This window comes from Haloterrigena gelatinilytica (assembly GCF_013342145.1).
Lineage (GTDB): Archaea > Halobacteriota > Halobacteria > Halobacteriales > Natrialbaceae > Haloterrigena > Haloterrigena gelatinilytica.
This window is the reverse complement of the sequence record NZ_JABUQZ010000001.1, coordinates 2,392,614-3,290,229: the sequence shown is the minus strand read 5'-3', so window position 1 is coordinate 3,290,229 and position 897,616 is coordinate 2,392,614. Positions and strand designations below refer to the sequence as shown.

General features: G+C 66.0%; 851 protein-coding genes, 19 tRNA genes, 3 rRNA genes, 2 other RNA genes and 14 pseudogenes (2 of these 889 only partly in view). 407 read left to right on the top strand and 482 right to left on the bottom strand.

The features are described 5' to 3' along the window. Positions 1-1,105, top strand: partial view of a helicase C-terminal domain-containing protein gene (locus HTZ84_RS16370; RefSeq protein WP_174681651.1) — the 3' portion only. The gene continues 746 nt to the left of window position 1, outside the view; the window shows 1,105 of its 1,851 coding nt (coding positions 747-1,851); its start codon lies off the left edge, out of view; it ends in the stop codon at positions 1,103-1,105. A gap of 259 nt (positions 1,106-1,364) precedes the next feature. On the opposite strand, the gene HTZ84_RS16365 is transcribed toward HTZ84_RS16370, so the two are convergent. From HTZ84_RS16365 to HTZ84_RS16350, 4 genes are all read right to left on the bottom strand, one after another. Further along, entirely contained in the window at positions 1,365-2,498 is a 1,134-nt protein-coding gene (locus tag HTZ84_RS16365) for a class I SAM-dependent methyltransferase (RefSeq protein ID WP_174681650.1), read from the bottom strand. Next, positions 2,491-3,696, bottom strand: a complete 1,206-nt coding sequence (locus HTZ84_RS16360; protein ID WP_174681649.1) for a 60S ribosomal export protein NMD3 — start codon at positions 3,694-3,696, stop codon at positions 2,491-2,493. The genes HTZ84_RS16365 and HTZ84_RS16360 overlap by 8 nt, the downstream gene beginning before the upstream one ends. A gap of 61 nt (positions 3,697-3,757) precedes the next feature. Continuing rightward, a complete protein-coding gene (locus tag HTZ84_RS16355; RefSeq protein WP_174681648.1) occupies positions 3,758-5,404 on the bottom strand; it encodes an outer membrane protein assembly factor BamB family protein in 1,647 nt (548 codons plus the stop codon). Between the two features lie 404 nt (positions 5,405-5,808). Then, positions 5,809-6,570 carry a creatininase family protein gene (locus HTZ84_RS16350; RefSeq protein WP_174681647.1) on the bottom strand — a complete coding sequence of 254 codons (762 nt, stop codon included), beginning with the start codon at positions 6,568-6,570 and terminating at the stop codon, positions 5,809-5,811. Between the two features lie 127 nt (positions 6,571-6,697). Between HTZ84_RS16350 and htpX the strand changes: the two genes are divergently transcribed. The 6 genes from htpX to radA all read left to right on the top strand — a co-directional run bounded on the left by htpX (position 6,698) and on the right by radA (position 13,475). Then, on the top strand, positions 6,698-7,579 hold the full coding sequence (htpX, locus tag HTZ84_RS16345; protein WP_174681646.1) for a zinc metalloprotease HtpX: 882 nt from the start codon (positions 6,698-6,700) through the stop codon (positions 7,577-7,579). Between the two features lie 137 nt (positions 7,580-7,716). Continuing rightward, entirely contained in the window at positions 7,717-8,274 is a 558-nt protein-coding gene (locus tag HTZ84_RS16340) for a metal-dependent hydrolase (RefSeq protein WP_174681645.1), read from the top strand. 44 nt (positions 8,275-8,318) lie between these two features. Continuing rightward, positions 8,319-8,972 (top strand): PspA-associated protein PspAB, encoded by a 654-nt coding sequence (gene pspAB, locus HTZ84_RS16335; protein ID WP_174681644.1) that lies wholly within the window; start codon positions 8,319-8,321, stop codon positions 8,970-8,972. Positions 8,973-9,354: 382 nt separating this feature from the next. Further along, positions 9,355-11,004 (top strand): sensor histidine kinase, encoded by a 1,650-nt coding sequence (locus HTZ84_RS16330; RefSeq protein ID WP_174681643.1) that lies wholly within the window; start codon positions 9,355-9,357, stop codon positions 11,002-11,004. A 90-nt stretch (positions 11,005-11,094) separates the two neighbouring features. Further along, positions 11,095-12,288, top strand: coding sequence for an outer membrane protein assembly factor BamB family protein (locus tag HTZ84_RS16325; protein WP_174681642.1), 1,194 nt, complete (start codon positions 11,095-11,097; stop codon positions 12,286-12,288). Positions 12,289-12,443: 155 nt separating this feature from the next. Beyond that, positions 12,444-13,475 (top strand): DNA repair and recombination protein RadA, encoded by a 1,032-nt coding sequence (radA, locus tag HTZ84_RS16320; protein WP_008893013.1) that lies wholly within the window; start codon positions 12,444-12,446, stop codon positions 13,473-13,475. 37 nt (positions 13,476-13,512) lie between these two features. Here radA and HTZ84_RS16315 read toward each other — a convergent pair whose 3' ends face one another. Further along, on the bottom strand, positions 13,513-13,902 hold the full coding sequence (locus HTZ84_RS16315) for a HalOD1 output domain-containing protein (protein ID WP_174681641.1): 390 nt from the start codon (positions 13,900-13,902) through the stop codon (positions 13,513-13,515). A gap of 391 nt (positions 13,903-14,293) precedes the next feature. Between HTZ84_RS16315 and HTZ84_RS16310 the strand changes: the two genes are divergently transcribed. The 7 genes and pseudogenes from HTZ84_RS16310 to HTZ84_RS16280 all read left to right on the top strand — a co-directional run bounded on the left by HTZ84_RS16310 (position 14,294) and on the right by HTZ84_RS16280 (position 23,162). After that, positions 14,294-15,667 (top strand): diaminobutyrate--2-oxoglutarate transaminase, encoded by a 1,374-nt coding sequence (locus HTZ84_RS16310; protein WP_174681640.1) that lies wholly within the window; start codon positions 14,294-14,296, stop codon positions 15,665-15,667. Next, a complete protein-coding gene (locus HTZ84_RS16305) occupies positions 15,664-17,256 on the top strand; it encodes a pyridoxal phosphate-dependent decarboxylase family protein (protein WP_174681639.1) in 1,593 nt (530 codons plus the stop codon). Before HTZ84_RS16310 ends, HTZ84_RS16305 begins: the two co-directional genes overlap by 4 nt. Then, a pseudogene (locus tag HTZ84_RS16300) lies at positions 17,253-19,157 on the top strand (IucA/IucC family protein); the annotation flags it as partial. The gene HTZ84_RS16305 and the pseudogene HTZ84_RS16300, both read left to right, overlap by 4 nt. Positions 19,158-19,189: 32 nt before the next feature. Then, positions 19,190-19,720, top strand: coding sequence for a GNAT family N-acetyltransferase (locus tag HTZ84_RS16295; protein WP_174682607.1), 531 nt, complete (start codon positions 19,190-19,192; stop codon positions 19,718-19,720). 40 nt (positions 19,721-19,760) lie between these two features. Beyond that, positions 19,761-19,943 carry a hypothetical protein gene (locus tag HTZ84_RS16290; protein WP_394353279.1) on the top strand — a complete coding sequence of 61 codons (183 nt, stop codon included), beginning with the start codon at positions 19,761-19,763 and terminating at the stop codon, positions 19,941-19,943. Next, a complete protein-coding gene (locus tag HTZ84_RS16285; protein ID WP_174681638.1) occupies positions 19,936-21,429 on the top strand; it encodes a lysine N(6)-hydroxylase/L-ornithine N(5)-oxygenase family protein in 1,494 nt (497 codons plus the stop codon). The genes HTZ84_RS16290 and HTZ84_RS16285 overlap by 8 nt, the downstream gene beginning before the upstream one ends. 3 nt (positions 21,430-21,432) lie before the next feature. Then, positions 21,433-23,162, top strand: a pseudogene (locus tag HTZ84_RS16280) (IucA/IucC family protein). 221 nt (positions 23,163-23,383) lie between these two features. Here the strand turns inward: HTZ84_RS16280 and HTZ84_RS16275 are convergent. From HTZ84_RS16275 to HTZ84_RS16260, 4 genes are all read right to left on the bottom strand, one after another. After that, entirely contained in the window at positions 23,384-24,148 is a 765-nt protein-coding gene (locus tag HTZ84_RS16275; RefSeq protein ID WP_174681637.1) for a 2-phosphosulfolactate phosphatase, read from the bottom strand. 297 nt (positions 24,149-24,445) lie between these two features. Next, entirely contained in the window at positions 24,446-24,865 is a 420-nt protein-coding gene (gene sufU, locus HTZ84_RS16270; RefSeq protein WP_008893003.1) for a Fe-S cluster assembly sulfur transfer protein SufU, read from the bottom strand. 182 nt (positions 24,866-25,047) lie between these two features. Further along, on the bottom strand, positions 25,048-25,296 hold the full coding sequence (locus HTZ84_RS16265) for a hypothetical protein (RefSeq protein WP_174681636.1): 249 nt from the start codon (positions 25,294-25,296) through the stop codon (positions 25,048-25,050). 108 nt (positions 25,297-25,404) lie between these two features. Beyond that, the gene (locus HTZ84_RS16260; RefSeq protein WP_174681635.1) at positions 25,405-26,040 is read right to left on the bottom strand and encodes an HD domain-containing protein; all 636 of its coding nucleotides are present in this window, start codon (positions 26,038-26,040) and stop codon (positions 25,405-25,407) included. Positions 26,041-26,255: 215 nt separating this feature from the next. On the opposite strand from HTZ84_RS16260, the gene HTZ84_RS16255 reads away from it, so the two are divergent. Continuing rightward, positions 26,256-26,657 carry a hypothetical protein gene (locus tag HTZ84_RS16255; RefSeq protein WP_174681634.1) on the top strand — a complete coding sequence of 134 codons (402 nt, stop codon included), beginning with the start codon at positions 26,256-26,258 and terminating at the stop codon, positions 26,655-26,657. A gap of 50 nt (positions 26,658-26,707) precedes the next feature. Here HTZ84_RS16255 and arsN2 read toward each other — a convergent pair whose 3' ends face one another. The 3 genes from arsN2 to HTZ84_RS16240 form a co-directional block, all read right to left on the bottom strand. After that, positions 26,708-27,178, bottom strand: a complete 471-nt coding sequence (gene arsN2, locus HTZ84_RS16250; RefSeq protein ID WP_174681633.1) for an arsenic resistance N-acetyltransferase ArsN2 — start codon at positions 27,176-27,178, stop codon at positions 26,708-26,710. A 42-nt stretch (positions 27,179-27,220) separates the two neighbouring features. Continuing rightward, a complete protein-coding gene (locus HTZ84_RS16245; RefSeq protein ID WP_174681632.1) occupies positions 27,221-27,775 on the bottom strand; it encodes a dihydrofolate reductase family protein in 555 nt (184 codons plus the stop codon). Positions 27,776-27,898: 123 nt separating this feature from the next. Next, positions 27,899-29,143, bottom strand: coding sequence for an aminotransferase class V-fold PLP-dependent enzyme (locus HTZ84_RS16240; protein WP_174681631.1), 1,245 nt, complete (start codon positions 29,141-29,143; stop codon positions 27,899-27,901). A 420-nt stretch (positions 29,144-29,563) separates the two neighbouring features. Here HTZ84_RS16240 and HTZ84_RS16235 point away from each other — a divergent pair, with 420 nt between their 5' ends. Next, positions 29,564-30,541, top strand: coding sequence for an ABC transporter ATP-binding protein (locus tag HTZ84_RS16235; protein WP_174682606.1), 978 nt, complete (start codon positions 29,564-29,566; stop codon positions 30,539-30,541). Then, positions 30,538-31,413, top strand: coding sequence for an ABC transporter permease (locus HTZ84_RS16230; RefSeq protein ID WP_174681630.1), 876 nt, complete (start codon positions 30,538-30,540; stop codon positions 31,411-31,413). The genes HTZ84_RS16235 and HTZ84_RS16230 overlap by 4 nt, the downstream gene beginning before the upstream one ends. Before the next feature lie 298 nt (positions 31,414-31,711). Here the strand turns inward: HTZ84_RS16230 and HTZ84_RS16225 are convergent, their stop codons facing one another. Both HTZ84_RS16225 and HTZ84_RS16220 read right to left on the bottom strand, forming a co-directional pair. Continuing rightward, positions 31,712-32,011 carry a DUF424 domain-containing protein gene (locus HTZ84_RS16225; RefSeq protein ID WP_174681629.1) on the bottom strand — a complete coding sequence of 100 codons (300 nt, stop codon included), beginning with the start codon at positions 32,009-32,011 and terminating at the stop codon, positions 31,712-31,714. Between the two features lie 3 nt (positions 32,012-32,014). Next, the gene (locus tag HTZ84_RS16220) at positions 32,015-32,911 is read right to left on the bottom strand and encodes a tetratricopeptide repeat protein (protein WP_174681628.1); all 897 of its coding nucleotides are present in this window, start codon (positions 32,909-32,911) and stop codon (positions 32,015-32,017) included. A 116-nt stretch (positions 32,912-33,027) separates the two neighbouring features. Here HTZ84_RS16220 and HTZ84_RS16215 point away from each other — a divergent pair, with 116 nt between their 5' ends. The 10 genes from HTZ84_RS16215 (at position 33,028) to HTZ84_RS16170 (ending at position 39,768) form a co-directional block, all read left to right on the top strand. Continuing rightward, a complete protein-coding gene (locus HTZ84_RS16215) occupies positions 33,028-33,942 on the top strand; it encodes an ABC transporter ATP-binding protein (protein ID WP_174681627.1) in 915 nt (304 codons plus the stop codon). Continuing rightward, the gene (locus tag HTZ84_RS16210) at positions 33,942-34,766 is read left to right on the top strand and encodes an ABC transporter permease (protein WP_174681626.1); all 825 of its coding nucleotides are present in this window, start codon (positions 33,942-33,944) and stop codon (positions 34,764-34,766) included. The genes HTZ84_RS16215 and HTZ84_RS16210 overlap by 1 nt, the downstream gene beginning before the upstream one ends. A 61-nt stretch (positions 34,767-34,827) precedes the next feature. Further along, positions 34,828-35,637: an ABC transporter permease gene (locus HTZ84_RS16205; protein ID WP_174681625.1), complete on the top strand. Its 810-nt coding sequence runs from the start codon at positions 34,828-34,830 to the stop codon at positions 35,635-35,637. Positions 35,638-35,740: 103 nt separating this feature from the next. Beyond that, the gene (locus HTZ84_RS16200) at positions 35,741-36,472 is read left to right on the top strand and encodes a hypothetical protein (RefSeq protein WP_174681624.1); all 732 of its coding nucleotides are present in this window, start codon (positions 35,741-35,743) and stop codon (positions 36,470-36,472) included. Between the two features lie 123 nt (positions 36,473-36,595). Beyond that, the gene (thpR, locus tag HTZ84_RS16195; protein WP_174681623.1) at positions 36,596-37,153 is read left to right on the top strand and encodes an RNA 2',3'-cyclic phosphodiesterase; all 558 of its coding nucleotides are present in this window, start codon (positions 36,596-36,598) and stop codon (positions 37,151-37,153) included. Between the two features lie 168 nt (positions 37,154-37,321). After that, on the top strand, positions 37,322-38,287 hold the full coding sequence (locus tag HTZ84_RS16190; RefSeq protein ID WP_174681622.1) for a hypothetical protein: 966 nt from the start codon (positions 37,322-37,324) through the stop codon (positions 38,285-38,287). Positions 38,288-38,365: 78 nt separating this feature from the next. After that, on the top strand, positions 38,366-38,518 hold the full coding sequence (locus HTZ84_RS16185; protein ID WP_004267621.1) for a 50S ribosomal protein L39e: 153 nt from the start codon (positions 38,366-38,368) through the stop codon (positions 38,516-38,518). A 2-nt stretch (positions 38,519-38,520) separates the two neighbouring features. Next, positions 38,521-38,799 (top strand): 50S ribosomal protein L31e, encoded by a 279-nt coding sequence (locus tag HTZ84_RS16180; protein ID WP_008892985.1) that lies wholly within the window; start codon positions 38,521-38,523, stop codon positions 38,797-38,799. A 2-nt stretch (positions 38,800-38,801) separates the two neighbouring features. Continuing rightward, positions 38,802-39,467, top strand: a complete 666-nt coding sequence (locus HTZ84_RS16175; protein ID WP_174681621.1) for a translation initiation factor IF-6 — start codon at positions 38,802-38,804, stop codon at positions 39,465-39,467. 88 nt (positions 39,468-39,555) lie between these two features. Then, the gene (locus HTZ84_RS16170; RefSeq protein WP_174681620.1) at positions 39,556-39,768 is read left to right on the top strand and encodes a hypothetical protein; all 213 of its coding nucleotides are present in this window, start codon (positions 39,556-39,558) and stop codon (positions 39,766-39,768) included. Positions 39,769-39,809: 41 nt separating this feature from the next. Here the strand turns inward: HTZ84_RS16170 and HTZ84_RS16165 are convergent, their stop codons facing one another. Then, complete coding sequence (locus HTZ84_RS16165) at positions 39,810-40,121, bottom strand: ASCH domain-containing protein (RefSeq protein WP_174681619.1); 312 nt, start codon at positions 40,119-40,121, stop codon at positions 39,810-39,812. A 506-nt stretch (positions 40,122-40,627) separates the two neighbouring features. Between HTZ84_RS16165 and pfdA the strand changes: the two genes are divergently transcribed. The 5 genes from pfdA to HTZ84_RS16140 all read left to right on the top strand — a co-directional run bounded on the left by pfdA (position 40,628) and on the right by HTZ84_RS16140 (position 47,127). Further along, positions 40,628-41,077: a prefoldin subunit alpha gene (pfdA, locus tag HTZ84_RS16160; RefSeq protein ID WP_012941465.1), complete on the top strand. Its 450-nt coding sequence runs from the start codon at positions 40,628-40,630 to the stop codon at positions 41,075-41,077. A gap of 21 nt (positions 41,078-41,098) precedes the next feature. Then, positions 41,099-42,733, top strand: coding sequence for a signal recognition particle-docking protein FtsY (gene ftsY, locus HTZ84_RS16155; protein WP_174681618.1), 1,635 nt, complete (start codon positions 41,099-41,101; stop codon positions 42,731-42,733). Positions 42,734-42,871: 138 nt separating this feature from the next. Next, on the top strand, positions 42,872-43,456 hold the full coding sequence (locus tag HTZ84_RS16150; RefSeq protein WP_254611770.1) for a hypothetical protein: 585 nt from the start codon (positions 42,872-42,874) through the stop codon (positions 43,454-43,456). 283 nt (positions 43,457-43,739) lie between these two features. Beyond that, positions 43,740-45,440, top strand: a complete 1,701-nt coding sequence (locus HTZ84_RS16145; protein WP_174681617.1) for a nitrite/sulfite reductase — start codon at positions 43,740-43,742, stop codon at positions 45,438-45,440. Beyond that, on the top strand, positions 45,430-47,127 hold the full coding sequence (locus HTZ84_RS16140; RefSeq protein WP_174681616.1) for a Coenzyme F420 hydrogenase/dehydrogenase, beta subunit C-terminal domain: 1,698 nt from the start codon (positions 45,430-45,432) through the stop codon (positions 47,125-47,127). The genes HTZ84_RS16145 and HTZ84_RS16140 overlap by 11 nt, the downstream gene beginning before the upstream one ends. Before the next feature lie 41 nt (positions 47,128-47,168). Here HTZ84_RS16140 and HTZ84_RS16135 read toward each other — a convergent pair whose 3' ends face one another. Next, positions 47,169-47,606: a hypothetical protein gene (locus HTZ84_RS16135; RefSeq protein WP_174681615.1), complete on the bottom strand. Its 438-nt coding sequence runs from the start codon at positions 47,604-47,606 to the stop codon at positions 47,169-47,171. A 105-nt stretch (positions 47,607-47,711) separates the two neighbouring features. Here HTZ84_RS16135 and HTZ84_RS16130 point away from each other — a divergent pair, with 105 nt between their 5' ends. Further along, a complete protein-coding gene (locus HTZ84_RS16130) occupies positions 47,712-48,431 on the top strand; it encodes a phosphatase PAP2 family protein (RefSeq protein ID WP_174681614.1) in 720 nt (239 codons plus the stop codon). An 18-nt stretch (positions 48,432-48,449) separates the two neighbouring features. On the opposite strand, the gene HTZ84_RS16125 is transcribed toward HTZ84_RS16130, so the two are convergent. Next, positions 48,450-49,409 (bottom strand): AEC family transporter, encoded by a 960-nt coding sequence (locus HTZ84_RS16125; RefSeq protein ID WP_174681613.1) that lies wholly within the window; start codon positions 49,407-49,409, stop codon positions 48,450-48,452. Positions 49,410-50,178: 769 nt separating this feature from the next. Here HTZ84_RS16125 and HTZ84_RS16120 point away from each other — a divergent pair. The 4 genes from HTZ84_RS16120 to HTZ84_RS16105 all read left to right on the top strand — a co-directional run bounded on the left by HTZ84_RS16120 (position 50,179) and on the right by HTZ84_RS16105 (position 52,791). Further along, positions 50,179-50,778, top strand: coding sequence for a GNAT family N-acetyltransferase (locus tag HTZ84_RS16120; RefSeq protein WP_174681612.1), 600 nt, complete (start codon positions 50,179-50,181; stop codon positions 50,776-50,778). A 165-nt stretch (positions 50,779-50,943) separates the two neighbouring features. Then, entirely contained in the window at positions 50,944-51,612 is a 669-nt protein-coding gene (gene thiE / locus HTZ84_RS16115; protein WP_174681611.1) for a thiamine phosphate synthase, read from the top strand. Beyond that, the gene (thiM, locus tag HTZ84_RS16110) at positions 51,605-52,444 is read left to right on the top strand and encodes a hydroxyethylthiazole kinase (RefSeq protein WP_174681610.1); all 840 of its coding nucleotides are present in this window, start codon (positions 51,605-51,607) and stop codon (positions 52,442-52,444) included. The genes thiE and thiM overlap by 8 nt, the downstream gene beginning before the upstream one ends. 74 nt (positions 52,445-52,518) lie before the next feature. Continuing rightward, positions 52,519-52,791 carry a DUF7553 family protein gene (locus HTZ84_RS16105; RefSeq protein ID WP_174681609.1) on the top strand — a complete coding sequence of 91 codons (273 nt, stop codon included), beginning with the start codon at positions 52,519-52,521 and terminating at the stop codon, positions 52,789-52,791. A gap of 71 nt (positions 52,792-52,862) precedes the next feature. Here HTZ84_RS16105 and HTZ84_RS16100 read toward each other — a convergent pair whose 3' ends face one another. After that, on the bottom strand, positions 52,863-53,498 hold the full coding sequence (locus HTZ84_RS16100; RefSeq protein WP_174681608.1) for a rubrerythrin family protein: 636 nt from the start codon (positions 53,496-53,498) through the stop codon (positions 52,863-52,865). A gap of 186 nt (positions 53,499-53,684) precedes the next feature. Here HTZ84_RS16100 and HTZ84_RS16095 point away from each other — a divergent pair, with 186 nt between their 5' ends. After that, positions 53,685-54,881: a polysaccharide deacetylase family protein gene (locus tag HTZ84_RS16095; RefSeq protein WP_174681607.1), complete on the top strand. Its 1,197-nt coding sequence runs from the start codon at positions 53,685-53,687 to the stop codon at positions 54,879-54,881. 134 nt (positions 54,882-55,015) lie between these two features. Then, positions 55,016-55,462: a DUF2391 family protein gene (locus tag HTZ84_RS16090; RefSeq protein WP_174681606.1), complete on the top strand. Its 447-nt coding sequence runs from the start codon at positions 55,016-55,018 to the stop codon at positions 55,460-55,462. A gap of 170 nt (positions 55,463-55,632) precedes the next feature. Here HTZ84_RS16090 and HTZ84_RS16085 read toward each other — a convergent pair whose 3' ends face one another. Further along, complete coding sequence (locus tag HTZ84_RS16085) at positions 55,633-56,496, bottom strand: sulfurtransferase (RefSeq protein ID WP_174681605.1); 864 nt, start codon at positions 56,494-56,496, stop codon at positions 55,633-55,635. A 281-nt stretch (positions 56,497-56,777) separates the two neighbouring features. Between HTZ84_RS16085 and HTZ84_RS16080 the strand changes: the two genes are divergently transcribed. Beyond that, positions 56,778-57,575 (top strand): sulfurtransferase, encoded by a 798-nt coding sequence (locus HTZ84_RS16080; protein WP_174681604.1) that lies wholly within the window; start codon positions 56,778-56,780, stop codon positions 57,573-57,575. A gap of 544 nt (positions 57,576-58,119) precedes the next feature. Beyond that, complete coding sequence (gene asnB, locus HTZ84_RS16075; RefSeq protein WP_174681603.1) at positions 58,120-59,988, top strand: asparagine synthase (glutamine-hydrolyzing); 1,869 nt, start codon at positions 58,120-58,122, stop codon at positions 59,986-59,988. A 60-nt stretch (positions 59,989-60,048) separates the two neighbouring features. Here asnB and HTZ84_RS16070 read toward each other — a convergent pair whose 3' ends face one another. From HTZ84_RS16070 to HTZ84_RS16055, 4 genes are all read right to left on the bottom strand, one after another. Then, entirely contained in the window at positions 60,049-61,614 is a 1,566-nt protein-coding gene (locus HTZ84_RS16070; protein ID WP_174681602.1) for a sensor histidine kinase, read from the bottom strand. A 31-nt stretch (positions 61,615-61,645) separates the two neighbouring features. Further along, positions 61,646-63,079, bottom strand: coding sequence for a dihydrolipoyl dehydrogenase (locus HTZ84_RS16065; RefSeq protein ID WP_174681601.1), 1,434 nt, complete (start codon positions 63,077-63,079; stop codon positions 61,646-61,648). Between the two features lie 287 nt (positions 63,080-63,366). Continuing rightward, positions 63,367-63,897: a hypothetical protein gene (locus tag HTZ84_RS16060; protein ID WP_174681600.1), complete on the bottom strand. Its 531-nt coding sequence runs from the start codon at positions 63,895-63,897 to the stop codon at positions 63,367-63,369. Between the two features lie 162 nt (positions 63,898-64,059). After that, on the bottom strand, positions 64,060-64,281 hold the full coding sequence (locus HTZ84_RS16055) for a type II toxin-antitoxin system HicB family antitoxin (protein WP_174681599.1): 222 nt from the start codon (positions 64,279-64,281) through the stop codon (positions 64,060-64,062). 145 nt (positions 64,282-64,426) lie between these two features. On the opposite strand from HTZ84_RS16055, the gene HTZ84_RS16050 reads away from it, so the two are divergent. After that, complete coding sequence (locus HTZ84_RS16050) at positions 64,427-65,821, top strand: signal recognition particle protein Srp54 (protein ID WP_174681598.1); 1,395 nt, start codon at positions 64,427-64,429, stop codon at positions 65,819-65,821. 129 nt (positions 65,822-65,950) lie between these two features. Continuing rightward, complete coding sequence (locus HTZ84_RS16045) at positions 65,951-66,949, top strand: hypothetical protein (RefSeq protein ID WP_174681597.1); 999 nt, start codon at positions 65,951-65,953, stop codon at positions 66,947-66,949. 83 nt (positions 66,950-67,032) lie between these two features. On the opposite strand, the gene HTZ84_RS16040 is transcribed toward HTZ84_RS16045, so the two are convergent. Further along, on the bottom strand, positions 67,033-67,965 hold the full coding sequence (locus HTZ84_RS16040) for a CBS domain-containing protein (protein WP_174681596.1): 933 nt from the start codon (positions 67,963-67,965) through the stop codon (positions 67,033-67,035). A 114-nt stretch (positions 67,966-68,079) separates the two neighbouring features. Between HTZ84_RS16040 and HTZ84_RS16035 the strand changes: the two genes are divergently transcribed. Then, positions 68,080-68,430, top strand: coding sequence for a hypothetical protein (locus HTZ84_RS16035; RefSeq protein WP_174681595.1), 351 nt, complete (start codon positions 68,080-68,082; stop codon positions 68,428-68,430). Between the two features lie 64 nt (positions 68,431-68,494). Here HTZ84_RS16035 and HTZ84_RS16030 read toward each other — a convergent pair whose 3' ends face one another. Beyond that, positions 68,495-68,908 carry an RNA-binding domain-containing protein gene (locus tag HTZ84_RS16030; protein WP_174681594.1) on the bottom strand — a complete coding sequence of 138 codons (414 nt, stop codon included), beginning with the start codon at positions 68,906-68,908 and terminating at the stop codon, positions 68,495-68,497. Beyond that, complete coding sequence (locus HTZ84_RS16025; RefSeq protein WP_174681593.1) at positions 68,905-69,501, bottom strand: nucleoside monophosphate kinase; 597 nt, start codon at positions 69,499-69,501, stop codon at positions 68,905-68,907. Before HTZ84_RS16025 ends, HTZ84_RS16030 begins: the two co-directional genes overlap by 4 nt. Before the next feature lie 365 nt (positions 69,502-69,866). Between HTZ84_RS16025 and HTZ84_RS16020 the strand changes: the two genes are divergently transcribed. Both HTZ84_RS16020 and HTZ84_RS16015 read left to right on the top strand, forming a co-directional pair. Next, positions 69,867-70,250: a hypothetical protein gene (locus HTZ84_RS16020; protein WP_174681592.1), complete on the top strand. Its 384-nt coding sequence runs from the start codon at positions 69,867-69,869 to the stop codon at positions 70,248-70,250. 342 nt (positions 70,251-70,592) lie between these two features. Beyond that, a tRNA-Arg gene (locus HTZ84_RS16015) sits at positions 70,593-70,667 on the top strand. A gap of 277 nt (positions 70,668-70,944) precedes the next feature. On the opposite strand, the gene HTZ84_RS16010 is transcribed toward HTZ84_RS16015, so the two are convergent. Next, complete coding sequence (locus HTZ84_RS16010; protein ID WP_174681591.1) at positions 70,945-71,376, bottom strand: hypothetical protein; 432 nt, start codon at positions 71,374-71,376, stop codon at positions 70,945-70,947. 414 nt (positions 71,377-71,790) lie between these two features. Here HTZ84_RS16010 and HTZ84_RS16005 point away from each other — a divergent pair, with 414 nt between their 5' ends. Both HTZ84_RS16005 and HTZ84_RS16000 read left to right on the top strand, forming a co-directional pair. Further along, the gene (locus tag HTZ84_RS16005; protein ID WP_174681590.1) at positions 71,791-73,029 is read left to right on the top strand and encodes a C45 family autoproteolytic acyltransferase/hydolase; all 1,239 of its coding nucleotides are present in this window, start codon (positions 71,791-71,793) and stop codon (positions 73,027-73,029) included. 204 nt (positions 73,030-73,233) lie between these two features. Beyond that, positions 73,234-76,395 (top strand): thermonuclease family protein, encoded by a 3,162-nt coding sequence (locus HTZ84_RS16000; RefSeq protein WP_174681589.1) that lies wholly within the window; start codon positions 73,234-73,236, stop codon positions 76,393-76,395. A 77-nt stretch (positions 76,396-76,472) separates the two neighbouring features. Here HTZ84_RS16000 and HTZ84_RS15995 read toward each other — a convergent pair whose 3' ends face one another. Further along, a complete protein-coding gene (locus HTZ84_RS15995) occupies positions 76,473-77,564 on the bottom strand; it encodes a glutamate-cysteine ligase family protein (RefSeq protein ID WP_174681588.1) in 1,092 nt (363 codons plus the stop codon). 405 nt (positions 77,565-77,969) lie between these two features. Between HTZ84_RS15995 and HTZ84_RS15990 the strand changes: the two genes are divergently transcribed. The 4 genes from HTZ84_RS15990 to HTZ84_RS15975 all read left to right on the top strand — a co-directional run bounded on the left by HTZ84_RS15990 (position 77,970) and on the right by HTZ84_RS15975 (position 80,487). Next, complete coding sequence (locus tag HTZ84_RS15990) at positions 77,970-78,590, top strand: NAD(P)/FAD-dependent oxidoreductase (RefSeq protein ID WP_174681587.1); 621 nt, start codon at positions 77,970-77,972, stop codon at positions 78,588-78,590. Between the two features lie 5 nt (positions 78,591-78,595). Continuing rightward, positions 78,596-79,216, top strand: a complete 621-nt coding sequence (locus tag HTZ84_RS15985; protein ID WP_126663797.1) for a VOC family protein — start codon at positions 78,596-78,598, stop codon at positions 79,214-79,216. Next, positions 79,213-79,878: an alpha/beta hydrolase gene (locus HTZ84_RS15980; RefSeq protein WP_174681586.1), complete on the top strand. Its 666-nt coding sequence runs from the start codon at positions 79,213-79,215 to the stop codon at positions 79,876-79,878. The genes HTZ84_RS15985 and HTZ84_RS15980 overlap by 4 nt, the downstream gene beginning before the upstream one ends. A 99-nt stretch (positions 79,879-79,977) precedes the next feature. Then, on the top strand, positions 79,978-80,487 hold the full coding sequence (locus HTZ84_RS15975) for a cupredoxin domain-containing protein (protein ID WP_174681585.1): 510 nt from the start codon (positions 79,978-79,980) through the stop codon (positions 80,485-80,487). Between the two features lie 12 nt (positions 80,488-80,499). On the opposite strand, the gene HTZ84_RS15970 is transcribed toward HTZ84_RS15975, so the two are convergent. The 5 genes from HTZ84_RS15970 to HTZ84_RS23050 form a co-directional block, all read right to left on the bottom strand. Continuing rightward, positions 80,500-80,916 carry a universal stress protein gene (locus HTZ84_RS15970; protein WP_174681584.1) on the bottom strand — a complete coding sequence of 139 codons (417 nt, stop codon included), beginning with the start codon at positions 80,914-80,916 and terminating at the stop codon, positions 80,500-80,502. Between the two features lie 129 nt (positions 80,917-81,045). Then, positions 81,046-82,224 carry an inorganic phosphate transporter gene (locus HTZ84_RS15965; protein ID WP_174682604.1) on the bottom strand — a complete coding sequence of 393 codons (1,179 nt, stop codon included), beginning with the start codon at positions 82,222-82,224 and terminating at the stop codon, positions 81,046-81,048. A 222-nt stretch (positions 82,225-82,446) separates the two neighbouring features. Then, positions 82,447-83,541, bottom strand: a complete 1,095-nt coding sequence (locus HTZ84_RS15960) for an aminopeptidase (protein WP_174681583.1) — start codon at positions 83,539-83,541, stop codon at positions 82,447-82,449. A gap of 87 nt (positions 83,542-83,628) precedes the next feature. Continuing rightward, complete coding sequence (locus tag HTZ84_RS15955) at positions 83,629-83,856, bottom strand: hypothetical protein (RefSeq protein ID WP_174681582.1); 228 nt, start codon at positions 83,854-83,856, stop codon at positions 83,629-83,631. A gap of 147 nt (positions 83,857-84,003) precedes the next feature. Then, on the bottom strand, positions 84,004-84,129 hold the full coding sequence (locus HTZ84_RS23050) for a DUF7859 family protein (RefSeq protein ID WP_012941507.1): 126 nt from the start codon (positions 84,127-84,129) through the stop codon (positions 84,004-84,006). Between the two features lie 497 nt (positions 84,130-84,626). Between HTZ84_RS23050 and HTZ84_RS15950 the strand changes: the two genes are divergently transcribed. Continuing rightward, positions 84,627-85,970 (top strand): DUF7125 family protein, encoded by a 1,344-nt coding sequence (locus HTZ84_RS15950; protein WP_174681581.1) that lies wholly within the window; start codon positions 84,627-84,629, stop codon positions 85,968-85,970. Between the two features lie 58 nt (positions 85,971-86,028). On the opposite strand, the gene HTZ84_RS15945 is transcribed toward HTZ84_RS15950, so the two are convergent. Both HTZ84_RS15945 and HTZ84_RS15940 read right to left on the bottom strand, forming a co-directional pair. Then, the gene (locus tag HTZ84_RS15945; RefSeq protein ID WP_174681580.1) at positions 86,029-86,727 is read right to left on the bottom strand and encodes a MinD/ParA family ATP-binding protein; all 699 of its coding nucleotides are present in this window, start codon (positions 86,725-86,727) and stop codon (positions 86,029-86,031) included. After that, positions 86,724-87,089 (bottom strand): DUF7857 domain-containing protein, encoded by a 366-nt coding sequence (locus HTZ84_RS15940; protein WP_174681579.1) that lies wholly within the window; start codon positions 87,087-87,089, stop codon positions 86,724-86,726. Before HTZ84_RS15940 ends, HTZ84_RS15945 begins: the two co-directional genes overlap by 4 nt. A gap of 258 nt (positions 87,090-87,347) precedes the next feature. Between HTZ84_RS15940 and HTZ84_RS15935 the strand changes: the two genes are divergently transcribed. Together HTZ84_RS15935 and HTZ84_RS15930 are read left to right on the top strand one after the other, a co-directional pair. Next, entirely contained in the window at positions 87,348-88,361 is a 1,014-nt protein-coding gene (locus HTZ84_RS15935) for a type II glyceraldehyde-3-phosphate dehydrogenase (RefSeq protein WP_174681578.1), read from the top strand. 110 nt (positions 88,362-88,471) lie between these two features. Beyond that, positions 88,472-88,873 carry an Hsp20/alpha crystallin family protein gene (locus tag HTZ84_RS15930; RefSeq protein WP_174681577.1) on the top strand — a complete coding sequence of 134 codons (402 nt, stop codon included), beginning with the start codon at positions 88,472-88,474 and terminating at the stop codon, positions 88,871-88,873. Between the two features lie 30 nt (positions 88,874-88,903). On the opposite strand, the gene HTZ84_RS15925 is transcribed toward HTZ84_RS15930, so the two are convergent. The 3 genes from HTZ84_RS15925 to HTZ84_RS15915 form a co-directional block, all read right to left on the bottom strand. Next, the gene (locus HTZ84_RS15925; protein ID WP_174681576.1) at positions 88,904-89,776 is read right to left on the bottom strand and encodes an ATP-grasp domain-containing protein; all 873 of its coding nucleotides are present in this window, start codon (positions 89,774-89,776) and stop codon (positions 88,904-88,906) included. 279 nt (positions 89,777-90,055) lie between these two features. Next, a complete protein-coding gene (locus HTZ84_RS15920; RefSeq protein WP_174681575.1) occupies positions 90,056-90,586 on the bottom strand; it encodes a 50S ribosomal protein L16 in 531 nt (176 codons plus the stop codon). A 247-nt stretch (positions 90,587-90,833) separates the two neighbouring features. Further along, positions 90,834-91,064 carry a MarR family transcriptional regulator gene (locus HTZ84_RS15915; protein ID WP_174681574.1) on the bottom strand — a complete coding sequence of 77 codons (231 nt, stop codon included), beginning with the start codon at positions 91,062-91,064 and terminating at the stop codon, positions 90,834-90,836. A 561-nt stretch (positions 91,065-91,625) separates the two neighbouring features. Between HTZ84_RS15915 and HTZ84_RS15910 the strand changes: the two genes are divergently transcribed. From HTZ84_RS15910 to HTZ84_RS15895, 4 genes are all read left to right on the top strand, one after another. Beyond that, positions 91,626-92,804, top strand: coding sequence for a CBS domain-containing protein (locus HTZ84_RS15910; protein ID WP_174681573.1), 1,179 nt, complete (start codon positions 91,626-91,628; stop codon positions 92,802-92,804). 155 nt (positions 92,805-92,959) lie between these two features. Further along, on the top strand, positions 92,960-93,994 hold the full coding sequence (locus HTZ84_RS15905) for an ABC transporter ATP-binding protein (protein WP_174681572.1): 1,035 nt from the start codon (positions 92,960-92,962) through the stop codon (positions 93,992-93,994). Further along, the gene (locus tag HTZ84_RS15900; RefSeq protein WP_174681571.1) at positions 93,994-94,797 is read left to right on the top strand and encodes an ABC transporter permease; all 804 of its coding nucleotides are present in this window, start codon (positions 93,994-93,996) and stop codon (positions 94,795-94,797) included. Before HTZ84_RS15905 ends, HTZ84_RS15900 begins: the two co-directional genes overlap by 1 nt. 59 nt (positions 94,798-94,856) lie before the next feature. Then, on the top strand, positions 94,857-95,396 hold the full coding sequence (locus HTZ84_RS15895; protein WP_174681570.1) for a zinc ribbon domain-containing protein: 540 nt from the start codon (positions 94,857-94,859) through the stop codon (positions 95,394-95,396). A 39-nt stretch (positions 95,397-95,435) separates the two neighbouring features. Here HTZ84_RS15895 and HTZ84_RS15890 read toward each other — a convergent pair whose 3' ends face one another. After that, on the bottom strand, positions 95,436-96,452 hold the full coding sequence (locus HTZ84_RS15890; RefSeq protein ID WP_174681569.1) for an NADP-dependent oxidoreductase: 1,017 nt from the start codon (positions 96,450-96,452) through the stop codon (positions 95,436-95,438). Between the two features lie 144 nt (positions 96,453-96,596). Between HTZ84_RS15890 and HTZ84_RS15885 the strand changes: the two genes are divergently transcribed. Continuing rightward, positions 96,597-97,301 (top strand): carbonic anhydrase, encoded by a 705-nt coding sequence (locus HTZ84_RS15885; protein ID WP_174681568.1) that lies wholly within the window; start codon positions 96,597-96,599, stop codon positions 97,299-97,301. 142 nt (positions 97,302-97,443) lie between these two features. On the opposite strand, the gene HTZ84_RS15880 is transcribed toward HTZ84_RS15885, so the two are convergent. The 4 genes from HTZ84_RS15880 to HTZ84_RS15865 form a co-directional block, all read right to left on the bottom strand. Continuing rightward, positions 97,444-98,100, bottom strand: a complete 657-nt coding sequence (locus HTZ84_RS15880; protein ID WP_174681567.1) for a trimeric intracellular cation channel family protein — start codon at positions 98,098-98,100, stop codon at positions 97,444-97,446. An 82-nt stretch (positions 98,101-98,182) separates the two neighbouring features. Next, positions 98,183-100,687, bottom strand: coding sequence for a DUF2309 domain-containing protein (locus HTZ84_RS15875; RefSeq protein ID WP_174681566.1), 2,505 nt, complete (start codon positions 100,685-100,687; stop codon positions 98,183-98,185). After that, positions 100,677-102,176, bottom strand: coding sequence for a proton-conducting transporter transmembrane domain-containing protein (locus HTZ84_RS15870; protein ID WP_174681565.1), 1,500 nt, complete (start codon positions 102,174-102,176; stop codon positions 100,677-100,679). Before HTZ84_RS15870 ends, HTZ84_RS15875 begins: the two co-directional genes overlap by 11 nt. Positions 102,177-102,478: 302 nt before the next feature. Beyond that, positions 102,479-102,943, bottom strand: a complete 465-nt coding sequence (locus tag HTZ84_RS15865; protein WP_008892919.1) for an Lrp/AsnC family transcriptional regulator — start codon at positions 102,941-102,943, stop codon at positions 102,479-102,481. A 240-nt stretch (positions 102,944-103,183) separates the two neighbouring features. Here HTZ84_RS15865 and HTZ84_RS15860 point away from each other — a divergent pair, with 240 nt between their 5' ends. From HTZ84_RS15860 to HTZ84_RS15830, 7 genes are all read left to right on the top strand, one after another. After that, a complete protein-coding gene (locus HTZ84_RS15860; RefSeq protein WP_174681564.1) occupies positions 103,184-103,402 on the top strand; it encodes a hypothetical protein in 219 nt (72 codons plus the stop codon). A gap of 111 nt (positions 103,403-103,513) precedes the next feature. Further along, entirely contained in the window at positions 103,514-103,708 is a 195-nt protein-coding gene (locus HTZ84_RS15855) for a cold-shock protein (RefSeq protein ID WP_007259363.1), read from the top strand. A gap of 327 nt (positions 103,709-104,035) precedes the next feature. Further along, positions 104,036-104,401: a cupin domain-containing protein gene (locus HTZ84_RS15850; RefSeq protein ID WP_174681563.1), complete on the top strand. Its 366-nt coding sequence runs from the start codon at positions 104,036-104,038 to the stop codon at positions 104,399-104,401. Between the two features lie 86 nt (positions 104,402-104,487). Continuing rightward, a complete protein-coding gene (locus HTZ84_RS15845) occupies positions 104,488-105,597 on the top strand; it encodes a FecCD family ABC transporter permease (RefSeq protein WP_174681562.1) in 1,110 nt (369 codons plus the stop codon). Beyond that, on the top strand, positions 105,597-106,448 hold the full coding sequence (locus HTZ84_RS15840; protein ID WP_174681561.1) for an ABC transporter ATP-binding protein: 852 nt from the start codon (positions 105,597-105,599) through the stop codon (positions 106,446-106,448). The genes HTZ84_RS15845 and HTZ84_RS15840 overlap by 1 nt, the downstream gene beginning before the upstream one ends. 42 nt (positions 106,449-106,490) lie before the next feature. Continuing rightward, positions 106,491-107,597, top strand: coding sequence for an ABC transporter substrate-binding protein (locus HTZ84_RS15835; protein WP_174681560.1), 1,107 nt, complete (start codon positions 106,491-106,493; stop codon positions 107,595-107,597). A gap of 87 nt (positions 107,598-107,684) precedes the next feature. Further along, complete coding sequence (locus HTZ84_RS15830) at positions 107,685-108,776, top strand: ABC transporter substrate-binding protein (RefSeq protein WP_174681559.1); 1,092 nt, start codon at positions 107,685-107,687, stop codon at positions 108,774-108,776. 105 nt (positions 108,777-108,881) lie between these two features. On the opposite strand, the gene HTZ84_RS15825 is transcribed toward HTZ84_RS15830, so the two are convergent. After that, positions 108,882-111,236: a methyl-accepting chemotaxis protein gene (locus HTZ84_RS15825; RefSeq protein ID WP_174681558.1), complete on the bottom strand. Its 2,355-nt coding sequence runs from the start codon at positions 111,234-111,236 to the stop codon at positions 108,882-108,884. 205 nt (positions 111,237-111,441) lie between these two features. On the opposite strand from HTZ84_RS15825, the gene HTZ84_RS15820 reads away from it, so the two are divergent. Together HTZ84_RS15820 and HTZ84_RS15815 are read left to right on the top strand one after the other, a co-directional pair. Beyond that, complete coding sequence (locus HTZ84_RS15820; RefSeq protein WP_174681557.1) at positions 111,442-113,508, top strand: DEAD/DEAH box helicase; 2,067 nt, start codon at positions 111,442-111,444, stop codon at positions 113,506-113,508. Between the two features lie 148 nt (positions 113,509-113,656). Continuing rightward, the gene (locus HTZ84_RS15815) at positions 113,657-114,361 is read left to right on the top strand and encodes a DUF7504 family protein (RefSeq protein ID WP_174681556.1); all 705 of its coding nucleotides are present in this window, start codon (positions 113,657-113,659) and stop codon (positions 114,359-114,361) included. 56 nt (positions 114,362-114,417) lie between these two features. Here HTZ84_RS15815 and HTZ84_RS15810 read toward each other — a convergent pair whose 3' ends face one another. Beyond that, positions 114,418-114,672, bottom strand: coding sequence for a hypothetical protein (locus tag HTZ84_RS15810; protein ID WP_008892908.1), 255 nt, complete (start codon positions 114,670-114,672; stop codon positions 114,418-114,420). A gap of 85 nt (positions 114,673-114,757) precedes the next feature. Between HTZ84_RS15810 and HTZ84_RS15805 the strand changes: the two genes are divergently transcribed. Further along, a tRNA-Pro gene (locus tag HTZ84_RS15805) sits at positions 114,758-114,830 on the top strand. A gap of 925 nt (positions 114,831-115,755) precedes the next feature. Continuing rightward, positions 115,756-116,727, top strand: a complete 972-nt coding sequence (locus HTZ84_RS15800; protein ID WP_174681555.1) for a hypothetical protein — start codon at positions 115,756-115,758, stop codon at positions 116,725-116,727. Between the two features lie 181 nt (positions 116,728-116,908). Here HTZ84_RS15800 and HTZ84_RS15795 read toward each other — a convergent pair whose 3' ends face one another. Further along, entirely contained in the window at positions 116,909-117,688 is a 780-nt protein-coding gene (locus HTZ84_RS15795) for a PGF-CTERM sorting domain-containing protein (RefSeq protein WP_254611769.1), read from the bottom strand. A 460-nt stretch (positions 117,689-118,148) separates the two neighbouring features. Here HTZ84_RS15795 and HTZ84_RS15790 point away from each other — a divergent pair, with 460 nt between their 5' ends. Then, positions 118,149-118,997: a M14 family metallopeptidase gene (locus HTZ84_RS15790; RefSeq protein ID WP_254611768.1), complete on the top strand. Its 849-nt coding sequence runs from the start codon at positions 118,149-118,151 to the stop codon at positions 118,995-118,997. Between the two features lie 255 nt (positions 118,998-119,252). Then, complete coding sequence (locus HTZ84_RS15785) at positions 119,253-119,696, top strand: hypothetical protein (RefSeq protein ID WP_174681553.1); 444 nt, start codon at positions 119,253-119,255, stop codon at positions 119,694-119,696. 48 nt (positions 119,697-119,744) lie between these two features. Here HTZ84_RS15785 and HTZ84_RS15780 read toward each other — a convergent pair whose 3' ends face one another. After that, positions 119,745-120,089: a hypothetical protein gene (locus tag HTZ84_RS15780; protein ID WP_254611767.1), complete on the bottom strand. Its 345-nt coding sequence runs from the start codon at positions 120,087-120,089 to the stop codon at positions 119,745-119,747. A gap of 353 nt (positions 120,090-120,442) precedes the next feature. Between HTZ84_RS15780 and HTZ84_RS15775 the strand changes: the two genes are divergently transcribed. Continuing rightward, positions 120,443-121,093: a DUF502 domain-containing protein gene (locus HTZ84_RS15775; protein ID WP_174681552.1), complete on the top strand. Its 651-nt coding sequence runs from the start codon at positions 120,443-120,445 to the stop codon at positions 121,091-121,093. 336 nt (positions 121,094-121,429) lie between these two features. Beyond that, positions 121,430-124,948 (top strand): LAGLIDADG family homing endonuclease, encoded by a 3,519-nt coding sequence (locus HTZ84_RS15770; protein WP_174681551.1) that lies wholly within the window; start codon positions 121,430-121,432, stop codon positions 124,946-124,948. 63 nt (positions 124,949-125,011) lie between these two features. Here the strand turns inward: HTZ84_RS15770 and HTZ84_RS15765 are convergent, their stop codons facing one another. The 5 genes from HTZ84_RS15765 to HTZ84_RS15745 form a co-directional block, all read right to left on the bottom strand. After that, positions 125,012-125,911 (bottom strand): transcription initiation factor IIB, encoded by a 900-nt coding sequence (locus HTZ84_RS15765; RefSeq protein WP_174681550.1) that lies wholly within the window; start codon positions 125,909-125,911, stop codon positions 125,012-125,014. A gap of 150 nt (positions 125,912-126,061) precedes the next feature. After that, entirely contained in the window at positions 126,062-126,352 is a 291-nt protein-coding gene (locus HTZ84_RS15760; RefSeq protein WP_217468234.1) for a hypothetical protein, read from the bottom strand. A gap of 134 nt (positions 126,353-126,486) precedes the next feature. Continuing rightward, on the bottom strand, positions 126,487-127,764 hold the full coding sequence (gene thrC, locus HTZ84_RS15755; RefSeq protein ID WP_174681549.1) for a threonine synthase: 1,278 nt from the start codon (positions 127,762-127,764) through the stop codon (positions 126,487-126,489). A 53-nt stretch (positions 127,765-127,817) separates the two neighbouring features. Continuing rightward, a complete protein-coding gene (locus HTZ84_RS15750; RefSeq protein ID WP_174681548.1) occupies positions 127,818-128,201 on the bottom strand; it encodes a helix-turn-helix domain-containing protein in 384 nt (127 codons plus the stop codon). A gap of 46 nt (positions 128,202-128,247) precedes the next feature. Beyond that, on the bottom strand, positions 128,248-128,493 hold the full coding sequence (locus tag HTZ84_RS15745) for a hypothetical protein (protein ID WP_174681547.1): 246 nt from the start codon (positions 128,491-128,493) through the stop codon (positions 128,248-128,250). A gap of 123 nt (positions 128,494-128,616) precedes the next feature. On the opposite strand from HTZ84_RS15745, the gene HTZ84_RS15740 reads away from it, so the two are divergent. After that, entirely contained in the window at positions 128,617-129,087 is a 471-nt protein-coding gene (locus tag HTZ84_RS15740; RefSeq protein ID WP_174681546.1) for a histidine kinase, read from the top strand. A 255-nt stretch (positions 129,088-129,342) separates the two neighbouring features. Here the strand turns inward: HTZ84_RS15740 and argF are convergent, their stop codons facing one another. From argF to HTZ84_RS15690, 10 genes are all read right to left on the bottom strand, one after another. Next, positions 129,343-130,257: an ornithine carbamoyltransferase gene (gene argF, locus HTZ84_RS15735; RefSeq protein WP_174681545.1), complete on the bottom strand. Its 915-nt coding sequence runs from the start codon at positions 130,255-130,257 to the stop codon at positions 129,343-129,345. After that, the gene (locus tag HTZ84_RS15730; RefSeq protein ID WP_174681544.1) at positions 130,257-131,366 is read right to left on the bottom strand and encodes a [LysW]-lysine hydrolase; all 1,110 of its coding nucleotides are present in this window, start codon (positions 131,364-131,366) and stop codon (positions 130,257-130,259) included. Before HTZ84_RS15730 ends, argF begins: the two co-directional genes overlap by 1 nt. After that, positions 131,363-132,517 (bottom strand): aspartate aminotransferase family protein, encoded by a 1,155-nt coding sequence (locus tag HTZ84_RS15725; protein ID WP_174681543.1) that lies wholly within the window; start codon positions 132,515-132,517, stop codon positions 131,363-131,365. Before HTZ84_RS15725 ends, HTZ84_RS15730 begins: the two co-directional genes overlap by 4 nt. Then, positions 132,514-133,371, bottom strand: a complete 858-nt coding sequence (locus tag HTZ84_RS15720; protein WP_174681542.1) for an acetylglutamate/acetylaminoadipate kinase — start codon at positions 133,369-133,371, stop codon at positions 132,514-132,516. Before HTZ84_RS15720 ends, HTZ84_RS15725 begins: the two co-directional genes overlap by 4 nt. 57 nt (positions 133,372-133,428) lie before the next feature. After that, positions 133,429-134,505, bottom strand: coding sequence for an N-acetyl-gamma-glutamyl-phosphate reductase (argC, locus tag HTZ84_RS15715; RefSeq protein ID WP_174681541.1), 1,077 nt, complete (start codon positions 134,503-134,505; stop codon positions 133,429-133,431). After that, complete coding sequence (gene lysX / locus HTZ84_RS15710) at positions 134,505-135,395, bottom strand: lysine biosynthesis protein LysX (protein ID WP_174681540.1); 891 nt, start codon at positions 135,393-135,395, stop codon at positions 134,505-134,507. The genes argC and lysX overlap by 1 nt, the downstream gene beginning before the upstream one ends. Then, positions 135,392-135,556: a lysine biosynthesis protein LysW gene (lysW, locus tag HTZ84_RS15705; RefSeq protein ID WP_005554620.1), complete on the bottom strand. Its 165-nt coding sequence runs from the start codon at positions 135,554-135,556 to the stop codon at positions 135,392-135,394. The genes lysX and lysW overlap by 4 nt, the downstream gene beginning before the upstream one ends. 270 nt (positions 135,557-135,826) lie before the next feature. Beyond that, complete coding sequence (gene argH / locus HTZ84_RS15700) at positions 135,827-137,326, bottom strand: argininosuccinate lyase (RefSeq protein WP_174681539.1); 1,500 nt, start codon at positions 137,324-137,326, stop codon at positions 135,827-135,829. 2 nt (positions 137,327-137,328) lie between these two features. Beyond that, positions 137,329-138,573, bottom strand: coding sequence for an argininosuccinate synthase (locus HTZ84_RS15695; protein ID WP_174681538.1), 1,245 nt, complete (start codon positions 138,571-138,573; stop codon positions 137,329-137,331). A 381-nt stretch (positions 138,574-138,954) separates the two neighbouring features. Then, positions 138,955-140,091, bottom strand: coding sequence for a helix-turn-helix transcriptional regulator (locus HTZ84_RS15690; RefSeq protein ID WP_174681537.1), 1,137 nt, complete (start codon positions 140,089-140,091; stop codon positions 138,955-138,957). An 85-nt stretch (positions 140,092-140,176) separates the two neighbouring features. Between HTZ84_RS15690 and HTZ84_RS15685 the strand changes: the two genes are divergently transcribed. The 3 genes from HTZ84_RS15685 to HTZ84_RS15675 all read left to right on the top strand — a co-directional run bounded on the left by HTZ84_RS15685 (position 140,177) and on the right by HTZ84_RS15675 (position 141,361). Continuing rightward, on the top strand, positions 140,177-140,371 hold the full coding sequence (locus HTZ84_RS15685) for a DUF7554 family protein (RefSeq protein ID WP_174681536.1): 195 nt from the start codon (positions 140,177-140,179) through the stop codon (positions 140,369-140,371). Between the two features lie 53 nt (positions 140,372-140,424). Then, positions 140,425-140,925 (top strand): 2'-5' RNA ligase family protein, encoded by a 501-nt coding sequence (locus HTZ84_RS15680; protein WP_174681535.1) that lies wholly within the window; start codon positions 140,425-140,427, stop codon positions 140,923-140,925. Positions 140,926-141,061: 136 nt separating this feature from the next. Continuing rightward, a complete protein-coding gene (locus HTZ84_RS15675; protein ID WP_254611766.1) occupies positions 141,062-141,361 on the top strand; it encodes a hypothetical protein in 300 nt (99 codons plus the stop codon). Between the two features lie 43 nt (positions 141,362-141,404). On the opposite strand, the gene HTZ84_RS15670 is transcribed toward HTZ84_RS15675, so the two are convergent. After that, the gene (locus HTZ84_RS15670) at positions 141,405-143,555 is read right to left on the bottom strand and encodes an ATP-dependent DNA helicase (RefSeq protein WP_174682601.1); all 2,151 of its coding nucleotides are present in this window, start codon (positions 143,553-143,555) and stop codon (positions 141,405-141,407) included. 148 nt (positions 143,556-143,703) lie between these two features. On the opposite strand from HTZ84_RS15670, the pseudogene HTZ84_RS22915 reads away from it, so the two are divergent. After that, positions 143,704-144,081: pseudogene (locus tag HTZ84_RS22915) on the top strand (class I SAM-dependent methyltransferase); the annotation flags it as partial. Positions 144,082-144,398: 317 nt separating this feature from the next. Further along, positions 144,399-144,863, top strand: a complete 465-nt coding sequence (locus HTZ84_RS15660; RefSeq protein WP_174681533.1) for a hypothetical protein — start codon at positions 144,399-144,401, stop codon at positions 144,861-144,863. A gap of 12 nt (positions 144,864-144,875) precedes the next feature. Here the strand turns inward: HTZ84_RS15660 and HTZ84_RS15655 are convergent, their stop codons facing one another. Next, a complete protein-coding gene (locus HTZ84_RS15655) occupies positions 144,876-145,820 on the bottom strand; it encodes a cation diffusion facilitator family transporter (RefSeq protein ID WP_174681532.1) in 945 nt (314 codons plus the stop codon). A gap of 97 nt (positions 145,821-145,917) precedes the next feature. On the opposite strand from HTZ84_RS15655, the gene HTZ84_RS15650 reads away from it, so the two are divergent. Beyond that, entirely contained in the window at positions 145,918-146,445 is a 528-nt protein-coding gene (locus HTZ84_RS15650) for a metallophosphoesterase (RefSeq protein ID WP_174681531.1), read from the top strand. Positions 146,446-146,541: 96 nt separating this feature from the next. Here the strand turns inward: HTZ84_RS15650 and HTZ84_RS15645 are convergent, their stop codons facing one another. Together HTZ84_RS15645 and HTZ84_RS15640 are read right to left on the bottom strand one after the other, a co-directional pair. Then, positions 146,542-147,324, bottom strand: a complete 783-nt coding sequence (locus tag HTZ84_RS15645) for a DUF7310 family coiled-coil domain-containing protein (RefSeq protein WP_174681530.1) — start codon at positions 147,322-147,324, stop codon at positions 146,542-146,544. A gap of 164 nt (positions 147,325-147,488) precedes the next feature. Continuing rightward, positions 147,489-148,568, bottom strand: a complete 1,080-nt coding sequence (locus tag HTZ84_RS15640) for an ATP-binding protein (protein ID WP_174681529.1) — start codon at positions 148,566-148,568, stop codon at positions 147,489-147,491. 259 nt (positions 148,569-148,827) lie between these two features. Here HTZ84_RS15640 and HTZ84_RS15635 point away from each other — a divergent pair, with 259 nt between their 5' ends. The 7 genes from HTZ84_RS15635 to HTZ84_RS15605 all read left to right on the top strand — a co-directional run bounded on the left by HTZ84_RS15635 (position 148,828) and on the right by HTZ84_RS15605 (position 155,555). Continuing rightward, positions 148,828-150,132, top strand: coding sequence for a hypothetical protein (locus HTZ84_RS15635; RefSeq protein WP_174681528.1), 1,305 nt, complete (start codon positions 148,828-148,830; stop codon positions 150,130-150,132). Position 150,133: 1 nt separating this feature from the next. Then, positions 150,134-151,396: a TrkA C-terminal domain-containing protein gene (locus HTZ84_RS15630; RefSeq protein WP_174681527.1), complete on the top strand. Its 1,263-nt coding sequence runs from the start codon at positions 150,134-150,136 to the stop codon at positions 151,394-151,396. 128 nt (positions 151,397-151,524) lie between these two features. After that, on the top strand, positions 151,525-152,481 hold the full coding sequence (locus HTZ84_RS15625) for an aminopeptidase (RefSeq protein WP_174681526.1): 957 nt from the start codon (positions 151,525-151,527) through the stop codon (positions 152,479-152,481). A gap of 129 nt (positions 152,482-152,610) precedes the next feature. Continuing rightward, the gene (locus HTZ84_RS15620) at positions 152,611-153,195 is read left to right on the top strand and encodes an LURP-one-related/scramblase family protein (protein ID WP_174681525.1); all 585 of its coding nucleotides are present in this window, start codon (positions 152,611-152,613) and stop codon (positions 153,193-153,195) included. A gap of 116 nt (positions 153,196-153,311) precedes the next feature. Further along, positions 153,312-153,965, top strand: a complete 654-nt coding sequence (locus HTZ84_RS15615) for an HVO_0476 family zinc finger protein (RefSeq protein ID WP_174681524.1) — start codon at positions 153,312-153,314, stop codon at positions 153,963-153,965. Between the two features lie 110 nt (positions 153,966-154,075). Then, a complete protein-coding gene (locus HTZ84_RS15610) occupies positions 154,076-154,741 on the top strand; it encodes a protein-L-isoaspartate(D-aspartate) O-methyltransferase (RefSeq protein WP_174681523.1) in 666 nt (221 codons plus the stop codon). A gap of 64 nt (positions 154,742-154,805) precedes the next feature. After that, a complete protein-coding gene (locus HTZ84_RS15605) occupies positions 154,806-155,555 on the top strand; it encodes a protein-L-isoaspartate O-methyltransferase family protein (protein ID WP_174681522.1) in 750 nt (249 codons plus the stop codon). Between the two features lie 585 nt (positions 155,556-156,140). Here the strand turns inward: HTZ84_RS15605 and HTZ84_RS15600 are convergent. From HTZ84_RS15600 to HTZ84_RS15585, 4 genes are all read right to left on the bottom strand, one after another. Further along, positions 156,141-158,243 (bottom strand): bacterio-opsin activator domain-containing protein, encoded by a 2,103-nt coding sequence (locus HTZ84_RS15600; protein WP_174682600.1) that lies wholly within the window; start codon positions 158,241-158,243, stop codon positions 156,141-156,143. Between the two features lie 84 nt (positions 158,244-158,327). Then, positions 158,328-158,783, bottom strand: coding sequence for a group I intron-associated PD-(D/E)XK endonuclease (locus tag HTZ84_RS15595; protein WP_174681521.1), 456 nt, complete (start codon positions 158,781-158,783; stop codon positions 158,328-158,330). Positions 158,784-159,007: 224 nt separating this feature from the next. After that, positions 159,008-159,080, bottom strand: a tRNA-Asp gene (locus HTZ84_RS15590). A gap of 284 nt (positions 159,081-159,364) precedes the next feature. Continuing rightward, positions 159,365-159,437 (bottom strand) — tRNA-Asp (locus HTZ84_RS15585). A gap of 317 nt (positions 159,438-159,754) precedes the next feature. Here HTZ84_RS15585 and HTZ84_RS15580 point away from each other — a divergent pair. From HTZ84_RS15580 to HTZ84_RS15550, 7 genes are all read left to right on the top strand, one after another. Then, complete coding sequence (locus tag HTZ84_RS15580; RefSeq protein WP_126663734.1) at positions 159,755-159,982, top strand: DNA-directed RNA polymerase subunit H; 228 nt, start codon at positions 159,755-159,757, stop codon at positions 159,980-159,982. Beyond that, positions 159,983-161,557 carry a DNA-directed RNA polymerase subunit B'' gene (locus HTZ84_RS15575; RefSeq protein WP_012941576.1) on the top strand — a complete coding sequence of 525 codons (1,575 nt, stop codon included), beginning with the start codon at positions 159,983-159,985 and terminating at the stop codon, positions 161,555-161,557. A 6-nt stretch (positions 161,558-161,563) separates the two neighbouring features. Next, positions 161,564-163,393 (top strand): DNA-directed RNA polymerase subunit B, encoded by a 1,830-nt coding sequence (gene rpoB / locus HTZ84_RS15570; protein ID WP_174681520.1) that lies wholly within the window; start codon positions 161,564-161,566, stop codon positions 163,391-163,393. 3 nt (positions 163,394-163,396) lie between these two features. Then, the gene (locus HTZ84_RS15565) at positions 163,397-166,321 is read left to right on the top strand and encodes a DNA-directed RNA polymerase subunit A' (protein ID WP_174681519.1); all 2,925 of its coding nucleotides are present in this window, start codon (positions 163,397-163,399) and stop codon (positions 166,319-166,321) included. Then, positions 166,314-167,507 (top strand): DNA-directed RNA polymerase subunit A'', encoded by a 1,194-nt coding sequence (rpoA2, locus tag HTZ84_RS15560; RefSeq protein ID WP_174681518.1) that lies wholly within the window; start codon positions 166,314-166,316, stop codon positions 167,505-167,507. Before HTZ84_RS15565 ends, rpoA2 begins: the two co-directional genes overlap by 8 nt. A gap of 3 nt (positions 167,508-167,510) precedes the next feature. Then, positions 167,511-167,957 carry a NusA-like transcription termination signal-binding factor gene (locus HTZ84_RS15555; protein ID WP_174681517.1) on the top strand — a complete coding sequence of 149 codons (447 nt, stop codon included), beginning with the start codon at positions 167,511-167,513 and terminating at the stop codon, positions 167,955-167,957. Between the two features lie 206 nt (positions 167,958-168,163). Then, positions 168,164-169,675, top strand: coding sequence for an aldehyde dehydrogenase family protein (locus HTZ84_RS15550; RefSeq protein ID WP_174681516.1), 1,512 nt, complete (start codon positions 168,164-168,166; stop codon positions 169,673-169,675). Positions 169,676-169,745: 70 nt separating this feature from the next. Here HTZ84_RS15550 and HTZ84_RS15545 read toward each other — a convergent pair whose 3' ends face one another. Beyond that, positions 169,746-170,399 (bottom strand): V4R domain-containing protein, encoded by a 654-nt coding sequence (locus tag HTZ84_RS15545; RefSeq protein ID WP_174681515.1) that lies wholly within the window; start codon positions 170,397-170,399, stop codon positions 169,746-169,748. Between the two features lie 376 nt (positions 170,400-170,775). Between HTZ84_RS15545 and HTZ84_RS15540 the strand changes: the two genes are divergently transcribed. Both HTZ84_RS15540 and HTZ84_RS15535 read left to right on the top strand, forming a co-directional pair. After that, a complete protein-coding gene (locus HTZ84_RS15540) occupies positions 170,776-171,204 on the top strand; it encodes a 30S ribosomal protein S12 (RefSeq protein WP_005580585.1) in 429 nt (142 codons plus the stop codon). Positions 171,205-171,206: 2 nt separating this feature from the next. Further along, positions 171,207-171,815, top strand: a complete 609-nt coding sequence (locus tag HTZ84_RS15535; RefSeq protein WP_174681514.1) for a 30S ribosomal protein S7 — start codon at positions 171,207-171,209, stop codon at positions 171,813-171,815. Between the two features lie 66 nt (positions 171,816-171,881). On the opposite strand, the gene HTZ84_RS22910 is transcribed toward HTZ84_RS15535, so the two are convergent. Then, on the bottom strand, positions 171,882-173,948 hold the full coding sequence (locus tag HTZ84_RS22910) for a hypothetical protein (RefSeq protein WP_254611765.1): 2,067 nt from the start codon (positions 173,946-173,948) through the stop codon (positions 171,882-171,884). 201 nt (positions 173,949-174,149) lie between these two features. On the opposite strand from HTZ84_RS22910, the gene HTZ84_RS15525 reads away from it, so the two are divergent. Together HTZ84_RS15525 and HTZ84_RS23290 are read left to right on the top strand one after the other, a co-directional pair. Beyond that, positions 174,150-174,716 (top strand): response regulator transcription factor, encoded by a 567-nt coding sequence (locus tag HTZ84_RS15525; protein WP_174681513.1) that lies wholly within the window; start codon positions 174,150-174,152, stop codon positions 174,714-174,716. A 147-nt stretch (positions 174,717-174,863) separates the two neighbouring features. Continuing rightward, positions 174,864-174,989, top strand: coding sequence for a DUF7503 family protein (locus HTZ84_RS23290; protein WP_455429273.1), 126 nt, complete (start codon positions 174,864-174,866; stop codon positions 174,987-174,989). Positions 174,990-174,992: 3 nt separating this feature from the next. On the opposite strand, the gene HTZ84_RS15520 is transcribed toward HTZ84_RS23290, so the two are convergent. From HTZ84_RS15520 to HTZ84_RS15510, 3 genes are all read right to left on the bottom strand, one after another. After that, entirely contained in the window at positions 174,993-177,062 is a 2,070-nt protein-coding gene (locus HTZ84_RS15520; RefSeq protein WP_174681512.1) for a hypothetical protein, read from the bottom strand. Between the two features lie 78 nt (positions 177,063-177,140). Beyond that, a complete protein-coding gene (locus HTZ84_RS15515; RefSeq protein WP_174681511.1) occupies positions 177,141-177,866 on the bottom strand; it encodes a DUF7504 family protein in 726 nt (241 codons plus the stop codon). Between the two features lie 132 nt (positions 177,867-177,998). Further along, the gene (locus tag HTZ84_RS15510; RefSeq protein WP_174681510.1) at positions 177,999-178,769 is read right to left on the bottom strand and encodes a DUF5781 family protein; all 771 of its coding nucleotides are present in this window, start codon (positions 178,767-178,769) and stop codon (positions 177,999-178,001) included. 337 nt (positions 178,770-179,106) lie between these two features. Between HTZ84_RS15510 and HTZ84_RS15505 the strand changes: the two genes are divergently transcribed. Both HTZ84_RS15505 and HTZ84_RS15500 read left to right on the top strand, forming a co-directional pair. Then, positions 179,107-181,293, top strand: a complete 2,187-nt coding sequence (locus tag HTZ84_RS15505; protein WP_174681509.1) for an elongation factor EF-2 — start codon at positions 179,107-179,109, stop codon at positions 181,291-181,293. A gap of 237 nt (positions 181,294-181,530) precedes the next feature. Further along, positions 181,531-182,373, top strand: a complete 843-nt coding sequence (locus tag HTZ84_RS15500; protein ID WP_174681508.1) for a hypothetical protein — start codon at positions 181,531-181,533, stop codon at positions 182,371-182,373. Between the two features lie 181 nt (positions 182,374-182,554). On the opposite strand, the gene serS is transcribed toward HTZ84_RS15500, so the two are convergent. After that, entirely contained in the window at positions 182,555-183,934 is a 1,380-nt protein-coding gene (gene serS / locus HTZ84_RS15495; protein ID WP_174681507.1) for a serine--tRNA ligase, read from the bottom strand. A 211-nt stretch (positions 183,935-184,145) separates the two neighbouring features. Here serS and HTZ84_RS15490 point away from each other — a divergent pair, with 211 nt between their 5' ends. Next, positions 184,146-185,354 (top strand): potassium channel family protein, encoded by a 1,209-nt coding sequence (locus HTZ84_RS15490; RefSeq protein WP_174681506.1) that lies wholly within the window; start codon positions 184,146-184,148, stop codon positions 185,352-185,354. Positions 185,355-185,367: 13 nt separating this feature from the next. Here the strand turns inward: HTZ84_RS15490 and HTZ84_RS15485 are convergent, their stop codons facing one another. Then, entirely contained in the window at positions 185,368-185,508 is a 141-nt protein-coding gene (locus HTZ84_RS15485) for a hypothetical protein (protein WP_174681505.1), read from the bottom strand. A 380-nt stretch (positions 185,509-185,888) separates the two neighbouring features. On the opposite strand from HTZ84_RS15485, the gene HTZ84_RS15480 reads away from it, so the two are divergent. Further along, on the top strand, positions 185,889-187,004 hold the full coding sequence (locus tag HTZ84_RS15480; RefSeq protein WP_174681504.1) for an SDR family oxidoreductase: 1,116 nt from the start codon (positions 185,889-185,891) through the stop codon (positions 187,002-187,004). 45 nt (positions 187,005-187,049) lie between these two features. On the opposite strand, the gene crcB is transcribed toward HTZ84_RS15480, so the two are convergent. Both crcB and HTZ84_RS15470 read right to left on the bottom strand, forming a co-directional pair. Then, positions 187,050-187,412, bottom strand: coding sequence for a fluoride efflux transporter CrcB (gene crcB / locus HTZ84_RS15475; RefSeq protein ID WP_174681503.1), 363 nt, complete (start codon positions 187,410-187,412; stop codon positions 187,050-187,052). Continuing rightward, positions 187,409-187,822 carry a CrcB family protein gene (locus HTZ84_RS15470; protein ID WP_174681502.1) on the bottom strand — a complete coding sequence of 138 codons (414 nt, stop codon included), beginning with the start codon at positions 187,820-187,822 and terminating at the stop codon, positions 187,409-187,411. The genes crcB and HTZ84_RS15470 overlap by 4 nt, the downstream gene beginning before the upstream one ends. 212 nt (positions 187,823-188,034) lie before the next feature. On the opposite strand from HTZ84_RS15470, the gene HTZ84_RS15465 reads away from it, so the two are divergent. Next, positions 188,035-188,946 (top strand): cation diffusion facilitator family transporter, encoded by a 912-nt coding sequence (locus HTZ84_RS15465; protein WP_174681501.1) that lies wholly within the window; start codon positions 188,035-188,037, stop codon positions 188,944-188,946. Positions 188,947-189,030: 84 nt separating this feature from the next. Here the strand turns inward: HTZ84_RS15465 and HTZ84_RS15460 are convergent, their stop codons facing one another. Beyond that, positions 189,031-190,374, bottom strand: coding sequence for an ATP-binding protein (locus tag HTZ84_RS15460; RefSeq protein WP_254611764.1), 1,344 nt, complete (start codon positions 190,372-190,374; stop codon positions 189,031-189,033). 212 nt (positions 190,375-190,586) lie between these two features. Here HTZ84_RS15460 and HTZ84_RS15455 point away from each other — a divergent pair, with 212 nt between their 5' ends. The 3 genes from HTZ84_RS15455 to HTZ84_RS15445 all read left to right on the top strand — a co-directional run bounded on the left by HTZ84_RS15455 (position 190,587) and on the right by HTZ84_RS15445 (position 195,862). Then, positions 190,587-191,513 (top strand): MBL fold metallo-hydrolase, encoded by a 927-nt coding sequence (locus tag HTZ84_RS15455; protein ID WP_174681500.1) that lies wholly within the window; start codon positions 190,587-190,589, stop codon positions 191,511-191,513. 260 nt (positions 191,514-191,773) lie between these two features. Next, positions 191,774-193,732 (top strand): AMP-dependent synthetase/ligase, encoded by a 1,959-nt coding sequence (locus tag HTZ84_RS15450; RefSeq protein WP_174681499.1) that lies wholly within the window; start codon positions 191,774-191,776, stop codon positions 193,730-193,732. A gap of 165 nt (positions 193,733-193,897) precedes the next feature. Next, positions 193,898-195,862 carry a cation:proton antiporter domain-containing protein gene (locus HTZ84_RS15445; RefSeq protein WP_174681498.1) on the top strand — a complete coding sequence of 655 codons (1,965 nt, stop codon included), beginning with the start codon at positions 193,898-193,900 and terminating at the stop codon, positions 195,860-195,862. Positions 195,863-195,888: 26 nt separating this feature from the next. On the opposite strand, the gene HTZ84_RS15440 is transcribed toward HTZ84_RS15445, so the two are convergent. From HTZ84_RS15440 to HTZ84_RS15425, 4 genes are all read right to left on the bottom strand, one after another. Further along, on the bottom strand, positions 195,889-196,491 hold the full coding sequence (locus tag HTZ84_RS15440) for a magnesium transporter (protein WP_174681497.1): 603 nt from the start codon (positions 196,489-196,491) through the stop codon (positions 195,889-195,891). Continuing rightward, positions 196,488-197,060 carry a magnesium transporter gene (locus HTZ84_RS15435; RefSeq protein ID WP_174681496.1) on the bottom strand — a complete coding sequence of 191 codons (573 nt, stop codon included), beginning with the start codon at positions 197,058-197,060 and terminating at the stop codon, positions 196,488-196,490. Before HTZ84_RS15435 ends, HTZ84_RS15440 begins: the two co-directional genes overlap by 4 nt. Before the next feature lie 316 nt (positions 197,061-197,376). Next, positions 197,377-198,225: a VOC family protein gene (locus tag HTZ84_RS15430; protein WP_174681495.1), complete on the bottom strand. Its 849-nt coding sequence runs from the start codon at positions 198,223-198,225 to the stop codon at positions 197,377-197,379. 20 nt (positions 198,226-198,245) lie between these two features. Further along, on the bottom strand, positions 198,246-198,737 hold the full coding sequence (locus HTZ84_RS15425) for a DoxX family protein (RefSeq protein WP_174681494.1): 492 nt from the start codon (positions 198,735-198,737) through the stop codon (positions 198,246-198,248). 62 nt (positions 198,738-198,799) lie between these two features. On the opposite strand from HTZ84_RS15425, the gene HTZ84_RS15420 reads away from it, so the two are divergent. After that, entirely contained in the window at positions 198,800-199,156 is a 357-nt protein-coding gene (locus tag HTZ84_RS15420) for a winged helix-turn-helix transcriptional regulator (RefSeq protein WP_174681493.1), read from the top strand. 158 nt (positions 199,157-199,314) lie between these two features. Next, a complete protein-coding gene (locus tag HTZ84_RS15415; RefSeq protein WP_174681492.1) occupies positions 199,315-199,584 on the top strand; it encodes a hypothetical protein in 270 nt (89 codons plus the stop codon). A gap of 15 nt (positions 199,585-199,599) precedes the next feature. Here HTZ84_RS15415 and HTZ84_RS15410 read toward each other — a convergent pair whose 3' ends face one another. Continuing rightward, a complete protein-coding gene (locus HTZ84_RS15410) occupies positions 199,600-200,169 on the bottom strand; it encodes a DUF2391 domain-containing protein (RefSeq protein WP_174681491.1) in 570 nt (189 codons plus the stop codon). 259 nt (positions 200,170-200,428) lie between these two features. Between HTZ84_RS15410 and HTZ84_RS15405 the strand changes: the two genes are divergently transcribed. Continuing rightward, the gene (locus HTZ84_RS15405; RefSeq protein WP_174681490.1) at positions 200,429-202,120 is read left to right on the top strand and encodes an aldehyde ferredoxin oxidoreductase family protein; all 1,692 of its coding nucleotides are present in this window, start codon (positions 200,429-200,431) and stop codon (positions 202,118-202,120) included. A 310-nt stretch (positions 202,121-202,430) separates the two neighbouring features. On the opposite strand, the gene HTZ84_RS15400 is transcribed toward HTZ84_RS15405, so the two are convergent. Together HTZ84_RS15400 and HTZ84_RS15395 are read right to left on the bottom strand one after the other, a co-directional pair. Next, a complete protein-coding gene (locus HTZ84_RS15400; RefSeq protein ID WP_174681489.1) occupies positions 202,431-202,814 on the bottom strand; it encodes a hypothetical protein in 384 nt (127 codons plus the stop codon). A 564-nt stretch (positions 202,815-203,378) separates the two neighbouring features. Continuing rightward, the gene (locus tag HTZ84_RS15395; RefSeq protein WP_174681488.1) at positions 203,379-204,515 is read right to left on the bottom strand and encodes a thiolase family protein; all 1,137 of its coding nucleotides are present in this window, start codon (positions 204,513-204,515) and stop codon (positions 203,379-203,381) included. A gap of 270 nt (positions 204,516-204,785) precedes the next feature. On the opposite strand from HTZ84_RS15395, the gene HTZ84_RS15390 reads away from it, so the two are divergent. Further along, entirely contained in the window at positions 204,786-205,436 is a 651-nt protein-coding gene (locus HTZ84_RS15390) for a DUF5806 family protein (protein WP_174681487.1), read from the top strand. A gap of 339 nt (positions 205,437-205,775) precedes the next feature. Next, positions 205,776-206,756: a hypothetical protein gene (locus HTZ84_RS15385; RefSeq protein WP_174681486.1), complete on the top strand. Its 981-nt coding sequence runs from the start codon at positions 205,776-205,778 to the stop codon at positions 206,754-206,756. Between the two features lie 51 nt (positions 206,757-206,807). On the opposite strand, the gene HTZ84_RS15380 is transcribed toward HTZ84_RS15385, so the two are convergent. Both HTZ84_RS15380 and HTZ84_RS15375 read right to left on the bottom strand, forming a co-directional pair. Continuing rightward, positions 206,808-207,326: a DUF7529 family protein gene (locus HTZ84_RS15380; protein ID WP_174681485.1), complete on the bottom strand. Its 519-nt coding sequence runs from the start codon at positions 207,324-207,326 to the stop codon at positions 206,808-206,810. A gap of 81 nt (positions 207,327-207,407) precedes the next feature. After that, complete coding sequence (locus HTZ84_RS15375) at positions 207,408-208,121, bottom strand: lipoate--protein ligase family protein (protein ID WP_174681484.1); 714 nt, start codon at positions 208,119-208,121, stop codon at positions 207,408-207,410. A gap of 63 nt (positions 208,122-208,184) precedes the next feature. Between HTZ84_RS15375 and HTZ84_RS15370 the strand changes: the two genes are divergently transcribed. Continuing rightward, on the top strand, positions 208,185-209,096 hold the full coding sequence (locus HTZ84_RS15370; protein WP_174681483.1) for a hypothetical protein: 912 nt from the start codon (positions 208,185-208,187) through the stop codon (positions 209,094-209,096). A 245-nt stretch (positions 209,097-209,341) separates the two neighbouring features. Here the strand turns inward: HTZ84_RS15370 and HTZ84_RS15365 are convergent, their stop codons facing one another. Both HTZ84_RS15365 and HTZ84_RS15360 read right to left on the bottom strand, forming a co-directional pair. Beyond that, entirely contained in the window at positions 209,342-210,760 is a 1,419-nt protein-coding gene (locus HTZ84_RS15365; RefSeq protein ID WP_174681482.1) for a serpin family protein, read from the bottom strand. A gap of 74 nt (positions 210,761-210,834) precedes the next feature. Beyond that, complete coding sequence (locus HTZ84_RS15360; RefSeq protein WP_174681481.1) at positions 210,835-211,278, bottom strand: DUF4385 domain-containing protein; 444 nt, start codon at positions 211,276-211,278, stop codon at positions 210,835-210,837. Positions 211,279-211,418: 140 nt separating this feature from the next. On the opposite strand from HTZ84_RS15360, the gene HTZ84_RS15355 reads away from it, so the two are divergent. Next, positions 211,419-211,904: a PaaI family thioesterase gene (locus HTZ84_RS15355; protein WP_174681480.1), complete on the top strand. Its 486-nt coding sequence runs from the start codon at positions 211,419-211,421 to the stop codon at positions 211,902-211,904. 211 nt (positions 211,905-212,115) lie between these two features. Here the strand turns inward: HTZ84_RS15355 and HTZ84_RS15350 are convergent, their stop codons facing one another. Then, positions 212,116-212,277: a hypothetical protein gene (locus HTZ84_RS15350; protein WP_008892818.1), complete on the bottom strand. Its 162-nt coding sequence runs from the start codon at positions 212,275-212,277 to the stop codon at positions 212,116-212,118. Positions 212,278-212,428: 151 nt separating this feature from the next. Continuing rightward, on the bottom strand, positions 212,429-213,007 hold the full coding sequence (locus HTZ84_RS15345) for a cysteine hydrolase family protein (protein WP_174681479.1): 579 nt from the start codon (positions 213,005-213,007) through the stop codon (positions 212,429-212,431). 123 nt (positions 213,008-213,130) lie between these two features. Between HTZ84_RS15345 and HTZ84_RS15340 the strand changes: the two genes are divergently transcribed. The 3 genes from HTZ84_RS15340 to HTZ84_RS15330 are packed head-to-tail and all read left to right on the top strand — an operon-like array spanning position 213,131 to position 217,621. Further along, positions 213,131-214,876: an Hvo_1808 family surface protein gene (locus HTZ84_RS15340; RefSeq protein ID WP_174681478.1), complete on the top strand. Its 1,746-nt coding sequence runs from the start codon at positions 213,131-213,133 to the stop codon at positions 214,874-214,876. A 39-nt stretch (positions 214,877-214,915) separates the two neighbouring features. Next, positions 214,916-216,433: an Hvo_1808 family surface protein gene (locus HTZ84_RS15335; RefSeq protein WP_174681477.1), complete on the top strand. Its 1,518-nt coding sequence runs from the start codon at positions 214,916-214,918 to the stop codon at positions 216,431-216,433. A gap of 30 nt (positions 216,434-216,463) precedes the next feature. Then, a complete protein-coding gene (locus HTZ84_RS15330) occupies positions 216,464-217,621 on the top strand; it encodes a nicotinate phosphoribosyltransferase (RefSeq protein WP_174681476.1) in 1,158 nt (385 codons plus the stop codon). A gap of 9 nt (positions 217,622-217,630) precedes the next feature. Here HTZ84_RS15330 and HTZ84_RS15325 read toward each other — a convergent pair whose 3' ends face one another. The 4 genes from HTZ84_RS15325 to HTZ84_RS15310 form a co-directional block, all read right to left on the bottom strand. Continuing rightward, on the bottom strand, positions 217,631-218,647 hold the full coding sequence (locus HTZ84_RS15325; protein ID WP_174682598.1) for a M48 family metalloprotease: 1,017 nt from the start codon (positions 218,645-218,647) through the stop codon (positions 217,631-217,633). 237 nt (positions 218,648-218,884) lie between these two features. Beyond that, the gene (locus HTZ84_RS15320; RefSeq protein ID WP_174681475.1) at positions 218,885-219,784 is read right to left on the bottom strand and encodes an ABC transporter permease; all 900 of its coding nucleotides are present in this window, start codon (positions 219,782-219,784) and stop codon (positions 218,885-218,887) included. Next, on the bottom strand, positions 219,781-220,821 hold the full coding sequence (locus tag HTZ84_RS15315) for an ABC transporter ATP-binding protein (protein WP_174681474.1): 1,041 nt from the start codon (positions 220,819-220,821) through the stop codon (positions 219,781-219,783). Before HTZ84_RS15315 ends, HTZ84_RS15320 begins: the two co-directional genes overlap by 4 nt. Positions 220,822-221,092: 271 nt before the next feature. Next, positions 221,093-221,875, bottom strand: coding sequence for a sensor domain-containing protein (locus tag HTZ84_RS15310; protein WP_309138772.1), 783 nt, complete (start codon positions 221,873-221,875; stop codon positions 221,093-221,095). 310 nt (positions 221,876-222,185) lie between these two features. On the opposite strand from HTZ84_RS15310, the gene HTZ84_RS15305 reads away from it, so the two are divergent. The 3 genes from HTZ84_RS15305 to HTZ84_RS15295 are packed head-to-tail and all read left to right on the top strand — an operon-like array spanning position 222,186 to position 223,272. Beyond that, complete coding sequence (locus tag HTZ84_RS15305) at positions 222,186-222,542, top strand: helix-turn-helix transcriptional regulator (RefSeq protein WP_174681472.1); 357 nt, start codon at positions 222,186-222,188, stop codon at positions 222,540-222,542. Then, positions 222,539-222,997, top strand: a complete 459-nt coding sequence (locus HTZ84_RS15300) for a DUF7521 family protein (RefSeq protein ID WP_174681471.1) — start codon at positions 222,539-222,541, stop codon at positions 222,995-222,997. The genes HTZ84_RS15305 and HTZ84_RS15300 overlap by 4 nt, the downstream gene beginning before the upstream one ends. A 2-nt stretch (positions 222,998-222,999) precedes the next feature. Beyond that, positions 223,000-223,272, top strand: coding sequence for a DUF7521 family protein (locus HTZ84_RS15295; RefSeq protein WP_174681470.1), 273 nt, complete (start codon positions 223,000-223,002; stop codon positions 223,270-223,272). A 126-nt stretch (positions 223,273-223,398) separates the two neighbouring features. Here the strand turns inward: HTZ84_RS15295 and HTZ84_RS15290 are convergent, their stop codons facing one another. Further along, positions 223,399-224,001, bottom strand: a complete 603-nt coding sequence (locus HTZ84_RS15290) for a TIGR00296 family protein (RefSeq protein WP_174681469.1) — start codon at positions 223,999-224,001, stop codon at positions 223,399-223,401. 213 nt (positions 224,002-224,214) lie between these two features. Here HTZ84_RS15290 and rnpB point away from each other — a divergent pair. Further along, positions 224,215-224,637, top strand: an RNA gene (gene rnpB, locus HTZ84_RS15285) — RNase P RNA component. A gap of 207 nt (positions 224,638-224,844) precedes the next feature. On the opposite strand, the gene HTZ84_RS15280 is transcribed toward rnpB, so the two are convergent. Then, positions 224,845-226,368, bottom strand: a complete 1,524-nt coding sequence (locus HTZ84_RS15280; protein WP_174681468.1) for a hypothetical protein — start codon at positions 226,366-226,368, stop codon at positions 224,845-224,847. A gap of 392 nt (positions 226,369-226,760) precedes the next feature. Then, positions 226,761-227,666, bottom strand: coding sequence for an esterase/lipase family protein (locus tag HTZ84_RS15275; protein WP_174681467.1), 906 nt, complete (start codon positions 227,664-227,666; stop codon positions 226,761-226,763). Between the two features lie 899 nt (positions 227,667-228,565). Between HTZ84_RS15275 and HTZ84_RS15270 the strand changes: the two genes are divergently transcribed. Further along, positions 228,566-229,372, top strand: a complete 807-nt coding sequence (locus tag HTZ84_RS15270; protein WP_174681466.1) for a helix-turn-helix transcriptional regulator — start codon at positions 228,566-228,568, stop codon at positions 229,370-229,372. A 291-nt stretch (positions 229,373-229,663) separates the two neighbouring features. Here HTZ84_RS15270 and HTZ84_RS15265 read toward each other — a convergent pair. Further along, a tRNA-Arg gene (locus HTZ84_RS15265) sits at positions 229,664-229,736 on the bottom strand. Between the two features lie 334 nt (positions 229,737-230,070). Between HTZ84_RS15265 and HTZ84_RS15260 the strand changes: the two genes are divergently transcribed. The 3 genes from HTZ84_RS15260 (at position 230,071) to HTZ84_RS15250 (ending at position 233,059) form a co-directional block, all read left to right on the top strand. Further along, on the top strand, positions 230,071-231,531 hold the full coding sequence (locus HTZ84_RS15260; RefSeq protein ID WP_174681465.1) for a single-stranded DNA binding protein: 1,461 nt from the start codon (positions 230,071-230,073) through the stop codon (positions 231,529-231,531). Positions 231,532-231,597: 66 nt separating this feature from the next. Beyond that, positions 231,598-232,029 carry a histone family protein gene (locus HTZ84_RS15255; protein WP_174681464.1) on the top strand — a complete coding sequence of 144 codons (432 nt, stop codon included), beginning with the start codon at positions 231,598-231,600 and terminating at the stop codon, positions 232,027-232,029. Position 232,030: 1 nt separating this feature from the next. Continuing rightward, positions 232,031-233,059, top strand: a complete 1,029-nt coding sequence (locus HTZ84_RS15250; protein WP_174681463.1) for a histone deacetylase family protein — start codon at positions 232,031-232,033, stop codon at positions 233,057-233,059. A gap of 63 nt (positions 233,060-233,122) precedes the next feature. Here HTZ84_RS15250 and cca read toward each other — a convergent pair whose 3' ends face one another. Beyond that, positions 233,123-234,607 carry a CCA tRNA nucleotidyltransferase gene (gene cca / locus HTZ84_RS15245; RefSeq protein WP_174681462.1) on the bottom strand — a complete coding sequence of 495 codons (1,485 nt, stop codon included), beginning with the start codon at positions 234,605-234,607 and terminating at the stop codon, positions 233,123-233,125. A 95-nt stretch (positions 234,608-234,702) separates the two neighbouring features. Between cca and HTZ84_RS15240 the strand changes: the two genes are divergently transcribed. Next, positions 234,703-234,775, top strand: a tRNA-Asn gene (locus tag HTZ84_RS15240). A gap of 143 nt (positions 234,776-234,918) precedes the next feature. Continuing rightward, on the top strand, positions 234,919-235,380 hold the full coding sequence (locus tag HTZ84_RS15235) for a group I intron-associated PD-(D/E)XK endonuclease (RefSeq protein ID WP_174681461.1): 462 nt from the start codon (positions 234,919-234,921) through the stop codon (positions 235,378-235,380). 9 nt (positions 235,381-235,389) lie between these two features. On the opposite strand, the gene HTZ84_RS15230 is transcribed toward HTZ84_RS15235, so the two are convergent. Further along, entirely contained in the window at positions 235,390-235,884 is a 495-nt protein-coding gene (locus HTZ84_RS15230; RefSeq protein WP_174681460.1) for a CopG family ribbon-helix-helix protein, read from the bottom strand. A 109-nt stretch (positions 235,885-235,993) separates the two neighbouring features. On the opposite strand from HTZ84_RS15230, the gene HTZ84_RS15225 reads away from it, so the two are divergent. From HTZ84_RS15225 to HTZ84_RS15205, 6 genes are all read left to right on the top strand, one after another. Beyond that, positions 235,994-237,199: a GTP-binding protein gene (locus tag HTZ84_RS15225; RefSeq protein WP_174681459.1), complete on the top strand. Its 1,206-nt coding sequence runs from the start codon at positions 235,994-235,996 to the stop codon at positions 237,197-237,199. Continuing rightward, the gene (locus tag HTZ84_RS15220; RefSeq protein WP_174681458.1) at positions 237,196-238,590 is read left to right on the top strand and encodes a CobW family GTP-binding protein; all 1,395 of its coding nucleotides are present in this window, start codon (positions 237,196-237,198) and stop codon (positions 238,588-238,590) included. The genes HTZ84_RS15225 and HTZ84_RS15220 overlap by 4 nt, the downstream gene beginning before the upstream one ends. Positions 238,591-238,615: 25 nt before the next feature. Further along, complete coding sequence (locus tag HTZ84_RS15215; protein WP_174681457.1) at positions 238,616-239,203, top strand: MogA/MoaB family molybdenum cofactor biosynthesis protein; 588 nt, start codon at positions 238,616-238,618, stop codon at positions 239,201-239,203. Between the two features lie 61 nt (positions 239,204-239,264). Continuing rightward, positions 239,265-239,393 carry a hypothetical protein gene (locus HTZ84_RS23045; protein ID WP_008892792.1) on the top strand — a complete coding sequence of 43 codons (129 nt, stop codon included), beginning with the start codon at positions 239,265-239,267 and terminating at the stop codon, positions 239,391-239,393. A gap of 70 nt (positions 239,394-239,463) precedes the next feature. Continuing rightward, a tRNA-Ile gene (locus tag HTZ84_RS15210) sits at positions 239,464-239,538 on the top strand. A 455-nt stretch (positions 239,539-239,993) separates the two neighbouring features. Continuing rightward, positions 239,994-240,281 carry a HalOD1 output domain-containing protein gene (locus HTZ84_RS15205; protein WP_174681456.1) on the top strand — a complete coding sequence of 96 codons (288 nt, stop codon included), beginning with the start codon at positions 239,994-239,996 and terminating at the stop codon, positions 240,279-240,281. 161 nt (positions 240,282-240,442) lie between these two features. Here HTZ84_RS15205 and HTZ84_RS15200 read toward each other — a convergent pair whose 3' ends face one another. Beyond that, positions 240,443-240,715 (bottom strand): PadR family transcriptional regulator, encoded by a 273-nt coding sequence (locus HTZ84_RS15200; protein ID WP_126663673.1) that lies wholly within the window; start codon positions 240,713-240,715, stop codon positions 240,443-240,445. Between the two features lie 373 nt (positions 240,716-241,088). Continuing rightward, on the bottom strand, positions 241,089-241,283 hold the full coding sequence (locus tag HTZ84_RS15195) for a cold-shock protein (protein ID WP_008892789.1): 195 nt from the start codon (positions 241,281-241,283) through the stop codon (positions 241,089-241,091). Positions 241,284-241,609: 326 nt separating this feature from the next. On the opposite strand from HTZ84_RS15195, the gene HTZ84_RS15190 reads away from it, so the two are divergent. The 3 genes from HTZ84_RS15190 to HTZ84_RS15180 all read left to right on the top strand — a co-directional run bounded on the left by HTZ84_RS15190 (position 241,610) and on the right by HTZ84_RS15180 (position 244,582). After that, positions 241,610-242,347: a queuosine precursor transporter gene (locus HTZ84_RS15190; RefSeq protein WP_174681455.1), complete on the top strand. Its 738-nt coding sequence runs from the start codon at positions 241,610-241,612 to the stop codon at positions 242,345-242,347. Between the two features lie 49 nt (positions 242,348-242,396). Further along, positions 242,397-243,479, top strand: a complete 1,083-nt coding sequence (locus HTZ84_RS15185; protein ID WP_174681454.1) for an aminopeptidase — start codon at positions 242,397-242,399, stop codon at positions 243,477-243,479. Positions 243,480-243,967: 488 nt separating this feature from the next. Beyond that, the gene (locus HTZ84_RS15180) at positions 243,968-244,582 is read left to right on the top strand and encodes a DUF309 domain-containing protein (RefSeq protein WP_174681453.1); all 615 of its coding nucleotides are present in this window, start codon (positions 243,968-243,970) and stop codon (positions 244,580-244,582) included. Positions 244,583-244,612: 30 nt separating this feature from the next. Here the strand turns inward: HTZ84_RS15180 and HTZ84_RS15175 are convergent, their stop codons facing one another. The 3 genes from HTZ84_RS15175 to HTZ84_RS15165 all read right to left on the bottom strand — a co-directional run bounded on the left by HTZ84_RS15175 (position 244,613) and on the right by HTZ84_RS15165 (position 247,182). Then, positions 244,613-245,584: an aldo/keto reductase gene (locus tag HTZ84_RS15175; protein WP_174681452.1), complete on the bottom strand. Its 972-nt coding sequence runs from the start codon at positions 245,582-245,584 to the stop codon at positions 244,613-244,615. A 125-nt stretch (positions 245,585-245,709) separates the two neighbouring features. Continuing rightward, positions 245,710-246,459, bottom strand: a complete 750-nt coding sequence (azf, locus tag HTZ84_RS15170; RefSeq protein ID WP_008892784.1) for an NAD-dependent glucose-6-phosphate dehydrogenase Azf — start codon at positions 246,457-246,459, stop codon at positions 245,710-245,712. Between the two features lie 360 nt (positions 246,460-246,819). Continuing rightward, positions 246,820-247,182 carry a dihydroneopterin aldolase family protein gene (locus tag HTZ84_RS15165; RefSeq protein WP_174681451.1) on the bottom strand — a complete coding sequence of 121 codons (363 nt, stop codon included), beginning with the start codon at positions 247,180-247,182 and terminating at the stop codon, positions 246,820-246,822. Positions 247,183-247,650: 468 nt separating this feature from the next. Here HTZ84_RS15165 and HTZ84_RS15160 point away from each other — a divergent pair, with 468 nt between their 5' ends. Beyond that, positions 247,651-248,181 carry a DUF5790 family protein gene (locus tag HTZ84_RS15160; protein ID WP_174681450.1) on the top strand — a complete coding sequence of 177 codons (531 nt, stop codon included), beginning with the start codon at positions 247,651-247,653 and terminating at the stop codon, positions 248,179-248,181. 51 nt (positions 248,182-248,232) lie between these two features. On the opposite strand, the gene HTZ84_RS15155 is transcribed toward HTZ84_RS15160, so the two are convergent. Further along, a complete protein-coding gene (locus HTZ84_RS15155; protein WP_174681449.1) occupies positions 248,233-248,973 on the bottom strand; it encodes a creatininase family protein in 741 nt (246 codons plus the stop codon). Between the two features lie 154 nt (positions 248,974-249,127). Between HTZ84_RS15155 and HTZ84_RS15150 the strand changes: the two genes are divergently transcribed. Beyond that, the gene (locus HTZ84_RS15150) at positions 249,128-249,472 is read left to right on the top strand and encodes a DUF5789 family protein (RefSeq protein ID WP_174681448.1); all 345 of its coding nucleotides are present in this window, start codon (positions 249,128-249,130) and stop codon (positions 249,470-249,472) included. A gap of 245 nt (positions 249,473-249,717) precedes the next feature. On the opposite strand, the gene HTZ84_RS15145 is transcribed toward HTZ84_RS15150, so the two are convergent. After that, a complete protein-coding gene (locus HTZ84_RS15145; protein WP_174681447.1) occupies positions 249,718-251,730 on the bottom strand; it encodes an ABC transporter ATP-binding protein in 2,013 nt (670 codons plus the stop codon). Positions 251,731-251,808: 78 nt separating this feature from the next. After that, on the bottom strand, positions 251,809-252,303 hold the full coding sequence (locus tag HTZ84_RS15140) for a DUF192 domain-containing protein (RefSeq protein WP_174681446.1): 495 nt from the start codon (positions 252,301-252,303) through the stop codon (positions 251,809-251,811). Between the two features lie 61 nt (positions 252,304-252,364). Here HTZ84_RS15140 and HTZ84_RS15135 point away from each other — a divergent pair. Next, positions 252,365-252,438: transfer RNA gene (locus tag HTZ84_RS15135), tRNA-Val, on the top strand. 369 nt (positions 252,439-252,807) lie between these two features. Here HTZ84_RS15135 and HTZ84_RS15130 read toward each other — a convergent pair. Both HTZ84_RS15130 and HTZ84_RS15125 read right to left on the bottom strand, forming a co-directional pair. Beyond that, on the bottom strand, positions 252,808-252,984 hold the full coding sequence (locus HTZ84_RS15130; protein WP_174681445.1) for a hypothetical protein: 177 nt from the start codon (positions 252,982-252,984) through the stop codon (positions 252,808-252,810). A gap of 1,096 nt (positions 252,985-254,080) precedes the next feature. Next, positions 254,081-254,527 (bottom strand): DUF7344 domain-containing protein, encoded by a 447-nt coding sequence (locus tag HTZ84_RS15125; protein ID WP_126663657.1) that lies wholly within the window; start codon positions 254,525-254,527, stop codon positions 254,081-254,083. A gap of 222 nt (positions 254,528-254,749) precedes the next feature. Here HTZ84_RS15125 and HTZ84_RS15120 point away from each other — a divergent pair. Continuing rightward, positions 254,750-254,823: transfer RNA gene (locus HTZ84_RS15120), tRNA-Phe, on the top strand. A gap of 1,068 nt (positions 254,824-255,891) precedes the next feature. On the opposite strand, the gene HTZ84_RS15115 is transcribed toward HTZ84_RS15120, so the two are convergent. Further along, positions 255,892-256,329: an SPW repeat domain-containing protein gene (locus HTZ84_RS15115; protein ID WP_174681444.1), complete on the bottom strand. Its 438-nt coding sequence runs from the start codon at positions 256,327-256,329 to the stop codon at positions 255,892-255,894. 232 nt (positions 256,330-256,561) lie between these two features. Then, entirely contained in the window at positions 256,562-257,473 is a 912-nt protein-coding gene (locus HTZ84_RS15110; RefSeq protein ID WP_174681443.1) for a hypothetical protein, read from the bottom strand. A 3,189-nt stretch (positions 257,474-260,662) separates the two neighbouring features. Here HTZ84_RS15110 and HTZ84_RS15105 point away from each other — a divergent pair. After that, on the top strand, positions 260,663-262,018 hold the full coding sequence (locus tag HTZ84_RS15105) for a helix-turn-helix domain-containing protein (RefSeq protein WP_174681442.1): 1,356 nt from the start codon (positions 260,663-260,665) through the stop codon (positions 262,016-262,018). A gap of 413 nt (positions 262,019-262,431) precedes the next feature. Here HTZ84_RS15105 and HTZ84_RS15100 read toward each other — a convergent pair whose 3' ends face one another. Together HTZ84_RS15100 and HTZ84_RS15095 are read right to left on the bottom strand one after the other, a co-directional pair. Next, the gene (locus HTZ84_RS15100; protein WP_174681441.1) at positions 262,432-262,581 is read right to left on the bottom strand and encodes a hypothetical protein; all 150 of its coding nucleotides are present in this window, start codon (positions 262,579-262,581) and stop codon (positions 262,432-262,434) included. A gap of 116 nt (positions 262,582-262,697) precedes the next feature. Next, positions 262,698-264,242 carry a pentapeptide repeat-containing protein gene (locus tag HTZ84_RS15095; protein WP_174681440.1) on the bottom strand — a complete coding sequence of 515 codons (1,545 nt, stop codon included), beginning with the start codon at positions 264,240-264,242 and terminating at the stop codon, positions 262,698-262,700. Between the two features lie 127 nt (positions 264,243-264,369). Between HTZ84_RS15095 and HTZ84_RS15090 the strand changes: the two genes are divergently transcribed. Then, positions 264,370-265,491 (top strand): hypothetical protein, encoded by a 1,122-nt coding sequence (locus tag HTZ84_RS15090; RefSeq protein WP_174681439.1) that lies wholly within the window; start codon positions 264,370-264,372, stop codon positions 265,489-265,491. A gap of 19 nt (positions 265,492-265,510) precedes the next feature. Continuing rightward, positions 265,511-266,323, top strand: a complete 813-nt coding sequence (locus tag HTZ84_RS15085) for a hypothetical protein (RefSeq protein WP_174681438.1) — start codon at positions 265,511-265,513, stop codon at positions 266,321-266,323. 7 nt (positions 266,324-266,330) lie between these two features. On the opposite strand, the gene HTZ84_RS15080 is transcribed toward HTZ84_RS15085, so the two are convergent. Both HTZ84_RS15080 and HTZ84_RS15075 read right to left on the bottom strand, forming a co-directional pair. Continuing rightward, positions 266,331-267,353 (bottom strand): tyrosine-type recombinase/integrase, encoded by a 1,023-nt coding sequence (locus HTZ84_RS15080; protein ID WP_174681437.1) that lies wholly within the window; start codon positions 267,351-267,353, stop codon positions 266,331-266,333. Positions 267,354-267,716: 363 nt separating this feature from the next. Further along, complete coding sequence (locus HTZ84_RS15075; RefSeq protein WP_254611763.1) at positions 267,717-267,980, bottom strand: hypothetical protein; 264 nt, start codon at positions 267,978-267,980, stop codon at positions 267,717-267,719. A gap of 147 nt (positions 267,981-268,127) precedes the next feature. Between HTZ84_RS15075 and HTZ84_RS15070 the strand changes: the two genes are divergently transcribed. The 3 genes from HTZ84_RS15070 to HTZ84_RS15060 all read left to right on the top strand — a co-directional run bounded on the left by HTZ84_RS15070 (position 268,128) and on the right by HTZ84_RS15060 (position 270,143). Beyond that, positions 268,128-268,613: a phosphate-starvation-inducible PsiE family protein gene (locus tag HTZ84_RS15070; protein ID WP_174682597.1), complete on the top strand. Its 486-nt coding sequence runs from the start codon at positions 268,128-268,130 to the stop codon at positions 268,611-268,613. A gap of 215 nt (positions 268,614-268,828) precedes the next feature. Continuing rightward, positions 268,829-269,689: an aldo/keto reductase gene (locus HTZ84_RS15065; protein ID WP_174681436.1), complete on the top strand. Its 861-nt coding sequence runs from the start codon at positions 268,829-268,831 to the stop codon at positions 269,687-269,689. Between the two features lie 67 nt (positions 269,690-269,756). Beyond that, entirely contained in the window at positions 269,757-270,143 is a 387-nt protein-coding gene (locus HTZ84_RS15060) for a hypothetical protein (protein ID WP_174681435.1), read from the top strand. Between the two features lie 59 nt (positions 270,144-270,202). Here the strand turns inward: HTZ84_RS15060 and HTZ84_RS15055 are convergent, their stop codons facing one another. The 3 genes from HTZ84_RS15055 to HTZ84_RS15045 all read right to left on the bottom strand — a co-directional run bounded on the left by HTZ84_RS15055 (position 270,203) and on the right by HTZ84_RS15045 (position 272,109). Then, positions 270,203-271,483: a hypothetical protein gene (locus HTZ84_RS15055; protein ID WP_174681434.1), complete on the bottom strand. Its 1,281-nt coding sequence runs from the start codon at positions 271,481-271,483 to the stop codon at positions 270,203-270,205. A 134-nt stretch (positions 271,484-271,617) separates the two neighbouring features. After that, a complete protein-coding gene (locus HTZ84_RS15050) occupies positions 271,618-271,785 on the bottom strand; it encodes a hypothetical protein (protein WP_174681433.1) in 168 nt (55 codons plus the stop codon). Between the two features lie 252 nt (positions 271,786-272,037). After that, positions 272,038-272,109 (bottom strand) — tRNA-His (locus HTZ84_RS15045). A 157-nt stretch (positions 272,110-272,266) separates the two neighbouring features. Between HTZ84_RS15045 and HTZ84_RS15040 the strand changes: the two genes are divergently transcribed. Continuing rightward, positions 272,267-272,722: a DUF5814 domain-containing protein gene (locus HTZ84_RS15040; RefSeq protein ID WP_174681432.1), complete on the top strand. Its 456-nt coding sequence runs from the start codon at positions 272,267-272,269 to the stop codon at positions 272,720-272,722. Positions 272,723-272,977: 255 nt separating this feature from the next. On the opposite strand, the gene HTZ84_RS15035 is transcribed toward HTZ84_RS15040, so the two are convergent. Further along, on the bottom strand, positions 272,978-273,382 hold the full coding sequence (locus HTZ84_RS15035) for a CopG family transcriptional regulator (protein WP_174681431.1): 405 nt from the start codon (positions 273,380-273,382) through the stop codon (positions 272,978-272,980). Positions 273,383-273,492: 110 nt separating this feature from the next. Here HTZ84_RS15035 and HTZ84_RS15030 point away from each other — a divergent pair, with 110 nt between their 5' ends. Further along, complete coding sequence (locus HTZ84_RS15030) at positions 273,493-274,494, top strand: VOC family protein (RefSeq protein ID WP_174681430.1); 1,002 nt, start codon at positions 273,493-273,495, stop codon at positions 274,492-274,494. Then, the gene (locus tag HTZ84_RS15025) at positions 274,491-275,174 is read left to right on the top strand and encodes an alpha/beta hydrolase (protein ID WP_174681429.1); all 684 of its coding nucleotides are present in this window, start codon (positions 274,491-274,493) and stop codon (positions 275,172-275,174) included. Before HTZ84_RS15030 ends, HTZ84_RS15025 begins: the two co-directional genes overlap by 4 nt. A 73-nt stretch (positions 275,175-275,247) precedes the next feature. On the opposite strand, the gene HTZ84_RS15020 is transcribed toward HTZ84_RS15025, so the two are convergent. The 3 genes from HTZ84_RS15020 to HTZ84_RS15010 all read right to left on the bottom strand — a co-directional run bounded on the left by HTZ84_RS15020 (position 275,248) and on the right by HTZ84_RS15010 (position 278,184). Then, a complete protein-coding gene (locus HTZ84_RS15020; RefSeq protein ID WP_174681428.1) occupies positions 275,248-275,889 on the bottom strand; it encodes an RPA family protein in 642 nt (213 codons plus the stop codon). Position 275,890: 1 nt separating this feature from the next. Next, the gene (locus tag HTZ84_RS15015; RefSeq protein WP_174681427.1) at positions 275,891-276,820 is read right to left on the bottom strand and encodes a replication factor A; all 930 of its coding nucleotides are present in this window, start codon (positions 276,818-276,820) and stop codon (positions 275,891-275,893) included. Positions 276,821-276,936: 116 nt separating this feature from the next. Next, a complete protein-coding gene (locus HTZ84_RS15010) occupies positions 276,937-278,184 on the bottom strand; it encodes a sulfite oxidase (RefSeq protein WP_174681426.1) in 1,248 nt (415 codons plus the stop codon). A gap of 144 nt (positions 278,185-278,328) precedes the next feature. Here HTZ84_RS15010 and HTZ84_RS15005 point away from each other — a divergent pair, with 144 nt between their 5' ends. After that, a complete protein-coding gene (locus HTZ84_RS15005; RefSeq protein ID WP_008892760.1) occupies positions 278,329-278,640 on the top strand; it encodes a DUF7091 family protein in 312 nt (103 codons plus the stop codon). A 206-nt stretch (positions 278,641-278,846) separates the two neighbouring features. Beyond that, entirely contained in the window at positions 278,847-279,668 is an 822-nt protein-coding gene (locus HTZ84_RS15000) for a DUF7344 domain-containing protein (protein WP_174681425.1), read from the top strand. 128 nt (positions 279,669-279,796) lie between these two features. Here the strand turns inward: HTZ84_RS15000 and HTZ84_RS14995 are convergent, their stop codons facing one another. From HTZ84_RS14995 to HTZ84_RS14980, 4 genes are read right to left on the bottom strand one after another with little or no spacing between them, the layout of a single operon-like run. Further along, a complete protein-coding gene (locus HTZ84_RS14995; RefSeq protein WP_174681424.1) occupies positions 279,797-280,012 on the bottom strand; it encodes a CbaC protein in 216 nt (71 codons plus the stop codon). Next, positions 280,013-281,764, bottom strand: coding sequence for a b(o/a)3-type cytochrome-c oxidase subunit 1 (locus HTZ84_RS14990; protein WP_174681423.1), 1,752 nt, complete (start codon positions 281,762-281,764; stop codon positions 280,013-280,015). It lies immediately after the preceding gene. Beyond that, the gene (locus tag HTZ84_RS14985; protein ID WP_174681422.1) at positions 281,757-282,557 is read right to left on the bottom strand and encodes a cytochrome c oxidase subunit II; all 801 of its coding nucleotides are present in this window, start codon (positions 282,555-282,557) and stop codon (positions 281,757-281,759) included. Before HTZ84_RS14985 ends, HTZ84_RS14990 begins: the two co-directional genes overlap by 8 nt. After that, positions 282,554-282,790 (bottom strand): hypothetical protein, encoded by a 237-nt coding sequence (locus HTZ84_RS14980; protein WP_174681421.1) that lies wholly within the window; start codon positions 282,788-282,790, stop codon positions 282,554-282,556. The genes HTZ84_RS14985 and HTZ84_RS14980 overlap by 4 nt, the downstream gene beginning before the upstream one ends. A gap of 100 nt (positions 282,791-282,890) precedes the next feature. Between HTZ84_RS14980 and HTZ84_RS14975 the strand changes: the two genes are divergently transcribed. The 3 genes from HTZ84_RS14975 to HTZ84_RS14965 are packed head-to-tail and all read left to right on the top strand — an operon-like array spanning position 282,891 to position 286,430. Beyond that, entirely contained in the window at positions 282,891-283,106 is a 216-nt protein-coding gene (locus HTZ84_RS14975; protein ID WP_174681420.1) for a cytochrome-ba3 oxidase subunit, read from the top strand. Positions 283,107-283,134: 28 nt separating this feature from the next. Then, positions 283,135-283,941, top strand: a complete 807-nt coding sequence (locus HTZ84_RS14970) for a sulfite exporter TauE/SafE family protein (RefSeq protein ID WP_174681419.1) — start codon at positions 283,135-283,137, stop codon at positions 283,939-283,941. A gap of 2 nt (positions 283,942-283,943) precedes the next feature. After that, the gene (locus tag HTZ84_RS14965) at positions 283,944-286,430 is read left to right on the top strand and encodes a heavy metal translocating P-type ATPase (protein ID WP_174681418.1); all 2,487 of its coding nucleotides are present in this window, start codon (positions 283,944-283,946) and stop codon (positions 286,428-286,430) included. Between the two features lie 20 nt (positions 286,431-286,450). Here HTZ84_RS14965 and HTZ84_RS14960 read toward each other — a convergent pair whose 3' ends face one another. Further along, positions 286,451-286,753 carry a CDGSH iron-sulfur domain-containing protein gene (locus tag HTZ84_RS14960; protein WP_174681417.1) on the bottom strand — a complete coding sequence of 101 codons (303 nt, stop codon included), beginning with the start codon at positions 286,751-286,753 and terminating at the stop codon, positions 286,451-286,453. A 143-nt stretch (positions 286,754-286,896) separates the two neighbouring features. Between HTZ84_RS14960 and HTZ84_RS14955 the strand changes: the two genes are divergently transcribed. Then, positions 286,897-287,190: a DUF7521 family protein gene (locus tag HTZ84_RS14955; RefSeq protein ID WP_174681416.1), complete on the top strand. Its 294-nt coding sequence runs from the start codon at positions 286,897-286,899 to the stop codon at positions 287,188-287,190. An 89-nt stretch (positions 287,191-287,279) separates the two neighbouring features. Beyond that, positions 287,280-287,891, top strand: a complete 612-nt coding sequence (locus tag HTZ84_RS14950; protein ID WP_394353277.1) for a class I SAM-dependent methyltransferase — start codon at positions 287,280-287,282, stop codon at positions 287,889-287,891. Position 287,892: 1 nt separating this feature from the next. On the opposite strand, the gene HTZ84_RS14945 is transcribed toward HTZ84_RS14950, so the two are convergent. From HTZ84_RS14945 to HTZ84_RS14925, 6 genes are all read right to left on the bottom strand, one after another. Next, the gene (locus HTZ84_RS14945) at positions 287,893-288,822 is read right to left on the bottom strand and encodes an NAD-dependent epimerase/dehydratase family protein (protein WP_174681414.1); all 930 of its coding nucleotides are present in this window, start codon (positions 288,820-288,822) and stop codon (positions 287,893-287,895) included. Positions 288,823-288,961: 139 nt separating this feature from the next. Continuing rightward, a complete protein-coding gene (locus HTZ84_RS14940) occupies positions 288,962-289,726 on the bottom strand; it encodes a hypothetical protein (RefSeq protein WP_174681413.1) in 765 nt (254 codons plus the stop codon). A 501-nt stretch (positions 289,727-290,227) separates the two neighbouring features. Next, positions 290,228-290,617, bottom strand: a complete 390-nt coding sequence (locus tag HTZ84_RS14935) for a putative quinol monooxygenase (RefSeq protein WP_174681412.1) — start codon at positions 290,615-290,617, stop codon at positions 290,228-290,230. 306 nt (positions 290,618-290,923) lie between these two features. Beyond that, a complete protein-coding gene (locus HTZ84_RS14930) occupies positions 290,924-291,913 on the bottom strand; it encodes a sulfite exporter TauE/SafE family protein (protein ID WP_174681411.1) in 990 nt (329 codons plus the stop codon). 2 nt (positions 291,914-291,915) lie between these two features. Then, the gene (locus HTZ84_RS23285) at positions 291,916-292,062 is read right to left on the bottom strand and encodes a DUF7512 family protein (RefSeq protein WP_455429276.1); all 147 of its coding nucleotides are present in this window, start codon (positions 292,060-292,062) and stop codon (positions 291,916-291,918) included. A 91-nt stretch (positions 292,063-292,153) separates the two neighbouring features. Continuing rightward, positions 292,154-293,587, bottom strand: coding sequence for an FAD-binding oxidoreductase (locus tag HTZ84_RS14925; RefSeq protein ID WP_174681410.1), 1,434 nt, complete (start codon positions 293,585-293,587; stop codon positions 292,154-292,156). A 149-nt stretch (positions 293,588-293,736) separates the two neighbouring features. On the opposite strand from HTZ84_RS14925, the gene HTZ84_RS14920 reads away from it, so the two are divergent. Together HTZ84_RS14920 and HTZ84_RS23210 are read left to right on the top strand one after the other, a co-directional pair. Continuing rightward, positions 293,737-294,648 (top strand): helix-turn-helix transcriptional regulator, encoded by a 912-nt coding sequence (locus HTZ84_RS14920; protein ID WP_174681409.1) that lies wholly within the window; start codon positions 293,737-293,739, stop codon positions 294,646-294,648. Positions 294,649-294,807: 159 nt separating this feature from the next. Continuing rightward, on the top strand, positions 294,808-295,260 hold the full coding sequence (locus HTZ84_RS23210) for a cupin domain-containing protein (RefSeq protein WP_174681408.1): 453 nt from the start codon (positions 294,808-294,810) through the stop codon (positions 295,258-295,260). Between the two features lie 339 nt (positions 295,261-295,599). Here the strand turns inward: HTZ84_RS23210 and HTZ84_RS14910 are convergent. Next, positions 295,600-295,671 (bottom strand) — tRNA-Thr (locus tag HTZ84_RS14910). Between the two features lie 89 nt (positions 295,672-295,760). Beyond that, the gene (locus tag HTZ84_RS14905; protein ID WP_174681407.1) at positions 295,761-296,555 is read right to left on the bottom strand and encodes a DUF7114 family protein; all 795 of its coding nucleotides are present in this window, start codon (positions 296,553-296,555) and stop codon (positions 295,761-295,763) included. A gap of 61 nt (positions 296,556-296,616) precedes the next feature. On the opposite strand from HTZ84_RS14905, the gene HTZ84_RS14900 reads away from it, so the two are divergent. Then, complete coding sequence (locus tag HTZ84_RS14900) at positions 296,617-297,327, top strand: enoyl-CoA hydratase/isomerase family protein (RefSeq protein WP_174681406.1); 711 nt, start codon at positions 296,617-296,619, stop codon at positions 297,325-297,327. A gap of 80 nt (positions 297,328-297,407) precedes the next feature. Then, positions 297,408-297,947: a GNAT family N-acetyltransferase gene (locus HTZ84_RS14895; RefSeq protein ID WP_174681405.1), complete on the top strand. Its 540-nt coding sequence runs from the start codon at positions 297,408-297,410 to the stop codon at positions 297,945-297,947. Positions 297,948-297,953: 6 nt separating this feature from the next. On the opposite strand, the gene HTZ84_RS14890 is transcribed toward HTZ84_RS14895, so the two are convergent. After that, positions 297,954-298,748 carry an NAD+ synthase gene (locus HTZ84_RS14890; RefSeq protein WP_174681404.1) on the bottom strand — a complete coding sequence of 265 codons (795 nt, stop codon included), beginning with the start codon at positions 298,746-298,748 and terminating at the stop codon, positions 297,954-297,956. A gap of 440 nt (positions 298,749-299,188) precedes the next feature. Between HTZ84_RS14890 and HTZ84_RS14885 the strand changes: the two genes are divergently transcribed. Both HTZ84_RS14885 and HTZ84_RS14880 read left to right on the top strand, forming a co-directional pair. Further along, positions 299,189-299,941 carry a GNAT family N-acetyltransferase gene (locus tag HTZ84_RS14885; protein WP_174681403.1) on the top strand — a complete coding sequence of 251 codons (753 nt, stop codon included), beginning with the start codon at positions 299,189-299,191 and terminating at the stop codon, positions 299,939-299,941. A gap of 144 nt (positions 299,942-300,085) precedes the next feature. Next, positions 300,086-300,156: transfer RNA gene (locus HTZ84_RS14880), tRNA-Gly, on the top strand. A gap of 268 nt (positions 300,157-300,424) precedes the next feature. Here HTZ84_RS14880 and HTZ84_RS14875 read toward each other — a convergent pair. From HTZ84_RS14875 to HTZ84_RS14850, 6 genes are all read right to left on the bottom strand, one after another. Further along, a complete protein-coding gene (locus HTZ84_RS14875) occupies positions 300,425-301,384 on the bottom strand; it encodes a transcription initiation factor IIB (protein ID WP_008892741.1) in 960 nt (319 codons plus the stop codon). Positions 301,385-301,482: 98 nt separating this feature from the next. Then, the gene (locus HTZ84_RS14870) at positions 301,483-302,940 is read right to left on the bottom strand and encodes a hypothetical protein (protein WP_174681402.1); all 1,458 of its coding nucleotides are present in this window, start codon (positions 302,938-302,940) and stop codon (positions 301,483-301,485) included. A 54-nt stretch (positions 302,941-302,994) separates the two neighbouring features. Then, on the bottom strand, positions 302,995-303,429 hold the full coding sequence (locus HTZ84_RS14865) for a universal stress protein (protein WP_174681401.1): 435 nt from the start codon (positions 303,427-303,429) through the stop codon (positions 302,995-302,997). 105 nt (positions 303,430-303,534) lie between these two features. After that, complete coding sequence (locus HTZ84_RS14860) at positions 303,535-303,897, bottom strand: hypothetical protein (RefSeq protein ID WP_174681400.1); 363 nt, start codon at positions 303,895-303,897, stop codon at positions 303,535-303,537. A gap of 6 nt (positions 303,898-303,903) precedes the next feature. After that, complete coding sequence (locus tag HTZ84_RS14855; protein ID WP_174681399.1) at positions 303,904-304,143, bottom strand: amphi-Trp domain-containing protein; 240 nt, start codon at positions 304,141-304,143, stop codon at positions 303,904-303,906. A gap of 111 nt (positions 304,144-304,254) precedes the next feature. Continuing rightward, entirely contained in the window at positions 304,255-305,337 is a 1,083-nt protein-coding gene (locus HTZ84_RS14850; protein WP_174681398.1) for a KaiC domain-containing protein, read from the bottom strand. A 250-nt stretch (positions 305,338-305,587) separates the two neighbouring features. Here HTZ84_RS14850 and HTZ84_RS14845 point away from each other — a divergent pair, with 250 nt between their 5' ends. Next, the gene (locus HTZ84_RS14845; RefSeq protein ID WP_174681397.1) at positions 305,588-306,439 is read left to right on the top strand and encodes an NAD(+)/NADH kinase; all 852 of its coding nucleotides are present in this window, start codon (positions 305,588-305,590) and stop codon (positions 306,437-306,439) included. 24 nt (positions 306,440-306,463) lie between these two features. On the opposite strand, the gene HTZ84_RS14840 is transcribed toward HTZ84_RS14845, so the two are convergent. From HTZ84_RS14840 to HTZ84_RS14830, 3 genes are all read right to left on the bottom strand, one after another. Beyond that, on the bottom strand, positions 306,464-307,114 hold the full coding sequence (locus tag HTZ84_RS14840; protein WP_174681396.1) for a DsbA family oxidoreductase: 651 nt from the start codon (positions 307,112-307,114) through the stop codon (positions 306,464-306,466). 96 nt (positions 307,115-307,210) lie between these two features. After that, positions 307,211-307,990 carry a DNA-directed RNA polymerase subunit epsilon gene (locus tag HTZ84_RS14835; RefSeq protein ID WP_174681395.1) on the bottom strand — a complete coding sequence of 260 codons (780 nt, stop codon included), beginning with the start codon at positions 307,988-307,990 and terminating at the stop codon, positions 307,211-307,213. A gap of 915 nt (positions 307,991-308,905) precedes the next feature. Further along, entirely contained in the window at positions 308,906-309,865 is a 960-nt protein-coding gene (locus tag HTZ84_RS14830) for a nucleotidyltransferase domain-containing protein (protein ID WP_174681394.1), read from the bottom strand. Between the two features lie 477 nt (positions 309,866-310,342). Between HTZ84_RS14830 and mptA the strand changes: the two genes are divergently transcribed. Next, positions 310,343-311,275 (top strand): GTP cyclohydrolase MptA, encoded by a 933-nt coding sequence (gene mptA / locus HTZ84_RS14825; protein ID WP_174681393.1) that lies wholly within the window; start codon positions 310,343-310,345, stop codon positions 311,273-311,275. Positions 311,276-311,377: 102 nt separating this feature from the next. On the opposite strand, the gene HTZ84_RS14820 is transcribed toward mptA, so the two are convergent. Both HTZ84_RS14820 and HTZ84_RS14815 read right to left on the bottom strand, forming a co-directional pair. Then, positions 311,378-312,181, bottom strand: coding sequence for a TrmB family transcriptional regulator (locus tag HTZ84_RS14820; protein ID WP_174681392.1), 804 nt, complete (start codon positions 312,179-312,181; stop codon positions 311,378-311,380). Between the two features lie 91 nt (positions 312,182-312,272). After that, positions 312,273-313,922, bottom strand: a complete 1,650-nt coding sequence (locus HTZ84_RS14815) for a DUF255 domain-containing protein (RefSeq protein WP_174681391.1) — start codon at positions 313,920-313,922, stop codon at positions 312,273-312,275. A 177-nt stretch (positions 313,923-314,099) separates the two neighbouring features. Here HTZ84_RS14815 and HTZ84_RS14810 point away from each other — a divergent pair, with 177 nt between their 5' ends. The 6 genes from HTZ84_RS14810 (at position 314,100) to rrf (ending at position 320,982) form a co-directional block, all read left to right on the top strand. Continuing rightward, positions 314,100-314,711 carry an FxsA family protein gene (locus HTZ84_RS14810; protein WP_174681390.1) on the top strand — a complete coding sequence of 204 codons (612 nt, stop codon included), beginning with the start codon at positions 314,100-314,102 and terminating at the stop codon, positions 314,709-314,711. 69 nt (positions 314,712-314,780) lie between these two features. Next, positions 314,781-314,854 (top strand) — tRNA-Ile (locus tag HTZ84_RS14805). Positions 314,855-315,948: 1,094 nt separating this feature from the next. Further along, positions 315,949-317,411: ribosomal RNA gene (locus tag HTZ84_RS14800) — 16S ribosomal RNA — on the top strand. Positions 317,412-317,546: 135 nt separating this feature from the next. Then, positions 317,547-317,614 (top strand) — tRNA-Ala (locus HTZ84_RS14795). Positions 317,615-317,828: 214 nt separating this feature from the next. Next, positions 317,829-320,733: ribosomal RNA gene (locus HTZ84_RS14790) — 23S ribosomal RNA — on the top strand. A gap of 127 nt (positions 320,734-320,860) precedes the next feature. After that, a 5S ribosomal RNA gene (rrf, locus tag HTZ84_RS14785) occupies positions 320,861-320,982 on the top strand. The 16S, 23S and 5S rRNA genes sit together here with 1 tRNA gene alongside, the layout of an rRNA operon. 793 nt (positions 320,983-321,775) lie before the next feature. On the opposite strand, the pseudogene HTZ84_RS23125 reads toward rrf, so the two are convergent. The 7 genes and pseudogenes from HTZ84_RS23125 to HTZ84_RS14750 all read right to left on the bottom strand — a co-directional run. Continuing rightward, positions 321,776-322,308 (bottom strand): annotated as a pseudogene (locus HTZ84_RS23125) (sodium:solute symporter family transporter); the annotation flags it as partial. Between the two features lie 346 nt (positions 322,309-322,654). After that, the gene (locus HTZ84_RS14775; RefSeq protein WP_174681389.1) at positions 322,655-323,566 is read right to left on the bottom strand and encodes a DMT family transporter; all 912 of its coding nucleotides are present in this window, start codon (positions 323,564-323,566) and stop codon (positions 322,655-322,657) included. Between the two features lie 721 nt (positions 323,567-324,287). Next, positions 324,288-325,286, bottom strand: coding sequence for a proline racemase family protein (locus tag HTZ84_RS14770; protein ID WP_174681388.1), 999 nt, complete (start codon positions 325,284-325,286; stop codon positions 324,288-324,290). A 102-nt stretch (positions 325,287-325,388) separates the two neighbouring features. Further along, the gene (locus HTZ84_RS14765; RefSeq protein ID WP_254611760.1) at positions 325,389-325,712 is read right to left on the bottom strand and encodes a hypothetical protein; all 324 of its coding nucleotides are present in this window, start codon (positions 325,710-325,712) and stop codon (positions 325,389-325,391) included. A 2-nt stretch (positions 325,713-325,714) separates the two neighbouring features. After that, positions 325,715-327,166 carry a sodium-dependent transporter gene (locus HTZ84_RS14760; protein WP_174681387.1) on the bottom strand — a complete coding sequence of 484 codons (1,452 nt, stop codon included), beginning with the start codon at positions 327,164-327,166 and terminating at the stop codon, positions 325,715-325,717. 568 nt (positions 327,167-327,734) lie between these two features. Beyond that, a complete protein-coding gene (locus HTZ84_RS14755) occupies positions 327,735-328,574 on the bottom strand; it encodes a proline dehydrogenase family protein (protein WP_174681386.1) in 840 nt (279 codons plus the stop codon). A gap of 87 nt (positions 328,575-328,661) precedes the next feature. Beyond that, positions 328,662-329,393: a helix-turn-helix domain-containing protein gene (locus HTZ84_RS14750; RefSeq protein ID WP_174681385.1), complete on the bottom strand. Its 732-nt coding sequence runs from the start codon at positions 329,391-329,393 to the stop codon at positions 328,662-328,664. A gap of 213 nt (positions 329,394-329,606) precedes the next feature. Here HTZ84_RS14750 and HTZ84_RS14745 point away from each other — a divergent pair, with 213 nt between their 5' ends. Both HTZ84_RS14745 and HTZ84_RS14740 read left to right on the top strand, forming a co-directional pair. Beyond that, entirely contained in the window at positions 329,607-331,142 is a 1,536-nt protein-coding gene (locus tag HTZ84_RS14745) for an aldehyde dehydrogenase family protein (RefSeq protein ID WP_174681384.1), read from the top strand. A 523-nt stretch (positions 331,143-331,665) separates the two neighbouring features. Continuing rightward, positions 331,666-332,442, top strand: coding sequence for an IclR family transcriptional regulator (locus HTZ84_RS14740; RefSeq protein ID WP_174681383.1), 777 nt, complete (start codon positions 331,666-331,668; stop codon positions 332,440-332,442). A 170-nt stretch (positions 332,443-332,612) separates the two neighbouring features. Here the strand turns inward: HTZ84_RS14740 and HTZ84_RS14735 are convergent, their stop codons facing one another. The 3 genes from HTZ84_RS14735 to HTZ84_RS14725 form a co-directional block, all read right to left on the bottom strand. After that, entirely contained in the window at positions 332,613-333,068 is a 456-nt protein-coding gene (locus tag HTZ84_RS14735; RefSeq protein ID WP_174681382.1) for a DUF3006 domain-containing protein, read from the bottom strand. Between the two features lie 240 nt (positions 333,069-333,308). After that, the gene (locus tag HTZ84_RS14730) at positions 333,309-334,073 is read right to left on the bottom strand and encodes an IclR family transcriptional regulator (RefSeq protein ID WP_174681381.1); all 765 of its coding nucleotides are present in this window, start codon (positions 334,071-334,073) and stop codon (positions 333,309-333,311) included. Between the two features lie 252 nt (positions 334,074-334,325). Further along, positions 334,326-335,489, bottom strand: coding sequence for an acyl-CoA dehydrogenase family protein (locus HTZ84_RS14725; protein WP_174681380.1), 1,164 nt, complete (start codon positions 335,487-335,489; stop codon positions 334,326-334,328). Between the two features lie 301 nt (positions 335,490-335,790). On the opposite strand from HTZ84_RS14725, the gene HTZ84_RS14720 reads away from it, so the two are divergent. The 3 genes and pseudogenes from HTZ84_RS14720 (at position 335,791) to HTZ84_RS14710 (ending at position 340,999) form a co-directional block, all read left to right on the top strand. Beyond that, the gene (locus HTZ84_RS14720) at positions 335,791-336,930 is read left to right on the top strand and encodes an acyl-CoA dehydrogenase family protein (RefSeq protein ID WP_174681379.1); all 1,140 of its coding nucleotides are present in this window, start codon (positions 335,791-335,793) and stop codon (positions 336,928-336,930) included. Between the two features lie 187 nt (positions 336,931-337,117). Then, positions 337,118-338,004, top strand: a pseudogene (locus HTZ84_RS14715) (3-hydroxyacyl-CoA dehydrogenase family protein). A gap of 1,240 nt (positions 338,005-339,244) precedes the next feature. Beyond that, entirely contained in the window at positions 339,245-340,999 is a 1,755-nt protein-coding gene (locus HTZ84_RS14710) for a lipopolysaccharide biosynthesis protein (RefSeq protein ID WP_174681378.1), read from the top strand. 67 nt (positions 341,000-341,066) lie between these two features. Here the strand turns inward: HTZ84_RS14710 and HTZ84_RS14705 are convergent, their stop codons facing one another. Together HTZ84_RS14705 and HTZ84_RS14700 are read right to left on the bottom strand one after the other, a co-directional pair. Next, positions 341,067-342,164, bottom strand: coding sequence for a GNAT family N-acetyltransferase (locus HTZ84_RS14705; RefSeq protein ID WP_174681377.1), 1,098 nt, complete (start codon positions 342,162-342,164; stop codon positions 341,067-341,069). Positions 342,165-342,173: 9 nt separating this feature from the next. Beyond that, positions 342,174-343,121, bottom strand: a complete 948-nt coding sequence (locus tag HTZ84_RS14700; protein ID WP_174681376.1) for a polysaccharide deacetylase family protein — start codon at positions 343,119-343,121, stop codon at positions 342,174-342,176. Positions 343,122-343,667: 546 nt separating this feature from the next. Between HTZ84_RS14700 and HTZ84_RS14695 the strand changes: the two genes are divergently transcribed. From HTZ84_RS14695 to HTZ84_RS14675, 4 genes are all read left to right on the top strand, one after another. Continuing rightward, positions 343,668-346,742, top strand: coding sequence for an FAD-binding and (Fe-S)-binding domain-containing protein (locus HTZ84_RS14695; protein ID WP_174681375.1), 3,075 nt, complete (start codon positions 343,668-343,670; stop codon positions 346,740-346,742). Between the two features lie 792 nt (positions 346,743-347,534). Next, positions 347,535-348,788 carry a Cdc6/Cdc18 family protein gene (locus tag HTZ84_RS14690; protein WP_126662572.1) on the top strand — a complete coding sequence of 418 codons (1,254 nt, stop codon included), beginning with the start codon at positions 347,535-347,537 and terminating at the stop codon, positions 348,786-348,788. Positions 348,789-349,861: 1,073 nt separating this feature from the next. Next, the gene (locus HTZ84_RS22670) at positions 349,862-350,515 is read left to right on the top strand and encodes a hypothetical protein (protein ID WP_217468230.1); all 654 of its coding nucleotides are present in this window, start codon (positions 349,862-349,864) and stop codon (positions 350,513-350,515) included. Positions 350,516-350,542: 27 nt separating this feature from the next. Continuing rightward, positions 350,543-350,743: a helix-turn-helix transcriptional regulator gene (locus HTZ84_RS14675; RefSeq protein WP_174681374.1), complete on the top strand. Its 201-nt coding sequence runs from the start codon at positions 350,543-350,545 to the stop codon at positions 350,741-350,743. Between the two features lie 33 nt (positions 350,744-350,776). On the opposite strand, the gene ahbB is transcribed toward HTZ84_RS14675, so the two are convergent. Then, a complete protein-coding gene (ahbB, locus tag HTZ84_RS14670) occupies positions 350,777-351,871 on the bottom strand; it encodes a siroheme decarboxylase subunit beta (RefSeq protein ID WP_174681373.1) in 1,095 nt (364 codons plus the stop codon). Between the two features lie 151 nt (positions 351,872-352,022). Between ahbB and HTZ84_RS14665 the strand changes: the two genes are divergently transcribed. The 4 genes from HTZ84_RS14665 to HTZ84_RS14650 all read left to right on the top strand — a co-directional run bounded on the left by HTZ84_RS14665 (position 352,023) and on the right by HTZ84_RS14650 (position 355,678). Continuing rightward, positions 352,023-352,781 (top strand): GNAT family N-acetyltransferase, encoded by a 759-nt coding sequence (locus HTZ84_RS14665; protein ID WP_174681372.1) that lies wholly within the window; start codon positions 352,023-352,025, stop codon positions 352,779-352,781. Between the two features lie 216 nt (positions 352,782-352,997). Then, positions 352,998-354,065 (top strand): anthranilate phosphoribosyltransferase, encoded by a 1,068-nt coding sequence (locus tag HTZ84_RS14660; RefSeq protein ID WP_174681371.1) that lies wholly within the window; start codon positions 352,998-353,000, stop codon positions 354,063-354,065. A 253-nt stretch (positions 354,066-354,318) separates the two neighbouring features. Then, the gene (locus HTZ84_RS14655) at positions 354,319-355,077 is read left to right on the top strand and encodes an SDR family NAD(P)-dependent oxidoreductase (protein ID WP_174681370.1); all 759 of its coding nucleotides are present in this window, start codon (positions 354,319-354,321) and stop codon (positions 355,075-355,077) included. 100 nt (positions 355,078-355,177) lie between these two features. Next, a complete protein-coding gene (locus HTZ84_RS14650) occupies positions 355,178-355,678 on the top strand; it encodes a small multi-drug export protein (protein WP_174681369.1) in 501 nt (166 codons plus the stop codon). A gap of 29 nt (positions 355,679-355,707) precedes the next feature. On the opposite strand, the gene HTZ84_RS14645 is transcribed toward HTZ84_RS14650, so the two are convergent. After that, positions 355,708-356,679 (bottom strand): succinylglutamate desuccinylase/aspartoacylase family protein, encoded by a 972-nt coding sequence (locus HTZ84_RS14645; protein WP_174681368.1) that lies wholly within the window; start codon positions 356,677-356,679, stop codon positions 355,708-355,710. A 569-nt stretch (positions 356,680-357,248) separates the two neighbouring features. Between HTZ84_RS14645 and HTZ84_RS14640 the strand changes: the two genes are divergently transcribed. The 8 genes from HTZ84_RS14640 (at position 357,249) to HTZ84_RS14605 (ending at position 366,168) form a co-directional block, all read left to right on the top strand. Further along, a complete protein-coding gene (locus HTZ84_RS14640) occupies positions 357,249-357,767 on the top strand; it encodes a peptidylprolyl isomerase (protein WP_174681367.1) in 519 nt (172 codons plus the stop codon). 130 nt (positions 357,768-357,897) lie between these two features. After that, positions 357,898-362,601, top strand: a complete 4,704-nt coding sequence (locus HTZ84_RS14635) for a PAS domain S-box protein (RefSeq protein ID WP_174681366.1) — start codon at positions 357,898-357,900, stop codon at positions 362,599-362,601. A gap of 71 nt (positions 362,602-362,672) precedes the next feature. Next, complete coding sequence (locus HTZ84_RS14630; RefSeq protein ID WP_174681365.1) at positions 362,673-363,626, top strand: oxidoreductase; 954 nt, start codon at positions 362,673-362,675, stop codon at positions 363,624-363,626. 135 nt (positions 363,627-363,761) lie between these two features. Then, positions 363,762-364,346, top strand: a complete 585-nt coding sequence (locus HTZ84_RS14625) for a hypothetical protein (RefSeq protein ID WP_174681364.1) — start codon at positions 363,762-363,764, stop codon at positions 364,344-364,346. Between the two features lie 102 nt (positions 364,347-364,448). Further along, complete coding sequence (locus tag HTZ84_RS14620) at positions 364,449-364,787, top strand: ferredoxin (RefSeq protein WP_174681363.1); 339 nt, start codon at positions 364,449-364,451, stop codon at positions 364,785-364,787. A 77-nt stretch (positions 364,788-364,864) separates the two neighbouring features. Further along, positions 364,865-364,948: transfer RNA gene (locus HTZ84_RS14615), tRNA-Leu, on the top strand. A 306-nt stretch (positions 364,949-365,254) separates the two neighbouring features. Then, positions 365,255-365,614: a DUF7344 domain-containing protein gene (locus HTZ84_RS14610; protein ID WP_174681362.1), complete on the top strand. Its 360-nt coding sequence runs from the start codon at positions 365,255-365,257 to the stop codon at positions 365,612-365,614. 86 nt (positions 365,615-365,700) lie between these two features. Then, entirely contained in the window at positions 365,701-366,168 is a 468-nt protein-coding gene (locus HTZ84_RS14605) for a response regulator (protein WP_174681361.1), read from the top strand. 15 nt (positions 366,169-366,183) lie between these two features. Here the strand turns inward: HTZ84_RS14605 and HTZ84_RS14600 are convergent, their stop codons facing one another. From HTZ84_RS14600 to nadA, 6 genes are all read right to left on the bottom strand, one after another. Beyond that, positions 366,184-367,656 carry an aldehyde dehydrogenase family protein gene (locus tag HTZ84_RS14600; RefSeq protein ID WP_174681360.1) on the bottom strand — a complete coding sequence of 491 codons (1,473 nt, stop codon included), beginning with the start codon at positions 367,654-367,656 and terminating at the stop codon, positions 366,184-366,186. A gap of 66 nt (positions 367,657-367,722) precedes the next feature. After that, on the bottom strand, positions 367,723-368,160 hold the full coding sequence (locus tag HTZ84_RS14595; protein WP_174681359.1) for a hypothetical protein: 438 nt from the start codon (positions 368,158-368,160) through the stop codon (positions 367,723-367,725). A gap of 216 nt (positions 368,161-368,376) precedes the next feature. After that, a complete protein-coding gene (locus HTZ84_RS14590) occupies positions 368,377-369,045 on the bottom strand; it encodes an RNA 2'-phosphotransferase (protein ID WP_174681358.1) in 669 nt (222 codons plus the stop codon). A gap of 49 nt (positions 369,046-369,094) precedes the next feature. Beyond that, a complete protein-coding gene (locus HTZ84_RS14585; protein ID WP_174681357.1) occupies positions 369,095-369,856 on the bottom strand; it encodes a nicotinate-nucleotide diphosphorylase in 762 nt (253 codons plus the stop codon). 6 nt (positions 369,857-369,862) lie between these two features. Beyond that, a complete protein-coding gene (locus HTZ84_RS14580) occupies positions 369,863-371,410 on the bottom strand; it encodes an L-aspartate oxidase (RefSeq protein WP_174681356.1) in 1,548 nt (515 codons plus the stop codon). Between the two features lie 9 nt (positions 371,411-371,419). Beyond that, positions 371,420-372,553: a quinolinate synthase NadA gene (gene nadA / locus HTZ84_RS14575; RefSeq protein ID WP_174681355.1), complete on the bottom strand. Its 1,134-nt coding sequence runs from the start codon at positions 372,551-372,553 to the stop codon at positions 371,420-371,422. Positions 372,554-372,757: 204 nt separating this feature from the next. Here nadA and gfo6 point away from each other — a divergent pair, with 204 nt between their 5' ends. After that, entirely contained in the window at positions 372,758-373,828 is a 1,071-nt protein-coding gene (gene gfo6, locus HTZ84_RS14570; protein WP_174681354.1) for a D-xylose 1-dehydrogenase Gfo6, read from the top strand. 108 nt (positions 373,829-373,936) lie between these two features. Here the strand turns inward: gfo6 and HTZ84_RS14565 are convergent, their stop codons facing one another. The 6 genes and pseudogenes from HTZ84_RS14565 to HTZ84_RS14545 form a co-directional block, all read right to left on the bottom strand. Then, complete coding sequence (locus HTZ84_RS14565; RefSeq protein WP_174681353.1) at positions 373,937-374,407, bottom strand: DUF2267 domain-containing protein; 471 nt, start codon at positions 374,405-374,407, stop codon at positions 373,937-373,939. Between the two features lie 135 nt (positions 374,408-374,542). Further along, the gene (locus tag HTZ84_RS14560; RefSeq protein WP_174681352.1) at positions 374,543-375,523 is read right to left on the bottom strand and encodes an LLM class flavin-dependent oxidoreductase; all 981 of its coding nucleotides are present in this window, start codon (positions 375,521-375,523) and stop codon (positions 374,543-374,545) included. Between the two features lie 36 nt (positions 375,524-375,559). Next, positions 375,560-375,901: a HalOD1 output domain-containing protein gene (locus HTZ84_RS14555; RefSeq protein WP_174681351.1), complete on the bottom strand. Its 342-nt coding sequence runs from the start codon at positions 375,899-375,901 to the stop codon at positions 375,560-375,562. A 63-nt stretch (positions 375,902-375,964) separates the two neighbouring features. Further along, a complete protein-coding gene (locus tag HTZ84_RS22895) occupies positions 375,965-376,219 on the bottom strand; it encodes a helix-turn-helix domain-containing protein (RefSeq protein ID WP_309138889.1) in 255 nt (84 codons plus the stop codon). Between the two features lie 35 nt (positions 376,220-376,254). Continuing rightward, positions 376,255-376,539, bottom strand: a pseudogene (locus tag HTZ84_RS22890) (bacterio-opsin activator domain-containing protein); the annotation flags it as partial. Positions 376,540-376,732: 193 nt separating this feature from the next. Beyond that, entirely contained in the window at positions 376,733-378,322 is a 1,590-nt protein-coding gene (locus HTZ84_RS14545; RefSeq protein WP_174681350.1) for an amidohydrolase, read from the bottom strand. 410 nt (positions 378,323-378,732) lie between these two features. Here HTZ84_RS14545 and HTZ84_RS14540 point away from each other — a divergent pair, with 410 nt between their 5' ends. Next, complete coding sequence (locus HTZ84_RS14540; RefSeq protein WP_174681349.1) at positions 378,733-379,131, top strand: hypothetical protein; 399 nt, start codon at positions 378,733-378,735, stop codon at positions 379,129-379,131. Between the two features lie 57 nt (positions 379,132-379,188). Further along, on the top strand, positions 379,189-380,415 hold the full coding sequence (hmgA, locus tag HTZ84_RS14535; protein ID WP_174681348.1) for a hydroxymethylglutaryl-CoA reductase (NADPH): 1,227 nt from the start codon (positions 379,189-379,191) through the stop codon (positions 380,413-380,415). A gap of 63 nt (positions 380,416-380,478) precedes the next feature. Here hmgA and HTZ84_RS14530 read toward each other — a convergent pair whose 3' ends face one another. Together HTZ84_RS14530 and HTZ84_RS14525 are read right to left on the bottom strand one after the other, a co-directional pair. Then, the gene (locus tag HTZ84_RS14530; protein ID WP_174681347.1) at positions 380,479-380,853 is read right to left on the bottom strand and encodes a hypothetical protein; all 375 of its coding nucleotides are present in this window, start codon (positions 380,851-380,853) and stop codon (positions 380,479-380,481) included. Between the two features lie 84 nt (positions 380,854-380,937). Beyond that, positions 380,938-381,462, bottom strand: a complete 525-nt coding sequence (locus HTZ84_RS14525; RefSeq protein ID WP_174681346.1) for a DUF5817 domain-containing protein — start codon at positions 381,460-381,462, stop codon at positions 380,938-380,940. Between the two features lie 214 nt (positions 381,463-381,676). On the opposite strand from HTZ84_RS14525, the gene HTZ84_RS14520 reads away from it, so the two are divergent. Then, positions 381,677-382,018, top strand: a complete 342-nt coding sequence (locus HTZ84_RS14520; protein WP_174681345.1) for a cupin domain-containing protein — start codon at positions 381,677-381,679, stop codon at positions 382,016-382,018. Between the two features lie 33 nt (positions 382,019-382,051). Here the strand turns inward: HTZ84_RS14520 and HTZ84_RS14515 are convergent, their stop codons facing one another. Then, positions 382,052-382,243, bottom strand: a complete 192-nt coding sequence (locus tag HTZ84_RS14515; protein ID WP_174681344.1) for a hypothetical protein — start codon at positions 382,241-382,243, stop codon at positions 382,052-382,054. A 133-nt stretch (positions 382,244-382,376) separates the two neighbouring features. Here HTZ84_RS14515 and HTZ84_RS14510 point away from each other — a divergent pair, with 133 nt between their 5' ends. From HTZ84_RS14510 to HTZ84_RS14500, 3 genes are all read left to right on the top strand, one after another. Then, positions 382,377-383,750 carry an NRAMP family divalent metal transporter gene (locus tag HTZ84_RS14510; RefSeq protein WP_174681343.1) on the top strand — a complete coding sequence of 458 codons (1,374 nt, stop codon included), beginning with the start codon at positions 382,377-382,379 and terminating at the stop codon, positions 383,748-383,750. Between the two features lie 63 nt (positions 383,751-383,813). After that, a complete protein-coding gene (locus HTZ84_RS14505) occupies positions 383,814-384,548 on the top strand; it encodes an SDR family oxidoreductase (protein WP_174681342.1) in 735 nt (244 codons plus the stop codon). Positions 384,549-384,626: 78 nt separating this feature from the next. Beyond that, positions 384,627-385,292 carry an HD domain-containing protein gene (locus tag HTZ84_RS14500; protein WP_174681341.1) on the top strand — a complete coding sequence of 222 codons (666 nt, stop codon included), beginning with the start codon at positions 384,627-384,629 and terminating at the stop codon, positions 385,290-385,292. Positions 385,293-385,313: 21 nt separating this feature from the next. On the opposite strand, the gene HTZ84_RS14495 is transcribed toward HTZ84_RS14500, so the two are convergent. From HTZ84_RS14495 to HTZ84_RS14485, 3 genes are all read right to left on the bottom strand, one after another. Beyond that, positions 385,314-385,769, bottom strand: a complete 456-nt coding sequence (locus HTZ84_RS14495; RefSeq protein WP_174681340.1) for a GNAT family N-acetyltransferase — start codon at positions 385,767-385,769, stop codon at positions 385,314-385,316. A gap of 168 nt (positions 385,770-385,937) precedes the next feature. Continuing rightward, the gene (locus HTZ84_RS14490; RefSeq protein ID WP_174681339.1) at positions 385,938-387,074 is read right to left on the bottom strand and encodes an alpha/beta hydrolase; all 1,137 of its coding nucleotides are present in this window, start codon (positions 387,072-387,074) and stop codon (positions 385,938-385,940) included. A 160-nt stretch (positions 387,075-387,234) separates the two neighbouring features. Further along, on the bottom strand, positions 387,235-387,750 hold the full coding sequence (locus HTZ84_RS14485) for an NUDIX domain-containing protein (RefSeq protein ID WP_174681338.1): 516 nt from the start codon (positions 387,748-387,750) through the stop codon (positions 387,235-387,237). Between the two features lie 186 nt (positions 387,751-387,936). Between HTZ84_RS14485 and HTZ84_RS14480 the strand changes: the two genes are divergently transcribed. Continuing rightward, positions 387,937-389,667 carry a sensor histidine kinase gene (locus HTZ84_RS14480; protein ID WP_174681337.1) on the top strand — a complete coding sequence of 577 codons (1,731 nt, stop codon included), beginning with the start codon at positions 387,937-387,939 and terminating at the stop codon, positions 389,665-389,667. Between the two features lie 185 nt (positions 389,668-389,852). Here HTZ84_RS14480 and icd read toward each other — a convergent pair whose 3' ends face one another. Continuing rightward, positions 389,853-391,115 (bottom strand): isocitrate dehydrogenase (NADP(+)), encoded by a 1,263-nt coding sequence (gene icd, locus HTZ84_RS14475; protein ID WP_174681336.1) that lies wholly within the window; start codon positions 391,113-391,115, stop codon positions 389,853-389,855. Between the two features lie 844 nt (positions 391,116-391,959). Here icd and map point away from each other — a divergent pair. Further along, positions 391,960-392,862, top strand: coding sequence for a type II methionyl aminopeptidase (gene map / locus HTZ84_RS14470; RefSeq protein WP_174681335.1), 903 nt, complete (start codon positions 391,960-391,962; stop codon positions 392,860-392,862). 127 nt (positions 392,863-392,989) lie between these two features. Here the strand turns inward: map and HTZ84_RS14465 are convergent, their stop codons facing one another. Further along, positions 392,990-393,190 (bottom strand): DUF7835 family putative zinc beta-ribbon protein, encoded by a 201-nt coding sequence (locus HTZ84_RS14465; RefSeq protein WP_008895927.1) that lies wholly within the window; start codon positions 393,188-393,190, stop codon positions 392,990-392,992. Between the two features lie 251 nt (positions 393,191-393,441). Between HTZ84_RS14465 and HTZ84_RS14460 the strand changes: the two genes are divergently transcribed. From HTZ84_RS14460 to HTZ84_RS14450, 3 genes are all read left to right on the top strand, one after another. Next, the gene (locus tag HTZ84_RS14460) at positions 393,442-393,987 is read left to right on the top strand and encodes an HIT family protein (protein ID WP_174681334.1); all 546 of its coding nucleotides are present in this window, start codon (positions 393,442-393,444) and stop codon (positions 393,985-393,987) included. Between the two features lie 80 nt (positions 393,988-394,067). Next, positions 394,068-394,958 carry a mechanosensitive ion channel family protein gene (locus HTZ84_RS14455; protein WP_174681333.1) on the top strand — a complete coding sequence of 297 codons (891 nt, stop codon included), beginning with the start codon at positions 394,068-394,070 and terminating at the stop codon, positions 394,956-394,958. A 60-nt stretch (positions 394,959-395,018) separates the two neighbouring features. Then, complete coding sequence (locus HTZ84_RS14450; protein ID WP_174681332.1) at positions 395,019-395,429, top strand: cupin domain-containing protein; 411 nt, start codon at positions 395,019-395,021, stop codon at positions 395,427-395,429. Between the two features lie 25 nt (positions 395,430-395,454). On the opposite strand, the gene HTZ84_RS14445 is transcribed toward HTZ84_RS14450, so the two are convergent. Continuing rightward, positions 395,455-395,691 carry a glutathione S-transferase N-terminal domain-containing protein gene (locus HTZ84_RS14445; protein ID WP_174681331.1) on the bottom strand — a complete coding sequence of 79 codons (237 nt, stop codon included), beginning with the start codon at positions 395,689-395,691 and terminating at the stop codon, positions 395,455-395,457. 123 nt (positions 395,692-395,814) lie between these two features. Between HTZ84_RS14445 and HTZ84_RS14440 the strand changes: the two genes are divergently transcribed. Beyond that, complete coding sequence (locus tag HTZ84_RS14440; RefSeq protein WP_174681330.1) at positions 395,815-396,294, top strand: redoxin domain-containing protein; 480 nt, start codon at positions 395,815-395,817, stop codon at positions 396,292-396,294. Positions 396,295-396,317: 23 nt separating this feature from the next. On the opposite strand, the gene HTZ84_RS14435 is transcribed toward HTZ84_RS14440, so the two are convergent. The 4 genes from HTZ84_RS14435 to HTZ84_RS14420 form a co-directional block, all read right to left on the bottom strand. Then, positions 396,318-397,571: a tRNA (N(6)-L-threonylcarbamoyladenosine(37)-C(2))-methylthiotransferase gene (locus HTZ84_RS14435; RefSeq protein ID WP_174681329.1), complete on the bottom strand. Its 1,254-nt coding sequence runs from the start codon at positions 397,569-397,571 to the stop codon at positions 396,318-396,320. Positions 397,572-397,724: 153 nt separating this feature from the next. After that, on the bottom strand, positions 397,725-397,871 hold the full coding sequence (locus tag HTZ84_RS14430) for a hypothetical protein (RefSeq protein WP_174681328.1): 147 nt from the start codon (positions 397,869-397,871) through the stop codon (positions 397,725-397,727). A 111-nt stretch (positions 397,872-397,982) separates the two neighbouring features. Continuing rightward, entirely contained in the window at positions 397,983-398,303 is a 321-nt protein-coding gene (locus tag HTZ84_RS14425; RefSeq protein ID WP_174681327.1) for a hypothetical protein, read from the bottom strand. A 71-nt stretch (positions 398,304-398,374) separates the two neighbouring features. After that, positions 398,375-399,394, bottom strand: a complete 1,020-nt coding sequence (locus HTZ84_RS14420; RefSeq protein ID WP_174681326.1) for an AI-2E family transporter — start codon at positions 399,392-399,394, stop codon at positions 398,375-398,377. A gap of 165 nt (positions 399,395-399,559) precedes the next feature. Here HTZ84_RS14420 and HTZ84_RS14415 point away from each other — a divergent pair, with 165 nt between their 5' ends. After that, on the top strand, positions 399,560-400,297 hold the full coding sequence (locus tag HTZ84_RS14415) for a DUF547 domain-containing protein (RefSeq protein WP_174681325.1): 738 nt from the start codon (positions 399,560-399,562) through the stop codon (positions 400,295-400,297). A gap of 26 nt (positions 400,298-400,323) precedes the next feature. Here HTZ84_RS14415 and HTZ84_RS14410 read toward each other — a convergent pair whose 3' ends face one another. Continuing rightward, positions 400,324-400,992, bottom strand: coding sequence for an amphi-Trp domain-containing protein (locus HTZ84_RS14410; RefSeq protein ID WP_174681324.1), 669 nt, complete (start codon positions 400,990-400,992; stop codon positions 400,324-400,326). A 99-nt stretch (positions 400,993-401,091) separates the two neighbouring features. Between HTZ84_RS14410 and HTZ84_RS14405 the strand changes: the two genes are divergently transcribed. Beyond that, the gene (locus HTZ84_RS14405; protein ID WP_174681323.1) at positions 401,092-401,928 is read left to right on the top strand and encodes an HNH endonuclease; all 837 of its coding nucleotides are present in this window, start codon (positions 401,092-401,094) and stop codon (positions 401,926-401,928) included. A gap of 1 nt (position 401,929) precedes the next feature. On the opposite strand, the gene HTZ84_RS14400 is transcribed toward HTZ84_RS14405, so the two are convergent. Further along, entirely contained in the window at positions 401,930-402,682 is a 753-nt protein-coding gene (locus HTZ84_RS14400; RefSeq protein WP_174681322.1) for an Lrp/AsnC family transcriptional regulator, read from the bottom strand. 257 nt (positions 402,683-402,939) lie between these two features. Here HTZ84_RS14400 and HTZ84_RS14395 point away from each other — a divergent pair, with 257 nt between their 5' ends. After that, a complete protein-coding gene (locus HTZ84_RS14395) occupies positions 402,940-405,252 on the top strand; it encodes an amino acid permease (protein ID WP_174681321.1) in 2,313 nt (770 codons plus the stop codon). Between the two features lie 24 nt (positions 405,253-405,276). On the opposite strand, the gene HTZ84_RS14390 is transcribed toward HTZ84_RS14395, so the two are convergent. From HTZ84_RS14390 to HTZ84_RS14370, 5 genes are all read right to left on the bottom strand, one after another. Next, positions 405,277-406,005, bottom strand: a complete 729-nt coding sequence (locus tag HTZ84_RS14390) for a nucleoside phosphorylase (protein WP_174681320.1) — start codon at positions 406,003-406,005, stop codon at positions 405,277-405,279. 141 nt (positions 406,006-406,146) lie between these two features. Further along, positions 406,147-406,452 carry a HalOD1 output domain-containing protein gene (locus HTZ84_RS14385; protein WP_174681319.1) on the bottom strand — a complete coding sequence of 102 codons (306 nt, stop codon included), beginning with the start codon at positions 406,450-406,452 and terminating at the stop codon, positions 406,147-406,149. 225 nt (positions 406,453-406,677) lie between these two features. Further along, complete coding sequence (locus HTZ84_RS14380) at positions 406,678-407,565, bottom strand: carbohydrate kinase family protein (protein WP_174681318.1); 888 nt, start codon at positions 407,563-407,565, stop codon at positions 406,678-406,680. A 38-nt stretch (positions 407,566-407,603) separates the two neighbouring features. Continuing rightward, positions 407,604-408,425: a DUF63 family protein gene (locus HTZ84_RS14375; RefSeq protein WP_174681317.1), complete on the bottom strand. Its 822-nt coding sequence runs from the start codon at positions 408,423-408,425 to the stop codon at positions 407,604-407,606. A 104-nt stretch (positions 408,426-408,529) separates the two neighbouring features. Then, positions 408,530-409,528 carry a ribose 1,5-bisphosphate isomerase gene (locus HTZ84_RS14370; RefSeq protein WP_174681316.1) on the bottom strand — a complete coding sequence of 333 codons (999 nt, stop codon included), beginning with the start codon at positions 409,526-409,528 and terminating at the stop codon, positions 408,530-408,532. Between the two features lie 73 nt (positions 409,529-409,601). Between HTZ84_RS14370 and deoC the strand changes: the two genes are divergently transcribed. Together deoC and HTZ84_RS14360 are read left to right on the top strand one after the other, a co-directional pair. Continuing rightward, the gene (gene deoC / locus HTZ84_RS14365) at positions 409,602-410,336 is read left to right on the top strand and encodes a deoxyribose-phosphate aldolase (RefSeq protein WP_174681315.1); all 735 of its coding nucleotides are present in this window, start codon (positions 409,602-409,604) and stop codon (positions 410,334-410,336) included. Between the two features lie 82 nt (positions 410,337-410,418). Beyond that, on the top strand, positions 410,419-411,807 hold the full coding sequence (locus HTZ84_RS14360; protein ID WP_174681314.1) for a universal stress protein: 1,389 nt from the start codon (positions 410,419-410,421) through the stop codon (positions 411,805-411,807). A gap of 26 nt (positions 411,808-411,833) precedes the next feature. Here the strand turns inward: HTZ84_RS14360 and HTZ84_RS14355 are convergent, their stop codons facing one another. The 4 genes from HTZ84_RS14355 to HTZ84_RS14340 all read right to left on the bottom strand — a co-directional run bounded on the left by HTZ84_RS14355 (position 411,834) and on the right by HTZ84_RS14340 (position 414,772). After that, positions 411,834-412,154 (bottom strand): AzlD family protein, encoded by a 321-nt coding sequence (locus HTZ84_RS14355; RefSeq protein ID WP_174681313.1) that lies wholly within the window; start codon positions 412,152-412,154, stop codon positions 411,834-411,836. Next, positions 412,151-412,999 (bottom strand): AzlC family ABC transporter permease, encoded by an 849-nt coding sequence (locus HTZ84_RS14350; protein ID WP_174681312.1) that lies wholly within the window; start codon positions 412,997-412,999, stop codon positions 412,151-412,153. The genes HTZ84_RS14355 and HTZ84_RS14350 overlap by 4 nt, the downstream gene beginning before the upstream one ends. Before the next feature lie 119 nt (positions 413,000-413,118). Beyond that, positions 413,119-413,529, bottom strand: a complete 411-nt coding sequence (locus HTZ84_RS14345; RefSeq protein ID WP_174681311.1) for a DUF7347 domain-containing protein — start codon at positions 413,527-413,529, stop codon at positions 413,119-413,121. A 55-nt stretch (positions 413,530-413,584) separates the two neighbouring features. Beyond that, entirely contained in the window at positions 413,585-414,772 is a 1,188-nt protein-coding gene (locus HTZ84_RS14340) for an NAD-binding protein (RefSeq protein ID WP_174681310.1), read from the bottom strand. A 212-nt stretch (positions 414,773-414,984) separates the two neighbouring features. Between HTZ84_RS14340 and HTZ84_RS14335 the strand changes: the two genes are divergently transcribed. Genes HTZ84_RS14335 through HTZ84_RS14325 form a run of 3 tightly spaced genes read left to right on the top strand, consistent with a single transcriptional unit; the run spans position 414,985 to position 417,879 of the window. After that, positions 414,985-416,241, top strand: coding sequence for a potassium transporter TrkA (locus tag HTZ84_RS14335; RefSeq protein ID WP_174681309.1), 1,257 nt, complete (start codon positions 414,985-414,987; stop codon positions 416,239-416,241). After that, positions 416,238-417,566: a TrkA C-terminal domain-containing protein gene (locus HTZ84_RS14330; RefSeq protein WP_174681308.1), complete on the top strand. Its 1,329-nt coding sequence runs from the start codon at positions 416,238-416,240 to the stop codon at positions 417,564-417,566. Before HTZ84_RS14335 ends, HTZ84_RS14330 begins: the two co-directional genes overlap by 4 nt. A gap of 31 nt (positions 417,567-417,597) precedes the next feature. Further along, on the top strand, positions 417,598-417,879 hold the full coding sequence (locus HTZ84_RS14325) for a ubiquitin-like small modifier protein 1 (protein ID WP_174681307.1): 282 nt from the start codon (positions 417,598-417,600) through the stop codon (positions 417,877-417,879). Positions 417,880-417,886: 7 nt separating this feature from the next. Here HTZ84_RS14325 and HTZ84_RS14320 read toward each other — a convergent pair whose 3' ends face one another. The 6 genes from HTZ84_RS14320 to HTZ84_RS14295 form a co-directional block, all read right to left on the bottom strand. Further along, positions 417,887-418,231: a hypothetical protein gene (locus tag HTZ84_RS14320; protein ID WP_174681306.1), complete on the bottom strand. Its 345-nt coding sequence runs from the start codon at positions 418,229-418,231 to the stop codon at positions 417,887-417,889. Between the two features lie 74 nt (positions 418,232-418,305). Further along, a complete protein-coding gene (locus tag HTZ84_RS14315; RefSeq protein ID WP_174681305.1) occupies positions 418,306-419,280 on the bottom strand; it encodes a GNAT family N-acetyltransferase in 975 nt (324 codons plus the stop codon). A gap of 101 nt (positions 419,281-419,381) precedes the next feature. Then, entirely contained in the window at positions 419,382-419,564 is a 183-nt protein-coding gene (locus tag HTZ84_RS14310) for a hypothetical protein (protein WP_217468226.1), read from the bottom strand. Between the two features lie 108 nt (positions 419,565-419,672). Continuing rightward, positions 419,673-420,947 (bottom strand): Glu-tRNA(Gln) amidotransferase subunit GatD, encoded by a 1,275-nt coding sequence (gatD, locus tag HTZ84_RS14305; RefSeq protein ID WP_174681304.1) that lies wholly within the window; start codon positions 420,945-420,947, stop codon positions 419,673-419,675. A 93-nt stretch (positions 420,948-421,040) separates the two neighbouring features. Beyond that, positions 421,041-421,238 (bottom strand): hypothetical protein, encoded by a 198-nt coding sequence (locus HTZ84_RS14300; protein WP_174681303.1) that lies wholly within the window; start codon positions 421,236-421,238, stop codon positions 421,041-421,043. Positions 421,239-421,338: 100 nt separating this feature from the next. Next, entirely contained in the window at positions 421,339-421,548 is a 210-nt protein-coding gene (locus HTZ84_RS14295) for a hypothetical protein (RefSeq protein WP_174681302.1), read from the bottom strand. Positions 421,549-421,628: 80 nt separating this feature from the next. Here HTZ84_RS14295 and HTZ84_RS14290 point away from each other — a divergent pair, with 80 nt between their 5' ends. Continuing rightward, the gene (locus HTZ84_RS14290; protein WP_174681301.1) at positions 421,629-422,267 is read left to right on the top strand and encodes a YybS family protein; all 639 of its coding nucleotides are present in this window, start codon (positions 421,629-421,631) and stop codon (positions 422,265-422,267) included. A gap of 14 nt (positions 422,268-422,281) precedes the next feature. On the opposite strand, the gene HTZ84_RS14285 is transcribed toward HTZ84_RS14290, so the two are convergent. Together HTZ84_RS14285 and HTZ84_RS14280 are read right to left on the bottom strand one after the other, a co-directional pair. After that, positions 422,282-422,938 carry a metalloregulator ArsR/SmtB family transcription factor gene (locus HTZ84_RS14285; protein ID WP_174681300.1) on the bottom strand — a complete coding sequence of 219 codons (657 nt, stop codon included), beginning with the start codon at positions 422,936-422,938 and terminating at the stop codon, positions 422,282-422,284. 102 nt (positions 422,939-423,040) lie between these two features. Next, positions 423,041-423,886: a hypothetical protein gene (locus tag HTZ84_RS14280; protein ID WP_174681299.1), complete on the bottom strand. Its 846-nt coding sequence runs from the start codon at positions 423,884-423,886 to the stop codon at positions 423,041-423,043. Positions 423,887-424,317: 431 nt separating this feature from the next. Between HTZ84_RS14280 and HTZ84_RS14275 the strand changes: the two genes are divergently transcribed. The 5 genes from HTZ84_RS14275 (at position 424,318) to HTZ84_RS14255 (ending at position 429,333) form a co-directional block, all read left to right on the top strand. Further along, positions 424,318-424,707, top strand: coding sequence for a DUF5802 family protein (locus tag HTZ84_RS14275; RefSeq protein ID WP_174681298.1), 390 nt, complete (start codon positions 424,318-424,320; stop codon positions 424,705-424,707). A 34-nt stretch (positions 424,708-424,741) separates the two neighbouring features. After that, a complete protein-coding gene (locus HTZ84_RS14270) occupies positions 424,742-425,692 on the top strand; it encodes a Vms1/Ankzf1 family peptidyl-tRNA hydrolase (RefSeq protein ID WP_174681297.1) in 951 nt (316 codons plus the stop codon). Between the two features lie 572 nt (positions 425,693-426,264). After that, the gene (locus HTZ84_RS14265) at positions 426,265-427,287 is read left to right on the top strand and encodes a DUF1611 domain-containing protein (RefSeq protein ID WP_174681296.1); all 1,023 of its coding nucleotides are present in this window, start codon (positions 426,265-426,267) and stop codon (positions 427,285-427,287) included. A 6-nt stretch (positions 427,288-427,293) separates the two neighbouring features. Beyond that, positions 427,294-428,331: a dipeptide epimerase gene (locus HTZ84_RS14260; protein WP_174681295.1), complete on the top strand. Its 1,038-nt coding sequence runs from the start codon at positions 427,294-427,296 to the stop codon at positions 428,329-428,331. Between the two features lie 90 nt (positions 428,332-428,421). Then, the gene (locus HTZ84_RS14255) at positions 428,422-429,333 is read left to right on the top strand and encodes a hypothetical protein (RefSeq protein WP_174681294.1); all 912 of its coding nucleotides are present in this window, start codon (positions 428,422-428,424) and stop codon (positions 429,331-429,333) included. A 42-nt stretch (positions 429,334-429,375) separates the two neighbouring features. Here the strand turns inward: HTZ84_RS14255 and HTZ84_RS14250 are convergent, their stop codons facing one another. The 3 genes and pseudogenes from HTZ84_RS14250 to HTZ84_RS14240 all read right to left on the bottom strand — a co-directional run bounded on the left by HTZ84_RS14250 (position 429,376) and on the right by HTZ84_RS14240 (position 432,818). Next, positions 429,376-430,044, bottom strand: a complete 669-nt coding sequence (locus HTZ84_RS14250) for a helix-turn-helix domain-containing protein (RefSeq protein WP_174681293.1) — start codon at positions 430,042-430,044, stop codon at positions 429,376-429,378. Between the two features lie 98 nt (positions 430,045-430,142). Next, positions 430,143-430,622, bottom strand: a complete 480-nt coding sequence (locus HTZ84_RS14245) for an ATP-binding protein (protein ID WP_174681292.1) — start codon at positions 430,620-430,622, stop codon at positions 430,143-430,145. An 85-nt stretch (positions 430,623-430,707) separates the two neighbouring features. Continuing rightward, positions 430,708-432,818: pseudogene (locus HTZ84_RS14240) on the bottom strand (hypothetical protein). A gap of 194 nt (positions 432,819-433,012) precedes the next feature. Here HTZ84_RS14240 and HTZ84_RS14235 point away from each other — a divergent pair. Beyond that, entirely contained in the window at positions 433,013-433,357 is a 345-nt protein-coding gene (locus HTZ84_RS14235) for a cupin domain-containing protein (RefSeq protein ID WP_174681291.1), read from the top strand. Between the two features lie 42 nt (positions 433,358-433,399). Here the strand turns inward: HTZ84_RS14235 and HTZ84_RS14230 are convergent, their stop codons facing one another. The 3 genes from HTZ84_RS14230 to HTZ84_RS14220 all read right to left on the bottom strand — a co-directional run bounded on the left by HTZ84_RS14230 (position 433,400) and on the right by HTZ84_RS14220 (position 435,905). Beyond that, positions 433,400-433,684, bottom strand: a complete 285-nt coding sequence (locus tag HTZ84_RS14230; RefSeq protein ID WP_174681290.1) for a hypothetical protein — start codon at positions 433,682-433,684, stop codon at positions 433,400-433,402. A 76-nt stretch (positions 433,685-433,760) separates the two neighbouring features. After that, complete coding sequence (locus HTZ84_RS14225) at positions 433,761-434,798, bottom strand: hypothetical protein (RefSeq protein WP_174681289.1); 1,038 nt, start codon at positions 434,796-434,798, stop codon at positions 433,761-433,763. 78 nt (positions 434,799-434,876) lie between these two features. Further along, a complete protein-coding gene (locus HTZ84_RS14220; protein ID WP_174681288.1) occupies positions 434,877-435,905 on the bottom strand; it encodes a hypothetical protein in 1,029 nt (342 codons plus the stop codon). A gap of 125 nt (positions 435,906-436,030) precedes the next feature. On the opposite strand from HTZ84_RS14220, the gene HTZ84_RS14215 reads away from it, so the two are divergent. After that, positions 436,031-437,083: a hypothetical protein gene (locus HTZ84_RS14215; RefSeq protein ID WP_174681287.1), complete on the top strand. Its 1,053-nt coding sequence runs from the start codon at positions 436,031-436,033 to the stop codon at positions 437,081-437,083. A gap of 31 nt (positions 437,084-437,114) precedes the next feature. Here the strand turns inward: HTZ84_RS14215 and HTZ84_RS14210 are convergent, their stop codons facing one another. Next, the gene (locus tag HTZ84_RS14210; protein WP_174681286.1) at positions 437,115-438,161 is read right to left on the bottom strand and encodes a hypothetical protein; all 1,047 of its coding nucleotides are present in this window, start codon (positions 438,159-438,161) and stop codon (positions 437,115-437,117) included. A 253-nt stretch (positions 438,162-438,414) separates the two neighbouring features. Here HTZ84_RS14210 and HTZ84_RS14205 point away from each other — a divergent pair, with 253 nt between their 5' ends. Further along, positions 438,415-438,924, top strand: coding sequence for an FxLYD domain-containing protein (locus tag HTZ84_RS14205; protein ID WP_174681285.1), 510 nt, complete (start codon positions 438,415-438,417; stop codon positions 438,922-438,924). 35 nt (positions 438,925-438,959) lie between these two features. On the opposite strand, the gene HTZ84_RS14200 is transcribed toward HTZ84_RS14205, so the two are convergent. The 3 genes from HTZ84_RS14200 to HTZ84_RS14190 form a co-directional block, all read right to left on the bottom strand. Continuing rightward, positions 438,960-439,319, bottom strand: coding sequence for a hypothetical protein (locus tag HTZ84_RS14200; protein ID WP_174681284.1), 360 nt, complete (start codon positions 439,317-439,319; stop codon positions 438,960-438,962). Positions 439,320-439,444: 125 nt separating this feature from the next. Continuing rightward, positions 439,445-440,284 carry a PspA/IM30 family protein gene (locus HTZ84_RS14195; RefSeq protein WP_174681283.1) on the bottom strand — a complete coding sequence of 280 codons (840 nt, stop codon included), beginning with the start codon at positions 440,282-440,284 and terminating at the stop codon, positions 439,445-439,447. Between the two features lie 156 nt (positions 440,285-440,440). Beyond that, positions 440,441-441,370 carry a helix-turn-helix transcriptional regulator gene (locus HTZ84_RS14190; RefSeq protein WP_174681282.1) on the bottom strand — a complete coding sequence of 310 codons (930 nt, stop codon included), beginning with the start codon at positions 441,368-441,370 and terminating at the stop codon, positions 440,441-440,443. A 123-nt stretch (positions 441,371-441,493) separates the two neighbouring features. Between HTZ84_RS14190 and HTZ84_RS14185 the strand changes: the two genes are divergently transcribed. Both HTZ84_RS14185 and HTZ84_RS14180 read left to right on the top strand, forming a co-directional pair. Next, positions 441,494-443,035 carry a M23 family metallopeptidase gene (locus HTZ84_RS14185; RefSeq protein WP_174681281.1) on the top strand — a complete coding sequence of 514 codons (1,542 nt, stop codon included), beginning with the start codon at positions 441,494-441,496 and terminating at the stop codon, positions 443,033-443,035. Between the two features lie 85 nt (positions 443,036-443,120). Next, positions 443,121-443,726, top strand: a complete 606-nt coding sequence (locus HTZ84_RS14180; RefSeq protein ID WP_174681280.1) for an alpha/beta hydrolase — start codon at positions 443,121-443,123, stop codon at positions 443,724-443,726. Positions 443,727-443,802: 76 nt separating this feature from the next. Here HTZ84_RS14180 and HTZ84_RS14175 read toward each other — a convergent pair whose 3' ends face one another. Continuing rightward, positions 443,803-444,195, bottom strand: coding sequence for a hypothetical protein (locus tag HTZ84_RS14175; RefSeq protein WP_174681279.1), 393 nt, complete (start codon positions 444,193-444,195; stop codon positions 443,803-443,805). 163 nt (positions 444,196-444,358) lie between these two features. Here HTZ84_RS14175 and HTZ84_RS14170 point away from each other — a divergent pair, with 163 nt between their 5' ends. From HTZ84_RS14170 to HTZ84_RS14160, 3 genes are all read left to right on the top strand, one after another. Further along, positions 444,359-445,117 (top strand): SDR family NAD(P)-dependent oxidoreductase, encoded by a 759-nt coding sequence (locus HTZ84_RS14170; RefSeq protein WP_174681278.1) that lies wholly within the window; start codon positions 444,359-444,361, stop codon positions 445,115-445,117. A gap of 148 nt (positions 445,118-445,265) precedes the next feature. Next, a complete protein-coding gene (locus HTZ84_RS14165) occupies positions 445,266-446,165 on the top strand; it encodes an FRG domain-containing protein (RefSeq protein ID WP_254611759.1) in 900 nt (299 codons plus the stop codon). 288 nt (positions 446,166-446,453) lie between these two features. Beyond that, positions 446,454-447,374 carry a CAP domain-containing protein gene (locus HTZ84_RS14160; protein WP_254611758.1) on the top strand — a complete coding sequence of 307 codons (921 nt, stop codon included), beginning with the start codon at positions 446,454-446,456 and terminating at the stop codon, positions 447,372-447,374. Between the two features lie 33 nt (positions 447,375-447,407). Here HTZ84_RS14160 and HTZ84_RS14155 read toward each other — a convergent pair whose 3' ends face one another. Both HTZ84_RS14155 and HTZ84_RS14150 read right to left on the bottom strand, forming a co-directional pair. Next, on the bottom strand, positions 447,408-449,264 hold the full coding sequence (locus tag HTZ84_RS14155) for an ATP-binding protein (RefSeq protein WP_174681275.1): 1,857 nt from the start codon (positions 449,262-449,264) through the stop codon (positions 447,408-447,410). Between the two features lie 182 nt (positions 449,265-449,446). Further along, positions 449,447-450,076 (bottom strand): DUF7344 domain-containing protein, encoded by a 630-nt coding sequence (locus tag HTZ84_RS14150; protein WP_174681274.1) that lies wholly within the window; start codon positions 450,074-450,076, stop codon positions 449,447-449,449. 317 nt (positions 450,077-450,393) lie between these two features. Here HTZ84_RS14150 and HTZ84_RS14145 point away from each other — a divergent pair, with 317 nt between their 5' ends. Further along, positions 450,394-450,735 (top strand): DUF7113 family protein, encoded by a 342-nt coding sequence (locus HTZ84_RS14145; RefSeq protein WP_174681273.1) that lies wholly within the window; start codon positions 450,394-450,396, stop codon positions 450,733-450,735. A 7-nt stretch (positions 450,736-450,742) separates the two neighbouring features. On the opposite strand, the gene HTZ84_RS14140 is transcribed toward HTZ84_RS14145, so the two are convergent. The 3 genes from HTZ84_RS14140 to HTZ84_RS14130 all read right to left on the bottom strand — a co-directional run bounded on the left by HTZ84_RS14140 (position 450,743) and on the right by HTZ84_RS14130 (position 455,246). After that, on the bottom strand, positions 450,743-451,612 hold the full coding sequence (locus tag HTZ84_RS14140; RefSeq protein ID WP_174681272.1) for a hypothetical protein: 870 nt from the start codon (positions 451,610-451,612) through the stop codon (positions 450,743-450,745). Between the two features lie 78 nt (positions 451,613-451,690). Then, entirely contained in the window at positions 451,691-453,877 is a 2,187-nt protein-coding gene (locus HTZ84_RS14135; protein ID WP_174681271.1) for a bifunctional metallophosphatase/5'-nucleotidase, read from the bottom strand. Positions 453,878-453,968: 91 nt separating this feature from the next. Continuing rightward, entirely contained in the window at positions 453,969-455,246 is a 1,278-nt protein-coding gene (locus HTZ84_RS14130) for a DNA double-strand break repair nuclease NurA (RefSeq protein ID WP_174681270.1), read from the bottom strand. A 136-nt stretch (positions 455,247-455,382) separates the two neighbouring features. Between HTZ84_RS14130 and HTZ84_RS14125 the strand changes: the two genes are divergently transcribed. The 3 genes from HTZ84_RS14125 (at position 455,383) to HTZ84_RS14115 (ending at position 456,586) form a co-directional block, all read left to right on the top strand. Then, on the top strand, positions 455,383-455,634 hold the full coding sequence (locus HTZ84_RS14125; protein ID WP_126662677.1) for a hypothetical protein: 252 nt from the start codon (positions 455,383-455,385) through the stop codon (positions 455,632-455,634). A gap of 224 nt (positions 455,635-455,858) precedes the next feature. Beyond that, positions 455,859-456,083: a hypothetical protein gene (locus tag HTZ84_RS14120; RefSeq protein WP_174681269.1), complete on the top strand. Its 225-nt coding sequence runs from the start codon at positions 455,859-455,861 to the stop codon at positions 456,081-456,083. A 149-nt stretch (positions 456,084-456,232) separates the two neighbouring features. After that, positions 456,233-456,586, top strand: a complete 354-nt coding sequence (locus HTZ84_RS14115; RefSeq protein WP_174681268.1) for a DUF7344 domain-containing protein — start codon at positions 456,233-456,235, stop codon at positions 456,584-456,586. 41 nt (positions 456,587-456,627) lie between these two features. Here the strand turns inward: HTZ84_RS14115 and HTZ84_RS14110 are convergent, their stop codons facing one another. Both HTZ84_RS14110 and HTZ84_RS14105 read right to left on the bottom strand, forming a co-directional pair. After that, on the bottom strand, positions 456,628-457,044 hold the full coding sequence (locus HTZ84_RS14110; RefSeq protein ID WP_174681267.1) for a thiol-disulfide oxidoreductase DCC family protein: 417 nt from the start codon (positions 457,042-457,044) through the stop codon (positions 456,628-456,630). A 76-nt stretch (positions 457,045-457,120) separates the two neighbouring features. Then, positions 457,121-458,728: a hypothetical protein gene (locus HTZ84_RS14105; RefSeq protein WP_309138872.1), complete on the bottom strand. Its 1,608-nt coding sequence runs from the start codon at positions 458,726-458,728 to the stop codon at positions 457,121-457,123. A gap of 171 nt (positions 458,729-458,899) precedes the next feature. On the opposite strand from HTZ84_RS14105, the gene gpmI reads away from it, so the two are divergent. Next, positions 458,900-460,423 carry a 2,3-bisphosphoglycerate-independent phosphoglycerate mutase gene (gene gpmI / locus HTZ84_RS14100; protein ID WP_174681266.1) on the top strand — a complete coding sequence of 508 codons (1,524 nt, stop codon included), beginning with the start codon at positions 458,900-458,902 and terminating at the stop codon, positions 460,421-460,423. A 131-nt stretch (positions 460,424-460,554) separates the two neighbouring features. Beyond that, a complete protein-coding gene (locus HTZ84_RS14095; protein WP_174681265.1) occupies positions 460,555-462,285 on the top strand; it encodes a histidine kinase N-terminal 7TM domain-containing protein in 1,731 nt (576 codons plus the stop codon). Here the strand turns inward: HTZ84_RS14095 and HTZ84_RS14090 are convergent. Then, positions 462,272-463,795, bottom strand: a complete 1,524-nt coding sequence (locus tag HTZ84_RS14090; RefSeq protein ID WP_174681264.1) for an NAD(P)H-dependent oxidoreductase — start codon at positions 463,793-463,795, stop codon at positions 462,272-462,274. The two genes, HTZ84_RS14095 and HTZ84_RS14090, sit on opposite strands and share 14 nt — an antisense overlap. A gap of 187 nt (positions 463,796-463,982) precedes the next feature. Between HTZ84_RS14090 and HTZ84_RS14085 the strand changes: the two genes are divergently transcribed. From HTZ84_RS14085 to HTZ84_RS14055, 7 genes are all read left to right on the top strand, one after another. Continuing rightward, positions 463,983-464,393, top strand: coding sequence for a hypothetical protein (locus tag HTZ84_RS14085; protein ID WP_174681263.1), 411 nt, complete (start codon positions 463,983-463,985; stop codon positions 464,391-464,393). Positions 464,394-464,712: 319 nt separating this feature from the next. Next, the gene (locus tag HTZ84_RS14080; RefSeq protein WP_174681262.1) at positions 464,713-467,361 is read left to right on the top strand and encodes an alkaline phosphatase PhoX; all 2,649 of its coding nucleotides are present in this window, start codon (positions 464,713-464,715) and stop codon (positions 467,359-467,361) included. A gap of 298 nt (positions 467,362-467,659) precedes the next feature. Beyond that, complete coding sequence (locus HTZ84_RS14075; protein ID WP_174681261.1) at positions 467,660-470,314, top strand: alkaline phosphatase PhoX; 2,655 nt, start codon at positions 467,660-467,662, stop codon at positions 470,312-470,314. Between the two features lie 3 nt (positions 470,315-470,317). Next, a complete protein-coding gene (locus tag HTZ84_RS14070) occupies positions 470,318-471,196 on the top strand; it encodes a hypothetical protein (protein ID WP_174681260.1) in 879 nt (292 codons plus the stop codon). A gap of 102 nt (positions 471,197-471,298) precedes the next feature. Then, positions 471,299-472,585, top strand: coding sequence for an O-acetylhomoserine aminocarboxypropyltransferase/cysteine synthase family protein (locus HTZ84_RS14065; protein ID WP_174681259.1), 1,287 nt, complete (start codon positions 471,299-471,301; stop codon positions 472,583-472,585). 199 nt (positions 472,586-472,784) lie between these two features. Further along, positions 472,785-473,174 (top strand): DUF7522 family protein, encoded by a 390-nt coding sequence (locus HTZ84_RS14060; protein WP_174681258.1) that lies wholly within the window; start codon positions 472,785-472,787, stop codon positions 473,172-473,174. Positions 473,175-473,537: 363 nt separating this feature from the next. Further along, the gene (locus HTZ84_RS14055) at positions 473,538-474,074 is read left to right on the top strand and encodes a DUF5813 family protein (RefSeq protein WP_174681257.1); all 537 of its coding nucleotides are present in this window, start codon (positions 473,538-473,540) and stop codon (positions 474,072-474,074) included. Between the two features lie 528 nt (positions 474,075-474,602). On the opposite strand, the gene HTZ84_RS14050 is transcribed toward HTZ84_RS14055, so the two are convergent. From HTZ84_RS14050 to HTZ84_RS14040, 3 genes are all read right to left on the bottom strand, one after another. After that, positions 474,603-474,833: an Lrp/AsnC family transcriptional regulator gene (locus tag HTZ84_RS14050; protein WP_174681256.1), complete on the bottom strand. Its 231-nt coding sequence runs from the start codon at positions 474,831-474,833 to the stop codon at positions 474,603-474,605. Beyond that, positions 474,833-475,579, bottom strand: a complete 747-nt coding sequence (locus HTZ84_RS14045) for a potassium channel family protein (RefSeq protein WP_174681255.1) — start codon at positions 475,577-475,579, stop codon at positions 474,833-474,835. The genes HTZ84_RS14050 and HTZ84_RS14045 overlap by 1 nt, the downstream gene beginning before the upstream one ends. Positions 475,580-475,789: 210 nt before the next feature. Further along, complete coding sequence (locus tag HTZ84_RS14040; RefSeq protein WP_174681254.1) at positions 475,790-476,020, bottom strand: Lrp/AsnC family transcriptional regulator; 231 nt, start codon at positions 476,018-476,020, stop codon at positions 475,790-475,792. A gap of 278 nt (positions 476,021-476,298) precedes the next feature. Here HTZ84_RS14040 and HTZ84_RS14035 point away from each other — a divergent pair, with 278 nt between their 5' ends. Continuing rightward, positions 476,299-478,170, top strand: a complete 1,872-nt coding sequence (locus tag HTZ84_RS14035) for an SLC13 family permease (RefSeq protein ID WP_174682592.1) — start codon at positions 476,299-476,301, stop codon at positions 478,168-478,170. Between the two features lie 47 nt (positions 478,171-478,217). On the opposite strand, the gene tmk is transcribed toward HTZ84_RS14035, so the two are convergent. Continuing rightward, complete coding sequence (gene tmk / locus HTZ84_RS14030; protein WP_174681253.1) at positions 478,218-478,835, bottom strand: dTMP kinase; 618 nt, start codon at positions 478,833-478,835, stop codon at positions 478,218-478,220. Positions 478,836-478,934: 99 nt separating this feature from the next. Between tmk and HTZ84_RS14025 the strand changes: the two genes are divergently transcribed. The 3 genes from HTZ84_RS14025 to cofC all read left to right on the top strand — a co-directional run bounded on the left by HTZ84_RS14025 (position 478,935) and on the right by cofC (position 482,195). Beyond that, the gene (locus HTZ84_RS14025) at positions 478,935-479,906 is read left to right on the top strand and encodes a complex I NDUFA9 subunit family protein (RefSeq protein ID WP_174681252.1); all 972 of its coding nucleotides are present in this window, start codon (positions 478,935-478,937) and stop codon (positions 479,904-479,906) included. Positions 479,907-480,159: 253 nt separating this feature from the next. Beyond that, positions 480,160-481,338, top strand: coding sequence for a tubulin/FtsZ family protein (locus HTZ84_RS14020; protein ID WP_174681251.1), 1,179 nt, complete (start codon positions 480,160-480,162; stop codon positions 481,336-481,338). Between the two features lie 152 nt (positions 481,339-481,490). Further along, positions 481,491-482,195: a 2-phospho-L-lactate guanylyltransferase gene (cofC, locus tag HTZ84_RS14015; protein ID WP_174681250.1), complete on the top strand. Its 705-nt coding sequence runs from the start codon at positions 481,491-481,493 to the stop codon at positions 482,193-482,195. Positions 482,196-482,262: 67 nt separating this feature from the next. Here cofC and HTZ84_RS14010 read toward each other — a convergent pair whose 3' ends face one another. Then, the gene (locus tag HTZ84_RS14010; RefSeq protein WP_174681249.1) at positions 482,263-482,421 is read right to left on the bottom strand and encodes a hypothetical protein; all 159 of its coding nucleotides are present in this window, start codon (positions 482,419-482,421) and stop codon (positions 482,263-482,265) included. A 157-nt stretch (positions 482,422-482,578) separates the two neighbouring features. On the opposite strand from HTZ84_RS14010, the gene cofG reads away from it, so the two are divergent. Then, positions 482,579-483,757: a 7,8-didemethyl-8-hydroxy-5-deazariboflavin synthase subunit CofG gene (gene cofG, locus HTZ84_RS14005; protein ID WP_174681248.1), complete on the top strand. Its 1,179-nt coding sequence runs from the start codon at positions 482,579-482,581 to the stop codon at positions 483,755-483,757. 242 nt (positions 483,758-483,999) lie between these two features. After that, positions 484,000-484,521 carry a gas vesicle protein GvpH gene (gvpH, locus tag HTZ84_RS14000; RefSeq protein WP_174681247.1) on the top strand — a complete coding sequence of 174 codons (522 nt, stop codon included), beginning with the start codon at positions 484,000-484,002 and terminating at the stop codon, positions 484,519-484,521. Between the two features lie 101 nt (positions 484,522-484,622). Here the strand turns inward: gvpH and HTZ84_RS13995 are convergent, their stop codons facing one another. Both HTZ84_RS13995 and cofH read right to left on the bottom strand, forming a co-directional pair. After that, entirely contained in the window at positions 484,623-485,381 is a 759-nt protein-coding gene (locus HTZ84_RS13995) for an SDR family NAD(P)-dependent oxidoreductase (protein WP_174681246.1), read from the bottom strand. Positions 485,382-485,487: 106 nt separating this feature from the next. Further along, entirely contained in the window at positions 485,488-486,867 is a 1,380-nt protein-coding gene (gene cofH, locus HTZ84_RS13990) for a 7,8-didemethyl-8-hydroxy-5-deazariboflavin synthase subunit CofH (RefSeq protein WP_174681245.1), read from the bottom strand. Between the two features lie 269 nt (positions 486,868-487,136). Here cofH and HTZ84_RS13985 point away from each other — a divergent pair, with 269 nt between their 5' ends. From HTZ84_RS13985 to HTZ84_RS13970, 4 genes are all read left to right on the top strand, one after another. Beyond that, positions 487,137-487,427, top strand: coding sequence for a hypothetical protein (locus tag HTZ84_RS13985; RefSeq protein ID WP_174681244.1), 291 nt, complete (start codon positions 487,137-487,139; stop codon positions 487,425-487,427). Between the two features lie 212 nt (positions 487,428-487,639). Further along, positions 487,640-488,659, top strand: a complete 1,020-nt coding sequence (locus tag HTZ84_RS13980; protein ID WP_174681243.1) for a phosphoribosylaminoimidazolesuccinocarboxamide synthase — start codon at positions 487,640-487,642, stop codon at positions 488,657-488,659. A 138-nt stretch (positions 488,660-488,797) separates the two neighbouring features. Next, positions 488,798-489,010, top strand: a complete 213-nt coding sequence (locus tag HTZ84_RS13975; protein ID WP_008896024.1) for a hypothetical protein — start codon at positions 488,798-488,800, stop codon at positions 489,008-489,010. Between the two features lie 122 nt (positions 489,011-489,132). Then, positions 489,133-489,405, top strand: a complete 273-nt coding sequence (locus HTZ84_RS13970) for a MoaD/ThiS family protein (protein ID WP_174681242.1) — start codon at positions 489,133-489,135, stop codon at positions 489,403-489,405. Between the two features lie 146 nt (positions 489,406-489,551). Here HTZ84_RS13970 and HTZ84_RS13965 read toward each other — a convergent pair whose 3' ends face one another. Both HTZ84_RS13965 and HTZ84_RS13960 read right to left on the bottom strand, forming a co-directional pair. Continuing rightward, positions 489,552-489,866 (bottom strand): HalOD1 output domain-containing protein, encoded by a 315-nt coding sequence (locus tag HTZ84_RS13965; protein WP_174681241.1) that lies wholly within the window; start codon positions 489,864-489,866, stop codon positions 489,552-489,554. A gap of 194 nt (positions 489,867-490,060) precedes the next feature. Then, positions 490,061-491,377, bottom strand: coding sequence for an acetamidase/formamidase family protein (locus HTZ84_RS13960; RefSeq protein ID WP_174681240.1), 1,317 nt, complete (start codon positions 491,375-491,377; stop codon positions 490,061-490,063). A gap of 284 nt (positions 491,378-491,661) precedes the next feature. On the opposite strand from HTZ84_RS13960, the gene HTZ84_RS13955 reads away from it, so the two are divergent. The 3 genes from HTZ84_RS13955 (at position 491,662) to HTZ84_RS13945 (ending at position 492,698) form a co-directional block, all read left to right on the top strand. Further along, complete coding sequence (locus HTZ84_RS13955) at positions 491,662-491,883, top strand: DUF2267 domain-containing protein (protein WP_174681239.1); 222 nt, start codon at positions 491,662-491,664, stop codon at positions 491,881-491,883. Positions 491,884-491,935: 52 nt separating this feature from the next. Further along, positions 491,936-492,343, top strand: a complete 408-nt coding sequence (locus HTZ84_RS13950) for a DUF2267 domain-containing protein (protein WP_174681238.1) — start codon at positions 491,936-491,938, stop codon at positions 492,341-492,343. Between the two features lie 196 nt (positions 492,344-492,539). Beyond that, complete coding sequence (locus tag HTZ84_RS13945) at positions 492,540-492,698, top strand: DUF7576 family protein (protein WP_174681237.1); 159 nt, start codon at positions 492,540-492,542, stop codon at positions 492,696-492,698. An 88-nt stretch (positions 492,699-492,786) separates the two neighbouring features. Here HTZ84_RS13945 and HTZ84_RS13940 read toward each other — a convergent pair whose 3' ends face one another. Further along, positions 492,787-493,737 carry a formyltetrahydrofolate deformylase gene (locus HTZ84_RS13940; RefSeq protein WP_174681236.1) on the bottom strand — a complete coding sequence of 317 codons (951 nt, stop codon included), beginning with the start codon at positions 493,735-493,737 and terminating at the stop codon, positions 492,787-492,789. A gap of 189 nt (positions 493,738-493,926) precedes the next feature. On the opposite strand from HTZ84_RS13940, the gene HTZ84_RS13935 reads away from it, so the two are divergent. Beyond that, positions 493,927-495,219, top strand: a complete 1,293-nt coding sequence (locus tag HTZ84_RS13935) for an NAD(P)/FAD-dependent oxidoreductase (protein ID WP_174681235.1) — start codon at positions 493,927-493,929, stop codon at positions 495,217-495,219. A 46-nt stretch (positions 495,220-495,265) separates the two neighbouring features. On the opposite strand, the gene HTZ84_RS13930 is transcribed toward HTZ84_RS13935, so the two are convergent. From HTZ84_RS13930 to HTZ84_RS13915, 4 genes are all read right to left on the bottom strand, one after another. Beyond that, entirely contained in the window at positions 495,266-495,418 is a 153-nt protein-coding gene (locus tag HTZ84_RS13930; protein WP_174681234.1) for a C2H2-type zinc finger protein, read from the bottom strand. Between the two features lie 95 nt (positions 495,419-495,513). Continuing rightward, positions 495,514-495,801, bottom strand: coding sequence for a hypothetical protein (locus HTZ84_RS13925; protein WP_174681233.1), 288 nt, complete (start codon positions 495,799-495,801; stop codon positions 495,514-495,516). Between the two features lie 79 nt (positions 495,802-495,880). Further along, positions 495,881-496,114, bottom strand: a complete 234-nt coding sequence (locus HTZ84_RS13920) for a DUF7511 domain-containing protein (protein WP_174681232.1) — start codon at positions 496,112-496,114, stop codon at positions 495,881-495,883. A 5-nt stretch (positions 496,115-496,119) separates the two neighbouring features. After that, the gene (locus HTZ84_RS13915; protein ID WP_174681231.1) at positions 496,120-497,409 is read right to left on the bottom strand and encodes a GTP-binding protein; all 1,290 of its coding nucleotides are present in this window, start codon (positions 497,407-497,409) and stop codon (positions 496,120-496,122) included. Positions 497,410-497,578: 169 nt separating this feature from the next. On the opposite strand from HTZ84_RS13915, the pseudogene HTZ84_RS23175 reads away from it, so the two are divergent. The 5 genes and pseudogenes from HTZ84_RS23175 (at position 497,579) to HTZ84_RS13890 (ending at position 504,917) form a co-directional block, all read left to right on the top strand. Continuing rightward, positions 497,579-499,190, top strand: a pseudogene (locus HTZ84_RS23175) (nucleoside recognition domain-containing protein). A gap of 144 nt (positions 499,191-499,334) precedes the next feature. Next, on the top strand, positions 499,335-500,591 hold the full coding sequence (locus tag HTZ84_RS13905; RefSeq protein WP_174681230.1) for an FAD/NAD(P)-binding protein: 1,257 nt from the start codon (positions 499,335-499,337) through the stop codon (positions 500,589-500,591). A gap of 78 nt (positions 500,592-500,669) precedes the next feature. Continuing rightward, on the top strand, positions 500,670-500,921 hold the full coding sequence (gene purS, locus HTZ84_RS13900) for a phosphoribosylformylglycinamidine synthase subunit PurS (RefSeq protein WP_174681229.1): 252 nt from the start codon (positions 500,670-500,672) through the stop codon (positions 500,919-500,921). Further along, positions 500,922-501,614, top strand: coding sequence for a phosphoribosylformylglycinamidine synthase I (gene purQ / locus HTZ84_RS13895; protein ID WP_174681228.1), 693 nt, complete (start codon positions 500,922-500,924; stop codon positions 501,612-501,614). 144 nt (positions 501,615-501,758) lie between these two features. Beyond that, a complete protein-coding gene (locus tag HTZ84_RS13890; protein ID WP_174681227.1) occupies positions 501,759-504,917 on the top strand; it encodes a PAS domain S-box protein in 3,159 nt (1,052 codons plus the stop codon). Positions 504,918-505,301: 384 nt separating this feature from the next. Here HTZ84_RS13890 and HTZ84_RS13885 read toward each other — a convergent pair whose 3' ends face one another. From HTZ84_RS13885 to HTZ84_RS13870, 4 genes are all read right to left on the bottom strand, one after another. Next, a complete protein-coding gene (locus HTZ84_RS13885) occupies positions 505,302-506,399 on the bottom strand; it encodes an archaeosine biosynthesis radical SAM protein RaSEA (protein ID WP_174681226.1) in 1,098 nt (365 codons plus the stop codon). Positions 506,400-506,485: 86 nt separating this feature from the next. Continuing rightward, on the bottom strand, positions 506,486-506,743 hold the full coding sequence (locus HTZ84_RS13880) for a HalOD1 output domain-containing protein (protein ID WP_174681225.1): 258 nt from the start codon (positions 506,741-506,743) through the stop codon (positions 506,486-506,488). Positions 506,744-506,842: 99 nt separating this feature from the next. Then, complete coding sequence (locus HTZ84_RS13875) at positions 506,843-507,511, bottom strand: helix-turn-helix domain-containing protein (RefSeq protein WP_174681224.1); 669 nt, start codon at positions 507,509-507,511, stop codon at positions 506,843-506,845. A gap of 114 nt (positions 507,512-507,625) precedes the next feature. Continuing rightward, positions 507,626-507,817, bottom strand: a complete 192-nt coding sequence (locus HTZ84_RS13870; RefSeq protein ID WP_174681223.1) for an HVO_0649 family zinc finger protein — start codon at positions 507,815-507,817, stop codon at positions 507,626-507,628. A 110-nt stretch (positions 507,818-507,927) separates the two neighbouring features. On the opposite strand from HTZ84_RS13870, the gene HTZ84_RS13865 reads away from it, so the two are divergent. The 6 genes from HTZ84_RS13865 to HTZ84_RS13840 all read left to right on the top strand — a co-directional run bounded on the left by HTZ84_RS13865 (position 507,928) and on the right by HTZ84_RS13840 (position 515,392). Continuing rightward, positions 507,928-509,859 (top strand): bacterio-opsin activator domain-containing protein, encoded by a 1,932-nt coding sequence (locus HTZ84_RS13865; RefSeq protein ID WP_174681222.1) that lies wholly within the window; start codon positions 507,928-507,930, stop codon positions 509,857-509,859. A gap of 98 nt (positions 509,860-509,957) precedes the next feature. Beyond that, positions 509,958-510,149: a DUF1328 family protein gene (locus HTZ84_RS13860; protein ID WP_008896044.1), complete on the top strand. Its 192-nt coding sequence runs from the start codon at positions 509,958-509,960 to the stop codon at positions 510,147-510,149. 234 nt (positions 510,150-510,383) lie between these two features. Beyond that, entirely contained in the window at positions 510,384-512,306 is a 1,923-nt protein-coding gene (locus HTZ84_RS13855; RefSeq protein WP_174681221.1) for an aldehyde ferredoxin oxidoreductase family protein, read from the top strand. A gap of 74 nt (positions 512,307-512,380) precedes the next feature. Next, positions 512,381-513,145 (top strand): class I SAM-dependent methyltransferase, encoded by a 765-nt coding sequence (locus HTZ84_RS13850; RefSeq protein ID WP_174681220.1) that lies wholly within the window; start codon positions 512,381-512,383, stop codon positions 513,143-513,145. Between the two features lie 135 nt (positions 513,146-513,280). Beyond that, the gene (locus HTZ84_RS13845; RefSeq protein ID WP_174681219.1) at positions 513,281-514,360 is read left to right on the top strand and encodes an ABC transporter substrate-binding protein; all 1,080 of its coding nucleotides are present in this window, start codon (positions 513,281-513,283) and stop codon (positions 514,358-514,360) included. Positions 514,361-514,471: 111 nt separating this feature from the next. Further along, positions 514,472-515,392, top strand: coding sequence for an ABC transporter permease (locus tag HTZ84_RS13840; protein WP_254611756.1), 921 nt, complete (start codon positions 514,472-514,474; stop codon positions 515,390-515,392). 145 nt (positions 515,393-515,537) lie between these two features. On the opposite strand, the gene HTZ84_RS13835 is transcribed toward HTZ84_RS13840, so the two are convergent. The 4 genes from HTZ84_RS13835 to HTZ84_RS13820 form a co-directional block, all read right to left on the bottom strand. After that, on the bottom strand, positions 515,538-515,996 hold the full coding sequence (locus tag HTZ84_RS13835) for a DUF1330 domain-containing protein (protein WP_174681218.1): 459 nt from the start codon (positions 515,994-515,996) through the stop codon (positions 515,538-515,540). A 373-nt stretch (positions 515,997-516,369) separates the two neighbouring features. After that, positions 516,370-517,122, bottom strand: a complete 753-nt coding sequence (locus HTZ84_RS13830; protein WP_174681217.1) for an ABC transporter permease — start codon at positions 517,120-517,122, stop codon at positions 516,370-516,372. Next, entirely contained in the window at positions 517,119-517,901 is a 783-nt protein-coding gene (locus HTZ84_RS13825) for an ABC transporter ATP-binding protein (RefSeq protein WP_174681216.1), read from the bottom strand. The genes HTZ84_RS13830 and HTZ84_RS13825 overlap by 4 nt, the downstream gene beginning before the upstream one ends. Then, a complete protein-coding gene (locus HTZ84_RS13820) occupies positions 517,898-519,166 on the bottom strand; it encodes an ABC transporter substrate-binding protein (RefSeq protein WP_174681215.1) in 1,269 nt (422 codons plus the stop codon). Before HTZ84_RS13820 ends, HTZ84_RS13825 begins: the two co-directional genes overlap by 4 nt. 273 nt (positions 519,167-519,439) lie before the next feature. Here HTZ84_RS13820 and HTZ84_RS13815 point away from each other — a divergent pair, with 273 nt between their 5' ends. Genes HTZ84_RS13815 through HTZ84_RS13805 form a run of 3 tightly spaced genes read left to right on the top strand, consistent with a single transcriptional unit; the run spans position 519,440 to position 523,622 of the window. After that, entirely contained in the window at positions 519,440-520,342 is a 903-nt protein-coding gene (locus tag HTZ84_RS13815) for a hypothetical protein (protein ID WP_174681214.1), read from the top strand. 6 nt (positions 520,343-520,348) lie between these two features. After that, a complete protein-coding gene (locus HTZ84_RS13810) occupies positions 520,349-522,058 on the top strand; it encodes a pyrroloquinoline quinone-dependent dehydrogenase (RefSeq protein ID WP_174681213.1) in 1,710 nt (569 codons plus the stop codon). Between the two features lie 43 nt (positions 522,059-522,101). Continuing rightward, positions 522,102-523,622, top strand: a complete 1,521-nt coding sequence (locus tag HTZ84_RS13805; RefSeq protein WP_174681212.1) for a plastocyanin/azurin family copper-binding protein — start codon at positions 522,102-522,104, stop codon at positions 523,620-523,622. Positions 523,623-523,762: 140 nt separating this feature from the next. Here HTZ84_RS13805 and HTZ84_RS13800 read toward each other — a convergent pair whose 3' ends face one another. The 3 genes from HTZ84_RS13800 to HTZ84_RS13790 form a co-directional block, all read right to left on the bottom strand. Beyond that, a complete protein-coding gene (locus HTZ84_RS13800; RefSeq protein WP_174681211.1) occupies positions 523,763-524,863 on the bottom strand; it encodes a sodium:calcium antiporter in 1,101 nt (366 codons plus the stop codon). A 102-nt stretch (positions 524,864-524,965) separates the two neighbouring features. Next, positions 524,966-526,063 (bottom strand): sodium:calcium antiporter, encoded by a 1,098-nt coding sequence (locus tag HTZ84_RS13795; protein WP_174681210.1) that lies wholly within the window; start codon positions 526,061-526,063, stop codon positions 524,966-524,968. Between the two features lie 228 nt (positions 526,064-526,291). Continuing rightward, on the bottom strand, positions 526,292-526,711 hold the full coding sequence (locus tag HTZ84_RS13790) for a GlcG/HbpS family heme-binding protein (protein ID WP_174681209.1): 420 nt from the start codon (positions 526,709-526,711) through the stop codon (positions 526,292-526,294). Between the two features lie 348 nt (positions 526,712-527,059). Between HTZ84_RS13790 and HTZ84_RS13785 the strand changes: the two genes are divergently transcribed. Next, positions 527,060-528,220 carry a glutathione-independent formaldehyde dehydrogenase gene (locus tag HTZ84_RS13785; protein WP_174682590.1) on the top strand — a complete coding sequence of 387 codons (1,161 nt, stop codon included), beginning with the start codon at positions 527,060-527,062 and terminating at the stop codon, positions 528,218-528,220. 88 nt (positions 528,221-528,308) lie between these two features. Here HTZ84_RS13785 and HTZ84_RS13780 read toward each other — a convergent pair whose 3' ends face one another. Then, the gene (locus tag HTZ84_RS13780) at positions 528,309-528,476 is read right to left on the bottom strand and encodes a hypothetical protein (RefSeq protein ID WP_174681208.1); all 168 of its coding nucleotides are present in this window, start codon (positions 528,474-528,476) and stop codon (positions 528,309-528,311) included. 148 nt (positions 528,477-528,624) lie between these two features. Between HTZ84_RS13780 and HTZ84_RS13775 the strand changes: the two genes are divergently transcribed. Then, positions 528,625-528,783, top strand: coding sequence for a hypothetical protein (locus HTZ84_RS13775; RefSeq protein ID WP_174681207.1), 159 nt, complete (start codon positions 528,625-528,627; stop codon positions 528,781-528,783). 18 nt (positions 528,784-528,801) lie between these two features. Here the strand turns inward: HTZ84_RS13775 and HTZ84_RS13770 are convergent, their stop codons facing one another. Then, the gene (locus HTZ84_RS13770) at positions 528,802-529,908 is read right to left on the bottom strand and encodes a CobW family GTP-binding protein (RefSeq protein ID WP_174681206.1); all 1,107 of its coding nucleotides are present in this window, start codon (positions 529,906-529,908) and stop codon (positions 528,802-528,804) included. Between the two features lie 181 nt (positions 529,909-530,089). Next, positions 530,090-530,383, bottom strand: coding sequence for an ArsR/SmtB family transcription factor (locus HTZ84_RS13765; protein WP_174681205.1), 294 nt, complete (start codon positions 530,381-530,383; stop codon positions 530,090-530,092). Positions 530,384-530,496: 113 nt separating this feature from the next. Between HTZ84_RS13765 and HTZ84_RS13760 the strand changes: the two genes are divergently transcribed. Beyond that, positions 530,497-530,799 carry an amphi-Trp domain-containing protein gene (locus HTZ84_RS13760; RefSeq protein WP_174681204.1) on the top strand — a complete coding sequence of 101 codons (303 nt, stop codon included), beginning with the start codon at positions 530,497-530,499 and terminating at the stop codon, positions 530,797-530,799. A gap of 13 nt (positions 530,800-530,812) precedes the next feature. Here the strand turns inward: HTZ84_RS13760 and HTZ84_RS13755 are convergent, their stop codons facing one another. Next, the gene (locus HTZ84_RS13755) at positions 530,813-531,376 is read right to left on the bottom strand and encodes a hypothetical protein (protein ID WP_174681203.1); all 564 of its coding nucleotides are present in this window, start codon (positions 531,374-531,376) and stop codon (positions 530,813-530,815) included. Between the two features lie 220 nt (positions 531,377-531,596). Here HTZ84_RS13755 and fdhF (HTZ84_RS13750) point away from each other — a divergent pair, with 220 nt between their 5' ends. Continuing rightward, the gene (fdhF, locus tag HTZ84_RS13750; RefSeq protein WP_174681202.1) at positions 531,597-533,753 is read left to right on the top strand and encodes a formate dehydrogenase subunit alpha; all 2,157 of its coding nucleotides are present in this window, start codon (positions 531,597-531,599) and stop codon (positions 533,751-533,753) included. 94 nt (positions 533,754-533,847) lie between these two features. Here fdhF (HTZ84_RS13750) and HTZ84_RS13745 read toward each other — a convergent pair whose 3' ends face one another. Further along, positions 533,848-534,702, bottom strand: coding sequence for a hypothetical protein (locus HTZ84_RS13745; protein ID WP_174681201.1), 855 nt, complete (start codon positions 534,700-534,702; stop codon positions 533,848-533,850). 223 nt (positions 534,703-534,925) lie between these two features. Between HTZ84_RS13745 and HTZ84_RS13740 the strand changes: the two genes are divergently transcribed. The 3 genes from HTZ84_RS13740 (at position 534,926) to HTZ84_RS13730 (ending at position 538,513) form a co-directional block, all read left to right on the top strand. Continuing rightward, entirely contained in the window at positions 534,926-536,857 is a 1,932-nt protein-coding gene (locus HTZ84_RS13740) for an aldehyde ferredoxin oxidoreductase family protein (RefSeq protein WP_174681200.1), read from the top strand. Between the two features lie 177 nt (positions 536,858-537,034). Continuing rightward, positions 537,035-537,670 (top strand): DUF998 domain-containing protein, encoded by a 636-nt coding sequence (locus HTZ84_RS13735; RefSeq protein ID WP_174681199.1) that lies wholly within the window; start codon positions 537,035-537,037, stop codon positions 537,668-537,670. 210 nt (positions 537,671-537,880) lie between these two features. Beyond that, positions 537,881-538,513 (top strand): metal-dependent hydrolase, encoded by a 633-nt coding sequence (locus tag HTZ84_RS13730; protein WP_174681198.1) that lies wholly within the window; start codon positions 537,881-537,883, stop codon positions 538,511-538,513. Between the two features lie 130 nt (positions 538,514-538,643). Here HTZ84_RS13730 and HTZ84_RS13725 read toward each other — a convergent pair whose 3' ends face one another. Beyond that, positions 538,644-539,030 carry an ArsR/SmtB family transcription factor gene (locus tag HTZ84_RS13725; protein ID WP_174681197.1) on the bottom strand — a complete coding sequence of 129 codons (387 nt, stop codon included), beginning with the start codon at positions 539,028-539,030 and terminating at the stop codon, positions 538,644-538,646. A gap of 231 nt (positions 539,031-539,261) precedes the next feature. On the opposite strand from HTZ84_RS13725, the gene HTZ84_RS13720 reads away from it, so the two are divergent. Next, entirely contained in the window at positions 539,262-539,930 is a 669-nt protein-coding gene (locus HTZ84_RS13720; RefSeq protein ID WP_174681196.1) for a helix-turn-helix domain-containing protein, read from the top strand. Between the two features lie 138 nt (positions 539,931-540,068). Further along, entirely contained in the window at positions 540,069-540,218 is a 150-nt protein-coding gene (locus HTZ84_RS13715) for a DUF7560 family zinc ribbon protein (RefSeq protein ID WP_008896073.1), read from the top strand. Positions 540,219-540,260: 42 nt separating this feature from the next. On the opposite strand, the gene HTZ84_RS13710 is transcribed toward HTZ84_RS13715, so the two are convergent. The 12 genes from HTZ84_RS13710 to HTZ84_RS13655 form a co-directional block, all read right to left on the bottom strand. Beyond that, positions 540,261-540,713 (bottom strand): pyridoxamine 5'-phosphate oxidase family protein, encoded by a 453-nt coding sequence (locus tag HTZ84_RS13710; RefSeq protein ID WP_126662742.1) that lies wholly within the window; start codon positions 540,711-540,713, stop codon positions 540,261-540,263. A 90-nt stretch (positions 540,714-540,803) separates the two neighbouring features. Then, the gene (locus HTZ84_RS13705; protein ID WP_174681195.1) at positions 540,804-541,214 is read right to left on the bottom strand and encodes a hypothetical protein; all 411 of its coding nucleotides are present in this window, start codon (positions 541,212-541,214) and stop codon (positions 540,804-540,806) included. Next, positions 541,214-541,474: a hypothetical protein gene (locus HTZ84_RS13700; RefSeq protein ID WP_174681194.1), complete on the bottom strand. Its 261-nt coding sequence runs from the start codon at positions 541,472-541,474 to the stop codon at positions 541,214-541,216. The genes HTZ84_RS13705 and HTZ84_RS13700 overlap by 1 nt, the downstream gene beginning before the upstream one ends. Before the next feature lie 70 nt (positions 541,475-541,544). Further along, a complete protein-coding gene (locus HTZ84_RS13695) occupies positions 541,545-541,859 on the bottom strand; it encodes an AzlD family protein (RefSeq protein ID WP_174681193.1) in 315 nt (104 codons plus the stop codon). Beyond that, positions 541,852-542,622 carry an AzlC family ABC transporter permease gene (locus HTZ84_RS13690; RefSeq protein WP_174681192.1) on the bottom strand — a complete coding sequence of 257 codons (771 nt, stop codon included), beginning with the start codon at positions 542,620-542,622 and terminating at the stop codon, positions 541,852-541,854. Before HTZ84_RS13690 ends, HTZ84_RS13695 begins: the two co-directional genes overlap by 8 nt. Before the next feature lie 99 nt (positions 542,623-542,721). After that, on the bottom strand, positions 542,722-544,122 hold the full coding sequence (locus HTZ84_RS13685) for a carboxylate--amine ligase (protein ID WP_174681191.1): 1,401 nt from the start codon (positions 544,120-544,122) through the stop codon (positions 542,722-542,724). A 215-nt stretch (positions 544,123-544,337) separates the two neighbouring features. Further along, positions 544,338-544,628 (bottom strand): ubiquitin-like small modifier protein 1, encoded by a 291-nt coding sequence (locus HTZ84_RS13680; protein WP_174681190.1) that lies wholly within the window; start codon positions 544,626-544,628, stop codon positions 544,338-544,340. Between the two features lie 67 nt (positions 544,629-544,695). After that, entirely contained in the window at positions 544,696-545,046 is a 351-nt protein-coding gene (locus tag HTZ84_RS13675) for a hypothetical protein (protein ID WP_174681189.1), read from the bottom strand. Between the two features lie 83 nt (positions 545,047-545,129). Further along, a complete protein-coding gene (locus HTZ84_RS13670) occupies positions 545,130-546,245 on the bottom strand; it encodes a glycosyltransferase (RefSeq protein WP_174681188.1) in 1,116 nt (371 codons plus the stop codon). Between the two features lie 86 nt (positions 546,246-546,331). Then, positions 546,332-546,850, bottom strand: a complete 519-nt coding sequence (locus HTZ84_RS13665) for a hypothetical protein (protein WP_174681187.1) — start codon at positions 546,848-546,850, stop codon at positions 546,332-546,334. A gap of 160 nt (positions 546,851-547,010) precedes the next feature. Then, the gene (locus HTZ84_RS13660; RefSeq protein ID WP_174681186.1) at positions 547,011-547,397 is read right to left on the bottom strand and encodes a hypothetical protein; all 387 of its coding nucleotides are present in this window, start codon (positions 547,395-547,397) and stop codon (positions 547,011-547,013) included. Between the two features lie 51 nt (positions 547,398-547,448). Beyond that, positions 547,449-548,303 (bottom strand): GNAT family N-acetyltransferase, encoded by an 855-nt coding sequence (locus HTZ84_RS13655; RefSeq protein ID WP_174681185.1) that lies wholly within the window; start codon positions 548,301-548,303, stop codon positions 547,449-547,451. 1,290 nt (positions 548,304-549,593) lie between these two features. Between HTZ84_RS13655 and HTZ84_RS13650 the strand changes: the two genes are divergently transcribed. From HTZ84_RS13650 to dpsA, 4 genes are all read left to right on the top strand, one after another. Then, a complete protein-coding gene (locus tag HTZ84_RS13650; protein ID WP_174681184.1) occupies positions 549,594-550,616 on the top strand; it encodes a Cdc6/Cdc18 family protein in 1,023 nt (340 codons plus the stop codon). Between the two features lie 515 nt (positions 550,617-551,131). After that, positions 551,132-551,596, top strand: coding sequence for a response regulator (locus tag HTZ84_RS13645; protein ID WP_008896088.1), 465 nt, complete (start codon positions 551,132-551,134; stop codon positions 551,594-551,596). Beyond that, on the top strand, positions 551,593-553,287 hold the full coding sequence (locus HTZ84_RS13640) for a bacterio-opsin activator domain-containing protein (protein ID WP_174681183.1): 1,695 nt from the start codon (positions 551,593-551,595) through the stop codon (positions 553,285-553,287). The genes HTZ84_RS13645 and HTZ84_RS13640 overlap by 4 nt, the downstream gene beginning before the upstream one ends. A gap of 244 nt (positions 553,288-553,531) precedes the next feature. Continuing rightward, entirely contained in the window at positions 553,532-554,077 is a 546-nt protein-coding gene (gene dpsA / locus HTZ84_RS13635; protein ID WP_174681182.1) for a DNA starvation/stationary phase protection protein DpsA, read from the top strand. Between the two features lie 27 nt (positions 554,078-554,104). On the opposite strand, the gene HTZ84_RS13630 is transcribed toward dpsA, so the two are convergent. Both HTZ84_RS13630 and HTZ84_RS13625 read right to left on the bottom strand, forming a co-directional pair. Beyond that, positions 554,105-554,506 (bottom strand): metal-dependent transcriptional regulator, encoded by a 402-nt coding sequence (locus tag HTZ84_RS13630; RefSeq protein WP_174681181.1) that lies wholly within the window; start codon positions 554,504-554,506, stop codon positions 554,105-554,107. A 252-nt stretch (positions 554,507-554,758) separates the two neighbouring features. Next, positions 554,759-555,676 (bottom strand): formyltransferase family protein, encoded by a 918-nt coding sequence (locus HTZ84_RS13625; protein ID WP_254611755.1) that lies wholly within the window; start codon positions 555,674-555,676, stop codon positions 554,759-554,761. Positions 555,677-555,813: 137 nt separating this feature from the next. Here HTZ84_RS13625 and HTZ84_RS13620 point away from each other — a divergent pair, with 137 nt between their 5' ends. Both HTZ84_RS13620 and HTZ84_RS13615 read left to right on the top strand, forming a co-directional pair. Further along, a complete protein-coding gene (locus HTZ84_RS13620) occupies positions 555,814-555,972 on the top strand; it encodes a hypothetical protein (RefSeq protein WP_174678792.1) in 159 nt (52 codons plus the stop codon). 69 nt (positions 555,973-556,041) lie between these two features. Next, positions 556,042-556,971 (top strand): 2-dehydropantoate 2-reductase, encoded by a 930-nt coding sequence (locus HTZ84_RS13615; RefSeq protein ID WP_174681180.1) that lies wholly within the window; start codon positions 556,042-556,044, stop codon positions 556,969-556,971. 368 nt (positions 556,972-557,339) lie between these two features. Here HTZ84_RS13615 and arcS read toward each other — a convergent pair whose 3' ends face one another. Together arcS and HTZ84_RS13605 are read right to left on the bottom strand one after the other, a co-directional pair. Beyond that, on the bottom strand, positions 557,340-559,097 hold the full coding sequence (gene arcS, locus HTZ84_RS13610; protein ID WP_174681179.1) for an archaeosine synthase subunit alpha: 1,758 nt from the start codon (positions 559,095-559,097) through the stop codon (positions 557,340-557,342). Positions 559,098-559,525: 428 nt separating this feature from the next. After that, a complete protein-coding gene (locus HTZ84_RS13605; RefSeq protein ID WP_174681178.1) occupies positions 559,526-559,903 on the bottom strand; it encodes an RNA-binding protein in 378 nt (125 codons plus the stop codon). 108 nt (positions 559,904-560,011) lie between these two features. Here HTZ84_RS13605 and HTZ84_RS13600 point away from each other — a divergent pair, with 108 nt between their 5' ends. After that, a complete protein-coding gene (locus HTZ84_RS13600; RefSeq protein ID WP_174681177.1) occupies positions 560,012-560,485 on the top strand; it encodes an Lrp/AsnC family transcriptional regulator in 474 nt (157 codons plus the stop codon). 135 nt (positions 560,486-560,620) lie between these two features. Next, positions 560,621-560,956 (top strand): HalOD1 output domain-containing protein, encoded by a 336-nt coding sequence (locus tag HTZ84_RS13595; protein ID WP_394353274.1) that lies wholly within the window; start codon positions 560,621-560,623, stop codon positions 560,954-560,956. A gap of 158 nt (positions 560,957-561,114) precedes the next feature. Here HTZ84_RS13595 and tgtA read toward each other — a convergent pair whose 3' ends face one another. Further along, positions 561,115-562,590, bottom strand: a complete 1,476-nt coding sequence (tgtA, locus tag HTZ84_RS13590; protein WP_174681175.1) for a tRNA guanosine(15) transglycosylase TgtA — start codon at positions 562,588-562,590, stop codon at positions 561,115-561,117. 351 nt (positions 562,591-562,941) lie between these two features. Between tgtA and HTZ84_RS13585 the strand changes: the two genes are divergently transcribed. Continuing rightward, entirely contained in the window at positions 562,942-564,444 is a 1,503-nt protein-coding gene (locus HTZ84_RS13585) for a midas domain-containing protein (protein WP_174681174.1), read from the top strand. Positions 564,445-564,762: 318 nt separating this feature from the next. Next, positions 564,763-565,848, top strand: coding sequence for a hypothetical protein (locus HTZ84_RS13580; RefSeq protein WP_174681173.1), 1,086 nt, complete (start codon positions 564,763-564,765; stop codon positions 565,846-565,848). Between the two features lie 131 nt (positions 565,849-565,979). Here HTZ84_RS13580 and HTZ84_RS13575 read toward each other — a convergent pair whose 3' ends face one another. Further along, positions 565,980-566,534 (bottom strand): NUDIX hydrolase, encoded by a 555-nt coding sequence (locus HTZ84_RS13575; protein WP_174681172.1) that lies wholly within the window; start codon positions 566,532-566,534, stop codon positions 565,980-565,982. A gap of 176 nt (positions 566,535-566,710) precedes the next feature. Here HTZ84_RS13575 and HTZ84_RS13570 point away from each other — a divergent pair, with 176 nt between their 5' ends. Then, positions 566,711-566,986, top strand: a complete 276-nt coding sequence (locus HTZ84_RS13570; protein WP_008896107.1) for a PadR family transcriptional regulator — start codon at positions 566,711-566,713, stop codon at positions 566,984-566,986. 103 nt (positions 566,987-567,089) lie between these two features. Here HTZ84_RS13570 and HTZ84_RS13565 read toward each other — a convergent pair whose 3' ends face one another. The 6 genes and pseudogenes from HTZ84_RS13565 to HTZ84_RS13540 all read right to left on the bottom strand — a co-directional run bounded on the left by HTZ84_RS13565 (position 567,090) and on the right by HTZ84_RS13540 (position 571,564). Beyond that, positions 567,090-567,329 carry a DUF7511 domain-containing protein gene (locus tag HTZ84_RS13565; protein WP_174681171.1) on the bottom strand — a complete coding sequence of 80 codons (240 nt, stop codon included), beginning with the start codon at positions 567,327-567,329 and terminating at the stop codon, positions 567,090-567,092. A 207-nt stretch (positions 567,330-567,536) separates the two neighbouring features. Then, positions 567,537-568,751 carry a DUF4397 domain-containing protein gene (locus HTZ84_RS13560; RefSeq protein ID WP_174681170.1) on the bottom strand — a complete coding sequence of 405 codons (1,215 nt, stop codon included), beginning with the start codon at positions 568,749-568,751 and terminating at the stop codon, positions 567,537-567,539. 154 nt (positions 568,752-568,905) lie between these two features. Next, on the bottom strand, positions 568,906-569,637 hold the full coding sequence (locus HTZ84_RS13555; protein ID WP_174681169.1) for a hypothetical protein: 732 nt from the start codon (positions 569,635-569,637) through the stop codon (positions 568,906-568,908). Between the two features lie 99 nt (positions 569,638-569,736). Further along, positions 569,737-570,363, bottom strand: a pseudogene (locus HTZ84_RS22870) (polysaccharide deacetylase family protein); the annotation flags it as partial. A gap of 449 nt (positions 570,364-570,812) precedes the next feature. Beyond that, positions 570,813-571,169 (bottom strand): hypothetical protein, encoded by a 357-nt coding sequence (locus HTZ84_RS13545; RefSeq protein ID WP_174681168.1) that lies wholly within the window; start codon positions 571,167-571,169, stop codon positions 570,813-570,815. A gap of 146 nt (positions 571,170-571,315) precedes the next feature. Next, on the bottom strand, positions 571,316-571,564 hold the full coding sequence (locus HTZ84_RS13540; protein WP_174681167.1) for a hypothetical protein: 249 nt from the start codon (positions 571,562-571,564) through the stop codon (positions 571,316-571,318). Positions 571,565-571,687: 123 nt separating this feature from the next. On the opposite strand from HTZ84_RS13540, the gene HTZ84_RS13535 reads away from it, so the two are divergent. After that, the gene (locus HTZ84_RS13535; RefSeq protein ID WP_174681166.1) at positions 571,688-572,095 is read left to right on the top strand and encodes a PPOX class F420-dependent oxidoreductase; all 408 of its coding nucleotides are present in this window, start codon (positions 571,688-571,690) and stop codon (positions 572,093-572,095) included. Positions 572,096-572,130: 35 nt separating this feature from the next. Here HTZ84_RS13535 and HTZ84_RS13530 read toward each other — a convergent pair whose 3' ends face one another. From HTZ84_RS13530 to HTZ84_RS13520, 3 genes are all read right to left on the bottom strand, one after another. Further along, positions 572,131-572,361: a hypothetical protein gene (locus tag HTZ84_RS13530; RefSeq protein ID WP_174681165.1), complete on the bottom strand. Its 231-nt coding sequence runs from the start codon at positions 572,359-572,361 to the stop codon at positions 572,131-572,133. 309 nt (positions 572,362-572,670) lie between these two features. After that, positions 572,671-573,171: an Lrp/AsnC family transcriptional regulator gene (locus HTZ84_RS13525; RefSeq protein ID WP_174681164.1), complete on the bottom strand. Its 501-nt coding sequence runs from the start codon at positions 573,169-573,171 to the stop codon at positions 572,671-572,673. 142 nt (positions 573,172-573,313) lie between these two features. Further along, on the bottom strand, positions 573,314-574,375 hold the full coding sequence (locus HTZ84_RS13520) for a hypothetical protein (RefSeq protein ID WP_174681163.1): 1,062 nt from the start codon (positions 574,373-574,375) through the stop codon (positions 573,314-573,316). A gap of 393 nt (positions 574,376-574,768) precedes the next feature. Between HTZ84_RS13520 and HTZ84_RS13515 the strand changes: the two genes are divergently transcribed. Together HTZ84_RS13515 and HTZ84_RS13510 are read left to right on the top strand one after the other, a co-directional pair. Then, positions 574,769-576,349, top strand: coding sequence for an acetolactate synthase large subunit (locus HTZ84_RS13515; protein ID WP_174681162.1), 1,581 nt, complete (start codon positions 574,769-574,771; stop codon positions 576,347-576,349). A gap of 136 nt (positions 576,350-576,485) precedes the next feature. Further along, positions 576,486-577,811 (top strand): glycoside hydrolase family 68 protein, encoded by a 1,326-nt coding sequence (locus HTZ84_RS13510; RefSeq protein ID WP_174681161.1) that lies wholly within the window; start codon positions 576,486-576,488, stop codon positions 577,809-577,811. A 450-nt stretch (positions 577,812-578,261) separates the two neighbouring features. Here the strand turns inward: HTZ84_RS13510 and HTZ84_RS13505 are convergent. Next, positions 578,262-578,334 (bottom strand) — tRNA-Pro (locus tag HTZ84_RS13505). Between the two features lie 90 nt (positions 578,335-578,424). After that, the gene (gene trmY, locus HTZ84_RS13500) at positions 578,425-579,024 is read right to left on the bottom strand and encodes a tRNA (pseudouridine(54)-N(1))-methyltransferase TrmY (RefSeq protein WP_174681160.1); all 600 of its coding nucleotides are present in this window, start codon (positions 579,022-579,024) and stop codon (positions 578,425-578,427) included. Between the two features lie 211 nt (positions 579,025-579,235). Here trmY and HTZ84_RS13495 point away from each other — a divergent pair, with 211 nt between their 5' ends. Continuing rightward, positions 579,236-579,421, top strand: a complete 186-nt coding sequence (locus tag HTZ84_RS13495) for an HVO_A0556 family zinc finger protein (protein ID WP_174681159.1) — start codon at positions 579,236-579,238, stop codon at positions 579,419-579,421. A gap of 151 nt (positions 579,422-579,572) precedes the next feature. Here HTZ84_RS13495 and HTZ84_RS13490 read toward each other — a convergent pair whose 3' ends face one another. From HTZ84_RS13490 to HTZ84_RS13480, 3 genes are all read right to left on the bottom strand, one after another. Continuing rightward, complete coding sequence (locus tag HTZ84_RS13490) at positions 579,573-579,761, bottom strand: hypothetical protein (RefSeq protein ID WP_174681158.1); 189 nt, start codon at positions 579,759-579,761, stop codon at positions 579,573-579,575. Between the two features lie 9 nt (positions 579,762-579,770). Continuing rightward, positions 579,771-579,962, bottom strand: coding sequence for a DUF7511 domain-containing protein (locus HTZ84_RS13485; RefSeq protein WP_008896123.1), 192 nt, complete (start codon positions 579,960-579,962; stop codon positions 579,771-579,773). A 276-nt stretch (positions 579,963-580,238) separates the two neighbouring features. Continuing rightward, a complete protein-coding gene (locus HTZ84_RS13480; protein WP_174681157.1) occupies positions 580,239-581,351 on the bottom strand; it encodes a S1C family serine protease in 1,113 nt (370 codons plus the stop codon). Positions 581,352-581,522: 171 nt separating this feature from the next. Here HTZ84_RS13480 and HTZ84_RS13475 point away from each other — a divergent pair, with 171 nt between their 5' ends. The 4 genes from HTZ84_RS13475 (at position 581,523) to HTZ84_RS23280 (ending at position 585,056) form a co-directional block, all read left to right on the top strand. Continuing rightward, positions 581,523-582,896: a tRNA pseudouridine(54/55) synthase Pus10 gene (locus HTZ84_RS13475; RefSeq protein WP_174681156.1), complete on the top strand. Its 1,374-nt coding sequence runs from the start codon at positions 581,523-581,525 to the stop codon at positions 582,894-582,896. Between the two features lie 85 nt (positions 582,897-582,981). Then, entirely contained in the window at positions 582,982-583,725 is a 744-nt protein-coding gene (gene rnhB, locus HTZ84_RS13470) for a ribonuclease HII (protein ID WP_174681155.1), read from the top strand. A gap of 112 nt (positions 583,726-583,837) precedes the next feature. After that, positions 583,838-584,851 carry a sodium:calcium antiporter gene (locus tag HTZ84_RS13465; RefSeq protein ID WP_174681154.1) on the top strand — a complete coding sequence of 338 codons (1,014 nt, stop codon included), beginning with the start codon at positions 583,838-583,840 and terminating at the stop codon, positions 584,849-584,851. A gap of 97 nt (positions 584,852-584,948) precedes the next feature. Next, complete coding sequence (locus tag HTZ84_RS23280; protein WP_449271909.1) at positions 584,949-585,056, top strand: DUF7563 family protein; 108 nt, start codon at positions 584,949-584,951, stop codon at positions 585,054-585,056. 189 nt (positions 585,057-585,245) lie between these two features. On the opposite strand, the gene HTZ84_RS13460 is transcribed toward HTZ84_RS23280, so the two are convergent. Both HTZ84_RS13460 and secF read right to left on the bottom strand, forming a co-directional pair. Beyond that, positions 585,246-586,862 carry a preprotein translocase subunit SecD gene (locus HTZ84_RS13460; protein WP_174681153.1) on the bottom strand — a complete coding sequence of 539 codons (1,617 nt, stop codon included), beginning with the start codon at positions 586,860-586,862 and terminating at the stop codon, positions 585,246-585,248. Continuing rightward, entirely contained in the window at positions 586,859-587,743 is an 885-nt protein-coding gene (gene secF / locus HTZ84_RS13455; RefSeq protein ID WP_174681152.1) for a protein translocase subunit SecF, read from the bottom strand. The genes HTZ84_RS13460 and secF overlap by 4 nt, the downstream gene beginning before the upstream one ends. Positions 587,744-587,864: 121 nt before the next feature. On the opposite strand from secF, the gene HTZ84_RS13450 reads away from it, so the two are divergent. Continuing rightward, positions 587,865-588,197, top strand: a complete 333-nt coding sequence (locus HTZ84_RS13450; RefSeq protein WP_174681151.1) for a hypothetical protein — start codon at positions 587,865-587,867, stop codon at positions 588,195-588,197. Positions 588,198-588,249: 52 nt separating this feature from the next. Here the strand turns inward: HTZ84_RS13450 and HTZ84_RS13445 are convergent, their stop codons facing one another. Beyond that, positions 588,250-588,723 carry a DUF5812 family protein gene (locus HTZ84_RS13445; RefSeq protein ID WP_174681150.1) on the bottom strand — a complete coding sequence of 158 codons (474 nt, stop codon included), beginning with the start codon at positions 588,721-588,723 and terminating at the stop codon, positions 588,250-588,252. A 517-nt stretch (positions 588,724-589,240) separates the two neighbouring features. On the opposite strand from HTZ84_RS13445, the gene HTZ84_RS13440 reads away from it, so the two are divergent. Then, complete coding sequence (locus HTZ84_RS13440; RefSeq protein WP_174681149.1) at positions 589,241-590,542, top strand: glucose-6-phosphate isomerase; 1,302 nt, start codon at positions 589,241-589,243, stop codon at positions 590,540-590,542. Between the two features lie 66 nt (positions 590,543-590,608). Further along, positions 590,609-591,733, top strand: a complete 1,125-nt coding sequence (locus HTZ84_RS13435; RefSeq protein ID WP_174681148.1) for a CPBP family intramembrane glutamic endopeptidase — start codon at positions 590,609-590,611, stop codon at positions 591,731-591,733. 30 nt (positions 591,734-591,763) lie between these two features. On the opposite strand, the gene HTZ84_RS13430 is transcribed toward HTZ84_RS13435, so the two are convergent. After that, positions 591,764-592,222, bottom strand: a complete 459-nt coding sequence (locus HTZ84_RS13430; protein WP_174681147.1) for an NOB1 family endonuclease — start codon at positions 592,220-592,222, stop codon at positions 591,764-591,766. 4 nt (positions 592,223-592,226) lie between these two features. Next, positions 592,227-592,472 carry a PRC-barrel domain-containing protein gene (locus HTZ84_RS13425; RefSeq protein ID WP_008896139.1) on the bottom strand — a complete coding sequence of 82 codons (246 nt, stop codon included), beginning with the start codon at positions 592,470-592,472 and terminating at the stop codon, positions 592,227-592,229. Positions 592,473-592,776: 304 nt separating this feature from the next. Here HTZ84_RS13425 and infB point away from each other — a divergent pair, with 304 nt between their 5' ends. Both infB and HTZ84_RS13415 read left to right on the top strand, forming a co-directional pair. Further along, a complete protein-coding gene (gene infB, locus HTZ84_RS13420; protein WP_174681146.1) occupies positions 592,777-594,576 on the top strand; it encodes a translation initiation factor IF-2 in 1,800 nt (599 codons plus the stop codon). A gap of 84 nt (positions 594,577-594,660) precedes the next feature. After that, entirely contained in the window at positions 594,661-594,864 is a 204-nt protein-coding gene (locus tag HTZ84_RS13415) for a hypothetical protein (protein ID WP_174681145.1), read from the top strand. 9 nt (positions 594,865-594,873) lie between these two features. Here the strand turns inward: HTZ84_RS13415 and HTZ84_RS13410 are convergent, their stop codons facing one another. Continuing rightward, entirely contained in the window at positions 594,874-595,311 is a 438-nt protein-coding gene (locus HTZ84_RS13410; RefSeq protein WP_174681144.1) for a cyclophilin-like family protein, read from the bottom strand. A 26-nt stretch (positions 595,312-595,337) separates the two neighbouring features. Beyond that, positions 595,338-596,240, bottom strand: coding sequence for a PH domain-containing protein (locus tag HTZ84_RS13405; protein ID WP_174681143.1), 903 nt, complete (start codon positions 596,238-596,240; stop codon positions 595,338-595,340). Positions 596,241-596,497: 257 nt separating this feature from the next. On the opposite strand from HTZ84_RS13405, the gene HTZ84_RS13400 reads away from it, so the two are divergent. The 4 genes from HTZ84_RS13400 to HTZ84_RS13385 all read left to right on the top strand — a co-directional run bounded on the left by HTZ84_RS13400 (position 596,498) and on the right by HTZ84_RS13385 (position 599,997). Then, on the top strand, positions 596,498-596,923 hold the full coding sequence (locus HTZ84_RS13400; protein WP_174681142.1) for a hypothetical protein: 426 nt from the start codon (positions 596,498-596,500) through the stop codon (positions 596,921-596,923). A 139-nt stretch (positions 596,924-597,062) separates the two neighbouring features. Further along, positions 597,063-598,757: a glutamine hydrolyzing CTP synthase gene (gene pyrG, locus HTZ84_RS13395; protein ID WP_174681141.1), complete on the top strand. Its 1,695-nt coding sequence runs from the start codon at positions 597,063-597,065 to the stop codon at positions 598,755-598,757. Further along, positions 598,757-599,674, top strand: coding sequence for a glutamine-hydrolyzing GMP synthase (gene guaA / locus HTZ84_RS13390; protein WP_174681140.1), 918 nt, complete (start codon positions 598,757-598,759; stop codon positions 599,672-599,674). Before pyrG ends, guaA begins: the two co-directional genes overlap by 1 nt. After that, positions 599,671-599,997, top strand: coding sequence for a DUF7126 family protein (locus tag HTZ84_RS13385; RefSeq protein WP_174681139.1), 327 nt, complete (start codon positions 599,671-599,673; stop codon positions 599,995-599,997). The genes guaA and HTZ84_RS13385 overlap by 4 nt, the downstream gene beginning before the upstream one ends. 506 nt (positions 599,998-600,503) lie before the next feature. On the opposite strand, the gene HTZ84_RS13380 is transcribed toward HTZ84_RS13385, so the two are convergent. The 6 genes from HTZ84_RS13380 to HTZ84_RS13355 are packed head-to-tail and all read right to left on the bottom strand — an operon-like array spanning position 600,504 to position 604,758. Continuing rightward, entirely contained in the window at positions 600,504-601,244 is a 741-nt protein-coding gene (locus HTZ84_RS13380) for a 5-formyltetrahydrofolate cyclo-ligase (RefSeq protein ID WP_174681138.1), read from the bottom strand. Between the two features lies 1 nt (position 601,245). After that, the gene (locus HTZ84_RS13375) at positions 601,246-601,977 is read right to left on the bottom strand and encodes a MogA/MoaB family molybdenum cofactor biosynthesis protein (protein WP_174681137.1); all 732 of its coding nucleotides are present in this window, start codon (positions 601,975-601,977) and stop codon (positions 601,246-601,248) included. A 58-nt stretch (positions 601,978-602,035) separates the two neighbouring features. Then, positions 602,036-602,332, bottom strand: a complete 297-nt coding sequence (locus tag HTZ84_RS13370) for a winged helix-turn-helix domain-containing protein (protein WP_174681136.1) — start codon at positions 602,330-602,332, stop codon at positions 602,036-602,038. Position 602,333: 1 nt separating this feature from the next. Then, entirely contained in the window at positions 602,334-602,957 is a 624-nt protein-coding gene (locus HTZ84_RS13365; RefSeq protein ID WP_174681135.1) for a hypothetical protein, read from the bottom strand. Continuing rightward, the gene (locus HTZ84_RS13360) at positions 602,954-603,871 is read right to left on the bottom strand and encodes an ATP-binding cassette domain-containing protein (RefSeq protein WP_174681134.1); all 918 of its coding nucleotides are present in this window, start codon (positions 603,869-603,871) and stop codon (positions 602,954-602,956) included. The genes HTZ84_RS13365 and HTZ84_RS13360 overlap by 4 nt, the downstream gene beginning before the upstream one ends. Continuing rightward, the gene (locus tag HTZ84_RS13355; RefSeq protein ID WP_254611754.1) at positions 603,862-604,758 is read right to left on the bottom strand and encodes an ABC transporter permease; all 897 of its coding nucleotides are present in this window, start codon (positions 604,756-604,758) and stop codon (positions 603,862-603,864) included. The genes HTZ84_RS13360 and HTZ84_RS13355 overlap by 10 nt, the downstream gene beginning before the upstream one ends. A 141-nt stretch (positions 604,759-604,899) precedes the next feature. Here HTZ84_RS13355 and HTZ84_RS13350 point away from each other — a divergent pair, with 141 nt between their 5' ends. After that, entirely contained in the window at positions 604,900-605,925 is a 1,026-nt protein-coding gene (locus tag HTZ84_RS13350) for a zinc-binding dehydrogenase (RefSeq protein ID WP_174681133.1), read from the top strand. Positions 605,926-605,976: 51 nt separating this feature from the next. Here HTZ84_RS13350 and HTZ84_RS13345 read toward each other — a convergent pair whose 3' ends face one another. After that, on the bottom strand, positions 605,977-606,222 hold the full coding sequence (locus HTZ84_RS13345; protein WP_174681132.1) for a hypothetical protein: 246 nt from the start codon (positions 606,220-606,222) through the stop codon (positions 605,977-605,979). Positions 606,223-606,420: 198 nt separating this feature from the next. On the opposite strand from HTZ84_RS13345, the gene HTZ84_RS13340 reads away from it, so the two are divergent. Next, on the top strand, positions 606,421-606,726 hold the full coding sequence (locus tag HTZ84_RS13340) for a hypothetical protein (protein ID WP_174681131.1): 306 nt from the start codon (positions 606,421-606,423) through the stop codon (positions 606,724-606,726). Positions 606,727-606,852: 126 nt separating this feature from the next. Here the strand turns inward: HTZ84_RS13340 and HTZ84_RS13335 are convergent, their stop codons facing one another. After that, positions 606,853-607,176 (bottom strand): DUF7853 family protein, encoded by a 324-nt coding sequence (locus HTZ84_RS13335; protein WP_174681130.1) that lies wholly within the window; start codon positions 607,174-607,176, stop codon positions 606,853-606,855. A 214-nt stretch (positions 607,177-607,390) separates the two neighbouring features. On the opposite strand from HTZ84_RS13335, the gene HTZ84_RS13330 reads away from it, so the two are divergent. The 3 genes from HTZ84_RS13330 (at position 607,391) to HTZ84_RS13320 (ending at position 609,448) form a co-directional block, all read left to right on the top strand. Beyond that, positions 607,391-608,467, top strand: a complete 1,077-nt coding sequence (locus HTZ84_RS13330; RefSeq protein ID WP_174681129.1) for an alkaline phosphatase family protein — start codon at positions 607,391-607,393, stop codon at positions 608,465-608,467. After that, on the top strand, positions 608,464-609,192 hold the full coding sequence (locus HTZ84_RS13325; protein ID WP_174681128.1) for a class I SAM-dependent methyltransferase: 729 nt from the start codon (positions 608,464-608,466) through the stop codon (positions 609,190-609,192). The genes HTZ84_RS13330 and HTZ84_RS13325 overlap by 4 nt, the downstream gene beginning before the upstream one ends. A 79-nt stretch (positions 609,193-609,271) precedes the next feature. After that, positions 609,272-609,448: a hypothetical protein gene (locus HTZ84_RS13320; protein ID WP_174681127.1), complete on the top strand. Its 177-nt coding sequence runs from the start codon at positions 609,272-609,274 to the stop codon at positions 609,446-609,448. Between the two features lie 376 nt (positions 609,449-609,824). Here HTZ84_RS13320 and HTZ84_RS13315 read toward each other — a convergent pair whose 3' ends face one another. The 5 genes from HTZ84_RS13315 to HTZ84_RS13295 all read right to left on the bottom strand — a co-directional run bounded on the left by HTZ84_RS13315 (position 609,825) and on the right by HTZ84_RS13295 (position 614,809). Further along, positions 609,825-610,880, bottom strand: a complete 1,056-nt coding sequence (locus tag HTZ84_RS13315) for a glycoside hydrolase family 15 protein (protein WP_174681126.1) — start codon at positions 610,878-610,880, stop codon at positions 609,825-609,827. Beyond that, a complete protein-coding gene (locus tag HTZ84_RS13310) occupies positions 610,877-611,599 on the bottom strand; it encodes a class I SAM-dependent methyltransferase (protein WP_174681125.1) in 723 nt (240 codons plus the stop codon). Before HTZ84_RS13310 ends, HTZ84_RS13315 begins: the two co-directional genes overlap by 4 nt. A gap of 2 nt (positions 611,600-611,601) precedes the next feature. Continuing rightward, positions 611,602-612,975: a glycosyltransferase family 4 protein gene (locus tag HTZ84_RS13305; RefSeq protein ID WP_174681124.1), complete on the bottom strand. Its 1,374-nt coding sequence runs from the start codon at positions 612,973-612,975 to the stop codon at positions 611,602-611,604. A gap of 244 nt (positions 612,976-613,219) precedes the next feature. Further along, complete coding sequence (locus HTZ84_RS13300; RefSeq protein WP_174681123.1) at positions 613,220-613,780, bottom strand: NUDIX hydrolase; 561 nt, start codon at positions 613,778-613,780, stop codon at positions 613,220-613,222. An 81-nt stretch (positions 613,781-613,861) separates the two neighbouring features. After that, the gene (locus HTZ84_RS13295) at positions 613,862-614,809 is read right to left on the bottom strand and encodes a diacylglycerol/lipid kinase family protein (RefSeq protein WP_174681122.1); all 948 of its coding nucleotides are present in this window, start codon (positions 614,807-614,809) and stop codon (positions 613,862-613,864) included. 54 nt (positions 614,810-614,863) lie between these two features. On the opposite strand from HTZ84_RS13295, the gene HTZ84_RS13290 reads away from it, so the two are divergent. Then, the gene (locus HTZ84_RS13290; protein ID WP_174681121.1) at positions 614,864-615,643 is read left to right on the top strand and encodes a PHP domain-containing protein; all 780 of its coding nucleotides are present in this window, start codon (positions 614,864-614,866) and stop codon (positions 615,641-615,643) included. Here the strand turns inward: HTZ84_RS13290 and HTZ84_RS13285 are convergent. Then, entirely contained in the window at positions 615,640-616,053 is a 414-nt protein-coding gene (locus HTZ84_RS13285; protein WP_008896169.1) for an Lrp/AsnC family transcriptional regulator, read from the bottom strand. The genes HTZ84_RS13290 and HTZ84_RS13285 overlap by 4 nt on opposite strands. A gap of 102 nt (positions 616,054-616,155) precedes the next feature. Between HTZ84_RS13285 and carA the strand changes: the two genes are divergently transcribed. Further along, positions 616,156-617,232, top strand: a complete 1,077-nt coding sequence (carA, locus tag HTZ84_RS13280) for a glutamine-hydrolyzing carbamoyl-phosphate synthase small subunit (RefSeq protein WP_174681120.1) — start codon at positions 616,156-616,158, stop codon at positions 617,230-617,232. 191 nt (positions 617,233-617,423) lie between these two features. Further along, positions 617,424-617,867 (top strand): DUF5518 domain-containing protein, encoded by a 444-nt coding sequence (locus HTZ84_RS13275; protein ID WP_174681119.1) that lies wholly within the window; start codon positions 617,424-617,426, stop codon positions 617,865-617,867. A 37-nt stretch (positions 617,868-617,904) separates the two neighbouring features. Here the strand turns inward: HTZ84_RS13275 and HTZ84_RS13270 are convergent, their stop codons facing one another. The 5 genes from HTZ84_RS13270 to HTZ84_RS13250 all read right to left on the bottom strand — a co-directional run bounded on the left by HTZ84_RS13270 (position 617,905) and on the right by HTZ84_RS13250 (position 622,362). Beyond that, entirely contained in the window at positions 617,905-618,096 is a 192-nt protein-coding gene (locus HTZ84_RS13270; protein WP_174681118.1) for a hypothetical protein, read from the bottom strand. A 98-nt stretch (positions 618,097-618,194) separates the two neighbouring features. Further along, positions 618,195-619,166, bottom strand: a complete 972-nt coding sequence (locus HTZ84_RS13265) for an ABC transporter substrate-binding protein (RefSeq protein WP_174682587.1) — start codon at positions 619,164-619,166, stop codon at positions 618,195-618,197. A gap of 183 nt (positions 619,167-619,349) precedes the next feature. Continuing rightward, positions 619,350-620,330 carry an NAD(P)/FAD-dependent oxidoreductase gene (locus HTZ84_RS13260; protein WP_174681117.1) on the bottom strand — a complete coding sequence of 327 codons (981 nt, stop codon included), beginning with the start codon at positions 620,328-620,330 and terminating at the stop codon, positions 619,350-619,352. 2 nt (positions 620,331-620,332) lie between these two features. After that, positions 620,333-621,520 (bottom strand): ABC transporter substrate-binding protein, encoded by a 1,188-nt coding sequence (locus tag HTZ84_RS13255; RefSeq protein ID WP_174681116.1) that lies wholly within the window; start codon positions 621,518-621,520, stop codon positions 620,333-620,335. Positions 621,521-621,606: 86 nt separating this feature from the next. Further along, positions 621,607-622,362: an SIMPL domain-containing protein gene (locus tag HTZ84_RS13250; protein WP_174681115.1), complete on the bottom strand. Its 756-nt coding sequence runs from the start codon at positions 622,360-622,362 to the stop codon at positions 621,607-621,609. A 130-nt stretch (positions 622,363-622,492) separates the two neighbouring features. On the opposite strand from HTZ84_RS13250, the gene cysK reads away from it, so the two are divergent. After that, the gene (gene cysK / locus HTZ84_RS13245) at positions 622,493-623,440 is read left to right on the top strand and encodes a cysteine synthase A (protein WP_174681114.1); all 948 of its coding nucleotides are present in this window, start codon (positions 622,493-622,495) and stop codon (positions 623,438-623,440) included. 8 nt (positions 623,441-623,448) lie between these two features. Here cysK and HTZ84_RS13240 read toward each other — a convergent pair whose 3' ends face one another. After that, complete coding sequence (locus HTZ84_RS13240; protein ID WP_174681113.1) at positions 623,449-624,111, bottom strand: hypothetical protein; 663 nt, start codon at positions 624,109-624,111, stop codon at positions 623,449-623,451. Between the two features lie 152 nt (positions 624,112-624,263). Next, entirely contained in the window at positions 624,264-625,901 is a 1,638-nt protein-coding gene (gene purH / locus HTZ84_RS13235) for a bifunctional phosphoribosylaminoimidazolecarboxamide formyltransferase/IMP cyclohydrolase (protein ID WP_174681112.1), read from the bottom strand. Between the two features lie 177 nt (positions 625,902-626,078). Between purH and purB the strand changes: the two genes are divergently transcribed. Together purB and HTZ84_RS13225 are read left to right on the top strand one after the other, a co-directional pair. Next, positions 626,079-627,467: an adenylosuccinate lyase gene (purB, locus tag HTZ84_RS13230; RefSeq protein WP_174681111.1), complete on the top strand. Its 1,389-nt coding sequence runs from the start codon at positions 626,079-626,081 to the stop codon at positions 627,465-627,467. A gap of 70 nt (positions 627,468-627,537) precedes the next feature. After that, positions 627,538-628,311, top strand: coding sequence for a CPBP family glutamic-type intramembrane protease (locus tag HTZ84_RS13225; protein ID WP_174681110.1), 774 nt, complete (start codon positions 627,538-627,540; stop codon positions 628,309-628,311). Between the two features lie 179 nt (positions 628,312-628,490). On the opposite strand, the gene HTZ84_RS13220 is transcribed toward HTZ84_RS13225, so the two are convergent. The 9 genes from HTZ84_RS13220 to dapA form a co-directional block, all read right to left on the bottom strand. Next, positions 628,491-629,429, bottom strand: a complete 939-nt coding sequence (locus HTZ84_RS13220; protein WP_174681109.1) for a hypothetical protein — start codon at positions 629,427-629,429, stop codon at positions 628,491-628,493. A gap of 109 nt (positions 629,430-629,538) precedes the next feature. Then, entirely contained in the window at positions 629,539-630,705 is a 1,167-nt protein-coding gene (locus HTZ84_RS13215; protein ID WP_174681108.1) for a M20 family metallopeptidase, read from the bottom strand. After that, positions 630,702-631,532, bottom strand: a complete 831-nt coding sequence (dapF, locus tag HTZ84_RS13210; protein WP_174681107.1) for a diaminopimelate epimerase — start codon at positions 631,530-631,532, stop codon at positions 630,702-630,704. The genes HTZ84_RS13215 and dapF overlap by 4 nt, the downstream gene beginning before the upstream one ends. A 4-nt stretch (positions 631,533-631,536) precedes the next feature. Further along, a complete protein-coding gene (gene lysA, locus HTZ84_RS13205; protein ID WP_174681106.1) occupies positions 631,537-632,934 on the bottom strand; it encodes a diaminopimelate decarboxylase in 1,398 nt (465 codons plus the stop codon). Between the two features lie 51 nt (positions 632,935-632,985). Further along, entirely contained in the window at positions 632,986-633,366 is a 381-nt protein-coding gene (locus tag HTZ84_RS13200) for a type II toxin-antitoxin system VapC family toxin (RefSeq protein ID WP_174681105.1), read from the bottom strand. A 6-nt stretch (positions 633,367-633,372) separates the two neighbouring features. Then, positions 633,373-633,624: an AbrB/MazE/SpoVT family DNA-binding domain-containing protein gene (locus tag HTZ84_RS13195; RefSeq protein WP_174681104.1), complete on the bottom strand. Its 252-nt coding sequence runs from the start codon at positions 633,622-633,624 to the stop codon at positions 633,373-633,375. Positions 633,625-633,739: 115 nt separating this feature from the next. Continuing rightward, on the bottom strand, positions 633,740-634,576 hold the full coding sequence (locus HTZ84_RS13190; RefSeq protein ID WP_174681103.1) for a 2,3,4,5-tetrahydropyridine-2,6-dicarboxylate N-succinyltransferase: 837 nt from the start codon (positions 634,574-634,576) through the stop codon (positions 633,740-633,742). Then, positions 634,573-635,340, bottom strand: a complete 768-nt coding sequence (gene dapB / locus HTZ84_RS13185) for a 4-hydroxy-tetrahydrodipicolinate reductase (RefSeq protein WP_174681102.1) — start codon at positions 635,338-635,340, stop codon at positions 634,573-634,575. The genes HTZ84_RS13190 and dapB overlap by 4 nt, the downstream gene beginning before the upstream one ends. Next, positions 635,337-636,284, bottom strand: coding sequence for a 4-hydroxy-tetrahydrodipicolinate synthase (dapA, locus tag HTZ84_RS13180; RefSeq protein ID WP_174681101.1), 948 nt, complete (start codon positions 636,282-636,284; stop codon positions 635,337-635,339). The genes dapB and dapA overlap by 4 nt, the downstream gene beginning before the upstream one ends. 325 nt (positions 636,285-636,609) lie before the next feature. On the opposite strand from dapA, the gene HTZ84_RS13175 reads away from it, so the two are divergent. The 3 genes from HTZ84_RS13175 (at position 636,610) to HTZ84_RS13165 (ending at position 639,070) form a co-directional block, all read left to right on the top strand. Next, positions 636,610-637,434, top strand: a complete 825-nt coding sequence (locus HTZ84_RS13175; protein WP_174681100.1) for a M48 family metallopeptidase — start codon at positions 636,610-636,612, stop codon at positions 637,432-637,434. A gap of 128 nt (positions 637,435-637,562) precedes the next feature. Then, the gene (locus HTZ84_RS13170; RefSeq protein WP_174681099.1) at positions 637,563-638,456 is read left to right on the top strand and encodes a M48 family metalloprotease; all 894 of its coding nucleotides are present in this window, start codon (positions 637,563-637,565) and stop codon (positions 638,454-638,456) included. A gap of 116 nt (positions 638,457-638,572) precedes the next feature. Further along, positions 638,573-639,070, top strand: a complete 498-nt coding sequence (locus tag HTZ84_RS13165) for a LabA-like NYN domain-containing protein (protein ID WP_174681098.1) — start codon at positions 638,573-638,575, stop codon at positions 639,068-639,070. A gap of 18 nt (positions 639,071-639,088) precedes the next feature. Here the strand turns inward: HTZ84_RS13165 and HTZ84_RS13160 are convergent, their stop codons facing one another. Beyond that, positions 639,089-639,268 (bottom strand): hypothetical protein, encoded by a 180-nt coding sequence (locus tag HTZ84_RS13160; protein WP_174681097.1) that lies wholly within the window; start codon positions 639,266-639,268, stop codon positions 639,089-639,091. 172 nt (positions 639,269-639,440) lie between these two features. Between HTZ84_RS13160 and HTZ84_RS13155 the strand changes: the two genes are divergently transcribed. The 4 genes and pseudogenes from HTZ84_RS13155 (at position 639,441) to ppsA (ending at position 643,951) form a co-directional block, all read left to right on the top strand. Then, positions 639,441-639,935, top strand: a complete 495-nt coding sequence (locus tag HTZ84_RS13155) for a PUA domain-containing protein (RefSeq protein ID WP_174681096.1) — start codon at positions 639,441-639,443, stop codon at positions 639,933-639,935. 292 nt (positions 639,936-640,227) lie between these two features. Next, positions 640,228-640,608 (top strand): nascent polypeptide-associated complex protein, encoded by a 381-nt coding sequence (locus HTZ84_RS13150; RefSeq protein WP_174681095.1) that lies wholly within the window; start codon positions 640,228-640,230, stop codon positions 640,606-640,608. Between the two features lie 7 nt (positions 640,609-640,615). Continuing rightward, a complete protein-coding gene (locus HTZ84_RS13145) occupies positions 640,616-641,428 on the top strand; it encodes a methyltransferase domain-containing protein (protein ID WP_174681094.1) in 813 nt (270 codons plus the stop codon). A 183-nt stretch (positions 641,429-641,611) separates the two neighbouring features. Next, positions 641,612-643,951, top strand: a pseudogene (gene ppsA, locus HTZ84_RS13140) (phosphoenolpyruvate synthase). 456 nt (positions 643,952-644,407) lie between these two features. Here the strand turns inward: ppsA and HTZ84_RS13135 are convergent. Continuing rightward, the gene (locus HTZ84_RS13135; protein WP_174681093.1) at positions 644,408-645,070 is read right to left on the bottom strand and encodes a helix-turn-helix domain-containing protein; all 663 of its coding nucleotides are present in this window, start codon (positions 645,068-645,070) and stop codon (positions 644,408-644,410) included. Positions 645,071-645,161: 91 nt separating this feature from the next. Next, positions 645,162-646,454 carry a glycosyltransferase gene (locus HTZ84_RS13130; RefSeq protein WP_174681092.1) on the bottom strand — a complete coding sequence of 431 codons (1,293 nt, stop codon included), beginning with the start codon at positions 646,452-646,454 and terminating at the stop codon, positions 645,162-645,164. Positions 646,455-646,598: 144 nt separating this feature from the next. Between HTZ84_RS13130 and mfnA the strand changes: the two genes are divergently transcribed. The 3 genes from mfnA to metG all read left to right on the top strand — a co-directional run bounded on the left by mfnA (position 646,599) and on the right by metG (position 650,378). Next, positions 646,599-647,693 (top strand): tyrosine decarboxylase MfnA, encoded by a 1,095-nt coding sequence (mfnA, locus tag HTZ84_RS13125; RefSeq protein WP_309138871.1) that lies wholly within the window; start codon positions 646,599-646,601, stop codon positions 647,691-647,693. A gap of 148 nt (positions 647,694-647,841) precedes the next feature. Further along, on the top strand, positions 647,842-648,201 hold the full coding sequence (locus HTZ84_RS13120; RefSeq protein WP_174681091.1) for a hypothetical protein: 360 nt from the start codon (positions 647,842-647,844) through the stop codon (positions 648,199-648,201). Positions 648,202-648,275: 74 nt separating this feature from the next. Beyond that, positions 648,276-650,378 (top strand): methionine--tRNA ligase, encoded by a 2,103-nt coding sequence (metG, locus tag HTZ84_RS13115; RefSeq protein ID WP_174681090.1) that lies wholly within the window; start codon positions 648,276-648,278, stop codon positions 650,376-650,378. 60 nt (positions 650,379-650,438) lie between these two features. On the opposite strand, the gene HTZ84_RS13110 is transcribed toward metG, so the two are convergent. Further along, positions 650,439-650,876 carry a DUF6653 family protein gene (locus HTZ84_RS13110; RefSeq protein ID WP_174681089.1) on the bottom strand — a complete coding sequence of 146 codons (438 nt, stop codon included), beginning with the start codon at positions 650,874-650,876 and terminating at the stop codon, positions 650,439-650,441. A 97-nt stretch (positions 650,877-650,973) separates the two neighbouring features. Then, positions 650,974-651,657, bottom strand: coding sequence for an HAD family hydrolase (locus tag HTZ84_RS13105; RefSeq protein WP_174681088.1), 684 nt, complete (start codon positions 651,655-651,657; stop codon positions 650,974-650,976). 143 nt (positions 651,658-651,800) lie between these two features. Here HTZ84_RS13105 and HTZ84_RS13100 point away from each other — a divergent pair, with 143 nt between their 5' ends. After that, the gene (locus HTZ84_RS13100; protein WP_174681087.1) at positions 651,801-652,643 is read left to right on the top strand and encodes an HFX_2341 family transcriptional regulator domain-containing protein; all 843 of its coding nucleotides are present in this window, start codon (positions 651,801-651,803) and stop codon (positions 652,641-652,643) included. A gap of 179 nt (positions 652,644-652,822) precedes the next feature. Here HTZ84_RS13100 and HTZ84_RS13095 read toward each other — a convergent pair whose 3' ends face one another. Next, complete coding sequence (locus tag HTZ84_RS13095) at positions 652,823-653,422, bottom strand: hypothetical protein (RefSeq protein ID WP_174681086.1); 600 nt, start codon at positions 653,420-653,422, stop codon at positions 652,823-652,825. Between the two features lie 312 nt (positions 653,423-653,734). Between HTZ84_RS13095 and HTZ84_RS13090 the strand changes: the two genes are divergently transcribed. Together HTZ84_RS13090 and HTZ84_RS13085 are read left to right on the top strand one after the other, a co-directional pair. After that, positions 653,735-654,946, top strand: coding sequence for a 3-dehydroquinate synthase II (locus HTZ84_RS13090; RefSeq protein ID WP_174681085.1), 1,212 nt, complete (start codon positions 653,735-653,737; stop codon positions 654,944-654,946). Positions 654,947-655,162: 216 nt separating this feature from the next. Further along, positions 655,163-656,281, top strand: a complete 1,119-nt coding sequence (locus HTZ84_RS13085; protein WP_174681084.1) for an NADH dehydrogenase subunit — start codon at positions 655,163-655,165, stop codon at positions 656,279-656,281. A gap of 21 nt (positions 656,282-656,302) precedes the next feature. On the opposite strand, the gene HTZ84_RS13080 is transcribed toward HTZ84_RS13085, so the two are convergent. The 9 genes and pseudogenes from HTZ84_RS13080 to HTZ84_RS13040 form a co-directional block, all read right to left on the bottom strand. Then, positions 656,303-656,461, bottom strand: coding sequence for a DUF7331 family protein (locus HTZ84_RS13080; RefSeq protein WP_174681083.1), 159 nt, complete (start codon positions 656,459-656,461; stop codon positions 656,303-656,305). A 147-nt stretch (positions 656,462-656,608) separates the two neighbouring features. Continuing rightward, on the bottom strand, positions 656,609-657,022 hold the full coding sequence (locus HTZ84_RS13075; RefSeq protein WP_174681082.1) for a zinc ribbon domain-containing protein: 414 nt from the start codon (positions 657,020-657,022) through the stop codon (positions 656,609-656,611). A gap of 225 nt (positions 657,023-657,247) precedes the next feature. Beyond that, positions 657,248-657,991: a type I 3-dehydroquinate dehydratase gene (locus HTZ84_RS13070; RefSeq protein ID WP_174681081.1), complete on the bottom strand. Its 744-nt coding sequence runs from the start codon at positions 657,989-657,991 to the stop codon at positions 657,248-657,250. A 468-nt stretch (positions 657,992-658,459) separates the two neighbouring features. Then, entirely contained in the window at positions 658,460-659,407 is a 948-nt protein-coding gene (locus HTZ84_RS13065; protein WP_174681080.1) for a homoserine dehydrogenase, read from the bottom strand. Next, positions 659,407-659,970 carry an amino acid-binding protein gene (locus HTZ84_RS13060; RefSeq protein ID WP_174681079.1) on the bottom strand — a complete coding sequence of 188 codons (564 nt, stop codon included), beginning with the start codon at positions 659,968-659,970 and terminating at the stop codon, positions 659,407-659,409. Before HTZ84_RS13060 ends, HTZ84_RS13065 begins: the two co-directional genes overlap by 1 nt. 838 nt (positions 659,971-660,808) lie before the next feature. Continuing rightward, positions 660,809-662,769, bottom strand: a pseudogene (locus tag HTZ84_RS13055) (archaea-specific SMC-related protein). Positions 662,770-662,859: 90 nt separating this feature from the next. After that, a complete protein-coding gene (gene rdfA / locus HTZ84_RS13050; protein WP_174681078.1) occupies positions 662,860-663,507 on the bottom strand; it encodes a rod-determining factor RdfA in 648 nt (215 codons plus the stop codon). Between the two features lie 1,341 nt (positions 663,508-664,848). Next, on the bottom strand, positions 664,849-665,625 hold the full coding sequence (locus HTZ84_RS13045) for an IclR family transcriptional regulator (protein WP_174681077.1): 777 nt from the start codon (positions 665,623-665,625) through the stop codon (positions 664,849-664,851). Positions 665,626-665,805: 180 nt separating this feature from the next. Beyond that, positions 665,806-666,495: a 4-carboxy-4-hydroxy-2-oxoadipate aldolase/oxaloacetate decarboxylase gene (locus HTZ84_RS13040; protein WP_174681076.1), complete on the bottom strand. Its 690-nt coding sequence runs from the start codon at positions 666,493-666,495 to the stop codon at positions 665,806-665,808. A gap of 147 nt (positions 666,496-666,642) precedes the next feature. Between HTZ84_RS13040 and HTZ84_RS13035 the strand changes: the two genes are divergently transcribed. Further along, complete coding sequence (locus tag HTZ84_RS13035) at positions 666,643-666,876, top strand: hypothetical protein (RefSeq protein ID WP_174681075.1); 234 nt, start codon at positions 666,643-666,645, stop codon at positions 666,874-666,876. On the opposite strand, the gene HTZ84_RS13030 is transcribed toward HTZ84_RS13035, so the two are convergent. Then, entirely contained in the window at positions 666,866-667,867 is a 1,002-nt protein-coding gene (locus HTZ84_RS13030) for a Bug family tripartite tricarboxylate transporter substrate binding protein (protein WP_174681074.1), read from the bottom strand. The genes HTZ84_RS13035 and HTZ84_RS13030 overlap by 11 nt on opposite strands. Positions 667,868-668,049: 182 nt before the next feature. Here HTZ84_RS13030 and HTZ84_RS13025 point away from each other — a divergent pair, with 182 nt between their 5' ends. Then, the gene (locus HTZ84_RS13025; protein ID WP_174681073.1) at positions 668,050-669,093 is read left to right on the top strand and encodes an alcohol dehydrogenase catalytic domain-containing protein; all 1,044 of its coding nucleotides are present in this window, start codon (positions 668,050-668,052) and stop codon (positions 669,091-669,093) included. A 336-nt stretch (positions 669,094-669,429) separates the two neighbouring features. Here the strand turns inward: HTZ84_RS13025 and HTZ84_RS13020 are convergent, their stop codons facing one another. Then, positions 669,430-670,104 (bottom strand): MBL fold metallo-hydrolase, encoded by a 675-nt coding sequence (locus HTZ84_RS13020; protein ID WP_174681072.1) that lies wholly within the window; start codon positions 670,102-670,104, stop codon positions 669,430-669,432. 222 nt (positions 670,105-670,326) lie between these two features. Here HTZ84_RS13020 and HTZ84_RS13015 point away from each other — a divergent pair, with 222 nt between their 5' ends. Together HTZ84_RS13015 and HTZ84_RS13010 are read left to right on the top strand one after the other, a co-directional pair. Continuing rightward, positions 670,327-670,842 carry a tripartite tricarboxylate transporter TctB family protein gene (locus tag HTZ84_RS13015; RefSeq protein ID WP_174681071.1) on the top strand — a complete coding sequence of 172 codons (516 nt, stop codon included), beginning with the start codon at positions 670,327-670,329 and terminating at the stop codon, positions 670,840-670,842. After that, positions 670,842-672,323, top strand: coding sequence for a tripartite tricarboxylate transporter permease (locus HTZ84_RS13010; protein WP_174681070.1), 1,482 nt, complete (start codon positions 670,842-670,844; stop codon positions 672,321-672,323). The genes HTZ84_RS13015 and HTZ84_RS13010 overlap by 1 nt, the downstream gene beginning before the upstream one ends. A 78-nt stretch (positions 672,324-672,401) precedes the next feature. Here the strand turns inward: HTZ84_RS13010 and HTZ84_RS13005 are convergent, their stop codons facing one another. Beyond that, entirely contained in the window at positions 672,402-673,004 is a 603-nt protein-coding gene (locus HTZ84_RS13005; RefSeq protein ID WP_174681069.1) for a GNAT family N-acetyltransferase, read from the bottom strand. 123 nt (positions 673,005-673,127) lie between these two features. Here HTZ84_RS13005 and HTZ84_RS13000 point away from each other — a divergent pair, with 123 nt between their 5' ends. After that, the gene (locus HTZ84_RS13000; RefSeq protein WP_174681068.1) at positions 673,128-673,568 is read left to right on the top strand and encodes a universal stress protein; all 441 of its coding nucleotides are present in this window, start codon (positions 673,128-673,130) and stop codon (positions 673,566-673,568) included. Between the two features lie 69 nt (positions 673,569-673,637). On the opposite strand, the gene HTZ84_RS12995 is transcribed toward HTZ84_RS13000, so the two are convergent. Together HTZ84_RS12995 and HTZ84_RS12990 are read right to left on the bottom strand one after the other, a co-directional pair. Next, on the bottom strand, positions 673,638-674,546 hold the full coding sequence (locus HTZ84_RS12995) for an NAD-dependent epimerase/dehydratase family protein (protein ID WP_174681067.1): 909 nt from the start codon (positions 674,544-674,546) through the stop codon (positions 673,638-673,640). A gap of 427 nt (positions 674,547-674,973) precedes the next feature. Then, positions 674,974-676,146 (bottom strand): MFS transporter, encoded by a 1,173-nt coding sequence (locus HTZ84_RS12990; protein WP_174681066.1) that lies wholly within the window; start codon positions 676,144-676,146, stop codon positions 674,974-674,976. Positions 676,147-676,288: 142 nt separating this feature from the next. On the opposite strand from HTZ84_RS12990, the gene HTZ84_RS12985 reads away from it, so the two are divergent. Then, positions 676,289-676,696: a PPC domain-containing DNA-binding protein gene (locus HTZ84_RS12985; RefSeq protein WP_174681065.1), complete on the top strand. Its 408-nt coding sequence runs from the start codon at positions 676,289-676,291 to the stop codon at positions 676,694-676,696. 767 nt (positions 676,697-677,463) lie between these two features. On the opposite strand, the gene HTZ84_RS12980 is transcribed toward HTZ84_RS12985, so the two are convergent. Continuing rightward, positions 677,464-678,453, bottom strand: a complete 990-nt coding sequence (locus HTZ84_RS12980) for a transcription initiation factor IIB (RefSeq protein ID WP_008896216.1) — start codon at positions 678,451-678,453, stop codon at positions 677,464-677,466. A gap of 218 nt (positions 678,454-678,671) precedes the next feature. Between HTZ84_RS12980 and yjjX the strand changes: the two genes are divergently transcribed. From yjjX to HTZ84_RS12965, 3 genes are all read left to right on the top strand, one after another. Further along, positions 678,672-679,199 carry an inosine/xanthosine triphosphatase gene (yjjX, locus tag HTZ84_RS12975; protein ID WP_174681064.1) on the top strand — a complete coding sequence of 176 codons (528 nt, stop codon included), beginning with the start codon at positions 678,672-678,674 and terminating at the stop codon, positions 679,197-679,199. Positions 679,200-679,439: 240 nt separating this feature from the next. Beyond that, the gene (locus HTZ84_RS12970) at positions 679,440-679,673 is read left to right on the top strand and encodes a DUF7123 family protein (RefSeq protein WP_083870329.1); all 234 of its coding nucleotides are present in this window, start codon (positions 679,440-679,442) and stop codon (positions 679,671-679,673) included. Between the two features lie 120 nt (positions 679,674-679,793). Further along, a complete protein-coding gene (locus HTZ84_RS12965; RefSeq protein ID WP_174681063.1) occupies positions 679,794-680,444 on the top strand; it encodes an HAD family hydrolase in 651 nt (216 codons plus the stop codon). Between the two features lie 57 nt (positions 680,445-680,501). Here HTZ84_RS12965 and HTZ84_RS12960 read toward each other — a convergent pair whose 3' ends face one another. The 5 genes from HTZ84_RS12960 to pyk form a co-directional block, all read right to left on the bottom strand. Next, positions 680,502-681,119 (bottom strand): winged helix-turn-helix transcriptional regulator, encoded by a 618-nt coding sequence (locus tag HTZ84_RS12960; protein ID WP_174681062.1) that lies wholly within the window; start codon positions 681,117-681,119, stop codon positions 680,502-680,504. A 172-nt stretch (positions 681,120-681,291) separates the two neighbouring features. Further along, positions 681,292-682,473 (bottom strand): SPFH domain-containing protein, encoded by a 1,182-nt coding sequence (locus HTZ84_RS12955; RefSeq protein ID WP_174681061.1) that lies wholly within the window; start codon positions 682,471-682,473, stop codon positions 681,292-681,294. 71 nt (positions 682,474-682,544) lie between these two features. After that, complete coding sequence (locus HTZ84_RS12950) at positions 682,545-683,147, bottom strand: NfeD family protein (protein ID WP_174681060.1); 603 nt, start codon at positions 683,145-683,147, stop codon at positions 682,545-682,547. Positions 683,148-683,310: 163 nt separating this feature from the next. After that, complete coding sequence (locus tag HTZ84_RS12945; RefSeq protein ID WP_174681059.1) at positions 683,311-683,733, bottom strand: DUF7312 domain-containing protein; 423 nt, start codon at positions 683,731-683,733, stop codon at positions 683,311-683,313. 66 nt (positions 683,734-683,799) lie between these two features. Continuing rightward, the gene (pyk, locus tag HTZ84_RS12940; RefSeq protein WP_174681058.1) at positions 683,800-685,557 is read right to left on the bottom strand and encodes a pyruvate kinase; all 1,758 of its coding nucleotides are present in this window, start codon (positions 685,555-685,557) and stop codon (positions 683,800-683,802) included. A gap of 120 nt (positions 685,558-685,677) precedes the next feature. On the opposite strand from pyk, the gene HTZ84_RS12935 reads away from it, so the two are divergent. Further along, on the top strand, positions 685,678-685,965 hold the full coding sequence (locus HTZ84_RS12935) for a GYD domain-containing protein (RefSeq protein ID WP_174681057.1): 288 nt from the start codon (positions 685,678-685,680) through the stop codon (positions 685,963-685,965). A 33-nt stretch (positions 685,966-685,998) separates the two neighbouring features. On the opposite strand, the gene HTZ84_RS12930 is transcribed toward HTZ84_RS12935, so the two are convergent. The 3 genes from HTZ84_RS12930 to HTZ84_RS12920 form a co-directional block, all read right to left on the bottom strand. Continuing rightward, complete coding sequence (locus HTZ84_RS12930; protein WP_174681056.1) at positions 685,999-686,535, bottom strand: hypothetical protein; 537 nt, start codon at positions 686,533-686,535, stop codon at positions 685,999-686,001. A 109-nt stretch (positions 686,536-686,644) separates the two neighbouring features. Then, positions 686,645-687,223 carry a SprT family zinc-dependent metalloprotease gene (locus tag HTZ84_RS12925; protein WP_174681055.1) on the bottom strand — a complete coding sequence of 193 codons (579 nt, stop codon included), beginning with the start codon at positions 687,221-687,223 and terminating at the stop codon, positions 686,645-686,647. A gap of 149 nt (positions 687,224-687,372) precedes the next feature. Beyond that, entirely contained in the window at positions 687,373-689,220 is a 1,848-nt protein-coding gene (locus HTZ84_RS12920; protein ID WP_254611751.1) for a hypothetical protein, read from the bottom strand. Positions 689,221-689,570: 350 nt separating this feature from the next. On the opposite strand from HTZ84_RS12920, the gene HTZ84_RS12915 reads away from it, so the two are divergent. Continuing rightward, the gene (locus HTZ84_RS12915) at positions 689,571-690,548 is read left to right on the top strand and encodes a phosphorylase family protein (RefSeq protein WP_174681054.1); all 978 of its coding nucleotides are present in this window, start codon (positions 689,571-689,573) and stop codon (positions 690,546-690,548) included. A 31-nt stretch (positions 690,549-690,579) separates the two neighbouring features. On the opposite strand, the gene HTZ84_RS12910 is transcribed toward HTZ84_RS12915, so the two are convergent. From HTZ84_RS12910 to trpC, 6 genes are all read right to left on the bottom strand, one after another. Continuing rightward, positions 690,580-691,176 (bottom strand): poly-gamma-glutamate hydrolase family protein, encoded by a 597-nt coding sequence (locus HTZ84_RS12910; RefSeq protein WP_174681053.1) that lies wholly within the window; start codon positions 691,174-691,176, stop codon positions 690,580-690,582. Between the two features lie 41 nt (positions 691,177-691,217). Then, complete coding sequence (locus HTZ84_RS12905) at positions 691,218-692,459, bottom strand: NRAMP family divalent metal transporter (RefSeq protein ID WP_174681052.1); 1,242 nt, start codon at positions 692,457-692,459, stop codon at positions 691,218-691,220. Positions 692,460-692,819: 360 nt separating this feature from the next. Continuing rightward, positions 692,820-693,617: a 2-amino-3,7-dideoxy-D-threo-hept-6-ulosonate synthase gene (locus HTZ84_RS12900; RefSeq protein ID WP_174681051.1), complete on the bottom strand. Its 798-nt coding sequence runs from the start codon at positions 693,615-693,617 to the stop codon at positions 692,820-692,822. 24 nt (positions 693,618-693,641) lie between these two features. Further along, positions 693,642-694,505 (bottom strand): tryptophan synthase subunit alpha, encoded by an 864-nt coding sequence (gene trpA / locus HTZ84_RS12895; protein ID WP_174681050.1) that lies wholly within the window; start codon positions 694,503-694,505, stop codon positions 693,642-693,644. Then, on the bottom strand, positions 694,502-695,767 hold the full coding sequence (gene trpB / locus HTZ84_RS12890; protein ID WP_174681049.1) for a tryptophan synthase subunit beta: 1,266 nt from the start codon (positions 695,765-695,767) through the stop codon (positions 694,502-694,504). Before trpB ends, trpA begins: the two co-directional genes overlap by 4 nt. Positions 695,768-695,798: 31 nt before the next feature. Then, positions 695,799-696,638: an indole-3-glycerol phosphate synthase gene (trpC, locus tag HTZ84_RS12885; protein WP_174681048.1), complete on the bottom strand. Its 840-nt coding sequence runs from the start codon at positions 696,636-696,638 to the stop codon at positions 695,799-695,801. Positions 696,639-697,032: 394 nt separating this feature from the next. On the opposite strand from trpC, the gene HTZ84_RS12880 reads away from it, so the two are divergent. Beyond that, positions 697,033-697,503 (top strand): MGMT family protein, encoded by a 471-nt coding sequence (locus HTZ84_RS12880; protein ID WP_174681047.1) that lies wholly within the window; start codon positions 697,033-697,035, stop codon positions 697,501-697,503. Between the two features lie 119 nt (positions 697,504-697,622). Here the strand turns inward: HTZ84_RS12880 and HTZ84_RS12875 are convergent, their stop codons facing one another. From HTZ84_RS12875 to lonB, 3 genes are read right to left on the bottom strand one after another with little or no spacing between them, the layout of a single operon-like run. Then, positions 697,623-697,982 (bottom strand): hypothetical protein, encoded by a 360-nt coding sequence (locus HTZ84_RS12875; protein WP_174681046.1) that lies wholly within the window; start codon positions 697,980-697,982, stop codon positions 697,623-697,625. 25 nt (positions 697,983-698,007) lie between these two features. Next, positions 698,008-699,108 (bottom strand): CPBP family intramembrane glutamic endopeptidase, encoded by a 1,101-nt coding sequence (locus HTZ84_RS12870; RefSeq protein ID WP_174681045.1) that lies wholly within the window; start codon positions 699,106-699,108, stop codon positions 698,008-698,010. Between the two features lie 13 nt (positions 699,109-699,121). Next, the gene (gene lonB / locus HTZ84_RS12865) at positions 699,122-701,314 is read right to left on the bottom strand and encodes an ATP-dependent protease LonB (RefSeq protein ID WP_174681044.1); all 2,193 of its coding nucleotides are present in this window, start codon (positions 701,312-701,314) and stop codon (positions 699,122-699,124) included. Between the two features lie 266 nt (positions 701,315-701,580). Between lonB and HTZ84_RS12860 the strand changes: the two genes are divergently transcribed. Continuing rightward, complete coding sequence (locus HTZ84_RS12860; protein WP_174681043.1) at positions 701,581-702,099, top strand: nicotinamide-nucleotide adenylyltransferase; 519 nt, start codon at positions 701,581-701,583, stop codon at positions 702,097-702,099. A gap of 118 nt (positions 702,100-702,217) precedes the next feature. Then, the gene (locus tag HTZ84_RS12855) at positions 702,218-703,105 is read left to right on the top strand and encodes an SAM hydrolase/SAM-dependent halogenase family protein (RefSeq protein ID WP_174681042.1); all 888 of its coding nucleotides are present in this window, start codon (positions 702,218-702,220) and stop codon (positions 703,103-703,105) included. A 9-nt stretch (positions 703,106-703,114) separates the two neighbouring features. On the opposite strand, the gene HTZ84_RS12850 is transcribed toward HTZ84_RS12855, so the two are convergent. The 3 genes and pseudogenes from HTZ84_RS12850 to thsA form a co-directional block, all read right to left on the bottom strand. After that, positions 703,115-703,483 carry a HalOD1 output domain-containing protein gene (locus HTZ84_RS12850; RefSeq protein ID WP_174681041.1) on the bottom strand — a complete coding sequence of 123 codons (369 nt, stop codon included), beginning with the start codon at positions 703,481-703,483 and terminating at the stop codon, positions 703,115-703,117. A 230-nt stretch (positions 703,484-703,713) separates the two neighbouring features. Beyond that, positions 703,714-703,965, bottom strand: a pseudogene (locus HTZ84_RS23205) (RICIN domain-containing protein); the annotation flags it as partial. Positions 703,966-704,082: 117 nt separating this feature from the next. Continuing rightward, complete coding sequence (gene thsA / locus HTZ84_RS12840; RefSeq protein WP_174682584.1) at positions 704,083-705,627, bottom strand: thermosome subunit alpha; 1,545 nt, start codon at positions 705,625-705,627, stop codon at positions 704,083-704,085. Positions 705,628-705,923: 296 nt separating this feature from the next. Here thsA and HTZ84_RS12835 point away from each other — a divergent pair, with 296 nt between their 5' ends. Beyond that, the gene (locus HTZ84_RS12835; RefSeq protein ID WP_174681040.1) at positions 705,924-706,751 is read left to right on the top strand and encodes an amidohydrolase family protein; all 828 of its coding nucleotides are present in this window, start codon (positions 705,924-705,926) and stop codon (positions 706,749-706,751) included. 307 nt (positions 706,752-707,058) lie between these two features. On the opposite strand, the gene HTZ84_RS22865 is transcribed toward HTZ84_RS12835, so the two are convergent. The 6 genes from HTZ84_RS22865 to HTZ84_RS12805 all read right to left on the bottom strand — a co-directional run bounded on the left by HTZ84_RS22865 (position 707,059) and on the right by HTZ84_RS12805 (position 710,401). Next, positions 707,059-707,721, bottom strand: coding sequence for a hypothetical protein (locus tag HTZ84_RS22865; protein ID WP_254611750.1), 663 nt, complete (start codon positions 707,719-707,721; stop codon positions 707,059-707,061). 456 nt (positions 707,722-708,177) lie between these two features. Beyond that, the gene (locus tag HTZ84_RS12825; protein WP_174681039.1) at positions 708,178-708,954 is read right to left on the bottom strand and encodes a proteasome assembly chaperone family protein; all 777 of its coding nucleotides are present in this window, start codon (positions 708,952-708,954) and stop codon (positions 708,178-708,180) included. Between the two features lie 6 nt (positions 708,955-708,960). Next, positions 708,961-709,140, bottom strand: coding sequence for an RNA-protein complex protein Nop10 (locus tag HTZ84_RS12820; protein WP_008896252.1), 180 nt, complete (start codon positions 709,138-709,140; stop codon positions 708,961-708,963). Between the two features lie 3 nt (positions 709,141-709,143). Further along, positions 709,144-709,944 (bottom strand): translation initiation factor IF-2 subunit alpha, encoded by an 801-nt coding sequence (locus HTZ84_RS12815; RefSeq protein WP_174681038.1) that lies wholly within the window; start codon positions 709,942-709,944, stop codon positions 709,144-709,146. Further along, positions 709,941-710,114 carry a 30S ribosomal protein S27e gene (locus HTZ84_RS12810; protein ID WP_174681037.1) on the bottom strand — a complete coding sequence of 58 codons (174 nt, stop codon included), beginning with the start codon at positions 710,112-710,114 and terminating at the stop codon, positions 709,941-709,943. Before HTZ84_RS12810 ends, HTZ84_RS12815 begins: the two co-directional genes overlap by 4 nt. A 5-nt stretch (positions 710,115-710,119) precedes the next feature. Then, entirely contained in the window at positions 710,120-710,401 is a 282-nt protein-coding gene (locus HTZ84_RS12805) for a 50S ribosomal protein L44e (RefSeq protein WP_006429374.1), read from the bottom strand. A gap of 177 nt (positions 710,402-710,578) precedes the next feature. Between HTZ84_RS12805 and HTZ84_RS22860 the strand changes: the two genes are divergently transcribed. The 7 genes from HTZ84_RS22860 (at position 710,579) to HTZ84_RS12775 (ending at position 718,253) form a co-directional block, all read left to right on the top strand. Then, positions 710,579-711,223: a hypothetical protein gene (locus HTZ84_RS22860; protein WP_254611749.1), complete on the top strand. Its 645-nt coding sequence runs from the start codon at positions 710,579-710,581 to the stop codon at positions 711,221-711,223. Further along, on the top strand, positions 711,190-713,865 hold the full coding sequence (locus HTZ84_RS23120; RefSeq protein WP_309138870.1) for a nitric-oxide reductase large subunit: 2,676 nt from the start codon (positions 711,190-711,192) through the stop codon (positions 713,863-713,865). Before HTZ84_RS22860 ends, HTZ84_RS23120 begins: the two co-directional genes overlap by 34 nt. A gap of 150 nt (positions 713,866-714,015) precedes the next feature. Beyond that, positions 714,016-714,282, top strand: coding sequence for an HAH_0734 family protein (locus tag HTZ84_RS12795; RefSeq protein WP_008896257.1), 267 nt, complete (start codon positions 714,016-714,018; stop codon positions 714,280-714,282). 200 nt (positions 714,283-714,482) lie between these two features. Further along, positions 714,483-714,929: a GtrA family protein gene (locus HTZ84_RS12790; RefSeq protein ID WP_174681036.1), complete on the top strand. Its 447-nt coding sequence runs from the start codon at positions 714,483-714,485 to the stop codon at positions 714,927-714,929. Positions 714,930-714,995: 66 nt separating this feature from the next. Further along, positions 714,996-715,070: transfer RNA gene (locus HTZ84_RS12785), tRNA-Met, on the top strand. 535 nt (positions 715,071-715,605) lie between these two features. Beyond that, on the top strand, positions 715,606-717,285 hold the full coding sequence (locus tag HTZ84_RS12780; RefSeq protein WP_174681035.1) for an ABC transporter substrate-binding protein: 1,680 nt from the start codon (positions 715,606-715,608) through the stop codon (positions 717,283-717,285). Beyond that, positions 717,285-718,253, top strand: a complete 969-nt coding sequence (locus HTZ84_RS12775) for a phosphatase PAP2 family protein (protein WP_174681034.1) — start codon at positions 717,285-717,287, stop codon at positions 718,251-718,253. The genes HTZ84_RS12780 and HTZ84_RS12775 overlap by 1 nt, the downstream gene beginning before the upstream one ends. Positions 718,254-718,303: 50 nt before the next feature. Here HTZ84_RS12775 and HTZ84_RS12770 read toward each other — a convergent pair whose 3' ends face one another. From HTZ84_RS12770 to HTZ84_RS12725, 10 genes and pseudogenes are all read right to left on the bottom strand, one after another. Beyond that, positions 718,304-718,834, bottom strand: coding sequence for a hypothetical protein (locus HTZ84_RS12770; RefSeq protein WP_174681033.1), 531 nt, complete (start codon positions 718,832-718,834; stop codon positions 718,304-718,306). Further along, entirely contained in the window at positions 718,831-720,141 is a 1,311-nt protein-coding gene (locus HTZ84_RS12765) for an ABC transporter ATP-binding protein (RefSeq protein ID WP_174681032.1), read from the bottom strand. Before HTZ84_RS12765 ends, HTZ84_RS12770 begins: the two co-directional genes overlap by 4 nt. After that, a pseudogene (locus tag HTZ84_RS12760) lies at positions 720,138-721,198 on the bottom strand (ABC transporter ATP-binding protein). The gene HTZ84_RS12765 and the pseudogene HTZ84_RS12760 overlap by 4 nt, the downstream one beginning before the upstream one ends. A 1-nt stretch (position 721,199) precedes the next feature. After that, a complete protein-coding gene (locus HTZ84_RS12755) occupies positions 721,200-722,255 on the bottom strand; it encodes an ABC transporter permease (RefSeq protein ID WP_174681031.1) in 1,056 nt (351 codons plus the stop codon). Positions 722,256-722,265: 10 nt separating this feature from the next. Beyond that, on the bottom strand, positions 722,266-723,219 hold the full coding sequence (locus tag HTZ84_RS12750) for an ABC transporter permease (RefSeq protein WP_174681030.1): 954 nt from the start codon (positions 723,217-723,219) through the stop codon (positions 722,266-722,268). Positions 723,220-723,243: 24 nt separating this feature from the next. Next, positions 723,244-724,887: an ABC transporter substrate-binding protein gene (locus tag HTZ84_RS12745; protein ID WP_174681029.1), complete on the bottom strand. Its 1,644-nt coding sequence runs from the start codon at positions 724,885-724,887 to the stop codon at positions 723,244-723,246. Between the two features lie 120 nt (positions 724,888-725,007). Then, entirely contained in the window at positions 725,008-725,577 is a 570-nt protein-coding gene (hpt, locus tag HTZ84_RS12740; protein WP_174681028.1) for a hypoxanthine/guanine phosphoribosyltransferase, read from the bottom strand. A 98-nt stretch (positions 725,578-725,675) separates the two neighbouring features. Then, positions 725,676-726,257 (bottom strand): DUF7344 domain-containing protein, encoded by a 582-nt coding sequence (locus tag HTZ84_RS12735; RefSeq protein ID WP_309138887.1) that lies wholly within the window; start codon positions 726,255-726,257, stop codon positions 725,676-725,678. A 229-nt stretch (positions 726,258-726,486) separates the two neighbouring features. Further along, positions 726,487-727,707 carry a bifunctional phosphopantothenoylcysteine decarboxylase/phosphopantothenate--cysteine ligase CoaBC gene (gene coaBC, locus HTZ84_RS12730; protein WP_174681026.1) on the bottom strand — a complete coding sequence of 407 codons (1,221 nt, stop codon included), beginning with the start codon at positions 727,705-727,707 and terminating at the stop codon, positions 726,487-726,489. Between the two features lie 53 nt (positions 727,708-727,760). Then, a complete protein-coding gene (locus HTZ84_RS12725) occupies positions 727,761-728,495 on the bottom strand; it encodes a competence/damage-inducible protein A (protein ID WP_174681025.1) in 735 nt (244 codons plus the stop codon). A gap of 247 nt (positions 728,496-728,742) precedes the next feature. Here HTZ84_RS12725 and HTZ84_RS12720 point away from each other — a divergent pair, with 247 nt between their 5' ends. Continuing rightward, positions 728,743-729,879: a polymer-forming cytoskeletal protein gene (locus tag HTZ84_RS12720; RefSeq protein ID WP_174681024.1), complete on the top strand. Its 1,137-nt coding sequence runs from the start codon at positions 728,743-728,745 to the stop codon at positions 729,877-729,879. A gap of 73 nt (positions 729,880-729,952) precedes the next feature. Here HTZ84_RS12720 and HTZ84_RS12715 read toward each other — a convergent pair whose 3' ends face one another. The 5 genes and pseudogenes from HTZ84_RS12715 to HTZ84_RS12695 all read right to left on the bottom strand — a co-directional run bounded on the left by HTZ84_RS12715 (position 729,953) and on the right by HTZ84_RS12695 (position 739,489). Further along, on the bottom strand, positions 729,953-732,166 hold the full coding sequence (locus tag HTZ84_RS12715; RefSeq protein ID WP_174681023.1) for an IucA/IucC family protein: 2,214 nt from the start codon (positions 732,164-732,166) through the stop codon (positions 729,953-729,955). A 102-nt stretch (positions 732,167-732,268) separates the two neighbouring features. Further along, positions 732,269-733,015 (bottom strand): NAD(P)/FAD-dependent oxidoreductase, encoded by a 747-nt coding sequence (locus HTZ84_RS12710; RefSeq protein ID WP_174681022.1) that lies wholly within the window; start codon positions 733,013-733,015, stop codon positions 732,269-732,271. 109 nt (positions 733,016-733,124) lie between these two features. Further along, positions 733,125-736,492: pseudogene (fdhF, locus tag HTZ84_RS12705) on the bottom strand (formate dehydrogenase subunit alpha). After that, positions 736,489-738,018, bottom strand: coding sequence for an NADH-ubiquinone oxidoreductase-F iron-sulfur binding region domain-containing protein (locus tag HTZ84_RS12700; RefSeq protein WP_174681021.1), 1,530 nt, complete (start codon positions 738,016-738,018; stop codon positions 736,489-736,491). The pseudogene fdhF (HTZ84_RS12705) and the gene HTZ84_RS12700 overlap by 4 nt, the downstream one beginning before the upstream one ends. 178 nt (positions 738,019-738,196) lie before the next feature. Further along, positions 738,197-739,489, bottom strand: a complete 1,293-nt coding sequence (locus tag HTZ84_RS12695; protein ID WP_174681020.1) for an L-lactate MFS transporter — start codon at positions 739,487-739,489, stop codon at positions 738,197-738,199. Between the two features lie 273 nt (positions 739,490-739,762). Here HTZ84_RS12695 and HTZ84_RS12690 point away from each other — a divergent pair, with 273 nt between their 5' ends. The 3 genes from HTZ84_RS12690 to HTZ84_RS12680 all read left to right on the top strand — a co-directional run bounded on the left by HTZ84_RS12690 (position 739,763) and on the right by HTZ84_RS12680 (position 742,614). After that, the gene (locus tag HTZ84_RS12690) at positions 739,763-740,041 is read left to right on the top strand and encodes a hypothetical protein (protein WP_174681019.1); all 279 of its coding nucleotides are present in this window, start codon (positions 739,763-739,765) and stop codon (positions 740,039-740,041) included. A 109-nt stretch (positions 740,042-740,150) separates the two neighbouring features. Beyond that, the gene (locus HTZ84_RS12685) at positions 740,151-741,953 is read left to right on the top strand and encodes an aldehyde ferredoxin oxidoreductase family protein (protein WP_174681018.1); all 1,803 of its coding nucleotides are present in this window, start codon (positions 740,151-740,153) and stop codon (positions 741,951-741,953) included. A 139-nt stretch (positions 741,954-742,092) separates the two neighbouring features. Further along, the gene (locus tag HTZ84_RS12680; RefSeq protein ID WP_174681017.1) at positions 742,093-742,614 is read left to right on the top strand and encodes an SRPBCC family protein; all 522 of its coding nucleotides are present in this window, start codon (positions 742,093-742,095) and stop codon (positions 742,612-742,614) included. 59 nt (positions 742,615-742,673) lie between these two features. Here the strand turns inward: HTZ84_RS12680 and HTZ84_RS12675 are convergent, their stop codons facing one another. From HTZ84_RS12675 to HTZ84_RS12660, 4 genes are all read right to left on the bottom strand, one after another. Continuing rightward, positions 742,674-743,903: an MFS transporter gene (locus tag HTZ84_RS12675; protein WP_174681016.1), complete on the bottom strand. Its 1,230-nt coding sequence runs from the start codon at positions 743,901-743,903 to the stop codon at positions 742,674-742,676. A gap of 297 nt (positions 743,904-744,200) precedes the next feature. After that, complete coding sequence (locus tag HTZ84_RS12670; RefSeq protein WP_174681015.1) at positions 744,201-745,826, bottom strand: SLC13 family permease; 1,626 nt, start codon at positions 745,824-745,826, stop codon at positions 744,201-744,203. 79 nt (positions 745,827-745,905) lie between these two features. Further along, entirely contained in the window at positions 745,906-746,157 is a 252-nt protein-coding gene (locus HTZ84_RS12665) for a hypothetical protein (RefSeq protein WP_174681014.1), read from the bottom strand. Positions 746,158-746,290: 133 nt separating this feature from the next. Then, a complete protein-coding gene (locus tag HTZ84_RS12660; protein WP_174681013.1) occupies positions 746,291-747,358 on the bottom strand; it encodes a M42 family metallopeptidase in 1,068 nt (355 codons plus the stop codon). A 181-nt stretch (positions 747,359-747,539) separates the two neighbouring features. On the opposite strand from HTZ84_RS12660, the gene HTZ84_RS12655 reads away from it, so the two are divergent. Together HTZ84_RS12655 and HTZ84_RS12650 are read left to right on the top strand one after the other, a co-directional pair. Further along, positions 747,540-748,706 (top strand): thiolase domain-containing protein, encoded by a 1,167-nt coding sequence (locus HTZ84_RS12655; protein WP_174681012.1) that lies wholly within the window; start codon positions 747,540-747,542, stop codon positions 748,704-748,706. Beyond that, positions 748,706-749,101 carry a Zn-ribbon domain-containing OB-fold protein gene (locus HTZ84_RS12650; protein WP_174681011.1) on the top strand — a complete coding sequence of 132 codons (396 nt, stop codon included), beginning with the start codon at positions 748,706-748,708 and terminating at the stop codon, positions 749,099-749,101. The genes HTZ84_RS12655 and HTZ84_RS12650 overlap by 1 nt, the downstream gene beginning before the upstream one ends. Before the next feature lie 364 nt (positions 749,102-749,465). On the opposite strand, the gene HTZ84_RS12645 is transcribed toward HTZ84_RS12650, so the two are convergent. The 3 genes from HTZ84_RS12645 to HTZ84_RS12635 all read right to left on the bottom strand — a co-directional run bounded on the left by HTZ84_RS12645 (position 749,466) and on the right by HTZ84_RS12635 (position 752,011). Then, a complete protein-coding gene (locus tag HTZ84_RS12645) occupies positions 749,466-750,428 on the bottom strand; it encodes an alpha/beta fold hydrolase (protein WP_174681010.1) in 963 nt (320 codons plus the stop codon). Between the two features lie 90 nt (positions 750,429-750,518). Next, entirely contained in the window at positions 750,519-751,598 is a 1,080-nt protein-coding gene (meaB, locus tag HTZ84_RS12640) for a methylmalonyl Co-A mutase-associated GTPase MeaB (RefSeq protein WP_174681009.1), read from the bottom strand. Then, on the bottom strand, positions 751,595-752,011 hold the full coding sequence (locus tag HTZ84_RS12635; RefSeq protein ID WP_174681008.1) for a cobalamin B12-binding domain-containing protein: 417 nt from the start codon (positions 752,009-752,011) through the stop codon (positions 751,595-751,597). The genes meaB and HTZ84_RS12635 overlap by 4 nt, the downstream gene beginning before the upstream one ends. Positions 752,012-752,327: 316 nt before the next feature. Here HTZ84_RS12635 and HTZ84_RS12630 point away from each other — a divergent pair, with 316 nt between their 5' ends. The 3 genes from HTZ84_RS12630 (at position 752,328) to HTZ84_RS12620 (ending at position 755,026) form a co-directional block, all read left to right on the top strand. Then, positions 752,328-752,972 (top strand): hypothetical protein, encoded by a 645-nt coding sequence (locus tag HTZ84_RS12630; protein WP_174681007.1) that lies wholly within the window; start codon positions 752,328-752,330, stop codon positions 752,970-752,972. A 531-nt stretch (positions 752,973-753,503) separates the two neighbouring features. Beyond that, positions 753,504-754,178 carry an HD domain-containing protein gene (locus tag HTZ84_RS12625; RefSeq protein WP_174681006.1) on the top strand — a complete coding sequence of 225 codons (675 nt, stop codon included), beginning with the start codon at positions 753,504-753,506 and terminating at the stop codon, positions 754,176-754,178. A gap of 275 nt (positions 754,179-754,453) precedes the next feature. Then, entirely contained in the window at positions 754,454-755,026 is a 573-nt protein-coding gene (locus HTZ84_RS12620; RefSeq protein WP_174681005.1) for a DUF7332 family protein, read from the top strand. Positions 755,027-755,030: 4 nt separating this feature from the next. Here the strand turns inward: HTZ84_RS12620 and HTZ84_RS12615 are convergent, their stop codons facing one another. After that, positions 755,031-755,708: a LysE family transporter gene (locus HTZ84_RS12615; protein ID WP_174681004.1), complete on the bottom strand. Its 678-nt coding sequence runs from the start codon at positions 755,706-755,708 to the stop codon at positions 755,031-755,033. 130 nt (positions 755,709-755,838) lie between these two features. Between HTZ84_RS12615 and HTZ84_RS12610 the strand changes: the two genes are divergently transcribed. Then, the gene (locus HTZ84_RS12610) at positions 755,839-756,507 is read left to right on the top strand and encodes an O-methyltransferase (RefSeq protein ID WP_174681003.1); all 669 of its coding nucleotides are present in this window, start codon (positions 755,839-755,841) and stop codon (positions 756,505-756,507) included. A 135-nt stretch (positions 756,508-756,642) separates the two neighbouring features. On the opposite strand, the gene HTZ84_RS12605 is transcribed toward HTZ84_RS12610, so the two are convergent. After that, positions 756,643-757,098, bottom strand: a complete 456-nt coding sequence (locus HTZ84_RS12605) for a hypothetical protein (protein WP_174681002.1) — start codon at positions 757,096-757,098, stop codon at positions 756,643-756,645. Between the two features lie 295 nt (positions 757,099-757,393). Further along, the gene (locus tag HTZ84_RS12600; protein ID WP_174681001.1) at positions 757,394-757,846 is read right to left on the bottom strand and encodes a DUF1467 domain-containing protein; all 453 of its coding nucleotides are present in this window, start codon (positions 757,844-757,846) and stop codon (positions 757,394-757,396) included. 273 nt (positions 757,847-758,119) lie between these two features. On the opposite strand from HTZ84_RS12600, the gene HTZ84_RS12595 reads away from it, so the two are divergent. Next, the gene (locus HTZ84_RS12595; protein ID WP_174681000.1) at positions 758,120-758,530 is read left to right on the top strand and encodes a hypothetical protein; all 411 of its coding nucleotides are present in this window, start codon (positions 758,120-758,122) and stop codon (positions 758,528-758,530) included. A 39-nt stretch (positions 758,531-758,569) separates the two neighbouring features. On the opposite strand, the gene HTZ84_RS12590 is transcribed toward HTZ84_RS12595, so the two are convergent. Together HTZ84_RS12590 and HTZ84_RS12585 are read right to left on the bottom strand one after the other, a co-directional pair. Further along, positions 758,570-759,385: a mechanosensitive ion channel family protein gene (locus HTZ84_RS12590; RefSeq protein ID WP_174680999.1), complete on the bottom strand. Its 816-nt coding sequence runs from the start codon at positions 759,383-759,385 to the stop codon at positions 758,570-758,572. A 578-nt stretch (positions 759,386-759,963) separates the two neighbouring features. Next, entirely contained in the window at positions 759,964-760,755 is a 792-nt protein-coding gene (locus HTZ84_RS12585) for a creatininase family protein (protein WP_174680998.1), read from the bottom strand. A 185-nt stretch (positions 760,756-760,940) separates the two neighbouring features. Here HTZ84_RS12585 and nikR point away from each other — a divergent pair, with 185 nt between their 5' ends. From nikR to HTZ84_RS12570, 3 genes are all read left to right on the top strand, one after another. Further along, a complete protein-coding gene (nikR, locus tag HTZ84_RS12580; protein WP_174680997.1) occupies positions 760,941-761,369 on the top strand; it encodes a nickel-responsive transcriptional regulator NikR in 429 nt (142 codons plus the stop codon). Positions 761,370-761,425: 56 nt separating this feature from the next. Continuing rightward, positions 761,426-761,803, top strand: coding sequence for a cupin domain-containing protein (locus HTZ84_RS12575; protein ID WP_174680996.1), 378 nt, complete (start codon positions 761,426-761,428; stop codon positions 761,801-761,803). A gap of 151 nt (positions 761,804-761,954) precedes the next feature. Further along, positions 761,955-762,401: a hypothetical protein gene (locus HTZ84_RS12570; RefSeq protein ID WP_174682582.1), complete on the top strand. Its 447-nt coding sequence runs from the start codon at positions 761,955-761,957 to the stop codon at positions 762,399-762,401. A 131-nt stretch (positions 762,402-762,532) separates the two neighbouring features. On the opposite strand, the gene HTZ84_RS12565 is transcribed toward HTZ84_RS12570, so the two are convergent. After that, positions 762,533-763,522 carry a DUF4382 domain-containing protein gene (locus HTZ84_RS12565; RefSeq protein WP_174680995.1) on the bottom strand — a complete coding sequence of 330 codons (990 nt, stop codon included), beginning with the start codon at positions 763,520-763,522 and terminating at the stop codon, positions 762,533-762,535. A 277-nt stretch (positions 763,523-763,799) separates the two neighbouring features. Between HTZ84_RS12565 and HTZ84_RS12560 the strand changes: the two genes are divergently transcribed. Both HTZ84_RS12560 and HTZ84_RS12555 read left to right on the top strand, forming a co-directional pair. Beyond that, on the top strand, positions 763,800-764,951 hold the full coding sequence (locus HTZ84_RS12560) for an acyl-CoA dehydrogenase family protein (protein WP_008896304.1): 1,152 nt from the start codon (positions 763,800-763,802) through the stop codon (positions 764,949-764,951). A gap of 174 nt (positions 764,952-765,125) precedes the next feature. Beyond that, the gene (locus HTZ84_RS12555; RefSeq protein WP_174680994.1) at positions 765,126-767,087 is read left to right on the top strand and encodes a PAS domain S-box protein; all 1,962 of its coding nucleotides are present in this window, start codon (positions 765,126-765,128) and stop codon (positions 767,085-767,087) included. Here the strand turns inward: HTZ84_RS12555 and HTZ84_RS12550 are convergent. Both HTZ84_RS12550 and HTZ84_RS12545 read right to left on the bottom strand, forming a co-directional pair. Next, positions 767,084-767,656: a HalX domain-containing protein gene (locus tag HTZ84_RS12550; RefSeq protein ID WP_174680993.1), complete on the bottom strand. Its 573-nt coding sequence runs from the start codon at positions 767,654-767,656 to the stop codon at positions 767,084-767,086. The genes HTZ84_RS12555 and HTZ84_RS12550 overlap by 4 nt on opposite strands. Before the next feature lie 301 nt (positions 767,657-767,957). After that, positions 767,958-769,931, bottom strand: a complete 1,974-nt coding sequence (locus HTZ84_RS12545) for a 3-hydroxyacyl-CoA dehydrogenase/enoyl-CoA hydratase family protein (RefSeq protein WP_174680992.1) — start codon at positions 769,929-769,931, stop codon at positions 767,958-767,960. A 115-nt stretch (positions 769,932-770,046) separates the two neighbouring features. Here HTZ84_RS12545 and HTZ84_RS12540 point away from each other — a divergent pair, with 115 nt between their 5' ends. Further along, positions 770,047-771,198, top strand: a complete 1,152-nt coding sequence (locus tag HTZ84_RS12540) for an acyl-CoA dehydrogenase family protein (protein ID WP_174680991.1) — start codon at positions 770,047-770,049, stop codon at positions 771,196-771,198. A gap of 288 nt (positions 771,199-771,486) precedes the next feature. On the opposite strand, the gene HTZ84_RS12535 is transcribed toward HTZ84_RS12540, so the two are convergent. Beyond that, a complete protein-coding gene (locus tag HTZ84_RS12535; RefSeq protein WP_174680990.1) occupies positions 771,487-772,017 on the bottom strand; it encodes a hypothetical protein in 531 nt (176 codons plus the stop codon). A 62-nt stretch (positions 772,018-772,079) separates the two neighbouring features. On the opposite strand from HTZ84_RS12535, the gene HTZ84_RS12530 reads away from it, so the two are divergent. After that, positions 772,080-772,826 carry a helix-turn-helix domain-containing protein gene (locus HTZ84_RS12530; protein ID WP_174680989.1) on the top strand — a complete coding sequence of 249 codons (747 nt, stop codon included), beginning with the start codon at positions 772,080-772,082 and terminating at the stop codon, positions 772,824-772,826. A 45-nt stretch (positions 772,827-772,871) separates the two neighbouring features. Here the strand turns inward: HTZ84_RS12530 and HTZ84_RS12525 are convergent, their stop codons facing one another. Further along, on the bottom strand, positions 772,872-773,738 hold the full coding sequence (locus HTZ84_RS12525) for a class I SAM-dependent methyltransferase (protein ID WP_174680988.1): 867 nt from the start codon (positions 773,736-773,738) through the stop codon (positions 772,872-772,874). 427 nt (positions 773,739-774,165) lie between these two features. Here HTZ84_RS12525 and HTZ84_RS12520 point away from each other — a divergent pair, with 427 nt between their 5' ends. After that, entirely contained in the window at positions 774,166-776,763 is a 2,598-nt protein-coding gene (locus HTZ84_RS12520) for a heavy metal translocating P-type ATPase (protein WP_174680987.1), read from the top strand. A gap of 15 nt (positions 776,764-776,778) precedes the next feature. Here the strand turns inward: HTZ84_RS12520 and HTZ84_RS12515 are convergent, their stop codons facing one another. Next, positions 776,779-776,937: a hypothetical protein gene (locus HTZ84_RS12515; RefSeq protein ID WP_174680986.1), complete on the bottom strand. Its 159-nt coding sequence runs from the start codon at positions 776,935-776,937 to the stop codon at positions 776,779-776,781. 85 nt (positions 776,938-777,022) lie between these two features. Continuing rightward, complete coding sequence (locus HTZ84_RS12510; protein ID WP_174680985.1) at positions 777,023-777,547, bottom strand: metal-dependent hydrolase; 525 nt, start codon at positions 777,545-777,547, stop codon at positions 777,023-777,025. 143 nt (positions 777,548-777,690) lie between these two features. Between HTZ84_RS12510 and HTZ84_RS12505 the strand changes: the two genes are divergently transcribed. The 3 genes from HTZ84_RS12505 (at position 777,691) to HTZ84_RS12495 (ending at position 781,874) form a co-directional block, all read left to right on the top strand. Beyond that, a complete protein-coding gene (locus HTZ84_RS12505) occupies positions 777,691-779,571 on the top strand; it encodes an L-aspartate oxidase (RefSeq protein WP_174680984.1) in 1,881 nt (626 codons plus the stop codon). An 88-nt stretch (positions 779,572-779,659) separates the two neighbouring features. Beyond that, the gene (locus HTZ84_RS12500; protein WP_174680983.1) at positions 779,660-780,250 is read left to right on the top strand and encodes a DNA-3-methyladenine glycosylase family protein; all 591 of its coding nucleotides are present in this window, start codon (positions 779,660-779,662) and stop codon (positions 780,248-780,250) included. 244 nt (positions 780,251-780,494) lie between these two features. After that, positions 780,495-781,874, top strand: a complete 1,380-nt coding sequence (locus tag HTZ84_RS12495) for a hypothetical protein (protein WP_174680982.1) — start codon at positions 780,495-780,497, stop codon at positions 781,872-781,874. A gap of 94 nt (positions 781,875-781,968) precedes the next feature. On the opposite strand, the gene katG is transcribed toward HTZ84_RS12495, so the two are convergent. The 4 genes from katG to HTZ84_RS12475 all read right to left on the bottom strand — a co-directional run bounded on the left by katG (position 781,969) and on the right by HTZ84_RS12475 (position 788,465). After that, positions 781,969-784,107 carry a catalase/peroxidase HPI gene (gene katG / locus HTZ84_RS12490; RefSeq protein ID WP_174680981.1) on the bottom strand — a complete coding sequence of 713 codons (2,139 nt, stop codon included), beginning with the start codon at positions 784,105-784,107 and terminating at the stop codon, positions 781,969-781,971. A gap of 203 nt (positions 784,108-784,310) precedes the next feature. Next, a complete protein-coding gene (locus tag HTZ84_RS12485; RefSeq protein WP_174680980.1) occupies positions 784,311-785,687 on the bottom strand; it encodes a RimK family alpha-L-glutamate ligase in 1,377 nt (458 codons plus the stop codon). A 150-nt stretch (positions 785,688-785,837) separates the two neighbouring features. Then, entirely contained in the window at positions 785,838-787,307 is a 1,470-nt protein-coding gene (locus HTZ84_RS12480; RefSeq protein WP_174680979.1) for a flippase, read from the bottom strand. Between the two features lie 408 nt (positions 787,308-787,715). Beyond that, positions 787,716-788,465: a GNAT family N-acetyltransferase gene (locus HTZ84_RS12475; RefSeq protein WP_174680978.1), complete on the bottom strand. Its 750-nt coding sequence runs from the start codon at positions 788,463-788,465 to the stop codon at positions 787,716-787,718. A gap of 173 nt (positions 788,466-788,638) precedes the next feature. Here HTZ84_RS12475 and HTZ84_RS12470 point away from each other — a divergent pair, with 173 nt between their 5' ends. The 6 genes from HTZ84_RS12470 to HTZ84_RS12445 all read left to right on the top strand — a co-directional run bounded on the left by HTZ84_RS12470 (position 788,639) and on the right by HTZ84_RS12445 (position 793,689). Next, complete coding sequence (locus tag HTZ84_RS12470; RefSeq protein WP_174680977.1) at positions 788,639-789,739, top strand: succinylglutamate desuccinylase/aspartoacylase family protein; 1,101 nt, start codon at positions 788,639-788,641, stop codon at positions 789,737-789,739. A gap of 193 nt (positions 789,740-789,932) precedes the next feature. Next, the gene (sdhC, locus tag HTZ84_RS12465) at positions 789,933-790,328 is read left to right on the top strand and encodes a succinate dehydrogenase, cytochrome b556 subunit (RefSeq protein ID WP_008896324.1); all 396 of its coding nucleotides are present in this window, start codon (positions 789,933-789,935) and stop codon (positions 790,326-790,328) included. Further along, on the top strand, positions 790,328-790,693 hold the full coding sequence (locus HTZ84_RS12460) for a succinate dehydrogenase hydrophobic membrane anchor subunit (RefSeq protein WP_174680976.1): 366 nt from the start codon (positions 790,328-790,330) through the stop codon (positions 790,691-790,693). The genes sdhC and HTZ84_RS12460 overlap by 1 nt, the downstream gene beginning before the upstream one ends. A 1-nt stretch (position 790,694) precedes the next feature. Continuing rightward, on the top strand, positions 790,695-791,576 hold the full coding sequence (locus HTZ84_RS12455; RefSeq protein ID WP_174680975.1) for a succinate dehydrogenase/fumarate reductase iron-sulfur subunit: 882 nt from the start codon (positions 790,695-790,697) through the stop codon (positions 791,574-791,576). 2 nt (positions 791,577-791,578) lie between these two features. Beyond that, complete coding sequence (locus HTZ84_RS12450) at positions 791,579-793,417, top strand: FAD-binding protein (protein ID WP_174680974.1); 1,839 nt, start codon at positions 791,579-791,581, stop codon at positions 793,415-793,417. An 83-nt stretch (positions 793,418-793,500) separates the two neighbouring features. Then, a complete protein-coding gene (locus HTZ84_RS12445; protein ID WP_174680973.1) occupies positions 793,501-793,689 on the top strand; it encodes a hypothetical protein in 189 nt (62 codons plus the stop codon). 28 nt (positions 793,690-793,717) lie between these two features. Here HTZ84_RS12445 and HTZ84_RS12440 read toward each other — a convergent pair whose 3' ends face one another. Further along, a complete protein-coding gene (locus HTZ84_RS12440; protein ID WP_174680972.1) occupies positions 793,718-793,912 on the bottom strand; it encodes a XapX domain-containing protein in 195 nt (64 codons plus the stop codon). Positions 793,913-794,178: 266 nt separating this feature from the next. Between HTZ84_RS12440 and HTZ84_RS12435 the strand changes: the two genes are divergently transcribed. Continuing rightward, positions 794,179-794,403: a MarR family transcriptional regulator gene (locus HTZ84_RS12435; RefSeq protein ID WP_126662960.1), complete on the top strand. Its 225-nt coding sequence runs from the start codon at positions 794,179-794,181 to the stop codon at positions 794,401-794,403. 313 nt (positions 794,404-794,716) lie between these two features. On the opposite strand, the gene HTZ84_RS12430 is transcribed toward HTZ84_RS12435, so the two are convergent. Then, positions 794,717-795,532, bottom strand: coding sequence for an HD domain-containing protein (locus tag HTZ84_RS12430; RefSeq protein ID WP_174680971.1), 816 nt, complete (start codon positions 795,530-795,532; stop codon positions 794,717-794,719). A 123-nt stretch (positions 795,533-795,655) separates the two neighbouring features. Beyond that, a complete protein-coding gene (locus HTZ84_RS12425) occupies positions 795,656-796,135 on the bottom strand; it encodes a redoxin domain-containing protein (RefSeq protein WP_174680970.1) in 480 nt (159 codons plus the stop codon). 250 nt (positions 796,136-796,385) lie between these two features. Here HTZ84_RS12425 and HTZ84_RS12420 point away from each other — a divergent pair, with 250 nt between their 5' ends. Together HTZ84_RS12420 and HTZ84_RS12415 are read left to right on the top strand one after the other, a co-directional pair. Next, positions 796,386-796,679 (top strand): twin-arginine translocase TatA/TatE family subunit, encoded by a 294-nt coding sequence (locus HTZ84_RS12420; RefSeq protein WP_174680969.1) that lies wholly within the window; start codon positions 796,386-796,388, stop codon positions 796,677-796,679. Positions 796,680-796,693: 14 nt separating this feature from the next. Beyond that, positions 796,694-796,766, top strand: a tRNA-Arg gene (locus tag HTZ84_RS12415). A 173-nt stretch (positions 796,767-796,939) separates the two neighbouring features. Here the strand turns inward: HTZ84_RS12415 and HTZ84_RS12410 are convergent. Further along, the gene (locus tag HTZ84_RS12410) at positions 796,940-798,181 is read right to left on the bottom strand and encodes an acyl-CoA dehydrogenase family protein (RefSeq protein WP_174680968.1); all 1,242 of its coding nucleotides are present in this window, start codon (positions 798,179-798,181) and stop codon (positions 796,940-796,942) included. 179 nt (positions 798,182-798,360) lie between these two features. Beyond that, entirely contained in the window at positions 798,361-799,128 is a 768-nt protein-coding gene (locus HTZ84_RS12405) for an SDR family NAD(P)-dependent oxidoreductase (RefSeq protein ID WP_174680967.1), read from the bottom strand. A gap of 296 nt (positions 799,129-799,424) precedes the next feature. Between HTZ84_RS12405 and HTZ84_RS12400 the strand changes: the two genes are divergently transcribed. The 7 genes from HTZ84_RS12400 to HTZ84_RS12370 are packed head-to-tail and all read left to right on the top strand — an operon-like array spanning position 799,425 to position 808,498. Then, positions 799,425-803,471, top strand: coding sequence for an ATPase, T2SS/T4P/T4SS family (locus HTZ84_RS12400; RefSeq protein WP_174680966.1), 4,047 nt, complete (start codon positions 799,425-799,427; stop codon positions 803,469-803,471). After that, on the top strand, positions 803,468-805,549 hold the full coding sequence (locus HTZ84_RS12395; RefSeq protein ID WP_174680965.1) for a type II secretion system F family protein: 2,082 nt from the start codon (positions 803,468-803,470) through the stop codon (positions 805,547-805,549). Before HTZ84_RS12400 ends, HTZ84_RS12395 begins: the two co-directional genes overlap by 4 nt. 2 nt (positions 805,550-805,551) lie before the next feature. Further along, positions 805,552-806,073 carry a DUF7287 family protein gene (locus HTZ84_RS12390; RefSeq protein ID WP_174680964.1) on the top strand — a complete coding sequence of 174 codons (522 nt, stop codon included), beginning with the start codon at positions 805,552-805,554 and terminating at the stop codon, positions 806,071-806,073. A gap of 4 nt (positions 806,074-806,077) precedes the next feature. Then, positions 806,078-806,719 carry a DUF7288 family protein gene (locus HTZ84_RS12385; protein ID WP_174680963.1) on the top strand — a complete coding sequence of 214 codons (642 nt, stop codon included), beginning with the start codon at positions 806,078-806,080 and terminating at the stop codon, positions 806,717-806,719. After that, positions 806,713-807,204: a hypothetical protein gene (locus HTZ84_RS12380; RefSeq protein WP_174680962.1), complete on the top strand. Its 492-nt coding sequence runs from the start codon at positions 806,713-806,715 to the stop codon at positions 807,202-807,204. The genes HTZ84_RS12385 and HTZ84_RS12380 overlap by 7 nt, the downstream gene beginning before the upstream one ends. Continuing rightward, a complete protein-coding gene (locus HTZ84_RS12375) occupies positions 807,201-807,707 on the top strand; it encodes a DUF7266 family protein (RefSeq protein WP_174680961.1) in 507 nt (168 codons plus the stop codon). The genes HTZ84_RS12380 and HTZ84_RS12375 overlap by 4 nt, the downstream gene beginning before the upstream one ends. Continuing rightward, entirely contained in the window at positions 807,707-808,498 is a 792-nt protein-coding gene (locus tag HTZ84_RS12370; protein WP_174680960.1) for a DUF7289 family protein, read from the top strand. Before HTZ84_RS12375 ends, HTZ84_RS12370 begins: the two co-directional genes overlap by 1 nt. 23 nt (positions 808,499-808,521) lie before the next feature. Here the strand turns inward: HTZ84_RS12370 and HTZ84_RS12365 are convergent, their stop codons facing one another. The 9 genes from HTZ84_RS12365 to HTZ84_RS12325 form a co-directional block, all read right to left on the bottom strand. Continuing rightward, positions 808,522-809,799, bottom strand: coding sequence for a hypothetical protein (locus HTZ84_RS12365; protein WP_174680959.1), 1,278 nt, complete (start codon positions 809,797-809,799; stop codon positions 808,522-808,524). A 91-nt stretch (positions 809,800-809,890) separates the two neighbouring features. Then, complete coding sequence (locus HTZ84_RS12360; protein ID WP_174680958.1) at positions 809,891-810,736, bottom strand: CheR family methyltransferase; 846 nt, start codon at positions 810,734-810,736, stop codon at positions 809,891-809,893. Continuing rightward, a complete protein-coding gene (locus HTZ84_RS12355) occupies positions 810,733-811,254 on the bottom strand; it encodes a chemotaxis protein CheD (protein ID WP_174680957.1) in 522 nt (173 codons plus the stop codon). The genes HTZ84_RS12360 and HTZ84_RS12355 overlap by 4 nt, the downstream gene beginning before the upstream one ends. Continuing rightward, entirely contained in the window at positions 811,251-812,504 is a 1,254-nt protein-coding gene (locus HTZ84_RS12350; protein WP_174680956.1) for a chemotaxis protein CheC, read from the bottom strand. Before HTZ84_RS12350 ends, HTZ84_RS12355 begins: the two co-directional genes overlap by 4 nt. Further along, on the bottom strand, positions 812,501-813,106 hold the full coding sequence (locus HTZ84_RS12345) for a chemotaxis protein CheC (RefSeq protein WP_012942163.1): 606 nt from the start codon (positions 813,104-813,106) through the stop codon (positions 812,501-812,503). The genes HTZ84_RS12350 and HTZ84_RS12345 overlap by 4 nt, the downstream gene beginning before the upstream one ends. Before the next feature lie 34 nt (positions 813,107-813,140). Beyond that, positions 813,141-816,857, bottom strand: a complete 3,717-nt coding sequence (locus HTZ84_RS12340; RefSeq protein WP_174680955.1) for an Hpt domain-containing protein — start codon at positions 816,855-816,857, stop codon at positions 813,141-813,143. Beyond that, on the bottom strand, positions 816,850-818,058 hold the full coding sequence (gene cheB / locus HTZ84_RS12335; protein WP_174680954.1) for a chemotaxis-specific protein-glutamate methyltransferase CheB: 1,209 nt from the start codon (positions 818,056-818,058) through the stop codon (positions 816,850-816,852). The genes HTZ84_RS12340 and cheB overlap by 8 nt, the downstream gene beginning before the upstream one ends. Continuing rightward, a complete protein-coding gene (gene cheY, locus HTZ84_RS12330; RefSeq protein ID WP_008896351.1) occupies positions 818,055-818,417 on the bottom strand; it encodes a chemotaxis protein CheY in 363 nt (120 codons plus the stop codon). The genes cheB and cheY overlap by 4 nt, the downstream gene beginning before the upstream one ends. 144 nt (positions 818,418-818,561) lie before the next feature. Continuing rightward, entirely contained in the window at positions 818,562-819,362 is an 801-nt protein-coding gene (locus HTZ84_RS12325) for a chemotaxis protein CheW (protein ID WP_174680953.1), read from the bottom strand. 132 nt (positions 819,363-819,494) lie between these two features. Between HTZ84_RS12325 and HTZ84_RS12320 the strand changes: the two genes are divergently transcribed. Continuing rightward, positions 819,495-819,953: a chemotaxis protein CheW gene (locus HTZ84_RS12320; RefSeq protein WP_174680952.1), complete on the top strand. Its 459-nt coding sequence runs from the start codon at positions 819,495-819,497 to the stop codon at positions 819,951-819,953. 61 nt (positions 819,954-820,014) lie between these two features. Here the strand turns inward: HTZ84_RS12320 and HTZ84_RS12315 are convergent, their stop codons facing one another. The 5 genes from HTZ84_RS12315 to HTZ84_RS12295 all read right to left on the bottom strand — a co-directional run bounded on the left by HTZ84_RS12315 (position 820,015) and on the right by HTZ84_RS12295 (position 824,029). Beyond that, positions 820,015-820,794, bottom strand: coding sequence for a DUF5803 family protein (locus HTZ84_RS12315; RefSeq protein WP_174680951.1), 780 nt, complete (start codon positions 820,792-820,794; stop codon positions 820,015-820,017). 1 nt (position 820,795) lies between these two features. Next, complete coding sequence (locus HTZ84_RS12310) at positions 820,796-821,497, bottom strand: DUF2110 family protein (protein ID WP_174680950.1); 702 nt, start codon at positions 821,495-821,497, stop codon at positions 820,796-820,798. Beyond that, positions 821,497-822,015, bottom strand: coding sequence for a transcription factor E (tfe, locus tag HTZ84_RS12305; RefSeq protein WP_008896356.1), 519 nt, complete (start codon positions 822,013-822,015; stop codon positions 821,497-821,499). Before tfe ends, HTZ84_RS12310 begins: the two co-directional genes overlap by 1 nt. A gap of 108 nt (positions 822,016-822,123) precedes the next feature. After that, complete coding sequence (locus HTZ84_RS12300) at positions 822,124-822,357, bottom strand: hypothetical protein (protein ID WP_174680949.1); 234 nt, start codon at positions 822,355-822,357, stop codon at positions 822,124-822,126. A gap of 94 nt (positions 822,358-822,451) precedes the next feature. After that, a complete protein-coding gene (locus HTZ84_RS12295) occupies positions 822,452-824,029 on the bottom strand; it encodes a class I adenylate-forming enzyme family protein (protein WP_174680948.1) in 1,578 nt (525 codons plus the stop codon). Positions 824,030-824,237: 208 nt separating this feature from the next. Here HTZ84_RS12295 and HTZ84_RS12290 point away from each other — a divergent pair, with 208 nt between their 5' ends. Continuing rightward, positions 824,238-824,894, top strand: coding sequence for a hypothetical protein (locus HTZ84_RS12290; protein ID WP_174680947.1), 657 nt, complete (start codon positions 824,238-824,240; stop codon positions 824,892-824,894). 7 nt (positions 824,895-824,901) lie between these two features. Here the strand turns inward: HTZ84_RS12290 and HTZ84_RS12285 are convergent, their stop codons facing one another. After that, positions 824,902-825,450, bottom strand: coding sequence for a tRNA (cytidine(56)-2'-O)-methyltransferase (locus HTZ84_RS12285; RefSeq protein WP_174680946.1), 549 nt, complete (start codon positions 825,448-825,450; stop codon positions 824,902-824,904). 283 nt (positions 825,451-825,733) lie between these two features. Between HTZ84_RS12285 and HTZ84_RS12280 the strand changes: the two genes are divergently transcribed. After that, the gene (locus HTZ84_RS12280) at positions 825,734-826,213 is read left to right on the top strand and encodes a cupin domain-containing protein (protein WP_174680945.1); all 480 of its coding nucleotides are present in this window, start codon (positions 825,734-825,736) and stop codon (positions 826,211-826,213) included. A 124-nt stretch (positions 826,214-826,337) separates the two neighbouring features. Then, a complete protein-coding gene (locus tag HTZ84_RS12275) occupies positions 826,338-826,559 on the top strand; it encodes a hypothetical protein (protein WP_174680944.1) in 222 nt (73 codons plus the stop codon). 182 nt (positions 826,560-826,741) lie between these two features. On the opposite strand, the gene HTZ84_RS12270 is transcribed toward HTZ84_RS12275, so the two are convergent. From HTZ84_RS12270 to HTZ84_RS12140, 27 genes are all read right to left on the bottom strand, one after another. Further along, complete coding sequence (locus HTZ84_RS12270; protein WP_174680943.1) at positions 826,742-827,209, bottom strand: universal stress protein; 468 nt, start codon at positions 827,207-827,209, stop codon at positions 826,742-826,744. Between the two features lie 4 nt (positions 827,210-827,213). Next, a complete protein-coding gene (locus HTZ84_RS12265; RefSeq protein WP_174680942.1) occupies positions 827,214-828,959 on the bottom strand; it encodes a VC_2705 family sodium/solute symporter in 1,746 nt (581 codons plus the stop codon). Then, the gene (locus HTZ84_RS12260; RefSeq protein ID WP_174680941.1) at positions 828,956-829,405 is read right to left on the bottom strand and encodes a DUF4212 domain-containing protein; all 450 of its coding nucleotides are present in this window, start codon (positions 829,403-829,405) and stop codon (positions 828,956-828,958) included. Before HTZ84_RS12260 ends, HTZ84_RS12265 begins: the two co-directional genes overlap by 4 nt. 62 nt (positions 829,406-829,467) lie before the next feature. Continuing rightward, positions 829,468-831,447 (bottom strand): acetate--CoA ligase, encoded by a 1,980-nt coding sequence (gene acs, locus HTZ84_RS12255; RefSeq protein ID WP_174680940.1) that lies wholly within the window; start codon positions 831,445-831,447, stop codon positions 829,468-829,470. Positions 831,448-831,706: 259 nt separating this feature from the next. Next, entirely contained in the window at positions 831,707-833,932 is a 2,226-nt protein-coding gene (locus HTZ84_RS12250) for a bacterio-opsin activator domain-containing protein (RefSeq protein WP_174680939.1), read from the bottom strand. A 141-nt stretch (positions 833,933-834,073) separates the two neighbouring features. Beyond that, on the bottom strand, positions 834,074-836,050 hold the full coding sequence (gene acs, locus HTZ84_RS12245) for an acetate--CoA ligase (RefSeq protein WP_174680938.1): 1,977 nt from the start codon (positions 836,048-836,050) through the stop codon (positions 834,074-834,076). A 233-nt stretch (positions 836,051-836,283) separates the two neighbouring features. Further along, entirely contained in the window at positions 836,284-838,317 is a 2,034-nt protein-coding gene (locus tag HTZ84_RS12240) for a cation:proton antiporter (protein ID WP_174680937.1), read from the bottom strand. Positions 838,318-838,501: 184 nt separating this feature from the next. After that, positions 838,502-838,996: a universal stress protein gene (locus HTZ84_RS12235; protein ID WP_174680936.1), complete on the bottom strand. Its 495-nt coding sequence runs from the start codon at positions 838,994-838,996 to the stop codon at positions 838,502-838,504. Between the two features lie 77 nt (positions 838,997-839,073). Then, positions 839,074-839,556 (bottom strand): hypothetical protein, encoded by a 483-nt coding sequence (locus tag HTZ84_RS12230; RefSeq protein WP_174680935.1) that lies wholly within the window; start codon positions 839,554-839,556, stop codon positions 839,074-839,076. A 95-nt stretch (positions 839,557-839,651) separates the two neighbouring features. Further along, the gene (locus HTZ84_RS12225) at positions 839,652-840,644 is read right to left on the bottom strand and encodes a hypothetical protein (protein WP_174680934.1); all 993 of its coding nucleotides are present in this window, start codon (positions 840,642-840,644) and stop codon (positions 839,652-839,654) included. Between the two features lie 85 nt (positions 840,645-840,729). Next, positions 840,730-841,728: a hypothetical protein gene (locus HTZ84_RS12220; protein WP_174680933.1), complete on the bottom strand. Its 999-nt coding sequence runs from the start codon at positions 841,726-841,728 to the stop codon at positions 840,730-840,732. 60 nt (positions 841,729-841,788) lie between these two features. Beyond that, a complete protein-coding gene (locus HTZ84_RS12215) occupies positions 841,789-842,385 on the bottom strand; it encodes a hypothetical protein (protein WP_254611748.1) in 597 nt (198 codons plus the stop codon). Between the two features lie 47 nt (positions 842,386-842,432). Beyond that, on the bottom strand, positions 842,433-843,842 hold the full coding sequence (locus tag HTZ84_RS12210; RefSeq protein ID WP_174680931.1) for a DNA primase: 1,410 nt from the start codon (positions 843,840-843,842) through the stop codon (positions 842,433-842,435). A gap of 142 nt (positions 843,843-843,984) precedes the next feature. After that, positions 843,985-845,442 carry a YncE family protein gene (locus tag HTZ84_RS12205; RefSeq protein ID WP_254611746.1) on the bottom strand — a complete coding sequence of 486 codons (1,458 nt, stop codon included), beginning with the start codon at positions 845,440-845,442 and terminating at the stop codon, positions 843,985-843,987. Between the two features lie 2 nt (positions 845,443-845,444). Next, complete coding sequence (locus HTZ84_RS12200) at positions 845,445-845,816, bottom strand: DUF3209 family protein (RefSeq protein WP_174680930.1); 372 nt, start codon at positions 845,814-845,816, stop codon at positions 845,445-845,447. Positions 845,817-845,891: 75 nt separating this feature from the next. Further along, positions 845,892-847,124, bottom strand: a complete 1,233-nt coding sequence (locus tag HTZ84_RS12195) for a CbiX/SirB N-terminal domain-containing protein (RefSeq protein WP_174680929.1) — start codon at positions 847,122-847,124, stop codon at positions 845,892-845,894. A gap of 35 nt (positions 847,125-847,159) precedes the next feature. After that, positions 847,160-847,885: a cobalamin biosynthesis protein gene (locus HTZ84_RS12190; RefSeq protein ID WP_174680928.1), complete on the bottom strand. Its 726-nt coding sequence runs from the start codon at positions 847,883-847,885 to the stop codon at positions 847,160-847,162. Further along, positions 847,882-848,148, bottom strand: coding sequence for a ferredoxin (locus HTZ84_RS12185; protein ID WP_174680927.1), 267 nt, complete (start codon positions 848,146-848,148; stop codon positions 847,882-847,884). Before HTZ84_RS12185 ends, HTZ84_RS12190 begins: the two co-directional genes overlap by 4 nt. Positions 848,149-848,155: 7 nt before the next feature. Next, complete coding sequence (gene cobJ, locus HTZ84_RS12180) at positions 848,156-849,196, bottom strand: precorrin-3B C(17)-methyltransferase (protein ID WP_174680926.1); 1,041 nt, start codon at positions 849,194-849,196, stop codon at positions 848,156-848,158. Positions 849,197-849,213: 17 nt separating this feature from the next. After that, entirely contained in the window at positions 849,214-850,086 is an 873-nt protein-coding gene (locus HTZ84_RS12175; RefSeq protein ID WP_174680925.1) for a precorrin-3B C(17)-methyltransferase, read from the bottom strand. Further along, positions 850,083-851,075: a cobalt-precorrin 5A hydrolase gene (cbiG, locus tag HTZ84_RS12170; RefSeq protein ID WP_174680924.1), complete on the bottom strand. Its 993-nt coding sequence runs from the start codon at positions 851,073-851,075 to the stop codon at positions 850,083-850,085. The genes HTZ84_RS12175 and cbiG overlap by 4 nt, the downstream gene beginning before the upstream one ends. Before the next feature lie 123 nt (positions 851,076-851,198). Further along, positions 851,199-852,098 (bottom strand): cobalt-precorrin-4/precorrin-4 C(11)-methyltransferase, encoded by a 900-nt coding sequence (locus HTZ84_RS12165; RefSeq protein WP_174680923.1) that lies wholly within the window; start codon positions 852,096-852,098, stop codon positions 851,199-851,201. Beyond that, positions 852,095-852,910 carry a cobalt-factor II C(20)-methyltransferase gene (locus HTZ84_RS12160; RefSeq protein WP_174680922.1) on the bottom strand — a complete coding sequence of 272 codons (816 nt, stop codon included), beginning with the start codon at positions 852,908-852,910 and terminating at the stop codon, positions 852,095-852,097. The genes HTZ84_RS12165 and HTZ84_RS12160 overlap by 4 nt, the downstream gene beginning before the upstream one ends. Beyond that, positions 852,907-853,515, bottom strand: a complete 609-nt coding sequence (gene cbiT / locus HTZ84_RS12155) for a precorrin-6Y C5,15-methyltransferase (decarboxylating) subunit CbiT (RefSeq protein WP_174680921.1) — start codon at positions 853,513-853,515, stop codon at positions 852,907-852,909. The genes HTZ84_RS12160 and cbiT overlap by 4 nt, the downstream gene beginning before the upstream one ends. Positions 853,516-853,708: 193 nt before the next feature. Beyond that, positions 853,709-854,491, bottom strand: a complete 783-nt coding sequence (locus tag HTZ84_RS12150) for a 3-oxoacyl-ACP reductase family protein (protein ID WP_174680920.1) — start codon at positions 854,489-854,491, stop codon at positions 853,709-853,711. 122 nt (positions 854,492-854,613) lie between these two features. After that, complete coding sequence (locus HTZ84_RS12145) at positions 854,614-855,534, bottom strand: glycosyltransferase (protein WP_174680919.1); 921 nt, start codon at positions 855,532-855,534, stop codon at positions 854,614-854,616. A 120-nt stretch (positions 855,535-855,654) separates the two neighbouring features. Beyond that, a complete protein-coding gene (locus tag HTZ84_RS12140; protein WP_174682580.1) occupies positions 855,655-856,968 on the bottom strand; it encodes a cobyrinic acid a,c-diamide synthase in 1,314 nt (437 codons plus the stop codon). Between the two features lie 378 nt (positions 856,969-857,346). Here HTZ84_RS12140 and HTZ84_RS12135 point away from each other — a divergent pair, with 378 nt between their 5' ends. The 4 genes from HTZ84_RS12135 to HTZ84_RS12120 all read left to right on the top strand — a co-directional run bounded on the left by HTZ84_RS12135 (position 857,347) and on the right by HTZ84_RS12120 (position 859,788). Continuing rightward, positions 857,347-857,913 carry a DUF1802 family protein gene (locus HTZ84_RS12135; RefSeq protein ID WP_174680918.1) on the top strand — a complete coding sequence of 189 codons (567 nt, stop codon included), beginning with the start codon at positions 857,347-857,349 and terminating at the stop codon, positions 857,911-857,913. A gap of 72 nt (positions 857,914-857,985) precedes the next feature. Next, positions 857,986-858,159: a hypothetical protein gene (locus HTZ84_RS12130; RefSeq protein WP_174680917.1), complete on the top strand. Its 174-nt coding sequence runs from the start codon at positions 857,986-857,988 to the stop codon at positions 858,157-858,159. Positions 858,160-858,319: 160 nt separating this feature from the next. After that, on the top strand, positions 858,320-859,000 hold the full coding sequence (locus HTZ84_RS12125; RefSeq protein WP_174680916.1) for a class I SAM-dependent methyltransferase: 681 nt from the start codon (positions 858,320-858,322) through the stop codon (positions 858,998-859,000). A gap of 119 nt (positions 859,001-859,119) precedes the next feature. Beyond that, positions 859,120-859,788 carry a hypothetical protein gene (locus HTZ84_RS12120; protein WP_174680915.1) on the top strand — a complete coding sequence of 223 codons (669 nt, stop codon included), beginning with the start codon at positions 859,120-859,122 and terminating at the stop codon, positions 859,786-859,788. Positions 859,789-859,872: 84 nt separating this feature from the next. On the opposite strand, the gene HTZ84_RS12115 is transcribed toward HTZ84_RS12120, so the two are convergent. The 3 genes from HTZ84_RS12115 to cobN are packed head-to-tail and all read right to left on the bottom strand — an operon-like array spanning position 859,873 to position 865,365. Continuing rightward, complete coding sequence (locus HTZ84_RS12115) at positions 859,873-860,682, bottom strand: cobalt-precorrin-7 (C(5))-methyltransferase (RefSeq protein ID WP_174680914.1); 810 nt, start codon at positions 860,680-860,682, stop codon at positions 859,873-859,875. Continuing rightward, positions 860,679-861,464 (bottom strand): precorrin-8X methylmutase, encoded by a 786-nt coding sequence (locus tag HTZ84_RS12110; protein WP_174680913.1) that lies wholly within the window; start codon positions 861,462-861,464, stop codon positions 860,679-860,681. The genes HTZ84_RS12115 and HTZ84_RS12110 overlap by 4 nt, the downstream gene beginning before the upstream one ends. Beyond that, positions 861,457-865,365, bottom strand: a complete 3,909-nt coding sequence (cobN, locus tag HTZ84_RS12105) for a cobaltochelatase subunit CobN (protein WP_174680912.1) — start codon at positions 865,363-865,365, stop codon at positions 861,457-861,459. Before cobN ends, HTZ84_RS12110 begins: the two co-directional genes overlap by 8 nt. Positions 865,366-865,399: 34 nt before the next feature. Between cobN and HTZ84_RS12100 the strand changes: the two genes are divergently transcribed. From HTZ84_RS12100 to HTZ84_RS12090, 3 genes are all read left to right on the top strand, one after another. Beyond that, positions 865,400-867,646, top strand: coding sequence for a VWA domain-containing protein (locus HTZ84_RS12100; protein WP_174680911.1), 2,247 nt, complete (start codon positions 865,400-865,402; stop codon positions 867,644-867,646). A gap of 129 nt (positions 867,647-867,775) precedes the next feature. Continuing rightward, positions 867,776-869,386: a uracil-xanthine permease family protein gene (locus tag HTZ84_RS12095; RefSeq protein ID WP_174680910.1), complete on the top strand. Its 1,611-nt coding sequence runs from the start codon at positions 867,776-867,778 to the stop codon at positions 869,384-869,386. Positions 869,387-869,503: 117 nt separating this feature from the next. After that, the gene (locus HTZ84_RS12090; protein ID WP_174680909.1) at positions 869,504-870,331 is read left to right on the top strand and encodes an alpha/beta fold hydrolase; all 828 of its coding nucleotides are present in this window, start codon (positions 869,504-869,506) and stop codon (positions 870,329-870,331) included. A gap of 229 nt (positions 870,332-870,560) precedes the next feature. Here the strand turns inward: HTZ84_RS12090 and ffs are convergent. The 4 genes from ffs to HTZ84_RS12070 all read right to left on the bottom strand — a co-directional run bounded on the left by ffs (position 870,561) and on the right by HTZ84_RS12070 (position 874,821). After that, an RNA gene (gene ffs / locus HTZ84_RS12085) (signal recognition particle sRNA) lies at positions 870,561-870,872 on the bottom strand. Between the two features lie 130 nt (positions 870,873-871,002). Then, positions 871,003-871,542 (bottom strand): outer membrane protein assembly factor BamB family protein, encoded by a 540-nt coding sequence (locus HTZ84_RS12080; protein ID WP_174680908.1) that lies wholly within the window; start codon positions 871,540-871,542, stop codon positions 871,003-871,005. 358 nt (positions 871,543-871,900) lie between these two features. Beyond that, entirely contained in the window at positions 871,901-874,186 is a 2,286-nt protein-coding gene (locus HTZ84_RS12075; protein WP_174680907.1) for a CDC48 family AAA ATPase, read from the bottom strand. A gap of 266 nt (positions 874,187-874,452) precedes the next feature. Continuing rightward, positions 874,453-874,821: an Hsp20/alpha crystallin family protein gene (locus HTZ84_RS12070; protein WP_174680906.1), complete on the bottom strand. Its 369-nt coding sequence runs from the start codon at positions 874,819-874,821 to the stop codon at positions 874,453-874,455. A 157-nt stretch (positions 874,822-874,978) separates the two neighbouring features. On the opposite strand from HTZ84_RS12070, the gene HTZ84_RS12065 reads away from it, so the two are divergent. After that, entirely contained in the window at positions 874,979-875,314 is a 336-nt protein-coding gene (locus HTZ84_RS12065) for a DUF5798 family protein (protein WP_174680905.1), read from the top strand. A 111-nt stretch (positions 875,315-875,425) separates the two neighbouring features. Further along, complete coding sequence (locus HTZ84_RS12060) at positions 875,426-876,406, top strand: PLP-dependent cysteine synthase family protein (protein WP_174680904.1); 981 nt, start codon at positions 875,426-875,428, stop codon at positions 876,404-876,406. A gap of 174 nt (positions 876,407-876,580) precedes the next feature. Here the strand turns inward: HTZ84_RS12060 and HTZ84_RS12055 are convergent, their stop codons facing one another. The 4 genes from HTZ84_RS12055 to HTZ84_RS12040 form a co-directional block, all read right to left on the bottom strand. Then, positions 876,581-876,991, bottom strand: a complete 411-nt coding sequence (locus tag HTZ84_RS12055; RefSeq protein ID WP_174680903.1) for a CoA-binding protein — start codon at positions 876,989-876,991, stop codon at positions 876,581-876,583. Between the two features lie 273 nt (positions 876,992-877,264). Further along, on the bottom strand, positions 877,265-877,897 hold the full coding sequence (locus HTZ84_RS12050; RefSeq protein ID WP_174680902.1) for an RAD55 family ATPase: 633 nt from the start codon (positions 877,895-877,897) through the stop codon (positions 877,265-877,267). Between the two features lie 169 nt (positions 877,898-878,066). Continuing rightward, a complete protein-coding gene (locus HTZ84_RS12045) occupies positions 878,067-878,921 on the bottom strand; it encodes a geranylgeranylglycerol-phosphate geranylgeranyltransferase (protein WP_174680901.1) in 855 nt (284 codons plus the stop codon). Between the two features lie 183 nt (positions 878,922-879,104). Further along, positions 879,105-879,287, bottom strand: coding sequence for a DUF7511 domain-containing protein (locus tag HTZ84_RS12040; protein ID WP_008892639.1), 183 nt, complete (start codon positions 879,285-879,287; stop codon positions 879,105-879,107). A 165-nt stretch (positions 879,288-879,452) separates the two neighbouring features. Here HTZ84_RS12040 and HTZ84_RS12035 point away from each other — a divergent pair. Next, positions 879,453-879,527 (top strand) — tRNA-Arg (locus HTZ84_RS12035). 992 nt (positions 879,528-880,519) lie between these two features. Here HTZ84_RS12035 and HTZ84_RS12030 read toward each other — a convergent pair. Further along, positions 880,520-881,851: a hypothetical protein gene (locus tag HTZ84_RS12030; RefSeq protein ID WP_174680900.1), complete on the bottom strand. Its 1,332-nt coding sequence runs from the start codon at positions 881,849-881,851 to the stop codon at positions 880,520-880,522. A gap of 227 nt (positions 881,852-882,078) precedes the next feature. Here HTZ84_RS12030 and HTZ84_RS22665 point away from each other — a divergent pair, with 227 nt between their 5' ends. Continuing rightward, entirely contained in the window at positions 882,079-882,567 is a 489-nt protein-coding gene (locus HTZ84_RS22665; protein ID WP_217468219.1) for a hypothetical protein, read from the top strand. Between the two features lie 114 nt (positions 882,568-882,681). On the opposite strand, the gene HTZ84_RS12020 is transcribed toward HTZ84_RS22665, so the two are convergent. Together HTZ84_RS12020 and HTZ84_RS12015 are read right to left on the bottom strand one after the other, a co-directional pair. Continuing rightward, on the bottom strand, positions 882,682-882,993 hold the full coding sequence (locus HTZ84_RS12020) for a hypothetical protein (protein WP_174680899.1): 312 nt from the start codon (positions 882,991-882,993) through the stop codon (positions 882,682-882,684). A 1-nt stretch (position 882,994) separates the two neighbouring features. Beyond that, entirely contained in the window at positions 882,995-883,378 is a 384-nt protein-coding gene (locus HTZ84_RS12015; RefSeq protein WP_174680898.1) for a hypothetical protein, read from the bottom strand. 589 nt (positions 883,379-883,967) lie between these two features. Here HTZ84_RS12015 and HTZ84_RS12010 point away from each other — a divergent pair. Then, a complete protein-coding gene (locus HTZ84_RS12010; RefSeq protein WP_174680897.1) occupies positions 883,968-884,744 on the top strand; it encodes a hypothetical protein in 777 nt (258 codons plus the stop codon). A gap of 409 nt (positions 884,745-885,153) precedes the next feature. On the opposite strand, the gene HTZ84_RS12005 is transcribed toward HTZ84_RS12010, so the two are convergent. Beyond that, a complete protein-coding gene (locus HTZ84_RS12005) occupies positions 885,154-886,140 on the bottom strand; it encodes an HNH endonuclease (RefSeq protein ID WP_254611745.1) in 987 nt (328 codons plus the stop codon). Between the two features lie 539 nt (positions 886,141-886,679). Between HTZ84_RS12005 and HTZ84_RS12000 the strand changes: the two genes are divergently transcribed. After that, positions 886,680-887,108, top strand: a complete 429-nt coding sequence (locus HTZ84_RS12000) for a hypothetical protein (protein ID WP_174680896.1) — start codon at positions 886,680-886,682, stop codon at positions 887,106-887,108. A 380-nt stretch (positions 887,109-887,488) separates the two neighbouring features. Here the strand turns inward: HTZ84_RS12000 and HTZ84_RS11995 are convergent, their stop codons facing one another. The 7 genes from HTZ84_RS11995 to HTZ84_RS11965 form a co-directional block, all read right to left on the bottom strand. Further along, complete coding sequence (locus HTZ84_RS11995) at positions 887,489-888,238, bottom strand: DUF6339 family protein (RefSeq protein WP_174680895.1); 750 nt, start codon at positions 888,236-888,238, stop codon at positions 887,489-887,491. Positions 888,239-888,269: 31 nt separating this feature from the next. Then, positions 888,270-889,340, bottom strand: coding sequence for a hypothetical protein (locus HTZ84_RS11990; RefSeq protein ID WP_174680894.1), 1,071 nt, complete (start codon positions 889,338-889,340; stop codon positions 888,270-888,272). Then, the gene (locus HTZ84_RS11985; protein ID WP_174680893.1) at positions 889,340-891,229 is read right to left on the bottom strand and encodes a hypothetical protein; all 1,890 of its coding nucleotides are present in this window, start codon (positions 891,227-891,229) and stop codon (positions 889,340-889,342) included. Before HTZ84_RS11985 ends, HTZ84_RS11990 begins: the two co-directional genes overlap by 1 nt. Before the next feature lie 138 nt (positions 891,230-891,367). Next, the gene (locus HTZ84_RS11980; protein ID WP_174680892.1) at positions 891,368-892,894 is read right to left on the bottom strand and encodes a hypothetical protein; all 1,527 of its coding nucleotides are present in this window, start codon (positions 892,892-892,894) and stop codon (positions 891,368-891,370) included. Positions 892,895-892,960: 66 nt separating this feature from the next. Next, positions 892,961-893,734, bottom strand: a complete 774-nt coding sequence (locus HTZ84_RS11975) for a hypothetical protein (protein WP_174680891.1) — start codon at positions 893,732-893,734, stop codon at positions 892,961-892,963. A 278-nt stretch (positions 893,735-894,012) separates the two neighbouring features. Then, complete coding sequence (locus HTZ84_RS11970) at positions 894,013-894,648, bottom strand: HhH-GPD family protein (protein ID WP_174680890.1); 636 nt, start codon at positions 894,646-894,648, stop codon at positions 894,013-894,015. A 10-nt stretch (positions 894,649-894,658) separates the two neighbouring features. Further along, entirely contained in the window at positions 894,659-895,774 is a 1,116-nt protein-coding gene (locus HTZ84_RS11965) for a DNA cytosine methyltransferase (protein ID WP_174680889.1), read from the bottom strand. A gap of 189 nt (positions 895,775-895,963) precedes the next feature. Here HTZ84_RS11965 and HTZ84_RS11960 point away from each other — a divergent pair, with 189 nt between their 5' ends. Further along, on the top strand, positions 895,964-897,616 hold the 5' portion of the coding sequence (locus HTZ84_RS11960; protein ID WP_174680888.1) for a hypothetical protein. 252 nt of this gene lie beyond the right edge of the window; 1,653 of the gene's 1,905 nt are visible here — the first part of the coding sequence; the start codon lies at positions 895,964-895,966; its stop codon lies off the right edge, out of view.

The window sequence follows — 897,616 nt, the reverse complement described above, 5'->3', positions numbered from 1 at the left end:
GGAACTCATCGGCGAACTCGACTGGTTCGTCTCGGACTACCGCGATCCCCAGAGCCCGACGACGTGGTTGGTCGACCAGTCCGAGCCGTCGCGGTCCCGGACGAGCGGCGACGCCGACGGCGACGACGACCCCGCGGGCGGCCCCCTGACGATCAAGCCGATGAACCCCGAGAAGTACCTCCAGCACACCGTCTGGGACCGAGGCAACAAGTTCGCGCTGCTGTCTGCGACGATCCTCAACAAGGACGCGTTCTGCCGGCAGGTCGGGCTGACTCCCGAGAACGTCGCGCTGGTCGACGTCGAACACACCTTCCCCGTCGAGAACCGGCCGCTGTACGACGTGACGCAGGGGAAGATGACCTACGAACAGCGCGACGACACGACGCCGAAGATCGCCCGCACGATCGTCCGGCTCATGCAGCGCCACCCCGACGAGAAGGGGCTGATCCACGCCCACTCTTACGACATTCAGGAGCGACTCGCCGACCTCCTTACCGACTTCGGCGTCGGCGACCGGATCCGGACCCACGACCGGGACGGCCGCGACGCCGCCCTCGACGGCTGGAAGGCCAGCGACGACCCCGACGTCTTCCTCTCGGTGAAGATGGAGGAGGCGCTGGATCTGAAAGGCGACCTCTGTCGCTGGCAGGTGCTCTGTAAGGCCCCGTTCCTCAACACCGGCGACTCGAGAGTCGCCCACCGACTCGAAGAGGGGCAGTGGGCGTGGTATTACCGCACCGCCCTGCGGACCGTCATCCAGGCCTGCGGCCGGGTCGTCCGGGCCCCCGACGACCACGGCGCGACGTACCTCGCGGACTCGAGTCTGCTGGACCTGTTCGATCGCGCTCGGACGGACATGCCCGACTGGTTCGAGGCGCAGGTCGTCCGGATGGAGCGCCCCGACCTACCCGAGTTCCGGCCCGGGGACGCCCTCGGCGACGGCGGCGCGTCATCGGCGCGAGGCGGCGGATCCGACGACGCCGGCGGATCCGAACGGGGTACGAGAACCGAACGATCGCGGACGCGCTCGCGCTCCCGTCGGTCCGGCCGGTCGTCGAACTCGAACTCGAGTCCGGTCGCCGACGTCTGGGACACGGACGGCTAGTCCTCTCGTCGACGCTCGCGACGAGACTTCCAGGCGAAAATACGGCTCCGAGAAGAGTTGTTGACGCGTTCGCAGCGACGGCGATGCGCGCCTAGAGCGCGGTGATGCCCCACGCGACCATCGAGGAGACCATCAGGATTGCGAAGGTGAGGGCGATAATTTGGTTCCGATCCATACCGGATGGCACTCACTACTCCGGTATGAATGTCACGACCGTTCGGGTCGCTCGACCATCCTGCGCCGCTGTCTCACTCCTCTGTCACTCGAACCGCGCGTCCACGACGACGTGAGCGACGCCGGCGCTGTGGCTCTTGACGCGGCGCTTCTCGAGGACCTCGAACTCGCGACCGGCGGCCTCGCCCGCGGCCGCGAGCCGCTCGAGCGGACGGTCCCAGAGCCGGGATTCGGGCGTCGCCTCGTGGTAGTGGACGACGCCGCCGGGCGACAGCGCCTCGAGGGCGTCGGGGAGGAACTCGTGGGCCTCGTCCGTGCGGGCTCCGTCTCCGTCGCCTTCCTCGCCGGCCGCTTCGTCAGAGCCGCCGCTGCCGTAGTAGCCCATCACCACGCGGTCGGCCTCGAGTTCGGCCGCGAGCTCCCGACAGTCGGTCATGTAGGCGTCGACGCGGTCGCCGACGTCGTTGAGCACGGCGTTCTCGAGCAGGTAGCGGAAGGCGGTCGGGTTGATCTCGGTCGCGGTCACCCGCGCGCCGGCCCGGGCCATCGGGAGGGTGAAGTAGCCGATTCCGGCGAACATGTCGAAGACGTGCTCGTCGGTACTCCCCAGTTCGCCCATCCGGGCCCGTTCGGCCTGGTTTCCCGGCGAGAACATCACTTTCGCGGGATCGAGACCGTAGCGGGTTCCGTGTTCGGTGTGGATCGTGTCGGTGTCGCGCTCGCCGGCGATCAGCCGGGTCCTGGGTTCGCGGTAGGTGCCGGCCGCGCCGTCGTTCGCGATCCCCTCGTCGGCCAGCACGCTGTCGGCCTCGCCGTGGAGCTCGAGCAGGGCCTCGCCGAGTTCCGCCTCGTCGGGACAGCCCTCGGGGACCGTCACGAGGATCACCGAACCGATCACGGCCCACGAGCCCGGCGCCGCCTCGAGTTGCGCGTCGGTCCAGCCGCGGTCGGAAAGCAGGTCCTCGAGGTCGGGGCTGCGGGGCTCGGGCTCGAGCTGGCGGACGACCTCGAGGACGCGGGTCTCCGCGGGCGGCTCGGTGACGGGGAGGGCGACCTTGTCGGAACCGTCCTCACGGACCGTCCGCGAATCGTCGTAGACGCCCTCGGCGCGCAGCGACTCGATGGCCGTCTCGGCGCGGGGCTTTTCGACGATCGCCGCGAGCGGCGCGTCCGCCTCCGCGCGCTCGAGGACGTCGATCGCGTCCGGTTCCTCAGACATCGTCCTCGCCGCGGGTCGCGTACGGATCGTAGTGGCCGGGGTCGTCCGCCTCGTCGCCCGTCTCGGGGTCGGGATCGGGCAAGATGTGCAGCCCGGCGCGGCTCTTCAGGACGGGCACCGTTTCGGCCTCGGGATCGAAGTAGTCCGGCCGGGAGACGGTCGTCGCCTGGTAGGTCTCGGGATCGAGCACCTGCACGGCGTTCTCGTCCTCGACGGTGACGACCGTGGTCTCGACGGCGTCCTCGAGGTCGCCGAGTTTCCGGGCGTCGGGCGCGTTCCCCTCCTCGTAGCCGGCCTCGTAGCGCTCGCCGGTCGTCGCGCGGACGCCCTTGAGGTTGCCGCGGGCGCTGCGGACGATCACGGGCCCGCCGTCGTCGTCGGCGAGGTCGATGACGTCGCCGGGGGTGTAGGGCGGCAGGCGGACGGCGAAGGTGACCCGGTAGACCTCGTTGCCGTCCTCGTCCTCCGTCACGAGCGTCTCGGCGTCGTTGACGGTGCCGCCGAACTCCTCGACCATCTTGTTCGAGATCTTCTTGCCGATCTTGTTGGTCGAGACCTTGATGTTCAGCCCCTCGTCGACCTCACCCATCTCGGTGACGAAGGCGTTGCGGTCGCCGGTCGCCTCCATGTCGGCGACGACGGTGTTGGCGATCTCCTTCGCGCGATCCGTCTCTTCGGCCGTCGGCGTCCGATCCTCGGCGCGGATCTGGACGATACTGGCGTAGTAGTCGCCGGCGATCCGCCCGCAGCGCAGGCAGGTCTGGCGGGCGATCTTGACGGGGACCATCACCTGTTCCTCGACGGGCGTTCCGCGGACGACGCCCGTGAAGTAACAGTGCATCCGGATGGTGTTCTCGTCGATCTGTTCGGGCTCGACCTGCCAGGCGACGTCCTCGACGTCGACGTGGACGGCCAGCGCCTCGCTGACCTCCTCGATGGCGATGTCGGTGTAATCCTGCGCGCCGACGTCGACCCACCGGTTCCCGCGGTAGACCGCCCCGCACTGGGCGCAGACCCGGACGTCGATCCGATCCGGCGCGTCCACGAAGTCGAAGCTCTCGAAGTAACACGAATCGCAGAGTTCGACCTCCGCGCCCGGCCGGAGCGGATCCGCGGCGGTTTCGTCGTCCGCGTCGGCTGCCGATCGCTCCGGAACGGGATCCCCGCACCGGGGACAGAACGCACGCGACTCACTCATTAGTGTCCCCGTTTGGGGTCTCGCGGAGTTAAGCGCCGCGCTCTCCGCGGCGGGGGCCGGGCTACGAGTTCCGCTCGTCGGCGGCCTCCGACCCCTCGTCGGTTTCGCGTCGGCGGAGCCACTCGACCGAGAGCGCGCCGCCGGCGATCCCCGCTCCCGCGGTGAATCCCGGCATGCCGTCGCCGTCGTCCTCGGTAGCGGTATCGTTGCCGTCACCGCTCGCGTCGTCGCCGTTCGATCCGTCGGTCGTGCCGGTGGACCCCTCGGATGCGGAGCCCTCCTCGTTCGTCCCGTTTCCGCCGTCTACGTCGTCAGAACCGGAGTTTTGTCCGGTTTCGTTCGTCGGTCCGTCGTCGGATTCCGCCGCTTCCTCGTCGCCGTTCGCTCCCTCACTGCTGTCTTCGGCGTCGCCGCCGTCGCCTTCCGGATCGTCGTCACCGGTGTCGCCCTCGCCGTCCGACTCGTCGCCGTCTGACTCGTCGCCGGCCTCGTCCGCTTCGGATCGGATCGCGCGCAGCGTCTCACCGCTGGCGTAAATCGTTCCGTCGGCCAGCGCCAGAGTCGGCCGTTCGTCGGTGCCGATCGCCCACGCGACCTCGCCGTTCTCGTCGAAGGCGTAGACGCCGGTCTCGGGTTCGGGCATGTCCTCCGGCCCGTAGGCATCTCCGTTGATCGTCGCGCTCGCGTAGACGATCCCGTCGGTGACGACCGCGGACGAAACGTGGTACATGTTGTACGGCGTCTCCCAGCTCTTCCCGCCGGTCTCCCGGTCGAACCCGTACAGATCGTGCATCGTTCGGGCGAAGAACTGCTCGTCGGTGATCGGTCCGGGCGTGGTCGGCGCCCGTTCGCTGTTCGTGTGTTTCACGCCGGTTTCCGCGCCGTAGATCGACGTGTAGCCGTTCCACCATACCGCATCCGGCGTCGAGTCCACGCTGCCGACGACGACGACGTCGTCTGTCGCGACGGGGTGACTGACCTGCCTGTCGGTGGGCGCCGTAAAGCGACTGTACTCGTCCGTTCCCGCCGGGTCGTCGTCGGTCCAGCGCTCGGATCCGTCCGCGAGTTCGCGAGCGAACAGCCGCGACTCGCTCGTGGCGAACACCGCGCCGCCGCCGACGGCGACCGGCTGTTCGTACAGCGTTCCGTCGGCCGGGTCGAACCGCCACTGGACCGTGAGGTCGCGAGCGTCGGCGGCGTAGAGCGTCCCGTCCGTGACGACGAGGACGAGCCCGTCCGCGACGACGGGCGACGGAATCGCCTCGTCGGAGCCGAAGTTGGCCTGACAACAGAGCGTGCCGTCGCGTTCGATCTTCGCCAGGCGTCCGCCGCCGACGTACACCGCCTCGTCCGTTACCGCGGGCGTCCCGCTCGCGCCGATATCGTCGGTCTTCCATTCGACCGAGCCGTCGGCGGCGTCGAGCGCGTGAACTTCGCCGCCGGTCGTCAGATAGACCGTGCCGTCGACGACCGCGGTCGGGCCGCCGTGATCGTACTCCCAGGCGACGGTGACCGGCGCTTCCGGCCCGCTCTCGGGAATGGCGGCGTTGTTCCCCGGGTTGCCGCCCACCGACGACCAGCCGGCGGCTTCTCCGATCGACGCCGGTTCGTCCCCCTCTCCGGCAGCCGCGGCGCTAGTCGTGAGCGATCCACCTGCGATCGCGAGTCCCGCGTACTGCAGCACTCGTCGTCTTTCGCGTTCGACCATGGCCAGCCGTCGGGCACTCGAGTCAATAGCTATCGACTTGGTAGAATCGTTGTCACCTCCGAATCAGTGACTGTAACAGTTCTCACAGTGACAACTGTCGGCGCGTCCGGCCGAAACAGGCGCCGATATCGGCGCTTCTCCTCGAACGGTGACCGCACCCGACCAGTTGGCTACTCCACACGAAACGAAGGAGGTCGGCGACAGCCGGCGTCGATCGACATCCCTCGAATCAGTCGGACGAGCGTCAGGCGGCGGTGGGTCTCGATCCGTCGGACGTCCTCCCGTACCGGTGTCTCCATGCGAAATGAAGGGGTCCGACCGATCGCTGACCCTGTATCTCAGAACCCAGTTACGTTCCGATCTCCCGACGCGGATTTCGGACCCGGGTCGGACCGACGAAACCGTCATCGAACCGCGTCGCGTTCGGCCTCGATCCGCTCGACGTAGGCGTCGGTGACGGCGTCGAAAATCGCCTCGCCGGCCTCGGCGGTCGCTTCGTCGGGATCGCCCAACACGCCGTTTTCGGTGATCGATTCGAACCCCTCGCTGAGCAAGCGCGCGGTGGAGATCGATCCCTCCGGCCCCGCCTCGAGCCGATCCGTCCGGACCGATCCCTCGTCGATCGCGAGGATCATGGCTGTTTCGGCGGCCCCGGCGTGGATGACGTCCTCCTGGTAGTCGATCCCGGCGTCGCGGAGCCCCTCGTTCAACAGGGCCATGTGGTCGTCGAGGTCCGCGAGCGCGATCACGTTCGCGTCGATCTCGCGGGCGATGTCGGGCGCGACGGTCGAGACCGGCGCGAAGTTCCCGCCGTGGGTCGGCACGAGGACGACGTGCTCGAACCCGTGGTCGTCCAGGGAGCGGCAGTAGGCGCGGATCAGATCCATCAGCGTCTCCGGCGGGACCGTGATCGTGCCCGGAAACTCCATGTGGTGGCCGGAGCACCCGGGACGAATCGTCGGCGCGGCCAGCGCGTCACCGAGTTCTTCGGCGATGCGCCGCGAGAGCTCGTCGCCGTCCAACGCGTCCATGTTCAGCGGCAGGTGGGGTCCGTGCTGCTCGATCGAACCGACCGCCACGATCGCCGTTCGTCGTCCGTTCTCGAGCGCCGTTTCGACTTCCGGCCAGGTACGCTCCTCGAGGCGAACCGAACTGGGGGCAGACATTTCCTGGTTCGGCAGAATTGGTCAACGAAAATACGTCTTTCGTGCGCGCCGTCGCCGTCGACCCGGACGGTGTCCCGTCGCGCGTCTCGTCAGGGCACTTATTTCTCCGGAGCCCCTTCGTCCAGCTATGAACTGGCAGGCGGACTGGGGATTACGCTTCCGGATGTTCCTGACGATGTTTCTGCTGTTCGCGCTGTACATCGTCTTCGCGGGCGTAATCGCCGCGTACATGGGTAGTTTCGTCGTCTTCGTCGTCCTGTTCGGCGGGATGTCGCTGGTCCAGTACTACTTCAGCGACACGCTCACGTTGCGGAGCATGGGTGCGAAGACGGTCTCGGCCGACGAGTATCCCGAACTGCACGCGTCGATCGAGCGGCTCTCGCAGCAGGCCGACCTCCCGAAACCGAAGGTCGCGGTCGTCGACTCCGAGGTGCCGAACGCCTTCGCGACCGGCCGCAACCAGAAGAACGCGGCCGTCTGCGTGACGACGGGGATCATGCGCACGCTCGATCGGGACGAACTCGACGGCGTGCTCGCCCACGAACTCGCCCACGTCAAGAACCGGGACATGATGGTGATGACCATCGCCTCGTTCCTCTCGACCATCGCGTTCATGATCGTCCGCTGGGGCGCGTTCTTCGGCGGCGGTCACGGCCGCGGCCGGCAGGGCGGGGGCGGCGGCATCGTCGTCGCTATCCTCGTCTCGCTGGTCGTCTGGATCATCAGCTACCTGCTCATCCGGGCGCTCTCGCGGTACCGCGAGTACGCCGCCGACCGCGGCGCGGCCGCCATCACCGGCAACCCCTCCGCGCTCGCCTCGGCGCTGCTGAAGATCTCCGGCGAGATGGACAAGGTGCCGAAGGAGGACATGCGCGAGGAGGCCGAGATGAACGCCTTCTTCATCATCCCGATCAAGTCCGGCGTCGTCGGCCGCCTCTTCAGCACCCACCCGCCGACCGAGAAGCGCGTCGAACAGCTCCGCTCGCTCGAGCGCGAACTCGCCGCGTAATCGAGAGCCCCGGACGTTCACTCTGATCGACGCGCCGACCGCTTCTCCCGAACACGTTCCGTTCGAGTTGGACTCATCCCTCCCGGGTATTCGCATGGCGGCGATTACGTAAGCGTGAATCGACGGACCGTACCGGCATGGTCGAACCGATCGGTCACGTCGCGATGGCCCTCCTCTTCGCGGTCCCAGCGTGGCTCCTGTGGGGGCGCCGTCCCGCGGTCACCTTCGCCGTCCTGACGCAGGCGACGGCGCTGCTCCCCGACGTCGATCTCTTCCTCCGAGAGCACTTCGTGCACCCGTTGCTCCAGCACCACGGGATCACCCACACGGTGCCGTTCATGCTGGCCGTGGGCGTCGTCTTCGGCGTCGGCGCCGCGTACGCGTTGACGCCCGTCCTGAACGCCAATCGGCTGATCCACAGCGACTCGATCACCCCGGGGACGACGTTCGTGTTCACGACGGCGGCGTTCTGGGCCGGCGGGCTCAGCCACATCGGGGTTGATCTGCTCTCGGCCGAACCGGACGCGGGGATCGCACCCCTCTGGCCGCTGTACCGCGACGAGGTCGTCCTCAATATCGTCGCCTACGACTCGACGCCGGTGAACCTCGGATTGATCGTCATCGCGCTCGTCGTTCACGTCGCCCTCTACCGCGCCGAGCGGTATCCCTACGAGACGCGGTGGCGCGTCGGCTGATCGCGAACGATGCTTTCTATCCGGTCGCCTTCGAACGGTAACGTATGGGACTACTCGACGGACTCCGCTCCGTGCTCGGCTTGCGCGCCGAGACCGACGCCAGACGCGACGCCGACCCCGAGGACCTGTTCGGGATGAGCACCGCCTACATGACGATGGAGGCCGATCTGGGCTACGAGTCGGCCGACGTCGGCGCACTCTGTTTCTCCGGCGTCGACTCGGCGAGCTTTCGCGACGCCGTCGACGAGGTCGAGGCCATCCTCGAGGCCGGCCGCGAGGAGACCGGCACCGAGTTCTCGGTCACCAGCGACGACCACGGCTACCACTGGGTCGTCCTCCGAGACGACGACCCGGAGGACCTCATCACGAGCATGCACTTCGCCGCGGACACGTTCATCGAACGCGGCTACGGCTCGCGGCTGCTCGCGGCGGTGTTCGCCTACGAGAAGGGCGATGCCGCTTTGCGGCATCGAGACGGAGGCGGCGAAGCCGCCGAAGTGACGGAGCCCGCCTACTGGATCTACTCGTTCCGCCGCGGCCGATTCTATCCGTTCGCCCCCCGCTCGGGCCGGGAGCGCGACTCGAGCGCGGAGTTCAAACTCGAGTCGACACTGGACGGCGAACTCGAGATCGAACGCGACAAGGAGTACTGGTATCCGCTCTGGCCCAGCGAGGGCGGGACCCACCCTTGGGAGTGAGCCGGCCGAGCGTCGGTCGTCGTTCTCGCGCTTTCGACTCGAGCGCGCTGTCCCTGCCGAACCGCCGTTCGGGCCGATACCAAATCGTGTTGGCATCACCGCTATGCCCGACCACGCCATACTCGGAGACACGGCAGGAATCACTCCAAGCCACATCATCACCAACTGCGCCATACACCAGTTGCCCCCCCTTTTCCTGCCGCTTCCCACCCGTTTCCGGTAGTCACGGCCTCGAACAGCGTCGCGTCTGTCCGACCGCTCGCGTCCGTTTCTCGGCGTCCGATCACCGGTCAGTCGTCCGTTCGGAACCACGGGTAGACGGCTGACCCGCTCGGCCGGAGTACCTATAGTCGCGGCTCCGTATTACCGAACGACCGGTGTAATGAGAGGTGTTTCCAACCCGCTCGCGGGCCGGCTCCTCGTCGCTGCAGGGTTCGTTCTCTCGGTGTTCCACCTGACCACCCTCGTCGACCTGCGGGGGGCGTCGGCGCGGGCGCTCGTCGCGGTGACCCCCTTCCTGCTGTCTCTCGGACTGGTCGCCGTCGGCGTCCCGCTCGCTCGAGGCCGGCTGTTCTCCGCGCGGTTCGCCGGGCGGATACTGGCGTGGACCTGCGCGGGCGTGCTGGCGCTCTCGGCGCTTGGCGCGTGGCTGTTCGCCGCGACCGTCGCCGGCAGGGTCTCGCTTTTGAACCCGCTCGCGGCGATGGTCAACGTCGCGACCGTCGGCGCGCTCGTCGGCCTGCTGGTCGGTATCTACGACGTCCGGGGGCTGGAGCGCCAGCAGTCGATCGAACAGTTAAATCGGATCAACGACACGCTTCGGATCGCGACGCGGGAGCTGGTGGACAAGACGGAGCGGGCGGAACTCGAGCAGGCGGTTTGTGACCAACTGAGCGAATCCGATCCCTACGAGGCCGTCTGGATCGGCCGGTACGACGAGGGCGACGCCCACGTTCGCCCCGCGGCGTGGTCCGGGTTCGACGACGAGTACTTCGAGTCGCTCGAGGTTTCGGTCGACGACAGCCCGACCGGAACCGGCGCCGGCGGGCGCGCGATCAAGACTCGCGAACTTCAGTCCGTGCCGAACGTGTTCGAGGATCCGACGATGGAGCCGTGGTGGGACCAGATGGAGAGCCACGGCGTCGAGTCGCTCGCGGTCGTCCCGATCGATCACGGCGACACCGTCTACGGGTTCTTCAGCATCTACGCGGACCGCCGGAACGTGTTCGGCGACCACGAGCGGGAGGTGCTCGCGGAACTCGGGGAGACGATCGGTCACGCCATCGCCTCGATCGACACGCGCGAGCGCCTCGCGGAACGCGAGCGCGAACTGGCCCGGCAGAACGAGCGGCTGGACGCGTTCGCCGGCGTCGTCTCCCACGACCTCCGAAACCCGCTGAACGTCGTGGCGGGCAACCTCGAGCTCGCGCTCGAGGAGCACGACGACGACTCCCTCCATCAGGCCGCGGATGCGCTAACCCGGATGGACGCCCTCATCGGCGATCTGTTGACGCTCGCGCGACAGGGCAAGCTGGTCGACGACTGCACGCGCGTCCCGTTTCGTCCCGTCGTCGAGGCGGCGTGGTCGACGGTCGGGACGTCCGCGGCGGCGCTCCGGATCGACGGCGACCTCGGCGTCATCTCCTGCGACCGAGACCGACTGCAGCAGCTCCTCGAGAACCTGTTTCGAAACTCCCTGGAGCACGGCACGACGAACGGCCGGCCCGCGGCCGACGAGGGCGCGGAACGCACGGCGAGCGCCGACCCGGCGGTGACCGTGACCGTCCGCCGGACGGACGAGGGGTTCGTCGTCGAAGACGACGGCCCCGGAATCCCGGCCGCGAGTCGCCAGTCGGTGTTCGAAATGGGGTACACGACGAGCGATTCGGGTACCGGGTTCGGACTCAACATCGTCCGAAGCATCGCCGAGGCCCACGGCTGGAACGTCTCGGTCGGCGAGAGCCCTTCGGGGGGCGTCCGCTTCGAGTTCACCGGTCTCGAGTCGACCGAGTTGGAGTCCGCCTCCTCCTGACGAGCGGGTTCGATCCGGCGAGTTCGAGCGGCGGCATCGATTCGCCGCGGTCGCATCGATTAATACCCGTCCGTTCGGTAGCACCATCCAGTGAGCGACTGGAACCAGTTCAAGGGCGACCCGCACCGTTCGGGCGTCCGTCGCGACGCAGCGGGACCGGACCGCGTCACGAAAGCCTGGACGGCCGACCTCGCCGGCCCGCCGGAGTCGCCGGTTCTCGACCGGGACACCGTCTTCGTCGGCACGCGGCGGGGCGACTGCTACGCTTTCGAGCGCGAGACCGGCCGCCGTCGCTGGACGGTCGAGACCGAAGGCGAAGTGAAGACGGCGCCGGTCGTCGGACGCGACGGCCTCTACCTCGCCGTCGGCGACGGGATCGTTCGCGCGCTCGACCCCGGGACAGGCGAGCAGCGCTGGGAAACCGAACTCGCGGGCGCGCTCGAGTCGCCGCTCGCGCTGTCCGACGGCCTGCTCTACGCCGGCCACGCGGCCGGCCTCTCGGCGCTCGAGGCCGAGACGGGCACCCGCGTCTGGACCCACGAGACCGAGACCGCGGTCGCCGGCGCGCCGGCGGTCGACCGCGCCGCGGACCGGGAGCGACGGGAGTGGGGAGCGGACCCCGACGAAACGGAGATCGACCTGCTGTCGCTCGACGACGCCGAGATGGACGAGGGGGTGGTCGACCGGGATCGAGTCTACGTCGGCACCGACGCCGGGACGGTGATCGCGCTCGAGGCTGACACGGGCGAGAAACTGTGGAACGCACCGACCAGCGGCGCGATCGTCGACGGGCCGACGGTCGCCGACGGACGGGTGTACGTCGCCGACGAGGACGGCACGCTGGTCGCGTTCCACGCCGACACCGGGCAGTCGTGGTTCACCTACGAGATCCGGGACGCGTTCACGTCGTCCCCGACCGTCCTCCCCGCGGCCGACGCGACGTTCGCCGGCGCCGCCGACGGCTACCTCCACGTCACCGACACCACCTTCGGCCGGCGCAAACTGCGGGGGTGGCTGTTCTCGAAGCAGGGCGTCGCCCTCGACGGCCCGGTTCGCTCGAGTCCCGTCGTCGCCGGCGACGTGCTCTGTATCGGCGACGCCACCGGCTCGCTGTACGGCGTCGACGTCTCCGGCGACGCCGAGGACTGCGATCTGGACTGGTTCGTCGACCTCGAACGCGGGGTCGCGGGAACGCCCGCGCTCGCCGCCGACGCGCTGTTCGTCGGAACCGACGACGGTCGGCTCCACCGCCTCGAGTGGGAGTCCGATCGGTCGACGCCGTGACCGGCCGAGAACCGCTCGTTTCGTCCGCGGTTCGGTCTCGGTATTTCTGATAAACCTGCTGATGGATCCGCGAGCGACCCCCGTGCCCGCCCACAGTTTCACTTTCACTTCCCTGTTAACGAGGGTTTATGAGGGGTCCGGCACAAGGAGTGGATATGCCTGAAGCAGACCTCGAGACGCTCCCCGGCGTCGGACCGGCAACCGCAGACAAGCTCCACGACGCTGGCTTCGATTCCTTCCAGAGTCTCGCCGTCGCCTCGCCCTCGGAACTGTCGAACACGGCGGACGTCGGCGAGTCCACCGCGTCCGACATCGTCCGCGCCGCCCGCGACGCGGCCGACATCGGCGGCTTCGAGACCGGCTCGACCGTCCTCGAGCGACGAAACGAGATCGGCAAACTGAGCTGGCACATCGACGAGGTCGACGACCTCCTCGGCGGCGGCATCGAGACCCAGTCGATCACCGAAGTCTACGGTGAGTTCGGGGCCGGCAAGTCCCAGGTCACCCACCAGATGGCGGTCAACGTCCAGCTACCCAAGGAGGTCGGCGGCCTCCACGGCTGTGCGATCTTCGTGGACAGCGAGGACACGTTCCGCCCCGAGCGAATCGACGACATGGTCCGCGGCCTGCCCGACGAGGCCATCAACGCGACGCTCGAGGACCGCGAGATCGAGGGCTCGGCCGACGACGAGGCCGCCGTCGACGAACTCGTCGAGGACGTCCTCGACAAGATCCACGTCGCGAAGGCGTTCAACTCCAACCACCAGATGCTGCTGGCCGAGAAGGCCAAGGAACTCGCGGGCGAGCACGAGGACTCGGAGTACCCCGTCCGCCTGCTCTGCGTCGACTCGCTGACCGCCCACTTCCGCGCCGAGTACGTCGGCCGCGGTGAACTCGCGGACCGACAGCAGAAGCTCAACAAGCACCTCCACGACTTAGACAAGGTCGGCAACCTCTACAACACCGCCGTCATCGTCACGAACCAGGTCGCCTCGAACCCCGACTCGTTCTTCGGCGACCCGACCCAGCCGATCGGTGGCAACATCCTCGGTCACAAGTCCACGTTCCGCATCTACCTCCGCAAGTCCAAGGGCGACAAGCGGATCGTCCGCCTGGTCGACGCGCCGAACCTCGCCGACGGCGAGGCCGTCATGCGCGTCCAGGACGAAGGCCTGAAGCCGGAATAACGCGCCGTTCCGCGTTCGATTTTCGTTTTTCGGTCGGTTACGCGAGCGCCTCGAGCGAGACGCTGATCGTCTCGTCGCCGTCATCGGAACCGGCCGCTTCCGATTGGCTCGCGGGAGTGGTTCGAGACGCCTCCGGCGTCTCGTCATCACGAGAGGCGCTTTGCGCCTCTCGAACGACTTCGCCCTCGAGAACGTCGACCGCGACGGTGACCTCGTACCCTGCGTAGTCGAACGCGACGCGACCGGCGCGAGGATGACCACGTCTGGTCGGTGCGAACAATTCGTCCAGCGCTTCGGAGTCGATCACGTCCCACAGCGGCGGCAGCGTCAGCGGATCGCAGCGTTCGACGTCGCTCACCGCGTCGACGACGGCTTCGGTTATCGAGTCGGACGGCGGGGAGTCCGTCGACAGCGAGCGGATAATCATCGAAAACGGTACGCTCCGTGTTAGTATATAGCTGTCTGTGGCCGCAATCGGTCGCGAAATTCGAACTTCAGCTATTCTGCGACCGTCTCCCGAGTGAAATCCTCGACCGGCCGATCGAATTCCCCGGTCCGCTGTCAACTCGATCCTGTGCCGTCCGCCCCACCGTTCTCGTAGGATGGTGAACATATTCGGCATCCGGTGTTCCACCGAGTTCCGTTCAGGCCTTCTACCGTCGAATATCGGGGCCGTCAGCCCATCCGGCATATATTTTAGGTTGGCCTAAAAATCGGTGCACTTTTATCGGTTTAGGTTGGCCTAAAGGTCGTATGCCGGACCTGAAATATCAACCGGATCGTCTCGATGACCGATCGGCGACGCGAGGTGTGCAGCCGTGATCGGTGACGGTTCCGACGCGGACGACCTCCTCGCCCAGCAGGCCCGCCGCGAGTCGAACGCGCGGACCTATCCGCGGTCGCTGCCGCTGGCCATCGACCGCGCCGAAGGCGCCGTCATCGAGGACGTCGACGGAAACGAGTACGTCGACTGCCTCGCGGGCGCCGGGACGCTCGCGCTCGGGCACAACCACCCCGCGGTCGTCGAGCGAATGGAGGAACTGCTCGAACGCGGCCGGGCGGTCCACACGCTCGATCTGACGACGCCGGTGAAAGAGCGGTTCGTCGACCGCCTGCTCGAGAGCCTCCCCGACGAGTTCGCCGCGAACGCGAAGGTCCAGTTCTGTAGCCCGGCCGGGACGGACGCCGTCGAGGCCGCGCTGAAACTCGCCAAGACGGCGACGGGGAACCGGTCGATGCTGGCCTTCCAGGGCGGCTACCACGGGATGACCAACGGCGCCCTCAGCCTGATGGGCGACACGGAAGCGAAGGAGCCGATTCCGGGACTGATGCCGGACGTCCACCACCTGCCCTACCCCCACGCCTACCGCTGCCCGTTCGGGCTGGGCGGTGAGGACTGCTGGCGGACGAGCGCCGAGTACGTCGAGCGGACGCTCTCGAACCCCGACAGCGGGATCGTCGACCCCGCGGGGATGATCGTCGAGCCGGTTCAGGGCGAGGGCGGCGCGGTGCCGGCGCCCGCCGAGTGGCTCCGGGAGATGCGCCGGATCACCCGCGAACGGGACATTCCGCTGATCGTCGACGAGATCCAGACCGGACTCGGCCGCACGGGCGAACTGTACGCGGTCGAGCACGCGGACGTCGTTCCCGACGTGATGACGCTCTCGAAGGCCGTCGGCGGCGGACTCCCGCTCTCGGTCGTCGTCTACGACGAGTCGCTTGACGTCTGGGAGCCCGGCGCCCACGCCGGCACGTTCCGGGGTAACCAGCTCGGAATGGCCGCCGGCGTCGCCACCATCGAGCACGTCCTCGAGAACGACCTCGACGACCGCGCCGCCGAGATGGGCGACCGGCTGCGGGACCACCTCGAGGAGACGGCCGCGACCGTCGACGTCGTCGGCGACGTCCGCGGGCGCGGGCTCATGCTCGGGATGGAACTCGTCGATCCCGACGGGGAGCCCGACTCGCTCGGGCACTACCCCGCCGACGGAGACCTCGCGTCGGCGGTCCAGTCGGAAGCGTTCGACCGCGGCCTGATCGTCGAGACCGGCGGCCGCCACGGGAGCGTCGTCCGGTTCCTGCCGCCGCTGACGATATCGAAATCGCAAGTCGACGAGGTCGGCGAAATCGTCCGCGAGAGCGTTCGCGCGGTCGTCGCCGACGATCGGGCGCCGACGGAGGTGCCGACGTGACGGGCCAGCGCAGGGCGGTCGACCGGGACCGATCTCCCGCCGCGGACGCCGACCCGACGCCGCCGCCGACGGCCGCGACCGCGTTCCTCGGCGGCCCGGACGGCAACGCCGCCTACGCGGACGCGATCGACCGGGCGCGGGACGTCCTCCTCGAGTCGTTCGCGACGGCCGAGGGCCCCTACGCGGGGACCGACCACGGGGCGCTTCGCGAGCGACTGGCCGACCTGGAGGTCGTCCCCGACGACGGATCGTCGATCGAGGACGCCCTCGAGACGGTCGCCGACGACGTGCTCGCGGACTCCGTTCGCGTCCACGATCCCGGCTGCGTCGCCCACCTCCACTGCCCGCCGACGGTCCCGGCGCTGGCCGCGGAGCTGTTGCTGTCGGGAACGAACCAGTCGATGGACTCGTTCGACCAGGCGCCCGCGGCGTCCGTGCTGGAAGAGCGGGTCGTCGACGCCTGCTGTGACCTGTTCGACTACCCGACCGGCGCGGACGGCGTCTTCACGGGCGGCGGCACGGAGTCGAACTTCCTCGGCCTCCTGCTCGCCCGCGACTGGTACTGCGAGCGGCGGTTCGACCGCGACGTCCAGACGGAGGGGCTCGGACCCGAAGCGGTATCCGACCTCCGCCTCCTCTGCTCGGACGCCGCCCACTTCACCGCCGAACAGGCCGCCCACCACCTCGGGCTCGGCGAGGACGCGGTCGTCTCCGTCCCGACCGACGGCGACCGACGGATCGACCTCGAGGCGCTGGATGCGACCCTCGAGCGCCTCGAGGCCGACGGCCGCCACCCGTTCGCGATCGTCGCCACGGCCGGGACGACCGACTTCGGCAGCATCGATCCGCTCGCGGCGCTGGCGGACCGAGCCGCCGACCGCGACCTGTGGCTCCACGTCGACGCCGCCTACGGCGGGGCGTGCGCCATCAGCGACCGGCTACGGCCGAAGCTCGAGGGTATCGATCGCGCCGACTCCATCGCCGTCGACTTCCACAAGCTGTTCTACCAGCCGATCAGTTGCGGGGCCTTCCTGCTCCGCGACGGCGACCGCTACCGGCACCTCGAGCGCAACGCGGCCTACCTCAACCCCGAGCGCGACGACGCGGCCGGGGTGCCGAACCTCGTCTCGAAGTCGACCCGGACGACCCGCCGGTTCGACGCGCTGAAGCCGTTCGTGACGTTCAACGCTCTCGGCCGGACGGGCGTGGCCGACTGCGTCGAGTACGTCTGCGAGCTGGCCGACGCGGTCGCCGACGAGATCCGGGCCGACCCGGCGCTGGAACTGTGTTGCGACCCCGAACTGAGCGCGGTGGTCTTCCGCTACCGGCCGGACGACGAATCCGGATCCGGTCCCGATTCCTCCTCCACCGCCGCCGCCGTCGACCGCGTGAACCGGGCGATTCGCGACGAGCTGTTGGCCGACGGCGAGGCCATCCTCGCCCGCACCGAGGTCGACGGCACCGCCGCGCTGAAGCTCACGCTCCTGAACCCGCGAACGACGCTCTCCGACCTTCGAGGCGTCCTCGAGGCGGTCGTCGACCGCGGCGAGGCGCTCGAAACCGACCGAGAGGTGATCGATTCCGCATGAGCCCACGACAGACGACACCCGAGACCGACGAACACGGCGTCGACGCGACGCGAATCGCGCGCGAGGCCACGCTGCACAGCTTCCTGAACTGCTACCGCCACGAGACCGGGGTCGGCGAGTTCGTCCCGGCTTCGGAGGCGCCGATCGACCGCGAACCGGCCAGCGGGCAGGTGCTGCGGATCCCGCTGGCGAGCCAGGGGATCGAGTGTTTCGTCCCCGTCGACTACCGGTCCCCGACGGGCCGCCACCTGTTCGATCTGCCCGCCGCCTACCGCGCCGCAACCGGCGCGGGAGAGGGCGATTCGACCGCCCTCGAGTCCGGCGGCGAACCGGTCGAACTGGACTACACCACGCTGGCGACGCTCGCGACGAAGGAACTCGAACTCGAGCGGGGAGCCGACCCGAACCGCGACGACCTCATCGAGCGGGTCGTCCGCTCCTGCCGGAACGTCGAGCGGTACGTCGACGCCCGCGCAGGCGACGAAGAGACCCTGTACGGAACGGACTTCACCTTCCGTGAGGCCGAACAGTCGCTGGTCTTCGGGCACCTCCGTCACCCGACGCCGAAGAGCCGCCGGGGGATGGAACGCGACGCCGAGCGCTACGCCCCCGAACTCGAGGGCTCGTTCCCGCTGCACTACGTTCGGGCCGACCCCTCGATCGTCGAGAGCGGGTCCGCGCGCGACGACTCCGCCGCGGCGTGGGTCCGCGAGGCGCTTCGCGAGGACCCGACCGTCGACGAGGCGTTCCTCGAGCGCCTCGCGGACGACGACGTGCTCCTGCCGGTCCATCCGTGGCAGGCCGAGCGGCTGTTCGAGCGCCCCGAGGTACGGGATCTGGTCTCCGCGGGCAAACTCGAGTCGCTGGGAGAACTGGGACGGGAGTTCCACCCGACGACCTCCGTGCGGACGCTGTACGCGCCCGACTCGCCGTTCATGGTCAAGGGCTCGCTCGCCGTCGAGATCACCAACTCGCTGCGGACGAACAAGCGGCCGGAACTCGAGCGGGGGGTCGCCATTTCGGACCTGCTGGCGACCGAGCTCGGCGACGACTTGCGCGATCGGTTCCCCGACTTCGACGTGATCCGTGATCCGGCCTACCTGACGATCGATCCCGACGCGCTGGGCGTCGAGGGCGACGAATCCGGCTTCGAGGTCGTTCTCCGGGCGAACCCCTTCCGGGGCGAGGACGTCCGGCGGGCGACGCCCGTCGTCGCGCTCTGTCAGGACGCGATCGGAGACGGGACCTCCCGACTCGGTCGCGTCGTCGCCTCGATCGCCGAGCGCGAGGGCCGCGACGCCGCCGCGGTCAGCGAGGAGTGGTTCCGCCGCTACCTCGAAATCTCGGTGCGACCGCTGCTGTGGCTCTACCTCGAGCGGGGGATCGGGCTCGAGGCCCACCAGCAGAACAGCGTGCTCACGCTGGACGAGGCGGGCTACCCCGACGAGTTCCGCTACCGGGACAACCAGGGCTACTACTTCCCCGAGAACGCCTACGACCGCGTCGAGGCCGTCTGTCCCGGCATCGGCGAACGCGCCGGCACCGTCTGCCCCGACGCGGTCGCCGACGAGCGGATCCGCTACTACGTCGTGCTCAACAACGCCCTCGGCGTGGTCAACGCCTTCGGGACCGCGGGACTGGTCGACGAAGAGCGGCTGCTCGCCGTCCTCCGCGAGGAACTCGAGTCCCTGCGGAAGTTCGACCGGCCCGGAACGTCGATCCTCGACCCGCTGCTCGAGTCCGACACGGTGCCGCGCAAGGCGAACCTGCTGACTCGCTTCCGCGGGCTGGACGAACTCGAGGCCTCCTCGCTCGACGAGCAGTCGGTCTACGCCGACGTGCGGAACCCGCTCGCCGACCCGCCGGCGGACGGTTCCACTGACGCGGCCGACTCGCCGGACGCGCCGGAGCCTTCGAGTACTACGACGAGACGATCGACCGTCACATCGGGTTCCGCCCGGTCGACCTCGAGCGGGATCTGGGTCGCCTGCACGCCTGGCTCGGTTCGGATCACGTCAAGCCCTACTGGCGACTCGACGAGCCGCTGCCCGAGTTCCGGGCGACGCTCCGCGAGAAGCTCGCGGACGACCACCAGACGCTGTACGTCGGCTGTCTGGATCACGTGCCGATGAGCTACTGGGAGCGCTACTGGGTCGCTGAGGACGACCTGGCGGCCTACTACGACGCCGACCCCGCCGACCAGGGAATTCACCTCCTGATCGGCCCCGAGGAGTATCTCGGGCAGGGGTACGGGACGGCGCTGCTCCGGGCGATGATCGCGTTCCAGTTCCGCCACCCCGAGACCCGGCGGGTCGTCGCCGAACCCGACGCCCGCAACGACGCGGTGCTGGCGGCCGCCCAACGGTGTGGCTGCGAGCTCGAGCGCCGGTTCGAGTTCGCGGAGGAGGAGAAGACGGCCAGGCTCGTCGTCTGCGAACGCGCGTTCCAGTTCCGCCACCCCTGAGACCCGGCGGTCGTCCGAACCCGACGCCCGCAACGACGCGGTGCTGGCGGCCGCCCAACGGTGTGGCTGCGAGCTCGAGCGCCGGTTCGAGTTCGCGGAGGAGGAGAAGACGGCCAGGCTCGTCGTCTGCGAACGCGAGCGGTTCGAACGCGAGGTCTGGCCGCCGGGCGCGACCGCGGACGAGGCGGCGCCGCGACGGCCGGAGGTGAGCGACGATGACTGAGGACGACGGCTCCGTGCCCGTCGTCGACGGCGACGACGACGCGTCCGAACCCGTCATCGATCGCGGTCGCTACGACGTCCTCGGCGTCGGTCTCGGGCCGTTCAACCTCGGGCTCGCGGCGCTGCTCGACGGCGCGGATCCCGACTGCGACCTCGAGGCCGTCTTCCTCGAGCGCGAACCCGAGTTCGCCTGGCACGAGGGGATGCTGATCGAGGGGGCCACGCTCGAGGTGCCGTTCCTCGCGGATCTGGTGACGATGGCCGATCCGACGAACCCCTACAGCTTCCTCAACTACGTCCGCGAGCGGGATCGGATCTACGAGTTCTACTTCTACGAGACGTTCCAGATCCCCCGCCGCGAGTACGACGACTACCTGCGCTGGGTCGCCGAGACGGTGCCGACGACGCAGTTCGGCCGGGAGGTGACGAGCGTCGAGTACGAGGCTGCGGACGCGGACAGCGGGCGTGACGGTGCCGACGAAACGGCCGACGCCGGGACGTTCGTCGTCGAGGCCGTCGCCCCCGAGACGGGCCAGCGCTACCGCTACCGGGCCGACGATCTCGTCATGGGCGTCGGCTCCCGGCCCGCGCTGCCCGAGTTCGCACGCGACTACGCCGACGGGGACTCCCCCCTGTTCCACACCGCCGACTACCTCGACCGTCGCGCGGACGTCCTCGAGGCCGACTCGATCACCGTCGTCGGCTCCGGGCAGAGCGCCGCCGAAGTCGTCCTCGACCTGCTCGAGCGCCAGTCCGGGCGCGGGTTCCGACTCGACTGGCTCACCCGCTCGGACGGCTTCTTCCCGATGGAGTACTCGAAGCTCGGGCTCCAGCACTTCACGCCCGAGTACACGGAGTACTTCTACGACCTGCCCCAGTCTCGCAAGGACGAGTTGCTGCCCGACCAGGACCTGCTGTACAAGGGGATCGATCCCGAGACCAGCGAGCGGATCTACGACACCCTCTACGAGCGCTCGATCGGCGACCGCGACCCCGACTTCGGGATGCTCGCGACGACCGCGGTCCGCGATATCGAGCGCCTCGAGGGCAGCTACTGGCTCGAGTGCGAACACCGCCAGCAGGACCATCGGTTCGCCCTCGAGACCGACGCCGTGATCTTCGGAACGGGCTATCAGCGGCCGACGCCGACCTTCCTCGAGTCGATCGCCGACCGGATCGCGTTCGACGACCGGGGTCGGTTCCAGGTGAGCGAGGACTACCGCCTCGAGGGGGACCTCGGCGGGGCGGACGACGCCGGCGGTCGCGTGTTCGTCCAGAACGCCGAGATGCACACCCACGGCGTCGGCACGCCGGACCTCGGACTCGGCTGTTACCGGAACGCGGTCATCATCGAGCGACTCGCCGACCGCGAGGTGTACCCGATCGATCGGGACACCGTCTTCCAGGACTTCGACGTCGAACGGTTCGCCGACCACGCGCCGGTTCGCACCGACGCGCCGCGATCGCTTGCACCTGATACGGAGTAACCCATGCAGAATCCACGACACGACACCGAGACGGAGTACGGACTCGACGGTATCGACACGCTAGACGACGTGCTGACCGAGGACCGCTGGGCCGACGTCGGGCAGGAGCTGCTCGCGAAGATCCTACGGGAGTTCACCTACGAGGATCTGATCGAACCCGAACCGGTCGACGGCGACCGAGCCGATGACGACTCGGACGGCGAGTGGACTACCTACGAGATCGACCTCGAGGGAACGCGCTACCGCTTCGACGCCGTCGAGCGGTTCTGGGACACCCTCGGCGTTCGCGCCGATTCGATCGAGCGCGACGCCGGCGACGGGTTCGAACCCGCCGACGACCCTCTCGAGTTCGTCGTCGACATCGAGCCGACGATCGACATGGACTCGATCACGGCCAGCCACCTCGTCCGCGAGTACACGAACACGCTGCTCGCGGACGCCCACATCGACGCCGCGGACGGCGACGAGACCGACGCCGAGAAATCGGTCCTCGACATGTCCTACGCCGAGATCGAGGGCGAGATGACCGGCCACCCGTGGCTCACGTTCAACAAGGGCCGAGTCGGCTGGGGGTACGACGACTACCGCGACTACGCGCCCGAGCGCGCCGAGTCGATCCGGCTCTCGTGGTGTGCCGTCTCTCGCGAGGCGGCCGAGTTCGTGAGCGTCGAGGGACTCGACCACGAGTCGCTGCTCGAGTCGGAACTCGGAAGCCACTACGGGCGGTTCCGCGCGGAACTCGAGGACCGCGGGCTCGACCCCGACGACTACCGCTTCCTGCCGGTTCACGACTGGCAGTGGGAGAACACCGTCGTACCGCTGTTCGGCAAACAGATCGCGACGGACGACATCGTGCCGCTGGGGCGGGGTCCCGACGAGTACCTGCCGATGCAGTCGATCCGGACGTTCGTCAACGCCGACGAGCCCGGTAAGCACAACGTGAAGCTCCCGATGATGATCAGCAACACGTTAGTCTGGCGCGGGCTCCCCGGCGAGCGCACCGAGGCCGCCCCGCTGGTCACGGAGTACGTCAAGGACGTTCGGGACTCGGACCCGTTCCTGCGCGACGAGTGCGAGGTCGTCCTCCCCGGCGAGATCGCCGGCGTGAACTTCGATCACCCGACGTTCGACGCGCTCGAGGCCCCGGCCTACCAGTACAAGGAACTGCTTGGCACCGTCTGGCGCGAGAGCGTCACGGGCCTGATCGACGACGGCGAGCGGGCGATGACCCTCTCGTCGCTGCTACACGTCGAGGACGGCGAACCGGTCGTCTCGAAGCTGGTCGCCCGCTCCGACCTCGAGCTCTCCGAGTGGCTCGACGAGCTGTTCGCCACGATGCTCCCGCCGCTGCTGCACTACCTCTACCGGTACGGGACCGCCTTCTCGCCCCACGGCGAGAACACGATCCTCGTCCTCGAGGACGACCGGCCGTCGCGCCTCGCCGTCAAGGACTTCGTCGACGACGTCCGGACCTGCTGGCCCGCCATCACGACTACCCGGAGGAACGGTTCTGGGGGCAGGTCCGGGCCGCGATCGAGGACTACCACGAGCGGTTCCCCGAACTCGAGGATCGGTTCGAGCTGTTCGACCTGCTCGAGCCGACGCTCCCGAAACTGACGCTGAACCGCAACCGGATCGTCGATTTCGGTTACGGCGACCGCCCCGAGCGGCCCCACGCCATCGAGCACGGCACCGTGCCGAACCCGCTGTCCGAAGTCGACCCCGACCGGTGACCTGAGCGGTCCGCGGCTCGGAGACGGACACGCTCCCCATCGTTACGGACGCGACCGCAGCGGCGGCGCCGCTCGTACGTCTCGACCGGATCGAACCGATCGCGACGGCGGCCTCGATCATCGACGCCATCTCGGAGCCGTCCGAAAACCGCGTGTGCGTGTGGAGGTCGTACCGCGGGGCCGGGTCGTCGCCGCGCTCGCAGTCCGACCCGCCGGCGCCCTCAGGCCGACGGCGCATTCCGCTCCTCCTCGTCGCCGGCCACGTCGACGAGGCGCTGTCCTTCCAGCTTCGGCACCGCGGTGTGGACGTCGATCCGCTTGCTGTACTCGAGCAGGTCGCGAACGCGGATGTCGGCCTTGTCGACGCACTTCGCCAGCTTGCCGGCCTCGATGATCTCCTGGTAGGCGGCGAGCTCCGCCTCGCTCGGCGGGTTCCCGTCGAGATAGCGCCGGACGAGCACGGCCCCGACGGTGTCCTCCGGCGACGGCTTCAGCTCCGACCCCGCGGCGACCGGGACGGTCGGTTTGTCGTCGCCGCGCAGGTGGTCGGCGACGGCGGCCGCGTTCGCCGTCGCGCCGATGTAGACGTCGACGTCGTCGCCGCCGCGCTTGCGCAGGTCGGTGACCGCGGCGCCGCCGTTCGTCGACGTGATCGCGGTCGGTCGACCCTCGACGTCGACCTCGTGGACGTAGCTGGGCGAGTTGAAGAAGTCGTACCCCTCCGTCGGCGTGTAGTCGTCGGTGCTGCCGCCGCCGATCTTCGCGTCCGGGTGGTCCTTCCGGAACGCGAACTCGTCGCCGCGTTCCTCGGGCACGTGAACGCACTCGGCGCCGGCGGCGAACAGTTCCAGCACGGTCGTCGAGTAGTGGGTCACGTCGATGACGACGTAGTTGGCCGGTTCGGGCTCCTGCGGGAGCTGTCCTCGAGACGGGATCAGCCCGTCGGCGTACTGTGCGTCGATCTCGAGCGGTGGCTGCGAGGCCATACTCCGTCATTCCACGACTCGACCGTGAACTCGTATATGTGGCGTACGGACCGAACCCCGTGCTAAACAGTGTCCTATGTTTGACTGTAGATCGTCGCGCTTAGCCGCCCGGGGCGGCGATCGAGACGACGGCCGGTGACCCGACGAGGAACGCGATGTCGAACGAACGCTTGGAATCGAGCGCGGACGGCGGAATTGACCGCGAACGAAAAAGGGACGTCGGGACCGTCGAGTTTCGAGGCCTCGGCTCCGTCGATCGGTCAGCCGGTACCGCGCGATGCTGCCGCCGAAAGCCGCTCAGTCCTCGGTCGTCGTCTTCTCGACGTCGAGTTCGCCCTGGTAGATCTCCGCACCGTCCTGGGCGACCTTCTCCGCCAGAACAGCACATTTGACCCGCATCGGCGAGATGTCGACACCGAGCATGTCGATGACGTCGTCGCGGTTCATCTCCTGGAGCTCCTCGAGGGTCTTCCCGCGGAGCTCCTTCGAGAGCATGCTCGCGGAGGCCTGGCTGATCGCACAGCCGTCGCCCTTGAACGCGACGTGCTCGATCGTCTCCTCGTCGTCGCCGAGCTTGACGTCCATGCGAATCTCGTCGCCACACATCGGGTTCTCGCCGATATGGGTGAACGTCGGATCCTCGAGCTCCCCGTAGTTACGGGGGTTCTTGTAGTGGTCGAGGATCTGCTGTCGGTACATATCCGAGCCCAGTCCCATTGGTAGTCCCGAATAGACGCGAGAGTTGTAAAAGGGTTCCGGGGCCGACGCTGCTCCGGTATCGCGAGCGGTCCGACTGCGGTCACAAACGGGCGCTACTCGGCGGACGCGTCGCTGGCGTCGGTACAGTTCTCCCTCGACGCGGCCCATCGACCGCGGGAAACGGTTGGCGGTCGATACCGCTACGGCGATCCCTGGTCGACGGGGGGATTGAGGTAGCAGGCATCGATGACCACGAGCGCGCCGATAGTCGCCGCGACGAACATCGCGTGCACTACCGGCAGGCGCAGAACGTGTGCCGCGACCAGCGCAACCGTAAACGCGACCGGGACGACCCCCAGGAGGAGGTCGTACCGGCTGGCCTCGGCGAGAACATCGACCAGGGTCTCGAAGGGATCCCGTCCGGGACGACCGAGCGTACTCTCTTGCATCGTTCTCACCTCGGCAGGGACTAGTACCGGAGCGATCACCAAAAACCCTACGCGAGTTTGTTGTTGTTTCAGAATTGATGGCTCGAGGATCGATCGGCTCGGATCGAATCAGCGCTCGCCGGTCAGTTCGGCGTCGAACTGCGCGACGTACTCGCGGACGAACGCCGCGCGCCGCTCGGCGAGTTCGCGACCGACGTCGGTGTACATCCGCTCCGGGAGCTCGAGGATCTTCTTGTGGAGGTGGTTGTACTGCGTGGCGCCCGATGCGGTCTCGTCGTCGGCGACCGGCACCGCGGGATCGTGGATCTCCTGGCCCAGCGCGCCGCCGTAACTGAACGTGCGCGCGATCCCGACCGCCCCGAGCGCGTCGAGGTCGTCCGCGTCGCTGACGATCTCGGCCTCGAGGGTCTCGGGTTCGACGGCGTTCGAATAGCGGTGGGCGCGCACGCAGTGGGCGACGGCATCGATCGTCGCCGGATCGGCGCCGACGTCCTCGAAGATGCGACGCGACTCGCGGGCGCCCCACACCGCGTGGTCGTCGATCTCGCCGGCGTCCTCCCTCTCGCGGCCGATATCGTGGAGGGAGACGGCGAGGCGCACGACCCGCTCGTCGATTCCGTCGCTCGGATGGCGGTCGATCAGCGTCTCGGCGAGTGTCTCGACGCGTCGGACGTGGTGCCAGTCGTGGGCCGGCGGGGCCGCCTGGAAATAGCTGCGCGCGCGGGTTCGGACTGCCTCGAGCATAGCCGTCGCTTTTTCCGAAGGGAAATAAACGCGCCGTCCTCGAGCGGTCGAGGTCGCCACTCCGCGGTCGGGTTCGCGGCGACGCCGATCGGAGCGACCGATTGCAGACTACTACCGCGAGCGCGCTCGGTCGGAACTCGCGTCGGTTCGGCCCGTCGTAAATATCAACCAGATACTACTAGATCGTTTTATACTCGATCGTCAGAGGAGTAACTATGGGACGACGACCGCAGGAAATCGTCACGAGCGCGATACTGCTTTCCGTCGTCGGCTACGTCGCGTGGCCGTGGCGGGGCGGCGACGCCTGGAAGTGGTTCCTGTACCTCCCCGAGGCCGCGAGCGGGGACGCGGCGATCCTGGCGTTGGCGATGCTCGGAACGGGGGTCGTCGGCTTTTCGCTAACGGCGGTCGCCGGGCTGCGACTGTCGAACCTCGCTATCGGCGGCGTCCTCGCCTACGTCTGCTGGATGGCGGTCTTGACTGCGTTTTTCACGTTACACGATCCCCTGCCGTACGTCGTGTACGGGCAGGTGCTCGTCGGCGTTCTCCTCGGCGCCGCTCTCGAGACGGCGATCGACCGTCGGTCGAATCTAGCGAACCGGACGCGATCGCCCTGACCGGTTTCGTCGGACGGATTCCGTCGCGTCACACCCGTGTCCGGGTCCGGTCACGCTCCCTCGAGCACGGACGTCCGTAGACACGCGGCCGACGCGGGACAGAGGTCGTCGAACTCGGCCGTCTCCCGAATCGCGGGCGGCGCGTCGGCCCGTTCGACGTACTCGTAGCCTCGAGTCGCGAAGAACTCGGCCGCGGTCGTCGTCAGTAGGTACAGCGTTTCGACGCCGGCGGCTCGAGCCCGCCGCTCCAGCGCCGCACAGAGGGCCGCGCCGTACCCGTTGCCTCGCGCCGATCGCTCGACGACGATCGAGCGGAGCAGCCCGTCGGTGCCGTAGCGCTCGAGGCCGCCGATACCGATTCGCTCGTCTCCGTCATAGCCGACGTAGAACCGCGCAGGCGACGACCGGACGTCCGCCGACGGCAACTCCTCGTCCGACAGCAGGCGCTCGACGTACGGGAGGTCGCTCTCGTCGGCCCGCCGAAGTACGACCGTCACGCTGCTCGTGCTCGTGGCACCCACGCGAGTCGACTAATACCTTCGCCGGATCGCGGTTCAACCGGGTCAAATCGACGGAGTGCACCCGGACGCGTCGTATCGAAGTTCGACGAGTCCGCTCTCGAACGACGTACACTCGACCGTCTCGAGGGCGCGTTCCGTACCGTCATCGCCGAAGAGGCGGATACCGCCGCCGAGCAACACCGGAACGACCGTCAGCCGGATCTCGTCGACGAGTCTCTCCCGAAGAAACGACTGCGCGAGCGCCGCGCCGCCGACGAGCCAGATGCGGTCGTACCGTTCCTCGAGCCCGTCGACCGACTCGCGGAGATCGCCGGCGACCAGTTCGACGCGGTCGGTCGCGAGCGGGAGGTCCCGGCTCGTGACGACGAACGTCGGTCTCTCGCCGTAGGGCCACTCGTCGAACGACAGGATCTGTTCGTACGTCCGCGAGCCCATGACGAGGCAGTCGACGCCGGCAAAGAACGCCTCGAAACTCCCGTCGTCTTCGCTCTCGTCGTCGCTCGCGTACTCCTCGAGCCACTCGACGCCGCCGTCTTCGGTCGCGATGAACCCGTCCAGACTGGCGGCGATGTACAGCGTGACGGTCCCGCGGGTCATCGCCGCGTCTAGGTCGCCGACGGCGATAGCTCGCGCGGTTGTTCGAGGGCCTCGGCTCCTCGAGTGGGTAGTAGAAGACGCGAAACCGAAATCGTGGACGATATCGCGGGGACTGAGAACCGATTACGCGAACAGCTCGCGAGCGTCCTCGAGCGCCGCGACCAGCTTGTCGACCTCCTCGCGCGTGTTGTAGACGTAGAACGACGCTCGAGTCGAGGCCGGCACGCCGAGCTTGTCGTGGAGCGGCTGGGTACAGTGGTCGCCGGCCCGGACCGCGATCGTGTGGTCGTTCATGATCGAGGCAAGGTCGTGGGCGTGGACGCCCTCGACGTTGAAGCTGACGAGGCCGCCGCGGTCGGGGCCCGGCTCGGGGCCGTAGATCTCGACGTCGTCCTCGCTCTCGAGTTGCTCGTAGGCGTAGCGGGCGATCTCCTCCTCGTGGGTCTGGATGCGCTCCATGCCGATGTCCTCGAGCCAGTCGATGGCGGCCTCGAGACCGACGGCCTCGGCGATCTGGGGCGTGCCGGGCTCGAACTTCCAGGGGAGGTCGCCCCACGTGGACTCCTCGTAGGTGACCTTCCGGATCATGCCGCCGCCGTAGAGGTACGGCTCCATCTCCTCGAGGAGGTGCTGCTTGCCGTAGAGGACGCCGATCCCGGTGGGGCCGGCCATCTTGTGACCGGAGAAGGCGTAGAAGTCGGCGTCGATGGCCTCGACGTCGACGGGGCGGTTGGGGACCGCCTGCGCGCCGTCGATGAAGGAGAGCGCCCCGTGTTCGTGGGCGAGATCAGTGAGTTCGGAGACGGGATTGACCGTCCCCAGCGTGTTCGAGACGTGGACCGCGGAGACGATGGCGGTATCGTCGTCGATGAGTTCGCGGGCGTGGTCCATGTCCAGACGGCCGTCATCGTCGATGCGGATGTACTCGACGTCGGCGCCGGTCTTCTCGCCGATCTGTTGCCACGTGACCAGCGAGGCGTGGTGTTCCATCTCCGTGAGGACGACCCGATCACCGGGGCCGAGTTCGTTCAGGCCCCACGCGTAGGCGACGAGGTTCTCGCTCTCGGTCGTGTTCTTGGTGAAGATAACCTCCTCGCGGCCGTCGGCGTTGATGAACTCGGCGACGCGGTCGTGGGCCTCCTCGTACATGATGGAGGCCTCCTGGCTGAGGTGGTGGATCCCCCGGTGGATGTTCGCGTTGGACTCGCGGTAGTAGTCGCTCATCGCGTCGACGACCGGGTCGGGGGTCTGGGTCGTCGCCGCGTTGTCGAGGTAGACGACCTGCTGGCCGTCGAACTCGCGCTCGAGGATGGGGAACTCGTCGCGAATCGCTCCGACGTCGAGCGACTCGAGGTTCTGTTGACTCATTGTCTACCCGGAGGAACCCCAGACAAAACACTCCTTCGGTCGAGGCACTCGAAGCCGTCGTCTGCGACGGACGATGCGCGAAAAACGGGATGCGGGAAGCGGTGGATAGTGGACGGAGTGGTGGGGAGTGGTTTGGGAATGGTGGGTCGGTGGGTGGGTGCCTCGGCAGGGATGTTGTCGAATCGTCCAGTATCCCGCCCTGCCATCTTCGTGTTCTCTTTCGATCGACATATCGATGTTCCCAAACTGTTTTGGGATTCTGTTGGAACGCCGACTCGAGTCTCCGATTGCGGGCGTAGTCGGTCTCGAACGGTCGTTCTGCGGAGGGCATTCCGTGGCGGGCGTTCGATGCCGTCGGAGTCTCCGGTCGTGAAGCCGCGGCCCAGCGATTATGTGACTCGTGCGTCTCGAATGCGGTGTCTGACCGCGATAGAGACGTCCAGTCTGACGAAAACGTACGACGATCTCGTCGCCGTCGACGACCTCGACCTCTCGGTCGAGGAGGGAGAGGTGTTCGGTTTTCTGGGGCCCAACGGCGCCGGGAAGTCGACGACGATCAACATGTTGCTCGATTTCACCCGCCCGTCCGCGGGCTCGGCGACGGTGCTCGGCTACGACGCACAGACCGAGACCGACGCGATCAGCCCCCGGGTCGGTGTCCTCCCCGAGGGATTCGACATCTACCCGCGCCTCTCGGGGCGCCGGCACGTCGAGTTCGCGATCGAGACCAAGGGCGCCGACGACGATCCCGACGCGATCATCGAGCGCGTGGGCCTCTCGGCCGACGACGCCGATCGACCCGCGGGCGACTACTCCAAGGGGATGTGCCAGCGACTCGCGACCGGGATGGCCCTCGTCGGCGACCCCGATCTGCTGATCATGGACGAGCCCTCGAGCGGGCTCGACCCCCACGGTATCCGGGAGATGCAGGACCTGGTTCGCGCGGAGGCCGAGCGCGGAACGACCGTCTTCTTCTCGAGTCACATCCTCCAGCACGTCGAGGCGGTCTGCGACCGCGTCGGCGTGTTGAACGACGGCGAACTCGTCGCCGTCGACACCATCGAGGGGCTCCGCGAGGAGATCGGCGGCGGCGCGGCGATGGAACTGACCCTCGTCGAGGCGGCCGCGGGCCTGCGCGAGACCGCCGCGTCGGTCGCCGGGATCACCGACGTCGTCGCGTCCGATCACGCCCTCGAGTGTACGGTCACCGATTCGGCCGCGAAAGCGGATCTCGTGGTCGCGCTCGACGGTGCGGGAGCAACGATCGAGGACGTGCGGATCGAGGACGTCTCGCTCGAGACGCTGTTCACGGCGCTGACGAACGGTGACGAACGCGAGACAGCGACCGAGACCGAGGCTGCTCCGGCGACCGCGTCGGAGTCGGAGGTGGCCCGATGAGCGGGCACATCGGTACCGTCGCCCGCAAGGAGTTCGAGGACGCCGGGCGCTCGAAACTGCTCTGGTCGCTGATCGGACTGCTCGTCGGACTGGTCACCATTGGCTACGTCGCCATCTGGTACACGGCCGACGACGTCACTGCAGCGGAGGTGCTCAGCTTCGTCGGCACGCCCCTGCAGGTGATCCTCCCCATCGCGGCGCTGATCGCCGGCTACATGGCCGTCGTCGGGGAGCGACGCTCGGGGAGCATCAAGCTCCTCCTGGGCCTGCCGCCGAACCGGACCGACGTCGTCTTCGGGAAGCTACTCGGCCGGACGGCCGTCGTCACCGCCGCCGTCGCGCTCGCGTGTCTCGTCTCCCTGGTCCTCGGCGCGGTCCTGTTCGGCTCGGTTCCGTTCGTCGACTGGCTCGGCTTCGCCGCCGTCTCCGCGCTGTTCGGGGCGGCCTTCGCCGGACTGGCCGTCGGCACCTCCGCCGCCGTCTCCACGCGGGGCAAGTCGATGGCGATCGTCGTCGGGATCTACATGATTCTCATCGCGCTGTGGGAGCTCATCACGGCCGGTCCCTACTACCTCATCTACGGCGAGGGTCCTCCGGTCGAGGCCGAAACCTGGTACCTCGTCGTCGAGCAGTTCAACCCGATCTTCGCCTACACCAACCTGATCAGCCAGATCGTCGAGGGATCGGTGTTCCCGTTCCAGTTCCAGTACGGCCTCCAGTCGGTCGAAGCCTACGGCATGACGCCCGCCGAGCGCTATCCCGGCGACGCGCCGTTCTACCTGCAAGACGAGTTCGGCGTCGTCGTCCTGCTGTGCTGGCTGGTCGTCCCCGTCGCGGTCGGCTACTATCGGTTCAATCGGACGGATCTGTAGCGCTCGAGCGCCGCACGGTTCGATCGTGAATCCAGTCAGTATAGAGCAGAAAGCGTGCAGTCACCGCGAGCGAACGAAGTGAGCGAGCGGGCCGACGACTGACCCGTAGGGGAAGGAGGAGTGCTTTTAATCGAATTTTTGCCGAGGGCGCGGCTTCGCCGCGCCCGTGGTTCGAAAGGCGCCGAAGGCGTCTTTCGTCATCAAGCGAGACCTCCGGTCTCGCGGACCTCGCGAATCGAAGATTCGCTCAGTCACGAGAGAGCTTCGCTCTCTCGAACGACAGAGCAAAACTTCGGTCTCAGAACTGCTGCATCCGCAGCAACTGCGCGTGCAGCGTCGACCCGACCTCGAGGACGTTCGCCTCGTCGACGAAGCCCTCTTCGATGGCGAGTTCGACGGCGCGCGTGCCGACGAGGTTGGCGACGGCCGCCCGCGAGAGGCTGTCGACGACGGCGCGCTCGTCGGCGCTCTCGCCGCCGTAGAACTCCTCGGTGACGGTCAGCGAGATGTCGTCGCTCTCGAAGGTCTCGCCGAGGACGTCCTCGTCGCAGACCGCCACGAGCAGTCCCTCCTGGGTCTGTCGTTCGTTGACGAGCATTCGTTACTCGAGCCGCCAGTCTTCCTCGTCTCGGTCGGACGCCTGACCGGGATCGGCGATGTCGAACCCGCCCTGTGGCTCCTGTCCGCGCTGGGGCTGGGACTGCGGACCGCCGAGGGAGCCGCCCTGGCCTCGTCCCTGGGACTGGGCGTCCGTGCGTTCCTCCATGACGCGCTGTTCGGCGCGCTCGCGCATCTCGTTTGCCTCCTCGGCGATCTCTTCGGCCTCGTCGTACTCGCCGAGTTCCTCCAGAATCTCGGCCTTCTCCTCGAGGACCTTCGTGTTGCGCAGACCCAGCCGAATGGCGTTGTCGATGCAGTGTAAGGCCTCCTCGGCCAGCCCGCGCTCCGAGAGGAAGAAGGCGCGGTTGAACCAGCCCTCGGCGAACCGCTCGTCGATCTCGACGGCGCGCTCGGCGTGGTCGAGGGCCTGGGAGGTCTCGCCGAACTCCCAGAGCGCGTACGCGAGGTTGGTCTCGGCGGTCGCCGCGTGCTCGCTCGAGTCGTCGATGTTGATGGCCTCGCGGTGGGCGCCGATCGCCGCGTCGTACTCCTCGAGTTCGGCGTGGGCGACGCCCTTGTTCACCCACGCCTCCTGCTCTAAGCGCTCGTCCTCGGTGAACTGGGCGGTTCGCTCGAAGGCGTCGGTGGCCTGCTCGTAGCGGTTGATCTGCATGTAGTTCAGGCCGACGTCGAGCAGTTCCTCGGCGTCGACGTCGTCCGTGGCGATGTTCTGGTCGTCGAGCGTGTCGGTGACGACCCGCGAGTCGATGGGGTCGACCTTCCCCGGATCGACGGCCAGCTCCGGCGGGTCCAGATCGAACTCCTCGTAGGCGTCGTCGAATCCCTCGCCGTCGGAGAATCGGTGATCGCCCTCGCGATCGCCTTCTCGGTCAGTCATTGTCGGAAACTAGCGGTGACGACTGTTAAGGGCTGCGACCTCGGGAGTGGCCGACCGACCGCCGTCGAACGTATCGAGTGAAAAGAACTATAAAACAGTTATTCTTCTAACAATACATGGCTGCAATAACGGTCGAGAACGTCTCGAAGCGGTACGGGACCGTGACGGCGCTCGATCGCGTCGACCTGACGGTCGACGAGGGCGAGATCTTCGGCTTCCTCGGACCGAACGGCGCGGGCAAGTCGACGCTGATCAACGTGTTCCTCGACTTCGCTCAACCGGACGACGGTCGGGCGGCGATCTTCGGTCACGACTGCCAGGCGGAGTCCGTCGCGGCCAAGTCCCGAATGGGCGTCCTTCCCGACGGCTACACCGTCTACGACCGACTGACCGGACGACAGCACCTCGAGTACGCGATCGAGGCCAAGGAGGCCGACGTCGAACCGATGGCCGTCCTCGATCGGGTCGGCATCCGCGACGCGGCCGACCAACGGGCCGGCGGCTACTCGAAGGGGATGGCCCAGCGGCTCGTCCTCGGCATGGCATTGGTCGGCGAGCCCGACCTGCTCGTCCTCGACGAGCCCACCAGCGGGCTCGACCCCCACGGGATCAAGCGGATCCGAACGGTCATCCGCGAGGAACGCGAGCGCGGCGCGACCGTCTTCTTCTCGAGTCACATCTTAGAGCAGGTCGAGGCGGTCTGTGACCGCGTCGGCATCCTCTACGACGGCGAACTCGTCGCGACGGACACGATCGAGGGGCTGCGCCAGTCGGTCGGCGGCACGACGAAGCTGCTGATCACGGTCGACCGCGCCGAAGCGGACGTCCTCGAGCGGGTCGAATCGCTCGCGGGCGTCGAGCGCGCCTGGCCGAACCCCGAGGCCGACAGGGTCGAGGTGACCTGCTCGAACGACGCCAAGATGGACGTGCTGATCACGCTCAACGAGGCCGGCGTCGACATCGAGAACTTCCGGACGGAGGAGGCGTCGCTCGAGGAGATGTTCGTCGAGTACACGAGCGGAGCGAACTGATGTCGTGGACGACGATCGCGCGCCGGGAGTACGCGACGACCGGCGACTCTCGAGCGATCCGATGGTTGCTGGCGCTGCTCGCCGGCGCCTGCGTCCTGAGCGGCTACCTGTATCCGATTCTCGGCAGCGAGCCCTACACCACGAAAGCGTTCGCCGGCTTCGGCTTCCTGACCGGGAGCATCGATTACCTCCTGCCGCTGATCGGCGTCTTCCTCGGCTACGGCGCGGTCGTCACCGAGCGGACGTCCGGCCAGTTGACGCTGCTGCTGTCGCTGCCGTACAGCCGCCGCGATCTCGTCGTCGGCAAACTCGTCGGGCGCTCGCTGGCGTTCGCGACGACGCTCGTCGCCGCGCTGGCCGTCGCCGGCGCGCTCGTGGTCTACCCCTTCGGCTCGCTCTCGCCGGGTTGGTATCTGGCCTTCGTCGCGCTGACCGTCCTCTACGGCGTGATCTTCGTCGGCATCGCGACCGCGATCTCGATGCTCACCCGGTCGAAACACCTCGCGACCGCCGGCGCGTTCGGCGCGTACGGGCTGTTCGTCCTCGTCTGGCGGACCGTTCGCGCGGCCCTGGTGTTCGGCCTCGAGACGGTCGGACTGATCGACGGCGCGTTGCCCGACCCCGCGTTGTTCCTGTTCGGACTGAACCCGGTAACGCTGTACGATCGGCTGGTGACCGGGTTCTTCGTCGACGGCGGCGCCGGCCCCTACGCGGAATCGAGCGCCTGGTACCTCAGCGAGTGGCTCGCGCTCCCGCTGTTTCTCGCCTGGGCCGTCGTCCCCGTCGCGCTCGGCTATCTGCGATTTCGCACCACAGACCTATGATCGATCGCACACCCTCCGACGGTACGGTTCTCCGAACGGCCTTCGACGGCGGTGATCGCGGATGAGCTGGCGACCGACCGCACGAAAGGATTTCCGGGATTCGATCCGCTCGCGGACGATCTGGGTCCTGCTCGCGGCGCTCGTCGGCCTGTTCGTTCTCGGGAGCGCGGTCTTCGGTCCGGAGTCCGGAGCGTTCCCGGCGTTCGTTCGGACGGCGTTCGGGAACGTCTACGGGCTGGTACCCCTGATCGGCATCGCGTTGGGCTACAAGGCCGTGCTCTACGAGCGCGAATCGGGAAGTCTCGTCCTCGCGCTGTCGCTGCCCCAGTCGCGCCGGGACTTCGTCGCCGGCAAACTCGTCGGGCGCTCGCTCGTGCTCGGGTTCCCGCTGGTCGCCGGACTGGTCGTCGCCGGCGCGGTCGCGGCCGCGCAGTACGACTCCGCGGCGCCGGCGTCGTATCTGGTCTTCGTCGGCGCGACCGTGCTGTACGGCGTCGCCTTCGTTTCGATCGCGATCGCCTGCTCGATGAGTTTCGAGACCGATCGGCAGGTTCTCGTCAGGGCGATCGGCCTCTACGTCGCGCTCGACCGGGTCTGGATCTGGCTGGTGGACACGATCGTCTCGGTTCTGTTCCGTTTCAACGCCCCGTCGCCGATCCCCGACTGGGCGGTGGCCCTCCAGTTGGCGTCGCCGAGCGAGGCGTACCGTCACCTCGTCGCCGTCCGGTTCGAGGTCGATTCCGCACACGCCCACCTCGCCGCGGAGGCCCCGGTGGTCATCAACTCCTGGACCGCACTGGTCGTTCTGGCGGGCTGGGTCCTCGGTCCCGTCGCAATCGGTTACCTCCGCTTCAGGGACGCCGACCTCTGACCGGAGACGACCGATTTGGTCGCTGTCGTCCCCTGACTGCGGCACTCTTTCACAAGATGTCAACGCAAAAATTTTAGTAATGCAACTGCTTAGTGGAAGTTGCATGTCCCCGCCAAATCGTCCCCGATCGACAGCGACGCCCTCCGCGTCGACGGACCGCTCTCGAACCGATCGCCTCTGCTCCCGGCGCACGTTCATCGCCGCCGGGAGCGCGACCGCGCTGGCCTCGCTCGCCGGCTGTTCGGCGGTCGCCGACTTCCTCGCCGACATGGCGCTCCAGGAGGTGAACGTCTTCAACGGCGCCGACGAATCGGTCAGCGGAACGATCGAGGTCGTCGACCCCGACGACGAGACCGTCCTCGAGGAGACGTTCGATCTCGAGGCGTCGTCCGAGGACGACGAGTCCGACGAGAACACCGAGGCGACGGCCCAGTACGACGACGTCTGGACCGATTCCGGCGACTACGAGGTCACGGTCGCGCTCGACGACCCCCTCGAAGAGGGAACCACCGACGACTCGAGCGACGACTCCGGAAACGAGACGAACGAGACGAACGAATCCGACTCGACGGCCGACGAGGAGCTGGCCAACGCGTCCGTCGAGGACGGCGACGTCGAGCCCGACGCCGCCAACGAAACTGACGGGAACGAGACCGACAACGAGACTGACTCCGACGACCCGTCACAGAGCGGCCCGAGCAAGACCGACACCGTGTCGATCGACGATACCGACGAGCAGAGCCTCGTGATCGGCATCGCGCAGGACGAGCCGGCCGACCTGATCAGCTACCACGTCATCGAGGACTTCAGCGACCTCGAGGACGAGTTCGAGTGATCGGTCCCGGGCCGTCGACCGCATAGTCCCGCACTGGTTTTTCTCCGCGTCGACGGCGACGAGCGCCGCGCCGCCGACGTCGCCCGGCACACGATTCAATAGCCTGCCGACCGGACGCCCGATATGCGACTGTTCGTTAGCGTCGACCTCCCCGACGACCTCGCGGCGTCGGTCGCCGACCTGCAAGCCGAGTTCGATGACGCCAGCGGGCTGAACTTCACGGATCCCGAGCAGACCCACGTCACGCTGAAGTTCCTCGGCGACGTGGACGAAGATCGACTGCCCGCCCTCGAGGGAGAGCTCGAGGCCGCGGTCGCGGACGCCGACGTCGACCCCTTCACGGTCCGCTACGGCGGCCTCGGCGTCTTCCCGAGCCTCGACTACATCAGCGTGGTCTGGTTCGGCACCGAAACGGGCGGCGAGGAACTCACGCGGCTCCACGAGGCGATCGAGGAGCGAACGACGGCGATGGGATTCGAGGCGGAGTCTCACGACTTCACGCCTCACGTCACGCTCGCGCGGATGGAACACGCCGGCGGCAAGGACCTGGTTCAGGAACTCGTCCGCGAGCGCGACCCGACGATCGGCGAGACGACGGTCGAGGAGGTGCGCCTGACCGAGAGCGCGCTCACCGATTCGGGGCCGGTGTACTCGACGGTCGAGTCGTTCCCCCTCGAGTAGCCGGCCGCCGATAGCGGCCGCGTCGGTTCGGCGACGATAGTGAGTGTCCCCGCCGCGAGAGTCGCTGTGCGGGCCGGAAGCGGCCGCTCGGCGAATGCAAGGTCGACATCGATACCGACGCCCGGCGTAGCGAGCGGACACGATGGCCGAGACCGCCGTCGATCGCTCGTGACGCCGTCGCTTCCGACCGGACTCGACGACGCGGCCGCAAGCGGGCGCGTCGTCTCGCGCCGAGAGGTGCTGGCCGCCGTCGGCGGCGCGGCCGGCGTCTCGTGGTCTCGAGCCGACGCTCGAGCGGTCGCCGACGCCGCCGAGACGCCGTTTCGGATCCGCGTCTATTCCGGCCCGCTCCCGTTGCGGCTCCGACTGCCACACGCCGTCGCCGGATCGGGCGACTGGCCGCCGGCGCTGCGGGACGCGACGGCGGCCGTCGAGGACGCCGTCGCACAGGTTCTCGACTACGCCCGCGAGCGGTCGCGACTCGAATCCCTCGAGATCACCGTCGAGCGCGCCGGATCGATTCGGCACTCCCGTTCGGCGGTGCAGCGCCCGTCCGACGCCGTCCTTCCCTCGCTCGAGACGGTCCTCGACGGGTTCCACCGTCGGCTTCGGGAACGCGACGCGCTGACGGGCTCGACCTGCCACCTGCTGCTGCGTTGGGAGCCGCTGAACTACCGGATCGGCTACGGCGGGACGCTGTCGCCGAACGCGCACGTCGGCGACGACGCCCACGGGAGCCCCGGCGACGCGCTGACGGTGGCGAACGTCGGCGCCAGCGAGGTCTGGGATTCCCGGGCCGTCACGCGAAACATGGCGATCCACGAGACGCTGCACACGTTCCTCTCGAGCGACGTCGCCGAGGCGGTCGGCGACTCGCCGTGCGATCACGACCTCGGCGAAGCGATCCGGACCGACGACGAGACGCTGCGCGTGTCCCCGATGGCGTCGGCCTACGCCGGCCGGGACGAGATCGGCTCCGGCACCCGGTTCCACGGCACCGGCTGCTACGACCACGAGGCGTTTCACCGACACGACGGCGCCGACGGCGTCGAGAACTGGACGTACACGACCGACCTGAGCGAGGCGACGCTCGAGGGGGTAACGCGATATCTCGAGCGGGCTGTAGGCCCGTAACCGCCGGCGATGGCGCCGTCGACCCGCGTCGCGAAGATGGACAAGATTTTAAGCCACCGCGGGCTACGTTCGGCTACTATGGGTAAGAAATCGAAGGGCAAGAAGAAGCGTCTTGCCAAACTCGAGAACCAGAACAGCCGCGTGCCGGCCTGGGTCATGATGAAGACTGACATGGAAGTCCAGCGCAACCCCAAGCGACGCAACTGGCGGCGCAACGACACTGACGAGTAACGATGAGTGCAAGTGATTTCGAGGAACGCGTCGTTACCGTTCCGCTGCGCGACGTCAAGAAGGGGGCCAACCACGAGGCCGCCGACTACGCGATGCGGCTGATTCGCGAACACCTCGCGAAACACTTCGCGGTCGACGAGGACGCCATCCGTCTCGACCCCTCGATCAACGAGGAAGTCTGGTCGAACGGTCGCTCCAACCCGCCGCGAAAGCTGCGCGTCCGCGCGGCCCGCTTCGACGAAGAGGGTGAGGCCGTCGTCGAGGCCGAGGTCGCCGACTAAACTTGCAACGCCTCGCCTTCGCCGGGTCGGCGTACGTCGGCGTCTTCGCCCGCGCGACCGACTCGTGCGTACTCGTTCGCCCGGACGTCGACGACGACGTCGTCGCCGATCTGACCGACGAACTCGAGGTGCCCGCGGTGCAGACGACCGTCGGCGGTTCCTCGACGGTCGGCGCGTTAGCCACGGGTAACGAGAACGGGCTGCTCGTCAGCGCCCGCGTCCTCGAGTACGAGCGCGAGGCGCTCGAGGAGGCGGTCGACGTGCCCGTCGCGGAGCTGCCGGGGAACATCAACGCCGCCGGAAACGTCGTGCTCGCCAACGACTACGGCGCGTACGTCCACCCCGACCTCCCGCGGGAGACGGTCCAGATCGTGAGGGACACCCTCGAGGTCCCCGTCGAACGCGGCGACCTCGCGGGCGTTCGCACGGTCGGAACCGCCGCGGTCGCGACGAACTCCGGGGTGCTCTGTCATCCCAAGGCGACCGACGAGGAACTGGACGTCCTAGAGGAGACGCTCGACGTCCGGGCTGACGTCGGCACCGTCAACTACGGCGCGCCGCTGGTCGGCTCGGGGCTGATCGCCAACGAGTCCGGCTACGTCGTCGGCGAGGACACCACCGGACCGGAACTGGGCCGGATCGAGGACGCGCTCGGCTATCTCGACTGATCGGCCGTTCGACCGACGGTTCGTTCTCTCCGGAACGTTTCGGAACGCTACTCCTTTTGTCGGGGCTGGACGTGGTCTCGAGTGGGAGATGTCGCTTCGAACCCGATACTGGAGGGTCGAGGCGTATCTCGAACGCCATCCGGTACCCTACTACGGACTGCTGTTCCTCTGTCCGCTCGTCACCCGCGTCGGTTACGCCGCGGTCCGCTCCGAACCGCTCGCCGACGCGGCGCGTAGCGGGATCGTGTTCGCAACGACGTTCGTGCTCGTCACCGCATTGATGCGGTCGATACTCGACTGACTCCGGCTGACGACGCCGCGAATCGCGGGATCACGGACCGGCTATCGCGGTTCGAACCGGTGGCGGACGACCTCGCTATCGTCGTCCCACTCGAAGTCGTCGTGGGCGCGCTCGAGCAGGCGCCGATACCCCTCGAGGTCGTCCATCCCCTCGGCTCGGGCGTCTTCGTCGGTCAGATCGCCGAGCGTCCGTTCGGTCACGTCGGTCACCTCGAAGGTCGTGTCGTCGATGGCGAACGTGTCGCCTTCCTCGGCGTACCGGTGGCCGCGGTGGATCTGGGTGACCTCGCCCTCGAGGACGTGATTGCGCATTCGGTCGCTGGGCAGCAGGTCGTCGGCGTCGAGTTCGGTCATGGTTCGGCGGAGCTACGACGCCGCGCGCAAAGTCAGTTAGCCCCTCGCGATACCCTGACCGTCGTAGCGACGCGACTCCGCAGGACGAGACGGCGCCGTCTCAGGACGCGACCGACGGGAACCCGCCCTCCGAGTTCGACGGCGTCGAACCCGCCGCGATCGGTCGCCGGAAACGCGGCCCGCGTACGTTCCCCGGCGGCTCTTCCGGCGGCAGCCCGGTCAGATATCGGCCGTTCGGTCCGGAGACCGCCGGAACGCCGACGGCTACCGCGAACGGTGTCGGGGCTTCGATGGAAAGGAACATTCTTCCGACTGCCTGCCGGAGTCATAGCCATGAGTCGGTTTGCGGTCACCGGCCGGGTTGCCGATTACGACGGTTTCGCGCGCCGCGAAACCGCGGCCGTGACCGAAAACGAGAGCGTCGGTTGCGAACGCGTTCTCTCTCGGCTCGAGAGTCGATGCGGACCGAAGCGAAGACAGATCGAACTCGAGGACGATACCCAACAATGAGTCAGCAACAACTACAGCAGCTGTCCCAGGAGCTACAGGAGATCGAAGAACAGATCGAGGCACTCGAACAGAGCGTCGAGGGCGTCCAGCAACAGAAAACCGAGACCGACGAGGCCATCGAGGCCCTCGAGACGCTGGATACGGACTCGACGGTACAGGTGCCCATCGGCGGCGGCGCCTACCTTCGAGCCACCATCGAGGACATCGACGAAGTGATCGTCGAACTCGGCGCCGACTACGCCGCGGAACTCGAGGAGGACGACGCCGTCGACGCCCTCGAAAGCAAGAAGGAGAACCTCGACGACCGGATCGACGAGATCAACAGCGAGATCGCCGAGCTCGAGACCGAGAGCGAGGAGCTCGAGCAGCAGGCCCAGCAGCTTCAGCAGCAGGCGATGCAACAGCAGATGCAGCAGATGGGCCAGGGTCAACAGCCCGACGAGTAACGACGGGCCCCCTTTCCCACCATGTTTGACAACCTGAAGGAGAAACTCGGGAGCTTCCGGAAAGACGCCGAAGAAGCCGCCGAAGAGAACGTCGAGGAGGTCGACGAGGACGAACTCGAGGAGGCGCAAGCCGAGGAGATCGAGGCCGAGTCCGAGCCGGCAGCCGACGCGGCCGCGGCCGGCGAGGACGACGCGACGACTCCGGACGCTCCTGATACCACCGGTGAACCGGTCGACGAGCCCGAGAGCGAACTCGAGGCCGAGACGGCGGCGCCGAACGAGACGACGGCGGCCGGCGCCGAACCGGAGGCCGACGAGCCGGAACCCGCGTCGACCCCCGACGCGGCTGAGACGGCCGACGCGGCCGAGACAGCCGGCGCGGCGTCGACGGACGATCCGTCGGCCGCGGAGCCGGAACCCGAGGCCGAGCCCGAACCCGAAACAGAGGCGGAGCCAGAGCCCGAACCCGAAACAGAGGCGGAGCCGGAGCCCGAACCCGAAACAGAGGCGGAGCCGGAGCCCGAAGCCGACGAGGAGGAGAGCTCCGGACTCGACCTCAAGGGAATCATCAAACGCGGCAGCGAGCCCGACGAGGAGACGGACGAGACCGAGGACGAACCGGCTGCCGACGTCGAGTCGGCCGACGCAGCCGAGAGCGAACTCGAGGCCGAGACGGCCGACGCGGCCGAGGCCGACGCGCTCGAGGACGACGATGAGGAGGTGGACGCGGACGCGGACGCGGACGCCGACGAGGAGTCCTCCTCGACCGGGTTCGGTACCAAGGCCCGCTCGCTCGTCAAGGGGAAGTTCGTCATCGAGGAGGAAGACCTCGAGGGCCCCCTGCACGAACTCGAGATGGCGTTGCTCTCGAGCGACGTGGAGATGGGCGTCACCGAGGAGATCCTCGACAACCTGCGAGACGAACTGATCGGGGAAACCCGCTCGTTCACGACCTCGACGGGCGACGTGATCGAGGAGGCGTTACGCGACGCGATCTACGACGTGATCAGCGTCGGTCAGTTCGACTTCGACGAGCGCATCGCCGCCGCGGACAAGCCGGTTACCATCGTCTTCACCGGCGTCAACGGCGTCGGGAAGACGACGTCGATCGCGAAGCTGAGCCGCTACTTCGAGGAGCGGGGCTTCTCGACGGTGATGGCGAACGGGGACACGTACCGCGCCGGGGCCAACGAGCAGATCGAGCAACACGCCGAGGCGCTCGGTACGAAGCTCATCACCCACGAACAGGGCGGCGATCCCGCCGCCGTGCTCTACGACGGCGTCGAGTACGCCGAGGCCAACGACATCGACATCGTGCTCGGCGACACCGCGGGTCGGCTCCACACCAACGAGGGGCTGATGGACCAACTCGAGAAGATCGATCGCGTCGTCGGCCCGGACATGACGCTGTTCGTCGACGAGGCCGTCGCCGGACAGGACGCCGTCAACCGCGCTCGCGAGTTCAACGAGGCCGCCGAGATCGACGGGGCGATCCTGACGAAAGCCGACGCCGACTCCAACGGCGGCGCGGCGATCTCGATCGCACACGTCACCGGGAAGCCGATCCTGTTCCTCGGCGTCGGTCAGGGGTACGACGACATCGACCCGTTCGACCCCGACGAGATGGTCGATCGCTTGCTCGAGGACGACGAATAGCGATCGAACGGCGTTCCGGCGTCGATTCCGGCTACTTCGCGGTCGCAACTCGTCGATTCTCCTTCGAGGCGCGGACCGACGAACCGGCATTCGACGGAAATACGAAACTTACATATAATATCTGTCTGACACCAATGTATGCGCAAACCCCGTTCCCGCCGCGCCCTTCTCACATCGATGGTGGGGCTGTCTCTGGGGGCTGCAGGCTGTTTCGAAGGCGATCTCACGAATTCGGAGTCCGAAGAGTCGCTCGATTCCGGCGTCGTCCCGGCCGACGAGTTCGACTGCGACGACGTCGATCGGCCTGACCCGTCCCCGCCCGTCCGCGACGAAGCTCTCGAACCCGCGACGTATCCGACCCCGCCGGACCCGCTGCTCGAGTCGGCCGGCGAGTACGTCCGCGATTTCGAAGCGGCGTACCAGCACAACGCCTTTCTCGAGGAGTACGGGTCTGAGACCGAGGAGTTCGAGTTCGACCTCGAGGCGAGGGACGCGAAACCGGTCGACGCGGAGTCCGATCGCGAGGCGAAACTGGTCTCGCTCGTCTACGATCTGACGACCAAAATACGACGAACGCCCGAGGAATCGGAGCGGTCCATCCGCGTCACCTACTACCTCGACGACCGGATCGTCCTCCGGGCTCGCTACGCCGGCCTCGCCGACGAGCCGACGTTCGATCCCGACCCGCGGAGCGCGGGCGACCCCGTCGCCTGTTTCCACTGAGACGGCCGCTCAATTACCGGAAAATACTGCATGCATCGGTGACGACCTTCGATCGAGCGGACCGATCTAACTCCGTTACCGTCCGCTTCGAGGGGGTCTCTCGACTGCAAGGAGAGTCGCGGCTTCGGAAGGAGGCAATATTTTCTTGTTCGGATGACCCTCGTCATGATTCGCCCCTTTGCAGGGTGGTATAGGGCTAGGGTGTTACTACCCGCTAAACGATGGTCCTTCACGATACTGTGACCGCGCTGGCTACTGGCAGCGCTCGCCAGCGGTGGTATCTATGAATACGACGGAACAATACAAACAGAACAAGCACCCGCTCGACGTTATCGACGACGTCTACGATTACGCCGACGAGGAGCTCTCCTTCGAGGAAATCGAGGAGCGCGCCGGCGGCGGCGAATGGGAGCGTCTGAAGTGGGCCGGCATGTACGCCCAGAAGCAGGAGGGCTACTTCATGATCCGGACCAAGGTGCCGGGCGGCAAGCTCACGCCCGAGCAGGCCGAGGTCATCGGCGAGGTCACCGAGGATTACGCCGTCGCTCCCGAGGAGTACGGCGGCGAAGAGCAGAACGAACTCTGGGGCGACGCCTACCTCGACATCACGACCCGCCAGGACATCCAGAAACACTGGATCCGCGTCGAGGACGTTCCGGAGATGTGGGAACGGTACGACGAGGTCGGCCTGACGACGGTTCAGGGCTGCGGGGACTCCGCCCGGAACGTCCTCGGCTGCCCCGCCGCCGGTCTCGACGACCACGAGTGCTTCAACGCGCAACCGGTCATCGACGCCGTCTCCGACTACTTCACGAACAACCGCGAGTACGCGAACCTCCCGCGGAAGTTCAAGATCACGATCACCGGCTGCGCCCACGACTGCGCGCAGTCCCAGATCAACGACGTCGGTCTCGTCCCCGCGAAGAAGGAGATCGACGGCGAGTACCTCTACGGCTTCCACGCCCGCGTCGGCGGCGGTCTCTCCGACGGTCCGCGGATGGGCTCGGAGCTCGACGTCTTCATCCGACCCGAGAACGCCGTGGAGTTCTGCCGCGCCGTCGCCCAGACGTTCAAGGAACTCGGCGACCGCAACAACCGCGGCGTCTGCCGCATGCGGTACCTCGTCGAGCAGATGGGTCCCGAGAAGTTCGAGGAGGCCGTCCGCGACCGCTGTACGATCGACCTGCCCACCGGCGGCGAGAACCTGACCGTCGGCTACCAGGGCGACCACGTCGGCGTCCACGAGCAGAAGCAGGACGGGCTCAACTACGTCGGCTTCAACGTGATCGCCGGCCGCATGGGCGGCGACGAGTTCGCCGCGGCGGCCCGCGCCGCGAAGAAGTACGGGACCGAGGACGCCTCCGTGCGTCTGGCGACCGATCAGAACTTCCTGATCACCCACATCCCCGAGGAGAACGTCGACGATCTCCTCGCGGAGCCGTTCGCCCGGGAATACAGCCCCGATCCGGGGCCGTTCTCCCGCGGTGCGGTCGGCTGTACGGGCAACGAGTTCTGTAACTACGCCATCATCGAGACGAAAAAGCGAACCAAGCGCTGGGCCCGCGAGCTCGACGAGCGCATCGACGTCCCCGACGACATCGAGGCCATCCGGATGCACATGTCCGGCTGCTCGGCGTCCTGCGCCCAGCCCCAGATCGCCGACATCGGCTTCCGCGGCGAGACGGTCAAAGTCGAGGACGAGAACAGCACCAACGCCGAGGGCGACAACATCGTCGAAGGGATGGACTTCGGTCTCGGCGGCTCGCTCGGCGCCGACAACGAGTTCCTCGACTGGGTCGAGAACGCCGTGCCCGCCCACGCCGTGATCCCCGCCCTCGAACAGCTGTTCGAGGCCTACAGCGAGGGTCGCGACGACGGCGAGAAGTTCTACGAGTGGACCCGCCGCGTCGACAACGAGCGCCTTCGCAAGATCATGCAAGGGGCCGACGCGCCGGTCGCACGAGGTGTTGCCCATGGGGACTAACGGCGAGGACGAACGCAGTGAGTCCGCGAAGAAGCGAGCGGGAGCGAGCGGCGAAGCCGCGAGCCGCGAGGACGAGGCTAAGACCGAGGAGCGCGTCTTCCCGACCGTCCCCGAGTCGAACACGGACGACGACGAAGCGGTCATGTTCCCCGAGACGGGCGGCGCTGCGCCGCGCTCCCGCGAGGGAACCGAGCACGCTCGAGACGGCGCCATCGCCGCCGACGGCGGTAATACTGAGGGCGACAGCTGCTCGCCCGACACCTGCACCTGCGGCGAGAAGACGGCCGAACCGGCCGCGGCCGCAGGCTCGGCCGACGACAAGCGCGTCGCCACCGACGGCGCTGGCGCCGCCAACGTCGACGAGATGGGCGAACTCGGCGAACTCGAGTTCACCGAGCCCGCCGAGGGCGTCAGCCAGGACGTCTACGACGACGCGCCCGACACCCACGTCGGGATTCCGGAGGGCGTCGACCTCGACACCCCCGAGTACTCGATCCGATCGCAGATGAACGACATCGAGACGCCCGACGAGAAGACCTGGTTCATGGAACTGGACGAGGCCGTCATCGACGAAGGCCGCTGTATCCAGTGTGGGACCTGCGTCGCCGCCTGCCCGTCCGACTCGATCGGCGTCGGCGAGGACGATCTCCCGAAGCTGGTCAAGATGTGTACCGGCTGTTCGCTCTGTTGGGACTTCTGTCCCCGCGGCGGCATGCGCTACGAGCGCCAGTGGAAGATCACCGGCGGCGAGGACAACGTCAAGGGCGCCGGCGATCCGATCACGGAGTTCTCCGCGAAGGTCGAGGACGACTGGACCGATCAGGCCCAGGACGGCGGCGTCGTCACCGGCGTCCTCTCGACGCTGCTCGAGGAGGGCGAGATCGACGGCGCCCTCGTCGCGACCGAGAGCGAAGAGGAAGAGTGGAAGGCCGAGAGCTTCCTCGCGACGACCACCGAGGAGCTCATCGAGAACGCCGGCACCGTCTACAACCAGACGCTCGCGCTCGGTAACCTCGACCTGAAACAGTGGGAGCACAAGCTCCCCGACAAGGACTGGGACGACCTCTCGCTGGCCATCGTCGGCACGCCGTGTGAGATCGAGGGCATCCGCGCCCTGCAGGACTTCGAGTGGGACTACCAGGCCCAGAACGAGGGCATCCGCGCGGTCGACTACACGATCGCGCTGATGTGTACGAAGAACTTCAACTACCACAGCCTCATGGGCGAACAGCTCGAGGAGAAGCGCGGCATCTCCCCGTCGGAGATCGGCAAGATGGACGTCCTCAACGGGAAGATGATGGTCTACGACCACGACGGCGAGATGATCGTCGAGGAGGACATCGAGAACTTCCACGACGCCGCGCTCAAGGGCTGTGACGAGTGTGCCGACTTCACCGGCTTCTGTTCGGACATCACCGTCGGCTCCGTCGGCTCTTCCGACGAGTACTCGAGCGTCATCATCCGGACCGACCAGGGGATGAAGGCCTGGGAAATGACCGAGCCGAAACTCGACTACCACGATCTCGAGGATCGCTCGGCGATCGGCAAGCTCCAGGGCTGGGACAAGAAGAAGGCCTTCGAGAGCCTCGAGCGTCCCTTCGACCCCGACGCGCCCCGGTTCATCGACTACACCGACCACGCCGAGAACTACGGCACCGCCCTGAACCCGCACGACCAGGGTCACTGAACTGAGTCGGTTCGCGTCGATTTCGTTTCCGTTCGTTCGGTTCACGCCTCGATCGCGTACGCCGTCACGTCGCCCGATTCGTCGACGGTCACCGAGACGGACTGGCCCCTCGCCTCGAAGAGGTCTCGCACCGCCTCGGCCGGATCGGGAGCGATCTCGGCCGGGAACAGGAGCTCTACCGTCCCGTCGACGTCCGGGCCGCGCCGTTCGGCGGTCGCCTGCACGACCGCTCCGTCGTCGACGTGGACCGTCACCGCGAGGGCCGGCCTGTCCGCGACCGTCGTCTCGCTCTCGAAGCTGACGGCTCGGACGCCGTCGCCGCGCTCGAACGCGCGGGGGTTCTCGATCGGCACCGCCTCGTCGTGTTCGGCGTCGAGATACCGCTCGAGTCGGTCGACGTACTCGGTCTCGAGCGCAGTTTCTACGAGCGGTTCCGCGTTCTCGGCGTCCAGTTCCGCCAGCCGCGCCTGCTCGTCCATGGTCGCCACGAGACGAGTTTCGCGGAAAAGAAACGGCCTCGTAACCCGTGACTCGAGCAGAAGCGAGCCGATACCAATTAGTGCGCCGTCGGCGTAGCGGCGGTCATGTCACGGGGAATCGGTGTCCTCCCGCAGATCCAAGAGCTCGTTCCCGAGTGGGCGGCGCTGCTGGTCGCCCTCCTGACCCAGCTGGGGGACGTCTGGTTTCTGGCCCTCCTCGTCGGGGTCGTCTACTGGCTCCGCCCGGACGACCGCGAGGACGCCGCCGTCCTCGTCGGGCTGATGCTGGCCGGCTTCTCGCTGGTGACCGCCCTGAAATACGCCTTCGCCCTGCCCCGGCCCGGCCAACCGCTGGCCGAACTCGAGGCGCTGGGGCCGCTGGCCCGGTCGCTGTACGAGGCGACGGGGACCGCCGACGGCTACGGCTTCCCGAGCGGACACGCCCTCCTGACGACGGTCGTCTACGGCGGCCTCGCCTGGCGGCTCTCGATCGGGACGGCCCGCCAGCGGGCCGCCGCTGCGGCGACGGTCGTCTCGCTCGTTTCCGCCTCGCGGATCGCGCTGGGAGTCCACTATCTCGTCGACGTCGTCGCCGGGGTCGCCGTCGGGCTGGCGTTCTTGATCGTCGCCGACCGGTTGACGGCCCGCTACCCGACCGACCAGCAGACGGTCGCGTTCGCGATCGCCGTCGCGGTCGGCGTCGTCGCCCTCGCGACGAGCGGCGCCGCGATCGACGCCGTCTTGGTCTTCGTCGCCACGCTCGTCGTGTTCGGCGGGTTGCAGTTCGCGCGCGGCGGTCGCGACCGGTCGTCCGCTCGAGGGTGACCGACGGCCCGAATTTTGTCACAGCACGACGCCGGACTGCAGCACCGCGATCAACACGGTGAGCACCGGGATCGCCAGCAGCGTCGTCAGGAACACGCACGTCGAGACGTACTCCGAGACGAGCACCCCGTCGGAGCGGACGCCGCCGGCGAACTCGATGACGAGGATCAGCGGCGTCACCGCGGCCGGCATCGCGGTCTCGAGGACGAACACGCGCGCGACGGTCGGGTTCTCGAAGCCGACGAGCAGCGCGATACCGAGACCGATCAGCGGTGCGACGACCATCTTGAGCGCCGTCGCGGACCAGGCGCGGGAGACCGCTGAAGCGGTGTCGGTGCGCGCGAGCTGGATGCCGAGGATGAGCAGCATGAGCGGAATCGAGGCGTCGCCGACGAGTTGCAACGTCTCCATCGCCGCCGTGTCGGCGGGCGGTACCAGATCCAGCGCTCGGGCGACCAGCGCGGCGACGACGGCGTAGGCCAGCGGAATGTAGAACACCCGGCGAACCCCCTCGAGTCCGGCGGAGCCGCTGCTCCGGGAGGCGATGTAGACGCCGAGGGTGTACATCAGCACCGACTGGATCGAGAGGTAGAGGACGGCCGTCTCCCGGCCGACGTCGCCGAACGCGAAGTCGGAGACGGGGATCCCGAGGTTCCCCGAGTTAGTGAAGATCGCGACGAGGACCAGGGCGCTCAACGCCGGCTCGCGCTCGCCGGTGGCGCGGCCGATCAGTTCGGCGAGACCCCACATCGCCGCGGTAAAGAGGAGGACGCCGACCGTCACTCGCGCGAGCGTCGCCGCGGCGAGTTCCGTGACGGCGAGACTGTGAAACACCAGCGCGGGCGCCAACACGTAGACGACGGCCGTGTTCAACGGCTCCGGATCGATCTGCTTGACGGTCGCCAGGACGTAACCGACCCCCGCGATCGCGACGATCGGCCCGATCGCCGAGGCGAAGATGCCGATTAGGTCGGCCATCGGTCAGCGCTCACCCTCCCCGCGAGACGGTCGGCTCGAGGGACGCGTCGCCCTCGCAGTCGTGCCCTGCATCACGGCTGTGATACTCTCAGTGCTCGGTATGGGCGTTACGGTCGGAGCACTGACTGCTCCTTCCGGTGTCGCGGCCCCGTTCGTCCTTTAAGTGGTTCTGGTCACAAGGTAGAGCTATGACGGGAGAACGCGGTTCTTCGGGGCACACTTTCTCGTAGTCGCTACTGTCGTTCGCTCGGCGGTCCAGCCCTGCGAACGCGGACTGAATTTAAGTGCTTCTCGTCACAAGGTGAAGCTACGACGGGACAGCGTCATTCTCCGGAGCGCAATCTCGAGTAGCCGCGGCTGAATCGCTCGGTGATTCCGTGTGGCGAACGCGATTTCCTTTAAGTATCTCTGGTCACAAGGTCAAGATACGACGGAGAGGCGGTCCTTCTCGAGTGATTCTCGACCGAGGAGTTACTACGTTCGCCACGTGAGCAGCCCACATTTCGCTGAGTCGCTTTAAGTGGTTCTGGTCACAAGGTAGAGATACGACGGGAGAGCGTCGTTCTGCGGAGTCCAATTTCGCGTAGTTACCACTCCGTTCGCCCGGTGGTTCGGTGTAGTGGCTGCGACCGCTCTTTAAGTGCTTCTGGTCACAAGCTGAAGATACGACGGGAAGCCGTCGTTCTCGAGGTGCTCAACTGACCAGCCCCGGGTCTCGGCGCCACTGGTTTCAGGGGACTTATCCCTCAAGTCGGCAAGAGACGACCGTATGACAGCCGACGCGCGGATTCGAGTCGCAACGCCGGACGACGCCGCCGCGGCCCGCGATATCTACGCTCCCTTCTGCGAGTCGACGGCGGTCACGTTCGAGGAGGCGCCGCCGACCGAAGCCGAAATGGCCGATCGAATCGCGTCGACCCTCGAGACCTATCCGTGGCTCGTCTACGAACGTGGAGGCGCGGTCGTCGGCTACGCCTACGCCAGCCGGCTGCGAGAGCGCCGAGCCCATCAGTGGACGGTCGAACTCTCCGTCTACGTCGCCGACGACGCCCGTCAGTCGGGCGTCGGTCGCGCGCTCTACGAGTCGCTGTTCGCGGTTCTCGAGCGCCAGGGCGTCCGCGACGGCTACGCCGTGACGACGGTCCCCAACCCCGAGACCGAGCGGTTCCACGAGCGGCTTGGCTTCGAGCGCTGCGTCGACTTTCCCGCGATCGGCTACGCCGAAGGCGAGTGGCGCGACGTCGCCTGGTGGCGCCGATCGATCGGCGAGAAGACGGCCGATCCGGAGCCGATCACGCCGCTGCCCGCGCTTCGGGATCGACTCGACGAAGCCGACTGGGACGCGCTGGTTCGGACGGGCGAGATCTGAACGCAGTGAGGATCTCGGCACGGCGAGCGGGGAACGGATGTGACCCGCGAGGACTCCCTCGAGTCCTGAGCACCGGCCGCGGATCGGAATCGCGCGTTCCCGTGTCCCAACGCCCGTGCGCGGGAACCACAGTCGCTTAGTGGATCTGTCACGCCAGTTCCTCCCATGGATCCATCGGAGTACGGCACCTACCTCGTCACCCAGCAGTCGATCTCCGGCGACCGCTCGACGGTCGACGTCGTCCGCGCGGCGATCGCGGGCGGCGTCGACGTCGTCCAACTGCGCGAGAAGGACACCGACGCCCGCTGGCGGTACGAACTGGGCCTCGAACTGCGCGAACTGACCGCCGAGGCGGACGTGGACCTGATCGTCAACGACCGGGTCGACGTCGCCGAGGCGATCGACGCCGACGGCGTCCACGTCGGCCAGTCGGACCTCCCGGTGGCCGTCGCGCGGGAGTTGCTCGGCCCCGAGGCGATCGTCGGCTGCTCGACGGCGACGGTCGAGGAGGCCCTCGAGGCCGAGGCCGCGGGGGCGGACTACCTCGGCGTCGGTACCGTCTACGGGACGACCTCGAAGGACGTCGACCGGTACAAGAACGGCGTCGGCCCGGAGCGGATCGCGGAGATCGTCGACGCGGTCTCGATTCCGGTCGTCGGCATCGGCGGCGTCACGGCCGACAACGCGGCCCCGGTCGTCGAGGCCGGCGCGACCGGCGTGGCCGTCATCTCCGAGATCACCGCGGCCGACGATCCGCGGGCCGCGACCGCGGCGCTCGCGGACGTCGTCGAAACTGCGAAGGGGGTCGGGGACGCATCGGTAGCCGATGAGTGATTCACTACCCGATGGTATTACCGGCGACGACCTCGCGGACTCGCTGCGCGCGATCGACCGGGGGTCGCCGCTCGTCCAGCACCTGACCAACGAAGTGACGATGAACGACGTGGCCAACCTCACCCTCCACTGGGACGCGCTCCCGGTGATGGCCGACTCGCCGGGCGACGCCGGCGAGATGGCCGCCGGCGCCGCCGCGATCCTGCTCAACACCGGACAGGTGCCCGAGGGGAAAGTCGAGGCCATGCACGATGCCGGGGCGACCGCCGCCGAGCGCGACATCCCGGTCGTCCTCGACCCCGTCGGCGTCGGGGCCACGCCCACGCGGGAGGCGGTCGCCGAGGCGCTGCTCGAGGACCTCGACTTTTCGATCATCAAGGGCAACTACGGCGAGATCAGCGCGCTCGCGGGCGTCGAAGCCGAAGTGAAGGGCGTCGAGTCGGTCGGCGAGTACGACGAGATCGAGGACGCGGCCCGGTCGCTGGCGGACTCGACGGGCGCGACGGTCGTCGCCTCGGGCGTCGAGGACGTCGTCGCGACCGACGACGGCGCGGTCCGGCTCGCGGCCGGCCACGAACGGCTCTCGGAGGTCGTCGGCACCGGCTGCATGCTCGGGGCCACGCTCGCGGCCTTCCGCGGCGCCGTCGACGACGCGCCGACGGCCGCCGTCCACGGCGCGCTCGCCTTCGGCATCGCCGGCGAACGCGCGGCCGAGATGCCCCACGACGGGCCGGCCAGCTTCCGGACGAACTTCCACGACGCCGTCGCCGGCTTCGATCCGGACACGGCGGCCGAACTGGACCTCGCAGGGCGACTCGAGCGCGTCGACTGACGACAGTTTTCGAGAGGGTCCACCTCGCGGGAGCGATTGAAACCGTTTTAACCGCCCCGGGTGAACGTCAGCGTATGGCACGAGAAAACCTCGAAGACGCAGCAGCGACGCTCCGAGACGCCGCGGACGCCGCCTCCGACGACGAGACCCGCGAGCGCCTCGAGAACCAGGCCGACGAGTTCGCCACCCTCGCCGAGGCCGACCGCGGCCCCGACCACGGCAAACTGGCCCGTCACGAGCACATCCTCTCCGATATCGCCGACGAAGAAGGCGGCGAGGTCGCCGACCAGGTAGACGACGCCCTCGAGTCGGTCCGGGCGTTCCGGGAGACGGTCGAAGGCGTCTGAACGCGCTCGAAACAGCGCGGAATCACTCGTTTTTCGGTCAGTTCACGGTCACGATCAGCGTCCGGTCGCGATCAGCAGACGGGCTTGGGGTTCGCGCCCATCGCCTCGAGGCTCTCGACGTACTCGTCGTAGGCGGCCTCGATCGCGCCGTCGGCGGCCTCGTGGGCGCGCTCGCGGTCGTCCTCGTCGTCGCAGACGTCCTCGAGGAGGTCCGTCGCGCGCTCGAGCTGGGCGTCCAGATCGTCGCCGAACTCGCGGAAGACGCTCGCGGTCTGGGGGTCGGCGTCGCCGACGAAGTAGCCGACGACCTGGTCCTTCGAGCGCTGGCTCGCGAGGATCCGGCCGACGAAGGCGCCGACGCGCTCGACGGTCGACTCGAGGCCGCGCAGGTACTCGTGGAGCGCGGGCACTTCCTGCGGTTCGTACTCCTCGTCTCCGAGTTGGTCGAGGACGGTCTCGTAGTGGCCCTGCTCCTCCTCGGCGGTGGTCTCGAAGGCCTCGCGGGCCGCCTCGTGGCTCTCGTCGTCGGCCCACTCGAGGAACGTCTGCCAGGCGGCGTGTTCGGCGTCGGCGGTCGCCCGGAGGACGGGTTCGGTGTCGATGTCGCCGTCGGTGTCGGCGTACAGCGACTTCGAGGACCCGAGTCGGGAGAGCGCGGTCTGGTTGTCCTCCTCAACGGCTTCGACGAACGCCTCGGCAGCTGTCATACCGGCCCCTTCGACGGGCCTCGAGTTAGGTCTGTCGCGATAGCGCTCGCGGCCCGTCGGGGCGCGGTCGGGAGCCGACCGGGAGAGTAGCCGGTCCATTCCGACTATCAGCCGCCGGTTAATACCGCCGCTCCTGACGATAACCGAGCTATAACAATCACCCTATATCGAATTTCCTCGATCGGAATGAAACGACGAGTGTACCTCGCGACGGCCGGGGCGACGCTGTTCGCCGGCTGTTCCGCCCTGAGCGGTTCGGAGACCGACGAAGAAAACGGCGACGAGAACGGTAACGAAAACGGCGACGAGAACGGATCGTCGGACCCGATCAACGAGGATCCGGGCTCGTTCGACGAGTTCGAGGACCTCTCGAAGTGGACGGTGATGGAGGGCTCGATGAGCGCCGACGAGGAGCGGACCCACGTCGGCTCCCAGTCCGCCCGAATGGACGCCGACGAGTCCGACACGCGCGTCATGATCAAACGCGAGTTCGACTCGCCGCGCGACCTCTCCGACGAGCTCCCCGCGCTGGCGTTCGCGAGCGATCACGACGTCAACCCGATCGTCCAACTGTCGGACACCGACGGCAACCGACTGCTGCTCCAGTGTGCGGTCGAGCCCGACGGCTCGTTCGCCCGTCACGACCTCGGGTTCAACAAGACCGTCGGCGACCCGGACCTGAGTTCGATCGCACACACAAAGATCTCGTTCTGGGCCGGCGATCGAGAGATGTCCCTGTGGGTCGACGACTACCACTTCGTCAAGCGACCCGACACCGGGAAAGTGCTGCTCGAGTTCCCCGACGAGTCGGCCGCCGTCGACGCCGCCCCGGCGCTCGCCGAGCACGATCTCCCCGCGACCGCGTTCGTCAAGACCGACTACGTGGGCGGCTCCGGCTATCCCTCGGTGGACGAGCTCGAGTCGCTCCAGGAGGACGGCTGGACGATCGCCAGCGAGGGCGCGACCGGCACCGATCTCACCGCGCTCGACGCGGAGAGTCAGGAAGCCGAGATCACCGGCGCCGTCTCGTGGCTCGAGGACCACGGGTTCGACGCCGAGTACTTCTCGTACCCCCTCAACCGGTACGACGACACCACCCTCGAACTGGTCGAGAAGCACCACGACCTCGGGTTCGTCGGCGGCTTCCCCGGTCACGGCCACGTGACCAACCCCGCCATGGTGCCCCGCGCGACCAACCCCGACGCCGAGGAGGCCGAGACGCTCCTCGAGTGGACCGCCGACCAGCGGACGATCACGACGCTCTCGTTCCGCGAGCTCGAGAACCTCGACGCGACGCTCGAACTGGTCGCCGACCTCGAGTCGAACGGCGATCTCGAAGTCATCACGCCCGCGGACCTCGCGTCGGACTACCTGCACGAATAACGTCGTATTCCGGCAGTAGATCGGGTTTTTTCTTGCAGCGATCGTTCGCGAGCGACGGCGATCGCGATCGCAGCGGCCGGGTCGTTTGACGTGCCGATCGGTCGGTATTTCACAGATGAGCGAAAAGGGGGCCCATGAAAATCCGACGGCCGCGACGTCCCCGCCAGTTCCGGTGGGCCGACTCGGCACAGCAGATCGTCGGCGGCTTCCTGCTCGCCGGTCCGTTCGTCGTGACCGAGGAGGTCTGGACCCTCGCGGGTAGCATGAGTGCGGTACAGGCGGTGCTGACGATCGTCGTCGTTTCGGCGATCGGCTACGGCGCGCTGTACACGGCGGACACGACTCGCGATCCGGACGTCGAACAGGAGGTCGCCGGCGTACCGATCCGCTTTATCTCGCTGTTGCTCGTCTCGTTCGGGTCGGTACTGATCCTCGCGCTCCTATTTAATGCGCCCGCCACGTTGATCCAGGAGCCCGGAACGACGGTCGACGTAGCGTGGACGACGCTCAAGGCCGTCAGCATCGGCTCCGTGTTCAGCATCGTCGGCGCCGCGACGGCGGACAGCGTTTTCTCGAAGTAGTCGGTCCGCGTCGCCGGTTTTGCGGTTCGTCGCCGACTAGGACGATAGCGCGGTCGCTACTCGAGTCGGAGAAAAACGGAAAATCGGAGTTCGTTACGCGTCGCTCAGTTGCCCTTCTCCACGGGTCGGCTTCGCCTCCCCGTTTCGATACGAGGGCTCCTTCGCGTTGCTCAGTCGCCCTCGCCCTTCTCGATGGGCGCGTTGACCAGGTTGCCCCACTCGGTCCAGGAGCCGTCGTAGTTGACGGCGTCGTCGTAGCCGAGCAGTTCGTGCAGGGCGAACCAGGCGACGGAGGATCGCTCGCCGATGCGGCAGTAGGCGACGGTCGTCTCGTCGCCGTCGATGCCTTCCTCGGCGTAGAGCTCCTCGAGCTCGTCGTAGTCCTTGAAGGTGCCGTCGTCGTTGGTGACGGCCGCCCACGAGATGTTGCTGGCGCCGGGGATGTGGCCGCCGCGCTGGGCGGTCTCCTGGAGTCCCGGGGGCGCGAGGACCTCGCCGGAGTACTCCTCGGGCGAGCGGACGTCGACGAGCGGAACGCCGCGCTCGATCGCGTTCTCGACGTCTTCGCGGTAGGCGCGGATGCTCTCGCGCGGGCCGGCCGCGTCGTACTCGGTCTCGGAGAAGTCGGGCTCCTCGTCCGTGGTCGGGTAGTCGTTCTCGAGCCAGTACTCGCGGCCGCCGTCGAGCAGCTTGACGTCGTCGTGGCCGTAGTACTTGAACTGCCAGTAGGCGTAAGCGGCGAACCAGTTGGAGTTGTCACCGTAGAGGACGACCGTGTCGTCCTCGCTGATGCCGTGACTGCCGAGCAGTTCCTCGAAGTCCTCCTTCTCGAGGATGTCTCGCTGGGTCTGGTCCTGGAGCTGCGTCTCCCAGTTGAACCCGATCGCACCGGGGGCGTGCTCTTCCTCGTAGGCTTCCGTGTCGACGTCGACTTCGACCAGTCGGAGGTCGGAGTCGTCGTCCTGGAAGTCGTCGAGGCGCTCCTCGACCCAGTCGGCGGACACGAGTACGTCGTTGGCGTAGTCGGTTGCCATACACGCCCGTTCAACGGCGACACACAAAGGGACTACTTAACCGGTCAATTCGGACACCGATCTATCCTGGCGGAAATACTTGCCACCACTTTGCGATTCCGCGCCGTTCGTCTCCGATCACAGCTGTTGAAAGAAGCTGAACGGCGGTATTTTCGGCGAACTATCCAAGTTAGCGACACGTTTCCTCGGCTGACACCAGCAATAGTTGCCACTGTCCCGGTATCCTGTCGTTCACGTCCAAACCGGTGCGTTCTCGGAGCTTCGCTCCTAGTGACCGCGTAATGAACGACTCCGTCGTCGTCACGCCGGACTGGCTCGCAGCGCACCGGGAGGATCCGCAGGTACGCATCGTCGACGTCAGAGACGCCTGGGAGTACGACGGCATCGGTCACATTCCAGGTGCCGTCAGCGTCCCGTTCGACAGCTACCGCGACGAGAGCGACGTCGACCGCGGGACCCTTCCCGGCGCCGAGGCCTTCGCCGACCTCCTTTCCGAGGCCGGCATCACGCCCGAGGACACGATCGTCGCCTACGACGACACCCACGGCGTCTTCGCCGCCCGGTTCGTGCTCACGGCCCTCGAGTACGGCCACGACGACGTGCGCCTGCTCGACGGCGATTACAGCGCCTGGAACCGCGAGTACGAGACCTCGAGCGAGACCCCCGACGTCGAGTCGACCGAGTACGAACCCGATCCGCTGGCGCCCGAGGAGAGCCCGCTGGTCGACTACGCCGCCGTCGAGGCGGCCCTCGAGCGCGGCGCGCTGTTCGTCGACACGCGCGAGGCCCACGAGTTCGAGGAGGCCCGCCTGCCCGGCGCGGTCCGGTTCGACTGGCGCGAGGTCGTCGACGACGAGACGCGGCGGCTGAAACCCGCGGACGAACTCGAGGACCTGCTGGCCGAGTACGGGATCACGCCCGACCGCGAGATCGTGCTCTACTGCAACACCGCCCGGCGGATCAGCCACACCTACGTCGTGCTCCGGGCGCTTGGCTACGAGAACGTCTCCTTCTACGAGGGGAGTCTGACGGAGTGGTTGGCGAACGACGGGGAAGTAGAGAGCGGCGAGGCCGAGTGAGCGGAGCGAACGAGGCCTCGAGAAAGCGAGCGGGGAACGAACGTGACCCGCGAGCAGGGCGCGGTCGACGAGTGAGCATAGCGAACGAGTCGACCGCGTAGTGGAGCGGCGACCGGTAGGGAGCCGCGGAACACGGCGAGGGTGAGCGAACGAAGTGAGCGAAACCTCGAGGCGGAACGGCGAACGGAGCGAGCCGCGAAACGGCCGAGGTCGACCGCAGGGAGGCCCCGAGCCGGAGCGGGGAGGCGTAGCCGAGACCGATGCGCCCCTCGAGAACCGCTCGAGTCGAATCGATCACATCGATTCCGTTCGCGTTGGGCCGGCTGCTGCCGCCGTCCGACGGTCCGTTTTAAGAGCCGCATACGGTACCGTTCGCTCTGACTATATAATCATTGATTCGTCTGGTTAGCGCTACGGACGGAGCCGGTCGACTGTCGCGATACTCGCCGCGAATGCGGTTGTTGTAGCTCTTCTAACAGTAACGGGCCGCTTACCGGGCTGCAAGACCTCTATTACAAGGGCCGATATTCTCGGTTGATCGGTTATGTGCGGCATCGTTGGTGCGTACGGGTGGACCCACGACGAGACGCTCTCGTCGATGCTCGACTGGATCGAACATCGCGGCCCCGACGAGGAGGGGTCGTACCTCGACCGCGACGCGGGGCTCATGATGGGGGCGCGCCGCCTCTCGATCGTCGACCTCGAGGGCGGTTCGCAGCCGAAGTGGAACGAGGACGAGACGGTCGGCGTGGTCTTCAACGGCGAGATCTACAACCACGGCGAGTTGCGCGATCGGCTCTCCCGCGAGGGCCACCGGTTCGAGAGCGAGTGCGACACCGAAGTGTTGGTCCACCTCTGGGAGGAGTACGGCGAGGAGATGGTCTCTCACCTCGAGGGCATGTTCGCGTTCTCCATCTGGGACCGCGAGGCGGAGACCGTCTTCCTCGCCCGCGACCGGTTCGGCATCAAACCGCTGTACTTCGGAAAGAACGACCGGGGGTACGTCTGGGGGAGCGAACTCCCGGCGCTGCTGATCGGCGGCGTCGACCGGACGATCGATCCCGCGGCCGTCTACAACCACTTCTCGCTCGAGTACACGCCGGCGCCCCAGACCCTGCTGGAGGACGTCTGGAAGGTCGAGCCGGGCCAGTCGGTGACGATCACCGACGACGGCGTCGAGACGCGAAAGTACTGGGACCTGCTCGACCTCGAGACCGGAACCCGAACGACGTCGATGGCGGCGGCGGCCGACCGACTGCGGACCCTGTTCGAACGCTCCGTCGAGAAGCGCCTGATGGCGGACGTGCCGGTCGGGGCGTTCCTCTCGGGCGGGCTGGACTCCTCCGCCGTCACCGGAATCGCCTCGCAACTGAAGGACGAGCCCCTGAAGACCTATTCCGTCGCCTTCGAGAACGACATGCTCGACGAGAGCGACGAGGCGCGGCTCGTCGCGGACCACTTCGGCACCGACCACACCGAAGTTCCCATCGACCTCTCGTCGATGGACCTGTTCGGCGAGATGATGCAGTACCTCGGCGAGCCGACGGGCCACCTGCAGATGCTGCCGATGTACGCCCTCTCCGAGCGGGCCAGCCGGGACGTCAAGGTCGCGCTGGCCGGCGAGGGCGCCGACGAACTGTTCGCGGGCTACCCGTGGTACCAGCACGTCCCCGAACACAAGCGCAAGGTCGATTTCATGCCGGAGTTCACCCACGACGTCGCCGGGGCCGTCGCGCAGGTGGCGCCGGTCGGGAACAAACACCTCCGGTACTTCTCCGGGCTGAAGAACAACGAGGAGATGCTGCTCAATCACGTCTGTGGCTTCACGACCTTCCGACCCGAACCGGACGAGTTCCTCCGGACGGGTGAGTCCGCCGCGACCTCCGGCCTGCGGGCGAACGTCGGCGAGGTCACCGCGGAGGTCGCGGATCCGTCCTTAGAGCAGCACATGTCGACCTACGAGACGGGCTACACGCTACCCGACTACCACCTCTACAAGGCCGACCACATGAGCATGGCCCAGTCGCTCGAGCTTCGCGTCCCCTTCCTCTCGACGGAGATGGTCGAGTTCGCCCACTCGCTGCCGGCCGAACTCAAGGTCAACGACGACGACGTCAAGCGGGTGCTCAAGACCGCCGTCAGCGACCTCCTCCCCGATCAGATCCTCGAGCGCGAGAAGATGGGGATGCGCCCGCCCGTCGAGGACTGGTTCGAGGAGGAGCACGATTCGATCGAGACCTGGTTCACGCGGGAGAAACTCCGACAGACCCCGTACGTCGACGCGAACCGGGCCACGGCGCTCCGGGACGCCCACCGCCGCGGCGAGGAGTCGGTCGGCCGGACGCTCTGGATGATCCTCACCTACGTCGCCTGGTACCACTCCTTCATCGACGAACAGAACGCGGTCGTTTAACGCCGTCGTCGCGTCGCCGGTCGTCCCCGTCGCTGCGCCGTTCGGCTCGAGCCGCGACGGTCACGAGTCTGGAGTCGCCGGGAGCGTGAACCGGAACGTCGCCCCTTCGTCGGGTTCGGCGTCGACGCGGATCTCGCCGCCGTGGCGCTCGACGATGCGTCGACAGAGCGCCAGGCCGATCCCCGTCCCGTCGTGTTCTTCGTGGCTGTGTAACCGCTGAAACACCTCGAAGATCCGCTCATGATCGTCGGGATCGATGCCGATGCCCTCGTCGCTGACCGAAATCTCCCACATGTCGCCGCGACGCTCGGCACTAATCTGAACCCGCGGCGGACCGTCGCTGTACTCGACGGCGTTCGAGAGGAGGTTCTGAAACACCTGCCGCAACTGGCCGGGATCCCCCTCGACGCGGGGCAGCGACTCGCTCGAGACGACCGCGTCGGTCTCCTCGAACCTGAGTTCCAGATCGCTCCGCACGTCCTCGAGGACGGCGTCGAGGTCGACCGATTGGAAGGGGTTCCCTCGCGTTTCGACGCGGGAGTACGCGAGCAACCCGTCGATCATGTCCCGCATGCGCTCGGCGCCGTCGACGGCGAACTCGATGAACTCCTCGGCGTCGTCGTCGAGTTCGTCACCGTACCGTCGATCGATCAGCGACAGGTAGTTCGTGACCATCCGGAGCGGTTCCTGGAGGTCGTGGCTGGCGGTGTAGGCGAACTGTTCGAGCCGCTCGTTCGATTCCTCGAGTTCCCGCTCGTACCGACGGCGCTCGAGTTCGGCGCTCACCCAGTTGCCGAGCAGTTCGACGAAGGTGACCTCCCAGTCGGAGAACTCCTCGGTTCTGGCGTCCAGATCGTAGAAGCAGAACGTCCCGTAGACCTCGTCGTCGACGGTGACCGGCGTGCCGAGATAACAGGAGATCCCCCACTCGGCGTTGCCCGCGCGATCGGCCAGTTCCGGCGCGTCTTCGTCGACGTCCTCGAGGACGAGCGTTCGCTCGGTACTGACGACTCGCTCGCAGTTGGTCGCCTCGAGCGGGGCGGTATCTCCGGCCTCGATATCGGCGTCCGGCGGCGCGTCGACGGCCTCGAAGATGTATTCGTTGGCGTCTTCGTGGACGCACGACAGCGCCGCGTACTCCGTGCCGATCGTCCGTCGAACGACGCCCAGCAGCGCCGCGAGCTGGTCGTCGAACGGCCGCTCCGGGTCCGCGATGACCTCGTAGGCGTCCCGCAACGCGCGTTCGCGCTCCCGGGTGCCGGTCTCTCGACCGTTGCGGTCGTTCACCTCGCGCACGCAGACCGTGACTCCCGTCTCCGAGGGGTGTACGCGGCCCTCGAGTCTCGAACCGAAGGACTCGGAGAACGCGTCGAACGAGACCGGTTCCTGCGTCTCGAACGAGCGCTCGAACGCTCGCCGGGTCGACTCGAACGCGTCGGCGTAGTCGTCCCAGACGACCGCCCCGACCAACTGGCTCTCGGACCGCTCGAGCAGCCGCTCGGCTCGGTCGTTCAGAAAGGTGAACCGCCACTCTCCGTCGAGTGCGAACACGGCGTCAGCGATCCGCTCGTAGGCGGCGGACGCGTCGCCGTCGTGCGGTTCCGTCGGTTCTGATCGGTCGCCCATCTGTGGCTATAACGCGATGATCCCGTATAAGCTATCCGTCACTGACGCCCCGCCAGTCCGGCGCCGTCGAGAACTCGCTCGAGGAGAGGTCGTCGAACGCGGCGTAGACGACCTCGGAAAGCGCCGGGTGGACGTGAACGGGTTCGGCGACGTCGTCGACGGTTCCCCCGCCGTCCATCGCGGTGACGACCTCCTGAATCAGCGTCGAGGCCTGCGGACCGACGATGTGACAGCCCAGAATCTCGCCGTCGGGCGCCGCGAGCACCGTCACGAACCCGTCGTCGGCGTCCATGATCAGCCCCAGCGGCGCGGCGTCGAAGGGGACCGTCGCCGATTCGTACTCCCGACCGTCGTCCTCGAGTTCGTCCGCCGTCCGTCCGACGCTGGCGACTTGCGGCTCGGTGAAGATAGCGTGAGGCATCGCGCCGTAATCGACCGCCCGGTCGGCGTCTTCGAGGAGGTTCGCCGAGACGGTCTTCGCCTCGTAGTCCGCCGCGTGTTTGAACGGCTGCTCGCCGACGATATCGCCCAGCGCCCAGACGCCGTCGCAGGTCGTCTCGAGTCGGTCGTCGACGACGACGTACTCGCCGTCGTCGGTCTCGACGCCGGTCGCCTCGAGGTTCAGCGTGTCCGTGTTCGGACGTCGTCCCGTCGCGAGCAGCAGGTCGTCCGCCTCGAGGTCGACGCCGTCGCCGCCGGCGTCGTCCTCGCTCGGTTCGGCGGTCACGACGACGCCCGAATCGTTCTCCCTGATTTCGGCCGCCTCGTAGCCGGTGTAGACGTCGCAGTAGCGCTCGAGCGACTCCGTCACGACCTCGCCGACCGCCTCGTCCTCCCGCGGGACGAGGCGCTCGCTTCGCCCGACGATCGAAACGTCCGTCCCTACCGCGGCGAAGAAGTAGCCCAGTTCGGCGCCGATGTAGCCGCCGCCGACGACGACCAGCGAGTCGGGCCGTTCGTCCAGGAAGAGCGCGTCGTCGCTCGTGAGGAAATCCGCGTCCTCGAGGCCGTCGATCGGCGGGACCACGGGTCGACTCCCGACCGCGAGGACGACGCTGTCGCCCCGGACCTCGACGTCGTCCCCGTCGTTCAAGTCGACCTCGAGCGTCCGCTCGTCGACGAACCGGCCCTCGCCGCGGTAGAGCGAGACGTTCTCGGCGTCCTCGAGGCTCGCCTCCTGGCGGTCGGCCTTCTCGTAGACCGTGTCGCGGATCGCCGCGGTCATCTCGCCGTAGTCGACGCCCTCGAGCGCGGCCCCGACGCCGAACGCTTCGGCGTGGCGGACCGAATCGGCGATGTCGGCGCGGTGGATCAGCGCCTTCGAGGGGACACAGCCCCGCGTGATGCAGGCGCCGCCGAGCGGGCCGCGCTCGATCACGGCCGCCTCGAGGCCCCGTTCGGCGGCCGCCGTCGCGACCTGACTGCCCGAACCGCCGCCGATCACGACCAGATCGTACTCGTCCATGCGTGCGTCGACCACGGATGCGGGCGTAAAACCGGACCCTGCGACTCGAGGGGTCTCGTCACTCGAAGCCGTTGTGCGCGACTGAATTGGCCGCGAACGTCACACCTTCGACCGTGATTCGCGGACGAGCGCCCGCACTCCGGGCACGAGCCGGTCTCGGTGAGCGTTCGTGCTTCCCGGAGCAGTCCGTGATCTCATAGAAAATAGGATCGTTATGCCCGCGTGCGGAACGAGTCGTCACCGCGGGCTTCCGGCGGCCGTCGTTGCTGCGAGCTACTGGCGTGCCCTCACCCCTGTTTTCGGCCGCGCCGTCCGACGATCCTGATCGGTGCTGTTCCCGCGAGTCCGTGCGCGCCGTCCTCGCTTCGCTCCCACTCGAGGCGGGCGGTCGATTCGTCGCCGTCGAATCCGGCGTCAGGGGCCGGGAACAGCAACAGGAGGTCGTCCCGTCCGTCGCCGTTCATGTCGACCGCGTGGCCGCCGTGCATCGGTCGCGCGCCGTCGCCGCCTTCCACGACGTCAGGGGCGCCGAACCGGTACCGGACGTCCTCGCTCGTCGGATCGAACTCGTCGGTCCGCAGGACGGCGACCGGGATCACGCCGCAACTGTTCGGGTTGATCGGCGCTCGCTCGGTGCCCGGCTTGACGTCGATCTCGAGGTCCGCCGGGAAGTGCGCGGCGGCCTGGCCGCCCAGCGTCGCGATACCGAGGGCCGTCGCCGCCAGCCCCGTTCCGCCTCGAAGCACGCGCCGGCGCGCCATCGCCGAGTCGGTCGTCGAGTCGCTTCCGCGCGGTGAATCGGATCGTGTCTGGTCCATGCGACAGTAGACCCGTTCACCGCTCGTCAGAATAGTTACTCTGGTGCGTCTGTCGAAAGAATTGCTGTGCGCGGAGAACGCTCCTTCTTGTCTGTGCTATGGAACTTACCCCGGTTGGTCGGCTATTCCACTGGCGACCCGATCCGGCCGGTACTGTCGCGCTTACAGCCAGTCGTCGCCCGGATCGTCGTCCGTGGCCTCTCGGTAGGATCGCACCGCCTCCGCGAGGTTCCGGACGGCGTCCTCGGGCGTCTGGCCCTGACTCGAGACGCCGGTGACCTCGTCGTCGGCGATGTGGAGGCCGTGTTCGGTTTCGCGCATCGTGACGTCGGCGTCCTCGAGCGCCTCGTACTCCGAGGGGTCTACGTCCGCGTCGGAACTCATACGCGGACGTTGTTCCGGTCGGGTGAAATACTCACCGACGCCGCTTCGGGTTCGGCTTCGCCGGCCGCGGTCTCGCTTCCGGATTCCGTTCGCGGCGTGGGGAGTAGAAAAAGCCTTTAACGCCATCGCCCCGTAGACTGAGCAAATGGTACTCGACGATCTCGGGAGTTCTCTGCGGGGCACCTTAGATAAACTCCGCGGGAAGTCACGCATTAGCGAGGAGGACATCGAGGAGATCGTCAAGGAGATCCAGCGCTCCTTGCTCTCCGCCGACGTCGACGTCTCGCTCGTAATGGAGCTGTCGGACAACATCAAGGAACGCGCCCTAGAGGAGGAACCGCCGGCCGGGACGCCGGCGCGGGACTTCGTCCTTCGCATCGTCTACGAGGAACTGGTCGACCTCATCGGCGACTCGACGGAGCTCCCCCTCGAGGAGCAGACGATCCTACTCGCGGGGCTGCAGGGATCCGGGAAGACCACCTCCGCCGCGAAGATGGCCTGGTGGTTCTCGACGAAGGGGCTCCGGCCCGCCGTGATCCAGACCGACACCTTCCGTCCCGGCGCCTACGAGCAGGCAAAGGAGATGACCCAGCGCGCGGAGGTCGACTTCTACGGCAACCCGGACAACGACGATCCCGTCGAAATCGCCCGCAAGGGCCTCGAGGAGACCAGCGAGGCCGACGTCCACATCGTGGACACGGCGGGTCGCCACGCCCTGGAAGACGAACTGATCGACGAGATCGAGGAGATCGAGGACGTCGCGGACCCCGACACGTCGCTGCTCGTCCTCGACGCGGCGATCGGGCAAGGGGCGAAAGACCAGGCCCAGCAGTTCGACGAGTCGATCGGGATCGACGGCGTCGTCATCACGAAGATCGACGGGACCGCGAAGGGTGGCGGCGCCCTGACCGCGGTCGACCAGACCGATTCGTCGATCGCCTTCCTCGGGACCGGCGAGGAGGTCCAGGACATCGAGCGCTTCGAGCCCGACGGCTTCATCTCGCGGCTGCTCGGCATGGGCGACCTCGGCCAGCTCGCCGAGCGCGTCGAGCGCGCCATGGAGCAGACCGAGATGGAGGAAGACGACTGGGACCCCGAGGACATGCTCCAGGGCTCGTTCACCCTCCACGACATGCAAAAGCAGATGGAGGCGATGAACAACATGGGGCCGCTGGACCAGGTGATGGACATGATCCCCGGCTTCGGCGGCGGGATCAAGGACCAGCTCCCCGACGACGCGATGGACGTCACCCAGGACCGGATGCGCACGTTCTCGGTCATCATGGACTCGATGACCGAAGCCGAAAAGGAGTATCCGAAGGCCATCGGCGCCAGCCAGATCGAGCGCATCGCCCGCGGCTCGGGCACCAGCGAGGAGGAGGTCCGGGAACTGCTCCAGCAGTACAAGATGATGGAGAAGACGATCAAGCAGTTCCAGGGCATGGGCTCCGAACAGGAGATGCAGCGCATGATGAAACAGATGCAACAGCAGGGCGGCGGTGGCGGCGGCGGAATGGGCGGTATGGGGCCGTTCGGCTGATCGAGAGCTCGCGTCCGAACCCGAACCGCCGATCGGCGTCGTCCCCCTCGAGTCCCCTCTTTTCGGATTCGTGACTGGAATCGCGATCTGCCACTACGTTCATGTTCCTCTAGACGTATCCTCGAGTCGATGAACCGTCGGCAGTATCTCATGCGCACTGGTATTCCGCTCGCCGCGCTGGTCGCAACGGCCGGTTGTCTCGACGATCTCCCCGGTAGCGCCTCGAGCGGCGACTCCGTCGCGGTCGCCGATCGGACCGGCGACCGCGAACTCGACCGCGCCGTCGGCGAGTTGAACGAGGCCGCCCTCGCCCTGTTCGCCGCGGACGACTTCGAGGAGCCCACCGACGTCGAGTTCGATCCGGCCGAACCGACCGAACGGATCGAGAGCGCCCGAACGCACCTCGAGACGGCGGCGGCCGAACTGGACGAGGACCGCGAGTCCGAGATCGAACTCCTCCGGACGTACGCCGCCGTCCTCGAGCGGCTGGTCGACGTGACCGAGACGGTCACCGACGAGACGCTCGAGGCGGACCTCCAGACCGTCTTCGAAGCGGTCGGGGACGGTGACGACGAGAGCGAGGCCGACGATGACGACGACCTCGAGGCGGCGTCCGAAACGATCGACGAGCGAACGGACGAGTTCGCGGTCGCCGAGACGAACCACGCGGAGGCGGCCGCCGCCGTCGAATCGTTCGATGAGGCCTTCGAGCGCCTGGTCCGAATCGATCCCGCGGAACTCGAGGACGGCATTGCGGCGCTTGGCGACGCGGTCGCGTCGCTCGTGACCCTCGGCGACGGGCTCGAGTCGCTGCTCGGCGGCTACGAGGGCCTGCAGACGGGCCGCGAACACATGGAGAATCGGGAGTACGGGAAGGCCGAAACCGCCTTCGGTACCGCCGAGTCGACCCTCGGGACGGCGACGACGACCTTCGAGGAAGACGAGGACCCGCCGGGTGGGATCGCCGACCACGTCGAAACGGCGACCTGCCAGAGCGAACACCTCGCCGACGCCGCGGGGTCCTTCGAGGAGTGGGCGATCGCCGCGTCCAACGGCGACCCCGTTTCGGCTCAGAACCACAAGGAAGCGGGCGAGCGGTCGGTCGAGGCGGCCGGCGACTGCACGTAACCGAGACGATTCGCAGTTCGCAACCGACTCGAGTCGGCGGTCTCGGCTCGGCGTCGCCGGCGGCGGCAGTACAGTCTTCGTCGTCAATCGTGGGCCACCGGTTCGTCTTCGACCGCCGCTTCCGGCGGGAGGTCGTCGACGAGGACGACCGCGTCGCCGTCGAGCACGGTCGTTCCGTCGCCGTCGAGCACGGTCGTCTCGATCCGGTACTTCGAGCCGCCCAGATCATCGACGACCTCGCAGACGGCCGTCACGCGGTCGTCGATCGGCACCGGCGCGAGGAAGCTGCTCTCTTGTGAAAGGTAGATCGTCAGCCCCGGCAGGCGGGCGAGCGCGGCGCTGATCAGTCCGGTGGCGAGGACGCCGTGGACGATCCGCTCGCCGAATCGGGTTCCGGCCGCGTAGGCCGCGTCGAGGTGGAGTCGGTTCGTGTCGCCGCTGATTTCGGCGAACGCCTCGACGTCGCTCTCCGAGATCACCTTCGAGAACCGGGCGACGTCGCCGACGTCGACGGTCGACTCGTCCGCGCCGCGGTACTCGAACTCCCAGTCGTCGCGCTCGTACTGGGTGTCGGTCCGCACCTTTCGTTTCGGACGGTCGGCCTCGAGGCCCCCCGTCCGACGGGCGAGGTGCGGGACGTAGTAGCTGAGCTCCGTCGTGGTGAGGATGCCGACGAGGTCGCCGTCCCCGTCGCCGTCGACGACCGGGAGGTGTTCGAAACCGGACTTTCGCAGGACGGCCACGGCGTCGACGATCGAGGTGTCGGGCGCGATCGTTTCGAGGGGCGCCGACAGCACGTCGGTCAGTTCGACGGTGCCGAGGTCGGTGCGTTCACAGAGGAGTTCGAGGAAGTCGCCTTCGGTCACGATGCCGATCGGCGCGCCGTCGCGGACGACGACGACCGAACTGACGCCCTCGTCGCGCAGCAGCGTCGCGGCGCGGGTGGCGGTGGCGTCCGGCGGGGCGGTGACGACGTCGGTGACCATGATCTCCGAGACGGTGATCGTGTCGTGCATCCTCTCGACGTACGTGTCGGTGGCTTTTCACTCCCCGCCCGTCGTTCGCTCGTTGGCGATTGAATTCCAGTTGGAATATATGCAATTATATTGCAGGCGGGCCTCGTTCGGAATATGACTCGATCCACGACCGCAACCCGGCTCGACCGGCGCGATCCGGTAGTCGGGGGACTCGGCGTGCTCCTCCTCGTCAATCTCGTGATACTCTCGAGTGCGGTTCGAGACGGATCGCTCGCGGACGTGAGCAGCAGTCTCGGCGTCTGTTACGCGATCGTCGTCGCGATGATCGCCGTCAGTCGCGGGCTCACCGACCGCGACGGGCAGAAATTCGCCTTCGCCGGTGGCGTCGCGCTCTTCGTCGGGATCGCGTTCGCCGTCTCCGGAACGGCCGAATACGCGGCCGTCTCCGCTGGATTCGGGACCTGCTCGGTGTACTATTGCTTCCGGTTCGTCAGAACGGGGTGAGTCGCAGTCGACCACCGTCGACTCGATATCGATGGGTTGACGACTCGAGACCGCCGGGCGTGACTCAGGCGTCGACCGGGCGGCCGTCCTCGGTCGGCGGCGCGATGTGGTCGATGTACTCCTCGACGGTCGGCTCTTCGACCCGCACCCGAACGGCGATCTCGCCGAGCTCGTCCGGTTCGCCGACCGAGAAGTTGATCCGGTCCTCGAATGCCGCCTGCTTCTTCAGCGCGAAGCTGAACGTCTCGCCCTCGCGGTTCGCGAAGAACTCGCCGCGGGCGGTATCGAGGATCTCCTGGCGGTGGAGCAGATCGGAGAAGTGGTCCATCGCGTGCGCTTCGGCCCTGACCTCGCCGAACTCCTCCTCGAGGTCGGCGTTGGGAAAGATGTTCGCGACGGCGTCGACGACCCGACTCGTGACTTCGGTGTCGTAGATCGGCGCCGTGATCTCGACGTCGACGCGGTAGATGTCGGTCATGGGTCGGTCTTCGAGACGGAGTCGGGTGTCGGTTCCGATTTGGAATCGGATCCTTCGCGGATGATCGCCTCGACGCGCTCGTGGAAGGCCTCGAGCGAGTCGGTGTTTTCGACGACGACGTCGGCCCGATCCATCGCGTCGTCCATCCCGAACCCGCGCTCGCGCTCGTCGCGAGCGGCCAGCCCCTCGCCGCCGTCGCTCTCGCCGGCGTCCCGGCCGCGGGCGTCGATGCGCTCGGCCCGCAGTTCGAACGGCGCTTCGATGCTGACCAGCGTGAACGCCTCGCTGAACCGCTCCTCGAAGACGTCGACCTCGGCGTCCGACCGGATGCCGTCCACGAGGACGGTGTCGTGATCCTCGAGGCGGTCCTCGATCATCGGGAGCGACCGCTCGGCGATCGCGGTCGGTCCGTTCTCGTCGCGCAGCGCCTGCGCGACCTTCCCGTGGTCCTTCGTCGGGTCGAGTCCCCGGTCGGTCGTCTCCTGGCGGACGACGTCGCCCATCGTCACCACCGGGATGCCGTGTTCGCGCGCGACGGTCGCGGCCTCGCCCTTCCCGCTGCCGGGCAGTCCCACCGTTCCGATGACGTGCATCGGAGAAACGTATCGGCGAGACGTGCATAAGCGCTGTTGTTCGTCGCTCGAGTCCATCGAGATTGCGGCGGACGAAACGGTCGAATTGCGATCAGCGAAACGTCCGTCGGTCACGGGTATCCGACTCGCTCACGGTGCGCGACGCGTCCCGCTCGAAGCGGGTCGTCGCCGTGCTCACGTCTGCACTCGCGACCGGGCGCGTGGCGGTCGTACCCTCCCCCTTGTCCGGTGTGCAACGGCGGCGACGAGTGCAACCGTTCACTCGGCTCGCGTTACCGACGGATAATTCGATACAAGCCGGACTAACGATTCGAACCGACTGTCGCCGTTATTTAGCAGTCGATCATCGCCGTCGACTGCACGCTATGACAGCTCCGAAACTCGACCGACGACGGTTCACGGCGGCAGTCGGTGCCGGCGCGATCGCTGCCCTCGCCGGCTGCAGTGACCTCGGGTCCGAGGAGAACGAATCCGACGGCGAGGACGGCGGGTCCTCCGACGGGAGCGACCCCGCCGCGAACGAGACGGGCGACGAGTCCGGCACCGGCGAGAACGGCGACGCCGCGCCGGGTACGGGCGAGAACGACTCCGAAGACGGCGGCATGTCCGGTCCGGACGCGGACGAGAACGACTCCGCGGGCGGCGAAAACGAGTCCGGCGCCGGCGAAACCGAATCGGACAATCCGTTCAGCGACAACGCCAGTACCGAGGGCAACGATTCGGACGCGGAACGCAACATCGCCGGCTAGAATCGGCATTAGGGACGGCAGACGGTCGCCATCTCGCGGCTTTTTTCGCGGTTGTCTCGGACGGTACCGCCAGCGTGCGGGCCGTCTCCGCTCAGCGGTCCCCATCCGGAGTTGGCTCGCGGCCAGGACTCGCTGCTGACTCGAGCGCAGTACGTCTCGTCGGCTACTGGCGGAGTTTCTTCCGGGCCACCCTCGAGGCCCTCTTCGCGGCGACGACCGCCGGCCATCTGGTGGCGATCTGGCTGGTCACCCGTGCCCGTCGTCACCTCGCTGCACCGGTTTCGCGGGTAGCTACGGAGAATCCACACCGCTTATACCGATCCGACATGGAATCCTACTCGAGGGCGCGTAGCTCAGTCCGGAAAGAGCGTCGGACTTCTAATCCGACGGTCGTGGGTTCAAATCCCATCGCGCCCGTGATTTTGCGACGAACGAACGTGAGGAGTACATCACAGATGGAGATGGGATTGAATCCTGTCAGCCGCAGCGTCGAACGGAGTGAGACGATCGTCTGGCTTGGGTTCAAATCCCATCGCGCCCGTGCAGCGAGGAACGCAGTGACGAGCGAACCGGCACGTGGGATTTGAAGTAGACGGCGGCGAGCGGTAGCGAGCCGACGGCGTCGTTCAAATCCCATCGCGCCCGATTCTGTCGCGACCAGTCCGTGAGCGACGGTAGTTTTCTTCGAGGAATTTCACTCCGTCAGGGAGCGTCGATGGGCCAAGTCCGTCTCCCCGATGCTGACGTATTCGTCACGCTCGTCGCGTTCGACGTCGATACGGAGCCGCGTTTCGGGGAGCGCGTCACCGGTCGTCGACTCGAGGGCGTTGTCCGAGCCGATCTCGTCGTCCCACTCGTCGACGTACTCGCGGCTGGCGGTGTACGCCTCGCCGTATCGGCCGTCAGTGTAGGCGACTGTCTCGCCGATCCGAACCCTGGGGCCCGACGGAGCACCGCTGACGTTCGTCGCCGTGATCCGGACCAGCTCGGCACCGTCGACCGTTCGGACGTCGAACTCGAAACTCCCCTGCGGACGGGACGGCGGCGACCCGGTCACCGGCGGTTCGAGACAGCCGGCGGTACCGACGCTAGCGAACGCCGTCAGTAGGTTGCGCCGGGTTCGCATTAGCGGGGTACTCGATCTCTCAATGCAAGGATAGTTGAACGTTTCCGACACACTAATGCCGGCCACTAACGTTAAATAGAATGTCGGCAGTGCCGGACACCGGCATCACAGTGGGGATCGGGGGGAAAGACATCGATCATCGCCACGCGCGACGATCACCAATCCCCGCTGCCGACGCGCGTACACCCTTTAGTTTAGTACCTATTTGCGCCTCGAGTCCGCTCGCTCGTCCCTCGCGCGGCTTCGCGCCGGGGTTCGCTGTGTGCTCACCAGACACGACACGCGCTACCGCACACCGGGTGATCAGCCCGAGTGCTGCGTCGCTCACCTGCACTGATCGCCGAACGGCTGTCGTACTCGGCTCGAGACTAATTCAGGCCGGCGATACAACCTCCTCGAGTCCCATTTTCCGATATGGACGACACGACCGTCGACACCATCGCGTACGACGACGCGATCGCCGGCGTCGATTCGTTCGCCGAGCACGCGCAACGGCGCGCCGAGACCGAGCGCGAGGCCGTCGAGTGGGCGATCGACGAACTCGAGTCGATCGTCGACGAGCAGGGCGTCGACCTCGAGCCGCTGCTCGAGTACGGCCGCCGCAGTCGGGAGAGCCTCCCCGATCGCCACCGGCGGGCCTACGAGGCGATGGCCGACGTGTTCGACGTCGATCCGGCGGTCTACGAGGCGTACGTCTTCGCCTACTCCGAGCTGTGCGAGGAGCTGGCCGAGGGTGAGGGCCGTTCGGAGAAGAATCCGAAAGGGGTCGGACACGGCATCGGGGAGGGGTGTACGAACGCGCTCGTCGCGCCGCCGAAGGTCGATCCCGAGTCGACGACCGACGCGGGGCCGGACACCGCCACCGGCGGCCCGCTGGTGCTCAAGAACCGCGACATCGCGGGCCGGGGAACCCGGCCGAAGTCGGTCGTCGAACAGCCGCCGATCGACGGCTACTACGGCGTCCTGACGATCGACACCTGCGGAACGATCGGGATGTTCAAGGGCGTCAACGATCGGGGGCTGGTCGCCGCGAACACGTACATCGACTGCGAAGGCGAGGGCGTCGACGTCTCGCCCGAGACCCAACTGCGAAACGGCACCGTCATCCGCATGCTTCTCGAGGAGTGTGCGACCGTCGCGGAGGCTCGCGAGTTCCTCGAGTCCCGGCCCACGCGCCGTTTGATGGGCCAGACGCTGTTTCTGGCCGACGACACCGACGCCGTCCTGCTCGAGGTCGATCCCGCGTCCGAGCGGATTTTCGTCGACGACGGTCCCGTGGTGACGCGAACGAACCACTTCGTCCGCTCGGAGTCGACCGAGGCCGAGAGTTCGACGAAACGCCGACAGCGCGCGCTCGAGTTGCTCGAGGGCGACGAGCGCCTCGATCGGGACGACCTCTGGGCGATCGCGCGCGACCACGCGAACGGACCGGGCGACGACTCGATCTGTCGCCACCCCGAGCCGGAGACGGACGAACCCCACGCCTTCGGGCAGTTGACGACCGCGAGCACGGCCGTCTTCGAGGGCGGCTCGCCCGAGATCGAGGTCGCGGCGGGCAACCCCTGCGAGACCGATCGGACCCGCTGTGCGTTCGGCGACGAGGTGCCGACCGATCTCCGGACCGGCCAGCGGTGGCTCGATCGCTTGCATTGAGCGGCTCCCGCTGCGCGTTCGATAGGTCAGCTCCGAGTTCTGGTCTCGGCCACCCCATTGATTCGAATCGGAAGTAGAGGGGGTTCTGTTGTACGAAAACAGGGCTCTGATCGGTTCCACTGGGTTCTGATTGCCCGCACCGATTACATACCGGAACGTACTGCTATTACGAACGTTCATCTAAGTCAACTAAAACGTTCACGCATGGGTTCCCTTCCGAACGGCCATGCGCGTCGACTGGATCGCCGATCGTTCGTTTCGCTGCTCGGTGCAACGACCGGGACGCTCGCGATCTCCGGGTCGTCGAGCGCCCGCGGCGCCGCTTCTGCAGACGCGGGTGCGGACGAGGGCCTCGAAGCGCTCTCGTTCTATTCGACGGCCGCTCAGACCAGCGCCGAGTACGGCGAACTGACCGACGAGAACCACGTCGTCGCGTGGGCCTCCGAAGACGCGTACGTGACGACGGCCAGCGGCGGCACCGACGAGTCCGACGTCGTCTCCTACGAGGACGGGCGCATCCCGCTGATCTCGCAGGACGAGAACGTGATGGGAATCGGTAGCGCCGGTTTCCTCAGCGACGAGCGCGGCGGGTTCGACGTCGGCAACGAGGAGTTCGTACTCGAGGTCTGGGACGAACTGATGGGTCCCGACAGCACGGTGCTGTGGGACGAGAGCCACCGCCAGTACTGGGACCTCTCGAGTCACACCGTCTTCCGGCGCTACGCCGAGGACAACGGCTACGACCTGCGCCCGCTCGAGGAGTTCGAGACCGACGGGCCGACCCTCGAGTTCTACTCGACGGCGAGTCAGGTCTCGCCCGCGGGCGATGCGCTCACCGAGGACCGCGTGGCGGCCGCGGACGCCCTCGAGGTGCTCGCGTGGGCCGAACCGACGGCGACGAACGTCGATCGGTCGGACGCCGAACCGTACCGCTACGCCGACGACGAGCGGATTCCGCTGATCACGCGCGACGACCGCGCGGTCGGTCTCGGCGCACCGCTCGCGGCGGACGACAGCGATCACGACGAGAACCGCGCGTTCCTCCTGGGCGTCTGGGACGACATCGTCGACGGCGAGACGGTCTACTGGGACGAGAGCCACGACCAGTACTACGATAGCCGGCGGTTCGAGACGTTCATCGCCGACGCCGAGCGCGAGGGGTACGCCGTCGAGGCCACCGACGACCTGCTGGCGGTCCTCGAGGGCTCGGCGAGCGGATCGAGCGGTGGCGACGCCGCGGACGCCGACGCGGTCGTGATCACGACGCCCGCCGAGTCGTTCACCGACGCCGAACTCGCGGCCCTCGAGGCGTTCGTCGCCGACGGCGGGGCCGTCTTCCTCCACGACCAGTCGGACTTCGGCGGTCACGCCGAGACGGCTCACCTGAACGCGATCGCCGAGCGACTCGACCTCGGCTTCCGGTTCAACGACGACCAGGTCGAGGACGCGACGTCCGGCTGGGACGACTACGTCTTCGAGACGAGCGATTTCGACCGGTCGTACCTCGGCGAGGCGGAGGCCGCGATCGGGCTCGCGGACGCCGACGGCCTCGTCGTCACGACGCCGAACTGGGCGTTCACCGACGCCGAACTCGAGGCGCTCGAGTCGTTCGTCGATGACGGCGGCGCCCTCTTCCTGTTCGACCAGTCCGACTTCGGCGGCAACGATCGGACCGGAAACGTAAACGAAATCGCCGAGCGACTGGACCTCGCGTTCCGGTTCAACGGCGGCCAGGTCGAGGACGAGGTCCGCAACGCCGGCCCGGAGTACGTTCCGCTCGCGACCGACTTCTCGCCCGAGTTCGACTACTTCGGCGGCCGGGACGGCGTCGATATCGAGTTCGAGCGCGACGGCGAGTACGACGGGCGGATCGTCCGCGTGTTCGACGGCGACACCGTCGAGGTCGAGTTCGACACCGAGTACGGCTACCGCGAGGTCGTGCGCAACGTCGGCGTCGACACCGCGGAGACACCGCCGACGGAGGCGACTCCCGAGGAGTGGTTCGGCATCCCCGACGGCGCCGACGACCACCTGCACGACTGGGGCGAGCGGGCGGCCGAGTTCGCCCTCGAGCGACTCGCACCCGAGGGCGCGGCGGTCGACGAGTCCGACCTCGAGGGGCGCCACGTGAAGGTCACCTTCGACGAGGCCGAACCGCTGCGGGGCAACTACGGCCGCCTGCTGGGCTCCGTCCGCTACGATCCCGACGCGTTCGAAGCCGACTTCGAGAGCGGTTCCTTCTCGACGAACTACAACCGGGAAATCGTCGCCGAGGGGTACGCCCGCGTCTACTCCTCGGGCTTTGCGGCCCACGACGAGTTCGCCGCGCTCGAGGAGGACGCCCTCGCCGCGGGCCGGGGAGTCTGGTCGGCGGCCGATTTCGACGCACTCGCCGAAATTCGGAACGAGCCGGTCGAGGACCTGTACCTCCCGTCGGCCCGGAGCGTCCGCAGCGCGCGCGGCCGACACGGCGGTCGACTCGAGGACGACCGCGTCGCGGTCGCGGCCGAGCCGAGCGCCGATCAGCGCCTCGAGACCGCCGGGATCGCGTACGACGACGGGGAGATTCCGCTCGTCGGCGTCGACGAGCGTCGCCGCGTCGCGCTGGTCGGCGGAATCCCGATCCACGAGGATTACGAGGCCGACGAGGCGTTCGGCGTCGACACGAGCGACTACGGTAACTTCCCGTTCCTGACGAACCTGATCGACGCGCTCTCTGCGAGCGACGCCGACGGCGACGTCCTCATCGCCGGCGGACAGGGTCAGTTCAACGCCGCGGGCTCGATCTCGCTCGAGGACTGTATGTACTACCAGCGGTACCTCGAGGGGGTCGGCCTCCGGCTGCGACAGATCAACGACCTCGCGGAGACGCTGCCCGCCGAGACGGAGACGGAGCTACCGCGGGCCGTGTTGCTCAGCGCGCCCGCCCGGGAGCTCGAGATCGGCGAACTCCTCGCCCTGCGCCGGTACCGAAAGGCCGGCGGCGCCGTCGTCTTGCTCGGCAGCGCCGCGGCCGCCGCCGAGCACACGCGCCACCTCAACGCCGTCGCCGCGAAGCTCCGGACGGACCTCCGGTTCAACGCGGACGCAGTCGCCGACGAGGAGCGACACCTCGGGGACGACCCGACGGTCCTCGAGACGACCGCGTTCGACGACTCGCTTCCGCTGTTCGATGCGTACGACCCTTCGAGGGACTGGACCGACGAGAAGGGGGGTGGGGACGCTCCCGGAAACAGCGGCCACGCGCCGGGTCATCGCGGGAACGGACCGGGTAACAGCTCAACCGCGCCGGGCCACGGGAATCACAACGGTCGCGGGCGTCGCAAGAAGGGGCGCGGACGGTCCGGCTCAGGATCGTGGTTCTGATCGCAGACCGCTAACTCCGACCGCGATCCCGATCGAGAGTCGCTTCGGCTCCGCTTCCGCTCGAGCGCGGCGCTCCGTCAGGCTCGAACCCGACGCCGCTCGAGGTCGGCCTCGAGTCCCCGTGCGGCCTCGAGTCGCAGTTTTTTCGCCCGGCGTTTCGAGAACCGCTCGTCGGGCAGTCGGCCGGCCAGCGGGTCGTACGCCGACGGCGTGAATCCGAGGTTCTGTAGGTAGTTCCGGACGCTCGCGTCCTCGAGGCCGTCGTGGATCGCGGCGTCGGTGACGGTTTCGACGGTGTCGAACGACGGGAGGGTCACCGCGCCCTCGTTGTCGCCGTGGGTGTCGGTCGGGTCGCCGTCGCCGATCGCGGTCCCGCGGGCGTCGGCGCGGCTGACGAGCGAGCGGACCGTCTCGGCGAGGCGCAGTACCTGACTCGGCAGCGCCGCGTCCGGCGAGCGCCACTCGACGGTCGGCATCGCTTTCCGCAGTCGGACCGGCGTCCAGACCGCGTCGTAGGGGTCGAACGCCTCGTCGAACGCGTCGGGATCGACGCCGCGTTCGAGCGCGCGCTCGCGGAAGCAGTCGTAGGCGTTCTCGAGTTCTTCCTCCCACTCCGCGACGCTGTCGACGTAGGGCCAGAGCTGGCCCTGTTCGGGGCAGGGCTCGTAACACGAGCGCCGGTAGAGGAACGGCCGGGCGCACTCCAGGATGTGCTCGCCGCGGTAGTGCGAGGAACTGTTCACGAGCGCGAAGGCGGGATCGAGCGCCGTCAGCATATTCAACTGGTCGGCGACGTTCGATTGCTCGAAGTGTATGTGCGTGCCCGCACAGACTCTCGCGTCGTCGAACGCCGGGCCGACGATCCGCCGCTGGAGGTCGGTCCCCCGCTTGTCGCGGTAGGGGATCTCCGACGGGGCGGCGTGCAGCGGCGTCGCCAGCGGGACGAGTCGCTTGTCCCGTTCGCGTGCCGCGTCGACGATCTCCTCGATCAGACCGAGGAACTCCTCGCGGAGCTCGGCCGTCGACGAGCAGGGCGTCGTCTTGATCTCGAGCATCGGTTCGACGAACTCTGGATCGATCTGTTCGGAGTAGTCGAGCAGTGATCCGGGTGAAACCAGGTCGCCGTCGTCGTCGATGACCCAGTATTCCACCTCGAGGCTTGTGTTCATGGATGTCTCCGTGGGCTGCTGTATCGGGTGGCCCTCGAGCAAGCCGTCACCGGGCCACGGCTGATGGAAGGCGCCGACGGCCGCGGGGGGACGAGATCGCGGGCCGGCGCCGGGTGGTTCTGTTCCGTACTGTCAGGATTGGCCGGTTTTGCTTGAACCGGTTGAGCCTGCGCACGCCAGGGCGATATTAGTGAGTAGAGGCTGTTTATCGCAAAAATACGGACGGTGCGGTGAGACTGTTTGTCCGCTCGAGCGATACGTCGGTCGCGGATCTGCAGGTGCGGGTCGACCGTCGGGGCGACCGGCCGCTCGCCGTTCGATCGCCGACCCGGTAACACGCGTGTTACGTAGTTGACCCGGCGTCTCTGCGGGGTTCATACGGCTGCGGTAACATTCTGTAACTACATGAGCGACGAGACGTCTGCGGACGACTCCGAACGCAACGCATCTGTGATCGTCGTCGGCGGCGGCCCCGCCGGCCTGAGCGCCGCGCTCTTCACCGCGAAGAACGGCCTCGAGACGACGGTGTTCGACACGGACGAGACCTGGATGCACAAGGCACACCTGTTCAACTACCTCGGAATCGGCTCGGTCGGCGGCAGCGAGTTCATGGCGACGGCCCGCCAGCAGGTCGACGACTTCGGCGCGGACCGGCGACAGGGAGAGGGAGTGACCGGCGTCGAGGAAACCGCCGGCGGCTTCGCCGTCGAGACCGACGAGGACACCTACGAGGCCGACTACGTGGTCCTCGCGACGGGCGCGAACCGCGACCTCGCGGAAGAACTGGGCGTCGACTTCGCCGAGAACGGCACCGTCGACGTCGGCGTCGAGATGGAGACCAGCGTCTCCGGCGCCTACGCGACGGGCGCGATGGTCCGCCCCGAGGAGTGGCAGGCCGCCATCGCCGTCGGCGACGGCGCCGCCGCAGCACTCAACATCCTCTCGAGCGAAAAGGGCGAACACTACCACGACTTCGACGTTCCCGCGGACGCCGAGCGCGTCTTCGGCGAACTGGTCGCGGAGTAATCACCATGTCACAGGATCACCCCAACCCAGTCACGCCCGAACTGCCCGACAGCCCCGTCCACACGACCGGAACCGACCACATCACCATCTGGGGGAGCAACGAGGCCGACACGATCGAGTTCTACCGCGACCTGCTCGGCATGCCCCTCGTGCTCCGCCAGCCGAACCTCGACGACCCCTCGCAGACCCACCTGTTCTTCGACACCGGAGACGGACGCATCCTCACCTTCTTCGTCAGCGACGACCGGCCCTCCGCCCGCGGCCAGCGGGCCGGCGTCGGCGCCGTCCACCACCTCTGTTTCAGCGTCGACCCCGACGAGTACGAGGACACGATGCAGGCGCTCGAGGACGCGGGCCACGGCTACAACGTCTTCGACCGGGGCATCTTCCACTCGATCTACACCCGTGACAACAACGGGCTGGTGATCGAGCTCTCGACGGACAAGTACGAGATCCCCGACGACCGCCGCGGTGAGGTCCTGGCGAAGGCCCAGGAACTCCGCGAGGAGGACGGCGCCGACTACGCCAAGGACGAGCACCTCCGCGGCGCGATCGAGGCGCTGGGCCTCGAGGTCGTCGAACACGACCTGCCCGACGCCGACGCCGGCGTCGGTGGTGTCGAATGAGCGCCGACGACGTCGACGGTCCCCACCAGGGCCAGCCCCTCGTAACGGGCGGCACCGTCCTCGAGGACGCCGAGGCCGCGATCGTCCTCACGCACGGCCGCGGCGCGACCGCGCAGGGAATGGTTCAGATGGCTACCGAAGTCGGCCGGGAGGGCGTCGCCTTCCTCGCGCCGCAGGCGGCCCGCAAGACGTGGTACCCGAACTCTTTCCTCGAGCCCGTCGAGCGGAACGAGCCCGGTCGAACCTCGGGCCTGCGGGCGATCAGCGACGCGATCTCGGAGGCCGACGACGCCGGCATCCCGACCGAGCGCGTCATGCTGATGGGCTTCTCGCAGGGGGCCTGCCTCGCCAGCGAGTTCGTCGCCCGCAACCCGCGGCGGTACGGCGGCCTCGCCGCCCTGAGCGGCGGCCTCATCGGCGCGGACGTCGATCCCGACGACTACCTCGACGCGGCGGGCGACCTCGAGGAGACGCCGGTCTTTCTGGGCTGCAGCGACGTCGACCCCCACATCCCCGAGGAGCGCGTCCACGAGACGGCCGACGTCCTCGAGTCCATGAACGCCGACGTCACCAAACGGCTCTACGAGGGGATGGGCCACGGCGTCAACGAGGACGAACTCGAGTTCGTCGCCGGAATGGTCGCGGACCTCGTCGATAACTGATACCCGGCCGCCGGCGCCGTTCGCCGCGACGTTTCGCCGCGGGTGATACTCACTACCGCCGTGACTGGCGCTTATCCACCTCAACGGCGTAGGACTACTATGGCACCGAACGGCGCGAACCGGCGCGGTGCGAATCGGCGGACGGTCCTGTCGACGGTAGCCGGCGCGGTCGCGACCGTCTCCGTCGCCGGCTGTCTGGGCGGTGCGGACTCGGAGGCCGACGAGCCCGAACCCGGACTCGATCAGGCGACGGCGGTCGAGGGCGACACCGATCCCGAGGCGTGGCGCGACGTCGAGTCGCTCCGGTTCGACGGCTACGTCGGGGGCTGGCTCGGCCTCGAGCCGAGCGCGATCGAGGGCGTCGAGAACCCGACGCTCGTCCTCGTCGAGGGCCGCGAGTACGAGGTCACCTGGGAGAACAAGGACGGCATCCACCACAACTTCGCGTTCTGGGACGAGAACCGCGACGTCGTCGAGGACTACTCGACCGACGGCACCGACGTCGAGGGCGAGCGCGAGACGCTCGTCTTCGAAGCGACCGCCGAGATGGACACCTACCGTTGCGAGTACCAGCCGGCGGGACAGAAGGGGTCCGTCGAACTCATCTGACCCCTCGAGGGCTCACCGAACGAGGGTGACCGAGACGGGGGCGCGGCGAACGATCCGTTCGGCGACGCTGCCCAGCAGGATCCGCGAGACGCCCTGTCGGCCGTGGCTGCCGACGAGGATGTGGTCGACGTCGTTCTCCTCGGCGTACTCGACGACCTCTCGAGCGGGATCGCCGGAGGCGACGTCCATCTGGAAATCGACGCCGCTCGTGTCGACGAGATCCATCAGGTCCTCGCGCAGTTTCGCGGCGGCTTCCTCCTCGCGGTCGTCGAGCAAGTCCTGAATGGCCCTGATGCTCGCTTCCGTGTAGCCGTCCGCGAACTCGACGACGCGCAACAGGACGATCTCCTCGTCGGCGTACTCGTCGAACGCGTATTCTACTGCCTTCTGTGCGGGCGCGGAGCCGTCGTATGCGACGAGGACTTTCATGGTCGCAAATAGCGCGTCCGCTGATATAAACCCGTCCGCTGGGCCCGGGATCGAACGCGGCGTCTCGGCGCCCGCTCGTGCGACCGTCGGCCGTCGCCACCGAACGGGCCGATCGACCGAAGGACGCGCTCAGTGCCCGAAGATCGGAACGAACTCGAACAACACGAACGCCCCGACCGTCGCGACGATCGGGACGACGTTCTGCATCACGACGACACGGGCCGTCGTCGAGGGATCGAACAGCGACGCCGCCTCCGGCGCGTCGGCGGTCTCCTGCGCGCTGGACGCCGGCGAATCGCGCTCTCCGTCGGCGGCCAGCGCGCCGACGGCGGTCGGCGCGTCCTCGCCGCGGGCGACGTCGGTGAGCGTCGGCGTCCGGGACGCCCGCCCCCAACCCAGTCCGACGATGCTCATCGTCGCCACGATGACGAAACTCGCGGGGATGCCGACCGCCGAGAGGCTCACGACGATCGCCGAACTGATGACGGCGACGACGATCGCCGCCGGCAGCGGCAGCGCCGTGATGTCGTTGCCCAGCGTCTCGAGGGTTCGTCGGGCGATCGTGAACGCGCCGACGGCGACGGCGGCCGAGCCGAGCAGGAGCAGCGGGTCGAGTTCCAGTTCGCCGGTCGCGTACAACGGCGCGACGGCGTTGGCGATGTTGCTCGTTCCCGATGCGTAGGCCATCAGACAGCCGACGGCGACGACGACGATCGCCCCCGATAGCTCGCGTCGTCCGTCGGTCGATTCGACGACGGGCCGCGGCGTGATTCCCGACGAAACCACCCGTACGAGCGGTCGCTCTCGCCGACCGTCCTCGAGCGCGAGCCACGCGTGCAGCCGCGGATACCAGTACCGACCGACGACGCCGGCGACCCAGAAGCCGACGACCGGTGCGACGAGCCACCACGTGACGATCTCGCCGAGCACGGCGCGGTCGAGTTCGCCGGCCGCAAACCCCAGCGCGGCGACCGCGCCGACGGCGGTCATCGACGTCGAGGTGGGGACGCCCGCGTAGTTGCCCAGGAACAACGCCCCGCCGATCACCAGCAGGACGGCGGCGCTCGAGCGAAGCGTGAAGACCGACTGGTCCCGAAGGAGATCGCCCGCGAGCGTCTCGACGACTTCCGGACCGACGGTCAGGGCCCCGAGCGCGAAACAAACGGACATGAGCGCCGCCGCGACGCCCTTCCCGATCACGTCGGCGCCGACGGCGGGCCCGAACGCCGGCCCGGTCGTCGAACCGCCGATGTTGTAGCCGACGAAGACCGCGACGAGAACGCCGACGCCGAGCAACAGCGCGGACATCAGTGTATCATCCATCGATACGTTATGCGAAATATTTGTGGATTATGGAAGTGACAGAGTCTCCCCGGCGCTGTCATACCGCTCTCTGTTCACAGGTTCGAAGCGTCCGTCGCAGGCGCAAAACCGTCGATAAAAACTACCGAAGGCGCACGGCGCTTTCGAACCCTCGCTTGCGCCGTCGTGCGCGAGAAGGCCGCTTACTCACTGCGTTTGCTCGCGGTCCTACTGTTCGAATCCGTCCTCGAACCGGAACGTCCCGTCGCGTTGCACCACTTCTCCGTCCACTTCGATAACCGAATCCTCGCTCATGTCGACGATCATGTCGACGTGGACCGCCGAATCGTTGGCCTCGTTGCCCTCGCCGACGGTGTCGTCGTAGGCCCGGCCGACCGCCATGTGGACCGTATCGCCCATCTTCTCGTCGAACAGCATGTTGTAGGTGAACTGATCGATGTCGCGGTTCATGCCGATACCCAGTTCGCCGAGTCGGCGCGCGCCCTCGTCCGTATTGAGGACTTCCGTCAGGACGTCCTCGTTCTTCGCCGCCGAGTGATCGACGACCTCGCCGCCCTCGAACTCGAGGTAGACGTCCGTGATCTCCCGGCCCTGATGATAGAGGGGCATGTCGAACAGCACCTCCCCCTCGACGCTGTCGGGTTGGGGCGCGGTGAAGACCTCGCCGCCGGGCAGGTTGTGCTCGCCGTGGTCGTTGAGCGTCGGGTTACCGGCGATCGACATCGTGACGTCGGTCGTGTCGCCGCTTTTGATCCGGATCTCCTCGGCGGGGTCCATGATCTCGACCATGTGCTCCTGGTGTTCGCGCTGTTCCTCCCAGTCCTTGTTGACGGCGTCCCAGACGAAGTTCTCGTAGCCCTCCGTGCTCATCTCGGCCAGTTGGGCGTTGGCCGGCGCGGGATACTGGGTGAGACACCAGCGCTTCGAGAGTCGTTCCTCCAGGATCGGGCGGTGGGCCTGCCGGTAAGCGGCCTGCGTCTCGGGATCGACGTCGCTGGTCTGAGTGACGTTGTCGCTGGCGCGGATGGCGATGTAGACGTCCGTGTTCCGGATGAGCGCGAGTTCGTGCTCGGGCGTCTCGTACTCGTCGTCGCCCGCCCGGAGGAAGGCCCGCCGCTGGCGCTCGCCCGTGCGCTGGCTGACCGTCACCGGGTTCGCACCCTGATCGCCGATGACCTCGTGGAGGGCGACGACCAGGTCCTCGGCGACGGGGTGGGCGTCGACGACGACGTTATCGCCTTCCTGCAGGTCGACCGAGTGGTTCGCGATGACCTCGGCGTGTTCGCGGATACGTGGGTCCATATGACAGACGTCTGGGACCGCGGGGATACCGTTTTCGCATCGACACCCGGATCCGGCGGCCGACGCCGGGCCGAACGGGTCGTCGACTCAGTCCCTGTTCGCCAGAAAGATTCCGAGGTAGATCGACGCGAGTGCACAGCCGACGCCCAGCCCGAACGCGAGCGCGAACGGCGACTCGAGGCTGACCTCGCCGCCCTCGTCGATCACCCAGCCGCTGAAGCCGAGGACGAGCAGCGCGAACGCCGCGGTGCGCAACGCGAGAACGAGTTCGCGGGCCGGCGAGCGCGGCGGGCGGGCGGAGTCGGCGTCGCTCACGGTCTCGGACGCTCCGGACCCTCTCGAGGCCACAACGGTTGTCGGCAGTCGCTATTCGATCGAAACAGCGGATCGGACTCGGTCAAACGATGGCAGTCGCGGCGTACCGGACGGCGCTCAGCATCGCCTCCGACGACGGGCGTTCGATTACCGCATGCCATCCCGGAACTCGAGGATGGTCCGTCGGATGAGCAGGTACGAGAAGAAGATCAACGTGAGGAGGATCACCACGATGGCGATGATGACGGGGTCGTCGGGGATGAGATCGAACATACCGGGGGTACCGTGTCAGCGCGCAAAATCGTTTCGACCTCGGTCACGTGTTGGCGACGCGACTCGATTCGGGCGTGATCGTTGCGTTTGGCGACCGAAATAAACTCAAACCGATGTTTCACCTTGCGCTGACTATATTCTTCGGTGGAACGTAGTCGAGCGTGCGTCTTGGTCGCGGCCCGCGACGGCGCGATCGAGACGGATCGCCCGCGGCCCAGCTATCACCCTCCCATCCCCGACCGCTTCGATCCGACGCGGGCGATCGGCGGCCGCGCCGTCGAGTCGCACCCTCTCCAGTCGCGGTTCCGACGGGACGGTGGGACGCGACGGTCCCGCTGACGTGAGGTTCCTGTGGATCGCCGTCGGAGTCGGTTTCGTCTCGTACTGCGCGTCGATAGCGGCCCACCGATCGGTCCGCGACGACTCTCGAGCAGCGGGACCGGTATTCGGCGGCTTCGTGTACACGTTCAAATAGGAAGCCGAAGCCTAACCGAGTCATGATCGCAATCGCCGGTGCGAAAGGTGGCTGTGGCAAGACGACGACGACGCTGGGCCTCGCCGAAGCGTTCGGTCGTGGCGGAACGCCCGCGCTCGCGGTCGACGCCGACCGACAGCTTCCGAACCTCCACGTCAGGGGCGGCATCGATCGCGAACCGACGCTCGCGGCGGCACGCGGGGAAGACGACGTACTGCAGGTCGCCCAAAGGGATCCGCGCTCGTCGAACGTCGCGTTACTCCCGGCGCCCAAACCCTCCTCGCAACTCGATACGGAGGCGGCCCTCGATCGGCTGGCACCCGACTCGGTGCAGTCGCTGATCGACTGCCCGTCTGGTGCGGGCCCCGACGTCGTCGATCCGCTCTCGGTCGCCGACGGGGTGATCGTCGTCACGACCGCGGACGACCGGAGTCTGGACGCCGCCGAGACGACTATCGAGATGGCGAACCGGCTCGGCGTCCCGGTGCTCGGCGCGATCATCAACCGGTCGTCCGACGTCCCCGAGACGGTCCGGTCGTGGGTCGACGTACCCGTACTGGGCGTCGTTCCCGAGATCGACGACCCGCTGTCGAGCGACGACTCCCGGGCCGTCTACGACGAGATCGTGCGGACGCTCCGGACGAAGAACGCGGCGGCCCGGACGCCGCCGGCGTCCGCCGACGAACTGCTGAGGACCGGTATCGACGCCCTCGACCGCCGACTCGGCGGCGGCGTCCCGCCCGGCACCGTCGTCGCGCTGACGGCCGATCCGGCGAGTCAGAGCGAACAGTTCCTCTACCAGACGACGGCCGTCCGCGGCTCGCTGTACGTCACGACGCGTCGCTCCGAACGGAACGTCGACCGCGCGATCGAGGCGTCGACGCTCGAGACCGGCTCCCCGACGGTCCGCCGGATCGACGGCGAGGGGTCGGCGCTCTTCGACCGGTTCCGGGACCTCCTCGACAAGGTTCCCGACGGCGCGAACCTGCTCGTCGACACCGCGAGCGCGCTCGAGCGCCGCGACAGGGAGGCCTACGTCGCGTTCATGAACGACCTCAAAGACGGGATGGTCGAGACCGACGGCGTCGCCGTCCTCCACTGTCCGACGCGAACGGTCCCGGAAAACCGCGAGATAACGACCCACTTCGCGGACGTCGTGCTCGAACTCGAGACCGTCTCGCCCGGCGCCGACGCGGACGTCGAACACTACCTTTCGGTTCCGAAACACCGCGCCGACTGCGGCTTCTCCGAGACGATCGAACTGCGCTTCGACGGAACGTCGAACGCGATTACGGTGCCGGCAGACGAGGAACTGGTCGCCGGCTCCGATTCGGGCGTCGCCGGCGAGCGTCGAGCCGACGAGTAGCGAACTGAGAGGTCTATCGTTCTATCGACGCCGCGCCGTCGACGTGGCGGTCGCTCGATCAGCGCACGCCGATACGGCTCGAGAGCCGCTGTTCGGACCGTTCGACGGTCCGGGCGATCTCGTCGAACGCGCCGACCGCCGGACAGTCCGGATCGACGTCGTCGACGGGCAGCCACCGCGACTGGGCGTCGTCGATCGTCGCTCGATTTCCGACGACCGTGGTCGTCGCACCGAACGTTTCTTCGACGCGACTCGCGAAATCATCGTGTTCGTCGCGGTCGGCCCGGTTGAGGACGACCGACGCGATCGGCGTCTCCAGATCGGCCGCGACGCGTCGCGTCCGGACGGCGTCGACGAGCGCGGCTTCGTCGGGCGTCGTGACGAGGACGGCGAGGTGGGCCGTCTCGAGTTGCGTCCCCACGTCCCTCGCGAGGCCGGCGGGACAGTCGATGACGACCCGGCCGAACTCCCGCTCGAGCCGCTCGACGACGCGGTCGAGCGCGGAGAGATCCGCCGCACGGGCGCCGGCCAGGGTCCGTCCGCAGGAGAGGTAGCGAACCGGTCCGAACCGTTCGACGGCCGCGACCGGGTCGGCGCGGCCGGCGAGGACGTCGTGGAGGTCGGGGCCGGTCCCCGTCGGGAGATCGGCCGTCGCGAGGTCGCCGTCGACGACGACCGCGTCGAGTTCGTACCCGAGGTTGAGCGACGTCGTCGACTTGCCGACCCCTCCCTTGCCGCCGGTTACCGCGACGATCATAGCTCCCGCGAGAGGACGTCGGTCGTCGGCGCCCACTCCTCGAGGTCTGCGAGGACGGTCTTCGACGAGGGCGACTCGTCACCGTCCGCTCGGCACGCCTCGGCGAGTTCGACCGGTGACTCGATCGGGGGCGCCGGACTGGCGAATCCGAGGCCGCGCGTCCGGCCCGGTTTGACCGTCCCCGTCCACTCGTCGTCGTCCCATTCGGGGGCCGCGACCGACCCCGCCCGCGGCGGCCAGATCGGTCCCTCGAGTCGGCTCCGCAGGCGAATCGTCTGCGGCGTCGACCGAGCGTTGGTGACGGTCGCCCGGACCAGCGTCACGTCCTCGCGGCGCTCACACGTCGCTTCCACCTCGACCATGCCACGATTATCGCGCTCGATGACATATAAATTACATCACCGGTGCGGTAATGCGTCGCCCTTCGAACGAGGGAGTAGCGGAATCTCTGGCGCCGACTCGCATCGCCGACGACCGGCGCGGTACCGATCCGACCGCCGTTCGCGACCGTTCCGGATCGCTGAATCGCTACGGAAATCCGCGTAAAACTCTCTTTCGAGTTAAAATCGGTCGAGAAGCCTCGAAACGGTTATCCCCCTCGGTAGTGGACTCCCGGGTACATGATCCAGGTCGCGATCAACGGCTACGGCACGATCGGCAAACGCGTCGCGGACGCCGTCCGCGAACAGCCCGATATGGAGGTTCGCGGCGTCGCCAAAACGCGTCCCAACTTCGAGGCCGAGACGGCCGTCGACAAGGGGTTCCCGCTCTACGCCGCCGTCGAGGAACGGGCCGATCAGTTCGAGGAAGCCGGCCTCGAGATCGCCGGTCCCGTCGAAGACCTCGTCGACGCGGCCGACATCGTCGTCGACGCCACGCCCTCCGGTATCGGCGCCGAGAACAAGTCGATGTACGAGGAGTACGACACGCCCGCGCTCTATCAGGGCGGCGAGGACGCCGACCTCGTCGACACCAGCTTCAACGCCCGTTCGAACTTCGAGGACGCGACCGGGGCCGACCACGTCCGCGTCGTCTCCTGTAACACGACCGGCCTCTCCCGCGTGATCGCGCCCCTGCGCGAGGCCTACGGCGTCGAGAAGGTCCGCGCGACGCTCGTCCGGCGGGGCGGCGACCCCGGCCAGACCTCCCGCGGCCCGATCAACGACATCCTGCCGAACCCGGTCACGATCCCCTCCCACCACGGCCCCGACGTCGAGACCATCTTCGACGATCTGGACATCGACACGCTGGGCATGAAGGTACCCGCGACGCTGATGCACATGCACAGCCTGAACGTCACCCTCGAGGAGGAGGTCGACGCCGCCGAGGTTCGCGACCTGTTCGCCGAGGAGTCCCGGCTCTTCCAGATCCCGGAGCGGATGGATATCGACGGCAGCGGGAAGCTCAAGGAGTACGCGCTGGACGCGGGCCGCCCGCGCGGCGACGTCTGGGAGAACTGCATCTGGGAGGAGTCGGTTTCGACGGTCGGCAACGACCTCTACCTCTTCCAGGGGATCCACCAGGAGAGCGACGTCGTCCCCGAGAACGTCGACGCGATCCGAGCGGTGCTCGGCGAGGCCGACGCGGAGGAAAGCATCCAGACGACCGACGAGACGATGGGCATCGGGCTGTAGCAGCGCCGTCGCTTCCTCGCGGATCCGATCTCGCCGCTCGTCGGTTACGTTCACCCCAAACAACTAGTGACGACAGAAAGTTTTTGGCCCGCGGTCCACTATCGTTTCGCATGCGCCGAGACGACCGCGACGAACCCTTCGACGACCTGTTCCGCGAAATCGAACGAATGATGAACGAAATGATGAACGGCGCGGACGCGAACGTCGATTTCTCCTCCTCGAGCGACGTCGGTAACGGCTTCGGCATGGACACCCACGTCGACATCCACGAGACCGACGACGAGATCCGGGTCGTCGCCGATCTCCCTGGCGTCGAGAAGGACAACATCGAACTCGAGTGCGACGGGAAGACCCTGACCATCTCCGCCGAGAGCGAGCACCGCCAATACGACGAGCGCGTCTCCCTGCCGACCCGCGTCAACGAACACACCGCCTCGGCGACCTACAACAACGGCGTCCTCGAGGTCGTCTTCGATCCCGCGGAGCAGTCCTCGGGTATCAGTCTCGAGTAATCCGGGCCGTCGCGGTCGGGTCCCTCGTTTTCACTGCCGGTCGGCAGCCGTTCGAATCGCGTCCGCGAGTCGATCGTAGAAGTCCGGTTCGTACTTCGTTTCGTCGTCGATCGTCGGCCGCGCGTTCGTCTCGTTGACCACCAGTCGGTCGTCCGTCTCGAGGAGATCGACACCGAGGAACGGAATCTCGAGTTCGTCAGCGACGCGTTCGGCCAGCTCGCGGTACTCCTCGGGCAACTCGACGCCCGTCGCCTCCGCGCCGCGGTGGACGTTGTGCTTCCACTGGCTCTCGGCGACGGCCTCGTCGGGCAGTCGTCGCTCGACGGCGCCGACGTACTCGCCCTCGAGGACCATCACGCGGTAGTCGGTCGCGTCGGAGAGGTACTCCTGGACGAGAAACGACTGGTCGCCCGTCGCCTTGTAATCGTGGACCAGCGAGAGGTAGTCGCAGATCCCGAGGAAGGAATCGAGGTCGTGGGCCTTCGCAACGCCGACGCCGCGGGTCGTCGAGTTCGGCTTGACGACCACCGGCGGGTCGAACCGCTCGAAGACGGCGGTCAGCTCCGCTTCGCCGACGTCGTTCGAGACGTAGACCGACTCCGGAACCGGCAGATCGGCTCGCTCGAGTCGCGCGATCACTTCGGCCTTGTTCCGCGAGGTCAGCACCGTCTCGTGGTCGTTGAGCCACGGGATCTCGAGCAGGGCGTCGGCGACGCCGCCCTCCATGAGTCGGCCGGGGTAGACGAACCCCACGTCGTAGTCGTCGGGGTCCCACGGCGGATCGCCGAGCGCGATCGTGCGCTCGCGCACGGGCACGTGATGAACCCGTATTCCCCGCTCGGACAGCGGCGCTTGCATCCGCCGGAACGTCTGTTTCGCGTTCGCTACCGCGAGATCGATCATAGTCGGCACTCGGGAGTAGAGATGTAAAAAGGTGCTCGAGACATGCGAACCGACCGAAACAGTTGGCCGGGAGTACGTCTCGAGCAGACGCGAGAGACGCACGACTCGGGGGAGGGCAGGCTATTACCCGGAAAACAACCGCGAGCGAGGCCGGAGGCCAAGCGAGCGGGCCGACGACTGACGTGGAGAACGCTACGCGTTCGGAACGGAAGGAGGAGTGCTTTTCATCGAAGTTTTCCCGAGGGTGCGCCTGCGGCGCACCCGCAGAGGAAAAGTTCGTTATGCGATAAGCTGCTCTTCGCCCTTCTCGACGACGATACGGCACGGCGGCGAGATCTTGTTGTAGGCGCGACGCAGCGCGTCCTTGGCGAAGTCGGCGTCGTCGACGTCACACCAGATGGTGAAGATGCGCTCGCCGGCGTCGATACGCGCGGCGGTGCCGACGATCTTCCCGAAGGCCTGTCGCATCCCGTCGGAAACACGGTCCGCACCCGCACCCGTCGCCTGCTTGTTCTCGCGGATGACGTGGTGGGGGAACTTCCGGAGGATCATCTTGTAGTTGTTCTCGCCGGCGTTTTTCAGCATGTGGCGGTTGGCCGAGAGGCGCGAGGCCTCGAGACTTCCGTGGCGAAGCTGAACCTCTTCCTCGGTGATGAGGCTGATCTGGACCGGGTAGTCCTCGGGATCGGCGCTGATGTCGCCCATCTTGTGCTGTGCAATCTTGGAGCCCGGGATGCCGGTGATGTACTCGCGTCGCGTGTAGGCCGGCTTGCTAATCTCCCGGTACATTGAGGCGGGTTTGTCGGACATGGTTGTGGTTACTTACGAAAACGCAGGCCTACCGTGCGGATAAAGGCTTCGAAGCGCGCGCTGGATGCGGGTCCGCGGTCCCGAAGGCCGACGAACGGGGTCGGCAGTAGTCGGAACCCGACCAGCAATTCGGAATCCGACGCGAGCGGGTCCGTCCTCGAGGCGGGGTCGGACGACAACCGACGAGCCGGCGGCTCGGTGACGAGCGATCGGCGCGCGCCCGACGCGGTACGGTCGGTGCGGAAAATCAGCGAGTCGGCACGTACGTTCCGTCGCACTTCTCGATCAGCTGCTGGCTCGAGAGGGAGTTGCAGACGCTCAGGATGTCGATCTTCCGCATGGAAAGCACCTGGCCCAGTTCGTCGACCGTCGCCCCGTCAGTCGCCTCGAGGTAGAGGTAGACGAGCTTCCCCTGTGCGGAGTTGAGTTCGGTCGGCAGTTCGGTGAGGCCGGGATCGGCGTGGGTCTGTTCCATCATCGTAGTTACACAATCGACGAACATCTGTATAAAGCTATTGCACACCGAGTTCATATTCGGAAAAGAGTACTAGTGACATTATATGCCTTAGAATACGGATGTCACAGTAGATGCGGAGACGAGGGAATCCGCTCGTCGCGTGCGAGCGGTTCTCTCTAGCCGAGGCTGATATTCACGAGATGGATCACCCTACTGGAACTGGAAAATGACTGCGGGCGAACGTTGCCGGAAACGACTAGAAACAGAATAACTGTGTATCACTTTATCACAATATTAGTGGCGCGAGATCAGGCGCTCGCAGACCATATAAGGAATATTAAGACCAGGGGCCGGTACTGCGACAATAGCAGTCTCGAGCCCCCTATTGACCGATTCCGATCGCTTTCGGCCCGGATCCTAATTTCGGTGCCAGTCGAGCGAACCGAGCGAACAGCGATCTAATGGGGGTCCGATTCCGCTGGGCGGCCGGCGAGTACGGGACGGGGTCGAGAACCGGTGACGAACGGCGACCCCACCCCCTCCGTCGGCGTTTTTAAGGCCTTTCCACGGGTAACATGGGGCATGCCTCGGAGTTTTCGAATCGGATCCCTGTTCGGGATTCCGATCAAGCTGGATCTCACGTTTCTGTTGGTGCTCCCGCTGTTCGCCTATCTCATCGGCGAACAGATCGAACCCGTCGCGGGGCTGCTCAACGACGGGCTCGCGGCGGGCATCGACGTCGGCGCTATCACCGCCGGAACGATGCCGTGGCTACTCGGCCTGGCCGCGGCGATCGGGCTGTTCGTCGGCGTCGTGCTCCACGAACTCGGTCACTCGCTGACGGCCCAGCGCTACGGGTTTCCGATCGACTCGATCACGCTCTGGCTGTTCGGCGGCATCGCCGCGCTCTCGGAGATGCCCGAGGACTGGCGACAGGAGCTCACCATCGCCATCGCCGGTCCGATCGTCTCCGTGCTCGTCGGCGTCGGTTCGTACGCGCTCTTTCTGGCGGTTCCCGAAAGCCTCGACGGCGCCCGGTTCGTTCTCGGCTACCTCGCTATTCTGAACGTCGTGCTCGCGGTCTTCAACATGATTCCCGCGTTCCCGATGGACGGCGGGCGAGTTCTCCGCGCGTTTCTCGCCCGCAGCCGCCCGTACGCGACGGCCACCCAACAGGCCGCCGGCGTCGGCAAGCTGCTGGCGGTCGTCATGGGCCTGATCGGACTCATGCAGTTCAGCATCATCTTCATCGGCGTCGCCTTCTTCGTCTACATCGCCGCCTCGAGCGAGGCCCAGCAGGTGACGATGAAGGCCGCGTTCCAGGACGTCACCGTCGGCGACATCATGACGCCGGCCAGCGCCCTCCACACGGTCGAACCCGACACCACGGTGGCGGAGCTGGTCCAGCGGATGTTCACCGAGCGCCACACCGGCTACCCGGTCATCGACACCAGCGGGTTCGAGGGCGAACGCCTCGTCGGACTCGTGACCTTGACCGACGCCCGCGAGATCGATCCGGTCGAACGCGACGCGTTCACGGTCGACGAGGTGATGACGACCGACCTGCGGACGATCACCCCGGACTCGGACGCGATGACGGCGATCGAGGAGATGCGCGAGAACGACATCGGTCGGCTGCTCGTCGTAGACGACGGCGACCTCGTGGGCCTGATCTCGCGGTCCGACGTGATGACGGCCTTCGACATCGTCCAGAAAAGCGGCGCGGTCAACCCCAGCGGCCAACTGCGGACCGCGGACTGATCGGTGCGACGGCGGGCGATCCATCCGCCGCGACGGCCGACTCATTCGCCTCGACGACGCGCCGTCGAGCGACGAACCGGCAAAACCGTCCGAAACGGCCGCCTCGAGCGCCGCAATCAACATTCTTAACCGCGGTCGGGGCCGACTCACCGCCGATGCCACCGGCCATCGAGACCGTCGATCTCGTGAAGGAATACGGCGACTTGCGCGCGCTGCAGGAGCTGTCGCTGACCGTCGAGGAGGGCGAGTTCTTCGGCCTGCTCGGTCCCAACGGTGCGGGCAAGACGACCTTTATCAACACGCTGGTCGGCCTGGTCCGCAAGTCCGGCGGCGAGGCGCGGGTCTTCGGCCACGACGTCGAGACGGAGTACCGACAGGCCCGCGACGCGATCGGACTGGCGCCCCAGGAGTTCAACGTCGATCGGTTCTTCCCCATCAAGGAAGTGCTGATGCACAAGGCCGGTTACCACGGCGTTCCCGAGGACGAGGCCGCCGAGCGCGCCGACGAAGTGCTCAAGCGCGTCGGGATCTACGACAAGCGCGACGAGCGCTTCGACTGGCTCTCCGGCGGGATGAAACGTCGTCTGCTGCTCGCGCGGGCGCTGGTGACCGATCCCGACCTGCTCATCTTAGACGAGCCCACGGCCGGCGTCGACGTCCAACTGCGCCACGACCTCTGGGAACTCGTGACGGAACTCAACGAGGAGGGGACGACGATCCTCCTGACGACCCACTACATCGAGGAGGCCGAACGCCTCTGCGATCGGGTCGCGATCATGAACGAGGGCCGGAAGGTGACCGTCGCGACGCCGGACGAACTCAAAGAGCGCGGCACCGACACGATCTCCGTCCGCCTCGAGTCCGGTGTCTCCGCGAGCGCGGCGGCCGACCTCGAGACCGATCTCGGCGCGTACGCCCACGAGGTGACGACGAGCGGCGAGACCCTCGAGGTCCGCGTCGACGACGGCGGTTCGACCGCGCCGCAGCTGCTGAACGACCTCGAGGCGCGGGGCCACGAGATCGCCGACCTCGAGATCACCCGCACGTCGCTCGAGGAGATTTTCGTCGACCTGACTCGGAGCGAGGATCGGACGGTGACCCGGTCGTCGGCCTCGAGCGCGGACGAGGCGGACGAAGCGGAGGAGAGCCAGCTGTCCGAGCGCGAGCGCGAACAGGAGGGGGTCGCCTGATGCTGTCCGTCGGCTTCCGCGCGCTGTTCCGGCGCGAGGTGTTGCGGTTCGTCCGCCGCCCGAAGAACACGTTCATGCCGCCGGCGATCACGAACGTGCTCTACTTCGCCGTCTTCGGGCTCATTCTGGGCGGTCGGATCGACAAGATCGCCGGCTTCGATTACATCCTCTTCATCGTCCCCGGCCTCATCGTGCTAGGGGCGATCTCGAACGCCTTCGAGAACGCCTCGTTCTCGATCTTTCACGGCCGGTGGAACGAGTACATCCACGAGACGCTGACTTCGCCGCTGTCCTACGCCGAGATGGTCGTCGCCTACGTCGCGGCCAGCGCGGTTCGGGGGCTGATCGTCGGCGTCATCATCGCGGCCGTCGGACGGCTGTTCGTCCCGATAGGTATCGAGCACGGCCTGTTCCTCGTCGCCACGATGGTCGTCATCACGTCGCTGTTCGCGGGGTTGGGAATCATCGGCGGCCTCGTCGCCCGCGACTTCGACGACCTGACCGTGATGAACCAGTTCATCCTTCGGCCGCTGGTCTTCTTCGGGGCCGTTTTCTACTCCCTCGAGACGTTCGAGCAGGCCTGGCAGGTCCAGCTCTCGCTGGTGAACCCGATGGTCTACATGGTCGACAGCGTCCGGTACGGACTACTGGGTCACTCGGACCTGATCGAGGTCGGCGTCCTTCCGGCTCCGTACACCGACTTCGGCCCGCTGCTCGCCCTCGGAGTTCTCGTGGCGGCCACCGGAATCGTGCTGGCGATCGACGTCTACCTGTTCAAGATCGGCTACGGGTTGACGGACTGACCGCGATCCGTCGAGTCGTCTGTGGTACAGTTATTTTTCCGACGGCTCGATGTCAGACCATGGTATCCGAGCACTGTCCGAACTGCGGTGCCTCGCTCTCGCCGACCGCGAACTACTGCAGCGAGTGCGGGGAGGCGGTGAGTGACGACGACTCGTGGGAATCCGCAGGAACGGACCGTTCCCGGGACGCCGCCGACGACTCGTGGGGGTCCTCGAGCGCGGCGGGTTCCTGGGATGAGTCTGACGACTCCTGGAGCGACTCGAGGCCGGAATACGCCTCGAGCCGACGCTCCAACGGCGATACGACGCTCGCGGCCATCACGCACGTGCTCGCGCTAGTCACGTGGGCAATCGGACCGCTGATCGTCCTCGTCGCCACTGAGGACCCGTTCGTCGAGGAGAACGCGCGAAACGCGTTGAACTGGCAGATCGCGTTCACGATCTACATGATCGTCTCGTTCTTTCTCACCTTCATCGTCGTCGGCATCGTTCCCTTCCTGGTCCTACCGGTGGTCGATCTGGTGTTCTGCGTCGTCGCCGCGGTCAAGGCCGCCGACGGCGAGGCGTGGTCGTATCCGATAACCCCCGACATCGTCTGAGTGCCCGGATAGACCGACTTGGCCGGCCGTGTGCGCGGTTCAGTCCTCGCGTTCGGCGACCTTGACCAACTGCTTCCCGATGTTCTCGCCCTCGAACAGCCCGAGGAAGGCGTCGGGCGCGTTCTCGAACCCTTCGATGACGTTCTCGCGGTACTGGACGTCGCCGTTCCGGACGAACGTCGAGAGCCGCTCGAGCGCCTCGCCCCACCGGGGCTGGTAGTCGCTGACGAGCAGGCCCTCGACCGTCGCGCGGGTCTCGATGAGTTTGGCCAGCTTCCGCGGGCCGGTCGGCACCTCGGTCTCGTTGTAGAGGGCGATCTGGCCGCAGACCGCGACGCGGGCGTCGACGTTCAGTCGGGGCCAGACGGCGTCCGTGATCGGGCCGCCGACGTTGTCGAAGTAGACGTCGACGCCGTCGGGACAGGCCTCGTCGACCGCGCTCGAGAGGTCGTCGGTCTCCTCGTAGTTGATCGCGGCGTCGAAGCCGAGGTCTTCGGTGAGCCACTCGATCTTGGCCTCGCTACCGGCGGTGCCGACCACGCGGGCACCCGAGAGACGGGCGAGTTGGCCGACGACGGAGCCGACCGCGCCCGCGGCCGCGGAGACGACGACGGTGTCGCCCGGTTTCGGGTCGCCGACGTCGTTGAGGCCCCAGTAGGCCGTCACGCCGGGCATGCCGAGCACGCCCAGCGCCGTCGAGATCGGCCCGCGGTCCGGATCGACCCGCTGGAGTTCGTTCGCGTCCGCGACGGCGTGTTCCGCCCAGAGGAGGTCGCCGGTGACGATATCGCCCGCCGAGAACTGGCCGGCGTTGGACTCGAGGACTTCGCCGACGACGCTCGCTTTCATCGGGTCGCCGACGTCCCACGGTTCGGCGTACGATTCCGCGTCGCGCATGCGACCGCGCATGTACGGATCGACGGACTGGTAGAGCGTCTCGACGAGCACCTCGCCGTTGTCGGGTTCGGGACGGTCGACGGTGACGAGTTCGAAGTCGTCGCGGGTCGGTTCGCCGACGGGACGGCTCGCGAGTCGCCACTGTCTGGTCTCTGCCATACGCGTACGACGGCGCCCCGACGGGTGAACGTTGGGCTCGCGGAAGGTGACGAACGGTCGACCGCCGATCCGAACGCGAGGCCGGCGCGATCGCGGCCGCCGGCGAGTCGAACCTTTTTGGTCGCTGTTCGTGTACGTCTCGTTATGGGATCCGATCGGGACACGCTCGAGAAACTGCTCGCCGGCAACGAGCGCCACGTCGAGGCGTTGCCCGCGGACTACTTCGCGGCGGTGCAGACGGGCCAGCACCCGACCGTCGTCGCGATCTGCTGTTCGGACTCGCGGGTCTCTCACGAGGGCATGTGGGGCATCGAACGCCCGGGCGCGGTCTTCACGCCGAGCAACATCGGCAACCAGGTCTGGGACGAGGACGGCGGCGAGCGGATCGTCGACGGCGGCGTCCTCTACCCGATCCACCACACCGGAACCGACGTCGTCGCCGTCGTCGGCCACACCGGCTGCGGCGCCGTCACCGCGGCCTACCACGTCGCGACCGGCGAGGAGCCCCCGGGCCCGCAGGGCGTCGACAAGTGGGTCGACCAGCTCGTCCCCGTCGTCGAGGAGGCCATAGAGAGCGGCCTCGTCGACACCGACGCCGACGACGACCGAGTGGTCAACCAGCTCGTCGAGTACAACGTCGACTATCAGGTGCGCTCGCTTTGCGACGCCGCGGACGTCCCCGACGACATCGAGATCTACGGCTTCGTCTACGACTTTCAGGGCGTCTACGGCGACGAACCCGGCCGCGCGTACCTCGTCAGCGCCGACGGCGAGACCGACCCCGACGCGCTCGCCGAGATCGTGCCCGAGGGCTACGAGGCGACAGCTCGCAGTCTGCTCTACCGGTAGGCGAGGAGTCGATTCGAAACTGGGTAGGCGTGGAACCGCTCGCGGGGCCGGGTCTCGAGATCCACGCGGGGGAGAACTGTTTTTCTCAAATTCGCCTCGAGACCGCCTCTCCCGCACTGCGTCTCTCAGCCGTTCGACCGGATCACTGCTCGACGAACCCTAAGCCCTGTATCGTCGGCAGCGTCCAATCGTACGTGACTGCGGCTAACCGCGTTACCACGGTCACGCCCGCGCAGATTCCGGCGGCGGTGTTCCCGGAGGCGCCGGCGACCGTCGCGATAAAGTACGCGCACCCGCCCAGCACCGCACAGCTCGCGTAGAAATCGTCGAACAGGATGAACGGTGCGCGATCCAGGAGGATATCGGCGAACGCGCCGCCTCCCACCGCGTTGATCGTCGCGATACCGACGACGCCGAACACCGACACGCTCGCTTCGGTGGCGACGATCGCACCGGTCGTGGTAAACGCGGCGAGCCCGATCGCGTCCGCGACCAACGTGATCGGATGCGTGTCCGGAGCCGTGAGGACGGCGCTCAGCCCGATCGCTAACCCGACACCGAGCAGTCCCAGACCGATTTCGATCGGGGACTGAAGCGCTAACGGCACCCGCGTCACGAGGATGTCGCGCGTCGCCCCGCCGGCGAACGCCATCGCCAACCCGACGATGGTGACCCCGAGCAAGTCGAACTCTTCCCGGATCGCCTTCGACGAGCCGACGAGGGCGAACGCGATCAACCCGATCGTGTTCATCACCGCGAACGGGTCGCCGAACAGCGCTGCGAGGAGACTCTGCCCCATTGCCCGCCCCTAGTAGAACGGGTCTCTTGAGTGCTCCGAGACGGCGTCGTCACACAGCGAAACTCGGTCTCCCGGCGCCCCCTCAGTCGTCGTCCGCCGTCTGCGGGGTCGGCGCGGGCTCGGGCTCCGGTTCCGCCGTCGCCTCGGGTTCGACCTCGAGTTCGACGTCGGCCGCCCACTCGAGGTCGCCGGCGTACCGGAAGGCGGCGTTGTCCCGCTCGGGATCGACGACCGTCAGGTCCCCGATCCAGCCGTTGTCGAGCAGCGTGCGCACGTCCTCGTGCTCGCGGAGAATCTCGGTCACGCGATCGACCGGCGCGTGGATCACGGCCGTCAACCGCAGCGGCTGGTGATACGGCCGGTCGTCGTCGACCTTCAGCGACTGGAGCGGCAGGCCGGTCATCAGGTCCCCGCCGTTGCCCTGCAGGACGCCGACGTTGCCGATCGGGTTCTGGGTGATCTTCGAGCCGCTGCCGTAGACCGCGTTGTCGACGGTCGCGAAGTAGTACTGGTTGTTGATCCACTGGGTGACGACCAGCGGCCCCGTGAAGATCGCCTCGAGGGCGTCCCCGTCCGGGTCGGTCGTCCAGTCGTAGGAGTGGAGGAACGCGCGCCCGTCGAGGTTCCGGTCGGCGGTCAGCTCGCGGGGACCGATGACGAACGAGGCGTTGCCGGCCAACCCCCACTCGGGGCGGGCCTCGGCCCAGTCGGCCGCTTTGCGTTCGACCGCCGCGACGCCGTCGTCCGGACCGCCGCCGGTCGCGTCGTCAGTGCGCTCTGTTGCGGCCCCGGCACGGGCGCGCTCGAGGTCCTCGCGCAGGGACGCGAGATCCTCGCGGTGGCTCTCCGGCACCGGGTCGTCGAACAGTTCGATCTCGTCGGTCGTCGTGTTGTGCTCGCCCGCGAGGAAGACGGTGTCCTCGGGGACGTCGATCCCGCGCTCGCGCAGTTCGGCCCGCACGTCCTCGTCGTTGCAGATCTCGGCGAGCACGCGGGCGTTCGGGCCGCCCGGGTTCCCCGCGCAGGCCCCGCAGTCGAGACTCGAGTCGAAGGGGTTGTTCGTCGTCTCGCTGGCGTGGCCCGCGAAGACGACCAGGCGAGCGAACTCCGTCCACCCCATGAGTTCGAAGGCCGTCGCGGCGTACTCGACCTTCTCCTCGAGGGTCATCCCCTGCGGGAGGTCGTGGTCGGCGTGGTCGTGGTCGCCGTACGCGTCGTAGTCGACGGCCGGGGAGGCGGCCTCGTGGTAGCTCGGCACGCGCTCCGCGACGGCGCGCTCGAGTTTCGCGATCGCCGAGGGCGACAGCGTCCGCGCGGCCATCGCCGAGCCGTAGGCGCTGCCGGCGCCCTCGACGAACGTGAACGCGGCGACGACGTTGTTCTTGAGCGTCTTGAAGTGTTTGCGTACCGCGTTCGACACGCCGGTCCAGCGGTCGCGGGCCGTCGCCGCGTCGGTCTCCTCGTCGGGACGGTCGACGACGCGGTGTTGCGGGTCGACGATCGGCGGGCAGGCGTCGGTCTCGGCGTGCGAGTCGTACTCTCGGTGGCGCATCGGAACCCCGAAGAAGCCCGCGTAGCCGTGGGTCTCGTAGGGGCCCTGGGCCTCGATGTGGCGGCGGATCACCTCCGAGCGGGTGTCGATACAGAACACGAGCTGCGCGGCCGGTCGCTCTCCGTCGGCGTCCGACGGGTCCGTCACCGAGTCGTCGATCCCCTCGAGGAGGCGCTCGCGGTAGCTGCGCTCCCACGCGGTCAGCCAGATCTCGGGCAGGGGAACCTCGTCGTCCGCGTCGCTCGCGTCCGCAGTGGTGACGGTCGTCTCGTCGCCGTCGTCGACCGCCTCGGGATCGATCGGCGCGTCCAGCAGGTCGGCCAGCGTCAGCCGCACCGCCAGATACTCCGGCAGCGTGATCGGGTACTGCTCCTGCCACGCGTTGGCGTCGGCGTCGGTCCGCTGCTTGATGAACCCGCTCCAGCCCGGGAGCGCGGCGAGGTGGTACTCGATGACGTCCTCCCAGCGCTCTTCGGGGGAGTCGCTCAGCACCGCCTCGAGGGCCTCGGTCGCCGTCTCGGGAAGGTCGTCGGGGTCGTCGCAGCCGGGCACGTCGCCGTCGTGGGGCGCCATCTCGCGCCACGCGGCGTAGAACCCCGCCTCGCGGTCGGGCATCGGCCACTTCGACTGGCCCTGATCGAGGAAGGCCGCGAGCCACTTCGTCAGCACGCGGTCGACGGCCGCGGTCGCGTCGTCAGTCTCGGAGCCGCGTTCCGCCTCGGCTTCGGCCATCTCGTCCAGGAGCGTCTCGGGCTCTCGGTCGATGCCGCGGGCCTCGAGTTCCGCTTGAAGCGCGTCGGGATCGATCCGGCCGGTCTCCCACGCCCGGCGGAAGACCGACGGATGCGGGTAGCCGCGGCCGCCGAACAGGCGTTCGCCCTCCGCGACGGCCCGGTGGAACGGCTCGTCCTCGAACCCCGAGAGGGGGTTGGCCGTGACGAACGAGTGCAGCGGCCAGACGGAGCCGATGCGCTCGGCCGCGCGGTCGATACGCTCCTCGATGCGACGACGGTCGTCGATTTCCTTACGCGTCATTGTAGTCCTCCTTGTCGGTGAGCACGGTGTTCGGATCGGGTTGGGAGAGGTTCAGCAGCGTCACGTAGAGGCGCTTGCTCGAGTGGTACCAGCCGAGTTCGGCCACGAGATAAGCGCCGACGAACAGGGCGACGACGAGGTAGTGGGCGATCGTCATCTCCGTCGAGACGTGGGTCATCGGCACGCCCGAGAGCATCGTCGAGACGGCGTTGAACGCGATGGCATAGCCGCTGATCGCGGTCAGGACGACCAGCGGGGCGCTGACGAACCTGACCGACGCCGGCAGGGTCGACCGCCGCAGGATGTCCCGTGCCGCGGTCAGCGTCGTCAGGACCACGACCAGCGTCAGGATGGTCCCGCTGTTCAACTCGAGGCTCGTCGCCTTCCCGGTGAGGACGCCGAACAGGACGCCGCCGCCGACGGCGGTCAGCAGACTGACGGCGACCCCGGAGAAGCCGAGGTGGGTTTGCTTCTCGTCTCTCGGCACCGCTTGCTCGACGGCGGCGCCCGACGAGAGGAAGAGGTACGCCTTGTAGAAGCCGTGGAGGACGAGGTGGGCGATCGCCGCGGCGAAGAAGCCGAGGCCGCACTGCAGTATCATAAAGCCCATCTGCGCGATGGTCGAACAGCCGAGCTTGCGTTTGACGTCCGTCTGGACGAGGATCATCGCCTGTCCGAGGAGGGCGCTGACGGCGCCGAACAGGACGACGAGCGACATGACGGCGAGGTGGTCGGCGACCACCGGAGCGAACCTGGTCAGCAAGATCCCGCCCGCGTTGACGAATCCGGCGTGCATCAGGGCCGACGCCGGCGTCGGCGCCGTCATCGACGACAGCAGCCAGTTGTGGAAGGGGAACAGGGCCGACTGGATGACCGCCGCGAGGACGATCCCGCCGGCGGCGACGAGGCCGACCGTCCGCGAGACGCCCTCGAGAGCCCCGAAGATGCCGGTGAGTGTGGTCGCGCCCGTCGCCCAGGCGAGGAGGGCCAGCGAGGCGGCCAGCAGGCCGCTGCTGGCGAGGAAGTATCGACGAGCGAGGGCGGACGCGGCTCGGGCCTGCTCCCACTCGCGAACGTGACCGATGAGCGACGCCATGAGCAGTCCCATCGCCAGCCACGCCGCCGCGAACAGCGCGACGTGGTCGGCCGCGGTCAGCGTCATGACGACGAGCGTGAACCCGAGAACGCGGTAGTAGAACCGATCGATGTGACGGTCACCGGCCATGTAGCGCCGGGAGTAGCTGTGGACGATCCCGCTGAAGAAGGTGACCACGACCCACATCACCGCGGTCAGCCCGTCGACGCGCAGCGCGCCCGCGAACTCCCAGCCGGCTCCGTTCCGGGCCGCCAGCGCGAGTACCCCGACGCTGAGGGCGAACAGCGTCCAGACCGTCCGCGTCGACGCTCGCGGAACGAGCGAGGTCGATGGCGTCGGTTCGGAGAGTTGTGCGACGGCGTCGTCGGATGTGGGTGCACTTTCGTCGGTCATGCTTCGATTTCGCGCTCGACCAGCGCGGGATCTCGGCCGGGTCGCGCCGAACCGGTCCCGGCAACACTTGCACGGCCGGTCGTCTTCACCCATTATACGAACAGACTGGTTATTATAGCCTTCGGTTCGAACAAATCGTTCGGCTTTAGCTCCATGGTGGACGATCGTGATAAACACGGCGCTCGACGCGAATGTCTCAGTCGCGGAACGTCTTCGTCGACGGTCACAGGAATCGCACCGAACGGGCACGAGAACGGGCGAACGGAGGGGTATCCGTTCGGAAACGGAGCCGCTTCGGTGCGTTACTGAGAGGAGAATTCGTCGAACGACGTCGACTGGTGGCTCCGCACGAGCACTTCGTCGGTGATCGTCAGCCCCATGTCCGAGATCTCCTGTGCGATCGGCGTGATCTCTCGGTCGTTCTTGACGACGGCCGTCACGAGCAGGTTCTGCTCGCCCGTGACCAACTCCTGTACCGAGACGACGCCGGAAATGTCCAGTAGATCGTCGATGTAGTCGCCTCGCTCCGGAATCGACGCCGTGCAGTAGAGGAGCATCCGGATCGGATACCCCGACTTCGTGTAGTCGATGTTGGCGCTGTAGCCCTTGATGACGCCCTCCGACTCCAACCGCTGGATGCGTTTGCGCACGGTGCTCGAGGACGCGTCGGTCCGCTCGGCGATCTCACTCGACGAGAGGTTCCGGGCTTCCTCCTGGAGCGCGTAGAGAATCTCCCGATCGACCGCGTCGAGATCGTAGTCCGTCATACGGTCCGTTTGTCCGCGACGGCTATAAGGAACTTCTGTTGACAAAATGCAAGGATCGCCGTTCGCACGCCGACCCGCCGCGCCGTGCGCTCGAGGTGGCTTCGCTGCCGTCGTTGTCGGCGCTCGCGGCCGCTGTCATCGCACTCCCGCTATCGCCGTAGAGCTCGCCGCTACCGTTCTCGGGGCGCGAGATCGTCGCCGTCGGTACCGTTTTGCTATTCGCACGCGCATTCCTCTCGCATGCGACGGTTCCTCGAGTCCGATACGGGGTTTTACTACGCCGTCGGGCTGTTCACGGTTCTCGTCTTCCTCGGCGGGCTGGTCGTCCTGGCGGTCGTCAGCCCCGGCGACATCGGCGCGATCGAACTCGGCGGACTCGTCGTCGGATTCTTCCTGTTCATCCTGGTTTTCTTCGTCTCGGTGACGATCCATCGACTCGAGGACCGCGACGAACGGTGACCGAACGCCGATTTTCGACGAAACGGGGCCGATAGCCCGCCATACCCTCGATATCGAGAGCTGAGTCGAGCCGCAGGCTTTATCAGTGTCGCGGCGTTCTCTTCAGAAGCAATGGCGAAAGGAACCGTTGATTTCTTCAACGACACTGGCGGCTACGGATTCATCGAAACTGAGGACGCGGACGAGGACGTCTTCTTCCACATGGAAGACATCGGCGGCCCGGACCTCGAGGAAGGACAGGAGCTCGAGTTCGACATCGAGCAGGCCCCCAAGGGCCCGCGCGCGACGAACGTCGAGCGCCTGTAAGGCGAATTCGCGGAGGTATCGGCACTTCAGAACTGTATTTTACACCGGCCAGCGGCGGCGCCGTCGGCTGCGGTATAATCGCAATCCCGGCGGAGCGGTATCGGCGCATACGTGTTGGAATGGATAATGGATATACGTAGGCGCGAGCGGTCGTCGTCGACAACATGTTCGCCCTGCAATCGGCGTTCCCGAACGCTCGATCATCCTCTTCAACCTCCCGCTCGTTCTCGGCGCCCTCGGCGGCGTCTGGTATCTCCTCGCTCGACTGCGCGGCGCGCTGTAGCGATCGACCCGGATCGTTTTGTGGGTTCGGCGCCGACTCGAGGTATGTCCGACCCGCTGATTCGCCGTCGCGACGAGATCGAGTACGAGACGGTCGACGCGGCCGACGGCCTCGAGAAGGGCGTCCTCGTCAGCGACGACCACGGCGCGCCCCACTTCGCGATCCGCCGGTTCGTCCTCGAGCCCGGCGCCGCGGTGCCGAAACACACCAACGACGTCGAACACGAGCAGTACGTCCTCGAGGGCGAGTACACCGTGGGCATCGGAGACGAGGAGTACGCGGTCGAAGCCGGCGACTCGCTGCTCATCCCCGCGGGAACGGTCCACTGGTACCGCAACGAGGGCGACGATCCCGGCGCGTTCATCTGCGCCGTCCCGAACGGCGACGACGAGATCGAACTGCTCGAGTGAACGTCACGGAGAGCGGACGGAGAGGTCGTCCCGACTCGGTCGGCAACCACAAGTACTAAACGTCTTTTAGGATAACCTAAACCCCGATGGTAGAAGCGCAGTCGGTCGGCGAGCACGCGGCGACTCGGGACCGGGAGGGTTGGGTTACCGGGACGCTCGTGCTCTTCTGTTTGGCGAGTGCGGTCATCACGGTCGTCGCCGGACTCGTACAGGTGACGTTCGGAGAGTACTCGATGACGTTCGTGGAGGCGTGGTCGGCCGTGTTCGAGCCCACGGTGCTTTTCAACCTCGAGGCCTGGTCGTCGTTTCTCTTCGGCACCGAGCTCCCCGAGATGAGCACGGACAGCGTCGTGGTGTGGAACCTCCGGCTCCCTCGCGTCTTCGTCGCGATCATCGCCGGCGCGACGCTGGCGATCTCCGGGGCGATCTTCCAGGCGGTGACCCGAAACGAGCTGGCCAGCCCCTTCGTGCTCGGGGTTAGCTCCGGCGCCGGGTTCGCGGTGCTGGCGACGCTCGTCGTCTTCACCGGGCTCGCGCCGTACCTCCCGCTGATCGCCGCGCTCGGCGGGACCGTCGCCTTCCTAATCGTCTACGGGATCGCCTGGAAGGGCGGGACCAGCCCCGTTCGCCTCGTGCTCGCGGGCGTGATCGTCAACATGGTCTTCCAGTCGCTCCAGCAGGGGCTGTTCTTCTTCGTGGACGACCTCGGCGTCGCCCAGACGGCGATCGCCTGGCTGACGGGCTCGTTCACCGGCACGGGTTGGGGAGAGGTCCGGATCGCCCTCATTCCGGGCATCGCTGCGATCGCCATCGCGCTCGCCAGCTCGCGACAGTTGAACGTCCTGTTGCTCGGCGAGACCACCGCCAAGTCGCTGGGGATGCGCGTCGAGCGCGTCCGCTTTTTCCTCTCGGGGGTCGCCATTCTCGCGGCGAGCGTCGCGATCGCCGTCGCGGGCATCGTCAGCTTCTTCGGCCTCGTCGTTCCGCACATCGTCCGGAACGTCGTCGGCGGCGACTACCGACAGCTGATGGTCGGCTGCCTGTTCGCCGGTCCGGCGCTGATGGTCACCGCCGACGTCGGCGCCCGCCTCGCGCTGGGGGGGATGCAGATGCCCGTCGGCGTCGTGACCGGGCTGGTCGGCGGTCCCTACTTCCTCTATCTGATGCGCAAGCAGCAGTCCATGGGTGAGCTATAATGGCACAGAACAAGACGCAGATGACGCAAGAACGGATCACCGACAGCGACGGCGTCGCGGTCGAGAGCGCGCTGGTCGGCGAGGACCTCTCGTTGAGCTACCCGACGAGCGAGGAGACGATCGTCGAGTGCGCCCGACTGGACATTCCCCAAAACGCCGTAACCGCGCTCGTCGGGCCAAACGGCAGCGGGAAGAGTACGCTGCTGAAGTCGCTCTCGAACCACCTCGAGCCCGAACGAGGGACGGTCCGCATCCACGGCAAGGAACTCGACACGTTCGACCGGAAGGAACTGGCCCGCGAACTGGGCGTCCTCTCCCAGGAGAACGACTCGCTGGGTTCGATCACCGTCGAGGATCTGATCTACCACGGCCGCTACCCGCACCGGGGCTTCTTCGACAGCGTCAGCGAGGAAGACCACGCGGCCGTCGAACGCGCCCTCGAGTTGGCGGGAATCGAGGACCTCCGGGACGCCGAACTCGGCCAACTGAGCGGCGGCCAGAAGCAACTGGCCTGGATCGCGATGGTGTTGGCCCAGGACACGGACGTTCTCCTGCTCGACGAACCGACGACGTTCCTGGACGTCCACCACCAGTTCCGCGTCCTCGAGACGATCCGCCAGTTGAACGAGGAGAAGGGGGTCACCGTGGCCGTCATCCTCCACGACATCGCGCAGGCCGCCCGCTTCGCGGACTACCTGGTGGCGATGCACGACGGGGAACTGTACGACTGGGGGCCGCCGGAGGAAGTCGTGACCGAGCAGCTGCTGGCCGACGTCTTCGGCGTCGAGGCGACCGTTCAGCACGAGCCCGAACTGCAGGTGTTGCCCCGTCGAGCGCTACCCGAGCGCTAACAGTCGGAAAAACTATATTGTTTTAGGCCAGCCTAAAACCTAATGCCAACCGACGACGGAACGACGAGACGGACCGTGATGAAGACGACCGGAGCGCTCGCCGGCCTCGGGATCGGCGCCGGCTGCCTCGGCGAGTCCGGGTCGTCGAACGAGGGGAGCACCTACTCGGTGACGATGGAACCGGTCGGCGAGGTCGAGTTCGACGGCGTCCCCGAGTCGTGGCTCCCGTACACGGCCGATTACGCCGACATGGGCGTCGCGCTCGGTCAGGGGGACGGGCTGGTCGGCGTCGGCCGAGCTCACCTGTACGGCACCCACTACTACGACGAACTCCCGGGCGTCTCGGTCGACGCGGGCGAGCTCACGGAACTCTGGGACGGCGGCACCGGACAGGAGGTCTTCTACGAACTCGACGCCGACGTCCACCTCATCGACCCCAACTTCATGATCAACCGGCTCGGCTGGAGTCGGGACGAGGTCGACGAGATCGCCGACACCGTCGCGCCCTTCATCGGGAACACGATCTTCTCGGCCAGCTACGACTGGCACGACTACGACCGCTACACGCTGTACGAGGCCTTCGAGAAAGTGGCCGAACTGTTCCAGGAGCGCGGGCGCTACGAGGCCTTCGCGACGCTGCACGACGAGGTGATCGCCGACCTCGAGTCGCGGCGGCCGGAGGAGAGCCCGTCGGTCGCGGTGCTGGTTCCCGCCTCGGCCGAACCCGAGGAGTTCTACCCCTACCTCATCGACGAGGGGACGCAGTCGAAACACTGGACGGATCTCGGCGTCCGCGACGCGCTGGGTACCAACGACATCGAGGACGCACAGGCCGGCGGCGGCACGGTCGACTACGAGACGTTACTCGAGATCGATCCCGACGTGATTGCCATCCGACAACAGGGCCAAGTGACTGAGGAGGAGTTCGAAAACGGGATCGTCTCCTTCCTCCGCGATCACGACGTCGCGAGCGAACTCGAGGCCGTGCGAAACGATCGCGTCGTCTACGCGGGCATGACCTACCAGGGTCCGATCATCCACCTCTTCCAACTCGAGCGGGTCGCGCAGGGACTGTTCCCGAACGCGTTCGGCGGCGAGGACCTGTTCGACCGACAGGCCGTAGCCGATATTGTCGCCGGTAACACGTAACTCGACGGGCCCGTACCGCGCGCCGAGCGCAGTTCTGGCCGTATTAGTTCGGAACACTTTTGATGGTTTAGGTCAACCTAAAGATTGATGACCGACGAGTCCACGTGGACGAGACGCAACGTCCTTCGAACGAGCGGGGCGATCGCCGGCGTGAGCGCGATGGCCGGCTGTATCGATTCCCTCGGGTCCGACGACGACTCCCAATACTCGGTGACGATGGAACCGGTCGGCGAGGTCGAGTTCGACGGCGTCCCCGAGACGTGGGCCGCCGGCACCGGGGATTGGGCCGATATGGGGGTCGCACTGGGTCAGGAGCCACCGGAGGCCCTCTATCTTTCCCACCGGTACCACACGCCGTACTACGACGAGATTCCCGACGTGAACGTCAATTCGGAGGACATCGATTCGCTCTGGGAGGACGAACTGACCGTCGAGGAGTTCATGGAGCTGAGTGATGACGTGGACGTCTTCGTCATGGACCCGAACTTCCTCAAGGGGCAGGGGAAGTGGAGCGACGACGACATCGAACAGGTCGAGTCGACGGGAACGCCGTTTTTCGGCAACACGATCTTCTCGCAGGATTACGGCTTCCACGACGATTACGAGTATCTGACGCTGTACGAAGCGTTCGAGAAACTCGCGGAGGTCTTCCAGGAAACGGAACGCTACGAGGAGTTCGAGGCGCTACACGACGAGTTCCAGACGAATATCGAGGACGTCGTCCCCTCGGACGATCAGCAGGTCGCCGTCCTGTGGCCTCAGGATGACAGTTTCCTTACCTACATCATCGATGAGGGAACGAGTTACAAACACCTCCAGGACCTCGGGTACAAGGACGCGCTCGCCAACACCGACGTCGAGGACTTCCACAGCGGAGGCGGCGAAGTCGACTACGAGACGCTGCTCGAGATCGATCCGGACAACATCCTGCTGCGCGGCGAACAGTACCGGACCCGCGAGGAGTTCGTCCAGAACACCGTCGAACCGATGAAAAACCACGACGTCGCACGGCAGCTGACGGCCGTCCAGAACGACGACGTCTATCGGGCCGGTCCGCTCTACCAGGGACCGATCCTCAACCTGCTCGTCACCGAGCAGCTGGCCTCGGAGCTCTACGGCGTCGACGAGGAACTGTTCGACCGACAGAAAGTCAGCGACATCGTCAACGGCGACTTCTAAACGGCCCTCGAAGGGTTTCTCGAGTACCGGACTCGAGGCCCGCTGCGAACTCTGAAGATCCGTCTTTCGGTTCTCCAGACGGCAAACGGCGTCGGCTGCAGCCGCTTACTGCGATTCGGCCCACGTGAATTCCTGCGATGCGTCCGTCGACGTCTCGCCAGTCCCGTCGGCCGTTGATTCGTCCGCATCGTCAGACACGGCATCGTCTCCCTCGCGACTCACTGGCTCGCGTTCCGCGTCCGTCTCGGCCGTCACTTCGAAGGTCGAGAGCGCGTCGGAGAGCTCCTGTGCGCGCTCGGACAGCGACGTCGCGGTGTGCGACACCGTGATGAGCGACGAGGTCTGTTCCTCCGCGGCCGCGGCGACCGTCTCCGCCTCGGCGCTGGTCTCCTCGCTGATCGCCGTCACGTCGTCGGTCATCGAGACGACCTCCTGCGTCGCGGCGGCCTGTTGCTGGGTCGCCGCCGAGATCTCCTGAATCCCGTCGTTGGTCTCGTCGGCGAACTCGGAAATCTCTTCGAGGGCCGCGACCGACGTCTCGACCGCGCTGCGGTGGTCCGCGATCCGCTCGTCGGTCTCGCGGACGACGGCCGCCGCTCGGGTCGCCTGCTCGTTGACCCGCTCGAGGCGGGCTTCGATGTCCGTCGCCGCCTCCTGGGTGTCCTCGGCGAGGGACTTGACCTGGTCCGCGACCGCGGTGAACTCCGCGTCGTCGGAGCGCGAGCGCGCCGCCTCGATCGAGGCGTTGAGCGCGAGCATGTTCGTCTCCCGGGTCACGTCGCCGATGAACGCCAGCAGGTCGTCGATCGCCTCGAGTTCGTCCTCGAGTCGGTCGACCTCCGCGACGGCCTCGGCGGCCTCCGCTTCGATGGCGTTCATCCCGTCGATCGCCCGGCGCGCCGATTCGCGGGCGTCCGTGCTCGTGGCGGCGGTCCGCTCCGCCAGCGTGGCCACCTGCGAGGAGCTCGCGGCGATCTCCTCGGTCGTCGTCGAGAGTTCGTCGACTTCGTCGGCGATCGCCGCGAGCTGCGTGCTCTGGCGTTCGGCGCCGTCGGCGATCTCCTGGACCGACGTCGTCACCTGCTCGGAGGCCGACCGCACCTCGGCGACGCCCTCGGCCGTCGACTCGGCGCTCCGGTCGACCGCGTCGGCGAACGCCCGCGTCGCGGCGACCGTCGCCTCGATGTCGTCCATCATTCCGTTGAACTCCCGGGCGACGGCCCCCATGGCCTCGCTCTCGTCGTCGGGCTCGAGCCGACGCGTGAGGTCGCCGTCCGCGCAGGCGCGCATCGTTTCGCCGTACTCGTCGGCCGTCCGCTCGAGGTGCCGGGAGAACCGTTCGGACTCGGTCCGAGCCCGCTCGGCCTCGGCGCGGGCCGCCTCGGTCTCCTCGAGGCGGTCGCGGAGCGACCGTCGCATCCGGTCGATCGACCGGTGTAACTCGCCGAGTTCGTCGCGCCGATCGGACTCGACCGGCTCCTCGAGGTTCCCGTCCTCGATGGCCGCCGCTCGCTCGGAGAGGTCCCGCAGCGACCGGGCGGTGTTTCGGCCGACGGTCGCGCCGAGCACCACGATGCTCGCGACGACGACGCCCAGCATGGCGAGGATCTGCAGCGAGACGTCCGACTGCAGCGAGTAGGCCTGAGCGGCGGGGACGCGGGTCGTCATCGTCCACTCTCCGTTTCCGTTCTCGATCGGCGCGTAGCCGACGACGGTCTCGCCGTCCGCGTCGGACTCGATCGACGTCGTTCCGGCGCCGTCGCCGACCGAACCCGCCTCGAGGACGTCGTCGCGAAGGAGCAGCGAGCGGTCCTCGGCGAGCACGACGGTCCCCGAGCCGTCGACGACGACCGCGTCTTTCGTCCCGTCGCTGGCGATCACCGCTCGAGACAGCGACTCGAGGTCGACGAGGCCGACGACGACGTGATCCGAGTCGCCGGGAACGGTGCTGACAGCGAGCATCGCCGGCCGTCCGTCCGCGGTCTCGAACGTCTCGGTGAACGTGGCCCGGCCCTCGGCCTCGATCGCGCTCGAGAGCCGTTCGTCGGCCGCCTCGCTGAGGCGACCGCCCTCGACGACGGCGTCCGTTCCGGCCTCGACGTCGACGGTCCCGTTCCCGGCGTCGACGTAGTACGCCCCCTCGAAACCGGGGCGTTCGTTCAGCCGGTGTAACGAGTCGGAGATCGAAACGCGGTCGTCGTTTCGAAACTCGAGCGACCGAGTGAGCGATTCCAGATTTCGTTCGGACGATTCCAACCAGCCGTCGAGTCGCTCGGCGTCGCTCTCGGCGTCGCTGACGAGCCGCGACTCGACGTCGTCCTCGAGTTCGGAGCCGGTGTGTGCGTAGATGACGCCGCCGAACACCCCCACGACGAGCACCACCACGAATAGCGCGGCACCGAACCGAAGCGCGTAGCTGCTTCGAACGCCCGGAACTCCCCGTAACGGATTCAAATCCATCGAATTGGGAATTCCGTCACCCCTACGTGTAATTCACTATTAGTGATATGTACGGCTATAGTCCGCTCGTCGTCGGTACGAACGGATACGTCGTCGCCGCCCGTCGGGGCGCACCGAAACCGACAGCGGCGGTCGCTTCCGCGGTTCGCGCTCGAGTTCGGTGCAGTCCGAACCGCTGAAATACCGTCCCGCCGTACGGCCACTCGTGTCGAAGCAGGTCCAGGAGGTCGAAACGATCTTTTGTCACGCGACCGGTGACGATTACCTCGTCGTCGTCGAACGCGACGGAAAGCGACTGTTCCGGGCGAAGCTCGGCCTCTCCGAGACGTCGGCGGGCCCACGACCCGCGAAGTTCCGGCTGAAGCAGGGCTCGAGCGAGGAGCCCCGCCAGCCCGACGAGTTCATCGAACTCGCCCGCCGCGCCGGGCGGATCCGCATCTCCGAGCAGACCGCTCCCGAGAAGCGACGCGAACTGCGGGAGATGCTCGAGGGCTACCAGCTCGAGGACAAGACCAAGGCCGTCCGGACCTGTCGCTACTGCGCCTCCGCGGGGCGGTACTCGCCGATCACGACCGAGACCGCCGTCAAGGACGACAACGATTGGATCTGCCGCGATTGCGCCCGCCAGGAACTCGAGCGCCAGCTCACCTACTCGGGCAGCGGCGAGGTGACGGCCGCCGCGAAGGATCGCCTCGAGGACCTCATGCTCGAGGTCCAGGACTTAGAGCGGATCGTCAACCTGCTGCAGGGGCAGCTAGATCCGGACCTGACGAAGTTCGATACCATCTCGGCGACGACCGACGAGGTCGACCCCGTCCGGGTGGACTCGCTGAACCTGCATCCGGGGCTGCAGAACCTGCTCGAGGACCGGTTCGAGACGCTACTGCCGGTCCAGAGCCTCGCCGTCGACCACGGCCTGTTCGACGGCGACGACCAGATGGTCGTCTCGGCGACGGCGACCGGGAAGACGCTGGTCGGCGAGATGACCGGGATCAACCGCGTCTTAAACGGCAAGGGGAAGATGCTCTTTCTCGTCCCCCTCGTCGCGCTCGCGAACCAGAAGTACGAGGACTTCCAGGACGAGTACGGCCACCTCGTCGACGTCTCCATTCGGGTCGGCGCGAGCCGCATTTCGGACAACGGCAACCAGTTCGACCCGAACGCCGACGTCATCGTCGGCACCTACGAGGGGATCGATCACGCCCTCCGGACGGGCAAGGACATGGGCGACATCGGGACCGTCGTCATCGACGAGGTCCACACCCTCAAAGAGGAGGAACGGGGCCACCGCCTGGACGGCCTGATCTCGCGGCTCAAGTACACCTGCGAGCAGCGCGCGAAGCGACGCGACGACTACGGCGGCGCCCAGTGGGTTTACCTCTCGGCGACCGTCGGCAACCCCGAACAGCTCGCGACGGCCCTCGAATCGAAGCTCATCGAGTTCGAGGAGCGCCCGGTCCCGATCGAGCGCCACGTCACCTTCGCCGACGGACAGGAGAAGGTCCGCATCGAGAACAAGCTGGTCAAACGGGAGTTCGACACGGAGTCCTCGAAGGGGTATCGAGGGCAGACGATCATCTTCACGAACTCCCGCCGGCGGTGTCACGAGATCAGCCGGAAACTGGACTACTCGGCCGCCCCCTACCACGCCGGGCTGGACTACAAGCGACGGAAGAAGGTCGAACGCCAGTTCGGCGAGCAGGAGCTCTCGGCGGTCGTGACGACCGCGGCGCTCGCAGCGGGGGTCGACTTCCCGGCCTCGCAGGTCGTCTTCGACTCGCTGGCGATGGGGATCGAGTGGCTCTCCGTCCAGGAGTTCCACCAGATGCTCGGCCGCGCCGGCCGACCCGACTACCACGACAAGGGGACGGTGTACGTGCTGGTCGAACCCGACTGTTCCTATCACAACTCGATGGAGATGACCGAGGACGAGGTGGCGTTCAAGCTCCTCAAGGGCGACATGGAGTCGGTGATGACCCACTACGACGAGGCCGCGGCCGTCGAGGAGACGCTGGCGAACGTCACCGTCGGCGGCAAGGCCGCCAAGTCGCTCAACGACCGCATGCTCGGCGACGTCCCCACCAAACACGCCGTCGGCAAACTCCTCGAGTACGACTTCATCGACGGCTTCGAGCCCACGCCGCTGGGGCAGGTGGTCACCCAGCACTTCCTCGATCCCGGCGAGGCCTTCGCCCTGCTTGACGGCATCCGGAAGGACGCCCACCCCTACGAACTGGTCGCCGACCTCGAGTTGCGCGAAGACGACCTGTAGTCGTCTCGCTGCCGCCCTCGAGTCGTTTCGTACTTCAAGTCCACACGTATCGGCCGGAACGCTTTTGCCGAACCTATCAGCGGCCGGAACGGTAAAGAGTGCGTCGTCCGAGATACGAGTAGCGCCGGGGACCAGCCCGGAGAGACCAATGGAGCCAGCAACCCCTTCCGCGATCGATCCGCCGGCGAACGTCTTGCTCGTTCACGAGAAACAGTGCGAGCCAGCCGTCTGTCCGGACCTCTGCCACGACACCGGCGCGACGGCAGATCTCAGGGTTTCGTTCGCGGATAACCGGCCGGATCGACCGGATCCGGACGCGGTGACCGGGAAGGTTGGCCTCCTGACGGTCGGGGACGTCCTGATCGAGGACACCGCCGAGTCGGCCCGCGATTTCGAGAAGCGAGTCGTCGTCGACACGGTTCGCGATCCGACTGATCTCTCCGCCATCGGTGTCGCCGTCAGTCGGTTCTGTAAATACTGGTCCGACGAACAACTCACGGTCTGTTTCGATTCGCTGGACGCCTTGCTCCGCTCGACGCCGCCGAAGGACGTCTTCCAGTTCGCGCACGTGTTGACCAATCGGCTCTCGAGTGTCGACGCGTACGCGCACTTTCACTTCGATCCGACGCGCCACGAGGATCGCGTCGTCTCGACGTTCGGGGAGATTTTCGACGCGGTCGTCGCCGAGGAGGGCAGCGAGGAATCGCTGCCGGAAGCGACCGACGAGGAGGTCGCCGATCTGCTGGCGGCGTGGACCGACGGAGCCGACGAACCCGACGGCGAGTTCGAGTTCGCCGTCGAGCCGTCGACCGAAGCGACCGACGAGGATATCGCGCGGCTGCTGGGGAATTGACGGTCGGTCGGGACCGGGGCTGGCGACCGGGGGGTCGCCAGGGGTGGCGATAGCGACTACGGAACGAAGGCGACACCGAACAGCGCGAACAGGAGTACGACGGCCGCGCCGAGGATCCCGCCGAGACCGACGATCACGAGCACTACGGGTGTGACGGCGATCGAGAGGCCGAAGACGACGTGGCTGAGGAACAATACGAGGAGTCCCGCGACCGCGTTAACGATGAAGGGAGCGAGCGCGCGGACGAGAACTGCGGCGACCAGCACGCCCACGAGGACCGCAATCAGGACGAGGATCTCGAGACCTGTCATGTACGCGGCGGTATCACGTCGACCGCCAAAACCGTTCGGCCGGTAACGAAACCCTTTATGATGTGCACCTTTTAGGGGGGAGTACGGGATCGTGGGTTAGCTTGGTATACTTCGGGCCTTGGGTGCCCGTGACCCCGGTTCAAATCCGGGCGATCCCACTTACTTCGTCGCGAACAACACCGTGAGCGACGAGTTCGTGACGATCGACCGGTTTGAATCTCGGAAGTCGCAGCGCTCGAGTGAACCGAGAGCGATCGTCTTCCGTTGGTTCAAATCCGGGCGATCCCATACTGCTGCCGCTCGCAAATCCCCGAGCGGCAGCTGTTGAAAGCGCTCGGATTTGAGGGAGACCGGGGTTCTGTGAACGAAGTGAGCAGGTTCTCGGGCGTCGTTCAAATTCGGGCGATCCCATCCTCTTACGTCGGTTTTCGGTAGAACGGTTGCGCCTCCAACAGTTTTGCGTCCGGGTACTCGGGGTGGGGGCAGTGAGTCGTGTCGTCGACCTCGAGCCAGGAGGTTGTAGACGCTATGCTTCGGACAAGTGGGGAACTATCCAACTCGGGGCGTACTCAGGCCGAGTTCCCCGCTCTGTCGGCAAGGCTTAATTCCGTAAGCGAGTCCCCGGAGCGGGCGGGTACGAGACTTCGCCGGCTAGCGCAGGAAATGACAAATACGGCCGGCAGTTCGTGGAGTCCGCGGAGACACTGGGCGATCCCGAGAGCCGGACTGCTCTCATCACCTCGTTCGCACGGGGCGATATTGCCGCTAACATCGGTAGCGGGGTACTTGATGAGTCCAGAGGTCGCCGCACTCCCCACACCGGAGTTTCGTTGTACCGCTCCCGCCGAACGACGAGAGCCCGGTGAAGATCTCCGAATTACTCTCCGTTCGATCGAAGGCGTCGATTGGACCGGCCACTGAATTAGTCTTCGTATACATCGGGATTGACATCCCGCTCTCGGGCGAAATTCCATCGCGACCCGGGAGCTCACAGGTAGGGTATCTCAAACTCACTGAAATTATACCCTGATTCCCATAGTTAATATAATACAATAACCCTGTTTTTCATAGTTACAGAATCGCATGCAAGAGAATACTACTGATGATCCGGTCTTAGATGAACCGAGTGTGGCCGAGAGGACAACCAGTGCTGGTGTCTCTCGTCGTCGACTGTTACGCGGAGGGAGCCTCTTAGGCGTGGGAAGCCTGCTCGGGGTGACCGGGGGAGGAGTCGATAGCACGGCAGCGGAAGAAATAGAGAGTGCGGCAGGAGGCGGCTGTAATCGGCCGGATGATGTCGTCCATCTCGAGTACGGAGAGTATGAGAGCTGGGAGGACATCTACTGGATGTCCAACGGTGATCGTGAGAACCTCGCAATTGTCCCCAGCCCGACCTACGCTGGCGATACCGCTCTCCAGCTTCGGGTTCGAGACGGCGATCATTGGGGGCTAAGTACCCACTATAGCTTTGATGACGGACTACTCGAGCTCAATGGCCGTGTCGCTTTCGCTCTCAATACGAGTTGGGCGATGGGGAATGAGAGCGAACACTGTCGGATCTGGAACTGTGCCATGTCGCTCGGGGAGGGGAGTGCCGGCGGCGGTGTCCCTGATGGCACCAATGGGTGGAGTAACCGCCTCTATGTCAGTACGAAGGAAACCGATTCGGATGGGCCGTTCCATCTGCTCTCCTATACATACCATATGGACCAGAATCAAGATCACGACTATCTACTTCAGCAGGAACCCTACGCCGTACGACAACCGGAGATCGTTCCGGGACGGTGGTATGAACTCGAGTATTACGTCTGTATGAATACGATTGGCGATGACGGCGTGGCAAATCCGGACGGCGTCATCCAGTACTGGCTCGATGGTGACCTCATCTATGATCGGAGAGATTTGAGATTCACAGAAGACCACGAAAACAATATCATCGAAACGAATGGCCCTGCTGGGTACTACGGCGGGAGGTACGTGGCTCCACAAAACCTCTACTCCTATTACGCCAATCACTCAATGGCTCTCGATGGGACGTTCGGAGAGGGGTGCTGAATCTCGCTTCATCGGTTCTTTTTGGAAGGGGAGGCAAGTTCTCCGGGGTCGGTCGGCGGCGTAGCCGTTCAAAACCCCGGTATCTGCTACTCAACGACTGCCGCGAGGGTCAGCGACCTCCGGCTACGCCGCGAAGAGATTACGCGTTGACAAAAAGTGCCGAATCCCGATCGCTGGGTGCTTAGCTACGCCGGCGGACTAACAGCAACGTTCCTGCGAGCACGGCGGAGAGCGCACCGCCGATGCCGAAGCCGGGAACTGATTCCTCCTCCTCCTCAGTTTCGCTATCGTTGTCAGCGGTATCGTCAGTACCTGTCTCGTTCTCCGAAGCGGTAGTGTCGTCGTCAGCGGCTTCGCTGTCGTTGTCAGCAGCAGTGCCGTTCTCCGAAGCGGCAGTGTCGTTCTCAGCGGCCTCGGCGTCGTCGTCAGTAGTATTGCCAGCAGTCTCGTCAGCGGCAGCGTCGTTCTCCGAAACGGTAGTGTCGTTGTCGGTGGTCTCGGTGTCGCCGTCAGCGGCGGTACCGTCGGTAGCACCGTCGTCCGCGGTATCGGTAACAGTGAGCGTTCCCGACCGTTCCTCGTCACCGGCGGTGATCGTCCACTCGTAGTCACCTTCGGGGAGGGCAATCCCTTCAGCAGTGAAGGTGACGGACCCCGTGTCGTCGGTGCTGGCAGTCACTTCCTCCTGGATCTCCTCTCCGTTGATCTCGAAGACGACGTCGGTCGTCGCTGGTTCGCCATCGGATGAGGTTACGGTCACGTCGAACGTGCTCGATTCGGTCGTTGCGACCGAGTCCGGTGCATTGACCGTCACCTCGAGGTTCGTATCAGCACTTTCGTCGGCGTCTGCGGCGGCCGCGGTTGCTGCGCCCGCAGCGACCGTCGACAGAGCGACCATCGACGCGATCATCACTGCGGCGAGTACGGTCCATCGGGTTTCTCGAGTTGTTTCGAATGTCATGTGTTTCGGGTGGTGTCTGAGCGGATTTCCATCAATCGCCGGCGCCGTCCACGGTACCAGCGGCGACCAGCCCTGTTCTGTGGCTACTTCGCCTCGAGTCGACGCCGTCTCCGTTTCGCTACTGCGGTCCGTTCGAATCTGCGAGGGGATTATCCCTCCTGTTCTGGATCCGTTGGCTATCGCCTCTCTTGGGCTCACACGGTTATACTTACAATCGAGTTAGCGATGATTGCAGGACAGTTTCACTCTCTACATACACGCCGGTGACATTTCGAACAGCGAAACGGCGATTCGAGAGTCCGTCTCTTCCGACCTGTCGGGTGTACGTTCACTTACCCGGGAGCGACGGTCGCTATCACCGGCGGAACGGGGTGCAACGCGCTATCAGAACTATAATAATAATCTGTTTCTCCGAGGTAACGATCACATGGGGTCATTGCAGACATCTCGACGAACGCTGTTGACAGCCGCAGCCAGTTGTGCACTCGCCGGCGTCGCTGGTGCTAATTCGAGCGCAGAACCCGGCAGCGACCTCTCGAGACGCTCGCAGCAAATTCTCGAGGGCACCGATCACGAAACGACGGTGTACCAGACGGTTGCAAACGCCGACGGACCGACCGTACTGGTCGTTGGCGGAATGCACGGCAACGAAGTTGCAGGGTACGAGGCAGCGAGCACCGTTGCCGAGTGGGAAATCGATGCCGGTACGCTCGTAACGATCCCCTACGCGAACGCCGATGCTGTCGAGCAGCGGACGCGCACGGGCGACGACGGCGTCGATCTCAACCGACAGTTCCCCGAAGGCGAGGAGCCAACGACGGACCTCGCCCGAGCGCTCTGGACCGTCGTCGCCCGCTCCGATCCCGACGTGGTTATCGACCTCCACGAGTCGATCGGCATCTACGCCGGCGGCCCCGTCGACGGCGTCGGGCAGGCGATCTTCCACTCGGACGGTACCGAGACCGCCACCGATGCCGAGCGGGCCGCCGACGCCGTGAACCGAAACCGCGTCGACGAACCGGGGCTCGAGTTCGAGACTGATACCTTTTCCAGGCCGGAAAACGAACCGAGCGGGTTGCTCGTCCACAAGGCCGCTCGAGACCTGAACGCCCAGTCGTTTCTCATCGAAACCTTCTCGCGCGGTCCCGACCTCGAGACGCGCATCGACTGGCACACACGGATCGTGACGAACCTGATCGAAGCGGGACTGTTCGAACCTGAGACAACGACCGATGACTCGGCTGATGACACATCGGACGATTCCGATACCGAGCAAGTCATCGAAGAGTGCCCCGAAGACGCTTCCTGAGAGGGGCGCAAGACCTTCGTCTCCGACACTTAGATCCGTTGAGCGCAACGCGACGATACACGGACGAACGATCTATTTTCGGGTGAGGAGAACCAATCACAACGATACCGTACATCCGACATTCGCCTCGATCGGTTGCACGACGGACAACCACGGTGTACGAGCGGACTACTCTTCGGCCCTCCACTACTGCCGACGGGCGCGAGTTGACAGCTGGGCGGTGAGTATTTGGTTCCGTTTGTTGACAACCCGCATATGGAGTCCGAATCGATTCGCGAACCCGAATCCGACGACGAGCAAATCGTCCGACTCCTCTCGGACACCGAATCGTTCGTTACGCTGCCGCCGGCGCCCGACGACGCGACCGTAGCGGTCGTTCGTACCGATCCGGACGTTCGACTGTTGACCGCCATCACCACCGACGAGGAGAGCGCGTGGCCGGAGGTGAGTCAGACCCACGGACGGACCGTCGAGACCGACGACGGTCGGCGAAGCGAGTTCCGAGTAGACGTCGACGCGTTCGTGGACGCGGATATCCTGGACGTCACCGACGAGACGGGAACGCGCAGCGTCCGGTCGATGTCCGTCAGCTACCGTCGCGAATCGCGCCTCGAGCGCCTCCGACGGCGGCTTCGACAGTGGCTGGCGACGCGTCGCGGCTCCGACCCGCGCGGCCCGCACACCGTTGATCCGCGATGAGGACGGGGTGGACCCGCGTCGTCTCGGTTTGACTCGCGGACGGCCCGTTCAGGCGTCGTCAGAACCGTCTCGGTCGAACTCGACGTCGCCCTCCTCGCAGCCCCACGCGTCGGGAACGGACGCCGCGGCGAGCGCGGTGCCGTCGATGTCCTCGACCGTACCGTCCGTGAGCACCGCGCCCTGCTCGCGCGCCCAGTCGAACTCCCGGAGGTCGAGTTCGTACGGGAACTCGACCCGCGTCTGGTGGAAGTCGTAGCGATCGGTCTCGCGGAAGTACAGCCCGGCGGTTACGACCGCGGCGTCCGGATTCTGCGTCCGAACCGTCGCAGTGTAACAGTCGCGAATCCGGTTCTGGATCCGACCCGGGTCTAACTCGTAGCCGCTGTCGGTCACCCGGGGCGCGTCGTCGCCCCGACGACGCCGGTCGTCGCGGCGCCCGTTCCGACGACCGCGAGCACCGCCCGTCGCGTCGGTTGTTCGGTTCCGGACAGACGACACCACGCACGTCTACCCGACGCATAACGGTTGCTCGAGGCCGCACCGCTCGAGTCGCCTCGAAACGTTTCTCTCCGGTTTCGCGTCCGTCGCCGACGGACTTCGTACCGGAGAGTGGTCGTCGCGCACGGCAAGTCTGGCGTCTCTTCCCGTCGCGTTCGATCGCCTTCCCGCCGCATCGACCGGTCAGTTACCGCGACTGTCCATGCAAGCCGAACGGCTTCCCCGGCGGGTCGCATCACTCGAGATCAATGTCGAAACCGGGTGACGGCGTCACAGGCCGTTTCAAACGCTGGCTCATCAACGGGATCGCGCTGACGATCCCGCTGGTGATCACGATACTGGCGTTGATCCTCGTCGTGGATTTCGTTCTGGGCGTGCTCTCGCCGGTCGTCCGCGGCGTGATGTTCGTCTGGCCCAACGAGCCGCCGGAGGCGGTCGTCCAGTTCGTCACGATGGGCTCGCTGTTGGCCTTCTTTCTGCTGGTCGGGATCGCCGCAGAGTACACGCCCGGCACGGCGATCTCCCAGCGCGTCCACGCGACCATGGAGACCATCCCGGGCGTGAGTACGATCTACGAGAGCGTCCGGCGGGCCAGCAAACTGCTGGTCGACGACGACACGGATCAGTTTCAGGACGTCAAACTCGTCGAGTTCCCCCATCGAGACGCCTACATGCTCGGCTTTCTGACTGCCCAGACGCCTCCGGACATCGAGGCCCAGGTCGGGAACGGGCCGATGGTGACGATCATGGTCCCGCTGGGCCCGAATCCGACGACGAACGGGTTCGTCATGCACATGCCCGCCGAACACGTCTACGACGTCGACGTCACCGTCGAGGAGGCGTTCCGCGTGATCGCGACGCTGGGCGTCGCCTCCGACGACCTCGGCGACGACACCTGAGCGACGACGAACGTCTCGAGTTCCGAACGGTCACCGATACCGACCAAAACAGATTGGCCGCATATACATACTCGAGTGGACCCCATACCCTGGTGGCCACGTGACCTGACCGGGAATCAGGACACGGCGTGTGCGTTGCCGGCGATCGCCGGCGACGAGAGCGGCGAACGGACGGTTCGTCGTGGCCCGGAACCGATCCGTCCGATTTCGACGACTGTAATCTCGAGCCGAGCGGCGGTACCGGTCTGCGACCGGCACCCGTCACGGAACGGCCGCGGTTCAGTTTCGCCCCGCTTTGCCACCATTTATACCGGCTGGCGCCCCTACGAGAGTGCAATGGCGCAAGCGGGCAATTCTGAACTCGTCGACTCGTTCGAGCAGTTCTTCCGCAACTACTACGACAACGAGATCAAGCAGCTTGCGCAGCGATACCCCAACGAGCAGCGCTCGCTCCACATCGACTGGCAGGAGCTCTACCGCTACGATCCCGACCTCGCGGACGACTTCCTCGCCCAGCCCGAACAGCTCCAGCGCTACGCCGAGGAGGCGCTGCGACTGTACGACCTCCCGATCGACGTCAGCCTCGGCCAGGCCCACGTCCGGATCCGGAACCTCCCCGAGACCGAGTCCCCCGAGATTCGTGAAATCCGCGCCCGCGACATGAACACCCTCGTGGAGGTCCGGGGCATCGTCCGGAAAGCCACGGACGTCCGCCCGAAAATCGAGGAGGCCGCCTTCGAGTGCCAGCTCTGTGGCACCCTCTCCCGCGTTCCCCAGTCCAGCGGCGACTTCCAGGAACCCCACGAGTGCCAGGGCTGTGAGCGACAGGGCCCCTTCCGCGTGAACTTCGACCAATCCGAGTTCGTCGACTCCCAGAAGCTCCGCATCCAGGAGAGCCCCGAGGGACTGCGCGGCGGCGAGACGCCCCAGTCGCTCGACGTCCACGTCGAGGACGACATCACCGGCGAGGTCACGCCCGGCGACCACGTGTCGGCGACCGGCGTTCTCCGCCTCGAGCAACAGGGCGACCAGCAGGAGAAGTCTCCCGTCTTCGACTTCTACATGGAGGGGATGTCCGTCGACATCGACGAGGAGCAGTTCGAGGACATGGACATCACCGACGAGGACAAGAAGGCGATCTACGATATCTCGAATCAGGACGACGTCTACGAGCAGATGGTCGCCTCCATCGCGCCCTCGATCTACGGCTACGAGCAGGAGAAGCTCGCAATGATCCTCCAGTTGTTCTCGGGCGTGACGAAGCAGCTTCCCGACGGCTCGAGGATTCGCGGCGACCTGCATATGCTGCTGATCGGGGACCCCGGTACGGGTAAGTGTGTCCGCGGAGATACGAAGGTCACACTCGCGGACGGACAGGACGTTCCGATCCGTGATCTCGTTGAATCGAATCTCGATGATCCGAAGCCGATCGACGACGGCTGGTACGACGAAATCGATCTCGAGGTTCCCTCCTTACAGGACGACGGATCGGTCGGCCTACAGCGGGCGACAACGGTCTGGAAACGTGAAGCGCCCGAACAGATGTATCGGATTCAGACCTCGAGCGGACGAGAACTCGAGGTGACGCCGTCGCATCCGCTGTTCGTACAGCGTGACTGCCAGTTCAAGCCGGTCGTCGCCGAGGAACTCACTGAAGGACAGTTTATTGCTGCGCCGCGATCCCTACCAACGAAGGGAGACAACTCCATCAATATTGATTTCCGCCGATCTCAGTCGCGTAACGCGGTACAACTCGATCTCCCGTCCGAATGGACCCCCTCGCTAGCCCGACTCGTCGGGTATATCGTTGCGGAAGGATACGTCGAACAGCGGGACGATAATACCGGATTTGTCTCGATTACGAACAACGATAGAGCAGTATTGGACGACGCAGCGGAGGCGCTGGAGAAGTTGAACCTCAATACGACGGAACGAGGTCCACACGAATCGAAGGATGCTCGCGAACTGCTGTGTTCGGCAGGAGAATTCGTGAGCTTCCTCGAAGCACTCGAACCATGTATTCTTCAGTCGTCCGACGAACAATGCGTCCCGGATGCGATCTTCAAGGCCTCTGAATCGACGAAGTCAGAATTCCTCAAGGCCTTTATCGAAGGGGAAGGGCATGTTTCGGAGTCTCAGCGAGAGATTTCGGTCGCTTCGATGAGCCGCGAGTTACTCGAAAACGTCCGAACGTTGCTCCTCTCGATCGGAATCCGCTCGCAGACTCACGAGCGACAGAATGGCAGTTATCGACTCAGGATAAGCGGAGGTGACTTCGAGAAGTACGTCTCTCGAATCGGATTCGTAACTGAGCGGAAACAGGAGGTGACATTAGAGTACGCGGACACAACCGGAAATACGAATCTCGATATCGTCCCGGGACTGGGTTCAGACCTGCGACAGATTCGCGAATCCTTATCGCTAACACAGGCAGAGTGTGGGCTACCTCGATCGACGTATCAGCACTACGAACGCGGATCGAGAAATCCGAGTCGACAGAGCCTCCGAGAGGTCGTCTCAGCGTTTAAAGATGCGCTACCAGCAAAAGCTAACCAAGGCGAGGATAGCGCCATAGCTGACGGCGGATCCGTAGAAGCGAGTATTGCTGCTCTCGAGCAGTTCGTGGAAGGTGACGTCTATTGGGAACGGATTGAATCTATCGACAGAGTCAAACCCGACTACGATTGGGTATACGACCTCGAGATCGAGGGAACGCACAACTACGTCTCGGAGGGCGTCATCTCACACAACTCCCAGATGCTGAGCTACATTCAGAACATCGCGCCTCGAGCCGTTTACACCTCCGGGAAAGGGTCATCTTCGGCGGGACTTACTGCCGCCGCCGTCCGCGACGACTTCGGCGACGGCCAGCAGTGGACCCTCGAGGCCGGCGCGCTCGTCCTCGCCGACCAGGGGATCGCCGCGATCGACGAACTCGACAAAATGCGCGCGGAAGACCGCAGTGCCATGCACGAGGCCTTGGAGCAGCAGAAGATCTCGGTCTCGAAGGCCGGCATCAACGCGACGCTCAAGTCCCGCTGCTCGCTGCTGGGCGCGGCGAACCCCAAGTACGGCCGGTTCGACCAGTACGAGCCGATCGGCGAGCAGATCGACCTCGAGCCGGCGCTCATCTCCCGGTTCGACCTGATCTTCACGGTCACCGACCAGCCCGACGAGGAGAAAGACCGCAACCTCGCGGAGCACATCATCACCACGAACTACGCCGGCGAGTTGACCACCCAGCGCGAGGAGATGACCTCGCTCGACGTGAGTGCCGAGGAGATCGACGAGATGACCGAGCAGGTCGATCCGGCGATCGACGCCGAACTGCTGCGCAAGTACATCGCCTACGCGAAGCAGAACTGCCACCCACGGATGACCGAGGCGGCCCGGAACGCGATCCGGGACTTCTACGTGGATCTGCGCGCGAAGGGGACCGACGAGGACGCTCCAGTTCCCGTCACGGCCCGAAAGCTCGAGGCACTCGTCCGCCTCTCGGAGGCCAGCGCCCGCGTGCGCCTCTCGGATACGGTCGAGGAGTCGGACGCGAACCGCGTCATCGAGATCGTCCGCTCCTGTCTGCAGGACATCGGCGTCGATCCCGAGACGGGCGAGTTCGACGCGGACATCGTCGAGGCCGGCACCTCGAAGTCCCAGCGCGACCGGATCAAGAACCTGAAACAGCTGATCAGCGACATCGAGGAAGAGTACGACGACGGCGCGCCGGTCGACATCGTCATGGAACGGGCCGAGGAGGTCGGCATGGACCAGTCCAAGGCCGAACACGAGATCGAGAAGCTAAAGCAGAAAGGCGAGGTTTACGAGCCGAGTACGGACACCCTCCGAACGACGTAACTGCGCCGATCGACGTCTGTAATCTGCCGTCGAACCACATTCGAGACGCCGGTAACCGCCGCTTCAGAGCTCTCTGAGATTCATCACCGTCGAGCGGATCGTCACCGGCGCGACGTCGGCGACGGCGGCCGCGTCGGCCTGCGTGATCGTCGGCCACGCCTCGCGTTCGCCGGCGGCCTTGTAGAGACACGCCGCGGCGACCCCGCTCGGGTTGCGGCCGCCGATCAGCCCCTCCTCGAGGAGCGCGGCGACGCACTCGCGGGCTCGGTTCTCGACCGCCGTCTCGAGGTCGAGCTGCGAGGCGTACCGCGGCAGGTACTGGGACGGGTCGATCGGCCCCGTCGGAAGGCCGAGTTCGCGATTGAGCGCGTCGTAGGCGACGGTGAGTTCGTCCTCGTCGGCGCGGGCGACGTCGGTAATCTCGTCGATCGTCCGGGCGTTCGAGCGCGTTCGGCAGGTCGCGTACACTGCGGCGGCGGCGAACCCCTCGAGCGATCGCCCCTGAAGAAGGCCCGCGGATTGGGCCGACTCGAAGAGCGCACACGACTGTTCTCTGGCCGATTCCGGCAGCGAGAGGTGGGTGTTGATCCGTCGAATCTCGGCAAAGCCGTAGACTTGATTCCGGTCGGCTTTCGAGGAGATTCGCGCTCGATTGTGCTCGCGCCGAAGGCGGGCGATTTGCCTGCGTTTTCGCCCGGTCAGCCGGGAGTTGTACTCGCCGCTCGAGCCGGAGCCGTAGCCGATTTTCGTGGAGAGCCCGCGATCGTGTCGCGAGCGGGTCAGCGGCGCGCCCGTCCGCCGTCGGTCGGTCTCCTCGCCGTCGAACGAGCGCCATTCGGGCCCGCGATCGATCGCATCTTCCGAAGAGACGAGACCGCACTCCTCGCAGATCGTTTCGGTACCTCGAGTCCGCAATCTCCCGTCACATTCCGGACAGACAGGTGCTGAGTCCGTGTTCACCATTGGAAATTTCCTCCTGTAAGATTGGTAGGTTGTCCATGGTACTTAAAATACTGGAATTTCGAAGGTAATTAACAGCGCGTCGCTCCGCCTGCCAAGAAACGCTCAGTTCGCGTTCGGCCGACCGTCGCGGCGATCGGCCGATGGATACTGCTACGAGTCGCGGAGTCGCGCCACCAGTGCGGGAAGTCGTCCGTCGGAGACAGAGGTCCCGTCGGATACCGAGGTCCCGTCGGGCGCCGCACGTTCCTCGAGGAGTCGTTCGTATCGATCGATCACCGCCTGCCGGCGGCGCTCGCTCGTCTCGAGCGCGTCCTCGAGGGCTGCGACCCGCAACTCGAGTTGCGTCCGTTCGATGCGAGCGGAAAGCGGGACGGACGGTCGCTGGTCGCTCGGGTCGACGCGAGCGGGCGTGGGGTCGTTACCCTGGCGGTCGGCGGACATGAGTCGCCGTTCGGTTCGAGTCGGACCCGGAAAAAGCTCAGTCAGTCGGCCGTCAGACGCGTCCGACGCGCGTCGTCCGACCGTCCGACCCGCGGTCGTCTCAGTCCTGCAGGTGCTCGAGCACGCCGTCGGATCTATCGATCCGACGAGCTCTCACTCGCAAGGCTCGCGAGAACACCTTGCGTGTCGGCCGGCACGGGCTCGGGGTCGCTCCCCGCCGCGGCGGCGGCGTCGGGGTCCTTGAGCAGGTGGCCGGTCGTGAGACAGGCGACGCGCTCGTCGTCGTCGACGATCCCTTCCGCGCGGAGCTTTCGGAGCCCGGCGACGGAGGCGGCGGACGCGGGTTCGACGCCGATCCCCTCGGCCGCGATGTCGCGTTGGGCCTCGGTGATCTCCTCGTCGGAGACCGCGACGGCGGTGCCGCCCGTTTCGCGGATCCCGGGGAGGGCCTTCGGTGCGTTGACGGGGTTGCCGATACGGATCGCGGTCGCTCGCGTCTCGACGTCCTCCCAGCGCCGGACCTCGTCTGCTCCGTTCTCGACGGCCTCGACCATCGGCGCCGCGCCCTCGGCCTGGACGCCGGTCAGCTTGGGGACGTCGTCCTCCTCGAGTTCGCCCGCCTGGACGAGTTCGCGGAAGGCCTTGTAGAGCGCCGAGGTGTTGCCGGCGTTGCCGACCGGCAAGACGATTCGGTCCGGAACGGCGTCGTAATCCGCGAGGAAGCCCTCGAGGATCTCGAGGCCGATCGTCTTCTGGCCCTCCAGCCGGAAGGGGTTCAGCGAGTTCAGCAGGTAGGCCTCGCCCTGTCCCGCGAGCTCCTGGACGATGTCGAGGCAGGCGTCGAAGTTGCCGTCGACCTCGAGGATGCGGGCGCCGTGGAGGCTGGCCTGGGCGATCTTGCCCGCCGCGACCTTCCCCGCGGGGAGGAGCACGAGCGTCTCCATCCCGCCGCGGGAGCCGTAGGCGGCCAGCGCGGCGCTGGTGTTGCCCGTCGACGCGCACGCGAGGCGGCCGACGCCGAGTTCCTCGGCGACCTTGACGCCGACGGTCATCCCGCGGTCCTTGAACGAGCCGGTGGGGTTCATCCCCTCGTGTTTGATTCGCAGGGCCTCGACGCCGATCGCCTCCTCGAGTCGCGGCACCTCGTACAGCGGCGTCGCACCTTCCTGGATCGAGACGCCCGACTCGAAGGGCAGGGCGTCGGCGTAGCGCCAGACACCCTGGCCCTCGAAGTCGTCGAACGTCGGGAGGTCGGCGTAGCGGACCTCGAGCAGGCTGTCGCAGTCGTCGCAGGTGTAGCGGACGTCGTCGAAGGGCGCGAACGTCTCGCCGCAGTCGATACACTCGAGCCAGACGCCGTCGTCGGCGTCGTCCGGGACGGCCGGCTGATCAGCGGAGAGGCTGAGACTCATTGTGCCTCGAGAGGGAGGCAAGGGAGAAAAAGTGAGTGGATTCGACAGTGGATTCACGACGGCGTGCCGTCGAACTCGTCGATCACCTCGTGTACCGTCGCCGCCCACGCGTCCAACGCCTCGTGGAGCATCGCCTTCGTCTCGGCAACGGGCACCGCGGTGAACTGGTAGACGTAGCCGCCGCCGTCGAGCAATCGTCTGTCGCGCCGAACGAGCCCGCGGTCGCGCAACGTCGACAGCGATCGCGTGACCGTACTCCGGTCGCGCTCGAGCGCGTCGGCCAGTTCGTCGATCGTGCTACCCGGCCGTTCACAGAGGACGAGATACGTTCGCGTTTCGTGGTTCTCGACTCCGAACACGCAGCTCATCACCTCCTCGAACGGCGGATCGGACTGCTCCATCAACTCCCCGAGGCGGTGCTGGGGACGGTCGGTCATATCGGCCCGTACGACCGGCGAGGTGAAAATAGTCGCCGGGAGGCGTTCACGTGTCCCCGACCGCCCCGTATCCCATCTTCCGAATACAGGCTCGCATCTCGCGTTCGCTCTCGTGTCGGTGCAGCCGCGTCGGCGTGTCGCAGTAGAACACCGAGCCGTCGTACCGCAACGTCACCTCGTGTTCGTCGTCGAGAATCGTCGTCGTCACCACGACCCGCCGGCCGTCCCGAATCGCGGTTATGATCTCGTCGGCCGTGCATTCCCCGGCGTCGATCCGCAGCGGATCGGGCATCGTCCGCCACTGCGCGGACCACTTCAAAGAGCCTTTTCCCGCCGTCAGTGATTCGATCACGGGTATGCGTGACCGATACACGACAGAGATACTGATACACACACTCGCGCCCTACGATCGGACATGAGCCAAGAAACGGCGACTCGAACCGACGAACGGGCGACGACCGCACTCGCACCGTGGCAAGCGGGAACCGTCGGCGGTATCCTCGGCGCCGTCGTCTTCGGGGCGATGATGGCGATGCAGACGCCCGCCGTCCTCGAGGCCGCGATTCCGGCCATGTACGGCCTCGAGGGCGGGCTCGCGGGGACGATACTCCACGTCTCCCACGGGGCCGTCCTCGGCGTCGTCTTCGCGGCGCTGCTGGTCGCGGCGGGTCGATCCCATCTCGACGCGGGTTCGGCCCTCGTCGCCGGTCTGGTCTACGGCATCGCAGTCTGGGCGGTCCTCGCCGTCGTCGTCATGCCGATCTGGCTCTCGGCGGTCGGGTTCGGGATGGCGCCCACCGTCCCTAACGTCGCCGTCGAGAGCCTCGTCGGTCACGCCGCGTACGGCCTCGTCCTCGGCGTCGCGTACTCGCTGCTCGCGCGATAACGCGAGCGGACGGACCTGAACGCGATGCCGACCACGATCGCGGTCACAGTCGGATCGCTCGAGCAGTCAACGCAGCAGCGCCGGTTGGGCGTGGAGTCGATTTCACAGCCACCTTTTTTCGTATCCTCTCTCACCCGTTCGAACCGCTCGAAAAAATCTGCTCGTCGAGAGCGAAGCTCTCGCTGACCGTCGCTTCACTTCGTTCAGCGAGAGACCAAAAAATTCCGAACGCGAACACTGCGAGCGTTCGGTCGCTTATTCGAGCAGCCAACTCAGCAGCGCCTTCTGAGCGTGGAGCCGGTTCTCGGCCTGGTCGAAGACGACCGAGCGGTCGCTCTCGATGACGTCGTCGGTGATCTCCTCGCCGCGGTGGGCGGGCAGACAGTGCATCACCGAGGCGTCGGCGGTGTGCTCGAGGAGGTCCGCGCCGATCTGGAACCCCTCGAAGTCGTTCATCCGGACGTCGCGTTCGTCCTCCTGACCCATGCTGATCCAGACGTCCGTGTAGATGATGTCGGCGTCCGTGGCGGCCTCGACGGGGTCGTGGGTCGTCGTCGGGTCGCCGCCGAGATTGCGGGCGCGCTCGAGCACCGCGTCGTCGATACCGTACCCCTCCGGCGTCGCGACCGTCAGGTCGATATCGGTCAGCGCGGCGCCGATCGCGAACGACTGGGCGACGTTGTTGCCGTCGCCGATCCAGGCCGCGGAGACGTCCTCGAAGCCGCCCTCCTGCTCGCGGATCGTCAGCAGATCGGCGAGCGTCTGGCAGGGGTGGGCGTCGTCGGTGAGGCCGTTGACCACCGGCACGGAGGAGTACTCCGCTAACACCTCCATGTTTCCGTGTTTGAACACCCGAGCCATCACCGCGTCGACGTACCGCGAGAGCGTCCGCGAGGTGTCCTTCAGCGGTTCGCCCCGTCCCAGCTGGATATCGTCCTCCCCGAGGAAGACGGCGTGGCCGCCCAGCTGGGTCATTCCCGTCTCGAAGGAGACGCGGGTGCGGGTGCTCGGCTTCTGGAAGATCATGCCCAGCGTCTGGCCCTCGAGGTCCTCGTGGTCCTCGCCGGCGTGCTGGGCGCGTTTGTACGCTTGTGCGCGCTCGAGGATGGTCTCGAGTTCGTCCGGCGTCACGTCGTCGACGTCGAGGAAGTGACGGGGTTCGTCGGTCATCACTCCTCACCTCCGGACAGCGTCGTCGCGACGCGCTCTAAGACCTTCACCGACCGGTCGTACTCCGACAGCGAGAGCCGCTCGTCGGGCGCGTGATCGAGTTCCGAGTTGCCGGGGCCGTAGGTGACCATCGGGCAGTCCCACGCGCCGGCGTAGAGGTTCATGTCGCTGGTACCGGTCTTGCGCAGGAGCCGCGGGTCGCCACCCTCGTTACGGATCGCCGCGCGGAACGCGCGGGCGACCTCCGTCCGGGGGCTCTCCATCACCGGCGGGATCGGCTCGGCCCAGGAGACGGTGCCGATCTCGAGTTCGGCCTCGGCGGTCTCGCGGACCGATTCGGCGTCCAGCGACGGCGGAATTCGCAGTTGGACGTCGAGCGTCGCCTCGACGGAGAGGCCGTCGTCGCTGATGCCGCCGTCCATGTCGACGGGCTTTGCGGTCACGCGCTCGAAGACGGCCTGGTACTCGTCGTTCTCGAAGGCGTCCTCGACGCTCGTCCACCACTCGGTCGCGTGCTGGATGGCGTTGGGTTCGGGACGCGAGGTGTGCCCGGATTCGCTGGTGGCCACGTAGGTGCCCGCGAGGAAGCCGCGGTAGCCCAGCGTGATTCCCGTCGCACCGCTGGGTTCGCCGTTGATGACTGCATCGGGTTCGTCGCGGTCGGCGACGAGGTGGCGGGCGCCGCGGGAGTTCGTCTCCTCGCCGACGACGCCGACGAAGGAGACGCCGGTGCGGACGGCGGCGACGGCCATCGCGGCCAGCGGACCCGTGGCGTCGACGCTGCCGCGGCCCCAGAGCACGTCCTCGCCGGTTTCGTCCGCGACCTCCGCCTCGACGTCGTCCTCGTCGGCCGTCCGCACTTCGACCGGAATCTCGCCGGGGACGGTATCGACGTGGGACGTGAGCAGGACCGAGTCGTCCGCGGGCGCGCGGACGTTGCCGACCTCGTCGATCCAGGCCTCCCGGTCGTGGAGTTCGAAGAAGGCCACCAGCCGCTCGGCGGCCTTCCGTTCCTCGCCGGTCGGCGACGGGATCGAGACGAGGTCGGTCAGTAGCTGCCGCGCTTCGTCGAGCGACACGTCGGCCGGTTCGGTCACGCTCGCGCTCATGATTCCGCCTCGGCTTCGGGTGCGATGACTGCGGTCAGCGCGTCCACGAGCCGGTCCGCGTCCGCCTCGTCGATCACGAGCGGCGGCAGCAGGCGCAGGACGGTCCGGCCCGCGGGCAGCGCCAGGACCTGGTGGTTCATCGCCAGATCGCGGGCGACGCGGTTCGCCCCCCGTTTCAACTCGAGGCCGACGAGCAGCCCCTCGCCGCGGACCTCGCGGACCGAATCGCCCAGTGCGGACTCGAGTTCGGTCGTGAGGTAGTCGCCGATCTCGGCGGCGTGGGCGGGGTACTCCTCCTCGACCAGCGTCGAGACGGTCGCGTGGACCGCCGCGGCGACGACGGGGCCGCCGCTGAACGTGGCGTTGTGCGAGGCCGCGCCGTCGGCGATCCAGTCCTGCACCGCGACCGCGCCGACGGGCAGGCCGTTGCCCAGGCCCTTCGCCGTCGTAAGCACGTCGGGCGTGACGCCCGCGTTCTGGCAGGCCCACATCGATCCCGTCCGGCCCATGCCGGTCTGGACCTCGTCCAAGACGAGCGCCGCGCCGACCTCGTCGGTGAGTTCGCGAGCCGTCTCGAGGTAGCCCGTCGGCGGGACGTTGATGCCGCCCTCGCCCTGGATCGGCTCGAGGATGACGGCCGCGGTCTCGTCGTCGACGGCGTCGGCGAGCTCCTCGCCGTCCCCGTAGGGGACGAACTCCACGTCGCCGGCCAGCGGCTCGTAGGGCTTCTTGTACTTGTCCTTCCAGGTCGCCGCGAGCGCGCCCATCGTCCGGCCGTGGAACGAACGGGTCGCCGCGACGATCTTCGACTCGCCGGTCGCCGACCGGGCGAACTTCAGGGCGGCCTCGTTGGCCTCGGTTCCGGAGTTACAGAACCAGGCGCCCTCGAGTCCGTCCGGCGTCGACGCGACGAACGAGGCGTAGGCGTTCTCGCGGGCCTCGACGGGATAGGATGAGTCGACGAACGTCAGGTCGCCGACCTGCTCCTGGACGGCCTCGACGACCGCGGGATGGCTGTGGCCCAGCGGCGTACACGCGAAACTCGCGCCGGCGTCGATGTACTCCGTGCCGTCGGCGGTGTAGAGGAACGCCCCCTCGCCGCGCTCGATCCCGATCGGCTTGCTGCCGGAGACGAAATCGAGGTCGCTCATTCTGCGGCCTCCGTTTCTTCAGCGGCGAGCACGCCGGGCTCGAGCGTCGTTCCCTCGCCGTCGAGTGCGCTCGTAATCGGTGCGTCCGCGTTGGCGGTCGCGACGGTCACGCTCGCGGCGCCGCCCTCGAGGGCTTCTTCGGCGGCCATGACCTTCTTCGTCATGAACCCTTCCGCGGCGTCCTTGACGGCCGCGAACTCTTCGGGGGTCGCGGCCGAGTCGATCTTCGTCGACTCGTCGTCGGGGTCCTCGTAGATCCCCGAGACGTCGGTCAGCACGACGAGGTCGGCCTCGAGCGCGCCCGCAATGGCTGCGGCCGCGCGGTCGGCGTCGGCGTTGACGGCGGTGTACCCGCCGGATTTCTCCTTGCCCAGCATTGGGACGGAGACGACGGGCGTGTAGCCGCCCGCGAGGGTCGTCTCGAGCAGGTCCGCGTTGACGGACTCGATCTTGCCCGAGTGGTCGCCGCGCTTGATCTTCTTCTTGCCGTCCTCCTTGACGCGGACGGCCGACTTGCGCTTGCCTTCCAGCAGCTTGCCGTCCGTGCCAGAGAGGCCGACGGCGTCGACGCCCTCGTTGTGCAGGCTCTCGACCAGATCGGTGTTGAGCTTGCCCGGCATGACCATCTTGAAGACGTCCATCGTCTCCTCGTCGGTAAAGCGCCCGACGACGCCGCCGGGGGTCTCGACGTAGGTGGGCTCCTCCCCGAGGTCCTCGAGCGTCTCGTCGACCGCCGTCGAGCCGCCGTGGGTCAGCACGACGTCCTCGCCGTCCTCGACGAGACTCGCGACGTCGGCGAGCGCTCCTTCGGGGTCGACGGCGCGAGCGCCGCCGATCTTGACCACCACGGTCACTCCGGACACCTCCGTTCCCTGCTCACGATCGCAGGGGCTCTCGTGAATACTGTCATCTCAGGGTGCCCCCACGGGGTGCATCCCCGTAAACTCGAGTCCGGCCGTCTCCTCGAGACCGAGCGCGATGTTGGCGGCGTGGACGGCCTGTCCGGCCGATCCCTTCATCATGTTGTCGATCGCCGAGAAGACGACGATGCGCTTGTTCGAGGGGTCGAGTTCGAAGCCGACCTCGGCGAGGTTCGTTCCCGCGACGGACTTCGGTTCCGGATACCGATACACGCCGGAGCCGCCGGCGGCCATCCGGACGAACGGCTCGTCCTCGTAACAACTGCGGTAGGCCTGCCAGAGGTCGCCCTTCGAGACCGGCCCCGACGGGAAGACGTGGTTCGTCGCGCTGGCGCCGCGGATCATGTCCACGGCGTGGCAGGTAAAGGAGACGCTCGTGTCGAGGAACTGCTCGATCTCGGCCTCGTGGCGGTGGCCCGTCGGCGCGTAGGGGCGGACGACGCCCGAGCGCTCGGGATGCGAGGACGCCTCGCCGCCCCCGGCGCCCCCTTCCGAGGAGCCGACTTTGACGTCGACGACGATCTGCTCGCCGCCCTCGAGGATGTCGTGCTCGAACAGCGGGTACAGCCCCAGAATGGTTGCGGTGGCGTTACAGCCGCCGCCGGCGATCAGGCCCGCGCCTTTGAGGTTCTCGCGGTTGATCTCCGGGAGCGCGTACTCGGCCTTCTCTAGGTACTCGGGCGCCTCGTGGCCGTCGTACCACTCGTCGTACTGTTCCTCGCTCTCGAGGCGGAAGTCCGCCGAGAGGTCGACGACGGTGTCGGCGATCTCGAAGAACTCGTCGATCTGGCCCATGGAGACGCCGTGAGGCGTCGCCGCGAACAGGACGTCGACGCTCTCGAGATCGTCGGGTTCGGTGAAGCGCAGGTCCGTCCCGCGAAGCGGCGGGTGGACGGAGCCGACGCTCTTGCCGGCCTTCGAGCGGCTGGTGACCTCCGTGAGCTCGAAGTTCGGGTGGCCCGCGAGCAGGCGAAGGAGTTCGCCGCCCGTGAAACCGCTCCCGCCGATGACCGTCGCGGTGACGGTCTCGGCGTTCGCGTCGGCGCCGGTCTCGGTGCCGACCGCCATCAGGCGCTCACCTCGAGTTCGTCTTCATCTTCGGTCGCGGCTTCGGCTTTCGACTCGAGCCAGTCGACGACGGTGCCGGCGATATCGGTCTCGACGGCGCCGTCGAGGGCCTTGAACTCGACCGTGTGGTTGACCTCGTGGACCGTATATCCGTCCTCGGTCTCCATGAGGTCGATGCCGAGCAGGCCGCCGCCGACGGCGTCGCTGGCCTTTCGGACCAGCGCTTTCGCCTCCTCGTCGGGCTCGAAGACGTCCGTCTCGGCGCCCTTCGCGGCGTTGGTGATCCAGTGGTCGGAGGATCGGACCATGCCGGCGATGGGCTCGCCGTCGGTCGCGAGCACGCGGATGTCCCGTCCGGGCTTCTCGACGAACTCCTGGACGTAGAAGACCTTGTGCTCGTAGTGGCCGAGCGTCGCCTTGTGCTCTAGGATCGCCTCCGCAGCGTCCTTCGAGTCGATCTTGGCCATCAGGCGCCCCCACGAGCCCACGACGGGTTTGAGGACGCAGGGATACCCGAACTCCTCGATGGCTTCCATCGCGGTCTCCTTGGTGAACGCGACCTTCGTCGCGGGCGTGGGCACGCCAGCCTTCTCGAGCGCGAGGCTGTTTTTCACCTTATCGGCGCAGATGTCCGCGGTCTCGTGGCTGTTGACCACGGGGATACCGTACGCCTCGAAGAACTGCGTGGCGTACAGGCTCCGGCTCGTGGCGAGACAGCGGTCGACGACGATGTCGAGGTCCGCGAACTCCGCGGGCGCCTCGCTGATGTCGAAGGTCTGCTTGCGGACGTCGATCTTCTCGACTTCGTGGTCGCGCTCGCGAAGCTCGTTCAGGAGGAGCTTCTCGTCCTTGCGGATCCGGGAATAGAGTATTCCTACTTGCAAGGTCACTCACCCCAGTCCTCTTCGAGCTCCGGGGCTCGCTCGAGGACTGGCGGCTCGGTGTCGACGACTTCCAGCTCTGCTCCGCACGTGGTACAGTCAACGATCTCTCCCACTTCCAGATCGTCGTGCAGGGACACCTCAGCCCCACACTCGACGCATTCGGTCATTGTACCTGCAACTGGGAGCCGGTATCCCTTAAAGCCTTCGAAATTAACAGCAAAATTACATTAACTGCACTGTCCGCTAACGGGCCGCTGACGCCAGCACACCGCAATTTTAATTTGACATATCATCTGGTAGGTTATTTGTCCCCTCGCGGGGACGGCGGCGGGAGCGGTGCTCCCGCTCGCCCGAAGGTTCGTCCCTCACCTACGGACGGCGGTAATCGCGGTAGTCGCGGCGGTCGCGGACGGCGCGGAGCGACGGCGGGAACGGCCTCAGACATAGCCGTTCACCTCCTCGCGGAGCGACTCGTGGGCCGCCTCGAGCGCCGCGTCCAGTTCCTCGAGGGTTGCGCGGTCGTCCGACTGCGACTCGCGAGCGAGTTCGAGTTGGTCGGCGACCGCCTCGGGGGCGGGGCCGCCCTGCGAGTCGCGGCTCGCGACGCTCGCGGCGGGATCGAGGGCCTCCTCGACGGCGTCGGGGTCGACCAGCGACTCGAGGGGGTCGCCCAGGACCTCCCGGGCGGCGGCCTCGAGGGCGTCGTAGTCGGCCCCGTTTTCGGCCGCGTGGGCCACCATCTCGTGGGCCGTCCGGAACGGGAGGCCGTTCGCGGCCAGGAGGTCGGCGACGCCGGTCGCCGTCGAGAACCCCTCGCCGGCCTCGGCGGCCAGCGTCTCCTCGTTCCAGTCGGCGGTCGCGACCGCGCCGGCGGCGACCTCGCTGGCCTCCGTCACGGCGTCGACGGTCTCCCAGGCGTGGGTCGTCGCCCGCTGGAGGTCGCGGTTGTACGCGCGGGGCAGTCCCTTGAGCGTCGTCGTCAGCCCCTGCACCCCGCCGGCCGCGTCGCCCGCGACCGCGCGGACGAGTTCCAGCGTGTCGGGGTTCTTCTTCTGGGGCATGATCGACGACGTCGAGGAGTAGTCGTCCGAGAGGTCGACGAAGCCGCGGTTCGCGAAGATGACGACGTCTTCGGCGAGCCCCGACAGCGTCGTCGCGTGCGTCGACAGCGCCTGCGTCGCCTCGAGCAGGAAGTCTCGGCTCGAGGAGGCGTCCATCGAGTTCTCGACGACCCCTTCGAAGCCGAGCAACTCGGCTGTCCGCTCGCGGTCGATATCGAACGTCGTCCCCGCGAACGCGGCGCCGCCCAGCGGCGATTCGTTGATCCGATCGTAGGCCTCGAGGAGCCGCGCCGTGTCGCGACCCACCGCGCCCTCGTAGGCAAGCGCCCAGTGGGCGACGGTGGTCGGCTGGGCCGGCTGGAGGTGGGTGTAGCCGGGCATGATCGTCTCCGCGTGGGCCTCGGCGACCGCGACCAGCGACTCGCGCAGCGCCAGCGTCGTCTCGACGGCCTCGAGGACGTCCTCGCGCAGGCGATACCGGATGCAGGCCGCGACCTCGTCGTTGCGCGAGCGCGCGGTGTGCATCTTGCCGCCCTCGGCGCCGATGCGCTCGATGACGGCCGTCTCGATGGCTTCGTGGACGTCTTCGCCGTCGGGCAGGGAGCCGTGGCCGTCGACCTCGATGGCGTCCAGCGCGGTCAGAATCTGCCCGGCCACGTCGTCTTCGACGATCCCCTGTTCGGCGAGCATCACCGTGTGCGCGCGGTCGACCTCGAGGTCGGCCTCGAAGATCCGTTCGTCGGCTGCGAGCGAGGAGAGGAAGCTCCGGGCGGGGCCGCCGCTGAAGCGGTCCCGTCGGACGACGCTCTCGTCGCCCGCGTTACCACCGTCGGATCGGAGATCCGAACCGCCGTCGTGAGCGCTCTCCTCGGTCATCGTTATTCCTCGTCCTCGTTACTGCCGCTGCCGTCGGTGGCGAGTTCCGGCTTCTCGACGTCCTCGGCGTTGGCCGCGATCGCCTCGTTGGCGAGGCGGCGCTGGAAGCCGTGGTACTTCGCGACGCCGGTGGCGTCCTCCTGCTTGATCTTGCCGACGGTCTCGGTGTCGAAGGAAGCGTGCTCGGCGGAGTAGGCCGCGAACTTGCTGTCGCGTGCGACCGCGCGGGCCTGGCCGCCCTCGAAGCGGATCGTGACGGTCCCGGTGACGCGCTTCTGGCTCTCCGCGATGAAGCCTTCGAGCGCGTCCACGAGCGGCGCGTCGATCAGACCTTCGTAGCCCTTCTGGGCCCACTGCTGGTCGATCTGCTGTTTAAACTGGCGCTCCTCCTGGGTGAGCACGAGTCCTTCCAGCGCCTCGTGGGCGTTGAGCAGCGTCGTCGCCGCCGGGTGCTCGTAGTTCTCGCGAACCTTCAGGCCGAGCATGCGGTCTTCCATCGTGTCCGTGCGGCCGACGCCGTAGGCCCCGGCCACGCCGTTCAAGTGCTCGATGAGGTCGACGGGCTCGTACTCGACGCCGTCGACGGCGACGGGGTAGCCCTTCTCGAACTCGATCTCGATCTCCTGGGTCTCGCCCGTCGGCGCCTGGGTCCAGGCGTAGATGTCCTCCGGCGGGACGTAGTTGGGGTCCTCGAGCTCGTCGCCCTCGACGGAGCGGCTCCAGAGGTTGGTGTCGATCGACCAGTCACCGCCGCTGCCGCCCTCGACGGGCAGGTCCTTCTCCGCGGCGTACTCCTGTTCCCACTCGCGGGTCAGGCCGAGCTCGCGCACGGGGGCGATGACCTCGAGGTCGGAGTCGCGCCAGACCGCTTCGAAGCGGAGCTGGTCGTTGCCCTTGCCGGTACAGCCGTGGGCGATGCCGGTACAGTCCTGTTCTTCGGCGACCTCGAGGATCGCTTCGGCGATCACCGGGCGAGCCAGGGCCGTCCCCAGCGGGTAGCCCTGGTAGGTCGCGTTCGCGCGAACGCCCTCGAGACAGAGGTCGGCGAACTCTTCTTTCGCGTCGACGACGTAGTGCTCTAAGCCGAGCGCGTCGGCGGTCTCTTCGGCTTCCTCGAACTCGGAAGCCGGCTGGCCGACGTCAACCGTGACGCCGATAACGTCGTCGTATCCGTACTCTTCCTCGAGCAACGGGACACAGACAGTCGTGTCCAGGCCGCCCGAGAACGCAAGTGCCACGCGGGTCATGTCGTATGCGAGGGAAGCGGAAGGAGGGACTTAAGCTCATTGGTTTAAGTTGCGTAAATTAACGGTAGAGCGGCTGCTAACCGAAAATTCTGCGTTTGATGGATCGTTGGAACGAACCGGTTCGAGGGGAGGTAGGTAGTAATCGGGCTCAACGGCCCGGCCGTCGTCGTCGCGGTCGCCGCGGAGAAACAGCCCCGTCGGTACCGGGTACGGCGGTCGTGGCGCCGACGGTGTGACTCATTGGTGGTGCTATGGGCAGCATCGGTATTAAATCCTGCTACCTCGCAAATATCGCGGGTATCAGGCTGCGAGGCGGCTGTGGGGTGGTATCACATCGCATGAAAGCGAGCAGTGCGAACGGGTTGAGACCGGCGCCGGTGGTCACTCTTCGTCTTCCCCGTCGGGCAACGCCAGAACGTTCTCCCGACCGATCCGGAAGACGTCGATCTCCCCGTCCTCGCGCAAACCGCTGACGACCTGACTCGTCTTCGCCTCGGTCCAGTCCAGTTCCGAGACGACTTCCTGCTGTTTGATCCGGCCGCCCCGCTCCTCGAGCAACTGTAGGACCCGTTCCTCGTTGCTCAGCAGTTCCGGGGGCGGCGTCTCCGCCTCGGGCGCGGCTGCGTTCTCGTTCGTCGTCGATCCCCCATTCGTCGCGCTGGCGGTCCGGTCGCCGGTTCGATCGCCCCTGAGCCACCAGCCGGCCGCGCCGACGGTCGCGAGCAGGGCGAGGGCGCCGAGCACGAGCAGCCACGGCGCCGGCCCGTCGGTTCCGGGGTCGGCTTCGGCCGCCGGGTCGGTCTCGTTGCTCTCCTCGATCATCACGATGGTCGGCGGCGTCGACGAGAACGGATCGCCGGAGTCGCCCCATCGAACCGACTCCCGCTCGCTGTCCTCGGTGCCGCCGGTTACCGATCCGTCGTTCCCTTCGGGTTCGGGGCTCACCTCGTCGATGGTGTACCCTTCGGGCGCGTACACCTGCAACCAGGTTCCGCTGGGCAGGGAGAGGTCGACGAGCGCCGAACCCGCCTCGATTTGAGTCAGTTGCGGGTAGGCGAACGAATCCCACTCGAAGGTCACCACGACGTGGCCCATCTCCCGCGGCGCGGAACTGTTGTCCGTCGAGACGGTGACGTTCTCGATCGCCATGTCCCGGTCGGTCGCGTTCTCCCCTTCGCGGAGGATCTCGTTCCACCGAGCCTCCTGGCTGTCGGCGTACACCTCCCGATTCGACTGGACGTCGCTACTGAGTTCCCCCCACTCCTCGTCGCTCTGGTTCTCGAACCGGTAGTCGACGACGAACGTCGCCGACCCGTTTTCGTGAACGAAGACGTCGATGTGTATCTCGTCGGCCTCGTCGAGGCGGTCGCTCGCGCTGGCCTCGTCCTGCAGGGCTGTCCCCTGTGCTCCAGCGTCGGCGGCCGCACCGATCGGAACCGCAACGGTCGCCACGAGCATGCACCCGATTCCCACGAGCACCCAGAACAGGGCCAAGCGCCCCTGCTCTCTCAGGTCCATTGTAGATACATCCCATAGCCGCCCAGATAGGTCTTTCCGAGCGCGCAACGGTGGACTTTTCACACAGTCAGGCAACCGTGACTGTATGCACGACTCGCGCGGCGAACTCGAGGTCGAGACCCTCCTGAAGATCGTCCTCGCACTGCTCGCCGTCTTTCTGGCGTTTCAGATCCTGCAGACGGTCATCGGCAGTATCGCGAGCCTGCTCGGCCCGTTCTTCGTCCTCGTCCAGTTGGGCGTCGCCGTCGTCGTCGTCCTCTGGCTCCTCGAGCGGATCTGAACGGGTCCGGCGACCATCACACTGATACGCGAACGCGCCCTACGTCGACCGAAGTGTACAGCGTCAACGTTCCGGTCCCCGGACGCGTCCGCCGGCTCGCCGACGAGCTCTACCCCGAACTCGTCGACTTCGACCGCGTCCGCGAGGACCACTCGTGTCTGCTCAAACGCCTCGGCGAGGCCGACCACGTCGCCCAGCTGCAACACCGCGCCCACCGCGCGCTCGAGGGCGCGCCCGCCGTCGAGGCCCGGATTACGGGCATCGACTACTTCGAGGACCCGCCGCTCGGGACCGCCCCCGTCGTCTACCTCGCCGTCGAGAGCCCCGGCCTCGAGTCGATCCACGCCGACCTGACCGACTCCTTCGAGACCGTCGAGGGGCTCGAGGGCAGCGACTACGTCCCCCACGTCACGCTGGCCCGCGGCGGCGACCTCGAGGCCGCAAAACGGGTGACCGACCGCGAGATCGAACCGATCCGGTGGACGGTCAGCGAACTCGAGTTCTGGGACGGGACGTACAAACTGCCGGTGAGCCGCGTCTCGCTGCCCGCGTGAACGGCTCGAATCGAACGGTGAGTCGCCCGGTAGCTATTACTCGACGCTCTCGGAACCTCCGGTCATGCACCGCCGCGCGTTACTCGCGAGTTCGACGACGATACTGTTTGCGGGCTGTAGTGAGGTAACGAGTCTGATGGGTGACGGGTACGTCGACCAGACGGTACAGGACGAACAGACGGCAGGGTTCGACGCCGACGCCGGCGAAGAACTGACCGTCACGGTCGAGAATATCGACGTCGCCGAGGCCGACAACGAGTCGACCGTCCAGCCGGACGCGATCAGCTTTCGGCTCGACCACGCCGAGGAGGGCCCGGTCATGACGGAGTCGATCTCGGAACCGACCGCGTTCGACGTGACGATCGAAACCGGCGGCGCGCACGTCGTCATCGTCACGAACGGCGCCGCCGACGTTACGGTCGAACCGAGCGAGTGACCGCTTGTCGGTATCGCAAGCGTCCGAACGGGTCGCTTCGAGCCTAGGGCGCCGGCGTCTCGCCGTCGTAGGCGTCGCGATCGCCGTAGAAGTTCAGCATCGAAAACTTCAGCTTCTCGGGGTCGATGTCGATCAGTTCCTCGCGCTCCTCGTGGGGGAAGGTGCCGTTGACGCTGTACCGGCCCAGGTCCGACTTCGCCGACCGCGAGTAGCGCCGGTCGAGCAGGGCCCGGACGCCGACGTCCTCCGGCGAGCGGATGACCCGACCGAGCGCCTGTCTCGTCTTGCGAACCGTCGGGATCTCGACGGCGTACCGCCAGCCCGTCTCGGTCCCGTCGAACGCCGCGTCGTAGGCCTCTTGAACCGCCTCGGCGCGGTCGTCGAGGTGGGGGTACGGGACGCCGACGACCAGCACGGTGTGTGCGTCGTCGCCGTCGAAGCTGACGCCCTCCGCCAGCGTTCCCCACAACGAGGTACAGAGCACGGCGCCGTCGTCCGCGACGAACTGCTGGCGTAACTCCTCGACGGCGGTTCCGGGCTCGTCCAGATAGACCGTCTTTTCGGTCCGCCCCTCGAGTCGCTCGGCGTAGCGACTCGCCTCGCCGTAGTTGGGGAAGAAGGCGAGCGTGTTCCCCGGCGTCATCCGGACGGCGTCGTGGATCGTGTCGGTCACCGCCGTCTGGACCGCGGGATCGTCACGGTCCGACGAGAACAGCGGCGGCGTCTCGACGGCGTAGGTGCGCCGATGCTCTTCGGGGAACTGGAGCCCGTAGGCCATGGTGACGGGGTCCTCGAGGCCGAGCACGTCCTCGGTGACGTCGAAGGGCTGCAGCGTCGCGCTCATCAGGATCGTCCCGTACACCTCCTCGAACAGTTGACCCGTGACCTGGCGGGGGAGACAGGTGTACAGCTCCGCGCGGCCGTAGATCTCGTCGGTGCCCGCGTCTCGAGTGACGGAGACGACGGGGTAGAGCCCCTCCTTGCTCCCCTCGTTCATCCAGGCGCTGACGAACGCGGCGGCCTGCAGGGTCTGACACTCGGTCCGCGTGGCGGTCTCGCCCTCCCGGTAGGCCTCCTCGTACTGTTCGTCTAACTCCTGGCCGAGCTTCATCGCGGCCTCCAGGTCGTCCTCGATCCCCCGGCCCGAGTAGCGCTGGAGGAACTCGAGCGTGAGGTCGTCCTTCCGGTCCTCGTTGGCGATGGGGACGTCCTCCCAGTTCTCGCCGATCCGCTCGCGCTCGCCGAAGCCGAAGGAGTCCTCGTAGGTCTCGACGAGCGCGCGGTGAAAGGCCGAGAGGACGTTGGCGGCGTCCTCGGATCGCGGGTCGTCGGCGTCGGCCAACTCGTCGAGCGCGGAGTCGAAGGTCCGCTCGGAGCAGGTCCGGGTGGCGTGCTCTCGGGCCGCGTCCTCGACGTTGTGGGCCTCGTCGAAGACGGCGATGACGTCCTCCGGATCCCGGCCGAGCCACCGGAAGAACTGCTCGCGGATCGTCGAGTCCAGCAGGTGGTGGTAGTTACAGACGACCAGGTCGACGCCCTCGATCCCCTCCTTCAGCAGTTCGTAGCCGCAAAAGCCCTCCCGCTCGGCGTACTCGTAGATCTCCTCCGGCGTCCGGACGTCCTCGAAGAGCCACGCGAAGAAGTCGTCCGTATCCCGGGTGAGATTATTCCGGTAGTAGTCGCAGACGTTCTGCTCTTCTAAGTCCTCGAGGCGCTCCTCGATCGACTCGAGTTCGTCCATCACCGCCGAGCGGGCGTCGGCCGCGCCGCCGTCGCCCTCCTGACTCTCCTCCAGTAGTTCGCGCTGGCGGCGCTCGAGCTGTCGCTTGTCGCGTTCGGCGTCGACGACGGCGCGGGTGTTGTCGCGCAGCGCCTGACACTCCTCGTAGCCGACGTCGATGTGACACATGGAGGATTTCCCCTTGAACACGATCGCCCGAATGTCCTCCTCGCGGGTGATCGCGCGGGCTTCGGCGACGAACTGGCGCATCTGCTGGTGGACGTTGGTCGTGATGACGACCGTCTTGTCCTGCTCGCGGGCCACCTCGAGGGCGGGGACCAGCGACGAGAGGGTCTTCCCGGTCCCGCAGGCTCCCTCGAAGAGGACGTCCTGTCCCCGTTGCAGGGAGTTGTGGATGCGGTCCATCGCCTCGCGCTGGTTCTCGTACGGCTGGTCGTACGGGAAAAAGCGCATGTACCCGGTTGTCTCGGACACGCTAGACGATCAGTTCCCGATCCGATAAAAGCGTTCGTCTCGATTCGCCGCCCGACTCCGCGTCGGCGTCCATTATGTCACCGAAACAACTACATAGGGGCCGTCGGAACCGGTCGAACGCGCGACCATGGACGAGCTCTCACGCACGCTCGAGGAATACGAGTCCGACGCAGACGCCTACGTTCGGAAGTACTGCGCCGAGTCCGTCGCCGCCCTGTACGGCGACCCCTTTTTCGACGCCCTCGCCGGCGATCGACTGCTGGACGTCGGCTGCGGTCCCGGGTCGGACGTCTCGACGTTCGACGCCGGCTACGACGCGGTCGGACTCGACCTGACGGCCTCGTTCCTGCGAGCGGCCCGCGACCGCGAACCGACCGCGCCGTTCGTCCGGGGCGACATGCGCGACCTGCCGTTCGAGGACGGCGCCTTCGACGGCGTCTGGAGTTCCGCGTCCTTTCTGCACGTGCCCCGGTCCGACGCGACCGCGACGTTGCGGGAGTTCCGTCGCGTGCTCCGTCCCGACGGCGTCGTCTTCTGTCTGGTCAAGCGCCCCGACGACGCCCGACGAGTCACGCGACAGGCACTTCGAGTACTATCGTCCGGACGAGATCCGCGCGCTCCTCGAGAGGGCGGCGTTCGAGCCAGTGCGCGTCGAGACCGAGGAGAACTGGATCCGGGCACTGGCGCGCGTCGGAACGACCGAAGCCACCCGAACAGCCGGCGATCTGGAGCGATCACCGTGACCCCACGGCATCGCGCGGTCTCCGTCGGCCGGCTATCGCGGGGTACAGCGACAAACGTCTCGAGTCCATCGCCTCGAACATGGCCATCCCGGGGTACGATTCGAGCAACGTCGCGGAGTACACACTCGAGCAGGTCGGCGCCCGCGTCGCCGTCGTCGCGGGCGTCGTCCCCGACGCGTTCGGACTCGAAAAGAGCGGGGACGAGGCGCCGGTCGACGCCCTCGGCGATCCCGTCGAACTGCGGGCCGTCGACGACCTGAAAGCCGTCGAGGCCGTCGAGATCACGCTCGTTTACGATCCGTCGCGGCTCCCGCCGGGCGCGAGTCCGACGGACGTCGCGGTCGCCGTCGACACCAGCGTTGCGTCTCCGACGCAACGAGCAGACGGCGAAGCCGTCGACGATGAGGGATGGGAACCGCTCGAGTCGACGGTCGACCTCGAGGAGACGACGGTAACGGCCCTGCTCAACGACCGCCCGCCGGGGTCGACGGTCGTCGCGGGGTACGACGATCGGGACGACGAATCCGGCGGGACGACCGCGTAACGCGACCGACGCTTAGGTTTCGGGCTCGATGTAGACCTTCTGCACCTGATCGTCGTGCTCCATCAGCGCGCGTTCAAGCGCCGTGATGCGCTCGTCGATCTCGTCGGTGTCGAGGTCGGCATCGAACGCGACGTCGGCCGTGAGCAGCAGTTCCTCGGCCCCGAAGTAGACGGTTCGAAGGTCGACGAGTTCGGTGACGCCGTCCCAGTCGGTAACGATCGCGCGGAGTTCGTCCTCGTCCGCTTTCGGCAGGCTCTCGCCGAGGATGAGACGCTTATTCTCCCAGGCGAGTGCGACGGCGAAGCCCATGAGCATGATCCCGATGATGAGCGCGGCGCCGGCGTCGTACATCGGGTTTCCGGTGACCCGACGAAGGTAGATCCCGAGGAGGGCGATCCCCGCGCCGGCGAGCGCGATGGAGTCCTCGGTGAGCGCGGTCAGGGTCGTCACGTCGCTGGTCTTCCGGAACGCCTCGCGGAGACTCGTCCAGCCGTGCTCGTCCATCTGGCGGCTGATTCCCTGGTAGGCCTTCCAGAGCGCGTAGGACTCGAAGAGGATCGCACCGATCAGCACGGCGTAGTTGACGAGGATCGGGTCGAACTGCGTTCCGAACAGCGTGACGTCTCCGCTGGCGCGGTGGACGCCGCCGTGGGTCAGCGCGTCGTAACCGTGTTTCGCGCTCTCCCAGCCGGCGATGCCGAAGAGCATGATGCTGACCAGCAGACTGTAGAAGAACTGCGCCTTCCCGTGGCCGAACGGATGACTTCGAGTCGCCTCCTGGGCGCCGTACTTGATCCCGACCAGCAGGAAGATCTGGTTGCCCGTGTCCGAGATCGAGTGGTACGTCTCCGACAGCATCGCGGGGCTGCCCGTCAGCAGATACCCGCCGAACTTCAACATCGCGATCGCACCGTTCGCGAACAGTGCGGCGAGGACGACGGAGGTGCTACTGGCCATCGTCGTCCCCTTCGAGCGGATTCGTTAAAAGTGTCGACCGCGCGACGACAGTGTTCGACTTCGAAAGGAACCTGTCGGCGCCGCCCGAAGGGCGACCATGATCGCGATTTTCTCGGACACGCACAGCGGCGACGGCCACGAACTCGAGGGCGAGGCCCTGACCGCGGCCCGCGAGGCCGACACCGTGATCCACGCCGGAGACTTCACGAGCGAGTCGGCCCTCGAGGCCGTTCAATCCGAGTGCGAACTCCTCTACGCCGTCCACGGCAACGCCGACAGCGCGGCCGTCCGAGAGCGCCTGCCGACGGCCCGCACGGTCGCGGCCGGCGGGGTCCGCTTCGCCGTCACCCATCGCCGCGACGGCGGCGAGACGGGACTGGCGATGTTCGGCCGCTCGCGGGACGCCGACGTCGTCGTCTTCGGCCACAGCCATCGGCCGACCGTGACCGAGACCGAGGACCTTCTCCTGTTGAACCCCGGCAGTCACGCCGATCCGCGCGGAAACCGGCCCGGCTTCGCCGTCCTCGAGGAGCGAGCGAACGGAGCGGGTCTCGAGGGCGAGATCCGCGAACCGGACGGAACGGTCCTCGAGTCGTTCGAACTCGCGGTCCAACACGAACGGTAGCGAAGATCACTGCGTTGACGGCGCTGTTCCGGTTCGACGTCGGTCGCCGAGTCGAAGCACGACCACGGCGGCGCCGTCGGTCGACGAGCTATCGGATCACGGCAGTTTGGAGCGAACCGACGAGAGGAACCCGCCCGAGTCGACCGGTTCCTCGTCGCCGACATCCTCGGCCGCCGCCTCGCCGACCACCGATTCGGATCGATCGCGCTTCGAGTCGGCGAGCAGTCGGTCGACGGACTCCTGTTCGGCCGCGTCCATCCCGGCCACACTGGACTCGTCGGCCGCCGATGCCGCGGCCCTCCCGTCGGTGGCCGATTCCTCGGCGCCCCACTCGAAACCGTCGTCGACACCGCTGCCATCACCGTCACTGCTGACACCGCTGACGATCTCCGAGACCGCGTTTTCCGGCGACTTCGCTCCGTCGTCGTCCGGCGCCGTCTCCCGTTCGGCGACTGGAACTTCGGTCGCCGTCGACGTCGCGTTCCGTCGATCGGCGTCGTCGGGGTCGTCGCCGGCCAGCGCTTTCGACCGCCCGGTCGCCGCTTCGGCGTCGGCGGGGTCCTGTCGAATCGCCTCGAGGGCCGACTCGAGTTCGCCGATCCGATCCTCGAGGCGGTCGACGGTCGCGACGGCCGTCGCGGCCTGCCGCTCGACGTCGTCGTTGACCGACTCGACGTTGTCGACGAACCCGGTCAGCGACTCCGTCTCCGCCTCGAGGGCCGCGAGTCGCCGTTCCTGTTCGTCGACCCGCGTCTCGAGGCGGTCGACGGTCTCGGTGAGCGTCGCCAGATCCACCAACTCATCGACCTCGTAGTCGCCGTCGATGACGGCCCGTTCGACGGCGGCGAGACGATGGTCGATTCGATCGATATCGGCCATAGGCTATCTGCCCGCTCGTTCCCATTTAAACCTCAACACGAGGAAGGGGCCAATAGCGGAAGCTGACTCCCTAGAGCGGCAGATGTGCGGTTCAGTCAGCGCGACGGGACCGATGTCGTCGACCAGCGGCCGGTCGTCCGGGACGGAACGGCCCGAACGTCGATTCAGTCGGTGCCGGCCGTCGGAGCGGCGTCAGAGTCACTGTAATCGCTCGCCCGCGGGCTGTCGCCGCCGTGGGGCGTATCCCGCCACCGGACCTGCGCGGCGTGGACGGTCTCCGTGGCGTCGTCGATGACCACCGCTTCGCCGGGCTCCGTCGGCATCCGGTCGTCGAGCGACCCGTTCATGTACGTCGGCTGGGCGCTCTCGAGCGCCTCGAGGTCGGCCTCGGAGGTGAGCCGGTGGGAGACGAGGACGTCCGACTGGGAGATGCCGACCGGCGGGACGGCGCCGGGCCGCTGGGTCGCGGCTACGAGGCTGACTCCCGGCGCGCGGCCGCGCGTAAGAATCGTCTGAAGGGCCGGCTCGGCCACGCCCTCGAAGAACGTGTGGGCCTCGTCGAGCAACAGCCAGGGGAGCCGATCGATCGTCTCGCGGACTCGAGCCCGGTAGAGCGCCTCGCCGACGCCGCGACAGACGGCGTTCATGGCTCGGGCCTCGAGGCCGGAGACGTCGACGATCGTCATCTCCGGCCCGCCGAGGTCGGCCGCCGAGAGGCCGTCGGGATCGAAGACGTCCCACGACGCCGCGAGGTTCAGGTGGTTGATCGCGGCCCGCCTGTCCGCGTCGGGCGCGTCGGTCGCCTCGACGTGGTCGCGCATGGCGGCGATGGTCGCCGATTCGGTCGCGGCCTGCCAGACGAGGCTCCCGGCGCCGCTTTCCGGCGAGAGATCCAGCAGCGCACACCACGATTGCGGGTCGAGCGAGGTCGCGTCGACCGCCGGGGACGCGACGACCTCGGCGGGGACCGGATCGCCCTCGGCGCCGTCGGCGAGCGTGTCGAAGACGCCCATCGGATCGACGATCACGGGCGCGACGCCCCGCGATCGCGCGAGTTCCTCCGCGATGACGCCCATCGTGAACGACTTCCCGTACCCGCGCTTGCCGACGACGAGCGCGGCGTGCGGGCCGTCGAGGTCGAGAAAGAGGTCGGCCCCTTCGCTCCCGTCGAGCGCCCGGTATCGGCCGAGCCGTCCCGCGGGTCCCTCTGCCAGCTCGTCGCCGCGCCCAATTACGAAACTCATGGGAATACCATGTTCGCTATGCAAATTATAATCTCTCACTACAGTTTAAGTAGAAAGGATGGGGGAATAGCGGCATGCTCCGCAAGGAGATGCAAACTGACGGCGCTGATCGCGGATCGAGCAGTCGCTTCCGTCGGGACGCCAGGACGATCGCGGGACGGACGAGTCGGCGATCCGCCGGGAAGCGACGGGTGATATCCGGCGCCCCCTCGAGAAAGACGGGGCATCGAACCGGTACGGCGACACGAGTTGAGACGCTATGGATACGGTAGCGTACGAATCGGTGATCGGAGTCGCGTACGGTCTGTTGATCGCCGTCGTGACGGCGTCCCTCGTCGCGGCGGTCGCGCTCGGCCTCGGCTACGTCCGCCGGCGACGACTGCCGCGGGCCGCGTCGGTCCCGATCGCAATCGCGCTGGCCGGTGGAATCGGCTACGCGATCGGCGTCTTCGACGTCGACCCCCTGTCGGAGCAGGCGGTGCGGATCGCCACGGCGCTGTTCGCCGTCGGGGTGATCGCCGCCTACGCGGACAGCCTCGGCTGGCGACTCGCGACCGAACTCCCGCGGAAGACGACGCTGCCCGTCGAGCGCGGTCGGACGCTGTCCGGCGACGCGATCGACGCAGTCGACGCGATGGGGCAGGTGACGATCCGCGCGAGCGGCGACGTCCGCGCGTTCGACGGCTATCCGCCGCTCGACCCCGACCTCCGGGCGGCCCTCGAGGGCGGCGCGTGGCGGCTACCGGCGGACCTTCCGCTCGCGGCACTCGAAACCCGCCTCGAGGACCGACTCGAGACGACCTTCGATCTCGAGGCGGCCTCGGTCGCCGTCGACGGTCGGGGGCGGGCGTCGATCGCGGCGGCGCCGCCGACCAACGGCGTCGCGAAGCGGGTTCCGGACGGCTGGCGCGCCGTGTCGGTGCGGACGCTCCTCCCGACCGGGCTCGCGCCGGGCGACGACGTTCTCGCGATGACCGAGGCGACGACGGTCGCCGGGACCGTACTCGGCACCAGCGTCCGCGACGACGTCGTCGCGGACGGCGGACGCGCCGCGCCGGACGCGACCGCGACGCCCGCAGCCGACGGCGACGGTACCGGCGGAGCGACCCGGTCGTCGGCGACCGTGGCTCGCGGCGGCGAGGGACGGGTCACCGTCGCCGTGCCGACGACGGACGCGGAGGCGCTGCTCGAGGCCGAGCGGGCGCGGATCGCCGTCGTATCGGGCGAGACCACCCGCGAGTTCGACGCCGTCTCGCTGCTCGAACGCGACGGGACGGCGATCCGGAAGGTGTGGTGGTCCGAACCGATACTGGCGGTGATCGACGACGACGCGGTCGATCTCGAGGTGTTCGCGGTCCGGCGGGCGGAACGCGACGACAGCGGCGACTCCGACGCCGCCCGTCCCGACGCGGCGACGAACGAGGGGACGTGGCGGTTCGATCCCGACCCGGCCGCGATTTCGGTCGGCGCGGAGGCGATCCTCCTCGGAACCGACGGGGAGGCCCTCGAGAAACGGACGGACTCGGACGACCCCGACCGACGAGCAATCGAGGTGAGCGACTGAGATGACGGTCGCGATGCCGCTCGAGGCGCTCCCGGACGCGCTGCTCGCGGTCGAACTCCTGCAGAGCGGCGACGCGTTCGGCGGCTCGACGACGGTCGAATGGACGCGGACGGCCCTGCTCGGCATCCTCGGGTACGGACTGCTGGCGGGCGTCGGCGCGCTCGCGGTCGCGTTCGGCTATCGGGGAGCGACCGTTCGCAAACTACCGCGCGGAGCGGCCGTCCTCGCCGGGCTCGCACTCCCGTCCGGCCGGCTCCTCCTCGAGGCGATCCGCCGCGGCGAGGTCGTCGTCGATTCGCCGCTGGTCCACTACACGTCCGGCAGTTACCTCCTCGGGCTGGTGACCGCGGGCGCCCTCGCCGCGACCGCCGGCCACCGGCTCGGCGACCGGCTCGCGTGCGGCGTTTACGACGTGACGCGACTCGAGTCCGACGGGCCGGCGGCCGACCTCGTCCGGTCGGCCGGACTCGCCGTCGCGGTCGCGCTCCCCGGGTCGATCGACGACGCCGAGGGGTACCCCGCCGTCGACGACGGCGTCAAACGGGACCTCGCGGGACGGCGATTCCTGTTCCCCAACGACCTGTCGGTGCCCGAGCTTCGATCCCGACTCGAGGCGCGCCTCGAGTCCGACTTCGACATCGGCTACGTCCGCGCGGACCTCTCCGCGGACGGCGCCGTCGAGGCCGTCGCGGTCGGCGATCGCCGGCCCGGAATCAGCCCTACGCTCGGACCTGACCGGGTCGCCGTCGCCATCGCCGGCGATCCGCCCGCGCGGGCGAGCACCGGCGATCCGGTCGAGGTCTGGACCGGCGGCGCCGACGCCCGACAGTACGTCGCGACGGGGACGCTGCGAGCGAGCGCGGGATCGATCACGACGCTGCTCGTCGACGCGGACGACGCCGAGGCGTTCGATCCCGGCCGGCGGTATCGCCTCACGACGCGTCCGGAGACGCCGAGCGCCGGTCACGCGCTCGTCGCGGCGATCAGGGCCAGCGACGAGACGGTGACGGCGACCGCGGTCGAGGACGGCGGCCCGCTCGAGAACGAGTTCGCCGGCTGGGTGCCGGGCCGCGCGCTCGCGGTCGAGCGCGGCGACGAGATCGTCTCGCTGCCGGCCGACAAGGAACCGCTCGAGGCCGGCGACACGCTCCACGTCTTCGGGACGCCCGACGAACTCGCGGCGTCGCCCTCGAACGCGGACGACTCGACGGTGGAGGCGGACGCGGACGAACCGCCGGAAGCGACGCCGCAGACGGCGGACTGACGGCCGGCTCCGTCCGATCGAGGCGGTGACCGCAGCCGGGAGACGCGTTCGCTGCCGGCGATTCCGAACCGCGGGCCGGCCGGACGCCAAGGGCAATAGCTTTCGACCCCCTGAGACAATATGCGCGTATGTCCGAACTGCGCGGTGCCGCCGAGACGGCCGTGCGGCAGTGTCTGGCCCTCGAGAGCGACGAATCGTGTGCCATCGTCACAGACGACGAGCGCGAACCGATCGGGGAGGCCCTCTACGAGGTCGCCGGCGAGATCACCGACGACGCGGTCGTCGTCCGCTACCCGCCCGGCGAAACCCACGGGAGCGAACCGCCCCAACCCGTCGCGGCCGCGATGGCCGGCGCGGACGTCGTCCTCGCGCCGACGACGAAGAGTTTGAGTCACACGCGCGCCCGCACCGAAGCCAACGAGGCCGGGGCCCGCGTCGCGACGCTGCCGGGGATCACCGAGGCGGTCTTCACGACGGGACTGGACGCCGACTACGAGTCGATCGCCACCCACTGTGAGGAGGTCTTAGAGCAGGTGGCCGACGCCGACGAGATCCGCGTGACGACCCCCGCCGGCACCGACATCGCGTTCGGGATCGGTGATCGGGAGTGGCTCTCGGACACCGGGATCGTCCACGAGGCCGGTCAGATGTCGAACCTGCCCGCCGGCGAGGTGTTCGTCAGCCCCGAAACCGCCGACGGGACGTTCGTCGTCGACGGGACGATGCGGCCCCACGGCCTGCTCGAGGACGGTCAGGAACTCGCCTTCGAGGTCGAGGACGGACTGGTCACGCGGATCTCTGACGACGAGATACGGAAAACGGTGGCGGACGCTGCCGAAGAGGTCGGCGACGCCGCCTACAACCTCGCGGAACTGGGGATCGGTACGAACGTGGCCGTCACCGACCTCGTCGGCTCCGTCCTGTTGGACGAGAAGGCCGGCGGCACCGTCCACATCGCGATCGGCGACGACGCGGGGATCGGCGGCGAGACGGAGGCGCCGATCCACCTCGACGGAATCCTGCTGGAACCGACGGTGTACGCCGACGGCGAGCCGATCGACCTTCCGACCGCGACCGACGCCTGATCGCGGCGCGACTCGAGCGAGCCGAGTCTTCTACACTCTCCCCGAAATACCGCCACACTACTGGTGAAATATTCCGAGTACATGTGTGTACCTAGTGGTTTCAAGTGATGCCGGGGATAGTTCGGACCGATGCGTAACACTCGGGAGTACGATATTCAGGGGATCGAGCTCGTCGACGACCGGTATACGGTCGAGCAGGGGTTCGTTCGAAACAAGTACAAGGCGCTCGACGCCGGCGGCGACACCGTCCTCGAGGGGAAACAGAAGATGTTCAAGATGAAAGATGAGTTCCCCTTCACCGACGGCGAGGGCAACGAGGTGTTCACCGTGAACGCCGGGGGGATCATCGACGTCGCGGGTAACTACGTGCTCTCGGACGCCCAGACCGGCGAGAACCTCGTCGTGCTGGACAACGACTACTCGCTGCTACAGGATACGTGGACGATCCGCGACGCGACCACCGAGGAGAAACTGGCCGAGATCAACTCTCGGGGCGGGCTGGTGACGCTGGCCCGGAACATCGTTCCGTTCGGTGGATGGATCCCGCACAAGTACGAGATCACCGACGCGTCGGGCGCTCACGTCGGCTCGATCAGCGGCCGACTCTTCTCGCTGCGCGACCGCTACGATATCACGATCGACGACGCCAGCACCGTCCCGAAAGAGCCCATCGTCGCCGCGGCGATGGTCATCGACGCGATCCAGGGGAACTAGCTCGTTTCGGGACAGGAAGCGGGTCGAACCGAACTCGAGGCCGTCTCGATCGACTCCGGCTCTCGGCGTGACGACGGCTTCAATCGCTTTTTAGGTGCGTAGCGTCTAGAACGGTTATGAGCGAAATTCCGGATCGGGTTCCGACGCCCTGTCCTTCGTGCTCGCCGGACCTCGAGACGGTCCACGAGGTACTCACGGAAGGCGCCGGCACCCTCACGGTTCGTTGTAGCGAGTGCAGTCACGTCCACAAGATCCAGCCCGAGCGCGAGCGAGAGGTCACCCTCGACGTGGTCGTCTCCCAGGGCGGGGAGTCCTTCACCGCGAACGTGACGACCCCCGAAGACGAGACCGTCGAGGTCGGCGACGAGTTCATCCTCGAGACCGAGGAGGTCCTCTCGACGGTTCGCGTCACGAGTGTCGAACTCGACGGTCACAGGCGACGCGAGGAAGCGGCCGCCGAGGACGTCGAGACCGTCTGGACCCGCGAGGTCGACAACGTCGCGGTCAACGTCACGGTCCACCCGCAGGACGGCTCGCGCGACGACAGCCGCAGTATCACGGTCCACGTGCCCGGCGACTACGAGTTCGAGGTCGGCGAGGTCGAACAGTTCGGCGACGACGAGTTCGAGATCGACGCGTTCGTCGTCCGCGACGACGCCGCGGACTACGACCGGGATCGCTACGAGATGGAGGGCGACTCCATCCTCGCGAAGGACGCGAAGCGCATCTACGCCTACGACCAGCAGACCAGCGCCTGGTCGGCCTGGTAGGTAGAGGTAGCCGATCGATCGGACGCCGTTCGTCCGGCAGTCGACGCTCGCTCGGAGGTGCCGGCACTCGCCACCCACCGCCTATTGCTTGCGAGACGGTACGTCGGACCATGTTCCGCAACTTCGGTTCCGACGCCGAGTCCGACTCCGACGACTACGAAGCCGCACGCGAGCGCATGGTCCGGACCGTCGCGTCTCGCGTCGACGACGACCGCGTTCTCGAGGCCATGGAATCGGTCCCCCGACACGCCTTCGTCCCGCCGGACCGACGGGATCGGGCGTACGCGGACCGACCCCTCCCGATCGGGGACGGCCAGACGATCAGCGCGCCCCACATGGTCGCCGTGATGGCGGATCTGCTCGAAGTCGAACCCGGCGACGAGGTCCTCGAGATCGGCACCGGCTGCGGCTACCACGCCGCGGTCACGGCCGAACTCGTCGGCGACGAGTCGGTCGCGACCGTCGAGTACAGCGCCGACCTCGCCAACCGAGCCCGCGAGCGACTCGCCGAACTCGGGTACGACGGGGTCGACGTTCGGACGGGCGACGGTCGCGAGGGCTGGCCCGAGCACGCGCCCTACGACGCCGCGTACTTCACGTGTGCGGCCGCGTCGTTCCCCGATCCCGTCGTCGAGCAGGTGCGGCCCGGCGGCACGCTCCTCGCGCCGATCGGGTCCGGGTTCCAGACCCTCGTCGAGGCGACGAAACGAGAGGACGGCAGTCTCGAGCGCACCGAGCACGGCGGGGTCCGATTCGTGGAAATGCGCGGACGGTAACGACGGATCGACCGCCGGGCGGCGCAAGCGCGCCATTGATAACGACCCGAGCGATACCTCGAGTATGGACCCTGCGGTACTGCGCGAGGATATGGTCGACGGCCTCGAGTCCGCCGCCAAGGACGTCCTCCACGACGAGGTCGTCGCCGTCGCGATGCGGGACGTCCCCCGCCACGAATTCCTCGAGGACGACCGGTCGGCCTACGCCGACCGGGAACACGAGGTGTTGGGGACGCGCGTCCTCGCTCCGAGCACGGCCGCCCGATTGCTGCAAGCGCTGGCCCTCGAGGACGATCACGAAGTGCTGATCGTCGGCGCCGGGGTCGGCTACACGGCCGCCGTCGTGGCCGAAGTCGTCGGCGAGACCAACGTCCACGCGGTCGATATCTCCCGACCGCTGGTCGTCGAAGCCCGCCAGAACCTCGCTCGGGCGGGCTACGACGGCGTCCTCGTCGACCGCCGCGACGGCGCCGACGGCCTCCCGGAGTACGCGCCGTTCGATCGCGTGCTCCTCGAAGCCGCCGCCGTCGAACCGCCGCGAGCCCTGCTCGAGCAGCTGACCGACGACGGCCGACTGGTGTTCCCGCGGGGAACCCAGCGGCAGCGACTCGAGGCGGTCTCCGCCGACGGCGGCCGCTCGCAGTTCGATCCCGTCTCGCTTGCGCCGCTGTTGGTCGAGGGCGAACAGTCGGGCGCCGTCGAACGAAACCGGACGGCCCGCGAAGATCGGGAACACGCCGTTCGCCGCGCCGAATCCCGGCGCGGCTGGGAACAAGACTGGATCGAGTGGGAGGAGTCGATCGGCTCGCAGTGAGGTCGCCGGTCCGACCGTACAGCCGCCGCTTCCGACGTCGTTCCGGGGAAAAGTGGGGGGTGGGGGGGATTGGGGGTGGCGATAGAGTATCGCAGATCGCCATCAATTCGTACGCGCTGCGGGGGATTAAATATACTTACTATGTAATTAGTGCGATAATGATCCTTTCATCTAATTACTTAGATTCCGGAGGCGGGTCGCCGAGACGCATCCGTCGGAGCGATCCTCGAGTCCGACGCGATCGATGACTATCGAGGCGCGTAGCGATCGATTTCCCTCACTCACGGCGGCCGGCGTCCGTCTCGCGTCGAGAACTGTCCGCGCTCGGCCGGACTCAGTTCGAACGCGGGGCTCACGAGAACAGTCAATCGATCCGTACAACGGGGACTGATCGACGATGCCGCTGGTCGAGCGCCGACAGCGAACTGCGCTGATGGCTCTCGGACGGTAGGTCAGGGGGGAAAGTTGGGGGTGGGGGGATTGGGGGTGGCGATAGACTATCGCAGATCGCCATTTACCCGTATGTACCGGGAGGTGGTAAGTATAGCTTCTAATCTATTAGAGGTCCTCAGAACCAGATGCTAATTAATTAGACTGGCCGTCGAACGCCAGCGTGACGAGCTTTCGCTCGGCCGCTCGCAGGTGATAATGGTACGTTGGCGGCGTGACGTCGAGGGCGTCGGCGAGCTCCTCGCCGGTGCTCTCTCGGGGCCACTCGAAGAAGCCGCTGTAGTGGGCCGCCTGTAACGCTTCGAACTGCTTGTCGGTGAGCCGCTCCTCGAGGTGCGTGTCGAGCTGTCGGGCCGACCGCGTGCTCGTCGTCTCGCGTCGCGCCTCGAGTTCCGTCTCGGGATACCCCTCCCTGATCGCCTCGACCAGCGACCGGGTTTCGACCCGCTGGGGGACCTCGAGGACGAGCGTCGTCGACCCGTTCTGCGCGGTCGCGGTCCGCAACTGGACGTCGAAGGTCCGCAGGATCTCCAAGATCGGCGACGAGGTGACCGTCACCTCGAAGAGGATCTCGTCGTCGCCTTCCGAGACGATCGAGATCGTCTCGAGCGACGCCCATTCCTCGAGCGGCGTGATATCGGCGGTTTCAGGCGTGCTGACAAACATGACGACGTCGTCGTCCCGTTCGATGATCCCCTCGATGGTCACCGCCCCCTCGACGTGCTCGGTGAATCGGTTCAAGAGCAGTCGCGAATCGTGAACGGCGAGTTCGAGCTCGAGTCGGCTGTCCGTCAGCATGGCTCGCGTCCGCTCGACCGATCGAATCGCGTGGCCGATCGTCTCGCCGAGTTCGCCGAGCACCTCCAGTTCGCTGTCGCCGACCGAGTCGACCCCCGCCACGTGGACGAGCAAGACGCCGTAGTGGCGTTCGGTATCGGTCAGCGGGACCGCCAGTATCGTCTGATAGCCGTAGGTCAACGCCTCCTTTCGGCGCCGATCCCAGCCGTCGGTCTCGAGGACGTTCCGCACGATCTGCACGCGGCCGGTTTCGAGGGTCTCCGCAACCAGGGAGAGTTCGGGCGCGCACTCACCGTCGTCGCGAACGCGGTCGATAAAGGCCGCGTCGATGCCGGCCCAGGCCGTCGGCTCGGACGGCTCGTCGTCGCTCGAGGCGATCCAGGCGAAGCAGTATCGCTCGGTGTCGGCCAACCGCTCGCACACCGTCGTCTCGATTTCGGTCCGCGTCGAGGCCTGGGCCACGCCGTGATTGATCTCCCGGACGATCTCGTTGGTGTGGTTGAGCCGCGTCAGCTCCTCGTTTTGCTGGGTGAGCGTCCGATCGTGGTCCCGGAGCAGTTGCTCGCGCTCGGCCCGATCGAGCGCCGCCTCGGTGTTGGCCGCCAGAATGTGCAGCAGTTCCGTCATCGTCTCGTCGAAGCCGTCGACGTCCTCGGTGCCCGCGACCAACACGCCGTGGGTCCCGAGCGGGACGATCAGCTCGCTCCGGCTCAGCGTCTTGGTGTCGGCGTCCCGCGTCACGTCCTCGTAGTAGGCGCTCTCCCCCTCCGAGAACACCTCCCAGACGTGGCCCTCGCCCTGCTCGAACTGCATCTCCGGATCGACGAGTTCCCGCGACTCTCGCATCGACGCCGCGTGCGCTAAGATCCCGTCCGTCGGCTCGAACGTGTACGCCGCGGCGACGGGCACGTCGAGGATCTCGCCCGCCGTATCGACCGCCGACTGGTAGATCTCCCGTTTCGTGCCCGCACGCATCAGATCCCGCGTCGTCTCGTGTAACGTCGTCAGCGTCCGCTCGTACCGTCGCTCGCTCTCCCGCAGTTCCGTTTCGGTCCGATACTGGGAGACCGCGTTCGTGATCTGGTTCGCCAACAGCGCGTACTGCTCCTTGCCGGACTCCTTCTGCAGGTACTGGGTCACGCCCGCCGCGATCGCCTCGCTGGCGATCTCCTCGGAGCCCCGCCCCGTAAACAGAATGAACGGCAGATCCGGATCGTCCTCGCGAACTCGCTCCAACAGCTCCAACCCCGTCATCCGGGGCATCTCGTAATCGCTGACGATGCAATCGATCTCTCGCTGCTCGAGGACCTCCAGCGCCGCCGTCGCGTCCGTCGCCGCCTCGGCGACGATCGCATCGCGTTCGCGCTCGAGCATCTCGCCGGCGAGATCGGCGAACCCCGGTTCGTTGTCGACGATGAGAACGGTGATCGGTTTCGTCATTGGGTACCAGTAGCGCAAGTCGCTGCAGTCCACTGAGGGATGTCCGAGTGGGTACTAAATAATTAGGTTCTTCCGTGGCGAACGCTAGTCGTCGCTACGGCTGGTAGCGTTCTCCGATCTCGACCGTTCGGGGATCGTTCCGTCGAACTCGTACGTCTCCGCCCAGTTTATCGAGGGATGGTCGATTTCTGCCGCGAATCGAAGTTCCATCTTCTGTTCGGTTGCATCGGCTACATCAATCCAATAGAACTGTTCGTTTCCCGGATAATAGACCAGAAACGCATCGATATCGTTCCGATACGGCTGTTCGTGGTACGTTCCATTTTTTGTCGTTTGGGAGTGGGTATTGAACCGTATCGTCCGGTCCTTGTTAGACCACGCCGTTTTGCACTGAAGACGATAGAGTGTCTCCCCGTCGTCGACGACGAGATCGTATCTATCGTTATCCCCGAACGGAATCGAGACGCTGTATCCGTAGGCGACTAACATCGAGAGTGCCCTCGACTCAGTCGTATCGCCGATCTCCTTCGAGTTGCGCACACGGCACGTGGTTCCGTTATCGAATAAAAACTCAGCTGATCGATAGTCTACGCTGTCTCGAGATTTATTACGGAAGAAGACGCCCGGAGCGGGATTTGAACCACCTGAACTCGCTCACGTTGGTTCGCTCGTTCCGTAGTTCAAATCCCTTATTTCCGTCTTCCGCTCATTAGTGACAAGTATACGCTATGCAATGCTCGTCGGTTGTTATTCGCGGAAGAAGACGCCCGGAGCGGGATTTGAACCCGCGTCACAACCGTGACAGGGTTGTATGATGGGCCACTACACCATCCGGGCTTCCAACGCAACTCATCGTTTCCCCGTGACGGTATTAAGGGTTGTGTTCTGGATATTATTCAATTACCTTATCATTGGCCGACGGTCGTTTGGTGTACAGCGCTCTTAGCGACTTCTCGTATCCGAATGAGCTGAATCGAGATCGTAGACTGTCGAGAACAGATGCTATTGCGCCATCGATATTTGATCTACGCACACTGCCTGACCCGTTCGCTCCAGAACGGCCTGTTGGCTGACGAGCATACGCTACGCGGTGCTCGTCGATTGTTGTTCGCGGAAGAAGACGCCCGGAGCGGGATTTGAACCCGCGTCACAACCGTGACAGGGTTGTATGATGGGCCACTACACCATCCGGGCTTCCAACGCAACTCATCCTTTCCCGGAGATAGTATTAAGGCTTTCCAATCGATCACCGTGTGGTACGGCGAATCGAAACATGGAGACCGCCTCGAGCCCCCGCTGTGATACACCACCACACGCTCCACAAGGAATTTAACTGATACCGGGGTACTATCGCACGTGATCGGTGCCTCCGGTCAGGGCCGCTCCGGTCGGGTAGCCGCGCTACCCGCTCGAGTTAGTAACCGTTAAATGCGTCCCGGCGGTATTCTGCTGTAGTATCTCGTGACAGCCGCTTCTCTCCCGATAGCCGACACGCACACCAACCCCAACACATGGTAGACGTAAGCCAACACGAACTCGTTCCGGAGCACACCGTACTCGACGAGGACGCGCTCGACGAGGTCCTCGAGGAGTACGACATCGACCGCACAGACCTGCCGAAAATCAAGCGCAGCGATCCCGCCCTCCCGGACGAGGCGGAGATCGGCGACGTTATCAAGATCGTTCGGAACTCACGGACAGCCGACCAGGCAGTCGTATACCGACTCGTGGTGGAATAAATGTCAATGGAACTCAATCGCGAGAAACGGCGAGAGATCTCGCGCGAATACTTCGCGAAGGAACGGATCGCCGAACACCACTACCGATCGTTCAACGCCTTCCTCAACCGCGGAATGCAGGAAGTCGTCGACGAGAAGGAGACGATCGACACGGACATCGGCGACAAGGAAGGGGAGGAACCCGTTCACGTCAAACTCGGCGACGTCCGCGTCGTGACGCCCCGCGTCAGGGAGGCAGACGGCTCGGAAGAGTTGCTCTATCCGCAGGAAGCTCGGCTGCGTAACATTACGTACTCCGCGCCGGTCTTCATGGAGATGTCTATCGTCAAGGGCGAGGAGGGCGACCAGCGGGTCGTCGACTCCACCGAGACGAAGATCGGTCGGATGCCGATCATGGTCGGCTCCGACAAGTGTAACATCGCCGGCTTCTCCGACGAGGAGCTCGTCGAAATCGGCGAAGACCCCGCCGACCCGGGCGGCTACTTCATCGTCAACGGCTCCGAGCGAGTCCTGATGACCAGCGAGGACCTCGCGCCCAACAAGATCCTCGCCGAGTACGACACCAAGTACGGCGACGAGATCCAGGTCGCCAAGACCTTCTCCCAGCGCCGTGGCTACCGCGCGCTCGTTCTCTGCGAACGGAACCGCGAGGGGCTGCTCGAGGTTTCGTTCCCGTCGGTATCGGGCTCGATCAACTTCGTCACGCTCGTCCGCGCGCTGGGGCTGGAGAGCGACGAGGAGATCGTCCACAAGGTCTCGAACGACCCCGAGGTCGTCAAGTACATGCTCGAGAACCTCGAGGCCGCCGAGGTCCAGAGCGAGGAGGAGGCCATCGAGGAACTCGGGAAGCGCGTCGCCTCCGGGCAGGGGAAAAACTACCAGCTCAAGCGCGCGAATTACGTCATCGACCGCTACCTGCTGCCCCACCTCCACGAGGACGGCGTCGAGGAGGAGGACGTCCGGATCAACAAGGCCCACTACCTCTGCCGGATGGCCGAGGCCTGCTTCGAACTCGCGCTGGGTCGGCGCGACTCGGACGACAAGGACCACTACGCGAACAAGCGGCTGAAGGTCAGCGGCGATCTGATGAAGGACCTGTTCCGGACCGCGCTGAACAAGCTGGCCCGGGACGTGAAGTACCAACTCGAGCGCGCCAACATGCGAAACCGGAACCTCTCGGTCTCGACGGTCGTCCGTTCGGACGTCCTGACCGAGCGCCTGGAGCACCCGATCGCGACGGGCAACTGGGTCGGCGGCCGCTCCGGCGTCTCGCAGCTGGTCGACCGAACCGACTTCATGGGCGTTCTGTCGCACCTGCGCCGCCTTCGGAGCCCGCTTTCGCGCTCGCAGCCGCACTTCGAGGCGCGGGACTTACACGCGACCCAGTGGGGTCGCATCGGCCCCTCGGAGACGCCCGAGGGACCGAACTGCGGACTGGTGAAGAACTTCGCGCAGTCGATGGAGCTCTCCCAGAACGTCGAGGACGAACAGGAACTCAAACGCGAACTGGCATCGATGGGCGTCGAGGGGATTCCCGGCCTCGAGGGCATCGAACGATCGACCGCAGACGACTGATCAATCATGAGCAGCCAACAACGAGACGCGAAAGTATACGTCAACGGGTCGCTGGTGGGGACCCATCCCGATCCGCACGAGCTGGCCGAACAGATCCGCGAAGCGCGACGCATCGGCGACGTTTCCGAGATGGTCAACGTCTCGGTGAAAGAGCGCACTCGCGAAGTGATCGTCAACGCCGACGCCGGCCGCGCGCGACGACCCCTGCTGGTCGTCGAGGACGGCGAACCGCGCATCTCCGACCAGGAGATCGAGGCGCTGCAGGACGGCGACCTCGAGTTCGACGATCTCGTCGAGCACGGCTACGTCGAGTTCATCGACGCCGAGGAGGAAGAGGACATCCTCGTGGCCGTCGACGAGGAGCACCTCACCGAGAAACACACCCACCTCGAGATCGACCCGTCGCTGATCTTCTCGATCGGTGCGGGGATGATCCCCTACCCCGAGCACAACGCCTCGCCGCGTATTACGATGGGGGCGGGGATGATCAAGCAGTCGCTGGGGCTCCCGTCGGCCAATTACCGGATCCGGCCGGACACGCGCCAGCACCTGCTGCACTACCCCCAGCTCTCGATGGTCAAGACCCAGACCACCGAACAGATCGGCTACGACGAGCGCCCCGCGGCGCAGAACTTCGTCGTCGCCGTGATGAGCTACGAGGGGTTCAACATCGAGGACGCGCTGGTCATGAACAAGGCCAGCGTCGAGCGCGCGCTCGCCCGATCGCACTTCTTCCGGACCTACGAGGGCGAGGAACGTCGCTACCCCGGCGGCCAGGAGGACCGCTTCGAGATCCCCTCCCAGGACGTCCGCGGCGCCCGCGGCGAGGACGCGTACAACCACTTGGACGAGGACGGTCTCGTGAACCCCGAGACGGAGGTCGACGAAAACTCCGTTCTCCTCGGGAAGACGAGCCCGCCGCGATTCCTCGAGGAACCCGACGACATGGGCGGTCTCTCGCCCCAGAAGCGCCGTGAGACCTCTGTGACGATGCGCTCGGGCGAATCGGGCGTCGTCGACACCGTCACCCTCATGGAGGGCGAGGACGGCTCGAAGCTCTCGAAGGTCTCCGTGCGCGACGAACGGATCCCCGAACTCGGGGACAAGTTCGCCAGCCGGCACGGCCAGAAGGGTGTCGTGGGCCACCTCGCACCCCAGGAGGACATGCCCTTCACCGAGGAGGGCGTCGTCCCCGACCTCGTCCTGAATCCCCACGCGCTGCCGTCGCGGATGACCGTCGGACACATCCTCGAGATGATCGGCGGCAAACTCGGCTCGATGGAGGGCCGCCGCGTCGACGGGACGCCGTTCCTCGGCGAGGACGAGGACGAACTCCGCGAGGGCCTCGAGGACGCCGGCTTCGATTCGGCCGGCAAGGAGACCATGTACTCCGGGGTCACCGGCGAAAAGATCGAGGCCGAGATCTTCGTCGGCGTGATTTTCTACCAGAAGCTCTACCACATGGTCTCGAACAAGCTGCACGCCCGCTCGCGCGGGCCGGTGCAGGTGCTGACCCGCCAGCCGACGGAGGGACGCGCCCGCGAGGGCGGGCTCCGTATCGGGGAGATGGAACGCGACGTGTTCATCGGCCACGGGGCCGCGATGACGCTGAAAGAACGACTGCTGGACGAGTCCGACCGCGAGTTCATCCACATCTGTGCGAACTGCGGGATGAGCGCGGTCGAGAACGTCGAACAACGGCGCGTCTACTGTCCGAACTGCGACGAGGAAACCGATATCCACGAGATCGAGATGAGCTACGCGTTCAAGCTCCTGCTCGACGAGATGAAAGCGCTGGGTATCGCACCGCGACTCGAACTGGAAGACGCCGTCTAAACAATGCAAAACAGTACACCCAAAGACATCGGACAACTCTCCTTCGGGCTCATGCAGCCCGAGGAGTATCGGGAGATGAGCGCGACGAAGATCATCACCGCCGACACCTACGACGACGACGGGTTCCCCATCGACATGGGGCTGATGGACCCCCGACTCGGCGTCATCGACCCCGGCCTCGAGTGCAAGACCTGCGGCAAACACTCGGGATCGTGTAACGGCCACTTCGGACACATCGAACTGGCCGCGCCGGTCATCCACGTCGGCTTCACGAAGCTCATCCGCCGGCTCCTGCGGGGGACCTGTCGGGAGTGTTCGAAGCTCCTGCTCACCGAGGACGAGCGCGACGAGTTCCGCGAGGATATCACGGAGTCGCGCAAGCTCGGCCGAGACCTAAACGACGTCACCAAGGCCGCGATCCGGCAGGCTCGCAAGAAGGATCGCTGTCCGTTCTGTGGCGAAATTCAGTACGACATCGACCACGAGAAGCCGACCACCTACTACGAGGTCCAGCAGGTCCTGACCAGCGAGTACTCCCAGGAGATCGCGGCCGCGATGCAGGGAGAGGGCGAGGACGCGGAGCGGATGTCGCCCGACGAACTCGCCGAGCAGACCGATATCGACCTCACCCGGATCAACGAGATCCTATCCGGCTCGTTCCGTCCTCGCGAGAGCCAGCGCAAGGCCATCGAGAAGGCCCTGGACATCGACCTCACCGAGGAGGACACGAACAAGCTGATGCCAAGCGACATCCGGGACTGGTTCGAGAACATCCCGGACGAGGACATCAAGGTACTCGGGATCGATCCCGCGAAGTCCCGACCGGAGTGGATGATCCTGACGGTGCTGCCCGTTCCGCCGGTCACCGCGCGGCCGTCGATCACGCTCGACAACGGCCAGCGCTCCGAGGACGACCTGACCCACAAGCTGGTCGACATCATCCGGATCAACCAGCGGTTCATGGAGAACCGCGAGGCCGGCGCGCCCCAGCTGATCATCGAGGACCTCTGGGAGCTGCTCCAGTACCACGTCACCACCTTCATGGACAACGAGATTTCGGGCACGCCGCCGGCCCGCCACCGCTCCGGCCGGCCGCTCAAGACTCTCTCCCAGCGCCTGAAGGGCAAGGAGGGTCGCTTCCGCGGCTCCCTGTCCGGGAAGCGCGTGAACTTCTCGGCTCGTACCGTCATCTCGCCTGACCCGACCCTGAGCCTGAACGAGGTCGGCGTTCCGGACCGGGTCGCCAAGGAGATGACCCAGACGATGAACGTCACCGAGCGGAACCTCGATGAGGCCCGCCGGTTCGTCTCGAACGGCCCCGAAGGCCACCCCGGCGCGAACTACGTCCGCCGACCGGACGGCCGCCGGCTGAAGGTGACCGAGAAGAACTGCGAGCAGCTCGCCGAGAAGGTCGAGGCCGGCTGGGAGGTCAACCGCCACCTCATCGACGGCGACATCGTCATCTTCAACCGCCAGCCGTCGCTCCACCGGATGTCGATCATGGCCCACGAGGTCGTGGTCATGCCGTACAAGACCTTCCGGCTGAACACCGTCGTCTGTCCCCCGTACAACGCCGACTTCGACGGCGACGAGATGAACATGCACGCCCTCCAGAACGAGGAGGCCCGCGCCGAGGCTCGCGTGCTCATGCGCGTGCAGGAACAGATCCTCTCGCCGCGCTTCGGCGAGAACATCATCGGCGCCATTCAGGACCACATCTCCGGGATGTACCTGCTGACCGCCGACAACCCTCGATTCAACGAGACGCAGGCGCTGGACCTGCTGCGTGCGACCCGGATCGACGAACTGCCCGAACCCAGCGGCATCGACGACGAGGGCGAGCCGTTCTGGACCGGCTACGACGTCTTCTCCGAACTGCTGCCCGACGATCTGGACCTCGAGTTCACGGGCACCGTCGGCGAACCGGTCGTCATCGAGGACGGCCAGCTGATCGAGGGTACCATCGCCGAGGACGAGGTCGGCGAGTTCGGCGGCGAGATCGTCGACACGATCACGAAGGTCTACGGCAACACCCGCGCCCGGATCTTCATCAACGAGGTCTCGACGCTGGCGATGCGCGCGATCATGCACTTCGGGTTCTCGATCGGGATCGACGACGAAACGATCCCGGAGGAGGCCCAGTCCCGCATCGACGAGACCATCGAGGACGCCAACGACCGCGTCGAGGAGCTCATCGAGGCCTACGAGAACAACGAACTCGAGAGTCTCCCCGGCCGGACGATCGACGAGACCCTCGAGATGAAGATCATGCAGACGCTCTCGCGTGCGCGTGACAACGCGGGGAACATCGCAGACGAGCACTTCGACGATGAGAACCCCGCCGTCGTCATGGCCAACTCCGGTGCGCGTGGGTCGATGCTCAACCTGACCCAGATGGCCGGCGCCGTCGGTCAGCAGGCGGTTCGGGGCGAACGCATCAACCGCGGCTACGAGGATCGGACCCTCAGCCACTACGAGCAAAACGACCTCTCGGCGGAGGCCCACGGCTTCGTCGAGAACTCCTACACCAGCGGCCTGACCCCGCGTGAGTTCTTCTTCCACGCGATGGGCGGCCGCGAGGGCCTGGTCGACACCGCAGTCCGAACCTCGAAGTCCGGTTACCTGCAGCGCCGGCTGATCAACGCCCTCCACGAGCTGGAAACCCAGTACGACGGCACCGTCCGGGACTCCAGCGACACCATCATCCAGTTCGAGTTCGGCGAGGACGGCACCAGTCCGGTGAAGGTATCGTCGGGCGACGACAACGACATCGACGTCGCCCAGATCGCCGACCGCGTCCTCGACACCGAGTTCGAGTCCGAGGCGGCCAAAAACGAGTTCCTCAGCACGAGCTCCGAGCTGACGAACCTCTCGGAGCACGCGGACAATCGCCTGGTCGAGGGCTCGGAGGTGACCTCCGATGACTAACGTCGACTACGACGTCACCGACGACATGATCGCGGTCGTCGAGGACACCGACCTCCCCCGCCGGCTCAAGGACGAGGTCTACGAGACCCTCGAGGACCGCGGCGACGCCACCGTCCAGGACGCCGACGAGCTCGCGAGGGCCGTCGAGTCCCGCTACCTCGACACCCGCGTCGATCCGCTCGACCCCGTCGGGACCGTCTCGGCCCAGTCGATCGGAGAGCCCGGGACGCAGCTGACGATGAACACGTTCCACTACGCGGGAGTCGCGGAGATCGACGTGACCCAGGGGCTGCCGCGGCTGATCGAGCTGGTCGACGCCCGGAAGACCCCGGACACGCCGATGATGACCGTCTACTTAGAGGACGAGTACGCCGCCGAACGCGAGAAGGCCCACGAGGTCGTCTGGAACATCGAGGCCACCAAGATCCTCGCGCTCGGTGACGTCTCGACCAACGTCGCGGACATGCGCGTCCAGATCTCGCTCAACGAGGACACGCTCCGCGAGCGGATGATCACGCCCGAAGAAGTCGCCGAAATCATCGAGGACAACCTCGGCGTGAGCACGGTCCAACAGGGGACCGAGATCCAGTTCGGCCCCGAGGAGCCGTCCTACCGGGATCTGCTCCAGCTGGTCGAGGAACTGCGCGATATCACGTTCAAGGGGATCGAAGAGATCTCCCGCGTCGTCATTCGCCGCGAGGAACTCGAGGAGGGCGAGCAGTTCGTCCTCTACACCGAGGGATCCGCCTTCGGCGACGTCCTGGAGATCGAGGGCGTCGACGCCTCGCGAACGACGTGTAACAACATCCACGAGATCCACCGCAACCTCGGCATCGAGGCCGCCCGCGAAGCGATCATCGAGGAGACGAACAACACGCTCGCCGAGCAGGGGCTCGACGACGTGAACGTCCGGCACCTCATGCTGGTCGCGGACATGATGACCAACCGCGGCGAGATCGAGTCGATCGGCCGCCACGGTATCTCGGGATCGAAGGAATCCGTGCTCGCCCGCGCGGCTTTCGAGGTCACGGTCAACCACCTGCTCAACGCCGCGATCCACGGCGAAACCGACGAACTCGACGGCGTCACGGAGAACGTCATCGTCGGGAAACCGATCAAGCTCGGCACCGGCGACGTCGACCTCCGGATGGGGTCGACGAAATCCAGCGGCAGTCAGGCCGACTGATCGATGGGCGTCACCCTCGACGACGACGCCCGTCAGTACCTGGCCGCCTTCGAGGACGTCACCGACGTCAGCGGCCAGGACTGTCTGGTCACCGACGCGCCGACGGCCGACGCCGACGCCGACGAACGACTGATCGTCGTCGTCTCGAGCGGCCGGATGAGCGAGGCGATCGGTCCCGGTGGGCGGACCGTCAGGCAGTACGAGGAGCGCGTCGGGAAACCCGTCAGACTCGTCGAAGACGCCGACGATCCGGAGGCGTTCGTCGCCAACGCGCTCTCGCCGGCGGCGGTGTACAACGTCACGATCAGCGAAAACGACGACACCGTCGCCTACGTCGAGGTCGCCGACGAGGACCGCGGCGTCGCCATCGGTTCGAACGGGCAGACGATCGAGGCCGCGCGGACGCTCGCACGGCGTCACTTCGGGATCGACGACGTACAGCTCATTTAACCGTCTTTCGACGCCCTCTTGGTTTCTCAATTCTCCACACGCGGCGCGTACCACACGAACTCAGTCGCTAAGGGACTGTGTTAGCACCTCCCCACGAGAAGAGTGTGTCTCTTCCCAATCGATCTCTGAGAGCGGCGAGGGAACGTTAGCGATAGAGAATTTCACATCCAAATAAATAAAAAGATCCCATCGGTAGGGAGGTTCGTATGACGGCACCGAGCAACTCAGCCGCCAGGGGGAGAGACGTGGACGAACTCGAGATCGCGCCGGAAAACGGGTGGAACGCTCTGTATCTCGACGGGGAGTGGGTTCCCGCCGGCGATCGGGAGCTGATCGACGTCGAAAATCCCGCGACGCGAACGACAGTGACGAGGGTCCCCTCAGGGACCGAGGACGACGTCGACGAGGCGTACGCGACCGCGGAGGAGGCACAGGCGGAGTGGGCGGAGCGACCGCCTCAAGAGCGGGCCGCGATCGTGTCCGCGGCCTGCGAACTGCTGGGTGAGTACGCCGACGACCTCGCGACGCTGTTCGCGGTCGAGTGTGGCGGCGTCCAGCTGAAGGCCGATTTCGAGATCCAACTCGCACAGGGCACGATGGACGTCGGCGCCGGGCTAGCGATGCGCGACGGCGGCCGACGCAAGGATTCGGTTACGCCCGGCAAGGAGAACCTGCTCGTGCGCGAACCGGCCGGCGTCGTCGGCGTCATTACACCGTGGAACTTCCCGCTGTACCTCACTAGCCGAGTCGTCGCACCCGCAATCGCGCTGGGCAACAGTGTGGTGTTGAAACCGGACGAGAACACCCCATTGACGGGCGGGCTCGTGCTCGCGAAGGCGTTCGAAGAGGCGGGCCTCCCGGACGGGATCCTGAATGTCGTCCCCGGATACGGCCACGAGATCGGGGACCACTTCTCGGGACATTCGGTTCCGTCGGTGATGTCGTTTACCGGCTCCTCGGAAGTCGGACGCGGCGTCGGCCAGCGTGCCGTCGGCTCGTACACGGAGCCCGCACTCGAACTGGGCGGAAACAACGCGCACATCGTGCTCGAAGACGCCGACCTCGAGCGTGCGGTCGACGCCGGCGCGTTCGGGTCGTTCACCCACCAGGGTCAGGAGTGCATCTCGATCAATCGCCATCTAGTCCACGAATCCCTGTACGACGAGTACGTGGCGGGGCTGGCCGATCGCGCCGAGCAGCTTCCCATCGGTAATCCGCTCGAGGAGGGGACCCTCGTCGGACCGGTCATTAACGAGAGCCAGCGCGACAAGATCGTCGGGTTCGTCGAGGAATCGGTGGCGCGCGGCGCGACGGTCGAGACCGGCGGCGACCACGACGGCCTGTTCGTCGAGCCGACGGTGCTGTCGGACGTCACCGGCGATATGCCGATCGCCTGTAACGAACACTTCGGACCGATCGCGCCGGTCATCCCCTTCGAGAGCGACGAGGAGGCGATCCGGATCGCCAACGACACCGAGTACGGCCTGTCGGGATCGGTTCACTCGACGGACGTGGCCCGGGCGCGCGACGTGGCCGACGCGATGGAGACGGGGATGGTCCACATCAACGACCAGCCGCTGAACGACGAACCGCACGTCGCGTTCGGTGGCGTTGGCGCATCGGGACTCGGCCGATACAACGACGAGTGGATACTGGAAACCTTGACGACGTTGAAGTGGATCTCGATCCAGCGCGAGCCGCGAGAGTATCCGTACTGAACCGGGTAGCTCCCCGGTTTAGAACACGTTTCGCCGGTCTTTGACGCTAGTCACGATAGTCGCTTTCTACTCAGAGCCACTCGACGCGATACTCACAGCGCTGCCCGCCGTCTGACCGACACTGCTCGCCGATTTCCTCGACTTCGACGGGATTGTTTGCGAACTTCTTCGCGACGCCCCTGATGAGTCCCTTATCGAATTCACACGGGTAGGGGTTCTCACAGGTCATCACGCCCGCGCTCTCCCCCTCCTGCTGGAACTCGTAGGAACCGATTTCGCTGCCACGGTGGTTCTGGTGATACGCCGTATCGATCGCTCGTAGCGCGTTATCGACCTCGGAAAGCTCCGGTGGGAATTCGACGTGTTGGGGGACGTTCTGTCCCATATTCCGCATTCTGACGTCACCGTACTCTTCGTTCATATCGTACAGCATGGCGAGTGGGATTTCGAGCGGATACCACTCGTCGGGCTCGATGTCCTCGAGTCCGTACTCGGCGAGTTTATTGGCGATCTGTTTCCCCACGAACGACGAGACCGATTCGCCTGCAGCGATATACGAGAGGGGACTTCGACCGATCACTTCCGAGTCCTCGAGCGCTCCATCGAACCCCATGCGATCGTCTACTTTCGGTATCTTATCACCCGATTGAACTTCCCCGTCGGACGAACCGATGAGTCGCTTGAACCACGAGGCAGTGATGAACACTGTATTAATTGCAGTCATACCGTATGCAGAATGCACCCACCAGACTAATAACTCCTAGGAATTCGTGAATGTTCAATGGCCCCTAATTCGTCATCCTCGAACCGAAACGGTCGGCGATCGATAACCGCCGCCAACCGAGTTCGCTATAATCGTCTATCGAGTCATCGTCCCTTCGACACTCCGTACGGACTCGATGCTGGGTCAAATCCGGTTACCTCCGTTCGAACACTCGTTCGGAGGCGCTAGCGCGTCGTATCGGTACGGACGGCTCGAGAACTATTGCGCGGTGGTGAAACGCTCTCAGAGTCCTTCGTCGACCCCGATTGAGGGCTCTCGTGCCGTAACGCCGATTCGAAACGGGTCGCTTAAGTGCCTTCGTCGGATAGCGACGCCCATGGCAAACGGCAAATACGCCGCGCGCAAACTCAAGAAGGACCGCCAGAACCAGCGGTGGTCCGACTCTGACTACGCGCGCCGCGCACGAGGCCTCCGCGAGAAGTCCGACCCGCTCGAGGGTGCTCCGCAGGGCCGCGGTATCGTCCTCGAAAAAGTCGGTATCGAAGCGAAACAGCCCAACTCGGCGATCCGAAAGTGCGTCCGAGTGCAGCTGATCAAGAACGGCAAACAGGTCACCGCGTTCTGTCCCGGTGACGGCGCAATCTCGTTCATCGACGAACACGACGAAGTCACCATCGCCGGGATCGGCGGGGCGAAGGGTCGTGCGATGGGCGACCTCTCCGGCGTCAACTACAAGGTCGACAAGGTCAACGGCGTCGCACTGAAGGAACTCGTTCGCGGAAACGCGGAGAAACCGGTGCGATAACCATGGCGGCAGAAGACCAACCAGACCCCGACGCCCCCGCGGGCGGAGCCGACGTCGGTGCGAAGCTGTTCGGCACCTGGGAGATCGACGAGATCGCCTACGAGGATCCCTCGACCGAACGCTACATCACGGTGACGCCGGTCGCACACACCGCCGGCCGTCACGCCAGCAAGCAGTTCAAGAAGTCCCAGATCTCCATCGTCGAGCGGTTCATCAACCGTCTCATGCAGACCGAGGAGAACACGGGCAAGAAACAGAAGACGCTCAACCACGTCCGCGACGCGTTCGAGCTCATCGACGAGCGTGCCGACGAGAACCCCGTTCAGGTGCTCGTGACCGCCGTCGAGAACGCGGCTCCGCGCGAGGAGACCGTCCGCCTGAAGTACGGTGGCATCTCGGTCCCCAAAGCCGTCGACGTCGCACCCCAGCGTCGCGTCGACCAGGCCCTGAAGTTCCTCGCGGAAGGCGTCTACAACGACTCGTTCAAGACGCCCACGCCCGTCGAAGAGGCTATCGCCAACCAGCTCGTCGGCGCGGCCAACTACGACGTCCAGACCTACGCAGTCAGCCAGAAAGAAGAGAAAGAGCGCGTCGCAGCGGCTGCACGCTAAGCGATCGCCGACTCGTTTCTTTTCGATTCTCTCCGACCGTCCAGCGGCAGGACTCGAGACGGCCGGTTACAGTTCGCCGGTCTTGATCTGCGTACTCCAGCGGAGTTCTCCCTCGAGGAGCACGGGGAACTCTTCCGTGTTGAGGAACTCGATGAGGTCCGCTCTCGAGACGTGCTGAAATGACATCTCACCGGGAACGAGATAATACGAGTCCACACCCGAGAGGTACGGTGTATAGACGGAGCCAGGTTTCATTCTCGAGTTCTTATACACTATTACGGTCACTTCGTAGTTCGATTCGGTCCTCGTTATCTCAACGGAGAGCGGTGGGCTCGTCTCTAGCTGGGTGATCGCGAGTCCCTCATCGCCAAGGAGGTGATACTGCTGATCGTTGTCCGTCGTCTGCTGGAGTAGTTTTAGTGCTGCATAGAGCGGTACCCCGCTATTCAATAACTGTGCGATTGTATTTCCGGTACTGACTGCGGTCTGATTTGTGATCTCGACGAGCGTTACGATTCCACCAATACTCCCCGCCTCGATGAGATGGAGTCCCTGTTCGTACGACCGACAGGCGTTAAGAAAGAACGTCTTCGTACCGACGGACTCGAGATCCGCGGCATCCAGCGTTCCATCCGAACACCGGAAGCCATCCGAATCGATGTGGCCGATGTAGTGAAGAAAGCCGCTCTCTTTCGTGAAGACTTCTCGTAGTTCCCGCTTCGAAAGGTCGTGGTGAACAGTAACGTCAAACGGGACGGTGGAATCCTGATACGTACTGTGGACGGTTACGAGTTCATCGTTCATACTCGGATCGTTACAGATAACTTCGATCCGGAGCGGTTCCTCTCGCGGCGTTCGCGTGATGCTATTTCGAGAGGCCGATAGCGGTTTCGTGCTTACGGTAGTACTACCATCGTGGTTTTTCCAGCATTGCTGAAGTACTGGACTAGATGGAAGAGATTCCGCATCCGTTTCGGAATCTGTGGGGCCTAAGTTGGTGATCCGGGATTCAGTTACCCGCGTCGGTTCTGTAGTCGTTCGCCGTCGTTCCTGTAGCGGCTCTGTCGGATCACTCGCAGTATTTCTAACGTTAACACTTGCGAGGTCGTTCGCAATGAAGGGGAGAAACTCGATATGATCATCCGTCGGCTCGAGACGAATCTCGGAATACCACGGTGGAACCTGTGGTTCTATCCGCTCGAAGGGGACCTCGAGATACGTTTCGAGCTGTTCGACCATCGATTGCTCGTATACCTCTTCGATATCGAACTCGAGTAGTGGTTCGACTGCCTGTCGCTCGTACAGTGAACTTGGCGTTTCTCCTTCAGTTTGTACGATGCAGTCGAGGAAGAAAATCTGTCTGAGAACCCGCTCAACCGTCGTTTCGAAGTCATCTCGACCATCGAGTGAGTAAGAATATCCCGTTTCCGTTGTCAGTCGTGGTGTCGACCCTGGAACGACTTCTGCTCCGAGATAATACGCTAAGGCCGTAATAGCAAAGATATGATCGAGCGTCGGCGGGATTTCGATTCTGATCCCGGTCTGAGGCTGATTTAGGGTATCCGGAATGGATACCTCGTCGGCTAGTTCGATTGCCGGTGGATGGCCACGGAGCGTCGGATACGAACGTCCCGATGTCGTTGTCTTCAACGTCGCTCCGAACGTTGAGAGTACCCGCATTATATCGGCCGGATCATCAGTCGTTGTCACTGTCTCACCTGGGCGGCGGTGAAAGGACCGTGCGCTAAGTGTTACTCGAGCGGGCTTTTCAAAAGCAACTTCTGCTCTCGCTTTTCCTACACAAATCTGAACGGGATCGTTGACGTGTGCATAAACCTTCAGCGGACCGGATAGATCGAGAATATATTCTTCTTCTGGAAGAGTGATGTTCTCTCCCGGACCGACTTCGGCACACAGTGTCCCATCAGGGCCACGAACGTAGATATATGGATTCTCCGGAAGCGTCACTCTGCTCGTTCTGATCTCTATCGTTGAGTCCACCGGAAACGGTATCCGATCTGCATTACCAACTGCCGGTGTGGCCGGTGTCGTTGTCTCTAGTGGATAGCGTTTTCGCTCGATTGGGTCGATAATTTCCAATCCTTTTTCAACTGCTTTGAATCTCGGTTTCATCGGTCGTGAAGTTTGGTGAAAGATGCTCGGAAACTCGCCATCTTCCGTATCGAATTGGATATCGACTAGATACAGTATAAGTTACGGCTGTTCTATATATTTCACTGGTTGTTAACTCATATATTCGAGTACGTACTCGGAGTCCACGTTCGTACCTAATCACATTTAATAGTATCTGCCCTCCCAGTATTGGTAGGTACTGTGTTGCTGAAATCTACCTCTCGACTGTTCGTCGTCCATCCTACCCTTTCCCTTCCCGATCTGGGTACCGATCAGGCACGAATCGCGGCAACGGTTCGACAGGCCGACTTCGATCGGTCGATCCTCGATCAGATCGACGAGAGCTACGATCTTCTCATTCTCGATTGGGAACTCGAGACCCCGGACGCGCGTGGCGTTCTCGATGCGTTTCGTCAACGGGCTCCGAACACCCAGATACTCGCGCTTGCTGACGACGTTCCCACCGACGACCCCGTCGATCGCGGTGCAGACGAACTCCTCGTTCGGCCCCTCTCGGATGAAGTCTTACAGTCGACGATCGAACGCCTGCTTCTCCAGCAAGCCTACGAGACGGCGATGGACGAGTTCTTCCGTCTTTCGACCGAACGAGCGCTGCTCGAGAGCGAACTTCAATCTGGACTCGACGTCGGCGACCGGTACCAGTCCGTCGTTTCTGAACTCTATAACTCCCGTGCACGGGCAGCCGCGATTCGCGACAAACTCTCGAGCGATGAGTTCGATCAGGCTCTTCGACAGTTGCTCGAGTAACCTCTTTTAGCCTTAGTAGCGCTTTCGTAGTTATAGTCAACTCTTAGGTATTTTCCAACAGATATGTTAATCAATAACACTATTATTTATTCATCTGATATATTAAAATAAATTTATGGTACCAGGCGGATATGTCTAAGGTGTACCATGGACGACCTAACCCAGTACCTGAAGAACCACCCACGAATGATCGGCGTTTTGTTCACCATCATGCTAGCGATTTCACAAGCAGGTTCCGCTGCCGCCTCTAGCGGATTCTACCACGGGCCGTAGACGCTAGAATAACTCTTCAGCGAGATTTTTGCTCCATCGAACGCCAGTCTTAGTTATAACTGGTATTTGCTCTCTAGCAAGATAGTCCGCTAATTCCCCATCAGATACTGTAATTTGATCTGTTTCTCTCGGACTCAAGTAATATTTGTCTACCGAATTTATGTGGGGTGTGAAGATACTCCCGTTCCCTGCCCACGAAGTCGTATACGTGTTTATAGTAACACGAGTTTCTTTTTTCGACCGGTCTATTGAACATACGGTAGGGCCTCCCGTTTTTGATTGAGTTATTGTCGTCTTCCCGTTTCCAACGAGCCGGTATTGGTTGCCGATCACGTTTTTGTGTCGTGCAACATCTAACGCAGCGTGAAGGGGGTAGCCTCGATTCAAGAGTCGTGCAATTATACTACCGACACTAACTGCACCGGTATTAACGATTTCATCAAAGGTGACTATTCCGCCGATACTTCCGGAGTTGACTAAGTGTAATCCCTGTTCGTATGATTGACACGCATTAAGTAGGAACGCCTTCATTCCTACAGAGTCGATCGATGCACCGTCTAATTTACCGTCGGAGCACTGGAATCCGTCTCCATCGATATGACCAATATAGTGGAGAAAATCACTTTTACTTGCTAATATAAATTCAAGGTCTTCTATTGATAGATCGTAGTAAATAGTAACATCGAATGGTAGCTCCTTGCGAGTACCGTAGACACCATTGACGTTCTCCAATTCCTCACGCATACTCGGATCATTACAAACAACTTTAATTTCAATTGGGTCCTCCCGCGGACTCCGACCGATATTATTCTGGTATGCAGAGAGCGGTGTCGTGCTTTTAACGGCAGAATTTCCGCCTAGTTTCCACGTCTGGCGTACCGTCGGTGTCGATGATTGCCATTCACCCCCACTATGAGTCTCTGAGCTTCGAATCTTAACCGACGGCTGATCGACACCACCCCGTACGAATTCTTCGATCGCTTCACTCTGTCCTTTTGATGAGGGCGTTAATCGCTCGTCTTCATTTTGTATTTTGACTATTGCAAGGTCATTAGCGATGAAGGGAAGAAATTCAATAATTTCTGTGGTGGGTTCAATATGAACGCTCAATCTCCACTCCGGAAGACATGACTCTATCGTTTCAAATGGCACTTCGAGATAGGTCTTAAGTTGTTGAGAAAGTGGCTGACTATATACGTGTGCGATATCGAAGTCCAGTTTCTGTTCGACTTTCTGTCGTTCGTATAGCGGTAACGGCGTTGAGCCTTCTGTTCGGACAATACAATCTAAAAAGAACAGCTTCTTAAGCACTCGTTCAACGCTTTCCTCGAAATTTTTGTCATCTAATGGATGTGACTTACCATCGTCAGTGAGGATTCGTGCTCTCTTTCCAGGGATAACCTCCGCGCCAAGATAGTACGCGAGTGAGGAGATAACGAATATATGGCGTAGTGTCGGCGGTATTTCGATCCGAACAGTTGGATTACGGTCTTCTAACCGGTGAGGGGCTTTGAACTCCTCTCCAATTTCGATTTTTGGTGGATGGCCTCGTAGCGTCGGGTACGATCGCTCTGGGGTTGTCGTCTTCAGGGCGGACCCGAACGCTGTGACTGCACGCATTACGTCGCTCGGATCAGACGTTGTTACGATTGTTTCTGCGGGTCTCGTATGGAAAGATCTCGCTCCGATAGTAACCGCCGTTAAATCGTCAAAGGAAATGTAGGTGTGCTCGCTGTCTGAATAAACATTAACTGTCGAATCGACGTACGCGTATATCTTCATAGGCCCGGACAAGTCTATGATATACTGATCTTCCGGTAATGAAGCTTGTTCGTCCGGCTGAACTTCGGTGATCATCAACCCATCCTGATCCCGAATATAAAGAAGGTCGCTTGACGGGAGCGTTATCGTTTCAGTCGAAATCTCAGCAGTCGAATCAACTGGAAACGGAATCTCATCAGTGCTTATCGGCACCGGGTCTACTCGCTCGTGAGTCGTCAGCCGATACCGGTGACGTTCGATCGGATCGATAATTTCGAGGCCGTCGTCGAGGGGTTCGAATTTCGGTTTCATAGCATCGGCAAGTGAGAGGGGGACTATGGCTGATCGTCCGGGAGATAATGGACGTGACGCTCGAGCGGTCGATAGGCGTTACGACTGTCCGATCGAGAGCCAGCCGGAGCTGTAGTCGCCGTCGTTGATCGTCCAACGTTCCTGGAAGAGGCCGTTTCGATCGCGGAGTTCGATGACGATATCGAACACCGGCGTCAGGACCGAAACGACGTCGGAGTCGCGGTCCAGCGGGAGATGATAGTGGATCATGCCGTCGGCGTCTCGGGTGCGGCCGTTGGTCAGGTGAGCGAATTTGAAGACGCGTTCGGCGCCGTACTCCTCGAGGAGCGGAACGAGCGAGTCGACGGCGATGCGGAGCTCACCCGGTGCGAGGCTGGTGGCGTCGCGTTCGAACTCCTCGATGGCGTCGGAGACGGCGATCCCGAGGTCGGCGAGCGTGGCGGCGGTCGTCGGGGAGTCGTCGGACTGCACGGAGACGGATTCCATCGACTGCGAGTCGTTATTAGCGGCGGCAGCACCCCGAGACTGCGTCTCGTAGTTGACGAGTGCGGTCGTCGCTGACTCGGCGTCGTCGCCGTCGGCGAGGTGAGACATGGTGTGGCTTTCGCCGGTCGTCGAGACGAGGACGCGTCGGCGCGGCTGGGACGTTGTCTGCCCCAGCAGGCGTCGACTGACCTCCTGGCGCTGTTCCGTTCGGACGGCTCCGACAACGAGCACGCTCGCTCCCCGGCGTTTCAGCTGCGATAGCTCCGCCGTGAACTGCTCGTCCCCGGACCCGCTACCCCAGCCCTTGCGCGAAAACATCAATATATGTTAGACCGTTAGCGGGATCAAACATTAAATGTTCGGGTTGAAGCGAAGCTGGACGTGCGAGGAATCGGCCCGAACCGGCCTCCCTACCGGCTACCGGTTTTACGGCCGGGGCGTCGGTGTCGGTCAGTCCGCCGCCGGACCGTCCGCTCGCGACTCCGGGCTACTGACGTACGAGCGAGTGGCATCGACGAGAACCTGGCGGTAGGTACTCGGATCCGGGTCGCGGGCGAGTTCCCGAAAGCGGCGTTTGAAGCCCTCGAAATCGACGTCGGGGGCGTCCATCGCGGCGGCGTGTGCGAGGTCGTACAGCCGGTGGTCGTCGGCGACTAAGTCGTGGCGTTCGGCCAGCGCCAGCGCGAACGCGGCGTTGACGGCCGTGATCTCGGGATCCGAACTCGCCGAGAGGCGCTCGAAACCGGGCCGCGACGGAGTTTCGGGACGGTCGGCGACGGCCATCGCGAGGCTCGACTCGAGAAAGGAGAGGAGTTTCTCGCCGGGGCCGACCGCGAGCGTGATGTCGTCGGCGTAGATGTCTTTCATGTGATTGGCGATCTGGTAACAGTGGGAGAGCTTCCGCCGCTCGACGCTCTTGCCGGCCAGCGCGAGGAAGAGCACTTCCTCGGTCGACTGGGTGTGCGAGGGGTGTTTCTGTTCGTGTCGGGCCATGTGGGCGAACTCGTGGAGGGCCAGTTCGCGGGCCATGGCGCTCGAGGCGGCCTGTCTCGAGATGTTCAGAACGTGGCGATCGTCGTAGTGACCGGCCCAGGTGCGTTCGTCGGGGTCGTCCCGGAGCCGGACGTCGACCGGCAGCGAGAGGTCGTGCTCGGTCTCGAAGAGGTCGCGGGCGCTGAGGAATGGAGAAGTCGGTCCCGGTCCCTGTACGCGTATATTCATGTGTACGGATAGCAAGGGGTCGAAGGATTTGACTCTTTTGTGCGTTCGCGTGCGGCGGACGACCCTGGCGTGCCACGCAGCGCGCGGCTGCGGCCCCGAACCGGTTTGGAATCGGGCAGGTTCGCGGGGACGAGTAGGCGGGATCAGACGGTTCGCTGACGATCGTTGCGTAGAACGAGGGGTTCGGCGGTAGACGGGCCGGTCGACGGCGACCAAATTATGCGAGGGATTCACTCACTCAAATTGGATATTCCACCGTTGGAACCGGGAAACGCGACGAATTCCGGCGGCGACGAAACACTACCCTTTTGACCCCGCTGGCGGTAATGGGGGGTATATGGGCCGACGCAAGAAGATCGTCCAAGAGTGTGAACGGTTGATGGACGAACCGGAGAACATCCGGAACATCGCCATCGCCGCTCACGTCGACCACGGGAAAACGACGCTTTCTGACAACCTCCTCGCGGGTGCAGGCATGATCTCCGACGAGACTGCCGGCGAACAGCTCGCGATGGACACGGAGGAAGACGAGCAGGAACGCGGGATCACCATCGACGCGGCGAACGTTTCGATGACCCACGAGTACGAGGGGACCAACCACCTCATCAACCTCATCGACACGCCGGGCCACGTCGACTTCGGTGGCGACGTCACCCGCGCGATGCGCGCCGTCGACGGTGCGCTGGTCGTCGTCGACGCCGTCGAAGGGGCCATGCCCCAGACCGAGACGGTGCTGCGACAGGCCCTTCGCGAGGGCGTCAAGCCGACCCTGTTCATCAACAAGGTCGACCGCCTGATCTCCGAACTGCAGGAGGGTCCCGAAGAGATGCAGCAGCGTCTGCTGTCGGTCATCCACGACGTCAACGAGCTCATCCGCGGGATGACCCAGGACATGGACGACATCGACGACTGGACCGTCTCCGTCGAGGACGGCACCGTCGGGTTCGGATCCGCGCTCTACAAGTGGGGCGTTTCGATGCCCTCGATGCAGCGCACCGGGATGGACTTCGGCGAGATCATGGAACTCGAGCGCAACGACAAGCGCCAGGAGCTCCACGAGCGGACGCCGCTGTCGGACGTCGTGCTCGACATGGTCTGTGAGCACTTCCCGAACCCGGTCGACGCGCAGCCGCGTCGTATCCCGCGCATCTGGCGCGGCGACGACGAGTCCGAACTCGCCGAGCAGATGCGCCTCGTCAACGAGGACGGCGAGGTCGTCTTCATGGTCACCGACATCTCGATGGACCCCCACGCCGGCGAGATCGCCTCCGGCCGCGTCTTCTCGGGCTCCCTCGAGAAGGGCCAGGAGCTGTACGTCTCCGGGACGGCGGGCAAGAACCGCGTCCAGTCCGTCGGCATCTACATGGGTGGCGAGCGCGAGGAAGTCGAAGAGGTTCCGGCGGGGAACATCGCCGCCGTCACCGGGCTCAAGGACGCCATCGCCGGCTCGACCGTCTCGAGCGTCGAGATGACGCCGTTCGAGTCGATCGAGCACATCTCCGAGCCGGTCATTACGAAGTCCGTCGAGGCCCAGAACATGGACGACCTGCCGAAGCTGATCGAGACGCTTCGACAGGTCTCCAAGGAGGACCCGACGATCCAGATCAACATCAACGAGGACACCGGCGAACACCTGATCTCCGGACAGGGTGAGCTCCACCTCGAGGTCATCACCCAGCGTATCGAGAAGAACCAGGGCATTCCGGTCAACACCGGTGAGCCGATCGTCGTCTACCGCGAGCAGCCCCAGAACCCCAGCGACGAGGTCGAGGGCATCTCGCCGAACCGCCACAACCGCTTCTACATCTCCATCGAGCCGATGACGGACGAACTCGTCGACACCATCAAGCTCGGCGAGGCCTCGATGGACATGCCCGAGCAGGAACGCCGCGAGGCCCTGCAGGAAGCCGGCATGGACAAGGACACGTCCCAGAACGTCGAGCACATCCACGGGACGAACATCCTCATCGACGACACGAAGGGTATCCAGCACCTGAACGAGACGATGGAACTCGTCGTCGAGGGTCTCGAGGAGGCCCTCGACAACGGTCCGCTGGCCAACGAGCCGGTCCAGGGGACGCTCATCCGCCTCCACGACGCCCGGCTCCACGAGGACACCATCCACCGCGGTCCGGCACAGGTCATCCCGGCGACCCGCGAGGCCGTCCATAAGGCCCTGATCGACGGGAAGATCAAGATGCTCGAGCCGATGCAGGACGTCCGCATCGACGTGCCCAACGACCACATGGGCGCCGCTTCCGGCGAGATCCAGGGTCGTCGTGGCCGCGTCGACGACATGTACCAGGAAGGGGACCTCATGGTCGTCGAGGGTATCGCGCCCGTCGGCGAGATGATCGGCTTCGCGTCCGACATCCGCTCCGCGACCGAGGGTCGTGCCTCCTGGAACACCGAGAACGCCGGCTTCGAGGTCATGTCCGACTCCCTCCAGCGCGACAAGATCATGGAGATCCGCGAGCGCAAGGGCATGAAGCTCGAGCTGCCGCCGAGCATCGACTACCTGTAAGGTCGACTCGCGGTCCCGAAATTCCTTTTTGCCACTGCCGTATTCGACCGAATACGAAATGGCCAAATCGGTTGCTTCTCTGGCCAATCGTCACTCTTGCTGTAATCTCGCTCCGATTTAATAATGTCTGCCGCTAATCACTCCTCAGTGTATTTAGTATTATGTTTTATTTACATCATTTAATTTTATTCTTCTACACAAAATTTTATCGTTAGAATTGTTGTTGCCTGCAACGCAATGGAACGCAGAAAATTCCTGAAAGGCGCCAGTGTGGCAGCCACCGGTTCGGTCGCTTTCAGCGGACTCGCCACTGCCGATAATGGTTCCTCCGATCACGAGGATATTGATGTAACGCTTCGAAGTGACGGGACGGATTCGCACGACAGTCGTTTCGTGGACGGCGTTCGAGACGGTGTGGACGACTACTTGGAATGGATGAACACGTGGTGCGCGTACGTCGACGACTACTCAATTAATGACTACATCGACACCTCTGGTTCGGACGTCGATCCCGTTCCTGATTCGGGTACAAGTGACTTCAGCGACTTCGATCCAATTCGGGAAGACCTCTCGATAATAGATACGAGTCCGGGCAAGATCAACATAATCGTCACGACGAATTCCGATCGCCCTGCCGGTCGCTATGACGATCGACACCAGCTCTACGACTCAGGCGGCTCGGTTCTGTTCGTTAACACGAACCATACCGGCGGTTCAATTGCCACCAGATACGACCACGGGTATAATTTCGTGATTCACGAAATGATCCACGGTCAGACGCTTCACGACGATGAGTGGCCTTTGGATCATCAGATGGGGGATCCGCGGAATGGTGATCCGACGATCATGGCTACCGGATACACGTCCTACCTCTCGGACGATGTCCCCGATACCGCGTGTGACGGGACTGATTGGGGTTCGCAGTTGGAATGGTATCCCGATCCCACTCCTCTGCTCACGCAGTGTACCGCTCACTCGATCCTAGAGTACCATTACGGCGGCGATGGGGACGCAGTTAACCTCAGTTCAGTGAAAAACTACGTCGATATTTCAGAGAACGAAAATCCGATGGAATCCTGATCGACGGTTGAGGAACATTCCGGACTCAGTACGCTATTTTTCGCGTTACTACGGTCAGTCTCAAGCTATCTGCTCCCGAACAACGCTATTTATTGCCACACCGAGCCAGTTATGTGACACCGAATCGTCGCTCGGAGCAAGACGGCAGTTTAAGACGAGTCCAGCGGATTGGACGACGCCGTTACTCCCGCTCGCCGGCACCGAGCGCGCTCTCGCCGACCTTCTCGTGGCCCTCGATGACTTCTTTACCGCCCATGTACGGCCGCAGCGGCTCGGGAATCGTCACGGTGCCGTCGTCGTTCTGGTAGTACTCGAGGATGGCCACCATCACGCGCGGAATCGCGACGCCCGAGGCGTTCAGCGTATGGAGGTACTCCGCCGACTCGTGGCGCTCGGGGCGGTAGCGCAGGCCGGCCCGCCGGGCCTGGAAGTCCTCGAAGTTCGAGGCCGTCGAGACCTCGAGCCAGCGGCCGCCCTCCTCGGGGCCGTCGTCCATGTCGTCGGCGGGGGCCCAGACCTCGAGGTCGATCTGTTTTGCGGCCTTGAACCCGAGATCGCCGGTACAGAGCTCGAGCACGCGGTAGGGAAGGCCGAGTCGCTGGAGGACTTCCTCCGCCTCGCCGAGCAGTTCCTCGAGGCGGTCGTAGCTCTCCTCGGGTTCGACGAAGTTGACGAGTTCGACCTTGTTGAACTGATGGACGCGGACGATGCCGCGAGTCTCGGTCCCGTGCTCGCCGGCCTCGCGCCGGAAGTTCGGCGTGTAGGCCTGGTGTTTGAGCGGAAGGTCGTCCTGCAGGAGGATCTCGTCGGCGTACATGTTGGTGACCGGCACCTCCGCGGTGGGACAGAGCCAGAGATCGTCGTCCTCGTACTCCTCCTCGTTGCTGCCCCCCAGCCGGTAGGCGTCGTCGGCGAACTTCGGCAACTGCCCGGTCCCTTGCATCGACTCGCTGTTGATCGGCACCGGCGGGAAGATATCGACGTAGTCCTGCTCGCGGTGGACGTCGAGCATAAACTGGATCAGCGCGTGCTCAAGGCGGGCGCCGTCGCCCTTGAGGAAGTAGAAGCCGCCGCCGGTCGTCTTCGCGCCGCGTTGTTCGTCGATGATGTCCATCTCCTCGCCGAGATCGTAGTGTGGGACGACGTCGTCGGGGACGTCGCGCAGGTCGTCGAAGCCCCAGCGCCGGTCCTCGACGTTGTGGCGCTCGTCGATCCCTTTCGGGACGCTCTCGTGGGGAATCTGGGGCACCTCGAGCAGCCGCTCGTCGAGTTCGTCCTTGAGCTCGTCGGCTTCGGTCTCGACGTCCTCGATCTCCGACTTGAGTTCCTTCGACTGCTCGATCGCTTCCTCGCGTTCCTCGTCTTTCCCTTCGGCGACCAGCTCCCCGATCTGCTGGGTGATCTGGTTGCGCTCGTGGCGGAGTTCGTCGCCCTTGGCCTTCAGCTCGCGCCAGCGCTCGTCGATCTCGAGGATCCCGTCGAGGTCGACGTCGGCGCCGCGGTCGTCGAGGGCCTCGCGTACCTCCTCGGGGTTCTCGCGCAGATAGGTCCGATCGATCATTGCCCGTGGGTTCTCTGTGCCCCGCCAAAACCGTGTCGAAGTACCTTTTTACGCCTCGGATAGCTCGCGAAGGAGCTATCTCTCGGCGCAAAAATCTGCGCTAAAAAGGCCGCCGTCACGGGCGTCGCCGTTCCGGCGGAGAACCGCTCGTTTCACTCGCGGACGGTCACCTCGGGAAACGCTTTTTTCGCCGCGTAACCGAGTTCGTGCTATGGACCCGCTCGAGGGGGAAACGTCGTCGGTATCGATCGAGTACGAGCCGGTCAGCGTCAAGGACGTGCTCGTCGAGATGAAGGACACGGCGGAGCTGCTCATCGACCTCTCGTACTCGGCGGTCCTCCACCGCAACGCCGACCTCGCGCGGGAAGTGCTCCGCTTGGAAGAGCGGATGGACGTGCTCAAGCTCCGGGCGCGGATGAGCCTCATGATGGCCGTCCGCAAGCCGGCCGACGCGGAGGAGTTAGCCCCCGTCCTCGGGATCGTCGCCGCCGCGGACGAGATCAGCGACGCGGCCGGCGACATCGCCAAGATCGTCTTGGAGGAGATGGGGCTGCCCGAGGCCATGCGCGCGGCGCTGCCCGAAGCGGCGGAGACGCTGGTCCGGGGCGTCGTCGATCCCGACTCCGTCTACGCGGATCGCACCCTCCAGGACATCGACCTCGAGTCCGAGACGGGCGTCCGCGTCATCGCCCTGCGCCGGGGAGACGAGTGGCTGCTCAACCCCGGTCCGAACACGACCGTCAAGAGCGATGACGTCGCGCTGCTTCGCGGTCCGGACCCGTCGATCGGCGACGTCTGCGAGGAGCTGACCGGCGACGTCTACGAGTCGCCGTCGGTCGACGACCCCGGCATTCCCGACCTCGAGCGGGCGGTCGACACCATCATCCACATGAAGAACCTCTCGGAGCTGGCGGTCGACCTGGCTTACAGCAGCGTGCTGTTCGACAGCGCCGAACTGGCCGAGGAGGTGCGCAATCTCGAGGTCGAGGTCGACGCCATGCAGTCGCGGTTCGAGGCCTGGACGCTTCGGGCGGCCGCGGACGCGGACGACCCCGTCGTGTTGCGCGGCCTGATCCGCCTGGGAACCAGCACGGAGGCCATCAGCGACGCGGCGATCGACATCAGCGAGGGCGTGCTCCGGGATATCGACGTCCACCCGGTCGTTCAGCTGGCGGTTCAGGAAAGCGACGAGATCATCACGCGCGTCGAGGTCGAGCCCGGCAGCGACCTCGACGGCATCGCCGTGACCGGCGGCGTTCCGAACGTCGAGTCGACCATGTCGGTGATCGCGATTCGGCGGCCCGGCGAGGGCTGGCTGTTGGTCACCGACGCCGACGCCGAACTACAGGGCGGGGACGTCCTCATCTCGAAGGGGACGCGGACGTCCGCGGCGGCGTTCGAGGACCTCGCACAGTCCTGATCGGTCCGCCGGCTCAGTCGGCGTACTCGAGCAGCACGGTCACGAGCTCGAGGTAGACGAGAGCCCCGAGGATGGCGATCACCGCGGCCAGCGCGAACGGGACGAGCGTCTCGCTCCCGTTTCGAATCGGCATCGTCCTGAGGAAGCCGATCATCGACCCGGCCTCCGTTCGCGGCGTTCGGTTCGCGCGCGAGCGTCTCGGTGCGGTGGGATACGGGCGTCTCGGTCCGTTCGGCGCCGGGTATCTCGACGGGGTCGTGGGGCAGGGTCCATACAGACCGAGCCCACGGTCGGACACTTGAAATTCAGTCAGACGTTCGACTGACGGTCTGACGCGTAGCTGACGCGGGCCCGACGTCGGACTCGCGGCGCGTCCGATAGTCCGTCGCTCGAGGCCGACCGACGTCGCCGGCTCGATGTCGACCGAGGCCGACGTCGCCGCTCGAGCCCGCCGGAACGACTGCAGCGGCCGCGGCCATGCCAATACAGGGGCCGAGTGCAAGGCCGATCGAGCCCGTAGTACGGGGACGAACCATGAACGCAGAGCTGAAGCCGCTCGACGAGCAGGTGATCGTGATCACCGGCGCGTCCTCGGGGATCGGGCTGACGACCGCGCGGATGGCCGCCGACCGGGGCGCCAGCGTCGTCGTCGCCGCCCGGAGCGAGGAGGCCCTCCGGCAGTTGACCGCGGAGATCCAGGCGGACGGCGGCGAGGCGACGTCCGTCGTCGCCGACGTCAGCGACCGCGACGACGTCCGCGAGATCCGGCGAGTCGCCGAGGACGCGTACGGCGGCTTCGACACCTGGGTCAACGGCGCGGCCGTCTCCATCTACGGCGAGCTCGAGGACGTTCCGATCGAGGAGATGCGCGACCAGTTCGACGTCAACGTCTGGGGGCTGCTCTACGGCTCGCTCGAGGCCGCCGATCACTTCAAATCCCGCGACCGAGAGGGTGCGATCGTCAACGTCGGCAGCATCGTCTCCGAGCGCGCCATCCTCCTGCAGGGGAGCTACTCGGCCTCCAAACACGCCGTCAAGGGCTTCACCGAGACGCTCCGGATGGAACTCGAGCGCGAGGGCGCGCCCGTCTCGGTGACGCTGATCAAGCCGAGCGCGATCGACACGCCGTTCCCCGACCACGCGAAGAATCACATGGACGAGGAAGCGACGCTGCCGGCGCCGGTCTACGCGCCGGAGACGGTCGCCCGGGCCATCCTCCACGCCGCCGAGAACCCCCAGCACGAGGTGACCGTCGGCGCCGGCGGCAAGCAGATGACCGTCCTCGGACAGCACGCCGCACGCCTGCTGGACAGGGTCATGGAGACCGTCTTCTACCGCCAGCAGCGCACCGGCGATCCGCCCCGTCCCGACGCCGCGGACGGCCTCGAGGAGCCGACCGGCAGCCTCGAGCAGCGCGGCGGCTACGAGGGTCACGTCGCCGAGACGAGCCTCTACACGAGCCTCCGACAGCGCCGGGAACTCCCCGGCTCGAGCGCGCTCGGTGCCGGACTCGTCGCGGGGGCCGTCTACGCGGGGTACAGACTGCTGCGTAACGGCGGCGACTCGAGTCGCGACGCCGCGGCGTCGGCGTCGAAAGCGGAAGCGGAAGCGGACGCGGAGGAACGTCGCCTCGAGATGCCGCGTCTCTGACCGTCGCACCGCTCGTTCTCGAGCCGCCGATCGTCCTCGAGTCGGTCACAGCGGCCCGACGTCGACGATCGCCCACGCGAGACCGATCGCCGACAGCGAGAGCGCGAGGTTGCCGGCCGCGTTAACGACGGCGAGGCGCCGGTCGCCGCGCTCGTACAACCCGACGGTCTCGACGGAAAACGACGAAAACGTAGTGAACGCGCCGCAGATCCCGGTCCCGACCAGTCGGAGCGTCGATTCGCCGGCGCCCGCGAAGAGGGCGAGCGCGAAGCCGAAACTCCCGAGGACGTTCACGGCCAGCGTGGGCCACGGGAACCGCTCGCTGGCTAGCTGTAGCGACACCCAGTGGCGGAGCACGGCGCCGATCGCGCCGCCGATTCCAACGACCAACGCCGGCTCGAGGCTCACGCCGTCTCACCGCCCGTTCCGGGCTCGAGGACCGAACCGAGTCGACGCGCGACGGTTCGCCCCGCGAGGACGCCCGCGAAGCCGAATCCGTAGTTGCCGGCGACGACGGCGACGAGGACGACGGGGTCGGCCGCCAGCGCGGCCTGGAGCGCGAACGTGCTGTAGGTCGTCAGCGACGAGAGCAAGCCGGTGGAGAGACAGAGCCGCGACCGCCGGCCCAGCAGTCCCGCGTACTCGGCCTCGTAGACGATGAAGCCGAGCGCGGTGCTTCCGAGGGCGTTGACCGCGAGCACCGCTCGAACGTCGGACCCCAACCCCATCGCGAAAAAGCGGAGATTCGCCCCGGCGAACGCTCCGACGGCGATCAACGCGAGCGTCTCGAGGCGACCGAACGGATTGTCAGCGGTCATGAGTGGTCGGTAGGGACGGTCGGTCGCCGAGCCCGGTCAGCCGACGAGCGATCGACGAACGGTCCGACCGTCGAATCGAAGACGGTGTGAGTTCTCACACGATCGGTATCAGGATTGCGAAACGACGCCTCGAGCGCTCGGACCGGCGGCGCGTCGTCCCCGCCGTCGACGGAAGGAAAAGAGCCAAGGTTAGACTGGCTCTAGACCGAGCCATGGCCACCGACGGCGCCGGGAGCGGACAGCGGGGCTTTACGCGCGCGGCGGTAGTCAACGTCCTCGGGAACGCGGTGAAGATCGTCGTCGAGGGAGCCGCGGGGTGGCTCTTCGGTAGCGTCGCCCTGCTGGCCGACGCGGCCCACTCGATCGCCGATCTGATCGCGAGCCTCGTCGTGCTCATTTGGGGTCGCAGTTCCTACGACGAGCCCGACGACACCCATCCGCACGGCCACGACCGGATCGAACCGCTGACGGCGCTGTTCGTCGGGGCCGTTATCGCCCTCCTCGGGCTAAACCTGCTCTACGAGTCCGCGCAGGGAATCCTCCACGGCGTCGAGGTCGAGTTCAGCCCGCTCCTGCTCGGGGCGCTCGCGTTCTCGATCGCCGACATGTACCTCGTCTACCGCTACACGACGGCGATCAACGAGGCGCTGAACTCGACCGCGCTCAAGGCGCTGGCGGTCGACTGCCTCAACGACATCTACACCTCCTTCGCCGCCGTCGTCGGCGTCGTCGGCGTCCTGCTGGGCCAGCCGCTGCTCGATCCGATCGCCGGCGGCTTCGTCAGCCTGCTGGTCGTCTACCAGGGCGTCGAGATCGGCCGCGAGAACGTCGACTACCTCATCGGCGCCGCGGCGAGCCCCGAGAAACGGACGGAGATCGTCGAGACCCTCCGCAGCCACCCCGACGTTCAGGGCGTCCACGACCTGACCGTCTTCTACGACGGCACCGTCCTCGAGGTCGAGGTCCACGTCGAGGTCGACGGCGACATGCCCTTCCGGAAGGCCCACGACGTCGAGTCGGATCTGGTCGACCGGGTGCGCGACCTCGAGGACGTCGGGGACGCCCACGTGCACCTCGATCCCTCGGGGATCGGCGAGTGGAAGGAGCGACTCGACGAGCGGTGATCGGCTGATAGTCGCCGCCGAAACGATTTACACACCGATCGCAGGGACGAATGCGATCGGGTGTGTATCGCCGTTCAGCGGCAACTATATTTCGGGACCGTCCCGCGGCGAAGTCGGCCGCGTCCGGTCGATCCCGTCTCGTTCGTTCGGTTTCGTCTCGGTCGGTTCCCGATCGGCGGAGATCGTCTCCGTCGTCGACTCCCGTTTTCGTCTCCCACTGGCGACGACAGCCGTTTCGGCGTCGGCCGTCCGCTGCGATCCGACGGCCGCCGCCACCGGATCCGAATCGGTTCGACGACGATCCGGGGGCTCGGTGGTTCGCTCGCCGCCGGCCCGCGATAGCGTCACGGCGAAGACGCTCCCGTCGGGTCCGGTCTCCGCGAGATCGACGCGCCCGCCGTACCGCGTCGCCAGAATCCGGACGAGGTACAGCCCCAACCCGTGGTTGTCGGACCGGCGGTCGAACAGCGCCTCTCGGACGGGCGTCGGAATGCCGGGCCCGTCGTCCGCGATCCGGACGGTAACGGTTTCGTCCGTCGTCGCGACCGTCACCTCGACGCGGGGCGACTCGCCGTCGTTGTGTTCGACGGCGTTCTCGAGGAGGTTCGCGAAGATCCACCCGATCCCCTCGTTCCCCTCGACGCGCACGCCGTCCGGAACCGACGCTTCGACCTCGACGTCGTCGAACCGCCGCTCTACGTCCGCTATCTCGTCGGACAGGACGTCGTCGAGCGCGACGACGGCGCGGCCCGCCGACGGCTGCGTCGCGTTCAACATCGCGCGGATATCGTCGATCACGTCGGTCAACTTCTCGCTTTCGCGGTCGATCGCCTCGAGCGACCCTCGCGTCGAATCGTCGGCCTCCTCGAGGAGCAACGTCGCGTGGCCGCCGATGATCTGGGTGCTGTTCAACACCTCGTGGCGCAGGAGGTCGCTGAGGTACGTGAGCAACTCGCGGTCCTCCTCGAGTTGCTCGGCGCGGGCGACCGCGGCCGTCGCCTCGACCTCCCGCTGGATCGCTCGCGCTTCGACGTAGCCGACGAGAAAGCCGGCTCCGGCCCCCGCGTTCAGCGAGAACTGCGCCCAGGCGAGGTTACCGGCGAGACCGTTCCAGGGGAACAACGCCATGACGAAGCCGTTGACCGCCAGAAAGACGATCGCGCCGCCGAAAGACCACCGAACGACTCGCCCGTACCGGTCGCGGCTGATACCGCTCCGGACGAGCTTGCGTCCGGCCCAGACGAGCGCGAGCGCGGGGAGGAAGACGGTAACGAGCCCGACGACGACCGCCGTCGGAGTGAGCAGCGACCGAAACCAGAGACACCACGCGCCGAATCCGCCGGCGGACAGGAGCCCGAGCCCGCTGACCGCCCGGGGAAGCACCCGCGCCGATCGCTCGGCCCGTCGGCGCCTCGGCGCGCCGCTCATGATCCCCCCACTGCCGAACCGCCCGCGAGCCGTAACGGCATCTGCGATAGCCAACGCAGGCCGGTGTAAAGTCTGTAACGACTTTGATTAGTTCGGTCGGACCGCTGACCGACGTCCCGCGGCGACGGCGCCCCTCAGATACCGTACGCGACCGATCGGTGTCGATCGCCGGCGGGGCCAGCCTTTATCTCCGACGCTGACGGGATACCAGTATGGCCACGGAGATCGGTGCGGTACGCGAGGTGACGGCCGGCGACTGTACGGACTGTTACTACATCGACACGGGAATGTACGATACCCCGGAGTACGGCGCCGTCTACATCGTCGACGACGACCGGCCCGCCGTCGTCGAGACCGGGCTCGGAACTAACCACGAGCTGATCCTCGAAGCCCTCGAGGAGCTCGGGATCGGCCGCGAGGAGCTCGCGGCCGTCGCGGTCACGCACATCCACCTCGACCACGCCGGCGGCGCGGGCTTCCTCGCCGAGGCGTGTCCGAACGCGGACGTCTACGTCCCGTCGCCGGGCGCGGGACTGCTCGTCGATCCGACACGGCTGGTCGAGGGGACGAAAGCCGCCGTCGGCGACCAGTGGGAGTTCTACGTCGAACCGACGCCGATCGACGAGGACCGAATCGTCGAAATCGAGGACGGGGATACCGTCGACCTCGGGGCCCACGAGCTGCGGGTCCACGAGGCGCCGGGCCACGCCTTCCACCAGGTCGTCTTCGAGGACCCCGCGAACGACGCCGTCTTCACGGGCGACGCCGCGGGTATCTGGGTTCCCGAGACCGAGGAGATCCGGGAGACCTCGCCGCCGTCGGACTTCCACCTGGAGCAGTGTCTCGAGGACGTCGAGACCCTGAAATCGATCGACCCGGACGTCCTCCTCTACACGCACTTCGGGCCCCGCGAGGTCGGCGACGACGCCGCGGACGCGCTCGACGCGTACGCGACCGTCCTCGAGGAGTGGGTCTCGACCGTCGCGGCGAAGCGCGCGGAACTCGAGGACGACGCGGCCGTGATCGACTACTTCGCCGACTCCGAGGAGATGGCCGACGTCTGGGGGGAGCGCAAGGCCGGCGCCGAGGCCGCGATGAACGCGCGCGGCGTCCTCGGTTACCTCGACGAGCGCGACTGATACGGTCTGCTGTAAGTCATTTCCGGCGCAACCGCGACCCGTTCTGCGGTTGCGCCAGTAAATCGTTACAGCAGACCGTATGAACGGACTCGAGTCCGTCGACGGTCGAGGAGCGACCAACCCGTCGAGAGTTTTCGTCACGGGCGATCGATCGGCCCGTACAGCCGCTCTCGGAACGGTTCGGGAATCGAACTGTGCTGCAGGGTAACTGACCGCAGTTTTAGCACGTTTTATCGCTCGGGAGGTACTGTCACGCGTATATGGACTGGCGGGACGCGGAACGAGAGTACGAGGACGAGACCATCCGGGAGACGACGCTCGGACGGATGTTCGAACGCTCGGCCGAGCGAAACGCGAACCGACCGGCCCAGCGGTACAAGGGCGGCGTCTACGATCGATCGCTGACCGATTCGGTGATCCGGCCCGCGACTCCCGGCGAGTTCCGTCCGCTCTCCTACGCGGAGATGCGCGATATCGTGCGCAAGCTCTCGGCGGGCTTTCACGACCTCGGTATCGACGCCGGCGACCGCGTTGGCCTGTTCGCGAACACCCGAATGGAGTGGGCCCAGTGTGACTTCGCCCTCCTCAGCGCGGGCGCCGCCGTCACGACCGTCTACACGAGCTCCTCGCCGAGACAGGTCGCGTACCTGCTCGACGACCCCGACGCCGACGCCGTCGTCGTCGAGAACGAGGAGCTCCTCGAGCGAGTCCTCGAAGTCGAGGACGAACTCGACCTCGAGTTCGTCGTCTCGATCGACGAGCTCGACGGCTACGACGACCGCGCCGACGTCTACACGCTCGACGAGGTCTACGACCGCGGCGCTGAGACGTTCGACCTCGAGGCCTACGAGGAGCGACTCGACGCGGTCGAACTGGACGATCTGGCGAGCCTGATCTACACCAGCGGGACGACCGGCCGGCCGAAGGGCGTCCGGCTCACCCACTGGAACTTCCGGTCGAACGTCAACGCGATCCGCAAGCGGTTCGCCCGAAGGCCGGACCGGGACGACGACGTGCCGACGTTAGACGAGGAGTCGCTGGCGATGTCGTACCTGCCGCTGGCCCACGTCTTCGAGCGGACGGCGGGTCACTTCGTGCTGTTCGCCAGCGGCTCCTGTATCGCCTACGCCGAGAACCCGGACACGCTCCGGGAGGACTTCAGCACCGTCGGGCCGACGACGGCCACGAGCGTCCCCCGGGTCTACGAGAAGATCTACGACGGCATCCGCGAGCAGGCCAGCGAGTCCGGCGCGAAACAGACGATCTTCGAGTGGGCGACCGACGTCGGCGTCGCGTACCAGCAGGCCGACTCGCCCGGACCGCTCCTCCGGGCCAAGCAAGCCATCGCCGACAAACTCGTCTTCTCGACGGTTCGCGAGGCGCTGGGCGGGAACATCGATCTGCTGATCAGCGGCGGCGGCAGCCTCTCGACGGAGCTCTGTCGGCTCTATCACGCCATGGGACTGCCCATCTTCGAGGGGTACGGGCTGACCGAGACCTCGCCGGTCGTCTCGACGAACCCGCCGGACGCCGCGGAGATCGGCACCATCGGACCGGCGCTGTCCAACGTCGACCTGAAGGTCGACGAAACCGTCGCCGATCAGGAGGCGTTCGACGACGATCCCGGCGAGGTCGGCGAACTCCTCGTCGCGGGGCCGAGCGTCACCGAGGGCTACTGGAACAAGCCCGGCGCGACCCAGGGCGCGTTCGCGGAGGGCGACGACGGCACCCGGTGGTTCCGCACTGGCGACATCGTCCACCGCCGGCCCGACGGCTACCTCGAGTTCCGGGACCGGCTCAAGCAGATCATCGTCCTCTCGACGGGGAAGAACGTCGCGCCCGGGCCGATCGAGGACGCCTTCGCGGCCAGCGAGGTCGTCGAGCAGGCGATGGTCGTCGGCGACGGCGAGAAGTTCATCGGCGCGCTGCTGGTCCCCAACACGAACCACGTCCGCGAGTGGGCCGACGAGGAGGGGATCGACCTGCCCGACGACCCCGAGGCGATGTGCGACGACGAGCGCGTCCGCGAGCACGTTCAGGAAGAGGTCAACCGCGTCAACCAGCAGTTCGAGAAACACGAGACGATCAAGCGGTTCGAACTCGTCCCCCAGGAGTTCACCGAGGAGAACGACATGCTGACGCCGACGATGAAGAAGAAACGGCGGGTCATCCTCGAGCGGTTCGAGGACCGCGTCGATCGGATCTACGCCGAGAACTGACCGCCACCGGACGGGCGCGGCTCACATCGGTCGGTGGTATCGTACCACGCACGGAGGGCGAGAGCGCCCTCACAGGAGTTAACAGGCTGGACTGATTCTTTCGATACGAATGGTCGCAATCGCAGTGTCACCGTGTCGACCGTCCGCGGACCGCCAGTCGCGACTATGACGGCCGCAGGAGGCGGCGGCGATCTCCTCTTACTGGTCGCCACGATCGTCGGACTCGGCGTCTTCTCGCAACTGCTTTCGGCACGGTTTCGGGTACCGAGCATCATCTTTCTGCTCACGGCGGGCGTCCTTCTGGGACCGTCGGGGATCGGCAAATGGCTCCCGATCGCCACGGAGGCGATCGTCGGTCCCAGCAACGTCCCCCCGTCGATCGCGACGATGGAGCCGTTCGTGACTCGAGAGACGTTCGGCCCGGCGCTCTCGACAATCGTAGGCCTCTCGGTCGCGATCATCGTCTTCGAAGGGGCGTTTCACCTCAAAGCCGAGAAGATCAAGGAGGCGCCGCGGGCCGTCCTGCGGTTGACGACGATCGGTGCGGTGATCGCGTTCATCGGGACCGCCGCCGCGGTCCGATTCTTCATCGGCGCAAACTGGGATATCAGCCTGCTGATCGGCGCCCTGCTGGTCGCGACCGGACCGACGGTCGTCACGCCGATCCTGACGGTCGTCCCCGTCCGCGATCGGGTCGCGGCGACCCTCGAGACCGAGGGGATCGTCAACGACGTGACGGCGGCGATCCTCGCGATCGTGCTGTTCAAGGCGATGACCATCCAGGAGATCCACGCCGACGTCTACCTCCAACTGTTCGCCGAGCGGCTCGGAACGGGGCTGCTCGTCGGCGTCGTCGTCGCTGCGATCGTCTGGGCGGTCTTGCAGTACGTCGACATCTCGCCGGACAACGCGCCACGAAACGCGCGGCTGCTCACGCTGGCCGGCGCGATCGTCGCCTTCGGGACGGCCGATTTCGTGTTCTCCGAGGCCGGCGTCGCGGCCGCGGCGACCGCCGGACTCATCCTCGGGAACGCCGATCTCCCCTACGAGGAGGAGATAGCGGCGTTCAAGGGCGATATCACGCTGCTCGTGCTCTCCTTCGTCTTTATCACCCTCGCGGCCTTGCTCGAGTTCGACCAGCTATTCGCGCTCGGACTCGGCGGCGTCGCCGTCGTCGCGGCCGTCATGTTCGTCCTGCGGCCGCTGCTCGTTCTCCTCTCGACTCGCGGCGATCGCTTCACGTTCCGAGAGCGACTGTTCATGAGTTTCGTCGGCCCCCGGGGGATCATTCCCGCCTCGGTCGCGACGCTGTTCGCGATTCGGCTACAGACGGGGGGAGCGGGGAACGCACCGACGAACGCGGCCGGCGCGGATCTGCTCGTCGGGACGGTCTTTCTCGTCATCTTCGTGACGGTCGTCCTCGAGGGCGGGTTCGCCAGACAGATCGCGGAAAAACTGGACGTGATACCAATGCGTGTACTCATCGTCGGCGGCGGCCGCGTCGGTCGCTCGCTGGCAGAACGACTGGAAGCGCGCGGCGAAAACGTAGTCATCATCGAGGACAACCAGACGGTCCTCAAGCAGCTCCGTAACGACGGATTCACCGCTCGCAAGGGTGACGGGACCAACGTCGACGTGTTACGCGAGGCGGGCGCGGAGAACGCCAAGACCGTCGTCGCGGCGACCGGCGACGACGACGCGAACCTCCTCGTGGCCCAGCTCGCGAAGTCGAGTTTCGACGTACAGAAAGTGATCGCCCGGGCGAACGAACCCTCGAACGCGACGGCGTTCGAGGATCTCGGCGTCGAGACCATCTCGGCGGCCGAGTCGACCGCGTGGGCGATCGACAACCAGATCGAACGGCCGGCGCTGTCGGACTGGATGTCCGAACTCGGCCGGTCCGGCGACGTACAGGAGATCGAGGTGACCCACGAGGATCTGGTCGGCAAGCGGATCGCCGACATCGGCGGCGAGTTACCGAACGGCGTCCTCATCGCGCTGGTGAGCCGGAACGGGACCGACGAGGTGCCGACGCCGGACGTCGAACTTCAGCGGGGCGATCACATTACGCTCATCGGTCGGAGCGAGGCGGTCCGCGAGGCGATCGAACAGTGCGGAACGCCCGTGTAGGCCGATGGCTGCGGACTAAGCCGTGATCACAGCACGACCGTGACCACGCCGAAGAGGATCAACACGCCGGTGATGTCGCAGACGTTCGTGACCACGGGGATCGTCGTGTCATCGGGGTCGTAGCCGAGTCGATAGGAGAGGTAGACCGCGACCGTACTGACGAGGACGACCCAGATCGCCAGCAGCATCCCGCTGACGATCGTGATCACCAACAGCGTCCCCAGCCCGAGGCTCCCGCCGAGCACTCGTCCGATCCCCCACGCGGCGAATCCCAAGAGGACGAAGACGGTCGCCGCTAGCCCGATCACGGCCCCGACGTTGGCGCGGATATCGGGGTTGGTCGGCGAGAACTCGAGCGTCCCGAGGTGGAGTTGGGTCGACAGCCGCGCGCACATGATCGATCCCAGGTTGCCCGCCGTGCCGATCATCACCGGCACGAGGACGAGCAACGACGGGTACACCAGCAACTGCTCCTCGAACGACTCGAGGACGGTCCCCGAGACCATCTGCAGGACCGAGAGCGCGATCAGCAGCGGGACGAGCGTCGAGACGATCCCGCTGACGGTCCACTCCTCGGAGATCTCCTCCGCCGACTCGTCGCGGCGGGCCCCGTTGCCGCCGGCGCTCACAGCACCACCCCCGCGACGGAGATCCCGATCAACAGGAAGACGACGCCGAAGACGTCGCCGACGGTCGTCACGACCGGGCCGATGACGTTGTCCGGATCGAGGCCGCGGCGGTACCCCTTGAAGATCACCGTCAGCAACACCCCCAACATCGCGAACGCGGAGAGCAGGGCGGCGACGATCAGGACGATGAGCAACTCGAGTAAGTTCGCCTCTCGGCCCAGCACGAGCAACACGCCCCAGCTCAATACCGCGATGAACACCGAAACGATCATCCCGTTGCAAAAGGAGGCGACGATGGCGTTTCGCAGGCGGTCGTTCCACTCGAAGTGGGGATCGATCAGCCCCTGGTGGAGGCCGCTCGAGAGGCGCGCGCCGAGCGAGCCGTAGACGCCGCCCCGCGTCGCGAGAAAGGCCGGCAGCAACAGCAGGATCCCGGGGACGCTCTCGATTCCCTCACGCATGGCCTCGGTACCCAGCAGCGTGCCGGAGAACAGTCCCGCAACGAGGCTGACGAGGATAATCGGTAGCGCCTGCCTGTAGACGTCGATGGCCGAGTCCTGGCCCAGCATCTGTCTGAAGGTCTGTGGCCGCTGCATTAAGCGTTGGTCTCTCCGATGGTCGCGCCGGGTCCCATTCGCGGGTTGCCATCGGATCGCAGACGACTCGAGAAACGGAGACGCGTCGCGTCGGTGAACGTTACCGGACCAGTATCACTCGCCACGTCGCTCGCCAGCGCGCGATGGCAGTCGTCGGTACGCTGATTTCGGTCTGCAGAACGACGGCTGAAGTTGAACCGCTCGATTCAGTAATATCTGCGTCTTGACCACCAATCATTCTCTCAGGTGGTTTTGGTATTCATAAGAATGCGTAGAACGGAGCGAGAAGCTACGTTTCGATTCGGAACCGCACCTCGATCTCGTTTGGCCCTGTGACCGCGATGCCCTTCTCTGTCTCAGTTGCCGGATACTGACCGTCTGCAATTCGGGCCTGGATTGCGTCAAGGGCCGCTGTATCGGGAAGGAGTACTTCGAACCAAGATAACCCTCTCCCTTCGACTGGTCCGGCCCGCTGGTTCCACGTGTTCGCACCGATGTGGTGGTGGTAGCCCCCAGCAGACACGAATACTGCGCCTGGCTCGTCCACTTGTACCTCGAACCCGACCGTGTCCACGTAGAACTCACGGAACGCCTCCAACGAGGACACCTCGAGGTGAACGTGCCCAATGTCCGTTCCAGCAGGGAGTCCTGAGTCACCAGCGGCAGCACCTTCCACCGTTTCAAGATCGAGGGGATACGTACCCATACGAACGCTCCCGTCATCGCTGCGAGGCCAGTCCTCACGAGGACGATCTCGGTAGATCTCGATGCCGTTGTCCTCCGGATCAGTCAGGTACAGTGCCTCGCTGACACCGTGGTCGGACGCGCCGCCGAACTGCCAGTGCTCCCGAATGCGAGCTAACGCGTCACCCAGCGCCTCACGCGAGGGGACCCGAAACGCGTTGTGAAAGAGCCCAGCACCTGACCTGTGTCGGTGGAGTCCATCTTCTTCCCCCTCCAAGATGAGGAGAGAGGTGTCCTCGACACCGAGAACGGAACCGGTGTCGGTGCGATGGAGCACATCGAGCCCAACGACATCCCGGTAGAACCCAGTCATCTCTTCGAGGTCGTTGACGCGGAGTGCGGTCCGTCCGATACGTGTTTGCTGGGGGAGTACGTTTGTAGTTATTGATGACATTATGCAAACAGGAGCGCTGTTTATCTGTCTGTGGCTCTCGACTGAGAGGAGTCACGGGTCCGGTCCTCTTGGTCGGACAACGCCTGTTCGATCGAAAGCGCCCCGGGACCACTCAAGACGAGCGCTACTGCGATCAAGGATAGCACGAGCGTCAATTCGATACCATCACTCCCGGCCGGATACCCGTTGGGAAGGTGGTACAGCACTGTGGCGACGAACATGTTGATGGCGATCAACGCGCTCGTGATTCGAACGGCTAAGCCGGCCAGTAGTAAGATACCACCAACAAGTTCGAGGAGGCCGACGCCCCATGCCATAATCGTGGGAAGCGGAACGCCGAGACTCGCCACAAAGCCTGCGAAGCCCGAGATCCCCATCGCTTTCGGTCCGATTGCGAAGACTTTGCCGACGCCTGCGACAAGCATCGTAATCCCAAGGGCTAGTCGGATGAAAACCGGACTCCACCGCGCAGCCGTCCCGGATGGACGTTCCGTCGAGTGTTGTAGTTCCATTACATCACCTGGTTGGACCCCAAACCGCTTAATAGATCAGGAAACGAGGGTGTAACCAAGTAATGACGACCCAACCACCCGGCGATGAGACGGAGGAAAAGACCGACGCTGAACAGCAAAATTCGGACCTCTGCAACGTCGTTGGAGCAGTCGAAGAGATAGGTACCGAGTGGAAACTTATTACCCTCCATAACTTACGAGACGGAGAAATGCGGTTCAACGAACTCAAACGGTCAACAGGTGCGAGTTCCTACACACTGTCTCGTGTCCTCGACGACTTGGAAGAGAAGGGATTCGTCGAGAACCGCAAGGAGTTGGAGTCGCCAGTCGCCAGTTACTATACGCTGACCGAGAAGGGAGCCAACCTCTCTCCCGTGTTCGAGGCATTAGATGACTGGGGAGCTGAATGGCTTGAATAGACCGAACTGTCTAAGTCTCCGAGTTGCTAACTGTTTACTCTATACTGAACGTGGGTACCACGACTAACGCTGCATCCCAAAACCGCGCGACGAGCTACTGATAATGGCTGCACTCGTTCGCCCCGCCGCTTTATTCGGTCGCCCGAGTGGCTGCCGGCATGATCGCTCCCCGCCGGTCGTCGTTTCGGACGACCGCCACCGCCCTCCACCCCGGCACGACCGTCCGCTACTACTACCGCACCGGCGACTCGCTGGCGACCGTCGTCGAGTACACCGAACGGTTCGTCACCTTCGTCGGGCCGAACTGCGACGGCCGGTTCACCCACGACCAGATCGATCGCCTGCTCGAGGACGACCGCCTCGAGGTCGTCCTCGACGACGAGATGCACCTGCCGGACGACGAGCCGAAACCGCTGCGTTCGGACTGAAACGGCCAGCGTCGCTCACGACTCGCCGGGCAGGATGTCGCCCAGCGAGCCCCCGAGCGCCATCGCGGTGAAGACGACCGACACCTGACAGAGGTTCACCCACGGCTCGTCCCACGCGATCCGTCCCCACAGCGTCATCAGGCCGGCCGCGGTGGCGAAGGCGATCCCGCAGACCCAGACCGGCCGCCGCGGGACGACGCCGAAGTAGGGGTTGTGGATCTGGACCTCCCGGAAGTCGGCCACGTAGAGGATGCCGACGACCAGGCCGACCGCCATCGCGAGGTTCGCGAGGAACGCGGCCGGATGGGCCGCGAGGAACCGGCCGATTTCGAAGACGCCGTCCTCGACGAGCATCGGCATCCCGATGACGACGCTGCCGACGAACGCCTCGGCCTTGTCCTTGCGGGTGAACTGCGTGATCACCTTCCCGACCACGGCGTTGTGCGAGAGGCGGCGGACGAGCCGTCGCGTCCGGCGCACTTCCGTCCGCTCGTCGGCCGTGTCGACCGTCTCCTCTAAGGCCTCGAGTTGTTCGTACAGATCGTCTAACGTCGGGTCGTCCGGCTGACCCTCCGATGCGGACATACGCGGTCTCTCACACTACCGGGGCTAAAGTACGTCGGACGCGTTATCTCGGCACCGTCTCTCGCAACGGAGCCGTCTCTTCCGGTGGAAGCGACGCGGCCGCCGATGCGTTCCGGGTATCACGACCGCTCGAGGCCGCCCGGTCCGAGATCGGGACGCCGTCGCGTATCGGTTTCTGTCCTCGACATATACACTATCCATGTACGGGTGTAACAGGAACCGATACCATTTTGCGCCCGCGGACGGTACTCACACACATATGAAACACGTCCAGGGACCGCTGTGTACGATCGATGTCGGGGAGCGGACGATGCGAACCGAGGAGATCGACGACCTCCTCGAGTCGTTCTTGGGCGGCCGCGCGCTCGGGACGAAACTCGCACACGATCGAATCCCGTTCGACGTCGACCCGCTGGGGGCCGACAACCACGTGTTCTTCGCGACCGGCCCGCTCCAGCACTCGACGATGAGCTTCACGGGCCGGATGTCGGCGACGGGCGTCTCGCCGCTGACCGGCGGGCTGCTCTCCTCGAACGCCGGCGGCTTCCTCTCGCGGAACTTCACCGGCACGGGCTACAGCGCCGTCGAGGTCACCGGCGCGAGCGACGAGCTCGTCATCGTCCACGTCACCGACGAGGGCGTCGAGTTCGAGGCCGTACCCGAACTGGAGGAAGCGACGGTCCCCGAGACCTGCGAGTACATCGCGGACGAACACGGCCTTGAGTCCGAACACACGGTCGTCGTCGGTCCCGCGGGCGAGAACGAGGTCCGCTTCGCCTCGATGATGACCTCCGAGGAGCGCGCGTTCGGTCGCGGCGGACTGGGCGCCGTTCTGGGATCGAAGAACGTGAAGGCGATCACCTTCGACGGCGACTCAACCCGCGAGGTCGAGATTCCGGCCGCCCAGATGGAGATCCACGGCGAGGCCGCCCAGGCCGACCACCCGATGAAGGAGTCGGGGACGACCTCCGTCACGGAGTACGCCAACATGGTCGAGGCGCTGCCCAGCTACTACTTCTCGGAGCTCTCCTTCGAGGGGATCGACGGCGTCAACGGCGACCGCGTCGCCGAGAAGAAGTACAAGAAGGGGACCTGTTCGGCCTGCGCGTTCGCCTGCAAGCTGCCGACCAGAGACGAGGAGTCGGGCCTCGAGACGGAGGGTCCCGAGTACGAGACGCTGATGGCCTTCGGCCCGAACTCCGGCGTCGACGACATCGTCGACGTGATGAAATCGAACAAGCTCTGTGACGAACTCGGGCTGGACACGATCTCGGCCGGCGACGCCGTCGCGGCCTACCTCGCGAGCGAGGACGAGTTCGGCAACGCCGATCTGATCCACGACCTCGTCGAACAGATCGCCTACCGCGAGGGCGTCGGCGACCGGCTCGCGGAGGGGATCGACCGCTTCCACGAGGATCTCGGCGTCGAGAACTGGACCGTCAAGGGGATGGAGTTCCCCGCCCACGACGGCCGCACCCTGAACGGCCAGGGGCTGTCCTTCGCCACCTCCAACCGCGGCGCCGACCACATGTACGCCGAGTTCTACCCATACGAGTACCCGCTCGTCGACGCCGACGACGCCTTCGACAAGTCGGGTCTGGAGGGCAAGCCGCCGAAGGTCGTCGAACTCGAGAACATCAACGCCGTCAAGGACAGCGCCGTCCTCTGTAAGTTCTCGCGGGACTTCGTCACCGAGGAACGCTTCGAGATCCTGCTGGACGCCGACTACGAGGACCTGCTGGCACTCGGCGGCACCGTCGTCTCCCTCGAGCGCCACTTCAACAACCAGCGCGGCTTCGACCGGAGCGACGACACGCTCCCCTACGAGATTCCGGACTTCGAGCGGGGACTCGAGGAGTACTACGACGAACGCGGCTGGGAGGCCGACGGGACGGTCCCCGCCGAACGTTTCGAGGGTCCCGACTTCGGCGCGGCGCCGGCCGACGACTGAACGGCCGGACGGCTTCCGCCCCGTTTTTCGACTGTCAGCCGTCTACACGGTTCCGTGCGAGACAACCGCGGTCTCGAGCCTGCGGGGAACCAGCGGTTTCGAACTGTGTGCGTTCTCGAGAGCGATCGCTCGAGCGGATCGTCGTTCGACGGGCGCGAAAACCGGTAGAGAGGGAGGAGGATCCCACGGACACGAACAGAGTGAGAGGCAATCGAGTGTATCCGCGGGACAGTCATTCCTTCGCTCGCGATGAGATGACCGTTCGTCTGAACCTGTCCCGTTATTTTAAGCGCTCGAGGGCGGCGACCCGCTACCGACCGTCGCGCGCCTCGTCGTCTCCGCCTCGCTCTGCGCGGTCTCGAGGCGGGTCCTCACCGCCGGTCTCGTCCCAATCGTCCTCGTCGACCGACAGGCGGTCGTCTCCGCGGGAGGGCAAGGGCGCGTCGTCGGCCCGCGAGGGGTGGATGTTGAAGTTGTTCCCGCGGTAGGGGTCGTCGTCCGGCTCGTAGGAGAGCTCGCTGCGCTCGAAGAGGTAGATGAAGAAGCCGAAGAGCGGGATGCAAAACGTGATGGCCGCCCACTTTGTCGGCGGCTCGAGGCCGACCCGTCCCGCGTCGTAGTAGGCCACCGCCGTGAGCCCGAGGTGCCAGGCGAGGGGGATCCCCACGATGATTGCCAGCAAGGGCGCGCTCATACTAGCCTCGTCGGACTCGAGCTATCTAAATACCCGGTCGTACGGCGGGTTCGTTCGCGATCGGACTCGAGTCGACGCGGTTCGAGGGGACGGATCGGACTCGACAGTTCTCCTCGCCACCGACGAGTCGAGCGTTCCGGTAGCCGCGCGGATTCGAGCGGTGCGATCGCCGGAGACGACTCGAGCGTTCCATTCATCGATGAGGAGGCAAGCGTTCTGCTATCGTGGACACGGGGAGTTCCACACCCTCCCCAGCCGATTCACTCACTCCCTTCGGTCGTTCGTTCATCCCTCGCGCAGCGTCGTCGATCGGTCCTCGTTTTCACTCGGTCCGATCGACAGCGCGCGCCACCGCACGGAGCTGTCTCTCGGCACTCGTCGGTCGTTCGGGTTCGCGAAGAACTCCGGAATTCGGACGGGTCGATGCAGCCAGCGTCGTGGATCGTCTCAGTTACCGTCGAACTCGATCGCCACACCCTGACGCGACCACCTTTTGTCTCGCTCGTCACTCCGTTCCTCGCTCGCGATTCCGTGGTTCTCGGCCGCTGGCCTCCGAACTGCGCTTCAGTTGACGTCGAACTCGATCGCCGCACCCTGTCCGAAGCCGACGCAGAGCGTCGCCAGTCCGAGGCCGCCGCCGCGCTTCTGGAGTTCGTTGATCAGCGTGACGGGGAGGCGCGCGCCCGAGGCCCCCAGCGGGTGGCCGAGCGCGATGGCGCCGCCGTTAACGTTGAAGATCTCGGGATCGATGCCGAGTTCGTCGCGGGAGTACAGCGACTGGCTGGCGAAGGCCTCGTTGAGTTCGACGAGGTCGTACTCGTCGATGTCGCGGCCGTTGCGCTCGAGCAGCCCCTTCGTCGCCGGGACCGGACCGATCCCCATGACGGTCGGGTCGACGCCGGCGACGTTGTTCTGACCGACTTCGGCCAGGATCTCGAGGTCGTGTTCCTCGGCGAAGGCCTCGCTCGTGATGAGCAGGGCGGAGGCGCCGTCGGAGATCTGGGAGGCGTTGCCGGGCGTGACGGTGCCGTCGTCCTTGAAGACGGTCGGCAGTTCGGCGAGTTTCTCGGCGGTGGTGCCGGGACGCAGACCCTCGTCTTCCTCGACGGTGCCGTCCTCGGTCTCGATCGGGACGATCTCGTCGTCGAAGCGGCCCGACTCGGTGGCCTCGACGGCGTTTTGCTGGCTGCGAGCGGCGTACTCGTCCTGTTCCTCGCGGGAGATGCCGTATTCCTCGGCGACCTTCTCGGCGGTCATCCCCATCTGGAGGTCACCGAGATCGTACAGTTCGGCGAGTTTCGGGTGAATGTGTTCGAAGCCGCCGCCCATCGGGACGCGGCTCATGCTCTCGACGCCGCCGGCGATGATGGCGTCGCGGTTGCCGGCCGCGATGGCGTCGGAGGCGGAGATGACCGACTGCATCGAGGAGGCACACCAGCGGTTGATCGTCGTCGCCGGCACGTTCTCCCCGAGTTCCGACAGCAGGGCGATGACGCGGGCGAGGTTGTTGTCCTGCTCGCCGCGCTGCTGCGCACAGCCCCACATCAGATCATCGATTTCGTCGCCGGAGAGCCCGGTCTCAGCCAGAATCTCGTCGATCAGCGGTACCGAGAGGTCCTCGCTGCGGACGTCCGCGAACACGCCGTCCTCTTTCCCCTGCGGGGTCCGTACTGCCTCGACCACGACTGGCGTCTGTGACATATACTACCGAACGACCCTGACGGACTTAAATCCGGTCGAACTCCCGTACACGTTCGAACCGTTTACGTGCCGCTCGAGGCTCATATCCGGGTTTTCCGCCGAAACGATCGCGAGCCGATCGGTCTCGATTCGCGTTTCGTCGGGGCGCCGCCGAACCGACTCCTCCGGCCGCGCGAGTCGACGGGAGCCAGTGTGGCCGGACCGCGATCGTCCGCCGACGCGAGGGTCCCCTTCCGAACGCTTATCTCGGATTACTGGTAATACGCGGCCATGGACGAGGACGGACTGGACGCCTCCCGGTTCGCGGCCGACGACGAATCGCCCTCCCGAGCGGACACCGACCCCGAATCCGACGCGAGCGCCGACGACGCGGACGGCGACGGACCGATGCCGAACGTTCCGGATCCCGATCCCCAGGAGAACGACGTGCCGGAGGACGTACAGAAGTACGCCCGCTTTACGAAGATGGACGGCGCGCAGTACGACCGGGTCAACGAGTTCCTTCGGGACCGCACCTACGTCACCGCCCGCGAGTGGGCCATCGCCCGCCTCTGTTCGGACTTCCGGACCGAGACCGGCGTCGAGATGACGAAGATCGGCGAGAACCTTCCCGAACTGGTCCCCTTCATGACCGACACCTACACCCCGCAGGCGGTCAATCAGGCCCGCGCTTCCTTCGAGGAGAAGGTTCGCAAGGCGGGCGCGACCTTCCTCTACGGCGCGATGTGCGACTTCTTCACCGCCGAGGAACTCGACGACGTCATGTACGAGTCGACCGAGGTCGCCAAGTTCCTGCTGGAGGTCGAAGGCGTCGACCTCTCCGTCGAGGAGGAACTCGAGGCCGAGGAGCGCATCTCGAGCGTGATGCGCGAGGTTCGCGAGGCGAGCGAGGAGTTGCGAGAGCGAGAGGACGAGGAGTGACCCCGCCGTTCACGCTCCGCCTTCCGTAATAACGGAGCGCCTGTCCGCTGTTATTCGCAAGCAAACGACTTATGCGCACCAGCAGGACGCCGGTTCTCGTGACGCGTCTCGGCGACCGTAACACCCGAAATCGATTCGTCTTCCGACCGAGCGTCGGACAGATTCCGGCTCGTATCGCGCCGTAGCGTCCGAGTGCACTCGTTGATCGATCGATCGCGAGTAGTCTCACTACGACGACAGTTCTGCGCACACCAATTGTTAGTGTTACTATGTGATGCCGACCTTATTCTGGGTAGCGAAATCGATACAATTAGACACTACTCCGCAACACCAATCCGGATGGCTACAAATACTACTGACGAAGCGAATCGAGGAGAAGACGATAACGGAGACGGACCGGCCGAGAAGACGACGGGCGCCGGCGTGACCAGACGTCGGACGCTTCAGATGGGCGGGCTCGTCGGCGCGGGCGGCCTGCTCGGTGCCGCCGGGCTCGGAACCGATACGGCAACGGCGGATTGCAGCCACCCGGACAGCATCGTTCACCTCGATTACGACGACTACGATAGCTGGGACGACGTCTACCGGATGTCGAACGGCGATCCCGACAATCTCACGCTCGTCTCGAGTCCGACGGCGTCCGGGGAGAGCGCCCTGCAGTTGCGCATTCGAGAAGACGCCCACTGGGGTCTGAGCACGCACTACGACTTCGACGACGGGCTGTTCGAACTCAACGGACGCGTCAACTTCGCGCTGAACAGCAACTGGGCGATGTCCGGGCGCGACGCGCCGACGAACTGTCGCCTCTGGAACTGCGCGATCGCGAGGGGCGAAGGCAGCGCCGGCGGCGGTCGGCCCGACGGCACCAACGGCTGGAGCAATCGCATGTACGTGTCCACCAAAGACACCGATCCGGAGGGACCGTTCCACCTCCTCTCGAACACCTACCACATGGGCGACGGTGACGAGGGTATCGGTGACCACGATTATCTCGTCGACGGCGAGAAGTACGCGCTCGGATCGCCGGAAATCGAACCCGGCGTGTGGTACGAATTCGAGTACTACGTGCGCGTGAACACGATCACCAACGGCGAGGCGAACCACGACGGGGTCGTTCGCTACTGGCTCGACGACGACCTCGTTTTCGAGCGCAAGGACATTCCGTTCACGGAGGACCTCGACGACAACATCATCGACACGACCGGCCCCGTCGGGCACTACGGCGGACGGTACACCGCTCCGAAAAACCTCTACGCCTACTACGACGATCACTCGATGGCGCTGAACGGCGAACTCGAGTTCGAGTACGGCGGGTGCTGAAACGGCGGCGAGCTCCCGTCGGTCCTGACGACCGCGACGATCCCGTCCCCCCTACCAGTTTCGCACGTCGGCTTCCTCGAGAAACAGCGACGGGTCGTCGTGGGAGAAACTGACCCAGTTCGCGGGTTCGTCGTCGGTCGTCGCCCCGGCCGCTTCGGTCGGCGTCACGTGAACGAACACTTCCTCCGCCGCGAGCGCCGTTTCGAACACCGATCGGGTCGTCTCGTCCTCGAAATCGTATCGCAGCGGGACGAAAACGGCGGTTTCGGTATTCTCGTCGCGCTCGATGACGAGCGCGATCCGCCCCTCGTCGTCCGACTCGGGCGGGCGGTAGTAGACGTCGGCCGCGGTGACGGTCACGTCCCCCCCGTCGATCAGGGACTCGACGAGGTCGTACTCCTCGTCGGAGACGCCGACGTCGAAGCCGGTCCGTTCCTCGCAGTCGATCGGGGCGACGGCCTCGGGTTCCAACACGACGGCGTCCCAGCCGTTGTCTCGGAACTCCTCGGCGATGGCCGCCGCGTCCTCGAGGAGTTCCGTCCACCGCGAGGCGTCGTCGGTTGTCGTCATCGATCTCCCTCCGTCCGCGCTCGCGCTCGAGCCTCCATACTCGGGTCGGTGGACGGCGAGGGAAAAAACGTTGTCTCCTGGTCACTCGCTCGCCGCGACCGGTTCGACCGCGACGGTCGCCGCGTCGCCGACCAGCGCGTCCTCGAGCGCCGCGCGGACGACGGCGGGGTCCGACGGGCCGCCCGCAGACGCGACGGTGCCGACCGTATCGGGATCGAACGGGACCTCGAGCGCGCCGTATATCGCCTCGAGAACGGCCGCGAGCCGGTCTCGATTCGCGACGAGGACGATCCCGGCGACGACGGCGGCGTCCTGCCGAACGCGCTGGGCGATGCCGACGACCTTTCGCGGCTCGTCGTTCGCGTCAGGGAGCGACAGCGAGTGCGTTCCGGGACAGAAGGAGTCGTCGGGCTCGCCGCGAACGGGATCGAGGCCGCCCTCGAGCGATCGGAGCGCGTCCTCGACGGCCGCCGTCGCGCGTTCGTACCGATCGTCGGTCCCGCGCCGGAAGTCCGCGACCGGTTCCGCGCGGGCGAAGGCGAGCGACGTCTCGCCGTCGTAGGCGACCGCTCGACCGCCGACGTCGCGCTCGACCGGCGGGAACTCGCGCGCTCGAGCCCGCTCGCGAGCGCGGTCGTACCCCTCGAGCCGCCGGTCCCGACGGCCGAAGGCGACCTGTCGGTGGGGCGCCCAGACGCGCACCGCGGGCTCGCCGGCGGCGGCCAGCGAGAGGAGCCGTCGGCTGGCCTCGCGGTCGGTCTCGATCGTCGCCGCGCGGCCGCGGAGCACTCGCATCGTGTGTCGCGTCGATTGGACCCGACGGACCTAAACGGTCTCGCCGCGCAGACGGCGACTACGATGGCCGTGACGCTCCCCGCGGAACTACTGCGGCAGTACCAGCGCTTCTCGCTGTACAACTCGCCGTATCCCGCCCACGACGAGGGATGTGCGATCGATCTCTACCCCGGCGCGCTCCGCGACGGGCGGACGAGCGCCGCCCCGAGCCCGATTTCGGGCGTCGTCCGCGAGACCCGCGCCGTCACCGCGCCGCCGAAGCCCTACGCGCCGGAGCACGATCACCTGATCCTGGTCGACTGCGACGGCCCAGGTGAACTCGAGGGGCTGACCGCCCGGATCCTGCACGTCGAACCCGCCGTCGAAGCCGGCGACCGCGTCGAACGCGGCGACTCACTGGGCGAACTCGTCCGCGCGGGCTTTTTCGCGCCCTGGGTCGACAACCACCTCCACGTCGGCCTGCGCCGGCCCGACCAGAACCCCCACCGGGCGTCGGGGTCGCTCCCGCTCGCGCTCGGGATCGACCTCCGTCCGCTCGAGTGGGACGGCACCGGAACCGTCGCGTCGACCGGCGAGACCTACGCCGTTCTCGACGCGCCGACGCATCCCGATCCAGGCGAGACGTTCGTCGGCGTTCGGGCCGACAACGGGCGCGTGCTCGACGGCGGGCTGCCCCACTACGACGGCGGCGGACTGCACCAGCGAGCGGGGACGGGCTCCGAGACGTCCGGAGACGAGGAGCTCGAGGATGGGGCGACTCCGGTCTGCCTGAACGGCGACCGCCTCGGCGTCGCCCGGGGACGGACGATCGCCTGGGACGACGTGGTCGTCACGGTCAACGGCGAACCGATCACCGGCCTCTCGCTGTTCTGCGCTCGAGACGCCGCCTTCGGGGCGAAGCTGATCTGTCCCGAGCGACCGCTCGAGGTCGGACAGCGGGTTCGGGTTCGGGTTCGCCCCTCGCTCGAGCGCTAGAGAGTGACGGGATCGTCCTCGAATCGATGAGAGAGCGAATAGCAGACGCCTGAGCGGTGGTACGCGAAACGAACTGTTCTGCTACCGTGGCAACGCGGAACTGCCACTTCCTCCCCAACCGATTCGCTCGGTCGTTCCTCCCTCGCTCATCCCTCGCACGATTTTGAACGGCCCCTCACTATCCGTTCGGTGCCGTTCGGCGCGCGCCACTGCGCAAAGATGGGGAAAGTAGGACAACGCGGCTATTATTCCTGTAACTGCTCGCCGTCGACGACGCGGCCGACGAACAGCGGCGTCTCGGTCGGACGGTCGCGGACGCAGAAGAGGAACGGGCGATCGACGGTCATCTCGACGCGGTCCGCCACGGCGGTGTCCTCCACGACGACGGCGGTCGCGGCCGCCGCTTCGGTCCCCTCTTCGTCGACCTCGACGAAGCTCTGGTGGATGATGTCGTCGATGAACAGATCCGATTCGGCGCTCTCGACCATTCCGCTGAAGTCAGCGCTGCCGCCGTCGAAGGCCCGCTCCATCCCCAGTTCCCGCATGGTCTCGACGAGGCTGAACTTCGACTCGATGCCGAACTTCGGAAGCGCGAGGTCGACCTTCGGCCGGGACGCCTCCTCGAGCATGATCGCCAACTCGTCGACGCCGAACGACGCCTCGACGGATTCGAACTCGCCCTCGGCGGGGAGGACGACGATCATGCTCGTGTCGCCGTTGGCGTAGGGGAGTTCCACGAGCTGGTGACCGTCGATTTCGGCGTAGCGAAGTTCCTGCGACTGGTGCATCATCTCGACCTCGGTCTCGCTGCCGTCGAGGCTGGTGAACGCCCCGGGTTCCGTGTCGGCGGGGTCGAAGTCGTGCTCCCAGGCGGCCAGGAAGTAGACGGCGTTCGTGAGGACCAGTCGGGTCGACCGATCGATCGACCCGGCCGGCAGTAGATCCTCGATCCGGTCGTTCGTTCGCTCCTCGACCCAGGCGTTGATCTCCTCCCGGGCCGCCTCGGGGCTCCCCGAGAAGTCGGCGAGGTGGTCGCCGGCCTCGTAGTAGGCCTCGAGTAACTGGACGTAGGCGTCGTCGAAGTCGTGTCCCTCGTCGCGCCAGACGGCGTTGGCGCTCGAGAGCTGGAATCCGAGGTCGTCGCCCTCGCTCCCGTCTCCCTCGCCGTCCTCGTCGGCCCACGCCGGCGACTCGACCTCCCGTCCGTCTTCGTTTCGCCGCTCGAACTCGCCCTCGAGGGCGCCGAAGGCGGCGTGGAGCGCCTCGCCCTCGAGGTCGTATCGCAGGGCGTCGGCCATCTCCGCGGCGGTCTCGCCGCGGGCGCCCGCGTAGGTCATCGCCAGCGCGACCGAGACGCTGTACGGCGAGAAAAACAGGTTCTCGTCGGGCGTCTCCTCGCGAAGCTGTGCGAGGACGTCGAAGGAGACGGCGACGTTCCCGCGGATCTGTTCGGCGATGCGATCGGACTCGAGGTCGGGGTCGGTAGTGAGATCCAGTCGGGGAAAGTCGGGGGCGTCGCGGTCCGCGAAGAGCGCGCCGTCCTCGTCGCCGTTTTCGTCGCCGTTCGCGGGGTCCTCCCCGTCGGTCGAATCGCCGAGACAGCCCGCGGCGCCGGCGAGGAGGGCGCCGGTCAGGGCCAGCACGCGTCGCCTGTCAGCGGTCATACTCGAGTAGCCGCTCGCCGGGGATAAACACCTTCGGTAGACTCAAAGACATTTTTGAGCGTTCAGGGCGACCGTCACCGTCGCTCGCGATGGGCGTCTTTCGCCCGTTGATACGCGTCGTCTTCGCGGACGCGCTCCCAGTACCGCTCGAAGACGAGCGCGGCGGCGCGTTTCTCGCGGTCGGCCCAGCGCTGTGGCTCGCGTTCGTCGCCGCTCCCCTCGTACTTTCGTCCACCCGGATACTTCGCGTAGCGCATCGCTCGCGTGTAGCCCATCTGGAGGTACTTCCGGGCCATATCCATCCCCGGGAAGTCGTCGTTCTCGCGGTACCGTTCGTACCGCTCGTAAATCGACGACGCGGACTCGCGGGCGGCAGCCGCGTCCCGATACGACCACAGCGGGAGCAGTTCGCTCTTGTACGGTTCGACCTTGAACACGCCTTGCTCGCCGCGACCGATCTCGTACTGCTCCGGCCGGTCGCGGAAGTCGACGTCGTATTCGGGGCTCTCGTCGGTCACTCGTCTCACCGGCAGTTACGCTCGTTCTCGAGTAGCGACCTGCGCACCGTAGCCGCCGCGCTTGCGAATCGAGTGAACTCTCGACAACGGGGACGGCGAGAAACACAGCGGTAAAGGCCGTCGGAGGGACAGGAGTGTACATGACCGACGACATGCGGACGGTGATGGAGCGGTTCGACGACCTCGAGGAGATGATCCAGTACTTCATCGACGAACACCAGGAGTTCCTCTCGTGGATCGGGACGCGCGTCGACGACGTCGGCGACGGGACGATGACGCTCTCGCTACCCTACGACGAGAAACTGAGCAACACGCGGCCGGATACCGAACCCGGCGAGCGAGCCGACATTCACGGCGGCATCGCCGCGACGCTGATCGACACGGCGGGCGGCCTCGTGCTCCGAACGAAACTGGACGAGCCGTTCGGGGCCCGAATCGCGACGATCAACCTGAACGTCAACTACCTCCGGCCGGCGACGGGCGACCTGTCGGCGACGGCGGACGTGATCAGGGTCGGCGGCAGCGTCGGCGTCAGCGAGATCACCGTCGAGAGCACCACTCCCGACGGCGAAACCACGGAGGTCGCGACCGGACAGGGCGCGTTCCGCATCTTCCGACCGGAGTGATCCCGACGTCGATCGACCGCGGCACCCGGACGGTGGGGCGCGCCTCGGCGAGTGAGCACAAGCGACGAGCGAGTGGAACCGCCGTCAGAGACGTCGGCCACTCGAGCGCGGAGCGCTCGAGTTTCAGACGGCAGACCGAGCCACCGTCCTTTTCGAATCCCGCCACTCGGTGGCCCTCGAGTCGGCGTTGCTCTGCGAGCGAAATTCCCTTTCAGGCGGTCGAGACCATCCAGTACCGGACGCCGAGGTAGACCATGACGATCCCGAACGTCACCGCGAACAGTATCGCCCCGTCCACGGCCGCGTAGATCAGCGCGACCGCGTTCAGCAGGATCCCGAACACGTACATCGTTCGGAGCCGGCGGGCGTTCATGCGCCCTCACCCGCTCGCGTCGCGACCGGTCGCTCGAGTCGGTCGGCCCGAGCGAGTTGAACGTCACTCATACTACGCCGTTGGGACGGGACGTTGAAAACGCTCTCCTTCGACTCCTGCCTCGAGTCGGCGAGTCCCTCGGGAAGTCGGTTCAGTGACTCGCGAACTCGAGGTCGTCCATCTCGCGGACCTCGCCGAACAGCCAGCCGGCGTGGTCGACGGCGTACTCCTTGTGTTCGTCCTCGATGGCGCCGATGCAGTCTTCGACCATGATCGGCCGGAAATCGCGCACGCCGGCGCTACCGCCGGTGTGGAGCACGCAGACGTTCGCGAGCGTGCCGCAGATGACGAGGTCGTCGATCCCGCGGGCGTTCAACCAGCCCTCGAGTTCGGTCTCGTGAAAGGCGTCGTAGGTGTGTTTCTCGACGACGTGGTCTGCCTCCTCGACGGGCAGTTCGTCGACGATTTCGGCCTCCCAGGAGCCCTCGAGGACGTGTTCGCCCCACTGGTCGAACTCGTCGTAGTAGTGGGCGTCCTCGAACTGCTCGGGCGGGTGGACGTCCCGCGTGAAGATCACCTGCGCGCCGGCCTCCCGGCCCCGCTCGACGAGGTCGGCGATCGGCTCGATCACCGCCTCGCTGCCGGGCGCGTACAGCGAGCCGTCGGGGTGGCAGAACCCGTTTTGCATGTCGACGACCACGACCGCCGTGCTGTCTGGCTCGAGGTGCATATGTAAACCTACGGATGCCTTCGTAAAAAGTTCGCGGCGGCGGGGACGGCTCTCGAGTGCCGGAACCGTTCCGATCAGCGGGCTTTTTGCGCTCGCCGCCGTACGGCAGACCATCCGCTCGCAATGAGGACCCCTCCGACGCGAGTCGCCGCCGCGCTCGCCGTGGTCGCGGCGCTCGCACTAGTCGCAGTCGCGGCCGGCGCCGCCCCGCCGCTGTTCGCGAACGAGTCGCCCGACGGCGCCGACCGAGCCGACGATCCGACCACCGCGGGGACCGTCGGCTACGTCGAGGGTTACTGGTACGACGACGAGCTCCCGGTCGACGAGCGGGACGACGCCGTCGTCGAGGACGACGAACTCGAGGCGGTCGTCTACCGATCGATGGCCCGCGTCGAGAAGATCCGCGGGCTGACCTTCGAGAACGACGTGCCGGTGGAGGTAATCTCCCGCGAGGAGTTCCGGTCCCGGGACGGCGCCTTCGTCGACTCGAACGAGAGCCAGCAGCGCGCTCGGAACGTCACCTACGAGGCGCTGTTTATGGTCGACGCCGAGACCGACGCGACGACGGAGCTCCGGGCGATCTACGGCGGTAGCGTCGAGGGCTACTACGAGCCCTCGACCGACCGCATCGTCATCGTCTCGAACACGCCCGACCGGCTCGAGCTCGACGAGATCGTGCTCGGCCACGAGCTGACCCACGCCCTCCAGGACCAGCAGTTCGACCTGTCGAACTACGAGCGCGCGACGATCGATCGGGAAGCGGCGGAGAACGGGCTCATCGAGGGCGACGCGATCAGCGTCGAGACCGAATACGAGCGGCGCTGCGGGACGGACTGGGAGTGTCTCCCCGACGACGACTCCGGCGGCGAAACCCCGAGCAATTGGGGGATCTACCTGTCGCTGTATCAACCCTACAGCGACGGCCCGGCCTACGTCGACCACTTGCGCGAGTCCGGCGACGGCTGGTCCGCGGTCGACGATCGCTACGCCGATCCGCCGGCGAGTTCGTCGACGGTGATCCACCGCGAGGACCGCGACCCGGTCGACGTCGCGGTCGCCGATCGCTCGAACGAGTCGTGGCGGCCCCTCGAGGTCGGCGGCGAGGTCGCGAGGGAGACGGTCGGCGAGGGGACGATGGTCGCGATGTTCGCCGACGGCGCCTTCGAGCCGACGCGGTCGTCGGTGCTCTCCCGCGAGGCCGTGCTCGGCGACGACGCGACGACGTTCGACTACAACCAGTCGTACACGGACGGCTGGGCCGGGGACGAACTGGTCGCCTACGCCGGCGGGAACGCGAGCGAGGAAACCGGCTACGTCTGGGAGACCGAGTGGCGGTCGGCCGACGACGCCGCGGAGTTCGCCGGCGCCTACGTCGAACTGCTCGAGATCAACGGCGCCGACGCCGTCGAGGATCGGCGGAACACCTACGCGATCGACGACGAGGAGTACCCCGGCGCGTACTTCCTCGAGCGCGACGGCGAGACGGTGCGTATCGTCCACGCGCCGTCCGTCGCCGCGCTCGACGGGCTCTCGGCGGGCGCCGCGCCGGCGGGCGAGGATACGGTCGGGTCGACCGACGCCGACGGCTCCGGCGAGGCGGAAGACGGAGATGGGGGGGCAGGTGGAAACGGAGAGGACGACGATTCGCTGCCCGGCTTCGCCGTCCCCGGAACGGGCGCCGCCGTCGCGATCGCACTGCTGGCGGCGCGAGCGCGGGCACGGCGGCTCGAAGCCGAACGCGGCGGCGGGTCGGAGTCGTCGCCGCGGTCGGCGCCGGTTACCGCCGCGTCCCCGCGTTCGACGCCGTCCGGACCCGACGGCGGACTCGAGGGACCCGACGACGGCCGTTCCGACCGCGGTCGCACCTGAACGACGAACCTTTGTCTCTGCCCTCGAAACCGGCCCTCGATGCAACGGAGCCGCCTCGCGGTGCTCGCGCTCGCCGGCCTGCTGCTCCTCTCGGGGTGTACGGTCCCCGGTTCGCCCGACCGGTTCGACACGAGCCGCGAGCCGGGGCACGTCGGCGGCTACGCCCACGACGACACCTTCGCGTTCGACGGTGAGGAGACGCTCACCGAGTCGCAACTCGAGGCCGTCAAGTACCGCTCGATGGCCCGGATCGAGGTCGTTCGCGGGCTGAAGTTCGAACGCGACGTGGACCTCGAGGTGATCTCGCGATCCGAGTACCGAAGCCAGCGGGGCGGATCGGAGTCGGCGTCGGCGTTTACGAACGAACTGTGGCGCGGGGCGTTCGTCGTCGACGGCGAGACGGACGTCAACGCGGCGATGGACGACCTCTACGGCAGCAGCGTCCAAGGCTACTACGTCACCGATCGGATCGTCGTCATCGCCGACGACGCCGACGAGATCCGCATCGACCGCGAGACGCTGGTCCACGAACTGGTTCACGCCCTCCAGGATCAGCGCTTCGGCCTCGAGCGCGACGGCGAGACGATCGACGAGCGGCGGGCCGAACTCGGCCTGATCGAGGGGGAAGCCAACTACGTGCCCCACCGCTACGCCGAGCGCTGCGGCGACGAGTGGCAGTGTCTCCCCGTCACGCCGCCGGCACCGTCCGAGGTCAGCGCCGATCGGCCGTTCAACGTCGGCCTCTTCCTCTCGATTTACGCGCCGTACGCGGAGGGCCCGTCGTTCGTCGAGGCCCTCTCCGAGCGCGGCGGCTGGACCGCGGTCGACGAGGCCCACGACGACTATCCCGCCAGCACCAGCCAGGTGATCCACCCCGACCGCTACCCGGACGACCGACCGGTCGACGTCGACGTTCCGGACCGCTCGAGCGACGAATGGGAGCCGATCACCGCCGACGGCGAGGTTCGGACCGAGACGGTCGGCGAGGCGACCCTCTTCGGGGCCCTGTGGGCCAACGGGGTCATCGAGCGCTCGATCACGGAGGGGGCGACCGAGCGCTCGCCGTACAACTACTCCCATCCCGCGACCGACGGCTGGGCCGGCGACACCGTCACTGCGTACCGCGACGCCGACGGGGAGCGGACCGGCCACGTCTGGCGCCTCGCCTGGGAGAGCGAGGCCGACGCCGACGAGTTCGCCACTGCGTACCGCAGCCTCCTCGAGAGCCGCGGCGCGGAGTCGGTCGACGCCGGGGCGGATACCTACCGAATTCCCGACGGCGACTCCTTCGAAGGGGCCTACCGCGTGACCGTCGAGGACGACGCCGTCACGATCGTCGGCGCGCCGACGGTCGACGACCTCGAGGGCGTCCGCGCGCCGAGAGTGAACGCGTCGACTGCGTCGCCCCCGTCGGACGTACAGACCGCGGCGACTGCACCAGCCGCGCCGAGCGAACCGACCGCAACGGCCGCGCCGCCCGCCCCGTTGCGTGCGGGAACCGCGACGGCACCGACACCAACACCGGCACCGACGGCGACGGCGTCCGCAGACGAGTAGCTTTTTTACTTCCCTCGGGAACTCACCGATATGTCAAATCCGTTCGGTACCGTCCCGGCAGAGGCCGTTCTCGAGGGGCGCGCCACCGACGCCTACTTCGAGCGCACCCGCGCCACGCTCGAGCACGCGGGGAAGAACCCGCACGTCGTGGCCGAGGTGACCGCCGACCAGTTCCCCACCGGCTCCTTCGACGTCTTCACCGGCGTAGAAGACGTCGCCACGCTGTTCGAGGGCCGGAACGTCGACGTCGACGCCCTGCCCGACGGCCAGCTGTTCGACGGCGGGCCCGTCCTGCGCGTCGAGGGCCCCTACCTCGAGTTCGCCGAACTCGAGACCTCCCTCCTGGGATTCCTCTCGCAGCCGAGCGGCTTCGCGACGGCCGCCCTCGAGGCGCGGCTGGCGGCGCCCGACTCGCTGGTGCTCTCCTTCGGCGCCCGCCACGTCCACCCGTCGATCACGTCGACGGTCGAACGCGCGGCCCTGCTCGCGGGGCTGGACGGCTTCTCCCACGTCGCCGCGGGCGACATCTTGGAGTGCGAACCCGGCGGGACGATGCCCCACGCGCTGATGTTCTGCTTCGGCGAGGGCAACCAGGACGAGGCCTGGACGGCCTTCGACGAGGCCGTCGGCGAGGACGTGCCGCGGATCGCGCTGGTCGACACCTTCTGGGACGAGAAGAGCGAGAGCCTGCTGGCCGCCGAGACGCTGGGCGAGGACTTAGACGGCGTTCGCATCGATACCACGAGTTCGCGACGGGGCGACTTCCGACACATCATCCGCGAGGTCCGCTGGGAGCTCGACGCGCGCGGCCGCGAGGACGTCGACATCTTCTGTAGCGGCGGGCTCACCCCCGAGACCATCCACCCCCTCCGCGACGTCGCCGACGGCTTCGGCGTCGGTAGCCACATCACCGGCGCCGACTCGGTCGACTTCAGTCTCGACATCGTCGAAATTGAAGGCGACCCTATCTCCAAGCGGGGGAAGCTCTCCGGCGTGAAGGAGGTGTACCGAACGCCCGACGGCGGCCACCACGTCGCGCTGGCCGACCGCGAGGGGCCCGACGGGGGCGACGCGCTGCTCGAGCCGCTCGTCCGGGACGGCGAGATCGTCCGCGAGTTCGACCTCGAGTCGGCCAGCGAACGGTGTCTGGCCGACGCCGACGCGGTCGGCTTCGACTCGAGCGAGTAGGGCCGGCGGTTACGTCGCCGCCTCCGTCGCCTCGAGGTCGGCGAGAATCTCGAGCCGGCGCTCGGTCGAGGGATGCGTCGCGAAGAGCAACCGCTCGAGGCGGCCGCCGCGCTTGCCGCTCACTGTGGAACCGGCGGTTCCCGCCGCCGTCGCGTCGTCTCCCGGTCGATCCAGCGGGAGGATCGACAGCGACGAGACGCTCGAGGCCTCCCGGAGGTCTTCGGCGGGCGTCTCGGCGATCCCGTCCTCGAGGGTCCGCAACGCGCTGGCCAGCGCCGCCGGCGAACCGGTCGCCGTCGCGGCGGTGCGGTCCGCGGCCAGTTCCCGACCCCGCGAGAGGACGGCGACGGCGGGCGTCGCGAGCGCGAGCGTGACGAGCGAGAGTCCGCCGAACAGGAACCAGAGGAGTCGCTGCGGCACGGCCGCGATTCCCATGAGCGTGTAGCCGACGAACTTCCCTGGCGAGCGCCGCAGGAACGCGGTCGGCGACTCGGTCTCGTCGGGACGGGCGAAGGCCAGTCGGGAAGCCTTCGATTTGAGCGCTCGTGCGAGGACGACCGGCGTCGCGGCGGCGGTCATCACCATCGCGTCGCGGTTCGCGACGTGGGCCAGTTCGTGGGCGACGACCGCCTCGAGTTCGTCGTCCTCGAGCGCGTCGATCGTCCCTCGCGAGAGGACGAGGTGGACGTTCTCGGGGCGGAAGCCGACGACGAGGGCCTCGGGCGCCGACCGATCGGAGACCGCGATCGTCGGGACCGGGACGTCGAGTTGCGCCGCGGCTCTGGTCACGGCCCCGCCCAGCGCCGGGTACGCGTCCGGTGGGACGGGCCTCGCGTCGGCGTGGGCCGCGACGGTGCTGACCCGCCCGAGTTGGACGCCGACGAAGATCGCGAGCAGGCCGAGCGCGACCGCGCCCGCGACGATCGACGGGAGTGCGAAAAGCGACACGATGGCCGCGACGAGCCGCCAGATAGCGGCGAGAAAGCCGAGCGTCAGGGCCGGGAGGACGAGCGTCGTCGCGATCATTCGGAGGCCGAGCGACAACCGGGGAGGGCCTTCACTCACTGTTTCTCGTTTCGAAATGAACACCGCTCGTATATAATGTTTGCACGTAGGAGTGTTCTAACAAGCGACACGAGCGCCCGATCGCAGTGAGTCGACGCTCGATCCCGCGACCGGGTGGAAACGATTCGGGGAGGCGGACGGTCGACGCGCCTCCCGCGGAGGGCCGAAGCGACGCGACGGCGGGGGACCGATCCGCTCTCAGTTCAGGTCGGCGCCGTCGAACCGCCAGTAGCCGATCGCCAGCGGGACGACGATCCAGGCCAGCAGGACGACGGCGGCGAACCAGTCGCTCAGGTAGAACGGGAGGTCGCCGCTCACGCGGTTCGAGAGGAGGAGGGTGTCCGGATTCTCGAACGCCGCGTCCGGGATATCTTCGACGATGCTCTCCATCCCGATGATCCCCCAGATGAACTCGCCGGCGAGTTCGCTCGAGACCTGCCGGTAGGCGTCGAGGGGGTTCAGCCGGAGCAGGAGGAAGTACCACTCGGGGGCCTCGAGCTCCGGCATGCTCCCCTCGAGGAGGTAGTGAACGCCGGCGACGAGCGGATGCCAGATCAGGGAGAACACGACGTAGCTCCCGATCGCACCGCCCATCGCCTGCATCCGCGACGTGGACACCGCCGAGACGCCGACGGCGATGGCGGCAAACGCCAGTCCGAGCAGGATCGTCAGCGCCGAGTAGCCGAGGTAGGTCCCCAGCGGGACGGAATCGAACATCGCCACCGCCATACCGACGGTTAACGCGACCGTCAGGAGCGTCGCGACGAAGACGACGCCGAGCCGGCTGACGAACTTGCCGACGAAGACGTCCCACCGGCTGTGCGAGAGGCCGAACAGCACCCGCAGACTGCCCGACTGGCGTTCGCCGACGATCGCCATGTAGCCGACGATCAGCGAGACGATCGGGATGAACAACAGCCCGCCGATGTTGGTGACGGTGACGATCAGCTGGGTCGGCTCGACCTCCGAGAGGTCCTGGGTCGACGCGCTGACCGCGACCAGCGCCATGAGGAAGAGGAAGACGCCCATCACCGCCCAGACCAGCTTAGAGCGGACGGCGTCCTCGAAGTCCTTGCGAGCGATCAGCGTCGAACTCATCGACTCACCTCCGTTTCCGCGTCGGCGCGAGCACGCTCCGGCCCGCTCGAGCCGACGCGCGCGCCGCCGTCGGTTGCCCGGTGACGGGCCCGTCCCGATTCGTCGGACGACTCTCCCGCCCGGACCGAGTCCGCGTCGGTCCCGGTAAACGCGGTGAAGAGGTCCTCGAGCGTCGGCTCCTCGACGTCGAAGTCGACGATCGTCGCCCCGGAGTCGACGAGGCGGTGGATCGCCAGCGCCTTCGCTGCCGGGTCGGCGTAGGTGATCCGGAGCCGTCCGTCCTGACGGACCGTCACGTCGGTGACGCCGTCGATCTCGCCGAGGTCGACGACCGGCTCCTCCGCGACGTCGACGACGAGACTCGAGCCGACGCCGGAGCGCTCGCGCAGGCCGGCGATGGTGTCGACGGTGACGAGGTCGCCGTCGTCTAAGATGCCGACCCGGTCGCAGACGGCCGACACCTGACCGAGGATGTGACTCGAGAAGAAGACGGTCGTCCCGTCGGCGGCCTCCTCGCGGATGATCTCCTGGAACGTTCGGATGCCGTGGGGATCGAGGCCGCTCGAGGGTTCGTCCAAGATCAGCAGGTCGGGATCGCCGACCAGCGCCATCGCCATCGCCAGCCGCTGGGCCATCCCCTTCGAGTAGTCGCCGACCGGGCGCTCGGCGTCCGCGCGGTCGAGGCCGACGCGGTCGAGCAGCGCCTCGGGCGACTCGCTGCCGCCCTTGGACGCGAGGGCGAACTCGAGGTGGCGATACCCCGAGGAGCGTTCCCAGAGGTCGAACCCGTCGGGAAGGATGCCGACCCGATCGCGGACGGCGTCGGTTTCGTCCTGCGTATCGCGGCCGAGCACCGTCGCCGAGCCGTCGGTCGGTCGGATGAAATCGAGCAGGAGATCGATCGTCGTCGTCTTCCCGGCGCCGTTGGGGCCGAGGAAGCCGAACACCTCGCCCTCGCCGACGGTCAACTCGAGTCCCTCGAGGGCCGCGTCGTCGCCGTAGCGCTTCGTCAGGTTCTTCGTCTCGATGGCCGCCATGGTTACCCCTCCACCTCCGACCGCGCGGGGGCGGGCGGCCGACCGTCTGCGGACTCGGGACGCGCGCGTTCGGCGAGCGAACGTTCGGGAGCGGTTCGAGACGTCGTCGGTACCGGACTGCCGGTCGTTCCGGTCGCGGCGCGACCGGCGCGGGAGTGCGGATCGCTCATTGCGTTTCGAGCGTCGACCGGACCGATCCTATAAGGCGATTCACAGTTGTCGGCCCCTCAGTCGTGCCGAACGCTTATATGGGAAGAGCGGTCGGACCGCTTCAGCGGGCCAGTCCATCCTGCAGGTCCTCGAGGGCCGCGCGGCTGGACGGGCCGAGCAGGACGCGGCTGAACTGGCCGACGAGCCAGGCGAAGCCGTTGCAGATCGCCAGCGAGAGCAGCAACGCGACGAGTCCGACGGCCGAGGTCGCGAGCGCTTCGGGGAGGGTCGTCACCTCCCACTCGGTGATCGTGACGGCGAACTCGGCCCCGATCAGGAGGTCGTGCCACGGCAGTTGCAGCGACGGCGTGAGCTGAACTGGATCGCCGTTGGTGACGAAGCCGATGTGGACGTTCGGATTCTGGTAGTACAGCGGCGTCAAGAAGAGCGTTATCGCGGTCGTAAACAGCATGACCAGCATGGAAAACGCCGCGGTTCCGATGGCGAACTTCGCGAGCAGAAAGCCCATCGCCTTGTACGTCTCGCGACCCAACAGGAGCGAGCGAAAGCCGTCCGTCGCGCCCTCGTCGTCGAGGAACGGATACCCCGGGGAGTCGATCTCGACCGCCAGCAGGTAGCGAGCGCTCGCGCGCTCGAAGGCCGCGAAGACGTGGCTGGCGAGGAACACCACCAGCAGGATCGGCGCGCCGACGAGGATCACCAGCAGGCCGACGCCGAGGGAAACCCCCGTGACCAGGAAGACGAAGTAGAGGAGTCCGAGCGGGAACGCCAGCAGCAGATACAGCAGGTTCAGATAAGTCTGCGGACGAAACGGGCTCGTTATCGCCGTCCGTACCGCCCGCCGGGCGGTCCCGGGAGGGAAGCGACCGGATCGATGACTCACGTCCAGTTCTTTTCGTCCGTTTAACATAAATCTTGGCGGGTGACGAGACGACGACGCGAATGGGGCCGTCGGCGCGCTCCGCCGCCGCGTTCCGCAGGCGTCGCTCGCCCGCCTCGAGAGCCGCGCGAACCCGTTGCGGATCCGAACGATTATTTCCCTGTCGAACGGGGTTCGAGACAGACGTGTCGTTTCGGCGACCGAAACTCCGCAGCGAGCCCGCGCTCGAGCCGGCCGGCCGTCCGCTCCGGTCGGTCGGAGGCGAGTCGCGGTCGCGACGGCTCGCTCGCGGGACTCGAGGGAGGGACCGCCGATGACGACCGGCGTCGATCCCGACACCGAGGAGTTGCTCACTCTCCTCGAGGACGAGTACGCGCGGACGATCATCGTCGAAACGTACCGCGAGCCCCAGTCGGCCGACAGCCTGAGCGACGCCTGCGACGCCGATCCCTCGACCGTCTACCGACGCATTGACCGCCTGCAAGAGCGGGGGCTCCTGCGAGATCAGCAACGGCTCGACCCGAACGGCCACCACTACAAGGTCTACGTCGCCAGCCTCGAGCACGTCGGGATCGACGTCACCGAGGACGGGTTCGACGTCGCGGTCGAGTACACCGAAGAAGACGCCGCGGACACCTTCACGCGGCTCTACGAGGAGTTTTCGGGATGATCGGAACTTCCAGCGGGACGATCGACGGGCTCGAGACGCTCCGCGGAGCGACCGCGGCTGTCGCGTCCGAGGGGTTCGCACCCGGGAGGCCTTCGTCGCCGGTAGGCACTTCCCTCGCGCTCGAATCGTCGTCGACGTCGCAGCCGGGACAGGTCTCGGTCGACAGCGTCGGCGGATCGACGCCCGTCGTGCTCGCCGCCATCGTCACTTTCCTCGTGGCGACCGTCCTCGCCGTGCTCGTCACCTACCGGTTCGTCGAGGGCTACCGCCGGACGAAGGCGCGGCCGATCCTGTGGCTCGCCGTCGGCATGTTCCTGCTCGCACCGGGGCCGATGTTCCTCCGCCTGCTCGCGGGCAACGTCGCGGCGATTCCGCTCTCGGCGCAGTTGCTGGTGACGACGCTGTCGGAACTGTGCGGCCTGCTCGCCATCCTCTACGCCGTCTACACCACCTGACAATGGCACTCGAATCCATCACCGCGGTCGCGTCCGCCCTCACGGCAGTCGTCGGGCTGTTCGTCGCCCACCTCGCGTACCGCGGCTACCGGCGCAACGACAGTCGGACGATGCGCGCGCTCGCGTTCGGCGTCGTCTGTATCGCCGTCGTTCCCTACGCGATCCGCTATCTCGTCGACCCGCTGCTCGGACTCACCGACGCCCAGAGCCTGCTCGCGATCACCCTCTCTCACGCCGTCGGCCTGGCCGCCATCTACCGCACGTTCGACCGCTGACCGGCCGCCGCGTGATCCGCGGGCGCTCCGGCGTCTCCACTCGAGTGCGCAATCCCCGAAAATTCGTGCGTCGATCGGCGACGCGTATCGCTTCCCCGTTCGCGTCCGACTCCCCTGTGATCGAGCCTACAGTTCCTCGATGCTCCCGTCGGCCTCCCGCTCGCGGAAGACCTGGCCCTCGAACAGCGTGACGACGACGTCGTCGTTCTGCCAGGCCGTCGGCGGCAGCCCCGCCTTTCGACAGGTCCGATCGAGGTACTCCCGGGCGCTCCAGTTGTTCTGGACCGGAACCGTCGGGTAGAGCCAGCCGCCCTCGCCGCCGCCGTCGATGGCGACGCCGTGGGTCCCCAGTTCGAGATCCGCCAGCGGATCGTCCGTCAGCACGACGTTCCTGACGGCGCAAACCGAGACGGTGAGATTCGGCAGTTCGGAGGGAGTCACTTCGGAGCCACAGGAATCCTCGCTGGCCGCTTCGATCGCCGAATCGACGATCACGTGGCCGAGCTGTTCCCCGGATCGGTAGCCGCCGGCGCAGCCGCGCAGGCTCCCCCGGCCGCGCGTCGACTCGAGACGAACGAACGCGCCGGTTCGCTCGTAGAAGGCCTCGCGCATGCTGCCCGGTTGTTCTCGTTGCCCGTGTTGTACGAAAGATTCGACGGCTTCGCGCGCGAGTTCGACCGCGCGTGCACCGTCTTCGTAGGAGAGGTCGACGCCCTGTCGCTGGGACATACAGATGAACATGGGAATAGTCGTCCTAAAACGCTTCCATTCGTTACGGTGCACTTTTTGTACGTCGACCGGGGGACTTATTCGGCCGACGGGCCTACCTCGAGTGGGAGAGAGAGTCCGGCCGCCGCGATGGCCCCGCCGGCAACGGCGCGGCCACCTATCGTTGGCCACCCCTCCGGGTTGCCCAACGCACCTAACGTGGCCCATCTCTTCGAGATGCGCCACGCTCGCGAGGAAAGTCCCCCCACCTGTTCGGGCAGGTGACCGGACGCAAGTCCGGAGCGGGAGACCGCTGGCTCTGGAACAGAAACGACACGTCTCGGCCCGACCGATGATGCGTGCGAACCCGACCGAGAGGAAGGGGAGTTGACCCGCTGAGGGAAGCGTGGTCGCGAAGCGACCACGGTACGCGAGGCGGCGTTCGCCGCCGAGCCGTGCGGTCGACAGCACGCGGTTCGAAACCGCAAGTCACGCCCGTCGTGACCGACCGCACAGAGACGGCCGAGGACCGATGGAACGGCGAACCCTCACCGGTGCAAGTCCGCGCCGTGGTAGCCCGAACGCCCCGCGATTTCCGCGGACGGCGCGGACGCTCAGCCGAATGCCGGATCGAACAGAAGGGGGCTTACTCCTCTCACCCGTTTTCACGTCCTTGAGTGGCGACGCGACACCAGCGCCGTTTTCGGTCACGTTCCGACGCGGCACGCACGTCGAGTAGCCAAATAGACCGGAGAACGGGTTTTCGACGCAGGTTCGTAGAAAGAACGGAGTTTCGTCTTCGCACGGTCGCCGCCGTCGGGTGCTGAAATGCTCGGTCGACGAATCGGTGCCGGATTCGTTCCGTTAACAGCGCTGCTTCTCGCCTCCGTTCTTCTTTTTCTTCTTTTTCTTCTTCTTTCCGTTCTTGCCGTCGCCGGTGCCTTCGTTACTCGCGCGCGCTTCGGTCAGTTGCACGTTCTCGTTCACCTGGTAGTTCAGCTGCTCCGCCACCGCGTCGCCGCAGTCCGTGGCGTACGCGACCGCGCCGAACTGCTCGTTGACGTTCAGCTGTTCGACGAGCTGTAACTGGTCGATGTCGACCTCGGCGACTTGCTGGGAACTCTCGCCGTTCCCGGTGTCGTAGGCGACCGCCCACGACCCGTCGCCGCTCCTGTCCGTCCCGGTCACCACCGCATTCGTGCTGCGGTGGGACTTATCGACGTTCAGCGCCTCCGCCGACGCGACCTGCGCGTTGAAGTTCCCCTGGTAACTCTCCTGTCGGGCCGTCGCCTGACTGTCGTCGATCCCGACGGCGACGGCCGCGTTCTGCAGGTTGATGTTCTCCTGCCCGACGCTCTGTACCTGCGTGACGTCGGCCGACGCCGCCTGTGCGTTCGACTGCTCCGCTCCGGCTTTCGAGCGGGTCAGCTTCTCGTCCGAAACCGAGCCGACCATGTCGGCGCTGGCGGTGACTTCGTCGAGCGATTTCGAATCGAAGTCGATCGCGGCGGCGTCGGCGACCTGTTCGTTCAGGTTACCCTGCGAACTCACCTGGAACGCCTCCGCGACGCTCCCGCTACCGACGGCGATCGCGATGGCGACGCCCTGTTCGCTGACGTTCAGCTGCGAGACCGCCTGGGATTGCTCGACCGACGCGTCGGCCTCTTGACGGTCGCCGTCGCCGATGTTCGCCGCGACGGCGTCGGCGTGCTGGTAGTTCTCGTTCGTCTGCGAACTGCGCTGGTACGCCCGCGATCGGCTCCCGTTCGCTGCGATCGCGACCGCGGTGTTCTGACTGTTGTAGTTGTACTGGTCGACCTCCTGGCTCTGATCGATCGCCGCCTCGGCCGACTGCTCGCTCTGATAGGCGTCCTCGCCGACGACCAAGCCGGTGAACTCCCGACACTCGGTCTCCTCGGCGAAGACGACGTACGCCTGTCCGACGCCGGTGAACGTCCAGTCGGTCGTCTCCTCCTCGACGGTGACCGATTCGGCGTTCCCGGCCTGGGTGTTGGCGTTGTTCTGGTCGGCCTGCTGCGCCGCCGTCGCCTCGCCGCCGTCGATCGCGATGCTGACGGCGTTGCCCTGCTGGGAGACGTTGAGCTGGGAGACGTCCTGATACTGGATGACCTGCGCGGTCGAGCTCTGGGACCCCGCGGCGATCTCGTCCCCGTGCGCTTCGACCCACGAGTCGAGATCGGCTTCGGACGAGTCGGCTCCGAAGACCAGATACACGCTGTCGCCGTCGATGTCGCGGGCGCCGTCCGCGTCCGCGTGTGAACGGCCGGTACCCGTTACGAGGGCGCCGGCACCGAGTCCGGTCGCTGCAATTCCTTTGAGATAGCCTCTTCGCTTCAGTCCGTCCTGGTTTCCGTGATTGTCAGCCATGACGCAATTGGGCAGATGATAATTTCGTATTCTGTTATTGACAGCCACACAGCAATAATTAACTCTCTACCATATCGTTGCAAAATTGAAACGATACCTCGTTCGCCGTTTTATACGCCTCTCCGGGCCGTTCGGGGACGCGGTTCGAGCAACGGACGATCGAACGTGGACAATCCTCGAGCCGAGGTCGTAGAATAGCGCCGCGGCCGCGCGAGTCGGGTTCTTCGCAATCCGGGGAACGAATCTATTCGGCGTCTCCGTCCGAGAGCGGAACACTCGATTTCGTCCGGATCTCTTTCGAGCCCCCTTCGGGACGCAGTGTCCCGAACGAACTACTCGCGTCTATCGGAGAAACAGCGGATGGCGCGTAAACAGCGGCTGTCGCGTGGACGTCACTGAGACTCGAAGTCCTCGACCATCTGCGGCACGCAGCCGACCTCCGGCTTGATATACGCACAGTGATCGGCGACGGTGGCGGTCACGTCCACGTCGGTGTAGTCGTCCGGCGTCGTCCCGCTGTCGTCGGTGATCCAGCCGCCGCTGCAGTCGGCGCCGCCACAGCCCAGTCCGCTCGAGAGCGACTGAATCTCGTAGCCGTAACAGACGCTGTCGTCGTTCTCGGAGTGATAGTTGAAGACCGCGTCGGCGCCGGTTTCGATGCCGTAGGCGAATTCGCCGTCCGTACAGACCGAGTCGTCGTCGGCGGCCGCCCCGACCAGCGCGACGCTGTCGACGGTCGCGTCGTCGCCCAGTACCGCCAGCGCCTCGAGACAGAGCCGGCCGCCCAGCGAGTGCCCGACCAGTCGAACCGTCGTCTCCTCGAGGTCGATGCGGTCGGTCGCCAGCCACGATGCCAGGCGCCGCCCGGCCGTCTCGGTCGTCCCCTCGGCTTTCCAGTAGTTGAGGGTATCCGAGGCCCACGACGCCGCGACGACGCGGCCGTCGTACTCGGCCTCCTCGAAGGCTCGCTCGAGGGTGTAGGCCTGATCGGTGCTGGTCTCGCGGCCGAGCCAGCCGTGGACGAAGACGACGACCGGGTCGTCCCCGAAGTCGTCGACGTTCGTCGCCGTCGGATTGCTGCTGGTGAGGTCGATCTCCGGGTACTCCGCGGGGGCATCCAGCCAGTCGTCGCAGCCGGTAAAGCCCGATGCCGAGGCCGACCCCGACGCGCCGGCGAGTCCGGCGCCGCCGACCGCCGTCGCGGCCGTCGTCTGCAGTAGTCGACGCCGGCTCGTAGTCGTCGATTCGGTTCCGTCCGTTTCCGCCGCATCGGTTTCGTCCGCGTGATTTCGATCCATGAATCCCACGACCATCGCGCAGGTCGGTCGCACGTCGGGACCGGATCCCCGTACCAGACGTGCAGGCACACTCCGGTGTCCGAAGTGGTAGATCGGTGCCGTCCTCGCGGTCCGGCCGTGCGAAAGAAACCGAATCGGGGCGGTCGTCGGGGTCGATGCGGCCGAGTCACGGCGCCGGAGCGACGCTGACGATCCGAGAATCGGATCCGTTCTCGCACCTGACCCGGACCGGGAACACGTCCCTCGTCTGAACCGGGTAGGTCCTGTAGCCGAGCGTCACAGTGGTGCTCTGGTTCGACGCGAGGGACACGTACCGACTATCGACCTGATCCGGATCGTTACCGACGATCAGCCGTGCGTTCCCGCGCAGTCGCGCGGATCCGTGATTCGTGATCCGTGCCGTGAGGCGGAACCACTCTCCCCCTCGAAGCGGTTCGTTCGTGTTGATGATCCGTACCGACGGGTACCTGTGTCCACCCGCCGCGGTTGACGCGCCACCGAGGCCGGTGAGCGCCGCTCCGAGGGCGCCCGCGCCTTTCAGGAGTTTTCTTCGGTCCATGGCCCAGTATGATGTTTGTTATCATTTGCCATAATCTCATTCGGCGTCGGTTCGACGGGCCCTGAACTATTTCACCCTTTGAACGGTGGTCGCAGCCACGAGGTTCGAGCCGAGTCGACCGTGCCGGCGGATCCGGTCCCTCGTCCGTCGTCACCGGCTGGACCGTCCGGCGTTCGAACTGCTCGGTTCCATGACCGATGCGAGACGCGGTAGAGTGTCCGATTTCGCACCACACACGCCTCGTTTATCGGTTGCAACTGCGGAACGGTCTTCGTTCTAATTAGTTCCCTCGAGAACCGGACACCTAGATTCAATCGGTCGCGAGTGGGACGAGCGAGGGATGAACAGCACACTCGGGGAGACGGACGCCGAATCCGTCGACGTCGTGAACTTCCTGACTCAGTCGCCGGTTCGGGTCGCCATCCTGCAGCGACTCCGCGAGACCGACCGCCTGACCAAGGCCGAACTGCGCGAGGAGGCCGACGCCTCGCGGGTAACGGTTCAGCGGAACCTCGACGCGCTCGAGGAGCGGGAACTGATCCGCTGTCGCATTCGCGAGTACGAGATCCGACCGCTGGGGGAAGTCGTGGCCGAGGAACTCGCGTCGACGACCGAGACGATGGCGTTCGTCGAGCGCATCCGCCCGTTCTGTCGGTGGTTTCCCGACGACGAACTCGAGTTCGACGTGTGCGCGCTCGCCGACGCGACGGTCGTCGTCTCGGACTCGACAGACCCGTACGCGCCCGTCAACCGCCACATCGAGGCGATGGAGCGCGCCGACCGATTTCGGTGTCTGCTCCCGGCGATCGGACTGCCGGCGCTGACGGTCGCCCGCGAGCGCGTCGTCGAGCACGACCAGCCCCTGGAGGTCGTCCACAGCGCGACCCTCGAGTCGACGCTGCGGTCCGAACCCGAGTACCGGGAACTGGTCGCCGAGATTCGGGCTCACGAGGCGTGTACGATGCGCGTGGCGGACCGCGAACTCACCTACTACCTCGGCCTCTTCGACGATGTCGTCCAGATCGGCGTCGAGGACGATGACGGGATCCCGCGCGCGCTAGTCGAGACCGACGCGGCCGAAATCAGAGCGTGGGCAGAGGAAACGTACGAGCGCCACCGCGAACAATCGGAGCCGCTCTCGCTGTGAGTCTTCGGCGATTCGTCTCGAATTTGGATCCCATGTGCGCACTTAGAAAAGCGTCTTGACGGAGTCTCACGCGAGTGTAACGAGCGTGAGGCACGTCAGGACCGAACGACGCAGCGAGTGCTGAACAACGTGAAACACTCGTAAGGAGTGAGCGTCCTGACGGAGATTTGAACACGGGAAGACGGTCGGCCTCACTACGTTCGGCCGCTGCGACTTCCCTGCTCAAATCTCCGGGTCCGTTTTCCAAACACGGACGACTCGCTCCGCTCGTCGTCGTTGTGTTTGGAAAAGCGTCCTGACGGAGATTTGAACTCCGGTCCCTGGCTCCGCAAGCCAAGAGGATAGTCCACTACCCTATCAGGACTCATCTCTACGTAACCGGGTTACCATTAAAGCACTTTCGAAAGCTACCGGCTCCCGCACGACAATTTCACGCACGACCTGCTTGTAAACGGCCGTCTCTCGAGGGCGGACAGCGCTCGGTCGCCAACACTGACGTTTATATTCGATTACGCGCCCAACGGGAGCCATGACCCGCCGCTCGAGTCCCGTCGACACGCGGTCCGAGTCCACCGTGCTGGAACGACCGAAACCGCTCGCTCGAATCGGTAGTACCGCCGTACTCGTCGGCCGTCGACCCGTACCGGGACGCCGAATGAACAACGCTTATGCGCGGCCTACCCATGCACGAACATAGAATGAGCGACATCGAGGGCGTGTACGAAGACCTCGAGGCCGACGTTTCTCTCGAGGAGTTTCGCGAGGCCGTCGAGGCGAAAGTCGATCAGATGGGCGGACTCGCGGACGAGGAGACGGCGGCGATGCTCGTCGCTCACGAGATCGGCGAGAGCGAGGTCGGCGGCGTCGCCGACATCGAACCCGGCATGGAGGAGGCGAAGTTCGTCGCCAAAGTGCTCTCGATCGGCGACGTGCGGACGTTCGAACGCGACGGCGAGGACGAGGACGGCCGCGTCGTCAACGTCGAGGTCGCCGACGAGACCGGCTCCGTTCGGGCCGCCTTCTGGGACGAGCACGCCGAGGCCGCCACCGAGGAACTCGAGGAGGGCCAGGTACTGCGAATCAAGGGGCGCCCCAAGGAGGGCTTTTCCGGCGTCGAGGTCAGCGTCGACGACGTCGAACCGGATCCGGACACGGAGATCGACGTCCAGGTCTCGGACACCCACACCGTCGAGGCGCTTTCGCTCGGCCTCTCGAACGTCAACCTCGTCGGGCTGGTCTTAGACACCGACAGCGTCCGAACCTTCGACCGCGACGACGGCTCCGAGGGGAAGGTATCGAATCTCGTCCTCGGCGACGAGACCGGCCGCATCCGCGTCACGCTGTGGGACGAGCAGGCCGACCTCGCCACCGAGTTCGACCCCGGCGAGACCGTCGAGGTGATCGACGGCTACGTCAAGGAACGCGACGGCAACCTCGAACTCCACGTCGGCAACCGCGGCGCCGTCGAGGAAGTCGACGAGGCGGTCGAGTACGTCCCCGAGAGCACGCCGATCGAGGAGCTCGAGATCGAGCAGACGGTCGACATCGCGGGCGTCGTCCGCTCGGCCGATCCGAAGCGGACCTTCGACCGCGACGACGGCTCCGAGGGGCAGGTCCGGAACATTCGCGTCCAGGACGCGACCGGCGACATCCGCGTCGCGCTGTGGGGCGACAAGGCCGATATCGACGTCGGACCCGGTGACGAGGTCGCCCTCGGCGACGTCGAGATCCAGGACGGCTGGCAGGACGACCTCGAGGCCTCCGCGGGCTGGCAGTCGACGATCACGGTCCTCGAGTCCGACTCCGGTACCGCCGGCGGCGAGAGCGCCGCGGACGACCCGAGTAACGAGAACGCCGGCCTCTCGGCGTTCGCCGGCGACGACGAGTCAGCCGGGGCGGAAACCGAGACGAGCGCCGCCTCGAGCGACGAGTCCGACGACGCCGGCGGCGCCGATGCCGGCGCCGAATCGGACGAGCCGACCGACGGCGAGGAACTCGAGTTCACCGGCGTCGTCGTGCAGGCCGGCGACCCGGTCGTGCTGGACGACGGCGAGTCGACGATGAGCGTCGCGACCGACGCCGACGTCGGCCTCGGCGAAGAGGTGACCGCTCGCGGGATCGTCCGGGACGGTCGCCTCGAGGCAAACGACGTGTTCTGACGCCGCGAGCAACCTCATCCGACGTCTAGGAAAAGCGTTAAGGGACTTTGCTCCGCCTAGCATGGTATGAACGTCGAACTCCCGTTCGCCCCGGTGGACACGATCATCCGGCGGAACGCGGGCGATCTTCGGGTGAGTGCCGACGCGTCGAAGGAACTCGCAACGCGGATTCAAGAACACGGAAGCGAGCTCGCGATCGACGCCGCCGAGCAAGCGACCCGCGACGGGCGCAAGACGCTGATGGCCCAGGATTTCGGCGTCGAGCAGGTCGTCGACAAGGATGACCTCGAGCTTCCGGTCGCGCCCGTCGACCGCATCGCCAGACTCGAAATCGACGACCGATATCGCGTCTCGATGGACGCTCGGGTGGCGCTGGCCGACATTCTCGAGGACTACGCGGACAACGTCGCTCGGGCGGCCGCGATCCTCGCGCGCCACGCCGACCGCCGGACGATCACCAACGACGACATCGAGACGTACTTCTCGCTGTTCGAGTGAGATGCAGTTTGGCTACAGCGAGACTTGTCTCGCACACGATCCCGGTTCGCGCCACCCGGAGTCGCCGGACCGGCTCCGCGCGATACGGGAGCGACTGAAGAAGAAACACGGCGTCGAATACGTCGAGGCGGACGCCTGCGATCTCGACCGGCTGGCGGCCGTCCACGAACGGGAATACCTCGAGTCCGTCCGGGAGTTCTGCGCCGACGGCGGCGGCAACTGGGACCCCGACACGAGCGCGGTCGAGGAGACCTGGAACGCGGTCTGTCAGAGCGCCGGGCTCGCCTGCTGGGCCGTCGAAGCCGCCCTCGAGGGGGCGACCGGTCGTCGGACGCCGTTCTCGATCGGCCGGCCGCCGGGCCACCACGCCGTCTACGACGACGCGATGGGATTTTGCTTCGTCAACAACGTCGCGGTCGCCGCCCAGCACGCCCTCGATTCCGAGGAGTACGACGTCGATCGGGTCGCGATCGTCGACTGGGACGTCCACCACGGCAACGGGACTCAGGACATCTTCTACGACCGCGACGACGTCTTCTTCGTTTCGCTGCACGAACAGGGTCTGTATCCGGGCACCGGCGCCGTCGACGAGACCGGCGAGGGAGCGGGCGAGGGAACGACCATGAACATCCCGATGCCCGCCGGCACCGACGACCGCGAGTATCTCGCGGCGGTCGAGGGGCCGATCGGCCACGCGCTGACCGACTACGATCCCGACCTGCTCCTGATCAGCGCGGGCTTCGACGCCCACCGTCACGATCCGATCTCGCGCGTTCGGCTCTCGACGGAAGCCTACGCCCTGATGACCGACCGATTCCGGTCGCTGGCCGACGAGACCGACGCCGCCTTCGCGTTCATCCTCGAGGGCGGCTACGGACTGGACGTCCTCGCGGACAGCGTCGCCATCGTCCACGAGACCTTCGACGGCCGCGAGCCGATCGAACCCGACTCGGAGTTCGGGGAGCAGGCCGCGTCCGCCCTCGACGAGGTTCTCGAGGAGCACGGACTGGATATCGACCTCGGAGACTGAGTACCGGTCTCCCGTTCGAAAAGACGCACCCGCTCTTCTCGCGGCCGCGGTTCAGAGTCAGGGTCAGGGTTGCGGCTCGAAGTACCGCGCCAACTCTCGGCCGAACGCCTCGCACAGCGTCGCGATCTCGTCGCCGACCAACACCTCGTACTCGTCCTCGAGGGCCGTCTCGACGTGGGCGCCGAGCCCGACGTCGAAGAGTCGATCGCTCTCGAGGAATCCGCGAGCCGTGGTGAACTCGCGGGGGCGTTCGGTGACGTAGCGGTCGCCGTCGATGAAGGGGCCGTAGGCGTCGGGATCGTCGGCGTAGGCCTCGTAGAACCCGTCGGCGTGACTCCGGACGTGGATCGGCGGCCCGTCGTGGCGCTCGACGGCGGGCCGGTCCGCGACCGCGAGTTCGGCGAGGATCACCGCGGCGTCGTCGGCGAACGTCGTCGCCCGGAAGACGTCGAAGCCGCGGTCGTCGAGGCCGGTCGTGATCCCCTCGAGCGATTTCCGAAGCTGCGGGTAGAGCTGATCTTCGACGAGGTCGGGCGCTCGGAACCGGACCGCGACCGGCGTGGTGCCCCGCCGCTCGAGGTGCGCGCGCAGGGCCGTCTCGTCGAGCGGATCGGGATCGTCGGACTCGAACACCTCGGCGCGGGGATCCTCGAGAAACCTGCGAGCGTAATGCTGGAGGCGAGCGACGTTCTCGGCGGCACAGACGGCGGCGACGTTGCGTTCGGGATCAGTGGGATCGATGACGACCAGCGGATCGTCGAACGGGAGATCGGCGTCGCCGACCTCCGCACTCCGAGACGGCGAAGCCGTCTCGCGCTCCTGGCCGTGGTCTTCGGGGTCGAGTTCGACCGGCGGCTGCCACTCGGCCGCGGCCTCGAGCAGGCCGCGAAACCCGCCGTACTCGACGACGAGGAGTTCGGTGAGGTAGCCGCTGAAGCCCCGCGTGCGGAGGTCGCTCCCGTAGGCGCCGATGCCTTTGAGGAACTGCTTGGCGAGCCGGACGTCGGCGGTCAGTTCGTCGTCGAGTCGGGCCTGTAAGTAGCTGGTGTGGAAGGGCGTGCGGTCGACGGCCGATCGAATTTCGGTCGCCGACTCGAGGCGGAAACAGGGGACGACGTCGACGTCGAACCCCTCGACGGTCCCCTTGACGTAGGGGTGTTCGGCGTACTCCTCGTGGCCCTCGGGGAGCGTTTCGTGGCCGACCTCGAGGCCGTAGCGCTCTAAGGTCTCGCGATCGAGCTCCGGTGGGAAGCGCACGAAGATGTCGATATCTCGATCGCCGCTGATCCAGGTGTTCCTGGCGGTGGAGCCGACCTGCATCACGTCGGCGTCGGGGCAGCGGTCGGTCGCGGCGGTCTCGGCGCGCTCGATGAGCCGGTCGGCGACCGACCGGAGGCGGTCGCGCTCCTCGGCGTCGGGTTCGATCCGCTCGCGAACCGCGGCGACGACCGCCTCGAGGTCGTCGCGCTCCCCGTCGGTACTCGAGCCGTACTCGTCGACCGTCCCGCTGGTCCCGTGCTCGTCGCTCTCGGCGTCCTCCTCGCTCATCGGATGGGGCTACTCGAGCGGTGCGTGAAAGGGTGTCGAACCGCCGGAAGCGAAAACGAAAGCCCTATCAAATACACCCGGCTATCAGAAGATGAGCCGAAGTAGCTCAGATGGTAGAGCACCTCGCTGTTAACGAGGTTGTCCCAGGTTCGAGTCCTGGCTTCGGCGCTTTTTCAAACACTACGCTCGAGGAGCGATAGCGCTACTCGACTCCGAGTTTCGTAAGCGCGAACGTACCGATTCGAACACGTAACTCGCAGTTTCGTCTCCGCGGCCTGTTGTTTATATCCGATCGAGCGGCCAGACCGTCCGTGTCGGATCGAACCACGTGTTACGAGAACCTCGAGCAGCCACAGAAGCGCGGTCGCGCGACCGAAGCGATCGTCCGGGCAGCGTTCGCGGTGCGCGATATCCCCGTCCTCGTCCCGACCGCAGACGAGCCGTACGATCTCGTCGTCGAGGTCGGCGGACAGTTTCACCGCATTCAGTGCAAGACGGCCTATCGAAAGAGCGAGGGGACGGTCGCGTTCGGGACGATTGCCACGCGGCGTGGCGACGACTACGGCCGCGAGGACTACCGCGGACGCGCGGAGTACTTCGCGGTCTACGATCCGGTCACCGATAACCGGTACCTGGTCCCGGTCTCGGACGCTGCGGACGGGAAGATGGAGATTCGATTCCGCGAGCCGAACAACGGGCGGCGCGCCGGAATCAACTGGGCGGAGGACTACCTGCTCGAGGAGCGACTCGCCGACCTCCGGCGACCCCGATAACGATAGCGGTCAGCTGCAGCCGTCCCGAAGCTGGCCGATCGAATCCAGCGGAGCCAGCGAGTAGTCGACGCGATCGACGGCCTCGATCGCGCGGAGGGTGCCGACGAACGCCGACAGCGTCTCGAGGTCGCCCTCGAGGACGAACAGGTCGACGCAGTACCCGGGTTCCGACCGCGATTCCGATTCCGAGTCGCGGCTCGTGTCGCACGACGGACAGTCACAGCCATCACCGACGTGACCGTGGTCGTTCGAGGCGACGACGTCGTCGTACTCGTGGCGCAGTTCAGTCACGCGGCGCTCGACGCGCTGACTGCCGAACTCGTAGAAGACGCTGACGACGCCGGCGAGAGGTCGGCCCTCGAGACGGTCGTCCTCGAACTCTCCGAGTAGCGTCCGCGCGCTCTCGCGGACGACCTCGCTGCGGCCTGTGTAGTCGTGACCGGCTGCGTGGGCGTCGAGTCGATCGATCAGGTCTGCAGGCATCGAGACGCTGACGATGGGCATTGTCGATATGAAAACGGGGTAGAGTCATAATAGTATTTGTTATGATTACTGGGCCGGTTACGTAATAGCTAATATTATTAACCCACCAGAGTATATTCACAATCGACTCATGACCGACCGCATTCCCGTGACCGTCCTGAGCGGCCCGCTCGGCGCCGGCAAAACGACCGTTCTCAACCACGTACTGACCGCCGACCACGGCTTCGAGGTGGCCGTCGTCGTCAACGACATGGGCGACGTCAACGTCGACGCCGAACACGTCGCCCGGCAGACCGATCTGGGCGGCGACGAGGAGATTATCGAACTCTCGAACGGCTGTATCTGCTGTCGGCTGCGCGGAGACATGCTCGAGGAAGTCGGCCGACTGGCCGACCGCCTCGAGTTCGACTACCTGCTGGTCGAATCCTCGGGCATCTCGGAGCCGATCCCGGTCGCCCAGACGTTCGCGATGGGGTTCGAGGACGCCGACTTCGATCCGACCGACACCTACGAACTGGATACGATGGTCACCGTCGTCGACGCCTACAGCATCTGGGAGTCGTTCGACACCGGCAGCGCACTCGCGGCCCAGCAACCCGCGGCCGACGTCGGCCGCGTGCCCGAGGAGGTCCTCCTCGAGCAGATCGAGTTCTGCGACGTCCTCCTGTTGAACAAGTGCGACCTCGTCCCCGACGACGCGCTCGAGGAAATCGAGGCCGTCCTCGAGCGTCTGCAGCCCCGAGCGGAGATCGTTCGGACCGAGTTCGGCGACGTCGATCCGGCCGACATCCTCGACACCGACCGGTTCGACTTCGAGCGCGCGCAGGCGTCGGCGGGCTGGAAGCGCGAGCTCCGGCACGAGCACGACCACGACCCGCAGGCGGAACACGGCGTCACGTCGTTCGCGTACAAGCGCGATCGGCCGTTTCACCCCGAACGCATCGCGGCGCTGCTCTCGGACCTGCCCGCGGAACTCGTCCGCGCGAAGGGCTTCTTCTGGAGCGCCGGTCGCGAGGACGTCGCGATGGGGATCGACAAGGCCGGCACGTCGGTCCGGGCCGGCCCGACTGGACAGTGGTTAGCGACCCTTCCCGAGGCCGAGCGCGAGCAGTTCTTCGCCGCGCGGCCGGGTCTGAAAGACGACTGGGACGAAGAATGGGGCGACCGAGGGACGAGCCTCGTCTTCATCGGTCGCGACTTCGACGAGGAGACCCTGATCGAGCGCCTCGAGGACTGCCTGCTGACCGACGCCGAGATGGACGACGACTGGGACGCCTACCCCGATCCGTTCGGATCGGAAGACCGACGTGAACTCGCGCTCGCTGACGAGACATGAGCGTTCCCGTCACCGTCCTCTGTGGCGAACTCGGCGCCGGCAAGACGACCCTCCTGTCGGCCCTGCTCGAGTCGACCGACCGCGAGATCGCCGTGCTGGTCAACGACGTCGGCAGCGTCAACGTCGACGCCGATCTCGTCGAAGCGCGCACCGACTTGCGGACCGGCGAGGAGGTCGTCGCCCTCGAGAACGGCTGTATCTGCTGTAGCCTCGGCGGCGAACTCTCCCGGTCGGTCATCCAGCTGTGGAAGGAACACGACTTCGAGTACCTCGTCGTCGAGGCCTCCGGCGTCGGCGAACCGGAGCCGATCGCCCGGCAGTTCGTCCGCGGCCCCGCGGGCGGCCCCTACGACCTCGACGCGGTCGTCACCGTGGTCGACGCCCGGCGGTTCCACGACCGGTTCGCGGCCGCCGACGCGGTCGACGGGGCGACCGACGACGCGGCCGTCGCGGCGGACGAATCCCGCGACCCGCCACAACGGCAGGGCCCCGACGAGACCGGCAGCCGCCCGCTCGGTGACCTGCTGCTCGAACAGGTCGAGTTCTGCGACCTGCTGGTCGTCAACAAGTGCGATCTCGTCTCGGAGACCGAACGAGAGCGCGTCGTCGGAATCCTCGAGACGCTCCAGCCTCGCGCCGAGATCGTCACTACCGAATACGGCGCGCTCGAGCCCGACGCGCTGCTCGAGAGCGGACGGTTCGACCTCGAGGCCGCGGCCGAGTCGGCGGGCTGGAAGCGAGTGATCGAGGCCGACGCCGAGGACCGCGACGACGCCGGTCACGACCACGAACACGACCGTGGGGACGGTGGCCACGAGCACGATCACGGTGACGAGGAGCACGAACACGATCGCGTTCACGGCGACCACGACCACGCACATCCACCGGAACGCTACGGGATCGAGGTCGACACGTACCACCGGCGGCGGCCGTTCCACCCCGAACGCTTCCTCGCGCTGCTGGCCGACCTGCCCGCAGGCCTCGTGCGCGCGAAGGGACTGTGTTGGATCGCCGGCCGCGAACGGCAGGCGATCACGATGAGCTACGCCGGGACGGCGACGGCCCTCGAAGTGACGGGTCGCTGGATCGCCAGCCTCTCCGAAGAGCGGCAGGACCAGTACCGGAAGGCCCAGAACGACCTCTCGTGGGACGAGGAGTGGGGCGACCGCGAGACGCGACTCGCCCTGATCGGCCGCGACCTCTCGATGGACGACCTGCAGGCCCGCCTCGACGACTGTCTACTGACCGACGCCGAGATGGACGCCGACTGGTCGACGTTCGAGAACCCCGCGCCGACGGGGATGGACGAGTTCGTGACGGTATCGGCGACGAGTAACGAACCCGACCGCGTCGCACTCGAGGCAATATCCCGCGACGAGCCGAGGGATTAACGCCCTCTGGCGTGGACGATAGCGTATGACAAGCGATCGAAACGACCGTCGGAGCATGGACGACCACGGCCACGACGTCATCGATCCCCTCTACGTCGGAATCGTCACGGTCTCGAGTTCGCGCGCGCGGGCCGACGAGGCCGACCCCGACGACCCGGGCGGGGACACGATCCAGGAGTGTTTCGAGGACGCGGGCCACGAGGTTCAGGAGCGGCTGTTGGTCCGGGACGACTACTCCGCGATTCGAACCGCCGTCCGCGGACTGGTCGCCCGGCCGGATATCGACGTCGTGCTCACGACCGGCGGGACGGGCGTCACCGCCGACGACGTCTCGCCCGAGGCGACGGCCTCCCTGTTCGAACGCGATCTGCCCGGCTTCGGGGAACTGTTCCGGATGCTCTCCTGGGAGGAGGTCGGCACCCGCGCGATGGCCTCGCGCGCGAGGGCGGGGATCGCCGTCGACACGCCGGTGTTCTGTCTCCCCGGGAGCACGAGCGCCTGCGAGACCGCCTGCGAGGAGTTGATCGTCCCCGAAGCGCCCCACCTCGCGGGCCTGGCGACGCGCCACCGAACCGGGACGAACGACCAGACGCTCGCGGATTACGGGGAGTGAGCGACCGGTCGGATTCCCTGAAGCAATTCTTATCGGCGCCACGCGCGTAGCCTCGAGTGCTATGTGTCACCACTTCGAATCCGTCACCGAACTCGACGCGGAGGAGCGAGCGGACGTCCTCGAGTCCCACGACGAGGCGGAGCTGGAAGCGGAACTGAGCGACGAGGAACTCGAGGCGCTAACCGCGTAGGCGCCGGCCCGCTCGCGGGCGAAACGGACAGCAAGCGTTAATTAGCACGCACGTTTTTGCTCGAGTGAAGGGGCCCTTAGCTCAGTCTGGTTAGAGCGCTCGGCTCATAACCGAGTGGTCAATGGTTCGAATCCGTTAGGGCCCATGGAGCAAGGCGAGCAGACGCGAGCCTCGCGGAGTGGACCGCTGACGATTCGAACGAGACGACGGCGAGCGAGGCGAGCCGTCGGCGTGGTTCGAATTCATTAGACTTCTGACGCTTGCGAGCGACAGCGGGCAGCGCGGAACGATTCTGACTGGCCGAACGAACCGACGGCGAGCGAAGCGAGCCGCGGCGTAATTCGGGTTCGTTAGCGCTTATATATTCGATAATGAACAGTTGCAAAAACTGAATCTCAGCTAACCCTATCAAAAGGTACGGTCTGAAAGCGTGTTTCGGGAGACGCGTGTAGATATCAGTGTGAATACACCTGAACGCCCGATCCTTCATTCACAGTCGCCAGTCGTCCGAATTGTCGGATCCGATCCATATCACCAATCGCAACGGGGCAGGCAGATGCCGCGGGCACGTTTACGTACGACGGGCGTTGCATCCTATCCATGTCTACCGACAATCAAACCTATCAGGGAAGTGGCGACACGACGTTCAGTCCGGACGAGAACCGGACGCTGAGCGAGGCCGTCCTGGGTGCGATCGAGGCCCATCAGGACATCGACCTCGTGGAGGCGGATTTCACGCTGTACGAGATCATCAACCCGGACGCGCTCGAGCGACTGTTTCGGTTCAACCAGAACGCGGCGACGACTGTTTCGTTCGTGATCGACGGCACGCACGTCTCGCTTCACGACGCCGGCGACGAGATCGAGATACGGGTCACTGACGTGTGAGCGCGGCCGAACCGCCGAACCCGAGCGGGCCGGGAGTGGCCGGGACTCGAGGCTCGGCGGCCGCCCTGCGTGCCACAGCACCCTGAGAGGACCGACAAGCGGCGCTCGTCGAACCCTCGCCGGCGCGCGCGTGCGGTTCAGAACTGGGAGTCAGGAGACGGTCAGTCGATGTACTGCCGTTCCCACTCGCGGCGCTGTTCGATCGCCGACCGCCCTTCGTCGCTGATGGCGTAGTAGTTCGTTCGCCGATCGAGCTGCCCTTTCTCGACGAGCTCTTTGTTGACGAGCGTGTCGAGATTGGGGTACAGCCGACCGTGATTGATTTCACTGTTGTAATACTTCTCGACTTCGTCTTTGACTTCTTGGCCAGACGGCTGGTCGGCTCCGGCGATCACGTACAGAAGATCGCGTTGAAATCCGGTCAGATCGTCCATTTTGCAACCACACCGACACACGGACTGTTCGACTATTTGTTATCGTTCGCGTATCAACTGTTTCTCGGTCGTTTCGGGGGACTAACTCAGATAAGCGGACGAATTGGATCGGTCGCTGGCAGTAAGGGATGGCTACAAGTGACACACCAGAAACCCGCCGCCCGCTCTCGAATCGAGCCGACCGGTCAACTAGGGCTCCGAATATGATCGATAGTGAACTACCAGTTAGCGAAACTCTGTTTAGATCCAGACACGAGCGAGACACGAGCGCTAATTCCGGTCGACGAACGACCGTCGCTACCGCTATCCCATGAAGCCTGCCGAAGAATGTATAGTCGAATGTGAAACCCGTTACCGAACGCGAGAAGCCGTATTACAGGCGGGTGACGTTGGTGGCGCGGGGGCCCTTGGGGGCCTGTTCGATGTCGAATTCGATCTCTGTGCCTTCCTCGAGGTCCGGGCCGCCAACGTCTTCCATGTGGAAGAAAACGTCCTCGTCCGCGTCCTCAGTATCGATGAAACCGTAGCCGCCTGTGTCGTTGAAGAAATCAACGTTTCCTTTCGCCATTGCAACCAAAGAGAGTAGAGCGACACGTATAACAGTTGTGTTATACTCGTCCTCTCGAAAACGGGACAATCTCCGAAACGAATCGGCCGAAAACGCGAATCTCAGCCGATTATCCTGGTGTTTAAAATTACTCTTCAATTTGATCATTACCCGCTAATAGTCCCGAAAGACGGTGTTCCGGGCCGCTATCGATAGATCGTGATATCAACCGAATCATGGAATCGTCTCGAACGCATCCGTCGACATCGCGGCGTCGATCGAGTCTCGACGGTCGCTCCGAGTCGGTCTCGAATCGTTTAGGTAGATCCGCTGGATACGCGCAGTGCATGGCCCGCTCTCAATCGCAGTCACGGGGTCCGCCGGGACCGACGGTGGCGCAAGTGGCGCTGATCGGTCTGTTCGTGACGGCCCTGGTGACGGCACAGCTGACGGCGTCGAAGGTGCTCGCGTTCTCGCTACCGGTGTCGCTGCCGGTCGCCGGCGCCGAGCTCGCCCTGCCCGGCGCCGCCGTCGCCTACGCGCTGACGTTCTTAGCGAGCGATTGTTACGCCGAACTGTACGGCCGGCGGGCGACGCAGGTTATCGTCAACGTCGGCTTCGCGATGAACTTCGTCGTCCTCGCGCTCGTCTGGTCGACGATCGCGGCCCCTGCGGCCGACTCGAGTATCGACCCCGGGACGTTCGCGGACGTGCTGGGCGCCTCGACGAACATCGTCCTCGGGAGCCTGCTGGCGTACGTCGTCAGCCAGAACTGGGACGTGATCGTCTTCCACCGAATCCGCGACTACACCGGTCGGGAGAAGCTCTGGCTGCGAAACATCGCGTCGACGGCGAGCAGCCAGGCCATCGACACCGTCATCTTCGTCACCGTCGGCTTCGCCGTCGCGCCCGCCGTGCTCGGCGTCGGCGCCGTCCTGCCGGTCGAGGCGCTGCTCGCGCTGATGGTCGGGCAGTACCTGCTGAAACTCGCCATCGCCGTCCTCGACACCCCGATCGTCTACGCGGTCGTCTCGTTCGTGCGCGCTCGAGAGGAGCGATTCGCGGACGAGACGACCGTCGCGTAGTCGCGCCGCGAACGAGGAGCGTTTAGTGGACCGCTCTCGAGTGGCCGATATGGACGAACGCGTACGCGAACACGCCGACGTACTGGTCGACTGGAGCGCCCGCGTCGAGGCCGGCGACGACGTCGTGCTCTCGGTCGGTCCCGACGCCCACGAACTCGCGGTCGCGGTCGCCGAGAAACTGGGCGAGCGGGGCGCGAACCTGGTTTCGACCTACAGCTCCGGCGAGATCACTCGCGCGTACCTCCGCGCCCACGAGGGCGAGTTCGACGAGAACCCCGCCCACGAACTCGCGCTCGTCGAACACGCCGACGTCTACCTCTCGCTCGGCGGCGGTCGGAACACGAGCGCGACCGCCGACGTGCCGGGCGAGCGCCGCCGTGCGTACAACAGCGCCAGAAGAGACATTCGGGAGACGCGACTCGGAACCCGTTGGGTGTCGACGGTGCATCCGACGCGGTCGCTGGCCCAGCAGGCTAACATGGCTTACGAGGAGTACCAGGAGTTCGCCTACGACGCGATCCTCCGGGACTGGGAATCGCTGGCCGAGGAGATGGCCCGGATGAAGGACCTGCTCGACGCGGGCGACGAGGTGCGGCTCGTCTCGAGCGGAACCGACCTCACCATGCGGATCGACGACCGAACGGCGGTTAACAGCGCCGCCTCGGTCGCATATGATTCGCATAACCTTCCCAGCGGCGAGGTGTTCACCGCACCCTACGCCACCGAGGGCGAGGTGACCTTCGACGTCCCGATGACGCTGCGCGGCGAGTCGGTTCGTGGCGTCCGCCTCGCGTTCGAGGACGGCGCGGTCGTCGACTACGACGCCGAACAGGGCGCGGACGTGATCGGCGAGATCATAGAGACCGACGACGGCGCGCGCCGACTGGGCGAACTCGGAATCGGGATGAACCGCGGTATCGACCGCTACACGGACAACATCCTCTTCGACGAGAAGATGGGCGATACGATCCACCTCGCGCTCGGTCGGGCCTACGACGCGAATCTCCCCGAGGGCGAGTCGGGCAACGACTCCGCGGTCCACGTCGATCTGATCACCGATATGAGCGAGGACTCGCGCCTCGAGATCGACGGCGAGGTCGTCCAGCGGAACGGACGGTTTCAGTGGGAGTAGCGAGGAATCGGAGATACCTCGAACGAACGGGTGCGTAGCACCCGTGAGTAGCGTGGTTCGGAACGAGCGGAGCGAGTGAGAACCACGGACACCGAACGGTGAGCGAAGCGAACCGTGAGGAGTAGCGAGGAATCAGAGATTCCTCGAACGAACGGGTACGTAGCGAGGGTTCCGAGATCCCGAAATGGGACCGTAGAAGTCAGTTAACGGTCCCTTATGGTCGTTGTATCACGTCAACGGACGGTGAAGCCGCTCCATAATAATGTACCGCCGCGGTCTCGTTGCAAGTACCGCCATGACCGGTGGCGGCACATAACCGGTCGGGGGCTCGCTGCTCGTCCCGTCACCTGATCACCGTACCGAGTCGATCAGTGTCCCCCTGTTCACAGTTGTCTGCCCGCCCTGCCGGAGGCGGTCGTATCCGGCACCCACCGCGGTCGGGTTTTTGTCGGCGACAGTGTCTCGGGCCTCGAGTCCCTACGCCGGGTATGCGCGACCAGCTCCGGGCGGGAGCCGCGATCTACAACGCGGGATACTACCACGCCGCCCACGACGCCTGGGAGGATCACTGGCTGAATCTCGAGGCCGGCACCGACGACGAGCGACTGCTCCACGGGTTGATCCAGTTCACGGCGGCGGTCGTCCACGCCCGCGAGCGCAACTGGGAGGGGGCCGTCGGGCTGGCCGAGAGCGCCCGGGAGTACCTCGCCGAGTTACCGGCCGACTACCGCGACGTCCGGCTCCCGCCGGTGCGTTCGTTCCTCGAGGCGCTGGCGGCCGATCCCGAACTCGTCGAGCGCCGGCCGCCGGTCCGACTCGTCCACGAGGGAACGGCGCCCGCGCCGGCCGACCTCGCGTTCGAACCGACGGCGATCGCCGCGCCCGTCCTCGCCGACGAACTGGGGTACGACGTCGATCCCGTCGACGCGGCCCGGCAGTACGCCGAACGCGATCTGGCGGCCGGCGACGACGACAGCCGCTTCATCACGCTGGTGTTCGATTTCGTCCGCGAGGACGAGCACCGCGGACTCATCCACCAGCGACTCGCGGATCACGTCGGTCGACGCGAGGCCCGCGAATCCGACGTCGAAGGGCTGTTTTGATCGGTCTATCGGTGTCGGTCGCCACGTCGGTCACTCGTGGCCCGCGATCGGAAGCGGCTCGTAGGGCTCCTCGAGGTAGGCGATGTCCGACGCCGTGAGATCGACCTCGAGCGCTTCGACGGCCTCTTCTAGGTGCTCGACGCTAGTCGTGCCGACGATGGGGGCGTCGACCCAGTCCTTGTGGAGCAGCCACGCGAGGCTGATCTGGGCCATCGTGACGCCCTTCTCGGCGGCCAGTTCCTGCACCCGTTCGTTGATCTCCTCGCCGCCGCCCTCCAGATACGGGATCTGCTCTAAGTACTGGTCCGTCTGGCCGCGGGTCGTCGACTCGATCTGGTCGTGCGGGCGGGTACCGACGCCGCGAGCCAGCGGTGACCACGGGATCACGCCGATCCCTTCCTTCTGACAGAGGGGGAGCATCTCGCGTTCCTCCTCGCGGTAGAACAGGTTGTAGTGGTTCTGCATCGTCGCGAAGCGCTCGAGGCCCAGTCGCTCGCTCGTCTGCAGCGCCTCGGCGAACTGGTGGGCCCACATCGAGGAGGTGCCGACGTAGCGCACCTTCCCGCGGCGGACGGCGTCGTCGAGCGCCCGCAGCGTCTCGTCGATCGGCGTGTCGTAATCCCAGCGGTGGGTCTGGTAGAGGTCGATCGTCTCGAGGCCGAGTCGATCGAGGCTGGCCTCGAGTTCCTGTTCGATCGCCTTTCGGGAGAGCCCGCTGGCGTTGGGGTTATCGGGATCCATCTCGGCGAAGACTTTCGTCGCGACGACCTGCGCGTCGCGGTCGTACCCCTCGAGGGCGTCGCCCAGGATCTCCTCGGACTCGCCCGTGGAGTAGACGTTGGCGGTGTCGAAGAAGTTAATCCCGAGATCGATCGCGCGCTCGATGAGCTCGAGGCCCTCCTCGCGGTCGAGCATCCACTCCCGGCCGCTGCCGAAACTCATGCAGCCGAGACCGATACGACTGACTTTCATGCCGGTCGAACCGAGCGTCGTGTACTCCATGGCCGTACTGACGCGGCCGACACCAAAACGTCGGGGCCCGCCGGTTTCGGTTGCCGGTTTTCCCCGCGAGCGTGCCGGCGGAGGCTACTCGAGAGGGGTGCCGCTCGAGGGACTCGCAGCGACCGTCAGTCGTCGTTGTGAGCGGCGGAGTTGTCCTGTGGCTCGTAGCCGAGGACTTCCTTCGCGCGCTCGATGGAGTAGTATTTCCGGTCGTTGTCGGAGATACCGTAGACGATCTCGTAGTCGTAGTCGGCCTGAATGCAGCGATCGAAGAGGTGTGCACAGTCCCGGTAAGAGAGCCACATCGCCTGGCCGCGCTCGTAGTCGATCGGCGGGTGGTTCTCCGTGAGGTTCCCGATGCGGACGTTGACCACCGAAATCCCGTACTCGTCGTGGTAGTACCGACCGAGCGCCTCGCCGGCGACTTTCGAGACGCCGTAGAGGTTGCCCGGACGGGGCTGTTCGGTCCCGTCGAGCAGGTAGTCGTCGTCGGCCCGGTACATCTCGGGCGTGCGCTCGTCGGTTTCGTAGTGGCCGACGGCGTGGTTCGAGGAGGCGAAGGCGACCTTCTCGACGCCGGCGTCGACGGCGGCCTCGAAGACCGTCTGGGTCCCGTCGATGTTGTTCGTCAGGACGCTGTCCCACGGCGCCGTTTTTCGGGGATCACCCGCGAGGTGGAGCACGACGTCGATCCCCTCCATCGCCTCGCGGATGGTCTCGTCCTCGGTGATATCCGCGACGACGAACTCGCCGGGGTAGTCCTCCGTCGGCGGATCCCGATCCAGCAACCGCCACTCGTAGTCGTCCGCGAGGCCGCCGAGGATGGCCTCTCCGACCCGCCCCGCAGCCCCCGTAAGCAGGACTGACTGTGCCATTCGTTCGGTGGAAGGGAAAGCGTCGATAAGTACCATGCGGTTCCTCGGCAGTTCGGTCGGTAGTAGCATACGGTCCGAACGGCGACGGCTACTGTCCGCTCGGCTCTCACTCGATCGAGAACCCGCGTTGCGGGGGCGCGTGTTGACGGCGCGCCTGAGTAATGCGACGGCGCGGCGACGACTACGCGCGAGGGACGAGCGAGTGACCTGTGGGAACGAGCGAATCGGCTGGGGAGGGAGTGGCAATTCCCCGTTGCCACGATAGCAGAACGCTTCGTTTCGGTACGATCGTTCTCGATCCCGCTGTTCGACGAGCGGGAAGACTGAACGTCGATCGTATCCGTCCGCTCGCTCCCGGAATCAGTCGCGACCGCGAACCGATTCGACTCGCATGAGCGGATAGCCCTCGTCCATCTCCATTCGGGTCACCACCTCGCAGCCCTCGTAGTCGACGACGATCTCGACCTCGAGGAAGCGTCCGGTCAGTTCGGTGTAATCGGCCGCCGAGTCGGCGAGTTCGGCCTCGAGCGCCTCGGTGCGAACGTCGACGGTGACGTCGGTACAGTGGGGCTGGTTCTCGATGGCCTCCTCCATCGCGGTCGCGAGGCTGGGTGCGCTGGCCGGCGCGACGGGCGTCCCGGCGAACTGGTGGTAGAGCGTGCCGAACTTGATGCCGGCCTCGAAGCAGGCGGCCTCGGCGTCGGTGGGGTCGCTGTCGGTCATACGCGGATGCTCGAGTGCGGTCGGGAAGGGGGTTGCGATGCGAGCGGACGCGATCGCGATTCCGTGCGAACGACGAGGTGCACCCTGCGCTCGTGGCGACAGGGGGTCGCCACTCACTTCCCGACCGATTTCTCCTTTCGGAACCGGAGGTTCCGCGCTACCCCTCGTTCGCAGGCTCACTCGCTCATCCTCTGCGCGAGTTCGGACTGCGGTTCCTCGATGACTCGCCGCAGTCCCACGCGCCACCGTCCGTCAGTTGGCCGAATAGGGAACGAAACCGTCTCCGTCTCTACTGGCCGATAGGGACGATTCGTTCGACCGCGCATTCTCAGTCCTGCTCCGCCGAGGGTACGAGTCACCTCCCTTTCGAAATCTCGTCGCCGTTCGGCCGATATCGACTCGCTCGAGTCGGTTTTCACTTTCACTTTCGGGCGACCTTTTAACCCCGGTCCCCGTGAAGGGTGAGCTATGAGCCAAGCGACATTCGGCGACGACGAGGAACTGTTCGGCGAGGCCGCCAACGAGATGCGCGCAGACGTCGAATCCTCGCTCGAGGACGGCTGGGCCGCGCTGCCCGATGCCGACGACGTCTGGGAGACCGACGCCGACAACGTCCTCGGCGTGCTCAACGGCCTCAACTCCGCGCTGGACGCCGGCGACGCCGAGGAGCACCTCCGGGACGCGAAGAAGTGGTTCACGATGGGCCAGCGCGCCGACGCCTTCGAGGACGCCGACGACCTCGAGGCGGAGATCGGCAATCTCGAGGACGCCATCGCGGATATCACCGAGGCCGGCGAACAGGTCGGCGAACTCACGTCGACGATTCCCGCGCTCCGAGGGACCCTCGAGGACGCCGGTCCGGACACCGACGCCGACGCCGACGCGGACACCGCGGACGAAGCCGAGGACGCCGCGGACGAAGCCGAGGAAGGCGAGGAAGAGGAGGCGGAAGCTGACGCCGACGCTGACGAAGACGAGTCCGACGAAGACGAAGAGTAACGACGCTGCCACTCGAGAGCGACTCGCATCGCCCCGCGACCGCCGCTACCGCTACTCCCGGCGGTCGGGTCGCGAGACGTCTCGCTCGGCGACGGCCTCGAGCAGTCGCGCTAACGCGTCTCCCGCCAGTTCGAGCAGTTCTTCACCGCGTTGCCGATCCCCGTCTTCGGGATCGCCGACGACGCCGTTTTCGGTAAACTCCGCCGCGTCGTAGGCCAGATTCGAATAGCTCAGCCAGTCGCCCCAGCTCTCGGCGCGTCCGTCTCGGGCCTCCTCGATCCGTTCCTCCCGGACGAGGTCGGGCTCGCAGTGGCGCAACAGGGCGGTCTCGAGCGGGCCGCCGTGGCCCATCTCGGCGGAGTGCTCGCCGACGGCCTCGAACCAGGTGAAGGGAACGGCGTAGGCGTCGCCGTCGCGGGTGATCCGGCCGCCGACCTCCCGCAGGGCGTCGACGTTGCCGCCGTGGCCGTTGACGATGACGACCCGATCGAAGCCGTGGTGGGCGAGGCTCTCGACGGCCTCGCGGACGTAGTCCCGAAAGGTGTCCTCGGAGACCCACATCGTGCCCGGGAACTGCCGGTGTTCTTCGGCGATACCGACCGGGATGGCGGGCGCGCGGACGACCTCGCGGTCGACGCGCTCGACGCCGGCGTCGGCGACCGCCTCCGCGGCGACGACGTCCGTCCCCAGCGGGGCGTGGGGGCCGTGCTGTTCCGTGCTGCCGACGGGGACGACCGCCAGCTCCGTCTCGCAGTCGCGGACGTCCGTCCACGTCGCGTCGCGTAGGTCCATGCGCGAGTACTCCCGCGGGGCGGACATGAAACTCTCGGAACCTCGGTTCCCGTCGTATCGTCGGCGCGGTCCTCCTCGGCGCGTCGCTCCGCCGTCGGTTCCGGTGGCGAACGCAGGGCCAACCGGTTTCCGGCGGTGCGGGTAATTGCCGTCCATGACCAACGACGACCGACAGCTCGGCGTCGACCTCGGCGAACTGGGCGACGACCTCGAGTCCGCGGACTACCCGCTGAGCGAGGACGAACTGTTCGAGCGCTACGGCGACGAGGAGATCGAGATGGAGGGGAACACGACGACCCTCGAGGAACTCATCGGGCCGCTCAACCAGGAGGAGTACCAGGACTACGGTGACGTCGAGACGGCGATCATGAACATGGTCGGCGACGAGGCGATCGGACGGAAGAACTACAGCGACCGTACCCCGCCCGCGTCGGGCGAACAGCGACAGGACGAGGGCGCGCCGGACCAGGGCGACCAAGAGGGACAGGAGTCGTTCTGAGCGCGTCCGAAGCGGAACCGGTCGCTCGAGATCGAGACGAGGAGGAGGAAAAGGTATCGCTAGTCCTTTTCAGCGGAGAGTGAACAGCGCGGGAGCGAACACGCCGCTCCCGACGAGAGCGACCGCCCCAACGGTCGCCTCGAGCGGCGCGTCGTGCGTCTCGGCGGTATCGGAGGCGAGAATGTAGACGCTCCACTCTTCCGACAGTACGTCGCTGGTCGGAGAGCGAAACGCCCTCGAGCCGATCAATCGTCGTCGTCGGTACTGACGTCCGTTCGGGCCTGCCGGCGCTGGGCGCGCTCGATGAACTCTTGGGGAAGTTCGTCGATCTCGCCGGCCTGGACGCCCCAGAGGTGCGAGTAGAGTCCGCCGTTCTCGAGCAGTTCCTCGTGTCCGCCGCGTTCGACGATCTCGCCGCCCTCGAGGACGAGGATCTGATCGGCGTCCTTGATCGTCGAGAGGCGGTGGGCGATGGCGAACGTGGTTCGGTCCGCCGCGAGTTCGTCGATCGAGCGCTGGATGAGCATCTCCGTCTCGGTGTCGACGTCGCTGGTCGCCTCGTCTAAGACGAGGATCTCGGGGTCCTTGAGGATCGCCCGCGCGATGGAGATGCGCTGGCGCTGGCCGCCCGAGAGTTTCACGCCGCGCTCGCCGACCTCGGTGTCGTAGCCGTCGGGGAGATTTTCAATGAACTCGTGGGCCTCGGCCATCTTCGCGGCCTCGATCACGTCCTCGCGATCGGCGCCGAAGGTGCCGTATTTGATGTTCTCCTCGACGGTGCCGTAGAAGAGGAACGTGTCCTGGCTGACGTAGCCGATCGACTCGCGCAGGCTCTCGAGCGTGACGTTTCGGACGTCTTGGCCGTCGACGGTGATCGCCCCCTCGTCGACGTCGTACATCCGCAAGAGGAGTTTGAGGACGGTCGACTTGCCCGCGCCCGTGGGGCCGACCAGCGCCAGCGTCTCGCCGCCGGCGACGGTGAAGTCGATATTCTCGACGATGATCTCGTCGTCTCTCGAGTCGCTTCGCTCCTCGGTCGACGTTTCCGGAGCGCTTTGCGCCCCGCTATTGCCGTAGCCGAAGGTGACGTCGTCGTACGAGACGCGGCCCGCCGTTACCTCGAGGTCCGTCGCGTTCGGGTTCTCCGCGACGCGGCTCGGTTCGTCCATCAGCCCGAACATCCGCGCCGAGGAGGCGCGGGCGCGCTGGTACATGTTGATGATCTGCCCGAACTGGGCCATCGGCCAGATGAAGCGCTGCGTGTAGAGGATGAACACGACGAACTCGCCTTCGCTCAGGCTGCCGGTGAACGGACCGGGCGCCCCCCGAAAGACCCACAGACCGCCGACGAGGAAGGTGACGACGAAGCCGATGCCGGCGAGGACGCGAAGCCCCGGGAAGAACTTGATCCGGGTCTCGATGGCGTCCCAGTTGGCGTCGAAGTAATCCTGCGAGACGTCCTCGACGCGCTCGGACTCGTAGTCCTCGGTGGTGCTCGACTTGATCACCTGGATCCCGCCGAGGTTGTTCTCGAGGCGGGAGTTGACCTTGCCGACGGTCGAGCGGACGGCGGCGTACTTGGGCTGGATGATCCTGACGAACAGGTAGGTGAAGCCGGCGATCAGCGGCACGGGAAGCAGCGCCACCAGCGCGAGTTGCCAGTTGTAGGCGAAGAGGATGGCGCCGATGCCGACGACCATCACCGTCAGCCGGAACAGGGAGTTCATCCCGTCGTTGAGAAAGCGCTCGAGGCGGTTGACGTCGTTCGAGAGGATGGACATCATCTCCCCGGTCTGCTTGTCCGCGAAGAAGTCCATGTTCAGCCGCTGCATCTTGTCGTAGGTGTCGGTCCGGATATCGTGCTGGATGTTCTGGGCGAAGGCGTTGAAGCCCCAGTTGCGAAGCCAGTGAAACGCCGCGCCGAAGAAGAAGGCGGCGGCGATGACGCCGACGGTCAGGTAGAACTGCCCCTCCTGGGTCGCGGGAATGTACGGCGCGACCAGATCGCCGCCGAAGGGGAGCGCCTCGGCGTAACTGGCGGCCTCGTCGCGGAACACGGCGTCGAGCGCGACCGCCAGCATGATCGGCGGCAACAGATCCAGGATTCGGGCGAAGATACTCGCGAAGACGCCGACGATCGCCTGAAACGTGTAGTTGCGCCCGTACTCGAGGAACAGCCGCTTCATCGGGTTCTCGATCTCCTCGCGTTGTTCCTCGAACGGGTCGTCCTCCTCCCAGTCGACGCCACTCCCGCTCATTGTCTTCGAGTCCGGGTCGGCCGCCAATAAGGGTTTGCTACGAATCGAAACGGTGGTCTGCGGGGATCGACCGTCGTCTCACTCGTACTCGATTTCGATCTCGTCGCCGGGCTCCATTCCGGTCTCGTTGGCGTAGCCGCGGGGCACCTCGAGAACCCACTTCGCCTCGCCGGAGTACTCGAGATTCTCGCCGTCCTCGCCGGCTTCGGGCGCGCGGGCGTGCTCGATCGCCGTGATCTCACCGTCGGCGCCGACGAAGACGATGTCGATGTCGAAGTCCATCTCCCGCATCACGTAGGTCCGCTCGTCCTCGTCGTCGTGGACGAACAGCATCCCCTCGCCGTCCGCGAGCGACTCGTGGTCGCTCAACCCGGTGTAGCGTTCGTTCGGCGTGTCCGCGACCGCGACGTCGACGGTCGCGAGCTCCGCGCCGGTGTCGCCGTCGACGACGCGGACGGTGCCCTCGTCTTCGGTCCACGGCGGCGTGACCAGCCCCATCTGGAGAACGAGCATGGCGACCACGCCGACGGCTGCAACCGCCAGGAGGACCTTCTGGACGCGCTCGAGGGCCATGATCGATCCTCGAGCGCGAGAAAGTAAAGGTTATTCGGACGGGGTGATTTGGTTCGGATGCGGGCTCGTGGTCTAGCTGGTCATGACGCGGCCTTTACAAGGCCGAGGTCGGTGGTTCGAACCCGCCCGAGCCCACTATTGCTGTCGCGAACAACCCGTGAGCGACAGCATCGTGACGAGAGGGCGGTTCGAATTAGACGAGACGCGCGCAACGTAGTGAGCACGTCTCGGCGTGGTTCGAACCCGCCCGGGCCCCTCTTCGACTCGAGCCAGTCTCTCTCGAACGCACTCGAGTCGATCTCTCTTCAAACGTACGAGCCAGCGCAACCGCCAAGCCTCGCGACGAGAGTGCACTCCTGGACTATCGATTCTCATGCGCCACCGACCGCAAATATCCTCCCGGAAACGCTGCGCTCGGAACGGGACCGTCGGCGATCATTCTCACCTTCGCGATCCGGCCGAGCCGACGCCGAACCGGACGAAGATCGCTCGACGACGAACGGGTCAGCGTTTGGCCACGAGGTCGAGCCACTGCGAAGACCAGAGCCACTCCGAGGACGACGGTCCGTCTTCCTCTCCGGTCGCGATGCGGACGCCGACGACGCCGGACATCGACTCGGGTTCCCACTCCGCTTCGGCGGGCGCCGGTCGGAACGCGTCCTCGTCTCGAGACTCGAGCATACTCTGTCCGGGGTGACACGTTCGGGTCGGATAGTTACGCGTTCCCCTCCGTGCGGTACTCGAGCGATACCGAATCGTTGCTCGTGGTATCGACCGCGTGGCGAGTCGGTAGCGACCGCATTACGGCCCGCTACCGGCCGTTGAGAGGTTCCCGCGGCCCGATTGCGCGCTCTCCCGAAGGCGGATTCGCCGGGCCACCGTCGCGCCCCGATCAGCCTCACTCGTTCGATGCCGGCATCGCGCCCCCGTCGACCGGCGGTTCGAACGAACGCAGGTCGCAGATGTCGGGATGCTCGAGGTGCGTTTCCGTCCAGTGGGTCAGTTCCGAGCGCCGCGTCGCGGTCGAGAGCTCTTCGCGAATCGATTGCCACCGCGCGTGCCGCCGGCGGACGAGGACCGGACTCGCCTCGAGGTCGAGCAGTTGGTGATGGCCGGCCGGTGATCGTCCCGGCCGTCGTACGACAGCGCGCCGTCCCGTCGGATCCTAATCGTGATCACGTCGAGTCGGGGGTCGAGCGTTCGATCCCCGTCGCCGGCGGCGACTCGCCGCAACCGGTTTGACGCGCTCCGGACGCCGCACGCTGGACGGTCGGCTCATCTGTCGGGGCTCTTCCGACTCACTACGAGAGCGTTCCGTTCCTTCCACTCGAGACGATGTCCATTCCAGTCGCGATGACGCTCTTGCATTCGATACACTACTCGTCTCGTCGGGTAGAGGATTCGTTGCAGTCAGTGAAACGATCAGGTGACTGTCGGTTGCGGTAACCCGATTCAGGCCGCTCGCTGTGGCTGCCGTTCGGATTCGACGCGTCGCTCGAACCACTCCGTTCTCTGCCACGAGACGCCCGTAACTGGTTTCCAATGACGTATTATGGACACTCGTTTGTTAAGACAGCCCCCGTCGGTAATGTAAGGATAGCTCTCTCGAAACCGGTTTTGCGGAGCTGGAATCGCTCCGACGCACTGATAGCGTCGTCACGTCCCTGCTTACCGGTTGTCGCGAGCCGTTCGAAACGATCGCCCTGCGAGAAAACAGCCACTGTGCCTCGAGCGACGTGGTTCGCCGTCGTCGGTTCGGGCGGCGGTTCGAGTCGAGCTACTGCTTGAGCCGGGCGACGTTCTCCCGGACGCGTCCCAGGAGGCCGTCACCGGACTCGTGTTCGAGCGCGGCGTGGAGTGTCGAATTCTCCGGTTCGTCCTTGACGACGACGCGGAGGTACGGCTCGAGCTGGTCGAAGTTGTCCCCGAGGACGACCGTGTGGTTGTCCTCGTCGTGGTCGACGACGCCCGCGTCGGCCAGTTTCGGGACGTGACACTGGACGGAGGAGACGTAGACGCTCTTGTACTCGTTTTTCGCGACTTCGTCCGGGGGCACGTCGTGCTCCCAGCCGGCGACCTGTTCGGCCAGCGTCGAGAGCTCGATCGGATCTTCCTGTCCGCGGAGCGCGTAGAGGAGGTACCGCCGTCGCCGGTTCGCGAGCAGTTCGAGGATGGTATCTGCCGAGAGTTGTCGTCCCTCCTGACTCGAGGTAAGTGCCTCCATAACACGATATTACTCGCCAGCCCGGAAAAGGGTGTCTTGAATATCTAAAAATCCAACAGACACGGATCAATGACTGATAAACTCGAGCGTATTCTCCGCGTTACTTTCCGATGTGTTTTCCTAACCCCACTTATCACAAACAAAATGATACTCGTGCAGGCGGCTGCCATACCGGATCCGATTCGAAATCCTTTTTTATACGATCGACAGAGATAGAGATGCGCCGCCTTAGCTCAGACTGGGAGAGCACTCGACTGAAGATCGAGCTGTCCCCGGTTCAAATCCGGGAGGCGGCATACTTCTCCGAAACGATCCACATTGACCGTACAGCAGTGGATTTCGACGGTACTGCCCCCGAAAATCCTGGAGAGATTTGAACCGGGAGACGGACGCGCCCCAGAGCAGTCGGGCGTTTCTGTATAATCATAGGGGCTGTAGACTTATCAAATTTCCGTCTGTAGGTATGAATATCGGCGTTTGAACCACGTGTACTGCCTAGATCCGGAAATTGTTGTGATTGGGTCATAAGATAATCATGTATTCGGTCAAGTGAATCTGGCGCGCGCCCAACTGATCTAAGCTACGGTGAAGTAGCTTTCCGCTCAAGAAGACCGGAACGTAATCCAGTGGATTGCTATCGACTCACTTCGATCCCCGTGATCGCACCCCCAGTGGTTTCCTGATACTCGGCATCCGAGTTGGGGGTACGGTGATAGCCTTCCGGAGCGGGATGGTTCCCTTTTCCCGACGGCTTCTCGGGCATCAAGACGTAACTCCCGCTCTCTTCCTGTTGACGTTGCCTCTTCCCCTTCCCGTAGATCCGATAGTATTCTTCGCCGTCTACGGGTGATGTTTCGAGGGTCACTGTTTCGATTTGCATTTTCCGCGTCCCATCACTTCCCCCACTCCAGCTTGCGTTGGTCGCCACGGCAACTTTGTCACCCGGACGAAGTCGGTAGAGAAGTTTGCGGATCGCATCCCGATCACGGTCAAGGTCTGTCTCTCGTACCATAGTATAAGACGCGGTGTACAAACAATAGAATTGACGATCAAGTGTCTTCACAGAAGAGATGATCTATGGCTCCTACGAGAGGCCGTCGGATAGATCGTGAATGGGGTTCATCGCGCTTTCGTCCAGTCATCCCGTTCTATAATTTCTCTTCTAACCATTTTCACAGCCACATTGGGCCGCGATAATCTTATCAGCAGATAGTAGCACGATTTCTTTATTCAGATATTCCCTGAAACTGAATCGGACGATTCGGTAACTACAGCTGCGTAGTGAGCAGTTGTTTTATTAGATCGGTGTAGGAACTGTCGAACCCGTTCTCATCCCTTCGGGGGTGAAAAACTAGTGATCTTATTTAAGCGCGAGCGGGGGCATGCTCGGGGGTATCAGCCTTGCTGTTAGCGTAGGCGTTGTATGCTGAGAGGGCAGCTGCGATCAGTCCACCGGCGGCGGTGGCTGTCGCGAGTTCACTGCTCCCCATTTCGATGACCGCTGGCGAGACGAGTGCCCAAAGTCCGAGTAGTGTGGCCAGCGAGGCGACGCCGACGCTCGCTAGCCGATTCCGCGACAGACGGACGAAGTTATAGCCGGAGAGCAGGAAGATCGCCGTCCCTGTGAGGGTGTCATTCCAGATTGCCGCCTCCGTGGACTCAAACATGAACGGGTAGGCGACGAGTCCCAGTCCGGCCAAGGCGACGATCGCGCTCACCCACTGCATCGTGTCCGTGTTGAGGGCATCTCTGTTCCGAGTCGATTCAGCATCGCGGCCCGTTTCAGTGTTCGTGTTGCTCATGATCGACACTGGCTGTACTCATTCACGGGATAAAACGGCAGAGCCTACACATACTGGCCATTCTCGCCTTATAAATCGGCTATTATGAGTTTCATCCCTGAGCGAAAACTACGTGTGCTTACTGATCGAAATCCGTGCTATTAACCAACTTACGTCTTCTCTCTTGGGTAGCCTGATACAACTAACATGTCCTCCCGTACGGCGACGAAATCACTCCCAGTCGCGGTTGTTGCTACGTCATGAATGGAGTGATTGACGCGATATGCTGGGCCACTGTTGCTACCCGGAGGATAAACGCTATCAGGAGCGCAAGAGGGACGAGACCGACCAAAACTGTGAGGAGAGTGAAAACAAACACTATTGGCAGAGGGGCAAACGCCGTGGGAAAGGTAGTGAGCTGGAGGAGTAACGCCACTGGGAGAGAAATAGCCAGTACACCGACATACAGGAGTGAGCGAGAGAGTTTTGCGAGTTCTTCCTTCATGAACGCGGTCGTAAAGTACTGTCGAGCAATGTCGAGATTCTTCAAATCCGCGCTCAAGCCATCGAGCGTGGAGAGCAGTTGTTCATCCTCATTCCCCTCGTAAGCCGATTCAAGCTGATGGCATTCATGAATGTAGGTCGCGTATTCGATACCAAGGAGAGGAACAATCACCGAAGAGAGCTTATCCGATCCTGTCCCGAGTTCCTCGCTAATCTGGGCACATTCCTCCGGTAGCTCATCGATAAGGTGGGTATCCGATTCACTGGTCGAGTCGGGGAGAAATTCCGTGAGCGACCCGGCGCGTTCTTGGGTTTGTTGAAGGAGCTGTTGCAGGAAGTCGGCTGGATCGGTCGGTGGTGCCGGCTGGTCGAGTGCTGCCTGCCGATAGTCGGACGTTTGGTCAATCTCGTCTCGGAGCGACCCCGGTGATTCCAGTTCTTGGGAGAGAATTACTTGGTTGATCGCGACCACAAGGGTGATAAGCGTGATATTCCCCCCGATTAACGCGCTCGCGAGATAGACTAACGGCGTGAGATTGCGGATGGCAAACTGGGAGAAGAGAGGGATAAGCACCACCACAGCCATGGCGAAGAGTATCCCAGTGGCGACGGTAAACCGATCCCCTGAGAGGAGCAGCCATCGACTGACTCGGTCGTCCATTCGTTGATTGGTACTTTGCCGGTCAGCTGGAAAAGGTGTGGTGCCTTTCTGTACCAGGATTTGATTCTCCGATTACGAACGAGCTTTGTGCCCCCTGTACTGACCGCTAACCCACGATCATCCAGCCAATTCTACCGGGGTTCTCGGATAGTCTTTCAGGTAAGTTCTATCTGAAAGGCATGGTAACGCTATGTGCGTATTGAGTGGGCCGCTGACTGATCCACTTTCTTATCCGTACAGGGAACGTTACGATAGAGGCGGGTCATTGATCAACTGCCCAACCACGATTCAATGGCCCGCATTTTTCTTAACGCTGCAACGATCAGTGCTCGTCTAACTAATCAACGAGAGACTATCTCTCCCGCTATGGCAATAGTTAACTCAGATCCTCCCATGAAATCAGATATGACGGAGGAAGGTGAGAGACAGCGGGCAGCAGCAGTCTGTGAAAACTGTGGGACTGCCCATGCGGTGCGTCTAGGGCCTGACGGCGAAATACGGCCTATTGGGAGTGGACGAGATGAGACTTGTACATGTGGCGATGGGGATCTTCGTATTCTCAGTAACGATGGGTCCGTTCTCGAAGACGTAGATATGTAGAACAAAGAGGTAGCTGAATGTACTGGTAACTATATCCTCTGTACTTAACGGCATACCTTTCGTCACGGTTCTCAAAAGGCAAATGCAGTAGGGGTGTCGCTGCATTTGCCCTCACCGTGTACGCAGCCAACGGAACGGGATGAATTTTCAGTGGTTCAGTGCAGGAGCGTTTATGAGATGCGTGGCCGTTCCGATTCACTGCGTGACCTGCCCTATTCACGGTGTATATCCGCTGGGGCAGATCATGTTAGTGTTAAGGAGTAACACGCATAGCCCCTTGGCCGTCCACTGCAGGCTTGTAGCGATTATCTGGGGGACAGTCTGTGGAGAACCAGTAATTGCAAAGGAGAGCCACAAATTGTTATGCGTGGCTACAAGTTAATTATCTTAGTTAACTACCCCTCTGATTTGGGCTAATACTGATGCGTGATGTTGTGGCATGAGTTATCATGAGTAGTTCCGAAGGTAGACGGCAAAAAACCGCTGCCATCTGTACGAACTGTGGTGAGATGTACGTCTCACAAATTGACTCAGACGGAAACGTGAATCCAATCGGTGTTTCTGACTGCACTTGTGGTGAGGGTGAGTTACAACCCATTCAATAAGAGCTGGTGAACAGTAACTCACCAGTAGTAAATGGTATGTACATCATCTGTACTTACCGTGAGTTTCGCACTGAACTCTGAATAGAGAAACCGCATTACTAACTACTGTTATAGAAGAATATCGGGTCCGTTTACAGACTTATCCGGTGATTCCTCTCCGGCACTTCTTCCAATGACTGCCCAGTTTCCAGTCGAATAGCATCGATACCGCGCAACCCGATCAAGGCGACGAGTAACAGCGTTGTTTGACGGCGCGTGACGGCGCGTGACGATGTCTTTCCTGAACCGAATGGTCTTCACTCCCTCTGTCAGAAGGCATTATGCGGCGTTAAGCGACCGTGAGTGATGTGATGATTTTATAACGAAGGGAGAGCGCTGGTTTCCCTTTTGAGATCAGATAACTTTGAATTATTATTTACTGATCCATTATTCCCAACACTTATTATTCTATAGAACGTAGTAATCAATAGAGGGCGGCTGTCCTACGGGGCTGACTTTTCGGAAAAGCCCGGCGCTTGGGACGCCGGACAGTGGCCTTCAGGAAGGAAGACCAATGTCAACTACGCACGCCGAGAGTCAAGAGCGTACCGAACGGGAAATACATCGAGAACTACTGGGGTTCCATCTCGACGCCCCCGCGAGCGATAGAGACGGATGCTGGTGTGACAGCAACGACTTCCCATGTTTCGACTGCTACCAGAGCGGTCGCCGGGAGATTCCAGGTGATGCTGAATGAGCGAGATCGCTCCGGCAACGGCGCTCAACGGTGCAAAGACGGGCCAGATTTGCGACCAATGCAATCAGGGTATCCGGACGGGCAACAAAGTGATCGCTCATGCAACCCACTGCGTTGCCGACGGGTGGGTCATCCGGCGCATATGGTGTGATGACTGTGGGGGCTCAACTATCGGTACCGACACTGATGGCATGGACGAGGTAGTCATTGATGCGGTGCTCTGGCGGAATCGACTCGTTGGTGTGACCACCATAGATCGGAGTCAGCCCGAGAACGAACTAACCCGCGACGATTGACAATCAAAACGTCAATCGGAATACGTTCACGCTACCGTAGACGGTCGCAATGTGAAGAGTGGTGAAGAGACGCCCATTCCCGAAGTGACGACGGCGTTGAGGAATTACTGTCCCGTCTCGAAGTCGATCATGAAGAAGTGGCCGCAACAAATACCGATGACTTGAAGCCGAGATCGACGTGGCAGTCTACGACCTCTTTGACCTGACCGACGAGCATGAGGTTGTCGAAGAATACCTCGAAATATTTTGACCACACATCCCCTATTTTGGAATGGGATTTCCGACCTTCAGCCCCTAATACCCCTATTATCTCCCGATTCAGCGTTTTGCTTATGGTCGCGGAGATATTAAGATGAGGTAACGACTCCTGGTCACATCACTATGAGGGAAATCCGATAGGAAGGAACTGAAAGGGAAGTTTGCCAAGGGTTCCCTTTCCGATGAACGCCGGGTGTCGAGTAGACCCCAGACAATGTTACCTACAAGTCCAACTGGTAAGAGCCTATCGAACAGTCGAATCAGCCGAAGATACGCCATTAGGAAGACGAAAGAACTCCTTCTTCGAGGGCCACAGCGCGGCGAGGATTGTCTTGTTCAGCCAGTTCCAACGGTTCACCCAGAACAACTCATTCCTGAACTTGTTGCCGCTCACGACCTAAATATCGTCTTCATTGCACCCACCAATTCCCAATTGAATAGGATGAAGCGGCGTTGTCAGAAGCGAAATCTATCGACGCGTGAAATAAGTTCGCCATATGATAAGTGTCCTTCATACGTCGGGGACTATGGAGATACCGTTGAAGAGCAACTGAAGAGTGCCACAGAAGATCTACCTCTCGGTTTGCTTCATCTGACCCGAGACTTACCGTGTTGTCCAAACTGTCGATTCACCGATTGGAATCGTCCGAATTTCACTGAACAAGTTGTTCTCGCAAATCCACGACACGCCTATATGGGCAATTTGCTTGAAGACCGTGTTGTTTTCACTTGTTCCCTTCGCGGAGATGCCTATATTACTGAAATCGAGAACCCATCACAGGCGCTGGATTCATACCTCAATAAAAATACCAAATTCACCGGATACTGCGATTTTGTTCAAAACCGGGACACAAACCGTTCGCCGTCCATACGGGACTACGAGAATGGGACAATCGACCCGTCTACGCACGACGAAGAGTTCGGATATGCAATTGACGAGAGTGGACACCATTTAGCGCCGCAAATCGTCTTCGGATTACTACACACCGAGGAACTTGACAATGGGTGGGAAACATCTTTCCACCACCAGGAAGGCAAACATGGAAAGAAATACCCCACCAATCGTCCGCCGATAGGTCGTGACCCCTTCAAAGCTGGTGGTGTCGATTACTACCGAACGCGAGTAGTTCGACATCCCGGCGAGACACCCGTAGACGATACGATCTACGCTCTCGACGTACCAAATTTCACCAAAGCTAAGAGCGTCGTCGCGTTCAACATAGATCCGACACCGTGGATGTGGGGAACCTACTACGGGGTGAACTTCAGTCACCAACGCGTGTATTCTGACAACGAAATTGTCGAATTTCTCTCTAAAGAGACGGACGTTGATGTAATTCAGACAGCAACAAGTCGGAAACCCTACGAAGGAAACAACGTAACACCAGGACGGGACGCGAGTATCGCCGTATGGGCAACAGCCGAGTTCGGAAAACGCCCCTTCATTGTCAGTACTAAGAATGCTTTCGGACGCTATCGGTCGAAACAGCCCCCTTTACTCAATACCGATGCCAAGGACGGCATTGGGTATCGCCGTGGCGGTTCGATCATTACCGACAATGCCCCGCTCGTCGTCCTCAACGGGTCACCACGTCCTCGGAACGAAGAGTTCCAACTTTGGGGGGCGCTCGCAGGGGAGTCCATTCCCGACTCTCCGGATCAACAGGGATCGTTTGGACAGGTCGGTGATACAATCCGGCATCAATTCAGCGAATCGCGCGTGGCGAAGTGGGCGACTCGATTTGCCAACCCAAACGGCGTCGTCATTCTGAATACAACCGCTGTCCCCAAGTGGCTCCAAGATAGCCGACTCGTTACTCGGGCATCCCCAACGCAGATCCTTCCCGAGAACGCGAACGGTCAAAGAGCGGTAGCACGGTATCTTCGGGACCAAAACGGTACCCGTGTAAAGATGGACGATATCCAGTTCGAAGTCGGTGTTTCAGAAAACACCGTACGTCGGGCGAGAAACCAGCTAATAGACCAAGGATGGATTGACAAGCACATCACAGACGGTCGTCAACCCAACGAGTATTCGTGGATTGTCTGACTCAACCTCAATGCCTCTTACAGCAATAGTAATATGGTAAGAGACATTGAGGCTGAAATCTCGCACCACTCCCAAATAATATAATTAATATAAGAGTATAATCCCGAATTCCTAAAATTGGTTTAACACTCTTTGCGTGTATCTCGCAGTTCAAAAGGACCCCCAAAATAGGGTAAAACCGGGGTCAAGGATTGATAGGCCATCTGGAATGGAAACCCCAACATGGGACCCGTTTCGAACGATCGATCCCATCGGAACAGGATAGACTCTTGGGTGACCGATCTTTTCTCGGAGCCTCGCTCTCCCTCTCGGGGTTCTTCTATAGAAGTTCTATTCCGGAATTCTGTTCCGTGATGTTTGCCCCGTGTTTTAATACTTTATAAGCTAACCGATAAGCAAATAGGCTCTTTCAATCACAAGTCTCCAATCAATTCGGCTTGAGCCACCAACAATTCACGATGCTCTTCGGCCCACTCCTGGCCATGAGTTTCTGCCACCATATCCACCACGTCATCTTCGTCTTCAGGAAGCTTGACGTCGCTCAAGTCTGGTTTTTCGACCATGAATACCTATTGATTCCGTATCGCCAACATTCTTTCCCCGCCCCCTATGTTAGACTCTCTAAATATACCTACGTTGATGGGGATGATTAAGGAGAGAGTTCGTATATCTACCTCTTTTACGAAGTTGCCCGGCGAGTTAACACGAATACCGCTAACGCAATAACAATCGCTCCAGCTACTGATTGAACAGCTGCAAGAAATTGACTAAATCCGACTGGCTGTGCTTCTCTTATTCCTGTTCGGGCAAAGGTGAAGAAGCTAAAATGAAGGATATCAGCGAAATACGATAGCTGCTGTATTATATTATATGTACCGCTGTTACTTGTGGAAAGGGAATATCTTATTATTCCCTCATCAGACTTAATCCCGAATACCGGATAGAAGATCCCGAATAAAAAGACTATAGCTCCAGAAAAGAGGATTAATTGAAATGGACTTTCACCATACCGAATTGAAAGCCTGGATGCTTCTGCTTTAATATAATTGAATATGATTCCTACGCGGTATGGGATAGCGCTTTGTGGTGGGTATTCATTTAGAACATTTCTGTTCACATCACCAGTGATTTCCCGTCGATGCTGTCTTCGCCTTAGGTCTTTTTCCTTCTTATAAAAATGACTGGCACCTTCCAGCAATGCATTCTCTCGATACAACCTCTGTAGGGCCCGATAGGACCAAATTGCCTTTAGGCTACGACCCGCCTCTTTTTCAAAGGATGTCTCTGATTCTTTCTTAATCTCGTATATCGTCTTTGTCCCAAACTCTGTCTGATGATTGATTTGGCTATCAGAAAAATCAACTGAATCTATCTCTGCTTTTTCGAAATTAGCTGATTTAAGATTGGCACTATCCATCTTTGCACCTTCCAGATATGCCTCTCTAAACACTGCACCCAAACAATTTGCATTGATGAATGATGATTTGTCTAAAGTGGCTTTGGAGAAATCCGCGTCATTGAGATTGGTGTTTTTGAAATCGCACTTCCGGATTACCGTATTAGAAAAGTCTGTATCGCTTAAATCGCAACCACTGAAGTCTGCGCCGGAAAGCTTTTGGTCGTCATCGAAGGTCGTATTCACATCAAGTTCAGATCCGGAGAAAACTGGCTCATTGAAGCTTGCTCCTGAAAAATTCACCCCATTAAGCATGCACTCCCGGAATTGGGTTCGGTTTCCCCAGTCACGGTTTAGATCTATCTTTGATTCAATGAACAGCGATTCTTCTAAATGGCTTTCTGTGAAGTTTACACCCTCTATTGTTGCTCCTGAGAAATCAGAATATGCTAAGACCGATCTACTGAAATCAATATTATTAATGTTTCCTTCGAATCGACTAAAGGGAAGCACGAATTCAGAAAGATCAGTTTCAGTTATATTATTGAATCGAACCCCTGGTATTATACCATCTACCCACTCCTCTTCTTTCTGAAGAAGTTCCGACTCTATTTCCGAGTAAGATCGAGAATGCCATTTACACCGATCTTTGCTTGGAGCTGTTTTTCTATGACAAGATTGGTTACGTATTGCGAAATCATCAAAATCAACTCCGGTGACCTCCCCCTCAACTACTTCAATATCCGCAGAGGTTAGAACTACATCGTCATTCCATTCAAATTCAACCCCGCACCGATCTTCTGGAACAGGATTACTATTCAAGTTCACTCACTATTGCTAATACTGTCATATCAAAATTTCTTTCTCACTTGGACCTCTCTATTTCCTACCCTCAGTTTCACTTTCGCTGCAAACCATGAATCCTTATGTCTGTGCGATTGAAATAGTGCCTATAATGGCCACTGCCGTCATCAACTCGCGGAAGGAACTGAAGGAAGTCCTTCAGAACCGAATGGCGGCATCTTATGAGGATATTCGGGAAGACCAACGATTGGATGAGGACAAAACCTATCTAAAGTCGTACCTGATCGAATCAGACCGAGATGATTTTTCATCGAACATTGTAGGTACAGATAAGTATTCTGTTGAGACAGTCCCTACCGAGGATAAGGGGTTTGTGAACCTCAAAGTTAGAAACGGCTCGGAAAGCACGGAGAGGTTTTATCTGGACAAATTAGATGACCGCTTTTGGTCGATACATACACTTGCTAAATCGAGAGTTAGTGACAGATTCATTGAGAAGGTCGTTTTCCCACGATATACCAAATTGGACTTCCCATGGCTATCAAACCAATTTTTAAGAACACTTGGGGAAGAGAATAATTTCCGAAGCTTTTCCCTCAAGTTTGAAGACGAATTTGGGAATCTTGGGAATAACAGTTCAAGCGGACAAATATCCGGAATGTCGATGCGTTTGTGGGGTGGAACAGCTCAAGAAGTATTAGACAAATTATCGGACGACGAAACTATTGGTTCATCTACATCGCTCTCAAATATTGGAATTCGCCGCGAAGTTGGTGATGGAGAAGTAGTTTTAGAAGATATCACTAACCAGGGTAAATTCACAGCAAGAGGCGATTCAGTAGACGGTCACTTTTATCAATTAAATATAGTGAAGGAGCGATATCATGAACTTCTACAGATCATTGAAGAAGAGTATAGTATCTCGCGTGGTACGGGAGAATCCAGTTCAAAAATCAGTGGAAGCCCCTTGACCATCAATTTAGACCGCGAGATAACTGATTTTGAGGACTTCTTTGATACAATACTCACCTCGAAAAAGCCGTTCAGATTGTGGGGTGTATATAATAAGATCGGTGATGATTACTATCGAGTGTCCGGTGTAGACCAACATACTGGTGATGAAGTCAATCTGGAAGTTAGCTCTGAATGGATCCGAGTCTACCTTCCCGAGGGCAGTTGCGGGAACGTAGTTCTCCGACTATATTCCATTATCCAACACTATTTTGATTCCAGAGCAGAATTGGTAGGTATAGATCATGGTATCATTGTCTGACCGCACGCGTTTGATTAATATGGCTATTGGATTTGCTAATGGAGTAGTTGATTATCCCTCATTCCTGAAAGATGCTGGATACGAGGAAGAGAATATTTCCCCTTCGTTTCTAAACGCAAACGGTGATCGAGTGAAGACGGATATCATATTTGCGTCCCAACGATACGTTCTCGTTTTTGAATGTGAGCCAGAAGAACTGACGAATTCCACTGTTTCCAAGTTAGATGATATCGATCTCGATAACCTAAGAACCGAATTTAGCCATGCTGTTACCAATGGGGGTATGGGACATCAGATAGTGTATTTTGGTCTGGATGATATCGAGTCGGATGTAGATGATCTGGATATCGACTCCCCAGCGCTTCTTTACGATAAACACACCAAAACACTGGAGAAGATCAATACCTTTGACGATACTGCTCTTGATCGCCAGGTATCTTCATCTACGATAGATTACTTCCCAAGCCATTTTATTCCTATTCTTGGAGACGATCACCCGGCGTTAGTAGCAGAGAAGGTTTATCAAAAGCTTTGTTCTGAAACATTTGAGGGCGGTGCAACGACTGACGCCTACCATATTGCTGAAAAAATCTATGAGGATTTTTGGAACGATCTAAGTGGATCAGAAAAACAAGAGATAATTGATAAAATCGATGTCGCTCTTTCAGAATTCGCAGCTAAGAATGGAAATAGACATATGAGAAAATTAGAAGATAGCGACAGGCAATATTTTGTTAATACGAGTGATGCTTTCATGGACCGCTGTCAACGGGCTATCAAGGACTTAGCTGATGATGATAGCTATCAGGGAACCTTCGAATCCTTTGACTAACCAGCGTTCAGATATTCCCGAGATACCCCCGGCGTTGTTCGACCTTTTGCTCTTTCGTTCGCTTATCATAGTGCTTGTCGAGGACGTCCGGTCCGACGTTCATACGATCGCTCACGACCTTTTCAGGAACGTCCTCGGAAAGATGATGTGTGATACTTCCGCGCCGGATAGCATGCGGTGAGACGCTACTGGGGCACTTGCTGTACCCGTCGTAGTGTGTCCCCTCGCAGGTGTCGATGTCGCGGCCAAGTGGACACTGGTTGGTGTAATAGCAAGGGCGGGTAACCTTGTAAACGGCGTCACGGATACACGACCCTGCTATGCGTCCGTAACGACTCGTCAATAGCGGCTCCCGTCCAGCATCGTCTCGCACATCGTGGCGGTTGTGTTCGATATATGCGTCCAAGGCGCTACACATAGTCGAACTAAGCGCGACTAACCGCTCCCCTTCCTTTCCGTTCTTGAGGGCAGTTCCCGTTTCCGGACGGTGGCGAATCTCCAACGTTTCGCGCTCCGAATCGTAGTCCCCCAGATCAATCGAGTTGAAGGCTCCGAGTCGCATCCCGGTGTGCCAGAGGACTTCGATGATGACATGTTCGCGGGTGGCATACTCGAACTGGCGAAGGTACTCCAACACCGCTTCAGCCTCTTCCAGTTCGAGGATACTCTCGCTTTGCTCGTCTTCCTTCGAGAGCTTCGGCATGATGATCTTCTCATGGAGTCCCTGATGGACAGCGTCGATCGATTCACACCATCGGATGAAGACCCGTAGTGCGTCGAGATTCCCTTCCAAGGTGACCGGCTTGAGATCACCGTCGTCCCGACGCCACGTCCGGAACGCTTGGAGTTTGCGCCCCGTAAGATCGTTCATGTTGTCGATGTCCGCGACCTCGTTACACCACCTGATGAAGTGTTTGAGCCGGTAGTGGTAGCCGTCGAGAGTCGATTGGGATACCTCATGCTTGCGTGCTTCGAGGTACATTTCCTTCGCACGTTCCGGGGTGATAGGTTGCAGTTCGTCCGTGTTCATTTTAACCACCGAAACGCCCGACTCACCCCGAGGTTCAGGTGCGCCGCCGTAGCACAGTACGGGGAAAGCTACGCGACGAAGTCGATGCCGTCTCCCGCGTTCAAATCCGGGAGGCGGCACTTCTGTGATTCTAACCGGCGAGCGTAGCGAGCCACGTTAGAATCCAGAAGGCGATCCGGATGGATTTGAACTAGACGGAGGTTCTGCGCTTCGCGCAGGTTCTCCGGCGTAGTTCACAATCCGGGAGGCGGCATCCGGTTCTACTCGGTCTACATTCGCAGGCCAGTAGCGCTGTATGGCAATTTCTCCGTGATTCCTCGGCTGAGACCTGATCATCATTGTAGTGGTACGCGGCCGTCTCGCTCAGCCCGGCCGGATCGGACTTACCGACGGTAAACTCACCCGCATGAGGGTGGACGGCGAGGACGCCGGGGTGCTCGTCATCGGCATTAACGTCGTCGGGGACGAGCAGGTACGCACGGATTCGCTCCCCGGTTCGACGTCGTACTCGACGAGTCGGCGCTCGAACCCGTCGGCGGCCGTGGTCGAAACGGTTTCGACGGCCGGATCGGGGCGGTCGGGGATCGTCCCGATGCAATCGAGGATCGCGTCGCGAGTGACGCTCATACCGGCGCGATGACCGGCGGAACCATAACTGCACGCGTGACGCCTGCGGATCGAACGCCGTCCGCCGACCGGACCGATGGGCGCGACGTCGAACGTTTATCCGCGTTCGAGTCGATGTCCGGAACGGACCGACGGTTCGATCGCATCATGGCCGACGACGACTCCCAGCCACCGGACCCGCCGGGCAGCAGTCCGGAAACCGTCGCCGGATCCGATCGGATCGCCGCGGCCGCGGATCGGTTCATTCGGTTCGTCGAACTGATCGCGGCCTGGGTGTTCGCGATCCTCTTCGCGATCGGCGTCATCGACCTGACGCTGCAGATCGTGCAGTCGATTCGAGCGCGGACCATCACCGATCCGCTCGTCGTCATCGGGTTCATCGATACCGGCCTCTTGCTGTTGATCATCGTCGAAGTCTATCACACGGTCATCGCCTACACGCAGGAGAGCGAAACCCGCCAGATCGTCAGGCTCGTCATCTACACCGGCGTGATCGCGATGGTCCGGAAGGCGATCATCTTCCGGACGGACGAGTACGCGACCGCGCAGGACGCCCTCTTCGCCGCGGTCTCGTACACGATCATCATCTTCGGCCTGGTCGCCTTGCTCTTCGCGGAGCGCGTGTACGGCTGACGACGCGGTCGCCGTCCGCCGTACTCGCCGTTAGTACCGCCGATGTCCGCTGCCCGAGCGGTCCGACGTCGGGGAGAGGCAAGGCGAGCGGGAGTGACGAACCCGCGTGCCGATAGGAATAGGTGGAGCGGCCAGTAGACTCCGTGCGATCGCAGAACCGGCATGCCGTTCGGGCAAGCCAACGTCTCAAGAGGCGGGCCGCTGTCGGTACGACCATGAGCGACGAGACGATCACCAACGAGAGCGACACGTTCGAGATCGGCGACAGAACCGTCCACCGGCTCGGGTTCGGTGCGATGCGGATCACCGGCGAGGACATCATCGGCGCGCCGGACGACGAGGACACCGCACGCGAGGTCGTCCGACACGCCGTCGACTGCGGCGTCGACCTCATCGACACGGCCGACTCCTACGGCCCGGCCGTCAGCGAACGGCTCATCGGCGAGGCGATCGGCGACCGCGACGACGTGCTGGTCGCGACCAAGGCCGGTCTGCTGCGCAACCGCGAGGGCGACTGGATCGCCCACGGCGACCCCGACTACATCCGCAATCAGGTGCTCACCTCGCTCGATCGCCTACAGACGGACACCATCGACCTCTACCAGTTCCACCGTCCCGACGACGACACGCCGTTCGAGGACTCCGTGGCGGCCTTCGCCGAACTCAAAGACGAGGGGCTCGTCGACGAGGTGGGGCTCAGCAACGTCTCGCCGGAACACATCGATCAGGCCCGCGAACAGGTCGAGATCGCGACGGTCCAGAACCGGTACAACGTCGGCGACCGCGGGGCCGCCGACGCCCTCGAGCTCTGTACCGAGGAGGGGATCGGCTTCATCCCGTGGGCGCCGATCAACGGCGACGACGTCGACGAGCACGGCGACCTCTTAGACGAGATCGCCGACGAACACGACGCGACGCGCCGACAGGTCGCCCTGGCGTGGCTCCTCGAGCGCTCGGAGGTCATTCTGCCGATTCCGGGCACGTCCGATCCCGACCACCTCGAGTCGAACGTCGCGGCCTCGCAGCTGTCGCTGTCCGAGGATGAGGTGCAGCGACTGACCGACGCGGCCGACTGAAGCGCTGGGTTTTCCGCCCGTCCAGTTCAGGCCCCACGCCTACCGGAGCGGACGTTCGAGAGCCGATATGGGCGACCGAACTGCGCTGGACGATGCGACCGAGGACGAGCGAGTAGCTCTCGAGGAGATCGAACGCGGCCTCGAGGAACTGCGCCGGGCCCACGGCGCGCTCGTGGAGTTTCACCACGCGGTCGGCCGCGGGATCGACCACTTCGACGAGGCCGAGGGGCGACTGGACGAGCGCGACGCCCTCGCCGAGCGGCTTCGCGAGGAGGTCCTCCCGGCGGGCGTCACCGACGACGGTAAACTGACCTACCAACTCGTCGCCGAGTTCGAGGAGGGGCTGCTGGCCGACGTCGAGTCGGTCGGCGACGAGGCGCTCGCGGAGCTCGCCGACGGCCGGCGGTATCCGATCGAGCGCGCCGAGCGAGACGAGCTCGAGGAGTCGGCGTAGCCTCGGAACGCCGTCGAGCATCGGGGGTCTCTCGAGCGGTGGCTCAGTAGCCGATTGGTTCAACTCTCGAGTTGGCTAGCGATGCGATTCGAAAGTTCGGTGAGGTAGAACGAGCCCCAGATCGCGGCGACGCCGGCGCCGACGACGTCGTAGAAGAGATCGACGATCGTGTCGTCGAGGCCGTGCTGGGCGACGACCGCGCTGAGGCCGAGTCGCTGTGCGCTCCAGTCGAGCGCGAACTCCATGAGTTCCCAGAGAACGCCGAAGGCCAGCACGAACACGAGAATGAAGGCGATCAGCATCCGCGGCGGGAAGTAGATCTCGTCGGTGTGGAGGTCGATCGCCCGGACGACGGCGTAGCCGGCCGCGGCGACGATCGACGCCGAGACGGTGTGGGTCAGGCTGTCCCACGGGCCGATGAAGCTATAGAGGCCCGCGGAGCCGAGCGCGTGGAGGAACACCGCCGCCGTGAGCCAGAAGACCAGTCCCGGCTCGAGGGGCAGTCGCCGGTCCCGTTCGAAGGCCGCGGGGAGGAACGTGATCCCGAGCGCGATGGCGCTGTTGGAGACCGTCGTCAGGTCCCGCGTGACGAACCCGTACAGCAGGAGGACGGCGAGGGCGACCTGCATCGTTCGCGAGAGAATCGTGACGGTTCGGTCGGGGACGTCCAACCGATCGCGAATCAGACTCGGGACCGGATCGGGTTCTTCGTCCGGCGCGTCGTCGTCCGGAGCGTACGCTCGCGTCCGATCGGTGTCGTTCGGCGCGTACGAAAAATAGCGCCCGAAGACGACGCTCGCGAGGAGTCCGGCCAGGGCCGCGTACGCGAAGTCGATCATCAGCGCGCGGTTGGCGGCGTCCTGCGAGCGACCGTCGAGGACGTAGTCGGTGCCGAGGGTCACGTCGGCCAGCCACTGGGCGACGTTCCACGTTCCGGCGACCGCCAGCGTCGTGAGCACGACCAGGACGATCGCGAACGTGTGGTTCATTCGCACGGCCGTGAACCGATCGATCTCCACGGTCGCGACGAGCGCGACCGCGGCGACGGCGACGTAGGTCGCGACCGTCGTCAGCGGAGATTGACCGAACAGCGTCGCGTCGACGACGGGAACGGCGACCAGCGCCAGCAGCTCCCACGGCGGCATCGCGAGCGGATCGCGGAACGCGGCGACGGGCAGCACCACGATCGCGACCGCGAAGCCGGTGAAGGCGAACCAGCGGTACGACTCGGCGAGGCCGTGGTCGATCGCGAAGGCGACGAGCGCGAGCGTGACGATCCAGGCCAGCGCCGCGTTCCGCGCGGGCTCGTCGACGGTCCGTCCGAGTCCGGCATCGGCCATGCGGGTTCGTACGCGACCGCCGTCCTAAACGCGGACGCATGAACACGCCGCCGAACGGGTCACTCGAGGCGGTGCTCGGATTTCCGCATCGTCCTCGGACGCTCAGGTCTGGAATCCCTGACTCGAGCGGCCGATCAGTCGCCGACGTAGACCGTCTTCAGTCGCGAGCCGCAGTGGGGACAACAGAGGGTCTGCCACGTCGTCGGATCGAGTCCGCCCATCGTTTTCGTCCGGCGGGCCGCCTCGAATCGAACGTCGGCGTCACAGGTGTCGCACTCGAACGGACCGTCGGTGGCCGTCATCGTTCGAACGGACGGCGGCGGGGGTATTCAACCTGTGGCGACGTTCTCTCCTACTCTTCGCACCTGCAGTGGAGATGTGTCAGATCTCGCGATTTGATTCTCGGTCGGATTTGCGCCGCTGGCGGATTTATTCGTCGCGAAAAGGTCCGAGTGCGAGAATCGAACCCGACTGCGAGACTCACTTCGTTCGTCTCGCGTGGTTCGATCTCGCCGTCCGGCTTTTCCACTCCTCCCGATGGTCGTCGTGAAAAAGTCCGGGTGCGAGAATCGAACCCGCGTCTCAGCCTCCACAAGGCTGAAGGATAACCACTACCCCAACCCGGACACGCTTACACAATCAGTTACGGCCGGTCCAACTGAAATACGTTACGACTCGAGTACGCCACTGTGCGAGACAGTACCGCGTGATTCCGGGACACTCGTCGGCGGGCGACGCGGACCGGGACGTTTTTCGGCCCAGCGCCGCTAGGGCCGCCAACGCGTGGCCATCACCGACAAAATCTACGTCAAAAACCACCGGCAGCTCAGCTCCCAGCTCGAGACGAACATCCCGAAGGGCGCGTTCAAGGGGGCGACGCTGGACATGCTCTTTCAGGGCCAGGGCCTCGAGAAGTTAGACGACGCGACCCGGGATCGCGTCCTCGATTTCACAGAGGACTTCCTGGACTGTAGCTGCGACAACAACCCCTACTGCGGCTGCCCGGAACGGAAGTTCATCCGGTACCTCCTCGAGTTGCGCGCACAGGGGCTGGGCCCGGACGCGATCGTCGACGTGATGACCGACGACTACATGGTCTACGCCTACCCCGGCGACGTCCTCTCGTTTCTGGACAACGGCGTCCGCACGCTCGAGGCGGCCGAGGGGCTGGCGCGGGTCGACGGCGAGAGCGAGAAACACGACGAGATTCGGCAGGCGAAGCAGAATCTCGCCCGGTAGTACGGTCGATCGTTCTCAGCGCTGTACGCTCTGTTGTCGCGAAGGTCGTTTACTAGAGCAACGTTCTGCTCATCTTGGCAACGGGGAACGCCACACCCTCCCCAGCCGACTCGTTCGCTCGCGCTGCTCGCTCACTCATCCCTCACACGACATCGGGGTGGGGCTCACATTTCGTTCGCCCCTCCCCGGCGCGCGCTTCGCCCCTCCCTGGCGCGCGCCACCGCAGAAATCAGTTCAGTCTGCTCCGAGCGCCGACTATCGCAACTGGTACGATTCGTCTTCCTCGTCTAAATCGTCGAGCAGCAAGATCTCGTCCTCCTCGTCCTCGAGTCGGTCCTGCAACTCGTTGACGTAGCCCTTGTACTCGTCGAGTTGCTCTCGGAGGTGTTCGGCCTCGAGTTCGAGGCGTTCGTGTTCGCGGATGAAGCTCTTGGGAACCTCGACGGTCGGCGGGAACGTCTGCTCGCCGTCGTCGCTCCCCATCGCCTCGAGGTCGTCCTCGGGGACGACCTCGACCTGCCCGTCGTGTTCGACCAGCCGGTCGACGTAGTCCCGGAAGACGGCGGACAACGAGATGTCGCGCTCTTCGGCGATATCCTGGAGCGCCTCGAACGCGTCCTCGTTTACTCGAAACGAGATCGTCTTGTTCTTGTTGCCCATCTGTTTGTCGTCTATTCGTCGGGCATGACACTTAACGATTCGTCAGACGGGACCCCCGCTCGCGGTTCCGGGACCGGACGTGCTATTCCGCTCGAGGCCCAACGTCGACCATGCCTCCCGACACGCCGGGACTCCACCACGTCACGGGGCTGGTCGGCGACGCCCAGACGGCCGTCGATTTCTACGCGGGCGTCCTCGGTCTCCGCCTCGCGACCCAGACGGTGAACTTCGAGGACATCCTCCAGCACCACCTCTACTTCGGCGACGCGGTCGGCACGCCGGGGACGGTTCTGACCCACTTCCCGGACCCCCACGCCGATCCGGGCCGGGTCGGCAAACCGCAGGTCGCGTCGGTCGCGTTCGTCGTTCCCGCGGACTCCCTCGAGTACTGGCGGGACCGACTCGTCGATCACGACGTCGCGGTCGAGGGCCCGCTCGAGCGCTTCGAGGAGCGCGTCCTGCGATTCGAGGATCCCGACGGGACGCGACTGGAACTCGTCGCCGGCCCGCCCGACGCGCCGGACCCGAGCGGCGTCGAACCGTGGACCGACGGCCCGGTTCCCGACGACGCCGCGGTCCGCGCGCTCCACGGCGTCTCGACGCTGTCGGTCAATCCCTACGCGACCGCGGGCACGCTCGAGACGCTGGGCTTCGAGTACGAGACCGAACTGGACGACCGAGCCCGGTATCGCGCCGCCGGCGATCGAGCGACGGTCGTCGACGTGCTCGACCGGGACGCCGAGTTCGGCCGCGAGGGCCCCGGAACCCTCCACCACGTCGCGGTCCGCGTCGGGAGCGAGGGCGAACTCCACGAGTGGCGGGAACTCTTCGACGACCGCGGCCACGACGTCTCGCGGGTCAAGGACCGCCACTTCTTCCACTCGCTGTACGTCCGCGAGCCGGGCGGCGTCCTCTTCGAACTGGCGACCGAGAGCGACGGCGTCGCCGCGAGCGGCCCCGAAGGCGGGCCCGGCGAGTCGCTGCACCTGCCCGACTGGTTCGAGCGGGATCGGGACCTGATCGAGAGCCAGTTGCCGGAGCTGACGGTTCCGGAGGCGACTGCGCGCGCCGACGACACCGCTGACACCGTCGACACCGATAGCGATCGATGACGGGACGGGACTCGGGTCGGACGATGGACGCGGTGTCGGGACCCCACGCCGGCCAACCCTTGCTCGCGGCCGGCGCGCCCGCGCTGGCCGCCGACGCCGCGCTCGTCGTCTGCCACGGTCGCGGCGCGACGGCCCAGGGCGTCGTCAACCTCTTCGAACCCGTTTATCGACACGGCCTCGCCGTCCTCGCCCCGCAGGCCGAGCGGAGCCGCTGGTACCCCCGTTCGGCCGCCGCGCCGCGAACCGAGAACGAGCCGTGGCTCTCCTCGAGCGTCGACTGCGTGGCCGCCGCCTGCGAGGCCGCGGCGGAGATCGGGATTCCACCGGAACAAACGGTCCTCGCGGGCTTCTCGCAGGGCGCCTGCGTCGTCGCGGAGTACGTCCGCCGGAATCCGGACCGCTACGGCGGGCTCGCCGTTCTCTCCGCGACCCTGCCGGGATCGGCCACCGAACTCGAGGCGACCGATATCGACGGCTCGCTGGCGGCGACGCCGGTCCTGCTCGGCTACGGTGCCGAAGATCCGTACATCGATCCGTCGCGCGTCGCCGCGACGGCGCAAATCTTCGAGCGAGCCGACGCCGCGGTCGACGAGCGGCGCTACCCCGAGACCGGCCACGAGGTCACCGACGACGAGTTCGCGGCGATCGGCGCGCTACTCGAGACCGCTCTCGAGGCGTGATCGGAGATCGGGCGCGAATGCGTCGCTCTCTGGATTGAGCGGCGCGAAAAAGAACGAACCGGTGACGGCGAACTCAGGCCGTCGCTTCGGCGTCGTCGGGCTCGACGTCCTCGAGTTGCTCGAGCGCCTGAATCACGTCGTTGCGGTAGTTGACGACCGGCGAGTCGTAGCGCTCGCGGGCCATCTGGGCGTACTCGTTGGTCGGCGCCGTCGAGCCGCTCTCGGGGGCCTCCTGTTCTGCTTCCCACTCCTCGAAGGCCTCGATGCGGTCGAGGGTGCGTTCGGCGGTTTCGACGACCCAACGGTCGCGGGTGTCGTCGTCGACGACCGCGATGGATTCGGGGCGAACGGAGACGTTGACGCTGCCGTCGTCGGTCTCGTAGGTTCGGGGTTTGCCGACGATGGAGACGTAGGCCGGCGGCTCCGTGTCCCGGAGCACCGAGGCGGCCTCGGGCTGGTACTGGCCGGCGTAGACGAAGAACGTCCCGGTCGGGTCGACGACCCGGCCGCGCCAGTACTCGCTGTCCTCGCCGACGTCCTCCGTTTCCGTGAGGGTGCCGACGATGAACACGCGGTTGGCGCGGTCGCCGGTCGGGAGCAGCGCGTAGTTGGGCGCGCGCTCGTCGTCGCTCTCTTTGAAGGTGTACGTCGAATCGTTGAATTCCGATGCGAAGACGCGGCGGGCGACTTCGCGGGTGAGTTCTGACTGGCTCATATCACATCGACCTCGCTCTGATCAGCAGCTGTTCGGCGTCGGCGGGCCCGTCGAGTTCCTCGACGTCGTCGGCCAGCACGTAGCGGCCGAAGGTCGGTCCCTCGATGCGGTAGTAGGTGCCGACGATGTCCGCAGCGATCTCGTCGGCGACGATGGTCGTGTCCAGGGCGTCCATCGCCATGTCCTTGGCCTCCTCGAGACTCAGGCCCGTCAGGTCCTCGGTGGCCTCCTTGTCGAAGATGACCTCGTGGGCGTCGATCCCGTCGTCGACGACCGCCTTGATGCGGAGGTCGAACTCGCCTTCGACCTCGCCGTGTTCGTTACAGCGGCCGTTCTGCAGGACGCGCGTGCAGTCCTCTTTCGGGCAGCGCTTGATGAGGCCGCTGCCGCTTTGCATGTCCACGAGGGCGCCCTCGATCTCGCTGGTGTCGTCACCGACCTCGAGGTCCTCGTCGAGTTCCTCGATCACCGTCGTCGAGTTGAGTTTGACCGAGTACCGGCCCTGGTACTCGTCGGTGACGACGTTGCGAAGGTCGTAGACCGCGCCCTCCTCGAGGGCCGGCAGATCGGACTTGGCCCACTTGGTGAACTTGATCGTGCCCGTCGGGTCGCCCAGCAGGCCGACCTGCGCGACGGAGTCGCTCCGGGGATCCCAGAGTTCGATGACCTTCGCGGTGAGGTCGATCCACTGTTCGGGCTCGTCGACGTCCTCGACGTTCACTTCCTCGCTGCCGCCCCGCGAGATGTCCTCTCGCTCGAGGCCGGCCTCTTCGAGGTAGTGGTTGGTGACGCTCCGGCGCGCCTCGTCGATGGGAACCTTGTACTCGTCGACGAGCGTCGTCAGTCGCTCCTCGACGTCGTCGACGCTCACGTCGATGTGATCCGAAAACTGGTCGTGTATGTCGTCCGCGTGCTGTCGTACGTCGCTCATTGTGTCACGCCTCCTCTTTCGTTTCACTGGGAGGCATATCTCGTTTCGCGCCCGATAGTATTTAAAGTACCGGCACCGGGGTGAAAGTGAACGTCCCCGCTTCGAGCTCGAGGCCGTTAGGCCGACTCGACGTCGGTTTCGACGGCGTTCGGCAGAACCGCGTTCGCGGCGTACCCGCCCTCGTTCCAGGGGAACTCGTCGGCCTCGAGCGCGTCGCGCCAGGCGTCGGGATCGGAGATCCGCATCGGCTGCCGGCGCCCCCGATCGTCGGTCGCCCGCGAACAGAGGACGTGCGTCCCCGGCCGCGCGTCCCAGTCGTAGCGGAACAGTCGCCACGCACCCGCGTAGTCGGGGCCGAACAGCTCCGCGTCGACCCACGCGTCGCCGCCGTCGGTCGAGACTTCGACCCGCTCGACGCCGTCGTCGCCGGCCCAGGCGACGCCGGTGAGTTCGATCGTCCCGTCCTCCGGCGCGCTCACCGCGTATTCGCCGTCCGGGGAACCGATGACCGACATCACGGTCTGGTCGAACGTGTAGGGATGGTCGGGCTCGCCCGCCTCGAGTTGGGCCCACGTATCGACCGTTTCGACGGTCTCGTTCGGTTCGGGGTCGACGCCGGCGGGGTGCATTCGGTAGGCCTCCTGCTGCCAGTAGGCGTGGTCGCCGGGCCGGTCCAGTGAGCCGTCGACGACCATCGCGTCCATCAGTCGGAGTTCCTCGATCCACTTGACGCAGTTGACGCCGTACCAGCCGGGGACGATCAGCCGAACCGGAAAGCCGTGTTCGCGGGGGAGCGGCCGGCCGTTCATCTCCGTGGCGAGGATGCAGTCCTCGAGCGCCTTCGAGAGGGGGATCGACCGCGCGAAGACGTCGTCGCCGTCCGAGGGGTCGCCGCCGACGGCCGTGAGCCACGCGTCGTCGTCCGCGTCGTCCAGCCGGCCGCGCAACACCGAACTGAGCGGCGTCCCGGTCCAGACCGCCGTCCCGGCGGCCTCGAATCCCCACTGGACGCTGCCCGTCTCTGGTCGGTGCTGTCCGCGGCCGTTTCCGGCGCACTCCATCGTGTGGGCCACCGCGACCGTCGGGAACTCGTCGTTCAGGTCCGACAGCGAGTACTCGTCGTCGAGTCCTCCCGTCAGGGAGACGGTCCACGAGTCCGCGTCGGCGTCGGGAATGTCGTTGCGGTGGCAGACGAAGTGTTCCTCGACTGGCGTCAGCCAGTTCGCGTAGGTTCGCCTGTCGGCCGCGCCGACGACGGTGTACTTGTCGGCCTCGTCGCGGGTTTCGCGGACGCCGCCGTCCTTCCGCTCGAGGATCGCGTCGATCTCGTCGCGACGACTCTCGCGAGGCTGCTCCGTGGCCATAGACACCACACAACACGAGCTGGCAAAATCCTTCGCCCGGCTCGAGCGGTCGCTCGTCGCCGGTCGGCCGAGACCGTTCCCGCGCCGACGAATCGCGGAACGGCGGCGACGGGACTATGTGGCCGGCGACCGAATCACGTGCCAATGGCGGATCGTCGTCGGCTCGAGCGGTTCCTGCGCTCGAAGCTTCAGGAGGCTGGCGAGCAGTACGAACAGGTTCGGGGCTCGACGGGCGAGCAACTCGAGGAGGCCCGCGAGGCCTACGAGGTGGCGAAAAACGCCCGCAGCCTTCCCTCGGACGAGGCGGGGCGAGCGAAGATCGTCTGCCGGCGCTACGCCGAACAGCGGGCGGCGATGCTCGACGACCAGTACCGGCCGGCGTGTTTCGAAGCGGGCCATCCCGACTGCGAGGGCTGTGCGGAGGACGTCCGCGAGGGACGGATCGAGACGTGGTAGCGACCGCCGCGTTGCCGGTAGTTCGTAGCGCGGTTTCGTTCTTCGAAGTTGCTCTCGGAGCCGAATAGAACGATTCGGTAGTTCCGTCCGCGAACCGAGTGCGAACGGCGGTGACTTTCAGCGGAAATTGACAGGCTATAATCCCGCAATAACATCTACGAATAGAAACCTGGTTTTTAATATCCGCACGGGAATATCCATCAGTAATGGGGTCAGAAGATGAAGAAATCATTCGACTACTCGCAGATACTATCAATCGTGAAATTTTAACTACTCTCAATGAATCTCATCGCGGCCTCTCCGTAACGGAGCTCGCTGAACACCTCGCTTCGGCGGACGAGACGACACTCGAGCGGACGATCGTCTCGCTCCACCACGAGTACCTTCCCCGGCTCGACGAAGTCGGGCTCGTCGCGTACGACCACGACGAAAATCACGTCACCACCGGCCGTCGGTCGGCGGATGACGCCGGCTGGATGGACGTCGAAGCGTTCGACGAACTGCTCTCGCAGTTCGGGACGGGACGGAGGCCGGACGAGCGTACCGTCGGACGGCTCGAGGGTTGCGAAGCGGTGTACGACTATTGCCGAGAGCTGGCCGACAGCGCCGACGACGAACTCTTTCTGATCTACGCGTCCGACGAGTTACTCGACGAAGCGTGTGTCCCGTACGCGGAGAACGCCATCGACCGAGGCGTCGAACTTCACGCCGGAACAAAAAACCACGCCGCTCGAGAGTTCTTTCGAGAGCGCCTCCCGGAAGCGACGATCTGGGAGCCGCAGATGGATTGGATGTACGAACGGGCGAACTATCCCAAGGTGAGTCGGCTCGTCGTCGCCGATCGAGAGACCGTCGTCGTCGGCCTCTGGGACGAGGACGCCACCGGATCGAGAACGGAGGTCGCGATGATCGGAGAGGGCCAGACCAATCCGCTGGTGGTCCTCACCCGCGAACTGCTCGGCGCTCGACTGGATCATCTCGATTATCAGAGCGACGAGTTTCTCGGAGATCTTCCGTTCGAGACGTGACCAGCGGGCTCGCCGTGTCGACGGAGTTCGATACCGGCGTTCCCGTACGCACCGCGATTCTCACGCGCTGCTCTGAAAACGAATCCCCCGCCCGACTCCCGGTCAGGGCGTCGGGCCGCCGCGCTCGATCACTCGGGACCCGTGGGTTCGGTTTCGGCGTTGTCGTTCCCGTCGGACGGCCACACCGCCCAGACGACGATCGCGAGGACGATCGCGACGGCGAGGGCGACCGCCTCGAGGACCGAGAGCTCGATGCCGAACCAAGAGAGCGCGGTGCGGAGTTCGACGACGATCGGAACGATGATCGCCGCGACGACGAGCAGGCCGGCCTTGGAGACGCGCATCTACGGCATCACCTCGCGGACGGTCTCGAGGACGGCCGCGGTATCGGGGACGAGCGTGAGCTGTCGCCCCTCGATGCCGGGACCGAACAGACCGCCGTTCTCGATGATGCTCGCGAGCGGGAGCGTGTACGCGAAGACCACGAGGACGATGGCGATGGCGGTCCAGAGTTTGAGGTTGTCGAGGATCTCGGGCGCGTCCTCGGGCCCCGAGAGCGTTCCGGCGTAGGTGTTGTCCGGGATGGCGTCGCTGGTCCCGTTGAGCGACGTCAGGACCACGTTCAGGAGGAACAGGGCCAGCGAGGCGGTCAGGATCACGGCGCCGAGGGCGACCTGCGCGTTGATCTCGCCGACGGTCCCGGCGGCGGGTTCGAACTCGAAGCCGGAGTACTGCGGTTCGGCGGTCCGGCGGGGCATCCCGAACAGTCCCGAGCGGTGCATCGCGTTCGACATGAACGTCATGCCGACGAACCACAGCAGGACCTGCCCGAGCGCGACGGAGCGGTTCCACAGCGCCTTGCCGGTCACCTGCGGGATGAACCAGTAGGCCGCGGCCATGAACGTCAGCGCGACGGCGGTGCCGACGGTGAGGTGGAAGTGACCGACGACCCACCAGGTGTTGTGGACGAGGTAGTTGATGTTCATCCCGGCGTTGATCATGCCGGAGAAGCCGGCCGCGGCGAACATCAGGCCCGCCAGTGCCATGCCGGTGAAGACCGGATCGCGCCACGGCAGCGCTCTGAGCCAGCCGAGGTAGCCCTCGCCGCCGCGCTGGCGAGCGCCGTGTTCCATGCTCGCGACGACGGTGAACGCGGTCAGCAGGCTCGGCAGCAGGAGGAACATCGTGTTCGTCATCGCGATGAACTTGTACCCCTCGGCGATGCCGGGGTCCAGATACTGGTGGTGGATACCGAGCGGCGTCGAGAGCAGCAGGAACAGCACGAAGACGACGCGCGCGAGCGGGTCGCTGAACAGCTTCCCGCCGGAGAGCTTCGGCAGCATGATGTACCACATCATGTACGCCGGCATCAGCCAGAAGTAGACGACGGCGTGGCCGAAGTACCAGAACAGCGTCCGGGTCAGCAGCGGGTTCACGGAGTCGACGATGCCCATCGACCACGGCAGCAGGAAGACGAGGATCGACAGGGCGACGCCGAACGTACAGATGTACCAGAACAGCGTCGTCGTCAACACCATGAACGTCGGGAGCGGAATCCGCTCGTCGGGGTTCTCCGCCCGCCAGGCCCACCACGTCCGGAACCAGTCGACGCCGGCCAGCCAGGAGCCGACGACGAACAGCACCAGCCCGACGTAGAAGAAGGGGTGGGCCTGTAGCGGCGAATAGAACGTAAAGAGCACGTCCGCGTTCAGCGGCGCGCCGAGGAACTCCGGCGCGTCCTCGAGGAAACCGGCGAAGATCGTGACGCCGACCAGCACCGTGCCGACGACCATCATGGCGTACCACGACCAGGTGAAGCGGGTGTCGACGACGCCCCGCTCGAGGCTGGTCGTCACCGCCCAGGTGAAGACGCCCACGAGGAAGAAGATCGTGAACGTGATCGCCAGCAGGACGCCGTGGGCGGTCAACACGGTGTAGTAGTCCGCCGAATCGATGAACCGGAGGACGTCCGTCCGGTGGAGCGCCTGCACGAGGCCGAGCAGGCCGCCGACGGCCAGCGCGAGGAAGGAACTCCAGAAGGCGGCCTTGATGACCTTCGCCTCCGCCGGGAACTGATCGACGTAGGCGTTACGCATCGCCGTCACCTCCGTCGGAGCCGCCGTCACCCTCCGTGACGGTGAGCGTGCCGCTCTCCTCCTCGTCGTCGACGATCACCGCCCAGTCGTGGTCGCCGGCACCCAGTTCCTCGGTGTCGACCGCGAACTCGACGGTCTCGCTGTCGGCGCCCTCGATCGCGACGTCTTCGTCGTACCGCTGGTCGCCGATCACGAGGGTCGCGGTCGTCTCGAGGTCGGTCTGCATCCCGTCGCTGACGGTCGCGTTGATCGTCGTCTCGTTGCCCGCCTCGGCCTCGTCGGGGGCCTCGACGTCCAGTTCGGTCATGTCGAACTCGTCCTCGGGGACGACGGTCAGTTTGCCTTCCATGTTGTGGTGGCCTTCGCCGCAGTACTCGTTGCAGAGAATGCCGTACTCGCCCGGCTCGTCGAACTCGACGGTCATCTTCGAGACCTCGCCGGGGATGACCATCGTGTTGATGTTCGTTCCGACCACGGAGAAGCTGTGGGTCACGTCCCGGCTCGTGACGTAGAACGTCACTTCGCTGCCCGCTGGCACCTCGATCTCGCCCGGGGAGTACGACCACGCCTGCGCGACGACGTCGACTTCGTACTCGTTCCCGCCGACGTGTGTGACGCCGGTGTCGCCGAACCGCTCGTGATCGCTGATCGCGTCGGGATCGATCGAGCCGCCGTCGTCGTCAATCATCGAGACGCCCGGACCGACCGCGCCGTACGTGATCGTCGCGATGAAGCCGACGATCAACACCATCGCCGCGGCCAGCCAGAGCTTCTCGTAGGTGTGGATGTTCATGCCAGCCCCACCACCGTCGTGAGCACCCCGACGACGGTCGGCCCGTTACCGAGGAACTCGACGAAGTACATGAACAGCCACAGCAGTACCAGTATCGCGAAGTAGATCGCGATCAGGATCAGCGTCCCGATCGGATCGTACTCGTCGTGACCGATCGTGCGGACCGGACCCGCCTCCCCAGACGCGGTTTCGTCGGCCTGATCGGTCGTCCGTTGTTCTGTCGCCGAACTCATACGCGTTGGTAGGGAACAGCGGTACCTTACGACCGATCGTAATTCCCGTTCGGTGAAAACGACTGGTGGTATTAAGCCGCTGACAGCCCGAGAGACGGCTATGCCCCTCGAGACAGTTACGCCGCGGCACGCGGCGGCCGTCGGACTACTCGCGGTCGTTCCGGTTGTCGTCTACGGAGCCACGAACTCGGGCGTCGCCGGTCTCGTCAGCGCGGTGAACGTCGCGGTGATCATCGGCTCGCTGTACCTCGCGATGTCGCCGGTCGAGGGATCGCACGGCGATCACGCCGCGAGCGAAAACGGGGCCGCCAGATGACGCCTCGGCGGCCGGACGACAGCCGGAGATGACGCTCGCAGCACTCGCGAGCGCCGGCCCGGGGCTCGGACTCGAGCACGCGGACCTGGCCGTCCTCTTCGTCGTCGGCCTGCTCGCCGGCGCCCACTGCCTGGGGATGTGCGGGCCGCTGGTGACGGCCTACGCCGACCGGATCGGCGCCGCCGGCGACAAGCGCCGCGACGATACGCTCACCGGTTACGAGGTGCGCCAGCACGCGCTGTTCAACCTCGGACGGACGGCGAGCTACGCGGCGATCGGCGCCTGCTTCGGCCTCCTCGGTGCGGCGACGGTCGCCTCGAGTGAGGCCGTCGCCGCGGTCGGCGACTCCGTTAGGGGCGCGACGGGGATCCTCGTCGGGATCGCCATCATCGCGAGCGGGCTCTACTACGTCCGCGGGCGGACGGCCGTCCCCGGCCACGATCTTCCCCTCGTCGGGACGCTGTTCCGGCGCCTCTCGGCGCTGCTCTCGAGTCGGGTCGACCGGCTCGCGACGTCGCCGGGGATCGTCGCCCTCGGTGCGGTCCACGGACTCATGCCGTGTCCGATCATCTACCCGGCGTACCTCTACGCGTTCGCGGTCGGCTCGCCGACCCGCGGGGCGCTCTCGCTCGCCGTCCTCGGGCTCGGGACGATCCCGACGCTGTTCGCCTACGGCACCGTCCTGACCGCCCTCGAGTCGGCGACGCGCGTCCGCCTCCACCGCGGGCTCGGCGTCGCCTTCGTCGTCCTCGGCTACGTCCCGCTCTCGCACGGACTGATGCTGTACGGAATCCACCTCCCCCACCCGCCGCTGCCGTTCGCACCACCGTTCTAACGATGTGCCCAGACGCACGGAACCCAGGATCGTCCGAACGCCCACACGCGCCCGAATCGCCGTCGACAGCCGACGGTAGCGAGAGCTGCGACCTCTGTGATCTGCCGCTCCCGTCGGCACCGATCACCGATCCCGACGTCGACGGCACCTACTGCTGTCGGGGCTGTCTCGAGGTCGCGCGAACCCTCGAGCGGCGCGACGACGGCCCCGACGAGGCGGCGGTTCGATCGCGGCTGGACGGGGCGGACGCGGCGGGCGGCCGCGACCTCGACGACCTCGACGGCGAGGACGCCTTTCTCGCGGTCGAGCGCATGCACTGTTCGACCTGCGAGGCGTTCCTCGAGTCGGTCGCCGAGCGCGAGGCGGGCGTGCTGGGCGCGACGGCGAGCTACGCGACGGACACGATCCGGATCGTCTACGATTCCGACCGGCTCGCGGCCGACGACCTCCCCGAGATCGTCTCGGGCTACGGCTACGCCGCGGCCGACCGATCGGCCGCCGACGGCGACGCGGGCGACGACGACGGGCTCGCGCGGCTGCTGCTCGGCGGCTTCTTCGGCATGATGGTCATGGTCTGGTACGTCCTCTTTCTCTACCCGACCTACTTCGACCTCGAGCCGGTCGTCGCCTTCGGCGGCTACGAGCTCGCGTTTCTGTCCGCGAACATCTGGGCGTTCACGTCGTTCATCCTCTTCTACACCGGGTATCCGATCCTCCGGGGCGCGTACGTCAGCCTCCGTGCGGGCCGGCCGAACATGGACCTGCTGGTCGCGACGGCCGCGCTCGGCTCGTACGGCTACAGCGCGGTCGCAATCGTCCTCGGGGAGAGCCACCTCTACTTCGACGTCACCGTCGCCGTCGTCCTCGTCGTCACCGCTGGCACCCACTACGAGCGGGCGGTCAAGCGCCGCGCGACCGGCCTGCTCTCGGAGCTGACCGAACGCCAGGTCGACGAGGCCCGCCTCGAGAGCGGCGAGACGGTCCCGCTCGAAGACGTCGAGCCCGGCGATCGGCTGCTCGTCCGCCCCGGCGAGCGGGTTCCCCTCGACGGCGAAGTTCTGGAGGGGACCGCGGCCGTCGACGAGTCGCTGGTCACCGGCGAGTCCCTCCCCGTCCGGAAGGCCCCCGGCGACGAACTCCGCGGCGGCACCGTCGTCACCGACGCGCCGGTCGTCCTCGCGGTCGGCGACGCGGCCGAGAGCACCCTCGATCGGCTCGTCTCGCTGCTCTGGTCGATCCAGAGCGCCCGGCCCGGCGTCCAGCGGCTGGCAGACAAGCTCGCGACGGTGTTCGTCCCGCTGGTCGCCGCTCTCGCCGTCTGTACGGCCGCCGTCCTGCTCGCGACCGGCTCGAGTCCGTCGACCGCTCTCCTGATCGGGCTGACCGTCGTCATCGTCTCCTGTCCCTGCGCGCTCGGGCTGGCGACGCCGCTGGCGATCGCCGCGGGGGTGCAGGCCGCCGCGAAGCGCGGGATCGTCGTCGCCGCGGAGACGATCTTCGAGGACGCCCCGGACGTCGACGTCGTCGTGCTCGACAAGACGGGGACGCTGACGACCGGGCAAATGGCCGTCGAGGACGTCACCGTCGTCGACGGGACCGATTCGGACGACCTCCTCCGGCGAGCCGGCGCGGTCGAATCGCTGTCGGAGCACCCGATCGCCGCCGCCGTCGTCGAGGCGGCGCCCGCCGCCGCGGTCGACGGCGGTGATCTCGAGGCCGAAAATGACGGTGGTACCGTGTCCGGCGCCGAGGGTTCCACGGCCGTCGACTCGTTCGAGCGAGCCGACCGCGGCGTCAGCGGCGTCGTCGACGGCGAGCGCGTCGTCGTCGGCCACCCCGACTGCTGCCGCGAGCGCGGGCTGTCGGTTCCCGACGCCCTCGAGTCCCCGATCGACGACGCCCGCGCGGCCGGTCGCGTCCCGGTCGCCGTCGGCTGGGACGGCCGGACCCGCGGCGTCGTCGCGGTCGGGGATTCGGAACGCGAGGAGCTCGACGCGGCGCTCGAGACGCTCTCGTCGGGCCGCGAGATCGTCGTCCTCACCGGCGACGAGGGGCCGGCCGCCGAGCGGTTCCGCGCGGTCGACGGCGTCGACGAGGTCTTCGCGGGCGTCCCGCCGGAGGCGAAGGCCGAGACCGTCGACCGCCTCCGGACGCGAGGGACGGTCGCGATGGTCGGCGACGGGAGCAACGACGCGCCCGCGCTGGCCGCCGCCGACGTCGGCATCGCGATGGGCGGCGGGACCCAGCTCGCGACCGACGCGGCCGACGCGGTGATCGTCGGCGACGACCTCGAGGCCGTCGGCGAGACGCTCGCGATCGCCGCGAGCACGCACCGGCGCATCCGCCAGAACCTCGGCTGGGCCTTTTGCTACAACGCGGTGGCGATCCCGCTGGCGGTCGCCGGCCTGCTGAACCCGCTCTTCGCCGCCGCCGCGATGGCCGCGAGCAGCCTGTTGGTCGTGCTCAACTCCTCGCGTTCGATGCGGTAACGGTAACCCGGTGGCGTCGCTTATTCGGGGCTGCCGTCGTCATCGGCGTCGGTACCGCTTTCGCTGTCCTCGGTGCTCCCGTCGCTGTCGGCGACCGACTCGTCTTCGGTCACCACTTGCTCGACGACCCGACGCTCGCCGTCCTCGTAGACGTACGTCATGTCCGGGTCCTCGTCGCGAGTCCGTCGGTGGCTCCCGTCGCAGAACGGAAACGAGTCCGAAAGCCCGCACCGACAGACCGCGATGTCTCCCTTCTCGTCGTCGATATCAGACGGTTCGAGCTTTCTCGGTCCCGTCTCCTCGAGTTCGACCAATCGCGTCATGGCCGTCGGTTCGGGTCCGGTGGGCAAAAGACTCGGGTGTCCGCGCGTCGCCGCTCCGCCTCGAGACCGCGGTCGCGGCCGGCCGCGTTCGTCGTGAACGCAAGCTACTTGGTTCCCGTTCGTAATTTCGACGTACGGACACCATGAGTTTCCACGACGCAGGAACGTCGATCGCCGTCTTACTCGCCGTCGTCAAGACCCTCATCCTGCTCGTGGGCAGCTTCATCACCTTTCTCGCGTTCAAAGCCTACCGCCGGACGCGCCAGCGCGCGCTCGGACTCCTCGCAGCCGGCTTCGGTCTCGTGACGCTCGGCCTCGTGCTCGCCGGCCTGCTGTACGAAATTCTCGGGGTCTCGCTGATGACGGGCATCCTGCTCGAGAGCCTCCTGATGCTCGTGGGCTTCGTCATCATCGCCTACTCGCTGTACGTGACGTAGCGCGGCGACGACACACCGTGCTGACGGCGGGACGGGCGATCGTCGAATCCCGCGAGAAACTAAGGCGCTGCGTCCCGCGAGTGCGAGCCGTGACCGAAGACCACGACGCCGCTCGGTCGGGTTCGGGTCCGTCTCGAGGCGACGCCGTCGGATCGGACGGACTCGCGCCGATCGTTCGGTCGGTCGTCGAGGAACTGTCCCCCGGCCGGGCCTTCGACGTCGCCACCGGCACCGGTCGGAACGCCCTCGCCCTGGCGGAGCGCGGCTGGACCGTCGACGCCGTCGATCTCTCGAGCGCGAAGCTCTCGCGGGCCCGCGAGCGGGCGAGCGAACGCGGGACGACCGTCAACTGGATTCTGGCCGACGCCGATCGCTACTGCGTCCCCGAGGAGAGCTACGACCTCGTGACGGTGAGTTTCTTCGACGCGCGCGATCGCCTGCCGGCCCTGATCGACGCCCTCGCGCCCGGGGGCGTCCTCTGTTACGAACACTACCTCGCGTCGGCGGAGCGCGACGCCGGACCGGGCGATCGGTTCCGGTTCGATTCGAACGAACTGCTGGCGGCGTGTTCGGACCTCGCGATCCTCTACTACGCCGAGCGCCGCGTCGGCGACGAGCCGCGCGTCACGCTGGTCGCCCGGAACGAAACGGCCGTTCCGCGGTGGCGCCCGCAGCTTTCGGCCGTCCCCGACGACGGCTGAGCTACAGCCACGTCGGCCCCGACACGTCCTCGTCGGCCCCCTCGTGCCAGGTGTGGGCGGGCGTCCAGCCGAGCACCTCGGCGGCCTTCGCGTTCGACAGCGCCGACTCCTTGCCCTCGAGGTCGACCTCGCCGGGAATCGATCCACAGACCGTCTCCACGAGTTCCGCGGTCGGCCGCCCGAGGTAGTTCTCGTCGGCGACGCAGAGGAACTCCTCGTGGCCCTCGAGGTCGGCCGCCAGCGCCGCTTCGATCAGCCGCGCGACGTCGCGCACGTCGACGTAGGACGCGAAGTTGCCGGTCGGCTCCTCGCTCGAGAGGTCCGAGCCGTCCTCGGTCGGTCGCGCTCGCTCCTTCGTCGGCGAAAAGATCGTCGCCGGCCGGATCGTCGCGACCGAGATCCCGTACCGGCGGGCCATCGATTTCGCGATCTCCTCGCCGCAGACCTTCGAGAGCCCGTAGGCGTCCTCGGGCCGGCGGTCGTGGGCCTCGTCGATCGGCAGGTAGTCCGGCGTCCACGTCGACTCCGCGAACAGCGCGCCGTAGGTCGCCTGCGAGGACGACCAGACGACGTCGATCCCCTCGCGGCCGGCCGCCTGCAGGACGTTGTACGCGCTCGTGACGTTGTTCTCGAAGAGCCGCGTCGACGGGTTCTCGAGTGGATCCGAGAGCGCCGCCAGGTGGACGACGGCGTCGGGATCGACCTCGGCGATCGTCTCCCAGGTGTCGACGCCCTCGGTCAGGTCGACGGCCCGAAAGTCGACGTTGGCGCGCACGCCGTCGGGCCGGTCGAAATCGACGCCGACGATGTCGACGCCGCGATCCGCCAGTCGGTCGACGACCCACGACCCGACGTCGCCGGTCGCCCCCGTGACGATCGCGCTCTCGATATCGTACTCGAACTCCGGCGTCGATAGTTCGGTCTCGGCCATACCGGTCGTCCAACGGTCACCCACTAAACCGTGGTTCCAAACTGCACCTCGAGAAGGTGGACGGCGGAATCCGTCTGCCGTGATTGCGACGCGGTCGTCAGCGGCCGGCGCCGCGTCGCTCGTTCGTCGCGTCGTCCGTCTAGCGCTCGCCGTCGTCACCCTCGGAATCGGCGGCCGAATCGGCTTCGTGGCCGTCCCGCGGCGGCGCTTCTTCCGCCATCGGTTCGGGGTCGGTTCCCTCGAGCGAGGGGTACGCCTGCTCCGGATCGGGGCCCGTCGCCTCGCTGGCCTCGTCGGCCATCGCGGCCTCCGAGAGGTCGACCTCGACGTGGTCGTCGTCCGCCTCCGGGTCGGCCTCGGCGCGGCGCGGATCCTCGTCGGTCCCCTCGAGGTGCGGCTTCGGCGACGCGTCCCCGTCCCGGTCCGTCGTGAACCGAACGTCCCCTTCGTCGGAAGCGGTCTCGGTCTCGACGTCGGGCTCCCCCGACACGCCGCGAGGGTTCGTCTCGGACCCGTGGAGCACGTCGGAGCGCTCGCGGTTGGCTCGAGCGTCGTCCGAGATCTCGCCTCCCTCGTCGCCGATCCCGATCGACTCGGTGTCGTCGTACGCGCTCGACTCGTCGCCCGCCGGTCCGGACGCGTCGTCGCTCGAGCGCCGTTTTCGGAGGCCGATTCCGAGGAGCGCGCCCCCCGCGAACGCGCGGAGACCGGCGCGGCGTCGACTCCGTCCCGCCGACCGGACCGCATCGACGAGCAGGGCGGTGCCGGTCAGTATCGGGAGGGCCCCGTTCCGGACCTGGGTGAGAACGGTCGAGCGGATCCCGCTCGCGTCGGCCCGCGAGTCCGTCTCGTCGGTTCCGTACGTCGCCTCGAGATCGGCCGTGTCGGTGCTGTGAGAGGACATGGTGAATCGTGGTGAGCGTCGGTCCGCGCTGGCCGTTCGGTCTGCTCGAGCGGTCGTACGAGTTCGCGACGGTTGAATCCCCGCCCCGCCACTGCCGCCCGTCCGGGGCTCGGCAAACGGACGACGGACCCTCCGTCAAACGAAATATCCTGGCAAGAGGTAGTAGCAACGCTCTGTGTGAGTTCTCGAGAAAAGCATAGCTCAGGATCGTCTATTGATTTTGTGAGAGCGATACCAAGTTTACAGACAGTCCGAGTAGCAAGATCTGGCAGAATCGAGAACGCCGTCGGGCCATTATTGCGCCGCAAATGTATGGGCGCTGCGGGCACCAGTTCGAGTAGCGAACGGATGATCCGTTGAGGCGTGAGGCGTTCGAATTCGAGGGTCTGCAAACAGTGATGCGAACGGGAATTCGGGTGGACGCGGCCGCCGAGGGTCAGACCCACCATCCCAAACGTGCACTCGAACTGCACATCGCCGACCGGACGACTACTCCTCGACTCACTCGTCCGGAACGCGGTCGACGCCTCGGTGAAGTTCGTGGATTAACACGCGTCCGCTTCCCAACTCCGAGGCTTTGTCCCTCAGCCGCCGGATGAGGCTCTCGCTTACGTGGCCATACACGTCGATGGATTCGAGATCGATGAACTCGCCGATCGGGGGAAACTTCGGACCCGCCACCTCCATGTGGAACTCCAAGGAGTCCTGATCGGCGTGCATATGCATCACGGTCATCCGGTCTCCGTCGGCGCTAAAGTAGACGTCGTACGCCAGTATATCCGGCTCGTTGGCCTCGACGAAGTTCACTAACTCCGCCATCGCCGGTTTGAGATCGTCCAACTTTCCGTCGTGCACCACAGATCGGTCGATATACGCGATGAAGTCAGTCATCTCGCTCCCCTGCATCTGGTGTTGCAACCGTGTTGTACCGCTTCCGTATTGATCGCTAGTGATGTTGCCATGGGTCCCCTCCAGTCGTTGCGCCTACCACGACAGAATCTCCTTCGATACCCGGACATCGGAGCAAGCGCCACTGGCGGTTACAACGCGTATTGTGTTAGCTGTTGCCATAGGGTGCAGTAGTTACTTCAGTTCCGACGAAAGAATCCCGCAATATTACTGCGGAAACCACAACAGACTGACGGACAATTTATCGTTCGGCCTCCGTCGTCGTATCAGTCGAAGCCGTGCTAGTAGTTAGTGGGTCCATGGCGGCTCACGCTGTCGATCCGTTCCGAGCGAATCGATCGACGCGCGGACAATCGCACCACTGATCAGAGCTGCAGTTCCAAAGATGAGGACTACGCTCACCGTCTCGAGCGTCTCGACTTCGTATACCGCACTCGCCTGCTTACTTGCGGTGGCAACACTCCCAGCGAGCAGCATACCGGCGAAGTATCCCTTGAGGTCGGATTCGTTTACGAGACGTGTCGCACCTGCACCGATGCGAGCACCGAAACCGCTTCCGACGAGCAACGCGGCGACGACGGGGATTTCGACGGCGTTCGACTGGGCGTAGACGAACGTCCCGAACGCACCCGAAATCGAAATCTGGAGGGCGCTGGTTCCAGCGGCGATTGCAGTGGGAATGCCGAACCCGTAGACCATGACGGGGAGCAGAAGGAATCCGCCACCGACACCGAGACATCCACAGAGGACGCCGATACTCGACCCGACAGCGAGGATAACCCACACCGAGACGGTCGCACCGCCAGGTAACGACACCAGTGGTGGGAGCGTGATGGACTGAACTTCGGTAGCGACTCGACCCGTTCCCACTTCGGTACCGTCAGTGCGAGCATCTCGGAGGACGAAGAGTCCGACAACGCCGAGAAGGCCAACGTACGCCGCGCTGATGACGACGTCAGCGCTGCCGAGATCCGCGAGCAGGAACACGATCCGGGTGCCGACCTCGATGCCGAACGTCATTCCGAGAATCATCACCGCCGCCAGCGTGTAGCTGACCTGGCCGTGATCGCGGTGTCTGAGCGCACCGATAACACTGGTGCCGAAGACGAACGCGAGTCCGCTCCCGACGGCTACCGGCGCCGGGTATCCGATCACCAACAGCGTCGGCGTCACGAGGAACGAGCCCCCCATCCCGAAGAACCCGAAGAGGATGCCGATGAGCAGGCCGAACCCGACGAAGAGACCGATCGTCGGGATGCCGAGGCCGAAAGGTTCCACGGTCAGCTACTCACGAGTATTTCACGGGCGGCCGGGCTAGCAACCCGCGCCAGCGCCCCGTATCCGACGTACAAGACGAGCGCTTCAGCCAGCACGAAACAGACCGTGGCAGCAGCCTGTCCGGACTCGCCGAGGGCGGGAGCGACCAGTAGGACGCACAGGCATCCCACCGCTATACTCAGTAGGACGACCCAGTTCGTCGATAACCGGCATCCGACTACCGGGGTCTCCGCACCACGATCACTCACGGCAGGCACCTCCGTCGGCCTCGGCGTTTTTAGACGGCGTGATGTTCTGGTTGAGGCTGAACAGATTCGTCGGGTCGTACTCGTCCTTCAGGGCGACTAACCGCTCGTACGTCGGTCCGAACGTGGTCCGCATCATGTCGTCGCCCTCTTCGAGGAACCCCGGGAAGTTCAGGTACACCGACCCGTCCGAGAACTGGCGCATGTCGTCGAGACAGTCACGCACCCACTCGACGTTCGCGTCGTCGTCCTCCGGGCGCTCCCAGTTCGCTTCGACGCCGAGCAGGAAGGGAGCGTGCCGTCCCGCGAACGCACTGTCTTCGACGTCCACTCGTTCGATCGCGCCCCCCAACTGCCAGACATCGACCGTCGAGAGCGGTGACGGTGCTCCATCGGTCCAGTACGCGATTCGATCGATGGCGGAGTCCGACAGACCGTCGAGGTACAGCGACTTCCAGTAGTAGCGCATCCCGTCGGGGTGATCCTCGTCGAAGAGCCGCTGGTAGTCCACGTACGGCATCGTCCCGCTGACGTCGGCGATCGGTTCGGCGATCTCCCGCAGGGGCGCGAGCGCGCGCTCACCGTCCTCGACCGACCCCGCGTAACAGCCCGTGATGGCGATTTTGGTATCGTCCACCGCGTCCGAGGAGAACAGTTCCTCATCGGGCATCACACCCGACAACGTGAGCGTGCTGACTTCGTCGGGTGCTGACGCGACGTACTCGCGGTACGCGCGTAGACACTCTCGCATTCGGTCCCCCGGATAGAATACGAGACAGGTCGCCACCTCGGGTCCGAGCGGGTGGAGGTCGAACTCGAAACCGGTGACTACCCCGAAGTTACCGCCGCCACCGCGAAGACCCCAGAAGAGGTCCGTATTTTCGTTCTCGCTGGCAGTCACGAACTCGCCGTCTGCGGTAACCAGCTCAACCGACCTGAGGTTATCGCAGGCCAACCCGTACTTGCAGCGAAGGTGACCGATGCCGCCGCCGAGAGTGAGCCCTGCGACGCCCGTATCCGAAACGGCCCCGCCCGGCGTTGCGAGACCGAAGGCCTGCGTCTCGTGATCGACATCCGCCCACGTGGCACCGGCCTGGACCCGTCCTGTCCGTGCGTCAGGATCTACCCATACACCCCTCATCCCGGAGAGATCGATGACGAGCCCGTCGTCGCAGACGGCGGTTCCGGCGACGTTGTGGCCTCCACCGCGAACCGCCACCAGCAGGTCGTTCTCGCGCGCGAAGTTCACCGCGCTGATGACGTCGCCGACGCCCCGACACCGGGCAATCAGGCCCGGACGCTTGTCGATCATTCCGTTCCAGACCGCGCGCGCGTCGTCGTAGTCGGAATCCTCGGGACGGATCAGATCGCCGTGGAGTCCGGCTTCGAACTGTTCGATCTGTTCGATGGGGATGGCTTGTTGTGCCATACAGAAGCGGACGACAGCACGGATGTTGGCCTCACCCATCGAGTAGCGTTCGGCATCGAGAGTACCGTTTCAAGCGGTGAGACGAGTTTCGGACCAGGTACGGGATAGAGTTACTATCAGTGCCTTCCTCTGTCTAGAGAGTGAGTCACATGGTGCCTGACCAAGGCGACCGATCGGACAGGGATAGTCGGCTACCACCGGGCTCGCCGGTCCTCGAGGCGATTCTAGAAAACGAACGGAACCGTCGTTACCTCGGCCAGCGTCTGGACGCCGCGGGTGATCGTATCGATACGGACCTCCTCGGCGACATCGTCAGGCACGGCCCCGTCCTCGAAGCGCTGCTTTCGGAACCGCTCGATCGGCGGGAAATCGAAGCGCGCCTCGACGTCTCGCGGGCGACGAGCCACCGGTACACGCAGTGGCTCGACGAGCGGGGTTTCGTCGAGAAAGTCGATGGCCGATTCCAGTTGACCTGGCGCGGCGCAGTCATCGCCGAGGAAGTCCTCCGATTCGAGGCGAACGTGCGGACCGCACACAGAATGACGCCGCTTCTGGACGCGGTCTGTGAGGATCACCGGGACTTCATCCTCGAGCCGTTCGTAGACGCGACGATCACCGTCGCCGAACCGGACGATCCCTACAAACCGGTCGAGCGGTTCGTCGCGCTCGCCAACGAGTCGGCGACGTTCCGGGGGTTCAACACGACGCACATGGCACCGCTGGTCCTCGGCGAGTTCCACCGGCGGGTGTTCGACGAAACCGACACCGAGATCATCTACCTGCCGCACATCGTCGAGAAACTCTTCGAGACGTACCCCGAGCGCGCCCGCGAAGCGATCGATCGCGGACACTTGACTCTCCGAACGCGCGAAGACCTGCCGTACGGTCTCGCGCTGTTCGACGACCGCGTCGGGATCGGGGGCTACGACGAGACCACCGGTCTTATGCAGGTGTTCGTCGATACGGACGCGCCGATTGCGCGCGAGTGGGCCGAGCGAGTATACGCATCGGTCAGGGCGGATTCAAAATCACTCGAAGAGCAGTCGGCTCTGATCCGGTAACACGCTCTCGGTGTGAATGAATCGCACTCTGAGTAGATTCTCTGTATTTCGCACGCCCGTTCTAAAAGCCTCCAGAGAGATTGATTCGACGAGTCCGCCTCCAGTGAGGAACGACTGATCTGGGACGAATCGCGGCCGGCAAACCTCGAGCCACCACCGATGCACTACCATCCCGACACCGAGGAACGGTTCGACGTTCGTTCGGGGCAGCTCGTAGTCGAATCAGATGGAGAGACGTACAAGGTCGGTGCTGGTGAGGCGATCGTCATTCCACCGAACACACCTCACGTGTCATACACCGAGTCGGAGTCAGCCCGATTCAGACGCGAAGTGACTCCACCCGGGCGGTGGCGGGAGTTCCTGACCGCGCGGTTTGCAGCCATCCACGCAGTCGGTGAACTATCGGGCGTGATCGGCGTCCTCCAGACGGTGCTTCTCATTCGGACGTACCCTGCTGTAGTCGTTCCAGCGCAGCCGCCACGGACTCTCCAGCGCGTCCTGTTTCCCGTTCTCGCCGCGATTGGCCGGGCCATTGGGTTGAACTCCCGCTATCCGTATCCTCCCAATGAAATTGACCAACGGGATAGGAGCAGACCCGGAACGACCCCTTGACCGCCAGTAATCATTCGAATTCGACGAATGCGTCCGCTGTATTCCGCGCTTTTTTGCTAGCTACTGGAGGAACCGGGAGTTGTTGCGGTCAGATCACCCCCGATACGTAACGTCGCTACCGAGGCTCGATCAGTACTAGACCGTTTCACTGGAGGCGGCGATCTGAATTCGGGGCCGAGAGACTCGCGCGCGATTCGATAGTGTGTCTGCTATGAGTGTGTCTGCTATGAGAGGGAGTCCATAGAAGCGTTTTCACTACGCCCTTCAGAAACACTTGGAGTCCTGCTCAGAGAGTTCTCAAGAGAAGGTTCTGTGCGAGATTAGCAACAAACTGATAAGAGCCTAGGCCGGGATTTGAACCCGGGCTCTCGTCCTTACCAAGGACGCGCTTTACCGCTAAGCTACCCAGGCGCGCACTTCTTCGTTGACTCGAGTCGTCTTTAGGGCTTTCGATTTGCGGTGGGGCGTGGGGCTGTGTAGCGGGCCACTCGAACCCACACTCAGGGATCGGTCGCCGACGTCGCTCGATCGGTCGTCGGATCCTCGAGGGACTGTTCGGAGGGCATCGGCTCGAGATCGGCGAGACAGTCCGCTGCCGGCGGGAAAGAGGTGCCGACGGTCTCGGCGAGGGTCTCGGCGGTGGCGAGCAGCCGCTGGGACGGCGCGTCGCCGACCGCGGCGGCGCCCGTTCGGACCGCGAGTTCGAGGATATCGCGCTCGAGGTTGGCGTCGATCGCTCTCGCCTCGTCGTCGTCCGGTGTGGGCTCGCCGTCGGCACCGGCGGCCGCCGCACGCGAGCGATCGGCGACCGCGTCGCGGCGGGTCTGGTCGCGTCCGAATTTCTGGACGGTCCGGACCGCCTTGCCGGCGGCGTCGGTGCGAGCGAGCAGGTAGAAGCCGCGGGCCACGAGGATGTCGGCGGCGAGGATCGCGAGGTCGCTCTCGTCGTCGCCGTTCCCCTCGGCGGCCCAGGGTTCGTCGTGGGCGAGCGACCGCGTCAGCCGCAGCCCCTCGTAGATGAGCTGGACGCCGGCCGCCTGGGTCGCGAGCGCGTCGCTGTCGCGGTCTCCGTCCCGGCCGCGGCGCTGTGTGCGACCGCGGTCGGTCTCCCCGCTGCGCTCGGAGTCGGCGACGGCGCGTCCGTCGGCCGTAGTTGCGGCGCTCTCGAGTGTCAGTACGCCGGGGACCATCGATGCTTCAGTGAGGGTGGTCTCGATGCGGTCGTGCAGCGCCGGCGGCTCCACGTCCGCGACGGCTTCGTAGGCGGCACGCCGACAGCTGTCGGCTCGATCCATTGATAGCGGCTTACGACGGGGGAGCCAAAGACCTTTGGAAACGTCCGGTAGACTCGCGCACATGATCGATGTGGACAGTAACGTCGACCGATCGATTCGAACCGTGACGATCGACCGCCCCGACGCGCGCAACGCGCTGACCGTCGCGGGCCTCGAGGCCCTCGAGACGGCGATCGAAGACGCCGAGGAGCCGGTGATCTACCTCCGCGGACGCGGCGAGGCGTTCTCCGCGGGCGCGGACCTCGAGGCGGTCGCCGATCTCGACGGCGACCGCGAGCGGGCCGTCGAGTTCGCCCGGCTGGGCCAGCGGGTCGCCCGGAAGATCGAGGACTCGCCGGCGGTCGTCGTCGCCGGCATCGACGGCCCCGCCCGCGGCGGCGGCCTCGAACTCGCGCTGGCCTGCGACGTCCGCGTCGGGACGCCCGACTCGACCTACGGCGAGCCCGGCGTCACGTTCGGGCTGTTCGGCGCCTGGGGCGGCACCGTCCGCCTGCCTCGCGTGCTCGGCGAGGGGGACGCCCTCGAGTTCGCGCTCTCGGGGCGGGCCGTCGACGCCGACGCCGCCCTGCGCATGGGCCTCATCTCGAGAATCGAAGCCGAGCCGCGGACGGTCGCCGAGGAGATCGCCGAGAACGCGCCCGACGCGCTCGCCGTCTTGAAACGCCGGATTCGGGACGACGGCGAGCGCGCCACGCAGGAACGGCTCGAGGCGCGGGCGTTCGGCGACCTCGTCGCGGCTCACGCGGACGATATCGACGCCGTCCTCGAGTAGCGACTGGCGGACGAGGCGGCGGTGCCGCAAGACCTGTTCTCTCAGAAATGTTTTTGCCGTTTCACGATGAGGGTGGATCAATGCCCGACTCGGTGTTCCTCTCCGGCGACAGCGTCGATCTCCGACCGATCGAGGAGGCCGACCTCGAGTTCCTGCGGCCGGCGGTCAACGACCGGCGCGTCTGGCGACCGATCGGCCGGTCGCGACCCGTCAACCGCGAGCGGGAACGGCAGTTCTTCGAGGACGTCGTCTGCGACGACGACACGGTGAACCTCCTGATCGTCACCGACTCGACCCCGGTCGGGACGATCGCCTTCAACGGGATCGACCGGGAGGCCGATCGGGCGGAGATCGGCTACTGGATCGCGCCCGACTACCACCGGCAGGGGTACGCCACCGACGCGGTCGAGCGGTTCGTCACCTACGGCTTCGACCAGCTCGGCCTGCACAAGGTCACGGCCCGCGTGTTCGAGTTCAACGAGGCCTCGCAGCGGCTGCTCGAGTCGGTCGGATTCACGAAGGAAGGGATCCATCGCGACGAGGTGTTCGTCGACGGCGACTACCAGGACACGTACTGGTACGGGCTCCTCGAGCCGAACTGGCGGTCGCGGGCCGACTGACCGCGCTCAGTCCAGCGGCTCCGGCGCCGGCGGCACCCGCCGTTTGTGCTCGCTGCGTTCGTACATCCCGCGGACCGTCTCGACGGTCTCCGCCTCGACCTCGAGCAGGCGGGCCGTCGCGTCGACCGACAGGGGACCGTCGACGTGGGTCGCCAGGATCGAGTCGAGCGTCTCGTAGCTGACGCCCAGCTCGTCCTCGTCGGTCTGGTCGGCCCACAGCTCCGCGGTGGCCGTCTTCGCCGCGAGTTCCTCGGGGACGCCGACGTGACGGGCCAGCTGGCGAACCTGTGCCTTGTAGAGGTTGCCGATCGGGTGGCAGTCGACCGCGCCGTCGCCGTACTTGGTGAAGTAGCCGACCGCGGCCTCGCTGCGGTTGCCCGTGCCCAGAACCAGCCGGTCCTCGTGGTTCGCCACGAGGTAGTTCAGGACGGCCCGGACGCGTGCGCGGGCGTTCCCGACGGCCTCGCGGTCGCCTTCCGCTTCGGGGTAGGCCTTCAGCAGCGCGTCGACGATCGACTCGACCTCGATGACGTCGTAGCTGATCTCGAGGTCCCGGGCGACGCGTTCGGCGTCGCTCATGTTCCCCTCGCTGCTGACCCGGGCCGGAAGGACGAGCCCGTGGACGTTCTCGGCGCCCAGCGCCTCGACGGCGAGGTGGGCGGTGAGCGTGCTGTCGATCCCCCCGGAAAGTCCGAGGACGGCGCCGTCGGCCCCCGCGGCGTCGACCTGGGACTGAACGAAGTCGGTAATGTGATCGCGTCGCCGTTCCAGTTCCGCCTCCGAGAAGCGAAGGTCGAGCATCTGTCTGGGCGTTCGTACGGCTGGCCCGTCCTAATAGCCTCGCCTCCGGGGCAAAAACTGGACGCGCGTCCGATCGATGACCCGTCGCGGGGAACGGTCTCGAGGAGGAGCGGGACGGTGAAGCGAAATCGGCCGCGAGGCGTCGGTGAGCACCGGTGGTGAGCGAATTCGAGGGAGTTGCGAGCCACGGGGAACGAGCGAACGAAATGAGCGCGGGTGGTTTCGTGGAAGGACGTGAACCTCTCTGGCCGGCAGCCCGGGCTCAATCTCCGGCCGGCGCAGCGCCCGTTTCCGCGTTCGGTCCCGCTGGGACGCCCCAGTAGCGACTCGAGCGAATGCCGTCCCAGAGAACCACAGCCGGGAGCTATTCTCCCCAGCCAAACTGTGTTCTATGTTAACTTCTACCAATCACTAAATACGCCGACGGAGAACGCTCTCCCATGCAGGCAATCGAACAACGCGACTTCGAAACCGACGTCCAGCGGGCGGTGTACGACTTCGTCGAGCGAAACGGGGCCGTCGAACGACAACAGTTGAAAGCGGAATTCGGGTTCGACGACGACGAACTCGGGGAGACGCTCTCGACCCTCGAGGACGACGGGTACGTCGAGACCGAGGAGGGGCTCGTGCGGCTGGCGATCGACATCGGCGAAGAGAAGACGCACACGACCGACGAGCTGGAGTACACGATCCGGCCGGCCGAACAGAGCGATCTGCAGGGGATCGTGGGCGTGATGCGACAGGTCGCCGAAGAGAACGACTACCTCGTCGCCGAGACCGTCGTCGACCTGCTCGACCACGAGGAGGTCGTCTTCCGACACAACGACATCACGTCTCGGATCTTCTTCGTCGCGACGGTCGACGACGACGTCGTCGGCTGGGTCCACCTGCAGGCGCCCAACTACGCGAAGCTCTCGCATACCGCGGAGCTGACCATGGGCGTGCTCGAGGAGTACCGCGGTCACGGGATCGGCAGCAATCTCCTCGAGCGGGGGCTCCAGTGGGCCGCCGAGAACGAGTACGATAAGGTGTACCAGAGTCTGCCGGCGACGAACCAGGACGCCATCCGATTCCTCGAGGACCACCGCTGGGAGACCGAGGCGATCCGCAAGGCCCACTACAAGATCGACGACGAGTACGTCGCCGAACAGATGATGGCGGTCATGACCGGCCAGTCCCCGCTCGCGTCGTGATCGCACCGTTGCCCGGCGGCCGATGAGCCGTCAGCCGTCGGAGCCGTCGTCCGTTTCTTTTAATACGAGCCGGCGCCTCACCTCGATACGAGCGCCGGTGATGAGACGGACGACGTCCGTCGAATGACGGCGCGAACGAAGTGAGCGCCGGTGGTCCAGTGGTAGGACTCGAGCTTCCCAAGCTCGCGGCCCGGGTTCAATTCCCGGCCGGCGCATTTCTGCGACGAACGAACGTGAGGAGTGAATGCGCCATAAGGAGAATTGAATCACGCAAGACCGAACGAAGTGAGGTCTTGCCATCGGGTTCAATTCCCGGCCGGCGCATACTTCTCCCGCTCACTCGCAGCCGAGTAGTGACGCGAATCGCCGCGATACGACGCGTTAGTACTCGCTATCCGTCGGGAATTAGAAACGCCAGTCGAAATCCAGTCGTCTACTCGGCCGCGACGGCTGTGGGAATCCCGTTCGCGTTCGCGCCAGCGGCTAGATGCCCATCGCTTCGATCTGCTCCTGATACCGGTTTCGAATGGTCACCTCGGTCACCTGCGCGACCTCGGCGATCTCGCGCTGGGTCTTCTTCTCGTTACAGAGCAGCGAGGCGGCGTAGATCGCGGCGGCGGCGTAGCCCGTGGGCGACTTGCCCGACAGCAGCCCCTTCTCGGTCGTCGTGTCGATGATCTCGGTGGCCTTGGCCTGGACCTCCTCCGAGAGGTCGAGCTCCGAGCAAAAGCGCGGCGTGTACTGTTTCGGGTCGACGGGCTCCATCTCGAGGCTGAGCTCCTGGGCGACGTAGCGGTAGGTGCGGCCGATCTCCTTGCGTTCGACGCGGGAGACGGCGGCGACCTCCTCTAAGCTGCGGGGGATGCCCTCCATGCGGCAGGCGGCGTAGAGGGTGCTGGTGGCGACGCCCTCGATGGAGCGCCCGCGGATGAGGTCCTCGTCTAACGCGCGCCGGTAGATGACGCAGGCGACCTCGCGGACCGACCGCGGAATGCCCAGCGAGGAGGCCATCCGATCGATCTCGCTGAGGGCGAACTGCAGGTTGCGTTCGCCGGCGTCCTTGGTGCGGATGCGTTCCTGCCACTTGCGCAGGCGGCGCATCTGACTGCGCTTGTCCGCGGAGATCGAGCGGCCGTAGGCGTCCTGGTTCTTCCAGTCGATGGAGGTCGTCAGCCCCTTGTCGTGCATCGTCTGGGTCGTCGGCGCGCCGACGCGGGACTTGCTCTGTCGCTCGGAGTGGTTGAACGCGCGCCATTCCGGGCCGTGGTCGATGTTCGAGCCCTCGACGACGAGCCCGCACTGGTCACAGACGAGTTCGCCCTGATCTTCGCTGGTGACGAGCGTTCCGTCGGAACACTCGTCACACGCCCGCTCGCGCTCGCGTTGGTCTGTGGTTTCGGTCGATGCTGATTCGCGTTCGCGCTGGCGGGATGGGCGAGCCATTTCGTATAGACAATGACGGCCGAGGCTTTTAGGTGTCGCCCTCCACAGATCGGTCGTTTTTCAGAACGCTCCGGAAGAAAGAAAGCCGCGAGCCGCCCTCAGAAGTAGCCTAACAGCGTTCCGGAGAGGACGAGCACCCAGAGCGCGACGCCCGCGACCAGCATGTCGTTGAACCGCGACTCGCGGGTCGCACGTTTGGCCGCGCCGCCGGCGATCAGTCCCAGCGCGACGACGACGAGCATGCGCTGGAGGACGACGTCGACGGGCAGCGAATCGACGCCGAGGTAGCCGTAATCGAGCCAGATCGCGGCGGCCAGCGAGCCCGCGGCGACGAGCGCGGCGTCGAGCCGGCGAGTGAGCGTCCCGGCGACCAGGTAGGTCGCGGTCGGAATTCCGACGGCGAGCACCGGGTACAGCAGGCCGGCGATCTGGTGTGGGGTGAGGAAGTCGGTGTGACGCTCGAGGCCGAGGCCGCCGAAGCGCACGGCGAAGTAGAGTCCGACGATGGTGCCGACGAGGAGCAGGTGGCCGACCTCGATCCGGTCGTAGGCGGCCGCGATCCGCCGGCGGTCGACGTCCGTCAAGTGGTCGTCGATGGCCGACGGCGCTCGGTCGGCGATGCGTTCGGGGTCGGTCTGGCTGCCGGTGTCGGCCCGCAGCAGCCGATCGCGTCTGCGCGCGACGAGTCCGACGGCCCCGGGCAGGAGGATCATCCCGGTGAGATCGACGACGGTCGCCCAGCCGTCGGCGTCGCTGGAGTTCCTGTTGTTCAGGTACACTCTGCGGACGTCCTCCTCGACGTCGACGCGCGGATGCTTCATGAAGTCGTTCTCGACTTTCGTCTGGGCGTCCTGGGAGCCGTGGACGCGGTGGCGGAGCGTGAACCAATCGAAGTGTTCCGAGTGGGTCTGCATGATCACCCACTGGTCGTCCTCGTTGGGGCTCTCGTAGAGCCTGATGTGGTAGCGCTGGCCGTAGTAGTCGCCGTCCTCGAGTTGCCGCGTCTCGGTCGTCCAGTAGCCGGGCTCGTCGGGGCCGGGATCGAGGTAGGCGTAGCGAGTGCCGCCGTCGGCTTCGCCCCACTCGAGGTTGGGGACGGGACCCGACGAGTCGTTGGCCGCCTCGGAGTCGTTGGGGGTGTCGTTCGCGGGCGGCTCGTCGACGGTCGGCTCGTTGCCCGCCGTCTCGTTGTCCTCGGGATCGTCGGAGCGGTTGCCGCCGCCGGTGAGCGTGTAGGTCTCCGGTCCCGCTTCGACCTCGCTCTCGTTGATTTCCGCCCAGTCGCCGTCGCTAGCTTCGGTCAACACCCGCTCGACGTCGTCGACGTCGCCGCGAACGATCACGTTGATCGGACTCCGCTGCTTGAACCGCTCCTCGGGGCTCAAGTATCGCCAGAACCGGCTTTCGGAGTCCTCGAGTTCGGTCATCTTGGGCGACACCTCCGTCTCGTTCGGGGAGACGGACTCGGTCGAGGGAGAGAACAGCAACGAGGGGCCGCCGACGAAGAGCAGGGCGAGAACGAATAACGCGAGCGCAATCACGAGCGATCGACGCATGTTCTCCCTACTAGCGACGGGTTACACATCAATCTATGTGGTTGCAGACCCCGGTCAGCCCTCGACGTCCGGTCCGACGGTCAGGACGGGCGCGGGGGCCTCGCGAACGACCCGCTGGGAGACGCTTCCGACGACGTTGGTCTCGTACTCGTCGCCGCTGGTCCCCATCACGATCATGTCGACGTCGCGGTCGGCCGCGTAGTCGACGATGCATTCGGCGGGGTGGCCCGTGTCGGTGGCCGTCTCGACCGCGAGGTCGCGGGCCGCCGCGCTCGTCGCGACGTCGTCGATCGCGTCGCGGGCGTTCGCTCGCAGGTCTTCGCGAACCGTCTCGACGCGGTCCTCGTCGAGGACGAGGAACGCGCGGTCGTCGACGACCGAGAGGACGTGGACCGTCGCCGACCGCGTCGCTGCGATGTCGATCGCGTGGCTCGCGGCGACCGCCGCCTGGTCGCTGCCGTCGGTTGGAACGAGGAGTGTCTCGTACATCGGGCGTATGCGAGACACTCGTCCGCGGTGAAAAAGCGATTGCCGTCGTTCTCTCCGGCTGGGAATATCGCATCTGTTTCCGGTAGCGATCGATTTCGGTCGGGGCTAGGCGCCCGGGATGCCCAGCGCCTCGGGGGTGACGATCCCGAGTATCGAGGCCGCGTACACGATCGCGACGGCGACGACCCAGGCGACGATGCCGATCGCGGCCGCGGTCCCCCAGCCGCCGGGGTAGCGCCAGTTGATCACGCCGATCCAGGCGACGAGCATCACCAGCACGCCGAGCAGCGGGATCCAGCCGACGAAGTAACTCGTCAGCGCCCAGACGGCCGCGCCGATAAGCGCGGTCAGCGCGGCGTTAAAGACGCTCGCGTCCCGGTCGAGGATGACCCGGGCACCGGCCAGGATCGCGACCGTCCCGACGAGCAGACTGAGCACGAAGATGACGGCGGAATCGATTACAGCCATAGTGAGTTAGGACTTCCAGCTCAGTTCGATCTCGATCGTTTCGCGACTGCCGCGGAGCATCGAGGAGCGCTCGACGACGTCGATCGAGAAGTCGACCTCCTCGGACGGGTTCAGCGAAACCGTCTTGTTGCCGACGTCGACGTTGATCTGCTCGCTCTCCCCGTCGAACTCCTCGGACAGCGTCGCCAGGAACGCTGCGAGTTCCGATCGCGGAAGTTTCTCGTCGGCCGTCGTCCGTTGAACCATACGCGCTAGTGGCGCCGATATCCGCAAAAGTATGGGCAGCGAACGGGTTCCTAACGGAGGTTTACCGCCGCAGACGCGGTCGAACCGCCATCGAATCCGAACCGAGACGAGCTAAAACAGGTTCGCCTGCTGGTAGACCGAAATCCCCTCGTCCGTGATCTCGTAGGGCTTCTTTTCCCGGGAGTGGTTCGCGTCCCGGATCTTCTGGATCTCGACGGCCAGGCGCGTCTCCCGGAAGTCGTCCGGCCGGACGTACTGCAGGACGAAGACCGCGTCCGTGAGGTACTCCACGATGCCGTATCGGGAGGCGTACGGCGACTCTTCGGACGCCTCGCTCGTCAGCAGGGCGGTGACCCCGGCCTCCTTCAGGCTCCGGGTGAAGTCGTAGATCTCGTTGCGACGGGTCGCACGGTCCTCGTACATCATCTCGAGCAGCGACACCGAGTCGAGGACGAGCCGCGCGGCGTCGAACTCCTCGATGAGCGTCGGAAGCTCGTTCGTGATCGATTGCAGGCTGTTGGCCATCTCGACGGGATCGACGTCGACGACGGCGAGTCGGTCCTCGGCGAGGTACTCGTCGAAGGGGTAGCCCTTCTCGGTCGCGCTGTCGATCACCCGGCGGCGGCTCTCCTCTAAGGTGATGTACACCGCGTTCTCGCCCCGCGCCAGCCCGTGCTCGAGAAACTGCAGGCCGAAGGTCGTCTTCCCGGTCCCGGCGCTTCCCATCGCGACGAGCAAGGAGCGTTCGGGAACACCGCCCTGGATCATTCGATCGAGCCCCTCGATGCCGAGCTCGAGTCGGGGGAGGTCGGAGTCGACCGCCTCGTCGAAGTCCGTCTCGTTGCCCGCCGCGAGGCCGAAGTCGAGCTCCGAGAAGCCCTCGGGGCCGGTTTCGTCCGCGCCGGCGTTCGGAGCGTCGACGTCCGCGAGCGCCGCGCCGAAGTCCTCGTCGAACAGTTCGCCCTCGCCTTCGCTTCCGTCGTTACCCTCGTCGGCCGTCTCTCGTTGACTTGCGGCTTCAGCAGACTCGTCGCCGTCGACCGTCGTCTCGGCGCCGCCGAGCGCGTCGAACTGCTCGGCGGTCCCGTCGCCGGACGGCTCGTCCGCAGCGTCATCGTCGTCGGTCGCGGACTCCTCGGCGTCCTCGAGCGCGCGCTCGAACCAGTCGTCGGACTCGTCACGCACGGGGATCACCGTCGCTGACGCCCGCTGCCCCGTGACGGCCGTCGCCGGAAGCGCTACCGCGGTCGAAGCCGCCCGATCGCGGCGGTTGCGGCGATCGATCGAAATACCTCGGCGGGGGCGCCTCTGTCATGCGGGATCTGGGACGGCGGCCGTCGCGGGCCGTTCACGTACTCGAGTGTCCCCCACCACGATGAATGTTGTTGCCGCCCCGACGGCGTGACGGGTGGCTTTTTGACGACGCAGCGGGTAGCCGCCGACGATGGACGTCGCCGTCGGCATCGTCGGCCAGCGAGGCAACGAGCGCGCACAGGGACTCGCCGCGTCGCTCGCGGAGACGCTCGAGCGAAGCGGACGCGATGGGGGGGAGACCGCGGTCGTCGTCGACGAAGCGACCGGCGAGGCGGTCGACGCGCCCGCGTGTCCGGTCGACGAGATGGACGACCGGGATCTCGTCGTGAGCATCGGCGGCGACGGCACGCTGCTGTTCGTCGCCCGCGAGGTCGGCCCCACGCCGATCCTCGGGGTCAACCTCGGCGAGGTCGGCTTTCTCAACGCCGTCGCACCCGAAGACGCCGTCGACGTCGTCACCGATCTCGTCGCGGACTACCGCGAGACCGGCGCGTTCGAGGGGCGCGAACTCGCCCGCCTCGAGGCGACGAGCGACGGCGCCGACTGGACCCTCGAGCCGGCACTCAACGAGATCGTCGTCCACGGCCCGCGCCGGGGTCCGGGCGGCGGGGCGACCGTCGAGGTCCGCGTCGACGGCGGGCAGTACGCCGCCAGCCACGCCGACGGCGTCCTCGTGGCGACGCCCGCGGGCTCGACCGCGTACAACTTGAGCGAGGGCGGACCGCTGGTTCACCCGACGGCCGACGCGCTGGTCGTCACGCAGATGGCCGCCGCCGATTCGATGCCGCCGCTGGTCGTCGATCCGGACACGGATCTCTCGATTACGATCTCCGACTCCGACACCGGCTACGCGATCAGCGACGGACGGAACCGACGGCGACTCGATCCCCCCGCGACGATCACCGTCTCGGTCGCGGACGAGCCGATCAGACTCGTCGGGCCTCGCGGGGACTTCGTCTCCAGCCTCGAAAAACTCGACTGACGTCGGGACGGCGTTCCGCGACCGCTATCGGTGGGCCTGCTCCGCACCCTCGACGAGTCGCTCGAGTTGTGCCGGCGGGACGGCGCCGCGGGCGGCGTGGTCCTCGTAGACGAACGTCGGGACGCCAGTGATCCCCCGCCGCTGGGCCGCCTGGAACCGGTCCTCGAGCTCCGTTCGAAGCCCGTCGTCGTCGATCGCCGAGCGGATCTCGTCGACCGGGAGCCCGACGGTCTCGGCGAGGTCCGCCAGGACGTCGGTGTCGCCGATATCGCGGCCGTCCTGCCAGAGCGCCCCGTAGATCGCCTCGTCGAAGGCCGCCCACTGCTCGGGGTACTCCTGCTTGACGTACCACGACGCCTGCTGGGCCGGCAGCGAGTCGACCTCGGTGGCCATGATCTGGTTCATCTCGACGCCGTACTCCTCCTGCAGCCGGCGGACGTTCTGTTTGGCCTGCTCGTAGTACTGGTCGTCCTTGCCGTCGTCGGCCTCGTGATCGATCGAGCCGTCCGGGTTCCGCTTGCCGCTGCGGAGGTCGAACGGCTGCCAGTCGATCTCGAGGGGCGCTTCGCGCTCTTCGCGGTACTGTTCGAGCGATCGCGTCCCCAGGTAACAGAAGGGACAGACGTAATCGGCGTAGAGCTCGAGTCGATCGGGTGAATCGGCAGTCTCAGACATATCCGCGCTAGGGAGCGACCACGGAAAAGTCGCCGGCAACCGGAAGATCGCCCGCCGAGGGCCCCGGTCGTCGACTCCCGCCCGTCGCCGGCGAGTTCAGGCGCCGTTCGCGCCGTCGCCGGCGGCGACGCCTTCCTCGCTCCCGGCGTTGGCCTCGGTGACGTCCGGGAGGTTGGGGTCGCGGTAGGGGTTCCGGCCGTACGCCGGCAGCTCGTCCTCGAGTTGCTCTTTGAGGACCCGTCGGAGCCGGTTCAGGCTGGTCGTGTCCAGCCCGTAGTCGGCCGCGAGACGCTTGAACGTCTCCTCTTCGGTGATGTCGTGGGCGCGGTACTGGGCGAACAGGTCGTCCATCCGGTCGGCCGACAGCGCCTGCGCGTCGATGTCGTCGAGCCCGAAGTACTGCTGGCGGTCGACGTCGACCACGTGGCGGATGACCACCAGCGCGACCTTCTCGATCGCGCGCTGGCTGCCGAACTCGGTGAGATCGATCTCGTCCATGACCCCCAGCGCGAGGTCCCGTTGCCACGGCGTCACCTCGAGGGCGTTACACAGCGCCTGGGTCGTCCGCAGGCGGTCTAACCGGTGGGCGCGCTCGCTGTAGCCCGGCGTTGCCGCGTGCTGTTCGTCGTGCAGTCGGCGGACGCTCTCCGAGAGGTCCCCCTCCGGCGACTCCGCGCGGCCGATCACGGTCGCGCTCGGCGTGACGACCCCCCACTGGCGGACCGTCGAATCGCGCTGGACGTCCGCCCGCGAGAGCGACCCGGAACCGGGCCGGTTTTCGAGTCGGCGTTCGTCCTCGTACTCGAGTTGCGGGCTGTCGCCGACGGCCGCGGTTTCGTCGGGGCCTGGACCGGGTTCAGCACCGTCGTCTCTCATTACCGCTTGCTCGGACCGGCAGACGGAAAAAGGCACCTCCTAGTGAAACCGTCGCTCGATGGAACTGAAACCCTCGGTGATACGAACTCGACGGTCGATCACCCGACGGCGCGACCGCTCTCGAGGCTGGGGACGGATTTCGACGCCGCGAAAAGCTCCTCGTAGCTTCACCTTGTAACCAGAGGTACTTAAAGAGACGCTGGAGCGTCGATCCCAGTCACCGCTCGAAGAGTGGCCTCGCCACTCGCGAATTGGGACTCGAGAAGACCCGGTCTCCCGTCGTATCTCTACTTGTGACTAGAGGAACTGAAAGCGACTAACCGGGGCGAGTTCAGTCGGAGATAGTGGTGACTCCTCGGTCGAGGACAACTCGAGAAGGACCGCCTCTCCGTCGTGTCTTCACCTCGTGACCAGAAGTACTTAAATCAGATCGGAGTTCGCCTTCCCGGTCGTTCGAGACGAACGGGGGACTCGTAATACGACAGCAGCAACGAGCGAATCGACGGGCAGACGGATCCTACGGACGACACTCCGGGTGAAAGACGCCGAGGTTTCCCTTGCTTCCCCTGCTCGCTTTGTACAATCTAACCCCCTCTATCTCCCGGCCACACACGTCACAGGTCATTGGCGAGTTCAGACGCTTACCGTAGTAAACCCTGTTGTGACCGCGGGAGTAGCAACAGCCGCGGTCTACCCGATGCAACGGTATTCGATTCGGAACGAAGGTGCCGTCGGGAGCCTGGGGACGGCCCAATACCTGCGGAACGGCTGTCGCGGATGGAAACGACGGCGTCGCTGCGCTCGACAGCAGTAGCTGGCCGGTAGAGCACCACTCGAGAAGACCGGTCTCCCGTCGTATCTTCACCTTGTGACCAGAAGCACTTAAAGAACGAGCGTGCCGATCACCGCCCCGTCCTACTGCACTGCCGCGATCAGTTCGTCGACGAACCCGTCCAACCGCTCCGGATCGGGACCGCTGCGCGCGTGACGCCCGGGATCGATCTCGCGGGGCGGACGGGCGAACTCGCGGCCGACGGCGTCGCCGATCGTCTCCGAACCGTCGCCGGCCCGCTTTCGCTCGAGCAACGCGCGGGCGCGTTCGATCCGATCGGCGTCGAAGACGGACGGCGCCTGCTCGTCCAGGAAGCGGTCGAACTCGATTACGGGTAGCTCGTGGCCGTCCCCTTCTCCGGTCGCCGTCAGGTAGCGAGCCGACATCGCCGCGCGGTAGATCGTCAGATTTCGCTTCACCGTGGGTTTCGTCTGCGTCTCGGCGAACCGCTCGTCGTCGACCGGAATCGTCCGCGTTCCGTCGTCGCCGTCCGCGTCGTCCGCACCGTCCCGCGTCGCGACGACGTATTCGTCCTCGCGCGCCTCGAGAATCGGGAAGATCGCGTCGTCGTTGCGGACCAGATGGTGCGAGATGTACTTGCGGTAGTTGCTCGTCGCGATCCCCCGCCACGCGTGGTAGAGATCCATCGGATTGTACGTCCGCTCGACGTAGGCGGCGAGTTCCGCGGGTTCGTACGCGACGCGGTAGCGGATCGGACTCCGGAGCAGATCGATCGCGCCGTCGTTGGAGTCCGCGAGCAGGCGCGCGAACGTTCGGACGTCCCAGCCCTGCAGTTCGACGTCGCCCTCGTCCGTGTCGGCGGCCTCGTGGATCGTCTCCGGCGGGCCCGAGAGGTGGGCGTACTGGCGCAGATCGTCCGGAACGAAGACGAAGCCGACGTCGTAGTCGCTCTCGGGGCTCGCCGCGCCCCAGGCGTGACTGCCGCGGGCGACCGCCAGCGCGACGCGAACCCCGCGGTCGCGCTCGAGGTCGGTCAGCAGGTCGTCGACGGTCTCGAAAACGGGCTCGGGGACGGTAGACATGGCTGTGGCTCCGTCCCTCGAGTGGTAGCGGTCCGCGAAAAGCTCTTCGTAGCTTCACCTTGTGACCAGAGACACTTAAAGAACGAGCGGCGATCACCGCCGCTCGAGCGAGTGCTATCGCTATCGAAGTAGACGACTCGAGAAGACCGGCCTCCCGTCGTATCTTCACCTTATGACTAGAAGCACTTAAAGAGAATCGCGTAGCGACGGGGCGGGAAGAGCGTCGACTGATCGCCTCGAAGACTGTGCTGTGGAGGCGAATACGACAGATCCGACCACGTACCCGTCGCTACGACATTGTTGAGGACTCGAGAAGACCGATCTCCCGTCGTATCTTCACCTTGTGACCAGAAGCACTTAAACGACCCTCGAGACTGCCGGCGATTCGAGACCCGGTTGCAGCCCGGAGTGGCCAACTGTACACCGACGACTTCCCGTTCCGAAAGGTTGAATCGCCGCCTGCCCTGAATACGGACAATGAGTCATCAGCTTCCGGACGTGCAGGCAACGTCACCCGACGTCACCGTCGGTCTGAGTCAGGTCGGCGTCACCGGCGTCGACAAACTCGTCAAGATCGCCCGCGAGGGGAAACGACCGATCGTCCTCACCGCCGAGTTCGAGGTCTTCGTCGACCTGCCCGCCTGGCGCAAGGGCGCGGACATGAGCCGCAACATGGAGGTCATCGACGAGATTCTCGAGGAGGCCACCCGCGAGGAGGCCTACCGCGTCGAGGACGTCTGCGGCGACGCCGCCGAACGGCTTCTCGAGAAACACGACTACACGTCCACGGCCAAGGTCTCGATGGAAGCGGAGTTCATGCGTCGCGAGCAGACGCCAGCCAGCGACCGCGAGACTCAGCACACCGTCGACATCATCGCCTCCGCGACCGCGACCGAGGAGGGCACCCGCGAGGAGATCGGTGCCGAGGTCACGGGGATGACGGTCTGTCCCTGCTCGCAGGGGATGTCCGCCGCACGCGCGAAACAGACGCTCGAGGATCTGGGCGTCGAGGAGGATACGATCACCGAGTTCCTCGAGGAAGTGCCACAGCCGGGCCACTCCCAGCGGGGCCACGCGACGCTGACGGTCGAATCGAACGGCGATCCCGACGTCGATCTCAACGACGTCATCGACATCGCGCGCGACGCGATGAGCGCGCGGATCTACAACCTCGCGAAGCGGCCCGACGAGGATCACATGACCTACGCGGCCCACGCCGACGCGAAGTTCGTCGAGGACTGCGTGCGCGCGCTCGCCGAGGGCGTCGTCGACGAGTTCGATCACCTCCCCGACGACGCGGTGATCACGATGAAACAGTCCAACGACGAGTCGATCCACCAGCACAACGCCCACGCGGAGCGAAAAGTCGAGATGGGGACGCTGCGCGAGGAAGTCGCCGGCGACGACTGAGCACTGCGCGCTTCTCCTCGGGACTCGAGGCCCGGCCGAACTTTCGCGTGGTTTCGAACGGAGCGTCTGAATCGGCGCGACCGACGCGGAGCGATCGACCGCTCAGAACTGCAGCGGTTCCGCCTCCTCCCACCGGGGGACGAACTCCTCGTGGACGTTCGCGGCGAACTCCGGGTCCTTCAGATCGATCATGCCGAAGGCGTCGCCAGACGACAGCGGGTTCGGCACCTGAATGCAGATCTCGACGCCGTCGATGATGTTGAACGAGCCCGAGATGTCGTCGTTCGTCCGGACGTCGAAGTCGTCGCGCTGCTGGAGGGTCGTTCGGTACCGTCGACCCACGTCCTCCGAGAGCGAGCCGACCATCTCGCGGGTCATCAGGAGGTCGATCGAGACGCCTCGGTCGAGGGCGTCCTCGAGCTGGGCGTTGACCGCCTCGCTGACGGTCTGGAGGTCCCACTGGGGGGCCGGATCGGCCGACACCATCACGATGTGATCGTCGGCGGCCGCGAGCCGTTCGAGCATGAGGTCGACGGTCTCCTCGGGGCCGACGGCGGCGGTCCAGAACTGGTCTTCGACCGGTTCGGCCGCGTCGAGTTCGTTGGCCAGGTCGTCGACGATCGACTCGTACTGGTCGGCTTTCTCCTCGAGTTCGCGTTTCTTGTCCTCGAGAAGCCGGTCTAACGCCGTCGAGGGTTCGACGGCGACGTACTTCTTCGGCCGACTCGCGGTCTGGCTCCGGACGAGGTTGTACTGCTCGATGCTGTTGAGGACGTCGTAGATCCGTCCCATCGGCACGTCGCTGGCGCGGGACAACTCCTTGGCCGTTGTGGGGCCGGTGTTGAGCAACGACCGGTAGGCTCGAGCCTCGTACTCCGAGAGCCCGAGATCCCTGAGACTGGACATATTCTGAAAAAACTAACCGGGGAAATATAAACGCTGTGGTCGTTTGACAGACGGATGACTGAGCCGCGGGGAGCCGCCGCCTCCGCTCGCGTTACTCGAGGACCGACTGGACGCGTTCGCTCAACTCGGCGGGGGTTTCGGCAGTGTCCGAGCGCTGATCGCCGCGTTCGACCCGCGCCAGCCCCGCCTCGAGGTCGTCGGCGGCGGGAACGACGACCTTCTCGTGGTCCGCCATTCGCAGGGCGGCCCGATGGAGGTCGGTTCCGGGGTCGGCCGCGACGCGGATCACCAGCGGTCCCTCGAGCAGCCGCGAGACGGCGGTCGCGTAGCGAGCCATCTGGACGCCGAAGCGGTCGCTCGCGCCCGCGAAGGCCTCGAGCGTCTCCCGGGCGACCTCGCGGTACCGCTCCTCGCCGGTCAGGACCGCGACCTCCAGCAGCGCGTCCGCGAGCGCGACGTTCGTATCCAGCGGCCGAAGCGGGCGTTCGAGGAGCCCGGCCCCCGACGCCGGTCCGTCGAGGAACGACTCCCCGTCGCGGAGCCGATCGATCGTCGCGTCCGCGACCGCGGTCGCGTCCGTCAGCGCGTCCGTCTCGAGGACGCTCGCGGTCGTCGTCAGCGCCGACAGGACGCGGGCCTGGTTCGCGAGCAGCGGTATCGGCTCGCCGTCCGCGTCGCGTTCGACATCGCCCTCGAGCGCGTGGACGGCGACGCCGTCCTCGAGCAGGTCGTCTTGTAGGGTCTCGAGCGCGCGTTCGGCGTACCGGCGCGCCCGCTCGTCGTCGGTGTAGGCGTGGTAGGTGAGCAGCCCCTCGATCGCCAGCCCGTTCGGGCCGGCGAAGACGCCCTCGTCGACCGGCGGCTCGTCTGCCATCGACCGATCGGTCGCGTCGATCGTGTGGGCGTCGTCCTCGCCGGGCGCCTGACTGTTCGCGAAGGCGTCGGCCTCGTCGTTCCACAGCGTCGTCGTGAGGTAGTCGACGGTCCGCTCGGCTGGCTCGCGGTACTCGTCTTTGCCCGTCAGCAGGTAGGCGTTGGCGAACGCGCGCACGAGCGCGCCGTTGGTATCCAAGAGCTTCTCGTGTTGGAGTCCGGCCCAGTCGCGTTCGGCCGCGAACCGGTAGAAGCCCCCGTCGTACTCGTCCAACAGGTTCGCGCTGACCGCGTCGAAAGAGCGCAGGGCCATCTCCCGATCGCGCTTGAGGGCGAACTCGAGGGCGTCGGGCAGCGGGAACTTCGGACTCCCGCCCCAGCCGCCGGCGACCTCGTCGTAGGCCTCGGTCAGCTGGCCGAGCATCGCCGACTCGACGTCGCTCGTGAGCCGACCCGCGGGCGGGTTGTCCTCGCGAAGCGGGCGCGGGACGCGACCGGCGCCGCTGCCTTTCGTCTGCCACATCGTTCGAACGCTGTCGAGCACCTGTCGCATGCCATCGGGTCCGAGATAGCCCGCGCCGGTCAGGACCGTTCCGTCCGGGGCCAGAAAGACCGTCGACGGGAACCCGCCCATATTGTACCGATCGCGCACGCGCGGATGGCGATCGACGTCGACCCGAACGGGGACGAAACTGTCGTTGATATTCGCCGCGATGCGAGGCTCCGCGTAGGTCTCCGCGTCCATCTCGTGGCAGTGATCACACCACGTCGCGGTGAGCGAGAGCAAAACCGGGGCGTCCGCCTCCGCCGCCTCGTCGAAGGCGTCCTGTCCCCAGTCGCGCCACTCGACGCGCGTCTGGTCGTCCATACCGGAGTCTCGGCTGTTGCGGGCGTAAGCCCTTCGACTGCGGAACCGCCGCTGACCGGCGCAATTTCGGGACCGGCGAGATCGGACTTCCGGCGAGCGAACCCGTTCCGAAACGGTCGTTCCGCGGACGTGTAGTGAGAGTAAAGCGTTTTCACCCTCCGCCGGCTATGTCGACGTATGCTCCGGTGGATTGCCGCGTTATTGCTCATCCCGTTCCTCGATGCGGTGTTACTCGGGTTCCTCGTCACCCAGTTCGGCGCGCTTACCTGGGTCGGGATGGTGCTGCTCGTCGTCCTGACCGGACTCGTCGGCATGCTGCTCGTCCGTGCCGAGGGTCGCCGAACTATCGGGAAGATGCAGCGGTCGCTGGCCGAGGGGCGACCCCCGACCAACGAACTGCTCGACGGCGGACTCCTGATCGCCGCCGGGGCCTTCCTGCTGACGCCCGGCCTCGTCACGGACGCCATCGGCTTCCTGCTGGCCGTCCCGATCACTCGCGTTCCGATCCGGGCCGCCCTCAAACGGTTCGTGATCGTCCCCTACGCGGACAAGAAGACCGGCGGCTTCGCCAGCGGCAAGGTCTGGACCTTCGGCTTTCCCAATGAGGGGGCGACTCGAGGCGGGAGTTCCAGTGACGGCGGCTCGACCGACAGCGGGACGTACGACCTCGGCGCCGACGACTACACGGTCGACGACCGCGCCGACGAGGACTCGTACACGATCGATTTCGGCGACGAGCGGCCCTCCGATTCCGGAGAGGATCTAGACGACGACCCCTCCGCCCGGTAGCGGTTCGCACGGGGCCCGAAGAAAGAAACGCTTAAACGTTCCACCCCGCAACTATTGAGTGCGAAGCGCGGGCCAATAGCTCAATTAGGTTGAGCGCCACTCTGATAAGGTGGAGGCTCTCGGTTCAAATCCGAGTTGGCCCATATTCTTGCGACGAACAAATCCGTGAGCCGCAACTACGGAATCCGACCCGGGTTTTAACTACGCGAGTCGCACGCCGGGAGCGAACGCAGTGAGCGACCCGGAACGTCTCGAGGTGGTTCGAATCCGAGTCGGCCCATACTTTTGCGTGGACTTCGTTTTGAGTCGCGGGACCTGTGGTGAGGATTTACGCTCTGAACGGTGTACTCGCGAGCGCAGCGAGTGAAACCACCTCGAGACGGTTCTAATCGGACTTACTTTCTTCTGCTGTGAATCACGCGAAGGAGAGCCCGCGAGCAGCAATACGACCGACTCGATCGTACCGAACGAGTCGCGCCGCGAGTGAGGAACGCGACGTCAGCTGCGGTCTGGGAGAGATCGATACCCGCGTAGCATCGCATACCGGGCGAGAAGGATCGTCTTCGCGTCGTCTTGAGAGTGATTCGAAACTGCTCGAGGTGTAGCCCGAATGCGTCCGAGATCGTCTTTCGCGATAGCCGAGTTTGCAAGTTTCGTGATCGGGCTGACTCGAGGCTGTGAGGGTCGTCGGTTCTCGGTAACGGACGAAGCGACCGATCCGGAAACAGAGAGCGCACGCGTACGCGTGACCCACGAACGAAAATCAGCCAGCGTGGACGCCGTTTCCCGGCAGGCGAGTCGCCGCCAGCCGCGATCATCGGGATCGTCTCGAAAGCCGTCCGTTGGCGCACTCGAGGGCCGAGTTAGCTTCGTGGACGAGCATCCTCGCTCAGCGGCGCTCGAAACGGAATTTAGCTACGACTGTGGTCTCGAGTTATTGGAATAGTTCGGGCGGAAACACAATCATTATACATTGTATCTTGTATGGTAGTACCTACCTTTGGAGTTCCGATTCAGAGGCCTTAAGTAGTAACCAGCGATTGTGGTATAATACGCAGAAGATGAGGACCCTTCCCCTGCGGTCCGCCGTACAGAAGGGGTCTGATGTTAGCCTTGGTAGTTCGGTGACGCCCGATCGGTCGACGATCATTGCGGTCACCGAACGTGGACCCATGTGTGAGTGTGTATCTTAACATTCACCGCCAACAAATCCTCCCCAACTGGGGAGACAGATAGCATTCCGGTTGATCCTGCCGGAGGTCATTGCTATTGGAGTCCGATTTAGCCATGCTAGTTGCACGGGTTGAGACCCGTAGCAGATAGCTCAGTAACACGTGGCCAACCATTGGATCCGGACAACCTCGGGAAACTGAGGCTAATCCGGAATACGATTCCCACGCTGGAACTGCGGGGAATCCGAAACGTTACGGCGCCATAGGATGTGGCTGCGGCCGATTAGGTAGACGGTGGGGTAACGGCCCACCGTGCCAATAATCGGTACGGGTTGTGAGAGCAAGAGCCCGGAGACGGTATCTGAGACAAGATACCGGGCCCTACGGGGCGCAGCAGGCGCGAAACCTTTACACTGCACGCGAGTGCGATAAGGAGACTCCAAGTGCGAGGGCATATCGTCTCGCTCGCGACCGTAAGGTGGTCGCAGAATAAGTGCTGGCAAGACCGGTGCCAGCCGCCGCGGTAATACCGGCAGCACGAGTGATGACCGCTATTATTGGGCCTAAAGCGTCCGTAGCTGGCCATCCAAGTCCATCGGGAAATCCGCGTGCTTAACACGCGGGCGTCCGGTGGAAACTGGATGGCTTGGGACCGGAAGACCTGAGGGGTACGTCCGGGGTAGGAGTGAAATCCCGTAATCCTGGACGGACCACCGGTGGCGAAAGCGCCTCAGGAAGACGGATCCGACGGTGAGGGACGAAAGCTCGGGTCACGAACCGGATTAGATACCCGGGTAGTCCGAGCTGTAAACGATGTCTGCTAGGTGTGACACAGGCTACGAGCCTGTGTTGTGCCGTAGGGAAGCCGTGAAGCAGACCGCCTGGGAAGTACGTCCGCAAGGATGAAACTTAAAGGAATTGGCGGGGGAGCACTACAACCGGAGGAGCCTGCGGTTTAATTGGACTCAACGCCGGACATCTCACCAGCATCGACAACGTGCTGTGAAGGTCAGTGTGATGAGCTTACTGGAGCCGTTGAGAGGAGGTGCATGGCCGCCGTCAGCTCGTACCGTGAGGCGTCCTGTTAAGTCAGGCAACGAGCGAGACCGCACCCTAATTGCCAGCAATACCCTTGTGGTAGTTGGGTACATTAGGAGGACTGCCAGTGCCAAACTGGAGGAAGGAACGGGCAACGGTAGGTCAGTATGCCCCGAATGTGCTGGGCGACACGCGGGCTACAATGGCCAAGACAGTGGGATGCAACCCCGAAAGGGGGCGCTAATCTCCGAAACTTGGTCGTAGTTCGGATTGAGGGCTGAAACTCGCCCTCATGAAGCTGGATTCGGTAGTAATCGCGCCTCAGAAGGGCGCGGTGAATACGTCCCTGCTCCTTGCACACACCGCCCGTCAAAGCACCCGAGTGGGGTCCGGATGAGGCCAGCGCAACGCTGGTCGAATCTGGGCTCCGCAAGGGGGCTTAAGTCGTAACAAGGTAGCCGTAGGGGAATCTGCGGCTGGATCACCTCCACAGACCGAGACCAGGCCGACGGCCTGGCTCACTAGCGGTTTCCACGTTCGATCGACCATCCGTTTGGCCGATCGGGCACCTTAGAACTACCAAGGCTAACACTTTCGCGCTCTGTCCACCCCTCTGGGTGGACGTGGGCCCATAGCTCAGTGGTAGAGTGCCTCCTTTGCAAGGAGGATGCCCAGGGTTCGAATGTGGGTCCATGGCTCGGAGCGGATCGAATCGTGCCCCTTAAGGGGCAGGCGATTTCGATCTAATCCGAACGAACGATGCACCAGCCCGTAAACGTGGCTGGAAGGGTTAATGCATGCCGCGTCTACGGCGTGCAGATGAGACCGTGTGTACGTGTAGTCCAGGCGTCCACTGGACCCGTTCCCGGGTCACATATCATTGCACTTCGGTGCAATGCCGATCCGATGAACGTGGCTACTGTGCCAGCTGGTGGATCGCTCGGCTTGAGAGCTGAAGAAGGACGTGCCAAGCTGCGATAAGCCTATGGGAGCCGCACGGAGGCAAAGAACATAGGATCTCCGAATGGGAATCCCCACCGCAATTGCTTCGCGCAATGGGGAACGTCGAGAATTGAAACATCTTAGTATCGACAGGAAAAGAAAGCAAACGCGATGTCGTTAGTATTGGCGAAAGAACGCGACACAGTCCAAACCGAAGCCCTCACGGGCAATGTGGTGTTCGGACTGACAATCACTCTCCGAAACATGACACGAAGTCTCTTGGAACAGAGCACGAGACAGGGTGACAGTCCCGTACTGTCGTAGAGTAAGAGACGAGTCAGCTCCAGAGTATCGGGGGTTGGATATCCCTCGTGAAGATCGCGGGCATCGACCGCGAAGACTAAACACTCCTCAAGACCGATAGCGAACAAGTAGCGTGAGCGAACGCTGAAAAGCACCCCACGAAGGGAGGTGCAATAGGGCGTGAAATCAGTTGGCGATGGAGCGACAGGGCATACAAGGTCCCGGACACAATGACTCAGGTGCAAACCTGTAGTAAGCCGTCCGGGAAGCCGGTGTTCTGTCGTACGTTTTGAAAAACGAACCAGGAGTGTGCCTGTTTGACGAGTCTAACCTGATCATCAGGGAAGGCGTAGGGAAACCGACATGGCCGCAGTCTTACGACGAGGGCCGCCGTGTTCAAGCGCGGGGAGTCAAACGGGCACGACCGAAACCGGATGATCTGGCGTGGGTAGGGTGAAGCGTGCCGAAAGGCACGTGGAGGCCCGATAGCGTTGGTGTCCTACAATACCCTCGCGTGACCTACGTCAGGGTGAAAGGCCCATCGAATCCGGAAACAGCTGGTTCCAACCGAAAGATGTCGAAGCATCACCTCTGCCGAGGTAGTTCATGGGGTAGAGCGACGGATTGGGGGACCGCACTGAGAGGAGTGCGCCCCTGTCCAACTCCGAACCTATGAACGCCGTTCGACGCAGGAGTCCGGTGCACGGGTAAGCCTGTGTACCGTGAGGGAGACAACCCAGAGCTGGGTTAAGGTCCCCAAGTGTAGACTAAGTGCGATCGAAGGTGGTCGCAAGCCCTAGACAGCCGGGAGGTGAGCTTAGAAGCAGCTACCCTCTAAGAAAAGCGTAACAGCTTACCGGCCGAGGTTTGCGGCGCCCAAAATGATCGGGGCTCAAGTCTACCACCGAGACCAGCGGCACTCTTGATCGAAAGTGATCCCGTAGGTTGGCGTTCTGTTCGGGTGGAAGCACGGCTGAGAAGTCGTGTGGACCGTTCAGTAACGAAAATCCTGGTCATAGTAGCAGCGTTAGTCGGGTGAGAACCCCGACGGCCGAACGAGTAAGGGTTCCTCAGCAATGCTGATCAGCTGAGGGTTAGCCGGTCCTAAGTCTGCCCGTAAGTCGAAGCAGACAACAGGGAAATAGGTTAATATTCCTATGCCAGTGTGCACTCAAAGCCGACGCTTTGGGGCCGCCTCTCCCGAGTTTTCGCTCGGGCGAACAGTCGAAGTTCGTGGAAGCCGTAATGGCAGGAAGCGAACGAATGGCTGGATAGCGCAAGAGAGGTCAACCTAGAGCCCGTGAAAAGGTGAGCACACTGTCCGTACCGAGATCCGACACAGGTACTCGTGGCGGCGAAAGCCAAGGTCTGTCGGGATCAACCGACGTTAGGGAATTCGGCAAGTTAGTCCCGTACGTTCGCAATAAGGGATGCCTGCCTCGCAACGAGGCAGGTCGCAGTGACTCGGGCGCTCCAACTGTCTAGTAACAACATAGGTGACCGCAAATCCGTAAGGACTCGTACGGTCACTGAATCCTGCCCAGTGCAGGTATCTGAACACCCCGTACAAGGGGACGAAGGACCTGTTAACGGCGGGGGTAACTATGACCCTCTTAAGGTAGCGTAGTACCTTGCCGCTTCAGTAGCGGCTTGCATGAATGGATCAATGAGAGCGCCACTGTCCCAACGTTGGGCCCGGTGAACTGTACGTTCCAGTGCGGAGTCTGGAGACCCCCAAGGGGAAGCGAAGACCCTATAGAGCTTTACTGCAGGCTGTCACTGAGACGTGGTCGCCATTGTGCAGCATAGGTAGGAGGCGTTACACAGGTACCCGCGCTAGCGGGCCACCGAGCCAACATTGAAATACTACCCGATGGTGACTGCGACTCACTCCTGGCGGAGGACACTGGTAGCCGGGCAGTTTGACTGGGGCGGTACGCGCTTGAAAAGATATCGAGCGCGCCCAAGATTTTCTACCCGCGTCGGAGACGCGGAAAGAGCGCAAGAGCATAAGGAAGTCTGACAGTGTCCGGCACAACGACGGACGCTGACGCGAAAGCGTGGTCTAGCGAACCAATGCGGCTGCTTGATGCGGCCCATTGCTGACAGAAAAGCTACCTTAGGGATAACAGAGTCGTCACCCGCAAGAGCACATATCGACCGGGTGGCTTGCTACCTCGATGTCGGTTCCCTCCATCCTGCCTGTGCAGAAGCAGGCAAGGGTGAGGTTGTTCGCCTATTAAAGGAGGTCGTGAGCTGGGTTTAGACCGTCGTGAGACAGGTCGGCTGCTATCTATTGGGGGTGTTACGGTTCCTGACAGGAACGTTCGTATAGTACGAGAGGAACTACGAATGGGTGCCACTCGTGTACCGGCTGTCCGAGAGGGCACGTGCCGGGCAGCGACGCACCACGGGGTAAGAGCTGAACGCATCTAAGCTCGAAACCCACCTGGAAAAGAGGAACCACTGAGGCTACTCGTAGAAGACGAGTTCGATAGACTCGGGATGTACGCACCAAGGCAACGAGGTGTTGAGTCCGCGAGCACTAATCGGCCAAGCCACACACTCATAACTACAATCGCATTGGATCCGTGACGCGGTGAACGGGTCCGGACGCAAACTGGACTACACGTACACTACGGTCGATACACCACCGATATTGGTATTGCGGCGGTTCGATTCCGCTGATCGGCGTTCGGCGGCCACAGCGGCGGGGTTCCACCCGTACCCATCCCGAACACGGACGTTAAGCCCGCCTGCGTTTCGGCGAGTACTGGAGTGGGCGACCCTCTGGGAGACCCGATTCGCCGCCATCCACTCATACTTCATCATCACGCCCCGCACAGCATCGGCTGTGCGGGGCTACTCGTATTTATAGCAGTAGTTCTCGAGGACTGATAGTGGTCTGACCGCGGCTCGGTCCCGCCGATTGGCGTTACAGCGGCCCGTACAACAGAATCGTCCAAGAGTGTCCTGAATACGAGAGCGATCCCGCGGCCGCTTTCGGGGTGATAGAGGCGATGCCGGTACGAGCACAACGGATGGCTATAGTCACTCACCAAGATATCAGCTCCATCTTCCCCTCGCTTTCAAAAACTACTCATTGAGCATAGAATTGGCATCAATCGATAGTCGAACCCGGTTCGTGATCTGGTTCGACTCGAGTGAATCTCCCAAAATTAATCGTCGGTAAATGAGCGAAGACACGAAGCCGAGATTCACCCGATGAGACGTCGTCTTGACTGGATGGCGCTGTTCACGAGTGCAGTGAGTTGCGTCACTACCGATTACGGGAAACGGACACTACACGTACGTTCTTCCAGGAGTGGAACGGAACACGGAGCAGCAACTGTGCTTCTCGAGCGAGAATACGGTCGAGTGATACCTGTCCCAGCACAGTCGGTCCTGAAGCCGACTGATGTGAAAGCCGCAACGCGAATAAATACATAACTAGTCCGATAAAATGGAGAATATACTGTTTCCCAAACCACTATAGCAATCCGTAAGGACGAACACCATCCCCGAGACTCTCTCGAGCGCACACGACTATCGATCGGAGCCCGTGATGCGAGCAGTAGCTTTGCGTCTCCGCTGCGTGACCCAGCTCGCGACGCTCTCCGGCGGCTCCGTGACGAGCGAGACGACGATGAGCGTGATCGTCGAGGAGGTGAACGCGAGGACGAGCTCGTCGTCGGTGACGAGTCCCACGAGGAGCACCGACCCCTCGATAGCACTCATGAGCCCGAATATTTCGAGGATGCTCGAAAGCTGGATTCAGACGATCATCGTCAGGGCTCCGACGATCATACTCGCAACCGAGCCTTTGGCGGTGATGCGCTTCCACCACAGCGACACGATGAGCGGTGGGCCGATGGCCGCGCCGAGGCCGCCCCAGGCATAGTCGAGGACGAGCGTGTGGATCGGCGTGTTCTGTGCGAGTCGGCGCTGGACGGCATCGCGGCGAGTGCGGCCGCCAGGGTGATCCCCGCGATCGCACCAGGAGGGAACTCGAGCGTGAGCAGCGGCACGACGTTGTTCGGGTCCTCGATACCGTCCTGGCCGAAGACGACCAGCGCGTACAGTCCGACGAACTCGACGCCGATGTAGGCGACGAACACTACTAGGACACTCGGAATAGTGGCCGTAATTCGTCGCCTCGGAAACCACCGGCTCGCAATCGTGCGGACCAGCCGTCGATCACGCAGAGATACGTGAGCCGATACATTTCCGAACGTATCTGTTCAGAACTCAGCCGACCCTAGTACTCGCCACGAGGCGTTCGCGGCCGTACTCGTCGGTCACATCGTTTCGATGAAACCGGACGTACGGTGTCGGTCAACAGAACGACGAAGCGGTGATCGTGCTATATCCCACTGAAATGCAGGGAGTGTACGCGGCAAACGGCGTCAACACGGGTGGGCCGTTTCGGTGAGGTGGCCGCACAGCACAGTAGATAGTAGCACTCTTTTTCATTCAAGATTGTGCAGATCAGTCGACAATTCCGTATCGAGTGAGCTCTGTCCGAATCTCTTCGCGTTTCATCAGTGAGAACCCCGCAACTACGAGGAGGAACCCTCCGACCATTGGGAACGTGATTGGCTCCCCGAACAGAAGCCACCCGGTAATCGCAGCAACTACAGGAGACACATACATCACAAGTGTCACCTCGAACGAGGGACGACGCTGGAGCAGTGAAAAATAGAGCAGATACGCAACGACCGTCGAGATGACACCGAGATAGGCGACTGCCACGCCAGCAATCAGTGGCACCTCACCGCTCCACGTCTCTCCAAATAGTGGGCTCAGGACGTGTAAAAGGACTGCACCGAGGGCCGCTGACCAAGCTGTTTGCACTGAACTGGAGAGAGACATGTCGGCGTATCGAATCAGCACACTCGCCAGCGCGACGCCACCCGCGCCCCCGAATAGAATTGCTTTGCCCAGCAGGCCCTCGGTGAACGCAATCGTTCCGGACGGAACCAGCATAACCAGCACACCGACGAATCCGATCCCCAAGCCAGCGATCGAGAGGGGGCGAAGGCGCTCTTTAGGAAGGAGTACCCACGAGAACCCGGCTGTTAACACCGGAACGAGACTAGTCATTATGCCCGAGAAAACGCTCGTGGTCAGGGCCTGGCCGATGTACCAGACACCGTTGCCGATTACAGTCCACAACACGCCGCCAGCAACGATCGCAAGCACGTCGCCTCGTGAACGCGGTCTCCAGTCCTCACTCCGAAGGACGACGTACCCGATCATAAGTAGGCTGGCCACGTCGAATCGCAATGCCATCAACAGAAGCGGCGGGAACGTCGAAAGCCCGATTTCGGCTGCTGGAAAGATGGTACCCCATAACAGTGCGAGAAGACCCAGATCCCGAACGTCTCTGACTGTCGACATTCTATACTCTCCGTGATTTCGTAACCGGGTGAGCTCTCCACATCCTGATGGTAGACTCCACACTGCGCCATTGTCCGGCGAGTTGTACTCGAGTCGCTGACGTGCTCATTCGACTGACAGCCATCTATCGTCGTTGTCACACACAGTCTTGAAAATATCGAAGTTGGCGAATTCGTTCCGGAGATACCACTCGACCAGATGCCGATGTCACGTCTGGAGACTCACGTCCTCTTCGATCGGATCGCTAGCCCCGTTCCCGATACTCGGCCGAGCCCGACGATATGTGTCGGTACGTCGAAATCCGTAGTACGTCGAGAAGCCTCTCGTCGTCCCTAAGCGTCACTTCGTAGCCGAACCGACCGAACGGTTCGATCAGTGCTTCGCCTGGGTCTACTCGAGCCCACGACTCGGTTTTACCGGTGCGTTCCTCGAGGAATCTACGGGTTCGCTGTCAGTGGGTTTGGGAAGGCGTAGATCGTGCGATCAGTTCGCACAAACGCGACGGGGGAGGCCGCTGCGGGTGGTCTCGTCTATCCGATCACCGCAGTACGAGCAGAACCGGCTCGTGCTCCGACAGCTCCGCTGTACTGCGATTGTTCGTGACCGCGGTTCCAGTTGTCCGTTCGACGGACGCGAGTTCGGCGAACGAGCGCTCGTAGTTGGGGAAGGTCAGTAGCGAAATCAGCGATCCGTATTTCTCAGTCTCGATGTGATATCGAGTCTAGACACTAAAGCCCGGGACCGAGTCTTCAGAATCACGTAAGAACTTGTGGGTCGCGACGATATACGCGGATCCAGCAACCTCCGATGTCATTACGCGAGTGCCGTCTCTGTCCTCGTGGTCCTGGAGTTCGCCTTCGAAACGCGTTCCGATCACGCTTTCGTACTGGTACGGCTCGGTAAGGTCGAGTTCCTCCCTCTCGTGAAGAAGGGTCATTTTGGCACAAGTCCCGGTTCCGCACGGGGAACGATCGACTTGCCCTTCGCCGAAAATAACGACGTTTCGGTCGGCGTCGTTGTCTGACTCGTAGAACTCCGTAATATCTACTGTCGTACCTTTTCCAGAAAGTGGGTCTCGAAGGTCGATCTCTTGGTTGATGGTCCGCCGGATTTCAAGGCCTAATTCCACGAATTCGTCCGTATTCTCCGTCGCGACTGCGAGGTCAACTGCGGACGCAGGGACGAGTGCGAATACGTTACCAGCGTGGACAACGTCTACCGGAACTACGATCGATCTGCCGCCAAGCGACAGAGTGACTTCGACTTTATCGATAATATATGAGGTGACGTTCTGGACAGCAACTCGGTCGACCCTCCCGTCCTCACTCATCTCTGGACGCGCTGAGACGACACCTGCTGGCGTTTCGATTCGTAACTGTGATTTCGCTTCCAGTTGTCCCGTTTCTATCAATGCGGTCACGACACCCATTGTCCCGTGCCCACACATGTCGAGGTATCCCTCGTTATCCATGAAGAACAATCCGAGATCTGCGTCGTCACGAGAGGGCGGGACCGTAATCGCTCCGAACATATCGTCATGGCCCCGTGGTTCCTTCATCAGGAACTCACGCAAGTGGTCGAGTTCTTCGGCAAACTTATCGCGTTGCTCTTGGACCGTTCCGCCCTCGAACACTTCTCGGTTGAGGCCGCCAGTGATAATGCGAGTCGGCTCGCCACCTGTGTGCGTGTCGATCGACTCAATAAGCACGTCTGACTGCATATCCTATCATCCGCGAGTTCAAGTATAATGATTTCGCTCCTGAGGGGATCTCAGTACCGATGAAAACGATTCAATTACGGTAGTCAGATCCGCAGCGGCGACCTATAGTTTCTCCAAGTCAGATATCTGAGAGTCGTTCCAGTCGTAAAACGGCTCGTCGATCTCTTTCAGAGTCTCAACGCACTCGTTGTACCGCTGGACCGCTATCTCACGATATGGATCGTTCGGGTGGTTCTCGATCCACTCACGGAGTTCGGTCAGAGCGCGTGGGGAGTAGCTCTCTATCGCCCCCTGTTGGGTTATTAGCTCGGCTTTTTTGTCCTCCTCGGAAAGGGTCTTCTTGAGAGCCACTATAGAAGCGCACCACAGGGTAATTATCATCGACAGCATGACGACCCAACCGAACGCAGTTAATGTTTCCGCCATTATCAGTCACCTCCTGGCGTCAGAGCGGGTTCATTCGTCTTTCCTCTCCGAATGAACTGCATGAGTAGGATACTCCCGATAGTAAGACCAGTCATGAGGGCGAGACCGCTGATCGCCCGCGGGTCCTCGATATTGGTTGCGAAGTAATACCCCATAATGAAGACCATCACGGTCGGAATCACGTATTTGATGATCGGATCCCAGTAAGAGCCAATATAGACGTCGCTGTTATGATTTAAGTCGAGGATGCGAGCGCGTTTCGAATCGATCACCCAGCCGACGAGGATGAGTATCATCAACGTCGCGAGCGGGAGTCCGAAGTTGCCGAACATGAAGTCCATCCATCCGAGGAACTCAGAGGAATACGCGCTCGGAATCCCGAGCAGCCACCAAGCGCCGACAACTGCTATCACGGACTGAGTACGCGTCAGACGCGTCTCTTCTTTGACCGTCGTTACCCCGACCTCTGTGATACCGAGGCCGGACGAGTATGTAGCGAACAGGAAGCCGAGGAAGAACAGAAGGCCCCAGATGTAGCCGCCGGTCATACTCGGGAAGATCGAAACGAGCGAAACGAAGGTCAACTCAGCTCCCGTAGTCGGTTCCAGACCGAACGCGAAGACGGCAGGGAACACGGTAAAGATGGCGAGTAGACCGATGCTCGTGTTCCCAACCGCGGTGATCAGGCCGCCGCCGAGCGGGACGTCGTCGTTCTTTCCGAGATAGCTACCGTAAGTGAGCGCAATACCCCATCCCAGCCCGGTTGAGAAGAGTGCCTGACCGAGAGCAGCAATCCACGTATTTGCATCGGTCATGTACTCCCACTCAGGATTGAACGCGAACGCGAGCCCTTCCATCGCTCCGGGGAGCGTTAGTCCTTTGATAGCGACTGCGGACAGCGTCACCACCAAAGCCGGGATCATCCATTTGACGACTCGTTCGATACCATCCGAGATACCGAAAAGCAAGACGAATCCGACTAGGACCGCAACCAACGTGTGCAGTCCCACGACTAACAGTGGGGATCCAGAGAACGCGGCCCAGAACGCCGTGGGGTCGAATCCAGGTTGGTAGAACGTTCCCAGTGCCGCGTGTGCCAGATAGTAGATTGTCCACGCGATTACCGGGGCGTAGTAAGACATCAACCCGATATTGACGATGACGACTACGAGGCCCAACCCTTCGGACCACCCCTCTCCGAGGAAGTTCTTAAACGCACCAATGACTCCACTTTGCGTGTACCGGCCGAGAAGCGTTTCTGCCATCAATCCAGGGACGGCGATGAGGTACAGTAGGACGAGATAGATAACCAGAAACGCCCCACCTCCGTTCATTCCAGCAACGTACGGCATTCGCCAGATGTTGCCAGACCCCACCACAGCCCCGACCAGTGCCATAACGAAACCGAACCGTGTTGCCCACTGATCACGGGCGAGTCCTGTATCTTCTTCCATGCTACGAAAAAACATGAATGATACGCTTGTATAAACCTTCCTGTTCTCGTATCGTGGACATCGGTACATCAAATCGCCTGCTCGAATGCTGTAACCAGGGTCGATCCGCCAGTACTTGGTGATTCCAAAAATAGTTGTAGGGGTGGTGTAGACGACCAGCCAGCGCTCTGTGCTGGTCTGACTGTCACGCAATATCTCGTGAAATCGTTCAATCTCCCATCGTATCGGGCTCAAAAGCGGTACATTCGGAGAACCCGTTGGTCAGTGTTGGCCCCTCGATCAGCATTCATTCACTAAGGAGGAACTCCCTTCGGCTCAGCCTCGATCTATCAGTGCCTCGCTGAGCAAACAGCAGATCGCGGTACTATGCGATTACGCACAGACGTCTATATTGCCGGTGACTGCTGTATTCAGCGATCAATGACTGAAACTGTGGACTCCGTGTACGCCGGGCGCGCGTACTCGGTGATTCGTGAACCGACAGGAATAGTATCGTCTCTCGTCTGAAACGGATCTTATGCGCTGTCGTCAGTCGGAGCGGTTCCTCGACGTTACTGATCCCACTCCATCAGACGCCGACGACGGCGCGAAGCGCGAACAGCGCGTTCTCCTTCCGTTCGCGGACGCGGCGATAGAAGTACTGCATCCACTTGTCGCCGTAGGGGACGTACTGGTTGACCTCGTAGCCCTTCTCGGCGAGTTCCCGCTGTGCGTCCTCGCGGACGCCCATGAGCATCTGGATCTCGAACGGCGTGCCGTACTCCTTGTGGAGGTCGACCGCGGTCTTGAGCATCTTCGTGTCGTGGCTCCCGACCGCGACACCGTGATCGAACTCGCGGAAGAGGAACTCGAGGTGGTCCTCGTAGGCCTCGTCGACGGCCGCCTTCGAATCGAGCGCGACCGACGACGGTTCGTCGTAGGCGCCCTTGACCAGACGGACCGCCGCGGGAACGTCGGCGAGTCGCTCGAGGTCGTCGCGCGTCCGCTTGAGGTTGGCCTGAATCGCGACGCCGACGCCGTCCGGGTGGTCGCGGGCCGCGGATTCGACGGCGTCGAGCGTCGTGTCGGTCGTCGTGTGGTCTTCCATGTCACACCAGACGAAGACGTCTTCGGCCGCCGCGGCCTCGACGATTCGTTCGAAGTTCGCCGTGAAGACGTCCGGACCGACGTCGATCCCGATCTGGGAGGGTTTGACGGAGATGGTCCCGTTCAGGTCGCGCTCGGCCAGTTGGGAGGCGAGGTGGCAGTATTCGTCGGCGTCCTCGGCCGCGGGTTCGGGTTCGTGGTAGTGTTCGCCGAGAAGGTTCAGGATGCCGCCCATTCCGTCTCGATTACAGTCGGACACGTGATCCAGCGCACCGGATGCGGACGTGCCGGCGACGAACCGGCTCGCAATCGGGGGAATCATACCCGATCGCTGGTACGGAACCACCCTAAATCGATACCCGACCAAAAGATTCTGTTGGAAGTATCGAGGAATAAACGGCAGAGGCGATCAGACGTCGTCGGGATTGAGCAACTTCGCTTCGGCCTTTCGGAGGTGCTCGAGCAGCGTCGTCTTCGAAACGCCGAGTTCGTCCGCGAGTTCGCGCGTGCTGATCTCGCGGGGCCAGGCGTAGTAGTTCTGCTCGCAGGCGAGTTCGAACGCTTCGCGCTGTCGGGGCGTGAGACGATCCGTCCGGTCGGCGGTCTCGGACGGGCCGCCGTCGGGCGTGGCGACCCGGCTGACCGAGATTTCCGCGTCGGTCTCGGTCCGGATCGCCTCGAGTCGGTTCCGGATCTCGTCGCGGCCACCGGCGACGAAGACCGGCCAGTGTTCGACGCCGCCTTCGACGCGCACCGACGCGTCGTGGATGAAGCCGTGGGAGACGAGCGCGTCGCTGATGCTGTGTTCGGGCTCGTACTCGACGAACAGTTCGCGGGTCGCGTTCCCCGGGTTCGGTGCCGTGCTGGTCGGTCGTTGTCCGAGTTCGACCGTCGAGTGGGTCAGCGGCGACTCGTCCGCGAAGGCGACGAACTCGTCGAGTTGGTTCGTCGTATCGGCGTACACGGTGAAGTGGCCTTTGACCGCGTCTTCGACGGTGCGGTGGACGGTGTGGACGAGCAGACCGGCGTCGACCGCCTCGGTCGCCTGCAAGCCCCAGCAATCCGGGTGCCAGATCTCGAGTGTGAGTCGTGTGCCGTCCGGAGACCCTGTCGTAGTCGTCGTCGAACTCGTGCTGCTCATGGGTCGGCTCTACTCGCTAGTTCCGTGTGAGCACTATAAACATACTGAATAGCGATAACGCGCGTTAGTTCGCCGCCGATCGGCTCAATTCCGCCGCGTTGGAGCCCGAAACGCAGATCGAGAGACGGCCCTCGAACCGACCGCCGGGGGAGGCGGACGGTCCCGACCATGGGAGGCCGTGGTTATTCCGCGATGATCCATCATTCGTACCGTATGAGTCAGCAGACGACAGCTCAGCCTGACCGGCACTACATCAACGGCGAGTGGACCGACGGGGAGGGCGACGAGACCTTCGAAAGCGAGAACCCGGCGACCGGCGAGACCCTGCGGACCTTCCACCGCGGGACCCAGGCCGACGTCGACGCCGCCCTCGAGGCGGCGGAAGAAGCCCAAGACGAGTGGCGCGAACTCTCCCACATCGACCGCGCCGAGTACCTCTGGGACATCTACCACGAGCTCCGCGAGCGAACGGACGAGCTCGGCGAGATCGTCACCAAGGAGTGCGGGAAGGAGATTTCGGAAGGGAAGGCCGACGTCGTCGAGGCCGCCCACATGGTCGAGTGGGCCGCGGGCAACGCCCGCCACCCTCACGGCGACGTCGTCCCGAGCGAGATCGGGAGCAAGGACGCCTACATGCGCCGCAAGCCCCGCGGCGTCATCGGCTGTATCACGCCCTGGAACTTCCCGGTCGCGATCCCGTTCTGGCACATGGCCGTCTCGCTTGTCGAGGGGAACACGGTCGTCTGGAAGCCCGCCGAACAGACGCCGTGGTGCGCCCAGATCGTCGCCGAGATGTTCGAGGACAGCGGCATCCCGGACGGCGTCTTCAACATGGTCCAAGGCTTCGGCGACGCCGGCGAGGCCATCGTCGAGGACGAGCGCGTCGACACCGTCCTCTTCACCGGTTCGGCCGAGGTCGGCCAACAAGTCGGCCAGACCGTCGCCGAACAGCCCGGCAAGCTCGCAGCCTGCGAGATGGGCGGGAAGAACGCGGTCGTCATCACCGACGAGGCTGACCTCGATACGGCCGTCCACTCGGCCGTGATGAGTTCGTTCAAGACCACCGGACAGCGCTGCGTCTCGGCCGAGCGCCTGATCGTCCACGAGAACGTCTACGACGAGTTCAAGGAACGGTTCGTCGACGTCGCCGAGAACGTCGCCGTCGGCGACCCGCTGGCCGAAGACACCTTCATGGGCCCGCTCGTCGAGGGCGAGCACAAGGAGAAGGTCCTCGAGTACAACGAACTCGCCCGCGAGGAGGACGTCGACGTGCTCGTCGACCGCGACGAACTGGCTGCCGACGAGATTCCGGACGGCCACGAGGACGGCCACTGGATCGGCCCGTTCGTCTACGAGGCCGATCACGAGGCCGACCTCCGCTGTACCCGGGAGGAGGTCTTCGGTCCCCACGTCGCGCTCATGGAGTACTCCGGCGACATCGAGGACGCCGTCGAGATCCACAACGACACCGAGTACGGGCTCGCGGGAGCGATCATCTCCGAGGACTACCGCGAGGTCAACTACTACCGCGACAACGCCGAGGTCGGGCTCGCGTACGGCAACCTGCCGTGTATCGGCGCCGAGGTCCACCTGCCCTTCGGCGGCGTCAAGAAGTCCGGCAACGGCTACCCGAGCGGCCGCGAAGTGATCGAGGCCGTCACCGAGCGCACCGCCTGGACGCTGAACAACTCGAAGGACATCGAGATGGCCCAGGGACTGTCCGCGGACATCACGACCGACGATGACTGAGCGGAGCTGTCCGCTCTGCGGTCAGTCGACCGCCGTCTCGGCGGAGTGGTGTCGAAACTGCGGCTGGACGGGACGCTGCGGCGCTGATTAGTCTCGATCGGGCGGTTCCCGATCGGCACTGATCACACTCAGTAGACGCTACCGCACGAACCGAGTCGACGCTTCTCGGTTGCGACTCGTTCTCAGTAGCGTGTTTCGAATGTGTGAACGTTCTATCTTGCTACTGATCTGTGACGGATGACGATTCCCCGAACTCGATCGAAACGGTGGCCGGTCGTCGCCGTCTATTCACACATTTCGAACGTAGTCGCTGTTCGAGCGTCTTCCCGGCCGATAGCTACTGAGGGGCCGACAGAAGACCTATCAACCGCACGATCGAATGTTAATATACGGACGAAATCAAGTTATTTTCCATCCTTATTAGTGAAATATACGGGAAAATTCGATACAATTTCTCCGGCACGACAACGCCCGCGTTCACACATTCCGAACGCTTATGTCGGGGCACTCCCACGGTGAACGTATGACGGACGACGCACCTCGCCCGGTCAAGACGACGAAAACGTCGCTCGCAGTCGTTCGCGCGGTTCGCGACGACGACGGCGCCACGTTGAGCGAACTCGCCGACCAGCTCGAGGTGGCGAAGAGTACCATTCACAACCACCTTCACACGCTGGTCAAGGAGGGATTTCTCGTCCGCGAGGGTGACACCTACCACGTCGGCCTCCAGTTTCTCCCGTTCGGCGAACACGCGCGCGATCGAAACCCGCTGTACGCGGCGGCCCGGCGGCGAGTCTATTCCCTCGCGGAGAAGTCGAGCAACGAGGCCGACTTCATCGTCGAGGAAAACGGTCGCGCGTACTCCCTCGAGTACGCCATCGGCGAGTCGACCCCTCGGGGACTGTCGGAGTCGGGACCCTTCCGGGCTGGGAACCGGTTTTACATGCACAACTGCGCCTCGGGCAAGGCGATCCTGTCGTCGATGCCCGAAGCGCGCGTTCGAGAGATCATCGATCGTTGGGAGCTCCCGGCGACGACGGAGGAAACCATCACCGACGAGGCGGCGTTGTTCGACGAACTCGAGGCGATCCGCGAGCGCGGGTACGCGACCAACAACGAGGAGCTGATCGAGGGGTATCGGTCCATCGGCGCGTCGATAACGAGTCCGGACGGCGAGGTCGTCGGCGCGTTCTCGATCGGCGGCCCGACGTACCGCATGGCGGTCGACGAGTCGACGACCGAGGAGATCGGCCACCTGCTGATCGACGAGATCGACGCGCTCGAAACGGAACTATTCTAACAGGACATTACATTCGTATGTGTGTAATTCTGAACCGCTAGAGAGCAGGACTTGCAACTAACGGCCGTCTGAGCGGCAGCTACAGGCAGTGCTGAGTCAGAGCAGCAGCTACGGGTGGCGCTGTAACCGCCGGAGACGCCCCAGGCCAGCCACCGCTTCGACGACCGTCGTTACGGCGGGCCGTCGCTGGCCAGCGAGTCGAACCGCTCCTGGGGCGACGGCTTCGAAGCGCTCCGTCCGGGTCGTTTCGGGAGTTGATTCGCCGCGAGGAGGTCGCCGTCTTTGAAAACGACGCGCAGGATATCGCTCTCCTCGACCGACTCGAGCGTCGACCGGCGAGCCACGTGCTGGTCGACGAGTTCGCCGTCCGACTCGAGCAGGAGAACGACGTATCTCCCGCCGACGATTCGGTCGACGGTGGCGATATAGCGGTCCACGTCGGCCGATCCGCAACCGGCCGCGGCCGACCTCGAGCGAGCGCCGTTCGCGGGCGGTGACGGGTCGTCCCCGTTGTTACTGCCGTCGCCGTCGGCACCGGCGGTCGCGGCGGCGGCGACCGATGTCAGTCCGAGCGAGCCGAGCGTTCGAAGAACCGTTCGTCGCGTCGAGTGCTGTCGCGTCGACATACTCCCGTTGGCCGCGCGATCACTGATAAAGGTGCGGCGGCGAACGATCTCGCTATGCAATCCACTTGTTCCGTATAGTGAAACAGCCAGGATCGAAACTGAACGGCTGGCATCGTTTCATCTCGAGTTGGAACTGCTACTGAACCCTACCGAAGTGGGGATCGACGGAGACACTCGCGAGTCGGTCGTCCTTGGACGCCGCTTCGAACCGATAGCGGCCGACGCAGCCGTGTGCGGGAATCAGCCGTAGGCGAGCGTCACCCGGATCTCGTCGGCCTTGTCCCGGAGCCGGGTCGGCAGTTCCTCGTGGAGGGCCTCGTCTTTGAATCTGCTCGTCGGTCCGAACACGCCCAGCGCGCCCAGCAGGTCGTCGTCGGGCGTGTAGACGGGGACGGCGACCCCGCGGAGGCCGTCCATGTGTTCCTGATCGTTCACGGCGTAGCCGCGCTCGCGGATCCGCTCGAGTTCGGCGCGGAGTTCGTCGGGGTCGGTGATGGTGTCGTCCGTGACCGCCTCGAGGCCCTTCTCGGCGACGAACCGGGCGACATCATCGTCGTCCCACTCCGCGAGGATCGCCTTCCCCGAGGCCAGCGTGTGCAGCGGTCGCCGCTTGCCGATCAGCGTGTTCGAGCGGCTTCCGTACCGGTGGACGTAGACGGCCTCGCCGCGCTCCTCGACGGTGAAGACCGCGCGCTCGCCCGTCTCCTGCCCGAGTTCGAACACCGACCGCTTGGCGGCCGCGTACCCCGTCTCCCGGTTGCGGGCCTGTTCGCTGATCTCGAGCAGTCGGAAGCCGACGTAGTGTTCGCCGTCGCGCTCGACGACGTACCCCATGTCGGTCAGCGTCGCGAGGTGGCGATAGACGGTGCTCTTGCTCAGCCCCGTCCGGCGGGTGAGTTCCGTGATCGTGAGCCCGTCCGTTTCCGCGAGCGCCTCGAGGATCGCGAACGTCTTCCGCGTGGTCGAGACGCCCGCGTCGGTTTCGTCGCCCTCGTCCGTCTCCATACGCGTACATCCGTCACGAACCAGTTCAATGTTCCGGAGAATGAAACGCGGTTGCAGAACTGCGGAACGGTCGTCGTCGCTGGTGCGAGATCGTTCGCTCCTTTTCGACTTCTGAGACAGATATCCCGTACCTCGGGAGACGTATTTCAGAATTCGGGATAGGCGTCGCGGATCGCTCCCTGCTCGTAACGGGGTTCCCGTCTCGGAATCGCCTCGAGACGAGCGTCTCGCGTCGCTACTCGTAGGGCGGAGCTACTCGTAGGCCGGAATGCCCGTGAACTCCTCGCCGAGGACGAGCGTGTGGATGTCGTGGGTGCCCTCGTAGGTGTAGACCGTCTCCATGTTGGCTATGTGGCGCATCGGCGAGTAGTCGGTGGTGATCCCGTTGCCGCCGAGGATCTCGCGGGCGATCCGGGCCTGATCGCGAGCCGTCCGGACGTTGTTTCGCTTGGCCATCGAGACGTGCTGCGGTCGCATCTCGCCGCGCTCCTTGAGTTCCGCCAGGCGGTAGGCGAGCAACTGAGCCAGCGTGATCTGGGTCCCCATCTCCGCGAGCTTGCGCTGTTGAAGCTGGAAGCGTCCGATCGGGCCGCCGAACTGGTCGCGGTCCTTGGCGTACTGGCGGGCCTCCTCGAAGCAGTCACGGGCGGCGCCGACGGCGCCCCAGGCGATCCCGTAGCGGGCCTGCGTGAGACAGGAGAGCGGCCCCTTCATGCCGGAGACGCCCGGCAGGACGTTCTCCTCGGGAACGAAGACGTCGTTGAGGCCGATCTCGCCCGTGATCGACGCGCGCAGGGAGAGCTTCTCGGTGATCTTGTTGGTCGAGACGCCGTCGCGGTCGGTTTCGACGAGGAATCCGCGAACCGGAGCGTCGGGGTCCGACTGGTCGCGCGCCCAGACGACCGCGACGTCCGAAATCGGTGAGTTCGTGATCCAGGTCTTCGACCCGTTGAGGACGTAGCCGTCCCCGTCCTGCTCGGCGCGGGTTTCCATCGCCGACGGGTTCGAGCCGTGTTCGGGCTCCGTGAGGCCGAAACAGCCGACGGCCTCGCCTTCGCCGAGTTTCGGCAGCCACTCCTCCTTTTGCTCCTCGCTCCCGTAGGCGTGGATGGGATACATGACGAGCGCGCCCTGGACCGACGCCATCGAGCGCAGCCCCGAGTCACAGGCCTCGAGTTCTTGCATGAGGAGTCCGTAGGCCGTCTCGGAGACGTTCGGCGAGCCGTAGCCCTCGAGGTTGGGTGCGTAGAAGCCGAGTTCGCCCATCTTCGGGATGATCTCTTTCGGGAACGTCCCGTTCTCGAAGTGCTCGCCGATGTCGGGCTTGACGTGTTCCGCGACGAACTCCCGGGCCGTATCGCGGATCATGCGCTCTTCCTGGTCCAAATCCGCCTCGAGATCGACGAAATCCAGCATACGTGATACTCTACCAATGTCCGGATAGGTATTACGGTACGTTCCGTCCGACGAATACGTCTCGAGGGCGCGTCGATTCCGGGCTGTGGCCCTCGCGGATCGGAGGGCTCGAGCCGAGTGAGCTCGCCGCGAACGTACTCGAGGACGGGTAGTGGCTCTCTAACAGGGACCACAGCCGCTTCGCTAGCGGGATCGCCCTTCCCCGCGAACTCGCTTAACAAAGTTAGAACTGTACCGAATATACTTTGCATCTGTTGAATATACCGAAGCTATTTTGGTTCCCGCAGTCGAGCAGTGACATATGGCATTTACGCTGTCCGACGAACACGAGGCCATTCGCGACGCCGTCCACGAGTTCGGTGAGAACGAGATCAAACCGGTCGCCGAGGAACACGATCGGGAAGGGAAGTACCCTGAGGACCTCCGTCGGAAGGCCGCCGAGTACGACTTCGTCGCGCCGAGCATCCCGCTCGAGTACGGCGGTGCCGGGATGGACAAGATAGCCAGTACCATCGTCACCGAGGAACTCTGGCGTGCGGATCCGGGGATCGGCTCCGCGATCGGCAGCGCCGGATTCGGCTCGAGCATGATCATGGAGTTCGGCGACGAATGGATGAAAGAGGAGTGGTTGCCCAAGATCGCCGACGGCGAGATCGCGTCGGTGTCGATGATCTCCGAGCCCGCACACGGCTCGAACGTCGCCGGGATAGAGACGGTCGCCGAGAAGGACGGCGACGAGTACGTCGCCAACGGCAACAAGATGTGGATCACCAACGGGACCGTCGCCGACATCGGCGTCCTCATGGCCAAGACGAGCCCCGGCGAGGGCCATAAGGGCATCACCGCCTTCCTCGTCGAGATGGACTGGGACGGCATCACGACCGACAAGATCGACAACAAACTCGGTATCCGCGCCTCCGACCTCGCGGAGGTCGTTATCGACGACGTCCGTATTCCCGAGGAGAACGTCATCGGCGAGGTCGACAAGGGATTCTACCAGCTGATGGAGTTCTTCGCCGCCGGTCGCGCCAACGTCGCTGCTCAGGCCGTCGGCGCCGCCCAGGGCGCCCTCGACGCCGCCATCGAGTACGCCAACCAGCGCGAACAGTTCGACCAGAAGATCAAGGAGTTCCAGGCCATCCAGCACAAGATCGCCGAGATGGCCACCAAGGTCGAGGCCGCCCGCTCGCTGACCTACCGCGCCGCGACCCAGGTCGAGCAGGAGAACCAGGACATCGCCGCGCAGTACTCGAGCATGGCGAAGCTGTTCGCGAGCGAGATCTCGGTCGAAGTCGCCGACGAGGGCATTCAGGTCCACGGCGGCTCGGGCTACGTCACGGACTACCCCGCCGAGCGCTACTACCGCGACGCCCGCATCACGAAGATCTACGAGGGCACCAGCGAGATCCAGAAGAACATCATCGCCGACCAGATCTTCTAGCTCCGCTTCGACTCTCATCCGTTTTGCTGGCAACAGCGGCTGGCCGCCCGTACCGTCACCGTCGCTGGCGGTCTCATCGCTCGAGCGTAGCGGCCAGAGGCCGTTCGCGTCCTCGAGCGGTCGTCCTCGTTCGGAAGCGATCGTTCGAACGGGAACGCTTTTGACAGCTTCCGCTGTGGATGCACGTATGCAAATCGCAGTCCTCGGAGCGGGCAGTATGGGGCACGGAATCGCGCAGGTCTCGGCGATGGCGGGCCACGACGTCTTGCTTCGGGATATCGAGGCGGACCTCGTCGAGGACGGCCTCGAGGGGGTCCGAACCAACCTCCAGGGCGGCGTCGATCGGGACAAACTCACCGAGTCGGAGATGGAGGAGACGCTCGAACGCATCGACGGGACGACCGATCTCAAGGAGGCCGTCGAAGACGCGGACCTCGTCGTCGAGGCGGTGCCCGAGGAGATGGACCTGAAGAAGGACGTCTTCTCGGACGTCGAGGCGGTGACCGACGAGGAGACCGTCATCGCCTCGAACACCTCCTCGCTCTCCGTGACGGAGATGGCCAGCGCGCTCGAGCGCCCCGAGCGTGCGGTGGGACTGCACTTCTTCAACCCGCCCCACATCATGGATCTCGTCGAGATCGTGATCGCCGAGCAGACCGACGAACGCACCGAGTCGTTCGCCGTCGACTACGTGCGGGGCATCGAGAAGGAGGACGTCGTCGTCCGCGACACGGCCGGCTTCGCGACCTCGCGGCTGGGCGTCGCGCTCGGTCTCGAGGCGATCCGGATGGTCGAACGGGGCGTCGCCAGCCCGGCCGACATCGACGAGGGGATGGAACTCGGCTACGGCCATCCGATGGGGCCGATCGAGCTGACGGATCACGTCGGCCTCGACGTCCGCCTGCACATCGCCGAACACCTCCGCGAGGAACTCGGGAGCGATTCAAGCCGCCCCAGTCCCTGCGCCGGAAGGTCCGGGCGGGCAAGCTCGGCAAGAAAACCGGCGAGGGCTATTACGTCTGGGAGGACGGCGAGCGCGTCGGCACGAGCGGCGACTGGGGGACGGACGAATGATCGGATTCGCCGCGCTCGACGCTACTCTCAAAGCGGTCTTCCCGGTTGGCGGGCACCTCGAGCGGTGACGACAGCCGCTATCGAACGTACGAACGCCCCGAGGTGTCGACTAGCGGGTCCGCACCGAACTAACGGGCCGCCGCGGTCGCGGCGGACGCGATTCGCGTGCTCGTCTTCACCGGCGGGTGGGCTCGCGCGCGTTCGTTACCGGCGTGGGCGTGATCGAGTTCCAAGACCGAGGCTGCCTCTCAGATGAACTCATCGCCGCCGCGGCGAAAGAGATCCCCTCGTCGACGGAGACGAACTCAATGGTTTCTACGAATTCGGGGGTTCGGCGACGGCAGCGACGAATCCGATCGTCTCGAGCCGCGAAGAGCGCTCTGAAGGAGCGTTCGCGGACGGTGTTCGAGCCCGAGCCGAACCGTTCGGCCGGTTGCGATCGAAGACGACAACGAGGGAATCGAGGCGTTCCTCGAGAGCCGCGAGCCGGAGTTCACCGGCGAGTAGTGAGACGACATAATATTCTACATAGGTTAGAAGACCTCGTTCCATCCAGTTCTATTATTCTTTTAACGCTGTGCCACCGATCTCGATCGAGAACGTTATACGTTCGCCGCTTAGGGGCCTGTATTCGGATATTATGGCAAGATTAAAATCTTACGTGACTGAGTCTGATTGCCAACAGGATTCGACGGTAAGGCCGTCTTATTCACCCATATTCCGCCGCTTCATTCGTTTTACGATGTTTCGACGTGCGAAAGCCGTATTAAAAAATGTCTTTGAGACATATATAGATGAATTCTGGTACTTCGGAAGATAAATGCGAGAGCGACGCCAGCCGCTCGCGGGACGGTCTTCGCGACGCGACTCTCGCGATCCGCCTCCCAACCGAAGTGACCATCGCTGAATTCAGGCAAATCGGTGCTTCCGACTGTTTATTTGCTGTATAATAATCCCAGAACGATTACTACGAACGGTCGATGGATCTGACCGGTCGGTCGTCACTCTCTCCGTTCCAGCGGTCGAGCGTACGGTCGCGTTCTCCAGCGCACGCGAACGAGTTCGCTGCCGTTTCCATCGACTGCGCGCGTCCGATCATCGCCAGTCGCTTTCGTTACACCGTCGACGCGTCCGACCCGCGAGTCGGAGTCGGCACGTTCACTCCGATGCTCGGTACGTCGGCCGAACTGATAACGCATAGCGCGAATGACACCCTATCGAGACGGTTGCATCACGAGGCATGAAACGAAGCATCACGAGCGGGTTTCTCTCGATCGTCAGTATCAAGTTCCTCCTCATCGGTCTCGATTTCTTCTCGGCACCGCTGTTGACTCGATTTCTGGGGTCGTCGGGATACGGTGACTACGCGAGTCTGATGGCGATCTTTTCGGTCTATATGATCTTCGTCAGTTCGGGTGTCGGCGACGGCGTGCGAAAGTACGTCGCGGAGGAACGCGACAGGGCCCACTGGGACGAACACGTCGTCGGATTCTATCTCCGGATGGCGATCCTACTCGCGGCGATCGGGTGTTTAGGACTCGCTCTCGCGGCGCAAATGGGGATCGTAACGTCCCGGCTCGGGACATCGTATCGGACGTACTTCTATCTCCTCTCGTTGCTCGTGTTCACCTCCCAGTTCCGCGAGTACACGCGGCGGACGCTCATGGGATTCGGTCTCGAGCGCTACTCCGAGCCGCTGCTCTTCCTCGATAAAATCCTGTTTATCACTGTCGGCGTCGGCCTCGCGTTCCTCGGCCACGGCGTCCCGGGTGTGCTGATCGGCCACATGACCGGCGCGGTAACGACCTCGATCGTCGGGCTCGCACTGATAAACCGCACGGTGTCGCTGCGAACCGCGCTCGCCCGGATTCCGCCTACAGACTTTCCGCGCCGCGAACTGTTCACCTTCAACGCGCTCAGCATCGTCTTGATCCTCTGTTTGACGTCGTTGTATAAAATCGACGTCATAATGCTCAGGATGTTTACGACGGCGCAGGAAACCGGTTACTACAACATTTCCCTCACGATCGCGGAGTTCCTCTGGATCGTCCCGCTGGCGTTACAGAACGTGCTCTTGCACTCGACCTCGAACATTTGGTCGAATCGCGACCACGAGCGGATCAACTCGCTTGCCTCTCGTGTCACACGATACACACTATTGTTTACCTTACTACTTATGGTCGGCATCGGCACGCTCGCCCCGGTTGCGCTACCGATCATATTTCGCGACGAATACATCGCGAGTTACGGTCCGATTCTCCTGTTGCTTCCCGGCTGCGTCGGGTTCGCGCTGGCGCGACCGATTCTCGCGATCGGACAGGGTAAAGGCGATCTGCACGTGCTGATCGCCTCGACCGGCGCAGCCGCAGTCGGCAACATCGCGCTCAACGCGCTGTTGATCCCCCGGTACGGGATGTACGGTGCGGCGACCGCGACGAGCATCAGCTACGGGACGATGTTCGTGTTTCACGTCTGGAGCGCCAAAAGAATCGGATTCGACCCGATCACCGGCGCGCGGATTCCGCGGGTCATTTTCGCGGGCGGAGTCGCTTCGATTCCGATCGGTCTGCTGGCACGATTTCTCGGGGATTCGATCCTCTCACTGGCCGTCGTCCCCCCTGTGGGGGCGGCGCTCTTCCTCGTGGCCGCGGTCGCCGTCGGTGCGCTCGACCTCGACGAGGTTATCACCCCCCTCGAGGCCGCACCGGACCCGATCGGTTCGTTCGGCTCTGCCCTCCGTGCTAAATTCGACGGTGTCGACGATGACCACGGAGCGGATGGCCACGAGTTGCCAGCCGATGACGCGTCACCCGTCGGAGAGAGACAGCAACCGGAAGACCGAAACGCGGCGGCAAAAAGCAACGCGGTCTCGAGTTCGGACGTTCGCGAGCGACTGGATACCATCGAAACCAGAATCGAGCGGCAGAGAGATCGCCTCGAGAGCCAACAGGAGACGATCGAGCAGTTGATCGACGAACTCCGACGAGGGCGGTGACGGGTCGTTCTCGGCCTCCCGCTCGGTGATCGAGCGTACGAACGCGGTCACCGAAAACGAGGTGCCCTCACCCGCTATCGGCCTCGCAGAACGCGAGTCGCCAGTTCGCGCTGTCCGCGAGCTGGGTTCCGGACAGCGTCCAGTCAAGCGGCGGTGTCCCGGCCGGTCTGACGACGTGCGTCGACGGCGAGGTGGCCCACTTCAGGGGCGCTCGCTGGTCGCTGTGAAAGCCCCGCGACCGCAACACCGACCGGGGGACCACCGACCCGGGAGCAGCGATGACGTCCGCATCGCCGGTTTTTCGAAGCACCGCGTCAAGAAGTGCAGCCAGTGTCGCCTGCCGGGACGGGGACGAACTCGTCCCCGCTGCGAGCGGGAGGACGTCGAGGATTCGGACGACCGTCGGACCGCTCGTTCGATCCCGTCGACCGTAGACGACCGCTGCGACGGGCGCTCCGTCCCGCGTCGCGACGATCGTGCGGTACGTCCAGAGCGGATTCGCGAACCGCCACTCGTAGAACGTTTCGTCGCGAGCGACGTGAAATTCCGGGATCGTCTCGGACGAAGCCAGCGTCGCGAGCAGCGAGGACGGCACGCGATCGTACCGCGAGAGTTCGACCGCAGTGGTCGAATCGGCAAACCGATCCCGGATCGAGACGTATCCGCTCGCCAGCGATCGAACGATCGGCTCGACCGGCTCGAGTTGGGGGAGCCACGCGGTCGGATTTTGGATTCGGTAGTACGTCTCTCGCTCGCTCGCGACCCGCCAGCCGAGTTTGAGATTCCCCGGAAGCGAGCGGTGGTTCGGGAAGTTGAAGAACAGGTCCGCGTCGTCGTATCTGTCGATCGCCCGCTCGGTCAGCCGCGTGAAGAGTCCCCGACGCTGGTGCTCGGGACGGACCATCGAATCACACGGCTGGAAGGCGCTGAACTCGTCGTCGCCCGCGGCGAGGCGGAGCGGGAAGAACGCCCGCGCGCCGACGAGTTCGTCGTCCCGCTGTGCAACCAGGATAGGAACGTGGTTGACGTACGGATTCCGTTCGTACTTCCAGGTGAACCAGTCGTTGCCCATTCGCCCGCCCAGTACGTCGGCGAACAGGTCGAGAAACGCGTCCCTATCGGCCGGTTCGTACTGTCGAATCTCGTACGGGTCCGAATTGGTCATCGATAGGCGTTAGCTGTTCTCGAATGTCGATCCCGGTCGACTCTCGTTTCGCACCCTGTCTGCGACCTCGGCCATGGTTTCGACGCGTAGGCCGTCCGTGCTTCGACGACGGTCGATGTATCCCGCAATCGATCGAAGCCGCTGGTAGTGCGCCGGCGTCCGGAGGTTGTGGGGGTGAAGCCACATGTGCAACACGCCGTCCGTTCGGGCAACGCGGTCGATCCCGGATTTCACTTGTTTGACTACCGGATCCTCACCGAACGCTGAAAACAGTTTTCTATACTTCGCTTCGAAGTTGAACAGATAGATCGATGCCGGCACGTTGACCAGGCCGTGGTCGTCGACGTACGGGTCGACGATCGGCGGCGCCGGTTTGCCGACCGCCGCGCTCGATATCTTCGTCACCTGTCGCATCAGCGTACTCTGCGAGTCGCGGAGCGGGTTCGTACCGCGATAACAGTCGAAACCGTTTGCCGCGAGCGTGTCCCGGTGTCGGATCCTGTTGACGGGGAAGACGAACGATGACAGGTCGTGGCCGCGGCGCGACGCGGCACGAACGCAGTTTTCGATCTCTCGAGTTGCGAACGCTTCGTCCATTCGATCGTGATCGAAGTGAACGTGTGTGAACCCGTGACCGGCGATTTCGTGGTCGGTATCGGCGGTCGCGATTTCGTCGACGAGTTCGGCTCCGAACCAGATATCGGTCGCGGGAAGGTCTTCGATCGATTTCTGGCAGCATCGCTCACCGGCGGGGTGGTTCCGGTGTCTGTCAGTACACGAGCCTAAGAATAGGTGCCCGGTAACCGCCCATGTCGCCGGAATTTCGAACGCGTCGAATAGCTCTCGGAGGCGACGCCAGTTCTGGCGCGTGTTGCGAAGAAACGTCTCCGAGACAGATTCGTCGTGGTGAAATCCCCAGCCTACTTCTGCATCGAGGGAGATGACGACCGATCCCATCTGATTACGTGCGCGATCCGTGCGCGATCGCTGATCGAAACCGAACTTGCGTCGTCTGATTGGAGTCGGATCGGATCCGTCGTGTAATTGATACGGAGTACTGGCAACTCATGTCGAGTGAGTCATCGAGACTCTCGCCCATATTTTCCCGGATATTAAATTCGGTTGTAGCAGTTACACAGATATTTAGCGTCTAAATTTGATTGCTGTAGAGAATATCAACCAGAAGTGATCGAACCGCGTACCGTTTGTCGAACTCATAAACGAGAATCGCGGCCACCGTTCAGCCCGTATCGCTCTCGTACGGTTCGGTGTCAGTGATCGACCGAACGACGGGTTGGCGACGCGATGATCACCGTTATCGGCGTCAGTTGCTCGTGGATCAAGTATTCGTGGCGACACCGTGGGCCAACACCGATTCGGTTTTGAAACAGTTACACTACCGCGGATATCGCCGCTGATTTCGGACGCTTCGGAACGAACCATTCGAGAGCGGGATTTTTCTCGAGGGATGATCACTTAAGCGCCGCCGGACAAGGGCCAACTATGTCACTGGAGCCGAGCGTCGACCCGGCTGCCGACGGACGTGCGAACTACGACTATCGAAGCGACGAGGTCGATCGGCCGGCGCTGGTCGACGACCTCGAGCGACTCGTCGACTGTGACGTTCGCGGCGACTCCTACTCGCGGGAGCTCTACGCGACCGACGCGAGCGCCTACGAGGTGACGCCGATGGCCGTCGCCGTCCCCGAGTCGACCGCCGACGTCGTCGGGATCGTCGAGTACTGCGCCGAACGGGAGATTCCAGTGCTCCCGCGGGGCGGCGGCACCAGCCTCGCCGGCCAGACGGTCAACCGCGCCGTCGTACTGGACTTCACGCGACACATGAACGACATCCTCGAGATCGATCCCGACGGGCGGATGGCGACGGTCCAGCCCGGGACGATCCTCGGGACGCTGAACGAGGCCCTCGCGCCCCACGACCTCAAGTTCGCGCCCGATCCCGCGTGGGGCGACAAGAGCGCCATCGGCGGCGCGATCGGCAACAACTCGACGGGCTCGCACTCGCTGAAGTACGGGAAAACCGACGCGTACCTCGAGGAGTGCGAGGCCGTTCTCGCCGACGGCACCGTAACGACCTTCGGCGAGGTCACCCTCGAGGAGCTCGCCGACCGCGCCGACCCCGAGGGAAACCTCGAGGAGCGCATTTACGCTGAAGTCGATCGGATCGTCGACGAGGAGGCCGATCTGATCGAGGAGACGTATCCCGATCTGAAGCGCAACGTCTCCGGATACAACCTCGATCGACTCGTCGCGGAGGCTCGCGGGAGCGAACTGCCAAGTGGCGAAGACGCGGGAGAGCCGGGTACGGTCAACCTCGCGCGGCTGCTGGCCGGCAGCGAGGGGACGTTGGCGATCGTCACCGAAGCGACCGTCTCGCTCGAGCCCGTCCCCGAGACGAAGGCCGTCACCCTGCTGTGCTATCCGGACCTCCACGAGGCGATGCGGGACGTCGAACCGATCCTCGCACACGATCCCGCCGCGGTCGAGGTGCTCGACGACGTCCTGATCGACCTCGCGCGCGACACCGCGGAGTTCGGGCCGGTCACCGAGATGCTCCCCGAGGGAACCAACGCCGTGTTGCTGGTCGAGTTCTACGCCGAGGACGCCGACCACGGCGAGGAGCAGGTCGCCGGCCTGCTGGCCGATCGCCTGCCGTCGGCGACGCCCGCGGGGGAACCGGCCGACGGCGCTCCGCGCTCCGACGCGGAGACGCTCGCCCTCGAGGCGCTCGAGGCCTACGAAAAAGCGGAACGCGCCCAGCTCTGGAAGCTCCGCAAGTCCGGGCTCCCGATCTTGCTCTCGCGGACGACCGACGAGAAGCACATCTCCTTCATCGAGGACACCGCGATTCCGCCCGAGAACTTGCCGACCTTCGTCGAGGCGTTCGAGGCGATTCTCGAAGCGCACGACACCTACGCCAGCTTCTACGCCCACGCGGGGCCGGGCGTGCTCCACGTGCGGCCGCTCGTGAACACGAAGACCGAGATCGGCCTCGAGCAGTTACACGGGATCGCCGACGACGTGACCGATCTCGTCGTCGAGCTGGGGGGATCGGTCTCGGGCGAACACGGCGACGGCCGCGCCCGCACCCAGTGGAACCACAAACTCTACGGGGACGAACTCTGGCGAACGTTTCAGGACCTCAAGACCGCCTTCGATCCTGACTGGCTCCTGAATCCAGGCCAGGTCGTCTTCCGCGACGACGATCCGACCGACCTGCGCGAGCACCTGCGGTTCGACCCCGACTACGAGTTCGAAGCCGGCTTCGAGCCCGCCCTCGAGTGGGAGAACGACAACGGCATGCAGGGAATGGTCGAGCTCTGCCACGGCTGCGGCGGCTGTCGGGGCGAACAGGAGACCACCGGCGGCGTGATGTGTCCGACCTACCGGGCGAGCCGCGAGGAGATCACTGCCACCCGTGGCCGGGCGAACGCGCTCCGACAGGCCATGAGTGGCGACCTCGATCCCGAGGAGGCCGTCTCCGACGAATTTGTTGAGGAGGTGATGGGCCTCTGTATCGGCTGCAAGGGCTGTGCCATCGACTGCCCGAGCGAGGTCGACATGGCGAAGCTCAAGGCCGAAGTCACCCACGAGTACCACCAGCGCAACGGCGCGACGCTGCGGGATCGGCTCTTCGCCAACGTCGCCACCCTCTCGAAGTGGGGTTCCCAACTCGCGCCGCTCTCGAACGCCCTTCCGAAACTGCCGGGCGCCCGGAAAGCCCTCGAGGCGACCGTCGGCATCGCGTCCGATCGCCCGCTGCCGACGTTCCGCGCGACGACGTTTCGGGACTGGTTCGACCGGCGCGGCGGCGCGCGAGTCAGCGAGCAGGCCGCCGACCGGAGCGTCGTCCTCTACCCCGACACGTACACCAATTACAGCCATCCCGAAGCGGGGAAAGCCGCCGTCCGCGTTCTCGAGGCCGCGAACGTCCACGTGACGGTCCCCGACGAACTGGGCGACACGGGCCGGCCGGCGTTCTCGAAGGGCTTCCTCGAGAAGGCCCGCGAAACGGCGCGCGAGAACGTCTCGAAGCTCGCGCCGCTCGTCGAAGAGGGACGAGACGTCGTCGTCATCGAACCCTCCGACGCGGTCATGTTCCAGCTGGATTACCTCGATCTGCTCTCCGACGAGCGCGCCGAACGGGTCGCGGCCGCGACCTACGGCGTCTGCGAGTATATCGATTCGTTCCGCCTGGACGAGACGATCGCGTTCGATTCCGACGGGGCCGCCGAGTCGCTGACCTACCACGGTCACTGCCACCAGAAGGCCGTCGCCAAGGACCACCACGCGGTCGGCGTCCTGCGCCGGGCGGGCTACGCCGTCGATCCGCTCGATTCCGGCTGCTGCGGGATGGCCGGCTCGTTCGGTTACGAGGCCGAACACGCCTCGATGAGCGACGGAATCGGTGAAATCCTCTACGAGCAGGTCGACGCGAGCGAGGGCGACCGCGTCGTCGCCCCCGGGGCGTCGTGTCGCACGCAACTCGAACACCGACCCGACACCGACGAGAACCCGCCGACGCCGATCGAACTCGTCGCCGAAGCGCTCGAGTAACGACGCGCCGGTTTTCCATTACCCTTCACCTCTTCCTCTACTCCCGTTCTCTCTATCCACTCTCGTTCTCTCTACTCCTATCCTCCGTACTCTCTACTTCTGACTACTTCTGACCTCCCGCATTCGTCTCTCATCATCCTCACTATCCTCATTCCTATCCTATAACTGATGATACTCCCACACCCCAGGTGTCGAGTGTAGATGCGCGAAAGCGAGTGCTAGAGACCGTATCTATCCAGAGTAAGAATAGGGGCCGGTGGCAAGATCTTCGTAGTAGCAAATATCGTATAATAGAATAGAAGGTTTTATGTATCCCTGCTCGAAACCAGACCCGTACTGGACTATTTCATGTTCGAACTACTGTTCGAACGGACGGACCGTTCGATCCCCCACTCCTCACCCATAGCTCTCGCCCGTTACTCCCTGATTTAGCAATCTACACTGCCTCCAGCATTTCTAACACCCCTCATCAGATCATGTTCCGGGCATTTTCGACGATCTACACTCGACACCTGGGGTGTGGGGCTACTCGAGTACGGTCCTCCGTTACACCGCAGTCGTCCTCGAAGCTTTTCGCGATTCCGTTCGATGTTCCTCTCATCCGCTGGCTGGAAAGGGGAGGTGACTTTCCCTGTTTCCCGTGTTCCGGTTTCACTCGACGCGAGGACAACCGCCATCCGACGCAGATCTTCGATAGAATCTCCGTCGCCGTTGATTTCCGACACCTACATCCGACACTCGGTGACTTCCAATCACTAGTCTATATGTGACCGTCCTCGATAGGTGGTGTGTATGGACGACGGCTCCGGTCACGAAAACGGATCTCTGGAGGATTTCTGGGCGACGGAGGACCCGATCTTTAGCCGCAAGGAACTTCTCGATATCGACCTCGTGCCGAACGAGGACCGGATCATCGGCCGAGACAGCGAAATTCAGAACGTCGCCTCGAGCATTCATCCCGCGGTGAAGGGCCAATCGCCGCGAAACACGCTCATCTACGGGAAAACGGGGACGGGAAAGTCGCTCGTCGCGAAACACGTCACCAGGAGCGCCCAGCAGTACTCGGTCGAAAACGGGACGGAGATGGGGCGAGCGTACATCGATTGCACCCAGACGAAGACCGAGACCCGCGTCGTGATCAATCTGGCACAGGAACTGAACGATCCCGAAGAGACCGGCATCAGTATCCCCGTCACCGGACTCTCGACCGACGTCTACTACGAACGCTTCTGGTCGATCCTGGACCAGCTCTACGACGTCGCGATCATTATCCTCGACGAGATCGACAAACTCCAGGACAACGAGATTCTCATGCAGCTGTCGCGAGCGGGGGAAGCCGGGAAGTTAGACGCCTGTAAGGTGGGGATCATCGCGATCAGTAACAAGATCTCCTTTAAGGAATCGCTCGACGAGCGGATTCTCAGCAGCCTCCAGGACCGGGAATTCGTCTTCCCGCCGTACGACGCGAACCAGCTCCGCGAAATCATGTACAACCGGGAGGACGCCTTCAGAGAGGGCGTCCTCTCCGACGACGTCATCCCGCTTTCCGCCGCCTTTGCCGCGCAGGAACACGGCGACGCGAGAAAGGCGCTGGACATCCTCCGAAACGCCGGCGAACTGGCGAAGGACGAAGACACCGACGAGGTGACCGAGATTCACGTCCGCAACGCTCGAGAGAAGGCCGATATCGACCGCTTCTCGCAACTCCTCGAGGGCCAGCCGACGCAGATCAAGGCGTCCGTCTACGCGCTGTCGATACTCGCGGACCGACACAGCGATCGAGAGGAGTTCGCGACCCGCGAAGTATACGAGATGTACAAGTCCATCACCTCGGATAGCGCCCTCGGGATCGAGACGCTCTCGCAGCGCCGGATGAGCGATAAACTCGACGAGCAGGTCTTCCTCGACATTCTCGGACGGACCGAACGAGTCGGCCGCGGATACAGTAGCGGCGTGACGAACTATTACTACCTGCTTGAGGATCCGTCCGTCGTTCAGGCCGTTATCCACAACGACGATCGCTTCTCCGAACTCGAGCAGCAATAGAGGTAGGTGTCCGATTGGAATTCACTCGACACCTGGGGTCTCGAGTCCGCCGTACACTCGACGTTCGACTCTCCGTGAACTCACCGCTCGACTCTCGAGGCCAGATTTCACTCGACACGTGGGGTGTGCGGCGAGTCGGTCCGCGCGGACCGCTGTCCGACGAACGTGTATCGATACCACATTTCACTCGACACCCGGGGTGGACGGATTCGAAAACCCCGTTTGTAGCGTCTCTGTTCCGGAATACAGAGTGATTACACTCGACACCTGGGGTTACTGATCCCACTCGACGCTTTGGTAGTGGATTCTCCGTACACTCGACTCCTCGGATCATGGGATTACATTTCATTCGACACCCGGGGTGACTACTCCCGACGATTTCACTCGACGCCTGGGGTAGTGAGTTTTACGCACCCCCGAGACTCGAGCCCTGAGTCCGACGGAGGCGCGATACCCAGAATCTCGAGACCGATTTCACTCGACGCCTGGGGTAGTGAGTTTTACGCACCCCCGAGACTCGAGCCCTGAGTCCGACGGAGGCGCGATACCCAGAATCTCGAGACCGATTTCACTCGACACCTGGGGTGTCAGATTCCTAAGTGTGTGATAGAAATCCGTTCCACCGCGAAATCGCCCTCGTTTCACTCGACACCTGGGGTGGTGGTACCGCACTGATTTCATTCGACACGTGGGGTCACAGTCTACGACCGGTTTCACTCGACACGTGGGGTCGCAGTCTGCGATCGATTTCATTCGACACCTGGGGTGGTCGTCTCGCACCGATTTCACTCGACACCCGGGGTAATAGTCCGCGACCGAGACTCGGCTACGAGTCAGGTCATTCGGCGACCGGTCCGGCCCGCGTGTTCGGCGGTCACGCTCGAACGACTGTTCGCCTCGCTATCGCATTTCATTCGACAGTCGGGGTGTCGAGTTCCGGAGTGGTAACGAGAACCGATTCGACGCGCTGAGCCGAGGGCCGGGGTCCGACACGAGTCGCCGCTCCACGATCGATGGCCGACCAATGCAAAGATACCTTTACATTTATGTAGGTCGAACCACAACTTTCGCGTATGCCTGAAAACCCGCTCAGGGCGTACGGAGCCCTCCTCCTCCTCGCTGGGCTGATCGCCAGCGGCCTCGTCATCGCGTCCGGATTCGTCGCGATCGATGTCGTTCTCGACACGATCACGGTCTGGGGCTACCTCGGGGCCGTCGGCGTGATGGTCGTCTGTGCGTTCGTCGGTTTGGCCGTCGATCTCAGAGGTATCCTCGGGGAGGAGTTCTTCGGTGCTGACCGACCGGAACCCGTCCCGGCCGACGGGTCGACGGGGTCGTTGCTCCCCCTGCAGTACAACGTGCTCCTGTTTCTCGTGCCGTCACTAGTTATCCCGGCGTTCGAAGTCGCTACTGGGACTGCGCCAGCTGATCCGTCGCTCGGGGACCTCCTCGTATCTCCGGTGATACTGCTCGTCCTCTTCAACGTCGGTTACTACGGGCGGACGCGCCGCGGTGCGGGCGGCGTCGTCGACGAGCGCGACGTCCGGAACCTCGATCTCGCGCTGGCCGTCGTCGGTGTCGTCCTCCTTGGGTCGATGGTGGGGCTCTACGGCTGGTACGCGGTGAGTGACGCCACCGTTCCGCGGGAGGTCGACGGTCTCGCCGCCGTCGGCGTCGTCACGGTCTTGTTCGTCCTCGGTGCGACCGAGATCCGTCAGCGTATTTGACGTTCGAGCCCGATATCCGACCGAGCGATGGACAACGAACTCCGGGAACGGCGCGAGGAACACGGCCTCACCCAGCAGGAACTGGCCGACGAAGTCGGCGTGAGTCGTCAGACGATTTACGCGATCGAACACTCGAAGTACGATCCGTCGCTGACGTTGGCGTTCAAGTTCGCCCGGTGTTTCGACTGTACCGTCGAGGAACTCTTCCATCCGAAGCTAGACGATTGACGGCACCTCGAATCACAAACCGTCTTCGTTCGGTCACCGCCCGACCAGATCCTCGTAGCGCGCGCCGGTCTGTTTCAGCGTCTCGGTCGAGTAGAGGCGTTCGTGCTCGACGGGGAGGTACTCCGCGGCCAGTTCGTCGATCTTCGCGTCGACGGCGTCCGAATCGCGACCGTGGATCATCGTGAACAGGTTGTACGGCCACTCCCGGTCGGGCCGACGGGGTCGGTGATAGCAGAGCGTGACGTACGGCAGTCCGCCCGCGCGTTCGCCCCACTCGTCGAGCCGGTCGTCCGGGACGTCCCAGACGACCATGCAGTTCGCGTCGAACCCCGTGACGACGTGGTTGATCACGCAGCCGATCCGCTTGATACAGCCCGTTTCGACGAGCCGTTCGACGCCCTCGAGCACGTCTCCGACGGCGTATCCGATCTCGGCGGCGATGTCGCGGTACGGCGTCGCCGACAGCGGGAACCCGTCCTGGATCGCGAGCAGCAGTTCGGCCTCGAGCGCGGAGAGGTCGCTCGTCGCTTCCTCGCTGATCCGCGTCGCGGAGGAGTCCAGTCGCTCCTCGAGCGATTTGCGGCCCACGGTATCACTGGTCGCCCGTTTCGCGGAACGCGGTTCCGCGCTCTCCCGCGCGAAACGATCGCCGTTGACGACGGGAAACTCGAGGTCGATGTAGTAGTCGGTCAGCATCGGCAGGTTGAGCACGGGACAGCCCGTGCGCGCCTCGATTTCTTCGAGGATCTCGTCGCGTCGGGCCCGCGAACCGGCGGTGACGACGAACCACATGTTCCACTCGTGATCGCGGGCGTAGTTGTGGTTGACCTGCCGGTACTCGTTGACGACGCTCGCGATCTCGTCGAACCGATCCGCGGGTGCCTGCACGGCGGCGAGGGTCGACGACCCGATCACCGGCGGGTTGAGAACGGCGCCGAACCGCCGGACGATCCCCGACTCGTGGAGGCGCGTCACGCGCTCGAGCGCCTCGCCCTCGCCGATACCCAGCGCAGCGCCGATCGATCGGAAGGGCCGCTCCTCGACGGGGACGCCGCTCTGGTAGCCGTCGATGATCGCCGCGTCGACGTCGTCGATCCCCTCGCGCCAGTCCCCCGAGAGGGTGCTCATTGCCGTCCCTAGGGAGAACGGCACCGTATTGCTTTCGGGTCCGAACGACGAGCGAGCGCTCCGGTCGCGGCCGTTCGTCCTCTTCCGGGCGACTGTTTCTACTTCGTGAGTATTGAAACGATTATGATGGTGGTAGACGTTAGCATTAAGCATGTCGATGGCAGAACCAGCGGAGATCGAGGATACCGACCGAACGAGTATTTACGAGTACGTGGAGGCCCACGGCGCGGTCGACCGGGATCGGGTCCGTTCGGAACTGTTCCCGGACGATCCGCCCGGCGACCCGCAGTATACGCGCGCGTTCAGACACAACGTGGCGATCCTCAAGCGCGACGGCTACCTCGAGGAGGACGACGGCACGTTGCGCATCGCCATCGACGTCGAGGAGGAACGGGAGGAGTTCACGACCGACGACGTCGACGTCACGATCAGGGCGGCCAGACAGGAGGATCTCTCGGGGATCGTCGGCGCGATGCGACAGGTCGTCGAGGAGATGACCTACATCGAGGCCGAGACGGTCGCGGACGAACTCGACCACGAGAACGTCCTCCTGCGGCGCAACGAGTACGAGTCCCGACTGTTCTTCGTCGCCACCGTCGACAACGAGGTCGTCGGCTGGGCTCACCTCCACCTGCCGAACCTCGAGAAGCTGTCCCACACCGCCGAACTCACGGTCGGCGTCCTGGAGGAGTACCGCGGGCTGGGCGTCGGGAGCCAGTTGCTCGACCGCGCCCTCGAGTGGGCGCGGTCGCAGGGCCACGAGAAGGTCTACCAGAGCGTCCCCTCGAGCAACGAGGCCGCGATCGAGTTCTTCGAGGATCGGGGATGGATCGTCGAGGCCGTCCGCGAGGACCACTACAAACTCGAGGACGAGTACATCGACGAGGTGATGATGGCGATCGAACTGTAACACAACGAACTTTTTCCACCTCGGGTTCGCCACAGGCGAACCGCTCGGTGCAAAAACTTCGATGAAAAAAGGCCGACGGCTCAGCCTTCGGCTTCGCTGTCGGAGAACCGCTCGCTTCGCTCGCGGATGCTCGCAGCGTTCCATTCGCATCTGTACCGACTGGCTACCGTCACCGGAAACGGGACCCTTTTGCGGCGGCCGTCCGAACGGACGCACATGGCGCAGGCATCCCATGAGTTCGGTGAGTGGCCGCTGAAACGGCTGATGACCGAGGTCGTCGGCTCCGGTCCCAAGTCCGCCGACGACATGAGCCGCGAGCAAGCCCGCGAGGCGTTCCAGCGGATTCTGGCCGGCGAACCCGACGCGACGACGCTGGGCGCGTTCTGGCTGGCCAACCGCTGGAAGCGCAACAACCCCGAAGAACTGGCGGGCTACACCGACGTCATGCGCGAGGAGTCGGTCGTCACCGCCGAACCCGAGGCCGATCCCGTCGACTGCGGCGCGAACTACGACGGCAAACACAGTTCGGCCGTCCTCGGCGTCGGCGCCGGCCTCGTGGCCGCCGCCGCGGGCACGCCGGTCGTCGTTCACTCCGGGGATCGCGTCCCCACTCAGAAAGCAACGGCGTATAAACACGTCCTCGACGAACTCGGGATCCGCACCGACCTCGCGCCCGAAGAAAGCGCCGACATGGTCGACGAGACCGGCTTCGGCTTCTACTACCAGCCCGCGTTCAACCCCGGCGTCCACGACCTCTACGACCGCCGCGACCAGATGGGCGTGCGGACGTTCGTCAACACGATCGAGACCGTCGGCAACCCCGCGAACGCCGACGTCCACCTCGGCTCGTTCTACCACCTCGCCTTCGCGAAGAAGCTGACCGATCTCATCCGGGAGAGCGACCATCTCGACTACTCGCGGGTCATCTTCTTCCAGGGAATGGAGGGGTACGACGACATCCGCCCCGGCTACACGAAAGTTGCCGAATGGAATGGCGGCGAGGAACTCGAGGACTACGAGATCGAGACCGCCGAGTACGGCATGGAGATGGAAAACGAGGACCTCGAGGTCGACGACGTCACCGCCGACTCCGCGACGATCACCGAAGAGGTGCTCACCGGCGAGCGCGACGATCACTTCGCCGACGCCATCGCCCTCAACGGCGCGTTCCGGATGTACGCCCGCGAGGACGTCGACAGCCTCGAGGCGGGACTCGAGCGGGCCCGCGACGTGATCGCCGACGGCAGCGCCGAGGCGGTGCTCGAGGACCTGCGGGCGTTCTGAGACGCGCCGGTCTCTGTCTCTTTTCCCTAGCGAGTGCGGGTGTCACGGCGTCGACCGCCAGAGACGCGTTCGTCCGCGAACGAAGCGCCGATTTCCTCGCGTCTCGCTTTCGAGCAGCGACGTCACCGATCGTTCGGAGCCCACTCCCAGCGGTTACCACTGTTTTATCATCGGCACATTCTCCCGAACATCGGGTCTCTAACTTGCTGAAATAATGAACGAATTTATGTCCCCTGCGTTCGATTCCGAGAGTATGCGACTCGAAGACAACACCGTCGTTATCACGGGCGCGGGCGCGGGGATCGGTCGGGAGACGGCACTGCGGTGTGCCGACGAGGGCGCGCGGGTCGTCGTCACCGACGTCGACGTGGCGGACGGCGAGGAGACCGTCGAACTGATCGAAGACGCCGGCGGCGAGGCCGAGTTCGCCGAACTCGACGTCACCGACAGCGATCGGTTCCACGACGTCGTCGACGCCGTCGCCGAGGACTACGGACTCGACGTGATGATCAACAACGCCGGCACCGGCCATCCCGGCGGTCCGCTGGAGGACCTCGACGACGAGGTCCGGGACTTCGTGGTCGACATCAACATCAACGGGGTCTGGAACGGCTGCTCCGCGGCCTTGCCTCACATGAAAGAACAGGGCCACGGCGCGATCGTCAACGTCGGCTCGCTGGCGAGCATCCTCGGGCTCCCCCATCAGGCGGCCTACTCGACGACCAAAGCGGCCGTGTTGAACCTGACCCGAACCGTCGCGGCGGAAGCCGGCCCCTACGGCGTCCGCGCCAACGCCGTCTGCCCCGGCTTCACGGAGACCCAACTGCTCGACGACTATCTGGACCAGCAGGGCGATCCCGAACAGGCCCGCGAGGCGATGGTCGAGGAGTACCCGCTCAAGCGACTCGGCGAACCCGAGGAGATCGCCGACGCGATCCTGTTCCTCGCCAGCGACGAGGCCTCGTTCGTCACCGGCCACGGACTGGTCGTCGACGGCGGCTATTCGGCCTGAGAGCCGCTTTCGGATCACCGATCGGTACCGAACCGAAACGGCTTTTTCCGCCACCTTCGTTTCGTTCCAGTAACACGTCCGTTCGTCGGACGCGGTCCCCATGACACTCGCTCCAGCACTCGTCGACGTCGGACAGGCGCTCGAGGAAGCCACCGGCGTCGGTCGATACCTCCTCGTGTTCGTCCTCGCGATGATTCCGGCGATCGAACCGTTCGTCGTCATCCCGGTCGCGATCGGGCTCGGCTTCGATCCGGCCGCCACCGGCGTCGCCGCCTTCGCCGGCAGCGTCACCGCGGTCGGTTCCATCGCGGTCGCCCACGAGCGCCTCGCCGCCTGGTGGGCCCGACGGCGGGGCGGCGACGACCTCGACTCGAGCGATCGGTACGGTCGCGCACGGCGGCTCTGGAAGCGCTACGGGATCGTCGGGCTCTCGTTCGCCGGTCCGATACTCGCCGGTATCCACCTCACGGCGCTGCTGGCGATGGTCGTCGGGGAGAACACGCGACTGACCGTCGGCTGGCTCGCGATCGCCCTCGCGGTCTGGACGGTCGTCCTCGTCGGCGGGTCGACCGCCGGAATCTCGCTGCTCGGGCTCCGCTGAACGGTCATTTCGCGGACTCCGCTACCCGATCACTCCTCGCGGATCAGCGCGACGCTCGCGAGCTGATCGCCCGCGGTCACGGTCGCCTCTCGGGTGAGCGCGTAGAGAATCCCGTCGCGGTCCGCGACCGCCTCGTGGAGCGGTTCGTACGTCCGCGGATCGTAGACGGTTCCGAGCGGCGTCCCTTCGGTAATATCCTGTCCGACTTCGAGCCCCGGTTCCGGGCGGAAGAGGCCGGAGCCGTCGGCGGTGACCTGTCCGAGGTGGTTGCGCGCGATCGTCTGGTTTCGCTCCGGAACGTCGCCGGGGAGCAACCCCATATACCGGCAGACGTCGAGCAGGCCCTCGACGCCCTCCTCGACGGCGTCCTCGAGGATCTGCTTGTTGTGGGCGAGTTCGGGCGTGATCGAGGGGATCCCCTCCTCGGCGGCGGCGACCCGGAGCTTCCCCGCGAAGCCCCGCCGGTGCCACTCCTCGTTGGCGTCCTCGTCGGCCTCTTCGGAGAGCAGCAGGTCGGTGCCGAAGGCTTCGGCGAGCGCGCGCGACCGTTCGTCGCCCTCGCGGTAGACGACGTGGGGGTACATGTCCGGGCTCCCCGTGTGGAGGTCGACGATGGCGTCGGCGCGGCTCACCTCCGTCCAGAGCCGCGCGGCCATCTGTTGGTGGAGGCTCCCGCCCTCGTCGCCCGGCCAGATCCGGTTCATGTTCGGGTTGACGCTGTCGAACTCTTCTGGCGTGATGTAGGAGACCAGATCGAAGGTCAGCGGGTTCGCGACGGGAACGGCGACGATCGTTCCCGACAGCTCCTCGAGGGGCAGTCGCTCGTGGAACCGCCGGAGCGTCTCGGTGCCGTTGATCTCGCGGCCGTGCTGGGCGGCCTGGACGTACAGCGTCGGTCCGCCCTCGGCGCCGCGGTACGTGTGAATCGTCGTCGTCAGTTCGACGCCGGAGGGCAGCCTCGCGAGCGTCACCTCCTCGACCGTGTGGGTTCCGGTGTTCATGGTCCGCCGTTCCACGTCCGGCGGTATGTAGCTGCGGCCGCCTTTCGCCGACGTCGCTCGAGGCTCTCATTTCGACCGAACCCGAAACCGAGAAAAGAATATAACGTGTGTAGAAGAACGCTCTTCTATGTCTGGTCGCGTCTCTGCACCCCGGTCGCCGGCTCACTGGATTACGTTTGCCGGCGGGGTGTTCCTTTTGATAACGGCCGTTGTCTTCCTCTCGACGAGAGAGCCAGTTTCCGCGATCGAGATGGGGGTTTCGGGGACGGCTATCAATCTCGGGGTGACGGTGCCGCTCGTTTTCTTGTGGCGGACCCTGTTTGAAGCGTCCGGGCGGTAAGCACGCGTAGTGCTCGTTCGCACGGCTCGCGGAACCGGCGGTTCCGCGCTAACGCTCACGTCGTTCGCTCGTCCACTGTCGGAACGTCCGCTGCTGACTTCCCGATGTGATCAAAGTGGCCGACCGCTCGAGGACCGCTCGTCGCACACCGGCGGTACAGCGGAACGAACGGACGCGAGGAGCGGACGAGACCACTACCGTTTTCCGTAGCCCTGCCGTCTCGCCGGACATGGGAGACGTTACTGCCACCCTGCACACGAACCGCGGCGATATCGAAGTCGAACTCTACGACGAGCGCGCGCCGCGGACCGTCGACAACTTCGTCGGTCTCGCGACCGGCGGCAAGACCTGGGAAGACCCCGAGACGGGCGAGGAGGTCGAGGGCGAGCCCCTCTACGACGACGTCGCCTTCCACCGCGTCATCGAGGACTTCATGATTCAGGGCGGCGACCCGACCGAGACCGGTCGCGGCGGCCCCGGCTACCAGTTCGACGACGAGTTCCACGAGGAACTGCGCCACGACGACGAGGGCATCCTCTCGATGGCGAACTCCGGGCCGAACACCAACGGCTCGCAGTTCTTCATCACGCTCGACGCCCAGCCCCACCTCGACGACCGCCACTCGGTCTTCGGCAAGGTCATCGACGGCATGGACGTCGTCCACGAGATCGGATCCGTCGACACCGACGCCAACGACCAGCCGCAGGAAGACGTCGTCCTCGAGTCGGTCTCCGTCGACTACGAGTAACTACCGGATTTCGGGGCCGTCACTGACGACGACGACCATTCGGGCGCCGTCGCCGGCCCCTCGAACGACGGGCGAGCTGAGAACCGCCGGACAAAGACGTTTTACCGCCGCCGCCACTGTATACCGGTGAATGGGATCGTCGTCTACCGACGCGGATCACCCCGCGCAGATTCGTCGGCAAGAGGTCGTCGCCGACCTCAGCCAGCAGGCCCTCGAGACGGGGGATCTCGACGGGGTGCTGGCCGATGCGGCGCTCGCTATCGCGGAGACGCTCGATATCGAGTACTGCTCCGTGTTCGAACTCCGACCCGATCGAACGGCGGCCGTGTTGCGCGCCGGCGCCGGCTGGTCGACCGACCGCCTCGGCTCGACCGCCGTGTCCGCGGATCGGTCCTCGTGGACGGGATACGCAGTTCGCGCGGCGGAGCCGGTCGTCACCGACGATCTCGACGCCGAGTCGCGGTTTTCCGCTCCGGCGTTGCTCGTCGATCACGACGTCGCCAGCGGCGCCGCCGTCCGTATCGGACCGGACGAGCAGCCGTGGGGCGTCCTCGGCGCGTACGCGACCGAGAGCCACGCCCTTTCGGAGGCCGACGTCGACTTCCTCGAGCGCGTCGCGGACGTCCTCGGATCGGCGGTCGAACACGCCCGCACGCGCCGCGACCTCGAGCGGACGGAGCGCCGGTTCGAGGCGATCTTCGAGGATCCGAACATCCTCGTGGGGCTGCTCGATCCGGACGGGACGGTCCGGGACATCAACGGGACGGCCATGGACTACATCGACGCCGACCTCGAGGACGTGATCGGCGAGCCGTTCTGGGAGACGCCGTGGTGGGGCGAGGTCGACGACGGTGAGCGATTCGACGAATCGCGGTCCTCGGCGGACGAGTCCGGCGAGCCCGCCGGTGTCCGGGACGACGTCAAGCGATGGACCGAACGGGCGGCCGGCGGCGAGTACGTGAACTTCGAGGCCGATCTCACCCGTCCGAACGGAGAGCGGTACACCCTGAACGGCGCCTTCCGGCCGGTCACGAACGACGAGGGCGAGGTCGTCTCGGTGATCGTCTCCGACCGCGACGTGACAGAGCGCAAGGCCCGCGAACGGGAGCTCGAGGAGTCCGAACAGCGTTACCGGACGCTGGTCGACCAGTTCCCCAACGGCGTCGTCGCCCTCGTCGACGAGGAGCTCACATACCGCACCGTCGGCGGGAATCCGACCGACACGGCCGACGCTACGGCCGAGGAAATCGAGGGCACGCCGGTCGCGGAAGCCGCCTCGCCGGCGGTGGCCGACGAACTCGTATCGAGCTACGAAGCCGCCCTCGAGGGCGAGTCGAGCGCGTTCGAATCGCGCGCGAACGACCGCGTCTACGACTTCCGGATCGTCCCGGTCCGGGACGACGACGGCGAGGTGTTCGCCGCGCTCGGCATGTCCCAGGACGTCACCGAGCGCAAGGAGCGCGAACGCCGCCTCGAGGAGTCCGAGCAGCGCTACCGGACGCTCATGGAGTACTTCCCGAACGGGATCGTGACGCTGTTCGACCCCGATCTCCGGTACGAACTGGCGGCCGGACAGGGATTCGACCGCATTCCCGTCGATCCCGCGGAGTTCGCGGGAAACCACGTCAGGGAGGTCTGGGACGACGAGACCGCAGCCACTCTGCAGCCGGTGTTCGAGGCCGCGCTGGACGGCGAGGAGCAGTCGATCGAACTCGAGTACGCCGATCGCGTGTGGGTCGTGCGGGTGGTCCCGATCACCGACGAGCGCGGCGACGTCTTCGCGGGCATGACCATGGCCCAGGACATCACCGAGCGCAAGCGACACGAGCAGTACCTCCGGGAGACGACGGCGCAACTCGAGGCCGCGACCGAAGCGGGCGCGGTCGGGACGTGGGAGTGGCACCTCCAGGAGGACGAGATGGTCGCCGGCGAGACGTTCGCCGAGACGTTCGACGTCGATCCGCAGGCGGCCCGCGAGGGCGTCTCGAGCGAGCGGTTTCTCGAGGCCGTCCACCCCGCCGACCGCGAGCGCGTCGAGGAGGAGATGGAAGCGGCCGTCGAGTCCTGCGGGGAGTACGAGGCGGAGTACCGCGTCCGAACCGCCGCCGACGAACTCCGGTGGGTGGTCTCCCGAGGCCGCGTCGAGTGCGACGAAGACGGGAACCCGATCCGGTTCCCCGGTGCGGTCACCGATATCACGGAGCGCAAACGCGCGGAATTACAGCTCGAGCGGAACAACGAGCAACTCGAGACGCTGTTCGACGTCCTCCCCGTCGGCGTGATGGTCGCCGACGCCGACGGCGGAATCCATCAGGCCAACGACACCGCACGGGAGATCTGGGGCGGCGACGTGTTCGACACCGACTCCGTCGCGGAGTACGAGCGGTTCCCGGTGTGGTCGGCCGATTCGGGCGAGCGCATTTCGCCGGAGGAGCTGACGCTCGCGCGCGTCCTCGACGGCGAGGAAGTGACGGAACCCGACATCTACGAGATCGAAGCCGACGACGGCGAGCGCCGGATCGTCCGCGTCGAGGGCATGCCGGTCCGAAACGAGCGCGGCGAGGTGACTCGCGGCGTGGTCACCATCACGGACATCACCGAACGTCGGGAGTCCCAACGCCGCCTCGAGGAGTCCGAGCAGCGATACCGGACGCTGATCGACCACTTCCCCAACGGTGCGGTCGGGCTGTTCGACGAGAACCTCGAGTATCAGATCGCCGGCGGCGGGGTCTTCGACGAGATCGGTGCCTCCGCGGACGAGGCCGTCGGTCAGACGCTCCGGGAACGGTATCCGCCGGAGCAGGTGGAACGCCTCGAACCGAAGTTCAGAGCCGCGCTCGAGGGCGAAGTCAGCTCCTTCGAGATGGAGCTCCACGACCGAGACTGGATGGCGTACACGGTTCCCGTCATGGACGACGACGACGAGATCTTCGGCGGGATGGTCATGGTCCAGGAGATCACCGAGCGAAAGGAGCGCGAGCGGAAACTCCGCGAGCGCGAGCGCAGTCTCGAGCAGTACAAGGAGTACATCGACGAGATCCTCGACGCCATCGACGACGTGTTCTACATCGTCGGCGAGGACGGCTCGCTACAGCGGTGGAACCGGAGCGTAACCGACGTAACCGGCTACTCGGACGAGGAGATCGCCGCGATGGAGCCGACGGAGCTGTTCATCGACGACGATGTCGAGGACGTCCTCGCAGCCATCGGGGAGGGACTCGAAACGGGGTCGGTCAGCGTGGAGCTGACGGTCCGGACCAGCGACGGCGACACCGTCCCCTTCGAGTTCAACGCCTCGCGGCTCGAGGACCCCTGGGGGAACACGGTACTGGCCGGAATCGGACGCGACATCACCGATCGGCTCGAGCGCGAGAAACACCTCGAGCGGTACGAGACGATCGTCGAGACGGTCAACGACGGCGTCTACGTCGTCGACGAGGACGGGCGCTTCACGATGGTCAACGAGACGTACGCGTCGATGCTCGGCTACGAGCCGGACGAACTCGTCGGAACCGACGCGTCGCGAATGGTCGACGACGACGTCACCGAACGGGTCGAGGAGCTGACGGCCGGCGACGCCGAGCGGCCGACGATCGAAGCCGAGGTTCGAACGGCCGACGGCGATCGGCTCCCCGTCGAAGGGACCTTCGCGATGCTGCCCGAGGACGACAACACGTGGCACCGCGTCAGCATCGTCCGGGACATCAGCGATCGAAAGGAACGAGAACGCCGGCTCGAGGAGTCCGAGCGCCGCTACCGGACGCTCGTCGAGAACTTCCCCGGCGGCGCGGTGGGGCTGTACGACGAGAACCTCGAGTACATCGTCGTCGGCGGCGAGGCGTTCGACGACTTGGGGATTTCGGAGGACGAGGTCGCCGGCGCGACGCTCTACGAGCGGTATCCGGACGACCTGGTCGACGAGATCGAACCGTACTTCCGAGCCGTCTTCGACGGCGAGGCGAACACGTTCGAGTTCCGAGCCCGCGGACGGGACGTCTGGGCCCACACGATCCCCCTTCGAAACGACGACGACGAGATCTTCGCGGGCATGGTCATGGTCCAGGACGTCACCGAGCGCAGGGAGTACGAGCGCAGACTCGAGGAGTCCAACGAGCGGTTGGAACGGTTCGCATACGCCGCCAGCCACGACCTGCAGGAACCGCTGCGGATGGTGACGAGTTACCTCATGCTGCTCGAGAATCGCTACGGCGACGTCTTCGACGACGACGGCCAGGAGTTCCTCGAGTTCGCCGTCGACGGCGCCGATCGGATGCGCGAGATGATCGACGGGCTCCTGGAGTACTCCCGCGTCGAGACCAGGGGCGACCCCTTCGAACCGATGGACCTCAACGTCGTCGTCGACGACGTGCTCGAGGACCTCCAGTTCCGGATCGAGGAGACGGACGCCGAGATCACGGTCGAGGACCTCCCGCGTGTCGAGGGCGACGCCAGCCAGCTGCGGCAGGTGTTCCAGAACCTGCTGTCGAACGCGCTCACCTACAGCGGCGACGAGCCGCCCCGGATTCACGTCGGCGCCGAGCGACGCGAGGCGCCACGCGCCTCGGACCATAGCGGCGAAGCCGCGGAGAACGACGGTGACGAGTGGGTGATATCGGTCGCGGACGAGGGGATCGGTATCGCCCCCGAGGACCAAGAGCGCGTGTTCACCATCTTCGACCGACTCCACAGTCGCGGCGAGTACGACGGGACCGGCATCGGGCTGGCGCTGTGCGAGCGGATCGTCGAGCGCCACGACGGCGAGATCTGGGTCGATTCGGAACCGGGCGAGGGGGCGACGTTCTCCGTCACCCTCTCCGCCTCCCGCGACCCGTAGTCCCCGCGACGGAAGCCGGCGAGCACTAGGGGAACCCGATTCGTTTACCCGCACCGTCTCGTAGCAGGGCCATGGGCTGGACTGCCGCCGACGTCCCCGATCAGCAGGGTCGCACGGTCGTCATCACGGGCGCCAACAGCGGTATCGGTCTCGAGGCGACGCGCGAACTCGCGCGCAACGGCGCGACGGTGATCATGGCCTGCCGGAGCGCGGCTCGGGGTGCGGAGGCGGTCAGCGATATCCGCTCGGACGTTCCCGACGCCGACCTCCGCGTCGAGGAGTGCGACCTCGCGGACCTCGAGTCGATACGCTCGTTTGCCGACCGCCTCGACGACGAGGACCTCGACGCGTTGATCAACAACGCCGGCGTCATGGCGATCCCGCGCTCGGAGACCGAGGACGGCTTCGAGACCCAGTTCGGCGTCAACCACCTCGGACACTTCGCGCTGACCGGACTGCTGCTCGAGAACCTGAGGCTGGACGAGGCGGGCGATTCCCGGATCGTCACCGTCTCGAGCGGCGTTCACGAGAGCGGCGCGATCGACTTCGACGACCTCCAGGGCGAGGACTCCTACGACAAGTGGGACGCCTACGCTCAGTCGAAACTGGCCAACGTGCTGTTCGCCTACGAACTCGAGCGCCGGCTGCTGACGGCGGACGCGAACGCGATGAGCAACGCGGTCCACCCGGGCTACGCGAACACGCGCTTGCAGTTTCGCGGTCCCGAACAGAGCGGCAGTCGGATCCGGAAGGCGGGGATGTGGCTCGTGAACACCGTCGTCGCGCAGTCGGCCGAGATGGGCGCGCTACCGACGCTGTACGCCGCGACCGCGCCCGAGGCCGAGGGCGGCGCGTACTACGGCCCCGGCGGGTTCGAGAACATGCGCGGCGCGCCCGAGCGCCAGGCCTCCTCGGATCGCTCCTACGACGAGGAGACGGCCCGCCGGCTGTGGGACGTCTCGAGCGAGTTGACCGGCGTGACCTACGACCGGCTTCCCGAACCGGCGCAGTCGGCGGAACGGTAGCCCGCGAACGTCTCGGCTACCGAAACGCGCCGATCGCCCGTAGCGGACCCGACCCGCTCGAAACGCGTTCGGGCGGACAGTGCCAGCAGCACCCTTAGATACGCCTGATTCGAACTCTGTGTGTGAGTAACACCCATGAGAAACGACAGCGACAGATCACTCGTCTCGCGTACCATCGAGGGGACGGAGACGCTAGTGAGCACGGAACCCGGCGAGATCTTCGTCGACGTCCCCGCGGCGAACGCCCGCTACGTCCGCGTCGAGGAGGGCGATACGATTCAGGAAGGCGACATCCGATCGCGATCGGCGGAGGAACTCGCGTCCGAATCGCTGCGGAAGTGGCGGATAGAGACGATCGGACCGGAGACGGTCATCGGAACGGATCGGGAGACGGACGAGCGACGCGAGTGGGACCGCGAGGAACTCGAGCAAAAGCTCGCAATCGGCGGGTTCAGCACGAACCTCAGCGGGTTCGAGCGGGCGACGGTCAGCGGACCGGTGGACGAGTCGAACGGGGAGTCCGTCACCGTGACCGTGTACGGAAACGACAGTCGAAAGTTCACTCAGACGTACCGACCCGTCGACGATACCGACCGCGACGAACGCCGGCTCGAACTGGCGGCGGCCGACGAGCGCGTCGAGACGTTCGACGACGACGTGCGGGAGCGGTTCGAGAGCACGGTCGCGCTCGCGCTGCGAAACGAAGGCTACGCGGTCTGACCGACCGGCCGGCTCCGCGGCGTTCGAATCGCTTCGCGGTCCCGTCGCGTTCCGGTCGCGGTAACCGTAACGCGAAAGGTCGCACGGACTAACTCCTACCTAATGAGCGACGACGGTATTCAGCGCGCGAGCGACGTGGGCTCGAGCGACGCGCCGCCGGTCGAGGAAAAGCCCTACAAGATCGTCTTCGAGGCCAACAAGTGCTTCGGCGCGGGCAAGTGCGCCGAGGTCAGCGACAACTGGGAGATGTCCCTCGCCTCGGGGATGGCTCAACCGAACGAGTACTTCTTCGGCGAGGAGGACCTCGAGCACAACGTCCGCGCGGCGGAGGTCTGCCCGGCCAAGAAGGACGACGGCTGCATCCACGTCGTCGATCGGCGAACCGACGAGGAGATCGCGCCCGATCCCCACGGCGACGGGACGCTGAGCGTCGACTGGTAGCGACTCGCGGCGGGGAACAGCGGCCGCACACCGAAACGCACATCCCGACCCCGGGACAACGGACGAGTGCCTTCTGTGCGAGGGTAGCCAAGCAGGCCAACGGCGGTGGGCTTAAGACCCGCTCCCGTAGGGGTCCGAGGGTTCAAATCCCTTCCCTCGCATCGCTGTCGCGAGCAATCCGCGAGCGACAGCGATCGGACGTTGGATTTGAATGAGACGAGTCCCAGCGTCCGAGCGACGCGAGGACGACCGTCTCGACGTCGTTCAAATCCCACCCCTCGAACCGTTGTGACTCGAGACTCCCTCGCGCCAGCGGTCGACGGAAGCGCCGAACAGTCCCCCTACACGGAGCGCTCGAGCCCGAATACACGCAGTACCGTAACGGCAGCCATAGGACACGCAAGTGCCAATTGCTTTAGGAAGAGGTGCTTTCCGGGTCGGTGTTCTTGCTCGAGGTAGGAACCGCTATGGAACAAACAGAGGCATTCCGCGTTCTCGCCAGCGCCGACCGTCAGCTCGTGCTCCACGAGCTACTCGAACGCGACGGGGCGGCCGACATCGACGATATCTCGCGACAGGTGGCCGCTCGGCGACACCGCCTCTCATCCGGCAAGATCGACGACGGGATGATCGAGCGCGCGCACGTCCGGCTCGTCCACGCTCACTTCCCGCACCTGCAGGCGCGGAATCTGATCGATATCGACTGGGACGACGAGGCGGTCGCCCTGACCGACGACGAGTCCGTCGAGCAGCTCCTCGAGGCCGCCGAAGAGTTAGAGAGTTGGCCGCCGACCGATCTCCTCGAACACCCGTCGCGCAGTCGGTGACAGTACGGTTCGCGACAGGCAGGAATAGTGAACCGTGCGGACTCCCTGAGAGTTGCAATTTTACCCTTGCAGCCGCATGCTCTGGTATGGCGTCAGCAGACGAGGCGGACGAGACCGATCTGGGGGAGCGGATCGATATTCTGTTAGTCGAACCCAACCCCGGCGACACCCGCCTCTTCGAAGAAAACTTTCGAGACGCGAAACTCATGAACGCCGTCCACGCCGTCACGGACGGCGAGGAGGCGCTCGACTTCCTCCACCAGCGCGGCGAGTACGCGGACGCGCCGCGACCGGATCTGGTCCTGCTCGAGCCCCAGCTCCCGGGAACCAGCGGGACGGCGGTGCTCTCCGAACTGAAAAACGAGCCGCCGTTGGACGAGATCCGCGTCATCGTCCTCACCAGTTCGGAGACGGGCGAGGAGATCGTCCGGTCCCACGACATCGAGGCCGACGAGTACATCCGCAAGCCCGTCGAGACCGAGGAGTTCATCGCGTTCGTCCAGGAGGTCGAGGACTTCTGGTTCGCGATCGTCAAAAACGAGTCCGACGACTGAGCGGCGCGGCGCCGCTCAGAAGGGATACTCCCGCGATTCGCGCTGGACGGAGATCACTTTCGTCGTCGTCAGTTCCTCGAGGATCGACTCGCCGTTGTACCGCCCCATGCCGGACTGTTTCATCCCGCCGAAGGGGACGTGGGGTTCGTCGTTGATCGGCTGATCGTTGATGTGGACCATGCCGGTGTCGATCCCGTCGGCGATCGTCCGCGCCTGCGCTATGTCCTCGCTGTGAACCGAGCCCGACAGGCCGTGGATCGTGTCGTTGGCCATCTCGATCGCCTCCTCGTCGCTCGAGTAGGGGATCACCGGCGCGACGGGGCCGAAGTGTTCGTTCGCCGCGGCGGCCATGTCGTTGTCGGCGTCGGAGAGGACCGTCGGCTCGAGGACGAGGCCGTCGTGGTCGCCGCCGGTCTCGAGGGTCGCGCCCTGGTCGACCGAGGTCTCGATGTACTCGACGATCTGGTCGCGCTGGCCCTCGTCGATGAGCGGCCCGATGACCGTGTCGTCGTCGCGCGGATCGCCGGTCGGGAGGGTCGCCGCGCGGTCGGCGAGCATCCCGACGTAGTCGTCGTAGACGCTCTCGTGGACGAGGTGGCGGTTGATCGAGATACAGGCCTGTCCCTGGTGGAGGAACGAACCGAAGACGCCGCCGTCGACCGCGCGCTCTACGTCGGCTCCGTCGGTGACGACGTGGACGTTGTTGCCGCCCAGCTCGAGGGCCGGGAGCGCGCAGTTGCTCGCCGCGTTCGCGGCGACGCGCTGGCCGATCTCCGTCGACCCGGTAAAGGCGAGCACGCGGGGCGTTTCGTGGTCGGAGATCGCGTCGCCGATCTCGGAGCCCCGGCCGGGGACGACGCTCAACAGCCCCTCCGGAACGCCGGCGGCCTCGAAGATCCGCGCGAGCAGCAGGCCGCCCGTGATCGGCGTGTTCGAGGCGGGCTTGAGCACGACGCCGTTGCCGGCGGCGAGCGCCGGGGCGACCGCCCGCATCGAGAGGTGCAGCGGGAAGTTCCACGGCGAGATGACGCCGACGACGCCGACGGGTCGACGTTCGGCGACGTTCTCCTTGCCCGGCGTGATCGAATCCATGTGCTGACCCGACATCCGGAAGGGGTAGCTCGCGGCCTGTTGCATCATGCCGCGGGCGGTCTGGATCTCGGCCTCGCACTTGACCCGCGTGCTGCCGGACTCGACGGCCAGCAGGTCGGCGATCTCCTCGCGGTTGTCGCCGACGAACTCGATGGCCGCTTCGATCACGCCCGCCCGCGCCTGCGGCGGCTGCTGGGCCCACGACTCCTGTGCCGCCGCCGCGGCCTCGTAGGCCCGATCGACGTCCGCCTCGGTGCCCGCCGGCACGGTGGCGATCTCCTCGCGCGTATAGGGGTTCTCGACCGACATCGCGTCCCGGTCGCCGCCGTCGGTCCACTCGCCGGCGAGGTAGAGCGCGTCCCAGCCGGCGTCGGGCGCCAGTGGCAGGTCTGTCATAGCGAGTGGTAACTGTCGTGTGCGCAAAAGGAGCACACTCGCAAACGCAACGTGGATGCACTCGAGTCAGCGCCGTGGCTGCGCGTTCGGCATCGCGAAGCCGGCGACGAGATAGACGCCGACGGCCGCGACGAGCGCCGCCGGGATACCGACGAGCGTGTCCAACTCACCGAACCCCGTCGCGAACACCACGATGCCCGCGGCCGAGAGCGCGAATCCCGCGGCGACTCGGTGGAAATCGCGCAGCGGCGCGGCATCGTCGGCGGGCATCAGGTCCTCGAGGTCGTCGTCCTCGCCCGACTGCATGAACACCGGGAGGAAACAGAAGACGCCGAGTCCGACCAGCAAGCCGGCGATAGCGCCGATCGCGACGGTGTCGAACGTGATGTAGCCCATTACCGTGAAGACGACGACGTCCATCGTCCCCGCCGCCGCGCCGATCCGCGTCGGCGTCAGCGGTCCGTCTCCGAACGAGTTCGACTCGGTTTCGCGTGCGGATTCCATGTCCGAAGTGTAATTCCGAAATAGTTTATACTTGTCTATAACTTACCGGTGAAAACAGCTCCCGGATGTCCTCGTTCCCACCGCACGACCAGGCTGACGGACCGAGCGACGGCATCGTGATCCGCGCGAAACGGCGGCTCTACGCGCTCGCCGGTGTCGTCCCGGCTCGCCGCGTACCTCGGCGTCGTGGTCTGGCTCTCCCCGCTCGCGCCGTAGTCACGACTCCGTCGCGGGGACGTCGATGTACTCGGGCGCCACCGCGTCGGTCGTGTACGTCTCCCGGCCGCGTTCGGTGATGCGCTGGCCGTCCGCGAGCATCGCCGCGGCGTCGACGACGAGCACGACGGAATCGTTCGCGTGGCGCTGCCCGACGCGGCGGGCCGCCTCGCGGCTCCCCGAGAGGTGGACCTGCTGGCGGGACATCGGTCGGAGTCCGTCCTCGCGGATCGACGCCAGGGCCGCCGGCGCCGTACCGTGATACAGTTCGTCGGGGACCGGCGCGTCGGTCGGCTCTAGGTCGACGTCGACGGAGTGGCCGTACGACGCGCGAACGCGGTCGTCCGTGCGCTCTGACGGCACGTCCGTCCGCTCGAACCGTCCCTTCGGATCCGTCGCGATCACCGCCGCGACGTGGCGGGGCTCGGACCAGTCGTACTTCCGTTCGACCGCGTCGGCGAGGGCCTCGTACTCGGTCCAGCCGCGCTCGTCGAGTTCGAGACCGACGTCCTCGGGGAAGTGCCGGAGCGCGCCGCTGACGAACTTCGAAAGTCGGCGTCGTCGCTCGCCGGAGAGCAGCACCTCCCCGCGGGCGTCGCAGACCGGACACCGCTCGTCGGCGCTCGAGTACGGTCCGTGCGCCGCGCAGGTTCTGATCGGCTCCGTCACGGCCGCCCGTACTCGCTCGAGCGAAACCAATCGCTCGGTCCCTCGGCCGTCAGTCGCCCGTTCGGAACGAGAGATCCAGCGACGGCGCCGAGTGGGTCAGCGATCCCATCGAGACGACGTCGACGCCCGTGGCGGCGTAGTCGGCGACAGTTTCGAGGGTGATCCCGCCGCTGGCCTCGGCGAGTGCGTCGTAGTCGGCGAGCAGGTCGACCGCCTTCTTCGTCTCCGCGGGACTCATGTTGTCCAGCAGGACGATATCGGCGCCCGCCGCGGCGGCCCGCGGTGCGTCGTCGACGGCCTCGACCTCGACGTCCAGTTTCGTGGCGAACGAGGTCCGCTCTCGGAAGTGCTCGATCGCGCCCTCGAGTCCCAGCTCGCCGGTAGCCGCTCGCGTATCCGAGGCGTCCTCAGAAGTGCTTTGCACTTCTGATGGGCTGCGAGAATCGCTTTGCGATTCTCGAACGCGTTGCGCCTCGCGAGCGCGTTCGACCGCCTCGTTCGTCCGCGTGGCGATCCCCGAGGCGTGGCCCGCGAGGTTGACGGCGACGCGCTCGCCCCGCAGGACCTCGCGTGCGGCCCCCTCGACGCGGAGCAATTCGTCACCGGGATCGACCGCGGTGCCGTTCTCGAGCGCCTCGTCGACCGCGACGCCGAGATAGTCGAAGACGGCCGTCGCGGCCTCGAGACCCGCCGCGATGCCCGGCTCCTTGGCGACGAGTCGTCCCGTGGTCTCGCCGGGCACCTGATTGGTCACGTCGTGGTGGCCGACGTCCTCGCGGAGCCAGCGTTCGACCTGTGCGTTCGTGATCATCGGTGGTCAGTCGTTCGCCGGGGATTCGGGCTCCGCCGTCGCCTCGTCGCCGTCGCTCACGACGTAGTGACAGCCCGTCGACTCCGCGTTCTCGCCGGCGGCGCGAGCGATCAACAGGGCGACGACGCACGCGTTGCGGAGTTCGTAGAGGTCCCGCGCCGTCCGCGTTCGAATGTACGCGTCGACCTCGCCCTTCAGCCGCCGGAGGACGGCGCTCGCGCGGGCGATCTCCTCGGGGTCGCGCTCGAGGCCGAGGTACTCGTCCATCGTCCGCTTCAGCCGGACGGATTTCTCGGCGGCGAACCGCTCGGGCAGGTCGGGATCGCTGTTTCGGAGGTCCGGCGCTTCGACGACCTCGGGGTCGGCGCCGGAATCCGCGGCGTCCTCGCCGGCCCGCAGCCCCCAGACGAGTCCCTCAAGCAGGCTCGTACTCGCCAGTCGGTTCGCGCCGTGAACGCCCGTGCGGGCGCACTCGCCGACGGCGTAGAGCCGATCGAGCGAGGTCCGCCCGCGGTCGTCGACCGCGATCCCGCCACAGCAGAAGTGCTCGCAGGGGGCGACCGGGATCTCGTCGCCCTCGATCCCGCGGTCGCGACACTTCTCGGCGATGGCGGGGTACTCGGCCTCGAAATCGAGAGGGCTGACGTCCAGCACGACCTCGCCGGTCTCCTCGCGCTCCGTTTCGACGGCGCGGGCGACGACGTCCCGCGGGGCGAGTTCGGCGTCGGGGTGGTAGTCGTCCATGAATCGCTCGCCGTCGCCGTTCCGCAGCACTGCACCCTCGCCGCGCAGGGCTTCCGAGAGCAGAAATGGATTCTCGCCAGCGTAGGCGGTCGGATGGAATTGTACGTACTCCATGTCCTCGACCTCGGCGCCCGCGAGCGCGGCCATGGCGATCCCGTCGCCGGTCGCGTCGTCGGGATTGGTCGAGCGCGCGTAGAGCGCGCCGATCCCGCCGGTCGCGAGGATCGTCGTCCCGGCGAAGACGGGGTGGCCGTCGGGTTCCTCGTCGGTCAGGACGCCGTGGACCCGTCCCTCGTGCGTGATCGGATCGAGCGCGGCGGTGTCCTGGCGGACCTCGATCCGGTCGTGGGCGTCGACGTGATTCAGGAACGGCCGGAGAATGTGCGTGCCCGTCGCGGCGTCGACGTGGAGGATGCGATGGTCGGAGTGGGCGGCCTCCCGGGTGTAATCGAACTCCCCGTCGTCGCCCTCGTCGAAGTCGACCCCGAGAGTGTCGACGAGCACGTCTTCGACGGCGTCGTCGGCGTGTTCGACGAGTACGTCGATCGCGTCGGGATCCGCGGTCCCGTCGCTGGCCTCGAGGATATCGCTTTTCAGGCTCTCGGGGTCGCCTCGCGTCGTCGAGATGCCGCCCTGGGCCCAGTCGGTGCTGGCGCCGTCGGGTTTCTCGGCTTTCGTCACCAGGAGTACCTCGGCGCCCTCCCGAGCGGCCGCGAGCGCGGCCGCACAGCCCGCGATCCCGCTGCCGACGACCAGAACGTCCGCGGTCTCCGGCGTTGCATCCCGCGTTGGGTGTTGTGTGTCGGTCATGGGTTCGGATTAGATCTCGAGCATGCGATCGAGCGCGACTTCGGCGAGTTCCTTCTCCTCGGGCGCGACCTCGATCACGTTGCGCTCGCGACCCTCGACGAGTTCCTCGAGCACCCAGGTGAGGTAGTTGGGGTCGATCTGGCGCATGGCGTTGCAGTCCATGCAGGCGTCGCCACAGAGCGGCAGGACGTTCACCTCGGGGTGCCAGCGCTGGAGGTGATTCGTGAGGTGGATCTCGGTGCCGATGGCCCACGTCTCGCCGGGGTCGGCGTTTGCGACGGTCTCGCAGATCGCTGCCGTCGAGCCCGCTTTGTCGGCGGCTTCGACGACCTCGCGGCGGCATTCGGGATGGACGATGACCTTCGCGTCGGGATTGTCCGCCCGGACCTGTTCGATGTGATCCTCGCGGAACCGTTCGTGAACCTGACAGTAGCCGTCCCAGAGGATGATGTCGCTCTCGGCGACCTCGTCGGCGTCCTTCCCCTCGGGATCCCACGGGTCCCACTCGGCGATCTCGTCTTCCATGTCGAGTCGGTGGGCCGTGTTCTCGCCGAGGTGCTTGTCGGGGAGGAAGAGGACCTTGTCGCCCTTATCGAAGGCGTATTCGAAGGCCTCGTGGGCGTTCGAGGAGGTACAGACGAGCCCGCCCTGGCTCGCACAGAAGGCCTTCAGGTCGGCGTAGGAGTTCATGTAGGTGATCGGAACGATGTCGGCGTCGGGCGCGGCCGCGGTGATCTCGGCCCACGCGCTGTCGACCTGCAGGGCTTCGGCCATCCCGGCCATGGGACACGAGGCCTCCATGCTCGGGAGGATCACCGTCTGCTCGTCGTCGGTGATGATGTCCGCGCTCTCGGCCATGAACGTCACGCCGCCGAAGATCACGTACTCGGCGTCCGCGTTCGCGGCCTCCTTCGAGAGTTGGTAGGAATCGCCGATGAAGTCGGCGTGCTCGACGATCTCCCGGCGCTGATAGTTGTGGCCCAAGATCACGACGTCGTCGCCGAGTTCCTCGAGCGCCGCCTCGATGCGCTCCGTGCGCTCGTCTTCTTCGAGCTCGCGGTATCGAGGCGGTAGTTGTTCGAGATTATCGTATTTGAACAGACTCAGATCGGTCTCCAGCTCCGCCGTTTCCATTTTGACCATTTCACGTCACCTGTGGGTAACTCCACGTCACACCGCTCTGTTGAAGAAGTTTTTCCTTCGATACTGCACACCGGCGGAATACCATCGAGGGATATCCGAGACGAAAACGGATCACCGGTGGTTCGCGCCGACCAATAGGTTGCTTCTGCTGACAGTCACCCGCTCTTGCAGTGGCGCCTTTCCGCTCGCGTCCCTAGAGACGGTATGGCACTCGAGGAGGTCTTTTCCCACTTCACCCGGCGGGACTGGGAGGAGGAATCGCCCGACGGAACGGTTCGCCTCGCCGTCGTCGGCGTCGGGGGCTTCGCTCGGAAGCGCGCGCTCCCGGCGATCGCGGAGGGGCGGTACTGCGAGACGACGGCATTGGTCTCCGGCTCGCCCGACCGCACGCGGACCGTCGCCGAGACGTTCGACGTTCCCCACGTTCTCGGCTACGACGCGTTCCTGGCCGGCGACCACGCCGACACCTACGACGCGATCTACGTCGCGACGCCGAACGCCACCCACGGCGAGTACGCCGTCGTCGCCGCGGAGCGGGGCGCCCACGTCCTCTGCGAGAAGCCCCTCGAGACGACCCGCGAGCGGGCCGTCGGCATCGTCGACGCCTGCGAGGCGGCCGACGTCACGCTGATGACGGCCTACCGGCTGCAGACCGAGCCGACGATCCGGCGGGCGCGGGAACTCGTCCGCAGCGACGTCATCGGCGACGTCGTACAGGTCCACGGCGGCTTCTCGCACCCCCTGCTCGAGGGCGCCGGCCCCGACACGTGGCGTCTCGATCCCGGCCTCGCGGGCGGCGGCGCCCTGGTCGATCTGGGCGTCTACCCGCTCAACACGATCCGCTTCGTCCTCGAGGACGATCCCGCGGGCGTCTACGCCACCACTCACTCGAGCGGCCCGCCCTTCGACGCGGTCGACGAACACGTCGCCTTCCAGCTCGAGTTCGCGAACGGCGCGACGGCCTCGTGTACGGCCAGCTTCGACGCCCACGCCAGCAGCCAGCTCGAGCTGGTCGGCACCGAAGGGAAGATCCACGTCGAGTCGCCGTTCGGCGGCGTCGTTCCCCAGGAGATGGTCGTCGAGAGCGGCGACGTCCGCATGGAGTACACGGGCCCGCGGGTCGACGAGGTCCGCGAGGAGTTCGACTACTTCGGCTACTGCGTGCTCACCGACACGGAACCGGAGCCCGACGGCGAGGACGGCCTCGTGGATCTCGAGGCGATCGAGGCCGCCTACGAATCGGCGGAAACGGGGTGTCGGGTAGGGCTCGAGTGACGGCTCGGACGGGAGCCGCTGAGCGATCGGGGGAGTCGGAACCGACGCTCGAGTTCGATCGCGGGTTTCGCACTTCGGCACGTCGAGAAGAAAACGGCCTGCAGCGGGTCAGGAGGACGCTTCCTCCCACGGCGTCGACTCGGCGTCGACCAGTTCGAACAGCTCGTCGAACTCGTCGGGGAACTGCGCCTCGACGTTGGCGATCTCGCCGCCGGGAACCGTCTCGGCGAGCAGGGCGGTCACCGCCTTGATCCGGAACACCGTTTCGGCTTCGTCGATTCCCGCGGGCTTCCCGTAGCCGGTATCGAGGTCGAGGTCGTCGTAGTTCAGCCGCTCGTGGACCCGTCCGACGAACTCGTCGAAGTCGTACTGTTTTCCGTGGTCGACCTGCAGCAGATAGCGGTCGACCTCCATGGGCAGCGGGCTGGCGATGTCCGTCGCGCCGCCCTCGTCGACGCGCTCGCCGATCGTCTCGAGGACGGCCCGCGTCGTCCGAACGGCTTCGGCCTGGGTTCCGGCCTCGATTCGATGCTGTACCTCGCCGATGAAGTCCGTGTAGTTGGTCTTCTCCTGGGACATGGGAACTCAGAGGACGGCTCCTCGCCCGGTACTGTGGAGAGAGCTTTCCAAAAACGTCATACCGGGATTGGCAAGGCCTGCGGGCGATCCTCGCCCGCCTCGACGCTGGCGATCACGCCACTCGCGTCGTCCCGCTCAGAGTCGGTCGGGCGCGAGCTCGTCGATCGTCGTCTCGACGACCTCCCTCGAGGCCGGCTCCGGGACCACGACGATGGGGTGGTCGACGCCCGTCTCGTCGACGAGCGTCCGAAGCTGCTCGCGCGCGTCGTCGGGCGTGCCGGCGACGCCGAGGTCGGCGAGCATCGAATCGGTCACCGCGTCGGCGGCCGCGCCCTTCTCCCCGTCGCGCCAGGCGTCGGCGATGCGATCCGCGCGCTCGGGGTACGCCGTCGCGACGGCTCGGCGGTATCCCTCGCCGCTGCCGACGTAGTACGCGATGTGCCGGCGCAGCGTCTTTCGGGCCTCCGCTGGGTCCTCGCTGACCGCCGACGGGACGTAGGGCGCGACGGTGATCTCGCTCGGATCGCGGTCGCGCTCGCGGGCCGCGTCCGCGACTTCCTCGAAGGCCTTCTCGAGGTGCGAGAACGGAATATTGTGGGGAATCCAGCCGTCGCAGAGCCGGCCGACGACCCGCCGGTTCGCCGGCCCGAGGCCGGCGTGGTAGATCGGTACGGGAGCCTCGAGCGACGGGAAGTCGGCGGCCGCGAGCACCTCGCCGTCGTAGTCGACGCGGCCCTCGCCGGCGGTGTACGCGCGGACGAGCTCGATCGTCTCGTGGGCCCGCCGGACGGGGCGATCGAACGCCGTCCCGTGGAGGTCCTCGACGGCCTTCGGCGTGCTGGTCCCGACGCCGAGCGTGAACCGGCCGTCCGAGGCCCGCTGCAGCGACGCGGCGGTCATCGCGAGCACGGCCGGCGACCGCGAGTAGACGTTCAAGATCGCGCTCCCGAGCCCGATCTCGTCGGTTCGACAGGCCATTTCGGTCAGCTGGACGACGCCGCTTTCGCCCCAGAGTTCGCCGACCCAGACGGCGTCGTAGGCCAGTTGCTCCGCGCGGACCGCGATGTCCGCGAGATCGAGGTCACCGAACGACGTTACCATGAGTCCGACGTCCATGCCCCCGACAACGGGAGCCAACGAGAAAAAATCGAGCTACCCGTCGAACGTGAACTCGAGGCCGTCATCGGACCCGTGGTCGCTGCTGTCGCCGTAGACGAGGATCTCTCCGCAGTCGGTGACGACCACGTCGAACTCGTCGACGCTGAACTCGAGGCCGACCGACGCCGCGGCCCCCCGTGCGGCCGCGTGGCCGAGCAGCCGCTCGAGGGCCTCCGGATCGATCGTCTCCCACAGCGGGTCGATATCCCGCGGCGAGCGATCCGCGACGGTCGAAACCGCACTGACGATCGCACTCGAGAGCTGCCCGGAATTGGTCGGGTCGAAATGGACTCGATGGACAGGTGAACAGTCGTGGTCTGAGAAAAGACTATTCATTACACGTTGTACGGTTGCCTGCCCGTTGAAGAAGCGGACGGTATATGCCCGGCTTTATAAGCGTCATCGGACGAGCGAGTTCTCTATCAGTGCCTTCAACCCGCGGCGGAGGCGACCGCTGACGGCCGACGAGGAGACGCCGAGCGCGTCCGCGAGGTCCTCGACCGAGGAATCCCGCGGATCCTCGAAGTAGCCGCGTTCGTAGCGGTGACGAGCGTCTTCCGCTGGACGGGCGTCAGGCCGTAGCCCTGTCCCGAGCTCCGGTCGCCGTCCTCGGCGTGGTAGAGCCGATCGACGGTGAAGTCGACGTCCTTGGATCGACAGTGATCGCGAAATTCCTGTAATCGGCTGATCTCGGGCACCTCGAGGGTCGCGATCCAGCCGCCGCGACCGCTCGTGGCGTGGAGGACTCGCATCCCGAGTTCGGCGGCGCGGGGCAACACCAGCCGCTCCGCCGAGGTCAGCCGCATCCGGTAGACGCGGAACTCGCCGCCGTCGATGACGACCGTCGGTTCCGAGACCGTCGGATCGTCGGCGACGACGCGGTCGAACGCGTCGAAATCGCCGCCGTAGGTCTCGAAGAAGAGGTAGTACTCCCCCGGCCCGGCGATCGTCTGGTACTCGAGTTCGGCGGTCATCTCGGGCAGCGCCTGAATCGTCGGGGTGAGCACTAGCTCGGGGTGGACGAGCGTGATCTCGGCGATGACCCGCGCCTCGCTCATGTTGGCTGATTTGTTACCATCACTCATGAAGCTTGGAGTCCCGGGTGGGAGGTCGACGGGACCCTTCCCCGTCCCGTTCGGACCGCCGACGCGCCGGCCGAGCGCGCCGTCAGCCGTCGAACCCGTCGAAGACGATCTCGCCGTCGACCACCGTCATCGCCACGTCGATCTCGTCGATTCGCTCCGCCCGTTCCCACGGCGACGCCTCGAGGACCACCAGATCCGCCCGCTTCCCGACCTCGACGGTTCCGAAACGATCCTCGTCGAAGCCGGCGTAGGCCCCGCCGCGCGTGTAGGCCCGCAGCGCCTCGGTGACCGACAGTCGCTGTGCTTCAGTCGGCGCGTTGACCGCGTGATGGACGCCGAGCAGCGGATCCAGCGGCATGCAGTCCGAGCCGAACGCGAGCGGGACGCCGGCCTCGAGCACCCGCCGGAATCGATTGGTACGATCCCGCCGCTCGCGTCCCAGCCGCCGATCGTAGAGGCCGCCCTCGTCCGCCCAGCGGTGGAAGTTCGGCTGCATCGACGCGACGATTCCGGCCTCGGCCATGCGCTCGAGCTGGTCGTCGGTCGCCAGCTCCGCGTGCTCGATCCGGTGGCGACGGCCGGCGGGGTCGGTCGTCGACTCGAGGGCCGACAGCGTCTCCTCGATCGCCGCGTCGCCGATGGCGTGGACGCAGACCTGATACCCGCCGCCGTCGGCGCGCTCGACCAGCGCGGCGAGGTCCTCGGGGGCGACGACCCACTGGCCGCGGTCGTCGCCCCCCTCCGCGTCGTGCGCTGCGTTCGCTCCGTCCGCACCGGCGTCGGCGTACGGCTCCCGGAGCCGCGCCGTTCGACTCCCGAAACTCCCGTCGGAGAAGGACTTGATCGCGCCCGTCCGGACGCGGTCGCTGCCCGCGTTCGTCGCCAGCCCGACTTCCTCGAGCGCCTCGAGGTGGTCGCTCCAGTAGTCGATCCGAACGCGAAGGGGCAGGTCGCCGTCGGCGGCCATGTCGCGGTAGACCCGGGGCGCGACCGAGCCGCGGACCTTGTCGTGGACGCCGGTGACGCCCGACTCGACCGCGCGGTCGGTCGCCGCGGCGAGGACCTCGCGCATCTCCTCTCGCCCGGCCGTCAGCTCCCGGCGGACGGCCTCGGCGGCGTCCTCGACGGCGACGCCGGTCGGCTCGCCGCCCGACCGCCGCAGATCGGACGCGGGGAGGTCGTCCGCGAGCCGCTCGAGGGCGACCGAGTTCAGCGAGGCGGTGTGCAGATCGACGCGCATCGCGACGACGGGCCGCTCCTCGCTGACGCGGTCGAGTTCCGCCCGCGTGAGCGGGCGGTTCCGCGACGCCTCCCACTCGCTCTCGTCGTAGCCGAAGCCGAGAATCCACTCCCGCTCCGGTTCGTCGTCGGCGTGGGCCGACAGCGTCTCGAGGCAGTCTCCGAGACTCGTCGCGGCCGAGAGATCGGCGTGGACGAGGTGCTGTCCGAACTGTTCCATGTGCGTGTGGGCGTCGATAAAGCCCGGCAGGACGGTCCGGCCCTCGCAGTCGATCACGTCGGTCTCGACCCCCTCGAGGAACGAGACCTCGTAGCTATCCCCGAGGCGGACGATCTCGCCGTCGCGGACGGCGACCGCCTCGTGGACGACGTCGGGCTCGCCGAGGGTGTGGACCGCCGCGTTCACGAGCAGGCGGTCGGCGGCGTCGGTCATGCTCGAGAGGGTGTCGGCGAGGGCCAAAACCGTTCGGGCGAAAGCCCCTACCGCGCTCGAGCTCCGCCTCGAGCGCAGCAGCCCCTTTCAGTCCCGCCCGAAAGCCCCGACTCGCTGGGCGCGCGCCCAGCGAGTCGCCCCTTTCAGTCCCGCCCGGGATCGGTTAACCGGCCGGCTGCTACCGTGGCAGTCCCGTTCCCGTTCGGACCTCTTCGGATCGTCTGCCCGGTGTGGCGAAGTCAGTCGACCGGCGTCCGCGGTTGGGTCGAGCATCGAACCTGCGGTGGCGCGTTCGATCGGCTGTGACAGGGCGAACGGAACGCGGGCGGCTCGAGCGGAACCGTCGACTCCGAACCGCTGCGCGTGCAGTCCGGCGCAAGCTTAACCTGCCGGCTCGTGGATCGGCCGGTATGATCGATCGTGACGGCCGCATCGTCTTCGGCTCGCTCTTGGCGTTGATCCTCGTGCTCACCGTATCGATCGTCGTCGAGGAGCAGTTCGGAGTCGGACTGCGAGAGTATCCGGTCCTGTCGTTTCTGGTCTTCGCCGGCCTCGCGCTGGCCGCCCCGCAGCTGTATCTCGCCGCGACCGACGACGAGACCGCGGACGACCATCCGACGCGGAGCCGCGTCCAGTTCGCCGCCGTCGCGACGGCGGTCTTCGCGCTCGCCTTCGCCGACGACGCGTCGGGGATCAGCTACCTCGCGATCGCGGGCATCGGCTCCGGTGCGGTCATCGCGCTGGTCTGCTACGAGGCGCTGCGCTGGCACCACGGCTCGAGCGAGGGGAGCCTCTCGCAGGTGCGGTGATCGGCCTCGCGTGCGAAATCAGCAATCCTTAGGACCGACCGCCGTTTTGGGCAACGCATGACAGACCCCGAGGACCTCGTCGAGCGAGTCCGCGACGGCGAGTTGCGCCTGCACGAACTCGAGGACCACGCCGACCACGACACCGCGGCCGAAGCGCGCCGGCTGCTCCTCGAGCGCGAGACCGACACGGAACTCGAGGCGATCGGCGACTACGCGTTCCCCGCCGAGGCCGCGGAGCCGAACATCGAGAACATGATCGGTGCCGCGCAGGTTCCGATGGGCGTCGTCGGTCCCGTGCCGGTTTCGGGCGGTGCGGCCACCGGCGATCACTACCTGCCGCTGGCGACGACCGAAGGGGCCCTGCTGGCGTCGGTCAACCGCGGGCTCGGCGTGATTCGCTCGGCGGGCGGCGCGGACGCCCGCGTGACGAAAAACGGAATGACCCGCGCGCCGGTGTTTCGGGTGGCCGGCGTCGCCGAGGCCGCCGAGACCGTCGAGTGGGTCAACGAGAACACCGAGGCGCTGGCCGAGGCCGCCGAGTCCACGACGAGCCACGGCGAACTGATCGACGTCGAACCGTACGTCGTCGGCGACTCCGTCTACCTGCGCTTCGCCTACGACACCAAGGACGCCATGGGGATGAACATGGCCACCATCGCGACCGGCGAGGCCTGCGAGATCGTCGAGGCCGAAACCCCGGCCGACCTCGTCGCGCTCTCGGGCAACCTCTGTTCGGACAAGAAACCCGCCGCGATCAACGCCGTCGAGGGCCGCGGGCGTTCGGTGACCGCCGACGCGGTGATTCCCGGCGAACTCGTCGAGGAACGCCTCCACACGACCCCCGAGGCCATCGCCGAGGCGAACACGCGAAAGAACCTCACCGGCAGCGCCAAGGCCGGCAGTCTCGGGTTCAACGCCCACGCGGCCAACGTCGTCGCCGCCGCCTTCCTCGCGACCGGTCAGGACGAGGCCCAGGTCGTCGAGGCCGCGAACGCGATTACCACCATGGACGCTCGTGAGCGTGACGACGGCACCACCGACCTCTACGCCAGCGTCTCGCTGGCCTCCCTCGAGGTCGGCACCGTCGGCGGCGGGACGAAACTGCCGACGCAGGCCGAAGCGCTCGAGGTGCTCGGCCTCCGCGGCGGCGGCGATCCGCCGGGCTCGAACGCCGACGCTCTGGCCGAGATCATCGCCGTCGGCGCGCTGGCCGGCGAACTCTCCCTGCTCGGCGCGCTGTCCTCGCGACATTTGGCGAGCGCCCACGAGGACCTCGGCCGGTGAACTGACTCCCGACTCCAGTCTCGTTTTCACTGCGGATAGCATTCGACCGTCGGGACGGTCCGGTTACGCGTTCTCCGGGGCGCCCTCGCGCTCCTCCTTCGCTTCGTTCCGAGCGCGAATCGTCGTTCGCGCGGTGTAACTGCCGGACCCGACGAGTAAAACGAGGCCGACGAGCATCGGTAGCAGGCTCGAGGCCAGCGCGACCAGCCCCAGCCCGACGGCCGAAGCCGCGTGCGAGACCGCGAAGTCACGCCGCCCGTACGCGCCGTGGATGAGGGCGACGGCGGCGAACGTCGCGGCGAAGGCACCCAGCCCCAGCGTCGTCGCGTCGACGCCGAACAGCGTTTCGTTGATGAACCGACCATATGCGACGAGCCCGAGCGCCGCTATCGATCCGGCGCCGATCGCCTGCTCCTGGACGTCTATCGTCTCCGCCATTCACTCGCCGTTGGCCCCCGCGGCCCAAAGCAGTGCCGTTCCGGCGCGTCGCTCGTCTCTGGGTCCTCGTCGCCCGAACGGCCGCTACAGCCGTCGATACCGACCGCGGCTCTCGCTCACCTCGCCGCGGCGGACGAGTTTCTCGAGTGCGTCCTGTACGTACTCCGCTGAGACGCCGCGTTCGCCGGCGTAGTCGACGATCTCGTCCTCGGTCGGCCGCTCCAGGTCCGCGAGCGCCCGTTCGACGATCTCCTTCTTGCTGCCGCTGCGAGTCGGGCCCCGCGGGTCGCGCTCGCCGGCGGCCGAGACCTCGTCGACGTCGAGGCCGGATTCCTCGAGGTACTCGTCGTCGTCGACGACGCCGTCGGCGACCTGGTCCTCGAGGGCGTTAAAGGAGTCCAGTTCGGCGAACGCCTCGCCCTCGCCCTGCCGGTTCGCGAGCATCGAGGCGCGGACGTCGCGGGCGTGGCCGGCGTCGTCGGTCTCGACGAACTTCTTGCGCTTCTCGTAGGCCTTCCGCGCGCCGCAGCGGGGACACTGGGTCGTCTCGGAGCGACCCTCGATGATCCAGAGGTTCGAACACTCGCTACAGCCGACGACGGCGTACATGGCTCGCAGTCGGGGCGCCCGGCAGTTCAAAGTTCGGCAAGCGCGGCGGAAGTGAAACGACGAGGCGGGCCGCGACCGTCTCGAGTCGACGAGCCGAACCGACGGGCGAAAGCGCCTCGAGTCCGCGACTGTGGTCGACCGGTCGGCAGTCGGCGGTCACCGGTCGTTCGCCGGGACCGGCGGATCTATGTGGATCGTCACCGGTTCCCTTCGTATGGAACGCGTTTCGATCGACGACTGCGAGCCGTCGGAAGCCGCCGACGGCGTCCACCTGGCGCTGCTGGCCGGCACCGACTCGATGAACGTCCAGCACTTCGAGATCGAACCCGGCGCGACCGTCGACGAGCACAGCCACCCCCACGACCAGACGGGCTACATCGCGCAGGGCGAACTCACGTTTCTCGTCGAGGGAGAGGAGACCGTCTGCGGGCCCGGCGACTCCTACGCAATTCCGGGCGATCAGCCCCACGCGGCCGAGAACCGCGGCGACGAGACCGTCCGCGGCGTCGACATCTTCAGCCCGCCGCGGGAAAATCCGAGCTGGCAGGAGGACTGATTCGCTCGAGGCCGCGCATCGTCGACCGCGGAGTCAGGCGATTACCACGGCGCTCGCCCGCCAGATCGCGTCGTCGAATCGCAACCGGAGGACGACCAGCGCGCAGCGGTAGCCGACCCGCAGCGGTAGCTCCGCGAGCGGCGCGACGGTCTCCGCGAGCCGCCGCCGTCGACTCTCGAGACCCTGTCCGAGCCCGACGGTGCGATCTAGTTGTTCCGCTTTCATTTCGGCGACGTACTCGAGCCGAACGGCTGTAGTAGTAACAGGCCGGTCCGCTCGACGACTGTGCCCTCTCTCCCGCCGACAATTCACTGCAGAATACCACGGAGTTATACAGTTGAAATCGCAAGGTGGGGCAATGGCAACCGAGTCGCAGTCATCGAACTCTCGGGGAATCGGACGCATCGGGACGCATCTCGAGCGATTGGGCCCGACGTGGCTCGCCGGCGCGATCGCGGCGGGGCCCGCGACGATGGGCAGCCTGCTGGTCGCGGGGGCGAGTTTCGAGTACGCGCTGCTGTGGGTCGTCGTCCTCTCGGCGATCCTCGGCACCGTCGGTCAGTACCTCGCGATGCGGCTGGGGCTGCTCACCGAGGCGGGGATCGTCTCGGTCGCCGAGCGACACCTCGGCTCGTTCTGGGCGTGGGCGCTCGTCGTCGACGCCGTGCTCGCCGCGGGGTTAGCCCAGATCGTGATCATGAAGACGCTCGCGTCGGTCAGCGCGACGATAGCCGCCGAAGCGGGCGTCGGCGTCGCCGCGCTGACCGATCCGCGCCTCTGGGGAGTCGCGTGGGCCGTCCTCCTCGCGCTGGGCCTCGCGGGCGGCGGCTACCGCTTCGCTGAGGTCGGGGCCAAGGTGCTCGTCTCGATCGTCGTCGTCGCGTTCCTCGCGGCCGCGTTCGTCGCGCCGATCGATCCCGGTGCGGCGGCGACCGGGCTCGTCCCCGCGATTCCGGCCGGCGTCGACGGCGCGCTCGTCGCTGCAGGGATCCTCGGCGGCGCGGTCCACATCACGCTGCTGACGATGCAGAGCTACACGATGCGCGCCCGCGGCTGGACCGTCCGCGACGCGGACACCGCGCTCGTCGACGTCGCGAGTTCGATGCTCCTCGCCTTCGGCGCCTTCAGCCTCGCAGTCTTTCTCGTCGCGGCGAGCGTCCTCCCCTCGGCCGGCGTCGATCCCGCGACGATCGACGGCGTGGGCGCCGCGCAGACGCTGGGTCCGGTCGCCGGCGAGTACGCCACCTGGGTGTTCCTCGCCGGCCTCCTCGGGGCCGCGGTGTCGACCCTCGGCGGGAACACGATCGTCCCGCCGTACCTGCTCGCGGACAAACTCGGCTGGGAGCGCTCCACCGACGACGGCCGCTACCGGGCCGCGATCGCCGGCTTCGCGCTCGTCTCCGCCGTCGGCGCCTTCCTCGGCGGGACGTTCTTCCAGCTGCTCGTGCTCACGCTGGCGTTCGGGCTCGTCGGGACGCCCTTCGCCATCGCCGTGCTCCTCGTGCTCCTGAACGACCCCGACGTCGTCCCCGAGACGAACTCGCTGCCAGCGAACGTCGGCGGACTCGCGCTGTTCGCCGTCGCCGCCGTCCTCGCGGGCGAGTTCGTCCAGGGCGAACTCGAGACGGTTACCGAACCGGCCTCGGCCTTCGTCGTCGTCTTCGCCGCCGCGATGGCGCTGGCGATCGTCGGCCTGGCCGGTAAGTACGGTCGCGAGCGACTCGCGGCGTAGGACGAATTCCCGTTCGCGTTCCGCGGACCAATTTTCAAGCCGTTCGGGATCGACACTCAGCGCATGCCAGCGTTAGCAGACGACGTCATCGTCGTCACGGGCGCGAGCCGCGGCCTCGGCCGCGCGATGGTCGAACGCTTTTCCGACGAGGGCGCACGCGTCGTCCTCACCGCCCGCGACGAGGAACGGATGGACGAGATCGCTACCGACCTGCCCGGCGAGTCGCTCGTCGTCCCCGCGGACGTTCGGGACGCCGACGCCGTCGAGCGGGCCGTCGCCCGCACGATCGAGGAATTCGACCGCGTCGACACGCTGGTCAACAACGCCGGCGTCAGTTTGCTCGGGATGTACGACGGGCGAAACCGGCTCGAGGAGATCAGCGAAGAGGATTGGGACACCGTCCTCGAGGTCAACTTGAAGGGCGTCTTTCTCTTCACCCGCGCGGTCCTTCCGCACATGTACGAGCGGGAGAGCGGCAATATCGTCAACGTCTCCTCGGGACTCGGCCGCCACTCCATCGCCGGCGCGGGCCCCTACGTCAGTTCGAAGTGGGGCCTCGAGGGACTTACGCGAACGACGGCACTCGAGGCCGAGGATCGCGGCGTCAACGCCAACGCCGTCGATCCGGGCGGTCGGGTCGACACCGCTATCTGGGACCACCTGCCCGACGACGAGCGCGAGGAGATCCTCGATCCCGACGTGATGAACGACGCCGCCGTGCTCCTCGCGGCGCAGGGGCCCGACGGCGTCAGCGGCGAGTCGATGCCCGCCGAGGAGTGGGAGCAGCGGCTCGGCTAGCGCGTTCGAGTCTCACTTCCGTCGATTCTGTCGGCGGTCCCACAACTACTATATCGACGGTCGGTTTCTTTCCGCACTATGAGCCGGGAATTAGGCGCGCTCGCTCGAGAGCTGTCGATTCCGTACTACGAAGCCGCCCTCCCCGCACACGATAGCTTCCACGCCAATCGCGTCCGCGATCTCTCGATTCGATTAGCGGACGAGTGCGAGGGCACCGTCGATCGAGACGTGCTGTCGGCGGCCGCGTGGCTGCACGACGTCGGGCGTCCGCTGGAGCGAACGGGCGAGATCGACGATCACGACGAATGGGGTGCGAACGAAGCGGCGGACCTGCTCGCGGCCGAAGACGTCTCGCCCGACCGAATCGCCGCGGTCGAACGCTGCGTTCGGGCGCACAGTATTCGGGCTAGCTCTCCGGAGCCCGAAACCCTCGAGGCGAAGTTGCTCTTCGACGCGGACAAGTTGGACGCGACCGGCGCGGTCGGGATCGTCCGGCTGGCCTGTATCGTCGGCGAGCGATCGGGTCGAACGGGCGAGAAACACGCAGTGATCGACGACTCGTCGGTCCAGCGGCCGGCGACGGCGGACCGTCCGGACGTTTCGCTCCTCCGCGAGTGGGCGAGAGAGCGGCTGGACGAGTTGTACACGGACCCCGGCCGTCGTCTCGGAGCGTCCCGCTGGGAGTTCACGGAGTCGTTTTTCGCCCGCTTCGCCGACGAACTCGGGGTCGAGGGAGAACGGTAACGGGCTCGAGCGAGACGGCGTCTACTCCGACTCTCCGAGCGATTTCCGCATCTCGACGTGGGGGATCCCGGCCTCCTCGAACTCCTCGCCGTACCGTTCGTAGCCCAGACTGCGGTAGAAGCCGGCCGCCCGCGTTTGCGAATGCAGTTTCAACGACTCGAGGCCGTCCGCTCGAGCCCGGTCTTCGACGGCGGTCATCACCGCGCGACCGACGCCGTCCTCCCGGCGGGACTCGAGGACGGCGACGCGTTCGATCTTGCCGACGCCGTCCGCGTACTCCCGGAGGCGGGCGGCGCCGACCGGCTCGTCGCCGTCGTAGGCGACGAAGTGCGTCGCGGTCTCGTCGTGTTCGTCGTACTCGAGTTCCTCGTCGACGCCCTGTTCCTCGACGAACACCGTCTGCCGGACGGTGAAGGCGTCCTCGCGCGTGCGTTCGGTGTCGGCGACGCGCACTTCGAGGTCGTCCGTGTCGTCCATGCGGGGGCCGTAAGCGATCCGTCCGTGAAACCGTTACCGTTACGCGCCACTCGTCGTCGAAATCGCCCCCGACTCGCGTTCGAGCGGATCCTCACCGGACACGCGACGCACACCGGACGGATGCCGGGCCGGGATCCCGGAGGCCCAGCGTACGGTGCCGTCGACCGATCAGTACCGCGTCTGGAAGTGATGCACCGCATCGAAGAACTCCCGGCGCTCGCGCTCGAGGAAGACGAAGTGCGTCCCGCCGGCGATCTCGACGTACCGCTTCCGGTCGTCGGTCGCGCCGACGGCGTCGTACAGGTTCAGCGCTCCCTCCCGGGAGATGATGCCGTCACTCGAGGCGCGGATCACGAGCGTCGGATCGTCGATCTGCCGCGGGTGGTACTCGCTTTCCTGGCGGACCAGCGGAGCGATGATCGTCTCCTCGTCGGCGGTTTCACCGCCCTCTCGAGGCGTCTCCGACGCCTCGCCGTCGTCGACCGCCTGGTTCGTCTCGTAGATCGCCCGCCAGACCGCGGCCTGGACCTCGTCGGCGGTGTACTCCGCGCCGCCGATCCAGTAGTCGCGGTCGGCGCCTTCGGGGAGTTCCGCGTTCCAGCGCTCGACGAACGCAGAGCGCTCCTGGGTCGCGTACGCGGGCCCCTCGGGATCGGCGCCGATCTCGAGCGTCCCGAACGAGCCGCCCGCGAGCGTGACCGTCGCGTAGTCGGGGTCGCCGACTTCGTACACCGCGCGGCCGCGCCAGGTCCCGCCGGAGAGGCCGACGTAGTGGACGCGATCGAAGCCCCGCTCGTCCCGGAGCCAGCGGGTCACCTCGAGGATGTCAAGCGCCTCGCGTTCGAACGACAGCGGCGGCGCGTTCGCCTCCGGCGGCTCGTCGTACTCGGCGGGCGGTTCGCTGTGGCCGTAGCCGCGCATGTCGGGGGCGAACGTGGCCTGACCCTGCGCCGCGGCGGAGGGAAGCCAGCCGAACTCGTCGCCGAGGGGCGGATCGAACATCGAGACGGCGCCGTAGGTCGAGCCGTGGACGAAGATGACGGCCTCCTCGGGGTCGTCGACGGTCGTCCGCTCCCAGACCCGAAGGCGGTGGCCGTCGTCCATCGTCAGATCGTGGGCGGTCGGCAGCCGCGCGTCGGCGCCGCTTCGCCGTCCGTTACAGCCGGTACGGTGCTTCCGTCCGTTCTTGCCGGCGTTTCCCTCGTCTCCGACTGCGCTCGCGGCGGTTCCGACCAGTGCCGTTCCCACGGTCCCCGCGAGAAACGCTCGTCTGGGCGTCGCCGATGGATCGCGATCGTCCGTCATGTGTCAATGAACCAATCTTCCGCGCCGGCGAATAAGGGTAGTTGATGGTTTCGGGAACGCCGATTTCGGGTTGTAGAACGGTATTCGACGGCGAACTGTCTCGGCCGTCGTAATCGATCTCGCGGGCCGACCGGTGATCGGGTCGTCCGCCGTTTCGACGCTACTCCGCCGACCGCTCGAGGACCGCCTCGATGTCGGTCGCGATCGCGCCGGACGCGTCCTCGGGGACGCGGTCGAGCCAGACGAGGTCCGTCACGTCCTCCCCGGCGACCGTCGGCTCGTCGGCGACCGGCCGGCCCGGAACCGACGCCGTCCGGGCGAGCACGTCGTAGGTCGTCCGCTGGCGATCCGCGTCGCCGTCCCGCTCGAACTCGACCCGCCGGACGCGCACGGGCTCGGCGATGCCGACGTCGACGCCGGTCAGCGACTCGAGGGCGCGACGGGCGACGGCGTCCCAGTCTTCGTCCGGACCGACCGGCGCGCCGGGCAGCGTCCAGCCGCGGACGCCGTCGGCGACCAGCAACACCTCGCCCGCGTCGTTCGCGACGCCGAGGGTCAGGTGGTTCGCTACGTCGCGGGCGGTCTCGAACTCCGTTCGAGTGAGCGTCCGCGTCTCGGTCTGCACGTCGACGTCGTCGCGCTCGCAGAGGGGTTCGGGCTCGAGGGTCGGACTCATGCGTAACACGCGTCGACACCGCCCCGAAAAGCTACTGATCCCGATCGCGACCGCCGCTTCCGGCTCCGTTCCGCGACGGTCTCGAGTCCGTCCGAGCGGACCCCACCGCCCGGCCCGTTGTCAACAGTGGTGGGGCGCAGGCCAGTGCGACTTTACCTCGGCGCCGTTTCGGTAGTGTACGCAGCGATGAGCGCCGAGCCACACGCCGACGTCTCCGATCCCTCGACCGTCGAGTCGGAACGCGGGTCGAGCGCGTCGTTCCGATTGAGTTCCCACCAGTTCCGACTGACGTGGATCGTCGCGGGACTGTTCGTCCTCGGATCGATCGGCTTGATGCGCCTGGCGGGCCCCCGTGGGACTCTCCTCTTCTCGAACGTCGTCCTCGTCGCCAGCGCGGCCGGGGCCGCCGTCGCGCTGGGGCTGCTGGCCCGCCGGAGCGAGCCGCCGGACGCGCTCGGCTGGGGACTCACCGCGGTCGGTACCGGCCTGTTCGCGACCGGCGAGTTCGCGTGGATGTGCTACGAACTGTGGCTGGGCGGCGTTCCGTTCCCCGGCGTGCCGGACCTCTTCTATCTCGCCGACTACCTCTTTCTCGGGGCCGGACTGCTGGTGCTCGCCGCGTCCCAACACCGCCTGGGTTCGATCCTCCGCATCGCCCTCGACGGGTTCCTCGTCGCGGCCGCCTTGCTCGCGATCAGTTGGCAGTTCGTGCTCGCTCCGATCCTGGCCCACGGCGCCGCTGGCGGCGCGACGCTGTGGTTGTCCGCCGCGTACCCGTCGCTCGACATCGTCCTCGCCGCGGTCGCGTTCGTCGTCGCGGCCCACGCCCGCGGATCGCGGCGCGTCCCGATCACGCTCTTCGCCGCGGGCAACCTCGTCTGGGCGTTCGCCGACAGCGCGTTCGCCTACCTGTCGATCACGGGCGGCTACATCTACAGCGAGTTCGACGTGATCTGGCTCGCCGGCAATCTGATCGTCGCGCTCGCCGCGCTCCACCCGTCGGCGGCGACGCCCCCGCCCGCGGTCGATCGACGACGGTACGCGTTCCGGGAGACGGTCGCCCCCTACGCCCCGTTCCTCCTCTCGATGGCCGTCACCGGCTACGCCGCCTTGACCGGGACGCTCGACCCGGTCGGGCTCGCGCTCGGCGCGCTCGTGTTGCTCGCGCTCGTCGCTCGGCAAACCTACGTCTTCTTCGACGCGGCGGCGTTGAGCCGATGCCTCGAGCGCAACGAGGAGACGCTGTCCCGCCGCAACGAGGAGTTGCTGCTCCTGAACCGGATCGTCCGCCACGACATCCGCAACGACATGGCGGTCGTCCTCGGCTGGGGTGAGGAACTGAACGGCCGCCTCGACGACGAAGACGAGCGCGCGATGCTCGAGCGAATGCTGGGCACGACGCGGCACACGATCGAACTCACCGAGACGCTCCAGGCGTTCACCGAACTCTGGGACGACGCCGGCGACCACGGCGCGGAACCGGTCTCGCTCGAGACGACGCTCACCGAGACGCTCGAGCGGCGACGCGAGGCGTACGCCGACGCCGAGTTCGTCGTCGACGGATCGATTCCGGCGGCGACCGTCAGCGCCGGGCCGCTCCTGTCGACCGTGTTCAGGAACCTCCTGAACAACGCGGTCCAGCACAACGACGCGGTCGAGCCGCGCGTCGTCATCACCGCCGACGTCGGGCCGGAGACGGCTACCGTCCGCATCGCCGATAACGGCCCGGGCGTTCCGCCCGACCGACGCGACGCCCTCTTCGGCCGCGGCGAGAAGGGCCTCGAGAGCGAGGGCTCGGGAGTCGGTCTCTACCTCGTCGACACGCTCGTCTCGCAGTACGGCGGCGACGTGTGGATCGGATCGAGCGAACTGGGCGGGGCCGCCTTCGTCGTCGAACTGCAGCGCTATCGGGAGTGAACGCGGGACGACGGACTCGGCGATCGCCGTGACCTCGAGTCAGTGACGGGGTCGGCGCGTCGCCGGTTCCGCACTCGATACAGAAGAAGATCGGAAGTGAGAGCCGCGAGAGGACGAGAAACTCGTTTATGCGAGTTTCTCGATGTCGTCAGAACGCGTAGCGTTCTGACCGCTCGAAAAGCTCTCTACGAGAGCTTTTCGATGTTGTCGACGACTTCCTGGGCGAACTCGCTGGTGGCGAGCTTCTCGGCGTCGTCGAGCTGACGCTCGAGGTCGTAGGTGACCTTGCCCGAGGAGATGGTCTCCTCGACGGCGTCGCGGACGAGGTCGGCGGCGTCGTTCCAACCGAGGTACTCGAGCATCATGCGGCCCGAGAGGATCATGGCGGTCGGGTTGACCTTGTCCTGGCCCTCGTACTTGGGCGCGGAGCCGTGGACGGGCTCGGCGAGCAGGCGGCCGTCGCCGAAGTTGGCGCCGGGCGCGATGCCGAGGCCGCCGATCTGGGCGCCGGCGGCGTCCGAGAGGTAGTCCCCGTTTAAGTTCATCGTCGCGATGACGTCGTAGTTGTCAGTGCGGGTGAGCAGCTGCTGAAGCATGTTGTCCGCGATGCGATCGTTGACGACGAGCGTGTCCTCGGGCGCCTCGCCGTCCTGCTCCTCCCAGAGGGTGTCCTCGGTGATGACTTCGTCGCCGTACTCCTCTTCGGCGACCTCGTAGCCCCAGTCGCGGAACTGCCCCTCGGTGAACTTCATGATGTTGCCCTTGTGGACCAGCGTGACCGAGTCCCGGTCGTGCTCGAGGGCGTAGTCGATGGCGCGGCGGACGAGTCGCTTCGTGCCGAACTCCGTGATCGGCTTGACGCCGATGCCGACGGGGCCGTCGTGGATGACGTCGTCCTGGCCCATCTCCTCCTCGACGAACTCCTTGACCTGCTGGACCTCGTCAGTGCCTTCCTCCCACTCGATGCCGGCGTAGACGTCCTCCGTGTTCTCACGGAAGGTGACCATGTCCATCTGCTCGGGCTCGGAGACGGGCGACGGAACGCCGTCGAGGTGATAGGTCGGTCGGACGTTCGCGTAGAGGTCGAGTAGCTTGCGCAGGCCGACGTTCAGCGAGCGGAAGCCGGCGCCGACGGGCGTCGTCAGCGGGCCCTTGATCGCGACGCGGTGTTCCTTGATGGCCTCGACGGTCTCGTCGGGCAGGTTCTCGTCGTACTTCTCCCGGGCGGACTCGCCGGCGTAGACCCGCATCCAGTTGATCTCGCGGCCGGTCGCTTCGGCGGCGGCCTCGAGGACCTTCTGTGCGGCCGGACCGACGTCGCTCCCGACGCCGTCGCCGTAGATAATCGGAATAATCGGGTTGTCAGGGACCTCGAGTTCGTCCTCGGTTCCCTCTTTCAGCGTGATCTTCTCCCCCGCGTCGGGGACCTCGATCTTGTCGTAGCTCATCTCGTCTGTACGGTTACTCGATAGGGGTAAAAGGCCTACCATTTCCATCGACGGCCGGCAAAAATTGAACGATTCCGGACAGGGGCTTTCGGCATATCGGCTCCGAGAGGCGCTGAACTGGAGGTATGTGTTCGAATCCGGAAATTCGGCGTATATAAACATTCGTCTTATGACGGGTCTGTGAGTGGACAAAACGCAATTTCGTCTCGACGGCAGGGGTGACGGGTATCGACGACTGTGGAACTCTCGAGGCGAGGGCATCGCGGCGTCGCGCGGATCACTCGCGGGCGGAAAATCGAGTCGCGAACGCCCTCGAGATCGACGGGTCCACCCGCCGAATCCGTCGCCGCCGCCTCGAGGGCGGTTCACGACGCTCGTCGACCGTTCGAGTCGACTCGCTCGGAGCTGGCGTCTCTCACGCCGGTAACCCGGACGCGAGCGAGGGATAAAACGCCGGTGACCGTTTCTGGCAACTCACGAATGTTATCGTCGACTTCCGTCGAAATGACGGCCGAGACGGTTCGAGTCGACGGTCGACGACCGACCGCCGGCCCGCGATCGGCGACGGAAGTTCGACGATCGACGTCGAGTAGTTTTATCATCGTCGTTGCCGTGGTCGAACGCATGCTGGAAACACCACACTACGCGGCGCGACACTGCCCCCACTGTGCGACGACGCTGTCGAACGTGCAGGGCGTCGCCGCCTGTCCGGAGTGTCAGTGGATCGATAGCGACTGACGCTCGGCGGTAGCGTCGAGTTCCGCCGTCGTCGCCTCCCGGTCGCGTTCCCGAGTCTCGCCGCCGAGGCGGAACCTCTTTTTGTCGACCGGTACAACCCCGGTGCATGGCCGAATCCGAGGTGGACTTAGAGTCCGAGCAGTACGAGAAGCACCGCGAGGCGGGGGAGATCCTCGCGCAGGTGCGCGAAGAGGCAGCCGAGCGCGTCGAGGTCGGCACGAGTCACCTCGAGGTCGCCGAGTTCGCCGAGGACCGCATTCGCGAACTCGGCGGCGAACCCGCCTTCCCGGTCAACATCTCGATCGACGAGGAGGCGGCCCACGCGACGCCCTCGATCGACGACGACACCACGTTCGGCGAGGAGATGGTCAACTTGGACATCGGCGTCCACGTCGACGGCTGGCTGGCCGACACCGCCATCACCGTCGACCTCTCGGGCAACCCCGAACTCGCCGAGGCCTCCGAGCAGGCCCTCGAGGCGGCCCTCGATATCATCGAACCGGGCGTCGACACGGGCGACATCGGCGCCGAGATCGAGGACGTCATCGACGGCTACGGCTACAACCCCGTCGTCAATCTGACCGGGCACGGACTGGGCCACTGGGAGCAACACACCAGCCCGAACATTCCCAACCGCGCCGTCTCGCAGGGGACGACGCTCGAGGTCGGCGACGTCGTCGCCATCGAGCCGTTCGCGACCGACGGCGGCGGCAAGGTCAGCGAGGGCGCCAGCGAGGAAATTTTCGCCCTCGAGCGCGAGGGCTCGGTGCGCAACCGGCAGGCCCGCGAGGCGCTGGAGCAGATCACCGAGGAGTTCCGCACGCTGCCGTTCGCGACGCGGTGGCTCGAGACCGACCGGCCGGAGATGGCGCTGCGCCGACTCAAGCGCAACGACATCGTCCACGGCTACCCGGTGTTGAAGGAGGACGACGGGTACCTCGTCAGCCAGAAGGAGCACACGATCATTATCACCGAGGACGGCTGCGAAGTCACGACGGCGTCGGACTGATCTCGCAGCGTCGACTCGAGCGGAGCGCTATCACTGACGAGCGGTCGCGTCGAAAAGAGGGGTGTAGGGGGGTCGCGGGAGACCGGCAACGAGGGCGGTTCGTAGCGCGGTCGTCGGTCGGTCGTTCTCAGGCGTTGTTCATCCGCTGGCTCGAGCGGTTGCCACACCGCTGACACTCGGCCACGCGGTAGGGTTCGCGCGAGAACTGAGCGTTTTCTTTCTTGAGACTTTCGGTTCGAATCTGGACGGACACTTCGTGGAGTGTCTCGAGATCGCAGTTCGTGCAGTGCTCGGTCATCCCGTTGAAGGAGTCGTCAGTCGTTGCCATTACCGAGACCTTTCCGTAGTACAAGCTTAAATCCCTGTTTCATTTCGAGAACTGAGTCGAAAAATCGCAAGACGGCGTTATGGTACTGATAAAACGCTTCGAGAGCGTTCTATATCGTTTATCGAACCCTCTCGTACGGTCGTACCGTTCAACGATCCTTCTTGAAACCGACACGAAGTGTTGGATTTGCAGATGATCCTGAATAATTGCCGGAGTGAAACTCTTTAGACTCTCCCGCTCTTGTGTCAGGTATGGATCAGGTGTTTGCACCGTGGCGGATCGACTGGATCAAGCGCGACGAGGGAAACCCCGAGGTCGAGGACTGCGTCTTCTGCGAACTGCCCGCCCTCGATACCGACAGGGAGAACCTGATCGTCGCCCGGAGCGAGCACGCGTTCGTGATGTTCAATAATTACCCGTACAACCCGGGTCACGCGATGGTTATCCCTCACGCTCATACCGGCGACTACACCGACCTCGACGGCGAGCAACTGCTCGATCACGCCCGCTTGAAACAGCGCACCTTCGACGCGCTCGAGGCCGGACTCGAACCGGACGGCTTCAACGCCGGCTTGAACCTCGGCGACGGGGCCGGCGGCTCCATCGACGACCACCTCCACACCCACGTCGTACCCCGCTGGGAGGGCGACACCAACTTCATGCCCGTCATCAGCGACACCACGGTGATCGTCGAGGCGCTCGAGGAGACCTACGAGCGCGTCCGCGACGCCTTCGCCGAGCAGGCGGGCGCGACCGTCCCCGACGAGGACAGCGCCGTCGTCTTCGAGTTCGAGTAGCGCCGTCCGGCCCGTTCTGTGACCCTCCGGCGCGACTGCCGGCCGAATCCTTGTGCGCGTTCCCGTCGAACGCCGAACGCGTGTATGTCCTGACCCGACTCGAGGAACTGATCGCGGCGTATCTCTCCCTGCTGGACAACGTCGCGACCTTCCTGCTGACGTTCGCGCTGGTGTACGCGATCGGTCGGTACGTCGTCCTTCCGCTCGTGAGCGCCGCGCTGGACTATCGAGACACGGAACGGACCCTCCAGCGGGGTCTCGAGCGCGTCGTGGCATTCGGCGTGATCGCCGCGGCGATCGTGGTCGGCCTCTCGATCGCCGGTCTCAGCTTCGTCCTCGATCGCGCGGCGATCCTCGTCGCGGCGCTGACGGTCGCGCTCGGTTTCGCCGCGCAGAACGTCGTCGGCAACTTCGTCAGCGGCGCGTTCATCGTCACCGATCCGAGCTTCAACATCGGCGATTGGATCCGGTGGTCGGATCAGGAAGGGATCATCGAGGACATCAGCTTCCGGTCGACGCGGGTCCGAACGCTCGACAACGAGACCATCACGGTGCCGAATTCGGAACTGACCGCGAACGCGGTCACCAACGCCGTCCTCAACGACCGACTCCGGTTGACCTTCCCGATCGCGGTCAGTTACGACGCCGATCTCGACGCCATCACCCGGATTTTGACCGACGCGGCTGTCGACCACCCCGATATCCTCGCGGACCCGCAACCGACCGCTCGGATTGCAGCCCTCGACGACGCGGTGCAGGTCGTCGCCTCGTTCTGGATCGCCGATCCCGACCGCAGTACCTACGCTCGCGTTCGCTCGGAGTACGCCCGCGAAATCGTCGATCGGCTCGAGCGCGAGGGGATCGATCTCGCCGCCGCGACCCCGCAGGCGCTCGAGCAGTCCGCCGCCGCGGGGCCGCGATCGGCGATTCACGCGAGGACGGACGATACCGACAGCGGAACCGACGAGTAACGGCTCGCACGGCGGGCGGACCGGACACTTTTAGTGGTCGTTGTCGTGCGGTTCGCTAGCATGGAGTACGAAGTCGTCCACGCCGACGACGTCCCGATGACGGATCTCTCCGAGAGCGACGAGGTCCCGCCAGACCTGCGGATCCGCGCGCTCGACGAGGTCCTCGAGGCCGATCACGTGCAACTCAAGCTCTGGTACTTCGACCCCGGCGAGGAGATTCGGTACCACGCCCACGCCGAACAGGAGGAGCTCTACTACGTCCTCGAGGGCGAGTTCTCGCTGAAACTCGGCCGCTCGGGCGAGGAGGAGTACGTCGAGGCCGGACCGGGAACGTTCTGGATCGCCAAACCCGAAATCGGCCACGGCCACCGCAACGTCGGCGACGAGGAGGGCGTCGTGCTCGCCATCGGCGCCCCCGCGGTCGAGGATCCGGGGTTGGATCCCCACGGACTCGACGAGAGCGAGGGATAGCGGGCGCCCGTATTCAGTCGACGGATCAGGCGTACGTCCGCTCGAGGTAGTCGACGATCCGTTCGGACTCGGCCATCGTGACGCCGTACTCGTCGTCGACGATGACCGGCACCTGCCGCTGGCCGGAGATCCGCTTGACTTCGTCGCGCTTCGAGTGTAGTCCCTCGACCCAGACGCTGTCGTAGTCGACGTCGAGCTCGTCGAGCCGGTCGGCGACGAGTTCGCAGTACGGACAGCCCTCGAGTTGGTACAGCGTGACCATGGGCGACGCTTCGGCGCGGATCGCCAAAAGGGTGGGTGACGCTCGCTCGCGGTCGTCCCGGGGTCGCTCGTCGGCGCCGTGCCGGGCACGGGGACTTTTGTCGCTGCCCGGACCATTCTGGGTATGCCACCGACCGAGGGCGAGGAACTCTCCGACTTCGAGGCGCTGCTGTGCGACGGCGAGACGTTTCGCTCGACGGCGCTGTCCGCGGCGCTCGCGGACCGCGGCGGCGTCGTGATCTGTACCGGGTTCGCGTTCAGCGCGATCGCGCGGAACTGGTGGACGCAGTTCGTCCGGGCCGGCTGGGACGAGTTCGAGGACGTCGCGGTGCTGGGCGTCAGCCGAGACGGTCCCTACGCGCAGAACGCGTTCCTGCGCTGGCTCGGGTCCCCCGGGTTTCGCTTCTTCGCGGACGTCGACGGCGAGGTGAGCGAGTCGCTCGACCTGCTGGCCGACCGCGATCACATGGCCGCCGTCTCGACGCCGTGGCGCTCGGCGTTCGTCGTCGACGCCGATCGGACGGTTCAGTACGCGTTCGTCGCGGACGACTGGATCTCGCCGCTGCCGCTCGAGGAGATCGAAGACGCGGTCGCGAGTCTCTAGACCGGACGGCGACGGGCGAAAAATCAGACCGGCTCGCCGAACGCGTACATCGTCTCGTGGGCCGTCACCTCGAGGTCGACGAAGTTGCCGGGCTCTATGCCGTACTCGCTCGCGTTTTGGACGATAACCTGCCGGTACGCCGAGTCGCGACACTTCACGGAGTCGGCGGTCCCCTCCTCGACGACGAGACAGTCCTCGCGGACCTCGCCGACCATGTCGGCGTAGGCCTCGCGGACGATCTCGCGCTTGGCTTCGCTCATCTCCTTGGACCGTTCCTTCTTGACCGTGCCGCCCAGGCCCTTCATCTCGGCGGCGTCCGTCCCGGGGCGCTTCGAGAAGCGGGTGACGTTGATCTTTTCGGGCCGGGTCTCGCGCAGCAGCGCCATCGACTGGGCGTGATCGCGGTCGGTTTCGGAGGGGAAGCCGACGATGAAGTCCGTCGAGAGCGTCCAGTAGTCCAGGGCGTCGTCGAAGGTCTCGACGACCTCGACGTACTCGTCGACCTGGTGTTGGCGGCGCATGTCCCCGAGCACGTCGTTCGATCCGGACTGGACGGGCGCGTGCAGGAAGTCGTAGAGCTCCTCGTTTTCGGCGAAGACGTCGGCCAGTTCCTCGCGGATGCCGTGGACGCCCTTCGGGTTGGCCATCCCCACGCGCACGCGGAAGTCGCCCTCGATCGCGCAGATCTCGGAGAGCAGTCGGTGGAGCTTCCGCTCGCCCTCGTCCCAGCCGTAGACGCCGGTGTCCTGGCCGGTGATGCGGATCTCCTTGGCGCCGGCGTGGATCAGCGCGCGGGCCTTCTCGACGTTCTCCTCGATCGGCGGGGAGTCGATCTTGCCGGTCGCCTGCTTCGTGATGCAGTACGAACAGTCGGACATGCAGCCCCGGGCGATGGGGAGGATGCCGACGACGCCGTCCAGAATCGGCTCGGCGTCGGGGGTCGTCGTCGGACACTCGCCGTTGGTGACCGCCTCCGGCACCTCGTCCCAGTGGAGCACCTGGCCGTCGACGTCGGTCGCGCGGAACTCCTCGCCCTGCGCGAGGGCCATGCAGCCGGTGATAAAGAGGTCCGCGGTCTCCTCCGAGAGCTCCTCGGCCCGCCGGAGCATGTTCCGCTCGGTCTTCTCGACGACGGTACAGGTGTTGAGGATGGCGACGTCGGCTTCGTCCGGTCCGTCGACCCGGTAGTGGCCCGCATCGCGGAGCCGGCGCTCGATCTCGCGGCTTTCCCCGCGGTTGGACGTACAGCCGTAGGTTTCGATGTGATACCGGGCCATTCGCTTGAACGTGTTTCGGGCCCGGGACGGCAAAAGCGCGACGGATCCGGCCCGTCCCGTTCGTGACAGTTTGTCTCGAGGATCGGTCGCGAACGGCGTCTCCCGGTAGCGCGGGGTGAATCGCGTCGTTTCCGAGGAGCGAGCGCCCGCCGTTTACAGCCGTCGGCGGCGCAGACCGTCGATCGCGAGTTCGACGTACTCGGTGAACGAGACGGTGGGCGTTCCGGGCAGGTAGACCGGGAGGTCGGGCTCCTCGAGTCGAACGTCGGTGATGGGGTCTCTGGGGTCGGTTGCGTCCATGTCTCGGTTTCGGGCCGGAGCGGTTTAACGAATTCGAAAATATTGTTCCCCCATCCGTGGATAACGATCGTTATTGAGTAAATATCGCACGGTAGCGAGCGCCACGGAATCTCAGGGCTCGTCCTCGGCGAGCGCCTCGAGCGCCTCCCGGCCGACGTGAATCGTCCGACGGCCGGTCGGCGCCGCCGTGATGAGGACGCCGGGAGAAAAGTCGGGCTCGCCGTTGTCGTCGTAGAGTCCGTCGGGAGCCGTCCCGATCCGGACCGACTCGCGGATCGCGAACATCGCCTCTCGGACGGCGTCGCTCCGATCGTCCGCGTCGGCGATGTCCAGGGATTCGAACTCCTCGTCGCGGGTCGCGAGTCGCTCGCGGACGCGGTCGACGTGATCGGCGGGAGCCGCGGAATCGTAGATGTAGGAGTGAACGCGCATACTCGCGGTACGGCCCGGACGGCCTTGAACGCTGGCGAACGCCCGGACGCAGCCGCGACGGTCGAGCCGACTCAGCCGCCGAACCGCTCTCTCTCGAGGCGTTCGTAATTGTCGTGGAAGACGGTCAGCGTGGCCCGGAGCGCGCCGAGGATCACCGGCCCGAAGAACAGCCCCATGAAGCCGAAGGCGTAGGCGCCGCCGAGGACGCCGACGATGATGACCGCGGGGTTCAGTTCGGCGTAGCGGTCGACGACGACCGGCCGCAGGTAGTCGTCCGAGAGGCCGACGATGACGGTGCTGTAGACGAACAGCCCCACGGCCAGTAGCGGCTCGCCGGTCGCCAACAGGAAGACGACGGCGGGCCCCCAGACGAGGAACGTGCCGATGATCGGAATCAGCGCGAGGACGACCATGATGACCGTCCAGAACGCGGCGTTCGGGATTCCGGTGGCGATCAGCCCGATCCCCGCGAGCAGTCCCTGCACGAGGGCGATGAGGACGTGGCCGATGAGGACGGCCTGCATGACCTCGTCGAGTTCTTCGTAGAGGTCGTCCTGCACGTCGTCCGGGAGCGGCGTCCGCTTCCGGATCCAGCCGATGAGATTGTTTCCGTCCTTGAGCAGGTAGTAGAGCAGGAACAGCGCCAGTCCGAAGCCGATCAGCGCGTGGGTGAGCGCGCTCAACCACGCGGTCGACTGCTCGAGTACCATCTGGCCGCCCTGCCGGGCCGCGTCCATCAGCGAGGACATCAGATCGACGCTCACCCCCGTCTGCTCCTGGATGAACGATTCGACTTCCGTGACGCTGACGGAGTCGGTGTTGAGGTTTTCCACGATCCTCGTGGCGTCTTGGATGACGATCGTGAGGACGATCGCGAGCGGGATCACGAAGCCGGTGATCGTCAGTAAGACGAGCGCCATCGCGGCGATCATCGGCGAGGTCCGCTGCTCGAGGCGGCGCTGGAGCGGGCGGAGAACGTACGCGAGGAGCACGGCGATGAGGGCGTACTGGAGAAACGGCGCGATGAGCAGCCACGAGAGGAAGGCCAAAACCGCGACGAGTGCCAGGAGAAACCCCTTGCTGATGTTCACACGAATAGTATCCGCGAACGCCGAAATAAAGGTGGGGGCAAATCACCGGCACGCGCGACGGATTCGGCCGTTCGCGCGAGGGACCGAGCCGACCTATTCGCGCCGCGGACAGTCGCGCTCGCTCTCACACGGCTTCAAGGTGCTGGTTCGCTTACGTCGGAGGGAATGTCGACCCAGCTCGATCCCCTCTCCCTCTCTGCCGATCTGCTCTACACGGTCAAGACCGAGGGCGATACCGACTGGTTGCGAGACCACCTCGCGACGCTCGAGCGATCGCGCCTCGACCGGGCCCTCGAGCGCCGGACCGCGAAATTGGCGTTCTGGCTCAACTGTTATAACGCCTACACACAGTTGCTCCTCGAGGAGGAGGCCGAACTCGACGGCGAGGCGGGTCGCCTCGAGCGCTGGAAGTTCGTCTCCCGGGATCGGATCCCGATCAGCGGCGTCCGTCTCAGTCTCGTCGACATCGAACACGGCATGCTTCGGCGGTCGAAACACCCCTGGGGGCTCGGCTACGTCCCGCGGCCGTTTCCCTCGTCGTTCGAACGGCGGTACCGCCTCCCCGAGTGCGACCCGCGGATCCACTTCGCCATCAGCCACTGCGCCGAGCCCTCGCCGCCGATTACGACCTACTCGCCGCCCGACGTGGACGCGGAACTGGACGTCGCCGTCGAGTGGTTCCTCGAGGAGACCGTCACGTACGACGCCGACGCTAACGCCGCCACCGTCCCGCGACTCTTCCGCCGCTACCGCGGCGATTTCGGCGGCAAACGCGGGATCGTCTCGTTTCTCCGGACCTACGACGCGATCCCGGCGGAGCGACGCCCGTCGCTCGAGTACGAATCGGCGACCCGGACGCCGGACGTCGACTTCGACGCCGATTCGGACGCGTTTCGGCCGTAGCCGCGACGCGACGGGCGGGCTCGAACTCAGTCCTCCCGATCCTCGACGGTCGCGGTCGGCGCCGCCCGCATGACGCTTCGGGCCGCCCGTTTCGCGTTCGACCGCGAGGTGTACCCTTCGCCGCTGTCGGCCACGATGTTCCCGTTCCAGTGGACGAGCCGCCAGCGCCACTCGCCGCCGCGGTCCTCGTAGACTTCGAACCGGCTGGTTCGGCCGTCCTGCTCTTGCCGAGCGTCCGGGTCGGCGTCCGCCGGCGCCGACTCCGACTCCGAGCGCGAGTCGGCTCCGTCCGTCGACGCGTCGTCAGCGTCCGGGCCGCCGGGAACGGCCTCCGGCGGCATCGTCGCCGCCGCGGGATCGGTCTCGGGTTCGCCTTCGGCGGCTGCGTCGGCGCCGACGACGCCGGGCGTCCCGCGCTCGCTGTCGCCGAGCCGTATCGTCGAGCCGTCCGGATCGTCCCACTCGAGTTCCAGCTCCAGTTCGGCGACGGGCGGCTCGTCGTCCTCGCGTTCGGCCTCTAACTCGGCGACGACCCGCTCCGGAATCGACACCGTCGCGGTCCGCTCGCCGTCGTCGATTTTCAGGGGTCGATCCTCGGCCAGCGCCGCCCCGAACTCCCGGAAGACGGCGGCGAGTTCCTCGCGGTCGTACGCGCGCTCGAGTTCGAACTCGACGTCGGTTGGTGAGTCGTCCATACTCCTCCTACGTCGTCCAGCGAGTTAGGGATTGGTCGGATTCCGACCGAGATCCGGGGAGCCGGTGCGTTTTTGTCGCCGCGCTGTCTTCGCTCGCCCGTGACTTCCCGCGACTGGCAGGCCGACCGGCGCGCCGTCTTCGACCGCGACGACCGCGCGTGTCGCCACTGCGAGACGACCGGCGACGACGCCGACCCGACCGCCCTTCGAACGTACCCCGTCGGCGCCGTCCCCCTCGAGGGAACGGTCCACGAGAGCTCCCTCGCGACCGTCTGTCCCGACTGTTTCGAGACACTCCGGTTCGCTTCCGACGGCGCCGCGTCGCCCGCCGAATCGGTCTCGAGCGAGGCGTTGTTCCGACTCGTCCGCGAGACGACCCGCGTGCAGGGCGGCGCCATCTCCGACATCGCCTCCTTCGCCTCGCTCGCGACGTCGCTGCCGACGACGCTCGCGGACGTCGGAACGACCGCCGACGCGGGGGACGACTCCGAGTCGACGGTCGACGAGACCGCCGCGGCGTACCGCGACGGCCGCCGCGAGGCCCTGCTCGCGCTCGACGTCGCCGACGCGCGCCTCGAGCGCGTCCCAGTCGACGGAACGGCGTTCGACGCCGACGTCCGCTCGTCGCTGTCGACGGTCGCCGAGACCGCGACCGACCTGCAGGCGACGCTGCGCGAGGCCGTCGCCCGTTCCGAGATCGTCCCCGTCTGCCTCGGGCGCTGCCACGGCTGTTTCGAGCCGCTCGAGGGCGAGGGCGCCTGTTCGACCTGCGGTCTCGAGGCCCGCGAAACTGCCGACTGGCGCGGCGATGGGGGCGAGATCGCGTTCGAACGGCTGTTCTCGTCGATCAACGACAGTCTCCAGGGCGCCTCGACGACGACGGAGACGCTGACCGATCGGACGATGACGTTGGCGAGTCAGTTGACCGAGTCCTGACTCACGCCGGGTCTCCCCCGCGGAACGCGTCGAGCGTCTCGTCGGCCACGCCGTCGCGGGCGAACAGCGTGACGATGTCGTCGGGGCGGATCACGGTGTCGCCGTGGGGCGTCACGACGGCGTCGTCCCGCTCGATCGCGACGACGAGGGAATCGTCGTCGAGCACGTCGCGCTGGGCCGCCTCCTGCAGGCTCATGCCGGCGATCCGGGCGTCCCGGTCGACCGTCACCTCGGCGACCTCGGCGTCGCCGGAGAGGCTGATGAAGTCCGTCAGCATCGCCTCGTGGGTTTCGTCCGTGGGACCGAACGGCGAGTACGGACGCGCGGTCTCGTTCTGGACTAACACTTCGTCCTCGATCTCGATGCCGAGATCCGAGAGCGCCCGCGCGATGCGCCGCAGATCGCCGGTGTCCTCGCCCACCGCGAGCACGTGCAGGTTCCGCCGGCCGGTCAGCAACTCGCGGACGTTGATGACGCCGGGGATCACCTGCGCCCGCTGGGCCATCGATTCGCGCTCCGAAACCGGCGCGTTGCACATGAAGAGATTCGCGAGGTGTCCCGCCGCCCGTTCGAAGTCCACGTTCGCGTGGTAGCCGGTGATGATTCCCCGCTCCTCGAGTTGGTCGATCCGGTTTCGAACCGTTCCGGGAGAAACGCTCACGTCCGCGGCGATCGTCGGAGCCGAAACGTTTCGGGCGTCGTCCATTAGCGCGTAGATGATTCGACGATCGATCTCGTCGAGCCGGTGATCCATGCGTCCCGGTATTACGTCATCGATATACACGGTTCTGATCTTCCGCGGGCAGAATACTAAATGAGATGTCATTTCTGCCGATACGGCAATTCTACCCCTCCCAAAATGAGCAATCAGCAATGGCTTCGGATCATTTATGGTCTAGTCGGGGAAAGGCGCCAGATAATGACCGAGCAATCGTTTGGGGAAGGGACGCACAGTTCCTGCGATCGACCGCCGACACGCGCGCGCCGGCGATCGCCGACGGAGGGACGCCCATGAGCGACGAAGAACTCGCCAAGGATCTCGGCCTGCTGTCGGCGCTGGCGATCGGCATGGGGACGATGATCGGTGCCGGCATCTTCGTGCTGCCCGGCGTCGCGGCCCAGGAGGCCGGACCGATCGTCGTCGCCTCGTTCGTCATCGGCGGCCTCATCGCGATGGTCAACGCCTTAGCGGTGAGCGAACTCGGGACGGCGATGCCGAAGGCCGGCGGCGGCTACTACTACATCAATCGCGGCCTCGGGCCGCTGTTCGGCTCGATCGCGGGGATGGGTGACTGGATGGGGCTGGCCTTCGCCTCCGCGTTCTACTGCATCGGGTTCGGCGGCTACCTCACCGAACTCCTCGCGGGGACGATGTTCGCGCTGCCGACACTCCAACTCGGCCTGTTCACGCTGACCGACATCCAGCTCGGCGCGCTGCTCGCCGGGCTGCTGTTCGTCGGCGTCAACTACGTGGGCGCGAAGGAGACCGGCGGCGTCCAGACGGTGATCGTCACGATCCTGCTGGGCATTCTGACCGTCTTCGCGGCCTCCGGCTTCCTCCACTTCGAGTGGTCGACGCTGACGACCGACGGCATCGCGCCGACCGACGCGGGCTACGGCGCGATCCTGCCGGGGACGGCCCTCGTCTTCGTCTCCTTCCTCGGCTACGCGAAGATCGCGACCGTCGCGGAGGAGCTGAAGAACCCCGGACGGAACCTGCCGATCGCGGTCATCGGCAGCGTCGGCGTCGTGACGGCGATCTACGCCGTGCTCGTCGGGACGATGGTCGGGATCGTCCCGTGGCACTCGCTGGACGACAGCGTCCCCGTCTCGCAGGTCGCCGAGATCACGTTCGCCGGCATCCCCGTTCTCGACGCCGTCGGCGTGACGCTGATCTCGCTGGCCGCGATGCTGGCGACCGCTTCCAGCGCCAACGCGTCGATCCTCTCCTCGGCCCGGATCAACTTCGCGATGGGCCGAGACAAGATCGTCACGGACGAACTCAACGAAATTCACCCCCGGTACGCGACGCCCTACCGATCGATCATGCTGACCGGCGCGGTCATCATCGTCTTCATCGCCGCGCTCGGGCAGGACCTCGAGATCCTCTCGAAGGCCGCCAGCGTCCTCCACCTGATCGTCTACGCGCTGATGAACGTCGCGCTGATCGCGTTTCGGGAGGCCGACGTCCCCGAGTACGAGCCCGACTTCCGGGTGCCGTTCTACCCGGTGACGCCGATCGTCGGCGCGATCCTCTCGTTCGGGCTCGTCGCTTTCATGGAGACGATCGAGATCGCGCTGAGCCTCGCGTTCGTCGCCGTCGCGGTGCTGTGGTACGCCCTCTACGCCCGCACGAAGACGCCGCGACAGGGCGTCCTCGGCGAGTACATCCTCGATCGCTCCGAGTCGATGCCCGACGTCGCGGTCTCGGCGGCCAGCGCGGCCCGACCCGACGGCTCGAGCGAGTACCGCGTCATGGTGCCGCTGGCCAATCCGCGCACCGAACAACACCTGATCGAACTGGCCAGCACGCTCGCCGCCGCAAACGACGGCGTCGTCCACGCGGTCCACATCGTCGAGGTCCCCGACCAGACGCCGCTGGATCGCGGCGCCGATCAGGTCGATCGGCTCGACGACGAGTCCGCGAAGCTGCTCGAGCGGGCCCGCGAACACGCCGAAGATCACGGCGCCGAGATCGAGACGACGACGATCGTCTCCCACCGCTCGTTCGAGGAGGTGTTCGACGCGGCCCGCCAGCGCGACGTCGATCAGGTCGTGATGGGCTGGGGCGGCGACCGGCCGTGGTCCGCGGGTCGGGCCGAGCGTCCGCTCGACGAACTCGCCCACGACCTCCCGTGTGACTTCCTGGTCCTGAAGGACCGCGACTACGACCCGTCCCGGCTCCTCCTGCCGACCGCCGGGGGCCCGGACTCCGATCTCAGTGCGGAGGTCGCGCGGACGCTTCGCTCGGCGACGGGCGCGTCGATCCGCCTGCTCCACGTCGTCGACGACGAGCGCGAGCGCGAGGCCGGCGAGGCCTTCCTCTCGGAGTGGGCGTCCGAGCACGACCTCGCGGACGCCGAGGCAAGCGTCGACGCGTCGGGCGACGTCGAGGGCGCCATCGCCCGCGCCGCCGACGATCGAACGCTCGTGATCATCGGGGCCACCGAGCGCGGCCTGCTGTCGCGGCTCGTTCGCGGCTCGCTGGTCTTCGACGTGGTCGACGAACTCGACTGCTCCGTCCTGCTCGCCGAACGGCCGACGAAGCGGTCGCTCCGCGAACGGCTGTTCGGATCGGGATCGGACGAACAGAACCGAGAGTGACGAACTGAACGCCCCTCGAGGCCGCTACAGTCGGGTCGCCGCCTCGAGCGAGATGTCGATCGCGCGACCGACGTTGTTCTTCGCTTTCTCCGGCAGTTCGTCGTCCTCGGTGTCGGTGCCCTTCTGGGTGCCCTCGACGAGGTTGCCGTCGACGGTGCAGATCGCGCCGGCGCGCAGGCCCTTGCGGCGGGCCAGCGAGAAGATGGCGGCGGCTTCCATCTCGACGGCGAGGAGGCCGGCGGCCTCCCAGTCGACGACGTGCTCGTCGGTCTCCGCGTAGTAGGCGTCGTCGGAGACGATCGGGCCGACGTGGACGTCTTCGTCGTTGGCTTCGGCCGAGTCGACCAGCGCCGACAGCACGTCGTAGTCCGGTACGGCGGGGTATTCGGCGGCTTCGTACCGTTTCGACGTCCCCTCCTCTTTCGCGGCGCCGGTCGCGACGACCATGTCGCCGATCTCGATGCCCGACTGGAGGGCGCCGGTCGTGCCGACGCGGATGATCGTCTCGACGCCGACGTTGGCCAGTTCCTCGACGGCGATCGCCGCCGACGGACAGCCGATACCGGTCGAGCAGATCGTCAGCTCCTGTCCCTCGTAGGTCGCGTTGACGACCTTGTACTCGCGGTTCTGGGCGACGGTCTCGGAGTCGTCGCAGTGGTCGGCGATGCGATCGACGCGACCGGGATCGCCCGGGACGAGCACGCGATCGGTCAGGTCGCCGTCGTCGACCAACAGGTGTGGCTGCGTTGCCATACCCGCCGATTCCAGTGGCGGTGAGAAAAAAGATTCGAGGACGGGTCCCGAGCGTCCGTCGGTTCGGCGACCTGCGACCGTCCCCCGTCCCCACCCCCCCGCCGAGTGCGATCGGCCGCGGGGTGTGTTCGACCCGGCCGTTCAGTCAGCAGTCGGGGAAACCTCCACCCGTTCGGGCGTAACCGTCACCGTCGCGTCCTCGACGCTGAATTCGACGGTCCCCTCGGCCCGACTCGTCCCTCGGTGCGTGTCCGCAAAGAGGGAGTCGAGTGCGTCCGGGTCGATGTAGTCGTACAGCCGGGTGCTGGTGGAACCGGTATCGTCGTCGAAGTACTGCGCTAGTGCGGTTGCAGTAGCTATGCTCGGCGGTTCGTCTGCGTCTCGCTCGTACTGAATGCAGCGTTTAAACTCGCATCCAGAGGACTCTCTGATCCTTCGTTCCGTCATATCTCTCCGTCACGTCTCCGTGACCGTCTAGCTGAGTGACCAACGTCCCAGCCCATATACTTACCGTCAGACAACACCGGGTGAAAACCGCACGGCGGCGGCCGGATCGACCGGTCACGATTCGCCCCGTTGGACCCACCTTTGGCGGGGCGATCGCCGCCACGTTCGAGCACCGAGCGCCGGCCGGACTCGAGCGCGAACCAGCGCCGGTCGCGGGTCCCCGATTCAATCCGCGCGCTCTTCTAGAAACCGTTCGACCTCGGTCGCCGTCGGCGCGCTGCGTGCACCCTCCCCACTCGCCGTCAGCGCGCCGCAGGCGTTGGCGTACTCGAGGGCGTCTTCGATCGGCGCGCCCTCGAGTCGGCTCGCGAGAAAGCCGGCCGCGAACGAGTCGCCGGCGCCGGCCGTGTCGACCGAGTCGACGTCGAACCCGAGGTGTGCGTAGCTGCCGTCGGGGGTCCGGATCTCGGCGCCGTCGCCGCCGGACGTGATCGCGACGATCCGATCGGTCGGCTCGGAATCGACGGCGGCCGCGTCGGCCAGCGCCGCGGCTTCGCGCTCGGTGACGAACAGGACGTCGGCCGCGGCGACGGTCTCGTCGTACGCGCGGTCGCCGAACCGACGCCCGGGATCGAAACTGACGGTGACGTCGGCCGCTGCGGCGATCGAGGCGATCCGCGCGGCGGTCTCCGGGCGCTGGCTCGTGAGGTGGACGTGATCGGCCGCCCGAACCCGATCGGCGTCGATATCCGCCGGCCGAACGGCCTCGTTGACGCCGTCGTTGCCCAGAATGGAGACCGCGCCGTCGTCGTCGACCAGCAGGTACTTGACCGCCGTCTCGGCGCCCTCGACGACTCGGATCCCCGACAGCGAGACGCCGGCCTCCTCGAGGCCGCGCCTGGCCAGCAGGCCGTTGTCGTCGTCGCCGACGCTGCCGATCAGTTCGGCGTCGACCTCGAGTCCGGCGAGCGCGGCGGCGACGTTGGCTGCGCTGCCGCCGCCGGACTGGCGCTGTGAGCGGATCGTCGCTTCGCCGTCGGCGGCGGGGAGTCGGTCGACGCGCAGCGTCACGTCCCAGTTGACGTGACCGGCGGTGAGTACGGTGGGGGACATCCGATACGACCGGGAAGAAGGTACCGTCGGAAAAAAACCTAGGTGGCGATGAAGAGCAAGACGTTGTGGACGCCGGGGCCGAGCCCGACCGCGGCGATCCCGGCGAGAACGATCCGCGCCTGCTGGGGAGCGTCCTCGACGTACTCCTCGAAGAGCCCGAGGATCACCAGCGCCAGCGCGGCCTTGACGAGGACGAACAGCCAGCCGGCGCCGACGTACTCGGCGGTCGGGAGCGACTCGCCGGCCTCGAGCAGCAGCGCCGACAGGGGAACCGTCTCCTCGACGCCGATGACGTCGTAGCCGACGGCCGTCGAGACGCCGTCCAAGGTGTGGCCGAAGACGACCAGCGCACCGGTGTAACTCGTCGTCTTCGCGACGTCGGTAACCCACAGGCTCAGCGCGACCCACGCGATCGCGGTGACGATCCCGGCGGCGATGACGGCGATGACCGGCCAGAAGAGGTTGAACGTCTCCTCGCCCCAGCTCACGTTGAGGATGATCGACGCGAAGACGGCGAAGAAGGCGGTCCCGGCGATGCCGAAGAACCGCGAAATCGTCGGTTGGAGCCCCCCGGCGTACAGGAAGACCGCGACGATCCAGGCGGCGCCCGCGACGGCCGCCGCGACCAGGTAGACGGTCGGCGTCGCGAACAGCGTCTCGACGTTCTCCGGATAGGCGCCGAGTTGATAGAGGACGTGCAGGGCGGAGCCGAACATCATCCACGGCGCGAACGCCAGCACGGTCCGATCGGTTACCGGCGGCTCGAGAACCCACAGCAATGCGACGATCCCCGCCAGTATCACTAGCAGCGGGACGAGGAGGTACCACGGTGGGAGCACGAACCCCTCGGGTAATACCATATCCGTACTCGCACACACCAGCGACAAACACTTTCCGATTACTAATCATTCGCGGAAATGACGGTTTCCCTTCGCCGTCTCGTTCGACGAGAAACGTCGCGGCGCTATCCCGTTATTTCCGACCGCTCCCAGGGTTCGTCGACCGTCTCGCCGAACAGCTCTCGCATCAGCGTGACGATAGTTTCCGGCGGGAACTGGCCGTGCTCCGTGACGATCGCGTCGACGTACCGCGGCGGGGTGACGTCGAAGGCCGGGTTTTCGGCCGTCAGTCCGTCGTCCGTGCCGTCGACGCCGTCGGTGATCGCGGCCCGCGCCTCCTCGTCGAGCACCTCCCGCTCGTCGCGGCGTTCGATCTCGACGGTGTGGCCCGTCATGGTGTCGGGGTGGAGCTTGATCGTCTGGGCGGCGACGGTCACCGGCACGCCGCGCTCGCGGGCGAGCACCGCCAGCCCGCTGGTGCCGATCTTGTTGATCACGCTCCCGTCGGCCGCGATGCTGTCGGCCCCGACCAAGACGTGGTCCGCCCGATCGAGGTACCGGCGGGCCGCCCCGTCGACGATCACCGTGACCGGGACGCCCCACTCGCGCAACTGGCCGGCCGTGATGTGGCCCTGCAGTCTGGGCCGGGTCTCCTTGACGATCGCCTCGATCTCGATGCCGTCCTCGACGGCGGCCTCGAGGCAGGCCAGCGCGTCCGTCGAGTGGCAGTGGGTCATCACGACGTCGCCGTCGCGCAACCGGTTCGCGCCGACCGATCCCAGCTTCGACTGCGCCCGGTCCAGATCGCGGCGGAACTCCTCGGCGCGGTCGACGATCGAGGCGCGCAGCTCCGCGACGGTCTCGCCGTCCATTCCGGCGAGGACGTACCGGAGCGCGTTGGGCAGGCTCACCGCCGTCGGGCGCGTCTCGTAGAGCGTCTTCGCGGCCGCTCGCAACTGCCGTTCGAACGCGTCGGGACGGTCCGCGTCGGAGCGTTCGGCCTGGATCGCCAGCGCCTCGGCAGCCGCGTCGGCGATCGTCGCGGCTCCGCGGATCTCCATCGCGGCGATCTCGTCGGCGGTCGTCTCGACGGCCGGCGCGACGTCGTGCCCACGGTCGTCCATGCTAACGCGTTGCCCGCCGGACGGCAAAAGTGATCGGGCGGGGTTTTTGCCCGTCGGGCGATTCCCTCCTCGTATGGACCGCAGCGAACTCGCCCCGCTGATCGATCACACCGTACTCGGCCCCGAGACGTCGATCGCCGACGTCCGCCGCGTCCTCGACGAGGCCCGGGAGTACGGCATGAACGCCTGTATCCCGCCGTTCGCGCTCGAGGCGGCCGCCGACTACGCGCCCGACGTGACCCTCGCGACGGTGATCGGCTTCCCACACGGCCAGCACAGCGCCGCGGCGAAGCGACGGGAGGGCGTCCTCGCCTGGAAGGCCGGCGCCGACGAACTCGACGTCGTGATCAACGTCGGTCGGCTGAAAGCCGGCGAGGACGACGTCGTCCGGGCCGAACTCGCGGAGCTAACGGCCGCGGTCCCGATCCCCGTCAAGGTGATCATCGAGACGGCGCTCCTGACCGACGAGGAGAAACACCGCGCCTGCGAGGCCGCGGACGCGGCCGACGCGGCGATGGTGAAGACCTCGACCGGGTTCGCCGACAGCGTTGTTTCGGAGAACCAACGTGCGAACGGCGATAGCGCGGAACGAAGTTCCGCGGACCGTTCGAGCGGGCAACGCCCGCGAGAAGAAGCCGTGAGCGGCGGCGCGACGGTAGCGGACGTCGAACTCATGAGCGACTACCTCCCCGTCAAGGCCAGCGGCGGCGTCGGCAGCTACGACGAGGCGATGGCCATGCTCGAGGCCGGCGCCGAGCGGATCGGCGCCTCGAGCGGCGTCGCGATCCTCGAGGGCGCGCCGGAGTAACGCGGCGCGCCGGGCTTCGTGAGAGCGGCGATCACCGTCACGAACGCGAACGCTTTTCGTCGGGGGTCGACCAACGGAGCCTATGCTCGAGTCGGTGCTGGCGCGGCTCCGCGCGACGCGACGGCGACTGCGGCGGCTGGAGCGACGCGAATTCGACGCCTTCGTTCGCTGGATCGAACGCACCGGGAACCTGATCCACCTCTCGGTGTTGCTCTTCGTCCCGCTGCTCATCGCCGCGGTGACCTGGCTGGCGAACGCGACGGCCGCCGTCTCCTTCCTCCTGTTTCCGCCGCTGGCCTCCGGCACGTACACCCTCTTCGCCGATCCCGAGGGCCGGTACTCGACGCCGACGAAGTTCGTCGGCGGGATGACCGCGGGAGCGCTCTGCGGCTGGCTCTCGATCGCCCTCGTCGACGCCGCGGGCGTCGACGGCGCCGCCGGCGTCAGCGCGGCCGGCGCGGCGCTCGGCATCTTCCTCACCGGCGCCGTCACCTGGGCGCTCGACCTGGAGGAGCCCACCGCGTTCTCGACCGCGCTGCTCGTCCTCGTCACCGGCAACGCGCAGGTCGTCTACGTGCTCGGAATCGTCGTTTCGAGCTCGTTCGTCGCGGCCGTCTTCGTCGTCTGGCGGGGCCGATTCTACGAGCGCCGGGCCCAGTACCTCTACCGGACGACGGACGGCGATGACAGCGTCCTCGTTCCGCTGGACGGCTGGGACGAGGACGGCGACGCGGGGACGGTCGCCCGCTTCGCCGCCGAACTCGCGAGCGCTCACGACGCCGGGAAGATCGTCCTCCTCGACACCGTCGACGACGCCGCCGACATCGCCGAGGACGAACCGGGGCCCGCGGCTCGCCGGCTCGAGTCCTTCGCGGCCGATCTCTCGTCGGAGTACGACACTCCCTGCGAGGTCGTCGTCGCGGCCGGCGACCGCACGTCGTCGCTGGCGCTCCGGACGGCCAGAGAGCACAACTGCGATCTGATCGTCACGCCGTACGCCGAGCGCGAGGGCGGCGGCCTCTCGCCGTTCATCGTCGGGCTGTTCGACAGCGAGATCGACGTCATCGCCTTCCGATCCGCCGGGAACCGCCAGAACTGGCAGCACGCGCTGGTCCCGGTTCGGGGCGCCGGCGACACCGCCCGCGCGATGGTCGACTTCGCCAAGCGGATCACCGGCTCCTGGACGCCGACCAGCGTCTGTACCTGTATCGACCGCGAGTCCGAGCGCCGCTCCGCGGAGACCACCGTCGCCGACCTCGTCGACGCCTTCGACGGCCGCTTCGAGACCCACGTCGTCACCGAACCCGTCGAGTCCTACCTCGAGCGCGTCTCGCCCCAGTACGACGTGATCTTCGTCGGCTCGAGCACCGACCGCTCCGCGGCCTCGCGGTTCGTCTCCCCGCCGACGTTCGAGCGGCTCAGCGACCTCGAGACCGACGTGGCGATCGTCCACCGCGGTCGCCATCAGTAGTACCCGACCTTCGCTGTCCCACCGGCTCAGGCGCTCCCGCGGAGCAGTACGACCGTCCCGATGCCGGCGACCAGCGCCAGCGGGAGCCGCTCCGTCTTCCGGGCGACGAGCGCGACCACGGCCGCTCCGAGCCACTCTTCCGGACCGCCCTCGACCAGTTCGCCGGCGACGATCGAAACGACGATAACGCCGGGGAGAACCTCGAGCGCGGTTTCGGCCCGTTCGGTGAGTTCGAGCCGTCCAACCAGCCACAGTCCGCCGGCCTTCGTCGCGTAGGTGACGACGGCCATCGCGAGGACGACGCCGACGGTCGTCGGCTCGAGCGCCGTCGCGGGGCTCGAACTCATCCGCCCACCTCGCGCGAGTCGACCTCGGCGTCGGCGCGGCGGACGCCGACCAGACCGCCCGCCAGCGCGCCGGCGAGCAGATACCAGCGCCCGGGCACGGCGACGGCGGTCGCCAGCGCAGCGACGAAGGCGGCCGTCCACGGCAGCAGATCGGTCCGCCCGTCCCAGAGGTCGACGGCGATCGCGACGAAGACGGCGAGAAACGCGGCGTCGAGGCCGTACCGTGCCGGATCGGCGACGCCGTCGCTCGCGACCGTCCCGACGACCGTCGCGGCGACCCACAGGAGCCAGATCGCGAGACCGCTTCCGAGGAGGTACGCGGCGTCAGTCGGTTCGCTTCCGTCCGCGCCGTCGGTAGCGCCGGCGTCGGCGAACGCGCGCATCGTCAGCGCCCAGTTCTCGTCGGCGGTGAAGAAGGCGCTCCCGTAGGTCTCGAGCGCGGAGCGGTCGGCGAACCACGGGCGGAGCGTCGCACCCAGGAGCAGGTAGCGGAGGTTGACCGCCGCCGTCGCGAGGACGATCGTCGCGACCGAGGCCGACGCCGCCCAGAGGTCGACCGCGAGCAACTGCGCGGCCCCGGCCAGCACCGTCGCGCTCATCAGCGTCGCCTCCGCGGCGCTCAACCCCGCCTGCGACGCGAGCACGCCGAAGGCGACGCCGTAGCCCGCCACGCCGACCGCGACCGGGAGGCAGTCCCGAAACCCCCGCCGCGCGCCCGATCGCGAGAAGGCTACCCGGCCCGTCGACGTCGCGTCCGCGGTCGGTCGGCCGTCGGCCTCGCTCTCGTCTCCGTCCGCGGTCGTGACGCTCCCGCCGCGGTCGCCGCTCGAGTCCGTTTCCGTCATCGTCAACTCGACAGCGCGGGCTCTAGACCCCTAAAATCTCGGAGAACGCGAGTTCTCTACGCTCGATGATACGACGAGACGACGGCGCGGTTAGCGGGTGCCGACGGGCTCGACTGCCGTCACGAGAGCGACAGTCGGTCCAGCAACCGCCGACCGCGAGGCGTCAGTTCGTAGCCGGCACCGCCATCGTTGCTGGCACCGCCATCGCCGCCGGCACCGTCGTTACCGCTACTGCCGTTCCCGTCGCCGCCGGAGACGTACGGCTCGAGTCGCCGCAGGTGATAATTGAGCGTGCCGTTGTCGTCGGTCGACGTCGCCGCCCGGAGGTCGGTGTAGCGCAGCGGCGTCTCCCGGTCGGCCAGCGCCAGCAGGATCTCGAGTCGGATCGAGTTCGCGAGCAGTTCGAACTCGTCGGCGGTCCGCGACGGATCCGTCGCGGTCTCGCGGTCGTCCGTCTGCTCGTCGGCGCCGGCGACGGCCAGCGCCCCCTCCCGCGCGCGTTCGGTCCACGTCCACGTCGGAATCGCCATCGCTGCCGACTTCACGTCGGCGATCTAAAACGATTCCGACGCTCGACTCCCGAGGTCAGTCGCCGCCCATGATGTGCTCGATCAGCGGACTCTCGTCCTTGCCGAGCGCCGACTGGACCAGCAGGTGTCCGCCGAGCACCGACGGGCTGATCACCGCGTCCGCGCCGGCGTGCTCGAGCTTTCGCGTGTTTTCGCGGTCGGTCGCGGCCGAGACGATGCGGGCCTCGGGCGCGAGTTGGCGCGCGGTGAGGATCGCCAGCGCGTCTTCGGCGTCGTGGTTCGTGGCGACGAGGACCGCGCGAGCGCGGTCGATCTTCGCCCGCTGGAGCGGCCCCTCGTCGCTGGGGTTGCCCCGTATCACCGACAGGCCGCGATCGGTTAGCGTCTCGGCGGCCTCGCGGTCGCCGGTCACGACGACGAACTCCCGGTTGTTGGCCGCGAGTTCGTCGACGATCGGTTCCGTCAGCTCGCCGTAGCCGAGCACGAGGACGTGGTCCTCGAGCAGCTCGAGTTGTGAGTCGGTCATCTTTCCGAGTGTCTTCGTGATGCGGGATTGGATCGCCGGGCCGACGAGCGCCCCGATGGCGATACCGAAACTGGCCACGCCGAGCACGAGCACGGACATGGTAAACAGCATCGCCTCCGTCGACGTCTGGTCCGGCGTGATGTCGCCGTAGCCGACCGTGCTCGAGGTGATCAGCGTGAAGTAGAACGCGTCGAGGATGTTCGTGATCCCCTCGAAGTCCTCGCGGAGCGCGTAGGCGCCGATGGTGCCGTACAGCTGGACCCCCAGCAGCGCGAAGCCGGCGGCGATCTGGGTCGTGCTCAGCGAGAGGGACTTGTCGAACCGCCGGCGGCTGAACAGCAGTACGGGAATCGTCAGCAGCGACACGGCGACCAGCGGCAGCGAGTACCGGCTCGACTGGAGCAGTCCTTGGGCGGCGGTCAGCGGGAGCAACAGCAGCGTCGCCCACCACCCCGCCCGCAGCCCCCGCCGAAGTGCGAGCGCGCTGCCGACCATCAGAAAGCCGGTGAGCGCGCCGGTGAAGCCGGCGGTATCCTGAACGGGCTCGGGGACGTACTCCGCGAGCGGCCCGCCGACGAAGTCGAACCCGATGTTGACGATCGCCGTCGCGACCGAGAGTCCGGCGACGATCAGTGCCAGCACGACGGCTGCCCGCATCGAGAGGACCCGATGCCAGTTGTCGGGCAGCCGCGATCGAAGCGACCGGTCCTCGGCCATACGCGTCGATGTGCGACCGCAGTAGTTAACGCCACCGTCTCGAGGAATCGTTGAACTCGGACGACTGACACCTGAGAGCCGTCCGTTCGCGCCGCGGTCGATCGATCCCGCTACTCGGTACGCGGACGCGAGTAATCGTCGCTGCGCTCGGAGATCCGGAGCGACCTCGGCGTGTCGGTACTCCTTTGTCGCTCCCGGCCCTGCGGCCACCAATGACGCCCGGCGGAAGTCTCCCGGTCGAAATCCTGCTCGGCATCTACCTCGGTCTCCTGACGGGCATCGTCCCCGCGTTCGTCGCCGGTTCGCTCGGCTTTCTCGTCCGCTACTTCACCGGCGTGACGCTGCCAGGCTTCGGTGTCGTCGTCCTCGCGCTCTCGATCGCCAGCGTGCAGGGCGGCCTGCTCGGTCTCATCGAGCCCACTATCGCCCAGTCGCCGCGGCTGCTGGTCGCCGTCCTCGTCGTCCTCATGCTCGCGCTCTACGCCCACAACCAGGGCGACAAGCTCGGCGCAGAACTCCCTCGACGCCTCTCGCTCACCTCGATCCGCCAGCGGACGCTGTCGACCGACGTCGTCGAACTCGTCGGCACCGTGGGCCGGGTCACGGTCCGTCCGACCGGCGAGATCCACGACATGGAGGGCTACCCGCTGCTGTCGCCGGACCTCCGCCGGTCGCTGAAGACCGACTCGTGGCGACTCCCCGCTGACCTGCCGCTGTCGGAACTCGAGTCCCGCCTCGAGGAGCGGCTGCGGACCGACCACGATCTGGCCGACGTCACCGTGACGATCGACGAACGGGCCCGCGCGACGATCACCGCGGCACCGCCTTCGGGCGGACTCTCGAAGCGGATTCCCGACGGCCGCCGCGCCGTCTCGATCGCGACGCTGGTCCCGACCGGCCTCGCGCGGGGCGACGAGGTGTCGATCCGCGCCGGCGATCGAACGGTCTCCGGAACGGTCCTGAGCGCCCGGACGGAGATCGACGACGAACGCGCGACCGCGGCCGACGAGCCTCCCGCCGACGACGAGACGCCGGTCCCCGACGGCGGCGATGCGGCGGCCGACGCCGTCCCCGCTCCCAAACCGAGCGCGGCCAGCGCCGGCGGCGTCGGCCGCGTCACCGTCGCCGTCGCCCGCCGAGACGTGAAGGCGCTGCTCGAGGCCGAGACGCCGAAGTTGGTCGTCCGGTCTCGGGGGACCAGCCGGGAGTTCGAGGCCTTCGCGCTGGTCAGGCGGGCCGGGCACGCGATCCGGCGGCTCACCGTCGGCTCGAGCGCGGACGCCGACGCCCGCGACGCGGCGAACGTGACGGTGCTGGCCGCCCGCCGACAGGGCAGCGAGACCGGCGGCCGTCGCAGCGGCTGGGTGTTCGCCCCCGGCATCGAACGGTCGCTCGAGCCCGGCGACGAGGTGTTCGTCGCGGGGCCGGAGGCGGCGACCGACGAGTTCGTGGAGGCGGTCGCCAGATGACGCTGGCAGCCGCCCCCGGACTCGAACCGATCCTCTCGCAGGCGGTTTCCACGGAGGCGCTGTTCGACGCGCTCGTCGGGATCGCGGGCTTCGCGCTGCTGGCGGGCGGAACCGCCGCCGGCGTCGCCTTCGTCTTCCGCTGGTACAGCGCCGACGGGATCCCCGAAGGGGTCGCGATCTTACTCGGCGTGTCGATGGTCGCGATCTGGCTCAACGCCCAGTCGGCGCTCCAGCAGGTGATCAGCGGCGACGCGGAACTGCTCGAGCTGAGTACGGTCGCATTCACCGTCGCCGCGTTCGTCGCGAGCGCGATCGCCGCCGACGGCGGCCGGCGGCTGGGCGATCACCTCGCGACGGACGTCTTCGCCGTCGCGACGCCGCGGACGATCACCGAGGTCGGACAGCTGGTCCGATCGGCCGGCCGCGTCGTCGCCGTCGAACTCCCGGAGGAAATCGCGGACGTCGACGGCTACGACTCCGTCGAGGAGTCGACCAAGACCGAACTGGCCGGCCACACGCTGCTGTTTCCGCGCCGGCTGTCGACCGACGACCTCCGCGAGCGACTGATCGCCCGCCTCGAGCGCGACTACGGGATCGGCCACGTCGACGTCGAGTTCGGGACCGATCGGACGATCGACTACCTGGCCCTCGGGAGCCGGCCGGCGGGAATCGGGTCGACGCTCGCGCCGGGCACCGTCGCCGTCGCGATCCGCGGCGATCCGGCGCCCGACGCCAGCCCCGGCGACGCCGTCCGGATCTGGCGTCGCGACGAGGACTCGCTCCGGCGGGCCGCGGGCGGGGAACTCCGCGGGGTCGCCGACGACGTGGCCACCGTCGCCGTCGACGCCGACGACGCGGGGACGCTCTCGACCGACGAGGAGTACCGACTCGTCACGCTCCCCCGCGACCCCGGCGCCGAGCGGGACCTCGTCTCGCTGCTCCGGGCGGCCGACGAGACCGTGACCACCCTCCCCGTCGACGCGGGCGATCCGCTCGAGGGTGCAGCCGTCGGCTCGCTGCCGGTGTTCGTCCTCGCGGTCGACCGCGGCGCGGCCGGCGCCGACCCGCTCGCGCTGCCGTCGAGCGAGACGCGACTCGAGGCCGGCGACGTCGCCTACGTGCTCGGCCGCCCGGACGCCCTGCGGCGGATCGGCGATCTCGAGCGGCCGCTGACGGCCGATCTCGAGTCGGACGCTGACGCGGAGGCAGGTGCGAGTTCCGACGCGGATTCGGACGCAGACTCGGATGCGGCGACCGATCCGACCGCGAACGACGACCCGGAGTCGGTCGACGGCACCCCGCCCGAACGCACCCGGGAGCGGTAGCTACTTGCCGTCGGCACCGATACCGCCACGTATGGCCACCGAGTGGAAGCTCTTCGCCGACCTCGCCGAACGCGCGGGCGACAAACACGTCACCGTCGACGCCGACGCCGGCGACACCGTCGGGGACGCCCTCGAGCAACTCGTCGCCGACCGGCCCGACCTCGAGGCGCGGGTCCTCGAGGACGGCGACCTGCGCTCGCAGATCAACGTGCTCCGCAACGGGACGAACGTCTTAGTCGAGGAGGAGGGCCTGGAGACGGTGCTCGAAGAGGGGGACGAGCTGGCGCTGTTCCCGCCGGTCAGCGGCGGCTAACGGACCGTCACGCGGTGCTCGGTGTTTTGCGATCCCCCTCGACGGGGTCCCGGCGCTCGTCGACGACGCGATACCGGTGGGCGACGGCCGCGTCTTCCGGGTGAATCAGCACGGTATCGTCGTCGCAGTAGGGTTCCTGGAACCACTCCGCGGCGACCGGATAGCACTCGAGCAGCGACGTGTCTTCGGTGACCGCGTCTACGGACCTCACGTGGCGGCGGACGTCCGGAGCGACGACGACGAGGACGTCCTCGAAGCCGACGTATCGCTCGGGCGTCTCGAGACCGTCGTCGGTGAACGCGAGGTCGCCGTCGTCGACGACCTCACCGGATTCGTACGAGGGAGTGTACATGAGTTCTTCACCTGACTATTCTCGGAGACGAATATGAACGGTCAGGAGGATGTTCTGATCCGGAAAACGCGCCGTCACTCGCCCGTCAGGTCGATCCCGAGCACGAAGTCCGGCTCCTCGGAGATGTCGGCACCGGCGTAGGGCACGTCGGTGACGTGACGGGGCGTCTCGGGGATCAGCACGCGCGTTTCGTCGGCCCCGAGATCGGCGGCGTCGCGGGCGATCGCCGCGAACAGCGCGCGGGCGGCGTCGACGCTCTCCCACGCGCCGACGCCGTATTCGGCCCACGTCTCGGATTCCGTTCCGGTCTCGTCGTCGCTCGAGTCGCCGTCGACTTCGCGCTCGTACGTCCGCGACCGATACGCCATTCCGGCCAGCCCGTCGGGACCCTCGACGGCGAAGACGGCCGTCTCGTCGGCTTCGAGGTCCGCGCGCGTCAGTTCCCGGACGGCCCACGACTCCTCGGGGGCCATCGCGAGGCCGTCGAGGTGCTCGCGCGCGTCGCTGTGAGTCCAGTAGCGCCACGCCGCGGTGGGATCGCTCGAGACGCGGTAGGCGTCGTCGACCGCGGCCTCGAGGTCCGCGGCGGCGTCGGGATCGGGGTCCGGATGCGCGAAGCGGAACTCGGTGAGCGGCTCGAAGCCGCTGGTCCGCGCGGCGCCGAAGGAGGCGGCGTTCCACGAGAAGATCATCACCCGGCCGACCGTCGCACCCCGCTCGCGGGCCCACTCGAAGGTCGCCTCGTTGAGTCGCCGGCTGACGCCTCGTCGCCGATAGTCAGCCGCGACGCGCAGGCTCTGGAACCAGGCCTCGTCGTCGGTGAGCATGACGCCCTGCACGATGCCCGCCGGTTCGCCGTCGACCTCCGCGAGGAACGTCTTCTTCCCCTGTCCGGGCTCGTCCTCGAGCCACTCGTGGTAGACCCGCGGGATGTAGTCGCCGCCGCGGTCCGGCCAGATATCGCCCGTGAAGTCGGCCACGGCCGCGTAGTCGTCGTGGGTCGCCCGTCGGATCTCGAGGCCGAAATCGGAGACTGAGTCGAGTACCATCGTCGATCGAACAGGGCTATCTCACGCGGTGGCGGGGGAAAGCGTTTCGCAGACGCCTCGCCTTGCGGTGGTATCCGACTCGGACTCGAGTCCGCGTCGGGCTACCGTCCGTAGCACCAGTACGAAAGCGCGAGGAACCCGAGCAGCGCGCCGCCGACCGTCCCGATACCCCCGCCGTACGGAACCGCGAGCAGCTGTAACGTCATCGCGCCGACCGTCCCCGCCAGCGAGAGGACGAAAAGCAGGGCGAGGCCGAGTTGCCACTGCTGGAAGCTATCGAGCATGGGGCCATCGGTCCGTTGGTTGGCAATGCAACCCAACCGGACAGCTATCTGATAAGCCCTCGGTCGAACTACTCGGCGCGCTATCGAACAGTCGAGCGCGTCGTGGCCTCACTCCCAGGGAACCGACCGCTCCTGAATCTCGCCGGCCAGCGACGTACCCATCGCCTCCTCGACGTCATCGCTGTGCTCGAGGGCCCACATCAGTTTCACCTTCGCCGTTCCCGGTAGCGTGTCGCCGGCCTCGACGACGCCGGCCTCGAGCAGGTCTCGACCCGTGTCGTAGACGCGGTCGCAGACCCGCCCCTCGAGACATTGACTCGTCATGACGGTCGTCGTCCCGTTTTCGATCAGTTCCTCGATGCGGGGGATCAGATCGGTGTGGACGTGGCCGAGCCCGGTCCCCTCGATGATCAGCCCCTCGCTGCCCTCGACGACGTCGAGGAATTCGGGGTCCATCCCGGGGGTGAACTTGAGCAGTTCGACGTCGTCCGCGAGGTCCTCGCGGAGCTCGAGGTCGGCCTCGCCGCGCTGCTGGTAGTCGCGGCGGAACTCGATCTCCTCGGTGTCGTAGTCGACGGTCCCCAGCGGCTCCGCGCCGACGGTCTCGAAGGCGTCCCGTCGCGAGGTGTGGTTCTTGCGGACGCGCGTGCCGCGGTGGAGCGCGCAGACGTCGTCCGATTCGGAGGCGTGCATGCAGACCAGCACCTCGGCGCAGTCGCTCTTGGCGGCCTCGACGGCCGAGACGGCGTTCATCACGTTATCGGAGGACGGCCGGTCCGCCGAGCGCTGGGAGCCGGTGAAGACGATCGGCACGGGCGTCTCGAGCATGAACGAGAGCGCCGACGCGGAGTACTGCATCGTGTCGGTGCCGTGCATGACGACGACGCCGTCGGCGCCGGCCTCGATCTCTTCGTACACGGCGCGGGCGAGGTCCTGCCACAGCGGCGGCTCCATGTTCTCGGAAAGGATGTTGGCGACGACGCGGCCACGGTAGTTCGCGCGACCGGCGAGGTCGGGGACCGCGCGCAGGACGTCCTCGGCGTCGAACTGCGCCGTCACCGCGCCCGTGCGGTAGTCGACCGTCGAGGCGATCGTTCCGCCCGTCGAGAGCAGCGAGATCGTCGGCAGGTCGTCGTCGAACTCGATCTCGGAGTCGGCGCCCTCGTCGCTGGCGTCGTCATCTTCCGGCCCCGTCGCGTCGGTGCCGTCGATCTCGTAGACGTCCTCCTCGAGCGTCTCGATCTCGGCTTCCGCTCGGTCGACGCCGACGTTGTAGCCGCCCTCGAGTTTCACTACGAGGTGGTCGTCCGTACTCGAGGGGAGCAACACGCCTTCGTACGTGCGATCCGCACGGTCGACGCGAACGCGATCGCCTGGATTCATGCGTGGGCGTTGCGCGGCGGCGGACTTGAAGGCACGCTTTCCGGGCTCGATCCGTCGTGGTCTCGTCGTCGAGGTCTGGTTTCGGGTTCGGCCTCAGGTAAACAGTCCGACCAGAACCAGTCCCAGTCCGGTCAACAGGAGCACGCCCGCGATCATCGCGGTCAGCAACTGTAGCGTCGATTCGGCGTCCTCGGGAACGTCGAGTCGCGGATAGAGCCGTCGGCCGGCTATCAGCACCCCGATCCCCAGGGCGAGCGCACTGACGCCGAACGCGACCAGCTCGGTGCTCATCCATCGGTGGTACCGCGGCCAGCGTGAAAAGGGAGGGCCCCGCGACTCGAGGGTCGAGAACGGCCGTTGCCGGCCCGACCAGCGGAGCCGATCGCTCGTTTCAGGCGACGTACGCGCCCGCAGCGGCCCGCAGGAAGACGGCGCCGATCGCGAGTCCACAGAGCGCGATCCCCAGCCCGAGCAGCCGGGCCAGATCGCTCATCAGCTCCGGGTACTCCGGCTGGGGTTCCAAGTTCGCGACGAGAACGTAACAGAAGACGCCGCCGCCGGCCGCGATGAGGCCGACCGTCGCGGGCGCGAGCCAGCTCATACCCCCGGTGGGCGGCCCGCGGTCGTATATCCTGTGGCCGATGGGAAAGACCCATGCTGTCGACTGCCCAAGGAGATCGCATGAGCGACCGCTCGGACGAGGTCACCGAGAGCCGGGACACCGACGACCTCTTAGAGGAGACCGAGAGCCTGCTCTCGGGGTCGGACGTCGAGGCCGATTCCGGGACCGGAGCGGCGTCGACGCCGGAAGACCGGCCGGGAGCGGGCGGGGACGTCGGGGCGATCGACGACCCGCTCGGATCCGGCACGCTGCAGTCGTCCGACGAGCCCGCGCCGTCGACGGCCGCGCCCGCGGAGTCGTCGCGCTCGCGGCTCGGACGGTTGCGCGACCGACTCACGCCGGGGCGCTCGCCCGGCGACTACTTCTCGCCGCGGGCGTTCCTCGAGCTGGTGCTCCTCGTCGGCGCCGGGCTGGTCGGCGGCGGAATGATGCTCCCGTTCGCCGGCCGAATGCTCGGCATGCTCGGCGTCGCCTTCGCCGTCGGCCTGCTCACCTCGAAACGGCGCTACCTCGAGATGGGCGCCGCCGGGACCGCCGTCGGCGGCGTGTCGGCCGTCCTCAGCAACGCCGTCCTCGCGATCGCCGGCTCCACGCAGGCCGTCCTCGCCGTCGGCGTCACGATCGGGCTGGTCGGCTGTCTGCTCGGCTACTACTTCGGACGCGATCTGCGAAACGGGCTCACCCAGGATATCGAATAATTGCGTCCGGCGGTCTAACCCGTCGTCAGCTCCCAGCCGCGTTCGGTGCGGCGGACGACCCCTTCGTCGGCCATCGACTCGAGGAGGTCGGCGACGACCTCGCGGGGCGCGTCGACGTCCTCGCTGAGTTCCCCGACGGATTTCGGTTCCGTTCGGATGCTCGCCAGTAGATCGGCGTAGATTCGGCTCTCGGGACCGGTGCCGACGGTCTCGGAGATCCGATCGAGGACGTCGCAGAGTCGCCCCTGCACCCACCGCTGGGCGAGCGAGAGCTCGTTCTCGAGCTGTTCTAAGTCCTCGAGGGCCCGCAGGAGGTCGTCGAGTTCGTCGGCGTCCTCCCAGGCGACGTCCAACGAGAGGTGGCGACAGGTCGTCAAGTCGAAGCTACTGCTGGCGGGATAGGCGCTCTTGCTCGCGAAGCCGTACGGCGAGACGTTCACCTCGAGGCGGACGTTGCGCGCGATATGAAAGTACTTCCGGCGCTGGTCGTCGACTCGGCTCTCGATCAGTCCCGCCTCCTCGAGTTTGCGCAAGTGTTCGATGACCGCCTTCGGACTCACGCCGAGGTAATCCGAGATTTCCGTGACGTAACAGGGTTTGCGGGCGAGCAACCGGAGAATACGTCTCCGATTTTCGTTCCCCAGCAAATCCAGTAATGCGGCGGAGTCCATCGAGCGATGATTGGGGGTCGCCGCTGAAAAGCGTGTCTGCTCGGTGCGACGATACCGATCGGATCCGTCCCCGCGCGGAACTGTGTCCCGTGTTCCCGGTCGCTACGCCGACTCCATCCCCGCGTCAGCGTCGCTTCCCGCTTCGTCGTTCGGCGGATCGGCGTCCGTATCCGAGCCGGCGTCTCCGGACCGGTCGGCCGGCGTGCCGCTCTCGCCCGGCGATCCGGGATCGGAATCCGAGCCGTCGGCCGCGTCGTCGGCCGGGCCGCGCTCGGTTTCGTCCGGCGCCTGCCCGTTACCGTGGCCCTGCCCGTTATCAGGCGTCTCGGCGTCGCGCTCGGCTGGCGGGCCGTTGCCGGGTCGGTCATCGGATCGCCCGTTCCCGGGGCGATCCTCGGGTGTTCCCCGCCCCGGGACGGTGTCGGGGCCGCCGAGTTGGCGGACGGTTTCCGCTACTTCGGGACCGTTGAGATTCTCGGCGTCGGTACGGAGTTCGTCGAGACGAGCGGCGTCGGCGCCGGTCTCGTTTGCCCGCTGTCGGGTCCGCTCGATCTCGCGCTCGAGGGAGCGGATTTCGACGCTGAACTTCGCCATCCGCGCCTGGTACGCTCCGCGATCGAGTTCGTCCTGGCGCTCGCGCAGTTCCTCGCGTTCGGCCTCGAGCGTCTCGAGGCGTTCGCCGAGGTCGTCCGTCCGATCGAGGACGAGCGCTTCGCGGCTCTCGTTGTCGGCCGCCTCGTACTGCTTGGTGAACAGTTCGGCGTCGACCGTGTTCTCGGTGTCGGCCGCATTGGATTGCATGTGCGTCGAAACCGAGGCGGTGCTGTTCGACTCGGCCCCGGTCTCGTCGGCGGCGAAGGAGGGGACGACGGCGCCGCTTGCGATCGGGGCGATCGTGAGCCCGAGGAGGGCGACCAGTGCGAAGAGCGCAACCGACCGGGAGGTCATCACTGCCTCCGTTCGAACGAATGTCCTAAAAAGACAGACCTTCGTTCGAACCGTTCAATCCCGTCCGTGACCGGCGGAGCAACGGCTCGAACGTTTACGCCCGACAGAAACGCTCTTAACACAGTTCAACTACCGTTTGAACTGCGTGAACTGTTGATTCCGGGCGGCGGACCCGAATCGCCGCCCGTCGGCGGGGAGTCAGACGAGCGCCGTGTTATCTCGCCGCGCGAGGATCGTTTTGCGTTCCGTAACCGAAACGGTTCCCGACGCTCACAACAGTTGATAGTTGTGCATTCAATGGAAAACATCTCTTACCGCGTACCGTCTGTTCACCTGCGGACGGGGCTGAGTTTGTATTCTTCACTGAAAGTCCGACGACTTAAATCTATCCGAAAATAGTTATATTCCGCCGGCCCTTGTGTATTAGTACCATGTTCGAGGTGTTTTCGCGGAGCTACTATCTCGGACGACTCTACGTGACCCCGACCGACGGGGACCGCGCACTCATGCACAGCGAGCAACACGAGCGGATCAACGAGGAGGTGTACGCGACCGGCGACGGTCTCGAGCGCCTCGACGCCCCGCTCGTGATGAAACTCGAGTCCAGTCACTTCCCGGTCCACGGCGACGACGCCGTGCCGACGAACACGCTCGCCGTGCCCGAACCGATGCTCGAGGACACCGACGTGCGCAACCCGCCCTCCCTGCGCGAGGTCCTGCTCGCCCGCCGCGAGCGCGCCGAGCAGTTGCTCGCGTGGACTACCGGCTTGCCCGGCTCCGACGCCGGTTCAGGCGACGACTACCCCACTGCCGGAACCTAGAAGTAGCCGCGCTGCCCCCTTCCGTTCGGACCAGATGTTCGACGCGTTACTCGGCCGCGCCTCGCTCAAGGAGCGCATCGACGAACTCGAGGAGAAAAACGAGCGGCTGCGAAACCGGTACGAGGCCGAATCCGAGCGCCGATCGGAGGCGGCCACCGCCCGACAGGACGCCGAGGAGCGGGTCAACCGCCTCGAGGACCGCATCGCCCAGCTCGAGGGCGAACTCGAGCAACTAGCGGGCGACGAGGCCGGCCTCTCCGTTCGCCGTCGCGACCGACTGCGGGGGAGGCGACTCGAGGCGGTCGTCGACCGCCTGACGTCGTTTCGCACCGGTCCGGAGGGCGCGCTGACGGCGATCCTCCGCGAGGACGAGGGCAGCGAGACGCTCGCCGAGGCGTTCGACGTCGACCTCGAGACGCCGCTCGGCGACCGCGCCGCGCTCGTCGACGAGGCCGCCCCGTGCGTGCTCTGTCTCGACGACACCGGGCTGATCGCCGCCGCGCTCGAACCGCCGGCGATGCCCGACCGCGCCCTCGAGGACGACTCGCGGATCGCCTGGGACGACCGCTTTCGCCTCGAGCGCGAGTGGTTCCTGCCGACCGGCCGGTACGCGCTCGCGCTCGTTCGGACCGACCTGTTCGCCCTCGGCACCTACGAGGACGGCGACCGCGTCGACTACCGCGGCTTCGAGAGCGACGTCAAGGGGAACCACTCGAAGGGCGGCTTCTCGCAGGCCCGCTTCGAGCGCATCCGCGACGACCAGATCGACGACCACCTCGAGCGCTGCCGGGAGACGCTGTCCGAGCGCGTCGACGACGGGAACCGATTGTTCCTCGCCGGCCAGCGCGGCGTCGTCGAGACGCTCGCCGAGGACGCGGGCCTCGAGCCGGCCGGGACCGCCGCCGTCGACGCGACCGGCGATCCGAAATCGGCCCTCGAGGACGCCCACCGGTCGTTCTGGACGGCCGAGTTTCGGGCCTTCTGAGGCGTCGCCGTCGTCGGTTTGCCTTTGAGCTGGTTTCGCGTCGACGTTCGAACTGCCGTCGCTCGAGCCGAACCGCGGACATTTTTGGTCGATGCGGACGACTCTTCGAACGAGCTATGTCCGACTTCGAAACCGTCAGCTGCAGCAGCTGTGGTGACGAATTCAAGGCGTATCCGGACGCGAACGCGGCCCAGCGCGGGTTCTGTTCGCCCGCGTGTGCACTCGAGGAGAACTGACAGACGCGACCCCCGATCGCGATCCGGACGTTGCGCTCGAGGGCGAAACTCGAGCGTGTTCGACGTAGTCCTTTTTCGGCCACGTGGGAGTTCGCTCTCGAATAGCGGTGTCTCCGTATCGGTCCGGTTTGGAGCCGAGCCGACGAATCGATTCGTCTCCTCATGCCGGCAACGAGGAATTGTCACTCCCTCCCCGGCCGATTCGCTCGCGTAGCTTCGACCTGCGCCACGCTCTCCGTTCGGCGCGGGACGGCGCGCGCCACCGCACGTCCTTGGACCGATTCGCTCGAGCGATCGAAATCGACCGCTTAAGTACTCCCTCGGCAATGGTCCGGTATGCGCGTTGCAATTCTCGCTCACGAGAAGTTTCCCGACCGAGCCAAGACCGCCCTCGGCGTCCTCCGGTACGCCGACTACGAGGCCGCGGCCGTCCTCGACCGCGAGTCGGCCGGCCGCCGCGTGAACGATTTCGTTCCGGACGTCCAGGACGCACCGATCGTCGACGGGATGGCCGACCTCGAGGCCGACGCCGTCGACGCCCTGCTGATCGGCATCTCCCCCATCGGCGGCGGCTTCGACGAGAGCTGGCGCGACGACGTCCGGACGGCCCTCGAGTACGGCTGCGACGTCGTCTCGGGACTGCACTACTTCCTCGCCGAGGACGAGGAGTTCGCCAGTCTCGCGGCCGAGAACGACTGCGAACTGCGGGACGTCCGCAAGCCGCCCGAAGACCTGACCGTCGCCGAAGGCGTCGCCGGCGAGGTCGACGCCGAGGTCGTCCTCACCGTCGGCACCGACTGTTCGACCGGCAAGATGACGACGACGATGGAACTCGCGCGGGCGGCCGAAGAAGCCGGCCACGACGCCGCCGTGATCCCGACCGGCCAGACGGGGATCATGATCGAGGGCTGGGGGAACCCGATCGACCGCGTCGTCAGCGATTTCACCGCGGGCGCGGTCGAGGAGATGATCGTAGAGAAGGGCGACGACCACGACTACCTCTTCGTCGAGGGCCAGGGCTGCATCGTCCACCCGGCGTACTCGGCGGTCACCTGCGGGATCCTCCACGGGTCGATGCCCGACAAACTCGTCCTCTGTCACAACGCCGGCCAGGAGGCGATCCACGGCTACGAATCGTTCGCGCTCCCCGACCGGCAGACGTACGTGGACCTCTACGAGTCGCTGGCGGCCCCCGTTTCGGGCGGCGAAATCGTCGCGGGCGCGCTGAACACCAGCGACCTCGAGACCGACGCCGACGCGCGCGAGGCCGTCGACGAGTACGCGACCGAGATCGACGCGCCCGCGACCGACGTGATTCGCTTCGGGGCCGACGACGTCCTCGAGGCCATCGTCGAGTGATCGCCGATGGCTCTCGAGACTAGTTTCGAACGCCGCTCGCTCCCCCTCGAGTACCCGTTCGGGATCGCCCGCGGGACGACGACCGAGACCGACGTCGTCACGGTTCGCGTCGAGGACGACGACGCCGTCGGCGTCGGCGGCGCCGCGCCGTCGAGCCACTACGGCGAGACCGTCGAGACGGTGACGGCCGTCCTGCCGGACCTGCTCGCGACCGTCGAGGAAACGGGCGATCCCCACCAGATCGAGCGTATCGAACGCGAAATGCGCGAGACCGTTCGTCGGAATCCGGCCGCCCGCTGTGCGGTTAGCATCGCGCTCCACGACCTCGCCGCAAAGCGGTTCGACGTGCCGCTCTACCGCTACTGGGGGCTCGATCCGGCGGCCTCGCTCGAGACCTCCTACACCATCGGGCTCGACGACACGGAGACCATGCGCGAGAAGACCGAGACCGCCCTCGAGCGCGGCTACGGCACGCTGAAGGTCAAACTCGGGACGGATCGGGACCTCGAGATCGTCGAGACGATTCGGTCGGTCGCGCCCGACGTCCGCCTGTTCGTCGACGCCAACGAGGCCTGGGAGCCGAAGGAAGCCGTCCGGAAGATCGAGCGACTGGCCGCGCACGACCTCGCGTTCGTCGAACAGCCGGTCCCCGCCGAGAACCCCGCGGGGCTTCGATACGTCTACGAGCGCTCGCCGCTGCCGATCGCCGCCGACGAGTCCTGCGTGACCCTTGAGGACATTCCACAGATTGCAGACCGCTGTGACATCGCGAACCTGAAGCTCATGAAGTGCGGCGGCCTGCTCGAGGCGAAACGGATGATCCACGCCGCCCGCGCTCACGGCCTCGAGGTCATGCTGGGCTGTATGACCGAGTCGAACGCCTCGATCGCGGCAGCCTGTCACCTCGCGCCGCTGCTCGACTACGCCGATCTGGACGGCTCGCTGCTGCTCGCCGACGACCCCTACGACGGCGTCCCGATGCCCGGCGGTCGGATCGATCTGGCGGGCCTCGAGCGGCCGGGGACGGGCGCGGTTCGCGAGTAGTCGTCCGGTCGGTTGATCGATCACGCGCGCCGACTGTCACGCCGGTCGGCAACGGGGGTTTACAACGGTCGTCGGTGGAGAACTGCTGGTATGTACGACGGTGACGATAACGTGACCGTCTCTCGGCGAACGCTCTTGCGAGCGTCGGCGGGGACGGCCGCGTTTTCGACGATCGGTGTCGGGTCGGCGGGAGCGAGCGGGAGCGACGCCGCGGGGACGCCGTGGTTCGACGACCGCTGTCCCGACGCGACCCTCGAGCCGAACATGGGCCACTGCGTCGAGGACGGGATGGAGGGCTGTGCGGACGACCACCCGACGACGGTCGAACTCCGATCGGGGGTGCAAGCGGCCCTCGAGGAGCACTACCCCGACGTCGGCGCGCTCGTCGACGCGGGATACCAGCCCTACTTCGACGCGCTCGAGCGGGAGGACGACAGCTACTCCCACTGGATCAACCCGGAGTACGTCGGGGACGACGCGGTGCTCGACCCCGAGCGACCCGAGTCGGTGCTGGTCGACGACGAGTCCTGGCGATCGATCGGCGTGATGTTCGTCGCGACGCGGAACGGCGAGGAGATCGATCCGCCGGCGGTCTACGGCGGCGAAGCGAGCGACGCCGAACCGGCGGACGACGCACCCATCGGCGCCACCGCGGATCCGGAGACGCCCTGTTCCCCCTGGCACTATCACTCCGGCCTCCCCGGACGGTTCGCGTGGTGGTACTACAAGCAGGCCTACGAACGCGACTTCGACGACGGGGATATCGACCTCCCCTGTCGGACGCCCTGCATGCTCCACGTCTGGGCGATCGACCACCCGGAAAGCGTCTACGCCCACGACGCGCCGCCGGCGGAGTCCCGCGAGCAGGAGCCGGCCGCCGAAGCCGGCTTCGAGACCGACGCCGAACCCGGGACCGACGAACTCGGCTGGGACGTGCTGCCCGACGACCTGCAACCGGAACAGCGGCCCGAGGATCTCGCGGCGCTGGTTCCAGGGTTATAGTATCGCGTTGGCGCGTCTACGCCGTCACTGACGGGGCTGATCTCACGACGCGCTCGCGGCCAGCCGCCGAAACGGGCGCCCGACTCGCCGCGGGAGCCAACCCAGAAACCGGACGACGGGAGTCAGTCGTCCCCATCGGGGCGGAATCGCGCGATATCGGTCCCCGACCCGTTCGACGCGGCCCTTGTGGGCCAAGTACTCGAGCGTGCTCTCGACGCGCGATTCGGTGAGATCGACCTCGGTAGCGAGCGCCGCGACCGTTCGGGGACCGGAAGCGTCTCGGAGCGCCTGAGACACCACGTGCATCGTCTGAATGCGGAGCATCGTCTCGCCGGCGTCGTCCTCGAGATCGGTCACGTACTCGTGGCGCGTTCGAGCCGGCCCGTATCGAACGGTCATCGCGCCGTCGAGGACGAACCAGAGGCCGGCGAGCACCATGACCGCTCCGAGCGACGCGCTCGAGAGGAACGCCAGACAGCCGCCTGCGGCGGCGAGTCCGGTTCCGTAGATGAGCCAGTTCGTCCCGGCTGGGAGGTCGTAGATGTCGTCCGCGATCTCGTGGACCATCGTGGACGCGAAGACGACGAACACCGGGGCGATCTCTCTGAGCGCCATTCCGCTGAGTCCGACGAATACAGCGAGTACGACGACAGTACCGACGATCGATCGGAGGGGCTTGCTCTCGCGGAGCGACGCGAGTCGGGGGCACATAGACGGTCGAACTGACGGTTCGTCTCCATATATCTGTTACGAGTGCGAAATTTCAACGGTCGCATCGCTCCTCGGAAAGGCGAGTGCTCGGTTCGGACTCACTCGGCGCGGTCGGTCAGCCAGTTCCACGACTCGAGCGCGCCGACGATCCGATCGACCGCGTCACCGACGCTCGCCTCGTCGGTATCGATCTCGAGGGCGTCCTCGGGCGCGTCGAACTCCCGGTAGACCACGTGGACGCCCTGCTCCTCGATCGGCTCTGCACGGGTCCGATTGCGCTCGAGGCAGGTCTCGAGGCTCGCGGTAACGGTGACGAAGCGGATCTCCTCGCGGAAGCCGAGCGTCCGGAACTGCGTCTGCCACTCGCGCTCGTAGAAGGTGCCGTCGACGATCGTGATCGCCTCGCGGGGATCGTCGCGGGCCCGCTCGAACAGCTGCTCGTAGGTGCGTCTCGAGAAGTCGTCGGAGTGGTGGATTCGGACGGGGACGGGGTCGTCGCGGGCCTCGAGGCGCCGGCGGAGGCGCCCGGCGATGGTGGTCTTGCCGGCTCCCGGCGGCCCGCAGATGACGAGGATCACCTCTCGATCACGGGTGACGGTACGGATCGAATCCCCTAACAGTCGTCGACTCCGCTCTCGCGGAGTCGGGTGACAGATCCCGACCTCAGAGCTTCTCGGCGGTCCGCGCCTGCTCGGTCCGTCGCTCGGCCTGCTCGAGTCTGTTTCGCGCCGCCTTCGAGAGCGGGTCCGGCAGCTCGCCGCTCGCTTCTGAGAGCCGCGTCTCGACCCGCTGGAGGCGCTCGGTGACGGTTTCGAGCCGCTTGTCGGCAGTCTCTCGCTCGCCGGCCCGGGCCTCGTCGGCGGCTCTTCGCGCGGCGTCGACGACGGCCTCGAGGGCGCGCTCGAGGCCGTTGACGGCGTTCTCCGAACTACGGCTATCGTCGTCACCGGTAGCGGTGGCGTCATCGCCGTCCGCGTCCGAATCGCCGTCGCGACCCGCCGCGACCGACGCTCTCGTTTCCGCGGCGATGTCCGCCACGAACGACGAGAGCGAGGCCGTGCCGGTCTCGGGGCGTTCGATGCGGATCGCTGACGCCGCGTCGGGGGACGGGTTGATTCGGTAGGCGCCGATAGCGTCGTCGCTGTCGCGAACCTCGGTCGTGTAGGCGCCGCCGGTGTGAACGTAGACCGCGTCGCCTCCGTCCACCGCCGACTCGTACAGCCGGCCGGCGAAGTCGTCCTCGACGGCCACTGCGGAGAGGTCCGCCTCTCCCGTCTCGTCCCCGATCTCGAGTTTCGTCGCCCGATCGCGGGCGACGAGCGGAATCTCACCGTCGACGCCGGCCGCCGTCGTTCCGTCGTTCGAAACGGTGACGCGTTCGCTGTGCGGCGCGCGACCGGCGCCGTTGACCGTCAGTCGGTGATCGCCGGCCGGGACGTCCTGCAGGACAGCGACGCCGCCGAACGTCGGGACCGCCTCCGGATCGCTCTCCAGCAGCGCGACCGCCTCGACGGCCGTCTCCGTCGTCGTCAGCCCCTCGTCCTCCGGTGCGTCGTCGGCCGTGACCGCCTCCGTGATGCGGCTCGCGACGGTGTTGATCGGCGCCGGTTCGCCGATGGCGTCGTAGCGGTCGGCCAGCGCCGCCCGGTGGTTGGGATCGGTGATGTCCGCGGCCGGGTTCTCGTAGCGGGGCTGGGCCCACGGCGTCTCCGTCGCCGTGATGTGGCCGGCGACGGCGTCCTCGACCGCGTCGGGGACGTCGAACTCGAAACTCAACTGGGGCCCGGTGAACGCCGCGATGTGTTCGATCTCCGCGCTCGGGACGAGGTCGTACTCGATGTCGGCGTCGCCCTCCCGCTCTCGGTGTCGAAAGACCAGTCCCGTCTCGCGGGTCGGTAGACCGGTCGGCGGCGCCGTCAGCGCGTCGTACGTCCGGATCGTCAGGTCGTCGTCGATCAGCGACTCGCGGGTGACCGACGGCAACCGCTCGTGTTCGTAGATCGGGGCGCCCTCGTACTCCGGGACGAGGTAGGGGAGCCGCGAGCCCTCGTCCCGGGGGAGTCCGTACGCGATCGGCAGTTCGACGTCCGCGAGGTCCGCGACGCCGTCGATCGCCGCGTTCGTGATGTCCGCCAGCAAACCGTCGATGGCGACCCGCTGGAAGCTGTCGGGAACGTCGTTGACCGAGAGCGCGCTCGAGTGCGAACCGAGTTCCGAGAGGACGCGCGGGATCATCTCCGGATCCGGGTCCAAAAACTCGTTGTTCGGTGCCTTCCGGGAGTGCGAACTGGCGACGTACAGTTGCGGATCGCCGGTCTCGGTGTCGACGAAGACGTGCAGCACTTCCCAGTCGTGCCAGTGGAAGTTCGTCGTAACTGGTCGAACGCCGAGTAGAACCAGAACTGGACCGCGACGAGCGGCGACCCCTCGTACTCGACCGCGCGGTAGAACACCGTCGGGTCCGGCGGCTCGTCCTCGCCGTACCGCTCGTGGTAGCCGTCGAGAGCGTCGAACCCGTCGACGACGGTCTCCCCGTCGCGCTCGCTGGCGTACGGCCGCGGATCCGTCGGAAACCACGGCTCGTGGACGTCGAAGTACAGCGTCGGGGCGAACTCAATCGCCAGTCCCCTGGCCGCGTCGTCGTCCAACCGACTGGTCTGCCCGTCGCTCTCTCGCGTCAACGCCGAACACCCGGCGACGGTCAGTCCGCCGACGCCGGCGAGCGCGCCGAGGACGGTCCGGCGATCGACGCTGGCCGCGGACTCGTCGGTCACGATCCACCCCGCCCCGTTCGAGAGAACGATGCGGATCTGCGTGCGACTGCTCTCGAGGTCATCATAGCGCTTGATGTCTGCAGTCGGTGTATAAGCCTTCTGTACTGACTACCGCGCTCGCGCCGTGACTCCCGCGAACGCGTCCGGTTTCCGCTTCCCCCATCGATTTACCGATCACGGACGATCGATCACGTATGGGCTACGACACTGCCAGCAAGACCGATCCGGAGTCAGTCATCGACGAGGAGTTGGGCGGCATGTGGTTCCTCAAGGACGAACTCGACAGCGACCACGTCGGCATCTCCGTCCTCGAGCTCGAGCCCGACGGCAAGGGGATGGAACACGACGAGGCCGACCGCGGTCAGGAGGAGATCTACTACGTGGTCAGCGGCACCGCCGAGGTCGAACTGACCGACCGGGACGAGACGGTCACCCTCGAGGAGGACGACGCGATCCGCCTCGACCCCGAGGAGACCCGCCAGATCTTCAACCGCAGCGACGAGCGCGTGAAGCTGGTTCTGGTCGGCGCGCCGCTGTAAGCCGGTCGCACCGTCTCGAGAGCGGCCGCCGTCGACCCGTCGTCAGATGACGTCGTCGGGGTCGTGAACCTCGGCCATCCGCCGGGCCTCGGCGGCGTACTGTTCTCGCAAGTCGGGATCGTCGACCGCGCCGAGATTGTCCGACTCGACGTCGACGGCCGCGGTCGTGTCGCGAACGTCCGTAAACGAGGTGAGCGCGCGCTCCTTCCGGAAGTAGCGCTCGCCGTCGGTCGTCGCGTAGGTGAGGATAATCAGGTTCTGTTCGTCGTCGGAATAGGTTCGCTCGACGAGCCAGACGCGAACCGTATCAGTGGCAGCGCTCGCCATAGCCGGTTCTTCGACGGCGAGATACAAGAAGCCCGGCGCGGCGAGCGCTCCTCGTCGAGGCTGTCGGAGCGCGGTCTCACTCCCAGTCGATCTCCTCGCCGCGACTCGAGTCCCGCAGGATGAACGGGCCGATCGCCAGCGTCCGCTTCGCCATCGTCGCGATCCGCAGGATGAAGGCGATCAACAGCAGGAACGGGGTGACGGCGACGGTCGCGGCCGCCGCGACGATCCAGACGAGCGCGTCGACCCCGAAGTAGGTCCCGACCACGGCGTCGGCGTCGAAAAAGAGCAACATTCCCATCGTGACGACCAGCGCGGGAACGGCGACGTACATCATCGCCCGTGAGAGGTTGATCAGCTCCCACTGGAAGTACAGCGTCTTGAAGTGCTCGCGGGCGAGGCCGAACAGCTTCAGCGACTCGAGGAGGTCGTCGTAGGCCTCGTTGGCCTCGTCGGTGAAGGAATCGGCGTGCGAGTTCTTGATCCGGCGGGCCCGGAAGATCTTCCAGGAGTAGTTGTAGTCGAGCGCGGCTTTCACCACCTCGTAGGTGCCGAACTGGGCCGTCTCGAGGTCGTCACGGATCGAGTCGGCGTGGGTCGTGACGTTGTCGACGAAGTCGTCGACGCGCTCTCTGAGTTCGTCGTCTTGGCTCTCCGAAACGGCCTCGCGGAAGTCGACCGCTCGCTCCTCGGAGGCCGCGATGATCGCCTGGACGAACGACGCCGGCTCCGGCGGACTGATCGGCGCGTCGATCGAACTCTCGACGTCCGTTCGGAACTCGAGGGCGCCGTCGAGCCGTTCGCGCTGGTCCTCGACGGCGCCGAGCTCCTGTGAGAGCACCAGCGAGTTGATCGTCACCACGAGCGTGACGCCGGTGATCAGCGCGGTCGTCAACGCCTGAAAGAGCGTTCCGGTCGGGTCCTTGATCCCCATCAGCGCCCGCAGCGAGACGGGGCTGACCCCGCCGAAGATCACCAATCCGACGAAGACGAACAGCATGAGCCCTGCGGTGACGAGCCACCGGTTCGCGTTCAACAGGAGCGCGTGCTTCAACGTCAGTGACTCGCTTCGCTCGGCCATCGTGTCGCTGGGCTGGGTGCCGTCGCCGCTCATCGCTCGATCCGGACGATACCAGCCCCGCTGGGAAATAGCTACGGCAGACGTCGGTGACCGATCGGGGGATCGATCGACTCAGCCCAGGTCCTCGTCCCGCTGGGACTCCCGGAGGATGAACGGCCCCATCGCGAGCGTCCGCTTCGCGACGGTGGCGATCCGCAGGATGTAGACGATGAAGACGACGAAGGGCGCGACGCCGACCACGAAGCCCGCGCTGGTCACCCAGACGAGGGTGTCGATCCCCAGGAACGTGCCGGGGAACGTGGTGCCGTCGACGTACATCATCAGCAGCCCCATGGCCGTGAGCGCGGGTACCGAGATGTACAGCAGCGCCCGCGAGAGATTGATCAGTTCCCACTGAAAGTACAGCGTCTTGAAGTGCTCTCTGGCCGGTCCGAAGAACTTCAGAATCTCGATCATCTCGTCGAGTTCGTCGTCGGCCTCGTCCGATAGCTCGTCGCCGTGATCCGCGCGGAGCTTGCGCGCGTCGTAGATCTTCCGGGAATAGTTGAAGTTCAGCGCGTTCCAGATCACGTCGAAGGTCCCGAACTGGGCGTCCTCGAGGTCGTCCTTGACGACCTGTGCGTTTTCGACTATGTCGTCGACGTAGTCGTCGATCTTCTCCTGGAGCTCGTCCCCGTGGTCGTCGGTCACCGTTTCCTCGAGGTCGTTCGCTTCCTCTTCGACGCCGTCGACGAGTTCGTAGAGGAAGGCCGCGGGTTCGGGCGGCGTCACGTCCTCCTTCTCGAGGGAGTCCTCGATGTCCTGGCGGAACTCCATCGCGTCCTGCATCCGATCCCGCTGTTCGCCGACCGCGCCGAGCTCCTGGGAGAGCACCAGCTGGTTGATCGTGACGACGATCGACGTGCCCGTGATGATCGCGCCGATAAAGCCCGAGAAGATCCAGAACGTCCCGTTGTGCTGTTCGACGATCATCCGGTGGGGCGCGAGCCCGAACAGACTCGTCCCGACGAGCACGCCGAACACGATCACCGACACGGCCGCCACGAAGAGCCAGCGGTTCAGGCGGAGCAACACCCACAGTCGCGGGCCGCCGACGCCGGCCCGTTGCCCCAACACGCCGCTCGAGTCCGAATCGCTCATTGACTGTGACGAAGGGACGACGCCGGCGGGTAAAATAGTCATCCGGGCGAAAGCAACCCCGTCGGCTGCGGAGCCGCCGGTGACGGCCAAAGGCTTGTAGGCGGGGCCATGGTACGACGGGCCGCATGAGCGAGTCCGACGGCAGTGCGAGCGAGGAGACGTCGAACACGATGGTCGACCGCGTTCGTGGCGGCCGAGCGATGCTGTGGTTTCTGGTCGAGGGGAATCGCGCTCTCGTCGCCGGCGTGATGCTCGCCGTTTCCTACACGCTCCTCGTCGTTCTCGGCACGTTCGGCCCGGGCTCCATCGCGAAGCTGTTCAACCCCGCGCCGATCGCGTCGACGTTCACCCCGACTATCATCGGGATCATCATGGGCGTCACGCTCGTGTTGACGTTCAACCAGTTCGTCCTCGCCGAGGAACTCGGCCCCGTCGCCGATCAGCGCGAGCGCATGGCCGGCGCGATGGAGTTCCGCCGAGACACCGAAGACGCCGTCGACCGAACTACCAGCCCGCCGGAACCCTCCGCGTTCCTCCGCGGGCTCGTCGAGGCGACCGGCGATCGGGCCGACGAACTCCTCGACGCGCTCGAGTCCGACCCCGACCTCGACGAGGCGGCTCGCGAGGACGTCCGCGAGTACGCCGAGGGGATCGCCGCCGACGCCGAGCGGGTCGCCGACAACCTCGAGGGCAAACAGTTCGGTCGGTTCGAGGTCGTCAAGGCCGCGCTGGAGTACAACTACTCCTGGAAGATCTACACCGGAAACCGGGTACGGAACCACCACGAGGAGGCGCTTCCCGACGCTATCGACGAGCAACTCGACGAGTTGCTCGAGGTCCTCAGCTTTTTCGGCCCCGCCCGCGAGCACTTCAAGACGCTGTACTTCCGGTGGGAGATCATCACCCTCTCGCGGTCGCTGGCGTACCTCTCCCTGCCGGCGCTGGCGGTGTCGGCGTACATGATCCTCGTCTTCGAGGTCGGCGACGTGGCCGGAGTGATCGCGGGGATCGATCAGGGGCTGCTGTTCGTCGCCCTCGCCTTCGCCGTCGGCGTGACGCCGTTCGCGATCTTCCTGTCGTACATTCTCCGGATCGTTACCGTCGCGAAGTGGACGCTCGCGATCGGGCCGTTCATCCTCCGGGAGACCGACAGAGGCGAGGACGTCGGCTGGGAGTGACGTCTTCGTCCGCCGTGAGACGGGACGCCAGTCAGGAGTCCTCGCCGTAGGAGACGTCGAACGGTCCCTCGTCGGGATCCTTCTGGGGGATCATCGGCCCGACCGAGGCGGTCCGGCGCGTGACGGTCGCGGTCCGAAGGATGTAGACCACGAGGAGAAACAGCGGCGAGAGGCCGACCGTAATCAGGCCGATCACGACGTACGGCATGACGGCGGTGCTGATACTCGGTCCGGTGAAATCGGCGTAGAGGAGGCCGATGAGGATCGCCGCCAGAATCGACGGCACCCCCGCGTAGATCGTCAGCTGCGAGAATCGGGTGAGTTCCCGCTGCAGATACGTCGTCTTGAACTGCTCGCGGGCCACGTTGAACAGTTTCAGGGACTCGATCAGGTCCTCGAGGGACTCCGCGGCCGCCGGCGACAGCGAGTCGGCGTACTCGTTTTGCAGGTGGGTCGCGGCGTACAGGTGCCAGGCCTCGTTGTAGTTGATCGCCGCGGAGACGGCGGAGAACGATCCGAACTCCGCGTGCTCGAGCACCTGCTCGATATCCTCGGTCCGCTGGTGGACGTCGTTCGTGTACCCCGCGACCGTCTCGCGGATCGCTTCGTCGTGGTCCGCGACGGCGTCGCCGAGAGCGGCGGCGTCATTGCGGATCGACTCGACGAGCAACTCGAGCACTCTCGTGGGCGCGGCCGGGGTCGCGGGAACGGCCGCGTCGTCGGCCACGTCCCGCCGGAACTCCACGACCCCCTGAAGTCGTTCGCGCGCCTTGCCGGCCGCGCTGAACTCCTGGGAGAGGATGAGCTGGTTGACCGAGACGACCAGCGTCACCAGCGAGAACGTCCCCGCGATCATGCCGCTGGCCACGCGCGTCACCGAGTTGGGTTCGACGAACGCGATGATTCCGGTCCAGCGAAGGGCGAGCAGCAACGCGAGGACGACGGCCGCCAGGAGGGCCGCGACGACGACGCGGTTCCCCTCGACGACGAACCACTCTCGAAACCGGGACAGCGGGCCGGATCCCGCGCCGACGTCGGCCCCGTACGACTCGAACGTCTCGTCGGTCTCGGCGCTCATAGATGGCGCTACGTTCCACGGACCCGACAATAAGGCCCTGCGTTGCACACCGCCGGCACCGCGCCCGAACCGGGGCGGTGACCACGAGAGCGCACGCGAACGTCCCGAACCGTCTTCGGTACCGACACGTCGATCGAGCGAACCGTCGGTCTCGAGAATTGCCCCTTCAGGGGCTACACTGAAATGCGTCGGCGGTGTCGATCGGATACATGCTCGGTGACGGAACCCACTCGCGGAGGGGGACGCGAGGACGATGACCCGGCGGGAGTCGACGAGCCGACGCCGCCTCCTCGCGGCGGTCGGTGCGGGCGTCTCGGCCGCGGCCGCCGGCTGTACTGGCGGCGGGGACCTCGGCGGCGAACCCTCCTACGAGGACGGCAACGGCGTCGAGATCAACGCCAGCAACGCCACTAATCGGACGGCGACGGAGATGTCCGCGGCGGCGGCGCTCGCCAATCAGCAGCCCTCGCAGTCGGTAACGCCGCTGGACCCGCTCTCGCTGACCGATCACGAGTTCGTCGTCGAGGACGGCTATCTCGGCTCGACCGTCCAGGGCACCGTCGAGAACACGGGCGACGATCGGATCCAGGTCGTCGAAGTCCGAACTCGGATCTACAACGACGCCGGCAACGTGATCGGTCGGTATCTGGCCACGACGGGCGATCTCGAGGGCGGCGACATCTGGGAGTTTCAGGTGGTCGTCCTCGAGGCGCCGTCGGACGTCGCCGACTACGACATCGCGGTGTTGGGCACGCCGTCCTAGCGCCTCCCCGGCCGTCGATCCGGCATCCGCTCCCCTCAGTCGGTGGGCTCGAGGAGTTCGTCGGCGACGCCCTCCTCGACGATTTCGGGGTCGACGTCGAGCGCGTACGCGGGGCGACCCTTCCCGGTGGGCGACGTCCCTTCGGTTTCGATCTCCTCGACGAACCCCTCGTCCTCGAGTCGGTAGAGCGATCGCATCACGTCCGCCTCGGTGAGCGTCCCGATGACACCCACGTCGACGCCCTCGAGTTGCGTCCTGCAGACGCGTCGCAGCACGTGGGTCTGGACCGGCGTCTCGCCGCGTCGCTGCAGTTCGGCGACGCCGAGTAAGACGACTTGGTTGGTCAGCGAAATCTCGTCGAACGCGTCCGTATCGACCTCCGTATCCGTGGCCATACTCGGCGTTCAACGTCGACTGTGGTAGTCGTTACCCCACCGTCCACTGCGAGAAAACGATCGCGCGGGATCCGACAGGGACCGGTCACCGCTCGCTTCGTTATCGGGCGCTTCCGACGGCGAACTCAGGCGTTCTCCTCGTCCTGCAGCTCCGCGAGTTCGGCCTCGACTTCGCTGTCGTCGACCTCCGATTCCATCTCCGCGAGTTCCTCCTCGTCGACCTCGCCCTCCACGTCGCTGGCCGGTTCAGCGTCGGTCTCGCTGCTTCCCTCTCCCATCTCGGATTTCAACGTCTCGAGTTCGGCCTCGACGCCGCTGTCGGTCTCCAGTTGCTCGAGCTCGCGGTCGATGTCGTCCTTGTCCGAGAGGACGTCATCGAACGCGCCGGACTCGTGGAGTTCGTCCATCGCGGCGGCTCGGGCCTCCATGTCTTCGGTCTGCTCCTCGGCGCGCTCGATCGCTCGACCGACGTCCTCGAACTCCTCGCCGGTGGCCGTTATCGCTTCGGACACCGTCGAGCTCGCCTTCGCGGCCTCGTGGCGGGCCTTCATCGTCTCCTTCTTGGTGCGGAACTCCTCGATGCGGCTCTGAAGCTCGTTCTTCTGGTCGATCAGCTTGTCCTGTTGGCTCTGTAAGTTCGAGATCTGGCGCTCGAGATCCTCGATCTGGTTCATCTTCGTCTTCTTCTTCTCGAGCGCGCGCCGCGCCAGATCCTCCCGGCCCTGCTGGACCGCGGTCCGGGCCTGATCGTTGTGTTTGTCGACGTTCTCCTCGAGGCGCCGTTTCTGCATCTCGAGGCGCTTTTTCTGCGTGGTCAGATCCGCGATGCCCCGTTTGACGTCCTGGAGCTGGTCGCGCATCTGCTCGTAGGAGTAGTCGAGCGTCTCCGTCGGATCCTCGGCGCGGTTGAGCACCGAGTTGAGTTTCGACCGGATGATGTAGGAGGTCCGAGAGAGGATGCCCATAGTCGTACGTATCGCTCGTCGCCCTTAAAAACATCACATCGTCAACAGTCTGCGATGAACGCGGCCGCCACCGAGGCGACCGTTCGACGCCGGTTACCGGCCGCCTACTCGCTCGAGCGACCCGGCGTTGACGTGAGGATCGCGGGCCTCGAGGCGCTACGAATCGACGGTGACCGAGCGGACCGCGAACGCGTCGTCGACGACGGCCGTCACCGAGCCGTTCCCCTCGTCGTCGACCTCGAGCGCGATCCGCGTCGGCTCTCGGGACTCGACTCGCACCGTCGGAGCCGGCAACTCCCAGTCGTAGCGCTCGAGGTCGAAGCCGACATCGGCGAGCGCGCCCGCGGCCCGGGCGTCGGTCAGCAACACCGTGATCGGCCGCACGCCCGCGAGGAACGTGCAGTCATCGCAGGTGATTTCGACCCAGGGGTCGCGTCCGCGGTCTGCGATTTCGGCGCCGCCAGCGTCGCCGTTGCCGTTGCCGTCGCCGCCGTCGTTGTCGCTCTCGAGGGCCGCGAGACGGAGGGCGACGGTCGTCGCCCCCGCACAGAACGGACACTGACCGGCGCGGGCCAGTCCGATGTCGCGTCTGGCGCGACGGGCGACCGTGCGGGCGATCGCGTCCGCGTCCCGCTCCTCGAGGCCGTTCTTCGGGAACGGATAGGTGAACCCGTCCCACTCCTCGCACGCCGGGCAGTCGACGGTCGCGAATCCGCGCTCGTAGCGCAGGACCAGCGTCGCCTCACAGCGGGGACACGCCGACTCGATTTCGCTCGACTCGAACTCGCGGCGTTCGGTCGGCCGGTGAGCGAGCACGGTCCTGTAAAGCGCGGTCACGCTCGCCGTCGGCACGTAGCCGTCCTCGACCTCGCGGACGTAGACGCCCCTGAGCTTGTCGAGGTGGTAATTGAACTGCCCGCTGTCGCGCATCCCGACCGCGTCCATCAGCTCGGCGTAGGACTTCGGCTCCGTGTAGACGGCGTCCCAGTCCTCGAGCAACGCCAGCAGGATCTCGAGGCGAATTTCGTGGTTCAGCAGGGAGAAGGCCTCGCGAACGGCGGGATTCGGCGCGTCATCTGTCGTCATGGGCGGCCGTTCTCCCGACAGCGCATTGACCGTTCCGGACGCCGATCCCGCGGGACATGTCAGCGCGCGTTGTGAACTCGAGTTCGCAAAGCAGTTACGTTCCTCTCGGACCGATACGGTGTCATGACCGATCAGACGACGCCCGCCGAGCCGGCGTCCTTCGCGGCCCGGATCCGGAGGCGGCTCCGCTCGCTCGAACCGATACACGTCGCGCTGCTGGGGCTGCTGGCGATTCCCGGCCACCTCTTCGATTCGCTCGCCGCCCTGCAGGTCTTCTGGGTCTTCTTCCTCGCGCTCCTCTGGCCGCTCGTCGCGCCGCTAGTCGAACTGGCGCTGGGACGGGCCGCCGACGCGGAGGAGGCGGTCGGGCCGACCGACTGGATCGAGACGGGCGACTGGCGGACGTACGCGGCGTGGTACCTCATGCTGCCCCTGACGATCCTGAACCCGTTGGTGCTGGCGCAGGACACGATGCAGTTCCTCGGCGCCGCGGTCGCGTACGCTCGCCACCGCGGCTCGATGCCCGCCGCCGGGAGCTACGAGCAGCGCCGCTCCTACCGGCTCCCGTTCGACGGCCGCTGGACCGTCGTCAACGGGAGCTACGACCGCGACTACTCCCACTCGTGGTTCCCGGTAAACCAGCGCTACGCGTACGACTTCGTGATCACCGACGCCGACGGCCGGACGTCCCCCGAGGGGTCCGGCTCCCGCGTCGAGAGCTCCTACTGCTACGACGAACCGGTCCTCGCCCCCGCCGACGGAGCCGTGATCGACGTCTGCGACAGCGCGTTCGAGTCCTCGCGCGGCGGCGGGCTCTCGCACCTCCTGAAACGCGACATCCGCGGGAACTACGTGGTGATCCAGCACGCCCCCGACGAGTACAGCTGCCTCGCGCACCTCGTGCCCGGCAGCGTCGGCGTCGAGCCGGGGGACCGCGTGACCCGCGGCCAGCGGATCGGCCGCTGCGGCCACACGGGCAACTCCTCGGACCCCCACCTCCACTTCCAGCTTCAGGACCACCCCGACTTCGAGATCGCGGCGGGGCTTCCGGTCGCCTTCGACGACGTCGACGCCGAGTGGCCGGGCGCCGAGGCCCCGATCGACGATCCCTCGACCCGGAACGATGCCGACGGGGCTCGGACGTTCGTGACCGCCGGCCAGCGCGTCGCGCACGTCGACCGGGACGGCGACGCGTCGAGCCGGACCCGAGACATCACCGACGCCGCGTCCGAGGCCCACGACGCGGGCTCGGGGGGAGCGACGGACCGACGCCGCGCGGGGATCGAGTTCCTCCAGCGCGTCGCGTTCGGCGCCTGCGTCGGCGGCGTCGTCACCTACTTCGTCTCGATCGTCGCGTCCTGGCTCGTCGTCGCGGAGGTGCTCGCCGCGGGCGCGGCGCTCGGCGTGGCCTATCGCCTCGGGCTCTCGCTCCGCCGCGGGGACGGCTACGTGCGGCGCCCGGGTTCGATCGGCACCGTCGTCGGGGCCGGTCTCGTCGCCACCGTCGTCGCCTGGTACGGGACGAACGGGTTCGCTATCGGCGTCGGTCTCCTCGCGCTCGGCGCGTCGACCTTCCTCGCCGGCTTCGTCGTCTTCCTCGTCCTCGGCGAGTACGACGGGCGACGACTGCGAGCGTCGTTCGCCGACGCCGTCGTGCGCGCCTGAGGGCCGACTCCTCCCCCTCGAGGCCGGTCCGACCCGCGCCGGCGCCGTGACGGACCTTAATACCCGCCGCGCCGAACGATCGCCCATGAGCGACGTGCTGATTCCCGGCGGCCGCGACGTCCGCGGGACCCTCGAGGAGCCGACCGACGACCCCGACGCGATCGTCGTCGCCGCGCCGCCCCATCCCCGGCACGGGGGCTCGCGTAGCGATCCGCGACTCGCCGCGGTCGCGACGGCCCTCCGCGAAGCGGGCATTGCCTGTCTCCGGTTCGATTACGGCCCGTGGGACGAGGGTTACGGCGAGCGCGAGGACGTGCGCAACGCCGTCCGCTGGGCCCGCGAGGAATACGATTGCCCCGTCGGCGTCTTCGGCTACAGCTTCGGCGCCTCGCTGGCGCTGCTCGCGGCGGCCGACGTCGGTCCCGACGCCGTCGCCGTCCTCGCGCCGACCGCGCGGCTGGCCGACGACCTCGACGCGGTCGACGCGCTCGAGTCCCTCGAGGACGGGACGCCCGTTCGCGTCCTGTACGGCGAGCGGGACGAGACCGTCGACTGGGAGCCGGTGGTCGACCGCGCCCGCGAGCGCGGCGACGCCGTCACCGCGCTGACCGGCGACCACTTCTTCCTCGGGAAACACGACGCCATCGCGAGCGAGGTCGCGACGTTCTTCGCTGACGCTCTTCGGTCGTAACCGCGTCTGCGAGCGGCGCGTGTGCGTCGCTCGAGCGACTCGTTCCGGTTCTCGACGCGGATCGACGCTCCTCCCCCTACTGTCGCTCGCGGAGCCAGTCCTCGGCGTCGGGCCTGTTATCGAACATGTGCGACGTGACGTTCGAGCCGACCTCCTGGACGAGGTCATCGACGGAGAGGTTCGTAATGACGCTCGTCGGCTGAACGATGGCCATGTACGAGAGGTCGGTCTCGAACGCCCGCGGGTGCCAGTTCTCCTGCGTCCACTGCTGGTCCTCCTGCGAGACGGTCCCGAGGTCTCTGAGATCGGCGAGCCAGTAGCTGGCGTTTTTCTCTTTCACGAGCGCCAATCCCTCGTCCAGCCCTTCGCGATACTGCTCGCTCCGGGCGAAGTCGTGCCAGTTCATCGTGACCGCTTGCAGTTCTTCGTCCCACTCGATCGTGAGGACGGGAGATTCGTAGTACTTCATTGCCTCTTCGTGGTAAGTCACGCTATGTAATACTTTCCGCTCTTCGGAAATATGATTGGATATTTATATTATATCTCAGATGAAGAATTCGTTATTAAGTGAATTTCAGGATATGTGTGGTGAATCAGTGCACATATCTGTAGACGGGACGACGGCTTCGATAATGAAATTAGTCGAGGACCGAGTTGCGGTCGTTACGGGAGCGGCATCCGGAATCGGGCGGACGACGGCGAAGACGTTCGCCGAGCACGGCGCGTCGGTCGTCGTCGCCGACGTGGACGCCGACGCCGGTGAGGAAACGGTCGCGGAGATCACCGACGACGGCGGCGAGGCGACGTTCGTTCGGACGGACGTGTCCGACCCCGAGGACGCCAAAGCGATGATCGAGACCGCGGTCGACGAATTCGGCGGCATCGACGTCCTCTACAACAACGCCGCCATCGAAGGCCCCGTCGCGCGACTCGACGAGTACGAGAACGACGCCTTCGAACAGGTCATCGAGGTGAACCTGAAAGGCGTCTGGTACGGAATGAAGTACGGTATCGAGGCGATGCTGGCCGACGGCGGCGGATCGATCATCAGCGCCTCCTCGATCGGCGGCGAGGTCGCGGTTCCGCAGTACAGCGGCTACGGGGCGGCGAAAGCAGCCGTCAGCCACCTCACGAAGTACGCGGCCATCGAGTACGCCGAGGACGGCATCCGCGCTAACGCCGTGGCGCCGGGGATCGTCCGCACGGACATGATCGAGCGGACGATCGAGGAACACCCCGAGATGGAGGCACAGTTCCTCGAGACCGAGCCGATGCCCGGCCTCGCGGACCCCCAAGAGATCGCGAACGCCGTCCTCTTCCTCGGTTCGGACCTCTCGTCTCGAGTCACCGGGACCACGCTGCCCGTCGAGGGCGGCTACCTCGCCCAGTGACGCGACGACGGGTCGGATCGGCGCCGAAGACGGTCTCAAGCGAGCGGTCGTCGACCGCGGCGATGCGGATAATCGTTTTCCCCGCTCGCGGGTAAGCCATCGACGTGGCACTGATCCACGACCGAGGATGGCGCGGCCGCACGCATCGATGACCACCGACAACTCGCTGTCGACCGTCCGGGCCGAATCGTGGGCGGAACTGCAGGAACTGGTCACCGCGGAGATGTGGATGCCCGACATCGGCCGGCACCGCTCACCGTTCGTGTTTCGGGGAGTCCCCTCCCAGGACCACACCCTCGAGACCTCGATCAAGCGGTTCGTCGGGGAGTCGGGCGAGTGGAAACTCGAGTCGCTGCTGTTGCGGAACTTCCACCAGTACGCGGTCAACGAGATCGAGGAGCCCGAGTCGGTCTGGCACCTGCTCTCGATCGCCGAACACTACGGCCTGCCGACCCGGCTGCTGGACTGGTCGTTCTCGCCGCTGGTCGCGACCTACTTCGCGGTCCGAGACGGCGATACCGCCCACGACGGCGCCGTCTGGGCGGTCGACTACCGGCAACTCCACGACACGCTACCGGAGCACTACCACCGCGTCCTCGAGCGGACCGAGACGGACATGCTCGACGTGCATCTGCTCTCGAACGCGACCCTCGAGTCCGACGCGGAGGCGACCGACGCCGCCGCCGAGGCGCCGATGCGCGACCTGAACGACGTCTCCCGGCTGGACGACCTCTGGAGCGAGCGCTGGGGCGTCGACGCCGCCGAGGCGGCCGACGACCAGTACGTCGTCTTCTTCCGGCCGCCGGCGATCGACGACCGCATCGCTAACCAGTCGGCCGTCTTTTCGTTCCAGTCCGATCCACGACTCGCCCTCGACCGGTGGCTCGAGGATCGCCCGGACTGCTACCGAAAGATCGTGATTCCGGGCGAGCGCAAACTCGAGTTCCGCGACAAGCTCGATCAGATGAACGTCAACCACCGGACGCTGTTTCCCGACCTCGAGGGACTGACGACGTGGCTCAAGCAGTACTATCAGCCGCAGGGGTAAGTGAGCCGTCGTGTGTATATTTCGACACGCTCTCGAGACGTCCTCGGTCACCGTACCCGGTACTTTCGAGCCGTACGCGAATCGGGTCTGGTCGAAACCATCGCATACAGCGTACTTCGATGCGATCTCTATCGATACCGATTCTCGAGACGGACCCTTGCAGAATCCTGAAGCATCTTCTGTCCGGTAACTGGAGAATTACTATTTCTGCTAACCGTATGAAAGATATCGCGGATGAAATTACAATCGATAGCGACCGTCGCAGTCGTAGCACTACTCGCTCTGAGCATGGTCGGTGCGGGGGCCGCCGCGCCGCCGGCGAGTCCGATCGAGGACGCGTCGACCGAGGCCGATACGGCCGATATTTCGCAATCGCACGTCGTCACCCAGTCCGACGCGACCGCGGTCTCGTCGGTGACCGCGGCGGTCGACGACACCGTCGAGGTGGACACCGACGGCGTCGACAGCGACGTCGGGTCCCCGGTCGGGGATCTCGCCGGCGGTCAGAACGTCGACGCTAGTTCGCTGCTCGAGTCGCTGTTCGACGGCGACATTGCCGACGGTATCGGCGACGAGGACACGTCCGACGATGCCGGAGACGGGACGAACGGGACGGACGGTGGAGAGACCGACGAGACGGACGGCAACGATACGGAGCAAACGGACGACGAAGCTGACGAGACCGACGAAACTGCCGGCGACGGAACCGACGACACTACGAGCGACGACGCGGACGACGGTTCGGGCGACGAGATCGATCGCGCGGCCCTCGAGCGATACGTCCACGAGGCGGTCAACGAGGAACGCACCGCCCGCGGCCTCGAACCGCTCGAATTCGACACCGAGTTGCGGGACATCGCCCGTGCCCACAGCGAGGACATGGCCGAACGCGGCTACTTCTCGCACGTCGATCCGGAGGGCAACGACGTCACCGACCGGTACGAGCGGGCGGGATACGAGTGTAACGCGAACGGTTACACCGGCGGCGAGAACCTCGCCCAGACGTGGTACGACACGCCGGTCGTCGACGACGACGGCGAGACCGTCCGCTACGAGACCGAGCAGGAACTCGCGGACGGCATCGTCACGCAGTGGATGAACTCGCCGGGCCACCGCGAGAACCTCCTCGCGACCCAGTGGGAGAACGAGGGCATCGGCGTCTACGTCACCGACGATAACCGCGTGTTCGTCACGCAGAACTTCTGCTGAGACCGTCGGACGGCGACCCGCGACGCTCTTTTTTCAGTCCCGGCCGTGCCGAGTGAGACACTTCGGGAGCCCGATCAGTTCGACGGGTTCGGAGTTGTCCGGCGAGTAGACGACCATCTGCCCTTTCTCCATGTAGGGCACCTTCGACTCGAGGTTGCTCGGAATATTCACGCTCTTGATGGCGTCCTCGTCGCCGAGATTCAGGACGACGGTGGTGTTGATCTGCTTGAAGACGGCGTCGTGGATGTCCTGCGGGTCCTGGGTGATCAGGAAGAGCCCGAGCCGTTCCTTGCGGCCCTGTTTGGCGGCCTCGGTGAACTTGTTGATGACCTTCCCGGCTTGGACGCTGTCGGCGTCGGTCAGGAAGTTGTGGGCCTCGTCCATCCCGAGGACGATCGGCGTCTCCTTGATCCGGTCGTAGAACGGGTCGTTCGAGAGCTTCTGGTCGATGATCAGCGACGAGACGGCGAGGACGATCGCCTCCGTCGCGCGGCTGTCGTTGATGTGGTAGGTCGGAACGACGGTCAGTCCGCCGGGGCGGACGAACTCGTGGACGAGGTCGGTGATCGGCCGCGCGTCCTGATCGAAGACGTGGCCGAAGCCGAGCACGCGCCGGCGGACGGCGTCGAACGTCGCCTCGTGGACCCGGCCGGACTCGTCGAGTTCCTCGCGCAGCGCGGGATCGTCGAGGAACGTCGTGAACTCCTCGTAGGTCCCGTCGTCGCCGTACTGCTTGCGAAAGCGCGGGAGGAGGACGCTGACCAGCGCGCCGTACTGGTTGTCGTTCAGCCCGCTGCCCGCGACCAGCCACGGGTTGTCGTAGACCATCGAGAACGGGATCGTGAACTCGACCTGGCGCGCGCGGTGGTGGCCCGCGGCGTACGACGCCGACCCGACCTTGGGGACGAACGCCGTCGTGTCCTCGTGGCCGCCGTAGGCGATCCCCTCGCGCTCGAGGCGTCGCGCGAACTCGTCGTCCAGATCGGGGTTGTCGTCGTGCATCTGGGCGTACTCGTCCTGCGGGTCGAACTGGACGACGGCGGGCCGGACCTCGCGGCCGTCGTCCATGGGGTACGCCCGGTCCTCGGCGAGGTACTGGCGGAGGATGTTCTTCGCGCCGTGGGTCTTCCCCGACCCCGTCCCGCCGGCGATCAGCGTGTGCCGGAAGACGAGCGGATCGCCCGCGTCGTAGTCGTCTTTCAGCCGGTAGTCGATGGTGGGCGGCGACGCCGCGGTCCGGACCTTCTCGCCGCCGACCGAGAGGTGTCCGAGGAAGACGCCGTCGTCGGGCATCTTCAGCCCGGTCTTGATCTGTTCGGTGTCGTCGGCCTTCCTGACGACCGTCTGGGGTTTGGGGACGCGGTCGGTCATCCGCCGCTTCAGTTCGCCGTCATCGTCGTACAGGACGGCTACCGGCTCGAGCTCCGCGACGAACTTGTAGTCGGCCTCGTCGACCCCGTCGGTCCGCATCGCGCGCCGGGCGTGGATCTCCGTCGCGTCGTCGGCGTGGTACTGCTGGGCGTACTCGAGGCCGACGATACGGCAGAAGAGGGTCTCGCCGTCGGGGTAGGGGGCCAGCAGATAGCTCCCGATGCGGATGGAGGAACGGTTGCCGCGGGTGATGTACGCGCGCAGCGTCGTTTCGTCGCCGTCCTCGGCGACGCGCAGTCCCTGGGAGACGCAGATCGCGCCGATGCCGACGTCTTCGCCCTGCGGTTCGACGGGCGTCGGTTCGAAATCGTCGGTCGTTCCGCCGTCCGTACCTGTCGACCCGCCGGCACTCGACGGGGAGGTCCTCGTCCCGTCGGAACCGGCCGCAGTGTCGTCTCTCCCGCCGGAATCGGCGTCGGACTCGGCGTTGAAATCACCGAAGTCACCCAGATCGGTCATATCAGGTCCATCAGGCCGGCCCCACAACTACTTTTCGAGGCGACACACTCGAGCGTCGACGCGGGAACGCGCAACTGAGGACAGAACGGAACGGCCGAGAACCGCACAATCGATTCGATTCGGGCGGAGGACCGAGCGCGCCAGCGGAAGACGGCGGCGAGTTCGGCGGTGGCGGCGAGCGATCAGTGGAGGACCGACGTCGTCCGTTCGCCTCGCGTGACCAGATTGGCGTCGGCATCGAACTCCAGGGCGCCCGCGTCGGCCAGCACGGGGAGGTGAGCGTGGTAGAGGGAAATCTTCGCTCGCTCGCGGTCGTCCGCACCGACGTCGCTGGCGGCGAGTGCCGACGCGAGCTGCTCGACGGAGACGGTGTGTTCGACGCCCGACAGCATCCCGAGGACGCGCATCCGGACGGGGTGGACGATCGCCTCGAGCATCCGCTCACCCTCCGGGCCCTCACAGAGCTCGAGCAGGCCCGCGAGATCCGCGGGGTGGACCGGCGGTTCGTCGACCAGTTCGGCGCCGGTCTCGGCGTCGAACTCGACGAGGCCGTACTCGGCCAGTCGGGGCAGGTGGTTGTGGACGAGACTGACGCGGACGTCGTGACGAGCCTTGCCGGTCGGAACGTCCAGCTCTTCGTTCTCGACGATCGCCGTCGTTAGCTCCATCAGCGACAGCCGCGTGCGGCGGGCGCCGAGCGTCGCGAGGATGCGAATCCGGCGCGGGTGTCGGAGGACGTCGTAACACTCCTCCGGGACGTCTGTCAATGGGTCCCGCTCGCTGTCACCGCCGATGGACGCTTTCGAACTCATTACTAAGAGGCACTGGTGGAACGGGGTTAAGCCCATTTCCAAAACGATTTGGCTCGGGAACGAAAGCTTACTCTCGTAATATCCGGATTACTGGCTAATCCCCCTCGAAACCCCCTCGAGCGGCAAGAATACCTGCTACTTTACGGTAGGATAATCGTGAGATTCGCCGGCACTAACCGGTGCGTTCGACGCCGACCGCCGGGTCGATCGATTCGGGTGACCGCGCGGCGAATTCGATCCGATCTCGAGTCCGAATCCCGGGAAAATCCCACCGCTCGTCCCGCTGTCTTTTTGCGCGTACGCGCCGAAGGAACGGTATGATACTGATACGCGGTCGTGCCGGCGGCACCGAACTCACCGGCACGCTGTACGAACGGGGCGAACGAGCCCCCTCGTTTCGCGGCGCGCCGGACGAAGACGCCGCCTACGTCTGGGTCTGCGACGAGTTCTACGAGGTCGACAGCGGCGGCTCGACCCAGCTGGTCGACGGCCGCGAAGTGAACCTCGCCTTCGAATCGCCCATGCCCCGCGGCTTCGACACCCGCGAACAGGCCCTCGAGGGCGCCAAAGAACACGTCCGGACGCAGTTCGCCCGGATCGGGGTCGACCCGAGCGACGTCGAACTCGAAGTCGAGAAAGACGGCGAAGCTGACGAGTAACTGACGACTAATCCCGGTCCGAGCCGGCTCGAACGCCGGTCCCGTCGCGCAATCGGCGGGCGACGAGCACCGTTCCGACGACGATCCCCGCCGCGACGGGCGTCGGGAGTCCCGGGACGGCGTCCCCGTCATCTCGCTTCGTGCCGCCACCTCCGTTCTCGCCGTCGGTCTCCGCCGCTGCGTCGTCTTCTCCCGTCGATTCGGGTTCCGACCCCGGTTCGGCGTCGGTGGTTTCGTCGCCGTCGACGGGCGTCGTCTCGAGACCGTCCGGATCCGGGTGGTCGAACGCCGGCGCCTCGTCGCCGCCGCCGTCGATCGCGACGGTAGCGTTCATATCGAAGATCGGAATCGGCGTCTCGCGGAGGAGTTCGGCGCGGCTCTCCCCGAAGGAGATCGTCGCCTCCGACGGCGGGGCGTCTTCGGCGACCGCGACGGTGAGCGTCGCGAGTCTCGCGTTCCCGGTCGCGCCGTCGGCGGGCGGGTCGCGCCGCTGCTCGAGGACGGCGGTGCCGGTGTCGTGTGCGATCGCCCGTTCGGCGCGGACGTCCGTTTCCGCGCCCTGCTCGAGCCAGGGGCCTCGTTCAACGTCGGTAATCTCGAGATACTCGGGATTGTACCGAGCGACGAGGGTAACCGACTCGATGCCTTCGCCGCCGTACCCGCCGTCGCTCTGCATGACGACGTCGACGGTGACCTCCTCGCCGGGCTCCGCGTCGATCGTCTGCGTCGACGGGAAGACGGCCGCGGTCCGATCGCCGGCGGCGGCCGTCTCGGCGGCGAGGCCGAGCAGCGAGACCGATAGCAGCGCGAGGACGGCCGCTCCCAGCAACAGGTTGCGTCCGGCGGCGGCCGTCCGTCGTTCCGTCGCGGAGCTCATTTCGTGGTACTCGTAGCGCTCATCGATACTCGATCGTCGCGTGCGTGGGAAACGAAGGACATGGGGCGTGTCGTCCGATCAGTCGTCGTTGCCGTCGGTCGCGTTCTCGGTAGTCTCGGCCGGTTCGTCGCCGGCCGAGCGACGGCGCGAGTAGAGGTAGCCGCCGGCGCTCCCGCCGGCGAGCGCGCCGAGCGGACCGAAGCCGGGCATCCCGTCGTCCGAGCCGTCATCATCTGACTCGTTGCCGCCGTCCGACTCGTTGCCGTCGGAACCGTTCGAATCACCGTTGCCAGTGAGAGCGGCTGCGCTCACGTCGGCGCGGAGTTGGAAGTGATCGTAGCCGCTCGAGGTCGGCACGTCGAAGCCGTAGTCCCAGTGCTCCTGATCGGGATCGTAGCCGCCGAACAGCCGCAGCGCCGGCTCGTCGACGTCCGCGACGAGAGCGCGCAGGTCGTCGGTATCGAACGTCACGTCGACGCTGTCGCCGTCGGCGGTCGCCGCGTTCGCCTCGAGGTCGGCGCCGGTTCGGATCACGGCTCGGAAGGTGTCCGGCCGAATCGCCGCGGTGCCGTCCGGGACGTCGACGGTGAGCGTGGTCTCGCCGTCGCCGACGGCGACCGACGCCTCGCCGACCGTCTCGTCGACCCGGAGCATCCGGTTCTCGCGCTCGGGCGCGACGGTGTCTCGCTCCTCGAGGCGCTCGAGGACGTAGGGGCCCTGGAACTGGCCGGAGGCGAGGACGACCTCGGCCGTAGAGAGGACGTCGGAGTTCTCGATCGAGTAGTCGTTGTGCGCGAGGAAGTAGGTCTCGTCGGGGTCGACCGGCTCGCCGCCGACGAAGAGGTTCTCCACGCGACTCTCGCCGTCGTGGCCCCACCACTCGTAGGAGAGCCCCGAGACCTGGATCGCCGGCTGCGCGCCGTAGTTCTCCGCCGGATGGGGGCGGATCGCCTCCTCGAGGTACGCGACGACGTCCTCGCCGGTCAGTTCGACGACCTCGATCTCGTTGGGGAACGGCAGGATGTTCATCACGTCGGCGCCCGTGACCGGGCCGGGGCCGTAGGTCGACCCGCTGCGGATGCCGCCGGCGTTCTGGGCCGCGATGTCGACCTCGATGTCGCCGATCTCGCCGACGGTCCGCATCGCGTCGGTCATGAGGTTCCCCCAGTTGGTCTCGATCGCGTAGTTGTCGAACGTCGCGTTCAGTTCGACCTCGGTCTCGAAGGCCGTCTGCTCGAGCTCCGACTCGAGTTCGTCGGTCCACTCCTCGGCGATGGCGGCGAGGGTCTCGTCTTCCGGGATCTCGTCGGCGTAGCGAGCCTCGATCTCCGCGTACTCGTCGACGGCCGGCGCGGGATCCGCGTCGGGGGCCAGGAGGTCGGTCCGCCGCCAGTCGACGAGGGCGCCCTCGGCGTCGAGCGTGAGCGAGCCGACGTGGTCGAACTCGTCGCCGAACTCGCTGATGACCGTCCCGTCGACGACCTCGGGTTCGTCGAAGACGACGTTGGAGTGGGAGCCGACGATCGCGTCGAGGCCGTCGACGTCCTCGGCGAGCGTGTAGTGGACGCCCGTCGAGACGTGGGAGGCACAGACGACGACGTCGGCGCCCGCTTCGCGGAGCGCGTCGACGGCTTCCCGTGCGCTCGCGACGTAGCCCAGCACCTGCCACTCCGCGGGATAGTCGGTCAGCGAGTGGAAGTTCGTCGAGACGAGGCCGAAGACGCCGATCGTCAGTCCGCCTTCCTCGAACGTCGTCCACCGCTCGGTTCCGGGAACCGGCTCGCCAGCGTCGTCGAGCAGGTTCGCGACGACCCAGGGGAACTCGCTCTCTTCGAAGCGCTTCGTCGCCACGTCGGCGCCGAAATCGTACTCGTGGTTACCGACGCCGTCGACGTCGATGGCCGTCTCGTTCAGCGCCTCGATCGCGTGTTCGCCCTCGTACTCGAGGCCGAGCATCGACGGGGCGAGGTCGTCGCCGTTGCCGACGAACAGCGAGTTCGCGGCCGACTCGAGGTGCTCCTTGACGACCGCGTAGTAGCGGGCGAGGTTCAGTTCGGGCGCCTCGGCGTCCTCGAACCGCCCGTGGAAGTGCGTGTCGTGGACGATCGTCACCGTCTCGTCGTCGGATTCCGCGCCGACGCTCCCGGTCGTCGGAAGCACGGCGGCGGCCGACGCTCCCGCGGCCATACCGAGCACCCGACGGCGGCGCGAGTCGACGCCCGAGTCGGTCCCGTCACTGTCGTCACGTTCGAACGTTCGTGTCACAGTGACAGTCAGCGAAAGGAACCACCACTATCGTTGCTATGTGCTGCCCCATCCAGTACGTTTGTCACAGGAGCCGAGCGGATCGCCGGCGCTAGTACTCCTCGTCCCACCGGTGATCGTCGTAGGTCCGATCCTGCGACGTGTCGAACTGCGTCTCGAGCGTTTCGCGAAGCGACGACTTCTCCGAGCGGCTGATCTTGGCGAGTTCGTCGGCCTTCTCGACGATCGTCGGCGGGCCGTGGGCGACGGCGACGTCCTGCAGGACCTGCATCGTCAGCGCCCGCCGAGTCTCCGGCTCCCGCGTGAACGCGTAGGGGGCCTCGATCCGGTAGATGAGGTCGTCGCGCGGGTCGTAGACGACGAAGAACGTCACCTCGTAGGCCTCGAGCGACAGGTCGCGCTCGACGCCGAGGGCGTCGCCCTCGACCGAGAGCGGGCGATCGACGCCACCGCGGGAGCGAAACCAGTTCGTGTAGGTCAGCGCAGCGGTGTCGCGCTCCCAGCGCTGGCCGTCGATATCGTCGACGTACTCGCCGCGCTCCAGGAGCCGCGTGAACAGGGCCGAATCGTCGTTCCAGGGGGTGGCCACGTCGACGGCCCGCTTGTTCTTCAGCGTCCGCGTGATGACCCGCGTCGCCGGGTTCTTGACGAAGCCCACGAGCGGCACGTTCCGCTCGACGAAGCGCTCGACCAGTCGCACGTAGTTCTCGAGCACCGTCGTCGGCCGGGGATCCTCGAGCAGGAAGTCCGCGAGATCGGGGTGTTGGTCGGCCCAGCGGAGCAGTCCGCGAGGGTAGATCGGCCCGTCGAGGACGAGCAGGTCGTCGACCGCGTCGGCGTTCTCGAGGGCGTGCTTGCTCTCGGCGAGGTAGAGCGCCAGCGCGTGGACGACCCCCTCGGCGAAGCGGGGCAGCGGCGGGATCTTGACGGCGCGGCTCCGGCTGTAGCCCTCGTCGAACTTCCCCCACGACTCGTCGACGGTCATCGTCTCGTCGTTGGAGTGGACCGTCATCACCGTGGTTCGCGACCGGTGGAGGTCGAGGTCGCTCGGCGTGGCGGCCATCGCCGCCTGCGCGATGTCGATCACGAGGCCGTTTTTGAACGTCGTCGGGTTGATGGTTCCCGCGTCGAGCCCGTGCTCGCTCGCGAACGGTCGATCGTGGAGCGCGACGTCCTCGCAGTCGACGTGACGACGATGCTGCTCGCCGACCGGCTCGAGGACGGTTCGGCCGTCGTCGTCGACGAGCGGATCGAGGAACTCCGCCCAGACCGTCTCGGCGAAGGCGCGGCGATCGCGCTCGTCGGCCCCGTGATCGATCCGCCTCGCGAGTCGCGCGATGCCGTCGAAGTGGACCGGATCGAGAGTCACACTCGGTGGCTCCCGTCCCATTCGCAAAAAGACGACGGTCGGCTCGATCGCGCCGGTAGCAATGCATTAACTCGAGGCCGGGTAAAATATTATCAGAAAAATTATATGTGGGTGGAGGGTGAATCCGAATATCCCGATGTCCAAGCGAGGTCTGGAAGCGGTCGACACCGACGAGGACCCGATCAACTGGCGCCAGGACGGCGCCGACGTGACGCTGTACGACGAGACGAACCGCGACGCCTGGATTCAGGTCACGTTCGAGGCCGGCGTCCCGCCGGAACGCCGCCTCTTTATGATCTGCGACGACTGCGGCGCCGTTTTCGCACAGCGAACCAAACCCGGCCACGGCACGGTCTGTGGCGACTGCGGCGCGACCTTCGACCACTGACGCGCCTCGTCGCGACGCCGTCGTTGGGGGCTGCCGACTCGAGTTCGGTTCGGCGACGCGGGCCGCCGGGTCGGCCTCGAACATCGGCCGCCACTCGATTGTCAAAAACCATTCATAACGGCGACGTGGTTATATTTACCGCTGTCTTCGGGACCCTGTGGAGGAACAGCGTTGCGCCGGCGCCCACCACTCGCCGCACGTGTCAGCCCTCCCGCCAAGATACCATGGCATCCGATAGCGGACCCCCCGACTCCGACGTAACTGCGGCCTTCGAACGCGATCTCGAGGCGCTCGTGACGACTGCATTCGGTCGCGGAGCCGTCATCGACGGCGTCTGGGACGTTTCGTCGCCGGTCTCCGCCGCCCCCGAATGGACGATCACGATCGAGCGACGGGATCCCGATCCGGACTCCGAGTCGGCCTTCGAACCGGAGTTTCTCGAAGACTGACCGGTAAAAGATCCGTTCGGTTTCATTTCTAGCATAAGCAGATTACAACAAAGGTTATGTGGATCCCCTTCACACTGACACGTGTACTCTGCTGAAGTCGTCCCGCGAGACCCGGTCGGGGAGAGAGCGTAGGTACAGTACGCCCCATTATGACGCCGAAAACACGAAATTCCCAGGGAGCCGAGATCGACGACGCGGACGTTTCCTCGACGCGACTGTTCAGGGCCTTCGCGGAGACGCGACGACAGTACGCGCTCACCTATCTCGCCCAGAAACCCGCAGCGATCCATCTCGGCGATCTCGCCGAGTACATCGCGCTCAAAGAGGCCGCCCCGACGTACGACCGGTACCAGCGGATTCTCGTCGACCTGCACCACCAGCATCTTCCCCATCTCCAGGATGCGGGCCTCGTCCGGTACGACGAGGCGGCCGAACGCCTCGAGTTGGCGGTCGATCGCGACGTGATCGCGCCGTACTTGGACCTCGTCGAAACCGGGAAGTAAGGTCGCCGGTCAGATCGACACCTCGACCGGGAGCCCCGTCCCTACTCGAGAAACCGGTCCCGAACGTTCCCGGTCGGCAGCATGCACTGTTCTTTCTGCCCGAACAGCCGGTAGCGGTGGCGCGCGACGAGGTCGTACGCCCAGTCCCGAAACCGGCGGGGGAGGAACCGACACGGCCCGAGCAGTCGGTAGACGCCGCCCAGGAGCTGGGCGATCCGGATCACCGCGTCCGATTTGACGTACGCGTCGTCGCCCTCGAGCAACACGACCGAGTCGAGGTCGTGGTCCGCGAGGCCGTGCTCCGCCAGCAGCCGCTGGCCGACGTCGGACTGCAACGACGCGAAGTGAAACTGACCCTCGGTGTCCCGCGGGACGAGAAACTGCACGAACCCGTGACAGAGGTTGCAGACGCCGTCGAAGAGCACGATCGGATCCTCCCGCGGTACGTCCGTGGCCATCGTGATAGCTTCCGTTGGGTGCCCGACGTGTTCAGCATTCCGGTCGCACGCGGCCGCGGGTTCACGGCACGACGCCTCAGATCGCCGAACACGCCGTTTCGACTCGAGTGACGTTCCCCGTCGTCGGGTCGTCTCCCTCGGGTTCGATCGATCGGTAGTGGTAGGTGACTTCGATCCGCTCGACGGGCGCGTCGAACTGGTCGGCGGCGCGGTCGCACATGTACGCTCCGAACCGGTCGGCCCGGGCCTCCTCGTCGTCTAAGGAGTTCATGTACTTGCGCCAGCGGAAGCTCGGAAGCGTGTCCGACGCCTCCGCCGGCGGTCCGTCCCGGACCGCCTCGTTTCGCAGGACGTCCATCTCCTCGCCGGACTCGAGGTCGGCCTCGACCACGTACCAGCCGTAGCTCGTCGACGGGTTCGGGGCGTACATCGTCCACTGGTTGTCGTCGGGATCGACGGCGTCGACCGGTTCGAACGCGTCCGCGTAGCCCAACAATCCGACGGTCCAGAGGACGACGACGATCAATACGCCGCCGAGGAGGACCGACCGGAGCCGGTGCCGGCGGTTCCCGACCTGCGACGGGAGCGCCGAACGGAGGCTGCGGGGCGGACCGACCCGCGACGCGAGCGCGCCGATTCGCGTCCGCAGGCGCTCGAGCGGCCCGATTCGTTCACAGCACGCCGCGCCGAGTGCCTCGAGGCGATCCCAGACGAACGAGGGAAGGAAGAGCACCAGCACCGCCGTCAGCACCGCGGGGAACAGGCCCACGGCCACGCTCAGTCCCAGTCCGGCGACGGCGCCGAGGAACGCCCCGACGTAGGCGGTCCGGAGCCAGCCGGTCAGCACCAGCAACAGCGGGGCGCCGACGACCACGGCCAGCCAGCCGTAGGTCCCGGCCTCGAGGAGCAGCGGATAGTCGACGACGTAGTCGGCGGCCAGGATCGTCATGTGGTCCTGCCGGAGGGCGTACCCCAGCGCCTCGCCGGTGGTCCAGGTGTCGCCGAGTCGCTTGTGCTGGCCGTTGTTCGCGAAGAAGCCGACGACGTAGACGAGGACGGCCGCCGTCGCGGGCGTCACCACCCAGTTCTCGGCTCTCGTTCTCGTCCCGTTTCCGGGTTCACGGTTCTGATCGCCGCCACCGTCCCGGTCGTCGCCGAGCGCGTCGACGGCCCACCGCCGCCCGAGCGGCAGGAACAGCCCCAGCAACAGCACCTCGCGCAACAGCCTGTCGGCGCCGTTGAGGACCAGCGGGTTGCGGAAGTGGACGGAGACCAGCAGGACCAGCGAGAGGAAAGTGACGGGCCGCGTTCGGTAGCCGACGATCAGCGCGATCGCGAGCAGCGCCGCGAGGCCGAAGAGCGCGGCCTGCACCAGCGGCTCGCCCGACAGCATGTGCAGCGAGTACCGGCCGCTCGAGTCCCCGACCGCGAGGCGCAACGCCCGCGGGTACGCGCCGGCGTCGGCGTAGAACGCTACCAGGTCCCGCGACCGGTGGAGGACGTCGAACAGCAGCGTACAGCCGAGGAGGATCCGGAACGCCGCCAGCGCGCGGGCGTCGATGCCGAACCGGCGATCGAGCGCGTCGCGGAGCCGAGCGCGATCGGGCAGCGTCGTGAGGGAGGGGCGGCCGGTCATGATCGAGGGCGGGACGCCGCCGTCGCGGCGACCCGATAGCTGCGCCACATTCTCTAGTTGCGTTGTATATACTTTCCGTCTGCCACCGGCGTCGGGCCGCCGGCCCTCGAGCGGCAGGAGGCGGGAGCGGGGCGGGGACGGCTCGCGTTTCGGTATCGCCCGCCTGCGAGCCTGCGAGACAACGACAGCTAGTTACGAGAGGCCGGCGACCCGTCGCACATGGACGCTGCGCTGATCATCCTCGACGGGTGGGGACTCGGCGACGGGACGAGCAGAGACGCCGTGGAAGCCGCCGACACGCCGACCTTCGACCGGCTCGCCGACGCCGGCGCGTACGGGACGCTCGAGGTCGCGGGTCGGCGCGTCGGCCTCCCCGACGGGCAGATGGGCAACAGCGAGGTCGGCCACTTAAACATCGGCGCCGGCCGCGTGGTCTACCAGGAGTACACCCGGATCTCGGACTCCATCGCGGACGGCTCCTTCCGGGAAAACGACGCGATCAACACCGCGTTCGACAACGCCCGCGAAAACGACGGGAAGGTGCACTTCGTCGGCCTCGTCAGCGACGGCGGGGTCCACTCCGACCACGAGCACCTCCACGCGCTGATCGAACTGGCGGGCGACCGCGACGTCGAGGCCGTCACCCACGCGATCACGGACGGCCGGGACACCTCGCCGACCGGCGGTCGGGACTACCTCTCGACGCTCGAGGACGTCGTCGACGAGCACGGCACCGGCGACGTGGCGACGGTCACGGGCCGCTACTACGCGATGGACCGTGACCAGAACTGGGAGCGGACGAAGCGGGCCTACGACGCGATGGTCCACCGCGAGGCCGACCACGAAGCCGAGACGGCCGTCGAGGCGGTCGAGCAATCCTACGGTCGCGACGTGACCGACGAGTTCGTCGAGCCGACCGTCATTGCGGATCAGCCGGCCCTCGAGGACGGCGACTCGGTCGTCTGGTTCAACTTCCGCTCGGACCGCGCGCGCCAGCTCACGCGAATGCTGGCCGATATCCGATCCGAAGACTGGGCCGACCAGTTCGAGACCAGTCCGCCGGACGCGGCGGTCGTCATGCTGACCCAGTACGACAAGACCTTCGACCTCCCCGTCGCCTACCCGCCGAACCAGCCCGAGCAGGTGCTCGGCGAGGTGCTTTCCGACGCGGGCCGCACCCAGTTGCGGATCGCCGAGTCCGAGAAGTACGCCCACGTCACCTACTTCTTAAACGGCGGCCGCGAGGTCGAGTTCGACGGCGAGATCCGGGAGATCGTCGAGAGCCCCGACGTGCCGACCTACGACCTGCAGCCGGAGATGAGCGCGCCCGAGGTGACCGACACCGCGATCGACGTCATCGAGTCCGAGGATCCGGACACGCTCGTGCTCAACTACGCCAACCCCGACATGGTCGGCCACACGGGCGACTACGAGGCCGCCATCGAGGCCGTCGAGGCCGTCGATTCGCAACTCGGTCGACTCGCGGCGACGCTTCGGGACGCCGGCGCGCACGTCCTCGTCACCGCCGACCACGGCAACGCCGACGACATGGGCACCGAGGAGGATCCTCACACCGCACACACGTACAACCTCGTCCCGCTCGTCTACGTCGCCGACGATGGGACCGACGGCGGGCGGAGCGTTCGGGAGGGCGGCACCCTCGCCGACATCGCGCCGACGATCCTCGAGTTGATCGACCTCGAGCAGCCCCCGGAGATGACCGGCGAGTCGCTGCTCGAGTGAACTGATCGGGGCGGACCCCGCTCGCATCGCCTCGATCGGCGACGCGATCTCGAATCGGTTCGGACCGGAGCCGCCGGAACACGCCGCTACGAGCCATAACCGAAAAGTATCGATACGCGAATGTGTCGACAGTGTCACTCTCGCCGTGGCTCGTGATCGGCTCGCTGCTCACCGGCGCCTGTAGCGCGTTTCTGGCGTGGTACCTCCGGCGCCACTGCGGACAGCCGGGCGTGAACTGGGCGATCGTCACGGTCCTCGCGCTCGCCGTCTGGTCGGTCAGCGACGGCGTCTCGCTGCTGGTGTTCGAGCCGACGCTCCGGCTGGTCCTCGAGACGGTTTCCTGGACGGGGATGATCGGCGCCGGAATCGCCTATCTGGCGTTCGCCCTCGATTACACCGGCCGGGGGCCGCTCGTCCGTAGCACCGGGTTCGCGCTCCTGTCGGTCGTGCCGGCCGCGACGATCGGACTCGTCCTGACGAACCCGCTTCACGGGCTCGTCTGGTCCGGATTCCGGCTCGATCCCGTCTTCGGTGTTGCGACCGTCTCCTACGAGTTCGGTCCGATCGCGTACATCGGCCTGCTCTCCGGGATCCTCTACGCGACGGCCGGCACCGTCTTGGTGCTCGAGACGGCGGTCAGTTACGGTCCGGTGTACCGGACCGAGACGCTCTGGGTCGGGCTGAGCGCCGTCCTCCCGTGTCTCGCCCTCGCGACGTGGCTCTTCGAACTCGGCCCGTACCCGCAGTTACACCTGACGACGATCGTGTTCCTCCCGCACTTGGCACTCGACGCGTACGCCATCGTCGCCAGCGGGATGATCGAACTCAACCCGTCGACCAGGCGAACCGCCCAGCGGCGGGCGGTCGAGGACCTCTCGGATCCCGTCGTCGTCGTCAATACGGACGACCGTCTCGTCGAGTACAATCCGGCGGCCGGGTCGACCTTCGATCTCTCCGAAGCGCACCTCGGCGAGCCGTTCGAGACCGTCGCGACCGTCGACCTCGAGACGACGCCGACGAACCGGCTCGTGACCGACCACGAGGGCCCCGAAAGCGCGGAGTTCACGGCGTCGGTGTCGGAGCTGACGGATCCGTCCGGTGCGCGAGTCGGATACATCGTCGTCTTTCGAGACGTGACCGAGCGACGCCAGCGGAGACAGCAACAGACGGTCATGAATCGCGTCCTTCGGCACAATCTCCGGAACGATCTCAACGTCGTCTCGGGCTACGTCGACCTGTCGATCGAGCACACCGACGACGAGACGATCGAAGCGTACCTCAAGCGGGTGCAATCCGACGTCGACGACGTGTTGGAGTTAGGAGAGAAGTCCCGAGCGCTCGAGCGGACGATCGAGGCCCTCGATACGTCCCCGACAACCGTCTCGATCCGTCCGCTGTTGGCGAGCCTCGAACCCGGCGAGCGGGGACGGTCGCGCGTCCGAACCGACGGAGCGAGCCGACTCGAGATCGACGTGCCCGTGGACCTCGAGCTACGGACCCACGAGCGCGTGTTCCGGACGCTGTTCGCGAACCTGGTCGAGAACGGGTTCGAACACAACGACGGCGACTCTCCTCGAGTCGCGATCAGCTACGTCGGTCTCGCGGACGGGATGGCGGTGTTCGAGGTCGCCGACGACGGTCCCGGGATTCCCGAGCACGAACTCGCCGTGCTTGAGCGGGGCGAGGAGACGCCGCTCTCGCACGGGAGCGGTCTCGGCCTGTGGATCGCGACGTGGTGTGCGACCGCGCTGGGCGGCGAGATCGAGTTCGATTCCGGCGACGACGGAACGACGGTGACGGTGTGCGTTCCGGCGGCGACCGACGCCGCGTCGGGCTCTCGCCGCGCCGTCACGCGAGACTGAGCAACGGTACGACGCCGAACCAGACCAGATAGCCGAGCGAGACGGCCAGCAGCCCGTCGATACGGGCGGATTCAGTCCGCTCCCACAGTCGCGACCGCAGGAGCCAGACGAGCGCGAGCGCGTGGGGCACGGTGAGGGCGACGAGCGGGCCGTAGGCGCCGCCGGCGACGTCGAAGGCCGCCCAGCCGATCGCGGCGAGGCAGGCCAGAACCGCCGTCGCCGCAGCGATCCTCGCGGCGCCGTCGACGCCGAACCGGACGGCGATCGTCTCCTTGCCGGTGTCCCGGTCGGCCGCGCGGTCTGGAACGCCCGCGAGCGTGATCGCCGGCAGCACCGACAGCAGGTACGGCACCGAGAGCAGCCACGGGAGCGGATCGGTCAGGGCACCGCCGAGGAGGACGAAGCCACAGACCAGTACCCCGACGCTGTGTGTGACGGCGACGTCCAGTTCGCCGAGCGTCCGGTAGGAGAGTTCCAGCGGCGGGACCGTGTAGCCCAGCGCCAGCGCGCTCAGAACGCCCATGATGGCCGCCGCGGCAACGGCCGAGCCGGGACCGACCGCGAGCGCGCCCGCGCCGAACGCGACGGCCGCGAGGAGCGCGACGCCGATCCCCCGTCTGAGATCGTCGAACTCGAGGACGCCGTCGACCAGCACCTGCGAGCCACCGGTGAAGGGGCCGGCGAACGCGTTCTCGCGGTCGGTGGGGTAGTCGACGTACTCGTTCGACAGCACCGTCGCCGCCTCGAGGGCGAAAATGAAGGCGAAGCCCAGCCAGTAGGCGGTCGACGAGAGGACGTCGCTGGAGCCGACGGCCGCCAGCGCGCCGATGGTGTAGGCCACCCACGCCATCGGGTAGAACTGCAGCCGCAGCGCCTTCAGCCACGCCGTCGCCCGCCGGCGGACGCGCGTGGATCGCGAATCGGGCCCGCTGGCGAGACGCTCGCCGAGTCGAGTCGCCGTCTCGAGCCACTCCCCTCGCTCCTCGGGGGTCGACCCCTCGACGGGGCCGAGGTTGGTGATCCGCGTCGTCCGGATCCCCGCGTAGCCGAGCGTCGCGCGCTTGACGGCGTTGTTGCCCGGCTGGCGGTAGATCCAGCGGTAGACCCACGGCGGCATGTCCATCGTGACGATCAGCTCGGCGGTCTTGTCGTCCAGGAGTCCCTCGTGACCCGCGCCCTCGCCCTCGTCGTACTCGACGAACGCGAAGCCGGGCGTGAAGACGCGGTCGAAGAAACCCTTGAGCCGCGCCGGCATCGTCCCCCACCAGTTCGGGTAGACGAAGACGAGGTGGTCGGCCCACTCGATCGAGTCACGAGCCTCTCGCAGGTCGGGCTCCAGCGGTTGGTCGGTCGGCGAGACCTCGCGGACGTCGGGATCGAACGCGAGGTCGGCGACGGCGAGTTGTCGCACCTCGAGACCGGCCTCGAGCGCCCCGTCGCGGTAGGCGTCGGCGAGCGCGCCACAGAGGCTGTCGGTCCGGGGGTGGCCGAGGACGATCAGGACGTTCATCCGGAGTCGTGGACGGTCGTAACGACGACGGCGGCCTAAAAAGCCCGGCCTGAGGCCGGCGGATCGATCGCGGGGACAGCCGAGTCCGGCCGCCGGTATCCCAGTAGCCCTACCGACCGCTCACGAGCGGACAATAGCCCTCATATCAACGTTCAATACTGTTTCAGCCTCGAATGGATCCACGGAAATGTCCACGTCCGACCCCGCCCCCGAAACGGCCGATCGGGTCGTCGAGGAGTACGTTCTCGACGTCCGTATCGTCGACGACGACACCGACGAGCGCTACCGGTTCGAAGCGCCCGAACACACCGATATCGCCTTCGACAGCCTCACGGACGCCCGCCTGTACGCCGACGTCTACTTCGACGTGAACGGCTTCGTCGAGGAGGGCACCGGCGAGCGTGGCGTCCCGCCGGAGGTCGTCCAGGCGGGCAAGGACACCCTCGCCGCCTACCTCATGACGCTGCCGTGGGCCGACCGCGACTGGGTCGCCTCCTTCTTCGGATCGACGCCGACGGAGATCGAGCGCTACCTCACGTGGGTCCGCGACCGCGCCGACGAGGTCCGGACCGAAGTGAGGACACAAGGTCTCGACTGACGACCGCTCGGATCCCCGCCGCCGTTCGACGCCCTCGTTCCCCTTTCTTCGACAGTTCCGCCGTCCGTCGCCGGAGCCGCGCTGACGCCGCGACCGGCGCCCTCCAGTCTCGAATTACTCGACCCGCGCCCCGTCGGGTCTTCGACTCGCCCCGCGACGCCGGGTCGGCTATGTAACCTCCCTCTCGTCTTCGTATCGATCAATAGACGTCAGAGCGCTATGTTCGGTATATTCCCGCTAATTTCGCTCCGTTATCTACAATATCTCACTTCTATTTATTATAAATTCTCATTACTTCCTCGAATATTGATTCGGCTGCATGGTCGAATTTACCAGGCGGAAGCTGATGGCATCGTCGGCGGCAGCGGCAGTCGGCGCGGGGACAGTCGGTCTCGTGGGGGCGGACGAGGATCCCGAGGAACACGACACGCTCGAGGCGCCGTACGTCAAGGGGAACATCGATCGATTCTCGACGACGGCCTTCGGCGCCGAAGTAACGGGGCCGTTCGTCTTCGACACGGGGGAACTCCTCTACAGTCTCCAGGGTCCACACGACGACAACCTCGAGCCCTTCAACACGGGCGGGGTCGGCGTCTTCGACGACTTCCGGTTCACGTTCAACGGCAAGAACGACGAGTTCGACGAGCTCGAGCCGCCGCGAACGGACCGCGAGGAACAGCAGGTCCTCGGGGCGGCCGGCGACTACCGGCTGCTCGTCCAGACGGGCGACGAGATCAACGGCGGGACCGAGCGGTTCGGCCACCCGCAGACGCCGGACGGGCAGGAACTCGTCGAGGTTTCCGAAGAGGGGTACGACGGCATCGGCGACCAGGCCGACATGAACTTCTTCGTCTCGACGGACGAGGAGGGGCTTGAGGGCTACCTCTTTACCAACAACGAGATCCGACCGGGCGGGATCACGCGAACCCCCCTCTACCGGGACGAGGACGGCTACCTGCAGGCCGATCTCGAGAACGCGATGGAACTCGAGAACACCGAACCGTTCCGCGAGATCGGCGGGACGAAGGTCAACTGTTACGGCGACCTGAGTCCGTGGGAGACCCCGCTGTCGGCCGAAGAGGAGTACGGCCATCCGCGCGTCAACGGGCTCGCGACGGTCAGCGACATCGTCGAACAGGGGAGCGGCGTCGGTCTCCGCGGCGGCAGCGAGTTCTGGAATCGACCCAACATTCTCGAGGTCGACCCCTCGCTCCAGGAGCTATTCGGCGACGAGCACGAGTACCCGATGGGGCTGCACAACAACCGGAACACCGAGAAACACGCCTATCACCTCGGCGCCGAGCCGATCGATCAGAACGAGGTCGAGGTCGAGGGCGAGGACGGTCTCGAGACCGCGAACACGCCCCGTCCCATCGGCGACGAGGCGTTCCCGAACCGCTACCGCTACGGCAAGATCGTCGAGGTCACCGAGCCGACCGCCGACGTGCCGACCCCGGTCAAGCACCACGTCTTCGGTCGCGCCGCGTGGGAGTGCCCCGAGGTGCTGCCCGACGAACGGACGGTCTATCTCGCCTCCGACGGCGGCGCGAAGGGCATCTACAAGTTCGTCGCCGAGAAGCCGATTCCGGAGTGCGACGACCGGATGGACGTCCGCGGCACGCTGTACGCCATGAAGGCAACCGAGATCGGCGAGGGCACGGTCGCCGAGACCGATCTCGACGTCGAGTGGCTCCCGCTCGGAACGGCGAGCAACGCCGAAGTCGAGGCCTGGATCAGCGACTACGACGACGTCACGCAGGTCGACTACCTCGAGACTCACGCCGAGACGGACTGGGCCGACGACCTCGACCAGGCGCTGCTGGAAGCGGACGAGGAGGTCGCCATCAACGGCAACCAGGACTACATCACCGACGAGGAGGTCGTCGAGTGGGCCGAGCAGTACGAGGAACGCGGCCCCGACGGCGTCGACGAGGACCTGCGTCGCGTCCCATTCCTCGAGACCCGCGCGGCCGCCAAGGAAATCGGCGCCAGCGTCGAGTTCAACAAGGCCGAAGGGATCGACGCCCACGACGAGGCCGAACCCGGCGACTTCATCTACTTCGGCATCTCCTCGCTCGGCGGCGCCATGACCGACGAGCACGGCGACCTTCGGTTCGACGAGGTTCAGACCGGCGTCCTCTACCGAGCCGAACTCGAGGAGGGTTACGACGTCTCCCGACTCGAACCGGTCGTCGTCGGGCCGAACGAGAGCGATCCCCAGTCGATCCTCGACGAGTCGCTGATCAACGTCGACAACGTGATGGTCATGGACGACGGCCGAGTCCTCCTCTGTGAGGACAAGGGCACCTTCGGCCGCACGTACGAGAACGACGCGCTGTGGGTCTACGAGCCGCCGGCGGTTCTCCGGACCGACTCGGTCGCCGTCAGCCACGGCGCGACCGGCGAGGTCGACCTGACGCTCTCGTCGATCCCCGACGGCCTCGCGGGCGGTCGCGTCACGGTCTCCGTCGAGCACGCCGAGGTCGCCGAGATCACCGACGCCAGCTACCACGACGCGCTCGAGCTGACCTCGGAGCCGTCGATCGGCGACGGCTCGAGCGTCGAGTTCCGCTTCGCCGACCTCGAAGACGCGATCGGCGCGACCCTCGACGACGTCACGCTCGCGACGCTCGAACTCGAGGGCGTCGGGACCGGGACATCCGATATCACGATCGAGGTCCACTCGCTGGACGACGACGACGGGATGGCGATCGACACCCAGCCTCGCCCGGGCGTCGTGGTCGTCGGTCCGTCGCCGGTCGGCGAGGGCCGCGCCCCGACTGACCTCGACGGTGACGGGCGCTTCGAGGACGTCAACGGCAACGGCCGACTCGACTACCAGGACGTCACCCTGCTGTTCGAGAACCTCGAGGGTGACGCCGTCCAGCTCAACGAGGCGGCGTTCGACTTCAACGACAACGGCCGCATCGACTACGACGACGTCGTCGCCCTCTACGACGAACTGTAATCGAGGCGCCGTCCGCGTTCGGATTCGCGTCCGACTCGTGATTCGGCGCCGAGCCGTGCGGTCGATTCGCCCGCCTCGTCGCTGGCGCCCGATTCGACGTTTATCGCCGGAACGACCGCCGAGCCGGTCTCACCAGCGGTTTTTCGCCCGGACTATCTTTCGGCTCTCCGCTCGACTATATAGACTCTCGCTCGTTCAATTCGACTATCGAGACGTATGAACTTCACCGTTTGGTAACAGTATAGATTATAATAGTATTATAAAACCTGACCCTATCCCAAGGGATCAACCCGCTTGCATGGTCGAATTTACCAGGCGGAAGCTGATGGCATCGTCGGCGGCTGCGGCAGTCGGTGCGGGGACGGTCGGTCTCGTGGGGGCGGACGAGGATCCCGAGGAACACGACACGCTCGAGGCGCCGTACGTCAAGGGGAACATCGACCGGTTCTCGACGACGGCACTCGGCGCCGAGGTAACGGGGCCGTTCGTCTTCGAGACGGGGGAACTACTCTACAGCCTGCAGGCGCCCAGCGACGACAATATGGAGCCGTTCAACCGGGGCGGGGTCGGCGTCTTCGACGACTTCCGGTTCACGTTCAACGGCAAGAACGACGAGTTCGACGAACTCGAGCCGCCGCGAACGAAGGCCGAGGAGCAGCAGGTCCTCGGAGCGGCCGGCGACTACCGGCTGCTCGTTCAGGCGGGCGACCCGATCAACGGCGGGACCGAGCGGTTCGGTCACCCGCAGACGCCCGACGGCGAGAACGTCGCGGAGCTCGCCGGCGAGGACCTCGCGAGCGCCGGCGGCGTCACCGACATGAACTTCTTCGTCTCGACGAACGAGGAAGGCACCGAGGGCTACCTCTTCACCAACAACGAGACTCGTCCGGGTGCGATCACCCGGACGCCGCTCAGCCGCGAGTCGGGTCGCTGGGAGGCCGACCTCGAGAACGCGATGGAGCTCGAGAACACCGAGGCGTTCCGCGAGATCGGCGGCACGCGGATCAACTGTTACGGCGACCTGAGTCCGTGGGAGACGCCACTGTCGGCCGAAGAGGACTACGGCCATCCGCGCGTCAACGGGCTCGCGACGGTCAGCGACGTCCTCGAGGCGGGCAGCGGTGTCGGTATTCGCGGCGCCAGCACGTTCTGGAACCGACCGAACGTCGCCGGAATCGAGGACGCTCTCGCGGACATCTTCGGCGAGGACGCCTGGTATCCGATGGGACTGTGGGCGCTGACCGGCCTCGAGAAACACGCCTACCACCTCGGCGCCGAACCCGTCGACCTGCGCGAGTTCGAGAACGAGGACGGCGAGATTGAGATCGAGGACCGCCACCGTCCCATCGGCGACGAGGCGTTCCCGAACCGCTACCGCTACGGGAAGATCGTTGAAATCACCGATCCCGCGAGCGACGATCCCACCCCGGTCAAACACCACGTCTTCGGCCGCGCCGCGTGGGAGTGTCCCGAAGTGCTGCCCGACGAGCGGACCGTCTACCTGGCCTCCGACGGCGGCGCGAAGGGCATCTACAAGTTCGTCGCCGAAGAGCCGATTCCGGAGTACGACGACCGGATGGACGTCTGCGGTACGCTGTACGCCATGAAAGCCACCGAGATCGGCGAGGGACCGGTCGCCGAGACCGACCTCGATATCGAGTGGCTTCCGCTGGGCACCGCGAGTAACGCCGAAGTCGAAGCCTGGATCAGCGACTACGACGACGTCACGCAGGTCGACTACCTCGAGACTCACGCCGAGACGGACTGGGCCGACGACCTCGAGCAGGCCCTGCGCGAAGCAGACGAGGAGGTCGCGATCAACGGCAACCAGGACTACATCGCCGACGAGGAGATCGTCGAGTGGGCCGAACAGTACGCGGAACGCGGCCCAGACGGTGTCGACGAAGAACTCCGTCGCGTTCCCTTCCTCGAGACCCGCGCGGCCGCCAAGGAGATCGGCGCCAGCGTCGAGTTCAACAAGGCCGAGGGGATCGACTCCCACGACGAGGCCGAACCCGGCGACTTCATCTACTTCGGTATCTCCGCGCTCGGCGGCTCGATGACCGACGATCAGGGCGAACTCCGCTTCGACGAGGTCGAGACCGGCGTCCTCTACCGAGCCGAACTCGAGGAGGGTTACGACGTCTCCCGACTCGAGCCGGTCGTCGTCGGCCCGAACGGGAGCGATTCCGTCTCCCTGCTCGACGAGTCGCTGATCAACGTCGACAACGTGATGGTCATGGACGACGGTCGGGTGATCCTCTGTGAGGACAAGGGCTCCTTCGGCCGCACGTACGAGAACGACGCGATGTGGGTCTACGAGCCGCCGGCGGTTCTCCGGACCGACTCGATCGCGGTCAGCCACGGCGCGACCGGCGAGGTCGACCTGACGCTCTCGTCGATCCCCGACGGCCTCGCGGGCGGCCGGGTCACTATCTCGGTCGAGCACGCCGACGTCGCCGAGATCACCGACGTCAGCTACCACGACGCGCTCGAGTTGACCTCGGAGCCGTCGATCGGCGACGGCTCGAGCGTCGAGTTCCGCTTCGCCGACCTCGAAGACGCGATCGGCGCGACGCTCGACGACGTCACGCTCGCGACGCTCGAACTCGAGGGCGTCGGCACGGGGACGACCGACGTTACGATCGAGGTCCACTCGCTGGACGACGACGACGGGATGGCGATCGACACCCAGCCGCGTCCGGGTATCGTGGTCGTCGGTCCGCCGCCGATCGGCGAGGGTTCGGGGTCGGGTCAGGCCCCGACGGACCTCGACGGTGACGGACGCTTCGAGGACGTCAACGGCAACGGCCGACTCGACTACCAGGACGTCACCCTGCTGTTCGAGAACCTCGAGGGCGATGCCGTCCAACTCAACGAGGCGGCGTTCGACTTCAACGACAACGGCCGTATCGACTATGATGACGTCGTCGCCCTCTACGACGAGCTGTAACCGATGAGGCACGACGACACCGATACGCCGACGACCGGGTCCGAGTCTGCATCGCACCGCCGAGGTCGGGACCGCTCGCCTCTCCGCGGGCGCGCGTTCCGAACGCTCGCCGTCGCACTCGCGATCGCGACGGTCGTCGGAACGGTCGCGCTCGGTTCGGTCGGCGCCGCGGCGCTGGCCGGTGAGGAGCCGCCGACGACCGAACCGAGTCCGGCGATGACCGACGGGGCCGCATCGGCCGGCGGCGCCTCGAGCGGCGCCGAGCCCGCGTTGGTGATCTCCGACGCGACGGTCGGGCCCGATTCGACCGGGAGTCTCCGCGTCTCGCTGACCGACGTTCCCGACGGACTCGCCGGGTTCAAGATCGCGCTCGCCGTCGACGACGGCGACGTCGCAACCGTCACGAACGCCAGCTACCCGGATCACTTCGGGCTGACGACCGACCCCGCCGTGGGCGCCGACGGAGAGACCATCACCGTCGAGGCCGCCGACCTCGACGACGCGGTCACGGCCGGCGACGCGGACGTCACGCTGGCGACGATCGACGTGACCGGCGCCGACGCCGGTCAAACGGACCTGCGCGTTACGTCGATGCAGGTCGACGACGACGACGGCGGCGCCGTCGACCCGTCGCTCGAGGCGGGAACGCTGACCGTCGGCGACGACGCCGGTAACGAGGACTCGGGTTCCGACGGATCGGAATCCGACGATACCGGTTCCGAATCCGACGATAACGACTCCGAATCCGACGACGACGGCTCCCCGTCAGACGACGGGGCGGACGGCGACGGCTCGGACGACGGGATGCCCGGCTTCGCCGCCGGCTCCGCGCTCGCCGCGCTCGCCGTCCTCGTGGCCGCCGTGTTCGCGCACCGCCGCTAACCGCATCGACCCGGTTCGTTTTTTCGCTGCGCGGCTCGTGCGTCGGAATTCCGAACATGATCGTCTCCCAGTTTTACCTTCGCGGCTGCCAACGGGTCGGGTATGGGAGACACTCCCGACGAGAAGAAGTTCGCCACGAACAGCGTCCACGCCGGCCAGGTAGCCGATCCGACGACGGGTGCCCGAGCGCCGCCGCTGTACCAGACGACCTCCTACGAGTTCGAGGACACCGAACACGCCGCCGCCCTGTTCGGCTTAGAGGAGACCGGAAACATCTACTCGCGGATCATGAACCCGACGAACGCGATGCTCGAGGAGCGCATCGCGACGCTCGAGGGCGGCGTGGGCGCGCTCGCCACGTCCTCGGGGATGGCCGCGTTCGACCTCGCGACGTTCATCCTCGCGGACGTCGGCGACAACATCGTCTCCTCGTCGTCGCTGTACGGCGGCACGTACACCTACCTCACCCACACCGTCGCGAAGCGGGGCATCGAGACGAACTTCGTCGACACGCTCGATTACGAGGCCTACGCGGAGGCCATCGACGACGACACCGCGTTCGTCCACCTCGAGACGATCGGCAATCCGGCGCTGGTGACGCCCGACATCGAGCGCATCGCCGATATCGCCCACGACCACGACGTGCCGCTGTTCGTCGACAACACGTTCGCGACGCCGTACCTGTGCCGCCCGCTCGAGCACGGCGCCGACCTCGTCTGGAACTCCACGACCAAGTGGCTCCACGGCGCGGGATCGACGGTCGGCGGCGTGCTGGTCGACGGCGGCTCCTTCCCGTGGGAGCAAGGCGAGTACCCCGAAATAACTGAGCCCAATCCCGCGTACCACGGCGTCAACTTCCACGAGACCTTCGGCGAGGCGGCCTTCTCGGTCGTCGCGCGGACTCGCGGGCTGCGCGATCTGGGCAACCAGCAGTCGCCGTTCGACGCCTGGGTCACCCTGCAGAAACTCGAGTCCTTGCCGCTGCGCATGGAGAAACACTGCGAGAACGCGATGGCCGTCGCGGAGTACCTCGAGGACCACTCGAAGGTTTCGTGGGTCAACTACCCCGGCCTCGAGAGCCACGAGACCCACGAGAACGCCCGGAAGTATCTCGAGGGCGGTTACGGCGGCATGATCACCTTCGGCCTCGAGGACGGGTACGACGCCGCAGAAACGGTCTGCAACGAGGTCGACCTGACGAGTCTGCTGGCGAACGTCGGCGACGCGAAGACGCTGATCATCCACCCCGCGAGCACGACTCACCAACAGCTCACCGAGGAGGAGAAGCTGGCCAGCGGCGTCACCGACGACCTCGTGCGGCTCTCGATCGGCATCGAGGACGCCGACGACGTGATCGCGGATCTCGATCGGGCGATCGACGCGGTCTGATCGCTCGCCCTCGAGTCGCCGGCGACGATGCTCGACGGTGGCCCGACGCCGGGTCGGTGCTCGCCGGCGACGGCGTTCGACGGTGACCTGACGCCAGAACGGCACTCGGCAGCGACGGCGCTCGACGGCGACGAACGCCGTTTTCAATGAGTCGAACCAGCCCCTTGTCGTTAAGGTTACACGGTTCGATTCATTCGGTATGCCTACCGGGTTGCTCACGGACGAGGCTGCGGAACGGATCGTCACCACCTGTCGGACGGCGATCGGCGACAGTCTCCGTTCTGTCACCTACTTTACGCGCGACGACTTCGAGCAGGTCTACCTGCGCGAGGACTTAGAGCGCGACGCCGATCTGTCGACCTTTATCGGCCACGAGTGGCGCGGCTTCAAGACGGCCCAGACGGCCTACGACAACTCCGAACTCGGCGACTACAACTACACCATTCGCGTCTTCGACAACGGCTTTCTCGTCAGAGTAACCAGCGACAGCGACGGAATCTTCGTCACGACCGACGGACTCACAGTCAAGGATTTCGAAGAGGTCGCGACGGCGATCAACGCGTTCCTCAACGATCGCGAGATCGAGTAGCGGATACCTCGTCGGTCGATTCGGCGTCCCGGTCGCGATGATCGCGGTCGTTCTCCTCCTCGGTCCGACTCGAGGGCGTTCCGATCGGCAGTCCGGAGCCGAGTTCCCCGTCGATACCGAGAAGGCGTGCGAACCGGCGGCGTTCGGCGGCGTGTCTATCGAGACTCATGCCGTCGAAAAACGGCAATATCCGTTGTAGTAATGCATGCCATTTGTCGCGGAAATGGTCGATTACGTTCGTGAAACAATCCCGCTGCCGTCGGGCGATTACCCGCCTGTAACGGCGCCATTCAATGGTCAACGACCGTGACAGACTGCGCGACAGCGTAACACCCTTTTCGCTCACCGCCGTTCGAAGGGACGATGACCGATCTTCCCGACCCCGTCGCCCGCGAACTCGAGTCCCGCGACGCGTTCGTCCCGCTCGATGACGGCGCCGGATACGACCTCGAGACGACCGTCTTCGACGCGACCGTCACCGCCGACGACGCCGAGGGGAAACGGGACGGCGAGTTTCACGTCACCGTCACCCTCCCGACGCTCGACGCCGCCGTCGCCGACGAGACCGTCGCCTCGGTCGTCGAGGACGGCTGGTTCGAGACGTTGGAGCGCCGTCTCGAGGACACCTTCACGGTGGCCCACACGAGCACCCACGAGGACCCCGCCGTCGACCGCGGCGCCGACACCGTCACCGTCACGCTCGAGTACGTCGCCTGGGACGCCGCGGAGGGCGTCGACGACGCCAAGGCCCTCATCGAGTTCGTCGAGGGGACGTTCGCCCAGGGGATCATCCCCGGCTACGAGTACCAGGGCGCGGCCGCGACGCTGCTCGAGAACGCTCAGAACCGCGGCCAACAGGCCGCCGACGGCGACGGCAACAGCGGCGGAATGCCGATGTAAACCGAAGTTTTGCGCTGCGAAATTTTGCTCTGCGGGCCAGCGAAACTGGCCCTCGGCAAAATTTCGATTAAAAGCACTCCTCGCTCCCGATGGTCGCTCGTCGGCCCGAGCGCGTAGCGCTCGGTGAACGGCATCGCTCACGGGTCACTACGTTCCCTGTTCGCCTTTCGCGGTTCTCACTCGCTATGCTCGCTCCGAACCGCTCGTTCGCCGACGCCATATCGCTGAATGATTCGCCGGCATCAGATCGCCTACTCAAACGAACGTTCGAAACTGCGGGATGGCCGGGAGCGCGACTCGAGCAGACGCGAGAGTCGCGCGACCCGGGGAAAGGCAGGCCTTACCCGTTACCGACCGCGAGCGACTGAAAGGAGCGAGCGGGCCGACGACTGACCCGGTAAACGCGGCGCTTCGTGCCGCGTTGAGGCGAGCGGCAGCGCCGCGAGCCAGGGGAAGGAGGAGTGCTTTTAATCGAATTTTTGCCGAGGGCGCGCCGCAGGCGCGCCCGCAGAGCAAAACTTCGGTTCTCTAGTCCATCGCGATGTACGTCTGGGTGTTCTCGACGCCGTCGATACCCTGGATCTTGGTGGCCGCGATCTCCTTTACGGCGGCGGGAGTTTCGACCTGCGCTTTGGCGATGATGTCGACGTCGCCGGCGACGATGTAGGCCGACTGAACGCCGTCGATCGTCTCGATGCTGTCTCGGAGTCGATCCGCCTCGCCCGTGTTCGCCTTGATCATGATGAATGCCGTGACCATCAGTTGACACCTCCGGTATCAGTCTCCGACGACAGGTCCGTCGCCGCGGAACTCGAGCCCGTCCCCGCGTTCGCGGCCGCTTGGGCCGCCGATTCGCCGACCAGGAGCTGGCGGACCTCGCTCAGGACGTCGAAGTCCGCGAGGACGATGAGCCGGTCGCCGCCCTCGAGCGAGAGGTCCGCGTCGGGGAGCCCGAGGTCCCGGCCGCGCTTGCCGAACGCGAGGACGGTCGCGTCGGCGGGGAGTTGCAGTTCGCTGATCGTGTAGCCGTTGACGGGGGCCGCGTCGGTGATCGTGAGTTCGACGACCTGCAGGTGGGGAGCGATGTCCGCGATCGCGCGGATCGTCCCGCCCAGCAGGGCGTTCTTCGCGCCGATCGCGCCGAGGCGCTCCGGGTAGATCACCTCGTCGACCTGATCGGCGTACTTGCGGTAGATCCCCTCGCGGTAGGCCTCGTCGATGCGCATGATCGTCCGACAGTCGTAGTGGTTGGCGATCATGCAGGCGGTGAAGTTGACGTTCAGATCGCCCGTCAGCGCGCCCAACGCGTCGGCGTCGCGGATACCGGCGTCCTCGAGGATGTCCTCGCGAGAGCCGTCGCCCTCGACGACGGGGAACTCCTGGTCGCGAGCGCGGCGAACCCTCGCCTCGTCGCGTTCGATCATCGTTACCTCGTGGCCCTCGTCGCGCAAGACGCGCGCCGTGCGCAGGCCGACCCGTCCAGCCCCGATAATCACGAACCGCATGAACAGGGGTACGCTCGCCCCCGTGAATAAGTTTGCCCCCGAGTACCATGGTAGATGTTCCATCGTCGCAGCCGAGGGACTACGCGTTCGTCGCTCTCACACGGACACTCGACCGCGGCGAGCGATGGTCAGGAACGGCACGTCCCCGTGCGGAAACGGGCTGTCGTCCTGCCGGGTTCGAGTCGCCGTCGCGCGGCTCGGCCGCTCGTCTCACCCCATCGCGATGTACGTTTTCGTGTCGCTGACGCCGCCGAGTCCCTGAACGCTCGAGGAGACGGTCTCGAGAACGTCGTAGACCTCCTGCCCGTCGACCTCCGCGATGATGTCGTAGTTGCCGGCGACGATGTGGGCGTCGACCACCGACTCGAGGCCCCTGATCTCCGCGAGTAGCCCCTCGGACTCTCCGGCGGCCGTCTTCACCATGATGAACGCGTGGACCATCGATAGTGTGGTACTCTATGGCACGACTAAAGCCTTTGCCCGACGCCGGACTCGAGCTTCGTTCGCATCCGATGGACGGCAGAGGCGCGGTCGGCACCGGAGATGAAGACGGAATGACGGGAGGTTGCCGTCGTCGCTCGATTCGCTCCTCCGAATCGGGAGCTTCAAGCGGGGTCGGTCGAGAGTGGGGGACGTCAACCGTGTTCGGTCAGGTTCTCCGCAGCGACGGCGTCGTTGGACTGCCCGCTCAGACCGGCGGGCTCGGGGTGACGCCCGAGATGGTGGTCGTGTTCGGGATCATCCTGCTCGCGCTCGTGCTCTTCGTTACCGAACTGCTGCCGATCGACGTGACCGCGATCCTCGTCATGGTGCTGTTGATGGTGCTCGGCGCCGACGGCGTGGTGAACTTCACGCAGATCTCGACCGCGGAGGGGACCTCCGGGTTCTCGAACTCGGCGACGATCACCGTGCTGGCGATGTTGATCCTCAGTTCGGGGATCAGCCGCACCGGCGTCGTCCAGATCATCGGCCGGAAGATGTCGGCGTTCGCGGGCGAGGACCTCGACAAACAACTGCTCGCGACGATCGGCGTCAGCGGTCCCATCTCCGGGTTCATCAACAACACACCGGTCGTCGCCATCCTCGTCCCCGTCGTCTCGGACATCGCTCACAAGGGGAAGACGTCGCCCTCGAAACTCCTGATTCCGCTCTCCTACGCCTCGATGTTCGGCGGGATGCTCACCCTCATCGGCACCTCGACGAACATCCTCGCGAGCGACGTCTCCGCGCGGCTGCTCGACCACCCGTTCTCGATGTTCGAGTTCACCCAGCTCGGCGTCGTCGTCCTGCTGGTCGGCAGCCTCTACCTCGTGACCGTCGGTCACCGACTGCTGCCCGAGCGCGTTCCCGTCGAGGAGGACTACGTCCAGGAGTACGCGATCGAGGAGTACCTGACCGAGGTCGTCGTCAACGACGACTCGCCGATCGTCGGGACGACCGTCGAGGAGGCCATCGATCACGTCGAGTTCGACGCCGACATCCTGCAGGTCGTCCGCGACGACGAGGAGTTCATCGAACCCATCGGCCAGAAGACGATCCGAGCCGGCGATCTGCTCCGGCTGCGCGCCGACCGCGACACCGTCCAGCAGTTCGTCGACCGGGAGACGCTCACGCTCTCGGGCAGCCCCGAGACCGCCGCCGAGTTAGAGCCCGACGAAGCACCGGATCGGACCCTCGTCGAAGTGGTCGTCCCGCGCGGCTCGTTTCTCGTCGGCGAGTCCCTCGAGAGTTCGACGTTCCGACAGCGCTACGACGCGACCGTCCTGGCCTTCCGCAGTCGGGGCGAAACGGTCCGCGAGGACATGGACGAGCGGCGGATCCGCGTCGGCGACACGCTGCTGGTCCAGGCGGCGCCGGACAGCGTCGATCGCCTCTCGCAGAACGGCGACTTCATCGTCGCACACGAACCCGAGGAACCGGACTACCGGAGCGAGAAGATCCCGCACGCCGCGGCGATCATGGCGGGCGTCGTCGGCTTCGTCGCCGTCCCGTGGGGCGCGGTCGGCGCGGCGCTCGCCGGCGCGACCGGGATCGGCGCGTTCGAGGCGATGTCGGCGCTTTCCCTGCCGATTATGGTCACCGCGCTGGCCGGCGTCGTAGCGATGGTCGCGACGGGCGTCCTCAAGCCGACCGAGATCTACGACGCCGTCGAGTGGGACGTGATCTTCCTGCTCGCCGGCATCATCCCCCTCGGGATGGCCTTAGAGCAGACCGGGGGCGCGGACCTGCTCGGGAGTCTCGTCGCCGCGACGGGTGCTTATCTGCCGATTCTCGGCGTCCTCTGGGTGTTCTACCTCGCGACCGGACTCATCACAGGGGTCATCTCCAACAACGCGAGCGTCGTGTTGATGCTTCCCGTCGCCGTCGAGACCGCGACTCAGATCGGTGCGAACCCCTTCGCGTTCGTGCTCGCGGTGACCTTCGCGGCCTCGACGGCGTTTCTCACGCCCGTCGGCTACCAGACGAATCTCTTCGTCTACGGTCCGGGCGGCTACAAGTTCACCGACTTCGTCCGCGTCGGCGCGCCGCTGCAGTTGCTGCTCTCAGTGGTGACGGTGCTCGGCATCGAGTTCTTCTGGGGCGTCGCCTGAGGCGGTCGTCCGGTTCCGGACCGACGGACGCGGCCGAAACCGCCGACTTAGGGAGACTCGAGGTCGGACTCCTCGAGCGCCGACTCGAGCGCGGCTACTACCGCCTCGAGCACCGCGTCCGGCTCCGTTGTCGCGTCGACGCGGACGAACCGATCGGGCTCGCGCTCGAGGAGTCGCTCGTAGTTGTCGCGGACCGACTCGAGGTAGTCGGCGCGTTCGAACTTGTTCGTCGCGCCCGCGCGTTCGGCGGCCGTCTCGGGATCGACGTCGAGGTAGATCGTCAGGTCCGGCGGGATCGAGAACGGTTCGTGGACGTCGACGACGTACTCGAGGGGGTCGTCGACGGCGAGGCGGTCGGACGCCTCGAGGGTCGCCCCCTGATAGGCGAACCGGGAGTCGGAGTAGCGATCGGAGAGCACGAGGTCGCCCCGCTCGAGGGCGGGTTCGATCACCCGCGAGAGGTGGTCGGCGTGGTCGGCCGTGTAGAGGAACAGTTCCGCCAGCGAGTCGGCGTCGTCGTCGCGGATCGAGCGGTAGACCGCGTCGCCGTACCAGGAGTCGTTCGTGGGCTCCCGCGTGAAGACCGCGCCCGGATAGCGCTCCCGTAGCGCCTCCCAGACCGTCGTCTTGCCGCTCCCGTCCAGTCCCTCGAGCGTGACCAGCATACGTCCACGTCGTCGGGTGGGCTATTACAATCCATCGAGACCGACCGCCAAACCACGGAGGCGATCAGTTATTTATCGCTGCAGCGTCATCTTTCGGGCATGAAGATCCTCGTCGCCGGCGGTACCGGCTTCATCGGCACGCCCCTCTGTACGGAGCTCCACGAGCGGGGTCACGAGGTGACGGCGCTGTCCCGCGATCCCAGCGACGCCGATCTCCCCGCCGGCGTCGATCGGGTCGCGGGCGACGTCAGTGCTTACGACTCGATCGCCGAGACGGTCGCGGGTCACGACGCCGTCGTCAACCTCGTCTCGCTCTCGCCGCTGTACCAGCCCCCTGACGAGGACGCCCACGAGCGGATCCACCTCGGGGGTACGGCGAATCTCGTTCGCGCAGCCGAAGACGGCGGCGTCGATCGATTCCTCCAGATGAGCGCGCTCGGCGCCGATCCGGACGCCGACACCGAGTTCCTCCGTACCAAAGGCGAGGCCGAGGACGTCGTCACCGAGTCGCGGCTCGCGTGGACCATCGTCCGTCCCTCCGTCGTGTTCGGTGACGGCGCCGAGTTCCTCGAGTTCACGAAACAGTTGACGACGCCGTACGTGACGGGGCTTCCCGGCGGCGGAAAAACGCGGTTCCAGCCGATCTGGGTCGGCGATCTGGTTCCGATGCTCGCCGATGTCCTTGCGGATAGCGAGGCGCGACGCGCCTCGGATGCGAGCGGACAGGGCCCGCGAGCAGCGGATTCCCACGTCGGCGAGACCTACGAGATCGCCGGCCCCCAGATCGTCACCCTCGCGGACGCGACCGAACTGGCCTACGCGGCCGAGGGGAAGTCCGTCTCCATCGTCTCGATCCCGATGTCGCTGGCGAAGTTCGGACTCTCCGCGATCGATCCCGTCCCGTTCCTCCCGTTCGGCGCGGATCAGGCCCGGTCGCTCGAGATCAACAACACCGTCGTCACTAACGACGTCTCCGCGTTCGGCGTCTCCGAGGACGAACTGACGACGCTCGGGTCGTATCTCGGCGTCGGCGCGGACGGTCGACGGGAGGCGTCCCGACCGTCGCCGTGACCCGCGCCCGAGTCGGAATCGCCGCCCGGCGATTGCCCCCCTGATTTACGGCTGGACCAGTCGGCCCAAACATTTAATATAAAACACAGTCGCTTCATCGTTCACGATGAGTTTCTCTCGTGAAAATACACAGCCGAGACCGACGCCTGCTTGCGATTTTCGCGAACTCCGAAGGAGAAGAGAAATTCAGCTCAACAAAAGACTTATGTCCTTAATCACTCTGTACCAATTCAACGGAGCCCCCTGACAAACTATGAAGCTGGCGATGATCGGATTCGGACAGGCTGGTGGCAAGATCGTCGATCGATTCCTCGATTACGACGATCGGACGGGTAGCGGAATCGTCCGTGCGGCGATTGCCGTTAACTCCGCGAAAGCGGACCTCATGGGCCTGGAGAATATACCACAGGAGAATCGAGTACTCATCGGCCAGGCCCGGGTAAAGGGCCACGGCGTGGGTGCAGACAACGAGCTCGGCGCGGAAGTCGCCGAGGAAGACATCGACGAGGTGCAAAACGCCATCGACGCGATTCCGACCCACGAGGTCGACGCGTTTCTGGTCGTCGCCGGGATGGGCGGCGGGACCGGATCCGGCGGCGCCCCGGTGCTCGCGAAGCACCTCAAGCGGATCTACACGATCCCCGTCTACGGACTCGGCGTCCTGCCGGGCACGGACGAAGGCGGCATCTACACGCTCAACGCGGCCCGTTCGTTCCAGACGTTCGTCCGCGAGGTGGACAACCTCATGGTCTTCGACAACGACTCGTGGCGACAGACCGGCGAGTCCGTCGAAGGCGGCTACGAGCAGATCAACGAGGAAATCGTCCGTCGGTTCGGCATCCTCTTCGGCGCCGGCGAGGTCGGCGACGGCCAGGAGGTGGCCGAATCCGTGGTCGACTCCTCCGAGATCATTAACACGCTCTCGGGCGGGGGCGTCTCCACGGTCGGCTTCGCCAGCGAGGAGGTCGACATGAACACCGGCGGGGGACTGCTCTCCCGGTTTACCGGCGACGGCGGCGGCGACGACAATCTCGACGCCGCGAACACGACCAACCGCATCACGAGCCTCGTCCGCAAGGCCGCGCTCGGTCGCCTGACGCTGCCCTGCGAGATCGAAGGCACCGAGCGAGCGCTGCTCGTGCTCGCCGGCCCCTCGGAGTATCTCAACCGGAAAGGCATCGAACGCGGGCGGAAGTGGCTCGAAGAGGAAACCGGCAGCATGGAAGTCCGCGGCGGCGACTACCCCCGCGAGGAGCCGGAGGTCGCCGCGGCCATCTTGCTCTCGGGCGTGACGAACGTTCCGCGGATCAAGCGCCTCCAGCAGGTCGCCATCGAGGCCCAGGACAACATCGACGACATCCAGCAGGAAAGCGAGGAGAACTTAGAGGAACTCGTCGAGGACGACGAGGACGAACTCGAGCCGCTGTTCTAGGCTCGCTTTTCTTTCGGCACCCGGCGGCGCCAGCGATCGCACTCGTGTCGGGGGGCACGACGGGGGACTGGCCCCGTCGACGCGCTCGACCCGAGTCGGACTCGAGCCCGAGTTCGACGTGCTTTTGCCTCCGTCCGGTCTAGCGACCGTCGATGCAGGTCGTCGTCCCGTTCGCCGCGACGGAGCCGAAGACTCGGCTCGCCGACGTCCTCACGCCCCCGGAGCGGTCGGCGTTCGCGCGCGCCATGCTCGCGGACGTTCTGACCGCGGTCGTCGAGGCGGGCCACGAGCCGACGGTCCTCGCGACGGCGCCGCTCGACCCCGCGACGCTCGACCTCGAGGCCGACGTTCGGGACGCGGTTGCGGTCGCGGTCGACGAACGGCCGCTCACCGAGGCGGTCAACGCGCGGCTGCCCGGGCGCGGCGACGGCGGCGACGACGGCGACGACGGCACCGATATCGACCCCGTAGCCGTCGTCATGGCCGACCTCGCGCTGACGACCGCCGGCGCGCTCGAGGCGCTGTTCGCCGTCGCGGCCGACGTCGCGGTCGTCCCGGGTCGGGGCGGCGGCACGAACGCGCTGGTCGTTCGCCACCCCGCGTTCCGGGTGGACTACCACGGCGCGTCCTACCTCGATCACTGCGAGATCGCCCGCGACGTCGGGGCGAGCCTCGAGACGGTCGACTCCTTCCGGCTGGGGACCGACGTCGACGAGCCCGCGGACCTCGTCGAAGTACTGATTCACGGCCGCGAGACCGACCGCGCGCCCGCTCGGCTCCGCGAGTTCGGGTTCGAACTCGAGCGAACCGACGGCCGCGTGACCGTCGCGCGACTCGAGGAGTCCTCCCCGGAGTAACGCCGACGAGAGACAGCATTGTCACTCGACGATGTGTAAGAACCCGAAGCGCGACGGCCGGGCGGCCTCACTCGGTCGCCGGTTCGTTCTCGGGACGGGACCGCGCTCGGATCCGATCCGAGTACGCGCCGAGGCCGAGCCCCGAGATAAAGGTCAGGAGGCTGGGAACGAGGATCCACAGGAGGTCGGGATGTTCTGTACCGGTGTGAAGTGCGATATCGAGCATACGGATCTCCCGTTGCCGGACCACTGACGTAATACAATCGGTTGCCGCCCTTTTCGCCGCCTGCGACTGCGATCGGCCGACGTCGTCACCCTCGCCGCGCTCGGCGAGCCGTCCGGAAGTGAAGGGCTTATGTATCGAGCGCCGGGATTCGGAGATAATGTTCCCCGGGGCGAGCGAGTACGGCGTCGACATCGCGGTCGACGACGCGGCGGTCGAGGACCTCCTCGAGGTCACGCCCGCCGACGTCGACGCGCCGCCCGCGCTGACCTTCTCGCGAAACGTCTTCGTACCGCTGACGACGGCCTGCCGCTACACCTGTACCTACTGCACGTACTTCGATCCGCCCGGACAGGCCTCGCTGCTCTCTCTCGAGGAGGTTCGCGAGATTTGCCAACGGGGTGCCGACGCGGGCTGTACCGAGGCGCTGTTCACCTTCGGCGACGACCCCGACGACCGCTACACCGAAATCCACGCGCAACTCGAGGAGTGGGGCCACGACTCGATTCACGGCTACCTGCGCGAGGCCTGCGAGGTCGCCCTGGAGGAGGGGCTACTTCCCCACGCCAATCCGGGCGACCAGACCCGCGAGCAGATGGCCGAGGTGGCCGACGTCAACGCCAGCATGGGCGTGATGCTCGAGACGACCGCCGAGGTTCAGGCCCACGGCGGCCCGCGCAGCAAGGAACCGGGCCAGCGCCTGCGGACGATCGAGAACGCCGGGAAACTCGACGTCGCTTTTACTACTGGAATTCTCGTCGGGATCGGCGAATCGTGGCGCGACCGAGCCGAGAGCCTACTCGCGATCCGCGAGATGCACGAGCGCTACGACCACATCCAGGAAGTGATCGTCCAGCCCGTCGTCGACAACGAGCGCTGGTCGGACGGATCGCCCGACCTCGCGACGATGCGCCACGTGACGGCGATGGCCCGCGTCGCCCTCCCCGAGGAGATCTCGGTTCAGGTGCCGCCGAACCTCGCGCCCGCAAAGGAACTGATCGACTGCGGCGTCGACGATCTCGGCGGCGTCTCGCCGGTGACCGACGACCACATCAACCCCGAGTACGAGTGGCCCGCGCTGCGCGAACTCGAGGAGATCGCCGACTCGGCGGAGCTGCCGCTGGGGGAGCGACTCCCGGTCTACGAGCGGTTCCTTCCCGAGGACCTTCGAACCGACGGGTTCGACGGCGTCGCCGCCGACGGCACGGTCGGTGCGACCGGTCGTCGAGAGCCGAACGCGGACCGCGAGTGGATCTCGCCGACGATCCGCGACGCGCTCGAAGGAGACGGCGAGGCCGGACAGCGATATCGAGCGGTGCTCGAGTCGACCGGCTACTGACCGACCGTCGTCCGGGAAGTCGCGAACACCCCCGAGCGGATCCGCGACGGCCCTCGAGCCGACGGGACCGACAGCGGTATCGACGCGAATTCCGTCGAGAGTTACCCGCACATCGGTACAGTTCCGGCCGAGTACTATCGTTAGCGCCGGACGGCTTATGGTGTACTGGGCCAAAATCATGACATGGTGTACCACGACACTGATTGCCAGTCCGGACCGCAGTCCCTCGGAGGTGATCCCGGATGAGCGACGAGCGGTCGTCGGATGGAGACGACACGGCCGCCGAGGACGATGACGACGAGCGAGCGGACGCGACCGGCTTCCGTCTCGAGGCGGGCCTGCGGCCGCTAAAGGAGTTGCTCGGGGCCCTGATCGAAGTGACCGTCACCGACGCCCCGCCACCGACGACGGAAACGACCGACCGGTCGACCGTCGACGACGAAACGCGACGACCGTCGGACGAGCCCCGGCGGACGATCGAAGCAGATCGCACGCGAACGAAGCGCCACCGTCGGTCACCGGCCGACGAGTGTCTGGTCGATACCCGGCGCGAAGCACGGGAGTTCGTCGTCACCGCCGACGTTCTCGGCGCGAGCAGGGACGATCTCTCCGTCGGAATCGATCCCCGGACGAACGACCTCGTGATCGGCGTGAACGGAACCGTCGTCGAGCGCGTCGATCCGCCCTGGCGGTCGGTCGAGGCGACGACCGTCTGGTTCAACAACGGCATCCTCGAGGTTCGGCTGCGACCGGACGAGTCCTGATCGCGGCGTCCGTTCGGTTGCGCCGCTCGCCGGAACCCTCCTCACTGACGGTGCGACCGGAACCGATCGAGCGGATCCCGAACGAGTCTCGGTGGTCGGTCCTACGAACAGGAGAAGCCCCCGTCGACGACCAGCGCCTGGCCGGTGATCCAATCGGCCTCGTCGCTCGCCAGGAACAGCATCGCGTTGGCGATGTCCTCAGGTTTCCCGAGCCGTTTGAGCGGATAATAACGAGCCATCTCCTCTTTCGCGGTCTCCCACTCTTCTTCGGTGCGGTTCTTCCGGGGCATCGCCGTATCCGTCACGCCCGGACAGACCGCGTTCGCTCGGACGCCGGCCGGACCGACTCCCGCAGCGACGGTTCGCGTGAAGTTGACGACCGCGCCCTTCGACAGCGAGTAGGCGCCGAGCTCCGGCGCGCCGATGACGCCCGCCAGCGACGCGGTGTTGACGATCGCGCCCGATCCCTGCTCCTTGAAGTGCGGAATCGCGGCGTGGCAACCGTTCCAGACGCCCTTGACGTTGACGTCGATGACCCGATCGCGCTCGCCCTCGTCGATCTCCTCGATCTTCGTGCGCTGGTGGCTCACGCCCGCGTTGTTGACCACGATATCGAGGCCGAACTCCTCGACCGCCTCGTCGACGGCCGCGTGGACCGCGTCGGCGTCGCGGACGTCCAGTTCGACGGCGGCTCCGTCCCGGCCTGCTTCTTCCACTCGGTCGACCGTCTCCTCGGCGCTCTCGAGGTCGATATCGGCGGCGACGATCGTCGCTCCCTCCTCGGCGAACAGCGTCGCCGCTTCGCGGCCCAGGCCGGAGCCCGCTCCCGTGATAACCGCTGTCTTGTTATCTAGTCGCATACGAGCGCCACACCGAGGCGGAAAATAAGTGCTGTGCCGCGCGGTCGACGGTCGGCTTCGGACGACTCGGTCCTCAGTCGAGGGTCGGTTTCAGATAGCTCCGTCGTCAGTCGTCGGCCGGCAGCGCCCGCTCGGCGCGTTCGTCCGCGGTGAGCAGCGGCGTGCCGTCGGCGTTCGGACCCAGTTGCGGGCCGAACGGCGGATTCTCGGGGTCGATGACGCGCCGTTTCTCGTAGTCGGTCGAGCGCTCGACCGGGACGCGACCGATCGAGGAGATCATCTCGACGTAGTCCTCGAAGGATCGGAACTCGCCGTAGCCGCCGCCGGCGCGCTTGGTGATCTCCTCGGAGAGAATCGTCCCCATGTAGTCGTCGGCGCCACAGGAGAGCATCTTCAGGCCCTGCTCGTCGCCGTACTTGACCCACGAGGACTGGACGTGATCGACGTTGTCGAGGAAGAGCCGCGAGACGGCGATCATGAGTTCGTCCTCGTCGATGCTCGGGCCGCTCGAGACCACGTCGTGTTCGAACAGCGGCGTGTTCTGGTGGATAAAGGAGAGGGGGACGAACTCCGTGATGTTCCCGGTCCGGTCCTGCAGGTCGCGGATCCGTTTCAAGTGCAGCGCGCGGTGGGCCTCGTTCTCGACGTGGCCGTACATGATCGTCGCCGTCATTCCGAGGCCGACGTCGGCGGCGGCCTCCATCGCCTCGAGCCACTCCTCGGTACCGATCTTGCCGGGACAGATGACGTCGCGGACCTCCTCGACGAGGATCTCGGCCGCGGTGCCGGGAACGGTGTCCAGCCCCGCGTCCTTGAGCCGCCGGAAGACCTCCTCGTAGGACCAGTCGGTCCCGCGGCGGGCGTGGTAGGCCTCCTCGGGGGTCATCGAGTGGACGTGGACGCCGTCGACGCTCATCGCTGCGATCTGGTCGGTGTAGGTGCCGGGGCTCGTGTCGTAGCGTTCGGGCGGCTTGTAGTTGATCTCCTTGGGCTCGGGGTGGGCCTCGAGGATCTCGCGGTGCTCCGCGTCGAGCGCGAAAGCGGGGTGCAGACCGGAGACCGAGGTGACCTCGTAGATGCCCCGATCGACGGCGTCGGCGACGATCTCGCGGGACTCGTCGGGCGTCTTCGTGAAGCCGGCGGTCTCGACCTCGGCGTCGCTCTCGAAGGTGTGGGCGGCGTCCTTGAAGTTACAGAACAGACAGCCCACGTTACAGGCGGTCGTGACGTTGTTGTTCAGGTTGGCGACGAAGGTAACCTCCTCGCCGACGACCTCGGCGCGCCGGCGGTCGGCGGCCTCGAGGACCCGCTCCTTGCGTCGTTGGTCGATACCCTCGCCGTCGGTGCCCGTCGTGAACAGCTCGATGGCGTCGTCGACGGTGAGCCGGTCGCCGTCGCGGGCCTTCTCGAGTGCGTTCTCGAAGGACTGGTCGGTCTGGGGGACGTGGTCGAACGTGAGGTCGGCCTCGGTCACCGGTCGCTCCATCGGCGTATGAATGCCGGTACAGTGAGAAAAACATGGTGGATTCGCGAGTCGGTGGGAACTCGAACCGGCGCTCGCGTCGTCCCGCCACCGCCGGGAGTCGAGCCGGTCGTCGTCGGCTGCCGCGAGCCGGGCACTCACGCCGTTTCGTTCGGCATCGAGCCGGATGCCACTCCGTCCCGACTCTGTGTCCTTCGATATCGCCGCTTCGTCGGCCCCAGTCCGTCGAACGCAGGTCGCGTTCTTATCGGCGGCGACCGCGAAGGGAGTCCATGAGCTCACGGACACCGACGGAATGCGTCGAACTCGCCCTCGACGACGACGCCGACGAGGAGCGCCGCGCTGGCGCGATTCGCGAACTGAAAACGGCGAACGAGTGCGACGAACTCGCGGCGCTCGCCCGCACGGAGCGCATCGCCGATCGGTACCGACGGCAGGCGCTCGAGGCACTGGCGACGTCCCAGTGCGATTCGACCCTTCGCACCCTCGTCGAGGAGGAGGGCCTCGAGGAACCGCTCCAGCGGACCGCAACGGAGTTGCTCGCGACCGTCGACGGTGACTGAGCGGACCCCCGACTCCCGCTCCGGACGCCGGTTCGAGACCGCAGCGTCATCGACCGCGGATCTCCTGCCCGATACTGAAACCTTCTTAGGGGCCGACCACGGCAACTGGGATATGAACTGCGGCGGCGGACACGTCCTGAGGTGTCGCGTATGACTGCTCTCGCAGCGAAACCGTTCGAACGTCACGGCCGACACCGCCGGAGGTGTCGCACGTGACGAGCGTCAAGGAGTTCCGGATCGAGGAGGAAGCGACCGCCGAGGAACTCGGCGCGGGGTCGTTCGTCTTCACCGACGCCTACTCCGTCTTCGACTGGGGCCAGATGCCCGATCGCATCCCCGACAAGGGCGCCAGCCTCTGTGCGATGGGCGCCTTCAACTTCGAACTGCTCGAGTCCGAGGGCGTCCCGACTCACTACCGCGGGGTCGTCGAGTCGGGCGAGGTCGTCCCGCTCGCGGAGACCTCGAGCCCGCCCTGGGAGATGGCCATCGACCTCACGCAGGTCCCCGACCTCCCCCACGAGGGCCGGAGCTACGACTACGACAGCTACCACGACGCCGCGGGATCGAACTACCTCGTCCCGCTGGAGATCGTCTTCCGGAACCGCGTCCCCGTCGGCTCGAGCCTGCGCCGCCGGACCGAGCCCGCGGATCACGGCCTCGCGTTCGACGAGTGGCCCGACGAGGCCGTCGATCTCGAGGAGCCGATCGTCGAGTTCACGACGAAGTACGAGGAGAGCGACCGCCAACTCGACCGCGCCGAGGCCGACGACATCGCCGGCCGGGCCGATATCGAGGAGCTCGAGTCCCTCGCCCGCGAGGTCAACCGGATCGTCACCGAGCAGGCCGAATCGGCCGGACTGACCCACGAAGACGGGAAGATCGAGTGTCTCTACTACGACGGCGAGATCCGCGTGGGCGACGTCGTCGGTACGTTCGACGAGAACCGCTTCAGCTACGAGGGCACCCAGCTCTCGAAGGAGGTCCTCCGCCAGTACCACAAGCGCACCCAGCCCGACTGGGTCGAGGCCGTCGACGCCGCCAAGGCCGAGGCCAAACGAAACGACGTCGCCGACTGGAAGTCGCTGTGCGACGAGGAGCCCGAACCGCTCGACGACGGCGTCATCGAGACCGCTCGCGACCTCTACTGCGCCGGCGCGAACGCCTACACCGGGCGGGAACTGTTCGACGCGCCGCCGCTCTCGAGCGCGATCGGCGCGGTCAGGCGGCTCTGAGTCGCCGCCGTTCGGCGCGCCGCCGATCCGACCGCAACTCGGTACGCTCTCGACTGCGTCCCTCGATATCGTTTCACACTCGTCGGGTGACAGAGCAACCCTCATATGGCGGGGCGAGTAACCTCCGATTGTCCGTCAATGAGCCTCGCTACCAGCGGTATCGTCGCAAGTATCGTCCCATCCGGACTGACCGGTAGTATCGCGACCGTCGCGACCGGGATGCTGGCCGTCTTCGTGCTCGCGATCGTCGCCTTCGCCGTCGCATCGATCGTCTCCTCGTCGTGGACCGGCCAGTCGACCGCGACGTCGTCGACGCCCGCCGCCAGCGGCGCCGAACCCGGCGACGACTGATTTTCCGGCCGTCGCCCGTTCTGTTTCTTCGGCTCGAGTCGGTCCATCGTCCGCCAGCCGTTCGCAACTATCGAGCGGACGCGGCGGAAGCGGCTTTGTCGGTTCGCGTCCATGGTCGAACCATGGAGATCACGGTGTACGGACCGCTGCGGAGCGCGACCGGCGCGAAGACGGTCTCGATCGAGTTCGACGGCGGGACCGTCGCCGACGCCGTCGCGACGTTCGTCGACGCCTACCCGCGGGCGGAGCCGCACCTCTACGACGGCGATGACCGCAACGAACTACGCTCGAGCGTCCGGGTGACGGTCGACGGCGAGCGCGCTACGATGGACGATCGGGTTCCGGCGAACGCGTCGATGACGCTGATGCCCGCGGTACAGGGCGGAACTCGGTAGTCGCTAGCGAATCCGCGTCGAATTCGTCTCGGACCGGTCAGGGAACTCGATTTGCCACACCAAGTACGGAAGAATGCAGTGACAGCGGCCGATCACCGCACCTGGCGCACGATCACGTCGCGACCTGCTACGCCGCTCGTTCCACCTTACTCAGATGCCCGTTCTATGACGAGGTTGGTATCTTGCACCCGCACGGAGTACTGATGGCTGTTCTGAATCGTGAAATCGATAGTAACGCTGTCTTCGCTGTCCTTCCCTATGAGCTGATCGAGTGCTGACGGGTCGATGTGGTCGGAAAGCGTGATTCCGAGAGCCGAGGGGGATTTCACCGGATCAACGTTTTCAACGGCGGCGATCGCTCGCACGATAGCGAGACTCGGCGGCGTATCGCTGTCGAACTGCTGTTCAATGTGGATCGGGGGATCCGGATCGCCAGTGAAATTCGAATTTGAAGGGGACATACGTTCGCGTCACTCGAATCATCCTCACACTCGTAGCGGGGTGGTTCTGTCGGGTGCGTCTGCAGGCGTATCGATGCAAATCGGGGAGCACGACCCGTGAACGTGTATTTCCCATCGATTGATGACTCGCGCTCGATTGTCGTCCACCCCACCACACACCACTGCAGGGCGGTCGGTACTGCGGAGATTCGGACCTACAGCCCGTACTGGTCGCGCACCAGGTGGTCGATCCCCCGCTCCTCGAGCACGTCCAGCGGCGCGAGCATGTCGAGTTGGACGACGCCGGGCAGCCGACCGATCTGGACGCCGCCGGTGAACGTACACCGCGAGCGGACCTCGCCCTCACTCATGTCCAGCAGTTTCGTGGCGCGGTCGAAGGCGTTCTGCGTGGCGTCGTTGACCGTCGCGCCGGAGCCGATCACCTGGATCGGGCCCATGTCGGCCTCGATATCGACGCCGTGTTCGGCGCCGAGTTCGCGACCCGCCTCGCGTTCGTCCTCGCTGTAGGGTTTGCTGATAAAGGGCAGGTCCTCCTCGGGCGGCAGCAGGACGGGCCCGTCTAACTCGAGGTCCTCGATGACCTCGACGTCCATCGTGACGGTGCCGCTCACGTCGGTCGTGTGCAGGGAGAGTTCGCCGTCGCCCTGGTTGGCGTGGAGGTCGCCGACGTAGACGCCGGCGCCGTCGACCTTGACTGGACAGATCAGGGTCGCGCCCGGCCGCACTTGGGGGATGTCCATGTGACCGTCCGTGCGGGCCTCGAGTTCCGCCTCGCTCTCGACGCCGTAGTCGTGTTCGGCGCCGATGAGGTACTGGCCGAAGTCGCCCGCGTTGTGCGAGTCGGGCATCGTGATCGCCGGCGTCGTTCCGACGTTCCCGATGAACGGACGCAGGCGACCCAGCGTGCCGGGCATCTCGCCGGGTTCGTACAGCAGGATGGGGTGTTGTCGGGAGTTCTCGGGGATGTCCATCACCTCGTCGGCGTCCTCGGCGAGTTCGTGGGCGGCGTCCTCGTCGAGCGTGATCCCGACGCTGTGGTCGTCGTCGAAGGCGACGGTGTAGCCGTACTCGAAGCCGAAGGAGGAGGCGTTCGCGCCGCACTCGGCGCACTTGATCGCCTCCTCGCCGGTGCCCTCGACGACCGTTTCGGGCCACTCGGTGCCACACTCCGGACAGCGGTGGTCGACGAACGGGTCGTCGTAGAAGGCGTCCTCGCGTTCGGCCATCGACCCCGTGCTCGTGGCCATGCTCGTCACCTCGACGTCCCGGATGTGTAAGGCGACGGCGTCGCCGACCTCGGCGCCCTCGACGCGGATCGGTCGCGTGACCTCGTGGCCGCCGCGGAACTCGGGTGTCACCATGGGTCCCCAACAGCCCGGCGGCGTGTACGTCTCGATCGTCCCCCCGTCCGCGACGGTGCCCGCCCACTCCTGATCGGGCCCGACGAGACCGAGCGTGTACTGATCGACGGACAGTTCCTCTCGGACTTCTCGCTCGTCTTGCTGTGACATGGCACACCAAGATACGCCGTCGCCGTCGATAAGCCTACTGTCGCCGGAAGCCGCATTTCGGACCCGTTACTCCTTGATTTTGATAGTCTCGGTCCGCGCTTGCAATCGATGGCACCGGCGGTAGCGGCGGGGACCGCGTCACTAGCGGCCAGAGGTGACCGAGATGGACGACTCCGAGTTCCGCGAGCGCGTCGCGCAGTCCGGTGAGCTCGACGACCCCGAACCGATCGCCGAGACGCCCGCCCCCGGTTCGCTTCGCTCACCGGTCGCTGTCTCCGTGGCGCGTGGCGCCACGCTCTCGAGCGGCGTTCGTCGAGCGCGTCCGCGACCGCGCGGCCGGCTACGCGGGCGGCGGCGTGCCCGACGAGACCGACGACCTCGAGCCGCGCGTCGAGGCCGTCACGGAGGCGCTCCATGAGTCGATTCCCCGCGAGGAACGGCGCGGCCTCCGCTCGCAGCTCTCCGACGACGTCGAGCCGCTATTCACCGGCGCGTCCGGCCGATAGCCTTGTACCTGCGTGCCCAATCCCGAAACCGAATCCCGTCGAAGACGCGACCATGCAGGAAAACGAGTTCTACTCGCTCGTTCAGGAAGCCGGACACCTCGAGTCGATGGATCGCGCGCAGGCGGCCAGCGAGGCGGTCCTCGCGACGCTCGGCGAGACGCTGACCGGCGGCGAGGCCGAGGACGTCGCCGCCCAGTTGCCCGACGAACTGGCGCGGATCCTCGAGGACGCCGACCACGACGGCGCCGGCTACGACCGCGGGGCGTTCGTCGACCGCGTCGGCGAGCACCTCCGCGACACCGACGTCGAACCCGACGACGCCGAGCAGTTCGCCGAGGCGGTCACCGACGCCGTCGCCGCCGCGCTCACGGACGGCGAGATTCAGAACCTCAAGTCCCAGCTCGACGACGGCCTCCACCCGCTGTTCGAGGACGTGACGGTCGATCCCGACCAGCTCTGAGCGGCCGCGCCGACTCGCCGGCGAGCGGCGCCGGCGTCGGTCGGTCGCTGCGACGGCGGTATCCGCGACCGTCCGCGTCCGTAATCGCGAGCGGTATTTTCGCCGCCAGCTGGCCTCAGCGGGCGGATTTGTCGGCCGGTGGCCGTATCAGCCGCAATAGGTTCGTTGAAGTGGGTCTTGTCCCTTCAGTCACCTAATGGCTGATTCGACGGACGAGGACGCACAGGAGTGCCGAGTGTGCGGCGACACCGTTGCATCGTCTGCTAACCACCGCGTCGTGACCGCCGTCGAAGACGGCGAGACCGTCTACGAACACTTCTGTAGCGACGACTGCCTCGAGATCTGGGAGTCGTAGCTCGCGGACTCGAGAACGAAAACTGAATCGGACTGCGGACGGACGGGGGGTGGGGAACGTCCCGTCGACTCCCGGCCGATCCGACTCGCTACTGTTCTTTCGCGACGACGTCGCCGATACCGTCGACCGGTCGGTCCGGCGTGACCTCGTCGATCTCCTCGGGGAGGCCGAGCTGGTACTCGCTCCCGTTTTCTCGGACCGAGGTCCGGCCGCGGTGGACCGAGACGTCGCCGTTGAGGTGGAGTTTCACCGCCTCGAGCAGGGCGTCGGCTTCGAGGGGCTGGCCGCGGCGTTTCATCTCCTCGATGTCGGCGTCGTCGGGGACGTCGAACGCGCGCTGGGTGATGATCGGCCCCTGGTCTAAGTCGGTCGTCACGTAGTGGGCCGTGACGCCGGCGACGCGGACGCCCTCCTCGAGCGCCTGACGGTACGCTTCGGCGCCGGGGAAGGCGGGCAGCAGGGAGGGGTGGACGTTGATGATGCGGTCCTCGTAGCGGAAGACCACGTTGGGAGAGAGGATGCGCATGTACCGCGCGAGCACGATCAGGTCGACGTCGTACTCGGCGAGCAGGTCGAGCAGTTCGTCCTCGTTTTGCTGGCCCTTCTCGTCGCCGATGTCGTGGAAGGGGACGTCGTAGTGTTCGGCAAGCGGCTGGAGGTCGTCGTGGTTGCCGATGACGACGCCGATGTCGGCGCCGAGTTCGTCGTTTGCCCACGCCTCGAAGATGGCTTCGAGACAGTGGCTCTCCTTCGTGCCGAGAACGGCGATCTGCTGGGTCTCGCGGTCGGCGGGGAACCGGACCTGAACGTCGAGCCCGAGGTCGTTCCCGAGTTCGTGGAGGTCCTCGCGGAGCGTCTCCTGGGTACAGACCATCTCGGCGGTGTCGACGGCGAGATACATCCGGAAGACGCCGTCGCGAACCGCCTGGTCGAGATCCTCGATGTTGACTCCGCGCTCGAACAGGAGGCTGGTCACGTTGGCGACCAGTCCCGTATCGTCGTCTCCGATCACGGTGATTTCGGTAATGTCGGTCGTCATCGGGACCACCTCCGCTCGAGCGAAATTGGATTCATCACTACGTGCTTCAGTCTACCTGTCGCCAAAAGTCCTGCTTTCCGTGGATGTGTCTGAGAACGACTGCATAATATGACGTGTAGTATAATTATGACCAATTAGCAAATCTGGAACCAATATTATTAACACCGCGGCGGCGAGTACTAGGATCGCATGACGCTTCCACGAACGCTCGACGTCGCGATCGTCGGTGCCGGCCCCGCGGGGATCGGTACCGCAGTCGCGCTCGAGTCCCTCGAGATCGAGTACGCCGTCCTCGAGCGCGACTGCATCGGTTCGTCGTTCCGACAGTGGCCCGACGAGATGCGACTGCTGACGCCGTCGTTTCCCGCTACCGCCTTCGGTACCCGCGATCTGAACGCGGTCACGCCCGACACCTCGCCGGCACTGGCGCTGGACCGCGAGCATCCGACCGGCGAGCAGTACGCCGACTACCTCGAGGCCGTCGCCGCGTTTCACGAGGTGCCCGTCTACGGCGACGTCGACGTTGACCGCGTCGTCCCCGGCGACGGTACGGACACTGAGTCGGGCGAGACGGACGTCGAGGCCGACGGTTTCACTCTCGAAACCAGCGCGGGCCCGCTCGAGGCCGACTACGTCGTCTGGGCCGCGGGCGAGTACCAGTACCCGGCGGACGGCTCGTTTCCGGGCGCGGAGCACGCGGTCCACGTCTCGACGGTCGACTCGTGGGCGACCTACGCCGACCGGTGGTCGCCGGACGGTGCCGAGACGGCCTTCGACCGCGAATCTTCGGACTCCGACGCAGCGCCGTCCGCACGCGTCGCGGCCGACGGCGCCGGCGCGATCGGCCCCGCCACGGACGACGTCGTGATCGTCGGCGGCGCCGAGAGCGGCATCGACGCGGCGCTCGGTCTCGCCGACGCCGGCTGCTCGGTCGCCGTGCTCGACGCCGACGGCCCGTGGCAGTACCGCAGTCCCGACCCCAGCGAGGTGCTCTCGCCGCGGACGAGCGAGCGACTCGAGCGAGCGCTGACCGAGGGACGGCCGATCGATCTCGTCACCGACGCGCGCGTCGCGAGTATCGAGTGCGTGCAGGCGGGCCCGGTACGCGCCGACGACGGCTACGTACTCCGGACGACCGACGGCGATCGGTTCCGCTCGCGGGCGCCGCCGCTGCTCGCCACCGGGTTCGAGGGGAGTCTCGCCGTCGTCGACGACCCGTTCGCGTTCGACGGCGACGCGCCGGCGCTGACCGACCGCGACGAGTCGACCGAGACGCCGGGGCTCTTCCTGGTCGGCCCGCAGGTCGCCCACGACGGGCAGCAGTTCTGTTTCATCTACAAGTTCCGCCAGCGCTTCGCCGTCGTCGCCGAGACGATCGCCGACCGACTCGGCGTCGATACCGACCCGCTCGAGGCCTACCGGGAACGGGGGATGTTCCTCGACGATCTCGAGTGCTGCGAGCCGGAGTACTGCGACTGCTGAGAGGGAGACGGGCGGAAAAACGGACTCGGGCGGTTCCGAGTTCGCGTCAGTGGCTCGAGTGGACGTGTTCGCGGAGCTCGTCGGCCTCGTCGAACGACTCGTCGCAGACGGCACAGGTGTTGTGGTGGAGCGCGACGTGCTGGGTGACGCCGGCCGCGGACTGGAACGACTCGTCGCAGTTCGAACGGCTGTAGGACATGGTTCGGGCCGACGTCCCCCGGACAGTCATAACAATCGAGGGCGGGCGATCGCTGGCAACGAGACGACGGGGCCGACAGGGCACCTCGACCGCGTTTATCGGGCGTGGCTCGAGCGACGCCCCGTTTTGACGTGGTCGGCCGCGCGTCGGCGGAGCGAGGGATCGATCGCCGTGTCCTCGGCCAGTTCCTCGAGTTCGTCGGTCGCGTCGCAGTCGATCAACCCCTCGAGGGCCCGTCGGCGGAACTCCCCGCGGAGGCCACTCGTTCGGACGATGACCGAGAGGGCGGTTCGCTCGCTGCGTTCGATTAGTCGGTCGATCGCTTCGCGTCGATACTCGTAGTGAACATTCGTCTTGACGACGGTCTGGAACGCTTTCGACATCGGTGGGGCGGTGAACGCGGTACGGGTCGCCGGGCGTTCGGTGCGCTGTTCTATCGGCCGGATCGATCGGGACGATCGGTCACCGCACGTCGTCTCGAGAGACGAACGCCGAACCGATCGCGCGAACCCACGTCTCTTCGACGTCGCCCGACGTCACGTCCGAGTAGATCGTACAGACGTCCGGTCGGTCGTCGTTGTGCTCGACGTAGGCCTTGTAACACGGCGAGATTTCGCCGTCCGCCGGCTGCGGATCCGGCGACGTCGCTTCCTCGGAGACCGTCTCGGCGTCGGTGTCTGACTCTCGTTCGGTCACGGTAGTCAATCTGCGATCCCGAGTTCCGTCGCGTGATCGCGGTCCTCGTCGGCGTCGTTCGTCTCCTCGTCGTTCTCGAGTTCTTCTTCGGGCGGCTCGAACTGCGGGAACCGGTCCTCGAGCGTCGCGGGGTCGGCTTCGAGGTCGGCGTCGGTCGCCAGACACGACTTCAGGTCGCTCCGCAGCGACTCGCGGTCCATCTCGGTGCCGATCAGAACCAGCCGGACGTTCCGGTCGCCCCATCGGTCGTGCCAGACGGCCTCGAGTTCGGGATCTTCGGCGAGGTGCTCGCGGCGTTCGTCTTCGGGAAGCGCGGCGACCCACGTCCCGCCGGGGCCGACGCGAATCGACCGGCCGGCGACGTTGAGCGTGAACGCCTCGTCGCGGCGGGTGGCGATCCAGAAGTGGCCCTTCGCGCGGACGACGGCGTCGGGGAACTCGTCGAGCAGGTCGGCGAGCCGCTCCGGGTGAAACGGGCGGCGCGCCTCGAAGACGAACGAGGAGACGCCGTGTTCCTCCTCGGCCGACTCGTGGGGCTCCTGCAGTTCCCGAATCCAGCCCGCAGATCGGCTGGCCGCCTCGAAGTCGAACCGATCGGTGTCGACGATGTCGTCGGGATCGACCCGGCCGTGTTCGGTGCGGACGATCTCGGCGCGGGGCTGGAGCACCTCGAGCGTCGCCTCGATCTCCGCGAGGACGTCCTCCTCGACGAGGTCGCACTTGTTCAACAGGAGGACGTCGCAGAACTCGACCTGTTCGACGACGAGGTCGCCGAGGTGTTTCTCGGTGCCGTCGTCGTCGAGCAGTTCGTCGGACTCCATCGCCGTGCGGAACTGGTGGGCGTCGACGACCGTGACGGTCGTGTCGAGCCGACAGCCCTCGAGCGGTTCGATGCCGGTCTCCGCGTAGAACTCGGTGGGGTCGAGATCGGCCTGATCGAAGCCGAGCGTCAGCGTCTGGGCGACGGGCAGCGGCTCGGCGACGCCGGTCGACTCGACGACGATCGCGTCGAACTCCCGGTCCGACGCGGTGAGTTCGCCGACGGCGTCGAGCAGGTCGCCGCGCAGTTCACAGCAGATACAGCCGTTCGAGAGTTCGATCAACTCCTCGTCCTCGTCGGCGATATCGGAGGATTCGGCGACGAGTTCGGCGTCGACGTTCACCTCCCCCATATCGTTGACGAGCACGGCGAGATCGCGATCGTCGCTCTCGCGCAGCACGTGATTCAGCGTCGTTGTCTTGCCGGCGCCGAGGATGCCGGAGAGTACCGTGACGGGGATCGGGTTATCGGGCATTCGATTAACAATACGAACTCCAATCTAATAGAAGTTATTATTTCTATAGACAGAGTTATTAAACAGCGGCGATAACCGACTCGAGCATGCGAGCGTCATCGCCGTGGTCGAATCGAGGGGTACCGACCGCCGATCGAACCCCGAGTCGCGACGGAGTGATCGGCGCCGAATGACCGGTTCGTCCGTCGATCGCGTCGTCCTGATCGGCAAGGAGAGCGTCGGCAAGTCGGCGTTAGCCGCGGGACTCACCGGCGCGGCGCCGACCGCCGAGAACGTCGACGGCGCGACGGTCTCGAGGGAGGTCTACCGGAGCGGCGACCTCGAGGTCGTCGACACGCCCGGCATCACCCTCGAGGCGGACACCGAGACGACCCGCGAGGCGCTGGCCGCGCTCGAGGGCGCCGAAACGGTCGTCCTCGTCGTTCCGGCGACCGGCCTCGATCGGAACCTCGCCGACCTCCTGCCGCTCGTCCAGGGCCGGATCGGCGCGGTGGTCGTCACCCACTGGGACCGCGTCGACGCGACCGGTGAGGCGCGCGGAGCGATCGTCGACCTCGAGGCCGACCTCGGCGTCCCCGTCGTGCCGGTCGACGCGCGGACCCTCGATCGCGATCGAGTCGCGGCGGACGGCGGACGGAAGAGCGGTGCTCCCGCCGCGTCCGACGGCCGCGACGTCCGCGCCGCACTGGCCGACGCGGACGAGTTCCCCGGCGGGACCGCGGTGCGGGCCGGCTGGGAGATCGAACCGCCGGCGTGCGTCTTCGAGCGCCCGTACCTCGGCCCCGTCGCGAGCGCGCTCGTCCTCCTGTTGCCCGCCGCGGTCGCCGTCTGGTTCGCCAACGCCGTCGCGGCCGAACTCGATCCGCTCGTCGAGGCCGCCCTCGAGCCCGCGGTTTCGTGGGGGCAGACGTTGCCCGGGCCGCTGGCGACCGTTCTGGCCGGCGACTACGGCCTGCTCTCGATGGGGCCGTTCCTCTTCGTCTGGGCGCTGCCGACGCTGTTGATCTTCGCGCTGTTCACGGGCGCGTACGCGGCGAGCGGGCTGACGATGCGCGTGACGACGGCGCTCCATCCCGTCGTGCGCCGCGTCGGACTCACCGGCCGGGATCTCGTCCGGGTCGTCATGGGCTTTGGCTGTAACGTCCCCGCGGTCACGAGCACGCGCGCCTGCTCGGACTGCACCCGCTGTACGACGATCTCCGCGATCTCCTTCGGCGCGGCCTGCTCCTACCAGTTCCCCGCCACGCTGGCGGTGTTCGCCGCCGTCGGAATGCCGTGGCTCGTCGGCCCCTACCTCGCCGTCCTCGTCGCGACGACGCTGCTCTACGTCCGCCTGATCGCCCCTCCCGAAGCGCGAACGACCGATCTGGCGGTCGACCGACGGACGTTCCTCGAGCGACCCCGTCTTCGCCGGTATCTGCGTCGTCGCCGCGCTGCTCGACTATCTCGGCGCGCTCGAGCGCCTCGGCGCCGTTCTCGAACCGGCGATGGCCGCCTTCGCCCTCCCGGCGGAGGCGGCGCTGCCGATCGTCCTCGCGGCGATCCGGAAGGACGGGATCGCGCTCCTGACGGCCGAGTCGGCCGCGGTCGAGGCCCTCTCACCCGTCGAGGTGCTGGTCGCCGTCTACCTCGCCGGCGTCCTGCTGCCCTGTCTCGTCACGGCGATCACGGTCGCCCGCGAGGTTTCGGCGCGGTTCGTCGCCGGGATGCTCGCGCGACAGGCCGCCGCGGCGATCGGATTCGCGTTCGTCATCGCGTGGACGGGACGGCTTCTGTTCTGATCGCGGCCGTCCGGTTTTCGACGATCGCCCGAGAACCGGCCGCTCGAGTATCGGCGGCGGGCGCTGGTATGAAGGACACATTTCGAGATAGCACTTCTTAATAAGACATAGGACTAAAGTAATAACGCGACGTACCGCGGGTCGATGTACGACTGTGTCATCGTCGGCGGCGGCGTTCACGGCACCTACTGCTGTCAGCGGCTGCTCGAGGATACCGCCCTCGAGCGCGAGGACCTCCTGCTCGTCGATCCGCACGACCGACTGCTCGCGTCGTTTCGTCGGAAGGCGGCGGCCTGCGGGATGGACGAGCTTCGGTCGACGTTCGTCCAGCACGTCGGCACCGAACCGTTCGGTCTGGAGTCGTTCGCCGAGAGCCGCGGCCGCGAGAGCGAACTCCGGCCGACGCCGGGGTATCCGCCGCGGCCGACGCTGTCGCTGTTTCTGGACTTCGCCGACTACGTGATCGAACGCAAGGGACTCGCCGACCGCCACCGGCAAGTCGCCGTCGAGTCGATTCGACGTTCGGCCGCGGGCGACGGCTCGCTGGTCCTCGAGACGGACGCGGGCGACGAAGGCGGAACCGGAATCGAGAACGGGAACGGCGACTCGAGCGGAGGGCAAATCCGAACGCGGACCTGCGTGCTGGCGATCGGTCACGGCGGTCGCTACCGGTATCCGCCGTGGGCCGACGGCGTCGACGCGATCACGCACGCCTGGGACGGGTTCGATCCCGAGCGCCGCGCCGAGGAGACGGTCGTCGTCGGCGGCGGGATCACCGCGGTCCAGCTCGCGATCGCGCTGGCCGAGCGCGAGCGGGTGACGCTGTGTCCGCGCGACGACATAGCGGAAGCGACGATCGAGGCCGATCCGCGCTGGATCAACTGGAACCACATCGAAAAACACCTCCATCGCCACCCGCCCGGATCGCGAGCGCGCTCCGAGACCGTCCGCGAGGCGCGCAACGACGGCACCGTTCCGCCGCGACTGCTCGAACGCCTCGAGCGAGCCGTCGACGGCGGCGATCTGGCCGTTCGAACCGGCGACGTCCGCTCCGCCCGCGAGATCGACGATCGCGTTCGGCTGCTGCTCGAGAACGGCGGCTGTTGCTCGGCCGAGCGCGCCGTTCTGGCGACGGGGTTCGCTCCCGTCTTCGAGCACCCGTTCGTCGACCGCGTCGCCGCGTCGCTCGACCTCGAGCGCGGCCACCGCGGGATGCCGGTACTCGACGACGAGACGCTGGCCTGGCGCGACGCGACCGGGTCGGAGACGCCGCTGTTCGTTACGGGCGCGCTCGCGGCGGGAACCGTCGGTCCGCTGGCGGGCAACGTCGCCGGCGCGCGGCGCGCGGCCGACCGGATCGCACGCGCGATCGAGGCGCGTCGACCGACCGTTCCGGCCTGACGCGGGCGGGTATCCACAAACGTGTATTACGAATCGGAGTCGAAAGCGTTTTTGAGCACGGATACGGGGATTCAGGTAATGACCGCCTACACCGCGACGGTGACCGTTCGGCTCAAACACGGCGTCCTCGATCCCGAGGCCGAGACGACCCAGCAGGCCTTAGAGCGGCTGGGCTTCGACCTCGAGGACCTGCGTTCGGCGGACCGCTTCGAGGTCGATCTCGAGGCCGAATCGGCCGAGAGCGCCCGCGAACGCGCGAGCGAGATGGCAGAGCGACTGCTGGCGAACCCGACCATCCACGACTACGACGTGGAGGTCGACGAGCGGTAGATGACGGTTTCGATCATCAGATTCGGCGGCTCGAACTGCGACCGCGACGCCGAGCGCGCCTTCGAGCACCTCGAGATCGACGCCGAGATCGTCTGGCACGAGGACGGCCTGCCAGCGGACACCTCGGGGATCGTCCTGCCGGGCGGGTTCTCCTACGGGGACTACCTGCGCGCGGGAGCGATGGCCGCGCGCTCGCCGATCATGGCCGAGGTCCGCGAGGCCGCGGCCGAGGGCACGCCCGTCCTCGGCGTCTGCAACGGCGCCCAGATCGGCTGCGAGTCGGGGCTCACCGAGGGCGCCTTTACGACCAACGAGAGCGCCCGCTTCCAGTGCGAACACGTCTACCTGCGCGTCGAGCGCGACGACACGCCGTGGACGGCGGCCTACGACGAGGGCGACGTCATCGAGATCCCCATCGCCCACGGCGAGGGCCGCTACGAGATCGACGACGACCGCCTCGACGAACTCGAGGACGAGGATCGGATCCTCTTTCGCTACTGCGACGAGAACGGCGAGACCGGACCGGACGTGAATCCGAACGGCTCGAAACACAACGTCGCGGGCGTCCTCGGCGAGCGCGAGACCGTCGCCGTGTTGATGCCCCACCCCGAGCGGGCGACGCTGCCCGACGTCGGTCCGACCGACGGACGGGGGATCCTCCGCGGCTTCGAACTGGCCGAGACGGAAGCGTAGACGCCCGCTGACTCGTCTTCTCGTTTTCGCGACCGTCCCCGACGAACCGCCGATCGCGTCACGACTCAATTTCTGAGTCGAGTCGAACAGTAATGACATGGCAGTTCGTTGAAGCCGGTGTATCCAACTGGAGGGGACGAGCGCATGGGATCTGAAACGGGGGTCGTCTACGTCTGCCCCGCCGCCGACGGGACCGTCCGGGAACTGCGCGAACGCGTCGGTCGAGTCGCGGCCGGCGACAGCGTCGCGGACCTGACAGCCGCTCGCTCGAGCGCCGACTGCGTCGTCGTCGGCGACGGCTCGCCCGACGCCGATCCGGTCGAGTGCTGTCGCCGGCTCCGGGCCCGGTGGCCAGACCTTCCGGTGATCGTCTTTCCGGCCGACGGCAGCGAGTCGCTGGCCGGCGCGGTCGTCGCCGCCGGCGCCGACGGCTACGTTCCCCGCGCCGACGGCGTCGACGCGCTCGCGAGCCGCATCGACGCCCTCCTCGCGGACGACGGGATCGAGGCGCCGACCGCCGACTCCTCCGGGTCCGACTCGGCGACCGCGCTCTCGAGTCAACTCGAGTCGTTGATCGACCGATCGCCGTTCGCCGTGATCGAGTGGTCCCTCGAGTTCGACGTCGTGAGCTGGAATCCGGCGGCGACGGAGCTGTTCGGTTACGCGGCGTCGGAGGCCCGCGGTCGGTCCGCGACCGAACTGATCGTTCCCGCCGACATTCGAGACGAGATCCGCGAGCACTGGGAGCGCCTGCTCGACGGGGAGTTCGACGGAAACTCCGCGTGGCGGACCGACGAGAACGTTCGCAAGGACGGAACGACGATCACCTGCGAGTGGGTCAACACGCCGCTGACCGACGACGACGGCGCGGTCGTCAGCGTCCTCTCGTTCGTTCGAGACGTCACCGCCGAACGCAAGCGCGCGAACGCCCTCGAGGCGCTCCAGGAGACGACCCGCGAACTGATGCGCGCCGAGTCGCCCGACGAGATCGCCGCGATCGTGACCGACGCGACCGAACACGTCATCGACCGTCCGCTCGCCGCGGTCCGAATCTACGACGCGGACCGCGGGACGCTCGAACTCGCGGCGGTCAGCGAGTCCCTCGACGCGGCCACGAGCGACATCTCCTCGATCGCACCGGACGAGGGGGTGCTCTGGGAGAGCTACGAGGAGGGCGACCCGTCCGTCCTCGAGGACGTCAGGTCCGAGCGACTCCCCTACGATCTCGGGATCGACGTCGGGAACGCCGTCGTCCACCCGCTGGGCGACCACGGGTTGCTGACGGTGGCGTCGGCGGACGACGTCGACCTCGATATCGCGGAGATCCACCTCGTTCACGTCCTCGCCGCGACGGCCGAGGCCGCGCTCGACCGAGCGACCCGGCAGCGCGAACTCGAGCGGACCCAGACGATCGTCGAGACGGTCGGCGACTGCGTCTATCAGCTCGACGCCGAGGGCCGGTTCATCGCCGTCAACGACACGATGGCGAATACGTGTAACTACGGTCGCGACGAACTCGTCGGCGAGCACATCTCGACGGTCCTCACCGACGAGAGCGTCGAGCGCGGACGGCGCCGCGTTCGCCGCCTCCGCTCGGACGACCGACGCGTTGCGACCTACGAGGTGACGCTGGTGGGGCGCGACGGCGAGCGCACACCGGCCGAGGTCAACATGGCCCTGTTGCGCTCGGACGGCGAGATCGCGGGCTCGGTCGGCATCGTTCGCGATATCAGCGAGCGCAAGCGGATGGAACGGGAGCTGGTCGAACGGAAGGCGAAGATCGAGCGCCTCCACGAGGTCGCCTCCCGCCTCGAGAACTGCCGGAGTCGACGGGAGATCTACGACTGCGCCGTCGAGGCGGCCGAAGACGTCCTGAACTTCGACGCCTGCGTCGTCAAGCGCCTCGAGGGAGACCACCTCGTCACGGCGGCCCTCTCTTCGAAACTCGACGCCGAGTTCGACCGGCGGATGGGAATCGACGAGGGGATCGCCGCCAAGACGTATCGAACGGGGGAGACCTACCGGATCGACGATCTCCGGACGGCGCCCGACGCCGCGCCGGTCGACGGCGCGCTGCGCTCGGTGCTGTCCGTCCCGATCGGCGACCGCGGTGTGTTCCAGACGGTCTCGACGACGGTCGACTCGTTCAGTCGGGAGGACGAGGAGCTGGCGGAGCTCCTGTTGTCACACGTCACCGACGCGCTCGATCGGCTCGCGTTCGAGGAACAGCTGCGGGCGGAACGCGACCGGTTCGCGGCGCTGTTCGAGAACGTCCCCGACGCCGTCGTCAGCGCGCGCCAGACCGCCGGCGACGCGATCGTCGAGGCGGTCAATCCGGCCTTCGAACGGACGTTCGGCTACGAGGAGTCGGCGGTCGTCGGTCGGTCCCTCGATCGGATCATCGTCCCCGCGAACAGGAGCGCGGAGGCGGAATCGCTCACCCGCCGCGGCGGCGACGGCGAGACCGTCGAGACCGAGGTCAAGCGGCGGACCGACGACGGGTTGCGCGATTTCATGATGCGGATCGTTCCCGTCGACCGCGGCGAGTCGACCGACCACACGTTCGGCCTCTACACCGACATCACCGACCAGAAACAGCGCCAGAAGCGCGTCGAAATTCTGAACCGCGTCCTGCGCCACGACATGCGAAACGGCATGAACATCATCGACGGCTGCGCCGAGATGCTCGCCGACGCCGTCGAGGACGACGCTATCGAGTACGCGACGACCATTCAGCAGCGGGCCGGCGAACTCGTCTCGCTCGCCGAGAAGACCCGCACCGTCGAGCGCGTTCTGGAGCGCGAGCCGACGACCACGGGCCCGACCGACGTCGCTCGGACGATCGCGGAGACCGTCGACCGCCTCGAGGCCGAGTACCCCGCCGTCACCGTCTCCTGTTCGGTCCCCGACCGGCTGTTCGTCCGGATCGACGCCTCGCTCGAGACCGTCCTCTACCAGGTGCTCGAGAACGCCGTCGAACACCACGACGGGACGGCGCCGACGATCGAGGTGTCGGTCTGCGACCGGAGCGACGACGGAATGCTCTCGCTGTCGGTCGCCGACGACGGGCCCGGAATACCCGACGAGGAGCGGGAGCTACTCCAGGGCGACCGGGAGATCACGCAACTGCGCCACGCCAGCGGGCTCGGCCTCTGGCTCGTCAACCTCGTCGTCACGCAGGCCGGCGGCCAGCTGTCCTTCGACGCGAACGAGCCGCGAGGCACCGTCGTCACGCTCGAACTCCCGCGGGCCGACACCGAACCGGTCCGGTCGGCCGGGGACAGCACGGCGACCGGCGACTGACGGCGCGCCGGAACCGGTCGGTCCAGACGCTACGCTTTTTGACCCGGCGACGGATGGCTTCAGTGGGCCGTGTCCGGATCAGACCCGATACAGTGTCCGATCTGCGGTTGGACGGGGGAACAGTCCGAGCTCGAAAACGCAACTGACGGGGCCGCCTGCCCCGTTTGCAGCGAATCCGTGACGATCGAGTAATCTCGCAGAGCGCCTTCGCCGGGCTCTCGCAGTCCGGTAGTATTTTCAGTTCCGTCCTAATGCGCGGCGCGTTAGCTCCGATATTCCCGACCGATTCCGGTCGAGACGCGCGTGCAGTTCGCGAAGCGAGCGAGCAGCGGTCTCACGACGTTGTCGCGAGAGAACCGTCGTCCGCGCCCGCGGCGATCGTCGCTATCGCGTCAGCGGCTGATTGAACCCGCGCTCGCGCTCCATGACGGTCTCCCAGGTCAGTTCGCACTCGCAGGAGACCTGCTCGAACACGGAGGGATCCTGCCGCAGGTCGAAGTCCTTGATCGCCTTCTGGACGAGGTCGTCACACTCCGTGCAGTTGTGCGGCCCGCGATCGGAGCCGTGGCCGACCGGATCGGAGACGACGATGGCGTCGGTGTCGGCGGTCTCCTCGAGGACGTGGGCGACCGACCAGAGCCACGGCGGGCGGTAGCCGTCGTTGAAGTAGAGCTCGTCGACCATCGTGTAGCGCTGGACGTTACAGGGGTTCATCGAGACGGTGTGACAGCCCTCGACGTCGGCGCAGCGCTCGATCGAGGAGATCATGTCCGCGACGGCCTCGGACTCGGTGAGGAACGGCGGCTTCATCAGGAGGTAGGCCTTGATGCCGGCCTCGGCGTCGTCGGCCTCGGCGTCTGCCGTCGCGGCCTCGGCGCAGGCGTCCTCGAAGTCCGCGAAGTCGAAGTACTTGTTCACGCAGTCGTGGCGGACGCGGTCGGTCGCCGTCTCGAGGCCGATCGCGATGTCCGTGTCGATCCCGTGTCCGGTGAAGTCGCCGATCTTCTCCCGGTCGACGAAGTCGGGCAGGGACTCGAGGACGATCCGGTCGCGGTCGGCGAAGGTCTCGGCGATGGCGCGGCGGGTCTCGGCGCCGACCTCGCGCTCGTCGAGGAAGGAGCCGGAGGTGTAGATCTTGATGAGCTCGGCCGGCTCGTCGGCGTTCTCGTCTTCGTGTTCGAGACAGACGTCGATCTGGTCCATCAGGGCCTCGTGGGAGACGCTGCCGCCGTCGACGCTCTCGGCGACGTAGCCGCACATCGTACAGCCGCCGGCGCGGGCCCACCGGCAGCCCCCCGTGTTCAGAATGATCGTCAGACTCCGCTTGACGCCGCCGGGGGTGTTGTCCTCGTCGAGCCAGACGCGGGTGGGCTCGTGGGGATCGTAGCTGGCCTCCTTGCGCGAGCGGATCTCGCGCATGACCTGATTGTGGGCGTCCATGCCCTTGCCCTGCTCGTAGACATCGGGGCTCGGTTTGCTCATTACGAGGGGCAAGCAGTCCGGCGCGTAAAGCGCCTTCGTCTGGGGTGGGTCGTGACGGCGTTCGCACCGACGGTTTCGGAACGCGGTTAGGACTCGACGGCGATCTCGCCGTCCGCGTCGACGCGGACGTCGTAGCCGTAGTACGTGAACTGCACCGACCCCGTGGTCCGCGGGCCGTCGGTGCTCGAGGACTGAAAGAGCGAATCCAGCGCTTCGGGATCGACGGCGTCGTACAGCGGCGGCAGCGATAGCGGATCCGTTCCGTCGAGCGCGGCGACCCGTTCGACGATCGCCAGACTCGGCGTCTCGCTCGATAGCTCCGCGGAGTGGCTTGGTTTACTCATTACCGAATAGTTTCTTTCGATGGCCTCGTATCTACCGTCGTATTCTTCCACTATTTATATCGGGGCGGATAGGGAGATCGACTGCCCGTTCGGAGCCGGTTAGTCGTCGAACAGTTGGCGGAACACTTTGGCCATGATCCGCCGCAGATGCGTCGACAGCGTCGACGGCGAGATATCGAGTTCGTCGGCGACCTCGGCTGCACTCGCGCCCTCTGGTTCGTAATAGCCCATTCGGGTCGCGGTACGGGCGACCTCTCGCTGGCGTTCGGTGAGAGAGACCTCGGCGTGACCGCCGGAGGCCGCGTTCGCTTGCGGTCCGGTGCTGTAGAGCTTCTCGAGTTCGAATTGAATATTCTCCTCGCGACAGAACTTCCAGTAGTCGCCGAGCCGTTCTCGATCGGGCGCGTGTAATCGCAATTCCCAACCTCGGCCGACGGTCCAACTGGAGAGCACCTGTAACCCGAGATCGGCGATTTCGGGGGTCGTGAACTTCGCTTCTTGGGTGTGATAGATCTGGTAGACGCGGTGGTCTTGAAAATCCATCGTCACCTCCCATTCGTCTACCGTGTGATCGGTCTCGAGCGCGGAGTCGAACGCTCGAAAGTCGCAGTTCGTTACCGAATAGAAGAGGATCGATCCGGACTGATCGGGATAGGTCAACGGTTCCGATTCCACCGCTATTTCCACGCCGTCGACGGTTCGGATCGTCGGCGTCAACGGGAGATCCGCGTGGGAGATGGTCATCTCGGCGATGAAGCTCCGTGTCATCGGCCTCACCCCGACGTAGCGGGTGTGGAACGGGCTGGGCTATCACGTCGAGATGCGGTGACGTCACTCGAACTCCCTCGAAGCGGGGCCGACAGCCGTTCGTCTCCGACCGTCTTAGTCGAGCCGCATCTCACGGGTTTCGATGGCGTCGCAGGTCGGACAGACGAACTGGTAAGTGACGCGGCTCCCGGTCGTCTGTACGCGCCAGCTCCCGTCGGTATCGACGTAGCCACACGACGGACATTTGGGGTCCGATTTCTCGAATTTCGCCTTGAGTTGTTCGAAGGGTGATCGATAGGTAGACATGTGTCTAGCTATGCTATGGCAACACATAACAATCTAGGGTACCAGTCCGACCGTTGAACCGTCCGGCCGACCACCGCGGTTCTTACGGCGTTGCCGCTCGAAGGAGGGCTATGGAGAACGCCGATGCGGCGGAGGACGAGGGCCGGGCCACGCCCGCGGCCACCGCACTCGAGGCCGTCGTCGACCCCGTCGTCGCCGTCGTCGACGAGACGATCACGTACGCGAACGACGCGGCGCGGACGGCGCTCGACTTGCCGTCGACCGAGGGCGGACGCGGGGCCGGCGAGTGGGACGCGGCGAGCGCGCTCGAGTCGTGGCCGCGACTCGAGGCGGCCGTCGACGAGACGACCGTCGGGACGGTCCGCCGGGTCCCGCTCGAGGACGAGCCGTACGACGCGCGCGTCCACCGGGACGCCGATGTGGCCACGATCACGTTCGACCGCGGGCGGGAGGACGCCGCAACCGGCGAGTCGGAGGGGGAGACCGACGGGGCGGCGCTGGGCGAGCGCGACCGGACCGTCAAGGACCGCGCGATCAACGAGGCGCCGGTGGGGATCACCATCTCCGACCCGGACCGCGAGGACAACCCGCTCGTCTACGTCAACGACGCCTACCAGGAGATCACCGGCTACGGCTACGACGAGGTCGTCGGCCGGAACTGCCGGTTTCTGCAGGGCGAGGACTCCCAGGAAGTGGCCATCGCCGAGATGGCCGCGGCCATCGACGAGGAGCGGCCGATCACCGTCGAACTGAAGAACTACCGCAAGGACGGCACCGAGTTCTGGAACGAAGTGACGATCGCTCCCGTCCGCGACGCGGACGGGACGGTCACCAACTACGTCGGCTTCCAGAACGACGTCACGGCGCGCAAGGAGGCCGAACTCGCCCTCGAGCGCCGCACCGAGGAGCTCGACGACCTCCTGGAGCGCGTGGAGGGGCTGATCCAGGACGTCACGGACGTCGTCGCGAGCTCGACGAACCGTTCGGAACTCGAGGCCGCGGTCTGCGAGCGGATCGTCGCGGAGGCGGGCTACGACGGCGCGTGGATCGGCGAGCGCAACCCCGCGACGGGGTCGATCGACGTCCGAGCGAGCGCCGGCGCGTGCGACGATCCGGACGGCCCGCCGATCGACGTCGACCACCCCGCCGCCGCGGCGCTGGAGGAGCGCGCCGCCACGACCGACGCGCACGAGGAACGGACTCGCGCCGCGTTCCCCCTGTCGTACAACGGGATCGAGTACGGCGTGCTCACCGTCCGCACCGACCGCGACCGCGAGATCGACGAGCGCGAGCGGGTGATCCTCTCGGCGCTGGCCCGAGCGGTCGCCAGCGGCGTCAACGCCCGCGAGACCAGCCGCGTGCTCGAGACCGACGCCGTCGTCGCCGTCGAACTCGCGCTGACCGATCGCTCGGTCGCGCCCGTCGCGCTCACCGCGGCGGCCGACTGCCGACTCGAGTACCGCCACTCGGTCCACCGGACCGACGACGAGACCGCGTCGCTGTGTACCGTTACTGGCCCCGAGGCCACCGCGTCAGACCTCGTCGCGGCGGCCGACGCCGCCGACTTGGACTGCCGGGTCGTCCTCGAGCGCGAGGGGGAGTGTCTGGTCGAACTCGCCGGCGGCGACGACCTCGTCGGCTGGCTCTCCGAGCGGGGCGTTCGCCTCCAGTCGATCGAGAGCGAGGACGGCCGGGCCCGCGTCACCCTCGAGATCCCGCGCTCGGCCAACGTCCGGTCGATCGTGGAGGCCCTCGAGGACCGCTACCGCGGCACCGACGTCATCTCGTTCCGGCAGCGCGAACGCGAGGGCGAGACCCGCCAGGAGTTCGCGGCCCGCCTCGAGCGGGACCTGACCGAGCGCCAGTTCGCCGCGCTGCAGCGGGCGTACCTGAGCGGCTACTTCGAGTGGCCCCGCCCGACGACGGGCGAGGATCTCGCCCAGTCGATGGGCGTCTCCCGGCCGACGTTCCACGAACACCTCCGAACGGCCGAAGCGAAGCTGTGTCGGGCGTTCTTCGGAGACACTGAGTCTTCGGGCTGACACTGCAGGGCTGAATGCCCGTCTTAACGGACTGTAGCCCGGCGCTAGCGGTTGGACGGTCGCCGAGGTTTATCTGTCCCTTCGTGATAGACCGGCGTATGTTCCACCTCGTAACGTCGGTACCGCTGCAGGCTGGCGGCGGGTTCCTGTACTGGGCAGTGATCTTCTTCGTCCTGGCGATCGTCGCGGCCGCCGTCGGCGCTCGCGGCGTCGCGGGGATCTCCATGGAGGTCGCGCGGATCTTCGTGCTGATATTCATCATCCTCGCGATCGTCTCCTTGCTCCTGTAGCGAGCGTCGGGCGCCGCGAAATCGGCGGCTCCGGCCGTCGACTCGAGTAGTGTCAGTTACGACGCCGCAGTATTTGCAACCGCCGATCGAGATCGATCCGGTAGTTAAGCGCATTGTCCGGGCGGCTCCTGACCGCTCGAGCGACGTCGCGATCGAGCACGTAACCGAATCTGGTTATATTGGGGTGAGAACGACTAACACCGTAGACGACTAATTGAACGGTGTGGAGTTATCATGACTGACATCGGTGGATTTCAGGATCACGTCGCCCGCATCGATCTATCGGAGGGATCGGTCGACTACGAGCCGATCGACGACGAGGACGCGCGGAAGTATATCGGGGCGCGCGGCCTCGGCGTGAAGTACGTCTTCGAACAGGGTCCCGACGTCGATCCGCTCGGGCCGGACAACCTGCTGGCCTTCATGAACGGGCCGCTGTCGGGGACCCAGACGACGATGAGCGGTCGGATCGCCGTCTGCACGAAGTCGCCGCTGACGGGCACCGTTACGGACAGCCATCACGGCGGCTGGTCGGGGGCCCGGCTGAAGTGGGCCGGCTTCGACGGCCTGCTGGTCGAAGGCGAGGCCGACGAGCCGGTCTACGCCTACATCGAAGATGGCGAGGTCGAACTCCGGGACGCCTCCCACCTCTGGGGCGAAGGGTTCCACGACACGCGCGACGCGATCGAGGAGGAGGTCGACGGCGCCTACGGCAAGAACCTCTCGATCATGGGGATCGGCCCCGGCGGCGAGAACGGCGTCAAGTACGCCTGCATCATGAACGAGGACGACCGGGCCTCCGGCCGCGGCGGCACCGGCTGCGTCATGGGGTCGAAGAACCTCAAGGCGATCGTCGTCAAGTCCGGGACGAAGATGCCCAAACCGGCGGACAAGGAGACGTTCATGGAGGGCCACCAGCAGGCCATGCAGGCCATCCAGGAGTCGGAGGTCACCGCGCCCAACGAGGGCGGCCTCTCGATGTACGGGACCAACGTCCTGATGAACATCGGCGAGGAGATGGACGGGCTCCCGACGAAGAACGGCCGGTACACCTCGACCGAGAGCATGCGCGACGCGGAGGGCGTCGACATCGACGCCGAGCGCGTCTCCGGCGAGAACGTCCGCGAGAACATCCTCGTCGACGAGCCGACCTGTCACTCCTGTCCGGTCGCCTGCAAGAAGGAAGTCGAGGTCACGGCGATGCACAAGGGCGAGGAGATGAACGTCCGCACCGAGTCCTACGAGTACGAGTCGGCCTACGCGCTCGGCCCGAACTCCGGGCACACCGAGCGCGACGACATCGCCCTCATGATCGACCGGTGTAACGACATGGGCGTCGACACCATCGACACCGGGAACATGCTCGCGATGGCCATGGAGATGACCGAGGAGGGCAAACTCGAGGACGAAGGCGGGCTCGACTGGGGCGACTCCGAGACGATGATCGAGATGATCGAGCGCATCGCCCGCCGCGAGGACGACCTCGCGGACCTGCTGGCCGAGGGCCCGAAGCGCGTCGCCGACCGCAAGGACGCCCACGAGAACTCGCTCGCGGTCAAGGGCCAGACCATCGCCGCCTACGACCCCCGCTGCATGAAGGGGATGGGCATCGGCTACGCCACCTCGAACCGCGGGGCCTGCCACCTGCGCGGGTACACGCCGGCCGCCGAAATCCTCGGGATCCCCGAGAAGGTCGACCCCTACGAGTACGAGGGTAAGGGCGAACTCACCGCCCAGTTCCAGGACCTGCACGCCATCTCGGACAGCTTCGACATCTGCAAGTTCAACGCCTTCGCCGAGGGCATCGAGGAGTACGTCACTCAATACAACGGGATGACCGGCCGCGACGTCACCGAGGACGAACTGCTCGAGGCCGGGGAACGGATCTACAACTTAGAGCGGTACTACAACAACCTCGTCGGCTTCGACGGCAGCGACGACTCGCTGCCCGAGCGCTTCCTCGAGGACGGCATCCCCGGCCAGGGCGCCTCGGAGGGCGAGTACTGCGAACTCGAGGAGATGAAAGAAGAGTACTACGACCACCGCGGCTGGGTCGACGGCGTCGTCCCCGACGAGAAACTCGACGACCTCGGCATCGACATCGGCCCCGGAACGGGCGTCTCCGCGGGCGACTCGGCGGCCCCGGCCGACGACTGACCGCCGACGCAAGCCGGTCGGCCCGGTCGTCGGGTCGTTCGGACGACGGCTTTTCGGCGGCAGCGGTTCGGACGATGGCCTCGCGATACAACTTCGGCGTCTATCACTGGCGACGACGGGTCCGTTCGATAGCCGTCGCGCTCGTCGCCGCCGTCATCGGCGTCGCCGTTCGACGGCGGACGAACGACGCTCGAGCTCGGCTGGCCGCGACCGGGGCGACGATCGGTGCGGCCGTTTACGCCGTTCGCGTGCTGCGACGCCTCCTGTCGCCGCCACCGTGGGCGCTCGAGCGAGCCAAGTACGACGCGCTGGCGGCCCGCCTCCCGCTCGCCGACGCCGATCGGGTGCTCGACGTCGGCTGTGGCACCGGCCGGTCGCTCGTGGGTCTCGCACCGTCCGTCTCGCCCGACGCGGACGTGATCGGGTTCGACGTCTTCGACGATCGGATCATCCTCGGGAACGGCCCCGCGCTCGCCCGCCGGAACGGATCCCGCGCCGGCCTCGCGGTGTCGCCGGTCGCCGGCGACGCGGCGGCGCTGCCGTTCGCCGACGGCTCGATCGACGTCGTCACCGCTTGCCGCGTCCTCCACGATCTCGAGGCGACGGCCGCGGATCGAACGCTGCGCGAGATCCGCCGCGTGTGCGAACCCGACGGAACGCTCGGGATTCTCGAGTTGCCGCTGACTCCCGACGGCGTTTCCCGTCGCCCCGAGCCCTACTGGACGGACCGCGTCACCGCGGCGGGCTTCCGAATCGAGTCGCTCGAGCGACTCGAACGCGATACCGGGGATCCCTATCTCGTGCTCGTCGCGACGCCGCGAATCGGGAACGACGGGTAGCCCGCCGCCGTCGGCTCCCGTCGGCCGGACCGCCGGCGGGCATCGCCTCGAGACGGTCACCGGAAACGGACTACTTAACGGAACGTACAAATCCTTTATTCCGAGGTTCGTGGTTAGCACCTGTTGTGGGAGATAATGACAAACACGTGCTGCGATCGCCGCCGGTTCCTCGCCGTTACGGGAGGCGTGACTGCGACCGTCGCAGGTTGTCTCGGCGGTCCGGGTGGGAGCGACTCGGGCGAAACCGCCGACGGCGAGCCCGCCGTCACCGACGTCTCGCTGCTGCTCAACTGGCGGATCAGCGGGCTGCACGCGCCCTACGTCGCGGCCCGTGAGAACGGATTTTACGCGGACGAGGGGTTCGAGAGCGTCGCGATCGAGAGCGGGGACGGCTCGGACTTCGCCGCGAACCAGGCCGGACTGGGGAACGTCGAGTTCGCGATCACGAGCGCCGATCAACTGCTGAACGTCAACAGCCGCGGGCTCTCGCCGCGCTGCGTCGCGGTCGTCATGCAGCGCAACCCGAACGTGGTCTTCGCGACCCGCGACGGACTCGGCGAGCTAACCGACCCCGAGCAACTCGAGGGCGCGACCGTCGGCAGCGGTCCCGGCATGGTCCGCCAGATGACCGAGGCGTACCTCGAGCACCACGGCGTCCTCGAGAGCGTCGAGTACGTCGACGCCGGCTTCGACACCGTCCAGCAGTTGCTCGCGGGCGACCTCGACGCCGCCGGCGGCGTCTTCGGCGACGTCGTCGACGCCGAGCACCAGGGCGCGACCGTCGACGTGCTCTCGATCGACGAGACGATCCGCTCGTACGGTCACCTTCTGGCGACCGACGCGGACTTCGCCGCCGAAAACGAGGCGACCGTCCGCTCGTTTCTCCGCGCGACCGCGAGAGGCGCCGTCTGGGCGAGCACCAACCCCACTGACGCGATCGCCCTCCTCGTCGACGCCCAGCCCGAACTCGAGGAGGTCCGCGAGAACCAGGCCGACAAGTGGGACCGGATGCACGCCGAGTACATGTTCTCGGAGACCGTCCGCGAGCGCGGCTGGGGGTACAGCGAATCGGGACCGTGGACGGAGACCTACGAGACGCTCGCGGCGGCCGACGTCTTCGAGGACGACGTCGATCCCGAAACGGTGTGGACGAACGACTACCTCGACGATGAGTCCGAACACATCGCCGACTACGCGGCACGAGTCGAGTCGTAACCGCCCGCGAGCCTCGAGGCCCGCCGCGAACCGGCGGCCGACCGAGGGACGGCGGATTCGACGGCGCCGACGGAGCGCCAGCGAACCGTTGTCGAGAAGGGAGCGAGATCGATGACCGATCGACGTACGGAGTCACTGGCCGACGGCGGGACCGAGTCGATGCCCGAGGGGGACGGATCGAGAGCGGGAGCGATGCCCGACGAACGGACCGATACGAACCGTCGCCCGGTCCGGACGCCGTCGATCGGAAGCCCGCGATCCGTCCGCGATCGCGTCGCGCCCGTCGGGGAACGCGTCGGGCCGCCGGCGCTCGTCCTCGTCGCGCTGCTCGCCGCGTGGCAGGCGGCCGTCGTCGTCACCGGGCTCCCGACGCTGCTGCTCCCGTCGCCGACCGACGTCGCGACGGCGCTGCTCGAGACGTATCCGACCCTGCTCGGCGATGCGGTCGTGACGGGCGTCACCGCCGCGACGGGACTGCTCGCCGGCGGCGCCGTCGGCTTCGCGCTCGCGTTCGCGATGACCTACTCGCGGACGGCGACGCGGACGCTGGTGCCCTACGTCGTCGCCTTACGGATCGCGCCGCTGATCGCCGTCGCGCCGCTGCTGTTCCTCTGGTTCGGCCGCGGAATCCCGGCGCGGGCGCTGCTCGTCGCGACGCTGACCGTCTTCCCGATGACCGTCGCCGCGCTCGACGGACTGCGGGAGACGCCGGCGGCGTACCTCGACCTCGCCGACTCCGTGGGCGCGTCGCGGCTCGAGACCTTCCTGTTCGTCCGCGTGCCGGCCGCCGCGCCGAGCGTCGTCGCCGGGTTCAAAATTGCGGCCACGCTGTCGGTCATCGGTGCGGTCGTCGCCGAGTTCGTCACGCTCCGGGCCGGACTGGGATACCGGGTGTTCGACACGGCGACGTACCTCGAGACGGCCGAGACCTACGCCGCGCTGGTCGTCCTCTCGGCGCTGGGCGTCGGGTTCTATCTGGTGCCGGTGGCGCTCGAGCGGCTGCTATGGTCGCGTTCCGAACGACAGTCGTGAACGGTGCATTCGAAGACGCATCTGCACGGAACGCCCGCACTTCTCAGTGTAGCCGCGGATTTAACGCCCCTCGTCTATCAGAGACGGGACCCGTTGCAGAGCGGTGCTGAATAGAGAGCGCATCTGCAGCACGCTTCGCTGTTGATCACTCGGCGAATTCGGAAGTGACGACTAGATCCCTGTATTCAGTACTCTCCTCAGCGATTTCTGCTGCCTCTTGATAGGTTTCGTCGGTAAACCAGTTCTGCGCTTCCTCGACGGAGGGGAATTCCAGAACGACCGTTACGTTGTACTCCCACTCGCCTTCGAGTACGTCGACCTCATCGACCGAAAAGACCAGTGTCTCGCCGCCATACTCATCCACCGTTTCACTAGCGATCGGTATGTATTCATTGAGAAAGCGATCCGTGTCCGTTACCTGATTAAGACCGATAAAGTACCCCTTCGGACCCGCGGATTCTCTCGGTTCCTCTTCGGTCGTCTGGTTTTCCTCCTCGCGCCCGCTAGCGGTCGTCATCAGTCCGAGTGCGCTCATCGTGACCGCGCTGGCTTTCAGTACCGTTCGGCGCAGGATACTCTCTCCCGAAGTAGTTCTATTGCTCATGGTCTTTCTCTCTCGCTCCCCGTCGCTGAGTTCTCAGCGAGGGATAGAATACACGTCAACGAGCTACATATACCTGTCATACATATATCGTATTTACTATCCCGAACTTCGAATGATTCTGCATTGATTATAATTCAGTTCGTAAAACCACTGCTCGGAAAAGCCAACCCAACTCGCTTGAAACGAACGAAGTCACTTTGCTGAATCCGTCCTCTGTATGCAGCACGGAGTTAGTGACTGCGATCGGGGGTTTCGGTGCCTCCCTCCTTCGGTAACGTCTCGACCGCACTCATCGTGGGATTCGCGAGTGACGAGAAAGAAAACGACCACCGAGGGCTACTCGCCGTAATCAACCCGCCGCCTCGAGCCCCAGCTACCGCTTCACACCGCGCTGAACGAGCACGACCGTCCCGTACAGCGCTAGCCCCAGCGCCAGCAACACCGCGAGCGCCGCGAGCATCACGTCCGGACGGACGTTCTCCGAGCCCATCAGGATCAGAAAGCCCAGTCCGCGGTCCGCGATCACCCACTCCGCGACGACCGCGCCCACCACCGCGAGGGTCACCGACTGCTTGAGCCCCGCGAAGACGTCCGGCAGCGCGTAGGGGAGGTCGACGTAGACGATCCGCTCGAGCGGGCCGGCGTCGACCGATCGCAGCAGGTCCCGGTGGGCCGACGGCGCGCGCTCGAGGCCGGCGGCGGTGCTCAGCACGAGCGGGAAGAAGGTGATGAGCGCGACGAAGACGACGGCGGTCTCCGTCCCCGTCCCGAGGTAGATCAACAGCAGCGGCGCGACGGCGATCTTCGGCAGGACCCTGACGGTCACCAGATAGGGGTAGACGGCGGTCCGGAACCAGGGGAGGTAGGCGACCAGTACCGCCAGCAGGAAGCCGGCGGCGATCCCGACGCTGCCGCCGTAGAGGACTTTCTCGAGGGTGTACCACGCGTTGTGGACGTACAGCGTCGGGTTCCCGACCAGTCGGGCGACGACGGCGCCGGGCGCGGGCAGGACGAACGCCGGCACGTCGCCGACGACCGTCACCGCCCACCAGCACAGCGCGGCGACGGCCAGCGCGGCGGTCGGGAAGAAGACGTCGCCCGCGAGCGTCCGTATTCGCGTCGTCATCGGTCTCGCCCCCGATCCCGCTCCCGGTCTCGGTCTCGGTCGTGGGCCTCGTGGAGCGTCCGTCGGACGGTCGCCACCTGTTCCTGAAACGCTCGCGAACCGAAGACGTCCGCGTCCCGCGGTTCGGGCAGGTCGATCTCGTAGGCGGCCTCGATCCGGCCCGGTCGCCCGCAGACGACGAGACAGCGATCCGCGAGGAACACCGCCTCGGGGACGCTGTGGGTGACGAAGACGACCGTCTTCCGCTCGCGGCGCCAGACGTCCCGGATCTCGACGCCGAGCTCGTCGCGCGTGATCTCGTCGAGTTCGCCGAACGGCTCGTCCATCAGGAGCACGTCCGCGCCGAGATGGAGCGCGCGAGCGATCGCGACCCGCTGTCGCATGCCGCCGGAGAGTTCACCCGGCCGCGCGTCCGCGAACCCCTCGAGTCCCATCGTCTCGAGCAACGCACGCGCATCGGCCTCGTTCGGCTCCCCGCCGGCCAGTCGCCGGAGAAAGGTGACGTTCTCGAGCGCCGTTTTCCACTGGAAGAGGGTGTGGCGCTGGAAGACGAAGCCGAGGTCGGCACCGGCCTGTGCGGCCGCGGGCGGCTTCCCGTCGATGCGCACGCGGCCGGTCGTCGGCTCCTGGAGGCCGCCGATCGTCCGCAGCAGCGTCGTCTTCCCGCAGCCCGACGGGCCGACGACCGTGACGAACTCGCCGTCGTCGATCCGGAGGTCGACGTCTTCGATCGCGGTGACGTCGTCGAATCGAACCGTGACGTCTGCGAGGTCGATCACGCGCCATCACCGAGCAGCGAACCCTGCGCTAAGGCCGTTCGGAGGCGGTCCCACATCTCGGCTCGGTGCCAGCCCCAGCCGCGGTCGCGGACGACGTCGCCGGTGCCGAAGTCGGACGCCGCGCGAGCGAACGTTCGCCGGATTCGCTCCGGCGGATCGTCGCTCTCCGCCGCGATCCGCTCGGCCGCCGGGCCGGGATCGCGACGCGCCGCGGCCCAGCCGCCGGTCGTCCCCGCGAGGACGTTCGCGATCTCCCGCGTCCGCTCGTCGAGCGTCCGCTCGCGGACGACGATCGTCGGCCCGTAGATCGGGAAGTGATCGGTGATCGGGAGCACGTCGACGGTCGCTCCCTCTCGCTCGAGCTCTCGCGGATCGGCGATCGAGCCGGTCACGACGTCGGCCTCGCCCCGACGGAGGGCGTCGCGCTCCTCGCCGTTCGTATCGACGACGGTGACGTCCTCGTCGACCGCGATCTGCGAGAGGAAGAGTCGTCCGAGCAGGCGCGTCTCGGCGTTCGGCGGCATGCCGACCCGTCGGCCCTCGAGCTGGTCGACGCTCCGCAGCGGCTCGCCGAACGTCTCGCGGACGGTGTAGAGGACGGTCATCGCCCGCTGGTAGCAGAGCGCGACCGGAACGATCGGCTCGCCGGCCGCGCGGGCGCGGACGACCGTCGCGGCGCCGACGACGGCGAGGTCGGCCTCGCCCGAACGCACCCGCTCGAGCGCTCGCCGGGAGCCGTCGCGGTGATCGATCCGGACGTCGACCCCGAACGCGTCGTACCACTCGGCCGCCGCGTAGATCGGGACGTGGAGGGCGTTCGGCCGCCAGTTCAGCGCGAACTCGATCGGCGAGTGCGACGGCGCCGCCGCCTCGGCCCGCGGTTCCGTCGCCGCGCCGCCGCGGACGCTCTCGGCGAGTTCGAGCAGCGCCCGGGCGTGACTCTCGTAGGTCGCTTCGATCGTCTGCTCGACGTCAGCGATCGGTCGCCACGCGGTCCGCGGTCGACCGCCGGACGCGGCCGCGCTGACGGTCGTCCGTTCGACCAGGTCGCGGGACTCGAGTCGCGCCATCGCCTCGCTGATCGTCGTTCGGTTCGTCCCGGTGCCGATCTGCAGGTGAACGTTCGTGGTCGGATCGGTCTCGCGTTCGGCCCGCAAGAGCAGATACGCGAGGATTCGGGCCGGCGTTCGCCCGAGCCCGGCTGCGATGCTGTCGACGATCGGATCGTCCTCGTCGTCGAGTACCCAGACGGAACGCGTTCGCATTGGGGTGTGGTATCTATCCACTCCCTACTGCATAAGGCTAGCACTACGCGCGGGAAGCGAAACCGAACGCGGCGCCGTCGGCGCGCCGGGTGTGCGTTCGGATGCACCGCCAGTGACTGACCTCCGTGAGGTTAGGTCACCTTACAGAATACCGCATTCAATTAGATATTCATTTCTGCCGTCTCCATATTAGTTTAGATATTATATTTTGATGCCGATTCCATTGATAAGTATTATCCAAACACGTGGTGGTCATCTACGTGTAGTGGTAACATGAGTCAGACACCGACTGCGTCGAACACGAAACTCGCGGAACGAGGCGATCTGGCGACGGTGCTCGGCGTCGATACGGCGGGTGAGGAGGACGTAACGTGGACGACCCTCGCGGGGCGGGTCGAACCGCGGTCCGATTCGACGTTCGCCTCGAGCGGGGCGACGATCCGGGCCGACCTCGGTGACCGGCTCGATCCCGACCTGCTCGAGCGCGAGCGCGAGCGAATCGCGGCCGAAATCGGTCGCTTGCCGGACGTCCGCGAGGCGGGCGTTCCGGACGGGCCCGAGGGACTGTATACGGAGGTCGCCGAACCCGGTTGGCGCTTCTACGACCACCTGCTCGAGGCGGACTTCTTCGAGCGCCTCGACGAGACCCTGCCGCGGTTCACCGCCGAGCACGTCGAGACCACGGCGCGCGAGCTGGTCCTGACGGAACCGCTCTCGTCGGCGCTCGACGACGTCGGCTTCGACGAGGGCGAGAAGACGGCGCTGCTTTCCGCCGTCGCCAACGACAGCGAACGGCTCTCTCGGTGGGTCCCGTCGAATCAGATCCCGGACGACGTCGAGTTCGAGACGTCGACCGTACCCCCGTTACACCAGCGGGCGACGGGCGGAGCGCTGCTGTGGATCCGCGGTCTCGACAGACACCTCTGGCAGAACGAGGTGCTCGTCACCGAGGAGATCCTCGACGACGCGGCGTGGTACGTGAAGGCGATGCTGGGCGGGCTCTACGTCACCGCGACGGCCCTCCACGACGTCGCCGCCGACGGACAGCTCACGGACGAGCAGGTGACCGCCGCGCTCACCGCGGGCACGGCCGTCCAGATCGTCGGTCAGGAGGAACTGCTCCACGCCGTCTTCTACATCACGGACGAGATGCGCGCGCCGAGTAAACTGAGGTGATTCCGCATGGCACTTCGCAACGACAGGGCCGTTCAGGCCGCACGCGACATCGAACTGGTAGAGATCGAGGACGGCTATACGCTGGTCGGTGGGCCGGAGGAATCGATCACACAGCAACACGACAGCGACCGAATCCCGGAGGTCGACGTCGATCAGGAGATGCTGAGCAACTCGGGCGAGAATCCGGAATCGTGGCTGATGTACGGCGGCAACTACGAACAGCACCGGGTCACGACCGCCGATCTCATCACGCCCGACACCGTCTCCGACCTCGAGCTCGAGTACGAGCTGTCCGTCGGCACGGGCTCGAGCATGGAGGGGACGCCGATCGTGATCCCGGGCGACCCGCCGGTCATGTACCAGACCAACGGGCCGAATCACATGAAGGCGATCGACCCCCGCGAGGGGGAGGTCCTCTGGAGCTACACCTACGCGGTCCCGATGGGCGTCGAACTCTGCTGTGACGACAACAACCGCGGCGCCGCCGTCTGGGGCGACAAGGTGTACATGACGACGCTCGACTCGGGCGTCGTCGCGCTGAACCGGTACACCGGCGAAGAGGAGTGGTACACGAGCACCGCCGATCACGAGGTCGGCTACTCCGCGACGTGGGCGCCCGTGATCCACGACGGGACGATCTACACGGGTAGCGCCGGCGGCGAATACGGGGTCCTCGGATTCGAGGCCGCGATCGACGCGGAGAGCGGCGAGATCCAGTGGCAGACCGACACGCTCCCCGAGAACGAGTGGGTCGGCGCGAGCCGGGAACACGGCTGCGGGACGACCTGGATGACGCCGACGATCGACGAAGAACGGGGAGTCCTCTACACGGCGGTCGCGAATCCCGGCCCGGACTTCGACGGAACGGTGCGGCCGGGGCCGAACTTCCCGACCTGCGGCACGATCGCGCTGGACTTGGAGAGCGGCGAGTTCCAGTGGGGCTTCCAGAGCAGTCCCCACGACGTCTGGGACTACGACGCGGTCGCACCGCGAGTGCTGCTGCGCGACGTGGACGTCGACGACGGCCCGTCGGAGATGGTCGTCGGCTCCGATAAGACCGGCTGGGTCTACATGATGGACGCCGAGTCCGGCCAGCTCCACGAGCGCAGCGAGGAGATCTGCCAGCACATCAATATGTGGGAGATGATCCCCCACATCAGCGCTGACGAGCGGATCCCGTTCGTTCCGGGGGCGCCGGGCGGCAACGACTGGCAGCCGCCGTCGTACAACCCCGAGACCGGCTACGTCTACGTCGTCCACCAGAACTTCCCGCAGGACCTCTACTGGCGCTACGAGGAGTACAGCGAGGGCAACCCCTACTGGGGCGGGGGACTGGACGATCCGGCCTCCGAGATGCCCGACGAGTGGAACGAGTCGATCACGGCCTTCGCCGCGGTCGATCCGGCGACGGGCGAGCGCGTCTGGCGCGACTGGATCGAGAGCGAGGACGAGTTCTACATGTGGGGCGGCTCGATGTCGACCGCCACGGGGCTCGTCTTCAACGGCACCCAGAACGGCAACCTCGTCGCCTACGACGGCGAGAACGGCGAGCGCCTCTGGGAGCACGAGTTCGACGTCCCGATCAGCGCCTCGCCGATGAGCTGGTACGACCCCGGCGAGGAGAAGCAGTACGTCGCCGTGCAGGTCGGCGGCAGCGGCTGGCTCCGACAGGGGACCCGCGGCGACACGCTCGCCGTGTTCTCGATGGAGGGCTGACGGAATCGACTACCGAGCACCACGAAACCCACAGAACACAACTATGACAAACGAACAACGCTCACGCGAGGACGTTTCCCGTCGCGGCGTGCTGAAGGGAACGGCGGCGCTGGCCGGGACGGCCGCGCTCACCGGCCGTGCCGGGGCCTACCGCGACGTCGTCGATTACCCGCTGCCGGCCGCGCAGGGCGACGTCGAGGGGCGATCGCTCTCGCTGCTCGGCATCGTCGGCGGCTGGGTCGGCGTCGCGCCCGCGGAGATCGACGGCGCTTCGAACCCGCCGCTGCGACTGATGGAAGGCGTAGAGAACGAGATCATCTGGACGAACGGCGACGGGTCGCACCACAACTTCACCGTCGGCGACGAGGAAGGCGAGGTGCTCGAGGCGACGGAGTTCGTGGAGGAACAGGGCGAGTCCACCTCGCTCACGATCACTCCCGAAGAGGGAATGGCCCAGTACTACTGCATCCCGCATCCGGTCCAGATGCGCGGTCCGATCGAACTGGTCGATCCGGGGGAGGTCCACGAACTCAGCGTCCGCGTCGAGGACGAGAACGGCGATCCGCTCGGCGCCGAGGTGTTCGTCGGGGATCACCACTCCTTCTCCGACATCGCCGGCCGTCCCGATCCGGATCAGCAGGGAGAGCAAGGCGAAGAGTCACAGGAGCAAGAACCGGATCCGGGTGAACAGACGGGCGACGACGAGCAAGCGGAGACGGTGCCCGAGGGGAACGAAACCACCGACCAGGGCGGGAACGAAACGGACACCGGCGGCGCTCAGGAGCAAGGGCTGGAGGAGGAGACGCCGGCCGACGAGGACGCCCCGGCGATCGCCCGCTTCGACATGCTCGAGGACGGCGAGTACGACCTCGAGGTCTGGACCTACGGTCACGAGCGGGTCACCGACACGGTCGAAATCGACGGCGAGGATCAGGAGATCACCGTCACGCTGCCCGCCGTCGATCCGGGCGAACCGACCGAGACCTTCTCGATGCGTCTCGAGGACGGTCAGTGGGTCGGACAGGAGCCCGAGGCGATCGCCGACCAGGCGAACCCGACGCTCGAACTCGAGGCGGACGAGACCTACGCGATCGAGTGGGAGAACGGGATCGGTCGCCTCCAGCCCGAGCGGGAGAACCGGGTCTTCGAACCCCTCCCCGGCCACAACTTCGTGATCGCCAGCGGCGGCGACACCAACGAGTGGAACACGTACGTCCGCTCGCCGTTCACCAGCGAGGAAGGCGCCACGCAGACCGTCGAATTCGTCGCCGACGAGCGGATGGGCGTCTACCTGGACCAGTCGCAACTCGATGCGGTCGGCGAGATCTCCATCGGTGGCGCGGCCGACGGCGAGGCGGCTCCCGCCGGTGACGAACCGGCCGAGGCGGACGGCAACGAGACGACCACCGTGAACGGCAACGAAACCGCCGACGCGGCGGGCAACGAGACGATCGACGGAGCCGGTAACGAGACGGACGACAACGCGACGATCGAGGCCGATAACGAGACGATCGCCGGACCCGCTAACGAGACGGCCGATAACGAGACGACTGACGACGACTGACGCCGGTTCTCCGTCCGGCGCTTTTCTTCGGTGCGGCTCCGACCCGCGTAGCGCGTTCGCCGCCGGGTCTGAACCCGCTCGAGCGCGGTCCGTTGCGCCGTCGACGACCGCGGATTCGCGAGCGAACGGCCGCGCTCGCGTCACGCGTAGTTCGCGATCCAGTAGCCGACGTAGAGCGCGATCAGCGCCGCGCCGCCCGCCCGCGTCACGCGACCGCGAGCGAACAGTCCGGCGACCACGAGCAGGCACGCGGCGAGAAACGGCCAGTGGACCGTCATCACCGCGCCCGCGGTATCGACGGGGCGCAGCAGCGCGATGATTCCGACGTTGGCCGTCACGTAGAACACCGTGCTCCCGACGACGTTCCCCACGGCGAGGTGGGCCCGGCCCCGTCGGACCGGTTCGACGGTGAGCGCCAACTCCTCGATCGAGGCGATGAATGAGAGCACCGTCGCGCCGAACGCGAGCCCCGAGACGCCCAGCGCCACGAAGATCCCCTCGGCGCTCACCACCGTGAGCCCGGAGCCGACCGTCATGCCGACGATCGCGAGGAGGGCGACGGCGAGGCTGAACCGGCCGCTCTTCCCCTCGAGGTCGGGGACGAACTCGTCGAGGTCGAGGTCCAGATCGAGATCGGCGTCGCGGTCGGGTGCGGGCGCTCGATCGCCCCCGTTGGGTTCCGCGTCCGCGCCCGCGTTCGCCGTCGATCCCGCCGCTCCGGCCGTCTCCGCGTCCGCCTCGAGGTCGACGACCTCCTCGACCTCCCCCGAGAGCAGGAACGTCGTCTCCGAGCGGCGCTCGCGCCAGAAGATGCCGGCGAGCAGCGGGATAAACAGGACCGTCAGGATCGCGCCATCGGTCCAGTCGAGCGTCCCGTCGAGCGAGAGCGCGAACGCCGGAAGGGGGACGAGGACGAGCAACAGCAGGTAGATCCGCGGGACGGCCATCCGAAAGGGGACGGCCAGCCCCGCGACGCCGACGGCGACCGCGAGGACGAACAGCGACTCGCCGAACACCGTCCCGAGCGCGAGGGTCGGGAGGTCGACGAACGCCGCCGTGACACCGAGGATCGCGTTCTCGAGGTCGATCCCGGCGAGGAGGACCGCGAGGAAAAAGCCGGAGATACCGAGCGAGACGGCGCTCCGGGCGACGGCCTCGATGAAGACCTCGACGCACCAGATCACGAGGACGACGCCCGTCAGGAACAGGGCGGCGAGACCGACGAGCTCCGCGGCGCTCATACGCACGCCGAAACGACGGCGCGGCACTTAATTCCGGGCGTCGGATCGGTTCTCGCGATCGATCCCCGTCGACCGGTCGGGTCGACGGCGGCGATCGGGGCGTCAGTCCGGGATCGGAACGCCGCCGAAGACGAAGAGCGCGAGGAGCCAGTAGGCGGCGTACAGTCCGGCGAGGACGAAGCCGTGTCGCCGCCGGAGTCGTCCGGTGGCGATGGCGGCGGCGGCGACGGCGGTCAGGCCGATCACCGCGGGGAGGTGAAAGACGAGCACGGACGGCGGAATCGCCACGTCCGCGACGAGCGCGATGACGCCGACGTTCGCCGTGACGGAGAACATGACGCTGCCGACGACGTGACCGATCCCGATCTCCGGGATCCCCCGGCGGACCGGTTCGATCGTCAGCAGCAGGTTCTCGAACGTCAGGACCAGCGTGAGGACGGTCGCGCCGAAGACGGTCTCCTCGATTCCCCACGACTCGACGATCGCTTCCGACCCCGCCTCGAGCAGGAGCGCGCCCGCGGCGACTCCGACGAGCGCGAGCAGCGACAGGCCGAGCCAGAACGCCCCCTCGTGGCGCGATCCGGTGACGAACCGGTCCTCGGGAATCTCCTCGAGAACCGTTCCGCGGTCGATGTTCGCGAGGTCGAGTCGGTCGATCGGCACGCCGCCGTCGGCCTCGATGCGTTCCGCGATCTCCGAGTCCCTGAACACCGGCACGTCGCGCTGGTACTCCCGGCCGACGACGTAGCCGAGGAGGGCGACGAACGCCGCCACGAGGACGAGACCGTGGACGGCGCCGAGCGTGCCCGCGAGGACGAACGGAACCAGGAGAAACGGCGAGAGGACGAACAGCGCCAGGTAATCCCGGGGCACCTCGACGGGAAACGGCCGAACGATCGCCGCGACCGCCAGCGTGATCCCGGTGATCGCGAGCGCGGTTCCGAACGCCGTGCCGAGCGCGACGCGCTCGAGACCGCCCGCGCCGAACACCAGTGCGACGACGGTGTCGTCGAACTCGAAGCCCGTGAAGATGATCGCGAGCGTGAAGATCGAGACGCCGAGACCGATCGCGGCCCGGGTGAGATAGCTGATGAGTTTCTCGACGCTGTAGGTGAGCACGACCGCCCCGACGACGAGAACGACGTACGCGAACCACGGTCCCTGTCCCTCGATGGCGCTCTCGAGGAGGTCTTCGACCATGGCCTACTGCATGCTAGCTGCCAACATATAACTAACAACCCGGAGAGGGAATTCCGTTGGAAATCTATACACGCGTCGCGGATCGGCCGGCGGTGCGATCGTCGGGACGGACGAACCGCCGGCCGTCGAGTGAACCGCAACGACGCCGGTGGAGCTAGTGTGGTCCGTTTCCGACCTGAAATCCGCCGTCCGGGTCGGCGCGCGACGAACGCCGAACGCCGTGACTCGTTACGGAGAGTTCTCTTCGAAGCGGTCGACCCCCGACTCCGCGACGTCCATGTCCTGCTCGACCGCGCCGCCGCTGACGCCGATCGCCCCGACGACGTCGCCGTCTCGCATCAGCGGGTATCCGCCGCCGAAAATGACCATCCGTCCCTGGTTGGTATTCTGCAGGCCGTACAGCGATTCGCCCGGCCGGGTCGGATCGGCCAGTTCGTGCGTCGGCATGTCCAGCGCGGCCGCCGTGTAGGCCTTGTTCCGCGAAATATCGATCGACGCGAGCCACGCGCCGTCCATCCGGTGTTGGGCGACGAGGTTGCCCTCCGAGTTCGCGACCGCGATCACCATCGGATTGTCTATCTCTTCGGCTCGCTGCTCTGCCGCGTCGATGACCTCCTTCGCCGTGTCGAGCTGTACTGAATTGACCATGCGGCAGAGTCCCACACCACGGAGGGTGATAAATGCCTTCTGCGAAAATTCGATTATATACTATCAGTGATGGGTGTGGGATCAACCGGCTGGACTGTCGCTCTCGCCGGCAGTTGTCCGGTTCCCCTGGCGAGATGCGGGACCGTCTCGTGACGGTAGTCGCGCGCCGCCGGCGAACGAGACTGGACGGTCGATCGGACGCTCCGGCCGAACCCAGAATCGTTCGTGCCGGTACGTCTTCTCCTCGGAACGAACGGGCGTTAAACGATCGTCCTCGAGCGCAGCGACCACGCGAAGGTTTACAACGGAGTTCGTCGTCCGTTCATCGAGGTTTGATAACTAATGTCAATGGACGCCGTCGTCTATCAGGGACCGCAGGAGGTAGCCGTCGAGTCGGTCGACGAGCCCGAAATCGAACACGAGAACGACGTCATCGTCGATATCACGACGACGTGCATCTGTGGGTCGGACCTCCACATGTACGAGGGGCGGACCTCGGCCGATCCGGGGATCGTCTTCGGTCACGAGAACATGGGCAACGTGATCGAGACCGGCGACGCCGTCACGTCGCTCGAGGAGGGCGACCGCGTCGTGATGCCGTTCAACGTCGCTTGCGGGTTCTGCCGCAACTGCGAGAACGGGTATACCGGGTTCTGTACCAACGTCAATCCCGGCTTCGCCGGGGGCGCGTACGGCTACGTCGCGATGGGACCGTACAAGGGCGGACAGGCGGAGAAACTCCGGGTCCCCTACGCCGACTTTAACGCGCTGAAACTGCCGGAGGGCGACGAACACGAGGACGCCTTCGCGCTCCTCGCGGACATCTTCCCGACGGGGTGGCACGGCACCCGACTCGCGAACCTGCAACCCGGCGAATCGATCGCGATCTTCGGGGCCGGTCCCGTCGGCCTGATGGCCGCCTACAGCGCCAAGATCCAGGGCGCCTCGGAGATCTACGTCGTCGACCGCGTCGAGAGCCGCCTCGACCTGGCCGAGGACCACTGCGACGCTCGCCCGATCAATTTCGAGGAGAGCGATCCCGTCGAACAGATCAAGGACCTGCACGGCGGCGGGGTCGACACCGGCGTCGACGCCGTGGGGTATCAGGCGATCGACCCCGAGACGGATCCGACCGACGACGCCTATGACCCGGCCCGAGAGAACCCGGCGGTCGTGATCAACCAGCTCATCCAGACCGTCCGCCCGACCGGAGAGCTCGGCATTCCGGGGCTGTACGTCCCGTCGGATCCCGGCGCGCCCGACGAGATGGCGGCCCAGGGACGACTCGGGATCGACTTCGGGAAACTCTTCGAGAAGGGCCAGAAGCTGGGTACCGGCCAGACCAACGTCAAGGCGTACAACCGGCAGCTCCGGGACATGATCATCGAGGGGCGGGCCGACCCCAGCTGGGTCGTCTCCCACCGCGTCGACCTGGAGCGCGCTCCCGAGATGTACGAGAAGTTCGACGAGCGCGAGGAGGGCGTCATCAAGGTCTTACTCGAGCCGTAGCCGTCTCGCCGGCGGTCCCGGTCTAGCGGTCGTTTCGAAGCGACCGATCGGACCGGGTCCGCGACGGGAGTCGCGAGCGAGTCCGACGTTAGCTTCGCAGCCACGCCGTCGGGTGTTCCTCGCGGAGGTGATCCTGATACCGCTCGATCAGTTCCGGATAGGCGTCCGCGACCGCGCGCCACTCGCAGCGATCGCACTCCCGTTCGACCGCGTCGGTCGCGCTACGAACGTATCCGCCCCGTCGTTTCGCGCTCATCGTCGCGTCCTCGCGCCGGTATCGGTCTTCTGGCCCGTTCGACGATCACTCTCGCCGATGCCGCCGTCGCTTCGCTCTGTCGCTTGCGACCGGCTCGAGCGCCGCGTGCGGCAAAACGGGTATGTCGTCGACCGGCGTAGCTCGACGCATGTGCCAGTACTGCAGCTACTCCCTCCACGACGGCTGGACGCGGCTGCTCGAGTACGACGACGTCTATCAGAACGCCGTCCCCGATCGGACGACGGACCGGTCGACCCACGGCTTTCACGAGTCCTGGGAGGAACTCAGCGACGAGTTGGAGCTGTGAGAACTCGATCGCGGGCAACTACAGCGGGAACGGGTCGGCCGTCGCTGCCGTCCCCTCCGGGTCGTCGCCGTCGACCAGACACGCCTCGAGTTCCTCGCGAATCCGTTCCTCGTTCATGTCTCGGCCGATGAACACGAGCCGCGTGCGACGGTCGTCGTCGGGCCGCCACTCGCCGATCGGGCCGGCCCTGACCGACGGCCCGGCCTGACTGACGCCGATCACCTGCTCCCGGTTCGCGACGTAACAGACGCCCTTGGCGCGGACGATCGCGCTGTCCCAGTCCTCGAGCCAGGCCGCGAGTCGCTCCGGATGGAACGGTCGATCGAACCGGACGACGAACGACGAAACGCCGTGCATCTCGGCGGCGGTTCGCCCCGCGTCGTGATCGTGCCCGTCCTCACCCCCGCGGAGGTGGCGCTTCCACCCCGGGGAGCGCTTCGCCCGCTCGAAGTCGAACCGGCCGGTGTCGAGTACGACGTCCGGATCGACCTCGCAGTAGCTCGTTCGGAGCCGTTTCGCACGCGGCTGGAGGGTCTCGACGACCGCGTCGATCTCCTCGAGGACGTCCTCGGGGACCATATCGGACTTGTTGAGCAGCAAGACGTCGCAGAACTCGATCCCCTCGACGAGGACCTCGCTCAGCGGCCGGTCGGCGTCCGGTTGCGCACCCTCCGGAAGCCGCTCTCCGGCGTCGAACTCCTTCCAGAACCCGTACGTATCGAGGACGGTCACCATCGTGTCCAGCCGAAACAGGGTCGTCGGATCCACGTCGCTGTCGTCGGTCCCCTCGGTGAACACCTGCGCCACGGGAATCGGTTCGCTGATCCCCGAGGACTCGACCAGCAGGTAGTCGAACGTTCGGCGCTCCGCCAGCCGCCGTGCTTCCTCGAGGAGATCCCCCCGTAACCGACAGCAGATGCAGCCGTTCGAGAGGTCGACGATTCCCTCCTCGTCGGTTTCTCGCGCGATGCGGTCCGCGTCGACGTTGATCTCTCCCATGTCGTTGACGATCACCGCCACCCGCCGTCCGCCCGGGTTCGACAGCACGTGATTGATCAGCGTCGTCTTTCCCGCCCCGAGGTAGCCGGTGACGACGGTGACGGGAATCGGGCCGTTTACTGTCATACGATACCGTCCACCACGACGGGTGCGCTACTAAGTGACCGGTCGGGCACCGCCGACAGTATCGAACGCGGGACTGTTAGGCATCGACCGGACGAGCCTCGAACGACCGCCTCACGTCGCTGCTCGAGCGGCGACCGCTGCCGCTGTGGCGGCGGGCGCGAACCGTACCGCGGTCGGTCGCTCACCGATCGGACGGATCCGACGCGTCGATCTCGTCGGCCTGCAGGACGAACGTCCGCTCCGGCGGCGGCGCGATCCGCAACTCGAGCGAACGCGTGAGTCGGTAGTACTTCCGGTTACCGCGCATGTACCACTCGACCAGATCGGCGTCCTCGAGCGTCGAGAGGTGGTGGACGGCGCTCGTCCCGTCCATGCCGACCGCCTCGGCGAGTTCGGAGACGTACTTCGGCCCCCGGGAGAGTTCGCGCAGAATCTCGAGTCGGGTCCCGTTGCCCAGTACCTCGATCAGGGACATGGAGTCACGTGGGTCGCCGGCCCAAGAAGGATTTCGCCGGTACGCTCCCCCTACATACAGGATTCGAAGGACGTTGGTGCAGGTTTATGCCGGTAAGTGTGGTACTAAATCCCATGTCCGATCGAGTCACGCTCCCGGAGGATCGCGACCGCGACCGGCGGACGATCACCGACGGGTTCTTCGAACGAGAGGTGTACCTCTCGCGGCAGGAGACGGCCGCGTTCCTCCGGGAACTCGCCGATCAGCTCGAGGCCGACACGCGGGTGACGGTGGCGGGGTCGACGTGGGAGATCCCCTTCGAGTACCGCGATCCGGTCGAGGTCGAGATCGAGTTCGCGAGCAAGCGCGAGCGGGAACTCGAGATCGAACTCGAGTTCACCGAACGGGGCGAGGGATCGGACCTCTCCGTCCGCTGACCGCCGACGAGTCTCAGTCCCGGTCCTTCCACAGCCGCCAGAGCGCGCGGTACAGCGTCCACATGTCGCAGTCGAATCGGTCGCCGAGCGAGCGACAGCGCTCGAGATACGACTCGTAGTCCGCGACCGACGGGGGTTCGGGGTACGGTTCGGACAGCTCTCCCGAGTCGGCGAGCGCGGTCCACTCGCGTTCGCCGACGACGATGCACTGCTGGGGATCGACAAAGAACAGGAACGCCGACGCGACCGGGACGTCGACGCCCTCGAGGGCGGTCAGTCGGCCGATCCGATCGGCGGGATCGGTCGCCGCGGCGACGTCGGTGATCGCGTCTCGAACGGTCTCGAACTCGTTTCGCCCGAACCGCTCCTCGCGCTCCCGACGGCGGGCGTCGGGGATCGCACCGAGGAGGCGCCGGTAGTACCACTGGACGACCCACTCGGCGTCGCGACGGCCGAACTCGCCCGCGGCGAACGCGTCCGGAAGCGTCTCGATCGACTCCCGTTCGACGGAGTAGAGGGGTTCGCGCTCGCGGTACTCGTCGGCGTTCGCTTCGAGCACCGATCGGGTGAGTCCCATTCCTGTGATACAGTTTGCCACGCGCGGCCGTGAGCGTTCCCCCTCTGGCCTCGCTACGGCGATGGACGTCGGAGTCGACCTGGTGTTCGTCCGAAACGGGCCGCGCCCGTCCGATAATTGGTACCGATTTTCGCGATATGTGCTAGAAAGACTCATGCATTCGGACGGAGTCAGTCTACGTGGCACCGAACCGCAGGCCGACAGCTAGCAACACAGACCAATGTCCAGCGATCAGCAAGAGCACCACGATCCGGTCGAGACGATCTGCCCGTACTGCGGCGTCGGGTGTGGCATTCGGATTCAGCAGGGGGACGACCCCGGCGACGTCCAGTTCACGCCGTGGGGCGACGCGCCGGTCAACGAGGGCCGCATCTGCATCAAGGGCGGCGCGGCGACGGAAGTGATCGATCACGAAGACCGACTCACCGAACCGCAGATCAAGGAGGACGGCGAGTTCCGCGAGGCCACGTGGGAGGAGGCCTACGAGTACGTCGTCGACGAACTCGAGCGGATCCGCGCCGAGTACGGCCCGGACGCCGTGGGCTTTTTCGGCTCCTCGAAGACGATGAACGAGGAGAACTACCTCCTCCAGAAGCTCGCGCGCCGGTACGGGACGAACAACGTCGACAACTGCACGCGGATGTGCCACGCCTCGACGGTCTGGGCGCTGCGGACCAGTCTGGGCGCCGGCGCGATGACCAACAGCATGCGCGACCTCCGCGAGGAGTGCGACCTGTTCTGGATCCAGGGGGCGAATCCCGGCGAGCAACACCCCATCGCCAACAGCCAGTACTTCCGACAGGCGGTCTTAGACGGCGCGACCGTGATCCAGGTCGATCCGCACGCGAACAAGACGACGCGGTCGTTCCAAATCGACGAGACGGAGCGCCACCAGCACCTGCAACTGAACCCCGGCACCGACATCCCGCTGTTGAATATCGTTCTGAAGACGATCCTCGAGCACCACGAGGAGAATCCCGACGACGGCTGGATCGACGAGGAATTCGTCGGAGAGCGCACGGAAGGGTTCGACCACCTGAGGGAAACGCTCGAGGAGTTCGATAAGGAGGCGGCAGCCGAGGAGTGTGGCCTCCCGATCGAGGAGATCGAACGCGCCGCCGAAAAGTACGCCGCGGCGGACAACGCGGCCATTTTCACCGGGATGGGGATGAGCCAGCACGCCTGCGGCGTCGACAACGTCCAGAACGAGATCAACCTGGCGCTGATCACCGGGAACATCGGCCGGCCCGGGACGGGCGTCAACCCGCTGCGCGGCCAGAACAACGTCCAGGGGACCTGTGACGTCGGCGCGATGCCGAACGTCCTCCCGGGCTACCAGCTAGTCGACGACGACGAGGCCCGCGAATCGGTCGAGGACGTCTGGGGCTTCGAGATTCCGGACGAGCCGGGGCTGACGAACGTCGAGATCTCCTACGCCGCGGGCGACCAGATCAAGGGCCTCTACGTCATGGGCGAGAACCCCGTGATGAGCGAACCCGACGCCAACGCCGTCGCCGAGCGTCTCGATGATCTCGAGTTCGTGGTGGTCCAGGACATCTTCCCGACCGAGACCGCCGAGTACGCCGACGTGCTCCTGCCGGCGACGACGTGGGCCGAACGCGGCGGCACCGTCACCAACACCGACCGCCGCGTTCAGCGCATGCGCGGCGTCGAAAAGGTTCACGAGAACACGAAGCACGATCTCGAGATCCTGTCCGAGGTCGGGAAGCGGCTCTTCGACGACGGCGACGACCTGTTTGATTTCGACGACCCGGAAGAAGTCTTCGAGGAACTCCGGCAGGTCTGCCCGAGCTACCACGGGATGACCTACGACCGCCTCGGCGAGGAGGGGATCCACTGGCCCTGCTACGAGCCGGGCGACGAGGGCGATCCGTTCCTCTACGAGGAGGAGTTCGAGACCGAGAGCGGGCTGGGCCACATCGAGGGCGTCCAGCACACCCCGCCCGCCGAAACCCCGGACGACGAGTACCCGCTGATCCTCACGACCGCGCGCCTCGAGGAGCACTACAACACGGGGACGATGAGCACTCGATCGCCGACGCTCAACCGCCAGACGCCGGAGAACTTCGTCGACGTCCATCCGGCCGACGCCGAGCGCTACGGGATCGAGGACGGCGAGTACGTCCGGTTGCAGTCCAGGCGCGGCGAAATCACGCTCGAGGCCCACGTCACCGAGGACACCAAGGAGGGCGTCGTCTGGACGACGCCGCACTTCGCGGCCGCTTCCGCGAATCGACTCACCAACCACGTCCTCGACGAGCGGGCGAAGATCCCCGAGTACAAGGCCGCCGCCGCCGAGATCGAGGTCGAGGTCGAACCGCTCGGCGAGACGGCCGATCCGGCCGCCGACGACTGACCGTCGGCCGTCGCCGGTCGCTCCTCGCCGTCAGCTCGGGCACTCGAGATCAGTCGCCTCTCGAGTCGGAACCGATCCGGGTCGCCGCCGGCGGTCACGCGACGGCGTCCTCCGCCGGCACCCACTCGAGGAGCGGATTCGACTCGCCGACGGCGAGCGCGGCGATCGATCGCCCGCAGGTCTCGCAGTCGGTCTCGAGGGCCACTCGCGGCCGTCGGCAGCAGTGTTCGACGCGCTCGCGGCGCGTCTCGAGACGCCCGTCGCAGGCGGGACAGCGCTCCCGGAGGAGTCGCAGCCCCGCGAGCACGTCGCGGCGATCCGCCGGCTCGAGCGTCTCCCAGCCGTCCAGGCGGGTCCGGAGCTCTCGGTCCGCGGCGACGTCGGCCGCGAGCGCCGCGTCCGATTCCCAGCGGAGCCGCTTCGTCCCGTCGAGTTCGACGGCGGCCTCGCCGTGCGAGTCGATCTCGTCGGCGTCGACGAGGGGTGCAACGGCGTCCGCGAGCGATTCCACCGCGCCGCCGGCCGGGAGGCGGTCGGTCCATCGCTCCCGGAAGTCGTCGGTCAGGCGGAGCCCGTCACCGTTCGCCGTCGAGCGCACTACGTCGGCCGTCGAGAGGGTCTCGACGGCGGCCTCGAGGTCGGCCGTCTCGATCGTCGGCCGTCGTTCGGGCTCCGGGGCGTCGGCTTTGCCGAACCACGAGAGGACCCGGTCGGGGAGGTAGCGCCGCGTGAGCGTCGGCGTGCCCGGAATCAGATAGCCCCGGAGGTAGACGAGGAGCAGACAGCACGCGAACGCGAGCGCGCCGACGAGCGCGGAGCCCGCGACGCCGATTCCGGCCGCGAGAACGAACGCGATCGCGACGTTCACTACCGTGCACGGGAGACACCGATTCTCGCCGGTGTACTCCGGTCGCTCGAGTCGCGCGAACGCGTCGGGGACGTCGATCACCGTGACTCACCGCCGACGACTACGCGCCGAACGGCGAAAAAAGACCCCCGCTCGACTCCCGTCTGCATCGACTCGAGGCGCCGTCTTTCACTTGTTTCAACGAATATCGCGTCTGATTTCGGAACCGATCGTTGTTGCTCGTTCCACGACTTTCGGTCGTTCGTAACGAATGTGTGGCAACAACTAACACACTCCAGGGGGAAGAGACCGAGTGTGAACGACGATGACTGAACTCGGTGGATTCCAAGACAACGTCGCACGTATCGATCTGAGCGATGGGGAGGTGAACTACGAGTCGATCGACGACGAAGACGCGGAGAAGTATATCGGGGCGCGCGGCCTCGGCGTGAAGTACGTCTTCGAACAGGGTCCCGACGTCGATCCGCTCGGGCCCGATAACCTGCTGGCCTTCATGAACGGCCCGCTGTCGGGGACGCAGGTGACGATGAGCGGTCGGATCGCCATCTGCACGAAATCGCCGCTGACGGGCACCGTCACGGACAGCCACCACGGCGGCTGGTCGGGCGCCCGGCTGAAGTGGGCCGGCTTCGACGGCCTGCTGTTCGAGGGACAGGCCGACGAGCCGGTATACGCCTTCGTCGAGGACGGCGAGGTCGAACTCCGGGACGCCTCCCACCTCTGGGGGACGGGCGTTCACGAGACCCGCGATATAATCGAAGAGGAAGTCGAGGGGGCCTTCGGCAAGAACCTCTCGATCATGGCGATCGGTCCCGCGGGCGAGAACCTCGTTCGCTTCGGGAACATCATGAACGAGGACGACCGGGCCTCCGGCCGCGGCGGCACCGGCTGCGTCGCCGGCTCGAAGAACCTCAAGGCGGTCGTCGTCAAGTCCGGGACGAAGATGCCCAAACCCGCTGACAAGGAGACGTTCATGGAGGGCCACCAGCAGGCCATGCAGGCCATCCAGGAGTCGGAGGTCACCGCACCGAACGAGGGCGGCCTCTCGATGTACGGGACCAACGTCCTGATGAACATCACCGAGGAGATGGACGGTCATCCGACGAAGAACGGGGTCTACACCTCGGGGAACGCCTACAACGAGAGCGAGGCCGATCGACCGCACGACCTCGATGCCGATCGGATCAGCGGCGAGAACGTCCGCGAGAACATCCTCGTCGACGAACCCACCTGTCACTCCTGTCCGGTCGCCTGCAAGAAGGAGGTCGAAGTCGACGTGATGCACAAGGGCGAGGAGCTGAACGTCCGGATGGAGTCCTACGAGTACGAGTCCGCCTGGGCGCTCGGGACGAACTCCGCCAACGACGACCGGGACCAGATCGCCCTCATGATCGACCGCTGTAACGACTTCGGGATGGACACCATCGACACGGGCAACATGCTCGCGATGGCCATGGAGATGAGCGAGAAGGGGTACGTCGACGAGGACGTCAACTGGGGCGACACCGAACAGATGGTCGAGCTGATCGAGAAGATCGCCCACCGCGACGGCGACCTCGCTGACGGGCTCGCCGAGGGCGCGGAGGGCGCGGCCGAGCGGTTCGACGCTCACGACTGCCGACTGGACGTCAAGGGCGAGACCATCGCCGCCTACGACCCGCGCTGTCTGAAAGGGATGGGCATCGGCTACGCCACCTCGAACCGGGGGGCCTGCCACCTGCGGGGCTACACCCCTGCTGCGGAGATTCTGGGCATCCCCGAGAAGGTCGACCCCTACGAGTGGGAGGGCAAGGGCGAACTCACCGCCCAGTTCCAGGACCTCCACGCCATCAGCGACTCGTTCGACATCTGCAAGTTCAACGCCTTCGCGGAGGGCATCGAGGAGTACGTCACCCAGTACAACGGGATGACCGGTCTCGACGTCACCGAAGACGAACTGCTCGAGGCCGGGGAACGGATCTACAACTTGGAGCGGTACTACAACAACCTCGTGGGCTTCGACGGCAGCGACGACTCGCTGCCCGAGCGCTTCCTCGAGGACGGGATCCACGGTCAGGGCGCCTCGGAGGGCGAGTACTGCGAACTCGAGGAGATGAAGGAGGAGTACTACGACCACCGCGGTTGGGTCGACGGCGTCGTCCCCGACGAGAAACTCGACGACCTCGGCATCGACATCGGCCCCGGAACGGGCGTCTCGGCGGGCGACAGCGGCGCTGCGGCACCGGGCGACGACTGAGTTCGGCGTCTCCCGACCGGTTTCTTCCGCGGACTTCGGATAGCGTGGTTAGTCCAGTCACCGAACGTTTTCCACCTCGGGTTCGCCGAAGGCGCCCAACTCACACAGCGAGCGGACGCTCGCAACGTTCACGTCGTTAGCCCCCAGTATCAAACCGGCGCGAGTGGAACGGCACACATGGCGATCGAACGGTCCGATATCAGGGTCCACGAGCCGCGGGGCGACAACCAGTGGCTCACCGGACTCGTGTTCGTCGCGCTCGCGGCCCAGTTCGTGACCGTCAGCGTGCTCGCCGCGTCGACGGCACCCGGCTCCGACTTCGCGCAGGGGGCGCTCAGCGATCTCGGCGCGATCGACGAGGCGGCGCCGCTGTTCGACGCGTCGCTGGTCGCCGCCGGCGCGCTGAACCTCGTCGGCGGCTACCTCTTCTACCGGGCCCACGGGACGCGGTGGATTCTGGCCGTCTACGTCCTCGCCGCCGTCGGGGCGATCGGCGCGGGCGTCGTCCCGCTCGACGACGGGGACCTCCACGGGCTGTTCGCGCTCGCGGCCTTCCTCGGGTTCAACCTCGAGGCGATCGCCAGCGGGACTCGCGTCGCCGGCCCGATGAAAGGGATCTCGGTCCTCGCCGGACTCGTCGGAATCGCCTTCGTGGCGGTGATGGCGGTCGGCGACGCCGGCGCTCCTGCGGTCTTCGGCCCGATCGGTCACGGCGGCGCCGAGCGGCTGATCGTCTCCCCGCCGATGCTGTGGCTGCTGGCCTTCGGCGGCTATCTGTTGGCCGAGCCGCCGATTGACGCTGCCGTGGACTAACCTCGAGTACGGCCCCGCTCGAGTTCCTCGTGAAGATGGGAGGCCGTCCTGCCCACCGTGGCAACAGGGATCTCCACACCCTCCTCAACCGATTCGCTCGGACGGCCAACAGCGCGCTATCGCAACGGTGAACTGTCGAATCAGTAGTCGACTACTAGAAGCGCGAGCGCCGACGAACGTATCCCCGCGCCCGTCCTACGGCGGGCTACCATGATGGCTACGACCCACGTCTTCGCGGGGCTCGCGCTCGCCGCCGCCGTCGCCGTCGTCGCGCCGCAGTTCGCGGTCGTCGTCGCGAGCGCGGCGATCCTCGGGGGGCTGTTCCCCGACTTCGACCTCTACGCGGGCCACCGGAAGACGCTCCACTTCCCCGTCTACTACGGCGCGCTCGCGGTTCCCGCGAGTCTCGCCGCCGTCCTCGTCCCGACCGCCGCGACCGTCGGCCTCGCCGTCTTCCTGCTGGCCGCCGGACTGCACTCCGCGAGCGATCGGTTCGGCGGCGGCCTCGAGCTAAAACCGTGGCGGGCGACCTCCGAGCGGGCGGTCTACAGCCACTACCACGATCGCTGGCTCGCACCCCGCCGGTGGATCCGCTACGACGGCGCGCCGGAGGACCTCCTCCTCGCAAGCATGCTCTCGGTTCCCGCTCTCCTGGTCTTCGAAGGACCGATTCGGACGGCCGCGCTCGTCCTCCTCGCTATTTCAGTGGGCTACACGTTCGTGCGAAAACCGCTCGTCAGCGTCGCCCAGCGGCTCCTCGAGCGCGCGCCGGACGCCGTGCTCTCGGTCGCGCCGGACCGGTTGCTCCCGCTCGAGGACGAGTCCGAACACGCGGCCGATTGAGCCGTCGAGCCGTCGCTACCGATCACATCGGGTAGTTCAAAAGATCGATTCGCGGGCCGTCGGGACGTCCGCTACGACGTGATCCGAGCAGTGGTGTTCCCAGCGGCTCGTCCGGTCACGTCGGGGACGCTCAGTCGTCGGCGACGGCGTAGTTCGCGCCGGCGTCGGATTCGGCTTCCGGCTTCGTCAGCTCGATCGCGACCTCCCCGTCGTCGATCGAGACGTGCACGTCGTCGAATGACTTGCGGTACTCGGTCGCGTGCTTGCCGGAGGTGTTGATCCGGACGCGCTCCTCGACCAGTTCGGCCTCCGTTAGCTTCTCGACCTTCCGGTAGGCCGTCGACATCGGGATGTCACACTGCTCGGACAGTTCCGTCGCGGTCAGCGACTCCTCGCTCGTCGCCTCGAGGATGGCTCGGCAGGCGTCGTCGTCGAGCGCGCCGAGCACGGCGCCTGCGTCGATCGCGTCGTCGGTTGCGGGCCATCCTCGCTTCGTGGTAGAGTTCGTAGCGGACATCGTCTTCACTCCCTACTATCGGCCCGACCCCCTCCAAATGAGTCCCACTAAATCTGGGCCCTTTATATGCGGCTGCGAAAACAGGCGTGTGGCGTGCTATCGAGCTGGTTTCTCGCGGGGACGAGTGGCGGGTTCCGTGGTATCTACCAGCACGACCCTCGAAACGGCGGGTGTCGCCGGCGAGCGAGACGGGACACAGGGTTTACGAGGCCGGCTCCCTCAGCAGTAGCTATGCCTTCGGGGATTCGAGCGGAGATCAAAATAGACGATCCGGCCGGCTGCGTCGTCACGGCGGCTTCGGCGGCGGCGAGCGGTCGCGTCCTCTCCGTTTCGAAGAGCGCGAATCCGGACGCGCCCGAGCGCGTGACCGAGGAGTTCATGCTCGAGGCGGAGGAGTATCCCAGCCGGTTCGACGTGGACGCCGACGTCGACATCGAACCCGTCTTCTCTTACGGCTCGAGCGAGGTGTATCGGTTCGGCCGCGAGCTGGGGCGGGGCTGTCCCTGCGAGTGTATCGAACGCCACGACTCGCCGCTGGTCGACGTCCGCACGAAGGGGGCGTCGCTGTATCTGACCTTCCACGCGTCGGATATGCACGGCTTACAGGCGATCATCGGCGATCTCAAGGAGCGGTACTCGAACCTCGACGTCCAGCGCCTGTTGCAGTCCCAGCAGGACCACGACGAGCGGAACCTCGTCTTCGTCGACCGGAGCACCCTGACCGCCCGCCAGCTCGAGGTCCTCGAGACGGCCCACCGGATGGGCTACTTCGAGCACCCGAAGCGAGCCAACGCGGGCGAGGTCGCCGAGGAACTCGGGATCACGAGCACGACGTTCACCGAACACCTCGCGGCCGCGCAAACGAAACTCCTCGACGCGATCCTCGAGTACGACGACTGATCGCACCGACCGGCCACTCATGATGCAAAAACGCTTCGGGACCTACTGCGGGTCGGCGTCGAACCGCAACCCTATATATAGTGGACGCACAGCTATGAACGTAGACGACCCACGAGACACACGGACTACGCCCATCTCATGAGCAGATACGAATTTACCTGTCCGGAATGCGGCCAAGCGATCGAGGTCAACGAGGAGATGCGCGAGGCCACGCTCGAACACGGGTGTCCGGTCTGCGGTGCCGACGTCACGACCGCGGACTTCGCCGCCGAGCAACAGACGAACTGAACGCTCGATCGCTCCCGTACCGATGGCCCCTACCGACCGACGTTACTCCTCGCGATCGACTTCGGTTCGCCGTCCCTCGAGGCTGTCCGGATCGAGTCGGTAGAGTTCGATATCCAGCTCTTCCTTACCCTGCGCCCAGATTTCGAACAGCGGTCGCTTCGCCTCGCCGTACTGGGCGATCTGGTCCGGCGTCAGCTCCGACGGCGAAATGTCCTCTAACTGCCCCGTCGCGATGACGCTCCGATAGGTCGAGTCCCGCTCGTCGTAGACGACGAGCCGCGCCGCCGGCGAGGACTCGAGGAACGCCCGCTTCTCGCTCTCCGGCGTCGACACCAGCCGCATATAGAACACGCGCTCGTCGTCGTCGTACCCGTACGAGATCGGAATCGCGTAGGGGTCGTCGGTTCGCGCGAGCGATAACACCCCCGTCTCGTGGTCGCCGAGGAAGTCGTCGATCTCCGCGTCGGCCATGTCGGTCTCCTGATCGATAGCCATCGTCTCAGTGCATTGAGCAAGGGCGAACACGCTCTTTATAGTTGCCATCGGTGTCGACCGCCGGTTTGAGCCGGCATCGACAGGGCGGCGTTACGGTCCGTCGTCGGCCGCGCCGTTCGGTTCGCCTCCGTTCGCGTCCGCGCCGTTCGTCCCGATACAGACCGGTTCCCGAATCTCGAGGGCCGTCTCGAACGTCTCCTCGCGGTCGGTTCGGCGTCCGATCCGCAGCAGTTGCTCCTCGTGTGCGCGACGGACGGCCGACCGCTCGCGGTCGGTCATGCCGAGCTCCTCGCCTACCGCTTCCCAGTGGCCCCACTCGACCAGAAACGCCTCGCGCAGGTCGTCCGCGTGGACGCGCTCGTACTCCCGTCGGTAGCGCTCGCGGTCGGCCGCCAGACGGCGCTGCGCGCGGTCGACGAGGTCCGGCAGCCGCGTCGGCGCGACGCTCGCCTTCGCCGCCGTGAGCACGAGGATCTGGCCCTCGATCGGCTCGCCCGACATCAGCCACCCGCGCGCATCGCCTTCTGGGCGAACTTCTCGACGAGCGAGTCGAGGCGGTCCTCGTCGCCCTCGAAGACGACGGTCACCTCCGTCAGTTGCAGCGACGGGCCGATTCCGACTTTCTCGGAGGAGAGGGTGGCCGTCCAGTCCTCGCCCGCGACGGTGTCGTCGTCGACCCGCTCGCCGCCGAGGTTCGTCAGGTACCGGATCGCCAGTCGTTCGGAGATGCCGCGAAAGGAGCGTTCGACGCGCGTTGCCATGGTCGTCGATACGGCGGCCGATCGGATAAACTCGAGCGTGGCGGCAGCACCGCGTGCCGGCCCGCGACGATCAGAGCAGCGTCCGCAGCGACACCACGGCGACGACGCCGGTCACCAGCGCGAGGATGATGCTCTCGGTTCGCCACATTACCGCCAGCACGAGTGCGGCCGCGCCCCACTCGGCCGGCCCGCCGGCCGCCAGCTCCGGGCCGAGAACGGCGATCACGATCGCGCCCGGCAGGACGTCCAGTCCCGCCTGCAGGCGCTCGCTCACCTCGACGTGGCGGACGAGCCAGGTGCCGCCGACCTTCGCGACGACGGTGACGACGGTCATCGCGAGGATGACGCCGACGACCAGCGGATCCAGCGAGAGGACGTCAACCATCGTGTCTCACCACCTCGACGACGGCCGCGGCGAACCCGCCCAGGGGGATGTACCACTGCCCCGGGAGGACGGTCGCGGCGAGGACGCTCGTGGCCAGCGCGACGAGCCACGGCGCCAGCGTCGACCGGCCGTCCCAGAGCTCGACGGCGAGCGCGACGAAGACGGCCGTGAGGATGAAGTCGACGCCGTACTGCGCCGGATCGCCGACGGACTCGCCGGCGAGGACGCCCAGAACCGTCGACGCGACCCAGCACAGCCAGAGCGCGACGCCGCTGCCCAGCAGGAAGGCGCCGCGATCGCTCCCCGACGCGAACTCCTGCATCGATAGCGCCCAGTTCTCGTCGGCCATCAACACGAGACTCGAGTAGATCTGGCTCGGCGAGAGGTGGCGAAACCACGGCTGCAGCGCCGCGCCCATCAGGGAGTAGCGCACGTTGACCGCGAACGTCGTGGCGACGATCGCCGCGATCGGGATCGGATCCGCCCAGAGTTCGACGGCGATGATCTGGGAGGCGCCCGCGAAGACGGTCATGCTCATCAGCGCCGCCTCCGCGAGGCTCAGCCCCGCCCGATTCGCGAGGACGCCGAACGCGACCCCGTAGCCGCCGACGCCGACGGCGACCGGCAGACAGGCCAGAAAGCCGGCTCGCAGCCCCTCCCAGTCGAACGTGACGCTCTCCGGATCCGAACCCGGTCCGTCGTCGCCGATCGCGTCGCTCGCGGTGCTCGGAGCGGCCGCGTCCGATTCTGTGTTCGTCCCCATCGCGCCGTTCTATTTCACTCTCAGCGGATCACCGCCTAAACGTTCTCGGAACCGGCGTCGGGTTGCGGCTTGTTCCCGCTTGCCTCGGCGTCGACCCGCTCACGGGGAGCGCCGCTCTTCGACCGACTCGCGCAGCGGCGGCCGTTCGTCTCGCGTCGACGACGCGTGCACGTCGGCGTTCGCGTCCGCCACCGCGTCGGCGGGCGCCGCTTCGCGCCAGTCGACCGGTTGCTCGGCGCCGCTGGCGCGATAGCCGAGGTCGGCCGGCCCGATCCCCTCGAGGACGCCCCGGTCGAGTTCGGCGAGGACGTCCTGGACGAAGGGCCAGGGATCGTCGCGACTCAGGAGATCGAAATTGGGCTGCTCGTAACAGGAGCGGGCGATCGCCCGAAGCGTGTCCGCGATCGACGGGCGATCGACGAGTTCGGAGTCGTCGTGGAAGTGACTCAGGACGTGGGCCAGTTCGCCCTTGAGGTAGTGACAGCCGACGCCGACGTCGTAGCCGGCGTCGATCTCGTCGGCGCGGTCGGTCGCCATCCGCCAGTAGTACCGCGGGAAGTCGGCGCCCATCCGCGCGTTCGCGGCGAGCGAAGTCCATAGGCGAGGGTTGATCTCCGTGAGGTAGAACTCGCCCGTCTCGGGGTGGCGCATGTACTCGATGCAGGCGAGGCCGTGCCACTCGAGTTCGTCGAGCAGCGACAGCGCGGCGTCCTCGAGGGCGTCGCTGTGGACCGATTCGCGGTAGACCCCGCCGCCGCCGGCGTAGGACGTCCCGCGGAACTGTCTGTGCTGGACCGTCGCAACGGGCTCGCCGCGCTCGTAGAGGGCGCCGACCATGTACTCCTCGTCGATCGGCACGAACTCCTGGACGATCGGATCGTGGCCGAACGTCTCGCGCAGCGACGCCGGCTCCACCGCCGCGCCCGGCCGCAGGTGTTCGACGGTCTTGCTCCGCCGCACTCGCCCCGGCGGAACCGACTCGACGTACTCGTCGACGAGAAGGTTGTACCGGGACTTGACGACCGACGGCCGAGCGATCGCGTCGACCGCCTCGAGCGGCCGCGTCTCGGGAACCGGGACGCCGGCGGCCTCGGCCGCCTCGGCCAGCCGAACCCGATCGTGAACGCGGCGGAGCGTCTCGAGGGTCGGCCACGGCGTCGCGACGTGCTCGGCGAACGCGTCTCGGTACTTCGAGAGAACGAACGCGTCGGGCTCGCGGGCGGGAACGACGGTCCGAACGTCCTCGCGCCGAGCGAGCGCGAGCAGGGCCGTCGCGTACCCCTCGAGGTCGGCCGCCGGATCTGGAACCAGCACGGCTTCGTCGCAGTGTCTCGAGCAGAACGACTTCGCCGTCGGCTCCTCGGAGACGACGATCGTGCGAACGCCGGCCGGCGACAGCGAGCGGAGACAGCAGTCGGAACTCGGAACGGAGACGGCCGGAACGACGATCGAGTCGCGTACGCGCCGGGAACGATCGTCGCGAGTGAGTGTATCAGACATGTGTTTGAAGACTCGAGTGGCGTCTCCGCTACCACCGCCGAAAGAAGAGTCGCGTGAGACTGCAAGTGTCGGAATTACGTATTACAGCCGATCTAACAGGTAGACAGCGTGTGCGATCCCGGACCGACTCGATAGAACCCCGGAAACCGATTCGGGGGTGACTGACGACCAGCGTCGCCAGGAGTCGGCGAACGGTACTGACGGACGCGATACCGCTACCCGCCCGCGACCGGCGGGAACACCGAGAGTCTATCGCCGTCCTCGAGGGGCGTCTCCGGGCCGGCCATGTGGGTCACGTCGCGGCCGTTTTTCAGCACGCTCAACTGCGGCCTGATCGCCCGTCCCGACTCGCCTTCCTCGAGCAACTGCCCCTCGAGACCCGCGTACTCGGCCTCGAGGGCGGCCAGCACGTCGCCGACCGCGGCGTCGTCGTCGAACGTTTCGGCCCGTTCCTTCTCGCCGACGGCCTCTCGAAAGGTCGCGAAAAACCGCAATTCGAGCTCCATATCTATGGATGGTCGCGGAATCGCATAAGTTCGGGTGGCTCCCGTCGCCGACCGGCTCGCGGATCGATCAGGCGGCCGAGGCCGCCGCCGAAGACGTGTAGCTGACGGCGCCGAAATCGGCGGTTTCGAGCGCGTCGTCGATCGCGCCGGCGCCGCGCTCCGTCGCCGCGTCGGCGTCCTCGGCGTCGACGACGACGGTCACGGAGAACTCGAGGACGATCGTGTACGGATCGAAGGGCGCGGTCGGATGCTCGTACACCTCGGCGTCGGCGATCTCCCAGTCGGCGATGGTTCCCTCGGCCGCGAGGCGCTCGAGGCTCTCGGCCAGTTGTTCGGTCGCGTCGTCGCAGGCGGTCGTGTCGCTTCCCCCGTGGAGGGTGACGCGGGTCGTCCCGACCCGCGAAACTGCAAACTCCATACCGTTTCCTATCGACCGCGCGGATTTGAAGCCTTGGTCTGTATTCACACGCCGCCTGCGGCGGCCCGGCCGACGCGATTCCGTTAATCGTCGCGAATCGCGTCGTACAGCCCCGCCAACTGGTCGAGCGAGTGATCGACCGCGAGCATGTCTCGACGGCGCCGACAGAGGTCCGAGAGCCGCTCGCGTTCGGCCAGCGTCCGACGGATCGCCCACCGAAACGCCTCGCGGTCGCCGGGCGCGTACCGGTAGCCGATCTCGCCCTCGATGACGCCGTCCGCTAACGCCCCGGCGTCGGCGGCGACGACCGGCGTCCCGCAGGCGGTCGCCTCGAGCGCGACCAGCCCCTGCGTCTCGACCGGACTCGGGAAGACGAACGCGTCGAGCGCCGAGTAGAACGCCGGCAGCTCTTCGCGCTCGAGGAAGCCCAAAAACCGGACGTCGGCGTCGGTCGCCGCGGCGCGAGCCTCGAGGTCGTCGCGGGCGGGTCCGTCGCCGGCGATGACGAGCGTCCAGTCGGTGCCGTCGACGGCGTCGATCGCCTCCTCGAGGTTCTTTTCGGGACCGTGCCGGCCCGTGTAGCCCAGCAGCGGTCCCTCGCCCGAGAGGCCGTAGCGCTCTCGAAGGGGCGTCGCCTCGACCGGCCGGAAGAAGTCGACGTCGATACCGTTCGAGACGATCGTCGCGTCGACGTCCGCACCGACGCGCTCGAGCAGGTGCCACCGGGCGAACGCCGTCGGCACGGTCACGTGATCGACGCGCTCGAAGAACGCCCGCTCGTAGGCGCGGCAAACGCGCTTGAGCGGCTCGACCGCCCCGTCGGAGACGTGCTGGCTCACGCGGTCCTCGAGGAGCGTGTGGTAGGTGGCGACGACGGGGACGTCGCGCTCGCGGGCGAACCGGACGCCCGCGAACCCGACCGTGAACGGCGTGTGGACGTGGACGATGTCGGGCGTGTCGAGTCCGTCGGGAGCCACCGGCACTCCGAGGCGGTAGCGCGGGTACAGCGGCGCGCCGACGCTCGGGAGCGCGTACTCCCCGTCGCCGGGTTCGTACCCGGCCATCTCGGGGAAGACGATCGCCATCGATCCCCGACGGCGGCCCCATCGCTCGCGCCACAGCGCGACCGTGTAGGTGACGCCGTTGACCGTCGGTCGGTAGAGGTCGGTGAACGCGGCGACGACGTTCGTCTTCGCCATCGCTCGACGCTCCACCGCCGCCGGTCAAAGCCGTTGTGAAAGTGCCAACGCCGCTCGAGCAACGAGTCTTCGCTCGCGACTCGTCGTCAATCGTCGGCCGCGACGGAGTCGGTGGTGCCGGCTCGTCGGCGATCGATCCGGAACGTCACGTCGTGGTCCGCGAGCAGCGATCGCACCCGCTCGACGCCGCCCTCGGTATCCCACCCCTCGCAGGTGTAGTGTCTGTACGGGTGGCGCAGCCACGAGTACTCGCGGTGGGCGAACACGTCGACGGCGTCGGCGCCGTCCTGAAACAGCGCGACGTGGAGTTGCCACGTCGCCAGCGGCGATCGCCGCCGGGCCCAGCTACCGGCCGACAGCCGGCCGTCGCGGTGGATCTTCAGGGAGGCGATCGGTTCCGGTTCGAACGCCATCGCCTCGAGGTCCGCCCGGAACGTCTCGAGACCGTACGGGATCGTTCCGACGTACTCGTCGGGGTGTTGGAGACACTGGGCGAACCCGCCGAACGGTTCCTTGATGCGGTGAAGCGTCGGGAGAACGCGACGGCGCACGCGCGTCGTCAGATCGATCGCGTCGGCGGCGTCGCGGTCGTCGGTCGAGGCCACGGATAGTCCACTAGTCTCGGGCGAGCGCAAAATCGTTGTGGCTCCCGGCGATCCGGCGACGGTATCCGTCGACGACCGTGAATTCCGCTCCCGGAGGAATATATAGCACTCCGGAACGAGCGCCTCGAAGGAGCCGATCGCCGGCGGCTGCCGGCGCCCGCTACAGATCCTGGAGTCGAATGCCGTCCTCGACCAGCCGGGCGTTGCGCTCGCGCTCGAGGTGGTCGGCGAGGTCGTCGTGGTCGTAGAGCTGGGCGATGACGTCGGCGTACAGCGTCCGCCACGCGATCGCGTAGATCGGCGACTGCCCCCACGCGCGCAGCTCCGGCACGAGGTCGTCGTAGGTGCTACGGCGCTCCTCGAAGCGCTCGATCGCCTCGAGGACGCGACCGGCCGCCTCGCGGTCGTCGTCGGCCTCTTCGATCGCTCGATTCAACCGTTGTTCCCAGCCGGCGACGGCCTCCTGCATGTCCGCCGCGGCGGTCTCGTCGTCTTCGGGTAGTCGTTCGAGGACCGGTTTCGGCACACCGAGTGAGATCTCGTCCATACCGCGAGTATGGAACGCGGTCGGCAAGAAACTACGGTCGCGCGGCGCCGCCTACGGCCACGCCGCCAGCATCACTTCGTCGACGTACTCGTCGTCGATGCGGTACTGCTCCTCGTGGACGCCCTCGCGCTGCCAGCCGTTCTCCTCGAGGAACTCGATGGCGGTCTCGTTGGTCGCCGGCAGGTTCTGGTAGCACTTCCGGTACCCGGCGTCGTCGGCCCACTCGAGACCGTACTCGAGGAGGCTCGAGCCGATCCCCTTGCGGCGGAACTCGGGCGCGACGCCGAGGGTGAGTTCGGCGGTGTGGGAAAGCGACGGCAATTCGTGGGCGTCGACGTGGAGCCAGCCGACGACGTCTGATTCGGGCTCCGCGGCGTCGTCGTCCGATTCGTCGGTCGCCTCGTCGGCCGCCGACTCGAGACTCGCGACGAAACAGACCCGCGAGCGCTCCTCGTTGGCCCGCACGAGCGCCGAGTCGCGCTCGAGTCGCGTCGCGACGTTCTCGGCGACGATGTAGGGGCCCTCGTCGGCGACCTCGCGCATCGTCTCGACGATCCCCTCGCGGTCTTCCTCCCGCGCCGGTCGAACCGTGACGGTGGCGTCCTCGAGGACCAGTTCGGTCGCCGTTCCGCCGAGCGCGAGGCGGACCTTGCCGTCGGATTCGGTCAGGTATCCTCGGTCCGTGAGTCTCTCGATGCAGGACTCGAGGTCCTCGGCGGGCGGACAGACCGATTCGGTGTAGGTGCCGGATCGGGCCGGTTTCGAGTGGGTCGTTCCCGATTCGATGCGGATCGCGCGCGCCAGTTCGGCCGGTTCGACGGCCCCGTTTCGTTCGACGTACTCGTAGACCGTCCGTTCCAGTTCGTCGTCGAGATCCTCGGGCGACATCCGCGGCTGGGCGCTCATACCCCCACAACCACCGACGGGCGGTATTATTATGGACGGCGTATCGCTCCGCAATCGGCCGTGACGCCGATCGAAATCCGTCGTTCCTCGCGGCCGCGGACCGCTAATTGTTCGTTGGATCCGGCCACGGAGCGGCGTTGGTCCCCGTTCGCGGCGGGGCCGACCGGGTTTCGTCTCGAGTGACCGAACCGAGGCTGCTGAAACCGCCGGCAGTAGTTCGGCCACGAGTCGCTGATCGGTACCGTCGGAAGCGATATTCTATATCGTACTATGTGATTTATCGGGTGCTGGTAGGCTGTGGATTCACTCGCGGCGACTCACCGCAGACTCGGAAAGAACGGACTGCGAACGGGTTCTCGAGTCGATTCCCTCGCCACGGCAGCTCGCGGTTCTCGTCTCCCGACCATACGGGGGCGATTTCACCGGTGTACCGGTTGGAATCGATGCAGGATGCGGTATCGAACGTGGAACGCGGGAATCAGGTCCATACCGCTCGCCGACGGGCAGACAGCGTCGCCGACTGTGCAAGCGGACGCGACCGATCGTCCGAGCCACGCTGTCGACCAGTTCCTGGGCGGTCACCGATCGACCGATCGACTGGAGAAGCGAGATCGGGTTATAATTATGACGCTATGGGCGTTCCGACGGAACTGGCTGCCCGGCAGCCCCATCGCTTCGGTCCGACGAGTGCGCGAGACGCGATATCGGGTGTTCTACTCTCGAGTACCGTTCTACCGCCTCGAGATCAGGGGTTCGAGGGTCGAATCGACCGGCGCTCGCCGGCGGTTCCCGAACCGAGCGCTGTCGGCCGTGATCCACCGGTTCACGGTTCGGTGCCAGACGATCGGTCCGGCGACCGCGGATCGGCGACCGGTCGCGTATCGATCACCGCGCGATCGAGTCGGTCGCCGAACTGCCGGTAGCCGTCTCGAGTGATGGACGGATCGGCGACGTTCGCTGGCTCGGTCGGCGGCCGACTTCGAGCGCGTTGGACCGACCGCTTCTCGCTCGGATCGGCCGGTCGATGGGCACTGCTATCGGACGGACGGGTTCACGTCCGTCGGTCGGCGGGACTCGCGTCCGTCGAACGACCGCGTTCGCACCCGCGAGCGACCGTACCGTCCGATGGACTCCCCGAATCAGCGCCGCTCGAGTCAGTAGTTATCGGCCCGTAACGAGCTAAAACAGCCACGATAAATCACATGCGGCGATACAGAATCCGAGATCGTTTCGGAAGTTTCGGAATCGGGACGGTACCGTTTACAACAGCCGACGTGTAACCGGGTCGGTGTGATCGTCGACGGTCGCGTCCTGCGCGAGGATTTCGTCCCCAGCGAGGTGGTCCACCGCCACGACGAGGTGAACCTCCTCTCGGAGTCCCTGGAGCCGCTGCTGTCCGATCGGCGGGCCGACCCCGCGTTCCTGTTCGGTCCCACCGGCGTCGGGAAGACCTGTATCGCCAGGTACGCCCTGGGCCAGTTGCGCGAGCAGGAGCCGTCGATCGACGTCGCCTACGTCAACTGTTGGCAGGAGTACACCCGGTTTCGAGTGCTCTACGGCGTCCTCGAGGCGGTCGGCCGAACCGTCGACATCCACCGCTCGACACCGAAGGACGAACTGTTCGATCGGTTGCGTGAGACGGACGCCCGGCCCGTGGTGGTTATTTTAGACGAGGTCGACCAGCTCGAGGAGACGGCCGCGCTCTACGACCTCCACCGGCTGGGGCACGTCTCGCTGGTGTTGATCGCCAACCGCGAGGAGGAGCTGTTCGCGAGCTTCGACGACCGGGTCCGCTCGCGGCTGCGGGCGGGGACCCGCGTCCGGTTCGACCGCTACGGGACGGACGAACTGGCCGCGATCCTGGCCGAACGGGCGGAGAAGGCCCTCGAGCCCGGCGCCGTGAGCGACGGCCAGCTGCGGACGATCGCCGACGCCGCGTCGGGCGACGCCCGCGTGGGGATCGGCATCCTCCGGTCGGCCGCCCGTCGGGCGAGCCGACGGGGACTCGAGTCGGTGACCGACGACGTCCTCGAGGCGGCGATCCCGGACGCGCGGACGGCGATCCGGCGCGAGACCGTCGAGGGGCTGATCGAACACCAGCGGGTGCTGTACGACGTCATCGCCGAGGCCGGCGAGATCGATCCGGGCGACCTCTACGACGAGTACGAACGGCGGGTCGACGACCCCAAGACCGAGCGGACGCTGCGCAACTACCTGACGAAGATGGTCCACTACGACCTGATCGAGGCCGTCGGCGAGCGCCGCGGGCGGACCTACCGGCTCGTCGGCGACGACGCGGTCGGCCGCGAGTAGCGGCTGGGTTCACGTTCGAGGGCGTTCGTCGCGACGACACGTCACGACCGGTGAGTGTACGCGCCACATTTATGCCCGGCAATCGACTTGTACTGCACTACTCGCATGGGGTGTTCAGACCAGCCGACGGGCCAGTTCCGGTCTCGCGTCCGCCGGCCGGAGGCGGTCGCCGAACTCGGCCAGCGAACGCTCGAGTCGTCCGACCCCGATTCGCTTCTACTGTGGCTGTCGCCGGCGATTCGGACCGGCTCCGCCAGGAGGTCCGGTACCCGCGTGCCGACGCGAGTGCGGACGCCGGTCGGCAGACCCTACGTATATCTGTGTTCGCGGATAAACGTGGACAAGAGTGGACGATTTCAGTTCGCGATCGGGGGATCGGGATCGATCCGGCGGATACAGATCGCCGCTTTCAGGTATTCGAGCGACTCCACGGCGGCGAGGCGTCCGAGGAACCGGAACCGGGACCGTGCCGGCGCCGTCCGAGACCGACACCGCGACTGCAACCACGACCGACCATGAGTGATTCGAGACAGTTCAAACCGGAGCCAGCACAGATCCTGTTAGTCGAGGACAATCCGGGTGACGTCCGACTGACCGAAGAAGCGTTCAAACAGGGCCGCATCGAGAACGACCTCCACGTCGTTTCGGACGGCAACGAAGCGCTGGAGTTTCTCTACCAGCGCGGCGAGTACGAGGACGCGCCGCGACCGGATCTCATCCTGCTCGACCTCAACCTCCCGCGGAAGGACGGCGAGGACGTCCTCGAGGAGCTCAAGGGGGATTCCGAACTGCGATCGATTCCGGTGATCGTCCTGACGAGCTCCCGGGCCGAGGAGGACGTCGTCAGATCCTACGAGCTCCACGCCAACGCCTACCTGACGAAGCCGGTCGATCCGGACGACTTCATCGAGACGGTCCGGGCGTTCGAGAAGTTCTGGTTCTCCGTCGTCCGGCTTCCGCCGGAGGGTGAGGGCCAATGAGCGGAACGGACACGCGGGCCGACGCTGACGGAACGACCGCCGAGGTCGATACCCTGGAGATCCTGCTGATCGAGGACAACCCCGGCGACGCGCGTCTGATCCAGGAGATGCTCCGCGGCACCGAGGAGCTCGCCCAGCGGGTCAGCTCCGACGAATCGGCGGGGCGGACGCCGGAGATCACCCGCGAGAACCGGCTCGAGGACGGCCTCGAGACGCTCGAGGGGTCGCCGATCGACGTCGTCTTGCTGGACCTGAACCTGCCCGACAGCGAGGGGCTGCAGACGCTCGAGACGGTCCACGACGAGAGCGGGGCGACGCCGATCGTCGTGTTGACCGGCGTCCGCGACCAGCAGGTCGGCGTCCAGGCGATCCAGCGGGGCGCACAGGACTTCCTCGTCAAGGACGAGGTGACCAGCGAGCTGCTGGTGCGGACGATCCACCACGCGATCGAACGGGCCCGACAGGAGCGCGAACGCCGGCGCCAGCGCGAGCAACTCGAGGCGCTCAACCGGCTCAACCGGATCGGCCACGACATCACTCACGCGGTGATCACGACCGAAACGCGAGCCGACTTAGAACAGCAGGTTTGCGACCGGCTCGCCGAGTCCGACGCCTACCGGTTCGCGTGGATCGGCGGCGTCAACCCCGGCAGCGACCGCGTGGTTCCGAAAGCGGCGGCGGGCATCGAGGAGGGCTATCTCGACGCCGTCGACGTCAGCGTCGCCGAGGACGACGCAACCGGCCAGGGGCCGGCCGGAACGGCGATTCGAACCGGCTCGGTGCAGGTGATGAGCGACATCCAATCGGATCCGGAGTTCGAGCCGTGGCGCGAGGAGGCGATCGAGCGCGGCTACCGTTCCTCGGCGGCGGTTCCGATCGTCCACGAGGATCTGGTCTACGGCGTGTTGAACGTCTACTCCGAGTCGCCGCGGGCGTTCGAGGGGCCGGAGACGACGATCCTCGCCCGGATCGGCGACGTCATCGCCCACGCGATCACGGCGATCGAGCGCAAGGACGCGCTGGTCAGCGACGCCGTCATCGAACTCGAGTTCCGCGTCGAGGAGCTGGCCCGGCCGCTGATCCGACTCTCCTCGGAGGAGGAGTGTACGATCGCGTTCGAGCAGCTGATCCACGGGGACGAGACGCTGCTCGCGTACGGCTCGGCAGACGAGGTCGATCAGGACGCGTTTCAGGAGGCGGTCGACGAGACCGACGGCTTCGGCGACGTCCGCTTTCTCGCGGTCAGGCGCGACGCCTTCGAGTTCGAACTCGTGGCGCCGGCCGCCGTCTCGCTGTTCGAGACGATCGCGACCCACGGCGGCCGCGTCCAGTCGGCGACCATCGACGACGGCGAGTTCCGCTTCGTCGTCGAACTCCCGCGGGGTCGGGACACCCGCCAGATGATCGAACTCATCAAGGAACAGCGCGACGACGTCACCTACCTCGCCCAGCGGACCCGCGAGCGCGGCGACCGCAACGATTCCGGCTCGTCGTCGGTCCTCGAGGACGACCTCACCGAGAAGCAGCGGGCGGCCCTCGAGACGGCCTACTTCGCGGGCTACTTCGACTGGCCCCGCGAGAGCACCGGCGAGGAGATCTCCGAGCGACTCGGCATCGCGCCGGCGACGTTCAACCAGCACCTCCGAACGGCCGAACGGAAGTTCTTCGATTCGGTGCTCGGCGAACAGTAACCCCCGATCGGGACGATTTTCGCGTTCGGTTGATCGGGTCGATCCGTCCGTGACGCGTTGTACTCGGAATCGGAGGCGGTCGTCCGAGCGAACGAAATCAGTGGAATCGCCGGAAGCGTCGAACCGTCGGTTCTCGCGCTGGTACCGGCCGTCGGTCCGACCGCGACCGAGAGTTTAGGTCGGGCGAAAAATTATAAGAATATTGAGAAGTTATATGTGGGTGGGCGTTCTCTACTAGATCGTAATGAGTACGCAGAAGTCCGTTCAGCAGGAGGCCGGCACCGTCGAGGAGAACGCGCTCAGACTCGAGCCCGAGAAGGCCGAACAGATCATCGAGGCGCTGAACCGCGATCTCGCGGATTCCTACGTCCTCTACCACCAGCTCCACAAGCACCACTGGAACGTCGAGGGCGCGGAGTTCCTCGATATCCACGTCTTCCTCCAGAAGGTCTACGAGGACGTCGAGGAGGCGGCCGACTACCTCGCCGAGCGGCTTCAGGCGCTGGGCGGCGTTCCGCACGCGAACATGACGACGCTGGCCGAGAAGGCCACCGTCGAGCCCGAGGACGAGGACGTCTACGACATCCGGACGTCGCTCGAGAACGACCTCGAGATGATGGGCGACATCATCGAGAGCAACCGCCAGCACATCGAGCTCGCCGAGAACTTAGGCGACCACGCGACCGCCGAGATGCTCCGCGAGCAGCTCGTGACCATCGAGGAACACGCCCACCACGTCGAGCACTACCTCGAGGACGACACGCTGGTCCTCGAGTCGGCGACGAACTAACGGGCCAGTCGACGCGACGACCCGCGACTACTCGACGGACGGCGGCCGTTCGTCCGCCGCCGCTTCTTCCGCGTCGAGCAGCGTTTCGGCGACCCGGTCGGTGACGACCGAACTGACGCTTCCCACGAGTTCCATCGCCTCTCGCCGCGGCTCCGGGAGCTCGAGGACGTCCCGAAAGAACGCCGACAGGACGACGTAGCGCTCGTGGAGCTCGGCGGCCGTCTCCCGCCCGCGGCCGGTGAGCGTCGCTCCCTCGTACGGCTCGTACTCGAGATAGCCCTGTGCCTCGAGCCGCTGGAGGGTCTCCGTCGCGGTCGACGGCGACCGGTCGAGCTCCTCGGCGACGTGGCCGGGCGCGACCGGTTCCTCGCCGTCCGTCTCCTGCGTCGCGCGATAGATCACCAGCAGGTACTGGGGTGCGTCGGTCATACGCGACGGCGGCGGTACTGATCGGCGGACGGCTGGGTCCCCCTGTCGGGCGCGTCGAGCGAGGGCTCGCACGCCGGCGGGGCCGACGGTCGTCTCGGGCTGCGCTTCCGAACCGGATCGCCTTCCATGCGATTTAGGCTTGCCTAAAACGTTAAAGTAGTTGCGACTGTCGACCGTTCGACCCGGAACCGGCGAGGACGGGGTTTCGACGGCGGCCGTCGGTCCCCGAGAGTACCGCCACCGGATGAGCGATCACTCGTTCGGTATCTCCGTCGTCGGATCGGTCCGTCCGTCCGACGACCGCACCGACTCGAGTCGACCGGCGAGGTTCCGCAGGAGGACGCGGCTCGAGAAGCGGAGCGTCCGCCGGCGATCCCGGTAATAGAACGGCCCGAGTTCCGCGTCGGGAACCGTTCGGGGGGTGACGGTCGGATCGGACAGCTTCTCGATCCCGTCGGACAGGAGACGGATCTGGAGCGCCGCGAGGCGGTCGAAGACGTCCCAGAGCGTTCGGCAGTCGGCGACGCTCGTCTCCTCGTAGGCGACGATCTCGCCGCCGTCGATCGACTCGTCCAGCCGCTGGAGCGTCGTCCCGGCGCGGTCCCGCCCGTCGTGAAAGATCGCCGGCGGCCCCATCCCGCGATAGCGACGAATGTCCGCCGGATGGAAGCTCACCACGCCGTGTTCCGTCGCGGTCAGGACGTCGCCGCGGATCAGTCCGAACCCGAAGCGGACGACGACGTCGCAGCGGTCCGCGAGCCGGGAGACGATCCCCGGCGGGAGTTCGTTCCAGCCGTCTTCGGTCCGCGGCCGACACCGGACGTGATCCGCGTCGGCGAGCGCGTCGACGCTCTCGGTCGCGCGTCGGTGCCACAGCGGTCGCTCGTCGCCGAACAGCCGCCCGAGACTGCGCTCCGCGAGGACGGCCGTCCACGCTCGCTCCTCGCGGAAGACCTCGACGAGTTCGACGACGTCCGCGAGCGAGAGGCGGTCCTTCCCGCCGTCCCACGACTCGTCCCCGACCGCCGTGCCGGCGGCGTTGTGGACGACGAGCGGAATCTCGACGTCGACGGCGGGCTCGCGGCGGAGTCGTTCGAGCGCGCGGACTTGCCACTCGTAGAGGGACGGTTCCGCCAGTACGCCGACCGCCATCTGTCCACCCCCGGACATGCGGCGGACTACCGGCGTTCCACCCTTTGTTACTCGCGCCATTCTGGCCGAATATTCGTCCGAAATCGAGACACTCCGCGGGAGGAACGAGTTCGACGACCGAAAGGTCGAGGTGGCCGTCGGGCGTACGCTCGGTCGTGACCGACGAGACCGACGGGATCGACGACCGCGGTGACGACGGCGACAGCGTCGACGTCGCCCGCGCCCGTCGCGAGTGCGACGTCTGCGGGGCGTCCGTCCCCGCGGCGACCTACCGCGAGCACCTGCTCAAGGAGTGTCCGGGAGAGCCTCGCTGACCGGCCTCGAGTCCGAGTCCGATCTCGCGCGCCCGCAATCCCTTTCACCGATCTCTCCGTACGGTCGGTATGAAATTCGCCGTGTTCGGCGCCGGCGGTGTCGGCGGCTACCTCGGCGCGCGACTCGCCGACGCGGGCCACGAGGTCCACCTGCTCGCGCGGGGCGACCACCTCGAGGCGCTCCGGGCCGACGGGTTGCGCCTCGAGAGCGTCGCCGGGGAGACGACGGTCGAACTGCCCGCGACCGACGATCCGAGCGAGATCGGTCCCTGTGACTACGTGCTGTTCTGCGTGAAGGCCTACGATACGCGCGACGCCGCCGGCGACCTCGAGCCGCTGCTCGGCGAGGAGACGGCCGTCGTCTCCTTTCAGAACGGCGTCGACAACGAACGGTGGCTCGCCGAGGCGATCGGCGACGAGTTCGTCGTCGGCGGCGTGGCCTACATCTTCTCGACGATCGGGGAGCCGGGCGTCGTCGAGCACACCGGCGGCCCGGCGCGGTTCGTCTACGGCGAACTCGACGGGCGGCGAACGGAGCGGATCGAGGCGCTCGACGACGCGCTGTCGGAGAGCGAGGGCGTCGACGCGGTGCTGGCCGACGACGTCCGCGTCGAACTGTGGCGGAAGTTCGCGTTCATCTGCGCGCAGGCCGGCATGACCGCCGCGACCCGGCTTCCGGTCGGCGAGATCCGGGACACCAACGCCTCGTGGGCGATGTATCGGCGGCTCCTCGAGGAGGTCTGTTCCGTCGCTCGAGCCGAGGGCGTCGACCTCCCGGACGGCCTCGTCGACGAGTGGCTCGAGTTCGCACAGGAACTGGACCCGGAGATGTACTCCTCGCTGCAGTACGATCTGACCCGCGGCAAGCCGATGGAGCTCGACGCGCTCCACGGCTCGGTCGTCCGGCACGCGGCCGACTGCGACGTCGACGCGCCGATGAACGAGGCCGTCCACGCGATCCTCCGTCCGTGGGCCGACCGGAATCGGAAGGGCGACTGAGCGTGAACCGTCGGTCGACACCTCGAGTGCGTCCGAACGAATCCGTGCGACCGCGTTTTCCCATCGCTCGTGGCTGTTCAAGGCTGGTCTCTCGCAGTGAGAGGCGGGGAAAATACTATGCGGACCGTTGGACTCACACCGACCAGTGACGGGACAGCACGGCTCTCGACTCTGGAAGTGTCCGGAATGCGGCCGATCGGTGAACCGTTTCGTGAACGGCTGTCGGTGTCCGTCGTGTCGGGAGACCGTCGCCGACGAGTGTGACTGCGAGACGGTTCTCACGGCCTGACCGCGAGGGGTCGCCTCGAGCCGCCGTCGTCGGTTCGGATCGCGTTACGCGGGCTCTGACGATCGCTCGAGCGCGCTCGCTACTTCTCTTCGACGTGGCGGACCTCGCAGGCGATCCCGCGGGAGCTCTCGCGCATCTCGCGGCCGAACATCTCCGCGCGGCCGACGGCGAAGGCGTTCGGCCCCTCGACGACGACCTCGTCGCCGACCCGGATCTCGTCGTCGGCGTCGACGACGCCCGGCGCGAGCACGCTGCCGTGGGGGACGAAGCCGTCGATTTCGACGCGCTTCGTCGGGGCGTCGCTGTCGACCCACCGCTTCGCGCCCTCGAGGGTAAAGGAGAGCGTGCCGTACTGGGGAACCATCGTCGCGAGCTGGGTCTCCTCGCTATCGCGGACCTGGATCTTCGGGTAGCGACTGGTCGTCTGAATGTCGTCGAAGAGGTCGTCGCCGGCGCCGTCGCCGAGCAGGTAGTCCGCGATGGCGCGGACGGTGTTGTGCTCGCGCTCGCGCTTGGAGTACTTCAGTTCGCCCGACAGCGCCGTTCCGAGGTTCGAGAGGGACTCGTCGTCGGTGGGGTGGCCGCCCTCGGGGACGGTGTACGTGACGTCGAGATCGAGGGCCTCCTCGACGCGGGAGACGATATCGCGGTAGCCTTCGTCGGGGACGTGGGCGATGATCTCGGGGTAGTCATTGCGCTCGAGGTAGCGCCGCAGGACCTCGCTCACGAACTGCTTCTCGTCTTCCGACCAGCGACCCGTGACGACGGTGTCGTAGTGCTGGGCCGGATAGGTCGTCTCGAGTTCCTGGGGGACGACGCCGATGGGGCTGGTCATCGAGACGAGGTGGGCGCGCCACTGGATGACGTCGTGGAACTGGCCGTGGCTCTGGGACTCGCTGTAGGGTTTCGTCGCCGAGCAGGGGACCAACACCAGCGGGTTCTGGAAGCGGTTTCGGTAGCGCGTGGTCACGCGGTCGGCGTACCGCTGGATCTCGACGCGGCGGAGGGTGTCCTCGGTCGCGGCGTTAATCTCCGCGTCCCGGAGGATCGGCGTGCGCTCCTCGAGGTAGCCCCACTCCGAGTCCAGTTCGCGCACGGCGGCGGTGAGCCACTGGTCGTGGCGGGCCTGTCCCTCGACGTAGTCCCGGAGGCGGCCGTCGCGGATGCGCCGGCGGACGATGCCGAGTTCGGCCTCGAGGGCGTTGACGTTGTGCTCGGCGCAGTCCTCGCGGGTGAACTCCTCGCGGGGTTTCTGGCAGGCCGAACACGAGCAGGGGAGTTCCTCTAAGTCCTCGAGGAAGTACGCCTCGTCGGTCGTGAGATAGCGGCCCTCGGTTCCCTTCACGACGGCCGCGGTTTCGTCGAAGAGATCGACCCCGGCGTAGGCCAGCACGGCGACGTTGCGCGGCGTGGCGACGCCGGAGAAGTAGAGGGCGGTGTCGGTCGGAATCGCTTCGCGGACGTTGACGACGGCCTCGACCAGCGCCGCGCCGTGGCCCGTGATCGACTGGACGTCGGAAACGGCGTAGGCGTCGGTACCCTGTTCCTCGACCCGCTCGCTCGAGACGACCGCGACGCTCGGGTAGTCGACCTCCGGGTGATCGACCGCGAAGGACTCGCGGACTTCCTCGGCGGTGCCGCCGGGGAACGCCCGGTGGGGGAGGACGGTGAGCGTCGACTCGTCGCCCTCGGGAAGCTCCCGATCGGCGCTCCACAGCGACCCCGCGTCCTCGAGGACGTCGTCGACGAGCGCGGGGGTCGTGACGGGCGACTCGAGTCGGAGTTCGCCCACGCGAGCGGCCCCGTCGCGCTCGTGGACTTCGAAGTAGTCGGTCATACCCGATATGGGCGGGGGAGCGCGAAAGAGGCTGTCGGTCCCGGCGCCGGAATCGCGACCGACTCTCCTTCTCGGCATTGAATATAATGATTAATACTCTCGGGAAAATTATATGAACGTCGAGGGCCTTGCCGCTATCAATGACAGAACACTACGAATGTTCGAATTGCGGCTCCGAGCTGCACTACCGAACGACGAAACACAACGGCTGTCCGAACTGCGGCACCGTCCCGCTCCACAGCGCCGACTGAGGACCCGACCGTCGAGCGATCGATCACGCTGACTGCTGACTGATCCGTGAGTTCGGTGTCCGCCGATCGTCGCGGGACCCGATTTTCTATTCGGTGGCGTATGCGAGTCGATACCAACGATCAGGCGCGGCCGAGACGCCGGTTTTCTCTACGCGGTTCTTCGGAACTGCACCCCCCCTACGCGATTCTACGGAACCGCGCCGTCGCCGACGTGTGGCCGCGGTTGAACGAGAGCACCTCGAGTTCGATCACGTCGCCGACCGAGAGGTCGCCGGGGACCTCCTCGACGAAGACGACGAACCCCTCGATCTTGCAGACGGCCCGCCGCTCGCCGGTGTGGTGTTCCGTGAACTCGTGGACGGCGGCCTCCCTGACGTCGCCGAGATCGACCGGCGGCTCGCGCTCCTGGGCCGCTTTGTGTCTCTCGTAGGACTGCCGTCGTTCCGCCGACCGACCGCCCCGGACGCGCTTGCGCAGCCACGATCCGACGACGAGAACGACGAACGCACCCGCGACGAGGGCGAACACACCGACGGACGACGCGGCGCCGAACATACGCGAGGGTGGCGTCGCTTGCGCCTTTGCTGTTCCGATGCCGCGCCGTCGGTACCGCGGCGACGGGCCGAACCAAAAGCGCTTGCTGCTGGCCCCGAAACTAGCGCTATGACGTTCGAACTCGACGAGATCGACAGGGGGATCCTCCACCGGTTACAGGGCGACGCCCGCCACACGACGGCGGCGGACATCGCCGGCGACGTCGGCGTCACGGCCAACACCGTCCGAAACCGAATCCGACGACTCGAGGAGGCGGGCGTGATCGCCGGCTACGTCCCGATCATCGACTACGAGCGGACGGCGAAATCGATGCACGTGGTCGTCCAGTGTACGGTGCCGATCCACGAGCGCGGCGACCTGGCGGAGACCGCCCTCGGGGTCGACGGCGTGGTCGGCGTCCGCGAACTCATGACCGGACACCGGAACCTCCGGGTCGATCTCGCCGCCGAGAACAGCGAGGAGATCACGACCGCCGTCAGCCGCCTCCAGCGCGCCGGACTCGAGATCGAGGCGGAGGAACTCATCAAAGCCGAGTACCGCCAGCCGTTCGATCACTTCGGAACCGACGCCGTCGATAGCTAACTGCGAGCCCCGATTGGTCTCGACTCCGCTCCGAAACCGGCGGTATTTTTCGGAAACCGAGATGAATACCGATACTATTTCGGTAACCCCGATATACCCGCTACCCTTTTATGGATGGGAACGGTTGAGTACGACGTGAGTAATTCATTCATCGGTTCGATCGACGACGGGTTCGACGGGGACATCAGCATCGCCGTCGTCACTGCGGTCGCGACCGAGCGCGACGTCGAGCCGACCGAGCTACCGCCCCTCTACGAGTCGATCGATCCCGATGCCCTGGACGCCCTCTTCGCGCCGACGCGAACGGGCGGTCCGCGCCGCGGTCGTCTCGAGTTCACCTACGACGGCCACGCGATCGTCGTCGAGTGCGGGTCCGACCTCGAGATCACGATCGACGGCACCCCGGCGGCGGCCGAGCCGATTTCGGCCGGCCGCGCCGATCGACTCGGCGACTCCCCGACCGGCGCCTGAAGCGCCGGTCGTCCGCGACGCTGCCGCAGTCTCCGCGTCAGCCGATCGCTGAATTACTGCTTTTCAATTACGTATCGCGGAGAGTCGTCGAAACCGCGTTCGCTTTCCTCGCGTTCGTCACGGCGGTCGTTAATGCCTGAACGGCTCGAGAGCGGCGATCAATCCGACGTGAGATCGATCAACTCGACGGACTCGGGAACGCGCTCGAGGACGCCGGCGGGCCAGCCGCGGTGGCCGAGCGCGAGGTCGGCGTCGGGGTTCACCTCGGCGAGTCGCGCGACGCCGTCCGCCGCGGCCGACAGGGCCGCGCGGTCGGTCCGCTCGGGAACTTCGGCCGTGAGCGGGTAGGACCGCGAGAGCGCCCGCGGGAAGGGGCCGAACGGCGGTTCGACCCGCCAGGAGTCGTCGAACTCGTCGCCTCGGGCCGGCTGTCCCTCGGTGAGAAACAGCGAGTCGGGGACGGAGAGGCGCTCGAGGCGCCGGTGGTGGCGGACGACCTCGGGGCGGCGGGCGCTCTCCGACGAGACGTGGAAGAACGCGCCCTTCGAGACGGGATCCGAGCGCTCGAGCTGGTCGGCGTGGTCGAGCAGCGCTCGGTAGCCGTCGAGCATCGTCGGGTGCGAGCGGGCGCGTTGCTCGACCAGTTCCAGCAGGTTGCCCGCGCGGATGGCCTGTTTGATCCGGCGGATCTCCGCGAACGTGACGTGGAGGTTGTGAGCGGCCAACTCCTCCTCGCGTTCGTCGTCGGGAAGCGCGCGGAGGTCGTCCGGCGAGTGGCCGGTGCAGACGGAACACGAACACGGCAGGTACTCGAGGTCCTCGAGCAGCCGCGTGCCCCGGACCGTGAGGTAGCGGTCGTCGCGGGCGTAGAGCGCGTAGGCGGCGGAGTCGAACAGGTCACAGCCCATCGCGACGCCGAGCGCGAACATCATGGGGTGGCCGGCGCCGAAGAGGTGGACCGGCGCGTCGGCGCCCAGGCCGCGCTTGGCGGCGGCGACGGCGTCGACCATGTCGTCGTAGCGGTAGTCGTTCATCAGCGGAACGACCGCCCCGACGGGGAACACGTCGAGGTCGGTGCCGTCGGCGTGGCGGCCGGCCGCCTCGCGGAGGTCGGGGTAGGTCGATCCCTGCACGGGCGCCGACACGAGCATCTCGCCGGTGTCGACGCCCTCGGCGATCTCGAGGCGCTCCTGGGTCGTCTCGAGTTCCGCCTCGGCTCGCTCGCGGGGGACGTCCGGCGGCGTCGGGATGTCGACGGGCGTGGCGATGTCGGAGCCGATCTCGTGTTGGAACTCGAGGATCTCCTCGGTCGTGACGTCGATGTCGCCGTATTCGGAGAGCTGGAAGGAGCCCGAATCGGTCATGATCGCGCCCGGGAAATCGAGCAGCTCGTGGAGGCCGTCCTCGAGGGCCCGCTCGCGGACGTCGTCGGTCCCGTGGATGATATACGAATTCGTGATGAGGATCTCGGCCCCGAACTCGTCGGCGAGGCGACGAGGGGCGATCGTGTCCAGATTCGGATTGATCACCGGGAGCAACGCCGGCGTTTCGACGGTGACGTCGGCCCGCGGAACGGTGAGCTCGCCGATACGTCCGCCCGCGTCGGTGTCCCGGAGTTCGAAGCACTCGCGCATCGACCGCCCCTTCGGCCGTCGGACGTAAGTCAGTGAAGGTTTGCGACCGATCAGCTGTCGGAACACTATCCGTTTCGGAAACGTCCGCCCCGAACGCGTCGGTAAACGTCTCGTTCCGTCCGGTCTGATATAATCCGCCATCGCCTGCAAGCACAAGTTCGATTATACTCACCGAGGTGACAATTACCATCCGATTCGGCTCGTTCTACTCCGGTCCCGTGACAGTCATCGATCGAGACAGGTGAACGCGAGATTAGGGACCGTTGCACGGTTCCAACACTGCTTTTCCCCGAGATAATCTCGAAACAGTCGCCTCGTTTTAGCCGGAAACCGGTGGTAGGAACCATCGCAATGGTTTCACGACTACAGAAGCTCGGCGTCGCGTTCGTCGCACTGATGGTCGCACTGTCCGGGGGTCCTGCCCTGGCCGGTGCGTCATCGGGCGCGAACGATGACGCCGGAGACATGGGCGACGCCGGAGACGTTGGCGAGTCGAGCGCGACACTCGAGAGCGTGCAGGTCGAGACGCTCGAGCTCGATAACGTCACCGTCGAGAACGCGACGATCGAGGAGCTGAACGTCGAGGAGTTCGACGCGAACGTGTCGGCACTGCAGGAGGAACTGGACGGAAACCAGACGAACGCCTCCGAGGACGGTAACGCGACCGGCGAAGCGAACCTCACCGACATCCAGTTCGAACAGCTCGAACTCGAGGACGTCGAACTCGAGGAGTTCGAGGAGATGAACGAGTCGGAGAACGACTCGGCGATGAACGAGAGCGAGGACAACGAGTCCGAGGACGGTCTCGGCATCTCCGACGAGGAAGATAACGAGTCCGACACCGCTGCGGCGGTCCAGGACGACGAAGACGACGGCATCGGTCTCGACGACAACGAGACCGAAGACAACGAGACCGAAGATAACGAGACCGAAAACGAATCCGCCGGTCAGAGTCTGATCAACGAAAGCACCGAGGAGGTCACGATCCAGAACCTGACCATCGAGACGATGGACGTCGGGGAGCTGACCGTCGACGAGCTGAACGTCGGCGAAGACGCCGGGATGAACGCGTCCGCGAACGACTCGGCGATGAACGAGAGCGAGGACAACGAGTCCGAGGACGGTCTCGGCATCTCCGACGAGGAAGACAACGAGTCCGAGGACGGTCTCGGCATCTCCGACGAGGAAGACAACGAGACCGACACCGCTGCGGCGATCCAGGACGACGAGGACGACGGCATCGGCCTCGACGAGGAAGACAACGAGACCGAGGACAACGCAACCGAGGACAACGAGAGCGAAAACGCGACGCAAGAGTTCGAGAACGTCACGATCGAACACTTCGACGTCGAGGAGATCACGATCGAATCGATGAACGTCACCTCCGTCGAGGAAGCCGACGGCGAGATGAACGCGTCCGAGAACGACTCGGCGATGAACGAGAGCGAGGACAACGAGTCCGAGGACGACGGTCTCGGTATCCTCGGCGACGACGAGGAGGACAACACGTCCGAGACGGGCGCAGCGATCCAGGACGACGAAGATGACGGCATCGGTCTCGACGACAACGAGACCGAAGACAACGCGACCGAAGACAACGAGACGGAAATGGACAACGAGAGCGAGGGTGAAACCATCTCCAACCTCTCCGCGTCCTCGATTACCATCGGTAACTCGACCGTCGACACGCTGACGTTCGGCGACGCGAGCGAACTCGACGAGATCGGGAGCGAGGAGCCCGAAGACAACGTGACGGCGAGCGAAGCCAACGAGACGGAAGACAACGCGACCGAGGAAGACAACGACACGGAATCCGAGAGCGACTCCGAGGACGACGGCGGACTGCTGGGCTGATCGGAACGAACGCAACGCGATCGATTCGGTTCCGACGACCCTGCAACTGCGCTTTTTTCCGGGCCGCTGCTGATCGCGAGCGGCGACGCCGCCCGTCGCCAACGGCGAACGAACCGCGAGCGCCGTCGCTACGTCCGGTCGCCGATGGACGCGGATTACCGTTCTCAACCGGCTCGAGTGCGGGACGAGACGCCGGTCGACCCGCGAACGAACGGCTGATTAGCGGCTGCTGGTCGCGTTCAAATGCGGCGTTTCTCCGCGAGAATTCTGTAACGGTCGCCCCGTTTTAGCCGGACCCGACTGGTACGTCCGATCGCAATGACTTCACGAGCGCACTCGGTCGGCGCGGTGTTCGTCGCAGTGGCGGTCGCGCTCGCGGGGGGTCCCGCCCTCGCGGGGGCCGCGACGGGAACGAACGCCGACGCCGGAGACACGAGCGATGCGGGCACCGCGGCGACACTCGAGAACGTGCAGGTCGCGACGCTCGAACTCGAGAACGTGCAGGTCGCGACGCTCGAACTCGAGAACGCGACCGTCGAGAACGCGACGATCGAGGAGTTGAACGTCGACCAGCTCGACGCCGCACAGGAGGACCTCGAGCAACTCAACGAGTCGGTCGAACGGAGCGACGAGGGCGAAAACGAGAGCGGGAACGAGACCGACGCCGGGGGCGAGGACGAGAACGACACCGCGAGCGGCGTGAACATCACCAACGTCGAACTCGAGCGACTCGCGCTCGAGAACGTCTCGCTGACGGACCTCCAGTTCGACGGCGAGCAGGTGGGCAGCGCCGGCGAGAACGCGTCCGACGGGAACGAAACCGGTGAGAACGCGTCCGACGGGGACGCGGTGATCAGCGACGACGCCGAGACGGTCGCCGTCCAGAACCTGACCATCGAGACGATGAACGTCCAGCAGATGACGATCGATACCATCGAAACCGAGGAGGACGGCGGGATCCTCAGTCAGGTCGGCGACTTCATCGGTGACATCTTCGGCGGCGACGACGAGTCGGAGGGCGACGCCGGCAACGCGTCGGCCGACGAGGAGATCGAGGAACTCACCATCGAACAGTTCGACGTCGAAACCGTCTCGATCGATACGCTGTCGATCCAAACCATCGAGGAGGCGGACTCGACCGCGGACGGGAACCAGACCGAGGAGGGCGACAACCAGAGCGCGGACAACGACTCGGTGATGAACGAGACGGCGTCGGAGGACGAGACGGCCGGTAACGAGACCGGCGAAACCGTCTCCGAGGCCTCCGCGACGGCGATCTCGATCGAGACGATGAACGCCGACACCGTCACCCTCGAGGACGCGGCCGACCTCGAGGCCGCCGTGCAGGCGGGCAGCGAAGCGAACGAAACCGTTAGCGGGAACGAGGGGAACGAGACGGAGTAGGACGGAGTAGCGTCGACGCAGTCGACTCGAACGCGAGCGCGGTCGGTCCGATCGCCGGCGACGGCCGACCGATCGGCAACCCGGCCCAGATCATTTTTGCGACCGTCGCCGTCGATCGACCGTACTCGAGGCTACGCCTCCGCGTCGAACAGCCGGTGGTAGGAGACGGCGAGAACGGTCCGGCCGTCGCGGATCTCGCCCTCGCGGACGGCCTCGAGCAGGTCCTCGAACGCCGTCGGTGCCACCCGAATGCTCTCGTTGTGGTCGAGTTTCTGTTCGGCGGTCGGCCGACAGCCGCGGGCGACGAAGACGTGCAAGACGGCGTCGGCGATGCCGTTGGCCGGTTCGACGGTCACCAGTCGCTCGAGGCTCTCGGCCTCGTGGCCGGTCTCCTCGGCCAGTTCGCGCCGGGCGGCGGCCTCGAGGTCGTCGTCGTCGGGTTCGGTGCCGCCGACGGGGAGCCCGCGGTTGACGCGGCCGACGGCCTGGCGCCACTCCTCGATGCAGACGACGTCACCGTCGGGGGTAAACGGGAGGATGCAGACGCTGGCGGGTTCCGAGAGGTAGTCGAACTCGGTTTCGGTGCCGTCGGGCAGTCGAACGCGTTCGTTAACGACGTCGAAGCCCGGACAAGTGTAGGCTATTTGGCGATCGCGGGTCTCCCAGGCGAGTGGATCCGTCGGCATACCGGGCCGTACGGCCGTGGCTCTCAAAAACGCCCCGTCACGGGAGGCGGACCGAATCCGGTCGATGATAGCGGTCGTTACTGTGTCTATGTCCGACGTTCCGCCGTGACGGCCGTCCGTACCCGCTCTATAACAAAGTCACAGATGAGAGAAGGTCGTCACTCAGAGGGTGATCCATGGATCAGCTAACTGGCTTCCAACGTGACTTGCTGTACGTGATCGCAGGGAAGGATCGGCCGTCCGGTCAGGAGATACTCGACGACATCAACACATACATCGATCAGCCGGTCACCCACGGCCGGCTGTATCCCAACCTCGACACGCTCGTCGAGAAGGAACTCGTCGAGAAGGGGCAACTCGACCGGCGAACGAACTACTACGCGCTGACGCCGAAGGGGCGACGAGCCCTCCGGCGTCGCCAGGAGTGGGTCGACCAGTACGTCGACGTCTAACCGCTCCTGAGCGCCTTTCATCTCGACACGCCGTCGCGGCCGTCCGTAGCGGATCGACCGTCACCGAGTAGCCGTCGCACCCGGTTCGCCGTCGTTGTCTCCGTTACCGAGCGTCCTCGAGGTCGACGACCGTCTCCAGATCCGCGCTGAGCCACGCCGTCAGCATCGCCTCAGGTGGTCCGTCCCGCGGCACGAGCGTACAGCGATCGCTGTCGGCGCTGTAGCGGACGACGACCGCCTCGAGGCGGACGTCCCGTTCGGGACCGTCTCGAGGGTCGTCGGTATCGGTCGTCCGCGCGCCGGCCGTGTCGGATTCCGTCCGTGGGTCGGGTAGCTCGTCCATGATCGTCCGAAGCGTCAGTGACGCAACACCGTCTATAGGAGCGGCACGGACAAAACGGCATCTGCTGGAAACCGGTCACGAACGACCGGTCGGCGACGCGTTTCCGGGTGCAGCGGTCGATCGAGACGACCGAGACGAGCCGCTATCCGAGGACCCTCGAAAGCCCCGATAAAAACGGATCGAACGACCGGTAGCGGCGTCCGAACCTCAGTAGTCGGCCGTCGTCGACTCGTTCTCGGTCTCTTCGCCCGTCTCGTTTAACGCGTCGTCGGCCGTCAGTTCGTCGTCGGTCGCTTCCGTCGCGTCGTCGGCCGTCACGCTCTCGTTTTCGCCGCTCGAGTCGTCGGTCGCCGTCTCGCTGCCCGGTTCGCCGTCGACGGCGGCGAGCACGCTGAACGAGCGGTCCTCGTCGTCCGTCTCGTCGGTCATCGACGCCGCTTGCTCGGCCGTTACCGTCTCGTCGTCCAGCTCCGCGAGGTAGCCGATGGCGAAGGCCGTGTACGCCGTGTCCGCCTCGAGGTCGAGTTCGACGCTGACGACGGGGTCGGGCTGGGAGATGACGTCGACCTCGCCGACGGTCTCGTCGTCGGTCTCGTTACCGCTGGCGCTCTCGTTGCCGTTGGCAGACGTCTCCTCGCCCATCCCGGCGCTCTCGCCGGCCGGGAAGAGCTCGAGCGTCTGGCTCCCGGGCTCCACCGGCACGTAGCCGGACGGCTCGGTGAAGGCGACGTCTTCGAAGATCAGCGCACCGGTCTCTCCCTCGGCGACGTCGATCGCCGGGGCGTCCGGCACCGCGTGCACGACTCGGAGCGGAGCCGTCCCCGCTTCGACGTCGTCCGACGGGGAATCGACGAGCAGCAGGACGTCGAACGTGCCCGCGTCGGTCTCGCTCTCGATATCGCCCATCTCGCCGGTCCCGTCCGTCTCGTTGGCGAGCGCGCTGCCGCCGTCCGAGACGTTCTCCGACTCGTTTCCGGCGGTGTCGGTGGCTGCGTCGTACGCGGAGACGTCCATGTCGTCTCCCGCGGCGCCGGCGGACTCGCCCTCGAGTTCGCCGAGAGCGGCGGCCGTGTAGAACTCCGAGTCGACGGCGATGGTGCCCTCGTAGACGGGCTGGTCGTCACCGGCGGCCGTGATCGCGATCGAGTACGTGCCCGGAACGATCTCGAGATACGGCGTGAGGTCCCCGTAGCCGACGTCCGAGAGGATCTGCTGATCGTCGACGTAGACGTCGACGTTCGGGGCGTCCGGCGAGAAGTGGCCGACGCGGATCGCGCCGAGCTCCTCGTCGTCGGCCGTCGTTTCGTCGGCCTCCCGTTCGTCGTCTTCGTGTTCGTTGATGGCCAAAGCGGTTCCTGTGATTGCCGATCCGGTACCGACGACACCGATCGCCTTGATCGTCGAACGTCGTGATAGTGTCATACTACGTCGATAAGGGGGGCGCGAAACGGGCAAAAACAGCGCAGTCAGTTTACCTGATTGTCGTCTCGTTTACTCGAGGCGGATCGGTGTAGACGGCTCGTAACGAGCGAAAGCAGCGCCTACAGCGAAGTAGCGGAACCGAACAGCAGATCGCTTACCGATCTCCGCTCAGCGACACCGTCGAGAGATCCGCCTCGAGGTCCTCGACGTGTTCGTTGAACGACTCGACGAACGCGGCCACGTCGTCGGCGAGCCGACGGACCTCGGTCGCCGGCGGGGGGCCGTACTGCGAGATGAGGTAGACGCCGTCCGACCCGCCGACTCTCAGGTAGCTCGCGGTGTCGCCGTCGAACTTGAGCTCCCAGCGACTGCCCGATACCGTCGTCGCGTAGGTGCCGTACTCGCCCTCGTAGCGGTGGAGTTCGCTCGCCATCGCGTTCCCGACGTCGCGGATCCGCTCGAGAATCCGATCGCGTTCGGCGACCAACTCGGCCGTCGATTCGATCACGGGGAACTCGTCCGGAACGTCCGCGAGCAGTCCCTCGAAGGAGCGGACGTACTCGTTGTACGCGGCGACGAACGCCCCGTAGTCGGCCATCGCCGTCTCGAGCGCCTCGGGTTCGGGCGGCTGTTTACTCGAGACGACGTAGGTCTCCTCGCCCGATTTCGGCTCGAACCGGAGGTACTGGACGTCCCCGGCCTCGTACTTGATCGTCCAGGTTCCGGCGTCGGTCTGGAACGCCTGTTGGCCGTAGTCGCCGCCCTGAAAGACGGCGAGTTCCCGCGCGATTTCGCCGGCGTGGGTCCGAACGCGGGCCGCCAGTTCGTCGCGTCGCTGGGCGACGTCCGCCATCCCCTCGACGTCCGTCTCGAGTCCCTCGGTCATCAGTCGTGAGAGGGACCGAAGCCCGATACCAGTTGCGTCTCCGCTCGGTTCGGCCGTCGGACGGCCGCGGCGATCCGACCGGCGACCGGCGTTCCGAACCTACTCGGTCTCGGCGTACTCGGACGCGAGCGTCTCCGGTCCCGCGACCTCGAGGTCGCCCTCGGCGACGAGCGCGTCGAGGTACGTCATCGTTTCCTCGAAGCGGTCGACCGCGTCGCCCGCGAGTCCGTGGTAACAAAGCACGGTGATCCCGCCCAGATCGGCCGTTCGCTCGAGCAGTGCTTCGGGGGCCTCGGGGTCGACGGCGCGCGGGTAGCGAGCCGCATCGACGACGCGGCCCTGAACCGGCTGGCCCGCGGCGAACCCGAGGTCGTAGGTCTCGTCGACGAGGTCGAGCGAGGCGGCGTCGTACCGTCCGGCCGGATAGGAGACGAACCGGGCGCCGTCCCCGTGTCCCTCGTTCTCGAGCCACTCCCGCGCGTCGGTCAGCTGGGCGGCCCGTTCGTCGGGGTCGAGGTCCGGAAGCAGCCGCCCGTTGGCCGTGTCGCTGCCGATCGTCCAGCCGGCGTCGGCGAGCGTTTCGAGTTGCGATTCCGTCAGCCGATCCCCGTCGTGGCCGGCCGACGCGCGGATCGGATCCGTCGGCACGAACGCCGTCGCCGAGTAGCCGTACTCCTCGAGCAGCGGAAGCGCCTCGTCGTGGATCGACTCGTCGCCGCCGTCGAACTGGAGGGAGCCAGTCCCTCGTCGGGCCGGGAGACGAGGTACAAATCGTCAAGCCGGAGTTCGCGTTCGGCGTCGGCCTCGAGGAGAAGAGACCGTTCGCCGACGGACGCGTCGTCGACCAGCGACGCCCGTCCGGCGACCGCCGACCACGCGCCGAAGTCGGAAAAGCCGTCGATCGTTCCGGTTTCGTCGTCCCTCGAGCGGCGGCGGGGTATCGGTCGCCCGCTCGTCGGGCTCCGTGTTCGACCCGTTCCACCCCAACTCCGCGCAGCCGGCCAGCGCGACCCCCGTCGCGGTCGCCGTCGCGAGATACGTCCGCCGTCGCATGCGGACCCGATAGAACCCGCGCAGGGATTGGTATTGGCGCGATAGCGCGACCGCGGACCCGTAGCTGCCCCGCTCCTCGAGTTCGGATCCCGCGTCTCGAGCCGACGCTGCGGACCGTTACGTCACTCCGATTCGCTGTCGTTGCCCTCGCCGCCGCTATCGTTACCGGCGTCCTCGCCGCCGCTATCGTTACCGGCGTCCTCGCCGCCGCTATCGTTACCGGCGTCTCCGTCTTCCTCTCTCGTCGGGCTCCCGTCCTCGTCCTCGCCGACTTCGGGATTGCCCCCGTCGCTGTCGTTGACGAGCCCCTCGTCTTCGTCCTGGTCCTGTCCGTTCCCCGTTCCCTCTTCGGCGGCCGGTTCGTCGTCCTCCTCGCCGCCACCGCTGCCCGGGCCGCCACAGCCGGCGACTAGCGCCGTCGCCGCCGTCGCACCCGTTACCTGCAACAGCCGTCGTCGCGTCCGCTGCTGTGGACTCATATCACGTGCAAGTATTCCGCGTCCGATAAGTTCTGAGCCGACACTCGCGTGTGTCGGGTCCGCGAGGTCGAACGGCGACGGGTCGACTCGAGGAGGAAGGCGGTCCGAGTCGGACGCTGGGTCCGGATGCTCCGCAGCCCGTCGGGTTACCAGGTGGGTCGACGAGCGGACTCCACGCCGGCGTCGAACCGCTCGACTCGAGGTCCGGGCTCGAAGAAGTCCCCGCGGTCGTCGTAGGCGACCCAGCCCTCGAGGACCATCGTTTCCAGCACGTCCCGGACGAGCCCCGGATCGTAGCCCTCGATCTCGCGGGGACGGAGCGGGAGTCCCCGACAGATCATCCACTCGAGGGCGTCGTTCCAGATCGCGTCGCGCTCGGGATTGTGCGCGTACATGTGTTAGCTGCGGATTCCCGACGATAGCTATCAATCTTCCGCCCGTTCCGGGCGTGGATCGAGGCGAGCGTGCCTCTCAATGTAGGCAGTAGGCAAAAGCCGAACGCGAGCGAATCGCCGCCCGTGACAGCAATCCCCGACGCCTTCCACGACCTATTCGAGAAGCAAACGTTCGCGCACGTCGCGACGCTGACCGAGGACACCGATCCCCACGTCACGCCGGTCTGGATCGACTACGACGCCGACGACGACCGGCTCCTGGTCAACACCGAACGCGGTCGCCGCAAGGAGCGCAACGTCCGCGAGGATCCGTCGGTCGGCGTCAGCATGGTCGACCCCGAGAACCCCTACCGGCGACTCTCGATCATCGGGGAGGTCGAGGAGGTCACGACCGAGGGGGCTCGAGAGCACATCGACGAACTCGCTCAGCGTTACACGGGCGAAGACGAGTACGGAATGCCCATCGAAACCGAGCGGGTTATTCTGCGGATCCGCGTCGACGAAGTCGTCGACGCACAGGACACGAGCTGATCGCCGCGCAGGTCGTCCGGTCGAACCCGTCGCCGTCACGCGTCGTCGGATTCGGTCTCCGGCGCGCCGTCGGGCGATTCGTCCGACGGAGTCTCGTCGGCGGCCGACGGTTCCGAATACTGGCGCCGAGTCTGCTGGTTGAGCAGTTCCACCTCGTGGCTGCGCTCGGCGTGGCGGTTGAAAAACGTCTGGGCGTCCTCGAGTCCCTCGATGAGCCGTTCCGTGCCGCAGGTGTAACAGACGCACCGGTACAGATCCTCACTCATCGATCGACGCTCGTGAGGAGATAGCGGTGACTATCGGCCGGACGTGGCCAGCGACGGTCTCGGGGCGGGGTCGAGTGGCGTTCATGGGTAGTCAGGTTGCGCCGCGCCGGTCGGGAAACGATTCTCGCTCTCGTCGCAATCGGTGCTTCTGATCAAGGTAGCTGTGTGTGGACGGTAGCTGTATTCGGTTCGATACGACAGTCATTGTCCACGACTTGTTCGGCAATACAAAAAGCCCGTCCCTAATCTATTTGGAAGAAAAGGAGGTACTTATTCTAGTTTGGATTTTCGAAGTTTCTCGGAGGGAATTTATTCTCGGAAATCGCCGGGTCGCTGTTCTTCGCCGACATCCCCGGCGAAGAAGTCGACGGGACGACTCCGCGTCTTCCGCAACAGCCGTTCCCGCTCGATCGTCAGCGGGAGGTCGTCCAGACGGCTCGTGATCTCGTTTACCTCTTCGGTGTTGTTCGCGACCGCCAGCGCCTGAATGTTCTCTCGCGCACTCAGCATCTCGTCGACCTTGACTATCTGGGGGAGTTCGAGCGCCCGCTCGGCGACCTCTTGGCGCTCGTCGGTCGCGGCCGTACAGGAAAACTGGAGGCGGATCGGGAACCCGGCCTTCTCGTAGTCGATGATCGGCACGTAGCCCTCGATGATCCCGTCGTCCTCGAGCTGTTCGATCCGGTTGCGGATCGTCGTGTCCGTCACCGGCAGCTGTTCGGCCATATCGACCGGCGTGGTCGCTCGAGCGTTCTGTTGGAGAAGATGGAGGATTCCGTAATCGATCTCGTCGAGTCCGTCGGCAGCCATACTCAGGGTATCCGAGCAGTCGCTAAAGGATCTTCGGGTCTCGAGGCGGGTAAGCGGGGCGTACGCACGCACCAGAGTGGCTCCACGCGTCGATCGGTGGCGCATTAAAAGCAGCGCTGGAACCGGAGACGCGTCGCGCCGATTACGCGTCGCCGTGGTCGTCCGTACACTCCGCGTCGGTGTCGGCCTTCTCCGTGTCGACCGCCTCGCCGTCGTAGGTGACGGTCACGGACGTCTTCCGGTCGTCGAGCACGGTCACCCAGAACGAGTCCGATCCCTTAGCGTCGACGTGGCACTCGCCGCCCTGCTCGTCGCCGTTGACGGTCCAACCGAGCGTCACGTCCTCCTTGCCGTGGTTGTGGACGCAGAACTTGGCTTCCGTCGTCTTCTCGACGCCGCCGGTGTCGCCGTCGCCGGCACCGTTCCCGTCGTTTCGCGTTCGCGTCCGGTGACAGACCGCCTCGAGGTCGATCTTGTCCGCCATCGTCGACTCCCGGCACGCCGCCGTGTCGACGCTGACCGACTCGATCCGCTTCCCGTCGTAGTAGAGTTCGACCGCCGAATCCTTCGAGAGGGCGACGGCTCGGAACGACTCGACGCCGCCCTTCGGGACCGTGACCGTCCCGTAGAGCTTGTCGAGGTCGAACTCCGCGTCCTCGAGGTCGACGCCCTTCTCCTCGGCGAGTTCCTCGAGGTCGATCGTCCGCTTGCCCAGATCGAGCGTCGTGCCGTTAAGTTCGATCCGCTTCCCCTCGAGACGCTCGAGATCGTCGGCGTCGACGTTCATCCCCTGGGATCGGGCGTAGGCCTCGAGCGCGGCCGTATCGTCCTCGTCGAAGTCGTCCGGATCCACCTCCTCGAGGGCAGCCGTATCGAGGTCGCCGAGCTCGAGCCCGTCGACGTCGACCTTCCAGCTGAGCGTCGCTTCCACCGAGCGCTCGTTCCGGACGCGGACCGCCGCCTCGCCGCTCTCGTGGCAGACGACCTCGAGGTCGAGGCCGGCTTTCGTCGCCGCCTCGTCGTCCCGATCGTCGTCTTTTTTGTCGTCGCCGGCTGCCCGTTTCTTCCCGTCGGTCTTTTTTCCGTCCGTCTCGTCGCCGTCGAAGACGCCCGAAACGCCGAGGGCGCTCCCGCCGAGGGCCGTCCCCACAGCGCCGATTCCGAGCAGACTCTGTCGCCGTGAAAGTAGATCGTCCTCTGACATCGTTGAACTCCCGCAACCCAACGGTCGCGGCTACCGAACACTCCCGGAGAGTCGACCATTGTTATAGCGCGACTGTAGTGTCGAACGCGCAACGGCTCTCGATAATCGGTTTCGGCCGCTGAGCGCGCCGCCGATCGAGTTGTATTCGACCGCGCCTCCCGGAAGAAATCGGCTGCTATCGTCCGTAACGTCCACCTTCAATTTCGAACCGCTAGCAGGGGGCCGCTCCCCGCCCCAGCTCGGACGCGACGACCGGACGCCGCGTCGTCTGTCGGCAGCCCCTACTCGCCGGCGAAGAGCGGTCCGCCGCTGTAGCGAGCGGTTTTCGGTCGCCCCGCCGACGCCGTGTGTGCAGGGCGGGCGATTAATGACGGCGCCGTGGACGGGACGTCCATGGCGACCACAGCCGAGTTGCTCGTCGACTGTCTCGAGGCGGAAGGCGTCGAGCGCGTCTTCGGCGTGCCGGGCGAAGAGATCGAGGATCTGCTGTTCGCGCTGCGCGAGTCGTCGATCCGCTTTCTCCCGACGCGCCACGAACAGGGGGCGGCGTTCATGGCCGACGTCCACGGGCGGCTGACCGGCGAGGCCGGCGTCTGCCTGTCGACGCTCGGCCCCGGCGCGACGAACCTCATGACCGGCGTCGCCGACGCCCAACTGGACAAGAGCCCGGTCGTCGCCGTCACCGGCCAGGGGGGTCGCGAGCGACTGCACAAGGAGAGCCACCAGGCGCTTGACGTCGTCGACGTCTTCGAGCCCATCGTCGCCTGGAACACCCGGATCGGCGAGCCCGAAATCGCGCCCGAGTCGGTCCGCAAGGCGTTCAAACTCGCCGAATACGAGAAGCCCGGCGCGACCCACCTCGAGTTCCCCGAGGACGTCGCCGCCGAGGAGATCGACGCGGAGCCGATCGAGACGCGCGACCCCGTGCGCCGACCGGACCCGGACGACCAGTCGGCCGCGCGCGCGGCGCGGCTGCTCGAGGAAGCCGAGCGCCCGATCCTGCTGGCGGGCAACGGCGCCGTGCGGACGCGCGCGTCCCAGACCATTCGGTCGCTGGTCGACCGCGTCGGGATCCCCGTCGTCGAAACCTACATGGGGAAGGGGGCGATCTCGGACCGCGAGGCGGCCTCGCTGATGACGCTCGACTCGGGGCCCGACGAGGAGGCCGCGCTGGCGATCGACCGCGCCGACTGCGTGATCGCGGTCGGCTACGACATCGCCGAGCACGATCCGGCGGGCTGGAACCCCGACCTCGAGAAGACCATCGTCCACGTCGACTACGAACCCGCGGAGGTCTACCGCCACTACAACCCAGACGTGGAGATCGTCGCCGACGTCGGCGCCGCGCTGGCGGCCATCGACGAGCGCCTGTCCGACGCGGCCTGTTCGCTGTGGTGCGACGACCTCCACGAGCAGTTGCTCGAGTCGGTGACCGAGCCGCCGGCCGACGACGATCCGATCACCGTCCGGAACTGCCTGCCGCTGTTGCGCGAGGCCATGGCCGATTCGGACGTGCTCGTCTCGGACGTCGGCAGCCACAAGATGGCGATCGCCCAGTCGTTCCCGACCTACGAGCCCAACACCTGCGTGATCTCGAACGGGCTGGCCAGCATGGGTATCGCGGTCCCGGGCGCGCTGGCAGCGGATCTGACGACGGACGCGAACGTGGTGGCCGGGACCGGCGACGGCGGGTTCATGATGAACGCGGCGGAACTCGAGACCGCCTCGAGACTGGGCTGTCGCTTTACGACGGTCGTGTTCAACGACGACGACTACGGCCTCATTTCCCAGAAACAGGACTCGCATCGGGGTGAGCACACCGGGACCGAACTGTCGAACCCGGATCTGGTGACGTTCGCGGAGAGCTTCGGCATCGAGGCGTACCGGCCGGAGGGATGGGACGAAGTGGAGGCGGCGTTTAGCGAGGCCGTGCCGTCGGACGAGTTGGCGCTGATCGAGATCGAACTCGAGTGAGGGCGAGTGGCACACCGTTACGACCGCCGGCGAACAAGTGCAGTTTTGATTGTTCATAATATAAATAAACTATCTTCAACAGGAAATAAAACTGATCGAAGTTACTATTATTTAGTGAGTAAATATTTGGAGTGTAATGTCCGACGAGACTAGTTCAACTGAGTTGAACAGGCGAAACGTTCTAAAAACGACCGGTGCGATCGGTGCGGCCGGGCTCGGGCTCTCGTTCGGTACCGGTTCCGTCGCCGCCGTCGAACCCGGTGACGCGAGCGAGTGGACGGCGGAACACGCGTCGAATATCGAACGCACGGACGCGACCACCGCACCGGTAATCGACGACGGAGCGGAGCCGATTTCGGACGACTACTGGATCTGGGACACGTGGCCGCTCCGACATCGCGACGGTTCGATCGCGAAGATCGACGGCTGGCAGATCGTCTTCTCGCTCACGGCGTCGAAAGACCTCGTGCCTGGCGATCGACACAACGAGGCGACCATCCGCTATTTCTACTCCCGGAACGGCCACAGTTGGCGGGAAGGAGGTACGGCCTTCGAGAACCCGCTCGGCCACCACCAGTGGGCCGGCTCCGCGATGTACGACGAGAGCGAGGACCAGATCTACCACTTCTATACGGCTACCAGTCCGGAGCCGGAGTTCCGACAGCGGCTCGCACTCGCCAAGGGAGCCTCGCTCGAAACGGGTCCGCGAGGGGTCGAACTGACCGGTACGCAGGAGCACACCATCATCGGTGCGGCCGACGGCGAGCTTTACCAGACGCTGGAACAATCCCGGGAGCAAGGCATCGTCTACGCGTTCCGCGACCCGTGGTATTTCCAGCACCCCGAGACCGGCGAAGACCTGCTCGTCTTCGAAGGGAACACGCCGACGGGAAGCGACAGTCCGTCCGATCCCCGAAGTTACAACGGGAACGTCGGCGTGATGCGAGCGACGAACGACTCGCTCACCGAGTGGGAACTCCTCCCGCCGAACCTGGAGGCGATCGAGGTCAACCAGCAACTCGAGCGACCGCACTACGTGTTCAACGACGGGAAGTGGTACCTGTTCGTCCTCAGCCACGAGTTCACGTTCGCACCCGGCCTCCAGGGTCCCGACGCGCTGTACGGGTTCGTGAGCGATTCGCTCTACGGGGACTACGAACCGCTCAACGGCAGCGGTCTCGTCGTCGCGAACCCCGAATCGGCGCCCTTCCAAGCGTACTCGTGGCTGGCGATGCCCCACGGGAACGACGTGCTGGTCGAAAGCTTCGAGAACTTCCGCGGGCTCGACGACACGTCGCGGGGCGAGATCAGCCTCGACGAGGTCGGCCACCTCCCCCCGGAGGAGCAGAAGGACCTGTTCGGTGGCACGCTCGCGCCGAGCCTGAAGGTGCAACTGCGGGGGAGCGAGACGCGCGTCGTGAACGAACTCAAGGACGGTCACTTCATCCCCTCGGGTAACTAACGACCCAGGGGCCACCGATCGTCGCCGAGTCGGCGATGCCCTCGCCGTCCTTCGTCAGGCGACAGAGCACGGCCGACGACCGTGCGTCTCTCCCGGCCGATCCCGCGGAATCGCATAACCTGTCCCATTGCGGAGACGAGGATCGAATCAACCGCCGCCTCGGTTTTACTGCGATACGGTCTCTCTGCTCGCGTTGCAGGTTGTAGAATCGAATCGCGTATTGAAAGGCACCCACCGCTTCTGTCACGGGGTCCGTTATTCGACGTCTCGGTACACTACTGCGCCACGCTCCGCTCCTCGTGTTGCGGTGCGGGAGAAGTGGGCCGGCGCAGATTCGAACAGCGCAACCCTCGCTTCGCTCGGTTTGCTGGCTCGAATCTTTGCGGCTGCATTTCTGCCCGCTCACGAACGCGACTCGCTGTCGCTCGGGGTTGTGAAATGCGGGAAAAGTGGGCCGGCGCAGATTCGAACTGCGGTTACGGCCACCCGAAGGCCGAAGGATACCAAGCTACCCCACCGGCCCGCATTTGTGAGTGAGAGTCCCCGATTGTTTAACGCTTCCGAAAGCGTCTATCGCTTCGCTCGGTAGCGATTCGCACACTCGAGTCCGCGCCTAAAACCGCTCGTAGCCCTCGGTGTCCAGATAGTGGTGCGCGACGGTGATCGCCTGATCGGCGTGCAACAGCTCCGGACCCAGCCGCAGGCGCCGATCGACGGCGTCCTCGAGCACCCGTTCCTCCGCGTCGGTGAAGTCCCGGTGGTCAGAGAGTACGAACACGGGGTCTTCGAGGCCGTCGACGCCGACGTCGACTACGGCCTTGCCGTCCTCGTGTAGCTGCACCACGGTTCCGTCGGCGACTTCCTCGAGCGTTTCCTCGAAGCCGCGCCGGTACACTTCGATGCCGGGACTCGGCTCGGCCGGGAGGGCGCCGATGGCCTCGTCGCGGTGCTCGAGGGCGGTCCGTACCAGCGCCGCGGTGCTTCGCTCGTCGGGGTTGAGCCGGCGGAGTTCGCTCCCGTCGAAGGTGATCGTGAGCTCGTCCCGGACGACGAGGTGGGTCCGGACGTCCTCGCGGATCCCGTGGGAGGTGACGAACGAGGCGGTGATCGATCGACAGAGCGCGTCGAGGCGACCGGCCCCGCCCGCGAGGTCGTCCAGCGAGAAGTCGGGGTCGGTCGGGACGTCGTGGCCGATGCAGACGAACTGGCGCATACCGGTACGCGGCGGGCCGCGGGGATAGCCGCCACGGTTCGCCGCGACCGGTCGCCGTCGACCGCTCGTCTCGAATCGAGAGCCCAGCCGTCGCGTCTGTCGCCCGCGAATACCGTCGATCCACGCCGCCGTCGTGCGGTGTCGTCCCCGGTCGTAACGCTGCATAGGCATGGCCAACCGTTTCCCTCCTCTCGGGAGAGCTATGGTACATATGGCGAAATCACAGTCGTCAGCGACCGACGGCGAAGATCCGCAGTTGATCGCGATCCTCGAAGGCAGACCGTGTCCGTACTGTTCGGACGGCGAACTCGAGCGCGGACGCTACAAGGACAAACGGGCGGCGGTCTGCGACAGCTGCGACACGCCCCACGCCCAGCTGTGGCAGCCGGGCGAGTAAGCGATCAACGCGTCCGCGAGAGCCCGCGAGCGATCCGGATGGCCTGCACTATTTTTGCCGAGTCACGCGACGCACGGACGGTCGAGTCGACCGCGCGAAGGCATCGAACAGCCGGTGCCGAAGTCGTCCCGATAGCCGGTACCTCGGTCCGTCACCGCGATCGCGATCCGGAGTAATCGTGGCCGACGATCAGCGCGAGGGCGTGGATCGCGAGGAGGCAGACGACCAGCGAGAGGGAGCCGGCGGAGTCGACGCCGGAGAGAAAGACCGGCAGGTAGGCGACCGGCAGCAGGGTGCCGATCCAGAACCCGGCGGCGGTGACGGAGTTTCCGAGGTGCATCGTCGGGACCTAGCGCATCGATTCGAGCGAGACGAACCCGTCGTCGTAGGCGACGATCCAGGCGGCGTCCAGTTTCTCGTCGCTCGCCTCCCGCGGGAAGATCGCACACTCGTCGGGAGCGTCGTCGTTCTCGATCGTGACGTGATCGAGGTCGGTCAGCGGTGCGTCGGTCGGACGGGCGGTGTCGGCGTCGGGAGTCATACGTGACAGGCGATGGGTGATCGCGCTACCGATAGCTACCGGAGTCTCACCTATTGTTATCGACCTGCTAAACCCCACTGCCTGTTGATTACGGCCGATTGACTCCCAGTTCAACGCAGTCGTTCACGAACTCGAGACAGAAACGAAATCTAACTTGTACGGGCCGTCTACACCGGGTTATCGTCTCGACACCATCGATTACGTTCGTCTAGGCGGTCGTTTCAAACGGTTTCGATCGGTTCATCGTCCCGACGGAACCGGTCGCCGGCGCCCGCCTCAGTTGGCCGGGGGTCGCTCCCCGAGCGTCAGCGAGACCGCGGTCTCGTCGCCGTAGCGCCAGCACTCGAGTTCGATCGCGTCCCCCGGGCTGGTCCGCAAGGCGAGGTGGCTCGAGAGCGCGTGGCGGTCGGGAATCGGCTCGCCGTCGATGGCGTAGATGACGTCGCCCCCGACGGGGATCGAGTCGCGCGGGCGAGGCGTTGCGGCCCGGAGGACGCCGTCGGCCGGGTCACCGGACTCGACGCCGGTGACGATGACGCCGGTCGCCTCGGGGAGGTCGTTGGCCTCGGCGATGTATCGGTCGACGGTCGCGAGGGTGATCCCCATGTAGGAGTGGTCGTAGCTTCCGGTCTCGATCAGCGACGGGACGACTCGACTCGCGACCGCAGACGGGATCGCGAAGCCGATGTTGTCCCCGCCGCCGGCGGTGATGACGCCGGCGACCTCGCCGTCTAGGTTGACCAGCGGCCCGCCGCTGTTGCCGGGGTTGACCGCGGCGTCGGTCTGGATCGCGTTCGAAAACGAGAACGTCCGGTCCGGCATGTCGAGCGTGCGATTGACGCCGCTGACGATCCCCTTGGACATGGAGCCCTCGAACCCGTAGGGGTTGCCGATCGCGAGCACCTCCTGGCCGACGACGGAGCGCTCGGCGGCCAACTCGAGTGGCGTCGCCTCGTCGGGGACGTGGTCGACCTCGAGGACGGCCAGGTCGCTGTAGAAATCGGCGCCGACGATCTCGGTGGCCGACCAGTCGCCGTTGATGTACTGGAGGTCGACGGTGTCGGCGCCGGCGACGACGTGCTCGTTCGTGACGAGGTGGGAGTCGCCGACGAGAAAGCCCGAGCCCTGGCCGCCGCTCCCGTCGCCGTACGGGCTCCCGGCGCCCAGCGCCCGCACCTGTGCGACCGAGTCGATGACCGCCTCGTAGACGTCGGTGTACGTCGAGCCGTCGGCGCGCTCGTCGGGATCGATCTCCCGCGAAACCGAGTGCGAGGACGAGCCCTCAACCGAGTCGCTGGAGGTGGGTTGGGCGCAGCCGGCGACGGCGCCGACGAGGCCGGTACCGGCGAGCGCGAGGAACTCGCGACGGTCCGGTGCGTGTCCGTTCATAGCCGAGGCTAGCACTCGATCCATTTGAACGTCCGGGCCACTTGAGAGTCTGCTTATCAATACATTATCCTGAGAGGGAATGACGTACCGGCCGCGAGAGCGATCCGAGCGGCGCCGTGCCGACGGGCCGAAGGGAAAACGTGTTACCCGCGGCCGCCCGATTCCCGTGATATGATCACGGAAGACGCCCGCGCGCTGCTCGAGACGGGGCCGGTCTGTGACTCCTGTCTCGGTCGCCCCTTCGCCGAGCGGAGCTTCGGACTGACCAACGCCGAGCGCGGCCGGGCGCTGCGGACGACGATCGCGATGGAAGACGACGACGACTTCGAGCCCGACGAGCCCGCCGACTGCTGGGTCTGCGAGGGGTACTCGGGTACCGTCGACGCGATCGCCGAGACCGTCGTCGACGCCCTCGAGGATGCCGACTTCGCGACCTACCAGGTCGGGAGCCGCGTCCCGCCGCTGGTCGAGGAAAACGACCGGCTCCTCCGGGAGGACGCCGGCCTCGAGCCGGACGTCGGCGAGTCGTTCAAGCGCGAGGTCAACCGCGAGGTCGGCCGTCGCGTCGGCGCGAAGACCGGTACCGACGTCGACTTCGACCGGCCCGACGTCCTCGCCATCGTCGACCTCGCGGCGTTCGATCCCCTCGAGGCCCTCGAGTCCGAGACGGTGACGGGTCACGCGGTCGACGTCCAGCTCAACCCCGCCTTCGTCTACGGCCGGTACCGCAAACTCGAGCGGGACATCCCCCAAACGGAGTGGCCCTGCCGGGAGTGCGGTGGCAGCGGAACCCAGTTGAGCGACGACGGCGAGGAACCCTGCGACTACTGCGGCGGCTCCGGGTACATGTACGACACCAGCGTCGAACAGACGGTTCGGCCCCACGTCGTCGACGCGATGGACGGCGACGAGGGGACCTTCCACGGCGCCGGCCGCGAGGACGTCGACGCCCGAATGCTCGAGGAGGGGCGCCCGTTCGTCCTCGAGGTCAAACGCCCTAAGATCCGCGATCCCGACCCGGCGGAACTCGAGCGCGAGATCAACGACGCCGCCGAGGGGAGCGTCGAGGTCGAGGGCCTCCGGCTCGCGACCTACGAGATGGTCGAGCGCGTCAAGGAACACGACGCGAGCAAGCGGTACCGCGCCGACGTCGAGTTCGCCGACCCCGTCGACGAGGCCGACTTCGAGGCCGCCCTCGAGGAACTGACGGGAACGACCGTCCAGCAGGACACCCCCCAGCGCGTCGACCACCGGCGGGCCGACCTCACCCGCGAGCGAACCGTCTACGACATCGACGGCGAGTTGCGGTCGCCGACCGAGGCCGAGGTCCGCCTCCACGGCGAAGGCGGCCTCTACGTCAAGGAACTGATCAGCAGCGACGACGGCCGCACGGAGCCGAGCCTGGCCGGCCTGCTCGAGATCGACGCCGAGGTCACGGCGCTGGACGTGTTCGGCGTCGAAGGCGAGGACGAACCGTTCGAACTCGAGGAGTACTTCCTCGACGAGCCGCGGGACGACGGCGAGGCGGCCGCGGCGGACGCCTGACGGGAGCGGTTGCCGACGGCGAATCTTCTTCGAGTCGCGACCGAACAGCGCAACGGTTTAGCCGTCGGCGACGGATCCTCGAGGCATGCCATTCGGCGTCGACGAAGCCGGCAAGGGACCCGCGCTCGGGTCGATGTTCGCCGCGGCGGTCCACTGCGAGGACCCCGCGGCGCTCCCCGACGGAATCGCGGACTCCAAACGACTCGCGCCCGAACGCCGCGAGGAACTGGCGGCGACGATCCGCGAGGACGACCGCGTTCGCGTCGGCGTCGCGGAGATCACGCCCGCGCGCATCGACGACCCGGAGACGGACATGAACTCGCTGGCCGTCGCGGCCCACGCCGAGGCGATCGGGGGCGCGCTCGCGGGGCTCGACTTCGAGCCGGGCGGATCCGACCCTGGCACGCTCGAGGCCGACGCCGTCGAGCCGGCCCCGATCACCGGACTCTGCGACGCCTGCGACACCGACGAGGACCGCTTCGCTCGCCGCGTCAGGGAGGCCTGTACGTCCCTCCCGTCGACGTCGGACTCGCTTCCGGACGCCCTCGAGATCGAGGCGCGCCACGGCGCCGACGACGAGTCGCCGATCGTCGGCGCGGCCAGCGTCGTCGCCAAGGTCGAACGCGACGCCCACGTCGCCGCCCTCGCGGACCGCGTCGACGGGTACGAGTCCGTCGGCAGCGGCTACCCGAGCGATCCGAACACCCGCGAGTTCCTCGCGTCCTACGTCGACGAGCACGGCGAGCTCCCCCCGTTCGCGCGGGAGTCGTGGTCGACCTGCGAGGACCTGCTCGCCGAGGCCCAACAGACGGGTCTCGAGCGGTTCTGACCGGGCGTCGACCGCCGTTTCGCCTCCCCTTTCTCGAGGGCGTTCGTTCGAGCCCGATCGCGTTCGACGACGTGTCGACCGTTTTATACGCCCGCTCGAGTCAGTCTCGAGCATGCTCGACGTGGTCGGCCTGCTCGCGCTCGCCGCCGTCGGAACGGCCGTCGTCTGGAAGGGTAGCACGTGGCTCGAGACGTCCGCGAACCGCCTCGCGACGGGGTACGGCGTGCCGGCGGTCGTCCAGGGGGCGATCATCGCCGCCGCGGGCTCGAGCATGCCGGAACTGGTGAGCGTACTCGTCTCGACGCTGTTACACGCGGAGTTCGAGATCGGCGTCGGCGCCATCGTCGGCTCGGCGGTGTTCAACCTGCTCGTCGTCCCGGCCGCGTCGGTGCTGGCGGCCGACGGCGACGGGATGTCGACGGGTCGGGAGCTGGTGTACAAGGAGGCGCTGTTCTACATGCTCGCGGTCGCTTCCCTGCTGTTGACGTTCTCGCTGGCGGTCATCTACTACCCGCTCGAGGGGGCGGGACTCCAGGGGAACGTCACCCGCCCGCTCGCGCTGTTTCCGCTGGTCCTGTACGGGCTCTACGTCTTCACCCAGTATCTGGACACCACCGAGGACGAAACGGTAGCGGACACCGACATCTCCCTCGGCCGAGCCTGGCTCTGGTTCGGGCTCGGGCTGGTGCTGATCATCGTCGGCGTCGAGGGGCTGGTCCGGGCCGCGGTCGGCCTCGGCGACGCCTTCGGCACCCCCGCGTTCCTCTGGGGGATGACCGTCGTCGCCGCGGGCTCGAGCATTCCGGACGCGTTCGTCAGCATCGCCGCCGCCCGGTCGGGACGGTCCGCGGTCAGCCTCGCGAACGTGCTCGGGAGCAACGTCTTCGACCTGCTCGTCGCGGTGCCGGCGGGCATACTGGTCGCCGGCGCCCTGCCGATCACCTTCACGCACATCGTCCCGATGATGGGGTTTCTGATCCTGGCGACGATCGTCTTCTTCACCGTCATTCGAACCGATATGCTGCTGTCCGAACGCGAGGCGCGGTTGTTGCTCGGTCTCTACGGCCTGTTCGTCGGCTGGCTGATACTCGAGAGCGTCGGCGTGACGACCGTCGTCCCGACGTGAGACGAGGGAGGGGACTCGACGAGAGCCACGCCGACGTTCCGCTGCACTTGCAGGCGCCCCGTTCTTGCCGTTGGCCGGATCAATTGCAGTGTTCGATATGCCAGTCTGTACTAACTGCGAGAACCCCGTTTCTCTCGACTTCGAGCGCGCCTACGGCGACGACGGGACGGTCGATTGGTGTCCGCGGTGTCGAGACGGAACGTGAACGCGGGCGATCCGTTTCCACCGCCACCACAACTGCGTCTCGTCGGCGTCAAGCGAGGCGTCGGCTAACCGATTCGCGGCTCGAGTGATCCGACGGGAAAAAGTAATACCGTACGTCCCTACGCCGAGAGTCGAAGGTCCTCGAGTGAAAGCCGGTCTCCGCGAAAACGACCGCTGCGTGTCCGTCCGCTTACTTGTCCGTCAGCAGCCGCTGGAGGATGTCCCCGTAGGCGGGCCGGGTGACGAGCACGCCGACGAGCACGCCGAGGATGGTGATGATGGCGAACCCGCGCAGATCCCCGAGGCTCAGGACGGCCAGCGGCGACATGGCGATGACCGTCGTCGCCGCGGCGGCGCCGATGACCCAGAACGCCTTCCGGAAGCGGGATTCGAACACCCGCCTCGAGCTGACGTCGCCCTGGTCCATCACCTCGTCGGCGATGATGACCAGGTCGTCTACCCCGGTGCCGACCACGGCGATGAAGCCGGCGACGTGAGAGAGATCGAGCGGCATACGTATCAGCGCCGCGAAGCCGAGCAGGATGACCACCTCCGACATCGCGGTGACGATCATCGGCGCGGCGACCCGCGGGTTCCGGTAGCGCAGGAAGACGACGCCGCTGACCGTGATCACTGCCAGCCCGCCGATCACCAGCGAGTAGAGCTTGAACTGGTCGGCCAGCGCCGGCGACAGCGAGTAGGTCTGGGCCTCACCGAAGTCCAGCGGCGCGGGCAGCGAACCGGACTGGAGGTTCACCGAGAGCGTCTGCGCTTGCTCGAGGTTCTGTGCGCCCATCTGGAACGTGGGATCGTTCTCCCAGGAGCCGGCTCGCATCGAACTCGCCAGATCGGGACCCATGGAGTGGGCGTCGATGACCTCGCCGTCGATGACCGTCAGGAGACAGTACCGCTCTCCCTCGTGGTCGAAGTTGATGCTCTCGCCGTCGCCCCGGAGCCCGCACTGACCGACCCCCTCATCGGTGAAGCCGAGTTCGTTCAGCCGCGACTGGAACTCCGGCGCGGCGTTGCTGTCGACCTGCACAGGAACGATATCGTTTCCGTTCCTGTCGGTCGTCGGGGGATCGACGTTCTCGATATCGTCGTCGGACAGGACCGTCTCGTTCTCCTGGGTACCGTTCTCGGTCGGGTAGTAGGCCTGCACTTCGACGACACCTCGCTCGGCGAGCAGCTCTCGAAGCTCGTCGGCGCCCATGTCCGGCGCCTCGGTGACGATGTAGTAGCCGCCGCCGAGTCTGGCCGACTCGTAGACGTTGCCGCCCGAGAGGCCGGCCGCGTTGATCCGCGACTGGATCGTATCGACCATCCGCTGGCGCGTCTCCGCCGTCACGCCCTCGCGGATGTCCTCGTCGGGATCGACCTCGACGCCGGCCTCGGCGAGCGCGGCGGCGAACTCCTCCTCGCTCACGTTCTCGGTGAACAGCTCGGCGTGGGCGTTTCCGTCGTCGTCGACGCTGACGCGGACGTTCCCCGTCTCGAGGCCGGTTTCGTCGTACAGCGTGCGCTCGATTTCGGTCAGCCGTTCCTGATCGACGGTGCCGTCATCGTTGACGGCGCCCGCGTCGATGTTCTCGGCGGTCATTCCGGTGACGGGGGCGCTTATTCGCGTCCCGCCCTCGAGGTCGAGCCCGTACTCGAGGTTCGTCGCCCCGCTATCCTGGGTCTCGACGTAGTCGTTGCCTCCCATGACGCCGCCGGGGACGAACAGGGAGACCATCGAGCCGGTGATGAAGACGACCAGCAGCAGTAGCCGCCAGTGATTTTTGACGAACGCGACCGGGCCGGTCATGATCGAATCCCCTCGAACTTGTACCAGCGAAGCAGACTCAGGTTGAGCATATACGTATTCATCAGGTCGGCCGCGAGTCCGACGAAGAGGACGATCCCGATCGACGAGAGCAACTCGACGCCGAACAGTCCCGCGGCGATGCCCATGACGAGCATCGCCGCCATCGACGTCACCGTCATCGTGATCCCGGTCCGCATCGCGCGGTGGGTGCTCTCGTAGAAGTCACCCTGGCGACGCAGGATGTGGTTGTTCAACAGGATGTCGGAGTCGACCGAGTACCCGATCAACATCAGCAAGGCGGCGACGGTCCCCAGCGACAGCGAGATGTCGGCGACCGTCATGAACGCCAGCGGGATCACCAGATCCGAGAACGCGGAGAGGACGATGGCGATCGACGGCACGAACGTCCGGAACAGCAGGAAGGTGATGACGCTCATCCCGACGAAGGCCACGGCGACGCCCAGCAGCGCCGTCCGCTGGGTCTGTTTCCCGAAGCTCCCCGACACCGTCGACTCGAGTTGGACGATGTCCGCGTCGCCGTCCTGTTCCAAGTTCTGCTCGGCCTGCTGGCTCAGCGACTCGAGGTCGGTCGAGGTGAACTGGACGACGTACTGGTTCTGGGAGTCGGGCGCGGAAACCGACTGAATCGACTCGGGTTCCTCGTCGAAGGCGTTCGCGATCTCCTCCTGGGAGGAGGTCGTCTGAATAGTCAGTTCGGAACCGCCGGCGAAGTCCATCCCCAGCGGTACCGGCGCGCCCGTCATGAGGAACGTGCCGGTGAGAACGAGCAATGCAACCGCGAGTACCGCAAGCGGCACCGCCGCGAGTTGGCGGTTGCTGTACCGGGTGTAGGAACGGTCCGGTACGTCGAAATACCCCATATACGTGACCACTTGTGGGCCCCTGAGGTAAGCCTTCTCAATTTATGCAGCATGTTTCAACCGTACCGAGGGTGAGAAATACCGTAGGCTGAAGCCGCTCGAGGCCCTTCGGTCGGGTATCATGACCGAGTCCGACCAGCGGTCCGGAGTCGCGGACGACCGGTCCGATCGCTCCGACGCGACCGGCGCCGAACGCATCGTGGTCTCGTACCCGGCCGCCCTCTCGGAGGCTGGCCGCCGACAACTCGAGAAGCAGTCGTTTCGGTCGTACCTCCACAAAACCCACGGCGAGGCCCGCGCGGGCGACGTCTGGGAGGAGTTCGTCGGCGTCGGCTGCGGGACCACGCGGGACGTGTCGCTGCGGGTCGAACGCGTCGACGGCGGTGCCGAAATCACCGACGAAACGGCGATCAGCTACGCGGCTCGCGACGACGGCGAGCTCGAGGACGATTGAGCGGTCCGGAGTCGAGCCGATCGAATCGAGCCCAAGTAACGAAGAGAGCGCCTCAGTCGGGCAGATACCGCACGCTCAACACGCCGTCGTCGGCCGAGCGACGGACCTCGACGCGGACCGCCTCGAGGCGGGCCGCCCGCGCGATGGTCTCCTCGTCCTCGAGGACGTCCTGGGCCGCCGACTCCACCTCGGCTTCGGGAACGCGGAAGACGTGGATCTCACCGGTGCCGGCCCGCTCCTCCTGAATCAGGTCGCCGACGTCGGCGTCGGCGGCCAGCTCCGTCGCGTGCTGGGTCGGAGCGAGGTCGCTGTCGACCAGTTCGATCGACCGGCGGTCGGCGACGTCGATCACCTGCCAGGTGACCTCCAGGGGCGGCTCGGGGGCGACGGTCGCCTCGAGGACGTCGTGGATCTCGAGGCCGGGGTTCGAGCCGAGCGTGTGGACCTGGGCGGTCTCGACGTCGCGGATGACGGCCGACTCGCTCTCGGCGTGAGTGACGACGAACGTGCTCGTCTGTTCGGTCATGAGCGGTCGTAGCGGGCGGATCGGTTTCCGGGTTTCGGCTTCGATTCTCGAACGGGCGGTCGCGGATCGGAAGTGGAACGGGAGCTTCGATCGGAGCGGCTGGAAAGAGAAGCGTTCTGCTCTCGTGGCAACGGGGATTTCCACACCCTCCCCAGCCGATTTCTCCTCACGGGTGCGAAGCACCCGTTCGGCTGGTTCGCGGGACCTCGGTCCCGCGCTAACGCTCCCTCCCGTCGCTCATCCACTGTCAGAGTGAATTCTGACAAGCTGCTGAAAAATCAGGGATTTTTCGCATCACGAGACGGCAAAGCCGTCTCGAACGACTTCGTTCGTTACACTCACGAAGACCTCGCACGGTTCCATCGGCCGGACTCGTTATCACTCGTCCGGCCGACAGCGCGCGCCACCGCAGTCGGGGCTCAGTTCCAACGAGCCAGTCGAGACGAACCCTCGTTGTCTCGCCGGCGAGCGATCCCATCACGGAACGCCTTTATCACAGGCGGTAGCCCTCTCGCGTATGAACGTCGATATCGGTAACGCGCTCGCGTCGGTCGCGTCGCCGGGCGCCTCGAGGGAGTCCCTCGAGCGCCTGGACGAGCAGGTCGCGGACGCCCACGAGCGCATCGTCGCGGGGATGGAACAGTCGGAGCACGGCTACGAGGCCCTCAACCTCCCGGAACGAACCGATCCGGACGAGATCCGGGCGGCCGTCGAGCCGGTCGCCGACGCCGAGGCCCTGATCACGGTCGGCATCGGCGGCAGCGCGCTCGGCGCGGCGACGATCACGGACGCGCTCGCCGACGAGAGCGACACCGAGGCCGTCTACCTCGACAACGTCGACCCCGAGTGGGTCTCGAGTCACCTCGAGCGACTCCCCCTCGAGGAGACGGCGATCAACGTGGTCTCGCGGTCGGGAACGACGGCGGAGACGCTGGCGAACTTCCTCGTCGTTCGCGACGCCTTCGAGGCCGCGGGCGTCGACTGGACCGAGCGCACGATCGTGACGACCGGCGAGTCCGGCCCGCTCCGGAACCTCGCGGACCGGCACGACCTCCCGTCGCTGAAGGTCCCCGACGGCGTTCCGGGCCGCTTCTCGGCGCTGTCGGCGGTCGGCATGGTCGCGGCGGCCGTCTGCGGCCACGATCTCGAGGCCTTACTCGAGGGCGCCGCCGCCGAGCGCGAGAGCCTGACCGGCTCGCTGTTCGACTGCCCGGCCTACGCCTACGGGGCGACGGCCTACGCGCTCGACCAGCGCGGCGCCGCCGTCAACGCCATGGTCCCCTACGCGGAGTCGCTCGAGACCTTCGCCGAGTGGTTCGCCCAGCTGTGGGCCGAGAGCCTCGGCAAGGACGACCTCGGGCAGACGCCGGCGCGGGCGCTCGGCGTGACCGACCAGCACTCTCAGTTGCAGCTCTACCGGGCGGGCCCGCGGGACAAACTCGTCACCTTCGTCTCGCCGGGCGAGACCGACGACCGGTCGATCCCCGACACCGACGTCGACGAACTGGCGTACCTCGGCGACGCGACGCTCGGCGAACTGCTCGAGGCGGAGTTCGAGGCCACCGAGGCCAGCCTCGCGGCGGCCGGCCGGCCGAACGTCCGGCTCGAACTCGAGGGCGTCGACGAGTACGAACTCGGCGGCCTCCTCTACGGGATGGAGGCGGCCTGCGTCCTCGCGGGCGAACTGTACGGCGTCAACACGTTCGAACAGCCGGCCGTCGAGTGGGCCAAGAAGGCTACCCGCGGCCTGCTCGGCGGCGGAGACTTCGAGGAGGCCGACGCCGTCGCCGAGAAGACGGAGCTTCGTATCGAGCGGTAGCCGGATTCAGTCCCGGACCCGACCGCGTTGCGGTGCGCCTATGGGTTCGCGCTCGAAGACTCACGTATGAGCGATCTCACCCGGACCGCCGACGGCGACGGTGACGCCGGCTCGGCCGCGTCCGACGTCGTCCCGACCGTCGGAACCGTCCTCTCGGCCGTCGTTCTCGCCGCGCTCGTGCTGCCGGTCCGCCGCGGCGTCGACGCCCCCGCGGTCTGGCTCGCGGCGGTCGGCGCCCTCGTCGCCACGGGCGCGTTCGTCGGTCGCCGCCACGGCCTGCTCGAGCGGCGCGTCGCCGGGGCGGCCGCCGCCGCCGGGAGCCTCCTCGTCGTCGTCCTGTCGGGGTACGCGATCACCCAGGGCGTCCTGGGATCGGTCGTCGTCCCGGGCCTCGAGGGGGCGGTCTCGTCGCTGTTCGTCGCCCTGGTCGCCGCGATCGGCGCGGTCGGCGTCGGTATCGCCGACCGCGGCGGCGTCTCGGGTCCGGGGTTGTACCGCCGGCTCGCGCGGACGGTCGAGATGTGCGTACTCGCCGTCGTCGGTCTGTTCAGCCTCTCGATCGCGACGGTGTTCCTCTCGCTGCCGGTGACCGTCCTCGTCGGCGAACCCACGCCGCTCCAGCAGTCGCTGGTCGAGTACCCCGCCTACGCGGTCGGCCTCGGCGGGGTCGCGGCGGGCTACCTGGCCTACCGCGGCCGCGACCGGTCGTTCATCGACCTCGAGCGGCCGACGCTCCGGACGGTCGGCTGGATCGTCCTCGGTCTCGTCCTGCTCTTTGCAGCGAACATCGGGATTTCGCAGGTCATGACGGCGCTCGGCATCGACGCCTCGGACCACACCACGACCCAGCGGCTGGCCGAGAACCCCGAACTGGCGATGGTCGCCGTCCCGTCGATGCTCCTGTTCGTCGGGCCGTTCGAGGAGCTGTTCTACCGGAACGTGATCCAGAAGAGCCTCTACGAACACTTCTCCCGCGCCGGCGCCGTCCTCGTCGGGAGCCTCGTCTTCATGATCGTCCACCTGTTCGCGTACGCGACCGCGGGACCGGGCGCGATGCTCGCGAGCCTCGCGCTGGTGTTCGCGCTCGGGTTGATCCTCGGGACGATCTACGAACGGACGGACAACCTGCTGGTGCCCGCGCTGGTCCACGGCTGTTACAACGCGTTGCTGTTCGTCGAATATCTCGTGTGAGAAAACGGGGTACCGACGGCGAGAGCCGAATTACGAGGGGTTCTTCCGCGCCAGTTCCGAGCCGCAGATCGGGCAGCGGTCCTTCTGTTCGTCGAACTCGCGACCGCAGCCCTGACACTGGTAGCGCCAGTGGCGCTGTTCGTCGATGCCCTCGCGAGCGATCACTTCGACGTCGACGTTTAACTTCTCCGCGACGTTTTGCATCGCGTAGTCGTCGGTGACGAGCGTCCCGTCGAGTTCGAAACTCGCCGCGATGAGCCGAACGTCGGTGTCGGAGAGGACGTCGAGATCGCCCGATTCGCGGGCCGCGCGCTGGACTTTCTCGGTGGTGTCGTCGTTCGGAATGTGGATGTGCATCCCCGAGCCCTCCATCGCGTCGTAGCGATAGGCGCTCTCGTCCTCGAGTTCTTCGCGGACGAGGGGGATGGTTGCAGTCTGTTCTGTCGTGTGAAAGTCGTGGATAAACGCCGAGGAGTCGAGAACGTACATACCGTTAGCGCTGGACGACGATGTAGTCTTTGACCGCCTGAACGCGGTTGACGGGGACGAGGAATCGGCCCGCGTCGTCGACGTCGAAGTCGACCGTTCGCGGGGAGATCTCGTCGTCGGGATCGATAACGAGGTCGTGGAGCTTGCCGGATTTGAGATCCATGGTGATGTTATAGAGCAATCCGAGCTCGGTGCCGTCGGAACCCATGACGGACTTCCCCGAGAGATTTTCAGCGAGTATATCGCTCATGCATACCCGTACTTACTAATCGGTATTAAAGTCCACGGGGTAGATAGCGAGGCGTCCTACCCGCCGTCGTCGCATCGCACGAGCGAGACCGCCGAACGGCGATTCGACTCGGTTCGGGCTCCCTCGACGCGACACGGATCCGGTCCGATAGCGGTCGCTCGAGGGGCGTCCGATCGGCGCCGGTTCGGACGGACTCAGTTTCGCGTCGAGCGACCAGTCAGACCGGCGAGAACAGCGCGGATGACGATGGGTTTAACTACCGCTCTACCGACCCCTTAGATAAGACCTTCTCGGGTGGTTCACCATGTCGAATACGGATACGCACGACCCCACATCTCTCAGAACTCCGATCGTGGCCGTCCTCGGCCACGTCGATCACGGCAAGACCAGTCTCCTCGACAAAATACGCGGCTCCGCGGTGATCGAGGGCGAAGCGGGCGCCATCACCCAGCACATCGGCGCGACGGCCGTCCCGCTCGACATCATCTCCTCGATCGCGGGCGACCTCGTCGATCCCGACGACTTCGACCTGCCCGGCCTGCTCTTTATCGACACGCCGGGCCACCACTCCTTTACGACGCTGCGCTCGCGGGGCGGCGCGCTCGCTGACATCGCCATCCTCGTCGTCGACGTTAACGACGGCTTCCAGCCCCAGACGCTCGAGGCGCTGGACATCCTCAAGCGCTCCCAGACGCCCTTCATCGTCGCGGCGAACAAGATCGACACCGTCCCCGGCTGGGACCCCAACGAGGACGCGCCGATCAACGACACCTACGAGTCCCAGTCCGACCGCGTCCGCCAGCGACTCGACGAGAGCCTCTACGAGATCATCGGCAATCTGAGCGACGAGGGGTTCTCCGCCGACCTCTACTGGCGCGTCCAAAACTTCCAGCGCAACGTCGGCGTCGTCCCCGTCTCGGCGATGACCGGCGAGGGCGTCCCGGACCTGCTGACCGTGATGATGGGCCTCTCCCAGCGCTATATGAAAGAGGAGATGGAGATCGACGTCTCCGGCCCCGGCGTCGGCACCGTCCTCGAGGTCAAAGAGGAGAAGGGGTTCGGGAAGACGGTCGACATCGTCCTCTACGACGGGACGATCAAGGAAGACGACACGATCGTCGTCGGCGGACAGAACGACCCGATCGTCACCGAGGTCCGCGCGCTGCTCCAGCCCCGACCGCTCGCGGAGATCCGAACCGAGAGCCGCTTCGAGAACGTCGACGAGGTCGGCGCCGCGGCCGGCATCAAGGTCGCCGCGCCTGAACTCGGCGACGCGATGGCCGGCGCGCCCGTCCGGGTCGTCCGCGATCGGGACCTCGACGAGGTCATCGAGGAAGTGCAGGCCGAACTCGCCTCGATCGCGGTCGACACCGCCGAAGAGGGCGTCGTCGTCAAGGCCGACACGCTGGGAAGCCTCGAGGCCATGGCCGACGCCTTAGACGAGGCGGAGGTGCCGATCGTCCGCGCGGAGGTCGGCGACGTCGCGCCGCGTGACATCTCGGTCGCGTCGACGGCCGAGGATCCGAAACAGCAGGTCATCCTCGGGTTCAACGTCGACGTCCTCTCCGACGCCGAGCACCGCGCCGAGACCGACGACGTGACGATCTTCACCGACGAGGTCATCTACCAGCTCGTCGAGGAGTACGACGAGTACGTCGAGGGGATCGAACAGGCCCAGCAGGACACCATCCTCGAGAACATCTCGCGGCCCGCCCGCTTTCGCATCCTGCCGGACCACACGTTCCGCCAGAACGATCCCGCGGTCGTCGGCGTCGAGGTCAACTCCGGGACCGTCCAGAACAACGCCACCGTCGTGAAGTTCGAGGGCAACGAGCCCGAACGCGTCGGCCAGATCAAGGGCATTCAGGAGCAGGGCGAGGACGTCGACGAAGCCCGGGCCGGCAACCGGGTCTCCGTCGCCATCGACGGTCCGACCGTCGGCCGCCAGATCGAGGAGGACGACGAGCTCTGGATTCAGATCCCCGAGAAACACGCGAAAATCTTAGAGCAGGAACTCGCCGACGAGATCCCCGCAGACGAACTCGAGGCGCTGAACATGTACCTCGACAAGCAGCGCAGCCGGGATCCGTTCTGGGGCAAGTAGCGCCGGCGCGAACGCCCTCGTTCCCGTCGGAAGCGACGACCGTTCGGCCGCTATCCTTATCGTGACATATTCCGTATAACTCCCATGAATCGCATCGTCTGGCTACTCGCCACGTCGTACGTCGCGCTCGGAACCGCGCTCTTCTACGGGCTCGCGATCGACTCGACGACGGTCGTTCTCGGCGCCGCCGCGTTGCTCGCGCTGCTGGGCGCTCCCCAGTGGCTGCTCCTCTCGAGGGGCGGCGGCCGAACGCGGACGCCGGAGCGGGCGCCGCGGAATCGCACCTGACGACGGAACTCACGCCGCGCGCTCGAGTCGCAGTCGCGCCCCGCCCTCGAGATCGACCAGCGCGGCGCAGTCCTCGACTCGAGCGACGACGGTAACGGGCGCGGCGGCGCGCGGTTCGCCGTTCTGGCTCGCGGTTCCGTCGTCACCGCTCGCCATATCGAGGTCTTCGCTCCGCTCAGACCTCGCACGGCTCGCGGGCGTCTCGCCCCAAAACAAACACAGTTTCTCGCCGGCCGGCCAGTACGCGATGGCGCCCTCGGGGACGACCTCGCGGGCGTTTTCGGGCGGTACGTCGAGCGAGACGTCGACGTACAACTCGTCGCCCCAGCGGACGGCGTCGCCGGCGACCGGCAGGACCCCCTCGAGCGCGGCCCGCGTTTCAGGAGCGTCGTCGGTCCAGGCGGCCGCGAGCGTTCGGTCGCCGACGGTAACGGTGAGGTCGGTCATGCGAGAGGCCACGGACGGATGTGCCTTCAATCCGCGAGATTCGGTTGCCGCGTCGCGTCCGCTCGCCCGCGGGCGCGTTGGATTCCCTCGAAGGTCGCCTCGGGGTCGTCGATCGCCGCGCGGTCACAGCGCAGGTCGAGCCACCGGCGCTCGAAGACGAGTTCGTCGTCGGTCAGCCGCACGTCCGCGACGTCGTCCCACGGGACGAACGTGCTCGAGACGGATCGCTCGACGACGAGTCCGGCCTCGTGGGCGCGGATCGTCGGCGGAGTCGCCTGTTCGTTCTGGTCGAAATTGTGCCAGTCGCCACCGATACCGTACCACTGGAGGAGAAAGATGAGCCCGTAGAAGACCATGAACGGACCGACGCTCAGCCCCCACGCGATCGTGCTGTAGAGGCCGCCGCCGATCGTGATCACCAGACAGGCGCCGAACACGATTCCGCCGGCGGTGAGGCCGGTCCGTCGCCACGTCCAGACCGCGGTCGGCTCGTCGGCGGTGAGCGCGTCGATGTACCGATTGCGGGCCATCCGATCGACGCCGTACGCCGTGACGCCGGTGACGAGCGTCACGACGAGCATCAGGGCGACGAACCGGCCGGTCGCCTCGATCGACGTGACGAGGGGGGCGGCCAGCGTCGCCGCGAACGCGATCGGCGGCGCGTAGCAGGCCAGTCGGCGCCACCGGCTCCGACCGATCCGCTCGGGCAGGCCGCGGGCCCGCCTCGTGAGGATGTGGCCGGCGATCGCGACCGCCGTCACCGTCGACGGCAGGATGCCGAGCAGCGTCGCGGTGGAGGCTCCGGCCAGAAGTCCCGCGCTCGCCGCGACGCCGGCCGCGACGAGACCGACGTAGAATCCGAATCCGGCCTGAAAGCCGGTGTCCGGCTCGTCGAACTCGAGGGCGGGTCGTCGTTCGTGAGACGCCACAGTGTCTCGGTGTACGAACGCGCGGTATAAAATAAATAGGGAAATGAGTCCTAGTCGACATCTCCGTTCGACGAGCGACGGTCTCGAGGTGCACCGTCTGTACTCGAAGACGGGACCGCTATCGGCGCGGTCGAGGCTCGAGAACAGTTCGCCGGCGATCACATAGCCCGTTCGACCGACGATCCACCGCGGGCACTCATGAATTGGTTGAGCCTTCCACTACAAGCATTAACTAGGTACTGGTGGTGGCTAGTCTCATGCTCGTTCATCTCCGGCAGTACAAGCACGAGGAGGTTCAGTTCGACGATAACAGGACGACGGGCGAGTCCCAGACCGAAGATACGGTCAACCCGGACGCGGAGGACTACTTCGGCAAGGACATGGACGAGTTCGACGTCGAGACGTGGGACACGGTCGAGTACGAGGGCGACCCGATCGAGCGTCGCTCCGTCACGATCGAAGGGGTTACCGCCGTCTCCGTCCCGCAAGAACCGACCGACGAGGACGATCCGGACCTTCCCGGGCGGACGCTCCAGTTGCGCATGGGCGGCGGCATCGAGTTCGTGGAGCAGGCCGAAATCGTCGAAGTGCAGGACATGGAGGTCACGGAGTCGGAAGCCGAGGGGAAGGTGTCCAAGGAAGACGACCCGCAGGGGAAGGCGCCCATGGACGAGGAGCCGTAGTCGCCGATAGTCGCCTTTCTTTCCGGTCGCGGTTTCGGGAAACGGCCACGGCCGAATCTATCATCGTTCGGGATGACAACGCCTGTCGGAGACGGTGCGGTCCCGAAATCGTTTTCAACCGGTCGCGCGCACACTCGGTATGCCGACGGAATCGGACACTCATTATGACCCCTCGCTGGGGAACAAGTTCATCTTCGTCACCGGCGGCGTCATGTCGGGGCTCGGCAAGGGGATTACGGCCGCGAGCACCGGCCGTCTCCTCAAAAACGCCGGGTTCGACGTCACCGCGGTGAAGATCGATCCGTACCTGAACGTCGACGCGGGGACGATGAACCCCTACCAACACGGGGAGGTGTACGTCCTCGAGGACGGCGGCGAGGTCGACCTCGATCTGGGGAACTACGAACGGTTCCTCGACATCGACATGACCTCGGACCACAACATCACCACGGGGAAGACCTACCAGCACGTCATCGAGCAGGAGCGCGCCGGCGACTATCTGGGCAAGACGGTCCAGATCATCCCCCACATCACCGACGACATCAAGCGTCGCATCCGAGAGGCCGCGGAAGGCACCGACGTCTGTATCATCGAAGTCGGCGGTACCGTGGGGGACATCGAGGGGATGCCCTACCTCGAGGCGCTGCGCCAGTTCGCCCACGAGGAACCCGAGGAGAACGTCCTCTTCACCCACGTCACGCTCGTCCCGTACTCGAAGAACGGCGAGCAGAAGACCAAGCCGACCCAGCACTCGGTCAAGGAGGTCCGCTCGATCGGCCTCCAGCCCGACATCATCGTCGGCCGCTGCGAGGACCGACTCGACCCCGAGACCAAGGAGAAGATCGCGCTGTTCTGTGACATTCCGACGGAAGCCGTCTTCTCCAATCCCGACGTCGAGGACGTCTACCACGTCCCACTGATGGTCGAAGAGGAGGGCTTAGACCAGTACGTCCTCGAGCACTTCGGGCTGGCCGACGAGGCCCTGCCCGCGGGCGAGCGGGCCAACGAGTGGCGGGAGATCGTCACCACCGAGAAGGACGGCGAGGTCGACATCGCGCTGGTCGGCAAGTACGACCTCGAGGACGCGTACATGTCGATCCACGAGTCGCTGAAACACGCCGGCTTCGAGGTCGGCGTCGACGTCGAGCGCCACTGGGTCCCGGCCGACGAACTGGCCGACGGCCACGACGGCCAACTCGAGGGCATGGACGGAATCATCGTCCCCGGCGGCTTCGGAATGCGGGGCTCCGAGGGCAAGATCGAGGCCGTTCGCTACGCCCGCGAGAACGATATCCCGTTCCTCGGACTCTGTCTGGGCTTCCAGATGGCCGTCGTCGAGTACGCCCGGAACGTGCTGGGCCTCGAGGACGCCCACTCCGCCGAGATGGTCGAGGACACGCCCCACCCGGTCATCGACATTCTGCCGGAGCAGTACGAGGTCGAGGACATGGGCGGGACGATGCGACTCGGCGAGCACACGACCGTCATCGAACCCGAGACGCTCGCCTACGACCTCTACGGCGACACCTCGTGTTCGGAGCGACACCGCCACCGCTACGAGGTCAACCCCGAGTACTTCGACGCCTTCGAGGACGAGCCGCTCGTCTTCTCCGGCACCGCGGGCAACCGGATGGAGATCCTCGAACTCGAGACCCACCCCTACTTCGTCGGGACGCAGTTCCACCCCGAGTACACGTCCCGTCCCGGCCAGCCGAGCCCGCCGTTCCTGGGACTGGTCGAGGCCGTCCTCGAACAGTCCGACGCAGCGGGGACCGAGCCTGCAGACGCGGATGCTGACACCGACACCGACGCGGAAACGGAGGTTACCCACTGATGGTAGACACAGACACGTTCGTTCCGGAAGCAGTTGCAGAGATCGGTGACGAAATCGGCGACGAAAACGCCGTCATCGCGCTCTCGGGCGGGGTCGACTCGTCGGTCGCCGCCGCCCTGGCCTACGAGGCCATCGGCGACCGGCTCACTCCGGTGTACGTCGACACCGGCCTGATGCGGAAAGGCGAGACCGACCAGATCCGCGAGACCTTCGACTACATGGAGTCGCTGCGGATCGTCGACGCCAAGGATCGGTTCCTCGAGGCCCTCTCGGGCGTCACCGACCCCGAGGAGAAGCGGGAGATCATCGGCGAGCAGTTCATCCGCGAGTTCGAGCGCGAGGCGAAAGACGCCGAGGCCGACTACCTCGTCCAGGGGACGATCTACCCCGACCGCATCGAGAGCGAGGGCGGGATCAAGTCCCACCACAACGTGGGCGGCCTGCCGGAGGTCGTCGACTTCGAGGGGATCGTCGAACCCGTCCGCGACCTCTACAAGGACGAGGTCCGCGAGGTCGCGCGCCACCTCGGGCTCGACGAGATCGTCGCCGAACGGATGCCGTTCCCCGGTCCCGGGCTCGCCGTCCGCGTCATCGGCGAGGTCACCGAGGAGAAACTCGAGGTCGCCCGCCACGCCTGCCACGTCGTCGAGGAGGAACTCGAGGAGTACGAGCCCTGGCAAGCGCTCGCAGCCGTCATCGGCAAGGCGACGGGCGTGAAAGGCGACAACCGCGTGCACGGCTGGGTCGTCTCCGTCCGCTCGGTCGAGTCCCGCGACGGGATGACCGCCCGCGCACAGGAGATCGACTGGGACACCCTCCAGCGCATCCAGTCGCGAATCACCGGCCAGAACGACAACGTCGCTCGCGTCGTCTACGACGTGACCCACAAACCGCCAGCGACAATCGAGTACGAATGAGCACGGACGCAATCGTCGCCGGCCCCGACGAGGACGACATCGCCGCCGCCCTCGAGGCTGAGGGGGCCACCGTCGCCCGCCTCAACGGCGTCATCTCCCGGCCCGCCCTCGAGGAGGCCGGGATCGTCGACGCCGATCTGTACGTCCTGACCGACATCGGGCAGGCGACGACGATCCCGATCGTCTGCGACCTCTCGGACGACATTCGAACGGTCGTCTACGCCCGGGACACGGTCCCGGAGTTCGTCAAGGGCCAGCTCGACCTCGCCCTCGACCCGCAGTTGATGGACGCCGGGATCGTCGCCGACGAACTGACCAGCTAGCCGCTCGCGGCGGCTTCCCTTTTGTGCGGATCGGCGCGGATCGTCGCCGTTCGCGTCGACTTCGAATCGACGCGTTCCCGACGTTCACGAATAACTGTACGTTGAAAGGAGATGTGGCGGTATAAACCGTCACACGCCCGATCTCGGCCGCGTAAACTGGGATTGAAATCGACGGAATCCGGGATAACCGTCGAATACCATCGCCCCCGTTGAAGTGGGATCCGCGGCTATCGATAGATGGAGGTCGACGGGCAGACCCCACCGAGGCATCCACCGCCTGCACCCGTGACTTCCAATCCACCCACAGCACCCTTCCCCCACCACTGCCACACCGTACCGATTCCCGGTACCGACGCAGGCCTTGCACCCGCCTGCGTCCCCACACCCTGCGGTTGGCACTCGAGGCGCCGGGGTATTTCCGGCCCTCGGGATGGTTCTCAGTACTTCCGATTCGACGGTCGCTGTCCGATCGCAGCGACGGCTCCGAACCGATCCGGCGAACCGACTTACGACGACTGCAACCGCCGGAGGACCGGAATCTCCTCGAGACGGCCCTCGTCGAGCAGGTCCCAGTCGATCCCGGACGGCTGCGCGCGGCTTTCGGGGCGGATCGTCCGTTCGGGCGTGACGACGAGGTCCATCGCGACGTCGTGGTCCCCGATCGCGACGGGGTCGTCGACGAGTTGCCGTTCGTGAACCGTCGTCGCGACCGCCGTCGAGTCGTCGACGAGGCCCAGCCCTCGTAGGATGGCGTACTCGAGGTCGCTGTAGCCTTCCCCCTTGCCGATCCGCCCGCCGTCGTCGGTGACCGCCACGCTGCCCGAGACGATCAGATCGATCTCCTCGACCGCGTCGGGGCCGACCCGCTCGCCGTGTTTCGAGGACCCCGAAACCGTCGTCGCCGCGTCGTAGTCCGCGAGTACGTCGGGGTCGAGTTTCAGGAAACACTTTTCGTCGGCGAGTCGCGGAACGGCCATGTAGACGGTCTTTCCCGCGCGCAACGCCGCCCGCCGGACGGGCAACTGGGGCGCGTCGGGGTTGGCCTTGATCGTCGTCGCGTCGCGCCACTCCGGCTGTTCGGCCAGTCGCTCGGCGGCGTCGTCCGCGCCCGCGAAGTTCGGAATCCGGCCGTGGGGCGGAAAGGGGAACCGCGCCTCGCCGCTCTCCTCGAGGTCGTCCCAGACGCGCTGGCGGATCGTCTCCTTGTCGACGCCGTCGGCGGCGTCGGCGGTGTCCGAATCGCCCATCTCACTCGCCTCCGTCGTCGGGTTCGGACGCGGGTTCCACGGCCGTTTCGCTCTTGGGGTCCTCGCCCTCGCGTTCGCCTCCTTCTCCGGTCGCCTCGCCCTCCTCGAGCGCGGCCTCGTCGACGGCCCACCTGTCCTGGGCGATGTCTTCGCGCGCGAGGCTGACGAGATTGTGGATCTCCGGGAGGACGATCTCCTCGAGGCCCATCCGCGCCGCGTCCTCGTTGCCGGGGAGACAGAACACCGGCGTTCCCTCGGTGACGCCCGCGATCGTCCGCGCCGCGACGACGCGCGTGCCGACCGCCTCGTAGGCCATCGAGGTGAACAGGTCCTCGAAGGCGGCCAGTCGCTTCTCGAGCAGCGGTTCGACGGCCTCGATGGTGACGTCGCTCGGCTCGATGCTGGTCGCCCCGCCGGTGACGATGACGTCGACGTCGTCGCGGTCGAGCATCCGCGAGACGATCGACTGGATGCGGTCGTGATCGCTCCCGATGTGTTCCCGCGTGACCACCCGGTGGTCGACCTTCTTGAGTCCCGCGACGATCGCCTCGCCGGCGCCGTCGGACTCGAGCGATCGATCCGTCGCGATCGTGACGACGCCGGCGCCGAGCGATCCCTCGTCGGTGTCGTCCCCCTCGACGGGCGGGTGCTCGCCCGCGTCGCGTTCCTCGTCCGGCGCCGGTTCCTCGGTCGCCCCCCGCTGTCGCTCCTCGCTCGAGTCCGTCTCGGTCATACCCCGTCGTTCGAGAGCCGGCGAGTAAAACACTGCCCACTCGACGACCCGCGGCGCGCTACGAATCGTCGGCCTCGAGGCCGTCGATCAGCGCCTCGAGGGTGTCGATGTGGTCCTCGAAGAGTTCCTCGCCGCGCTCGGTGAGCCGGTAGGTGGTCCGCGGTTTGCGGTCGACGAACTCCTTGTCGACGGCGACGCAGTCGGCGTCCTCCATCCGCTCGATGTGGCTGGCGAGGTTCCCCTCGGTGATCTCGAGTTCCTCGGTCAGCGCCGTGAAACTCGCCTCGCCGTTGGCGTAGAGGTGGGCGAAGATGCGCAGGCGGGTCGGTTGGTGGACGAGTTTGTCGAATTCCATGTTAGCGCCGGGCGAGGACGACGTAGGCGGCGACGTGCTGGACGGCGATACCGAGCCCCAAGACGGCGTACTCCCAGCCCTCGGCGGCGGGGACGTGGGGGATGGCGGCGACGAGCACGAGGATCCACGCGCCGCCGGCGTAGAAGGCGTAGCGGTCGGCCGCCCGGATGTCGCACGCGCCGAGCAGCTGGCCCATGTAGACGTAGCCGGCGCCGACGATCGCCCCCGCGGAGACCAGCGCCAGCCGGACCGCGTTCCGCTCGCCGAGCGTGTCGAACACCGGCAGGAGGCCGACGAGCAGCGCGCCGATGGCGGCGAGGACCGCGAGGAGCCAGAGACGCTGGTCAGGCAACCCCGCCGTCGGCGGCTCGTAGGCCGCTCTAATCCGGCGTTTGACGAGCGTCTCGAGGCCCAGCAGGCCGACGAACGCGGCCAGGATCGGCAGTTGAGGACCGCCGCGGAGCCAGAACTGCACGAGGGCGAAACAGAGGCCGGCGCCGACGCCTTCGACGAGCCAGGACCGCCACCAGTAGGGGTGGTCCTCCGCGAGTCCGATCGCTCTCTTGATCTCGGCGAGCTCCGCCTCGAGGGCGGCCGGATCGACGTCTTCGGTACCGTCGGTCATCGGTCGTGGGACGGGCGTTCGTCCGGACCAGTGCTCGTGTGGTAGTTAAACAGGTCGGTGTACGTCGGCTCGACGACCTCCAGAGCGTCCGGGTCGATGTCGGTCGCGGCCGCGACGTCGTCGACGGCGGGATCGGGGTCGTCGCCGTCGGCCGGCAGGAACCCCCGGACGTTGCCCGCGACCGCGTAGGGATCCCCGCGGATCGCGTCGGTCAGCGCGCCCGCGTGAGCGGTCCCGGTCTCGAGGATCGGCGGGAGCGACGCTAACAGCTCGTCCGGCGTGCCGACGGCGGCGATTTCGCCGTCTGAGAGGAAGGCGACCCGGTCGGCGATGTCGGCGTCCATCGGGCGGTGGCTGGCGACGACGAGCGTCTTCCCCGCGGCCTGCTTCTCGCGGAACAGGTCGTGAACCGTCTGGACCGTCGGCAGGTCCAGCGCCGCGGTCGGTTCGTCGAAGAGGTAGATCGGGACGTCGATGCTCGCCGCGATCGAGAGCTCGAGCTTGCGCTCCATCCCGCCGGAGTAGTCCTCGACGGGCCTCTCGAGGTCCTCGGCGATCCCGAGCCGGTCGGCGTAGTCGCGCCACGCGTCGGTGAACCCGGGGTGGAGCCGGTCGTAGAACGCGACGTTCTCCCGGCCGGTAAGCTTCGCGTGGCAGAGCGCGTCCTGCAGGAGGAAACTCGTCGTGTCCGCGCGTGCGGTGGCCGGCTCGTCGAAGACGGACACGCTGCCCTCGGTCGGACGGTCGCTGCCGGCCAGACAGGAGAGCAACACCGACTTGCCGACGCCGTTGGGCCCCATCAGGACCAGTAGCTCGCCGTCCCTGACGGTGAGGTCGACGTCCTCGAGGACGCCCTCCTCGTCGAAGGATTTCCGGACCCCGCTGGCGGTGACGACGGCGTCGCTCACGGCCACCACCCCCGGTCGTAGGCGTACCGGTTCAACAGGACCGTGCCGGCGACCAGCGCGACGATCGCGTAGCCGGCCAGCAGCGCGACGAACTCGAGGCCGGTCGGCATCGCCGGGGGCGCGGCGCCGAGTTCCGTCCAGTTCTCGGCGGGGACGAGGTGGTAGACCAGCAGCCGCGTCGGCAGGGCGTTCGGGAGGTAGTTCAGCAGTTCGCCCTCGATAGGCGACTGGGCGGGCAGCGCGCCGTTGAAGCCGGTGAGGACGAACGCGGCGACCGCGACCAGCGAGCTGACCCACTCGGCGACGGACTCGTTGTCCGCGGCCAGCACGATCGGGATCGCGACGACCATCCAGAAGACGCAGGTCAGCAGTCCAGCGACGACGACGATCGGAATCGACTCGGGCCCGCGGAGGCCGTACTCGGCGCCGGTCGCCACCCCCGCGAGGATCGTCGCCGCGAACGCCGCCGTCGCGAGGACGAGGCCGGCGGCCATCCGCCCGGCCAGATCGGCCGCGGGCGAGAGCGGCATCGACCGGTAGGCCGCGTACCGCCGGTCCTCGAGGTCGCCCGCGAGCTGATCGCCGAAGAGGTAGAGGCAGACGAAGAGCGCGCCCATCACGCCGATTCCGATCGAGATGATCGCGTCGGCCGTCGCCGGCCCGTCCGTTCCCTGCGCGACGAAGAAGAGGTACATGATCGCCGGAAACGCGATCACCCACCCCAGCAGCAGCCAGCTGTTGCGCACCTCCTGAAGGCTCCGTCTGGTGAACGCACTCGCCTGCGCGAGCCAGCGTCGTGGATCTCGATCCCGTTCTCGTGTGGGTTCTCGGTCCCGTCGATTCCGCTCGCGGTCGGCGTCGGATCCGCGGCCGTTTTGTGTCTCTGTTGACATCGTTTCTACGTCAGATGACACGTCTGTGACACATAATAGTTTCCGTCGCAAAGTAGCTTTGCAGCGCAAAGCGATCGATCGACGGCCGACAGAGTGCTGGTAGCCCAACTGTTATGGCCGGAGTTTCCGTCATACGCGAGTATGCAGGCAGTCAAGATCACCGAACACGGCGACACGGACGTCATCGAGTACGGGGAGTACCCCGATCCGGAGGTCGACCGCGACGAGGTGCTGGTCGACATCAAGGCGGCCGCGCTCAACCACCTGGACATCTGGACGCGGCGGGGAATGCCGGGGATCGACCTCGAGATGCCCCACGTTCCGGGCAGCGACGCCGCCGGCGTCGTCGAGGAGGTCGGCCCGGACGTCACCCGCTTCGAGGAGGGCGACCGCGTCGCGGTCTCCGCCGGCGTCGGCGACCTGCGGATGGACGATCCGACGCTCGATCCTCGATTCCACATCATCGGCGAGCACGTCCAGGGCGTCCACTCCGAGTACGCCGCCGTTCCCGAGGACAATCTGATTCCGGTCCCCGAGGACGTCGACTGGGCGGTCGCCGGCTCGAGTTGTCTGGTGTTCCAGACCGCCTGGCGGATGCTGATCGACCGCGCGGAGCTCCAGGCCGGCGAGAAAGTGCTCGTGCTTGGCGCCAGCGGCGGGGTCGGCCACGCCGCCTTACAGATCGCCGACTACGCGGGCGCGGAGGTGTACGCGACCGGCAGTACGGAGGAGAAGCTCGACTACGCCCGCGAGCACGGCGCCGACCACGTCTGTAACTACGAGGACGAGGACTTCGCCGACTGGGTGCTCTCGGAGACCGACGGCCGCGGCGTCGACGTCGTCGTCGAACACGTCGGCGCGCCCACCTGGCAGGACTCGCTGAAGAGCCTCACCAAGGGCGGTCGGCTGGTCACCTGCGGCGGCACCGGCGGGGGCAATCCCGAGACCGACATCCCGCGGATCTTCTGGAACCAGCTCCAGATCATCGGCTCGACGATGGCGACGCCCGATCAGGTCGACGAAGTGATGGACCTCGTCTGGGACGGCACCTTCGAGCCCGCGATTCGCGAGGAACTGCCGATGAGCGAGACCCCGCGCGCTCACGAGATCATCGAGAACCGCGAAGGGTTCGGCAAGGTCGTCGTGCGACCGGACAGCGAACTCTAGGGATCGCCGACGGCTATTCGGAGTCGGCTCGGCGCTGCCGAGATAGCGCCGTTACCGCTCGGCGTCGTCCGACTCGAGTCCGTAGTCTTCCGGATCGTACGTATCAGTCACCGAGAGGACCAACAGCGCCCCGAACGTTAGCAGCGAACTGTAGAAGGCGTCGACCGTGATCGGTCCGACGGCGTACTGGTGCGTTCCCGGACTGGAGCACACGACCGTTACGATCAGCCCGCCACAGGCGAGAACGGGATAGTGGTAGTGGTGGACCTTCGTCAGCGTCCGCAGCCACGTTCCCATGCTGTGATCGGTCGTCGTTGCAGTACAAGTAACTTGACTGTCCACGAGACAGCGGTGACGGCGACTCGAGTCGCGTTGTGTCTCCGTTCAAATCGGCTTCGGCGGCCAACTCGAGTCATACGCCGAACTGGTTCGGCCGCGGCGCGAAATCCCACCGGAACCGTGAGGACTTTTACCGCTGCCTCGCAAGCCCCGCGTGTGAACTCGAGCGACGAGGGCGGCTACGTCCACGACCCCGCCACGTTCGACGAGGACGGAGAGCGTGCGGACGTCGCGGACGACGATTCGACCGCCGAACCGCCCCATCCCGAGGCGGCCGACCGGGAGTTCGACTGGCGCGGCTGGACCGTCGTCGGGATGATCGTCCTCACCTTTATCGTCGCGCCGGCGGCGATCACCTTCTGGCCGCCCGACGTCGGCTACCGCTTCGCACTGCTGTCGCTGCCGCTGTTCCCCGCGGTGTTGCTCGCGCTCACCGCCGTCTGGGGCACCACTCGTCCCTGATCGAGCGCCAATCTGCGCTCGCGGTACCCGCCGCGGACGGTCGTCTCAGTCCCTCCCCGATTCCGCAAAATACGTTCGCGGTCGTCCGACCGCGTTTCGTCGCCTTTAGCCGTTGTTCGGGACGGACTACGCCGTCCCGTGGGACTCGAGGTGGGCCTCGAGTCGGTCGGCGACGTCCGATCCGTGGACGCGGTCCCGGTCCGGAATCCCTTCGCGCTCGAGATAGTCACCCATCGCGTCGGCGAGTCGTCGGGTCTGGAGTCCGGTGAGTACCTCCGTGTTGTCTCCGGACTCGACGGCCTCGAGCAGTTCGACCGCCCACGCCGGCGGGGTCTCGTCGGAATCGATAGCGTCGTCGATATAGTCCGCGAGAATGGCGTGAACGACCCATTGCTCGTCTCTGGAGAGCGTGACTTCGTGCGTCTCGGTTTCCGGTGGTTGGGAACTCATTACGTCACACGGACCGTTTTCATCGGTCCACGACCGACGCTACGAACTACCGTATAATAAGCCTTGTTACCGAATCGCATATCTCCGCCCCGTGTCGCGATTCGATCCGCTAGCGTCCGCGGCGACGATGGCCTCGGCATCGACGACCGTTCGGTTCGCCGATCAAAAGCTACTAACAGAATCGTCTCCAGCCAGTATACAGGAGTCAACGCCGATGGATATCGCGACGCTATCCGAGACGATCGCGACCGGTCGTTTCGGCCGCGCGCTCTCCCGTCTCGTACCCGCGACCGCCGTCTGGGACCGCGAGTGGGACGTCTGTTGTATTCTCGACGGCTGCCGGCTCGACCTCATGCGCGAGGCGGCCGCGGCCGGCCACGAGGCCCTGCCCGGACCCGACGGGGTCGACTCGCTGTGGTCGGTCGGCTCGCAGTCGGCCGAGTGGATGGACCGAACCTTCGCACCCGCCTACCGCGAGGAGATGGCTCGCACCGCGTACGTGACCGGCAACCCCTTTTCCTCCCAGTCCTGCGAGCACATCCTCGTCACCTCCGACGAGGTGTTACCGCTCTCCGAGGCCGACTTCGGCGTCTTCCACGAGGCCTGGCGGGACGACTGGGTCGACGGCGGCATCTCGACGATCCCGCCCGAGTCGCTGACCGACGCCGCGATCGCGATCTGGCGCCGTCGCGAGGAACTCGGCGTCGATCGCGTCCTCGTCCACTACATGCAACCCCATGCCCCGTTCCGATCCCGCCCGGAGTGGTTCTTCGGCTCGGCCGACATCGAACACTGGGGGCAGTTCGCCGGCGGCGAGGACGGCGACGACCCGGCGGACGAGGACCTCGACCTCGAGGATCTCACGGCCGAAGAGCGGGAGGCCCTCGAGGCCTTCGCCGAGGCCGACGACGACGAGGGCTCGATGAACGATCCCTGGCTGCGGGTCCGCGACGGCGATCTGTCCTTCGAGGCGGTCTGGCGGGCCTACCGGGACAACCTCGAGTGGGTGCTAGACGACGTCGCGCGCCTCCTCGAGAACTGCGACGGCCGGGTCGCGATGACCAGCGATCACGGCAACGCGCTCGGCGAACTCGGCGTCTGGTCGCACCCGCCCGGAACGCCCGTGCCCGCGTTGCGGCGCGTCCCGTGGGTCGTCCGCGAGGGACGGGATCTGGGTACCTGCGATCCGGCGCTCCCCGACGCGATCCGCGAGGGACGCGGGACGGGAGCGGGCGGTTCCGACAGCGGTGACGAGATCGAATCGCGCCTCGAGGCGCTGGGCTACCGGTGACGAGCACTCTTCGAGACGCGATCTACGCCCTTCGCAAGGCCCGGCTGGGCCTCGAGCGTCGGCGACTCGATTACGGCCGGGAGACCGACGAGCGAGCCGAGCGGCTGGCCGCGGTACTCCCGGCATCCATTGCCGAACTGCGGGAGTACGAACGCGAGTACGACTCCCTCGAGTGGTTCCACGACGCCTACGCCGACCGCGTGGCGGAGATTCACGAGGCCGGCGTCGCCACCGACACCACCCACTGGCGCGACGGCGCGACGCTGTACGTCGTCTGTCGCGCCCTCGAGGTCGAGACCGCCGTCGAAACCGGGGTTCTGTTCGGCTCGTTCGACGCGCATATTCTGGCGGCGATGGAGCGAAACGGCGGCGGGACGCTGCACGCGGTGGATCTGCCCGGCGGCCCGCCCGGTCGGTTCGACTACGGCCACCTGATTCCGGACCGGTGTCGCGACCGCTGGCGGCTCCATCGCGGGGACGCGCGCGAGGTGCTGCCGGCCCTTCTCGAGCGCGTCGGGCCGCTCGATCTGTTCTTGCACGACTCGGACCACCGGCTGCCCCACATGCGCTTCGAGTACGAGACGGCGCTCTCCCACCTCGAGTCGGGCGGGGTGCTGGCGAGTCACGACGTACGCCTCTCGCGACTGTTCGATCGGTTTACCGAGGAAAACGGATTGCAGTCGTGCGTGGTCTGTGATACGGGAATCGGGCGGCAATCACGATAGCGCTCGACGCGAACTCGTGTAGGTGGCGGCGAATCAGTTGATATACGTACATTTTTTACTGTAGTCCCGTAGCTGGCGTATGAAGCAGATGACGCAGACGATTTTGATCAGCGTGATCGCATTCATCGGTGCGTTGATTTTCCTCGGACTCTCCGTTTATCCCTTCCAGTATGGATTCCTGGAAAGCGTTCTCTTGGCGGAAGGCTTCGTCGTTCTTTCACTCGTTGAGTTCGTCGTAGACGATGCCGCTATCTGACGGTGAGTAGCGCCAGGTACGACTCCCCACCTCCATCCGCGCTGTCCCTACGGGAATCGCACGAATTCCGTCGTCCGTGGGGACGGAGTGAGCGAACGCGTCGTAGCCACAGCGAGCGACGCGCGTCCGACTCGCCGCTTGAGTAACCGCGCAGCGGCCTTTTCAGTGTGTTCGTGCTAGGGGAGCCGTGGTTCGACTCTCGACCATCGTCATACTCGTCGGGCTCGTGCGGCTCACGCCGCTCCCGCCGCCGTTGGGGATCGTTTTCGGAGCGACGCTGATACTCGCCGGGGGCGTACTCAGAGCGTTCACGGACAGATAACGCGTCCGCACCGAACGATCCCGTCTCGACTCGAGGAGCGTCACCGATCCGATCTCACTCCGGACGCGGGTCGGTGAAGAGATCCGCAGCCCCCGACAATCCCGACAACGCATCGGCAGCCAGCACCGCGGCCGCGCCGGTCCACGTCGGCCGTTCGCCCGGCCAGAACGCCTCGTCCTCGAACTGGTAGCCCGTCCAGAAGATCCCCTCGTCGTCGGTCCACTGAAAGAGCCACTCGAGGATCTCACGCGCACGCTCCGTCCGGCCGACCGCGGCCAGCGAGAGCACGAGTTCGCAGGACTCGGCGACGGTCACCCACGGCTCGTCGGCGACGCAGCGACAGCCCAACTCTTCCTCGAGGAACCGATCCGCGCCGGCGTCGAGACGGTCCCGCGCGGAATCGCCGATCACGACGCCACAGAGGACCGGGTAGAACCAGTCCATCGCGTACCGCGACTTGCTCTCCCAGGTGCGGTCGAACCGGTCGGGCCGGGTTCGGATCGCCGCGCCGAGGTCGGCGCGGGCCTCGAGCCACCGATCCCGTGCCTCGGTGCGGCCGAGAGCGTCCGCGATCGCCGCGCCGCAGGCGAGGCTCTTGTAGATGGAGGCGCAGCCGGCGATCAGCGCGTCCTCGTAGACCTCGCCGTCGGGGTCGACGGTCCAGTAGATCTCGCCGGTCGGGGCCTGGTGGTCGCAGGCGAAGGCGAGGGCGTCGCGGACGGTCGGCCACAGGTTCTCGAGAAAGTCGCGGTCCTCGGTACAGCAATAGTGGTGCCAGGCGCCGACGGCGACGTAGGCGCTCCGGTGGGTCTCCTTGCGCGGTTCGTCGCCGTCGTGGGCGCCGTCGTCGTCCTCGCTGTCGCCGTAGGTCGCCCACAGCGCGCCGTCGTCGTGTTGGGCGTCGGCCACCCAGCGGTAGGCGCGGCGGGCGGCCTCGTTGCGGCCGGCGATCGATAGCGCCATCGCGCTCTCGACGTGGTCCCAGGGGTCGGCGGGGCCATCGGGGTACCAGAGGATCAGCCCGTCCGCGCGCTGAACGCGCTCGATGTGGTCGACCGCGGGCTCGAGGCCCCAGTCGGACAGCGACCGCGGCCCGGGGCCGTCGTTCACGCTGGCCCCTCCAGTTCGAAGTAGTAGACGACGCTCTTTCCTAGGAGGGGATCCAGCGCGCGCTCGAGCAATCGCACCGGCCGGGGCGACTCGAGGACGTCCCACTCGAGGAAGCGATCGTAGGCCCGCAGGGGAAGCGGCGCCTCGCCGCGCCGGTCGCGGTCCCACCAGAGACACTTCAGCCACCAGTAGGGGACGTGCAGGGCGTGGGCGAAGTGGTCGTCGATCCGGCGGAAGCCCCGTCGCTCGATCGCGGCCCGCAGTTCATCCCGGTCGAAGATGCGGACGTGGCCGCCCTCGACCTGGTGGTACTCCTCGGACAGCGCCCAGCAGATCCGTTCGGGACCCTCGCGGGGGACGCTGACCGCGAGCGTCCCCCCCGGCTTGCAGACCCGACGGAGTTCGTCCAGCGCCGACTCGTAGTCGGGAATGTGCTCGAGGACTTCGGTACAGCAGACGACGTCGAAGGCGCCGTCCTCGAAGGGGAGCCGAAGCGCGTCGCCAGCGGCGAACGTGACCGGGACGTCCGTCTCCGGGGCGATGTATTCGTCGTAGTCCTCGCGAGCGGCGGTCAGGTTCTCTCGTCCGATGTCGACGCCGACGACCTCCCGGACGTTCTCGAGGGCGGCGGCGTGGACGTGTCGGCCCTCCCCGCAGCCGACGTCTAAGACGCGCATCCCGGGGGTCAGCGTTATCCGGTCGAAATCGATCGTCTCCATGATCAAGCCTCCCGCGTCTGTCGGGCCTCGATCGCGGTTCGGTACGTGCGGACGGTCTCGCGGGCGGCTCGCTCCCAGTCGAACTCCTCGACGATGCGCTCGCGGGCCCGCTCGCCTAGCCGATCGCGGCGGGCGTCGTCCGCGAGCAACTCGCGGATCGCGCCGGCCATCTCGCCGACGTCGCCCGGTTCGACGAGGACGCCGGCGTCGCCGACTACCTCGGGCAAGGCGCCGCCGGTGGTGGCGACGACCGGGACGCCACAGGCCATCGCCTCGCCCGCCGGGAGGCCGAAGCCCTCGTACAGCGAGGGGACGACGGCGACGTCGGCGGTGCCGTAGAGTTCGATCATCCGGTCGTAGCTGATCTCGCTGTGGGTCTCGACGGCGTCCTCGATGCCCAGCGTCGAGACCAGTCGCTCGCAGTCGCCGCCCTCGTCGAACTCGCCGACGACGACGAGTTCGGCGTCGACGTGCTCGCGAACGTCGGCGAAGGCCTCGAGCAGATAGCGAGCGCCCTTCAGCGGCACGTCGGCGCTGACGGTCGTCATCACGCGCGGGCGGTCGTTCTCTCGGTCGACGGGTTCGAACAGGTCGGTGTCGATCCCGTTGTGGACGACGCGGAGCGCGTCGGGGTCGGCGCCGAAGTCGGCGACGGTGCGGCGCTTGGCCGCTTCGGAGACGGTCAGGACGTGGGGGAGGTCGCGGACGACCTCGCGTTGCATCCGGAGGAACCGGTACCAGCGGCGGATCAGCAGCCGCTCGCCCCAGCCGTCGGCCGCGGCGAGGGCGACGTCGCGGTCGACGGTGATCGGGTGGTGAACCGTCGCCACCACGGGGTGGCCCCGTTCGCGTAACGTCTGCAGCCCGTAACACAGCGACTGGTTGTCGTGGATCACGTCGTACTCGGGTTGCAGTTTCTCGAAGTAGTCGACGACGCGGCGGCCGAAGGCGTAGGGGTCGGGGAAGCCGCCGGTGAGCGCGCTCAGCCACTCGTACATCGCCAGTGGATCGCGGAGATAAGAGGGATCGAACTGTCCCAGTCGGTCGAGTTCGTCGACGACGTTCTCGCCGGGCAACTTCACCAGCCCGACGTCGTCGTCGAGTTCGGGGTAGGGCTTCCCCGAAATCACGTCGACCGAGTGTCCGAGGTCGGTCAGCGCTCGGCTCAGGTACTTCACGTAGACGCCCTGGCCGCCGGAGTAGGGGTTCGATCGGTAGCTCAACAGACAGATATCCAGCGGCTCGCCCTCGGGTCGCGCCGATTCGGGCGACGGTCCCGTCTCCGCCGTCGATCCCGTCGCGGTCGAACTCCCCGCCGACGCGGACGAAGTGGCGACGCTCCCCCGGAGAAGACGCCTGAACGTATCACTGACCATCGCAGTCTATCCTTCATGTGTGGGCACTCACTAATAAACCTCCCGCTAGTGTACTGTTTCTAGACGGTGTCCGTCGTCGAGAGACGACCGTCTCGTCTCCCAATTCTCGTTCGGGAAAACCGCGGGAGTTACGTCCTCGAGCCGTCCGAACGGCCGGCGCTCGGCGTTCGGTGACGTCGGGGTTCGGGATCGGCCGATTCGGCGGACGTGTCAGAATGACGCTATCGGATCGCGATCGACGGCGCTACCGGACGTCGCGTCGCATCGCGATCTCGAACCAGGGACAGAGGCGGAGCTGGCGGTACCATTCGGGGTTCGAGTGGAGTCGCTCGTAGGGGACCCACATCAGGCCCGCGACCTCCTCCTCGTCGGGATCGAGGTCGCGATCGGACAGGGTCAGCTGCAGGACGGCACAGACCTCGTGTTCGACGCCCGCGTTCTCGAAGTAGCGCTTGTACTCGAAGCGGTCGGTCAGCCGCAGGTCGCCGTACTGGTCGGGGGTGATCCCGAGTTCCTCCTCGAGTCGCTGGCGCGTCGCTTCCTCCTGGCTCTGTCCCTCGACGGGGTGGGAGGCGACGGTTCCGTCCCAGTAGGTTCCCCAGAGTCGCTTGTCGGGGGCTCGCTGGGCCAGCAGAATGTTCCCCTCGCCGTCGAAGACCAGCGACGTAAACGCTCGGTGGCGAATTCCGTCGCCGGTGTGGGCCTCGAGCCGGTTGACGAGCTCGAGTTCGGTGTCGTCGGCGTCGACGGCGATCACGTCCTGTTCGGCGTTCTCGTGGGAAAGGTCGTCCTGTGGCGTACTCATACCCCCACAATCACAGCGGGTCTTGAAACCAGTATCGTCTCGCCGCGGCGGTGCGCGCGGTTCAACCCCGCGGTGTGCGCGTCAGACGAGCCCGCCGTTCGTCGCCTCCTCGTCCGGGTCGATCCGATACTCGTCTCCGACGGCGATCTCGAGCGCGCTCGCGTCGGTCTCGAGGTGAAGCGTCTCGGTCTCGAGCATCTCGCCGTCGAGGCTGTACTCGACGGCGTCGCGCCGGCTCTCGATCTCGAGCGACGGCGTCCGCCGCGTGATGATGCAGTCGCTATCGGCGTCGAGCAGCCCCTGTCGGGCCGCGCCGCCGAGCAGTTCCGTGACCGCGGCGTCCTCGACGATCGTGACCTCGAACAGCCCGTCCTCGACGTCGGCCTGGGCGGTCCGCGCGCCGGTGAAGCGCCGGCAGTTGCCGATGAGGACGAACAGGGCCCTGCCCTCCCAGGCCCGCGCTCGCTCCCCGTTCGGCCCCGCGGCCGTCTTCACCCGCAGCGGGAGCGAGTCGAACTCGCCGACCGTCTCGATCGTGTTCTTCACGTACGCGAGCACGCCGAGTTCCGCCTTGCTCTCCGAGGACGTCTCGCCGCTGGCCGCGGCGGTGATCCCGCCGACACAGGAGTTGACGAAGACGCGGTCGTTCGCGATCCCGAGGTCGATCCGCCGACGGCGGCCGTCCTCGATCACGTCGAACGCGTGCTCGAGTCCTCGGACTCCGATGTTCGAGGCGAAGTTGTTGCCCGTCCCCGCGGGGACGACCCCGACGGTCGTCGACTCGAGGGCGGCCGCCGCTGCGACGCCGTTGGCGACGGCGTTGACCGTCCCGTCCCCGCCGGCCGCGGCGACCAGATCGGCCTCGGGGGCGGCCTCGCGGGCGAATCGCTTCGCGTCGCCGCCTTCCTCGGTCTTTCGAATCTCGAAGCCGTGATCGGCCGCCAGTTCGACGACCTCGTCCACGTGGTCTCCGCTCCCGCTCACCGGGTTGAGAACCAGAACGCGGTCGCTCGCGCCGTCGGATCCCATACTACAGGAGATGCCGGCCGCACGCAAAAGGGTCTGCCCGGCGTTTGCCCTTCCATGTACTCCGTCGACCTCCACGCGCACACGAGGTTCTTTCACGGTCGTCGGCGCCTCGGCGACCGCTTCGACCCGCTGGGCGTCCGACTGCTCGCCCGGGCCGCCGATCGCCGCGGCCTCGCGGGCGTCGCGACGACCAACCACGACTACTACACGCCGCTGGATCCGCCCGGCGGCGCGCAGACGCTGCCGGGGATCGAGATCACGACCGACCGCGGCCACGTCCTCGTCGTCGGGCCCGACCCGCCGGAAGCGACCAAACCCGGCGCGCTCTCCCCCGAGGAGGCGGTCGCGCTGGCACACGACCGGGGCTGCGCCGCGATCGTCGCCCACCCCTTCCGGAACAGCACGGTGCGGGAACTCGAGGACATCCCCTTCGACGCGATCGAAGTCAACGGCAAACACCCGCGCTCGCGGCCGCTCGTGGAGCAACTGGCCGAGGAACGCGACCTCCCGCTGGTCGGCGGCAGCGACGCCCACTACCCCTTCGAGGTGGGGCGGGCGTACACGGTCGTCGAGGCCGATCGGCTCACCCCCGAGTCGATCGTCGACGCGATCCGCGACGGCCGGGTGAGCGCCCGGGTCTCCGACTCGCTACTGGACCGACTGCTGCGCCGGGGCTATCGGACGATCCACCGCCGGAAACGCGTGATCGACGCGATCGAGCGACCGACGCCGGGCGTGGGAACGCCGCCCGGCGAGGAGACCGCCGAGGACGCGGCGGACGAAGGCGGAGCTACCGCGGGGACGGAAGAATCCGGGTCCAGCGGCGACGATTAACCCAGTTCCTCGTCCAGGATGAGCCGCGTTTTCGTGCTCACGACCTCCTCCTGATCGCGGGCCTTCGTGATGAGATCGTTGACCCCGCGCGTGTCCGCGGCGTCGACGACGAGCACGACGTCCTGCTCGCCGGAGACCATCCAGACGAAGTCCACTTCGTCCCACTCGGCGATGCGCTCGGAGACGGCCTTCGTGTCGACGTCGACCGCGACGCTGAGCTCGATCATCGCCTGGACGTTGCCCGTCCGGGTCGAGATGGTGAAGCGTTCGATGACGTCTTCGTCGATCATCCGTTCGACGCGGTTGCGGACGGTTCCCTCGCTCGTCCCGACCTCGTCGGCGATTTCGGTGTAGGGCGTGCGGCCGTCTCGCCGAAGCTGATCGAGGATCTGTCGGTCCAGGTCGTCCATGGAGATGCGTGACTACGTGTGTCCTGCACTTACCGATTACGAAAATCGTAACTGAGCTTCGAAGACAACACTTATGATGGTCCATCCGATACGTAGATCGTAATGACGGAAGCCTACGTCGCACTGGAAGACGGCCGCGTACTCGAGGGACGTGGTCGCGCTCCGGGCACGGCTCGCGGGGAACTCGTTTTCACCACAGCGTATACGGGATACGAAGAGAGTCTGACCGACCCCTCTTACGAGGAGCAGGTCCTGACCTTCTCGTACCCGCTGATCGGTAACTACGGCGTCCGCGAGGAGCGGTTCGAGGACGACCGCGTCCATCCGCGCGCCGCGCTCGCAAAGGAGTTCACCGAGGACGTCGCCGAGTGGCTCGAGAGCGAGGGCGTCCCGGCGGTCGACCACCTCGACACGCGAGAGGTCGTCACCACGATCCGCGACGGCGGCGCCATGAAGTGCGGCATCGCCGTCGGCGAGGACGTCACCGAGGAAGACGCCAAGGAGCAACTCGAGGCCTGCGAGGCGATGAGCGACCACACCGAGATCGGCGAACAGGTCAGCGTCGACGAGACCGAGGTCTACGGCGCCGACAACGACGGCCAGACCGTCGCGCTGGTCGACTGCGGCGCGAAGGGCTCGATCGTCGACTCGCTGCTCGCCCGCGACGCCGAGGTCCACGTGCTCCCCCACGACGCCAGCGTCGCCGACGTCGAGGCCGTCGACCCCGACGTCCTCTTCATCTCCAACGGCCCCGGCGACCCGGTCAACTTCGAGCAGGCGATCCACCTCGTCGAGGAGTTCGTCGAGGACACGCCCGTCGCCGGCATCTGTCTCGGCCAGCAGATCGTCGCCGAGGCGCTTGGCGGCACGACCGAGAAGATGGACTTCGGTCACCGCGGCGTCAACCAGCCCGTCCTCGACTTAGCGTCCGGCCAGGTCGTCATGACCACCCAGAACCACGGCTACACGGTCGCCGAACCCGGCGAGCACCTCGAGGTCACGCAGATCAACGTCAACGACGACACGCCGGAGGGCATCGACGGCATCGAGTACGACGTCATCACCCGCCAGTACCACCCCGAAGCCAACCCCGGTCCGGAGGACACCCTCGACTTCTTCGACGACGTCCTCGCGATGGCCGACTCGCGATCGGAGCAGGCCGTCCCCGCCGACGACTGATCGGCGACCACGAGTGAACCGCGGCTTTCGGCTGCTATCATTTACCGTTCGTCGCTTGATCTGATCTCCCCGTAGCGACTGGACCGCCGCGACCGCGACGCGAGTCGGAACCGCATCGCCGGTCGATCACGGGACAGGCCGTTCGTATTCTATTTACAATATTTATAGTGTCGGCAACTATATCGATACGTATGACCCGTGATCGCAGTCGCCGATCCCTGCTAGCCGACGACAGCTGGCGGTACGCGATCGTCGGCGGCCTCGCCTCGCTCCCGTTCACGACGGTCACCTACTGGCAGACGGGAAGTGAAATCGGCCTCTTGCCGGTAGTGTTCGGCGGACTCGTCGCCGGCTACCTGTACGAAGGACCGTCGGCTGTCCGCTCTCGAGTCGGCTTTCGGGCCGGTCTCATCGGTCTGTTGCCGGCGCTGTGGATGCTGGTCGATATACTGTGGTTCGTCCACGTCGAACTCGGCGGACCGGTGGTGTCGCGGGTACTTCAGACGGTCCTCGCAATCGTGGCCGTCGTCGGTATGTTCGTCTTCGCCGGTCTGGCGGCGATGATCGGGTCGCGAATCGGGGACTGGCTGAGCGAGAAAGTCGGACGTTACCGGCCGCCGGTCGTCGCTCGGTGAGGACTCGCCGTGAACAGTCAGTCGGAGTGACGATTCGCTATTCCGATCGCTCGAGTTTTGCCGCCCGCTCGCGGATACGCTCGAGCGCCTGCGCGAGCCGTCGCTGGTCCCGTTCGTCTCGCCGCGTCGCGGTCTCGTCGTTGATATTGGTGTCGTCGCGTTCGGCGACGTCGGACTCGGCGAGACGTCGGATTTCGTTCGCGTCGCGGTCGTTGGGAGCCGCCGCCACGAAGAGATCGATCCACGGCTCGAGGTCGGCCCACTCCGCGTCTCGATTCCGGAGGTACCGCTGCCAGTAGCCGACGTACCGACGCTGATGGCCGCGGTTCAGAACTCGCCGGAAACGATCTCCGCGACTCGTTCGCGGTCGAACAGCGTCGCGTCGTCGAACGCGTCGGGATAGATGTCCGTCGCGGCGCGTTCGGTGTGGTAGAAGTTGATGATCGGTCCCTGGTCGAGGTAGCCGGCGTTGTAGACGGCATCGTCCTCGACCGCTCGGACCTTGCTGGCGGCCGGATCGTCCCGCAACGGCTCGACGACCGCTTCTCGGAACTCCGACTCGGAGTCCCCGCCGTGGTTGCGAACCAGCAGTACCTCGGGATCGATCTCGAGGAGGGTCTCCAGATCGACCGTGCTTCGATCGCCGTATCTGTAGTGTCCCACGTCGATCGTCGCGAGCGCGTCGGTCAGTCCGAGATCTCGCCACTGCTTGGTGCTGATCCCGCCGTCGTCGAATCGGAAGGGGTAGAACTCGTCTCCCGACTCGGCCGGATAGACGAGCATCGCGGTCGGTCGCTGGTCGTCCGGCGGTAATCGCTCGTCGAGCGTCTCGAGCATCGTTTCGTGAAGATCGACGAGCGCATCGTAGCGGTCTCGCGCCTGGAACACCTCGGCCATCAGTTCGAGGGCCTCGTAGAGGTCGTAGTAGCGGTAGTCGTGCCACTCGTCACTGTGGCGGCGAATGAAGTTGCCGAAGAAGGGGCCGACGTCGGTTCTGACTTGATCGACGTCGTCGCGATCCCAGTCGTACCAGTGTGTCAGTATGTGTGGATCGATGAAATGGGCGTCGGCGTTCATCTCGTAAAACAGCTCCGTGTCGACGCCGCCTTCGGTCAGTTCCGCGACCTCGTCTTCGTCGAACTCGATGCCGGGCAGTTCGTCGTAGACCTCGGTCCCGAACCGCTCGCGGTTCTGAATGCCGAGCGTCTGCCCGCCGCCGAGCGCGAACGCCATATCCGCGTAACTGGGCAACAGCGCCGTCCACCGCTCGGGCACCCCATCGAATTCGACCTCGCCCATCGGCTCCATCGAGACCGTGTACGTCTCGCCGCTCGAGCCGTCCGTTGGGTCGCCGCTGATACAGCCCGCGAGGAGCGCGCCGCCGGTGGCGGCCCCCGCGCCGATGAACTTCCGTCGCGTCGTTTCGGACGATCTCATCACGCCCGATATTTTTTAGGCTCACCTAAAAGTTGTATCGATTGATCAGTCGTCGACCGGGTCGGCGTCCGACCGCGCGTTGCCGCCCTCGAGTGCCGCCGCCCGCTCGCGGATCGCCTCGTTGTCGACGGCCTCGAGCAGCACCTCGTCGTCGAGCGCGTCCGCGAGCCGTCGCTGGCCGCGCTCGGTTCGCCGAGCCGCGGTTTCGGCCTCGAGGTAGCTCTCGTCGCGCTCGGCCGCGTAGGACTCGGCGAGGCGTCGAACGTCTCCGGCGTCGCGGTCCTCGGGCGCGGTCTCGTCGAAGAGTTCGACCCAGCGCTCGGGGTCGGCCCACTCCTCGTCTCGGTTCTCGAGGTACCGGCGCCAGTCGTACCGTTTCGCGAAGCGATCCCAGTACCCCTCCTCGCGGCGCAGGTCCCGGAGCAGCGTCCGGGCCACTGTCGCGCCGTGGCCGGCCGCGATAATCGCCTGATCGCCGCTTCCAGCCAGCGGGCCGGCGACGTAGAGTCCCGCGACCGGCGTCCGGCCGTCGTCGTCCGGATACGCGCGGTCGAACCGCTCGACGCTCCCGTCGGCGCCTTCTTCGGTGACGAACAGCGCCTCGTCGTCGTCCAGTCCGCGGAGGTACGACCCGTCGTACTTCGTCGCCGCGATCACGAACCGCGCCGTCACGGGGTCGCCGCCCTGAGTCTCGAGTCGGAACCCCTCGCTATCCGCCGCGTCCTCGATTTCGCCGTTCCCCGCGAGCGCGACGACGGAGTCCACGAGTTCCTCGCGGATTCGACACCCCGCCTCCCTGGCGTGAGTTTGGGCCAACTCGAGGAACCGCTCGGCGTCGATCCCGCAGGGGAACCCGAGGTAGTTCTCGAGGCAGGCACACCGGCGCAGCGAGGAGGAGCCGCGGTCGAAGACGACCGTCTCGAGGCCGTACCGCGCGGTGAAGACGCCGGCCGAACAGCCGGCTGGGCCGCCGCCGACGACGGCGACGTCGACGTCGAACCCGTCGGTATCGGCTCCGTTCGCCATCGTTACTCCGCGGCGCCGTCGGTCACGATCTCCGCGACGCGATCGCGGTCGAACAGCCGTTCGTCGGCCGGAATCTCGGGATACGACTGCCCGGATTCGTGCCTCGGCCACTCGCCGAACCGGTCGGGATAGAGCTGCTTTGCCGTCATCTCGAGCTGGAACAGGTTCATGATCGGTCCCTGGTAGCGCATCCCGCTGGCGACGACGCGGTCGTTCTGGACGGCCGTCAACTCGCTTCCCGCGGAGTGGTCCTCGAGCCGTTCGCGGATATCCTCGATGGCGTACCGCGACGTGATCCCCCACAGGTGGAGGATGACGTCGGGATCGGCCTCGAGCATCGTTTCGTAGTCGACCTCGCCCCAGTCGCCCGACCATTCCACGTCGCCGAGCGCGTCGTGAGCGCCGAGCGGCCGCGTCTCGGCCTGCCAGAAGCCGTCCGTGTTGATGTGGTAGGAGTAGAAGACGTCCTGTCCGTCCGGCCCCAGCGTGACCCGCGCGACCGTCGGCCGCTCGTCTTCGGGCGGCAGGTTCGACTCGATCTGGGACCGCGTCTCGTCGTAGACGTCCTTCAGCGCCTCGTAGCGCCCCCGCTCCTGGAAGACCTCGGCGATCCGCTCGAAGAGTTCCCAGAGCGTGTAGTACTCGTAGCTGTCGGCGTAGGCCGCCGCGGGCTCGCTGTGAACGCCGCTGTGGAAGTTTCCGAACCAGGGACCGACCTGCTCGGCGACGGTATCGATCTCGGCTTCGGACCAGTCGTCCTCGGTGGTCAGGACGTACGACGGATCCAGGAAGTGGACGTCGCTGTCGTACTCGTAGAGGTCCTCTTCGACCACTCCGTCCTCGAGCGGGTGGGGCAGCGACTCGCCGTCGAAGGAAACGCCCTCGAGCCGGTCGTAGAACATCGACATCGTCGACCCCGACATCTCGGGCGCGAACAGCGTATTCACCGCGTCGCCGTGGCCCAGCGCGACCGCCATGTCCGCGTAGTGGGCGAACGTGACGAAGGCGTCCCGGGGGACGGAATCGAACTCGACGTCCCCCATCGGCGCCATCGACACCGTGTAGGAGTCGCCGTCCTCCGAGCCCGAGCCGTCGCCGGTGATGCAGCCGGCCAGCGCCGCGCTCCCGGCGGCGATTCCCGTCGCCACGACCTCCCGCCGACTTCGCTCGAGTCGCCGTATCGATTTCATACGCTTTAGGCTGACCTAACAATTCAAAAGTCGTTCGGTTTTTGGCTGGCCGAAATCGTTGCGGCGGCGCCGCTCGGTCGTCCGTGTTACTCGACAAACGCGTACGTGACCGTCACGCTGGCGCTCACGCTGACGGGATCGGCCTCGATCTCCGTCGGCGGCGCCGCCTCCGCCGCCGCGTCACCGCTCGCGAGATGCCCTTCGACCGGCCGAACTCGAACATCGGCGGTCGTGACGGCCGTCGTTCCCTCGAGGTCGACGTTCCGGTTGTCGGCGACGTGGGCCGCCTCCTCGTCGGCGGTAGCGAGCGCGGCGTCGATCGCGTCCCGTCGCAGCGTCGCTCGCGTCTCCGCCTGCAGCGCGAAGTTCACGCGTCCGACGTCGTCGGCGCCGGCTTCGATCGCCACGTCGATGACCTCGCCGACGCGGTCGACGTCGGTGATCGTCACCTCGAACGAGTGCGCTCCCTCGAACCCCTCGGCGTCCCGCTCGCGTTCCGGATGAACCCGGTATTGGCCCTCCTCGACGTCCTCCGGCGGGATTCCGAGGTCGGCGAACGTTTCCCGAAGATCGTCCGCCCCCGTCGCCAGTTCGTCGGTCACGGCGTCGGCGCTCTCGCCGCTCGCCTGTACGCCCGCGGTCACGACTGCCCGGTCGGGTTCCGCCTCGACGTCGCCGCTGGCAGTGACCGCGATCTCGCCGCGGTCCGCGCGCTCGCGCTCGTCGGTCGTCGATTCCGTCGGCGCCTCGCCGTCGGCGTCACTGCGCACGTCTCCGACACAGCCTGCTATCGCCGCCGCGAGCCCGACGCTCGAGACCGCGAGGAACTGTCGTCGATTCATAGCCGACGGACGACGAGTGGCGGAAAAAAGCCCCACCCCCGCTCGGATGGCCCGTCGAACCGCGAGCGCCCCCACCACCCGAACCGATTCGGGACAACTGGTAGTGGTGTCGTCGCGCGTCTCTGAACTGATGGCACCAGCAGTCGACTCCGCGGCCGAGACCGAGATCGACGCCGCCGAGACCGTCGACGAACTGATCGGCCGAACGCCGCTGTTGCGACTGGACGCGTTCGCCGACAACTGTTTCGGAAAGCTCGAGTCGCACAACCCCTATTCGGTCAAGGACCGGATCGCGCGGGCGATCGTCGACGCCGCCGAGCGGGCGGGCGCGCTCGAGCCCGGCGACACCGTCGTCGAATCGACCAGCGGCAACACCGGCATCGGGCTGGCCGCGGTCTGTGCCGCCCGCGGCTACGACTGCGTGCTGACGATGCCGTCCTCGATGTCGACCGAGCGCCGCCAGTTGCTGGGGGCGTTGGGCGCCGACCTCGAGTTGACGCCGGCCGAGGACGGGATGGGCGGCGCGAACGAGCGCGCCGAGGAGCTCGTCGCCGAGCGCGAGGACGCGATCATGGCCCGGCAGTTCGAGAACGAGGCCAACCCGGCGGCCCACCGGGAGACGACCGGTCCCGAAATCTGGGAGGCCACCGACGGCGCGGTCGACGCGGTCGTCGCGGGCGTCGGCACCGGCGGCACCATCACCGGCGTCTCGGAGTACATCAAGGAAGAACGGGGGAAGACCGACCTCACGTCGGTCGCCGTCGAACCCGCCGAATCGCCGACCCTCTCGGAACTCAGTTCCGACGGCCACGATATCCAGGGGATCGGTCCCGGCTTCGTCCCCGACATTCTGCGGACCGAACTGATCGACGAGGTTCGTGCGGTCGAGGCGGCCGACGCGAAGGAAGCATCCCGAAAGCTGGGCCGCACCGAGGGCCTGCTGGTCGGCATCTCCGCGGGCGCGGCGCTGTCGGCCGCGGCCGAGTACGCGTCCGAGCACCCCGACGAGCTGGTCGTCACCGTCCTCCCCGACACCGGGGAACGGTACCTCTCGACGGATCTGTACGCGGACGAGTGAGCGGAGACTCAGGAGTCGACGAGATCGCCGTCCTCGTTCCACTCGCAGGTGGCGACCTGGGCGTACCCCTGGGCCACCTGTAGGTCGTCGGCGTCGACGTCGACGAACGCCTGAAAGCTTCCCTCGTCGACCGTCCAGGTCTCGACGACTCGCTCCGAACGCGCCGGGATCTCGATCTCGGCGCGGTAGCTCCCGAACCGGTAGTCCGGACCGTCGAGCGCGGCAGACTCGTTCGCCGAGACGGCGACCGTCCGCTCGAGCAGTGGCTCCTCCTCGTATTCGATCCGGACCTCGAGCGTCACCGCTTCGTCGGTCCCGTTCTCGATCCGCACGGGATCGGCCGGCGGCGCGGTCTCCTCGAGTCGCAGCCGAGTGACGTCGTCGCCGTCGCGTTCAACTACGGCCGCGTAATACCGGTCGCACCACCGAAGGTACGACTCGTCGACGTCGACCGTCTCCGCGAGGACCAGTTCGTCCTCGGTCTCGTAGCCGCCGTTCTCGAGGGCGTCGATTACCTCCGCTTCCGCGGGGTCGGAGAGCGAACCGACGCGGACGATCGTGTTAGGACACGTCTCGTATTCGATGTCTCCCTCGCGGGCGAACGCGCCGAGACAGCCGGCGAGACCGAACGCAGCGGCGCTGGCGGTCGCGAGGAGCGGGCGGCGTTTCATACGACGACGGTCGGAAAGCAAGGATAAGTGCTTTCCGGGTTGACAAAAGATCGGCGCACGAATTTCGGCAGCTTCGTCGCGTTCGTTCAGCCGTGCCGAGACCAACGAAAGACGCCTTGCGTCTTTCGAGCGTTAGACGCTCCTTCGCACGCTCAATCGTGTCTGAAGCTCCGCTGGCCCGTAAACGCCATCGCGATCCCGTGTTCGTCCGCGGCCTCGATCACGTCGTCGTCGTTGACCGAGCCGCCGGGCTGGACGACCGCCTCGATGCCCGCCTCGGCGGCCTCCTCGATGCCGTCCGGGAACGGGAAGAAGGCGTCCGAGGCCATGACCGCGCCTTCGGCGTCCTTCCCCTCGGCGTGTTCGTCGGCCTTCATCGCGGCCAGCCGGACCGCGTCGACGCGGGAGACCTGCCCCATGCCGATGCCGACCGTCTCGGTGCCGTCCGCGAAGAGGATCCCGTTGGACTTGACGTGCTTGAGGGTCTGCCACGCGAAGACCATCGACTCGAGTTCCTCGTCGGTCGGCTCGCGCTCGGTGACGACCTCGAGGTCGTCGACCGAAATCGACTGCAGGTCGCGCTCCTGGACGAGTCGGCCGCCGACGAGCGGCTTTTCGGTGAAGCGCTCGGTCCGCTCGCCGAGGTCGCCGACGTCGAGCACCCGCAGGTTGTCCTTCTCGAAGAGCACCTCGAGGGCGTCGTCGGTGTAGCCGGGGGCGACGACGACCTCCTTGAAGGAGTCGATGATCTGTTCGGCCGTCGCGGCGTCGCACTCGCGGTTCAGGGCGACGATGCCGCCGAAGGCGCTCATCGGGTCCGTCGAGAGGGCCTTCTCGTACGCTTCCGAGAGGGAGTCGGCGGTCGCACAGCCGGCCGGGTTGGTGTGCTTGATGACCGCGGCGGCGGGCTCGTCGAACTCCTTGATCAGATTCAGGGCGCCGTCGGCGTCGTTGTAGTTGTTGTACGACAGCGCCTTCGCGCCCTCGTTGAGCTGGTCGGCGTGGACGACGCTGGCCTCGTCGCAGGTGTAGTCGGCGTACACCGCCGCGTCCTGATGGGGGTTCTCCCCGTAGCGGAGGGTGTCCGCGCGGTCGTTCGAGACGAGCCGGCGCGTCGGCAGACCGTCGTGGTCCTCGTCTCCGACGGTCGCCACGTCGCTCTCGACGGTGACCTCGCCGGCCTCGAGATCGACGTCGACCGCGTCCTCGGCGAACCACTTCACCGCACGCGGATACGCGCGGAACTCGCCCTCGTAGAGGACGCGCTCCTTCAGGCTCTCCTCGTCGTCGCCCTCGTAGACCGGGATCGGCTCCTGGGTGACGATCGGGCCGGCGTCGACGTCTTCTTCGACGACGTTTCCGTCCTCGTCGGTCGCGTCCGTGACGACGTGGACCGTACAGCCCGTCACCGAGACGCCCTCCTCGAGCGCGTCGCCCCAGGCGTCCATCCCGGGGAACGCGGGCAGCAGCGCGGGGTGGACGTTCAGCGTCGTCGGCGCCTCGGAGAGGAACGTCTCCGAGAGGATGCGCATGTAGCCGTCCAGACAGACCAGCTCGAAGTCGTACTCCGAGAGGGCCTCGAGCACGGCTTCCTCGTGCTCGCTCCGACTCATGTCGTCCTCCAGCGGGACGACCTCGGTCGGGATCCCGCGCTCGGCGGCGGCCTCGAGCACCGGCGCGTCCGCGTCGTTCGTGAGGACGACGGCCAGTTCGGCCCCGCCCGGGTTGCGATCGGCGATGTTCAACAGGTTGCGCCCTCGGTTGCCGGCCATCCCGGCGATTCGCGTCATGGTCGGAGTGGCGCCCGCGAACGGCAAAGTGGTTGCGGTCTCGCTCCCTCGAGTATGCACGTCCGTGGATACTTATGCCGATATTACCGGGACGGGGCGGCGATATATGCACGCTCGTGGCCCCGAGCGGGTCGCGGTTTCGATACCCTTTTTCGCCATCGTTGCGGACGGACTACTATGACCGACACCGACGCTCTGTACGCCGTCTCGCCGCTGGACGGTCGGTACAGCAGCCGGACCGCACCGCTGTCGCCGTACGCCAGCGAGGCCGCGCTCATGCGAGCGCGGGTTCGCGTCGAAGTCGAGTACCTCATCGCGCTGGCCGACCTCGAGGCGACGCCCCTCGAGTTCGACCTCGAGGAGCGCGAACACCTCCGAGGCCTCTACAAGCACTTCGCCGAGGAGGACGCCCGCTTGATCAAGAAACTCGAGACCGAGGGCCACGGCGAGTTCGAGGCCACCAACCACGACGTCAAGGCCGTCGAGTACTTCGTCCGCCACGAACTCCCCGCCGACAGCGACGCCTCGGCGTGGATCCACTTCGGGCTGACCAGCGAGGACGTGAACAACCTCGCCCATCGGCTGCTCGTCCGGGACGCCGTCGACGAGGTGCTCCTGCCCGAACTGTACGCCGTCCGCGACGCGTTGGCGGAGATGGCGCGGGACTACCGGAATACCCCGATGCTGGCCCGCACCCACGGCCAGCCCGCGACGCCGACCACGTTCGGCAAGGAGATGGCCGTCTACGCCTCCCGACTGGCCCGCGCGACGGGTCGCATCCGGCGGGCGACCGACGACCTGCGGGGCAAACTCGGCGGCGCGTCCGGAACCTACGCGGCCCACCACGCGGCCTACCCCGAAGTCGACTGGCCGGCGTTCGCGCGGGAGTTCGTCGAGGACGGTCTCGACCTCGGGTTCGAGCCCCTCACGACGCAGGTCAACCCCTGTGACGACCTCGCGACGCTGTTCGACGCCTTCCGGGGGGCCAACGACGTCCTGCTGGATCTGGATCTGGACGTCTGGCTCTACGTCTCCGACCGCTACCTCGGGCAGGAGGCCGTCGAGGGCGAGACGGGGTCGTCGACGATGCCCCACAAGGTCAACCCGATCGACTTCGAGAACAGCGAGGGCAACCTCTCGAAGGCCAATTCGGACCTGACCTTCCTCGCCGACTACGTCACCACCTCGCGGCTCCAGCGGGACCTCTCGGACTCGACGGTGAAACGCAACATCGGCGCCGCCTTCGCCCACTGCCTGATCGGCTACACCAAGGCCGCCGCCGGCCTCGAGAAGGTCGTCCCCACCGAACGGGTCATGCGCGAGGACCTCGAGTCGACCCCCGAGATCATCGGCGAAGCGGTCCAGACGATCCTCCGCCGGGAGGGCCAGGAGGACGCCTACGAGCGCGTCAAGGCCGTCACGCGGGGCAAGGACGTCACGATCGAGGACTTCCGCGAGATGTTCGACGACCTCGACGTCGACGAGGACGTCCGCGAGGAGCTGCTGGCCCTGACGCCGACGGACTACGTCGGCGTCGCCGACGGGCTGGTCGACGACCTCGAGTAACGAGGGTCGCCCGACGGGGCCCACCCGACGTGTCAGTACCTATTTCTATCCGTAGTGGGTAGGATCGACCGTGTCCTCGAGTCGATCGATCGCCGGAACGGTTCCGGCGCGCCTCCGCGTCGTCGTCCTCTGTCTCGCCCTCGCCTTCGGCGGCTGGCTGACCGGCTACGCCGCGACGCTCGGCGTCCAGGGACAGGTGTTCGCGCTCGGCTACGAGGCCGAGGCGATCACCCAGATATCCACCTCGGTCGCGTTCAACGTCGTCGGGGCCGGCGGCCTCGCGCTGACGTACCTGATCGTTCGTCGCGAGGGGTTCGACCGCGAGTTCACCCGCGCGTTCCTTCGACTCCGCTCCCCCACGATCTGGGATCTGGCGTGGATCGTCCTCGGACTGGCCGGGGCGTTTCTCGTCGTCGTCGGCTACCACGGCCTCGTCGAGTATTTCGATCCGTTCGGTACCGGCGGCGAGGGCGAGACCCACTCGAGCATCGAGCAGAACCGCAACCACCCGGTGCTGTTTCTGGTCGGCATTCCGATCGCGATCCTCCTGACCGGTCCCGGCGAGGAACTGCTCTACCGCGGGGTCGTCCAGTCGCGGCTGGGCGAGGCGTTTCCGACGCTGCTCGCCGTCCCCCTGTCCGCGCTCGTCTTCGCCGCCGTCCACCTCCCCGTCTACATGGGCGAGGAGTTCGGGGCCGTCCTCGTGAGCCTCGGAACGGTGCTGTCGCTGGGGCTCTACCTCGGCACGCTGTACGAACTCTCCGGCAGCCTGCTCGTCCCGGCGCTGATCCACGGCTGCTACAACGCGGTCGTCTACCTCTCGAACTACCTGACGTACGCCTGAGATCGGACGGCAGGACCGAGACGTTCGGGTCGTCCGTCGCGATTTCGATTCCCTGTACCTCGAGTCCGACCGGATCGAAGAGCAAATTCTGTTGCGCTCGCCGACTCGAGTCCTGCTGCGGCCAAAGTCGATTCCCGCTGCCGCCGCCCCGCTCACGGCGGCGCGCCGTCCGTGCGTCCTTACCGTTCGTCGGCGGGCTCCTCGCGAGACGGCGCGGCGTCGCCGTCCCCATCGTCGACCGCGTCGGCCGCGTCGGCGTCCCACTGCCAGCCGCCGACGGTCCAGTTCTCGTCGTCCCCGACGATGTCGATCTCGTCTCGGCTCGAATCGTCATCGCCGTCTCGTTCGAGGACGGCCTCCGTCCCGCCCGCCCACGACCGTCCCTCGCGGTCTGTCGACCGTCCGGCCGATTCGTCTCCGCCGTTCCAGATCGCGGCGGACGGCGATCGGTCCGATCCGGTCTCCCGGCCGCCGCTCGAGCGACCGGTCGCCGACCCCGCGGTCGACTCGCCGACCGCGTCGCCGCCGAACAGGCGCTCGTCGACGTCGAACCGAAGTCGCGCGACGGCTCCGATCGCGACGGTCGCCAGTCCCAACGCCACCAGCGCGCCGAACACGGGGACGAGTTGGCTCGCGCCGAGGACGACGGCGCCGACGACGACCGCCGGGACGAGCGACGCCGAGTCGCCGCGCCGTCGAGCGAGTCGGTCGCCGATCGCGACGGCTCCGAGACAGCTACCGACGACCACGGCGATTCCCCAGACGAACAGTCCCGGCGCGGCGACGACCGCCGTCAGCGCGGAGACCGCCGGGTGTTCGACCGTCATCGACAGAACCAGCGGCAGCGTCACGACGACCAGCGGTCCGAACAGGCCGAGAAATCCGACGGCGAACGAGAGATCCGGCCGCTCGGCGATGTCGTCGCCGACCGTTCGCGTAACCGACGGGGCGGCGGCCAGGAGAACGACGCCGACGAGGAGCGCGACGACCGTCGTTCCGAGCGGGAGCCAGAACGGGCGCGGAACGACGGCGGCGAGGGGAGTCGTCCAGTTCGAACCGGCGGAGGCGAGGGCGAGCGGAGCGAACGCGGTTTCGGGGGCGACGGCGAGGGGAGACACGTGCGTATACGGATAGGTGTGGCAGTATCGACAAAAAACGCCCGATCGGATCGGTCTCGGTCTCACTCGGCCGGAGCCGCTCCTCGCGTCCCGGTCGCTCCCCGGACGGCTACGCGACGAGCGTTCGGAGCGTCTCTTCGAGCGCTCGCGACGCCGCCCGGACGGCGTCGACGCGGACGTACTCCCGCGGGGCGTGGGCGACCGCCCCCTCGTCGTCCGCGAGCACGCCGGGACCGAAGACGACCGTCGGCGCGTCGGCCGCGAAGTAGGAGGCCTCGGTCGCGGCGGTGAAGGGCCGCACTTCGCCCCCGGACGCGTCCGCGAGGACGTCGACGATCTCGGCGTCGGGGTCGGTGTCCCAGGCCTCGAGGAACGGCGTCGGCCGGTCGGTAAAGCGGAACTCGACGCCGACGTCGTCGGGAACGGCCGTCTCCAACTGGTCGGTCAACGCCGCGTGGAACTCGTCGGCCGTCTCCGGGGGCACGCTGCGACGGTCGACCGTCAGCGCGCAGTCGGCCGGCACCTGGTTCGTGGCCTCGCCGCCCTCGACGACGGTCGGCGTCAGCGTCGCGGCGCCGAGCTGAGGGTGCTCGGGCGGCGCGTCCGCCCGCTCGTCGAAGGCGCGGATCGCCGCGAGGACGGACTCGAGGGCCGCGACCGCGTTGGCGCCGGTCTCCGGCTCCGCGGCGTGGGCGTTGGCTCCCGTCAGGTGAATCGTTCCCTGAAACCGGCCCTTCGCGGCCGTACAGACGTCGAGATCGGTCGGCTCGCCGACGATCACGGCGTCGGCGTCGCGCGTCGGCGAGTCCTCGCCCGTCACGAGTTCGTAGGCGCCCGTCGAGAGCACCTCCTCGTCCGGCGTGATCGCGAGCGTGACCCGTCCCTCGGTCGGATCGACGGCGAAAAACGCCGCGAGCAACGCGGCGAGGGGGCCCTTCGCGTCGCAGGAGCCGCGGCCGCGGATCACGTCGCTCCCGCCGGCTTCGCTCCCGCTCTCGTCGCGCTCGAACGGAACGTGCGGCGAGACGGTGTCGATGTGCGTGTTCAGCACGACGTGCGTCTCGGCGTCGGCCGATCCGCGGGTCGCCAGCACGTTGCCGCCGCCGTCGACGCGGGGCGAGACGCCGCGGCTCTCGAGCGTCTCGCAGAGGAACTCGCGCATCGGACCGACGTCCTCGTGGGAGTCGCGCTGGACGGCCGTCTCGAGGAACTCGACGGGGTCGAAGTCGGCGAACGCGGCGTCTTCGACCGCCGTCGCGCCGTCGTCGCCGCTCACAGTTCCGTCGGCGATCGAACGGTCACTTCGCCGTCGAACTCGTGTTCGACGGGGCCGGAGAGCGTCGCGTTCCCGCGGTCGTTGAAACTCACACGCAGATCGCCGCCCGGCGGATGGACGTCGACCGGGTCGGCGTCGGTGTGGCCGAGTCGGCGCGCGACGACGGCGATGGCGACCGCGCCGGTGCCACAGGAGTCGGTCTCGCCCTCCACGCCGCGCTCGTAGCTCCGCTGGTCGAAGCCGCCGTTGCCGTCCGGACTGGCGATCGTGACGTTCGTTCCGACCGGGAACGCGTCGGCGTATCGTACGGGCGGCGCGACCGTCTCGAGGTCGACGTCGTCGACGTCGTCGACGAACGCGACGGCGTGGGGGACGCCGGTGTTGACCATCGTCACCTCGAGGCCCTCGATCTCCTCCTCGAAGACCTGTTCGTCGGCCCGAACGGGGACCTCGTCGGGGTCGAACGTGGGCGTGCCCATCTCGATGGTGATCCCCTCGTCCGTGCGATCCGCGCGGAGGGTCCCCGCCTGCGTGTCGATCATGACGCTGTCGGAGCCGGTCTCCGCCATGGCCCAGTCGGCGGCACAGCGCGCGCCGTTGCCGCACATCGGAGCCGTCGCGCCGTCGGGCTGGACCAGCGTCATGATGACCCGCGGCGGATGGAACCGCTCCTCCAGGGCGAGATAGAGGATGCCGTCGGCACCGACGCCGTCGTCGCGGTCGCACTCGCGTTCGGCGAGCGCGCCCCGATCGGGGACGTATTCGTCCGCTTGAATGATTAGAAAGTCGTTGCCGGTGCCGTGGTACTTCTGGAATGGGACGCTCATCGTGCTATCGTATATCGTGGTCGTTATGTGCTTCTCGGTTGGTATCCGCGTTCCGATTCCGACTCGGGTTTTCGATCGTCGGATCGGCCGCGTTCGTCTCGACTCGCGTTACGTCGTCGAACGTCTCGCGTCGGCGGGCGAGTCGGACCGCGTCGTCGCCGTCGCCGTCGATGACGACCGACGCGGGCCGGGGCCGGGAGTTGTACTGGTTGGCCATCTCGTAGCCGTAGGCCCCCGCGTTGCCGATCGCGAGCACGTCCGCGCGTCTGCTGGCCGGTAGTTCGCGGTCGGAACAGAAAACGTCGCCGCTCTCGCAGATGGGGCCGGCGACCGTCTGCGGGACCGTCTCGCGGCCGTTATCGGACGGGTCATCGGTTTCGACTTCGATGTCGGCGGTCAGGTTCCGAATCGGATGGTAGGCGTCGTACATCGCGGGCCGCAAGAGCGTCGTCATCCCGGCGTCGACGCCGACCGCGAGGGTGTCGCGGGCCTCCTTGACGGTGTTGACCTCGGTCAGCAGGACGCCCGCGTCCGCGACGAAGTAGCGGCCGGGTTCGATCGTCAGCCGCGCGTCGACCTCGCCCAGCGCCTCGCGGGTCGCCTCGGCGACGGCCTCGAGGTCCAGCGGTTCCTCGTCCTCGCGGTAGGGGACGCCGAAGCCGCCGCCGACGTCGACGAACTCGAGGTCGCCCTCGAGGGCGTCGTTTACTTCCCGCGCGAGGTCGCCCATCCGCGCGACGAACGCCCGGTGGTCGTCCAGTTGGTCGCTCGAGACGCCCGAGCCGAGGTGGGCGTGGACGCCGACGACGTCGAACCCGCGCTCGGCGGCGTCCGCGAGCACGTCGACCGCGCGCTCGATCGGCACGCCGAACTTCGCGGCGGCGCCGGTCTTGACCTTCTCGTGGTGACCGGCGTCGATTCCCGGATTCACGCGGAGGCAGAGTCGCCCGTCGTAGCCGCGTTCCTCGAGACGGTCGATCGTGTCTTCGGCGCCGACGGTGATCGTCAGCTCGGGGTGGTCCTCCCACGCGTCGACGACCCAGTCGAGATCCCGCGCAGGCGGGTTGACGGCCGTGTAGTGGACGTCCACCCCGAATCCGTCGCTCCTATCGCTCGCCTCGGCGGCCGCGAGCGCGCGTTTCACTTCCCCGGCGGAGGCGCACTCGAGGCCCGCGCCCTCCTCGTGGAGCGCCTCGAGGACGTCCCCGAGCGCATTGGCCTTCACGGCGTACATGATTTCAGCGTCCGGAAACGCCGCCGCGAGGCGCCGGTAGTTCTCCCGCACGCGCTCGAGGTCGAGCGCGTACAGCGGTGAGCCGTAGTCGCCGACCAGCGACTCGAGGCGCGTCGCGTCCCAGTCGGCGAGCCGGCGGACAGCCGGCGATTCCGCGAGTGTAGTCATTATCGCGTCAAAGTAACCGCGAGGATTCAAGCGTTTGGGTCTCGCTCTGGACTACTCGGGTTCCCGTTTCTCTATTGCGATCCGATCGTTCGTTACCTCGTCGAACGATTTGTCCGACGAGACGAGCGGATCCTCGTCCGCGTAGGCGACGTGATACGCATCGAACGGAGTGAGTCCGTCTTGCTCCATGTAGTCCGCCGCCTGAAACAGGACGTCTTCGTCTTCGGGGACCATCGCGATCTCGAGCGCGTAGGTGAGCGCCTCCATCCGATCGAACTCGAACCGGTCAGAAATCATGAGCAGTTCGAGCAGCGTTGCGCGTGAGGTGTAGATCTCCCCCTCGTTCTCGAGCGCAATCTGGGCCGCTCTATCCTGAAGCCAGTCGTCGTCTTTCACTAGTGCGATGAAGAAGTCCGTATCGGCGTAGATCATCGAACGCTACTCACTCACGTCGTCTATCGCGTCTTCTCGAGCGGCCTCGCGCGCCTCTCGCTTGATCTCGTCGATCGATTTGTCGTCGAAGGCGTCACCGACGGCATCGCGGAGCCCCTCGATCGGGTCGTCTTTCAGTGGAATCAGTTCGACCCGATCGTCGAGTTCGACGACCCGGTACCGGTCGCCGTGTTTCTCGCGGATCTCGTGAGGGATAACAATTCGACCCCGATCGTCTGCCTCGGCCCGTTTGCTCATTACGGTCTCTACTACTGAGGGAACGATGAAAAAACCTCCCACTATATCTAGTGGATTCCCACATTAGAATCGACGAGAATCGAAACAGTCGCCCGAGTTCGCTGATCGTGCCTGCCTATTCTCGAAGCGCGTCCTCGCGCTCAGTTGCCTCGAGCGTCTCCGTCTCCAGATCAGTAGCCACCACGGCGGGCTTGTAGGCGCCGCCGTCGAAGAGGTCGTGGTCGCTGATCGAGGACTCGACGAAGCGGGTGAACGCGCGCCGGTTCGCGGGCAGTTCGCCGTAGATGACCTCTTCCTCGACGAGGTCGTAGACGGGGATGCGCGGCGTCAGCAGCGTGTTCTCGCCGACGACGCTGTTCTCGCCGACGACGAAGCCAGAGGTGACGCGACAGCCGGCGCCGAGCGAGACGTTGTCCTCGACGATGACCGGCGCGTTCTCGACTGGTTCGAGCACGCCACCGATCAGCGTGTTGGCGCCGAGCTTGACGTTCTCGCCGATCTGAGCGCAGGAGCCGACGGTGTCACAGGAGTCGACGAGCGTGCCGTCGCCGACGTGGGCGCCGATGTTGACGAACGCCGGGCTCATCAGGATGCAGCCCGAGCCGATGTGGGCGCCTTGTCGGACGACGGTGCCGTCCGGTGTGTTGCGGCTTCCGCGGTCGCCGTACTCGCTCGAGTCGGCCAGCGGCAGGACGTCGTTGTACGTCGTCCCGCCGTGTTCGTACCGCTGGATCTCCCGGAGGCCGAAGTTCAGCAGGATCCCCTGCTTGACCCACTCGTTGGCCTCCCAGGCGTCGCCCTGCTTCTCCGCGGCGCGGACCTCGCCGTCCTCTAAGGCGTCGAGGAACGCCTCGAGGGTAGCGTACTCGTCCTCGCCGGCGGTGTCGGCGCTGACGTCGCCGTTCTGTTTGCGGTCCCACAGCTCGCTGATTTCGCTTTCGAGTGCGCTCATTCTCCGATCACGTCCGCGAAGTCGTAGCGACCCGCCTTTTGTCCAGCGATCCAGACCGCCGCGTCGACCGCGCCCGCGGCGAAGACGCCACGATCCTCCGCGCGGTGGGTCAGTCGGACTTCCTCGTGGTTGCCCGCGAGGACGATCTCGTGTTCGCCGGTGATATCCCCGGCCCGCAGCGCGTGGACGCCGATCTCGGCCTCCTCGCGGGGGGCCTCGCCCTCGCGGCCGTGCGTGCGCTCGGAGAACTCGCCGTTCGCCTCGATCTCCTCGAGCAGTCGGTTCGCGGTCCCGCTGGGCGCGTCGCGCTTTCCATTGTGGTGGGTCTCGACGAGTTCGACGTCGTAGCCCTGTAGGTTCCGGACCGCCTCGCCGACGACGTTGACCAGCGCCTGCACGCCGCGGGCGAAGTTCGGCGCGTGGAGGACGGCGATCTCGTCGCCGGCGGCCTCGAGCGCCGCGCGTTGATCGTCGTCGAAGCCGGTCGTCCCGGTGACGAAGGCGACGCCGGCGTCCGCGCAGGCCTCGGCGTAGTCGACGGCCGACTCGGGGCCGGTGAAGTCGACGACCGCGGTGGGTTCGCGGTCGACGACCAGCGAGTCGAACTCGTCGGCCGGCTCGATCTCGACGCCGTCGACGGTCTCGCCGTCCGGCTCCCGATTGACCGCGAAGACGACCTCGCAGTCGTCGCGCTCGGTGGCGGCGGCGATCACTTCGCGACCCATTCGGCCGGTCGCGCCGGTGACGCCGATCCGAACCGTCATCGATCGCCCTCCACTGCGGCTCCCTCGTCGCTCGCGTCGGTGGTACCGGCGCGGGTCGACTCGTCCTCGAGGTCGGCGAGGACGGCCTCGAGGTCCTCGCGGTACTCCTCGGAGAGGCGGGTCAGCGGCGAGCGCATGCGCGCGGGGCCGTAGCCGCGGATCTCCATGGCCTCCTTGACCGGGATCGGGTTGGTCTCGACGAACAGGTGGCGGTACAGCGGCCCCAGCGTGTGGTGGAGCTCTTGTGCGCGCGCGTAGTCGCCGTCGAGCGCGGCGCCGACCATCGCGCAGGTCAGTTCGGGTTCGATGTTCGCGCAGACGCTGATCGTCCCGGTTCCGCCGACGGAGAGGGTCGGCAGCGTGAGCGCGTCGTCGCCCGAGAGGACGGCGAAGTCCTCGTCGGTCGTTCGCTCGGCGATCTCGCCGATCTGACCGAGATCACCGCTGGCGGCCTTGTAGCCCGCGATGTTCTCGTGGGCGGCGAGTTCGACCGCGGTGTCGGGTTCGATGTTGCGGCCCGTCCGCGAGGGGACGTTGTAGACGATCTGGGGCAGGTCGACGGCGTCCGCGATCGTTTCGTAGTGTTCGATCAGCCCGCGCTGTTCGGGCTTGTTGTAGTACGGCGAGATGAGCAGGAGGCCGTCGGCGCCCGCGTCGGCGGCCCGCTCGGAGAGTTCCAGCGCCTCGCGGGTGTTGTTCGAGCCCGTGCCCGCGATGACGGGGACGTCGTCGACGGCCTCGATGACCGCCTCGACGACCTCCACGTGTTCGTCGTGGGTCAGCGTCGCCGACTCGCCGGTCGAGCCGACGGGAACGAGCCCGTCGACGCCCGCCGCCTCGAGTCGCTGCGCGTCGGTCTGGAGCGTTTCGAAGTCGATCCGTTCGTCCTCGTCGAAGGGCGTACACATCGCCGGGAAGACGCCCGAAAGGTCGAGTGCTGTCATTGTCGTGTATCGTGGTCGTGTCGGTAGTGGCGTTTCGATCGTCCGTGATCGATCGTCGTCGCTGGCGTGCGGACCGAGACCGCGCCCGAAACGGGGCTGCTACACCCGCTTCGAGCACTTTCACACACGTTTACGTTTCGAAAAACGAGGAGAGACGCCGCTCGAGACGGGGCCGCCGGATGGATGAGCGACGTGGCGCATACGTGGTCCACTGATCCGAACCCCCTTATCCGTTGCGTCTTCGTCCAGCGGTGTCCCCGCGACGTACCAGCGGCTGATATGATGTTCCGCGTAATTTATCCCCGAGCGTTACATAGAATCGCCTATGACAGACTTCGGACTGAAACTCCGGATGGTCGTCGTCGGAACCATCCTCTTCGCCTTCTACGTCGGCGCAGCGACGTTTTTGGCCCTGCTATTCGGCGTCAGCCCGATCCTGATACTGCCCGCCGGGATCGTCATCCTCCCCGCGATCCAGTACAAACTCGGGAAGTGGATGGCGCTCAGAGGCGCCGAGGAGATGCCCGAGGACGGCCAGTACCGCGAGGTTCACCAGATGACCGAATCGCTCTCCCGCGACATGGGCGTCGACAAACCCAAGCTGATGGTGATGAACATGGGCGTCCCCAACGCCTTCGCCGTCGGCCGCAAGGGCGCCGGCGTCGTCTGCGTCTCGACGGAACTCATGCAGATCCTCGAGCGCGACGAACTCGAGGGCGTCATCGCCCACGAGATCGCCCACATCAAGAACCGCGACGTGATCACGATGGTCGTCGGCCAGTCCATCGGGATGATGGTCGGCTACGTCGCCTACTTCGCGGTCCTGATGGGCGGCGAGCGCAACATCGGCACCTGGATCCTCGCGATGGTCGCCTCCTCGCTGGCGAACATGCTCGTGATGATCTTCGTGCTGGCCATCTCGCGGTACCGCGAGTACGTCGCCGACGAGGACGCCCGCCAGTACATCGGTACCGGCGAACCGCTGGCGCGCGCCCTCGAGAAGATTTCCAGCGGCGCGCAGGGACGCGAGTCGCAACTCGACGACAGCATGAGCGCACTGTGTATCATGAACACCGACCGCGGCCTCATGGAGAAGCTGTTCGCGAGCCACCCGCCGACGGAGAAGCGCATCGAGAAGCTCCGAAGCTAAGCGGCCCCCTCCTCGACCGTTCTGCACCGACTATCTCGTTCTCACACCGAGAGCCGCTGCGCCGGCGATCCGTTCTCGTTCAGTCAACCGGTCGACACCTATTTCAGGTGTCACCTGAGACGTCCGGTATGGAGTGGCCGGCGGACTGGGGCCTGCGAGTCCGAATGCTCGCGACAATGGTCCTGCTGCTGACGGTGTACCTGATTATCGCGTCCGGCATCGCCACCGTAATCGTCGGCTACACTAGCGGTGGTGGCACCGTCGTCTACGGACTTCTCGCGCTCGGCTTCGCCGGCGTCCACTACTGGTACGCCGCGTGGTTTCTCCCTCGGGGTCTGGGTGCGACCGCGGTCGATCCTGACGAGTATCCCGACCTCCACGCGACGGTCGAGCGACTCGCCCGGCAGGCAGACCTCCCGACCCCGACGATCGCCGTCGTCGACGCCGAGGTCCCCAACGCCTTCGTCACCGGCCACAGCCAGCGCAGCGCTACGATCACGGTAACCAGCGGGCTGCTCGACACTCTCGAGGGCGAACAGCGCGAGGCCGTCCTCGCGCACGAACTGGCTCACGTCAAGAATCGGGACGCGATCGCGATGACCCTCGCCTCGTTTCTCCCGACGATCGCGCTCGTGATTCTCGTGGCGAGCGGTCTGGCCTTCGACGGTCGCGACGGTGGCCACGACGTTCCGAGCGGTGTCGTCGTACTCGCCCCCGTTTCGATCGTCGCCTGGCTCGTCGGCTCCGTCTTCGTTCGCCTCTTCGCTCGCCACCGCGAGATCGTCGCCGACAGCGGCGCGGTCGCGATCACCGGCGACCCGTCGGCGTTGGCCGCCGCGCTGCGATCGCTTTCGGACGAACTCGAGCGCGTTCCCGACGAGGACCTGCGGAGTGTCGCCGAACTGAACGCCTTTTTCGTCGTCCCGGTGCAGTCGGGTTTCGTCGGCCGGTTCCTCTCGACTCACCCGCCGGTCGAACGGCGAATCGAGCGGTTACAACGCCTCGAGCGCCAACTGGCGTAACTCGCGATAACGTGACACCTCAGTGCGGGAGGCCGTCGCGAGGCTCGGCACGGAAACCGGCGATCGCGATCCGCGGAACGCCGCGATTTTTACGGGAGCCCCGCGCAGTATGACGTATGACGGAAATTCACCCGGGCCAGCGCGTCGCCGTCCTCGTCGACGCCCAGAACCTCTATCACACGGCCCAGAGCCTGCACAGCCGCAACATCGACTACTCCGCGCTGCTCGAGAAGGCCGTTCAGGACCGCCAGCTGACCCGCGCGATCGCGTACGTCATCCGCGCGGATTCCCCCGAGGAAGAGAGCTTCTTCGAGGCGCTGATCGACATCGGCTTCGAGCCGAAGATCAAGGACATCAAGACGTTTTCGGACGGGACCAAGAAGGCCGACTGGGACGTCGGGATGAGCCTCGACGCGGTGACGCTCGCTAACCACATCGATACGCTCGTCCTCTGTACGGGCGACGGCGACTTCTCGCGGCTCTGTTCGCACCTGCGCCACGAGGGGGTTCGCGTCGAGGTGATGGCGTTCGAATCCTCGACGGCCGAGGAACTCATCGCGGCGGCCGACTCCTTCGTCGATCTCGGCGAACGCCACGAGACGTTCCTCCTCTGAGAACAGGCCCCGCTCGCGTCAGAGCCGATCCGAGCGCCCCTTCCAGAGCCCGACTAACAGTGCGTACCCGGTAACGAGCAGCATCGCTCCCGTCAGAACGTATACGAACGGCCCGGAGACGAGCGTCGCCGGCCCGGCCAGCGTCAGGGTGCCAAAGAGGAGCAAGGTGACCCCGAGAGCGATTTGCGTGGCGTCCATACGATACCGGAATTACTGAATCGAGTATTATAACGTTCGTCATTTTAGATAGTCGTGAAATCCGACAGTCTCGCTCTCGCGAGTCGGCGATTCGGGTACGGGAGTCGGGACCGATCGCTCGAGTCCGGACGAGGTCGAAGGGCTTTCGACCGCGCGCGTGAAAGCCCGCGCAATGAGCGATTCAGCCGACGGAAACGGACAGGCGGGACTGGCGGAACTGCGGACCATCGCGGACTACCAGTTCGGCGCGGACGCCGGCGAGGCTCTCTTTCCGCCCGCGGAGTCACTCACGATCAAACGCACCTCTTCGGGCCGACCCCAGCAGATCCACGCCGACGACGGGCGGATCGTCTCCTTCGGGACCGACGGCCGGTTCACCCTCGGCCTCGAGGGCGGCCGTCGGCTCCACGCGGCCCTCGAGCATCCGGCCTACCGCGTCGTCGTCGACGACGAGAGCGAACCGTTCGTCCGCGACGAGAAGAACGTCTTCACGAAGTTCGTCCTCGAGACCGGCCCGGAAATTCGGCCGGGCGACGAGGTGCTCGTGGTCCACGAGCGCGGCGAGTTGATCGCGGTCGGAACGGCGGAACTGGCGGCCGACGCCATCGCGGACTTCGAGACCGGGATGGCGGTGAACGTGCGCGAGGGCGCGCCTGCGAAGAACTGAATGTTTCTCGAGTCACGATTAACTGACAACGGTTGACTGGCCGGGAGCGCGCCCGAGCGATAGCGAGGGCGCGCGACCCGGGGAAGGGCAGGCGACCACACGCAACGACCGCGAGCGAGGCCGAAGGCCGAGCGAGCGGGCCGACGACCGACCCGGAAGCCGCGTTCACGCGGCTGGAGGGGAGGGAGGAGTGCTTTTCATCAAAGTTTTGCCGAGGGTGCGCCGCAGGCGCACCCGCAGAGCAAAAGTTTGAACCGCAGAGTAAAAGGGCGCGGGTAGCGACGTGTCGGGTATGTTCGGAGGAGGCGGCGGCGGACTGAACCCGCGCAAGATGGAACAGATGATGCAACAGATGGGGATCGACGTCGAGGATATCGACGCCGAGGAGGTCATCATCCGCACCGACGAGTACGACCTCGTCTTCAACGACGCCGAGGTCACCAAGATGGACGCCCGCGGTGAGGAGACCTACCAGATCATCGGCTCGCCCGAACAGGTCGAGTCCGGTGCCGCCGCCGGGAGCGCCGGCGCCGACGAGGACGCCGGAGCCGCGATTCCCGACGAGGACGTCGAACTCGTCGCCACCCGCGCCGGCGTGAGCGAGGACGAGGCCCGCGAGGCCCTCGAGGCGGTCGACGGCGACCTCGCCGCGGCGGTCGAACGTCTCGAGTGACGTTCGCGTGACCGACGATAGCGATTCCGAGACCGACGCGGACGGAGACGGAGACGCGAGCGCCGACGGGACTGCGGACGCGGACGACCGCGTCCCCGTCCTGCTGGTCAAGGGCGACCGCGAGTACCTGATCCAACCCGGCGGCGAGCAGGGGACCGATCTGGGCGTGCTCGAAGTCCCCGAAGACGTCCAACCGGGCGACACCGTCGAGACGCATCTGGGCGAGGCGTTTCGGGTGCGCCGGCTGCGCGGCCCGGATCTCTTCCACCAGTTCGAGCGGACGGGGGCGCCGATGGTCCCCCGCGACGTCGGGCTGGTGATCGGCGAGACCGGCGTCTCGCGGGGCGACCGCGTGCTCGATACCGGCACCGGGACGGGCGTGCTCGCGGCCTCGATGGCCCGCGCGGGCGCCGAGGTGGTGACCTACGAACGCGATCCGGAGTTCGCGGACGTCGCCCGCGAGAACATGAAACTCGGCGGCGTCGACGACAGCGTCGACGTCCGGACGGGCGATCTGACCGAGGAGATCGACGCGCTCGAGCCCTCGTCGTTCGACGTGTTGACCCTCGATACGGGCGACGCGGCGGCCGTCGTCGAGCACGCGCCCGACCTGCTGGTCGACGGCGGCTTCGTCGCCGTCTACAGCCCCTTCATCGAGTCGACCCGGGAGGTCGTCGCGGCGGCCCGCGAGGTCGACCTCGCGAACGTCCGCACGCGCGAGACGATCCAGCGGGAGATGCAGTTCGACGACCGCGGCTCGCGGCCGTCGACCGCGCCGGTGGGCCACACGGGGTATCTGACGATCGCCCGCAACGTCTGAGTTCGCTTCGTTCGGCTCGACCCGCCCGCTCGGCGGCGGATCTCGGTGTTCGACGATTCACACGTCGACCGATATCCCGTTGTAAACCGGTTCCTACTACAGAAATTCATTCAGTTTCGAGTTGCGAATGTTCGCAATTGTTCGCAACCTTCTTTATTCGCTCGGGTGTCGAGACAGATAGCAATGGCTGTACTCTGGCTGGACGAGATCAGTGCCGGCGACCTCGAGAAGGTCGGCGGCAAAGGAGCCTCCCTGGGCGAACTCACGGGTGCCGGGCTGCCCGTGCCCCCGGGATTCGTCGTAACCGCCGGGACCTACCGATCGTTCATCGAAGAAGCCGAAATCGACGAGGAACTGTTCGAAGCGGTCGACGTCGACGTCGACGACTCGTCGGCGCTGGCCGACGCCGCCGACCGCGCCCAAGAACTCATCCTCGAGACGCCGTTCCCCGACGAGCTGCGCGAGGAGATCCTCGAATCCTATCGGGAGGTCGGCGACGGCGAGGCGTTCGTCGCGGTGCGGTCGTCGGCGACGGCTGAGGACCTGCCCGACGCCTCCTTCGCGGGCCAACAGGAGACGTTCCTCAACGTCACCGAGGAGGCGCTGCTCGATCGCGTCCGCGAGTGCTGGGCCTCGCTGTTCACCCAGCGGGCGATCTACTACCGCCAGGAGCAGGGCTTCGACCACTCGGCGGTGAACATCGCGGTCGTCGTCCAGCAGATGGTCGACGCCGAAAAATCGGGCGTGATGTTCACGAGCCACCCGTCGACGGGCGACCCGACGATGATCATCGAGGCCGCCTGGGGACTGGGCGAAGCGTCGTCTCGGGTGCGGTCTCCCCGGACAACTACGTCGTCGAGCGCGACGACCGCAATATCGACGTCACCGTCGCCGAGAAGAAGGTGATGCACGAAAAGGACGAGGAGACCGGCGAGACCGTCGAGAGCGAGGTGCCCCAGGACAAGCGAAACGAGCGGGTCCTCTCCGACGACGAAATCGGCGCCCTGATGGACCTCGGCGAGCGCGTCGAGGACCACTACGGCGAGCCCCAGGACGTCGAGTGGGCCATCGTCGAGGGCGAGGTCTACATGCTCCAGTCCCGGCCGATCACCACCATCGACGAGAGCGACGGCGGGGCCACCGCATCCGAGGCGACCGGCAGCGTCGACGCCTCGAAGGGGCTGACCGACGGCAGCGGCGGCGTGCAGGCCGCCGGCGGCAGCGAGTCCTCGAGTTCGGATTCGGACGCCTCCGGAGAGGTCATCGTCGACGGCCTGGGCTCGAGTCCGGGGACGGTCAGCGGGGCCGCCCGGATCGTCAAAAGCTCGACGACCTCGATAAGGTCGGCGAGGGCGACATCATCGTCACGGAGATGACGATGCCGGACATGGTCCCCGCGATGAAACGAGCCTCGGGGATCATCACCGACGAGGGCGGCATGACCAGCCACGCCGCCATCGTCTCCCGCGAACTCGGCGTTCCGGCCATCGTCGGCACGACGAACGCGACGACCGTCTTGGAGGACGGCCAACTCGTCACGCTCGACGGCGACAAGGGTGCCGTCCTCGAGGGACGGAAGTCGAGCCCGACGAAGAGACCGAACCGGTCGAGGAGGTCCGCCCGCAGTCGCCAGTCGCCGATGACCGCCACCGAGGTCAAGGTCAACGTCTCGATTCCGGAAGCCGCCGAACGCGCGGCGGCGACCGGCGCCGACGGCGTCGGCCTGCTCCGCATGGAGCACATGATCCTCTCGCTGAATCAGACGCCCGCGAAGTTCATCGCGGAGAACGGCGAGGACGCCTACATCACGGAGCTCGTCGAGGGCATCCGCGGCGTCGCCGACGAGTTCTACCCCGGCCCGTCCGCGTGCGCACGCTGGACGCGCCGACCGACGAGTTCCGTCAACTCGAGGGCGGCGCGGACGAACCGAAGGAGCACAACCCGATGCTCGGCTATCGGGGCATCCGGCGGTCGCTCGACCGCCCCGACGTCTTCGCCCACGAACTCGAGGCGTTCCGGCGGCTCTTCGAGATGGGCTACGACAACGTCGAGATCATGTTCCCGCTGGTCAACGACGCCGAGGACATCTATCAGGCCAAGTCGCTCATGAAGGAGGCCGGCATCGACCCCGAGAAGCGCCGCTGGGGTGCGATGATCGAAACGCCGGCTTCGGCGCTGTCGGTCGAGGAGATGGCCAAGGCCGGCATCGACTTCGCCTCCTTCGGGACGAACGATCTCACCCAGTACACGCTCGCGGTCGACCGCAATAACGAGCACGTCGCCGACCGGTTCGACGAACTCCACCCGGCCGTCCTGCGACTGATCGGCGACGTCATCGAGACCTGCCGCGAACACGACGTCGACACCAGCATCTGCGGCCAGGCCGGCTCCAAGCCGGAGATGGTCCAGTTCCTCGCCAAGGAAGGCGTCACGTCGATTTCGGCGAACATCGACGCCGTCCGCGACGTCCAGCACGAAGTCAAGCGCGTCGAGCAGAAGCTGCTGCTCGATTCGGTTCGCTAAGTCGGTCGGTTACGCCGTCCGGAACCCTTCTTCGTTCGTATTTCGCTTCGCCGTGACGAGCCATCGTCGGCGTGGTGTGCAAACACCGGTAGACGCTACTCGCGTTCCGTTGCACAGCCGATCGTCGACGGCCGTATCGGGTCGGCTGTGTGCCCTTCGACGGACTACCGTTCATTACCTCGAGAGCGCTTCGAATTCCGAGGTCCCGCACCGGCAGCCGTCCTTTCGGCCGATGAGCTGGATGGTTTCGTCGGCGAGAATCCACGCGGAGTAGATCGCGCCACAGTCGCGACATCGGGCGGCTACTTTCTCCCATTCGTCGGTCGTGGAGCCGTCGGATTCCTGGGGCTGACGGTGTGCTGTCACACAGTGATAAAGACGCCCCTTGCGGAAGAGAGAGATGGTTGTATAGACCACATCAGGAAACGAGCGCCCGAAACCGCCGGGAGCGGGGACTCACTCGTCGTCCGGATGGGTGAACGTTAACGTGGACGTGATGAGGTTTCGATGGGCGGCGTGAAACCGCTTCGAGAGCGCCTGCTGGGAGATTCCCAGTTGGTCGGCCAACTCGTTCATCGTGATCTCCTGCGGGATTTCGTAGTAGCCTCCCTCGAGCGCCGCGACCAGCGTCTCGCGTTGCTTCGTCGTGAGATCGTACTGGGCGCTGGCCATCGGCTGTTCCTGTTCTTTGATGCGGTTGAGGTCGAACGCGATTCCGTTGTCCTCGCAGTAGTGCTGGAACTTGGCGAGGCTGTCCCGGTCGTCGAATCGCATCCGGAGCTCCCAGTTTTCGTCCCGCCCGACCGCCTGCAGGATCGTCGCGCCGAGTTCGACGTAGGCGTAGACGATCGTTTCGACGTTCCGCGTCCACTCGGCGCGGTACAGTCTGGCGTCGTCGACCTCGTCGATCAACGCGACGGCCGTCGTCGAATCGTCGTCCTGAAACGCCGCCTCGAACGCCGCGTGGTCGCCGCCGCTGACCCAGAAGTACGGCATCACCCGGTCCTCCATCGTCGCCACGACCCGCTCGATCTCGACGACCATCTGCGGGACGGTCGTGAGGGCGTGGTGCAGCGCCAGATCGTCGGATTCGACCGAAAACTCCGCGATGATACTCATACGGTTCGTTCGCGTTCGGATCGAATAAAACCGAGCACACGCTGGTTCCGTTTCTCTGCGGCCTCGAGGAGATCGCCGCAGGTCCCGTCGCTTACGACCCCGTCTTCTCGACGTGGTACCAGCTCCCGTCCCAGCTCAGCCCGTACTCGAGGAGCGAGCGGAGCGTGAGAACCCCGAACGCGGGGTAGCAAAGCGGCGCGAGGGCGACGCTCCACGCGAGCCCGTCGATCCGGCCGTCGCGCCGGTCGCGCCAGGCGACGAGGCCGATCGTGGCGACGAGGGCCGCCGACGGGAGCAGGACGGCCGACTCGACGTCGAGGACGAACAGGAGCAGGAGCTTCGAGACCAGCGCGAGGGTAAAGAGGCTGCCGAACAGGCTCGAACACATCCGGCCGATCGAGATCGCGCCGCGGTGGCCGACCCGTCCGCGCAGGAGGTCCACGAGGGTGGCGTGGAGCACCTCGATCTGGCCGACGCGCCAGCGCTTGCGCTGGCCCCAGAGGTCGGCCCAGGTGTGGGGGGCTTCCATCGTGTTCGTACACTGGCGGGCCTGTCTGACGTCGAGCCCCTCGCGGTAGCAGGCGTGGGCGAAGTCCAAGTCCTCGGTGAGCATGTCGTCGTAGCCGCCGACGCGCTCGTGGGTCTCGCGGGTGAACGCGGTCGAGGAACTGCGGCAGTTCGTGAAGCCGGCCAGTTCGACCAGCTTGTAGCTGGCGTGGAAGACGATGCGCTCGCAGTAGGCGACCGTTTCGACGAGGCCGGTCGGTCGCGGGACCCGCCGCCCCTGGAAGACGTCCGCGCCGGCCTCGAGTTCGCCCATCGCCGTCGGGAGGAACTCGGGGGCGATCCGCTCGTCGGCGTCGAAGACCGCGAAGTGGTCCGCGTCGCTCTCGCGGACGGCGTAGTTGATCGCCCCCGCTTTCGATCCCGGCTCGCCGTTTACCAGACACTCCACGCGGTCGTGCTCGGCCGCGAGTTCGCGCGCTCGCTCGAGGGTCGCCTCGTCGTTCGGCTCGGCGACGACGGCGACCTCGAGGTTCTCGTAAGCGCTCTCACAGAGGCTCTCGACGCTTTCGTCCATCACCGCGTGGTCGCGGTAGACCGGGACGATCGCCGTGAGTTTCGGCCCGTCGGTCACCCGTTCGCGGTCGTCCCGCGAGGACCACACCTCGCGGACGAGCAGCAGGCCGGTCAGTCCGACGAAGAACGTGAAGACCGCGGCGGCCGACAGCGCCTCGAGGAAGACGAAGCGGACGGTGACCGCCAATAGGTCGATCGTGATCGACTGGACGTCCGTTGCATCGAGAAACCCGAAGACGAACAGCGCGAGGACGCCGCTACCGGTGCCGACGTATTCGACGAACCGCGACGCGGACGGTACCATTAGCGGGCTCTTTCGACTGACGCGGTATCAATATTTCTGCAGCCAGCGCTCTCCTCGCGGTCGCGGCCGTCCGGAACGGCTCTCGGCGGAATCCGTTCGGAGACAGGACCGTTAAGCGCAACGTCTAAACGGGTGAACGTACTTGTGCGTGATATGCAATCCGAGCCGCAAGCGTTCGACCGGGTGCTGTCGTCGATGTGTACGGAGCCCCACCCGGTAGCGCGCGACGCGGCCGAACGGTTTCTCGCGACAAATCCCGGCGATCCGGGGACGTATCCGTCGGTCTCGACCCTCGAGGAAGACGCGATCGCGACGCTGGGTTCGATCGCCGGCCTCGAGGAGCCGGCCGGCTACATCGCCAGCGGCGGGACGGAAGCGAACATTCAGGCCGTCCGCATCGCTCGCGACCGCGCCGAGCGCCGGCGGCCGAACGTGGTCATGCCCGAGTCGGCCCACTTCAGCTTCCAGAAGGCCGCGGACATCCTCGGCGTCGAACTGCGCATCGTCCCGACCGACGACGACTTCCGAGCCGACCTCGAGGCCGTCCGCGCTTCGGTCGACGAGGCGACCGCGCTGGTGATCGGCGTCGCGGGGACGACCGAGTACGGCCGCGTCGACCCGATTCCGGAACTCGGCGAGATCGCGCGGTCGGTCGACGCCATGCTCCACGTCGACGCCGCGTGGGGCGGGTTCGTGCTGCCCTTTACGGACTACGACTGGAATTTCGACCACGCCACGGTCGATACGATGGCGATCGACCCTCACAAGATGGGCCAGGCCGCGGTTCCCGCCGGCGGGCTGCTCGCCCGTTCCGAGGAACTGCTGGACGAACTCGCCGTCGACACGCCCTACCTCGAGTCGACCTCCCAGGCGACGCTCACGGGGACGCGGTCGGGCGCCGGCGTCGCCAGCGCCGTGGCGGCGATGGAGGAGCTGTGGCCCGAGGGCTACAAGCGCCAGTACGTTCGCTCGCAGAACAACGCCGAGTGGCTCGCCGACGCCCTCGAGAAACGCGGCTACGACGTCGTCGATCCGACGCTGCCGCTGGTCGCGGCCGACGTGCCCCGATCGACGTTCGACGCGCTGCGCGCGAAGGGCTGGCGGATCTCCCGGACCGCTACCGGCGAGCTTCGGGTGGTCTGTATGCCCCACGTCACCCGCGAGATGCTGGCCTCCTTTATCGGCGATCTGGACCGTCTCGAGGTGCGCGCGAGCGTGCCCGTCGCCAGCGACGATTGATTTTCGCTCGAGTAATCGGGGCTCGAGACCGCGGTTTACCGCAGCGAGCGACTACCGCTTCCTCGAGACTCGACCGTTCTGCTCCCGTCTTCTACAGTCGAATAGCGACGATCGATAGCCGTTTGCCGCGTCGCTGCGACCCTCGAGTATGGCGCTGGCACTGGACCGGATCGACGTCGTGACGATCGTCGGCTTCCCCGTGCTGGCCGCGGCGTCGGCCTCGGCGGCGCTCGAGGGGGTCGTCGTCGCGGCTCTCGTCGGGGGCTTCGCGCTCTCGCTGTCGACGTGGCGGCTCCGCGGCGGGCGGCCGTGGGAGGCGCTGGCCTGGCTGGCGTGGGTCGGCGCGGCGGTCGCGGTCGTCGTCGCCCCCGGAACGACGGGGACCGTCGCGTTTCTCGTCCTGCTGCTCGTCGGCCTCGGACTGCTGTTCGGCGGTCGACTGGGGCTGTTGCCGTCGATCTGGGACCGTGACGGAACGGCGACGAGCGACGAGTCGGTCGACGGCTAGGGGCGACGGTCAGAGAGCGTCACCGTCGATCGAAAACCGGCGGGTTTTACGCCCGGCACCGCCTCGTGATGCATATGAGCAACGACGAGTTCCCGACGGACCAGCCTGCGGTCGTGACCTGCGGGTTGCCCTACGCCAACGGCGACCTGCACATCGGGCACCTGCGAGGGTACATCGGCGCGGACGCCTTCTCTCGTGCCCTCGAGACGCTCGGCCAGGAGACGGCCTACGTCTGCGGCTCGGACATGCACGGCACTCCGGTCGCGGTCAACGCCGAACAGCAGGGCGTCGATCCCGAGGACTTCGCTCTCGAGTGGCACGAGCAGTACGAGGAGACGTTCCCGCAGTTCAACGTCGAGTTCGACAACTACGGCCACACGCACGACGAGACGAACACGGAACTGACCCAGGAGATCGTCCGGAAACTGGACGACGAGGGCTACATCTACGAGAAGGAGATTCAGGTCGCCTACGACCCCGACGCCGACCAGTACCTCCCCGACCGCTACGTCGAGGGCACCTGTCCCTACTGCGGCGAGAAGGCCCGCGGCGACGAGTGCGACGAGGGCTGTCAGCGCCACCTCGAACCCGGCGAGGTCGAGGACCCGACGAGTACGATCACGGGCAACCCCGCGGAGTACCGCGAGCGCACCCACAAGTTCTTCGAGGTCTCGGAGTTCGCCGACTTCCTGACGGAGTTCCTCGACGGCCTCGAGGGCACCTCCAACGCGCGCAACCAGCCGCGCCAGTGGATCGAGGACGGCCTCCAGGACTGGTGTATCACCCGGGACATGGACTGGGGGATCGACTACCCGACCGCCGAAGCCGCCGACGAGAGCGACCTCGTCCTCTACGTCTGGGTCGACGCGCCGATCGAGTACGTCGCCTCGACGAAGCAGTACTCCGAGCGCGTCGGGGTAGACGAGTACGACTGGGAGCGCGTCTGGAAAGAGGACGGCGAGATCGTCCACATCATCGGCCGGGACATCATCCAGCACCACACCATCTTCTGGCCCGCGATGCTCGAGGGCGTCGGCTACAACAAGCCCCGCGGCATCGCCGCGACCGGCTTCATCACGATCAACGGCAAGGGGCTCTCGACCAGCCGCAACCGCGCGATCTGGGCCAAGGAGTACCTGGACGAAGGGTTCCACCCCGACCTGCTGCGGTACTACCTGACCACGACGGGCGGCCTCCAGCAGGACGTCGACTTCTCGTGGGACGCCTTCCAGGAGAAGGTCAACGGCGAGTTGGTGGGCACGGTCGGTAACTTCTGGTACCGCTCGCTGCTCTTCGCCTACCGCAACTACGAGGGCACCCCCGACGCGGACGTCTCCGAGGAGGTCCGCGAGCGCATCGAGGGCGCCATCGGCGACGCCCGCGAGAGCGTCAACGACTACGACCTGCGGGGCATCGGCGGGGCCGCCACCGAACTGGCCCAGTTCGGCAACGAGTACATCCAGCGCAACGAGCCCTGGAAGCTCACCGACGAGGAGCCCGAACGGGCGGCGCAGGTCATCCGCGACTGCGTCCAGATCGCCAAGGCCGTCGGCGTCCTGCTCGAGCCGATCGCGCCCGACAAGGCCCAGGCCCTCTGGGAACAGCTCGGCGAGGACGGCGCCGTCGCCGACGCCCACCTCGAGGACGCACTCGAGGCCCCGCCGCGGAACTTCGACGAACCCGGCGAGCTCTTCGCGAAGATCGAGGACGACCGCGTCGAGGAGTTGAACGAGAAACTCGAGGAGCGCGTCGCCGCCGCGGGCGACGACGGGGACGACGAGGAAACCGAAAGCGACGACACCGACGGGGACGAAGCGGGCGACATGGCAGACACCGACGATCTCGAGGCGCTCGCCGACGAGCGCATCGGTTTCGAGGACTTCCAGGACCTGGACATCCGCGTCGGCCGAATCGAATCGGCCGAAGGAATCGAGGGCGCCGACGACCTCGCGCGACTCGAGGTCGACATCGGCTTCGAGACCCGACAGGTCGTCGCCGGGATCAAGCAGCTCCACGACCTCGCGGAACTCCCCGGGGAGAAGTGCATCCTGCTGGCGAACATGGAGAAGGCCGAACTGTTCGGCGTCGAGTCCAACGGGATGATCCTCGCCGCCGGCGAGGAGGCGGACCTCCTGACGACCCACGGCGACGCCGAGGTCGGCGAGAAGGTTCGCTAACGCGATCGCCGCTGTTCGAGCGGTCGACTCTCCGTTTTCGGTTCTCGATTCGGTTCCGCGTTACTCCGAGCGTCTCGCATCGTAGCGACGGACGAGCTCGGCGACGTACCAGAACTTGAGCGCCATCGCCGCGGCGCCGGCGACCGCCGCCCGAAGCGGTTGCCTCCGGTACGCGGCGACGACCGCGTAGCCGCTCGTCGGGACGTTGAGAACGTTGAGCGCGTTCGGATACGAGAGCTCGAGGAGGCCTCCCCGGTGCTCTCGCGTCCACCACCGCTCGGCGAGCACCACGCGCGTCATCCACGCGTCGTCGGTTCTCGGCGGCGAAAACAGGAGCGGGTTCAGTATCGTAAACGCGACGGCGGCCGCGGCGATCCGCCAGTCGCGACCGTAGATCGCGTACAGGATCGCGGGCAGCAGTAGCGTCCGACTCCAGCCGCTTTTCGGGTTCGAATGGCGCTCCCAGAAGGTCTCCTCGAACTGCTCCAGCGCGGTCATGGTCGTCGTCGGACGCCGACCCGCAAATAGGTTCACGCGCGGTGCGCGTCGATCGGGACGGTAAGTGAAGCGAACGGCGTTGGCGACTCGAGACCGGTCAGAGAACCGTCTCGAACGCCTCGAGCGTCGAGAGTTCGTAAGTCGGCTCGTGGGCGTGTGGCCCGCCGTCGGCATCGTCGTGGCCGGGATCGACCCAGGCCGAGTCCAACCCCATCGCGTTCGCGCCGGCGACGTCGGCGCGGATCGAGTCGCCGACGTGGATCGCCGCGTCCGGAGTCACGCCGAGTTCCCCGAGGGCGTACTCGAAGGGGGCCGCGTCGGGTTTCGGGAAGATCCCCGCGCTCGGTTCGGTGAAGACGCTGACGTCGAAGGCGTCGGCGATGCCGAGCGCCTCGAGTTTTCGCGTCTGAGTCGGCCGGCCGCCGTTGGTGATCAGCCCGACCGGCCCGCGGTCGCGGGCGTGCTGGAGGGCGGCCCGGGCGCCGGGACGGAACCTGACGGCGGTCGGATCCTGTTCCTCGAGGTACGCCCCGGCCAGCCGCGGCGCGAGGGCGGGATCGACGTCGGCCCGATCCGCGACCTCGGCGAAGAGGTTCTCGTAGAACTCGCGATCCGTTTCGGCCGTCGGGAGCGACGGTACGGCCGCTCGCAGGTCCGCCGGCGCGCAAAACGGGTCGATGCCGGCCCGCTCGAACGCCGCCTCGAGCACCGTCGCGGCGTCCCGAGTCGGCTCGCAGAGGGTGCTATCGAGATCGAAACAGATCGCGTCGTACGCAGCCATCTACGACACGTACGGTCGTGTTCGTTCTTAAGGTTTCGACAGTGTGAGGGTCTCTTTCACACAGTGGTTGGCGCTCGCGGGCCGAAGTTCAATCGCTCGACGTTTTTCGCAGCCGTTATTTTCACCGCGGCACCTGTCGGTGTATGGACGTCGTCAAACGAGTGCACATCGTGCCACTGGGCTACGAGTACGACCGGATCCTCGGGCCGATCCGGAACCAACGGGCCGATCTCGTCTACCTGCTCGAGGACGACGGCACCGATGCGGGGGCGCGGACCGGGACGGCCGACTACCACGACGACCTCCGAGCGGAACTCGAGTCGGCCGTTCCCGAGGTGAGGACTCGAGCGTGCGACCTGACGGACGTCTACGCCGTCCTCGGTATCGTGACGACCCTCGCGGCGAAACACGCGGACGACGACGTCTCTGTCAACGTCTCCGGCGCGGGGACGATCCCCGCCATCGGCGCGACGATGGCGTGTATGGACGTCTCGACGGACGCTCGCGCCTACTACGTCGAACCCGAATCCTACGACCACGACGGGGAGCGCGACCCGATCTCGGCGGGCGTCGCCGAAACCGAACAGCTCCCGGCGTATCCGATCGACTCGCCCACGCCCGACCAGGTCGCGATCATGGACTTTCTCGCCGAACCGTCCGACTGGGAGGAGTATCACGACGCGCGGACGACGCCGCCGAAGAAGAAGGACCTCATCGAGTACGCTCGCGATCGGAACCTCTCCTTTATGGCCGACCGACGGCCGCCCGAGGATCGCGGCGGCGAGGACAAGGGCGCCTTCCGGGTCCTCGATACGCACGTGCTCGAGCCGCTCGCGGACGACGGCTACGTCACGATCGAATCCGTCGGCCGGCGTCGCGTCGTCGAACTCACCGAGCAGGGGGAAAACGCCTACCGGGCGTTCAAACACAAGCTCGCGGCGGTCGACGGCGTCGAGTACGATTACGAATCCGAGGCTCGAGGCTGAGCGACCGCGGGACCCGACCGTCCGGTAGTGACTGGAGGGCCGAAGCAGGGAAGGGCCGGCGCGTCGACGCCGGCGGTCGGCGGGTGGAGGGCCGAAGCGTCGGGGACCGGACCGATCGGGCGGTGCGGACGCCGACGCGGCGGCGCGGTGCGGTGGGAGAAGCGACCGTCAGCGGCGACCTACTCGTCGGCGACCAGCGCGGCTAGCTTCGTCCCCAGCCGAGCGCACTCGAGGTCGGCCTCGAGTCGCTCGACGTGGGCGCGGAGGCTCGCCTCGTCGAAGGCCGCCTCGCGGTCGTCGAGACAGACGGGACCGTCGGCCGCTCGAGCGAGCAGGAACGGGGCGGCAGCGGCGAGATACGAACCGGGCAGATCGGGGCCAGCGACAGTCCCGCGCTCGGCGGCGGCCAGCAGCTCGCGGGCGACGATCAACCGGCGCCGCAACGACGCGATTTCCGACTCCGGCGCCGGCGAGCCGAGGTGGCGCGACAGCTCCGATTCGGCCGCGACGACGTCGTCGGGGTCGACGTCGAACGCGGCCGCGAGCTCCTCGCGGTCGACCGTCGGACGTCGGCTCCGCCGGGTCGCGAGCCGAACGGCCCCCAGTACGGCCGGGGCGTGGCCGTGTTGCAGGGCCGCCAGCTCGCCGGCGTGATCGAACGCCGCGCGGGCGACGTCGGCGACCGCGTCGACCTCGAGTCGACGAACCGCTTCGTCGACCGACGGACCGTCGTTCGCGATCCCGGAACCGTCTCCCGCGGGGGACTGTCGCTGACCCATATGCGTGTCATCTCGCCGCCATACGTTATCTACTTCTGAGAAAGTATCGTTACTATCGGTACTATCGTTACTACAGATACGATCGGTACTGCGAGCAATTTTCCGACGGGCCGCGGAGCGCACCGAACGCCGCCCGGTCCCACACCGCCCTCGAGTCGGTTCTCGATCGAAGACGGCGACTCGCCGGCGAAGACGTGACTGCTCGGCGACATCTATCGGTACCGTCCCGGACAGCCGACAGCAATCGCGGACGGGTCCGCCCGCCCTGCGGCATTCGCCACGTTCAAGCCGGTCCCCTTCGAGGGTCGAGATATGACGCGATCTGTCTGGGTCAAAGCCGACGACACCGTCGGCGACTGGGACGACCGCCGGGCGCGGATCACCGCCGCGCTCGAGGCGGGTGCAGACTGGGTACTGGTCGACGAAGCAGACGTCTCCCGCGTGCGCGAACTCGGCGACATCAACGTCGCCGCCTTCCGGACCGACGGCGACGTGACGCTGGTCGACGACATCGACGACGTCGAGACCGACGCGGACGCCGACGACGCCGCCGAGTCGACGACGGACGCCGACGCGGTCGTCGTCGGCAAGAACGGCGAGGGCGACGCGACGATCGACCTCCCCGAAGACTTCTCCGGCTCGGCCGACCTCTCGACGCTTCGCCGGCGCGACGGCGACGTCGAGCGCGGCGCCTACGTCCGCATCCTCGGCAAGGAGTACGAGCGGTTCGCCGAGACGGCCGCCGAGGAGGCCGACCATACCATCATCGTCGGCGAGGACTGGACGATCATCCCCCTCGAGAACCTGATCGCCCGGATCGGCGAGGAGACCAACCTCATCGCGGGCGTCACCACCGCAGAGGAGGCGAAGACGGCCTTCGAAACCCTCGAACTGGGCGCCGACGCGGTTCTGCTCGACTCCGACAGTCCCGACGAGATCCGCGAGACCGTGGCGGTCCGCGACGAAGCCGAACGCGAGTCCCTCGACTTAGAGTACGCCGAGGTGCTCGACATCGAGCAGATCGGCAGCGCCGACCGGGTCTGCGTCGATACCGGAAGCCTGCTGGAACACGACGAAGGGATGCTCGTCGGCTCGATGGCCCGCGGCCTCGTGTTCGTCCACGCCGAGACGGCCGAATCGCCGTACGTCGCCTCCCGTCCCTTCCGGGTCAACGCCGGCGCCGTCCACGCGTACATCCGCACGCCCGACGGCGGCACGAAGTACCTCTCGGAGCTCCAGAGCGGCGACGAAGTTCAGGTCGTCGACACCGCGGGTAACACCCGCGAGGCCATCGTCGGCCGCGTCAAGATCGAGAAGCGGCCGATGTTCCGGGTCGCCCTCGAGACCGACGACGGCGACCGCATCGAGACGCTCCTCCAGAACGCCGAGACCATCAAGGTCGCCACCGGCGAGGGCCGGACCGCCGTCACGGAGTTGGAAGCCGGCGACGAACTCCTGCTGTACACCGAGGACACGGCGCGTCACTTCGGCGAGGCCGTCGAAGAGAGTATCATCGAGAAATAGTCAATTTCGTCGACCTCTCGGATCTGTATCATAGTCATTTGGTAACTTACCCCACGTTCTCCGTCGGATTCGGTGCACCGTGTCGATCAGTTGCCACCTTCGCGGACAGTATCCCGTCGAGACACCCTGAAACGGGGAAATCATCACTTGTACCGGTAATTCCACGCGGCGGCGAACAACTTCTATGGTGGTTGTTATCGTCACACGTGGCAGACGATGAGTATTACTCGAGAGGCCATTCGATCGGTCGAACCGCCCGAATTCGCAGTGACGCTTCGCAACGCCGGCCTCGCGGGCGCAGGCGGCGCCGGATTCCCGACGTACGCCAAGTGGGAGCGCCTCGACGAGGTCGACTCGCTGCTGGTCAACCACCAGGAGAGCGAACCGAACTACTACATGGACAAGTGGCTGGGCCGCGAGCGAACCGAGGAGTTGGCGGCGCTGTTCGACGGACTCCTCGATCGCGCGTTCGATCGGATCGTCATCGCCGCCAAGTGGCCCGACCGCGACGAGTGGATGGGCGACCTCGAGGCGGCGACCGACGCGACGATCTACGCGCCGGACGCGCTGCCGGTCTCCGAAGACGAGACGGGGATCGTCATCGCCTACACCGACGACAAGTACGAGTTCGGGATGGAGAGCGTCCTCATGCGGCTCGTCGCGGGCGTGGTCATGGGAGGCAACGAACTCCCGATGGACAACGGCTGGATCGTCCAGAACACCGAGACGCTCTCGAACGTCTATCGCGCCCTCGTCGACGGGGAGCCGACGACCCGCAAGTTCGTCCACGTCGACGGGCGGGTACCGACCCACCGGTTCCTCGAGGTGCCGATCGGCACGCCGGCGACGGACCTGCTCGAGGCGGCGGGTCGCACGGACGAACTCGCCGACAACGAGGTCATCCTCGACGGCGGTCCGGGATGGTGTTTCGAGATCGACTCAGCTCCGGACGCGTTCGGGGTCCGCAAGCGAACGAACTGCCTGCTCGTGATGGAGAAGTCGGTCGTCGAGGAGAACACCATCGGAAGCGGCGGTCGGGTCAACGTCCTCGCGCCGGCGGCGTGGAAGGAGTCTGTCCACGAGACGGCCCCGACGGAAGCGCTCCGTCCGGATCGCGTCGAAGTGCCACTGATCACGAACCCCGATTTCGAGGGGATCGTCACGCCGAGCGAGCCGATCGTCACGGTCGGCGACGAACTCGAGACCGGCGAGATGATCGCCCGGCCGGCCGACGGGATCAGCATCGCCCAGCACGCCCCGATCGACGGCACGGTCACCGGCGTCGGCGATCGATCGATTACGATCGAGCGCGACGACCGGTTGACGTCGGGCTGATGCCGCCGGCGCGGCTACGGCTCACCGCCGGCACGACCACACGGTCGTCGATCGGATCCACGCGGACGGGGTCCGCCGATCGCAGATGACGGTGCCGTCGCCGTCCTCGTAGCTGGCGTAGTGGTCGAACGCTCGATCCGCCGTCGCCTCTCGCTCGTCGTAGTCTCCCTTTGCGTGCATTCGAAATCACGTCCGTCGGTCGCCGAGACCGACCTGATAGCCGCCGTACCAAGCGATCGGTGAAAAGGGCTCCGTCGATGTACTACTAGTGTGATTATATCACGGGTGCGTGGTGGTAACGCCGGTCACTCGAGCGGGGCTGACGGATTACGTCTGGGCCGGTTCCTCGTCGGGGCTCGGCTCGAGGCGGGCCGTACACCAGTGACAGAACTCGAGGTCCTCGTCCAGTTCCTTGCCGCATTCGGGGCAGGTAGCTCCGCCGTCGTCTCCGGCGGCGTTCGGCGAGAACTCGAGCGCCCGGATGATGGCGTCGAACGCCGCGATGAGGTTGACGAACAGGAGCGTCAACTGAGACAGCATGTCGACCTCGCTGGTGATCGTCATCGCCTCGGCGAACGACTCGGCCGTTGCGATCTGATCGACCGGGAAGAAGAGCCAGAACGTGACGAAGTAGAGGCCGGCGAAGAGCAGGGCTCGAAGCCAGTCCCGGATCACGACGTGTCCGGCACCGGGAAAGACCATCGAGAGGCCAGCGGCGACGACCGCGCGAAGCCATGTCATCGTACGTGGTGGTAGGGGACCCTCGTCCTTAACATTCCGATTTCTTTCGACGACGGTGTACGTTCGGATCGATAACCGTTCCGGACGGGAACGGACCGGCAACCCGTTCACGGGCAATCGATTCGTTGCGAAAATCGAGAGCTCGAGACGCGAGATCGGATCCCGTCTCCGAGACTCGCTGTGAACCGAACACGAACCGACGCCACATCGCGAGTCGCTTCGCTCTCACTCGGTCTGCGTAACTTCCTGCCGACTCGGATACTCCTCGTCCAGCTGGTCGAAAATCCGGCTGTCCGTGCCGCTCTCCTCGATCATCTCGATCAGCGAATCGAGCCTGTGCAGCGGTAACTGCCCCGGCGCGTACTCGCTCTTGTCGGACTCGAGTGGCGCGTAGCCCAGTGCGGAGCCGTACAGCGGGCCGATCACGCGCGTGTGACTGCCGAGTTCGCCCATCGCGATTCCGGCCGCCCGAATGCCGTTCTGCGTCGCGGTATCGATCGCCGTCAGAATCCGCAGGCAGTCCTCGCGATCCGCGGCGTAGGTCGCGACTTTGGCGATGTCGCCGTACCGGGCGCACTCCTCGATGATCGCGTCGAGCGTCTCCTGGTCGGGGGTCTCGTCGAACTCGTGGAAGGAGATCACCAGTTCCACGTCCTGTTCGCGAAACTCCTCTAGAACCCACTGCATGCCACGCGCCGTCTCGAGTTCGACGTCGACCATCTCGACGACGTCGAACTCGGCGGCGGCCATCAACTGATCCAATCGGCCGCGGTCGGCCGCGTGGCCGCCGAACCACCGCGAGCGGTTCGTGGCGAGAATCGGCAGGTCGCCGTCGTAGTTGGCGAGTTGTTCGATCGGGTCCTCCGCGCTGTCCATCCGGAACTCGATGATGTCAGCGGTGTCACGAGCTTTCGGCTCCCGTGTCAGATCGTTCGTTGTTGCGGCGAGGGCGAAACCGTCGGCAGTCATGATACGGGCTACCAATCCTCCGCATAAAAATATTTCGAGAGTTCGTACTGCGGCGACCGCTGAATTCGGCGTGACGTCGCGACAGTAACCAGATGGAGCGTCCTCGAAACGGACGCTACAGCTGTTCTACGCTGGGAATAGGACGAACACTCTCCGGAAGAGATGCGTTCCGTTCATCATCATTATTACTGTCTGAGGCCGAGTCGAAACGACCGATTGTATCATAATTCAGCCACTTATGGCGGCGGATCGTCGTTCCTGCAGCGGGAACTCCGCGCTGCGCTACTCGCGCGCGAGCGAGAGCAGATTTACGACGGTGACAGTCGCGTCGAATCGAATCGATCGAGCGATCCCTCGACTGTTCGATGTCGACGAAAGCGCTCACACTCCCCGTTCGGACGATGGCTCGCAAAACGGACGGCAAATGAATCGAAACCGACCCGCGAGGACCGTTGCGCGACGGTCCCGTCAGTGATCCGCCAGCCGGTTGACGTCCGAGAGGACGGCGGTGGCGGTCTCGGGACCGCCGGCGCCGCGCCCGCTGGAGTGTAAGGAACCGGCGTTGCGGGTTTCGATCTGAATGATGTTCCGGGTGCCGGTAACGGCGAGGGGACCGTTCTCGGGAACGAGTCGCGGCCCGACGCGGACGCCCTCGCGGGTGGCTTCGCCGATCAGTCGAATCGTTCGGCCGTCTTCGGCGGCCAGATTCAGCGCGCTACCCGGAATGTTCTGGATTCCCTCGACCTCCGCGTCCTCGAGAGCGAAGCCGCCGTCGGAAAGGACGTTCGCGAGGATGACGAATTTGAGTGCGGCGTCGGTGCCGTCGACGTCGAAGGTGGGATCGGCCTCGGCGACGCCCAGATCCTGGGCTTCCGCGAGGACGTGCTCGTAGTCCAGGCCCTCGGCGGCCATCCGCGTCAGGATGAAGTTCGCGGTGCCGTTGAGCACGCCGCGGACCGCCGTGACGTTCTCCGGCATGCAGTCTTCGACCGTCGAAAGCGCGGGAATCGCGCCGCCGACGGTCGCCTCGAATCGCACCGACCCTTCGCTGTCGGCCTCGAGAGCCCGCACCTCCTCGTACCGTTCGGCGACGGGCCCCTTGTTGGCCAACACGACGTGGCGGTCGGCCTCGAGGGCGCGTTCGACGTGGGAGAATCCGGGTTCGGCGTCGCCGAGCGTCGTCGGCGTCGCCTCCACGAGGACGTCGTACTCGCCCTCGAAGACGTCGTCGGGGTCGTCGACGCCGACGGGTTCGCCGCTGCGTTTGCGCTGGAGGGCGCCCTCGACGTCGATACCGTCGTCGTCGATGACGGCGTTCGTCGAGTCGGCGAGGGCGACGACCTCGTGACCGTACTCGCCGGCGAGGTCGGCGACCGATCGCCCGACGTCGCCCGCACCGAGAATCGCGAGTCGCATCAGGCGTCACCTCCGAGCAGCGGTTCGACGACGGTGAGATCCTTCTCCTCGCTGACCGATCGGATGGTCTCGAAGACCGCCTCGGACCGCCCGGAGTCGATCGCGAGTCGCACTCGGGCGCTCGAGATATCGCCGGTTCCCTGCGGTGCGGACAGCGACAGGTCGAGGACCGCGGCGCTCGTCTCGTTCTCGATCGCCAGCAGGGTATCGGAGAGGTCCGTCTCGATGAGGTGACCGACCAGCACGACGCTGATCTCCTCGCCGTAGCGTTCGGCGCCGGCCTGAATGACGTTGACGCCGGTTTCCCGGAGTGCGGCGACGATATCGTCGAACCGATCCGGCGGACAGCCGAGGTCGACCTCGACGGGAATGTGTCCCCGCGGCGTGATGTTGCCGCGCTCGTGGTGGATACTCATGAGATTGCCGCCGTTTTCGGCGATCGGTGCCAGCGCAGCGAGTAACTCGCCGGGCTCGTCGACCAGCTCGAGGCGGACGGTGTAGGTACGAACGCCGCCGTCGGCCTCGGTGCCGAGGTCGCCCGGTGGCGTCGGTTCGTCACCCATCGGTGTCACCGCCTCTCGGCACGTGATCGTCCGTCATCGTGGGCATGCTATCGTCTCCGTAACGGGCACGTAAAAGCGTATAGATATCCTCATCGCTCGAGACCGACTCGAGCGGGCCGCTGTGGCGGTTTCGGCGGGGCTGTCGGAGAGACGGTCCGTCAGTTCGCTCGAAACGACGCTCTCCCGGACAGCGAGCGACGCTCGTTCTTCATTGCAGCCGCCGAACGTGCTCTTTCTTCTCCTGCTCGAGGGTCTCCTCTCGTATGTCTATATAATTATAACTCTCACAAATACTCTGTTATCGTTCATGTTTCATTTGGCCGATCCGATCGAATGACCGAATCGATTTGCTCTCGGGACAGCGTTTTCCGCCTGTTATTGGGTATATCGGTTATCACCGATTGGATTGCAACGATATCTTTGATTATTTCGATTTCATTCGTCCAGATCCGGATATTGGGTTAGAATACGTCCGATATGGGCACGATATTCGCGAGTACTGTGGATAGATTGTCCTTCGGAATTATCTGTACTGGTCAGATCACTCCGACAGCGATCGGAAATCTCGGATTAAAAAATAGTACAGTAGGATGGTAATTGGTGCGCTCCTGCTCGAGGCGACGAGAGCAACCCGCCACGTCCGCATCCGAGGAACGATCCACGAGACGCCAGCGTGGAGTCGTCCAGCGATTTAGGGCTCTCGCTCACCGTCGACCACTCTATCAGTTCGAATGACGCCATTCTATATCGCGATATGTGATTTATGGAGGCGAGACACGGACTGCTATCGGCTGCGTGGATGCCGACTGAAAGAAATTCGACGACTGCGTCGCCGCGATTAGATGTCCGAGACGACCTCGTGCTCGACGTCGACGGCCTGCGCGTCCTCGTCCAGCAGCGCCACGACGAGATACGGCACGTAGGACTCGAAGTACTCGATGACCTTGGCGATCCGTTCGGAGTCGATCGCCTCGAGGGAGTCGAGCAGCATGAACGGGACCGTCTCGTAGACGTCGTGGACGAGATAGCCCGCGAGCGCGAACACGAGACCGGTCACCTCTCGTTCGCTCTCGCTCAGGTGCCCGATCGTGTCCTCGTAGGCCGCGCCCTCGTCGGTACTGCGGACGATTTTGAGGTCGAACGACGATCGCTCGACCTTCCGGCGACCCTCGCGGACCTCGCGGCGCGTCCGGTCGATCCAGATTCGGTCGAGGTTATCGTAACCCAGCGCCTCGAGGAGGTTCTCCATGTGTTCGTTGAACCCTCGACGGCGTCGGCCTCGATCTGATCGATGCGCGTCCGGAGATCCGTCAGCTCGTCGGTGATGTCTTCGCGACGCTCCTGGAGATTGCCGCGGTCGTCGAGGCGCTGTTCGATCTCGTCGATCTCGTCGTCGATCTCCTCGCGCTCGCGCTCCTTGCGTTCGAGTTCGAACTCGAGCTGGTTGACTTCCTTGTGCTGGTCGAGGACGCCGCTGTAGTCGTCGGTCTCGAGGTCGTCGATCGTCGTCTCGAGATCGTCGATCTCCTCGGTGAGGGCCTCGCGGTCGTCGATCAGATCGTCGAGCCGGCCCTGTCGCCGGTCGAGTTCGTCGTCGATCGAGTCGAGGCGACGCTGAGTCTGCCGGTACTCGGTCTTGTTCTCGTTGATCTCCGAGAGCGTCTCCCGGCGCTCGTCGAGTTCGGAGCTGATCTCGGAGCGCTCTTCGATGCGCTCCTGTCGGACGGACCGGAGCTGTTCGATCGTCGTCTCGATCTGGTCGCGGGGAACCGACGAGCCGCAGGTCCAGCAGGTGACCGACTCCGAGTCCGCGAGCAACTGATCCGTAACCGGGCCGTCATCGTCCTCAGTGGCGGCGTCCGGAAGGACCGATTCCTGTTCGTCGAGCAGTTGCTCGTTGAACTGGATCGTACTCTGTAGCTGCGAGATCTCGTCGGAGAGTTCCGCCTTCTTCGTCTGGAGGGTGTCGATTTCGGCTTCGAGGCGGCTGACCTCCGTCTCGTCGCCCGACGAGAGCGACTCGAGACGTTCCTCGACCTCGTCGCGTTCGTCCTCGAGAGCCTCGATACTCTCGCGTTCGGTCTCGATGCGGTCGCGGACGGTTTCGAGCTCCGAGCGAGTGTCGCGAAGCTCCGCGAGTTTCTCCTCGAGTTCGGACTCTTCCTCTCGACGCTGTTCGACGTCGACGTTCGTCTCTTCGAGTTCTTCGCGGGCCTCTTCGAGGTCCTCTTGAAGCGACTCGATCTCGTCGGCGAGACGCGTCCGTTTCGCCTCGAGGTCGGGCAGCCGGTTCTCGAGATCGTCGAGTTCGGACAGCCGCTCGTCGAGCTCGCGTTTCTGCTGTTCGTACTGCTCGATTTCGGCCTTGATCGCGTCGGTGTCGACCGGCCGCATGATCAGTTCGCGGAGGTCGTCGCCGCGGGCGACGGCCTGTCGCGCTTCGTTGGTTTCGAGCAGGAACGCGAACAGATCGGCGAGTTCCGGATCGTCGAGATACGGATCGCCGTCGGTAACGATCGTTCCGCCCCGTCGTTCGAGCGTCCGCCGGTACGTCTCGTCGCCGAACTCGAGGACCGCGTGGCCCTCGTCGGCGTCGGCTTTGAGACTCGCTTGCTCGCTTCCGAGCGCCGCCATGATCGCCTGCAGCAGCGATGTTCGGTTGGTCGCGTTGCGACCGGAGAGCACCGTCACCCCGCGGTGAAACGTAACCTCCGTTTCGTCGATACCCCCGATGTTATCGACCGAAAGGGTGGCCGCCCCCGGAATGTCTCGTTGTTTCGTATCCAGTCCAGGTTCCATGCACCGGTGTACTGTCCCCACACATATAGATATTCCCACTTCAGCCACTCGTGAGAATTTGCCGGTTCCGGGTTTCGACGACAGAGCGGATTATGCGCCGTCCGCGTCCGACGCGTGACAATCACACGCCCGGTTCTCGAGGAGTTCCCTGATGGTGTACTCCTGCAGGCAGTCCTCACAGGTCACCGTAACCGAGACGGTGACGTCGAAGTCGCCGATGGCGACGACCTCGTTGCGCTCGAGTTGGGCGACGGTGTCCGCCGTAACGGCCGCAGTCCGATTCTGTAACGCACCGAGCTTTTCGCTGCTTCTCTCCAGCCGTTCTTCATCGCTCGGCGTCTCGAGTTTCGCACCGAGACAGTCGGTAAGGTGGTTGTAGACCGTCTGGTGGGAGACGAAATCCGACTCGACTCGGTCGATCGGAACGCCGTCCCGCTGGAGCTCGTTTCGGGTCTGAACCCGGGTCCCGCTACTGACGTCGTCGTCGGTCAACAGTCGATAGGTGTTCTCGACCTCTCCCTCTTTGGGCGGGATGTCCGCCTCCTCGAGCGCCGCCTCGAGCACGCGGTGATTGACGTACGTCGCGAGCTCGCGCGTGCTGCGCTGGTCGTCTCCGTCCCCAGTCCAGTAGGCGACCAGGTCGTCGTTGAGACCCGCGAGCTCGTACTGCGTCGCGACCCGCCCGAGCTTGCACGTACACACCGCCTCCGAATCAGTCGAACTGGAACGATCGGTCACTACGTTCGTATAGTCGTCAGGAGACGAAAAACGTTCGGATCCTCGTCGTCCCCGGAGACTAGGGTTCAGATTCGGAACGAACCAGCGCGAGGTTCCGGCACACCGCCTCACCTCATTGTCGGAAGGCCGAAACATCACAGATAGAACGTGTGTGAATCGGCGGTAGTACCGGGACCGAGAGACATTTTGTAGGATGTATTATGTACGTAATCGATACGATAGATTACAGAGGTACTTTTGTAATTTGTGATTGCCACAGATATAAAAGTCGCATACGGCGGCTTTAGCGGCCGTACAAATAATTGTTCGCCTTGCACACGGCCGGACGTACGATTTGAGAGCCCTGGTATGATCGATTTCAGAGCTTGTGGTTTTTCTGCTGTGGTTCGAGTGGACCGGTCGGGCTCCCTCGAGCTACCCTCGATCAGCGGGAGTGGCAGACGAATCGAGTGGTAAATCAAATAGTGCTATATCTTTTCGCCACGAGTACCGATTCCGTTCCGAGAGACGGTTTGGCGGTCGCTTCCGGTTTCGACGGTGAGAACGTCCGGAAACCGGTTCGGTGAACTCGGTGCGAGAACGGTCCGAACGCGATCGCGGGACTCGAACGCAACGGTTGCAGTGAGAAACGAGATATAGAGACGACAGTAACCGGTGATCGACAAGCAGATGACACAGTACCGATCGAGCAATACTCCGTATATCTCGAACTCGTCGATAATTGCCTGCCGGATTCGTACCGCCGAGTCGCGAATTCGCCTAACTCGTCGGGGCTGTGATACACCAGTGGGTGCTCGTGGCACACATGAACGATCCGAACGTATCGCCTCCATTGGCTGTGCCAGAGACTGATAGTAACGGATTATCAGCTTCGTTGGGCGTGTCCACTAGGGACTTCGACCAGACACGAACGAGTTTGGGTTCTAGGCGATCCCGTATCTGGGCCAGATCCATCGCTTCCGTATTTCTCTACTTCGACAGTCCGATCAGAGAGCGGGGCCGCTGTTCGTGCCGTCGAGTCCTCGAGCGGGAGCCGTCGCCCGACGAACGAACGATGCCGACTCGCGGAGTCGATCGACAACGCCACCGAATTTCCAATGATATTGGAACACGCTTCTTCACGGCCCGTACTATTACGAAAGTATGCTTGTAAACCCAGACGATAGCGACCGTTCGATTCGGGCAAAGTAACGAAGACGGAATACGGAGTGCCGCTGTAAACAAATTGTCGGACAACGGTGCTCTCGATAGCCGGTAGACGTCGAAGGGTCGAATTCGGTACCGGAGTGTCTACGCTGCGAGCAGGCCGCTTGACAACGGTACCGGATACGGATACGAGCGCTACTCGTACTGGCGTATCTTGAGCTCGATTATATTTTTCTTATTGAGGAGTTCGGGAGCGAGTTCGGCTTCGATCCGATCGGTCTCCATTCGGCTGCGCGGTCCGCTGATGCTGATCGCGCCGATCACGTCGTCCGGTTCCGATGTTATTGAAGTCGCGACCGCACTGACGCCGGGGAAGTGCTCGCCGCGGTTGATGGAGTATCCCCGGTCCCGAATCTCCCGGAGTTCGTCCTCGAGTGCGTCCCGGCTCGTGACCGTGTTATCGGTAACGGCCGGCAGCCCGCGTTTTTCGACGACTGCGTCGAGTTCCTCCGCGGAGAGTTGGGCGAGAATCGCCTTCCCCGTCGCCGTCGAGTGGAGGTGGAGGTGACGACCCAGCGGCGCGTTGTCGTCGATCGATTCCGGGCTCTGGGATTTGTACAACTGCACCGCATAGCCGTTCTCCTCGACCGTCAGGTTCGCGTGCTCCCCGGATTTTTCCCGTAGGTCGTCGACCTCCGGCTTCGCCGCCTGGTAGAGCGCCATTCCGTCGCGCATCTCTCCGCCGGCGGCCAGAAACCGAAAACTGCAGTCGTACACGTTCTCCTCCTTGACGACGTAGCCGCTCTCGACGAGCGTCGACAGGTGGATGTGGGCCGTACTGACCGCCATCTCGAGGTCTTCGGCGAGTTCGGACAGCGTCGCCCCGTCGCGGTCGCGAAGGTATTCAACGATCGTGAAAGACTGGTCGACGCTCTTCAGCCGCCGCGTCTCCGTTTGATCGCCGTCGGTCATGGTAGTACATTGGTACAGGATCTCTTAAGCCCTCCGTGTCGTTTCGACCATATTGAAACTGCTCTCCGTCGGCGGGCGGACCGGTCGTTCAAACGAGTGACGATTAGTAGTAGGTCGGGCCGATCCGTCGACGCCGAGCGAATCGGGGCGACGTCTCGAGAACAGACCGAGGGCCGAACGTTACTGGATCGAGTCTTCCGGACCGACGACGTCCATCTCCTCGAACAGCTTGTCGTAGTTGTTGAGTTCGAAGAGGTACTCGCCCTCCACCAGCTCCTCGCGGACGTCGTCTTCCGACTCGAGTTTGTCGTACGCTCGCTCGAGGATTTCGTCGGCGCTCGCACGCGGGACGACGGCGAGGCCGTCGTCGTCGCCGACGACGATATCGCCGGGCTCGACGGTGACGCCGCCACAGGAGATCGGGACGTTGATCGAACCCGGATCCTGCTTGAGCGGGCCTCGGGGATGCGTGCCGCGGCCGTAGACCGGGAACTCCATCTCGGCGATCTCCCTGCTGTCACGATAGGCGCCGTCGATGACGATCCCGCCGATTCCGTTCACCTGGCAGGACTTGCACATGAGTTCGCCGAAGTGGCCCGTCTCGGTGAACCCCTCGGAGTCGATAACGAGGACGTCGCCCGGTTCCGCCAGCGTGATCGCTTTGTGGATGATCAGATTGTCGCCGGGCGAGGCGTTGACGGTGATCGCGGATCCCGCCATCTCGATATCGTCGTAGGCGGGCCGGAGTCCGGAATCCATCGAGAGACCGATGTTTCCCGTCACGTCGGAGACGATGGTGCTCGGAATCTCCTCAAAGGCCGATACGACGTCGCGGTCCGGTCGCTCTACGTCGTGCTCGATCGCGTGCATGGTCTGATCGACAGCGGAGAGCCACGTTAATCTATCGGTCCCCGGAGAACGACCCGCCGCCGCGGTCACTCGAGCGACGACCGGACGCTGATCGGCGGTGACACGCTCGAGGGGTCGGAGCGGCGCGGTCTACCGCCGGGGTATCTCGTGCCGCCGGCCGAGCGGTTCGACGACGGTGGCCACGCCGTCTCGGAACGGAACCTGGTCAAACTGTTCGACTACGAGATCGACGCGGTACTGGTCCGCCACGGGACGAGCGTCCGCGAAGAGTCCCTCGAGAAACTCGACGACCGGCTGCTCGATCGGGAGTGGACGCTGACGTACCCGAACCCCGCGAAGAGAAAATCGTCGTCGGATTCGATCGATTACGTTACGCGCTGATGTTCAGTTCCTCGACGAGGTTCCCGTAGTACTCGTGTTGCTCGTCCAGGAAGGTGCTGAACTCCTCGGGGCCGCGCTGGACGCGCATGAAGTTGTTGTTCTCCATGAACTCGACGAAGTCGTCGTCGTCGTAGACCGACTCGTAGACGTCGACGATCGCGTCGCGGGTCTCGTCGTCGATGTCCGCCGGCGCGAAGTGACCCAGCCAGGAGCCGATCTCGATGTCCAGTCCCTGCTCCTTCATCGTCTGCGTGTCCGGCAGCGAGTCGACCTGTTCGCTGAACGCGACGCCGAGGGCCTCGAGGTCGCCGTCCCGAACCTGCGGCGCCACTTCGGCGGCGCCGACGGCCGTACAGTCGGCTTCGCCGTTCACGACGGCCGTCATCGCGGGGTCGGCACCGTCGTACGAGACGTGTTCGACGTCGATGCCCGCCTCGTCGGCGATACCGGCCGCGGCCATGTGCCACGAGGAGCCGTTCCCGGAGTTGGCCATCTGGAGTTCCCCCGGATTGTCCTCGCCGTAGGCGATCCAGTCGTCGAGCGAGGAAATGTCCGAATCCTGGTGGACGACGAGCGCGGCCGGGAACTCGGTGTACTGCATGATCGGCGTGATGTCGTCGGGCCCGAGCTCGGCGATATCGAGGTGCTGGAACAACGCGATCTCCGGCGCCGTACAGCCCAGGGTGTGGCCGTCCGGATCGGAGTTCGCGGCGGCGCTCATCCCGACGGATCCGGAACCGCCGGTCTGGTTGCTGACGTTCCAGGAGACGTCGGTGTGATTTTCGGCCGCGTCGGCGACGGCACGGCTCGTCCGGTCCGCACCGCCACCGGCCGACCACGGCGAGACGATCTCGACCTGTCGCGACGGCCAGTCGCCGCCCTGTAGGTCGCCGATACAGCCCGCCGTCATCGCGAGTCCCGTCGCACCGAGGGTCTTCAAGGCGGTCCGTCGATTCAGCACCCCACGCTCGCTATTGGTATTCGCTACCATTCTACTCATAGCAGGTGTTTCCAGGTATTTAAATTCTTCGAACAGTAATATCGTACCACGCATTTCTGAGAGGAATGCGTAGGATAGTAATACGATACTCGCATTACTGGCCGGTTCGAACCGATCGACGGCGCGGGAACGCCATCCACAAGTTTATAGCTGGCCCGGACTGAACTGGGTCTATGCGCGGTTTAGCCAAGACCAGTCGTAGTGCTGGGAGTATGGAACTCGTCGACGTCGAGACGCCTGAACCGGCAGCCGACGAGGCACTGATCGAGGTCGAGTACGCCGGACTCTGCGGGAGCGACGCCGGCATCTACGCGTTCAAGTCGTCGTTCGAGCGGATGGAGCTACCGACGATCATCGGCCACGAGTACACCGGCCGCATCGTCGAAGTCGGCGACGACGTCACGAAGTTCTCGGTCGGCGACCGCGTCGTCGAACGACCGATCCGCAGCTGCGGCGACTGCTATCAGTGCGAGGTCGGACAGGCGAACGTCTGCCCGAACAAGGAGATCACCGGCGTCGATCACGACGGCGCGTACGCGGGATACATCGCCGTTCCCGAAGAGGACCTCCACCCGGTTCCCGACGACGTCGAGCCCCGACACGCCGCGCTCGTCGAACCGACGGCGATCACCACTCGCGCGGTCATCCGAAACTCGCGCGTCAAGCCCGGCGACCGCGTTTTCGTCGCGGGTCCGGGACCGATGGGAATTCTCGCCGCGCAGGTCGCGAACGCGCAGGGCGCCGACGTCGTAGTCGCCGGCGTCGGGCGGGACACCGCCTACCGGCTACCGCTCGCGGCGGAACTCGGCTTCGAGACGATCAACGTCGAAGACGACGATCTCAAGGCCTATCGCGAGGACCTGACCGACGGCGTCGGCTACGACGTCGTCTTCGACACGACCGGGCACCCGTCGGGGCTGACGATGGCCGTCGACGAGGTCCGGAAGGGCGGCCAAATCGTCCTCGTCGGCCAGACCGGCGAGACGACGATGGAGTTCACGCCGCTGGTCCGATCGGAGATCGATCTCCAGTGTACCTACAGCGCGATGTACGAGGACTTCGAACGCGCGCTCCGACTGATCGGCTCGGGCGACGTCGATCACGCCACGTTCCTCGACGATCGCTTCAGCCTCCTCGAGGCCGACGAGGCCTTCGAAACGTTCCTCGAGGGAGAGACCTGCAAACCCGTCTTCGACGTCTCCGTCCTCCGCGCCTGAATCGCAGTCTTGCCGTCGGCCGGAGAGACCGGTAGCTGCCGCTCGCCTCCCGAGGTCGTCGTTTCGGTCGCGGGGAGTTCGGGTTCTCGCCCTCGCGTTCGGAGCAGTATCGACACGGACCCGTCCGGCTGACGGGCGAGCGGGACGGACTCGGGATCGGAGACCGACGGAAACGAACGAACCACTGCCGTCGGATACTCGTGAGCCGCTACCGGACGGTCGGACAGTCGCTTTCTGTGGACGTCACCTCGATCCGCCGATCGCGAAAAGACAGTCCCGAACGGACCGAAGAGGACCGAGGATCCTATCGATCGCCACCCCTGTCGATCGGACGGCTCAGTCGTCGGTGCGCGGGTCCCACTCGTTCCACTCCCGCTCGACGAGGAAGTCGTCGAGTTTCTGCTTGGGGTTCTCGAAGACGTGCGAGCCGTGGAAGACCAGCACCGTATCGAAGTCGTACCCGAGCAGGTCGTAGAGGTTGAGTTCGGCGGCCTCGTGATCGATGTTGAACAGCGCCGGCGGCGGGAGGAGGTACCCCGGCGGCATCCCGCCGCGGTCGGACCCGTCCAGCGCGTCGCCGGAGATCAGGACGCCCCGATCCTCGAGCAGCAGGGCCGACGTCGCTTCGGTGTGACCGGGCACCTGAATGACGCGGATGTCGCCCTCGAGCAGGTCGCCGTCCTCGTAGGCGACGTCGGGGTCGACGTCCATCCCCGCCTCCTCGAAGTGGTCGTAGAGTTTCGTCTCGTCGGCCGGCACGACGAGCGTCGGGTCGAAGGCCTCCATCACGTGCTCGAGACCGCCGTGGTGGCCGTGGTCACCGTGCGTGAGAATGACGCGGTCGATATCTCCGTACTCCGCCTCGAGGGTGTCGACGAGTTCCTCGCCGTTCTCCTCGAACGCGGTGTCGACCAGCGTCGTCCGGCCCTCCGGCACGTCCTCGAGTACCAGCACCCGTACGTGCTCGAACTGAACCTGGTCGATACCGTCGGTTACGCTACTCAGGGTCATTAGCAGGTACTGATGCGGCACACCGCTAATTAAACCTGTCGGTAATCCCACCCGTTTGCGGACTCGAGCGAGCGGCCGGAACGAGACCGAACGCATCGTTCTCGGCCCATCGCGGTGAACCGTCACGGAGCCGGAAGTTCCGAAAGACCGCGCTCGAGACCTCGAGATCAGTAAATTTATGCTGGTCCGTGAGAGGCAGTGTATTACGAGGACGGGAGATTAATGATTATAAAAAAGATGACGCGCAATATCCGTCAGATCGACGCGGAGACGGTGAAGTCGAATCCGCTTTCGATAGCTTTCATACTGTTTTCGCTCGCTGTTATCTACCACGCGAACCAGTTCCCCGACGGGGGTGAGCTCGGTCCCGGGTTCTTCCCGATCATGCTGTCCGCCGGGATCATTCTGTTCGCTATCGTAGACCTGACGACCGACGACGAGACGGAACTCGACCTGAGCGACGTCGAAGTCGCACCGATCGTCGCCATCGGCGGGATTTTGTTCGCATACGTCTTTCTGATGAAGTATACCGGCTTTTTAGTCGGGACGATGCTGTTCCTCCCGATCGTGCTGTACTACTCTGACGTGCGGTCGAAACTCCTGATCGCCGCCCTCTCGATCGGCTTCCCGATTCTGCTGTTCTACGTCTTCAGTCGAATCTTCATGGTCCGGTTGCCGGAAAGCCAAATCCTCCCCGTCTCGCGGCTCCTGCCGCAGCTCCCGCTGGTGGTGTTCTAATGGCGGTCGAACACATCCTGCAGGGGTTCGCGAACGTCATGGATCCGGTCGTGTTGAGCCTGATGATCGCCGGGATCCTCCTCGGCCTGCTCATGGGTTCGATCCCCGGGATGACGGCGACGATGACCATCGCGGTCCTGCTGTCGTTTACCTTCACGATGGAGCCGGCGACCGGGATGATGCTCTTGCTGGGCATCTACGGCGGCGCGGTCTACGCGGGGTCGATTCCGGCGATTCTGATCCGAACCCCGGGAACGCCGTCGGCCGCGGCGACGATCTTCGACGGCTATCCGCTCTCTCAGAAGGGCGAAGCCGGCAGAGCGATCCGCATGAGCACCGTCGCGTCGTTTATCGGCGGCGTCATCAGCGTGCTCGTGCTCATGTTCTTCTCGCCGGTCGTCGCGGACGCGGCGCTCCGGTTTCGATCGCCGGAATTCTTCGCGCTGGCCGTGTTCGGCTTGACGATCATCGCCAGCGTGAGCGGCGATTCCCTCGCGAAGGGGATGATCTCGGGCCTGCTCGGCATGCTCGTCGCGACCGTCGGAATCGACCCGGTCACCGGCTATCAGCGGTTCACGTTCGGAACGCCCGAACTCCTCACGGGCGTGGAGTTCATCGCGGTGATGATCGGGCTGTTCGGCATCGCCGAGGGGCTCCGAACGTACTCCCTCGGCATCAGCGACGAACAGAACAAAGTCGACCAGGAGATCACGGGCGTCCTCCCGTCGTTCGCGGACGTCAAGTCCATCGCACCGATCTCGATCGGGTCGGGGGTTCTCGGTTCGCTGGTCGGTGCGGTCCCCGGCGCCGGCGGCGACATCGCCTCGTTTATCACCTACAACGAAGCGACGAGATGGCTCAAGAGTACGACGCCGTCGTTCGGCGACGGGAACATTCGGGGCGTCGCCGCGGCGGAGTCCGGAAACAACGCCAGCACCGGCGGCGCGCTGATCCCGACGTTCACGCTCGGGATCCCCGGCGATTCCGTCTCGGCGATCCTCATCGGCGCGTTGCTCGTCCACAACGTCAATCCCGGCCCCGCGCTCTACCAGGAGGAGACCGGGCTGCTGTACACGATCTTCGTCGGCTTCCTCCTCATCTACGTCTTCATCTTGCTCTTCGGGCTCCTCGGAGCCAACTACTGGGCGCGGTTGATCAACATCCCGCAATCGCTCATCTGGCCCGTGATCTTCGTCCTCTGCGTGATCGGCGCGATCGCGCTGCGCGGGAACGTCTTCGACGCGTGGATCATGCTCGCCGCCGGCGGCCTCGGCTACGTGATGCGGCTGCGGGGCTACCCGTTGGCGCCGATGGTGCTGGGACTGATTCTCGCGCCGATCGCCGAGGAGAACCTCCGGCGCTCGTTGGTCCTCTCCAACGGCTCGCTGGACATCTTCTACACCAGTCCGATCGCGCTCGCCGTCCTCCTCTTGAGCGTGGTCACGATCCTGATTCCGGCCGCGCGAGCGCTGCGAAACTAGCGACTCCGTTTCCGAGTCGTCCCCGTTTTCCGTTCCTCGTGTTCGACGCCGATCGAGCGTCGTCTCCGCTTCGCCGCCCTACTCGAGTCGCTCGGCCGGCGGTCGCCGGACCCGATCGGCGATCGGATCGTCCAGCGGGAGCCGCATCGTCCGATTCAGCGCCGACTCCTCGATCGTCTCGAAGCCGACGTTCTCGTAGACGGTGACGGCGCGCCGGTTGTCGGTCGAGACGTCCAGAGACAGCGCCTCGTGGTCCCTGTCGTCGGCGTAGGCGATGAGCTGTTTGAGCAGTTCGCCGCCGATCCCCCGGTTCTGGACGTCGGTATCGACGAAGACGACGAACTCCGGATCGGGATCGTCGGCCGGCGTCACGGCGACGTGACCGACGGTTCGGTCGTCGAGCAGCGCGATCAGGTTCCAGCCGTTCGACGTCAGTTCGGCGAGCCACGCTTCGATGCGAGGGCGCGTGAACGGCGGGAGCCCCATCGTCGCCGCCGACTCGTCGAGGCTATCGTACAGCTCGACGAGCGACTCGAAATCGGCCGGTCGATACGGACGAACGAGGAACGGAACGCCCCGATCGTCGGTCGCTCGCGGACACCGCGGCGGACAGTCGACCGTCCCTTCACACGACGAGTGGTCCCAGTGGGAACGGACCGCCGACTCCTCTCGAGTACTCATGTGAGAACGTGCGGGAGACGACGGCGTAAGCGTTCGCGGGAACATCTTCGACCGCGGCCGTCTCGACGGTGCCGAACCCGATCGGGAGCGTACTTTTTTGTACTCGGCCGAACAGTATCCGGTATGCACACGGCGTTAGTCGTCCTTACCGACGAGACGGCAGACGAACGGCTACTGGACGCTGCGAAACGGTACGCGACGGGAACCGACACCGAGCTCCTGGTGTGTCGGTTCATCGACCGGAAGGAGTATCAGAGCGACGCCCGCAACGAGGCGCGGGACGGCAAGCAGGTCAAGACCATCGAGATGATCGAAGACGAGGCCGAAAAAGAGGCGGCGACCGTCGCGGATCGGGTCTTCGCGAACGCCGATGTCTCCTACGCGGCGATCGGCGCGGCGGGAGAGCTCCCGAAGAAGATCATCGAGGTCGCGGACGAACGCGGCTGCGGTCACCTCTTCGTCTCCGGTCGGAAACGCTCGCCGACGGGGAAGGCGCTGTTCGGCGACATCGCCCAGGCGGTGCTCCTCCGGTTCGACGGGCCGGTAACGGTTACGACGAACTGACGGCGACCGTTCGTCCGTCTCGAGACGAGATCGATCCCGAAGACGACATCGGTTCCGACATCGAGTCGATCACTCCGTCGCGTCGGTCGGTGGGCTGTCCCACTCCGAGGCGTCGTCCTGCGGTTCGTAGCCGAGAACGGCCTTCGCGTGCTCGATGCCGAACCATCGAGCCGCGTTTCCGCTGACCGCGTAGAACGTGTCGTAAGTCACCGAGTCGTCCTCGAGACAGCACTCGAGCATGTGCGCGAAGTCCCGCTGGGAGGTCCAGGAGGCCTTCAGGCGGTCGACCATTTCCCGGTACTCCTCGCTGCCCCGTTCCCAGGAGCCCGTCTGTGACTGGTCCCAGACCTCGTCCTCGTCGACTTTGTGTTCCTCCCCGCGGTCGACCCCGCGCTCGGCGTCGCCGTAGGGGTGATCGTACTCCGCCGTTCGCACGCTCGAGATGCGCAGCGAGTACACCTGTTCCGGCGCGCCGTCGCGGCGCGCGTGGACGCGACAGATGTTCTCGCCGAACACCTTCGTCGCGCCGTAGTAGCCGTCGGGCTTCGGGAGCGTCTCGTGGGTGAGGCGGAACGGATCGAACTCGCTCGGGTAGTCCTCCTCGTAGAGTTCCGGCGCGTGGTCTTCCTCGTAGAGCCCCATGACGCGCTGCGAGGACGCGAAGATGAGCGTTTCGACCCCGGCGTCCTCCATCGCCTTCAGGACGTTGTACGTGCCGATAACGTTCGGTTCGACGACCTCCTCGAACTCCGCCCCGGCGTCGGACTGCGCGGCGAGGTGAATCACCGCGTCCTGGCCGTCGAACGCCGGCCGAATCGCCTCGTAGTCGGCGATGTCGGCGACGTGCGTCTCGTAATCGGGGTGGTCGCTGCGGTTCAGGAACGTGAACTCGTACTGTTCCTTATCCAACAGGTGGTTGAGAATCGCTTCGCCGGCTTCGCCGTACGGTCCGGTAACGAGTACGTTTTGCGTCGCCATCGATACCCCTGCCTACGGCCGAACACTATTTAATAGTTGGCGTCACCGGATTCGCCCTCGCCGTCAGGTACAACCCCCGAAACGCCCGTCTATCGCGTTGTGGGGTAGACGACCACCTTCAATAATGTTGAAACTGAGTCGTATACTTCCCCCATGAATTACAACCATATGTGTGTAAAGGTAGTGCCGTTCCCGCGGCAGTAGTTAAGCGTGGTTCAACATTATCGAAACGATGTGTGGAAGCTGTCCATCGCGACGACAGGATCTGGGAGTCCGCACGGATTCGTCCTCGGCGTTCCTCCCGATCCGTTTCGTTCCGTCCCGCCCGCTGTCTCGAGGTCCGAATCGACGAGTTCGACGTCTCCCTCGTCGCAACGTCGCCTCGACGGGAGCGTACTCAAGGGCAACCGCCGTACCTGTCTCGCGCTCAGTACTCGAGACCGAGGGCGCGGTTGGCGAGAAGGAGCGCACAGACGAGCCCGAGCAAGGCCGTCAGGAAGCCGAAGGAAACGCGCCAGCCGAACAGATCCGCGAGGAGTCCGACGACGACGGAGCCGCTGGCTGCGACGGTCATATACGCCGTCCGAAAGAGTCCGAACCCGAAGGATCGTTCGGCGTCCGAAAGTCGATCCATGAACCGCGGGAAGACCGCCGCGCCCCACCCCATCCCGACACCGAGGAGGAGGGCGCCGGCTGCGATCGGGACGAGTCCGGAACCGGCGACGAGCAACAGGAACCCGACGATCCCGGTGATCATACAGATCCCGATCGCGAGGTCGCGGCCGAAGCGATCGGCGACGATCCCCACGCCGACCTGTAAGACGCCCTGCGTAACGAAGTACGCGCCGAAGAGGACCCCCGCCAGCGTCGTCGAGTAGCCGTGATACTGGGCGAAAAACGCCGGCAGGAACGATGCCACCCCCTGCCAGGTGAACTCGGCGACGATGGCGATGACGCCGGTGAAGACGACCGGCGGTCGGGAGAGCAGGTCCAGGATCGGTCCCGGCTCGAGCAGTTCGCTCAGCGACCTGTCGGGGCGTCGCGGCTCGGTCGGACGGAGACTCCGAACGGCGAGCGCGAAGATCGCGAGCGCGACGACGGCGGTGAGCGCGACGGCGGGGCGCCAGCCGTACCGGACGGCGGTCCACGAGACGACGACCGGCGTGACGAGGCCGGCCAGCGGCGCCCCGGAGTTGTGAATCCCGATCGCCGTTCCGATATCGCCGTAGAGGCGAGTGAGCAGCGTCGTCGCGACGCTGTAGTGGAGTCCCGCGAGGCCGCCCAGCAGGATCGCCCCCAGCACGAAGACGACGAACCCGGGTGCGCCGACGATCACGAACGCGGCGAGCCCGGTCCCGCAGACCGACGCCAGAACGACCGGCCGTTCGCCGTACCACTCGGCCAGGATCCCGCTGGGGAACTGCGTGAGCGCGTACGCGAACCACATGCCCGTCAGTGCGAGTCCGATGACCGCGTTCGAGAGGTCGAACTCGGCGGCGACCTCGGGGACGATCGGACTGAGCGCGACCCGACCGAACACCGTCACGAAGAGGGCGAGCGTACAGACGACTAGCACCGTATCGCGATACTGCCACCGCATTCCGGATGAGAGCTTCGAGGAGCAGCTATCTAAACGCTGTGGCGCACTCAAACGCGTACCCGACGTCCGCCTCCGACGGTGGTGGAACGACCCGTGGGGAGGGACACTATTATTTATTCGGCACCCGTCAGTACGGCGTACAATGGAATACACTGAAGAATCCGACCGAATCGTCGTTCGACTCGACCCCGGCGACGAGGTGCTGGCCTCCCTCGAGACCCTCCGGGACGACGCGGGGCTCGAACAGGGCTTCCTGATGGGGATCGGCGCCGTCGACGAGGTCGTGCTCGGCCACTACGACGTCTCCGAACAGGAGTACAACGAGGAGCGGTTCACCGGGCAGTACGAGGTGACGAGCTTCCTCGGAAACATCGGTCCCGACAAGATCCACACGCACATCCAACTCGGAGACGAGAACTTCGAGTCCCTCGGGGGCCACTGCTCGGAGGCGGTCGTCTCCGGGACGTTCGAGATCGTCGTCTTCCCGGGCGAGACCTCGCTCACCCACCAACTGGACGAACGGACCGGCCTCGACGTCTTCGACCTCTGAGTCCGGGACCGACCCGGCCGGCCCGATACGGTGCCCTGATCGGGCTCGCGGTCGATCCGCTCGAGCCTCGAGGCGACGCTCGGCGTTTCCGAGGCCGCTCGAGTTGGTCGCGCCCGTCGCGGCGCTGTGGATCCGAATCGGAATTCCGGGGTCCCGCCGACCGAAACGGCGGCCGACTGCTCGGCGCTGTAGCCGGCGTTTCGCCGCTCGGTTCCCACACCTCGATCGGAAAGTGGCGTAAGTACCAGACCAATATAATAGTACGAAAATATATAATCGGGCTCTTCTCGAAATACAGTTCGAATCCAAAAATCCTCGGAAAACAGCATAATACTGCTTTTGAGTCCGGTTTTACACTATCACTCTCCGACCGCCTCGTGTCGAGAAAATATAGCCGTGATGGGCGAAGACAGGGCAGAAAAGTAGATGTATCTATCGATAAAGTCTCCATAAAGTGGATGATATGGTGGTGTTAGATCGAATTTACTTCCAATACGGATCCCCCAGTTCTGTATTACTACTTCTAGATATATTTCTGGTACTGTAAAGTTCTGGACTGTATCTGGCGGGAGTAGATTCCGATCGCGTGGCAGAGAGACACATCGTCTAACTACCAGCTGGCCGACGTCCGAGACAATCGGTCCGCGACGGTGATACCACTCCAGCGAACCGAACGTATCGAGAACGGAGTGCAACACCGCGGGGAGTATCGAGCAACTGCAGTCGAGAGCTCGGTCGAAACGACGGAGAAAAGCCGAGCGGACCGCTTACGCGAGACCGAGGGTCTCCTCGGCCTCGAGGAGTTCGTGGTACCGGTTCCGAATCGTCACTTCGGAGATGTCGGCGACGTCGCTGACGGCGGCCTGCGTGGTCTTCTCGTTGGTCAGCAGGGCGGCGGCGTAGACCGCGGCGGCCGCGAGGCCGACCGGCGACTTGCCGCTGTGGACGCCCTTCTCCTTGGCGTTCTGCAGGAGGGCACGGGCGCGGTGTTCGGCCTCGTCCGAGAGGTCGAGTCCCGAGGCGAAGCGGGGGACGTAGCTCTCGGGGTCGGCGGGCTGGACCTCGAGACCCAGTTCCCGGACCACGTAGCGGTAGGTGCGAGCGATCTCGTTTTTCTCGACGCGGGAGACGTCGGCGATCTCGTCTAAGCTACGGGGCACACCGGCCTGGCGGGCGGCGGCGTAGACGCAGGCCGTCGAGACGCCCTCGATCGAACGGCCCGGGAGCAGATCCTCGTCGAGCGCGCGGCGGTAGATAACGGAGGCGGTCTCGCGGACGTTCGTCGGCAGGCCCAGCGCGGAGGCCATCCGGTCGATCTCACCCAGCGCCTGTTTCAGGTTGCGCTCCTTGGAGTCGCGGGTGCGGAAGCGCTCGTTCCACTTGCGGAGGCGCTGCATCTTCTCCCGTTGCCGGGATCCCAGGGAGTTCCCGTAGGCGTCCTTGTTGCGCCAGTCGATGTTTGTCGAGAGCCCCTTGTCGTGCATCGTGTTCGTCGTGGGCGCGCCCACGCGGGACTTCTCGTTTTTCTCGGTGGCGTCGAAAGCCCGCCACTCGGGGCCGCGGTCGACCGAGTCCTCCTCGACGACCAGTCCGCAGTCCTCGCAGACGGTTTCGCCGTGCTCGTCGTCGACGACGAGGTTGCCCGCACACTCGGGGCAGTCGAGGTTGCTCTGCTCGCTTTCGTCCGTCGTTTCGGTCGTGTCGTCTGTTTCGTGCTCGGTACGCCGTACTCTCGTGTTCGATGGTGTGTTGCTCATACGATGGCGAATGCTGACCGGCCGAACTAGCTGCAAAAGCCCGGACGGATTCGTTACCTTCCACGTTCAGACACTCGATGGTTAAGGGTTTCGAAATCGCGAGCCGACAGCTCTCGAGAGCGGGTAATTCGCCGGAACTAGTATGAACGATCGGGACAATCATGAGGGGCGGCTCGCCGAACCGGAGCCCCCAACTGCCTCCCCTTCGAACCGCCGCTATGGACCTCGCAGTCGGAAGCACGAACCCGACCAAGATCGACGCCGTCGAACGGACTCTCGAGCGATTCGATCCGACCGTCGTCGACGTAGCGGTCGACTCCGGCGTCCCCGAGCAGCCGTGGTCGATCGAAGAGACCGTTACGGGCGCCGAGAACCGCGCCCGACGCGCGCTCGCGGCGACCGACGCCGACTACGGGATCGGCCTCGAGGGCGGCGTCGCCCGTATCGACGGCGTCCCGGGACTCTCGCTGATCATGTGGGCCGCGGCTACGGACGGCGACCGACTGGAACGCGGCGGCGGCCCGACGCTTCGCCTCCCGGACGACGTGGCGCGTCGCCTCGAGGACGGGGCGGAACTGGGACCGGTGATGGACGACCGTCTCGGCACGGACGGGATCGCCGAGGCCGAGGGCGCCGCCGGCGTTCTGACGGCCGGCCTGACGAGCCGAACGCGAGCGCTCGGCGAGGCGGTCGCGTGTGCGTTCGGTCCGTTCGTCGCGGACGAGTCGAGCCCCGACCGCGCCTAGCGCCGTCGTACCGTCACAGAACCCATCACCGGAGACGACAGACTAATCGGGGTTATCATCAGAGTCACGTGATGGTCTATCGCACCTGACGCTCACCAAAAGACATATATTAACCGCACGTACCAACGGGAGCTTTCTACTCGATTATGGTCCCATTAACCACCGGCAAAACCGCAAGCGGGCGTCGGGTTAACCGCACGTACCAAACCCCCTAAGGGCGTTCCTGCCATCGAACGAAGTATGAGCACTGCAATGGCGGCCGACCTCACGAGCAAGCAACGCCGTATCCTCCAGTATCTTCGCGATAACGCCGGCACGAAGACCTACTTTAAGTCCCGACTTATCGGTCAGGAACTCGGGATGACCGCGAAGGAAGTCGGATCGAACATCACGGCGCTGCAGGACGGCAACTTCGACGTCGAGATCGAAAAATGGGGTTACTCCTCGAGCACGACGTGGAAAGTTAACGTTTAACGCTCGCGACGCCGGACGACGGCAGCCACCTGCCGCCTTCCCCGTATTTTCTGTTTCATACTCCGTCCGATAGCGCAGCAGCCGTTTTTTCACGGTTCGCGGCGTAGGACCGGGCGAGAAATGCCACAGCCGATTCTGTTCGATATGGACGGCGTCCTTCTCGAGGGTCCGGGAACCCACCCGCAGGTGTACGCGGACGCCGCCGACGTCGCCCTCGCTGAACTCGAGGTCGATCCGACGCCGACCCAACGGGCGGATCTTCGCCGAAACGACCTGGAGAACGTCGCAGACCACTGCGAGGCGCTGGATATCGATCCGGCGCGGTTCTGGGAGCTGAAGGAACGCTACGCCTCGCAGGGAACCCACGAGCGACTCCGGTCGGGCGAGCGCGGACTGTACGACGACATCGACGCGATCGAGACCCTAGCCGAACGAACCACAGTCGGGTTAGTGACCAACAACCGCCACGAGACCGCCGAGTTCGTCGCCGACTACGTCGGCATCGACTTCGAGGTCGTTCGCGGTCGCGATCCGACGTTCGAGGGATACCGGCGCCGCAAACCCGAGCCCGATTACATCGAGGAAGCGCTCGACCAACTCGGGAGCAGCGAGGGGCTCTACGTCGGCGATTCGATCAAAGACGTCACGGCCGGTCGAGCCGCCGGCCTCGAGACGGCGTTTCTCCGACGCTCGCACAATCGCGACCTCGATCGCCCCGCCGAGGCGACGCTCGAACTCGAGTCGCTGGCGGCGCTGACCGATATCGTCTGAACAATACCACTCACGAAATCGACGCGTAACGCGCTATTACCGGGGAGTAGTCCGCTCTTAGCCGTCGTACGTGAGGTACCGGTCCGCGTTCCGCGCGAGTTGACGGGCCGCATCGCCGAAGGAGTCGGCGTGGCGGACGACCAGAACGAGGACCGTTTCGGGCCGTTCGACGGCGTAGCCGTCCTCCCGGGAGAGCAGGCCCTCGTCCTCGAGTTCGCCGGCGTACTTACTGACGGTCGGCGGCGAGACGTCGAGTACCGCCGCGAGGTCGCCGCCGGTCGCCGCCGGGTTCCGGAGGAGTTCGATCAGCATTCCGCGGGGCGTCTCCCGGCGGAGGTAGCCGAGCGCTTGCTTTTCGAACTCGTCGAACCGGCCGGCCGGCACGAACCGTTTGTAGTCGCCGTCCCGGTAACGCTCGATTACCTCGAGTTCCTCGAGGCGTCGCAGGTGGTGTTGGGTTTCGCCGGTCCCCAACTGGAGATCGTCCCGGATCTTCGAAAAGTGGGCGCCGGGCGTCGTCGAGAGATACCCGGCAATCGCGTCGCGAGCGTCGCTTTCGCCCGTGTCGGCCGCGGCTGACTCGGAGAGGCCGGCAAGCGGCGATGCCGCTCCGAGCGCGGCGAAGCGACGGAGGGTCGCTCGTTTCTCGTCGTCGACCCCGTTTGATGTCGTCATGCTGTGCTTACTACGAGGAATGGGGCGGGACCTAAAACAGGTTTCGCTCCAATTCGTTTCGTGAAGCGTGACAGTCTCTGCGCGATGTTTGTGGCGGAATTCGGTTTTCGAACGGGGTCCGGTCCGGGACCGGAAGGCTGGCGGCCGATGAACTGCCGCCGGCGCGTGGCAGTCAGTTCGTCGTCGAGTCGTCCGCGTCGTCGGCCGACTGCTCGGCGCCGCCGTCGGTTCGTTCCTGGAAGTCCTGATCCATCTCCTCGATGACCGCGTCGGGGTCCGAGATGGTGCCGGCGTCCTTGCCCTCTTTGATCGCCTGGGCCTCCTGTTCCATCGCCTCGAGGTCCATCTCGGCTTCCTCGTCGATCTCGCCGATGATCTCGGCGATGTCGTCGAGGCCGATCAGTTCGCGGGTCTCCTCGTCGAACTCGCGGCTCTCGAGTTCGGCGCCGTTCTCCTTGACGTCGCTTCCCGAGAGGTGCTTCCCGTAGCGGCCGACCAGCGAGGTGAGCTCTTGGGGCATGACGAAGGTCGTCGATTCGCCCTGGCCGATGTCGGCCAGCGTTTCCATCCCCTTGTCGATGACCGCGCGTTCACCCATCGATTCGGCGGATTTGGCTCGCAGGACCGTCGAAATCGCGTCACCCTGTGCTTCGAGGATCTGGCTCTGCTTTTCACCCTGGGCGCGGATGATCTCGCTCTGTTTGTCACCTTCGGCCTTCTCGACGGCGCTGCGGCGTTCACCCTGTGCCTCGAGGATCATCGCGCGGCGCTTACGCTCCGCGGAGGTCTGTTGCTCCATCGCGCGCTGGACGTCCTTCGAGGGGTTGACCTCGCGGACCTCGACGGACTCGACGCGGATCCCCCACTCGTCGGTGGGTTCGTCGAGTTCCTGGCGGATGCGCGCGTTGATCTCCTGGCGTTTGTTGAGCGTGTCGTCGAGTTCCATGTCGCCCAGCACGGCTCGGAGGGTGGTCTGGGCGAGGTTGGAGACGGCCTTTTTGTAGTTGTCGACCTGCAGGAACGCCTTCTTGGCGTCCATGACCTTGATGTAGACGACGGCGTCGGCCGTCACGGGCGAGTTGTCACGCGTGATCGCTTCCTGACGGGGAACGTCCAAGGTCTGCGTTCGCATGTCGAACCGATAGGTGTTCGAGACGAACGGCGGGACGAAGTTGATCCCCGGCTCGAGCAGTTTGCGGTACTCGCCGAAGACGGTAAGAGCGCGCTTCTCGTAGGCGTCGACGATCTCGATCGCACTGAGCAGTGCGGCGATGACGACGAGGAGGACGAGCGCGCCGACGAGCAGCAGCGCACCCTCGGCGGCGGATTGCAATGGAAGTGTTTCTACGACCATATTTCGCTCTTGCGGCGGTGGAGGGAAAAACGTTCCCTTGTTTAGACTACATGTTGGCCGATCCGATCGGCTCAGCTCGATTTCTCGGTCTCGGTCTCGGTCTCGGTCTCCGCTTCGGGTTCGGACGGGGCGTTCTCGTCGTTAGTGTCGGTGTCGTCGGCGTCGTCCGCTCCTTCCGCGAGCGCGCGATCGATCTCGTCCTCGCCGATAGAGCCGAGCGCCTCGACGGTCAACACGTTGCCGCCGCCGGGATCGAGGACGATGACCTCTTCGCCCTCCTCGATCGTTCCGCCCGTCGACCGGGCGCTGTAGTACGGCGAGAACCCGCCTTCCTCGAGTTTGACCTGTCCCTCGCGGGCCGTGACGGTCTCGGTCACGTAGCCCGTCGCGCCCGCCAGCGAACTCGAGTCGGAGGTCCGGGCGGTGCCCTTGCCGCCGTAGAAGTCGAACTCGCGGTAGACGTAGGCCGCCCCGACGCCGATGACGAGCGTCAACGCTGCCAGAACGATCGGACTCAGAGTGAGGGGGACGAGCACGCCGATCAGTCCCGCGCCGACCAGTGCGACACCGATCACGATGAGATGTGCGCCCGGCGAAATCGCCTCGAGACCCATGAGTACGAGCCCCGCGATCAGGAGCGCGAGCGGCATGTTCCCGACGAGGAGTTCCAGCATACTGTCAGCTAAGTTCTCACCCGGATTAAAGGTTGCCGAGCGACGCCACCGCGGGATCCGGAGCTACAGGTCGAGAAGCGCCGACGAACGGCGGCTGTGGGTGTCGACGGCCGCCCTCGCGGCGAGCCGTCGATCCGATGCGATCGCGCGGTCGCGCTCGCCGTCACAGCGGGAGGGTCATGACTCGGAGGAGGACGAGCGTCATCGCGACCGCGCCGAGGACGACGAAAATCGCGCTCTCGAGGTCGGGATCGCCGGGTTCGATCGGCGTCGAATTCGGTTCGGGCGCGTACGGGTCGTCCCCGTCCTCGTCCGCGTCGGCTTCGGCTTCGGCCGCCGCGTCGGCGTCTCCGGAGAGATCCAGCGGCACGCGGTACTCGTCGTCCCGCGAGGGGCCGTCGAACCCGTCGCCGCGACGGTCGACAGCGCTATCGTCGGCGCGCTCTCGCCGGTCGCCTCGATCCCACGAGTCGCGGTCGTCCACCGTTTGCCGGTCGTCGATCGAGTCCGTCGCGTCCGGATCGGCCGCCGACGATCCGCGTCGCTCGCCGTCGTCGCCGTCGGCTCCGGCCGCATCGTCTGCCATAGGAGACCGTAACAGCCCCGTCGTCAAAAACCCGCGGGCCCGCGGATCGGTTTTCCCGGAGCGCGATCAGGGTCGGTCGGCCCGCGCGCCGAGATCCCCGCCGTAGACGACGCCGCGCTCGGCGTCGAGCGTCACGACGTCTCCGTCGACGGTCTCCTCGAGGTCGGCGCCGCTGATCATCGGGATGTCCATCTCGCGGGCGACCAGCGCCGGGTAGCCCGTCAGCCCCCGCTGGGCGTCGATGATCCCGCCGATCTTCGTCGGGTCGCCCGTGAACTCGTCGTCGAAGTCGGTCGCCAGCGAGAGGATCGCCCCTTCGGGGACGTCCGTGAGGTCGCCGTCGGTAAGCTTGACGACGGGACCGGTCACCCGTCCGTCGACGACGACGCGACCGGTCGTCAGCGCCTCCGCGGCGACGTGGACCTTCAGCATGTTGGTCGTGTTCGCGCCCTCGAGTTCGGTCATCATGCCACAGAGGACGACGACCGTGTCGCCGCTCTCGGCGACGCCGGCGTCTAAGGCCGCCTGGACGGCTCGTTCGACGACCGCGTCGGCCCCCTGATCGGAGACGCGGGCGTACAGCGGCGTCACGCCCCACGTAAGCGACAGCTGTCGGCGGACGCGGTGGCTCGGCGTCGAGGCGACGACCGGCACGCCCGGCCGGTACTTGGCCGTCTTCAGCGCCGTGTAGCCGGATTCGGTCGCGGCGACGACGGCGTCCGCGTCGATATCCCGCGCGAGGAAGCGCGCCGAGCGCGCCAGCGCGTCCGTTCGCGCCTCGCCGGCGGCGGGAACGCGCTGCTCGAGCAGTTCGTCGTACTCGTTCGATTCCTCGACCTCGCGAATGATGCTGTCCATCGCGTCGACGACCTCGGCGGGGTGGTCGCCGATGGCGGTTTCGGCCGACAGCATCACCGCGTCGGTGCCGTCGAGGACGGCGTTCGCCACGTCGGAGGCCTCGGCGCGGGTCGGCCGCCGGGCGTGGACCATCGAGTCGAGCATCTCCGTGGCGGTGATCACGGGCGACCCCGCCTCGCGGCAGTTCCGGATGATCCGCTTCTGGATCATCGGGACGTCCTCCATCGGACACTCCACGCCCAGGTCGCCGCGGGCGACCATGATCCCGTAGGACGCTTCGATGATCTCCTCGAGGTTCGCCACCGCACCGGCTCGCTCGATCTTCGCGATCAGCGGGATCTCGACGCCCAACTCCTCTAAGACTTCGCTGACCTCGTAGACGTCCTCGGCGTCGCGGACGAAACTCGCCGCGACGAAGTCGACCTCCTTCTCGGCGGCCAGCTCGAGGTCCTTCCGGTCTTTCTCGGTGACGATATCCAGATCGAGATCGACGCCGGGGACGTTGACGCCCTTGCGGCCGGCCAGTTCGCCGCCGGCGTCGACGCGGGCCCGAACCGAGTCGCCGTCGTGCTCGAGGACGGTCGTCTCGATCAGGCCGTCGTCGAGCAGGATTCGGTCGCCCTCTTCGACGGCGCCGATGGGCAGGGAGAGGCCGACGGTCTCCGAGTTCGCCTCGTCGCCCTCGACGAACCGGATCTCGGAGCCGGTCTCGAGGGAGACCGTCTCGCCGTCGGGAAGCGGCGCGGTCCGGATCTCCGGGCCCTGCATGTCGAGCATCACCGCGACGGGCTCCGGCCGCTCCTCGTCGACGGCCCGAACGCGGTCGATCAACTCGGCGCGATCCTCCCGGCTGCCGTGGCTAGCGTTCAGCCTCGCGACCGACATCCCCGCCTCGGCGAGCTCCTGAATCGTGCCCCGATCGCTCGAGGCGGGCCCCAGCGTACAGACGATTTTCGCGTTTCGCATGGGTCGACGTTGCGCGAGTACGGCCAAAAATGGTGGGGTCGGTAACTCGCACTCGAGTTCTCGTTCGTGCCGTCCTGTGCCACGCGAACCGTTTTCCGCTCGTTTGCCGGACGCCGACGTATGGCAACCTACGCGTCGCTCGTCGACGTCGACGACCGATCCGTCCAGAACGCGCAGGAACTATCGTCGATCTGGGGCGAGATCAGAACCGAGTTCGAGGACCACGAGGCGGAAGTGCTCGACTCGTACGCGATCCTGGGAGAACACGATTTTCTCGTTCTCTTCGACGCGGCCGACCGGGAGTCGGCGTTCAAATCGGCGTTGACCCTCCGTCGGCACGGTCTGTCGGCCCAGACGATGGAGATCGTCGACACAGACGACTTCGCGAACCTGGTCGACGAGATCTGAGGGGTCGACGGCCGCGGCCCGGCGACGAGATCGCTACGCGTCCGACGGCAACAGATCCGTGTGGACGACGGCCCGGTACTGTTCGTTCGTCGCGGCCTCGAGTCGGCCGAGGAGGGCGGTGCCCTCGGCGACGCTCTCGGGGAGTTCGAAGGGGTCATCGGCGTCCTCGTCGCGCCGTTTACAGCGCTTGACGAACGAGAGCAGGGTCGGGTAGGTGCCCGGCCGGGCGTAGACGACGCCGATCCCGTCGCCGACCTGCTCGGTCCAGTGGTCGACGATCGCCTCCGTCTCGACCCGCGGTTTCCGCTGTTTCTCGGCCAACTCCGCCGCGTCGATATCGGTCTCGCCGAGGACCTGATCGAAGGCCGCCTCGAGTTCCTCGGCGTCGTCGGCGGGCGACGGCGCGTCGGCGTCGGCCGCGAGCAACTCGCGAAACGCCTCGATCTCCGACCGTCGGACGGCGACGGGGTAGACGAAGTCGTGGGTCTCCTTCGGCAGTTTGTACGATCGCCCGTCCACGCCGCTCTCGCCGGGACCCGATTCGCCCAGCATCAACTCGAGTATGCCCATACTCGAAAGAGACACCGGAAGTCGAATAAGTGTTCCGTGGCCGTCTCGCGGTTCGTAATCGAGGTCTGCTTCGAGGCCACCGTTCCCGGCCGTCGCGGACGCCGACCGCTCACCACTCGGCGCCGAGCGCCGCCTTCACGCCGCCGAACCCGCTCGCGGTCGTCCACGTCCGGCCGCTCGCCGCGTGCTCGACCTCGTAGGCGCCGCCGCAGGCGCCACAGCGGTACCGGTCGGGCGCCTTCACGGGCTTCGAGGCGCGGTGGCGCCGCGCCTCCCAGTCGCAGTCGTCGTCGCGACAGCGGAGGACGTACCGGGGGTCCGAAAACGACTCGCAGTAGCGCGGCGCCTCGAGTCGCGACGCCCGCTCGCGAAAGCGCGATCCGTGTCCCGACTCGCCGAACTGTTGGAACTCCCAGGCGTGGACGAGTTCGTGTCTGACGACGCCGGCGAACGTCTCCCAGTCGTACTGCCGGTAGGCCGCCCGCGTGAGCACGATCGTCGCCACCTCGCGGTCGGCGTCCCAGCGACACGCCCCGGCGCGGCGGCGAGCGCGCGTCGAAACGTCCCACTCGAGGGCGTCGCGGTCGACCTCGAGATCGTGGGCCTCGAGGACTTCGCGGGCGTGGATCCGCGCCCGGGCGACGATTTCGTCGTCGACCGTGAGGGCGTCCTCGTCGTCGTCGGTCACGGACCGACGAACGAAGGCGGATTTCGAGAGCGTTTCGATCGAACTCGATCGCGACGAGGGTGGGACTTCGCGATTCTCGAATCGTGCGAAGCGGGTTGGCCGAAGCGCGATCGGGAAGACCCGATCGTGATTGGTCCGGAGTGTTCCAGTCAATATCCCCTGAGCGTGAACTCGCCGAGCCTCGTGTACGTGGTTATCCCCGACGGATGGGGCACCTCGTCCGGTCGGCCTTCCATCAGCAGCCAGGCGAAGACCTCCTCGCCCTGGATGGGTTCGTCGTCGACGTACTGGGCTGGATGATAGAACTCGAACTCGGCTTCCGGATCGAGGGCGCGGATGGCTTCGCCGATCTCGCCTTCTTTGGGGCGGACGACGACAACTTCCTTGAGATCGTCGAGCGCGAGGGTGATGCTCTCGGGGCCGTCGGGGTTCCGGAACCGGACCAGCGTCTCCTCGTCGCCCGTGAGGTAGAATTCCGTCTCCGGCGTGGTCCACTCGCTCCCGTCGAAAATCTGTGTCTCGACGCCGTCCGTCGTTCCGGGAGTCGGTCGGGTGACCCACTTCGAGACGTAGAAGATCGTCGGCCCGTCGTACTCCGCGTCGCGGTAGGTCTGGAACTCCGTTACATAGCCGGGGCCCTGACGCTGCCAGACCGGCATGAAGACGCCGTCCTCGTAGAAGTCGTAGTTGATATAGTAGTTGTACGGGGCGAACCGATGCCCGGAGTGGAAGTCACGGGCGTTCGGGACCGCGCCCGTGTGGAAGTGCGTCCGGAGTCGGAATCCGCGCGGATGCTCGGGAGTCTCCGGATACTCGGTCGTCCCGAGCACACCGGGTCCGCCGAAGTCGTTGCTGTGGATGTCCCAGTAGAGCAGTTCCCCGCTGAAGACGGGCTCGTCGTCGGGAAACATGAACTCGCGCGTGTTGCGGCCGTTCCGCTCCGGAAGGGCGTAGCCGGTCGACGTGCTCACCGGTGCGATGTACTCGAACGCCGGTTTCCCGTTGTAGGTCGCGCTGACCTCCGCACCGACGGTTCGCGGACCCGACCACTCGACGGACCACCCCGCGTCCTCGATGACGTCGTCGACGCTTTCGACGCGGTGGTATCCTTCCGGTGCAGTGATCTGTGGCCGTTGCATCGTCGGCGGTTCCGGGACGCTGCCGAGAACCGTCTCTCCGTCCGGATTCATCTCTCTCGCGAGTTGCTGCGGTGGATGTTCGGCGAAATCCTCGACGAGAACCACGTCCAGGAGTTCGATATCGTCGCCCGCGACGTCGATGAACGTGCTTACGACGTTGAGTTCGCCGTCCCGCATCACGTAGTACATCGAAGGCGAGACCTCACCGTGGGCGTAGTCGCCGTAGGCGGTGATGATCTCCGCCGCCTTCTCCATGGGATACCAGTCGTTCCCCTCGAGGTGTTGCCAGACCTCGTCGTGGTCGAGGACGTACTCGTGGCGTCGACGCCCCTCTTCGTCCGGATAGTCGCGGTTCCACGTTACGTCGACCGGATCGGTGATGTGGAGTGCCTGTAGCTCCTCCGTGTGCCGATCGACGAGACCGTAAGCGACCCGCCGTTGCTCCGCCGTGACCTCGAACTCCCCGGACTCGCGGCCACCGTCGACGCTCATTCCGGTCGTTCCCTGGACGCTGATGGCGTCGAGATCGTTGGTTAGCGGATCGTAGGCTTCGAACGACGCGATCCACTCGCTCGCCACGTCGTTCACCGCTGAGTCAGCGAGTAGCGTTTCGACTGCCTGTCGCTTTCGGTATCCCCACAGATCCTTGTATCCGAAGTCGCTGACGTCGCGCGGACCGATGCGACGCGCCTCTGTGATCCGATCGCCCGGTTCGGGCGGATCGTCCGGTTCCGACTGCCCTTCGACGCTCCCGTCCGAACAGCCCGCGAGGGCGCTCCCCGTCGCGACGCTCAACGCCGCGACGAATCGACGTCTACTGACGTTTCGAAGGTCGTCTTTCGTGCCTTGTCTTCCCATACCATAGAAAGTACTTCCTGGAAGGGTTATACTTATTCGATGGTGTTCTAAACGTTCTACCGGTAATATTCTACGTATTCGTCGGTAAAAATCTGCAATCTACTCACATCTCGTTATACGGGTGTAATTGGGACCCATCCCGCTCACACCATCGTGAGCAAACCCGCATATCACCCGTGTATCGGTGATCTCAGAGACGAGGTCGATGCGAGAGAACCGATCTACACCGCACGATCAGATCGGCACCGAAGATAAATACCGCGCTCAAATGATTTATCGTCTCGCGGGGATGTGTTTCTCGGTAGTCGTGCAACTGAACGAACGTCCGTTTACCTCGTCGAGGACCGACCGTGACCGCCAGCGATGACACGCTCCCGACGCCGCGGGATCCCGACCCGGACGATCCCGTCGCCCCGGCCGCGCTGGTCCTCACCGCGGCGTTCGAGGACCCCCTCGACGAGCGCCGACCGTGGCTCGAGCGCTCCGAGATCACCGACGCCCTCGAGATTCCGGGCGCCGAGACGCCGGTCTACCTGACCGACTCGGGGATCGCCGTCACGACCACCGGCATCGGCAAGAGCGACGCGGCGACGACCGTCACCGCTTTACTCGCAACCCCGGGGATCGACCTCGAGTCGGCCTACGTCGTCTCCTGTGGCATCGCGGGGTCGTCGCCCGAGACCGCCGCGCTGGGATCGGTCGCCGTCGCGGACGCGGTCGTCGACTGGGACCGGAAACACCGGTGGGATCACGGGGAGTGGGACGCGAACGGGGACGACGAACGCGGCGAAGCGACCGACGAGCGCCCCATCGACCTGCTGGCCTACCGACCGCGGGACTACGTCCACCGGCTCGAGGACGCCCTCGTCGAGCGCGCGCTCGCGGCCGCCCGCGAGGTCGACCTGCTCGAGGACGAGACCGCTCGCGAGTACCAGCGGACGTATCCCGCGGCGCCCGATTCGGGACCGACGATCGAGCGCGGAACGACCGTCTGCGGCGACGAGTTCTGGCACGGCCCTCGCTACGCGCGGGAGGTAGCGGAGCTCTGCGAGGCCTACGGCGTCGGTCCCTACGTGACGACTCAGATGGAAGACGCCGCGACGGCGCGGGCGCTCGAGCGGTTCGACCTGCGCGATCGGTACCTGAGCGTCCGCGCCGTCTCGAACTACGACCGGCCGGCGCCCGGCGAGTCCGTCACCGAGAGTTTCGACGGCGATCCGGCGAGTCTGGCGCTGGCGATCGACAACGCCGCCCGCGTTGGCAGCGCGATCGTCGAGGATCTGATCGCGGCGGATCCGCTCGGTATCGGCGCGGAGGGCTCCGCGTAACGTCCTCGATCCAGTAGCGTACCCGCGCGAGTCAGAGCACGCCGTCGCTCCGGAGCGCCTCGAGGGCGCCGACGACGGCCGCGCGCTCCTCGTCGCGGACGGCTCGGCTCTGCTCGAGTTGCAGGCCGCCCGCGCCGTCCCGCGAGAGCCAGTTGACGAAGTTGTTCGGACTGACGCCGGCGTAGGGGCCCGAGGAGACCGACTCGACGGGCGTCGAGACAGCCGTCTCGAGGCGGTCGCTGACGCGGCGTTTCGTCTCGGCGTCGGTGGCGCCGCCGACGAGCACGCGGTCGTCGCCGAGACCGTGGAAGCTGACGACCGTCTCGAACCCGCGGTCGGCGATCTCGCCGAGCAGCGGGTACTCCTCGGGAGAGAAGGCGCTGGACGGCGGATGCCACAGCTCGAACGGTTTCCGCCGATCGTCGTAGCCGAGACAGGCCCAACAGCTGGCCGACGGGAGACGGGCCGTCAGCGCGATCGCCTGCTCGGCGGTCCAGGGCTCGACCTGCCCGCCGTGGGCGGCACAGACCAGCACCTCGTCGTTCGCCCCGTCGTCGGACAGTAACTCGGTGTAGTGGCCGGTGTCGGTCTCCTCGAGTCGGTGGGTCCGAACCGTCGCTCGAGTCACGACGCCGGGTACGCGACCGACCGAAAAAATTCCCGGCCCGTCTAGAGCCAGCCGGCGAGGGTCGTCGCGAGCGACTCGGCCGTCAGGGCGCTGCCGACCAGCAGGACGAGCGCGACGAGCGCGAAGGCGACGTTCTCTTTCCTCGAGACGTCGCCGTATCGGTTGACGGCGCCGATGAGTCCGAGGACGGTGACCGGCAGGGCGATCAGCCCGTTGATCGCGGGCATGATGATCGCCATTCTGACGGGGGTGAGACCGGTGTTGACGAGCAGCCAGAACGCGGCCAGCGCCGAGCAGACGATGAGGCCGACGACGGTCGCGCGAAAGCGCGCGTCGCCGAAGACGGTGTGGTGGCCGAGCGCCTGCGGGACCATGTAGCCGGCGCCGAACAGCGTCCCGGTCGCCGAACTGAAGCTGGCCAACAGCGCCGCGATCAGGAAGACGTAGAGCGCGCCCTGGCCGAGCGTGGCCGCCAGCGGTTCGCCGGGACCGGTGAGCGTCATCGTCCCTTCGGTCAGCGTGATCGCCGAGACGATCATCACGAACGCGCCGATCGTGAGCGTCGTCATGATCCCGGCGGCGTTGTCCCGCCGGTAGGCGTTGACGTCGGTCCACTCCTTGGTCGGGCCCATGCTCGACTGGATGAAGAAGTTCGGCCAGTAGACCGTCGTTCCGAGCAGCGCGATGACGGCCGTGAGGTAGCCGATATCGCTGACCAGCGCCGGAACGAGTCCGGCGGCGACGTCGCCGACGGGGATGTCGAGTCCGACCAGCAGGAGGCCGTACGAGGCGAAGACGGTGATCACCATCGCGGCGATCGCGCCCTCGATGCGCTCGTAGACCCGCAGTTGCACCAGCGCGACGCCGACGCCGGCCGCCACCAGGATCCCGATGAGGACGTTGTCCAGTCCCGGGACGAGCCACGCCAGCGCAGCGCCGGCGATCGCGTAGTTCGAGATCGACCAGAGGGCGCTCATCGCGGCCATCGTGACGATGAGGGCGCGGCCGCTGAGGCCGGGCAGGGAGTCGACGACGTAGTCGGTCAGCGGTTCCCGGGAGACCGCCAGCCGGGCCGACATGTCGTGGAGCGCGATGTCGATGAGAAAGGCCAGCGGGAGCACCCACAGCAGCGCGAACGCGAAGTTCGCGCCGGTGTCGGCCAGGATGTAGACCGAACCCGCGCCGAAGACGTTCGCGGCGAACAGCACGCCGAGCCCGTACGTTTCCAGTAGATCGGCGACCGTCGCCTGCACGCCGCCGACCTCGTACGTTTCACTCGCCATCGGCGACCACCTCCAGACGTGGGTCGGCGCGCGTGATGTGATGGGTGACCGCAGCGAATCGTGATTCCATACCCACCAAACAGGCAAGATGGGGGAGTGGGTTCGGCTTGCACCGGCCACCGACGGATAAGTACCCGGCAACTGCAACCGCTCGGACATCAAAGCGAGCCGGACAGTCGATCTCGAGACGAGTTACGCGGAACCGGCTACCCGGGAGTCACCGAGAGAACGAAGCGACGGAGATCACCTCACAGCGCTCGACGTACGTCGACTAGAGGCCGGTACTCGTCGCGGTGGAACACGGATCGCGCCTCGAGTCGATGTGAAGTCGATGTGGGAGCGATCGCAGACGGGTACGGTTCAGGCCTGAAGCGCCAGCCCGGCCGCTTCCAGCGCTTCGTCGGTCGACAGATCGTCGTGGACGACGCCGGAGACGGCGGTCGCGATGGCTTCGGGATCCTCGTGCTGGAAGACCGAGCGCCCCATCGAGATGCCGGCGCCGCCGGCGTCCATGACGCCCCGGACCATCTCGATCGTTTCGCGGTCGGTGCCCTTCGAGCCGCCGGCGATGACGACCGGCAGCCGCGTCGATTCGACGACGTGTTCGAAGCTCTCGGCGTCGCCGCTGTAGCCCGTTTTGACGATGTCGGCGCCGAGTTCCTCGGCGAGGCGGACGGCGTGGCCGAGCGCCTCGGGATCCTCGGAGTCGACGCCCGGACCGCGGGCGTAGGCCATCGCGAGGACCGGCATGCCGAGGCGCTGGGCGTCTTCGGTGACCTCCGCGAGCTGGGAGATCTGGTCGGGTTCGTGATCGGAGCCGACGTTGATGTGGAAGGAGACGGCGTCGGCGCCGACGCGGACGGCCTCCTCGACGGTACCGGTCATCCGTTTGTCTTGCTCGTCGGGACCGATCGTCGTCGAGCCGTTGAGGTGGACGATGTACCCTTTGTCGTTTTTGTGCTCGTGGACGCGGGAGGCGATCCCCTTCTGGGTGAGGACGGCGTCCGCGCCGCCCCGGGTCACGCCGTCGATGGTCGCTTCGATGTCTTTCAGTCCCTGAACGGCCCCCATCGTGATCCCGTGGTCCATCGGGATGATCACGTAGGAGTCGTCTGTGCCGATTCTGTCGAGTCGCGCGTCAATACCTGTAGTAGTCATTGCGAGTGTGTAGCAATCTTGCGGTTATGGCTGTTCTGGTTCCGGTGTATCTTCCGTATCGACCGTGAGAGACTCCGCTCCTCGAACCGCGCCGCGTTTGAGTTCCTCGGCTTTGGCCTCGAGGTCGGCCGCCGGATCGTCGCTGCCGGCGACGATGTCTATCAGCGCGCTGCCGACGATGACGCCGTCGGCGCCGGCCTCGACGATCTCGGCCGCGTGATCGCCCTCGCTGACGCCGAAGCCGACCGCCTTGGGGACGTCGTACTCCGAGAGGCGTTCCAAGCTCTCGTGGGTCGCCGTCGAGACGTCCGCGCGGGCGCCCGTCGTCCCGAGGCGGGCCTGGACGTAGGCGAAGCCCGAGACCTGCGACATGATCGTCTCGAGGCGCTCGCCTTCGGTCGTCGGCGCGACGATGAAGACCAGATCGAGGCCGTGATCGTCGCAGGCCTCGCGCAGCGGGTCGGCCTCCTCGGCGGGGAGGTCGGGGACGATGATCCCCGAGAGGCCGGCCTCGGCCGCGCGCTCGACGAACGGCCGAACGTCGGGCTCGGATCCGTATTGCAGGATCATGTTGTAATATGTCATCACCAGCAGCGGCGCCTCGGTCTCGAGGTCGTCGACCAGCTCGAAGAAGCCTTCGGGGGTCGTCCCCGCGTCGAGCGCCCGGTTGATCGCGGCCTGGATCGTCGCGCCCTCGGCGACCGGTTCCGAGAACGGCAGGCCGAGTTCGATCAGGTCCGAGCCGCCCCGATCGAGGGCCTCGACGTATCGCTTGGTGTCCTCGAGCGAGGGATCGCCCGCGGTGATGTAGGTGATGAGCGCGGGGTCGTTCTCGCGGATGGCGGTCTCGATGTCGCTTTCTGGGGCGGCGTTCGAATCGTCGGTCATCCGTCGAACACCTCCACGTCCGGTGCCGCCTCGAGATCGCGTTTCTCGGTCTCCTCGAGGACCGTCTCTAAGTCCTTGTCGCCGCGGCCCGAGACGTTGACGACGACGAGATCGCCCAGCTCGTCGTGCGATTCCTCGAGGTAGCCGAGCGCGTGACTCGACTCCAGCGCCGGGATGATCCCCTCGAGGTTCGACAGCCGGTGGAAGCCGTTGAGCGCGGCGTCGTCGTCGACGTTGACCGGGGTCACGCGGTCCGTCTCGACGAGGTTGGCGAGTTCCGGGCCGACGCCCGCGTAGTCCAGTCCCGCGCTGACGCTGTGGGACTCCACGATCTGACCCTCCTCGCTCTGGAGTAGCTTGGTCATCGCGCCGTGGAGGACGCCGTCGGTCCCCGTCGAGAGCGTCGCGGAGTTCGGCGCGACGCCTTCTTCCTCGTCGACCCCGAGGCTCGAGCCGCCGGCCTCGACCGCATAGAGGGCCACGTCGTCATCCGGAACGAACTCGTGGAAGGTCCCCATCGTGTTCGAGCCGCCGCCGGCGCAGGCGACGACGCTGTCGGGCAGGCGGCCGGCCTTCTCTCGGATCTGCTCGCGGGCCTCGCGGCCGATGACGGCCTGGAAGTCCCGGACCAGTTTCGGGAACGGGTGCGGACCGACCACGCTACCGATCACGTAGTGGGTCGTCTCGACGGTGGTCGCCCAGTCGCGGAACGTCTCGTTGATCGCTTCCTTCAACGTCCCGCTGCCGGCTTCGACGGGGTTTACCTCGGCCCCGTTCATCCGCATCCGGTAGACGTTCGGCCGCTGGCGGTTGACGTCCGTCCGGCCCATGTAGATCTCGCAGGGCATGTCGAGGTGGGCCGCGGCCATCGCCGTCGCGGTGCCGTGCTGGCCGGCGCCGGTCTCGGCGATGACTCGTTCCTTGCCCATATACTTGGAGAGCAATACCTGTCCGAGTGCATTATTCAGCTTGTGGGCGCCGCCGTGGACCAGATCCTCGCGCTTGAGGTAGATCTCGCGGTCGTAGCGCTCGCTGAGTCGGTCCGCGCGCTGGAGCGGCGTCGGTCGCCCGCCGAAATCGCGCATCCGCTCGCGGAACTCGTCCATGAAGCCGTCCTCGTTTTCGAGGACGTAGCGCTCGTAGGCGTCCTCGAGTTCCTGCAGCGCCGGCATCAGGGCCTCGGGGACGTACTGGCCGCCGTAGTCGCCGAACGTGGCCTCGCTGTCGCGCTCGCGGTTGTGTTCGGGATCGCTCGTGCTCATTGCTCGTCTCCGTCGGTGGGTGTGTACTCGCTCATGTCTCGTCGTCCTCCGCCTCGACCAATCGCCGGGTGTTCTCGGTGACGTCGCTGTCGCCCGCGCCGTGGTCCATGATGGCGCTGCCGACCAGCAGGGCGTCGGCACCCGCCGCGCGCATCCGGCGGACGTCCGCGGGCGAGGACACGCCGCTCTCGGCGATCAGCGTCACGTCGTCCGGAGCGGTGCTCGCGGTGTCGCCGTTCGCTCCATCGTGACGTGTCACACGTCTCGCGTGGGGCGCCACCGACTCGAAGGTTTCGAGGTCGACCTCGAGTCGCGCCAGATCCCGGTTGTTGACGCCGATAATCTCGGCGCCCGCCTCGAGGGCGGTCTCGAGTTCCGCCCGGTCGTGGACCTCGACGAGCGGCTGGAAGCCGCGTTCGCGGGCCGCGGCCACGAGGTCCTCGAGCGTCTCGGGCTCGAGGAAGCGGACGATCAGCAACAGGAGATCGGCCGCGACGGCGTCCAACTGCGCCTCGCGGAGGAGGAAGTCCTTCCGGAGGACGGGGACGTCGACGGCCTCGCGGATCCGGGTCAGCGACTCGGCGGATCCGCCGAAGTGGCTCGGCTCGGTGAGCACCGAGATCGCCGTCGCGCCGCCCGCGACCATCGCCTCCGCCAGTTCGACGGGGTCGTCGTCGCGAGTTCCGTCGGCGGTGGGGCTCGTCGGCTTTACCTCGGCGATCACCGGAACGCGGCCGTCGGCCTCGGCCCGCGCGACGGCGTCGGGCAGCGACCGCGCGTCGACGTCGACGACCTCGTCGCCTCCGGGGCGCTCCCGGGCGGCCTCGAGGATCGACTCGACCGCCGGTGCGAGATCCGTATCAGTCTCCATTGTTGTACATCGACGTACTCATATGTACAAAAGGCTTGCGCCATCGGGGCGCGATTCTCGAGCAGTTCGATCTTGCGGTGGCGCGCGCTGTCGATCGGCCGAGCAAAGCGAGGTGCGCCCGTCGGTCGCACCTCGACTGCGAACGGGGGACGGAGTGACGCGTGAGCGGTAGCGAGGCCGGTCGATAACACCGTGAGGGATGAGAACCGCAGCGACCCGACGGAGCGAGGACCGCAATCGTTGGAGTGGGCGTGGCGCTCACCGTCGCCAGAAGTGGCGGAGCGCTCGTGTCTTCGTTGCAATGAGGTCGTGCGGAACCGCGTTTCGCGCAGCCGCGTTTCGCTCGAGCGCGTCGACCGGCGATTATTCAAGTCCCTATCGCTTACGACGACGTATGGAGGACGTCACGGACGCCGGAATCTACGCGCGGGAATCGTCGTACCTCGATCGACACGTCCAGCTCGGGGCCGCCAGCGGGCGCGTGCTGAGCGTCACGTTTCCCGAGCGACCCGACGACGACGCCGAGGCGGACCACCCCGTGCTCGACCGCATCTTCGAGTACCTCGACGGACTCGAGGAGATCATCTTCGACGACGTGCAGGTCGCCCTGACGGTGCCGACCGACCAGCGGGCCGTCCTCGAATCGGTCCGGGAGATTCCCTACGGCGATCAGGTCACCGTCGACACGCTCGCGCGGATGACCTCCGGACTCGACCACGAGGACGAGGACGACGTCATCCTCGTCCGAACCGCCCTGGACCAGAATCCGGCGCCGATCCTTATTCCGGACCATCGCGTGCGCGACGGGCCCAGCGCCGCGCCCCCGGCCGTCGAACAGAAGTTGCGCTCGCTCGAGGAACTGTAGCCGCTCTCGAGTTCGGTGGCGGCACTCGAGACACGGAACCGGTTTCTCGCCGCTCCGTCGGTTCGACCAGATCGCCTTCGCGGCAGTCGACACGACCTCAGTAGTCACCGCTCTCTTCGTTAGTCGACGATCCAGACGGCGTAGATGTAGAGCCCGATGCCGGCGAAGACGGCGAAGGAGGACGCCTGATCGAGCGACGGCACCCGGGTGAACAGGAACGTCAACTGGAGGACGCCGCCGGCGACGAGACAGGCGGCCGCGCCGAGGGTCGCCCGCGGGGCGACTCGCGTCCCCCGTTGCAGGAAGAGAATCGTGCCGACGCCGATCGCGATCACGGCGAAGACGAACTCGGCGGCGTAGGTCGCCAGCGGCTCGCCGGCGACCTGCCCGTAGATCAGGAGGACGAAGTAGAAGACGACGGCGAGGAAGATCCCGCGGTAGATCGCCGCCGGAACCTCGTCGGGCCCGTTCGTAGCCATACCAATACCGACCGAGCCCACCCCCTTAGCTTTCGAGGGTCTCGGCCCAGTCGAACTCGAGGCCCTCGTGGACGACGAACTCGAGGGCGTTGATCAGGTAGTGGGCGACGAAGACGACCAGAAAGCTCCCGGTGACGACGAAGACCGCCGCGAGGACGAACCCGAGCAGCCCGGTGACGAGGATGCCGACCGACCCCTGCATCCCGTGGCCGAGGGCGAACGCGATCGAGGAGACGATCGCCAGCAGCCACGGATCGACGCCGAAGCCGGTCGAGAGCGCGCCGATCAGCGCCGCCCGGAACAGCAGTTCCTCGAAGCCGGCGATCAGCGGGAGCACGAACGCCAGCAGCACCAGCCACTCCCAGGTCGTGTCGGGCGCCAGCAGCGTCCGCAGCCGTTCGTCGTGGTCGAACCCGATGTGCGTCGCCGCCGCGGCGCCGATCTCGTTGGCCGCGTAGAGGACGAGTCCGGCCGCCGTCCCCAGTACGAGGCCCTGTCGGAGGAACGCCGTCGAGAACTCGATCCCCAGCGCGCCGACGGGGATCCCGGTGTAGAGGACCGCCCCGAGGAGGACGCTCGCGAACAGCCCCTGCGAGAGCGCGACGTTCGCCAGGAGTTCCCCCGCGGACAGCGACCGCGGATCGAGTTCCTGTTGCGGCCGTCCGTCGGAGTGCGCACCGGGCTCGGTTATTCTCGCGGGGTCGGACGGCGACTCCGTCCGTTGCGGCCCGACCGCCCGCTCCGAAGTCGTCGGATCGTTCGCGGTGGTCGGACGGTCAGGGGCCGCAGAACGGCCGTCGCGATCGGCCGTCGCATCGGACTCCGATTCGGCCGCAGTCTCCGCGTCCGTATCTGCATCCGCACCCGCACTCGAGTCGGCGCCCCCCGCCTCGCCGTCGGCGGGCGCGGCCGGGTCGTGTGAATCGCGACGATCGCTCTCCGAGTCGAACTCGGGGCTGTCGTCTCGAGCGCTCGAGGCGGACGCGGACTGCGGGGACGCAGTATCGGCGCCGTCGCTGGCGGTCGAATCGTCGTCGGAAAACGCGCTCTGTGTCAGGTGTGAGAGAACGAGCAGCAAAACGAGGACGACGCCCGTAACGCCCGCGAACGTCGCCCACTGGGCCATTGATCGGTACTCGTTACTGCGGGCTCGGGTTGGAGCCGCTGCCGACGGTGCCCTGGCTCCCGTCGAACGCCGAGCCGGTGATCGACTTGAGGCGATCGACCAGGGAGTCCTTCTTGGGTTCGCCCATCAGCGCGACGTCGAGCACTTCGCTGATGTTCGAACACGGGATGATCTCGATCATCTCCTCGTACTCGTCTTCGATCATCACGTCCTGCTCGTTGGCCTTCGGGATGATGACCTTCGAGCAGCCGGCCTTCGCGGCGGCCTCGATCTTGTGGGTGACCCCGCCGACCGGGAGCACGTCGCCCCGGACCGACAGCGAGCCGGTCATCGCGACCGACTGATCGACCGGGATGTCCTCGAGCGCGCTGATGACGGCGGTCGCCACCGTGATGGAGGCGGAGTCGCCGTCGACGCCCTGTTGGCCGGCCTGGACGAACTGGATGTGGATGTCCTTCTCCGAGAGGTCGACGTCGGAGAACTTCTTGATGATCGCGGAGACGTTCTGGACCGACTCCTCGGCCATCTCCTTGAGCTTCCCGGTGGCGATCACCTGACCGCCGCCCTGTGCGGGCGCGATCTCGGCCATGACCGGGAGCATGATCCCCGAGTCCTCGCCCATGACGGCGAGACCGTTGACCCGTCCCTCGACGCCGCCGTCGGCGACCTCGAGTTCGTAGTCCTTGCGGCGCTCGATGTAGTCGTCGGCGAGCTGTTGCTCGATCGAGCGCGAGCGGCCCTTGGCCTGCAGGACGTCCTCGCGGGTGGTGAACTCCCGATCCTCCGAGCGGGCGATGTCGCCCGCGACGCGGACGAGCCCGCCCAGCGTCCGGAAGTGCAGCGTGAGGTGGTTCTTCCGACCCGAGCGACGCTTGGCCTCGAGGATGACCTCCTCGACGGCGTCGTCGGTGAAGTGGGGCAGACGACCGTCGCGTTCGACCTCCTGAGCGATGAAGCGCGCGTACTTGCGCCGCATCTCGGGGGTGTCCTCGATGGTGTCCTCCATGTACACCTCGTACCCGTACCCCTTGATACGGTTCCGGAGCGCGGGGTGCATGTTCTCCATCGCGTCCAGGTTGCCGGCCGCGATCATGATGAAGTCACAGGGGACGGGCTCGGTCTGGACCATCGCGCCCGAGGAGCGCTCGGACTGGCCCGTGATGGCGAACTCGCCCTCCTGGATCGCGGTCATCAGCTTCTGCTGGGTGCGGATGTCGAGCGTGTTGATCTCGTCGACGAACAGCACGCCCTTGTTGGCCTGATGGATCGAGCCGGGTTCGACGCGGTCGTGGCTCGGCGTCTCCATGCCGCCGGACTGGAAGGGGTCGTGACGGACGTCGCCCAGCAGCGCGCCGGCGTGGGCGCCGGTCGCGTCCTCGAACGGCGCGGTGCGCTTGTCGCCGTTGTTGACGATCATGTTGGGCACCATCGCGTCGCTGCCGCGGTTGGTGTAGCGGAAGATCAGCCAGACGATCCCGGCCGCGAGGATGCCGAGCAGAATGTTCCCGGCGACGAGGATCGCGTACGCGAGGATGATCGCGACGATGATCCACATCAGGATCGAGCGCATCTGGTTGCGCTTGCGAGCCTCCTCCTTGTGGGCGTCGATGATCTGTTCGCCCTTCCCCGCCGGGACGGTTCGGACCTTCGGCTCGTTGCCGTCGTCCGGGTTGTGGTAGACTAAGACGTCCTGGAGATCCTCCTGGGGGAGCAGCTGACTCATCGCCTTCGCCAGCATCGACTTGCCGGTCCCCGGCGAGCCGATCATCATGACGTGGCGACGCTGCTTGGCTGCCTTGATGATGATATCGCGTGCTTCGTCCTGGCCGATGACCTGGTCGACGAGCCGGTCGGGAACCTCGATTTCCTCCGTCGAATCGATTTTGAGACCGCCGAGCAGATCGTCCTCGGCGATATCCTCGTCGATTTCGACGCCCGGATCGACCTCGACTTCGCTGCCGAGATCTTCGACGGTTTCGATGTCGTCCTCGCTCGAATCCGGCTCGAACTCGTCGATCGGATCGTCGAACTCGTCCCCGTCGTCGACGTCGTCGCGCTGGTCACCGTCCTCCTCGAGCGGCGACCGTTCTCCCTGACGCTCCGACTCCGGCTCCGTGTCCTGGGGCCGCGGCTGGCCCTGCTCCTCGTCAGGTCCAGCGTCGGTGGCGTCTTCGGGAGGGTCGTCAACGTTCGTATCGTTACTCATAGAACTCTGTTCAGTACCTGATTCGAAGGGATTGGGACTGATATACTTTCTCCATGCGGAGGATGGTGACAGTGGCTGAATATCGGCCCCACAGCGGCCGACGGGGTGGTTCAGCGATTCGACGCGTCGTCCTCGTCGAACGCTATTTCGGCGGATATTGTATGGTAGCATAGATCACATTACTCCGACGATCGCGACGACCGCTACCCCGACGACGCGTCGGCGAACTCGCCACGCTTATGCACGCCGCCCGAGCAGGTTCCGGCATGACCCGGGGGTTCTACATCGGCCGGTTTCAGCCCTTCCACAACGGCCACCTCAGCATGGTCGAACAGATCGCCGAGGACGTCGACGAGCTCGTGCTCGGGATCGGGAGCGCCGACGACTCACACACCGTGCGCAACCCGTTCACGGCGGGCGAACGCATCATGATGATCACGAAGTCGCTCGTCGACTACGACCTCGTCACCTACGCCGTGCCGATCGAGGACTTAGAACGGAACTCGGTGTGGGTGAGCCACGTCCAGAGCATGAGCCCGGACTTCGACGTCGCCTACTCGAACAATCCGCTGGTCATCCAGCTGTTCCGCGAGGCCGACATCGACATCCGCCAGTCCCCGATGTTCAACCGGGAGGTTCTGGAGGGTAGCGAGGTCCGCGAGCGGATGATCACGGGCGGCGACTGGGAGTCGCTGGTCCCCGAACCGGTCGTCGACACCGTCGACGAGATCGGCGGCATCGAACGCATCCAGATGATCAGCGACTCGGATTCGAACGGCGACTGACCGCCCTCGAGTCCCGTCCCCGGCGGAACGAGCTGTGACCGCGGCCGCCGGAGCCCTCGAGACGGCCGGCCGACAACGAGACGTATCGATTTTCACTGCCCGCCTCCTACCGCCGCCCATGATCACGCTCGCGTCGGATTTCGGGACGCCGTACCCCGCGGCGATGAAGGGAGTGCTCTGTCGGCGAACGGACGCCAGACTGGTCGACGTCGCCCACGATTTCCCCCGGCAGGACGTCCGCGCCGCCGCGTTCTGGCTCCGCGAGGTGCTACCGTACTTTCCGCCGGCCGTGCACCTCGTCGTGGTCGACCCGGGCGTCGGCACCGACCGCAACGCGATCGTCGTTCGCGCGGGCGAGCACGCGCTCGTCGGGCCCGACAACGGCGTCTTGCTCCCCGCCGCCCGTCGGCTCGTCGGCGGTCGGGACGCCGCCCTCGAGACGTACGTCGTCGACGAGACGAGACTCGATCCGGTCGAGCCCGCGGGCGGCTCGTTCGGTCCGAGCGCGACGGCGCTCTCGGCGGACTCCGACGCCGGTGAGAACGAAGGCGGCGGCCGAGAGGGACCGGCCAGCGCCACCTTCCACGGCCGGGACGTCTTCGCGCCCGCCGCCGCCGACGTCCACGAGGCCGGCGTCGACGCGCTGGCCGACCTCGAGTGGCTCGATCCGCTCGACGGCGATCCCGTCGACTGTTCGCTTCCGGAGCCGACGCTCGAGGACGACCGCGCCGTCGGTGAGGTGCTGGTCGTCGACGACTTCGGCAACGTCATCACGAACGTTCCCGGCGACGTCCTCGCCGGCCGCGATCGGATCGTCGCCAACGGCGAGACGGTTCCCGTCGGGGAGACCTTCGCCGCTGTGCCGGTCGGGGAGCGACTCGCGACGGTCGGGAGCCACGGCTACGTCGAATTGGACGTCAATCGGGGGCGCGGCGACGAGGCGTTCGGCCTCGCGGTCGGCGACGAAGTCGTCCTCGAGTCGGCCGGGACGGACCGCGCGAACTGAGCCGCAGTTTCAGCGGCCGACCGACGGGACGCGTTGCTCGGGATCGACGACGATCTCGCCGCTCGAGTGGACCGTGACGACACACGTCGCGAACGGAAAGGTGATGCTCCCGTCGGCGTCCGCCACGTCGGCCCGTCGCCAATGGCCGATCAGCGAGTTCAGTGCGTCCGGTTCGACGGCCGCCGAGAGCCGCTCGAGGTCGTCCGTATCGACCTCGAGCACCGACGCGACGGTGATCACTACGGCCGTGCTCGCTAGCTCGTAGGCGTCGTCGTCGCACCAGGTGTGGTAGGTCCCGCGGTCTTCGTCGTAGTAGATCGTCTGCCCCCCGTCGTCGTCGACCGGCGTCAGGTTTCTCCTCCGAGCGGGTCGGGACATAACGCCTCTAGATATCGTGTGTTAACACTTATCATTGTTGGCCGGACTGTCGGCCGGACCGATAATTACGCAGGCGATCGAGGCGCCCGTTCGTTCCCGACCTACATCACATCTCTGACACCACGATATGTGTCATTCTCTTCGCGCGGGTTATCGTGGCCGTCGTCCTCGTTCGGCGAGACCGCCGTCGACTGTCCGTCGCTTGCGAGTGTCCGACCGAGGGAGACGAGTCAGTCCGAACTGCGGTCGACGAGTTCCCACCGCTGATTCGCGCCGCTCGTCCAGTGCCACTGAACGACGTTCTCGCCGGCGTCCTCGGCGTCGAGGACGCGGCCGGTGTTCGCGTTGACGAAGCCGTAGCGGTCGTCCGCGAGCGCGACGGCGAACCACCGTTGGCCGTCCGCACCGTTCCACGACTGCTGGACGACGTCGGTGCCGTCGTCGGTTCCGGCCGCTTCGACGCCGAGGACCGTCCCGCTGTGGACGGCCTCGAGGCCGGGCCGTCTCGTCGTCGCGAACGGGTGGCTACCGCTCGCGGCGAGACGGCGTCCGTACGCGGTCGCGAAAAGAAAGAGGGGTTCAGCGACGGCTCGGCGGCGTTACTCGGCGGCGATGACGTCGTCGATGCGGGCGATCATCGTCGCGGCCTCGGTGGCGCTCTCGATGGCCTCGCGCTTGACGTCGGCCGGATCGATGACGCCGTAGTCGAACGGATCGTCGATCGTGACTTCCTCGCCGCTGGTGATCAGACCGGCTCGTCCCGTCGAGTCGTGGGCGGAGCGGAGATCGACGAGCGCGTCGATGGGGTCTCGGCCGGTGTTGGCTGCCAGCGTGCGCGGGACGATGTCCAGCGCGTCGGCGAAGGCGTTGACGGCCAGCTGCTTGCGGCCCTCGATGCCGGCGGCTTCCTCGCGGATCTTGTCCGCGATGGCGATCTCGGTCGCGCCGGCGCCGGGGACGACCTCACCCGAGGCCAGCGCGGTCGCGACGACGTCCAGCGCGTCACCGATGGCGCGCTTGAGTTCGTCGACGACGTGTTCGGTGCCGCCGCGGACGAAGACGGTGACCGTCTCGGCCGCCGCGCCGCCCTCGACGAACGCGAGGTCGTCGTCGCCGTAGTTCTCGGCGCTGATGCGGTCGGCCTGACCGAAGTCGGCTTCCTCGAGGTCGTCGAGGGCGCCGACGCGGGTGGCGCCGGTCGCGGAGACGATGTCCTTGGCGTCGCTGTCGCCGATGCCCTCGAAGACGAGCACGCCTTCAGTGGCGAGATAGGAGGCGACGCGGTCGTCGACGTCCTCGGTCGTGAAGACGACGTCGGCGCCGCTCTCGGCGACGGTCTCGGCGTAGCCGCGGACCTCGCTCTCCTCGGCGTCGATGGCGCTGTTGAGCTGGTCGATCGAGTCGATCGAGTACTCCGCGTCGATCTCGCCGGTTCGGACGCCGAGCTCGACGTCGAGGACGGCGAGCGACGCGTCCTCGACCTCGCTGGGCATGCCGTCGTGGGCGGGCTCCTCGTCGATGACGATACCCGGGACGAGCTCCGTCGCGTTCGAGGAGGCGCCGATCTGGGTGTGAACGGTGACGTTGTCGCGGGCGACGCCGTCCTCGAGTTCGACGTGGCGGATCGCTTCGACGACCGTCTCGGCCAGCGATTCGGCGGTGAGACCGCCGGTGCCCTTGCCGGTCATGCTCGATTCGGCGACCTGCTTGAGCACCTCGTCGTCGACGACCTCTTCGCTGACCTGCTCCGAGATCGCCTCGAGGGCGATCTCGCTGGCCTCGTGGTAGCCCTCGACGATCGTCGTCGCATGGACGTCCTGTTCGATGAGGTCCTCGGCCTCACCGAGCAGGTTGCCAGCGATCACGGCCGCGGTCGTCGTGCCGTCGCCGACCTCTTCCTCCTGGGAGTCGGCGACCTCGACGATCATCTGGGCCGCGGGGTGCTCGATGTCCATCTCGTTGAGAATCGTGGCGCCGTCGTTCGTGATGACGACCTCGCCGCTGGAGTCGACGAGCATCTTGTCCATCCCGCGGGGACCCAGTGTCGTGCGTACCGACTCGGCGACGGCCTTGCCGGCCATGATGTTCGACGACTGGGCGTCGCGGCCCTGCGTTCGCTGACTATCCTCGCTCATAATGAACATAGGCTGTCCGCCCATGCGTCGCTGTTGTGCCATAGTTGAATCCTCACTACCTATGTCGTCAGCACTTCTATATAAAAGTTTCCCACTCGCCACCGCTCCCTCTGGCGATTGCGCGAATGAGAACGGTACCCAATGCCCCCGGGGCCCCGTTTTCGTCCCGCGAATCGCGGATTCCGGTGTCGGGTTCGGCGCGCCAGTGGCGGTCGGCCGCCCCGAGACGCGACTCCCCACCGCCGACGCCGACGGCTCCGCGGGCCGGTAGGGAAATATGGCTCCGGTGGAAAGAGCCGCCACGAATGCTCGAGCTGGAACACGGGTTTCGCATCGTCGACGTCTACGCGCGGCTCTCGCCCGGCGATACCGGCCCCCGCGTCGACGGTCGCTCGGTCACGCCCGACCAGCTCGAACGAGAGATGCACCAGGCGGGAATCACGAAATCGATCGTTTTTCCGCCCGCGCGCCCGAACCGGCGCTACCTCGCACCGAACAACGGCGTCGCCCGCCGCAGCGTCGATCGTCCGTTCGTCGCCTTCGCGCGGATCAACGGCACGCGGCGGCCGACGGCGTCGGCGACCGACCGCCTGCGCAACGCGGTCCGGAGCCGCGACGACCACCACACGTCGCCGGCGGATATCGAGCGCTACGCCTACGACGACCGGTTCCACGGCTTCGTCCTCGATCCCGAGGTCGACGACTACCCCGACGAGGACGTCCTCGCGGCCCTCGAGGCAGTCGACCTCCCCGTCATCGTTCGCGGCGGCGCCGACGCCGCCCTCGAAATCCTCGCGTCCACCTTGCTCGAGCGCTCGTTTCCCGTCGTCGTCGCCCACTTCGGCGGCCATCCCCTCGACCGGTCGCTCATGCACGGCCTGATCGACCTGCTCGAGGAGTACGACGGCTGTTACCTGGAGACGAGTTTCGTCCGCTACCGCGACCCCCTCGAGCGCGCGCTGCTCGAGCACCCCGACCGGGTCCTGTTCGGCAGCGGCGCGCCCGCCTGCCACCCCGACGTCGCCGTCATGGAAATTCTCACGCTCGACGTCTCCGAGGACAAGTTGTGGCGCGTCTTCTCGAAGAACGCATCCCGCGTTATCGACGCGCTCGCGCCGGCCGGCGGCGCCTGACCGCGTCCGCCTATTGACAACTATTTGCCCATTGGTCGAAAGGCTCATGTCTCAACGGACGAAGATATCTTCGATCTCGCATGGCAGAGTACGCGGCCGAGCGATGCGCCGACTGCAACGGGAAGCAAAAGCGACGCGCGGACGGCTCGATCTGGTGTCCGAACTGCGCGCTGTTTCGGCCGACGACGCCGAAACCGTGACCCGGAACCCGTCCGCTCGACGGTGACCGATCGATCGAAGTCGCCGCCGACGCCGCGGGTCGGCTACGGGTTCGTCTCCCCGGTCCGTCTCGTTCCGAACCCCGTCGCTAGGCCGTCTCGAGCCGAACGTCGTCGAAGCGACGGGTGATCTCGGTCTCCCAGACGACGTTCATCCCGATCGCGACCGTGACGTCGCCCTCGAGTTCGCCGACCGAGTACGAGTAGGGTTTCCACCCGCTGTGGTCCTCGATGTCCTTCTCGCGGTCGAAGTCCCCCTCCGAGAGCCCGTCGTCGGGTTTCTCGCCGGCGAAAAACGCTACCTGAGACATCCGGTTCGCCGAGTTCGTTCGACTGTAGACGTCGATCGTCACGGTCTCGACGTCGGTGACGTCGACGGACTGCTCGACCCAGATCGTCCCGTCGTCGGCGACGCCGTCGATGTACAACTCCAGCGACCGGTCGCCGTCCGACGCGTCGTCGGCGGTGGTCGAGGCGGAGTGGTCGACCGGTTCGTCCTCCGCTCCGGGGGTCGCCGGAAGGTCTTTTCCGATCGTCCGTCCGGACAGTTCCTCCTCGAACGAGGGATTGCGAAGGGTGGCTTGAGCCGGTTGCTGAGGCGAGTTATTCGGATCGTCCGTCTCGTTCTCGGGAGCCGTGGTCTCGTCCGGATCCGTCTCCTCGTCGGGACCGTCGCCGTTGAGTCGCGAACAGCCGCCGATTCCGGCGGCGAGTGCGCTTCCGAGACCGATCGCGTACGTTCGTCGGTACATCGTCTGCCCGTGCTCGCCCGGACCCAACGAAGCTATCCCAAACTGAAATGTCCCTTTGAGCGACGTTCCGATTCCTCTCGCTGCGGTACCCGTCTCCGATACGGGACGATCGGCGGGCACGAGTGGTACCGAACACTGGCGGATACAGCCCACGAATCGAACGCTGAGTCGATGCGGACGTTCTTGCCGCGGGAGACTCGAGAGACTAGTACTGAAGAGATGGCCTCGAGATCTGCGACGCGCGGTTCGGCACGCCCAATTTCACCGGTTATCGGCGTCGGCCTCGCCGTCGCGATCACGCTGGCGGCGGCGATCGCCGTCGGCTTCCTCGCCGTGGTCGTAGTCGGATAGGACGGCGGCCGCTGTGTGCTGCGTACTGTTCCGTCACCACAGCGGCGCGCGTTCGGCCGGCCCGTCCGGAAAACTCGTCGACGGGAACTCGAGTCGGCGGCGCGCTCAGCCGATGTACCGCAGGTCGTCGTCCGTCGGGACGTCCATCTGCTGTTGTTGCTGTTGTTGTTCCATCTCTTGGATCTTGCCGATGACTTCCTCCATCTCGTCGGCCCGCTCGTCTAAGGATTCGTACTCGAGGTCGAAGCCGAGGGTTTCCTCGAGGACCTCGAGGACCGCGCGGGCGCTCTTGGGGTCGACCAGGTAGCCGCTGGTCTCGCCCATCAGACACGCCCCGTCGAACCCGCGGCGGCCGCCGAGGCCGAGCAGGAGTCCGGAGACACCGACGATTCCGCCGGCGGGTTCGTCCTCGCGGAACTCGACGCCGACGTCCTCTAGCTCCTCGAGCAGCGACTCGTCGCTGACGGCGCCGACGACGGCGTACTCCTCGATGAGTTCGCCGGTCGGGACGCCGCCCAGCGCGTAGACCTCGCTCGCGCCGAACTCCTCGGCGATGTCGAGGAAGGCGTCGGTCAGCACGTAGTGGCCGTCGTTGGTCTGGGCCTGGTGATCCCCGGTCAGCAGTAACAGATCGCGGCCGTCGGGAACGGTGACGGCGTGAATTTCGGCGCACGTGAGGTCCGCGACGCCGTCTTCGACGCTCACCTGCGGCGGGAACTCCTGGGAGTAGACCCGGCGCACGAGCGTGCTGTCGGCCTCGAGTTCCTCGAGCAGGTGCTCGACGGCGAGGCTTCCGACGTGTCCCACACCCGGCAGCCCCTCGACGAGGACGGGGTCGTCTAGTTCGACCTCGGCGACTGCGTCGATCTCGAGTTCGTCCATACCGTATCAGCGACGGCGACGTTTAAGAGCGCGTCGGTACTCGCCGTACGGGTCGTTCGGATCGAACGGGGCCGGAGCGCTGTTTTCCGCGTCGGCGCCGCAGTCGGGACAGGAGTCAGAGAGGGTATACACCGGGCGGTCGTGTGCGTCGCGCCACGCCGAACACACCCGGATATCCGACTTCATGCGTTACTCGTCGTCGGTGCGACGCTCGCGGTGGTACTCGCCCGAACCGCCTTCGGACTCGATCGCCCGGACCGCGCGCTGTGCGCTCTCCTCGAGCTGGCTCTCGGCGGTCTTGTAGTTGGGCGCCTGCACCTCGATGCGGTACTCGGGCGCGCCGACGTAGCTGACCTCGAGGTCGACTTCCTCGGGCACTTCGCCGTTCCCTTCGGCGGCCTCGAGGGCGGTGCGGATGCCGTCGACGCCGCTCGGCGACGGGTTCTCGAGGTCGACGTAGCCGGTGACGTTGACGTACGGCACCGAGACGTTCTCGCGGGCCGTGTCGACGATCGACTCGATCTCGTCGTCGGAGAGATCGGTGTTCTCGAGTGCCTCCTCGCCGTGGATCGCGGCCTGCTTGAAGCCGTCGTAGAGGCTGCCGTGGGCGCCGATCAGCTCGTTGGCGATCGCGGTGTAGCTCTCGTCGTCGACGTCCTCGCCCAGCGCGATACCCATCCAGTTGTCGGCTTTCTGCTCGTTTTTCCACTCCTGGATCTTGTCGGAGCGCTGATGGTCGTTGACGTCTTTCAGCGAGAGATCGATCTGCTGGGATTCCTCGTCGATCTCGAGGACCTTGCAGACGACGATCTGGCCCTCGCGGACGTGATCGCGGACGTTCTTGATCCATCCCGAGGCGACCTCGGAGATGTGGATCAGGCCGCGCTTGTCCCGGTACTCTTCGAGATCGACGAAGACGCCGAAGTCCTCGATTTCGTCGATCTTCCCGACGACGAGTTCGCCGGGGTCGGGCCAGCCGCTGTACTTCATCGTGACTCGACTGTTTCGATGATCTCGTGTTCGATCTCGGCTTTGCCACCGGTCGGTCGCGCCAGCGTGGTGCCACAGACGGCACAGGCGACCTCCGAGGAGGCTTTGCCGAAGACGGTCTGTTCGTTCTCGCAGTCACCGCATCGAACGCTGTAGAAATTTCCTGCCATTGGTATCACTCCTGGAACTCGAGTCGGCCGGTGCGCCATCCCTCGCGGAGGTGGGCCTTGCCGCACTCGCTGCAGCGGTATTTGAGGTCGGTCTTCTTGGTAGGCTTTTCGCCGACCGGCACCTTCGAGAAGCGACCGGAGTTACCGATGCTCGAGGTGCTTCGTCGGGTGCGGCGAGCGTCCCATTTGAGACCGCTCGAGCGGCCCGTTCGGGACTTTTCGACTTCGTGTTCGTGGTGTTCGTTGCAGTGCGGACAGTACGTATTGAATCGGCGTGGCATCTGCATGGTTATCTCACTTGGCGTGGGCTAAGGCAGCGCTGTTTAAAACCCGTTTGGTTCGTCGCCGTCAGTCGATCGGGCGCGGAAACTGTCACCCGGAAATAAGTGACCGGCGACTGACGTCTGTACGCTTACCTCGATGTTTGGAAACTGGTAGCACGGTAACGGAGCGTGACAGCACGGATGGGACTCAGCAATCTCCTCCCGGATTCCGGCCGTCTCGGGACGCACAGTCGCCGTGAAGCGACCGACTCCGTAACGGATCGACTCGAGTCGAGCGCCGAAGCGGTCGGCGACCTGTCGACGCGGGTTCGCGACGCGGCGAATCGACGGGCGAGCGACGTCGCCGAGCGCGCCGTCGACGAACTCTTCGAACGCGCGCTCGACCGAAGCGCTGACGACCTGCTCGCGGCGTCGGACCTCGGCGGCGGTGAGGGCGCCGCCGAGTTCGGATCGGACGACCCGCTCGATCGGGCGCTCGAGAACTTCCTGCGGCGGTACGGCCTCGACGAGGATCGGCTGGACGACCGCACGCTGGACGCGATCCGAACCCGGCTGTCGGTCGCCGGCGCCGACGCGGACGCGGCCGACCTGCTTGCGGAAGTCCTGAGCGAGCGGTCGGCCGCGTCGGACGGGACCGCGAGCGCTGTGGGTCCCGCGGATCGCGACTCGAGCGCGGTCGCGGAATCCCGCTCGAACGGCGAGACCGACCGTCCGATCGACGTCCGCTCGCCGAGGCGTGTTCCCGGCTCCGCGCGCGACTGGACGATGCGCCGGAGCGTCCCGTCGATCACGTGCTCACCGATTTGCTCGAGCGCGACGCCGTAGTCGTCGGCCACGAACTCGAGCGCGCGCTCGCCGAGGAACTGCCCGCGCTCGCGGCGGACCTGGAGGCGGAACTGGCGCGGATGGAGACGAGCGGTTCGGCGGCCTCGAGAGCGAGGGCGCTCGACGCGGGTTCGAACGACGACCTCGGCGAGGGGGCCGCGGGACGCGGTCGGTCGGTGAATCTCCGGTCGGCCGTCGCGATGGCCGTCGCGGCGACGACGCTGCTTTCCGACGGCGACGGCATCGACCCCGCGGTCGGGGAACTGGCGACGAGCCTGTTGCAGGTCGGCGACGGGGGCGTTCCGATCGACCGCGTGCTCACCGATCTGGTCCCGTTACTGGTTCGGACGGGGGCGGAGCGCGACCTCGGCCTCGACGCGCTCCGCTCGAACTCGGCCGGGTCGCTGGCGCTCGTGGGGCTGTTCGTCGCCAACCTCGCCGCGATGACGCTCGGAGCCTACGTCTCCCGGGAGCGGGCGCCACCGATCCCCGACGAGATCCGCGGGCCGAACGAGGAGACCGTCGTGACCGACGAACAAGTCCGGACGGGAAAGAAGGCGTTCCAGGCCAACGGGCTCATGAATCAGGGGTCGGTCCTGGGCAACGGCTCGTACTTCGGCGTCGATCTGACGGCCGACGCGCTCGAGTCGAAAGCCGAGTACATGCGGGAGTACTACGCGCGCCAGCGCGGGAGCGACTCCTTCGACTCCCTCTCGGAGGACGACCGGGCGGCCGTCGAACGGCGCGTGGAGCGGGAACTCGACGCCGACGCACCCGAGGGCGACGTCGCTCGCTACTCGGCGGCGGCGGTCTACGCCCACCGGCGGCTCCGCGAGGCGTACGTCGACCGCTACTACGGGGGCGCCCCCGAACGGGGGATCCCGCAGGGCTACGTCGACTCGCCCGAGGAGGCCGCCCGGATCGCCGACTTCGCCTGCTGGACGGCGTGGATGGCCCACACCAACCGGCCGGATTCCGACCACTCCTTCACGAACGACTGGCCGTACGTGCCCGGGGCCGGGAACCGACCGACCGGACAGGTCGTCGTCTGGAGCGCGATCAGCGTCGTCCTGCTGATCGCCGGCGGGGGGCTCGGCGTCTGGGCCTACCACACCTTCGACGTCGCCGAGCCGACGACCGAACTCGTCGACGTCCCCTCGCCCGACTCGGTGTCGGTCACGCCGGCCCAGTACGCCGCGGCGCGGTACGTCCCCGTCGCGGGCGCGCTGTTCGTCGCTCAGGCCCTCGTCGGCGCCTATCTGGCCCACTACTACGTCGAGCGCACCGGGTTCTACGGCATCGGCGACGCGCTCGGGGTCGACCTCATCTCCTTGCTGCCGTTCTCGGGGGGCCGCGCCTGGCACATCAACCTCGGCATCCTCTGGATCACGACGCTGTGGCTCGCCGGCGGGCTCTTCCTGCCGGGGCTGTTCACCGAGCGGGATCCGCCGTGGCAGGCCGAGGGCGCGACCGCGCTGCTGGGCGTGCTCGTCGCCATCACGGTCGGCGCGTTCGCCGGCGTCTGGCTCGGTACCCGCGGCGCGTTCGGTTCGCCCGGATCCGGCGACGACGGCGATCTCTGGTGGTGGCTCGGCAGCGAGGGCCTCGAGTACCTCGAGGTCGGCCGCGTCTGGAAACTGGGCCTGCTCGCCGGGTTCGCCACCTGGACGGGGCTGGTGCTCCGGGGCGTGCGCCAGCTGGACGAACCCGCGACGGGACTGGGCCACTTCGTGACCTACGCGGGCGGCTCCATCGCGCTCATGTTCGCCGCGAGCATGCTCTACACGCCCGAGACGAACATGGCCGTGACGGAGTTCTGGCGCTGGTGGGTCGTCCACATGTGGGTCGAGGGCGTCTTCGAGTTCTTCGTCACCGCAGTCATCTCGGCCGCGCTGGTCTCGATGGACCTGATCGAGAAGGCCGACGCCGAGCGGGCGATCCTCTTCGAGGTGTTCGCGATCATGGCCGCCGGCATCGTCGGCGTCTCCCACCACTACTGGTGGGTCGGCCTCCCCGATATCTGGGTCCCGATCGGCACGACCTTCTCGACGCTCGAGTTCGTTCCCCTCGTGTTCGTCCTCTACCGGAGCCTCGGCGAGTACCGCTCGCTGCGGGCGCAAGGCGAGGAGTTCCCCTACACGCTGCCGCTACTCTTTATCGTCGGCTCCTCCGTCTGGAACTTCGTCGGCGGCGGGGTGCTGGGTTTCTTCATCAACCTGCCGCTGATCAACTACTACGAGCACGGCACGTACCTGACCGTCGCCCACGCCCACACGGCGACGTTCGGCGCCTTCGGCCTGCTCGCGCTCGGACTGGGCACGTACATCCTGCGCGTGGTGACCCCCGAATCGGCCTGGAATCCCGCGTGGTTCCGCGGCGCGTTCTGGCTGACCAACATCGGCCTCACCGTCATGACCGTCGCCTCGCTGCTCCCCGTGGGCTTCCTGCAGCTCCGGACGTCCTACCGGGACGGCTACGCCGCCGCGCGCAGCCTCGAGTTCTACGACCAGGACCACGTCCAGACGCTGCTGTGGGCGCGAACGCTCGGCGACACGCCGATGATCCTCGGCGCGCTCGCCTTTACCGCGGCGTCGATACGCCACCTCCGGGACGCCCGAACGCGGCGACTCGAGGCGACGTAGCCCCAATCTGAACGACGGGTATCGGAGAGTCGAGGCGCATCGAAGCGGTTCGCTGGTTCGGCTTTCGCCCTCTCGCCGTCGAGTAGCTCGAGAACGCGACTAACGCCGAAAGACAGAAGGCTTAATCCACTCTCGCGAGAAGTCGCCGACATGAAGCGGCTCATCATCCACGGCGATCCCGGGATCCGGAAGGGGGCCATCGTCGACTACGACGGGACGGAACTGGTCTGCTTCGGGATCAACCGCAACGGCGAGTGGCACGGTCCCGAGGAGGTCCAGCTGTGGTGTACCGTCGGCACCGAAGACGAGTACGAGGACTACGAGAAGCGCAACTACACGCCCCACTTCCTCGACGTCGACCGCGTCGACGCCGAAGACGTCGACGTCATCCGAGCGAAGGCCGACCTCGCGGTCTGAACCGCCCGCCGATTCGGCACGGGCGCCGAGTCTCTCCGAAATCTTTTGTGTGCGCGGTCGATACTGTCGCGACCACGGACAGATGCGTCGCTGCCGCGATCCGCAGGGATCGAAAATCCGAAACCGATGCTCCGGTCACTGATCGTTAGAGCCGTGTTCACCGACCGAGACCACCGGCCGAGCCGCCGACGGAGTCCACGATGAGCGATTCGCTCGGGGAGGCCGTTCGGACCCGACTTCGCGCGTTGCTCTCGACGGCGCGGTTTAGCCAGTTCGCCGGCGTCGGGATCGTCGGTGCGACCGTCGATATCGTCGGTCTCGCGCTGCTGGTCGACGCGTTCGAACTCTGGTATCTGGGGGCGAAGACGATCTCGTGGGAGCTGTCGATCGTGGTCATCTTCGCGATCAACGAACGCTGGACGTTCGCCACCTACGGCGACATGACGCCTCGAGCGCTGGTCCGGCGATTCCTGCGCTCGAACGCGGTTCGGTTCGCCGGTTTCCTGGTCACGTTGACGGTCTACGGCGTGCTGGTCGATCGGTTCGGCGTCTGGTATCTAGCGGCGAACGTCGTCGGCATCGCGGTCGGCTTCTTCGTCAACTACACCTGCGAAAGCCTCTACACGTGGAAAGTCCATCACGACTGACGGTAGAAATCCCCATACGGCGCCCGAATCATAACCCTTAACTAGTGCACTCGGGTATGATGTAGTAGCGGGATGGGATAGCCAGGAGATTCCGGCGGGCTCATAACCCGCAGACCGGTAGTTCAAATCTACCTCCCGCTACTTTTCGAGACGAACACTAACGCCGACCAGAGCGAGGCGTTTCGTGAGTCTCGAAAATAGTCGAGTAGATTTGAAGCAGGGAGCAGCTTCGCTGCGACCGTGGTTCAAATCTACCTCCCGCTATGTTTTGGCGCGAACAAATTCGTGAGCGCCATCCATAGCACGATGGTCGTTTGAACCAGACGGCGCCCGAACGGAGTGAGGGCGCCGGCGTGGTTCACATCTCCCTCCCGAGCCATCGATAGCATGGTGGTCGTTTAACCGGCGGGCGTCCGAACAACGGAAGGATAAGAACGCGATCGGCGTTCCGCACCGATCAGTGCTCACGACGGCGTCTCGTACCGCTCGCTCCGGTGTGCGTCCCATACGAAGATAAATATCACGGCACCGGTTCGCAAAATTGTTATATTTGAAACGCAGACTCAACTAGTAGCCCTGGATGACCCTCCCGTCGGATCGGTCTGACGACCGAGTAAGTAGACGTGCCGTGCTCGCCGCTGGAAGTACTGGAATCGCCGGTTCCGTAGCCGGCTGTATGGACCGCATTCAGCGACTCATCACCGGCGCCGCCAGCGATCAACTCTCGATAACCATCCTAACGCTGCCCACGGACAACGACCGACAGGCGATCCAGATCGCCCGCCAACTCGAGGAGAACCTCAAGGCGGTCGGGATCAACGTCCGGATCGAGCCCCGCGCCGACGCCGAGTTGCTGCAGACGGTCTTGCTCGAGCACGACTTCGATTGTTACATCAGTCGCCATCCGAGCGGATACGACCCCGACTTTCTGTACGAGACGTTCCACTCGAAGTTCGCCCCCGAAGCCGGCTGGCAAAACCCCTACGGGTTCGTGGACACCGAGCTCGACGAGTTACTCGAGCGACAGCGCTCGACGACGGGGTCGGAGCGGAAGGAAGTCGTCGGCGAAGCGCTCGATCGATTGGCGCAAACGCATCCGATCGTGCCGATCTGCGTTCCCGACGAGCGGCGGCTCGTCAGAACGGATCGGTTCGACGGCTGGAACGATCACCACCTCGGGACCCGACTCGGCTATCTCGGTCTCGAGCCCGACGAGGACGACTTCGAGGACGAGGTCGTCCTGAACGCGGTGATCACCGACTCGAGCCCCTCGAGAAACATCAACCCCCTCGCCGCGGCGTACCGCTATCGGGGTCCGTTCGTCGATCTGCTCTACGACTCGGTGGCGACCCGAGACGACGGCGAGCTCCGGCCGTGGCTCGCCGAGTCCTGGGAGTGGGACGAGTCGGTCGCGACGATCACGCTCCGATCGAACTGCCTGTTCCACGACGGCGAGCCGGTGACCGCCGACGACGTCAAGTTTACGTACGACCTTCTGGACGACACCTCGCTCGGCGACCGCGACGGACAGTCGCCGGCGCCGAGATACCGCGGGCTGGGCGACGCCGTCAAATCGGTGACGGCCGTCGACGACCGAACCGTTCGGATGCGATTCGGGACGAGCGACGAGGTCGGCAAACTGGCCTTTACCGTCCCGATCCTCCCGAAACACATCTGGAAGACGGCGGTCGAAGACCGGCTCGAGAACGGCACAGAGCCCATCCAGGGGACGTGGGATCTCGTGACCACCGAAGAGATTCCGCCGATCGGCAGCGGGCCGTTCGCGCTCACCGAGCAGGAGCCGCGCTCGCACCTCCGTTTCGAGCGCTTCGACGACCACTTCACCCGCCGCGGCTACGTCGACCTGCCGGAGCCCCGCGTCGACGAGCTCGCCTTCCACGTCGAACCGAACAGTAGCGCGGCCGTCGACCAGCTCGAGGCGGGGAACGCCGACGTGACGGCCTCCATTCTCGGCTCGGAGACGGTCGGAAACGTACCGGACGGCCTCGAACTCGTCGAGTCCGAATCGTGGACGTTCTACCACATCGGGTTCAATGTCAGGAACTCGCCGTTCAGCAACCTCCACTTCCGGCGAAACGTCGCGCGATTGATCGACAGGGAGTCGCTCGTGGCGGACGTCTTCAACGGGCAGGCGAGCCCGAGCGTCACGCCGGTTACGGAGGAGTGGGTTCCGGACGACCTCGAGTGGGACGGTGCGGCCCCATACGCGCCCTTTTTCCGTGACGAAACGAACAGTGGGGATACGGGAGAACTGGACGTGGAACGGGCGAAGCGCGAATTCGAACGACACGGCTTCCAGTACGACGAAGACGGAGAATACATCGTGAGATCCTGATGCTCGCCGAGCTATTGACGCAGGTAACGGTCATCATCGTCGTCCTGCTCGTCGGGTTCGTCCCCGTCTGTATCGGCCGACGCCGGTTGCGGGCGACCCGCCGCGAGTGGCGGGACCGAATGCGAGAGGCCGCGCCCGTCGCGGGCGTGGTGCTCGTCGTGTTACTCGCGAACCGATTCACTCGACAGCGCCTGCCCGATATCTCCTGGGCGATCGACTGGAACCTGACGCCGACGTTTTACGCCATCGAAGGAGAGGCGATCATCTGGTTTCAGCAGTTCGCCAGCCCGCCGGTGACCCAGTACTTTTCGTTCGTCTACATCTACGGCTACGTCTTCATTCTGGTCTTCCCCGTGATCGCGTACTTCGCGCTGTCGGATACGCGCCCGCTCCGGGAGCTGCTGTCCGCGTACGCGCTGAACTACCTGATCGGACTGTTCCTCTACCTCTTGGTGATCGCCTACGGGCCGCGAAACATCATGCCCACCGCGATCGAGACCGTGCTGTACGATTTCCGCCCGCAGTATCAGTACCTGACGCGGGAGGTCAACCACAACACCAACGTTTTCCCGTCGCTGCACACCTCGCTGTCGGCGACGATCGCGATCTTCGCCTACCGAACCAGAGACGAGTACCCGATCTGGTTCGCCGTCGCGGCGCCGCTGGCGGCGAGTATCGCGGTGTCGACGATGTACCTGGGGATCCACTGGGCGATCGACGTTGTCGCGGGCATCGCGCTCGCGGTCGGGACGGTATACGCCGCCGACCGTCTCGTCGGCCGCTGGTCGCTCGCGGAGGACTTCGGCATCGAAGTCGACGAGTACGCGGCCCGGATTCGGCGGATCGCCGGAACGAGCGCGCCGGCCGATCCCACCTCGCCCGCCGAAGACGACGAGTACGGCGAGGCCGACGGGGCCGACGTCGAGGGCCCCTCGAGCGACGAGCCGTCGACGGGTCGCCGGTCGTAACGGGACGCGGTCGGTACCCGCGCATCCGAGCGGTCGTTCGCGCCCGAGGCTCACTCCCGGATTTCGATCTCGGTCGCGGCGACGAGGCCGCGGTCGGCCGCGTCTTCTCGGTTGACCCGCGCCGTGAGCTTGTAGCGTCCGGGATCGACGGGGTCCCACTCGTCCTCGGCGACCCGGATGCGCTGGGACCACTCGCGACTGAACCGCTTGCGCTCGCCGCGGGCGAAGGAAAAGACGTCGGGCCGGTCGGGAACCGGGCGCTCGAGCCGCGAGGCGGCCGTCGCTCCGTCGACGGCCCAGACCCACCGCTCCGGGGAGTCGGTCCGCAGCCGGATCGGAAACGGGAGCCGGTTTCGGAACTCGACGCGAACGGCGACGGGGTCGCCGCGCTCGTAGACGTCGCGGTCGGTCGCGATCGAGACCGCGACGGCCCACGTGCGGAGCGCGACGGGCACGAACGCGTGGCTGAACGCGTCCCAGTCGATCGTCCGACCGGTTCCGTCCGGCTTCGCCGCGGGCGCGAACGGATCCTCCGCGTCCCGCTCGAGCGCGTTCGAGTCGTCGACTCGTTTTCGCGTCATCGTTCGGGCGTCCTCGTCTCGGAGTCATCCGGTAGGTGGTCCGCGTACGCGTCGTCGAATCGGTGACAGGCGATCGAACGGTCGTCGCCGTCGTCGCCGACCGGCTCGAGTCGCGGTCGATCGGTCTCGCACGGCGTCGCGAAGGCGGACGCGAGTCGCGCCCGCCCGTCGTCGATCTCGCCGGCCGCGACGGCCTCGAGGGCGTCCGCGAGGACGCGTTCGGCGTCGTCGTCCTCGAGTTCGGCCGGGAGACCGAATTCGTCGCGGATCGCCGCGGGAACGTCATCGTCGGCCCCGGAAGTGGCGAGTACCGACTCGAGGCCGTCCTCGCCGTCGGCGAGCCGTTTCCGTAGATGACGGATCGCCCGGACGGTCTCGGACTCGAGGTCGTACTCGGCGGGCGAGAGCACTCTCGGACAGCGCGTGTGGAACCGACAGCCAGACGGACAGTCGTCGGGGGAGGGGACGGTGCCCTCGAGGACGATTCGGTCGCCCTCCCAGCGCGGGTCGGGTTCGGGGATCGCCGAGCGCAGCGCCGCCGTGTAGGGGTGCGACGGGTCGTCGAAGACCGCCTCGGTCGGGCCGACGTCGACGATCTTCCCGAGGTACATCACGGCGACGCGGTCCGCGACGTGGGCGACGACCGAGAGGTCGTGGGCGATGAAGAGGTAGGCGAGCCCGAATTCGTCCTGCAGATCGGCCAGCAGGTTGAGTATCTGGGCCTGGACCGAGACGTCCAGCGACGACACCGGTTCGTCCAAGACGACGAACTCGGGCTCGACGGCCAGCGCGCGGGCGATGGCGATCCGCTGTTGCTGGCCGCCGGAGAACTCGTGGGGGTACCGCTCGGCGTGGCCCGGTGCGAGCCCGACGGTCTCGAGTAAGTCCCGGACGCGGGCGTCGCGCTCCGACGGCGGGACGACGTCGTGGACCTCGAGGGGTTCGCCGACGATGTCGCGGACGGTCAGCCGCGGGTTCAGGCTCGCACCGGGATTCTGCGGGACGTACTGGACGTTCGCCCGCACCGCTCGGAGTTCGGATCGGGAACAGGCGGTCAGGTCGGTACCGCGATAGGAGACCGTACCGGCGGTCGGCTCGGTGAGTCGGAGCAGCGAGCGGGCCAGCGAACTCTTGCCGCAGCCGCTCTCGCCGACCAGTCCGAGCGTCTCCCCCTCGCGGACCTCGAGGTCGACGCCGTCGACGGCCGTGACCGTGCGCCCGGAGCCGAACAGGCGGTCGAGGAGGCCGTCGGCCGTCGCGTACTCCTTCTCGAGGCCCTCGACGCGGAGCAGCGGGTCGTCGCTCATTCGGGCTCACCTCCGTCCTCGCCCCTGACGACGACGTCGTAGTCCAGTCCGTCCTCGAGGGCGCCGGTGTACTCGTGGCAGGCGGCGAGGTGGGAATCGGGGGCGGCCTCGAGCGGCGTCGCGGCCGTCCCGGTCTCCGCGTCGACGAGCGACGGCTCGCGGGTCGCACAGCAGGACTCGGCGTACGGACAGCGCGGGTGGAACCGACAGCCCGTCGGGGGATCGACGAGGTCGGGCGCGGTGCCGGGGATCGTCGGCAGCCGATCGCGGTCGTCGCCGAGGCGGGGGATCGACGCCATCAGCCCGACCGTGTGGGGTGTTTGGGATCGTAGTACAGGTCGTCGACGGACGCGCGCTCGACGACCTGCCCGGCGTAGACGACGAGCACGCGATCGCAGCGTTCGGCGACGACGCCGAGGTCGTGGGAGACGAACTGGATCGCCGTCTCGAACTCCGCGGCGAGTTCCTCGAGCAGCTCGAGGATCTGGGCTTCGACCGTGACGTCCAGCGCCGTGGTGGGCTCGTCGCAGATCAGCAGGTCGGGCTCGCAGGACAGCGCCATCGCGATGACGATCCGCTGTTGCTGGCCGCCGGAGAACTCGTGGGGGTAGTCCGCGTAGCGGCGCTCGGCGTCGGGAATGCCGACGCGCTCTAAGAGTTCGACCGTCCGTCGGCGGGCCTGCTCGTCGGTGACGTCCCCGTGGGCGCGGATCGCCTCGGCGATCTGTTCGCCGACGGAGTAGACGGGGTTGAGCGCCGTCTCGGGGTCCTGGAACACCATCGCGATCTCGTTGCCGCGGAGCGATCGCCGCTCCGAATCGGAGCACTCCAAGATGTTCCGTCCCCGAAAGCGGATCTCGCCGCCGACGATCTCGCCGGGGTCCTCGATCAGCCCCAGCAGGGCGAGGCTGGTGACGGTCTTGCCGGCGCCGCTCTCGCCGACGAGCGCGAGGCGCTCGCCGCGCTCGATCTCGTAACTGATCCCGTCGACCGCGCGGACCACGCCGTCCTCGGTGTAGAACTGGACGACGAGGTCCTCGACTTCGAGCAGCGCCACGCTACCGACGCCTCCGTTCGGCGGTCTCGCCCTGCGGATCGAGCGCGTCGTTGATCCCGTCGCCGACGAGGTTGATCGCCATCACGAACAGGAAGATCGCCAGCCCGGGGAAGACGGTGCGGTGCCAGTGGCCGGCGGCGATCGAATCGCGGCCGTTCGCGAGCATCGATCCCCACTCGGCGGTGCTCGGCTCGAGGCCGAGGCCCAGAAAGCCCAGCGCCGCGGCCGTCAGGACGACCGTCCCGACGTTCAGCGTCGCCTGGACGACGACGGGGGCGACGGCGTTCGGAACGACGTGTCTGGCGATGATGGTCCGGTCCGGCGTCCCGAGGGCCCTCGCGGCGGTAACGTACTCGCGTTCTTTCACCGAGAGGATCTCCCCGCGCAGCAGGCGGGCGTAGCCGATCCAGCCGGTCAGTGCGAGCGCGGCGACGATGTTCCAGTAGCCGCGGCCGACGACCGCCACGACGGCGATCGCGAGCACCAGAAACGGGAACGCGTAGAGGGTGTCGACGACCCGCATGACGAGTTCGTCGACCCAGCCGCCGAAGTAGCCGGCGATCGCGCCCAGCGGAATCCCGACGACCAGCGCGAGCGCGACGGCGACGACCCCGATGCTGAGGCTGAACCGCCCGCCGACGAGGACCCGGGAGAACAGGTCCCGGCCCGCCCAGTCGGTTCCGAAGGGGTGGGCCGCCGACGGTCCGGCGTTGGGCGGCCCGACGTACATCTCGGCGGGATCGTACGGCGCCAGCGAGAACGGCTGGACCGTGATCGTGTACTCGGCCGTCGAGAACGCGATCGGGCGGGCGAAGACCGCGACGACCGAGAGCGCCGCGATGATCGCGAGGCCGAGCACGGCCGTTCGGTTCGATCGAAAGCGGCGCCAGGCGTCCTCGAAACGGCCTCGAGACGGGGTCTCGGCGTCGTTCGCCCGTCCGTCGGCCCAGGGATCGACGGCGTCGTCGTCGCGGTCGGCCGCGACCGCCTCGTCGAACCCCTCGATGCGAATCCGACCGCGGTCGGTCGTCGATCGATCCGGTGTCTCTCGTGTCATGGGTCGTGTGTCACCGTTCGTGTCTGATCCGCGGGTCGAGGACGGCGTAGACGATATCGACGAGCAGGTTCGCGAGGACGACCGAGACGGCGACGACCAGCACCGTCGCCTGGACGGTCGGGAGGTCGCGCTGTCCGATCGCGCCGACCAGGAGCCGCCCTATGCCGGGCCAGGAGAACACCTGCTCGACGACGACCGCGCCGTCGACGAGGAGGGTCAACTGGAGGCCGGCGACGGTGACGACGGCGGTCAGGGAGTTGCGAAGGACGTGTTTGCAGATCACCGTTCGCTCGCGCAGCCCCTTCGCGCGGGCGGTCCGGACGTACGACGCGTTCAGTTCCCGGAGCATCGACGAGCGCAGCAGGCGCGCGACGAGCGCGGCCGAGGCCGTCCCGAGCGTGATGGTCGGCAGGACCAGAAATCGCAGCGTCGCGGGGCTCAAAAGCGGCGCGTCGGGCGGAATGACCCGGAACCAGCCGAGGTGGACGCTGAAGACGAACAGGAGGACCAGCCCCAGCCAGAAGTTCGGCGTCGCGATACCGGCGAGGGCCGCGATGCGGCTGACCTCGTCGGCGGGTTCGCCCCGCTTGACGGCCGCGACGACCCCCGCCGGAATCCCGATCAGGAGCGAACAGAGCCACGCCGCGCCCCCGAGCACGAGCGTGTAGGGCAGCCGGTCGGCGATCGTCGCCCCGACGTCGCGACCCGTGATCGGCGACCGGCCGAACTCGAGGACGAGCGCGTCGCGCAGCCAGAGCAGATACTGTTCCCAGACCGGGCGGTCGAGGTTGTACTCGGCTTTCAGCGACTCCCTGACGGCCGGGTCGACCTCCCGAAAGCCGAGCACGGCGTCGACCGGATCCCCCGGCGTCAGGTGGAGGAGCGAAAACGTCAGGGCCGTCACACCCAGCAGTACCGGGATCGAAGCCAGCACCCGCTTTCGGACGTAGATGGCCAGCGTCATTTGGAGCCGAGTTTCGAGCGGCGGTTAGCTGAAGTACTCGTCGACGATGCGCGCTTCGAACTCCGGATCGACGAACGTCTCGTGGGTCGGGGAGATCGGCGTGTAGGCCGCAGTGCCGGCGCCGTTGAACACGTCCTCGATGATCCGCTGGCGCGGGATGAGCCGCCCGATCCCGCGCCGGACCTTCGGATTGGAGAAGGGCTCGCGGTAGCTCGGATAGCCCAGGAAGTCGACGGCCGCGCCGGTCGTCCGGTCGACGACGAACCCGTCGTCGTCCTCGAACGCGTCGAGGCTCTCGTTCGGGAGGCCCGTCGTCAGGTGGATATCGCCCGTCTCGAGGGCGCCGCGGCGGGCCGACGTTTCCGTGATGATCCGCATCGTTACGGTCTCGATCGGCGGCGTTTCGGGGACGCCGTTGCTCCCGTCGTGCCAGTGGTCCTCGTTGGCGACCAGCCGCCAGAGCCGGGCGGGCTCGTGCTTCTCGAACGCGTACGGACCCGTTCCGACCGGTCGCTCGGAGATGTCGTGCGTGCCGTCCGCGACGGCTTTCGGGAGGATCGGCACCTGTGCGACCGCTATTTCCAGTGGCCCGTACGGCCGCCGGAGCGTGATCTCGATCTCGTGGTCGCCGAGGACGTCCGCGCTCTCGTACCAGGTGTACACGTCCCGTTCGCTGGGCGATCCCTCGTAGCGCTCGAGGGTCGCTTCGACGTCCGCGGCGGTAAACGGTTCGCCGGTGTGGAACCGGACGCCCTCTCGCAACTCGAACCGCCAGGTCCGTTCGTCGATCCGGTGCCAGTCGGTCGCGAGCAGCGGTCGCACGCTCCCGTCGAAGTCGATCTCGAGGAGCTGTTCGTAGAGCAGGCCCGTGGCCATGTGCGAGACGTCGTCGGCCGCTCGGACCGGATCGTAGCTGTCGATCTTCGTCCCCACGTCGCCGACGAGTTCGGTCTCGTCGGCGGCGAGTTCCGTGTAGACGCCGAGCGTCGGCGCGTAGATCGACTTGTACTCGTCGCCGGGGACCGGATACGTCCGGAACCCGTCGACCGCGTCGGCGCGGTAGGTGACGATCTCCTCGGGCGCGCGAACGAACGACAGCGGCGATTCCTCGACGAGGAGTTCCTGCAACTCCTCGTAGATCGCGACGCGATCGTCCTCGTCGACGGTCGCGACGCCCTCGTCGATGAGCTCGTCGACCCGCTCGTTCTCGTAGTGGTTGATGTTGAGGCCGGTCGGAGTGAAACTGTCGGAGTGAAAGCCCGGATAGACGTATTGGTGCGGGTCCCAGCCGCCGATAAATCCCAGACAGACGAGCGCGTTCTCCTCGTTGGCGGCCATGTTGTTGACCAGATCGATGTAGGAGGTCCACTCGAGGGTCTCGAACGAGACGTCGAACAGATCGGTGTCGTCCAGTTCGCGTTGGACCAACTGCGCCCACCGCTTTCGTCCCTCGTTCTCGGCGTTCGAGTAAATCGTCGTCTCGACGGGCGGTTCGACGCCCGCCTCCTGAAAGCCCTCGAAGATGAGTTCTTCCGCGTCGCTCTCGAGTTCGACCCCGGGGTTGGTGCTGATACAGCCGGCCGCGCCGGCGACGCCGAACCCCCCCAGCCCGGCGAGCACCGATCGACGAGGGAATCGATCGAAATCACCCTCACCAGTGTGTGCCATTGGTGACGGATACCCAGTCCGCTACTATATTCCTTGTTACCGAGCGCTCAGCTGCCCATTCAGTAACTACTAGTGATTTCTAATCGATTCGAAACGACTGACGCACCGGATGCGCGACGCCTACGAGTCGCCGCCCTCGTCGACGATGACGACCTCGCCGTCGACGACGTCGACGTTGATCAGCGTCTTGACGTCGTGGCCGGCGTCCGCGGCCTTGTTCTCGCCGCCGACCTTCTTGATGACCGCGACCGTGTCGATGACCTCGGCGCCGATCTCGTCGAGGGCGTCGAGGACGGCCGCGAGCGTGCCGCCCGTCGAGAGGACGTCGTCGAGCACGAGCACCTTCTCGCCCTCGCGGACGTCGTTGATGTACATCTCGTTCTCCGAGTAGCCGGTCTGCTGGGAGATGGCGACCTCGTCGTCGAGGCCGTACTGGCGCTTCCGGATGACGGTCAGCGGGATGTCGGTCATCAGCGAGACCGCGGTCGAAATGTGGATCCCCATCGCCGCCGGCGTGACGATCCGATCGACGTCCTCGAGCTCCGCCTTCCGAATGATTCGGATGACGATCTCCCGGAGCAGGCCGGGGTCGAGTTTCGGCACGCCGTCGCTGATCGGGTGGACGAAGTAGTGGTAACCGTTTTTCTCGATGATCGGCGCCTCGAGAAGCGACCGCTTCAACTGATCCATGTCGTGGGTCGGACGGTAGCGGAGTAAAAGTTGACGATCCGCTCGAGCCGTGTGTCGGACCCCCACCGTGGGTCGGCGCGCCGGTGTGCCGGCGAGCGCTACTTGTCGCTCGTGTAACTGAGCTCGGGCGGCTGATCGCCGTGGCCGAGCCGCATGTTCCGCTCGTGGTAGATGTGGGCGACCGCCGCCAGCGTGACCGTCACGGCGATGATCCCGGCCCACGTCAGATTGGACAGGAGCGTCAGCGGATAGATCTCGAGCCACAGCGCGGCCACCAGCGCGGAACTGATCGCCCCCAGCGAGAGGTACAGTTCCCGCCAAGCGAACTCGCGGCCGGGGACGATCTCCAGGTAGACGCTGATGTCCCGCGTTCGGTCGGTCGCCTCGATGACGCCCGTCTCGGAGTCAAAGACGAGGATTCCGGACTTGTCCATCTTCGGGAGGTGGGTCTGCTGGAGGGTCGTGTAGACGCGCTTTCGCTGTTCGGGCGTCACCTTCTCGGGGATCGTGTCGTACTCCCAGGCGGCGACCTGCTGGGCGAGGTCGCCGAGCGCGACGGGTCGACCGTCCTGTTTCAGGTACTGCAACACGTAGCGTCGCCGCTGGTTGCGCAGCACTTCGAAGATTTCGCCCTTCGAAAGCGGATCGCTCTCCTCGGTGTCTGCCGGTTCGTCAGTCACGTCCGTACCGTCGGTTTCGTCGGGCCGCCGGTGCTGTTGTTGGGGCACGTCGAATCACCTCGTGGTGCCAACCGGGTACCGCTCGGCGCCGTCGGGGGCGACGACGGCGTTCCATCCCGCACTCGAATCACCAATTGAGACTGTTCGCATAGCTGTTACGTCGTCGCACGAACGCCTCGTATATAATTCTCTTGCCCCGCTCTGCCCGGTTTCGCAAACGTCAATTCGGTTATAATGAGTTGTTTCCGACGACTGCCGCGATCGAGTCGGCGATTTCGCCGCCCAGTCCCGCCTTCGTTCCCTCGTAGCGGGCGGCGTCGGCGTCGTGGACCAGCAGCGCCGCGGTCCGATCCGATCCCATCACGCCCGCGTCGTTGGCGACGACGAAGGCCAGGCCCGCGCGCTCGAGCGTCTCGCGGGCCTTCTCGATCATCGCCGCCTCGTCGCCGGAGGTCTCGGTCTTGAAGCCGACGATCGGCAGGTCGGGTCGCGCCTCGCGGACCTCGTCGATGAGTTTCGGCGTCGGCTCGAGGTCGAGTGAGAGCTGCTGGCCGGAGCGGATCTTCTCGTCGCTGCCCTCGACGGTGTAGTCGCCGATCGCGGCCGCCGAAACCAGCGCGTCCGCGTCCGCACAGGCGTCGCGGGTCGCCGCGAGCATCTCGCTCGCGCTCTCGACGTGCCGGACGGCGGCGTAGGGGAGGTTCCCGTCGCCGTCGGTTTCCGGCGGCCCGTCGCCGTCCCCGATCGGTCGCGGGCCGACGACGCCGTGGACCAGCGTCACGTCCGCGCCGCGAGCGTAGCAGGCCCTCGCGACCGCACGCCCCATCTTCCCCGACGACCGGTTCGTGATCACGCGCACGGGATCGATCGACTCGGCGGTCGCGCCGCCGGTGACGACGACGCGCTCGCCCTCGAGCGATCGCTCGCCGGCCGCGCGGGCCACGTCGCAGACGATCGCCTCCTCGCTGGCGATCTTGGCCTTCCCCTCCTCGAGGCGCGGATCGACGAAGTCGACGCCCCACTCGGCGACGGTGTCGATGGCCTCGAGGACGCCGGGGTGGTCGTACATCGGTTCGTGCATCGCGGGGGCGACGACGACCGGCGTGTCGGCACCGAGCGCGGTCGTCGCGCAGGTCGTCACGGCCGTGTCGTCGACCGCACCGGCGATCTTGCCGACCGTGTTCGCCGTCGCCGGCGCGATCAGGAACACGTCGGCCCAGCCGTCGTTGCCACAGAGTTCGACGTGCTCGACGCTGCCGGTGATCTCGGTGACGACCTCGTTGTCCGTCGCGAACTCCACGGCCCAGGGATGGATGATTCCCTGCGCGCTGCCGGTCATGACGCCGCGCACCTCGGCCCCCTGTCGTCGCAACTCGTGGGCCAGTTCGACCGTCTTGACGGCCGCGATCGACCCCGTCACTCCGAGCGCGACGTTGACTCCCTCGAGCATTCGTCTGCTATTCTCTCTCGATGCGTGTTAAGCGTAGCGAGGCGGTTCCGGAACTACGCTTCCGAGACGAGGTCGATCCGGTCGGCGAGCCACTCGAGGGCTCGATCGACGGTCTCGGGATCGGTACCGGTCACCTTCAGGCGGTTTCGCCGCTCCGTGTCCGGATAGCTGCCGATCGTCACGTCGAAGCGCTCGCGAGCGTCGGCGATCGCGTCGACGACCGACGCCTCCGGCTGTGGCGTGTAGACGGTCCTCGAGACGGCGTCGCCGCTAAATTCCCCGGCGATCTGCCCGAACAGCGCTTTCAGCTCCGCGGGCACGCCCGGGAAGGCGTACACATTCTCGAGGACGCAGCCGGGGCAGAGCCCCTCGGGATTCAGCAGCGGTCGGCTCCCGGCGGGCAGCGCCGCCCAAGCGTCGACGTCGAAGTCGAGCTCCTCGGGCGCGACCGACTCGGGATCGAGATCGCGGTACTCCGCGACGGTCTCGTGGACGTCTCGACGGACGGACTCGTCGACGACGAGCTCGCGGTCGAACGCGTCCGCGAGGGAATCGGCGGTGACGTCGTCGTGAGTACCGCCGAGCCCGCCGGTCACGATCACGGCGTCGAGGGCGTCCGTCCACTCCCGGATCGTCGCCGCGATGCGGTCGCGGTCGTCGGGGAGGGTGAGAATCCGATCGACGGTCGCGCCGCGATCGGTCAACCGGCTCGCGAGCCACTTCGCGTTCGTATTCGCGATATCGCCGGCGAGCACTTCGTCGCCGACGGTGAGAATGGCGGCCTCCATCGAGCGAATCGACGCGGAGAACGGGGAAAAGGCTGGCGTCGAGTCGGTTCGCTACCGGTCGAACCGAGACAGCGGATTCGACACCTCGCTCGTGACGTACTCGTGGCGTTTCCCCCGCAGTCGCATCGCGGTCAGCGCCTTGTGCGTCGCCGGCTCGTCGAACAGTCCGCGTCCGTCGCGTCGCTTTCTACCTGAATCACAGACTGTACCCACAAAGTGTTAGTCACTGTGATTGAAACTACGACCGATGCGGATACGTCAGCTTCAGTGGGGAGACCGCGGCATCTCGATCGTCATCGGGACGGTGCTGCTCGTCGGAATCGTGACGATAACGATGGCGATCCTCGCGACGGCGATTCTCGGGACGGACTTCATCGATCGGTCGCCGGAGGCCGATATCGTCTACGAAGAGGACCAGAACGGGACGGTACTGATCGCGTTGGCCGACGCTCGAGGCCTGTCCGCCGGGAACACCGAACTCCAACTGCGGGGCGCCGGGAGTTGCGGCTCCTGGGACGGCGACGGGACGCTCGGAAAGGGCTCGGTCACGCTTCTCGAGGGCAGCGACTGTCCGGACTCGCTCGAGGAGGGCGACGTGATTCAGGTGATCAGTTCGGGTACGCTGGTGGATACGTACGAGTTACGCGGCGTGTCGTTAGGCCTGTGCGAGGAAGCGATCGACGACGGGTCACTGACGATCACGTCCGGCGAGGAACTCACGTGTAACCTCGGTGACGACTCGGAGCGGGTCGACGTCGATCTGACCATGCACGGTGGCGAACTGAACGGGATGGCCAATCTGAGTATGGCCGGCAGTCTCGATCTCCACGGTGGAACGATCAACGGCGATGTCGACAGTGAACGGATCTCCGAGCTAGAGACCGAGTGGACGATCACCGGCGATTTCAGGATTCCCGATAGCGCGGAAAGCGATACGGTCGCGCTCAAGAGGGACACCGAAGTGGGCGAGCGCATTCTGTCCGAGAAACGGTCGGTCTCTCTCACTGACGCATACGTCGGGGACGGTGTAACCGTGACCGGCACTGACGAACTACTGAAACTCGAGGGAGAATCGTCGATCGACGGCGACGTCCTCGCGGATCGTAATACGGTTCGAATCGGATCGGACAGCATCATCACGGGGCCGGTTACTGCAGGCGAAGTGACGCTCGAATCCAGATCGACGGTCGAGAATACCCTCGACGCCGACGACGACGTCACGCTCAAGAGCAACGCGGTCGTTCGGAACGACGTAACCGGCGTGGACGTGCTGCTCAAAGACGGCGCGACGATCGAAGGAGATGCGACGGCGAGCACGATTACGTGCGAGGGATCGGCGACCGTCGAGGGGACCGTCGACGCCGACGAGAACAACGGCTGCTGATCGATGAACCGGTTCAGGACCGAGCAACGTCTTCGAGTATCTCGAAATCGCTGCATAGTCGCCCTCCGATCGTCTATTCTCCGTGACGAGCACGATCCGAGCGGCCGGCCGCTCGAGCCGCGTCTGACAGTTCTGACAGTGGATTCGACACCTCGCTCGTGACGTACTCGTGGCGTTTCCCCCGCAGTCGCATCGCGGTCAGCGCCTTGTGCGTCGCTGGCTCGTCGAACAGCGCGTGTTCGTCGCGCCGAATCCGTTCCTCGGGGACGCCCTCGTCGGCGCGCAGGTCAGCGAACGCGCGCTCACACTGCTCCCGGATTCGCTCCCAACACGCGCGCTCGTCGACGCCGAGTTCGTGACAGACCGTCGCGACGAGTTCGGCGAGGTGGTTCTGGAAGAGCGCGTAGTACAGTTTCCGGTGGAGATCGGCCTCACCGTCGGCCTCGAGGTCCGAATCCGGATACGGCTCGAGCGAGAGTTCGCGGGTCTCGAGTCGCCCCTCGTGCACCCGAATGCCGCCGAGGTCCCGGATCAGCGTCGCCGTCGGGGTCGCGTCCGCGGCGTCGAAGACGACCAGGCTGTTCTGGAGGTGGCTCTCGAGGGCGATCCCGTACTTGCAACACAGCCGCAACTGTTCGGGGACGACGACCGCGGCGTAGCGCTCGAGGAACGCGAGCGCGGCGTCCGCGCGGTCCGAACGACCGCGCGCCGTCGCGTACCGCTCGATCAGATCGCAGACGAGCGGTCGGCCGGAAACCGGCGAGTCGGCGACGAGGCTCGAGGCGACGACGGGGTACGCGCTGTCCGGACCGTTCCGGACGAGCGGATGCGCCGCGGGATTCGTTCGCAGCAATCCCGACAGGTGCCGGGCGTCGTCGTACGCCTCGCCGCACGGATGGGGGCCGCCGGGCGCGTGATAGCAGGTCGCCGCGGGTTCGGCCAGCAGCCCCAGCGACTCGAGGCATACCCGCTCGGCGATCGCCCGCACGACGTCGGTCACCTGCGGTCCGTTGGCGACCGCGTGGGGCGACAGCGTCCGCACGACGTTAGTCGTCTGGACGGGGATCGCGAGTTTGAGGTGCGGAAGCGGGCCGTCGACGTGGGCCGTTCGGTCGATGTCGTACGGAACGACCGTGCGGAGGTTCAACTGCGGCGTCGCCGGGTGCGCGTAGTCGGGAATCGGGACGACGCGACCGTCGTCGATCCGGTCGGCGTAGCGGTCCGGGATCGTTCGGTGGTACTGGAGGGGATGGACGGGAACGACGGCGCACGCGTCCGGATCGCGGTCGGCCGGTAGCGCTCGCTCGAGCGCGTCCTCGAGGCCGTCGAAGGTCGCGAAGAGGCGATCGGTCAGGCGCTCGCCGTCGACCCCGGTCCCGCCGTCCGCGTGCTCTCCGGCGCGCGTCTCGAGGGCGTACTCGCGGTCGATCGCGACGAACCGGAGATCGATCCGGTCGGTGAACTCGGGCGCGTAGGCCAGCCCCTCCGCCGGAGTCATTCCGCGTCGGATCTTGCCGCTCGGATGGAACGGGTGGCCGTCGGTGACGATGCGCTCGAACGCGGCGGCGTCGTCGGCCGCCGGAATCACGTCCGCGACGGTCTCGAGCGGACATTCGTCCGCCTCGGCGTCGTTCTCGTCGCGAGCGACGGTCCGCGCGTGAGCGTCGCCGGCCAGTCGCGCGAGCGCGAGATTGGCGACGCTCTCGGCCACCTCACCGCGGATCCGCTCGGCCTGCTCGGCGTCGCTGAACGCCCCCTCGCACTCGAGGATCGGAACGAGATCGACGGGGTGATCCAGCGCCGTGAGGTCTCCCGCCGTCCAGCGATAGAGCGGCCCGACGGGCTGGTACCGATCGTAGCCCTGACGCCGTTCGATCGGAACGAACAGGAGGGTCCTGGAGTCGGAACACGGGACGACGGCGAGTCGACGACAGGATTCGGGAACCGCCGCGACGACGGCGTCGGCGACCGATTCGAGGGATCCTCCCTCGAGCACCGACGCTATCGCTGACGTCCGAATCGCGTCCGCGACGGCCGACGTCGACGTCGACTCGAGGTCGACGAACCGAGCCGCGGGAAACCCGGCCGGATCGCCGCGGAGTATCCCGCGGGCGAATCGATGGCAGATTTCGCGTCGGGAACCCTCGAGGGCCTCGAGATAGGCGGCCTCGGCCGGCTGCGAGAGGTCGTGCGTCCGAGCGTATCGGGTCGCGGTACCGACGGTCGCCCGTTCGGCCGCCGTGCGGAGTGTGGGGCGGTCGCGAGGCCCGCGGTTCGTCCCGGTCATGGTAGAGCGACGACGGACCGGACCTTCCACGTGCCACCTGTTAACTCATCGGGCGGCGATACACTGGTTGCGACCGCCCGACTCGGTCCCGTGCAGTCGCCGTCAGTCCTCGTCGTCGAGGTCGACGCTCGGGTGCATCGTCGGCTGCTCGTCTAACGGTTCGGCGAGTGCCTCGCGCATCGTCTCTCGGGCCTTCTCGTCGCGCTCGCGGCGCTCCTCGTCGTCGATCTCCTCGCAGCCCGGCGGCACGTCGCGGTTGCGTCCGGTGAAGTAGCCCTCCGGCGTGACCCAGTCCTGATAGAAGGCGACGTCGGCGTCGTAGATGACCGCGAGGGCGACTTTCGCGCCGTGGCCGGCCGCGACGACGGCCTGATGGGGTTCGTCGGCGATTCGGCCCGCGGCGTAGACGCCGTCGACCGCCGTCCGTCCGCCCTCGTCGACGCTCACGAAGTGTTTGTTGCCCCGTTGCATCCGCCCGACGTCCAGCGGTTCGAGGTAGTCGCTGTTCGGCCACGAGGCCGCGACGATGCGACGCGTCCCGATGGGATCGCCGCCCTCGGTCTCGAGGACGAACCCGTCCTCGAGTTCCCCCTCGGTGACCGGTTCGGCGTGGGTCACGCGTCCGAGCTCGAATTCGGCGCCCGCGGTCCGTGCCTGCTCGCGGGTGAGTCGCAGGTACCGCCGGGCGTCGACGCCGTCGGGGAACCCGGGGTAGTTCTCGAGGCTGGCGTTGCGCGCGAGGATCGACTCCCCGCCGTCGACGACGAGGGTGTCCAGATCCGCGCGAGCGGTGAAGATCGAGGCGGCGAGGCCGGCGACGCCGCCGCCGACGATACAGACGTCTCGCATGGGGGTCCGTTGCCCGGCGGCGGTATAGAAGGTTGCCGTCTCGGGTTCGGAGCGGGACGGAGACGGAGCGAAAAACGAGTTCCGGAACCGCGGGACCGTCGGGCGACCGTCAGTCGTCGGCCACGCCGGGCCCGCTGCTGGCGCCGACGTCCGGCGTCTGCAGCACCGTCACGTCGGTTTCTCGGCCGAGCGGCTCGAGCCGGACGCTCGAGATCTTGTACTCGGGGATGCCGGCCTGCGGGTCGAACGTCTCCTGGGTGAGCTTGTTGACCGCGCCGGCCGCGAAGTGCATCGGGATGAACAGCGTCCCGTCACCGACGCGCTCGGTGACCTGCGCCTTGACGACGATCTCGCCACGGCGGGACTCGACGCGGACGTACTCGCCGTCGCTGACGCCGAGTTCGTCGGCCGTCGACGGGTTGATCTCGACGAAGCTCTCGCCGACGTGGCTCATCAGCCCCTCGACGCGGCGGGTGATCTGGCCGGTGTGCCAGTGGTAGAGGACCCGGCCGGAGGTGAGCGTGAGGGGGTAGTCCTCGTCGGGGAGTTCCCCGGGATGACCCCCGTCGGCGGGCACGAACCGCGCCTTGCCGTCGGGGAAGTTGAACTCGCCCTCCTCGTAGTCGTAGAGGTACGGCGTGCCGGGGTGGTCCTCGTCGGGGACCGGCCACTGGAGCCCGTGCTCGTCGCCCGACTCGAGGCGCTCGTAGCTGACCCCGCCGTAGATTGGTGTGAGATCGCTGATTTCGTCCATGATCTCGCGCGGGTGGTCGTAGTCCCACGCGTAGCCGAGTCGGCGCGCCAGCGCCTGCGTGATCTCCCAGTCCTGGCGGGCCTCGCCCGGTGGCTCCGCGGTCGGCCGGACCCGCTGGATCCGCCGCTCGGTGTTGGTGAACGTGCCGTGTTTCTCCGGCGAGGTCGCCGCCGGCAGGATCACGTCGGCGTGCTCGGCGGTCTCGGTCATGAAGATGTCCTGGACGACGAGGAACTCGAGGTCCGCGAGCGCCTCGCCGGCGTGTTCGACGTCGGGTTCGGAGAGCGCGGGGTTCTCGCCGACGACGTACAGCCCCTCGAGGTTGCCCTCGTGGGCCTCCGCGAGCATCTCGGGCACCGTGAGACCGGGTTCCTCGGGCGGTCGCTCGCCCCACGCGTCGGCGAACTTCTCGGCGACGTCCTCGTCGGACGGGTCCTGGTAGCCGGGCAGGCTGCCGGGGAGCGTCCCCATGTCGCCGCCGCCGCCCTGGACGTTGTTCTGGCCGCGGAACGGCGAGAGGCCGGCGCCGGGTTTCCCTAACTGACCGAGCACCAGCGCGAGGTCGGCCATCGCGAGCAGGTTCTCGGTGCCGGTGCTCTGCTGGGTCATGCCCATCGCCCAGCCGAAGACGACCGAGTCGGCCTCGGCGAGGGTCTCGGCGGCCTCGGCGAGCTCGTCGGGCGAGACGCCGGCCAGTTCCTCGACCTTCTCGGGGGTGAAGGCCTGGACCTTCTCCTTCAATTCCTCGAAGTTCTTCGTGTTGCGTTCGATGAACGCCTCGTCGTGGAGGTCGTGCTCGATGATGTAGCGGATGAGCCCGTTGAGCCACGTCACGTCGTAGCCCGGGTTCGTCCGCACGTAGTGGTCGGCGTGCTCGGCGATGTCGACCTTCCGCGGGTCGAAGACGACGAGGTCGGCGCCGTCCCGCACGTTCTGCTTGATCCGCGTCGCGAGGACCGGGTGTGACTCCGTGGTGTTCGACCCGCTGATGAGGTAGGCGTCGGCCTCGCCGACGTCCTCGTTGATGCGGTTGGTCATCGCGCCGTAGCCGACCGTCTGCTGGAGCGCCGCGACCGTCGAGGAGTGACAGAGCCGGGCGCAGTTGTCGACGTTCTTCGTCCCCAGCACCTGTCGGGCGAACTTCTGGACGAGGTAGGCCTCCTCGTTGCTGCCCTTCGAGGAGGCGAGACAGCCGACCGCGTCGATACCGCGCTCGTCCTGGATGTCGGTCAGCCGCTCGGCGACCAGATCGAGGGCCTCGTCCCAGGAGGCCTCCTCGAGTTCGCCGTCGTCGTTACGGATCAACGGGCTGGTCAGCCGGTTCTCGCTGTTGGCGAACTCGTGGCCGAACTTGCCCTTCACGCAGGTCGAGAAGTCGTTGGCGGGCGCGTCCGCGGGGTCGTCGACGGGTTCGACGCCCAGCGTGTCGCCGTCCTCGCCCCACATCTCGAAGCGACAGCCCACGGCGCAGAAGCCGCAGGTCGTCTCTTCCTTATCGATCTTGTCCAACTGGTGGTTCCCGACCGCCTCGGCGATATCGAACATGTAGCGCTCGGGGAGCACGTTCGCGGCGATTCCCTCGGCGGTGTGTTCGGCCGCGAGGAACGCCTGTTTCCCGTACTCGCTGGCGGCGTCGGCGGCCTTCTCCTTGGCCCGCTCCATGAAGCCGGCGATACCGCGCTTCTCGTTGTTCATGGTCGCCGTGGTGCCGACCGAGACGTCGCCACCGGGGTTCGGCGACCGGTTCGGCGCGGTCGTGTCGTCGAGCGTCTCCGCGTCCTCGCCGTCGAGGACCGTCCCGATCGAGTTGCGCTGGGTGAATCCCGGAAGCGGAAGCGTCGCAGCGCCGCCGATGTCTTTCTCAGTCAGCGCGCCCGTCGGACAGACGGTCGCGCAGTGGCCACAGGAGACGCAGTCGGAGTCGGCCATCGTCTCGGCGTCGGACTGGAAGCCGATGCGGGTGTCCTCGCCGTGGCCCTCGATGCGGAGGACGCCCTCGACCTGCACGTCGTTACAGCCCTCGACACACCGGTTACAGAGGATACACTTGTTCCGGTCGATCTGGATGAACGACGAGGTGTCGTCGAGGGTTCGTACTGATCGCGGTCGTCGAAGACGCCGTACCGCGGGTGGTCGACGCCCTCGCTGATCGCCGTCGCCTGCAGTTCGCAGCGGCCGTTACCGTTGCAGGTCGTACAGCGGAGGTTGTGGTTCGAGAGCAGCAGATCGAGGTTGACGCTGCGGCTCTCCTCCGCGTCGGGCGTGTCCGTCTCCACGGTGAGGCCGTCCTCGGCCGGGAACGAGCAGGACGGGACGAGCCCGTGCTCGTCGGTCTCGACCATGCAGGTCCGGCACTCGCTGCGCGGCCCGATCTCGTCGCCGCAGTCGCTGTCGCGGTCGTAGTGGCAGAGCGCGGGGACGTCGGTATCGTCTTCGTCGTCGATGCCGTCGACGCCGGAGCCGACGCTGACGACGTCGTCGTCGACGGCCTCCATCGCGTCGATGACCGTCGAGCCCGGCGGGACGGTCACCCGCTCGCCGTCGACCGTCACCGTCGTCGGCTCGTCGCCGCGGGTGCCGGCCTCGGGATCGTTCGCGGTCCCGGTCTCGAACTCGGCCGTGACCGGCGTCTCCGCTCGCGGGTCGCTGAGGTCCGGAACGCCCGGAAGCGCCTCGTTCGCGTTCGTATCTGTGTTCGCGTCGGTGTTCAGGTTCGTACTCATAGGTTCTCGGTACAGGTGCCGCTCGGACAGCGGCCGTCGGTGTGCGCGCGGAACTCCGGTTCGAACGCGTCCATCGCCGTGAGCACCGGCCGCGGCGCGCGCGCGCCGATCCGGCAGTTGCTCGTCCGCGACATGACGCGTCCGAGCTCGCGGATCGCGTCGCTCTCGAGCGAGCCGTCGTAGACGTCCCGCAGGAGTTCCGTCAGCTGTTTCGTTCCCTCGCGGCCGGGGACACACCGGCCGCTGTTCTCGGCGGCGGCGAACCGCGCCCGCTCGCCGGCGGTCGCGACCGCACACCGCTGGTCGTTCAGCAGTTCGATCGCGCCCTCCGTCCCGAGGTCGGCCGCGGTCAGCGCGTCGGCCGTCGCGGGCACGTCCAGCGACTCGGTGAGTCCACCGAGGACGCCGCCGACGCAGGCCATCTTGAACGAGCCCTCGAGATCGACGGCCTCGCGGACCGTCTCGAGGGCGTCCTCGGGTCCGAGTTCGACGGTCGCCGGCGACGCCACGTCGCCGGTGACGGTGAACAGGCGGGTCCCGGGGTCGCGGCCGGTCTCGTCGGCGGTGGACGCGCCGTCCGTCTCGTCCGTCAGCAGTCGCCGCACCTGCAGTACCGTCCGGACGGAGTGGATCGCCGTCGGGCGGCCGTACAACCCGTGGACCGCCGGCGACGGCGGCTGTCGCCGCGGCTCGATTCGGTCGTTGCCCTCGAGGGCCTCGAGCGCCGCGGTCGGCGCGCCGGCGCGGTACTCGTCCGGACCGGCGACCAGTTGCGGGACGACGGGAAGCGCGTCGGCGGCGGCGTCGATGGCCGCCGTCAGGTGGCGGTGGAGGTCGGTGTCGGTCTCGTCGACGAACAGCACCGCGTCCTCGGCGCCGACGTGTTCGGCGATCGACGCGATCCCGTCGAGGACGGCGATCGGCGCGGCCGCGAGCAGCGTCCGGTCGACGCGCTGGCGGTCGTCGGCGTCGTTGGCGTTGACGACGACGATCGGGTCGCCGTCGGTTTCGCGGACCGTCGCCCACGTCTCGCCGACGTCCTCGTTCGCGGTCGCGTCTCCGCGACCGCGGCCGAGCAGTCCGGCGCCACCGACGTCCCCCGCGTCCCGTTCGGTCGAGACGAGGTCGTAGTCCTCGGGGACCAGCGGATTCACCCACCCGCACGGGCCGAGGACGTCGCGGCGGCCGACGGACAGCGGGCCGCGCTCGGGGGCGGGAAGTGACCCCGTTTCCGGGTCGTGTTCGACGACCGCGGTGGCTTCCGCTGAGAGGAGGTCGCCGTCCTCGAGGGCGGCGACGACGTCCGCGACCGTCGATCGGTCCGGATCGGGGTGGAACGCCGTCCGGCCGTCGACGGTGGCGAGCACCAGCGGCTCGACCGCGTCGATTCCGGTCGGTCCGGTCCGGACGACCGGAACGGCGTCGGCTGTACTACGGGCCGTCTCGTACGCGATCTCGCGGTCGGCGGTCGGGTCGGCTGCGACCCGGAGGACCGTCGATCGCTCGACCGCGCGCGTATCAGTCATCGGTACCATTTCTCGTTCGAGTCATTTCAGTTTCCGTATTCGCGACGGCCGCGACGCGGCCGTCGCGGCCGCGTCTGCGGTGGTATCGCAGCGATCGTATCGGGGAAGCTCGCGATTCCGTTCGTCGCCGCTCGACGGACGAGGCCGTCTCCGCTCGGACCCCGCGTCGCTCGCGGCGTCAGTCCATCGACGGCTGTGCGGCGCTTCCCTCCGTTTGTTCCGCTTTGATGCTCTCGATGTCGAAACGCAGGAGCGCCATGCAGCCGAGGCCGACGAGGAGCGTGGCGGCGACGATATAGAACGACAGCGAGTAGCTCCCGGTCTGCTCGACGATCTTGGAGACGAGCGTCGGTCCGGCGACGCCGGCGAGCGCCCACGCGGTGAGCGAGTAGCCGTGAATCGCGCCGAGTTCCTTCGTTCCGAACAGGTCGCCCAGATACGCGGGGAGGCAGGCGAAGCCGCCGCCGTAGCAGGTGACGATGGCGAACATGAACGCGGCGAATATCCAGACGTTGGAGATGTTCGGCATCAGCGCGAACGCCACGATCTGAATGGCGAAGAACCCCGCGTAGGTCGTCGTCCGACCGAGGTAGTCCGAGACGCTCGCCCAGCCGATGCGGCCGGCACCGTTGAACACGCCGATGACGCCGACGATGGAGGCGGCCAGCGCGGCCGACGCGCCGGTGATCTCCTGGGTCATGTTCGAGGCGACCGACAGGAGCATGATCCCGGCGGAGATGTTGATGAACAGCGCCGTCCAGACGAGCCAGAACCGCTTGGTCTTGATCGCTTCGTTGGCCGTGAGCTGTGCCAGATCGCTCGAGACGGTGACGCCCTTGCTGTTGGTGTTCTCGAGTTCGTCGGGATCCATCCCTTCGGGGACCCAGTTAGCGGGCGGTTTGGCGAGGTAGTTCGCACCGAGGGCCATCGCGAGGAAGTAGCCCGTCCCGAGGACGTAGAAGTTCATCGGGATGGAAAGGGACGTCATCAGCTCCTGTGCGACCGGCCCGGTGATGAGCGCGCCGGCACCGAAGCCCATGACCGCCATCCCGGTCGCCATGCCGCGGCGATCCGGGAACCACTCGACGAGCGTCGAGACGGGGGAGATGTAGCCGAGACCGAGGCCGGCACCGCCGAGGACGCCGTAAGTCGCGAGGAAGCCGACGTAACTCCCGGCCTGAATCGCGACGCCGGCGAGGATCGTCCCGCCGCCGAACAACACCGCCGCGGTGAGTCCGGATAGCCGCGGGCCGTACTTCTCGACGTACTTGCCGAGGAACGCCGCCGAGATACCGAGGACGAAGATGGCGACGGTGAAAGCGAAGGTGACGTCGGAGATGCTCCACCCGTGGAGTTCCTGGAGCGGATTCTGATAGACACTGTACGCGTATATCGAACCGATCGACAGGTGGATCGCGACGGCGGAGAGCGCTATCAACCATCGATTCTTCTCTGTGTCTGCCCCTGACATACACCACCGTAATACGACGGGTCATTTTTAACAGTTTATAACTGGTGGACCTAAACGATTAGATTATCACAGGTTAAAACGCCAATTAAACTATCCAGCGTTCATCGTCGGAGAATACTGTCTCTCGGTTTTCAATTACGGCCGGGTATCGGTCGCACCGAGCGACCGCGCGGAGCGGTCCGCGATACTCGCGTTCGCCGATCGGGCCGACGCCGTTCGAGTCGCGGGCTCCGGACCGTTCCGATTTAGTCCCTCGAGAACGGCGTTCGTGATATGACGAACCCCCAGTTCGAGGAAGTCAAGGCGGAAGCGGCCGCAGCGATCACGGACGACGAGGCGGAGCTCCGTTCGGTGTACGCCGGGCTCGTCCACGAGGACGGGCGCCACGAGTACTACTTCGGCAACGACACCGAGGAGGCGTCCGAACTCCGCGAGGCCGCGGCGATCCAGCTGGGGATGCTGACCCGCGTTCTCGCCGATCGCTCCGACAGCACCGTCGACGAGATCGCGGAACTCGCCGCCGAGCGCGCCGAGGGAATGGAACTGCGGTGAGCCGGTGCGGACGGCGTCGCGACGCCTCGACGTGACGATCGTGACACGGAGTAGACACCGACGAAGGCGGTGATAACGCTTTTTCCGATCCGCGACGTTCCGTGTCGTAGTGACTCCCGATACGCCGGACCGTCTCCTCCGCGTCGACCTCTCGACGAGAACGGTCGAGAGCGTCCCCGTCCCGGAGGCGTGGCTCCGCCGGTACGTCGGCGGGAAAGGGCTGGGCGCCCGGTACCTCTACGAGGAACTCGAGGCCGGCGTCGATCCGCTCGGTCCGTCGAACGCCCTGCTCTTCATGCTCGGGCCGCTCTCGGGACGCCTGCCCGGCGAGTCGCGGTACGCCGCCGTCACGAAGTCGCCGCTGACCGGCGGCTTCCTCGACTCCTACGCGGGCGGCTCGTTCCCGGACGCGCTCGTCGGCGCGCTCGGGCCCAACGCGGGGCTGCTCGTCACCGGCCGAGCGGACGAACCCGTCCGCGTCGTCGTCGAGGACGGCGCGGCGACCGTCGAACCGACCGACGCGTGGGGCGAAGACACCGTCGAAACGGCGGCGGCTCATCCCGACGCGTCGGTGGCCTGCATCGGCCCGGCGGGCGAACGGGAGGTCGCCTACGCGACGATCGCCTCCGACGAGGGCGACCACCACGCGGGCCGGGGCGGCGCCGGCGCCGTCATGGGATCGAAGCGCCTGAAGGCCGTCGTCGCGAGGGGCGAACCGCCCGCCCTCGAGGACGAGCGACTGACGGCCCTGCGCGAGGCCGCCGCCGAGCGGTACCGCGACGACGAGACCGGCCGCTGGCTGCGAGCGAGCGAGACGGTCGAGAGCGTCGACTTCGCCAACGAGGTCGGCGCGCTCTCGACCCGCGGCTGGGCGGACGGCCGGTTCGAGGACGCCGACGCGATCGGCGTCGGCGCGGTCAGGGAGCGGGCGACCGGACGGGAGAACGAGAGCGCGGACGCCGACACCGACGACCCGGGCGGCTTCCGCGTCGAGACCGACGAGGGCGACTACGTCCCGCGCGGGGCCGCGTCGATGTCGCTGGGGGCCGGCCTCGGCATCGACGAGTTCGACGCCGTGGCGGAACTGGGCCAGACCTGCGACCGGCTCGGGGTGGACCTCATCAGCGCCGGCAGTTCGATCGCGTGGGCGATCAAGGCCGCCGACGCGGCCCTGATCGAGCGCTCGCTCGACTTCGGCGACCCCGACGGCGCCCGGCGGCTGCTCGAGGAGATCGCCGCGCGGGAGACGCCGCTGGGCGACGCGCTCGCCGACGGGGTCGACGCGGCCGCCGAGCGGTTCGGCGGGGACGACCTCGCCCCGACCGTCAAGGCGATGGAGCTGCCGGCGTACGATCCCCGCGGCGCACAGAGCATGGCGCTGGCGTACGCGACCAGCGACCGAGGGGCCTGTCACCGACGGGCCCGGCCGATCGAGCGCGAGGTGTTCGACGGGGAGTGGAGCCCCGACCGCACGGCCGAGACCGTCGTCGCCGAGCAGGATCGACGGTCGGTCCTGTGGTGTCTCATCGTCGACGACTTCGTCGGCGAGGCGTTCGACGACCTCGGCGCGGCGTGGCTCGACGCCGTCGGGCTGGAGCCGCTGGGCGACCTCGCGACCGTCGGCGAGCGGGTCTGGAACCTGACGCGGCTGTTCAACGTCCGGGAGGGCGTGACTCGGTCCGACGACGCGCTGCCGTCGCCGCTTCGAGAGCCCCTCGAGTCCGGGCCCAACGCCGGGGAGGCCGTCGACCGCGAGCGGTTCGAGGCGACCCTCGACCGATACTACCGGAAGCGCGGCTGGGGTCCCGACGGGCGACCGACTCGAGCGACCGTCGAGCGACTGGACCTCGCCGAAGCGGTCGACGACGACTCGCTGCTCGCGTCCTCGACGTCGTCCGTTCCCGAAGAGTGACGCGGACGGAGACGTCCGATCCCGACCGACCGCGAGCGGGTGACCCCGTTCGTCGTCGTCACCGACGTCGACCGCGACCCGCAGTCGCCGACTCGACGCCAAGGGTAATCCTTACTTTCGGACCCGTCGTAGCGCCGCCGTGGACAGAATTCTCCTCAGTACGCTCGCCTATCGCCCGCCCGAGGCGGTCTTTCCGTACGTGCGGTCGTTCACCGACTACCCGCGGTACACGGAACACCTCAAGGAGGTTCGCGTTCACGGCGACGGCGACGTCGGTTCGATCTACGACCTGAAACTGGCGTGGTGGAAGCTCAGCTACACCGCCAGCTCGGAGGTCGTCGCCATCGACGCGCCGTCGTCGCTCGAGTGGCGGCTGGTCAACGACCTCGACGCCCGCGGGGAGTGGCGCGTCGAACCGGAGCCCGAATCGGCCCCCGACGGCGAGGAGACGGCGAGTCGGATCTACTTCGAAGCGGTCTACGACCCGCACTCGGCCGACGAGAACGCGCTCTCGCTCCCCCGGTTCGTCTCGCTGGACTGGGTCGTCAAGAAGGTCGAGCCGAAACTCCTCGGCGAGGCGCGAGAGGTCGTCGAACGGCTCGTCGCGGCCATCGAAGGCGAGCCCCGCGACGTCGAGTTGACGGTTCACGAGATGCCCTGATCAGCGGGACGAGCGGCGCGGCGGTTTTCGGCCAGATAATTCGGTTTCGACACGGACTCTCACCGACGTCGGCCGACGCCCCGACGACCGATGAGCACCAGAAACAGGATGAACGCGACGAGCGTGGCGCACGCGAGCAGCGTCCACGCGTCGTCGTAGCCGCGAGCGTCGACGAGGTAGCCGAACGCCGGCGGCGCGACGAGCGCGCCCGAATTGAGCGCGAGTTGTCCGCCCGCCGTGGCGCTTCCGATCCCGTCGTTCGGCACGATCGAGCCGATACACGAGTAGTAGACGCCGGTGAAACCGAGGATGAACGCGCCGAGCAGCGCGAACAGTCCCAGGACGACGAGCGGCGGTTCGACGAACGGGATCGCCGCGAAGAGGATCGCCGAGACGCCGGCCTGAATCGCCAGGAGCACCAGCGTCGAGCGCGTCAGCGATCCGAACCAGTTGTCGGCGATCCAGCCGAACCCGATGCGGCCGACGCTCCCGCTGGCCTGGGCGGCGGCGAGGGTCGCCCCGGCGAAGACCGAACTCGCGCCGACGACGTCGGTCACGTAGAGGAGCGTGTAGCCGACCGTGGTGAACAGCCCGGCGCCGAGGAAGAACCCCGCGGCGACGAGCAGCACGTACTCCGGATCCCCGACGTGCGTCCGGAGGGACGTCCCGGACTCGTCGGCGTCGCCGGTTCCGGCGTCGTAGCAGACGCGGAAGGCGACGGTAACGACGGCCGCGACCGCGCCGGCCCCGAGAAACGCGACTTCCCAGCCGACGCGACTGGCGCTGAGCGGCACCAGTAGCGAGCTGAGGCCGCTCCCGGCGGTCACGCCCATCTGTTTGATTCCCATCGAGACGTTGAGCCGCTCGGCGGGGATCGCGTTGAAGACGGCCTTGTTCGTCCCGGGGATCGCCGTCGCGTAGAAGGCCCCGAGGACGGCGACGGCGCCCAGCAGACGGGGGTACGTCGAAGCGGCGGTTACGAGGACGGTCGTCGCGCCGAGGCCGGTCAGGCCGACGACCAGCACTCGAGCCTCGCCGTACCGGTCGATGAGGCGGCCGACGGGCGCGACGCAGACCGTGTAGCCGAGCATCAGCGCGGTCAACAGGAACCCGATCCGGGTCGTCGAAACGCCGAACTGCGCTCGAACGAACGGCGTGACCGCGTAGACGGCGTAGAAACAGCCGCTCGCGGCGACCTGCCAGACGAGGATGAGGGCGGTGTACCCCTTCCAGCTCCGCGGCTGTAGATCGAGGGCGGCGCCCGGCGCGGACTCGGTCGGCCCGTTCATCGGTTCGTCCCTGCCTCCGTCCGTTCGGCGTCGTCGTCTCGGTCGGGGCGGGTACGCGGCGCTCGAGCGGAGAGCGCCGCGTTCGATCCGGGATCGTCGATACTACGGTGCCGTCGCGCCGACGCGACGGACGTCGGGTGCTGCGTGTCGATCATCGATCGTGACGGGGAGTTCGCGTGGCTCGCCGGTCTCGAGGTCCGGTCGGCTGCGCAAGCGATTTCGCACTCGGTTCCACCGAATTCGGTCGCGAGAGCGTTCAGCGACGGGCGCCCCTCTCGCGGCGCCGCGCGGTCGGACTCACCACAGCGTGTGCGGCCAGACGAAGGTGAACAGGAACCAGATGAGCCCGGTCAGAACCGCCGTCATGATGGCGTTCAGGACGAGTCCCGTTCGCAGCATGTGGCGCTGCTCGACGTAGCCGCTCCCGAACACGATGGCGTTCGGCGGCGTCGCGACCGGGAGCGCGAACGCGAAGCTCGCGGCGATCGTGCCGGCCACGGCGAGGAACAGCGACGTCGAGAAGTCGGTGAGGCCGAGCGTCGCCGAGAAGACGCTCCCGAGACTGATCAGGATGGGGACGATGATGCTCGTCGTCGCGGCGTTGGAGGTCATCTCGGTCAGGAAGATGACCAGCAGGACGACCACGGCGATGATGAGGACGATGGGCGACCCGACGAGTCCGCTGAAGACCGTCTCGGCGATCCACTCCGTCGCGCCGGTGTCCGCGAGGGCGTTCGCCAGCGAGATGCCGCCGCCGAACAGCAGCAGCGTTCCCCAGTCGATATCGACCAGTTCGTCCCACTCCATCGTGTCGGCCAGCACGAGCGCGGGCACCGCGGCGACGCCGACCAACACGTAGTACAGCAGTCCCTGGTGGCCGTCGACGCCGAAGACCGTCGCTCCCTCGCCGCCGAACAGCGACGTCATCCAGACGCTCGAGAGGTGCGGCTCGAAGAACTCGCCGAGACCGCCGATCATCCAGAGGCCGGCCGTCGCGGCGAAGATCGCGGCGACTCGCTTGCCGCGCGTACTGAGTTCGCCCTCCGCAGCGAGTTGCTCTCTGGCGGTCGCTCGGGCCTCGGTGACGTCCGGAACCTCCGGCGGGTAGAGGACGTAGGTGAGGAGGAACCAGACCAGCGGCAGCGTCACGACGACGATCGGGAAGCCGACGAGGAACCAGTCGGCGAAGCCGACTTCGTAGTCCAGGACGGCGTTCAGTTGGCCGACGAGAATCGCGTTCGGCGGCGTGCCGATGATGGTGCCGACCCCGCCGACGCTCGCCGCGTAGGCGGTCCCCAGCAACATCGAGATCTGGATGTTCGTGAACTCGTTCGTCGCCGCCGGTTCGACGGTTCCGCCGTCGGCGGCCGTCTCGCTCGGTCGGTCGTCGGGGACCGGGTCGTCGGCCGACGCGAGGTCGTCGCGGTCGAGCACCTGCGTGAGGACGCCGACCGCGATCGGCGTCATCATCGCCGTCGTCGCGGTGTTCGAGACCCACATCGACAACGTGGCGGTCACGACCATGATCGCGAGGATCAGCCGCCGCGGCGAACTGCCCATCTTGGCGATGGTGTACAGCGCGATCCGCCGGTCGATGTCGTACTTCTGGATCGCGTTCGCGAGCATGAAGCCCGCCAGAAACAGAAAGATGATGTGATCGGCGAACCCCGATAGCGCGACGTCCATGTCGTCGTAGACGCCGGTGCCGGTCAGCAACAGCGGGATCGTCAACGCGGTAACCGCCAGCGGGAAGGTGCCCGTCACCCAGAGGAAGCCCGCGAAGAACATCGTCGCGAGCGCGTACTGGCCCGTCATCGAGAGGCCGGTCGGAGACGGCGCGGCCGCGATGGCGATCGTTCCGACAACTGCGACGAGGAATTTGATGATTCGCTTGTTAGACTGGCTCATTCGACCGTGTATCATTGATACAGTCGATCATTATCATTATCGTCCTTAAGTCTTGTCATGGGCTCACATCCTGCGAAGCGCCGCCGACCAATCGCTAAAAGTGACGCACGATCGCGCGAATCTGTTCTTCGGTGAGTTCCTCGCTGTAGAGTTCGAGGAGCGTTTGCCGGCGGGACCGAGAGAGGGACCGGTTTCCGCTCTCGAGCATCGAGATGTGGGCCTGCATGAGCTCGGGAACCTCCCGCTCGACCGCCCGCTGCTCGTAGCCGGCCGCCACTCGAAGCAACCGCCAGCCGAGGGGCGAGATCCGGTCCAGATCCAGATCCGGAACGTCAGAAGATGTCATACGTAGTCGGTGCGGTGAATGTCAAAAGGCTTTGTTGAAATCGTTCGGCCGACGGCACCGTCTTTTCGCCCGATACGGGCGGACCGAAATAGCGTGATCGACGACGATCGCCCGAGACCTCCCGGGGTCGGTCTCAGAGGGTGTAGTCCTCACCGCCGTCCTCGCTCGAGAGGAACGCCTCGAGGAGGTCGATCGTCGCTGCGACGTCGTCGACGTGGGCGGCCTCGGTCGGCGTGTGGAGGTACCGCGTCGGGATCGAGATCGCGCCGACGGGTTTGGCGCCGTTCGAGAGCTGGAAGCCGGCCGTATCGGTGCCGCCGGCGGGGAGGATCTCGCGCTGGTAGTCGATCTCCGCCTCGTCGGCGACCGACTGGAGCCGCTTGTGGACCTTCGGGTTCGTGATGACGCTTCCGTCCTTGAGCTTGATCGCCGCGCCGTCGCCGAGTTCGGTGACGCGGTCGCCGGCCTCGAAGCCGGGGATGTCGTTGGCGACGGTGACGTCGAGCGCGATCGCCAGATCGGGGTCGACGTCGACGCCCAGCGCGCGGGCGCCCCGCAGGCCGACCTCCTCCTGGACGGTCGCACAGAAGTGGATCGTCACGTCGGGATCCTCGAGCCGGCCGGCCGCCTCGAGCATCGCGAACAGGCAGATCCGGTCGTCGAGCGCCTTGCCGGTGACCGTCTCGCCGACGCGCTCGGTCGTCTGATCCATCGTCACGAGGTCGCCGGGCGAGACCCGCTCCTCGAGTTCCTCGTAGGGGAGGCCGACGTCGACGACGACGTCCTCGACCTCGGGGGTCTGCTCCCGTTGTTCGTCGCTCAAGGTGTGCGGCGGCGGCGAGCCGATGACCCCCGGCAGGTCGCCGTCGTCGGTGTGGATCGTCACTCGCTGGGCCTTGAGGACGCGCGCGTCCCAGCCGCCCAGCGCGTCGAGTTCGACGAACCCGAAGCCCTCGTCGTCGCCCTTGAGGTGGCGAACCATGAAGCCGATTTCGTCCATGTGGGCCGCGACGGCGACGGAGTAGTCCGAATCGCCCTCGAGCGTTCCGACGACGTTGCCCATCGCGTCGGTTCGGATCCGGTCGACGTGCTCCTCGAACGCGTCGACGACGAGGTCACGGACGCGGTCCTCGTAGCCGGGGACGCCACTCGTCTCGGTCAGTTCCGTGAGAAACTCGAAATCGAACGGGGCGGATGCCATGACCGATCTTGTGATGGGTTCGATTATAAACCCGCGGATGACGAGCCCTCGGCGAGTTCGGTGCGCGAAACCGATTCGCGGGTCGTTCGCGGGCCACGCGTGCGAATTACTCGTGACGGTCGTGGCGGGTTTCCATATTAACCGCGGAGTATTAACGCGGTGGTCCGCTAGACGTGTGTATATGAGTGACGTACGTGTCGCAGGTGTCGGCCTGACCCCGTTCGGAAACGCGCCCGAGCGGACCAGCCGGGACCTCTTCGCGGAAGCGAGTATCACGGCGTTCGAGGACAGCGGCGTCCCTCGAGACGACGTGGACGCCCTCCTCTACGGGAACTTCATGGGCGAACTGTCCGAACACCAGGGCCACCACGGCCCCCTCATGGCCGAGGCCGCGGGCGTACGGGCGCCGGCGACCCGCTACGAGTCCGCCTGCGCCTCGAGCGGGGCGGCCGTCCGGGACGCGGTCATGCGAATCCGCAACGGCGAGGACGACGTGATCCTCGTCGGCGGCGCCGAGCGGATGACCAACCTCGGCACCGCGGGCGCGACCGAGGCGCTCGCGATCGCCGCCGACGACCTCTGGGAGGTCCGCGCGGGAATGACCTTCCCCGGCGCCTACGCGCTGATGGCCCAGGCCTACTTCGACGAGTACGGCGGCGAACACGAGGACCTCGCCCACGTCGCCGTCAAGAACCACGAGAACGCCCTGAACAACGAAAAGGCCCAGTACCAGAGCGCGATCGAGGTCAGCGACGTCCTCGAGGCCCCCCAGGTCTCCAGCCCGCTGGGACTGTACGACTCCTGTCCGATCTCCGACGGCGCCGCCGCGGTGGTCCTCACGAGCGAGGCGTACGCCGAAGAGCACGGCCTCGAGGCGCCCGTCTCGATCAGCGGCACCGGACAGGGCGGCGATCGGATGGCCCTCCACGACCGCGAGTACCTCGCGCGCTCGCCCGCGGCCCGCGAGGCGGGCGACGAAGCGTACGCCGACGCCGGCGTCGACCCCGCGGACGTCGACTTCGCGGAGGTCCACGACTGCTTCACGATCGCCGAAGTGCTCGCGATCGAGTCGCTCGATCTGTTCCCGATCGGCGAGGGGGTCTCGGCGGCCCGCGACGGCCGGACGACCGCCGACGGCGAGACGCCGATCAACCTCTCGGGCGGCCTGAAGGCCAAGGGCCACCCGGTCGGCGCGACCGGCGCCTCCCAGATCGCCGAAGTAACCAAACTGCTCTCCGGAAAACACCCCAACAGCGAGTTCGTCGACGGTGCGACGACCGGCGTCGCCCACAACGCGGGCGGCACCGTCGCGAGTGCGACCGTTCACGTCCTGGAGGTGAGCGAGTAATGAGCGAAACCGACTCCGAAACCCGAGACGCCGGCTTCGACGAGTGGCTCGACGCCGCAGAGGAGGACCGAGCGTACTACCTCGCGTGTCCGAACGACCACGGCTCCCTGCCGCCCCGTCGGGTCTGTCCCGACTGCGGCGCGACCGAACTCGAGGACCTCGAGTTACCCGACAGCGGCGAGATCCGGACGTTCACCGTCACGCACGTCCCGACGCCGGCCTTCGAGGAGGACGCCCCCTACGCGACGGCCGTCGCGCGCTTCGGTCCCGTGCGGATCACGGGCCAGGTCGTCGGCATCGACCTCGAGGACGTCGAGACCGGACTCGAGGTCGAGATCGAGGTCACGGTGTCGGAGACGACGGGCGAACGCGTGCTCGGGTTCAGCCCGGTATAGCGGGCGAATCGCGGTCTGCGGCGCCGTTCGCTACGCCTTCGCAGACGCGGTTCGCAGACGATTTTCTCGGCCGCGTTTCTCAGTACGGGACACTCTCTCGTCCAGCTGTGCGACGCACTCGGAACGATTAGCGCGTCGCTCCGGACGGACGGAGTCTCCCCCGCCACGACGTGAGATAAATCGGTGGACAGAAACTGCGAGTACCCCTACCCGCTGTCCACCGTCCTACTCGACGAATCACACTTCCACGAAATATGCTTTGTGGCTCAGTTCGCGACTCGAACGGTGAGTCGTCCGCACCGAACGGCGGCAGAAGAGACGGGTCTCCTGTCGCGGAGCTCGGTCAATCCCGCCGTGACCGTCGTTAATCCCCGATATCGAGGTCGACGTGTGGCAGTTCAGCGGTCAGATACTCGACGAACTTGTCGGGGTGCTCGGCGTGGGGCAGTTGCGTCGCGTAGTCGACGACGACGAGGTCGGTGTCGGCGGCCTCGGCGAGGTCCCGGCCCTCGCGCAGCGGCACGAGATCGGCGTCGCGACCCCAGACGAGCGTGGTCGGAGTCTCGAGGCCGGCCAGTTCGGTCTGCAGGTCGAAGTCGGGGTCGAGGGTGCCGCTGCTGAACGAGGCGGGCGCGTAGCGGGCGCCGGGCTGGTGGGCGCTCCGCCACGCGTAGTCGACCGTCTCGTCGTCGATCCGGTCGGAATCGTAGTAGCCGTCGCGGTCGTAGAAGTAGCGAATCGAGGGTTTGCTCGCCAGCAGGTTGTAGAGCGTCGTCCCGACGACGGGCGATCGAACGAGAGTCCGAACCCACGGCCGTTCGTCGGCGGTCTCGTCGGTCGGGCAGATCAACACGAGCTGTTCGAAGTCGTCCCGGTCGGAGGATTCGGTCTCCGCGGCGGCCCCGACGGCGAAGGCGCCGGTCAGCGAGGAGGCGACGACGATCGGTTCGTCGGTCACCTCGTCGGCGAAGTCGCGGAGGAACTCGGCGTAGAGCGTCGCCGAGTAGACCAGCGGCGGTCGCTCGGAGCGGCCGAACCCGGGAAGGTCGACGGCGATCACGTGGTAGTCCTCCGCCAGTCGCTCGACGATCGGCCGGAACTCGTGGCTGCTCGCGCCCGCGTAGATCCCGTGACAGAGGAGCAGGTCGGGATCGTTCGGATCGCCGGCGACGGTGTAGCGCGTCTCGATGCCGCGCCAGCGATACGTCCGCTCGATCCCGACGAGTGGGTTCTCGAGGTCGCCCGCTCGGTTTTCGAGGAGGCGATTGCCGAGGACAGCTGCGCCGACGGTGCCGACCGCTGCGCCGAGGACTGTTCGGGCTTTCATGACCGATCGGTACGACCGCGAACGTCTTAGATTTGCGGTTGGAACGCGGTCGCCGACACCGGGATCGCCGCCGGTATCGCGTCGATTCCGTCAGCCGTCGTCGATCTCGAGGTCCTCGAGACAGGTCTCGACGGGGGCCAGCACGTCGTCGGCGATGGAGTAGGGATCGGTCTCGCCCTGCCGGACCGCCTCGGCGAGGTCGTCGACGCCCCCGGCGGCCGCGAGTCGGTCCTCGAGCATGGCGTGGACGTCCTCGCGCAGCAGTGTGCGGATCTCCTCGGCGTAGCGGCCGCGGACCTGTTCGGCGTGCTCGCCGGAGTCAACGAGGTACTGCCGGTGGTCGGCGAACGCCTCGAGGAGGTCGTCGACCCCCTCGCCGCGCGTGGCGACGGTCTCGACGATGGGGGTGGTCCACGTCTCGGCATCGGCGTCGGCGTCGTCGACGTCGTCCTCGGGATCCCAGTCGTCGTGGGCGTCGATGACCTCCTGGCTGTGGTGGCCGCCCCCGCCGGCCATGCCGCCGCCCTCGTCGAGCTGGATCATATCGCGCAGCTCCTGGACGGTCCGGTCGGCGCCGTCGCGGTCGGCCTTGTTGACCACGAAGACGTCCGCGATCTCGAGGATCCCCGCCTTCAGCGTCTGGATCTCGTCGCCCGAGCCGGGCGGGACGAGGACGGCAACGGTGTCGGCGGTGCGGACGATGTCGATCTCGTTCTGGCCGGCGCCGACGGTCTCGATGATGATCTTGTCCTTGCCGAAGGCGTCCATCGCCTTGACGGCGTCCGCGGTGGCGGTCGACAGCCCGCCCAGCGTCCCGCGGGCGCTCATCGAGCGGACGAAGACGTCCATGTCGCCGACGGTCGAGGCCATCCGGATGCGGTCGCCGAGCACCGCGCCGCCCGTGAACGGCGAGGAGGGGTCGATCGCGATGACGCCGACCGTCTCGCCGCGGTCGCGGTAGGTCTCCGCGAGTTTGTCGACCAGCGTCGACTTCCCCGCGCCGGGGCTGCCCGTGACGCCGATCACGTCGGCGTCGCCGGTGTGGGCGTACAGTTCGGAGACGAGGTCCCGGTAGCCCGACGACCGGTTCTCGATCTTCGAGATGACTCGAGCCAGCGCGCGGTGTTCCCCCGCGAGCAGGTCCTCGAGTAACTCCTCGTCCGCGTTCATCGCTCGGGGGCGTTCTCGCGGACGAACTCGATGGTCTCCTCGACCGACGTCCCGGGGCCGAAGATGGCCGCGACGCCCTCCGCCTTCAGTTCGGCGCGGTCCTCCTCGGGGATGACGCCGCCGGCCAGCACGAGCGTGTCCTCCTTGGCGCCGTACTCTTCGAGTCCGTCCATGATCTTCGGGATGAGCGTGTCGTGGGCCCCCGAGAGGATGGAAATTCCGAGCACGTCGACGTCCTCCTGGACGGCCGCCTGAACGATCTCCTCGGGCGCCTTGTGCAGCCCGGAGTAAATAACCTCGAAGCCGGCGTCGCGGAACGCCCGCGCGATGACGTGGGCCCCCCGATCGTGGCCGTCGAGACCGACTTTGGCGACGAGACACCGGATCGACTCCTGTTCCTGTTCGCTGCTCATAGCGGGGGTTCTTCGTCCGACCGTTTGACTTTAACGGAAGACATTAATGGAAGACTATGAAGGATGGGGAGATCCGTTCCCGAGCGGGAACAGGATCGAGTCGGCGATTTGGGCCCGTGCCGGGCTCCGCGAACCGACTCTCATTCGCTGCGGTGAAACCCGTCGTACAGTAGCTGCTGACGGAATCGGGAATCGAGAGAATCCGTAATTTGTCCGTTCGGACATTCTATATTGTTACTTGTAACCCCTTGGTCTTTGGGGTCGTAATTGTGCTATTGAACACGGCTTTTCGCTCCGCCATCGAGGATCGAGACGCATGCGAGAAATCAGTGAAATACGCTTCAAGACGGTCGGCGAAGCCGAGAATAGACGGCTCATCGAACGGTACGTCGTCGACGCGATCGATAGGCTCCCGGAGTTGCCGTGCTGTGAGTACGCGGCGTTCATGCCCGTTACGCACGAGGCGGTCGACGGTAGTAACGTGTGGCTCACGGTCGCTGGCGATAGTGACGCCCTCGTCGAACACGAATCCGAGGCGTGGGACGCGCTCGTCGAAGCGGACCTCGTCTCGGAATGGGACGTGACGGAAGTTACGGAGGACTGGTACGAGACCGCCGGCGAGCAGGGCGGCGAGTTGCTACTGCAGTGCCACGACGTTGCGAACCAGCTGACGAGCGCCGCGTTCGAGACGTTCGACACTCGGCCCGCGCCGATCGATACCTATCCGAACGAGGATTCGAACCAACCGATCGGGTGGTGGATGGTGCTCGAAATCGCGGCGGGACACCAGGAGTACTCCTTCGGTGAACGGGCGGAGCTGTTCCTGTCCGGACTCGAGCATACCTACGAAGATATCGCGGAGCTCGGATCGTCCGAGAAGGCGGCACAACACATCGACGAGGGCATTCGGGCGCTCGAAGCGCTTCGAGACGATCTCACGGGTGAGACGGACGACGGCTGAATCACCAGCGATCCGGACAGATGGTGCTGATCGCTTACTGAATACGTGGTCATCGTTCGACGCGACCGACCGACGACTCGACGCGAGTCCTCGCGTCGATCGACTCGTAAACTGCTTCGGTAATCGACTAACTCGGTGACCTCACACGGCGCCGACGCGTTGACCCGGATCCCGTCGCCGCCGTGATCACAGGCCATGTCGTTCGTCATTGAGGCCAGCCTGCCTTTCGCGGAGTCGTACTCCGTCCAGTCCGGCGGGGCGACACGCGGTTTTCTCAGCGAATCGCGGCGGGTCGCCGAGTCCGTGAGCGCCGCCCGTAACGACCGCAACCGCGTTCGGAGGCGCCCTGACATCTGTTCGGGGTCGGGTGCGAACCGCGAGCCGACGAGACGAACCGAGTGATATCGGTCGAACCGATACCGCGGAAACGGCCGTCTCGTGAGAGAAACTCCCCCGAACCAAAGGCTAAAGAACGTAACGACCTAACATTCGAATAATGACTATCGTTCGTTTACTGCGGAGGGATCTCTCGTGGGCGTCGAAATAAAAGAGACCAGGGTATCCGACGCCGAGTTCGAGGAGATGAAAGGGTTCGTCTTCGAGTATCTCGCGGCCAGCGTCGAGAAGGAAGAGGAGGGCGGTCGGATGCGCTGGTACCCGTGGCACTCGGCGGAGTACCGACACAACCACATCCTCAACGTGGTCGAACTCGCGACGGATATCGCGCGCGAGGAGGGCGCCGACGTCGACGTCACCCGCGTCGCCGCGCTCTTTCACGACGTCGCCAAACTCGAGACCGATCAGGAGCTCCACGCCGAGGCCGGCGCGCGCGTCGCCCGTGAGTACCTCGAGTCCCGCGCGGACTACCCCGAATCGTTCATCGAGCAGGTCTGTCGGGCCATCGAACACCACTCCTACCAGGGCGACCTGACCGATCTCGCGCTCGAGGCCCAGTGTCTCATCGAGGCCGACCTGCTCGACAAGGTCGGCGCCAACGGCACCGCCCTGATGCTGTTGCGGATGGGCTACGAGGCGCGGACCCACATGGACTGCGACGAGATGGTCGAGCGCGTCCTCGAGCGCGGCTACGATGCCGCCTCGCGCGTCCAGAGCGACACCGCCGAGGGGATCGCCCACCGGCGCCTCAAGCGCGTCAAGTGGTTCCGCGAGTGGCTCGAGGACGAAATCGCCGCGATGGGCGACTAGAGCGCCGGCCCCATCCCGTCCGACCGGTCGATGAAACACCCTTCTCGAGCGCCCGGTCCCGCCGATTCCAGACGAGAGCCGTCGACTTCTGCACGAGAATCGCCTCCGCTCGAGAGCGACGCTCTCAGTCCCGTCCGGGCGCGAAAGGGGAAACGCTTCGGCGGCCGATCGGTGTCGATTGCGTCTCGACGGACGAACGAGGCGTTTCAGATACGAATCATATCGGATCGAGACGGCCGTTGCGTTCATGACAGTGTAGCCTCGAATCGGTGGTAATGGGACGCGTTCGCCGAACCGGCCTCGTCGTGTGTTGTTGCCTAGCTATACTGACAGTCGGGCCGGTCGTCGGGGCCGTACAGCAGTCGGCGGCCGTCGCCGACGGATCACCGGCTGCGAGCCAGACCGAGGTCGACGCCGACGGGCAGGCGTCGGCTTGCTTCGACGCCGGAGGCTCCGAGTTCGTTATCGGTTCGTCGGACGGGACGAACATCTGGGTCCGCCTCCACGCCGGGCCGCTCACCGATTCCGGCTGGGCGATCGGCGCCGAAATGATCGGCTCGACCGGGGGGACCTCGATCGTCGAGGTCGTCGCCGGGATCCAGTTCGTCGGCGACGGCTTCCTCGATCTCCTCTCGAGTCCCGGGGAGTCGGTCGAACTGATCAGCGGGTTCGACTTCCAGTTGCCGATGCTCGAGATGGCCTCGAGCGGACTCGGCGCCGGCGAGGTCGCCGGGAACGACGACGGCGCCGAAAACGAGAGCGAAGACGGTGCCGCGAACGAGAGCGAAGACGGGCAATACGGCGACGAACGGGCCGCCGACAGCCCGTTCGAGATGATTCGGTGCTGAGTTCTCAGACGACTCGCAGCGTTCCGATCGCCAAGAAGACCAGCCCGAACCCGACGAGGACGACGGCGCTCAACGCCGCGACGACGGGCGCGAAAGCGTCGACGCGACGGCCGACCGCGTCCAGCGTTACCGGATAGACGACGATCCAGAGCGCGATCCCCGCGAAGAAGCCGGTCAACAGCGCGGGAGAGCCGGTCTCGACGACCAACACCCCCTCGAGGGCCGACCCGGCGGCGGGGACGTGCGAGAGGACGTCGAGCGTTCCGGGTTGGAGCAGGCCGACGCCGACGGTGAGCCAGAAGCCGATCTGGTAGGGGTTGGTCAGCGAGAGGACGAACGTCTTGCGAAAGCCCGACGACCCGTCCTCGCGGCCGCCGGTGAAGGTGGTGGCGCTTCTGGCCTCTTCTACCGCACCCACGGCGAAGTACAGCATCAGCAGTCCGCCGGCGAGGTAGAGCGCGGGCCGGGCGGCCGGATAGCGGTCGATCACCGCGACGGCGCCGGCCAGCGTCAGGACGAAGAACAGCGCGTCCGCGCTCATCGCGCCCAGCCCGGCCCGGAAGCCGGCGATCCGGCCGCGGATGACGCTCTCCTCGGCGATAATCGCGTTCATCGGTCCCGGTGGCGCGGCGAGCGCGAGCCCGAAGACCACGCCCGCGAGCGCCGTCGTGAGGACGGTCACGGTTCTCACACTCGAGTGGGCTACCAGCCGTGAAAAGCACGCTGACTTCGATTCCGTATGAGTTCTCGACCCGTGACAACGATTCGCTCGAGTCGACGGCTTTGATACCCGGGCCGACGAAGGGCGAGCCATGGTCGACGTGCTTTCGGACGACATCGGTCGCTTCGTTCGTGCGGTCGGGCCGAACCCGGACGAAACGTTGCGCGAGATGGGCGACTACGCCCGCGAGGAGGGGTTCCCATACGTGGGCCCCGAGGTCGGCGCCACCCTCCGCCTGCTCGCCCGCCTGACCGACGCCGAGCGGATCTTCGAGTTCGGTTCCGGCTACGGCTACTCGGCCTACTGGATGGCCGAGGCGCTTCCCGACGACGGCGAGATCGTCCTCACCGAGGTCGACGAAGACGAACTCGAGCTGGCCCGCGACTACATGCGCGAGGGCGGCTACGACGACCGCGCGCGGTACGAACTGGGCGACGCGCTCGAGACGATCGACGACTACGACGGCCCGTTCGACGTCGTCCTGATCGACTGCCAGAAACACCGCTACCGCGACGCGTTCGAGGCCGTCCGCGAGAAGCTGTCGCCGGGCGGCGTCGTCGTCGCGGACAACGCGATCACCGCGGCCCCGATGGACTTCGACCAACTGCTCGCGCTCGTCGAGGGCGAGGATCCCGGCGACGTCGACGAGCACACGCAGGGGATCGCCGACTACCTCGAGCGGGTAACCGATGACCCCGACTTCGAGACGATCGCGCTGCCGCTGGGCGAGGGGATCGCGATCAGCTACCGGCTCGAGTGAGGCGTCTCGAGGGAGTCGCCTGCTGTTGTACGAGGTTCGGTAGCAGCGTTACTTATCGTCCCCTTCCAATCGAATATCCGACACTTTCATCGAAACTCGGGCAAAGACACCGACCGACGGGACCGAAAACGAGCGTTACTGCGTCGAGTAGTCGGAGTCGCCCTCGAGGACCTGCTCCTCGGGCGAATCGGCGCTGGTGGTGGCGCCGTACTCGCGGAAGCCGAGGAACGTCGTCGCGGCGACGGCGGTCAGCAGCGTCGCCCACGTGACCGCGGTCAGCGAGCCGGCGATCGTCGCGTCGTCGCCCGGGACGGTCGCGCCGACGGTCTCGAGTCCGACGCCGTGGAGCGCGGCGGTCGCGAGAAAACCGAGCCAGAAGGCGGCCGAAAGCCCGGCCAACGTTCGTCGGGAGACGCGGGTCGCGTACTGGGCCACGCAGTAGACGCCCGCGACGGCGACCGCGGTCGCTCCGACCGTCGGCACGAGCGCCTCGACGGTACCGGTTGCCATGCCGGCGACGGCGAAGCAGGCGAACGATACGGCCAGCAACAGCCGATCCGAACGGATGGAGGTCGGAATCACGTCGTGCACCGCTTTGCCGGGATGAATAGGCGGTCGGATATATAGCTGTTGGCTCGATTCGTCGGCCGGCGCGAGCGGCGACGATCGGCCGGCCGCTGGCGAAATCGACCGCGATCGGTCCGCACTCGGATCGCGAGCTGCGACGCGACTGATAGCTCGGTCGGCGGCGGCCGGCAGCGTCACCGAAACCGTCGGTTCCTCGCCGGGCTCGGACTCGAGGTGGGTTCGCGGCGGCTCCGGTACACGGCCCCGTTCCGTCGAGCGGCGCCGGTCTCCGTCGCGACCGGTTCGGCGTCGATTCGCGCTAGTCGTCTCCGCCGTCCGCGAGAACGCGTTCCTCGGGCGAGGGTCGGCCGGGATGGACGCCGTAGCTGGCGAAGCCGTACAGCACCGTCACCGCCACCGCACAGCAGACGACCGCGCCGGAGATCGACTCGAGGACGAGCGGGATCGGCGGGGCGGCGAGTCCGTCGGCGACGGCCGCCGCCGAATCGCTTTCGGGGGCCGCGACCAGCGCGTAGGGGAGAAACGCGACGAACGCGACGACCCACCAGCGCTTCGCCGCCAGGCGAAGTTGAGCGTCGCTGTCGTCGCGGACCTGGGTCGCGACGCCGGCGACGCCGAGCGCCATCAGGAGCAGGGAGGGGAACAACCGGTACGGCGAGTCCAACCCGATATTACTCGCGACGCCGACGGCGACGAGCGCGACGGACCCGACGAGCAACGAACCGGGGCGTGACGCGAACGATCGTTTCATAGCTGCAAAGCGGTAGCGAGCCGTTGTACAAAACTCTCGCGAACCGGCTGCGCTCGACCGCGCGGATCGTGACCACAGTTCGGTCGCGGTCGACAACAAAGAACGTATTACCGACGTCGACGAGACGAAGGTGAGAATGATGTGGCCCGAGACGCAACCGAGTGCGAGTCGGACGTCCGTCGGTGCGGACCGACGGACGGCGATCCGCGCGGATCCGTTCGGTCGTTCGCCGAGACCGACCGTTCCCTTTCGGCCGACTCCGGAGGGTGATTCGTGCGGTTCGTAACCCGGCTCTGGAAACGACACGTCCGGAAGCGGCCGGACGAGTATCAGGCGTACGTCTCCCTCCCGACGAGCGACGACGCCCCGTCGTTCGGTGAGGTGCACGACTGTATCGAACGCCTGGAACACGTCTTCGAAGGGCGTCTCGACGTGTACGCGCGGGCGCGCCGACTCGCGGTCGTTTCCGACCCCGTCTCGGCCGACCGGTTCGATGCCGACGCGTTCGAGGCCGCCCTCGAGTCCCTCGAGGACTGTTACGAGGTGCGCTCGCTCGCGCGAGTCGAGAAGTGGCGGCCGTCCGACGACCGGCTCGTCAAGTCCCACGTCGTCGTCCCGGTCAAGCCGCTGTTTCCACCCGATCGAACGGCCGACGAGCCGCGGATCGAGTCGATCGTCGAGTGACGGCGTCCGGCGCGGCGGACGGTGATCGTCGCGCGGCGATCAGTCGTCGTCGGTCGGTCCGGGCTCGGAGCCGGGGTCCCGATCGGAGCGGCGAGACTGACCGCCGGTGGACCGATCGCTTCCGGTCGAGCGGCCCCCGCTCGAGCCCTCTTCGTCGGGCGCGACGGTGGCGGTGCGTCCCATCCAGCGACCGATGTTCTCGGCGACGTAGTCCTTGCCGCCCCAGCCGAAGGCGACGCCGGCGCCGATGGCGACCGCCGCGGCGAGACCCCACGCGAGCGCTCGCGCGAAGACGTAGAGGATGCTGACGTCGATCCCCATCGTGTCGAGCCCGATGACGATCGCGGTGAAGTAGAGGAACATGCGGGCGCCGTTGGCGAACCAGTTCCCGTAGACCGTCTCGGCCGCCGCTCGCGTCCGCTCGATGATGTCACCGACGAAGTCGGCGACGACGAAGCCGATGACGATGACGAGCAGTCCGGCGATGAAGGCCGGTAGGTACGAGACGGCCGTCGCGATCCACTCCGACAGCAACTGGATCGCGAGGGCGTTGGCGGCCGCGAGGATGGCCAGGGCGTAGACGAACCACTTCGCGAGCGAGCCGAAGGCGCTGGAGACGGCCCGTTCCGTCCCGCCGAGGATGCGCCCCAGCGGCGTCTCGAGGACCATCCTGTCGAGTTCGATCCCGTCGGCGAGGCTTCGAACGGCGCGCGCGGCGACGCGACCGATAATCCAGCCGATGAAGAGGATCACCAGCGCGCCGATCAGCCGCGGAAGGAACGTGACGAGTTCCGCGATCGGATCCTGTAACCAATCGGGGACCTGTCCTTGCTGGGCGAGTTGCGGTTGAACCATACACCGACGCGTCGTCCCCGCGGGGTTTCGTAATTGAGTCCCTATCGAAATGTAGTGAAAGCAACCCGTTCGGCCCGGCGATGGCGCCTCAATTGAAGTGTCCGTTGTCCCGAATTGCGCGTCGAACGGACGGTAACGGAGCGGTATCGGTTTCGAGCCGCGACGACGCGTACACCGCCGATGATCTCGCCGTTGTCGTCTCGCCGGCGTGCGATAATGAGGGTTTGGCGATCCTGTCGCCGACCCGCCGACAGATCGCGCGACGACACGTCGAATTCGGAGACGAATCTCGGACGGTAACTACCGGGTTTCGTGCATGACGATACCCGGTACTATCCGCGCTTCGAGACGGGGCTCGAGGTCGGTTCGATTCACGACTCGGTCCGATTCGCCCGCCGATTCGGAGCGGTCGTTCGCGGTCGCTCCGTGAGCGGCCGTTTCGGTGTCTAGTCATCCCGACGGCCGTAATAGCGGATTAGCGACGACGGCGAATCGGTCCGGCTGCCGAGGACCGAGCGCGGCCGAGGGTCGGTCGTCCATCGGCAGAACGGAACCGTCTGCGGGGCGTTTACGCCGATCTATCTGCGGTGACCGGGTCCCGGTTCCAGCTGCGGTTCCGGCATGAGCTCCTCGATCGGCTGCTCGTCGAGCCACTCGAGCAGCGCCACCAGTTGCTCGGTCGCGGCCTCGAACAGCTCTTCGCCGATTTCGGGAGTCGCGTCGGTCTGGTCGCCGAAGACGCCGTTGGGGCTGTTCTCGATGCAGTCGTAGAACGTGGTCGCGCCGTGTACGCGCTCGGCGTCGTAGTCGAAGACCGCGCCGCCGTCGCGGGCGTCCTCGAGGCGGTCCTCGCGGACGAGTTCGTTCGCGATGTGCATGATCATCGCCGTCTCCTTGGGACCGCCGTGGGGGCCGGGGGTCTCGAAGACCTCCTCGATCAGTTCGGGGATGGACTCGTCCCACATCCACTCGATGGCGTAGGCGGTGCCGTCGTCGTGGAGCCGCCGACCGACCTCCCGGAGGTGGGCGACGTTGCCGCCGTGGGCGTTGACGTAGACGATGCGGTCGATGCCGTGGTAGGTGAGGTTTCGCGAGAGGCTCTCCACGTAGTCCCGGAAGATCGGCGCCTCGACCCACATCGTCCCGGGGAACTGCCGGTGGTGGGAGCTGACGCCGATCGGGATCGGCGGCGTACAGAGGTACCCGGTTCGATCGGTCGCTTCGCGGGCCAGCGCCTCGGCGATCATGTGGTCCGTTCCTTCGGGGAGGTGCGGGCCGTGCTGCTCGGTCGAGCCCAGCGGGACGACCGCTAACGACTCGTCCGCGACGTAGTCGCCGAGTTCCGGCCAACTCCGGTTGGCGAGGTACATAGTCGACGCTCTCGGCGAAGCAGGAAAACAGTAGGTGCTGCGGAACCCGTCGCCGCCGGTCCGCCTCGAGATGTTGTCCTCGACGCAATTCGCCGGGTCGATCGACCGGTTCAATTGCTATTCGAGCCGATTTCAGACGGGCTATTATGATAACTCTTAATAGATTATGCCCCGAGAGTTATTATATGGCAGTCGTCAGCGTCTCGATGCCCGACGAGCTCCTCGAGCGACTCGATCAGTTCGCGGACGAACACGGCTACACCGGCCGGAGCGAGGTCGTCCGGGAGGCCTCGCGGAACCTCCTCGGCGAGTTCGAGGACACCCGTCTCGAGGAGCGCGATCTGATGGGGATCGTCACCGTCCTCTTCGACTACGAAACGACCAGCGTCGAGGAACAGATGATGCACCTGCGCCACGAACACGAGGACCTCGTCGCCTCGAACTTCCACAGCCACGTCGGCGACCACTACTGTATGGAACTGTTCGTCCTCGAGGGCGAACTCGAGGACATCTCGACGTTCGTCGGCAAGATCCGCGCGACCAAGGACGCGCTGACGGTCGACTACTCGGTAATTCCCGTCGACGATTTCGATCCGTTCGCACAGGGCAACTGACACCTCTGGTTCGACCGAACGACTAGTTTTACTGTACGGCAGTCGAACACACGGACATGACCTACCGGAAGGTGAACTACGAGGACGTCGAGCAGGTCTCGAGCGCGATGCACTTCTTATCGGATCCGCTCGAGACCGAGCAGGTAGGGGTGACGGTCGCTCGCTGTGATCCCGGTTGGAACAGCAAACCCCACGACCACACGGAGAACGGCCACGAAGAGGTCTACGTGCTGATCGAGGGGGAGGCGACGGTCGTCATCGACGGCGAACCGGTCGCGATGGAGACCGGCGACGCGCTGTGGATCCCCCCGTCGTCGACCCGCCAGATCCGCAACGGCGACGCGGAGAGCGCGTTCGTGCTCGTCAGCGCCCCGAGTATCGCCGAGGAAGACGGCGACAACGGGGAGTGGTCGCTTTCGGGCTTCGCCGGCTGAGATCGCAGCGACGCTTCGATCGAACCGCGCCGCGGGGTGTCGCGCTCGGTCGCGATCGGCCGACGAATCGAGAGACAGCGGGACGGTTTTGTGCCTCGCCGTGGTTTCGACGCCCAGGTGACCGCCGATCTACTCGAAACACCACGCCGCCATCTCGCTCGTCGTCGCCGGCGTTCTCGCCGCCGTACTGTCGCCGATCAGCGTCTCGGGCGTCGAACTCCCCGCCGTCGCGGTCGTCGCCTACGGCACCGCCGTCGGCGTGCTCATCGACGTCGATCACTTGCTCATCGCGCGGGTCAAGACCGGGAGCTGGGACGCCGTCAGGTTCTGCCTCGCGAATCCGATCGCGGCCGTCGCCGACCAGGGGCAGATCTTCGAGCACGGCGACGTCGGCGTCCTCTCGCGGCTGTTGAGCCACCTCCTCATCATCGGCACCGTCGTCCCGCTGCTGGCGCTCGCGAGCCGATCGCTCGCGATCGTGACCGGCGTCGTCCTCTACGTCCACGTCGTCTGCGACGTGGTGTGGGACCGCTGGCGACTCGAGGACCACGCGGCAAAATCGGCCACGGTCAACGACCTCGTTCGGGAGCTTCGATAGCAGCGTCGACACTCGGCCGTCGGTCGTCCCGTCCGAGCGGCGCCACCGCCAGTAACGACACCGTCTCGCAGCGGAAGCGGTGAACAGCGACCCGGCTCCGCCGCCGGCGCGATTCAATTGCGCCGGTAGAACTACGGGTTCGTCTCGCTCTCGTTGCCGTCGTCCGCATCGCCGTCGTTCGTTTCGTTCCCGCCGGAGCCGCCGGTATCGCCGTCGTTCTCCTCGGCGTCGCCACGGCCGTCGGCGTCCTCGTCGCTCTCGCCGTCGGATTCGTCGTCGATCTCTTCGACGTCGACGTCCTCGCCAGCGACGCCGCTCTCCGAGATAACGGGTTTCAGGTTGTAGCCGCCGTTTCCTTTCTTGACCACGTTGATGTCGAACACGAACTCGAGCGGTTCGTCCTCGCGAACCTCGAAGGCGTGGGTGATCTGGAGTTTCTCGCTCGGCACCTTCACGGGCACCGTCTCGCCGTCGACGACGCCCTCGACGTCCGCGACGTGGAGTTCGATCTTCTCGTAGCTGCCCGCCGAGAGGCCGCCCTCGAAGACCGAGACGGCCTTCTCGCCGACGACCTGCGTCAGGTCGACCGTCGCGCCCTCGAGGTCGAGCCAGTAGAATCCGCGGCGTCGCTCGACGGCGTCGTCGCTCGAGTCGGATTCGTCACCGTCTGCGTCCGATTCGCCGTCGTTCGCGTCCGATTCGTCGCCGGATTCGTCACCCGTCGATACATCGTCGTCGCCGTCCTCGGACGGTTCCTCGTCGTCGGTTTCGGCGTCTTCGCTGTCGGTCTCGGACTCGTCAGTCTCGCCGTCGTCCGACTCCTCGCCCTCGCCGTCGAAGATGCGGGCGTTATCGAACGAAACGTCGAGTCGGTCGAAGTCGCCGATGTCGGCAGGTCTGTCGCTGATGAGCAGTCGAAAGTTCGCCGCGTCCGCGGTCGTCGACCCGTCGGCCTCCTCGTCGTCTGGCGCGTCGCTCGAGTCGTCGGGCGTCGCATCGCCGGCACAGCCGGCCAGCATCGTCGCGCCGACGGCACCGCCCGCGGCGATGAACGCCCGGCGGTCGATATCGGGGTCGTACGCCTCGTCGTCTCGATCGTCGTTCGTCGGATCGGTCGTCATAGGCCGTCCGTCGAAGGCGGGTCGCTAAAAGGGTGACAGTCGTTCTGAACGGACAGAACGGTTCACGAACGTTTCCGACGGCGACTTCCGGGGGGACGGTACCCGACGGAACCGTCGAGCGCTCCGCAGGACGCCGTTTCGGCGAATGGCGATTCGTCGCCACCGTGAGCGGTACCGGCCGGCGACGCCGGGGGGCCGGACCGCCCCGCCGCCTCCCGGTCTGGGGCTTGCAACGGATCACCGCACCTATATTTATCGCGCTGTCCTGTGACGGCACATGGACCTACTCGACGACAGTATCGTCCCGGAGCACGCCCGCGATATCAAGGCCGAAGCCCGGGAGTTCGCGCGCGAGCACATCGAACCGAACGCACAGGAGTACTACCAGGCCGGCGAGTATCCGGAGGAGATCCTCGAGGCGGGTCAGGAGGCGAACCTCGTCGCGCAGGACATTCCCGAGGAGTGGGGCGGCCGGGGGCTCGATCTCCCGCAACTGCTGGCGCTGACCGAGGAGTTCTACCGCGCGGACGCGGGGATCGCGCTGACGCTGCAGCTGGCGAGTTTCGGCTGCGAGCTCACCTACGAGTACGGCACCGACGAGCAGTGCGAGGAGTACATCCGGCCGGTCGCCGAGGGCGAGCAGCGCTCGGGGCTGGGCGTCTCCGAACCCGACACCGGCAGCGACCTCGCGGGGATGGAGACCACGGCGGAGAAGGACGGCGACGAGTACGTGATCAACGGCGAGAAGTACTGGATCGGCAACGGCGTCGAGGCCGACTGGATCACCCTCTACGCGCGCACCGGCGACGACGAGTCGAACCCCTACGCCAACTACTCGCTCTTTATCGTCCCGACCGACACCGACGGCTACGAGGCCGAACACATCCCCGAGAAGATGGCGATGCGCGCCTCGAAACAGGCCCACATCGAACTCGAGGACTGCCGGATCCCCGAAGAGAATCTGATCGGCGAGGAGGGCGAGGGGTTCTGGATGCTCGCGGACTTCTTCAACCACGGCCGGATCGCCGTCTCCGGACACGGGATCGGCCTCGCGGCGGCGGCCATCGAGTCCACCTGGGAGTTCGTCCACGACCGCGAGCAGTTCGGCCGGACGATCAGCGACTTTCAGGCGGTCCAGCACGGCCTCTCGGACATGCTGATCGAGTTCGAGAGCGCCCGTTCGCTCACCTGGCGAGCCTGCGAGAAAGTACAAAACGGCGAGAACGAGGGCTACTGGGCGGCGCTGTCGAAGACCAACGCGACCGAGACCGCGACCTCGGTCGCCGAACAGGGGATGCAGTTCCACGGCGGGCGGTCGATCCTGGACGAGCGGCGGATCGCCCGCGTCTACCGCGACGTCCGCATTCCGGTCATCTACGAGGGAGCGAACGAGATTCAGCGCAACCTGATCTACGGACAGGCGCCGTAACGTCGGGCCGGCGGAACTCCCGCGTTCGCCGACCGTCGACCTCCGGCCAGTCGATGCGTCCGCAACCGATCGATGGTCCAGTGGCGTGACTGACACGCCGAAAGAACAATCCGTTTCGCCCCGGTAGGCAGCGGTATCGACGACCGATACCGAATCCGAGAGTGACTGAGTGATATGAGTCGGCCACGCGTCCTCTGTGTCAGCAACGATCGATCCACGCGTGCGTCCGTCACGCTCGCGTTGACCGACGCGCCGGTCAACGTCGTCATCGCCCAGCGCGCGGCCGAGGCCGTCGACCGACTCGAGCGGGGAGCGATCGACGCCGTCGTCATCGACGCGAGTTCGATCCCGAACGTACCGCAACTCGTCGACGCCGTCGAAGCGGAGGCGCCGTCGACGCCGGCGTTCGTCCGCTGGGGCGACGACGAGAGCGACGCGTCCGTCGCCGTCCTCAGCGAGGTGGTCGCTCGGACCGACGAGACCGACCGGCCCGATCGCCTCGCCGAGACGATCACCGAACGCGTCGGCGCCGACTCGCGAACCGCGCCCGACGATCTCGAGGCGGCCGATACCGACTCCGAAACGGACGGCGGCCTCGCGTCGTTGCCCGACGACATCGCGGCGATCGTCTCCGCGGTCAGGCGACGACTGGTCGATGTGACCTCTCCCGTCGCCGTCGAGCGAATTCTCCGCGAGGAGTTTACCGCGACCGACCGCTACGCGTTCGCCTGGGTCGGCGAGTACGATCAGGGCGAGGGGGAGATCGTCCCCTGGCTGACCGACCCCGACAGCATGGAGTGGCCGATGCAACGAACCTTCGGGATCGGCGACGGCGACCAGCCGCTCCTCGAGCGGGCGATCCGAACGGACGAGTTCCAGAGCCACCAGCACGTCGCCGACCGGTGCGGTGCGGTTCCGTTCGGCGAGCACGCCGTCGACCGGGGCGTTCGCGCCGCCGCCGTCGCGCCGCTCGCCTCCGGCGACGAGCGGTACGGGGTGTTCGTCGTCTACGCGCTCGAGACGCTCTCGGAGGCCGAACGGGCGGGGATCGAGATGGTCGCCGGAACGGCCTCTCACGTCCTCGAGACGATCGCGATCCGCGGCCAACTCGAACAACAGGAGCGGGCGCTCCAGCGGTACGAGCGCCTCGTCGAGACGGCCGGCGACGGGATGTACGTCCTCGACGAACAGGGCCACTTCATGACCGTCAACGACGCGCTGACGGCGATGACCGGCTACAGCCGCGAGGGGCTGCTCGGCGAGCACGCCTCGATCGTCTTCGACGAGGCCGACGTCGACGCCGGCAGGGAGATGATCCGCTCGCTGCTCTCCAGCGGCGACAGTACGGACACGGTCGAACTCTCCCTCGAGACGAAAGCCGGCGAGCGAATCCCCTGCGAGGCCCAGATCGCCGTCCTCGTCCGCGAGGAGGAGTTCGTGGGCTCGGTCGGCGTCGTCCGCGATATCACCGAACGGAAGCGCAGCGAGCGAAAGCTCCGCGAACAGAACGAGCGGCTGGACGCCTTCGCGCGGATCGTCAGCCACGACCTGCGCAATCCGCTCGGCGTCGCGCAGGGGTATCTCGAGTTGCTCGAGGAGACCGAATCGCTCGAGTACGTCGACAGCGTTCGCGACGGACTCGATCGGATGGAGGCGATCATCGAGGACGTCCTGGCGATCGCACGCGACGGGGAGTGGGCGACCGACTCCGAACCCGTCGACCTCGAGTCGGTCGCCGACGACGCCTGGGAGTACGTTTCGACGGCCGACGCGACGCTTTCGGTCGCGGAGACGATGGCTATCGAGGCCGACCGATCGCGACTGCTGCGCTTACTCGAGAACCTCTTCCGGAATTCGATCGAGCACGGCGGCAAAGACGTCGCCGTTCGCGTCGGCGCCCTCGAGTCCGAGAGCGGCTCCGGTCGCGGCTTTTTCGTCGCGGACGACGGGACGGGGTTACCCGACGAGATCAACGACGACCTGTTCGATCCGTCGGTCTCGACCGCCGCCGGGGGGCTCGGAATCGGACTCTGGGTCGTCAGAGAAGTCGCTACCGGACACGGATGGTCGGTTACCGCGACCGAAAGCGTCGACGGGGGGGCTCGGTTCGAGTTCGCGTTCGACGAAAGCGATTAGTGTTCTGACTGCAGGTCCTGAAACGCGCCGACGAAGTCGTCGTGGGACGACATTCCGGAGACGGTCTCGTCGACGCGGGCCTCGAGTTCCTCGACGTGGTCACAGAGGTCCTGGTACTCCTCGTTGTTCGCGAGCTCTCGATCGGCCTTCTCGGATTCCAGCAGCGCCTTCTTCGAGACGAGCGCGTAGTACTCCTGAATATCCGATTCGTACTCCGTTCGGTCGGCGACGTCGTCGACGATCTCGATCAGTTCGTCCTTCGAGACCGGTTTGACGAGGTAATCGTCGAACCCCATCTCGATGATATCGAAGTCGGGATCGACCGCCGTCACCATCACCACCCGGGACTCGTAGCCGGCGTCCCTGATTCGCTCGAGCACCTCGTCGCCCGAAAGACCCGGCATTCGACGGTCCAGCAGGACGACTTCGACGGAGTCGGACATCTTCTCGAGGGCCTCTTCGCCGTCGTAGGCCGTGTCGACGCTCCACTCGCTCTGGAGCCACGCGGCGAACAGATCCGCGAGGCGCGCCTCGTCGTCGACGACGAGAATCTCGAGGTCGTCACTCATTGGGACCCCCCTCCGTTCTCTGCATCGTTACAGCCACGGGTCACCCATGGTACCTCTTCGTGATAAATCTCGCGACCAGATATCATATTTCTTACCATATTTCAGATGAACCACAGACGACAGAGATCGGATATATCGCGTTCGAAGCTAGAGCCCGTTCTCTCCGAACGGATATCTATATAGAAAATTACGTTTAATCGAACCGGTATACTATCAATATATACTCACTATCTCCCTCGCGACTCGGTACCGGCGACGGGCTCGCGATCGCAGCGAGCCGGTGGCGCTCGGCCCGTTCGGCTTACTGACCTTCGAACTCCGGCTCTTCGTCTTCCATGAAGGCCGTGATTCCCTCCATGAGGTCGTCGGTCGCCATCAGTTGTCCGAAGGCGGAGGCCTCGTACTCGAGGCCGGCATCGGTGTCGTCGCGACCGGCGAGCATCGCTCGCTTGGCGAACTTCTGGGCGATCGGCGGGCCGCCCGCGAGGTCGGTCGCCAGTTCGAGCGCGCGCTCCTCGAGGTCGTCGTTGTCGGCGACCTCGTTGACGAAGCCGTAGTCTTCCATCGTCTCCGCGTCGAATCGCTCGGCGGTGAGGATGATCTCCTTCGCGCGGCCCTCGCCGACGACGTGTTTGAGCCGCTGGGTGCCGCCCCACCCGGGGATGAGGCCGAGATTTAGTTCGGGCTGGCCGAACTCGGAGCGCTCGCTGGCGATCCGGAGGTCGGCGCAGGTGGCCAGCTCCATCCCGCCGCCGAGACAGAAGCCGTCGATTCCGGCCACGACGGGCATCTCGCAGGACTCGAGTTTTCCGAACGCTTCCTGCCCGGCCTTCGAGAGTTCGGTGATCTCGAGCGGGTCGGCGCCGCTGCCGGCCATGCTCTGGACGTCCGCGCCCGCGGAGAAGGCCTTCCCGCCCTCGCCGGTGAGCAGAATCGAGCGCACCTCGTCGTCGTCCTCGAGCAGGTCGACGGCCTCGGAGAGTTCCTCGAGCAGGTCGTCGCTGATCGTGTTCATCCGGTGGGGCCGGTCGAGGACGACGTGGCCGACCATGTCGCCGGGGTACTCGATTCGGATCGTCTCGAACTCGGTCGCTTCGGCGTCGCCGCCCTGTTCGTAGAACCCGCCCGCTTCGGCGCGTTCCTCGAGGTAGTCGGCCGGCTCGTAGCGCGGATGGCCGGTCTCCTCGTAGGCCTCCTCGAGGGCCTCGAGGGCGTTCTCGATCCCGAACTCGTCGACCATCTTGACGGGGCCGTCCGGGAAGCCGGCGCCGAGCTTGGTCGCCTCGTCGATCGATTCGGGCGGCGCGACGTCGTTGCCGATCAGCTTGGCGGACTCGTTGGCCAGCGTCGCGATCAGTCGCTTCTCGACGAGGTCGGACTGCTCGTCGGTCGGGATCTGGGCGCCCTCGCCGTCCTCGTAGTCGTAGAATCCCTTGCCCGTCTTCTTGCCGAGTTCCTCGTCTTCGACCTTCTGCTCGAACAGCGGGCTCGGCTCGTAGGCTTCGCCGAGCACCTCGTTCATGTAGTCGAGCACGTGATAGCCGACGTCGATGCCGGTGAGGTCGGCGAGTTCGAAGCTCCCCATCGGCAGCCCCATCCCGTACTTCGTCGTCGAGTCGACCTCGGCGATGGTCGCCTCGTCGTTGTGGACGAGCCAACAGGCCTCGTTCATCAGGGGAACGAGCACGCGGTTCACGATGAAGCCGGGCGAGTCCTTGTGGACGCGCACGGGCGTCTTGCCGATGTCCTCGGCCAGCGCCTCGATCGTCTCGAGGGTCTCCTCGGCGGAGTCGGCCCCCGAGATGACCTCGACGAGGTCCATGCGGACCGGCGGGTTGAAGAAGTGCATCCCGCAGAACCGCTCGGGGCGCTCGGTGACCTCCGCGAGGTCCGTAATCGCGAGGCTCGAGGTGTTGGTCGCGAAGATGGCGTCGTCGGCGGCGACCTCCTCGAGTTCGGCGTAGACGTCCTTTTTGATGTCCATCTGCTCGGGGACGGCCTCGATGACGACGTCGGCGTCGCCGCAGGCCTCCGCCATGTCGACCAGCGGCGTCACTCGCTCGAGGGCGGCCTCGGCCTCGTCCTCGGTGAGCTGGTCGTTCTCGGCGAGCTTGTTCAGCGACCACTCGATCTGCTCGTAGCCGTTCTGAACGAACTCGTCTTTGATATCCCGCATGTTCACGTCGTAGCCCGCCATCGCGAGTACCTCCGCGATGCCGTGGCCCATATTCCCTGCGCCGAGAACTGCGACGGTGTTGATGTCTTCCAGCTCCATGGTCACAGTTGCAATGTGCACGTGTTTGAACGTTTCCCTCATTCGTACAAGAAACTATAGTTCGGTTTATTTCCGGTTACAAACCTCTTTATCGATGGGGTAGGAATACCATCACATGGAATTCGGGCTCTCAGAAGAACAGGAACAGATTCGCGACGAAGTCGCGCGGTTCGCGGAGAACGAAATCGTTCCCCACGCCGAGGAGTACGACACCGAGGAGAAGTTCCCCCACGACATCGTCGACGAGGCCGCCGAGATGGGACTGGTCGGCGCCTCGATTCCGATCGAGTACGGCGGCGCGGGCTACTCGACGCTCGAGTCGGCGATCATCGCCGAGGAACTGTTCTCCTACGACCCCGGCATCGCGCTCTCGATCCTCGCCTGCTCGTTCGGGACCGAGGCCATTCGGGAGTTCGGCAACGAAGACCAGAAGGAGCGCTTCCTCGAGCCCGTCGCGCGCGGCGAGAAGATCTCCGGGGCCGCCATCTCGGAGCCGGACACCGGGTCGGACGTCTCCTCGGTCTCGACGCGCGCCGAGAAGGACGGCGACGAGTGGGTGATCAACGGCAACAAGATGTGGATCACCAACGGCACCGTCGGCGACTTCTTCGTCATGCTCTGTAAGACCGACCCGGACGCCGAGGGTCGCTACGACGGCTTCAGCCAGATCGTCGTCGAGGCCGACCGCGACGGCTTCACGTCCGAGAAGATCACCGGCAAACTCGGGATCCGCGCCTCCGACACCGCCGAACTCATCCTCGACGACGTCCGCGTCCCCGAGGAGAACCTCATCGGCGACCAGGGCGCCGCCTTCCTCCAGCAGATGCAGTTCTTCGACGCCACCCGAACCGGCGTCGCCGCACAGGGGGTCGGCATCGCGAAGGGCGCGCTTCGAGCCGCCCTCGAGTACGCCGAGGATCGCGAGCAGTTCGGCCAGCCGATCAGCGAGTTCCAGGCCATCCAGCACAAACTCGCCGACATGGCGACCAAGACCGAGGCCGCGCGGAACCTGACCTACAAGGCCGCCTGGAACGTCGACCAGGAGAACGACATCACCATGGGCGCCTCGATGGCCAAGGAGTACGCCTCCCGCATCGCCGTCGACGTCGCCAACGAGGCCGTCCAGATCCACGGCGGCTCCGGCTACGTCAACGACTTCCCCGTCGAGCGCTTCTACCGCGACTCGAAAATCACCCAGATCTACGAGGGAACCAGCGAAATCCAGAAGAACGTTATCGCGCGCGAGCTGCTGGGAAAAGGGTTCTAGCCAAACTTTTGCGCTGCGGGCCGGCAAAGCCGGCCCTCGGCAAAACTTTGATGAAAAGCACTCCTCCCTCCGTTCCGGCCCGCTGAGCGGGCCTCCACATCGGTCGTCGGCCCGCTCGCTCGGCCGTCGGCCTCGCTCACGGCTGCGCCGTTCGCGTACCCGAGGCGGCTTCGCCGCCTCGCTTCGCTCGCGGCAGATTTCGGTCGACGGCCTGCCCTCCCCCGGGTCGCTGACGCGGCGAGGTTCGCCGCGTCCGCTCCCGGCCACTTCTCGCCGTTCCGTCTCGAGTCAACTATCGCTATCCGAGTCGGTATCACCGTCGTCGGAATCGCTGTCGCTGTCGGTGTCCGTTCCGTCGCTGTCGGAATCGGTGTCCGTATCGGTGCCGTCCGTGTCCGAATCGGTGTCGCCGTCATCGGAATCGCTGTCGGTGTCAGTATCGCCGTCTCCGACCGTTGCGCTCGGCGGTGGTCTCGAGGAGACGCGCTCGCTCGAGCGACGGTCCGATTCTGCCGGCGTGGCGTTGACGGTCCGGCCAGCCCTGTCTGCCGTTCGGCGGTCGGGCCGCCCCTCGCGCCCGGGTTCGGGCTCGGTTTCGGGAACCGGTTCGTCCTCGAGGAGGTACAACGCAACGGGCGGACCGACGTACGAGCCGATGGCCAGCGCCGCGAACCACGGGTCGAGGAAGATCAGCAGGCCGAAGATCGTCAGCGCCGCGGTCGCGGCCGTGTGGATCGTCGTGTCCGTGTAGCGCCGATAGAATACCCAGAACTCGCGAACCTGTCCCGTGACGGTCGGGATCACCACCGGCGATGCCATTACGGGATCGTACGCGCTCCAGCGAGAAACCCCTTTGTCGTGTGGGCCCCTACGAACGGGTAATGAGAGAGTTCGTCTTCGCCCTCGAGTACGAACCGGGCACGAACCCCGTCGCCGACGTGCTGGCGGCGTACCCGGACGCCTCGATCCGCTCGCTGTCGTGTCACGTCACCGCGGACAGCCTCTGGCGGGTCGACCACGCCGAGGGGTCGGCGGACGCGCTCGAGGCCCTCGAGGACGCCTACAAGAACGCGGACTTCTTCGCGGACTGTCTCGTGAAGGACGACTGCGGGGCCGACTGCGAGGTGCAGGTGCTGGATCGATCGAACGACACGCTCGTGGTCTACACCTACTGGGACCGCACTGACGTCTGTACGTCCGTTCCCCACGTCGCCCTCGAGCACTTAGGGGAGGGGCTGCTGTTCGAAACCTACCGCGAGGAGCGGCGCTACCGCTGGCGGATCGTGCTGGGCAGCGACGCGCCGATCCACGAGTTCTTCGACGCGCTGGGCGACGAGGTCGGCGAGTGTACCGGCATCGAGATGCTGCGATTGACGGAACTCGATCCCGATCGCAATCACATCGAACCCGAGCAGGCGCTCCCGGCCGAGCAGCGCGAGGCGCTGCGAGCGGCCGTCGAACACGGCTACTACGAGACCCCGCGCCGGATCGAACTCGGGGAACTCGCGGAGAAACTCGAGATTCCGCGATCGACGCTTTCGTATCGACTGCGACGGGCCGAATCGAGCCTCGCGACGAGCTTCGTGGAAGCGGACGATTCGCTCGAGACGCTGGTAGCCGGGCTGTGAAACAGTAGATTAGCCGATCGGACTCTAGGATGGAATGTACACCTGCTAATTGGCACGCTCGTACACGGCCTGAACGACGGCGATCCGGTCTTCTTCGAGGTTCCGGACGACGTTCGCCGCTTTGACCGGCGTTTCGGCTCCCATCAGAAGGTTGAGTCCGAGCGGTGGCGGTGCGTCCGCCGGCCGCGATCGCATCGACTCCACCACGTTCCGGAACCACTCGAGGCTCGGCCCCGTGACGTCCCGCCAGGCGACCTCGTCGAAGCCGCGAGCGAGGACGATCTCTCGGAGCCGCTCGGGTGAATCGAGGTGGCTGAGGGACCCGTCTGACGCCCAGGGGACCGGGAACACCGGTTCGCCCCCGGGTCCGGCACAAATTTCGTACAGTGCGAGCGTTCCCCCGGGTCTGAGGACGCGGCCCGCTTCTTCGATCGCCACTCCCTTCGCCTCGACGTTCAGCAGCGTGTGCTCGAACCAGACGACGTCGAACTCCTCGTCCCCGAACGGCAGGTCGAGGGCGTTCCCGCGCTGGAAGCGGACGCTGTCGGCCAACCCCACTCGCTCGGTAAAGAGCGTCGCTGCTCGGCAGTACTCCTCGACTACATCGACCCCGACGACGTCGCAATCGAAGTCGGAAGCGAGGGTGCGAGCGGGTCCGCCGATCCCACACCCGACGTCGAGGACGCGAGAGTTCTCTTCGACCGCCGCGAGGTCGGCGACTTCTCGGGTCGCCTCGCGGCCGCGGATGTGGAACTCGTCGAACGACGCGATATCGTCTCGAGTGAGCGCGTCGACGTCTTTGCCGGCGGCTTCGAGGGCGGCGAGGATTTCGCCGCCGAGGTCCGTCACGCCGTAGTGTTCGTTCAAGGCCGCCTCGTCGGCGGTGTCCGTTTCTGATTCATCGGTCGACATGCTGTCCCCTCTCTTTGCAGGCCATCGCGTTGTTCCCGGTGTCTCTCACGCTGGTCATCAGCTGTGGTGCCCGAGCACGACGTCGACCGAGTGTGGCGAGTCTCCGTGGCGGGGCATCCTGATAGTCGGTGAACGTCATTCGGGCCATACCCCATTATAGATGATTACGGTCTCGGGCACGATAGTGTTATGCGTGGTCGTCGTCGACCCGCGTTCGATTTCATCTCAGCACGACGGACTTTACGAGATGCACCCGCTGTACCTCGCACGGCGTTCCTCACCGCACTTTGGCGCTCACTCGGTCGATCGGCGGATCCGACGGTCAATCGAAGTCGATTCTCGAGTGGCGATCCGGTAGCTCGAGTCGACATCCGATTTGGCGCACGCCAAATAACCCGTATTGCGACGGGGTGACTACTGACCGATAATGAGCGACACCACCCCATCGTCTCCCGACGCGCCGCCAGATGCGAGTCGGAGTCTCGAACTTCGCGTCCCCGACATGGACTGTCCCTCCTGTGCCGGGAAGGTGACGAACAGCGTCGAGCGCCTCGAGGGGATCGACGCGATCGACGCGCGGGTGACCAGCGGTCGCCTCGTCGTCGAGTTCGACCCGACGCGGACCGACGAGGACGAGATCCGCGAGCGAGTCCGCGCGGCCGGCTACGAGATCGTCGGCGCGGCGTCGGAACTGACGTTCTCGGTCCCCGACATGGACTGCGCCTCCTGTGCGAACAAGGTCGAGAACGCGCTCGAGGGGACCGCGGGCGTCAGCGAGATCGAGACCCGGCCCGCTTCGGGTCGCGTCACCGTCTCGGTCGCGGACGGAACCGGCTCGGAGACGGTCGTCGAGGCCATCGGCTCGGCCGGCTACGACGCGACGCCGATGGACGACGGCACCGACGGCGAACCGATGGGTGACGACGAGCCGATCTGGAAGAGCCGCCGGGCCGTCACCACGGGCGTCGGCGCCGCCCTTCTCGGGCTGGGCATGCTCCTCGAGTTCGTCTTCTCGAGCGCGAACCCGGCGCTGTTCTCGCTCGTCGGCGGCGACCTCGTCGATCGCACTTATCACCTCTCGACGGCGCTCTTCCTCCTCACCGCGGCGATCGCCGGCGCGCCGATCCTCCGGAACGGCTACTACTCCGCGCGCAACCGGAGCCTGGACATCGACTTCCTGATGGGGGTCGGGATCCTCGCCAGCGTCGCGGCCCACCACCCCTTCGAGGGGGCGATGCTCGCCGTGCTGTTCAGCGTCGCCGAACTGCTCGAGCGGTTCTCGATGGACCGGGCCCGCGACTCGCTGCGGGAGCTAATGGATCTCTCGCCGGACACCGCGACCGTCAAGCGCGAGGACGGCGGCGAGGAGACGGTTCCCGCCGAAGACCTCGCTGTCGGCGACGTCGTCGTCGTCCGGCCGGGCGAGAAGATCCCCGCCGACGGCGTCGTCCTCGAGGGCGAGAGCGCGGTCGACCAGTCGCCGATCACCGGCGAGAGCGTCCCCGCGGACAAGACGGCGGGCGACGAAGTGTACGCCGGTACGATTCCGGAATCGGGCTATCTCGAAGTCGAGGTCGTCAGCGAGGCGGACGACTCGACCATCGCCCGGATCGTCCGCATGGTCGAGGACGCGGAACGGGAGAAGACCCAGCGCGAGCGGTTCGTCGACCGCTTCGCGAGCGTCTACACCCCGATCGTCGTGACCCTCGCGGTCGCGATCGCCGTCGCGCCGCCGCTGCTCGCCGGCGCCTCGTGGAACACGTGGTTCCTCCGCGGGCTGACGCTGCTGGTGATCGCCTGCCCCTGCGCGTTCGTCATCTCGACGCCGGTCAGCGTGGTCTCGGGGATCACGAGCGCCGCCCGCAACGGCGTGCTCATCAAGGGCGGACGCTACCTCGAGGCCGTCGGCGAGAGCGACGTGCTCGCGGTCGACAAGACCGGCACCCTGACGGAGGGCGATCTCTCGGTGACCGACGTGATCCCTCTGGAGGGAGCCGACAAGGACGACGTCCTCCGGCGGGCCGGCGCCCTCGAGCGCCGCAGCGAACACCCGATCGGACAGGCCATCGTCGACTACGCCGAGGAGCGGGGCGTCGCGACCGACGACGAGCCCGACGTCACGGCGTTCGAGGCGTTGACCGGAAAGGGCGTCCGCGGCGAGATCGACGGCGCGACCCACTACGTCGGCAAGCCGGACCTGTTCGACGGACTGGCGGACTTAGAGCACACGCACGCGACGACCGATGGTGGCGTGGCACTGGCAGAGATGGGATACGACTCGAGCCCGCAGTGCGAGCGCGAGGGTTGTCTGGACGTCCTCGCGGACGTCGTCCCCGACCTCGAGGCCGAGGGGAAGACCGTCGTGATCGTCGGCACCGAGGACCGACCGCTGGGCGTGATCGCCGTCGCCGACCGGGTTCGGCCGGAGGCGAAGTGGGCCGTCTCGAAGCTGCAGGATCAGGGCGTCCGCGTCGTGATGCTCACCGGCGACAACGAGGGGACCGCCCGCGCCATCGCCGAGGAAGTCGGCATCGACGAGTACCACGCCGAACTGCTGCCCGACGAGAAACTCGAGTGGATTCGTCGGTTAGAGGGCGAGACGGAGGGTGACGACGGAGAAACCGACGGTGACGCCGAGGCCACCGTCGCCATGGTCGGCGACGGCATCAACGACGCGCCCGCGCTCGCGACCGCCGGCGTCGGTATCGCGATGGGCGCCGCGGGGACCGACACCGCCCTCGAGACGGCCGACGTGGCGCTGATGAGCGACGACCTCACCCGGCTGCCGTACCTCTACGAGCTCTCTCACACCGCCACCGGCGTCATCCGCCAGAACATCTGGGCGAGTCTCGCGGTGAAGGCCGCTCTCGCGGCCGGGACGCCGTTCGGGTTCGTCACGGTGATCCACGCGGTCGTCATCGGCGACATGGGGATGAGCCTCGGCGTGACCGGCAACGCGATGCGGCTGGCGAACGTCGAACCCGAGACGCCCGAGGGACTCGAGCGCCGACGCGGCGATCAGTGAGGCGGGCGAGCCGACTCAGACGGCTTCGCCGAGTTCCTCCGCTTCCCACTCGGCGACGAGTTGCTTGGCCAACTCCCGCGGTTTGTGTCGGTACACGAGGTGGTGTTCGAGGTCCTCGTCGAGGACCATCTCTTCGTTGCACACGTAACAGAAGACAGCGGATGTCGTCGACATACGCGTAGTAGACGGTCCGAAACGAAAACTGGCTCGCCGAATTACGTCGGTGTTCGGAGCGGGAGAACTCGCCACTGTACCGCTACTATCCGTCGGAGCGCCGCCGGCTCGGATCGAGTCCCGGCCGTCCGTCGACCCACCACAGCGCGGCGCCGGCGACCAGAATTACGGCCTCGAGCCAGAGCGTCGTCACCTCGAGCCCGCCGACGGTCGCCAGCGATTTCGTTCCGCTGTACGGCGGCATCGGCGTGATCGGCCACAGGAGAAAGCCGAGTTCGTCGTAGTCGCCGGCGATCACGTGCCACGGGACGTCGGTCGCCAGATGGGAGGCGACGCCGATCGCGAAGGCGACTCCGAGCGACGATCGACCGCTCGAGCGCGCCGGCGACCAGCCCGCGAGGACCAGCGGGACGGCGAACAGCAGCGAGTGGCCCATCGTTCGGCCGACGGTGAGGCCGAGCAGCCACGGCGGTTTGTCGAGCAGATCCGGCAGGACCGCGCCGAAGACTGCGACGATCGTCGCCCGCTCTCCCGGGGGCGTCCCCTCGCGCCAGCGGACGTAGCCGGCGTAACAGAGATAACCGACGGCGAGATGGACGATCGGTTGCATTCGCTTCGATCGATCCGACGGCCTCGAGTCGGGTAAGAGATCGGCCGACGACTGACGCCGAAACGCACCCTACGGCCGTTTCCTCCACCGAATTGTATCGTTTGGGGCGCTCCCTAAGTACGCTCGCCCCTTACATTACTCGTATGACAGAAACACCCGCTGACGACCGTCGACCGGCGGAGAGCTCGCGTCGGGGATCGGCCGCGGTAGCCGACCTCGGCGGCGTATCGAGCCGAATCGGACGAGCGAACCGATCGGCGTCGTCGGACGGTCTCGAGTACGACGTCGTCACGACGCCGGTACTCGTCGTCGGCGTGGGGGCGGCGGGCGCCCGCGTCGCGATCGGTCTCGCCGAAGCCGGCCTCGAGCCGCTGGTGATCGGGAAGCGAGACCACGGCGACGCGCACACGACCTGGGCGGCCGGCGGGATCAACGCCGCGCTCGGCTCGCTGGACGACGAAGACGACTGGACGATCCACGCCGCGGACACGCTGAACGAGGGGCACCATCTGAACGACCCCGAGGCGGTCGAACTGACCGCGCGCGAGCTGCCGGACCGGATCCGCGAACTCGAGGAGTGGGGGATGCCGTTCGACCGGACCGACGACGGGGCGATCAACCAGCGGTACTTCGGCGCCCAGTCGTACCGCCGGACCTGTTTCGTCGGCGACCGGACCGGCGAGGCGATGCTCGAAACGCTGATCGGGCGGGCTCGCGACCTCGAGATCCCCTACCGCGAGAACGTGATGATCACGCGGCTGCTCTCGGACGGGCGGCGCGTCTTCGGCGCCGCCGGTTTCGACATGGAGACCGGCCGCGGGCTGCTGTTCCGGTCGAACCACGTCGTCCTCGCCGCGGGCGGCTTCTCCGCGCTCTACGATCGCCACTCCTCGCGGGACGACGAGAACAACGGGGACGCCCAGGCGCTGGCTCTCGAGGCGGGCGCTCGACTGATGGACCTCGAGTTCGTCCAGTTCCACCCGACGGGGATGGTCGGCGAACGCTACGGGGAGGAGTGGGACGGCCGACTCGTCACCGAAGCCGTGCGCGGCGAGGGCGGACGGCTCTACAACGCCGAGAACGAACGGTTCATGGAACGGTACTCGCCGGATCAGATGGAACTCGACGCTCGCGACGTCGTCGCGCGGGCGATCGGTCGAGAGATCGACGCGGGACGGGGAACCGAGAACGGCGGCGTCTATCTCGACATCTCCCATCGGGACGCCGACTACGTCCGGGAACGGCTGCCGCGGATGGTCGAGCGCTTCGCGTCGCTCGGCGTCGACATCACCGCGGAACCGATCGAGGTCGCGCCGACCGCCCACTACACGATGGGCGGCGTCGACATCGACTTCCGAACCGGTGAAACCGGCGTCGAGGGCTTGTACGCCGTCGGCGAGGCCGTCGCCGGCGTCCACGGTGCGAACCGTCTCGGCGGCAACTCGCTCGCCGAGACCGTCGCGATCGGCAAGCTCGTCGGCGAGCACGTCGCAACCGCAGTCGACGGATCGGACGCCGAGCCAGCGGTGACCGACGAACAGCGAGCCCTGGCCGAACGGGAGTTTCGGGCGCTCGCGTCGCTCGCGGACGCCGACGGCGAGGTTACGCCCACGGCCCTCCTGGCGGACCTCCGCGAGTTGCTGTGGGATCGCGCGGGCATTCTCCGCGACGAGGCCGGGCTTCGAGCCGGACTCGAGGAACTCGAGGCGCTCCGCGATCGAACGGGGGAGCTGCGCGTCGAGGGCGGACTCACCTCGCGATCGTTCGAGTTCGCGGTCGACCTCTCGTTCAGCCTCACCGTCGCCGAAGCGATGCTCCGAGCGGCCCTGGCTCGGACCGAATCCAGGGGCGCACACTACCGGACGGACTACCCGGAGACCGACCCGGACTGGCGCGTGAACCTGCTCGTTTCGGCCGACGAGGGCGGCCTCGAGATCGACCGTCGCGGCGTCGCCGAACCGAGCGACCCGGTCCGCGAGGCGCTCGCGGAAGGGTACGAACTCGACTACCACCACCTCGAGTAACGGACCGCGACCGAACCGCGAGACCGAACCGCGAACTCGACGACCGAGAGTCCTTTCATCCTTCGAGCCCTCCCCTTCCTCTACGTAGATGTTAGACGAGGCCGAACCCGTTATCCGGACCGACCCCGTGATGGCGGAACTCATCGAGCGACACGACCCCTACGTCGAACCCGACTGGAACGAGTTCGAACGGCTCTGTATCTCCATCATCAACCAGCAGCTGTCGACCGCGAGCGCGACCGCCGTCCGCGAGCGGGTCTTCGAACTGCTCCGCGACGAGGTGACCCCCGAGACCGTCCTCGAGGCGGAGGACGAGGCCCTGCGAGCGGCCGGGCTCTCAGAGAGCAAGATCGAGTACATGCGCAACGCCGCGCGGGCCTTCCGGGAGAACGACTACACTCGAGCGGGGCTCGCCGACCACTCGAACGACGAGGTTATCGATTCGCTGACCGAGATCAAAGGCGTCGGGGAGTGGACCGCCCGCATGTACCTCCTGTTCGTGCTGCAACGCGAGGACGTGTTGCCGCTGGGCGATCTCGCGATCCGCCGCGCGATCGAGGAGCTCTACGGCGACGGCGATGACATGTCCCGCGCCGAGATGCGCGAGATCGCCGAACAGTGGCGACCGTACCGAAGCGCCGCGACGCGGTATCTGTGGGCCGAGTACGAGTCGGACTGACGGCTCGAGCGCGCAAACGCTTGTTTCGCGTGGAGAAACGGTCGTTGTTCTGCCCCTCGCGAGCCGACCGAACGCGGTAATACGCTCCTATCTGCGCCCCGGACGGTGGGATCGACCCGACGCGACGACTAACCGGCGATTACGAGCCCGATAATTCATGCCCGCGCAGGGGTCTCGGGAAACGAGATACTGACCGATGAGAAGGCCCCGCTGACTCAAGTGTGATTCGACCGGGAACGGACGTATGGCAAACGATATGCCCGCGGACGAACCGTCGACAGGCGACTCAGCACAGCGGCGAATGACCACCGATCCCGAGCGCATCAGGGAGTGGGCGGAGGCGCGCGACGCGGTCCCCGTAACGATCCGCGACAGCGAGGGACACGGTCACTCCTTCGCCCGTCGGGACGACCTCGGAGCGGACCACGAGGAGTACACGTGGGACGAGTTCATCGAGACGTTCCGAGACGAGGATCTGGTGTTCGTCTACCACGAGGACGAGCCCACGGAGGAGGGGCTGGGCCACTTCGAACTCGTCGAACGCGAACGGGCGTTCGAACGCGCCGACCTCGGTCGCGACGAACTCGAGGACCAGCTTCGCGAGGGCGAGACGGTCACGACCGAAATCGTCGAAACGCAGGTCGTCGAGACGGAAGTCGTCGAACGGGACACGATCGAGAGCGAGGTCGTCGACACCGAGATCGCCGAGCGCCACGTCGTCGACTCGGAGCTGCTGAGCCGGGAGATCGTCGACACCGAGTTCGTCACCGCCGACGAGATCGAGGTCGTCACCGAGGAGAGCCGCCTCGACACGGTCGAGGAGATCGAACGCTACACGATCGAGAGCCGGGTCGTCGACGTCGACATCGACCGGCACGACGAAATCGAGCGCGACGAGATCGAGACCGGGGTCGAACTCGAGAGCGTCCAGCGGTCGATCCTCGAGAGCGACGTCGTCCGCACCGACGCGACCGCCGACGACGTCATCGACCGGGAGGTCATCCGGAGCAAGCGCGGCGAAGGTGACACCGTCCGGAGCGAACTGCTCGAGCGGCGCACGGTCGAAGAACAGATCGACGAGCGGACGCGCATGCTCTTCACCCTAGAAGAGACCGACCTGCTCGAGTCGGAAGTGATCGGCAGCGACGTCATCGAGGGCGAGATCATCGACGTCGAGGAGTACGGTGCGATCGAGACGTCGGACGAAGCCGATGAGGCCGGTACGGGCACCGGTGCCGGGATGGGCGCCGGCGCCGGCGGCGGAGCCGGAACCGGCGAGGAAGGGGCCGGCGACCCCACTCCGGACGTCGAGGTCGAGTCCGGAACCGGCGGCTCGTCCGCCGACACGGGCGACATGGGCCGGGTCGAGCTCTCCGAAGACGATCAAGGAAAAGACGTCGTCGACGAGACGGGCGAACAGATCGGTATCGTCGCGGAAGTCGAGGGCCAGACCGCCTACGTCGATCCCGAGCCGGGACTGACGGATCGGCTCAAGGCGCGGATGAACTGGGGCGGTCACGACGACGAGGACTACCCCATCGAAGCGTCGGAGATCAACGAGATCACCGACCGCGAAGTGATCGTCCAGCACCGCACCGACGAGGAACGCGCGGACGTCGAGTAGTCGGGGTCGACGCGATATCGACACGCGTTCGGCGCGACGCGCCGCGACGGTGCGTCACAGAGACGAAAAGACGTAGCGGCTCCGATTCGAGTCCCTACTCGAGGTCGAAGCGGTCGTTGGTCATCACTTTCCGCCACGCGTCGACGAAGTCCTCGACGAACTTCTCTTCCTCGGCCGCGTAGACGTCCGCGATGGCGCGAAGTCGGGAGTTCGAGCCGAAGAGGAGGTCGACGCGCGAGCCCCTCCACTCGACCTCGCCGGTCTCGCGGTCGATCAGTTCGTAGACTTCCTCGCCCTCGGAGGCCTGCTCCCACTCGTAGTCCATCGAGAGCAGGTTGACGAAGAAGTCGTTGGACAGGGTCTCCGGCTCGTCGGTGAAGACGCCGAGATCGGAGTCCTGGTAGTTCGCGTCCAGCGCTCGCATGCCGCCGACCAGGACGGTCATCTCCGAGGCCGTCAGGTCGAGCAGGTCGGCGTGGTCGACCAGCAGGTCCTCCGGCGGCTCGTTGTAGTCGCCGCCGAAGTAGTTGCGGAACCCGTCGATCTTCGGCTTGAGCGCCTCGAAGGACTCCTCGTCGGTCATCTCCTGGGAGGCGTCGGTGCGGCCGGGCTCGAACGGAATCTCGACGTCGTAGCCGGCGTCAGCTGCGGCCTGCTCGACGGCCGCGTAGCCGCCCAGCACGATCAGGTCGGCCAGCGAGACGCGCACGTCGTCGGAGCGCGAGCCGTTGAAGTCCTCCTGGACTTCCTCGAGGGTCTCGAGGACCGTCTCGAGTTCGGCCGGCTCGTTGACCTCCCAGCTACGCTGGGGCTCGAGGCGGATGCGGGCGCCGTTGGCGCCGCCGCGCTTGTCGCTGTCGCGGTAGGTCGAGGCCGCCGCCCAGGCGGTCTTGGCCAGCTGCGAGACGGAGAGTTCCGTCTCGAGGAGTTCGTCCTTGAGCTCCGCGGCTTCCTCGTCGCCGATCAGTTCGTAGTCGGCGTCCGGGACGGGGTCCTGCCAGACGAAGGTTTCCTCGGGCACGTCGGGACCGAGGAACCGCTCCGGCGGGCCCATGTCGCGGTGGATCAGTTTGTACCAGGCTCGCGCGAAGGCGTCGAGGAACTCCGGTGGGTTGTCGCGGAAGTTCTCGATGATCTCCCGGAACTCCGGATCGCGCTTGAGCGCGACGTCCGTCGTCATCATCATCGGGGCGTGCTTCTCGGACGGGTCGTGGGCGTCCGGGACGGTGTCGTAGGCCTCCTCCTCGACCGGCTGCCACTGCTTGGCGCCGGCGGGGCTCTCGGTCAGCTCCCACTCGTAGTCGAGCAGGTTGTCGAGGTAGGAGGTGTCCCACATCGTCGGCCAGGCGTTCCAGGCGCCCTCGATGCCGCTGGTGGTCGTCTCGGAGCCCGTGCCGGAATCGGCCCAGCCGAGGCCCTGGTTTTCGATCGGCGCCGCTTCGGGCTCGGCGCCGATGTCGTCGTCGGTGGCGCCGTGAGCCTTGCCGAACGTGTGTCCGCCGGCGATGAGGGCGGCCGTCTCCTCGTCGCTCATCGCCATCCGACCGAACGCCTGACGGATCCGATCGGCCGATTTCAGCGGCTCAGGGTTGCCATTCGGCCCCTCGGGGTCGACGTAGATGAGCCCCATCACGGTGGCGCCGAGCGGTTCGTCGAGCTCGCCCTCCTCGTCGACGCGGTCGTGCTGCGGGGCTTCCCACTCGTCCTCGGGGCCCCAGTAGACGGCCTCGTCGGGCTCGAACTCGTCCTCGCGGCCGCCGGCCCAGCCGAGCGTCTGCATGCCCATCGACTCGAGGGCCGTGTTCCCGGCCAGGACGATCAGGTCGCCCCACGAGAGCTTGCGGCCGTACTTCTGCTTGATCGGCTCGAGCAGCCGGCGCGCCTTGTCGAGGCTGACGTTGTCGGGCCAGCTGTTGAGCGGCGCGAAGCGCTGGTTCCCGCCCGAGGCGCCGCCGCGACCGTCGGTGGTGCGGTACGTGCCGGCGCTGTGCCACGCCATGCGGATGAACAGCGGCCCGTAGTGGCCGTAGTCGGCCGGCCACCAGTCCTGGGACGTCGTCATCAGGTCCTTGAGGTCCGCCTTCACCTCCTCGAGGTCGAGCTTCTGGAACTCCTCGGCGTAATCGAAGTCGTCGTCGTACGGGCCGACGTCCTCGGCGTTCTGGTCGAGGACCTCCAGATTCAGCTTGTTCGGCCACCACTCGTGGTTGCGATTGCGCTCGTACTCAGTCATGCTCGGGTCACCTCAGCGATATCGCCGTTACCGCCGCGTTCCGGATGCTCGTCTGCCATGATTTCTCTACAAAGGGAAGATGGGATCAGGGAATAATATATGTACCGATCGCGACTTCCGATTCACGATTCGCCCCATATTATTTCCGATACTGAAAACAAACCTCGTTAATACCGCTATCGGCCGCCGCTCGAGCGTTTCCGTTACGCGTCCGTCGCTTCGTCGACTTCCGCTTCTTCTTCCTCCTCTTCGGGCGTGTCCGGCGCGTCCCGGTCCGCGCGACGGCCGACGTCGACCTGGTAGTTCCCGAGGATGTCCCGGCCGAGGATGACGGGGTAGTCCATGTGGCTGCGGTCCTCGACGCTGGCGGTGACGGTGTGCTGGGTGCCGCCGACGCCGACGACGACGTCGACGACGGGGCGGCTCTTGGACTGTTTGCTGCTGCCCGATCGGATGCGGGTGATGGACTTGATCGGCCCGGCGCCGATGTCGGCGGCGAGGGCGGTGTCGATGCTCGTCCGCGTCGCGCCCGTGTCGGACTTCGCGAGGACGGTCTTCGAGCCGCTGGTCCCCGAGAGCACGATCTCCTCGGTGTAGCCGATCACGCTCGGTTCCGTGTCCGGCGACGACGTCTCGACGGGCTGGGCCGTCGGTCGGGAGTCGTCGAGGACGTTCGAGATGTCGCTGACGCGGTCCTCGTCGACCTCGCCGCCGGCGCGTTCGATCGCCAACTTCGCGATATAGGGGGCCGGACTGACCTGGGTCGCCTCGTAGAGGCCCTTGAATCCGGCCGTCGGGTTGACCTCGAGGACGAACCAGCCCTCGTCGCCCTCGACGAGATCGACGCCGGCGTAGTCGAGGCCGATGGCGTCGGCCGCGCGGCGGGCCATGTCGCGGGCCTCCTCGGGGAGGTCGTCGGTCGCGTCCTCGACGCTGCCGCCGAGCGCGACGTTGGTCCGCCAGTCGTTGTCCGGCGCGTAGCGGTACATCGCGCTGATGATCTCGCCGCCGACGACGTAGACGCGGACGTCGCGGTGGCGGACGTCCTCGCGGTCGATGAGTTCCTGCAGGAAGGCGTAGCGGTTGCCGACCTTCGCGTTGATCGGATCGTTGGGGCCGACCTTCCACGTCCCGCCGCCGTGGGTACCGATCGCCGTCTTGTAGACCGCTTCTTCGCCGTACCGATCCCGTGCCGCGTTGAGCTGATCGCCGCTGAGCGCGAGGGTGACGTCGGGGGTTCGGACGTCGTTGGCCGCGAGGGTCGTCGCCGTCGAGAGCTTGTGGATCGCCGTCAACACCGTCGACGGCTCGTTGAGCGTCGGCACCAGTTGCGCGAACGTGTTCGCCAGCCCGAGTTCCTCGGCGGGCTGTTCGGTGTTCGACAGCAGCATCCGGTTCGCGATGACGTCGACGTCCGGCTCGAGGACGACGCTGCCGTCGGTGACGCTGATGGACGTGTTCTCCGACCGCAGCCACTCGGTGTCGTGGCCCAACTCCTCGACGGCGTTGAGAATCGCTTTCGTTTCCTTGCTCGTATGTAGACTCAGTACCCCGACAGTGACAGGATCGGAAACAGCCATACCCGAACACACGACGACGGGTGGGAAAAGGGTACTGTCAGCAGCAGTCACCGCCGGCGTCCGGTCGTCGCTCGCGGATTGGCGGACTCATGCCGGCCGAGGGCCGGGCGCGCGATCGGCGTGCGGTCCGGACGAGCGATCGCCGCGCCGTCACGTGATCGCCGCCCGGACCTCGTTGGGATCGACCAGTCCGCTCGCGACGACGAGGACGGCCCACGTGATCGCACCCAGCGCGATCGCGCCCGCCAACATCGCGAGACTCGAGACCAGCGGCGTCACGAGCAACACGGCGCCGGCCATGATCCCGGTGATCACGCAGATGACGCCGATCGACCGGGCGAGTCGTTTGAGCCGGAGATCGAGTTCCAAGTGGACGATGTAGAGGTTCACCGCCACGTACACCGAATGCGTCGCGACGGTCGCGATAGCCGCGCCGACGACGCCGATCGTCGGGATGAGAACGAGGTTCAACAGGAAGTTGGCGACGGCCGTCCCCCCTTTCGCCATCGCTCGGTGGCGCGCACGCCCGAGGTAATCTAAGCTGTCGCTGGTCAGGTTCGTGATCGCCTGCAGGATGATGAACGCGGCCAGGACCTGCAGGACCGGCACCGCACCCGCGTACTCGGCGCCGATGACCATCGGGATGAACGGATCGGCGACGATCACGAGCCCGGCTGCCGCGGGGATGTACACCATCATCGTGTTCGTCAGCGCCGTCTCGTAGATCTGCCTGGCCTGCTCGAGTTGGTCCGAGGCCTTCTGTTCGCCGAAGTTCGGCGAGATCGTGAAGCCGAGCGATTCGGCGGGCGCGAGCACGAAGTCGGTGATCTGCTTGCCGAGCGTGTAGAACGCGACCGCGGTCGGCGTCAGGATGACGCCGACGAGCACGGTGTCGACCTGTTTGTCGATGACGTTGGCGCTTCGCGTCGCGGTCAGCGGCACGCTGTACTCGATCATCCGTCGCGTCAGCCCCTCTTCGTGGGTCTCCGCGGCGTCGTACCGCGCGTAGAAGGCGTAGTAAAGGACCGCGAGCCCGACCGCGGCCGACAGCGCGTAGCCGACGACGTAGCCGAAGAACGCGCCCAGCGCCCCCAGTCCCATGAGCGCGAAGCCGACGGCGAAGACCAGTCGAGAGAAGCCGCTGATCGCCCTGACGGCGGCGCTGTACGGGAGGTGGTTGAACCCCTGGAAGGCGACCTCCGTGAACGTGCTAAAGGAGAAGACGGCGACGTAGAGCACGCCGGCCGCGAGAAACGGCGCGGCGTCCGGCCGACCCAGCGCGGCCGCGAGCTGCTCGTGGAACACCAAGAGGAGGTAGCCGACCAGCGCCATGACGACGATCTTGAACGTGATCGTCGATCTGAGCAGGTGCGGAATCTGGCTCGGATCGTCCTCACGGTACTCCGAGAGGTATCGCGCAGCGGATTTGCCGATCCCGAGATCCGCGACCAGCCGGACCATCGCCAGTATCCCGATCACCCAGTACAACGTCCCGTAGCCGTCGGGATCGAGGAGATAGCGCGCCAGTACGAACATCAACAGCGCGCTCGAGAGCATGTAGATCGCTCGAGCGAGCAGCGTTGCCTTGAACCCGCGGACGATGTGGTCCTCTCGACTCATATGCTAGGGGAGGGAGTATTCGGTTGCGCGCGGTCGATCAGCCGCTCGACCGTGGGAACCCGTCGTCTCTACGCCGACGACTGAGTCGGCAATTGTAATGCGGGGACAACAGGTGTAACGTCCCGGTACCGCCGCTGAAACGGCGTCTTACGTCGTCGGTCCCGTGACTGAATCGGCCGGTTCAGGACGCAAGAATCGGGCGCTTCGGACGCCCGTTCGCCCGTCTCGTCCCGTAGGGACACCGTATTGTGTAATAAACAACCGGTTTGACGAGCGGATGTCGGAATCAACGAAAGAACTGCCCGCTGAACGGTATCGTTCAGAATACGGTCGCCGCCGCGACGGAAAACGATCCGATCAGTTCGAGGGAACGGACCTGACGGCCCACCGCGACCGCCGTAACGGTCCCTAGAGGTACGACGCGTCCCAGCGGGTCGCCTTTCGGCGATTCCCGCAGTTGTTACACTCGATCCGGCCCATCGTGTCCATGGTGTTCTCGAGCGAGTCGCAGTTACCACAGAACCAGCCGTACAGGTCCTGTCGACCCTCGCTCTTGTAGGCGCTGTAGAACGGCGCCTTGGCGCCGCGAGCGGCTTCCCCGTAGCTCACGTAGATAGTCTCGCCGTCGGTCTCGAGTTCGTCGACGGCGCCCCACCCCTCCTCACCGATCTCGTCTTCGGCGTAGACGTTCTCCGTGAACGTCTCGTCGCCGATCTCGACCTCCCGCTGGCCGGCCCGTTCGAAGCCGTTGTCGGCGTAGAACTCGTTGCCGCCCTCGTTGTCCTCGAGGACGAGCCCCTGGACGTGGTCGGCGCCTTCGTCGAGCAACCGCTCGCGGGTGCGGACGAGCAGCCGAACGCCCGTGCCGCCGCCGCGGTGATCGGGATCGATGTGAAGCCAGAGGATCCGTCCGGTGTCGTAGCGCTGGCCGATCAGGTCGTTCTGCGAGAAGCCGACGACGTCGCCGTCGTCTTCGACGACGAGGATCAGCGAGTGATCGTCCTCGAGCGCGTCGTCGAAAGAGTCGCCGTACCACTGCTCGATCGCGTCGGCGACGGTGTCCTCGTCGAGGAACTCGGTGTAGGTCGACTCGAGCGAGCGCTGGGCGATCGATCGGATCGCGTCGATATCGTCGGCTGTCGCTTCGCGAATCTCCATGCCCGATGCTACCATGTCTTCATACAAAACGTATGCCCACGGGGAGAGATTTTCCCCGTCTTCAGTTCAGCGGAACGAGCCGTCTCGACGTAAAATCTACACCGGCGGTTTCCGGCACCGTTACGTCCGGTCTCGAGGGGAAGATTCACATTGCCACCCGCCGAGCCATCGTTATGAGCGACGTTACGGACGAACCGCCCGACGACGGTCCGTCCGACCGCACGGCCGAGCCGTTCACGTACAACGGCGGCCGGGTCGATCCCGGCGAGTCGGCCAACATCCGGTACGGAATCAGCGAGACGTATCTCGGCGATCCCGTCAGGATCCCGGTCACGGTCGTCAACGGCGAACGCCCCGGGCCGACGGTGTTTCTCTCCGCGGCCGCCCACGGGGACGAACTCAACGGCATCGAGGTGGTCCGCGAGGTGGCCCACGACTGGGACCACTCGGAACTCCACGGGACGCTCATCTGTCTGCCCGTGATGAACGTCCCCGGTTTTCTCGCTCAGGAGCGGTACCTCCCGATCTACGACCGGGACCTGAACCGGTCGTTTCCCGGTCGCGAGGGCTCGACGAGCGCCCGGCGGATGGCCTACCAGATTTTCACGAACTTCATCGAGCCCTGCGACCTCGGCATCGACTTTCACACGTCGACGCGGGGGCGGACGAACATGCTCCACGTGCGGGCCAACATGGAGGAGCCGACGGTCGACCGACTCGCGAAGGCGTTCAGTTCGAACGTCATCATCGCCGGCGAGGGTCCCTCGGGGACGCTGCGCCGCGAAGCGACCCTGGCCGGCATCCCGACGATCACCGTCGAGATGGGCGAAGCCCACCGGTTCCAGCGCCGGCTGATCGACCGCGCGCTGACCGGCGTCGCGAGCGTCCTCGCCGAGTTCGGCTGCCACCCCGACTCGTCGGTCCACTGGCCCGGCTGGCGGACCGTCATCGACGACGACAACGAGAAGACCTGGATCCGCGCCGACGCCGGCGGCATCGTCGACATGAAACGCGGCCGCGGCGAGTTCGTCCGCGAGGGCGAGGTGATCTGTACGATCACCAACCCGTTCAAGGAGGAAGACGACATCGTCACCGTCGAGGCGCCGTTCACGGGGCTAATCGTCGGCGTTCTCGAGAACCCCGTGGTCTACCCCGGCAACCCGCTGTGTCACTTGGTCGGGCTGTCGCCGGACACGCGGACGGCCTTAGAGCGCGAGCGGACCACGGCGAGCTCGCGGTCGGAACTCCGCCCGGCCGGTCCGGACGACGCGTAATCCGCGCCCCCGATCGACGATGGCCGACGCCGGTCTGTGCCAAACGGGCACGCGATCGCTCGCGTCCCGAACGAATTCGCGGTTTGTGACCGGTGCAAATTCATTTCTTCTAAATAATATCTGCAGGGAAGGTTTGGTGAGAGAGATAAAAGTAACTTCTATACCCCCGCGGTCTAACGGTCCACATGAGCGCATGAGTCAGTCTTACAATCGCGGTCTCATCGAGGACTTCGGTCGCTGGAAGGAGTTCTCGGCGGGCATGTGGGCGTGGATCTTCCACAAGTTCACCGGGTGGATGCTGATCGGCTACCTGTTTACCCACATCGCCGTGTTGAGTAGTTCGCTAACCGGCCCGGAGGCGTATACGAACACGATCGGCGGACTCGAGTCACTGTTTATCGTTCGAGTGCTCGAGGTCGGACTGCTCGCCGTCGCAGTCTTTCACATCCTGAACGGGCTTCGCCTGCTGATGGTCGACCTCGGCGTCGGTCTGGAGGCCCAGGACAAGAGTTTCTACGCCTCGCTGGTGTTGACGGCGATCATCACCGTCGCGAGCGTGCCGACCTTCCTCGACGGGGTGACCCTCTAATGGCGGAACGATACTCCTCTTTCGCGCCGGGCGGCACCGCGTGGCTGCTCCAGCGAATCACGGCGGCATTTCTCGTCGTGGTACTCGCCTTCCACTTCTTCCTCCTGCACTTCGTCAACCACGCCGCGGAGATCGAGTTCGCCGGGACCCAGGCCCGCATGGAGAACGTCGGCTACTTCCTGACCATGGTGTTGTTCCTGATCGCGGGCACCTTCCACGGCGTCAACGGCGTCTACAACGCACTGATCAACCAGGGCCTCGACGGAACGCAGAAGAAAGTCGTGCTTGCAGTGCTTGTTATCGCGAGCCTTGCACTCATCGCGCAGGGAACCTACGTTGCAACCACTATGGCCGGGTGGACCTAATATGAGTACACAACAACAACAACCGGAGGAACCGCAGAGCCAAGAGGCACCGGAAGACCCCGAAATGCGAGGGGCCGAGTCGCCCGTCGACGAGAAGGAAAAGCAGGGCGGCGACATCGACCAGCAGACGACGCCGGAGGACGAACTCGAGGGCGAGACGGTACACATCAAGGTGTTCCGCTACGACCCCGAGGTCGAGGGCAAACAGGAACCGCGGTTCGACGACTTCCACGTCCCCTTCGAGAAGGGGATGACCGTCCTCGACGCGGTCATGTACGCGCGGGACACCTACGACTCGTCGCTGACCTTCCGACACTCCTGTCGGCAGGCCGTCTGCGGCTCCGACGCCTTCTTCGTCAACGGCAAGCAGCGACTGGGTTGTAAGACCCAGATCGCGGATCTGGAACAGCCGATCCGCATCGAGCCGCTGCCCCACCAGGAGGTCGTCAAGGACCTGGTCGTCGACATGGACCACTTCTACGACCAGATGCACACCGTCGAGCCGTACTTCCAGGACGAGGACACGCCGGATCCGGCCGACCTAGAGGAGCAGCGCCAGAGCCCCGAGAACCGCGAGAAGATCAAGATGTCCTCGCGGTGTATCTGGTGTGGCGCCTGTATGTCCAGCTGTAACATCGCGGCCGGCGACAACGACTACCTCGGCCCGGCGGCGATCAACAAGGCCTACAAGTTCGCGATGGACGACCGCGAGGGCGAGGAGATCAAGGAGCACCGACTCCGCATTCTCGAGCAGGAACACGGCGTCTGGCGGTGCCAGACCCAGTTCTCCTGTACCGAGGTGTGTCCGAAGGATATTCCGCTCACCGAGCACATTCAGGAGCTCAAGCGGGAAGCAGTCAAGAAGAACCTGAAGTTCTGGTAACCATGTACGAACACGACGTAATCGTGGTCGGCGCCGGCGGTGCCGGCCTCCGGGCAGCGATCGCAGCGCACGAGGCGGGATCGGACGTGGCGATCGTCTCGAAACTCCACCCGGTCCGCAGCCACACCGGCGCGGCCGAGGGTGGCATCAACGCCGCGCTCCAGGAGGGCGACGACTGGGAACTCCACGCCTACGACACGATGAAGGGGTCTGACTACCTCGGGGACGCCCCCGCGGTCGAGACCCTCGCCCAGGACGCCCCCGAGGACACGATGCGCCTCGAACACTGGGGGATGCCGTTCTCCCGCGAGGAGGACGGACGCGTCTCCCAGCGACCGTTCGGCGGCCTCTCCTACCCCCGCACCACGTACGCGGGCGCGGAGACGGGCCACCACCTGCTGCACACGATGTACGAGCAGGTCGTCAAGCGGGGGATCCAGGTCTACGACGAGTGGTACGTCATGGAGCTGGCCACCTCCGACGAGGACGACCCCAACGACCGAAGCTGTCACGGCGTCGTCGCCTACGACGTCCAGTCCGGCAACGTCGAGGGCTTCAAGGCCAACGACGGCGTCGTCCTCGCGACCGGCGGCCCCGGACAGGCCTTCGATCACACCACCAACGCCGTCTCCTGTACCGGCGACGGCCACGCGATGGCCTACCGCGCCGGCGCGCCGCTCGAGGACATGGAGTTCATCCAGTTCCACCCGACCTCGCTGCCTTCGACGGGCGTCCTCATCAGTGAGGGTGTCCGCGGCGAAGGGGGTATCCTCTACAACGCGAACGGAGAGCGGTTCATGTTCGAGTACGGCTACGCGAACAACTCCGGGGAGCTCGCCTCCCGGGACGTCGTCGCCCGCGCCGAACTGACCGAGGTCAACGAGGGCCGGGGCGTCGACGACGAGTACGTCCACCTCGACATGCGCCACCTGGGCGAGGAACGCATCATGGACCGCCTCGAGAACATCCTCCACCTCGCGGAGGACTTCGAGGGCGTCGACGGCCTCGTCGAGCCGATGCCGGTCAAGCCCGGCCAGCACTACGCGATGGGCGGCATCGAGGTCGACGAGAACGGCCAGACCTGCGTCGACGGCCTCTACGCGGCCGGCGAGTGCGCCTGCGTCTCCGTCCACGGCGGGAACCGCCTGGGCGGCAACGCCCTGCCGGAACTGATCGTCTTCGGCAAGCGCGCAGGTCGCCACGCCGCCGGCGAGGACCTGGGCGAGCCCCAGATCAAGACGGGTTACGGCGACGACGTCGAGGACGAGACCGAGACCGAACTGCCCGTCCAGCCTGGCGACGCCGGCCTCGATACCTCGAGCGGTGTCGCGGCCGACGGCGGCGTCGCAACCGACGCCGAGGGGATCGTCGAGCGCAAGGTCGAACAGGCCCGCACGCGCGTAGACACTCTTATGGACCGCGACGACGGCGTCCAGCACGCGGAGATCCGTCAGAAACTCCAGAACGCGATGACGGATTACGTGAACGTCTTCCGGACGGAAGAGGGCGTCAAGAAGGCGCTGCGGATCATCCGCGAGTGCCGCGAGGAGTACCAGAACGTCTACGTCGACGACCCCTCGCGGACGTTCAACACCGACCTCCAGCAGACCATCGAGACGCGCAACCTGATCGACGTCGCCGAGACCATCGCGCTCGGCGCGCTCGTCCGCGACGAGTTCCGCGGCGCCCACTGGCGCAAGGAACATCAGGAGCGCAAGGACGACGAGTGGCTCAAGCACACGCTGATCTCCTGGAACGACGGCCAGCCGGACATCTTCTACCGGCCGGTCATCCTCGAGGGCCAGGACAAGACCTACGAGCCGAAAGAGCGCAGCTACTAACGCGTTCGCTGCGATTTCGGCCGTCGTCGCCCGCCGCGGCACAGCAATACTGCTATATGTCCGCTCCCGTTTGGTGTACCTAGATGGGTCTCGAACGGTTCGTCCGTCTGAATCTGATTCTCCTGCCGGTGCTCGTGACCAGTGGCTACCTGTTGCGCGACTCGATACCCCTGATTCTGTACATTCCCGTCGCCGGTTACTGCATCTTCGCCGGTATCATCTGCATTACGTGGCTGCTCTCCCAGCTAGAGACGTTCGGCCAAAACACCTGAGCGGCCCGAGGATCGTCCCGGACGGGACTCACAGACTCAGCGTCTCGAGGAGATCGATGCCGACGCCGAAGTGGTCGATCACTTTGTAGCCGACGTAGATACCGACGATCCCCATGATCCCGGGGAGCTCCGGCGGCGCGGGGATCGGAACGTTGAGGAGGCGAAAGAGCGCACCGGTGACCGCTCCGGTTAGCAGGGCGAGAACGGCGAGCTGGGTCGACATTTCGTGTTGGTTTGCTCCGGTATCTACAAAAGCGATGCGTCTAGCTCCCCGCGTTCCGCCGATCAGAGCCGTGTGCTGGCAGTCCACACGCGCGATCTCGGTCACGTCGATCGTCTCATCTCGAGAGCGGTCGATATCGGGGCCCCTCAGTCCGTCTCCATCCGTATTCCGGTCCGTCGAACTGCCGACCGTCTCCGCATCGCCCGCTGTATTTCGACGATCGTTGTAGACGAGATTTATTATCGTCGAAATACAGACTCTGGCGTATGGCGTCACAGTCACCACAGGGGATCGACGTTTCGATACCGACGAGTCTGGATTCTGCACAGGCGAAACTGGTCTACCTCTACGTCGCCGCGAGCGGCACCGCGACGGCCGAACGCCTCTGCGACGATCTCTGCGTCAAGAAGGGAACGGTCCTCTCGATCACCAGCACCCTTCGAGACCGCGGCCACCTCGAGCGGACCGACTCCGGCTTCAAACTGGCCTAAAGACGCGGATTTCTCACTCTCTCTAACTCAGCGAACTGGCCGGGAGCGGGGTCGCCGAAATGACGGCGACCCCGCGACTCGGGGGAGGGCAGACGGTTGCACGGTCGATTACCGCGAGCGCCCGGAGGGCGCGAGCGGGCCGACGACCGATGTGAACGAACGACTGCAAGGAGTGAGGGAACGGAGGGAGGAGTGCTTTTCATCAACGCTAAGCGGGAGCGAAGCTCCCGCGAGGTCCGAGAGAGCAAAGCTCTCTCGAGATTTTGCCGAGTGCGGTCGCGCAGCGACCGCACGCAGAGCAAAAGGTTGTTTCTTAGAGCTCGATCCGCTCGACTAACTGGTCGCGGTTCTCGTTCGTGTTGACGGCGACGATGCGGATCTCCTCCTCGAGGCCCGAGCCCTCGAGTTTCGCCTTGAGCAGGTTGTCGACCTGGTAGACGCCGGCGGCGTTGGTCATGGCGATCTCGACCATGACGGGGCTGTCCTCGCCCTCCTGAAGGGAGACGCGGCTGATCGCCTGGCTCGAGAGGGTGTTGATGCCGCGACCGCCGTGTTCGTAGGGGATCCGGGAGCGGCCCCGTTCCATGTCCAGGGCGTCGGCGACGCGGATGACGCCCGCCTCGGTCGTCAGCGGCGTCTCCGAGCGGTGGTGACAGAGGATCGCGTGGAGGACTTCGCCCCTCATGCGGACGGTTTCGGCGACGTCGTAGAACTCGGGGAGGATTCGGTCGAGGATGTCGGCGGCCAGCGGGATCGAGTAGTAGGCGTGCTGGTCGCGGTGAACGACGTGACCGACGTCGTGGAGCGTCGCCGCGAGCGCGATGATGACCGCCTCGTCGGCCTCCTCGAGGTCCTGCTGGCGAGCGCCGTTGAAGTCGACCCCGCCGGCCTTGAGCAGGTCGTAGAGACACAGCGCGCGGTTGCGGACGATTTCGATGTGTTTCGCGCCGTGGTCGTTGTACCGCATTCGGTCGACGGCGTTGACGTTCTGGGCCTCGAGGTAGGTCTGGATCTCCTCGTCGCTAGTGATGAACTCGAGAACTCGGTTCAGTTTCGCGTCCGGAAAGTTGTGATCGGCATCGGGGGAGTAAACGCGGCGAGCGGTGTCGTCGCCGATAGAATCGCTCATAAGTGACCATCGCTTGCGTGCTAAAAAAGCCCTGCGACGGACCGAGCCGCCAGTCGCGAACCGGCGATCGACGGGGCGTCGGTGCCGGAGGACGCTATTGTCGGGTGCGGTATCGACGGTCGTTTAGGCCAGTTCCTCGACGGCGGCCTCGACCTCGTCGTAGTCGGGTTCGACGCCCGGATCGTCGCTGACCCACGAGTAGGCGACCTCGCCGTCGTCGTCGACGACGAACACCGAGCGCTTGGCGACGCCGTAGACGCCCAGGTCGGCGAAGTCCATCTCGATGCCGTAGTCGTCGATGATCTCCTTGTTGTAGTCGCTGATGAGGCCGAACTCGAGGTCGTTCTGCTCGCGGAACTCGTTGAGCGTGAACGGCGAGTCGCGGCTGACGCCGTAGACGTTGGCGTCGAGGTCGTTGAACGCGGCGAGCCGATCCTGGAACGTACACATCTCGGTGGTGCAGACGCCGGTGAACGCGCCCGGGAAGAAGGCGAGCACGATCGGCGCCTCGTCCTCGAGGCGGTCGGAAAGCGTGAACTCCTCGATGTCGCCGTTTGCGAGCGGTGCCGTGAAGTCGGGTGCGGCGTCTCCAGTTTCTGGCATCGTCCTCCCTTTGTGGGTAACCGGGAAAGACAGTTTCGTTCGCGGACGAATCGTCCGTCCGGCGGCGGTCGAACCGGCGTCGGGACGTTCGGGGACGAACGGTTAATTGCTGTTTAGCGGGGGTACATTCCCCTCTACCCGACTATTGTTCTTAGCCGACTTATGGGGCGTAACTGGACTTTCGCTGAAACTTGCTATACTTAGTGGTCCAAAAAGGTTATAATTGCCAGCGGGTAAGCCACGTATAGAGATGGCAATCGAAACCGCACCGTTGTTCGTCCCTACCCCGGGGGCACCAGAACTCCTGATCATCCTCTTCGTCGCGATCTTGTTGTTCGGGGCCAACAAGATCCCGAAACTGGCTCGGTCCACCGGCGAGGCCATGGGCGAGTTCCAGAAGGGGCGTGAGAAGGTCGAGACCGAACTCGAGGAGATGCGCGAATCCGGCTTCGAAGAGGAGATCGAAAACGAGGACGACGACTTCGTCGACACCGAGCCCGTCACCGAGGAGGACGAGACGGAAACGGAAACCGAGACCAACTGACGGTTTTTTCTCGAGGGCGTGTGGCCTAGCGGAGAGGGCAGGAGGTTCCTAACCTTCTGATCGTGGGTTCGAATCCCGCCACGCCCGTGTAGCGAGCCACGAAGTGGCGAGCGAACCGGCATGGCGGAATTCGAACGACCGGTCGCGCACAGCCATCACCGCGTCGGTCGCTGTAGCGAGCGGATTTCCGGAGACTGAGTCCGTCTCTTCATCCCTCTACGACCGACGAGACAGCAGACCCGGACGATGCCCGTACTCGGTTAGTGGCCGTTGCCGCGTCGCGTGTTCGGATCGCCGAATCGGGTTAGCGGCTCGAGTTCCTCGCGATTCACGTCCGCGAAGGCGTCGCGGGCGATGACCCGTCGGTGGACCTCGTCGGCGCCGTCGACGATGCGGAACTTGCGGACGGCCTCGTAGAAGTCCGCCAGCGGGAGGTCCTTCCCGATGCCGTTGGCGCCACAGCACTGGACGGCGAGGTCGACGGCCTCCTGCGTGGCGTTCGCGGTGAAGACCTTGCACATCGAGACGGGCACGCGGGCTTCGTCGCCGTCCGCGATCCGGTCGGCCGCGTCGCGGATCGCGGTCCGGGCGACGTAGAGCCGCGTCTCGGCGTCGGCGATCCGGTGGCGCAGCGACTGTTTGTCCGACAGAGCCGACCCGAATCCCTCGCGCTCGCTGGTGTAGGCCTTCGCGATCTCGAGGGCTCGCCGGGCCATTCCGGAAAAGCGCATACAGTGGGTGAGGCGGGCCGGACCGAGTCGCGCCTGGGCGTGGGAAAATCCCTCGTTCAGATCGCCGAGAAGGTGTTCCTCGGGGATGCGAACGTTCTCGTAGACGATTTCGGCGTGGGAGGCGCCGCGAGCGCCGCCCCCCATGTGGGGAACGTCGCGCACGATATCGACGCCGTCCGCGTCGGCGGGAACGAGGAAGAGCGAACAGCCCTCGTAGGGATGGGCGTCGGGGTCGGTGCGCGCGAGGACGATCAGGACGTCGGCCTCGACGCCGTTCGACGTCCACCACTTGTGGCCGTCGATGACCCACTCGTCGCCGTCTCTCTCCGCGGTGGTCCGGATCATCTTCGGGTCCGAGCCGGCTCCGTCCGGCGGTTCGGTCATCGAGAACCCCGACGCGATCTCGCCCTCCACGAGCGGCTCGAGGTAGGTCTCTTTCTGTAGCTCGTCGCCCGCCAGTTCCAGCAGGTGCATGTTCCCCTCGTCGGGGGCGTCGACGCGCATCGCGGCGGCGCCGAGGAGGCTGCGGCCGGCCTCCTCGAAGACGGGCAAGACATCGCGGAAGCGTTCGCCCATGCCGCCGTACTCCGCGGCGATCTGGGGCGCGTAGATGTCGTACTCGCGGGCGGCGTCCCGAAGCTCCGCGATCGTCCCGCTCGAGACGGCCATCCCGCCGGCTCGCTCCCGCTCGACCGGGAGGACGACCGCCTCCATCAACTCGCGGGCGCGGTCGGCGAGCTCCTGTGCGCGGTCGGAGTCGGCGTAGTCCATACGGCCACTGGGTCCGGCGCGGCGATAGGAGCCGGTGGAAACTACCGTGACTGTGGAACTCTCCCAAAGGTATTTTCGTTGGAAAACGTAGCTCTCGAATCCGGATCCAAAAGAGACACTCCGTCTGAGATGGCTATCGATGGAAAACAGGTCCCGGCCGGTCAGACGAACGCCGCGCGCTATCGGGCGGTCCAGCCGCCGTCGACGGCCAGACAGGCCCCGGTTACGTATCTCGCGGCGTCGCTCGCGAGGAAAACGACCGGGCCGGCGATTTCCTCGGGGTCGGCGAACCGTTCGAGGGGCGTGCGGTCGATGATCGACTGCCGGAGTCGATCGTCGGCCTCGAGGTCGTCGGTCAGGGCCGTCGAGACGTAGCCGGGAGCGACGGCGTTGACTCTCACCTCGGGGGCCCAGTCCAAGGACATGCTCTTGGTGAGGCCAACCAGTCCGTGCTTCGAGGCGACGTAGGGGTGCTGGCGGGGGAGGCCGACGAGGCCGCCGACGCTGGCGACGTTGATCACTGACCCGCCGTCGCTCTCGAGGAGGCGGTCGGCCGCGGTGCGGGTCACCTCGTAGGCGCCGTTCAGGTTGACGTCCAGCACCCGATCGAGGCTCTCGGTCTCGACGTCCTCCGGCCGGCCGAGCGCGTCGTCGGGGTTGAATCCGGCGTTGTTGACGACGACGTCGACCCCGCCGAAGGCGTCGTCCGCCCGGTCGATGACGTCCTCGACCGCGTCGGGATCCGTCACGTCCGCGGGGACGGCGACCGCGTCGCCGCCCGCGGCCTCGATCTCGTCGGCGACCGCCTCGATCTCGTCGCTCGAGCGCGCCGACGGGACGACTGCGGCCCCGGCGTCGGCGAGTTCGATCGCGATCGCGCGGCCGATCCCTCTCCCGCCGCCGGTGACGACCGCGACGCGGTCCTCGAGACTGAACTGGTCGTTCATTTACCCGACCGATACTGGTGCCGAACCCATAGCTGTTCTCCCGTCGGGACCGCTTTGCCCAACACTCGTTTCAAATGCGGACGGGTTTCCATTAGAAATAGATAACGTCGTCCGACAATATATGTAGGATGGATCTGAAAACGGGAGTGTATTTGAGAGTGACAGTAGCGTGAATTGGTTTGTGATAGCGGGGAGACACGTACTGATACGTCGAGAAGGAGACTGTATACAGGGGATTATCAGAAGTGGTAATGTATGGATGAATTTTTTGAAGGGTGAGAGTTTGGGTGAAGTCAATGGCTATTGACGAGGCCGACCAGTCGGATGCCGGGGACTTTTCTGAGGGTGAGGCGTCCGAGTCTGCGTCGGAGGCGAATCGATCTCGCGGGTCGGACGGCGACGCGAACTCGGACGGGGGCGTTCGCGTCGGCGACTACACGTGGGAGGAGTTCATGGAAGAGTACGGGTACGGCGACGACGCGTCGGTTCTGTATCCCGACGATCCCGGAGAGGCGGTGTCGGACGACCAACTGGGGTTAGATACCGACGAAGGGCCCGAACGAACGGTCCCGTCTGGCGAGGATTGGACCCAAGTCGAGTTCGATCCCGAGTCCTACCTCGGCTATCACCCCGACGATCTGGACTCGACGGTCGTACCGACCGCCGGCGACAACGCCGAGGAACTCTGGGACGTCTTTCGGGAGTACGCCGACCCGGAGACGACGCCGGTCGTCAAAGACACCTGGACCTGGGAGCACTACAAGTGGGAGTACTACTACGAGGACGACGGCTCCCGGCCGCGGGATAGCGACGGCGACATCGTCCGCCACGATACGGAGGAGTCGCTCGGCTTCGATCCGGACACGCTGGAACAGCGCCTGTCCGCGGCCGACGACGCCGCGATGGAACTGGACGAACTCGTCGAGGAACGAACCGTCAACGTCCAGGAGGAGGTCGACGAGGACGAGTTCTTCTCGACGGCCGCGGGCAACACGACCGTCACCAACCGCTACGACCTGGAAAAGGCCGTCCCGATGGACAAGAAGACCCACTTCCGGGAGGTCGAGCGCTACTGGGTGAACAAGCCCTACGCCTGCGTCGTTATCTTCCACTCCGAGAAGGAAAACGAGAAGAAGTACTACCTGATCGAACCCTACCTGAACGAGATCGAACTCGAGTTGCAGGAGTTCCTCTCGGGCAAACTGCGAACCGCGATCAAGTACTCCGACGAGGGGATCAAGGAGAAGGCGACCGAGGACGGACGCCGGACGGTTATCGAGGACGAGACCCGCCAGCTGCTCAAGCGCTACGACCTGTTCGAGAAGACGGCCAGCGGGTCCCAGGAGAGCATCCTCGACACGCTGCGGAATCTGCTCGACGACGACGAGGGCGACGGCGACGGCGAGGACGACGGCCCCGACCCGCTCGAGGGGCTCTCCGTTCGGCCCGAGCCGGCGATCCTCGAGGACGATCCGGACACGCTAAGCGAGTATCAGGTCGAGAAACTGCTCTACCTGCTCAAGCGCAACTTCATCGGCTACGAGCGCATCGACGGGATCAAACACGACATCAACGTCGAGGACATCTCCGTCGACGGCTACAACTCGCCGGTGTTCGTCTACCACTCGGAGTACGAGCAGATCATCTCGAACGTCTACCACGGCGAGGACGAACTCGACGACTTCGTCGTCAAACTCGCCCAGCGCTCCGGAAAGGGGATCAGCAAACGGCTGCCGCAGGTCGACGCGACCCTCCCCGACGGCTCGCGCGCCCAGTTGACGCTGGGAGAGGAGGTGTCCGACCACGGGACCAACTACACCATCCGTCAGTTCAAGGACGTCCCGTTCACTCCGATCGACCTCATCAACTGGAACACCTTCTCGCTCGACGAGATGGCGTTCCTCTGGCTCTGTATCGAGAACCACAAGAGCCTGATCTTCGCCGGGGGTACCGCCTCCGGGAAGACGACCTCGCTGAACGCGGTCTCGCTGTTCATCCCCTCGAGCGCCAAGATCGTCTCCATCGAGGACACCCGGGAGGTCGAACTCCCGCAGCGAAACTGGATCGCCAGCGTCACCCGACCGTCCTTCGCCGACGACGAGCAGGGCGACGTCGACGAGTTCGACCTGCTGGAGGCCGCGCTTCGCCAGCGACCCGACTACATCGTCATGGGTGAGATCCGGGGCGAAGAGGGGCGGACGCTGTTCCAGGTCATGTCGACGGGTCACACGACCTACACCACGTTCCACGCCGACTCCGTCGACGAGGTGCTCAAGCGGTTCACGACGGATCCGATCAACGTCTCGAAGACGATGTTCACCGCCCTGGACCTCGTGTCGATCCAGACCCAGACGCGGGTCCAGGGCCGGAAGGTCCGCCGGAACAAGTCGCTGACCGAGATCAACCACTACGAGGCCGAACACGACGAGATCAACGTTCAGGACGTCTACCAGTGGCAGGCCGAGACCGACGAGTTCCTCAAGATGGGGGACTCGAACACCTTAGAGGAGATCCAGTTCGACCGCGGCTGGAGCCGCGAGAAACTCGAGGAGGAACTGTTCAAACGCGAGGTCATCCTCGCCTACCTCATCAAGAACGGACTCAACACGTACGCGGAGGTCGCCGCCACGGTGCAGGCGTTCATCAACGACCCCGACACGATCCTCACGCTCATCGCGAACGGCCAGCTCGAGGACAGTCTCGAGGACCTCCGGGAGATGGAGAGCGTCCTGATCGACGTCGATCCGGAGAAAGAGGAACTCGTCCCGCGACCGGACGCGACCGACGAGACGTACAACACCTCGATGGACCTCCTGGAACGCGCCGAGGAGTCGCTGTTCGAGGAGTACCGCGGCAAAACGCCGAGCGGACTGGACAGCGCCCTCGGAGGAGCCGAGGCGGCGGACGCGATCGAGGTCGACGGCGCCGACGCCGACGAGTTCGACTTCGCCGGCGACGTCGACGACTCGGTCGAGGACGACGAGTGGGAGCTCGGCGACGGCTCGAGCGGGTTCGGCGCCGGCGAGGACGCCGGGGAACCGGCGTGGCTCAGCGACGACACCGGCTTCGATATCGGCGGCGACGAGGGCGAAGCCGCTGCCGACAGCGCCGAAGCGGCTTCGAGCGCCGGCGAGGGGGCCGCCGCCGAGACGGTCGGCGACGGAACGACCGCCGGGACGGGCGGCGACGGGATCGCGGCCGAGTCGCCCGATGCCGACACCGCGGACGAGACGTCCGACGGATTCGAGATCGACGACGAGACGGGCGGCGTCAGCGGCCCGCCCGCGCCGGCGGCGACCGCGAACGGCGCGGACGCGGAGGCCGAGACCCCGCAGCCGGCGGCCGCCGACGAGGCTGGGACCACCGTCATGCCGACCGACGACGCCGGCGACGCGGATCTCGGCGGGCTGTTCGACGACATGGACGACACCATCGATCGGCTCGACGCGGACGGCCAGCCGGAACCGCCAACGGAGGCCGACGCCGCGTCGACGGCCAAGCCCGACACCTCCGGCTTCGATTCGATGTTCCCCGAGGACGATCTCGAGTCGATCTTCGACCCCGAATCCGACGCGGAGACGGCCGGCGACTTCAGCGATCAGTTCGAGCCGGCGATCGCCGACGAGCCGGTCGGCGACGGCCTCGAGCCGTCCGACGAAACCGCTGAGACGCCGACGATCGATCTCGGCGGCTCGGCCGACGACCCCGCCGAAGGCGACGAGACATCGACGGTCGGTTCCGAAGCGTCGACCGACGAAGGTATCGAGGCCGACGAGACGCCGACGATCGACCTCGGAGGGGCGGCCGACGACTCCGCCGCGACGGACGACGACGCCGAGGAGATTGTCGAGCCGGAAGCTGACGCCGGTTCCTCGAGTATCGTCGACGACGGCAGCGGCAACGGCGTCGCTCTCGAGGACGGCGACAGTATCGTGGCCGGCGAACCGACCGACGACGCGTCGGAGTCGGACGCCACATCCTCGGCGGACGACCGAAGCGAACGCGACGGGCGTCTCGAGGGCGACGGCGACGACCGGTCGGCCGACGAGGAGCCGACGGCGACCGCGGCCGATCCGCCCGGCGAGGATCGCGACGAGCCGACGGAGCCAGCGGAAGGCGACGACGATGGCGTCGAATCGGAGTCGATCTTCGGGACCGAGTCCGATTCGATCTTCTCCGAGGAGTCGGCGACGGACGATAGCGACGACGGGTCGCTGTTCGACGACGAACAGGCGCAGGCCGAGACTGACGATTCGATCTTCAAACCGGCCGAGAGCGAGGACGACGGACCGGCGGACGGCGAAACCGATCCCGCCGACGATACCGAGGATACCGACACATGAGCCTCCAGACCGACAGCAACGGCGGCGGTGGCGGTTCCGGCGGAATTTCGGGGGGCTCCGACGTGCTCGGCGAGACGTTCTACCCCCTCTACGACTGGTTGTTCACCGACGATAGCGAGTTCGTCGGCGACGTCGAGACGAAGTTGGCCCAGGCTCGAATGACCGACACGGTCGAACTCTACCTCTCCCGAGCCCTCGGGATCGGCTTCATCAGCGGCCTGGCGCTGTGGCTGCTCGGCCTCCTGCTCGGCTACACGCTGTTTGCCACCGGCATCATTCAGGTCGACGAGATCCTCGGTTTCCCCGTCAGCAGCGATCTGGTGCTCCAGATCATCGACACGCTCCGCATCCCGGCGTTGGTCTTCTTCACCGGGCTCGTCTTCGGTTCGATCGGCTTCGCGATCGGGTTCGGATCGCTGGTTGCGATCCCCTACTCGCGTGCCTCGACCCGCAAGCGCCAGATCAACATGCTCCTGACCGATTCCGTCTCGTTCATGTACGCGCTGTCGGTCGGCGGTCTGAACCAACTCGAGATCATCGAGGCGATGGCCCAGGCCGACGACACCTACGGCGAGGTCGCAAAGGAGTTCCAGAGCATCGTCAAGGAGACCGAGTACTTCGACATCGACTACCGGACCGCCATTCGAAAGCAGGCGCTGGAGACGCCCAGCGACGAACTCTCCCAGTTCCTGACCGACATGCTCTCGATCGTCAACAGCGGCGGTGACATGGAGAGCTTCCTCGAGGACAAGAAGGAAAAACACATGCGGACCGCCAAACAGGAGCAGGAACTGACCCTCGAGACGCTCGAGCTGTTCGGCGAGATGTACATGACGCTGTCGCTGTTCCCGTTGCTCCTGATCATCATCATGGTCGTCATGCAGATGATCCCGCAGGCGAGCGTGACGAACACGATGCTCTATATGACCGTCTACGCACTGATCCCGCTGACCGGGGTCGGCTTTCTCATCATGGTTTCGACGGTCAAAGAGGACGAGCCGGGTGACGGCTACCTCTCGATGGGGGACACCGACGACCGCCTCGAGAGCCAGGGGGGGCAGGGCCTGCTGGATCTCGGGCTGGTCGAGAAGTTCACTGGCGACCACAGCGTTTTCGACCGGATCAAGAACCGCGAGGGGACCTACGAGACGATGGAGGTCCTGCGGAAGCCCCACCTGTTCTTCCGAGACAACCCGTTGTTCACGCTCGCGCTGACGGTTCCGGCGTCGCTCGTGATCGTTACGACGGCGATGATGAACGGCTCGGCGCCCACGTCGTGGGACGGCCTCCTCGAGAACGCCGTCTGGGGGACGTTCATCTACGTCTACGTCCCGCTGTACGTCATCGCGATCCCGCTCGCCGTCTTCCGCGAGTGGAACGTTCGATACCGCAACTCCGTCGTCAGTCAACTCTCCGAGGACTTGCGGAAACTCTCGAGTTCGAACGATACCGGACTGACGCTGCTCGAGTCGCTAAAGGCCGTTTCCGACACCACGAGCGGGAAGCTGGCCCGCGAGTTCGAGATGATGCACACGAAGGTCAACTACGGGACCAGCCTGAAGCAGGCGCTCATCGAGTTCAACAACAAGTACCACATTCCGCGGCTGGCTCGAACGACGCGGCTGATCACCGAGGCCCAGGAAGCCTCGAATCAGATCTCGGACGTGCTCCGGACGGCCGCCCGCGCGAGCGAGAACCACGACGATATCGAGCGCGAGCGCAAGTCCCGCACCCGGATGCAGGTCGTGATCATCATCATGACGTTCATGACCGTCCTCGCGGTGATCGCGATCCTCAAGACGCAGTTCATCGACACGATGGCCGGTCTCTCGAGTTCAACCGGCGGCGGTACCGACGCGGCCAGCGGCGGCGGTGGTGGCGGCCTCGGGGAGGCCGACCTGAGCGACAACATCGACGTCGATATGCTGTCGGTGTTGTTCTTCCACGCCGTGACGATGCAGGCGATCCTCTCCGGGATTATCTGTGGCTACATCCGCGATGCGGACATCTTGAGCGGATTGAAATACGCCGTCATACTGGCGACGATCGCACTCGTCGGCTGGACGCTGGTGGCATAATCATGAGCCGAACACGGACCCGAACCGACCGCGACCGACGCCCGAAGACGGTGTCGATCTCCCTGCGCGAGCGCGGCCAGACCACGCAGGACTTCGCCATCGGGATCGGCGTGTTCATCCTGGCCGTAGCCTTCGTCTTCTCGTTTCTCCCGTCGATCCTGACCCCGTTCGACTCGTCGGTTTCCGGCGGGCAGACGGCCCAGGCCGACCGCGTCGCCGACCGAGCCGTGCACGATCTGTCGACGGAGTCGGGGCCGGAGACCGAACTCGAGCGGTTCTTCGACGAGGACGACGATCTGTCCGAACGGCTCGGCCTCAGGGAAGACGAAACCCGCTACGATCGGATCGACGTTCGCCTCGAGCCGCTCAACGAAAGCGAACCGCTCGGGGACGACTGGACGGTCGGCGACGGCTACGATAACCAGTCGGCGGCCAGCTCCGCACGGATCGTCACGTTTGCCGACGGAACAGGGCCGACGGACGGCTGCGAGCCGGCCTGTCGGCTCGTCGTGAGGGTGTGGTGATCCGATGCGAGACACACCCCACTCCGAAACCGACCGCGGGCAGGCCTACACCCTCGAGGGATTCGTCTCGGCGATGGTCGTCCTGATGGCGGTCCTGTTCGCACTCCAGTCGGTGGTCATCACGCCGACGACGGGCGGACTCGCCGACCGGACGTCACAGGCGCAACTCGAACAGGAGGCACAGGACGCGCTGGTGGTCGCTGCGAACGGGACCGCTGCGAACGAGAGCATGACGCTCTCGGAGATGGTCCGATACTGGGATGACGATGAGGGTGAATTCTACAATTCGGATCCCGAGGCAGGTAACGGCGCCTACAACACATCACGCAACTCGACGTTCTATGAGAAGACAGTTCTCGGGAAAATCCTTCGAGAACGGTTCGCTGAACGGGGGTTAAGCTACAGCGTCGAACTGGTCTATCAGAACGAGAGTAACGAGTACAGGAGCAAACCGTTCGTCGATCAGGGCAAGTCTGCAGCCGTCACGGCCAGTTACACCGTGACGCTTTACGACGCAGACAAACTCACACCGGACAGTCAAGAAGGTAACATTTCCAGTGCGAAAACGTATCCGATCCCAGAAGCGAACCCGGCGGACGACTCTGAACTCTACAACGTCGTGGAGGTGCGCGTTTCAGTATGGTAGCAGACAGTACATGTGAGCGATCAAGCGGAGACGGTGATCGATCGGACGACCGACCGGACAGGGGACAGGTGATCCTCATCGGCGCGGTCGCGCTCGCCTTCATCGTGCTCGGCGTGGTCGTCGTCTTCAACGGCGTCCTCTACACTGAGACGCTGTCGTCAGGCGAGACGAGCCAGAGCGCGAGCAGTGCCGAGGCGACCGAACTCGAGGTCCGGCAGGGGATCGCCTGTCTGGCAGCCGAGAGCGAGGACAAAGCGAACCTCACTCAAGGGATACAAGATTTCGACGGGTTGTACCAAAACGCGACGGCACACGCACAGCCGGCGGCAGTAACTGTCGACGTTAATGAGTCGACCATCAATTACACCACTACCGACAGTGTCAGCACGCTCGAAGGTCATGTGACCGTCACCGTCTCGTATGATTCGAGCGAGCAGAGGTACAATCGAACGCTGGAAGTCGCTCCGGAGGAGTGTCCGTCATGATCCGCCGTCCCGACCACACGTCCGACCGCGGGATGTCCATCGCGCTCACGCACGTCCTCACGATCGGTATCACGACGATCCTCATCGCCATGCTGTTGATGGCCGGCAGCACGATGCTCGAGTCCGAGACCGAGCGATCGACCGAAACCGCCCTCGAGACCGTCGGCGACCGACTGGCGGGCGATATCGACAACGTCGATCGGATGGCCGCCGGCGGAGAGAACGCGTCCACCGTCTCGCTTATTTCTGACCAGCCGCGGACAGTCGCGAGTACGGGGTATACTATCGCTGCGTTACCGGGAGACCAGTGTCAGGAAGCACCACTGCTCGACGGTTCGAATCCCTGTCTCGAGTTGGACGCCACGAGTACCGACGTAACGGTTTACGTTCCGGTGAAGATCACCGACGGAGTCGTCCTCGAGGGAACGGTTCAAAGCGGCAAGATCGAGATCGTATATGATGGCTCTGGCAGTCGAATCGAACTCACGGAGGCGGACAGATAATGGATCGGCGATCCACACCGACGGCGGGCCTGGGACTCGACGACCGCGGGGTCTCCGAAGTCGTCGCCTTCATCCTCACCTTCGCGATCATCCTCGGCTCGGTCGGCTTGCTATACACGACCGCGTTCGGGGCGATGATGGATTACCAGGCGAACGAACAGGAGACCAACGCCGTGCGCGCGATGGATTCGCTGACGGACAACTTCAACGACGTGCTCCGCTCGAACGGCGTCAACCAGCGCTACGGTGAGCTCTCGCTTCGAGACGGGCAGAGCACGACCGGAAGCGGCGGAACGGCGCTCAATATCTCGATTAACGGTCGCGACCCGATCGGTACCAAGAGCGGCGATCAGCGGTTCGCCGGCTACGGCGACAACGTCACCGCTGAACTCGGCGAATTCGCCTACGAATCGGACGACAGCACGATCGCGTACGAGGGCGGCGGTCTCGTTCGCGGGGACGAGACCGGAAGCGTCGTCCTCCGAGAACCGCAGCTGCGGTGTAAGCCGGCCCAAAAGACGGCGATCATCTCGCTGGTCGCCATCTCCGCCGACGACCGGTCGGTCCAAGCTAGCAGCGCGCTCGGCGTGACGATGACCGTCGAAGATCGCAGCAGTAAGATCTATACTGGCGTCGATAACGTGACTATCGAACGCGAAGACGACGGCGCGTACGAAGCCGCCTGGGACGACATCCTGTCGGGATGGAGCGAGGACGACGGCGGCTGCGGTGACTTCGACGGCGACGGTCGCGTCGTCGTCACGATCGTCGAAGCCGATATCGACTACTGAGCGGTCGACCCCGACGGTCCGTTTCACTCCCAATCGCCGGTCAGCATCGCCCGAAACCCCGCTCGAGCGGCGAGCGCTTCGACGCGGTCGGCCCGTCGCTCGGCGTCACCGCCGGTCTCGAGGTAGAGCCCGTTCGAGAGCTGTCGGGGAGCGGTCATCGGTGTCTCGTCGGGATGCGTCGGGGACTCGTGGAGGACGGCTCGCGTATCGTCGCCGTCGTCGGGACGCCAGGGGACCGAGAGTCCGGAAAGGCCCCGCTCGAAGAGGTACTCCGCGGCGGCGACCAGCGCCCGATCGGATCTGGAGTGGCCGATCGCGCCGATCGAGCCTCGCTCGTTGAAGAAGCGAACGACGTACTCGCCCTCGTCGACGTCGGCGTCGCTTCGTTCGGGTCTCGAGGCACTCGCGCGGGCGGCATCGGCGCCGCCCCCGTTCGGTTGTGACTCGTCCCCGTCTGCAGCGTCTGCGGCGGCGTCGGTCTCGCAGTCCTCGGTCGCGCTCGTCTCGTCCGTCGAGGAGTCCGGGTCGCCGGTCGAAGGGTTGTTCGGCCGGCTCTCATCCGTCGACATCGGTTCCCGAGTCGCTTCGCTCTCGTCGCTGGAGGAACCGGATTCGGAGAACTCGAACGACACGTCGGCGTCGGCGGCCTCCAGCTCGCCGGCCACGGGTCGCTGTCCGTCGTCGCTGAAGGCGGCGACGAGGCGCTCGACGAACCGGCCGGCCGCGGAGTCGAACTCCGCGCGGTAGGCGACGCCCTGATCGGTTACGGCCGTCAGTTCGTCGACGATCGACGCGACGATCTCGTCGCGTGCGACGGCGAGTTGGCGGGCGACGAACGGCCGGGAGTGGCGCTCGAGTCGCTGGCCGATAGTCTCGCGCGTGTAGTGGGCGAGCGCCGACTCGTGGTCGGGTAACGCGGTGAGCCGACAGGCCAGCCGATCGGCGTCGGTCGTCCCGGCCAACAGGAGGAAGTCGCGGCCGTCGGTATAGATCGCGCGGTCGATCCCCGTCCACGCCATCGTCTCGAGGAGGGACACGGCGCGGTCTCGGTCCAGCGACTCCCCGTAGGGTTCGACGGCGACCAACAGCGCGGGAACCCCGCCGACGGCGGTGACGTACTCGAGTCGGGTACCGTCGACGGTCGTCTCGTGCAGACAGGTATCGGCGCGGACGTCCCAGCCCAGCGTTTCGAGAAGGGGATCGACGAGCCACGTACGCGTTTCCCGGCGCGTCGCGGGCGGCGCGGACTCGACGAGCGCTCGAGAGCGACCGACGAACGCGTCGAGATCGAATGCACTCATCTCGATTCCGTTTTCGCGGCCCCGATACGTAAGCGTCGCTGTGTGTTACAGGAGACGGATTGCGAACCGTACCGCGGTTACCGGCCGCGGTCTACTTCGACGGTGTCCGTTCGCCGGTCAGCGAGGCCGTTTCCAGCGTGTCTCGGTGGTAGATGCGAAGCCGAGCGTCGCGGACGGTGAACGCGGATTTGAGGTTCGGAGGGATCGTCTCGGCCTTCCCGATAACGAGGTACCCCTGTTGTCGGAGCGACTGAGCGATCGTCGCCAACATCGACTGCTTGTACTCGTTGTCGATGTAGATAAACAGGTTCCGGCAGATGACCAGATCGAATCCGGTCTTGGGGTCGTCGTTGATCAGGTCGTGGCACGCGAACGTGACGTTCCGTTTGACGGCGGGATCGATCCGGAAGGTTCGGTCGTCGCGCTCGACGTACGCGTCGTAGTCGTTGAGATAGCCGAGCTGGTCGGCGAGGTCGACGGTCCGGGATTCCTCGTAGACGCCCGACCGGGCCGTCTCGAGCGCGGGTTCGCTGATGTCGGTGCCGAGAATCGAGACCGACGATTCGTCGATCTCGGGGTCGTCGTGGGCGAGCATCGCCACGGAGTAGGGTTCCCGCCCGTCGGCGCAGGCGGCGCTCCAGACGCGGACGGTCTCGTTGGTCGCGGTCAGCCGTTGCAGGACCTCTCGGATCCCGTCCCAGACGTCGGGATTGCGGAAGAACCCGGTGACGTTGATGCTCATCGCCTCGAGCAGCGCGGTCTGTTCCTCGGGATCGTCCCGGAGGGTCTCGAGGTACGTGGCGTACGTCTCGGACTGGGTCCGGCGCATTCGCGAGGAGACGCGCCGATCGAGGTAGCTGTCGTTGTAGTGGCTCGTCGCGAAGGCGAGTTCGTCCTCGACGAACTCGAGGAGTTCGTCGAACGCCGCGTCGCTCATAGCTCCACCCGTCCGTTCTCGGCGCTTTCGTCGGCCGTTTTGACGAGGAGCGTCCCCGTTCCGGGCGTGAACTCGACGGTTCGCCCGTACTCGCCGCCGACGTCCTCGGCGATCAGGGGGACGCCGAGCTTCTCGAGTTCCTCCTTGGCGGCGGCGATGTTGCGCTGGCCGACGCCGTCGCCGAAGCTCTCGAATTCGAACATGTCGCTGCCGCCGGCGATCTTGGCCTCGACGGTGGTGTAGCTGGCTCCCTGCTCGACCATCCGTCGCAACAGCGCCCGGATCGCGGTGTCGGCGTACTTGCCGGGTTTTCGGTCGCTGTTGTCGGCGGTGTCGCCGTCGGGGAGCATAACGTGGGCCAGTCCGCCGATGTCGCTGTCGGGGTCGTAGAGGGCGATCGCGAGACACGAGCCCAGCCCGTAGGATTTGAGCGTATCGTCGCCGTCGCTGACGACCAGTTCGGAGATCCCGACCTGGACCGGCGTCGGCGCGCCCGGTTCGGTTCCGTACGTCTTCATGAGTTGTTGACTTCCTGGAACTCGGCCGTCGTCGGCGTCTCTTCGATCCGATCGACGTCGAGGTTGTTCAGCGCCCGCTCGAGGTCGGCTTCGTCCGGGATCGCGTACACCTCGCAGTCGAACTCCCGGCCGTCGGCGACGACGACCGTGTCGAAGACGAACGCGAACTCCTGGTTCTCCCCGAGCTGGATGATCACGGGGTCGACGGCGGCGGCGCCCATGTCGTGGATGAACTCCGGCGTCGAGTGGTCGATCGTCGTGTCGAGGACGTTCGCCCAGCCGTCGAGGAAGCCGCTGGCCATGATGTTGCCCAGTTCCTTGATCGCGCTGGTCCCCATCTCGCCGAACCCGTCCTCGTCGACCTCCATCGGAACCATCGCGTCGACGATCTCGTGGGCCGACTCCTCGTCGAACAGGAAGAGCAGATAACCGCTGGGCATGCCGTCGAACTCGAAGGCGACGCCGACGAGTTTCTGGTCGGCCACCTGTTCGGGGATCGCCTCGAGCGAGACGAAGTTCAGCCGCCGGATCTCGACGCTGGTGTCGATGCCGGTCAGCGTCGTCGCCGTCTTCGCGACCTCCTCGGCGCCGCGCTCGGCCATGCGGTCGAAGCCGTCGAGTTTGTCGTACTCGATGCCGCCGCTGGTCCGCAGGCGGTCGAGCAGCGCGGACATCGACTCCCGCTTCGGGAAGAGGTAGTGGCTGAAGCCGACTTCGGTGCCGACGGTCTCGATCCGGCTCTGGAAGAGCAAGGCGAGGTCGTCGTCGTCGGGCGCCTCGTTGATGTCCCCGAAGAAGGGTTCCGCGGTCGCCCCCTGGACGAACTCGGGCGTCGAGACGTCGATGACGGTCTCTAGGACGTCGGCCCAGCCGTCGATGAAGCCGCTGTTCATGATGTGACCCACCTCTGTCGCGGCGCTGCGCGTCATTTCGTCGAACTCGCCGTCGACGTCGATTTCGACCTCGTCCGATTCGGCGAGCAGCGTCTCGACGATCCGGAACGCGTTCTCGCGTTCGAAGACGATCATCGAGTAGCCCTCGATGGCGCCGGTGAGCTTGACTCGCACGCCGACTTTCGCCGTCGAATCCTCGAAATCCCGCTGGATCTCGCGGCCGCGCATGAAGTTGAGTTTCGTGACGCCGACCTGCGTTTCGACCCCGGTCATGTGGGTCAGCCGCCCCGCGGCCAGTCCGGCGCCCTCTCGGGCCATTCGGTAGAAGGTTCCGAGTGCGTTGACGTCGAGTTTCATGCGTGCTGGACTTCGATGCCGTTGACCATCTCGACGAACTCCTCCAAGTCGGGGAAGGCGTAGATTTCGGCTTCGATCTGGTAGCTCGGAACGGTCAGATCCGAGTCGAAGAACAGCGCGAGATCGTCGCCGCCGAGCCCGGCGGTTCGGGTGACGATATCGCCCGTCGGTGCGTAGACGAGCTGTGGCGCGGCGATGTCGATCGCGCGCCCGAGCACGTCGGCCCAGCCGTCGATGAAGCCGCTCGCCATCATGTTGCCCATCTCCTCGACGGCGCTTCTGGCCATCTTGCCCGAGACGTCCGACATGTCGTCGACGACGTCCCGGAGCATGATCGCCGTGATCTTCTTGGCGCTGGCCTCGGGGAAGAGGATGAGGATGTGGCCGTGGGGCGGATCGAGCAGCCGGACGCGGACGCCGACTCGCTTGCCCGAGTCCAGCTGGGACTCGATGTCGTCGACGTCGATGAAGTTCGTCTTCGTCACCTCCATCTGGGCGTCCTCGCCGGTGAGCTTGCTCATGTTGTCGGCGACGCCGTTCGTCCCGACCTTCGCCATTTCGTTGATGAAACTCAGCTTTCGAATATCGACCATTAGCGTCATGGGTTCCTCCGTGGGTGTGGGTAGTCGTTCGTTGTCATAGTGTTGTCACGTCTAGTATGTTGACCACTTCCCCCCGTCCTCGCACCGTCGCTCCGCTGAGTCCAGGAATATCGCTCATGAAGCCTTCGAAGGGCTTGACGACGACTTCCTGTTGGCCGTACACGTGGTCACAGTGAAGGGCGACCGACCGGACGTCGTCGCGGATCCGCACGACCATCCCGTCGCCGTTGGCGCTCGCTCGCGGCGTCTCGAGGACGTCGTCGAGTTCGATGACGGAGTAGGTGTCGTCGCCGTCGGTGAGGACCCGCCGTCCGTCGACGGTCTCGAGGGTGGCGGCCGATTCGATGTCTTGGACGGCCTTCGTCGGCACCCCGAACTCCTCGCCGCCGCACTCGATGAACAGGATGTCGTCGATGGCGACCGACACCGGGAGCGTCATCGTCACGGTCGTCCCCTCGCCGGCCTCGCTGTCGATCGCGACCGTGCCGTCGAGGTCTTCGATCGTCCGCTTGACGACGTCCATGCCGACGCCGCGGCCGCTGACGTCGGTCACCTCGTCCGCCGTCGAGAGCCCGGGGTGGAAGATGAGGTCGTACGCCTCGTCGTCGGACATGTTCGTGACCTCGTCCTCGGAGCGGACGCCGGCCTCGACGGCTTCGTCGCGAAGCCGGTCCGGATCGAGGCCGCTCCCGTCGTCCTCGACGGTGATCCGCACCCGGTCTCGAGACCGGTCGGCGTGGACCTCGACGGATCCCTCGCGCGGTTTGTCGGCCGCTTCGCGCTCCTCGGGCGGTTCGATGCCGTGGTCGACGGCGTTGCGAACCAGGTGGATCAGCGGGTCGCCGATCCGGTCTAGGATACTGCGGTCGAGCTCGACGTCCTCGCCGGTCATCTCGAAGGCGACCTCCTTGTCCTGATCGCGCGCGATGTCGCGGACGACCCGCGGCAGTCGGCTCGCGACCGTCTGCAAGGGGACCAGTCGGATGTCCATCACCGTCTCCTGGAGGTCCGTCGTCAGGTCCTCCAGGTCGTCGAGTTCCGTCTCGAGCGCGTCGGTCGCCTCGCTTTCGGTCGCGGTGTGGCGGAGCCGAACGCGGCTCGTGACCAGCCCCTCGACGAGGGTCAGCAGCGAGTCGATCTGGTCGATGTCGACCCTGACCGACTGGATCTCGTCGGTTTGCTCGTCGGCGTCCGGTCGGTCCGTCGACTCCTGAACCGTCAGCCCGGGGTTCTCGAAGGTCGGTTCCTCGATCCGGTGGACGACCTCCGCTGCCGATTCGTCGCCGTCGTCGGCCCCGGCGTCGTCGAACGACGGCGTTTCCGCACTCGAGTCGGTCGCCGCCTCGCCGTCCTCGTCACCGAACGAATCGTCGAAGCCGTCGACGACCTCGTCGACTGACCCCGCGTCGGCGTCGGTCGCGGCGGTCACGTCGTCGAACTCGTCGTCCGGCGACTCGAACTCGGTGTCGAACGACTCGTCGGCAAAGGGATCGTCCGCCGCGAACGCGTCGCCTTCGCCGAAGGCATCGTCCGCCGCGTCGTCCGCGAACGGATCGTCCTCGTCCGCAAACGGGTCGTCGTCCGCGAACGGATCGTCTTCGTCATCGTCAGCGGCGAACGGGTCGTCGCTCGAGTCGTCGGCCGACGCCGGCGACTCGAACTCGTCCTCGAAGCTCGTCTCGAGATCGTCGGCGAACTCGCCCTCGGCGTCGTCCGCGGTCTGTCCGTCGCCGGCGGAGTCGGCCGTGACGGCGTCGTCGCCGAACGTCTCGTCGCGTTCGTCGGTCGCCTCCTCGGGTTCGAAGTCCGCCTCGACGGATTCGTCGTCCGTACCGTCGGTCTCGACGGCGGTATCGGGCGTCTCGAGATCGGTCGACTCGGCGTCTGACTCGTCCTCGAGCGCGTCGCCGCCGTCTCCCGGTTCCGGCGTCGCTTCGATCGCGTCGTCCGACTCCGGTAGCGTCGACGGATCGTCGACCGCGGGGTCGTCCTCGCGGTCGGGATCGCTTTCCGCAACCGTCGCGGACTCGAGATCGTCGTCGGCCGCGTCGGTTTGCGCCTCCGTATCGACCGCGGTTGACGCCGAGTCGGTGGTCGGCTCTGTTTCGGCGGCGGACGCTGATTCAGCCGCCGACTCCGCTTTTGCGGACGGATCCGTTTCGGCGACCGCTTCGATATCGGCGTCGTCCGTCGGCTTGTCAACGGCGTCCTCGTCGTCCGCGAACAGATCGTCGAACTCATCGTCCGTCGCTGCGCCAGCGGACGCTTCCTCGTCGCCTGCGAACAGGTCCTCGAGGTCGTCGTCCGTCGCCGCGTCGGCGGGGTCGTCGTCGCCGCCAGCAAGCAGGTCGTCGACCCCCTCGTCGGTCGCTGCATCGGCGGGCGCTTCTTCGTCGCCGGCCAGCAACTCGTCGAGTTCGTCGTCCGTTACGGCGTCGGTCGCCGATTCGTCCTCGTTCTCGTCATCGTCGCCGGCGTCGACCAGAAGGTCGTCGACGTCGTCCTCGGTCGGTTCCGGCCCCGCGAGGAACGCGTCGTCGGCGTCGGCGTCCTCGCCGAGGAGTTCGTCCATATCGACCTCGTCGTCGCTGTCGAACTCGTCGAACTCGAGTTCCTCGAGTTCGTCCTGCAGCTCGTCGAAGCCGACCATCTCGACCTCGTCTTTGAGTTCGTTGAAGACGGCGTTGGCGTCGTCGACGTCGTCCGCTTCGGCGTCGGCCGACGCATCGTCGGCCGCCTGCTCGCTCGCGTCGTCGGCCGTCGCGTCGTCCTCGATCGGATCGACCGCCGGCTCCCCGAGTTCGCCGTCGACCTCGAGGTCGTCGTCGTCGAGGAGATCGTCGAACGAGCCGGCCTCGCCCATCTCCTCGAAGGCCTCGAGTTCGTCGTCGTCGACGTCCTCGACCATCTCGTCTAAGTTGTCGAACTCGTCGAACTCGTCGAGCAGGTCGTCGACCTCGAGATCCGCGGCGTCTTCCGTGGAGATCCCCTCACCCGGTTCGGCGGCCGCGTCCGAGTCGTCGGAACGGGCGTCGAACCGGTCGCTGATGTCGACGAGTTCGAAGTCGGCGACCTCCTCGACCGGCTCGAGGCCGGACGTGATCGCGGATCTCCCGACCGCGCTGCCGAAGACGGCGTCGAACGTGCCGTCGTACTCGCCGGCCTCGATCTCGTCTCGTGGCGGCTGGGTTCCGATCAGATCGAACGCGTCGATCAACGCGTCGACGACGAGCTTGCCGCTGTTGACGCCGTCCCGCTCGGCGATCGCGAGCCGCACCAGGTAGGCGTGGTGTTCGTCGTCGGCCGGCGGATCGAACCGCTCGGCGACGGCGTCGATCTCGTCGGTCGATGGCGTCGCGATCGCGGCGAGCCCGTCGGCGGCCTCGAGCTGGTCTCGAAGGGCCGCGATCGTCGCCGACGGATCGGTCTCGATCTCGCCGCCGGCCGCGACCTCGTCGATCATCGTCTCGAGTTCGTCGACCGCGTCGAAGACGACGTCCATCAGTTCGGGCGTCACCTCGAGGCCGCCCTGCCGGACGGCGTCGAGCAGATCCTCGATCGCGTGGGCGAGATCGCTCGCCGGCTCGAGTCCCATCGCGCCACAGTTGCCCTTGAGCGTGTGTGCGACCCGGAAGATGTTCTCCATCGCCTCGTCGTCGGTCGGGTCGCGCTCGAGCGTGAGCAACGCGTTGTTCAGTTCCGTAATTCGTTCTTCGCTCTCCTGAACGAAGTCGGTTAGATAGTCAGTCATCGGTCTCACCGTCCGTATCGAACGCGTCGACGATCGCCGCAACGAGTTCGGGGGCGGGCGCGATGTCGTCGACACAGCCCGTTTGAATCGCCTGACAGGGGATGCCAAAGACCGGACTCGTCGCTTCGTCCTGTGCGATGGTTCGTCCGCCCGCGGCGTGGATCGCTTCGATTCCGTCCGCCCCGTCCCGTCCCATCCCGGTCAACACGACGCCACAGAGCGGGTCGTCGACCCGCTCGGCGGCGGTCCGCATCGTCACGTCGATCGCCGGACGCACGCCGTGAAGCCGCTCGCCGTCGTCGAGTCGGACGCGAAGGCGCCCGTTGACGTTGCTGAGGACCTCGAGGTGGGCGTCGCCGGGGGCGATCACCGCCTCGCCGGGATGGATCGATTCGCCGTCGGTGGCCTCGCGGACGTCGTACTCGCTGCGCGTATCGAGGCGGTCGGCGAAGCGCTCGGTGAAGCCAGCGGGCATGTGCTGAACGACGAGAACCTTCGCGTCGAGCTCGATCGGCAGCCGTTCGAACAGTCGTTCGACGATCTTCGGACCGCCGGTCGAGGCGCCGAGGACGACGACCGGATCGGCCGCGTACTCGCCCTCGAGATCGACCGGCGGAAAGTCGCCGATTTCGGTTCCGGCGGCGGCGCGGGGCCCGACCGCCGGACCGTCCGGCGATGCCTGGGGACCGCCACCGGAGCCGACCTGTGCGTCGTTTCCGGAGCCGGCGACGGCCCGGCCGGCGGCCGCCTCCTGGTTGGATCGCGTCGCGTAGGCGGAGGCGGACGCGCGAGCGAGGGCGATCGACGAGACGTTCGCGTCGGCGAGTTCGTCGACCTTCGCGACGACGTCGTCGGTCAGGTCGGTGACCGTTCGCTCGTCGGCGCCGTCGGGTTTGTGAAGGAAGTCGACGGCGCCGCGCTCGAGCGCGTCGAGCGTGGCTTCCGTGCCCTCCTCAGTGTGAACGCTGAGCATGAGAATCAGCGTCGGATTCGTCGCCATGATTCGCTCGACGGCGTCGATACCGCCGAGTTCGGGCATTTCGACGTCCATCGTGACGACGTCCGGGTCGTACGCCGCCACCGCTTCGATCGCTTCCGAACCGTTCGTGGCCGTCTCGACCTCGTAGCCAGTCCCGGTAAGCGCGTTGCCGATGACTGTCCGCATAAACCCCGAGTCGTCGACAACGAGTACTCGCGTCATGCCGCAGCGACGTCTGTGAGGGCCTTTCTGACGCTGGGTTCTTCGAACGGTTTCGTGACGTAGCCGTCCGCACCAGCCTTCACGGCGAGTTTCATTTTCTCACGCTGCCCGACACTCGTACACATGATAACGCGGGCGTCCGGATCGATCTTCTTGATCGCCGCGGTCGCCTTGATGCCGTTGCACTTGGGCATCACAATGTCCATCATGACGATATCGGGGTCGTGTTCTTTGTACAGTTTGACTGCTTCGGCGCCGTTGGACGCCTCTCCGAGAATGCGGTAATCCTGTTCCAAGATTTGGCGCAGTAAGTTCCGCATAAAATGAGAGTCGTCCACGATGAGCACCCCTGTCGACATTCAGTAGTACACCAACCGCTGATAACAATACAACTACCATAAATGCTGTCTCTCGATTATCAGTCATGATAAGTGATACATACGGGACGGAGACGTCACCCAGAATGCGACATCGTCGACCCCGTAATCGGCGGCTCCGTCGCCCTATTCTCCCTGTCCGGACGCCAACAGGAGACGTTCGATATCTACCACGGGTGTCGCCTCGATGACGACCTCGCGAGTCGATCCCGCCTCCGCCGTTCGGTCGTCCCCTTCGTCGACGTCGTCCGGCGCTCCCGCGTCCGCGGACTCGAGTTCGAACGGATTCCCGACCGCGTCGTCGGCCCCGTCCGAAGCCGACCGCTGCACGGCCGACGGCGCACTGCCGCCGACACCGCGGTCGGCATCGACTGCGCTCGCGCTCCGCTGGGAACCGCGGCCGGCCCTCCCGGCGGCGGGTTCGCGCTCCGTTTCGAAGAGCGCGGCGACGAGCGGATGGTCGAGTGCATCGCCGGAGAGCCGGCTCTCCTCGACGGTCGTTTCGTCGACGATATCGTCCTCGGAGACCGTCTCCACGCCGATCACGTCGTCGACGTGGATCGCGGCTGACTGCTGGTCGGACGGCCGGTCGAGCACGAGCAACCGTTCGCGCCCCGCGGTGGCCTCGCGCTCGACGGTCGGGAAGTGAACGCCCGGATCGACCATGGCCGTGATATCCCCGCGCAGGTCCACCATCCCCTCGATCGCCGGCGGCGCCCGCGGGACGCGAGTAACGTCGTCGGGGACCTCCGCGAGCGTGCGTACGGTCGCGACCGGCATCGCAAACCGGTGGTCGCCCAGTCCGAAGACGACGAACTGTTCGAGTTCCGCCCGCGGTTCGTCCGTCTCGCTACCGTCGCGTTGCCGTCTCTCGTCGGCGTCGTCGATATCGATTCCGAGAAGCTTCTCGGAGAGATCCGGGGTCATGTTCTTGCTCGAGCATCACATTCCAACACTAAAACGTTGACTCCCGCTGCCGACGCGGATCCGCCGTCCGTCGTTTGTTGTTCGAATTCCGACCGAAATCCTTATCTTTACACAGTTAAATTTCGCACCAGTATGGCATCGTCCGTAAACCAGGACCGCGGCGACGATCGGGTTTCCGTGCTGACGTTTACCCTCGAGGGAGACCGGTACTGCGTCCGGGCCGCCTCCGTCGACTCCGTTCTCGGCGTCGGCGACGACCGATCCGTCGCGACGGCCGACGACCCGTGGAACGCCGGGACCGTCTCCGTCGCCGGCGACCGCATTCGGGTCGTCGACCTCCCGCGAGCGTTCAGTTCGTCGGTCCGGACGATAAACCGGATCGAGACGCCGAAACTGCTCGTCTTTCGGCTGACCGACGCCGACGATGCGTACGTCGGCTGGCTCGTCGACGACGTCGACGTCACGCGAACCGTGCGGACGAGCGACCTCGAGCCGACGCCGACCGGCGCTCGGATCGCCCACGTCAAGGGTCGACTCGAGATCGACGGCGACGAAGTGCTCTGGCTCGACGAACGGGCGATTCACGGCTGACGATTCGTCTCGACCGGTCGCGAAAATCGACGCGCCGATAGCACGGAGTCCTCGAACCGGGTTAGCCCATTCCCGGCGGCGGGCCGTCGTTCGAATCGTCGTCGATATCGACGCTCAGGCCCATCTCCTCGCGTTCCTTGCGGAGTCGCTTGACCTCCCGGTAGTAGTACGCGATGCCGGCGCCCCCGATGAGCGCGACGGTGCCGATCAGTCCGATGAACAGGGGGACGTCGCGAGCGAGGTAGTAGCGGACCGAGATTTCGTTCTCGACTTCCTCCCAGTAGAGGCGTTCCTCGTCGTCGACGATCTCCCGCTCGTAGCCGTTCGGGCTGACGTCGCCGAAGAGGAAGTTCGTCGTCCGGTGATTCTCGGGGAGCCGGACCTCGTGGGAGCCCTCGACGTACGCCGGCAGGCTGAACGTCTTCCGGCCCGCCTCGCCCGAAAAGGCGAGCGTGCCGTCCTCGTCGGGGACGCGGATCTCGGTGCTCGAGCGGCTCTGCTCGATGTCAAGTTCCGACCCCGTCACCTCGGTTCCGTTGGGGTACCAGTAGCGGACGCTGTGGATGTCGAGCGCCTGCTCGCTGAAGAGAGTCGACTGGGAGAGCGAGAGCTCTTCCGTTCCGTCGAGGTCGTACACGGCGCGGAATTCGCCGCTATTGAGCATGTTGCCGCCCTCGACGTCGATGGTGACGTCGGCGTCGGACGCGTTGCCCCGCAGGTCGTCGTACTCCTGATCCCGATCGAGTTGCTCGTCGGAAATCCCGCTGAAGACGCCCGAACAGCCGGCCGTGGTAACGAGCAACCCGACCGCGATCACCGCGAGAACGAGCCGTCGATTCATGTTACGGAACGACGCAGCGGAGCTCCGCCGGGAGGTACTCGCCGACGCTGGCGAGCAGTCCCGGCGGGTCGGTATCTTCGGTACAGATCACGCTCTGTTCGAGGAGCCCCAGTCGTTCGACGGTGACGTAGTCCTGGGCGTGGCCGGCGCGGTTCAGCGTCGCCCGCACTTCGGCGCGGGTGGCGCTGTTGACGTTGAGCCGACCGTCGCCGCGGGTCCAGTCGTAGAGGCGGTCTCGTTCTTCGTCGGCGAGCCGGGACGGTTCGCCCTCGCCGTCCTCGCCGGCGTCAGCCGAGCCGTAGACGAACCGCAGCGGCAGATGCTGGACCAGCCCGTACCGCTCGCGGAGCTGTTCGGGCGACCCCGGACCGAGTCCGAGTTCGTCGGTCGGGATCCGCACGCCCTCGCCCTGTCCCGCGTCGAGAACGAAGCCGTCGTCGTCCCAGGACTCGAGGGTGCCGACGTACGTTTCGCCGGGCTCGAGATCGGGGACGATCTCGCCGAACTCCTCGCGGAGGGCGTTGCGCGCGACGGTGGCGTCCTCGCCCTCGATGGTCACCGACGGGAAGTCGTCGTGGCGCACGCCGAGTTCGAACTCGACTTCGAGCTCGCCGATCTCGTTGGCGACCAGCGAGCGAAGCGAGTCCAGCGCCCGCTCGCGGGCGTCGCCGTCGACGTACAGTTTGGTTGCGAGTACGACCATCAGGCCTCTAGGTTAAGTTCGTCCTCGAGGGCGTCGAGGCGGTCGTCCATCGCGTTGACGAGCCGATCGTTGTCCATCGATTCGAGCGGCGAGCCACACTCGGGGCACTCGAAGCCGAAGTCCATGGCCTCGCCGAACTCGAACCGGATCGAGCAGATTTCACAGAGGTAGAACTCGTGGTTACGCTCGTACTCCCGGCGTTCCTCGAGGGCCTCGTGGAGGCGGTACATCTCGTCTTCTAAGTTCTCGGGAATGTTGTCGTACTCGAACGTCCAGAGGTAGGTGAGCCACCCCGAGTCCTCGTCGCGCAGTCGTCGGTAGGTCGCGAGATCGTTCTCGTACAGGATAAACAGCGCCCGCCGCACGTCGTTCAACTCGAGATCCAGCTCCTCCGCGAGCTCCTCGTCGGTCACTTCCCCGTCCGGCGGCGCCGCCGCGACGGGCATCCCCTTGGGACCGACCAGCTCGTGCAAGTACTTCTGGATGACCGGATCCTCGAGCAGGTCCTCAAAAGCCATTACCTACGTGTAACGGCATGTGGCCATTAAGTCTTGTTAACTGCCTCGCGTTCCGGGCCCCCGGCGGAGTCTCCGGATCGTTGAACCGTCGCCCGGCGGGCGGCCCCGCTACTCGGTCGGACCGTCGTCCGACCGGCCCATCCGTCCCAGTATCAAACGCAGGGTGACGACGATCAGCAAGAGCATGGTCGCCTGGAAGAGCCCGAAGAACAGCCCCCTCGGAATCGCCACCAGGAGGCTGTGGCCGGTCGCGACCAGCACGACCATGTTGAGCACGACCAGCACCGCGGCGAACATGTAGTACTCGATCGGCGTCCGCTGAAGCGGCGCGTCCGAATCCATACTCGATTTGGGACCTCGAGGAGTGAAAAACTAGCCGTTCGCGGTCGGCGCCGTACCCACCGCTCGCGGCCGCGACGAATCGACCGTCGCGGCCTCAGGCGTCGCCGGACTCGAGCTTGTACTTCTGTACCTTGCCGCTGGTGGTCCGGGGGAGTTCGTCGACGAACTCGACCTCCCGAGGGTGTTTGTACTCGGCGACGCGGTCGAGGCTGTACCGCTTGAGTTCGTCGGCGGTCACGTCCGTTCCCGGGTCGACCCCGGCCGCGGGAACGACGAAAGCCTTGGGAACTTCGTTGCGGCGGTCGTCCGGGACGCCGATGACGGCGACGTCCGCGACGGCCTCGTGTTCCAACAGCAGGGTCTCGAGTTCGCTGGGGTAGACGTTGTAGCCGGCGCTGACGATGACGTGTTTCTTGCGGTCGACGATCTCGTAGTAGTTGTTCTCGTCCCGTCGGGCGACGTCGCCGGTCCGGAAGTAGCCGCGCTCGGTGAACGCCCGCTCGGTCGCGTCGGGCATCCCGTGGTACCCCTTCATGACCGCCGGACCGCGAACGAGGAGTTCGCCCTCCTCGCCGGGGGCCACCTCGTCGCCGCTCTCGTCGACGATCTTGCAGTCGGTCAGCCGCAGCGGCTGACCGATCGTCCCGTGTTTCAGGCCGAACGACGAGCCCAGTTGGGTGTGGGTGGCGCCGTGGGTTTCGGTGAGCCCGTACCCTTCGGAGACGTCGACGCCGGCGGTCTCCTCGAACCGTTCCTGAACCGACGTCGAGAGCTTCGCGCCGCCCTCGGACGCGGCCTCGAGGCTCGTCAGGTCGTAGTCGCCGAAGCCGTCGGCCTCGACCATGTCCGCGTACATCGTCGTCACGCCGACGAAGTGGGTGATCCCCTCCGCCTCGATGAGTTCCATACACTCCTGGGCGTCCCACTCGAGGGCGCTACGGAAGTACAGCCCCCCGCCGCCGACGAGCGGCTGGAGCGCGGTGTGGGTGAAGCCGGTGATGTGATACAGCGGGAGCCAGATGAGGCTGCGAACGTCCTCGCCGTCGACGTCGACGTTGGAGGTCGTCAGCGGCCAGCTCATCTGTGCGCGCGTGTTTCGGTGGGTCAGCTGGACGCCCTTCGGATCGCCCGTCGTTCCCGACGTGTAGGGTAGCAGGGCGACGTCGTCGTCGGCCCGCTCCACCAGCGTCGGCTCGCCGGTGACGTCCTCGAAGAAGACGTCGTCGGGGTCTCGGTCCGCCATCTCGCTCTCGACGGTGACGATCGTGGGCTCTCGATCCGCCTCCTCGAGAGCTTCGTCGACGACCTCCCGGAGCAGCGGGTGGGTGACGATCGCCTTCGCGTCGGCGTCCGCGAGCTGGTAGGCGACCTCGCGGCGCTTGTACTGCGGGTTGACCGGCGAGAAGACGACGCCCGCCTTGAACCCGCCGAGCGCGGCCACGAGGTACTCCGGACAGTTCGGCAGAAAGAGTAGCATGCGATCGCCGGGCTCGAGACCCAACTCGCGGAGTCCGCCGGCGAAGGCGGCGGTCCGCGCCCGGAGCTCGGCGTGGGTCGTCCGCTCGCCGCGGTGTTCCATCGCCTGGGCGTCCCCGTGGTGTGCGGCCGTCTCGTCGAACAGCTTCGCGACGTTCCCCGCTCGCGCGGTCGGATCGACGTCGTCCAGATCCATGGTATATGATACCGAAGGTCGCGTATAAAATTTCGGCCCGATTACACCTTCGCCGCGAATCGCCGGACGGTCCGTTCGTGCTCGCTCAGTCGATCGGGTGTTCGCTGGGGCGCTCGAGGGCGCCAGCCCACCGGAGCCGGACGCGTCTTCGGTCGATCGTCCGCCCGAACAGTAGTATTAATGCCGATGGTATACGATTTAATACACGATGATCCGTCGATTCGCCGCCCGATTCCGGGACGAGATCGACCGCGCCGACGTCACCACCGCCGCCGGCTTCGGCGCCGTTCTCGCGCTCTCCGGTAACGAGTCGACCGCGATCGGCATCGCCGTCGGCCTCCTCGTCGGCGTCCCGTTCCTCACCGCGCTCATCGACACCCTCGAGGCACCCGACTACCTCTCTGGAGTCCTGATCGGCGGCGGGGTCGGCGTCGGCTCCGCTATCGCCGCAGTCAATTGGTTCTCGTGGGTGTTCGTCGCCCTCTCGGCCGTCGGCTGGTGGCTCTGTCTCGACTCCCTGTACGACCGCCGCCACGGGATCGATCGGTCGGGCCCGCCCGAGGACCCCATGGACGACCGCTCGTTTCGCGAGAACGTGCGGGTCGTGTCGGACACGGGCGCCATCGGCCGGGTCCTCCGCGAGTCGTCGGTCGCCCTCTCGCCTGCAGCTATCGCCGCCCGCAGCGAGTTCTCGGTCGACGAGGTCGAACGACTCCTCGAGGAGTTCGGCGACGACGTCCCGATCGAACGGGTCGGCGACGATCGATACACCGTGAACGAAGCGAAGATGGGCGTTTCGGGGCTGATGCGCGACGCGATCCGCCGGCTCTGCCGACCGTTTTCGGTGCTGATCCCGAGCCGCTAGCGGGGTCTCACTCCTCGTCAGTCGACTCGACGCGCTTGCCGGTCTCCATCGGAATGACGTGACGGTCGGCGTCCTCCCAGTCGCGCTCGAGTTCTCGCCCCTCGAACAGCCGGTCTAAGAAGACCGCGAGGCCGGCGACCTCCGAGTGGGGCTGGTTGGTGACGCCGACGTTCCAGTCGGCTTCCTCGTAGACGTCGAAGGGGACCTTCTCGGCGCCGACGACGACGAGCAGCGGCTGGCCCTCGTCGCCGTGGGCCGCCCGGATCTCGTCCTCGACGTCCTGGACGCGCTCGCCGTACATCGTGAGGTGGACGACCCGACCCGCCCAGTTGCGGATGATCCCCTGGGGCGAATCGGTGAGTTCGACCCCGAAGGGGCCGCCGAAGCGGTCGGTGATGTCCGCGACGGTCTCCTTCGACTGGCCCGCGTTGTCGGGCAGGAGGACGCGGTCGGCGCCCAGCGCCCGCGCGGTCAGGCCGACGTGGGTCGTCATCCGCTCGTCCCGACCGGGGCGGTGGCCGAGCCGGAGGACGGCGACCTCGCTGTCGTCGTGCATACCGAATGCCACTCTCGGACGGGGTTAGGGGGTTTCGTTTTCCGACCGAACTTTTTGCGCCTCGGGTTCGCTCGCTATGCTCGCTCACCTCTCGGCGCAAAAACTTCGATGAAAAAGGGCCGAGCGCGCCGACGGCGCGCTCGGTGAACCGCTCACTTCGTTCGCGGATGCTGAATTGGCCCGACGCTCGGTTCACTCACTTCTCGAGCCCTGATCAGCAGTGAACCGAAGCGAGTCGAGTCGCGAGAAATCTTATACCGTTGACGGATGTCGGTAACTGGGTATGGGGAAAATCAACGAGTCGGACCTCGAGTGGAACGAGTACGACCCGAAACCCAACGACACCGCGTTTCGCCGCAAGGAACTCTCGACCGCCGCCGACGCCGACGACCTCGGCTGTAGCCTCTACGAACTCCCGGCGGGGAAGCGCTCGTGGCCCTATCACTACCACACGGCCAACGAGGAGGCGCTGTACGTGCTGGCCGGCGAGGGGCTGCTCGTCGCGGCCGACGGCGAGAAACCGCTCGAGGCGGGAGACTTCGCGAGCTTTTCGGCCGACGAGCGCGGCGGCCATCGGGTCGTCAACGACGGCGACGATCCGCTGCGGTACCTGATGGTCTCGACGATGGTCGAGCCGGATGTGACTGTCTATCCGGAGATGGAGACGTTCGGCGTCTACGTCGGCTCGCCGCCCGGCGGTCGCGAGGAGCGGACGCTCGAGGGCTACTATCGGATCGGCGACGACGTCGATTACTGGGAGTAGGGATCGTCGATCGCACGGCGCGTACGTGGACGCTCGTCGGTCCGACGGCGCCGATAGGTTTTTTCAGGTACCGAAAAAACTCGTACTCGATGGTCGAAACCGGGGATCTGCGGGTGATCGATCGATGAGCGGTATCGCCGAGTGGCTCGAAACCGCCCGAGAGGAGCGCTGGGGTATCCTCACGGATCTGATGTTCGCGATCGTCTGGGTGACGATGGTCGGCGTCTTCTTCGATCTGGTCGACGGACCGAGGTGGGCGTACTACATGTTCATGTTCGCCGGCATCGTCGCGTACTACGGCTTCTTCGCGAGTCTCAAGTGGGCGAAAACCGCCCAAGAGCAGTGAACCGTCGCGGGGACACGAACGCTCGAGTCGGGAGACGGCCGGTAGCGGATCGAGATCGGCGGCCGATACCGTCGCGTGCCCCAACGAGTGCGATGGGCAGTCGCCGGCCCCACCGCTGATCGACGCGGTACCGAAGAAACGGTGATCGGTCGGTTGATCGTGCGCGGAAAGCGGTACGCCCGCTACTCGCGGTCGTCCGCTCGTGCGTCGACGACGAGTACCGGAACCGTCGTCGATCGGAGCGTCCGTTCGGTGACGCTCCCGAGCAGTGCCCGTCTCACGCCGGAGCGACCGTGGCTCCCGATAACGATGAGGTCGACGTCGTGGTCTTCGGCGTAGTCGGCGATCATTTCGTGGGGCTGTCCCCCCGAGATGTGTTCGATCACCGAGAGCCCGCGTGCGTCCGCCTGTTCGCGGACGTAGTCGGTCGCCGCTTCCGCGTCCTCGCGGAGCTCCGTCATGCCTTGGAAGTTACCGGATCGGATCCGATCGACCTGTTCGGCGCCTAGACTGTACGCGACCGCATTAGTGTCAACGACGTACAACGCGTGGACCTCGGCGTCGTACTGCGCCGCGATGTCGAGCGCGTGCTCGACCGCTAGTTCCGCAACGTCGCTTCCGTCCGTCGGAATGAGTATGCGTTCGTACATGGTGTTAGTCGTCCGCAGGGGTCGGTCCATCGCCGTTCCTCTCAGCGACGACGTCGGCAGCCGTCTTGTCCTTCGGCATCGGTTCCGGACTGTGACACTGCCGGACCATCTGCTTCGTTTCGAGCGGCGGTTCGTCCGTGACCAGCGAGACGGCGATGGTGATGGCGAAGACGATCGGCACGCCGATCAGGCCGGAGCCGATCGCGGGCATCCACGTCGCGAGGAATTCGATGTCGAAGCCGGGACCGAAGTGGCCCTCGTTGAACATCGGAATGAGCCAGACGATCAGTCCGGAGATCATCCCGGCGAGCGCCCCCGGTCGGTTCGTGTTCTCCCACCACAGTCCGAGGAAGAACATCGGGAACAGGACGATGGCCGCCAGCGAGAACGCGAATGAGACCAGCGCGGCGATCGGAGCCGTGGGGTCCAGCGCGAAGATGATAGTCAGCACGCCCAGCGCGATGATGCTGAGTCGACCGACCAGAACCTGCTGTTGCTGGGTCGCGTCCTCGTTGATGATGTTCGCGTAGATGTCGTGGGAGATCGCCGACGAACCGGCGATGAACAGCCCGGCAGTCGTCGCAATCGCTGCGGCGATGCCGCCCGCCGCGACGAAGCCAACGAGCCACGTCGGTAGGCCGGCCAGTTGCGTCGCCAGCACGACGATGACGTCACCGGCTTCCGCACTCATACCAGGATCGCCGTACGCCGGGCCAACCTCGCTGCTGTAGAGGTCGGTACCGAACGCGGCGTAGGCGGGCGCCGACAGGTACAGCAAGCAGATGAAGAACAGCCCCCAGGTGCACGACCAGCGGGCGATCCGCTCGTTCTCGACCGTGTAGAACCGGACCAGGACGTGCGGTAGGCCGCAGGTCCCGAAGATCAGGCTGAACGCCGTCGCGATCCACAGGTAGTAGCTCCCGCCCGCGAACGGCTCGGAGAACTCGGCGCTGAGTTCGCCGATCAGCTGGCCGTACTCGAGTTGCGGCAGGACCGTCGAATACCCGCTGACGTAGCCGGTCACCAGCAGCCCGATCAGGAACGCGCTGATGAGGATGACGTACTGGATGACCATCGTCTTGGTCGCCCCGAGCATCCCCGACAGCGCGAGGTACACGATCGTGATCACCATGAAGATGACCATCATTCCCTGGTATCCGCTCATTCCCGGAATTCCGGGATCTCCGAGGATGTACAGGCCGACCAGCCCCATCCCGCGGGCCTGGCCGAGCGCGTAGACGAACCCGATCAGGAACGTCGTGATCGCGGCGATCGCCCGGGCGGCGTCGGAGTTGAATCGGTCGCCGACGAAGTCCGGTGCGGTGTACTTCCCGAACCGGCGCATCTGCGCGGCCAGGAAGATGAGCAGGACGAAGTAGCCGGTCGTCCAGCCGACGACGAACGCCAGCCCGTAGACCCCCGATAGCGCGATCAGCGCCGCCATTCCGAGGTAGGACGCGGCCGACATCCAGTTGGCGCCGATCGCCATGCCGTTCTCGACGTTGCCGATCGAGCGACCGGCGACCCACATGTCGGCGGTGTCGGCGACCTTGTAGAACACTCCGGTCGCCAGAAACAGCCCCATCATGGCGATAACGATGATCGCGGGGGCCGGTTTGAAGCCGATGTTCAGCCCCTCCGGGAGCAACTCCTCGTCCGCTTGGAGCGGCGTGACGTCCACCTGGAGCGCCGCGAGTGCGTCACCCGTCGCCGCGAGCCCATCGATCGCGGCCAACCCGAGGCCGCTCATTGGTCGAGACCTCCGTCAGTCGCCGCTGGCTCTTGGCTGCCGGTGTCGGTCCGTTCCAGATCGGTCGCCGCGATCTGTTCGATATCGTACTTCTCGTCGATCTCGTCGCGCTTGCGGACGTACCAGACCGACAGCAAGAGCGCACCGCCCGGTGCACCGACCGCGATCAGGAAGTAGTGAAACGGGAAGCCGAGTACCGGCATCGTCGTCGTCATCACGCCCGGGAAGAGCCGCGTCAACGTGATCGGCCCGAAAACGATGACCGCCCAGATCGCAAACCCCCGTAGGATGATCCTGTTGTGATCGCGCATGAACGGCGTCGCCGGTTTCAGCAGGTTGATCTCTACGTCCAAATAGTCGATCTGCTTCTCGCGTTCGACGTCCGAAACGCCACCGTCTGTCTCGAACGATTCGTCGTCCGCTGAGTGCGTGTTATTATCTGTCATATTTTGTCCGTGTGTCGTTGTTGTGTCTGTAATACCTGTAATAGAAAGGATCGTGCGAGGGGTTAGTCGCCCGTGACCTGGTCGGCGATCTCGTCGACGACCTCCGGGTTCCGGAGCGTCGAGGTGTCACCCAGTTCGTCGCCGCTGGCGATGTTCTCGAGCAGGCGGCGCATGATCTTGCCCGAGCGCGTCTTCGGGAGTTCGGGCGTGAAGACGATCTCCTCGGGCCGGGCGATCGGACCGATCGAGTCGAGCACGGCCTCCATGGCCTTCTCCTCGAGTTCGGCGTGGCGGTCCTCGTAGCCGTCCTCGGGGATGGCGTAGACGTAGACGGCTTCGCCCTTGACGTCGTGGTCGCCGCCGACGACGGCGGCTTCGGCGATCCCCTCGACGCCGACGACGGCCGATTCGATCTCCATGGTCCCGAGCCGGTGGCCGGAGACGTTGATCACGTCGTCGACTCGGCCCAGGATGGTGATGTAGTCGTCTTCGTCGATCTTCGCGCCGTCCTCGGGGAAGTAGACCCACTCGTCGGCGTCGGCGTCGGAGTACTCCTCCCAGTACTCCTCGATGAACCGCTCGTCGTTCTGGTAGAGCGTCCGGAGCATGCCGGGCCACGGGTTGTTGACCGTGACGTAGCCGGCCTGTCCGGCGTCGACCTCCTCGCCGTTCGCGTCGACGACCTGCGCGTCGATGCCCGGCAGCGGCGGCCCGGCCGAGCCGGGTTTCATCTCGTTGATCGCGGGTAGCGTCGTGATCATCATCCCGCCGGTCTCGGTCTGCCACCAGGTGTCGACGATCGGACACTCCTCGTTGCCGATGTGCTTGTAGTACCACTTCCAGGCCCGCGGGTTGATCGGCTCCCCGACGGTGCCGAGCAGGCGCAGCGAGGAGAGGTCGTGGTTCTCGGTGTACTCGGAGCCCCACTTCATGAACGCGCGGATCGCCGTCGGCGCGGTGTAGAAGATGTCGACCTCGTTCTTCTCGACGATCTCCCACAGCCGGTCCTTGTCCGGATAGTCCGGCGTGCCCTCGTACATGACCGAGGTCGTCCCCAGCGCGAGCGGACCGTAGACGATGTAGGAGTGGCCCGTGATCCAGCCGATGTCAGCCGAGCACCAGTAGGTGTCGTCGGCCTCGATGTCCAGTACGGCGTGGGAGGTCCAGGCCGTGTAGGCGAGGTAGCCGCCGGTGGTGTGTTTGACGCCCTTGGGCTGACCCGTCGTCCCCGAGGTATACATCAGGAACAGCATGTCCTCGGCGTCGCGGGTTACGGGCTCGACCGACGATCCCTCGTGGTCGGCGACGAGTTCGTCGTAGTCGTGCTGGTTGTCCGCGAGGTCGTGGTCGAGGTCCTCGCCCAGTCGGTCGACGACGACGACGTCGGAGACCTCGTGCTCGACGCCCTCGAGGCCCTCGTTGGTCTTCGAGAGGTGATCGAGCGCGTCACCGCGGCGGTAGTAGCCGTCGCAGGTGACGAGGAACTCGCTGTCGGCCGAGTTCATCCGCGTCGCCAGCGCGTCCGCCGAGAAGCCGGCGAAGACGACGCTGTGCGGTGCGCCGATGCGGGCGCAGGCCAGCATCGCGATCGGCAGCTCCGGAACCATCGGCATGTACAGCGTGACGATGTCGTCTTCCTCGACGCCGAGGTCGCGCAGTGTCGCAGCGAAGTCTTCGACCTCGTCCAGCAACTCGCTGTAGGTGTAGGTTCGCGTCTCGCCGAGTTCCCCTTCCCACTCGATGGCGACGCTGTCGCCGCGGCCCTCCTCGACGTGTCGGTCGAGGCAGTTGTACGACGCGTTCAGCTCGCCGCCGGTGAACCACTCGTAAAAGGGCGCGTTCCCGTCCTCGAGGACGGTATCGTACTCCTCGTCCCACGAGAGGAGATCGGCCGCCCGTTCCCAGCACTCCGGCCAGTTCTCCTCGAACTCCTCGTAGATCCCCGGATCCGAGACGTTCGCCTGCTCGACGAACGAGTCGGAGGGTTCGAACGTCTCCTGTTCCTCGAGTCGCGCCTCGAGGTTGGCATCCTCCTGTGACATGATACACCACACCCAAACACAACTGGCATAGTAAAGCCGCCATCTAGTTGTGCAAAATCGACCCGACACGGGGGATGATAGCTAGGGAATATTGACTGTATTAGGAGCATATAGCCGCTTATATCGACCCGAATCCCCCCGGTCGAACGGTCGCGCGACGAACGAGTGCGAGCCGATCGACCGCCGTTCGCCGTCGGACCCGTCACGTGCAGGCCGTTCATCTAGAGGGTTAGTATCCGATCGATCGACAGGATCTCCGTCAGTCGGTCCCGCGAGACTCGTCGCCCGGATCGTCGAAGAAGGTCCGCAGGAGTTCGTGCTGGCCCTTCCGCAGGTGGTTGTGCAGCGTCGGCGAAGAGATTCCCATCGCGTCGGCGATCTCCTCGGCCGTGCTCTCCCGGGGCCAGTCGTAGTAGCCGCCGAAGTAGGCCGCCCGCAGCGACGCCTCCTGACGGTCGGTCAGCCGGTCCTCGAGGCCCTCGCGGAACTCGCGAGCGGTCCGGACGTTCCGTTCGGTCTCGCGTTTGCCGACCAGCTCGGAGTCGGGGAAGACGGCGCGGAGCCCGTCCAGGATCGTCCGGATATCGGCGTCGACGGCGCATTCGGCCGTGATCGTCGCGGTTCCGCCCACGAACCGCGCCTCGAGGACGGTAGTGCCGTACTCGGTGAGCGTGACGATCGGACACGAGCTATCGACCACGAACTCGACGCGCCACCCCTCCGCGTCGGTCTCGACCAGCCGGTAGTCTTCGATACCGGGATCCTCCGCGGCGAGATCGAAGACGTCGGCCGGCGACGCCCCCTCGAGGCGCAGGTAGTACAGCTGCGTCGTCTCCGAGACGGGGACGAGCGAGTCGAGCTCGAACCGACAGCCCAGCCGCCGCGAGGCGTCGACGAAGAACGAATCGTCGTCGCGACACTCGAGTTCGAGTTCGACGACCCGATCGGACAGCAGGAGATTCCGCCGCCGGATCGCCGCGATGGCGTAGCCGACCTGCTGGCCGATCGTCTCGAGCGAGCGTCGCTCCTCGTCGTCGAACGCGTCGTCGGCGTCGGTCGCGACCGAGAGGGCGCCGTAGACCGTGTCGCCGTACGCGAGCGGGATGCGCGCGAGGGCTCCGATCTCGTCGGTGCCACCGTCGCCCTCCTCCCCTCCGTCGCCGTCGATCGCGAGGGAGACGCCTCGTCCGATCGAGACGGACGGCTCCCCGTCGACGTCGATCGACTCGACCTCGCCGTCACGCCACGCCTCGGGGACCAGTCGGTCGACGGCGTCCGGATCGATCCCGCTGGCGGTGCGCCGGTCCGTCCGCCGGTCCGCGTGGGTCGCCCGCTCGATCCAGGCGTACTCGTAGGCGCCGCCGGCGGTCAGTGCGGCGCAGGTCTTTTCCTCTACCTCCTCGTGATCGGTCGACTCCAGCAACGCACGCGTCACCGCCCGGTGGGATCGAGCGACGTCGTATCGGCGCTCGAGTTCGTCTCTGCGCGCGCGAAGTTCCTCGAGTTCCTCGTGGGCCGGCGAGACGTCGCGGACGAAGACCGCGAAGCCGCGGTGTCGCCCCTGATCGTCCCGCAGCGGCGAAATGACCTCGGTCGCGCGGAACCGCGACCCGTCCTCGGCGACGCGCCACCCTTCGCGTTCGTGCCCCGACTCCTCTAAGGCCGTCGCGAGCACCCGATCGGGGACGCCCTCGTCGACCGCTTCGTCGGTGTAGAACGTCGAGACGTGCGTGCCGACGATTTCGCCGGCTCGGTAGCCGAACATCGCGGCCGCGCTCCGGTTCCAGCGCTCGACGTAGCCGTCCGAGTCGAGACGCAACAGCGCGTACCGGTCGCTCGCAGCGAGCAGCAGCCGGATGACGCTGTCGTCGCCGACGACGGGACCGTCGCGGTCGCGGCCGGTTCCGGACGGCCGTTCCAGGGCGTCGAAGGCGTCGATGATCTCGGTGTCGGTCGGTTCGGGGAGGTACGGCTCGAGGGCCTCGAAGCTCCGCCAGCCGCCGGCGGCCTTGACGGCCCGCGGGTTGACGCCGCGATCGACCAGCGCGCGACGGGCGAAGTACCGGCGGAGATCGCTCGTCGAGACGTCGGACAGGTCCGGGCGGTTGAACAGTTCGGCGGCTCGGTCCGCGACGTCCGAAACGAGCATCTGGAGCCGGCGGGCCGTGACGGGGAGGATCCGATCGTCGGTCGTCAGTCTGTTGCTCCGGGCGTAGCGTCGCAACTCGCGTTCGACGTGAGTCGGCAGGTACGCCGTTCGGCCGTCACCGCCGTCGACGGCCGGCACCCGAACCAGATAGCGGGGCGGCTCGATCCTGACCTGCTCCACGTCGTCGACGGTGAGTTCGGCCAGTTCCCGCGGCCGGAGACCGACGTCGGCACAGAGGCGCACGACCAGCGCCTCGCGATACGTCTCGGCGGCATCGAGGAGAATCTCGTACTCGTCGCGCTCGAGCGCCGCCGCGTCCACCCCCTCGAGACTCATGCTTCGCGCATTCCAGCGGCGCGAATATAATTGTATCGGCGCGAACCGGCGGTAGACCGGTGGTATCGCGAATACGGCGTGCGCGTCGTCGCTACGGAGCGTTTCGCATTACTTGAGACCACGAAATCAGGTGCGCCGCGGTCACTCGCCGTCGATCTCCGCCTGGATCTCGCCGACGATCTCGGGATTCCGAAGCGCGCTCGTGTCTCCGAGTTCCTCGCCGTTCGCGACGTCCTCGAGCAGGCGGCGCATGATCTTACCCGAACGCGTCTTGGGAAGTTCGGGCGTGAAGACGACCGCCTCGGGCCGAGCGATCGGTCCGATCGCCGCCTCGATGTTGTCGACGATCGCCTCGCGGACGGCGGTCTCGTCGTCGTAGCCGCCCTCGGTGCTGACGTAGGCGTAGACGTCGGTGCCGTTCGTCTCGCTCGAGCGGCCGACGACGGCGGCCTCGGCGACGCCGGCGACGTCGGTGATCGCCGACTCGATCTCCATCGTGCTCAGCCGGCGGCCGGAGACGTTGATCACGTCGTCGACCCGGCCGAGGACCGTCACGTAGCCGTCCTCGTCGATTCTGGCGGCGTCGCCGCTGAAGTAGTGCCACTCGTCGGCCTCCGGGTCGGAGAACCGCTCCCAGTACTCCGCGCGGAAGCGGTCGTCGCCGTCGTACAGCGTCCGGGCCATTCCCGGCCACGGGCGGGCGATCGTGAGATAGCCCGTGTCGCCCGGATCGACCGGCTCGCCGGCGCCGTCGACGACCCGGACGTCGATCCCCGGGAGCCCCGGCCCGGCCGCGCCGGGTTTCATGTCGTCGATCGCGGGCAGCGTCGAGATCGTCACGGCGCCGGTCTCGGTCTGCCACCAGGTGTCGACGACCGGGCACTCCTCGTTGCCGATGTGCTCGTAGTACCAGTTCCACGGGCGCGGGCTGATCGGTTCGCCGACGCTGCCGAGCAGGCGCAGCGACGACAGATCGTGTTCCGCGGGGTACTCCTCGCCCCACTTCATGAACGCCCGGATCGCCGTCGGCGCGGTGTAGAAGACGTCGACGGCGTTGCGGTCGACGATCTCCCAGAGCCGGTCTCGGTCGGGGTAGTCGGGCGTCCCCTCGTACATGACCGAGGTCGTCCCCAGCGCGAGCGGGCCGTAGACGATGTAGGAGTGGCCGGTGATCCAGCCGATGTCTGCGGCACACCAGTAGGTGTCCTCGGGTTTGACGTCCAAGACGGCGTGGCTCGTCCACGCGACGTGGGCGAGATAGCCGCCCGTGGAGTGGACGACGCCCTTCGGCTCGCCGGTCGTCCCCGAGGTGTACATCAGGAACAGCATGTCCTCGGCGTCCCGCGAGACCGGCTCGACGGTCTCGCCGGCGAACTCCGCGCGGAGGTCGTGGTAGTCGTACTCCTCGTCGCCGAGGACGTGGGGGAGGTCCTCGCCCAGCCGGTCGACGACGACCGTCCGCACGTCCTGCTCGAGTTTGAGCTGGGCGTTGTCGGCCTTGCTCTTCTGGTTGAAGGCGTCCCCGCGGCGGTAGTAGCCGTCGCAGGTCAGCAGGTACTCGCTGTCGGCGGCGTCCATCCGGGCGACGAGCGCGTCGGCCGACAGCCCGGCGAAGACGACGCTGTGGGGCGCGCCGATGCGGGCGCAGGCCAGCATTGCGATCGGCAGCTCCGGGATCATCGGGAGGTAGATCGTCACCACGTCGTCCTCCTCGACGCCCAGATCGCGCAGCGCCGCGGCGAACTCGTTGACCTCGACGTACAGATCGCGATAGGTGTAGGTCCGCCGCTCGCCCTGCTTGCCCTCCCAGCGGATCGCGGCGTGGTTCTTCCGTCCCGCCTCGAGGTGCCGATCGAGGCAGTTGTACGACGCGTTCAGCCGGCCGCCGGCGAACCACTCGTAGAACGGCGCGTTCCCGTCCTCGAGGACGGTATCGTAGCTCTCGTCCCACGAGAGCAACTCGGCGGCCCGCTCCCAGCAGTCCGGCCACTCCGTCTCGAACTCCTCGTAGATCCCCGGCTCCGAAACGTTCGCCTGCTCGACGAACGACGACGGAGGACTTCGGGGCGACCCGGTGAGGACGGGATGCTCCCGTCTCCACCCGTTCCGATCGACCATTCTCGTTCGAACCGACGGCAGACAGTGGAATAAGCGTTGGCCTCCGAACTTTTCTTAACGGGGTCCTCCCTCGCTCGCTCCGCTCGCTCGGTCGAACCCCGTGAAAAAACTTCGATGAAAAAAGGCCGCCGTCGCGGGGCTTCGCCCCGCTCCGGCGGAGAACCGCTCGCTCCGCTCGCGGATAGTCGACTCGTACCTACTGCAGTTCATCCGTGGCAAAGAGATGTGTTCGGTCACCGGAACTGGAGGAACTGCCGATCGTCGCCCCGCTCGCCGACGGCCGGATAGATCACCACGAAGTTCCCCTCGGTCAGTTCGGCGACGGTCGTCGGCAGCGTCTGCAGCGTCGCGTCCCAGCCCATCGTCCCCCGGCGGGCGCTCACCGGAACGATCAGCGACGTCTCGTCGACGTCCTCGCGGAGTCTGTCCTCGAGGGCATCCCAGCTTTCGACTCGTTCGAACGACGCCGACACGTCGGGTTCGATCAGATCGAATACGCGCTCGAACTTCCCGGGAGTACCGCCGACGACGAGGCCGCGAACCGGCGCGCCGACCTGCTCCGCGAGGTGTTCGACCGTGTGGACCGCCTCGGAGAACCCGTCGTTGTGTTCGATCCCCGGCGGGAGGACGACCACGACCTCGTCAGTGGTGTTCAGCGGCTGTCGCACGTGCGAGACCAGCACGAGTTGTTTCGTCCGGAGCAACACCTGATCGATCACGTGGCCGAAGACGCGCTGGATGCGCGGCGCGCCGTCCCAGCCGATGACCAGCGTCGTGATCCGGTTCTCGAGCGTCGCTCGAACGATTCCCGAGGCCACGTTGGCGTCGACGCGCGTCTGCGGCTCGAGGGGCACCTCGGCGCCGGCCGCGTAGGCCTCTGTCGCCTCGAGGACCGACTCGAGTTCCGCGACGTCGGCCTCGGCGTCGGTTCCCGGCCGGGCGACGCTCAGGGAGTACAGCGGCTGGTTCTCGTCGGGTTCGCGCACCAGCAGCGCGAGATCGAGCAGGCGTTCGCTGTACCGGGAGTCGCGCGAAAAGGGGACCATGATCCGCTGCGGGGCGGCCCGCGGATCGTACGCGGTGCGTTCGGACGCGCGGGCGATGCTCCGTCCGTACCGGTCGACGATTGCGGGACTGATCACGCTGACGACGAGGATCATCAGCACCACGGCGTTGAGCATCGCCTCGCCGAACAGTCCCGCCTCGTAGCCGATGAGCACGATGGCCAGCGCCGCGGCCGCCTGGCCCAGCGAGAGTCCGAACATCGCCATCGTCTCGTCGGTCGAGTAGCCGTACAGCCGCGCGGTCAGCCACGCCGCGGCGTACTTCGTCGGGAACAGGAGGCCGACGAACGCGACGGCGAGCACCAGCGTCTCGAGGCCCTCGGTCAGAACCCACACGTCGACGAGCATCCCCACGGAGAGCAGGAAGAAGGGGATGAAGAGGGCGTTGCCGACGAACTCGATGCGGTTCATCAGGGGGCCGCTCTCGGGGATCAGCCGGTTGAGGACCAGCCCCGCGAGAAACGCGCCGATGATGTGTTCCACGCCGGCGAGTTCGGCGAGGAAGGCGCAGCCGAAGAGGACGGCCATCACGAACAGGAACTCGAAGTAGCTCTCCTGGTCGACGGTTCGGAAGAACCACTCGCCCAGCCGGGGGACGAGCACCCAGACGCCGACGAAGAAGAGCGCGAGCTTCCCCGTCAGCGAGAGCCAGAAGGTCGGGCCCAGCTCGCCCGCCTCGCCGGCCATGACGACCGCGAGGACGAGCAACGCGAGGGTGTCGGTGACGATCGTCCCGCCGATCGTCGCCGTGACGCTCTCCGTCTTCGCGATTCCCAGTCGACTGACGATCGGGTACGCCAGCAGCGTGTGCGAGGCGAAAATCGCGGCGAACAGCGCCGCAGCGCCGACGGAGAGCCCGAGGGCGTAGTAGCCGACGACGGTCCCGACCGCTTGCGGGATCGCGAAGGAAAGGAGGCCGAAGACGGCGCTCCGGTCCTTGTACGCGATGAACTGGGCGAGGTTGATCTCGAGGCCCGCGACGAACATCAGGTAGACGATTCCGACCTCGCCCAGCAGCACGATCGTCTCCCCGCGCTCGAGGATCCCGAGGCCGTTGGGACCGATCGCCGCGCCGACGACGATGACGCCGATGATCCCGGGGAGCCGGTAGCGGTCGAGCACCAGCGGCGCGACCAGGAAGACGGTCATCGCCAGCCCGAAGATGAGAATCGGATCCTCGACGGGGATCGACGCCGCCAGCATTACGACCCTCTCCGCGGCCGATCTCGCCGTCGTCCCTCGACTTCCGTCGATTCCGGCTTCCGTCCGAACACGCGTCTACTCGAGACGGCCTCGGTCGACTACAAACTGGCTCCGATTTTCGCGCCGCGAACTCGAGTGCCCAACGGCGAGACCGACTGACGCCGCCGCGATAGCGGGCGCGAGATCACTCGACGGTCGAATCGATGTCCGTGATGTCCTCGGGATCGACGCCCTCGCCGGGCTCGCGGACGACGTAGACGTCGTAGCGCTGGTCGTTGGCGACCGGGCTGCCGACGCTCGACTGCGGGGCGATCACCGAGCCGGCGTTTTCGGACCCGATGAAGACCACCGACGCGCCGATCTCGCCGGCGACCCGTCGGATCGCGCGGACGACGTTGTTCGTCGCCGTCGCGGTCGGTTCGTCGGAACTGACGCGCTCGGTCTGGAACGTCGCTTCCGGGGCGACCTCCATCGCCCGCGTCTCGATGCCCGCCTCGATGGCCTCCGGGTCGAACGGCTCCCCCGCGGCGATCCAGCCGCGGTCTCGAGCGTAGTCGGCGTCGTCGGGGATCACCGTCAGGACGACGACCTCCTCGTCTAACAGGTCGCCGAACGTCGCGGCCTTCTCGAGCGCTTTTCTCGCCAGTTTCGACCCGTCGAAGGGCACGAGTAGCGTCATACGGCTATGTCACACGACAGCCGAAGTAAATGTTCGGCCTCCACCGCACGGCGAGGCGGTCGGCAGCGTCACGCGCGTTACTCATCAGTTTCCGGTTCCACTTGGGCGCCGATCGTCGCGACGACGTTTCGGACGTACCGCATGCTCGTCGCGATCGACATGATGCCGTCCATCAGGGCCTGCTGGCTGGCTTCGTCGGGGTAGACGCGGTACTCGACCTGAACGGTTTCCGCCTCCCGGAGCTGACAGGCCGCGCCGCCGGGGTCGAGGAAGGTGTAGAACCCCGGCGTCGCCGCCAGCATCGGCCCGACGTACTGGAGGAGTTCGCTTCGGCGCTGATCGTCGCGGAGCAGTTCCTTCGTTCGCTCCGTGTCGAACCCGCTTCGACCGACGATCCGGACGGGACCGAACTCCTCCTCCTTGATGACGTGGACGGGCAACCGCGAGAGTTCGACCTGCAGGTTGAACGCGGTGTCCTCGTCGGAGTGGGCCGTCACGCCCCGAATCGCCGTTTCGTCCAACCAGTGGCGGACCTGGGTCTCGCTAACGTGTCTCGTCATACGAGAGCGACGGCTGCAGTCGGGATAAGCCTTCAGCGGTCTCCTGCCGGGGTTTCGTGGTGGTCCGTGCGCGTCAGTGCGAGCGGACGGATCGCTCAGCGGCGTTTGGGCATCGTCGAGTGACGCGTCGTCTTCATATCCGCGCGCTTGGACGGCGGCGGCGCCATCGTCGAGTGCCGGGTTCCGTCGCCGCCGCCCCCGTCGCTCGAGCCGAGCCCGGAACCGAACAACCCGTCGTCTTCCTCGTCCGCCGCGTCGGCGTCGTCCTCACCGTCGCCTTCGTCGCCGACGGAACTGGCGCTTCGCTCCTGCAGTCGCTCGTGAAGCCCCTCGAGGTCGTCGCCGACGTCCGTCAGCGAGGACTCGACCGCCGACCGGAGCTGGTCGCCGATGTCGGAGCCGCCGTCGTCCTCGTCGTCGACCTCTTCTTCGTCGCTCTCGAGGAGTCCGCTGGCTTCGCCGACCGTTTCGGCGGCGGCCTCGACCGTCTCTCGCGCGCCGCCTTCGCTGTCGGCGTCGTCCTCGTCGGATCCGGCGTCGCCGGCCGACGCCTCGGCGCCGATATCGCCGCCGCGCTCGTCTCCCGAGCCGAGTACGGTCTCGAGCAGTCCGTCGTCTTCGGCCTCGTCATCCGCTGCCTGATCGCCCTCGCTGTCGGCCTCCGCGTCCGACTCGCCCTCGTCGCCGGCGTCCGATTCGGCCGTCGCTTCCTCGCCGTCGCCGATCGACGACCGGAGCGCGTCGACGGCGCCCTCGAGCGCTCCCTCGTCGTCGTCATCGGCCAGATTCGAGAGGTGCAACAGCCGCTGGAGGTCCGCGACCTGCTCCGGATCGCCCCGCGCGATGGCCGCCGGAATCGAGTCCGGCTCGCTGCCGTCGGGCAGCGTGTCCAGCCCGACCGCCGCGAGCAGTTCGTCCGGCTCCGCGGACTCGAGGAGGTCGTTGGCCTCCGCGGCGGTCTCGAGGAGGTTCCCGCTCGCGCCGTCGGCGTCGCCGGCCTCGTCGCCGAGCAGCGACCCGCTCGAGGTCTCGGCCGCGTTCAGTATCTCGGTCACCCGATCGTGGAGGTCCTGGCTATCCTGACTCATGGTTCCCTCACCGTCCGCGCGACCGCAGTTCGCAGTTCGCCGTCCGCCGCCCGCTTCCGTCCGGAGTCTCGAGGACGGACGGCGATTATTCGGCTTCGGCTTCCGGTTCGTCGTCGGCCCCGTCTTCGTCTTCGCCCTCGTCGGTCACCGCCGCGATGATCTGCTCGGTCATCTCGTCGCGACTGAGGTTCGCCTTCACGCCGACGTCCTTGGCGACCGACTGCAGGTCGTCGTAGGACATGATGCCGAGGAAGTCCTCCAGCGTACCCCGGCGCAGATCCTCGATGTCCTCGACCGACGGCTCGGAGTCGTCGCTCGCTTCGGCCTCGGATTCGTCCGCCGTCTCCTCGGTCTCCTCTTCGGAGTCCGCTTCCGCTTCGGATTCGTCCTCGGCCTCCGCCGCTTCGTCGCTTTCAGCTTCCGGCTCGCCGTCGCCTTCCGTCTCCGCTTCCTCGTCCTCTTCCGACTCGGCCTCGTCCTCCGGTTCCTCCTCGGCGTCTTCGTCCGCCGACTCGGCTTCGTCTTCTCCCTCTTCCTCGTCGCCTTCTTCCGACTCGGCTTCGCCCTCCGACTCTTCGCTCTCGCCCTCGAGAACGTCACCGAGGCCGCTTTCCTCGCCGATGCTCTCGACGACCGACTCGATGGTCTCCTGCGTGCCGCCCTCGCTGTCGGCTTCCTCGCCCTCGTCGCTCTCGGCCTCGCTTTCGTCAGCATCGCTCTCGAGTAAGCCCTCGAGACCGCTGCCTTCGGAGACGCCCTGCGCCAGCGACTGGACCGACTCCTTCGCGTCGTTTTCTTCGACCGTCTCCCGGAGGGAATCACGGATCGCGGCCGTGAGGGAGGACTGCATTTCCTTCCGGTCCTTTCCCTCCTCGAGGCCTTCGGCGATCGACTCGTGGATTCCGCGGCCGATCGCCCCGCCGAGTTCGCGCCCGACCTGCTCGCCGAACTCGCGGCCGACCGCCGCGCCGACCTCGCCGCCGTCGATGCTGTCCTCGATGCTGCCGTCGCCGAGCACGTCGGCCACGTCGAGCTGGTCGCTCACTTCCTGGGCGACCAGCTTCCGCAGTCCGCTCTCAGCCATGGCGCTCACCTCGAGACGGGTGCGGCGAACGGCCGCCGAGTGCTTGATTCGGTCTCATGGTTAGTCCTCCTCGGCTTCGACGGCGTCCTCTTCCTCGGCCTCGGAGTCGGAGCCGGACTCCTCGCCGTCGTCGGCCTGGTTGTCGTCGGTCTCCTCGTCGTCGGCTTCGGACTCGTCGTCCGTCGATTCCGCCGATTCTTCGTCGTCCGCCGACTCGGATTCGCTCTCTTCTCCCGCCGATTCGTCCGCTTCCTCCTCGAGATCTTCTTCTTCCTCTTCAGCCTCTTCGTCTTCGGCTTCCTCATCCTCAGCTTCCTCTTCTTCGGCTCCTTCGTCTTCGGCTCCTTCGTCCTCGGCTTCCTCCTCCGCTTCCTCTTCGGCCTCAGCTTCTTCCTCTTCTTCAGCCTCAGTTTCTTCTTCCTCGGCTTCCTCCTCGGCCGCCTCTTTACCGCCGAGTAGTTCTTCGACGACCATATCGCCGATCGTCCGGCCGATGGACTCGCCGATCTTCCGGCCGATAAGCGCGCCGATCTGGGCGCCCAGCGCCTCTCCGAGTGGCTGATCCTCGTCGATCTCGTCTTCCCACTGGGTCCCCTCGATCAGCTCGTTGACGTCGATGTTCTCGGTGATCTTCCCGTAGTCGATTCGCTGTGCCATTGACGTAGACTCGGACTCGGATTCAGATTCGGATTCTCCACTCATCGTTAGGCTGCCTCCGCTGTGGCGTCGGATTGGTCACCGGACCCCGCTTCCTCCTCGTCGGGTTCGAGCTGCTCAATTAACTGCTCGAGCACCTGACTGACGACCGTCGCGACGAATTCCTCGACCGGCAAGTTCGGGGCGAGCCCGGCGATCCCCTCTTTGGCCCGGTCGCCGACGGCGGAGATCGGTCCCGGCGATTCGGTCGATTCCTCCTCGTCCGCTTCCTCCGCCTCTTCGTCTTCCTGTTCGTCCGCTTCGTCCGGCGCCTCCTCGTCTTCTCCCACCTCCGCTTCGTCGGGAGTCTCTTCCTCCGCGTCCGCTTCGTCAGGCGCTTCTTCGTCTGCGGCTTCTGCTGCTTCCTCCTCGGCCGGCGCTTCCGCTTCGCCGCCGAAGAGTCCGCGGAGCCACTGGACCGGCTTGCCGAGAATGCCCGTCACCCAGCTGGCGAGCGAGGAGAGCCGACCGCCGGATTCCGCTTCTTCCTCGCCTTCTGCCTCCTCACCCTCGGCGTCTTCGCCGCCGATTCCGAGCAGTCCCAGCAGCTTGTCGAACAGTTCCTTCGGCTTGCTCAGCAGTCCGCTGAGCAGCTCTTTCGGCTTCTCCAGAAGGCCGCTGAGCACGTCTTTCGCCTTCCCCGGGAGTTTCTTCAGCAGCTCCACCGGCTTGCTCAGGAGGTCCTTCGCCTTGTCCAGCATGGCGCCGGGACCGTCCAGCAGCCCCGTCACTGCGGACAACAGGTTCCCGAGCAGGTTGTTTTCGCCCGGGCGGGCCGACACGTCGAGTTGGACCGGGTTCAGGTTGACCTCGAGCCCGAGCAGATCGAGGAAGAGGCCGTCGAGGTCGAGGTGGAGGACGCCGGAGGCGTCGTCGCCCTCGTAGACCTTTTCGGCGTCCTCGGCGTGGCCTTCTTCGCGATTGTCCTCGACGAGTTCTCCGGTATCGTCTCCGACGTCCTGCTCCTCTTCTTCGGCTTCTTCGTCCTCCGCTTCCTCGTCTTCCGCTTCCTCTTCTTCAGCTTCCTCCTCTTCGGCTTCTTCGTCCTCCGCTTCCTCGTCTTCCGCTTCCTCTTCTTCAGCTTCCTCCTCTTCGGCTTCTTCGTCCTCCGCTTCCTCGTCTTCCGCTTCCTCGTCTTCTGCTTCCTCCTCTTCGGCTTCTTCGTCTTCCGCTTCCTCGTCTTCCGCTTCCTCCTCTTCGGCTTCCTCGTCCTCCGCTTCTTCCGATGCCCCTTCAGCATCAGCTGTCGATTCCTCGTCGTCACCCTCCTCGGCCATCTCTGCCTGACCGCCGTCGGTCAGAACCCTTCGGCCCGCTCGCTCCGCGTGCTCACCGTCGTGACGATGGCTCGAGCGATCCCCGACTGTCACGGGATCCGAACACTCCTCGGAACCATCATCTCCTAGACCCGTTGTCATTATATGCAAAACCCATGCGAGTGGGCGTTGTGGTAATTTCCCTTGCGTATGCGACTGATGGCTGGATCGACCGCTCGAGGCAGATTGCAGTCGAGAAAACGGGTGAACGAGCGACGATTTCGAGCCGGATCTAACAGTTCGATTACTCGATCGAAGCCACGTGCAGGGCGTACTCGCCGCGGGTCTCGCCCTCGTCGTGGTAGGCCACGGGCTCCTCGATCGCCGCCAGCGTCCCGTCGTCGACGGCGGCGGCGGTCGCGATCCCCGCGAGTCGGTCGACCCGTTCCGGGCCGGACTCGAGGTCGAACCGGCGAACGGCGTGGGTCTCGGGATCGCGAACGCGGAAGTTCTGCGCGCAGGGCGCGACGATCGTCTCGCCGTCAGCGGCGAGGCCGTGAACGAAGCCCCGGACCTGGTCGTCCCACGCCAACTCGCCGTCGGCGTCGAAGGTCGCGATCCGGTGCTCGTTCGGGTGTCGGCGCTCCGTCTCGCGGCTCTCGACGGCGTAGGTGTTGCCGGTCACGAACGTCACGCGCCCGTCGGCCGCGTACGCGTGGTTCGGATAGGCGTACAGCGTCTCGCCGTCGATCTCGGTTTCGACCGCCAGATCGACGCACCAGCGCTCGGCGCCGCGAGGGCCGAGCAGGTAGCCCCGTTTGTCGCCGTGGCTCGAGACCGCGATCGAATCGCCGTCGAAGGAGACGTCGCCGACGCGCCGGTCGCCCTCGGTGCCGGGGTCCCAGGTCCACGCGAGGTCGCCCCCTTCGGCGGTTTCACCGTCTTCTCGCGGGCCGGGGGACGGCTCCGCCGTCCCGTTCGAGGCGGCTTCGCCGCCTCGCGGCCCGCTCGAATGGTCCGCGGAACGGAGTTCCGCGCTACCTCCGTTTCGCGACGACTCGGTCGTCGCGCCCCCCGTCTCGAGGACGACGAGTCCGACGTCGTGATCGCCCATACAGCGGTTATAGCCGACCGCCAGTCGCTCGCCGTCGGCGTCGAGATCGATCGCGATCGGCGAGGCGTCGGTCTCGTAGCGCCAGCGCACCGTTCCGTCGGGATCGAACGCGTAGACGGCGCTGTGCCACCGACGCGTCTCGCCGTCGCGCTCGTACCGCCGCGCGGCGGCGTAGAGGCACTCGTTGCCGTCTGCGTCGGTGCCGCTCTCGAGGGCGACCACGTACGGGAGGTAGAAGACGGTGTCCTTGACGGCCTCGCCGAGGTCGTCGGCGGTGTCGTACCGCCAGCGTCGCTCGCCGGTCTCGGTATCGTAGGCTGCAACGGTGCCGGTCTCGCCGCGGCCGGCGACGATCACCGTCTCCGCGGTCTCGCCGTCGCTCTCGGTCCCGCCACCCGACAGCGTCGCGATTCCGACCGCGTGGTCCGGATGGTCGGCCGTCCAGCGGGCCTCGAGCGAGTCCGAGTCGACCTCGCGGGCGGTGACGGTCCCGTCCCACTCGCCGGTGACGACGAGGTCGCCGCCCTCGGCGACGTGAACCGCGGATCGGGTCCACATGTGGCGGCTCCGGGCCGTCTCGATCTCGCCGAGCGGGACCGACCGGAACTCGCGGTCGCCGTCCCGGTCGGCGTCAGCGGTTTCGGCCATCGTCAGTCCTCTACCGGGAAGGTCTCGTGGAGGGTGTCGTGAGCGTCGCCGAGGCCGTCGACGATACTCCCGCCCTGCGCGCGCAGCCGCTGGACCGCCTGCTCAGCGTCGCGGACCGCTACCAGTCGACCTCGCGTGTAGTCGTACTCGGGGTCGTCGTCGTCCATCGCGGCGACCTCCTCCTCCAGATCCACGAGGGCCGCGTCGAGGTGGCGTTCGACCTCGGCGAGGCTCTCGGCGTTCGCGAGCCCTTCGATCGGGCCATCGAGGTAGCCCTCGAGTTCGTTCTCCGCGTGGTCGCGGGCGCTGTCGTCCCCGACGCCGAGGACGTTCATCAGTCCGAGTCGTAGCGCTTCGATTTCGTAGCAGCTCATGAGTGTGTGTAGTGACTGTTCGGAGTCGTGTTTTTCGTCTCGAGTGCGTCGGTGCACGTCGGTCGGTTCGGTCCGCTACAGCGTCTGATCGACGAGGTCGCTGACGATGCGATCCCGATCGAGGTGGTCGCCGACGATCCGCTCGGCGTCCTCGCTCGCGACGTCGCCGTACCAGATCCCGTCCGGGTAGACGGCGACCATCGGTCCGTCGCCGCAGCGTCCCAGACACGAGGAGCGCGTGATCCGCGCGTCGCAGTGGTCGGAATCCCGCACCTCCTGTCGGAGCCGCTCGAGGACCGACGGCGAGCCCATCTCGGCGCAGGTCTGGTTCATGCAGACCGCGACGTGCTTTTCGGGCACGTCGTGGCTGTGGGGTTCGTCGTCGACGTTCTCGCGGTCGGCGTGGGCCTCCTGGTGGGCCAGCGCGCGCAGCATGGCTCGCGCGCCGCCGACGTCCTCCTCGTAGCCCTCGAGGTCGACCTTGTACTTGCACGTGTCACAGGACATGGAGACGCTGTCCGTGCGCGCCTCCTGCCAGCGGTCGGCGAAGACGTCGAGCAGCCGGGAGTCGGTGCCGAGGGGATCGCCAGCGAGTGCGTCGACGTACGGGTAGTCGTCGTCGAACTCCGCCGTCCAGTCGCGGACCCGCTGGGTGAGCACGCCGTCGCCGAGCATGTACGGCAGGACGACGACCGCGTCGGGCCGGTGCTTCGAGAGCCCGTGGAGGGTGTCCTCGAGCGTCGGCTCGGTGACGCCGATGAACGTCGCCTCGACGCGGTCGAACTCGCGGCCCTCGTAGAGCAGGCGGGCGAGCTTGTGCACGTCGCCGTTGGCGTCCGGATCGCTCGAGCCGCGGCCGCAGAGGACGACGGCGACGTCGTCGGCCTCGCGATCGACGCCCAGGTCGGCCTCGACGTCAGCGGCGCGGTCGTCGAGTAGGTCCAAGATCGCGGGGTGGATCCCCAGGTGGGCGCCGTTGGTGATCTCGAGGTCGTGTTCGGCCCGGGCCTGCTCGATCGCCAGCGGCACGTCGTTCTTGACGTGGCTCGCCGCAAATAGCGAGCAGTGGACGACGGTTACCCGCGAGGTGACGGGCGCGAGTTGCGCGAGCGCCTCGTCGATCGCCGGCTCCGCGAGTTCGAGGAACGCGGCGTCGACCGGGATGCCGAGTCGGGACTCGAGCCCGGCGGCGAGGTCCCGAACCTGTTCGTTGGACTTCTCCCGGCGGGAGCCGTGGCCCACCAGCAGGAGCGCCTCGTCGTCGAACGCGGCCGTCGTCGCGGGCGTGGTCTCGTCGGATTTGCTCATCTTGGGAGTTCGGAATCGGGATCGGGGTCGGTCGGTTACTCGTCGTACGCCGTCGCCTGTTCGAGGCTCCGTTCGAGTTTGCGGCGGCGACTCGGCGCGAAGAGGCCGGTCGCCTCGCAGTCCTCGTAGAGCCACGTGCCGAAGTCGGGCGCGGCGCCGTCGTCGACGCCGAACCAGTAGCCGCCCGACGACGTCTCCGAGAGGTCGTCGTAGGGTGCGTCGACCGGGCTCTCGTCGATCAGGTCCTGCGCGAGTTCGAGCAGTTCCGCGTCGTCGTGGACGAACGAGATGCCAACGGTGCCGCTCGAAGACTTGAAGCAGACGGTGCCACAGCCCTCGAGCAGGCCCCGCAGGAGTTCTCGATCGTGGCTCGAGAACGCGCCGAAGCGGTAGTTGCCGCGGCCGTCGACGGGGAGCCCGAGCGCGCCGCTGCGGCCCAGAAGGCCCGAGTCGTCGCTTTCATCGTCGACGCCGATCGAGAGCGTGTACTCGTCCTCCGTGCGCGTGATCGACGCGTCGTGGGCGTAGTCTCGAGTCGTCGTCTCGTGCTCGAGGTCGCCGCCCGCGACGGCAGCGAGCACCTGTGCGGACTCCTCGTCGTTGGTGACGACTTCGATACCGCTATCCGAGACGTCGCCGCTGCCGGCGACGTGGCCCCAGAAGTACGCCGTCGCGGGGTGGCCCGCGAGCGGGTCGGACGGGACCGCGATCTCGAGCGGCGTTTCGTCTCCGTCGTCGGCTTTCGGTTCGGTCTCGCTCATTCGCCCACCTCCTCGACGACGATCGCGTCCGTCGGGCAGGCCGCCGCGGCCTGCTGGGCCTCGTCGATGCGATCGTCGTCGAACGTCGCGACGACCCGTTCGGCGGTGTCGACGACCTCACCCTCGCAGTCGTAGACCGGGTCCGCGTCGGGATCGATCGTCGCCAGGCCGTCCCCGCCCTCGACGAACCGCGGGTCGCGGGTCAGGCAGGCGAAGATGCCGTCGCAGGCGTCCTTCTCGATGGTGACTTCGTATCGTGGCATGCTGATCTCAGTAGTCGTACTTCGTCTCGTAGCCCCGGGGCGTGACCATCCGGTCGTCCCAGACGTAGGTGTCCTCGGTGCCGACGACGATCGTCGTCGTCATGTCGATGATCTCGCTCTCGCCGAGTTCCTCGAGTTCGCCGAGTTCGGTGATCATGACCTGTTCGTCCTCGCGGCCGGCGCCGTGGACGATCCCGACCGGCGTGTCGGGCTCGCGGTGGGTCAGCAGGATCTCGCAGGCCTTCTGGAAGTTCTCGCGGCGCTTGCGGCTCCACGGGTTGTAGATCGTGATCGTGAAGTTCTCGCTCGCGACGGAGTGCAGGCGCGACTCGATCTCGGGCATCGGCACGAGGTGGTCCGACAGCGAGACCGAGACGGTGTCGTTCACGAGGGGGGCGCCCAGCCGCGCCGCACAGGATTGGGCCGCGGGAACGCCCGGCACCACTTCGAAGTCGACCATCGAAGCCGTCGCGCCCTTCGACTCGAGGATCTCGAGGGCCAGCCCCGCCAGCGCGTAGACGTTCGGGTCGCCGCTGCCGACGATGGCGACGTCGTTGCCCGCCAGCGCGCGGTCGATCGACTCCTCGGTTCGCGACACTTCGCCGCACATCGGCGTGTCGTAGATGTCGTCGGCCTGCTCGGTGATCTCGTCCGGAATGAGCTCGATGTAGGTCGTGTAGCCGACGATGTGGTCGGCCTCGAGCAGGGCGTCTTTCGCGCGCTCGGTCATCCCTTCGGGGTGGCCGGGGCCGAGGCCGACGGCGATCAGCTGGCCGGGCTCGGCGTCGAAGTCCTCGATCGTCGCGCCGACCTCCTTCTCGTTGCTTCCCGAGTCGTCCGAACTCGAGGCCCCGCACGAACTCGAGGACGAGGAATCGGAGCTCGAGGAGGCGCCGCATTTGGAACCGCTCGAGTCGTCCGTCTCGTTCGAGGAGGCGCCGCACTTCGATTCCGAGGACGAGGTCTCGGCCTCTGTATCGGTGCTCGAGGAGGCGCCGCACTTGGACGTCGATTCGTCGTCAGCGTCTGCGTTGGTGTCCGTACTCATGGTTGGATTGCGTATTATCAGAAGTCGTCGACGTCACGCCCGCCCCGCGGGGTGACGAGGTACGTTCGGTCGTCGTTGCGCCAGGTCTCGGTCTCGTGGTTGCCGATGATCAGCGAGGTGCCCATCCCGGAGACCTTGTCGTCGTGGTCGGCCGCCTCGCCCAGCGTCGTGATGAACTGGCTCTCGCCGTTCCGGCCGGCGTCGGCGCGGCCCGCGTCGTTGACGATGGCCACGCGGGCGTCGTCGGTCCGCTCCTCGCGGACGATCTCGACCGCCTTCTCGTAGTTTCGCCAGCAGTTGTAGAGGACGATCACGAAGTCGCTGATCGCCGCGGCGCGCAGTTTCTCCTCGATTTCGTCCCAGCCGCGCCACTTGTCCGACAGCGAGATCGTACAGAAGTCGTTACACAGCGGCGCGCCGACGTTGGCCGCGCCGCCCAGCGCCGCCGTCATGCCGGGCACGATCTCGATCGGGACGTCCGTGGCGTCCTCTTCGTCGGCCATTTTAAAGATCAGGTCGGACTTGCCGTAGACCGACGGGTCGCCGCCGGAGACGTGGGCGACGTCCTTCCCCTCGCGGACGTAGTCGAACGCCGCGCGGGCGAGTTCGATCTGACGGCCCATCGTCGAGCGGACGATCTCCTGCTCGAAGCCGTCCTCGCGGGTCGCGATCCCGTCCTCGTCCGTTCGCTCCTCCGCGGGGATCGTGCCGTCGTCGCGCAGGAACTCCTGGTAGAGGCTCGAGGCGATGACGACCTCCGAGGACTCGATGACCTCCTTGGCCCGCTTGGTCATGTGGTCGGGCAGGCCGGGACCGATGCCGACGACGTAGAGGGTGCCGTGGTCGTCGGGGGTGCCGTCGCCGCTGGTAGCTGCGTCCTCGACGCTCATCGACCGATCGCCACCGTGACCTCGTTCTCGTAGCTGATCTTCTCGAGGATCAGTTCCTGTTCAGCCCCGCCGGCGATAGCGGAGGCCTCGGAGACGCCCGGCCAGCCGATCAGCTCCTTGGACTTCGAGGGCGTCGGCCCCTCGTGGTCGAGCAGCGTCTCCTTGTCGAAGGCGACGACGCCCAGATCGAGTTCCTGGGCCGCCTCGAGCAGGCCCTCCTCGTCTTCCTTTCGCGTCGCGGTGCCGACGAACTCGACGTCGTCGAGGTCGTAGTCGGTCCGCTCGAGGGCTTCCTCCCACGCGGCGAGGAACGCCTCCTTGTCGGCGCCGGAGACGCTGCCGGTGCCGAGGACGACGCCCTCGTCCTTGTTGCGCTTGAGGACGGTCACGTCGTCGCCGACGAGGACGGCCTTCGGGCCCTCGAGTCGCTCGACGGGGCCGAGGTTATCGTCCAGCACGGCGAGGTTGGTCTTGACCGTCGAGTCGCCGTTGACGACGTGGGTGTCCATCGCCTTCGCGCGGGACTCGACGCCCTGCTTGCCCGCGGCCTCCGAGGCCGTGGTCATCGCCGGGACGGCGCCCATCGTCGCTAAGTCCTGTGCGACCTGATTCGCCCCGTGGTGGCCGCCGGTGATCGGAATCGCCCACGTCAGTTCCTCGTCGACGACGCAGATCGCGGGGTCGTCCCACTTGTCGTCGAGCAGGTGGGCCGTCTTCCGCATCGCGATGCCCGAGGCCATCAGGCCGACGAAGCAGTCGTACTCGCCCCAGTGCTCCTCGAAGACGTCGCCGTGGTACTCGATGATGTCGATCGCCTCGTAGCGATCGCCGATCTCGGCTTTGATCTCCTCGGCGGTGTCCATCTTCCGTCCGAAGGAGATGATCGCGATCTCCTCGGCGACTTCGCCGTCCGAATCCGGCGTGGAACAGTGTCCGCCGCCGGAGTCCGATTCGTTCGTCGTGTCCGTGTTCTCAGTATCTGAACTCATGTTGAAACCACCGTCCTAATCGTAGCAAAACCGCTCTGCCCGTGTGCTATGGACCCGTCCAGGCCACCGCGGGGGTGGGACTGGGGGCTTTCGCCGTGTTTGCGGTACCGCGGTCGATCCATCTTAGTCATCGCTCGCCTCCGGTTCTCCGGTCGATTCCGAAGACGATCCACGGTTCGCCCAGTCGCCGTAGAGGAAGGATCGCTCGTAGCCCGCGCCGGTCACGGCGTCGCCGATGACGACCAGCGCCGAGGCGCGGTAGCCGGCCTCCTCGACCTTGTCCGCGATCGATCCGATATCGCCGACGATCACGTCCTCGTCCGGCCACGAGGCGTGGTAGATCACCGCGACCGGCGTCTCGGGGTCGCGACCGTCCTCGAGCAGCCGATCCATCGTGTCCCGAACCGCGTGGGTTCCGAGGTAGATGCAGGTCGTCACGTCGCCCATCTCCACGAAGTCGGAGATGTGGTCCTCCTCCGGGCTCAGGGTCTTCCCCTGCGGCCGGGTGAAGGCGACGTGGTTCGACACTTCGTTCAACGTCAACTGCGTCCGCAGCGTCGCGCTCGCGGCGAAGGCAGAGGTGACGCCGGGCACGAAGTAGGTCGGCACGCCCTCGTGTTCCAGCGCGTCCATCTGCTCGAGCGCCGCGCCGTAGATGGCCGGATCGCCGCTGTGCAGGCGGACGACGTTCCGTCCCTCCTCGTAGGCGTCCCGCATCAGTGGGATCAGCTCCTCGAGGTCCTTGCCGACCGAATTCACCAACTCGGCGTGGCCGCAGTACTCGTCTAGCAGTTCGCTGTTGACCAGCGAGCCCGCGTGGACGACGAGGTCGGCCTCCTCGAGCAGTTCCTTCCCGGCGACGGTCAGCAGGCGCGGGTTGCCGGGGCCGGCCCCGACGAAGGGAACGCCCTCCTGCTCGTCGCCGGCGCTGTGTTCGAAGATCCGGTCGTCGAGTTCTTCGCGGCGGCGTTCGCTTTGGGAGTCGATCGCGTCCTGCGGATCGTTCGGTGTGTCCTCGGTCATCGGTGGCCCCCACAGTCGCCGCTTTCACAGCCTTCGGCGTGCTCGAGAGCGGCGACTTCTCCGCCGTCCGCGACGGGTTCGCCGCTCGAGTCGCCGTCGTTCGCAGTCGCGTCGTCCGCGTCGTCCTCTTCGAGGAACGCCGCCGTCGCCTGCTCGACCTCGAGGCTCTCCTTCTCGGCGTAGGCGAGCGTGTAGTAGTCGCGCTCGTCGATCTCCGCGGGATCGTCGGTGACGATCGTCTCGCCTTGTTCCATGAACAGTCGGCGGCCGTAGGTCACGTCGTAGCCGGCCTCGACGAGCCCCTCGTGGGTCGCCGGCGCGTCGGTGACCTTGAACAGGATCATCCGATCCGGGCCCGTGGGGCTGTGTCCGGACGCGGCCTCCCGAAGGGAGAGCCCGGCACCGGCCTCGATCTCGACGCCCATCGCGGTCGCGAAGGCCGTCACGGCGCTGACGCCGGGGACGATCTCCAACTCGACCTCGGGATGGAAGGCGTCGATCGTCCGGCGCAGGTGGCCGAACGTCGAGTAGACGTTCGGATCGCCCAGCGTGACGAAGGCGACGTCGCCGTCGCGTGCGTTCGGCGCGATCTCCGCCGCGGCTTCCTTCCACGCGGCCCGCAGTTTCTCCTCGTCTCTGGTCATCGGGAAGTCGAGGTCCCCGATCTTCGACTCGTCGACGTGTTTCAGCGCGACGGTTCGCGAGAGCCGTCCCGGCGAGTAGACCACGTCAGCGTTCTCGAGAATCTCCCTTCCGCGGACCGTGACGAGGTCGGCCTCGCCGGGGCCGAGTCCGACGCCGTAGAGGGTCATCGAGTCACCTCGCCGCCATCTGCTGCGACTTTCTCACCGTCGTCCGACTCCGAATCGGCCGTCGCGCTCCCGACCAGCATGTACACCGGATTATCCGAATTGAAACTCGTCGCGCCGGCGAGTTCGTAGCCGTGGCTCACCTGAAACTGGACGACCTCCTCGAGGATATCGCGCTCGCGAAACGCCTCCGTCGCCTGACCGGCGACCTCGAGTCGCGAGACGTTCATCACGATGCGGTCGACTTCGGTCTCGACGGCGTGGTCGAGGACGGCCTCGAAGTTGCGGCTCCCGCCCAGGAAGAGCGCGTCGGCGTCGTCGGGCAGCCCCTCGGGGGCTTCCGCGTTGCGCAACTCGACGTCGGCCGAGACCGATTCCTCGTTCGCGGCGAGGTTCCGCTCGGTCGTCTCGAGCCGTTCTGCCTTCCGCTCGAGGGCGGTCACTCGCCCGGCCCGCTGTGCGGCTTCGATGGTGACGGCCCCCGTACAGGAGCCGACCTCCGCGAAGTGGTCGTCGTCCTCGAGCGCGAGCTTCGAGGCGACGACGGCGCGGACCTCGGACTTCGTCGGCCCGGCCTTCGCGTCGTGTGGAAGCGCGATGGGTGGCATCACCCGTGGCAACAGCAGCCTCCCCTAAAACAATTTTGTTTGGTGTAGAGCAAGTTCGGTTGCTCAGTTGCGGTTGGAGTAGTTCAAGAGGACTTGTTCTGCGGAGCGGAAGGACCGACTCGAGCGCGTCGAACACGGGCGAAAAAGCGTCGTCTCGTGGTTGGTCGAGAAGCGATGCGCGATGAGCGCCGCGTTACCACTCCATGCCGCCGTTGATCCCGAGGACCTGCCCGGTCATGTACTCCGCCTGATCGCTGGCGAGAAAGCGAACCATGCCGACGATATCCTCGGTCGTGGCGAACCGATTCAGCGGGATGTCCTCGCGGATCTTCTCCTGAACGCGCTCGGGAACCTTCTCGAGCATGTCCGTCTCCGTGAAGCCGGGCGCGACGCAGTTGGCCGTCGTGCCGTGGCTGGCCAGTTCCAGCGCCAGCGTGCGGGTGAAGGCGAAGAGGCCGCCCTTCGAGGTCGCGTAGTTGGCCTGGCCGTAGTTGCCCTGCTGGCCGACGACGCTCGAGATGTTGATGAGGCGGCCATGCTCCGAGTGCTTGACGTCCTCGTAGAAGGCGTTGGTGCAGTTGAACGTCCCGTTCAGGTTGACGTCGATAACCGTCTGCCAGTCCTCGTAGGTCATGTCCTCGAACGTCCGGTCGACGGTGATTCCGGCGTTGTTGACGAGGACGTCGATCTCGCCGAGTTCGTCGCGGACCGTCGCGGCCATTCGCTCGACCTGCTCGGGGTCGGAGATGTCGGCCTGTACGGGGACGGCCGCCTCGCCGTTGGCCTCGATCGTCTCCGTGACCTCGAGGGCGCGATCCTCGGCCGAGCGATAGTTGACGGCCACGTCGGCGCCGGCGCGAGCGAGTTCGAACGCGATATCGCGGCCGATCCCGCGGGACGATCCGGTGACGAGGCAGGTGCGATCGGTCAGCGGCCTTCGCTCCAGCGGCTCGAGTCGGGAGGTGGTTTCTGACATACGGGCGACACTATCCTCCCATTCGTGTTAACTATTTGACTGTATATCAATAGCCGTGAATACCACTTCGTGAGTTCCCTCCGGTCGAGCGAACGGATTCGAGTCGTCTCGAGGCAACCCTTTCACTCCATCTTGACCGAGACATCGAACTTTCCGCGCCACCGGTAGCGCCGCCCGCCCCAGACGAACGTCCGCCGGACGAGGCCGTACGCGAGCAGCGGAATCGCCGCCAACGCGACCGGATACGCCGCGAGGAACGTCCACCGGCGAACGCCGAACGCGGCGTAGACGCCGGCCATCGCAACCGTCAGTAGCACCAGCGCGGGGAGCGGAAACAGCACGCAGCCGGCGGTGAGTACCGTTCCGAGGACGAACTGGCCGACGATAGCGGTCGGTTCGTGGTGACGGACGATCTTCGCGAACCGAACCTGATTCTCGAGCGTTTCGCGGACCGAACCCCCGATCTCGACGCGGCGCGTCCGATCGACGCTCGTGATATCGGCGTACTCCATGAGGAGGCCGTCGTCGCTCACCGTCCGCCGGAGGTCCGCGAGGAACGCCTCCTCGTCGATGTCGTCGCGTTCGAAGACGAGCGACCCGCCCCAGGGAACGCCCGCGAGGGAGACGGCGAGCGTTCCGCTGATCACGTGCGTCGGCTCGAGGAGTTTGGCGAGCGGATCCCGGCCGACGAACACCGGGACTTCAGTGGTCGGCCCGTACCGCTCGTAGTCGCTTCGCAACCCGTCGAGCCAGTCGGGAGGGTGGTGATAGTCGTCGTCGGACCAGACGAGGCGATCGCACTCGGCCGCGTCCATCCCGGCCGCGATCGCGTTCGCCTTCCCGGAGCAGCCCTCGGGTTCGCCCGCGACCACCAGCCTGACCTCGTCCGGACGGTCGTCGATTCGCTCGGCGACCGACTCGGCCGCCGCGTCACAGACCACGAGGAGTTCGTCCCCCGAGCGCAGTTGCGCGGCGATCTCCTCGCAGGCGTCGTTCCACCCCGTCGTGGGTAGAATGACGCTGATCGGCGTCGGATCTGCCATATCCTCGCTATCGACCCACCTGGTGATGAAATGATAGGTTCTCGGAGGCGAAATCGACGTTCGACTCCACCTCTCGAGCGGCGATCCGAACTGACGATCGATCGGGACGGACCGCCGCGGTCAGCGACTGCTCTCCTCGAGGAACCGATCGAACGCGCCGCTCTCGGCGTGGACGTGGACGTACGTCCCCAGCGACGCGTGCTCCGTGAGGCCGTCGTGGTCGCCGTCGATCCCGTCGCCCCGCACGGTCTCGAAGGCGAAGCGGGCGTCGGCGTCGACGTCGGCGCTCGAGTAGTGGAACTCGTGGCCCCGAATCGTCTCGCCGCGAGCGGCGGTCAACGTCCCCTCGACGGCCTCGAGTTCGACGTGGTCGAGCGCCTGATAGCGGTCGTGCATGGTGACGTCCGCGGGGAGGATGCCGGCCATCTCGCGGCGGTCGCCGTCGGTCGTCGTCAGCGACCGACTCATGGCCATCAGGCCGCCGCACTCGCCGAGAACGGGGAGCCCTTCGCTCGCGAGTCGACGGAGTTCGTCGAGCGTGTCGCTCGACTCGAGGGCGTCGGCGTGGAGTTCCGGATAGCCCCCGGGGAGGTAGACGCCGTCGCAGTCCGGGAGGGGATCGCCCGCGATCGGCGAGAACGTGACGAGGTCGGCGCGCTCGCGGAACCGCTCGATCGTCGCCGGATACCGGAAGCAGAAGGCGGCGTCGCTGGCGACGGCGATCGTGGCGTCGACCGTCTCGGCGCCGTCGTCGACCGGCGGCGTCTCTGGTGCGGGCGGCTCGCTCGCGACGGCGGCCAGCCGTTCGGCCTCGAGGGACTCGGCGGCCTCCCGCAGCGCGTCTTCGGGGAGGGCGGCCTCCGCGCCCATCTCGAGGCCCAGGTGTCGGTCGGGAATCTCGAGGTCGTCGTTCGGCGGGATCCGACCGAAGTACTCGAGGTCGTCGGGGAGGGCGTCGCGGATGCCCTGCTCGTGGCGGCCGCCGTGGGCGCGCTGGGCGACGACGCCGGCGACCTCGATATCGCGGCCGATGGCGTCGGCGTACTCCTTGAACCCCAGCGCGGTCGCCGCGACGCTCTCCATGCCGGCCTTGGCGTCGACGACGAGGACGACGGGGAGGTCGAGCGCTTCGGCGACCATCGCCGTGCTCGAGCCGTCGCCGTCGTACAGGCCCATGACGCCCTCGACGACGCAGACGTCGCCCTCGCCGCGCCGGTAGTTGCGCCGGAGTCCGTCCTCTCCCTCGAGCCACAGATCGAGCGTTCGGGACGGCCGGCCCGCGATCGCCTCGTGGTGGCTCGGGTCGATGAAGTCCGGGCCCGCCTTGGCCGGCTGGACCGCGTAGCCGGCGTCCTCGAGGGCCTGTACGATCGACAGCGTCGCGACCGTCTTCCCGACACCGGAGCTGACGCCGCCGAGGACGAATCCGTTCATCATTGTGGTTGCGTTCGCACAACTGAACTTGAATCCGTCGGTGAGGAGTACGAACGGCTCGACGAGTACTGTGCGAGGAACCTCGAGAAGGGTTCGAGTGAAAATGAGCGTTCCGCTATCATGGCAATAGGGAATCGCCACACCCTCCCCAGCCGATTCGCTCATTCACTTCGTTCACTCGCTCATCCCTCGCACGATTTCGTCAATCGGCCCTCACAGTCGTTCGGACCGATCGTCGGCGCGCGCCACCGCAAACCGAGTTCGGGATCAAACCGTTCTGTAGCGATCTGTACGGGACACAGCAATCGATACCCGAGAAGCAGTCCGAGGCGACCGAAACCGAGTTAGGAGTGGTCCGCGTTCGAGAACCCGAGACCAATGAGCGACGCGACGACGACCGCGGAGACGGTGTCGGCGCTGAAGGAGCGCGCCGGCGTCGTCAACGCCCTTCTCGACGGCGCCCAGACCGTCCTCGTCCGCCACCCGACGCTCGATCCGGGGACGATCGACGAGCGGTTCGCGCTCTATCCGGCGTACAGCCATCAGGACCCGGCTCGCTACCAGTCCCGATACGAGCAGTATTACCACCGCTCGAGTGCCAAGCCCGACGACGGCGTACCGATCCGGGCCGTCGCCGACGTCCGCGAGGAGTACGCCGTCTCGAGCGCCGCTCTCGACGCGCTGGCTCGCCACTACGTCTACACGCCCGACGGCCTGCGCGACAAGTACGACCCGGACGAGGACGGCGAACTGCGCGTGCTCCTGCTCCGAGTGCGCGAACTCGAGTCGCCCCACCTCATCGAGGAACGGGGGAGCTACCGCGGTTGTCGCGCCTGGATCGACCTCGAGGCGGACGCCGACGTCGACCCCGAGGCCGCGACGCCCGTCCTCGACGACGCGACCTTCGCCGAGCGCCGGGCCGCCGTTCGGGACGCCCTCGAGTGATTCGTCCGGCGGTCGTTCCGAACCACCGACGAACTTAACCGCTCGAGTCGGCTACGACCGTCGGATCGAACCATGAGTGGGGAAACTGGGAGCGACACCGAGATCGAGCACCACCTCCGGGAAGCGCTGCAGCACCTGAGCGCGGCCCGCGACGCCGACGACCTCCGGAAGACCAACGCCGTCGCGCTCCAGGAAGTCGAGAACACCGTCTCGACGGTGCTGCGGGAGTACGAGCAGGACGAGTGAGGCCGGGCCGATTGGGACGGGGACGTCTCGACCTCGCGTGACGTGTCCTCGGTCGCGAAACAGTTATTTTGTTCACCATGGGATTGTACAGAACAATGACGATCGGAGACCGTCGGTTCGGTTCGAACCGATTCGCGAGCGGGGCGAGAGGTGAACAGTCGTGACGAATGGGGGCGACGAGGCCGTTAAGCAGCAAGTTCAGCAGTACTGGGACGGCCGTGCGGCGTCGTACGACGGCGACAGCCACCACGCCATACACGGCGACGAGCAGCGCGACGCCTGGCTGTCGATCCTCCGGGAGTGGATCGGTGATGGCGATCCACCCCGGCGAATCCTCGACGTCGGCTGTGGCACGGGCGTCATCTCGCTGTTGCTGGCCGAAATCGGTCACGACGTCACCGGAGTCGACCTCTCGACGGACATGCTCGAGCGCGCTCGAGCGAAAGCCCGCGAACGCGACCGGTCGGTCGAGTTCCGAAACGGGGACGCGGAATCGATCTCGGATCCCGAAAACGCGTACGATTTGGTGACGGCCCGGCACCTCGTCTGGACGCTGCCGAACCCGTTGGCGGCGCTTCGAGAGTGGCAACGGGTCGTCCGTCCCGGCGGCCGGATCGTCCTGATCGAAGGGCACTGGGACTTCGACGAGGCGTTCGACGGGTATCGGGAGATCCACGACGAGTTGCCGCTGTACGACGGCCGGCCGCCGGGAGAGTTGGTCGACGTACTCGAGAAACACGGGCTCGAACGGGTCGAGTACGAGCCGCTGATGGAGTCGGTGCTCTGGGGCGAAGAGCCGAACTACGAGCAGTACGTCGTCGCCGGCGACGTTCCGGAGTGAGACGGGACGGGAGAGACCGAACGGAGACGGAGGGACCGCCCTCGATGCCACCGATCCGATCTGCTAGAGTTTTATGAGTTGACACGTACTCGGCGGGAACACACGATGGGGACCGTCGAATGACGACCGACACGGAATCGAAGCCGAGAGAGACTGCGAGATCGATCCGCGATCCGCGAGTCGTCGGACGAGGGCTCCTCCTCGTCGGAGCGCCGTTTCTCCTCGCTGTCGTCCTGTGGTTCCATCCGAGCGCCGGCGACGAGCCGTTCGCGACCCTCTCGCCGGTCGTGGACACGTGGTTTCTCGTCCACGCGCTCCTGTTACCGCTCTTCGGTCTCCTCGGGATCGGCCTCTACGTACTGCTGAGCGAGTACCGCGGGACCGTCGCGACCGTCGGACGGATCGGCGTCGCGGTGTATCTCGTCTGCTATCTCGCGTTCGAAGCGATCGCCGGCATCGCGACGGCCGTCCTGATTCGGGAGTCGAACGACCTCGCTGCCGCCCAACGAGACGGCGTCGCAGCGGTCGTCGACGTCGTGCTGACGGAGCCGGTCGACGGCGTCGCGGGCCTGCTGGCGGTCGTCGGGACCGTCGGTAACCTCGTCGCCGTGCTCGCGATCGCCGTTTTGCTTCGGCGCTCGGGCGCGCCGCTCGTCCCGGTCGTCCTGCTCGCCGGTTCGCCGATCGGCCTCGTCGCCCACGGTGCCACTCCGGGTGCCACGATCGGGATATTGGCGTTCTGTCTCGGCGTCGCGTGGCTCGAGTTCGGCTGGCGCTTGGCAGACTGACGAAAGAGACGGCGTCGAGCCGTCGGCGGATCGCGACGCACTCCGACGAACCGCCGGCGGGAATCGTCGGTTTCAGCGCTGCGTCTACGTTGTGGCCTTCGCTTCGACCGGCTGTCGAACGGCGAGCACGACCAGATCCGAGAACGGCGTGTCGTCCGTTCCGGTTCCGCCGGCGTGGTCGGACAACTCCGCCAGCGTGAACCGGTGGATCGCTTCGTCCTCGTGGGTCAGCTTCTCGAGCACCAGCGCCTCGAGGTCGGGGTCGGCGCCCCGCTCGAGCAGGAAGGCAGCGATATCGCCGGGCATTCGGTCGTAGGGCCGCGGGAGCACGAGCAGGTGTCGGTGGTCGTCCACGACCGCGGCGGCGAGCCGCTCCATGTCGGTCTCGAGGTCGCCGCTCTTGTGCAGCGTGACGAACTCGGTGTCCTCCATCGGCGTGCGGGCGCGGCTGGCGGCCAGCTGGAGCGAGGAGATGCCGGGGACGATACGGACCGGGGTATCGGGAGCCTCACGCTCCACGGCGTCTTGTACCTTCCCGACGAACTGGTAGCCCGAGTGATTGGGGTCGCCCATCGCCACGGCGGTCCCCGACTCGCCGGCCGCGACGCGTTCGCCGAACGTCTCGAGCGCCTCGGCCTCGTCCTTGTACCCGCAGGTCAGCAGCTCGGCGTCGGTCAGGTCCTCGACGAACTCCACGACGGTGGTAAAGCCGACGACGACGTCGGCCTCGCGGATCGCGCGCTCGCCGCGGGGCGTGAGATACTCCTGATTGCCCGGGCCGACGCCGACGGCGTAGACGGGGTCGTCCGTTTTCTCATCGATGTCCGGCTCCGCCACTTCCGCGGCGAACGTCGCCGGATCCGGCCCCGCCTCGAGGTCGTACTCGTCGCTCATTCGTCCTCGCCGTCGGATCCGGCCCGCGCCGCTCGAGTCTCGGCCGTCACCTCGAGCTCGAGGTCGTCGGTCCGCACGTCCTTGGCGACGTGGATCAGTTCGTTCGTCAGCGCCGCGGCCAGTCCGCTGCCGCCGCGGCGGCCGACGTTCGTGATTGCCGGCACGTCGTACTCCTCGCTGACCTCGCGGATGCGCTGGCGACTCTCCTCGGCCTTGACGAAGCCGACGGGCGTCGCGACGACGGCGGCGGGTCGGGTGCCGTTCTCGACGCAGTCGGCCAGCGCGAAGGCGGCCGTCGGCGCGTTGCCGATCGTCGCGATCGCGCCGTCGTAGACGCCCTGCTTGTCGAGTTCGAGCACCGAGGCCGCAGTGCGGGTCATCCCCGTTTCCTTTGCCAGTTCGGCGCCGTTGCCGATCGCCTTGCGCTTCTCGCAGTTGTGCCCGCGGGAGGTGATCCCGGCCTTGGACATCGTGATATCCGTGACGATGGTCGCCTCCTCGAGGACCGCTCGAGCGCCGGCCCGAACCGGCGCGTCCTCGTCGTCGCCGAGGTCGTCGCTGCCGGTGAACTCGATCAGGTGCTGGAACTCGATGTCGCCCATCGAGTGGACCGACTTCTGTCGAATGCGGTCGGCCAGCGTCTCATCCGGGACGAACTGGCGGACGATGTCCATGCTGGTCTCCGCGATGTCCATCGCGTTCTGCGTCGTCGCGCCTAGATCTGCGTACTCCCGCTCGAACTCCTGGCCGCCGTCGGTCTCGGGTCGCTCGTCCTCAGTCATCGTTCGCCACCTCCGCATCGGCGTCTGGACCCACGGCGTCGTTAGTCGTTCTGGCCTCGAGGTCGCCCTCGACCTCGAGGTTCAGATCGCGCAGTCGGTCGACGGTCTCCTCGTCGGCGTCCCAGAGGTCGCGCTCGATCGCCTCGAGTAAGGTGTCCGTGATGGACTCCAGCGCCCACGGATTCACGTCGCGCATCCACTCTTGCCGATCGTCGTCGAAGGCGAACTTCTCGGCGACTTCCTCCCACAGCGTGTCGGAGACGACGCCGGTGGTCGCGTCCCAGCCCAGCGTCACGTCGACGGTCGTCGAGAGGTCGCCCGCGCCCTTGTAGCCGTGTTCCTCCATGGACTCGAGCCAGTCCGGGTTGAGCACGCGCGAGCGCATCGCCTTGCGGACCTTCTCCTCGTTCGTGTAGACGTCGACGTTGTCGGGGTCCGAGGAGTCGCCGACGTAGGAGGCGGGTTCCTCGCCCGAGATTTCGGACACCGCGGAGATGAAGCCGCCGTGGAAGGCGTACCAGTCCGAGGAGTCGAACTCGTCTTGCTCCATCGTGTCCTCGATTTTGACCGTCGCATCGACGCTCGAGAGCCGACGCTCGAAGGCGTCGTGGGCGTCGGAGACGCGGCCTCTCGACCCCATCGCGTAGCCGCCCCACTGGACGTAGACGCTCGCGAGGTCGGAGCGGTCGTCCCAGTTGCCCTCGTCGACGGCCTTGTTCGTCCCGGCGCCGTAACCGCCGGGTTTGGTCGTGAAGACGCGGTGTTTGGCGGCCTTGCGGGCGTCGGACTCGTCGAGATCCTCCTCCTTCTGCAGCTCTTCGGCCTCCTCCTCGACGTGTTTCTTCACGTAGTTCATCTCGAGGGGTTCGTCGAGGTCGACCACGGCGTCGACGGCGTCGTGGATGACGCCCGCGGCAGCGGGGAAGGCGTCCCGGAACAGCCCGGAGACGCGCGTCGTCACGTCGATTCGGGGCCGGTCGAGTTCTTCGAGCGGAATCGGCTCGACGTCGTCGATCCGGCCGGCGTCGGTCCACTGCGGTTCGACGCCCATCATCGCGAGCACCTGGGCGATCGTCTCGCCGCGGGTGCGGACGGTGGGGGTGCCCCAGGCGACCACGCCGATCTCTTCGGGGTACTCTCCGTTTTCCGAATGGTGGCGCTCGAGGACGCCCTCCGCGACTTCGCTGCCGACCTGCCAGGCGGCCTTCGCGGGAACCTTCCGCGGGTCGAGCGTGTAGAAGTTCCGCGCGGTCGGCAGCAGGTCGACGCCGCCGCGGGTCGGTGCGCCGGAACCGCCGGGGGGCACGTACTCGCCCGAAAGGGCGTCCGCGGTGCGCGGGATCTCGTCCTCGGCGCCCTGCACGCGGGGCTGGGCCTCCTCGCAGATGTACGCGAGGACGTCGCGGAGGTCGTCGTGGGCGCGCGATTTGGCCCGCGCGTCGCCGATCGTCTCGAGGTCGACGACGAGGAGATTCATGTTCACCTCGTCCTCGGGACCGGCTTCGCGCTCCGACTCGGGCACGTCGAAGTCGTGTTCGGCGAGCGTCTCGATCAGATCGACGCTGGTCTCGTGGACCACGTCGGCGGCCTCGGCGTGGGTCATGCCCAGGTCCTCGTCGTACTCGCCGGGCGACTCGAGCATCGTCTCGTAGTCGACGCCGAGCGCGCCGGCCACGCTCTCGCGCAGGCTCGGCGCGCCGGGGTTCTCGAGGCGGGTGAGCGCGACGAGGTACTCCACGAGGCGCTCGTCGGCCGGCGGCTCGGACATCGTGTGGAGTCCGAGTCGGATCTGGGTCGTCTTCACGTCGGTGAGGTACTCGTGGACGCGTTCGACGAGTTCGTCGACGTCGACTTCGTCTCCCGAGACTTCACCTTCGGCGAGCGTGGAGCCGGCCTCGTCCGGGCCGCGGACGTCGGCCTTCTCGTCGATGGTCCCTTTGATACCCAACTCGACCGCGAGGTCCAGTTCCTCGACCTTCTCGCGAATGAGCGTCTCGAGGTGGTCGCCGTCGTCGGCGCGGGCGTCTTCCATCCCCGCTTCGCGGTACTGGTTCGCGAGTTCCTCGAGTTCCGAGAGTTCGTCGTACGTCCCGGCCGAACGCATCACGGGCGTGAGGTAGTCGACGATTGCGGCGTAGGAGCGGCGCTTGGCCTGGGTCCCTTCGCCGGGGTTGTTCACGATGTACGGGTAGACGTTCGGGATGTCGTCGATCAACTGGTCGGGCGCGCTCGCCCCGTTGAGACCGACCGTCTTGCCGGGGAGCCACTCGAGGCTGCCGTGGGTCCCGAGGTGGACGACCCCGTCGGCCCCGAACGCGTTGCGCAGCCAGCCGTAGAAGGCGTAGTAGTCGTGTGGCGGCTGGAGGTCCGAATCGTGGTAGACCTTCGAGGGATCCATCCCGAACCCGCGCGGGGGCTGGACGGTGACGAGGACGTTGCCGAACTCGACGCCCGGAATCGCGAACGGGCGGTCCGGGACGTCGCCCCATTCTTCGACGACGTTCTCCTGAAACCGTTCGTCGGCCTCGTTGAACCACTCTTCGTAGGTATCCGGCGAGACGACGTCGACGGAGAGATCCCGGACGTCTTCGGGGGCGACCCACCGGTCCTCGAGGGTCAGCTGTGCGGTCAGCTTCTCGACGAGCGACTGCCCGTCTTCGGGCAGCTCCTCGCCGAGATCGTAGCCTCGCTCGTCGAGTTCCTCGAGCAGGTTCACGGTCGACTCGGGCGAGTCGAGGCCGAACGCGGTCCCGATCCCGTCGTCGCTCGGCGGGTAGTTGTGGAGGACGACGGCGACCTGCTTGTCCTCGTTGGGCGTGTGCCGAAGTTCGGCCCAGTTGACCGCCAGCCGCGTGGCGTGGTCGATCCGGTCCTCGATCGGGAAGTGGTGTTTCGGCGCCGAGCCGATGCCGGCCTCGTCGTCGGTGCGCTCCTTGCCCGAAATCGGGTGGGTGATAACGTTGCCGTCGAACTCCGGCAGCGCCACGGAGAGCGCGAGTTCGAAGCCCATCACGCCCGTGTCGCTGGACTCGTACCGGGAGCGAGAGCGCATCGTGGTGACCGTCTGCAAGACGGGGACGCCGAGTCGGTCGAGGAAGACGTCCTCGGCGGAATCGCCCTCGTCGCTGGCGCTGCGGCCGCGCTCGTCCATCGAGAGCGAGAACATAAAGGAGGAGAGCACGGCGTCCACGACGGGATTCCCGTCGTCGTCAACGAGCCAGTTGTCGGTCACCCACTCGGCGTCCTCCTGCTCGTCGGTGTCCGTCGCGGGGTTACAGAAGATCGGCAGGGCATTGGCGCCCTGCTCCTCGAGCGCCCGGACCTGCGCGTCGACGTAGCGGGTGTTCTCGTGGGTCCAGTGAGACTCGTAGAACCAGATCGCGACCGTCGGCTTCCCGGGGTCGTGGGTCTCGAGCAGGCCCTCGTACTCGATCCCCGGATGGTCGGGGTGGTAGACTCCCTCCGTGGGGAGTTCGGCGGGGTCGTCGTACTCGACGTCGCGGCCCTCGTATTCGGAGACCAGAAACCGGCACAGGTTGGCGACGTTGATCGTGCCGCCCTTCTCCAGATAGTCGTAGACGAGGTCGCGATGGGCCTCCGAGACGGTCGTGTCCTCGAAGGCGAAGGCGTCGCCGGTCGCCTTGACGATCAGCGGCACGCCCGCCTCCTCGAGGGCGCCCGTCGCGTAGTCGTAGCCCGGCATGCTGTCCTCGGCGCCGTGCAGCCAGAAGATCGCTGCCGCGGCGTCGGTCAATTCCTCGACGAACTCCTCGACGGCGGCCTCGTCCTCGAGGTCGCTCTCCGAGCGAACCACGAGGTCGATGTCCTCGAGTCGCTGGGCGGCCCGGCCGATCGAGCCGAGTTCGTTCTCCGTGGCGGTGTAGATCCCGATCGTAGTCATCGCGTTTTTAAACCTCTGTTGTATTAGCGCAACTATGGTTGCAGAGTCCGGAGACAAAAAGCTGTCGTCACTCCCCTTTCCGGCCATCGTCGGCCAGAACGAGTTGAAGCGGGCGCTGCTCGCCGTCGCCGCAAACGACGGCCTCGACGGCGCCCTGATCGTCGGCGAGAAGGGGACCGCGAAGTCGACCGCCGTGCGCGGACTGGTCGATCTCCTCCCCGACCAGCGGGCCGTGGCCGACTGTCCATACGGCTGTGCGCCCGACGACCCGAGCCTGCAGTGTGGCGACTGCCGCGACCGCGACCGCGAAGAGTTGCCCGTCGAGACCCGTCCCGTGCCGCTCGTGACCCTCCCGCTGGGCGCGACTCGAGACCGCGTCGTCGGCACCCTCTCGGTCGAGGACGCGCTGGCCGGCGCGGCCGACTTCGATCCCGGCCTGCTCGCCCGCGCGCATCGGGGCATCCTCTACGTCGACGAGGTCAACCTGCTGAACGACCACCTCGTGGACGTCATCCTCGACGCGGCCGCCAGCGGGGTCAATACGGTCGAACGAGACGGAGTCAGCGTCTCTCATCCCGCCGAGTTCACCCTCGTCGGGACGATGAACCCCGAGGAGGGCGACCTTCGGCCCCAACTGCGGGACCGATTCGCCCTGCAAGCCACCGTCGAGGGCTGCCGGGAGATCGACCAGCGCGTCGAGGTCATCGATCGGGCGCTCGAGGCGGACGCCGGCAACGGCGCCGACAGCGCGGACCCGTGGACCGAGTACGCCGACGAGACGGCGACCCTGCGCGAGGAACTCGCGGCGGCCCGCGACCGCCTCACCGAAGTCACGCTCCCGGACGATTTCAAGGCTGAAATCGCCGACCTCTGCCTCGAGGCCGGCGTCGACGGCCACCGCGGCGACGTGGCGACCGCCAGAACCGCGATGACCATCGCGGCGCTCGAGGGCCGAACGACGGTCATCGAATCGGACGTTCACGAGGCCGCCGGCTACACGCTTCCCCACCGGCTCCGGAGCACGCCGTTCGAAGACGAACCCGACCTCGAGGACCTGCTCGAGGATCGGTTCGACGAGGAGTCGCCGGACGAGGGCGAGCGCGAAGACGATGCGGACGGCGACGAATCCGCGGACGGAGGCGACAGAGGCGAATCCGAGACCGAGAGCGACGACGGTGAGACGGGAACCGAATCCGGCGGCGAGCGCAGCGACGGTGACGGCGACGACGGCGAATCCGATGGGAGCGACGGCGACGCCGATTCCGAGACCGACGATTCGGGACCCGAACGCCGGCCCGACGAGGCCGACGACCCGACCGGCGGCGAACCGTCGCCCGCCGAAGCCGGTAGCGGGAACGACGGGACCGGGGACGACGGCTCGAGCGACACCGATTCGAACGACGGCGACGGGAGCGACGGAGACGACGGAAGCGGCGACGAGGAGGACGAGGACGCCCAGCCGCTCGTCCCGGGCCAGCGGCGCGCCGACGTCGCCGAGGTCGGCGAGGCGGCGGCGCCCGACCTCGAGACGCCCGACGCCGAGAGCGCGGACGCGGCGACGGCGGGCGGTTCGCGGGCGAGCACGGACCCCAGCACGGACAACCGCGGCGCCCGCGTCCGGACCGAACCCGCGTCGGGCGACGGCCCCATCGACGCGGCGGCGTCGGTTCGCTCCGCCGCGGCCCGCGGCGACTCCCGCGTTCGGAAGCGGGACCTCCGGCAGTCGGTGCGCCGCGGCGACGCCGCGGCCACGATCGTCTTCGCGGTCGACGCCAGCGCGTCGATGCGCCCGGCGATGCGCACCGCGAAGGGCGTAGTGTTGGACCTCCTTCGGGACAGCTACGAACACCGCGATCGGGTCGCGTTCGTCGCCTTCGCCGGCGAGGACGCCGACGTCCTCCTGCCGCCGACCGACAGCGTCTCGCTGGCCGCGCGCCACCTCAAGGAGCTTCCCTCCGGCGATCGGACGCCCCTGCCCGCGGGCCTCGAGACCTCGCGGCGAGTCCTCGAGCGCGCGGAGACGGAGGCCTCGGTCGTCGTCCTCGTGACCGACGGCCGGGCGAACGTCGCCGACGGGAGTCCGACCGAGGCGACCCGGCGGGCCGCGCGGGGCCTCGCGGCCGAGGACGCGACGGTGATCGTCGTCGACGCCGGCGACGACGCTCGGGCCGGCCTCTCGGAACTGGTCGCCGGCGAGACGGGTGGCGACGTGGTCGCCCTCGAGGCGCTGTCGCCCGAAACGGTCCGCGCCGCGGCCGAGCGGGCCGCGGACGAGCGATAGCGTCGACGCCGATCGGACGCCGTTCGGATCCAGTCGAGTCAACCAAGGCCACTTTTAGCCCGGGCGAAACGTCCGCGACGGCGGATCAATATCCATTTCAGCGCCCTCGCTCGTTATCCGACGAGAACTATGAGCAACGCGGGGGACGAATTCAGTAATCGGGATACTGGCAGCGGCACCGACGCGGATTCTGAGGTCGCCGTCAGCGACGATATCGAGTACGGGATCGACGACAAACCGCCGCTGGGCGAATCGTTCGTGCTGGGGATCCAACACTACCTGACGATGGTCGGGGCGAACATCGCGGTGCCGCTGATTCTGGCGGGTGCGATGGAGATGCCAGCCGACGTAACGGCGCGGTTCATCGGCACCTTCTTCGTCGTCTCGGGGATCGCGACGCTGGCCCAGACGACCTTCGGGAACCGCTACCCGATCGTGCAGGGCGCACCGTTCTCGATGCTCGCGCCGGCGCTGGCGATCGTCTTCGTCGTCACGAACGGCGGCGTCGGCGGCGGTTCCGACTGGCAAGCCGCGCTGGTACAACTACAGGGTGCCATCATCGTCGCCGCGACGGTACAGGTCGCGATGGGGTATCTCGGCCTCGTCGGCAAACTCCGCCGCTTCCTCTCACCGGTGGTCATCGCACCGACTATCGCGCTGATCGGTCTCGCGCTGTTCGACGCGCCCCAGATCACTGGTGCCGAGCAGAGCTGGCCGCTGCTGGGGCTGACGCTCGGCCTGATCTTGCTGTTCTCGCAGTATCTCGACGTCAAAGCTCGAGCGTTCCGGCTCTATCCCGTTATCTTGGCGCTCGTGATCGCGTGGGTCGTCGCCGCGACGCTGTCCGCGGGCGGTCTCATCGCCGACGCCCATCCCGGCTACGTCCCGCTCGAGCAGGTCACGAACACGGATCCGATCCTGCCGATCTACCCGTTCCAGTGGGGGACGCCCCAGATCACGACCGCGTTCGTTATCGGGATGTTCGCGGGCGTACTGGCGTCGATCGTCGAGAGCATCGGCGACTACTACGCCGTCGCTAATCTGACCGGTTCCGCCGCACCGAGCGAGAAGCGAATCAACCACGGCATCGGCATGGAGGGGCTGATGAACGTCTTCTCCGGAATTATGGGCTCCGCGGGCTCGACGTCCTACTCCGAGAACATCGGCGCGATCGGACTGACCGGCGTCGCCTCGCGGTACGTCGTCCAGCTCGGCGCCGTCGTTATGATCGTCTTCGGCTTCATCGGCTACTTCGGGCAACTGGTCGCGACCATTCCGGACCCGATCGTCGGCGGCCTCTTTATCGCTATGTTCGCCCAGATCGTCGCCGTCGGCGTCTCGAACCTCCGGCACGTCGATCTGGACTCCTCGAGAAACACCTTCGTCATCGGCTTCGCGCTGTTCGTCGGGCTGGCGATTCCGGCCTACATGGGGAACTTCGAGAGCACGATCGCGTTCCGCGAGGCGATCGACCTCGAGGCCGCGCTCGCGGGCCAGCCGGGGTGGCTCGAGGCCGCGGCACAAGCCGTCGTCGACACGATATTTATCATCGGCTCGACCGGGATGGCCGTCGGCGGCCTCGCGGCGCTGGTGCTCGACAACACGATTCCGGGCAGCCGCGAGGAGCGCGGCCTCGCCCACTGGGACCGGATCACCGAAGACGAGTCCGAGTTCGAGAGCTTCTGGGACCGCTGGCTCGGGGCCGATAACGCCGCGGTCGACGCCGAACGAGGGGACTGACCCACCGGACCGGGATCGTCTCGGCCCTCGAGCGCGAGCGCTTTCTTCCACGCCTACAAGACGGAACCGTCACTGCAACCCGGCGACCTATATGTACCGACGCCTACAATACTCCCGATGGCAGAACTCCCGCTCGAGGACGGCACGCTCTGGTACGAGACGCGCGGCGACGGACGGCCGCTGGTGTTCATCCACGGCGGCTGGATGAACGGGCAGGCCTGGCGGCCCCAGGTCGACCGCTTCGACGACGACTACGAGGTCGTCACCTTCGACGTTCGCGGCCACGGCCAGACGGGGGCGACCGAGGCGGACCAGTACTCGGTCGAACTCTTCGCCGACGACCTCGAGGCGCTCCTCGCGCACCTCGATCTCGAGGCGCCGCTCCTCTGTGGCCTCTCGCTCGGGTCGATGGTCGTCCAGGAGTTCATGGACCGCCACCCCGACCGCGCCGCGGGAGCGATCCTCGGCGGTGCGGTGCGATCGATGCCGCCGCTGGACATGCCCGAGGGGCTGAAACCCTTCATGTCGCCGCTGCCCGCGCTCACGACGTCGCTGTCGCTGACGGGGTCGAAGACGACGTTCCGGTCGATGTTGTGTTCGATCCGGGCGACGACCGGCGAGCGCTGGCTCTCGGTGAATCCGGAGATCCAGGCGCAGGCGCTCGACGCCGTCGACGAGATCGGTCGCGACGAGTTCCGCAAGGTGTTCGACGCGCTCTACCGGTACGAGCCGTCGAACCTCTCGCACGTCGAGACGCCGACGCTGGTCGTCCACGGCGAGCAGGAGGCGCCGCTGGTCAAACGACAGGGGCGACAGCTCGTTTCGGAGGTCGGCGGCGCCGAACACCTGGAACTGTCCGACTCGGGCCACCTCGTCAATCTCGACCGTCCGAACGCGTTCAACACCGCGAGCGAGACGTTCCTCGAGACGGCCAGTGCGGCCTGAAGAAGTCCCACGTCGTATCAGCCGCGAGCGAAGCCGTAGGCTGAGCGAGCGGGCCGACGACTGTTGTGAGTGACGGAGGAACGAACGGAAGGAGGAGCGTCCTCGTGAACGTAGTGAACGAGGGCTCGGAAGACGCGAAGCGTCTTCCGGTGCTTTTGATCGAAATTTCACCGAGCGAGCAAGACGCGGTAGCGCCGCCGCTCGCGTAGAGTGAAATTTCGGAAGTATGAATGTGGAAGCCGCGATTGCCCGGCGTTCCGGCCGGGGGAATCCCGGTTGCCTCCTCCACCCCGCGACCCGTCGAGCGACAGGTGTCCGGCGGTCCACTGCTCGCTTCCGCGCCTGATGGGCTGTCGCCGACTAACCGCGATGGGACGTCCCTGCGGACGGCCATCGCGGACCGCTGTCCCCGACGGACGAGGCTTCTGCGTTGGCTCCCGGGGCCCCGGCCGGTCTGACCGGACGCCCGCGGTGTTTGGTCCCCGCTAAAGGCCATATCGCGGGTAACGAGCAGGGCCTAACTGCCCGACCTATCCATCTCTTCGTAGGGGAAGGTGACTTAAGGACCTTTCGTCTCTCCGACCGCCCGACGGCGCGGCGGCAGTCGCGAACGGACGGGTTCCATCGAGGTCGGAACCGGACTCCGACCGGTCGACTCGAGGGAGCATCAGTCAGGTCGAATCGCTCGTGTCCGATCCGCGGAGCGCGTGAAGTCCCGCGCTCGGGTAGAAAACTACGCCGCCGACGACGGGGGCGACTCGCTCCCCGCCACCGCTCGTCGCCCCGGGTCGATACCGCCACAGTTCGCTCCCGTCGCTCCCGTTGTAGGCCGCGATCGCGTTCAGCCCGCTCACGTAGACGACGCCGTCGGCGATGACGGGATGGTCGTTGCCGGTCTCGACCGACCACTGCTCCCTCCCGGTCTCTGCGTCGAGTGCCGTCAGTTGCCACGCGTTCGTGACGTACAGTGTCCCGCCGGCGATCGCCGGCGACGTGACGAAATTCATCCCCGAGCCGTGGCCGCCGCGTTCGACCTGTCGGCGCCAGCGCAGCGCGCCGTCGCGCTCGAGCGCCGCGACGGTCCCGTCGCCGAGCGGGACGTAGCAGGCGTCGTCGGTGACGGTCGGCGGCGGCCAGCGTGTCCCGCAGTTCGGCCGTCTCGTCGGACGAGTCAGTCGATTCCCCGTCGGATTCGGTGTCGCCGTCCCCACAGTTCACGTTCTCGGTTTCGCCCTCGTTCCCCTCGAGCGCGCCGAGACAGCCCGTCAATCCGGTCGTCAGCGCCACTCCCGCGGCCGAGAGCAGGTCGCGGCGGCTGCGACCGCTGAACATATATTCTGTTTTGAAATTTATGCATGATTATGTATTTCGAGAGAATATATGGATAAGGGTTCCGTCGGCAACCGAGGCCGACGTCGGACCGTCCTCGAAAGTTCCGTCGACCACCTCGAGACTCCCGAGATCCGCCGACGGGCCGATGATGATCGGCGCCGTCGCTCATCGGAGTGGGGGCTCGGGTCGCGCGGTTTCGGGAACCGAGCGGCGAAACCGGCGCTCGAGGGCGTCCCGTTACTCGGCCTCCGTTTCGCTCTCGCCGCTCTCGAGGACGCCCTCGAACTCGCTCGCGCTGGGACCGCCCTCGAACTCCGCGGCCGATTCGGGCGAAATCTCCTCGAGGGCCCGCTCGAAGTGCTCGGCCGTCAGCACGATCGCCTCGACGTCGCGGTCCTCGCCCTCGGCTTCGGCCCGGACGTGCTCGCGGACGGCGATAGTCGCGGCCTCGCGACAGACCGCCTCGACGTCGGCGCCGGTGTACCCTTCGGTCTCGGCCGCGAGTTCGTCGAGATCCACGTCGTCCGCGAGGGGCCGGTCTTCGGTGTGGATCGCGAAGATCTCCCGGCGAGCCCGTTCGTCGGGTTCGTCGACCGCGACGTGGCGGTCGAGGCGGCCGGGTCGGAGCAGCGCGTCGTCGATCAGTTCGGGCCGGTTCGAGGCCGCGATCACGACCACGTCCTCGAGTTCCTCGAGGCCGTCGAGTTCGGTCAGCAGCTGGGAGACGACGCGCTCGCCGACGTTCGAGTCGCCGACGCCGCTACCTCGTTCGCTCGCGATGGCGTCGATCTCGTCGAAGAAGACGATCGTCGGCGCGTTCTCGCGGGCCTTGCTGAAGATCTCGCGGACGCCCTTCTCCGACTCGCCGACGTACTTGTCGAACAGCTCCGGGCCCTTCACAGAGATGAAGTTCGACTGGGACTCGTTGGCGACGGCTTTGGCGAGCAGCGTCTTTCCGGTGCCCGGCGGGCCGTGCAGCAGGACGCCCTTGGCGGGCTCCAGGGCGACACGCTCGTAGGCGTCGGCGTGTTCCATCGGCCACTGGACGCTCTCGCGGAGTCGTTCCTTGGCCTCCTCGAGGCCGCCGACGTCGTCCCAGGTGACGTCGGGGACCTCGACGAAGACCTCGCGCATCGCGGAGGGCTCGATCCCCCGCAGCGCCGACTTGAAATCGTCGGCGGTGACCTCGATCTCCTCGAGGACGTTCGCGGGGATCTCCGCCTCCTCGAGGTCGAGTTCGGGCCGCACGCGGCGCATCGCCGTCATCGCGGCTTCCTTCGCCAAGTTCTCGAGGTCGGCGCCGACGAAGCCGTGAGTGTTCTCGGCGTAGCGCTCGAGGTCGATCTCCTCGGCTAGGGGCATCCCGCGGGTGTGGATCTGCAGGATCTCCTCGCGGCCCGCGGCGTCGGGGACGCCGATCTCGATCTCGCGGTCGAACCGGCCCGGCCGGCGCAGCGCGGGATCGATGTCGTCGACGCGGTTCGTGGTGCCGATGACGGTGATCTCGCCCCGTTGCTCGAGCCCGTCCATCAGCGAGAGGAGTTGGGCGACGACGCGCCGTTCGGTGTCGCCCTGGACCTCCTCGCGCTTTGGCGCGATGGAGTCGAGTTCGTCGATGAAGACGATCGCCGGCTCGTTCTCGGCGGCCTCCTCGAACACCTCGCGGAGCTGCTCTTCGCTCTCGCCGTAGTACTTCGACATGATCTCCGGGCCGGAGATCGTCAGGAAGTGGGCGTCGACCTCGTTGGCGACCGCGCGGGCGATCAGCGTCTTCCCGGTGCCCGGCGGACCGTGCAGCAGGACGCCCTTCGGCGGCTCGATGCCGAGCGCGCGGAAGAGTTCGGGGTGGCGCATCGGCAGTTCGATCATCTCGCGGACCTGCTCGAGTTCATCGTCGAGACCGCCGACGTCCTCGTAGGTGACGGTCGGGCTCTCGGCTCCAGCGGCGCCCGCAGCGGCGGCGGTTTCGCTCTCCTCGAGCGGCCCTTCGGCTTCGACGGAGAGCCGATCGGGATCGCGCTCGGCGACCTCGATCTCGGTGCTCGCGTCGACGACGACCGGGCCGTCGGGCTCGGTGTCGACGACGGTCACCGGGAGCCGCCGCCCGGAGCGACTCGAGAGCAGGCCGAAGCCAAGCGACAGCGAGTACTGGTCGCCGGGGCTGACGGCCCGCTCCGTGAGTTTGTCGCCCAGGTAGGAGCCGACGTCGCCCCGGATGCGCACGTTCTCGGGGAGCGCGATCGTGACGCGTTCGGCGGGCTCGACGTCGGCGGGTTCGACGGTCACGCGGTCGTCGATTCGGACGCCTGCGGCCTGTCGAAGTTGGCCGTCGATGCGGACGATACCCCGACCTCGGTCTTCGGAGCGGCCGGGCCAGACGCGGGCGATCACCCGGCCGTCGCGACCCTCGATCGCGACGAACTCGCCGCTCGAGACGCCCAGTTCCTCGAGCGCGTCGCGATCGATCGCGGCGAGACCGCTGCCTGCGTCCTTCCGTTTGAGCGGTCGTACGCGGAGTCGCATGGTCCTGCGTTCGAACTCGAACGTCGGGAGGGCGCCGACGCGTGCGGAAAACGACGGACGTGGCCGGCGAACGGCTCGGCCGACGCGATCCGGCGGGACACGCGTCGGCGGCGATCGGTTCGCCGGTCGATGCCGGGTGTCGGTTCAGCGGCCGATTTCACGAGGCGGTTCGCCGACGGGAACGGCGATCGGCGGCGACCGCGGGGAGGACGGGCCGACGATCGCGTCTCGAGACGGGTCCCGACCGGCCGTCGGTCGGGGCTGGATCACCCCTCGAGAGGGATCTCCTTCCCGCGGGTGACGGCGTCGGCGACCGGCAGTTCGACCTCGAGGACGCCGTTGGTGTACTCGGCGGAGATGGCGTCCTCGTCGATGGTCTTGGGGAACCGGAACCGCCGGTGGTAGGTCTTCTTGCGACCGCGCTCGTCGTCGACGTGCTCGGCGGCGACGTTGAGGACGCCGTCGTCCCACGAGAGCCCGATCTCGTCGGTCTCGAAGCCCGGCATGTCGATCGTCAGGACGAACTCGTCGTCCTCCTCGTACAGTTCGTAGTCGTTGCCGCCTCGGTCACTGAACAGTTGGGACGGTACGTCGAGGCCTTGCGTCCAGGTGCTTGGCGTCGGTCGGAGCACCATGGCTGTTCACCTCGAGTTCAACAGAAGATTGTTCGCGGTTCGTAAAAAATCTGTCGATCCATGCAGTATGTTATCACAGAAGGCGCTAATGACAGAATAGTTCGAACGCGTCCGACGGAGGAAAAGGCCCATTAGTTTCCCGACACCTCGACTAGGCATGGGACTTGGCAGCACCGCAAAGAAGATTCAGAGCCTCTCGGATCGCGCCGAGGCGATGTACAAGCAGGTACAACAGCTCCAAAAGCGGATCATCTCGCTGGAGGAGGAGATGGACGACACCCACGACACGGTCAACCGAATGGACCACCAGCTGACCGAACAGCGCGCGCTCCTGCTGGCCATCGCCGAGGAACACGACATCGACGGCGAACAGATCCTCGCCGACGCGGCCATCGACGAGGCCGAACTAGAGGCCGAGGAGAGCGACGCTACTGCGGACGAGACGACCGACGAATCGGCGGACGCCGACGCGAGCGACGCGACGGCCAAATAGGCTACTCGGGAGCGGTTCCCGAATCCGGGCGCGTCCAGCCCCGAACGGTCGACCGACCGGTGTGGACGTATAGGGAAAGCCCTACGGCCACGGCTCCCGTTTTTCGAGTCGATGACGAGCCACGAGCAGCCGGTCGACTCGGTCCTCGAGACGATCGGTCGGACGCCGCTGGTCGCCCTGCAGGACGGACCCACGGATGTCGACCTGTACGCGAAACTCGAGACGTTCAACCCCGGGGCCAGCGTCAAGGATCGCATCGGCCGGTACATGCTCGAGGCGATGCTCGAGCGCGGGGAGCTCTCCGAGGACGGGACGATCATCGAACCGACCGCGGGGAACACGGGGATCGGGTTCGCGATCGCCGCCGAACAGCTGGGTCTCGAGGCGATCTTCGTCGTCCCGGAGCGGTTCAGCGTCGAGAAACAGCAGCTGATGGCCGCGCTGGGCGCCGAGATCATCAACACGCCCACGGACGCGGGGATGGGCGGGGCGATCGAGCGCGCCCACGAACTGGCCGCGGAGCTCGACGACGCCGTCGTTCCCCAGCAGTTCTCGAATCCGCTCAACGTCGAAGCCCACTACGAGACCACCGGACCCGAGATCTACGAGGCGCTGGACGGCGAGGTGGGGGCCGTCGTCGCCGGTTGTGGCACCGCAGGGACGCTGATGGGCATCGCGGAGTACGCCCTCGAGCGGGACGACTCGACCTACGTCGCCGCGGTCGAACCCGAGGGCTCGATCTACGGCGAGGCGCTGGGCGACGACCGCGAGGAGGACGAGTACAAGATCGAGGGGATCGGTACCCACGATCTGGCGACCAACGAACTGTTCGATCCCGACCTCGTCGACGCCGTCTACGCGATCCCGGACCGGGACGCCCACGACGAGCTCCGGCGACTGGCCCGCGAGGAGGGCCACCTCGTCGCCTCGAGTGCGGGCGCGGCGAGCGTCGCCGCGAGGCGGGTAGCGCGGGCGATTTCGACGGGCGAGATCGACGCGCCCCACGAGACCGTCGTGACGGTGTTTCCGGACTCGAGCGAGCGCTACCTCTCGAAGGGGATCTACCGGTCGTTCGAGGAGTGGGAGGGCTAACGCCGAGCCCGGAATCGAACGGCAGCGCGGAGGACACTCATTCTGCTAAAATGGTTGCGACGTTTTGACGGCCGCCGACGATGCGATCAGACCGTCGCTGTCGGACGCGCTCGACGGCCTCGAGCGGCGGGCGTCGGCGCCGCGAGATTGCTCGTCGCCTACTCGAGGTCCGCTTCAGGCGGCGAGCCGTCGGTGTTCGACCTTCATACACCGATCCTGGACGACCCGCCGGCCGTCGTCTTCGGCTCTGGCCGCGGCCTCGTCGTCGCGGATCCCCTGCTGGGTCCAGACGACCTTCACGTCGTCGCGCTCGAGGGCCGCGTCGACGATCCCGCTGACCTCCTCGCTGGGCCGGAAGACGCAGACGACGTCGATCTCCGCGTCGACTTCGTCGAGCGAGTCGTAGACCTCCCGCTCGAAGATCTCGTCGGCGTACGGGTTGACGGGAATCACGTCGTAGCCGCGCTCGAGCAGGTACTCGGGCACATCGTGGGCCGCCTTCCCCGGCGTGCTCGAGCAGCCCACGACGGCGATCGTCTCGTACTCGAGGATCTCCTCGATCTCCTCCGCGGTATCGACTGGCATGGTAGTCTCGAGTACGCGCTCGGCGCTGAAACGTTTCGGGGTCTCGTACCGCCGGTACCTGACTCGAGGCGGGACGCTCACTGCACTGCGTCGAACACCACGAAAGCCCACCCGCGGTGACACGACCGGCCAGCCGACTCGGGTGGGATTGAAAGCGGCCGGGGTTTTCGTGGTGTTTGCAGTCGATGCGGGAGTCCCGACGAGCCTCTAACGCGTGATATCAGTGCTCGGAAAACGAAACGCGAAGCCAGCGGTCGCGAACGAGACTGCTACTCAACTCGAGAGGCCGGCGGTTCGAATCTCGGGTTCCTCGCCGTCGGCCGGCTCCTCGAGTTCGATGACGGCGTCGAACAGCTGTTTGAGCGTGTTCATGGTCTGGTCGTCGTGGGCCGTCGAGTCGATGACGTACAGCCCCATGGCGTCGGCGCTCTGGATCCGGCCCGTGAAGACGTGGAGGAACCGGAACACGGTCTGGAGGTCGGAGTACATCAGCAGCGTCGACACCGAGTGTAACAGCACGCGGTTCTCGGTCAGGCCGTGGCCCTCGTAAAATTCCTGAAGGAACTCCGAGAGTTTAATCCCGATACCGGTCATGTCGACCGGCGAGGAGGCGTACTTGATCCGCGGATCGTCGTCGACGGTGCCGATCCCGCGCTGTTTCGTGACGCAGTCGACGATCCCGACGTCCGGATCGACGCCCGCCTCGAGCGAGCCGGTGAACGTCTCGAGAACCTTGTCGGCGCTGTCTTTGGTCGTAACGACGATCGAACCGTTACCACGGTTGGCGCCGCTGGCGAGGATGTCGAAGGCGATCTCGCGCTTTCCCGTCAGTGGCGGGCCCGCAATGAGCAGGTTCGTCCCGGGCTCGATGTCGGCGTCCGGGAGGACATCTGCGAGGTCATACATGCCAAATACTCACATCCATACAGCCGTAGTGGAATCCGCTGGCTACTCCGGCGTGTGATATGAGAATGCGGTATCCAGCTTATATTACTTTTGATTGTACGGGCACAACTATTGCTTATTCCCCACGGTTGTGGGTCGACAACCGCCGGCGCTGACACCGCGAACGGTCTCAGAGCACGGCGGGCATCGCCGCCGCCCGCCCCACGATAAACGCCAGCGCGGCGAGAAACATCCCGTACTTGAGATGTCCCTGTCCCGCCGTCGGATCCGAGAAACTCTCGTAGGCCGCATAACACATCACGGCGACGGCCGGACCCACCACGACCAGGTACGCGACCCCGAAGTCCTCGAGGAGGACGTACGGGAGCGGGCTCGCCGCGGCGCCGATCGCGAGCAGCCCCGTCGCGACGTACAGCGCGCGGCGCTCCCCGATGGCGATCGGGAGCGTGTTGAGCCCCTCCTCGCGGTCGCCCTCGACGTCCTCGACGTCCTTGATGATCTCTCGCGTCAGCGTCGTGATCGCCGAGAGCAGGAAGAGGACGGCCGCGGGCGCCATGTCGCCCACCGCGGCGGCCCCGAAGAGGAACGCACTCCCGACGAGGTAGGCGACCAGCGCGTTCCCGACTCCCGGCAGCCCCTTGAAGACCTCCGTGTACGCCACCAGCGCGACGAGGTTGATCCCCGCGATGGCCAGCGCCGCCGGCGGGAGCGTCACCGCGAGCGCGACGGCCGCGCCGAAGCAGCCGAGACTGAACGCGAGCGCGCCGCGCGGACTCACCGCTCCGCGGGGAATCGGCCTGTCGGGCTGGTTGATCCGGTCGATCTCCCGATCGAAGTAGTCGTTGATCGCGTTGCCGGCGCCGACCGCGAGCGCCGTGGCGGCGACCGCCGTCGCGACCCGGAACGGCTGATCGACGACCCCGCCCGCGACGAACGCGCCGATGAAGGGCAAGACGCTCGCCGCGACCACGTTCACCGGCCGCGTCAACTCGAGGAGTCCGCGGCCCGTCTCGCCTGCTGTCATAGGCTGGACTGGTCAACGCTGGTGGTTAAACGGTGCGATCCGCCGCGCCGAGACGGCGGGGAGGAAACGACGGCCTCGAGTCCCCCGCTGTGGCTGGCGACTACGGCAATCGCTGGCGAGAGCGCGGCTTGGTGGCGGTACGAGACGCGGTTCGGAGTCGTCCCGAGGGGCTTGCGCGGAGCGTTACTGCCACTCCTCGAGATCGCACAGCGTGTCGACGTCGACCGAGAGCCACTTGGTCACGCGCTCGTCACCGGTAGCGTCGGCCGGGACGGCCGTCCAGACGTCCTCGTCGTCGGTGAGCAACTCGAGCGGCATCGCTGCGGCCTGCTCGTCGTCGGGGATGGGGGTCTCGTTTACCGTCATGGCACGTTCGATCGTTGACTTCCCACGACAAAGACCCCCTGAGCCAATTTTCACCGACTGAGAAGTGCAGGTGAGGGTGGTCGACTCGAGGTGCGTGTGGTGGTGGCTATCGAAAGCGTCCCAAATCGAGTGACTTATACGGCACCGCCGGAAATTCAGTGGTGAGGGCGCTTAGCTCAGTCTGGACAGAGTACTTGGCTTCGGACCAAGCTGTCGCGGGTTCAAATCCTGCAGCGCCCATCCTTCTGCGTGACGGGCAACATTTGGCAGACGGCAGTACGACGCTTATAAAGAAACCCCTCTTCGGCCGATTTGATTTCATCACGGTTCGTGACGGGGGTCGCCGGTGTCATGCGATTCGCTTACATTTGAATGACAGCACAGACACATAATACTAGGGAGCGAAGTGCAACTGGTAACGCATCACGGCAGATCAATGCCTTTCTGGGTGGCTTGATCGACACCACTATGCCTGGTTACCCTCAGTGCATTTGTTGGATAAGAACGTAGTGTCCGGTATGCACCGGACGTTCCCTGTATGGATTGCCGTGATGCTCATGGCGGCTGGTGTCTTGCTCGGTGTTGTAGAATCCCCGATCATACTTGGTGCAGTGATCGCAGCCGGGCTTGTTGCCGCTTCGAGAGACTTATTGCGAAGTTATCAGGCTCTGTCGTAACTTGATTATTTCAGACAGCCCATCCAGAAAGAACGGCGGTTTAACTGAATCTTTGACTACTAACGGATCAATCGACCCCAATACGAATACGTCACCGAGCAAAGACTACATGGGGATCGTTAAACAGTAACCTATGACCTCAATTCACGACGCAGTCGGACCCGATCAACTCCTCATTCTTGGTCTTGGGTTCGCCATGATTACTGTAAGGCTGATCGGCCTTCTGTTCCTGTAACATGGTTCACCTACTGATTAATTCCAGATAGCGAGTCCGGTGCGCACGGCAGGTATTGATGCTGACACCACTAGCAGTAATCGCCAGTGGAGTACTATCTCTACGTAGCCCGCAACATCCGTATAGGAAAGAGCGGCGATGCAACGCTATTAGAGATTCCACGACCGTTCCAAACGCTGACCAGACACCGACGCGAACGCCGCGAACGTGAAGTGTAACTTGACCTTCGAAGCTTCGATCTCAGCGACGACCCGATCGTTGAACGCCCAATCGAATGGGACGAGTAGAAGACCTGCCGTAACAACCTCCCCAGCCGCCCCTCAATCGTTCTGGAAGTCCTGATACAGGCGAATCAACGTGTGGACGTCGAGCATCGACGCATCTGGGAGTTCCTTGCGCATTGCGTCCCGAAGGTCGCGGCACGCAAGCACGATGCGGTAGTACTGCCGCGCGTCGAATCCTGTGTCAAGCGAGTCGAGATTGCTACACGCGGTAAAAAACGTGTCAAACCGCTCGTACTGGAAGTTCACGTACTCGTCCGGATACGCACCCATCAGGAGCGTCGTCGCAATCCGAAGCAAGTTCCCATCGGAAACGTCGTCACTGACAGCAAACGTATGGAACCGGCGTAACCGCTCAACCAAGTGCTTGTCCTCATCGAACAGCATTGAGAGGACTGCCGCCGCTTCCTCAGGATCGTCGAGACACGTCGCCTGGAAATCCTGGAGTTGCACAACACCCCACCTGCCGAGCAAGTACTGCGGCACCGGCGTCGAGAGGGTACCTGTGTCAGTGTACTCGTCAGCGTTCGCCCAGAACGCGTCGAAAAACGGCTCCACGTCGTCCGCGGCCAAATCGTCCAGCGTGTACGACGCGGCAACCTGCTCAGACACGTACTCCGCGAAATCCCACTTCCACGTCTCGTAATGCTTCCCAGCCCAGTGCTCAATGTCTGTATCAGCGTACGCATTGTTCTGCCGCGCAACGACGTGCCCATTGATCGCCGGCGTCGCAGCTTCGAAATCGATCTCGATCGGGCCGCGATCCTTCGTCGACGCAGCAGGATACCCGCGAAGCGCCGCGTACAGATCACCCCGCGGTCCCGTCTCCTCCGCCGCGATAGCGTCCGCCGTTGCAGTCGTGACGAGTGTGAACAACTGATCGATCTCCTCATACACGGGCAGCGGCGTCTCGTTCGACGCGGTGACGTGGCCAGCAACGTCAAGATACACGTCACGGAACGACGCAAGCTGGTCCCGAAGGTTCTCGAACTCGGTTGCCGGTTCGACACCGAATTTCCGTAACCCACGTCGAGCTTGATCGCTCACGATCGGGTGTTCAGAAGTAGTTCGCGTGTAGAGTTCGGCGATGACCAGCCCCCAGTTCGCACGGTCTTCCCAGTCAGCATCGTACTCCTTGGCAGTGCGGAGTTCGTTGAGAAACGACGCTAGCTCAGCTATCGATTCAGGCCACAGATTCAGAATCGTGGCTGCGTGCCACTCGGTTGCTGCCGCGAGCGCCTCCTCGGTCCAGAGCGCCTCAAAGTTCGACTCTGTCGGGTCGCTTACGAACGTCTCTAGATGATTTCGGTACCGTTCCGAACGCGTCGGCGACGTTACATCGTATCGAGGGCCAGTCGAATGCGCGTCCACCACTTCTCCCCAAGCAGTTAAGACCTGAGTCGCTCGTGGCCCGAGATGAAGAACCATGTTCGGGAATCAGCGTAGGGCCATATGTTTGTAATGGTAACATTCTTTGAAACCGAATTTACGGTCAAGACGGTAGATAAGACATCAATCAAATGATGGTGGATTTAAGTGTCTACTTTTCCAATAGGTGCGCAAGATTAACAGTACTGCTCTACTGACCAGTCTCAACAATGGAATTCTGCGACAACTGTGGGACACTCGCACCAGCAAATAAGGACATTACCCAATGCCAGCAGTGCGGAGCGTCATTTGATCGGTCTACCACGGAGACACCACAGACAGATGGTGGAACACCGACCCAGACATCATCAACAGAATTAGAAGAGTTACCGACGACCAGCAGTGGAAGCGTCAAGAAAGCAGATGCCATGGAATGGTTAGAGAACCGAAATCGACCATCTAGCGCTGAACTTCGTCGAGCAACGCTTGAAAAACCGACCGACTTCACCGGCAGTACGTTTCCAACGGATATTTCCACAATCCGACTTACAGGTGACCCCCAGTTTATCGAAACCATTGCAGGGCTCTTCTCCTGGATCGTCGATATGGAAGACTACAGCCGGCGTATCGAAATCAATCTCAAAGAGACAGAAGACAAGGAAACCGGAGAACAAACAGGGAACTACGCTCTCTACCTGTCCGTAGCCGAACGAGGATAGTAGATTACCGCACATCAATGCGTACGCCCCGGGATTTGTAACGAGTATACTGGCAAAACAGAGTCACGCAGCAACGACCACTGAGAGCTTTCGAAAAGGGGGGTAGTGTCACCCCTACTTTTTCGGCTCCCACTCTTCGACGTACGCTCCTTCGCTGAGCATGAGTTGAATTTCCTCGTACCGATCGAAGGCGTAGTCGATGCCGTTGAGCTTGTACGTCTTCCCCTCTTCGAGTCGAACGTCCGGATCGTACACGACGAAATACCGCTCTTCGTCATCCGATTTTGATGGATCCGTGAGGAATCCTTTCTGATACGGCTTGTGCGAGGCGAGATCCCACGTCTTCGTCACCGTGGCGATCACGAAGACGTTGTCACCGGACCCGTCCATGTCGGTCAACATCGTCCGACCGCTCCGGGCAGCCATTTCACTCACCCCCCGCGATGGTGATGTCAATGACGCCATCCGTCTCCCGTCCCTCAATGGGCTGTCCACAGTACGGGCAGCGGAGATCCGTCTTGAACGGCTTCCCACACTCCGCACACCAGATCGCCCGTTGAACAGTCATGCGGTCGTAGTCGGCAACGAGTTCGGTCTTAACGACCGCTCCTCGCTTCACGAAGACGATGTCGTATTCAGGGTAGACACGGGCTTCGCAGTCATCTTCGATCATGCATCGAAGCGAGTTGTGGTATGCTTCGTACATCGGGATCGGGTTCTCAACCGGGATGCGTTCCTGGTAGCGTTCTTCAGCGTGCTGTTCGAATACCGGTAGCTGGCCGTTGACGGCGTGGAATGATCGTACTGTCATAGTGGTTGCTGCGTATGCAGTCTCCGTCTCCTGAGAGCGATAGCTACCGCTCACGGAAGACTGACTGAACGACGAAGAGCACTGGAGGAAACGCGAGAGGCCTCGCTATCCAAGCGGGACACAGCCTTCGCTTCGGAAGCACCTGACTGCAGGACCCCTAAGGGGTTGATCTACTGATGGTCACCTGCAACCCTTCACGCGCACAATGACGACCCCTTCAACAAGGAACGAGGGTTGATTCTTCGGCGAACCGGGCGACTTCGCGCGCGTTTCGTGAAAAGCACCTCTTGACGGACCCCTTCAAAGGGGTTCAGGAGTCTGCCGAACCCGTAATGGGTTCGAAGGGCCTGGGGTGACCGGACCCCCTTCCATAGGGGCTGGAACTACTGGCTCTCGATAAGCGGGTCTCTCCGTAAGGAGGCCGGTCGGCCCAAATCGCGTCGCTCCTCCGTATGATGGTATTGTAGCGAGCACTCATATAAATAATAACTAATGATAAACATATTTAGATGATTTGTATAAGTTATAGGGTGTGATTGTCCCTTTGAGGTGAACTTTGAAGAGACTGTCAGAGAAAGAGTCCGGCAGGATGATGCAACGCCAGCGGGAGCGGATTCGCGGCCGCCTCTACAACCAAGTCACGGAGCGTACAGATCCAGAGGATGTTGAGATCGACGCTCCGCAGCTTGATTACGCTGGCCCGCTCGAGTCTGACGCCACGGTCACGGATCTCCCACCCGCATGGGAACCAAAGCCGAGCACTTGGACCGTCGGATACGAACCGATCGGCGCGACCTCAATCGGCGTTGAACAAGAGCGCCGCAGCCATAGTCGCCGCCGCGGACTCCGCGTGAAATCAACAAAACTCTCCGACCACAACGAAGGACGTCACCCATCAGACGGCACACAAAGCAAACGCCTCGCAGAACTCGACAAGAAACGACTAACACAAACACTCTGCTCACGCCTCGACATTGACGGGCTCATCCAAGAAGAAGCAGTGCGCGCAATGCTCGCCCTTGACCTACGGTCATTCGGCGCACACAAACAAATCGAGCGCACCGCCCTCGCTGTAATCTGCGTGATCACCGACTACCACCGCCGATACAAAAACCGAGACCCGTCTGCCGACCGGCTCGGATCGGACCCCGTATTCAAAATGCTCGCCCACGAATTCGGCCTCGCAAACAACCACGTACAGCTCTCCAGAAAAGTCAAAGAGGAACTGAAAGCCATCGACTTTTTCGAACCCGGCGCACCCGGACTCAACCGATACAAACGACCGATCACAACGAGGACCATCGGGGCAGCCGTTGGGAAGCCGTTTCTCCACTACAACAAATCAATCATCACCCACCGCGAGTAAGAGACCGTCGTTGGATACTTCCTGCCAACAGTTCGTAATTTCGAAACGTAATGTGTGATACTAGTAAGGATAATACTAAGTGACTTCTTAATAATATGGTAAGTGTGGGGTCCAACGATAACCGCGACGCGTTCAACAGGCGGCACCGCTCTACTGGAGACCACAGTATTGGCGATTCAATGCCAGGTACTGTCGGTGACGCGCAACGGACACTCCACGACAAATACGGGCAGACACCGGTCATTGACGAGACTGTCGAAGTACCATCCCAACTCCAAGAACGTCAGACTGAAGAAACGACTGAGGACAATGGGAAAGAAGTCGAAGAACTCGTAGCCAAACTCCGAAGCTAAGTCGCAACCCCAGCATCTGCCCTTCTTCCGCCGAAATCAAACCACACATCCAAACTCTATACCCACGCAAGTGACGCGTTGTGCTGCGCAAGGTACTCCGGATTCAGACTCTCCTCAGGAAGCGGGACTCGCTCACCGTCTTGCTCAATAATCGTTTGCTGCAATAACTCGCTTTGCGTCTCGAAGGACGGATTCACGAGTAGCCGGTAGTCCCGGTCAATCGTGAACAGCTCCCGGTCGAACGCAGCGTGATGCGTCTTACTCAACGGGAGTACGTTCGTCAAATCCGCCCTGTACTCCGGGTAGTCACTCCACGACAGTACGTGCGCCACGTCCAGCAGTCCGGGGTGATCAACACCCGAGATCGGGCACTCTCGGTCATGTCGAGAAATCACTGTCGCGCGGAACTCAGGGTCAACCGCTCGAGCGTGAATCGTCGTCGTGTACGTCCCAGCACTCATCCCGTCGTCACTCGTCGCTGGCGTCCAGTTTGAGCCACTCCACTCTGCAACAGCGTTCTCGACGAACGACCGTCCCTCATCAGTCAACACATACGCGTCACCTCGCTCCTCAACGAGTCCCATGCTTCGCAACCAATTCACTCGTTGTCTCGCCATGTCCGTCTCCCCGTGACTCCACCCCAACTCCGGGTGCGTATCCAACTGCTGGTCACTCACCTCCCCGAGCGTCATCGGCCCCGCAGACAACGCATACAGCAGACTCCGAAGCCCCACGTTCCGCTCACACATGATGCGAAGCAACGTCGCCACATCACCCTGCTGCACGTACTCTCGACCAGCATCATTCAGCACCCACTGACCGTCTACCTGCTGCAAGAAGCCCACCTGCTGCAGATAACTCACCCGCCGCATAATCGACTCCCGACTCGACACATTCGCAAACGACCCACGATGCCATCCAACGAGTTCGTCCGTCGTTGGCTGGTGCGCCTCTACGAACTCAAGAATCGCGTCTAACGTCTCAACGTACCGCGTTCCCCCACCGAACATCGGGACAATGCTGCGAAGTTGATCCGGAGTCATGCAGAAACAGTGGTAATGCCAGATGATGATCCTTTCCCGTTAACCCAGAGTCGGCTATTGTCGAAGAACTTGATTACGACTTTAGAGACTCATCAGTCGGCAACCACAGGTTTCGCCAGCGGAAACTAGCTTCCTCACCGAATCAAGGACGCCCAATATAGACAAGAATCCCCACGTATCACCAATAGGGAAGAAAACCGACGCTCTGAAGCCTGATTACGTTGGTTCACTCAATTTTAATGCGACAGTTGCTGATCTCCCGTCCGTATCGAATTAGAGCCAAGCACTCAGATCGCCGGACACATGAATTCGGCACTCCTTCGAACCCGGCGCACCGGCCTTAACTGATACAAACGACCGATCACAACGAGGACAATCGGGACAACCGTCGGGAAACCGTTCCTCCACTACAATGAATCAATCGTCAACCCTTGCATGCGGATGTTCACGAGTGGAATCGGGGTAAATTGGATAGAGTGTTGTGATCAACGAATCAGATGGCGGCAATGTTTATCCATGGCGTCTCCAACGGAAACGGTATGAGCGATATCGAGGGCCAAATCATCACCGCTGTACGTCACCTGGCCAGTGACGTCCCTGCCGGGTTCGCGTGGACTGTCGCCGTCCCCGACGCAGCGATCGCACTTGAGCTTGGTGACGGCTCGCTGCTCATCCCAGTCAGTGACGTTGAGGGCAACAAGCCCGGGGTATTCTACACAGAAGACGTCAACAACTGGGATGTCATCACCGGCTCCCGTATCACGGATCTGACCCCGATGGCACTGTCGGCAATGGAGTATCGTGGATGGGAAGCCGTCTCTGGGTACCGGCCGCCCGTACTCACGGTGGACACCGGAGAGCAACTCTACCCAGTTGCTGATCCGGAAGGCAATCAACGTGGCATCCTATTCCGGGTACAAGACGGAGAGACATTTATCGTTGATTTTGACCCGGTGGACGGCGAGTAACACCATCTCACCTCTGCTTCTGTCACCTGTTAACAGAACTTGGCTTCTTACCTCTGTTGTTGCTCTCAGTAGTACGATTCAACGCTTTGCAGAATTACGGTCCAGATTAGTCTCCTGCCAGATCGCGCTCAGTGGCGATACCTGCACTAATCAAACGATCACGTTGATCTGCAGTTCAACCTTAACCAATGGACCGTATTATCCTCACTATGGAAATCCGTACCGGTTGACCAACACCGTTCAATGTGAGCTACATTCTCGAATGTACGCCCATCACTCATCTAAGCATCCCTCACTGCGGGAGTTCAGTCCGCATAAACCCCTTCTCCACCGAACTCTATTAAGAACTTACTCTATTTAACGCCGTCTCCACGAATACGCTACGACCAGCCAGCCTCCTGACGCATCACGTCGTCACGGAGATCCTTTATCGTCTCCACAATGTCGTCTTTTTCCATCATCTCGACACGTCGAACCGTCAGTTCCTCTCGGAGTAGCGTTGTCGTTCGGCTTGCAATATTACTGTTTGACGGTGGATCTTCGTACGTACTCTCTTCCTTAATCTCGTTCAGTGTGTCGGGACAGAGGAGATCACCACAGGCGTGCGTAACAGGGATGTACCGTGCAAAGTCGTGGTCCAGGATGTCATTGGCGAGTTCTTGGAAACCGAGGACTTGCTTCGTTCTACTGTAGTCCCGGTCCTTGGCCTCTCCCGATTCACCTTCCTCATAGGTGAGCTCAGCACCCCACCAGATCCGGTGCAGTGCGTTGGAGTAGGCGTCCGTTCCGGCCTTTAAGAACTTCTCCTCCATGTTATCTGGGCTCTCCGGATCGAAGACGTGATCCCACCGGTAGTGAACGAACTCCGGGAACCGAACGACACAGAGGTAGTGCCACAGGCCGGCGTCTGCCGCCTCGTTGCGTGTCAGATCAAGAGTCCGATGGAGTGTCGGCGCTAGCTCGGCGTCAATAAGCGAGTCCTGAGCGTCGATCTCGTCATCAGCACGGATCTCCTTAATCCGCTCGTCTACCGGACTTAGGTCTATGGAACGACCTAGCGGCTGTAAGTACGGACGAAGATCCTCCTCCGTGAGCTCACGCTCGTCCGCAAGGAATCGATTGTCAATCATCGGATGAGCCGCACTCTGCAGGTGGTAAAGATCAGTCGTCACTTTGGATCGCCTCCTCAATCAGATTCGTCGTGTCGGACGGGATGTCGTACTGTTGATGTACCGCACGTTCGATTCGCTGGACGAGGTCAGGGATATCGACGTGACTTCGAACGTCCTCGGCAAGTTGGATCGCTGCCTCGTCGTCTCCGAGACCCGGGTACAAATCGTCCAAGAAGATGTCCAATACGTCTTCCTGCCAGCCGTACTCCGGTTCGCCGGTATCGGGGCTCGTGTCGCGTGCCGTCTGCATCAATAGCTGCGTCCAGACGGAGTGCTCAATGTAGTCGTAGAGTACGTCGCGTAGCCGCGGTGGGCCACCTGTAGCCCCCGAGTTGTTCAGAACCTCGACCACCTGTGGGTGTTCCCTGTTCAGGTAGAGCTGCGGGTTCCGGGGTGCCTCCAGACTGAGATAGTGGATGTGGTCTTCGTCGGGGAAGCTGTCGTAGTCGCTGAAATCCTCTATGATCGGCATGAGAAGACTCCCACCGTCATCCCTCTCGTCGAGTCGAATGACCCACGAGAGCCCGTCAGCGACTCGTGCCCCAACTTTGGACGCGTGTTTCGACCCACCAGAGTCGCCTTTTTCGGTTCTGGTGAGGAACGGCTTGATTTTCACCCGTCCACGGTGATCGTTACGATTGATGCACAAAGTGAAGTCGTAGGTCCCTCCATCCAAGGGAGAGTCGGCGAGTATCTGCCGGTCTCGACTCATTGCGAGGGGGTTCTCCTTCACTAGTGCGAGACGGCCCGGCGTCTCTTCCCACTCGTCAAACGGGAAGACATCTTCAACAGTATCCTGATCAACGGTAACCGTACCTTCTAACTCCAGAGTCTTCCAGCTACCCTCATCCACCAGCGACAGAAACTGCTCATCCTCGTCAACGTCACCTCTATCACCGAGAGGGGTCCCATCTAGATGGAACGATTCGACATCAAATTCGAGCGCATTTTCTTGGTACTCATGCGGGAGGGACTGGCTGACTAGGCTACCTGTCTGGACGTTATCTTCCCCCTCTTCGTCCGGTTCTACTGCTTCGCCTTCCTCATTGACAGTCGCCATTACTCGTCCCTCCGTTCTGCCACGTCAACCGATACCTTCAATCTGGTTTCTACTTGTCTGTGGTCCTCCGTTGAGATTCCCTCAAAGGAAATCTTCGATGTGCCAGGTGCTGGCTCCAGCCGTCCCACTTGGACTCCCTTCTGTTCTGGGAGCGATATCGAGACCCCAGCCGTATCTGACGAGATGTTCTGTACGGGGAGGCGATCCGATGTCGCTCTCTCCTCTGCCATCCGGACCAGTGAGACGGTGACTGCCCGTATCTCGTTACGGTCGCTCAAAGGCTCCACCTCACCGTTGAACGACCAGTGTGTGTACACCTCGTCGAACGAGATGTTCGTGTTTCCAGTGACACGCTGACTACTGGGTGACTCACGATCAGAACGACCACTTCGTGATTCGTTTCCGATTTTGAACCGGTTTCCCAGACGCTGAGGTCCAGTCGCGCCTCTGTCAACGTCAGGTGCGACGAGTCCACGTAACGTTTCGGTCACGTCAGACTTGATACCCTCTACTGCGGTCCGGAATCCCCGAGAGTAGGTGTTCGCCAGTGTCTCCGTTCGCACCCACTCGTCGTGCTGAGGTGGCTCCGCAGCGGTCAAGAATTCTTCAACGATAGTGTCTGCGTCTCGTGGACTTTCATCGGTTCCCCAAGGTCGCGCGCGCCCACCGAGGAGGACGGCGTGGAAGTCCTGGTTCCCGACAACGACTCGGTTTCGGTCGTAGTACTCAACAACCATCCCCGAACCTCGAACGAACGCCACCTCGTTCTGATGCTGATACTCGCTCGTATCTGCACGCCGAACTAGCAAATCAAGTTGGCCGTCTGCACCGCTACTCCCGTCACTCTTCTCTGGGACGTCAAGTGATATGGCCGCTTGCGCGACATCTCCAGGTTCGTCCAGCTGGCTGACCGAGTTAGCACGGTCGTCCAGACAGCTCGTAAAGGGTTCGTACTGCGGATACTCGTCGATACTTGCTTGCTTCGTCTCACCTTCTACTTTGACTGCTACCTCCAGATCGCCACGATAAATCGCGGGCCAGAACCATTCGATTGCCATCTCCGTGATCTGGTCCGCTAACTCTTCGTTGTCCAGTCGCTCTTCCGCTGTAGGTACCCGGAAGTCCACAACTTGGATGCTCGTTCCTGGTCCGTCCGGACGACCCAACTGGAGGCCATCCGCTATCGCTTCAGCTTCTTCTCCCCAGATGGACTCCGGCCTTGCACCCTCCTCATTGCCGTTCAGACCACCGTACCAACCGTGCCCTTGGTACACCGTATCGCCGTCCTCCGACTTGTGCGTCGGCAAGCGCGTCCGACCGATCAATCGGGGGGACTTGTCTTTCGGGTCGGGTTCGCTCAACGTTGAGTTGAACATGACGAGTGACAGGCCCGAGTACAGCCAGAGGACAGCCTTCCCCAGACCGTAACTCCCGCCGGCAGTATCCCCTGATTTACTGCTGAACAGGACGTCGCGGACCAGAGCGGTAAAGTTTGATTCGTCGGCGTTCTCCTCACCGAGTAGACCCTCTGTGTTTTCGTCCTCGATGGTCAGAATACGGATCTTCTCGTCGTCTTTTATGCGCTTGATCGCCTCAGCGATGTGCTTGCCGCTCTCCGTATCTGTCGCTAAATTAGCGTGTTCGGACCACGTCTCGATATCAAGTGCTCTAAGGTACTCTATTGCCTCGTCACCCTGTAAGGATTCCAACTTGAACGTGACCCGTGCTGGTTGATCGTTGTCCAACCGTGCGTCATTCGAGTTCTGCAATACCTCCCGAACGAACGTCTTCAGCCCCGGTTCACCGTGCGACATCGCGTACTTTGCGACGTCGTCACCGTACCGAGCATCAGTTGGTCGAGACGTGGTGAATCCCCACTGACCGCTCATCACGACACCCCACTGGCACTAGCGGGTGTGACCCCAGATATGTCGGAAAAGTGTGTGCTACGATTCATAATTGCCACAACTCTCCCCTTCCGACATAAATATGTGCGGTACGTCGCCGGTGTAGTCCCCCGATTGGGGTCAGAACTGTGCCTTCGGGGGAGTGCCAGTGGCCAGGTAGTGTGCGCCGACGAGATCGTAGCGGGTTTCTCTGAGTTCACGCGACCGACGTTGTGTGTCAGAGCTTAGCCCGTCAAGGGTGACGACAGAGAAACGCATCTCGTCTCCATACTCGTTCTGCAGTTTGAACAGCCGACTTGATATCGATCCGGTCGTACCCACTTCTTGGACCGTTTGATCCCACCATTCCCCCGTTTGATCCTCCCGCCACAGTCGAAACGCATGTACTCCACTACTGTTGATCCCGTCTCGCTCAGAGAGCGGACGGCTCTCGGTCCAGTTGAGACCCACCCATTGTGGGGCGGTCACATCACGCCAGGGCTGCCACGACGGTACGGTGTATGAGGACCGTTCTGCGATGTCCCTTAACTCATGATGTAACTCGCCGTCGGAGTCGCTTACGTGCACAGCAGGCTCTCGGTTCAGTTGGACCATAGGTGTCCAGCCAATTTCTCGCCGACAGACCGCCACCAGAGTCGCCTCTATGGCGCGGCGATGTCTTTGATTCGACGATATTGGAGGTGTAGTAACAGAGACCTCCATCTTACCCCCCGCGATCTCAGTAATTTGCTGGAGAGGATGGGCAGCACCGTGTTTGTCACTAGTCTGTTGATTTGATTCATTTACTCCGGCTGACAGACCTAACCCTACGCGCTGTCGAACGCCTCCCTCGGATCCCGACTCCCCAATGTACATCAATCCCGGGAGTTCTGAGTGTCGAACTCGGTAGAGGCCTGGGCGGCGTGGCAGTTCTTTACGGAGCGTTTTCCAGTCTTGAAGGTCGAACCATCTAGACCAATTAAGCCCCATCCACGTTGAGGCCTGGGGCTCCGGTTCAAGGCGAGTGAGTGGTCCGGGGACGTTGAGAGTTCGTATCTCTGCCGCGCTCTGCCGCGTAGCCTGGTCAACGGTGGCGAGCTCCGACTGAACGATCGACTCGGGGACCGAGAGTATTCGGGCGATTGCATCACTACCTGGGACGTACTGTGAGAGGATCCAAGACGTCGCCTGTCGATTCGTCAGTCTGGTCTTGGCCACCACCGCTACGATATCGTCAATAGCGTCTACGGGAAACTCCGAGCAGGAGACGACGAACCCGCCGCCACCTCTCACTTCTCTGTCTTTAATCACTTCTCGGACTTGCCAGTCGTGAGCGGCCGCTACGGCTTCTCGGCCATCTTCTGTGAGTCCGATTCGGCTGGCCACAGTGTCCCAACATCCGTCCGCCTCGGCTAGTACGTACAACAGCCCATCGTCACTTCTACCGACAGGAAGAGGATCAAAACCCGTGAAGAGGGTTTCAACGTTAATCACGGACGTGTTTCGCACTTCTCGCAGGGCTCTGGCGAGTGAATGGGACTCTACGTGATACTGAGTAGCGACGGCTTCAATGATGTCGCGGGAGATGGGCACACCGACGAACGGGTCCCCGACGTACGACGAGTTTGACTCTCGATCCAGATATACGTGACACTTGTTCTCGCCCATCAGACTGTACCTCTTACCGAAACCTGCGATCCACTTGTCCGTATCGGATACCTGTTTTGTGTCACATCAGAACTCGTCTAACTGACGGTTGTCCTCACTTTTGCGCTTGATGTCCATTCGCTCATTGTAGTCGGAGTAGTCCACTCGCCCCTCCGAGATTCCTTGTTCGTCCTCGTACACCATCAACCACACCCGAACCAGGTAGTAAATGAATGGCGCGGGAATCGCGTTCTTCGCTATGTGACTCTTCGGATACGACCTTGGTGAGTAGTTTTTGACCGCTGCCCACCACTCTCTGGACCGTTCGGAGAAGAAGAACGACGAGGTCTCAGCTTTCTCAGACGATCCATCTGTAGTCAAGAACCGTTTCTCACGGGGTGGCTGTGGAACCTTGAACGAAGTCTCGAACGCGCGTTCGTATTCGATCGGCATACCAAACATCCGCCCGTTCAACACAACGGGATCGTTAAGGGGTGCGCGCGGAACGTTTTCGATGACGTAGTGATCACAGTACTTCTCGGCGAGTATCCGTGCACTCGGGATCATGTTCTCGTGCTCATCGGGATCCCCCGAGATACTCGTCGTCGCGGCCCACCGTGAGCAGACCGGGTGGAACAGCCCGAGATCGAACGTAGTGCCGTCCTCTATCGGTAGGTCCCACTCTTTTTCTTCAATGTGGGCGTCTGCCTTGATCGGCGCACTTTCGTTCGTGTCCTTGGGGTCAATTCCGACACGAATTACGTTGCCAAAGTCGCTGAGTACCTCTGATTCCGTTCCGTAGTCTGCGAAACAGTGGAGGATAAGTGGCTCTTCGCGTGTGGTCTCTCCATCTGATGTCACGCAGAACCACCCATAACTGGTTCAGCTCGCTGGAAGCCACTAAGAGAATATCTGGTAGGGCAGACCCGTGTAGCGTTCACGTAGATTGTCACTGCTATGCGCTTAGACATTGACCCAATTTAAAGCCTCCATCTGAAAACGGTACTAAAGTATAGTCCAACTCACCGGTTCTGTCGGAAACCCTACACGGTGGGAAGTTCCAGTGGTCGTGCTGGATACATAACGCGATTTGGTCATACGACAGCATCCCAAGAACAACTGCCGGCGATCTCGTAGCGCTATGCACTCCTTCTCGATTTTTGGAAGTAGACACAATACTCGTTGGCGAAACACTGCTCACACAACGGTTCAGTCTGACAGACCAGCGCACCGAAATCAAGCAGGGCGAGGTTGTACGCACGGGCGTCATCAGGCACCAGTCTCTGCGTGAAAGCCAACTGATCCGCTTCTGTTTCGGGCCATGCATCTCGAAATACTCGACTGTACACCCTCTCGACGTTCCTGTCAAGTACCGGCAATCGGTCACCACGAGCAAAGCACAACGTGGCGTTCGCCACGTACCGGCCCACTCGCGGAAGTTCCATCAGCGATTCCGGCTCGGTGGGGAGGTGGTCGTACGTTGAGGCGATCTGCTTCAGCGCCTCTGCGCGCATGTTTTGGAATCCGAGGGGCTCAATAACTTCGACGAGTTCGTGCTCACTGGCCTCCGCTAGCTCTTCCAGCGTGGGGAACCGTTCCAGGAACCTCGGATAGACCCCTGCAACGTTGTCAGCCGGTGTCTGAGTCAGGAAGAACTCCGCTATGAATACCTCGTACAGTGTTCGATCCGGTTCCCGCCACGGGTATTCGCGGCGGTTCTCCTTCCCCCATTCAAGCAGGTTTGTCCGAAATCGGTGCTCCATCTCAGACGACATCAGTTCTCACTCAATCGTCGGCGACGGTGGACTCAACAGACGGCGCTGCCGCGCCGACGTGCGAGAGGATCGCCTTTCCCATGTACTCACCGAGCTTCGGGGGGACTGCATTACCGATCATTCGGCCCAGGTTTGACACGCCGACGTCCTCCCACTCGTCGTAGAAGTCGTAGTCCTCCGGGAATGTCTGAAGCAATGCTCCCTCGAGGAGTGAGAGTGCCCGATTCTGATCTGTATCGTAGTGTCCGAAGCGACCACTCCCGTAATTGTAGAACTGCGTCGTGATCGTCGGAGAGGGTTCGTCGGGTCGCATCCGGCTGTAGGGTGCCTTGTACGACCGTCCACTTGCCTTCCGGTGGCAGTCTGCAAGGAGGTGATCAAGGCCCGCCTCTTCCCAGAGAGTCCAATCTCCACCGGGCTCCATGTTATCGATACGTTCCAGGTTCTTTTTCGAGAGAGAACGTGCTCTATGCACGTCGTTCACGTCACTAACTTCTCCAGCTTCAATTGGTGGCAAGTGATCGATCGTGTTCTTGACCGTTGGATAGTCGTCCTCGTTCTGAATCGGGGGGTCGGGCAGAGAGAGGGAGCCACGCTTGGACGCCATGACAACCCACCGCTTCCGCTTCTGTGGGATTCCGTATTCGGGACAATAGACGTTCTTGTTATCGTCGCTGTTGACCTGATAACCTTGGGATTCAAGGCTCTCGATGAACGCGTCGTAGACGCCATCCTCCTGTTTCACTTGGAGTACGTTTTCGGTGACGACTACGTCCGGTTCAACGTACTCTACGATCCGTGACACCTCGTTTAGCAGCCCCCATTTTTGATGGTCCTCGTGGCCCTCTCCCTTCGAATGTCCCATCGTAGAGTATGGTTGACAAGGTGCGCATGCTGCGAGGACCTTTAGGTCTGCATCCCACGGATACATCTGTGCGATTGGTTCGGGATCCTGTGCCAACGCGGGGATGTCCGCTCGTACGTATTCGCCGTTTATGTTCTGTTCGTACGGGTGCTCACAGTCTCGGTCATGATCAATCCCTGCAACGACCGAGATGCCGGCTTGCTGGAGGCCATAACTGAGTCCGCCGGCCCCGCAGAACAGATCCACTGCGGCTACCTTCATAACCCTCTTTCTTGCGTATCGTCACATAAGCGTTCGGCAACGACACCAACCCGACTACATCCTACCGCGTGAAGAGTGACAGCACCCGATTAGAACCTCTGCTTGTTCCGACTGACCGGACTCCATCAACTCGTAACAGTAATACTAACTAGGTGGTCTTAGTTCCGTACGGACATACCGGTTTCTCACATGGATCAGGAGCAGATACAAATCAACGAAGCGGTCGAATGGTTCTTCTTCAGTGGTGGACCAGGAGCGCCACGCTACGGTGACGATCCGACCAAACACGCCGTTGACCATGACTCCGAGGCGTTCGTCCGTGAGGTCCTCCAAAACGCGAACGATCAGGGCCTCCCGAATGGCGATCCAGTTGAAGTGACGTTCCGTTTCGTCACGCTCACGGGTGACGAGAAAGAGGAGTTCCTTGACGGACTCGGCTGGGACGATAGACTCGGTGAACGGATGCGAGCGGTCGCAGACACACATAATGGCCATCGCTACGAACGGGTCGTCGAACGAGTCAACGACCCTGATGCCGAACTCCGCCTCCTCGTCGTTGAAGACAGAAACACGACCGGCTTGACCGGAAGCTGGGACGAAGACTCGAACTACGCCGCGCTAGTCCGCGACGAACTCTACAGCAGCAAGCAAGACGACACCGCCGGCGGCTCGTACGGCCTCGGTAAGTCCGTACTCTGGACGTTCTCGGGTGCTTCGACGGTCGTCTTCAACTCGCACCTCACACATAGTGTGCGTGAGGACGATTCTCCGCGACTCATCGCCCGCTCTAAATTCCCAACACACCAACTCCCGGAGGACGATACGACGTACCAAGGTGCGGGGTGGCTTTGCCAGCCTATTGAGACGGACGACGGCCCTCGCCCAGAGTCCTTCTGGGGGGAGCACGCGTCGCGGCTCGCAGAACAACTGCACGTAGAACGGCCCGCTGTCAGCGGAACGAGCGCTATGGTCGTTGAGTTTCAGGATCCGACGCGGGACGAGCGACCAGAGGTTGAAGACCTCGCACAGGAATTCGTTGACGCTTCGGTCAAGTACTTCTGGCCAGCGATCTATCGGGGAGACCTCGAAATCACGGTCGAAACGCCAGACGAGACACTGACGGCCGATGTAGAGAGCGTCCCGGCGATCCGACCGTTCGTCGAGGCATATGATGAGAGAACTACGGATGCTCAGACGCTGGTAGACCCCGGAGACGTTGCTGGACTTGATATTCCCGTTAAGCTCCCGCCTCGTGCCGATGGAACTGAGACTCCCGACGGCTCAGTCCGATTATCGGCACGTCTCGCATCCCCCGCAGACAACGATGCGTACCTGAATAATGTCGCGCTCTTCCGGGGAGCAGGGATGGTGGTCAAGTACTACGACCAGAGCCGTGTCGCCTATGGTGACCGAAACTTCTTCGGCGTGTTAGCCGCTGGTGAAGCACGGCCGGAAGGGACTCCGTCGAAGAGTGACCGGGAAATCGACCGGTTCCTTCGGTTCGCCGAACCACCAGAACACGACGAGTGGGAGTCCACCGAGAATCTCCGTGAGCAGTATCAACGTGGCTTTCGGATGGCACTTGACGATATGTTCGGAACGCTGCGCGACGGCCTCCGTCACTTGATCTCGAAGGGCAGCAACGGCGACTCCCTCTCCGACAACGTTCTGAATCGATTCCCGATCCACGGAAGTGGGAATCCACGATCCACGACGTCGCCCGCCGACCCTGCCTTTGAGATCGACAGCTCGTCGCGCTTCAATGGCGACGCATGGACGATATCTGGTCGAATTAAAGTACTCTCAGAGGAGTTCGATGGATGGAGTGCCGACATCTCACTC

Excerpts from the sequence above, each read along its gene's own strand:
- HTZ84_RS16365 (WP_174681650.1), bottom strand. The coding sequence starts at position 2,498 with ATGTCTGAGGAACCGGACGCGATCGACGTCCTCGAGCGCGCGGAGGCG.
- HTZ84_RS16360 (WP_174681649.1), bottom strand. The coding sequence starts at position 3,696 with ATGAGTGAGTCGCGTGCGTTCTGTCCCCGGTGCGGGGATCCCGTTCCG.
- HTZ84_RS16355 (WP_174681648.1), bottom strand. The coding sequence starts at position 5,404 with ATGGTCGAACGCGAAAGACGACGAGTGCTGCAGTACGCGGGACTCGCG.
- HTZ84_RS16350 (WP_174681647.1), bottom strand. The coding sequence starts at position 6,570 with ATGTCTGCCCCCAGTTCGGTTCGCCTCGAGGAGCGTACCTGGCCGGAA.
- htpX (WP_174681646.1), top strand. The coding sequence starts at position 6,698 with ATGAACTGGCAGGCGGACTGGGGATTACGCTTCCGGATGTTCCTGACG.
- HTZ84_RS16340 (WP_174681645.1), top strand. The coding sequence starts at position 7,717 with ATGGTCGAACCGATCGGTCACGTCGCGATGGCCCTCCTCTTCGCGGTC.
- pspAB (WP_174681644.1), top strand. The coding sequence starts at position 8,319 with ATGGGACTACTCGACGGACTCCGCTCCGTGCTCGGCTTGCGCGCCGAG.
- HTZ84_RS16330 (WP_174681643.1), top strand. The coding sequence starts at position 9,355 with ATGAGAGGTGTTTCCAACCCGCTCGCGGGCCGGCTCCTCGTCGCTGCA.
- radA (WP_008893013.1), top strand. The coding sequence starts at position 12,444 with ATGCCTGAAGCAGACCTCGAGACGCTCCCCGGCGTCGGACCGGCAACC.
- HTZ84_RS16315 (WP_174681641.1), bottom strand. The coding sequence starts at position 13,902 with ATGATTATCCGCTCGCTGTCGACGGACTCCCCGCCGTCCGACTCGATA.
- HTZ84_RS16285 (WP_174681638.1), top strand. The coding sequence starts at position 19,936 with ATGACTGAGGACGACGGCTCCGTGCCCGTCGTCGACGGCGACGACGAC.
- HTZ84_RS16275 (WP_174681637.1), bottom strand. The coding sequence starts at position 24,148 with ATGGCCTCGCAGCCACCGCTCGAGATCGACGCACAGTACGCCGACGGG.
- sufU (WP_008893003.1), bottom strand. The coding sequence starts at position 24,865 with ATGGGACTGGGCTCGGATATGTACCGACAGCAGATCCTCGACCACTAC.
- HTZ84_RS16265 (WP_174681636.1), bottom strand. The coding sequence starts at position 25,296 with ATGCAAGAGAGTACGCTCGGTCGTCCCGGACGGGATCCCTTCGAGACC.
- HTZ84_RS16260 (WP_174681635.1), bottom strand. The coding sequence starts at position 26,040 with ATGCTCGAGGCAGTCCGAACCCGCGCGCGCAGCTATTTCCAGGCGGCC.
- HTZ84_RS16255 (WP_174681634.1), top strand. The coding sequence starts at position 26,256 with ATGGGACGACGACCGCAGGAAATCGTCACGAGCGCGATACTGCTTTCC.
- HTZ84_RS16245 (WP_174681632.1), bottom strand. The coding sequence starts at position 27,775 with ATGACCCGCGGGACCGTCACGCTGTACATCGCCGCCAGTCTGGACGGG.
- HTZ84_RS16240 (WP_174681631.1), bottom strand. The coding sequence starts at position 29,143 with ATGAGTCAACAGAACCTCGAGTCGCTCGACGTCGGAGCGATTCGCGAC.
- HTZ84_RS16230 (WP_174681630.1), top strand. The coding sequence starts at position 30,538 with ATGAGCGGGCACATCGGTACCGTCGCCCGCAAGGAGTTCGAGGACGCC.
- HTZ84_RS16225 (WP_174681629.1), bottom strand. The coding sequence starts at position 32,011 with ATGCTCGTCAACGAACGACAGACCCAGGAGGGACTGCTCGTGGCGGTC.
- HTZ84_RS16220 (WP_174681628.1), bottom strand. The coding sequence starts at position 32,911 with ATGACTGACCGAGAAGGCGATCGCGAGGGCGATCACCGATTCTCCGAC.
- HTZ84_RS16215 (WP_174681627.1), top strand. The coding sequence starts at position 33,028 with ATGGCTGCAATAACGGTCGAGAACGTCTCGAAGCGGTACGGGACCGTG.
- HTZ84_RS16210 (WP_174681626.1), top strand. The coding sequence starts at position 33,942 with ATGTCGTGGACGACGATCGCGCGCCGGGAGTACGCGACGACCGGCGAC.
- HTZ84_RS16205 (WP_174681625.1), top strand. The coding sequence starts at position 34,828 with ATGAGCTGGCGACCGACCGCACGAAAGGATTTCCGGGATTCGATCCGC.
- HTZ84_RS16200 (WP_174681624.1), top strand. The coding sequence starts at position 35,741 with ATGTCCCCGCCAAATCGTCCCCGATCGACAGCGACGCCCTCCGCGTCG.
- thpR (WP_174681623.1), top strand. The coding sequence starts at position 36,596 with ATGCGACTGTTCGTTAGCGTCGACCTCCCCGACGACCTCGCGGCGTCG.
- HTZ84_RS16185 (WP_004267621.1), top strand. The coding sequence starts at position 38,366 with ATGGGTAAGAAATCGAAGGGCAAGAAGAAGCGTCTTGCCAAACTCGAG.
- HTZ84_RS16180 (WP_008892985.1), top strand. The coding sequence starts at position 38,521 with ATGAGTGCAAGTGATTTCGAGGAACGCGTCGTTACCGTTCCGCTGCGC.
- HTZ84_RS16170 (WP_174681620.1), top strand. The coding sequence starts at position 39,556 with ATGTCGCTTCGAACCCGATACTGGAGGGTCGAGGCGTATCTCGAACGC.
- HTZ84_RS16165 (WP_174681619.1), bottom strand. The coding sequence starts at position 40,121 with ATGACCGAACTCGACGCCGACGACCTGCTGCCCAGCGACCGAATGCGC.
- pfdA (WP_012941465.1), top strand. The coding sequence starts at position 40,628 with ATGAGTCAGCAACAACTACAGCAGCTGTCCCAGGAGCTACAGGAGATC.
- ftsY (WP_174681618.1), top strand. The coding sequence starts at position 41,099 with ATGTTTGACAACCTGAAGGAGAAACTCGGGAGCTTCCGGAAAGACGCC.
- HTZ84_RS16150 (WP_254611770.1), top strand. The coding sequence starts at position 42,872 with ATGCGCAAACCCCGTTCCCGCCGCGCCCTTCTCACATCGATGGTGGGG.
- HTZ84_RS16145 (WP_174681617.1), top strand. The coding sequence starts at position 43,740 with ATGAATACGACGGAACAATACAAACAGAACAAGCACCCGCTCGACGTT.
- HTZ84_RS16140 (WP_174681616.1), top strand. The coding sequence starts at position 45,430 with ATGGGGACTAACGGCGAGGACGAACGCAGTGAGTCCGCGAAGAAGCGA.
- HTZ84_RS16135 (WP_174681615.1), bottom strand. The coding sequence starts at position 47,606 with ATGGACGAGCAGGCGCGGCTGGCGGAACTGGACGCCGAGAACGCGGAA.
- HTZ84_RS16130 (WP_174681614.1), top strand. The coding sequence starts at position 47,712 with ATGTCACGGGGAATCGGTGTCCTCCCGCAGATCCAAGAGCTCGTTCCC.
- HTZ84_RS16125 (WP_174681613.1), bottom strand. The coding sequence starts at position 49,409 with ATGGCCGACCTAATCGGCATCTTCGCCTCGGCGATCGGGCCGATCGTC.
- HTZ84_RS16120 (WP_174681612.1), top strand. The coding sequence starts at position 50,179 with ATGACAGCCGACGCGCGGATTCGAGTCGCAACGCCGGACGACGCCGCC.
- thiE (WP_174681611.1), top strand. The coding sequence starts at position 50,944 with ATGGATCCATCGGAGTACGGCACCTACCTCGTCACCCAGCAGTCGATC.
- thiM (WP_174681610.1), top strand. The coding sequence starts at position 51,605 with ATGAGTGATTCACTACCCGATGGTATTACCGGCGACGACCTCGCGGAC.
- HTZ84_RS16105 (WP_174681609.1), top strand. The coding sequence starts at position 52,519 with ATGGCACGAGAAAACCTCGAAGACGCAGCAGCGACGCTCCGAGACGCC.
- HTZ84_RS16100 (WP_174681608.1), bottom strand. The coding sequence starts at position 53,498 with ATGACAGCTGCCGAGGCGTTCGTCGAAGCCGTTGAGGAGGACAACCAG.
- HTZ84_RS16095 (WP_174681607.1), top strand. The coding sequence starts at position 53,685 with ATGAAACGACGAGTGTACCTCGCGACGGCCGGGGCGACGCTGTTCGCC.
- HTZ84_RS16090 (WP_174681606.1), top strand. The coding sequence starts at position 55,016 with ATGAAAATCCGACGGCCGCGACGTCCCCGCCAGTTCCGGTGGGCCGAC.
- HTZ84_RS16085 (WP_174681605.1), bottom strand. The coding sequence starts at position 56,496 with ATGGCAACCGACTACGCCAACGACGTACTCGTGTCCGCCGACTGGGTC.
- HTZ84_RS16080 (WP_174681604.1), top strand. The coding sequence starts at position 56,778 with ATGAACGACTCCGTCGTCGTCACGCCGGACTGGCTCGCAGCGCACCGG.
- asnB (WP_174681603.1), top strand. The coding sequence starts at position 58,120 with ATGTGCGGCATCGTTGGTGCGTACGGGTGGACCCACGACGAGACGCTC.
- HTZ84_RS16070 (WP_174681602.1), bottom strand. The coding sequence starts at position 61,614 with ATGGGCGACCGATCAGAACCGACGGAACCGCACGACGGCGACGCGTCC.
- HTZ84_RS16065 (WP_174681601.1), bottom strand. The coding sequence starts at position 63,079 with ATGGACGAGTACGATCTGGTCGTGATCGGCGGCGGTTCGGGCAGTCAG.
- HTZ84_RS16060 (WP_174681600.1), bottom strand. The coding sequence starts at position 63,897 with ATGGACCAGACACGATCCGATTCACCGCGCGGAAGCGACTCGACGACC.
- HTZ84_RS16055 (WP_174681599.1), bottom strand. The coding sequence starts at position 64,281 with ATGAGTTCCGACGCGGACGTAGACCCCTCGGAGTACGAGGCGCTCGAG.
- HTZ84_RS16050 (WP_174681598.1), top strand. The coding sequence starts at position 64,427 with ATGGTACTCGACGATCTCGGGAGTTCTCTGCGGGGCACCTTAGATAAA.
- HTZ84_RS16045 (WP_174681597.1), top strand. The coding sequence starts at position 65,951 with ATGAACCGTCGGCAGTATCTCATGCGCACTGGTATTCCGCTCGCCGCG.
- HTZ84_RS16040 (WP_174681596.1), bottom strand. The coding sequence starts at position 67,965 with ATGCACGACACGATCACCGTCTCGGAGATCATGGTCACCGACGTCGTC.
- HTZ84_RS16035 (WP_174681595.1), top strand. The coding sequence starts at position 68,080 with ATGACTCGATCCACGACCGCAACCCGGCTCGACCGGCGCGATCCGGTA.
- HTZ84_RS16030 (WP_174681594.1), bottom strand. The coding sequence starts at position 68,908 with ATGACCGACATCTACCGCGTCGACGTCGAGATCACGGCGCCGATCTAC.
- HTZ84_RS16025 (WP_174681593.1), bottom strand. The coding sequence starts at position 69,501 with ATGCACGTCATCGGAACGGTGGGACTGCCCGGCAGCGGGAAGGGCGAG.
- HTZ84_RS16020 (WP_174681592.1), top strand. The coding sequence starts at position 69,867 with ATGACAGCTCCGAAACTCGACCGACGACGGTTCACGGCGGCAGTCGGT.
- HTZ84_RS16010 (WP_174681591.1), bottom strand. The coding sequence starts at position 71,376 with ATGCGAACCCGGCGCAACCTACTGACGGCGTTCGCTAGCGTCGGTACC.
- HTZ84_RS16005 (WP_174681590.1), top strand. The coding sequence starts at position 71,791 with ATGGACGACACGACCGTCGACACCATCGCGTACGACGACGCGATCGCC.
- HTZ84_RS16000 (WP_174681589.1), top strand. The coding sequence starts at position 73,234 with ATGGGTTCCCTTCCGAACGGCCATGCGCGTCGACTGGATCGCCGATCG.
- HTZ84_RS15995 (WP_174681588.1), bottom strand. The coding sequence starts at position 77,564 with ATGAACACAAGCCTCGAGGTGGAATACTGGGTCATCGACGACGACGGC.
- HTZ84_RS15990 (WP_174681587.1), top strand. The coding sequence starts at position 77,970 with ATGAGCGACGAGACGTCTGCGGACGACTCCGAACGCAACGCATCTGTG.
- HTZ84_RS15985 (WP_126663797.1), top strand. The coding sequence starts at position 78,596 with ATGTCACAGGATCACCCCAACCCAGTCACGCCCGAACTGCCCGACAGC.
- HTZ84_RS15980 (WP_174681586.1), top strand. The coding sequence starts at position 79,213 with ATGAGCGCCGACGACGTCGACGGTCCCCACCAGGGCCAGCCCCTCGTA.
- HTZ84_RS15975 (WP_174681585.1), top strand. The coding sequence starts at position 79,978 with ATGGCACCGAACGGCGCGAACCGGCGCGGTGCGAATCGGCGGACGGTC.
- HTZ84_RS15970 (WP_174681584.1), bottom strand. The coding sequence starts at position 80,916 with ATGAAAGTCCTCGTCGCATACGACGGCTCCGCGCCCGCACAGAAGGCA.
- HTZ84_RS15965 (WP_174682604.1), bottom strand. The coding sequence starts at position 82,224 with ATGTCCGCGCTGTTGCTCGGCGTCGGCGTTCTCGTCGCGGTCTTCGTC.
- HTZ84_RS15960 (WP_174681583.1), bottom strand. The coding sequence starts at position 83,541 with ATGGACCCACGTATCCGCGAACACGCCGAGGTCATCGCGAACCACTCG.
- HTZ84_RS23050 (WP_012941507.1), bottom strand. The coding sequence starts at position 84,129 with ATGTTCGATCTCATCCCCGACGACCCCGTCATCATCGCCATCGTGGTG.
- HTZ84_RS15950 (WP_174681581.1), top strand. The coding sequence starts at position 84,627 with ATGATCGCAATCGCCGGTGCGAAAGGTGGCTGTGGCAAGACGACGACG.
- HTZ84_RS15945 (WP_174681580.1), bottom strand. The coding sequence starts at position 86,727 with ATGATCGTCGCGGTAACCGGCGGCAAGGGAGGGGTCGGCAAGTCGACG.
- HTZ84_RS15940 (WP_174681579.1), bottom strand. The coding sequence starts at position 87,089 with ATGGTCGAGGTGGAAGCGACGTGTGAGCGCCGCGAGGACGTGACGCTG.
- HTZ84_RS15935 (WP_174681578.1), top strand. The coding sequence starts at position 87,348 with ATGATCCAGGTCGCGATCAACGGCTACGGCACGATCGGCAAACGCGTC.
- HTZ84_RS15930 (WP_174681577.1), top strand. The coding sequence starts at position 88,472 with ATGCGCCGAGACGACCGCGACGAACCCTTCGACGACCTGTTCCGCGAA.
- HTZ84_RS15925 (WP_174681576.1), bottom strand. The coding sequence starts at position 89,776 with ATGATCGATCTCGCGGTAGCGAACGCGAAACAGACGTTCCGGCGGATG.
- HTZ84_RS15920 (WP_174681575.1), bottom strand. The coding sequence starts at position 90,586 with ATGTCCGACAAACCCGCCTCAATGTACCGGGAGATTAGCAAGCCGGCC.
- HTZ84_RS15915 (WP_174681574.1), bottom strand. The coding sequence starts at position 91,064 with ATGATGGAACAGACCCACGCCGATCCCGGCCTCACCGAACTGCCGACC.
- HTZ84_RS15910 (WP_174681573.1), top strand. The coding sequence starts at position 91,626 with ATGCCTCGGAGTTTTCGAATCGGATCCCTGTTCGGGATTCCGATCAAG.
- HTZ84_RS15905 (WP_174681572.1), top strand. The coding sequence starts at position 92,960 with ATGCCACCGGCCATCGAGACCGTCGATCTCGTGAAGGAATACGGCGAC.
- HTZ84_RS15900 (WP_174681571.1), top strand. The coding sequence starts at position 93,994 with ATGCTGTCCGTCGGCTTCCGCGCGCTGTTCCGGCGCGAGGTGTTGCGG.
- HTZ84_RS15895 (WP_174681570.1), top strand. The coding sequence starts at position 94,857 with ATGGTATCCGAGCACTGTCCGAACTGCGGTGCCTCGCTCTCGCCGACC.
- HTZ84_RS15890 (WP_174681569.1), bottom strand. The coding sequence starts at position 96,452 with ATGGCAGAGACCAGACAGTGGCGACTCGCGAGCCGTCCCGTCGGCGAA.
- HTZ84_RS15885 (WP_174681568.1), top strand. The coding sequence starts at position 96,597 with ATGGGATCCGATCGGGACACGCTCGAGAAACTGCTCGCCGGCAACGAG.
- HTZ84_RS15880 (WP_174681567.1), bottom strand. The coding sequence starts at position 98,100 with ATGGGGCAGAGTCTCCTCGCAGCGCTGTTCGGCGACCCGTTCGCGGTG.
- HTZ84_RS15875 (WP_174681566.1), bottom strand. The coding sequence starts at position 100,687 with ATGACGCGTAAGGAAATCGACGACCGTCGTCGCATCGAGGAGCGTATC.
- HTZ84_RS15870 (WP_174681565.1), bottom strand. The coding sequence starts at position 102,176 with ATGACCGACGAAAGTGCACCCACATCCGACGACGCCGTCGCACAACTC.
- HTZ84_RS15865 (WP_008892919.1), bottom strand. The coding sequence starts at position 102,943 with ATGACGGACTACGATCTCGACGCGGTCGATCGGGAGATTCTCTACGCG.
- HTZ84_RS15860 (WP_174681564.1), top strand. The coding sequence starts at position 103,184 with ATGCGACGGTTCCTCGAGTCCGATACGGGGTTTTACTACGCCGTCGGG.
- HTZ84_RS15855 (WP_007259363.1), top strand. The coding sequence starts at position 103,514 with ATGGCGAAAGGAACCGTTGATTTCTTCAACGACACTGGCGGCTACGGA.
- HTZ84_RS15850 (WP_174681563.1), top strand. The coding sequence starts at position 104,036 with ATGTCCGACCCGCTGATTCGCCGTCGCGACGAGATCGAGTACGAGACG.
- HTZ84_RS15845 (WP_174681562.1), top strand. The coding sequence starts at position 104,488 with ATGGTAGAAGCGCAGTCGGTCGGCGAGCACGCGGCGACTCGGGACCGG.
- HTZ84_RS15840 (WP_174681561.1), top strand. The coding sequence starts at position 105,597 with ATGGCACAGAACAAGACGCAGATGACGCAAGAACGGATCACCGACAGC.
- HTZ84_RS15835 (WP_174681560.1), top strand. The coding sequence starts at position 106,491 with ATGCCAACCGACGACGGAACGACGAGACGGACCGTGATGAAGACGACC.
- HTZ84_RS15830 (WP_174681559.1), top strand. The coding sequence starts at position 107,685 with ATGACCGACGAGTCCACGTGGACGAGACGCAACGTCCTTCGAACGAGC.
- HTZ84_RS15825 (WP_174681558.1), bottom strand. The coding sequence starts at position 111,236 with ATGGATTTGAATCCGTTACGGGGAGTTCCGGGCGTTCGAAGCAGCTAC.
- HTZ84_RS15815 (WP_174681556.1), top strand. The coding sequence starts at position 113,657 with ATGGAGCCAGCAACCCCTTCCGCGATCGATCCGCCGGCGAACGTCTTG.
- HTZ84_RS15810 (WP_008892908.1), bottom strand. The coding sequence starts at position 114,672 with ATGACAGGTCTCGAGATCCTCGTCCTGATTGCGGTCCTCGTGGGCGTG.
- HTZ84_RS15800 (WP_174681555.1), top strand. The coding sequence starts at position 115,756 with ATGCAAGAGAATACTACTGATGATCCGGTCTTAGATGAACCGAGTGTG.
- HTZ84_RS15795 (WP_254611769.1), bottom strand. The coding sequence starts at position 117,688 with ATGACATTCGAAACAACTCGAGAAACCCGATGGACCGTACTCGCCGCA.
- HTZ84_RS15785 (WP_174681553.1), top strand. The coding sequence starts at position 119,253 with ATGGAGTCCGAATCGATTCGCGAACCCGAATCCGACGACGAGCAAATC.
- HTZ84_RS15775 (WP_174681552.1), top strand. The coding sequence starts at position 120,443 with ATGTCGAAACCGGGTGACGGCGTCACAGGCCGTTTCAAACGCTGGCTC.
- HTZ84_RS15770 (WP_174681551.1), top strand. The coding sequence starts at position 121,430 with ATGGCGCAAGCGGGCAATTCTGAACTCGTCGACTCGTTCGAGCAGTTC.
- HTZ84_RS15765 (WP_174681550.1), bottom strand. The coding sequence starts at position 125,911 with ATGGTGAACACGGACTCAGCACCTGTCTGTCCGGAATGTGACGGGAGA.
- HTZ84_RS15760 (WP_217468234.1), bottom strand. The coding sequence starts at position 126,352 with ATGTCCGCCGACCGCCAGGGTAACGACCCCACGCCCGCTCGCGTCGAC.
- thrC (WP_174681549.1), bottom strand. The coding sequence starts at position 127,764 with ATGAGTCTCAGCCTCTCCGCTGATCAGCCGGCCGTCCCGGACGACGCC.
- HTZ84_RS15750 (WP_174681548.1), bottom strand. The coding sequence starts at position 128,201 with ATGACCGACCGTCCCCAGCACCGCCTCGGGGAGTTGATGGAGCAGTCC.
- HTZ84_RS15745 (WP_174681547.1), bottom strand. The coding sequence starts at position 128,493 with ATGCCCGATCCGCTGCGGATCGACGCCGGGGAATGCACGGCCGACGAG.
- HTZ84_RS15740 (WP_174681546.1), top strand. The coding sequence starts at position 128,617 with ATGAGCCAAGAAACGGCGACTCGAACCGACGAACGGGCGACGACCGCA.
- argF (WP_174681545.1), bottom strand. The coding sequence starts at position 130,257 with ATGACCGACGAACCCCGTCACTTCCTCGACGTCGACGACGTGACGCCG.
- HTZ84_RS15730 (WP_174681544.1), bottom strand. The coding sequence starts at position 131,366 with ATGAGCGCGAGCGTGACCGAACCGGCCGACGTGTCGCTCGACGAAGCG.
- HTZ84_RS15725 (WP_174681543.1), bottom strand. The coding sequence starts at position 132,517 with ATGAGCGACCTCGATTTCGTCTCCGGCAGCAAGCCGATCGGGATCGAG.
- argC (WP_174681541.1), bottom strand. The coding sequence starts at position 134,505 with ATGGCGGTCGGCACCGAGACCGGCGCCGACGCGAACGCCGAGACCGTC.
- lysW (WP_005554620.1), bottom strand. The coding sequence starts at position 135,556 with ATGACCGAATGCGTCGAGTGTGGGGCTGAGGTGTCCCTGCACGACGAT.
- argH (WP_174681539.1), bottom strand. The coding sequence starts at position 137,326 with ATGACCGAGGAGAGCGCTCACGACGGCGGTTCGGATCTCCGATCCGAC.
- HTZ84_RS15695 (WP_174681538.1), bottom strand. The coding sequence starts at position 138,573 with ATGACCCGCGTGGCACTTGCGTTCTCGGGCGGCCTGGACACGACTGTC.
- HTZ84_RS15690 (WP_174681537.1), bottom strand. The coding sequence starts at position 140,091 with ATGGACCTGAGAGAGCAGGGGCGCTTGGCCCTGTTCTGGGTGCTCGTG.
- HTZ84_RS15685 (WP_174681536.1), top strand. The coding sequence starts at position 140,177 with ATGCACGACTCGCGCGGCGAACTCGAGGTCGAGACCCTCCTGAAGATC.
- HTZ84_RS15675 (WP_254611766.1), top strand. The coding sequence starts at position 141,062 with ATGGGTGACGGGTACGTCGACCAGACGGTACAGGACGAACAGACGGCA.
- HTZ84_RS15670 (WP_174682601.1), bottom strand. The coding sequence starts at position 143,555 with ATGCGCTTTTTCCCGTACGACCAGCCGTACGAGAACCAGCGCGAGGCG.
- HTZ84_RS15660 (WP_174681533.1), top strand. The coding sequence starts at position 144,399 with ATGGCCATCCCGGGGTACGATTCGAGCAACGTCGCGGAGTACACACTC.
- HTZ84_RS15655 (WP_174681532.1), bottom strand. The coding sequence starts at position 145,820 with ATGGCCAGTAGCACCTCCGTCGTCCTCGCCGCACTGTTCGCGAACGGT.
- HTZ84_RS15650 (WP_174681531.1), top strand. The coding sequence starts at position 145,918 with ATGATCGCGATTTTCTCGGACACGCACAGCGGCGACGGCCACGAACTC.
- HTZ84_RS15645 (WP_174681530.1), bottom strand. The coding sequence starts at position 147,324 with ATGGCCGATATCGATCGAATCGACCATCGTCTCGCCGCCGTCGAACGG.
- HTZ84_RS15640 (WP_174681529.1), bottom strand. The coding sequence starts at position 148,568 with ATGAGTTTCGTAATTGGGCGCGGCGACGAGCTGGCAGAGGGACCCGCG.
- HTZ84_RS15635 (WP_174681528.1), top strand. The coding sequence starts at position 148,828 with ATGGATACGGTAGCGTACGAATCGGTGATCGGAGTCGCGTACGGTCTG.
- HTZ84_RS15630 (WP_174681527.1), top strand. The coding sequence starts at position 150,134 with ATGACGGTCGCGATGCCGCTCGAGGCGCTCCCGGACGCGCTGCTCGCG.
- HTZ84_RS15625 (WP_174681526.1), top strand. The coding sequence starts at position 151,525 with ATGTCCGAACTGCGCGGTGCCGCCGAGACGGCCGTGCGGCAGTGTCTG.
- HTZ84_RS15620 (WP_174681525.1), top strand. The coding sequence starts at position 152,611 with ATGCGTAACACTCGGGAGTACGATATTCAGGGGATCGAGCTCGTCGAC.
- HTZ84_RS15615 (WP_174681524.1), top strand. The coding sequence starts at position 153,312 with ATGAGCGAAATTCCGGATCGGGTTCCGACGCCCTGTCCTTCGTGCTCG.
- HTZ84_RS15610 (WP_174681523.1), top strand. The coding sequence starts at position 154,076 with ATGTTCCGCAACTTCGGTTCCGACGCCGAGTCCGACTCCGACGACTAC.
- HTZ84_RS15605 (WP_174681522.1), top strand. The coding sequence starts at position 154,806 with ATGGACCCTGCGGTACTGCGCGAGGATATGGTCGACGGCCTCGAGTCC.
- HTZ84_RS15600 (WP_174682600.1), bottom strand. The coding sequence starts at position 158,243 with ATGACGAAACCGATCACCGTTCTCATCGTCGACAACGAACCGGGGTTC.
- HTZ84_RS15580 (WP_126663734.1), top strand. The coding sequence starts at position 159,755 with ATGGTAGACGTAAGCCAACACGAACTCGTTCCGGAGCACACCGTACTC.
- HTZ84_RS15575 (WP_012941576.1), top strand. The coding sequence starts at position 159,983 with ATGTCAATGGAACTCAATCGCGAGAAACGGCGAGAGATCTCGCGCGAA.
- rpoB (WP_174681520.1), top strand. The coding sequence starts at position 161,564 with ATGAGCAGCCAACAACGAGACGCGAAAGTATACGTCAACGGGTCGCTG.
- HTZ84_RS15565 (WP_174681519.1), top strand. The coding sequence starts at position 163,397 with ATGCAAAACAGTACACCCAAAGACATCGGACAACTCTCCTTCGGGCTC.
- rpoA2 (WP_174681518.1), top strand. The coding sequence starts at position 166,314 with ATGACTAACGTCGACTACGACGTCACCGACGACATGATCGCGGTCGTC.
- HTZ84_RS15555 (WP_174681517.1), top strand. The coding sequence starts at position 167,511 with ATGGGCGTCACCCTCGACGACGACGCCCGTCAGTACCTGGCCGCCTTC.
- HTZ84_RS15550 (WP_174681516.1), top strand. The coding sequence starts at position 168,164 with ATGACGGCACCGAGCAACTCAGCCGCCAGGGGGAGAGACGTGGACGAA.
- HTZ84_RS15545 (WP_174681515.1), bottom strand. The coding sequence starts at position 170,399 with ATGACTGCAATTAATACAGTGTTCATCACTGCCTCGTGGTTCAAGCGA.
- HTZ84_RS15540 (WP_005580585.1), top strand. The coding sequence starts at position 170,776 with ATGGCAAACGGCAAATACGCCGCGCGCAAACTCAAGAAGGACCGCCAG.
- HTZ84_RS15535 (WP_174681514.1), top strand. The coding sequence starts at position 171,207 with ATGGCGGCAGAAGACCAACCAGACCCCGACGCCCCCGCGGGCGGAGCC.
- HTZ84_RS22910 (WP_254611765.1), bottom strand. The coding sequence starts at position 173,948 with ATGAAACCGAGATTCAAAGCAGTTGAAAAAGGATTGGAAATTATCGAC.
- HTZ84_RS23290 (WP_455429273.1), top strand. The coding sequence starts at position 174,864 with ATGGACGACCTAACCCAGTACCTGAAGAACCACCCACGAATGATCGGC.
- HTZ84_RS15520 (WP_174681512.1), bottom strand. The coding sequence starts at position 177,062 with ATGAAACCGAAATTCGAACCCCTCGACGACGGCCTCGAAATTATCGAT.
- HTZ84_RS15515 (WP_174681511.1), bottom strand. The coding sequence starts at position 177,866 with ATGTTTTCGCGCAAGGGCTGGGGTAGCGGGTCCGGGGACGAGCAGTTC.
- HTZ84_RS15510 (WP_174681510.1), bottom strand. The coding sequence starts at position 178,769 with ATGAATATACGCGTACAGGGACCGGGACCGACTTCTCCATTCCTCAGC.
- HTZ84_RS15505 (WP_174681509.1), top strand. The coding sequence starts at position 179,107 with ATGGGCCGACGCAAGAAGATCGTCCAAGAGTGTGAACGGTTGATGGAC.
- HTZ84_RS15500 (WP_174681508.1), top strand. The coding sequence starts at position 181,531 with ATGGAACGCAGAAAATTCCTGAAAGGCGCCAGTGTGGCAGCCACCGGT.
- serS (WP_174681507.1), bottom strand. The coding sequence starts at position 183,934 with ATGATCGATCGGACCTATCTGCGCGAGAACCCCGAGGAGGTACGCGAG.
- HTZ84_RS15490 (WP_174681506.1), top strand. The coding sequence starts at position 184,146 with ATGGACCCGCTCGAGGGGGAAACGTCGTCGGTATCGATCGAGTACGAG.
- HTZ84_RS15485 (WP_174681505.1), bottom strand. The coding sequence starts at position 185,508 with ATGATCGGCTTCCTCAGGACGATGCCGATTCGAAACGGGAGCGAGACG.
- HTZ84_RS15480 (WP_174681504.1), top strand. The coding sequence starts at position 185,889 with ATGAACGCAGAGCTGAAGCCGCTCGACGAGCAGGTGATCGTGATCACC.
- HTZ84_RS15470 (WP_174681502.1), bottom strand. The coding sequence starts at position 187,822 with ATGACCGCTGACAATCCGTTCGGTCGCCTCGAGACGCTCGCGTTGATC.
- HTZ84_RS15465 (WP_174681501.1), top strand. The coding sequence starts at position 188,035 with ATGGCCACCGACGGCGCCGGGAGCGGACAGCGGGGCTTTACGCGCGCG.
- HTZ84_RS15460 (WP_254611764.1), bottom strand. The coding sequence starts at position 190,374 with ATGAGCGGCGCGCCGAGGCGCCGACGGGCCGAGCGATCGGCGCGGGTG.
- HTZ84_RS15455 (WP_174681500.1), top strand. The coding sequence starts at position 190,587 with ATGGCCACGGAGATCGGTGCGGTACGCGAGGTGACGGCCGGCGACTGT.
- HTZ84_RS15450 (WP_174681499.1), top strand. The coding sequence starts at position 191,774 with ATGGACTGGCGGGACGCGGAACGAGAGTACGAGGACGAGACCATCCGG.
- HTZ84_RS15445 (WP_174681498.1), top strand. The coding sequence starts at position 193,898 with ATGACGGCCGCAGGAGGCGGCGGCGATCTCCTCTTACTGGTCGCCACG.
- HTZ84_RS15435 (WP_174681496.1), bottom strand. The coding sequence starts at position 197,060 with ATGCTGGGCCAGGACTCGGCCATCGACGTCTACAGGCAGGCGCTACCG.
- HTZ84_RS15430 (WP_174681495.1), bottom strand. The coding sequence starts at position 198,225 with ATGTCATCAATAACTACAAACGTACTCCCCCAGCAAACACGTATCGGA.
- HTZ84_RS15425 (WP_174681494.1), bottom strand. The coding sequence starts at position 198,737 with ATGGAACTACAACACTCGACGGAACGTCCATCCGGGACGGCTGCGCGG.
- HTZ84_RS15420 (WP_174681493.1), top strand. The coding sequence starts at position 198,800 with ATGACGACCCAACCACCCGGCGATGAGACGGAGGAAAAGACCGACGCT.
- HTZ84_RS15415 (WP_174681492.1), top strand. The coding sequence starts at position 199,315 with ATGATCGCTCCCCGCCGGTCGTCGTTTCGGACGACCGCCACCGCCCTC.
- HTZ84_RS15410 (WP_174681491.1), bottom strand. The coding sequence starts at position 200,169 with ATGTCCGCATCGGAGGGTCAGCCGGACGACCCGACGTTAGACGATCTG.
- HTZ84_RS15405 (WP_174681490.1), top strand. The coding sequence starts at position 200,429 with ATGAAACACGTCCAGGGACCGCTGTGTACGATCGATGTCGGGGAGCGG.
- HTZ84_RS15400 (WP_174681489.1), bottom strand. The coding sequence starts at position 202,814 with ATGAGCGCGCCCTTGCTGGCAATCATCGTGGGGATCCCCCTCGCCTGG.
- HTZ84_RS15395 (WP_174681488.1), bottom strand. The coding sequence starts at position 204,515 with ATGTCACAGACGCCAGTCGTGGTCGAGGCAGTACGGACCCCGCAGGGG.
- HTZ84_RS15390 (WP_174681487.1), top strand. The coding sequence starts at position 204,786 with ATGGACGAGGACGGACTGGACGCCTCCCGGTTCGCGGCCGACGACGAA.
- HTZ84_RS15385 (WP_174681486.1), top strand. The coding sequence starts at position 205,776 with ATGGCTACAAATACTACTGACGAAGCGAATCGAGGAGAAGACGATAAC.
- HTZ84_RS15380 (WP_174681485.1), bottom strand. The coding sequence starts at position 207,326 with ATGACGACAACCGACGACGCCTCGCGGTGGACGGAACTCCTCGAGGAC.
- HTZ84_RS15375 (WP_174681484.1), bottom strand. The coding sequence starts at position 208,121 with ATGCGAGTGCTCCGCGGCCGCGCGGCGACGATCGAGACCGACCGCGAG.
- HTZ84_RS15370 (WP_174681483.1), top strand. The coding sequence starts at position 208,185 with ATGGCCGTGACGCTCCCCGCGGAACTACTGCGGCAGTACCAGCGCTTC.
- HTZ84_RS15365 (WP_174681482.1), bottom strand. The coding sequence starts at position 210,760 with ATGACCGCTGACAGGCGACGCGTGCTGGCCCTGACCGGCGCCCTCCTC.
- HTZ84_RS15355 (WP_174681480.1), top strand. The coding sequence starts at position 211,419 with ATGACCGACGACATGCGGACGGTGATGGAGCGGTTCGACGACCTCGAG.
- HTZ84_RS15350 (WP_008892818.1), bottom strand. The coding sequence starts at position 212,277 with ATGAACGCCCGCCGGCTCCGAACGATGTACGTGTTCGGGATCCTGCTG.
- HTZ84_RS15345 (WP_174681479.1), bottom strand. The coding sequence starts at position 213,007 with ATGCACCTCGAGCCAGACAGCACGGCGGTCGTGGTCGTCGACATGCAA.
- HTZ84_RS15340 (WP_174681478.1), top strand. The coding sequence starts at position 213,131 with ATGAGGACCCCTCCGACGCGAGTCGCCGCCGCGCTCGCCGTGGTCGCG.
- HTZ84_RS15335 (WP_174681477.1), top strand. The coding sequence starts at position 214,916 with ATGCAACGGAGCCGCCTCGCGGTGCTCGCGCTCGCCGGCCTGCTGCTC.
- HTZ84_RS15330 (WP_174681476.1), top strand. The coding sequence starts at position 216,464 with ATGTCAAATCCGTTCGGTACCGTCCCGGCAGAGGCCGTTCTCGAGGGG.
- HTZ84_RS15325 (WP_174682598.1), bottom strand. The coding sequence starts at position 218,647 with ATGATCGCGACGACGCTCGTCCTCCCGGCCCTGACGCTCGGCTTTCTC.
- HTZ84_RS15320 (WP_174681475.1), bottom strand. The coding sequence starts at position 219,784 with ATGAGTTCGACGCTGATCGCTCGCAAGGACTTCGAGGACGCCGTCCGC.
- HTZ84_RS15315 (WP_174681474.1), bottom strand. The coding sequence starts at position 220,821 with ATGGCGGCCATCGAGACGAAGAACCTGACGAAGCGCTACGGCGACGAC.
- HTZ84_RS15305 (WP_174681472.1), top strand. The coding sequence starts at position 222,186 with ATGACGACCGGCGTCGATCCCGACACCGAGGAGTTGCTCACTCTCCTC.
- HTZ84_RS15300 (WP_174681471.1), top strand. The coding sequence starts at position 222,539 with ATGATCGGAACTTCCAGCGGGACGATCGACGGGCTCGAGACGCTCCGC.
- HTZ84_RS15295 (WP_174681470.1), top strand. The coding sequence starts at position 223,000 with ATGGCACTCGAATCCATCACCGCGGTCGCGTCCGCCCTCACGGCAGTC.
- HTZ84_RS15290 (WP_174681469.1), bottom strand. The coding sequence starts at position 224,001 with ATGTCCCAGCGACAGGGCGTCGACCTCTCCTACGAAGACGGTGCACGC.
- HTZ84_RS15280 (WP_174681468.1), bottom strand. The coding sequence starts at position 226,368 with ATGGCTGACAATCACGGAAACCAGGACGGACTGAAGCGAAGAGGCTAT.
- HTZ84_RS15275 (WP_174681467.1), bottom strand. The coding sequence starts at position 227,666 with ATGGATCGAAATCACGCGGACGAAACCGATGCGGCGGAAACGGACGGA.
- HTZ84_RS15270 (WP_174681466.1), top strand. The coding sequence starts at position 228,566 with ATGAACAGCACACTCGGGGAGACGGACGCCGAATCCGTCGACGTCGTG.
- HTZ84_RS15260 (WP_174681465.1), top strand. The coding sequence starts at position 230,071 with ATGAGCGACATCGAGGGCGTGTACGAAGACCTCGAGGCCGACGTTTCT.
- HTZ84_RS15255 (WP_174681464.1), top strand. The coding sequence starts at position 231,598 with ATGAACGTCGAACTCCCGTTCGCCCCGGTGGACACGATCATCCGGCGG.
- HTZ84_RS15250 (WP_174681463.1), top strand. The coding sequence starts at position 232,031 with ATGCAGTTTGGCTACAGCGAGACTTGTCTCGCACACGATCCCGGTTCG.
- cca (WP_174681462.1), bottom strand. The coding sequence starts at position 234,607 with ATGAGCGAGGAGGACGCCGAGAGCGACGAGCACGGGACCAGCGGGACG.
- HTZ84_RS15230 (WP_174681460.1), bottom strand. The coding sequence starts at position 235,884 with ATGCCCATCGTCAGCGTCTCGATGCCTGCAGACCTGATCGATCGACTC.
- HTZ84_RS15225 (WP_174681459.1), top strand. The coding sequence starts at position 235,994 with ATGACCGACCGCATTCCCGTGACCGTCCTGAGCGGCCCGCTCGGCGCC.
- HTZ84_RS15220 (WP_174681458.1), top strand. The coding sequence starts at position 237,196 with ATGAGCGTTCCCGTCACCGTCCTCTGTGGCGAACTCGGCGCCGGCAAG.
- HTZ84_RS15215 (WP_174681457.1), top strand. The coding sequence starts at position 238,616 with ATGACAAGCGATCGAAACGACCGTCGGAGCATGGACGACCACGGCCAC.
- HTZ84_RS23045 (WP_008892792.1), top strand. The coding sequence starts at position 239,265 with ATGTGTCACCACTTCGAATCCGTCACCGAACTCGACGCGGAGGAGCGA.
- HTZ84_RS15205 (WP_174681456.1), top strand. The coding sequence starts at position 239,994 with ATGTCTACCGACAATCAAACCTATCAGGGAAGTGGCGACACGACGTTC.
- HTZ84_RS15200 (WP_126663673.1), bottom strand. The coding sequence starts at position 240,715 with ATGGACGATCTGACCGGATTTCAACGCGATCTTCTGTACGTGATCGCC.
- HTZ84_RS15195 (WP_008892789.1), bottom strand. The coding sequence starts at position 241,283 with ATGGCGAAAGGAAACGTTGATTTCTTCAACGACACAGGCGGCTACGGT.
- HTZ84_RS15190 (WP_174681455.1), top strand. The coding sequence starts at position 241,610 with ATGGCCCGCTCTCAATCGCAGTCACGGGGTCCGCCGGGACCGACGGTG.
- HTZ84_RS15185 (WP_174681454.1), top strand. The coding sequence starts at position 242,397 with ATGGACGAACGCGTACGCGAACACGCCGACGTACTGGTCGACTGGAGC.
- HTZ84_RS15180 (WP_174681453.1), top strand. The coding sequence starts at position 243,968 with ATGCGCGACCAGCTCCGGGCGGGAGCCGCGATCTACAACGCGGGATAC.
- HTZ84_RS15175 (WP_174681452.1), bottom strand. The coding sequence starts at position 245,584 with ATGGAGTACACGACGCTCGGTTCGACCGGCATGAAAGTCAGTCGTATC.
- azf (WP_008892784.1), bottom strand. The coding sequence starts at position 246,459 with ATGGCACAGTCAGTCCTGCTTACGGGGGCTGCGGGGCGGGTCGGAGAG.
- HTZ84_RS15165 (WP_174681451.1), bottom strand. The coding sequence starts at position 247,182 with ATGACCGACAGCGACCCCACCGACGCCGAGGCCGCCTGCTTCGAGGCC.
- HTZ84_RS15160 (WP_174681450.1), top strand. The coding sequence starts at position 247,651 with ATGAGCCAAGCGACATTCGGCGACGACGAGGAACTGTTCGGCGAGGCC.
- HTZ84_RS15155 (WP_174681449.1), bottom strand. The coding sequence starts at position 248,973 with ATGGACCTACGCGACGCGACGTGGACGGACGTCCGCGACTGCGAGACG.
- HTZ84_RS15150 (WP_174681448.1), top strand. The coding sequence starts at position 249,128 with ATGACCAACGACGACCGACAGCTCGGCGTCGACCTCGGCGAACTGGGC.
- HTZ84_RS15145 (WP_174681447.1), bottom strand. The coding sequence starts at position 251,730 with ATGAGCGGGAGTGGCGTCGACTGGGAGGAGGACGACCCGTTCGAGGAA.
- HTZ84_RS15140 (WP_174681446.1), bottom strand. The coding sequence starts at position 252,303 with ATGGCCCTCGAGCGCGTCCAGAAGGTCCTCCTGGCGGTTGCAGCCGTC.
- HTZ84_RS15130 (WP_174681445.1), bottom strand. The coding sequence starts at position 252,984 with ATGCTCGAGTCTCGAGACGAGGACGCGTTCCGACCGGCGCCCGCCGAA.
- HTZ84_RS15125 (WP_126663657.1), bottom strand. The coding sequence starts at position 254,527 with ATGGAGGCACTTACCTCGAGTCAGGAGGGACGACAACTCTCGGCAGAT.
- HTZ84_RS15115 (WP_174681444.1), bottom strand. The coding sequence starts at position 256,329 with ATGAGCAACACGAACACTGAAACGGGCCGCGATGCTGAATCGACTCGG.
- HTZ84_RS15110 (WP_174681443.1), bottom strand. The coding sequence starts at position 257,473 with ATGGACGACCGAGTCAGTCGATGGCTGCTCCTCTCAGGGGATCGGTTT.
- HTZ84_RS15105 (WP_174681442.1), top strand. The coding sequence starts at position 260,663 with ATGGGCAATTTGCTTGAAGACCGTGTTGTTTTCACTTGTTCCCTTCGC.
- HTZ84_RS15100 (WP_174681441.1), bottom strand. The coding sequence starts at position 262,581 with ATGGTCGAAAAACCAGACTTGAGCGACGTCAAGCTTCCTGAAGACGAA.
- HTZ84_RS15090 (WP_174681439.1), top strand. The coding sequence starts at position 264,370 with ATGGCCACTGCCGTCATCAACTCGCGGAAGGAACTGAAGGAAGTCCTT.
- HTZ84_RS15085 (WP_174681438.1), top strand. The coding sequence starts at position 265,511 with ATGGCTATTGGATTTGCTAATGGAGTAGTTGATTATCCCTCATTCCTG.
- HTZ84_RS15080 (WP_174681437.1), bottom strand. The coding sequence starts at position 267,353 with ATGAACACGGACGAACTGCAACCTATCACCCCGGAACGTGCGAAGGAA.
- HTZ84_RS15075 (WP_254611763.1), bottom strand. The coding sequence starts at position 267,980 with ATGAGCGTCACTCGCGACGCGATCCTCGATTGCATCGGGACGATCCCC.
- HTZ84_RS15070 (WP_174682597.1), top strand. The coding sequence starts at position 268,128 with ATGGCCGACGACGACTCCCAGCCACCGGACCCGCCGGGCAGCAGTCCG.
- HTZ84_RS15065 (WP_174681436.1), top strand. The coding sequence starts at position 268,829 with ATGAGCGACGAGACGATCACCAACGAGAGCGACACGTTCGAGATCGGC.
- HTZ84_RS15060 (WP_174681435.1), top strand. The coding sequence starts at position 269,757 with ATGGGCGACCGAACTGCGCTGGACGATGCGACCGAGGACGAGCGAGTA.
- HTZ84_RS15055 (WP_174681434.1), bottom strand. The coding sequence starts at position 271,483 with ATGGCCGATGCCGGACTCGGACGGACCGTCGACGAGCCCGCGCGGAAC.
- HTZ84_RS15050 (WP_174681433.1), bottom strand. The coding sequence starts at position 271,785 with ATGACGGCCACCGACGGTCCGTTCGAGTGCGACACCTGTGACGCCGAC.
- HTZ84_RS15035 (WP_174681431.1), bottom strand. The coding sequence starts at position 273,382 with ATGGGCAACAAGAACAAGACGATCTCGTTTCGAGTAAACGAGGACGCG.
- HTZ84_RS15030 (WP_174681430.1), top strand. The coding sequence starts at position 273,493 with ATGCCTCCCGACACGCCGGGACTCCACCACGTCACGGGGCTGGTCGGC.
- HTZ84_RS15025 (WP_174681429.1), top strand. The coding sequence starts at position 274,491 with ATGACGGGACGGGACTCGGGTCGGACGATGGACGCGGTGTCGGGACCC.
- HTZ84_RS15020 (WP_174681428.1), bottom strand. The coding sequence starts at position 275,889 with ATGAGCCAGTCAGAACTCACCCGCGAAGTCGCCCGCCGCGTCTTCGCA.
- HTZ84_RS15015 (WP_174681427.1), bottom strand. The coding sequence starts at position 276,820 with ATGAGCGACGTACGACAGCACGCGGACGACATACACGACCAGTTTTCG.
- HTZ84_RS15010 (WP_174681426.1), bottom strand. The coding sequence starts at position 278,184 with ATGGCCACGGAGCAGCCTCGCGAGAGTCGTCGCGACGAGATCGACGCG.
- HTZ84_RS15005 (WP_008892760.1), top strand. The coding sequence starts at position 278,329 with ATGGCGGATCGTCGTCGGCTCGAGCGGTTCCTGCGCTCGAAGCTTCAG.
- HTZ84_RS15000 (WP_174681425.1), top strand. The coding sequence starts at position 278,847 with ATGGGGTCAGAAGATGAAGAAATCATTCGACTACTCGCAGATACTATC.
- HTZ84_RS14995 (WP_174681424.1), bottom strand. The coding sequence starts at position 280,012 with ATGCGCGTCTCCAAGGCCGGCCTGCTCGTCGTCGCGGCGATCATCGTT.
- HTZ84_RS14990 (WP_174681423.1), bottom strand. The coding sequence starts at position 281,764 with ATGCGTAACGCCTACGTCGATCAGTTCCCGGCGGAGGCGAAGGTCATC.
- HTZ84_RS14985 (WP_174681422.1), bottom strand. The coding sequence starts at position 282,557 with ATGAACATCCACACCTACGAGAAGCTCTGGCTGGCCGCGGCGATGGTG.
- HTZ84_RS14980 (WP_174681421.1), bottom strand. The coding sequence starts at position 282,790 with ATGAGTTCGGCGACAGAACAACGGACGACCGATCAGGCCGACGAAACC.
- HTZ84_RS14975 (WP_174681420.1), top strand. The coding sequence starts at position 282,891 with ATGCCCCTCGAGACAGTTACGCCGCGGCACGCGGCGGCCGTCGGACTA.
- HTZ84_RS14970 (WP_174681419.1), top strand. The coding sequence starts at position 283,135 with ATGACGCTCGCAGCACTCGCGAGCGCCGGCCCGGGGCTCGGACTCGAG.
- HTZ84_RS14965 (WP_174681418.1), top strand. The coding sequence starts at position 283,944 with ATGTGCCCAGACGCACGGAACCCAGGATCGTCCGAACGCCCACACGCG.
- HTZ84_RS14960 (WP_174681417.1), bottom strand. The coding sequence starts at position 286,753 with ATGACGCGATTGGTCGAACTCGAGGAGACGGGACCGAGAAAGCTCGAA.
- HTZ84_RS14955 (WP_174681416.1), top strand. The coding sequence starts at position 286,897 with ATGAGTTTCCACGACGCAGGAACGTCGATCGCCGTCTTACTCGCCGTC.
- HTZ84_RS14945 (WP_174681414.1), bottom strand. The coding sequence starts at position 288,822 with ATGGCCGAGACCGAACTATCGACGCCGGAGTTCGAGTACGATATCGAG.
- HTZ84_RS14940 (WP_174681413.1), bottom strand. The coding sequence starts at position 289,726 with ATGTCCTCTCACAGCACCGACACGGCCGATCTCGAGGCGACGTACGGA.
- HTZ84_RS14935 (WP_174681412.1), bottom strand. The coding sequence starts at position 290,617 with ATGACTGACTTCATCGCGTATATCGACCGATCTGTGGTGCACGACGGA.
- HTZ84_RS14925 (WP_174681410.1), bottom strand. The coding sequence starts at position 293,587 with ATGGCACAACAAGCCATCCCCATCGAACAGATCGAACAGTTCGAAGCC.
- HTZ84_RS14920 (WP_174681409.1), top strand. The coding sequence starts at position 293,737 with ATGGTGCCTGACCAAGGCGACCGATCGGACAGGGATAGTCGGCTACCA.
- HTZ84_RS23210 (WP_174681408.1), top strand. The coding sequence starts at position 294,808 with ATGCACTACCATCCCGACACCGAGGAACGGTTCGACGTTCGTTCGGGG.
- HTZ84_RS14905 (WP_174681407.1), bottom strand. The coding sequence starts at position 296,555 with ATGGATCGAGCCGACAGCTGTCGGCGTGCCGCCTACGAAGCCGTCGCG.
- HTZ84_RS14900 (WP_174681406.1), top strand. The coding sequence starts at position 296,617 with ATGATCGATGTGGACAGTAACGTCGACCGATCGATTCGAACCGTGACG.
- HTZ84_RS14895 (WP_174681405.1), top strand. The coding sequence starts at position 297,408 with ATGCCCGACTCGGTGTTCCTCTCCGGCGACAGCGTCGATCTCCGACCG.
- HTZ84_RS14890 (WP_174681404.1), bottom strand. The coding sequence starts at position 298,748 with ATGCTCGACCTTCGCTTCTCGGAGGCGGAACTGGAACGGCGACGCGAT.
- HTZ84_RS14885 (WP_174681403.1), top strand. The coding sequence starts at position 299,189 with ATGCAGGCAATCGAACAACGCGACTTCGAAACCGACGTCCAGCGGGCG.
- HTZ84_RS14875 (WP_008892741.1), bottom strand. The coding sequence starts at position 301,384 with ATGGCTCGCCCATCCCGCCAGCGCGAACGCGAATCAGCATCGACCGAA.
- HTZ84_RS14870 (WP_174681402.1), bottom strand. The coding sequence starts at position 302,940 with ATGCGTCGATCGCTCGTGATTGCGCTCGCGTTATTCGTTCTCGCCCTG.
- HTZ84_RS14865 (WP_174681401.1), bottom strand. The coding sequence starts at position 303,429 with ATGTACGAGACACTCCTCGTTCCAACCGACGGCAGCGACCAGGCGGCG.
- HTZ84_RS14860 (WP_174681400.1), bottom strand. The coding sequence starts at position 303,897 with ATGGCTGTAATCGATTCCGCCGTCATCTTCGTGCTCAGTCTGCTCGTC.
- HTZ84_RS14855 (WP_174681399.1), bottom strand. The coding sequence starts at position 304,143 with ATGGTTCAACGGACGACGGCCGACGAGAAACTTCCGCGATCGGAACTC.
- HTZ84_RS14845 (WP_174681397.1), top strand. The coding sequence starts at position 305,588 with ATGGACGTCGCCGTCGGCATCGTCGGCCAGCGAGGCAACGAGCGCGCA.
- HTZ84_RS14840 (WP_174681396.1), bottom strand. The coding sequence starts at position 307,114 with ATGTCTGAGACTGCCGATTCACCCGATCGACTCGAGCTCTACGCCGAT.
- HTZ84_RS14835 (WP_174681395.1), bottom strand. The coding sequence starts at position 307,990 with ATGAGAGACGACGGTGCTGAACCCGGTCCAGGCCCCGACGAAACCGCG.
- HTZ84_RS14830 (WP_174681394.1), bottom strand. The coding sequence starts at position 309,865 with ATGTCTACCGTCCCCGAGCCCGTTTTCGAGACCGTCGACGACCTGCTG.
- mptA (WP_174681393.1), top strand. The coding sequence starts at position 310,343 with ATGAGTCATCAGCTTCCGGACGTGCAGGCAACGTCACCCGACGTCACC.
- HTZ84_RS14820 (WP_174681392.1), bottom strand. The coding sequence starts at position 312,181 with ATGTCCAGTCTCAGGGATCTCGGGCTCTCGGAGTACGAGGCTCGAGCC.
- HTZ84_RS14815 (WP_174681391.1), bottom strand. The coding sequence starts at position 313,922 with ATGGACGACCAGACGCGCGTCGAGTGGCGCGACTGGGGACAGGACGCC.
- HTZ84_RS14810 (WP_174681390.1), top strand. The coding sequence starts at position 314,100 with ATGCTCCGGTGGATTGCCGCGTTATTGCTCATCCCGTTCCTCGATGCG.
- HTZ84_RS14775 (WP_174681389.1), bottom strand. The coding sequence starts at position 323,566 with ATGTCGACAGTCAGAGACGTTCGGGATCTGGGTCTTCTCGCACTGTTA.
- HTZ84_RS14770 (WP_174681388.1), bottom strand. The coding sequence starts at position 325,286 with ATGCAGTCAGACGTGCTTATTGAGTCGATCGACACGCACACAGGTGGC.
- HTZ84_RS14765 (WP_254611760.1), bottom strand. The coding sequence starts at position 325,712 with ATGGCGGAAACATTAACTGCGTTCGGTTGGGTCGTCATGCTGTCGATG.
- HTZ84_RS14760 (WP_174681387.1), bottom strand. The coding sequence starts at position 327,166 with ATGGAAGAAGATACAGGACTCGCCCGTGATCAGTGGGCAACACGGTTC.
- HTZ84_RS14755 (WP_174681386.1), bottom strand. The coding sequence starts at position 328,574 with ATGATTCCCCCGATTGCGAGCCGGTTCGTCGCCGGCACGTCCGCATCC.
- HTZ84_RS14750 (WP_174681385.1), bottom strand. The coding sequence starts at position 329,393 with ATGAGCAGCACGAGTTCGACGACGACTACGACAGGGTCTCCGGACGGC.
- HTZ84_RS14745 (WP_174681384.1), top strand. The coding sequence starts at position 329,607 with ATGAGTCAGCAGACGACAGCTCAGCCTGACCGGCACTACATCAACGGC.
- HTZ84_RS14740 (WP_174681383.1), top strand. The coding sequence starts at position 331,666 with ATGACGGACGACGCACCTCGCCCGGTCAAGACGACGAAAACGTCGCTC.
- HTZ84_RS14735 (WP_174681382.1), bottom strand. The coding sequence starts at position 333,068 with ATGTCGACGCGACAGCACTCGACGCGACGAACGGTTCTTCGAACGCTC.
- HTZ84_RS14730 (WP_174681381.1), bottom strand. The coding sequence starts at position 334,073 with ATGGAGACGGACGAGGGCGACGAAACCGACGCGGGCGTCTCGACCACG.
- HTZ84_RS14725 (WP_174681380.1), bottom strand. The coding sequence starts at position 335,489 with ATGCTGGATTTCGTCGATCTCGAGGCGGATTTGGACCAGGAAGAGCGC.
- HTZ84_RS14720 (WP_174681379.1), top strand. The coding sequence starts at position 335,791 with ATGGCATTTACGCTGTCCGACGAACACGAGGCCATTCGCGACGCCGTC.
- HTZ84_RS14710 (WP_174681378.1), top strand. The coding sequence starts at position 339,245 with ATGAAACGAAGCATCACGAGCGGGTTTCTCTCGATCGTCAGTATCAAG.
- HTZ84_RS14705 (WP_174681377.1), bottom strand. The coding sequence starts at position 342,164 with ATGACCAATTCGGACCCGTACGAGATTCGACAGTACGAACCGGCCGAT.
- HTZ84_RS14700 (WP_174681376.1), bottom strand. The coding sequence starts at position 343,121 with ATGGGATCGGTCGTCATCTCCCTCGATGCAGAAGTAGGCTGGGGATTT.
- HTZ84_RS14695 (WP_174681375.1), top strand. The coding sequence starts at position 343,668 with ATGTCACTGGAGCCGAGCGTCGACCCGGCTGCCGACGGACGTGCGAAC.
- HTZ84_RS14690 (WP_126662572.1), top strand. The coding sequence starts at position 347,535 with ATGGACGACGGCTCCGGTCACGAAAACGGATCTCTGGAGGATTTCTGG.
- HTZ84_RS22670 (WP_217468230.1), top strand. The coding sequence starts at position 349,862 with ATGCCTGAAAACCCGCTCAGGGCGTACGGAGCCCTCCTCCTCCTCGCT.
- HTZ84_RS14675 (WP_174681374.1), top strand. The coding sequence starts at position 350,543 with ATGGACAACGAACTCCGGGAACGGCGCGAGGAACACGGCCTCACCCAG.
- ahbB (WP_174681373.1), bottom strand. The coding sequence starts at position 351,871 with ATGAGCACCCTCTCGGGGGACTGGCGCGAGGGGATCGACGACGTCGAC.
- HTZ84_RS14665 (WP_174681372.1), top strand. The coding sequence starts at position 352,023 with ATGTCGATGGCAGAACCAGCGGAGATCGAGGATACCGACCGAACGAGT.
- HTZ84_RS14660 (WP_174681371.1), top strand. The coding sequence starts at position 352,998 with ATGGCGCAGGCATCCCATGAGTTCGGTGAGTGGCCGCTGAAACGGCTG.
- HTZ84_RS14655 (WP_174681370.1), top strand. The coding sequence starts at position 354,319 with ATGCGACTCGAAGACAACACCGTCGTTATCACGGGCGCGGGCGCGGGG.
- HTZ84_RS14650 (WP_174681369.1), top strand. The coding sequence starts at position 355,178 with ATGACACTCGCTCCAGCACTCGTCGACGTCGGACAGGCGCTCGAGGAA.
- HTZ84_RS14645 (WP_174681368.1), bottom strand. The coding sequence starts at position 356,679 with ATGAACACCGGAACCCACACGGTCGAGGAGGTGACGCTCGCGAGGCTG.
- HTZ84_RS14640 (WP_174681367.1), top strand. The coding sequence starts at position 357,249 with ATGGGAGACGTTACTGCCACCCTGCACACGAACCGCGGCGATATCGAA.
- HTZ84_RS14635 (WP_174681366.1), top strand. The coding sequence starts at position 357,898 with ATGGGATCGTCGTCTACCGACGCGGATCACCCCGCGCAGATTCGTCGG.
- HTZ84_RS14630 (WP_174681365.1), top strand. The coding sequence starts at position 362,673 with ATGGGCTGGACTGCCGCCGACGTCCCCGATCAGCAGGGTCGCACGGTC.
- HTZ84_RS14625 (WP_174681364.1), top strand. The coding sequence starts at position 363,762 with ATGAGAAACGACAGCGACAGATCACTCGTCTCGCGTACCATCGAGGGG.
- HTZ84_RS14620 (WP_174681363.1), top strand. The coding sequence starts at position 364,449 with ATGAGCGACGACGGTATTCAGCGCGCGAGCGACGTGGGCTCGAGCGAC.
- HTZ84_RS14610 (WP_174681362.1), top strand. The coding sequence starts at position 365,255 with ATGGAACAAACAGAGGCATTCCGCGTTCTCGCCAGCGCCGACCGTCAG.
- HTZ84_RS14605 (WP_174681361.1), top strand. The coding sequence starts at position 365,701 with ATGGCGTCAGCAGACGAGGCGGACGAGACCGATCTGGGGGAGCGGATC.
- HTZ84_RS14600 (WP_174681360.1), bottom strand. The coding sequence starts at position 367,656 with ATGACAGACCTGCCACTGGCGCCCGACGCCGGCTGGGACGCGCTCTAC.
- HTZ84_RS14595 (WP_174681359.1), bottom strand. The coding sequence starts at position 368,160 with ATGGAATCCGCACGCGAAACCGAGTCGAACTCGTTCGGAGACGGACCG.
- HTZ84_RS14585 (WP_174681357.1), bottom strand. The coding sequence starts at position 369,856 with ATGATCACGAACGCACAGGTCGAACGCTGGCTCCGCGAGGACGTCGGC.
- HTZ84_RS14580 (WP_174681356.1), bottom strand. The coding sequence starts at position 371,410 with ATGACCGACACACAACACCCAACGCGGGATGCAACGCCGGAGACCGCG.
- nadA (WP_174681355.1), bottom strand. The coding sequence starts at position 372,553 with ATGGTCAAAATGGAAACGGCGGAGCTGGAGACCGATCTGAGTCTGTTC.
- gfo6 (WP_174681354.1), top strand. The coding sequence starts at position 372,758 with ATGGCACTCGAGGAGGTCTTTTCCCACTTCACCCGGCGGGACTGGGAG.
- HTZ84_RS14565 (WP_174681353.1), bottom strand. The coding sequence starts at position 374,407 with ATGTCCCAGGAGAAGACCAACTACACGGACTTCATCGGCGAGGTACAG.
- HTZ84_RS14560 (WP_174681352.1), bottom strand. The coding sequence starts at position 375,523 with ATGGACGTCGGACTCATGGTAACGTCGTTCGGTGACCTCGATCTCGCG.
- HTZ84_RS14555 (WP_174681351.1), bottom strand. The coding sequence starts at position 375,901 with ATGAATAGTCTTTTCTCAGACCACGACTGTTCACCTGTCCATCGAGTC.
- HTZ84_RS14545 (WP_174681350.1), bottom strand. The coding sequence starts at position 378,322 with ATGACCGACGCCGCCGACCGCCTGCTCGTGAACGCGGCGGTCCACACC.
- HTZ84_RS14540 (WP_174681349.1), top strand. The coding sequence starts at position 378,733 with ATGATCGATCGTGACGGCCGCATCGTCTTCGGCTCGCTCTTGGCGTTG.
- hmgA (WP_174681348.1), top strand. The coding sequence starts at position 379,189 with ATGACAGACCCCGAGGACCTCGTCGAGCGAGTCCGCGACGGCGAGTTG.
- HTZ84_RS14530 (WP_174681347.1), bottom strand. The coding sequence starts at position 380,853 with ATGGCGGAGACGATAGACGTCCAGGAGCAGGCGATCGGCGCCGGATCG.
- HTZ84_RS14525 (WP_174681346.1), bottom strand. The coding sequence starts at position 381,462 with ATGTACGCCGTCGTCGGCTGTAGCGAGTGTTCGAACCTCTGGATCATC.
- HTZ84_RS14520 (WP_174681345.1), top strand. The coding sequence starts at position 381,677 with ATGGAACGCGTTTCGATCGACGACTGCGAGCCGTCGGAAGCCGCCGAC.
- HTZ84_RS14515 (WP_174681344.1), bottom strand. The coding sequence starts at position 382,243 with ATGAAAGCGGAACAACTAGATCGCACCGTCGGGCTCGGACAGGGTCTC.
- HTZ84_RS14510 (WP_174681343.1), top strand. The coding sequence starts at position 382,377 with ATGGCAACCGAGTCGCAGTCATCGAACTCTCGGGGAATCGGACGCATC.
- HTZ84_RS14505 (WP_174681342.1), top strand. The coding sequence starts at position 383,814 with ATGCCAGCGTTAGCAGACGACGTCATCGTCGTCACGGGCGCGAGCCGC.
- HTZ84_RS14500 (WP_174681341.1), top strand. The coding sequence starts at position 384,627 with ATGAGCCGGGAATTAGGCGCGCTCGCTCGAGAGCTGTCGATTCCGTAC.
- HTZ84_RS14495 (WP_174681340.1), bottom strand. The coding sequence starts at position 385,769 with ATGGACGACACGGACGACCTCGAAGTGCGCGTCGCCGACACCGAACGC.
- HTZ84_RS14490 (WP_174681339.1), bottom strand. The coding sequence starts at position 387,074 with ATGACGGACGATCGCGATCCATCGGCGACGCCCAGACGAGCGTTTCTC.
- HTZ84_RS14485 (WP_174681338.1), bottom strand. The coding sequence starts at position 387,750 with ATGAGTCCGACCCTCGAGCCCGAACCCCTCTGCGAGCGCGACGACGTC.
- HTZ84_RS14480 (WP_174681337.1), top strand. The coding sequence starts at position 387,937 with ATGAGCGCCGAGCCACACGCCGACGTCTCCGATCCCTCGACCGTCGAG.
- icd (WP_174681336.1), bottom strand. The coding sequence starts at position 391,115 with ATGAGCTACGACAAGATCGAGGTCCCCGACGCGGGGGAGAAGATCACG.
- map (WP_174681335.1), top strand. The coding sequence starts at position 391,960 with ATGGCCGAATCCGAGGTGGACTTAGAGTCCGAGCAGTACGAGAAGCAC.
- HTZ84_RS14465 (WP_008895927.1), bottom strand. The coding sequence starts at position 393,190 with ATGGCAACGACTGACGACTCCTTCAACGGGATGACCGAGCACTGCACG.
- HTZ84_RS14460 (WP_174681334.1), top strand. The coding sequence starts at position 393,442 with ATGGATCAGGTGTTTGCACCGTGGCGGATCGACTGGATCAAGCGCGAC.
- HTZ84_RS14450 (WP_174681332.1), top strand. The coding sequence starts at position 395,019 with ATGGAGTACGAAGTCGTCCACGCCGACGACGTCCCGATGACGGATCTC.
- HTZ84_RS14445 (WP_174681331.1), bottom strand. The coding sequence starts at position 395,691 with ATGGTCACGCTGTACCAACTCGAGGGCTGTCCGTACTGCGAACTCGTC.
- HTZ84_RS14440 (WP_174681330.1), top strand. The coding sequence starts at position 395,815 with ATGCCACCGACCGAGGGCGAGGAACTCTCCGACTTCGAGGCGCTGCTG.
- HTZ84_RS14435 (WP_174681329.1), bottom strand. The coding sequence starts at position 397,571 with ATGGCCCGGTATCACATCGAAACCTACGGCTGTACGTCCAACCGCGGG.
- HTZ84_RS14430 (WP_174681328.1), bottom strand. The coding sequence starts at position 397,871 with ATGGACGCAACCGACCCCAGAGACCCCATCACCGACGTTCGACTCGAG.
- HTZ84_RS14425 (WP_174681327.1), bottom strand. The coding sequence starts at position 398,303 with ATGCGCGTTCACTCCTACATCTACGATTCCGCGGCTCCCGCCGATCAC.
- HTZ84_RS14415 (WP_174681325.1), top strand. The coding sequence starts at position 399,560 with ATGTCGACCCAGCTCGATCCCCTCTCCCTCTCTGCCGATCTGCTCTAC.
- HTZ84_RS14410 (WP_174681324.1), bottom strand. The coding sequence starts at position 400,992 with ATGGACGACTCACCAACCGACGTCGAGTTCGAACTCGAGCGCGCGTAC.
- HTZ84_RS14400 (WP_174681322.1), bottom strand. The coding sequence starts at position 402,682 with ATGGATCACCGGCTCGACGAGATCGATCGTCGAATCATCTACGCGCTA.
- HTZ84_RS14395 (WP_174681321.1), top strand. The coding sequence starts at position 402,940 with ATGAGCGACGAAGAACTCGCCAAGGATCTCGGCCTGCTGTCGGCGCTG.
- HTZ84_RS14390 (WP_174681320.1), bottom strand. The coding sequence starts at position 406,005 with ATGGCAACGCAGCCACACCTGTTGGTCGACGACGGCGACCTGACCGAT.
- HTZ84_RS14385 (WP_174681319.1), bottom strand. The coding sequence starts at position 406,452 with ATGACGGAACGAAGGATCAGAGAGTCCTCTGGATGCGAGTTTAAACGC.
- HTZ84_RS14380 (WP_174681318.1), bottom strand. The coding sequence starts at position 407,565 with ATGTCCCCCACCGTACTCACCGCCGGTCACGTCAACTGGGACGTGACG.
- HTZ84_RS14375 (WP_174681317.1), bottom strand. The coding sequence starts at position 408,425 with ATGGTATTACCCGAGGGGTTCGTGCTCCCACCGTGGTACCTCCTCGTC.
- HTZ84_RS14370 (WP_174681316.1), bottom strand. The coding sequence starts at position 409,528 with ATGGACGACCGTGGGCACGACGTCGCGCCGGCCGTCGAGACGACCGCC.
- deoC (WP_174681315.1), top strand. The coding sequence starts at position 409,602 with ATGGACCGCAGCGAACTCGCCCCGCTGATCGATCACACCGTACTCGGC.
- HTZ84_RS14360 (WP_174681314.1), top strand. The coding sequence starts at position 410,419 with ATGCTCGAGTCGGTGCTGGCGCGGCTCCGCGCGACGCGACGGCGACTG.
- HTZ84_RS14355 (WP_174681313.1), bottom strand. The coding sequence starts at position 412,154 with ATGAGTTCGAGCCCCGCGACGGCGCTCGAGCCGACGACCGTCGGCGTC.
- HTZ84_RS14350 (WP_174681312.1), bottom strand. The coding sequence starts at position 412,999 with ATGACGGAAACGGACTCGAGCGGCGACCGCGGCGGGAGCGTCACGACC.
- HTZ84_RS14345 (WP_174681311.1), bottom strand. The coding sequence starts at position 413,529 with ATGGCGATTCCGACGTGGACGTGGACCGAACGCGCGCGGGAGGGGGCG.
- HTZ84_RS14340 (WP_174681310.1), bottom strand. The coding sequence starts at position 414,772 with ATGGCCGAGGACCGGTCGCTTCGATCGCGGCTGCCCGACAACTGGCAT.
- HTZ84_RS14335 (WP_174681309.1), top strand. The coding sequence starts at position 414,985 with ATGACGCCCGGCGGAAGTCTCCCGGTCGAAATCCTGCTCGGCATCTAC.
- HTZ84_RS14330 (WP_174681308.1), top strand. The coding sequence starts at position 416,238 with ATGACGCTGGCAGCCGCCCCCGGACTCGAACCGATCCTCTCGCAGGCG.
- HTZ84_RS14325 (WP_174681307.1), top strand. The coding sequence starts at position 417,598 with ATGGCCACCGAGTGGAAGCTCTTCGCCGACCTCGCCGAACGCGCGGGC.
- HTZ84_RS14320 (WP_174681306.1), bottom strand. The coding sequence starts at position 418,231 with ATGTACACTCCCTCGTACGAATCCGGTGAGGTCGTCGACGACGGCGAC.
- HTZ84_RS14315 (WP_174681305.1), bottom strand. The coding sequence starts at position 419,280 with ATGGTACTCGACTCAGTCTCCGATTTCGGCCTCGAGATCCGACGGGCG.
- HTZ84_RS14310 (WP_217468226.1), bottom strand. The coding sequence starts at position 419,564 with ATGCTCGATAGCTTCCAGCAGTGGCAACTCGGCCTCGCCCTGCTTTTC.
- gatD (WP_174681304.1), bottom strand. The coding sequence starts at position 420,947 with ATGAATCCAGGCGATCGCGTTCGCGTCGACCGTGCGGATCGCACGTAC.
- HTZ84_RS14300 (WP_174681303.1), bottom strand. The coding sequence starts at position 421,238 with ATGAGCACCGAGCTGGTCGCGTTCGGCGTCAGTGCGCTCGCCCTGGGG.
- HTZ84_RS14295 (WP_174681302.1), bottom strand. The coding sequence starts at position 421,548 with ATGAGCTGGCTCGCGCCCGCGACGGTCGGCCTCATCGCGGCCGGCGGC.
- HTZ84_RS14290 (WP_174681301.1), top strand. The coding sequence starts at position 421,629 with ATGAGCGACCGCTCGGACGAGGTCACCGAGAGCCGGGACACCGACGAC.
- HTZ84_RS14285 (WP_174681300.1), bottom strand. The coding sequence starts at position 422,938 with ATGGACTCCGCCGCATTACTGGATTTGCTGGGGAACGAAAATCGGAGA.
- HTZ84_RS14280 (WP_174681299.1), bottom strand. The coding sequence starts at position 423,886 with ATGACCTCCCGGTCGGTTGCGCTCTTCGCACTGGTCGCCCTCCTCGGG.
- HTZ84_RS14275 (WP_174681298.1), top strand. The coding sequence starts at position 424,318 with ATGTTCGAGGTGTTTTCGCGGAGCTACTATCTCGGACGACTCTACGTG.
- HTZ84_RS14270 (WP_174681297.1), top strand. The coding sequence starts at position 424,742 with ATGTTCGACGCGTTACTCGGCCGCGCCTCGCTCAAGGAGCGCATCGAC.
- HTZ84_RS14265 (WP_174681296.1), top strand. The coding sequence starts at position 426,265 with ATGCGCGTTGCAATTCTCGCTCACGAGAAGTTTCCCGACCGAGCCAAG.
- HTZ84_RS14260 (WP_174681295.1), top strand. The coding sequence starts at position 427,294 with ATGGCTCTCGAGACTAGTTTCGAACGCCGCTCGCTCCCCCTCGAGTAC.
- HTZ84_RS14255 (WP_174681294.1), top strand. The coding sequence starts at position 428,422 with ATGTACGACGGTGACGATAACGTGACCGTCTCTCGGCGAACGCTCTTG.
- HTZ84_RS14250 (WP_174681293.1), bottom strand. The coding sequence starts at position 430,044 with ATGTGCCCCCGACTCGCGTCGCTCCGCGAGAGCAAGCCCCTCCGATCG.
- HTZ84_RS14235 (WP_174681291.1), top strand. The coding sequence starts at position 433,013 with ATGGGCTACGACACTGCCAGCAAGACCGATCCGGAGTCAGTCATCGAC.
- HTZ84_RS14230 (WP_174681290.1), bottom strand. The coding sequence starts at position 433,684 with ATGGCGAGCGCTGCCACTGATACGGTTCGCGTCTGGCTCGTCGAGCGA.
- HTZ84_RS14225 (WP_174681289.1), bottom strand. The coding sequence starts at position 434,798 with ATGAGCGGCGACGGCACCCAGCCCAGCGACACGATGGCCGAGCGAAGC.
- HTZ84_RS14220 (WP_174681288.1), bottom strand. The coding sequence starts at position 435,905 with ATGAGCGATTCGGACTCGAGCGGCGTGTTGGGGCAACGGGCCGGCGTC.
- HTZ84_RS14215 (WP_174681287.1), top strand. The coding sequence starts at position 436,031 with ATGAGCGAGTCCGACGGCAGTGCGAGCGAGGAGACGTCGAACACGATG.
- HTZ84_RS14210 (WP_174681286.1), bottom strand. The coding sequence starts at position 438,161 with ATGAGCGCCGAGACCGACGAGACGTTCGAGTCGTACGGGGCCGACGTC.
- HTZ84_RS14205 (WP_174681285.1), top strand. The coding sequence starts at position 438,415 with ATGACCCGGCGGGAGTCGACGAGCCGACGCCGCCTCCTCGCGGCGGTC.
- HTZ84_RS14200 (WP_174681284.1), bottom strand. The coding sequence starts at position 439,319 with ATGGCCACGGATACGGAGGTCGATACGGACGCGTTCGACGAGATTTCG.
- HTZ84_RS14195 (WP_174681283.1), bottom strand. The coding sequence starts at position 440,284 with ATGGGCATCCTCTCTCGGACCTCCTACATCATCCGGTCGAAACTCAAC.
- HTZ84_RS14190 (WP_174681282.1), bottom strand. The coding sequence starts at position 441,370 with ATGACGACAGATGACGCGCCGAATCCCGCCGTTCGCGAGGCCTTCTCC.
- HTZ84_RS14185 (WP_174681281.1), top strand. The coding sequence starts at position 441,494 with ATGACCGATCAGACGACGCCCGCCGAGCCGGCGTCCTTCGCGGCCCGG.
- HTZ84_RS14180 (WP_174681280.1), top strand. The coding sequence starts at position 443,121 with ATGAGCGACGTGCTGATTCCCGGCGGCCGCGACGTCCGCGGGACCCTC.
- HTZ84_RS14175 (WP_174681279.1), bottom strand. The coding sequence starts at position 444,195 with ATGAAGTACTACGAATCTCCCGTCCTCACGATCGAGTGGGACGAAGAA.
- HTZ84_RS14170 (WP_174681278.1), top strand. The coding sequence starts at position 444,359 with ATGAAATTAGTCGAGGACCGAGTTGCGGTCGTTACGGGAGCGGCATCC.
- HTZ84_RS14165 (WP_254611759.1), top strand. The coding sequence starts at position 445,266 with ATGACCACCGACAACTCGCTGTCGACCGTCCGGGCCGAATCGTGGGCG.
- HTZ84_RS14160 (WP_254611758.1), top strand. The coding sequence starts at position 446,454 with ATGGTCGGTGCGGGGGCCGCCGCGCCGCCGGCGAGTCCGATCGAGGAC.
- HTZ84_RS14155 (WP_174681275.1), bottom strand. The coding sequence starts at position 449,264 with ATGACCGATCTGGGTGACTTCGGTGATTTCAACGCCGAGTCCGACGCC.
- HTZ84_RS14150 (WP_174681274.1), bottom strand. The coding sequence starts at position 450,076 with ATGAGTTCGAAAGCGTCCATCGGCGGTGACAGCGAGCGGGACCCATTG.
- HTZ84_RS14145 (WP_174681273.1), top strand. The coding sequence starts at position 450,394 with ATGATACTGATACGCGGTCGTGCCGGCGGCACCGAACTCACCGGCACG.
- HTZ84_RS14140 (WP_174681272.1), bottom strand. The coding sequence starts at position 451,612 with ATGAGCTCCGCGACGGAACGACGGACGGCCGCCGCCGGACGCAACCTG.
- HTZ84_RS14125 (WP_126662677.1), top strand. The coding sequence starts at position 455,383 with ATGTCCAAGCGAGGTCTGGAAGCGGTCGACACCGACGAGGACCCGATC.
- HTZ84_RS14120 (WP_174681269.1), top strand. The coding sequence starts at position 455,859 with ATGGCATCCGATAGCGGACCCCCCGACTCCGACGTAACTGCGGCCTTC.
- HTZ84_RS14115 (WP_174681268.1), top strand. The coding sequence starts at position 456,233 with ATGACGCCGAAAACACGAAATTCCCAGGGAGCCGAGATCGACGACGCG.
- HTZ84_RS14110 (WP_174681267.1), bottom strand. The coding sequence starts at position 457,044 with ATGGCCACGGACGTACCGCGGGAGGATCCGATCGTGCTCTTCGACGGC.
- gpmI (WP_174681266.1), top strand. The coding sequence starts at position 458,900 with ATGGACGCTGCGCTGATCATCCTCGACGGGTGGGGACTCGGCGACGGG.
- HTZ84_RS14090 (WP_174681264.1), bottom strand. The coding sequence starts at position 463,795 with ATGAACGTCCTGATCGTCCTCGGCCACCCCCGGACCGACAGCCTCTGT.
- HTZ84_RS14085 (WP_174681263.1), top strand. The coding sequence starts at position 463,983 with ATGTCCACGTCCGACCCCGCCCCCGAAACGGCCGATCGGGTCGTCGAG.
- HTZ84_RS14080 (WP_174681262.1), top strand. The coding sequence starts at position 464,713 with ATGGTCGAATTTACCAGGCGGAAGCTGATGGCATCGTCGGCGGCAGCG.
- HTZ84_RS14075 (WP_174681261.1), top strand. The coding sequence starts at position 467,660 with ATGGTCGAATTTACCAGGCGGAAGCTGATGGCATCGTCGGCGGCTGCG.
- HTZ84_RS14070 (WP_174681260.1), top strand. The coding sequence starts at position 470,318 with ATGAGGCACGACGACACCGATACGCCGACGACCGGGTCCGAGTCTGCA.
- HTZ84_RS14065 (WP_174681259.1), top strand. The coding sequence starts at position 471,299 with ATGGGAGACACTCCCGACGAGAAGAAGTTCGCCACGAACAGCGTCCAC.
- HTZ84_RS14060 (WP_174681258.1), top strand. The coding sequence starts at position 472,785 with ATGCCTACCGGGTTGCTCACGGACGAGGCTGCGGAACGGATCGTCACC.
- HTZ84_RS14055 (WP_174681257.1), top strand. The coding sequence starts at position 473,538 with ATGACCGATCTTCCCGACCCCGTCGCCCGCGAACTCGAGTCCCGCGAC.
- HTZ84_RS14050 (WP_174681256.1), bottom strand. The coding sequence starts at position 474,833 with ATGGTCACGGCATTCATCATGATCAAGGCGAACACGGGCGAGGCGGAT.
- HTZ84_RS14045 (WP_174681255.1), bottom strand. The coding sequence starts at position 475,579 with ATGCGGTTCGTGATTATCGGGGCTGGACGGGTCGGCCTGCGCACGGCG.
- HTZ84_RS14040 (WP_174681254.1), bottom strand. The coding sequence starts at position 476,020 with ATGGTCCACGCGTTCATCATGGTGAAGACGGCCGCCGGAGAGTCCGAG.
- HTZ84_RS14035 (WP_174682592.1), top strand. The coding sequence starts at position 476,299 with ATGGTGGTCGTGTTCGGGATCATCCTGCTCGCGCTCGTGCTCTTCGTT.
- tmk (WP_174681253.1), bottom strand. The coding sequence starts at position 478,835 with ATGCTGGTCACGCTCGAGGGACTGGACGGGAGCGGCAAGACGACGGTC.
- HTZ84_RS14025 (WP_174681252.1), top strand. The coding sequence starts at position 478,935 with ATGAAGATCCTCGTCGCCGGCGGTACCGGCTTCATCGGCACGCCCCTC.
- HTZ84_RS14020 (WP_174681251.1), top strand. The coding sequence starts at position 480,160 with ATGAAGCTGGCGATGATCGGATTCGGACAGGCTGGTGGCAAGATCGTC.
- cofC (WP_174681250.1), top strand. The coding sequence starts at position 481,491 with ATGCAGGTCGTCGTCCCGTTCGCCGCGACGGAGCCGAAGACTCGGCTC.
- HTZ84_RS14010 (WP_174681249.1), bottom strand. The coding sequence starts at position 482,421 with ATGCTCGATATCGCACTTCACACCGGTACAGAACATCCCGACCTCCTG.
- cofG (WP_174681248.1), top strand. The coding sequence starts at position 482,579 with ATGTTCCCCGGGGCGAGCGAGTACGGCGTCGACATCGCGGTCGACGAC.
- gvpH (WP_174681247.1), top strand. The coding sequence starts at position 484,000 with ATGAGCGACGAGCGGTCGTCGGATGGAGACGACACGGCCGCCGAGGAC.
- HTZ84_RS13995 (WP_174681246.1), bottom strand. The coding sequence starts at position 485,381 with ATGCGACTAGATAACAAGACAGCGGTTATCACGGGAGCGGGCTCCGGC.
- cofH (WP_174681245.1), bottom strand. The coding sequence starts at position 486,867 with ATGGAGCGACCGGTGACCGAGGCCGACCTCACGTTCGACCACGTCCCC.
- HTZ84_RS13985 (WP_174681244.1), top strand. The coding sequence starts at position 487,137 with ATGAGCTCACGGACACCGACGGAATGCGTCGAACTCGCCCTCGACGAC.
- HTZ84_RS13975 (WP_008896024.1), top strand. The coding sequence starts at position 488,798 with ATGAGCCTCGCTACCAGCGGTATCGTCGCAAGTATCGTCCCATCCGGA.
- HTZ84_RS13970 (WP_174681242.1), top strand. The coding sequence starts at position 489,133 with ATGGAGATCACGGTGTACGGACCGCTGCGGAGCGCGACCGGCGCGAAG.
- HTZ84_RS13965 (WP_174681241.1), bottom strand. The coding sequence starts at position 489,866 with ATGTCCCCTTCAAATTCGAATTTCACTGGCGATCCGGATCCCCCGATC.
- HTZ84_RS13960 (WP_174681240.1), bottom strand. The coding sequence starts at position 491,377 with ATGTCACAGCAAGACGAGCGAGAAGTCCGAGAGGAACTGTCCGTCGAT.
- HTZ84_RS13950 (WP_174681238.1), top strand. The coding sequence starts at position 491,936 with ATGCAGGAAAACGAGTTCTACTCGCTCGTTCAGGAAGCCGGACACCTC.
- HTZ84_RS13945 (WP_174681237.1), top strand. The coding sequence starts at position 492,540 with ATGGCTGATTCGACGGACGAGGACGCACAGGAGTGCCGAGTGTGCGGC.
- HTZ84_RS13940 (WP_174681236.1), bottom strand. The coding sequence starts at position 493,737 with ATGACGACCGACATTACCGAAATCACCGTGATCGGAGACGACGATACG.
- HTZ84_RS13935 (WP_174681235.1), top strand. The coding sequence starts at position 493,927 with ATGACGCTTCCACGAACGCTCGACGTCGCGATCGTCGGTGCCGGCCCC.
- HTZ84_RS13930 (WP_174681234.1), bottom strand. The coding sequence starts at position 495,418 with ATGTCCTACAGCCGTTCGAACTGCGACGAGTCGTTCCAGTCCGCGGCC.
- HTZ84_RS13925 (WP_174681233.1), bottom strand. The coding sequence starts at position 495,801 with ATGTCGAAAGCGTTCCAGACCGTCGTCAAGACGAATGTTCACTACGAG.
- HTZ84_RS13915 (WP_174681231.1), bottom strand. The coding sequence starts at position 497,409 with ATGCCCGATAACCCGATCCCCGTCACGGTACTCTCCGGCATCCTCGGC.
- HTZ84_RS13905 (WP_174681230.1), top strand. The coding sequence starts at position 499,335 with ATGTACGACTGTGTCATCGTCGGCGGCGGCGTTCACGGCACCTACTGC.
- purS (WP_174681229.1), top strand. The coding sequence starts at position 500,670 with ATGACCGCCTACACCGCGACGGTGACCGTTCGGCTCAAACACGGCGTC.
- purQ (WP_174681228.1), top strand. The coding sequence starts at position 500,922 with ATGACGGTTTCGATCATCAGATTCGGCGGCTCGAACTGCGACCGCGAC.
- HTZ84_RS13890 (WP_174681227.1), top strand. The coding sequence starts at position 501,759 with ATGGGATCTGAAACGGGGGTCGTCTACGTCTGCCCCGCCGCCGACGGG.
- HTZ84_RS13885 (WP_174681226.1), bottom strand. The coding sequence starts at position 506,399 with ATGAGCAAACCGAGCCCCGATGTCTACGAGCAGGGCAAGGGCATGGAC.
- HTZ84_RS13880 (WP_174681225.1), bottom strand. The coding sequence starts at position 506,743 with ATGAGTAAACCAAGCCACTCCGCGGAGCTATCGAGCGAGACGCCGAGT.
- HTZ84_RS13875 (WP_174681224.1), bottom strand. The coding sequence starts at position 507,511 with ATGACACGGAGCTTCATCGCCGAGATGACCATCTCCCACGCGGATCTC.
- HTZ84_RS13870 (WP_174681223.1), bottom strand. The coding sequence starts at position 507,817 with ATGTCTACCTATCGATCACCCTTCGAACAACTCAAGGCGAAATTCGAG.
- HTZ84_RS13865 (WP_174681222.1), top strand. The coding sequence starts at position 507,928 with ATGGAGAACGCCGATGCGGCGGAGGACGAGGGCCGGGCCACGCCCGCG.
- HTZ84_RS13860 (WP_008896044.1), top strand. The coding sequence starts at position 509,958 with ATGTTCCACCTCGTAACGTCGGTACCGCTGCAGGCTGGCGGCGGGTTC.
- HTZ84_RS13855 (WP_174681221.1), top strand. The coding sequence starts at position 510,384 with ATGACTGACATCGGTGGATTTCAGGATCACGTCGCCCGCATCGATCTA.
- HTZ84_RS13850 (WP_174681220.1), top strand. The coding sequence starts at position 512,381 with ATGGCCTCGCGATACAACTTCGGCGTCTATCACTGGCGACGACGGGTC.
- HTZ84_RS13845 (WP_174681219.1), top strand. The coding sequence starts at position 513,281 with ATGACAAACACGTGCTGCGATCGCCGCCGGTTCCTCGCCGTTACGGGA.
- HTZ84_RS13840 (WP_254611756.1), top strand. The coding sequence starts at position 514,472 with ATGACCGATCGACGTACGGAGTCACTGGCCGACGGCGGGACCGAGTCG.
- HTZ84_RS13835 (WP_174681218.1), bottom strand. The coding sequence starts at position 515,996 with ATGAGCAATAGAACTACTTCGGGAGAGAGTATCCTGCGCCGAACGGTA.
- HTZ84_RS13830 (WP_174681217.1), bottom strand. The coding sequence starts at position 517,122 with ATGACGACGCGAATACGGACGCTCGCGGGCGACGTCTTCTTCCCGACC.
- HTZ84_RS13820 (WP_174681215.1), bottom strand. The coding sequence starts at position 519,166 with ATGCGAACGCGTTCCGTCTGGGTACTCGACGACGAGGACGATCCGATC.
- HTZ84_RS13815 (WP_174681214.1), top strand. The coding sequence starts at position 519,440 with ATGAGTCAGACACCGACTGCGTCGAACACGAAACTCGCGGAACGAGGC.
- HTZ84_RS13810 (WP_174681213.1), top strand. The coding sequence starts at position 520,349 with ATGGCACTTCGCAACGACAGGGCCGTTCAGGCCGCACGCGACATCGAA.
- HTZ84_RS13805 (WP_174681212.1), top strand. The coding sequence starts at position 522,102 with ATGACAAACGAACAACGCTCACGCGAGGACGTTTCCCGTCGCGGCGTG.
- HTZ84_RS13800 (WP_174681211.1), bottom strand. The coding sequence starts at position 524,863 with ATGAGCGCCGCGGAGCTCGTCGGTCTCGCCGCCCTGTTCCTGACGGGC.
- HTZ84_RS13795 (WP_174681210.1), bottom strand. The coding sequence starts at position 526,063 with ATGGTCGAAGACCTCCTCGAGAGCGCCATCGAGGGACAGGGACCGTGG.
- HTZ84_RS13790 (WP_174681209.1), bottom strand. The coding sequence starts at position 526,711 with ATGGTCAATTCAGTACAGCTCGACACGGCGAAGGAGGTCATCGACGCG.
- HTZ84_RS13785 (WP_174682590.1), top strand. The coding sequence starts at position 527,060 with ATGGACGCCGTCGTCTATCAGGGACCGCAGGAGGTAGCCGTCGAGTCG.
- HTZ84_RS13780 (WP_174681208.1), bottom strand. The coding sequence starts at position 528,476 with ATGAGCGCGAAACGACGGGGCGGATACGTTCGTAGCGCGACCGACGCG.
- HTZ84_RS13775 (WP_174681207.1), top strand. The coding sequence starts at position 528,625 with ATGTGCCAGTACTGCAGCTACTCCCTCCACGACGGCTGGACGCGGCTG.
- HTZ84_RS13770 (WP_174681206.1), bottom strand. The coding sequence starts at position 529,908 with ATGACAGTAAACGGCCCGATTCCCGTCACCGTCGTCACCGGCTACCTC.
- HTZ84_RS13765 (WP_174681205.1), bottom strand. The coding sequence starts at position 530,383 with ATGTCCCTGATCGAGGTACTGGGCAACGGGACCCGACTCGAGATTCTG.
- HTZ84_RS13760 (WP_174681204.1), top strand. The coding sequence starts at position 530,497 with ATGTCCGATCGAGTCACGCTCCCGGAGGATCGCGACCGCGACCGGCGG.
- HTZ84_RS13755 (WP_174681203.1), bottom strand. The coding sequence starts at position 531,376 with ATGGGACTCACCCGATCGGTGCTCGAAGCGAACGCCGACGAGTACCGC.
- fdhF (WP_174681202.1), top strand. The coding sequence starts at position 531,597 with ATGTCCAGCGATCAGCAAGAGCACCACGATCCGGTCGAGACGATCTGC.
- HTZ84_RS13740 (WP_174681200.1), top strand. The coding sequence starts at position 534,926 with ATGACTGAACTCGGTGGATTCCAAGACAACGTCGCACGTATCGATCTG.
- HTZ84_RS13735 (WP_174681199.1), top strand. The coding sequence starts at position 537,035 with ATGGCGATCGAACGGTCCGATATCAGGGTCCACGAGCCGCGGGGCGAC.
- HTZ84_RS13730 (WP_174681198.1), top strand. The coding sequence starts at position 537,881 with ATGATGGCTACGACCCACGTCTTCGCGGGGCTCGCGCTCGCCGCCGCC.
- HTZ84_RS13725 (WP_174681197.1), bottom strand. The coding sequence starts at position 539,030 with ATGTCCGCTACGAACTCTACCACGAAGCGAGGATGGCCCGCAACCGAC.
- HTZ84_RS13720 (WP_174681196.1), top strand. The coding sequence starts at position 539,262 with ATGCCTTCGGGGATTCGAGCGGAGATCAAAATAGACGATCCGGCCGGC.
- HTZ84_RS13715 (WP_008896073.1), top strand. The coding sequence starts at position 540,069 with ATGAGCAGATACGAATTTACCTGTCCGGAATGCGGCCAAGCGATCGAG.
- HTZ84_RS13710 (WP_126662742.1), bottom strand. The coding sequence starts at position 540,713 with ATGGCTATCGATCAGGAGACCGACATGGCCGACGCGGAGATCGACGAC.
- HTZ84_RS13705 (WP_174681195.1), bottom strand. The coding sequence starts at position 541,214 with ATGTCGGGCGAGCCGATCGAGGGCCAGATCCTCGTGCTCACGGCGGCG.
- HTZ84_RS13700 (WP_174681194.1), bottom strand. The coding sequence starts at position 541,474 with ATGGCAACGCGCGTCGAACGCTCCTTTCGCGGCATCTCCGAACGACTG.
- HTZ84_RS13695 (WP_174681193.1), bottom strand. The coding sequence starts at position 541,859 with ATGGTTGACGTCCTCTCGCTGGATCCGCTGGTCGTCGGCGTCATCCTC.
- HTZ84_RS13690 (WP_174681192.1), bottom strand. The coding sequence starts at position 542,622 with ATGGGGACGAACACAGAATCGGACGCGGCCGCTCCGAGCACCGCGAGC.
- HTZ84_RS13685 (WP_174681191.1), bottom strand. The coding sequence starts at position 544,122 with ATGTCTGATACACTCACTCGCGACGATCGTTCCCGGCGCGTACGCGAC.
- HTZ84_RS13680 (WP_174681190.1), bottom strand. The coding sequence starts at position 544,628 with ATGGAGCTCGAATTGCGGTTTTTCGCGACCTTTCGAGAGGCCGTCGGC.
- HTZ84_RS13675 (WP_174681189.1), bottom strand. The coding sequence starts at position 545,046 with ATGGAGTTTGCAGTTTCGCGGGTCGGGACGACCCGCGTCACCCTCCAC.
- HTZ84_RS13670 (WP_174681188.1), bottom strand. The coding sequence starts at position 546,245 with ATGGCGAAGACGAACGTCGTCGCCGCGTTCACCGACCTCTACCGACCG.
- HTZ84_RS13660 (WP_174681186.1), bottom strand. The coding sequence starts at position 547,397 with ATGGACGAGATCTCACTCGGTGTGCCGAAACCGGTCCTCGAACGACTA.
- HTZ84_RS13655 (WP_174681185.1), bottom strand. The coding sequence starts at position 548,303 with ATGAGCGCCCAGCCGCGGATGTCGCCCGAGGATCTCGACGACGAACTG.
- HTZ84_RS13645 (WP_008896088.1), top strand. The coding sequence starts at position 551,132 with ATGAGTGATTCGAGACAGTTCAAACCGGAGCCAGCACAGATCCTGTTA.
- HTZ84_RS13640 (WP_174681183.1), top strand. The coding sequence starts at position 551,593 with ATGAGCGGAACGGACACGCGGGCCGACGCTGACGGAACGACCGCCGAG.
- dpsA (WP_174681182.1), top strand. The coding sequence starts at position 553,532 with ATGAGTACGCAGAAGTCCGTTCAGCAGGAGGCCGGCACCGTCGAGGAG.
- HTZ84_RS13630 (WP_174681181.1), bottom strand. The coding sequence starts at position 554,506 with ATGACCGACGCACCCCAGTACCTGCTGGTGATCTATCGCGCGACGCAG.
- HTZ84_RS13625 (WP_254611755.1), bottom strand. The coding sequence starts at position 555,676 with ATGTCCGGGGGTGGACAGATGGCGGTCGGCGTACTGGCGGAACCGTCC.
- HTZ84_RS13615 (WP_174681180.1), top strand. The coding sequence starts at position 556,042 with ATGAAATTCGCCGTGTTCGGCGCCGGCGGTGTCGGCGGCTACCTCGGC.
- arcS (WP_174681179.1), bottom strand. The coding sequence starts at position 559,097 with ATGACCGACTACTTCGAAGTCCACGAGCGCGACGGGGCCGCTCGCGTG.
- HTZ84_RS13605 (WP_174681178.1), bottom strand. The coding sequence starts at position 559,903 with ATGTTCGGCGCCGCGTCGTCCGTCGGTGTGTTCGCCCTCGTCGCGGGT.
- HTZ84_RS13600 (WP_174681177.1), top strand. The coding sequence starts at position 560,012 with ATGACGTTCGAACTCGACGAGATCGACAGGGGGATCCTCCACCGGTTA.
- tgtA (WP_174681175.1), bottom strand. The coding sequence starts at position 562,590 with ATGCGCGAGTGCTTCGAACTCCGGGACACCGACGCGGGCGGACGTATC.
- HTZ84_RS13585 (WP_174681174.1), top strand. The coding sequence starts at position 562,942 with ATGGTTTCACGACTACAGAAGCTCGGCGTCGCGTTCGTCGCACTGATG.
- HTZ84_RS13580 (WP_174681173.1), top strand. The coding sequence starts at position 564,763 with ATGACTTCACGAGCGCACTCGGTCGGCGCGGTGTTCGTCGCAGTGGCG.
- HTZ84_RS13575 (WP_174681172.1), bottom strand. The coding sequence starts at position 566,534 with ATGCCGACGGATCCACTCGCCTGGGAGACCCGCGATCGCCAAATAGCC.
- HTZ84_RS13570 (WP_008896107.1), top strand. The coding sequence starts at position 566,711 with ATGGATCAGCTAACTGGCTTCCAACGTGACTTGCTGTACGTGATCGCA.
- HTZ84_RS13565 (WP_174681171.1), bottom strand. The coding sequence starts at position 567,329 with ATGGACGAGCTACCCGACCCACGGACGGAATCCGACACGGCCGGCGCG.
- HTZ84_RS13560 (WP_174681170.1), bottom strand. The coding sequence starts at position 568,751 with ATGACACTATCACGACGTTCGACGATCAAGGCGATCGGTGTCGTCGGT.
- HTZ84_RS13555 (WP_174681169.1), bottom strand. The coding sequence starts at position 569,637 with ATGACCGAGGGACTCGAGACGGACGTCGAGGGGATGGCGGACGTCGCC.
- HTZ84_RS13545 (WP_174681168.1), bottom strand. The coding sequence starts at position 571,169 with ATGAGTCCACAGCAGCGGACGCGACGACGGCTGTTGCAGGTAACGGGT.
- HTZ84_RS13540 (WP_174681167.1), bottom strand. The coding sequence starts at position 571,564 with ATGTACGCGCACAATCCCGAGCGCGACGCGATCTGGAACGACGCCCTC.
- HTZ84_RS13530 (WP_174681165.1), bottom strand. The coding sequence starts at position 572,361 with ATGAGTGAGGATCTGTACCGGTGCGTCTGTTACACCTGCGGCACGGAA.
- HTZ84_RS13525 (WP_174681164.1), bottom strand. The coding sequence starts at position 573,171 with ATGGCTGCCGACGGACTCGACGAGATCGATTACGGAATCCTCCATCTT.
- HTZ84_RS13520 (WP_174681163.1), bottom strand. The coding sequence starts at position 574,375 with ATGTCAGAGGACGATCTACTTTCACGGCGACAGAGTCTGCTCGGAATC.
- HTZ84_RS13515 (WP_174681162.1), top strand. The coding sequence starts at position 574,769 with ATGGCGACCACAGCCGAGTTGCTCGTCGACTGTCTCGAGGCGGAAGGC.
- HTZ84_RS13510 (WP_174681161.1), top strand. The coding sequence starts at position 576,486 with ATGTCCGACGAGACTAGTTCAACTGAGTTGAACAGGCGAAACGTTCTA.
- trmY (WP_174681160.1), bottom strand. The coding sequence starts at position 579,024 with ATGCGCCAGTTCGTCTGCATCGGCCACGACGTCCCGACCGACCCCGAC.
- HTZ84_RS13495 (WP_174681159.1), top strand. The coding sequence starts at position 579,236 with ATGGCGAAATCACAGTCGTCAGCGACCGACGGCGAAGATCCGCAGTTG.
- HTZ84_RS13490 (WP_174681158.1), bottom strand. The coding sequence starts at position 579,761 with ATGCACCTCGGAAACTCCGTCACCGCCGCCGGGTTCTGGATCGGCACC.
- HTZ84_RS13485 (WP_008896123.1), bottom strand. The coding sequence starts at position 579,962 with ATGACTCCCGACGCCGACACCGCCCGTCCGACCGACGCACCGCTGACC.
- HTZ84_RS13480 (WP_174681157.1), bottom strand. The coding sequence starts at position 581,351 with ATGAACGGACACGCACCGGACCGTCGCGAGTTCCTCGCGCTCGCCGGT.
- HTZ84_RS13475 (WP_174681156.1), top strand. The coding sequence starts at position 581,523 with ATGATCACGGAAGACGCCCGCGCGCTGCTCGAGACGGGGCCGGTCTGT.
- rnhB (WP_174681155.1), top strand. The coding sequence starts at position 582,982 with ATGCCATTCGGCGTCGACGAAGCCGGCAAGGGACCCGCGCTCGGGTCG.
- HTZ84_RS13465 (WP_174681154.1), top strand. The coding sequence starts at position 583,838 with ATGCTCGACGTGGTCGGCCTGCTCGCGCTCGCCGCCGTCGGAACGGCC.
- HTZ84_RS23280 (WP_449271909.1), top strand. The coding sequence starts at position 584,949 with ATGCCAGTCTGTACTAACTGCGAGAACCCCGTTTCTCTCGACTTCGAG.
- HTZ84_RS13460 (WP_174681153.1), bottom strand. The coding sequence starts at position 586,862 with ATGACCGGCCCGGTCGCGTTCGTCAAAAATCACTGGCGGCTACTGCTG.
- secF (WP_174681152.1), bottom strand. The coding sequence starts at position 587,743 with ATGGGGTATTTCGACGTACCGGACCGTTCCTACACCCGGTACAGCAAC.
- HTZ84_RS13450 (WP_174681151.1), top strand. The coding sequence starts at position 587,865 with ATGACCGAGTCCGACCAGCGGTCCGGAGTCGCGGACGACCGGTCCGAT.
- HTZ84_RS13445 (WP_174681150.1), bottom strand. The coding sequence starts at position 588,723 with ATGACCGAACAGACGAGCACGTTCGTCGTCACTCACGCCGAGAGCGAG.
- HTZ84_RS13440 (WP_174681149.1), top strand. The coding sequence starts at position 589,241 with ATGAACGTCGATATCGGTAACGCGCTCGCGTCGGTCGCGTCGCCGGGC.
- HTZ84_RS13435 (WP_174681148.1), top strand. The coding sequence starts at position 590,609 with ATGAGCGATCTCACCCGGACCGCCGACGGCGACGGTGACGCCGGCTCG.
- HTZ84_RS13430 (WP_174681147.1), bottom strand. The coding sequence starts at position 592,222 with ATGTACGTTCTCGACTCCTCGGCGTTTATCCACGACTTTCACACGACA.
- HTZ84_RS13425 (WP_008896139.1), bottom strand. The coding sequence starts at position 592,472 with ATGAGCGATATACTCGCTGAAAATCTCTCGGGGAAGTCCGTCATGGGT.
- infB (WP_174681146.1), top strand. The coding sequence starts at position 592,777 with ATGTCGAATACGGATACGCACGACCCCACATCTCTCAGAACTCCGATC.
- HTZ84_RS13415 (WP_174681145.1), top strand. The coding sequence starts at position 594,661 with ATGAATCGCATCGTCTGGCTACTCGCCACGTCGTACGTCGCGCTCGGA.
- HTZ84_RS13410 (WP_174681144.1), bottom strand. The coding sequence starts at position 595,311 with ATGACCGACCTCACCGTTACCGTCGGCGACCGAACGCTCGCGGCCGCC.
- HTZ84_RS13400 (WP_174681142.1), top strand. The coding sequence starts at position 596,498 with ATGCTCGTTCATCTCCGGCAGTACAAGCACGAGGAGGTTCAGTTCGAC.
- pyrG (WP_174681141.1), top strand. The coding sequence starts at position 597,063 with ATGCCGACGGAATCGGACACTCATTATGACCCCTCGCTGGGGAACAAG.
- guaA (WP_174681140.1), top strand. The coding sequence starts at position 598,757 with ATGGTAGACACAGACACGTTCGTTCCGGAAGCAGTTGCAGAGATCGGT.
- HTZ84_RS13385 (WP_174681139.1), top strand. The coding sequence starts at position 599,671 with ATGAGCACGGACGCAATCGTCGCCGGCCCCGACGAGGACGACATCGCC.
- HTZ84_RS13380 (WP_174681138.1), bottom strand. The coding sequence starts at position 601,244 with ATGGGCGATTCGGACACCGCCGACGCCGCCGACGGCGTCGACAAGGAG.
- HTZ84_RS13375 (WP_174681137.1), bottom strand. The coding sequence starts at position 601,977 with ATGACCGAGACGGACTCGAGCGAGGAGCGACAGCGGGGGGCGACCGAG.
- HTZ84_RS13370 (WP_174681136.1), bottom strand. The coding sequence starts at position 602,332 with ATGGAATTCGACAAACTCGTCCACCAACCGACCCGCCTGCGCATCTTC.
- HTZ84_RS13365 (WP_174681135.1), bottom strand. The coding sequence starts at position 602,957 with ATGACCGACGGTACCGAAGACGTCGATCCGGCCGCCCTCGAGGCGGAG.
- HTZ84_RS13355 (WP_254611754.1), bottom strand. The coding sequence starts at position 604,758 with ATGTCAACAGAGACACAAAACGGCCGCGGATCCGACGCCGACCGCGAG.
- HTZ84_RS13350 (WP_174681133.1), top strand. The coding sequence starts at position 604,900 with ATGCAGGCAGTCAAGATCACCGAACACGGCGACACGGACGTCATCGAG.
- HTZ84_RS13345 (WP_174681132.1), bottom strand. The coding sequence starts at position 606,222 with ATGGGAACGTGGCTGCGGACGCTGACGAAGGTCCACCACTACCACTAT.
- HTZ84_RS13335 (WP_174681130.1), bottom strand. The coding sequence starts at position 607,176 with ATGAGTTCCCAACCACCGGAAACCGAGACGCACGAAGTCACGCTCTCC.
- HTZ84_RS13330 (WP_174681129.1), top strand. The coding sequence starts at position 607,391 with ATGGATATCGCGACGCTATCCGAGACGATCGCGACCGGTCGTTTCGGC.
- HTZ84_RS13320 (WP_174681127.1), top strand. The coding sequence starts at position 609,272 with ATGAAGCAGATGACGCAGACGATTTTGATCAGCGTGATCGCATTCATC.
- HTZ84_RS13310 (WP_174681125.1), bottom strand. The coding sequence starts at position 611,599 with ATGGAGACGATCGATTTCGACCGGATAACGCTGACCCCCGGGATGCGC.
- HTZ84_RS13305 (WP_174681124.1), bottom strand. The coding sequence starts at position 612,975 with ATGGTCAGTGATACGTTCAGGCGTCTTCTCCGGGGGAGCGTCGCCACT.
- HTZ84_RS13300 (WP_174681123.1), bottom strand. The coding sequence starts at position 613,780 with ATGAGTACGCCACAGGACGACCTTTCCCACGAGAACGCCGAACAGGAC.
- HTZ84_RS13295 (WP_174681122.1), bottom strand. The coding sequence starts at position 614,809 with ATGGGATCCGACGGCGCGAGCGACCGCGTTCTGGTTCTCAACCCGGTG.
- HTZ84_RS13290 (WP_174681121.1), top strand. The coding sequence starts at position 614,864 with ATGTACTCCGTCGACCTCCACGCGCACACGAGGTTCTTTCACGGTCGT.
- HTZ84_RS13285 (WP_008896169.1), bottom strand. The coding sequence starts at position 616,053 with ATGGACGACCTGGACCGACAGATCCTCGATCAGCTTCGGCGAGACGGC.
- carA (WP_174681120.1), top strand. The coding sequence starts at position 616,156 with ATGACGGAAGCCTACGTCGCACTGGAAGACGGCCGCGTACTCGAGGGA.
- HTZ84_RS13275 (WP_174681119.1), top strand. The coding sequence starts at position 617,424 with ATGACCCGTGATCGCAGTCGCCGATCCCTGCTAGCCGACGACAGCTGG.
- HTZ84_RS13265 (WP_174682587.1), bottom strand. The coding sequence starts at position 619,166 with ATGGGCGAGGTCGAATTCGATGGGGTGCCCGAGCGGTGGACGGCGCTG.
- HTZ84_RS13260 (WP_174681117.1), bottom strand. The coding sequence starts at position 620,330 with ATGGCGAACGGAGCCGATACCGACGGGTTCGACGTCGACGTCGCCGTC.
- HTZ84_RS13255 (WP_174681116.1), bottom strand. The coding sequence starts at position 621,520 with ATGAAATCGATACGGCGACTCGAGCGAAGTCGGCGGGAGGTCGTGGCG.
- HTZ84_RS13250 (WP_174681115.1), bottom strand. The coding sequence starts at position 622,362 with ATGAATCGACGACAGTTCCTCGCGGTCTCGAGCGTCGGGCTCGCGGCG.
- cysK (WP_174681114.1), top strand. The coding sequence starts at position 622,493 with ATGGCACCAGCAGTCGACTCCGCGGCCGAGACCGAGATCGACGCCGCC.
- HTZ84_RS13240 (WP_174681113.1), bottom strand. The coding sequence starts at position 624,111 with ATGAAACGCCGCCCGCTCCTCGCGACCGCCAGCGCCGCTGCGTTCGGT.
- purH (WP_174681112.1), bottom strand. The coding sequence starts at position 625,901 with ATGACGCGAATCGCCGGGATGGCCGGCAACCGAGGGCGCAACCTGTTG.
- purB (WP_174681111.1), top strand. The coding sequence starts at position 626,079 with ATGACCGACACCGACGCTCTGTACGCCGTCTCGCCGCTGGACGGTCGG.
- dapF (WP_174681107.1), bottom strand. The coding sequence starts at position 631,532 with ATGAGCGTCCCATTCCAGAAGTACCACGGCACCGGCAACGACTTTCTA.
- lysA (WP_174681106.1), bottom strand. The coding sequence starts at position 632,934 with ATGACTACACTCGCGGAATCGCCGGCTGTCCGCCGGCTCGCCGACTGG.
- HTZ84_RS13200 (WP_174681105.1), bottom strand. The coding sequence starts at position 633,366 with ATGATCTACGCCGATACGGACTTCTTCATCGCACTAGTGAAAGACGAC.
- HTZ84_RS13195 (WP_174681104.1), bottom strand. The coding sequence starts at position 633,624 with ATGAGCAAACGGGCCGAGGCAGACGATCGGGGTCGAATTGTTATCCCT.
- HTZ84_RS13190 (WP_174681103.1), bottom strand. The coding sequence starts at position 634,576 with ATGAGCGCACTCGAAAGCGAAATCAGCGAGCTGTGGGACCGCAAACAG.
- dapB (WP_174681102.1), bottom strand. The coding sequence starts at position 635,340 with ATGACGGTTCGGATCGGCGTCACCGGCGCGACCGGCCGAATGGGTCGC.
- dapA (WP_174681101.1), bottom strand. The coding sequence starts at position 636,284 with ATGACAGCACTCGACCTTTCGGGCGTCTTCCCGGCGATGTGTACGCCC.
- HTZ84_RS13175 (WP_174681100.1), top strand. The coding sequence starts at position 636,610 with ATGACAGACTTCGGACTGAAACTCCGGATGGTCGTCGTCGGAACCATC.
- HTZ84_RS13170 (WP_174681099.1), top strand. The coding sequence starts at position 637,563 with ATGGAGTGGCCGGCGGACTGGGGCCTGCGAGTCCGAATGCTCGCGACA.
- HTZ84_RS13165 (WP_174681098.1), top strand. The coding sequence starts at position 638,573 with ATGACGGAAATTCACCCGGGCCAGCGCGTCGCCGTCCTCGTCGACGCC.
- HTZ84_RS13160 (WP_174681097.1), bottom strand. The coding sequence starts at position 639,268 with ATGGACGCCACGCAAATCGCTCTCGGGGTCACCTTGCTCCTCTTTGGC.
- HTZ84_RS13155 (WP_174681096.1), top strand. The coding sequence starts at position 639,441 with ATGAGCGATTCAGCCGACGGAAACGGACAGGCGGGACTGGCGGAACTG.
- HTZ84_RS13150 (WP_174681095.1), top strand. The coding sequence starts at position 640,228 with ATGTTCGGAGGAGGCGGCGGCGGACTGAACCCGCGCAAGATGGAACAG.
- HTZ84_RS13135 (WP_174681093.1), bottom strand. The coding sequence starts at position 645,070 with ATGAGTATCATCGCGGAGTTTTCGGTCGAATCCGACGATCTGGCGCTG.
- HTZ84_RS13130 (WP_174681092.1), bottom strand. The coding sequence starts at position 646,454 with ATGGTACCGTCCGCGTCGCGGTTCGTCGAATACGTCGGCACCGGTAGC.
- HTZ84_RS13120 (WP_174681091.1), top strand. The coding sequence starts at position 647,842 with ATGGCGCTGGCACTGGACCGGATCGACGTCGTGACGATCGTCGGCTTC.
- metG (WP_174681090.1), top strand. The coding sequence starts at position 648,276 with ATGAGCAACGACGAGTTCCCGACGGACCAGCCTGCGGTCGTGACCTGC.
- HTZ84_RS13110 (WP_174681089.1), bottom strand. The coding sequence starts at position 650,876 with ATGACCGCGCTGGAGCAGTTCGAGGAGACCTTCTGGGAGCGCCATTCG.
- HTZ84_RS13105 (WP_174681088.1), bottom strand. The coding sequence starts at position 651,657 with ATGGCTGCGTACGACGCGATCTGTTTCGATCTCGATAGCACCCTCTGC.
- HTZ84_RS13100 (WP_174681087.1), top strand. The coding sequence starts at position 651,801 with ATGGACGTCGTCAAACGAGTGCACATCGTGCCACTGGGCTACGAGTAC.
- HTZ84_RS13095 (WP_174681086.1), bottom strand. The coding sequence starts at position 653,422 with ATGGGTCAGCGACAGTCCCCCGCGGGAGACGGTTCCGGGATCGCGAAC.
- HTZ84_RS13090 (WP_174681085.1), top strand. The coding sequence starts at position 653,735 with ATGACGCGATCTGTCTGGGTCAAAGCCGACGACACCGTCGGCGACTGG.
- HTZ84_RS13085 (WP_174681084.1), top strand. The coding sequence starts at position 655,163 with ATGAGTATTACTCGAGAGGCCATTCGATCGGTCGAACCGCCCGAATTC.
- HTZ84_RS13080 (WP_174681083.1), bottom strand. The coding sequence starts at position 656,461 with ATGCACGCAAAGGGAGACTACGACGAGCGAGAGGCGACGGCGGATCGA.
- HTZ84_RS13075 (WP_174681082.1), bottom strand. The coding sequence starts at position 657,022 with ATGACATGGCTTCGCGCGGTCGTCGCCGCTGGCCTCTCGATGGTCTTT.
- HTZ84_RS13070 (WP_174681081.1), bottom strand. The coding sequence starts at position 657,991 with ATGACTGCCGACGGTTTCGCCCTCGCCGCAACAACGAACGATCTGACA.
- HTZ84_RS13065 (WP_174681080.1), bottom strand. The coding sequence starts at position 659,407 with ATGCGACTCGCGATTCTCGGTGCGGGCGACGTCGGGCGATCGGTCGCC.
- HTZ84_RS13060 (WP_174681079.1), bottom strand. The coding sequence starts at position 659,970 with ATGGGTGACGAACCGACGCCACCGGGCGACCTCGGCACCGAGGCCGAC.
- HTZ84_RS13045 (WP_174681077.1), bottom strand. The coding sequence starts at position 665,625 with ATGACCGACGGCGATCAAACGGAGACGCGGCGGCTGAAGAGCGTCGAC.
- HTZ84_RS13040 (WP_174681076.1), bottom strand. The coding sequence starts at position 666,495 with ATGCACGCGATCGAGCACGACGTAGAGCGACCGGACCGCGACGTCGTA.
- HTZ84_RS13030 (WP_174681074.1), bottom strand. The coding sequence starts at position 667,867 with ATGGTAGCGAATACCAATAGCGAGCGTGGGGTGCTGAATCGACGGACC.
- HTZ84_RS13025 (WP_174681073.1), top strand. The coding sequence starts at position 668,050 with ATGCGCGGTTTAGCCAAGACCAGTCGTAGTGCTGGGAGTATGGAACTC.
- HTZ84_RS13020 (WP_174681072.1), bottom strand. The coding sequence starts at position 670,104 with ATGACCCTGAGTAGCGTAACCGACGGTATCGACCAGGTTCAGTTCGAG.
- HTZ84_RS13015 (WP_174681071.1), top strand. The coding sequence starts at position 670,327 with ATGATTATAAAAAAGATGACGCGCAATATCCGTCAGATCGACGCGGAG.
- HTZ84_RS13010 (WP_174681070.1), top strand. The coding sequence starts at position 670,842 with ATGGCGGTCGAACACATCCTGCAGGGGTTCGCGAACGTCATGGATCCG.
- HTZ84_RS13005 (WP_174681069.1), bottom strand. The coding sequence starts at position 673,004 with ATGAGTACTCGAGAGGAGTCGGCGGTCCGTTCCCACTGGGACCACTCG.
- HTZ84_RS13000 (WP_174681068.1), top strand. The coding sequence starts at position 673,128 with ATGCACACGGCGTTAGTCGTCCTTACCGACGAGACGGCAGACGAACGG.
- HTZ84_RS12995 (WP_174681067.1), bottom strand. The coding sequence starts at position 674,546 with ATGGCGACGCAAAACGTACTCGTTACCGGACCGTACGGCGAAGCCGGC.
- HTZ84_RS12990 (WP_174681066.1), bottom strand. The coding sequence starts at position 676,146 with ATGCGGTGGCAGTATCGCGATACGGTGCTAGTCGTCTGTACGCTCGCC.
- HTZ84_RS12985 (WP_174681065.1), top strand. The coding sequence starts at position 676,289 with ATGGAATACACTGAAGAATCCGACCGAATCGTCGTTCGACTCGACCCC.
- HTZ84_RS12980 (WP_008896216.1), bottom strand. The coding sequence starts at position 678,453 with ATGAGCAACACACCATCGAACACGAGAGTACGGCGTACCGAGCACGAA.
- yjjX (WP_174681064.1), top strand. The coding sequence starts at position 678,672 with ATGGACCTCGCAGTCGGAAGCACGAACCCGACCAAGATCGACGCCGTC.
- HTZ84_RS12970 (WP_083870329.1), top strand. The coding sequence starts at position 679,440 with ATGAGCACTGCAATGGCGGCCGACCTCACGAGCAAGCAACGCCGTATC.
- HTZ84_RS12965 (WP_174681063.1), top strand. The coding sequence starts at position 679,794 with ATGCCACAGCCGATTCTGTTCGATATGGACGGCGTCCTTCTCGAGGGT.
- HTZ84_RS12960 (WP_174681062.1), bottom strand. The coding sequence starts at position 681,119 with ATGACGACATCAAACGGGGTCGACGACGAGAAACGAGCGACCCTCCGT.
- HTZ84_RS12955 (WP_174681061.1), bottom strand. The coding sequence starts at position 682,473 with ATGGTCGTAGAAACACTTCCATTGCAATCCGCCGCCGAGGGTGCGCTG.
- HTZ84_RS12950 (WP_174681060.1), bottom strand. The coding sequence starts at position 683,147 with ATGCTGGAACTCCTCGTCGGGAACATGCCGCTCGCGCTCCTGATCGCG.
- HTZ84_RS12945 (WP_174681059.1), bottom strand. The coding sequence starts at position 683,733 with ATGGCAGACGATGCGGCCGGAGCCGACGGCGACGACGGCGAGCGACGC.
- pyk (WP_174681058.1), bottom strand. The coding sequence starts at position 685,557 with ATGCGAAACGCGAAAATCGTCTGTACGCTGGGGCCCGCCTCGAGCGAT.
- HTZ84_RS12935 (WP_174681057.1), top strand. The coding sequence starts at position 685,678 with ATGGCAACCTACGCGTCGCTCGTCGACGTCGACGACCGATCCGTCCAG.
- HTZ84_RS12930 (WP_174681056.1), bottom strand. The coding sequence starts at position 686,535 with ATGGGCATACTCGAGTTGATGCTGGGCGAATCGGGTCCCGGCGAGAGC.
- HTZ84_RS12920 (WP_254611751.1), bottom strand. The coding sequence starts at position 689,220 with ATGGGAAGACAAGGCACGAAAGACGACCTTCGAAACGTCAGTAGACGT.
- HTZ84_RS12905 (WP_174681052.1), bottom strand. The coding sequence starts at position 692,459 with ATGGCGAGTGAAACGTACGAGGTCGGCGGCGTGCAGGCGACGGTCGCC.
- HTZ84_RS12900 (WP_174681051.1), bottom strand. The coding sequence starts at position 693,617 with ATGACTACTACAGGTATTGACGCGCGACTCGACAGAATCGGCACAGAC.
- trpA (WP_174681050.1), bottom strand. The coding sequence starts at position 694,505 with ATGACCGACGATTCGAACGCCGCCCCAGAAAGCGACATCGAGACCGCC.
- trpB (WP_174681049.1), bottom strand. The coding sequence starts at position 695,767 with ATGAGCACGAGCGATCCCGAACACAACCGCGAGCGCGACAGCGAGGCC.
- trpC (WP_174681048.1), bottom strand. The coding sequence starts at position 696,638 with ATGGAGACTGATACGGATCTCGCACCGGCGGTCGAGTCGATCCTCGAG.
- HTZ84_RS12880 (WP_174681047.1), top strand. The coding sequence starts at position 697,033 with ATGGAGGACGTCACGGACGCCGGAATCTACGCGCGGGAATCGTCGTAC.
- HTZ84_RS12875 (WP_174681046.1), bottom strand. The coding sequence starts at position 697,982 with ATGGCTACGAACGGGCCCGACGAGGTTCCGGCGGCGATCTACCGCGGG.
- HTZ84_RS12870 (WP_174681045.1), bottom strand. The coding sequence starts at position 699,108 with ATGGCCCAGTGGGCGACGTTCGCGGGCGTTACGGGCGTCGTCCTCGTT.
- lonB (WP_174681044.1), bottom strand. The coding sequence starts at position 701,314 with ATGAGTAACGATACGAACGTTGACGACCCTCCCGAAGACGCCACCGAC.
- HTZ84_RS12860 (WP_174681043.1), top strand. The coding sequence starts at position 701,581 with ATGACCCGGGGGTTCTACATCGGCCGGTTTCAGCCCTTCCACAACGGC.
- HTZ84_RS12855 (WP_174681042.1), top strand. The coding sequence starts at position 702,218 with ATGATCACGCTCGCGTCGGATTTCGGGACGCCGTACCCCGCGGCGATG.
- HTZ84_RS12850 (WP_174681041.1), bottom strand. The coding sequence starts at position 703,483 with ATGTCCCGACCCGCTCGGAGGAGAAACCTGACGCCGGTCGACGACGAC.
- thsA (WP_174682584.1), bottom strand. The coding sequence starts at position 705,627 with ATGTTCATTATGAGCGAGGATAGTCAGCGAACGCAGGGCCGCGACGCC.
- HTZ84_RS12835 (WP_174681040.1), top strand. The coding sequence starts at position 705,924 with ATGCTCGAGCTGGAACACGGGTTTCGCATCGTCGACGTCTACGCGCGG.
- HTZ84_RS22865 (WP_254611750.1), bottom strand. The coding sequence starts at position 707,721 with ATGTACCGACGAACGTACGCGATCGGTCTCGGAAGCGCACTCGCCGCC.
- HTZ84_RS12825 (WP_174681039.1), bottom strand. The coding sequence starts at position 708,954 with ATGGACGAACTCGAGATCGACGCAGTCGCCGAGGTCGAACTAGACGAC.
- HTZ84_RS12820 (WP_008896252.1), bottom strand. The coding sequence starts at position 709,140 with ATGAAGTCGGATATCCGGGTGTGTTCGGCGTGGCGCGACGCACACGAC.
- HTZ84_RS12815 (WP_174681038.1), bottom strand. The coding sequence starts at position 709,944 with ATGAAGTACAGCGGCTGGCCCGACCCCGGCGAACTCGTCGTCGGGAAG.
- HTZ84_RS12810 (WP_174681037.1), bottom strand. The coding sequence starts at position 710,114 with ATGGCAGGAAATTTCTACAGCGTTCGATGCGGTGACTGCGAGAACGAA.
- HTZ84_RS12805 (WP_006429374.1), bottom strand. The coding sequence starts at position 710,401 with ATGCAGATGCCACGCCGATTCAATACGTACTGTCCGCACTGCAACGAA.
- HTZ84_RS22860 (WP_254611749.1), top strand. The coding sequence starts at position 710,579 with ATGGGACTCAGCAATCTCCTCCCGGATTCCGGCCGTCTCGGGACGCAC.
- HTZ84_RS12795 (WP_008896257.1), top strand. The coding sequence starts at position 714,016 with ATGAAGCGGCTCATCATCCACGGCGATCCCGGGATCCGGAAGGGGGCC.
- HTZ84_RS12790 (WP_174681036.1), top strand. The coding sequence starts at position 714,483 with ATGAGCGATTCGCTCGGGGAGGCCGTTCGGACCCGACTTCGCGCGTTG.
- HTZ84_RS12780 (WP_174681035.1), top strand. The coding sequence starts at position 715,606 with ATGGACCGCATTCAGCGACTCATCACCGGCGCCGCCAGCGATCAACTC.
- HTZ84_RS12775 (WP_174681034.1), top strand. The coding sequence starts at position 717,285 with ATGCTCGCCGAGCTATTGACGCAGGTAACGGTCATCATCGTCGTCCTG.
- HTZ84_RS12770 (WP_174681033.1), bottom strand. The coding sequence starts at position 718,834 with ATGACGCGAAAACGAGTCGACGACTCGAACGCGCTCGAGCGGGACGCG.
- HTZ84_RS12765 (WP_174681032.1), bottom strand. The coding sequence starts at position 720,141 with ATGAGCGACGACCCGCTGCTCCGCGTCGAGGGCCTCGAGAAGGAGTAC.
- HTZ84_RS12755 (WP_174681031.1), bottom strand. The coding sequence starts at position 722,255 with ATGACACGAGAGACACCGGATCGATCGACGACCGACCGCGGTCGGATT.
- HTZ84_RS12750 (WP_174681030.1), bottom strand. The coding sequence starts at position 723,219 with ATGACGCTGGCCATCTACGTCCGAAAGCGGGTGCTGGCTTCGATCCCG.
- HTZ84_RS12745 (WP_174681029.1), bottom strand. The coding sequence starts at position 724,887 with ATGGCACACACTGGTGAGGGTGATTTCGATCGATTCCCTCGTCGATCG.
- hpt (WP_174681028.1), bottom strand. The coding sequence starts at position 725,577 with ATGGATCAGTTGAAGCGGTCGCTTCTCGAGGCGCCGATCATCGAGAAA.
- coaBC (WP_174681026.1), bottom strand. The coding sequence starts at position 727,707 with ATGCTCGAGGGAGTCAACGTCGCGCTCGGAGTGACGGGGTCGATCGCG.
- HTZ84_RS12725 (WP_174681025.1), bottom strand. The coding sequence starts at position 728,495 with ATGGAGGCCGCCATTCTCACCGTCGGCGACGAAGTGCTCGCCGGCGAT.
- HTZ84_RS12720 (WP_174681024.1), top strand. The coding sequence starts at position 728,743 with ATGCGGATACGTCAGCTTCAGTGGGGAGACCGCGGCATCTCGATCGTC.
- HTZ84_RS12715 (WP_174681023.1), bottom strand. The coding sequence starts at position 732,166 with ATGACCGGGACGAACCGCGGGCCTCGCGACCGCCCCACACTCCGCACG.
- HTZ84_RS12710 (WP_174681022.1), bottom strand. The coding sequence starts at position 733,015 with ATGCGAGACGTCTGTATCGTCGGCGGCGGCGTCGCCGGCCTCGCCGCC.
- HTZ84_RS12700 (WP_174681021.1), bottom strand. The coding sequence starts at position 738,018 with ATGACTGATACGCGCGCGGTCGAGCGATCGACGGTCCTCCGGGTCGCA.
- HTZ84_RS12695 (WP_174681020.1), bottom strand. The coding sequence starts at position 739,489 with ATGTCAGGGGCAGACACAGAGAAGAATCGATGGTTGATAGCGCTCTCC.
- HTZ84_RS12690 (WP_174681019.1), top strand. The coding sequence starts at position 739,763 with ATGACGAACCCCCAGTTCGAGGAAGTCAAGGCGGAAGCGGCCGCAGCG.
- HTZ84_RS12675 (WP_174681016.1), bottom strand. The coding sequence starts at position 743,903 with ATGAACGGGCCGACCGAGTCCGCGCCGGGCGCCGCCCTCGATCTACAG.
- HTZ84_RS12670 (WP_174681015.1), bottom strand. The coding sequence starts at position 745,826 with ATGATACACGGTCGAATGAGCCAGTCTAACAAGCGAATCATCAAATTC.
- HTZ84_RS12665 (WP_174681014.1), bottom strand. The coding sequence starts at position 746,157 with ATGACATCTTCTGACGTTCCGGATCTGGATCTGGACCGGATCTCGCCC.
- HTZ84_RS12660 (WP_174681013.1), bottom strand. The coding sequence starts at position 747,358 with ATGGCATCCGCCCCGTTCGATTTCGAGTTTCTCACGGAACTGACCGAG.
- HTZ84_RS12655 (WP_174681012.1), top strand. The coding sequence starts at position 747,540 with ATGAGTGACGTACGTGTCGCAGGTGTCGGCCTGACCCCGTTCGGAAAC.
- HTZ84_RS12650 (WP_174681011.1), top strand. The coding sequence starts at position 748,706 with ATGAGCGAAACCGACTCCGAAACCCGAGACGCCGGCTTCGACGAGTGG.
- HTZ84_RS12645 (WP_174681010.1), bottom strand. The coding sequence starts at position 750,428 with ATGAAAGCCCGAACAGTCCTCGGCGCAGCGGTCGGCACCGTCGGCGCA.
- meaB (WP_174681009.1), bottom strand. The coding sequence starts at position 751,598 with ATGAACGCGGACGAGGAGTTACTCGAGGACCTGCTCGCGGGGGAACAC.
- HTZ84_RS12635 (WP_174681008.1), bottom strand. The coding sequence starts at position 752,011 with ATGAGCAGCGAACAGGAACAGGAGTCGATCCGGTGTCTCGTCGCCAAA.
- HTZ84_RS12630 (WP_174681007.1), top strand. The coding sequence starts at position 752,328 with ATGCGAGAAATCAGTGAAATACGCTTCAAGACGGTCGGCGAAGCCGAG.
- HTZ84_RS12620 (WP_174681005.1), top strand. The coding sequence starts at position 754,454 with ATGGGACGCGTTCGCCGAACCGGCCTCGTCGTGTGTTGTTGCCTAGCT.
- HTZ84_RS12610 (WP_174681003.1), top strand. The coding sequence starts at position 755,839 with ATGGTCGACGTGCTTTCGGACGACATCGGTCGCTTCGTTCGTGCGGTC.
- HTZ84_RS12600 (WP_174681001.1), bottom strand. The coding sequence starts at position 757,846 with ATGAAACGATCGTTCGCGTCACGCCCCGGTTCGTTGCTCGTCGGGTCC.
- HTZ84_RS12590 (WP_174680999.1), bottom strand. The coding sequence starts at position 759,385 with ATGGTTCAACCGCAACTCGCCCAGCAAGGACAGGTCCCCGATTGGTTA.
- HTZ84_RS12585 (WP_174680998.1), bottom strand. The coding sequence starts at position 760,755 with ATGTACCTCGCCAACCGGAGTTGGCCGGAACTCGGCGACTACGTCGCG.
- nikR (WP_174680997.1), top strand. The coding sequence starts at position 760,941 with ATGGCAGTCGTCAGCGTCTCGATGCCCGACGAGCTCCTCGAGCGACTC.
- HTZ84_RS12575 (WP_174680996.1), top strand. The coding sequence starts at position 761,426 with ATGACCTACCGGAAGGTGAACTACGAGGACGTCGAGCAGGTCTCGAGC.
- HTZ84_RS12565 (WP_174680995.1), bottom strand. The coding sequence starts at position 763,522 with ATGACGACCGATCCGACGAACGACGATCGAGACGACGAGGCGTACGAC.
- HTZ84_RS12560 (WP_008896304.1), top strand. The coding sequence starts at position 763,800 with ATGGACCTACTCGACGACAGTATCGTCCCGGAGCACGCCCGCGATATC.
- HTZ84_RS12555 (WP_174680994.1), top strand. The coding sequence starts at position 765,126 with ATGAGTCGGCCACGCGTCCTCTGTGTCAGCAACGATCGATCCACGCGT.
- HTZ84_RS12550 (WP_174680993.1), bottom strand. The coding sequence starts at position 767,656 with ATGAGTGACGACCTCGAGATTCTCGTCGTCGACGACGAGGCGCGCCTC.
- HTZ84_RS12545 (WP_174680992.1), bottom strand. The coding sequence starts at position 769,931 with ATGGAGCTGGAAGACATCAACACCGTCGCAGTTCTCGGCGCAGGGAAT.
- HTZ84_RS12540 (WP_174680991.1), top strand. The coding sequence starts at position 770,047 with ATGGAATTCGGGCTCTCAGAAGAACAGGAACAGATTCGCGACGAAGTC.
- HTZ84_RS12535 (WP_174680990.1), bottom strand. The coding sequence starts at position 772,017 with ATGGCATCGCCGGTGGTGATCCCGACCGTCACGGGACAGGTTCGCGAG.
- HTZ84_RS12530 (WP_174680989.1), top strand. The coding sequence starts at position 772,080 with ATGAGAGAGTTCGTCTTCGCCCTCGAGTACGAACCGGGCACGAACCCC.
- HTZ84_RS12525 (WP_174680988.1), bottom strand. The coding sequence starts at position 773,738 with ATGTCGACCGATGAATCAGAAACGGACACCGCCGACGAGGCGGCCTTG.
- HTZ84_RS12520 (WP_174680987.1), top strand. The coding sequence starts at position 774,166 with ATGAGCGACACCACCCCATCGTCTCCCGACGCGCCGCCAGATGCGAGT.
- HTZ84_RS12515 (WP_174680986.1), bottom strand. The coding sequence starts at position 776,937 with ATGTCGACGACATCCGCTGTCTTCTGTTACGTGTGCAACGAAGAGATG.
- HTZ84_RS12510 (WP_174680985.1), bottom strand. The coding sequence starts at position 777,547 with ATGCAACCGATCGTCCATCTCGCCGTCGGTTATCTCTGTTACGCCGGC.
- HTZ84_RS12505 (WP_174680984.1), top strand. The coding sequence starts at position 777,691 with ATGACAGAAACACCCGCTGACGACCGTCGACCGGCGGAGAGCTCGCGT.
- HTZ84_RS12500 (WP_174680983.1), top strand. The coding sequence starts at position 779,660 with ATGTTAGACGAGGCCGAACCCGTTATCCGGACCGACCCCGTGATGGCG.
- HTZ84_RS12495 (WP_174680982.1), top strand. The coding sequence starts at position 780,495 with ATGGCAAACGATATGCCCGCGGACGAACCGTCGACAGGCGACTCAGCA.
- katG (WP_174680981.1), bottom strand. The coding sequence starts at position 784,107 with ATGACTGAGTACGAGCGCAATCGCAACCACGAGTGGTGGCCGAACAAG.
- HTZ84_RS12485 (WP_174680980.1), bottom strand. The coding sequence starts at position 785,687 with ATGGCTGTTTCCGATCCTGTCACTGTCGGGGTACTGAGTCTACATACG.
- HTZ84_RS12480 (WP_174680979.1), bottom strand. The coding sequence starts at position 787,307 with ATGAGTCGAGAGGACCACATCGTCCGCGGGTTCAAGGCAACGCTGCTC.
- HTZ84_RS12475 (WP_174680978.1), bottom strand. The coding sequence starts at position 788,465 with ATGGAGATTCGCGAAGCGACAGCCGACGATATCGACGCGATCCGATCG.
- HTZ84_RS12470 (WP_174680977.1), top strand. The coding sequence starts at position 788,639 with ATGAGCGACGTTACGGACGAACCGCCCGACGACGGTCCGTCCGACCGC.
- sdhC (WP_008896324.1), top strand. The coding sequence starts at position 789,933 with ATGAGTCAGTCTTACAATCGCGGTCTCATCGAGGACTTCGGTCGCTGG.
- HTZ84_RS12460 (WP_174680976.1), top strand. The coding sequence starts at position 790,328 with ATGGCGGAACGATACTCCTCTTTCGCGCCGGGCGGCACCGCGTGGCTG.
- HTZ84_RS12455 (WP_174680975.1), top strand. The coding sequence starts at position 790,695 with ATGAGTACACAACAACAACAACCGGAGGAACCGCAGAGCCAAGAGGCA.
- HTZ84_RS12450 (WP_174680974.1), top strand. The coding sequence starts at position 791,579 with ATGTACGAACACGACGTAATCGTGGTCGGCGCCGGCGGTGCCGGCCTC.
- HTZ84_RS12445 (WP_174680973.1), top strand. The coding sequence starts at position 793,501 with ATGGGTCTCGAACGGTTCGTCCGTCTGAATCTGATTCTCCTGCCGGTG.
- HTZ84_RS12440 (WP_174680972.1), bottom strand. The coding sequence starts at position 793,912 with ATGTCGACCCAGCTCGCCGTTCTCGCCCTGCTAACCGGAGCGGTCACC.
- HTZ84_RS12435 (WP_126662960.1), top strand. The coding sequence starts at position 794,179 with ATGGCGTCACAGTCACCACAGGGGATCGACGTTTCGATACCGACGAGT.
- HTZ84_RS12430 (WP_174680971.1), bottom strand. The coding sequence starts at position 795,532 with ATGAGCGATTCTATCGGCGACGACACCGCTCGCCGCGTTTACTCCCCC.
- HTZ84_RS12425 (WP_174680970.1), bottom strand. The coding sequence starts at position 796,135 with ATGCCAGAAACTGGAGACGCCGCACCCGACTTCACGGCACCGCTCGCA.
- HTZ84_RS12420 (WP_174680969.1), top strand. The coding sequence starts at position 796,386 with ATGGCAATCGAAACCGCACCGTTGTTCGTCCCTACCCCGGGGGCACCA.
- HTZ84_RS12410 (WP_174680968.1), bottom strand. The coding sequence starts at position 798,181 with ATGGACTACGCCGACTCCGACCGCGCACAGGAGCTCGCCGACCGCGCC.
- HTZ84_RS12405 (WP_174680967.1), bottom strand. The coding sequence starts at position 799,128 with ATGAACGACCAGTTCAGTCTCGAGGACCGCGTCGCGGTCGTCACCGGC.
- HTZ84_RS12400 (WP_174680966.1), top strand. The coding sequence starts at position 799,425 with ATGGCTATTGACGAGGCCGACCAGTCGGATGCCGGGGACTTTTCTGAG.
- HTZ84_RS12395 (WP_174680965.1), top strand. The coding sequence starts at position 803,468 with ATGAGCCTCCAGACCGACAGCAACGGCGGCGGTGGCGGTTCCGGCGGA.
- HTZ84_RS12390 (WP_174680964.1), top strand. The coding sequence starts at position 805,552 with ATGAGCCGAACACGGACCCGAACCGACCGCGACCGACGCCCGAAGACG.
- HTZ84_RS12385 (WP_174680963.1), top strand. The coding sequence starts at position 806,078 with ATGCGAGACACACCCCACTCCGAAACCGACCGCGGGCAGGCCTACACC.
- HTZ84_RS12380 (WP_174680962.1), top strand. The coding sequence starts at position 806,713 with ATGGTAGCAGACAGTACATGTGAGCGATCAAGCGGAGACGGTGATCGA.
- HTZ84_RS12375 (WP_174680961.1), top strand. The coding sequence starts at position 807,201 with ATGATCCGCCGTCCCGACCACACGTCCGACCGCGGGATGTCCATCGCG.
- HTZ84_RS12370 (WP_174680960.1), top strand. The coding sequence starts at position 807,707 with ATGGATCGGCGATCCACACCGACGGCGGGCCTGGGACTCGACGACCGC.
- HTZ84_RS12365 (WP_174680959.1), bottom strand. The coding sequence starts at position 809,799 with ATGAGTGCATTCGATCTCGACGCGTTCGTCGGTCGCTCTCGAGCGCTC.
- HTZ84_RS12360 (WP_174680958.1), bottom strand. The coding sequence starts at position 810,736 with ATGAGCGACGCGGCGTTCGACGAACTCCTCGAGTTCGTCGAGGACGAA.
- HTZ84_RS12355 (WP_174680957.1), bottom strand. The coding sequence starts at position 811,254 with ATGAAGACGTACGGAACCGAACCGGGCGCGCCGACGCCGGTCCAGGTC.
- HTZ84_RS12350 (WP_174680956.1), bottom strand. The coding sequence starts at position 812,504 with ATGAAACTCGACGTCAACGCACTCGGAACCTTCTACCGAATGGCCCGA.
- HTZ84_RS12345 (WP_012942163.1), bottom strand. The coding sequence starts at position 813,106 with ATGACGCTAATGGTCGATATTCGAAAGCTGAGTTTCATCAACGAAATG.
- HTZ84_RS12340 (WP_174680955.1), bottom strand. The coding sequence starts at position 816,857 with ATGACTGACTATCTAACCGACTTCGTTCAGGAGAGCGAAGAACGAATT.
- cheB (WP_174680954.1), bottom strand. The coding sequence starts at position 818,058 with ATGACGCGAGTACTCGTTGTCGACGACTCGGGGTTTATGCGGACAGTC.
- cheY (WP_008896351.1), bottom strand. The coding sequence starts at position 818,417 with ATGTCGACAGGGGTGCTCATCGTGGACGACTCTCATTTTATGCGGAAC.
- HTZ84_RS12325 (WP_174680953.1), bottom strand. The coding sequence starts at position 819,362 with ATGACCCCGGATCTCTCCGAGAAGCTTCTCGGAATCGATATCGACGAC.
- HTZ84_RS12320 (WP_174680952.1), top strand. The coding sequence starts at position 819,495 with ATGGCATCGTCCGTAAACCAGGACCGCGGCGACGATCGGGTTTCCGTG.
- HTZ84_RS12315 (WP_174680951.1), bottom strand. The coding sequence starts at position 820,794 with ATGAATCGACGGCTCGTTCTCGCGGTGATCGCGGTCGGGTTGCTCGTT.
- HTZ84_RS12310 (WP_174680950.1), bottom strand. The coding sequence starts at position 821,497 with ATGGTCGTACTCGCAACCAAACTGTACGTCGACGGCGACGCCCGCGAG.
- tfe (WP_008896356.1), bottom strand. The coding sequence starts at position 822,015 with ATGGCTTTTGAGGACCTGCTCGAGGATCCGGTCATCCAGAAGTACTTG.
- HTZ84_RS12300 (WP_174680949.1), bottom strand. The coding sequence starts at position 822,357 with ATGGATTCGGACGCGCCGCTTCAGCGGACGCCGATCGAGTACTACATG.
- HTZ84_RS12295 (WP_174680948.1), bottom strand. The coding sequence starts at position 824,029 with ATGGATCTGGACGACGTCGATCCGACCGCGCGAGCGGGGAACGTCGCG.
- HTZ84_RS12290 (WP_174680947.1), top strand. The coding sequence starts at position 824,238 with ATGATCCGTCGATTCGCCGCCCGATTCCGGGACGAGATCGACCGCGCC.
- HTZ84_RS12285 (WP_174680946.1), bottom strand. The coding sequence starts at position 825,450 with ATGCACGACGACAGCGAGGTCGCCGTCCTCCGGCTCGGCCACCGCCCC.
- HTZ84_RS12280 (WP_174680945.1), top strand. The coding sequence starts at position 825,734 with ATGGGGAAAATCAACGAGTCGGACCTCGAGTGGAACGAGTACGACCCG.
- HTZ84_RS12275 (WP_174680944.1), top strand. The coding sequence starts at position 826,338 with ATGAGCGGTATCGCCGAGTGGCTCGAAACCGCCCGAGAGGAGCGCTGG.
- HTZ84_RS12270 (WP_174680943.1), bottom strand. The coding sequence starts at position 827,209 with ATGTACGAACGCATACTCATTCCGACGGACGGAAGCGACGTTGCGGAA.
- HTZ84_RS12265 (WP_174680942.1), bottom strand. The coding sequence starts at position 828,959 with ATGAGCGGCCTCGGGTTGGCCGCGATCGATGGGCTCGCGGCGACGGGT.
- HTZ84_RS12260 (WP_174680941.1), bottom strand. The coding sequence starts at position 829,405 with ATGACAGATAATAACACGCACTCAGCGGACGACGAATCGTTCGAGACA.
- acs (WP_174680940.1), bottom strand. The coding sequence starts at position 831,447 with ATGTCACAGGAGGATGCCAACCTCGAGGCGCGACTCGAGGAACAGGAG.
- HTZ84_RS12250 (WP_174680939.1), bottom strand. The coding sequence starts at position 833,932 with ATGAGTCTCGAGGGGGTGGACGCGGCGGCGCTCGAGCGCGACGAGTAC.
- acs (WP_174680938.1), bottom strand. The coding sequence starts at position 836,050 with ATGGTCGATCGGAACGGGTGGAGACGGGAGCATCCCGTCCTCACCGGG.
- HTZ84_RS12240 (WP_174680937.1), bottom strand. The coding sequence starts at position 838,317 with ATGCTGGCGGCGTCGATCCCCGTCGAGGATCCGATTCTCATCTTCGGG.
- HTZ84_RS12235 (WP_174680936.1), bottom strand. The coding sequence starts at position 838,996 with ATGACGCTACTCGTGCCCTTCGACGGGTCGAAACTGGCGAGAAAAGCG.
- HTZ84_RS12230 (WP_174680935.1), bottom strand. The coding sequence starts at position 839,556 with ATGACGAGACACGTTAGCGAGACCCAGGTCCGCCACTGGTTGGACGAA.
- HTZ84_RS12225 (WP_174680934.1), bottom strand. The coding sequence starts at position 840,644 with ATGAGTCAGGATAGCCAGGACCTCCACGATCGGGTGACCGAGATACTG.
- HTZ84_RS12220 (WP_174680933.1), bottom strand. The coding sequence starts at position 841,728 with ATGGCTGAGAGCGGACTGCGGAAGCTGGTCGCCCAGGAAGTGAGCGAC.
- HTZ84_RS12215 (WP_254611748.1), bottom strand. The coding sequence starts at position 842,385 with ATGGCACAGCGAATCGACTACGGGAAGATCACCGAGAACATCGACGTC.
- HTZ84_RS12210 (WP_174680931.1), bottom strand. The coding sequence starts at position 843,842 with ATGACAACGGGTCTAGGAGATGATGGTTCCGAGGAGTGTTCGGATCCC.
- HTZ84_RS12205 (WP_254611746.1), bottom strand. The coding sequence starts at position 845,442 with ATGGCCGAAACCGCTGACGCCGACCGGGACGGCGACCGCGAGTTCCGG.
- HTZ84_RS12200 (WP_174680930.1), bottom strand. The coding sequence starts at position 845,816 with ATGAGCTGCTACGAAATCGAAGCGCTACGACTCGGACTGATGAACGTC.
- HTZ84_RS12195 (WP_174680929.1), bottom strand. The coding sequence starts at position 847,124 with ATGAGCAAATCCGACGAGACCACGCCCGCGACGACGGCCGCGTTCGAC.
- HTZ84_RS12190 (WP_174680928.1), bottom strand. The coding sequence starts at position 847,885 with ATGAGCGAGACCGAACCGAAAGCCGACGACGGAGACGAAACGCCGCTC.
- HTZ84_RS12185 (WP_174680927.1), bottom strand. The coding sequence starts at position 848,148 with ATGCCACGATACGAAGTCACCATCGAGAAGGACGCCTGCGACGGCATC.
- cobJ (WP_174680926.1), bottom strand. The coding sequence starts at position 849,196 with ATGAGTACGGACACCAACGCAGACGCTGACGACGAATCGACGTCCAAG.
- HTZ84_RS12175 (WP_174680925.1), bottom strand. The coding sequence starts at position 850,086 with ATGAGCGTCGAGGACGCAGCTACCAGCGGCGACGGCACCCCCGACGAC.
- cbiG (WP_174680924.1), bottom strand. The coding sequence starts at position 851,075 with ATGAGTTCAGATACTGAGAACACGGACACGACGAACGAATCGGACTCC.
- HTZ84_RS12165 (WP_174680923.1), bottom strand. The coding sequence starts at position 852,098 with ATGACCGAGGACACACCGAACGATCCGCAGGACGCGATCGACTCCCAA.
- HTZ84_RS12160 (WP_174680922.1), bottom strand. The coding sequence starts at position 852,910 with ATGACCCTCTACGGCGTCGGACTCGGCCCCGGCGAGGCCGACCTCGTC.
- cbiT (WP_174680921.1), bottom strand. The coding sequence starts at position 853,515 with ATGCCACCCATCGCGCTTCCACACGACGCGAAGGCCGGGCCGACGAAG.
- HTZ84_RS12150 (WP_174680920.1), bottom strand. The coding sequence starts at position 854,491 with ATGTCAGAAACCACCTCCCGACTCGAGCCGCTGGAGCGAAGGCCGCTG.
- HTZ84_RS12145 (WP_174680919.1), bottom strand. The coding sequence starts at position 855,534 with ATGGCAGATCCGACGCCGATCAGCGTCATTCTACCCACGACGGGGTGG.
- HTZ84_RS12140 (WP_174682580.1), bottom strand. The coding sequence starts at position 856,968 with ATGAACGGATTCGTCCTCGGCGGCGTCAGCTCCGGTGTCGGGAAGACG.
- HTZ84_RS12135 (WP_174680918.1), top strand. The coding sequence starts at position 857,347 with ATGAGCGACGCGACGACGACCGCGGAGACGGTGTCGGCGCTGAAGGAG.
- HTZ84_RS12130 (WP_174680917.1), top strand. The coding sequence starts at position 857,986 with ATGAGTGGGGAAACTGGGAGCGACACCGAGATCGAGCACCACCTCCGG.
- HTZ84_RS12120 (WP_174680915.1), top strand. The coding sequence starts at position 859,120 with ATGACGACCGACACGGAATCGAAGCCGAGAGAGACTGCGAGATCGATC.
- HTZ84_RS12115 (WP_174680914.1), bottom strand. The coding sequence starts at position 860,682 with ATGAGCGACGAGTACGACCTCGAGGCGGGGCCGGATCCGGCGACGTTC.
- HTZ84_RS12110 (WP_174680913.1), bottom strand. The coding sequence starts at position 861,464 with ATGACTGAGGACGAGCGACCCGAGACCGACGGCGGCCAGGAGTTCGAG.
- cobN (WP_174680912.1), bottom strand. The coding sequence starts at position 865,365 with ATGACTACGATCGGGATCTACACCGCCACGGAGAACGAACTCGGCTCG.
- HTZ84_RS12100 (WP_174680911.1), top strand. The coding sequence starts at position 865,400 with ATGGTTGCAGAGTCCGGAGACAAAAAGCTGTCGTCACTCCCCTTTCCG.
- HTZ84_RS12095 (WP_174680910.1), top strand. The coding sequence starts at position 867,776 with ATGAGCAACGCGGGGGACGAATTCAGTAATCGGGATACTGGCAGCGGC.
- HTZ84_RS12090 (WP_174680909.1), top strand. The coding sequence starts at position 869,504 with ATGGCAGAACTCCCGCTCGAGGACGGCACGCTCTGGTACGAGACGCGC.
- HTZ84_RS12075 (WP_174680907.1), bottom strand. The coding sequence starts at position 874,186 with ATGCGACTCCGCGTACGACCGCTCAAACGGAAGGACGCAGGCAGCGGT.
- HTZ84_RS12070 (WP_174680906.1), bottom strand. The coding sequence starts at position 874,821 with ATGGTGCTCCGACCGACGCCAAGCACCTGGACGCAAGGCCTCGACGTA.
- HTZ84_RS12065 (WP_174680905.1), top strand. The coding sequence starts at position 874,979 with ATGGGACTTGGCAGCACCGCAAAGAAGATTCAGAGCCTCTCGGATCGC.
- HTZ84_RS12060 (WP_174680904.1), top strand. The coding sequence starts at position 875,426 with ATGACGAGCCACGAGCAGCCGGTCGACTCGGTCCTCGAGACGATCGGT.
- HTZ84_RS12055 (WP_174680903.1), bottom strand. The coding sequence starts at position 876,991 with ATGCCAGTCGATACCGCGGAGGAGATCGAGGAGATCCTCGAGTACGAG.
- HTZ84_RS12050 (WP_174680902.1), bottom strand. The coding sequence starts at position 877,897 with ATGTATGACCTCGCAGATGTCCTCCCGGACGCCGACATCGAGCCCGGG.
- HTZ84_RS12045 (WP_174680901.1), bottom strand. The coding sequence starts at position 878,921 with ATGACAGCAGGCGAGACGGGCCGCGGACTCCTCGAGTTGACGCGGCCG.
- HTZ84_RS12040 (WP_008892639.1), bottom strand. The coding sequence starts at position 879,287 with ATGACGGTAAACGAGACCCCCATCCCCGACGACGAGCAGGCCGCAGCG.
- HTZ84_RS22665 (WP_217468219.1), top strand. The coding sequence starts at position 882,079 with ATGGAATTCTGCGACAACTGTGGGACACTCGCACCAGCAAATAAGGAC.
- HTZ84_RS12020 (WP_174680899.1), bottom strand. The coding sequence starts at position 882,993 with ATGGCTGCCCGGAGCGGTCGGACGATGTTGACCGACATGGACGGGTCC.
- HTZ84_RS12015 (WP_174680898.1), bottom strand. The coding sequence starts at position 883,378 with ATGACAGTACGATCATTCCACGCCGTCAACGGCCAGCTACCGGTATTC.
- HTZ84_RS12010 (WP_174680897.1), top strand. The coding sequence starts at position 883,968 with ATGATGCAACGCCAGCGGGAGCGGATTCGCGGCCGCCTCTACAACCAA.
- HTZ84_RS12005 (WP_254611745.1), bottom strand. The coding sequence starts at position 886,140 with ATGACTCCGGATCAACTTCGCAGCATTGTCCCGATGTTCGGTGGGGGA.
- HTZ84_RS12000 (WP_174680896.1), top strand. The coding sequence starts at position 886,680 with ATGAGCGATATCGAGGGCCAAATCATCACCGCTGTACGTCACCTGGCC.
- HTZ84_RS11995 (WP_174680895.1), bottom strand. The coding sequence starts at position 888,238 with ATGATTGACAATCGATTCCTTGCGGACGAGCGTGAGCTCACGGAGGAG.
- HTZ84_RS11990 (WP_174680894.1), bottom strand. The coding sequence starts at position 889,340 with ATGGCGACTGTCAATGAGGAAGGCGAAGCAGTAGAACCGGACGAAGAG.
- HTZ84_RS11985 (WP_174680893.1), bottom strand. The coding sequence starts at position 891,229 with ATGAGCGGTCAGTGGGGATTCACCACGTCTCGACCAACTGATGCTCGG.
- HTZ84_RS11980 (WP_174680892.1), bottom strand. The coding sequence starts at position 892,894 with ATGGGCGAGAACAAGTGTCACGTATATCTGGATCGAGAGTCAAACTCG.
- HTZ84_RS11970 (WP_174680890.1), bottom strand. The coding sequence starts at position 894,648 with ATGTCGTCTGAGATGGAGCACCGATTTCGGACAAACCTGCTTGAATGG.
- HTZ84_RS11965 (WP_174680889.1), bottom strand. The coding sequence starts at position 895,774 with ATGAAGGTAGCCGCAGTGGATCTGTTCTGCGGGGCCGGCGGACTCAGT.